This window comes from Rhodococcus sp. PAE-6 (genome assembly GCF_025290685.1).
Lineage (GTDB): Bacteria > Actinomycetota > Actinomycetes > Mycobacteriales > Mycobacteriaceae > Rhodococcus > Rhodococcus pyridinivorans.
In genome coordinates, this window is the sequence record NZ_JAOCLZ010000001.1 from 56,813 (window position 1) to 970,233 (window position 913,421).

The window sequence follows — 913,421 nt, forward strand, 5'->3', positions numbered from 1 at the left end:
CCAGGAACACCCGGTCCACAGGGGTGTCGGCGCGGCCCAGGCCGGGGGTGGGCCGGAAGATCAGCTGTTGATGCAGGGCGGGGGTGCCCTGGTTGATGGCCCCGCCGACGAGAGCGGGATTGTGCTGTTCGAGTTCGGCGGGGCTCTGGACGGCACGGCCGAGGATGCGACCGGTGAACCCCGGTGCGTGCCGTTCGACGACGGCCTGGATCCGATCGGCGAACCGTTCGCGCCGGTCGGCGGTCCATACGAGATCCCGGGGTACATGGGTGTACGCCCAGACCGCCTCGGTGCCCGGCGGTGACCGGGACGGGTCGGTGGTGGTCATCTGGCCCAGCAGCACGAACGGATGGTCCGGCAGTGTCCCGTTGCGCAACTGGGTGTGATAGATCGCCAGCCCGCCCATGTCGACGCCGAGATGGACGGTGCCCGCTCCGGAGGCGGCCGAGTTCGACCAGGGGATCGGGTCCGACAGCGCCCAGTCGACCTTCACGGTGCCGTCGTCCCACTGGAAGTGCCGCAGATCGCGGAGCAGGCGGGCCGGCAGATGCTCCTCCTCGAGCAACTGCCGGTACAGCGTCGGGGCGGGCACGTCGGCGAGCACTGCCCGGGTGGCGCGGATCCGGTCGCCGTGGGCGTCCCGGACCCCGACGCCGCGACCGTCCTGCACGAGGATGCCGGTGACCTCCCGACTGCATTCGATCATGCCGCCGCGGTCGGTCAGCCGACGGACCAGCGCGTCGGTGATCCGTGCCGCCCCGCCCGCGGGTGCGGGGAAGCCGACGGTCTGCCCCAGCATGGTCAGCAACCACCCGAACAGTGCGCCCGCGGCGTCGTCGGGACCGAGATCACTGTGGACGGCGTTGCCTGCCAACAACATTCGAGCGCCGTCGCCGGAGAAGGTCTCCTGCCCGAACCGCCGGGCCGGTAACAGGAACCGGCGCAGCAACCGGATCGCCTCACTGCCGGTGGTGCTCCGCGCCAAGGCAGCGGTACCGCGGATCGGGGGAAACGGGCTCAGCAACGCGTCGAGGAGCGGGCCGCCGATGCGCTGCCACAGCGCGAGCTCGTCGCGCCAGGCCCGGGCATCGTCGGGCGCGAACCGGGCCACCGACGCGGCGGTGCGTTCGACGTTGCGGGAGAGCACCGCGATCTCGCCGTCGGGAAAGAGGTGGGCCAGCACATCCCGCGCGTGACGCCAGCGCAGCCCGTAACGGTGCAGGTCCAGACCGGCGAGCACCGGGGAGGCCACCCCCATCGGATAGAAGGCGCTGCATAGGTCGGTGTCGAAGCCCTCGGCGGTGATCTCGGCGGTGCGCACCGCTCCACCGGGTTCGGCGGCGGCCTCGGCCACCAGCACATTCCATCCCGCATCGGCGAGCAGGTTGGCGGCGACGAGTCCGTTCGGACCGGCTCCGATCACCACGGCGTCGTAGTCGCTCACCGGGAGTCTCGCTCTGCGTCCGGCCATCCGTACGCCGAGGCAGGACTGCCCGAGGGGCCCGGATGCTCACCGCGGTGCGCGGTGTCTTCGGCGAGATGCGATTCGCGTCCGATGCCGAACGGAAAGACGTGTGATTCGGTGCGGATGCGCTCGATCATGTACGGGTAGTGCAGTTCGAAGGCCGGGCGCTCCGAGCGGATCCGCGGCAGCTCGGTGAAGTTGTGCCGCGGCGGCGGGCAGCTGGTGGCCCATTCGAGGGAGTTGCCGTTACCCCATGGGTCGTCGACCGTGACCGGTCGGCCGTAGCGGTAGCTGGTGAACACGTTCCACAGGAACGGCAGCGTCGAGGCACCGAGCACGAACGCACCGATGGTGGAGATGGTGTTCAGGGTGGTGAACCCGTCCGAGGGCAGGTAGTCGGCGTAGCGACGCGGCATGCCCTCGTTACCGAGCCAGTGCTGCACCAGGAAGGTGGTGTGGAAGCCGATGAAGGTCAGCCAGAAGTGCCAACGACCCAGGCGTTCGTCGAGCATCCTGCCGGTGATCTTCGGGAACCAGAAGTAGATGCCGGCGTAGGTCGCGAACACGATGGTGCCGAAGAGCACGTAGTGGAAATGCGCCACCACGAAGTAGGTGTCGTGCAGGTGGAAGTCCAGCGGCGGACTCGCCAGGATCACCCCGCTGAGCCCACCGAAGAGAAAGGTCACGATGAACCCGACCGAGAACAGCATCGGCGTCTCGAAACTGACCTGTCCCTTCCACATCGTGCCGATCCAGTTGAAGAACTTCACCCCGGTCGGAACGGCGATCAGAAACGACATGAACGAGAAGAACGGCAACAGCACCGCACCGGTGGCAAACATGTGGTGCGCCCACACCGCCATCGACAGCGCCGCGATGGCGATGGTGGCGAAAACCAACCCCTGATAGCCGAAGACCGGTTTGCGGGAGAACACCGGCAGGATCTCGGTGATGATGCCGAAGAACGGCAGCGCGACGATGTACACCTCGGGGTGACCGAAGAACCAGAACAGGTGCTGCCACAGGATCGCGCCGCCGGTACCCGGATCGTAGATGTGCGCACCCAGTTGTCGGTCGGCCAGCAGACCCATCAGCGCCGCGGTGAGGATCGGAAAAGCCAACAACACCAGCAAACTCGTGATCAGCACATTCCAGGTGAAGATCGGCATCCGGAACATGGTCATGCCCGGGGCTCGCATACACACCACGGTGGTGACCATGTTGACCGCCGCGAGGATCGTGCCGAGCCCGGACAACGCCAGGCCCATGATCCACATGTTCGCTCCCATGCCCGGCGAATGCGCCACATCACTGAGAGGTGCATAGGCCGTCCACCCGAAATCCGCGGCGCCACCGGGGGTGACGAATCCGGCGACAGTGAGGATTCCGCCGAACAGATATGCCCAATAGCTGAATGCGTTCAACCGCGGAAACGCCACATCGGGAGCACCGATCTGCAACGGCAGAATGTAGTTCGCAAAGCCGAAGACGATCGGGGTGGCGTACAGCAGCAGCATGATCGTGCCGTGCATGGTGAACAACTGGTTGTACTGCTCGTTGGACAGGAACTGCAGTCCCGGCACGGCCAGTTCGCCCCGCAGCAGCATCGCCAGGACCCCACCGAAGAGGAAGAAACCGAAGGCGGTGCACAGATAGAACACCCCGAGCTGCTTCGGATCGGTGGTGGTCACCGCCGCGACGATCACCGCGCCCTTCGGATAGCGGCGCCGCGGATAGGGACGTGCGGGCCGCGACGGCCGCATCTCGGTGGCGGTCATGATCGACGCCCCGACTCGTGCACCGCCGACTCGTGCACCGCCGCGGCGAGAATCTGGGCGGTGTGCAGCGGCGTACTGCCCGGTTGCAGATCACGCACCTGGGTGCGGCAACTGAATCCGTCCGCCACCAACAAGGTACCCGGCTCCGCGCGGCGGACCGCGGGCAGCAACTTGTCCTCGGCACACGCCACGGACACCTCGTAGTGTCCTCGCTCGAATCCGAAGTTCCCTGCGAGACCGCAACATCCGGCGTCGAGCACGTCGACGTCGACACCGACGTTCTCCAGGGCGGCCTGTTCGGCGGAGTATTTCAGCACGGCATGTTGGTGACAATGCGGTTGCATCAACGCCGACGCGTGCAGCTGCGGCGGATGCCAGTCCGGAGCCCGCGCGTGCAGCAGCTCACCGAGGGTCACGGTCTGGTCGGCCAGACGCTGCGCGTCCTGGTCGCCGTACAGCAGCTGCGGCAGATCCGCGCGGAACACCGCCGCGCAACTCGGTTCGAGCACCACGATCGGGGTGCCCGCGCGCAGGTGCGGGGCAAGGATCGCGAGGGTGCGCCGTAGAACGCGTTTCGCGGTAGACAGTTGGCCGGTGGAGATCCAGGTCAAACCGCAACACGCACCGCGATCGGGCAGCCGCACCGAAAAACCGGCGTGTTCGAGGACAGTGACGGCATCGCGGGCGATCTGCGGATCGAAGTTGTCGGTGAACGTGTCCGGCCACAGCAGCACCGTGCCGCGCTCGCCGCCCCCGGCCGGCGCCTCCCGCGTGGCGAACCAGCGGCGGAAACGCTGGTCGGCAAAGCGTGGCAGCGGCCGGCGCCGCTCGACGCCGCCGAGCGCCTTGACCAGATCCGCCAGCACCGGAGCGTGCGCGACGGTGTTGACCGCACCGGGCGCCAGGGCCGCCAGGCGCGCCCAGACGGGAATCCAGCCCATCGCGTAGTGCGCGCGCGGCCGGGGCCGGTGGGCGTAGAAGTGGGAGAGGAATTCGGCCTTGTAGGTCGCCATATCCACATCCACCGGACAGTCGCTGCGGCAGCCCTTGCACGCCAGACACAGATCGAGGGCGTCCTTGACCTCCGTCGAACGCCAGCCGTCGGTGATCACATCACCCTGCAGCATCTCGAACAGCAGACGGGCACGACCGCGAGTGGAATGCTCCTCCTCGCCGGTGGCGCGGTAGCTCGGACACATCACCCCCGATTCGTGGCCGCGGCACTTGCCGACACCGACGCAGCGGGCAGCCGCGTGCGCGAAGCGGTGATCGTCGTCCGGATAGGCGAAGTGGGTGCTCGGTTCGGCGGGCCGGTAGTCGGTGCCCTGTCTCAGGTTCTCGTCGAGCCGGAACGGGTGGACGATCTTGCCCGGGTTCATCCGATTGTCGGGATCGAACAGGGCTTTGAGTTCCTCGAAGGCGGTGATCAGCCGCTCGCCGAACATGATCGGTAGCAGTTCGGCCCGGGACTGCCCGTCTCCGTGCTCACCGGACAGTGACCCGCCGTAGTCGACGACGAGGTGTGCGCTGTCTTCGGCGAAGGCCCGGTAGTCGGCGATGCCCTTCGCGGTACGCAGATCGAACGGAATCCGGGTGTGCACGCATCCTTGACCGAAATGCCCGTACAGGGACGCTGTTCCGTAACCGTACCGCTCGAGCAGTGCCCGGAAGTCGCGCAGATAGTCCCCGAGCCGGTCCGGGGACACGGCCGCGTCTTCCCATCCCTCGTGGGTTTCCGGTTCGTTCGGTGGGTAGGCGGTGGCGCCGAGCCCGGCCTCGCGGGCCGCCCAGATCTGCTTCTTGTGGGTGGGGTCGTCGAAGACGGCGGCGTGCGCCCCGGTGCGCCGGCACACGTCGTCGATCAGCGTCTTCGCCGTGTCGTCGGCCTCGGCCTGGTCGTCGCCGTTCATCTGCACCATCAACCAGGCACGGCCGTCGGGCAGTTGCTGCAGCGCTTTCTCGGCGAGGCGCCGGCTGTGTTCGAGTTGGGCGAGCCGATGGTCGATGCCTTCGAGGGCGGCGGGGCCGTGGGAGACGACGAGCGGGACGGCATCGGCGGCGGCGGTGATGTCGTCGAAGCCGAGCAGTACCAGCGCCGACGCCGCGGGGCGGCGCACCAGCTGCAAGCGCGCCCCGAGCACGGTGACCAGGGTGCTCTCACTGCCGACGAGCAGCTGCGCGATATCGAAGTTCTTCTCCGGCAACAACGAGTCGAGGTTGTAACCGGAGACACGGCGGGGGATGTCGGGATACCGCTCGCGGATATCGTCGGCATAGCGCTCGGCCAGGGCGCGCAGGCCGCGGTAGATCTCGGCGCGCCGGTCACCGCCCCGGACGATGCGCTCGTAGTCGTCGTCGCTGGTGGCTTGGACCCACATACGGGTGCCGTCGTAGGTGAGCACGTCGAGGCCGAGGACCGAATCGACGGTCTTGCCGTACGCCTGCGCCGTGGACCCGCACGAATTGTTGCCGATCATGCCGCCGATGGTGCAGCTGACATGGGTGGAGGGTTTGGGACCGAACATCCACCCGGTGTGCTCGAGCGCATCGTTGAGGACGTCGAGGGCGATGCCGGGCTCGACGGTGACGATGCCGGCGTGCTCGTCGATCTCCCCGATCCGGGTGCAGTACTTGCTCCAGTCGAGCACCACCGCGGCGTTGCAGCACTGCCCGGCCAGACTGGTGCCGCCGCCACGCGAAAGCACCGGGATGTCGAACTCGCGGCACACGGCGACAGTGTCGACGGCGGCCTGCGGGGTGCGGGGCACGACCACTCCGATCGGGACCTGCCGATAGTTGGAGGCATCGGTGGAATACGCAGCGCGCGAGCCGGCATCGAACCGGACCTCACCGTCGACGCGGTCGCGCAGGGTCGCGGCGAGCTCGTCGAACAGCAACGTCGAGCGTCGACCCGTGCGGTCGGTGGGGTGGGTGGTCACTGGATCGTCCTCCTCATGGGGTGCCCGGGACCGTTACCGCACCCGGAAGCGGTCGAGGTCGGGGAGCTTGGGGGTCAGGCCGTGCCCGGGGGAGTCGTCGCGCGGCTGCACGCTTCCGCCGGCCGGGTCGAGGGCGCCGTCGAAGAATCTCGTCTCGATACACACGTGATCGTGGAACCATTCGAGGTGCCGCAGGTGCGCGATCGTGGCGGCGGCGTGCACGTGCAGGTGCGGGGCGCAGTGCGCGGACAGGTCCAGGCCGTGCGCCGCGGCGACGGCGGCCACTCGCAGCCATTCGGTGATGCCGCCGCAGCGGGTGATGTCCGCCTGCAGGCAGTCGACGGCCCCGGCGGCGCACATGCGGTGGAAGTACGGCAGGTCGTAGCCGTATTCGCCGGCGGTCACCTCGGCACGCACCGCCTCGCGGACCCGGCGCAGACCGTCGAGGTCGTCGGAGGACACCGGTTCCTCGAGCCAGTGCACATCGCAGTCGGCGGCGGCGTCCATGATCCGGACGGCCTGCTTGGCGGTGTAGCCGCCGTTGGCGTCGACGAACAGTTCGGCCGCGTCGCCGATCACCTCACGTGCCCGGCGGATGCGGTGCAGATCGCGGGTCGTTGCGGTGCCCCAACTCTCGGCGATCTTGATCTTCACGCGGGGGATGTCCTGCTCGTGCACCCAGTGGCACAGCTGCGCGTCGAGCCGGTCGTCGTCGTAGGTGGTGAAACCGCCGCTGCCGTAGACCGGGACGCGGTCGCGGAGCGCCCCGAGCAACCGGTGCAGCGGAAGAGAGAGCAGGCGTGCCTTCAGATCCCACAACGCCACATCGACCGCCGACAGAGCACAGCCGGCGATGCCGGGACGGCCGGCGTTGCGCAGCGCCCGCACCATCGCCTCGTGCACGCCCGGCACGTCCTGGACCGAGCGCCCGACGACGATCGGGGCGAGCAGGTCAGTGACGACCGGGACACAGGCCGCCGGGGCGTACGTCCATCCCACCCCCACGGCGTCGGGGGTGCGCGCGTGCACGAGGACCACGGTGGTGCTGTCCCACGCGAGGGTCCCGTCCGCCTCGGGGGTGTCGGTGGGGATCGTGTACGCCGCCGCGGTGACGTCGATGACGCTCACGTCGACGCCGTCAGCGATTCGGGTGGGGCAGGAATTCCTGGGCCTTGGTGCGCAGGCCTTCCTTGACGAAGTCCCACCGGTCCTCGTCGCCACCGAGTACCGCCGCCGTGGCCGCCTTGAACTGCTCCCAGGTGGCGTGCGGTGGGATCGGGGGCATGTTCGGGTCGGTGTGCACGTCGAGCAGGGTGGGACGATCGGCGGTCAGCGCCGCGTCCCAGGCGGAGTCGAGATCGTCCGGGTCGGTCACCGTGACGGCCTGCAACCCGAGGGAGGCGGCGAAGGCGGCATAGTCGATGTCCGGAAGTGTCTGGGACTCGGCGAATTTCGGGGACCCGGCCATGGCGCGCATCTCCCAGGTCACCTGGTTGAGGTCGTTGTTGTGCAGCACCGCCACGATCAACCTCGGGTCGCGCCAGCTCTGCCAGTAACGGTGGACGGTGATCAGCTCGGCCAGCCCGTTCATCTGCATCGCCCCGTCGCCGGCGAACGCGATCACCGGCCGCTCCGGGTGGGCGAACTTCGCGCCGATCGCGTACGGCACACCCGGTCCCATCGTGGCCAGGGTGCCCGACAGCGACCCGCGCATGCGACCGCGGAAGCGCAGCTGGCGGGCGTACCAGTTGGCCGACGATCCGGAATCGGCGGTGACGATGACATCGTCGGGCAACCGGGGGGACAGTGCGGCGAACAACCGCAGGGGATTGACCGGATCGGCGGGCACGGCGGCCTGCATGTCCATCGTCTCCCACCACCGGGCGACGTCGGATTCGATCTTCTCGCGCCAGCTGCGGTCCTGCTTGTATTCGAGATGCGGCAGCAGCGCGAGCAGCGCGGTCTTCGCGTCGGCGACGAGGTTCACCTCGTTGGGATACCGCATGCCGATCAGGCGCGCGTCGAGGTCGATCTGCACCCCGCGGGCCTGACCGTAGTCGGGCAGGAACTGGGTGTAGGGGAAGCTCGAGCCGATGGTGAGCAGGGTGTCGCAGTCGCGCATCATCTCGTAGCTCGGCCTTGTGCCGAGCAGGCCGATCGCTCCGGTGACCCAGGGCAATTCGTCCGACAGCACGTCCTTGCCCAGCAGGGCCTTGGCGGCGCCGGCGCCGAGCAACTCGGCGACCTGTTCGATCTCGGCCGACGCTGCCCGCGCCCCGTTGCCGACCAGCAACGCGACCTTCTGCCCGGCGTTGAGGATCTCCGCGGCCCGCGCGATCGCCCCGTCGTCCGGGGCCAGGTGCGGGCGCTCGAAACCCAGGCTCGACGGCACCATCTTGAAGTCGTGAGTCGGCGGCGAGTAGGGCAGTTCCTGCACGTCGGCGGGGATGATCAGCGCGGTGGGGGCCCGTCGGGTCAGCGCGGTGCGGATCGCCCGATCGAGCACGTTGGGCAGCTGTTCGGGGACGGTGACCATCTGCACGTAGTCGCTCGCGACGTCCTTGTACAGGCTCAGCAGGTCCACTTCCTGTTGGTAGGACCCGCCCATGGCGCTGCGGTTGGTCTGCCCGACGATGGCGACGACCGGAACGTGGTCGAGTTTGGCGTCGTAGAGGCCGTTGAGCAGATGGATCGCGCCGGGGCCGGAGGTGGCCATGCACACCCCGAGCCGGTCGGTGAACTTGGCGTAGCCGACCGCTTCGAAGGCACTCATCTCCTCGTGGCGGGACTGCACGAACTGCGGGTGGTTCTCCGCTCGGCCCCAGGCCGCGAGGATGCCGTTGATGCCGTCACCGGCATAGGCAAAGACGTGTTCGACGTTCCAGTCGCGCAGCCGCTCGAGCAGATGGTCTGCGACGTTCTTCTCGGCCATCGGTGTCTCCTTACCGTGGGCGCCCCGGTTGTTCGTATGCCGTTCGGAAGGGCGAGAAGGGAGGTGCAACAGGGTGCATCTCGGCTCCGTGGGTGCCGGATCGGACGGTTCGCTCGGTACGCACCATGGTCGTCCTTCCCGGCAGAACTGGCAACCGAACGCAACTATTGCATTTACGCAATGATTGTCGGGTGCAAGATGGTGGTGGGTGGGACCACACCCACCGATCCACTCGTTCGTGCCGATACGAAGCGGAAGCCGAGGCCACGATGCAAACACCTTGGTCCGGCGCAGACGTCGCGCCGCACGTCCTGCGCGAATACGCGCTCGTCGCCGACGGCGAACGCGGCGCCCTCGTCGGCCCCCGCGGCGACTTCGCCTGGATGTGCGCCCCCTCCTGGCATTCCGACCCCGTCTTCTCCACCCTGCTCGGTGGGGGCGGGACGTACGCCGTCGCTCCCGACACCACCCGTTTCGTCTGGGGTGGCTACTACGAGGACGGAACCCTGATCTGGCGCAGCCGCTGGGTCGCCACCGGCATCGTCGAATGCCGGGAAGCGCTCGCCATGCCCGCCGACCCGCACACCGCGGTGATCCTGCGTCGCATCCTCACCCCCGAGGACGACACCTGGCTGCGGGTCATGCTGCGCACCGGCGCCGGCTGCAACCACCACACCACGCACCCCACCCTCCGCGACGGCCGCTGGGAACTGACCGCCGGACGGACGTACCTGCGGTGGAGCGGCGCCGAGGAGGCATGTCCGACCGAGACCGGCCTCGAAATGCACCTGCACCTGCCGCCCGGACGCAGCCACGACCTGATCCTCGAGATCTCCGACCGGCCGTTCCACAGCGATCCGGTCCCGGCCGACGAGCTCTGGCACCGGACGGAACAGGCGTGGGCGAGCGCGGTACGACCGATCGACGGCACGCTCGCCGACCGGGATGCACGACACGCCACGGCCGTGCTGACCGGATTGACCAGCCGCAGCGGCGGCATGGTGGCCGCCGCGACCACCTCGTTGCCCGAACGTGCGGCGCAGGGACGCAACTACGACTACCGCTACTGCTGGATCCGCGACCAGTGCTATGCCGGACACGCCGCCGCCGCCTACGGCCCGCATCCCCTCCTCGACGCCGCGGTGCGCTTCGTCGGGGACCGTCTTCTCGCCGACGGACCCGACCTGAAACCGGCGTACACCGTCGGCGGAGGGGACGTGCCGTCCCAGAGCGCCCCACCGCTGCCGGGTTATCCCGGCGGCTCCGTGGTCGTCGGCAACTGGGTCAACCACCAGTTCCAGCTCGACACCTTCGGCGAAGCACTGCTGCTGTTTGCCGCCGCCGCCCGAGACGACCGACTCGACAGCCGGGACTGGCGGGCCGTCGAGACCGCCGCCGCTGCCGTGGAGTTGCGCTGGCGCGACCCCGACGCCGGTATCTGGGAGCTCGACAACCGCCACTGGACGCACTCGAAACTGACGTGTATCGCGGGTCTGCGGGCCGTCGCCACCATCGCCCCCCGCGCACAACGGGACCGATGGAACGACCTCGCCGACACCTTGACCCGAGCCGTCCTCGCCGACAGCACCCATCCGTCCGGGCGATGGCAACGTGCACCCGACGACGACCGGATCGACGCAGCCCTGCTGCTATCCGCCATCCGGGGTGCGCTACCCGCCACCGACCCACTGAGTCGCCGCACCCTCGATGCCGTCCGCACCGAACTCGGCAGCGACGGCTACATCTACCGATTCCGCCACGACGACCGTCCCCTCGCCGACGCCGAAGGCGCATTCCTGCTGTGCGGGTTCTTCATGGCCCTCGCCGACCATCAGCAGGGCAACACCGTCGAGGCCGTGCGGTGGTTCGAGCGCAACCGCGCCGCATGCGGCACCCCGGCGCTGTTCACCGAGGAATTCGACGTCGTCGAACGGCAACTGCGCGGCAATCTCCCGCAGGCCTTCGTGCACGCTCTGCTGCTCGAAGCGGCCCGGCGTCTCGCCCACCCCTGGAACTCCGAGGGATGAGCGTCTCTCACACCGAAAGGAATCCGGTCCCATGACATCCTTACGCACCGACCAGGTCGTGGTCGTCACCGGCGCCAGCGCCGGCATCGGACGGGCCGTGGCCCGCGCCTACGGACGGCGCCACGCCCGGATCGCGCTGCTCGCCCGCGGCGAGACCGGGCTCGCCGCCGCCGCCCGCGAGATCGAGGCGGCCGGGGGACAGGCGCTGATCCTGCCCACCGATGTCGCCGACCCCGATGCCGTCGACGCGGCCGCCGCCGCGACGGTGGAGCGTTTCGGCCGCATCGACGTGTGGATCAACGTGGCGTTCACGTCGGTCTTCGCCCCGTTCACCGAGATCACCCCGGACGAATATCGCCGGGTCACCGAAGTCGACTATCTCGGCTTCGTCTACGGCACGATGTCCGCACTGAAACGGATGACACCGCACGATCGCGGCACGATCGTGCACGTCGGTTCGGCTCTGGCCTACCGCGGCATTCCGTTGCAGAGCGCCTACTGCGGCGCCAAGCACGCCATCCAGGGTTTCCACGAAGCGCTCCGCTGCGAACTGCTGCACCGGCACAGCAACATCCACGTCACCATGGTGCAGATGCCCGCCGTGAACACTCCCCAGTTCTCCTGGGTGCTCTCCCGGCTGCCGCGCCACGCCCGACCCGTACCCCCGATCTACCAGCCCGAGGTGGCCGCCCGCGCGGTGCTGCACGCCGCCGACCATCCGCGCCGCCGCGAATACTGGGTCGGGGCGAGCACCGCCGCGACCCTCGCTGCCAACGCACTCGCCCCCGGCCTGCTCGATCGCTATCTCGCCCGCACCGGATACCGATCCCAGCAGACCGACCGACCTCGAGACCCCGACCAGCCCGCCAATCTCTGGCAGCCCGCGGACGGGCCGGACGGAACGGACTTCGGCGCCCACGGAGAATTCGACGACCGCGCCCGGACCTCGAGTGCGCAGGCCTGGCTGTCCCGCCGTCACGGACTGCTCGCGGCGTCGGTGACCGGCGTACTCACCGCCACCGGGATGGCCCTCGCGGCACGGACCCGCGCCGCATGATCTCCCCGGTCACGGCACCCGGTCACGGGTGGATCGGCCACAACAACGTGAGCGCATCCTCGGTGGCCGGTTCCCCGGCGGCCTCGGCGAAGACATCGAAGGCGGCGGCGAGTTCGTCGCGCTGCCCGGCGCTCAACCGGCTCAGGACCGCAGCGATCGCGTCGCGGCGGTGGTCCATGACGGTGTGGACCACCGCCGCACCGTCCGGTGTCAACGTCAACGCCAGTTTCCGGCGATCCTCCGGAGAGTCCCGCCGATCGAGCAGACCTGCTTTCATCAGCTTGTCGACCGCCCGGCTGGCACCGGACGGATCGACCCCCAGCTCGTCCGCCACCCCGGCGAGGGTGAGAGGACCCCGCGTGCCCACAAGCACGAGAATGCGCAGATGCGGGATACTGACCCGGTCCTCGACCTCGGCCACCGAGGCCGCCGCGATTCCCACCAGGGCACGCGACGCCGACATCACCGCATCGACCTGCCGATCGAACTTCTTGTTCGAGCGACCATCGGACGGGGACCGGGCAGGGGAGTTCATGGCGTTATCCTCCGACGATGCATGCGATCCCGCAACTGTTGCGCAACCGCACGGATTACGGCACCGCCCGCTACAGGACGGTGTCGAACAACTGACCCACCCCATAGGTCACGACCATCGCGAGCGCACCGCCGAACACCACCCGCATCACCGCCCGGCCCCGCCGGGCCCGGCCGAGCCACGCACTGATCGATCCCGTCGCCGCCAGCGCACACAACACCGCCACGAACGTCACCGGGATCCGCACCGTGTCGGGCACCGACACCACCATCAGCAGCGGCACCAGCGCCCCCAGGGTGAACGACACGGCCGACGACAACGCCGCCGACCACGGATTCGCCAGTTCGGTCGGATCGATCCCCAACTCCACCTCGGCATGTGCGGCAAGCGGATCCCGCGCCGTCAACTCCTCCGCCGCGGCACGCGCCGTGACCGCCGACAATCCCTTGCCCTCGAGCAGCGCGGCCAGTTCGTCGAGTTCGGCCTCCGGCATGGCGGCGAGCTCACGACCTTCCGTGTACAGCGCCGCGCGCTCGGTGTCGCGTTGCGTACTCACCGACACGTACTCGCCCAGCGCCATCGACACCGCCCCCGCGGCCAGCCCGGCCACACCGGCGGTGAGGATCGCCGCCTCGTTCGTCGTCGCGGCCGCCACACCGACGACCAGTCCCGCGGTCGAGACGATGCCGTCGTTCGCGCCGAGAACACCCGCCCGCAACCAGTTGAGTCTGCTCGCCAACCCGGCGGTGTGCGGTTCGCGGTCCTCGTGCCGCCTGCGGGAATCGTTCGGTGACGCCGGATCCGGACGGGGCATGTCGTGAAGCTACACCGACGGACGGCGGCGCGGGGGGATCCCCACGGCGGAGTATCGGCGCGCCTCCGCCGCGGCGACCGCCCACTCCGGATCCCCGGGCAGCGCACCCATCGGGTCCCGCTGCGCGCACGGCACACTCACATCGGCGGGCAGCACTGCGCGCTGCAGCGCCTGCACGATCCCCAACGGCCGATGAGCAGCCGGGGCCAGGCGGCCGATCCACCGACGATCGCGGGCCGTCATGTCGTGCCGCAGGCTCTCCATCAACGCCGCCACGGTTCCCGACGGCACCTCCGTCAACCACGAGCCGAACCGGCCGATCACCGCGCCCGGCAATCCGGCGACGGTGACCTGGGCGCGCGGCATGCCGGTGACCTGCCCGTAGAGGCGGAGCAACTCGGGATAATGCAGCGACTGTCCGCAGCCCACATCGAACGAGTCCGTGGGAGTGTCCGCGACGGCCGCCCCGAGCACTGCGGCGACCAGGTCGACGACCGCGATCGGCTCGACCCGCGAGTCCATCCAGTCGGGTACCACGGTGACGGGTAGGCGCCCCGCGAGTTGGCCGAGCACCTCGAAGCTCGTCGACCCGGAGCCGAGCACCATCCCGGCTCGCAGCGTGATCACCGTGCGGCGGGAGCGGGACAGTTCCTGCTCGACCTCCCAGCGCGAGAGCAGATGCTCGGACAGCGCGTCCGGCGCACACTCGGGGACGAACCCGGAGACGTAGACGACACGCGTCACCGGAGAGGCATCGACCGCGTGCCGGACGGTGCGGGCCGCTGCCAGGTCGAGGTCCCGGAAGTGCGCCGAGCGCATCCCGTGCACGAGATAGACCACGACGTCGACATCGTCGAGCGCCGGTGGGAGAGTGTGCGCGGCGGTGACGTCCACCTGCGCGGTCTCGACCTGGTCGTGCCACCAGAAGCGTCGCAAGGCCGTCGGGTTCCGAGCGGCGGCGCGCACGGTGCAGCCGATAGCGAGGAAGGCGGGGACGACCCGGCTGCCGACGTAGCCGGAGGCACCGATCACGAGAACTCTCATGCGCTGTCCCGTCCCTTGTCGCCTTCGGGAGGGATGCACGCGCGGGACCGTCGCGAAACATCAGGAGTGGTTCCCATCACCGGAAATAGTGTTACCGTTGGTCACAAATACAGTGGCCGGTATCGAAGGAGGCCTCCCATGTCGATGCTGCGCGGCAGCCCACTGCGACATCGGATCCTGTTCGTCCTCGCCGTCCCCCTCGGCGCCGGACTGCTGTCCGCCCTCGGACATCTCGTCCAGCGCCGCCACGGCCGGCCCACCTCCGTCTCCGAATCCCTCTTCGCCATCGCCAGCAGCCTGCGCCGCCGCACGCTGTTCACCCGACCCACCGGCGACCACCCCCCGGCCCCCGAGACGCCCGGACAACCATGACCACAGGACAACCATGACCACCCACACCGTCCCCAACGGGCCTATCCGACTCCACGTCGTCGAAGAAGGCAACCCGCACGGCCCGACGCTCGTCCTCGTCCACGGCTGGCCCGACACCCACGCCCTGTGGGACCGCGTCGCACCCCTGCTCGCCGACGACTTCCGCATCCTGCGCTACGACAACCGCGGCGCCGGCGCCTCCACCGTGCCCCGCGCGGTGGCGCACTACCGGCTCGAGCACCTCGCCGCCGACCTGCACGCCGTCATCGACGCCCTCGCCCCGAACGAACCGGTCCATCTGCTCGGCCACGACTGGGGCGCGGTGCTGTGCTGGGAAGCGGTGTGCGAATCCGACGCCGGCGAGCGCATCGCCTCCTACACCTCGATCTCCGGCCCCAACCTCGACCATCTCGGCCTGTGGATGCGCCGCCGTCTCCGGCGCAAACGCCCACTCGGCCCCGCCGAACAGGCTCTCGCCTCCGCCTACACCCTCGCCTTCCAGATCCCCGGTCTGCCGAATCCGGTGCTGCGCGGCCCGCTCGCCCGCCACTGGCCGGCCTTCGTCGGGTTCTTCGACCGCACCGACCCCGCCGCGATCGCCCCCGTCGCCCCGACCCTCGCCGACGACATGGTGCACGGACTGTCCCTGTACCGGGCGAACATCCGCACGCGGCTCGCCCGACCCCGCGAGCGGCACACCGACGTCCCGGTCCAGCTGATCCAGAACCTGCGCGACCGCGCGGTACGCCCCGTCGGCTACGAGGACACCTCCCGCTGGGTCACCGACCTGCGCATCCACCCACTCGACGCCGGGCACTGGTCGCCGCGTTCCCATCCCCGCGACGTCGCCGACGCCACCGCCAGGTTCGTGCAGCAGATCGAAGCGGCGCGCACCTGACCGCATGACCTCAGCCGGACGATTCCGCGCGCGGCGCCGCCTCCACCGGCGGATCGTCGTCGTGCACCGGTAGCCGACGCGGACCCGGACCCTGCTGCCCGAGCACGTCACCGGGATTCGCGAGCGGACACGACGCCAAACTCAGACAACCGCAGCCGATGCAATCGGTGAAACTGTCGCGCAACGCGGTGAGATCCTCGATGCGGCGGGTCAGCCGGTCGTGCCACGCCCGCGACAGTCGCGCCCAGTCCTCCGTCGTCGGCACACGACTGTCCGGCAACGAATCGAACGCCTCCTTGATCTCGTCCAGGGACACCCCCACACCCTGCGCGACCTTGATGAACGCGACCTTGCGCAGCGTGTCGCGACGATAACGCCGTTGATTGCCCGAGGTGCGGCGACTGGTGATCAGACCACGCGACTCGTAGTAGTGCAGCGCCGAGACCGCCACCCCGGAACGGTCCGCCAACTGCCCGGGTGTCAGCCATATCGCAGGGTTCATCGGTCCCCTCCTCGCCCCGCAGACATCGTGATCGAGTTGTGCTGCACAGTACCGGCCACCGAAGACACCGGGCACCCGGGTCGCGTGAGCGCCCGGGGTCAGAACGACGGCGGCCCGAACTCGGCAGCGACCTCCGGCGCATCCATCCGCAACATGTCATACGCGGTGTGCGCCCACGTCCGCACCGACTTCGGGTACGGCCGCTCGAACCGCTCGCAGACCCGCGCCGTCGCCAACGCCGCCTCGAACCGCCACTTACGCGAACCGCTCACGAACGTCCGGGCCTGGAACAGATAACTCGATGCGGGGATCGTCACGTCGACCACCGTAGAACCTCCGACCGGCACAACGGGGGATCGGCACCCCGCGCGCCCCTCCGCTGCCGCCCGTCCCGACCACATTCCTAAGGGAGTGTTAGGAACCGCCACAGCCCCTTCCACAACCACTGTGACCCGAACCACTGTGGGGAGCGCACAGATCCACGCAGCGAAAGGAGTCCCGGGTGAGCACCACCTCGACGGGCGAACGCCGAGTCATCGGCAACGTGTTGAAAGGCTCGGTCGGCAACCTGATCGAGTGGTACGACTGGTATGTCTACGCCGCGTTCAGCGTCTACTTCGCGAAGGAATTCTTCCCCGAAGGCGACCCCACCGCCCAACTGCTGTCCACCGCAGCGATCTTCGCCGTGGGATTCCTCATGCGACCGATCGGCGGCTGGATCATGGGCCGCTACGCCGACCGGCGCGGACGGCGCTCGGCGCTGACCCTGTCGGTCACCGTCATGGCCGTCGGTTCCCTCATCATCGCCGTCACCCCGGCCTACGCGACCATCGGACTCGCCGCACCCCTTCTTCTCGTCCTCGCCCGCATGATGCAGGGACTGTCCGTCGGTGGTGAATACGCCACCAGCGCCACCTATCTCGCCGAGGTCGCCTCACCCGGACGCCGCGGCTTCTACTCGAGCTTCCAGTACGTCACCCTCGTCGCCGGACAGCTCATCGCCCTCGGCGTCCAGATCGTCCTGCAGCTCACCCTCTCCGCCGAGGCCATGCAGGCGTGGGGCTGGCGCATCCCGTTCGTCATCGGCGCCGTCGCCGCCGTCGCCGTGATGTGGCTGCGCCGCACCATGGACGAATCCGAAGCGTTCACCGAGGAAGTCGCGGCCAAGAGCGCCACCGACCGGCCGGAGGGCACGCCCGAGCAGGGCGGCATCCGGATGCTGCTGCAGTACCCCCGCGAATGCCTACTGGTGTGCGCGCTGACCCTCGGCGGTTGCGTGGCGTTCTACACCTACACCACCTACATGCAGAAATACATGATCAACACCTCAGGCATCTCCAAGGACACCGTCGCCTGGATCAACTTCGCCGCCCTGCTGGTGTTCATCGTCCTGCAACCCATCGGCGGGGCCCTGTCGGACCGCATCGGCCGCCGCAAACTGCTCATCTTCTTCGGGGTCGGCGGCACCGTGCTCACCGTCCCGCTGATGACGATCCTCGGCAGCACCACGAACCCGCTGATCGCGTTCGGGTTGATGATGCTCGGCCTGACCGTCGTCACCGGCTACACCTCGGTCAACGCCATCGTGAAGACCGAACTGTTCCCCACCAAGGTCCGCGCGCTCGGCGTCGGCCTGCCCTACGCGCTGACCCTGGCGATCTTCGGCGGCACCGTCGAAACCGTCGCACTCGCGCTCAAGCGCGCCGGCCACGAATCGCTATTCTTCTACTACGTGACCGGCTGCATCGCCGTCTCGCTCGTCGTGTACTTCTTCATGCGGGAGACCTCCGACGGCTCACCCCTGGACCGCACGAGCTCCGACCGCACGAGCACCCGGACGGACACCCCCGACGAGCACGCCGACCTGGCCACCTCGCGGCACTGATCGAAAGGGAACCACGTGCAGATCGCGGTGGTCGAGGACGACGACGGAGTCGGCGACGCCCTCGTCGAAGCCCTCATCTCCCACGGCCACCGGCCGATCCGCATGCGGCGCGGCGCCGACCTGCTCCTCGGCCACCGCGACCTCGACGTCGTCATCCTCGACCTCGGCCTGCCCGACGCCGACGGCCTGCAGGTGCTCCGGCAACTGCGGGCCGTCAACGACGTCCCCGTCGTGATCCTCACCGCGCGCGGCGACGAACGCTCGGTGGTACGCGGCCTGCGCGGCGGCGCCGACGACTACCTCGTCAAACCGGCCCGCCTGGCCGAACTGCTCGCCCGTGTGGACGTCGTCACCCAACGGCGCCGCGCACTGTCCGAGACCTCCCGCATCGTCCGCGCCGGCGACGTCGTCGTCGACCTCGATGCCCGCGAAGTCGAGGTGGGCGGCGAACCGGTCACCCTCACCCCGAAGGAATTCGACCTGCTCGCCGTCCTCGTCGCCCGACCCGGCGCCGCGGTCAGCCGCCAACAACTCATGGACGCCGTGTGGGGCGACGCCTATGTGGCGATCTCCCGGTCGCTCGACGTGCACATGACCGGGCTGCGCGCCAAACTCGCCCGCCCCGGACTCATCTCCACCATCCGCGGCTACGGCTACCGGTGGGGCGGCTGACATGCAGCGACGCGTCCTGGCGGTGCTGCTCGTCTTCGCGACCGTCGCCGTCGTCGCCTTCGCCGTACCGCTCGCCCTCGCCACCAGCGCCGGCCGCACCGCCGTCCTGGGCGCGAACCGGGAAGCCGACGCCCACCACTTCGCCACCCTCGCCGTCCAGATGCGCGCCCCCGGCAGCACCGCCCTGCTCGACGAGGAGGTCACCCGCTACCACCGGCTCTACGACGAAGGCGTGCTGATCGTCGACGCCCGCGGCGCACCCCGCGCGAGCGCGGGCCTGACCCCGACCGACCCCGGTGTGCCGGAGGCGATCACCGCCGGTCTACGCAATCAGAAACAGGGCATCGGCGGTCCGCTGACCCCGTGGTCCCCACACCGGGCCCTGCTCGCCGTACCGGTGGGCACCGGCGCCCAGGTCGAAGGAGCCGTCGTCGTAGACGTGTCCACCGACGCCGCCCGCCGCGACATCCGCACCTCGTGGCTGCTCATCGTCACCGGCGCAGCGGCGGCGCTCGTACTCGTCACCATCGTCGCGACCGTGCTGTCACGGTGGACGGTCCGCCCGCTCACCGCGCTCACCGCGCGGGTCGCGGCGCTCACCGACAGCGTCCCGGCGCTGCATCCACGCTCCCGGACCGGGGACACCACCACCTCGGTCCGGCATCACGGCCCCCCGGAGGTCCGGGAACTCACGCAGGCCTTCGACACCATGTCCGAGGCGGTCCGCACGTCCACCCGCGCCCAGAGACAGCTCATCGCCGACACCGCGCACCAACTCCGGAACCCGCTCGCCGCCCTGCACATCCGGCTCGACTCCCTCGAACCGCACGTCGGCGCCACCGGCGTGGAGACCTATCGGCGCACGGCCGTCGAAGTCGACCGGCTCGGCGGTATCCTCGACGGCCTGCTCGCCCTCGCCACCGCCGAATCACCCACCGACACAGCGGGCACCGAAGGACACGACGGGTGCGATGTCGGCGCCGTCGTCGCCGACCGCGTCGACGCCTGGTCCGAGGCCCTCGCCGAGGCCGGCATGACCGTCACCGTGGACGAACCGACCGGGCCGCGCCTGCACGCCTGTTTCTCCGCCGACCATCTCGCCCAGGTGCTCGATGTGCTGCTCAGCAACGCGAGCAAGTACGCCCGCGCGGCCACCGGGGTCCGCATCACCACCCGACACCACGACGGGACCATCCGGATCCGCGTCGAGGACGACGGCGCCGGAGTCGCACCCGATGAGCTCGGTGCCCTCACCTCCCGGTTCTTCCGCGGGTCCGGAGCCGACGGGCCCGGCACGGGCCTCGGGCTGTCCATCGCGGTCGCGCTCGTCGAGACCGGCGGCGGCACCCTCGACCTCGCCGCCGCCGACCCGCACGGACTGGCCGTCACCCTGACCCTGCCCGCCGACTCCCGCGCGGAGGCATCATGATCACCCGCCGCGATCTCCTGCGGTCCGTCGCGCTGCTGGCGGTGGGCGGAGCCGTCGCCGGCTGCACGCACACCGGAGAGCGTGAGGAACTGATCCTGGCGGCAGGGGAGGAGGGTGGGTTCTTCTGGGAGTTCGCCGAACTCACCGCGGCCGCCGCCGACCGGGCGGGCCTGCCCATCGCGATAGTGCCGGAACGCACCCCGGGGTCGGTCACCAATCTCGCCGCGCTGACGGCGGGGAATGCGGAGCTGGCGTTGACCCTCACCGATGTCGCGGTGCGTGCCCACGACGAGGGCGCGCGGTTCACGGCGATCGGGCGGGTCTACGAGAACTACATGCAGTTGGCCGTGCGTGCGGACTCACCGATCCGGAAGATCGCCCAGTTGCGGGGCGCACGGATCAGCCTCGGCGCTCCCGGATCGGGTGCCGAATTCACCGGCGAACGCATCCTCTCCGTCGCCGGGCTCGCCGAGCCGGGAGCCGTCACCCGGGTGCACCTGTCGATGGCCGACGCCGGTCGCGCGCTGGTGGACGGCGAGATCGACGCGGTGCTGTGGGCGGGTGGTGTTCCTACCCCGTCGTTTGCGAACCTGGGTGTGTCGCTACGGCTGATCGATCTGTCCGTGCTCCTCGAACCGCTGCGGGCGCGATTCGGTTCGCGTTACGAACCGGTGCTCATCCAGCCCGGCACGTACGGGCAGCTGGACGCCGTCGCCACCATCGGCTTGGGCAACCTGCTGCTCGCCGGGGCATCGGTGTCGGACGAGGCGGCCGCCGCACTGGTGGATCTGCTCGTCGACCATGCCTCCGAACTCGTGCCGGCTCAGGCCACCGGCAGTCAGTTCCTCGACCGGCAGTCGCTGATCGTCACCGCCGGTGTCCCGCTGCATCCGGGAGCGGTGGCCGCGTACCGGCGCCAGCACGGCTGACGAGACCGATGGGCAGGGGAGACGCACCTCGAAATGGTGCCGACCCCGGGGACGCAGTGGGGCAGAGGGTATGTGGTGTCGTCGAGATGCGGGGCGGAGATCGGACCGGACCTCGAGGGGCGCGAGGAGATCGGGACCGGATCGGCTGTGCAGGGGACATGCGCGGGGCACAATGGAACCGTTCACCTCTGTGTGCGTGAAATTCGTTGGCAGTCAACGTGATTCATGGATAACGGTGATTATCCATCAAATGTGGAAGAGGCGAGAAGGGGCGATCGGTGGTCGCAGCACCCCGGGGGACGGGATGATCCCGCGCCACCAACATGCGCATCGTCCGCGCGATCTGCGGCGCGCAACGCGCACGCGACGACCACACGGTGCTGCCGCAACGCCGCATCGGTGAACCGTGGGTCGGTGCAGTGTGCGCGTCGCTGCAGCATGGCACCCGATGCATGAGCAGCCGAACGCGCGTCGAGCGGATCGGCGGCTCGATCCGGTACGGGCGCCGGCAGGCCGGTCGCAGTCCGGAGGTGAGCCGGACTCGAGCCAGAGGCCGAGTGGCAGGTGGGGCCCATCGCATCGATCCGGGGCGAACCAGGGATCTCCGAACGCCTCGGACGCCCTGCCGCACCTGTCCGGAGGAGGTCCGGTTCCACTCTAGTTAACATAATGTAGATTATCGGCAATTTTGATATGGGCGGTGAACTGGGGTTCGGCACTGATAATCCCGATGCCGCCCAATGACGTCCCTGATCCGCAGATTCGCGCCGTCGTCGCACACACTGCATCGCGTCGTGCGCCGTGCCGTCCGGCGCGCGTTGTTCCCTCCGCCTCGTGCGACGTGCGAACCGCGCCGCACGACGCGCTCCCGGCACTCGAGCTTGCCGCGCATTCGCCGTGCCCGGCCCGGTCCGCCGCCTGGTGTCGGTTCGCTGCCTCGGACGCCCGATACGACCTTCCGGGCCCGCCACCCTCGCCCCCTGCCTGTCCGCCCAGCCGTCGTGAAAACGTCACAGTGACGTTTTCACGTGGTCTAGCGGGTCCCGCTGTGGACACCTATCTGCGTCGATATCATCGGCGCGGCAGTGACAACGCGATCCGGGAAGGTCGACCGTGACGCAACCACGGCTCCTGCGTTCCTGGGTGGTCTTCGCGATCACCACCGTCCCGCTCTATCTCTGGGGTGCACTCACCGACGGTGAATTCGACATCACCGGTGCGCGTCTGCCGGTCAGTGCGTTGATGTTCGTCTGCCCGGCACTTGCGGCCCTCGCCGCCGGCGGCGGGCGCGAGTCGGCCCGGCGGCGCATGTGCACGCTGCCGCGCGCGCTGTGGCTGATCGTCGCACTGTTTGTATCAGCTGCGCTGGTGCTGGTCGCATCTATCGTGGTCGCCGGTACCGGTCCGTCCGGCATCTCGGTCTCCCTCGTGGCGGTCGCCGGTGCGTATTTCGTTGCGGCGGTGTGCGAGGAACTCGGGTGGACGGTGGACGCTCCTGGCGGCGAGCGGGATCTGCTCGCCTGTCGCGTCCGCGGTGGCCGTCGGGGTCGCCGTGCTCGTCCTGACCTGTCTGCGGGTCGCGTCCCGCCGGGTCGAGGGTGCGGACTCCCCTCCTCCGCCTCGGACGATAAACCCAGAAACGTCACAGTGACGTATTAATCTCGCCTCCCGTGCATTATGACGCTCGCCGCAACCGCCGCAACTGCGCGGACAGATAATCCCGGGCACGGCGATGACCACCGACCCGGACGAGTTCGTCGGCGAGCTCCTCGAGCAGCCGTGACAGCAGCTCTTCGTCGGGTGACCAGCCCTCGCGCTGCCGGCACCGGTCGAGCCATTCGACCGGCGCGATGTGTCCGCGGTCGGCGTTGCAGCGTCGGCACGCGGCGACCTCGTTGGCGGTGATGCTCGGCCCGCCCTTCAGGCGCGGCACCAGATGATCGGTGGTCGGGGTGATCAGCCGCCCGAACTCCCGTCCACACCACAGGCACCGCCCGTCCTGACGGTCCAGGGCGAGCGAGAGTCGGGTGACGCGGTCCATCCTCCGATCGTCGCCTATCGGCGCCGCCGTAGTCGCCGATGAGTCCGATCCGGTGTCCCGGAGACTGTTTCAGGGGCGTGCTTCGAGGACGAGGTTGAAGGGTGTTTCGGTGGCGCGGCGGAAGGTGCCGAATCCGGCTTCGGCCGCGACATCGGCGAGCCGTCGCTCCCCGGCCTGCGCGCCGAGCCCGAGCGCGACCGGCTGGTCGAGGGACGACGGGGTGCACAGCACCGTCGATGCGGCGTAGTACATCCGGCCGACCGGGTTGAGGTTCTCGGGCAGGCTGTCGCGGGCGAACGGTTCGACGAGCATCACCGCGCCGTCGTCGGCAAGCGCGCCGCGCGCGTACCGCAGTGCGCCGACGGGATCGCCCATGTCGTGCAGGCAGTCGAAGTAGCAGATCAGGTCGTAGTCGGATCCGGGGAAGTCGGTCGCCGAGGCGACGGTGAAGGTGGCGTTGTCGACGCCCTCCTCCGCGGCCAGTTCCGTCGCCCGCGCGATGGACGCGTCGTGGTAGTCGAAGCCGCGAATGGTGGACTGCGGGAACGCCTGCGCGAGCAGGGTCGTGGAGACACCGTGGCCGCAGCCGATGTCCGCGACGGTGGCGCCGGCGCGCAGTGTGTCGACGACCCCGTCGAGGGCGGGCAGCCACACGTCGACGAGGTTGGCGCGGTAGCCGGGGCGGAAGAACTGTTCGGTGCCGACGAACAGTTCGGGATCGTGTTCGTGCCAGCCGAAACCTTCGCCGTTGCGGATGCGTTCGGCGATGCGGCTGCGGTCCTTGTACACGGAGCCGATCAGGTGGAAGCCGCCGGCCAGGTAGACGGGGCTGTCCTCGCGGGCGAGGGCCATGGCGTGTTCCGGTGCCAGGCTGAACGTTCCGGCGTCGGGGTCGTAGGTGAGATAGCCGCTGGCGGTCTCGGCGGAGAGCCATTCGCGCAGATAGCGTTCGCGGATGCCGGTGCGGTCGGCGAGTTGTTCGCTGCTGACCGGGCCGGCTTCGTCGAGCGCGCGCCACAGTCCGAGTTCGACGCCGATGAGCACCAGTGCGCCGTTCATGGCCGCACCCATGTCGACGACGAGTTGTCCGAGGGTCTGCTCGAGTCGTGCTTGGTCGGGTTCGTGTATCTCCGTGGTCATCACGCACCTCCTGGCGATGGGAGTACTCGCTCACGGTAGGTCGCGTGGCCGGTTCCGCGGCGACGGCTCGGGTTCGATCGGGTGTCGATCCGGGTGGCGGTGCGTAGCGGGAGGTCACGAACCGGGTGGTGGCGGGAGGATTCGGGGGTGCGTGGCGTGTTGCAGACAGCTACGCTTGTAGCAGACTGCAACATCAGGAGGCCGTCATGACGTCATCCACCGACAAGGTCACCCGCTTCGACGCCGAACTCGTCGACAGCGCCATCGCCGAGGGCGGCCGCCAGAACCGCACTGGACGCCAGCAACTCGAATACTGGGCCCGCATCGGCCGCGCGATGACCGCCCACGAGACCGCCTCCCTGCACCGGGTGCACGAGGCGCTGGCCGGGACACGGGAGCTGAGCGAGCTCACCGCCGCCGAGGGACGGCTGTTCGACGCGGAGATCGATGCGCGCCTGGCGGGCGGGCTGGCCCGCACCGACTACGCCGAGGTTCTCGCCGCGCGTGGGGTCACCACGGTGGTGCTCGACGACGAAGGCCGGCTGGTCGAGCAGCGTCCCGACGGTAGTCGCCGGGTGCTCGACGACGCATGAGGCGTCTGGATCTGATCGTCGGTCCCAACGGTTCCGGCAAGTCGACGTTCGTCGAGTTGTCCCTCGCTCCCCTGCTGCCGCGCAGCGTGTTCGTCAATGCGGATGTGATCGCGCGGCAGCGCTGGCCCGACCGGGCGGAGGAGATGTCGTACGAGGCGGCGCAGCTCGCCGCGGCGGCGCGGGACCGGTTGCTGCGGCAGGGCCGGTCGTTCATTGCAGAGACGGTGTTCTCGCATCCGTCGAAGCTGGAGTTGATCGACCGCGCGCACGAGGTGGGGTTCACGGTGGTGCTGCACGCGATGCTGGTGCCCGAGGCGATGTCGGTGCTGCGTGTACAGCACCGGGTGGCCTCCGGTGGGCATGCGGTGCCCGAGGACAAGATCCGGGCGCGCTATCGGCGGTTGTGGCCGCTGGTGACCGAAGCGATCGGCCGCGCCGATCAGGCGTCGGTGTACGACACGGCGTCCGGGACCCCGGTGGTGGTGGCGCGGTTCGCCGGCGGGGTGCCGGTGGGTGCGGTGCGCTGGCCGGGATGGGCGCCGGCGGCGCTCACCGGGCTCGGCTGAGAGATCCAGGCCCGGTGGGCGGATGCGTCGAGGTCAGTTCCGGCGGTCCCCGTTGCGTCCGGCGACCTGCACCGCGACTCGTCCCCACCGGCGCAGCGCGGCGTCGCTCTCGGTCAGCCGCGCCGAGAGCACCGCGACGATCGTCTCCACCGCCCGGGCACTCACCATCTCGTGGTGATCGCAGTCGAGCCGGTACTGGTGGATCTCGCCGGCGATCACGTTGTGCCAGGCCGCCACCGCCGGGACCGGGGTCTCCGAGCGGGCCGCGGTGAAGAACAACGCGTCCCCGTCGAAGGTGTCCGGTTCGTGCCGCCGCGCGGCGCGGGCGGTGTCGGTCGACCCGGCGTGCAGCCGTTCGAGGTGGGCGGCGGTCAGGCCGGTGCCGCCCCCGAACGCCTCGTCGAGCACCGCGGCGGCGTGTTCGAAGCTCGGCTCACCGTCGTCGACGGGAAGCCCGAGATCGCGCAGCATGTCGCGGGTGCCGACGGCCGGGGACGCCCCGACCATCAGGTGGCTGTCGAGCAGGGCGAGGGTGTCGACGATCTCCCCGTCGCGGCGCAGTTCGACGGCGACGGCGTGCGCGACCACCCCGCCGAGCGACCAGCCCAGCAGGTGATATGGGCCGTGCGGCTGCACCCGGCGGATCTCCCGCACGTAGTGGCGGGCCAGCGCGGTGATGGTGTCGTGCCGCGGACCACCGGACAGGGCCGGCAACTGCAGACCGTAGACCGGCCGGTCGTCGTCGAGGCGGTGCGCGAGGGTGCTGTACGGCCAGGCCAGCCCCGCGGCGGGATGGACGCAGAACAGCGCGGTGCCGGTGCCGGGGCGCAGCGGCACGAGCACCCGGAACGCCTCGTCGATGCCGTTGCTCTCCTCGGACTCGCCGCTGCTCAGGTGTGCGGCGAGTTCTGCCGGGGTCGGATGGGTGAAGATCGACGCGATCGGCACCCGCCGCCCGAGTCGTTCCCCGAGCGCCGGTAGCAACCGGGTCGCCAGCAGCGAGGTGCCGCCGAGGTCGAAGAAGTCGTCGTCGACACCGACCCGGTCGAGGCCGAGATGCTCGGCGAACAGGTCGGTGACGAGCTTTTCGAGGTCGGTGCGCGGCGCCCGGTAGTCCCCGACCGGGGCGGTGAAATCCGGGGCGGGCAGCGCGGCGCGGTCGAGTTTGCCGGCCGGGGTGAGCGGGATGTCGTCGAGCACGGTGATCACCGCCGGCACCATGTGCGGCGGAAGATGCTGCGCGACGAACGTTTTCACCTCGGCGGCGGTGATGTCGGTATCGGGGGCGAGGCGGAGGTAGGACACCGGCACGGTCTGCCCGGACGGGGCGGTGTGGCCGAGGGTGTGGGCGAAGACCACCTGCGGGTGCGCGGTCAGCGTGGCGTCGATCTCGCCGAGTTCGACGCGGAAGCCGCGGATCTTGACCTGGAAGTCGGTGCGGCCGACGTAGTCGAGGCGATGATCGGTGGTCCACCGCACCAGATCCCCCGTGCGGTACATCCGCTCCCCCGTGCCGGTGGGATCGGGCACGAATCGGGCGGCGGTCAGCGCGGGCCGGTCGTGGTAGCCGCGGGCCAGACCCGGCCCGGCGACATATAGTTCCCCGGCCACCCCGGCTGGGACGGGTTGCAGCCGCCCGTCGAGGACCAGGGCGTGGAAACCGCGGCTGGGGGTGCCGATGGTGACGGGTTCGCCGACGGTGAGCGGCTCGCCGAGGGAGGTCATGATCGTCGCCTCGGTGGGACCGTAGGCGTCGATCACCCGCCGTGACGGCGCCCAGCGTGCCACCAGCTCCGGTGGGAGTGCTTCGCCGGCGACGAGCAGGGTGTGCAGTTCGGGGACGGTGTGCGGGTCGAGCGAGGACAGCGCGGTGGGGGTGATGAAGGCGTGGCTGACCCGCTGTGCGCGCAGCACCGCGGCGAGGTCGTCGCCGCCGTAGACGTGCGGCGGCACGATCACCAGCGTCGCCGCGGCGCACAGCGCCATCATCTGCTCGAAGATCGACGCGTCGAAGCTCGGCGACGCCAGATGCGACACCCGGGCTGCGGCGGTGACCTGCAGACGGTCGCGTTCCTCCCGGGCGAGGGAGGCCAGGCCGCGGTGGGTGACCGCCACGCCCTTGGGGCGGCCGGTGGAGCCGGAGGTGTAGATCAGGTAGGCCGGTTGATCCGGGCGCAGCACCGTCGGCCGGTCCGCGTCGTCGATCGGTGCGAGCGGCCCGGCGGTGAGGTCGAGGTCGTCGAGGACGAGCCAGTCCACCTCGTCGGGCAGCGCGTCGCGGTGCGCGGCGACGGTGATGCCGATGCGCGCGGCACTGTCGTCGAGCATGAAGGTGATGCGGTCGGCCGGATAGGTGGGGTCGACCGGCACGAATGCCGCGCCGCTGCGCACCGTCGCCCACACCGCGGTGACCGATTCGAGCGAGCGCGGGATCGCCAGGGCGATCACCTGTTCGGGTCCGGCGCCGCGGTCGAGCAGGCGCCGCGCGAGCCGGTGCGCGCGGGCGTCGAGTTCGCGGTAGGTGACCTGCCGGTCGTCGTCGACGACCGCGACCGCGTCCGGGGCGGTGGCAACGGCGGTGTCGAGCAGGTGCGGCCACAGCACCGCCGGTTCGGCCTGCGGTCCGATGGCGGGCACCAGCGCGGTGTGTTCTGCGGCGGTGAGCAGGTCGAGATCGCCGACGGGACGGTGCGGGTCGGCGGCGATCGCGTGCAGCAGCCGGGTGAACCGGTCGGCGAAGCCACGCACCGTCTCGGCGTCGAACAGGTCGGTGGCGTAGACGAAGGCGGCGTCGAGGCCACCTTCGGCGTTCTCCCCGATGAGCAGTTCGAGGTCGAAGTTGCACACCGTCGGGTCGAGGGCGACGCCCTGCACGCTCAGGTGCGGCAGTTCCACCGCGGGCAGTTCGGCGGTGTGGAATTCGATGGAGACCTGGAACAGCGGTGAGTGTGCGGTCGAGCGGGTCGGGGCGAGCGCGTCGACGACCCGGTCGAAGGGCAGGTCGGCGTGCGCGAAGGCATCGAGGTCGCTGTCGGTGACGGCGGTGAGCAGCTCGGTGAACGACGCTTGCGCGGGCACCGCGGTGCGCAGCACGACGGTGTTGACGAACATGCCCACCAGATCGTCGAGGGCGCGGTGTCCGCGACCGGCGACCGGCGAGCCGACGGCGATGTCGTCGCTGCCCGACAGGCGGGCGAGCAGCACCGCGAACGCCGCGTGCACGGTCATGAACACGGTGCTGTGCCGGACGGCGGCGAGCTGCTGCAGCCGGGCGAGCAGATCGGCGTCGACGGTGAAGCGGGTGATGTCGCCGCGGAAGGACTGCTGCGGCGGCCGGGGCCGGTCGGTGGGCAGCGGCAGCACCTCCGGCAGCCCCGCGAGGCGCTGCTGCCAGTAGGTGGTCTGGTCGGCGGCGAGGGTGCCGGGGTCGTCCGGGTCGCCGAGCCGGTCGAGTTGCCACAGGGTGTAGTCGGCGTACTGCACCGGCAGCGGTCCGAACGCCGGGGTCTCGCCGCGGCTGCGGGCGGCGTAGGCGATCATCAGGTCGCGGGCCAGCGGGCCGGTGGAGCCGCCGTCGGCGGCGATGTGGTGTACGACCAGCACGGCGAGATGGTCGTCGCGGCCGAAGGAGAACACCCGTGCCCGCACCGGGATGTCGACGGTGACGTCGAATCCGGCGCCGAGGAAGTCGGCGATGGCGGTGTGCACGGTGTCCTCCCCGGCGGGCACCACGTCCAGCGGCAGCGGGGCGTCGGCGGCGGCGAGGATCCGCTGGTGCGGTCCGGCCGCCGACGCCGGGTAGATGGTGCGCAGGCTCTCGTGCCGGGCCAGCACGTCGTGCAGGGCGGCGCCGAGCGCGGCCGGGGACAGATGCCCGGACAACCGGATCGCCAGGGGGATGTTGTAGGCGGCGGAGGTCGGATCGAACTGGTTGATGAACCACAGTCGTTGCTGCGCCGGGGAGAGCGGGATGTGCTCGGGGCGCGGTCCGGCGATCGGGCCGGAGGTGGTGTCGGCGGTGGGTTCCTCGACCTCGGTGGTGGGCCGGTGGTCGAGGTGTGCGGCGAGCGCGGCGACGGTGGGGGCTTCGAACAGGGCGCGCACCGGCACGGGTCGGCCGAGCCGGTCGCCGAGGCGGGCGACGGCGCGGGTGGCGAGCAGTGAGTTACCGCCGAGGTCGAAGAAGTTGTCGTCGACGCCGAGTCGGTCGAGGCCGAGCACGTCGGCGAGTTCGTCGGCGACGAGCGACTCGAGCGGGTCGGTGGGTGCCGGACGGTCGCCGGTGCCGGCGGTCAGGTTCGGTGCGGGCAGGGCGGCGCGGTCGAGTTTACCGACGGGGGTCAGCGGGATCTCGTCGAGCACGCTGATGACGGTAGGCACCATGTGCGCCGGGAGATGCTCGGAGACGTGGTATTTCACTGCGGAGTGGTCGATGTCGGCGCCGGGTGCGGGGTGCAGGTGGGCGACGAGGACCGTCTCTCCGCTCGGGGCGCGGTGCGCGACGGTGGCGGCGAATCCGACGGCCGGGTGGGCGGCGAGCACGGCGTCGATCTCGCCGAGTTCGACGCGGAAGCCGCGGATCTTGATCTGGAAGTCGCTGCGGCCGACGTATTCGATGCGCAGATCCCGCCGGTCGAGGTCACCGACCCAGCGCACCAGGTCCCCGGTGCGGTACATGCGTTCGCCGGGGGCGCCGTAGGGGTCGGCGACGAACCGGGCGGCGGTCAGCGCGGGCCGGGCGTGATAGCCGCGGGCCAGGCCCCAGCCGGCCAGGTACAGCTCACCGACGGCGCCGAACGGCACGGGTCGCAGCGCGGTGTCGAGGACGACGGCGTGCACCCCGCGCAGCGGACCGCCGAGGGTCAGTGGGTCGTCGACGCCCAGGGGGTCGCTGATCGCGGCCATGATGGTGGTCTCGGTGGGCCCGTAGGCGTCGACGAGACGCCGCCCGGGCGCCCAGGTGGCCTGCAGGTCCGCCGGCCACGCCTCCCCACCGACCGCGAGATCGGTGAGGTCGGTCGGATCCGCCGGGTCGAGGGAGGCGAGCGCGGCGGGGGTGATGAACCCGTGGGTGACCCGCTGCTCGCGCAGCAGCGCGCCGAGTTCGGCGCCGCCGACGATGTGCGGGGGCACGATCACCAGTTCGGCGCCGGACCCGAACGCCAGGAGGTATTCGAAGATCGACGCGTCGAAGCTCGGCGACGAGACGTGCATGACCCGCGCGCCGGGTCCGGCACCGAAGCGGCTGCGCTGGTCGCGGGCGAAGTTGTCCAGGCTGCGGTGGGTGGTGATCACACCCTTGGGGCGGCCGGTCGAGCCGGAGGTGTAGATCAGGTAGGCGGGATGATCGAGCCGCAGCGCGACGGGGCGGTCGGTGTCGTCGATCGTGGTGGTGTCCCCGCCCGCGGCGTCGCGGTCGAGGTCGTCGAGCAGCAGCCACGGCACCGTGTCCGGGAGCCGGTCGCGGTGTGCGGTGGTGGTCACACCGACGGTGGCGCCGCAGTCGTCGAGCATGAATGCGACGCGTTCGGCCGGATAGCGCGGGTCGACGGGCACGAACGCCGCCCCGGTCTTGGTGATCGCCCACATCGCGGTCACCGACTCGACGGAGCGGGCGATGCCGAGGGCGACGAAGGTCTCCGGTCCGGCGCCGCGGCGCAGCAGCACCCGCGCCAGCCGGGTGGAGCGTTCGTCGAGTTCGCGGTAGGTGAGCACCCGCTCCCCCTCGCGCAGGGCCGGCCGGTCCGGGTGTGCGGCGGCGGTCGCGGCGAGCAGTTGCGGCAGGGCGGCGTCGCTGCCCCCGGCCGGGCCGTGCACCGGCAGCAGCGCGTCCTGCTCGGTGGCGGTGAGTGCCGGCAGCGCGGTGATCGGGGCGGCCGGGTCGCCGGTGAGTGCGTCGAGCACAGCGGTGATGCGCGCGGCGATCGCGGCGACGGCGTCGCGGTCGAAGACCTCCGGCAGGTATTTCATGCGCAGGTGCACCGCGGTGTCGGTGTGCACGACCACCGACAGCGGGTAGTGCGCGGCGTCGCGGCCGGTGATGTCGGCGACCCGCATGCCGCCGAGGTCGGTGTCGCGGTCGAGACCGGCGCGTTCGACCGGGTACGACTCGAAGACGGTGAGGGTGTCGAATCGCACGGCGGCCCCGAGGTGCCGGTCGAGGGTGCCCAGGTCGAGATGGTGGTGATCGAGCAGGGCGACCTGTTCGGCCTGCACCCGGTCGACGAGCGCACCGACGGTGTCGTCGGGCCGCACGGTGATGCGCACCGGGACGGTGTTGATGAACAACCCGACCATCGCCTCGATGCCGGGGATCTGCGGTGGCCGCCCGGAGACGGTCGCCCCGAACACCACGTCGGTGCGGCCGGTGAGGGCGCCGAGCACCACACCCCAGGCGGTCTGCACGAGGGTGTTGACGGTGACGCCGCGGGCGGTGGCGGTGTCGTGCAGCCGCACCGACAGGGCGGTGTCCAGGTCGAGGTCGAGGTCCTCGGAGATCCCGGCGGTGGTGCCGGGGCGGTGCTGCGGGGCGAGCAGGGTCGGTTCGTCCACCCCCGCGAGGGCGCGGCGGTAGGCGTCGAGGGAGGCTTCCGGGTCGCGGTCGGCGAGCCAGGTGAGGTAGCTGCCGTAGTGCGGCGCCGGGGGCAGTGCCCGCTGGTCCGCGTCGGTGGCGTAGAGCATCAGCAGTTCCCGGATCAGCACCGGGGTGGACCAGCCGTCGAGCAGCAGGTGGTGGTTCGTCAACGCCAGCAGGTGCCGGCCCGGGCCGGTGTGCACGACGGTCGCGCGCAGCAGCGGCGTGGTCTCGGTGTCGAAGCGGGTGCGTCGATCGAGGGCGAGCAGTTGCGCGGCGGCGTCGTCCGGGTCGGGGTCGTCGCTGGTGTCGGCGACGGTGAACGGCACCTCCACGTGGGTGGGGATGACCTGGACGTGTCCGTCGCCGGCGGCGGGGAACGCCGCGCGCAGCGCCGGATGCCGGTCGAGCAGCAGTTGCAGGGAGCGGCGCATCCGGCTCGTGTCGACCTCGCCGCGCAGGTCGAGGACGAGCTGCACGATGTAGGCGTCGGGGCGGTCCCCGGCGAGCAGGGCGTGGAAGAGCAGCCCGGTCTGCAGCGGCGCGGTCGGCCACACCGTGTCCAGGGGCCCGTAGCGTTGCTCGAGGCGTTCGATGACGTCCTGGTGCAGTCGCACCAGCGGCAGATCCGAGGGGGTCAGGCCACCGGCGTGCGGGCTGCGGGTGTGCCGGGTCAGTGCGGTGGCGGCGGTGGCGAAGTGGTGCGCGAGGGCGGTGACGTCGGTGTCGTCGAGCAGCCCGGCCGGGTACGACCAGTGCACCTCGAGTACCGGCCCGGTAGGGGTGTCGGTGGTGACGGCGTTGATGTCGAGCACCGCGGCGGCGGGCATGTCCGGGCTCTGTGCCCCGCCGTGGGGGAAGCCGTCGATGGGCAGCCAGGGGGTGTCGGTGTCGGTGACCCCGGCGGTGGGGCGGCCGAGATAGTTGAAGCTGACCTGCGGCGTCGGTGCGTTCGCGAGTTCGGTGGCGGTGTCGGGGTCGAGATAGCGCAGCAGCCCGAAGCCGGTGCCGTGGTCGGGGACGGCGGCGAGGTGTTCCTTGACGGTCTTGACGGCGCGACCGGCGGCCGGGCCGGCGGCGAGCGCGTCGTCGAGGTCGATGCCGGTCAGGTCCAGGCGCAGCGGGTGGATGGTGGTGAACCAGCCGACGGTGCCGGACAGGTCGGCGCCGGCGGCGGCATTGCTGTCGCGGCCGTGCCCTTCGAGGTTGAGCAGCAGCTGGGCCGGGTGGTGGCCGCGGTCGCGGCGCCACGCCGCCACCGCGAGGGCGAGTGCGGTGAGCAGGCCGTGGTCGACGGCGCCGTGGAAGGCGTTGGGCACGGCGGTGAGCAGCGCCTCGGTGACGGAGGTGGGCAGTTCGGTGGCGACGGTGATGACGGTGGCGTTGGTGTCGCGGACCGGATCGAAGGGGCGGTGCCCGAGCGGCGGGTTCGGTCCGTCGAGCATGGCGCGCCAGAAGTCGAGTTCGGTGCGGCGGGTGGGGGCGGCGTCGCGCAGGGCGTGGGCCCAGCGGCGCACGCTGGTGCCGGTGTGGAGGGGCAGCAGCGCACCACTCGTGGCGCCGTCGGCCGCGGCGGCCGCCCACGCGGCGGCCAGGTCGGGGACGAGGATGCGCCAGGACACCCCGTCGACGGCGAGATGGTGGATGACGATGAGCAGTCGGCCGGCGCCGCTGGTGGCGTCGAACCACACCAGCTGCACCACCCGCCCGCTGTGCGGGTCGAGGCGGTCGGCGGCGGCGTCGAGTTCGGCGGCGGCCAGGGCGAAGAAGTCGTCGCTGTCCGCGGCGCTGGTCACCGGCACCCGGTGGATGACGGTGTCGACGTCGACGCTGCCCGGGGCGGGCACGTGCAGGACGTGTCCGCCGGGGACGTCCGGCACCGCGTGCAGGTGCACGCGCAGCATGTCGTGCCGGTCGAGGACCGCGGTGACGATCGCCCGCAGCGTCGCCGCGTCCAGGCCGGTGGGCAGGCGCAGCAGCAGCGCCTGCGAGTAGCGGCCGATGCTGCCGCCGCGGTCGAGCATCCAGTGCGCGATCGGCGGTAGCGGCATGTCCCCGACCCCACCGCCGGGTAGTTCCGCGAGGGTTTCGGTGGGGGTGGCGGTGCCGACGACGGCGGCGAGCGCGGCGGGGGTCTTGTGTTCGAACACTTCGCGCGGAGTCAGGTCCAGGCCGGCGGCCTTCGCGCGGGAGACCAGCTGGATGGACATGATCGAATCGCCGCCCAGGGCGAAGAACGAATCGTCCACCCCCACCGTCGGCAGACCGAGGACCTGCGCGAACAGTTCCACCAGCACCGTTTCGTGGCCGCGCGCGGGGGCGCGGGAGACGGTGGTGCGGGCGGCGAAGTCGGGGGCGGGCAGTGCGCGCCGGTCGAGTTTGCCGGTTGCGGTGACCGGCAGCGTGTCGAGCACCATCAGGGTGGACGGCAGCATGTACGCGGCGAGTTCCCCGGCGGCGTGGTCGAGCACCACGTCGACGTCGAGGTCGTGGCCGGGTTCGGGTACCGCGTAGCCGACGAGCCGGTCGGTACCGGAGGTCGGGTCGGTGTGGACGACGACCACGGCGCGGCCGACACCGGGGGCGCGCAGCAGCGCCGCTTCGATCTCGCCGAGCTCGATGCGGAAACCGCGCAGCTGCACCTGGAAGTCGGCGCGGCCGAGATATTCGATCTCGCCGTCGCGGGTGCGGCGCGCCAGGTCCCCGGTGCGGTAGATCCGGTCGCCGGGGGCGCCGTGCGGGTCGGCGACGAACCGGGTGGCGGTCGGATCGGGGCGGTGCAGGTAGCCGCGGGAGAGCTGGGCGCCGGAGACGTACAGTTCGCCGATCACCCCGGTGGGCACCGGATGCAGCCGGTTGTCGAGGATGTGCAGGCGCAGCGACGGCAACGGTGGGCCGATCAGGCTGGCCGCGGCGGTGGCGGCGAGTTCGCGGGTGATGGTGCGGGCGGTGACGTGCACGGTGGTCTCGGTGATGCCGTACATGTTCACCAGCGTCGGGGCGGTGTCGTCGTGGCGCCGGTACCAGCGGTCGAGCTGCCCGAAGTCGAGGGCTTCCCCACCGAAGATCACCCGGCGCAGCGCCGGCAGGTCGGTGCCGGCGGCGCGGTCGGCGTCGATGAGCTGGTAGAAGGCCGTCGGGGTCTGGTTGAGCACGGTGACCCGTTCGCGGCGCAGCAGTGCCAGGAATTCCTGCGGGTTACGGGCGGTGTGGTGGTCGACGACGACGAGCCGGCCACCGTGGGCGAGGGCGCCCCACAGTTCCCACACCGAGAAGTCGAAGGCGTAGGAGTGGAACAGTGTCCACACATCGGAGGCGTCGAAACCGAACATCTCGGTGGTGTCGGTGAGCAGGGTGACGACGGTGCGGTGCGGGACCATCACGCCCTTGGGGCGGCCGGTGGAGCCGGAGGTGTAGATGACGTACGCCGCCGCCTCCGGGTGCACGCGTGGCAATCCGTCACCGCCGCTGGGCATCTCGTCGAGGCGGGTGCGCACGGCCGGGTCGTGCAGGTCCACGATCGGCGGGGTGTGCGGGGGCAGAGCGGTGGCGTGGTCGGCGGTGGTGAGCAGGCACACCGGGGCCGCGTCGTCGAACATGTACGCGAGTCGGTCCGGGGGGAACGCCACGTCGATGGGCAGATAGGCGGCGCCGCTGTGCAATACGGCGAGCAGCGCGACGATCAGGTCGGTGCCGCGCGGCAGGGCGACGGCGACGAGCCGGTCGGGTCCGGCGCCGTGCTCGACGAGCAGCCGCGCCAGGCGCTGCACCCGGTCGGTGAGTTCGTCGTAGCGCAGCGTCCCGTCGGGGGCGGTGACCGCGATCGCCGCCGGGTCGAGTCCGGCGCCGCGGGCGTACAGATCGAGCAGCGACGCCGAGGCGGAGCCGAGCACGCTCGCCGTGGCCGGGCGCAGCGGCGCCGGGGCGGTGGGACGTTCGTCGTCGGTGAGCAGGTCGACGTCGCCGATGGGGCGGTGCGGGTCGGCGGTGACCGCGTCGAGCAGCCGCACCAGCCGCTGCGCGAAGGAGGCGACGGTGTCGGGATCGAACAGGTCGGTGGCGTAGGTGAACGCCGCGGGCATTCCGTCGCTCTCCCCTGTTCCGGTCGGGTCCGGATCCTGCAGGGTCAGTTGCAGGTCGAACTTGGCGACGGGCAGCTCCGGGTCGAGGGCGTCGACCTCGAGTTCGGGCAGCACCAGGTGGGCCCGTTCGGTGTTGCCGTATTCGAGCACCACCTGGAACAGCGGGGACCGGTCGGTCTCGCGGGCCGGGGCGAGCACGTCGACGAGGGTCTCGAAGGGCAGCTCGGTGTGCCCGAAGGCCGCGAGGTCGATCTCGCGGGTGCGGTGCAGGTGGTCGGTGAACGACAGCGCCCCGTCGACGGGGGTGCGCAACACCACGGTGTTGACGAACATGCCGACCAGGTCGTCGAGGGCGCGGTGGCCGCGACCGGCGACCGGGGAGCCGATGACGATGTCGGATGTGCCGGTCAGGCGGGCCAGCAGCGCCGCGAACGCTGCGTGCACGGCCATGAACACGGTGGTGTCGTGCTCGGCGGCCAGCGCCTCGAGGCGCCGCTGCACGTCGGCGGGCACGGTGAAGCGGTGCAGGGCGCCGTGGAAACTGCGCTGGGTGGGGCGCGGCCGGTCGGTGGGCAGCGGCAGCAGTTCGGGGGCGTCGGCTAGGGTGTCGCGCCAGAACCGCAGCTGCGCGGCGGCGAGGGAGGTCGGGTCGTCCGGGTCGCCGAGCAGCCGGCGCTGCCACAGGGCGTAGTCGGCGTACTGCACCGGCAGCGGCGACCGATCCGGGTCCGTCCCGCCGGTGCGGGCGGTGTAGGCGAGCATCAGGTCGCGGGCCAGCGGCGCCATCGACGAGCCGTCCGCGGCGATGTGGTGCACCACCACCGCCAGGACATGGGCGTGCTCGTCCAGGCGCCACAGCCGTAGCCGCACCGGCACCGCCGCGGCCACGTCGAAACCGGCACCGACGAAGTCGGCGAGGTCGGTGGGCAGGTCGTCGCCGGTGACCGGCCGCGCCGTGAGCGCCGGCAGCACCCGGTCGGTGTCGACGACGACCTGGCGCGGGCCCTGTTCGTCGCCGGGATACCAGGTGCGCAGGCTCTCGTGCCGGTCGAGCACGTCGCGCACCGCTCCGGTCAGTGCCGCGACGTCGAGGCGGCCGGACAGGCGGATGGCGAGCGGAATGTTGTAGGCGGCGGAGGTGGTGTCGAACTGGTTGACGAACCACATGCGTTGCTGGGCCGGGGACAGCGGCAACCGTTCGGGCCGGTCGGCGGCGACCAGCGGCACCCGTCCGTGCCCACCGTGATCGTCGAGGATCCGCGCGGCCAGCGCCCGCACCGTGGGCGCCTCGAACAGGGCGCGGACCCCGGCGTCGGTGCCGAGCGCGGCGTTGAGGCGGGCGACGACGCGGGTGGCGATCAGCGAGTTGCCGCCGAGATCGAAGAAGTTGTCGTCGACGGAGACCTGCGGGTGCCCGAGGACCTCGGCGACGATCTCGGCGACGGTTGCCTCGAGGTCGGTGCTCGGGGGACGGTAGTCGCCGCCGAGCCGTGTCAGGTCCGGCACCGGCAGGGCGCGGCGGTCGAGTTTGCCGACCGGGGTCAGCGGCAGCTCGTCGAGCACCACCACCGCGGCGGGCACCATGTGACCGGGCAGCCGCGCCGCGGCCCAGGCGCGCAGTGCCCGCGGATCGATCTGCGTGGCGGTGGTGTCGGTGGTGTCGGGCAGTATGTAGGACACGAGCACGGTGTCGCCGCTGGGTGCGGGGTGCCCGATGGTGTGGGCGAAGGCGATCGCGTCGTGGGCGGTGAGCGCGGCGTCGATCTCGCCGAGTTCGATGCGGAAGCCGCGCACCTTGACCTGGAAGTCGGAGCGGCCCAGATATTCGACGGTGCCGTCGTGCCGCCAGCGCACCACATCCCCGGTGCGGTACATGCGTTCGCCGGGGGTGCCGTAGGGGTCGGCGACGAACCGGGCGGCGGTGAGGTCGGGGCGGCGATGGTAGCCGCGGGCCACGCCCGGCCCGGCGATGTACAGCTCGCCGGCCACCCCGACGGGGACGGGCCGCAGCCGGTCGTCGAGGACGGTCTGGTGGAAGCCGACGGCGGGGCCGCCGATGGTGACGGTGTGCCCGGGCCGCAGCTGCGGGCTGACGCTGGTCTCGATGGTGGCCTCGGACGGGCCGTAGCCGTTGAACATGCGCCGTCCCGGCGCCCAGCGCGCCACCAGTTCCGGTGGGCAGGCCTCGCCGGCGACGACGAGGACCTCGAGGTCGTCGAGTCCGGTGGGGTCGAGGGACGCGAGCGCGGTGGGGGTGATGAAGGCGTGGGTGACCTTCTCCTCGCGCAGCAGCCGGGCGAGTTCGTCGCCGCCGTAGATGTCCGGCGGCACGATCACCAGGGTGGCGCCGGCGCAGAACGCCTTGGTGAACTCGAAGATCGACGCGTCGAAGCTCGGCGACGCCAGGTGCGAGACGCGAGCCTGGTGGGTGATGGTGAAGTGGCTGCGCACCTCGGCGTTGAGGTTGGTCATGCCGCGGTGGGTGACCACCACGCCCTTGGGGCGGCCGGTGGAGCCGGAGGTGTAGATCAGGTAGGCCGGGTGGTCGAAGTGCAGCGCGGCGGTGCGGTCGGCGTCGGTGATGGGTGCGTCGCTCGTCGCGGCGATCCGGGCGGCGACGGCGTCGTCGTCGAGCACCAGCCACGGCACCTCGGCGGGCAGCGCGTCGCGGTGCGCGGCGGTGGTGATGCCGAGGGCGGCAGCGCTGTCGGTGAGCATGTAGCTCACCCGCTCCGGCGGGTAGGCGGGGTCGACGGGCACGAACGCCGCGCCGGTCTTGGTGACCGCCCACACCACCGCGACCGATTCGAGCGAGCGGGTCAGCGCGAGCGCGACGACGGTTTCCGGGCCGATCCGGTGCTCGTCGACGAGCAGCCGCGCCACGCGGGTGGACCAGGCGTCGAGTTCGGCGTAGGTGATCTGCCGGTCGGCGAAGCGCAGGGCGACCGCGTCGGGCAGGATCGCGGCGATCGAGGTGAGCAGTTCCGGCCACAGTTGCGGTGAGACCGGTGGCAGGCCCCGCGCCGGGGCCAGGTCGGCCAGTTCCCGGTCGGTGACGATGTCAATGTTGCCGACCGCGATGTCGGGGGTGTCGGTGATCGCCTCGACGATGCGCACGAACCGGTCGGCGAACGAGGCGACGGTGGCGGGGTCGAACAGGTCGGTGGCGTAGGTGAACGACGCGCGGATGCCGGCGGGGCCGTCGGCGTCGGTGGTCTCGGCGATGGACAGCTGCAGGTCGAACAGCGCCAGCATCGGGTCGAGGTCGAGCACCCGCACCGACAGGTCGGGCAGTTCGATCTCGGGGCGTTCGGTGTCCTGGAATTCGAGCAGCACCTGGAACAGCGGGGTGTAGGCGGTCGAGCGGGGCGGGTCGAGGACCTCGACGAGCCGCTCGAACGGCACCTCGGTGTGCCCGAAGGCGGTCAGGTCGCCGGTGCGGATGCGGTCGAGCAGCGCGGTGAACGGCTCGTCGTCGTCGACCCGGGCGCGCAGCACCACGGTGTTGACGAACATGCCGACCAGGTCGTCGAGGGCGCGGTGGCCGCGCCCGGCGACGGGGGTGCCGACGACGATGTCGTCGCTGCCGGACAGGCGGGCGAGCAGCACCGTCAGTGCGGCGTGCACCAGCATGAACACCGACGCGTCGTGGGCGCGGGCGATGTCGAGCAGCCGGCGGTGCGCGGCCGCGTCGAGGGTGAATGGGATGCGGGCGCCGCGCCGCGACGGCTGCACCGGGCGCGGCCGATCCAAGGGCAGTTCGAGCAGTTCCGGGGCGCCGGTGAGGGTTGCGCGCCAGAAGCGGAGCTGTTCGGCGGCCAGGGAGGTCGGGTCGGTGTCGTCGCCGAGCACCCGGTGCTGCCAGAGGGTGTAGTCGACGTACTGCACCGGCAGTGGGGTCCACGGCGGGGTCTGCCCGGCGTGGCGGGCGCTGTAGGCGGCGATGACGTCGCGGGCCAGCGGCCCCATGGAGAAACCGTCGGCGGCGATGTGGTGGGCGACGAGCACGAGCACGTGCTCGTCCTCGGCCAGGGCGAGCACCCGGATGCGGGTGGGGATCTCGGTGGCCACATCGAATCCGGCCGCGAGGATCGGGGTGAGCTCGCTGTCGAGGTCGGTGCCGTCGTCGACGGTGAGCATCACCAGATCGGGGACGGCGGCGCCGGTGGGCACCACGACCTGCACGGGCCCGTCGTCGGTGAGCGGATAGCGGGTGCGCAGCGATTCGTGTCGGGCGACGACGTCGCCGATGGCGTGCTGCAGCGCCGCCTGATCGAGCCTGCCGCTCAGGCGCAGCGCGACGGCGATGTTGTAGGCCGGGGAGGTGGTGTCGAACTGGTTGATGAACCACATCCGCTGCTGCGCCGGGGACAGCGGGACCGGGTCGGGGCGCGGCCCGGCCACCGGGGCGCCGCGCCCGGCGCCGGTGCGGTCGGGCTGGTCGAGATGCGCGGCGAGATCGGCGACGACCGGATGGTCGAAGATCTCCCGGATGCCGAGCTCACCGCCGGTGTCCGCGGCGAGCCGGGCGGCGGCGCGCATCGCGAGCAGGGAGGTGCCGCCGAGGTCGAGGAAGTGGTCGTCGGCGCCGACCCGGTCGACGCCGAGCAGGTCGGCGAAGACGGTGGCGACGAGCTGTTCGGTGGGGGTGCGCGGCGCCCGGTAGCCACCGGCGGCGGTCGGTGCCGGCGGAGCGGGCAGCGCGTTGCGGTCGAGTTTGCCGTTGGGGCCGACCGGCAGCGCGTCGAGGACGACGAGGGCGGCGGGCACCATGTAATCCGGCAGGTGCGCGGCGAGATCGGCGGTGACCGCGGCGGTGTCGATGCTCCGGCCCGGGGTGGGCACGAGATAGCCGGTGAGCCGGTCGTCGGCGCCGTGGTGGACGAGCACCACCGCCTGCCCGATCTCCTCGCGGGCGCGCAACACCTGCTCGATCTCCCCGAGCTCGATGCGCAGACCGCGGATCTTGACCTGGAAGTCGGTGCGCCCCAAGTACATCAGGGCACCGTCGGCGCGGCGGGTGGCCAGATCCCCGGTGCGGTACATCCGCTCCCCCGGCGCCCCGAACGGGTCGGCGACGAACCGGTCGGCGCTCAGGCCCGGGCGGTCGAGATAGCCGCGGGCGAGTTGGATCCCGGCCAGATACAACTCGCCGGCGGCGCCGGCGGGCACCGGATGCAGCCGCGCGTCGAGCACGTAGGCGCGGGTGTTCCACACCGGGCGCCCGATCGGCACCGACCCGGCACCGGTGTCGGTGGTGGTCCAGGCGGTGACGTCCACCGCGGCCTCGGTGGGCCCGTACAGATTGTGCAGGGCGGTGTGCGGCAGCGCCTCCCGCAGCGCGGCGGCGGTCTCGGCGGGCAGCGCCTCCCCCGACGCGAACACGTGCCGCAGCGCGAGCGGCTCCCGGCCGCGGCCGTGCAGGGCGTCGACGAACACCGCGAGCATCGACGGCACGAAATGCGCCACGGTGACCCGCTCCTCGGCGAACAGCCGCAGCAGGTAACCGGGATCGCGGTGCCCGCCGGGGGCGGCGACGGCCAGCCGCGCCCCGACCTGCAGCGGCCAGAAGAACTCCCACACCGACACGTCGAAGGTGGCGGGGGTCTTCTGCACCACCGTGTCGTCGGCGGTCAGCGGATAGGTGTGCTGCATCCAGCGCAACCGGTTGGCGATCGCGGCGTGCGGCACCGCCACCCCCTTGGGGCGGCCGGTGGAGCCGGAGGTGAAGATCACGTAGGCGAGATGCGCGCCGGTCGGCTCCGGTCGATCCGCCGAGGTGAGGGCCGCCGGGGATTCGTCGGCGAGATCGAGGCGGTCGATGCGCAGCACCTCGGCGCCGGTGTCGGGCAGGGCGTCGGCGACATCGCTGGTGGTGAGCACCGCGCGCGGGGCGGCGGTGTCGAGGACGTAGCGCAGCCGCTCGGCGGGATGCTCCGGATCCAGCGGCAGGTAGGCGGCACCGCTCTTGACGATCGCGTACATGCCGACGAGCAGATCCAGCGACCGCGGCGCGGCGAGGGCGATCACCCGGTCCGGTCCGGCGCCGGCGCGCAGCAACCGCCGCGCGAGTCGGTTGGTGACCGCGTCGAATTCGGCGTAGCCGAGGGTGTGGCCGTCGACGGTGACGGCCGGGGCGTGCGGGGTCGCGGCGACCTGCGCGGCGACCAGTTCCCCGAGGGTGGTGGCGGGTCCGGTGTCGGCGGTGGTGGCGTTCCACGTGTCGAGGACGGTGCGGCGTTCGTCGGCGGTGAGCAGCTCCACGTCGCCGACCGGCACCGCCGGATCCGCGGTGACCGTCTCGAGCAGCCCCACGAGGCGCTGCCCGATCGCGGCGGCGGTGGCGGGATCGAACAGGTCGGTGGCGTAGGACAGCGCGCCGCGCAGTGCGTGGGTGCGGCCGTCGCCGTCGGCGACCGCGCCGAGCTGCAGATGCAGGTCGAATTTGGTGGTGTGCGTGTCGATTTCGGCGATGTCGACGTCCAGGCCGGGCAGGGTCAGGTGCGCGCCGGTGGTGTCGGAGAAGGCGAGCATCACCTGGAACAGCGGCGAGTAGGCCGCCGAGCGGGCGGGCACCACGGCGTCGACGAGCCGGTCGAACGGCAGGTCGGTGTGCGCGAAGGCCGCCAGGTCGGTGTCGCGCACCGCGGCGAGGAAGTCTGCGAAGGACAGGTCGGCGGGTACGGCGGTGCGCAGCGCGACGGTGTTGACGAACATGCCGACCAGGTCGTCGAGGTGGCGGTGGCTGCGCCCGGCGACGGGGGTGCCGACGACGATGTCGTCGCCGCCGGACAGGCGGGCCAGCAGCACCGCCAGGGCGGCGTGCACGACCATGAACTCGGTGGCGGTGTGGGCGTGGGCGAGCTGCCGGATCCGCCCGTACAGCTCCGGGGTGATCTCGACGTCGACGCTCGCGCCGCGGAAGGACTGCTGCGGTGGGCGCGGCCGGTCGGTGGGCAGCGCCAGCAGGTCGGGGGCGCCGGTGAGGATCTCGCGCCAGTACTCGAGTTGCCGGGCGGCGCGGGAGGTCGGGTCGTCGACGTCGCCGAGCAGATCCGCGAACCACAGGGTGTAGTCGGCGTACTGCAGCGGCAGCGGCGCCCAGTCCGGGGCGGTGCCCGCGGCGCGGGCGGCGTAGGCGGTGACCAGATCCCGGGACAGCGGTGCCAGCGACGCGCCGTCGGCGGCGATGTGGTGCACCACCACGGCGAGCACGTGCTCGTCGCCGGCGACGCGGAACAGCCGCATCCGCAGCGGCGGGTCGACGGTGACGTCGAAACCGGCCGCGACCACCGCCGCGACGTCCGCGTCGAGATCGTCCGTGACCGTGGGGGTCAGATCCAGGGCGAGCGCGTCGACGGGCAGCACCTGCTGGATCGGCCCGGCCGGGGTGGCCGGGTAGACGGTGCGCAGCGCCTCGTGCCGGTCGAGCACATCGCGGGTCGCCGCGACCAGCGCCGCGTGGTCGAGGGCGCCGCGCAGCCGCAGCGCGATCGGGATGTTGTAGGCGGCCGAGGACGGGTCGAGCTGGTCGACGAACCACAGGCGTTGCTGGGCGGCGGAGACCGGGATGCGGTCCGGGCGCGGCAGCACCGGCGCCGGGGCGGGCCGGTCGACGTCGTCACCGGCGGGCAGGTTCGCCGCCAGCGCCCGCACGGTGGGGGCCTCGAACAGCGACCGCACCCCCAGATCGGTGCCGAAGGCGTCGTTGATGCGGGAGATCACCCGGGTGGCGACCAGCGAGTTGCCGCCGAGCTCGAAGAAGCTGTCGTCGGCGCCGACCTCGGCGACGCCGAGCTGGTCGGCGAAGATCGCGGCCAGCGCGGTCTCGGTCGGCGACATCGCCGCCGCCCCACCGGCGCCGGCGAAGACCGGTTCGGGCAGTGCCGTGCGGTCGAGTTTGCCGACGGCGGTCAGCGGGATCTCGTCGAGCACCATGATCGCGGCGGGCACCATGTGGGCGGGCAGCCGCGCCGCGAGCGCCGCGGCCAGCTGCTCCGGGTCGAGGGTGCAGCCGGCATCGGGCAGCACATAGGACACGAGCATCTGTTCCCCGGAGGGCGCGGCGCGGCCCAGGGTGACGGCGAAGGCGACGTCGGGGCGGTCGCTGAGGGCGGCGTCGATCTCACCGAGTTCGATGCGGAACCCGCGGATCTTGACCTGGAAGTCGGAGCGGCCGAGATATTCGACGGTCACCGAGCGGGCGGGACGGTGCGGGTCGCGGATGCGCCAGCGGGTGACGTCACCGGTGCGGTACATGCGCGAGCCGGGAGGGCCGAAGGGGTCGGCGACGAAACGGGTGGCGGTCAGGCCCGGCCGGTCGTGATAGCCGCGGGTGACGCCCGGCCCGGCGATGTACAGCTCCCCGGCGATCCCGACCGGCACCGGGTGCAACCGGCCGTCGAGGATCAGCTCGTCGATACCGCACACCGGGTGGCCGATGGTGACGGTCTCCCCCGGCACCAGCATGTCGGTGATATTGCAGACGATGGTGGTCTCGGTGGGCCCGTACGCGTTGTACATCCGGCGGCCGGGTGCCCAGCGCGCCACCAGTTCCGGTGGGCACGCCTCGCCCGCGACGGTGACCGCCTCGCATTCGACGCCGGTCGGGTCCACCGACGCCAGCGCGGCCGGGGTGGAGAACAGGTGGGTGACCTGTTCGCGGCGCAGCAGCGCCGCCAGTTCGTCGCCGCCGTAGATGTGGGCGGGCACCACCACGAGGGTCGCGCCGATGGCGAAGGCGGTCATGTACTCGAAGATCGACGCGTCGAAGCTCGGCGAGGAGAAGTGCGAGACCCGGGCCGCCGGGGGTGGGGCCAGGCGGGTGTGCAGGGTCGCCGACAGGTTCGCCAGGCCGCGGTGCGGCACCACCACACCCTTGGGGCGGCCGGTGGAGCCGGAGGTGTAGATCAGGTAGGCGGGATGGTCGAACAGCAGGGTGGCCGGCCGGTCGTCGTCGGTGATCGGCTCATCGCTCGCCTGCGCGATCCGCGCGTCGAGATCCGGATCGAGGACGAGCCAGGGCACCGTGTCGGGCAGCTCGTCGCGGTGCGCGGCGGTGGTCAGGCCCAGGATCGCCCCGGAGTCGGTGAGCATGTACTCGATGCGTTCGGCCGGATACTTCGGGTCGACGGGCACGAAGGCGGCCCCGGACTTGGCGATCGCCCAGATCACCGCCACCGATTCGAGGGAGCGGGTGATGCCGACCGCGACGAAGGTCTCCGGTCCGGCGCCGGCGTCGATGAGGACGCGGGCGAGCCGGTTGGACCAGGCGTCGAGTTCGCCGTAGGTCATGCGCCGGTCCTCGCACACCACCGCCTCGGTGTCCGGCACCACCGCGGCGACCGCGCACAGGATCTCCGGCAGGGTCTGCGCGGAGCGGGCCGGGTCGCCGTGCGCCGGGACCAGACCGGCGACCTCGTCGCTGCCGACGAACGGCAGATCCCCGATGGGCAGGTGCGGGTCGGTGAGCACCGCGGTCAGGGCGCGGCCGAGTCGCCGGCCGGTGGTGGTGGCGGTGTGCGCGTCCACCCGGTCGGGCCGGTAGCCGGTGCGGACCTGCAGGGCGGTGCCGGTGGTGTCGATCGTCACGCGTAGCACCGCGTCCGCGGGGGCGGAGGTCGGGTCGTCGAGGGTGAGCACCACCGGGCAGGCGGGGGCGAGGCCGGCGAGCACGGCCGGGTCGACCTCGGCGTGGGCGGCGAGATCGGCGCCGAGGGTGCGCACGCGCCGCACCAGCTCGGCGAAGGGCTCGGCCGGGTCCAGCTCGACGCGCAGCGGCAGCACCCGCCCGTCGCGGGCCACGCCGACGAGGACGTCGTCGTGACCGGTGAGCCGGGCGATGAGCGCCGCCGTGGCGGCGTGCAGCACGGCGGCGACGGTGGTGTCCGGGGCGTCGCCCTCGGTGGTGGCGAAACGCGCGGCGAGCGCCGCGGCCGTGACCGCCAGGCGGTCCTCGACGTCGGCGGGGGTGTCGTCGGCGGGGGCGGTGACGGGGCGGGGCAGTTCGAGGCGTTCGGCGGCGTCGGCGAGCTGCTGCCGCCAGAAACCGGCGTCGGCGGCGGCGCGGCGGCGCTGCTCGCCCAGGGTCACGCTGGCCGGATGGATCACGGCGACCGCGCGGTCGGGGGCGCTGCGCAGGAAATCGTCGAGCAGTTCGACGAACCGGTCGTGGTGGGCACGGAGTTCGTCCTCGTCGTAGCGGTGCGGGTTGCCGCGGAAGTCGAGGAAGGTCCGGGCCGGGTCGCCGCTCTGATAGATGTTGACCAGCAGGTCCTCGACGGGGCCGGAGGTCATGATGTGGAACTCGCCGCGGATGTCGCCGAGCACGATCTCCTGCCGGAACAGCATGACGTTGACCATCGGCCCGGCATAGCGGTACGGGTCGCCGGCGGCGCCGGTCTCGCGGCGGATGTCCTCGAGGCTGAATCGCTGGTGGCGCAGCGCCCCGGTGAGTTCGAGCTGCACCCGCCGCACCAGGTCGGTGCGGGTGTCGTCCGGTTCGAGAAAGATGTGCAGCGGCGCGGTGTTGACGAGCATGCCGCCGGAGCGGCGGGCCATGGCGGTGGTGCGGGCGAAGACCGGCAGGTTGATCATCACGTCGTCGCGGCCGGTCATCCGCGCCAGATAGCACGCGAACGCCGCGATGACCGCCGCCGTCGAGGACAGTCCCGGTTCGTCGTCGACCGCGGTCAGCGCGTCGACGAGGTCGTCGGGGAGGGTGTGGCTCGACAGCAGCGACACCGCCGCGGTGGGGGCGTCGCGTTGCGCCAGAGTCGAGCCGTCCTCGAGTCCGGCGACCCGCTCGATCCAGTAGTCGCGGTCGGTGCGGTAGCGCTCGGAGGTGCGGTACTCGCGGTCCCAGTCGTACAGGGCGCGCAGGTCGGCGGCTTTCGACGGTTCCGGCTCGCGGCCGTCGATCTCCGCGGTGTAGAGGGCGGCGATGCGGTTGACCATGGTCATCGCCGCGAATCCGTCGAGGGCGACGTGGTGGATGCGGGCGTACCAGAGGAACCGGTCGTCGGCGACCTGCAGGATCGTCATGTTCACCAGCAGGTCGTTCGCCAGGTCCACCGGGGTGGCGTAGTCGGCGGTCATCCACTCGTGCGCCGCGGCCATCGGGTCGGGTTCGCCGCGGAAGTCGAGCAGCGGGATCCCGTTGCGGTCCTCGACGGTGGGGTCGACGTACTGGACGGGTTCACCGTCGACGTCGACGACCCGCAGATAGGCGGACCGGAACTCGGCACCGGCGCGATATCCGCAGCGACGCAGCAGATCCAGGTCCGGGGCGCCGCGCAGATCCACATACTGCGCGATGCACACGGGTACCTCGGGTGCGAGCTGCTGCGCGAACCAGATGGCCCGTTGCGCGGACGACAGCGGGAAAGCGCCGGCCGGTATCTGCGGACGACGGTGTCGCAGCGACATGTCCCCTCCGAAAGCGATGTTGTTGGCCGTGATCGGCGTGTGTCCCCCGACATCGCGTGCAGGGGCCGACCCCGGTGCCGCTGGGCGTGCGGCGCCGCGATCGGACCCCCGTTCGATCGTGTGATCCCGTGTGACCGGAACCACACAACAAGCTAGACCACCTGTGCGACCGGTACGACCGGATTGCGGCGACGACCGCACCACCACCCGCCGATGCGCCCCGGAGGCCGTGCCCGTGCCGCGACAGGACCGGTACGGAACCGCGAGTGACCTCGGAAATCGTTCCCGTGCAGGGGATCAGTCGCGTTTCGATAACGTTTTCCCGACGGCCGGGAGGAATGCCCTGTTCGTGACCGGAGTGACGAATGAGGTCGGCGTCGAAGCAGGATCGGGCTCGCCGGAAACGCCCCGAAACCGGACAGCTCTCCCTATTCTCGAAGCGGCCGTCACCTTCGTGCCCCCGTGCCGCGACCCGTGCGTGATCGGATCGCGACCGGATCGTCTCGTCCCGCCCGCTCGACCCGATTCGAAGGAGCCCGAGATGTTGCGTCGCCGATCCGCCCCGCTCGTCACCGCCCTGCTCGCCGCGGCCCTGCTCGCGGCCCCCGCCCAGGCCGCCGCCGACACCGCCCCGCCGGGGGTGCCGCTCGATCAGCTGCGCGCGGAGGTCGCCGACTCCCCCGAGACCCTCGCCGCGCTCGAGCGGCTCGTCGCCGACTCCGGCTCGGCGGATCCGTTCGCGCCGCCACCGAAGAACATCCCGCAGCCGTTCTCGTCACCCGCACCGACCGTCGGTCCGGGCTGCGGCGGCGGTTTCGTGCCGTTCGCGATGACCACCGCGTGGGTGCATCCCGGCCCGCACGGTCAGGTGCCGTTCGGGTCGATCGAGGTGATCGTCGAACCCACCGCCGGTGCGCCGGTGACCGCCTCGGACCTGAAATTCGTGTGGATCAACATGGAGAACATCCGGGCCGGGGTCGCCACCCTCGACAACAACGGCGGCGGATTGCAGTCCACAGTGATCGACAGCGGTCCCGGCGCGGTGCTCGGCGCCCTGTTCGGCTCGCTGCAGTACGCCAACGGTGCGTTCTGCCAGGTGATCTACACCATGGGTGGCTTCTTCGCCTGAGCCCGCGCTCCCCGATCGGGGCGGTCAACGCAGTCGTTCGGCGTCGCGGGCCAGATCGAGCAGCTCCGCGCACAGGGCGGTCAGCTCGTCGGCCGCGGCGCCCTCGGCGACCGCGGTGGCGACGTCCTCGGCGGCGCAGCGCGCCCGGAACGCGCGGTCGGCGAGTGCCTCGACCTCGCCGGCGGTGAGCACCACCGAATCCTCGGGCAGTCCGGCGCGGCGGGCGCTGCTGCGCTGCTCGTAGGCGCGTTGCCGACACGACTGGCGGCAGTAGCGGCGTCGCCGCCCGGTGCCGATCTCCGGTACCGGGCGCCCGCACCACAGGCACGTGCTCGCTCGGGTGTCACGTCCGGTCACGAGCGTCACTGTACTGCCCACCTGCACCCCCGGCGGGGCGGCGGGAACCCCGGACGCACGGGCCGGTGCGGGCACCGTGCGCGCGGCGGTGCGGCGGGTCGGTAGACTGGTCCCTCGGCTCCTCGGTGGGCCGCGGGAACGGAATCGGCTCCGCAGACGTTGAGCACAGTGGACGTCGAGCCCGGTGTCGATGCCGCACGGCATCGTCACCCGGGCGGAGCACACAAGGAAGGACACCACCATGGCAGATCGTGTACTGCGAGGCAGCCGACTCGGGGCGGTGAGCTACGAAACCGACCGCGACCACGATCTGGCGCCGCGGCGAATCGCGCGCTACCGCTGCGACAACGGCGAGGAATACGACGTGCCGTTCGCGGACGACGCGGAGATCCCCGGCACCTGGATCTGCAAGAACGGCCTCGAGGGCACCCTGGTCGAGGGCGCCGCACCGGAGCCGAAGAAGGTCAAGCCGCCGCGCACCCACTGGGACATGCTGCTCGAGCGTCGCTCCGTCGAGGAACTCGAGGACCTGCTCAAGGAGCGCCTGGACCTGCTCAAGGCCAAGCGCCGCGGCGCCTGACACCCGCGCCGCCGAACACGTACGTGTGCCGCCCCGGACGATCGTCCGGGGCGGCACACGTCGTTACGGACCCCGCAAGCGCAGCCCGACGGGACGGTGGTTCCGCGAATTCGATTGCGGCCCCGCCACGAATCGATCAATCGTCGATATCGGCCGGACGGTGCGTGCAATCATGATCGCACGCCGATCGATCATGATCGGCACGCCCGATCCACGACCTTCGCGCCGGTGCTCCGGCGGGTCGCTTGCAAGGGGGTGAATGTCCGTGACCGACCGTCACCACACTGCGGCGGACGCGCCGCCGACACAGGCCGCCGCCGATTTGGCCGACCTGCGTGCCGAACTCGACGACATCGACCGGACCCTGCTCGACGGGATCCGCGCCCGCCTCGAGGTGTGCGGACGCGTCGCCGAACTCAAGCAACGCCATGGCCTCGACGTGCTGCAACCCGGCCGCATGGAGGTCGTGCACCGCCGCGCCCAGGACTACGCGCACAGGCACGGCCTGTCCGGCGACTTCGTGCGCTCGCTGTACACCCTGCTCATCGACGAGGCATGCCGGGTCGAGGACCGCATCGTCTCCGGCGGCGCCCCCGCGGACCGGGTCGGCTCCGGTCGCCGCGGCGACGGCACGAACTGAGGCCCGTCGTGTCCGCGCCCCGACCGATCCGCACGGTGTTGATCGACAACTACGACTCGTTCACCTACAACCTCTACGACCTGATCACCCGCGTCAACGGCATCCCGCCGCGGGTGCTCACCAACGATCGCAGCTGGGACGAGCTCGTCGCCGAACCGTTCGACAACATCGTCATCTCCCCCGGCCCGGGCCGACCCGACCGGGCCAGGGACTTCGGGATCAGCGCCCGCGCCCTCACCGACGCCGAAGTGCCGCTGCTCGGGGTGTGCCTGGGCCATCAAGGGCTGTGCCAGCTGTTCGGCAGCGCCGTGATCACCGCCCCCGAACCGGTGCACGGCCGCACCAGCCCGATCCTGCACGACGGCACCGGCCTGTTCGCCGGGCTGCCGTCGCCCTTCGAGGCGGTGCGCTACCACTCGCTGATCGCCGACCCCGTCCCCGACGAGCTCGTCGCCACCGCCCACACCCCGGACGGGTTGCTCATGGCCGTCGCGCACCGGCACCGGCCGCTGTGGGGGGTGCAGTTCCATCCCGAATCGATCGGCACCGCCCACGGCGCGCAACTGCTCGCCAACTTCCGCGACGCCACCCCGCCGCGCAGCCCGATCACCGTCACCGCCCCCGCCGATCCGGAACCGGTACCCGAACCGGCCCCGCGCTATCTGCTGGCCAGCCGCCGGTTGCCGCTGCACCCCGACCCGTCCGCGGTGTACGAGGCGCTCTTCGCCGCCGGCCCGCACGGCTTCTGGCTCGACGGCAGCGCCGCGCTGGATCCGCAGTCGCGGTTCACCGTCCTCGGCAACGGCGCCGGACCGCGCGCCGACTACCTGACCTACCGGGTCGGGGAGGGCATCGTGCGCGAACACCGCGCCGACGGCACCGTCGAGGAACACCGCCGACCCGTCTTCGACCATCTCACCGCTCGGCTCGCCGAGCGCCGCGTCGCCGCCCGCGACGACCTGCCGTTCGGGTTCGCGCTCGGCTATGTCGGCTATCTCGGCTACGAACTCAAGGCCGACGCCGGCGCGCAACTCGTGCACACCTCCCCCTACGCCGACGCCGCGCTGGTCTTCGCCGACCGGGCCGTGATCGTCGACCACGACGACCGTTGCTGCTATCTGCTCGCCCTGACCGAGGACACCGACGATCCCGAGACCCTCGCCTGGTTCGACGCGACCGCCGCGATCCTGTCGGCGCTGCCCGAACCGGTGACCGACGAGCAGATCCCGGTGCCGCTGATCGGCGCGGACGGTGGCCCGCAACTGCGGCTGCGGCACTCCCCGCAGCGCTATCTCGATCTGATCGCCCAGTGCCAGAACGAGATCCGCAGCGGCGAGACCTACGAGGTGTGTCTGACGAACACCGTCACCGTCGACGGCGGCATCGACCCGCTGAGCACCTACCGGGTGTTGCGCCGCATCAGTCCCACCCCCTACAGTGCGCTGCTCGACTTCCCCGAGGTCGCGGTGCTCAGCGCGTCCCCGGAACGGTTCTTGCGGATCGACGCCGACGGCACCGTCGAATCGAAACCGATCAAGGGCACCCGCCCGCGCGGCCGCACCCCCGGTGAGGACGCGGCGCTGCGGGACGGACTGCAGGCCAGCGAGAAGGACCGCTCCGAGAACCTGATGATCGTCGATCTGGTGCGCAATGACCTGTCGCGGGTGTGCGTGCCCGGCTCGGTGCACGTGCCGGCGCTGTTCGCGGTGGAAACCTATGCGGCGGTGCATCAGCTGGTGTCCACGGTGCGCGGCAGGCTGCGCCCGGACGTCTCGGCGGTGGACTGTGTGCGTGCTGCCTTCCCCGGCGGATCGATGACCGGTGCCCCGAAGCTGCGCACCATGGAGATCATCGACAAGCTCGAGGACGGCCCGCGCGGGGTGTACTCCGGGGCGATCGGGTATCTGTCGCCGACCGGCGCCGCCGACCTGTCGGTGGTCATCCGCACCCTCGTCGCCACCGCCCACGAGGTCACCTTCGGGATCGGCGGGGCGATCGTGGCGCTGTCCGATCCGGACGACGAACTCGACGAGACCCTCGTCAAGTCCGTGGTGATGCGCCGCTGCCTCGCCGCGGCCCGCGACACCACCCCGACCGACGGGGCCGGTGCCGTCGGCTCCGCGGACCCGGACGATCTCGTCGACGGGCCGCCGGTGCTGCCGGGGCGGGCCGGGCCGTGACCACGCCCGGCCGGGTGATCGTCGCCGGCGGATGCGGCGCCGTCGGCGCCCTGCTCACCGCCGCGCTGCGCGAGGCCGGCCGTCAGGTGCTCGTCGTCGACCCGGCCGCCGACCCGGCTGCACCCGGGATGCTGCGCGCCGATCTGACCGCCCCCGACACCCGCCTCGCCGCGGCACTCGACGGCGCCGACATCGTGGTCCTCGCCGTCCCCTACGTCGTCGCCGGTGCCGCCCTGCCGGTGCTCGCGCGGCTGCTACCCCCGCACACCCTGCTGGTAGAGACCCTGTCGGTGAAGACCCCGATCGCCGCGGCACTGCACACCTACCGGCCCGGCGCCCCCACGCTCGGCATCAACCCGATGTTCGCCCCCGACCTCGGATTGCCCGGCCGACCCGTGCTGACGGTGCGCCACCACGACGCACCGGTCGTGACCGCGTTCGTCACGGCGCTGCGCGACTGGGGTGCCACCGTGGTCGAGACCACCGCCGACGAACACGACCGGATCACCGCCGCCGTGCAGGTGCTCACCCACGCCGCGATCCTCGCGTTCGGTATCGCCCTCGACCGGCTCGACGTGCCGGATGCCGCCGCGCGGGTCGCCGCGCCCCCGCACACCGTGCTGCGCGCGCTGCTCGCCCGCGTCTCCGGTGGCACCGCCGAGGTCTACCACGACATCCAGCTCACCAACCCGTACGCCGCCACCGCCCGCCGCGCCCTCGCCGGCGCGGTCGCCGATCTCGACGCCGCCACCGACGCCCTGCCCGACTTCGCGGCGCTGCTCGACCGAGCCCGCGCCGCGCTCGGCGACGGGCAACCCGCCGCCGCGCAGCTGTGCGGACAGCTGTTCGCGGCACTGCCCCGCGATCCGGGCGCGGTCGGCGGTCCGAGCGAGGAAAGGAGCCGGACATGAACGAATCCGACATCCCCGGCCCGCAGCTGCGCGCGCCGGAACTCCCGCAGTACGACCCGTCCGATCCGGCGGAGAGCGCGGTGATCGCCGGGCTGACCCGCTCGTGGCCGCGCCGCGCCGCCGTCAAGAAACCCGAGGTCGACCTCGATGCGCTGTTCGAGGCGGACCGCGCCGACTATCCCGAGCAGATGCTGCCCTTCGCCGAGCATCCGCGTTATCTCGCGCTCGACGAGCAGCAGCAAGCGCGGCTGCGGGCCTGGGCGTGGATCGCCTACAACAAGAGCGTCGTCGACATCGAACAGCACGTCGTCAACCCCGGCTTCGCGTTGATCACCGAGGACGCCTTCGGTATCGGCCCGTCCGACACGGTGGTCACCGGGGTGCTCCAGGCGATGGTCGACGAGCAGTACCACACCCTCATGCACCAGCAGGCCAACGTGCTCACCCGCCGCCGCCGCGGCTGGGCGCTGAAGGAGTCGGTGCTGCCGCCGTGCCCGACCGTGCGCGAGCATCGCGCCGCGGTCGCGCACGCCGAGACCCCGCGGGACGCGGCGCTGGTGCAGCTGGCGTTCACCACCGTCGCAGAGACTTCGATCAGCGCCTATCTGGCGTTGCTCACCACCGACCCGGAGCTGCAACCGGTCAACCGCGCGACGGTGGCGGTGCACCGCCGCGACGAGCTGTGCCACGCCTCGCTGGCCGGTGAGCTGCTCACCGCGGTCCTCACCGAACTCGACGACACAGATCGGGTGCGGCTGCTCGACGCGCTCGGCACCGCGGTCGCGGCGTTCACCGGCTCCGACACCTCCACCTGGGCGGCGATCATCGCGCGCGAGAACATCCCCGGCGGCGACGAGTTGGTCGCCGACACCATCGCCGTGACCGAGGGCCGGCCGGTGGTGCAGGACTGCAGCGCCATCCGCCGGCTGTGCGCGGGACTGGGGCTCGGGGAGGAACTCGACGCCCGATGGCCGTGGCCGCGCAGCGCCTAGCGCCTCGGCCGCACAGCGCCTGGTATCCCGGCCGCGCGGGCCGAGTCAGCGGCCCAGCAGTGCCCGCAACCGCGCGAGACGGCTGCGCAGCCCCCACACGGTGACCCGCACGAGGGCCTCCTGCACGATGTTGCCGTTCATCTTCGACTCGCCGATTTCCCGTTCGGTGAACGTGATGGGCACCTCGGCGACGGTGAATCCGGCCTGCAGGGTGCGCCACGCCAGATCGACCTGGAAGCAGTAGCCGTGCGAGGCGATCGCGTCGAGGTCGAGCTTCTCGAGCACCTCACGGCGGTAGGCGCGGTAGCCGCCGGTGATGTCCTGGATCGACACCCCCAGCGCGAGACGCGAGTAGATGTTGCCGCCGCGGGAGAGCACCTCGCGGTGCCACGGCCAGTTCACCACCGTGCCGCCGGGCACGTAACGGGAGCCGAGCACCAGATCAGCGCCAGCGTCGACCTTCTCCAGCAGCAGGTGCAACTGCTCGGGGGCGTGGCTGCCGTCGGCGTCCATCTCCACGAGCACCGTGTAGCCGTGCTCGAGCCCCCACCGGAAACCGGCGATGTAGGCGGCACCGAGACCGTTCTTCTCGGTGCGGTGCAGCACCGCGATGCGCTCGTCGGCGGCGGCGAGGTCGTCGGCGAGGTCACCGGTGCCGTCGGGACTGCCGTCGTCGACGACGAGGACATGGGTGTGCGGCAGCGCAGCGTGCAGCCGCGTGATGATCCGACCGAGGTTCTCCCGCTCGTTGTAGGTCGGAATGATCACCAGGGTGCGGGCGCTGGGTGCGCTGTCGTTCCCGGCCGGCGTCGCCGCTGCCATCAGAGGTCCTCCTTGTCGAACCGGCCACCGGCCGGTGCTCCTGCTGCGCCGGTGCTGGTGCGAGCTGCCGCACCGGCCTTCTCCCGCCGTCCTCGCACCAGGACGAAACCGGCGGCGGCCACGGCCGCGGCGCAGAGCACAAGCTCCGGCGCCACTCCGAGCCGACTAGCCAGCGTAACGTCTGCGCGCACGGGCACCTGCGCCACCAGGGCATCGGGCACGAACAACGGTGTGCTCTGCTGCACCCGACCGGCCGGATCGACGATCGCGCTGACCCCGCTGGTCGCCGCGACGATCACGGCCCGGCCGTGCTCGACGGCCCGCACCCGCGACATCGCCAGCTGCTGGTAGGTCATCTCGGTGTCGCCGAAGGTGGCGTTGTTCGTCGGCACCGCCAGCAACTGGGCGCCGGCGTCGATCGAGTCGCGGAACGCCCGGTCGAAGGCCACCTCGTAGCAGGTCGCCACCCCGATGTCGATGCCGCCGGCGGTGACCATGCCGTCGCCGTCGCCGGGCACGAAATGGCCGGCGCGGTCGGCGTACTCGGAGAACAACCGGAAGAACGACCGCCACGGCAGGTATTCGCCGAACGGCTGGATGATCTTCTTGTCGTGCCGCTCCCCCGGACCGGTCTGCGCGTCCCACACGATCACCGAATTGGTGGTGGTGCGGTCGTCGTTGACGAGCACCGCCCCGACGAGGATCGGCGCGTCGATCGCGGCGGACGCGGCGGAGATGTCGCGTGCGGCATCGGCGTTGCGCAGCGGGTCGATATCGGAGGCGTTCTCCGGCCAGATCACCACATCCGGGGCCGGGGCCCGTCCGGCGGCGACGTCCTCGGCGAGGACGAGGGTGCGGGCGACATGATTGTCGAGCACCGCCTTGCGTTGGGCGTTGAAGTCCAGGCCCAGGCGCGGCACACTGCCCTGGATCGCCGCGACCGTCACCGTCGACGACTCGTCGGTGGTGGTGCGCACCAGCGGCCACGCCGCCGCGGCGAGCAGCGGACCGAGCAGCGTCACCGCGACCGGCACCGTCCAGGCCCGCACGGGGCGGGGACGGCGGGAGGCGGTCAGGGCGAGGGCGGCGAGCCCGGCGCCGGTCGCGGCCACGGCGAACGACACCAGCGGGGCGCCGCCGACGACGGCGAGGGAGACGAACCCACCGTCGGGTTGGCCGAACGCCAGCCGACCCCACGGGAACCCGCCGAACGGGACGCTCGAGCGCAACCATTCGGTCAGGCTCCACGCCGCCGCGATCCACAACGGCGCGACCGGCAGCGACCGCAGGTGCACCACCAGCGCCCCGAACAGGCCGACGAAGACCGCCTCGGCGGCGGCGAGCGCCAACCACGGCAACGGCCCCACATAGACGCCGATCCAGGGCAGTAGCGGCACCAGGAATCCGAGGCCGGCGAGATAGCCGTAGCCGAACCCGGCGCGTCGCCGCAGCGGTACTGCAGTCGATACACCGACCAGGAGCGCGATCCCGACGGGGGCGAGGAACCACAGCGGACGCGGCGGGAACGACGCGAACAGCACCACTCCCGCGACGACGGCCAGCAACGCGCGCAGCGCGACGACACGCACCGCCCGCACGGTGACCGTCGCGAGGGGCCGGCCGGTCACCGCGCGTACACGACCCGGCCGCGGTGCACACTGCGCACCAGCACCGGATCGGCGGTGCCCGGGGTGAGATCCGGCAGCGGCGCCACCCGCGACCGCGGATCCGTCGACCATCGCTGCACCGAATCCTTCGGGGCGCTGACCACCAGCTCCCCGACCTCCCAGATCGCATACGACGCCGGCGCACCCGGATCGAGGGTGCCGGCCAGACCGTCACGCACCCCACCAGCACGCCACGCCCCGCGGGTCGCGGCGGCGAACGCCGCCCGAGGCGAGATCCCGCTGCCCTCGGTGCGGTGGTGCACCGCCGCCCGCAGCATCGGCCACGGCCGCGGCGCCGTCACCGGCGCATCCGAGCCGAACGCCAACGCCAGCCCGGTCGCTGCCAGCGGCGCGAACGCGTTCAACGCCGCGGCGCGGTCGGCGCCGAGCCGCTGCGCGTACATCCCGTCCGCCCCGCCCCACAGGGCGTCGAAGCTCGGCTGCATGCTCGCGATCACCCCGTACCGCGACAACACCTCCGCCTGCGCGACCGTCAACGACTCGACGTGCTCGAGCCGATGCCCGCGCGCGGCGAGCGCCGGTCCCCCGACCTCCGCGGCGACCGCCTCGAAGGCCGCGACCGCGGCGGTGGTCGCCGCGTCACCGATGACGTGGAAACCGGCCTGAATGCCCGCCGAGGTGCACGCGCGCACGTGCGCGGTCAGCTCGTCCTCGGTCAGATAGCGGGTGCCGCAGCAGTCCGGCAGATCGTCGTACGGGCGGGCCAGCGCGGCGGTGTGCGAACCGATCGACCCGTCGACGAACAGATCCCCGCCCAGGGCATCGGCGCCGGTCTCGGCGAGCAGCTCCGCGGCTTCCTCGCCGGTGCGCACCGCCTGACCCCAGTAGCCGCGCACCTGCACCGGATGGTCGGTGCCGAGCAGTTCGGTGAAGTCGTCGAGCCCGGAGATGTCGGGGCCGGCGCATTCGTGCACCGCGACGTAACCGTGCGCGGCGAAATCGTCGAGGGCCGCCAGGCGGGCGCGGGCACGCTGCGCGGCGGTCAGCCCGCGGCGGGCGGCGCCGCGCACCGCATGATGCGCCGCGGCGGTCAGCGGCTGCTGCGGATCGAAGCCGGCCAGCTCGTCGAGGGGTTGGGCGACGGCCCGCAACGCGCTCGACGCCGCCGCCGAATGCGCATCGATCCGGCCGAGATAGACGAGCCGGGCCGGGGCGGCGGCATCGAGGTCGGCGGTGGTCGGTGGCGTCGGGTCGGGCCAGCGGGTCTCGTCCCAGCCGTGCCCCCAGATCACCGCGTCGTCGTGCGCATCGGCGTGCGCGCGGACCCGGCGCAATGCGTCGTCGCGGTCGACGGCGTCGGTCAGATCCAGCCCGGTCAACGCCAGGCCGTGGCTGGTGGTGTGCACGTGGGTGTCGACGAAACCGGGGGCGACGAACGCGCCGTGCAGATCGACGATCTCGGCGTCCGGGTGCAGGGCGCGGCCGGGCCGGTCCTGCCCGACCCACACGACCGTGCCGTCGGTGACGGCCATCGCGGTGGCATCGGGGGCGCTGGCGCTGTAGATGCGGCCGCCGACGAGAAGCTGGGTGTGCGGTGCAGGGCTCACGAGTGCCCAGTCTGCCCGTTACCGCTCCTCGTGGCGGCGCGGGGTCTCCACGATCTCCCCTTCGAGCACGGTGCCACGGTCGTCGACCTGCTCGGTCACCGGCGGACCACCGGTCAGGTGCGGGGCACCGCCGACGACACTGTGATCGACGACCTGCCCGTCGACCACCACCAGCCGCTGCGCGGAGAACCCGGCGGCGCGGGCCCGCCGCGCGACCAGCGTGCGCACCGCCGGACGCAGCGCGGCGCGGGACGGCAGCAACAGCAGCACCCCGAGCACGGTGCTGACGATGCCGGGAATCAGCACCAGGGCCGCGCCGGCGCCGATGAGCGCGCCGTCGGTGAGCACCCGCTCCGCGGAATTCGCGTGCGGTGCCCGGCCGCCGCGCAGCTCACCGAGGTTGCGCAGCGCGCGGCGACCCAGGGCGGCGAGCACGAGATAACCGGCGGCGCTGACACCGAGGAAGATCAACACGGTGGCCAGGGCTCCGAGGGTGGAGCCGAGCCAGGCCAGCACCGCGATCTCCGCCACGACGTAGAGCACGAACAACAACGGGTACACGGCGGGACTTCCTTCCGTCGGCGGTTTCTGTCCGGTCAACGAACGGGCCACCGGTTTTGCTCCCGCACCCGACCCGCGGATGCGGCGCGTGATCGAATGGCCGCCATGACTGCAGGTGACTGGGCGTTGCTGATGACCGCCGCGACCGCCGCCGGCTGGGTGGACGCGGTGGTCGGCGGCGGCGGGCTGATCCTGCTGCCCGCCCTGTTCCTCGTCGCCCCGCAATTGACGCCGCAGGCGGCGCTGGCGACGAACAAGCTCACCGCGATCTGCGGGACCGGCGCGGCGGTGCTGACCTTCGCGCGGCGCATCCCGCTGCGCTGGTCGCTGCTCGGCCCCGCCGCCCTGGTCGCCGCGCTGGCCGCGGCGGCGGGGGCGGCGGCGGTCTCGCTCATCGACCGGGAAGTGTTCATCCCGATCGTGATGGTCGTGCTCGTCGCGGTAGCGGTGTTCGTCACCGCCCGCCCGAAACTCGGCACCGGCAGCACCCGCCGCCCGTCCACGCTGCGGCTGGCCACCGTCGTGGTCACGGCCGCGGCGGTGATCGGCTTCTACGACGGGATCCTCGGGCCCGGCACCGGCACCTTCTTCATCATCGTGTTCGCGGCGATGCTCGGCAGCGAGTTCGTCACCTCGGCGGCGATGGCGAAGGTGCTCAACTTCGGCTCGAATCTCGGGGCGCTGGTCCTGTTCGCCGTCGGCGGGCACGTGTGGTGGGCGCTCGGGGCGGCGCTGGCGGTGTGCAATGTCGCCGGCTCGGTGCTCGGCTCCCGGATGGCGCTCGCCCGCGGCGCCGGGTTCGTGCGGGTGGTGTTGCTGGTCGTGGTGGTGGCCATGGTGATCCGGCTCGGCATCGAGCAGTTCGGCTGAACCACCCCGCGGGGCTCGGTGCGGCAACCCCGGCCCCGCACATCCCGGCGTTACGGTGGGCGGGTGAATGCGGTGGACGACGATTTCCTGGCCCTGCCGTTGCACGCGGCCGCCGACGCGGGCCTGTCGGTCGCGCGGGCGGCGGGCGCGAGTCACGCCGATGTGCGGGTGCATCGGATCCGGACCGGGACGAGCATCCTGCGCGACGGCGCGCTGCAGGCGGCGGTGGACGACAGCGACTGCGGGGTGGCGGTGCGGGTGCTGCTCGACGGCACCTGGGGATTCGCGTCGCATCCGGTGCCCGGCCCGGACGGCGCCGCCGACGCCGCGGCCCGCGCCGTCGCGGTCGCCCGCACCCTGCGCGCGTTGAACCGGGATCCGGTGCAGTGGGCCGACGAAGCGGTCCACCGGGACGCGGTGTGGGTCTCGCCGTACGAGATCGACCCGTTCACCGTCCCCGCCGCCGAGCGCATCGCGGTGCTCGAGGACCGTTCGCGGCGATTGCAGGACGCCGTCGGTGTCGACCACGTCGCCGCGAATCTGACCCTGGTCAAGGAGCAGACCTTCTACGCCGATCTCGCCGGGTCGACGATCACCCAGCAGCGGGTGCGGATCCACTCCGACCTCGACGCGACCCGCGTCGACCGTGCGGCCGGCACCTTCGAGTCGATGCGCACCCTGGCCCCGCCGACCGGTCGCGGCTGGGAATTCGTGGCCTCGGACCGGTGGTGGGACTGGAGCCGTGAGCTCGCCGAGCTGCCCGCCCAGCTCGCGGAGAAGGCGCAGGCCCCGTCGGTGATCCCGGGCCGCACCGATCTGGTGATCGACCCGACGAATCTGTGGCTGACGATCCACGAATCGGTCGGGCACGCCACCGAATACGACCGGGCCATCGGCTACGAGGCCGCCTACGCCGGCACCTCGTTCGCCACCCCCGACCTGCTCGGCAGCCTGCGCTACGGCAGCGACGTCATGCACGTCACCGCCGACCGCACCGAACCGCACGGCATGGCCACCGTCGGCTACGACGACGACGGGGTCGCCGCCCAGTCCTGGGATCTCGTGAAGGACGGGGTGTTCGTCGGCTACCAACTCGACCGGGCGTTCGCCCCGAGGCTCGGGGTGGCCCGCTCGAACGGCTGCGCCTACGCCGATTCGGCGCATCACGTGCCGATCCAGCGGATGGCGAACGTGTCGCTGCAACCCGATCCGAGCGTCGATCGCAGCACCGCCGATCTGATCGCCGGGGTCGACGACGGGCTGTACATCGTCGGCGATCGCAGCTGGTCGATCGACATGCAGCGGCACAACTTCCAGTTCACCGGGCAGCGGTTCTACCGGATCCGCGGCGGCCGGCTCGCCGGTCAGGTCCGCGATGTGGCCTATCAGGCGTCGACCACCGAGTTCTGGGGTGCCCTCGAGGCGGTCGGCGGCGCGTCGACCTGGCACCTCGGCGGCGCGATGAACTGCGGCAAGGCGCAACCCGGGCAGGTCGCGTCCGTCTCGCACGGCTGCCCGTCGGTGCTGGTGCGCGGCGTGAACGTGCTCAACACGGTGCAGGAAGGTGGCCGATGATCCCCGGAGACCGACTCGTCGAAACCGCCCTGGCGACCTCCCCTGCCGACGAGACCATCGTGATGGTCACCGACAGTGCCGAGGCGTCGCTGCGGTGGGCCGGCAGTTCGATGACCACCAACGGCTCCGCCCGTGCCCGCGGCGCCACGATCCTCGCGATCCGCCGCACCCCCGACGGCGCACACTGCGGGGTGGTCAGCGCCCCGATCGTCGACGCCGACGACATCGGCGCGGTGGTTGCCGCGGCGTGGGCGGCCGCGCAGCAGGCCCCGGCGGCACCGGATGCGATGCCGTTGATCGACGGCGACGACACCGACCCGCAGTGGGGCGACGAGGCCGTCGGCACCGACGTCGAGGTCTTCGCCCCGCTCCTCGACGGGCTCGCCGCCGGCTTCGACGACACCGACGCCCTCTACGGATTCGCCCACCACCAATCCACGACGATGTGGCTGGGCACCTCCACCGGGGTGCGGCGCCGCTGGGTGCAACGCGACGGCTCGCTCGAGATCAACGGCAAACGCGGCGGCCTGACCGGGGCGAGCGCCTGGGTCGGCGCCGGCACCGTCGACTTCACCGACATCGCAATGGATCCGCTGCGTGCCGAACTGGCGCGGCGGCTGGACTGGGCCGGTACCCGCGTCGACCTGCCCGCCGGACGGTACGAGACGCTGCTGCCACCCTCGGTGGTCGCGGACCTGATGATCCCGCTGCTGTGGTCCCTCGACGGGCGCGGCGCCGAGGAAGGCCGGTCGGTGTGGGCCGGGCCCGGCGGAACCCGCCTCGGCGAGCAGATCGCCGCGCTGCCGGTGACATTGACGTCCGATCCGGCCGCCCCGGGGCTCGGTTATGCGCCGTTCGTGGTCGCCACCGCCTCCACCGACAGCGTCTCGGTGTTCGACACCGGGATGAGCGCCTCGCGGGTCGACTGGCTCCGCGACGGCGCCCTGCACGCGCTGGCGTATCCGCGGGCCGCAGCCGCCGAATTCGGGGCCACCCCCACGGCGCCGGGTGAGAATCTGCTGCTCACCGGTGGCAGCACCGCCGATGTGGACGACATGATCGCCCGCACCGAACGCGGTCTGCTGCTGACCACCGTCTGGTACCTGCGGGAGGTCGATCCGGCGGTGCTGTTGCTGACCGGCCTGACCCGCGACGGGGTGTATCTCGTCGAGGACGGGCAGGTGCGGGCGGCGGTGAACAACTTCCGGTTCAACGAATCCCCGGTCGATCTGCTCGGCCGCGCCACCGAGATCGGCGCCACCGAACGCACCCTGCCGCGGGAGTGGAAAGACTGGTTCACCCGCACCGCGATGCCGCCGGTGCGCATCCCCGACTTCCACATGTCCTCGGTCAGCGCCGCCCACTGACCTCCGGTCCGGTCGGTGACGTCCACCGACCGGACCGGTAGGCGCTCAGAGCAGGTCGGTGAGTTCCTTGCCGATCTCCTCGGGGGTGACCGTCGGCTCGAAGCGGCGCACCACCGCACCCTGCGGGTCGACGAGGAACTTGGTGAAGTTCCACTTCACCTCGTCGGTGCCGATCGCCTCCGGACGGGTCTTGCTCACGTGCTCGAACAGGAAACCGTGCTGCGGCCCGAAATCACCGGGAGCCTCGGCGCGCAGGTGCCGGTAGAGCGCGGCCCCGCAGGTGAGGCCGAGATCACCACGGACCCTACGGGATCGGACGACCCGGGCGGGGCTGCCGGTGCGGGGTCAGTCCAGGTCGCGGACGTGCCGGGCGGGGCTGCCCAGATGCAGCGTGTGCGGGGCACAGTCCTTCGTCACCAGCGAGTTCGCGCCGATCACCACACCGGCGCCGATGCTCACGCCCGGCATGACCACCGCACCGGAGCCGATCCACGCGCCGTCGCCGATGGTCACCGGCTCCCCCGTCAGCGTCGACGCGCGCTGTTCCGCGGTGCCCATGCGGTGGCTGCTGGTGAGCACCCGCACGTGGTCGCCGAGGAACACCCGCTGCCCGAGGGTGATGTCGGCGACCGTGTCGAAATAGCAACCGTGGTTGACGAACGAGCCCGCGCCGAGGGTGAGCCGGCCGAGGCCCTGCACCACCACGCCGGTGTGGATCAGGCTCGGCGGTGCGGCGTCGACACCGGCGCGGCGCAACCACTTCCAGCGACTCGAACCGGAGATCAGCGGGTTGCTCGCGAGCGCCACCGCGATCGCCTGGGACCGGTAGGTGTGAGAGCGCGCCACGACGTCTACCGGCCTGCCGTGTCGTCGGCGGGATCGAGCGCACACGCCAACCCGACGGTGCCGGTGCGGCCACGGCGCACCACGCTCGCGCCGACGATGATCCGGCCGAGCAGTCCGTACTTGCGGGCGATCACCGACCGGGCGTGCGCCGAGCCGTCGGCGTCGAGCACCTCCCCCGTGCCGGGCACCGCCGCCGACTTCGGGTTGCCGCGCGCGTCGCAGATCGCCAGGGACACCCGCGGATCGCGGCGCAACCGCCGCACCTTGTAGGCGTCGGCGACCGTCCACACCAGCAGCCGGTTCCCGTCGGGCGCCGCCCACACCGGGGTGTCCACCGCGCTGCCGTCCTTGCGGTAGGTGGTCAGCAGCACGAACTTGGCGGCGGCGAGGTCCGCGAAGGTGGGGGTCGTCGACTCGGGCATGGCCACCACCCTACAAACCGCACGGTCTCACGGCAGCGCTCGTCCCGCCGGCGCCGCGTTCTACGCTGGCGGTCATGGCCGATACCGCTGTCGACGTGCACCTGCCCGCCGGGCATCTGACCTCCGCGCAGGTGCAGGTGCTCGCCGAACTCGCCCACACCCACGGCGGCGGCGAACTGCATCTGACCGCCCACGCCCAGCTGCAGGTGCGGGGTGACCACGCCGCGATCAGCGCGGCGCTCACCGCCGCCGGTCTCACCGTCGACGTGCCCACCCGCGCACGGCTTCTCGTCTCCCCGCTCAGCGGCCGCATCGGCGGACACCACGACCTGCGCGAACTCACCGCCGCGGTGCTTGCGCGCCTCGACGAGCGGCCGGTGCCGGCCGGCACCGTCCTCGGGCTCGACGACGGCACCGGCGACATCGTCGCCCTCGCCCCCACCGTCGCGGTCCTCGCCCGCCCCGACGGCCGCTTCGCGGTGATCCGCGACGGCGCCGACACCGGGGTGCGCGTCGACCCGCAGGACGCCGCCGAGGCGCTGCTCACCCCACCGACCGACCCCACCGGGGATCCGGAACCAGTGCCCGAGCGGCCGCGGCCACCGATCGGCTGGCTCGACCAGCCCGACGGGGCCGTCACCCTCGCCGGCGGGCTGCCCGGCGGGATCCTCCCCGCGCGCCTGGCGGAATTCCTCGCCGCCGTCGAACGTCCGGTGATCGTCACCCCGTGGCGGTCGGTGCTGCTGTGCGATCTCGACGAGTGGACCGCCGAACAGGTGGTGCGGGTGCTCGCCCCCATGGGGTTGATCTTCGACGCCGACTCCCCGCACCTGCGCTGAGCCGCCGCTGACCTGCACGAACGGGCGGACTTCGCGAACCGGACCGTCGCCCCCGATCCGGCCCGCCGACGGTTCGGCCGCGCCTATCGTGGACGGATGAGCGGTCCGACAGCGGAATCCGACAGCTATGACGTGATCGTCCTCGGCGCGGGCCCGGCCGGGGAGAACGCCGCCCAGTACGCCATCGCCGGCAGCGACCGCACCGCGGTGCTCGTCGAACACGAACTCGTCGGCGGCGAATGTTCCTACTGGGCCTGCATGCCCAGCAAAGCCCTGCTGCGCCCCGCCCAGGTGCTCACCACCGCCCGCAACATGCCCGGCGTCGCCGACAAGATCAGCGCCCACGGCGTCGAGGTACCGGCCGTACTCGCCCGCCGCGACAGCTTCACCCACAACCGCGACGACAGTTCCCAGGTGGACTGGGCCGAGGGCGCGGGTATCGACGTCGTCCGCGGCCACGGCCGCCTCGCCGGCGAACGCACCGTCACCGTCACCGGCAGCGACGGGGAGCGTCGCCTGCAGGCCCGGCACGCCGTGGTCCTGGCCACCGGCACCGTCCCGTCGATCCCGGACCTGCCCGGGCTGCGCGACGCGCTGCCGTGGACCTCCCGCGATGCGACGAACCTGCTCGAGGTCCCCCGCCGGGTGCTGGTGGTCGGCGGCGGTGTCGTCGCCTGCGAAACCGCCACCTGGCTGAGGCAACTCGGCGTCGAGGAACTCACCCTCGCGGTGCGCGGCGACCGGTTGCTGCCGCGCGTGGAGCCGTTCGCCGCCGAACGCGTCGCCACCCGCATGGTCCACAAGGGCCTGAATGTGCGCTACGGCACCGAGATCCGCTCGGTGCAGCGCCCCGACGTCAAGGACACCGGCGTCGGCCGCATCCACGGCGGTCCCGCCACCGTGGAGTTGTCCGACGGCAGCACTGTCGAGGTCGACGAGATCGTCGTCGCCGCCGGCCGCTGCCCCGCCGTGGACGGGCTCGGTCTCGACACTGTCGGCCTGACCGACGGGAAGGTGACCGTCGCCGACGATCTCACCGTCGACGGGGTCGACGGCCAGTGGCTGTATGCGGTCGGGGACATCGCCGGTCGCGCCGCACTGACCCACATGGGCAAATACCAGGCGCGGGTGTGCGGGGACGTCATCGCCGCCCGCGCCGAGAACCGCCCCACCGACGGGTCACGGTTCCGGGCGAGCGCCGACCACGGGCAGGTCCCGCAGGTGATCTTCACCGTCCCGGAGATCGCCGCGGTCGGCCGCACCGCCGAGCAGGCCCGCGCCGACGGACTCGACGTCGAGGTCCTCGAGGCCGACATCGATGTCGCCGGCGCCTCGCTCGCCCGCGACGACTACGCCGGCCACGCCGCGCTCGTCGTCGACCGCGCCACCGACACCCTCGTCGGCGCGACCTTCGTCGGCCAGGAGGTCGCCGAACTCGTCCACGCCGCCACGATCGCCCTGGTCGGGAAGGTGCCGCTGGACGCCCTGTGGCATGCGGTGCCGTCCTACCCCACCATCAGCGAGATCTGGTTGCGGCTGCTCGAATCCCGCCGCAGCTGATCGTCTCTCGCGCGTGCAGTTGTCGTCGCGACACGCCGAACAGCGACGACGAGAACTGCACGCCGGCGGTCAGCGCGGCAGCCGCCGCCAGATCGCGCGCGGCAACAGCCGCATCCCGAAGAACACCGGCCGCAGCACCGCCGGCACCCACACCTCCCCGCGCCCGCGGTGCAGCGCCCGCACCGTCGCGTCGGCGACCTGCGGTGGGGTGCTCGACAACGGTGCCGGGCTCATACCCTCCGTCATCCGGCCGATCACGAAACCGGGGCGCACCAGCAGCAGCGAGATTCCGCTGCCGTGCAAGGCATCCGCCAGGCCGGACGCGAAACCGTCGAGGCCTGCCTTCGCGGAGCCGTAGACGTAGTTGGCGCGGCGCACCCGCCACCCGGCCACGGAGGAGAACACCACCAGCCGACCCGAGCCCTGGGCGCGCAGCCGCTGCGCCAGGTCGGTGAGCAACGCGACCTGCGCGAGATAGTCGGTGTGCACGATCGACACCGCATGGGCCGCATCGGTTTCCGCGCGGGCCTGGTCGCCGAGGATGCCGAAGGCCAGCACCGCCACATCGATCGGCCCGAAGGCGGCGATCCGGTCGAGCACCGCGGTGTGGGTGTCGAGAGCATCGGCGTCGAACTCGACCGGATGCACCGCCGTGGCACCCGCTGCCCGCACGGCGGCGCACTCGTCGGCCAGGTCGTCGGCGCGACGCGCGGCCAGGATCACGGTGCGGCCCGCCGCGAGGCGGGTGGCGACCTCGACGCCGATCTCGCTGCGTCCCCCGAAGATGACGACGGTTCCCTGCGCGGTGTGGTTCATGCGGCCCAGTGTCCCGGGTCGATCTCCGGGATGCAGTGTCGGGGTTCTACTGTCTGCGGGATGGACAGTGACCGCACCCCGAGCATCGACGTCTTCCTCGCCGATCTGAAGTCCCGCCGCGACCTCGCGACCGGGCACGCCGCCGAGGAGGGTTTCCCGGAGTTGGCCACCGTCCTGCTCACCGTCGCCGAACTCGACCGGCTGCTGGGCATCGTCGAGGACTACGACACCGAGATCCTCACCTACGAGGTTCTCACCGGCGCGCAGACGAAGTTCGCCCGCAAGATCCGCGCCCGCAACGAGGCGCTGCGGCAGGCCGCCGCCGACCATCCCGGTCCCCTCGCCGACAAGCTGCTCGCCCTGCTCGACGAGCGGTGAACCCGGCCGGGTGTCAGCCCGGCAGCACCGTCAATCCGTGCGGGCGCTGGTTCATCGACTCGCAGCCGTCCTCGGTGACGACGACGATGTCCTCGATCCGCGCACCCCACTCACCGCGGAAGTAGATGCCCGGTTCGATGCTGAACGCCATGCCGGGCTGCAGGATGTCGTCGTTGCCGGAGACGATGTACGGCTCCTCGTGCACCGACAGGCCGATGCCGTGCCCGGTGCGGTGCACGAACGCCTCCCCGTAGCCGGCGGCGGCAAGCAGGTTGCGGGCGGCGGCGTCGACGTCCTCGGCGCGCACGCCGGGCCGCACCGCATCCACTGCGGTCTGTTGTGCCTTCTCGAGCACCGCAATCTTCGTCGCGATCTCCGGGTCCGGTTCGCCGATGCTGTAGGTGCGGGTCGAATCCGAGTAGTAGCCAGGTTCGACGGGACCACCGATGTCGACGACGACGATGTCGCCGGATTCGATGACCCGCTCGGACACCTCGTGGTGCGGGTCGGCGCCGTGCGGGCCGGAACCGACGATGACGAACGCCGCCGCGGTGTGTCCCTCTTCGAGGATCGCGGCGGTGATGTCTGCGGCCACCTCGGCTTCGGTGCGTCCCGCGCGCAACCATTCACCCATGCGGGCGTGCACCCGGTCGATGGCGGCACCAGCGCGGCGCAACGCCTCGACCTCGTCGGTGTCCTTGACCATCCGCAGCTGCCGGATCACCGACGTCGCAAGCGCCGGGGCGTTGCCGAACCGGGCGGTCAGCGGCACCAGGTGCAGCGCCGGCATCGCCTCGGTCACCGCGAACGCCCCCGCCGTCGCGACGAGTTCGCGCACGAGCGCGTAGGGATCCTGACCGTCCACCCAGTCCCGCACCGGCAGACCGAGCTCACCGATCGCGGAGTCGTTCAGCGACGCCAACTCCAGCCGCGGCACCACCACGGTGGCGCCGGAGCCGTCGGTGGGGATCACCAGGCAGGTCAGGCGCTCGAACGACTCGGCGCGCGAACCGGTGAGATACCGCAGGTCCGGTCCGGGGGTGATGAGCAGCGCGTCGAAGCCGGCGGCGGCACCGAGTTCGGCGGCGCGGGCCAGGCGGGCCGCGTAACGGTCGGCGGGGAATCGGGGGGCGGCAGTGGTCATGTCTTCGAGCCTAGTGGCCGCGGCCGGATGGCAGGATGTGGTCCGTGACCGCACCGGAGAACCCCACGCCCGCACCGGACCCCACGCTGATGTTGCTCGACGGCGCGAGCCTGTGGTTCCGCGCCTTCCACGCCATCCCGGAGAAGGTCACCGCCCCCGACGGCAGCCCGGTCAACGCGGTGCGCGGCTTCGTGGACATGGTGGCCTCGCTGATCCGCACCCACCGCCCCACCCGGCTGGTGGTATGCCTGGATCTGGACTGGCGGCCGGCCTTCCGTGTCGCGGCGATCCCCAGTTACAAGGCGCACCGGGTCGCCACCGGGTCGGACGGCACCGTCGAGGAGGTCCCACCCGCGCTGCTGCCGCAGGTGCCGGTGATCCTCGACGTGCTCGCCGCCGCCGGCATCGCCACCGGCGGGGCGGCCGGTTTCGAGGCCGACGACGTGCTCGGCACCCTCGCCGCCCGCGAGACCATCGACCGGGTGATCGTGGTCAGCGGCGACCGCGACCTGCTGCAGGTCGTCGCCGACAGTCCGGTGCCGGTGCGGGTGCTCTACGCCGGGCGCGGATTGGCCAAGGCCGAGTTGTTCGATCCGGCGTTGGTCGCCGAACGCTACGGGGTGCCCGGCGAGCGGGCCGGCGCCGCCTACGCCGAACTCGCGGTGCTGCGCGGCGACCCGTCGGACGGACTGCCCGGCGTCAAGGGGGTCGGGGAGAAGACCGCCGCGTCGTTGCTGCAGCAGTACGGCTCTCTCGACGCGGTGCGCGCGGCCGCGGTCGACGAGTCGTCGTCGATGGCGAAGGGCATGCGGGTCAAACTCGCCGCTGCGGCGGACTATCTGGATGCGGCGCTGCCGGTGGTGCGGGTCGCCACCGACGCGGACGTGGACCTGTCCCGCTCGGACGTGTTGCCGGCGGCACCGGCCGCTCCGGAGCAGCTCACTGCGCTGGCGCAGCGGTGGGGTCTGGAACGGCCGGTGTCCGCGCTGGTCGCGGCCCTGGCCGACCGATGACCGCTTCCGGTCAGTTGGGGCGGCCGACCTCGTAGGTGCCGTTGTCGTCGGTGACGGTGACGGTCACCTCCCGGAACTGGCCGTCCACGGTGACCGCGCAGGTGAAGCTGTGGCCGGCCTCGACCTTCTGATCGCTCGGGCACTGCACGTCGCCGACCTGCCCGGCCCCGTAGGACTCGGTGAGCACCTTCGCGATGCCCGCCTGGGTGGACTCGGTGTCGAGGACCTTCCCACCGAACATCGTCGCGGCGAGGATCCCGACGATGGCGAGCACCACGACGAGCCCGGCGCCGCCGAGGATCCACGGCAGCTTCGACTTGCCGTTCTGCTGAGGCGCGCCGCCAGGCTGCTGCCAGGTGTTCGCGGGCGCTCCCCAGGGCTGCGCCCCGGCGGGCTGCTGCCCACCCCACCCGGGGACGGGCTGCGTCGGTTGCTGACCGGGCGCGCCCCACGGCTGCTGTGCGCCCGGTTGCTGACCCCAGCCCGGTGCCTGTCCTGGTGCCTGCTGACCGGGTGCCGGCTGCCCCCAGCCGGGGGCGGGCGGCTGTGGGGCCGGACCCCAGCCCTGTTGCGGCGCACCGGTCGGCGCACCCCACGGATTCTGATGCCCGGCACCGGGCTGCGCGGGAGTCTGCTGCCCGGCGGGCGGCGCCCACCCGGGCTGCGGAGCGTTCCCGCCCGCACCGGTGTCGGGTTGCCACGGCGACTGCCCGGCGGTCGACTGTCCCCAGCCGGTGCCGCTGCCCTGCCCCCACTGCTGCTGTCCGGCGGGCGGCGCCCACGGTGATCCGGGCTGCTCACCGCCCCCGGAGGTCGGGTTGGGTGCCCATGGATCCGTCGATTCCGGCGGCTTCTGCCCCGGCGAGTCCTGCGGTTCGTTCGGCCCGGTCATCGTCGTCTCCACTCACCCTTCCCGTTGTGTGCCCATACGGTAGCGTCCACCCGCCGCGCGGGCATCCACGCCTACCGGGCGTCCCGGACACCCCGCAGGGGCCGGGTCATTCGGCGGTGGGATCGACGGCGACGACCCCGCGACGCACCGCCCCGACCGCCTTGCCGGCGGTGCGGGCGAGTTCCGGATCGTCCGCGCAGGTGCGGATCTGGTCGAGCAGATCGATCAGCTGCCGGCACCACCGCACGAAATCTCCGGGTGAGAGTTCCTTGCCGGCGGCCTCCGCAGCGACGAGCGCCTCGGTCAGCGACGCGGTCGACGCCCAGGTGTAAGCGGCGGTGACGAAACCCAGATCCGGTTCGCGGGTCGGGGGCAGCCGGTGCCGGATCTCGTCGGCCCGCAAGCCGTCGCAGATCCGGGTGGTCTCGGCCAGCGCGTGCCGGATCGAGCCGGTCGGCCCGACGACGGTGACCGGTTCGTCGGTGCGCGACTCGTAGATCACCGCCGAGGCGACCGCCGCGAGTTCGGCGGCGGACAGTCCCGTCCAGGCACGGCGACGCACGCATTCGGCGACCAGCAGATCCGATTCGGTGTAGATGCGGGCGAGCCGCTCCCCCGCCTCGGTGGTCGCCGGATCGTCACCCTCGGTGAGATAGCCGCGTTCGGTGAGCAGCGCGACGATCCGCTCGAAGGTGCGCGCCAGCGAATCCGTCGCCGCGGCGGCCTTGCGGCGCTGCTGCTGGGTTTCGCGCAGCAACCGGTGGTAGCGCTCCCCGGCACGCGCCAGCGAGTCCAGATCGGGGTGCTTGCGGGCCGGATGGTGCTTGAGTTCGCGGCGCAACGCGTCGATCTCGCGGGTGTCGCCCTTGGACGTGCTGCGCTTGGGACGGCGCGGCGGCACGAGGCCCTTCGACCGCAACGCCGACGCGATGTCGCGGCGCCCACGGCCGGTGCGGTGATCGACGTGCCGCGGCAGCCGCAGCGTGCCCAGCACCGTCGCCGGGGTCGGGAAGTCCCCGGCGGAGAGGCGACCGGACCACGCGTCGGCGGTGACGACCTGCGGCCGCGGATCGCCGGCGTCGGTGTCCGGCAGCACCACCACGGCCAGGCCGGTGTGTTTACCGGCGGGCACGGCGATGATGTCACCGCGCCGCAGGGTCACCAGCGACGCCACCGCCGCGGCCCGGCGATCCTGCTTGCCGCGCCGCTCGTGGGCGCGTTCGGCGTCGGTCAGCTCGGCGCGCAACCGCAGATAGTCGAGGATCTCGCTGCCCTCACCGCCGAGCTGGTCGCGCAGCTGTGCGAGGGTGGCCTCGTTGCGGTCGATGCCGCGTTTGAGACCGACCACCGACTTGTCGGCCTGGAACTGGGCGAAAGACATCTCCAGCAGCGCCCGCGACCGTTCCACCCCGACGGCGTCGATGAGGTTGACCGCCATGTTGTAGGACGGGCGGAACGAGCTGCGCAGCGGGAAGGTGCGGGTGGAGGCGAGCCCGGCGACCGCCGCCGGTTCGATGCCCGGCTGCCACAGCACCACCGCGTGGCCCTCGACGTCGATGCCGCGCCGCCCGGCCCGGCCGGTCAGCTGCGTGTACTCGCCGGGGGTCAGCTCGGCGTGGGTGTCGCCGTTGAACTTGACGAGCTTTTCGAGCACCACGGTGCGGGCCGGCATGTTGATGCCCAGCGCGAGGGTCTCGGTGGCGAACACCGCCCGCACCAGCCCCCGCACGAACAGTTCTTCGACGGTGTGCCGGAAAGCCGGCAACATCCCGGCGTGGTGGGCGGCGATGCCGCGTTCGAGGGCGGTGCGCCACGACGCGTAGCCGAGGACCTCGAGGTCGCCGCGCGGCAGATCCCGGGTGTGCTCGTCGACGATCCGGCGGATCTCGGCGGCTTCGGTCTCGTCGGTCAGGTGCAGACCCGAGCGCAGGCACTGCTGCACCGCGGCGTCGCAACCGGCGCGGCTGAACACGAAGGTAATCGCCGGCAACAGACCGTCGCGGTCGAGACGGACGATGACCTCCGGGCGCGGCGGCGGCCGGAAGCGGGGGCCGCGTTCACCCCAGCGGTCCATCCCGGACAGACTCTGCCGTTGCCGCACCGCCGACGCCAGCTCCGGGTTAACGACGATGTCGCGGCGCCGCCGGGTCGGGGCGGTGTCGGTGTCGGCGCGGCGGTCGAACAGGTCGTAGATGCGGGAGCCGAGCATCATGTGCTGGTGCAGCGGGATGGGCCGCACCTCGTCGACGACGACGGTGGTGTCGCCGCGCACCGTGGTCATCCAGTCGCCGAACTCCTCGGCGTTCGACACGGTCGCCGACAGCGACGCCAGCCGCACGTCCTCGGGCAGGTGCAGGATCACCTCTTCCCACACCGCGCCGCGGAACCGGTCGGCGAGGAAGTGCACCTCGTCCATCACCACGTGGGTGAGCCCGATCAGGGCGGTGGACGACGCGTAGATCATGTTGCGCAGCACCTCGGTGGTCATCACCACCACCGGCGCATCGGAGTTGATGGACTGGTCGCCGGTGAGCAGACCCACCGAGTCCCGGCCGTGCCGGGCACACAGATCGGCGTACTTCTGGTTGCTCAGCGCCTTGATCGGGGTGGTGTAGAAGCACTTGGAACCGCCCTGCAGCGCCAGATACACCGCGAACTCGCCGACGACGGTCTTGCCGGCGCCGGTGGGGGCGCACACCAGCACCGAATGCCCACCCTCGAGGGCGCGGCACGCCTCGATCTGGAACGGATCGAGCGGGAACCCGAGGCCGGTGGCGAACTCCGCGAGCTGCGGGGTGGGGACGAGCGGCGCGGTGCCGGTCTCGTCGTTACCGGCAGGGCCGGGAGTGGGGTCGCCGGTCACAGGGTGTCGGAGTAGTCGGTGCGGGCCGGATCGGTCCGTACGGTGTCGGTGGGCGCCGTCGGCGCTGCCGGCTCCACCGGGCTCGGGGCCGGGATCGTCGAACCCTCGTCGTCGTCGAGATCGGCCCAGCCCTCGGCGCGGGCCTTGCGGGCGCGGCGCCGGTCGGTCAGCCGGGCGATCTGGATGGCGAACTCCACGAGCAGCGTGAGCGCCAACGCCAGGGCGAGCATGGAGAACGGATCCTGGCCGGGGGTGGCGATGGCGGCGAAGACGAACACCGCCATGATCAGCCCGCGCCGCCACGCCTTGAGCTTGGCGTAGGGCAGCACCCCGACGCCGTTGAGCGCGACGATCACCAGCGGGATCTCGAAGGACACCCCGAAGATCACCAGCAGGTTGATGAGGAACCCGAAGTACTCGGCGCCCGACAGAGCGGTGACCTGCACGTCGTTGCCGACGGACAGCAGGAACGACAACGCGTGGGAGATCACCAGATAGGCCAGCACCGCGCCGGTGACGAACAGCGCCGCCCCGCAGGTGACGAAGCCGATCGCGTAGCGGCGTTCCTTGCGGTACAGGCCGGGGGTGACGAACGCCCACAGTTGGTACAGCCAGATCGGGCACGCCATGACGATGCCGGCGGTCGCGGCGACCTTCAGGCGCAGCATGAACTGATCGAACGGTCCGGTGGCGAGCAGTCGGCACGAGCCGTCGTTGCTCAGGTCGGCGCGGGCCGAGGCGGGTAGGTCGCAGTAGGGGCCGCGCAGGATCTCCCCGAGGCTGTCGAGGCCGAACAGGCTGCGGCTGTACCAGACGAAGCCGAGGATGGTGGTGAGCACGATCGCAGCGAGAGCGATCAGCAGACGCGTGCGCAATTCGTAGAGGTGCTCGACCAGCGACATGGTGCCGTCGGGATTGGTCTTGCGCCGGCTTCGGCGCGGATCGAACGGGATGCGCACGGTGCGGTTCTCAGCTCCTGTCGAGACCACCGGCGTGCGGGCGTGCCGGGGTCAGCGGAACGCCGGGACACCCGTGGTGGGCGCCCCGGCAGGATGAACGTCGGTCAGGCAGACCGCGGTTCGGTGTGCGTGTTCGGCGCGACGGGATCGGCTGTCGGCTGCGCGGCCGGCAACGGATTCGGCGCCGGCTGCGGCGTGGATGCCCGGGCGTCGTCGTTCTGCATCTCCTTGACCTCGCTCTTGAAGATCCGGAGCGAACGACCGAGACCGCGCGCGGCGTCGGGCAGCTTCTTCGAACCGAAGAGAATCACGACCACCAGCGCCACGATGGCCCAGTGCCAGGGGCTCATTGCACCCATTTACAACAACCTCCACTGATCGGCTCCGATCGATGCTACCGGACCTCGAGCACACACCGAGGCTTCGCGCCGGTGTATCCACCCACAATTTGCGGAGGGTTCACACCGATGTTGCACAACGCGACCGTCACGGTGTCGGACCCGCACCGCGGGTCGCGTTCTCCCCGTCGAGCTCGGCATAGGCCGCCAGCGCCGCCTCGGCCCGCGCCCGCACCGCGGCCCGCAACTCCGGTGGGTCGAGCACCTGCACCCCGGCGCCGAGACCGACGAGCAGCCGCGCCATCCACCCCGGCGACGCGTACCGCATCGACGCCTCGCACCTGCCGTCGGGAAGCACCTGCACGTCGGTGAGCGGGTAGTAGTCGAGCAGCCAGGTATACGACGGGGCGATGCGCAACCGCGCGGCGGGCAGCGACGGGTCGCCCTCGAACAGTTCGAGGTGCTCGTCGTCGGTGATCGCCCGGTGCGGCGGTCGCGTCGGCTCGTCGAGCACGGTGGCGGCGTCGATGCGGTCGAAGCGGAACAGCCGCACTCCTTCGGCGCTGCGGCACCACGCCTGCAGGTAGGCGTGTTCGTCGATGATGACGATGCGGATCGGGTCGACGTCGCGTTCGGAGACGGTGTCGCGGGAAGCCGAATAGTAGGTCAGGTGCACGGCGCGCCCGTCGCGCACCGCGGCCCGCACCTGTCCGGCGGCGTCGGAGTCCCCGGCTGCCTCCGGATCAGGCTCGGCAGTCGCCGCGGTGGCGGTGTCGGCGGGCAGCGCGGCGGTCCCGGCGGCCGCCTCGATCTTCGCGATCGCCGACTGCGCCGCGGACGGGTCGACGACGCCGGGCATCTCCTGCAGCGACCGCAGCGCCACGAGCAGCGCGGTGGCCTCGGTGGAGGTCAGCCGCAGGGGTCGTTCGATGCCCGCGGTGAAGGTCACCACGATGCTGTCCTCGGAGAACGACAGGTCGATCAGATCACCGGGTCCGTAGCCGGGCAGGCCGCACACCCACAGCTGGTTCAGATCGTCCATCACCTGCTTGGGGGTGACCCCGAGATCGCGGGCGGCCTCGGCCGCGCTGATCCCCGGGTGCGCCAGGAAGTAGGGCACGAGATTGAGCAGTCGTCCCAGTCGCGCCGACAGTCGTGTGCTCATCGCTCCTCCTCCCCCGCATCCGTGACCGCCTGTTCGAGGATGCGGTGCACCTCGGCCCGTAACTCCGGTGGGTCGAGGACCAACGCGTCCGCGCCCTGCCCGGCGACGATCCGGGCGATCCATTCCCACGAGCGCACCGGCACCTCGAGTTCCACCCCGTCGCGGTCGCCGATCCGCCGGGCCGCGCCGGTCCGTCCGAGCCGGCGTAGCTCCCACGCGCGTCCATCGGCCACCCACAGGCGTGCCGATCCGCTGACCTCCGCCGGGGAGGTCGCGGCGAGCACCCGCCCCCGCAGATCCACGCCCTCCGGGATCTGCACCGCCCCCTCGGGGCCGATCGCGGTGATCTCGTCACCGATGCGCGAGAGCCGGAAGGTGCGCACGGCGTCGCGGTCGCGGTCGTGGCCGACGAGATACCAGCGGCCGTGCACGGTGACCACACCCCACGGTTCGACGGTGCGTGTCGACCACGGCTCGGTGGGGGAACTGCGGTGGGTGAACCGCACCGCGCGGCGCGCGTCGATCGCGGCGAGCAACGCGGTCAACGCGGGTTCGGAACCGCGGGCGCGCGGCGGCAGCGGTGCGACGACCTCTCCGCCGTCGGAGTCGACACGGATCCCGGCGGCGCGCAGCTTGAGCACCGCGCCCTGCGCGGCGGCGGTCAGCTCCGGCGATTCCCACAGCGCGGCGGCGACGGCCACGGCGGCGGTCTCCTCGCGGGTGAGGTCGATCTCGGGCAGTTCGTAGGCGTCGCGGTTGATGCGGTAGCCCTCCACCGTCGACGACCGCGACGGCCGGCCCGTCTCGAGGGGCACCCCGAGATCGCGCAGTTCGTTCTTGTCCCGCTCGAACATGCGGCTGAACGCCTCGTCGCTCGCGCATTCGGAGTAGCCGGCCACCGAGGCACGGATCTTCTCCGCGGTCACGAACTGTCGGGTGGACAGCAGCGCGATGACCAGGTTCACCAGCCGTTCGACTTTCGAGATCGCCACGCGCCAACCCTAGTGCCCGCGCGCCTCCGGCACCGCATCACCGTCCATCGGAGCGGACCGGATGGTCCGCTCCGATGGACGGCGGTCCTTACATGGAGGCGATGAGCCGTTCGACGCGTTCGTCGACGGACCGGAACGGGTCCTTGCACAACACGGTGCGCTGCGCCTGGTCGTTGAGCTTCAGATGCACCCAGTCGACGGTGAAATCGCGGCCCGCGGCCTGCGCGGCGGCGATGAAATCACCGCGCAGCTTCGCGCGGGTGGTCTGCGGTGGGGTGTTCACCGCGGCGTCGACGGACTCGTCGTCGGTCGCCCGCGCCGCCAGTCCCTTGCGTTGCAGCAGGTCGAACACGCCGCGTCCGCGTTTGATGTCGTGATAGGCCAGGTCGAGCTGGGCGATCTTCGGGTCGGACAGCTCCATGTTGTAGCGGTCCTGGTAGCGCTGGAACAGCTTGCGCTTGATCACCCAGTCGATCTCGGTGTCGACCTTCGCGAAGTCCTGCGATTCGACGGCGTCGAGGACGCGGCCCCACAGGTCCACCACCTGCGCGACGTGCGGGTCGGGTTCGCGCTGGTGCAGATATTCCACCGCCCGCGCGTGGTATTCGCGCTGGATGTCCAGGGCGCTGGCCTGCCGGCCGCCGGCCAGGCGCACCGGGCGCCGGCCCGTCAGGTCGTGGGAGACCTCGCGGATGGCGCGGATCGGGTTGTCGAGCGCGAAGTCCCGGAACGGCACCCCGGCCTCGATCATCTCGAGCACCAGCGCCGCCGACCCCACCTTGAGCATGGTGGTGGTCTCGGACATGTTCGAGTCCCCGACGATCACGTGCAGGCGCCGGTACTTCTCGGCGTCGGCGTGCGGCTCGTCGCGGGTGTTGATGATCGGCCGCGACCGGGTGGTCGCTGACGAGACGCCCTCCCAGATGTGCTCGGCGCGTTGCGACAGGCAGAAGGTGGCGGCCTTGGGGGTCTGCAGCACCTTCCCGGCGCCGCAGATCAGCTGGCGGGTCACCAGGAAGGGCAGCAGCACATCGGAGATGCGGGAGAACTCGCCGACGCGGGCGACGAGATAGTTCTCGTGGCAGCCGTAGGAGTTGCCCGCAGAGTCGGTGTTGTTCTTGAACAGGAAGATGTCGCCGCCGATGCCTTCCTCGGCCAGACGCTGCTCGGCGTCGATGAGCAGTTCCTCGAGGACCCGCTCACCGGCATGGTCGTGCTCGACGAGCTGGAGCAGGTCGTCGCACTCGGCGGTGGCGTACTCGGGGTGCGAACCGACATCGAGATACAGTCGCGCCCCGTTCCGCAGGAAGACGTTCGAACTGCGCCCCCAGGACACCACCCGGCGGAACAGATAGCGGGCCACCTCGTCGGGGCTCAACCGACGATGCCCGTGGAAGGTACACGTGACGCCGAACTCCGTCTCGATACCCATGATTCGTCGCTGCACACTTCGACAGTACCGCGCGAACCCGACCCCCATGGGTCGCAACGACATCTACGGTCGAGGTGTGATCGTTCCCGAGCGTTACCGCACCGCCGACCGGGCCCTGTTCGAGCGCTCCGGGGCGCTGCGCGCGTCCCCCGCCGACCCGCTGCTGCGCGATCTCGGACGCGCCGCCAACCACAGTGTGCTGTGGGTGGCGTGCGCCGCGGTGTGCGCCACCGCCGGCGGTCACGCCCGCCGCGGAGCGGTGCGGGGTCTGCTGTCGGTAGCCGGGGCCAGCGCCTTGACCAACGGGCTGCTCAAACCGCTGTTGCCGCGCCGCCGGCCCCCGGCGCGCACCGACCCGAAGTTTCGACGCCGCACGGTGCCGATCCCCCGCTCGTCGTCGTTCCCGTCCGGGCACGCCGCGTCGGCGGCGGCGTTCGCGACCGGGGTGGCGCTCGAATCCCCTGCGGCTGGGGCGGTTCTGGCGCCGCTGGCCGCGGCGGTGGCCTATTCACGGGTGCACACCGGCGTGCACTGGCCCGGCGACGTCGTCGTCGGCGCCGCGGTCGGGGCGACGGTGGCGTGGTCGACGCGCCGCTGGTGGGCGGTGCGCAGCCGCGAACCGGCGACCGTGCAGGTTGCGGCGGCCGCGCCCGCCCTGCCCGGCGGCGACGGAATGCTGCTGGTGGTCAACCGCGATGCCGGGACCGCCGAGGAGATCGCCGCGCGGGTCACCGCCGCGCTGCCGAGGGTGCGTCGCGTCGATCTGGATCCCGACGGTGATCCGGCGGAGCAGTCGGAACGTCTGCTGACCGAATATCGGCCGCAGGCGGTGGGGGTGTGCGGCGGGGACGGCACCGTCGCGGCGGTGCTCGACGTCGCCGTCACCGCGCGGCTGCCGGTGGCGGTCTTCCCCGGCGGCACCCTCAACCATTTCGCGCTCGATCTCGGCGTGGTGGACCTGGACGAGACGGTGCGGGCGGTCACCGCCGGGCAGGCGGTGGCCGTCGGGCTCGGGCAGGTCACGGTGACCGGGCCGGACGGGCGCACGGTGCGGCGGTTCGTCAACACCGCCAGCCTCGGTGGCTATCCGGATGCGGTGCGGTTGCGGCAGCACTGGGAACCGCGGATCGGCAAGTGGCCGGCGGCGGGGTTGGCGATGCTCGCGGTGCTGCGCACGGCGAGCCCGATGCCGGTCCGCATCGACGGGGCGGGGCGGGCGGTGTGGTTGCTGTTCGTCGGCAACGGCCGCTACACCCCGGCAGATCAGGTGCCGATGTCCCGGGCGCATCTGGATCCGGGCACCCTCGACGTGCGGTATCTACCCGCGGAGAGTCGGTTCTCGCGGCTGCGTCTGCTCCTCGCTGCGGCGACCGGCACCCTCGGCGCGTCACCGATGTATCGGCAGCGGCACATCCCGGGCCTGGCGGTGGAGGTCATCGGGGATCCGGTGGCGTTGGCCACCGACGGGGAGGTCCTCGCCGACGGCACCGGTTTCGACTTCGAGGTGGTGCCGTCGGCGTTGACGGTCTATCGGCTCGCGGTGGATCAGCCCGCGTCGGGACCGGACTCGGTCTCCGAGCCGGTCGCGGTGTCGGACCCCGATTCGGGGGCCGGATCGGCGGGCGTCTCCGACGGCGCCGCCTGAGCGGACCCGGTGCTGGGCAGCAGCGCGTCGAGCGCCGCCCCCGAGATACGCCGGAAGGCGCGGCGCGGCCGCTGCTTCTCGAGCACCGCGACCTCGAGTTCCCCGCGGCCGAGCACCCGCGGCGCCGCGTCGGCGGTGGCGGGCTGCTGCAGCGCGGTCACCGCCACGGCGACCGCCTCGTCGAGCGGCAGACCCGGCTTGTACGACGAGCGCAGCGCGGTGATGATCGGTTCGGTGTTGCCGCCCATCACCACGAACTGCGGTTCGTCGACGATCGAGCCGTCGTAGGTGATGCGGTACAGCTGCGGGCCGTCGTCGGTGTCGGCGCGCCCGACCTCGGCGACGCAGATCTCCACCTCGTACGGCTTGGGCTGCTCGGTGAAGATGGTGCCGAGGGTCTGCGCGTAGGCGTTCGCCAGTGCCCGCCCGGTCACGTCCCGCCGGTCGTAGGAGTAGCCGCGCATGTCGGCGTGCATGATCCCGGCGCGCCGCAGATTCTCGAACTCGTTGTACTTGCCGACGGCCGCGAAACCGACCCGGTCGTACAGTTCGCTGATCTTGTGCAGCGCCTTCGACGGATTCTCCGCCACCAGCAGCACACCGCCGGCGTAGGTCAACGCGATCACCGACCGGCCGCGGGCGATGCCCTTACGGGCCAGCTCCGAGCGATCGCGCATGATCTGCTCGGCGGACGCATAGTACGGAAGTGTCACCGGGCATCTCCTGCGGTGCGGTCGGCCACGATGGTGCGGGCCAGCTCGGACAGGGTTTCCTCCGCGACGGCCACGGCCCCGGCCGCGGTGATCACCACCGCCGTCGGGTAGATCCCGCGGGTGGTGTCGGGACCACCGGTGGCGGTGTCATCGTCGGCCGCGTCGTACAGCGCCTCGACGGCGCTGCGCAGCGCGCTCTGCTCGTCGGCATCGGCGCGGTAGAGCTTCTTGAGCGACGAGCGGGCGAACAACGATCCGGAGCCGACCGCGTGGTAGCCGGCGCGTTCCTCGTAGCGGCCCCCGACCACGTCGTAGGACACGATCCGCCCGGCGCGGTGCGCATCGGACGCGTCGAGGTCGAAACCGACCAGCAACGGCACCACGGCCAAGCCCTGCATGGCCGCACCGAGATTGCCGCGCACCATCGACGAGAGCCGATTGGCCTTGCCGTCGAAGGTCAGCGGCACACCTTCGATCTTCTCGTAGTGCTCGAGTTCGACCGCGAACAGTCGCACGAGCTCGATCGCCAGACCCGCGGTGCCGGCGATGCCGGCCGCCGAATAGTTGTCGGTGATGAACACCTTGTCGACATCGCGGGAGGCGATCAGGTTACCCATGGTCGCGCGCCGGTCGCCGGCGATGAGCACACCCCCGTCGAAGGTCAGCGCCACGATGGTGGTGCCGTGCGGGGCGAGGTCCACGTGGTCACCTCGTTCGAATCGGAACCGGTTCTCCGGCAGCATCTCCGGGGCGTGCATCCGCAGGTGGTCGGAGAACGACGACAAGGGCGACGCGAGGTGCAGCTTCGGCTGCACCTCGCGGTAGGGAAGAGAGGATCGTTCGGCTGTCACTGGCCACCTTTCTGCACATATGCCCGCACGAAGTCCTCTGCGTTCTCCTCGAGCACGTCGTCGATCTCGTCGAGAAGATCGTCGGTGTCCGAGGCGAGCTTCTCGCGACGCTCCTGACCGGCACCGCCGTCACCGACGACCTCGTCGTCGTCTCCGCCGCCACCGCGTGTGGTCTGCTCCTGTGCCATAGCCGCCGACCTCCTCCTGTACTCGGCGCGGAACCGTCACCGGTCGACGATCGGTGTGGTCACCGCTGCTTCGAACTCCTACCCTACCCAGCGAACCGGTCCACCGGTGGCGACACGCGTACTCGCGGCCTGTGATCCGGCCACCGCCCTCCGCCGGGAGGGGCGGTCAGTGAGTGAGCTGATCGACCAGTTCCGCCGCCGACTGCGCAGTCTCGAGCAGCTCCCCGACATGCGCGCGGCTGCCACGCAGCGGCTCGAGCGTCGGGATGCGCACCAGCGATTCGCGACCGAGATCGAAGATCACCGAATCCCAGCTCGCCGCCGCGATATCGGCACCGAAACGGCGCAGGCACTCACCGCGGAAGTAGGCGCGGGTGTCCGAAGGCGGGGTGTGCACCGCATCGAGGACCTGCTGCTCGGACACCAGCCGCTGCATCGACCCGCGGGCCACGAGGCGGTTGTACAGGCCCTTGTCCAGGCGCACATCCGAGTACTGCAGGTCGACCATGTGCAGGCGCGGCGCCGACCAGGACAGTCCCTCGCGGTTGCGGAAGCCCTCGAGCAGCCGCAGCTTCGCGGGCCAGTCCAGCAGGTCGGCGCATTCCATCGGGTCGCGTTCGAGCAGATCGAGCACCATCGCCCACTTGTCGAGGATGTCGAGGATCCGCTTGTCCTCGGTGCCGTCGTGGAACTTCGCGACCCGCTCGTGGTAGATCCGCTGCAGCGCCAGACCTGTCAGCTCCCGGCCGTCGGCGAGCGCGACGGTCTTGCGCAGCGACGGGTCGTGGCTGATGTGGTGCACCGCGGTGACCGGGCGGGCGAGCTGCAGATCCGACAGGTCGATGCCGGCCTCGATCAGGTCGAGCACCAGCGCGGTGGTGCCGACCTTGAGGTAGGTGGACATCTCCGCCAGATTCGCATCGCCGATGATCACGTGCAGGCGCCGGTACTTGTCGGCGTCGGCGTGCGGCTCGTCGCGGGTGTTGATGATGCCGCGCTTGAGGGTGGTCTCGAGACCGACCTCGACCTCGATGTAGTCGGCGCGCTGCGAGAGCTGGAAACCGGGCTCGTCACCGGACTGGCCGATCCCGACCCGGCCGGAGCCGGTGATGACCTGCCGGGAGACGAAGAACGGGGTCAGGCCCGCGACGACCGCGGAGAACGGGGTCTCGCGGTCCATCAGGTAGTTCTCGTGGGTGCCGTAGGAGGCGCCCTTGCCGTCGACATTGTTCTTGTACAGCTGCAGTCGCGGCGCGCCGGGCACACTCGACGCGTGCCGGGCGGCGGCCTCCATCACCCGTTCCCCGGCCTTGTCCCAGATCACCGCGTCGAGGGGGTCGGCGACCTCCGGGGCGGAGTATTCGGGGTGGGCGTGGTCGACGTACAGGCGCGCCCCGTTGGTGAGGATCATGTTCGCGGCACCGACCTCGTCGGCGTCGATGACCGGGGCCGGGCCGTTGAACCGCCCCAGATCGAAGCCCCGCGCGTCGCGCAGGGGCGATTCGACCTCGTAATCCCAGCGGGTGCGCCTCGCGCGCGGCACCCCCTCGGCGGCCGCGTAGGCCAGCACCGCCTGCGTGGAGGTCAGGATCGGGTTCGCCGATGGCTCGTTGGGTGAGGAAATCCCGTACTCGACCTCGATACCGATGATCCGCTGCATGCCCTCGAGCCTAGGCGATCCGGACGCTCACGGTCGTGACCAGCCCCGCCACCGGTCAGCGGTGCGGCTGCGGGGTGCAGTCCAGATAGCCGTGCGCCCCGATCGCCTGCAGCGCCACCCGCACCGGCAGCGGCGCCCAGCTCGCCTGCGGATCGGTCCCGAGCCGCGGGTCGCGCACCGGGATCGCCCTGCCCCGGGTGTGCACCACCGCCTCGCCGGCGGCGCACACGTTGCGCACCCAATCGGTGTCGGCGCCGTAGGTCAACGCGATCCGCAGATCGTCACCGACGGTGAACAGCAGCACCGGGGTGCGGAACACCCGGCCCGAGCGGCGCCCGCGATGCTCGACCACCGCGGTGCCCGGCAGCAGCTGCGCGAACGGGGTGGTGACCCGGTTGGTGACGATCTTGTTGAACCGGGCCAGGGTGCGCGGCAACGGCACGGTCGGTCCTCCCCCTGGATAGGCCGCGACGGCCGGACCTTCCGGAGGAGGGAAGGCCCGGCCGTCGCGGATCGATTGTCGCGGGTCGATTCCTACAGGTACTGGCCGGTGTTCGACTCGGTGTCGATCGCGCGGCTCGCGCTGGCGTTCTTGCCGGTGACCAGGGTGCGGATGTACACGATCCGCTCGCCCTTCTTCCCCGAGATCCGGGCCCAGTCGTCCGGATTCGTGGTGTTGGGCAGGTCCTCGTTCTCGGCGAACTCGTCGACGATCGAATCGAGCAGGTGCTGCACCCGCAGACCGGGCGCCCCGGTCTCGAGCACCGACTTGATCGCATACTTCTTCGCCCGGTCGACGATGTTCTGGATCATCGCGCCGGAGTTGAAGTCCTTGAAGTACAGGACCTCCTTGTCGCCGTTGGCGTAGGTGACCTCGAGGAAACGGTTGTCCTCGGACTCGGCGTACATCCGCTCGACGACCCGCTCGATCATCGCCCGCACGCACGCGACCCGATCGCCGCCGAACTCGGCGAGATCGTCGGCGTGCACCGGCAGGCTCTCGGTCAGGTACTTCGAGAAGATGTCCTGCGCGGCCTCCGCGTCCGGACGCTCGATCTTGATCTTCACGTCGAGGCGGCCGGGCCGCAGGATCGCCGGGTCGATCATGTCCTCACGGTTCGACGCGCCGATGACGATGACGTTCTCGAGCCCTTCGACACCGTCGATCTCGGCGAGCAGCTGCGGCACCACCGTGGTCTCCACATCGGAGGACACACCGGAACCGCGGGTGCGGAAGATCGAATCCATCTCGTCGAAGAACACGATCACCGGGGTGCCCTCGGACGCCTTCTCCCGGGCCCGCTGGAAGATCAACCGGATGTGCCGTTCGGTCTCACCGACGAACTTGTTCAGCAGCTCCGGGCCCTTGATGTTCAGGAAGAACGACTTCGCTTCCTTCGAATCGTCCCCGCGGGCCTCGGCGATCTTCTTCGCCAGCGAGTTCGCGACCGCCTTCGCGATCAGGGTCTTACCGCAACCGGGCGGGCCGTACAGCAGCACACCCTTCGGCGGGCGCAGCGAGTACTCGCGGAACAGGTCCTTGTGCAGGAAGGGCAGCTCCACCGCGTCGCGGATCTGCTCGATCTGCCGGCCCAGACCGCCGATGTCGCTGTAGCCGACGTCCGGGACCTCCTCGAGCACGAGATCCTCGACCTCGGCCTTGGGGATCCGTTCGAAGGCGTAGCCGGCCTTGCTGTCGACCAGCAACGAATCACCGGGGCGCAGCGTGAACGAGTTCTCGTCGTCGACGAGCAGATCGGTCTTGTCGTCGGCGGCGGCCGCGGCGAGCGGGGCGGCCAGCCACACGATGCGTTCCTCGTCGGCGTGCCCGACCACCAGCGCGCGGGTGCCGTCGTCGAGCACCTCCCGCAGGGTGGTGATCTCGCCGACGCGTTCGAAACCACCGACCTCCACGACGGTCAACGCCTCGTTCAGCCGCACCGTCTGACCGGGCCGGAAGGTGTCGAGTTCGAGATTCGGGGACACCGCGACCCGCATCTTGCGGCCCGAGGTGAACACGTCGACGGTCTGATCGTCGAACGTCTCGAGCAGCACCCCGTAGCCGCTCGGCGGCTGGGCCAGCCGGTCGACCTCCTCGCGCAGCGTGATCAGCTGCTGGCGCGCATCCTTGAGGGTCTCGAGCAGTTTGCCGTTGCGGACCGTGAGGGACTCGAGCCGGGCTTCGAGGTCGCGTACCTGATCGGACGGTTCGCCGAGCCGACGACGCAAGGTCGCCACCTCTGCGCGCAACTCTTCGATTTCGCGTGCCGCCGCAACCGCATCCGGCTTCTCTGACGAGCTCATAGCGACTCCCTCCACTGTCGGTCATTCCACGCTACCGGGACATCGCCCCACATGGGGGAGGACACGAAACAGTCGTGTTCCGAACATGTGTCGCGCGTGGGGCGCGCCATGGCGCCGCACCTCCGGCACGCTGTTAGGCTCCCCTAAATATCGTGCGTCGACCGTTTCTCTCGAAAGGTACTCCTCCGTGACCCCACGTCCAGTTCGCACACTCTGCGCCGCCACCGCGATCGCCGCCCTCACCGCCCTGACCGGCTGCAGCTCCGACGACGCCGGCGACGACACCGCTGCCACGACCAGCGCAACGACGACCACCAGCACCACCGTGACCGCCGCGGTCACCGTCGAGCAACTGCAGGAACAGATCGACGTGTTCTTCGACCCGGCCGCCACCACCGAGGACCGTGCCGCGGTCGTGGAGCACGGCGCCGCGCGCACCGCCGTGCTCGATCAGTTCACCGGTGTGCTCGCCGGCTACCCGCTCACCGGCACCGTCGGCGAGATCACCACGGTCGACGCCGACACCGTCACCGCGACCACCGAGGTCGCCGGCCCGCACGGCGGCGCCCCGATGCCGCTGACCTTCGAGCAGATCGACGGCACCTGGGTCATCGCCGACGAGAGCGCCTGCTCGATCCTGGCCGCGGGCACGCTCAGCTGCGAATAACCCCTGCGGGTCGGCGTCGGCTCAGCCCTTGCTGGGCCGGCGCTGCGGCTTCGGGGTCTCCACCCCGTCCTGCAGGCGCCGGGCACTGACCAGGAACGCCGTGTGCCCCTGCATCCGATGCTCCGGCCGCACCGCCAGCCCCACCACGTGCCAGCCGCGCACCATCGACTCCCACGAACGCGGCTCGGTCCAGCAGGTCTGCTCCCGCATCGCCTCGACCACCCGCGACAGCTGCGTCGTCGTCGCCACATAGACGATGAGTACCCCGCCGGGCACCAGCGCCTTCTTCACCGTCTCGAGCACATCCCAGGGGGCGAGCATGTCCAGCACCACCCGGTCGACGCGGCCGTACTTCTCGACGTCGTAGTCCGCCAGATCGCCGAGCACCGTCGTCCAGTTCGCCGGGCGCTGCCCGAAGAAGGTGTCGACATTGCGCTCGGCGTATTCGAGATGGTCCTCGCGCACCTCGTAGGAGATCACCCGGCCGCTCTCGCCGACGGCGCGCAGCAGCGAACACGTCAGCGCGCCGGAACCGGCGCCGGCCTCGAGCACCGTCGCGCCGGGAAAGATGTCGCCCTCCTGCACGATCTGCGCGGCGTCCTTCGGGTAGATCACCTGCGCACCGCGCGGCATCGACATCACATAGTCGACGAGCAGCGGACGCAACGCCAGATAGGGGGTGCCGTTGGTGGAGGTGACCACCACACCCTCGTCGGTGCCGATCAGATCGTCGTGCAGGATCCCGCCGCGATGGGTGTGGAACTCCTTGCCCGGTTCGAGCACCACGGTGTACTTGCGGCCCTTGGCGTCGGTCAACTGCACCCGGTCCCCCACCTGAAAGGGTCCGCTGCGCCCGAGTCCGCCTACTGCCATCGCCGTGTCCACCTTCGTTCCAGCCCCGCACCCGGTATCGGGCACGCGGGTCCGGCACCGTGTCGGACCCGCGTCCTAGCCTGCCAGGTGTGACCACAGCTGCGCCCACACCCCCCACCGACACGACGCGGCCGGTCGCCCTGTCTCCCTCCCGGGCCGCCGACTTCACCCGCTGCCCGCTGCTCTACCGCTTCAAGGCCGTCGACCGGCTCACCGCACCCCCGACCCGCGCCCAGGCACGCGGCACCGTCGTGCACGCCGCCCTCGAAGCGTTGTTCGGCCTCGACGGACCGGCCCGCACCGCCACCTCCGCGCAGACCCTGCTGCCCGACGCCCTGGCCCGGGTCCTCGCCGCCACCCCCGATCTGGGCGTGGACACCGACGACGCGGGGTTCCTCGCCGAGGCCGCCGCGCTGCTGGACACCTACTTCACCGTCGAGGACCCCACCGCGGTCACCGCCGACGGCTGCGAACTGCGGGTGGAGACCACCCTCGACGGCGACGTCCCGCTGCGCGGCATCATCGACCGCCTCGATGTCGACGCCACCGGTGCGGTGCATGTCGTCGACTACAAGACCGGCCGCGCCCCGTCCCCGCGCGGCGAGCGGGCGGCGCTGTTCCAGCTGAAGTTCTACGCGCTGATCGTGTGGCGGCAACGCGGCATCGTCCCGGCCTCGCTGCGGCTGCTGTATCTCGGCGACGGTCAGGTGCTGCACTACCGGCCCGACACCGAGGAACTGCGCCGCTTCGAACGGATCGTGCGGGCGATGTGGGCGACGATCCGGCAGTTGCGCGCCAGCGGCGACTTCCGCCCCAATCCCGGTCCCGGCTGCCGGTGGTGCGATCATCGGGCATTGTGCCCGGCGTTCGGCGGTACCCCACCGCCGTATCCCGCCGACGGCGTTGCGACGCAATCGACACCGGGCGCGCCCCACCGCATCGAGCAGCAGGAGAATCCCGAGTGAGCGACGCCGCCTACTACGTGCCGGTCCCCCGGCCGACCACCCCCACCGGCCCGGTCGACGACGTCGAGATCGCGGTGTTCCGCCCCACCGAATACACCGTCAGCACCTGGGGACCGCACCTGCAGCACGGCGCCCCACCCTCGGCGCTGCTCGCCCGCGCCATCGACCGGCACCGGCCCCGCCCCGACACCCGCCTGAGCCGGCTCACCGTCGAACTGCTCGGCCCCGTCCCCCTCACCGACCTCGAGGTGCGCACCCACATCGAACGACCCGGTCGCCGCATCGAACTGGTCGTCGCCGAATTGTGGGCCACCGCCCCCGACGGCACCGACCGCCCGGTGGCGCGCGGCACCGGCTGGCGCCTCGAAACCATCGACCTGCCGCAGGTCGCGCGGACCTCCGAAACCCCGCTGCCCGCCCCCGACCACTTCGAAGCCACCGCCCCGCACGTCTTCTGGAAGGGCGGCTACATCGACACCGTCGAATGGCGCATCATCGTCCCCTTCGGCGCTCCCGGCCTGTCGTCGGCGTGGGTGCGCAGCGAGATCGCCCTCGTGGAAGGCGAAACCCCCAGCGGGCTCGACCGGTTGATGAGCGTCGCCGACGTCGCCAACGGTGTCGGATCCAAACTCGACCCCCGCGAGTACACCTTCCTCAACACCGAACTGACCGTGCACCTGTTCCGCGCCCCCGAGTTCCGCGAACAGGACTGGGTGGGGATCGCCGCGGAGATGTCCGTCGGACCCGACGGGGTCGGCATGACCGCCGGTCTGCTCTACGACGAGACCGGCGCGCTCGGCCGCATCGCCCAGAACGTGCAGGTGCGGTCCCGCTGATCAGCGGGACCGCACCGGAAGATGTCGGGATCGGTGCGCGTCTATTCGGGGGCGCGCATCGCCCGGCACGAGCGGATGTTCGACGCGAGGATCGCGCGGGCACCGATCTCGGCGAGCCGGTCCATCACCGCGTTGTGGCCCTTGCGCGGCACCATCGCCCGCACCGCCACCGAATTCTCGTTCGCCAACGGCGAGATCGTCGGCGACTCGAGACCGGGCGTGACCTGCACGGCCTGCTCGAGCAGGTGTTTCGGGCAGTCGTAATCGATCATCACGTACTGCTGCGCGAAGACCACACCCTCGAGACGGGCGATCAGCTGGTTGCGGGCCCGATCCGAGCGATCCGAATCCTCCCGCTCGATCAGCACACCCTCCGAATCGCACAACGACTCGCCGAAGGCGACGAGATCGTGCTGCCGCAAGGTCCGGCCCGAGCCGACCACATCGGCGATCGCGTCGGCGACCCCGAGCTGGATGGAGATCTCCACCGCACCGTCGAGCCGGATCACCTCGGCCTCGATGCCGCGGGCGGCGAGATCACGACGCACCAGATTCGCGTACGAGGTGGCGATGCGCAGACCCTGCAGATCCTCGACCGACCAGTCGCGGCCCTTCGGCGCGGCGTACCGGAAACGCGAGGACCCGAAGCCCAGCGACAACCGCTCGGTGACCGGAGCCCCCGAATCCATCGCCAGGTCGCGGCCGGTGATCCCCAGATCCAGCTCGCCGGAACCGACGTAGATCGCGATGTCCTTCGGCCGCAGGAAGAAGAACTCGACGTCGTTGACCGGGTCGATGACCGTCAGATCCCGCGAGTCGGTGCGCCGACGGTAGCCGGCCTCCTGCAGGATCTCGGCGGCGGACTCGGACAGCGAACCTTTGTTGGGGACTGCGACGCGCAGCATGACGGATTGGGTCCTTTCGAACGACGAGCAGAAGCGAGGAAGGGATCTACAGGGGGCACGGACGGCGGCACCGGCACAGCGGGCCACCGGCCGTCACAGATGCTTGTAGACGTCCTCGAGCTTCAGACCCCGCCCCACCATCAGCACCTGCACCCAGTACAGCAGCTGCGAAATCTCCTCGGACAGTTCCTCGTCGGACTGGTACTCGGCGGCGATCCACACCTCACCGGCCTCTTCGAGTACCTTCTTGCCCTGGAAATGCACGCCGGCGTCCAGGGCGGCGACGGTGCCGGAGCCCTCGGGGCGGGTCGCGGCGCGTTCGGACAGCTCGGCGAACAGGGAATCGAAGGTCTTCACAGGGGTCGATTGTTTCATGCCCCGCCACCGGCCCCACAGCCAGGACACCAACCCTCGCTCAGAACTCGAGTTCCCGCCCGCTGACGAACCGCCGCTCCACCCCTCTGATCGGATCGGTGAACTCCAGCGACCGCGCCAGCAACCGCAGCGGATCGGTGAAATCGTCCGCGTCGCGCCGCCGGAACCACGGATAGAAGTTGTCCCCCACGATCGGCACCCCCAACGACGCCAGATGCAGCCGCAGCTGGTGGGTGCGACCGGTGCGCGGGAACAACCGGTAACGGGCCAGCTCCCCACGCCGCTCGACCAGCTCGATGCGCGTCTCCGAATTCGGTTCGTCGGCGAACTGCTCGGCCGTCGGCTCCCCGTGCCGCTTGACGATCCGCGTGCGCACCACCTGCGGGAACGACAGGTCGGACCGATAACCGGCGACCGCCTCGTACACCTTGCGCACCCGCTGACGCTCGAACAGCTCCTGATAGGGCCGCCGCCATGCCGGATCCGTCGTGCACAGCAACACCCCGGCGGTCATCCGGTCGAGCCGGTGCACCGGCACCAGATGCGGCAACTCCAGCTCGCGCCGCAACCGCACCACCACCGACTCGCGGATGTGCGCTCCGCGCGGGATCGTCGCCAGGAAATGCGGCTTGTCCACCACCACGAGACCGTCCTCCCGATGCAACACGCGCACCGGGAACGGCACCGGCACCTCCGGCGGCGGATCGCGGTAGAAGTACACGAACCGCGTCGGCTGATACGGCGTGCACGCATCGACGCGGCGGCCGTGCTCGTCGACCAACTCCCCCGCCCCCATGTGCGCCGCCCAGTCCTCCTCGGGGTGGCCGGCCTGCAGGAACTCGACGATCGTGGCCGCGTCGACATCGGCGGGCATCCGGATGCGGTCGGGGCCGAGCCCCTCGCGCACCGGCAGCGGTGCAGCACGCACCGGTCTACGCCTCCACGAGGTCCGGGACGCAGCCCTCGCACACCAGAGTCAACTCCCGGCCGTGGAGATCCGGATGATTCCGGTACCGCGAGGTCGGCGTCCCGCACAGGGTGCAGCGGCCGATCACCGGCGCCTCGGCGCTGAACTCGACGTTCATCCGCCCGTCGAAGACGTACAGCGAACCCTCCCACAGGCCCTCGTCTCCGAAGGTCTCGCCGTAGCGGACGATGCCACCGTCGAGCTGGTAGACCTCTTCGAACCCGCGATTGCGCATCAACGCCGACAGCACCTCACAGCGCACCCCACCGGTGCAGTAGGTGACCACCGGGCGGTTCTTGAGATGGTCGTAGCGTCCGCTGTCGAGCTCGGCGACGAAATCGCGGGTCGTGGCGACATCCGGCACGATCGCATCCCGGAACCGGCCGATCTGCGCCTCGAAGCGGTTGCGGCCGTCGAAGAACACCACCTCGTCGCCGCGCTCGGCGACCAGCTCGTGCACGCCGTGCGGCGACAGATGGGTGCCGCCGTCGACGATGCCGTTCTCGTCGACCTTCACCTCGTCGGGCACCCCGAACGTCACGATCTCCGGACGTACCTTCACCGACAGCCGCGGAAAGTCGTCGCCGGTGCCGTCGGACCACTTGATATCGGTGTCCTTGAAGGCCGCATAACCGCGCAAGCCACGCACGTACTTCTTCACGTCGGCGATGTCACCGCCGACGGTGCCGTTGATGCCGTGCTCCGAGATGAGAATCCGCCCGGTCAACCCCAACGACGACGCGAGGGTGTGCTGCCACAACCGGATCGCCTCCGGGTCGGGCAACGGGGTGAACTTGTAGAACAGCACGATCTTCGGGACCGCCACCTCAGGGCACCCCCGCACCGTGCAGCTCGTGCAGATCCTCGGCGCTCAACCCCTCGAGCGTGGACCGGAACACCCGCCGCTCCGAGCCGGGCACATCCACCAGTGACGGCACCACCAGCACCATGCACCCGGCCGCATCCGCCGCGGCCGCCCCGGTCGGGGAATCCTCCACCGCCAGACACTGCGCCGGATCCAGACCGAGCAACTCCGCAGCCCGACGGTAGGGCGCCGGATCGGGTTTGCCGGCCGGCACCTCGTCGCCACACACCGAATGATCGAAATGCTCACGGCCCAGGGTCGCGAGGGCCACCTCACACAACGCCCGCTCGGTGTTGGTCACCAGCACCGACCCCAGTCCCGCCTCGCGGACGGTGCGCAGCGCGGCCTGCGCGCCGGGCCGCCACGTGAGCCCGTCGGCGAACAACCGGCCCATGTAGTCGGTCAGCCACGCCGCCGCAGCCGCCGCCTCGTCCGGGGACGGTTCCAGACCCAACCCGGCGAAGGTGCGCAGCACCGCCAGATCCATCGGCCCCCCGATCGTGGAGATGCGGGTCTCGTCGCTCATCGGCCCACCGAGATGCAACGACAACTCGTGCATCCCGATGTCCCACAAGCGTTCCGATTCGAGCAGGGTGCCGTCCATGTCCCACAGCACCGCCCGCAGCGCACCGGTCTGCACCGCGAGCGGCGCCTCCACCCGATCAGACATTGAAATACTTCGCCTCCGGGTGGTGCAGCACGAACGCATCGGTGGACTGCTCGGGATGCAACTGCAGCTCCTCCGACAGCTCCACCCCGATCCGCTCGGGTTCGAGCAGCTCGACCAGTTTGATGCGGTCCTCGAGATTCGGGCACGCGCCGTAACCGAACGCGAACCGGGCACCGCGGTAGGCAAGCTTGAAGTACTCCGCGACCTCCTCCGGATCCTCGTCCGCGGCCGTGCCGCCCTCGGCAAACGCCAGCTCCTGCCGCACCCGTCGATGCCAGTACTCGGCCAGCGCCTCGGTCAGCTGCACACCGATGCCGTGCACCTCGAGATAGTCGCGGTACGAATTCGACGCGAACAACTCGTTCGCGAAGTCCGCGATCGGCTGCCCCATCGTCACCAACTGGAACGGCCACACATCCACCTGGCCCGACGCGAGCGCATCCTCCCGCGACCGCACGAAATCGGCGATGCACAGGAACCGCGAACGCTGCTGCCGCGGGAAGGTGAACCGGTAACGCTCGGGAGCATCCGGGCGCGGCTCGGTCAGCACCACCACGTCGTCACCCTCGGACACCGCCGGGAAGTAGCCGTACACCACCGCCGCGTGCTGCAGGATGCCCTCGGTCGCCAACCGGTCCAGCCAGTACCGCAACCGCGGCCGGCCCTCGGTCTCCACGAGCTCCTCGTAGCTCGGGCCGTCGCCACCGCGCTGCCCGCGCAGGCCCCACTGCCCCAGGAACAGCGCACGCTCGTCGACCAGCGCCGCATAGTCGGCCAGCGGGATGCCCTTGATCACCCGGGTGCCCCAGAACGGCGGCGTCGGCACCGGCAGATCCTTCGCGACGTCACTGCGCTCGGGGATCTCCGCCGGCGTTTCCGCGGCCTTGCGCTTCTCCGCGATCCGCTTGCTGCGCTCGTGCCGCTCCTTGCGCTCGGCGGCCTTGCGGGCGGCCTCGATCGCCTCCGGACTGTCCGGCGCCGGACCCTCACCGCGCTTCTCGGCCATGACCCGGTCCATCAGCGACAGACCCTCGAACGCATCGCGCGCGTAGGACACCTTGCCCTCGTAGACCTCCGCCAGATCGTTCTCGACGTAACTGCGGGTCAGCGCCGCACCACCGAGCAACACCGGGAACTGCTCCGCGACCCCGCGGGAGTTGAGCTCCTCGAGGTTCTCCTTCATCACCACCGTCGACTTCACCAGCAGACCCGACATGCCGATCACATCGGCGCGCTTGTCCACCGCCGCGTCGAGGATCGTCGCGATCGGCTGCTTGATGCCGAGGTTGACCACCTCGTAGCCGTTGTTCGACAGGATGATGTCCACGAGGTTCTTGCCGATGTCGTGCACATCGCCCTTGACCGTCGCCAGCACGATCCGGCCCTTGCCCTCGTCGCCCGTCGACTCCATGTGCGGCTCGAGGAACGCCACCGCGGTCTTCATCACTTCGGCGGACTGCAGCACGAACGGCAACTGCATCTGACCCGACCCGAACAGCTCACCGACAGTCTTCATGCCCGACAGCAGCGTGTCGTTGATGATCGCCAGCGGCGGGGTGGTCCTCATCGCCTCGGTCAGATCGTCCTCGAGACCGTTGCGCTCGCCGTCGACGATGCGCCGCTCGAGCCGCTCGAACAGCGGCAACGCCGCCAGCTCCTGCGCCCGCGACTCGCGTGCCGACGCCGCCGACACCCCCTCGAACAGCTCCATCAGCTTCTGCAGCGGGTCGTAACCCTCGCTGCGCCGGTCGTACACCAGATCCAGCGCGACCTGCCGCTGTTCCTCCGGGATCCGCGCCATCGGCAGAATCTTCGACGCGTGCACGATCGCCGTATCCAGACCCGCCGCGGTGCACTCGTTCAGGAACACCGAGTTCAACACCTGCCGCGCCGCCGGATTCAGACCGAACGACACATTCGAGATGCCCAGCGTGAAGTGCACCTCCGGATGCGCCTCGTGGAGGCGGCGGATCGCCTCGATCGTCTCGATCGCATCGCGCCGCACCTCCTCCTGACCCGTCGAGATCGGGAAGGTCAACGCATCGACGATGATGTCCTGCGGCGACAACCCCCACCGACCGGTCAGATCCGCGATCAACCGCTCGGCGATGCGCACCTTGTGCTCGGCGGTGCGGGCCTGGCCCTCCTCGTCGATCGTCAACGCGACCACCGCCGCGCCGTGCTCGACGACGTGCTCCATGATCCGCTCGAACCGCGAACCCGGACCGTCGCCGTCCTCGTAGTTCACCGAGTTCACCGCACACCGACCACCGAGATGCTCGAGGCCCGCCTTGATCACGTCCGGCTCCGTCGAGTCGATCATGATCGGCAACGTCGACGACGTCGCGAACCGCGACGCCAGCTCCGCCATGTCCGCCGCCCCGTCACGCCCGACATAGTCGACGTTCAGATCAAGCATGTGCGCACCGTCGCGGATCTGATCCTTCGCGATGTCCAGGCACTTCTGCCAATCCGCGGCGAGCATCGCCTCCCGGAACGCCTTCGACCCGTTCGTGTTGGTCCGCTCACCGATCATCAGGATCGACGCGTCCTGCTCGAACGGCACCGAGGTATACAGCGACGACACACCCGGCTCCGGCTGCGCGGCGCGCGGCGCCGGCTGCACCCCCCGCACCGCCGCCGCAACCTGCCGGATGTGCTCGGGGGTGGTGCCGCAGCAGCCACCGACGAAGGTCAACCCGTACTCGGAGACGAATCCGGCCAGGGCCTCGGCGAGCTCCTCCGGCTGCAGCGGGTACTCGGCGCCGTTCGCGCCCAGCACCGGCAGACCCGCATTCGGCATCACCGACACCGGGATCGTCGCGTGCTGCGACAGATACCGCAGGTGCTCGCTCATCTCCGCCGGACCGGTCGCGCAGTTCAACCCGATCAGGTCGATGCCGAGCGGCTCGAGGGCGGTCAGCGCGGCACCGATCTCGGAACCGAGCAGCATCGTGCCGGTGGTCTCCACTGTCACGTGGGTAACGATCGGGATCCGGCGACCGGCCTGCTCCATCGCCCGCTTGCTACCGATGATCGCGGCCTTCGCCTGCAACAGGTCCTGACAGGTCTCCACCAGGATCGCGTCGGCACCACCGTCGAGCATGCCCAGCGCCGCCTCACCGTAGGCGTCGCGCAGCGCAGCGAACGGCGCGTGGCCGAGGGTGGGCAGCTTCGTACCCGGACCCATCGACCCGATCACCATCCGGGCCATGCCGTCGGCGCCGGGACCCATCTCGTCGGCGACCTCGCGGGCGAGGCGGGTACCGAGCTCGGACAGCTCACGGATGCGGTCGGCGATGTCGTAGTCGGCGAGGTTGGGCAGGTTGCAGCCGAAGGTGTTCGTCGAGACGACATCGGCGCCGGCCTCGAAGTACGCCCGGTGGATCCCCCGGATCACATCGGGACGAGATTCGTTGAGGATCTCGTTGCACCCCTCCAAACCGCGGAAGTCGTCGAGCGACAGATCCGCGGCCTGCAACATGGTGCCCATCGCCCCGTCTCCGATGACAACGCGCTGGCTCAGCGCATCGAGCAGGACAGAATGAAGTGGGGTGGACATGCCCTTCAGACTAGTGGGCGCCCGGATCGGGCCGGGTCGTAGGCTGGACGAGTGAGTACACCCGAGTTTCCCGAGACCCCGGACCAGGACGTCCCCGTCCTGCGCGATCCGGTGCTCGTCGCCGCCTTCGAAGGGTGGAACGACGCCGGCGACGCCGCCAGCGGCGCCGTCGAACACCTCGAGTTGATCTGGGACGCCGAGCCGTTCGCGGAGCTGGACTCCGAGGAGTACTACGACTACCAGGTCAACCGGCCGCAGGTGCGGCTCGTCGACGGGGTCACCCGCGAGATCGACTGGCCCACCACCCGGCTGTCGCTGTGCTCCCCGCCCGGCAGCGACCGCGACATCGTCCTCCTGCACGGCATCGAGCCGAGCATGCGCTGGCGCAGCTTCTGCGACGCCATCATCGAACTCGTCGACGAGTTCGAGGTCCACACCGTCGTCCTGCTCGGCGCACTGCTCGCCGACACCCCGCACACCCGCCCGGTCCCGGTGACCGGCACCGCCTACAGCTCCGAGGCCGCCGAACGCTTCAAGCTGCAGACCTCCCGCTACGAAGGACCCACCGGGATCACCGGCGTGCTGCAGGACGCCTTCGTCCGCGCGGGCATCCCCGCGGTGTCGTTCTGGGCGGCGATCCCCCACTATGTGTCCAACCCGCCGAACCCCAAGGCCACCGTGGCGCTGCTGCGCCGCGTCGAGGACGTCCTCGACCTCGAGGTGCCCCTTGGCGAACTCCCCCTCCTCGCCGAGGAGTGGGAACAGACCGTCACCGACATGATCGAGGACGACGAGGAGATCGCCGAGTACGTGCGCACCCTCGAGGAGCGCGGCGACGCCGAGGCCGAGGAGGACATCTCCGAGGTCATCGCCAAGATCGACGGCGACGCCCTCGCCGCCGAGTTCGAACGCTATCTGCGGCGACGGGGCCCCGGCGGCTTCAACAAGTGAGGGATCTGCGCGAACCGCTGCAGCGCACGGCGCTGTACGCGGGCGGCTTCCTCGGTCCCTTCGGCGGCAGTGTCGTCGTGTCGATGCTGCCGGAGATCGGCGCCGACACCGGTGTGTCCACCGGCACAGCCGCGACGACGGTCACCGCCTATCTCGGTGTGTTCGCCGCCGCGATGCTGTTCTCCGGCACGCTCGGCGCACGGTGGGGACGCGTCCGCACCGTGCGCACCGCCTATCTCGTCTACGCGGCGGTCTCGATCGCCGCGGCGCTGGCGCCGACCTTCTCGGTGCTCATCGGCACCCGCATGCTGCAGGGCGCGGCCAACGCGTTCACCACTCCGCTGCTGCTCGCGGCGCTGGCCGTTATCACCCCGAAGGACAGGCTCGGCCGCGCTCTCGGATTGTTCGGGGCGATGCAGGCCGCCGGCCAAACCGTCGCCCCACTGATCGGCGGTCTCGCCGCCGAGGTGAGCTGGAGATGGGCGTTCGTCGTGCTTGCCGGCGCCGCGCTGCTCCTGGCGCTCGCCGGCCTGCCCGAATCGGTGCGCGACGACCCGTCCGGTACCACTCGGGTCCGACTGCGCGACGCGCTGACCCCGCGCGTCCTGCGTATCGGGCTGGTCGCATTGCTCGGTTGGGGTGCGCTCGGCGGACTCGGATTCCTCCTCGCCTTCCGGGTCGAGGACGACTTCGGGTTGTCCCCGTCCGAACGCGGCGTGGTACTCACCGTGTTCGGACTCGCCGGCATCCTCAGTTCCCGGCCGGTCGGGATGCTCATCGACCGCGTCGGTGCCCGCGCGATCGTGCTCATCGGCGCGGTGAGCGGCGCAGCGCTGGTCGTGGTCGTCGGTACCGTCCCGTGGCTCGTCGTGCTCGGCGTCGCGTGGTTCCTGGCAGGTATCGCTTCGCAGTTCATCCTCGTCGGGGTCAACGCCGCGGTGCTCGGTGGGCCGGGCGGCAACCGCGGTGGCGCGGTGTCCGTCGTGCAGGCCTTCCGCTTCGGCGGTGCGGCCTTCTCCCCTCTCCTGCTGACGCCGGTGTACGGCGCCGACCCGGTCCTCGCGTTCCTGCTGCCTGCCGCGCTGCTCGGTGTGCTCGTTCCCCTGGCCATGACTCGACGCCCTGAGGCATCGAGCCGCTGACACCGACGTTTTCCTGGCAGGTTTGGTGGTTGGTAGCTGGTGCCGCTCTATGTGGTGAGTAGGTCCCGAAGGAGGATGGGTTCTGGTTTTCTATGGTTTCCGTATCGTTCAGAATATCTCCAAAGCTCTCGAACCGGTCCCGCAGTCGCCTCAGACCGAGCGTCTCTCCCGTCCTCGCCCACCCGGCGTCCGGCCGGTCCACCGCTGGAACGCCACCGAGAAGCTCGACGCATCGGCGTAGCCCAGACAGTGCGCCACCCTCTCCACCGGCAGGCCCGCATCCAGCAGCTCCCCCGCCATCGTCCCCAGCGTCTCGGCCACGATCGCCCGGTACGAGGTCCCCTCCTCCCCCAGCTGCCGCCGGAGGGTGCGCACACTCGACCCCAGCTCCGCGGCCACCTGGTCCTGCGTGGGGCCCTCCGCGGCCCGGCGCAGCAGCACTTCCCGCACGCGGGCGCCGAGCTCGCCGTGGTTCTGTCTGCGCTGCAGCAGTTCCGCGCACTCCCGCAGCAGTACGGCGGCGGCCTCCGGGCTCGCGGTCGGCATGGGCCGGTCCAACGCCCGCGCGTCCACTACCACCGCATGCGTCGACGTCGCGCTCCAGCAGGAAGCCCCGCAATCGAAGAAACGGGTGCCCACCTCGATGCCGTCGCGCACCGTCGCGCAGCTCATCAGGGCGTAACCGAAGATCCCGTGCACCGCCGCCCGGATCGATGCGCGCTTCGGCACCACGGTGTTCCGGTGGCCTCTGGACGTCACCGACCGAGGATCCTTCGACGAATTCCTCAGCCTGGCCCACATGGAGTTCGGCGGGATCGACGCGCTCGTCAACAACGCCGGCATCATGCCCACCGGCGCGTTCCTCGAGGAGACCGACACGGTCACCGACCGGCAGATCGACATCAACGTCCGCGGTGTGATCCTCGGTTCGAAGCCGGCCGCGGCGCGGTTCACCGAACAGGGCTACGGACACATCGTCAATCTCGGCTCCGTCGTGGGCATCGAAGGCGCCCCCGGCCTCACGGTGTACTCCGCGACCGAGCACGCCATGGTCGGCCCGGACGAGGTCGCCGCCGCGATCGTGCAGGTGATCGCGACGGCTCGTCCCGGCCTGCGGTACGTGCCCCGCACGGCGGGCGCGATCCTCGGAGCGCGGAAGGCGGTGCCGGAGGCGACCCGTCACCGCATCACCGCGGCATTCGGTCTGCAGTCGCTGGCACTGAACACCGACGAGACCGCGCGGGCGGCCTACCGGAGGCTCCGAACCAGGCAGCGGCCGGCGAGGACTCGGTGGCGACGGATCCCTCCGGCAGCGCACGCTGATCCGACGCGCGCTGCCGACCGGGGCTCAGTCTCCGGTCGGCAGCGCGCGTAGCGAGCGCACCGTGGCGTCGACGGCGCGAGCCGCCTCGGCGCCCTTCTTGACGAAGTGCCGCGTGAAGTACTCGACGTGCTCGTCGTGCTCGTGGAAGTTGTGCGGGGTGAGCACGACGGAGAAGACCGGCACATCGGTGTCGAGCTGGACGCGCATCAGGCCGTCGATCACCGCGGTGGCGACGAAGTCGTGCCGGTAGATGCCGCCGTCGACGACCAGCCCGGCCGCGACGATCGCGTCGTAGCGCCCGGTCTTCGCCAGTCGCTTGGCGTGCAGCGGGATCTCGAAGGCGCCGGGGACCTCGAAGAAGTCCAGGGCGTCCTGCGAGACGCCGAGGCGGGTGATCTCCTCGGTGAAGCCTGTACGTGCCTGGTCGACGATGGTGCGGTGCCAGGTCGCCTGAACGAACGCGATGCGCCCGGTGATGTCGGTCATGGTCACGAAACTAGCGCATGCCGCGTCATAGTTTGCGGTGCGGGAGAGGCGCTGTTCCGCCCTGTGGGATTTCGATTATTTCTCTTTTCCGTCATGCACAGAGTGACTACGGTGGTGGATGTGACACAGTCGGCTCCCGCCCCCGAGAACACCATCGGTCCCCGCCCCGAGCGGTACATCGACATCTACCGTCGCGCCACCGCCCGACTCGAGGCGTGCCTGCCGCTCGGCTGGTCGCTGTCGAGCGACCGCCCCCGCTCCCCCGAGGCACCCACCCGGATGCTCGTCTCCGCCCCCGACGGCGACACCGTGTCCTTCTCCGTGGTCGCCTCCCGCGGTGTGCTCTCCGGCGACGTCGCGCGCATCGCCGCCGACCTGTCCGACTCCGACCGCGGCTTCGTGTGCGCCCACTATCTGTCCGATCCGGTGCGCCGCCAGCTCGACCGGCACGGCATCTCCTACGCCGACGCGACCGGCAACCTCTCGCTCGTCGCCGACCGCCCGGCGGTGTGGGTCCGCGACCGCGGCGCCGACGCCGACCCGTGGCGCGGCCCGGGCCGCCCGTCCGGGGTGCTCACCGGCGAACCGTCCGACCGCGTGGTGCGCGCACTCGCCGATCACGTCGGGGAGATCTCCGTCCCGGAACTGATCAAGCTGTCCGGCGCGTCCACCGGCGCGACCTACCGCGTCGTCGAGGTGCTCGTCGAACGTGAGCTCGTGCGCCGGGTCCCGCGCGGCCCGATCGTCGAGGTGCGCTGGGAACCGATGCTGCGGGCCTGGGCCGCCGAGCGGAAGGTGTGCGCGGTCCGCCGGTTCACCGCCCCCGAGGGCGTCACCGCGACCCGCGCGCGACTGGCCGAACGCATCGACATCCCCTACGCGCTCACCGGCGTCGGCGCCACCGACTACGCGGCCCCGACGCTGCTCGAGGTCTACGCCGACGACCCCGACGACTTCGCCGACAGTCTCGGCCTGCGCCCGGTCGAGCACGGCGGCGACGTCGTGGTGGCGATCCCCTGGTCGCCGGTGGTCTTCGAACGGATGGACCGTCGCAGCGGACTGCGCCATGCCGCCGTCTCACACGTCTACGCCGACCTGCTGACCGGCCCGTTCCGCAACGACGATGCCGCCGAACACGTCCGCTCCCGGCTCACCGCGGACGAGCACTGGCGACGCCCGGTCCGCTGACCGCTGCATCCGGCCGATCCCCCTCCCCGGATCCACGGCCGAGCCTTTCGATCTTTGTGTACGGTGCGAACCATGACGGGTCGCCGCGACGACAGGAGTACCGATCAGATGACCGCGCCGCGCACCGTGGAGGACCTACCGTCGGCACTCGACGGCGCCGCCCTGTCCGATCGTCTCGCGGGCCGCCGGCCCGCGGTCTTCCTCGACTACGACGGTGTGCTCACCCCGATCGTCGCCCGTCCCGAGGACGCGGTGTGGTCGGATGCCATGCGCCGCACCGTCCGTGAACTCGCCGACCGCGTGTCGGTATGCATCGTCACCGGCCGAGACCGCGACGTCGTCCAGCAGCTCATGGGGGTCGACGATCTCGTCGTCGCCGGCAGCCACGGTTTCGACATCTGGAGCCCCACCCACGGGCAGATCGCCCACGACGTCCTCACCGACTTCACCGATCTGATCACCGAGACCACCGAGACCCTGCGCACCCGCCTGGACGGTCTCGACGGTGTCGGCATCGAACCGAAGCGCGCGTCGGTTGCCGTGCACTACCGGCAGGCCTCCCCCGAGGTGCACGACCGGGTGGGTGCGATCGTCGAGACGCTGTTGCAGGAGAACCCCGACCGGCTCGCCGTGGTGCCGGGAAAGATGGTCTACGAACTCAAACCGGCCGTGAACTGGAACAAAGGCAAGGCGGTTCTGCACCTGATCGAGGTCCTCGATCTCGCCTCCGACGACGTCGTGCCGCTCTATCTCGGCGACGACATCACCGACGAGGACGCCTTCCGGGCGTTGCGGGGTCGCGGCATCGGGATCCTCGTCGGCAGCCCCGACGACCCGGAGATGGCCGGACGCCGCACCGACGCCGAGTTCGTCCTCGCGTCGGTCGACGACGTCGAACGTTTCCTGTCGGCCCTGGGTAGATGACAGCGCCGCCGGGTGACAGCACCGCCGGACAGTTCGTGTCGAGTACGACCCGCCAGGAGGTTCGCGTGTACGACCCGGAGTTCACCCTCGACTACGACGGTTTCGATCCAGACGACGAACCCCTGCGCGAAGCCCTGACCTCGACGGGCAACGGCTACTTCTGTTCACGCGGCACCGCCGAGTGGGAAGACATGGGCGAGGTCCATTATCCGGGGACCTACGCGCATCGTTGCTACAACCGCGAGACCACCATCATGGGTGGCAGCCCGGTCCTGAACGAGGATCTGGTCAACCTCCCGAACTGGCTCGTGCTGAAGCTGCGCATCGACGGCGGCGAGGCGATCCGCCTGGCACAGGTGGAGATCCTCGACTACCGGCACGTCTACGACATCCGCACCGCCACCGTGGTCCGCGAACTGCGGTTCCGGGATCGGCACGGCCGCGAGACGTCGCTGTGCAGCAGGCGGTTCGTGAGCATGGAGCATCCGAACCAGGGGGCGCTCGAGTGGTCGCTGACCCCGGAGAACTGGTCGGGGCGGGTCGAGATCGTCACCGCCCTCGACGGCCGGGTCTCCAACCGCGCCGTGGCCCGCTATCGCGATCTCGAGGCACGGCACCTCGATCCGGTCTCGCCGCGCACCTACGGCCCCGAGACGATCGCGCTGAAGGTGCAGATCCGCCAGTCCGACACCTACATCGCCCAGGCCGCCCGCACCCGGGTGTTCCGGGAGGGCTCGTGCGGGGCGATGCTCGTCGACCGCGATCTGTACCAGATGGAGGACTACATCCAGCAGGTCCTCTCCTTCGACATCGCCGAGGGCTCGACGGTGCGCATCGAGAAGATGGTGGCGATGTTCACCTCCCGCGACGACGCGATCACCGAGCCCCTCGCCTCCGCGGGCCGGCACGTGTTGCGCTATCCGGATTTCGCCGAGGCGTACGACGAGCACGTCGCGGCCTGGGACGAGTTGTGGGACATCTGCGACATCCGGCTGCCGCGGGAGCCGCGCGCGCAGTTGCTGCTGCGCCTGCACGTCTCGCACGTGTTGCAGGTCTGCTCACGGCACACCGCGCGTCTCGACGCGGGAGTGCCGGCGCGCGGACTCAACGGCGAGGCTTATCGCGGGCACGTGTTCTGGGACGAGATGTTCGTCTATCCCTTCCTGAACATGCGGGTCCCCGAGATCACCAAGGGACTGATCCTCTACCGCTACCGCCGGTTGGGGGAGGCGCAGGCCGCGGCGAGCGAGGCCGGTTACCGCGGCGCGATGTTCCCCTGGCAGAGCGGCAGCGACGGCACGGAGGAGACCCAGACGGTGCATCTCAATCCGATGTCGGGGCAATGGGATCCGGACTTGAGCCGGAACCAGCGTCACGTCAGCGCCGCGATCTTCTACAACGTGTGGCACTACTACCAGGCCACCGACGACGTCGACTTCCTGGCCGACTACGGCGCCGAGATGATGCTCGAGATCGCGCGGTTCTGGGCGTCGATCGCGCACTACAACCCGGAGCGGGACCGCTACGAGATCCATGGGGTGATGGGACCGGACGAGTTCCACGAACGGTATCCGGGGTCCACCGAGGCCGGGCTACGCAACAACGCGTACACGAACGTGATGGTCGCGTGGATCTCCGCGCGCGCCCTGGACGTCTTCGAGGTGCTGTCGAAGAGCCGACAGACGGCCCTGCGGGCCCGGTTGCGCGTCACCGACGAGGAACTGCGGACCTGGTCGGAGATGAGCCGGAGAATGTTCGTGCCCTACCACGACGGGGTGATCAGCCAGTTCGAGGGCTACGAGGATCTCGAGGAACTCGACTGGGAGCACTACCGCACGAAGTACGGCAACATCGGTCGGATGGACCGCATCCTGCGTGCGGAGGGCCGCGACCCGGATGCCTACAAGGTCGCCAAGCAGGCCGACACGGTGATGCTGTTCTTCCTGTTCGACGATGCCGAGTTGCGCCAGGTGTTCGAGCAGCTCGGTTATCCCTACGATCGCGACCTCGTGCGCCGCACCGTCGACTACTACGACCAGCGCACCTCGCACGGCTCGACGCTCAGTCACGTGACGTTCGCCGGTGTGCTCGCCACCTTCGACCCGCAGTCGTCGTGGCTGCGGTTCAAGCTCGCGCTCGAGAGCGATGTCAGCGACCTGCAGGGCGGCACCACCAAGGAAGGCATCCACATGGGGGTCATGGGCGGCACCCTCGATCTGGTGCAGCGCTACTACGTCGGTGCCCGCCCGTACGGCGACGTGCTCGTCTTCCGGCCCAAGCTCGTCTCGCACCTCGACGGGGTGTCGTTCTCCATGCGGTACCGCGGCACTCCCCTGCGGGTGCGGATCGACGGCGACAAGCTGTCGGTGCGCGCCGAGACCGAGGGCTTCCGGGTGCCGGTGCAGGTCGCGGTGGACGGCGAACTCGTCGAGCTCGGCGCCGGCGAGTCGCACGAGTTCCGGCTCGCCGCCGTCCCTGCCTGACCGCGAGGAGGACATCGTGCCCGAGACGCAGTCGCGGTTCCGTGCGGTGATCTTCGACGTCGACGGGGTGCTCGTCGATTCACCGCACGAGACGGCGTGGCGGGAAGCGCTGGCGGAGTTGATGACCGGCGACTGGCGCGACCTGCAACCCGAGACCTCCTGGACCGACGACGCGTTCACCGCGGCGGTGTACCGGCAGGTGCTGTCGGGTCGGCCGCGGATGGACGGCGCCCGCGCTGCGCTCGAATACTTCGCGGTGCCCGACGCCGAGCGCCGCGCGGTGGACTACGCCGAGCGCAAGCAGGCCCGGTTGCTGCGGTTGATCGACGAGCGCCGGTTCCGCGCCTACGACGACGGGGTGCGCTTCGTCGCGGCCGTGCAGGCGGCGGGGATCGCGGTGGCCGCGGCGTCCTCGTCGAAGAATGCCGGGCTGTTCCTGCGGGCGGTCCCCGCCCACGACCGTCCTGGCGAGACGCTGCTCGACCGGTTCGACGCGGATCTGTCCGGCCGCCCGGTCGCCCACGGCAAACCCGACCCGGAACTGTTCCTCACCGCCGCCGACGAACTCGGGGTGCCCGCCCAGGCGTGCGTGGTCGTCGAGGACGCGATCAGCGGGATCCGGGCGGCGAAGGCCGGCGGCATGTGGGCGCTCGGTGTCGCCCGTTTCGACGACGCCGCCGACCTCGAGGACGCGGGCGCCGATCTGGTGGTGACATCCCTCGACGAGGTCGACGTCGACGCCTTCACCGCCGGGCGACTGGCCCGCCGCGGATCGGTTTGATGCTCAGTCTATTCCGACGCCCTGCCAGTGCCAGTCGGTGATCACCGGCATGTCCTCGCCGTGGGTACGCACGTAGCGGGTGTGTTCGGCGAGGATGTTCTCGAGTTCCTCGCGGGCGTGCCCGGCGATCGGCCGGATCCGCTCGACGCGGTCGAGGACGTCGAGCGCGAGGTGGTAGCGGTCGATGCGGTTGAGCACGCACATGTCGAACGGTGTGGTGGTCGTGCCCTCCTCGATGTAGCCGTGGACGTGGAAGTTCTCGTGGTTGGTGCGGCGGTAGACGAGACGGTGGATCAGCCACGGATAGCCGTGGTAGGCGAAGACCACCGGCTTGTCGGTGGTGAACAGCGCGTCGAAGTGCGCGCCCGGCAGCCCGTGCGGGTGCGCCCGGTCGTCCTGCAGCCGCATGAGGTCGACGACGTTGACCACCCGGATCCGCAGGTCGGGGAAGCGGCGGTGCAGGATGTCGACGGCTGCGAGGGTTTCCATCGTGGGGATGTCGCCGGCGCAGGCGAGCACCACATCCGGTTCGACGTCGCGGTCGGTCGAGGCCCACTGCCAGATCCCGATGCCCTTGCGGCAGTGGGTCATCGCGTCGTCGATGTCGAGGAACTGTACGGCCGGTTGTTTCCCGGCGACGATCACGTTGATGTACTGGCGGGTGCGCAAGCAATGATCGGCCACCGAAAGCAGGGTGTTGGCGTCCGGCGGCAGGTAGACGCGCACGACCTCGGGTTTCTTGTTGACGACGTGGTCGATGAATCCGGGATCCTGGTGCGAGAAGCCGTTGTGGTCCTGCCGCCACACGTGGGAGGTGAGCAGGTAGTTCAGCGACGGGATGGGGCGGCGCCAGCGGATCCGGTTCGTGGTGAGCAGCCATTTGGCGTGCTGGTTCACCATCGAGTCGACCAGGTGCGCGAAAGCCTCGTAGCTGGAGAACAATCCGTGCCGGCCGGTGAGCAGATACCCCTCGAGCCAGCCCTGACAGGTGTGTTCGGACAGGATCTCCATGACGCGGCCGTCGGGGGCGACCCGGTCGTCACCCGGCTCGATGCGCGCGTTCCAGGTGCGGTCGGTGGCGTCGAGGACCGCGTCGAGGCGGTTGGAGTTGTTCTCGTCGGGCGCGAACATCCGGAAGTTCGTGGCGTTGCGCCGCATGACGTCGCGCAGGAAGGTGCCGAGGATGCGGGTGGCCTCGCCGGTGGCGGTGGCCGGTTCGGGAACGTCGACGGCGTAGTCGCGGAAGTCGGGCAGGATCAGATCCCGCAGCACCGCTCCCCCGTTGGCGTGCGGGTTGGCGCTCATCCGCCGGGTGCCACGGGGCGCGAGGTCGCGCAGGGCCGCGACGGGAACGCCGTCGTCGTCGAACAACTCCTTCGGCCGGTAGCTGCGCAGCCACTCCTCGAGGAGGCGGCGGTGCTCGTCGTTCCTGCGCGGATCACCGATCGGCACCTGGTGGGCGCGCCACGTGCCCTCGACCGGGGCGTCGTCGACCTCCACCGGGCCGGTCCAGCCCTTCGGGGACCGGAGCACGATCATCGGCCACGCCGGGCGGGTCGCGTTTCCTGAGCTGCGGGCGGTCTGCTGGATCTCGGAGATGCGGTCGAGCGCCGCGTCGAGGGCGGCGGCGAAGCGCCGATGCATGTCTGCGGGATGGTCGCCGGCGACGACGATCGGTTCGTGCCCGTAGCCGCGCAGCAGCGAGATCAGTTCGTCCTCGCCGATGCGCGCGAGCACCGTCGGGTTGGCGATCTTGAAGCCGTTGAGGTGCAGGATCGGCAGTACCGCGCCGTCGCGGCGCGGGTCGACGAATTTCGTCGAATGCCAGCTCGCGGCCAGCGGTCCGGTCTCGGCTTCGCCGTCGCCGACGACCGCGGCGACGATCAGATCGGGATTGTCGAAGGCGGCGCCGTAGGCGTGCGAGAGGGAGTAGCCGAGTTCACCGCCCTCGTGGATCGATCCGGGGGTCTCGGGGGCGACGTGGCTGGGAATGCCGCCGGGGAACGAGAACTGGCGGAACAGGCGCCGCATGCCGTCCTCGTCGCGGGAGATATCCGGGTAGACCTCGCTGTAGGTGCCTTCGAGCCACGCTGCGGCCACCGGTCCGGGTCCGCCGTGACCGGGACCCATGACGTACATCATGTCCAGGTCGCGGGTGGTGATGGCGCGGTTGAGGTGCGCGTAGACGAAGTTCAATCCCGGTGTGGTGCCCCAGTGTCCGAGCAGCCGCGGTTTGATGTGTTCGGGCCGCAGCGGTTCGCGCAGCAGCGGATTGTCCATGAGGTAGATCTGGCCGACGGACAGATAGTTCGCGGCCCGCCACCACGCGTCGAGGGTGTCGAAGTCGGTGTCGGTGGTGGGGAGCTGCATCGTTCTCCTCGTCGTCGCTGATATCCGGCGCCGGCCAGGGCTTTCCCGCGAATGCGCATGCGGGGCCCGGCCTGCCGCGTACCCTCGCTCGGAACGGTACCCAATCGGGGAGGTACCCACTCCCGGTACCGACCGGAACGATCCGACACCGGAAGTCGAATGCGAATGCCCTGGGCCAGGACCGCACAGGAACGCACAGTCGATTACGAAGCACCGCAGCGGCGGGTGATCCATCCCGTTCGCAGGCCGCGCGGTGGGGGTGATCGGGCGCTCGTGGCGTTCGCACACCTGGTCGCGGCGGTGGCCGGTGGCCGCGGCTACTGGTTCGACGAGATGTACATGCTGGCCGTGGGCCGCAATCACCTCGACTGGGGGTCGGCCGACCAGCCGCCGGTCGCGCCGCTGATCGCATGGGTCGCCGAGGTGGTCGTGCCCGGGTCGGTCCTCGTGCTGCGGATACCGGCGATCGTGGCGACGGTGGCTGCGGTCGTGGTCCTCGCGCTGATCGCCCGCGAGCTGGGTGGTGATCGGCGTGGCGCTCGCCGCGCTCGTGCCGTCCGTCTCGGTGCCGATGTCCAACAGCGACGTCGGGGAACGGATCGCCGCGAGCACCGCGGGCGCGTACGAGGATCTGTCGGCGCACAGCCCAACCGCGCGTACGGCTATTTCCCTCTTCCCGACGAGTCGAGCACCGATGTGCTGTTCACCGGTGCCGACCCGTTCGACCTCGAACCGTATTTCACCGAGATCCGTGAGGTGCGCGGACCTGTGAGCGACGACATCGACGCCCGGGTGTGGCTGCTGACGGGAAGGACCACCGGGTGGCACGAGATCCGGCAGCAGATCCGCACACTCGACGTGGCGTGAGCTACGGCTGGGTGGCCTTCGTCTCGTTCTTCCGTTGCACCATCTCGCCGATCCAGGCCGGCGCGTACGGTGACGTGCAACCCGGTGACGTCGGATAGTCCTTCAGCACCTCGAGGCGTTCGCCGATGTCGAGCGCGCGGGCCCGGTGGTCGGGGTGTTCGATGCCGACCTGCGCCAGGCACGTGTTCATCGCCCACTGCAATCGTTCGGGGGCGTCGCGCATCTGAGCGTCGATGATGTCGAGCAGGCCGGACAGGTCGAGGCCGTCGGCGTTCTTGACGACACGCTCGGCGGTGAGTGCCCAGCCTGCGCTCGCGACGATCGGATCTGGATCGGTCATCCATCGCCCGCAGCTCCTCCGCGTGCGGGTTCTTCTTCACGACGTAGTTCACGAACCAGTCGTGCACCTTCGGGGTGCCGGTCTCACGGACCATCGTGTCGAGTTCGTCGGCGGTGAACGCCTTCGGGCGGCAGATCAGCAGCGCGAGCAGCCGGGCGGCGGTGTCGCCGGTGGCCCAGAGTTGCTGCGCGAGCTCGTGCTGCGTCTTCACCCGCTTGGCGACGGCGCGCAGGGCGCTGAGGTTCACGCCGTGGTCGTCGCCGTGTTTCTCGTTCACCGCGCGGATCTTCGGGTCGTCGAGTGCAGCGAGTTCGGTGAGCAACTCGTCGATGGTCGGAGCGTCCGTTTTCGTCTGTGCCACCGCGATCTCCTGTCCGTATGTCGGTCGCGCCTCAGCCTACGAGCGTCGGGCGACGGCCTGGGCTGGTTCCATCGTCGATTCGGGTGGGTTCGGCGTCGCTGAGTGGGATCGGATCCACCCGGATCCGTTCACAGGCCGAGTTGGGTGACCGCGTTGCCGACGAGACCGGCGTGGTGGCGGCTGTACAGCGCGACCATCCGTTCGTCCGCGTGCCCGGTCTGCGTCATGATCGTCTGTGTGGTCGCGCCGCCGCGCACCGCCTGGGTGACGAACCCGGCCCGCAGGCTGTGCCCGCCCAGGGTGGCGACGAGGTCGTCGCTGAATCCGGCGCGGCGGGCGCGGCGCTGGATCATCGAGTGCACGGACTGCCCCGACAGCGCGGTCGTCCCCACCGCGCCGCTGTGGTGCACCGGCCGGAACAGGGGCCGGTCGCCGTCCTGCGGGCGCCCGGCCGCCAGACCACGGCAGCAGTGCTCGGCCGGGTCGGCGATGGTGGTACCGAGCAGGTCGACGACGGCCTCGCGTCCGGACTCGTCCCAGGCGTCGAGCACCTCCCGCCAGCGTCGATAGGCGCACACCGGACAGGTGTGCGGAGCGGACCCGTACGGCAGGGTGACCGTGCGGCCGCGCGCACTGCGGTCGGTCTTGGACCGGCGGACCGTCACGTAGAGTCCGTCGGCTCTGTGCGGGACGACGTCGGAGACGACGAGACCGGTGAGCTCGGAGCGGCGCAGCGCCCCGGCCAGTCCCATGAGCAGCAGCGCCGCGTCGCGACGTTCGGCGACGCGTTCGGCCCACCCGCCGTCGGCCGCCTCGGCACGCATCGCGGTGAGGATAGTGCGGATGTCGTCGGTGAGCAGCGGGGTCCGGCGCGCCGGCGGGGTGGCCCGATCGCGTCGGATGCCGCGCAGCAGGTCCCGGACCGATTCGTGCCCACCGGGTTTCGGTAGGCCCGCCAGGGCGTGCATCTTGTTGATGGTCGACACCCACCGCGACAGCGTCGACGGCGCGTACGCCCAGCGTCCATCGGGGCGCACTTCGGCGGCCTTCTCGGTGAGAAACCAGCTCAGTTGCTCGGCGGTGGCCGGCATCGGACTGTGCCCGGTGCGTTCGCACCAGCGGGTGAAGATCGTCCAGTCGCCGATCTGGGCGGCGCGGGTGTTCTCCGAAGTCGCCTTCTCCCGCAGCCGCCGCATCGCGGTGGCGACCGTGTCCGGGACCGCGGGCCCCTCGGGACGGGGCAGATCCGGGCTGGTCACGGCGTGTTGATCCTCTGGACACGCAGGTCGCGGGCGAGATGATCGCGCTGTTCGATGACCAGGCGCCGCAGCGCGGCCGGGGCATCGGTGTGGGCCTCGAGCCAGGTGTCGACGGGTTCGAGGCTGTCGGCCGCGGGAAACAATCCGACGACGATGCGGCGGGCGATCTCGATGCTGCGGCTCGTCCACGTCTCACAGAGCACCGCGAAGTAATCGGTGTCGTAGGCGGAGATCAGGTCGCGGCGCTCCCCGGCGCGGAACCCGGCGATGGTCGCGTCGAGGTGGTCGTTGGTGAGGGTGTGGTCGGCGAGGATCGTCGCCCACGCGTGCGCCTTGACCTCGGCGCGCGGGCGAGAGGCGAGCGCGCGCAGGTGCGCGGTGCGTCCCGAGGCGGTGTCGTCGTTGCGCAGTTCCTCGTCGAGGTCGGCCTCGTCGGCGTCGCCGGTCGTGGTCAGCGCTGCCCACCAGCTCCATCGCAGGTCGGGGTCGAGGCGCAGGCCCTCCGGCGGTGCGAGGTTGCCGCACAGGATCGCTCGCAGGTCGGCGGCGTGCCGGTCGTCCACGCTCGCCGCGACACCGAGCGCGCGGGCGAAGGCCAGCTGGGCGTCGCTGCCGGGTGCGACACCGTGCATTCCGTCCCAGACCGCGTCGAGCCAGCGACGCCGCGCATCGGTGCGCGCCGAGTCCGGCACATAGTGTTCGACGGCCTGGGCCGCGTTGGCAAGCACCGCGGTGAGCAGCGCGATGTCCGCCTCGTACGGGGCGAACCCGGCGGCCATCGACAGATAGCGGTCGACGGCGAGTTCCCCGTCGCGGGTCGCGTTCCACAGCGCCGACCACAGCAGGCCGCGCGCGAGCGGTTCGCGGACGCGGTCCAGGGAGGACTCGACCGTGTCGAGCGACCGCGTGTCGAGGCGAACCTTGGCGTAGGTGAGGTCGTCGTCGTTGAGCAGCACCAGCGCCGCCTCGGGCAGGTCGACGGGGGTGCGTTCGTCGGCGAGGTCGACCTCGACGCGGTGGGTGCGGACGAGGTCGCCGGAGTCGTCGGAGTCGTAGCAGCCGACGGCGAGGCGATGCGGGCGCGGATCGCCCTGCACGATCTCGTACCCGGTCCCGGACTCCTCGAGATGCAGGGTGGATACGCCGGTGGTCTGCAGCCACGCCTGCGCCCACGACGTCAGGTCGCGGCCGGAGGTGCTCGACAGTTCGACGAGCAGATCGTCGAGGGTGGTGTTGCCGAAGGCGTGCTTGCGGAAGTACCGGCGGGCACCTTCGAAGAAGGCGTCGCGGCCGACATAGGCCACGAGCTGCTTGAGCACGCTCGCGCCCTTGGCGTAGGTGATGCCGTCGAAGTTCAGCTTCGCGGCCTCGAGGTCGACGATGTCGGCGACGATCGGATGCGTCGTGGGCAGCTGGTCCTGCAGATACGCCCAGGCCTTGCGGCGGTTAGCGAAGGCCACCCACGCGTCGGTGAACTTGGTGGCCTCAGCGCTGGTGAAGGCGCCCATGAAATCGGCGAACGACTCCTTCAGCCACAGGTCGTCCCACCACTTCATGGTCACCAGATCGCCGAACCACATGTGGGCCATCTCGTGGAGGATCGTGTTCGCGCGACCCTGATGCTGGGCGGCGGTGGCGGCACCGCGGAAAACGTACGCCTCGGTGAAGGTGACGCAGCCGGGGTTCTCCATCGCACCGAGGTTGTATTCGGGCACGAACACCTGGTCGTACTTGCCGAACGGATACGGATAGTCGAAGTGCTCGGCGTAGAAGTCCATGCCCTGCCGGGTGACCTCGACGATCTCGTCGGCGTCGAGATGCTCGGCGAGCGACGCGCGGCACAGCACCCCCAGTGGCACCGTCAGCTCGTCGCGGCTCCACGACGCGTCGACCCGGTGGTACGGGCCGGCGACGATCGCGGTGATGTAGGTGGAGATCGGCTGGGTCGGCGCGAACGTCACGGTCTGGGTGTCGTCGCGCTGCACCGTGCGCTCGGCGGCCTCGTTCGAGAGCACCTGCCAGCGGCGCGGAGCGGTGACCACGAAGGTGAACGGCGCCTTGAGATCCGGCTGTTCGAAGCACGCGAACACGCGACGGGCGTCGGCCGGTTCGTACTGGGTGTAGAGATAGGTTTCGCCGTCGACGGGGTCGACGAAGCGGTGCAGCCCCTCCCCCGACCGGCTGTACCGGCCGGTCGCGACGACGGTGACGACGTTGATCTCCTTCAGACCACCGATGGTGATCCGCGCGCCGTCGTAGACGACGGGCACGAGCTCGCCGTTGATCGTCACCGACTCGACGGAGTCGCCGATGAAATCGAGCCAGGCCTCGTCGGTGGAGGCGGTGAATTCGAGCGTCGTGACCGTGGGGAATCCGGTGCGTCGGGCGTCGACGGCACCCCGCAGGTCGAGTTCGACGCGGTAGGAGTGCACGTCGAGTGCGCGGGCGCGCGCGGCGGTTTCGGCACGGGTCAGATTCGCGGAGCTCACGAGTCCCGATCCTGCCATCACACGCCCGGACCCGACGGGATTAGCGGGTGTCAGGCACCGATCGCTTCGGCTGCCGGCGTGGCGGGGCGCCCGATGAGGCGTTCGAGATCTCCGCTGTCGGTGTCGAGCGCGCCGACGGCGATGCCCGCGTCGGAGTCGGCGAGCACGGCGGCGAACTGTGCGGGCACACCGGCGTTCTCGAGGATCGTCGCGTACTCCTCCTTCGGCAGATCCTTGTAGGTCACGGGTACGCCGACGATGTCGGAGAGGACCTCCGCCAGTTCGGTGTAGGTCAGTCGCTGACCGCCGAGTTCGTAGACGGCACCGGCGTGTCCCTCGGTCGTGAGGACCGCGGCGGACGCTTCGGCGAAGTCCTTGCGGGCGGCCCCGGCGACGCGGCCTGTGCCGGCCGAACCGAACAGCGCCCCGGTGGCAGCGGCAGCGGCGACCGAGCTGTCGTAGTTCTCCCAGTACCAGCCGTTGCGCAGCAGGGCGTGGTCGATGCCGGAGGCGGCGAGCAGTTCCTCGGTGGCCTTGTGTTCGCCGGCGAGGATCAGCGGGCTCGTCGCCGCGTTCAGGATGGAGGTGTAGGCGATGAACGCGACGCCGGTGGCCTGGGCGGCGTCGATGATGTTGGTGTGCTGGGGCAGTCGCTGCCCCACTTCGCTGCCGGAGACGAGAAGCAGCTTGTCGACACCGGCCAGCGCGTCGCGCAGGGACGCCGCATCGGCGTAGTCCGCAACACGGACCTGCACCCCGTCGGCCGCCAGGTCTGCGGCCTTCGCGGCGTCGCGCACGACGGCGACGATGTCGCCGGCGGCGATACCGCGGGTGCGGAGAGCGGTGATGGTCAGGCGGCCGAGGTGGCCGGCAGCTCCGGTGACAGCGATGGTCATGGGACTCCTCGAAGTGGTCGAGCGGGATCGGGAACGCCACCATTCCATCACTTACTTTTCGTAAGTGCAACCACTGGAGTCAGTACCCATCGTTCGCATAGCCGCCGTATACTCGGCATTCATGAGCACCGATCGCCTCCCCGAAGCCGACGTCTTCGCGCGCGAGTGCCCGTCGCGTCCGGTGCTGCAGAACATCACCGGGCGTTGGGGTGTGCTGGTGCTGGCGGCCCTCGTCGACGACACGCGCCGGTTCTCGGAACTGCGTCGCCGGGTCGACGGGGTGAGCGAACGCATGCTGTCGCAGACCCTGCAGACCCTCGAACGCGACGGCCTGATCCACCGCGCCGTCCTGGGGACGATCCCTCCGCATGTCGAGTACTCGCTCACCGACCTCGGACGCCGCATCACCGCGCCCCTGCTGACGCTCATCGACGTCGTGGAGGAGTCGATGCCCGAGATCGTCGCCGCGCAGGACGAGTATGACCGCACCCACTGATCCGGCGGCGCGAACCACACCCACCGGCATGGATGCGGCTGACAGAATGAAGCGGCCGGTCGCTCCGGCCGATGTCGCTCGCCGGAAGGACATCCACAATGGCGCACATCAATCTCGGTAAGCAGCACCCGGCCGCCTACAAGAACGTTCTGGCGTTGAACAAGGAGGTCGAGGAGGCCGTCTCGCAGGCCGGTCTCGATGCGAAGCTCGCCGAACTGGTGAAGATCCGCACGTCGCAGCTCAACGGATGCGCGTTCTGCCTGCGTATGCATACGCGCGACGCCCTGGAGAAGGGCGAGACCACCGATCGTCTAGCGGTCGTCGCGGCCTGGTGGGAGTCGCAGTACTTCACCGACCAGGAGCGCGCCGCGCTCGCGCTGGCGGAAGAAGTCACACACCCCATGGAACCCGGTCGTCACGAGTGGGACAACGGTGCGCTCAGCGACGAGCAGGTTTCCGCGGTCACGTGGCTTGCGATCGTCATGAACGCGTGGAACCGCATCGCCGTTCGGAGCCACTACCCTGTCGCCCCGTGACCCGCACCGGCCGACCGGCCTCCCTCGTCAGAAGTTGGTGAGGTTCGGGAAGAACAGCACCTGCCCGACGGTGATCCTGTCCGGATCGGCGATGTGATTGGCAGCCGCAATCATCGCGAACATCTCCGCGTTCCCGTAGTGGGTCCTCCGCCAGAACCCGCAGGGTATCGCCAGGGACGACGGTGTGCCGGTAGTTGAGCCCCGGACGAATCAGCACGCGGCCGACCTCGACGTGGCCGGGGTCGGTGATGTGGTTCGGGAACGAGATCACCGGATACAGCTGCGCCTCGCCGTACCAGCGGCGTGCAAGCTCCCAGAGGGTCTCTCCCGCGACCACGGTGTGGCGCCCCACGTCCCCGAGTTCGGGAATCAGCAGTGAGCGGCCGACCTGGATGACATTCGGGTCGGCGATGTGGTTGGCCGCCGCGAGCACCGGGAACAGGGTCCCGTCGCCGTAGAAGTGTTGCGCCAATCCCGACAGTGTCTCGTCCGGTGCAACGGTGTGCCGTTCGGTGATGTACGGGATGAGCAGTTCCTGTCCGACGGTGATCTCGTCCGGATCGGTGATGCCGTTCGGAACGGCGATGACGGGGAACAGCGTCGCGTCACCGTAGAACCTCTGCGCCAACTTCGAGAGCGTGTCGCCTGCGACGACTTCGTATTTCGTAACCATCACCGTACCTCGGTGGTGTCGAGCGTCCGCGATCCGAATCGAATCGACGAAGATCATGGTGGTCACTAACGGCAGCAGGCACACGCGTAGCGCGCTACCCGAATCTCGTATGAAAGTTCCGTCGACTACGTCGGTGGCAGCAGTTCGAAGACCGGATGGTGACCGGCCTCTGCGACGAACCGTTCCACCGGATCGTTCCTGCGTGCCTCGAAATACCGCCGGGTGGCGGACGCCAGCTCGATGTACCGCTGCAGGACGGGCCCGGCCTCCTCCGCTGATAGCTCACGGATCGAGTAGCGGCGCGTGTCGCGGCGCCTGCTGAGCTCGACCTCGCGGGCAGCACGCGCGTTGTGCACCCACCCCACCGATCCGTACGGGGCCACGAGCCAGCGTTTTCCGTGCAGATCGACGATCAGCACGGGGTTGCGGCGGATCTTCCCGGTGCGCCTGCCGCGTGTGGTCAGTAGATAGGAGTGCGGCACCAATCCCGCACGAGTAAGCGTGCTCATCGCGACGTTCTCGATGTGTCGCCACCGGCTCGGTCGGTAGGTGCGCTCGGGACGGAAGGAGCTGTCGGTCATGGTCTGCCCTCATGCCCGTCGCGTACGGCACTCGGAACGTGTTCGACAAAGTTGGGGCACCGACGTCCGACGTACCCCGGGCTCCCTGAGCCGGGGCAGTGTGGCCGACATGTCCACATGTGTCCGGTCGGTCGGGCGACCCGTCAGTGCCGGCTGGTGGATTCGTCGGTGACGAGGCGGTACAGCACGTACACCGCGAACCACGCGATGAGCACCGACGCGATCACGAGCGCGATCTCGTAGAAGAGGACCATGTGCTCGATGCTACGACCCGCCGTGGCTACCTGCGTGTTATCACCGGAATTGTCCGCCGCGCCAGGTCGGCAGGTCGCGCGTTCCGAGAGCCACTTCGAGGGCCGCCTGTCCGGACAGTCGTGTCGAGTCCAGTACCGGCAACGGCGAGTCGTCCGGGGAGACCAGAAGTGGGATCTCGGTGCACACCAGCGCGACCGCGTCGCACCCGGAGTCCGCGAGTCTGCCGATGAGATCCACGAAGGACGTCCGGGTCTCGTCCCGGAAGATGCCGTGCACCAGTTCGTCGAAGATCGCCGCGTGTACCAGGTCCTGATCGTCGTCGGTCGGGATGATGGCCTCGATTCCGCGTGCCGCCAGTTCGCGGGGATACAGAGTGCCCTGCATGGTGAACCGCGTTCCCAGGATGCCGACGCGTCGGTGCCCGGCACGCTGCGCTGCGTCGGCCACGATGTCGATCAGGTGCAGCCCGGGAATCGTGAGTGGATCACCGGGTGCTTCGAGCGCGAGATGAGCGGTGTTGTCCGGGCACACGAAGAAGTCGCAGCCGGCCCGGCCAGACGATCGACGCTGGTTGCAAGCACGGCGCGCACCGCTTCGTAATCCCCGCGCTCCCACGCGGGCATGCAGTGCTCGAAGGAGATGCAGTCCATGGTGACATCCGGATGCGCCGGATGTCCGAGACGGTTGCTGTGCTGACAGACCTCGCGCCAACACAGCGAGGCACCTTCCCAGCTATGGCCCAGGATTCCGACGTGTTTCATCCTTGTACCCCCTCTGTCGTGCGCCTGTGGTCGCCCTCCGTGTGACGAGTGGGAGGGCGACCACGGCGGTGATAGATCAGGATCCGGATGACGATCCGGTCTCGATCAGCTGCGTGATGACGGCGACGAGAACATCCGCAAGGAACATTGCTGCAGAGCCCCTTCGATTACCTCTTCTCTTCGATGTGCGGATACACGCTCAAGCGAGCGCAGACTGCCCAGCGCTGCAATGTGTTTCATTACATCCGCCGGCTGGAGCAGACATTCGACCACTCCCGCCCCGCACAGTCGGTGACCGGCGCCACAGTCGAGGGGCCCCTTCCTCAGCGGGCTTCCCGGTCCCCGATCCGGGGGGTGCACAGTTTTCGACCGTCGCCCGCAGCTGATCGTCATAAGTGTGGATTATGACGATCAGTACGCACACTCGATCACGGATGAGATCAAGTTGCTTCTACTGCGATCTTCGTTACGAAAAGCCACATCGTGTGAGTTTTACCCAGTTCACAGCGTTTCATATCATTTCGTTTCATCACAGTACCGTTGCTTAATTACGTAACTAAATGCGGTACGATACCTGCGACCCGGGATTTCGACGCGCCACGACGAGGACCTCCATGACCGACGCACACTCCCCCACTCCCGAAGCGACCACCGACGAGGAGGACTCGAGCAAACCCCGGGTGGGACGCCCGCGGAAGTACGCCACGGCAGCCGACCGTGTGCGCGCCTATCGCGAACGCGAACGCGCCAAGAAAGAAGCCGCCGGCACGGCCCCGGCGGTCGTCGAGAGCCCGGACGATGCGGTCTCCGCGCTCACGGCCGCCACCACTGCCCTACGCGCCCTCGCAACCAACAGCGTCGAGCAGTACTCGGCGATCGCCGAACGGATCACCACCGCGGTCGACAAGCTCACCGACGCCGAGGCCCTCGAGGCGCAGATGACGCGGTCCGCCGCCGAACTCGCGAAGGTCAAAGCCGACGCCGACGCGAAGATCGTCCGTCTACGCGAACAACTCGCCCAGGCACTCGAGGACCGCGACGACGCCGACGCGGCAGTGGCCGCCGTCGACGCCGAACTCGCCGACGCTCGTACCGCACACACCGAACAGGTGCGCCGACTCGACGAGGCGCATCACGCCGAGTTGACGCGCCTCAAGGACGAGCACGCCGCAACACTGCAGCGGTGGAAGGACGAGTTCGAGGCCGCGACCGCCGAGCACACAGGGGTAGTCGGCGACCTGCGTGCGACGATCGTTCAGCAGGACGAATCCCTCACCGCGCAGCGACGCGAACTCGACGAGGCAGCGGCCCAGCGTCAGCGCGCGACCGTCGAGGTCACCGACCTGCGAGCCGAGATCGCGCGCCTGCAGGCCGCACTCGACCGGGAGGTCTCTACCCGCGAGCGCCTCGACACCGAGCTCACCACCGAGCGCGACCGCACCTCCGAGCTACGGAGCCGACTCGAGGAATCGCGCATCACCGCCGCGACGGCCCAGGCAGCCGAGACCGCGGCACGAGCACGTGGCGACGAACTGCGGGCCGAACTGTCGGCACTGCGCGACGAGATCACCGCCTTGCGCGACGAGACGAAGACACTTCAGACTGAAAATCTGACGCTGAGAACCGAATCGACCTCTCTCCGCGCCGAACTGGATGCAGTGAGGGCCGCCGGGACGAGCTGAGCCGGTCGCCCGATCATCGAGAGGTTCGATGCCGATCTCCGCCGGCGAGGGCGAGCGTCAACCGAGCTGTTCGAACAACGACACGATGATGCCGTCCGGTCCCCGCACGTACGCCATTCGCACGCTGTTCTCGTATTCACCGACACCCCCGACGAGCCCGTAACCCTGCTCGGCTACAGCGTCGACGGCAACTTGGAGGTCGCCGACCTCGAACGACACATTGCGGATCCCGAGCTCGTTCGGCATCGCGGTCGGCGAACCGGGGAGGTGGTCGGGCGCGATGAAGCGCGAAAGCTCGAGCCGGGTCCCTCCGTCCGGGGGTCGGAGCATCACGATCTCGCAGTGCGTGCCGGGGAGTCCGCAGACGGTCGCAGGAAAGTCGCCCTGCACAGAGCCGGTGCCTTCGACCTCGAAGCCGAGGCCGGCGAAGAACGCCGTCGCAACGTCGAGGTCGGAGACGGTGAGGCCGACATGGTCGAAACGTCGTACGTGTGCCATGGGATCCATCCTTCGATGTTGTCTCGTCCGTTTACTGCTGGGACGGAGCCGGTGCTCGGATCTCGGCATTCCGCGGACTCGGTGGGACATCGGATCGTTCCCCACCACCGCATCGATGAGCTACGACGCGCCCACCGCTCTGCGACGCGCCCCTCTGATCCGAGCAGCCCTGACAAGCATCAGCAGGCACAGCCCGATACCCCATCCGATCTCCGACAGCATCACACCCACTCCCGCCTGACCGGTGTCGTCGGTACTGGCAACCACGCTGAATGCGGTGGTGAACCCTGCCGCCGTGCCGATTGCGGCGGCCAGTCCACCGCTGACCACCCAGCGGGATCGACGAGCGCAAAGGAAGCATGCCAGCACGACGGTCACTCCACAGGCGATCACCTGCCAGGTGGGGAACTCGTTCGGTGCGGGCAGGCCGGGACCTCGGAACTCGCCGTCGTGTTCGGCCGACCAACTCAACCATCCCGCGCAGGACAAGAATCCGAGTGCGAATGCGGTTGCACCGGTCGCCCACAGGCCGCGCCGGCCGAGACCCGCGGGTCGATCACCGGTGTGCTCGTGGTCGCTCGACGGACTCCGGACACCCGCACGCTCCCGCTGCCAGGCAACCCACACCATGCTCACGCCGATCAGGGTCGGCACGCCCACGAAGATGAGCACGATCCACAAGAATTGAGCCCAGGAGAAATCGAAACCGGCAGCCATAGGCAGACAGTATGTCGAGTGGAACGAGAGTCCGACGCACGGTCGTGATCGGCCTACGGTGCCGGCCCTACGATCGGCCGCGTCCCCATCCGTACGAGGAGCGCGGTCACCTCGGGTACTTGCGCAGTTCGTTCTTGGCGATCGTGCGCAGGTGCACTTCGTCGGGCCCGTCGTAGATGCGCATAGCACGGTGCCAGCCGTACATCGCGGCGAGGGGCACGTCGTCGCTCATACCCGCTCCGCCGTGTACCTGGATCGCCCGGTCGATGACCTCGAGGGTCATGCGCGGTACCGCGACCTTCGCGGCGGACACGTAGGGAGCGGCGGCCTTGTTGCCGTGTTCGTCGATGGTCTTGGCCGCGAGACGACACAGCAGCCGGGCCTGTTCGATCGCGACGCGCGATTCGGCGATCTGATGCTGCACCACCCCCTGCTCGGCCAGTGTCTTGCCGAAGGCGACACGTCCCTGCGCGCGTGTGGTCATCAGCGCCAGGGCCCGTTCGGCGGCACCGAGTGCGCGCATGCAGTGGTGGATGCGGCCGGGTCCGAGACGTGCCTGCGCCATGGCGAAGCCGCCGCCCTCCTCCCCGAGGAGGTTCTCGGCGGGAACGCGGACGTTGTCGTAGACGACTTCACAGTGACCGTGCTGGTCGTGTCGTCCGAACACCGGCAGGTCGCGGACGATCGTGACACCGGGAGTGTCGGTCGGCACCAGGATCATGGACTGCTGACGATGGGTGTCGGCGCTCGGATCGGTCTTGCCCACGACGATCAGCACCTTGCAGCGGGGATCCGCGGCGCCGCTGGTCCACCACTTGCGACCGTTGATGATGTAGCTGTCGCCGTCGCGCTCGATTCTGGTCTCGATGTTGGTGGCATCGGAGCTGGCCACGGCGATCTCGGTCATGGAGAAAGCGGACCGGATCTCGCCGTTCAACAGTGGGTCGAGCCACTGCTTCTTCTGATCATCGGTGCCGAACAGGTGGAGCAGTTCCATGTTGCCGGTATCGGGAGCCTGCCCATTGGTGGCTTCCGGGGCGAGATGCAGGCTCCAACCGGTGATCTCGGCGAGTCCGGCATAGTCGAGCTGCCCGATGCCGGATTCGGACGGCAGGAACAGATTCCACAGGCCCCGTTTGCGGGCCTCCTGCTTGAGGGTCTCGATGACAGGCGGGACTGTGTGGTCGTCGGGGCCGACGTTGCGGCGATAGGCCTCGTATTCGTGTTCGGCCGGGAACACGTGGCTGTGCATGAACTCCACGAGGGCCTGTTCGAGTTCGAGCGCTCTGGGAGACGGTCGAAGATCCAGCAATTCGGTGTTCGTCTGCGCGGTGAGCATGCTGTTCGCTACGTCGGTCATACGGTTTCTCCCTCGAAGATTCGGTCGGGGACGTCGTGAAAATAGGGTCGAGGTTCGGTCAGGGACCGCGGTCGAGGTCTGCGCCTCGGTACTGCATGAGATCCAGGGCGTACTCCACGTAGAGGCTCGCTACCTCTTCCGGACTCATCCGCCCACCGGGTCGCCACCAGGTGGGGAGAGCAGTACACATCGAGACCACTGCGCGAGCAGCGTCCTCGGGGTTTCGGACCCGGAACGATCCGGCGCGCACGGCGGCCAGCACCTTCTCGTCGACGACCGCCTGCTGCCAGTTCCTCTTGTTGGCGATGATCCGCCGGTTCTCCGTTGTGAGAGAACGCATCTCACTGGCACCGATGAACCCGAGTTCGCGGCGGTGCGTGTGGTACAGCGCCAGGTTCTCGATCAACAACGTGAAGACCGTGACGGGATCCCGGCCGGCCCCTTCGGCGAGTGCCCCGCGTGTGCGCTGCTCCAGATCGTCCATCGTCGCCTGATAGATCGTCATCAGGATGTCCTGCTTGCTGGTGAAGTAGTTGTAGATCCCGGGAACCGACAGGCCGCATCGCTTGGAGATCTCGCGCATGCTCGTGCCGTGATACCCCACGGCGAGGATCTCCTCGAGCGCGGCCTGGAGCACGGGTGCCAGCGACAACGGTTCGTACTCCCGCCACTGCCGACACGCTTCGACCTGCCCGGGTGGGTCGGACCGGGTCGCAACGAGGGTTTCCGGTTCCTCTGCGGGTGCCGTGAGCGCCGCCCGACCGGCTTCGAGGATCTCCGCCGGCCTCACCCCGAGTGCATCGGCGATGCGGTTCAAGCGATCGACGGTCAGTCCGGTCTTGCCGTTCTCGATCTGGCTCAGGGTGGCCGGGCTGACGTCGATGCACCGGGCCAGGCCTCGCAGCGTCATGCCGCGCGCGATCCGTACCTGGCGCAAACCGGCCCCGACCGACGCCGACCTGTCGACCGAAACCGCACTCACCGACAACTCCTGCGTTTGAAATAGCTGAACACTGACCATCCGGCCCTCGACCGTTCCGGGCAGCGTATCCACTTGCACGGCTGTCTCGCAGCGATTTTCGCGAGAATATCGAACCGTTGACGTCGACAGGTGTGACGTGCACCATAGTCGACACCGAGCGTGTGCTCGCTCCCGCTGTTTACCCGATGGAGGACAACATGACCGAGGTCGACGCTCCCGCAATGCGCGAACTGCTCGGAGAGAACGCGCCGAGCAATTGGGGCAAGTGGGGACCCGACGACGAGCTGGGTGCACTGAACTACCTCGACGCAGCGGAGGTTCTGCGCGGCGTCCAGCACGTCAAGTCGGGCGAGACCTTCACGCTCCAGATCCACATGGGACGCGCCGAGAGCCCCGGCGACCCGCTGTGGCCGGGTCGTGAGGGGATCAAGCGGCAGAACGTGCTCGATGAGAGTTCCTGGGACGGCGACGGGGCTCCGGCCTTCCCGGGCGGCCTGCACTACGCCGACGACACCGCCTTGGTCTTTCTCCAGGGATCGACCCAGTACGACGCACTCGGACACGTCTGGTACGACGGCAAACTCTGGAACGGGTACGACGCCCGCAGCACCGTCGGAGGAATGGACAAGGCCTCCGTCCTCCCGATCGCAGAGAAGGGCATCGTCGGCCGCGGCGTCCTCATCGACATGGCCCGCCATCGCGGGAAGCCCTATCTCGACAAGGGTGAAACGTTCGACCACCGCGATCTCGAGGAAGCTGCGACCGCCCAGGGCGTGACCATCGAGCCGCACGACATCCTGATCATCCGCACCGGGTGGCTCAAGTACTGGTACGAGTTGAACAACCCCGAACAGTTCTACGACGGATTCTGCGAGCCCGGCCTCACCTATTCGCCCGAGCTCGTCGAGTGGTTCCAGGACAAGGAGATTCCGAACCTGGTGACCGACACGATCGCCAACGAGGTGACCTACGACCCGCAGAGCGGCGTCGCGCTGCCGTTGCACTGCGCCCTGATGCGCAATCTCGGTGTCACGCTGACGGAGATCGCCTGGCTCGACGACCTCGCCGACGCCTGCGCCGCGGACGGCCGCTGGAGTTTCCTCTACACCGCCGCCCCGCTGAAGATCGTCAACGGCACCGGCGCCCCGGTGAATCCCATCGTCATCCGCTGAGGCGAACCATGACCATCTATGACGACAAGGTGTGGTTGTCGCAGTACGACGCTGCGCAGCGGCAACCACGCACGATCGAATTCGACGACGCCCTGGCGATGTTCCGGGCGACCGTCGAACGCGATCCGGACGCCGACATCATCCGCTACTTCGACGACCGGATCACCGCAGGTGAACTCGACGAACTGAGCGACGCATTCGCCGCCGGAATCCTCGACGCAGGGTTCCGGCCGGGTGAACGGGTCGCGATCTATGCACAGAACGTGCCCCAGTTCGTCATCGCCCAACTCGGAACGTGGAAGGCCGGCGGCATCGCCGTGTCTGCCAATCCGATGTACCGCGAACGCGAACTCGAGGAGATCCTGCGCGACTCCGGTGCCACGGTCCTGGTCGCGCTGCAATCCCTCTACACCGACGTAGCAGCGAAGGTCGTCGAGTCGACCGACGTGCGCACCGTGATCACGACGTCGGAACTCGAGTACCAGAGTGCGAACAGCGGCACCCTCGCCGGTGTCGAACGCATCGAGTGCGCGGGCACCACGGACATGGCGGAGATGCTCACGGCCTTCCGTGGCCGAACCGTGCCGCCTGCCGAGATCGGCCCCGAAACGGTCGCTTTCCTGACGTACACCTCCGGGACCACCGGCCCACCGAAGGGCGCGATGACAACCCACCGCAACGTGGCGTTCAACGCGCAGACCTACCGGGACTGGATCGACATCGGTCCAGACGACGTCGTCCTCGGCGTCGCACCGCTGTTCCACATCACCGGGCTCGTCGGCCACATCGCCCTGTCGCTGCTGACCGGTGCACCGCTGGTGCTGATGTACCGCATGGATCCGCGCGACACCATCGACACCATCGAGAAGCAACGCGCCACGTTCACCGTCGGGTCGATCACGGTGTTCATCGCGTTGATGAACGCTCCGAACGCGAGCAATGAGGCCCTGGCGAGCCTGACCAAGATCTATTCGGGTGGCGCGCCGATCCCGCCGAGCACCATCGCGGCGTTCGAGGAGAGGTTCGGTCACTACATCCACAACATCTACGGCCTCACCGAGACGACCTCCCCGTCGCACGGGGTGCCGCTCGGCAGGCGGGCTCCGGTCGACGAGCTGACCGGAGCGACCTCCGTGGGCGTGCCGGTCTACGACACCGTCGTGCGGATCGTCGACGACAACGGCAACGATCTTCCCCCGGGCGAGGTCGGGGAGCTCGTGACGGCGGGACCGCAGGTGGTGGCGGGGTACTGGAACAAGCCCGAGGCCACGGCGAACTCGATCCCGAACAGCGTGCTGCACACCGGCGATGTCGGCTACATGGACAGCGACGGCTGGTTCTACATCATCGACCGCAAGAAGGACCAGATCAACGCCAGTGGCTACAAGGTCTGGCCTCGCGAGGTCGAGGACGTGCTCTACGAACACGACGCCGTTCGCGAAGCAGCGGTGGTGGGTGTACCCGACGAGTACCGTGGGGAGACTGTCAAAGCTTTCGTCAGCCTCCGCCCCGGAGCCACGGTCACGCCCGATGAGCTGATCGCGTTCACGAAGAAGCGACTGGCGGCCTACAAGTGCCCACGCTTCGTCGAGATCATCTCCGACATCCCCAAGACGGCGACGGGCAAACTGCTGCGCCGCGAGCTACGAACGGCGACACCGTCCTGACGATGGTCGCAGAGTTTCTCGCCCGCGTGCGCACTCCGTAGGCGCTGCGCCGAAGGCGGGTCTTCTTCGGTACAGAGCTACCGGAGAAGACCCGCCTTCTCGCGTGCGACCGGACGGCACACCATCACGATCCGCACATTGCGTGGATCAACCGCGCACGGTCGCCATCAGGGCATCGAGTGACTCGGCGGCGGGGAGCGCCAGCGCGGCTCCAGCGACCTCTACGGCGCTCTCCGGCGACAACCGTCCTTCGACGTTGAGATCGAACTTCATCGTGAGCTCGTCGTCGGAGAGCGGGTTCGCCGGACCACCCCGGTTATGGTCGACGCGAGCCTCGTGCCAGGAACCGTCCCGCGTACGTACCCGGAGCACCGCCGGGAACTGATGTGGGTAGATCTCGTCGCAGCGGTCGTCGCTGTAACTCGTGACCAGCCGCGCGAGTTCGAGTGTGCGCGGATCCTTCGCGGCAGCGTCGGTGAAATCGGCGTGTCCCACACCGAGTCCCGAGCCACCGAGCAGTGCCCGTGCGACGGTGAACGGGCCCGAGAAGGCCGCGTGGTAACCGGATTCGGGAGCAGCCTTCGATGCCGGGGGCTCGGCGATCGTGCGTAGTACCGGCTTCGGTACGCCGAGTTGGATCTCCACGATGTCGGCCGGGTCCAGACCGTCGCGGACGAGCGCCCGCGCGGCGTCGATGCCGGCGTGGATGAAGTGGTTGCACGGGTAGGGCTTGAAGAAGATGCCCGGCAGTTCCCAGTGCTCGCCCAGTCCGTCCAGCACCTTCGCGGTGTCGGCCCGATCGCCGCAGAAGGCGTGCAAGAATCCGAAGCGTCCTTCGATCACGGTCGGCGGTCCGGTGAGCCCGGCGCGAGCGAATTCTGCCGAGGTGACACCGGAGTGTGCGGCCCATCCGCAGTGCGTCCGCTTGACCGTGCCGCCGGTGCGGTTGGCTTCGAGCAATCCGGCACCGAAGCTCGCGGCGATGCCCATGGCGTCCGCGATGCCTTCGGTCTCGAGTCCGTAGAGCATCGCTGCGGCGGCAGCCGAACCTACGGCACCGCAGATGGAGGTTGCGTGCTGGCCACGTTCGAAGAATTCGGAGTTGCCGAGTTCCTCGTCGTAGCCGCCCATTCCCAGGCGGACCACGATCTCGATACCCACACCCGCAGCGTCGAGAACGGCTGCACCGGAGGCTCCCACTGCTTCACCGACGGCGAGCGCCGCCGGGATCACCGAAGCGGACGGGTGCAGCACCGACGGCAGATGGGTGTCGTCGGAATCCATCGAATGGGCGAGTGTTCCGTTGACGAGCGCGGCGGTGGCCGCCGGGAACCGCTCTCCGGTGCCGATGCCCGTGGCCGCGGCTGCGCCCGACCAGTTGCGTGCCACCTCGGTGACGACGCGAGCGGACGGCTGGTCGTGCGCCGCGAGGGAGTTTCCGAGCAGGTCGAGCACCCGGCGCGCGACGTCCTTGCGCAGTTCTGCGGGCAGTCCCGTGGTGCGGATGCCGGCGGCGAGGGCGGCGAGGGCGGCGAGCCGGCCGACGACCGTTCCGGTCAGGTCGTGTCGGGTCTCGGTGCTGGTCACGAGGCCACCACCGCGACGGGGCGCACGGGCGAACCGGTGCCGCCGGTGATGCGCAGCGGTGCCATGACGAACGTGAATTCGGTCGGGCCGCGGGCGCTTGCATCCTCGAGGTCGAGGTGCTCGATGATGTGGATTCCGTTCTCCACCAGCATAACTCGGTGAACCGGAAGAACACTGTGCCCCTTGCCCGCCGGGATGTGTTCGAAGGCGGTCGTGTCTGCACCGGCGGCCGCGATGCCGCTGGCCGCGAGCCACCGGCCCGCACCGACATCAGCGAATGGAACACCGTCCTGCTGGCCGAGATAGCGTTGCGGATCGTCGAAGTACCGGGCCCATCCCGTACGGATCAGCACGACATCACCGCGGCGCGGTGTCACACCGGCGGCGTCGGCCGCGTCGCGCAGGTCCTGTTCGGTGACCGCCTGCCCCCCGTCGAGGGAGTCGACGCCGCGGACCCGTGCGACATCGAGGAGCAGTCCACGGCGAAGCATGAAGGGAATGGACTCCGCGCCGAGCTGGGAGAATTTTCCACCGCGCTGGGCTTCCTGGGCTTCGATGCCGCCGTGCAGCTTGCCCTCGTGGCTGACGTGCAAGAGCGCGTCGACGTGGGTGCCGACGTGTCCGCCGGTCACGATGATCTCGTTCGATGCCGATCCGCCGTCGGGTCGCACCATGTCGCCGTGCCGGCGGATGAGCGTCATCCGGAATCCGGGGTCGTTCGGTGAGCAAGGCATACCGGTCGTGTGGGGATGTCCCAGCTCGACGATGTCGACGTCGGTGTCGACGACCGCATTCAGCAGTGCGTCGGGACCGGTGATGGTTTGTTCGGTCATGATGTGGCTCCTCGTACTGTGATGGCCGGGGCTCGGTCGAGTACGACGCGAGCATTCGCAACGACCGCCGGGTCGATGAATCTGCCGTTCTCGTCGAGAACCGCGGACTCCCCCGCCGCCGAGGACGCGGACGCGTCGTCAACGATGCGCTGCGCGCACTCTCGTTCCTCGGCCGAGGGCGTGTAGGCCTCGTTGACAATGTCGATCTGCTTCGGGTGGACGACGGAGCGTCCGAAGAATCCTTGGATGCGGCCGACTCGGGACGATTCCGCGAGCCCGGCCAGGTCGCTCACGGCGGTCCAGACACTCTGGATTGGCGACGACAGTCCCGCTGCGCGTGCGGCTGTGACGATCCAGCGCCGGCGAATCCCACGCCGACTATTTCGACCGGCTCTTCGGCACGTCCTATCGCGCCTGGGTCGAGCGCGACCGCGTGATGGTCGCCGGCCTGCAGGCGGTCGACTACGACGACAAGCTCAGCGCGCGGTGGACAGCGCTGGTCACCGATCTCAACGGCCGACTGGCCGCGCAGATGAGTAGGGACGCCGACGCCGGGGAGATCACTCCGCTGTCGGACGACCACGAAGGCCTCGTCACGACCCTGACCGACATGATCGTTATGGCGTTCTCGAGGACCGATCGAACCCGCCGTCGCATCGAGTCGACTGATACGGCGGCGTGCTATCGCCTTCGTGGCGTGATGCGACCGGTCCACGCCTCCTCTACTACTGCAAGGAAATTCGCTTTTCCGTTACCTCTTCACCTTCAATTCGTCGCGCACTCAGAACAGCCCGACTGCTCGGATGATCAGACCGACAGCCACCACCAGGACCACGATCACCACGATCGCGATGGCGATGAGGGCCCCGGCACTGCGGCGCTGCGGCGGTTCGTGTTGCGGACCGCCCACAGCAGTCTCGGCGGGCGGAGTATCTCCGGGCGCCACCCCGCCTCCGGGTTCGAGACCAGGAGTGTTCGCGGGATCAGGGTTCTGCGGGTCGAACTTGGACGCGTCGGGATTCTCGTCAGCCATACTCTCCTGTACCCGATTATCGACGAGCAACGCCTCGACTTTTCTTCTTCGCAGCGCCGCACCTGCGAGTGCGCGGGGTACAACGACTGGGACAACGGTTCGATGATCCCGGAATCGACGTGGCCGCCGATACGCCGGGATAAGCTGACAACGGCCGAACAATACACCGCTGCAGGCTCCGGGAGCCGGTAGCACCGCTGCTCCCAATCCTTTTGACCTCGGGAGGAATCATGACCGACCCACAGCAGGATCCGAACAAGGACGAAGGCCAGGAGGGCCCGGCGGACGGCGGTGCAGCCGGCGTCCCGGGCGTTCACGATGGCGGAGCTGACGGGGGTGCCGACGGGGGCGCCGACGGCGGCGCCGATGGTGGAGCCGACAGCGGCGGTGACGGCGGAGCCGACGGCGGGGCTGACGGAGGTGCCGATGGCGGAGCCGACGGAGGTGCCGATGGCGGAGCCGACGGAGGCAGCTAGGTATGAGGACTCCTCATATCGCATCCAGGACTCCGGCGTCGAAACGGACGCCGGAGTCCTGGAAACACGCTTGATCGACATCGGTCGGGAGAAGTTCGCGTCCGAAATCTGGGGACGTGCACCACTGCTGACGCGTCGCGCCGGCACATTCACCGACCTGTTCTCCGCCGAGGCGGTCGACGAACTCATCTCGCGCCGAGGACTCCGCACGCCCTTCCTTCGCGTCGCCAAGGACGGGACGACACTGCCGGACTCGTCGTTCACCTCCCCCGGCGGGGTCGGAGCGACCATCTCCGACCAACTCGACGACACGATGCTCTGGCGCAACCTCGCCGACGGCGCCACCCTCGTCCTGCAGGCACTGCACCGCACATGGGAACCGATCTCGCAGTTCGGCACCGCTCTGAGCGACGAACTCGGACATCCCGTCCAGGTCAACGCGTACATCACACCACCTCGGAACCAAGGGTTCCGCCACCACTACGACGTCCACGACGTCTTCGTCGTGCAGATCGAGGGAACCAAGAGGTGGGTGATCCACGAGCCCGTCCACCCGGCGCCGCTGCGCAATCAACCCTGGACCGATCACCGCGCCGCTGTCGCCCGAGCCGCGGCGGAGCCGGCGTGCATCGACACGGTGCTCGAACCCGGCGACTGCCTCTATCTGCCGCGCGGTTGGATCCATGCCGCCGAGGCGCGAGGCGAGATCTCCATCCACCTCACCGTCGGCGTCCACACGTGGACGCGTCATGCACTCGCCGAGCATCTGACCCGGGCAGCACTCGCTGCGCTCGGCGACGATCCTGAGATGCGCGGTGCACTACCCATGGGCATCGACGATCCGGATGACGAGATCGCTGCTGTCCGTGAGCATCTCATCGCCGCACTGGCCGAGGCGGACGTCACCTCCCTGTTCCACCGTGCCCGGCGGGAGCAGGCACGCCCGGCACCACTGGGGCCGCTCGCCCAATTCGCCGCCGTCCACGATCTCGGCCCCGACACCACGGTGAAACTCCGCAGCGCGCTGTATGCGTGTCTGGAAGGTTCACACCTGGTCACGCGCGTCGGTCGTGTCGCCGTGGCGGACGATGAACTGCCGTCTGTCACGCGCCTGCTCGACGGCGGATCCCACCCGACGAAAACCCTCGGGACCGACCTGGTCGAACGGCTGTTGCGCGCAGGGATCCTCGTCCCCGCGGAACAGTGACGGTGCACTGTGGCCTCGACCGAACGCTTCTTCTGCGCAGACAGTGCCCGACAGCGGGGTGATCCGATGGCCGGCACGGCCCCGCGCGGATTTGTCTGGGTCCTCGTCGAGTATCGGGGCAGATGGCCGGTGAACGGTTTCGAGGGCCTCCATCTCGACACCGCGATCAAGGCGGCCGTGTTCTCCGCCGCGCAGGCTGCGCGCGCACGAATACTGCTGGTCAAGCGCCCGGGCCGTCGTCGCCGCGGAGAACACGACCAGTGGGCGGTGCTCCGCCGCGAGACCTCGGGCACGGTGCGTCAGCAATGGGGAACGTGGGATCGCGAGGAGGATCTGACACAGATCGTCACCGCCCTCGAGACTCCCGGCGACACCGGTGGCCCCTCCGTCCTCTTGGTCTGCGCTCACGGTCACCACGATCCGTGCTGCGCCGTGCGTGGACGGCCGGTCGCGCGCGCTCTGGCCGAGCGCTGGCCCGATCGGGTCTGGGAATGCTCGCACGTAGGCGGAGACCGGTTCGCCGCCAACGTCGTCGTCGTACCCGACGGTGTCTACTACGGCGGTCTCGACGCCGAATCGTCCGTCCTCACGATCGAGGAACACTTCTTCGACCGGATCCACCACCACCATCTACGCGGCTACACCGATATGTCTCCGCCTCAGCAGGCCGCGCTCGCCGCCACGCTCCGACGCTTCGGTCCGGCCGGGCGCAGCGATTACGTGATCGCCGAGAGTGTGCGCGAGGGTGATCGCTGGCGGGTCCGGCTCGCCGGTCGTGCACCGCACCCGGAGCGTGTCGACGTCGAACTGCAGGCCCACCGCACTCCCCCGTGCCGATTGACCTGCCGTGGAGCGCCGACGGGTTCCGTCATGCTCTACGAACCCACCTCGGTCCGCGCGGTGTGAGCGGACGGCCGCGCAATCGGCCGCAGGTCGTCACCCCAGCTCTTCCTCCGCCTTCGCTAGAGCCGCGAACTCCTCGTCCGGGGAGTTCGCGACGAGGTGGTGGCGGCTGTAGAGACCGAAGTAGGCCATGAATGCAGCGAACGCGGCGAACGTCCACAGAGCCGCAACAGGATCGACGAGGAAGGTGGCCACCACAGCGGCCGCAGCGATCACCAGCGCGAACGATGTCGTGACGATTCCACCGGGTGTGCGGTACGGACGCCGCATCTCGGGTTCGCGCACGCGCAGCACGATGTGGCTGACCATCATGAGTACATAACTCACGGCGGCACCGAAGACCGCCATGTTGAGAAGCATCGCGCCCTCACCGGTCAGCGACAGGACGAAGCCGATCACACCGGGCACGATCAATGCGAGCATCGGCGCCTTGCGCGAATTCGTCACCGACAGGCTCGTCGGCAGGTAGCCGGCGCGGGACAGCGCGAAAGTCTGCCGCGAGTACGCGTACATGATGGAGAAGAAGCTGGCGATCAACCCGGCGAGCCCGATGTAGTTGACGACCTTCGCCGCTGTCCCGTCACCCAGCGCCTCGACGAGCGGGTTGCCCGAGGTCGACAACCCCTCGGCGCCCAACGCACCGGTCGCCAGGAACAGCACGGTCGCTCCGGTCAGCAAGAGCACCAGCATGCTGGAGATGATGCCGCGCGGCACGTTCTTCTCCGGCTCACGCGCTTCCTCCGCAGCGAGAGGAACGCCCTCGATCGCCAGGAAGAACCAGATCGCGAACGGGACCGCGGCCCAGATACCGAAGTAGCCGAACGGCAGGAAACCCGAGGCGCCGACAGCATCGGTCGGCGCGATGTCCGTGAGATTCGCGGACTCGAACAGTCCCCACGCAGAGATCGCGAAGATCACGAGTCCGACGAGAGCGATGGCGGTGATGACGAACATCGACTTGAGCGCTTCGCCCGCCCCGGTGAGGTGGATGCCTATGAAGATCGCGTAGACAGCAAGGTAGATCCACCATCCGTCGGTGATCCCGAAGATGTTCAAGGATTCGACGTAGCTGCCGATGAACGTCGCGATGGCTGCAGGTGCGATCGCGTACTCGATGAGAATTGCCGTGCCGGTGGCGAATCCGCCCCAGGGACCGAGCGCGCGGCGCGCGAAGGTGTATCCGCCCCCTGCGGACGGAAGGGCCGACGACAATTCCGCCATCCCGAGCACCATCGCGAAATACATGCCCGCGATGACCACGCCGGCGATGAGCAGACCGCCGAATCCGCCTTCGGCGAGTCCGTTGTTCCATCCGGCGTAGTCACCGGAGATGACGTAACTGACACCGAGTCCCGCAAGGAGCACCCACCCTGCGGTTCCTTTACGAAGTGAACGTTTTTCGAGGTATTCGCTCTTCTCGGCGTGGAAGTCGGCGCCGTCGTGGTGCTTACGGGTCCTCGAACTCTTCGATGGTTCTACGACCGACATTCCGTCTCCCTCAGGCGATCGGTTCGTACGGCGGCGTCACGCCGAGGTGGTGGAACGTCGCGTGAGCAACTGCCGGTGTTCATGAGCTACCCCCCCCCGGGGTCGTGGAGAATCGCGCAACGAGATGGAGTGCAGCCGTGTAACTCGGATGATCCAGCATCCTCCCGCGCGAACAGGGTGTCTGTTCGTTTCTCGAGTATCGGAGAAGACTGTTGCAACTCTGTTGCGAGCCTGTAATGGAACGCGCGGTTGCGTAGCCTGCGGACGGTCTTCTACCAACCGACGACACGTGGAGGATTCGAAGTGACTGCGCTGCTGCTGGCGGTGTCGATCGTGGTTGTGGTTGCGTTCGGATGGGGCGCCTCGGTGGTGTACCGGCCTCATCGAAGTGTCGTGCGCCGATCCGAGGGTCCGCTCTCGGCCACGGGGCGTACCCGGTTGAAGACAGGGCGAAATGTTGCGGTCGTCGGACTGGTTGTCGGAGCTCCGAGTCTGGCGATCATGCTCCTGCCGACCATGGACAAGGTGGTCGTGGTAGTAGTTGTTGCGCTCTTGCTGCCCGGCTTGTTCCATCTGACTCGCGAGATCCTCGCCTACCCGGTGAACGAGCGCTGAGACTGCAAAGACGTACGTCGGTTTCCGGTGTCCACACCCGTGATGGTGACAACCGAGGCTCACCATCACCCTTCGGATTCGACGACCGAGTGCGATTTCGCGTCCGAGAATGCGGTTGCTCGGTCCGATGCTGCTCCCTAGGGTGACCCGCATGGCGTCGGTCAGGCAGGTACAGGTCACCTTCGATTCCGTCGAACCCGAGCGACTCGCGTATTTCTGGTGCGAGGTTCTCGGCTACGAGGTGCCCATGCCACCCGACGGGTTCGCGCCATGGACCGACTACGACGCAAGCCTGCCCGCAGAGTCGCAGGGCCGCGCGTTCGTGTGCGCCGATCCGACCGGCGCCGGTCCGCGGTTGCACTTCCAGCGGGTATCCGAGGAGAAGGTTGTGAAGAATCGGGTGCATCTCGATGTGCGCGTCGGCACAGACTTGGAGGGTGACGAGCGACTGTCTGCTCTGCAAGCGGAGTCCGACCGACTGGTGGCGCTCGGCGCTGCGCAGGTGAAGGTTCTGCACGCCGATGGCGTCGACGAGTCCTGCATCGTCATGCAGGACATCGAAGGCAACGAGTTCTGTCTGGACTGAAGAACGCGTGGCAAACCGGTGCTTGTCGCGATCGAGGAACGGCGCTACACACCTACCAACCGCGTGCCACCGGCGATCGGAAGCCGCAGACGAACCTCGGTTCCCTGCGGCTCGTTCGGAGAGAACTCGATGTCGCCGCCGTGACGCTCGACGATGTGCTCCGACACGATCAAGCCGAGCCCGGAGCCGTCCTGCTTCGCAGAGAACGCCCCTGAGACGAGTTGATTTCGCGGGGCTCGTTCCATGCCTCGGCCCTCGTCGGCCACCCGGATGCATGCCCAGTCCCCATCGCGGCAGGTCGTGACCCTCAATTCCTTCGTCTCCGTTGTGGGCAGGACGATCTCGTCGATCGCGTTGAAGCACAGATTGATGATGACCTGACCGATCAACACGCTCTCCCCCTGCACAGGCAAGCTCTCGACGGTCCGATCGACCACCACCCGCACGCCCCGTTCAGCCGCGCGCAACCGAACGAAATACAGGCTCTCCTCCATCACGTCGTTGAGATCGATGGCCGACGACGTCGATTCGATGCGCCGCACATACCGTTTGACCGACGCCACGATTTCCGCAGCACGGCTCAACTGCTTCTCCGCCATGTCCAGACCGTAGGAGAGTTGATCGCGGTCGAGAGTGCCACCGGCAACGCGCCTTTGGAGACCACGCAGGTAGTTCGACGACGCCGCCAGCGGTTGCCCGAGTTCATGGGCCAGGATCATCGCCATGTCACCCATCGCGTTGTAGCGGCTCAGATACTGCAGGTTCGCTACCTGGTATTCGTGGCGCTGCTCCAACTCGACGCGGTCGGTCACGTCCCGGATCACGAGCACCCGCGAGACCATGCCGTCGTGCACCACGTCCTCGAGCTCACCGGCGAGCCAGGTGACGCGGCCGTCCGGCCTCTCGATCTTCTGCCGGATCTTCACCGATCCGGTGCCCGACGCCAGCTTCGACACCACCTGCTCGGAATCCAGCGACGGATCGCATCGACCCAGGTCCTCGAGGTGGGCCCCCATCAACCGTTCGGTGGTCGAGCCGAACAACCGCGCCGCGAGTGGTGAGATGTCGTCGATGCAGTTGCCGTCGTCGAGCACCAGGATGCCGGCCGAGGTGTGCGTCATGATCCGCTGCAACGACTGCGACACCCAGCTGAGTTCCTGCTGGATCTCCACCTCCTCGGAAATGTTGCGGAACTCGACCATCACCACCGGACCGTCCTGGAACTGCACCAGGGACGCGTTGGCGTCGGTGAGGAAGTCCACTCCGTCCTTGGTTCGATATTTCCACTGCCGCCGACTCGATCCATGTACGACCGCGGACTGCAGCCACGCCACTCCCAGCGCCCGGCGATACTGACGTTCCTGACTGCTCATGTGGTGCGCTTTGAGCGGCCGCAACTCCTCGAGCGTGAAACCGAACATCCGGCACGCAGCGGGATTGGCCCACAGGATGTTCTTCGACGCAGCCTCGTGGATCAGGATGCCGGTCTGCGTTCGCTCCGCCATCGCCTGGAAGTCACGTCGGGTAGGGAACATCGATCAACACCTCCGGGAGCAGGACGGTCCATCGTCCGACGCGCAACGTCGTCACCGCCATTGGGAATTACTTTATGGCCTCGGGAGAAAGTCCCGATACCGCCGTAACCGGCTCGTCCATAGCGTGTTCATCAGCGCGAACACGTACCGAAACGGAGACGGCATGACCATCCCCAGCACGACCGAACGGATCGAGGCAGCGCCGGCGGGTCCGGCGCGGGATCGCGCGTTCGAGCACGCGCTCGAAGTGCTCCGCGACCGGCGCGACGAGTTCGACCAGCAACGCTTCGTACCCCCCGACTACATCGCATTGCTCAAACGGGCCGGACTGTACCGGGCATCCACGCCGGCACAGTTCGGTGGCGAACCGATGGCGCCGTCGTCCTTCATGCACCTCGTCGAACGGATCTCTGCGATCGATCCGGCCACGGGCTGGGTCGCCAGCTTCGGATCGTCGCTGGTGTACTTCTCCGCTCTCCCGGTCGCGACCCAGGCGAAGATTTACGCCGACGGCCCCGACATCGCCTACGCCGGCGGCTTGTTCCCCATGCAGGAAGCCGAGAAGGTCGACGGTGGCTATCTGTGCAGCGGGCTGTGGCAGTTCGCGAGCGGCTGCCGAGGCGCCGACATCCTCGGGATCGGTCTCGCCGGCGGCCCGGACACCAACGGCATGCCTCTCACCGCGCTGGTGAATCCAGCGGACGTCGAGATCGTCGAGAACTGGGACGTGGCGGGCATGGCAGCCACCGGCTCCCACTCGATACGCGCTGACCAACTCTTCGTGCCCGAGGAGATGACCTTCGTCCGCGGCGGCGCACCGAAAGTCGACGAACCGATCACCCGCTATCCGATGCTTCCCTACGCCGCGCAGGTGCTCGCGGTGGTCACGCTCGGAGCAGCGCGCGGTGCCCTCGACTACGTGCAGGAGGTCGGTGCAGCGCGCTCCAGCATCACCGGCGGTGCCGCCAAGGGCAACCGTCCCGCCTACAAGATCGGTCTGGCCAGGGCCGAGGCCGATCTGCGGTCGGCACGTGCATTCTTCTACGAGGTCACCGACGAAGTGTGGAGTCTTGCGCTTGCGGGCGATCCGATCTCCGACGAACACAGGGCGATGCTCCGCTTGGCAGCGACACATGCCGCGCATGTCGGTCGCACCGTGGTGCTGTCGGCCTTCGATCTCGCCGGCACCGGCGCGATCTACGACAGTCATCCTCTCCAGCGATATCTGCAGGATGCGCTCGTTCCTGCCCAGCACGCCATGTTGCAGACCAACACGTTCGAGGCCGCCGGTTCGATTCTGCTCGGTCTCGACTCCGGGATCCCCAGCTTCCCCTGATCGCCTCCCCGACCGTGCGAGCCCGCACGGATCACCTGACCGAAAGGACACCTGTCGTGCCCGAACCATTGCGCACCTTGTTCTGCATCGGCAACAACCAGAACTTCTTCGATCTCCCCAAGGCGGAGATCGGCCCGGTCTGGGTCGGCATCTCCACTATGCTCTCCGATCTCAAGCGCATGGACGGCGTCGACATCATCGGCACCTTCGACGACGACGCCCACATGGTCGGACCGTCCGATGGGTGGCCGTGGACGTGCTACGTCCTCGCGGACGTCAAAGACCAGGAGACAGTGAAGAACGCGTGCAACCTGTTACGCACCACCATGATCGGTGAGTTTGCATTGTGGAGGTATTTCAAGATCGAAGCTCGTATGGGTCGTGAGCTGACCATTCGGGACGACGTGGACGTGTAGACGTGACCGACATGTCGGACCGACTTTCCGCGCTCGAAGTCAAGGACGCCGCCCGGTCATGCCTGATGCGCTACATGGACCTGTGCGACGTCCCCGGTTCCCTGGAGCATCCCGAACAGATCGGCTCGCTGTTCACCGGCGATGCGACTTGGGAAGGCATCGGATCGGAGTACACAGACAAGTTCGGGATCGCTCACGGGCGCGAGGACATCGTCGCTCTGGTCTCTCGATATCTTCCACCAGCCGAACATTTCGTTCGCAACACGCATCTGCTCGGCAGCGAACGGATCCGGGCCGAGCGCGACAGTGCTCACGGTCGATGGATCATGCAACAACTGTCGCTGTACACGGACGGCACGGCCGAACTGCTGTGTGCCCGACTCGAGATCGATTTCGAGATCACCCGCTCGGCGGACATCACGGCCCGCATACACCGATTCCGCACCCAGCGCATGTTCGCGGCACCCCTGCCCATCGACGCGATGAGTCATCTGCACTGATGCGGATACCCGCACGTGACGAGTTCGAAGGAAGCAAACACATGACGACGATCGAACATTCGATCCAGAACAATTACGGGGATCTCGTCGGCACCGATCGGGTCGCCGGACGGCTCTACACGGACCCGGAGATCTTCCGTGTCGAGATGGAGAAGATCTTCTACCGCACGTGGGTGTGGGTCGCGCACGAGAGCGAGATCCCCGAGCCCGGTTCGTTCAAGACCACTCAGGTCGGGGATCAGCCGGTGATCGTCACTCGTGACCGCAAGGGAAACTTCAACACTCTCCTGAACCGCTGCCGGCACCGCGGCGCGACCGTCTGCGACCAGCGCAGCGGCAAGGCCAACGGCTTCACGTGCCCGTACCACAACTGGTCCTACGCTCTCGACGGTCGATTGCGCGGTATCCCCTATCCGGACGGCTACGAGGGAGTCATCGACAAGAAGGACTTCCCCCTCCAGACGCTGCGCACCGAGAGCTACCTGGGCATGATCTGGGCGACCTTCAACCAGGACGCCGAACCCCTCGAGGATTTCCTCGGTGACGCCAAGCTCTGGATGGAGCGTTTCTTCAAGCAGAGCAACGGACTGCCGACCAAGGTGCTCGGCGTCCACAAGTTCCGCTTCAAAGGCAACTGGAAGATTCAACTGGAGAACACCACGGACGGCTACCACTTCCCGATGGTGCACAAGTCATGGATGGCCTCCGTCGACGCGGAAACCGCCGACATGATGTCATTCATGGACGATCCGGCCGCCGAGACACATTCGCTCGGCAACGGACACAGCGTCGCGATCATGGCCGCTGCCCACGTCGACCTCGATATCGACGACGGCACCGAGGAAATCCAGCCACGCTTCCAGCATCTCGTCGACGAACTCACCGAGGCCGGGGAGAGTCCGGAGCGGATCCGTCGCTACATGCGCTCGATGCACGGCTGCGGGTTCAACCTCAACACTTTTCCGAATGTGGCGATGTCCTCGTCGTTCTTCCGGGTCTTGATTCCCATCTCCGTCGACGAGACCGAGATCTGGCACATGGCCATCGGCATGGACGGCGGCCCTGAATCCGTCAACCGGGAGCGTCTGCGTATTCACGAGCACTTCCAGGGCCCGTTCGGCTTCGGCAGCCCCGACGATGCGGAGGGTTGGACCCGGGTCCAGATCGGCGCCGGTGGCAATCCCGACATGCCCATCCTCGTCAACCGCGGCGAGGGGCGCGAATACCTCACCGAAGAAGGTTGGCCCACTTCACATGTCACCGACGAGACAGGAATGCGCGAGGCCTACGCAATGTGGAAGAAGCTGATGAGCGATGACTGACCTGAGCCTGACCGATCCCCGCGTGTTGCGTGCCATAGAACTGGTGTGGAAGGAGGCCGAAGCCCTCGACGCGAAGGACTACAAGTCCTGGGAACAGATGTACACCGATGATGGCATCTACGTGATCCCCATCGACCCGGACACGGATGACTTCGCGTCCTCGCTCAACATGGTCTACGACGATGCACGGATGCGCCGACTGCGCGTCCAACGCATGCTCCAGGGTTACTCGCCGTCCGCGGTCGCCGCAGCACGCACCGTCCGCGTGATCTCCCGCTTCACCGTGCAGGAGCGCACCGATACCTCGGTCACCCTCCGCTCGGCGCAGATCGTCAATGCCTTCAAACGCAACGAGTTCTTGACCCTCGGCGCGGATCTGACGCACACGATCGTGTTCGACGACGAGGGCGACGACAGGATCGCGCTCAAGGTGATCCGTCTGATCGACAGTGAGGACGCGGTCAGTGCGTCCGGCTATCTGCTCTGAGAGGCCGCCATGAATCCTCATGCCCCGGGTATCGCGGTCGTCACCGGAGCCGCCGGCGGAATGGGCACCGCCATCGCCCGTAAACTGCATACCGACGGCCGGCGGGTGCTCCTCGCCGACCTCGACACCGCCGCGGTCGACGCCCTCGCGGCGGAACTGTCCCCCGACGGGTCCACAGCCCGCGGCATCGAGTTGGACGTCGGCCGCAAGGCGGCCTTCGAGGAAGGCCTCGCAGTCTGTGAAGACCTGTGGGGCACGCCCACCATCGTCGTCAACAACGCCGCGGTCACCCGCGCGGCCGACCTGATGACACTCGGTGAAGACGAGTTCACGGACGTGCTCACCACGAACGTCAACAGCGTCTTCTTCGGCTGTCAGGTGTTCGGAGCGGCGATGGCCGACAAGGGATTCGGTCGCATCGTCAACATGGCTTCGCTCGCGGGCCAGAACGGCGGCACCGCCACCGGCGGGCACTACGCGGCGTCGAAGGGTGCGATCCTGACCGCCACCAAGATCTTCGCGCGGGAACTCGCCGCGCGAGGCGTGACGGTCAACGCGATCTCCCCGGGCCCACACGATCTGCCGGTCGTCCGCAAGACGGTTCCGGCCGACAAACTCGACGGCATCGTTGCCGGTATTCCGGTCGGGCGACTCGGCAGTGCATCGTTCGTCGCTGACACCGTCGCGCTGTTGATCTCCGACGACGCTTTCTTCGTCACCGGTGCCTGCTGGGACATCAACGGCGGCCTGTATCTGCGCTGAGCGTTCCATCCCTATCGGCCCGCACCCGTCGCTACACGAGGAGAACCTGACATGACACTCATCGACGTCATCGTCTCCGACATCACCCAGGAAACACCGACCGTCAAGTCGATCACGCTCGTGAAGGCGGACGGGTCACCGCTGGGTCCGTACCTGCCTGGCGCACACATCGACGTCGAGGGCCCGACAGCGATCACACGTCAGTACTCGCTGTGCAGCACCCCGGACGCACCGGACTCGTTCGTCTTCGCCGTCAAGAAGGAGGCGAACTCACGCGGTGGATCCGCTGCCCTGCACGAACTCTCTGTCGGCGACACCCTCCGCATCAGCACACCTCGGAACCTGATCGCCATCGCCGAAGAGGCACAGCACCACGTGCTCGTCGCCGCCGGCATCGGCATCACTCCGATGCTGAGTATGGCCCGCTACATGGACGTTCACGGCATCAGCTTCGAACTGCACTACTTCGCCCGCACCGAATCCGAAGCGGCATTCCTGCCGCTGCTGAACGACCGCTGCCCGGACAAGCTACATCAGCATCTCGGAGTGACGCGCGAGGCCCAGGAGCATGTCCTGAAGGACGAATTGGCCGAATTGCCTCCACACACTCACATCTATACGTGCGGACCGGCCGGGTTCATGGACAAGGTCTTTGCCGTCGCGCGTGAGCACGTCTCCCCCGACGCCATCCACCTCGAGAACTTCCACGCCTCGGAGCAACCCGACGCGTCGGCGAACGCCGCATTCGAAGTTGAGCTGGACGGAGAGACCTATCGGATTCCGGCCGATAAGAGCATCGTCGAGGTCCTCCAGGACAACGGTTGCGACGTCGACACCTCCTGCCAGGAAGGCATCTGCGGAACGTGCATCATGCAGGTCCTGGAGGGTTCGCCCGAACACCGCGACAACGTGCTCACCCGTGCCGAGAAGGAATCCGGGGAAGTCATGGCAGTGTGCGTGTCGCGCACGAGAGGGCAGCGACTCGTCCTCGACTACTACTGATCGACCGTGGTCAGGCTTCGTTCGGGACCTCTACGCCGTAGCGGAGGAGGTCCCGAACGAAGGTGCCGATGCTGTCGGAGTCGGTCTTGCTCTTGATCCGAGCCCGATGGACATCGACGGTCTTCACGCTCATCCCCAGCTTGCGGGCGATATTCTGGCTCGGCAGGCCTTCGACGACCAAGGCCAGGATCTGCCGCTCACGCGGCGTCAGCCCCTGGAGTTTCTCCCGCAGCGCTACGCGTGCAGCATGCTCCGCGAAACGCGTCCGAGCGCGCTCGACGCCGGACTGGACCGCGTCGAGCAGCCGTTGCGGATCGTACGGCTTCTCCAGGAAATCCATGGCGCCCTTCTGCAGCGTCGAGACGGACATCCTGATGTCGCCGTGCGCCGAAACGAAGATGATCACCACATGCGGCGCGAACTCGTTGATCCGCTCCTGCAACCTCGTGCCGCTCATGCCCGGCATGCGCACATCGAGCACGATGCAAGCGGGATGCGTGCCGTCGTAGACATCGAGGAAGACATCGGCACTGTGGCAGATGACCGGTCGGATGCCGATGCTCTCCAGAATCCAGTCGACGGAATCGCACAACGCTGGATCGTCGTCGACGACGTACACGGTGGCCTCGGACGCCGGCGCATCGTTGCCGGTCACATGCTCGGCCATGTCAGCTGTCCGCATCCCACGCTGCTTCGGCAGTCCAGTACGGAGCCCCGACTGCGCTTGTCTTCGGCTCCCAGTCGGTGGTGCGTCGGAGCAGGGGTTCTTCACGACGGACCGATACGTCGGCCGCTTCCGGTCCATCCGCCTCCACGGTCCAATGCACCCAGTTGACCTCGCGTCCGTACTCGTCGTGGACGAACAGGTCGACGTGATGCCATCCGTAGTTGAAGGTGTCCTCGTAGCAGGTGAGGAACATCCGATGGTGATTGACCGGGCGCGGTTTCAGCATCGAGAATTCTCCAGTCGTCATCAGGGGCATGGTCTTCGAATCACTCGTCCAGCGGGGGACTTTCGCGGAGAATTGCTTCGAGTCTCTCCCCGACCTCGAACAGGTCATCCTCCCTACCCGGCAGGCCGACGAGCTGTATTCCGAGCGGCAGTCCCGCAGTGGTGCGCGCTCCGGGCACAATCACCACGGGTAGGCCCAGCAACTGCCACGGGCGGCTGAGGATCGGCGAACCGGTCGCCGACAATCCCTTCGGCGCAGGTCCGGTCGCGGCAGGACCGACGATGAGGGATGATCCGTCGAGTATCTCGCCCAACAACTCCCGCGAGCGATCCCGTCGGATCAACGCAGCCGTGTGGTCGGAGACCGAGATTGTCTGTCCCTGCTGCAGCAGATCTCGGATCTGCGGGCTCAGATCGTCCCGCTGCCGTTCGAACTCACGAGCTCGGGTGCGTGCGGCCTCGAAGGCCATGATCGTCGCGTGGTCCTCGGCGAGAGTCTGCACGTGGTCGTCCCAGTCGAGCATTTCCGAATGCAGGCCCAGTCCGGCCAGAACAGACGGAAGACGGCCCAGCAGAGCGATCATCGGAGGGTCGAGATATCCGAGATAGCTTCCGCCCCAGACGAACGCACATTCCGGAAGACCGGACTGAACAGCGGCGGCTGAGCCGAGGAACGCATCGTGGACGTAACGCAGATCGGCGACGGTGCGGGTGAGCAGCCCCAGGGAATCGAGGGAGTCGCTCAGGCCGACAATTCCTGCCATCTCGGTACTGCCGTGGGCGAGAACCAGTCCGGCCGTGCCGCAATAGGACGCCGGTCGGGTCAGGGAACCCGCGGTCTGGGTACCGAGCGCCAACGGCACGGTGCCAGCACCGACCGCGGCGGCGGACCCGCTCGACGATCCTCCGGGCGTGTGCTCGGGTGCATGAGGATTGCGTGTGGGACCCGGACGGAAGTAACCGAACTCGGTCGTGACGGTCTTACCTTGGACGACGGCGCCGAGCGAACGCAATCGTTCCACGCAGGGCGCGTCCGCGACAGCTGCCGCGGCGGATGTGACCGGCGATCCCGCACGGGTCGGCATGCCGGCGACGTCGATCAGGTCCTTCACACCGACGGAAATCCCTCGCAAAGGCAGGTCTCGGCGGTCGGCATCGATCGTCGCGACGTCCTCGGCAGTAGTGCTCGACAATTGCACCCACGCCTGCAGTACGGGTTCCTGAGCGTCGATTGCCGTTCTGGCTCGGGACACGAGTTCCGTCGCCGTCGTCGAACCGGTCCGGACCGACCTCACCTGATCTTCGATGGACACGTCAACCACGGGCGCGTTCACATCATCCTCCTGCAGTCGCTGACCTCCCCATTCTGCCCAGGAATAGGACGTACCGACAGTAAAGGTTTCCCTCCTACCCGAGTGACGCAAGGCGACATAGGTTTTCCACACCGTTGGGCTTCCGATCACCAACGGAGCACTCGCCGCTCACTCCAGCCCCATTCCCAGCCCACAAGAAAGGCGGCCTCTCATGGCTTCGACCGTGGCGCCGGACAAGATCATCGATCCTTCCGATCCGAAGGCATCGAAGAAGATCGACTTCGGCAGAATGAACCGCAAGGCCTGGTTGATCACTGCACTCCTCGTTCTTTTTCAGATCGTCGCGTTCGCCGACAAGGCCGTACTCGGACTCGTTGCGTCAGAGGCGATCCCGGACCTGGGAATCTCGGCCGTCGAGTTCGGTTTCATCGGCAGTGCGTTCTTCTTCCTCTACGCCGTGGTCTCGGTCGTTACCGGATTTCTCGCAGCGCGGTTCTCGGTGCGGTGGATCATCCTGACGATGGGCGTCGTGTGGGCCGTGATGCAGTTCCCCATGCTGCTCGGTGGCGGCGCCGCGATCCTTCTGGTCACCCGCATCGTTCTCGGCGGCGCCGAGGGCCCGGCCACCGCGATGTCACTGACCTCCGCCCACTCCTGGTTCGAACCCCGACGTCGCGCGCTTCCCTCCAATCTTGTCGCTGCGGGCTCGACCCTCGGTCCGGTCCTCGCCGCACCTGCCCTGGCCTGGGTCATCGGTGCTTGGGGATGGCGCTGGGCGTTCGGTGTCCTCGGTATCGTCGGTCTGGTCTGGGTGATCGCCTGGTTGATCCTGGCCGGCGACGGGCCCTACGCGGGCCACGGGAAGAAGGATTCCGCCGGCAAGGATGCCCCCGAGGCGGATGCCGAGTCCGCTCACGAAATCGCCACGGATGATGTCGACAAACAACCGGCCGTCTCGCTCTGGCGGGCATTCGCGAGCTTGACTTTCCTCGCGGCGGTCATCGGCGGAGGTTCGAACTTCTGGGTGCAGGGGTTCGTGACCACCTGGCTGCCCCAGTACCTGGGGACCGTGGTCGGACTTTCGTTGCCCCAGGTCGGGACGGTCACCACGATTCCCTGGATCCTGGGGGCGCTCGTGCTTCTCTTCCTCGGATTCCTCGGTCACCGACTGATGCAGCGGGGATACAACGCGCATCGGTCCATCGCGATCCCCTTCGGTATCGCAGCACTCGTTGCCGGTGTGTGCTTCATCCTGGTCCAGGCGGCCTCCGGTGTCGCCGCCGTCGCGTTGCTCTGCATCGCCGCAGGTTGCAGCCTCGCCTACCCGATGACCGCCTCAGCGCTGGCATTCGCGGTCGGCGCACGGCAGCGTCCGATCATGATGGCCACGCTGGGCGGTGTCGCGTCGATCGGCGCAATCATCTCCCCCACCCTCGTCGGATGGCTGATGACGCGCGCGGGGTACGTCTCGCCGCCCTCGGGCACGTCCCTCACCCCCGAGATGGCGAACAACATGGCGGTAGGCGTACATCAAGCCTTCACGATCACCGGTGTCGTCCTGCTCGTCGGCGGCATGCTGTGCATCCTCTTCCTCCGCCCCGAAGCCCTTGGACGCACCCTCCAGGCGCGTCACCGCAAAGGCTGAACCGAGCCGGATCGATCGTCGTTCCGACCAAGGAGTGCTTATGTCCCTCGACACCGTCAGTATCGACAAGGGCCTGTTCCGCGAGGTGATGGGCCACTATCCCACGGGCGTTGCAGTGATCACCGGACGCGCCGCCGACGGCGAACTGCTCGCCCTCGTCGTCGGAACCTTCAGTTCGGTGTCCCTCGATCCTCCCCTGATCTCGTTCATGCCGATGAAGACGTCCCGGACGTTCGACAAACTCCGGCGGTGCGAGTCGATATGCATCAATGTCATCGGGGGCGAGCAGGAGGATCTCGTCGCCACGATCGCCCGGCGCTGGGAGAACAAGTTCGACGGCATCGAGTGGTTCACCTCTCCGTCCGGCAACCCGGTTCTCGATCAATCGGTCGCCTGGATCGACGCACGCGTGACGAACACGGTCGATGCCGGCGACCATTGGATCGTCCTCTGCACCGTGAGCGATCTGGCGGTCACCAACCCCGTGGCGCCTCTGATCTACTTCCAGGGCGGTTACGGCAGCTTCGTGAGTACGTCGCTGATGGCTCGGCTGCAGCACGAAATCACCGATTCGATCAGCGCGGCGGAATCCCTCCGCCCAGAGGTCGAAGCGCTCGCTCACTCGATCGGTTGCGAGGTCACGCTCTACACGACGATCGGCCGGGACGAGATGGCCCGAGTGCTGTCGGCCTTCGGCCCCGGCGTGGAACAAACGAACGGACTCGCACGACGTATCCCGATCGTGCCGCCGATCGGCGACAGTATCGTCTTCGACCTGTCCGAGGAGGAACAGGAACGATGGCTGTCCAGGGCCATCGGAATCGACGAGGACACCAAGCGGGTCTACCGCCGGCGACTCGGTTTCGTACGCGCCCACGGATACGCGCTTTCCCTTCTTCCTCGAGAAGGCCTCACCGCCTACGAGACGATGCGCGAAGCGACACGACGCTACGAATCGAGCCTGCTCACACCCGTGGAGGAACGTGACATCCGGACCGTGATCCCCGGGTCGGACGTCGACTATCGCGTCCGAGAACTCGATCCCGACGGCCTCTACGATGTCGGGTCCCTCGTCTTCCCCGTACGTGATCCGGAAGGCCTCTGCACCTCGACCTTGCGTCTGGCTCAACTCCCGCTTCGGAGCACCGGCGCGACGGTCGCTGCATGGGTTTCGCATGCCAGAAGCGTCGTCGCAGCACTCGAGGGCGATAGACACCCCCACGGTTCGTAGGCAGTCGAATGCACCTCTTGTGCCTACATCGCTCTCGAGGGAACCGCTGTGGACCGCCCGACGGACGGACTGTGCGTGATCGGACAAACGATCACAGAGAAGCGGTGTGGTCCTCGACGATTCGCTCGGCAACTCGGGCGAGGGCGACGTTGAGATCCTGCGAAAGTGTCCGCAGCATCACGAACGCGCGGGCGGCGTCGACGTCGCAGCGCTGGACCAGAACACCTTGGGCCTGGCCGATGGCGTCTCGGGTGGCCAACGCCGAGCGCAGATGCAGCTCCGCGCGTGCAGCCGTGAGCTCGGACGCCGCCTGCGCCGCCAATGCGATGCCCAGCGCCACCGCTGCACCGTCGAAAGTCTGCGGCTTCGATGCGAACAGGTTCAGCGAACCGGCGATATCGGTTCGGGTGTGGAGTTGGAAGGACAACACACTGCCGACCCCGACCAGCAGGGCTTCCTCGGTGAACTGCGGCCACCGTCTCTCGGACCGAAGGTCGCTGCTGTAGACCACGCTCGTGACCCCGGCAGCGTCGATGCAGGGACCACCGGCGTCGCGTTGGATCCGACCGAGCTCCCCGGACAACGACGATGTCGCTCCGTGCGCCTCGAATGTGTCCTTGCCGATGAGCACGATGTCGGCGCACTCGACCCCGGCGATCGTCACCGCGGCGGCCGTGGTCACCGCACGCAGTGCTTCACCGAGATCGTGCCGTCCGCTCGGCGGTCTTCATAGATCTCCAAGGACCTTGATCAAGATTTCGATCGATTCGGCCATGAAATGCAGCCTCTTCCGCCTGTTTCACGATGCCGCGCGTCAAGGCGAGAAAGTGTCGGGCAAGATGCCCGTACCGCCCACGCTACTCGTGATTGCCGACGTGGGGTGAGGAACACCTGCTGGGCGTCCTGCGGAGACCTCAGGACTAGGGGGTGCCGACCAGGTCCGGAGATCAGAGGGTGTGGCCGAGGATGTGGGTGAGAGCGATGAGGGCGGCGAACCAGATGAGAGTTCCGCCGAGTGTGGCGAAGTCTGTGTACATGAGTGGTGTCGAGCGTACGCCGGTTGAAGCATCAACCGGCGTATCGTTCGTCACAGCCTGTCGCGCACGCAATCGGCTTCCGCACGCGCTTACCTCCCTCGGGGAATAGACGGGGATCTGGTCGCGTTGTGCTGGGCGGATCGGGTGCATATTCGTGTCCCCCGGGCTCAACCCTTTGCCTTCACGGAAGTTCCGTTCGACTGGAGCCGTGTTGCGCCTTTCGCCGAGAGGCGACCGAACGCACCCGATCCCTTCACATTTCGTAACGCGAGTCGGCGCACTCCGCCACGCGAGCCTTCGCCACCGGATGCGCTTCCCGCACGGATGTGGCCGACCCGCCCCGGCGACCGAATACCACCGGGTTCGGCCACCGCTCCACCGGGTACCTCCGGAAGACACCGACAGGTTCGAAAGAACAGCAAGTGCAGGAGGACATGTGCCCACCAACTTGACCGCCACCGACCTTCGAGAACTCCTCGATTCGACGCTCGATGACCCCGCACTCGTTCTGGAGGAGGGACGCTTCCGCGTGGTCGGAGGTCAGGAGCTCACGGATGAGAACCGAGCGTTCCTCGTGGTCACCAGGGAAGACCTCCGCAAGCAGCTACCGCAGGATCGGGACCACGACGAGAGCGACCTGGAGCTACAGGCGGGCGTGCTCGGCTCGACCGTCGCGAACCTCGGCGGGTGATCGCCTTGTATCGGCTGCCGACCGGAACAGTAGGTGACACACTCGGAGAATGAGCGAAGAACCCACATCCGCGCCGGTCTGGAACTACCTGATGGACATGGATGGTGTTCTCGTGCACGAGGATCACCTGATCCCCGGTGCCGACGCGTTCCTGACCGAGCTCCGCGACACCGGTACGCCGTTCATGGTGCTCACCAACAATTCCATCCGCACACCCCGAGACCTGCGGGCGCGCCTGCTGCGCTCCGGCCTCGACGTGCCCGAGAGATCGATCTGGACCTCCGCGCTGGCGACGGCGACGTTCCTCGCCAATCAACGTCCCGGTGGCAGCGCTTACGTGGTGGGTGAATCCGGATTGACCACCGCGCTGCACGACATCGGCTACGTCCTCACGGACAGCGACCCGGACTACGTCGTCCTCGGTGAGACACGCACGTATTCCTTCGAGGCGATCACCACCGCGATCCGACTGGTCGAACGCGGCGCCCGGTTCATCGCGACCAATCCGGACCCGACCGGCCCGTCACGAGAGGGTTCGCTTCCTGCCACCGGGGCAGTCGCAGCGCTCATCACCCGCGCGACCGGCCGTGAGCCGTATTTCGTGGGCAAGCCGAACGCCCTGATGATGCGGTCGGCCCTGCGTGCGATCGGTGCGCACTCCGCACACACGCTGATGATCGGTGATCGCATGGACACCGACATCGTCTGCGGCCTCGAGGCCGGTCTGCAGACACTGCTGGTCCTGACCGGCATTTCGACCCGCGAGTCCGTCGAGCGGTTCCCCTACCGCCCGACCCGCGTCATCAATTCCGTTGCGGATCTCGTTGGGTCAACGGCAAATCCGTTCTGAAGAGTATCGGGGGTCCGAACTTTCGGCCGGATCCGATGAGGGTGGGCTTCTCATGCACCGAGAGCGAAGGCGACCAGGAATCCCAGCGAAGTGCAGATACCGACCCACCATCCGCCTTCTCGATAGGCTTCCGGCATCAACGAGTCGGCGATCACCGCAATGGTGGCGCCTCCGGCGAATGCCTGGATCAGCGGAATGCCCGCTTCCGGCAGAGAATCGGCGAACGCAGTGACCACCACAACCACCGCCACCAGCAGAACGGCCGTCACGCCCCAGATGAGCAGAGCAGAGCGATGCGACAGAGCCGACCGCATCGACGCCGCACCCGCCACCGCCTCGGGGATGTTGCCAACCGCCACGGCCACCAGCAACACGATTCCACCGCTGCCGGCTGCGAGAGCGGTCCCCAACGCAGCATTCTCCGGAACGCCGTCGAGGAGGGCCCCGAGCATCAGCGCCCAACCCAGGGCTGCAGGGCCGAGCATGTTCTCGATCACGCGATCGGCAACGACATAGACGACGGTTCCCAGCATCAAGGCCCCGCCGGCCGCCCACAACCCCTGGTCGGCGAAGGCCGGGGCGAACAGTTCTGTGGAGACCGCCGCCACCATGGCACCAGCGCCGAAGGCCATCAACCCCGCGAGCACCGGGCGGGGCAGGTCGTAGAGCAGGCCGATCGCAGCTCCGAGGAACAAGGGCACGGCGGTCCCCAGTCCGTACCACAGGGCCGTCAACATCGAACCGAACCCCCGCGTCGGCACCGTCCTCTACTCGTTACGCTCATGTGTACCTCTTCCGTCCCGGCGACCGGGTACCCAGGGACGTCACCACCGACCGACTCGGCAGGGTTACCTATAACGCGATGATCGACGATTCCGTCGGCAAGGACACGGTGCCCAGGCATAATTTGCTCGAATCAGCGAGTATCGGCCCACCCCATCGATGAAGCACCGAGTCCGAGCGAAGCATCGTGAAGGGCCGAATCGACCGGTGGAGGATTCGTGCGCATGGGCCGTGCACCGATTATTCCGCGCGCCGCTCATCATGTCGGCGCACACTGGCGTGCTCTGTCCGAGATCAGGGGCACCGGTGAGCGGTTCGTCCCGGCCCTGACCGAACCCCTGCCGCCTGCTGCGCGGCGTTGGATCAACCATGCGGTGGCCGAGGGCACGCCGATGGCCGCAGCCGCACGACTCGAGATGTCCGGGCAGATCCGGCTCGGATCCTGGCGACCGTTCACCGCTGTCCAACTCCTCGCCCCGACGTCGGGATTCGTGTGGGCTGCGACCACTCGGATCGGCCCGGTATCAGTGTCGGGGTACGACCGCTTCACCGACGGTTGTGGCGAGATGCGTTGGCGGATAGGGGGAATCATTCCGGTGATGTCCGCGGACGGCCCTGATGTCAGCGACAGCGCGGCCGGCCGCCTGGCCGGGGAGAGCATCTTCGTGCCGACGTCGTTTCCCCTCGCACGGTGGCGCGGCGACGAATTCGTCGCCGCGGCGACCTGGACGGTGGCCGGCCGCAAGGAAACCGTGCGTCTGGATGTCGCCGAGGACGGGGCGTTGTGCGGGGTGCGGATGCTGCGGTGGGGCAACCCCGACAATCACGAGTTCGGCCGGTATCCGTTCATCGTCGCGGTCGAGGCCGAACACCGGTTCGGTGGCATGACCATCGCCTCACGGATCCGCGCGAGCTGGGACACGGGACCCGGCACGGACGGCGAGTTCTTCCGCGCCGAGATCACCTCTGCCGACTTCTTCTGACGGTCCACGAGGCCTGCCGCGGAAACCGACGTCGTCACTGTCTGCCGGGTGTCTGTGTGCGGTCCCGCCGGTCGGCCGTCCACACCGATTGCAGCATGTGCCAGTCGGCGGGATGCGCGGCGATACCGGCGGCGAACCGGTCGGCCAGTAACTGGGTCGTGGCTTCTACGCCGCCTGCGGTATCGATCGGGGCGTCGATGTGGAACCCCCACCCGCCCGGAGTGAACCAGCAGTGCACCGGCAGCAGCGGCGCACCCGTATCGATCGCGAGCTTGGCCGGGCCGGCAGGCATGCAGGCCGGTTCGCCGAAGAAGGTGACCGGCACGCCCGCTCCGGTCAGGTCACGCTCACCGAGGAGTCCGACGAACCGTCCCTCCCGGATCCGGGCGGTCAGCTGTTCGAACGGTGGAACTGTGCCACCGGTGAGCGGGATGATCTCGAAACCCAGGCCTTCCCGGAACCGGACGAAGCGGCGGAACAACGATTCCGGTTGCAGTCGCTCGGCGACGACGGTCGGTGTGCCGATCCGCTGTACGATCCACACTCCCGCCAGGTCCCAGTTCCCGCTGTGCGGAAGCGCCAGCACTGCGCCGCGCCCACGCGCGACGGCCTCGTGGATGTGTTCGAGACCGGTGGCCGCGGAGTCGATGGTCTCGGCCAGCCGTAGGGGATCCATCGACGGCAACCGGAACGCTTCGCACCAATACCGCGCGTACGAACGTAGACTCGCGCGCACGAGTTCGTCGGGCACCTCAGAGGGAGAGGTGGACAACACCCGAGCGAGGTTGCGTCGTAATTGGATCGGCCCGCCGTTTCGGGCCGCTCGATCCGCAGCCATCTCGAACAGGCGCCTCGCCGGCTTTTCCGGTAGCGCGCATACCGTCCACCAACCGGCGGCGTATGCGAGATCCCAGGCCCGATCCTTCATGCGCATCGAGTACCCCGAACGCGGAGGTCGACAACGATGACGACGCCGGCGACAGGGCTCAACAGCACCATGAAGCCCACCATGAGCACGACCGCGACAGCTTCGAGGCGGTCGCGCCCCGTCCGACTTGCCAACAAAAATCCGGCTGCCTGCAGATTCGCTCTGCCGACAGCCGGATTCGGTGTGCCGTATCCAGTTCGCCTATCCGATGGGCGGGGCGGCCGGTGCCTCGCGCGACAGGATCGGAAGCCGCGACGCGAACGGCAGAAGCACCACGACGACCAGCGCGACCATCAACACGCCGAGCGCCATGCCCGACAGCACGTCGTGGACGTAGTGCACCCCCACCGTCACCCGGGAGAAGGCGAGCACCGCGGCGAGCGGAGCGACCAGCCAGATCAGACGCGGAGCCGCGAGGACACACGCCGTGGCGAACGACGCCGCGATGACGGAGTGGTTCGACGGCCAGGACCAGTCACCCACCTCGGGGCATTCCAGCACCGTCTCGATCCCGAGTGCGCGACACGGTCGCGGCTCCGTCACCACGAGCTTGACGAGTTCACTCGACAGGTAGGCACCCACGACACCAATACCGCCGACGGCGAGGGTGCCGAAGCTGCGTCGATCGTTCCGCCACAGCCACGCCGCGAGCACACCGGTGAAGGCGACCAGGACGAGCAGCCCCTTGTCCGCGACGAGACCTGCGAGCGGTCCGAGGAAGGACCCCTCGACGGTCTGAGCGACGGACAGATACAGGCGGTCGCGCATCGGCACCGTCGCCGCCGCGAGAAGAGTCAGCACGAGCGCCACCCCTACTGCAGGGATGAACATCGAGCGGACCAACCGCGGGGATACAGGAGGTGAACTCTCGGTGACGACCATGACCGAATACGCTATCGCGCCACCTTGCCCGGCGGCAGACCGGCTGGTCGGGCGGGGTGACGGGGAGCTTCGAGCCTGCGACGCGTCCCGTTCCGAGACGACTGCAGGCCGGCGGACGAAGTGGCTTCTGCCTCCCGCCCGGGCGATAGGCTCGCACGCGTGTGGCGAACCTGGATCCTCTCCGCAGCGATGGTGGCCGTCGCGGCGGTCGTTCTGCTCACCGGCGCATTCGACGTGACCTCGGTGGTGACGGCAGTACTGCTCCTCGTCTTTGCGTGGGTCACCTCTCCCCTGTTCTTCCCCCATCACGTCGACGACGCGACCGCCCGTCGCGACGCCGCAACCCGCGGCGTTCCGGTGGTGTACTGGCGCCCGGGGTGCACGTTCTGCATCCGGTTGCGCGCCACCCTGCGCGCCCGCGCGCGTCACGCGATCTGGGTGAACATCTGGCGGGATCCCGCGGCGACCGCTCGGGTCCGGGAAGTCAACGGCGGGAACGAGACGGTGCCGACGGTGTTCATCGGCGACGTGTCGCATACCAATCCCGACCCACGTTGGTTTCGCGATCAACTGGTCTGACGAGCCGACCCCCGACATGAACGAGGTCCCGGATCCGTGTGGATCCGGGACCTCGTTGATGCAGAGCGGTCAGCGGCGCACGCCTCGGCCGGTGACGGCCTTGACGAGGAACAGCAGGATGACCGCGCCGAGGAGGCAGGTCAGGAAGCTGAAGATCAGTCCGCCGCCTTCGACATCCACGCCGAAGACCTTCAGCAGGAAACCACCGATCAAGCCGCCGATGACGCCGACGACGATGTTGAGGAGAATGCCCTGCTGGGCGTCGGTGCCCATGATCTTGCTGCCGATCCAACCGGCGAGACCACCGATGATGATCCAACCGAGGATTCCGAGTCCGAGCATGTGCAGTCCTTTCGTGAACACTGGCTAGTTCGACCCAACTCAGATACCCAGTCGTCCCACCAGTCACACCTCTCACTTCTGACAAGTTCAGAGTGGCACGAATGCGACGCCCGGGAGGTCGGATTCGACGGTTCCGACCGTGGCACGTGCCGTCTGCCCGACGGGGACGGCTCGCGCTGGCACACTCGTGCGCATGACCCAGCCTCCCGTCACGATCACCGTGACCGGGCACGCCGAGCGCACCGTCGCACCCAACCGGTGCACGGTGGTGTTGCGGGTGCACGCCGACGGCTCCTCGCGCAAGCAGGCCGCCGAACCGGTGACCGCGGCCGTCGCCACCGTCACCGATCTCATCACCGAACTTCGCAAGCGCACCCCGAGCCCGGTGAAGCGGTGGACCTTCGATCGGGTACGCCACAGCCGACGGCGCCCGTTCAACCGCGAGGGCAAGAACCGGCCGTGGGTGTACAACTCATCGGCGTCGATCACCGTCACCTTCCACGAGTTCGACGCTGTGGGTGCGTTCGTCGAACGGGTCGCCGAACTCGAGGTGGTCACCGTCGCCGATCTCCAATGGTGGATCACCCGCAAAGCCCGGAAGGAGCGACTCGCCCAGGTCCGCGACCTCGCCGTCCGCGACGCCCTCGACAAGGCGAAGGCATACACGACGTCGCTGGGCCTCGACACCGTTCGTGCGGTGGCCATCGCCGATCCGGGCATGCTCGGCTCCCAGCCCTCACCCGTTCACACGGGCGGCGCCCCCATGATGCGCACAGCGATGCTGCGCTCGGATGCGATGAGCGCCCCCGAGTCGGCCGAACCCGAGCTGGTCTTCGAACCGGATCGGGTCACCCTTACCGCCGACGTCGAGGCGCGGTTCGAAGCTTCCCCCCAGCGCCGGTGAGACTTCGGTGTTCCGGACCCCGCTCAGCGAGGTCGAGAACACCGAAACTCGAGCACCCTCCGCTCGATTCCTTGCGCGCCTTGTACAGACGGTGGCACGATGCCAGCACGCCGCCGATCCGCGCGGCCACAATCGAATAAGGCCCGCCAGGAGTTGCAGCTCCCGACGGGCCGGATGTCCGACTGTAAGGGAGTCGAACGTGGGTCAGAATACCCTGGCCGGCGGGGTGCGTCGTGGACCGCGCCTTGCCGCCAACTTCACCGTTCTCAGCAACGCCGTCATCACCGACGAGCGGCTGTCCTTCCGCGCGCGGGGTGTGCTCGTCTGGTTGCTGTCCAAGCCCGACGACTGGCGCACCCGCGCCGACTCGATCGCGGCGCAGTCGCCCAAAGAAGGTCGCGACGCCATCCGCTCGGCATTGCGCGAGCTCGCCGACCTCGGCTATCTGGTGCGCGAGAAGATCCAGAACGAGCTCGGCCAGTGGATCACCATCCAGACCATCTACGAACGTCCCGTCACCGACCCGGCGCCTGAGAATCCGACGCGCGGCAGCGCGGACATCGGAGACTCAGGCGCTCTTTCAAGTACCGATACACCAAGGACGGAAACCAACCGCACACCGCGCGTCGCGAAGACACCGCTCGGTCCCACGGTGGTTGAGCTTGCGGCAGCATGCAGGCAGGCCGGACTCACCGCGACCTTCGTCTACCTCAAACCCGATGCGGCAGCGGCGATCGAAGCACTCGTCGCCACACACGGCGTGCCGGCTCTGGTTGCGGCAGCGAAATCCGTGCACAGACCGGGCAATCCGATGCGACTGGCGCACGGATGGTTGCCGTTGTGGCGGTCGCTGTCGACGCCCCGTGTCCTCCACCCGAAGTGCGGCGACTGCGACGAGTACGGGTGGCTTCCCGATGACGAGCAGGGGCGTGCCGTGCGGTGCGGGTGTCGCGCGCCGGCTGCGGCCTGAGATCCGATGCAAAGGCGCTCGGCCGAATTCCGTTGGCCGATCGGATGGATCGGTTGTCTCATGAGGGGTAGGTGACGTTCTGCGGTAGACAGTCTCGCCGAGCTATCGACGGCGAGGGATGGTGATGGTGTCGGGAACCCGTATCGAAGTGCCCGTCGACGACGGCGTGCTGTCGGGACTCGATTTCGGTGGCCGTGGGCCGGAAGTGCTGTTGGTCCACGGCAGCGGACACAACGCCGTCACTCGTGATCGCCTGGTGTTCATTCGTGCTCAGCAGAATGGCGTAAATTCCATTGCCCCAGCACTTGTCGAGGAGTACTACTGGACGCTGGCGAATTTCGAGATCCTCGAGGAGAAACACGGCGATGGCCACCACGATCGAACGGCCGGACGGCACGAGCATTCATGGTCCGGGCAAGCTGTCTGCGGAGCGCTTGCAGCACGAGCTGGCGTTGCGTCGACGTGCTCAGCGGATACCGGGACGGCGACGTCACGACGGGAAAGGCGGGCGTCGGCAGCAGCGACGTGCCGCCGCCGGAGCGTGGTAACTCTGCCCAGCATCGTCGAGGCGGCGGCGTGATCGGTCAGCGGCGCGCCGGCGAGGCGAGAGGAGAATCCCGACGACCTCCGGCGACGGCACTCCCCCACTGGCCGATACAACCGGACGAGCAGGGGGCATCAGCACGATCGCCGACAGTGCGGCGATGGCCACCGAGAGGATGCCGCCGAGGGGAAATCCGACCAGAACGTTGAGCCGGGACTTCGCGAGATCCCGCACCGTCCACTTCTCTTCCACCGCTCCGGAGGAGAAGTAGAACACCTCGTACGGAGTCCTCGCCGCACCGAACAACGCGATCGCGTAATACCGATATGCCGCCAGGTTTTCGCTGTCCGCCAGGGATGGAGTGAACATCTGGTTCGCGAGCTGCCTCCCAATCCGGGCCGAGAAGGAACACCGCCACTGCGAACATGACCACGCACAGTCCGACCACCCCGGTGACGTTCTCCATCACCGAGAACTTCACCCGCCAGATCACCAGCCACACCGCCAGGGCGGCTACCGGAATCCACATCTTCGGGTTCACACTGCTCGCCAACTGCAACGCCAGCGCGATACCACCGACCTCGGCGGTCCACGTCGACAGGTTGATCAGAAGCGACGCGCTCAGATTCGCCACTGCCATGCGCGGCCCGAGACGTTCGCGAATGATCTCGAAAGTGGCTCGGCCGCTGACCGCAGCGACGCGGCCGGACATCTGCGGAAGACACAGATTCCCAGCACGCCTACCGGCACCACCCAGGCCAGGACAACCCGAAACGCGCGCCCACCACGGCATTGGTGACCAGATCACCGATGTCGAGAAATCCCCCGATCGCGGTGAGGATTCTGAGAGCGACGGCGAAGGGACTTTTCATCTAACCGTGTTCGCCGCCTGCAGGACCTCGGCGCGCAGGGTTCCCTGGCCGGGGGTGTCCACCTCTCGATCCGCGGTTGCCGAGACGGCCTGGTCGACCTCTTCGAGCATGTCCGACAGGGCGGTGTCCGTGGCGGCGGTGGTGTTGTGACCGTCGGCGAAACCTGCAGGCTCAGCTGAGCCGAGACCGCCGCCGAACCGATCTGCTGCGCTGCCCGACCGAAATCGCCTTCCACCCCGCCGCGCATCGAAGCGCACCCTGATGCGAAGACACCCAGGAGCCGCGCTGCAGCGACCACAGAAAGCAGCACACCCCTGCTCCGGCGTCCACCCGTCTCATGCGAGACGCGCCGTGAAGACCACGCTTTCCTCAGCAACCTCACGATAGAGGCCGGTTTCCGTCGCCGGTCGGTTTCGACAGCCGACACTCGCCGCGCTGCCGACCGGCGCCTATCGTTGTTCCCATGGATCCGCCCGTGACGCGGTACATCCAGCGCGACGGCGCCGCACTGGCGTATCAGATCGTGGGTGAGGGGCCACATCCGATCGCGTGGTTCTTCGAAGACATGATGCATCCGGACCTGATGTGGACCGATCCGCACTTCCACTACAACTTCGAACGTTGTGCCCGCTTCGCGCGTTCGCTGTTCTTCCAGCGACGCGGATTCGGACTGTCCGATCCCGTCGAGCACGTCCCCACGCTCGAGGAGCAGGCCGACGACGTCGTCGCGGTGCTCGACGACGCCGAGGTCGATCGCGCCACGCTCGTCGGCGCAGCCAGCACCTGCGGGCCCCTTGCCCTGGTAGCGGCTCGGCACCCCGACCGCGTTTCCGGGCTGGTCCTCGCCGAACCCTGGCCCGATACCCTGCTGTCCGACGGTGATCCGCCACCGGGATGGACTGCTGACGAGCGAGACCGGTTCGTCGAGTCGTATCGGGATGCGTACGCATGCTGGGGTCAAGGGAAGCTCACGTTCCTGGCGCACCCGACCCTCGATGTCCCACACAATCGACGGATCATGGCGCTGCTCGAACGCTGCTCCGCCACACCGAGAACTGCCCAGAAACATCTCGAGTGGGCTCTCCGCGCGAACTACTCCTTGATTCTGCCGGCAATCCAATGCCCGACGAAGGTGTTGCATCAGCCGGACACTCTGTTCGCTCGAGAGGCCGGCCGCAGGATGGCCGCGCAGATTCCGAACGGCCGCTTCTACGAGCTGCCACCGATCGCCCTCGGCGCAACCCTGGGTGAAGTGCTGATTCCTGTTCTCGACCACGTGGAGGAACTCGTCAGCGGCACGGACCATCCGGTCGAGGCCGATCGGTTCCTGGGCGCGGTTCTGTTCACCGATGTCGTCCGCTCCACCGACCTGCTCGCGGAGGTCGGTGACAACCGGTTCGCGAGGTTGCTGGGCGCGCACGACCGACTCGTGCGTGCGGAGGTCGAGGCCGGCGGAGGCACGCTGGTGGGCATCGCGGGCGATGGGACCCTCAGTGTCTTCGACGGTCCAGTGGCCGCACTGCAGTGCGCGCACCGGATTATCCGATCGACATCGACTCTCGGATTTTCTGTGCGCTCCGGCGTGCATGTCGGGTCGGTGACCCGCGCCGGTCCCGGGTTGACCGGAATGACGGTCCATATCGGAGCGCGGATCGCTGCCTCCTCCGGGCCTGGCGAGGTGCGATGCTCACAGGCGGTGCGCGAGCTTGCGGTCGGCGGAGATTTCGATTTCACCGACCTGGGCAGGCATCGGCTCAAAGGTGTGCCCGGTCAGGTCCAGGTGTTCAGGGCGACGGTCGGGGCCCGTCCTGCACAGCCTGCGCTGCCACCACGCCCGACCGTCTCGGACCGGGCAGTATTGACCATGGCGCGCCGGGCTCCCGGCATGCTTCGTGAGCTCGCCCGCCTCGCAGACCGTCGCAACAAGGCAGTGAGGCGTCCACGATGATCGTCGCCGACTAGGCTCGGCTCCGTGAGCGTGCGTGCAGGAATCATCGTGACCGGGACCGAAGTGCTGACGGGGAGGATCTCCGACCTGAACGGACCGTGGTTGTCCGACCAACTCCTGAAACTCGGCGTCGACGTCGCCCACATCACGATCTGCGGTGACCGGCCCGCCGACCTGACCGCACAGTTACGGTTCCTCACCGAGCAGGGCGTCGATCTCATCGTCACCAGCGGGGGTCTCGGTCCCACCGCCGACGACCTCACCGTCCCCACCGTCGCCGAGTACTGCGATCGCGAACTGCTGCTCGACCCCGAACTCGAAGAACACATCGCAGGTGTCATCCGCCGGTTCCGCCCGGACACCCCCGATCTCGACACCGGGCCGACGCGTATCGGGATCCGGAAGCAGGCGCACGTGCCCGCCGGTGCCACCGCCCTGCCGCCCACCGGTACAGCGCCGGGCGTGGTCATCCCCGCGGTCACCGGCGATCGGCCGGTACCGACCATCGTCATCCTGCCCGGCCCGCCCGGTGAGCTGCAGGCGATGTGGCCGAGCGCGGTCGCCTCCCCCGCGGTCGCCGACGTGTTGGCGCGAGCCGACGACCTGCAGCAGCACACCGTGCGCGCCTACGGATTGCACGAGGCACAACTCGCCGAGACGCTGCGCCGGGCCGAATCAGAGATCGCCGGCCTCGAACGCCTCGAGATCACCACCTGCCTCCGACACGGCGAACTCGACATGGTGACGCGAGTCGCCTCCGGTGACGCGGACATCTACCATCGCCTTCTCGACGTCCTCACCGAACACCATGGACGCGAGATCTTCTCGACCGACGGTTCCACCATCGACGACCAGCTGATCGCCGCCCTCGAGGGCCGCACGATCGCGACTGCGGAGTCGTGCACCGGCGGACTCGTCGCCGCGCGGCTCACCGACCGTCCCGGGTCGTCGGCCTATGTCATGGGTGGCGTCGTCTCGTACTCCAACGACGCGAAGTCCGATCTGACCGACGTACCGGCCGAGATGATCGCGGAACACGGGGCGGTGAGCGAGCAGGTCGCCGCAGCCATGGCCGAGGGTGCCCGACGGCGCCTGAAGGTCGACGTCGCGGTCTCCACCACCGGGGTCGCCGGCCCCGACGGGGGAACCGAGGCCAAGCCGGTGGGCACGGTGTGCTTCGGCGTCGCGATCGAGGGACGGCCGACGTACACGGTCACCCGCCGCTTCCCCGGAGACCGCGAACGGGTCCGGACTCTCACCACCACGGCGGCACTGCATCTGGTTGTCGCACAGCTCGGTCGGGATTGAGCCTGCACGCGCGCACCCTCGGCGGCCGTCAGTTCTCCCCCGCCGCCTTCAGCTGCGCCCGAAGAGAATCCACTTCGGCTCGGAGGTCGTCGATCTCGTCGATGTAGGGACGGATCCGGGCGCGGACCGCTTCGTCGGTGTACTGCGGGATCAAGCTCCGTGAGCAGTTCCAGTCGAAGGCCTCGACCTCGATGACGATGCTTCGCTCACATCGTGCCGAGATTCTCCGACCGTCACCGAGATCGCGCAGCCGGTCGAGAAGCTGCGGGTCGTCGTCCGCATCGACCACCCGCGCGGTACCGAAGACCTTCAGCCGCCTCTTCAGCGGAAAGTCGGCGAGGAACAGCGCGACCCTTCCGTTGTCCGCGATGTTCCCGACCGAGACGAATTGTTGATTGCCTCGGTGATCCGCAAACCCGATCGTCTGCCCACCGAGGTGGTGCAGGAACCCGACGGGTCCGCTGCGGTACTGGACATAGGGCCATCCGCTCGGGGTCACCGTCGCCATGTGGAACTGGAAGCTTTCGCGTACGAGAGCGAGTTCCCGGTCGCCCAACGGCTGAGGTCCTCGGTCGGGTTCGTCGAGGTCGGCACCATAGGCAACGATGCTGCCCGCAGCTTCCTGGCGAGCGACCGCCTCCGGGCCGAACGCCAGATGGTGATACCTCGATCCCATACCGATCTCCTCGCCGATGTCCGTTATGCCGACAACAAAACAGTGCATCACAATCGACCGTGACCAGAATGAGGGGGTGTCGACCCTGCAGTTCGCCGAACAGCGGCCGCCTGGTTTACGATACGGCACGTGTCGTATCTTAATGAGCCGCCTGCGCAACGCGGACGTCCACGCGACGCCGAACTCGAGCGTCGGATCACCACCACCGTTCTCGAACTACTGGCCGAACAAGGCTACGAGGGCCTGACGTTCGAAGCAGTCGCTCGACGTTGCCAGGCGTCGAAGGCAACGCTGTATCGACGTTGGCCGTCCAAGCGCGACATGGTCCTCGCAGCAGTGAAGGACGCCCCTGCGCATCCCTCGGTGGTTCCACTCCGGCGCGGCGACACACTCCGCGACGATCTGCTGATGCTTGCGCAACGCCTCAGCCTCACCATGTCCGCAACCGACAGCAACGCCGCCTTCATGCTGCTCCACGCGGGACTCGAAGACCCGGAGTTGTGCGACGCCATCGAGGAGACCGTCGGCCCGACAGGCGCACGTCTCCCCCAGGCGGTCCTCGACGATGCCGTTGCGCGAGGCGAACTCCCTTCGGGCGCTCAATCATTCGCATACGAGGAGGTCGTGGGAACCGTCCTGCTCCTGCGACGAGCGAACGGTCTCACCGTCGACGAAACCTACCTCGAAGCCCTCGTCGACACCGTCATCATTCCCGCGCTCACCGCGTCCGCCGGCCGAACGGACCTGCCCGCCGGGATCTTCTCCGGCCACCCCGAAACCTCCACCACGACTACGACTACGGAGACCCCATGACCCGCTGCACCATCGAGGACTTCACCTACCGCACGATCACCGTGGACGGCGGCGTGAAGCTCAACGTCGCCGTCGGTGGGCAAGGTCCGGCCGTCGTCCTGCTGCACGGTTTCCCGCAGACCCACTACATGTGGCGCCACGTCGCCCACGCACTCGCTGAGGACCACACCGTGATCGTCCCCGACCTGCGCGGCTACGGCGCCAGCGACCAACCCCCGGTCGACAATCCCGAGTCGTATTCCAAGCGCACCATGGCGAACGACATCGTCGCGGTCGCCCGCGAGATCGGTTTCGACCACTTCGGGCTCGTCGGTCACGACCGCGGTGCGCTCGTCGCCGTCCGTGCGGGACTCGACCACCCCGACGCCGTCGACTACCTCGGCATCCTCGACGTCCTTCCCACGATGGACACCTGGGCCGTACTTCAGGGCGTGAACGCCAAGGTTGCCTGGCACCTCTACCTCATGGCCCAGCCCGCAGGGATGCCCGAGAAGATGATCGCCGCTGTCGCCCCGGAATTCTTCGGCTCGTTCCTCGATGCGTGGGACCCCACCGGAACCACCTTCACGCCCGAGGAGCGCGATCACTACGTCACCAGCTCGATCAACTCTGTCGACTCGATCGTGGCCGACTACCGCGCCACCGCCGGCATCGATCTCGACATGGACCTCGCCGACCGCGAACGCGGGGCTCGGCTCACCATGCCCGTCGCGGTCATCTCCCAGGACTGGGGCTCGCAACTGGGCTTCGACGCCTCGGCCCTCTGGCAGGCGTGGGCACCCGATCTCACCTACCAGGGCACCACCAGCGGCCACTTCATGGCCGAAGAGAACCCCGACGAGATCGCCGGCTTCATCACCGAGCTGGCCGCCCGCATCCCGGCCGACCAGCCCTGACGGACATGCCACCGGAGTCACCGGTTGGGGGTGACCACGATCACCGAAAAGCACGCATCCTTAACATGACGAACAAACGGGACATCGATATCATCGACCTCAGTTATTGTCTGTCGGGGGCACACGAGGAGAATCGCGCATGTCCCGGATCGATCGCAGACGCACACGCACCGTCGGCCTGCTCGCCGCAGGTCTGCTCACCGCAGGTCTGAGCGTCGCGGGTCCGGTCAGTTCCGCGTCCGCTGACCCGGTCCGCAACTGCCCTGAACGGTACGTCCTCGCCGTCGACGGAACCCGCGGCTTCGAAACCCGCGACTCGATCGACCCGGCATCCCCCTTGGCGAAGATCTCCGCTCGGTTCGAGTCTCCCGGCACCGTGGTCGAACACATCCGCTACCCCGCAGTGGTTGTGCCGTTGCCCGGGACCGGCTCGCACGACGATTTCGACGGCATCGACGACGACGGCACCATCGCCTACGACAGGTCGAAGCAGATCGGGCATCAGCGACTCCGCCAGACCATCACCGTCCGACACAGCACCTGCCCCGACTCGGACCTGTTGGTGCTCGGCTACTCGCAGGGCGCCTCGATCGCGGGCGATGTTCTCGCCGAGATCGCAGCCGACGGGTCCGTTCCCCCCGAACGGATCTCGGGCGTCCTCTATTCCGACCCCCGCGACGACCGCGGCGTCGAGACCCTGTTCCCGGGTCCCGTCGCTCCCGGTGTGACGCTCGGCGGCGGCCGGAACGACTTCGGTGAGATCCACGTCGAACGAGTCTGCATCGAAGGCGACGCGATCTGCGACGGTCGCACACCCGAGGACGGCAAGGACTGGCTCCGCGAGAACGTGACGGGGTACTTCCAGCTGCACACGAAGTACCCCGACTACCAGCCCTGACCGAGTCGGGCCGGAGAGTTCGCCGACCGCGCGGTGTGCATCAGTTCCAGAGTGACGAACTCGGGGGAGGTTGTGTGCGTGTTCTTCGCCGGAACCGCACACAACCTCCCCCGAGTTTCGACGGCCGCTACTCCTCCTCGACGCCACCAATGGCCCAACGCAAAAGGGAACCCATCCTCAGGTAAGGATGGGTTCCCTCGTCGGCGGGTCCCTAGCGGACTGTCGTTACTGCAGTCTGCGCAGGACTGTTATGCCTGTGCAGCGGCAGGTTCCTCGACGTGCTCCACGGGGCCGGCTTCCGTAACGGGATAGACGGGGTATTCCACACCCGACAGGTACTGGACCGTTCGCACGACCTGGCACGAGTAACCGAACTCGTTGTCGTACCAGACGTAGAGGATGGCGGTGTCGCCATCCACGATCGCTGCATTGGCGTCGATGATGCACGCCGCGCGCGAGCCGATGAAGTCGCTCGACACCGCGTCGGTGGCCGAGGTGTAGTCGAGGTTGCGGCGCAGCGCACCGGTGAGCGACTCCTGGTGCAGGTGCTCGAGCACCTCTTCCTTGGTGGTCTCACGAGTCAGCTGAAGGTGAAGGATCGCGACGGACACATCCGGCGTAGGAACGCGGATCGAGTTGCCGGTGATCTTCGCCTTCAGATCGGGAAGCGCCTTCGCGACCGCCGAAGCGGCGCCGGTCTCGGTGAGCACCAGGTTGAACGGCGCGGAACGTCCGCGACGGTCGGCCTTGTGGTAGTTGTCCAGCAGGTTCTGGTCGTTTGTGAACGAGTGCACCGTCTCGACGTGACCACGCACCACACCGAATTTGTCGTCCATGGTCTTCAGCGGCGGAACGATGGCATTGGTGGTGCAGGACGCGCACGACACGATCGTCTCGTCCGGGTCGAGGTCGCGGTGGTTGACACCGTGCACGATGTTCGGGAGATCACCCTTACCCGGTGCGGTGAGCACCACCTTGGCGATACCGGGGCGGAGATGCTTCGACAGACCGTCGCGGTCGCGCCAGATTCCGGTGTTGTCGATCAGGATGGCCTTGTCGATGCCGTACTCGGTGTAGTCGACGCTTTCCGGATCGTTGCTGTAGATGAACTTGATGACATTGCCGTTGGCGACCAAGGCGTTGTTCTCGGTGTCGACCTTGATCGTGCCGTTGAACTGTCCGTGGACGGAGTCGCGACGCAGCAGAGAGGCACGCTTGGTCAGGTCGTCGTCACCTCCCTTACGGACCACCACAGCACGCAGGTTCAGCCCATTGCCCGAGCCTGCCTTCTCGATGAGCAGACGGGCGACGAGGCGACCGATCCGACCGAACCCGTACAGGACCACGTCCTGCGGTTTCGCGGGGCTCGTCTGCGCGCCGCCGACCAGATCCGCGAGGCTCTCAGCGACGAAATCCGGGATGGATCGTCCGGCTCCCTCGGCCTGATAATCCGTCACCAGCAGGCCGAGGTCGATCTTCGACGGCTGCAGGTCGAGGTCGGTCAATGCCTCGAGGAACGGGAACGTCGCCTCGACCGACAGCTCGTCACCGCGGATCTGACGCGCGAAACGGTGCGTCCGCAGAATACCGATCACCGACTTGTTCACGAGGGAGCGGCTGTGAAGCAAGATCGTGACCGAATGCCGGCGGTGCAGACCGCCGATGATCGGGATCATTGCTTCCGCAATAGCCTCTTGCGAGTTCCACTGTGCCAATTCCGGGGTGCTCACTGCGCTCCTCTGCCTTTCCGGCTCGTCTGACACGTCGCAGGCTGTTGGGTGCAGCCCAGACGAGACGCACGTCACTCGCCGGTCGGTGTCCGGATCGGTGGAACCGTACGCGACCGACGCCGATTACGGCGTGCGTACCGGCAAGCATATGAAAGAGCTCTCACGGGTCGACGCCCGGTACGGGAAACGCGCCCGCGCGTGCGTGAAGCTGATCGCTTCTACTCTGATAGGCAGGCATTCGCGCCGCCCCGTGCTGTAGATGAACCAGCGAGCTGCGTGTGTCTCCAGTCACATCCACAGTGACGGGGTCGCGTGATGGTATCGAGAGTCCCAGTGGGCACCACGTAGATCGACATTACTGGCACACAGGCGTATGCGAATCAGGTCCTGCACCTGACTGCACAGCGGTGACGACCATCATTCGTATCGCCCGTCGACGTGCCCTTTCGAGGTGCAAGCGTCACTTTCGACGGGACACCGCCGCGTCCACGAGCAGACCGATATATCGCTGCCGTGGCTGCCCGTTTGCTGCGTCCCGGCTGCGCCGCCCAGTTCGTACACCGTGCCGCTCCTGACTCAGGAATACCGAACGGCACCGCTCCGGCATCCCTACCGAGGCTCTCGGTGGGGTGGGTTGATCAGTCGATGCATGTACGCCACGCGAGTCGCGCCGCCTCTGCAACCGGTTGAAGCGGTCCTACGCGCCGCTGCTCGACGTGATCTATCGGCCGGATAATAAGAATCTTTTGGATATGGCGACCCAGGTCCTCGTAAAGCACCTAAAGTGAAAACTCTCCACGAACGGTCCATCTCAGCGCGCACCGCGAATCGCATCGTGGATCCTCACCACTTCGCGCACTCGAGGAAATGAACATGACACGCATACCCCGATGTGGCAAGAATATCGGCGCAAACCGAACCGTGGGCGTGCTCGCCGCCGGAATGGTAGTTGCGTTCGGTTCGGTCGGCGTAGCGGGCGCCGCACCTGCGCCTGCGGTCGAGCGCAGCACCGAAACATACACGTATACCTATACGTTCGACGGACCCGTGACGTGCAACGGCGGACCCATGTATACCTTGACCAGCACCGTTACATCTACGGATCATCTTCTCGAGAATCCGGGCGGAAGAAGAGTTATCCGGTCGGATCTCACCGAGAAAATCACTGGCATTCCGCTGGATCCGTCATTGCCCACGGTCACTGCGACGACCGAAGCAAAGCTCGCCGCGAGCACTTCGACACAGGGAGCCTTCGCCAACACATACCATGGGAAAACAGTCGCGACCTACTCAGACGGGAGCACTGAAACTGCCTCGTTCGTCGGACATACGACCGTCAGTCCGTACCATCAGAAAATCTTGAATTTCGACAGATGTCACTGAGTTCCCATTTCGATGACTTTTCGACCGATTCCGGCATTCTCGGAACCCTCGAACCAACCGAGCTACTTGCCATTCCAGACAACTAGGGACAGAGCCCAGCATTTACTCAAGGTGTTCTCCGGACTGCGAAAGTCCGTAGCTCGTGCCTTCCGCTGCCAGGCCCCGGCTGCACGTGGCAACCCGTAAGAAATGACGAGACTGAGGAAGAATTGGTTGCTGGGCGTTGAGGTTTCCTGATTGTTGCGACACAGTCGCAGCCTGCGAGATGGTGCTACTTCCTGGCTGAAGCCAGAAGATGAGCGGTAACCGCATCCCAGTCGGGGAACTCGGCGCTGCCGAATTTGATCAGTTCACCCGTGAAGTCCTTCGCGCCATTGTGGTCGCGGTCGTCGACCAGGAAGTCTCCATGATTGAGGTTCTTGTGGTGCGACAGAATCAATCGTTTGTAGGCGACGGAGGTGGGCTCGATGCCGAAATGCTTCTGTACCCACAGTAGTTTGTCCGACCACGCTGACGGGTTCTTCCACGGCGCAGTCGAGAGTATGTACGCATCGAAGTGTTCGGCCAGCAGTGTGAATGCTTCGATCGCACCGTCGATGGGATCCATCAACGCGAAGATCCCGGGTGCCTCGTCATAGCGGTCCTGGTACTCATGGAAGTCGGCAGCGCCGAGCCGATCGATTCCGGACTTGAAGTGAACCAGCGTGTTGTCGAGATCGACGTAGAGGATCTTTCTGCGATCAGTCACGTCGTGACGATACCTGCGGCAGCTCACCGCGGAAAGACCGACAAAACCCGGCCTGACAGAACGTCGAATCGAAGAGATCGGCAGGTGGCGACTGCCGGTCGACCGCGAGATGATCGGAGTACTCCGATGCTTCAACCGACGCTCGACCTTACGCACAGAGGAGAAAGCTGTGAGAGTGAGTCACCTTCCCCTGCGTCTGACCACTGGCGCGTTCATCCTCAACTCGGGACTCGGTAAGCGAGCACTTTCCTCCGAAGCTGCCGCCGGGTTACAAGGCATGGCCGCCAACGCTGTTCCCGCTGTCCGCACGATGCGTCCCGAGACTTTCGGAAAGACGCTCTCTGCAGCCGAAACGGCACTCGGTATAGCACTGCTCACGCCGTTCGTGCCCTCCGCGCTTGCTGGGGCCGCACTCGCGGGCTTCAGTGGTGGATTATTGACCATGTACTGGAAAACCCCAGGCATGCACGAGCACGGCTCGATCCGACCCACCCAGGACGGCACCGCCGTGGCCAAGGACGTATGGATGTTCGGGATCGGTGCAGCCCTCGTGATCGACGCACTGGGTTGCAGACGGTAGGTATACGAAGCCCCGTCGTGCTCGTCCTTTTGTTCGAACCGTCAGCGCGCCTGGCGTCGGCGAGCAAGGTGCCTGACACGAGTTGCGGCATTGAACGCCGCCTTCACTGCGCGATCGGCAATCGACCCGTCGGCTGGTAGCAACTGGATCTGGCGGGCGAATTCCATTTGGTCGTAGCGCACAGTGTTGGTGACGACGTGTCCGTTCTCGACGACGAAGTGGTCGAATCCCTCGAGGTCGATGCGACGCCCTGTGCCGGCGATGCCCATGAAGGTTCCGACGTGTTGCCCGGTCAGGTGCCAGTGGACGAGGACATCGTGTCCGGATTCGGCAACCGAGACGATCTCGAGGGTGAAGTCGGCGAGAGCGGCGAAGACCTGTGCGAAATAGGCCGCGATTTCGGCGTGACCGTGACACGTCCCGGTAGGGAAATGCACGGTGGTGTCGGCGGTCCAGAAGTTGCGCAGACTGTCGAGGTCCTGGGCGCTGATGCGTCCGATCGCCCACTGCACGAGTTGGGTCTTGGAGGCATCGTTCGGCGGTGCGATCGGGGTCGAGGAAATGGTGTGATCGGGCATCTCTGCTCCCATGCACGGTGGTGATACTGCACGGAATCTTCCTCTCCCGAGGCTAACCCTCACCCATCCGAACGCGGACGTGAACGACCGCCCACAACGATGCCGGGTAGCACCGGGAAGGCCACTGGTGTCCCGACGCTACGCCGCGGCGCCCGCCTCGACATCGTACGAGCGCCGCAGCGTGAATTTGCTACGCGTGCAGGGCGTCCCGGAGGAAGGAAACAGCCTGGGCGACTGCGGCCTTCGCAGCGAACGTGTCGTGCAGAGAGTTGACCATCACGAAGTCGTGAATGATGCCCTGATAGCGCACCGCGGTTGTGGGAACACCTGCCCGACGGAGCTTCGCGGCGTAGGCCTCGCCCTCATCACGCAGCACGTCGGCTTCGGCTGTGATCACGAGCGCCGGCGGCAATCCGCTGAGCTGGTCAGTGGTCGCGCGCAACGGCGAGGCGGTGATCTGGGCGCGCTCGGCCTCGTCGGTCGTGTACTGGTCCCAGAACCATTTCATGCCCTCACGCGTGAGGAAGTAACCCTCGGCGAACTCGTGGTAGCTGGCGGTGTCGAAAGCGGCGTCGGTGACCGGGTAGAACAGGACCTGGGCGGCGATGTCGATGCCACCACGTTCTTTGGCGAGCAAGGTCAGGGCCGCGGTCATGTTGCCGCCGACCGAGTCGCCGGCGACCCCCAGACGGGTGCCGTCGAGGTTCTTATCGCCGCCGGCGCTCGCGATCCACTGCGCGGTGGCCCAGACCTGCTCGATCGCGTGGGGGTAGCGCACCTCGGGTGAGCGGTCGTACTCGGGGAAGACGACGGCGGCGTTCGCACCGACGGCGAGGTCGCGCACGAGGCGATCGTGCGTGTGGGCGTCGCCGAAGACCCATCCGGCGCCGTGCGTGTAGACGATGACCGGGAGCGTGCCGGTGGCCCCGGCCGGGCGCACGATGCGGACCTGGACCGTCCCGGTCGGGCCACCGGGGACCTCGACCCATTCCTCATCGATCGCCGGCTTGAAGATCGGCTCGTCCTGCACACCGTCGACAGCTTTTCGGCCGTCTTCGGGGGCGAGTTGGTAGAGGTACGGCGGATTGGCGGTCGCCTCGACGAACGCTTGGGCGGCCGGCTCGAGGGAGATGTTCTTCGGGTTCGCGGACATGACGGAACTTCCTTTTGATCGGTGGAGCCGGAGACCGAGAACGACCGTTCTCGCTCTGATGTCGACTGTAGAGAACGACCGTTCTCAGCGTCAAGAGGGTGTCGAAAATTCTCGTCGGGACCCAGCCCGAGGAGGCGGAACGCCCACAGCCGACGCGGTGGACGAATGCATCGACAGATCCCTTGCCGGGCCGAATGAAGCCTGGAGAACCAGCGTTCTCAGGATGCGTAGACTGGCAGCGTGAACGAGGAGACCCGTACCCGCATCGTCGAAACCGCCGATGCACTCTTCTACAGCCGCGGCTTCGGCCAGGTGGGCATGGACGCCGTGCGCGATGCCGCCGGGGTGTCGCTACGCGCGCTCTACAAGGAGTTCCCCTCGAAGGACGAGTTGATCGCGGCTGTCCTCGCCGGCCGCCACGAGATGTGGACCAAGGGGGTCGAAGCGAAGGTCGACGCGATCGCCGACCCGGCAGCCCGCCTACTGGCCGTGTACGACTTCCTGAGCGAATGGTTCGCAGACCCTCACTTCCGCGGCTGCGGATTCATCAACGCCTTCGGCGAACTCGGGTCGGCGAACCCGCGCGTCGCCGAGATCGTGCGCGAGCACAAAGCCGATTTTCAGCGGTACGTCGCACGCCTCGTCGCCGAGGCCGGAGCACCCGACTCGCTCGCTCCCCAACTCGCCATCCTCGCCGAAGGTGCCCAGACCACCGCGGCGATCGCCGGCACGACGGATGCCGCGGCACAGGCACGTGCCGCAGCAGAAATCCTCATCAGTTCCGCACTGGCCGGTAAGTAGTACCAGGCTCGTCGGCACAGGAACGAACCGGAACAACAAGCCCGGTTGAATCGGGGCCTCCATCCACGAGTAGCGAACTCAAGGAGCGGTTCTCGCCTGCATCCGTGCCGGAACGGGTCCGGCGGCAACCAGGGTGAAAGGTGTAACCACCGCGAAGTCGTTTGTAAGGGACTCGCTCCGCACCCTTCGGACGATTCCAGTCAGAGCCAGAGTAGCTTCGAGCATGGCGAAGTGGTCACCGATGCAGGTACGGGGCCCTCCACCGAACGGCAGATACTGCCAGCGCGAGGGTGGCGATGATCGCTCCCGGTCGAACCGATCCGGATCGAAGCGTTCCGGATGATCCCAAAGCGCAGGGTCGTGATGCAACGCGTAAATTCCCACCGCCACATTCGTTCCGGCCGGGATCCGGTAACCATCCACCTCGACGTCCCGCATCGCCCTCCGCCCCACTATCGCCCCTGGAGGACACATCCGCAATGCTTCATGGAGCACGCGCACGGTGTACGGCAAGCGGCCGATATCGGCTGCCTGTAGAGGACGATCACCGACTGCACTACCTTCCTCCGCCACACGATCCTGCATCTCCGGGTTACGGCCCAATTGCCACAGGCTGTACGTCAACGTGGTGGCGGTGGTGTCGTGACCAGCGAACAGGAAGGCGAACAGCTCATTTCGAATGTCTTCATCACTGAACGGCGTACCGGTCGCCGGATCGGTGAGTTCGAAGAATCGTCGAATCAATTCGGCGCTGGTGTCGGACCCAGTGCGCGCGTCCGCCATCGCTTCCTCGAGTGCTTCGGTGATGACCACCATGGACTTGTGGTACCGGTGCCGGGCAAGAGTCGGCATCCAGGCCGGGGCCCGCACAGGCTGCAATCCGCGACGGGTGACGAACTGCAGGGCTCGGGTGAGATGCGGCCCGAGGGTGTCGGCACGCCCGCTGAGGTCGATCCCGAACAGCGATCGCCCGAGCACTCGCAAGGTCAGCCTTCGCGTTTCCCGATCGAGGTCGACTGTGCCGCGCTCGAGCCACTCCGTCGCCATAGCGTCTGCAGTTTCCGCCATACGATCGGCGTAGAGAGCGACGTGTTGTTTCGTGAACAACGGTTGCAGCGCTCGTCGACGAGGCACCCACGGGTCGTGAGGAAGATTGAACACGTTCTTACCGCCCCACAGCCGTGCCTGGACGAAAAGCTCTGTCTCCTTGTCGAAGGCACCGTCGGCGCCGCCGAGCACATCGTGAGCGCCCTGCGGTGACGTGACGATCGCGAACGTCGGCGTCCATCGTCCGGGACCGGTACGAACAAGGGTGACGGGCCCCCCGGCATCACGAAAGGTTTCGGGGCCGGTATCGAACTTGCGAAGTGCTTGGATGCGGTTGATCCACGGCATCGACACGGTGGGCGGGAGAGGAGAGTTTTGGGCCTGTGCGGCTGTCCTGGCCATGAGTCAAGTGTCCCTCCGAACGCGCGCGCATGCCAGACCCAATCTCGATTTTCTTTCCGCCACATCCGATTTGATAAGGCGCGAACACGAAGTCGACGCGTGCAACCCGTCAGTACGGGAGCACGCGTCAGAACGGCGCAGTAGCTGCAGAACCGCAACACGGTGGCACGGTCCAAGACGTCCGCGTCCGGATATCGCCACCGCCGGCACGATACGTAAACGATTTCTGTTGTGCTCGAACGCATTATCTCAATGAGAGAATACGGCACACGGATGATTCACTGCCGCGACCCGCCGAGACCGCTCCGCATACGTCACGGACAACAATCGCCGATCCGACACGGTGGCAACATGTTACGTGCCACCTCCTACGACACCACCCGCTGTCGTGCGAAAGTGCCCGACACAGAGTCTCGGTCACCCGATTTCGTCGATATACCGAGGCGCGCACTCCCCCACATCACGCGCGCGAACATCGTTGGGCGCATCAGCGACTCAGGACGGTCGAGAAGATGGGCGACTCGCGCGAACGCAGCTCCCACCTGGGGATCGTTGACACCGGCCCGATACAGCAAGCCCAGGTAGGCGTTCATCAGCCTCGTCTGTACAGACCGATCTCCTTCCACGAAAGGCATCCGCAGATCCGAGTCGGCAGACATCGACCATGCCTCGTCGAGGATAGGTTCGATGCCGCGCAGGAAGCGGTACGTCAGCGTGTAATTGTTCCCAGCGCAACACTCACGAAGAACGAGCGCTTCCATAGCCGCGACGCTCATCCCCTGGCCATACACGGGATTGAAACTGCAAATGGTGTCACCGAACGGTAGATATCCCCTGGGAAGTTGGGAACCCGTGAAGTGCCGACGCACAGTGGAGGGAATCCGATAGTGAACCGCGGGACCGAGCGACTCGGCGTTGCGCAGGAGCTCGGCCAATTCCGGCGCAGGTAGCGAAGCCGCGAAGTCGACGAATCGATCCTCGTCGAGTGGCGGCGCATAGTCACCGTAACCGGCCAGCGTCACGATCCAACTGTTGCCCTCCTGCGCCAGCAGATACCCACCTCGAGGGTTGCTCGGAGTCGCGCCGACGAGCAGACCGATATCACCCTGTAGATGTGACGGCTCTCGTCGATAGCGGCGAGTGGCGTAGGTGAGATGAATGGGCATTCGCTCCTCTTCAGGTGCCGGGAATCCCTCCAACTCAAGGAACTTGTGCACCTTCGAACTGCGACCCGAAGCATCGACGAGCAGATCCGCGGGGATAAGCCGGCTCCTCGCGCCGTCTTCTTCGTCGTACACCAACACTCCGGTCACGGTGCGGTCCACGGGATCGACGGAGATCCCGTGGACCGAACACCGGTCGATGATCTCCACATTGGAGACCGCCTCCAGCCGACTGCGTAGATGTCCCTCGAGGAACGGACGGCTGACGAGCACCGGACGGACCCCCGACCTACCTCGCGCCCAGCGGTGACCGTCCAAGATCAACCGGACGTCAGACAGCTGATCTCCTGTTGGTGCACCGTGGTCGATCAATTCCTCGACGAAGCCGGGGAACAATTCATCCATGATTTCCTTGCCTCGCACGGTCAAGGCGTGTGCATGCCAACCCTGCGGCACACATCGTCGTGCACTCGGCGCTTTCGGCAACGTATCGCGCTCGACGACGATCACTCGATCGAAGCGGTCGCTGAGCGCACGCGCGGCCAGCAGACCCCCTACTCCGGCACCGATCACTACCGCAGTCGAGTTCCTGATCTCGGTCATGGCTTCAGTGTGTTGTCACAACAGGGCGAGAACCATCCCTCACTCGGGGGGTAATGCGATCCGAGCTTGCGAGCTGCCTGTTGTCAGTTCGACACCAGACGCACGTACAACAACCGGTCGTCCGCGGCGATGACACCGCTCCCGAAGGAATCGATCCGGATCAACTGTTCGCCACGGACGACGCCGAGCACGATCTCGGGCAACTGGCGTGGCGGGAGGCCGACTTCGTGCGGTGCGACCTCACGTTCGGAGACCGCGAAACCGGCCTCCGGGGTCAGCAGGTCCTCGATCATCTCCACCACCGTGGGCGTAGCGGGAGCCAAACCCAGCAACCGGCCTGCGGTCTCGGCCGAGACCACCACCGTATCGGCGCCGGACTGGCGCAGCACATGGGTGTTCTCCGATTCGCGCACCGCAGCAGCGATGCGTGCCTGCGGGGCGAGCTGGCGCGCGGTGAGGGTGACCAGAACGGCGGTGTCGTCCCGGCTCACGGCCACGATGATCGACGCGGCATGCCGCGCCCCGGCCAGTTGCAGGACATCCGACTTGGTGGCCGAGCCGTGCACGGTGACCAGTCCCTGACGCGACGCGGCGTCCAGACTCATCGGATCGGTGTCGACCACCACGATCTCCGAAGGAGGAAGCCCATCGGCGAGTAGGGCATCGACAGCGCTACGGCCCTTGGTGCCGTAACCGACGACCACGGTGTGACTGCGGGTGCGCCGCCGCCACCGCTGGATCTTGAATGCCTGCCGAGAATCTGCGGTCAGTGCCGACAAGGTGGTACCGACCAACACGATCAGGAAGAACACCCGCAAAGGTGTGATGACCAGGACGTTGATCAGCCGGGCCTGCGGTGTCAGTGGCGCGATGTCACCGTAACCGGTGGTCGACAGTGAGACGCTGGCGTAGTAGATGCAGTCGAGCAGCGAGAGCGGATTGTCCTGCACGTCGCGGTAGCCGTCCCGACCCAGATACACCACGATCACCGCCACCATCAGCGCCGCCAGGGCGTAACCGATCCGGCGTACGATCGCGCGGCCCGGACTGGTGAGCTCCTGCGGTACGCGCAGTACACCCACAAGCGCGAAGTCGGGACGGTCGGTGAGGGTGTCCGGGCGCCCCAGCGGCACCCGCAACTTACCGGGCATGATCGAACGCACCCATCCCTCGGCCGCTCACCGGACTACCCCAGTCATGCCCGTCAGCTTAGGACGATCTGCTCCCCGATGAGCGTCGGTCCGCAAGCGCGGCACCCCGGCTGTCGTGTCGGTCATGACGGACGCAGATCCGGCCCGTAGCCCTCCACAGTGCGTCGCGCCGCGTCGGCAACCACATCGGTGAAGGAACCCCCGCTCTCGAGAATGCGACGCTGCCTGATCGCCCCATTACCTCGATCCAGGGTTCCCGACAGAGTGTCGTGCACGGAGCGGTAGACGTCGAGTTCCTCCAGGATCGGCCGGACCCGAGCGAGCAGTCGCCAGATCAGGTCGACTGCCGGAACCAACTGCCCAGAGCCGAGATCGACACCGCGCCCGGCCAGACCGTCCCGGGCCGCTCTCCAGCACGCCGCGCGCAGCAGCTCCTGATCGACCGAGGGCGTCGGCTCGCCGCGTTCGATCGATGCCGTCGCCTGGGCGACCAATGCATACACCAAGGTGGCCAGCGTGACGGTCTCCTCGACGGTCGCGGGCACGTCCGCGATGCGGATCTCGAGGGTCGGATGATGCGCGGAGATCCGCACATCCCAATAGACCATTCGAGGATCCAGGATCGTGCCGGTGGTGAGCAGCGATTCGACCGCCGCGTCGTATTCCGCGGCCGTGGCGCACTGCGGGGGCAGTCCCGCGCTCGGCCAGCGCCCCCACCGCAGGTATCGCCAGCTGGCATATCCGGTGTCCCGGCCGTCGGTGATCGGCGAGTTGGCGGTCAGCGCCAGCAGGGCGGGAAGCCATGGGCGCAGATGGTTGATGAGCTGGGCCGCGCGGTCACGATCGTCGACACCGATATGCACGTGGCATCCGCAGATCACGCCGTCGGTGACGCCACGATAGTGCTGTGCCATGCGTTGGTAGCGAGGCGTGGCGGTGACCGATCCGCTCGGAGGTTCGAAGATCGGTGTGCCGACCGCTACGAGCCGGCATCCTGCGCGCGCTGCGGCGTCGGCGGCCGTCGCGCGGGAGCGGCGCAGCTCTTCGCGTAGGTCCTGCAGGTGTGTACATACCGTGGTGGCGGTCTCGACCTGACACGGGGAGAGCTCGACCTCGAGCTCGATGCCGAGTGTGCGTCCGGCCGCGAGCACGTCGAGACTGCGCAGGAGGGGACGACCGGTACGGGGATCGACCAGGACGAATTCCTCTTCGACGCCGATCGTGGCCGCCGCCCCGCCGCGCACAGGAGAGGTGTCGGTCGGTCCTGTGGCGGCCATGGCGTTCTCCCCACTCGAGATCTTTCACTCTACGAAGGAAGAGCGGCCGGCGTGGGTGTACTGCAGTCGGAGATCTGTCTTACCGGACGGTGCGTGCGCGTTGCCGGTTGGCGGCGTGGCGGAGCTGCAGAATCCGCAGACCCCCGGCGAGGCCGACGATCACCGCTCCGGCGATCGCAGCGAACAGCAGTGCCACACCCAGCGGCAACGAGAAGTCCCACGCGAACAGTTCGAGGGTGACGCTGTCCAGGTTCTGCAGGATGAACACCAACAGCAACAGCAGGATCAACACACCGACGATCAGGGCAGTCCACAACGCCCCGGTGCGGGTGCCTCTGATGCCTTTGCCCCGGGCGACGTCGGGGTGCAGCCTGCTGGGAGCGTCCGGATCCGGTGTCGCCCCGGATGGCGGTACCGGAGTATCGCTACGTCGCGCGGGCGGCGAGAAATCGGGGTTCGAATCGCCAGGGCCCCTCGAGCTGGTCGTCATGTTCGATCGGGTACCCCGGCCCTGTTCCGGTTATCCCACCGGCAGAATCTTTGCGGTCAGTTCACGTCCCGGCTCCGCACCAGAATCCCGGTGGCGACCACTGCGACGGCAATGTAGGCGGCGACGGTGATGAGCGCCCTCGGTCCCGAGATCACATCCACCACCCCGGGTGTGCCCTCCCCTCCCCCGGTCACCGCGCCGACGAGCGATCCGGCTGCGGTTCCCGACAGGAAGGCCGTCACGTCCTCGACGAGCTGCAGCGCGGAGCCGACGCCTCGCAGCAGATTCTCGACGACAACCGTCCATACCAGCCCCAGGCCGACCGACAGCGCCGCACTGCGGGCGTAGGTGCCGAGGGCGAAGCCGATCGTTCCCCACATCATGAACACGAGGTACGCCGCACCCGCGGAGCGAAGAAGTGCGCCGGCCGACGGCATCGTGAGCGGTTGTGTTTCGATCGTGGCGAGCGAGACGGACACGACCGTGCACAGCCCAGCGGTGACGACCACCATCGCGGCAACGATCCCCGCAAGAGCGAGCAGGGCACCGATTGTCGGGCGCAGACGGCCGTGAGTGAACACGGTCTTCCACGTTCACCAGCTGTACCCGTTCCCGGCGATGAGAGCACCCAGGACGAGCACGAGCGCACCACCGAACAACGGTGTGCCCTGGACCAGGATGTCAGGGATCGATTCGGGCAGGGCGCTCTGCAGCAACGCTTCGGTCGGCTCCCCTTCCGTGGAGAAGCCGGCCGTTCCGGTCGTGTAGGAGACGTACGGGAATACGTAGCCGAAAACCATCGCGAGCAGGAACCACGTGCCGACCGTCGTCCACATCGCCGGCCACGAACGCAACCGGTACAACTCGGCACGCAAGCTCCGAGCAACGGTGTTGTGCCGTGCGGCAAGTGAGGTGGAATCGGAGTGCGAGCGGAGTGTCGAGGCGGACATGTCACGCCTCTTCGTGGGTGTGGAACGAGTGGTCATTTCGAGGAACACGTCCTCGAGGATGCGTTCGGCCGGTCCGACCGACAACACATCCACGCCGTCGGCGACGAGCGCGCGGACGACGTCGGGCCGCGATCGGGCGGCAGATCCAGCAGCACCGAGTCGCCGTCGATTTCGAACCCGTTCTCTCCGGCGAGATCCGATGCGATCGAGACCACCCGATGCCCGGGCGTGCCACGAACTTTCAGCACCGCGTCGCCGAGCAGGGTGGAGACGGTCGTTTCGCGCACCGGGCGCCCGGTGACGAGATCGGCAGGATCGGTATTCGCTCCGCACAAAATGACGCAGGGCCTCGGGTGACACCCTCTCACCGAATGTCCCACCACGGGCGCCGCTTCTGTAGGAACGCCGTCATCCCCTCCGCGGCTTCCTCGGAACCGAACATCCGCGCCGAACGTGCTGCCAGGTCGTCTCCGTAACGATCGAAGTCCTCGAGGATCCGCTGCGTGACGAGGCGTTTCGATTCGGCCAGACCCTGCGGTGAGCAGGCACGGATCTCCGCGAGCAACTCCACCAGGACAGCGTCGGTATCGGCCACCGACAGGGTGACGAGACCCTCGGAGGACGCCTCCTCGGGACCGAACCGTTCGCCGGTCAGGAAGTACCGTGCCGCTGCGCGCGGCGACAATCGCGGGAGCACGGTCAAAGAGATGATCGACGCGGCCAGACCGAGCCGTGCCTCGGTAAGTGCGAACGTCGACGCCGGCCCGGCGACCACGATGTCGCAGGCACCGATCAGACCCATGCCGCCGGCGCGGACGTGCCCGTCGATGCGGGCCAAGACCGGCTTGGGGAGCTCCAGGATCTGCCGGAGCAAGGCCGTCATGTCGCGGGTGCGTGCGGCAGCCGTTTCCTGCGCGGATCCGGAAGAGCCGCTCAGATCCGCTCCGGCACAGAATGTTCCACCGGTATGGGCGAGGATGACCGCGCGGACGGCGGGGTCGGCGGCCGCGTCGACGAGTCCGCGGCTCAGTTGGGTCAGCAGCGGTACGGACAGGGCGTTGCGGTTGTGCGGGGAGTCGAGGGTCAGTGTCGCAGCGCCGTGGTCGACGACGTAGCGCACCACCACCGGATCGGGTTCGGTCATGACAACTCCTCGATGTGGTGGCCCCCTTCGCTGTCGGGGCTCTCGACCGGTGCGGACACGTCGTGCGGGGTGACGACAGCGAGGACGGTGCCGACGGCGACCTGATCGCCGACTTCGACGGCGAGCGTCGTGAGCGTGCCGGCAGTGGGTGCGGTGACGGTGTGCTCCATCTTCATCGCTTCGAGCCACACGAGCGGCCTCCCCGCTTCCACCACATCGCCGACGACAGCGCCGAGCCGGATCACCGATCCCGGCATGGGTGCGAGCAGTGATCCTGCAGCAATTCGGGCGGTGGGGTCCACGAAACGCGGCACCGCGGTCAAGTGCACCGGTCCGAGCGACGAGTCGACGTGTACCGCGTCGCCGTATCGCGCCACCACAAAATGCCGGCGGACACCGTCGACGTCCAGAACCACGCGATCCGGGGCGAACCCGACGACACCGAGGTCGTCACGGCCGTCGACGTGGACACCGTCGCGGGTGACTCGGTAACGCACCACGTGGTCATTGTGGACGCCCGTGAATCGTGTGGCCTGCGGCTGCGAGGGCAGATTCCGCCATCCCGAGGGCAGTCCCGCATTCACCGTGGCAGCGGTGCGATTGGTGGCCGACTCCGCCAGAGCAGCGGCGATCGCGGACACCGCTTCCGCGTGCGCTGAGGCGAGCGGTGCCGACAGTTCCGTGAGTCCGTGGGTGTCGAAGAAGGCGGTGTCGGTCTCCCCCGCACGGAAGGCGGGATGTTTCAGCACCGCGACGAGGAGGTCGCGGTTGGTGACAATGCCGTGGATCTCGGTGCGCGTCAACGTCGATGCCAGCAGCCGCACCGCGCGGTCACGGGTCGGTGCGTACGAGATGATCTTGGCGAGCATCGCGTCATAGTGGACCCCGACCTCCGATCCCGCGAGGACACCGGAATCGACGCGCACACCGGTGTGCCGGAGCACGTCGAACTCGCGTGCCTCCTGCGGCAGCGCGAAACGGTGCACGGTGCCGGACTGCGGTTGCCAGTCCCGGGCCGGGTCCTCGGCGTAGAGCCTGGCCTCCACGGAATGGCCGTGTACCGGGGGTGGTTCGGGGTCGAGGAGGTCACCGTCGGCGATGCGGAACTGGAGATCGACGAGATCGAGTCCGGTCGTGCATTCGGTGACGGGATGCTCGACCTGCAGGCGCGTGTTCATCTCCAGGAAGTGGAACCGCCCCGAGCGGTCCGCGAGAAACTCGACGGTGCCGGCGCCCTCGTACCCGATGGCCTGAGCGGCGCGCCGGGCGGCGTCGAACAGGCGTGGGCGCATCCCCTCGATCGCGTCGACGAGCGGCGAGGGGGCTTCCTCGATCACCTTCTGGTGGCGACGTTGGATCGAGCATTCGCGTTCGCCCACCGCCCACACCGTGCCGTGGCGGTCCGCGAGGATCTGGACCTCGATGTGCCGCCCGTTCTCGAGATACCGCTCGCAGAACACCGTCGGGTCGCCGAACGCCGACGCGGCCTCCCGGCGGGCCGCGTCGAGTTGCCCAGGCAGGTCGGCCAATGTCCGCACCACCCGCATTCCGCGCCCACCGCCGCCTGCGGAGGCCTTGACGAGCACCGGGAGGTCGGCGTCGGTGATGTCGGCAGGGTCGAGTTCTGCAAGAACAGGGACACCGGTGTCGGCCATGATCTTCTTGGCCTCGACCTTCGAGCCCATCCGTTCGATCGACTCCGGGCGCGGTCCGATCCAGATCAACCCCGCCTCGAGCACTTCGCGCGCGAATCGTGCGTTCTCGGAAAGGAATCCGTAACCCGGATGGACCGCGTCGGCGCCCGTCGCCAACGCTGCCGCGACGATCTTCTTCCCGTCGAGGTAGGTCTCGGAAGGGGTGACTCCCGCAAGTCGCACGGCGGCATCGGCGTCGCCGACATGCGGACTGTTCGCGTCGGCATCGGAGAACACCGCGATCCCCCCGAGTCCGGCCCGACGGCACGACGCGAACACGCGGCGGGCGATCTCCCCGCGATTCGCCACGAGCACCGTGGTGATGGTCGATTCGGTCACGGGAACCTCACATCCGGAAGACGCCGAAGGATTCGGCACCTGTGATCGGGGCGGTGGCAACAGCCGACAAGCACAGTCCCAGCACAGTGCGGGTATCGCGGGGGTCGATGATGCCGTCGTCGTAGAGACGACCGGACAGGAACATCGGCAGCGATTCGGCTTCGATCTGGTTCTCGACGGCCGCGCGCATCGCCTCGTCGGCGGCCTCGTCGAAGTCCTGGCCGCGTGCCTGCGCGGCAGCGCGTCCGACGAGAGAGATGACCCCGGCCAGTTGGGCACCGCCCATGACCGCAGACTTGGCGCTGGGCCACGCGAACAGGAACCGCGGATCGAAGGCACGTCCGCACATGCCGTAGTGACCGGCGCCGTAGGACGCGCCGATGAGGATGGAGATGTGCGGCACCGTGGAGTTGGCGACCGCGTTGATCATCATCGCCCCGTGCTTGATCATGCCGCGTTCCTCGTATTCCCGACCGACCATGTACCCGGTGGTGTTGTGCAGGAACAACAGCGGCGTATCGGCACGGTTCGCGAGTTGGATGAACTGGGCTGCCTTCTGCGATTCCTCGTTGAACAGCACGCCGCGCGCGTTGGCGAGAATCCCGACCGGATAGCCGTGCACCTGTGCCCAGCCGGTCACGAGCGACGACCCGTAGAGCGGTTTGAACTCGTCGAAGTCGGAATCGTCGACGACGCGGGCGATGACCTCACGCGGATCGAAGGGTTGCCGAAGATCCTCAGGGACGATCCCGAGCAGCTCCTCGGCGTCGTACCGCGGTTCGCGTACGTCCGTCCGGGGTGCAGGGCCGGCCTTGCGGTAGTTGAGGCGCCGCACAATGCTGCGACCGATGCGCACCGCGTCCTGTTCGTCGACCGCGAAGTGGTCGGCCAGACCCGAGATACGCGCGTGCATCTCGGCGCCGCCGAGCGACTCGTCGTCGGATTCCTCACCGGTGGCCATCTTCACCAGCGGCGGGCCGGCGAGAAACACCTTCGACCGCTTCTCGATCATCACGACGTGGTCGGACATGCCGGGGATGTATGCGCCGCCGGCGGTCGAATTGCCGAAGACCACCGCGATCGTGGGGATACCTGCCGCCGACAACCGGGTCAGATCGCGGAAGAGCCGGCCACCGGGAATGAACACTTCTTTCTGCGTGGGCAGATCCGCGCCGCCGGATTCGACGAGGGAGATCAGCGGCATCCGGTTCTGCAGGGCGATGTCGTCGGCACGCAACGTCTTGCGGAGCGTCCACGGGTTACTGGTTCCCCCGCGCACGGTGGGGTCGGTGGCCACGATGACACATTCGACGCCTTCGACCACACCGATGCCCGTGACGACGCTGCCGCCGACGGGAAACTCGGTGCCCCAGGCCGCGAGCGGTGAGAGCTCGAGGAACGGCGAGTCGGGGTCGAGGAGCAGTTCGATCCTCTCCCGCGCAAGCAACTTGCCTCGGTCGTGGTGTCGCCGGACGTACTTTTCTCCCCCGCCGGCGAGGGCCTTGCCGTGTTCTGTGTCGAGTTCGGCCAGGCGAGCACGCATTGTATCGGCGGCTGCGCCGTATTCGGTGGAGCCGGCATCCAGGGTCGAGATCAAGGTGCTCACGTGTGCTTCTCCAGCAGGACGGTGGGGATGTCGAGGTATCGGGCGCGCAACCATTCACCGAGGCCCTTGGCCTGGGGGTCGAAGCGGGCACGGGAGGCGACGCCACGACCGAGGATTCCCTCGATTACGAAGTTCACGGCCCGCAGGTTCGGGAGCAGATGACGTGTGACAGGCAAGGGTTCGATCTCGGGGAGCAGGTCCTTCAGCGTGTCGACGGTGAGAGTGTTTGCAAGCCATTGCCATTCGCCGTCGGACCGGACCCACAACCCGATGTTGGCGTCACCGCCCTTGTCGCCGCTGCGGGCACCGGCGATCGTGCCGAGCGGAACGCGACGAGTCTGTCCGGGCGACAGCGGCGCGGGCACACTCGGGTCCGGCAACGGTTCGAGGGTCCGGGTGGTCGCCGCGGTCGGGATGTCGACGCGGGTGCCGTCGGGCAACACTGCAATGTGCGGCACGCGGGTCGCCTCGACGTACTCGGCCGTGTAGACACCGTAGGCGGTGCCCGGGCCGGGCGGAGCGGTGACGAAGAACCCGGGAGAGCTTGCAAGGGCGAACTCGACCGCCGTGGAGGTGAATGCGCGTCCGACGACGTCGGGATCGGGATCGCGCGCAGTGCAGCGCAGCAGAGCGCTCGCGGTTTCCTCCGTGTCGGCATCGGCATGGTCGGTGCGAGCGAGAGTCCATTCGAGTTCGGCAGGCCGCCTCGGCAGATTCGATTCCATCTGAGATCGCACCAACTGGGCCTTCGCGTCGATGTCCAGTCCGGTGAGGACGAAGACGACCTCGTTGTAGAACCCGGCGAGCGCGTTGAGGCACACCTTCAGAGTCGGTGGGGGCGGCTCGCCCTTCACGCCGGTGATGCGGACACGATCGGGTGCTTCCCGGCTCAGCGTGGCGGTGTCGATGCGCGCGGTGACATCGGGGTTCGCGTAGCGTCCGCCCGTCACCTCGTACAGCAGTTGTGCGGTGACCGTGCCGATGGTGACGGCTCCTCCCGTACCCGGGTGCTTGGTGATCGTCGCCGCGCCGTCCGCCTCGATCTCGGCGATGGGAAATCCGGGGCGGACGAGGTCGTCGAGTTCGACGAAGAATGCATAGTTTCCGCCGGTCGCCTGGGTACCACATTCGATGACGTGCCCGGCGACAACAGCACCCGCGAGTGCGTCGAAGTCATCGGGTGCCCAACCGAAGTGGGCGGCGGCGGGACCGACGATCACCGAAGCGTCGGTGACGCGTCCGGTCACGACGATGTCGGCTCCGGCATCGAGGCACCGCACGATGCCCCACGCACCGAGATATGCGTTCGCGGTGAGCGGGCGCGGGTCGGCGACGAAACCGAACTCGTCGATGCGAGTGAGGAGATCGTCGCCTTCGACGTGGGCGATGCGTGGTGACAGACCGAGCCGATCCGCAACCGTGTGCAGCGCCGCAGCCAGACCCGCGGGGTTGAGACCACCGGCGTTCGCGACGATCCGCACCCCCTTGTCGAGAGCGAGCCCCATGCAGTCCTCGGCCTGCCGCAGGAACGTCTTGGCGTAGCCGAGTTCCGGATTCTTCAGACGGTCGCGACCGAGGATGAGCATCGTCAGTTCGGCGAGGTAGTCACCGGTCACATAGTCCAGTTCGCCGCCTTCGAGCATCTCGCGCATCGCCGACAGACGGTCGCCGTAGAAACCGGAGCAGTTGCCGATTCGCACGACGCGGCTCACGCGATCCACTCCTGGACCGTGCGTCCTGTCCGCTGAGTAACGAGCGGACAGAGATCGTCGAGAAGCTCACGCGACTCCACCATGTGGTCAGCGTCACATGTCGCTGCTCTCGGAGCAAGCACTCATGACTGTTTCGCGCGGCTCCTGGTCGTACCCCTCACCGCCGATAACGGGCTCACCGCTGTGCGCGGCGACGACGCCTCCCATCCGGCACGTCGGATTGCCCGGACGGTTCTGCAGCTCCCCGAGTGCTCCCGAACTCGACGACATCTGCGTCCGCACCCCGACCGGTCAGTGCCTGCACCACCATCTCGAGGTCGTGCAGCGTCACCTCATCGGCCGACGAACGGCCTTCTTCATCTCGAACGGAACGGGCCATGACAACTCCTGACAGAAGAACCACCGACCGCACCGTCGACCGTCACAACACGAACAAAACCATCGCCACACGAACCGGCGCCGGCAAGGCACCGGGCCCGACATCATCGGCAGGCCTGCGACACCGGTGAGTCTAATCCTGCTCGGACGTACTTTCGCCGCGATCGGTTGCGTGCACGTAACTGGCCCGGACGACGAACGTCGAAATCGTCACGACTCCTCGTTCACGATCCCTGCGTACCCCGCGGCAGATACCGTGGATGCATACTTCACCGAGGTCAGGAGTTGCCGTGCCGAAGCTGGAGATCAAGCAGAAGGCCGAACTTTCCCGCAAGCAGGCATCCGAGCGGTTGATCGCACTCGGCCGCGCCTTGGCGACGGGATCCGAAGTGGAACTGGACTCGGGCGGTGACACCATTTCGCTCGTCGTCGCCGACCGACTCGAATGGGAACTCGAAATCGAGGTGGACGGCGACCAGGTCGAGATCGAGGTCGAATTTGGTTGGCGCGACGCACCATCCGACAGCCCAAAAGCCGATGCGGACGAGGAGGAGGACGAGGAAGCGGACACCGCCGAAGGTTCGGATGAGGACCCGGGTGAAGACGAGGACGAAGGCGAGCCGCAGCAAACCGAGCCGCGACGAAGAGCCCCGGTCAAGAAGACGGCGCGGCGTGGCCGGCCACGTAAACGCGTCGCCGACTGATCGATGCACAGCCCCTGCGCCGTTCCTCCTCTCTCGTCACCGTAGGGACGATGCAGCGCAGAGTCACCATTGACAGCTACTTCATCTCATTTGATCCTTCAGAATCATGCTGCGCATCAGGTAGGTGATGGATGTGGCGGTCGAGGGAGGGAAACTTCTCGCGCGTGCCCTGGAGTCCGCCGAAGTATCGGACGCCTTTGCGCCACGCAGAAGTCGCCTGGATGCATTCCGGACCGCCGTCCTTATGCCGCATCGCGGAACCATCGCAGAGTCCAGGTTGCACCGATGAAGGCCGTCAGTTGCCATCGCGCGACGCTGTCGGTCGTCGACATCCCTACCCCCGGACCCAACCGAGGACAATTGCTCCTCGACGTTGTGCGTTGCGGCATCTGTGGATCGGATCTGCACGCAAGAGACCACATCGACGAGCTGACAGAGGCGATGTCTGCACTCGGTGTCAAACATGCTGCCGGCAGCGACATGCCGTTCGTCTTCGGGCATGAGTTCTGCGGTGAGGTGGCCGAGCGTGGCCGCGGCGTAAGTGGACGGTTCAAACCGGGCTCCAGGGTCGTATCGTTCCCGCTGCTGCGGGACCGCAACGGTGTGCACATGACAGGTCTGTCCCCGGCAGCGCCGGGAGCCTACGCAGAACAGGTATTGGCAGAGGCTGCACTTAGTTTCGTGGTACCCAATGGTCTGAGTTCCGACATCGCGGCACTGACCGAACCCATGGCTGTCGCGCTCCACGCGGTACGGCGCAGCGACATCTCGCGTCGTGATACCGCCATCGTGGTCGGTTGCGGTCCGGTAGGTCTAGCGATCGTGTGCCACCTGAAGGCGCAAGGGGTGGAAACGATCGTCGCTAGCGACCCGTCTCCGGGCCGCCGAGAACTCGCCCGACGATGCGGCGCGACCCTCGTCGTCGACCCCACGCAAAATTCGCCGTATGCGGCAGCACCTGGAGTGACGTCAGGTACCGAACTCTACGAGCTGGGTATGACTTCCATGGAGAAGTTACGGCGTCTACCCGGATGGGTGCCGCTCTACCGCATCGCTGAGAAGCTCGGCACGACCACACCGAAGCGTCCGGTCATTTTCGAATGCGTCGGCACCCCGGGCATGCTCGACTCGGTCCTGACATCGGCACCGTTCCATTCCCGTGTCGTAGTGGCCGGGGTGTGCATGGGCACCGACCGGTTCCGGCCGATGTTGGCCACCGGCAAAGAGATCGATCTGCGATTCGTCTTCGCCTACACGCCTCTGGAGTTCCGCGATACCTTGCATCTGCTCGCCGAGGGCAAAGTCGACGCAACAGCGATGGTCACCGGGACTGTCGGCTTACACGATGTGCCCTCCACATTCGAGGCCCTGCGCACTCCCCAGGACCAAGCCAAAGTACTGATCGACCCGTCCCTGGGTCGGTCCCGGCACCGTCCGTCTACCAGATGTACAGCGGGTACTCGGGAGCGCCGTTCAGGCGGTTGACGACAAGGCCGACGAGTACGAGCACCGCGGCAGCGGATCCTGCAAGGAGAATGAACTCCCAGCTGGGGACTGTTGTCGCGGTGGTCCCGATGACCGCAGTCGCCGCCGCCGGGGAATGTGGCACACGAGCCAGCATCATCGCAGCCAGAGCCAGGGCGCCGGCGAGCGCGCCGAGCCACAACGATTGGCCCAGCAGTCCGACCGAAGCGCCGACTGCGGCAGAGATGATTTGGCCGCCGACCACGTTGCGAGGTTGGGACAACGGAAGTTTCGGCGCCCCCACGACCAGGGCCATGCTGGCCGCCATCGAGGGGATGAGGAACGGACTTCCTGTCACCTCGGTCAGTGCGGCGAGCCCCAGAAGCCCGAGGGCCGCAGCAATCAGTGCGAGTGCGACCGTGCGCAGGGCCGGTCGTGGCGACGCGGAGGACCTCCACCAGGGACGACGAGCCGCGTCGAGGACGGGAGGGGACGACATTGACGGCGACGAATCGGCGACTGGGGCCTGCTGGGAGAACATCCGAACTCCTAACTAATGGTTAATGCATTAGCCGGGACTCTAGGGGTAGATTGAAGTACATTGCAAGCACGAATGCACGCAGAACCCGATCGGGAGAGGACCGACCATGCGGACGCAGTACATCGAGAACGGCGTCCTGGTCCGGCCGCTCGAACCACCGTCCACCAATTTCCTGAGCAGCCGCTACTACGACGGTCGCGGCATCACCGACCTGTTCGACTCGCCCGACCGGGCCCACGCGTGGATGCAGACACTGAATGAAGAGATCAGCTTCCCTCGATCACCTTTCACACCGACCGAGGACCAGCTCGCGCAACTCCGACAACTCCGCGACACGCTCGGCTCCGTCTACCGCGACACGCTCGACGGTGATCCGGCCCAGGCAGCGGCCCACCTGCGCACGGTGCTCGATCGCACACGCATCACTCCCGGCATCGTTGTCGGTGACGATCGCCTCCACGTCCGCTGGACCACGGACTCCCACGACCCGTTCGAGGAATTGGTCGCCGAAATCGCTGTATCCGCAATCACAGCGGTAACCGGTCACGCGGCAACCTTGCTGTGCAAGTGCGAGGCACCACGGTGCGTGCTGTACTTCACCCGACTCAACGCACGTCAGCACTGGTGCAGTGACGTGTGCGGCAATCGCGCACGTGTCGCTCGCGCCGCGAGGACGCGCCGGAAATCGCATCCCGCAGAAGGCTCACAACCGAAAAGCGAGGCTCACAACCCTGGTGGTCGACCCGGGTTGTGAGCCTCACTTCTGCATTGTGAGCCTCCCGTCGAACGCCATCTGCGGTCAGCGGGCGTAGCGGTCGGCGAGATCGGCTCCGATCCGCGCCAGTTCCTCCTGCACCGTGACCAGCTCGAGGACCTCGACATCGTCGACTCCGTGAAGGTCCCCTGAGATACACCTCGCGACGGACGTGCGCACACCGACCCCGACGACCGGCGACCTGCACCCGCCTCGCTACGCTCCAGCCCATGAGTGAGCCGACTTCGACCTACGCCAACGTGACGCTCGACCCGCGTGCCAACGTCTACTTCGACGGCAAGTGCGTCAGCCACAACTTCCATCTGGCGGATGGAACCCGCAAGTCGGCCGGCGTGATCCTTCCCGCGACCCTGAACTTCGGCACCGTTGCACCGGAGGTCATGGAGCTGCACAGCGGCGCGTGCCGCGTCCGATTGGCCGGCGGCGAGGACTGGACCTCCTACGGTGCAGGCGACTCCTTCTCGGTGCCCGGCGACTCGTCGTTCGACATCGAGGTCACCGAGGCTGTCAGCTACGTCTGCCACTACGGCTGACCACACCCTCAGCATGCGAGAACGCTCCCACCGAGTCCTGCTCGGTGGGAGCGTTCTTCCGTTCGTGGCGACCGGCCACTACATACGAACCCGGCTCAGCCGGTGACCTCTGCGCGATCCGGCGAAGCTCCGGCCTGCGCCTTCCGCTGCGACGAGGCGTGGCCGACGAACATCGCCGACGCCACGATCCCGATGATCAGGACCGAGGCGGGCAGGAGCATCGACTGGCTCAGCACGATGCTGAACTTCTCGGCGATCTGCTCCGGGAGACCGGCTCCCATCGCGGCTCCGCCGCCCTCACCGGCTTGCACCTCACCCAATCCTTGGGCGGCCATCCGCGACGAGATCAGAGCACCGATCGCGGCGCTGCCCAGCACCGAACCGACCTGGCGGGTGGTGTTGTAGATGCCGGCACCGGCGCCCGCCTGGTGGATCGGCAGGTTGTGCGTTGCGGTGGAGGCCAGCGGCGCCCAGATGCACGAATTGGACAGGCCGGCGATACCGGCGATGAGCAGGAACAGCACGATGGGGCTGTCCGGCGTCATGAGCACCGCGAAGCCGAAGATCGTCGCGGAGAAGAGCGTGAAGCCGACGGTGGGCAGCACCCGGGGCGGCATCCGGTCGGAGAACTTACCGATGAGCGGTGCCGTCAGACCGGTGACGATCGCCATCGGGGCGAAGATCAGGGCGGCTTTCGTGGGCGAGAATCCGCGGACCGTCTCGAGATAGAAGTAGGCCGGAACCATCAGGGCGGTCATGGCTGCGCCCATCGACGAGATCGCGATGTTCGACATCGAGAAGTTCCGGTCGCAGAACAGGGCCAACGGCACGAGGGGTTCGCCCTTGTTGCGCGCCTGGTTGAAGACGAACAGCACCATCACCGCGATACCCGCGAGGATCATCGTCCAGGTCCATACGTCCCAGTCGCGGCTGGAACCTTCCTGGATTCCGAAGACCAGCAGGAACAATCCGACGCCGCTGAGGATCACGCCGACGACGTCGAACTTGTGCGGTTGGGTCTCGAGACTGGGCACCAGCCATGCCGCCAACACGAAGGCGATGATGCCGACCGGGACGTTGATGTAGAAGATCCAGTTCCAGCCCTGCCAGTCGACCAGTACACCGCCGACGAGGGGCCCGAGCAGCGAGGCCAGTCCGGCGACCGCGCCCCACAGACCCATGGCGGCGCCACGCTTGTCGGGCGCGAAGGTGCGGGTGATGATCGCCATCGTCTGCGGCGTCATCAGCGCCGCGCCGAGTCCCTGGACGGCGCGGGCGGCGATGAGCATCTCGATGGTGCCGGAGGTCGCGCACCACAGCGACGCCGCGGTGAACACCACCAGGCCCGCGAGATAGACGTGCTTGGGTCCGAGCCGGTCGCCGAGACGACCGGTGAACAGCAGGGGCACCGCATAGGTGAGCAGATAGGCGCTGGTCACCCAGACGACCTGATTGATGTCGGCCTGCAGGTCGGCCATGATCGCCGGGTTGGCCACCGCGACGATGGTCAGATCCAGCAGGATCATGAAGAACCCGACCACCAGGGCCGACAGGCCCCACCACGGATTACGTTCGGTTTGCATCGATTTCGTTCCCGTTCGTACCGGTCGAGCACGACCGGCGATCTATTGGGTCGAGGTGTTCCGGTTCGGTCGTTGCACTACGACCGACCGGGACCGCTACTTTCCGCACTGCTCCTCCGCAGTTCGGCGAGAGTCTCGTCCGTCAGCGCCGCACCCCAGTCGCGGCCGAGATCACGGGGCGGGTCCGGAAGTCGTCGATCGGCGGCATCGACGCTCTGCCACACCAGGGAGCCGTCGCGGATCTCTTCGATCAGTGCACGAAGCCACTCCGATTCGTGGGCGGTCCTGTCCCGGAGGAAGTCGACGGCCACCCAGTAGCGACGCGGCACGCCGTTGTCCGCGGCCCACGTGCGGATCGCGGCCTCGGTGATGCTGTAGGTGGTGCGCTCGGGCCGATTACCTGCGCGTTCGGTGCCCTCCTGCCGGATCAGTCCGCTTTCGGCGAGACGGGAAACGGTGTGGTACAGCGAGCTCGGCCGGAGCTTGATCAGGTTGTCCTCGCGGCGCCTGAGCAGAAACTGGGTCGCTCGACATCGGCACGCTCGAGCGACCCCGGAATCGGCGCGTCCGGGTGGCAGACTGCCTGGGGGTGGAGGCCGATTCGCCGACGCACACCTGATGGGCACGTCCGAAGGAAGGACTTTCGAGTAGTCCGCTACGCATGGTTCCGCAGCACCGAGGGTGATGCTTCATTCGATGCCGCTTCCGGAGCAGGAGAGGATCCGTCATGGCCGACCTGGACTCCCCATCGACCCGCGAGGTCTGCGGAACGCCGGACAGGGCAGCGCGCACCGGCCCCGACAGGTGTCGGGAGCATTCCGGTCGTCGTTCACGTCGCGCATGATCCCGCGTCGCCGTCCCAGATCCTCAACTACGCCCAGTTCCCCGGCGGACCGGCAGCGACCGACGGTGTCGTCATCGCCCACTCGTGCTTCGGGACCGCCGGCACAGCGCGACCTCCCTTCCATCTCGGTCGCACCGCGACATACGAGATCGGTCGCTGGTTGAGTCAGCGCCGCATCTGGGGCGACGACGGCGATGCGATGCTCATGTTCGCCGCCGGGCAGTCGCTCCGCATGCGGGCGTACCTGGAAGGACCGCATGCGCCTTTCCTGCTCGGGGCGATGGACCCGGCCCAAACGGACCCACTCGCGCTCGGTCCGTCCGGCAACGGCGGGACACGAGCCGATACCTCGGCACTTGTGTCACTCGACGGCGAGGTGGACGAGCTGCGACGTCAGATCGCCTCGCTCCGGTCGCTTCTCGATCAGATCGGCGCAATCCTGGACCGCGTCGGCTGATCACCCACCACGGACCCGTCAGGACGCACTGTGAGCGAACCGTCGTCGATCATCGGTCCTGGTTCCATTCCTACGAGGAGGACACCGACACCGCGAGGGTCTACCGCCCTCGCGGGTTTCCGTTTCCTCGCTCACGAGGTCCTCACGTTCGAATCGGGGCAACCATGAACCTGAGATGAGCGGTTCCGGCCGATGTGACGCACCGGCCGGAACCCGTCGTTCGAATACGGTCACGATCTGTGCAGCCACACATCGACGCTGCCGAACCCCATGTGTCCGCGCGACCGTCCCCGGTTGTATCCACCAGGAACCGCGGGGATGCCGATCGGTGCGCCACGATCCGGCGTTGTACCCGAAATTGTTGACGGCGAGCTGCGGCACCCATACGAGGTGCCCGCGAGTGAAGCCGCAGACAGTGAACGTGTTGCCCTTCATCAGGCACGGGACGCCACCTGCGGCCGCGCAGTTCTCGAGGTCGGAAACACCGAAGATCGTGTGCGGTCAGTGGTTGAGATGTTGCAGCCGTTCGTGTTCCGACAGTCCACCCCACACTCCGTGCGGTTCGCCGCTGAGTATCGCGTGGGTGCGGCACTCGGCCAGCACCGGGCAGTTCGCGCAGATGCGCTTCGCGACGACCTCGCGCCGCCTGCGGATGTTCGGTGGTTCGCCCTCCGGGGCGAAGAAGAAGTACTCGTCGGAGGTCCGGCAGTTGGCATGCTGTTGCCATCCGAGTCGCGGCCGGACACGCTCGGTCAGCATGGTCATCCGACCATCACCACCTCCAGTGTGCGGGGGCCGTGCACGCCCTCGACGCGTTCGAGTTCGATGTCCGACGTCGCGGACGGTCCGCTGATCATCGTGATCGGCCGCTCCGGGACGAGCCGGGCCAGCGCTTCGGGCACTCCCACCTCGACGTCGCCCATCGCCACCACACACACGTGCAGGTCGGGGACCAGTGTCAGCGCGCGTCGCCCCTGGTCGGGGTTGCCGTCGAGGAAGATCGTGCCCGTCTCGGCGCAGGTGACCGCAGAGCCGGTGACGACCCCGTCGAGATCACCGAGGTCGGCTGCGGGTCGGTCGGTGGAGTCGACCACCACCTCGCCACCGAACTCCGCCATCCACGAGCGTTCCAGGCCCTCCGGGATCCCGACGCGGCGCACCCCCCGATCCGTGAGAATCTTCGCCAGCACGACGGGTAGATCCTCCGGCGTGCTCTGGTGCACGTGGGCCTTGTAGTCGACCAGTCGGTCGACCAACAGCTCACGGCGTTCGGCGTCCGGCAGGGTGCGTCCGAGACGGTAGTCGCGCGGTACCTCGACCGGTGCCGGCGGTGCCAGGGTCTGCGCCGAACGGATCCGGCCGAGAATCGCGTCGCGACTGCTCATCGCTGCTGTCCTTCCTCGCGTGCCTTCGCGAGCGCGGCACGTCCTTCGTCGGATGCCCACCATTGCCGGAAGGTCTGTTTCGGTGGGGCCGGCATGTCGCGGGCGTCTGTCCAGCCGGCCAGTGGACCGGGAAGATGGGTGATCTTTCCCTTCTTGCCGGCGAGGACGCGGCCGAGCCCGGCGGCCTTCTGCGCGGCCGTCCAGCGTCGTGAGGTCGACATGGCCAACGAGGCGGCCTTCATCGCCGCGGCCTCGGGTCCGAAGCGGGCGTGTTCGACCTTCTGGTGGCGCAGTTCCACCAGCAACGAGGGGATGTCGATCTTGACGGGGCAGGCGTCGTAGCAGGCACCGCACAGGCTCGATGCGAACGGCAGGCTGGCGTTGGGGTCGTCGGGTTCGTCCATCCCGGCCAATTGCGGGCTGAGGACGGCGCCGATCGGGCCCGGATAGGTCGAGCCGTAGGCGTGGCCTCCGGTGCGCTCGTAGACCGGGCACACGTTCAGGCAGGCCGAGCAACGGATGCAGTGCAGTGCTTCACGTCCGATCTCGTCGGCGAGCGCGGCGGTGCGGCCGTTGTCCAGCAGTACGAGGTGGAATTCCTGCGGGCCGTCGCCGGGGGTGACACCGGTCCACATCGACGTGTAGGGATTCATGCGCTCTCCCGTCGACGAGCGCGGCAGCAGCTGCAGGAACACCTCGAGGTCGCGGAAGGTGGGCAGCAGCTTCTCGATACCCATGACGGTGATGAGCGTCTGCGGCAGCGTCAGGCACATGCGGCCGTTGCCCTCGGATTCGACGACGGCAAGGGTGCCGGTCTCGGCGATGCCGAAGTTCGCACCTGACACCGCAACCGGCACCGTCATGAACTTCTGTCGCAAGAATTTTCGTGCCGCGGCTGCGAGATGGCGGGGGTTGTCGTCGAGGTCGGGGTCGACGTCCGGCATCTCACGCAGGAAGATCTCGCGGATCTCGGCGCGGTTGCGGTGGATGGCAGGCACGAGGATGTGCGAGGGCTTGTCGTGGCCGAGCTGGACGATGAGCTCGGCGAGGTCGGTCTCGTAGGCCGCGATCCCTTGTTCCTCGAGGTGCTCGTTGAGTCCGATCTCCTGGGTGGCCATCGATTTGACCTTGATGACCTCGTCGGATCCCGTCTTCCGGATCAGGTCGGTGACGATGGCGTTGGCCTCGACGGCGTCGGCCGCCCAGTGCACCACGCCGCCGCGCGCGGTCACCGCCTCCTCGAGCTGGGTGAGCAACTCCGGGAGGCGGTTGAGCACGTCGGTCTTGGTGGCGGCGCCGGCGTCGCGCAGTTGCTCCCAGTCGGGCAGTTCCCCTGTGACGTCCAGTCGCTTGGCACGGATCGTGTGGGTGGCCTTGCCGATGTTGCGGCGCAACTGCGGGTTCGCGAGTTCCTGGTGCGCTGCGTCGGGAAACTTCCTGATGCCGCGCAGATTTCCGGATCCACGCGGCGGGACGACGGGCATACCGAGTGCGGTCACGCGGGCACTCCCTTGGGGGCGACGGCCGGTTCCACGGAGGCGAGGATCTCGGCGAGGTGGATGGTGCGGGTACCGGTGCGCAGTCGTGTGAGACCGCCACCGATGTGCATCAGGCACGACGAGTCGCCGGCGCTGCAGTATTCGGCACCGGTGGCGGCGACATTGTTCAGCTTGTCGGCGAGCATCGCGGTGGAGGTCTCGGCGTTCTTGATCGCGAAGGTGCCGCCGAATCCGCAGCACGAGTCGGCCTCGGGCAGTTCGACGAGGTCGATCTCGCGCACGGCCCGCAACAGCTGGAGCGGCTTCTCCCCCACTCGCAGCATCCGCAGCGAGTGGCAGGTGGGGTGATAGGTCACTCGGTGGGGGAAGTAGGCGCCGACGTCGGTGACGCCGAGGACGTCGACGAGGAATTCGGACAACTCGTACGTCTTGGCCTTGACGGTGTCGACCCGCCCGCACAACGACGCGGAACCGTAACGGGAGGCGACGATTTCGTGCTGGTGGCGAACGGATCCGACGCATGATCCGGAAGGGGCGACGACGGCGTCGATACTGGTGTCGTCGAAGGCGTCGACGTAGTTCTCGACGAGCGGCAGCGCGTCGGGTTGGTAACCGGTGTTGACGTGCATCTGGCCGCAGCAGGTCTGGCGTTCGGGGAAGACGACGTCGTGCCCGAGCCGGGTGAGGAGCAGGGCGGTGGCCGAAACGGCCTTCGGGAACATCGTGTCGCCGAGGCACGTCGCGAACAGGGCGATTCGCATGGAGATCTCCGCATCGGGGGTGTGGTCTGACCACATTGAACCACACGTTCCGGAGATACGCCGCACATTTTCGGATATCGACCGCACATTCCGTCAGGGGGTCGACTGTGACGCGGACCATGGTGTACCTTCACGTGGTCTGACCACATCGGTCGAAATCACATCCGCCGCCGACAGCGGCGCAACCACAGGAGTTTCGTGTGGCAACCCGTATATCGGCGGTGACATTCACTCCCGCCACTGACGCCATCGCAGGCAGCCTCACCGCATCGGCTCTCGTGGGCCTTGCGCCGCTGCTGACCTTCTTCGTCCTGCTCGCCGGCTTCAAACTCAAGGCCTGGTATTCCGGACTCGGTGCCCTCGTCGTCGCGCTCGTCGTCGCGATCATCGGTTTCGACATGCCCGCGCCGCTGGCCGGCCTGTCCGCCCTGCAGGGCATCACCTTCGGGCTCTTCCCGGTGATGTGGATCGTGATCACCGCGATCTGGTTCTACGAACTCACCGTCGTCAGTGGCCGGTTCGAGGATCTACGGCGCATCTTCAACTCGATCGGTCACGGCGACATGCGGATCCAGGCGATGCTCATCGCTTTCTGTTTCGGCGGCATGCTCGAAGCACTCGCCGGATTCGGCGCACCCGTCGCGATCACCGGCGCCATGCTCGTCACCCTCGGTATGCCCGCCCTGCGGGCCGCGGTCACGGTCCTGATCGCCAACACCGCACCGGTCGCCTTCGGCGCCATGGCCATCCCGATCACCACCGCCGGCGCCCTGACCGACATCCCCGCCACCGAGATCGCTGCCGTCGTCGGCCGTCAGACACCCGTCCTGGCGCTCTTCGTGCCGCTGTTGCTGCTCTTCCTCGTCGACGGTCGTCGCGGTGTCCGGCAGGCCTGGCCGATCGCACTGGTCACCGGCACGACCTTCGCACTCGCCCAGTTCTGGTGCTCGAGCCACTTCTCGTACGAACTCACCGATGTCGTCGCCTCGCTCGCCGGCCTCACCGCAGCCGTGCTCATGCTCCAGGTCTGGAAGCCGCGGACCCCCGAGGACCAACTATCACGCACCCGCACCCGCACCGATGCCGTCGCGGTCCAGGCCGGCAAGGAGGGACCCGGAGGCGCTCACGCTCCGCAGCGTCCCGTCGCCGACGAATCGCTGACCGCTTCGCGCGTCGTCATGGCCCTGTTCCCGTATTTACTGGTCATCACAGTGTTCGGTATCGCGAAGCTGTGGACCGTCGGTGTCGATCTGCCGGAGCGTCTCGCCGCCACCGACGTCAAGATCGAGTGGCCCGGCCTGTACGGCAATCTGATCACGGGCAACGGCGACGCATCGAGCAGCGCGGTCTACACGTTCTCGTGGCTGTCGTCGCCGGGAACACTGCTGCTGCTCAGCGGCGCGATCGTCACCCTCGTCTACGCACGGTGGGACAGCGGTGGCATGTTCCCGCTGACCGTCCGCCGGGCCGCGGCCACCTTCGGCACCACCGTCGTGAGGATGAAGCTCGCCATCGCCACGGTGGCCACCGTCCTGGGTCTGAGCTACGTGATGAATCAGTCCGGCCAAACCGTCGCGATCGGCACGTGGCTCGCCGGAACCGGCGCGATCTTCGCCCTGTTCTCCCCGATCCTCGGTTGGCTCGGCACCGCCGTCACAGGCTCGGACACCTCCGCCAACGCCCTGTTCGCCCGCCTGCAGCAGGCCGCCGGGCAGACCGCCGGCATCGACCCGACTCTGCTGGTCGCGGCGAACACCTCCGGTGGTGTGGTCGGCAAGCTGATCAGCCCGCAGAATCTCACCATCGCTGCCACCGCAGTCGATCGGCCGGGCAGCGAATCGGTGTTGCTGCGCAAGGTGATCGGCTACAGCGTCGCGATGCTCGTCATCCTCTGTGTGCTGGTCTACCTGCAGTCCACCCCGGTGTTGTCCTGGATGCTTCCCTGATCCGGAATCGACTAGGCTCTGAAGTCATGTCGTCGTCCGAGGGTCGTGCGTGGGAGCAGGTGCTCAACCACTTGGAGCAGATGCTGGTCACGGGAGAACTCGGCCCGGGCCAGCGTCTGCCCCCGGAGCGCACGCTCGCCGCACAACTCGGCGTCGGCCGGTCCTCTGTTCGTGAGGCGCTGCGGGTGATGGAAGCCCTCGGTCTGCTCAGCACCCACACCGGATCCGGGCCGAACGCCGGCGCGATGATCGTCTCGCGACCCACCGGCGGGATGTCGATGCTCATGCGCCTGCAGGTCGCCGCGCAGAACTTCCCGGTCTCCGACATCGTCCGCACGCGCCTGGTGCTCGAGACGGAAGTGATGCAGACTCTGGCCGACCGGACCCCGGCACCGGAACTCATCCAGGCCGAGGAACTCTTGGACGCGATGGACGATCCGGAGTTGGCCGCACCCGAGTTCCTGGTTCTCGATGCCCAGTTCCACGTCGCGATGGCCGACGCGGCGGGCAACCTCGTCGTCGCGGCGATGATGGCCGGTCTGCGCGACTCCATCGAGAGCTACGTCCTCGCGGGCGCACCAAGTACCGACTGGCCCATGACCTGCGTGCGGCTGCGTCACGAGCACCGTGGTCTCGTCGACGCGGTCCGCGCCGGCGATGCCACGCTCGCCCGCAAGCGCATCGTCGAGCACATCCGCGGTTACTACACTCAGAGTTTCGGCGCCGACGCGTTCTGACGTCCGACTCGGGCGATGTCCACCGAAGGGTCTGTGACCGGTTCGGGGACGCGTGTGGATCGTCGGCGATCGACCAGCACCGCGAATACCACGATGAGCAGCAGCGACCACCCCCAGGTAGGGCGCATGTACTCGGCATACCGTCCCGCCTCCACCCATCTGCCCGAGTACCATTCGTCGGCACTGAGGAAGCCGTACACCGCCAGCCAGGCCGGCCAGTTCCGCATCACGGACTGTGGGAGGACCACGCTCATGAGCAACGGGAACAGGAGCATCGAGTAGTACATCTGCCCGAGCGAACCGAGCAGGAACGACGCGGTCATCAGCACGCCGGCACCGGTGACGACGAAGAACACCTCGTCGTGCCGGTGGTAGCGGCGGAGCAGATACATCGTGGCCGCGGCGAGGAACGCGAAACCGATGCGCAGCGCGAGGATCAGTGGTTCGGGCAGACCGTAGTAGGTGCCATTGCCGGTGATCGAACTGTTGAAGTAGTCGCGGGACTGCAACAGATACGGAACGGTGCGTTCGACGAACTGCCACGGATCCGCAGCCCACGGCCACGCCAATGCGGTGAGCCCGACCGGCACCAATGCGGCGGTCAGGAGAACCTTGCTCTGGCGGCGCAGCACGGGAAGCAACAGCAACGGCGCGAGAATCGGTTTGATCGCGAAGGTCACCCCGATCGCCGCGCCCGCCCAGAGGTCCCGCCGCGCCAGCAACAGCGTCAGGAACGCCACCTGGCCGAGCAGGATCACCCCGTGATGTTGGTGAACACCAGGGTGTTGATCACCGATTCGGACGCGAAGGCGACCGTCACCGCGATCGGGAACACCGTCGATCGCGCCGTGTACCCGAACATCCGCACGACGAGATACACGGCGACGAGGACGGCCGCCGCGTTGACCCCGATGAACGCCCATCGCGACAGTTCGTGTTCGAGGACCGCGAACGGTGCGATAAGCAGCGAACCCGACGGCGGGTAGAGGTAGTGCGGGTCGACGTGTTCGTACGTCGCTGTGTAGACCGGTTCACGGTTCCAGAAGGCGACGGCTGCGCGGTAGACGCCAGTGAAGTCGTCCGTGCGCGCACCGTCCACGGCGCGGATCACCGTGCGATGGACGACGAGCATCACGGCGACCGGCCAGAAGACACACTTCAGCAGAGCCTGCGGTGACCGCACGGTCGGCTGGACCCACCACGGCCCACCGTCCCGACCGCGATCCGAGCTCTCGCTCATCGCTGATAAACGTCGGGAATCCCGTCGCCGTCCTCGTCGACCCGCTCGGCTGCCGTGATCCTGCGGTAGGCACGGTTACGGGCGACGAGAACAGTCGAGGCCAGAGCGGCGCTGAGCAACGATCCGCACAGCACGGCCACCTTCACGTGATCGGCTGCGACGGTGCCCGCACCGTAAGCGAGGTCGCCGATGAGCAGGGACACCGTGAAGCCGATACCGCCGAGCAGGGACACACCCAGCACGTCCACCCAACTCAGCTCGTCGTCGAGATGTGCTCGGGTGAAGCGCGCCACCAGGTAGCTGACCCCGAAGATTCCGACGACCTTGCCGACGACCAGACCGGCGATCACCCCGGCGGAGATGGGATCGGTGAGGGCGTTCGCCAGGCCGGTGAATCCGCCGACGGTGACGCCGGCGGCGAAGAAGGCGAAGACCGGCACGGCAATTCCGGCGGACAGCGGCCGGATCCGGTGTTCGACGTGCTCGGCGACCGGAATCGTGCGGTCCCCCACCTGCCGGGCGACGGGAACCGCGAAGCCGAGCAGTACACCGGCGATGGTCGCGTGCACACCGGATTCGTGGACCAGCCACCAGGTCACTGCCGCCAACGGCACCAGGAGCCACCAGGCACCGAAGCCGCGTCGGAGCGCGATGCCGAACAGCGCCAACGGGATCAGCGCCCCACCCAGGTAGAGCAGGTTCACCTCGTCGGTGTAGAAGACCGCGATCACGGTCACGGCGAGCAGGTCGTCGACCACGGCGAGGGTGAGCAGGAACGTTCGCAGCGCCGACGGGAGATGACTACCGATGACGGCGAGAATCGCTACGGCGAACGCGATGTCGGTGGCCGTCGGGACCGCCCATCCGTTCAACGCGTCGGCGCCACCACGAAGATTGATGACGGCGAAGATCACGGCCGGGACGATCATGCCGCCCAGGGCGGCGGTCACCGGCATGGCGGCACGCCGCAGGTCCCGCAGACTGCCTTCGACGAATTCCCGTTTGAGCTCGACGCCGACGACGAAGAAGAACACGGCGAGCAGTCCGTCGGCCGCCCAGGTGCCCAGGGACAGGTCCAGGTGCCATGACGCCGGACCGATACGGGTCTCCCGCAGGGCGTGGTAGGAATCCGACCATCCGGTGTTCGCCCAGATCAATGCGGTGACGGCGCCGATGAGCAGCAAGACACCGCCGACGGTCTCCTTGCGGAGGATCTCCGTCACACGGCGTGTGTCCTGCCATGTTCCGCGAGAGAGGAAAGGGACTCCCGAGAAGATGTTCGGCATCACAGGTCCTCGGAATTCTCGACGGTACGCGGTACGCGAACGTGGACCGGCTGGGTCGGATGCACCCGATCCGCATGGGCGGCAGTATGTTCCGATCCTCGGAGTGGAATCGGATACCGAAAACTAGGGCATCCCTGCGATTTCGGTGTCGGACGCCGACACGCAGCAGGGAGGCCGATGCGACCTCCGGCGCTGCGGTGGGAATGCCTCGCGAGAGTGCCGCTCACTGCGCCGGCTGCAGAGCTCGGGCGCGACGGGTGGCGACGGGACAGACGGGTACAGACACGGGTCCTCCGGTTCGACGACGTAATTCCTTCTGCCGACCAGACTTCCCGGCGCACCGAGATCGACCATACCGCATCGGATCAGTTCGACGCGGTGCCCGTCACATTCTCCTCGGGAGCGACCCGAACGGCGACCATAGGTTCGTTCGTACCCGCATCCGGCGAGACGACGGTGGGATCGACGACGAGCACAGGCACATGAGAGTGCCCGATGAGGTACTCGGCGACGCTACCGAGCATCCGGGAGGACATGCCTCGTCCGCGGCGCCCCACGACGAGAACGTCGGCGTGATGTTCCTCGGCGAACCAACCCAGGCATCGACCGGCCGGGCCGGCGAGGACGGCATATCCCACCGAAATATCACCCATCGATTCGACGGCCTCCTCGAGTCGTCGTCGCACCGTGGCGAGAAGTTCGGAGTCCGGATCGCCGGCGTCGTCGTAGGAGATCACGACGACGAGTTCGAGCACTCCCCCGGACGGGCCGAACAGTCGTCGCGCCGCATCCAGCGCATGCTTGGCCTCGGTGGATCCGTCGTAGCCGACCATCACGCGGAGTCCTTCCTCATCGACCTCTCCGGCGTGCTGCCGGGCCACCGTCGTCACTTCGACGGACCGGGGAACACGCTCGATGCGCTCGAAGGCGATAGGGACGAACAACGGCCCGAGGATGACGGCGATGATCGTCCAGCGAGGGTCGTGGCCTCGCCGTGCCATCCACAGACCGGTCACGAGCCCGGACAGCACCCACACGACGAGGAAGGCGACGAAGACGGCCCAGTTCATGGCATACCCACAGGTGCGTGCGCCGAGAAGAGGTGTACCGCTGCGTTCATGTCCCCTCCGGGGTCGTCGAAGAAACCTGTTCCGCCGACCAGACTTCCCGGCACACCAGGGGAGACGATACCCGACCCGGCCGCGTGATCTCACCTGTTGTTCCGACAGGTCTGCGCGGAGGACGTCGCCGCGAGGTCGCCCCGTCAGCGTCGAGTCGGACCCCCGGCAGTATCCGCCCGATCACTGTCCTGCAACTGCCGGATGGCGTCGACCAGCGGCGCCAGGACGGGTTCGGTTGCGGCCTCGTCGAGCGCCTCCCGCAGGGCGGCGTTGTGGGTGGGCCGGGCCTCTTCGAGCAGGCGCCGGCCGGCGTCGGTGACGTCGGTGTAGATGCCGCGGCGATCGGTGGGACACAGATAGCGCGCGAGCAACCCACGATCCTCGAGCCGGGTGACCAGCCGCGTCGTCGCGCTCTGACTGAGGACCACAGCGTCGGCGACCTGGCGCATCTGCAGGTGCCCGCCCTCCCCGTCGTGCTGACGGTTGAGCACGTCCAGCAGCGAATATTCGCGCACGCTCAATTCGTGGCCGGACTGCAGAGCGCTCTCGATCCGGTTCTCGATTCGCCCGTGCAGGAGCGACAGCGCCGACCAACTGTTGGCCAACGCGGTCATCGACGGGTCCGTGGCGGTCATGGTGGGCTCCTGGGTCGGCTCGTACGAACAGGTGACGCGGACGGCATACCGACGTTGTCACATCGCTCACTATACCCGCGCTTGCAATTAGCCGGCGTCTGCAATTATTGTCTACGCCAGTAAAGCGCGTCTGCGTCTCTTCTCGATCGAAGGATCGTTCTCATGCCACTTGCCCTGCTGGCCCTGGCCATCGGCGCCTTCGGAATCGGCACCACCGAATTCGTGATCATGGGGTTGCTCCCCCAGGTCGGATCGGATCTCGGAGTGTCGATCCCCACCGCCGGTTATCTCGTCACCGGCTACGCCCTCGGCGTCATGATCGGCGCCCCGATCATGACGGCGCTCGGCACCAGGATCTCCCGTAAGAACATGTTGATGCTGCTCATGGGTTTGTTCGTCCTGGGCAATGCCGTCTCTGCCCTCGCGCCCACCTTCGCCGTCATGCTGATCGGCCGCGTCGTCGCCTCCCTCGCTCATGGAGCGTTCTTCGGCATCGGCTCGGTGGTCGCCGCGGAGCTGGTGGCACCGCAGAAGAAGGCCGCTGCCATCTCCCTGATGTTCACCGGACTGACGGTTGCCAATGTCGTCGGCGTCCCACTGGGTACCTTCGTCGGCCACACCGCGGGCTGGCGGGCGACGTTCCTGGTCGTCGCCGCGCTCGGCGTCGTCGGTCTCGTGGGCGTCACGAAGCTCGTCCCCGACGTACCCCGACCCGAGGGCGTCCGGCTGCGCCACGAGATCGCGGCGTTCAAGAACGTCCAGGTCGTGCTGGCCATGACCATGACCGTCCTCGGCTTCGGGGGCGTGTTCGCCGCGATCACCTACATCGCACCGATCCTGACCGATGTCGGCGGTTTCGCCGAGTCCTCCGTCCCCTGGCTGATGGCCGTGTTCGGAACCGGCATGGTGGTCGGCAACCTCGTCGGGGGACATTTCGCCGACCGCAATCTCATGCCGATGCTCTACACCGCCCTGGCCGGCCTGGCCGTGGTGCTCGGTCTGTTCACCTTCCTGGCCTCCGACAAAACCGTGTCCGTCGCGGCGGTCTTCCTGATCGGCGCTCTCGGTTTCGCGACCGTCCCGCCCCTGCAGAAGCACGTGCTCGACCATGCGCACGGCGCCCCGACCCTGGCGTCCGCCGCCAACATCGGTGCCTTCAATCTCGGCAACGCTCTGGCCGCCTGGCTCGGCGGCATGGTGATATCCGCCGGATTCGGGTACACGGCACCCAACGCCGTCGGGGCCGTCCTGGCCGCGTCCGCTCTGATCCCGGCGGTCCTGTCCCACCGACTACAGCGAAAGGACGATCACGCCAACGCAACTCGCCCATCCGCAGAACCCGACCTCCACAGCACCTCCCGTACTGCCGTCGACCCCGTCCGACTCTGATCCCGAACTACGCGAACACCCCCGAAGGAGCACCATCTCGTGACATCGTCCACGATCCCCACCGTCACCCTGAACAACGGCGTCGAGATCCCCCAGCTCGGCTTCGGCGTCTTCCAGATCCCCGAGGACGAGACCACTGCGGCCGTCAGTTCCGCACTCGAGACCGGCTACCGCCACATCGACACCGCCGCGATCTACGGCAACGAGGCCGGCGTCGGCCGCGCGCTGGCGGACTCCGGACTGTCCCGCGACGAGCTGTTCATCACGACGAAGGTGTGGAACTCCGATCAGGGCTACGACGCCACCCTCCGTGCCTTCGACACGAGCCTCGCCGCGCTCGGCCTCGATCGTCTCGACCTCTACCTGATCCACTGGCCGACCCCGGCCCGCGACCTCTATGCCGACACCTGGCGTGCCCTCGAACGCCTCGTCGAAGAAGGACGCCTCCGCGCCGCGGGCGTGTCGAACTTTCAGCCCGCCCACCTGCAGCGCCTGCTGGACGGCAGCTCGCTCGTCCCGACGATCAACCAGATCGAATTGCACCCCGGTCTGCAGCAGAGCGAACTGCGCGCCTTCCACGCCGAGCACGGCATCGCCACCGAGGCGTGGAGCCCGCTCGCCCAGGGCGCCGTGCTGGACGACGAGGCGATCACGTCGATCGCCGGACGCACCGGCAGGTCGCCGGCCCAGGTGGTGCTGCGCTGGCATCTGCAGCTCGGCAACGTCGTCATCCCCAAGTCCGTCACGCCGTCCCGGATCCGGGAGAACTTCGAGGTCTTCGACTTCGAGCTGACCGACGAGGACATGTCGACCATCGCCGGTGCCGATCGCGATCTGCGCACCGGGCCTCATCCGGACGAGTTCAACTGACGGACCTCGCGGCTCCGGGCGGATCCACCGCCCGGAGCCGGTAAGGCGCTCGAAGAGCTGCGTTCAGGTGTATTCGACGGTCATCCTATCGATGCTCCCGTCGAACGGGAACGGTGCACGGTCGAAGTAGTCGAGCGAGACCGGTGAACCCAGGCAGGTGCCGATGTCCAGGCAGTCGTTGGCCGTGAACAGCAATGGCGCACTGACCGGCACGACGGTCTCCCCCACCGACTGTCCGTCGACGGACATCCGGACGTTCAACGGACCACCGGGGCGTGCTTCGGCGTATTTGGTGATCACCTCGACGAGGTGGTGTCCGGGCGCGACGCGGGTCGCCGAGCGCATCTTCGTCCGCATCAGGATGAACAGGTTGTACTCGTAGCAGAGATAACCGTCGTCGGCGAAGCACGTCAGGCCACCACCGTTGGCGCCCAGCGCATATAGGACGCCGTGTGCCCGCTCCGGGAAGGTCACCTCGATGCAGACCCGGTTGTTCTTGTTTCCCAATGCGGGAGCGCAGAATTCGGGCATACGCGTGACGTCACCGGTGAAATCCCAGCTCGTGTACGGCGTGGTGATGCGTTGCTCGGGATGGATCGCCGCGACCCAGAGACCCCCACCGATGGGAAGAGCGTTGTTCTTGGCCGCTTCGATCGCGAAGATCTCCCGCATCTGGGCCAACTTCTCGGGGTATTGCTCGGCGAGGTCGCGGTTCTGCGTCCAGTCCTCGTCCAGGTTGTAGAGCTCCCAGGTGTCGTCGTCCGGGCTCCAATCGCGGATCCCGCCGGGCAGACCCGGCAACCACGGTGCGCGGGGTCCGAAGGCCGACGCCATCCATCCGTCGTGGTAGATCGCTCGGCTGCCCATGACCTCGAAGTACTGGGTGAGTTTGCCCGCCGGCGCGTCACGGTCCACGAACGTCCGGGCGAAACCGGCTCCGTCGATCGCATCCTGCGGAATCCCGTTGACGGTCCGCGGCGGTGTGATGCCCAGCAGCTCGTAGAAGGTAGGCACCAGGTCGTTGCAGTGCAGGAACTGGGTGCGAGGGGCGCGATCCGGCGTGATGCGCGCAGGCCACCGCACCACCATGGGATTGCGGGTTCCCCCTAGATGGGACGCGAGGAGCTTCATGCCCTTGTAGGGCGTGCTGCCCGCCCAGGCCCACCCTGCGTGATACATGTTGTCGGTCTTCGGCGAGCCGAGAACATCGAGTCCGCCGAGTTCGTCGAGGGCCGCGATGTGCTGGGCCGTGGTCGTGGGTATCCCGTTCTGCGCGAGCAGTTCGCTGATGGTGCCGTTCTGGCCCTCACCGGACGACCCGTTGTCGCCCCAGATGTAGAAGACCAGGGTGTTGTCGCGGTAGCCCAGCCGGTCGAGTTCGTCGAACAATCGCCCCACCTGCACGTCGCAGTGTTCGGCGTATCCGGCCGCGACCTCAATGAGGCGTCGCTGGAAGGGCTTCTCGTCGTCGGGGATGTCGTCCCAGGCCGTCATGGTGGGGTGCCGCTCGGTGAGTTCGGCATCCGGTGGGATCCAGCCCTTCTCCTTGGCCCGCTCGAACACGCGCTCGCGATAGGCGTCCCATCCGTCGTCGAACTTGCCCGCATACCGGTCGGCCCACGGCTTCATGATGTGGTGCGGCCCGTGCAGGCACCCGCTGGCCCAGTACATGAAGAACGGCCGGGACGGATCGAGTGCCTTGTGGCGGCGCAACCAGCCGATCGCGTCGTCGGCGAGGTCCTCACTGAGGTGGTAGCCCTCCTCGGGACTCTTCGGGGGCAGGACGACGGTGGTGTTGCGGACGAGATTCGGCTCGTACTGCGACGCCTCGCCGGCGAGGAAACCGTAGAAGTAGTCGAAACCGACTCCGGTGGGCCAGTTGTCGAAGGGACCCGCTGCGGTGGTCTCCTCCGCAGGGGTGTTGTGCCACTTGCCGAAAGCCGCTGTGGTGTAACCGTAGTGGCGCAGTACCTCGGCTCCGGTGGCGCTCGATTTCGGGATGTGCCCGGAATATCCGTCCCAGTCGTTGGCGAGTTCGGCGATCTGCCCGTTTCCGACGCGGTGATGATTGCGTCCGGTCAACAACGATGCGCGGGTGGGCGAGCACATCGCCGTGGTGTGGAAGCGGTTGTAGCTGATGCCTTCGTCGAGCAGGCGGTCGAGCGTGGGGGTGTTCACCTCACCGCCGAATGCACTCGGCAGACCGGGACCCGCGTCGTCGATGAGGACGACGAGGATGTTCGGGGCGTCGTCGGGAAGGCGACGGTGCTGTGCGCGTGGGCTGTAGACCGATTCCTGCATGGTCCGTCCTGCGATGCTTCCTGACGGCACCGGTGGGAACGGCAGAGTTTCTCCGCCCGGGATCGGATCCGGACGCAGATCCTGGCTCATGGTGGATTCCTCTTTTCACCCCATCCGTTCCCAGTACACCACCGGTATCGGGCCGCACACACCCCTGATCAGGGTGAAACCTGCCCTGTTACGGGCGAATGATGCAGCGGAATCCGATATGGCACGTCGCGGTCTCCTCGGTGTCACCCTGGCGGGCCGCGGGTCGGTACCGCAGGCAGTAGTTCGGGGCGCACAGATGCGATCCGCCCTTGATGACACGGCGCGGATACGCTTCGCGCGGATCGTGTTCGGCCTTGTCGACGCGGGGATTCGTCGGGATGCAGCACGACGACGCCGGCGCGACGTTCTTGCCGCTCGAAGCATGGTTCGCGGTGAAGTAGTCGGCGGTCCACTCCCACACGTTGCCCGCCATGTCGTGGAGGCCGTATCCGTTCGGCCGGAAGTGTCCGACCGGTGAGGTTCCGGCGAATCCGTCCGTTTCGAGGTTCTGCCACGGGAATTCGCCCTGCCAGACGTTCCCGCCGGGGCGGCCCTTCGGTTCGTGCTCGTCGCCCCACGTGAAAGCCTTGCGGTCGAGTCCGCCGCGGGCGGCGAACTCCCATTCCGCCTCGGTCGGCAGTTCCTTGCCGGCCCACTCGGCGTAGGCGCGGGCATCGAACCACGACACGTGGGTGACGGGATGGCGTTCCCGCCCGCCGACGGTGCTCCCCGTCCCTTCGGGATGACGCCAGTTCGCGCCCGGGACGAACGACCACCACCTCGTGTAGTCATCGAGCGGTACCGGCCCCGGAGGCGGCGTGAACACGAGCGAGCCGGGCGCGAGCAGGGACGGATCGGCGCCGGGATAATCGGCGGGGTCGGGCGCGACCTCCGCGGTGGTGACGTATCCGGTGTCCTTCACGAAGCGCCGGAACTCGGCGACGGTCACCGGGTGCGTGTCCATCCAGAACCCGTCGACCGTCACCTGGTGGACCGGTCGCTCCTCCGGATAGAAATCCTCCGACCCCATCCAGAACATGCCTCCGGCGATGAGAGTCATGTTCTGTGTCGCAGCACGCGTCATGACGTCAGCCTCGCACGGCCCGGGTCGGGGCGCGAGGGACGCACCGACGCGACGAGACCGCGCATTCACCGGTCCCGTCCCTGCCCCGTACCGCAGACTCGGGATATGCCCTCCACGACGACGGAACTGTCCCCGATGCTGGCGACCCTCGGTCCGCCGCCGACAGGGAACTGGGCGTTCGAGATGAAATGGGACGGCCAGCGCACCCTCGCCACGGTGACCGACGGACAGTGCCGGCTGACCAGCCGCACCGGGAACGACATCACCCGGAGCTTCCCCGAACTCCCCCACCTGCTCACCACCGCGACGGGCGGCCGGGACTGCATCGTCGACGGCGAGATCGTCACCCTCGATTCCGAGGGTCGGCCGTCCTTCGCCCGGTTGCAGCGCCGCATGCACGTCCACCGTCCCACCGAGGAGCTACGCGCCGAGCTACCGGTGCTGATCTACCTGTTCGACGTCCTCGCTCTCGACGGACAGTCCACGACGGAGTTGTCCTATCGGCAGCGCCGGGCCGTCCTCGACGATCTGATCGTCCCCGGACCTCGGGTTCAGCTGTCGCCCTACTGGACCGATGTCGACGCACCGACCATGCTCACGGTCGCGCGCGAACACGGCCTCGAAGGGATCGTCGCCAAGGACCCGGACGCACCGTATCTACCCGGGACCCGCAGCGACGGCTGGATCAAGACGCCGCTGCGTCGGAACACCGAGGTGGTCGTCGTCGGGTGGCTCCCCGGATCCGGCAAGGCTGCCGGCGGCATCGGTTCACTGCTGCTCGGCGCGCACGACGACGAGGAACGGTTGGTGTTCATCGGCCGGGTCGGGACGGGATTCACCGCCGCGACCCGACGTGAGTTGCGATCGCAGCTGCGTCCCTTGGAACGACCGACGACCCCACTGGCGGTTGCGCCGCCGGCACGGGAGACCCACGGCGCCCACTGGGTGGAGCCCATCCTCGTCGGAGAGGTCGAGTACCGGGAGTACGCGGGTGGAAGCCTCCGGCATCCGAGCTGGCGAGGACTACGCACCGACAAGACGGTGCCGGAGGTCGATCTCCCGGGCCGACACTGACCGTCCGGTTACCGTGAGGCGCATGGACGTCCGTCGCAGTGTCGCCGATGCCCGAGTGGCCCGCCTCGCCACCGCCGACGGGTCCGGCGAGCCACACCTCGTCCCCATCGTGTTCGCCATCGACGGCGACGTGATCCACACCTGCGTCGACGACAAGCCGAAATCCACCCGGCGCCTCCGTCGACTCGCCGACATCGCCGAGAACCCGCGGGTGTGCGTGCTCGTCGACCACTACAGCGACGACTGGTCGCAGCTGTGGTGGGTCCGCATCGACGGCATCGCCACGGTCCACGACGCCGATACGCCCGAAGGAACTGCGGGCATCGACGCTCTCGTCCGCAAATACTCGCAGTACCAGGCGAAACGACCACCCGGACCGGTGATCACCATCGACAGGCTGCGCTGGCGGTCCTGGTCGGCGTGAGCAACTACCGGTCCAGCGTGAGCATCGCCTCGGCGATCTCGTCGACCGCCGCAACGGGGACCGCGGTGCCGGCATCGTCCAGGACGAGCAACCGCGCTCCCAGGATCTCGCGTGCGATGGCTTCTCCGTTGCCGACGGGGAAGAACGGATCCCGGCGACCGTGCACGACGAGGGTCGGGACGTCGACCTGGAGCAAGCGTTCCCGCCAGCGGGGCGTGCAATCGAGTCCGGCGAAGACCGTTCCGAGCTGATTCGCGGCCTGGACCGACGGTTCGTCGTTCGGGGTGCGGTCCCAGATGCGCCCGGCAACCACGCGCGCGGCGTCCGGATCGTTGCCGAGGACCGCGGCGCCGGTAGCCGCGAACTCCGCCACGGCCGTGCGATCGGCCCAGTCGGGCATCGGGAGCGCGAACACCCGCTTCATCGTCGCCGCGTCGTGATCGGGAAGGTCGGGATCGCACGGGCCCGGTGCTACCGGACGTGTCCCGACCAAAGTCAGTGCCCGGAATGCGTCGGGATAGTCGAGCACGGCGACTTGGGCGACCATGCCGCCGACGCCGATACCCGCGAGATGCGCCGGCCTGCCATCGAGCGCGTCGACGAGGGCTGCCGCATCGTCGGCGAGGTCGCGCAGGGTGTAGCCGGGCGCGTCCGGGTCCTTCGTCGTCGACTCCCCACAATCCCGCAGGTCGTATCGCACGACACGACGCCCACCCGCGGCGAGCCGTGTGCACAGTTCGTCGGGCCACGAGAGCATCGTCGTGCCGCCGACGAGCAGGACGAGTGGTGCGTCATCGTCGCCGAAGAACTCGACGCCGAGGTCGACCCCGTTGGCGCTGATGGTGGTCATGACTCGCTCGAGCTTCCGGTGTGCAAGGTCGAGTCCTCGTAGCGGGTGCCGTCGAGCCGCGGTCGATGTCCCATGGTCTCGTCTCCTTCTCGATCGGGTTCCGTCTTGTCCGAATTTGCGTGAACGAAGTCCACGACAGTGGCCACTAGTGGTGGCGTTGAAAGGACAGACCGGAGCAACTCCTCGATCTCATCGGTCCGGCCGTCGAGGTCTACAGAACCGACCGGCCATATGGCATCGCGTATCGACCTCGAGTCGACTCGAGGTGCTGTCCGCACACCGACACTCCTGGAGGAACCGTGATCGCTCTCGGACCACAACTCATCGGCCCCACCGAGAAGACTCTCAACGCTCTGCTCCACGACACCACCTACGCACCGGACACTGCGGAGGTCGTCGATTCCCTGATCGCTCGGGGCCTGATCCGCTACGACCGGCTCAGCGAATCCGGACGAGAAACCGTGGCAAGGATCGAACATCGCATCGAGGAGCTGACGTCCGGTATCTGGGAGGCCGTCTATCCGGCCGACCGTGTCGCCGCGGAACGTGCGCTGAACACTGTGCTCGACCGTGCCCGAGCGGTCCTTGTGAGTCGGTAGTTGTCAGCGCATCAGTCCTGTCGATTGCCGCGAGCGAGGCACCTTCTCGACGAGTTTGCAGGACGGCTCGTCGACGTCGAGAGCCACGATCGAGATCGTCCTGGGTGTGCTGTTGTCGGTCGTCGGTGTCCGGCAATGGTTCACCTCCTCCGCTCGAGCGTCGGGCCCTTCGAGGGTGCCTTCCACCTTGGCACGCCCGCACTACCCGCAGGGCAGATACCAGGGCGCGGCAGCGGTCAGTTCACATGGGCGCGCAGCACATCCACCACCCGCCGGACCGCCGGTGCCGGGTTGTCGCGGCGCCACGCGAGCGCGATCGGCAGCACCGGACTGTTCCGCAGCGGGACGTATCGCACGCCCGTCACGGTGATGTCGGTGGTCGACGCGACGACGACCGCTACCCCCACCCCGGCTCCGACGAGGGCCAGCAGGCTGTAGGGATCCGGCGCCTCCCGGGCGATCACCGGGGTGAATCCGGCGGAGTGACACACCGTGAAGGTCATCTCCCGCACGCTCGACCCGTGGGCGGCGGGATACACGACGAACCGCTCGCCGGTCAGATCGGCGGCATCGAGTTCCTCCCGCGCCGCCAGCCGATGGTCGGCCGGCAGCGCGACCATGAGCGATTCCTGCCGCACCGTCTCGGTGGCGACGTCCCGGGGCACCGGGAGGCCGACGATCCCCATGTCGAGCAGTCCTTGCGAGACGAGATTGAGCACTTCCCCCGTGTAGGTCTGCGGACGCAGATCCAGCTCGATGCCGGGACAACGCTCCTCGAGCAGCCGGGTCAGCTGCGAGATCACCGTGTATCCGCTCGCGCCGCCGAACCCGACGCTCACCACCCCGGTGACACCCGAGGCCGTCGACCGCACGACGGTCCGGGCGATCTCGATCTGCGCGGCGATCACGCGTGCGGGTCCGAGCAGCGATTCACCGGCCGCGGTGAGTTGCACCGAGCGGGTGGTGCGGGCGAACAGCTCGGCGCCGAGTTCGCGTTCGAGCGCGCGGATCGTCTGACTGAGCGGCGACTGGGCGATGTGCAGTCGCTCCGCTGCGCGTCCGAAGTGCAACTCCTCGGCCACCGCCAGGAAGGCCTGCAGTTGCCGAAGTTCCATGCCGGCCTCAATTTTGTCGGTTGATCTACACAATCGTGCTCGATTAGGTCTTGGACTTTACACGGTTGCGCCGGTGATAGTGATCCACGACTCATTCATCCGCGGACCGAGTCCGCTCGACGCCTTCGGAAGTGCAGCGTGAATACTTCGTCAGAGCACACCGCGCCCCCGCCGCCACGCCCGATGCACGACACCCGGGCAGCACGACGCGCCGGTGTCACCGCCTTCGTCGGCACCACCATCGAATGGTTCGACTTCTACATCTACGGCACCGCGTCCGCCCTCGTGCTCGGGGCGCTGTTCTTCCCCGACGCCTCCCCCGCCGTCGGCACGCTCGCCGCCTTCGCGACCTTCGCGGTCGGTTTCATCGCCCGCCCTCTCGGCGGGATCATCTTCGGCCACTTCGGTGACCGCTTCGGCCGCAAGAACGCGGTCATCATCACCCTCGCGCTCATGGGCGCCGGCACCGTCGGCGTGGGCCTGCTGCCCACCTACGACCAGATCGGAATCTGGGCGCCTATCCTCCTCGTCGCCCTGCGAGTGCTGCAAGGCATCGCGATGGGCGGCGAATGGGGCGGAGCAGTCCTCATCGCCACCGAGTTCGCCCCACCCGGCAAGAAGGTTCTCTACGGTGCCTTCGCCCAGCAGGGTTCGCCGGTGGGCAATCTCCTTGCCACTCTTTCCTTCCTCGGACTCACCGCGATGTCCGATGCCACCTTCGAAGACTGGGGCTGGCGCATTCCGTTCCTCGCATCCGCCGCGCTGGTGATCGTCGCCCTCTACATCCGCGTGCGGATCCAGGAAACGCCGGAGATGCGCGTGGCCGCCGCTGCACAGGAACGCACGAAACTACCGTTGGTCGAAGTCCTGCGTTCACACCCGGCGGCGCTGCTCCTCGGTGTCGGTGCCGTGGTGGCGGGCGTGGCGATCACCTACGTCAAGACGACCTTCGCCCTCGCCTGGGCCACCACCGACCTTGGGTTCACCCGATCGGACTTCCTGCTCGTGATCACCCTCGCACTGGTCGCGCAGGTGCTCGTCCAACCCTTCGGTGCGGTTCTCGCCACCAGGATCGACGCGCGACGCGCCGTGCTGTGGATGCTCGGACCCGAGCTCGTCGTCCTGCCGCTGATGTTCGTGCTGATCCGCACCGGCTCGCTCACCTGGGCGATCATCGGCATGGTGCTCGCCACCGCGCCGCACGCGATGTACTACTCGGCGCTGGCCGGCATCCTCGCGCAGGTCTTCCCCACGCACGTGCGCTACACCGGCATCTCGTTGTCGTATCAGATCTCGACGGCGATCTTCGCCGGCACCGCCCCGATGGCGAGCCAGTTCCTTCTCGAGCGCACCGACTCGATCCGGCCGGTCGTCGGCCTCGGGATCGGGTACGTGCTGCTCTCCCTGGTCTGCATGACCGCCTTGCTCAAACGCTCACCGACCACCACCGAGCCCGACGAACCACGCGTTGCACCCGCACGGACGACGGCCGACGCCTCCTGACACGAACGGACGACCATGAACTACGCCCATACCGACCCGGCCCTGCATGCGGTACTCGACCGCTGGATCTCCGACGCCGACCGGCCGCTGACCGAGCGTCTCCTCGAGCGTCTGGGTGCCGACGCCGCCGACCGTCTCGACGCGCTTGCGGCCACCGCGAACGCCCATCCGCCGGTGCTGCACCGGTACGACCCCGACGGCGAGCGCATCGACCGCATCGAGTACCACCCCGCCTATCTCGAACTGTGCCGCGCCGCCTACAGCGAATACGGTCTCTCGGCACTGTCGCACCGCCCGATCCACGGTTGGACGGACACGCCCCCGCATCTCGTCAAGTACCTCGCGTCATATCTGTTCGTGCAGGCCGAGTTCGGCCTCGCCTGCCCGGTGTCGATGACCGATGCCGCCGCGCGCACCCTGCGGATGTTCGGCGACCCCGAGGTGTTCGGCCCGTGGATCGACGGCCTGACCTCCACCGATCCGGCCACCGCTCTGACGGGGGCGATGTTCATGACCGAGACCCAGGCGGGCACCGATATCGCGAAAACCGAGACCCGCGCCGAATTCGACGGCAACGCATGGCGCTTGACCGGACGCAAGTGGTTCGCCTCCAACCCGGACGCCGATGTCGTGATCACCCTCGCCCGGTTCCCCGGCGGCGACGAGAACTCGACCCGCGGCGTCGGAATGTTCATGCTGCCCAAGCAACTTCCCGACGGGAGTCGGAACTCGTACACGATCGATCGTCTCAAGGACAAGCTCGGCACGCGATCGATGCCCAGCGGCGAGGTCACCCTGCACGGGGCGTACGCGCTGCAGGTCGGCGACCTCGACCGTGGATTCCGGCAGATGACGGAGATGCTGAACACCTCCCGCCTGTCGAACGCGATGCGCTCGAGCGCCCTGATCCGGCGCGCCGTGCGCGACGCCGTCGCTCACACAAGGGATCGGGTGGTCTTCGGGAAGTCCCTGTTCGACCAGCCGCTCATGCGCGCCACCCTGCTGCCGCTGCTGCTCGACGCCGAGGCCGCTCTCGCGCTCGTCGCTTACAGCGGTGCGACCCTCGATCGCGCCGACCACGGTGACGCGCAGGCCCGCAGTGTCGTCCGGATCCTCACGCCCGTCGCCAAGCACTACATCTGCAAGCGCGCCCGCACCGTCACCGGTGAGGCGATGGAGATCCGGGGTGGCAGCGGCTACATCGAGGACCGGGTGTTCGCCCGCCTCGTCCGCGACTCGCTTCTCGGATCGATCTGGGAGGGTTCGAGCAACGTCATCGCGCTCGACGTACTGCGGTCCATGCGCAAGAGCGGCGCGCACCGGGTCCTCGCCGACGCGCAGCGCACCCTGCTCGACGCGGCGCATCCGGAATGCGCCCCGGCGGTCGCGGCACTGCGGGAACGCTGGAATGCACTCGAGGCGCGCGGCGAGGACCTGCTCGCCGGCGACGACACGCACGCGCAGACCCGCTGCGCGATCTACACCGACGATCTAGCACGGACGGTGATGGCGACCCTGCTCGTGGACTTGGCGTCGCACCGCATCGAGCGCGGTCTCGGCCACCGGTCGCTGCTCGTCGCCCACGCCTACCTGGACGGCCTGGCCGGTGAGCCGAATGCCGTCGCTCTCGACCACCTCGCCGCGATCACCGACGGCACCGACGTCGACCCGTCCGTCGCGGCCGCCGCGGCCGCCGCGGCCGCCGCCGATGCGGCACCGACTGCACTGACAGGAGCCCGCTCATGAGCACGAATCCCACCGGCCCCGCCCCGCTCGCCGGCGTCAAGGTCCTCGACCTGTCGAAAATCCTCGCCGGACCGTACGCGACCATGTCGTTCGCCGACCTCGGCGCCGATGTCACCAAGGTCGAGCACCCCGACGGTGGCGACCCCACCCGGGTGTGGGGGCCGCCCTTCGTCGGCGACGACGCCACCTATTACCTCGCGGTCAACCGCGGCAAGAAGTCGGTGACCATCGACCTCAAGTCCGAGGAAGGGCAGCGGATCGTGCACCGGATGCTCGCCGACGCCGACGTCGTGGTCGAGAACTTCAAGCCGGGCAGCGGTCTGCAGAAGATCTTCGACTACCGCGCACTGTCCGAGCAGTATCCGCACCTGATCGTGCTGCACATCTCGGCCTTCGGTGACGAGGGCCCGCTGGCCGACCAGCCCGGTTACGACATGGTCGCCCAGGCCGCAGGCGGTCTGATGTCGCTGACCGGGGAACCGAATGGCGCGCCGATGAAGGCCGGCTACGCGATGGGCGATCTCGGTGCGGCCCTGTTCGGGGTCATCGGGGTGCTCGCCGCGCTGGTCGAACGCGCTCGCACCGGTCGCGGCCAGTACGTCACCACGTCGTTGCTCGAATGCCAGCTGGCGATGCACGTCAACTGGGCCACGAACTACTTCGCCACCCGGGAGCGCCCGCACGCCCTGGGCTCCGCGCACCCCAATCTCGCGCCCTACCAGGCGTATCCGGCGAACGACGGTTATTTCGTCATCGCGGTCGGGAACGACGGATTGTGGGAGAAGCTGTGCACGGCACTGGAAAGACCGGAACTTGCGACCGATGTGCGGTTCCTCCGCAATCGTGATCGCATCGAGCATCGCAGCGAACTCGACGAGATCCTCACCGCGGCGTTCGCGACCGGGACGGTGCAGCACTGGTGCCGCATCCTGGAAGACCACGGCGTGCCGGTCTCCCCCATCCGGCATCTCGACGAGATCTACAGCGACCCGCACACCGCCGCGATCGGCATGGTCGGCACCGTCGACCATGCGTCCGGGCCTCTCGAACAGATCGCGTTCCCGGTCAATTTCGGAGGGGTACGACCGCCGCTGCGGTCGGCGCCGCCGCTGCACGGGGAACACACCGACGAGATCCTCGCGGGATATCAGGAGGTCTCCGTTCCGTCCTAGCGACGAACGTCTCGAATATCGCTGACCTACGGCCGTTTCCGATCGATCGGGAACGGCCGTAGGCCTGTTGGCCAGGGACGGCGATGGCGGCATCCCACTGCGGTGTTGCCGGGGTCACGCAGTGCGGCAGCACTTCTGAGGTCGACGCGTCCGGATTTCTCCGCGATACGCGGGGGTAACGTCCGCGAAACAAGAGCCGCGCATGATCGGCATCGATTGCACGACCGCCGACTCGCACGAAAGAACGATACATGCAGCTGACTCCCGCCGACACCGAGAAACTCCTTCTGGCCGTCGCCGGCATGGTGGCGCGCGACCGGCGGGACCGCGGCGTCCGACTGAACTATCCCGAAGCCGTTGCCCTGTTGTCCACCTGGGTGATCGAACGGGCACGCGAAGGCGCCGATGTCGCCGACCTCATGGTGAAGGGCCGCGAGGTCCTCGCCCGCGACGAGGTCATGGGCGGTGTCGCCGAGATGTTGACCGACGTGCAGGTCGAGGCCACTTTCCCGGACGGACGCAAGCTCGTCACGATCCACCACCCGATCTCCTGAAAGGAGCCCGACATGGCATCCGGACCGACTTCGGGACCCGGAGCGATTCGCGTCGCCGAGGGCTCCCTCACCCTCAACGCGGATCGCTCCGACGACGAGCGCATCACCCTTGTCTTCCTCAACACCGGTGACCGTCCCATCCAGATCGGATCGCACATCCACCTGCCGGACGCGAACGCGGCCCTCGAGTTCGACCGCGAACGCGCGCAGGGCTTCCGCCTGGACATCCCGTCGGGGACCTCGCAGCGATTCGAACCCGGCAGCAGCCGCGAACTGGACGCCGTCGCCCTGCGCGGGCGACGCGTCGTACCCGGCATCCAGGTGCGGAAGCAGGAGGACTGAGAACGTGGAGATCACACGCGCCGAGTACGCGGCACTGTACGGACCGACGGTGGGCGACCAGGTACGTCTGGGTGACACCGACCTGTGGATCCACATCGAGGAGGACCGCACCTTCGGTGGTGAGGAAGCCGTCTTCGGTGGCGGCAAGTCCATCCGCGAATCGATGGCCCAAGGCGTGACGACCTGGGCCGAGGGTGCTCCCGACACCGTCATCACGAACGTGATCGTGCTGGACTGGTGGGGCATCGTGCGCGCCGACGTGGGCATCCGCGACGGTCGCATCGTCGCCCTCGGCCGCGCCGGGAACCCGGACATCGCCGACGGCGTGCACCCGAAGCTTCAGATCGGCCCGTCCACCGACGTCATCTCCGGTGAAGGTCGCATCCTTACCGCGGGCGCCTTCGACTCGCACGTGCACCTGCTGTCGCCGTCGCAGATCGTCGAGGCGCTCGCCACCGGCATCACCACCATCGCCGGCGGCGGAACCGGCCCGTCCGAGGGATCGAAGGCCACCACCGTCACGCCGGGTCCGTGGCATCTGATGCAGATGCACCGCGCGCTCGACGTGCTGCCGGTGAACGTGCTGTTGCTCGGCAAGGGCAACACCGTCTCCGCTGAGGGGCTGCGCGAGCAGGCCCTCTCCGGTGCCGCCGGGTACAAGGTGCACGAGGACTGGGGCTCCACTCCCGCCGCGATCGATGCGGCGCTGCGCGCGGCCGACGAGCACGGACTGCAGGTCGCGCTGCACTCGGACTCACTGAACGAGGCAGGCTTCGTGGAGAGCACGCTCGCCGCGATCGGTGGCCGCTCGATCCACGCCTTCCACGTCGAAGGCGCCGGAGGTGGGCACGCCCCGGACATCCTGAGCATCGCCGGATTGCCGCACATCATCCCGGGCTCGACCAACCCGACGTTGCCGCACACCATCAACACCGTCGACGAGCACCTCGACATGCTGATGGTCTGCCATCACCTCAACCCCGCCGTCCCGGAGGACCTCGCGTTCGCCGAGTCCCGGATCCGGGCCACCACCATCGCGGCCGAGGACATCCTGCACGACATGGGCGCGCTGTCGATCACCTCGTCCGACGCCCAGGCGATGGGTCGCATCGGTGAGGTCGTCACCCGCACCTGGCAGGTCGCGCACGTGATGAAGAATCGGCGCGGGGCGCTCGACGGCGGCATGCCCGCCGACAACGAACGGGCCCGCCGCTACATCGCGAAGTACACGATCAACCCTGCGATCGCGCATGGTGTCGACCACGAACTCGGTTCGATCGAGGTCGACAAGATGGCCGATCTGGTGCTGTGGGATCCGAAGTTCTTCGGTATCCGGCCGTCGCTGGTCATCAAGGGCGGATCGATCGCCTGGGCCGCACTCGGCGACCCCAACGCATCCATCCCGACACCGCAGCCGGTGCTGCAGCGACCAGCGTTCGGCGATGCGCTCGCCCCGCACACATCGGTGTCGTTCGTCTCCCCCGCCGCCCTCGACGACGGTCTGGAAGAACGACTCGGGTTGCGCCGCAGACTGTTACCACTGCGGCCGACCCGGCACATCGGCAAGGCCGACATGAAGCAGAACGACGTGTTGCCGCGCATCGAGATCCGTCCCGACACCTTCGACATCGACATCGACGGCGAGCGGGTCGTTCCGGCGCCGGCCACCGAACTGCCGCTCGCGCAGCTGTATTCGATGTTCTGATGTTGCCCGACACTCTGTCCCCCACCACAGTGCTGCTCCTCCTCGCAGACGGGCGCGCGCCGGTCGGCGGGAACGTCAACTCGGGCGGGCTCGAACCGGCGCTCCAGGGTGGGATGTCGCCGACCGAGGTGCGTCGCTTCCTCGTCGCGCGGTTGCGCACCTCGGCGGCAGTCGAGGCCGGCGTCGCCGTGGTCACCCGGCACGCCGTGGACTCCGATGCCGGAACCGCCCCGACGCTCCGGATCGACGAGATCGAGGACCACTGGGCGGCGCGCACTCCGGGCCCGGCCCAGCGCGACGCGTCCCGGTTGCTGGCCCGCGGTTACCTGCGACTGGCCCGGAACCTGTGGCCCTCCACCGTTCTCGACGACCTCGACGCCCGGACCCCGCGACCGTCGCGGGGACTGGTCGTCGGGGCCATCGCGGCGCTCGCGCGCATCCCGGCGATCGACACCGCCCGACTGGTGTTGTACGAGGAGGCGCAGGCGATCGTCGCGGCCTTCCTCAAACTGCACCCCACCGACCCGGCCACCGGTTCGCGATGGGCGCTCGAGGCCTGCGCTCATCTCGAACCGCTCATCGCCGAGCTGTCCGCTCTCACCGATCCGGCGGACATCCCGGCCACCGGTGGTCCCCAGACCGAATTGTGGGCCGAAGCCCACGCATCCGCTCCAGAAAGGCTGTTCCGTGCCTGAACACATCACCACCCGTTCGCTCCGTCTCGGCGTCGCCGGTCCCGTCGGCACGGGCAAGAGCTCGCTGATCGCGACCATCTGCCGCACCCTCGCGTCCGAGCTGCAGCTCGGCGTGATCACCAACGACATCTACACCGACGAGGACGCCCGTTTCCTCCGCTCGGCGGGCGTGCTCGACCCCGAGCGCATCCGCGCGGTGGAGACCGGTGCGTGCCCGCACACCGCGATCCGCGACGACGTGACCATGAACCTGCTGGCCGTCGAGGATCTCGAACGTGACTTCGCGCCGCTCGACGTCGTCCTGGTGGAGAGCGGCGGCGACAACCTCACCGCGACCTTCTCCCCCGCGCTCGTCGACGCGCAGATCTTCGTGCTCGATGTCGCCGGTGGTGGCGACGTCGCCCGCAAGGGCGGTCCGGGCATCAGCCGCGCCGACCTGCTCGTGGTGAACAAGACCGATCTGTCCCCCTATGTGGGTGTCGACGTGCCGCAGATGGTCGCCGACGCCGAGAAGGCCCGTGAGGGCGGACCGGTGCTGGCTCTGTCCCGGACCGACGCCGCATCCGTGCAGGCACTCGGTGACTGGGTGCGCGCGATGCTGGCAGCCCACCGCGCCGGGTCGCACACCCCTGTCGATCCCGGTCCGATGGCTCCGCACTTCCACGCCGACGAGGACGGCGACCACGATCACGGCCATGGGCACGGTCACGGTCACAGCCACGATCACGCCGTCGCACACACGCACGACTGATCATGTCCCGCACCATGATCCGAATCCACCGCGCGCCGGGCCGGGCACGCCTGGCCCTGCGGGCGGGCATTCTCGTCCCCCGCACGGTCGAGGTCGGTCCGGACCATGCGCGTGTCGCTCTCGTCGCCGCCGGCGCGTTGTTGCTCGGTGGTGACTCGGTGACCGTCGACGTCCACGTCGACGCCGGGTGCACGCTCGAACTGCAGGACATCGGTGGCACCGTCGCCTACGACGCCGACAACCGGCTGTCCCGGTGGGACGTGCGGATCACCGTCGCCGAGGGCGGCACCCTTGTCTGGGACACCTACCCGTTCGTGATCGCCACCGGTGCCCGCGTGTACCGCGACACCCGGATCGAACTCGCCTCCGACGCCGCCGCGAGCATGCGGGAGACCCTCGTCCTCGGACGCCACGGAGAAACCGGAGGTGCGATCCGCAGCCGTACCTCGGTCACTCTCGATCGTCGTCCCCTCTTCGTCGAGGAGTTGTACGCCCACGGAGCGTTCCCCGAACCCGGGATCCTCGGTTCCGCGCGGGTGCACGACGTCATCGCGACCTACGGACGACGCATCGAGGGCGACGGTGTCGTCCAGCTCGAAGGGCCCGGCAGCCTGCTGCGGTTCCTCGGCGCCGACGCCCACTCCTCGCCGCTCGAGTCGACCTGGCGCTCCTGGCGCTCCACACACGTTCACCCGTCCACCCTCGAAGGGAGTCTCACCCATGCACGTCCCTGACCATTTCCTCCCCATGAGCGCCACCGCGCCCGCCGCGGCGATCGCCACCGGTGCGGTCGTCCTCGCCGCCACCGCCGGGCGGCCGCGCATCACGATCCGGGACACCCTTCTCGCCGGAACGACCGCAGGGATGATCTTCGGCGCTCAGATGGTCAACTACCCCATTGCCGGCGGCATCAGCGGCCATCTCATCGGCGGCGCTCTCGCGACCGCGCTCCTCGGGCCCCGGCTCGCGCTTCTCGCGATGACCGCGGTCGTCGGTGTGCAGGCATTGCTGTTCGGGGACGGCGGGATCAACGCCCTCGGGGTGAACGTGCTGCTGATGGCGGTGCTGCCCGTCCTCGTCACCGCCGGTGTCCGCACGGGCGCCGAGCGACTCGGCCTCGGGAAGCTCACGCGGACCACCGCGATTGTCAGCGCCGGTCTGTCCGTGCCGGTGAGCGCCGCGGTTCTCGGAGTCGCGTACTCGGCGACCACCGGAACCGGCGCCGCAGCAGCATTGATCGGCGATCTGATCGCGGTCCACCTGGCCATCGGTCTCGGTGAAGCCCTCATCACGGCTGCCGTGCTGAGCGCCGTGATGGCGTTCGCGCCCGGCGTCGCCGCGTGGGACGCACGGTCCTCCGTCACTCCTGTTGTCGTTCGACGGGGTCTCGCCGCGATCGGCGGCCTGGGCGTGGTCAGCGCCTGTGCGCTGGCTCTGGTTGCGTCCGGCAGCCCGGACGGTCTCGAGCACATCGTCGGTGCCTATTCGCTGCCGGTCGGTGACGCCGCCTTCGCCGGCCTTCCCGGCCTCGCCGACTACGGCACGCTCAGCGGCACCGAATTCCTCGCGGCACTGGCCGGTCTCGCCACCACCGCGGTGATCGGCGCCGCCCTCGCCACGATGGGCCGCCGCACGCCGGTCCGTCAGAGCGCGTAACGGTCCTCTCGGAACCCTTCGAGCGGTGCGGTCGCTGATGCGGCCGCACCGTTCGGCGTTCCACGACCGCCACGTCCGTTGATCGTCTGCAGCGCCGTGACCTGGCGTTTCCACCGCCGATCAGGAATCTCGGAGATTTTTCGATTCGGTGGGAACCTTTCCGCCTCCCGGTCCCTCTTACCTGTGTCAGTCACCGAGACACCGAAAGAGGCACCGACCATGGCTACCAACTCCTTCCCCGGCAGCAGCTCCTCGAACGCCGACCGTGCCGCATCGCAGTCCACCGCAAGCGACCGCGCGGACTCGTCGTACGGCTCGCAGTCCTCCTACGACGGCAACTCCTCCTACGGTTCGTCCTCGGCCGACCAGTCGGGATCGACGAGCTACGAGTCCTACGAGCGTTACGAGCGGTACGACAGCTCCGGCTCCTCGAGCTCGGACTCGTCCTACGGCTCGGCGAGCAATTCGGGTGCGTCGAGCTCCGCCGGATCGGCCTCCTCGGCTTCCGATCGCGCCGCCGCGGAGAACGCCGAGTCCACCTCGACCGTGACCTCCGGATCCGCCTCCACCGAGCCGGTCGTGCTCGACGAGTACACCCTTGGTGACGGCACCCGCGTTGCCGACGTCGACATGGACGGCGACGGTCAGGTCGATCTGTCGCTGGTGGACTACGACGGCGACGGCCGGACCGACGCGCAGATCAGCGACTCCGACGGCGATGGCAACGCCGACCTGATCGAGTTCGACCGCGACGGCGACGGCTACATCGACGCCGCCGCCGGTGATCTCGACGGTGACGGCCGGCTCGATCTGGCCGTCTTCGACGAGGACGGTGACGGCGAGGTCGATGTGGTGGTGGACCTGCACTCCGGAGCGGTGGACTACGACGGCGACGGCATCGCCGACGACTACGTCGACGTCTCGGCCTTCGACAACGGTTCCGAGTCGACCGACGCCGGTTCCGATCTGGTCTGAGGCCCACTCCGACCGGTCCGAGACGAAGGGCAAGCAGGTGATGTCACCGCAGATGCGTGAGCGGATCGACGAACTGATCGCGGCGGCGGACGTCGCGGCGGACGGGCCCGAGCGCGCCGCCGCGACCGCACGACTCGCCGATCTGGGAGTCGAACGTCTGGCCGTCGCGCCCGGGACACGGTTCGATCCGAGCCGTCACCGTGCAGTGGCGGTGACGCCGGCAGCGGCACCGGCGGAGGAGAACCTGGTCGTCGCGATGATCCGGCCCGGCTGGTGTCACGAGGGGCAGATCCTGCGCTATGTCGAGGTGCGGGTGCAGGTTCCGCCGGCGCAGTGCCCCACTCCGGGGGCGTCGTGACACCCGCCACCGGGCGACGACCGTTCGCCGCTATAGAGTCCGCGACGGTCATCGCACCGTCCATGCAGGTTTTGTGGGTTCGCATTCGAGAGGCACGATCGAGATGAGCTGGGTTCTGGCGGTCGATTTCGGCACGTCCAACACGTCGGCGGCACACCGGATCGGCCCGGACCGGGTCGAATCACTGCCGCTGACCCACACCTCCAACCTCATGCCGTCCTCGGTGTACGTCGACCACACCGGGGCGATCACCACCGGCGACGTGGCCATCAACCAGGCCACCGTGGATCCGGCCGGCTTCGTCGCCTACCCCAAGACCCACGTGGCCGTCGGGTCGGTGATGGTCCGCGGCCAGGACGTCCCCGTCGCCCACACCATCGCCTCGGTCCTGCGCACCGTCTACAACCAGGCGCTCCCCCGGCACAACAACCACCCTCCGGCGGAGGTCGTGCTCACCCACCCCGAGGCCTGGTCCCAGCGCGAACTCGACGTGCTGCGGCACGCCGCGTCCCTGGCCGGTCTCGGCGGCAGCGTCTCGCTGATCTCCGAACCCCGCGCCGCCGCGTTCTACTATTCACGTCAGCACGATGCGAAGATCGTCAAGGGCTCGACGATCGCGGTGTTCGACTTCGGCGGCGGCACCCTCGACATCGCCGTACTCACCGCGACGAGCGAATGGACCTTCGAGGTCGTCCGGGCCGGCGGCGACAACACCCTCGGCGGCAAGAACCTCGACGCCACCGTCGCCCGCTGGGTCGACGAACGCCTGCGCGACGACGATCCGGATCTCGCGGCGTGGTTGCGCACCCCGGACGGGCTCGATGCCCGACGCACCCTCGACGATCAGATCCGCCGCGCCAAGGAACTGCTATCCGAACATCCCTCGGCGACGATCCGGGTCACCGGCAACGGCGCGGATCTGACCTTCACCATCACCCGCGACGAGTTCGAGCAGCTCATCGAACCGCAGATCACCCGTGGCGTGCAGCTCGCCGCCCAGGTGCTGCGCGATGCCGGGGTGGACCGGTCGAGTCTGCAGGCGCTGTATCTGACCGGCGGCTCCTCACGGATCCCGTACGTGCATCGGCGGCTGTCCGAACTCGGACCCATCGCCACCCTCGACGACCCGAAGACCGTCGTGGCCAAGGGCGCGGCCGGGTTCGTCGCCGGCGGACGCACCACCGAACCCGCCGCGGACCTCGACACCGAGGTGCTGCGACCGGATGCTCCCAGCCCCGCAGCACCGCGAGCCGGTGTTCCGCGCCCGGGTACCCCGGCGGCACAACCGAACCCGGCACCGGCGCGCGACGTGGAGCGGTCACGACCGTCTCGGCCCCTGCTCATCGCCGGAGGCGCCGTGCTGGCGGTGCTCGTCGCCGCCGGGGCGGTCTTCGGCCTGACCCGTGGGGACGCGGACGACGGAGCGTCGGCCGGCGCCGCGGCCGCCCCCGCTGTGGCCGAGGACAGGTCGGACACCGGCGCACCGCCTCCGGCGACGTCGGATTCGGTCTATCGCAGCGAAAGCACCGACGAGGTGGTGGAACTGCTGCCGACCAAGTTGCTCACCGGGTCGAGTTCGTGCGAGAAGTCCGGCTTCTCCTCGGAAGGTGCCATGCAGGTCCGGTGCCAGATCAGCCCCAATTCCAACCTCGGGAAGGCGCTGGGCATGGAGCCCACCGACTACGAATCCGTGTCGGCGTACCGGGACGATCAGTACGCACGCTCGAACTTCATCCGGCTCCGCGACGCCAAGAACGACAACACCAGGATCGTCTCGGCGGACGGCACGCGCATCGCCGACTACGACCACCCGCCGGGCGGCAACTCGTACTTCACCGTCATCGACAAGTCCACCGGCCTCGTCGCGCAGTTCTCGACGACGACGGAGCGCGGCGAAGCACTGCTCGCCGAACTCGGTTGGAACGCCTGACCTGCCTTTCTCCCATACCTTCCTCTTCAGGAGTCCTCTTCTCATGCACATCCCTCGAACAGGCCGTCTCGCCCTGGCCCTGGCGGCCGTCACCGTCGTCACCGTGGCCGGTTGCGCGTCCGACAGCGACGCCACCGTCGTCGACGAGACCACCACGACCGAACAGACCTCTGCCGGTGTCGATCTCGACTCGCTCGATACCGGCGACTACAACACCCAGCCGCGCGATTTCGTCGCGCTGGGCATGGCGGCCGAGGACTTCGGTCCTGCGGTGGAAGGCCAGCGACTCGCCGAGTTCGTCATCCACCCGCACACAATCGACCCGGCCCTCACCGTCGGCGGATCGACCAACGGGGTGTTCCTCGGCGGCACGGGCAACATCTTCTCCGGCAGCGAGAACGAGATCCTGAAAGAATTCTCGATCATCAATGCCTTCACCAGCTTCCGGAGCACCGACGACGACAGCCGCGAGTTCGGTGTCAGTGTCTGGCGATTCCCCACCCCCGAGGACGCCGCCGGCGCCGCGCAGGCCCTGTACGAGTACAAGCTCGCACCCGCGGACGGTCCGTTCGCCACCGGTCCGGAAACCCCGATATCGCTGCCGGCACTGCCCGACACACTGGCCACCACCTACTCCTGGCCGGAACTGGCCACCACCTCCCTGAGCACGCTCACCACACGCGGCATGTTCGTCGTCTACACCTACAGCGGCGACGACAGCGATGGGATCGAGTGGATCACCGATACCGCGACGCGCGGCGTGCAGCAGCAGATCGAACTGCTCGACCGGTTCCCGGCCACCCCCACCGACGAGATCGCCTCGCTGCCCATCGATCTGGACAAGGTGATGGCTCGGGCCGTGGGATTCGTCGACAGCGAGTACTCGCGTAACTCCGACATGGCGGTCTACGGACCCGACGGCTGGTTGCACTACGACTCCGCTCCGGCCGACACCGAGGTGGTGTTCGAACAGACCGGCACCGACCGTGTCGCGAAGGTCAACAGCGTCGTCTATCGCACCGCCGGCCCGGACGAGGCCGAGGTCCTGAAGGACGCGTTCGCTGAACACACGGCGGAGACCTATCCGGACCTCGTCGAGGATCCCTCGCTGACGCAAAGCCTCCCGAACACCACCTGTTGGTCGGGCGACGTCGCCGAAGGCCGAGCCGCCGCGTGCCTGATGACCTACGGCCGCTACATGGCCGAACTGTCCGGCTTCCGCTCGATCGGCAACGAGAACCCCGATTCCGACACCCTGCGCACCGTGCCGCAGCGCGTCGCGACGCAGTACGTCAAGTTCGTCCGCGCCGAGGAGATGGGCCTGGGCGAGAACTGACCTCCCTCGCGGTCCGGTGACCGTCGGTGCGCGCCACCGATGACGGTCACCGGACCGCTGCGCGACGCGGCCGGGTAGGTTACTCCGCGTACAGATGGGGGTGCCATGAACGAGACCGAGTTGATCGAGCGGTGCCGGTCCGGCGACCGGGCCGCGTTCGCCGCACTGGTGGAACCGTCGCGCACCCAGGTGTGGGCGGTATGTGTGCAGATCACCGGTAACCGCCACGACGCCGAGGACGCCCTGCAGGACGCCCTGATCGCCGCCTGGCAGAACCTCGACAAGTTCCGGGGCACCTCCCGGTTCGGCTCCTGGCTCTATCGCATCGCGAGCAACGCCGCGCTGGCGATCGTACGCAAGCGCCGCGAGATCCCCGACGACGAGATCGACCTCGGTCGGGCCTCCACGGTGCCGGGACCGGCCGATCGCGTCGTCGACACCGACGCGGTGCGTCACGCCCTCGCTCAACTCCCGGAACAGTTCCGGGTCGCGGTGGTGCTCCGCGAATACGCCCAGATGAGTTACGCCGAGATCGCCGAGCATCAGAACGTGCCGGTCGCGACGGTCAAGACCCGCATCAACCGGGGGCGAGCACAACTCGTCGAACTGCTCGATCCCACCCGCCTCGATCCCGCCGGTCTCGATCCCTGACCGGTAGATTGGGACGAGGCAGGAACATTCCGGGGCCCACACGACTCCAACCTGACGACGACGGACAACGGGGGAAGAAGGAAGAGCCCATGACAAGCGATGAGACCGATCCGCTGCCCTCACTGGGGGAGCTGCTCGGTATCGATGTGCTCGCCGACCTACCGGAACTGCCCGATCAGGTCTGGGAGCGCGCGCTCGACATCGCCACCGACCCCGGCACTGCCGCGGTCGATATCTCGTTGGTCCCGGACGACGACGAGATCGTTCCGGAGACGGTCACCGTCGACTCTGTCGACCTCGATCCTGCCCTCGACCCCGATGCCGACCTCGACAGCGCTGGTGGAATCGACCCCGGCCTTGTCGACGACGACAACGGCGAGGCTTCATCCGACGACGAGGCAGCCTCGTTCGGCTTCACCGACAACGTCGACGAGCCCGATCTCGGCGCGTAACCCGCCGACCGGGTCAGTGTCCGCGGACGATCACCGTATAGGCGTGCGTAAGCGCTGTCAGCGCCGTGTCCTCCGCCGCCGACCGCGTCGACACGCTCTGCGCCTGCACCGCGACAAGCTTCTGTTGCGCCATCGCTCGGATCTGCTCGGGTGACGCCGTCGGCTCCAGCCCCAACGCCTCGGCGATCGTGCCGCCGCGCAGCACCTGGACCAGTTCGTCGACCGCCGGGGCGCTCGGGTCGGCCTGCAGCAGAGATCGCAACGCCCGCAACAACTCCACCGGCACCAGCGCCGGGTCAGTGCGCAGCGCCGAGACGATCTGCCGGATGGCGTCGCGCGCCGGATGCGAATAGACGAGGGCGTCGAGTTCGGCGAGGATCCGGCCGGCGCGGTGCAGCACCGCGAAGCGACGCAACGACTGTTCGAGCACCGCTCGCAGCGGATGGACGCCGGACACCCCGGACAACCACTGGTTGACCTGGTGCGCCCCACCCGTTGCCTGCGCGCGGGCGTGCACGAGCCCGTACTCCCCGATCAGCTCCAGCAGTCGCCACACCTGGTCGCGTGGCACCGGCAGCGCGGCCGGATCGGCGTCGAGCAGATCGAACAGCTCCAACGGGGCCAGTGGGTCGAGCGCCGCGAGCGCGCGGGCGTCGGCGTCGGTGAACGCACCGGTGTGGGAGGTCTGCGCGAGCAACCCGGCGACCGGCACCACCGTGCCGACCTGTCCCGCCAACCGCCGCGCGAGCACGTTCGCATGTTCGGCGGCGTGTCCGAGCGGATCGCGGTTGCCGAGCACCCCGCGGCCGAAACCGTCTGCGCGCGAGAGCACTCCGAGTGTGTTCAGCGGAGTGAAGCCGAGGCGCTGCAGGAATTCGACCTCGTCGGTGCGCGGCATCGAGTCGAACAGGAACACCGCCGCGTCGGCGTCGACGGACGCCGAGCGGGTCTGCTCGAACCCGTCGATCAATGCGCGCTCGGTGGCGGCGGCATTGGTGACGGTCAGCGTCGCCAGGCCGGGGGTGTCGACGAGGGTGATCGTGCTCAGCGCATGGGAGGGCAGGTAGCGGTGCACGTACGCGACCTGCTCCGGCGGGACGTCGAGGTCGACGGTGGTGCCGAGTGCCAGCGGCACGGGTCGGCGGGTGCCATCGGTGGACACCACGTCGGCGCGGGAGGGCGCACCGTTCTCGTAGACGGTGACGACATTGGTGGCCTCGAGCGCCGCGGTCTCGGCGACCGGCGCGCCGATCAGCGCGTTCACCAGGGTGGATTTGCCGGCCTTGAGCCGCCCGACGACGACGATGCGCGGCGGTGACCACAGGATCGCGCCGATACGGTTGGCGTGTGCGACGAGATCACCGCCGAGCGCGGCAAGTTGGTGCAGGGCCGCGTCGATGCGCTGGTGCACCGGATCGGGTGCCCCGGTCTGCGGTGGGATGTGCGGGGCGCTCATGTGGCACCTCCCCTCAGAGCCGTATCGATCGGGGTGATGCGGGCGCGGGTGATGCGCAGGTTCTTCTCCAGTCGTTCGATGTTCGCGGTGCGGGTCGCGGCGTCCGCCTGCGCGGCGCGCTTGGCCTCGTCGATACGCTTCTGCAACTCGGTGATCCGGTCCTGGAGGTGTTTGCGGCGACGCAGCACGATCTCCGGGCGGGTGGTGGCCATCGCGGCCTCGAGCATGCGGGTGGTGACGGTCCGCACGGTCGCGAGGGTCTCGCGCAGCCAGGTCAGCAGGTTCGTCTTGCCGGTGCGCATCGCCTTGAACCCGAGATTGATCGCCACCCAGGCGACGCCGGCGATGGCACCGGCCCCGATCACCGCGCCGAGCATGGTGGTGCCGATCATGCCCATCGTCAGCACGCTCGGATCCAGCAGCCCTTGGCGTTTCGAGCCCACCTCCCCGGTCACCAATGGATCGGTCTGCAGCGCCTCGAGGGTGATCTCGCGGATGTGCTCCCACTGCTGCGGGTCGTCGAACAGGTCGGTGACGATCTTCTCGAGGTCGTCGAGGAACACCTGCGCGGTGGTGGCCATCGCGTCGAGCAGGTCGGCCTGGATCTGGGCGGTGAACACCTGCGGGGAGCGCCGCAGCACCTGCATCGACGACTTGTTGATGCGCGTCGTCCAGTCCTCGCGCACGCGGGCGAGCTCCTCGTCGAGACGGGTGATCGCCCGTTGCCGCGCGAGAGTGAGGTCGCGCTGCAGGTGCTGTTCCCATTGCTGCGCCTCGTCCTTGAGGCCCTCGAGCCGTTCCATCTCGGCGGTCAGGTCCGGGATCGCGGATTCGCCGTCGCGGACGACGGAGAGTTCGTCGCTGATTCCGGTTTCGATGCGGCGCAACCCGTCGAGGGCGACGCGCAGCGCGTCGGCTTCGGGACGGTGCCGTGCGGCGGCGACCCGCTCGTCGAGCATCCCCCACAGTCCGGGGAGCCCGGAGCAGGCGAGGCTGCGCTCGCGCACCGGGGAGCGTGGTAGGGCGGTCGCGGCCAGGGCACGCACGCTCGAGACGGCGACGACGGGGATGTCGCGGCCGACGTGTTCCGCGACGGCGCGGCGGTTCTCCGCGACGATCTGTTCCCAGCGGGTGAGGTTCTTGTCGGTCTTGGTGACCACCACCAGCACGTTCTCCACCCCGGTGGCGCTCTCGCGCAGGAACCGCATCTCCGGTTCGGTCAGAGGGGTCGACGCGTCGCACACCAGCACGAGCACGGCGGCCCGATCGGCGGAGTGAGCGGCCATCGCGGCGTGCCGGGGGTCGAGGCCGCCGATGCCGGGAGTGTCGACGACCGACGCGTTCGTGAGCTTGTCCGAGGCGATCGGCACGACCGCCGCGACCGGCAGCGCCTCGACGGTCGGGTCCTGGACGTAGCGGCCGCCGGTGGTGATCCACTCCCCCAGCTCGGCGTGGTCGATGCGCCGGCGCCCGTCGGGGAACACCAATTCGGCGGTGCCCTCCGGGAAATCGTCGGTGGCGGTGACGAAACGGGTTGCGACGGCGGTCGAGTGCTCGACGTCGTCGAGAGCGGCGCCGTCGCGGCCGATGAGAGCGCTGACCAGCAGACTCTTGCCGCGCTTGATCTCCCCCACCACCACGATCGACGCCGGCCGGCCGGTGTCGGCGAGTTTGCGTTCGGCGCGGTCGGCGACCTCGTCGTGCTTGTAGGCGCGCAGCACCTTGCACGCGCCGGCGATCAGGTCGGCCACAGACGGATCAGGAGACACGCGACGACACTACATACCGGCCGGTACGGGGGGCGTGCTCCACTCCGGCGTTCGGACTCGTGGCCGCGCCCACGATGATTTCCGGCTCCTGCCCCGGTCAACATTCGTGAACGGATCCGTCCGACTCCGGGAGACGTCATGACCCAGCAGACCACCCGCGCCCTTCCTCCGATCGTCGACGAGCAGACATGGCGGTCGGCGCTCGACGACCTACGGCGACGGGAGAAGGCCGCCACTCGCGAACTCGACGCCATCGCAGCGCAGCGCCGCCGGCTGCCGATGATCGAACTACCCGACTACACGCTGATCGGCGCCGACGGTCCGATCCGGCTCGTCGATGTGTTCCAGGGCCGCTCGCAGCTCATCACCTATCACCACATGTGGTCCGACGGTGCCGAATGGCAGTGCGGTGGATGCACGAGTCTCACGACGCAGTGGACCCGACTCGGCATCCTCGACAACTACGACGCCCGCATGGTCATCGTCACCAACGGGCCGATCGACGAAGCCCTCGCCTACAAGGCGAAGGTGGGCAACACGATGGAGTGGTACTCGTCGTCGGAGAGTTCGTTCGGCGCCGACGTCGACGCACCTCCCGGTGGAGGGTTCGCGGTCAACGTGTTCCTGCGCGACGGCGACAAGGTCTACCGCACCTGGCACACCACGGGCCGGGGCACCGAACAGCTCAGCTACACCTTCGCGCTGATCGACCTTCTTCCGTGGGGCCGTCAGGAGGAATGGCAGGACTCGCCCGAGGGCTGGCCGCAGTCGCCGACCTATTCGGGGTGGCTCGACTCCCCCGACGTGGCGCGGCTCTACGGTCCCGGCACCGGCGCGCAGTGAGGGCCGGGTGACATGGCGGACTCGACACCCTCGCGCAGCGGGCATCTGGCCATCAACGGCCTGAGTCTGTACTTCGAGGTGCACGGCGAACTCGGCGGGTCCGCTCCGCTGCCCTTGCTGCTGATTCCCGGCGCGTTCATGAGCACCGAATCGATGCCGTCCTGGGTGACCGCCTTCGCCGAACGGCGCCCGGTGATCGTCTTCGATCAGCAGGGGCACGGTCGCACCCGGGACACCGATCGTCCGATGTCGTACGAGCAGTTCGGCGACGATGCGGCGGAGTTGCTGCGGGCTCTGAACGTCGAGCGTGCGGACGTGATGGGTTATTCGCAGGGCGGCGGGGTGGCGTTGCAGGTGGCGCTCCGCCATCCGGACCTCGTCGGAAAGCTCGTCACGTTGTCGGCCACCTACCGGCAGGACGGTTGGTACGCGTCGGTGCTCGAGGGCGTCGGACATCTCGATGCCGAGGTGTTCGCCGGTTCCTCGGTCGAGAAGTCGTTCACGGAGCACACGCCCGATCCCGCGGCGTTCGCCGCCTACGTCGACAAGATGAAGGTCCTCAACATCGAGGACCAGCAGATCACGGACGAACAGATGCGGTCGATCACTGCGAACACGATGGTGATCGTCGGCGACGCGGACGGCGTGAAACCGGAACATGCGGTAACGATGTTCCGGTTGCTCGGCGGTGGCGACGAGGAAGCAGCGACGACGGGGATGCTGCAGAAGATCCCCCGGGCACGCCTGATGATCCTGCCCGCGATGTCACACCTGGGAATCTCCGGAGAGGCGGACGTGCTGGCGCCGATGGTGACGGCGTTCCTCGACGACGTCCCGCCGGTGACGCCGGAGCTCTTCTGATCTGGCCTGCAGCCCTCAGTCGGCGAGGTAGCGCAGCATCACGGCGGTGGTGAACTGTCGGGTCTCGACCAGGCGCAGATCCACGCGCTTCTCCAGGGGCGGGAACATCGGTGTGCCACCACCGAGCAGGACGGGTGAGACGAACACCTGGTACTCGTCGATGAGACCGTGTGGGATCAGCGACGCGGCGAGGTTCGCCCCACCGACCTCCATGACGCCGTCTCCCTCGGCCTTGAGCCTGCGCACCTCCTCCACCGCGTCGTCGCTGACGAGGCGACTGTTCCAGTGGACCTCGGTGAGGGTGCGGGAGAAGACGACCTTGGGCGTGGTCGTCCACAACTCGGCGAAGTCGCGTTCGATGGGCGAGGCGTCCTCGGGCAGGTGCGGCCAGTACTCGGCCATCAGCTCGTACATCCGCCGGCCGTGCAACGAGAGCTCGAGCCGGCGGAACCGGTCGTTGTGGAACTGGTGCAGTTCGTCGTCGGGGTCGGTCCAGTCGATATTGCCGTCGCGGTCGTTGATGTAACCGTCGAGGGACACGCCGAAGTCGTAGATCAGTGTTCTCATGCTCCGATAGACCGCCGGCGCACCCCGAACTCATCGGCCCGGTGCGACCGTGTCGGGCTTAAGGCTGGAGCAGCACGTCCAGACCACGCTCGAACTCGTCGATGCGGCGACCGAGGGCATGGTGACCGCCGTTGACCAGCTCGGACACACGGACGATCCCTGCGGTGTCCGCGATCTCGTTGAGGTTGCGCGACGTCCAGTACCAGGCGGCGGTGGTGAAGGCGTTCTCCGGCGCGGCGAGCAGCTCGGGGTGCGCGACGAAGTCGACGCCGATGTGCTCGCTGACCTTCTCATAGTTGTGGCGGCCCGTGATCTGGATCGCGCCGCGACCCTTGTAGCGCTCACCGTCGCCGGGATGGGTGTTTCCGAGATCGGCGCGACCCTCGTATGCGCGACCGGACGCGTACTCCTCGAAGGTGCGGAAGGAGTCCGATTCGACGGCCAGCTGGGCGATGAACGCCGCCTGACGGACCGGGTTGTCGATGCCGCTGCGCGCCATCGCATCGTTCAGCGGCGCGATGAACTGCTCGACCTTCTCCGCCGGGATGCCCGGCACGATGCGGGTCAGTTCCTCGGGTGTGACGGCGGGGAGCGGCGCAGGAGTCGTCTCGGCGACGAGTTCGACCACCTCGGTCGCCTCTGCGGAGTCGGCCTCCTCGTCGTCCGTCACGGTCCAGCCGTCGGCGGCCAGGGCGTCGAAGTCGAGCGCCCGGAGCAGGTCGCGGGGCTCCTGGAAACGGGTCTGGGTGGGGGCGGTGGGTGCGGTGTCGGCATGGGCGGCGGAGGTACCGACGCCGAGCGCGGCGGTGAGGACGGCCGCCGCGGCGACCGCGGCACGGAAACGGCGCAATGATGAAACGGACAAGGGTCGTGCTCCAAGATTCGCCGAAGCTGGTTCGGCCTTCGAACGGGGTCGCGGGCATCACCGGCGGGATCGTTACCACCGCACGGAGGGCCAACACGCGACCATCAGGTCACAACCAGGTAACGTCGCAGGTCGAGAGGTTTTCAAGCGATCGTGGCCGACGCCATCTGAACCCGAGAAAGTCATGCGCGCCATACTCGAAAGTCGATCATTGCGGCGCCCGCATTCGGCCGGCCCAGCGAGAACCCGTCGCCACAGCACCCGGCCGATCCCGTCCCTCGTCCACCGAGGATCGCTGCGATCTCATCGAATTAGTTGTGCAGCAATACCTTCGAGGACACGACGGCACGCGCCGAAGGTTTGTCCCACAGATGATCGAATCGAGGCCGCGATGGGTCGCCCCCTCGAGAACAGACCGGTTCGGTTCGACCCAGGAGAAGTACACCCCCGAGCTGGGTCGTAATCATTTCGTGTCCGACGACACACCTCGATAACGCGCAGCTGCACGCCCGCCGAGACCGTCCGCGTTCACAATGCGACGGACGCGAGCAGGAAGTACCGACCGGTATGTTCGCGCAGGTCGAAGGCCCCGACCATTCGGTCGGGTCTTCCATGATCAGCGCGTCGAAACGGGGTCGACGCGGCGTGTTGCAGTAGCGAGCCCCGGTTCACCGCGCGAACTACGCGGAGGAGTACCGACCGCCCTGTATGCCGCGCCGAAAACCCTCAGCGGTCGCGGTAGTACGCCCGGATCGCGCGGCTCATCACCTTGATCTCCCGGGTCCGCTCGTGCCGCAATCGGGCATCGGACCGCGCCGCGATCCATTCGTTCTCACGCCGCAGTTTGCGATGACTCTCCACTCGCCGGGCATCGAGGTCGCCGCGGTCGACGGCGGCACGAACCGCGCATCCCGGTTCGGTCTCATGCGCACAGTCCGCGAAGCGGCAGTACCGCACAAGCTCGTCGATCTCGGGAAAGGCGGAAGCGATGCCGGCACCGGCGTCCCACATCCCGACGCCCCGTAACCCCGGAGTGTCGATGAGGGTCACGCCCCCACCCAGAGGGAACATCTCCCGATCGGTCGTGGTGTGCCGGCCCTTGCCGTCCGCCTGCCGAACCGGTGCCGTCGCCTGGATGTCGCGACCGCACAGCGCGTTGACCAGTGTCGACTTCCCGGCGCCGGACGCTCCGACGAACACGACGGTGCCGTGGAGCAGCGTGCGCAGTTCGCTCAATCCGGATCGGTCCGGTGCGCAGACCTCGACCACGCTCGCTCCGGGTGTGAGCACGGCGACCTGCTCGAATACCGCTTCGGTCGCGAGGTCGACCTTCGTCAGGGCGACCACCGGTTGCGCGCCGCTGTCCCAGGCCAGCGCCAGCAGACGTTCCATGCGACCGACATCGAGGGTGTCGGCCGCGACCGTGACCACGACGGTGTCGACGTTGGTGGCGAGAACCTGCTCCTCCGAACGACCCGACGCGTCAGCACGACGGATCGCGCCGGTACGCCGCAGCACCGCACAGACGGTGCCGATCGTGTCGCCTTCGGTGGGCGGTTCGCGCACGATCACCCAGTCGCCGGTACAGACATGGTGGCCTGCCGTCCGCACCCGCAGCGGACCGGCGGAGGTCACGGCGTCACCGTGACCGCGACCGACCCGCACGATCCGGCCGGGAGTTCCCTGGATGTCGTTGTCCGCGAACCGTTCCGCGATCTGTTCGGACCAGCCGTACTCGACCAGCGGATCGGTTCCGGGTGAGACATCGGGGTGCACGGTGACTCCTGGATCATGACGAGGCGCGGGTGGTCCGCTCCGACAGATCCGATGGTGAACTTCGCACCCCGGCAATGCAATCGAATTTCCGCGTGCACCCTCAACCGCGGTGGGCCGACAGCAACCAGGCCGGGAGCATCGAGCGGCCCTTGTCGTCCCGCTGCCACGCGGCAGCATCCTCGTCGCCGAGAAACGCGTGGATGAATGCCGGCCGCACGTCGTCGACGGTCCAGAACTCGGCGACCGCGTCGCGCAACTCGTCGTCCGTCACCGGATTCGGTCCCTGACCCTCTTCCGGAAAGGCGTCCTTCGAGAAGGCGAGGACGAAGAAGGACGCGCTCGGAGCAGCGGCACGGGTGACGGCGCTCAGGTAGGCGCGGCGCCGGTCCACGGGCAGCGAATGGAACAGGGTGCTGTCGACGATCGTCGCGAACCGGCCGTCGAACCCCGTGAACGACGTGATATCGGCGACCTGGAAGGTCGCGGTAGTCAGGCCCCGCTCCGTCGCCGCGGCCCGAGCGGCTTCGATGGCGGTCGGCGACAGGTCGAGACCGACCACCGTGTACCCCTGTGCCGCGAGATGGAGGGAGGTCTCGGCATGTCCGCAGCCCGCGTCGAGCACGTCGCTGCGGAATCCGCCCTCGTCGATCAATCGGGCGATCTCGGGCTGGGGTTCGCCGATGTTCCACGGTACGGGGCCCGAAAACCCTTCGGCGACGCCCCGGTAGATGTCGTCCCACGGTGCAACCTGGCCGTCCTCGGTCATGGATCCGACGGTACGCCCGCCGCCGGATCCACCGCATCGATTCCGAACTCGACACCGGTAACCGGTTCACTCGACCGGGTTCGTGAGGAAGGATCGACAAGCGCCACCGCTCGAGAGGGGAACTCACTCGTGACCGAAACTGCCGCATCTGCACCCGCCGGCCCCGGCCGGGAACGCCAGGGGGTCGTGTACCGCAACGGAGCGCTGGGCCGGAGTCCGGCCGTTCCGACGTCCTTCGGCGACCTCGAACGCGCCGCGCGGCGTGCGAGTTCGAAGCGGGCCTGGGCATATGTCGCGGGCGGCGCCGGCGAGGGACGCACGATGCGCAACAATCGGCGCGCGTTCGACCGATGGGCGATCGTCCCGCGCATGGCCCACGGTGTCACCGAACGCGACCTGCGTACGACCGTGGCGGGCACGTCGCTCTCCTCGCCGCTGTTGCTGGCCCCGATCGGGGCGGGAGCGTTGATGGCTGCCGACAGCGACCTGGCGATCGCGCGGGCGGCCGCCGCGACCGGCGTGCCGTACATCTTCTCCAATCAGGGCTGCAATTCCATGGAGGACTGTGCTGGCGCGATGGGCTCCGCGTCCCGCTGGTTCCAGCTGTACTGGAGTTCCGACGAGGATCTCGTCGACAGCCTGCTGCGACGCGCCGAAGCAGTCGGCGCCGAGGCCGTCGTCGTCACCCTCGACACGACGATGCTGGGATGGCGTCCGCAGGACCTGAATCTCGGGTCGCTGCCGTTCGCACGCGGTGAGGGCATCGCCCAGTACACCTCGGATCCCCGCTTCCTCGACATCGTCCGGCAGCGGATCGACGCCGCCCGCGAGACGGTGAGGGAGCGACCCGACGTCACGCTCGGCGCGATCCGCACGCTGCTGTCGATGACCCGCAACCATCCGGGCCGATTCCTCGACAACCTCCGCTCCCCCGTGCCGCGCGCCGCCGCTGAGATCTTCCTCGACATCTACTCCAATCCGGGACTGAGCTGGAAGCCTCTGGCCACGTTGCGGGAGCGGACGCGACTTCCCATCGTGCTCAAGGGAATTCTGCACCCCGATGATGCGCGTCGCGCGGTGGACCTCGGCGTCGATGCCCTCGTCGTGTCGAACCACGGTGGACGCCAGGTCGACGGATCGATCGCCTCGCTCGATGCCCTGCTCGACATCCGTGCCGCGATCGGCCGGGAGCCGACCGTGCTGCTGGACAGCGGGATCCGAAGCGGTGCCGACGTCTTCGTCGCGCTCGCGCTCGGCGCGGACGCCGTGCTGCTCGGCCGGCCCTACATGTACGGATTGGCGATCGCAGGTCGACAGGGTGTCGAGGAGGTGATCCGCAACGTGATCGCCGAGTTCGACCTCACCATGGCATTGACCGGCGCCCGATCGATCGCCGACATCGACGAACGGTTCGTCCGGCCGAATCCCTCCTTCTGAGAGAGGGTCAGGCCTTGCGCGCACGCACCTTGCGGTAGGGAGTCTCGTCGATGCGCGTGGTGATCTCGGCGACCATCTTGTCGTACGACTCGTTCTTACGAGCGATGCCGATGAGCCGCTTGGTGGTGCGTGCCGCGGCGCGCAGGTTCATCGGGCGCCCCTCGATTCCGTACATCAGGCGCGCCCACTCCGGCAGCAGCGACAGCATGCCGTCCTGCACGACGACGAAGGTGAACACCTTCACCGGATTGCCCCACAGGTTCGGCTTGCGGAGCGCGTGCGTCACCTCGGCGGCCGCGAGCGACAGCGACAACCAGTGGCGCTGCTCGTCGACGTACGCCTCGAGGTCGGCCCGGGTAGCGGGCAGGCGGGCCGGGTCCGCGCCGACGAGTTCTGCGGCGATGTGCTGTTCGACGACGAACTTGTCCTGCTCGGCCGGGGTCAGGTCGAGGCCGAAGGCTTCCGCACCGCGCAGCAGCGCGAACGCGAGGGCGTTGTGGGTCCAGTCGATCCATGCGGGCTCGTCGGCACGCAGCGTGGTGCCGGTGTGCGGGTCGTCCCAGACGGCGTGCGCGTGCATGCGGCGCACCGAGGCTGCGGCGGCGTCGGCGTGGGCCTTGTCGCCGAACATGACAGTGTCGAGATAGCGGCCGGTGCGCTCGTCCCGCCCCTTCGGATCGACGTACGCGGCCGACGCGTGCTCGAACAGTCGCATCATGCCGGGGTTGAGTGCCTGCAGCAGCAGACCCGCCATGCCGGCGACGCGAGAGGACGGATCGGCGTACACCTTCCACGAGACGGAGCCGGGGCCGAAGTAACCGTCGTCTTCACGCGGCGCGTTCCGGGCAGGGTGGGGGGTGGTTGCGGTCACGGGGGCTCCTTCAGCACCGGGGGAAGTGCATATCGGGAGAATGTTATTTCCGTATGCGAAGTTTCGCGCGCCACGCAGGCCCTTCACCGCACATTCACCCCGGAAAATCACCTCAGGTCTGCAGGTACGCCAACGCCGACCGGGCGGCGTGATACCCGCACATGCCGTGCGCCCCGGCACCCGGCGGAGTCGCCGCCGAGCACAGGTACACGCCCGGAACGCCGGTCGCGTACGGGTCCAGTGCCGGGCGGGGCCGGAGCACGAGCTGCACCGCGCTGTTGGCTCCGGTGACGATGTCGCCGCCCACGTAGTTCGCGTTGTGGACGGACATCTCGGTCGTCGTCCGCACGTGCACGGCACGGATCGTGTCGCGGAAGCCCGGGGCGAACCGTTCGATCTGGGCGGTGATCAGCTCGGTCGCGTCGCCGGTGTACCCGTGCGGGACGTGCGCGTAGGTGTAGAGCGGGTTCAGATTCCCGGCGGAGCGCGACGGATCGGCGAGGAACTGCTGGCCGACCAGGACGTAGGGCCGATCGGGCATGACCCCCCGGTTCACCTGGCGTTCGGCTGCCGCCGTCTCGGCGTACGAACCGCAGACGTGGACGGTGCCGGCGCGGCGGGACGGTTCGTGCTGCCAGGGCACGGTGCCCTCGACGGCGTACTCGACCTTGAACGCGCCGGGCCCGTGCTTGTACCGATGGTAGGCGCGGGCGGTGCGGCGGGGCAGCCTGTCGCCGACGATCCGTACGGCGTCGGCGGGTGAGGTGTCAAGGAGCACCAGATCGGGGTTGCCGAGTTCGTCGAGGGACTCCACGCGCACCCCGGTTTCGACGGTGCCGCCGTTCTTCTCGATCAGTGACGCCATCGCTGCGGCGATGGCGCGCGATCCGCCCTGCGCGACCGGCCACCCGTAGGCGTGCGCGGCCGTCCCCAGCGCGACGCCGATGGCCGAGGACATCGGCGAGCCGAAGGGCCGCAGGGCGTGGGCCGCCACCCCACCGAACAGGGCGCGCGCCTCGGGTGTGGACCAGGCGCGCGCGAGCACGTCGGCGGGCATCGCGGCGAACATCCCGAATCCGGCGAGCAGCACCGGATGGACGGGTACGTGCAGCATCGGGCGCAGGAAATCCTCGGTGATGCCGCCGAATCGTTCGGTCAGCGCGCCGAAGATCCGGCGCCACCTGGCCCCGTCGGTCCCGAGTTCCGTGGCGGTGTCGTCCACGGATCGGTAGGCCGCGCCACCACGTCCGCCATCGAGCGGGTGGGCGTACTGCACCTCGGGCCACGACCAGATCAGACCGTGTTCCGCGAGGTCGTACTGCCGGCTGAAGGGTGTGTCCACGGCCAGCGGGTGGAAGCCGCTGCATTCGTCGTGGAGCAGGCCCGGCAGGGTCAGTTCGCTGCTGCGGGTGCCGCCACCGATCGTCTCGGCTGCCTCGAGCACTCGTACCCGTACGCCCTCGGAGGAGAGGACGACGGCGGCAGCGAGCCCGTTGGGCCCGCTGCCGACTATCACCGCGTCGGTCATGCTCCAACCTTGACACGATCGGGCCGGACCTGCGGGTGGAGGTAGGCCGTCCCGGCCGGTTCGTAGCCGGCCATCCGCCAGGTGACGGTGTGCGGGATCGGGCCGTCGGGCAGCCACGGCTGCGCCGACACCGCGTCCTCGATGTGATAGTGACCGCGCTCGACGACACCGAGTGCCGCGTCGATCACCTTGTATTCCAGCGTCTTCCGATGGATCGGCTGGGATTCGATCCACACGATGACGCATTCTCCCGGTTCGAACCGGCACCGCTCCTGCACCGCGCTGATGGTCTGCTCGTTGTGGAGGTGACCGTCGCCGAACTGCCAGCCCACCAGGGTGGTGCAGGTGAACTCGCCTTCGCGGATGCGGTAGTTCTCGAGCTTGTCGAGGTGCCGCATCATCAGCGACATCAGGCCGCGACCCTGGCTGTGCATGGTGCGCCATGCGACCGCCTTCTGCATGAAGATCTCGGCGACCTCCTTGCCGAACGCCCCACTCAGCTGGTCGATCTGATTGTCGTTGAACTTGGTGAGGTTCTCGTTGAGCTTGTTCTCCGCCTCGTCGCCGCGGAAGGCCCACAGGGCCGACGCCCAGTTGCCGGCGTACTGCCGCATCGACGGCAGGAAGGAGACGAGGTCGGGGCGCAGGTTGCCGAGGATCGGGAACAGCAGGAAGGCGACGAGGATCGGCGCGAGGATCCAGACGGAACTCACGTCGCCCACCCCGTAGCCGGCGCCGACGGGGAATCCGCCGAAGAGCCAGACGGCGGCGAACATGTAGAAGACGTTCCACTCGAGCGGGACCGCCAGCGGGAAGGTCGAGGTGATGAAGATGTGGAACATGACCATGCCGATGATGGCGAGCCAGGTGATCGTCGTGTTCGTGGAGAACAGCAGCACCAGCGGGACGACGAGTTCGACGACGGTGCCGCAGACATGGGCGAGGAACCAGCTGACCTTCGACGGACGCAGATCCTGCGGGAAGTTGCGGTAGAGCGAGCGCTTGAACCGCTTCGAGGTAATCCAGGGGGTGTTGCTGAGCATCGGCGGGATCACGTTGGTGAAGTGGTGACCGAACTTGGAGACACCTGCACCGAACCACACGGTGACCAGCGCGATCTTGGCGGCCAGGATCATGTCGACGTGGTTGCTGAAGATGCCGAAGAAGAACATGACGGCGACGTACTGTTCCGAGCGCGCGGCCAGGAAGACCACGCGGTCGCGCAGGCCCTTGACGACGATGAGGCCGACGTAGGTCAGCAGCGCCCACTGCGGAAGCAACCCGACTTCGCTTCCAGGGAGGGCAGCGGTTGTCACGCCGGGTCCGAGCAACAGGAACAGCAGGGTGGCCAGGAGTGCGAAGTAGATCGCGACGTCGACGACGGTGCGATGGTCACCGCGGGTGAACGGCACCACCTTCGGCCAGGGTGGGAGCCGCAGGGTGCCGCGGCGGGTCCAGTAGCGCCAGCCACCGGTGAACGGCTTGAACTTGAACGCCAGCGGTCCGGAGGACGACGCGTAGCCGGTGATCTCGAACAGGATGGTCCACACCATCAGCTTCTGGTAGACGATGGGCTCACCCCACCAGCCGGCGAGGTCGGCGAAACCCAGTCCGGGAGTGGTGAGTCCGACGACGGCCACCCCGCCGAGAACGTAGAAGATCAGCTTGTACACGTAGAGCATGTGCATCTGTTTGGGGCTGCCGAAACCGTATTCGGCCCAGTGGGTCGCCAGCACCCGCATGCGCTCCATGAAGGGCATGTCGTCGTAGGTGGCCGGGTCGACCGGTGGCATGTCTGCCGTCTTGAATCCCATTGTGACTCCTGAAGGTGGGCAGGGCTCATCACCGCGAGGGGCGCTCGCGTCGAGGTAGGACGAGGGAGGGGGTCAGGCGTGTTGCAATGTGCGCCTGAGCGAGGGTTTGTCGATCTTGCCGACGGGGTTCTTCGGTAGCGCGTCGAGGATGTCGATCCGCTCGGGCACCTTCGCGCGCATCAGGTGCCGTCGGCAGTGTTCGAGGAGGTCCTCGGTGGTCGTCGTCGCATCCGGGTACAGCACCACGTAGGCGACGGGAACCTCGCCGAGGACCGGGTCGGGACGCCCGACGACCGCGGCTTCGAGGACGTCGTCGACCGAGGTCAGGACGGTTTCGATCTCCTTGGGATAGATGTTCTCGCCTCCGCGGATGATCATGTCCTTGACGCGGTCGACGATGCGCAGATAACCGTCCTCGTCCAGGATGCCGATGTCCCCGGTGTGCAACCAGCCGTCGCGGACGGTCTCGGCGGTCGCGTCGGGGCGATCGAGGTAGCCGCGCATGACGGTCGGTCCCGCGATGACCACCTCCCCTGTCTCACCGGGTGCCAGCAGTTGACCGTCCGGGGACATGATCCCGATCCGCTGTCCGGGCAGTGCCGGTCCGACCGTTCCGAGTTTGCGCACGCCGTCGACGGGATTGCAGGCGGACGCGCAGGTCGCCTCGGTGAGTCCGTATCCCTCGACCATGACGAACCCGAAGCGGTCATGGCACCGCTGCAGCAGTTCCTTCGACACCGGCGCCGCGCCACACACCACGAACCGCAGCGACGAGGTGTCGGGACGCACGGTGTCGGGCAGCGCCGCGAGCATCGCGTAGATTGCGGGTACAGCGGAAAAGTATGTGGGACGGAGCTTTTCCACGTGGCCGAAGAACCGGGTCGCGGAGAACGATCCGATGACACTGAGCTGTCCGTGCGAGCGCCAGACCGCCAGTGCACTCACCATGATCGCGTTGACGTGGAACAGCGGCAGGACGAGCATGCAGTGGTCGTCGGCGGTGAGACGGAAATGCTGCGCCATCGTCGACGACATGGCCTCGGCGTTGTCGTGATCGAGCATCACACCCTTCGGCCGGCCGGTGGAACCGCTCGTGTAGATGACCAGGCTCAATTCGTCGCCGCGCAGGGCCACAGGATCGGGGCCGTCGCCCTCGTCGGCGAGATCGTCCACCGCGATGCTGGGTCGGCCGCCGTCCGGTGCGCCGACCGAGTGGTTGACCACCAGGACAGCGCCGGAGTCCGAGATCTGATAGGCCGCTTCCGATTCCGTGAACGCCGGATTGACGGGTGTCGCAGCAGCACCGAGACGCCACGCCGCGAGCATCGCGACGAGCAGTTCGACCCGGTTCGGCAGCATGATCGCGACGATGTCGCCCGCGCCGACGCCGTGCCGCGCGAACTGTGCTGCGACAGCGCGGGTTCGGTCGTCGAGCTGAGCGTAGGTGAGTTCGAGCCTGTCGTCCCGGACCGCCGTACGAGAGCGATCCTCGGCGGGGACGTTCCAGGGAAGAAAGGGAAAGCGGGAGAAGGGCATCTACAGCTCCTCGGTCGGACGAGCACGTATCGGTTGTGATGCACGACACTATGCGGTCGGCATGATCCAGGACACGTCCCCGCGAGACCAACTTCGACGCTTCTCTTGTCGATTCTGCACAAAAATCGGGTCAGCGGCCGGACGAACGCTTTTCCTTGGGCATCAGCACGGGTCGTCCGAGCACGTGACAGACGTGCAGAGCCAGCTCGAGATCCAGTCGATTGTCGGAGATCGGCCGTCCCCGTTCGTCCTCCGCCTTCTGCAGCCGGTACTTCACGGTGTTGCGGTGGAGGACGAGTTCCTCGGAGGTCTGCACATAGCTTCCGCCGGTTCGCAGGAACACCCGCGTCGTGTCCCGCAACCGCTCCGCGGCCGGGCTGTCGATCGCGAGCCGACCCAGCGTATCGGCGACGAAACGCCTGGTCGTCGCGAGATCGCGTGCCAGCACCGCTGTCGCGGACATGCCGTCCTCGCCGTAGTACACCGCTCGGCTGTGGGGAACGGTCGCGGTGCTCGCGACGATCCGCACCGCCTCGGCCTGCTCGTGACTCCGCCGGAACCCCGCGACCCCAGCGCCCGGCTTCCCGAATGCCACGCGCAACCCGGGGACGGCCTGCACAGCCGTCCGAAGGCGCGGCAGGTCGACGACCGTGCCACCGGCCCTTGTCGTCCACAACCAGGCCGTGCGCCGATCCACCGGCACGAACAGGGGCGCACCTCCCCCACCGGCCGCGACGGTGAGAGTCTCCGCTGCTGCCGCGAGCGCGGGTGTCTGGTCTGCGCCCTGGGCCGGGCCTCCGATCCACACGATCGCACCGAGGTGGGTTCCGTCGAGCCGGTAACCCGTCTTCGTCGCGAAGTCCTCGGTATCGAACGCGCCGCCGCTCAACACCTGCTCCACCAGCGCCGACGTCACGTTCTCGGACTGCTGGACCAGCACCCGCTGCTCTTCTTCGTGCGCGTCGAGCACGACGCGCGTCATCCAGTCCACGTACTTGTGCATCCACCCGGCGAAATGATGGAGCAACTCGAGTTTCAGGTCGGGTGCACAATCGAGCTGCTGGATCTCCGCGAACACCTGGTTGAACAGGTCGTCGGAGCCGATGTGGTACGCCCGCCGCAGCGCCGCCGCAGGAACGCCGTGTCGCGCGAGCCGCACCGCATACTCCGTGGCCGCGGTGATCGGCTGGATGCGATCGAGCGGGATGTCGTTGCTGATCATGTGCAGGATGGTGTCGACATTGCCCTCCACACTCGCCCGCAGCATGTCCGTCAGTTCGGACTCGCCGAGATCCTCGACGACCGACTCGATCGCCGCGTCCATGCTCGCGACGAGCTCGCCGGACCGCCGTTGCAGCCGCTCACCGACCACCACGACGAGTTCCTGCACCTCGGCGGCACGCGCGTCCTTCGACGGAGTCCCGCGTCGGGCGTCATCGCTCATTGCACTCGTCTACCAGAAAACTCTCGTGCACAGTGTGCGATCACCACACCACCGGCGAGGTCCTTCCCGAGCGTCAGCCCGCGGTTTCGTCCTGACATGCCGCATTGCCATACACGATGAACGCAGGTCACCGCATGCGGAACGGATCCGGTGGACGAAATCGTCGATTTCCCCCTCGTTGCGTCAGGCGAGGAGCGCGGCGTCGAGTACTCGGCGCGCCGCTGCGGGATCGTCGACGTGGATCGCGAACCGGCTCACGAGCGCCGGACGGCGGCGGTGCTCGAAGAAGGCCGGCAACAGGGTCTCGACGGGTTCCGCGAGGACGAGGTCGAGATTGGTGCCGTCGGGACCGGGCAGGAACAGCACCTCGCCGTCCACGCCCGTCTCCGTCGGCTGGAAGCGATGGCGCGGGATGCATTGCTGCAGGTTGTCGGCATCGATACGGGCCACGACCTGGTGTCCGGAGCGCAGGACCAGGCCGTCCCGCGTCAGAAGATGCGGATTGACGACACGATCGGCGAGCCACCCCACGAGAGGAAGAAGCGAGTACACCGAGACGATCAGCAACGTCCAGCGCAGCCATTCCCAGGGCACGAGTATGTGGACCACCGCGATCTCGATGACCGACGCCACGAGCCACGCGATCGGCACGCTCATCGTGCCGCGGGTGTAACCGATCGTCGTCACCTCAGGTCCGGCGCCGACCCGATGCCCTCGTATCAGGAACCACAGGGCGCGGTAGCTTCTCAGCTCCGCGCGCATCAGGGTCGCGGGCACGCGGCCGACGAGCTCGTCGAGCACCCCCGCCCACGGTGTTCCGGATCGGCGCAGAACTCGGACGCGCAGTGCGCCGACGATCAGCACCAGGATCCCGAGAGGTAACTCGAATCCGAGCCAGACCTTCAGTGCTGTCGCCGGTGTGAAGACGCCCAGCGCAGCGAGGACGGCGTTCGTACAGGCCACCACCACGGTGAGGACGAGGGCGGCCCGGTGGACGAGCCGGACGGTGCGCCCGGTCATGCCCGCGCTCCGTCCTGCTGCGGTCCCGACTGTGCGGCGACGCGCCGGACGAACCCGATCGCGACGGCCTGCTGGGCCGGGTCCGGAAGGAACTCGGCGAGCACCTCGGTGTTCGATTCGAGGGCAGTTGCCGCCTCGGCCGCCCACGAACCGAGCACCTCCGCCATGATCGGGATGTCGTCGAGCAGCGCGGTCATGCCGTCGATGACGGCGGTGATCTCGTCGGCTGCCGCGGTGGGATCCTGTCCGGCGAGCGCACCGAAGCGTCGGTAGACGGCGACCATCGCGTGCCGTTGTTCGGGGTCGTCGAGCAGGGTTCGCATGGCGTCGAGATACTCCGGCGATGCCTGCCCGGTGAGTGCGAGCATCTCCCAGCTGTCGCGTTCGCGGACGAACAGAGTCCGGGTGTGCGGGTCATCCTCGCCGTCGATGAGCTCGTCGAACGCGTCGACGATCGGCGCGGGCAAGGGCGAGAGCCGATCGCCGGCGCGGTGACGCTCGAGAATCGCGGCGAGTGCATCGCGCTTGACCTGCAGGGTCCGGATCTGGGCATCCGCCGCCTCGAGGAGCGATTCGAGGTCTGCGGTGAGATCGGATTCGGCATCGCGGTCGTCGCCATCGGTGAAGTGGCCACCGAGGACGGTCGCCACCGAACCGAGCGGGACACCCGACTGGGCGAGCCAGCGGATGCGCAGTAGGCGCACCAGGTCGGCGAGTTCGTAGTCCCGGTATCCGTTGGGTGTCCGTGAGGGTTCGGGCATGAGCCCGAGCCGGTGATAGTGCCGGACGGCGCGAACGGTGGTTCCTGCGGCCTGGGCCAAGTCACTGATCCTCATGGCTTCAGCATCGACCCTGACGCTACGTCAGGGTCAAGTCGTGGATGCGCCACACGTCGGGTGGGAACAACTCGAGGAGGACGGCGGTTGAGTGCAGTAAGGTAGTTGACAAATCAACTACATGACCGAGAGGGGTTACCGTGCCCGCCGTAACCGTCGACAACGTTCTCGCTCTTCCCCGCGTCGAAGAGCCCGTACCCGACGCGCTCTCGCGTCCCGTCCTGTCGGTGACCACCCCTCCGCGCGGCTTCGAAGGCGAAGGCTTCCCCGTCCGCCGTGCATTCGCGGGCATCGAAACGAAGTACCTCGACCCGTTCATCCACATGGATCAGATGGGCGAAGTGAACTACGCACCCGGCGAACCGAAAGGCACGCCCTGGCATCCGCACCGCGGCTTCGAGACCGTCACCTACATGATCGACGGCATCATGCAGCACCGCGACTCCCACGGAGGCGGCGGCACCATCGGTGGCGGCGACACCCAGTGGATGACCGCGGGCAGCGGCATCCTGCACATCGAAGCACCACCGGAACACCTGGTGGTCAGCGGCGGACTGTTCCACGGCGTGCAGCTGTGGGTGAATCTGCCCAAAGCCGAGAAGTTCGTCGCCCCGCGGTACCAGGACATCGGCGGCGGCGAGGTCGTCCTGCTGTCCTCGGCCGACGGCGGCGCGCTCATCCGGGTGATCGCCGGAGAGCTCGACGGGCACCGCGGCCCCGGTTCGACGCACACGCCGATCACCCTGCTGCACGCGACCGTGGCGCCGGGAGCGAGCGTCACCCTGCCGTGGAACCCCGAATTCAACGCCCTGGCATACGTGCTCGCCGGCGATGGCGCGGTCGGACCGGAACACCGTCCGATCCGCACCGGACAGACGGCCGTCTTCGGCAGGGGTGAGAGCCTGACGATCTCTGCTGCCGCGACGCAGGATTCGCGCACCGACGCCCTCGAGGTGTTCGTGCTCGGCGGCAAGCCGATTCGTGAACGCGTTGTCATGGCCGGTCCGTTCGTCATGAACACCCGCGCCGAGATCATCGAGGCGATGGAGGACTTCCAGGCCGGGCGATTCGGTTCCATTCCCGCCGTGCGCCCCTCAGACGGGAAGGCATAGACGGGTAGTTGCGATTCGGGTGGTTCAGGCCCCGGAAAGCGGGTCGAAGCCACCCGAATCGTCTATCCACTGTGGTCCACGAAGCGATCGCCGACGAGCACGGGCACGGTCGCACTCCGATCAGCCTCCGCCGCCACAGCGAGGGTTCACGCCCCTATCCTCACACATGCCACGAATCCGGTGTTCCCGACCGCGCTGAGCGAGGTCGAGAACACCAAATCGTCGGCCGCGCCGCTTCTACGCCAGCGCCAACGCTACGAGCGCGATCAGCGACGGCACGCTCTGGCAGAGCGACCCCACCACCCCGGCTCCCCGTGGACGGCTCATCGCCATCCGGTCCGAGACGAACAATGCAATGCCGGCCAGGAACATGAACGAGCACGTGTAGACGACGAGGGTGCGGCCCGGCGTCTCGTGGCCGGTCCACCACAGGATCACGCCGGCGAGCGCTCCGGATCCGAGGAAGAGGTTGTAGAAGCCGACGTTGAACGCCCACATCCGCACCGGCTGGACGTCCTCGGTCGGGATGCGGAACACGTCCCGGTGGATGCTCGGACGGCGAAACAGGATCGTCTCCCACACGAAGACCAGCAGGTGCACCGCAGCAGCGACCAGGGCCGCGAGTTGCGCAACGACGATCAAGGCGAGACCTCCTCGGCGAATCGGATGCCGTAGCGGGTGGCGATCTGCCCGAACCTGCTCATCAGCGCGTCCTCGGGCAGGTGCTGCTCCCCCAGCGCGTCGAGGTCGGTGAAGAAACCGCTCATCCCGGTTCCGGAGCAGACGAGGAGAAAGACCGCGTCGTCGGTGAGCACCGAGAAGGTGTTCACCGTGCCCGCCGCGATGGTGAGCGTGTCACCGGCGGCGAGTTCGCAACCCTCGCCGTCGAGGAGGACGAGGATCCGGCCGCGCAACAGATGATAGGTCTTGGGCCAAGGCTCGGAGTGCAGCGGCGGTGGGGTGCCGCAGGGCGCCTCGACCAGCATGACCTCGTAAGCGTCGCCGGTGTGTTCACCGGACGACAGCACGGTGACGACGGCATCCGGCACCGACAATCGCCTGCCCGTACCGGCCCGTTCGAGATGAATCGTGGACACAACTGCGACGCTATGGACCCGGAAACAGCTGAACCATCCCCTGAATCGGGGATGCTCCCGTCTTCCGGATCCGGCGCATACTGAGTTCATGCTCGAAGTGCGGGCGGAGCGGCTACGCCGCGAGATCCTGGAGTTCGCAGGCACCGGCGCCGGCGTCACCGAACTGCATCGGCGCGCCATCGAACTGGTCGATCACACCGTACGAAGCGACCTGACGTGCTGGGCACTGTTCGATCCCCTGACCCTGGCATTCGGTTCGATGACCAGTGGGCGCAACCGCATTCCCTCCGAATACGAGCCATTACTCGCCGAATCGGAATGCGGTGGACACGATCCCGCAACCTTCGCAGACATCGCCCGCAGTGGACGAACGGTGGTGCGGGCCTCGGATCTACCGTCGACCGACCTCGCCCACAGCCTCCGGCACGCTGCGGTATGGCGCCCACTCGGACTCGACCGTGAGGCGCGGGTCGTCTTCACGGTGGACGGGTTGTGTTGGGGAGCGGCGGGTTTCGTCCGGTCGGGTCCGGACTTCACGGAGCGGGAACTGGAGTTCCTGACGATGGTCGCGCCGGCGGTGGCGGTCGCGACCCGAGCGGCCGCCGTCCACACCCTGCACGCACGCCGCGGAGCCGATCCCGGTCCGGCGGTGATCGTGACGGATCCTGCGGGTGAGCCGGTCGCATCGACGGTCGCGGCGCGGGCCTGGGAGGAACGGCTCGCCGGTCCCGTGCGACTCGCACTGCTGTTGCGGGCGGCAACATTCGGGGCTCGGGCGAGTACGACCGGGGTGTTCCGGGCACGTATCCGCAACGACGGCGGAGGCTGGATCGTCGTCCGTGCGGCGCCGTTGAGCGCCGACGGCGACGAGGCCCGCACGGCGGTCACGATCGAACCCGCGGCCGACAGTGAACTCACAGACATGTTGTTCGCCGCGTACGCGCTGACCGCCCGCGAGTGCGAAGTGTGCACCGACGTGCTGAACGGACTGTCGACGGCCGAGATCGCTCGGCACCGGGGCATCACGCCGAACACGGTGCACGACCATCTCAAATCCGTCTATGCGAAGACAGGGGCGGGTAGTCGCGCGGAACTCGTCGCTCGGTTGGCCGGCCGGCAGATGCCCCGACCGTCCCTGTCGCCCCCATACACGCCGACGATCAGGTCCGCGCACTGAGCGATCACGCTCACTACACATTGAGCGGGGTCGCTCGTTGTATGCCACAGTGCCACTCGGTGCATGCAGCTGCCACGCCCGAAATCCCTCTGTTCCAGAGCAGGTGACGTCGGCCCGTTGTTTTTTGCACCTTGTTGCACATAGTCTGGCGTGAGAGGGACCGCCCTAGACGAAGAAGGAACACACCATGACGCTGCCACCGATCCTGTCCGGCCCGCTGAGCCTGCCCCTGGTCGCTTCCCCGATGTTCATCGTGTCGGGACCGGAACTGGTGTCCGCCCAGTGCCAGGCCGGAGTCGTCGGGTCGTTCCCGGCACTCAACGCCCGTCCCCAGTCGATGCTTGTCGACTGGCTGCAGCAGATCACCGAGAGCAACGCCGACTACGCGGTGCGCCACCCCGAGGAGTACGTCGCGCCGTTCGCCGTCAACCAGATCGTGCACCGCTCCAACGAGCGGCTCGAGCAGGACCTCGAGGTGATCGTCGAGCATCGGGTCCCCATTGTGATCACCTCGCTCGGTGCCCGAGAGGAGGTCAACGAGGCTGTTCACTCCTACGGCGGCATCGTCCTCCACGACGTGATCTCGAACGAGTTCGCGCACAAGGCGATCGACAAGGGCGCGGACGGCATCGTCGCCGTCGCCGCAGGCGCCGGCGGCCACGCCGGGACGCAGTCACCGTTCGCATTGCTCCAGGAGATCCGCCGGTGGTTCGACGGCCCCCTGCTGCTGTCCGGCTCCATCGCCCACGGCCGCTCGATCCTCGCTGCCCAGGCCGCCGGTGCCGACCTCGCCTACGCCGGCACAGCCTTCCTCGCCACCGAGGAGGCCCGCAGCGCCGACGACTACAAGAACATGATCGTCGACAGCACCGCCAAGGACATCGTCTACAGCAACCTGTTCACCGGCGTGCACGGCAACTACCTGCGGGGAAGCATCGTCGCCGCCGGACTCGACCCCGACGACCTCCCCGAGTCCGATCCGTCCGCCATGAACTTCGGGTCCGGTGGCAACACCGGCGCCAAGGCCTGGCGCGACATCTGGGGCGCCGGCCAGGGCCTCGGCGCGATCGAGTCCGTCGTCCCCGCCCGCGAGCTCGTCCAACGACTCCGCGACGAGTACGAGCTGGCGTGGACGTCCCTCGAACGACGCCGAGTCGCCATGATCGACGCCGGATAGCGTGACCTAGGCTGACGCGGTGTCTCTCAGGTTCGCCATCCTCACCGCACTGGTCGAGCGCGACAGCACCGGACTGGAACTGACGCGGCGCTTCGACCGGTCGATCGGGTACTTCTGGCCCGCGACCCACCAGCAGATCTACCGAGAACTGGACCGGATGCGGGCGGGCGACCTGATCCGTGAAGTCCCGACGGACGGAAAACCCGGTCGCGGTCAGCCCCGACGTTTCACCATCACAGCGGACGGTCGCCGACTGCTGCGCGGCTGGATCTCCGAGATCGAGGATCCGGACGTGGTGCGCTCCGGTGTCTCCGTGCGCCTGCGCGCGGCCGCGGCGCTCGACGATCCCGACGCCGCGCGTCCCGCGCTGGAACATCAACGCGCCTACCGGACGGCGATGCTCGAGCAGTATCGCGCCATCGAGCAACGCGACTTCGTCGAGGTCCGGGGCGACGCGCGGAGCACCCTGCAACATCTCGTGCTCCGCCTCGGCATCCTCCTCGAAGAAACGTGGCTGACCTGGCTGGACGAGGCGCTCGACACGATCGACCGGCTCGACCCGACACCGGATTCCTCCGCCGACCGCAGCGGAACGGTCCCGTAGACCGGAACACGAGAACCGGGCCGAGGCGTACCACGCGAGGGAGGTCGGCTTGTCTACACGGATGCAGGTCTACCTGTCACGGTGCGTTTCCGGCCTCAGGGTCGACTGCCGTCAGCGCGGTGATCAAGGTCCGACTCGGCCGCATCACGGCCACGGTCTTGTCCCTGTCCGGCCGGTAGTAGCCGCCGATGTCGACCGGCGCGCCCTGCACCTCGTTCAACTCTCGCACGATCGTGTCCTCGTCCCTGGCCAGTGCCTCGGCCAGCGGGGCGAACTGTTCTGCGAGTTCCGGATCCTCGGTCTGCGCGGCAAGCTCCTGTGCCCAGTACATCGCGAGGTAGAACTGGCTGCCCCGGTTGTCGAGCTCGCCGACCTTGCGCGACGGGCTCTTGTTCGTCTCCAGCAGCTTGCCGGTCGCTGCATCGAGCGCGTTCGCCACGATCTTGGCGCGCTCGTTGCCGGTCTTGATGCCGAGGTCCTCCAGGCTTACGGCCAACGCCAGGAACTCACCGAGCGAATCCCAGCGCAGGTGGTTCTCCTCCACCAACTGCTTGACGTGCTTGGGCGCCGACCCGCCGGCGCCCGTCTCGTAGAGGCCGCCACCCGCCATCAGCGGCACGATCGACAGCATCTTGGCGCTCGTACCGAGCTCGAGGATGGGGAACAGGTCGGTGAGGTAGTCACGCAGGATGTTGCCGGTCGCGGCGATGGTGTCCATTCCGCGGTTCAGCCGCTCCAGCGTGTACCGCATCGAGCGCACCTGCGACATGATGTGGATGTCGAGGCCATCGGTGTCATGATCCTGCAGGTACAGCTCGACCTTCTTGATCAACTCGTTCTCGTGGGGGCGGTACGGGTCGAGCCAGAACAGGACCGGCATACCGGAGTTGCGTGCCCGGGTGACCGCGAGCTTGACCCAGTCGCGGATCGGCGCGTCCTTGACGGTGCACATGCGCCAGATGTCACCCGCCTCGACGTGCTGGGTGAGCAGCACCTCACCGGTCTCGGCATCGACGAAGTTGGCCTCGCCCGCCTCCGGAACTTCGAAGGTCTTGTCGTGCGAGCCGTACTCCTCGGCCTTCTGCGCCATGAGACCGACGTTGGGAACGGTACCCATGGTCGTCGGGTCGAACGCGCCGTTGGTCTTACAGAAGTTGATGATCTCCTGGTAGATGCGCGCGAAAGTGGACTCCGGCATGACCGCCTTGACGTCCTTGGGTCGTCCGTCGGCGCCGTACATCTTGCCGCCCGAGCGAATCATTGCGGGCATCGAGGCATCCACGATGACATCGCTGGGGGAATGGAAGTTGGAGATGCCGCGTGCGGAATCGACCATGGCCAATTCGGGACGGTGCTCATGGCAGTTGTGCAGGTCCTGCTTGATTTCGTCGCGCTGCGTACTGGGCAGCGTCTCGATCTTGTCGTACAGGTCGCCGAGACCGTTGTTGACGTTGACGCCCAATTCGTCGAACAGCTTCTGATGCTTGGCGAAGGCGTCCTTGTAGAAGGTCTTCACCGCGTGGCCGAAGACAATGGGGTGCGAGACCTTCATCATCGTCGCCTTGACGTGAAGGGAGAACATCACGCCCGTCTTGCGCGCATCCTCCATCTGCTCCTCGTAGAACTCGAGCAACGCCTTCTTGCTCATGAACATGCTGTCCATGATGTCGCCCTCACCCAGCTCCACTTCGGGCTTGAGGACGATCGTCTCGCCATCCTTGGTGACCAGCTCCATCCGGACCTTGCGCGCCCGGTCCAGCGTCATCGACTTCTCGCCGTGGTAGAAGTCGCCGTGCCGCATGTGCGCGACGTGGCTGCGTGAGGCCATCGACCACTCGCCCATGCTGTGCGGGTGTTTACGGGCGTACTCCTTCACCGCCCGGGGTGCGCGCCGATCGGAGTTGCCTTCACGCAGGACAGGGTTGACCGCACTGCCGAGAATCTTGCCGTAGCGCTCCCGGATGGCACGCTCTTCGTCCGTCTTCGGGGCGTCCGGGAAATCCGGGACCTGGTAGCCCTTACTCTGCAGTTCCTTGATGGCAGCCAGGAGCTGCGGCACGGACGCACTGATGTTGGGCAGCTTGATGATGTTGGTCTCGGGCAGTTGCGTCAGACGACCCAGCTCGGCCAGGTTGTCCGGGACGCGCTGCTCTTCCGTGAGGTGCTCGGGGAACTCGGCCAGGATCCGCGCCGGCACCGAGATGTCGCTGGTCTCGACCTCGATGCCCGCGGCTCCAGCGAAGGTACGCACGATCGGCAGGAAGGCGTAGGTCGCAAGCAACGGCGCCTCGTCGGTCAACGTATAGATAATGGTCGACTGCTTGTCGGCGCTCATTCTTGTCTCGACTCCCTACGTCGGTCCGGTCCGCCTCACGAAATGCTCCGCGTGCGGGATTGCATCGGGTATCAGGCTACGTGCGAGAACTCGAGAACGACATTTACTCGCCGGTAACTCGAACTCCGCCGACAGGCTTCGACGGCCCCTCGGGGGCCCAACCGTCGACCTCATGTCCGCTCGCGACCGAGAACGCCGCAGTCCTGCGAGCCACCGCTTCGATGGCCCCTCGACCTGCCGTAACGCGGGTGCGACCGGCGCACAGCATCGCCGTCAGGAAAGTAGTCTTCACAAGCAGTGGGAAGACTACTGTCACAAGCGATTCCGTTGTCGAACCGGACTGCGATCCCTCGTCCGTCCGATCGCGGCTCGAATGCCGACGCCGGAAGATGCTGTCGGCGGGGACGATCGTTCCGTCGAGAATCGAGGTTCGTCGATCGTTGCTTGGGGGAGACGACCGCGGACCCGAGAGGGAACCGCACGCCTGCGTCCCGATGAAGTACTTCACATTTCTCGCCGACGACTCGACCCGAGCGTTTACCGACAGGAGCCCGCCACTACTCCGACATCAATCGCAGGCGGGCGCGGGAACATCCTCGAACAGCGGCGACCCGATCGGCACGAGGTACACCACGTCGAGGATCACCGGTTCCGTGCCGAGATTGCGACCGACGTGCAGATGGTCCGGACCCGAGGGCTCGTTGATGAAATCACCGGTCTCGAACATGACAGGCTCGCAGTCTCCTTCAGGATGCGTCAAGGTGCCGGCCCGCACGATGCCGAGCACGGGACCATCGTGATAGTGCCAACCGGTGCTACCGCCCGGTTCGATGGTGATCTCCCGGGCCACGGCGTGCACGCCGTCGGGTACGAACGGCAGCAGTCCCAGTGGCACCTCGATGTCCACCCATGTCACCCCTGAGATGCCCTCGCTCGGAGTGGCGTAGGCCCACCCGGGTATCGCCACCGCTACTGCACATGCCGTCGCCGCGAGTACACCCTGCACAGAGCGCTTCATGCGCACGGACGCTACCGTCTACACGACACTGCTGCAGGACAGCTCGCATTGCGACCCGCTCGCCTGCACCCGCGTCACTGTCGCCGGGTACGTCGAGCGGCCCGAAGGCGAGGAACTGGCCGCCGCGCGCGAAGCCCACCTGGCCGCTGTCCCCGGGACCCGCGTGTACATCGATTTCAGCGACTTCACGCTCTGGGTTCTTCGGGTTCGGCGCGTGCGCTGGGTCGGTGGGTACGGGCGGATGGATCCGGCCACCGCCGAGGACTATGCCGAAGCATTGCCGGATTCTGTGACCCCGTCGGCAGCTCGTGCGATCGCGCATTTCAACGACGATCACGCCGACGCGCTGCTGGCGATGGCCCGGAAGCTCGGCGGGTTCCCGGATGCGACGGCGGCAACCTGTGTCGGAGCCGACCGATACGGCCTCGACCTCGATGTCACCACGCCGCGTGGGCGAGCCATGACGCATGCCCGCTATCTGTCACCGCCCGACTCCGACTACGAATTGCGCTCAGCAACAGTTGCTTTGGCTCGCGCGGCGCACCGCCAGACCGTCGTGGACACGTCCGTCTGCATCGACGTCGGCGGCGAGGGCGACACGGTAGTCGAGTCCCGCCTCGTTCACCGTGACGCCGTGGGCCGACAGGTGCAGGTCGTGCCGGGCGGCGAGCGCGAGGGCGTCGGTGACATCGAAGGGTCTCATGCGGTTCACGCTCTCTTCGCCGCGTCGTTCCGGTCCACCGATATCCTCGGACGGTCGTGGCGGCCCACGTGCTGCTACAGGCGGGGAACAGGTCGGCCCCACGCGCGTGTCCTGCCCGCGAATCGCCGCCCACTCGTGGCAATGTCCACAGAATGCATCCGTACGACCAGGGGTTCGAGCCTCCGCAAGCGTGCTCCGAGTGGTGCCGGGCACGCTCGTTCGACCTGCAGGTGCTCGACGAGGGCGTCACTGTCGACCTCAAATGGTGGAACAGCCACCTCGAACGGACCGGGCACGATATCCGCCTCCGGGGACGGAATCTCGACGGACGGATCATCGACGACGGCGACGCGATCGTCCAACGCAACGACCTCCGCCTCGACAGTGAACTGATCGAAGCCGACCACGCCGGTCTGGGGCTGTTGTTCCTGTGCGCGGCCTGGCGCAGCGCACATCCGCGACGACGCGGTGCCCGACGTTTTCCGGACGTCCGCGACGCACACGCCCCGAAGGACCGGGACCGGTTCACCAAGATCAAGGGAGTCCTCGACTACTGCGCGAAGACCAAGTCGCTACCCGACACCGCGCGGCAGACCTGGTCCGGATGGCCGGACACCCCCGGCGTCGGCGTATCGCTCCTGGCGACCTATCTGTGGGCGGTCGAGGTGCGGACCGAGGCGGGCCCGGCGCAACTTCTCGATCAGCACGCGGTGTCGACGCTCATCCACGAAGGGTGGCTCGAGGATCCGTCGGTCGCCGACTTCACGCTGCGGCGCTATCACCGGTACCTCGAACTCCTCAACATGTGGGCGTCGTTGATCGCCACGCGTCCGGAGATGGTCGAGATGTGGCTCGTCGACCGGTGGCACGCCCGAATCTGCGAAGCCCGGGACGGGTCGCACGCGACTCCGCGATTGTTCTGATCCTCTTGGGCGTCGCGGTGAGGCCGCCCGAATCGTCCCGTGGAGGCTGATGCACACTCGCAGAATGGGGTCACCGACTACGACGAGCATCACCATGACGACCGGCGCGCAGCCGATTCCACAGCCGCGATGGAGACTTCCGCTGGTGGGTGATCTGCTCAGCATCGACGTGGCCAAGCCGGTTCAGCGTGAGATGCAGATGGCACAGGAACTCGGTGGGATCTTCGAACGCAAGATCCTCCAGCACCGGCTGATCGTGGTCTCCGGCGCCGATCTGGTGCGCGAGGTCAACGACGAGGAGAAGTGGGCGAAGTTCCTCGGCAAGCCGCTGCGCAAGCTTCGTGTCATCGCCGGCGACGGCCTGTTCACCGCGTTCAACTCCGAACCGAACTGGAGCAAAGCCCACAACATCCTCGGGCCTGGCTTCAGCCAGGCCGCGATGCGCGGCTATCACGACTCGATGCTCACCGTCGTCGACCGACTGGTCGACAGCTGGGACAGCGCAGCGGCCGACGGCGAGTATGTGGACGTGCCGAAGAGCATGACGTCGCTGACCTTCGACGTCATCGGCCGGTGCGGCTTCAGCTACGACTTCGACTCGTTCGGCCGCACCGAACCCGATCCGTTCATCGCGGCGATGAGCCGGGCGCTCGAGTACATCAACCGCTCGTCGAACGACATCCCCATCCTCCGGACACTGTTCGGCCGCAGTGCCAGGGAGCAGCATGAACACGACATCGCGCTGATGCAGGAGACGGTCGATCGCATCGTCGAGGAGCGGATGCGCTCCGGCGAGCAGCACGGCGATCTGCTGGACCTGATGATGCACACCGTCGATCCCGACACCGGCGAGCAGCTCGACCGTGAATCGATCCGCAATCAGGTGCTGACCTTCCTGGTCGCGGGTAACGAGACCACCGCGGCCACCCTGGGGTTCGCGGTCCATTTCCTGAGCCGACATCCCGAGGTGGTGGCGAAGGCGCGGGCCGAGATCGCCGAGGTCGTCGGTGCCGACGGTCGGATCGGGTACGAGCAGGTCGCCAAGCTGCGGTATGTGCGGCGGGTGGTGGACGAGACGCTGCGGTTGTGGCCGGCCGCCCCGGGTTATTTCCGCAAGGTACGCGGTGAGACCACCCTCGGCGGACGGACGCTGCCGAAGGGTTCGTGGGTGTTCGTGCTGTTGCCGCAACTGCACCGCGACCCGCTGTGGGGCGACGATCCCGAGCGGTTCGACCCGGACCGGTTCGAGCCCGCGGCCGTGCGCAAACGGCCGGCGCACATCTTCGAACCGTGGGGCACCGGCATCCGGGCCTGTATCGGTCGGCAGTTCGCGCTGCACGAGGCGGTGCTCACGCTCGCGTCGCTGATCCGGCGGTACGACTTCGCTCCGGAACCGGGCTACGAACTCGACGTTCACGAGGCGATCACATTGAAGCCCCGTGACCTACGGGTGCGGCTCTCCCCCGCCTGATCCGTCGCGTCGCCCCGGCAAGAGGGACGGCCGTCGGGTCGTCGACAGAGGCTGGCCGATCGGTGGCGACGAGCACGGCGATCCTTCCGATCATGCACTGAAGGACCACACGTCATCGCTCTATGCTCGGACGATGTTCCTTCTCTTCGGCTTCGGCACCAAGCGACAGAATCTCGGTCCAGGGCAGAACCGGACGTGTCCGCGCTGCCACAACACCACGCAGTGGCTCCGGATCCGGGAGTCCAAGCAGTTCACGCTGTTCTTCGTGCCGGTCGCGCGGTGGGGCCGCCGACAGTTGGAGCAGTGCGGGATCTGCGGTACCGCCGTGGAGATGTGAGCCCGGTCAGTCGGGATCGGCGAAGGCCACGAACGTCCTCGGCTGCCGTTCGGAGACGTGCCGTCGTCCAGGCACCGCCCGCCTCCGGCGTGCAGACCGTGACCGAACCGTTATAGTCGGCGTCGTGACTACAGTTCTCGGTGTCTCGGTCGGTGCCAGCGCGGTGCGCTTTGCGCGACGTGACACCGGGAGCCTCGACAGCCCCGTCTTCGGATCCCACTCGATGCCCGCCCTGCTCGACCGGCCGGCCGAGCTGGCCGCGGAGTCCATCGAGACGATGCTCGCCGAGACCGACGAGATCGAGCAGGTGCGCGCCATCGGCGTCGCCTACCAGAACGAGACGCAGGCCGATTTCGTCCAGGGCGCGATGAGCCGACTGGACATCGACAACTTCCGGCTCGTCCCGGAAGTGACCGCCGCGCTCGAAATGCTGGAAACCACAGGAGATCTCGACGACCACGAGACACTCGTGTTCTACGACCTCGGCAGCTCGGGCCTCACCGTCACCGTCGTCGATCGGGGCACCCGCATCGCATTGAGCACGGCACGCTCGGACCGGATCAGCGGCGACCTCGTCGACCACCTGATCTACGACCACCACGTCGAACTGCAGCGCTTCGCCGAGCCGGCCGACATGGCGGCGCAGCGGGCCCTCACCGCCCGGTGCCGCGACGCGAAGGAGCAGCTGTCCTCGAAGGACGCGGTGTGCATGCCCGGCGAGGGGGGTCTGCTACTGCTCTCGCAGGCCAGCTTCGATTCGCTCATCGACGGACCCGTGAAGGCCTCGGCCCGCCTCACCCTCGACGTCATCCGCCGCTCGGGACGCACTCCCGACGCTGCGGTGCTCATCGGAGGCGGAGCGAACATTCCACTGGTCACCGCCGTGATGGAGTCGTGGCTCGACATTCCGGTGATCGTGCCCTCGCAGCCCGAACTCGTGGCGGCGGAAGGCGCGGCGCTCCTCGCCCGCCCGGACACTGCGAAGGTCGTCGAGACGGCGGAGTTCGCTGCGCCGACGGAGTTCACCGAGACCGCACAGTTCGCCCCGCAGCTGGTCGCGCCGGACGCACCGACCGCAAGCTTCGCTGCCCCCGACATCCGGCAGGAGACCGAGACGCCCGCGCAGCCGCGGAACCGTCGACGCTTCCTGCTCGCCGGTGGTGCCGTCGTCGTCGCAGCGGCGATCGGCCTCGGTGTCGACCTGCTGCAGAGTTCCGGTCGCGATCCGCAGCCCACCTCCACGCACCAGGAGACGCAGGAGCCACCGGCGCAACCGGCAGCGGAACCGCGGCCCACGACCACCACGGACGCATCGCCCGCGCCGGAAACCGTCCCGGCAGTGTCGGACGAGCAGTCGACGGCCATCGATCGCAGCGAGACCCGCAGCACCTACCGGCCGCAGACGACGGCGGAGACCTCCGCGCAGGTCCCCATCACCACCGGCGCGCAGGACGATGCGGCAGCCGACACCTCGGTGCCGTCACTCGAACCGGAGCCGGCCCCGATGGTCCCCGGGCTCCCCCAGTTCGAGCTGCCGACGCTGCCGCCGCCTCCGCAGATCCAGCTCCCGCAGCTGCCCAGCATTCCCGGGTTCTGATCAATCAGCCGCAGACCGCCGGGGTGCGGCGCGCCGTCTCAGGTTCCGGATGAGGCAGCAGTCGCTGCCACCACCGGGCCACCCGCGGACTAGGAATCAGTCGCGCGATATGGAACCGGTTCGTCTCGGGTCCGGTGCGAACCGGCGACGCGGGCGGCAGGATCCGCTTCCGCGGAGGCGGACGGCCGGGGACCGACCGTGGCCGCGGAGACCTTCGAGGCGCTGGGGGCACTCGCCGACGCGGCCGATGCCCACGCCCTGGCCCCGATCGCGTACCGCGACCACGCCGACACCCAACGGTCCGTCGAAGCCGCCGCCGCGGCCGCGGCACTGGCTGCGCGATGCGATTGCGCCTCGTCGCCTGCGCTGGACGAAGCGGCCCGCCCACTCCCCCTGACCAGCCGGGAACGGGAGTTCGCCGCCATGGTCACCGCCGGGCTGTCCAACCGGCAGATCGCCGACCGGCTCGTGGTGCCGGTCGGCACCGTCGAGGGGCACATCTACCGGGCGTGCACCGAACTCGACGTCTCCGACCGCACGGAGCTCGCCGAGTTGATGCGCGACACCGGCCGGCGCTAGCGCGACCTCCGGTTCATCCCATCGACTTCGATCCGTCGAGGGACTCGCGGATGATGTCGGCGTGTCCGGCGTGCTGCGTCGTCTCGGCGACGATGTGCAGCAGCGCGCGACGCACCGACCAGGCGTCCTCGATGTTCCAGGGGGCCTTGGGGAGTTCGTGGACGACGTCCAGCGACGGCAGCGTGCGCACCAACTCGTCGGTTCGGGCCGCCACCTCGTCGTAAGCGCGCAGCGCACCTTCGAGGGTCTCACCGGGCTGCAGCTGGAAGTCCTTGTCGCGTTCGGCGAAATCCTCTTCGGTCCACTCGGTGAAATCCTTCTCCATGTAGTCGGCTCCGACCACGAGGAAATCCGCCCAACCCCGCTCGACCTCGGTGACGTGCTTGATGAGACCACCGATCGTCAAGTTGCTCACCGTCGTTCGCTGCGACGCGTGTTCGGTGGTGAGATCGCGGGCCGTGAACCGCAGGAAGTGCCGAGCGTGGGCGAGGCTCGACAGCAGATCCCGGCGTTCCTGGTCGAGAGTCGGGGTGGCGTTCCGGGTGGTGGTGCTCTCGGGCATCGGGTGCTCCTCGTCGTCGTGATCCGGCAAGATCTACGCTACGAGCCATTGGTGCCAGTTCCTGTCACTTATAGGTCGGCAGGTGCGGAAGAATGAGGTCATGTCCGACACGAGCTCCCGCATCCTGCGGCTTCTGTCGCTGTTGCAGACCCACCGCTACTGGCTCGGCGCCGAACTCGCCGACCGGATGGGCGTCTCGTTGCGCACCCTGCGCCGCGACATCGAACGGCTCCGCGATCTCGGATATCCGGTGCGGTCCGATCGCGGGGTCGGCGGTGGGTATCAGCTCGCGCCGGGCGCGTCGTTGCCACCACTGGCTCTCGACGACGACGAAGCGGTCGCGCTCGCGGTCGGCCTACTCACCGCGGCCCAGACCTCGATCACCGGGATCGCCGAGATCTCCGTGCGCGCGCTGGCCAAGGTCATCCAGGTGATGCCGCCGCGACTGCGACGCCAGGTGGAGGCGATCGATGCGGCGACGGTCTCCGCCGACATCCCCTGGGCGACCCGCGCGACCGATTCGCAGCAACTCGTCACCGTCGCGCGCGCCTGCCGCGACGACGAACGCATCGTCTTCGAGTACACCGCCGCCGACGGCACCGCGACGGGCCGGCGCGTCGAACCCCGGCAGCTCGTCTCCCTCGGGCGACGCTGGTATCTCGTCGGCTACGACCTCGACCGCGGTGACTGGCGCAGCTTCCGGCTCGACCGCATGGCCGAGACCACGGCCACCGGGATGCGTTTCCGACAACGCGAGCTGCCCGGCGGCGACGCCGCGGCCTTCGTCGAACGCGGCATCCGCAGCCGCTCCCAGGTGAAGGTCAGCGCCGAACTGGAGGCGTCGGAGCACGAGGTGCGCCGCCGGATCGGTCAGTGGGCCGAGGTGATCGCGATCGACTCCGAACGGTGCCGGATCGAGGTGGACGCCGACAGCATGGACTGGGCGGTATTCGCCGTGGGTATGTCCGGTGGGCGGCTGCTCGGCGCGTCGCCACCGGAGTTCGTCGAGTACCTGGAGAACTGGTCGAATCGGCTGGTCACCGCCGACGAACACTCGAAGTGACCATCCATCCGGCGCTATGACACATCCCACAATCGGCAGGGCATCGGAATGCCGTCGGGGGTGGGGGTGGTTGCGCCACCCATGGATCTGTTCACATCTGTAGCCCTCGGAGACCTCGAACTCGCGAACCGCATCGTCATGGCCCCGCTGACCCGCCTGCGTGGTGGTTCGGCCGGTGTACCCGGAGACCTGATCGTCGAGCACTACCGTCAGCGGGCGAGTGCCGGCCTGATCATCACCGAGGGAACCTATGTGAACTTCGAATCGCAGGCCTTCGTCGGTCAGCCCGGCATCGTCACCGACGAGCAGGTCGCCGGCTGGCGTCGCGTCGCGGATGCCGTGCACGAGCGCGACGGACGCGTCGTGCTGCAGTTGATGCACGGCGGCCGCGTCACGCATCCCGACGTCAACGGTGGCCGGCGTGTCGTCGGGCCGAGCGCGATCGCCATCGACGGCCAGGTGCACACCGAGCAGGGCAAGCAGCCCTACCCTGCGCCGCACGCGCTGACCATCGACGAGATCCCGTCCGTCGTCGATGATTTCGTCGCCTCGGCTCGCCGCGCGATCGATGCCGGATTCGACGGCGTCGAGGTCCACAGCGCCAACGGCTACCTGTTGCACGAATTCCTCTCCCCCGCATCGAATGTGCGGGACGACGAGTACGGCGGTTCGGTGGAGAACCGGATCCGCCTCGTCGTCGAAGTCGTGAAGGCCGTGTCGGCGGCAGTCGGCGCCGGACGTGTCGGGTTGCGGATCTCTCCCGAGCACAACATCCAGGACGCAGTCGAGACCGATCGCGACGATGTGCGTGCTGTCTACGGCGCTCTGGTCGACGCCCTGCAGCCCCTGGGCCTGGCGTATCTGTCGGTCCTGCACAAGGAGCCGACCGGAGATCTGGCGCAGGAGCTCCGGAAGCGTTTCGGCGGCAAGGTGATCGCCAACAGCGGTTTCGGCTCGCCGACCACGCGTGACGAGGCCGTGCAGCTGATCGACGATTCGCACGCCGACGCCGTGGCCGTCGGCCGCGCGCTGATCGCCAATCCCGACCTGGCCGAGCGCTGGCGGGACGGGCAGCCGGAGAACGCACCGCGTCCGGAGCTGTTCTATGCGTCCGGAGCCGAGGGGTACACCGACTACCCGTTCCTGCAGACCGTCTGAGCGTAAGCCCTACGAGGCGCTCGGATCCTTGCGCGCCGAACCGTTTCTCGCCGCTGCTGTAGCGCGGGCGAGCCTCGGTTCGGCGCGCGAGGTCGTTTCGGTCTTCCGAGACAGGTCGGGCATCATCCGTTCGAGCACCGGCCGCCAGCGCGCCACATCATCCGGGAAACACGTGCTCAGCAGCTCGACCATCGCCGACGGAGCGATCGAAGCGCCGGGCGACGCCCCGAGCAACCCGGCGATGCTGCCGTCCGCGCTCGCCACGACCTCGGTGCCGAAGGTCAGGACCCCGACCCTGCGACGATCGGGTTTGACGAGCTGAGCTCGTTGCCCCGCGTCGATCGTCTCCCAGTCGGACTCCCGCGCCTCGGGACAGAATCGCTGCAGCTGCCGGAACTTCCGCGCGCGGGACGCGAGCAGCTGGCCGACGAGATAGCGCACCAGCGACAGATTCTGCAGGCCCACCGCCACCAACGGGGCGATGTTGTGCAGGCGCAGGGTGGTGAACAGATCGGTGAGCCGGCCGCGTGTGAGCAATCTCGTGCTGAACGTGGCGTACGGCCCGAACATCAACCACTCGCGGCCGTCGACGACCCGCTTGTCGAGATGCGGCACCGACATCGGTGGTGCTCCCACGTCGGCCTGGCTGTAGACCTTCGCTGCATGCTGGGACACCACGTCGGGCTCGCCGGTGCGCAGGAACTGCGCGCCGATGGGAAAGACGGCGAAACCTCGCACCTCCGGGATCCGGGCCTTCTGCAAGAGTTTCAGGGCGTACCCGCCGGCGCCGACGAACACGAACCGGGATCGGACCGAGAACCGTCCCGTCTTCGTGTGCCCGGAGACGGTCCACCGCCCGTTGGCGGCGCGGCGCAGTCGTGTGACCTCGTGTCCGGTACGAAGCTCGACGCCACGACGACGCGCGTCCGACAGCAGTCGGTGTGTCAGGGCACCGAAGTCGACGTCGGTGCCCGCCTCGTAGCGCGTGGCGGCGACCGGTTCGGAGCCCGAGCGACCGGTCATCACCAGCGGTGCCCACCGCGCGATCGTGTCGGGGTCCTCGCTGTACTCCATGGCCGAGAACAGCGGCGAGCGTTGCAGGGTGGCGTGCCGCTGTCGCAGATAGTCCACATCGCGTTCGCCGAAGACGACGTTCATATGCGGTGTCACGTTCACGAACGTCGCCTCGCCCGGGTCGTCGAGGGACTCCCAGAACTGCCGTGAGATCCGGAACTGTCCGCCGATCTCCTCGGCCCGGGTCGAATCCGCGGGATCGGGCATGTAGTTCAGTTCGCACAGACCTGCGTGGCCGGTGCCCGCGTTGTTCCATGGGGCGCTGCTCTCGGCCGCGACCTCGTCGAGTCGTTCCAGGACGAGGATCGACCGATCGGGTTCGAGCCGTGTCAGCAGTGCACCCAGTGTTGCCGACATGATGCCGCCGCCGATCAGGACGGCGTCGTACACCTGGTCGCCGTACTGTGCTTCGTCGGCAGAATGCCTCCGATCCACCATCATTCACCTGCTTTCGCCGTTGTCGACCTTCAGCGTGCCCCTTTCCGATTCATCCGTCCAATGAGCTCTTGCAGGCAGTACCATGCAGATGTGGATTGGTATGTGACGCCCGAGACCGCAATGGTCGCCCCGCTGCTCGTCGCCTTCGACGCCGCGGCGCGCGAAAGTCACATCACGCGCGCGGCGGATCTGCTCGACGTTCCCCAGTCTTCCGTCAGTCGCCGCATCCGGGCACTCGAGAAGGCAGTGGGTGTGGCGTTGTTCCAGCAGTCCGGGCGAGGGGTCGTGCTGACGACTGCCGGGAGGGAGTTGCACGAACGCACCCGGCATCTGGTCCGCGAACTCGACGGTGCGATCACCACGGTGCGTGAGCACGCCGATCCCGACCACGGCGTCGTCCGCTTCGGGTTCCCGCTCACCCTCGGGCCGGTGAGCATCCCGTCGTTGCTGGCCGAGTTCCACCGACTGGCCCCCGGCGTCCGGTTGCATCTGGTCCAGGCACACGGTGAAGAGCTCGCGGAGATGGTTCGCGACGGCCGGCTCGATCTCGCCGTCATCATCCCTCCACCGGAGGATCTGCCGGTCACCGTGCTCGCGCAACAGCGACTGTTGCTCCACCTCCCGAGCAGCCATCGACTCGCCGGCCGTGCCCGCCTCGACCTGCGCGATCTCGCGGACGATCACTTCATCGCCAGCCCACCCGACTATCACATCCGCAGAGAACTCGAATCAGCTTGCGACGAAGCAGGATTCGAACCGTACATCGCGTTCGAGATCAGCGAGTTCGAAACGATCCGGGCATTGGTCGCCCAGGGCCTCGGTGTCGCACTGCTGCCTCGCTCGGAAACGCCTGTGCCCGGAATCGTCACCGTGCCGGTCGCCGGAATCGCGAATCGCACCATCGGATTGACGACCGGGACGAGGACGCCGTCCCCGGCGGTCGCGCGACTGCACGCTCACATCGCCGGGCACGCCGATAGATTCGACGGTCGCCGGCTCGATTCGTAGGTATCGTCCATCGAACGCAAGACATGGCGCACAGCTTCGCGAGCCGTGCGCCATCTCCTGCGTCGCCGGTCCCGACAAGACGCAAGTCCGGGTTCGAATGGTCGCCGGCGGGGTATGCCACACAGATGCGATCGCCCGCAAACAGTGGTACCCGACGCCGCTGCCTACCACCAGCAAGGCGGCGCACTGTAAAACATGTTCGATCTGCGCCATCCGGGCAGGAGCCGGTAACGATCTGCGACGTGCTCCGGCCGGCGCTGGGGCGGTTCCCGTTCGGTCGGCCGGTGAAGACCGATCCGCTCGGGCAGATCGACACCACATTCGACGATTCGGCAGACACATCGACCCCCGAGCTCGTCGTCGCCTTTCTCTGACCTACCTACCGTCGAAGAGTTCTCCATGACAGCAACAGATCTCGGTTCCAGTGCCACGTTCGCCGGGCAACCGGTCGCCTCCCAGTTCATCGATGGGCAGTGGCGCGAGGGACGCTCCGACCGCGTCCTGACCGACACCAACCCGTTCGACGACAGCGTGGTCGCCACGATCCGCCTCGCTTCCGCCCAGGACGTCGACGCCGCCTACACCGCTGCCCGGGCAGCACAGACCGAGTGGGCCGCGACCGCTCCCGCCGAGCGCGCCACGGTCCTGCGTCGCGCCGCACAGATCCTCGAGCAGCGCCGAGCCGAGATCATCGACTGGCTGGTCGCCGAGTCCGGCTCGACGCGGATCAAGGCCGATACCGAGGTCTCCCTGGCCATCGGCATCACGCAGGAGGCGGCGTCGTTCCCGTCCCGGGTCCACGGATCGATCTTCGATTCGAACACCCCGAACCGTGAGATGCGGGTGTACCGAAAGCCCATCGGAGTGGTCGGGGTGATCAGCCCGTGGAATTTCCCGCTGCACCTGTCGCAGCGATCGGTAGCACCGGCGTTGGCGTTGGGCAATGCCGCGGTGATCAAGCCGGCCTCGGACACTCCGGTGACCGGCGGCCTGTTGATCGCGCGGATCTTCGAGGAAGCAGGCCTTCCGGCGGGAGTGTTGTCGGTGGTGATCGGCTCCGGTTCTGAGATCGGCGATGCTTTCGTCGAGCATCCCGTCCCGCGGTTGATCTCCTTCACCGGCTCGACACCGGTCGGCAAGCAGGTCGGTGCGGTCGCCACCGGCGGTAAGCACCTCAAGAAGGTGGCACTCGAATTGGGCGGCAACGCACCCCTGGTGGTCCTCGACGACGCCGATCTCGACGCGGCCGTCGAGGCAGCGGTGACCGGGTCGTTCCTGCATTCCGGACAGATCTGCATGGCCGTGAATCGCATCATCGTGCAGGCGCCGGTGTACGACGATTTCCTCGATCGGTTCACCCGAGCCGCGCAGGCCGTGTCCTACGGCGATCCGTCCGCAGACGGCACTTTGGTCGGGCCCGTCGTCAACGATTCGCAGTTGAAGGGCCTCGAGGAGAAGATCGAGCAGGCCCGGGACGCCGGAGCACGCGTTGCGCTCGGTGGGGAGATCGACGGCCGGGTCGTGCCTCCGCATGTGTTCGTCGACGTCACGTCCGATATGGAGATCGCCCGCGAGGAGATCTTCGGCCCGATGGTCGCGGTCCTACGCGCCGATGACGAAGCACACGCCCTCGAACTGGCCAACGACCACGAATTCGGTCTGTCCAGTGCGGTCTTCACGCAGAACATCGACCGGGGACTGCAATTCGCGCATCGGGTCGAGGCGGGCATGACGTTCATCAACGAGATGACCGTTCAGGACGAGGCACACGTGGCATTCGGTGGCGAACGCAACTCCGGTCTCGGACGATTCAACGGCGAGTGGGCGATCGAGGAGTTCACCACAGATCACACCATCGGCGTGACTCGGCTGGTGTAGGCACGCCGCAGCGCCCTCCGACTCCGATACAGCATTCTGCCGTCTGCACCCTGCCCAGCCTCGGGGTGCAGACGGCAAGCTGTCACAGAAGCCTCCTCGGTTGACGGTGAGAACGCCCGGGCCGGCGTGCCGTTGCGTTCGCTGCCTCCTCTTTGTAGGCTCCGTTCATGGCAGGATTGTCGACAATCCTACAAACCCGGAGGCGGCCGATGGAGTTCCCGAACCGACGCGCCCATATTCTCTGCGGTCCCCGATCCTGACGCGGCGCACGCGATGAACGACGACCAGCTCAACATAGGACAGCGCCCCAGCGTCTCCTGCACGGACGAGGACGTCCGGATTCGCGTCCTCGCCGACAGACTCCGGACACTGGGCGTCCCGGTCGACACCTCCACGCGTCGACGGGCCGAGTACTCCTACGACGCCTCCAACTACCGGGTGCCACCTTCGGCCGTGGTCTTTCCTCGGTCGGTGGACGACGTCGTGGCGGTGGTGACCGTCTGCGGCGACACCGGGATTCCGTTGGTCAGCCGAGGGGGCGGGACCTCGATGGCGGGCAATGCCGTCGGCCCCGGTGTGATCGTCGACTTCTCCCGGCACATGAACCGCATCCTCGAGATCGACGAGACGGCCGGTGTCGCCGACGTCGAACCGGGCGTCGTGCTCGCGACCCTCACGCGGGTGGCCGAGGACGCGTCCTCGGGCCGGACGACCTTCGCCCCCGATCCCTCCTCGAAGAACCGGGCCACGGTCGGTGGCGCGCTGGGCAACGACGCCTGCGGCAACCACTCGGTGCGCTACGGCCGCATGTCCGATCACGTCCACGAGATCGACCTCGTCACCGCCGACGGGTTCCGGCTCACCGCGGCGCAGCAAGGTCTGCGTGCCACCGATCCCGACGACGCGGCCGCTGCGGCGCGCGCGCAGCAGCTCGACGCCGAGCTCACCGCGCTGGCAGGCGAGCACCTGTTCGAGTTCCGCACCGAACTCGGGAGGATCCAACGGCAGGTCTCGGGTTACCACCTCGATCATCTGTTGCCGGAGAAGCGGTTCGACGTCGCCCGTGCGCTCGTCGGATCCGAGGGAACCTGCGCGGTGATCGTCGGTGCCCGCGTCGAGCTGGTTCCCCGCCCGTCCAGCGCGTTGCTGGTCTGCCTCGGCTACGACGATGTCGTCGACGCGGCCCGCGACATCGGAACCATCCTGGAGTTCTCGCCTGCGGCAGTCGAGGGTGTCGACGCGGCGATCGTCGAGACCATGCGGCTGCGTCGGGGCGAGAACTCCGTCCTCGGACTCCCGGTGGGAAACGCCTGGCTCTACGTCGACCTGGACGGTGACGACCTGGACTCCGTGGCCGCGGCCGCCGACGCACTGCTCGACAAACTTCGCCGGAACGGCCGCCTCGTCGACGGCCGCCTCGCGGCCGACACCACCGAGCGTGCTTCCCTGTGGCGGGTGCGCGAGGACGGCGCCGGACTGTCCTCCCGCCTGGCATCCGGCGGCGAATCCTGGCCGGGCTGGGAGGATTCCGCTGTCGCGCCGGAGAACCTCGCCGATTACCTCCAGGACTTCCGCGCACTGCTCGACCGGCACGGTCTGCAGGGCGTGATGTACGGGCACTTCGGCGCCGGCTGCATGCACATCCGCATCACCTACGACCTGCGCACCGAGGAAGGCCGACAGGTCTTCCGCGAGTTCACGCACGAGGCCGCGCGGCTGGTGGTCCGTCACGGCGGATCGCTCTCCGGAGAACACGGCGACGGCCGTGCCCGCTCGGAACTGCTGCCGGTAATGTACTCCGCGCGGATGATGAGCGCATTCCGCGCCTTCCGCACGATCTGGGACCCGCAAGGCATCCTGAACCCGGGATCGCTGACCGACCCGGCGCGGATCGATGACGATCTGGCGTTGGCGGACGTTCCCGAACGCACCTGGCGTACCCACTACGACCTGCACCCGATCGAGGCGGTCCGTCCCGACGGCGCGCGGCCGCAACACACCCCCGCCCCGTGGGTGCACGCCGTCCAGGGCTGCATCGGCGTCGGACGATGCCGGGCCGACTCCGGTGGCGTGATGTGCCCGAGCTACCGCGCGACCCGCGACGAGAAGGACTCCACTCGGGGCCGGGCCCGGGTCCTGCAGGAGATGGTGCGCGGCGCCCGCACAATCGAGCAAGGGTGGAAATCCGAGGAAGTGCGTGAGGCACTCGATCTGTGCCTGTCGTGCAAGGCCTGCTCGACCGACTGCCCGGCCGGCGTCGACATGGCCACCTACAAATCCGAGTTCTTCTCGCACTACTACGACGGCACACGACGACCGGTGGCGCACTATTCGCTGGGGTGGCTGCCACGCTGGCTCCGCCTGACGGGGTTGGCAGCACCGCTGGTCAACGCGGTCCTGCGCACTTCTCTCGCCAAGCGCGCCACCGCACTCGGCGGCATTTCCCCCGACCGGGTATTTCCGCCCTTCGCCTCCCGGCGGGCCTGGAAGAAGGCCGTGCGCGACGCACTACGTGGCCGGTCCGGTTCGACGCCGGTGGTGCTGTTCGTCGACACCTTCACTCGCGGGTTGCGGCCGGAGGTCGCCGGTGCCGCCGCCCGCGTGCTCGCCTCGGCGGATCAGCAGGTGATGAGCTGCTCCGCAGACGCGTGCTGCGGACTGACGTGGATCTCCACCGGCCAGCTCGACACCGCGAAGAAGAAGCTCTCCCACGCCGCCCGCACACTGGACGACGGCACCGACCGGCCGATCGTCGTCGTCGAGCCGAGTTGCGCCGCCGCCCTGCGCAAGGACCTGCCCGAGCTGGTGCCCACCGAGGCTGCGCGTCGCGTCGCCGCACGGGTCCACAGCTTCGCGTCCTATCTGGACACCATGGTGCGCAACGGCTGGACACCCGCCCCTGCACAACCGCTACCGAACGAGATAGTGCTGCAGACCCATTGCCACGAGTACTCCGTGTTCGGCGCCGGAAGCCATCGCCGGATCCTGACCGCAGCGGGAGTCGACGACGTCCGCGACGCAGTCGGATGCTGCGGCGTGGCAGGAAACTTCGGATTCGAGAAACAACACCACGACATCAGCATGAAGGTCGCCGAGACCTCCCTCGCCCCGGCACTGCGCGCGGCCGACGACGACTCCGCGGTGGTCACCGACGGCTTCTCATGCGCGATGCAGGTTGCGCAGATCGACGTGTCCGCCCCGGGGCAACATCTCGCAGAACTTCTCGACCCCGGGCCACGAATGTCGATGAACAACACCATCTCCGAGGAGGAAAGCGCATGACCGATGCAACGATCGTCGGGACACGGGTGGGCGTCTCCGACGCAGTGTCCCGCGTCAGCACAGAATTGTTCATCGACGGTGAGTGGGTCGAATCGACCACCGGCGAACGATTCGAGGTCGTCGCCCCGGCGACCGAGGAGGTCATCGCGACCGTCGCGAACGGCAACGCCGACGACGCCCGGCGTGCCGTCGAGACCTGTGCTCGCGTGCAGAAGCACTGGGCGAAGACCGCTCCGCGCGAACGCAGCGCGATCCTTCGCCGGGCCTACGAGCTCATCCTGGAGCGGCAGGACGAGTTCGCGACCATCATGACCACCGAGATGGGCAAACCCTTCGCCGAGGCGAAGGGCGAGGTCGCCTACGCCGCGGAGTTCTTCCGGTGGTTCTCCGAGGAAGCCGTCCGCATCGGCGGCGATGTGACCAGCACCGGCGACGGCGCGACCCGCATCCTGGTGTCCAAGGAGCCGGTGGGACCGTGCGTCCTCGTCACGCCGTGGAACTTCCCGCTCGCCATGGGTACCCGCAAGATCGGACCCGCCATCGCAGCCGGATGCACCATCGTCTTCAAACCCTCGGAGCTGACGCCGTTGACCTCGCTGGCCCTGGTCGACGTGCTCGTCGAGGCCGGTGTGCCCAAGGGTGTGCTGAACGTCGTGCCCACCACCGCACCCGGGGAGGTCGTCTCGACCTGGATGTCCAGCGGTATCGCACGCAGGATCAGTTTCACCGGTTCGACCGCGGTGGGCATCCGGCTGCTCGAACAGGCATCCCAGCACGTGATGCGCAGCTCGATGGAGCTGGGCGGAAATGCCCCGCTCATCGTGTTCGAGGACGCCGATCTCGACCGGGCCGTCGACGGCGCGCTCGCCGCGAAGATGCGCAACATGGGTGAGGCCTGCACCGCCGCGAACCGCATCTTCGTGCACCGCGCGGTCGCCGATCGGTTCGCCGAGAAGCTCGCTGCCCGTATGGATGCCCTCGCCGTCGGGGACGGCCTGGTCGAGGGCACCCAAGTCGGTCCGCTGGTCGAGGAGAAGGCTCTGACGAAGGTGGAACGTCTCGTCGCCGATGCCGTCGAACGTGGAGCGCGCGTGGTGTGTGGCGGCAGCCGGCCCGAGGGACCCGGCTACTTCTACCCACCCACCGTCCTCGCCGACGTGTCGAAGGACGCCGCGTTGATGAGCGAGGAGATCTTCGGGCCGGTCGCGCCCATCGTCGTCTTCGATACCGAGGACGAGGTCGTCGAGATCGCCAACAACACGCCCTGGGGACTGGCCGGATACATCTTCACCCAGGATGTCGACCGCAGTTTCCGTGTCAGCGAAGCGCTCGAGGTCGGCATGGTCGGGCTGAACACCGGCATCGTGTCCAACCCCGCGGCACCGTTCGGCGGCATCAAGGCATCGGGTCTCGGACGTGAGGGAAGCACCGTCGGTATCGACGAGTTCCTCGAGGTCAAGTACGTCGCTGTTCCTCGTCGGTGACGCATGGTCTCACTGCGCCGCCGATCCTTGCGCGCCGAACCGTGTTTCGACGCAACTGCAACGCGCGCGAAGCCCTGTTCAGCGCAAGGTCGGTACGGCCTACCCGCGTAGCTCAGGAATCACCTGTTCACGCAACGGTTCCGGCTCGGCCGGCCGCAGTGCCGCACCACTTCGCGAGCGCGGCGTCGAGACCGTCCGTCGAGCCCTCCCCCACCCAGGCCACGTGCCCGTCCGGGCGCACGAGCACAGCCGACGGTGCGACGACCTCGCCGAGCAACGGCAGCTCCCAGGCGCCGTCGTAACGCGCTCGCACGTAGTCGACGCGTTCAGGAAGATGCCCGGAATCGGTTGGTGGACCGTCGGATTGCAGCAGAAGTGGGCGAGCCCGAACACTCGCACCGGCTTCTCCTCGGCAATGACGTCGAGATTCGGCATGCGTCGTCCCAGCAGCGGGTGTCCCTCACCGAGGTCGTAGGCGACGTCGAGGCCGGAGATCAACGCCGCGATCGGTGAGCCGGCATCGTCGACGCGGAGCACCTCGTCGATCAGATCGCGCAGGGCCTCCTAGCGCGAATCGGCCTTCTGGATGCACAGGCCGACACCCAGTCCGCCGGTGGGGAGTTCCTCGGTGACCCGCACTTCGGCGATCAGGCTGCTACGTGTCGCAGCCGACCCCTCGAATCCGATCCCGGCCTCGCAGCGCACGACACTGCGCCCACCACGTACCGAGCCTGGTGCACCCGAAGGTCGCGGTGTTCACCGTTCGCCCCTCGGCAAGGAAGCGCCCGGCGATCCCTCGATGATCGACGAGCGTCCCGGGTCAGCCCTCGATGATGCGTTTGATCGCGTCCAGGGTCGCCGGAATTCCGCTGCGGGCGGCCTGCTCCCGCGCGGCGATCCGGGCAGGTGCCTCCGCCCCCAACTTCTCGTGGAAGAATTTCTGCCCGGCTTCGGTGAACTCCCAGGTCTCCGTGAGTTCCGTGCCGGCGTCCGCGGGCTTGATGACGTAGCTCCAGCGCACGAGACCCGGGCCGACCGACCATGCGAATTCGCGGCCCGGGGAGGCGACGACGACCTTCGACCGGGCCTCCCAGGTGCGTTCGGGGGTGACGTTCCGGCCGGTGAAGAAGGAACCGACCTCGGGGCCCTGCCCTTCGTCCCACCAGCACTCCGCGCAGACGGGCGACCATTCACCCGTGCGGGTGACGTCGGAGACGAGGGCGTACACCTCGTCGGGGGTGGCGGAAACGACGACGGAGGACTCGAAGGTCAGGGGTGTGGTCTGCATGGCCACCATCCTGCCCTGTCCCGATCAGTGCGGCGCGACGCACCTGCCTGCCCGCCTGCCCTTGCCGACGACTACGCAGTGACGGCTCTGGTCCCCACACGCGCGGGCACGGGTCCGGCCGCGACCAAGGTGAACGGCGTCTTTACCGGAAAATCGTCGTGAAGGGATTCCACCTCGAGTTTTCGCACCACACTGGCGAGGCCCAGGATTGCTTCGAGCATGGCGAAATGATCTCCGATGCAGGTGCGTGGGCCACCACCGAACGGCAGATACTGCCACCGCGACCTCTCTACCGATTGCCCGGGGGCGAACCGATCCGGGTCGAATTTCTCGGGCTCGTCCCAGAGCGACGGATCATGGTGGAGCGCGTAGGTGCCGACGATCGTATTCGTCCCGGCGGGGATACGGTAACCGTCGACCTCCACGTCGCGCATTGCCATTCGCGCGGCCGTCGCTGCGGGCGGACACATCCTCAGTGACTCATGGACTATCTGGACGGTGTAGGGCAGCTCCCCGATATCGCTCGCGCGCAACAGGCGGTCTCCGATGGCTGCAGCCTCCCGCGCCACCCGCTCCTGCATCTCGCGATTGCGGCCGAGCTGCCACAAGCTGTAGGCGAGAGTGGTCGCGGTGGTGTCGTGACCCGCGAAGAGAAACGCGAGCAACTCGTCACGGATCTTCTCGTCGCTGAACGCTCTGCCAGTGACCGGATCGGTGAGCTCGAAGAACAGCTTGATCAATTCGGCGCCATTGCCAGCACCGCTCCGCGCGGCGTCCATCGCCTCGTCGAGCGTTTCGGTGACAACAGCCAACGAAACACGGAAACGATGACGGGCACGTGTCGGCAGCCATGTCGGGGTTCGTATCGGTTGCAGGGCACGTCGTCCCACGAATTGCACCACCTGTCCGAGTGGAACTCCGACAGCTTCGGATCTCTCGCTGAGATCCGTTCCGAAGAGTGACCGGCCAAGGACACGCAGGGTGAGTCGCCGGGTTTCGGTGTCGAGATCGATCGACCCGCCCTCGCTCCACTCTGCCGCCATCGTGTCGGCGACCTCGGCGATCCGGTCGGCGTAGACCGCTACGTGCTTCTTGGTGAACAAAGGCTGCAACGCACGACGGTGCGGCACCCACGAATCGTGAGGAAGATTGAAGAGATTGTCGCCGACCCACACCCGTCCCTCGACGTGGACGGTCATTTCCTTGTCGAAGGAACCGTCGGAACCGCCGAGAACATCGTGGGCGCCCTGCGGTGAGGTGACGATAGCGAAGGTCGGCGCCCACCGGGCAGGACCGATATGTACGAGGGTGACCGGCCCGCCTGCATCACGGAATTTCTCGGGACCGGTATCGAGATGTCGGAGTGCCCGGATGCGGTCGATCAAATGCATCGGCACGTCGGGCGCAATCGGAAAATCCTGGGCCTGTGCGCTTGTCCTGGCCATTCTCCGAGTGTGGTCCGCCTCGGACGGTCACACCAGACCCACTACCGAGTCATTGCGCAACCGCAACCTTGCTGAACTCGAAGGGCAGGCTCGCATGTAACAACAGTTTGACCCGCGGGAAGACCGGATCTCGAATTGCACTCTCGAGACGTAAAGCGGTGTCCGCATGAGGATGTCCACTTGTACTCGCGCAATGTTGATCATCGGAATCATTCTGTTCGGGCTGCTCGTCGGCGCGGTGGCACAGCTCGTCGTGGGCAGGTCCGGGACCGGGATCGACTGGACTCTCGCGTTGGTCGCGGGCGTCGGGGATTCGTTCATCGGCGGTCTGCTCATCAGCCTTCTCGCAGGTGACGGACTCGAATTACGCCCCAGCGGGATCATCGGCTCCCTCGCCGGCGCGATCATCGTGACCGCTGCCTGGTCGGTCTGGAAGTCCCGGTCGCGTCAGGCCTAGCGCTATCGGTATCCCGCGACGAGAGACGATGCCCGAGTGACCTCACGCCCCGCAACCGAGCAGCGACTGCTCGACACCGTTCCCGGAAATCCGGTGTGCCGGGTCGTCCTGGACCGGGCGGGTGAACGCGGCATCGGAGACTGGTATCTCACCGCGGGCGGAGTCTTCCAGTCGGTCTGGAACTTTCTCGACGGCCGCGACCGGCAGGCCGGCATCCGGGACTACGGGTCTACGCTCCGCACGGTTTCGACGACCTGTTCGGGATGGTGCTCCGCCCGAATCCGGTGCTGGCACCTCGCAACGTGTACGAAGCGAAAGCCCGACGATGGCAGGTGGAATGGCCTCGATTGGTCGTCGAACCGTGGCCCGAGCGCTGACATCCTCATTCGCCGAGATCCTCGTCGAATCTGCGTCGCGCTTCCTCGATGCGGGGAAGATTCGTCGACGCCCACATCAACAGAGCGTCGATCGGTTCGCGCACCGTCTTCCCCAGTGGCGTGATGCGGTATTCGACCGCGACGGGACGGGTGTTCACCACCCGGCGTTCGACGATTCCGTTGCGTTCGAGTCTGCGCAACGTGGTCGTCAGGGATTTCTGCGTGACCTCGGGAACGGCGCGCCGCAGCTCGTTGAAGCGGCGCGGAGCCTCGCACAATTCGGTGAGCACGCTCAAGGACCACTTGTCGAGGATCTGCCCCAACAGTTCCCGGTGGGCGGCGACGGCGAGCAGATCGTGGTCAGCGGTATCCGACATGAAACCTGGTTTCGTTGAAGTGACTTCCGGATACCAAGTATAAATCAGATACCATTTGGTTTCCGACCCCAGGAGAACTCCGTGTCCGTCACCCTGTTCAGCCCCGAAGGCACGCTGCCGAACGCTCCTTACCACCACGTCGCAGTCTCCACCGGCACGCGACAGGTCCATCTCGCCGGACAGGTCGCATACATGCCGGACGGCTCACCGATTCCTACCGAGCTGGCCGGTCAGGTGGCCCAAGCGCTGCGCAACGTCGCACGAGGCTTGGACGGAGCCGGCGCGACCTTCCGCGATGTCGTGCGCCTGACGTTCTACGTCACAGACTGGCATCCCGAGAAGATCGGACAGTTCATGGCCGGTGTGCAGGCCGTCGCGCAGGAGATCGATCTGCCCGATCCGATGCCGCCGGCATCGCTGATCGGTGTCGCGGCGCTCTACGAACCTGTCGTGCTCGTGGAGATCGAAGCCACCGCGGTTCTCGAGGGATGAGCGTCGTAGATCAGGCCGCGCAGATCCCGAAGACGGGGAATCCGTCGTCACCCGCAGTGGACCGGAACGCGACCCGCACCCGGGCCTCGGCGCAGTCGGGGAACGATCCTTCGATCTTCGAGTAGAGCCATGGCCCGTCGTCGAGTTCGACGATCGCGAGGGTGACCGCGCTGTCGTCCTGCGCGCCGTCGTCGAGCGGTTCGACGACCTTCCAGGACACGATCGAGCCGGTGCCGGAGCAGCGGGCGGACTCGAGGTTCGCGCCGCCGCAGGAGGAGCAGCACGCTGTCTCCGGAGCGTGAAGCGTCGTGCAGCTTCCGCAGCGCAGGATCGTCATGCAGTTCTGCGTCGCGTGGGGCGCCATCGCAGTCCTTCCGTCAACGGAAAATGTCCGAGCCACGAAGCGGTCCGTCGTAGAGGGGGGCGGGACCCCGACGGGCCGATGACGTGGCTCCGATCATCGGCCCCCTATTCGAAGGTAGGTCGGCTCGGGACCTTTTCCATCGGTACGCGAGCACACAGATCGTGGGGGTTCGCTGGTCGCAGCGCACAATGCCGGGTCGGTCGGCAGGGGCTTTCGGGTCGTTCGGGCCACCGGATGTCACTTGGACAAGCGCCGGAAGCAACCTCCCTACCTGCAGATCTTCCCTACTTCGACGTGTTCCAGCTCGCACCGGCACCCAGTGCCACGCGCGGACACTGTGCGCGCAGCCCGAACCACTACCGAAACAGTGTGCAGCCGCACCGGTGAACCGAGGGACGTTCGTCCTTCACGTGGAAGACAGCGTGGAAGACAGCGGCACCCGATTCGCCGGGTCGACTCGCCCGCAAGCTCGGTCACTCCAACGCCGCACACTGCGCGCTGTTGCCCGGCAACGCACTCGAAGCGCTGGCAGGCCTTGCAGGACGACGCCAGGAGTCGGGGCGGATCTGCCCCGCCGACGCGGATATGTCGGGCATGCCGCCCACGCTCATCCAGGTCGGCTCGCACTAATTGTTCTTGTGGACGCGGAGTCGATGGCCGACCGTCTCGCCGACGCCGGTATGGCGTGCGATCTGCAGGTCTGGGACCGGCAGGTGCACATATTCCAGGCCGCCGCGGATCTGCTACCCGAAGGAGCCCGCGCGATCGGCGAGATCGGACGGTTCGTTCGCAGCACCGTGCCCGGCTCCCGCTGACGCGCAGTCAGCCGGGCGCGGGCGGAATCTCCGAATCGGGGGCGAGCACGGCGGCGCCGAGCCAGTGGCACAGCGCCAGCGCGTTCTCGAGGTCGAGCCGACACTCGCGGACACTGTGCCCGATCTGCTCCTCCGCCTTGCTGATCCGGTAGGCGACCGAGTTCCGGTGCAGATGTAGTCTTTCCGCTGTGGCGACGAAACTCCCTCCGCTGGAAAGGAATTCCCGCAGCGTGTGCCGCAGTTGCGCGGCAGCGGGATCGTCGGCGGCGAGGCGACCGAGCACATCCCCCACCCAGCCGCGGGCCCACTCGAGATTCGTGCACATCAACGCGACCGCGCCGACCTCGTCGATCGAGACGAGACGCGGACCCGGCAGCGCCGATGTCAGAGCCACCTCCCGCGCCTGCGCCGCCTGCCGATGGGTGCGGACGAAACCGTCGATCCCCTCCTGCGGCGCGCCGACGGCGACACCGACAGGTCGCTGCCATGCCGCGACGATCCCGGACAGTCCCCTCGGGTCGATGCGATCGACCGTGCCGAGCGGGATCCATGCCCAGGCGGTGTACTCGTCGAACTGTTCGAACAGCACCCGACCTCCCCGCCCGAGATGTTCGGCCAGAGTCGTCACTGCCTGCTCGAGACCGTTCCATTCGGTGCCGGACCGGTCCCCACCGACCACCTCGATATCGTCCGTCCAGACGATCACCCCGAGGTGGCGCTGGCCGAGCCGGTAGCCGAGGGTGTGCTCGGCGTCCCCCACCTCGATCGGTCGTCCGGCCAGGATGTCCTGGATGCGGGCGGTCCGGGAGGCGTTGCGGTTGAGCAGCCAGGTATCGCGCTCGGTCTCGTAGACCCCGAGCAGCTTCTGCGACACCCCGTCGATCCCCGCGGAGAGTTTCATCAGGATCTCCACGCCCGCCTGCATCACTGCCGCGGCGTCGTCGCTGAGTCCGGCCAGCACCTCGAGGCACCAGCGCATGATGCTGTCCTGCGCGAGCCGGTTGCTGCGGTCGACCACCGAGACGGGGAATCCCTGTCGGGCCAGCATGCGCACCAGCGAGTAGGACGCCGCCGGGATCTCGATCTCCTCGAGGTCGTCCCGCAGGAACCGGGTCATGGCTGCGACGCCTTCCTCCGCGGCCTGGGCGAGGGAGCGGCGGGTGTGGCGGTCGGTGGACACCGCCTCGATCTCGGCCGAGATCCGCTCGGTCATGTACTGCGTGATCTCGGCGTGCCGCGTCGTCGACAGGTCGGCGACCGCCTCGATCAAGGCACGCGTGGCAGGTCCGGGATCGCCCACGCTGTGGGTGTCCTGTCCGATCTCGTGAGGATTCATCGTGTCCGATTCCGGAGGCTACGGCGTCTGTCCGAGTGCACTGCCTTGCCGAGCGCACCGCCTCGACCGTAACGGCTCGGGACGGGCCGCCACCGCGGATCGGGGCGTCCCTCGGGCAACGATCATGCCGACACTCACGCCGGGTGTTGTCCGGACCCGTCGGTTGCGCCGCCTAACCTGTCACGGTGAGTGAATCAGGCCGAGCGCGGTTCGGCGCGATGGAGGACGCGTTGGTGCGGGACGACCGCCTGCGCCTGTTCTCGTTCGCGACGGCCGAGAAAAGGGTGCACTACCTGTGGGTTCTGCGCGCATTCGATCACGCGCGCGGCAACTACTCGGTGCTGTTGCACGCCGGCGACGTCGAGAACGTCCTCACCCGACTGCCCGGCGCGAGCGGCGACGACGTGCCCGATTCCTCCGAGATCCCGGCGCTGCTCGAGCAGCTGCACGCGTGGGGTGTGCTCGAACGCAGCTACGACGGATCCCGGGCAGCGACGCTCGCCGAGTACCGCAACCGGCACTACGTCTACCAGTTCGGGCAGGCGGGCTACCGGGTGTTCCGCGCCGTGGAGGACGTGTTGTCCTCCCGCGGGGAGGACGTCTCGCTGTCACGTCTGGCCCTTCCCGATCTGCTTGCCGATCTCAACGATCTCGCCGACGCGAACGCCGCCGGCGACGGCGAGCTGGTCTACCGGAAGTTGAGCCGCCTCGACGCGACGTTGTCGGACATGGCCGAGCGCGCCGCCCGTTTCTATCTCGTCCTCGGCGAGCTGGTGCGCACCACCGAGGTCACCCCGAAGACCTTCCTCGCCCACAAGGACGCGCTGCTCACCCATATGCGCGAGTTCAGCACCGACCTGGCCCGCTACGCCCCGAAGCTTTCCACGGCGCTCGACCGGGTACAGGCCACCGGGGTTCAGAAGCTCAGCGCGGCCGCGGCCCGGCACGACGAGCGGGTGCTGCTCTCGTTCGAGGAACGCGAAGCGGACTGGGCGCAGCGCTGGTGGGGCGTCGAACACTGGTTCGTCGGTGTGGGCTCCGAACCGAGCGAATCCGAACGCCTGCGCGGCGCGACCATCAACGCGATCTCCGCGGTGCTCGGGCTGCTGCGCCGGCTCACCGAGCAGCGTCGCGGGGGTGTCAGCCGCGAGTCGCAGCTGCGGCATCTCGCGGGCTGGTTCGCTGCCGCGCCGTCCGAGGAGGCCGCGCACGCACTGTTCGATGCGGTGTTCGACCTGGGCCGGCCCCGACACTTCTCCGTCGCCCATCCCGATGCCGACATCGTGCCGGTCACCCGCTCGTGGTGGGAAGCGCCTCCCGTGGAGATCGCCCGCACCCTAGCCGAGACCGGCCGGCGCCCCGCAGCGGGAGCGCCGGGGCGGATCCAGCGCAACGACGCCGGAGTACGGCGGCTGCGCGAGGCGCAACTCGAGAAGCAGCGTCGCCGGGCCGAAGCGGCGCGTTCCCTCGCCGCCGGAGGGGTGCGCGAACGGAAGCTCAGCGAACCGGAAGCAGAGGTGCTGTTGAGCCTGCTCGACGCCGCACTGTCGGCCCGCGTGCCCGTGAGCGGGCGGGTGCGCAGCGACGATGCGTCCTCTGGTACGCAGAACGGCGTCAAGCTCACCCTCCGACCGAGCGGCGAGTCGACGGTGGTGCACACCGCGCGCGGGCGCCTGTATCTCGACGGTCTGTCGGTGGAGGTGCGATGAGGGCGCGTTCGATTCCGTCCGTCGAGCTGGATTCGTATCAGCGCGCCGCGCGGCTGGTACTCACCCACCACCTCGTCACCGCGACCTTTCCCGACCGGTCGGCGCTGGCGACGGTGCGCCGCTGGGCCACCGAGCTGCGGGAGGATCTGCTCGCCACCTTCGGATACCGGCTCGAGGTCACCGAGACCACCGCGCGGCTGTTCACCGTCGCCGATCGCCTCGACGCGGGGGCGGGCACGTCGACGCACACCGGCCGGCCGTTCGACCGGCGCCGCTATGCCTATCTCGCGTTGGCGATCGCGGCGCTCGGTCGCGGCGCCGGGCAGATCACGCTGTCCGAACTCGCCGAGCACGTCGCGTCCGAGGCGAGCCGGGTGGACGGTGTCGAGCTCGACACCGAACGTGCCGCCGATCGCGATGCCTTCGTCGATGCCGTGACCTGGCTCGGCGTGCGCGGGGCGATCACCCTCGCCGACGGTGATGCGGGCAGGTGGGCGAGCGATCCCGACAGTGGTGAGGCGCTCTACGACGTCGACCGCGTGGTCGTGCATGCCCTGTTCCGGCCACCGCGGGCGTTGCAGCACCTCGAATCGGTGCGCGGTCTGCTCGGCAATGCCGGTGCCCCGCAATCGGATACGGCGGAGGTCCGGAGGCGGGTGCGACGCGCACTGGTGCAGCGTCCCGTGGTGTACGCCGACGATCTCGACGACGACGAAGCGCTGCAGTTGGCGTTGCCGCGCACCACCGACGAAGTAAAGTTGCTCACCGGCCTGGTGTGTGAGCGTCGCGCCGAAGGTGTTGCGCTGGTGGATACCTCGGGACGACTGTCAGATGTACGGTTTCCGAACACGGGGACGGTCGCGCAGGTCGCGCTGTTGCTGGCCGGGGAGATGTGCGATCGCGTCCTCGATCCCGACGCCCCTGCCCCACCCCGGATACCGGTGCCCGCACAGACACAGGACGCCCTTGTCGCGGCGGTCGATTCCGCGATCCCGAGGTCGACGGTGTTCACCCCGCTCGCGGCGTCCGACACCCCGATCCCCGACGAGCAGGAGCAGGACGACGCCGCACGCGCCCCGCTCGAGCATCCACTGCTCGAGGATTCGTGGCTGGCGGGCACGGTCGGTCGTCTCGTCGACATCTACGGCCGGACCTTCGCCGCGCAGTGGCAGGCCGACCCCGCGGGACTGGCCGAGGCCGCGGTGGACATGCTCGATCGGCTGCGCCTGGTGACCCGGGTACCCGGCGGGGTGCTCGTCCTGCCCGCCATCGCCCGCTTCCGCGGCGTGACGGTCAGTGTGCGCGAACGGGATCCGGAGATCGACCTGTTCCCCGCGACCACCCCGCCGACAGTCCCCGCCCCCGATACCACCACGACGGAGATCTCATGAGCAGCGCCCGATTCCGCCCCACGCGTGCCGGGATCATCAATCTGTGGGACTACCGCGACCAGGAGTTCTCGTTCGCCGACGGACGACTCGTGCTGCGCGGACCGAACGGGTCGGGCAAGACCAAGGCGCTCGAGGTGCTGTTCCCGTTCGTGCTCGACGGCCGGATCGAACCGCGACGCCTGAACCCGTTCGCCGGCGAGGAACGCACCATGCGCTCGAACCTGCTGTACCGCGGGCAGGACAGCGCCCACTCGTACGTGTGGATGGAGTTCTGCCGCGGCCGCGCCGACGACCCGGAGGCCGTCACCGTCGGTATCGGGATGCGCGCCACCCGCGGCAACGACAAGGTCACCCGCTGGCATTTCGTCGTCGACGGCCGTGTGGGAGTGGACTTCTCGCTGCTCGACGACGAGGACCGACCGCTCACCCGCAAGCAACTGGTCGATCAGATCGGGGCCGACGCGATCACCGATCGTCCCGTCGACTACCGGGCGGCGATCGACGCGCGCATGTTCGGTCTGGGCGCGCAACGCTACGACCAGCTGATCAACCTGATCCTCACGCTGCGCCGCCCCCAGCTCGCCAAGAACCTCGACCCGAAGGGCCTGTCGCAGGCGCTGACCGACGGCCTTCGTCCCCTCGACGACGATCTCATCGTCGAGGCCGCCCGCTCGTTCTCCGCGATCGAGGAGGTCGAGCGCACCCTCGAATCCCTCGCGGCCGCCGACGATGCGGCGCAGCAGTTCGTCAAGGTGTATTCGAAGTACATCCGGCAGCAGGCCCGTACCGCCGTCGACAAGGCCGCCACCCGTCTCGGGGTGGTGGACACCGCGGTGCGGTCGCTGCGTGAGGCGGCCGAGGCCCGCACCGAGGCCGCCACCGCACGCACGGCCTCGGAGGAACAGCTCCTGGTGGCCGAACGTGACCACGAACAGGCACGCACCACCCTCGAGGCACTGCACCGCTCCAGCGCCTACGAGGGCAAACAGCAACTCGACGACCTCGCCTCGGCGGTGAAGAACCTCGAGCGCACCACCGCCGCGCAGGCCGAGCAGGCGAACCGCGCCCAGGCCGTCGTGGCCGACCGGCTCCGCGACCACGACAGTGCCCGCGACGCGCTCGAGACGGCGACGGCGGCACGTCGTCGCGCCGAGGACGGGCTGAGTGCGGCGGCCGAGGACGCCGGCATCACATGGACCGGTCTCGACGGCATCGAACGGACCGAGCAGCTCAGCGCGGCGATCGACGCGCTCGCCGAGGAACGCGACGCCGACGTGCGCGTGGTGCGCAGCGCACTGTCCCAGCTCGACGGTGCCGCCGCTGCGCGGTCGCGGGCCGAGGCTGCCGCGGTGCGTGCTCGCGCGCAACGCGACACCGCGTCGGCCGCGGTGGAGGCCGGCGAGACCATGGTCGAGCTGTCCCGCAGCGAGGTCGCCGCCGAGCTGGGCCGGTGGTGGTCCGATCGCGCCGAGACCTTCGCGGCTGTGGGCCTGTCCACCCCGGTATTCGAGGCGCTCGACACCGCCTTCGGCACCGTCGGTCAGGACGATGCCCCGTCCCCGGCGGCGGTGTTCGCCGAGCACACCGGGCCCGTGCTCGACGACCTGCGGTTCCGGCGTCGCGTGTGCGGCGCGGAGATCGAATCGCTCGGCACCCGGATCGCCGAACTCGAGGCCGAACGCACCGCCGTCGCAGCCGAAAGTGACGACGCTCCCCCGACCTTCCCGGCCCGCACCGGCAACCGCGACGATCTCGTCGGCGCGCCGCTGTGGCAGCTCGTCCGCTTCCGCGACGACGCCTCGGCGCAGGACGCCGCCGGTATCGAAGCGGCCCTGCAGGGCGCGAACCTGCTCGACGGGTGGATCACCGACGGCGTCGGCGACCTGCCGGACATCGAGTCGGAGCAATTGTTGGTGCCGCTGGCACCCGGGCACCGGCCGAGCGGTCCCACGCTCGCCGATGTACTCGTTCCCGAAACCGACACGGCCGTCCCCGAGGAACGGGTCGCCGCGGTGCTGTCGTCGATCGCATGGGCCACCGATCCCGGCCCGGACGCGCGGGTGTCGGTCGATGCGCACGGTAGGTTCCGGCAGGGAGTGCAGCTCGGTCGCCACGTCAAGGAGCAGGCCGAGTTCATCGGAGCCACCGCCCGCGCCCGGCGGCGGCAGCGTCGCATCGTCGAACTCGAGACCACCATCGCCGAGTGCCGAGCCGACGTGGCGTCGCTGCGCGAGCAGGATCGCGAGATCGGCGACCGGCTCACCGCACTCGACGAGGCCGTGAAGTCGTTGCCGCGCACCGGATCCGTGTTCGCCGCGCTACGCAAGGTCACCGAATGCGCCGGCGCGCTGCGGACCGCATCCGAATCCGCATCCGCCGCCGACCGCGATCTGGACCAAGCGATCGCCGCGGTCGCCACCAAAGAACAGCACCTGCGGTCGACGGCCGGCCGACACCGGGCACCGCTCACCGCGACGGAACTCGACAGTCTCGATGCGGCCGTGCGGCACTTCCGTTCGCAGGGCCAGGCCTTGCAGCGCGCGCTGCGCGAGCAGGTCACCTGCGGTGATCGCCTCCGCGACAACGACGTTCGCCTCGACGAGGCGCGGGTCTCCGCCGAGAATGCGGCCGAACTCGCGGCGGAGAACGCCGAGACGCTGGCCAACGAGCAGCAGAAGCTCGAGACGCTACGCGAGTCGATCGGGGCGAGCGCCGACCGAATCGATGCCCAGCTCGACGAGGCCCGGCGCCGAATCGAGGCGGCGAAGACCGCCGAGCGGACCGCACGTAAGGCCCACGAGTCGGCGCTCGAGCGGATCGGCAAGGCCGAGGCCGCCCACACGGGCGCCGAGCAGACACTGCGGTCGGCGCTCACCGAGGCCCGCGCCGACGCCGACGCCCTGGCTCCCTTCGCCCGCCGCGACCTGCTGACCCTGCTAGGCGTGGAGAGCGAGCACGTGTGGCCGTCCAGCGCCGCCGCATGGCTCGACGCCGATCAGCTGACCTATCGGATCCGGCAGTCCCCCGACGACACCGTCGACGTGCTGCCCACCGAGGTTGTCGCGTTGTTCCGGGCACTCGACGCCGCCACCGACTCGGTCACGGCCTCCGAGTCGACCCGCAAGTCCACCGCCTCTGCACTGACCTCCGCGCTGCAGGAGTTCGACGCCGAACTCGCCCGGGGTCGCGACTACCGCCTGCATTGGGACGCTGCCGACGGCATCACCGTCGTGCAGGTACAGGACGAACAGGGGTACACGTCCGTCGCGGCGTTCGCGCAGCGCATCGCGCGGGCGCGGCAGGAACAGGAAACCCTGCTCACCGACTCCGAACGGCGCATCCTCGAGGACGCGCTGCTCACCGGTCTCGCGCAGCAGATCCACGAGCGCACCGTCGACGCCCGCGACCTCATCGCCCGGATGGGCACCGAGATGCGGCAACGGCACATGTCCTCGGGCAACACCATCGGGGTGCACTGGGTGCTCGCCGACCATCTCGACGAACCGGCCCGGGCAGTGTGCAAGCTCCTCGACCGTGACGCGTCGATGCTGGCTCCGGAGGATCTGGCGGGGATCCGCGCGCATTTCGCCGCGCGGATCCGCGCGGAGCGGGCCGCGCATCCGGAACGGTCGTACCCGGAGATCCTCGCCGCGACGCTGGATTACCGCCGGTGGCGGGTGTTCTCGTTCAGCCTCGTCGGTGCGGACGGCAGCGAGGACCGCCTCACCCCGGCCCGGCACTCGGCGTTGTCCGGTGGCGAACAGTCCGTCTCCCTGCACCTGCCGTTGTTCGCCGCGGCGCACGTGATGCTCGATTCCGCCGACCCGCACGCGCCGCGTCTGCTCGCCCTGGACGAGGCGTTCGCCGGTGTCGACGACACCGGCCGCAGCGAATTGCTCGGCCTGTCCGTGCAATTCGACCTCGACCTGTTCATGACCGGTTTCGACCTGTGGATCACCTACGCCGGCGTGCCGGGGTGCGCCCATTACGACCTGTCGCATTCGGTGGCCGAGCACACCGTCGCCACCACGCTGCTGGTGTGGTCCGGTGGCGAACTGCTCGCCGAGCACGACGGGTCGGATCTGGAGAGCGCGCTCGGATCCCCGCGCACCCGACGGATCACACGCCCGGTGGAAGGAGCCCTCGAGTTCGCATGATCATGACGACGGTCACTACGGCGTGTTCCTCCTCGATCGAGGCTCTCACCTGCGCCGCGGACCTACGATCCGGAAGATGACGAGGCTTCGGGTATCCAGACTCATCGTCGGCGCCGCGACCGCGGTCGGGCTGCTGCTCGGCACGAGCCCCGCGGCAGCGGCACCGGCACCGGCACCGGCACCGGGCGCGCGGGTGACCGCGTCGCCGGACGGTTTCGCGCTCGACGATCGGGCCTGGTGGCCCACCGGGTTCAACGCCTACCAGCTCGCCACCGACTGGTCGGTGAACTGGGGATGCGGAGCGATGGTGGACCTCGACGCCTATTTCGGTACGTTGCCCCCGAATTCGCTCACCCGCTTCAATCTCTTCCAGGCGCTCGCCGTCAACCGGTTCACCGGGCAACTCGACTTCGGACCGATGGACGCGGTCTTCGCCGCGGCCGAAGCGCACGATCAGATGCTGCTGCCGGTCCTGGCACCACAGGACGGCGCGTGCGAGGACGAGGTCTTCAAGGGACGGCAATGGTACGTCGACGGGTGGACCGAATTCACCCCGGGACACGAACAGGTGGTGATGAGCTACCGGGACTGGATGCACACCGCCGTCGCCCGCTACCGGAACTCACCATCCCTCGCAGCATGGGAACTGGTCGGCGAACCGGAGACGAGTTCATGCACCGACCCCGCGTGCCACTGGTGGACCCGGTCGTGCGAGCCCGGCGCCGCGCAGGTGCTGCGCGACTTCTTCGACACGGCCGGAGCCGAACTGCGCGCCGTCGACCCACACACCCTGATCACGGCCGGCTACACCGGGGGCGGTCAGTGCGGCACCCAAGGTGACGAGTACCAGTTCGTCAGCGCCTCCCCCTATGTCGATGCCGTGCAGTACCACGACTACGGCGCCGACGGCCTGCCGTTGCCCGGCGATCAGTGGAACGGTCTCGCCCGGCGGGTCGCGCAAGCCGCAGCCGTCGGAAAGCCGTTGCTCGTGGCGGAGATCGGTGAGCTCGCCGGGTCCTGCGGGTCGCTCGGTGACCGCGCCGACCACATCACCACAAAGATCGAGGGCCAACGCGCCGCCGGGACCGCAGGTGCACTGCTGTGGGCGTTCGTGCCCGACCCGCGGGAAGCCGACTGTACCTACGACATCGGATTCGACGACCCGTTGTGGGATGTGGTCGAGGACCTCGGATCCCTCGAACCCTCCACCCTCCCGAACGCGCAGTTCTCTCCGTAAGAGCAGTCCTCACACATCGACGGTGAATCCGAGATCCACATCGCACGCGGCCTGCCCGGCGCGGATCCCCCAGCTCTCGGTCGGGATGTCGCGCACGATCACGGTCACGTGGTCGGCAGGAATCGCGAATGCGCCGAGCCGCTCGGTGATCTCGCGGTAGAGGCGCCGCTTGGCGTCCACGCTGCGCCCGGCGAAGCAGTCGACGATCACGAGGGTGTAGAGCTCGGGCGATGTCAGGGTCGGCGGCACCGCGAAGCGTTCGGGTTCGTGAACCACGAGCCGGATGTGCTTGTCGGCCTCCGGAATCCGGAAGGCGGCGACGAGCGCGTCGTGGACGGCGTCGATCATGCCGGTCTCGACCTCGCGGTCGTGGCGGGTGCGAACCTCGATGAGCGTGCTGGGCATCCGACACTTCTACCCGTCGGAGAACCCCTGTGCAACCTCGTGGGGCAGGTCGTCACCGATCCGCCGCGCCGGTCCCCAATCGGTCGCCGTCGCGGATCGGGAGCGCACGTAGTTCGGCAATGCGTTCATCAGCCGTGCCTGCCGTGCCTCGACCGCTCTGATCGAGTGTTCCGTGGCGGGCCAGTGCTGGGCGAGCAGTTCGTAGGCCACACGGCCGAAGAACATGCCGTCGATGCCGGCGAGGACGTGGGCCATGTGATCGTCGAGGTCGTCGTCCGCGACATCGGTGTGCGGGCACGAATGTCGTCCGACGATCGGCGGCCCCAGCAGGCATGCCGGCGATTCTCCGGTGTCGCCGCAGGTTGCCCACGCACACCCGGCCCACGAGCGCGGGATGCATCAGATGTCCGGGCGGATCCATCAGGCTGCTGACCCGAAGGAAACGGTCGACGACCACGGGATCGTTCTCGGCCGCGGCCAGGACCCGCGCCACTTACGCGTTGCCGAGTCGCGTCTGCACGCTGCGGGGTCCTTCGACTTCGGGCAGCGCGAGGTCGGAGCCGATCGCGAGCTGCCACGCAACACCGATCGGTTTCTTCGCGGCCCGGAAGAACCTGCGGGACAGGTCGTCCTCGTCGAGGGGTTCGGCGGTCCGGAGCGCGGCCACCACGTGGTCGGGTGCGTACGCCTCCACGGCGAAGATCATGCCGCCCAGGCTCGGTGGCGGTTCGCGACCGGCCATCGCAGCGACCGTGAACAGCCACATATCGTTCTTGTAGCCGAACAGCGCCATGCCCGCCGGACGTCCCGACACAACACCGATCAACACCATCTTCTCCATCGGTGTGCCCGGCGCGAGTCGTAGCAGCCGGCTGCGGTACACGACGTGGACGACGACGTGCTCTTCGACCGGTCGTCGGTAGCCGAGTTTCTCTAGACCCGCCGGGGTGCGGGCGCCCCGTCCCATCGCGTCGACCACCAGATCGGCCGTCATGATCCGAACACCGTCGCGGCTGCCCACCTGCACCCCGGTGCCCCGGCGGCGGTCGGGTGTCGTCGTCAGGGCGCCGACGTTGTGTCCGTCGAGGAGGGTGATGTTCGGGATGGCGCGGACGCGTCGCCGGACATGGTGTTCGAGCAGCGGCCGACTCGGCACGTAGGTGGCTCGACGGTCGCGGAAGCGACGGTTCTCTGCACCGGACGGGAGGACGTCGCGTTCGACGACCGTCACCGCGTCGTAGGACTCTGCCGGCGCACGGGCCGCGAGCAGACCACCGACGCTCGCGCCCAGAACGATTGCATGGTCCCCGGTCTTGTCCATCTCGTCATCTCCGTCGTCCGGTCGACTGTCGCACTCCGTGCCTGTACACGAAGTCTGTGGTGGCGATCGTCGAGGGTCGCGAGTAGCGCACTACTCGATTCGGAATCCGGTTGACCGACCGCGGCGGCACTGCTTCGATCGGTGCCATGAGCGACCGCACGCGCCTGACCCGCAAACCCGAACGCGGCACCGACGATCCGGCGGTGCTGCACCGGCTTCTCGACGAGGCCCGCATCGCGCACGTGGGTTTCGTCCGCGAAGGATCGCCTGTGGTGCTGCCGATGGCGATGGGCCGCGACGGGGACCGGTTACTGCTGCACGGCTCGACCGGCGCCGGCATGTTTCTCGCCGCGCGGTCCGGGATCGAGGTGTCGGTCGCGGTGACGCATCTCGACGGGCTCGTCTTCGCCCGGTCGGCCTTCGACCACAGCATGAACTACCGCAGTGCGGTGTTGTTCGGTGTGGCCACACCGGTCGCGCCGGGCGAGAAGGAACACGCATTGAAGGTGGTGACGGAGCATCTGATTCCCGGTCGGTGGGACGAGGTCCGGTCGCCGACACCGAAGGAACTGGCCGCCACCACGGTCCTGGAAGTGCCGCTCACCGAGGTGAGCGTAAAGGTCCGGGCGGCCGGACCGGGAGAGGACGCCGGGGACGGTGAAGACCACTCCGTGTGGGCGGGAGTGGTGCCGTTGCGGACCGTCGCCGACGATCCGATCCCGTCACCGATCACCGGGTCCTCGACCGCGTTGCCACGCTCCGTGCGCGCATTTCTGTGACATCGAACGGGCTTTCCGTTGTGACATCGAAGGGGCTTTCCGTCGTGTCCGCCCCCGAATCCGACATCGGTGATGAAAGGATGCCCGCGTCGAAGGAACAGATCGGAGTCGCCGCGAGTGCCATCAACGTCCGTGTCCGTGAAAGCCGCACGCAAGCGGCTCGGTGAGCTGGTCCGGGAGGTCAACGACGAGACCGTCGCCGTCGAGATCGTCGGCAAACGCGGCACGGGCGTCCTGATCTCCAAGGACCGCTATGCGGCGCTGCAGGAGGCAACCTTCCTGCTCCGCTCCCCCGAACTAATGGACAGCCTGCGCCGGGAGATGCAACGTTCGCTCGAGGCCGCCGCGTCGACGGGCCGGCGGCAGCCGCCGGCTGCTCGCCGGCGCGCGAAGAACAAGAAGAAGCGCAAGAAACGGCGTCGCGCCCGTTGACCGTCTCCATCCCGTACATCTGCACACCGCCGCCGAGCACTGCGGCCGGGCGGTGCAGATGCCGTAAGTCTCGCCGCGAGGCGGTGAAAGCGGTCGTCCAGCTCGCCGATCCCGACTGGTCCAGAATCGACCGAGACCGGTGTTGTTCGCGAAATCCGTTGGGAACTCGCGAACAACACCGGTCTCGATTCGTCAGTATCGGGCGGTCAGGTGCCGCAGAAGGTCCGGAAGGACTCGGCGAACGAACGCGGTGCGGGCGAGACATATTCGTTCCACTCGGCACGCGCCTCGAAGGGATGTGTGACGACCTCGAGCAGCTTCGCGAACGGCTCGAGGTCGCCGCCGGTCGCTGCCTTCAGCGCGGCGTCGACCTGATGATTGCGCGGGATGTACAGCGGGTTGACGCGGTCCATCGCCTCCGCCCTCTCCCCTGCTGCCCGGTCGTCCCGCTCGGCCGCGGCGTGCCAGCGTTCGAGCCACGGCGCCGAGCGCTCACGCGGCACGAGTCCGTCGAGGGGTGCCGGATTGCCGCGCAGTTCGTCGGCGAGGACACGGAAGGTCACCGTCCAGTCGGCGCGGTGCTCTTCCAGCAGCGTCAGCAGATCGTCGACCAGTTCCTGATCGAGAGAGTCCTCCGGGAGACCGAGTTTGGCGGCCAGACCGGACCGGTAGTGACGCTCGTAGCGGGTGTCGAAACTGTCCAGAACAGCGGTGACCGCGGCGATCGCCGCATCCGGAGTCGAATCGACGAGTCTGAGCAGGGTTTCGGCGAAACGCGCCAGATTCCACTTCAGGACGGCGGGCTGGTTGCCGAACGCATAGCGCCCGCTGTGGTCGATGGAACTGAACACCGCCGCCGGATCGAAGGCGTCGACGAAGGCGCACGGACCATAGTCGATGGTCTGCCCCGAGATGGTGGTGTTGTCGGTGTTCATCACCCCGTGGACGAAACCGACGAGCATCCACTGCGCCACCAGCGACGCCTGCGCCTCGACCACGGCGGTGAACAAGCCGAGGTAGCGGTTGTTCTCACCGGTCTCCGGCAGGTCGAGCAGATCCGGATAGTGCCGGGCGATCGCGTGGTCGGCCAGTGCGCGCACGACCTCTCCCTGCCGCGCCGCGAACTCGAAGGTCCCTACCCGCAGGTGGCTGGCTGCGACACGCGCCAGCACCGCGCCGGGTTCGGCGCCCTCGCGGTAGACCGGCCGACCGGTCGCCACCACCGACAACGAACGGGTGGTCGGAATGCCGAGCGCGTGCATGGCCTCGCTCACCAGATACTCGCGCAGCATCGGCCCGACGACCGCGAAGCCGTCCCCACCCCGGGAGAAGGGAGTGGGACCCGAACCCTTGAGATGCAGATCGACGCGGCCACCGTCCGCGTCGACGAGTTCACCGAGCAACAACGCCCGACCGTCGCCGAGCAGCGGAGCGTATCCGCCGAATTGATGTCCGGCATAGGCCATCGCGACCGGCTTGGCACCCGCCGGCACCTCCGCGCCGGCCAGGACGGCGACGCCGTCGGCGCTGCGCAACGCCGCCACGTCCAGTCCCAGCGACACCGCGAGGTCCTCGTTGAGCGCGAGCAGTTCCGGGTCGGGGGCCTCGGCGCCCTGCCACGGCACCGACAATCCGCTCAATTCGTCAGCGAAGGAACTGCCGAGACCGGATATCGTGGTGTTCGTGCCGACGGGGAAATCCGGAATCGCAGTCATCCTTCGAGGGTAACCGTGTGAGACCGACGCATGTCGCGGGCGAGGAGCACGCAGGTGGAGCCCGGTCACCGGCGGCGCATCATTCCGTCCCGGACCGGGTATCCGCCCCCGTGCACACCGACCCGGACGATCCTCGCCGTCCCATCCGGCGGATCCAGGTCCGCGACGTCGCCGAGCACCTCCGCGATGTCCTGCGATCCGGACCAGCGGACCGGCACGACCATGTGATCACCGGCATCAGCGACGATTCCCGGACGGTGCGCCCCGGCGATCTGTACGTAGCGCTACCCGGACACCACGCCCACGGCCTGGACTTCGAAGCCGAAGCCGCCGCCCATGGCGCGGTCGCGGTGCTCAGCGACCGGCCGTCGCGCCTGCTGCCCGCCTTCGTGGTCGATCGACCGCGCGACGTGGTCGGCCCGTTGGCGTCGTGGATCCTCGGGCATCCCTCCCACGACCTGCAGGTCCACGGCATCACCGGCACCAACGGCAAGACGAGCGCGACCTATCTCCTCGACACCGCACTCGCGGCCACCGGCGTGGTGACCGGCATGATCGGCGGGGTCGTCGTGCGCGGTCCGGCCGGCACACGACCCGCGACCCGCACCACTCCCGAGGCCTCGGTCGTGCACCGCACGCTTGCCGAGTTCCGTGACCAGGGCGTGCAGGCGGTGACGCTCGAGGTGTCCTCGCACGGCATCAGTCAGGGCCGCGTCGACGGTGTGCGGTTCCGTACCGTCGCCTTCACCAATCTCGGGCCCGACCACCTCGACTTCCACCACACGATGGAGCAGTACTTCGCCGCCAAGGCGGCACTGTTCACCGCCGACCGCACGCAGACGGCCGTGGTGAACATCGACGACGAGTACGGGCGACGTCTGGCGGCCTCCGTCGACGTGCCGCTGTGGACGCACTCGACCTGCGATGCCCGCGCCGACGTGTACGCGGACTCGATCCGGTGCGATCTCCACGGCACCTGCTTCACCGTGCACACGCCGGCCGGGAGTGCGCCGGTGCGACTGTCGCTGCTCGGACCACACCAGGTGGCCAATGCGCTGACGGCGCTCACCTCGGTGGCCGCCGTCGACGGCGACGTCCTGCAGGCCGCGGCGGGTCTGGAGACCCTCGCGGGTGTGCCCGGTCGGCTCGAACGCGTCGACGCCGGTGAGGGTGTTCTCGCGCTCGTGGACTACATGCACAACACGTCCGGGCAACGCGAACTGTTGCCCTTCCTCCGGTCGCTCGCCCCCGAGCGGCGACTGGTCCTCGTGATCAGCGCGACCGGAGAACGCGATCCCGGCAAGCGATTTCCGCTCGGGCACACCGCCGCGACCTACGCCGACGTGGTGGTCGTGACCGACGACAGTCCCCTCTCGGAGGACCCGCGTGTGCTCAGGGATGCGGTCGCCGAAGGTGCCTTCGCAGCGCGCAGCGCCCGCGTCGTCGTCGAGGCCGACCGACGTCGCGCGTTCGATATCGCCGTCGCCCACACCGGCCCCGGAGACGTCGTCGTCGTGGCCGGACGCGGATGCGAGCCACGCCTGGTCTCCGGGGACACGGTGCGGGTGTTCGACGACCGGGACGAACTGCGGCGCGCGCTGCACCGCACGCACCGGAGGTCCACCTCGCGCGTGCCCCGCTGCTGAGGACTGCCGGGTTCCTAGGCCTGCAGGCCGGGTTGCCCGGACAGGATCGTGAACGACGCCGCCGTCGACACCGGCGCGTCCGGTTCGGTGACCGTGTCGAGCACCCGGAAGTCGGCGTGCACGGCGTCCGGGGTGATCGTGGTACGCACGTAACCGCGCCGGTCGTTGTGGAACTTCAGGTGCGGGTTCGCCGGCATGTGGTCGACCTGCGTCGCACCGGTTCCGTTGCCGTTCGACGTGATCGACGTGCACACCAGTTCCGAACCCACTACCGGCGCGTCGGGATCGGTGAAGTCGACCTTGATGTCGTTGGCCCAGTGCCGGTGCACGTCGCCGGTGAGCACGACGGCGTTGCGTACCGGCGACTCCACCCAGCCCTGGGTGATCCGACGACGTGACGCCGCGTACCCGTCCCAGCCGTCCATACTCACCTCATCGGTGTCGGGGCTCGGGTCCTTGTCCTGTTCGGCGAAGAACACCTGCTGGCCGAGGAAGTCCCACTGTGCGGTGGAGGTGCGGAAACCGTCGAGCAGCCACTGTTCCTGTTCGGTCCCGGTGAGTGTTCGTGCCTCGTCGTGACGTTCGGCGACGTTCTTCTTCCACCCGTCGTCGGCGGCCTGGTCGTCGCGGTACTGACGGGTGTCGAGCATGTGGAAGTTCGCGAGAGTTCCCCACTGGATCCGCCGGAAGATCTTCATGTCGTGCCCCGCCGGTGCCGATGAGGGTCGCAGCGGCATGTTCTCGTAGTAGGCCTGGAATGCGGCGGCGCGGCGGGCGAGGAAGTTCTCGGTGGTGTCGTTGCCCTGAGCGGCGTCGGTGTTCTCCGGAATCGTTCCGGCCCAGTTGTTGTCGACCTCGTGGTCGTCCCACACCACCAGCCACGGTGCGATCGCGTGCGCGGCCTGCAGATCGGCGTCGGCCTTGTACTGGGCGTGACGTTGCCGGTAGTTCGCCAGGGTGGCCGTCTCGGGTCCGTCGAGCGAGCGGACGAGACCGGTGTCGCTGGTGTAACCGCCGCTGGTGTACTCGTATTGGTAATCACCCAGGTGCAGAACGAGATCCGGGTTGTCCTCCGCCATGCGCCGGTACGCGGTGAACCAGCCGTGTTCGTACTGCGCGCAGCTCGCGAACGCCATCGTCAGAGCCGCCGCGGTCTCGGTGGGCGACGGTGTCGTCAGTGCCCGCCCCACCGCACTCATGTGGTCGCCGGTACGGAACCGGTAGAAGTACTCCCGGCCCGGACGCAGTCCGAACAGTTCGACGTGCACGGAGTGGGCGCTGTCGGGGACGGCTCGTTCCTCACCGCGTGCGACGACGCGAGTCATCTTCTCGTCCTCCGCGACCTCCCACTGCACGGTGACGGGACGGTTCGGCATGCCGCCGAGTCCGTCCTCGGCGAGCGGGTCGAGCGCGAGGCGGGTCCAGATCACGAATCCGTCCGGCGCCGGGTCGCCCGATGCGACACCCAGCAGGAAGGGGTCACCCTTCACTCCCGACGCGCTGGCGCGCCCGTATCCGGTGACACCGACGGAGGTGGCTGCGGTGACGATGCTGATTCCGAGTCCGGCCGACAGGAACGATCTGCGTGACAAAGGCATGGTCACGGAAAGTAGTGGCCGAATCCCCTTCGCACGGAATGCGTTACCGAACGCAGGGAGAACACTCGGAAACATTTGGGGATACGCCGACAGGGGTCGGCAGCACCGCGTCGAGGTCTACGATGAGGAGGGGCCTCGAACGGAGGAGACTGTCATGGTTTTTCCCGCACTCACCCATGTCGCCGTCACCGTCTCGGATCTGGCTGCGAGCACCGCCTGGTACTCGAACCTCTTCGACGCCACACCCGTCCTCGACGAGGACGACGAATCCGGCACCTTCCACCACGCGGTCTTCGCACTCGACGGCGGCACCCTGTTCGGCCTGCACACCCACCCCGGTTCGCCGGCGCAGACGTCCTTCGACGAACGGAACACCGGGCTCGACCACATCGCGTTCGGTTGCACCGCCGACGAGCTCGGGAAGTGGCGCGACCGGCTCGACAGTCTGGGTATCCGACACGGGGACATCAAGAACGCCTCGTACGGTTCCGGGCTGTCGTTCCGCGATCCCGACAACATCGCGCTCGAATTCTTCGCGCCGCCGAGCTGATCGCCTTCGCACACCGGCGGAGATCCACCGCGGCTATATCCCCAAGTAGACGAGAGTCGTGCGTGCACATCTCGTCGTTACGCCTCGGCGTGTTGCGACGAGATGTGCACTCACGAACCGGGATTCAGCGCAGGTTCACACCGAGCAGCGCGTCGACGGCGTCGGCGAACAGGCCCGGCGCCGCAGCGTCGGCGCCGCCGCGCTCGACGGCGAACTTCGCCCACCCGTCGAGGGCGTCGAGGGCCTTGGGGGTGTCGAGGTCGTCGGCGAGGTGCTGGCGCAGGCGCGCGACCGTGTCCTCGGCGGAGGCGGCCGACGGCAGCGCCGCCGCCCGCTTCCACAACGCCAGTCGCGCCTCGGCGGCGGCGAAGACCTCGGACGTCCACGGACGGTCGACGCGGTAGTGCCCCGACAACAGCCCGAGCCGGATGGCGGCGGGGTCGACACCTTCCCCACGCAGCTTGGAGACGAACACCAGATTGCCGCGCGACTTCGACATCTTCTCGCCGTCGAGGCCGATCATGCCGGTGTGCACGTAGTGCCGAGCGAAACGCCGGTCGCCGGTGACGGCTTCGGCGTGCGCGGCGGAATACTCGTGGTGCGGGAAGATCAGGTCGCTGCCGCCACCCTGCACGTCGAAGCCGGAGCCGATGCGGTTGAGGGCGATGGCCGCGCACTCGATGTGCCAGCCGGGGCGTCCGGCACCGAAGGGCGACGGCCAGGCCGGTTCGCCGGGACGCTCCGCGCGCCACAGCAGGGCGTCGAGCGGGTCGCGCTTGCCGGGGCGCTCCGGGTCGCCGCCGCGCTCGGCGAAGAACCGCATCATCGTGTCGTGGTCGTAGCCGGACTCGTAACCGAACTGCTCGGTGGCGTCGGTCCGGAAGTAGACATCCGGGTACTCGGCGTCGTCGACGATGTAGGCGGCACCGGAGGCGACGAGCTTCTCGACGAGTTCGACGACCTCGTTCACCGATTCGACGGCACCGATGTAGTCGCGCGGCGGCAGCACGCGCAGCGCCTCCATGTCCTCGCGGAACAGGGCCGTCTCGCGCATACCGAGGACGACCCAGTCCTCACCGTCGCGCTCGGCGCGTTCGAACAGCGGGTCGTCGACGTCGGTGACGTTCTGCACGTAGTGGACGTCGTGGCCGGCGTCGCGCCAGATGCGGTTGACCAGATCGAAGGTCAGGTAGGTGGCGGCGTGGCCGAGGTGCGTGGCGTCGTAGGGGGTGATGCCGCACACGTACATCGTTGCCGTGTCGCCCGGGGTGACCGGACGCACCGCTCGGTCCGCGGTGTCGAACAACCGCAACGGAGGCCCCTGACCGGGGACGGACGGGATCGCGACGTCGGACCAAGATTGCATGACTACGAGCCTAATGGAGTCGCGGGAGTGCTCCGCGCGGGCACCCGGGCGTGCGGCAGGCGAACGGCTGGGACGTCAGAAGGCGGGCCAGGGAATGCGCCGGTCGCCGCGCGGATGCGGCATCACGGGGTGTTCGAGCAAGCGGGTGATCCTGCGCTGCAGGGCACGCACCTCGATGGCGGTGATGTGCTCGCACAGCTCCTCGGCGAAGCCGCCGTCGAACCGGCGCAGCAGCTTGTCGAGGTCGGCGAGGAGGACCGGGTCGACCGGGTCGCCGCTCCACCCCCACAGCACGGTGCGCAGCTTGTCGTCCTGGTGCAGGCAGATGCCGTGATCGACGCCGTAGACGTGTCCGTCGAGACCTTCGAGGACGTGGCCGCCCTTGCGGTCGGCGTTGTTGAGGACGACGTCGAGCACCGCCATGCGCTGCAGGCGCGGATCGTCGGCGTGGACGAGCACCACCTCGGCGCCGTCCAGATCGCGGGCACGCAGGATCGGCAGCCACCCCTGCGCAACCGCACCGGCCGGGCACAGGTCCACCAAATCCAGGCGTTCCGTTCCGCCCTGCGCGGAGTCGACCGTGTCGATCCAGCGCTGCACCATGCCGGGACCGTACGGGCCGTCGCGCAGCACGGTGAGCGGGATGACGTCCCAGCCGAGTGCCTCGGAGATCAGGTACGAGGCGACCTCGCGTCCGGCGAGGGTGCCGTCGGGGAAGTCCCACAACGGCCGCTCCCCGCGGACGGGTTTGTAGACGCACCGCACCTCGGTGTCGCCGAGCTGCGCGTCGCACACGAGGGTCGCGTTGCTTGCGTGTGCGATCTGCCCGACGACGTCGAGGTCGCCGTCGGTCAGCACACTCCGCACGTTCGGCACCATCACGCGGTCAGCTTTCTTCCTCGCCGAACCACGCGGCCGGATCGAATCCGGGGGTACGCAGGTAACCGTTGGTGCGGACGCAGATGTGTCCGTCGGCGCCGATCGGTTCGCCGCACAGCGGGCAGGGCGCGCGCCCGGCCGAGACGACGAGTTCGGAGCGGGCCGCGAATTCGCGGGCCTGCACCGGTGTGAGGAATACCCGCACCGCGTCGGGACCTTCCTCGGTGTCGTCGAGCACCACGGACTCGTCGAGTTCGGTGTCGGTGACCGCGAGCAGCTCCACCACCACCGATCCGGCGTCGGCGTCCCAGCCCAGACCCATGGTGCCGACCCGGAACTCGGCCTCGATCGGTGTCACCAACGGGCTGACGTCGACCTCGGGGTCGTCGGGGATCACGGTGCCGAAGCGGCGCTGTACCTCTTCGAGCAACAGCCCCATCCGGTCGGCCAGGATCTGCACCTGCTGCTTCTCCAGAAGCACGCTCACCACACGGGACTCGTGCACGGCCTGCAGGTAGAACACCCGGTCGCCCGGTTCACCGACAGTGCCGGCGATGAACCGATCAGGTGTTCGAAACACGTGTATCGCGCGGGCCATCACACCTCCTCGAGTCCCCACACTCTGCCATGACGGACACTGCCATTATCCGCGTGCCGTCTCCTGTCGGTGCCCCTGCGGTGGGTCGCCGGGTTCCTCGACCGCGCCGGGCACTTCGCCGCCGGGCACGGACTTGGGTTCGGACGGCCCGGCAAGCCCGGACAGGTCCGAACCGGTGTCGTTCACGCGCAGCACGAACGGCCGGGTGTCGGTGTAGCGGACGACGCTGAGCGACGCCGGCTCGGCGACGATCCGCTGGAAGCTGTCGAGATGCGTCGCGAGCGCGTCGGCGAGGATCGACTTGATGACGTCGCCGTGGCTGCACGCGATCCACACGACGTCCTTGCCGTGCGCCTCGCGCAGACGCCGGTCGTGTTCGCGGATCGCAGCGACCGCGCGGGACTGCACCTGCGCGAGTCCTTCACCGTCCGGGAAGACCGCTGCGGAGGCGTGCTGCTGCACGACCGCCCACTGCGGTTCCTTGACCAGTTCCTTCAGTTCGCGTCCGGTCCACTGCCCGTAGTCGACCTCGGCGAGTCGCTCATCGACGACCGGTTCGAGTCCACGATCGGTCGCCAGCGGCTGCACTGTCTGCCGGCACCGCAGCAGCGGCGACCGCACGATCTCGGTGATCTCGAGCCCGGCCAACCGGGTGACGAGATTCTTCGCCTGGACGTGGCCGACCTCGTCGAGTTCGACACCGGGGGAACGACCGGCCAACACGTGCGAGGTGTTCGCCGTCGACCGTCCGTGCCGCAGCAGGATGACCGTCATGCGCCCAGCCTAGAGGTACCGCCTGTCGGCAGCCTCTCAGGTGGCGGAGACCACGCCGGTGGCGAGCAGTCCGAGCACGATCACGCCGAGGATCACGCGGTAGCCGACGAACCAGTACATCGAGTGGTTGACGACGAAGCGCAGCAACCAGGCGATCGCAGCGTAGCCGACCGCGAAGGCGATCACGGTCGCGACGAGCAGCTGCGCCCCCGAGGCATTGAGCCCCTCCCCGGCCGGTTCGAAGGCGTCCGGCAGGCTGAACAGACCGGAGGCGACGACGGCGGGGATGGCGAGCAGGAACGAGTATCGGGCGGCGGCCTCGCGGGTGAGCCCGAGGAACAGACCGGCGGAGATGGTGCCGCCGGAGCGGGACACGCCGGGGATCAGGGCCAGCGCCTGCGCCGAACCCATGATCAGGCCGTCCTTGAGGGTGAGCTGACTCACGTCGCGCCGCTGTTTGCCGAAGTACTCGGCAGCTGCGATGACGATCGAAAACACGATGAGCATGGTGGCGACGAGCCACAGATTGCGGGCGACGGTGCGGATGTCGTCCTTGAACAGCACGCCGAGGATGCCGATCGGGATGGTGCCGAGGATGACGTACCAGCCCATCTTGTAATCGTGGTCGGAGCGGTGCTCCTTGTGGAACAGGCCGCGGAACCAGGCCCGCAGGATCCGCCAGATGTCCCCGGCGAAGAACACCAGAACGGCGGCCTCGGTGCCCAGCTGGGTGACTGCCGTGAAGGACGCGCCGGCGTCCTCTCCGAAGAAGATCTCCGAGACGATCCGCAGGTGGCCGGACGAGGAGATCGGCAGGAACTCCGTGAGGCCCTGCACGATGCCGAGGACGATCGTCTGCAGCCAGGTCATCGATTCGCCGATCATGCGGCGACCCCCGGCACGAAGGCTGCGGTGGGGACGGATCGGTGGTCGCGGATGCAGGGAGCAGTTCTCACTCGGCGAAGGGTACGTGGAACCCGACCGGTCGGCGCGCCGGACGCTGCCGCGCGCCTGTTGCGCATTAGGGTGCAGTACCGGGGTCGTGGCCGAGCGCGGCGACGTCCCGTCGTGTCGGGAGGAAACGCGGACGGTTATGGAATACAGGACAGTCGGTGCGAGCGGCCTGCGGGTTTCACGGCTCGGCCTGGGCACCTTGACGTGGGGTCGTGGAACGGACGGCGACGAGGCCGCAGCCCAGTTGTCGGCCTTCGTCGATGTGGGCGGCACGCTCGTCGACACCTCCCCCGCCTACGGGGACGGGGTCGCGCAACGGATCCTCGCCGAACTGCTCGACGACGTGGTGCCCCGCGACCAGCTGGTGTTGTCGGGCAGCTCCGGCATCGACACCACCACACTCGGTTCCGGCCGCGTGGACTGCTCCCGCTCGGGCCTGCTCAACCAGCTCGACGCGACCCTGCGTGAACTCGGCACCGACCACCTCGACGTGTGGCAGGTTGCGACGTGGGATCCGCACACCCCCGTCGACGAGGTGATGGACGCCCTCGAGTTCGCCGTCACCAGCGGGCGCGTGCGATACGTCGGGGTGCGCGGCTATCTCGGCTGGCAGCTCGCGACCGCCGCGGCCGCGGCCCGGCGTCCGGCTCCGCTGATCAGCACGCAGGTCGAGTACTCCCTGCTCGCCCGCGGCGTCGAGGACGAGTTGATCCCCGCCGCGGCCCACCACGGCGTGGGTGTGTTCGCGGCCGTGCCGCTCGCCGGCGGTGTGCTCACCGGTAAGTACCGGTCGGGGGTGCCGGCGGATTCGCGCGGCGCCGACGATGTGCACACGGAGGAAGTGCGCCGTTATCTCACCGAATCCGCGGTGCGCGTGGTCGACGCGGTCGCCACGGCCGCCGACGGGCTGGGCACCTCCCCGCTGGCCGTCGCGCTGGCGTGGGTGCGCGACCGGCCGCACGTGGCCTCGACGCTCGTGGGTGCCCGGGATCTCGCGCAACTGACCGGAGTGCTGGTCGCGGAGGAGTTGGCGTTGCCGCCGGCGATCGCCGCGGCGCTCGACGACGTGAGCGCGTGATCTCCGCGACACCGCCCGCACCCTGCCCTTATCCGGAAGGTTAGGCTAGCCTGCCGAGTACATTCGGTACAGGCAATGTGAGGGGAGGTCGGTCGATGGCCACGACCGAAGTCGTCGGATTCGCCGAACGGATCCGGCTCGAGACCCAGCAGGCGCACAGTGACACCGAGAACTCGGTGTTCGTCTCGGAACTGCTCGGCGGCAAGCTGTCGACCGAGGCCCACGCCGCGCTCATCGCGCAGACCTGGTTCGTCTACGACAGCCTCGAGCGGATCGGCCGCAGCTACGCCGACGACCCGATCGCCGGTCCCTTCCTCAGCGACGAACTGCTCCGCACCGCCGCGCTCGAAGACGACCTCGACTTCCTCGTCGGCTCCGACTGGCGCGACCGCATCACGCCGCTGCCCGCAACGGTCGCCTACGTCGACCGGCTCGTGCAGGTCGCGGCGGTGTCCCCGGAAGCCTTCCTCGCGCATCACTATCTGCGTTATCTCGGCGACCTGTCCGGCGGCCAGATCATCCGCCGCATGCTCGAACGCGCCTACGGCTACGAGCGCGACGGGTTGCGCTTCTACATCTTCGACGGGATCCCGAAGACCAAGCCGTTCAAGGACGCCTACCGCGCGAAGCTCGACGCCGCACCGCTCGACGGCGACCAGCAACAGACCGTCATCGACGAGGCGAACCTCGTGTACGGGCTCAACGGTGCCCTGTTCGCCGACCTCGCGCGCGATATCGACCGGTATCGGGTGCGTGCCTGACCGATGTTCCGTTCCCTCCTCCGCCTCCCGGTCGCGCTGATCGCAGTGCTGGGTGTCCTCCTCGTCGCCGCATGCAGCGCCCCCACCACCGACGGCACGACCGTCACCGACGTCGCGACCGGTCCGCGCACCGCCGTCGTCGATGCCGAACCCGAGCCGATCACCACCGACCCGGCACCCGCGCTGCCGGCCACGGTGCGCGGCGTGGACGGCGTCGAGACCACGATCACCGACATCTCCCGGATCGTGGTGGCCGACCGCTCCGGCACCCTGGCGCAGACCGTGTACGCCCTCGGACTCGGCGACAAGCTCGTCGGCCGCTCCACCGCGTCCTTCCCCGCGATCCAGGACGTCCCCAACGTCACCCCCGGCGGGCACGGTCTCAACGCCGAGGCGATCCTCGCGTTGAACCCGACCGTCGTGCTCACCGACACCTCCATCGGTCCGCTCGCGGTGCAGGAACAGATCCGCGCGACCGGCGTGCCGGTGGTGTTCGTCGACCCGGAACGCTCCCTCGACACCGTCGCCGACGACATCGACGCGGTCGCGGCCGCGCTCGGTGTGCCCGAGGCCGGCGCCGCGCTCGCGCAGCGGACGCTCGACGAGATCGCCGCGGCGAAGGACTCGATTCCCGCCGATCATCCCGAACCCACCGTCGCCTTCCTCTATCTGCGCGGTTCGGCGATCAAGATGCTCGGCGGCCCCGGATCGGGGGCCGATGCGCTCGTCACGGCCGCCGGTGGTCGCGACGCCGGCATCCTCGCCGGCCTGGACTCGCAGTTCGTGCCCATCACCAGTGAGGCGATGATCGCCTCGGCGCCCGACATCATCCTGGTGATGACGCACAGCCTCGACTCGGTGGGCGGGCCGGAGGGGCTCTCACAACTCCCGGGGGTCGCGCAGACCCCGGCCGGGAAGACGGGCACCATCGTGGACATGGACGATTCGACCCTCCTCAGCTTCGGTCCGCAGACCGGCAAGGTCCTGGCCGCTCTGGTGGAGGCGTTCTACCCGTCGGACCGGTCGTGATCACCGGATGTCCGTGAGCGGAGAAATCACCGAGGCCACCGGCCTTCCCGAGCGGGCACTGCGGAAGGCCGGACGGGGACGCACCACCGTCGTCCTCGTCGGTCTCGTCGTTGCCCTGCTCGCCCTGGCCGTCGCGTCGGCGTGCCTCGGACAGGTGCCCACGAGCCCGGCCGAGGTGGTCGGCAGTCTGCTGCACCGCATCGGGTTGGACCTCGGCCCGATGCCCGCGCATCCCGCCGGGGAAGTGACCTTGTGGGAGGTGCGCTTCCCGCGCGTGGTGCTCGCGATGCTCGTCGGTGCCGCCCTCGGCTGTTCCGGGGCGCTGTTGCAGGGCATCTTCGCCAATCCCCTCGCCGAACCCGGCGTGATCGGTGTGTCCTCCGGCGCCGCCGTCGGCGCGTCCGCGGTGATCGTGCTCGGCGGCGCATTCACCACCGGCTGGGCGCTGGCCGGCGCCGCACTCGTCTCCGGTCTGATCACCACTGTGCTGGTCTACGCGCTGTCCCGATCGAACGGACGCACGGAAGTCGTCACGGTGATCCTCACCGGCGTCGCCGTCAACGCCGTCGCCGGCGGGCTCATCGCGTTCTTCACCTTCGTCGCCAGTCCCGCCGCCCGCGACCAGATCGTGTTCTGGCAGCTCGGCAGTCTCGGCGGAGCCACCTGGGACATCGTCGCGGTGGTCGCGCCGCTGACCCTGGCCGGTGTGCTCGTCGCGGTCCTGCTCGCCCCGAAACTCGACCTGCTGGCGCTCGGCGAGAGCGTCGCCCAGCATCTGGGTGTGGACGTCGAACGCGTGCGGCAATTGTCGATCCTGGCGGTCGCCGTGCTGGTCAGCGGCGCCACCGCCTTCACCGGCATCATCATGTTCGTCGGCCTGGTCGTGCCGCACCTGATGCGCCTGGCTCTCGGCCCCGCCCACCGGGTGCTTGTCGTGGCGAGTGTGCTCGCCGGCGCGGTCGTCCTGCTCGCCGCCGACCTGGGGGCGCGCACGCTGGTCGAGAACGCCGACCTGCCGCTCGGCATGATCACCGCCCTCATCGGTGGCCCGGTCTTCTTCCTGATGCTGCGCCGCACCCGCGCGAAGCAGGGTGGATGGGCATGAGGCTGCTTCCCCGCTCCCTCGGAACCCCGGACGCGGCCGTCCCGGCCCGCTCGGCACCGGGCACCGCGACGATGCGCGCGGTGGCTGTGCGACTGCGGCGCGGAGAGCGGGAGATCCTGCACGGCGTCGACTTCGAGGTGCGCACCGGTGAGGTCGTCGCGCTCGTCGGCCCCAACGGGGCGGGCAAGTCCACCCTGCTCGCGGCGTTGTCCGGCGACCATCCGATCAGCGGCGGCACCGTCGAGGTCGAGGGCCGTGCCCTCGAGCGGTGGTCGTCGATCGCCCTGGCCCGCCGTCGCGCGGTGCTGCCGCAGCAGCACACCGTCGGATTCCCGTTCACTGCCCGGCAGGTCGTGCGGATGGGACGGGCCGCGTGGGCGCGCACCCCCAGACAGGACGACGACGACCGCATCGTCGCCGAGGCGTTCGGGACCTGCGACGTCGCCCATCTGGCCGACCGGCCGTTCCCTGCGCTGTCCGGCGGTGAACGCGCCCGGGTGGCGCTCGCACGGGTGCTGGCCCAGGACACCGAGACACTGCTGCTCGACGAACCCACCGCAGCACTGGACCTCGGCCACCAGGAGGCGGTCATGCAGGTCGTGCGGGCCCGCGCCGACGACGGGCACGCCGTGGTCGTCGTGCTGCACGATCTCGGGTTGGCCGCCGCCTACGCCGACCGCGTCTGCGTGCTCGAACAGGGACGCATCGTCGCCGACGGCGCACCCGGCGACGTCCTCACCGAAGAGCTCCTCGGCCGCGTCTACCAGTACCCCGTGGCGATCGGCCGCCACCCCGAGACCGGCACCCCGCTCGTGTTGCCGCGACGTCCGAACCGCGACCGGTCCGCCTCGGCGCAGACCTGAGCAGCAGATCACATCCGGCCCGTCGGACGACCCACTGATTTCTTCCCCGCGACCGGCATCAGGAACACTGAAGGTCGGCGCGCCGGGCGCCGGAGCACGTCCGGCAGGTGCGAATCGAATCCGAGGACGAGGAGCAACGATGGGCAGAGCGGGGATCCGAGCGGTCACGATGGTGGGCGCGATCGCGATGGTCGTGCTCGCCGGCTGCTCGTCGGAGAGCACCCCGGACGTGCTGCAGACCATCGAACCCGCCACTCCTGCGGCCGCCCCCGAGGTCGGCCCGTCCCCTGCCGGCGACGTCCGTCCGCTCGACCTGCAGGTCGATGCGCTGGTCGTCGAACCGTCCACGGGTACCTTCGCCGCGCTCGTCGACGACGGAGCACGGGTCGCGTTGTTCGACGACACGGCGTTCGACGGTCCCGGGACGGAACCGCGCCTGGTGGGCCTGCCGTCGTCCGCCGCCACCGTCGTGACCGGCCCCGAGGGCAGTGTTCTCGCCCCCGTGTCCGGGGCCGTGCTGCGCATCGACGTCGCCGACGGCACCATCACCGAGGTCCCGGTCGACGGCAATGCCACGTCGGCGGCCGTGCTGTCCGACGGCCGCTGGGCCGTGGGCACCGACAACGGCCGCGTGCTCGTCGTCGACCCCGAATCCGGCGAGGTGGCCACCACCGTCGGTGGCCTCGCCTCCGTCGACGCCCTCGCCGTCACCGGTGACGCCGTCGCGGCGCTCGACCGCCGGCAGACCTCCCTCACCGAGCTCGACCTCGCCGACGCCCATCTCGGGCCCGCGCTGCGTGCCGGCGAAGGTGCGACGCAGCTGACCACCGACCCCTTCGGACGCGTCGTGATCACCGACACCACCGGCGACGAACTGCTCGTCTACACCCTCGACGCGATCGTCCTGCGGCAGCGTTATCCCGTCGGGCCCGCCCCGTACGCTGTGACCTACGACGAGACGCGGGACCTGATCTGGGTGACTCTGACGGGTAGCAACGAGGTCGTGGGCTACGATCTTTCGACCGGGATCCCGCGAGAACGCCACCGCTTCGCAACGGTGCGGCAACCGAATTCGATCGCCGTCGATCCGGCCGATGCGGCACTGGTGATCGCGTCGGCAACCGGTGACGGACTGCAACGGATCCCGATCGAAGGACAGTGATGGCGAACGAGCGACTCGGCCGGTTGACCCGGATGCCTGTCGGTTGGGACACCAGCAACGACGAATACGAATACGTGCCGCTCAAACTGCCCCGGGACGTGTCCCGGGTGAGCGCGTCGATGCGTCTGGCGATCTCCGCCGAATTCCACGGCTGGGAACTCACCCGGGTGCGCCTGTATCCGGACGGGAGCCGGCGGGTGCTGCTGCGCCGCCGCAAGACCGCCCATCACGTCCCCGAACCCACCGTTGGTTGATAACAGATCCCGGACCGTCGTGGACCGGGCTTGCAGGGAGTAGTTCGTGTACCGCTATCTTCTTCGGCTCATGTTCCTGTTGCCGCCGGAACGAGCCCACCACCTCGCCTTCCTCGCGATGCGCTGGTCGACTCGCTTCGGGCCGCTGCGCGCCCTGGTGGCGAAGGTGCTCGTCACCGACGACCCCATCCTCCGCAACACCATCTTCGGCGTGCAGTTCCCCACGCCGGTGGGTCTGGCGGCCGGTTTCGACAAGGACGCGACCGGTGTCGACGTGTGGGGTCCGCTCGGATTCGGGTTCGCCGAGGTCGGCACCGTCACCGCCCAGGCCCAGCCGGGCAATCCGCAGCCGCGACTGTTCCGCCTCCCCGAGGACCGGGCGATCGTGAACCGGATGGGCTTCAACAACCACGGTGCCGGGGAGGCCGCCAATCGGCTCCGGCAGCGCCGCCGCACCGTTCCCATCGGCGCGAACATCGGTAAGACGAAGGTCGTACCGGTCGAGCAGGCCGCCGAGGACTACACCGAGAGCGCACGACTCCTCGGCCCACTCGCTGATTTCGTGGTCGTCAACGTCTCCTCCCCCAACACCCCCGGCCTGCGGGATCTGCAGGCCGTCGAGTCGCTGCGCCCGATCCTTGCCGCGGTGCTGGACACCGTGACGGTGCCGGTGCTCGTGAAGATCGCCCCGGATCTGTCCGACGAGGACGTCGACGCGGTGGCCGACCTGGCACTCGAACTCGGGCTCGCCGGCATCGTCGCCACCAACACCACCATCCGCCGCGACGGATTGAACACTCCGCAGAGCCGCATCGAGGAGATCGGCGCGGGCGGCCTGTCGGGTGCCCCGGTCGCCGAGCGGTCCCTCGAGGTGCTGCGCCGGCTGCGCACGCGGGTGGGCGATCGACTCACCCTGGTCTCGGTGGGCGGCATCGAGACGCCGGAGCAGGCGTTCGAGCGCATCCTCGCCGGCGCGTCGCTGGTCCAGGGTTACACCGGCTTCATCTACGGCGGTCCGTTCTGGGCGCGGCGCATCAACCGCGGCATCGCCCGCAAGCTGCGCGCGCACGGCTACCGCTCCATCGCCGACGCGGTGGGCGCCACCGCACGGGTCTGACCTGCAACGGACGGGGCCGGGTCGTACTCGACCCGGCCCCGTCCGTCACGACCTGTCAGCGCACCTCGTAGGTGCCGGTCAGCAGACCGCGGGCGATGGCGTGCCCGAAGACGTTGAAGCCGAGGAAGGCCGGGCTCGAGTCGGGCGTGACACCCTCGAGCACCTCGACGTCGAGTGCGTGCACCGCGACGATGTAGCGGTGGTGGCCGTGGCCGGCCGGCGGAGCCGCACCGATGAACCCGTGGGCGCCGCCGTCGTGGCGCAGCGTCACGGCCTGCTCCGGAAGAGCATCCGAGTCGGCGCTACCCGCACCCGCCGGCAGCTCCGTGACCGAGGTGGGGATGTTCGCGACGGCCCAGTGCCAGAAACCCGACGCCGTGGGGGCGTCCGGATCGAACACCGTGACGACGAAGCTCTTCGTCTCGGCGGGGAAACCCGACCAGGACAGCTGCGGGGAGACGTCGCCGCCCCCGGGGATTCCGAACGCACCGCTGGCCTGCGGGAGTTTCCATTCCTCGCCCTCGGCGAAGTCCGCGCTGGTCACCTCGAGGATGGGCAGCTCGGGCAGGAACTTGTACGGGTCGTAATCGAAAGCCATTCCGGTCCTTTCGTGGCGGTTTCGTGTGTTCTAGGCGTGCATGAGGAAGTGTTCCATGACCCGGGTGCCGAAGCGCAGTGCCTCGACGGGGACACGCTCGTCGACACCGTGGAACAGCGCGGCGAAGTCCAGATCGGGCGGCAACTGCAGCGGCGCGAAACCGAAGCAGCGGATGCCGAGCTTGGCGAACGCCTTGGCGTCGGTGCCGGCCGAGAGCATGTACGGCACGGTCCGGCCGATCGGGTCGTGCGCGAGGATCGCCGCGTTCATCGCGTCGACGAGGTCGCCGTCGAAGGTGGTCTCGTACGGCTCGAGACCGGTGATCCACTCCCTGGTGACATTGGGCCCGATCAGCTCGTCGACAGTGCGTTCGAACTCGGCGAGCCGGCCCGGCAGGATACGGCAGTCGACGACGGCGTGCGCGGTGCGCGGGATGACGTTGGCCTTGTACCCGGCGTCGAGCATCGTGGGGTTCGCGGTGTCGCGCAGGGTCGCGCCCACGATGCGGGCGATCGACCCGAGCTTGGCGAGCGCCCCCTCGAGATCGGGCGAGGCCGGGTCGAAGTCCAGCCCGGTCTCCTCGCTCACGGCGGAGAGGAACTCGGCCACGGAATCGTTGACGACCAGAGGGAAGGTGTGGGATCCGAGCCGGGCCACCGCGCGGGAGAGGACGGTGACGGCGTTGTCCTCGTGCAGGAAGGAGCCGTGCCCGGCGACACCCGTGGCGGTCAGGCGCATCCAGCGCATGCCCTTCTCGGCCGTCTCGACCATGTACAGGCGACGTTCGGTGCCGTCGGGACGCGGCACGGTCAGGGAGAACCCGCCGACCTCCCCCACGGCCTCGGTCACGCCCTCGAACAGCTCGGGCCGGTGCTCGACCAGCCACTGCGAACCGAACTTGCCTCCGGCCTCCTCGTCGGCGACGAACGCGAACACCAGATCGCGCGGGGGCACGATGTTCTCGACCTTGAAGTAGCGGGCGACGGCGATCATCATGCCGACCATGTCCTTCATGTCGACCGCGCCGCGTCCCCACACGTAACCGTTCTCGATGGCCCCGGAGAACGGGTGCACGCTCCAGTCCGCGGCCTCAGCCGGCACAACGTCGAGGTGGCCGTGGAGCATGAGGGCACCGCGGCTCGGGTCGGAGCCGGGCAGCCGCGCGAAGACGTTGCCGCGGCCCGGCGCTCCGGATTCGACGTAGGTCGTCTCGTAGCCGACCTCCTCGAGCACGGAGGCCACCCACTCGGCGCATTCGCGTTCGCCGCGGGTAGTGGTGGGTTCGCCGGTGTTCGAGGTGTCGAACCGGATGAGACGGGAGACGAGGTCGACGACCTCCTCCTCCGCCCGGGACGGCTGGTGGGCGCTCGTGTCAATGGCCATGGTCGTATGTCTACCACCGCCCGTCCACCATCTCGACAGTTCGGATCACCGCAGGTGGAGGTGGCGATTTGGGACCGTGAGCGTGGTGGGTTACTCTTTCACAGCGCCCACGACGAGTGGGCGCGAGCACCAGGTCCGAGTGGCGGAATGGCAGACGCGCTAGCTTGAGGTGCTAGTGTCCTATTAACGGACGTGGGGGTTCAAGTCCCCCCTCGGACACTCTGAGTCGAGACAGACGACGAAGGCCCCGAACATCATGTTCGGGGCCTTCGTCGTTGTCGGGAGAAGATCGAGCGGGCGACAACCGATACCGCATTCGTCATCCGCTGCGGCAACGTGCTGCAGCGGATGACGAACAAGCGAGCGGATCCGCGCGAGGCGCGTCGAGTGCCGCGAGCACGCCTGAAGTGCCGTTTTGGGGATCGGACGCCCCATGCGCTACTGTTTCTTCAGCGCCCGCGGGAGCGGGTTCTACCGACATGCCCCGTGTGGGCGTCGGTCCGAGTGGCGGAATGGCAGACGCGCTAGCTTGAGGTGCTAGTGTCCTATTAACGGACGTGGGGGTTCAAGTCCCCCCTCGGACACTCCGAAACCCGAAGGCCCCGAACCGATATCGGTTCGGGGCCTTCGGTCCGTCCGGGGTCGGCGCGAGCAGACCCTCAGTCCCGGCGGCCCTTGCGGAAGTAACGGATCGGGCCGAAGAAGTTCACCGCGATGGTCAGCGCCCAGCGCAGCTTGCTGCCGTTGATCTTGTCGGCCGGTCGCCTCGCCAGATCGGCCCAGGCCGCGACGGCGAGCGACAACTGCACCACCGCGAGCAGGACCACCAGCACCTGCTGGGGGCGGCTCAGTTCGGCGAACTTCTTCTTGGACAAGGGGGAGCTCGGGCTCATCGTTCCTCCGGTACCTGCACGGGAATTCGGACACGATCATCCTGCCCGATACGATCGGGCATACAGCAGCACACGGAAAAAGGCAGATGAACCCCCACAGCGACACCACCGCCGAACCCGCCACCGACGGCTTCACCCGCATCGACCCCGACGATCTGGCCACCTGTCTGCGGGTGCTCGACCAGGCAGCGGGTCTCGACGCCGAACATCCCGACGCGATCGCCGTGCAGCGGGCCGTGGGGCACATGTTCAAGAAGTTCAAGCGGCTGCGCCGCAACGAGGCCCGCAAGCAGCGCGTCGACGCCGACCGTCAGGTGCTGTCCGCGACCGCCACCGCCTCCCCCACCCGCATCGACGACGAGACCGCCGGACTCCCGCTGGCGTCGTCGACTCGCGGTGCAAGCGCGGGAACGCTGCTGCGTCCGCGGCACTGCTACATCTGCAAGGACAAGTACACCCGCGTCGACGCCTTCTATCACCAGTTGTGCCCGACGTGCGCCGAGGAGAACCACGCAAAACGCGACGCGCGCACCGATCTGCGGGGCCGTCGCGCCCTGCTCACCGGCGGTCGCGCCAAGATCGGCATGTACATCGCATTGCGGTTGCTGCGCGACGGCGCGCACACCACCGTCACCACGCGGTTCCCCAACGACGCGATCCGCCGCTTCACCGCGATGGAGGACAGCGGCGACTGGCTGCACCGGCTGCGCATCGTCGGCATCGACCTGCGTGATCCCGCCCAGGTGGTCGCCCTCGCCGACGATGTGGCCGCGCAGGGTCCGCTGGACATCCTCATCAACAACGCCGCGCAGACGGTGCGCCGCTCCCCCGGTGCCTACTCGGCGCTGGCCGAGGCGGAGGCCGATCCGCTGCCCGCCGGTCCGCGCCCCGAGGTCCTGACCTTCGGCAAGCCCTCGGACGCCCATCCGGCTGCTCTGGCCGGGTCGCTGCCGGCCGAGTTGTCGGCGCACTCGTTGACCTCGCTGGCACTGGTGGCCGGATCGGCGACACCCGAGCGGGTCGCGGCCGGCGTCGCCGTCGACGCCGGTGGCCTGCTGCCGGATCTCGTGCACACCAACAGCTGGGTCCAGACCGTCGGCGAGGTCGAGCCGCTGGAACTGCTCGAGGTGCAGCTGTGCAACTCGGTGGCGCCGTTCATCCTCGTCAACCGTCTGCGTCCGGCGCTCGCCGCGTCCCCGGCCCGCCGCAAGTACGTCGTGAACGTCTCCGCGATGGAAGGGCAGTTCGGGGGTCGCCGCTACAAGGGCGCCGGGCATCCGCACACCAACATGGCCAAGGCCGCGCTGAACATGCTCACCCGCACCAGCGCCGAGGAGACGCTCACCGACGGCATCCTCATGACCGCAGTCGACACCGGGTGGATCACCGACGAACGGCCGCACCACACCAAGATGCGGCTGGCCGAGGAGGGATTCCACGCCCCGCTCGATCTCGTGGACGGCGCCGCCCGCGTCTACGACCCGATCGTCCAGGGCGAGGCCGGCACGGACCTGTACGGATGCTTCCTCAAGGACTTCCGTCCGGCACCCTGGTGATCCGGACGCGGTGATCCGGACCCCGTGATTTGGGGAGACCGGTTCCACACCGTGGATCGTGGCCCACTCTCCGGGCCGCGGCGATAATGGATAACGTCCCCGCAGGCCCGCACGAGGAGAGTCATGACTGTCGCTGTCGTTCACGCCGATACCCCCGAAGGCCGGATCGCTCTGCAGGCCGCGGTGCGGGAGGCCGCCGACCGGCAGCAGTCGCTGGTGGTGCTCCACCCGCTCGACGAACCCGACGAGGTGGAAGGCGTGCGGGCACAGGTGAGCGAGGTGGCCGGTACCGACGGCTGGGAGTTGCTCGCGGCCGTCCACGACGGCGATCCGGTCGGCACGACCGTCGAACTGCTTGCGCGCAGCGGCGCCGAACGCGTGGTCATCGGCAGCCGCGGGCGCACCGCGACCGGCAAGTTCCTCGTCGAGCGGGCGGTGCAGCGGCTGATCACCGAGTCGTCGGTGCCGGTGCTCGTCATCAAGGCCGGCTGAGGCGCCGCCCGCCCTCCGGCAACCGCGTTCGTTCCGAGGCCGTTCGTTCTACCCTGGGCACATGGCGTTCCGGGTGGTCGCCGACCTCACGGCCTTCGTGCATCTGCTCTTCGTGCTCTACGTCGCGTTCGGTGGTTTCCTCGCGTGGCGGTGGCCCCGCACGATCGTCGCGCACGTCGTCGCGGTGGTGTGGGGAGCGACCTCGGTGGCCGTGGGGTTCGACTGCCCGCTGACCGCGGTGGAGAACTGGGCACGCCGCGAGGCCGGCCAGGAAGGTCTGCCGCCGAGCGGATTCATCGATCACTACCTCACCGGGGTGATCTACCCGGAGTCCGCGCTCGGCGCGGTCCGCGCCCTCGCCGCGCTCGCCGTACTCATCTCGTGGGTGGTGCTGTGGCGCCGGATCCGTGTGACGAAGGTCGCCCCCGAGACTTACTCCTGAGTAGGGTGAGGGGCATGACTGTCTCCCGGGATCTCGACATCGTTATCTACGGCGCCACCGGCTTCGTCGGGCGCCTCACCGCCGCCTATCTCGCCGAGAACCTCCCCGACGGCGTCGCCGTCGGACTCGCAGGACGTTCACGCACCAAACTCGAGAAGCTCGCCGCCGACCTCGGAACCGACTGGCGGCTGATCGAGGCGAACGCCGACGATCCCGCCTCGCTGACCGCGCTCGCCGAGTCCACCCGCGTGGTGATCACGACCGTCGGTCCCTACGCCACGTACGGGCTGCCGCTCGTGCAGGCGTGCGCCGAGGCCGGCACCGACTACGTCGACCTCACCGGCGAGGTGCTCTTCCACCGCGAGAGCATCGACCGCTTCGACGACGTGGCCCGGCGCACCGGCGCCCGCATAGTCCACTCGTGCGGTTTCGACTCCGTCCCGTCCGACCTCGGCGTCCATGCGCTCTACCGCGCCGCGGAGGCCGACGGCAACCTGCCGCTCACCGACACGACCTTCGTGCTCGGCTCCTTCCGCGGCGGGGTGAGCGGCGGAACCATCGATTCGCTCCGGCAACAGCTCGACGCGGTCCGCAAGGATGCCGCCGCACGGAAGATCGCCGCGCGCCCGTACTCGCTGTCCCCCGATCGGGCTCGGGAACCCGATCTCGGTCGCCAGAACGACTTCGCGTTCGTCGACGGCAAATCCGTGGCGCCGGAGATTTCGGGGCGGCTCGCACCGTTCGTGATGGCCTCCTACAACACCCGCATCGTGCGACGCAGCAACGCGTTGCGCGACTGGGCCTACGGACGCCGGTTCCGCTACCGGGAGGTGATGAGTGTCGGCTCCTCACCGCTCTCCCCCGTCCTCGCCGGGCTCGTCGGACTCGGCACGGGAGCCCTCGCCGCCGGCCTGTCGTTCCCGCCCACGCGGTTCGTCCTCGACAAGCTCCTGCCCGCGCCCGGTGAGGGACCGTCGGAGAAGACCCGCGAGAACGGTTACTTCACGGTGGATCTGTACGCTTCGACCGAATCGGGAGCTCGCTACACCGCGCGGTTCTCCGCGCAGGGCGACCCAGGTTACAAGGCCACGGCCGTGATGCTCGGCGAGTCCGCCCTCTCGCTCGCCCTCGGCGGCGCGGCCCTGCACGCCGGTGGCGGTGTCCTCACCCCCGCGGTGGCCTTCGGGGACGTGCTGACCGAACGGCTCCGCACAGCCGGTTTCGAGATCTCCGCGCGCCGCCTCGGCTGACCTCGCCTCCGGCGCGCCCGATCGGCGCGCCGGGCCCGCCGAGTGTGGCTCCGTCGCTTCGACGGGCTATGCTCGACCGGACCGAACGATCCGCGCGCGGAACGAGACCTGAGGACGTGACCATGGCTGCGACGAGTACCGAGATGGCTCCGGCCGCTCGTCTCGCGCTCATGCCGTTCTGGCCGACCCGTCGCGGCGCCTGCTTCGATTGTCTGTGTTGCACCCGGGAGTGTTGCTGAGCGCTTCGCCGCTCGTCCAACTTTTCGGGTTCTTCCAGCTTTCGGAGCCAACGCATGTTCAATCTGCTCATCTTCACGCTCGTCGGTGTCGGCGCACAGCTCGTCGACGGCGCACTCGGCATGGCCTTCGGTGTCACCGCGACCACCCTGCTGCTGTTCAGCGGTGTCGGTCCGGCGCACGCGAGCGCCGCCGTGCACCTCGCCGAGGTCGGAACCACCCTCGTCTCCGGTGCCTCGCACTGGCGGTTCCGCAACATCGACTGGAAGGTCGTGCTGCGACTCGGTGTTCCCGGTGCCATCGGCGCCTTCCTCGGCGCGACCGTGCTGTCGGGACTGTCCACCGAGGCCGCCGAACCGGTGACCGCCGGAATCCTGCTGGCCATCGGCGTATACGTCGCGTTGCGCTTCTCGGTACGACCCCCTGCGGTCGCCCACGCCCGCACCTCCCCGCACACCGCGAAATTCCTGTCGCCTCTGGGCTTCTTCGGCGGCTTCATCGACGCGAGCGGTGGTGGCGGCTGGGGACCGATCACCACCAGCACCCTGCTCTCCCGCGGTAAGACGGCACCGCGCACCGTGATCGGTTCGGTGAGCGCGTCGGAGTTCCTCGTCGCGGTCGCGGCGAGCGTCGGCTTCCTGTTCGGGCTCGGCCACGACTCCCTCGGCAATCTCGTGATCGTCGCCGGTCTCGCGCTCGGCGGTGCCCTCGCGGCGCCGGTCGCGGCCTGGCTGGTCAGCCGCGTCCCTGCGACGCTGCTCGGTACCGGCGTCGGCGGTGTCATCGTGCTGACCAACGCGCACAAGCTCGCCAAGACTGTCGACCTCTCCGGCGCGGCGCTGGCGGTGCTCTACCTCGCCATCGTCGCTGTGTGGCTCACGCTGCTGATCGTGTCCTGGAAGCGTTCGCGCCTCACCCCCGCGGAGAAGAGCGGTTCGCTCGAACCGCTGGCGCAGCCGACGCCGGCGGCACTGCTCGAAGGTACCGACGCGACGCCTCTCCCCGGGGCCCGTCCGGAGCCTCGGGAGGTGCCCGGACACAACGAAACTCGCCTGAATTCCACCACGTCACCACGGACTCCCGACGGGGCCTGATATCGCGGTTATGTCCGCGTGCGGTGGTGCTTCCCGATCCCGCCATCGAAGCGGCCGGCGGATTCGCGCACAGCATGCCGATCGACATGGCCCGGCACCGCCTTCACCGCGGCCGGCGTCGAACTCCCCCAGGCCTGCGTGTCGATCACCGTCGGCGGCCGCGATGCCGCGATGGTCCTCGATCCCGCAGTGCCGTGACGGTCGCCAAGCAGCTTCTCGGGCTGTAACGCACGGTGTCGCGGCCCTCGACCGCCCGGGCAGAACCAAGATCACATACAACTCGTACGGACGCTACGATGCGCCGTGGGAATCTGCCCCGATACGCCGTCGCATCCGCGACCCTCGCCGGCGCCCTGCTCCTCGGAGCGTGCTCCTCCGGCGACGACGCCACCTCCGACACCGCCTCGGACGCCGACTCCGCAGCCTCCGACACCACCACCTTCGACGCCGACACCGTCAGCGAACCGACCGGCCTCGGCAGCGACATCCTCGCCCGCTTCGACTCGTGCGACGATGTCGCGCCCGCCGTCGCCCCCTACATCGAGCGGCACTGAGCCTGCGCTCCTCGAACGGCGTGGACGAGTACAGCGTCTACTGCGCATGGGAGACCCCGGACAGCGTCACCAACCTCGACGAGATCCGGTCGGTGGAGATCGTCCTGCCACCGGGATCCGGCAACGTCCCGTCGGCGAGCGACCTCGAAACCGGCGGTCTCGAACTACTCCCCGACGCACGACGCGTAGATCGCCACCGGGACGACGAGAATCCCTGCCGCCGAAGCGCACACGGCGACCATGGCGAACACTGCGAAGGTGTAGAGACCGACCACCCATGGGCGGGTCCGCAGCACGCTCGACCGCCGGTGCGGCCGCAACGCGACGATGTAGGTGAGCTGGGCGCACAGGACGAGACCCACCAGCACCAGGAACGCGGCATCACCGTCGACGAGGTCGGGTGCGCTGTCCCCCAGCAATGAGACTCCCAGTGCCACAAGCGTGCCCACGACCAGCCGGTCGCGCGGTGCGGACGTGACGAGAACGAGTCCGAGCGCGAGCAGCGGCATGAGGAACCACTGCGAAACGTCGGTGAACGCCGAATCGGGCGCGAGAACCCGAAAACGAGATGAGCCGCCGCGACGATCGCGAACGCACCGAGAACGGTGACGGCGATCGTGCGGCGGCTCACGGGATCAGGAGTCCTCGTCGGACGTTCCGGGGTCGTGCACCCCGTCGAAGGCGTCGAGCAGGCGTTGCGCGGCGAGTGCGGCGGTCAGCGAACCGTCGCGCACCCCGGCCTCGACGTCCTTGCGGATCGCCCGCACGCGCGGGGAGGTCTCGAGACGACGCAACAGCTGGTCGTGCACCATCGTCCACGTCCAGTCCACCTGCTGACGGCGCCGGTTCTCGTCGAACATGCCCGCCTCGGTGAGCACTTTCTTGTGCTCGAGCACAGTGTCCCAGAAGGTGTCCAGACCGTTGCCGGTCATGCCGCTCATGGTGATCACCGGCGGCTTCCAGATCGCGTCGTGCGGATGCACCATGCGCATCGCGCCGGCGAGTTCGCGGGCGGCGACCCGCGCGTCGCGTTCGAACTCCCCGTCGGCCTTGTTGACGGCAACGAGGTCGGCGAGTTCGAGCACGCCCTTCTTGATGCCCTGCAGCTGGTCGCCGGTGCGGGCCAAGGTCAGGAAGCAGAAGGTGTCGACCATGTTCGCGACGGTCACCTCGGACTGTCCGACACCGACGGTCTCGACGAGGATCACGTCGAAACCGGCAGCCTCGAGCAGCACCATCGTCTCGCGGGTGGCCTTCGCGACCCCGCCGAGCGTGCCGGCCGAGGGCGACGGGCGGATGTAGGCGTCCCGCTGCACCGCGAGCCGCGCCATCCGTGTCTTGTCGCCGAGGATCGAACCACCCGTGCGGGTCGACGACGGGTCGACGGCCAGCACCGCGACCCGATGCCCCTGCTCGAGCAGATGCATGCCGAGCGCGTCGATGAAGGTCGACTTGCCGACACCGGGCACACCGGTGATACCGACACGAATCGCGTTGCCCGCGTTGGGAAGCAGGCGCAGCAGCAACTGCTGCGCCCGCTCCCGATGGTCGTCGCGGGTCGACTCGACCAACGTGATGGCCCGCGCGAGGCCGGCCCGCTCGTTGGCGAGCACGGCCTCGGCGAGGGCGTCGACGTCGATCTGCCGTCGGCGGGTCTGCGCGGCGCCGACCGAGGAGTCGCTCATGCCGACGTCAGCCTCCGAGGTGGTGGCCGAGCTGCGCGGCGAGCTTGGTCAGCAGACCGGTCGCCGCATCCGCGATCACGGTGCCGGGCGGGAAGATCGCCGCCGCACCCGCCGCGTAGAGCTCGTCGAAGTCGCCCGGCGGGATGACACCACCGACGACGATCATGATGTCCTCGCGACCCACCTCGGCCAGCGCCTGCTTGAGGGCAGGGACCAGCGTCAGGTGACCCGCGGCCAACGACGACACGCCGACGACGTGCACGTCGTTGTCGGCCGCCTGCTGGGCGACCTCTTCGGGGGTCTGGAACAGCGGTCCCACGTCGACGTCGAATCCGAGGTCGGCGAAGGCCGTGGCGATCACCTTCTGGCCTCGGTCGTGACCGTCCTGGCCCATCTTCGCGACGAGGATGCGGGGGCGACGACCCTCCTCCTCGGCGAACTTCTCGACCAGTTCGGTTGCGGCGGTGATGTTGGTGGCCTTGCCGGCCTCGTCGCGGTACACGCCGCTGATCGTACGGATCTCGGCCTGGTGGCGGCCGTAGACCTTCTCCAGGGCGTCCGAGATCTCACCGACGGTGGCCTTCGCGCGGGCCGCGTCGATGGCCAGCGCGAGCAGGTTGTTGTCGAGACCCTGGCTCTGCGCACCGGCGGCGCGGGTGAGCGCGTCGAGGGCGGCGCGGGTGGCCTCCTCGTCCCGGTCGGCGCGCAGTTGCTCGAGCTTGGCCAGCTGCTCGGCCCGCACACGCGAGTTCTCGACCTTGAGGACCTCGATCTCGTGGTCCTCGGTCACCTGGTACTTGTTGACGCCGATGACGGGCTGACGACCGGAGTCGATGCGCGCCTGGGTGCGGGCGGCCGCCTCCTCGATGCGCAGCTTCGGGATGCCCTCCGAAATCGCCTGCGCCATACCGCCGGCGGCCTCGACCTCGGCGATGTGGGCGCGGGCCTTGTCGGCCAGCTCGTGGGTGAGCCACTCGACGTAGTGCGAGCCGCCCCACGGGTCGATGGGCCGCGTGGTGCCCGACTCCTGCTGCAGCAGCAGCTGGGTGTTGCGGGCGATGCGCGCCGAGAAGTCGGTGGGCAGTGCCAGCGCCTCGTCGAGCGCGTTGGTGTGCAGCGACTGGGTGTGGCCCTGGGTCGCGGCCATCGCCTCGACGCACGTGCGGGCGACGTTGTTGAAGACGTCCTGTGCGGTGAGCGACCAGCCGGAGGTCTGCGAGTGGGTGCGCAGCGATTTCGACTTCGGGTTCTTCGCCCCGAACTTCTCGACGAGCTCGCTCCACAGCAGGCGACCTGCGCGCAGCTTCGCGACCTCCATGAAGAAGTTCATGCCGATCGCCCAGAAGAACGACAGGCGCGGCGCGAACTTGTCGACGTCCATGCCGGCGTCGAGTCCGGCGCGGATGTACTCCATGCCGTCCGCGAGGGTGTACGCGAGCTCGAGGTCGGCCGTCGCGCCGGCTTCCTGGATGTGGTAGCCGGAGATCGAGATCGAGTTGAAGCGCGGCATCTTCGCCGAGGTGTACGCGAAAATGTCGGAGATGATCCGCATCGACGGCTTCGGCGGGTAGATGTAGGTGTTGCGGACCATGAACTCCTTCAGAATGTCGTTCTGGATGGTTCCGGCCAGCTGCTCGGGCTTGACGCCCTGCTCCTCCGCCGCCACGACGTACAGCGCCAGGATCGGCAGCACCGCGCCGTTCATGGTCATCGACACCGACACCTGCGACAGATCGATGCCGTCGAACAACTGACGCATGTCGAGGATCGAGTCGATCGCGACACCGGCCATACCGACGTCACCCTGTACACGCGGGTGATCGGAGTCGTAGCCGCGGTGCGTGGCCAGGTCGAAGGCCACCGACAGGCCCTTCTGACCGGCGGCGAGGTTGCGCCGGTAGAAGGCGTTGGACTCGGCGGCGGTGGAGAAGCCGGCGTACTGCCGGATGGTCCACGGCTGGTTCACGTACATCGTCGGGTACGGCCCGCGCACGAACGGGGCCAGACCCGGGTAGCTGCCGAGCGGGTAGCCCTCGGCGACGACGGCGTCGCGGTCGGCCTTGGTGTAGACCGGCTTGACGTCGATGCCCTCGGGCGTCGACCACACGACGTCTTCGGTGCTGTAGTTGTTCGCCTCGGCGACGGACTCGACGAGCGCGGCGGCCTGCTCCGCGGTGGGAGCGGTGGGCGCCGGCGCGGCCGGGTCCGTCAACGGGACGTCGGCGAAGCTGCCGATTTCGTGTTCGATGCTCACTTACGCTCCCAGAGTGTTCAGCAGGTCGGTGAGGGCGGCGACGGCGTCGATGCGCGCGGTGAGGAAGCCGTCCGGACGATCGTCCCCCTGCGCGTCCTTCACGGCCTTCTCGGGTCCGGCCAGCAGCACCGTCGTGATCCCCGCCGCACGCAGCGCAGAGGTGGCCGTACCGGCCTGCTCGCCGTAGCGGGTGTCGGTGCCGCACAGCACGGCGACGGACGTTCCGGTGTCGCCCACCAGGGACGACAGGTCGGCGTCGAGATCGAGCGGTCCGGGATTGACCGCTTCGATGCCACCGGAGGCGAGCAGGTTCGTCGCGAAGGTCGCCCGTACGTTGTGTTCGGCGATCGGCCCGAGCGGGGCGAGCAGCACCCGCGGGCGGGCACCGTGCGAGGCCAGGTAGGTGTCCGAGCGGTCGCGCAGCGCCTCGAACGGTGCGGCGTACCGCGCGGGGGACGCGCCGGCCTCGGCGACACCGACCGGCAGCGGCTTCTCGGCCAGGTTCGGGAACTCGTTGACCCCGGTCACCGAGAACGTGCGGTGCGCGATGTCGGACTCGCGGCGGGCACGCGTCTGCGCGACACGCTCGGCGATCAGTCCTGCCTCGAGAGCGGCGCGGTAGCCACCGGCCGCCTCGATCTCCTGGAAGAAGCCCCATGCCTTCTCTGCGATCTGCGCGGTCAGTTCCTCGACGTACCAGGAACCGGCGGCGGGATCGAGAACGCGCCCGAGGTTGGACTCCTCGAGCAGCAGCAGCTGGGTGTTGCGGGCGATCCGGGCGGAGAACGCCTCGGACACCTCGAGCACACCGGCCGGCAGTGCGGAGTCGAACGGCAGGACCGTGACGGCGTCGGCGCCACCGACACCCGCGCCGAACGCAGCGAGGGTCGTGCGCAGCATGTTCACCCACGGATCGCGCTGGGCCATCATCGCCGCGGAGGTCACGGCGTGCTGCGGAGCGTTGCCGGCCTCGGGGGCACCGGCGACCTGGGCGACGCGCGCCCACACCTGACGACCCGCGCGGAACTTGGCGATGGTCTGGAACTGGTCGTCGGTCGCGGCGAGACGGAACTCGAGCTGACCGAGCGCGGCCGCAACGGGAACCCCGGCGTCGACGAGTGCTCGCACGTAATCGAGGGCGGCGGCGATCGCGGCACCGAGTTCTTCGGCGTCGGACGAACCGGCGTTGTGGAAGGCGGTGCCGTCCACGGTGAGGGCACGCACCGCTTCGGTGCGGTCGGCGGCGGCCCGTGCCAGTTCGACGGCCTCGTCGAGAGATACGTCGGGACGCTCGGAGAACGCGCTGGTGAGCGGCGCTGCACCGAGGAAGACGCGCACGGCGGCGCGGTCCTCGATATCGGTGCGGTTGTCGAGCACGGAGTACACGGCGGTGGTCGCTGCGACCGCGTCGGCACCGGCGTCGAGACGGACCGGCGCGAGGTCGAGGAGCACACCGTTGAGCGCGGTGTCGAGCGCGTCCACGGGGACCGCGCCGGCGCCGAGACCGAGCCACACCGAGCTGACGCCGTTGTTCAGGGCGTCGAGGATGCGCTCGTTGACCGAGGCCGCGTCGGTGCCGGTGAACCGGACGTCGACGAGCCAGCCGGTGTTGACGTCGCGCGTGGACGAGCCGCCGCGGACGAACGGGAACTCACCGGGCAGCGGCGCTTCGTCGCGCTCGTCGCGGACGCCGTACAGCGGCGCGACGGTGACGTCGTCGTAGGTCGTGGTCTCGAGCAGACGCTGCGGCTCGGGTCCGAGTTCGGCCGGGTCGACACGTCGGGACTTGGCCAGCACCCCCGCCACCGCGTCCTGCCACTGCGCATATGCGCGCGCGGCATCCTCGGCTTCTGCAGCTAATGACACGGGCGATTCCTCCTACTGCGGGTTTGCAGGCTTTGTACGGACGGCGTTGTCGGCCGGAGGTGGGCAACCTCGAAATGGGTAGGTTGCCTTCGGTGTGATGCTATCCCCGCACATCGCGCGATCGTTGTGGGGATCACCACAGTTTTTCTAGCGCTCGATAACGACGTCCTCGATCGGAACGTTATCGTGCCGCCTTCGTCACTCTGCTCGCGGGGATGCAAGAGACCGCCCGGCCGGTAGTGTGGACGCTCGTGACGAGGCTTGCCGCAGACCGCAGAGTGCTCGGCATCCTGGGCCTGGTGGCGGCTCTCGTCGTCGTAGCTCTCGTGGTGCCGCATCCGACGATCGCCCAGATCCGGGAGTGGTCGGAATCGGTGCACGGCCCGGCAATTGTCCTGGCGTTCTTCACCGTCCACGCCCTGGTCACGATCGCCCCGATTCCGCGCACGGTGTTCACCCTCAGCGCCGGCGTGCTGTTCGGCAGTGCCGTCGGTATCGGCGTAACGGTCGCCGCCTCCACGGTCAGCGCCGTCCTGGCGTTCCTGCTCGTGCGGGCCGTCGGACGCAAGGCCGTGGAATCGCGCCTCACGCACCCGGCGGCGAAAGCGATCGATCTGCGGCTGGCACGCCGCGGATGGCTCGCGGTCGGCTCCCTGCGGCTGATCGCCGCCGCCCCGTTCTTCGTCGTGAACTGTTGCTGCGCCGTCTCGGCGGTCCGTCTCGTCCCCTACACACTCGCGACGGTCGTGGGCATCCTGCCGGGCACCGTGGCGGTCGTACTCCTCGGCGACGCCCTGACCGGGCAGACCGATCCGCGGCTGATGGTGATCACCGGGGTGTGCATCGCGCTCGGTCTCGCCGGGCTGTTGCTCGAGGCTCGACTCCCCGAGCCCGCCGGTTCGGCGCTCGACGCCGTCGTCGAGCCGGATCAGGATCCGGCGACGAGATAGTCGGCCAGAATCGGGCCGAGGACGGCGAGCGCGGCCGGGGTCATCATCTCCAGATGGTCGCAGTCGATCGTGTGCTCGGTGATCGTGCCGGACACCCACGGCCGCCACAGCGCCGGTGACGCACCGTCGTCCGTGCCGAGCGATCGCGCCGCGGCGACGAACAGCAGGTCGCCGTCGAAACATCGCAGGTCGAGCGTCGGCGCGGCCCGATGGACGTGCGCATAGGCCGTGAGGATCCGCTCCAGGTCGGCGGTGGACAGTCCGGTCTCGTGCCCGAGACTGCGGTTCACCGCGTCGAGCAGCTGCTCGGAGGTCATCTCGTCCGGCGTCGCGTGGGGCAGTTCGATGCCCAGTCCCGCCAGCAGCTCCGCGTGGGTGTGGGCACGCCGCTTGCGTTCGAGCGGGTAGTAATCGAGGACGACCAGGTCGACGGTCTCCCCCGCGGCGCGCAGTTCGACACCCATGTGGTGGGCGATCAGTCCGCCCTGGGACCAGCCGAGCACGGTGTAGGGACCTTGCGGTTGCACGGCCCGCATCTCCTCGACGTAGTGGTGCGCCAGTTCGGCGGGCGTCGCGTCGAGGGGTCCGCCCGAGAGGTACGGCAGTTGCAGCCCGTACACCGGCCGATCCGGCAGGTGGCGCAGCAGTCCCGCGTACACCCAGGACAAGCCGATCGCGGGATGTACGCAGAACACCGGTGGGCGGTGACCGTGCCCTCGCAGGGGGATCAGCACATCGAACATGCCGGTCGTCGGAGCAGTGGTCGCCGTCGGCTCGTCGAGGCGATCCGCGAGGCCGGCCGGTGTGGGGTCGAGGAAGACCAGGGACAGGGGAACTTCCCGGCCCAGCTCGCTGCGCAGCTTCGATGCCACGGCGGTCGCGGCGAGCGAGTTGCCGCCGAGGTCGAAGAAGTTGTCGTCGATCCCGATCCGGTCGCGTTCGAGGACGGAGGCGAACGCGCGGGCCACGGCACCTTCGGTCGGTGTGCGCGGCGCCCGGTAGGAAGCCCCGACCGGCGCGGCCGCCGGTAACGCCGACCTGTCCACCTTCCCGCTCGGGGTGACGGGCAGGCCCGGTAGCACGACGATCACCGACGGGACCATGTACCGCGGCAGTCCGGCGGCCGCGAAATGCAGGATCTCGGGCGCCTCGATCGGAACGGTCCCGGTGGGCACCACATATCCGACCAGCCGGTCGCCGCTACCGTCGTCACGCACTACGACCACGGCCTGGGCAACGGCCGGATGCCGGAGCAGTGCCGCCTCGACCTCCTCGAGCTCGATGCGCAGACCGCGCAGCTGGATCTGGAAGTCACTGCGCCCGACGTAGACGGGCTCGGCGCCCGCCGCAGTGCGGGTCCAGCGCATCAGGTCCCCCGTGCGGTACATCCGGCGCCCCGGTGCGCCGAGGGGGTCGGCGACGAAACGCGTCGCGGTCAGGCCGGGTTGTCCCGCATACCCTCGCGCCAGACCCGGTCCGGCGAGGTACAGCTCCCCCACCGCGCCGCCGGCGACGGGTTGCAGGTACGAGTCCAGCAGGTACTCGTCGAAACCGGGCATCGGCGGTCCCACGGTGGGATTCTCGCCGGGGACGAGCGGATCGAGCAGGTTCGACATCACCGTGGCCTCGCTCGGACCGTAGCCGTTGACCATGTGACGGCTACGGGCCCACGTCTCCACCAGGGACGGCGGGCACGCCTCGCCACCGACGCTCACGAAGGTCAGAGCCGGCAGCGCGTCCCGATCCAGCGTCGCCAGCACCGCGGGTGTGGTGTACAGGTGCGTGATCTCCTCGTCGGCGAGCACACGCTCGAGGTCGTCGCCGGCGGCGATACCGGGTGGCACCACGACGAGCCGCGCCCCGGCCGAGAACGCGACGATCGTCTCCAGCAACGAGGCATCGAACACCGGCAGCATCGCCTGCGCGACACGCGACTCGCGGTCGGCGACCGTCGAGAGCCGATCGACCAGCTCGGCGATACCGCGATGCGTCACGGTCACCGCCTTCGGCGTGCCCGTCGATCCGGACGTGAAGATCACGTACGCCGTGTTGTCGGCGCGCACCGGCGCGCGGCGGTTGATATCCGGCACCGGCGTTGCCGGCGCACCGTCGAGGTCGAGGTCCCGGACGGGCACGACGGATACCCCGTCGGGCACCGCCGGTTCGGGTCCGTCGACGAGCACGCAGAGCGGTGTGACCGTCCGGATCATCGCGGTGACGCGGTCGCGGGGTTGGTCGGGGTCGGCGGGCACGTAGACGGCACCGGCGCGGACGACGGCGAGCATCGCGACGACCCGCAGGAACGATCGCCGGATCGCCACCACGATGGTGGTCTCCGGTACTGCTCCGCGGGAGACGAGCAGATGTGCGAGCCGCTCGACCCGCTCGTCCAGCTCCGCGTAGGTCCACTGCCTGCCCGCATCGACGACGGCGACGGACTCCGGGGACCGTGACATCCAGTCGTCGAGGATCTCCGTCCACATCCGTGAAGGGGCGGTGCCGGGAGCGGACACGACCGGCACCTCGTCCCCGAACAGGCGGAGGCGGCCGAGCGGCACCTCCGGCCGGTCGACGACGGCCTCGAGGACCTGGGCGACCTGCGACACGATCGCGTCGGCCGCGGCCCCGTCGAACAGGTCCGGACGGTAACTCAGTCGCAGCTGCAGCGCGTCGTCGACGTGTGCGATGAGGGTCAGCGGATAGTGGCCGGAATCGTGTCCGGTGACCTCGCGCACCTGCATGCCCGCGATGTCGACCGCGTCGGACAGAGCCGCACGGTCGACCGGATACGACTCGAACACCGTCAGGGTGTCGAACCCGGCGGCAGGTCCGGCGACCTGCTGGATCTCGGTGAGGCCGAGGTGATGCCGGTCGAGCAGCGCGGTCTGCTCGGCACGGATTCGCTCGACGAGCACGGCGAGCGTCTCGTACGGGTCGAGCCGGACCCGCACGGGAACCGTGTTGACGAACAGGCCGATCATCTCCTCGACCCCGTCGACCTCCGCGGGCCGCCCGGAGACGGTCGATCCGAACACGACGTCGCGCTGCGAGGTGAGCTTCGCCAGCACGATCCCCCACGCGACCTGCACCACCGTGCCGACGGTGAGTCCGCGGCCCCGGACGAAGGCCTCCAGGCGCCGGGTGTCCGCAGGATCGAGCGCCCGTGTGGTCTCCTCGGACAGGGCCTGCACGGAGGACTGCTCGGCGTCCGGGGCGACCAGCGTGGGCCGATCCGGACCGGCCAGGTACCGCGACCAGGCGTCGCGGGCGGGCGCCGGGTCCTGCTGCACGAGCCACCGCACGTAGTCCCGGTAGGGACGTACCGGCGGGAGAACCCCGGTGTCCGCCTCGGTGCCGTACAGCACGAGGAGTTCCTTCAGCAGCAACGGCGCCGACCAACCGTCGAGCAGGATGTGGTGGTTGGTGAACACCAGCCGGTGATCGTCCGGTCCCATCCTGATCAGGCTCAGGCGCACCAGCGGTCCGTGCGCCGTGTCGAAACGCTGCGTCCGGTCCTCGGTCTGCAGTCGGACCAGTGCCGCCACACGATCCTCGGGGTCCAGATCGCTCAGATCCCGCTCACACAACGGCAGTTCGACCGACGCCTGCACGACCTGCACGGGCGGGGACTCCCCGTCGAAGACGAAGTTCACCCGCAGGTTCGGATGCCGCGCCGCCAGGGCGGCCACCGCCCGCCGGAGGCGTCGCGGATCGACGACACCGCCCAGGTGCAGGGTCAGTTGCACCGTGTACGCGTCGATCGAATCGTTCCGGAGGGCATGGAACAGGAAGCCGGTCTGCAAGGGGGTGAGAGGCCACACGTCCTCGAGGCCGGGATAACGGCGCTCGAGCTCGTCGAGGCGCTCCTGGCTCAACGGGACCAGCGGCAGATCCGACGGGGTGTGCCCTCCCGCGCCCGGTTCGGCGACGTGACGGGCGAGGCCGCTCAGCATGCGTCGCCACCGTTCGGCCAGATCCGACACCTCCGGGCGGGCGATGACCCCGGTCGCATAGGCGAGATCCGCGCGCAGCACCGGACCGTCAGCGGTGTCGACGACCATGGCGTTGACGGAGATCACCGCCGGTACCGGCTGAGCGGGATCGAGGCCACCGCCCAGGTCGATGTCCGTGACGGCGTCCGGCAGCGTGCTCCGGCCGTGGAAGTTGAAGGCGAGCCGGGGTGCCGGCAGGGGTTCGAGCGCGGCGCGGCCCTCGTCGTCGAGATACCGCAGCATCCCGTATCCGATCCCGTGGTCGGGAACGGCACGCAGGTGTTCCTTGACGGTCTTGATCGCGGTTCCCGCTGCGGTGCCGCCGCGTTCCACGGCCTCCACGTCGATACCGGTCAGGTCCAGTCGCACCGGATAGGCCGCGGTGAACCATCCGACCGTCCGGGACAGATCGGCTCCCGGCACGACCTGCTCCTCCCGGCCGTGCCCTTCCAACGCCACGAGCACCCGAGCGAGGTCGATCCCGCGCTCGGCGCGCTGCGCGACGACGGCTCCGGCCAGGGCTGCGAGGAGACCGTCCACGATGCTCCCGTGGAAGGCCACCGGGAGGACGCTCAGCAGCGCGGTGGTCGCGGGAGCGGGAACCTCGACGGTGACGGTGTCGACGGTGGCCCCGACGTCGACCGCGGGGTCCAGCTCTCTGCTACCGAGCAGCGGATCCGGACCCGACAGGGTCGAGATCCAGAACGGCAGTTCGCCCGCGCGCGTGCCGCGGCGGGTGACCTCGACGAGACCGTGCGCCCAGCGGCGCATCGAGGTGCCCGTCGGTGCGGGATCCGGGTCGAGTCCGTGTTCGAGTCGAGCCGCCGCAGCAGCGAGGTCGCCCAGCAGGATCCGCCAGGAGACACCGTCGATCACGGCATGATGTGCCACGAGCAACAGCCGCGACGCGGGTCCCGCCTCGAATCGCACCGCCTGCAACATCACTCCCCTGCCGGGATCCAACCGTCCGGTCGCGGCAGCGTGCTCGGCGGCGGCGATCGCGGTGAATTCGGGCCCCGTGAGGTCGTCGACCCGGACGTGACGCAGGATCGACGACGCCGAGACGGATCCGATGGGCCGTGTCTCGAGATGCAGCGCGTCAGGCGTTCCGGGCTCCGCGTGGAGCCGCGCCCGCAGCATGTCATGCCGATCCACGACCGCCTGCAGGGCCGCGAGAAGGTCGGCCTCGCGGAGTCGATCCGGCAGCGGAACCGACACCGATTGGCAGAAGCCCGGATACGTTCGGCCGTGCCCGACCAGCCACCGCAGTATCGGGGTGAGCGGAACGTCGCCGACGCCACCACCCGGCAGTTCCTCGAGCGTCATCTCGGCCCGTCCGGCCAGGGTGACCGCCGCGGCGAGCGCTACAACGGTCTTGTGTTCGAACATATCTCGGGGCGAGAGCACCAGTCCCTCAGCTTTGGCCCGCGCGACCAGCTGGATCGACATGATCGAATCGCCGCCGAGAGCGAAGAACGAATCCTGTGTTCCCACCCGGTCGACGCCGAGCACGTCGGCGAACACCCGAGCGAGGGCCCGTTCGGTGTCGGTGGTCGGTGCGATGTAGCTGTCGCTCCGCGTCGCGACCTCCGGGGCCGGCAGCGCGCGGCGGTCGAGTTTGCCGTGCACCGTCACCGGCAGGTCGGCCATGTGGACGAACGCGGCCGGAACCATGTAGTCGGGCAACCGCTCTCGGACGAAGCGACGGACGTCGTCGAGTCGCTCCTCTGCGGCGGGGTCGTTGACATAGCGGGCGAGGCTGCCGATGTCATCGGCCGGACGGTACACATCGGTCAGCGCTGCATCGGCCTTGTCGTCCGGGTCGTCGCGGAAGACGATCACCTCCATCGATCCCGGTTCCTGCGACCACGTCACGGCGACCCGGTAGCCGAGTTCGGCGCCGAGCAGATCGAAGTCCGCAGGACCGATGCCGTCCGATCGTGGCCGGAGGTCCGGTTTTGGTACGAGCGTGTGGCCGGGCATCGCATCGAGGGAGGTCGTCGCGGCGATCACGGACTGCAGGGCGGTGTGCGGTACGCCGGTCACGCGCAGGGCGTCGGGACGGTCGGTCCGTAGCCGGTCGGCGAACGCGGCGAGTGTTCCGAATCCCGCCCAGGTCCGGCACGGAACATCGGCGAGCGACCTGGGTCCGGTACCGGTGTGCAGCACCACGCTGTAGCGGTACAGGCCGAGTTCGTTGGCCGTCCGCATCCGGCCGAGTTCGATGTCGACCCCGGTGACACCGGGCAGACGACGGAGCAGACCGGTGAAGAACTCGGGGGCGAGCAGCAGTTCCCGTTCGGAGAGCGCGGCACGGCGGACGCGTTCGCGGATCGTGTCCGCGGTCTCGGTGCCGTCGGCACGGGCGAGTTCCACAGCGGCGGCGAAATGCGGCAGCAGCGCCAGGTTCCGGACATCGCCGAGATGGATCGATCCGCCGGGTGCGAGCAGCGGCAGGATCTTCCGGAGCACCTCGAGCAGATACGCCGCATCCGGGAAGTACTGGATCACAGAATTGAGCACGACGGTGTCGAAGTACCGCTGGGGCAACCCCTCGGTCGCGTGCGCCGGTTGCGTCCTCAACGTCACCCGATCGGCCCACGGCTGCGATCGCACGGCGGAGTGCAGCGTCTCGAGCGTCGGGGCCGAGAAGTCCGTGCCCCAGTACTCGGCACAGTCGGGGGCCAGTTCTCGGAGCAGGAGACCGGAGCCCACGCCGATCTCGAGCAGACGCCGGGGCCGGAGCCGCCGGACGGCCCGCACTGCGGCGTCGCGCCAGTCCCGCATCTGCTCGACCGGGATGGGCTGCCCGGTGTCGGTGGCGTTCCAACCCGCGAAGGCGCCGGTGTCGCCGCTGTCCTCGGGCGGCGGCGCGGAGTACACGTCGTCGTACAGTGCCCTCCACCGCTCGACGGTGCCGGTCGCGTGGGTCGGGTCGGCGAGCAGTGTCTGTTCCCGGTCGAGCACCACATACGCGACCAGTCGTCCGGTCTCGTGGTGGCCCGGAGTCTCCCGCACGACCACGGCGGCGCGGGCCACCGCCGGATGCGCACCCAGGACCGCTTCGATCTCACCGGGTTCGACCCGGAAGCCGCGGACCTTGACCTGATCGTCGCAGCGGCCCACAAATTCCAGGTGCCCACCCGGGCCCTCGGCATCGCTCGTCGAGCGGATCCACCGCACGACGTCGCCGGTGCGGTACATCCGCTCCCCGGGCCCGCCGAACGGAGATGCCACGAATCGTGCCGCGGTCGTGGCCGGACGACCGGGATATCCGCGGGAGACCCCGTCCCCGGCGATGTACAACTCGCCGGGGACACCGGGAGGCACCGGCAGCAGTCCGGCGTCGAGGACGAGGACCGCCACTCCCGGGATCGGCGTGCCGATCGGGACCGACGCGCGGTCTCCTCGGGCGAACGCGTCCTCGACGAGGTACATCGTCGCGCACACCGTCGTTTCCGTCGGTCCGTACGCGTTGACGAGCAACGTCGAGGGATGCGATTCGTGAAAGCGGCGTGCGACCTCCGGGGACAGCACGTCACCGGCCGTGACCACCTGGTCCACACCGTCCCACACCCGCTCCGGAACGACGGCGGGGTCGGCGAGGGCGTGGAACAGCGGTGTCGGGACGAACATCGTCGTCACACCGTGTTCGGAGATCATCCGCGCGACCGTCGACGGATCGAGCAGACCGGGTGGCGCGAGCACCAGTTCGGTACCGCCGATCAGGGCGGGCCAGATCTCGTACACCGACGCGTCGAAACCCGGTGAGGACACCAGCGACATCCGGTGTCGCGGTCGCGAACCGGTCCATCCGTGCTCGACGAGGTGCACGAGATTCCGATGCGTGACGGCCACGCCCTTCGGGACACCCGTGGAACCGGACGTGTAGATCGTGTACGCGGTGTTCGACGGGTGCAGCAGCGCGATCCTGTCGAAGTCGGTGAGCGGTCGCGCATCGTCGGGCAGGGCGTGGGACGTCGGGCGGCCCGCCTCGTCGACGACCACGACGACGGCGGGGGTCGCATGTGAGGTGAACCGACTGTCGGTGACCAGCACGCGGGGCGCGGCGTCGGCGAGGACGAAGGCGGTGCGTTCGCTCGGATAGGCGGGGTCCAACGGCAGATAGGCGCCACCCGCCGCCGACACCGCGAGAAGAGCGACGACCAGTGCCGGGGACCGATCCAGGGCGACGACCACCACGGACTCGGGCCCCACACCCAACTCGACAAGCAGACGAGCCAGCCGGTTGGCCCGGGCATCGAGGTCGCGGTAGGTCCATCGGCCGGCGACGCTGGTCAGCGCCGGTGCGTCCGGTGTCGCCGCGACCCGTTCGGCGAGCACGGCCGGAACCGTCCGGTCATCGGTGGTGGCAGCCGGGCCGTTCCACGCGTCGAGGAGCAGGTCGCGCTCCGATCGATCGAGCAGGTCGACAGCGTCGACCCGTCGGTGCGGCGATCCCACGAGGGAGTCGAGGACACGGAGATACCGGTCCGCGAATCGTTCGACGGTGTCGCGCTCGAACAGATCGCTCGCGTATTCGATGCTGCCGAGCAGCCCGCCGTCCTCGGCGGACGCGCGTTCCGACACGCTGATGTACAGGTCGAACCGCGCGATGTCGGTCGCGACGGGCAGCATCTCGACGTGGATGTCCGGATGGTCCAGGCTCGGCAGCGGGTTGTTCTGCAATGCGAATGCGACCTGGAACAGCGGGTGATGGGCGGTCGAGCGCGCCGGGGCGAGCAGTTCCACCAACCGTTCGAAGGGCGCGTCCTGGTTCTCGTAGGCGGCCAGCGCCTTGGCCCGCACGCGGTCGAGGACATCGGCGAGCGTCCATCGTCCGGTGATGCCGTCCACGCGCAGCACCCAGGTGTTGACGAAGAATCCGACGAGATCGGCGAGAGCCTCATCGGTCCGCCCGGCCACCGGACCACCGATCGTGATGTCGTCTCCCGCACCGAGCTTGTGCAGGAGCACCACGAGTGCCGACTGGAAGACCATCGACGCGGTGGCCCCGTGCTCGGCAGCCAGGTCGTCCGCCGCGAGGCGCAGCTCCGCGGGGATCGTGAACTCCACCCGGCCACCGCGGAAGGACTGCACCGCGGGGCGGGGACGGTCGAGCGGAAGAGAAAGGCATTCCGGGACCTCGGCGAGTTCTTCTCGCCAGTAGGAGAACTGCCCGTGCAGGATGCTTCCCGTCTCGTCCTCGTCCCCCAGCACGTCCCGTTGCCACAGGGTGTAGTCGGCGTACTGCACCGGCAATGGATCCCACCGTGGTTCGGTCCCCGCCGACCGGGCCGCGTATGCCAGCATCATGTCGCGCACCAGCGGCACCATCGACGCGCCGTCGCCGGCGATGTGGTGCAGCACGAGCACCAGCACGTGGTCGTCGGAACCGGTCCGCAGCAGTGTGGCCCGCACCGGAATGTCGGTGGACAGGTCGAAGGGCCGCCGCGCCTCGGCGCGCACGGTCGCGTGCTCCTCGTCGGCGGTCACTGCCTGCACAGGCAGCGACAATGAGGTCCGCTCGACCGGCAGGATGCGCTGGAAGGCGACTCCGTCGGATTCCTCGAAGACCGTGCGCAGGGACTCGTGGCGTGCCACGACATCGGCGAACGCCGCCCTCATCGCGTCGATGTCCACCCGTCCGGTCAGGCGTGCCGCCATGGGGATGTTGTAGGTCGGTGACGGACCTTCGTAACGGTGGATGAACCACAACCGGGACTGCGCGTAGGACAACGGGATCCGGTCCGGCCGGCGTCGGGGTGTCAACGGCGTCCGGGCGACACCGCACTCCGCGAGGCGCGGTGCCAGCTCGGCGATCGTCGGTGCTTCGAAGAGCATCCTGATGGGTGCTTCGACGTGCAGTGCGGACCGGATCCCCGCCACGACGCCGGTCGCCGACAGGGAATCGCCTCCGAGTTCGAAGAAGTTGTCGTCGACGCCGAGCCGATCCGGGGACAGATGCAGAACGTCCGCGAAGACCCCCGTGAGAGTCCGTTCCAGCCCCGTGCGCGGAGGACGATGGAGTACGCCCCGGCGGTCCGGGGCCGGCAGCGCGGCACGGTCCAGCTTGCCGTTGGCCGTGATCGGCATAGTTGCCAGCGGCACCACCGCAGCCGGGACCATGAAATCCGGGAGTTCCGCCGCGAGCGCATCACGAATCGTCGAGGCATCCGGGACCGAACCGGTGCGCGGCACCACGTACGCCACGACCCGGTCGGATCCGGTCTCGCGCCGGACCACCGCCGCGGCCTGCTCGACGTCGGGGTGGCGGAGCAGTGCTGCTTCCACTTCGCCGAGTTCGATGCGCCGCCCCCGCACCTTGACCTGCAGGTCGGCGCGCCCCGCGTAGATCAGCCGCAGACCCGAGGTGGCCGCTGCGCTGTCGTTCTCTGCGCTGTCGTCGCTCGTCGACCACCGCACGAGATCGCCGGTGCGGTACATTCTCGACCCCGACGGCCCGAACGGGTCGGCGACGAACCGCGTCGCCGTCGTCCCCGGTCGCCGGTGGTATCCCCGCGCCAGGGCAGGTCCTGCCGGATACAGCTCGCCGATCACCCCGGGCGGCACCGGATTCAGGCGTGCGTCGAGCACGACCGCCCGGAATCCGGGCCCGAGCGTGCCTGCGGTGACCGGCCTGCCGGGCGCGAGGTCCTCCGACGCCATCTGCACGGTGATCTCGCTCGGTCCGTACCCGTTGACCATGCGACGGCCCGCAGCCCATCGCTCCACGAGCCAGCCCGGGCAGTCCTCACCGCCGACGCTCACGAACGACAGGTTGTCGGGGACCGCCGGATCGATCGTCGCGAGGACCGCGGGAGTGGTGCAGAAGTGGGTGATCCGCTCGGCGCGCAACGCCTGTGCGAGGTCGTCCCCGGCGGACGCCTCGGGCGGACCGATCACGAGGTGCGCAGCGGAACCGAACGCGACGAGTACCTCCAGTACCGCCAGATCGAAGCTCGGGGATGTTCCGTGCCAGACCCGCGCGTCGTGGTCGGCGAGCGTGCGGGTGTGCGCGACGAGGTTCGACAGGCCCCGATGGGTGACGACCACGCCTTTCGGCTGTCCCGTCGATCCGGAGGTGTAGATGAGGTAGGCGGGTTGATCCGAACGCGCGGGCGCGCACCGGTCCGCGTCGGTCACCCGAGACGCGGCGTATCGCGTCGTCTCCGCGACCACGTCCGGATCGTCGACCGCCGTCCACGGCACGGTGCCCGGAAGCAGCGGCCGTTCGCTGGTTGTGGTGAGTCCGAGCACGGCGTCGCAGTCGCGCAGCATGTACTCGATCCGGGCGGGCGGATAGGCGGGGTCCACCGGGACGAAGGCCGCGCCCGTCTTCGCCACGGCCCAGATCGAGACGATCGAGTCGACGGACCGGGCCATGCCGATCGCGACGAAACGTTCCGGTCCTGCGCCGCGCTCGGCGAGCATGCGGGCCAGCCGATTCGATCGTTCGTCGAGTTCCCGGTAGTCGATCCGGGTCTCGCCGCACGACACTGCGGTGGCCGCGGGGGTGCGGAGTGCAGCGTCGGTGAGGATTTCCGGCAGCAGACGTTCGGTCACCGGCGGCGGACCCGTCACGGGAGCGAGTGCGGTCCGTTCGGCTCCGTCGAGCAGATCGATGTCGCCGACCCGTATCTCCGGATCCTCTTCGACCGTCAGGAGGATACGTTCCAGTCGGCGGGCGATGCGCTCGACGGTCGGCGCGGTGTAGACGTCCGTGGCGTATCGGATGCGGAGCACGTCCGTGGACGTCGACTCGCGCCCGGCACCGTCGCCGGATCGCGGACGCTCCAGATCGATACGCAGGCCGACGTCGCCGAGGACGGCGTTCTCCACCTCCCTGTCCGCATCGCCCCGTCCTTCGACGGTGACGCGGAAGAGTGGGGCGCGCGATCCGTTCCGTGTCGGCGCCAGCGCGTCGAGCAGTGTCGCGGCAGGTATGTCGGCGTGTGCGAGAGCGTCCCGAGTCCCCCGGGAGATGTCCTCGAGGAGATCTCGGAACGGCTCGTCGAGGCGCACCCGGGTGCGTAGGGGCAGGACCGTGCGAGCAGGAGCGGTACCGGCCGGGGCAGGGACACCGAGGACGACGTCGTCGGTACCACTCGACCTGGCGACGAGGATCGCGGTGGCAGCCTGCAGGATCGGGACACGATCGTCGGCACATTCGGCGCTCGCTCGACCCGGTCCGATGCCGAGGGGATGGACGAACTGCGCCCACGCCGAAGCAGATCCCGCGTTGCCCGCCCGTCCACCGGCAGGTGCCTGCGTGGACGGTGACAGGGCGGGCGGGGTAGGTGCACCGGCCAGAAGGTGCCGCCAGTGATCGAGCACGGTGTTCCGCCGGTAACGAGGTGCGGCCGCTCCGGCGCTCGGCGGGTGGATCGAACCGACCGGCGTTCGAGGGTCGGCTGCGACGAACTGCTCGAGGATCTCGGTGAAACAGATGCACTGCGCCTGTATCTCGTTCTCCTCGTATCGGTTCGGATTCGCCCGGAATTCGATCACGGTGCCGACCGGCACACTGCGGCGGTGGACGGTGATCAGCCGGTCCCCGACGGGCCCGCGCGACAGGACATGTGGTGTTCCCACGATGTCGCCCAGTACGGGTTGCTGATCGAACAGCATGACGTTGACCAGGGGGACCGAGAAGCGGGACACCGGTTCGGATGTCGCCCGGCGGATGTCGTCGAGTCCGCACGCCTGGTGTCGGAGGGCTCCGACGAGCTCGACCTGCATCCGCCGGACGAGATCCTCGACGGGTTCGCTCGGATCCACCCGGATCCGCAGGGGAACCACGTTGACGAGCATTCCGGCGGAGCGTCGCAGCTCGGCCGTCGTCCGCGCCGACACCGGGATGTTCACGAGCACGTCGTACCGTCCCGACCGCCGCGAGAAGAAACAGGCGGCGGCCGCGAGTACCACTGCGGCCGAGGAGGCGTCCCGCGTCGGCGGGGACCCCGACAGGTAGACGTCCGCAGTGTCCGACAGATCCGTCTCCGCCGTGATGGTCCGGACCGCCGGGGGCACCTCGGTGGTGTCGACATGGGGCAGGTCGCGGATCCGCTCGCTCCAGTACTCACGGTCCGCGACGAATCGGTTCGACGCGCGATACTGCCGGTCCTTCTCGTACAACGTCCGCAGATCCGCCGGCGGCTTGTCCGGCGGGGCCCCGTCCTGGCCGGAACTCCGGGAGGCGAGTGCCCTGGAATAGAGTTCGGCTCCCCTGCGAACGATGATCATCGCTCCGAACCCGTCGAGCGCGATGTGATGGGCTTTGACGTACACGAGGTAACTGGCATCACCTGTGCGCAGAACCACTATGCGGCACAACCGGTCTGCCATCAGGTCGACGGGTGCTTCCACATCCCGCCGGAGCCACTCCTCGGCCACCCCCCGCGGATCGGATTCGTCACGGAGGTCGACGACCTCGGTGGGTACATCGAGGTCCCGGTCGACGACCTGGTACGGACGGCCGTCCACGTCGACGAGGCGCAGGAGGACGGTCTCGAACTCCCGACCGGCGGTCGTCGACGCCCACTTCAGCAACTCGAGATCGAGTTCTCCACGGAACTCCACGTATTGGGCAATGACGAAAGGGACTTCGGGTACGAGTTGCTGGGCGAGCCAGATACCGTACTGGGCCGGAGTCAGCGGAAACGCACCCGCGCGCGCGTCGTCGGAGTTCTGCGCGGTGCCTACGACGGGAGTGGCCACAGCGCCCCCTTCACGAGGATGTGTGCAGCGGCAGCGGCGAACGGGAGCGCCTCGTCGAGCCGGATGCCCTCGAGCATCGTGCACAGCTCGCGAGCGGGAACGACCGAGTCTGCACGCCGCTTCGAGAATGTATGCGTCAGCGTAGGACGGGGACGGGGTTGCTGCAATGCCGTGCAGTAGAACGAGATCGAGATGCGACCAGGACATCTCGCAGAGGACGACGCTCGCACATCCCGACATTCGGCATTTTGACACCATAAACCTTGGGTTTGTTTGATGGGATAGATAGAAACCTTCCGTCCGCGCTATGCTCGTTTTACAAACTTAGAATGCAAAACTCTCGGTAAACTCCGGACGAAGGGGAATTCACGCCCGGCCCGACGGTCGCACGAGTACTGAATCCACGAGAGCGGACGATGCACGAGGCCGGACCGGTGCAGTCGATTATGTTGCACTGCAACAATTTCCACTTCTTTCATGTCTGTTGCTCGAAACAGCCTTCCGACAATCCTTCCCGGGAACCCTCCCCAGTTCCCACGAACACGCGACATCCATCCCCTGGAGGGAGGAAGCGCAGATGCCGATCCAGAGACGAATCGGACCTCGTTCGGGCACGGTCTGGGTGGACCTGTTCGGTGAAACCTCCGAGTACGCAGACGAAGCGAGCGCCCACCTGTTGAGAAGGTGGGCGAGCGGGTATCTCACCGAACCCAACCCCGACCTCGGCCGCAGCGGGCCCGTGTGCCCGTTCGTTCGCCCGTCGATCGGCAAGCAGCTCTTCGGAGCTGCATTCGTCCACGGATCCGGAATCGACGCCGGGGCACTCGGCACGATCGTGGAGGACCAGTTCGACCTGTACACGACGCTCTCACGCGAGGACGATCGCGACCGGAGCCTGAAGACGCTCGTGACCGTACTGCCCGACCTCACCGGCTTCGAGGTGATCGACGTCGTCCACACGGAATTCAAGTCGCGGTTCGTCGAACACGGTTTCATGCTCGGCCAGTTCTACCCGGGCTGCACCCAGCCGGGTCTGTGGAATCACGACTTCCATCCACTCGACGCCCCGTTGCCGATGCTGGTCGCCCGCCACATGATGACGACCGATTTCCCGTTTCTCGTTGGTCGCCAGGAATGGCTGTGCGCCTACTTCAAGAAGTTCGCCCCGGCACTGCCGTCGACACTCCGCCTCACCATCGCGAAACGGATGAAGTACGACGGCGATGCGGTGGACGCGATCACCGCCCATCATGAGCTGACGGGGAACGAGCCGGGCCGATAGGCTGTACGCGTCCCTGTCCCACATTCCGGTCGTCAAGCTTCAGGTCTTGATTATCGACAATCAAGCCCTCACACTTGACGCATGTTCGTCTTGACGGTCGACCAGCGGAGCAGCCGCCGAGACATCGACCGCGTGGCGGAGCTCCTCACCGAACTGCAGGATGTTCCGCTGGTACGGCCCTTCGATCGCACCGCGGGCGACGAGTTCCAGGCCGTCGCGGACGATCCCGCCCTCGTCGTCGATCTCGTCCTCGACCTCCTCCGGAGGGAACGCTGGAGTATCGGGGTGGGAATCGGCCCGGTGGAGACCCCGCTCCCCGAACAGACACGCGCCGGCCGCGGACCCGCCTTCGAACACGCCCGCACCGCCGTCGAACGCGCCAAGAACGCCCCTGGGCAGGTCGCGGCCGAAGGCGACGACACCGAGGCCACCGCCGACGTCGACGCCGCGCTCACCCTGCTCGCCACCGTCGTCCTGCGCCGCACAGACCAGGGGCACGAGGCGGTCGACCTCGCTCGTCAGGGCCTGTCGCAGGCGCGGATCGCCGAGCGTCTCGGCATCAGCAAACAAGCGGTGTCCCAGCGCCTCGCCACCGCCGGGTGGCAGGCCGAACTGGCCGGACGCGAACTCGTGCGGCGACTCCTGGAAAGGGCCGACCGTTGACCGTCCTCTCACTGGCGTGCCTGGCCGTGGCTGCTCTCGCACCCGCACTCGCGCTGCGCCCGAGCATGCCGGTGTGGCCGGCCGCCTCGTTGAGCATTGCGGGTCTCGCCGGTTCAGCCCTCGCCGCCACCGCGACCACACCGGTTCAGGGAGTCGCGCTCGCGGCCACGCTGATTCTCACCGCCACGGCGGCGATCACCGGGGGCGGACCCGCGGTCCTCGTGGCGTTCCGGATCGCGCGGCGGCAACCCGATGCCGGTCCCGAGCCCACCCCTCCCCCGGGCCCGCTCCGCGGCGGACGCGTCATCGGCGTGCTCGAACGCGGAGCGGTCACCGCCTCGATCCTCGCCGGATGGCCTGAAGGGATCGCCGTCATCATGGCGGTGAAGGGTCTCGCCCGTTATCCCGAACTACGCGAGCCGAACGCCTCCGAACAGTTCATCATCGGCACGTCCACCTCGGTGCTATGGGCGGTCGCGGTGTGCGGAGTCGGGCAGGCGCTGATCACCTGACGCCGGGATCTCCACCGTCAGGTCTTCTTCAGCGCACTCCCCTTGTGCATCGCGACGTGATCGGTCTTGTCGCTCCGGATCTCGTACTGCGGCTCGTCCTCGCTGCACCGCCGCGTGCGCCCCTTGAACTCCACGTCCTCCGTGTGCTTCGCGATGATCACGCCCTCGACGTATCCGGCTTCGGAGTTCCATCGGACGTGGTCACCGACGGAGAAGTGGGTCGCCATGTCGTCGTCCTCCCGATCGGCTCGCTTCCTGTGGCAGTCGGATAGCCGTCTCCCATCGGTCCTACACCCCAGGACGATCAGTCCGTCCGATGCTCCGCGGGATCCGCGGACCCCTCGGCGACGGCACGGAAACGTTCGAGGTCCTCCGGACGGAACTCGGGCCGGGCGACCACCGCGTCGACGAGCAGACGCAACTGGTGCTGCAAGGCCGGCACCGACCCGGTGCGCCCCTGCTCGGAGAGATGATCGATGAGCATGCGCAGCACCCGGGCGAGCGCCGTGGCCACGTGCAGCTGCGCCGAGCCGGCCTGCCGGATCTGTTCGAAGGCGTGCTCGATGTACTCGTCGGGCGACAGGATCCACGGACGCAGCAGAATCCGGCCGTCCGCACCCCCGATCGCCGGCACCGGACTGTCGGTGACCAGCAGGGTGCGCAGCAGACTGCCGAGCCGGAGCACCACCTCGGTGGCGGTCGTCGGGTCGTTGATCGCCTGGCTCAGTGCGCGCAGCGCGATGTCGACGAGTTGCCGCAGCGCGAAGTCCACGTCCTGTTGCATGGTGCGCGTATTCGAGATCTCCACGGCCGCCTCGAGCCGCCGCAGGACCACCGCCCGTTCCGGCTTCGGATGGATCCGCAGCAGCGGTTCCCCGCAGTGAATGTACGCGCCGGGACGCGTCTCCATCCGCACGACCGAACCCGGCGGTACCACGGCGAGAACGAGCTCGGCCGGCGCCTGGGTCACCCAGCCGTCGCGCCGGGCGTACACCGTCGCCCCCTCGGTGAAATCCGGCTCCGGCACCCGGTCGACGTGGATCTCGCCGCGCGAACTCCGGCTCGTGTTCGAGATGACCTTCTCGGCCTCCGAGGCGATGCTGCGCACCACCTCCCCGACCTGCAGACCGTGGGCCAGCCGGTTGAGATAGGCGATGATGAGCACCACGGTCGACACCGCGAGGACCACAGCGAGGGTGGTCGACAGTGTCGGGGCAGGTGCGGCGTCGTCCGCGCCGATGTGGCGCAGTGTCAGCACGCAGTAGACGAAGGTCGCCACCAGCACCCCGATCACCGTCTGGCTGGCCCGATCCCGGATGAAGGACCGCATCACCCGCGGCGAGAACTGGCTGCTCGCCAACTGCAGGCTCACGACGGTCAACGAGAAGACGACACCGGCGGTGGTGATCGTGGCACCCGCCACGGTGCTCAGCAGCCAGATCGCGGCGTTGCTGTTCATCTTCATGCCCCACGCGAAGGGGCCGAAGGCCCGATCGATGTAGCCGCTCACCTCCGCGAGCACGGCTCCGACGACGACGACCAGCGCGGGCAGCGCGAACAGACTCTCCCGGAATCGGTATACGCCCGCGGCGATCCGCAACTGCATCCACGGTCTCGGCAGAGCACTCATGTCGACCATGTCGACCAAGCTAACCATCCGGTCTCCGCACCGCGGGCACTCGCAGCGAACTGTGGGCACGCGCACCGGATGTCCCCTGCGGCGCGGTCACGACGAGTCCATGAGATACTCGACGGACAATTGAACAGCCACCGAACCGCGGCGGGAGAGTCCCGCACACAGCGGGCGCCGAAGGAGCAACCTCCCCGGGAATCTCTCAGGCCCCCAGACCGCCGCGGCGAGGCTCCTCTGGAAAGCAACTCTTCCGGGTTCACCGAAGGTGTAAGCGGCTCCGTCCGCGAAAGCTCTCAGGTCCGATGACAGAGCGGGGAACGACAACACCCGCTGGTGCTCGTTTCGTGCACCCTGGACCCGAGGTAGACGTGTGACCGTTTCCCTGGGCGCGCCCCTGCGCGCCGATGATGCCCTGGGCGCGCCTTCGCGAGCCGATCATGCCCTGGGCGCGCCTTCGCGAGCCGATCATGCGCTGCTCGAGCAGCGCGCCGAAATTGCACCGACCGAGTCGCGTGGCACTGTTCTCCCTTCCTCCCCCGCCCCGAAGTCGCCGCCGCGTACGAACCGGCGACTCGGGATCGCCGCGATCGTGCTGTCCGCGACCGCGATGGGCGCCGCAGGATTGTTCGGCCGCAAGGCCACTCCCGAAGGCGCGGTGCTCGGTGAAGCACTGACGCTCGGGCGGATGGCGGTCGGAGCGATCGGCATGCTCGTCCTGATCGCGCTGTCCCGCCGCCTCGGACAGTTGCGCCGGACCCGCCTGTCCTGGTCGGTCGTCGGTGGCGGTGTGCTCCTCGGACTGTCCCTCGCGACCTATCTGTCCGCCACGGTGTTGACCGACCTGTCCCGTGCCGTGGTTCTCCATTACCTCGGCCCCGTCGTCGCGACGGCCCTCGCCCGGGTGTTCCTGAAGGAGAGGGTCGGTCGCCTCGACGCCCTGTCGATCGGCACGGCGTTCGCCGGCATGTTGCTCGCCGCCGGCCTGGTGGGCGGTGAATCGTCCGGGGGCGAGCACGAGACGCTGGGTACCGTGCTGGGCGCTGCCTCGGGAGTCTTCTACGGCGGGGCCCTGCTGTGCTACCGCTATCGCACCGACATGCCGTCCGACGTCCGGTCCCTGTGGAACTTCGTCTTCGGCGCCGTCGCGGCAGGTGGGATGGTCGCGGTGACTCGACCCGACCTGTCGGGGATGACCGCGACGCACTGGTTGTGGGCCGGTGGGTTCTTCGTCGTCTGTGGTCTGTTCGCGCTGGGGCTGCTCGTCGTCGCAGGCAAGCACCTCCGCGCCGCGGAACTGTCCGGCCTGTCCTACCTCGAAGTCGTGGTCGCGCTGATGATCGGCATGGTCGCCTTCGGAGAGTCCGTGACCGTGCTCGCCGCCGCGGGCGCCGGTCTCATCGTGGTGGCGATGGCACTGCCGATGCTCGGCCGCCGGTGACACTGCCGATGCTCGGCCGCCGATGACGAGTGGGAGGGCGCGCCGGTCGGCGCGCCCTCCCACTGAACCGGTTTCCGTTACTGCTGTTGCGGCGGCTCGGCCGGCTGCTCGGATGCGTCGTTCGTCATCCAGCGCTGCGCCGGCGGCGTTGCGGGCAACGCCGACTGTCCTTCACCGGCACCCCCCTGCGTCCCCTCCGTGGCGAGACCCGTCCGCACTGCGGGGTCGACCGGCTTGCGCGCGACCGCCTCGGCTTCGGCGACGGCCTGGGCCACCTCGGGGTCGCGCTTGGTCGCGAACCAATCCTCGACCTCGGCACTGTCGTCCTCGGGCCGTTGCAGTTCCTCGTCGACAGGACTCGGCTCGAAGCGGAAGACGCCGTCCTCGCCGGGCGCGCCGAGCGTCCGCGCGAATCCTTCGAGCGCCTTGCCGAAGTCGCTCGGCACCACCCACATCTTGTTCGCATCGCCCTGGGCCATCTGCGGCAGGGTCTGCAGGTACTGGTAGGCGAGCAGCTCCGGAGTGGGCTTGCCGGCCTTGATCGCGGCGAAGACCTTCTCGATGGACTTCGCCTCGCCCTGGGCCTCGAGGTAGCGCGCCGCGCGATCACCCTGCGCGCGCAGGATCCGCGACTGCCGGTCGGCCTCGGCTTCGAGGATCGCGGCCTGCTTCGCACCCTCGGCGGAGAGGATGCGCGACTGCTTGTCGCCCTCGGCGGTCTTGATCGCGGATTCACGGTGACCCTCGGCCGTGAGGATCATCGCGCGCTTCTCGCGGTCGGCCTTCATCTGCTTCTCCATCGATTCCTGGATCGACGGCGGCGGATCGATGCTCTTGAGTTCGACCCGGGCGACACGCAGGCCCCATCGGCCGGTCGCTTCGTCGAGCACACCGCGGAGCTGACCGTTGATGGAGTCGCGGGAGGTGAGCGTCTCCTCGAGGGTCATTCCGCCGACGACGTTGCGGAGCGTGGTGACGGTGAGCTGCTCGACCGCGGCGATGTAGTTGCTGATCTCGTAGACCGCCGCCTGCGGGTTCGTCACCTGGAAGTACACGACCGTGTCGATGCTCAGCGTCAGGTTGTCCTGGGTGATGACCGGCTGCGGCGGGAACGAGACGACACGTTCGCGTAGATCGACCTTCGCGCGGATGCGGTCGACGAAGGGCACCAGGAAGGTGAGCTGACCCGACGCCGTCCGGTAGTACCGGCCGAGACGTTCGATGACCGCGGCCTCCGCTTGCGGTACCAGCGATACCGATTTGGCCACGACCACCACGACCAGTGCCACCACTACGGCGAGCACGATCAGAGCTTCCATCCTCAGACACCCCTCCACACGACGGCAGTCGCGCCGTCTATCTGCATCACTGTCACTGTCGTTCCCGGCCCGTACACCTCGGTGGCGTCCAGCGGCCTGGCGGTCCACACCTCACCGTCGATCTTCACGCGCCCGGAATGCTCCCCCACCTGCTCGAGGACCAACGCGTGCTTGCCCGGGAGAGCGTCGATCCCGGTGGGCAGAGCGGGCGGCTGGGAGTACCGGCGCCTCAGCATCGGCCGGACACCGAGCAGCAGAACCAGCGAGGCCACGGCGAAAATCACCGCGTCGATCCAGACGGGCAGATCGGTCACCGCGGAGACACCGCCGGTGACGAGCGCTGCACCGCCGAGCATCAGCAGCGCGAAATCGCCCGTGAGCGCTTCGCCGGCCGCCAACGCCACTCCGGCGATCAACCAAATCAATGCGGCCACGATCACCATCGAACCACAAATCGGACATCCTGGCAGATGCCCTGGTGGAGGAAGCGGTCTTGGTCCCTCGTCCTCGAGGCTGCTTTCCGCAGGGAAAATCTCAGGTCGGTAATTCTATATTCTTCGGCTTTCCGTCCCGACCGGAATGTCACCCCGGCTTCATAAGTGGAGGCAATCGAAACGCATCCTTTTGCCGTTGTGAAATCGGTGATACCGTCCCCGAACTACCGGCATCACCCCCGCGCGTTCGCTCCTCGTGGGAGCTCGATCAGCTCGTCACGCGGTTCCACGCGGCCATCGACGACATCGAGGACCCGTACGAGCGCGCCGTCGAATGGATCGTCGAAGCGGTCCGCACCGTTCGCTACCACCCGGTCGCACGACGATTCGTCGACAACGAAGCCGCCCTCCCCCTCCACCGACAGCTGATGTCCGCATCCGTTCCCCAGGCTTCGCACCCGAGGAGTCCGGCAATGGAAGTCACTCCCGCACAGCGCGTTCGCGCAAACATCGAGGACGATGTACCCGTCGCCGACCGCACCTTCGTCCGGTCGCCGGCAGACCGCCGCATCCGGCCGATGTTCCTGTTCCGGGCGCTGTCGCTCCAGGGCACCCACCCCACCGTCATGGTTGCGCTCGGTCAGCCCTCGTCGGGTTCGGTGACGAAGTCGACGAGGCGCTCCACGGCGCCGATGAGGTGCGATTCGAGGTCGCGGAAGGAGTTCACGGCGTTGTAGACGCGCCGCCAGCCGTCCTGCGGCGTGCCCCAGCCGAGTTCACGGCAGACGCCGGTCTTCCAGTCCTGTCCGCGCGGAATGGAGGGCCAGGCGTCGATGCCCACGGCCTTCGGTTTCACGGCCTGCCACACGTCGATGTAGGGATGGCCGGTGACCATCACGTGCGGACCTAGATTCGCGGTGAGATGCTCCTCCTTGGACCCGGTGACGAGGTGGTCGGCGAGCACACCGACGCGTCGGCCCGAGCCGGGTTCGAACTCGGCCAGCCTGGCGCCGAGATTGTCGAGGCCCTCGAGTTGTTCGACGACCACGCCTTCGACCCGCAGGTCGTGCCCCCACACCCGTTCGACGAGGGCGGCGTCGTGCACGCCCTCCACCCAGATCCGGCTTCCCCGCGCCACGCGAGCGCGCAAACCCTCCACCCGGGTGGATCCCGAGGCGGATCTCGTCGGTGCGGAGGCGGGACGGATCTTCGGTTTGACGAGGGTGACGGGTGCTCCGTCGACCAGGAAGGCCGCGGGGCGCATCGCGAACAGACGGGTGCGTCCCTGCGCGTCCTCGAGCCGCACGAAGTCGCCGTCGTGGGTCTTCTCGATTCCCACGATCGCGCCGCACCAGCCGGATGCGGCGTCCTCGACGACGACGCCGCGCTCCGCTGCGAGTTCGGGAACGGCCTTCTTCTTGGTGCGGGCGTGACCGGCGTAGATGTCGCCGCCGTAGATATCGCGTGGGCTCACGCCAGTCCACCCTAGGACATTGCGCGGGACCGCTCGCGCTGCCACGCCGGACCGCCGTGCGCGGTCGCCGTATGCTTTCGGGGTGAGTTCTCCGAGCCTGACGCTGACCGTGTGGGCGGGGTCGTGGCTGTCCGGTCACGCCTCCCCCGACGATGTGATCGATGCGCTGCACGAGTGGGCGCCGATGCATCTCGTGGGTGCCCACGATGCGGCGACGGCCTCCGCGGCGGATCTGCCCGACAAGGGTGTCGCCGACGGTGCCGCCCTGCTGCTCACCCTGATCCGCCGCGTCGATTCCGCCGCCGGCGCCGGTCTGCATCTCGTCCTTCCCGCCCCGGGCGACGTCCGCGCGTTGCCTGCCGGTACGGCGTTCGCCTCCGCGGCGCTGGCTGCCGGTGAAGGCGTCGTCGTGGGAGCGCCCGGAACCCCGGGGCTGGGTCTGGTACCCGTGATCGAGGGTCCGGACGTCCTACGGTGGAACGTCTTCACGCTGCCGGCGGTACCCGAGATCGCGGTCGACGGTGGTCTCGGTGCGGCCGAGTTCGCGATCCGCGAGGCGGTTCGTGATGCCGCCTCCGCGTTGAGCGGAATCCCGACGGTGGGCACCGACGGGCGCCGCACCGATCCGCGGACGGAGATCGCCGAGAAGGTCGCCGAACTCGCGCGGCACCGCTATCCCCCGTCACTGCCCGCACGTGCCGTGCGCGTCCTCGACACCGCAGACCAGGTCGCGGCGATCCTCAGCGTGGCCGGTCGCGGAGGGGGTCTGCGGGCCGGTTCGGTGTCCGCCGCCACCGGCCGCGAGGGCGCGCTGCAGCCGCTGTGGGCCGCGGTCCGCGAGGCCCGCACCGGTGCGGTCGCGGCGGCTCTGCGGGCCGAGCACCATCACTGACCGCGGCCGACAGTGCGCGTCGACTCCAGTGCGCGTCAACTCCGTTGCGCGGTGACCAACAGGTACTCCCAATTCATCGCTCCCCCACCGAGATCGTGACGTTGGGCGAGTTCGAGCAGGTCGAGATCGAGAGCCGCGACCCGATCGTGGTCGTCCGCGATGTTGCGGTACACCGCGATGGTGGGGCCGTAGGCGGACTTGAAGAACTCGCGGAAGTCCTCCCCGGTCGCGAAGCGTTCGACGCGCAGGTTCTCGGTGCGTGCCTGCAGGTCGGTGACACGGTCGCCGATCAGCTCGCGCACGTGCACCTCGTCGCCCCACAGCGGCGGCGGCTGTGCACCCGGCGGGGGCGGTGGCGCATACGGTTTCATCGTCGCGAACATCTGCCCGATGAAGCCGGTGGGGGTCCAGCCCAGTAGCCCGATACGTCCGCCCGGGCGGGTCACCCGGAGCAGTTCGTCGGCCGCGGCCCGGTGGTGGGGCGCGAACATCACTCCCACGCAAGAGATCACGGCATCGAAGCTCGCATCGTCGAACGGGAGCGCTTCGGCATCGGCTTCCTGCCAGTCGAGCGTCGCACCTGCCGCTTCGGCGTCACGGCGGCCGACCTCGAACAGTTCCGGGGTCAGGTCGGTCGCGAGCACCGTCGCACCGGTGAGCGCGGCGGGGATCGACGCATTGCCCGATCCGGCGGCGATGTCCAGGACACGGTCGCCCGGACCGATTCCGGTCGCGGCCACGAGAGCGGGGCCGAGTTCGGCGATGACCTCGGTCGCCACCGCTGGATAGTTGCCGAGTGCCCACATCGCCCGGTGCTTGGCCTTCAGGGCGAGATCGGCGTCGTGTGTCGTGGAGATGTCGGTCATCAGAGGATTCCTCCTGTCGAGGGACCCGGCTTCGGCACCGTCTCGGAAGCGGCCCGGGTCACAAATCGACTGTAGGAACGCGGACGCGGTGTCCTCCAGTACACAATCTGTACTGCACCGCCGCTCATCCGTGCTGGTCGCGGCGGTCCGACCGGCCTACGATCCGATCATGGGCCCGCCCTACCACCAGTTCTGTCCCGTCGCCAAGGCGATGGAGTTGTTCGACGAGAGGTGGACGCTGCTCGTGGTGCGCGAACTCGTGCTCGGCAGCGAACGGTTCAACGACCTCCGACGCGGCCTGCCCCGCATGTCGCCGACGCTGTTGTCGAAGCGGATGCACCAGCTCACAGCGGCGGGCATCGTGCAGCGCCTCGAGGACGGAAACGACGTCCGATACGTGCTCACCCCGGCGGGACGCGATCTCGAGACCGTCGTCGACGCACTCGGTGCGTGGGGCACGCGGTGGACCGGGAAACTCGGCGAGGTCGACCTCGATCCGCGACTGCTGATGTGGGACATGCACCGGCACGTCGACCATGCGGCCCTGCCGGAATCCCGGGTGGTCGTGGAGTTCGTCTTCCCGACGGTCACTCACGCGTCGCGCCGGTGGTGGATGGTCATCACGCCGCACGACGTCGACGTGTGCGACGAGGACCCGGGATTCGAGGTCTCGATCCGGGTGACGACGGGACTGCGGGAGCTGACCGAGATCTGGCGTGGCGAAGCGACCTGGCCGGACGCGTTGCGCTCGGGCGCCGTAGTCGTCGACGGTCCGAGCGCCCTGCGCCGATCGCTGCCCCGCTGGTTCGACTCCCCTCTGGCCTCACCGGCCGGGCACTCCGCCCGGTGAGGCTCGGAGGCATCTATCCGTTCGCGGCGGGCCGGGACGGGCGTTTCGGCGGCTCACAGCACCCGACGGCGCACAGGCTCCCGTTGCACGCGGACCCGAGCAGCGGTTCGGTGCCGCAGCGACGGGCGGTGACCCCCTCCCGCTGTTCCTCGACGAGCTCGCGGACGAGTTGCGCGAAGCGCGGGTCGGTTCCGGCCGTCGCCGCACGAGAGAAGCCCATGCCCAGCTCAGCGGCCCGATCGCGAGCCTCGGTATCGAGATCCCACACGACCTCGAGATGATCGGAGACGAACCCGACCGGCACGACCACGACGGCTCGGACTCCCCGTTCGTGCAGCGCATCGATGTGGTCGACGATGTCGGGTTCGAGCCACGGCACCTGCGGCGGACCGGACCGCGACTGCCACACCAGGTCGTAGTCGCCCTCGCCGAGCGCCTCGGCCACCAACCGCGCCGCTTCGGCGACCTGCCGGCTGTAGAGACGGCCTCCCTCCTCCGGCGGACCACCGGTCGCGTCGAAGGAGGTCGGAACGGAGTGCGCGGTGAACACCACGCGCGCGGAATCGCGCACGTCGTCGGCGAGTTCGACGCGGGCCGCGCGCACGGCGTCGGTGACGGCATCGAGGAACAGCGGGTGGTCGTAGAAGTGCCGCAGCTTCGTCAGCTGCGGGGCGTCCTCGACGGCGTCCCGCGCCCGCGCGATGTCCTCGTGGTACTGCCGGCAACCCGAGTAGCCGCCCCAGGCGGAGGTCGCGAACACCAGGGCGTTACGGATCCCTTCGTCGCGCATCCGCGCGACGGTGTCCTCGACCATGGGATGCCAGTTGCGGTTGCCGAAATAGATCGGCAGATCGATACCGTGCACGTCGAACTCGGCGCGGACGGCATCGATGATCGCCCGGTTCAAGGCGTTGATCGGCGAGACACCCCCGAAGTGCAGATAGTGCTGCGCGACCTCGTCGAGTCGTTCCGGCGGGATCCCTCGTCCGCGGGTGACGTTCTCGAGGAACGGCCGCACGTCGTCGGGTCCTTCCGGTCCGCCGAACGACAGCAGCATCAGCGCGTCGTACGCCCCGGGGGTGTTCGTCATGGGAGTGCCTTCCGTCGTACGGTCAGCTGCCGAAGCCGACCTGGGAGTGGAAACCACCGTCGACGTAGACGATGGATCCCGTTGTCCCGGGTAGCCAGTCGGACAGCACCGCACACACGGTCTTCGCCACGGGCGTCGGATCGTCGACGTCCCAGCCGATCGGGGACGCCGCCGACCACCCCTCGTTCAGACGGTTCATCTCCGCGCCCGGGCCGGTCGCGTCGCCCGCGATGGCCTTGGCCGCGAGCGTCTTGATCGGGCCGGCGGCGACGAGGTTCGAACGGATACCGCGCGGGCCGACTTCCTTGGCCACGTAGCGGTTCACCGACTCGAGCGTCGCCTTGGAGACACCCATCCAGTTGTAGAACGGCACGGCCCGGGACGGGTCGAAGTCCATTCCGACGATCGAACCGCCCTCGTTCATGACGGGTAGGACGGCCTTGGCGAGCGCGCCGTAGGAGTAGGCCGACACCTCGAGCGCCACCGCGACGTCCGTCCAGGGCGCGTCGAGGAACGGGCTGCCCAGGCAGGACCGGGGTGCGAAACCGATGGAATGGACGACACCGTCGATCCCCTCCGGTGCGAGTTCGCGGATCTTGTCGGCGAGACCGTCGAGATCCTCCTGGTTCTGCACGTCGAGGCAGATCGCCGGCGGCACCGGCTGCGGGAGACGCTGCGCGATCCGGTCGATCAACCGGAGTCGCTCGAAGCCGGTGATGATCACCTTCGCGCCCTGTTCCTGCGCGGCCTTCGCGGTGTGAAAGGCGATCGAGGCATCGGTGATGATGCCGGTGACGAGAATGGTCTTGCCCTCGAGCAGTCCGCCCATGAGTGTGTCGGTCCTCCAGTGAGATTCGGATGTGGTCGCGAGACCGTCAGTGGCCCATGCCCATGCCGCCGTCGACCGGGATCACGGCGCCGGAGACGTAGGCGGAGTCGTCGGAGGCCAGGAAGCTGACGACGGCTGCGACGTCCTCGGGCTTGCCGAGTCGCTGCAGCGGGATGAACTTCTTCGCCGTGTCGCGCAGGTCGTCTGACAGATCCGCAGTCATGTCGGTCTCGATGAAACCGGGAGCGACGACGTTGGCCGTGATCGATCGCGAACCGAGTTCGCGGGTGACCGAACGGGCGAGCCCGATGACACCGGCCTTCGAGGACGCGTAGTTGATCTGACCGGCCTGACCGGCGAGGCCGACCACGGAGCCGAGGAAGATCATGCGGCCCCAACGGGCACGGAGCATCGCACGGTTGGCGCGCTTGGCGCACCGGAAGGCGCCGGTGAGGTTCGCGTCGATCACCGAGCTGAACTGGTCCTCGGTCATGCGCATCAGCAGGGTGTCGTCGGTGATGCCCGCATTCGCGACGAGCACCTCGACGGGACCCTGATGCTCCTCGACCTCCTTGAACGCGGCGTCGACCGAGTCGGCGTCGGTGACGTCGCACCGCACACCGAACAGGTCGTCGGGCGCGCCCGAACCGCGGTGGGTCACGGCGACCCTGTGGCCGTCCGCCTGCAGGCGACGGGCGACGGCGAGGCCGATCCCGCGGTTTCCACCGGTGACGAGGACGGATCGGGGGGTGGCACCCGCGCGCGTGGACGCTGCGGCACTATCTGCGTCAGTCATGCATTCCAACCTATCTGGTGGCCTGGCCGGGACGGAAAACGCTCCGTGAGCGTGCACAAGGTGGATCAGGGCAGCCGCTGGCGCAACACCATCGCCGCGCCGAGCCCTGCGATCACCGAGAGCGCTCCGAGCATGAGCCACGGACGGCTGGCGTCGCCGCGGGTCGTCTCGAAGCCGATCTGCTCCTCGAGCGTGTTGTAGGCGTCCTCGAGTTCTTCGAGGCTTGCCGCCGTGAAGAAGCTCCCCCCCGAGAGATTCGCGATCTCCTTGAGCGACGGATCGTCGACGGGCACGGGGATCCGATCATCCTCGATGGTGACGGTGCCCGTCTGGGTGCCGAACGAGATGGTCGAGACCGGGATTCCCTTCTCCGCCGCCTGCCGCGCCGCGGTGAAGCCCCCGCGGGGATCGTCGGGACTCTCGGGGACGGTCTGTTTGCCGTCGGACAGCAGCACGATCCGCGCGGGCGGCGCCTGGTCGCTGCCGCCGAGCACGGCGGCGAGCGTGTCGATCGACTGCATCGCCGTGAAGATCGCCTCGCCGGTCGCAGTGCGCTCGCTGAGCTGCAGGTTGTCGATCGCGGACTTGCTCGCCTCCCGGTTGGTGGTCGGCGAGACCAGGACCGAGGCGGTACCCGAGAACGCGACGAGACCGAGGTTGATGCCGGGCGTCAGGTCGTCGGCGAACTGCTTGGCCGCCTCCTGTGCGGCGGCGAGTCGTGTGGGCGCGACGTCCGTGGCCTCCATCGACAACGACACGTCGATGACAAGCACGACCGTGGCCCGGTTGCGCGGCACCCGCTGTTCGGCGGTCGGGCCGGCGAGCGCCACGGTGAGGAAGACGAGCCCGACGAGCAACAGTGCGACGGGAATGTGCCGAGCACGTCCCGGGCGGGCGGGCGCGACCTTCTCGAGCAGCTCGAGATTGGTGAAGCGCAGCGTGTTCGTCTGGCGCCGGCGCTGGACCAGCACGTATGCGCCGCCGAGGGCGGCGACGACGAACAACAGCAGCAGCCACCACGGTGAAGTGAAACCGGACAGGCTCATCGTCCCCCCTGCCGTGCGGGTGCGCCGAAGCTGTGCCGCCGGGCCGCGACGAATCGGACGACATCGCCGATCCAGTCGCGGTCGGTGCGCAACGTCAGCACCGGTGCACCTGAACTGCGCAGCGCCTGGTGCACGGCCGCGCGATGCTCGACGGCGGCCTGCGCATAGTCGGCCCGCAGTTCGGGAGTAGTCGTGAATTCACGGGTGCGGCCCGTTTCCGGGTCGTGCAGCACCACGTCGCCCAGATCGGGCAGTTCGAGGTCGCGGCGATCGACGATCTCGACAGCGAGCAGTTCGTGCCGGCCGGACAGTGCCCGCAGGGAGCGCTCCCAGTCGAGAGGGCCGAGGAAATCGCTCACCACGACCGCCAGACCGCGGCGGCGCTGGGGACGTCGCAGCGACTCGACGAGCCCCTGGAGATCACCGCGGGTCCCGTCGGGTGCGTGCGGGGTTGTCGCGACGGTACGCAACAACGATTGGGCGTGCAGCCGCCCACCACGCGCGGGGACGCGGGCCGTCTCGTTGCCGGTGGAGATCACCGCGCCGATCCGATTCCCGCTGCCGGTGGTCAGATGCGCGAGCGCGGCCACCGCTGCGATCGCCAGGTCGCGCTTCTCACACATGCCGGTACCGAAGTCCAGGCTGGCCGAGAGGTCGACCGCGAGCCACGTCTCGAGTTCCCGGTCGGCGACGGTCTGCCGCACGTGCGGGTGCGTCGTGCGCGCGGTGACCGACCAGTCCATCTGCCGCACGTCGTCACCCGGCTGGTACTCGCGGGCGTCCCCCGGCTCGGAACCGGGGCCCGGGATCAGACCGAGATGGTCGCCGTGCAGGACGCCGTCGAGACGGCGCCGCACGGTGAGCTCGAGGGTGCGGAGCGCGGCGGCGAGCGCGGGATCGCGCAATTCACCGGTCCGGAACCGCGGTGGCGACCCGTCGTGAGGACGTGTGCTCACCGCGCGCCCGCACCTCCCTGCGGATCAGGTGCACCGATGGGCGCCTGCTGACCGGCAGTGGCCCGCGGATCGGCAGGCGCCGGGCCGGGGGTCGCGGTCGGCACGGGTGCGTTCGCCTGGGGCGCGACCTGCGGAAGACCCACGGTCTGCAGGATTCGGGTGATGATCTGGTCCGGGGAGACGTCGTCCGCGAGCGCGTCGTAGGACAGCACCAGGCGGTGGCGGAGCACATCGGGGATGACGTCGACGATGTCCTGCGGCACCACGTAGTCGCGACCGCGCACGAGCGCCAGGGCACGCGCCGAGGAGATGATGCCGAGCGTCGCGCGGGGCGAGGCGCCGTAGGCGATCCAGCCCTGCACGTCGTGCAGGCCGAGCTCGGCGGGCCGACGCGTCGCGAAGATGACCCTCACCACGTAGTCGACGAGCGCGTGGTGCACGAACACACGGCCGGCGATCTTCTGCAGGCGCAGGAGCTGCTCGTTGTCGAGCACCTGCTTCGGCTCGGGAGCGGCGACACCCATCCGGTAGACGATCTCGCGTTCCTCCTCCACCGACGGATAGTCGACGAGGACCTTGAACAGGAAACGGTCGCGCTGCGCTTCCGGCAGCGGATAAACGCCCTCGTTCTCGATGGGGTTCTGCGTCGCCATCACGAGGAACGGCTCGGGCATCGGGAAGGTCTTGCCACCGATCGTGACGTGGCGTTCGGCCATCACCTCGAGCAGCGCCGACTGCACCTTCGCCGGGGCGCGGTTGATCTCGTCGGCGAGCACGAAGTTCGCAACGACCGGTCCGAGTTCTGTGTCGAACTCCTCGCGTCCCTGCCGGTAGATGCGGGTACCGACGAGGTCCGTCGGCACGAGGTCGGGAGTGAACTGCACGCGGGAGAACGACCCACCGACGACCTTCGCGAAGGTCTCGACGGCCAGCGTCTTCGCGACACCGGGAACGCCTTCGAGCAGCACGTGCCCGCGCGCGAGCACACCGACCAGCATCCGCTCGACCAGCAGGTCCTGGCCGACGATCACGCGCTTGACCTCGTAGATGGCCCGTTCGAGGAGACGGACGTCGTCGGCGGGGTCGTACGCCTTCGCAGGAGCGTCGCCGGGTTTCCGCATGTTCGCGCCGGACACCTGCGGAGCCGGACCGTTCGCACCGGCCGCCTTCGGCGCCGGCGCGGCACCCGCCGCAGCCTGGTTGTTCTTGCGTCCGTCGTTACCGCCCTGGTCGCCCGGCGTCGCCGAACCGGACGTCCCACCCTCGCGTGAGGTCACCAACAATCCACCGCTTTCGCCTACGTCGCTCCGCTGGAAACACCTGCTGCACCACTATTGCAGGTGCCGGCTCGGTGTGTCGTCGCCCCTGCACCGACCGGGAGACGGCACCCGGAAACGACCGGATGGCGCCCGCCCTCGGTGGTACGAGGGCCGCGGCAAACCTCGCCCTCACGACACCATGCGCACCACGTACGGTGTCATGCCGCCCCAGCGTACCGGCGAGATCTTCACGAACGATCCCGACTGCGGCGCCTCGAGCATCTGCCCGTCGCCGAGATACAGCGCGACGTGCTGGCTGGCGTTGGGCCCGTAGAAGATCATGTCGCCCCGTCTCATCTGCGACGACGGAACCTGGGTACCGGCCGTGTACTGGTAGCCGGTGTAGTGCGGGAGCGAGATGCCGATGCCCGCGAACGCGTAGATCATCAGTCCGGAGCAGTCGAAGCCGACCTTGGCGTAGTCGCCGTGGACATCGGCGACGCCGCCGTCGCGAATACCGCGGGTCGGGCCGTTCTCGTTGCCACCACCCCACGCGTACGGGACGCCGATCTGGGACATCGCACGGTCGATGACGATCTCCACCGCAACGGGACCGGTGACGGACGGACGCGACGGGGTCCCGGGCGTCGAATTCGGTGTGGAGGGGCGGGAACCCGATCCCCCGGTCCCCGATCCGGGAGTCTCCACGACGGGGTCGCCCGGATCCGGGTTCTCCCAGTCGATCCCACCGTCGTCGCCGCTGTCCTCGTCTTCGTCCTCGTCGGGGATCGTGCCGCTGTCGGTGCCATCCGGGACGGATCCATCGTCGGTACCGTCTGGGACGGTTCCACCGTCGGTACCGTCCGGGACCGTGGCGTCGTCGGTGTAGTCCGGTGCAGCCGTGTCGGTGCCACTCGTATCGGTGCCACTCGTATCGGTGCCACTCGTATCGGTATCACTGCCCTCCGGCGCTCCGGATTCGGTGGTGACCTCACCCGGTGAGGCGACGTCGCTCTCGCCGGTCGACGGAGACTCCTCGATCAGCGTGTGGGGGCGACGGCCGTTGGCGAGTTCCGCCGCACGTTCCCGGGCTGCGGCGTCGGCGGCGACACGCTCGGCTGCCTCGGCTGCCGCGACCCGTGCCGCCTCGGCGGCCGCCGCGGCAGCTGCTTCCTCGGCTGCGCGGCGACGCTCCCAGTAGTCCTGGTACTGCGCGCGTTGCCCTTCCAGGCCCGCAACGTTCACGCGGGCCCGGTCGAGTTCGCTCTGCGCGTTCGCACGTTCCTGCTCGATGCGCGACTTCTCGGCAGCCTGCCGACCGAGTTCCGCTCGCGCGACGGCGATCGCGGCCTCGGCCTCGGCCCTGCGCTGCTCGGCGGCTTCCGCCGCCGCGTCGGCCTCGAGCTTGGCCGCGCGTGCCCGCGAGTGGGAGTTGGCCTCCTGGGCCCGGGCGCGCTGGAGCGCATCGAGCACCGCGGTGCGCCCGGCGGACAGCAACCGCATGACCTGGGCGCGGTCGAGCAGATCGTCGGGACCGTCGACGTCGAGGAAGGCCGCGAGGGAGACCGAGTTGGCGCCACGGGTGTAGCTGTCGCGGACGAACGCGTCGAAGTTCTTCTGGGCAGCGGCGATCCGGTCGGCGGCGTCGTCGAGTGCGCGGCGGGAATCCACGACCACCCGTTCGGCGAGATCCGCCGCGTCGCGCGCGCTCTGGAGATCGACGAGGGCGCGGTTGACGTCCTCGCGGCGGATGGCGACCTGCGCGTCGAGCTCGGCGAGCTGCTGATCCGCGTCGGCGATCCGGACGATCAGCTGCCCGACCCGGTCGATGTTGGCCGCGACGGCCGCACCTGCCCGGTCGATCTCGGCGTCCGAGGGGTTCGGCGGCGGGGGCGGTGCGGCGGACGCCGTCGTGGTCACGGTGAGGAGCACGGCTGTGACCAACCCCAAACCGGCGAGGAGCGTGCCTGTGCGCGTCCGCGGGGTGCGACCGGCCGTCGGACTGTCGGGTCGACGGCCTGCAGTGAGCGTCGTAGCGGTGCCGTCCGGCCCCGACCGTCGCGGAATCCCTCCGTGGATACCGAACCGTCTCACTTGCATCTCCCTCGGTCGCACCTGGTGGCCGAGACATCCGGCCGGACGACCCGAGGAAGGCAGGCAGCATCCGCTCGCCGTGGGTGCCCCACGGCTCACACGCTGCAGTCGTACACCGGCTGCGGACAGCGTCCCCACGAGCCGGGTTGTGACACACCTTCCCCAAGAGCGTCATGAGAACCGTACGACACCTCAGGGGTATGTCGCATGACAGTCACGAAGATCGGCCGGAAGAACTCCGAAAGAACACGGAGCGGACACCGAGGAACACCGTGAGGACAACGAACGATCTTCCCTGCCGGATTCCGTCACGATCGGGGCGAGGACAACCCGGAGAAGATCTCCGCGGTGACGGGAAAGAGACCTCAGACGTCCTTGGCCGATGACGATCCGTTACCTCCGGCAACGGTCGCGTCACCGTCCGCGCGGCGGCGTTTGGCGAGCCAGGTCGCGCCGGCCGCAAGGGCGACCACCGCGACGATCAGCAGCGTCATCAGCGTCCAGGGCGGTGACGGCTCGAGCACCGAGTCGACGAAGTTGCGTGTGGAGACCACCGGATCGCCGGTGTAGGTGCGATCCTGGGCGGCCTCGAGAGTGACGCGGTCGAGATCCTCGCTGAACGTCCCGACCCATCCCGGGCTGAGGACCAGCACCGTTCCGCCGTCCTCGGCGCCGACCTCCGTCGCGAGATCGCGCAGCTGCGAATCCATACGGGGGTCCCGGTCGAGTACGACCACGCTGAGGTCGATCCCGTTCTCCTGCGCGCGCTGCACCTCGGCGACGAGGTCGTCGACGTACTGCGAGGGCGCCGCCACCTGGTCGTCGGCGAGATCGGCGAGCACTTTTTCGACCGAGACCCCGGCAGGAAGATCCGTGAGCGCAGGGCCCGGTATGCGAAGCAGTGGCGCAGACATCTCTCTCCGGTGGTGCAGGGTCGGAAGCCGGGCGATACGGCGATCCGGTCGCGCGGAGACGACACGAAGCGCCACACCCGTGCGGCAAGGGAGAACACTACGCGATCGCGCGACGGCGGCTCGAAGCACTCGTCGCGAGCAGGACCGATGCCGGTGGGACGCCTCGTCGACACGACGGACCCGACTTCGGTTCAATACAGGACAAGCGTACTGTTAGAATCGAGGGCGAGACGCCACGACTACTGCATCCGGGCCACGGGCCGCGGGCGGACGTCGTGTGCCTCGCTTCAGCCGTCGACACAGCCCCGTCGGCGGCCAGCCGAAACGACGAGTGGAGCTGACGTGAGCACCAGTAGTGATTCGTTCGGCGCCAAGGGTTCGCTGCAGGTCGGAGACAACTCCTACGAGATCTTCCGCCTGTCGGCCGTCCCCGGCACCGAGAAACTTCCTTACTCTTTGAAGGTCCTGGCCGAGAACCTGCTGCGCACCGAGGACGGTGCCAACATCACGGCCGATCACATCCGGGCCATCGCCAACTGGGATCCCTCCGCCGACCCGAGCATCGAGATCCAGTTCACGCCCGCGCGCGTGATCATGCAGGACTTCACGGGTGTCCCCTGTGTCGTCGACCTCGCCACCATGCGTGAGGCCGTGACCACCCTGGGCGGCGACCCGAACAAGGTCAACCCCCTCTCCCCCGCCGACATGGTCATCGACCACTCGGTGATCCTCGACTACTTCGGTCGCGCCGACGCCCTCGAGCGCAACGTCGACCTCGAGTACGAGCGCAACGGCGAGCGTTACCAGTTCCTGCGCTGGGGCCAGGGTGCCTTCGACGACTTCCGCGTCGTTCCCCCGGGCATGGGCATCGTCCACCAGGTCAACATCGAGTACCTGGCCCCGACCGTCATGGTCCGCAACGGGCAGGCCTACCCCGACACCTGCGTCGGCACCGACTCGCACACGACGATGGTCAACGGCCTCGGCGTGCTCGGCTGGGGCGTCGGCGGCATCGAGGCCGAGGCCGCGATGCTCGGCCAGCCGGTCTCCATGCTCATCCCGCGCGTGGTCGGCTTCAAGCTCACCGGTGAGATCCAGCCCGGCGTGACCGCGACCGACGTCGTGCTCACCGTCACCGACATGCTGCGCAAGCACGGCGTCGTCGGCAAGTTCGTCGAGTTCTACGGCGCCGGCGTGGCCGAGGTCCCCCTCGCCAACCGCGCGACCCTCGGCAACATGAGCCCCGAGTTCGGTTCGACCGCAGCGATCTTCCCGATCGACGGCGAGACCATCAACTACCTGCGCCTGACCGGCCGCAGCGACGAGCAGCTCGCTCTCGTCGAGGCGTACGCCAAGGAGCAGGGCCTGTGGCACGATCCGAGCCGCGAGCCCGAGTTCTCCGAGTACCTCGAGCTCGACCTGTCGACGGTCGTCCCGTCGATCGCCGGCCCGAAGCGCCCGCAGGACCGCATCCTGCTGTCCGAGTCGAAGGTCGCCTTCCGCAAGGACATCCACAACTACGTGGAGGAGAACCTCCCGGCCGAGCACACCAAGCTCGACGAGGCCGTCGAGGAGACCTTCCCGGCGTCCGACCCGGCCGTGCTGTCCTTCGCGGACGACGGTGCCGTCGACGTCCACTCGGCCGCCAACGGCGCCCACGGACGTCCGTCGAAGCCGGTCAAGGTCGTCTCCGAGGAGCGCGGCGAGTTCGTCCTCGACCACGGCGCCGTCGTGGTCGCGGGCATCACCTCCTGCACCAACACCTCCAACCCGTCGGTCATGCTCGGCGCCGCGCTGCTCGCCCGCAACGCCGTCGAGAAGGGCCTGTCCACCAAGCCGTGGGTCAAGACCAACATGGCTCCGGGTTCGCAGGTCGTCAACGACTACTACGAGAAGGCCGGCCTGTGGCCGTACCTCGAGAAGCTCGGCTTCTACCTCGGTGGCTTCGGTTGCACCACCTGCATCGGTAACACCGGCCCGCTGCCCGAGGAGATCTCGAAGGCCGTCAACGACAACGACCTCTCGGTCACCGCGGTGCTCTCCGGCAACCGCAACTTCGAGGGTCGTATCTCCCCCGACGTGAAGATGAACTACCTGGCCTCGCCGCCGCTGGTCATCGCGTACGCGCTCGCGGGCACGATGGACTTCGACTTCGAGACCGACGCGCTGGGCAAGGACAAGGACGGCAACGACGTCTTCCTGAAGGACATCTGGCCTTCCGCCCAGGAGATCGACGACACCATCAAGTCGGCGATCAACCAGGACATGTTCCGCAAGTCCTATGCCGACGTCTTCAAGGGCGACGAGCGCTGGCAGAACCTCGAGACCCCCGAGGGCGACACCTTCGCGTGGGACGAGGACTCGACGTACGTCCGCAAGGCTCCGTACTTCGAGGGCATGACGATGGAGCCGGACGCGGTCAGCGACATCAAGGGCGCTCGCGTCCTCGCGCTGCTCGGCGATTCGGTCACCACCGACCACATCAGCCCGGCCGGTCCGATCAAGCCGGGTACCCCGGCCGCGCAGTACCTCGACGCCCACGGTGTCGAGCGCAAGGACTACAACTCGCTCGGTTCGCGTCGTGGCAACCACGAGGTCATGGTCCGCGGCACCTTCGCGAACATCCGTCTGCAGAACCAGCTGCTCGACGGGGTCTCCGGTGGTTACACCCGCGACTTCACCCAGGACGGTGCTCCGCAGGCGTTCATCTACGACGCCTCGCAGAACTACCAGAAGGCCGGCATCCCGCTGGTCGTCCTCGGTGGCAAGGAGTACGGTTCCGGCTCCTCGCGTGACTGGGCCGCCAAGGGCACCCGCCTGCTCGGCGTCAAGGCCGTCATCACCGAGTCCTTCGAGCGCATCCACCGCTCGAACCTCATCGGCATGGGCGTCATCCCGCTGCAGTTCCCGGCGGGCGAGTCGGCCGCGTCGCTGGGCCTGACCGGCACCGAGGTCTTCGACATCGAGGGCATCGAGAAGCTCAACGAGGGCGTCACGCCGAAGACCGTCAAGGTCACGGCGACCAAGGACAACGGCGAGAAGGTCACCTTCGACGCTGTCGTCCGCATCGACACCCCCGGTGAGGCGGACTACTACCGCAACGGCGGCATCCTGCAGTACGTGCTGCGGAACATGATCCGCGGCTGAGAGCAGTGCTCGTGACCCGATCGGTCACATCCGTGTGAAGCGGCGGGCCCGGGACGAGACTCGTCTCGGGCCCGCCGTCTCCATCGAGCCGAAAGGAAGTGGCGCGTGCCCAAGGTCAGTGAGGACCATCTCGCCGCGCGGCGCAGGCAGATCCTCGACGGTGCCCGTCGCTGCTTCGCCGAATACGGTTACGACGGCGCGACCGTGCGACTGCTCGAAGATGCCACGGGTCTGTCCCGTGGCGCGATCTTCCACCATTTCAAGGACAAGGACGGACTGTTCCTCGCCCTCGCCCAGGAGGATGCGAGACGGATGGCCGACGTCGCGGCCAACGAGGGTCTCGTGCAGGTCATGCGCGACATGCTGTCCTCCCCCGACCAGTTCGACTGGCTCGGGACGCGGCTCGAGATCACGCGTCGCCTCCGCACCGACCCCGAGTTCGCGAAGGCGTGGATGCAGCATTCGGCCGAACTCACCGAGGCCACCGTCGGACGTCTCGAACGGCAGCGGGAAGCGGGCCGGCTGCGCGACGACGTACCGACCGAAGTCGTCCTGGGTTATCTCGACCTCGTGCTCGACGGGCTCGTCGCCCGCCTCGCTTCAGGCCACACCGAACAGGACCTCGTCGCGGTTCTCGACCTCGTCGAGGAATCCGTGCGCCGCCGCGACTGACGCGCCGGATCCGTTCCTCACGCCTTCTCGTCGCTCGCTGCCGCCCGACGACGGTTCGGGCCGCCGCGGCCCCTCAGCCGCACCTGCGACTCCACGAGAACGTTGTGCACGAAACCGTAGGATCGACCGGTTTCCTGGGCAAGCCTCCGAATGCTCGCGCCCTCCTCGTAGCGGCGCTTCAGATCCTCTTGCAAGCGGTCCCGCGATTCCCCTGTAACTCGGGCTCCCTTCGCGTAGGTCGTCTCTCCACCACCGGAATTTCGCGCCATCGGATCCTCCCTGCGCCCTCGCCAAAGGTCCCTTTCCCAGGCTAGAGGACTGTCAGGTTGCGCGGACGCAGATCGGACCAGCGGGAGCGGATCAGGGGGCGGATCCGACCGGGAGCCCGATCAGGCGAGCTGGATGAGCTCGAGGTATTCGTGCGACCAGTGGTCCTCGGTCCCGTCGGGAAGCAGGATCACACGTTCCGGGTCGAGGGCCTCGGCCGCACCCGGATCGTGGGTGACCAGCACGACGGCACCCTCGTAGCTCCGCAGCGCGTCGAGCACCTGCTCGCGCGAGACGGGATCGAGGTTGTTGGTCGGCTCGTCGAGGAGCAGCACGTTCGCCGCGGACGAGACGAGCCCCGCCAGGGCGAGTCGCGTCTTCTCACCGCCGGAGAGCGTTCCGGCCGGCTGCTCGAGCTGCGGACCGGTGAACATGAACGCGCCGAGCAGTCCTCGCAGGTCCTGTTCGCCGGCGTCGGGAGCGGCGTGCCGGATGTTCTCCCACACCGACGCCGAGTCGTCGATGGTGTCGTGTTCCTGCGCGAAGTAGCCGATCTTGAGGCCGTGGCCGGGTACGAGCTCGCCGAGATCGGGTGTCTCCACTCCGGCGAGAAGACGCAGCAGGGTGGTCTTTCCAGCGCCGTTGAGACCGAGGATGACCACACGGCTGCCGCGGTCGATAGCGAGGTCGACGCCGGTGAAGATCTCGAGCGAACCGTAGACCTTGGTCAGTTCCTTCGCCATCAGCGGAGTCTTCCCGCAGGCGGCCGGCGTGGGGAACCGGATCTTGGCGACCTTGTCGGCGACGCGCACGTCGTCGAGGTCGTCGAGAAGCTTCTCGGCGCGCTTGGCCATGTTCTGAGCCGCGGTGGCCTTCGTGGCCTTCGCTCCGAGCTTCGCGGCCTGCTTCTGCAGGGCGGACGCCTTCTTCTCGGCGTTCGCACGCTCACGGCGACGACGCTGCTCGTCGGTGGCACGCGCGTCGAGGTACTTCTTCCAGCCCATGTTGTAGATGTCGGCCTCACCGCGCACCGCGTCGAGGAACCACACCTTGTTCACGACATCGGCGAGCAGGTCGACATCGTGGCTGATGACGATCAGACCGCCGTCGTGGTTCTGCAGGAAGCCCCGCAGCCAGGTGATCGAGTCGGCGTCGAGGTGGTTGGTCGGCTCGTCGAGCAGCAGCGTGGTGTCGGACTTCCCGCCGGACCCGTCCGAGGCGGCGAACAGGATGCGGGCGAGTTCGACACGGCGGCGCTGACCACCCGACAGCGTGTGCAGCGGCTGGCCGAGGACGCGGTCGGGCAGGCCGAGGCTGTGACAGATGCTCGCGGCCTCGGATTCGGCGACGTATCCGCCGAGCGTCGCGAAACGCTCTTCGAGCGAACCGTACTTGCGCACGGCACGGTCGCGGATCTTCTCGTCGACGGCCTCCGCCATGAGTGCCTGCTGCTTCTCCATGCTGCGGAGGATCTCGTCGAGGCCTCGCGCCGAGAGCACCCGGTCCTTGGCGAGGACGTCGAGATTGCCCTCCTTGGGATCCTGCGGGAGGTAACCGATATCTCCGGAACGGATCACGGTGCCGGCGTAGGGTTCGCCTTCACCCGCGAGGATCCGCAGGGTCGTGGTCTTGCCGGCACCGTTGCGCCCCACGAGGCCGATCCGGTCCCCGGCCTGCACCCGCAGCCCCGAGCCGGGGGCGGTGAGCAGCGTCCGCACGCCGGCGCGGACTTCGAGGTCGGTAGCGGTGATCACGCACGGGCTCCTAGAACGAAAGACGATGGATGGGTGCCATGGTGGCAAACAGCCGGGCACACGAACCACTCATTTTACCGTGACAGCACCTCTCCCCCACGGTGAGATGCACTACCCCTCGCCACGCGCGGCCGGGTTCTCCCCGCGCGCGACCTAGGCTGGCGCCCGTGACCCACCTTCCCTCCACCGACCTCGTCGTGGCCGGACTCGGCCCCGCCGGCCGTGCATTGGCGTTCCGTGCCGCCGCGGCCGGACTGTCGGTGACGGCCGTCGACGTGCGTCCGCAGCGTCGGTGGTCCGCGACCTACGCAGCGTGGGCCGACGAACTGCCCGCCTGGCTGCCCGACGAGGTGGTGGCAGCACGCATCGACAGGCCCGCGGCGTGGACGACCGGGCCCCGCATCGTCGATCGCGCCTACCGGGTGCTGGACACGGCGTGCCTGCAGGACTTCCTCGCCCTCGACGCCGTCACGGTGGTCACGGATCGGGTACGCGACGTCGATGTGGACGGCGTGGTCCTCGGCGACGGACGCCGGGTGACTGCTCGCTACGTCGTCGATGCCCGCGGGGTGCCCGCCGATCCGGAACGTGCCCAGCAGACGGCATTCGGGCTGATCGTCGACGATGCGACCGCAGCTCCGGCACTCGACGGCCACGACGCCTGGTTCATGGACTGGCGCCGCGACAACGGCACGGGCCCCGACGACGTGCCGTCCTTCCTGTACGCGGTGCCGATCGGCGGCGGACGCACGATCCTCGAGGAGACCTGCCTCGTCGGCCGCCCGGCACTCGGTCTCGGCGAACTCGAACGGCGCCTGCACATCCGCCTCGCAGCGCGAGGCGTGCGCACGACCGGCGACGAGCAGGTCGAACGGGTGCGCTTCGCCGTCGAGGGCGCACCGACGGCACCCGGGGTGATCGGCTTCGGCGCTCGCGGTGGTCTCATGCATCCGGCCACGGGATACGCGGTGGCCACCGCCCTGTCCACCGCGGATGCGGTGATCGACGCGATGCGCCGCGGCGAGGACCCGCAGCGCGTCCTGTGGCCGGTGCGCGCCCGCTCGGTGGCGACCCTGCGGCAGATGGGACTGCGGGTCCTGCTGCGACTCGACGCACGTGGAGCGATCGAGTTCTTCGACGCGTTCTTCGCTCTGCCGGTCGAGCAGCAACGCGCCTACCTGTCCGGTCGCGACGACGCGACCGGCGTGGCGGCCACGATGTGGCGCCTGTTCCGGGTGCTGCCGACGGGTGCGCGCACGACGATTCTGCGTTCACTCCGCTGATCCGCCGGGTGCGGCGTGTGGCGAACGTCTCGGTAAACCGCCCGGTGAGTTTCGCAGCTTTCCAGCGTGGTCCCGCGGTGTCGATCATGATGGACACATGCGGTCGATCTGGAAAGGCTCACTCGCGTTCGGCCTCGTCAACGTGCCGGTGAAGGTGTACTCGGCAACCGAGTCACACGACATCTCCTTCCACCAGGTGCACGCGAAGGACGGCGGGCGGATCAAGTATCAGCGTGTGTGTACCGAGTGCGGTGAGGTCGTCCCCTACCAGGAGATCGACAAGGCGTACGACTCCGAGGACGGCGAGCGGGTCGTGCTCACCGACGAGGACTTCGAGAAACTCCCGGCCGCCGAGAAACACGAGATCCCGGTGCTGCAGTTCGTGCCCACCGAGCAGATCGACCCGATCCTGTTCGAGAAGTCCTACTATCTCGAACCCGATTCGTCGTCGCCGAAGGCCTACGGCCTGCTCGCCGCCACTCTCGAACAGAGCGACCGGACGGCGCTGGTGCACTTCACCCTTCGCCAGCGCACCCGGCTGGCCGCCCTGCGCACCCGCGACGGACTGCTCATCCTGCAGACCCTGCTGTGGCCAGACGAGGTCCGAGCGGCCGAGTTCGAGTCGCTCGACGACATCGAGAAGCCGAAACAACGCGAACTCGCGATGGCCGAGACCCTGGTCGAGTCGATGTCCGACGATTTCGATCCCACCGAATTCACCGACGAGTACCAGGTGGAACTGCGCACGCTGATCGACGAGGCCCTCGCCCGCGGCGGCGAGAAGGTCTTCCAGGTCGCCGAACACGACACCGGTGAAGAGGACGCCGAGGTGCTGGACCTCGTGGCGGCCCTGCAGCGCAGCGTCGATGCGGCGGGCAAGAAGGTCCCGTCCGGTTCGTCCTCCGGCGGGAAGAAGTCCTCGAAGGACGACGATGAGGACGAAGGCACGAAGAAGAAGGCCCCCGCGAAGAAGACCGCGTCGAAGAGTTCGGCGTCGAAGAGTTCGGCGTCGAAGAGTTCGGCGGCCAAGAAGACTCCTGCGAAGAAGAGCACGGCGAAGAAGACCGCGTCCAAGAGCTCGGCAGTCAAGAAGACTCCTGCGAAGAAGACGGCCGCCAAGAAAACCTCCGGCGAACGCAAAGGCGCCTGACCTCCGACGGGAAGTCGAAGATCAGGCGCCGAGGCTCGGAACCGGAGACTGCCGGATCAGACGGTGAATCCGAGTGCGCGCAGCTGCTCGCGTCCGTCGTCGGTGATCTTGTCGGGACCCCACGGCGGCATCCACACCCAGTTGATGCGCAGCTCGTCGCACAGGCCGCTGCGCACGAGTGCGCCCCTGGCCTGCTCCTCGATGACATCGGTGAGGGGGCACGCCGCCGAGGTGAGCGTCATGTCCACGGTCACGGTCTCGTCGACCTCGGAGATCCCGTAGACGAGACCGAGATCGACGACGTTGATGCCGAGCTCGGGGTCGACGACGTCGCGCAGCGCTTCCTCGAGTTCGTCGAGGCGGCCCGGATCCAGCGGCGGGGCCGTGGCCGCGACCAGCGTCGAGGTCTCGTCCGCGCCGGCGTCGGCCGTCGGATTCTCGTCGGTGTTCACGGTGCCCGGTGCGGGTTCGGTCATCAGTTCTGTCCTCCGCTCGAAAGGGTGTGCGCGCCGCCCGCCAGGTCGGCGGGGGCGGCGTCCACGGTCTGCGCGACCGCGTCCTTGAAGGCCATCCAGCCCAGCAACGCGCACTTCACGCGCGCCGGGTACTTCGCGACGCCGGCGAACGCGATGCCGTCGCCGATCAGGTCCTCGTCGCCTTCGACGGTCCCGCGGCTGCCGACCATCTCGACGAACCCTTCGACGATCTTCAGCGCGTCGCCGAGCGGAACGCCGATCACCTGGTCGGTGAGCACGGACGTCGATGCCTGGCTGATCGAGCAGCCCTGCCCGTCGTAGGAGACGTCGCTGACGGTGTCGCCGTCGATGTGCACGCGCAGGGTCACCTCGTCGCCGCAGGTCGGGTTGACGTGGTGCACTTCGGCGCCGAACGGTTCGCGCAGTCCGCGATTGTGTGGGTGCTTGTAGTGGTCCAGGATCACTTCCTGGTACATCTGCTCCATCCGCATCGGATCACGCCTCCCCGAAGAACTTCTGGGCGCGCCGGATCGCCGCGCCGAGTGCCTGCACCTCGTCCGGCGTGTTGTACACGGCGAACGATGCGCGGGCGGTCGCGGCCACCCCGAAGCGGCGGTGCAGCGGCCAGGCGCAGTGGTGTCCGACCCGGATCTCGACGCCCTCGTCGTCGAGGATCTGGCCGAGATCGTGGGCATGGATTCCGTCCACGACGAACGACACCGCCCCGCCGCGCTGTTCGGCGGTCGTGGGTCCGATGATGCGCACGCCGTCGATGCCGCCCAGCTCGGCGAGTGCCGCAGCGGTCAGGTCGTGTTCGTGTGCGGCGACGGCGTCCATGCCGATGTCCTGCAGGTAGCGCACGGCGGCACCGAGGCCGACTGCCTGCGAGACCATGGGCGATCCGGCCTCGAATCGCTGCGGCGGTGCGGCGAAGGTCGTGGCCTCCATCGTCACCGTCTCGATCATCGAGCCACCTGTGATGAACGGCGGCACGTCGGCGAGCAGGTCGCGGCGACCGTAGAGGACGCCGACGCCGGACGGACCGAACATCTTGTGTCCGGAGAACGCCGCGAAATCCACACCGAGAGCACGGAAGTCGACGGCCATGTGCGGCACCGACTGGCACGCGTCGAGCACGACGATCGCGCCGACCTCCTTCGCGCGCCGCACGATCTCCTCGACGGGAGCAACCGCACCGGTCACGTTCGACTGGTGCGTGAACGCCACGACCTTCACGGCGTCGGTCAGCGTCAGCGAATCGAGATCGATGCGACCGTCGTCGGTGACCCCGTACCAGCGCAGGGTGGCACCCGTGCGCCGTGCGAGTTCCTGCCACGGAACGAGATTCGCGTGGTGCTCGAGTTCGGTGACGACGATCTCGTCACCGGGGCCGAGCCGGTGCGGGAACCGGTCGTCGGCGAAGGCGTACGCGACGAGGTTGAGCGACTCGGTGGCGTTCTTGGTGAACACCACCTCGTCGATGTCGACCCCGACGAAGGACGCGATGACGGCGCGGGCGTCCTCGTACGAGTCGGTCGCCTCCTCCGACAACGCGTGCGCACCGCGGTGCACGGCCGCGTTCCGCGTCGCGAGGAACTCACGCTCGGCATCGAGCACCTGTACCGGGCGCTGGGAGGTGGCCCCCGAGTCGAGGTAGACCAGGGGTTTGCCGTCGCGCACCGTGCGCGCGAGGATCGGGAAATCGGCCCTGATCCGGGCGATGTCCAAGGTCCGCACCGGCACCGTCATCCGATCACGCTCCTTGCGTTGCTGCCTGGGTGAAACGAACGTAGCCGTTGGTCTCGAGCTCGTCGGCGAGCTCCGGGCCACCGGACTCGACGACGCGGCCACCCACGAAGACGTGCACGAACTGCGGCTTGATGTAGCGCAGGATGCGGGTGTAGTGGGTGATGAGCAGGACGCCGCCGTTCTCGTTCTCCTGGTAGCGGTTCACGCCCTCGGAAACGACACGCAGCGCGTCCACGTCGAGGCCGGAGTCGGTCTCGTCGAGGATGGCGATCTTCGGCTTGAGCAGACCCAGCTGCAGGATCTCGTGCCGCTTCTTCTCGCCACCGGAGAAGCCCTCGTTGACGCTGCGCTCGCCGAAGGCGGGATCGATGTCCAGCTCGGACATCGCCTCCTTGACCTCCTTGACCCAGTGGCGCAGCTTGGGGGCCTCGCCGCGCACGGCGGTCGCGGCGGTGCGGAGGAAGTTCGACATCGACACGCCGGGCACCTCGACCGGGTACTGCATGGCGAGGAACAGGCCGGCGCGGGCGCGCTCGTCGACGCTCATCTCGAGCACGTCCTCACCGTTGAGGGTGATGCTGCCCGAGGTGATCTCGTACTTGGGGTGGCCGGCGATCGCGTACGACAGGGTGGACTTGCCGGAGCCGTTGGGGCCCATGATGGCGTGCGTCTCACCCGAGCGGACCGTGAGGTTCACGCCCTTGAGGATGTCGATCGGCTCGGCGTTCTCGTCGGTCTGTGCGACGCGGACGTGCAGGTCCTTGATCTCGAGGACGTTCGAAGGTGTGGACATCGAAATGCGTTTCCTTAGTGAAGTATCGGGAGTACGGGGAGGCAGGGCCGGTCAGGCGCCGACGGCGGCGAGTTCCGCCTCGATGGCGGCCTCGAGCCGTTCGCGGACCTCGGTGACCGTGATGCGCTCGAGCAACTCGTGGAAGAAGCCGCGGACGACGAGGCGACGCGCTTCCTCCTCGGGGATACCGCGAGCACGCAGGTAGAACAGCTGCTCGTCGTCGAAGCGACCGGTCGCCGACGCGTGTCCGGCACCGACGATCTCACCGGTCTCGATCTCGAGGTTCGGCACCGAGTCGGCACGCGCACCGTCGGTGAGCACCAGGTTGCGGTTGAGCTCGAAGGTGTCGGTGCCCTCGGCCTCGGCGCGGATGAGCACGTCGCCGATCCACACGGTGTGCGCGTCGGGCTTGCCGGAGGCCGGATCGCCCTGCAGCGCACCCTTGTACACGACGTTCGACTTGCAGTTCGGCTGCGAGTGGTCGACGAGCAGGCGCTGCTCGAAGTGCTGACCGGCGTCGGCGAAGTACAGGCCGAGCAGTTCGGCGTCGCCGCCGGGGCCGTCGTACTTGGTGGTCGCCGACACGCGCACCAGATCGCCGCCGAGCGCCACGGTGAAGTGGCGAAGCACGGCATCGCGGCCGAGGCGAGCGTGGTGCGCGGCGACGTGCACGGCGTCGTCGGCCCAGTCCTGCACCGCGACGACCTTCAGCTGTGCGCTGTCGCCGAGCACGAACTCGATGTTCTCGGCGTAGGTGCCGCTGCCGCGCTGGTCGATGACGAGCGTGAGGTTGGCGAACGCCTCGAGCCGGATCTGCACGTGTCCGTAGGCGACGGCGCCCTCGCCCGGTCCCGTGATCGTCACGGTGACGGGCTCGGCGACCTCGACCTCGCGGCCGACGGTGAGGACGGTCGCGGTCTCGAACGACGAGTACGCCTGTGCTGCGATCCGGTCGAACGGCACACCGGCCTGCCCGAGTCGCGCGTCGTCGCGCGCCACGGTCTCGACCTGCACACCGTCGACCGGGGTGACCTCGACGGTCGCGGTGCCGGTCGCGGGAGCGGTGCCGTCGTGCAGACCGCGCAGGCGGCGCAGCGGAGTGAACCGCCACACCTCGTCGCGTCCCGACGGGACCTCGAAGGCGTTCACATCGAACGACGTGAAGACCTCACCCTTGTTGATTGCCGGCTTGCCGGCGGTGTTGATTGCCGGCTTGCCGGCAGTGTTGACGGCCGGCACCCGGTTCTCGGCGCGCACGGCATCCTGCACTCCGGTAGCAGGAGTGTTCTTCGCTTCCGCAGTCATTTAGCCGACTGCCCCTTCCATCTGCAGTTCGATCAGGCGATTGAGTTCGAGGGCGTACTCCATCGGCAGTTCCTTGGCGATGGGCTCGACGAACCCGCGCACCACCATCGCCATGGCCTCGTCCTCGTCGAGTCCGCGGCTCATGAGGTAGAACAGCTGGTCGTCGCTCACCTTCGAGACGGTCGCCTCGTGACCCATCGTGACGTCGTCCTCACGGATGTCGACGTACGGGTAGGTGTCGGAACGGCTGATCTGGTCGACGAGCAGCGCGTCGCACTTGACGGTCGACTTCGAGCCGTGGGCGCCCTTGTTGACCTGCACGAGGCCGCGGTAGGAGGCACGTCCACCGCCGCGCGCCACCGACTTCGACACGATGGTCGAGGAGGTGTGCGGCGCCAGGTGCAGCATCTTCGCGCCGGTGTCCTGGTGCTGGCCCTCGCCGGCGAAGGCGACGGAGAGCACTTCACCGCGAGCGTGCTCGCCCATCATCCACACGGCCGGGTACTTCATCGTCACCTTGGAACCGATGTTGCCGTCGATCCATTCCATCGAGCCGCCGGCCTCGACCTTGGTGCGCTTGGTCACCAGGTTGTAGACGTTGTTCGACCAGTTCTGGATGGTCGTGTAGCGGCAGTGTCCGCCCTTCTTGACGATGATCTCGACGACCGCGGAGTGCAGCGAGTCGGACTTGTAGATCGGGGCGGTGCAGCCCTCGACGTAGTGCACCGAGGCGCCCTCGTCGACGATGATCAGGGTCCGCTCGAACTGGCCCATGTTCTCCGTGTTGATGCGGAAGTAGGCTTGCAGCGGAATGTCGACGTGCACACCCGGCGGGACGTAGATGAACGAGCCACCCGACCACACCGCGGTGTTCAGGGCGGAGAACTTGTTGTCGCCGGCCGGGATGACCGTGCCGAAGTACTCCTTGAACAGCTCGGGGTGCTCGCGCAGGCCCGAGTCGGTGTCGAGGAAGATCACGCCCTGGCTCTCGAGGTCCTCGCGGATCTGGTGGTAGACCACCTCGGACTCGTACTGGGCGGCGACACCGGCGATGAGGCGCTGCTTCTCCGCCTCCGGGATGCCCAGCCTGTCGTAGGTGTTCTTGATGTCCTCGGGGAGCTCGTCCCAGCTCGCGGCCTGCTTCTCCGTCGAGCGCACGAAGTACTTGATGTTGTCGAAGTCGATTCCGTCGAGGTTCGAGCCCCACACCGGCATCGGCTTCTTGTCGAAGGTGCGCAGCGCCTTGAGGCGGATATCGAGCATCCACTCGGGCTCGTTCTTCTTGGCGGAGATGTCCCGCACGACCTCTTCGGACAGGCCGCGCTGCGCCGTGGCACCCGCGGTGTCGGGGTCCGCCCAGCCGTATTCGTAGTGGCCGAGAGAATCGATCGTCTCTTCCTGCGTCAGCGGCGCGGTTCCGGACGTCTGATCCGATGCGACGGTCATGCGAGCTCCTTCCGGAGTCTGGTGGGCGTCGGCGCGGGCTGTGCGTCGACGGTCGACGGGTGGGTGGATGTCTTCCTGATGTGCCCTGGTTCGCGGAGCACTCGCGGTGGGATCGTCACGTAGGCGGCTCCGGACGGGGCGCGTCCGCTCTGGAGAGAACGGGCACGTGTGTCGTGCAGAAGGCGTCGCCGTTCGCGATCGTCGCGAGGCGTTGCACGTGGGTTCCGAGGATCCGCACGAAGGCCTCTTGCTCCGCCTCGCACAGTTCGGGGAACTGCTCCGCGACGTGCGAGACCGGGCAGTGGTGCTGGCAGATCTGCACGCCGGTGCCGACGCGGCGGGTCGAGGCGGCGAAACCGGAGGCGGTGAACGCTCCGGCGATCTCCTCGGCGACGCTCTCGACGTCGTCGACGTTCTCGTCGGCGGGCGCGATGGTGCCGAGGATCGAGTCCACACGGCGGCGTGCGAAGTCCTCCACGGCAGCGTCGCCGCCGAGTTCGCGGAGGTGCCGCATGGCGGCGGTGGCGAGATCGTCGTAGGAGTGCCCGAGGCGGGCGCGTCCGACGGCGGTGAGCTGGAAGCGGCGGGCGGGGCGGCCACGACCGCGTCCTTGCCTGCGCGGCGGCGCGGCGGCCTGCGCCTCACCGGACTCGATGAGCGCGTCGAGATGGCGTCGCACGCCCGCGGCGCTGAGCCCCAGACGCTCGCCGATCTCCGGCGCGGTGATGGGACCTTCTTCGAGCAGCAGCTGCACGACGGCGGCGCGGGTCTGACCCTCCGGGATCTCGCGGCCCGTCGAAGCAGGATTCTTGCGGGTGTCCTCGACGCGCGACGCCGTCGCGGCAGGTGCGTGACCTGCGCGTTCTGCGGTGTCGGTGGTGTCGGACGGGTATTTCACAACACCAGTGTGACGGAATTCGGAAGCACGGTCCACCAAGGGTGCCCTTTGTTACACCTCGTGACGGAGCCGTCGGAGACCACCCTCGTCGTCCCGTTACGCTTCTGACGTGCCGTCGACTCCTCCCCTGTCCGCCCCGCACACGACGTCTCCGTCGCCGGGCCGATCCGGGGTCCGCGAACGGCTGCACGTGTGGATCCGACGCGCTCTGGGCCTCGACGCCCCGGGACCACACGCCGATGTCTCGGTCGTCCTGCACGGCGACGAGATCGAAGGTCGCGGACTCGACGCGATCGAGAACGTCTACCTCCACCGCATCCGGCTGCTCGGCGCCACCGGTGCCGTCCTCATGGCAGTCGGGGCACTCGGCGCCGGCGCCCAGCCGGTCCTGCAGAACCCCGTGCAGGGCGTCCGCGCCCTCGGACTGGCGGCACGCATGCCGAGCGCCGCCCTCACGACGACCATGATCGGCACGGCGCTGGTGATCCTCGCCTGGTTGCTGCTCGGCCGGTTCGCGATCGGCCGGGGCGCACCGGACGGTCCCGTGCGCCGACTGTCCCGGTCGCAGCTCGACCGCACCTTGCTGCTGTGGATCCTTCCGCTGGTCGTCGCTCCGCCGATGTTCAGCAAGGACGTCTACTCGTATCTCGCGCAGAGCGAGATTGCCGCGCGCGGGCTCGATCCCTACGCGATCGGTCCGGCCGGCGCGCTGGGGGTCGACCACGTCCTGACCCGGACGGTGCCGAACATCTGGCGCGACACCTCGGCCCCCTACGGCCCGGCCTTCCTGTGGATCGGCGAGAAGATCACGTACCTCACGGGCGAGAACATCGTGGCCGGCATCTTCGTCCACCGGCTGCTCGCGCTCGTGGGTGTGGCCCTGATCGTGTGGGCGCTGCCGCGGCTCGCCCGCCGGTGCGGCGTTGCGTCGGTGAGCGCGTTGTGGCTCGGTGCCGCAAACCCGCTGTTGCTCTTCCACCTGGTCGCGGGCATCCACAACGAGGCCCTGATGCTCGGGCTCATGCTCGCCGGTGTCGAGCTCGCGCTGCGGGCCGTCCACCCGGACGACGAGGCGGCCTCGCGCCTGCGTCTCGCGGGGTGGCTCGCGGCCGGCACCGCGCTGATCGCCCTGTCGTCGATGATCAAGGTGCCCTCGCTGCTCGCGCTCGGATTCGTCGGCATGGCCCTTGCCCGCAAGTGGGGTGGCGGCTTCCGCGCCGTGCTCGCCGCCGCCGCGATCCTCGGCATCGGGACCTGTGTCGTCATCGGCGCTGTGAGCTGGGGCAGCGGCCTGGGCTTCGGCTGGACGAAGACCCTGGGCACCGCCACGGAGGTCCGCAGCTGGATGTCGATCCCGACCCTGCTCGGCATGGGTACCGGCCTCGGCGGCGTGCTGCTCGGTCTCGGCGACCACACGACGGCCGTGCTGTCCATCACGCGCCCCATCGCAGCGCTGGTGGCCGCTTTCGTCACGATGCGCATGCTGCTCGCGGTGCTCATGGGACGGATCCATCCGGTCGGTGCGCTGGGGGTCTCGCTGGGCGCGATCGTGCTGCTCTTCCCGGTCGTGCAACCGTGGTACCTGCTGTGGGCGGTGATCCCGCTCGCGGCCTGGGCGACCCGTCCGGTCTTCCGGATCCCCACCATCGCGTTCTCGTCGGTTGTCGGCATGATCCTCATGCCCAACGGCAGCGAATACCAACCGTTCATCATCGTCCAGGCGTCGATCGCGACCATCGTCGTGGTCGGTCTGATCATCGTCGCCACACGCTCCCGGCTGCCGTGGCGGCTGCAGGAGCGCACACCACCGCGTCCGGCGGAAACCGCGGACGCCTAGGCTGGAACCCTGTGATCCCGAGTTCTCCCGCCGGTGCGGTACCGGCCGTGCGCCTGGACGGCGTCGTCAAGACCTACGGGGGCGTCACCGCCGTGAACGGTCTCGATCTGACCGTCGAACGCGCCCAGGTGCTCGCCCTCCTCGGCCCGAACGGCGCCGGTAAGACCACCACCGTGGAAATGTGCGAGGGGTTCGTCACTCCCGACATGGGCACAGTCCGCGTCCTGGGGCTCGATCCCGTCGCCGATTCCGACGCCCTCCGCCCCCGGATCGGCGTGATGCTGCAGGGTGGCGGCGCCTATCCTGGTTCGCGGGCCGGTGAGATGCTCGACCTGGTGGCGGCGTACTCGGCGGATCCCCTCGACCCCGACTGGCTGCTCCAGCGTCTCGGGCTCACCGACGCCCGCCGCACCCCCTACCGCCGATTGTCGGGCGGACAACAGCAACGCCTCGCGCTCGCATGCGCGCTGGTGGGGCGCCCCGAACTGGTGTTCCTCGACGAACCGACGGCGGGTCTCGACGCACAGGCCCGGCTGCTCGTCTGGGAACTGATCGACGCACTGCGCCGCGACGGTGTGAGCGTGCTGCTCACCACCCACCTCATGGACGAGGCGGAAGAGCTCGCCGACGAGATCGTCATCATCGATCACGGGCGGGTGGTCGCCGCAGGGACACCCGACGAAGTCACCCGCGACGGCGCCGAGGGCCAGCTGTGGCTGTCCGCGCCTCCGGGCCTCGACCTGAGTGCCCTGCAGTCCGCCCTGGCCGGCACCCACCGGATCCGGGAGGACAATCCCGGGCGGTATCTCGTCGAGGGCACGATCGAACCGTCCGTCGTCGCGGCGGTGGCGACCTGGTGCGCGAATCTGGGCGCACTGGCAACCGAGATCCGGGTGGATCAGCGCAGCCTCGAGGACGTCTTCCTCGAGTTGACCGGTCGGGAGTTGAGAGGGTGAGCGTGACCCACGATCGTCTGGCGAACAACCGGTTCGCGGAAGGGACCTTCACCCCGCGACCGCAGCCGAACTCGCCGTCGAAGATGCTCGCGGCGCAGACCGCCATGGAACTCAAGTTGCTGCTGCGCAACGGCGAGCAGCTCCTACTGACCATGTTCATTCCGATCACGCTGCTGATCGGCCTGTCGCTGCTACCGATCGGCGATCTCGGCGACTCGCGGGTCGACAGCGTGCTGCCAGCGGTGATGATGGTGGCCGTGATGTCGACGGCGTTCACCGGTCAGGCGATCGCCGTGGGCTTCGACCGCCGCTACGGCGCGCTCAAGCGGATCGGCGCGACCGCGCTGCCCAAGTGGGGAATCATCGCTGGCAAGAGCGCGGCGGTGGGCATCGTCGTCGTCCTGCAGGCCGTGTTGCTCGGTGCCATCGGGCTGGCCCTGGGCTGGCGCCCCTCCCCCGTCGACCTGCTCATCGGGGCGGTCGTCATCGCCTTGGGCACGGTGATGTTCGCGACACTGGGGCTGCTGCTCGGTGGAACCCTGCGCGCCGAGATCGTGCTCGCCCTCGCGAACATCGTGTGGTTCGTGCTGTTGGGCATCGGCAGCGTCGTGGTGCTCGGCGACGTGATCCCCGAAGCGGTGGTCCACCTGCTGCGGATCGTGCCGTCGGGGGCGTTGACGCTCGCGCTCGAGAACGCCACCTCGGGTGTGTTCGACTGGTTGTCGATCGTCTCGCTGCTCGTGTGGACGGTGATCGGCGGCACCGCCGCGGCGCGCTGGTTCCGCTTCACCTGAGTCGTGGGCGGCCCGATCGGGCACGACCCAACTACAGCGTGTAGTGGTTCACGCCGTACCATCGAACCGTGTTGTATCGCGGCTACCTGAGCCTTGTCGACCGTCTCCCCCTGCCGTCGCTGCGGACGCAGAAGATCATCGCGTTCCTCACGATTCTCACCCAGGGCGGCATCGCAGTGACCGGCTCGGTCGTCCGCGTCACCGCCTCCGGACTGGGTTGCCCGACCTGGCCGCAGTGCTTCCCCGGGTCGCTGGTCCCGGTGGGTGTGTCGAGCGGGGTGAACACCCTGCACCAGGTGGTCGAGTTCGGCAACCGGCTGCTGACCTTCGTGGTCGTGGCCGTCGCAGCCGCGATCGTCCTGGCCGTCACCCGTGCGCGGCGCCGCAAGGAGGTCATCGCCTGGGCGTGGTTGATGCCGGCAGGCACCGTGCTGCAGGCGATCATCGGCGGCATCACCGTCCTGGCCGGTCTCGCCTGGTGGACGGTCGCGATCCACCTGCTCGCATCGATGCTCATGGTGTGGCTGGCGACAGTGCTCTACGCGAAGGTGAGCGAGCCGGACGACGGCACGGTGGTGCAGGTATTGCCCCAGCCGCTGCGCCGGCTCACCGCCTTGTCGGGTGTCGCGCTCGCCGTGGTCCTCGTGCTCGGCACGATGGTCACCGGCGCCGGCCCGCACGCCGGAGACAAGAGCGTCGACAGACCCGTCCCGCGCCTCGCGCTCGACATCACCAATCTCGTCCACCTGCACGCCGAAGCGCTCATCGGCTATCTCGCGCTGCTGATCGGCCTCACCTTCGCCGTCTACGCGGTCCATGCACCCCGAGCCGTCACGCTGCGTCTGAAGGTCGTCCTGGCCCTGGTGGTCGCACAGGCCGGCATCGGCCTCGTCCAGTTCTGGACGGACGTGCCTGCCGTGCTGGTCGTCTTCCACGTCGCCGGCGCCGGACTGTGCACGGCGGCGACCGCCGCGGTCTGGGCGGCCGGACGGACGCGCACGACCGCACCGGATCGCGAGCCCGTTCCGGCCTGACCGTTCGACGACGCGGCCCCTCCCCGGACTTCCGGGAAGGGGCCGCGTGTCGTCGTACGGATGTCGGGCGGTCAGCGCTCGTTGCGGGCCTTGGGGAACTTCGTCTGACGTGCCACCCAACCGGCCATCTTCGCCCAGTGACCCTTCTGCGGGTTGGCGATGCTGGTGACCTCGCGGTCCCACTCGGAGACGGTGACGTCGGGGATCTCCTCGACGATGGCGCGCGCCGTCGGGAGGTCCTTCGCGACGCGGTCGCCGAGGGTGCCGTCGGCGGCGACCACGGTGATCCGGACGCCGGACAGACCGATCGGCTGCAGCACGGCCTTCCCGGAACCTCCGTGCTCGGCGACGAAGCTGCGGATGGACGAGACGATGTCGGCCGGTGCGGCCACGACCTGTGTTTCGACGCTCATGTCTGCAGAATACTGTGAGCGCTATGCACGCAATCGAAGTGGCACAGCACGGAGGCCCCGACGTCCTCGTCCCCGTCGAACGACCCGACCCCTCGCCCGGACCGGGTGAGCTGCTGGTTCGCACCGACGCGATCGGCGTCAACTTCATCGACACCTACTTCCGCACCGGCCTCTACGGCACGGAGCTGCCGTACATCCCGGGCTCGGAGGGCACGGGCACGGTCGTCGCCCTCGGCGAGGGTGTGCGGGACACGGCGGTAGGCGACCGAGTGTCGTGGTGCGAGGCACCCGGCTCGTACGCCGAACTGGTCCGCGTCCGCGAGCAGGTCGCCGTGCCGGTCCCGGACTCGGTGCCGGCCGAGCAGGCCGCCTCGGTCCTCCTGCAGGGCATGACCGCGCACTACCTGCTGAACTCCGTCCACCCGGCACAGCCCGGCGAGACGGTGCTCGTCCACGCAGGTGCCGGTGGTGTGGGGCTGATCCTGACGCAACTCGCCGTCGCGAAGGGCGTGCGGGTGATCACCACCGTGTCCTCCGACGAGAAGGAGGCCCTGTCGCGGGAGGCCGGCGCCGCGGAGGTGCTGCGCTACGGCGACGACCTCGCCGAGAAGGTGCGCGAGCTCACCGACGGCGAGGGGGTGGCCGCAGCCTACGACGGTGTCGGTGCCGCGACCTTCGAGGCGTCGCTCGCGTCCGTCCGTGTGCGCGGCACGGTCGCGCTGTTCGGTGCCGCGAGCGGACCCGTCCCGCCCTTCGACCTGCAGCGGCTGAACCCGGCGGGTTCGCTGTTCGTCACGCGGCCGACCCTCGTGCACTACACCCGAGACCGCGAGGAGCTGCTGTGGCGGGCGGGCGACGTGCTCGGGGCGCTCGCCGACGGGTCGCTGAAGCTCCGCGTGGGAGCGAGCTATCCCCTCGCCGAGGCCGCCCGCGCCCACGCCGATCTCGAAGGACGCCGGACCACCGGATCGATCGTCCTGATCCCGTGATCTCCGGACCCGGCACGACGAACGCCCCGGCCGCTCGGCCGGGGCGTTCGTCGTGAAGCGTGGATCAGAAGTACGAGCCGATCGTCGGCAGTGCGAGCACGGAGTCGATCGCCAGGCCCAGGCACACCACCGCGAGGTAGTTGTTGGACTGGAGGAACAGCTTGAGCGGCTTGACCGACGCCCCGCCGCGCACACTGTTGAACAGCTGGTGCGCGACGATCAGGAACCAGGCGCCCGCGAGCAGCGCGACGGCCGCGTAGATCACACCGGCGGCCGGGACGATCACCAGCGTCGCGATCACGGTCGCCCAGGTGTAGAGCACGATCTGCTTCGTGACGTGCTGCTCGGTGGCGATGACCGGCAACATCGGCACGCCGGCTGCCTTGTAGTCCTCCTTGTAACGCATCGCGAGCGCCCAGGTGTGCGGCGGCGTCCAGAAGAAGATGACCAGGAACAACACGATGGGTTCCCAGCTCAGCGAACCCGTCACGGCGGCCCAGCCGACCATCACGGGCATACATCCGGCAGCCCCGCCCCAGACCACGTTCTGCCAGGTCCGGCGTTTGAGCACCATCGTGTACACGAGCACGTAGAACGCGATCGTCGCCACGACCAGCAGTCCGGCCAACAGGTTGGCGCGCCACCACAACCACGCGAAGGACGCGATGCCGAGCAGCATGCCGAAGACGAGGGCGTTGCGTGTCGGCACCGTCTGCCGGGCGAGCGGACGCAACGCCGTGCGTTTCATCACCTTGTCGATGTCGGCGTCGACGACGCAGTTGAGCGAGTTGGCGCTCGCCGCACCCATCCAGCCGCCGAACAGGGTGCTCAGGATGAGCACGATGTCGACGTTGCCGCGGTCGGCGAACAGCATCGCGGGAATGGTCGCGACCAGCAGGAGTTCGATCACCCGCGGCTTGGTCAACGCTATGTAGGCGAGGACGGTGCCGGAGATCCGGCCCCACGCGGTGTCGGGGCGCGGGGCGCTCGGCGCTTCGGGGGCGCCGAAGCCGTGTCCTCCCGGCCGTCGCCCTGCCCGCACACTGTCTCCTTGTCCCACGCGGATCCGCACCTTCGTTTCGCCCGTTCACGGTCGCCCGGTTCCGGACGCTCCTCTACTACGAACGATGGTAGACCGGACCGTTGCCCGGACCGAATCGACCCGTTCGGAGCAGCGCATTAGTCTGAAGTAGCGCGCGGGCCGACTTCCACCCGCCGGGACCCCGTACACCCATGTCAGGAGACTTCAAGCTCGTGTCGATCACAGACGAGATCCGCACCCTCACCCAGCCTGCGCATCCTGCCGACTGGACCGACCTGGACACCAAGGCCGTCGACACCGCGCGCGTGCTCGCCGCCGACGCCGTGCAGAAGGTCGGAAACGGGCATCCCGGTACCGCGATGAGCCTCGCTCCCCTCGCGTACACCCTTTTCCAGCGTGTGATGCGCCACGATCCGACCGACCCCGAGTGGGTCGGCCGCGACCGCTTCGTGCTCTCGTGCGGACATTCGAGCCTGACGCTGTACACCCAGCTGTACCTGTCCGGCTACGGACTCGAGCTCGCCGACCTCGAAGCGCTGCGCACGTGGGGTTCGCTCACCCCGGGCCACCCCGAGTACGGCCACACCGCCGGCGTCGAGATGACCACCGGCCCACTGGGTCAGGGTCTGGCCTCCGCCGTGGGCATGGCGATGGCCGCCCGCCGCGAGCGCGGTCTGCTCGATCCCGAGGCGCCCGCCGGCTCGAGCCCGTTCGACCACTACGTCTATGTGATCGCGTCCGACGGCGACATCGAGGAGGGCGTGACCTCCGAGGCGTCCTCGCTCGCCGGTGTCCAGCAGCTCGGCAACCTGATCGTCTTCTACGACGACAACAAGATCTCCATCGAGCACGACACCGCGATCGCTCTCGGTGAGGACGTCTCCAAGCGCTACGAGGCATACGGCTGGCACGTGCAGACCGTCGAGGGCGGCGAGAACGTCACCGCCCTGCTCGAGGCCGTCGAGGCCGCGAAGGCGGTCACCGACCGTCCGTCCTTCATCTCCGTCCGCACGATCATCGGCTACCCGGCGCCGACGAAGATGAACAGCGGCGACGCGCACGGTGCCGCGCTCGGCGTCGACGAGGTCGCCGAGATCAAGAAGATCCTCGGCTTCGACCCCGAGAAGAACTTCGACGTCGACCCGGCCGTGATCGAGCACGCCCGGCGTGTCGTGACGCGCGGCACCGAGGCACGCGCCGCATGGCAGGCCGACTTCGACGCGTGGGCCGCCCGCGAGCCGCAGCGCAAGGAACTGTTCGACCGCCTGCACGCCGGTGAGTTCCCGGAGGGCTGGGTCGACGCACTGCCGACCTACGAGCCCACCGAGAGCGGTCCCGCGACCCGCTCGGCGTCCGGCAAGGCCCTCGCCGCGCTCGGACCGGTACTGCCCGAGCTGTGGGGCGGTTCCGCCGACCTCGCCGGCAGCAACAACACGACGATTCCCGGTTCCGACTCCTTCGGTCCCGAGTCGATCTCCACGAAGGACTGGAACGCGCAGCCCTACGGACGCACCCTGCACTTCGGCGTCCGCGAACACGCGATGGGATCGATCCTCAACGGCATCGCCCTGCACGGCCCGACCCGCCCCTACGGCGGCACCTTCCTCGTCTTCTCCGACTACATGCGGCCCGCGGTGCGTCTCGCGGCCCTCATGCAGACCCCGGCGATCTACGTGTGGACGCACGATTCGATCGGTCTCGGTGAGGACGGCCCGACGCACCAGCCGATCGAGCACCTCGCGGCGCTGCGCGCGATCCCGAATCTCGCCGTGATCCGCCCGGCCGACGCCAACGAGACGTCGTTCGCGTGGAAGGCCGCGTTGGAGAACCGCACCGGCCCGACCGCTCTGGCGCTGACCCGTCAGAACGTGCCGGTGCTCGAGGGCACGCGGGAGAAGGCCGCCGAGGGTGTCGCCCGCGGTGCCTACATCCTGGCCGAGGCCTCGTCGGGCACCCCGGAGGTCGTGATCCTCGCGACCGGTTCCGAGGTCCAGCTCGCCGTTGCCGCCCGCGAGACCCTCGAGGCCGACGGTGTGCCCACCCGCGTCGTCTCCGTGCCGGTGCTCGACCGGTTCCTCGAGCAGGACCAGGCCTACCGCGACGAGGTGCTGCCCCCGTCGGTGCGCGCCCGCGTGTCCGTCGAGGCCGGTCTCGCGATGCCGTGGTACCGCCTCATCGGCGACGCCGGTGAGCCGGTCTCGCTCGAGCACTACGGCGCCTCCGCCGATTACAAGACCCTGTACCGCGAGTTCGGCATCACTGCCGAGGCCGTCGTCGACGCCGCGCGTCGCTCGCTGACCCGAGTGAAGGGATGATCCGATGACCCAGCAGACCTCCACGCAGAACGCTGCGCTGGCCGAACTGTCCGCCCAGGGTGTCTCGGTGTGGCTGGACGACCTGTCCCGCGACCTCATCGACTCCGGCAAGCTCGCCGAGCTCGTCGCGACCCGCAGTGTCGTGGGTGTGACGACCAATCCGTCGATCTTCCAAGCCGCCCTGTCGAAGGGCCATGCCTACGACGCGCAGATCCGCGATCTCGCCGCCGCCGGTGCCGACGCCACCGAGGCGATCCGCACCGTCACCACCGACGACGTGCGCGCGGCCTGCGACGTCCTCGCGCCGGTGTTCGAGGCCACGGACGGCCTCGACGGACGGGTGTCGATCGAGGTCGACCCGCGTCTGGCGCACAAGACGGACGAGACCGTCCAGCAGGCCCTCGAGCTGTGGCGCATCGTCGACCGCCCGAACCTGTTCATCAAGATCCCGGCGACGATGGCGGGTCTGCCGGCCATCGCCCGGGTGATCGGTGAGGGTGTCAGCGTCAACGTCACGCTGATCTTCTCGGTCGAGCGCTACGAGCGGGTCATCGAGGCCTACCTCGACGGCCTGACCGCGGCGAAGGCATCCGGTCACGACCTGTCGAAGATCCGCTCGGTCGCGTCGTTCTTCGTCTCGCGTGTCGACACCGAGATCGACCCGCGCCTCGAGGAGATCGGCACCGACCGGGCGCTGGCTCTGCGTGGCAAGGCCGGTCTCGCCAACGCGCGGCTCGCGTACGGCGCGTACCAGCGCGCGTTCGAGGGCGGGACGCGGTTCGAGCAGCTCGCCGAGGCGGGTGCCGTTCCCCAGCGTGCGTTGTGGGCGTCGACGGGTGTGAAGAACCCCGATTACCCCGACACCCTCTACGTCACCGAGTTGGTCGCGCCGAACACCGTGAACACGATGCCGGAGAAGACCCTCGAGGCCGTCGCCGACCACGGGGAGGTCACGGGCGACACCGTCACCCGCAACATCGCCTCCTCCCAGCAGGTCTTCGACGCGCTGGCATCGGTCGGTGTGGATCTTCCCGACGTCTTCCGCAAGCTCGAGGACGAGGGTGTGGAGAAGTTCGTCGTGGCGTGGAAGGACCTGCTCGCGGCGACGGCGGAACAGCTCGCGGCTCACGCGCCGGGCGCGGAGGGCTGAACGTGCCCGAATCCGGTGCGGCGGAGTGGGTGAATCCGCTCCGGGACAACAGAGATCGCAGACTGCCCCGTATCGCCGGCCCGTGCGCGCTGGTGATCTTCGGCGTGACCGGCGATCTGGCCCGGCGCAAGTTGATGCCCGCCGTCTACGATCTCGCCAACCGCGGCCTCCTGCCGCCCGGATTCGCGCTCGTCGGTTTCGCCCGGAGGGATTGGGCCGACGAGGACTTCGGTCAGGTGGTCCACGACGCGGTGCGTGAGCATTCGCGTACCCCCTTTCGCGAGGAGGTCTGGCAGCGCCTCGCGGAGGGGATCCGCTTCGTGCAGGGCACCTTCGACGACGATGCGGCGTTCGCGGAGCTCGCGACGACCCTCGAGAAGCTCGACCGCGAACGCGGTACGGGTGGCAACCACGCGTTCTACCTGTCGGTTCCCCCGGACGCCTTCCCCGTGGTGTGCGGGCAGCTGTCGCGTTCGGGTCTGGCCGCGGAACGCGGCGGCTCGTGGAGCCGCGTCGTGATCGAGAAGCCGTTCGGGCACGACCTCGAGAGTGCGCGCGAGCTCAATTCGGTTGTCGGTGAGGTGTTCTCCGAGGAATCCGTCTTCCGCATCGATCACTATCTCGGCAAGGAGACGGTCCAGAACATCCTCGCGTTGCGTTTCGCGAACCAGATGTTCGAGCCGGTGTGGAACGCGCACTACGTCGACCACGTGCAGATCACGATGGCCGAGGACATCGGCCTCGGTGGTCGCGCCGGCTACTACGACGGCATCGGCGCGGCCCGCGACGTCATCCAGAACCATCTCCTGCAGCTGCTCGCCTTCACCGCGATGGAGGAACCGGTGAGCTTCGCGGCGTCGGAGCTGCACGCGGAGAAGATCAAGGTGCTGTCGGCGACCCGGCCGGCGGAGCCGTTCGACGAGACCACCGCGCGCGGCCAGTACGCATCCGGCTGGCAGGGCGGCGAGAAGGTCGTCGGACTGCTCGAGGAGAAGGGTTTCGCGGCGGATTCGACCACCGAGACGTACGCGGCCATCACCCTCGAGGTCGACACCCGCCGCTGGGCGGGTGTGCCCTTCTACCTGCGCACCGGCAAGCGCCTCGGCCGCCGCGTCACCGAGATCGCGGTGGTCTTCAAGCGGGCCCCGCACCTGCCGTTCGACAAGACCATGACCGAGGAGCTCGGTCAGAACGCGTTGGTGATCCGCGTGCAGCCCGACGAGGGCATCACGATGCGCTTCGGGTCGAAAGTGCCCGGCTCCGAGATGGAGGTCCGGGACGTGAACATGGACTTCAGTTACGGCCAGGCATTCACGGTCTCCTCCCCCGAGGCCTACGAGCGCCTGATCCTCGACGTGCTCCTCGGCGTCCCGTCACTGTTCCCGGTGGACGAGGAAGTCGAATTGTCCTGGAAGATCCTCGATCCGGTGCTCGAGCACTGGGCGGCGAACGGGCGACCGGAACCCTACGAGTCCGGCACCTGGGGTCCGCAATCGGCCGACGAGATGCTGCGGCGTACCGGCCGGGAATGGAGGCGTCCGTGAGGCTCCAGTTGCGCAACACCTCCGCGAATGCCATCAGTCGCAAGCTGGTGGAGCTGCGACGGTCGAGTGGAATGGTCACGCAGGGCCGTGTTCTCACGTTTATCGTGTGCGCCGGCGACGCGCGAGGCCTCGACGCCGCGATCACGGCCGCCACCGAGGCGTCGAAGGAACATCCCTGCCGCGTCATCGTCGTCGGTCGCGGACGACAGGACGGTCCGTCGCGGCTCGACGCGGAGATCCGGGTCGCCGGTGAAGCGGGTGCCTCCGAGGCATTGATCCTCGCCCTGCACGGCGAACTCGGTGAACATCAGGAATCGGTCGTGGTGCCTTTCCTCCTTCCGGACACCCCCGTCGTCGCGTGGTGGCCCAACCAGGCCCCCGCGGTCCCGGCCGAGGACCCGGTGGGTCGTCTCGCCGTCCGCCGCATCACCGACGTGACCAACTCCGACGACCCGCGTGCCGATCTCGCGACCCGCCTGTCCGGTTACCGGCCGGGCGACACGGATCTGGCCTGGGCCCGCATCACCTACTGGCGGGCGCTGCTGGTCTCGGCACTCGATCAGCCGCCCTACGAGCCAGTGCTCTCGGCACGCGTGTCGGGGCTGCGGACCGAACCGGCCGTCGATCTGATCGCGGGGTGGCTCGCGAGCCGTCTCGACTGCCCCGTCGAGCGATCCGTCGGCGAGCTGAGGGTGGAACTGCGCACGGCGTCGCAGACGATCGCCCTGGAACGCCCGCAGGAAGGTCGCGTGGCGACCCTCGAACGCACCCACAAGCCCGATTCGCTGATCAGCCTGGCGCGCCGGAACTCGGCCGAATGTCTCGCCGAGGAACTGCGTCGCCTCGATCCCGACGAAGTCTACGAAGCCGCGTTGTCGGCCCTGCCGAAGGTGGATTATGTCTGACACGGCCCGCACTCCGTCCGAGATCCGGCGTTTCGCCGACGCCGACGAGGTCGCCCGCGCCGCGGCGTCCGCCTTCGTCGATGCCGTCGTCGCCGCGCAGCGCGAGCGGGTGCAGGCCCACGTCGTGCTCACCGGCGGCGGTACCGGTATCGCGATGCTCGAGCACGTGCGTCGCGACCAGGGCGCCATCGACTGGTCGGCGGTGAACGTCTACTTCGGCGACGAGCGTTTCCTGCCGCCGGGCGATCCGGATCGCAACGAGGTGCAGGCCCGTGGGGCTCTGCTCGACCACGTGCCGATCGACCCGGCACGCATCCACACCATGCCGGCGCTCGGCGAGGACGGGTGCAGCACACCGGAGGACTCGGCCCAGCGGTACGCCGAACTCCTCGCGGCGCACTCCCCCGACGGCACCGTGCCGGTCTTCGACGTGCACCTGCTCGGCATGGGCGGTGAGGGACACATCAATTCGCTGTTCCCCCACACCGACGCGGTGCGCGAGTCGGAGCGTTTCGTGGTGGGTGTCGACGACTCCCCGAAGCCGCCGCCGGCCCGGGTGACGCTGACGCTGCCCGCCGTGCAGCGGGCGCGGCAGGTCTGGTTGCTGGTCACCGGTGCCGCCAAGGCGGAGGCCGTCGCGGCGGCCGTGGGCGGTGCCGCACCGGAGGACTTCCCGTCCGCGGGCGCCCACGGCACCGAACGCACCGTGTGGTTCCTCGATCCGGCTGCCGCAGAGCAACTCCCGGCGCAGTGACCGGGCGGAGCGTCGGGAGTCCGACGCCGTGATCGGCGATCCGGCCGTCATGCGCCCGCGCCGTCGAAGTCGGGATCGTCGGCGTCGTCCGTCTCCACACGGCGCCCCTCCGAAGTACCGGCGGTGTCGCCGTCGTCGACACCGGTTCGCACACACCGCATCCGATTCATCGATCGCGGACCTGCCGTCGAGCGCAGTGCGCGCAACGGTGATCGGCCCGGGACACATCGCACCGTTCGTGGGTCCATGCCGGTGAGCTCCTCCCGTCGTGGACCGTTGTCGTCACGGCCCTCTGTCTCGTTCGACGCGCCGGGACGCCCGACGGTTCCACTCGGGACGAAATCGGCCGGTCCGATCCGGGATCGAGCGGTCAGATACCCCGTTCGATCACCGCGGCGGTGACGCGGTCGTCGATCGACGACACCGGGTTCTCCCGTGCCACCCAGGAGTCACCGTCGAAGTACTTCGCGAAGATCTTCTCGGCCGTGCGGGTGGCGATCGCCTGCGTCGTCAACGTCGGGTTCGGACCTCCGAGACTGTTGGCGAGCGCCGAGTTGTCGGCGACGAACAGTCTCTTCACCCACCGGGCCTCCGCGTCGGCGTCGAGCACCGAATCCCGGTCGCTCACTCCCATCCGCATGCTCGACTGCGAGTGCAGGATCAGCGGTGGCCAGTCGCAGCGATGCACCCTCTTCGCGCCCGCCGCTCTCATCAACTCGACGGCCTTGCGGGTCGCGTGGTCACGATTGCGGCGGGTACGCGCCGAGCGCCGACGATGCTGCACGGTCACCCGCGGCGCCAGACCTGCTTCGTCCGGGTACAGGATCGGCGAAAGCGTCACGCGGTTGTCCGGTTCGACGTCGTCGTCCGAGATGACGAGCGCCGCGAGGACCCGGTCGGCGTCGGCCATCGTATCGAGCAGGTCGCGTCCGACGAGCCTCCCCACGCTGTCGGCCCCCGCGGAATCGACGACGCCTCCGGCACGTCCGTACCCGTGGATGCCGGAGTCGCTGAAGTTCAGCGCGTACGCGATCAATGCCGGGGGCAGGCCGACCTGCTCGATCCCGCCGTAGCCGGGCAGATCGACGCGCGCGTTGGAACCCGGGCCGCGCGTCTGCCCGGTGTACTCGTCGAAGACGCCGAAGACCGCGTCCATGTGGTGGTCGGTGAGGCCGCGGCCGACCCAGCCGTTCGGATTCGGCAGCGCCGAGTTCAGCCACAATCGTGGGCTCTCGATGCACCCGGCCGCCAGCACCACCACCGGGGCAGTAGCTTCGTGCTCGTCCTCTCCCGTCGTGAACCGCACTCCGCGCGCCACGGTCTCCCCGTTCACCTCCTCGACGAGGATCTCGAAGACCACTGCATCGGCGATCAGGGTGACGGCACGCCCCTGGGGGGACCACGCGTCCGCGGTGAGCATCATCGGGACGTACGAATTGTCGGTGGAGCGTCTGGCCTTGAGATTCCGCGGCGCCCCCAGCGGCAGATAACAGCCCTGATAGCAGTGCCCGCACATCGTGCAGCCCCGCGCTTCGGGATGGTGCAGACGCGCACGGTCGCGGGTGCGGCCGGCGGTACCACCGGGTTGGAGGATCGCGTTCTGCTGTGCGCGGTGGGCGGCCACGGTGGTATCGAGCGAGGTCTGGTGTGGCAGACCCATGGCCGCTGCTCCCCGCAGGAACAACTGCTCCTTGGCGCCCATCGGGGCAGTCTGCACCGGCAGCGTGGCCTCCACCCACTCGTAGTAGGGACGCAGTTCGTCGTATCCGAAGGGGAACAGGTGCGCCGTGTCGTACATGTCGCGGTCGGCGCCGTCGTATCCGGAGAATACGCCGGGTGCCGCCCGCGGCGAGTTGCCGAAGAAGTGGAGCGTGGTGCCACCGACGCCGGATACCTGCCACACGAACGAATTCTGAGGCAGATCTCGGAGCCACGGCGTGCCCGAGCGGTCTCCCGGTCCGTGGCGGAACAGCCCGGTGATCGGATTGTTGAGGTCGTCCTCGAAATGGGTCCACTCGTTCTCCGGGTCGGCAAAGCGGGGACCTGCTTCGAGAACGAGCACGTCGAGCCCGCGCGCCGCGAGTTCCTTGGCCACGACGGGTCCGCCACCCCCGGCGCCGATGACGATGACGTCGGTCATCTATCCCTCCACCTCGTCGATTTCGCCGTAGTAGCCCAGGAACTCGTCCCACCCGTCACTCGGCCCTGCATAGCGGCTCAACTCCCAGCCGACCGGCCGCCCCGTGAGCTCGCGCCGAGTACGGTTGTACGCGGAGACCTCCGAGAACGCCGCGAAGGCCGCCAGCGTGGGAATCGCGTTGACCACGAATTTCAGCACCAGACCTTCGAAACGCGGGTCGGTGTCGAGCCATTCGAAGACCTGCGCCTTCGCGGCATGACTCAGGTTCGCGAACGGCGCTGCGAACGGACCACTCACCGAACGCGGGTCGGCGGTGACACCGAAAGTGTTGAGCAGCACCGCGATCGCCGCGGCGCCGGGCAGGTTGCCCGCCTCGGGTCCGAGCAGCGGCATCGGCGAGGCCTGGTCCAGGGTTCGCTCGAGGGATTCCGCAGTGCCGGCGGTGACGCCGCCGGGCCGGTCGGTCCACACGCCCTGTTGGTGCGAGTACGGGTCGTTGCCGGGTGCGACGAACGCGAGCACCCCGTTGATCGTGTCGCGTACGGGCGGCGTCTCGTTCAGCGGACTCGCGTCGGCTTCGCTCGCGAGCACCCCTGCGGTGCCGATCAACGCCGCCATCGCCGCGGCCGTCCCGGCGAGAAAACGCCGCCTGTTCCAGTACCCGTGCTGCGGGTCGTCCACGTCGCCCCCTCGTCGTTGCCGTGGTGCAGCGTACGAGATGTCGTGGAACGATTGCGGAATGTCGTCCGGATCGTCCGGCGGGTCGCACGGACCGGTGGAGCGATCCACGGAAATCGGGTAGCGCGCTACCCGTGCCGTCCGCGCCCGGGGCGTGCAGGATTCGAACACGGCCGATCGGTGCGACGGTGTGGGAATCATGTTGCAGAAGAGGGAGAGCAACCGGTTCGCGTCCGTCCTGGAGGCACTCCGAGACCGGGACGATGCTCCTGCTGATCGTCCCGGCGACGAGCGTCGCGCCGACGTTCTTGCGCCGGCCTCGGACACGGCACCTGCCGGACTGCGCAATGCGACGCCTTCGCGATTGCACATCACCGACACGGAACGGCCGGACGCTCGTGTGCGCACCGCTCGAACGTCGCGTACCGACCGACCCGCAGCGGCAGTGGCCCTGGGAGGGGCTGATCCGCCACGGATATGTCGTCCCCCTCCGCGCCACAGCGGAGACACATCTCGGCGGCACCGAGGCTCGTTCCCGCCGCCGTCTGCACACTGTCACGTTGTGGTGCATGCTCGTGACCAGCGTGGCGGTGCCGGTGGCGGCATTCGCCACTGGGCTGGTGAGGATCGCAGAGGCTCCCGTCGTCGGTGAACCGGTATCCGTGAGGACCGAAGTGCCGGACAACGACCTCCACGACTGCCGCCATCCGAGTTCGAGGATCTCGTCCCTGTACCGACGGTTCACCCCGCCGTGCCGGATCGGGACGATCCTGTGAACGGATTCGAGCAGCGCACTACACAGCGGGAGGACCCATCGCGGTGAAACGGACCGCACCGGCAGCCGGATGCAGGACAATTTCGATAAGGCGAGCGCCCATCGAGAGGAGCCGTGATGAGCACGCCGAGGACGATCACAGGCGAAGTGAGCCCGGAGCGCGATTGCCCGAGCGACTCGTCGCTGGTGCGGTTGATATACCACCGCAACTTCCTGCTCCCGATCGGTGAGGTCTGGGCGGCACTCACCGATTCGGAGAAGCTGGGCCGTTGGTACGGCACGTACATCGGCGACCCCGCTACGGGCCGTGTACTCCTGACCATGACGGACGACCACGATTCGGCCACCACCTACGTCGACATCCTCCGGTGTTCTCCCCCCGAGGGATTCGCCGTCGACGTGGACGGGTGGCAGCTCGAGGTGGTGCTGCGTCAGGTCGGGAAGGTCACCACCCTCGAGTTCACACACCGGCACGTCCCGCGCTCGGAGGCCGGAGAGATCGGGCCGGGGTGGCAGTACTACCTCGACCGCCTCGACGCAGCACTGGCCGGCACCCGCCCGCCGTTGTGGGACGACTACCTCGACCTGGTCGACGAATACCGCTGACCGGCGCCTTTCGCTGCAGTGATCCGCCCGACGAGCACCACCGGAAATCTCCATCGACGAGTACCGCAGGCCGTACAAGGTGGACGAGGTCGCCAACGACCGGATCGAGGAGGTCTGGTTCACGGGCGTCCACTCCGACGTCGGCGGTGGATTCGAGGACTGCCGGAACAGACGAGCGCGACGGCGACGCCGACCCGGATGAGCCGCATCTGGTGGCTCATCGGGCGAGGAACTCGTGAGATCCTCGGCGGGGCACGATCGCCATCGGAGGTCTCGGCGCACCGGGGTCGGTCACAACTCCCGTGAACGCGACAGCTCCGCCGACCTCGCCCTGAGGTGGCGCCGCTCGGGTTCGGTACCGGCGAGCTCGAGCGCCCGCCGATACGCTTCGGCCGCTTCACCTTTCCGGCCGACCCGAGCCAGCAACTCGGCTCGTGCCACCACGTACGGTCCGTAGTCGCGGATACTCGGCTCGTCGGCGAGTCCGTCGAGGAGTTCGAGTCCGGCCGCGGGCCCGTCGCGCATCGCGACCGCCACGGCGCGGTTCAGTGCGACGATCGGTGACGGGCTCAGGGCGGTCAGTACGTCGTAGAGGGCGACGATTTGCGGCCAGTCGGTGCTGTCGACGTCGCTCGCCTCGTCGTGCAACGCGGCTATCGCGGCCTGCACCCCGTACGGGCCGGGTGGTCGTCCGGTGAGTGCGGCGACCACCAATGCGCTGCCCTCCTCGATCATCGCGCGGTCCCATCGGGTGCGGTCCTGCACGTCGAGCAGCATGACGGCGCCGGTCGGGGCGGTGCGTGCGTCCCGGCGGGCATGGACGAGCAGCATCAGCGCGAGCAACCCGCTCACCTCCCGTTCCGTCGGCATCAGACGGTGCAGGATGCGGGTGAGGCGGACCGCCTCCTCTGCGAGGGCGAGGCGTTGCAGATGTTCACCGCTGCTCGCGGCATAGCCCTCGGTGAAGATCGAGTACAGCGCCGCGAGCACCACCGGCAGGCGCTCCGGCAGCTCGTCCGGTCCGGGTACCCGGAACGGGATGCGGGCACCGCGGATCTTCTTCTTGGCCCGCACGATCCGCTGGGCCATCGTCGGCGACGGGACGAGGAAGGCCCGCGCGACCTCGTTCGTCGTGAGACCACCGAGGCAGCGCAGGATCAGCGCGACGCGGTCGTCCGCCGCGAGGGCGGGGTGGGCGCACGTGAAGAACAGTTCGAGGCGGTCGTCCGTCAGTTCTCCGGCATCGGGCGGTTCGTACGACGCGCGACGTTCGGTGTCGACGGCGAGTTCCGCCAGTCGCGTCGCATACACGCGGTCGCGGCGCACCCGATCCAGCGCTCGGCGCCTGGCCGTGGTGAGCAGCCAAGCGCCCGGACGCTCGGGCACACCGTCGACCGGCCAGTGCACGAGCGCCGCCTCGAGTGCCTCCGATGCGACCTCCTCGGCGAGGTCGAGGTCGCCGAAGCGATGGACGAGCGCGGCGAGGAGCCGGCCGTGTTCCTCGCGGAACACCGACTCGACGGCCGAGGCCGGCTCCCCCATCGCTCAGTCCCCGAAGTCGGCGATCGGCCGCACGACGACCGTGCCGCCGTCCCGCGATCCGGGACAGCGTGCCGCCCAGTCGAGTGCCTCGTCGAGGCTGCCGACGTCGATGACGTCGTATCCGCCGAGCACCTCGCGGCTCTCGCCGAACGGTCCGTCGGTCACCGTGCGTCGTCCGTCCGCGTCGACCTGCACGGTCGTCGCGGTGACGAGATCCTGCAGGGCGTGCCCGGACACGAGGACACCCGCGTCGCGCATCGCCTTCTCGTAGTCCTGCCAGTCCTCGACGGTACAGGTGGCCTCGTCGGTCGTGGATGCGTAGATCAACAGCATGTACTTCATGGCGGTCGCTCCCGTCTGTGTGGTGTTCGTCCTACACCATCACGACGAACGGACACCTGCCGGATCGACGCCCGACGAGAAATTTTTTCTAACCGCTGTTGCGCAACGCCGTGGCGAGACCGTTCATCGTGATCTGGATACCGCGCCGGACACGGTCGGTGTCCTCACCGGCACGGAACCGGCGCAGCAACTCGACCTGCAGGTGGTTGAGCGGTTCGAGATACGGGAACCGGTTGTGCAGCGACCGCTCGAGCGCCGGATTATCCGCGACGAGCGAGTCGTAGCCCGTGATCTGCCGGTAGGCGTCGACTGTACGGGCGTGCTCGTCGACGATGCTGCCGAACACCCGCTCGCGCAGTTCGGTGTCCTCGACGAGTTCGGAGTACCGGGCGGCCAGGCCGAGATCGGACTTGGCGAGCACCTGCGCCATGTTCGACAGCACCGAACGGAAGAACGGCCAGCGACGGTAGAGATCCTGCAGGGTCGCCAACCGGTCCGGATCACCGGCCACCCAGTCCTGCACAGCCGTTCCCGTGCCGTACCAGCCGGGGAGCATCACGCGGCTCTGGGTCCACGAGAGCACCCACGGGATGGCCCGCAGGTCGCTGATCGCCTTCGTCTGCTTACGGGAGGCGGGACGGCTGCCGATGTTGAGGGCACCGATCTCCGAGACCGGCGTCGCGGTGGTGAAGTACTCGACGAATCCCGGTGTCTCGTGCACGAGTCGGCTGTACGCGGCGCGAGCGAGGTCGGCAAGTTCGTCGAGGATGCGGTAGGCCTCCGGCGCGTCCTTCCCGAGGCCTTCGACATCGAGCAAGCTCGACTCGAGGGTCGCCGAGACGAGCGCCTCGAGGTTGCGGCGGGCGAGCACCGGTTCGCGGTACTTCGCGGCGATGACCTCGCCCTGCTCGGTCAGACGCAACGAGCCCTGGACCGCGCCGGGAGGCTGGGCCAGGATGGCGTCGTAACTCGGTCCGCCACCGCGACCGACGGTGCCGCCGCGACCGTGGAACAGGCGCAGCCGGATCCCGGCGGTGCGCGCCGCCTCGACGAGATCGAGTTCCGCGCGGTAGAGCGCCCAGTTGGCGGTGAGATAACCGCCATCCTTGTTGGAATCGGAGTAGCCGAGCATGATCTCCTGCAGTCCGTCGTGTCCGTCGACGAGGCTGCGGAACTCGGGCACGGCGAGGGCGGCGGTCAGCGTGGCGGCACCGCCGCGCAGGTCGTCGATCGTCTCGAACAGCGGGATGACCTGCACCGTGCTGCGCGGATAGCCGCGGTCGAGGTCGAGCAGCCCGACCTCCTTGAGCAGGACCTCGACCTCGAGCAGATCGGACACCGAGGTGCACATGCTGATGATGTAGTGCTCGATGGCGGCCGGTCCGATGCGACGGACCACGTCGGCGGCAGCACGCAGGATGCCCAGTTCCTTGGCTGTCTCGTCCGACAGGTGGGCGTCGGGGGTGGTGAGCGGGCGGCGGATCCGCAACTCCGCGGTGAGCAGCGCGACCTTGTCGTCCTCCGGCAGGTCGCGGTAGCGGTCGGTCACTCCCGCCCAGGAGAGCAGTTCGGCGACGACGTTCTCGTGGACCTCGGAATTCTGACGCAGGTCGAGTGGCGCGAGGTGGAAGCCGAAGACCTCGACGGCGCTGCGCAGGTGCGCGAGTCGATCGTCGGCAATCACGGTCGCTCCGCCGGCGCGCAGCGAGGCGTCGACGATGTTCAGGTCGGTGTGCAGGCGGGCCGGGGTGGCATAGGGCTCGCACGGGATACGCACCGTGTGGGGCAGATCCACGCCGGGCAGCAGCCTGTCCGCGGTGGCGGTGAGGCGAGCGCGGATACCGTGTACGGCGCGTCGGTACGGCTCGTCGCTGTGGGCGGGATTGTCGTCGCCCGAGTCGTCGGCGAGCTTCTTCAGGGCGCTGCTGATGGTCGCGGTGCGTTCGGACATCGACAGTTCGCGTTCGAGCGCGGCGAGTTCGGTGAGGTGATGTCGCAGCGCGGTCTCACAGGCGCGATTCGCGGCCGTGGTGACGACCTCGCCGTCGACGTTGGGGTTGCCGTCGCGGTCGCCGCCGATCCAGGTTCCCGGCCGGACCAGCGGTTCGGTGAGCACCGCCGCGTCGGGCCAGCGTCGCCGGAGTTCGCGTCGTACTTCGGCGTTGAGGGCGGGAACGACGTCGAACAGTGCGAGGTCGTAGTAGCGCAGACCGTTGTCGACCTCGTCGATGATCCTCAGGCGCGCGAGCCGGATGAGCGCGGTGTCCCAGAGGGTCAGGATGTGCCGGTACAGGGCGCGGTCGATTTCCTCGAGCGCGGCGGGTTCGTCGGTCCTCTCCCGGCGCCGCATGAGTTCGGTGACGGCGGTCTGGACGTCGAAGACGGTGCGTCGGCGGGTCTCGGTGGGATGAGCGGTGATGACGGGGGCGACGAGAGCCGACGCGAGCGCGTCGGTCACGGTGTCGGCATCGAGACCCGGACCGGCGGCGTCGAGCTTGGCGTAGGTGGCGGCGAGGCTGCTGTCCTGCGGTGGGTCGCCTGCGCGCACGTGCAGGGCTCGACGTCGTTCGCGGTGCAGATCCTCGGCGAGATTGGCGAGCAGACCGAAATGGCTGAACGCCCGGGCGACAGGAATCAGGTCGTCGGTGGCGACGCCGGCGAAGCGTTCGGCGAGTTCGGTGCGGTCGATCTCGGAGCGCCGGATCCGGAAACTCTCCACCCGGGCCGATTCGACCAGGTCGAAGGTCTCGGGTCCTGCCTGCTCACGGATGACGTTGCCGAGGATGCCGCCGAGCAGGCGGATGTCCTCGCGGAGGGGTTCGGTAGCAGAGGCAGGCACAGTGTCCGTCATACGGCCAGTATCTGTGCCCGGCGGCCGGGGCGCGACCGCGGCAGCGTCCGTGCACGTGCGGGGATCAGCTGAACTTGATCTGCAGTCCGATGCCGAGGATCGAGATCACCCAGATGATGCCGGTGAAGACGGTGAGACGGTCGAGGTTCTTCTCCGCCACCGTCGAGCCCGAGAGATTGGACTGGACTCCGCCACCGAACAGGCTGGACAGACCACCGCCCTTACCGCGGTGCAGCAGCACCAGCAGGATGAGCAACAGGCTCGTGACGATCAGGAGGATGTCCAGGAACAGTTCCATGTCGGTGTTCGATGTCCTTCGGATGGTGGGCGACGTCGGCGTCAGCTTACCCGCTCGTCCTGTGGGGACGCTGCGGGTGTGCCGGGGACGCCGGGTGGGCGAAATGCGGGCGGGATGCAGCATCTCGTCGAGATCCTGCACCCCGCCCGATGCCGGTCGCTCTAGAGGAGCGGACCGCCTGCGGCGATCGCCGACAGCTGAGCGAATTCGTCGGCCTCGAGGGAGGCGCCTCCCACGAGACCGCCGTCGACGTCGGTCTGAGCGATGAGCTCACCGACGTTCTTGGCGTTGACCGACCCGCCGTACAGGACTCGGACCGATGCCGCGACCTCGGGCGAGGCCAGTTCGGCGAGGGTGCTGCGCACCGCGGCGCACACCTCCTGCGCGTCGGCCGCCGAAGCGACCTTGCCCGTGCCGATGGCCCAGACCGGCTCGTACGCGACGACGATCTTTGCGATCTCGTCGGCGGACAGGCCGGCGAGCGAGTTCTTCAACTGCTCGACGTTGTACTCGACGTGGTTGCCGGCTTCGCGGACGTCGAGTCCTTCGCCGACGCACACGATCGGAGTGAGACCGTGCCGCAGCGCGGCTTTGGTCTTGTCGCGGACGATCTCGTCGGTCTCACCGTGCAGGGTGCGACGCTCGGAGTGCCCGACGATCACGTAGGTGCAGCCGAGCTTCGCGAGCATCGCGCCGGAGATCTCGCCGGTGTAGGCGCCGGAGTCGTGGACCGAGATGTCCTGGGCTCCGTAGGTGATGCCGAGCTTGTCGCCCTCGACGAGGGTCTGCACCGAGCGGATGCCGGTGAACGGCGGGATGACCGTCACGTCGACCTTCTCGAGGTACTTCTCGGGAAGGGTGAACGCGATCTTCTGCACCAGGGCGATGGCCTCGAGGTGGTTGAGGTTCATCTTCCAGTTGCCCGCGATGAGCGGTGTCCGTGCCATGACCGTCAGCCCTCCAGAACTGCGATGCCGGGCAGTTCCTTGCCCTCGAGGTACTCGAGGGAGGCGCCACCACCGGTGGAGATGTGGGAGAAGCGGTCCTCACCGAGTCCGAGCGACCGCACGGCCGCAGCGGAGTCGCCGCCACCGACGACGCTGAACGCGCCCTTGCCGGTGGCCTCGATGATCGCTTCCGCTACACCCTTCGTGCCCGCCGCGAAGTTCTCGAACTCGAACACGCCCATCGGGCCGTTCCAGAACACCGTCTTCGCCGAGCCGAGGAGCGAGGCGAAGCGCCGCACGGACTCCGGTCCGATGTCGAGGCCCATCCATCCGTCGGGGATGGAGTCGGCCGCGACGGTCTGCGACTGTGCGTCGGCCGCGAACTTGTCGGCCACCACCACGTCCTGAGGGATGTGGATGACGTCGCCGAAGCGTTCGAGCAGTTGCTTGCAGGTGTCGATCATCGACTCCTCGAGCAGCGACGTGCCGACCGAGTAGCCCTGTGCCGCAAGGAAGGTGAAGCACATGCCGCCACCGATTACGAGCGTGTCGACCTTGGGTGCGAGCGCCTCGATGACCCCGAGCTTGTCGGAGACCTTCGAGCCGCCGAGCACCACGGCGTACGGACGCTCGGTGTCGGTGGTGAGCTTGGCGAGCACGTCGACCTCGGCCGCGACGAGACCACCCGCGTAGTGCGGGAGCAGCGTCGCGACGTCGTAGACCGACGCCTGCTTGCGGTGCACGACACCGAAGCCGTCGGAGACGAATGCGCCGTCGTCGCCGACGAGCTCGACGAGCTCACGGGCGAAGGCGAGCCGCTCGGCATCGTCCTTGCTGGTCTCGCGAGCGTCGAAGCGGACGTTCTCGAGCAGGAGGATGTCGCCGTCGGTCAGCCCTTCGGAACGCGCCAGCGCATCCTGGCCGACGACGTCGGAGGCGAGCTGGACGTTGCGGTCGAGCACCTCACCGAGTTTCGCTGCGACGGGCGCGAGCGAGTACTTCGGATCCGGCTCGCCCTTGGGGCGGCCGAGGTGCGCGGTCACGACGACCTTGGCCCCGGCCTCCGCGAGCGTGCGGATGGTGGGCGCGGACGCGAGGATGCGGCCGGCGTCGGTGATCGTGTCGCCGTCGAGCGGGACGTTGAGGTCGGAGCGCACGAGTACGCCCCGACCCTCCACACCTGCGTCGAGCAGATCCTCGAGGGTCTGAACTGCCACTGTTCAAATGTCCTGTTCTACGAGTTTCAAAGAGACTTGCCGACGAGACCGACGAGGTCGGCAAGACGATTCGAGTAGCCCCACTCGTTGTCGTACCACGAGACGACCTTGACCTGCTCGTCGATGACCTTGGTCAGAGGCGCGTCGAAGATCGACGAGTGCGGGTCGGTGACGATGTCCGAGGACACGATCGGATCGGTGTTGTACTTCAGGATGCCCTTCAGCGGACCCTCCGCGGCAGCCTTCAGTGCGGCGTTGACCTCATCGGCGGTGGCCTTCTTGGTGAGGGTCGCGGTGAGGTCGGTGACCGAGCCGGTCGGGACCGGGACGCGCAGCGCGTAGCCGTCGAGCTTGCCGAGCAGCTCGGGGAGCACGAGGCCGATGGCCTTGGCGGCGCCTGTGCCGGTGGGGACGATGTTCAGGGCGGCAGCGCGGGCGCGACGCAGATCCTTGTGCGGTCCATCCTGCAGGTTCTGGTCCTGGGTGTACGCGTGGATCGTGGTCATCAGGCCCTTCTCGATGCCGAACTCGTCGTTCAGCACCTTGGCGAGGGGGCCGAGGCAGTTCGTGGTGCACGAGGCGTTGGAGATGATGTTCTGCGTGCCGTCGTACTTGTCGTGGTTGACGCCCATGACGATGGTGATGTCCTCGTCGGTGGCAGGCGCCGAGATGATGACCTTCTTGGCGCCGGCGTCGATGTGCCCCTTCGCCTTGGCGGCGTTGGTGAAGATGCCGGTGGACTCGACGACGACGTCGACACGGAGGTCGCCCCACGGAAGAGCGGAGGGGCCCTCCTTGATCGAGAGGGCCTTGATCTTCCGATCGCCGACGACGATGTCGTCGCCCTCGACATGCACGTCCTTGTCGAGGCGCCCCAGGATCGAGTCGTACTTCAGGAGCGTCGCGAGGGTGTCGTTGTCGGTGAGGTCGTTGACGGCAACGATCTCGATGTCGGTGGTGCCGAGTGCCTTCTGTGCCTCGACCGCCCGGAAGAAGTTGCGCCCGATGCGTCCGAATCCGTTCACGCCTACGCGGACAGTCACAATGAAGCTCCTTTGCCCAGTATTCCGATGGTCGTACTTGTGTGACCTTCACCCTAGTGGGGTTCGGTCGTACTGTGGGGAGCCGCCCGGTCGTGGCGCGAACTCCCTTGCAAGCCTGCCCCGCTATGCCTCGTCCAGCAACTCAGCGGTGACGGCCGACTCCGTATCGGGGATCCCGAGTTCCTTCGCGCGACGATCCGCCATCGACAGCAGGCGGCGGATCCGTCCCGCGACGGCGTCCTTGGTCATCGGCGGATCGGCGAGCTGGCCGAGCTCCTCGAGGGACGCCTGACGGTGCTGCACGCGCAGCGCGCCGGCGGCAGCGAGGTGGTCGGGCACGTCGGCGCCGAGGATCGCCAGCGCCCGCTCGACCCGCGCGGCGGCCGCCACGGCGGCGCGTGCGGACCGGCGCAGATTGGCGTCGTCGAAGTTGGCGAGGCGGTTCGCGGTCGCCCGCACCTCCCGGCGCATGCGGCGCTCCTCCCAGACCAGCCGGGTGTCCTGCGCGCCCATGTGGGTGAGCAGCGCGCCGATGGCCTCGCCGTCGCGGATCACCACCCGGTCGGCGCCGCGCACCTCACGCGCCTTGGCAGTGACGCCGAGCCGGCGGGCGGCGCCGACGAGCGCGAGGGCGGCCTCCGGGCCGGGGCAGCTCACCTCGAGCGCCGAGGAACGGCCCGGTTCGGTGAGCGAGCCGTGGGCGAGAAACGCCCCGCGCCACGCCGCGGCGGAGTCGGAGACGCTGCCGCCGACCACCTGTGCCGGCAGTCCGCGCACCGGTCGTCCGCGACCGTCGAGCAGACCGGTGCGGCGGGCCAGCGCCTCACCGTCCTTCCCGACACGGACGATGTACCGGGAGCTCTTGCGCAGACCACCCGCGCCGAGCACCTGAATCTCCGCGGGATAGCTGTAGAGCTCGAAGATCTCGCGGCGGAGGCGACGTGCGATCGATCCGAGGTCGACCTCGGCCTCGACGACCACTCGCCCGGCGACGATGTGCAATCCCCCGGCGAAGCGCAGGAGGGCGGACACCTCGGCCTTGCGGTTGCTGATCCTGGTGACCGACAACCTGCTCAGCTCGTCCTTGACCTCCGCTGTCATTGCCACGAGACGCTCTCCCTCCCACCCCCGCGCGTGGCACGGACTCCACCGCGCGAGGACAGACATGTTTCCAGTGCCCCCGCCAACTTGGCGGGGTCGTGTCGATGCGTACCGGTCTCGGCGACGTCGACGAACGAGACGTCCGCTCCGAATCGGGCCGCGGACCGGCTCAGGTGCTCGCGCTCGCGTCCTTCCGGTACCGAGGCAGCATCCACGACGACGTGGTCGACACGGAAATCGGGGGCGTGCTGGGCGAGAACGTGCAGGTGGCGTTCCGCGGAGAAGCCTGCGGTCTCCCCCGGTTCCGCCGCGAGGTTGAGCACGAGGACCTTGAGCGCCGTCGTGTGGACCAGCGCCTCGTGCAGGTCCGGGACGAGCACGTGCGGGATGACGCTCGAGAACCAGGATCCCGGGCCGAGCACCACGAGATCGGCCTCGCACACCGCGTCGAGCGCGGGCGGGCAGGCCGGCGGATCGGCGGGAATCAGCCGGACCCGGCGCACCTTGCCCGGGGTGGTCGCCACCGCGACCTGCCCCCGGATGCAGCGGCTCACCCGCGGGTCGGATTCGAGTCCCGACACGTCGGCCTCGATGTCGAGCGGGATCGGCGACATGGGCAGCACACGGCCGCGCACGTCGAGGACGCGGGCGAGCATGTCGAGGGCGGTGACGGTGTCGCCCGCGACCTCGGCGAGCCCGGCGAGGATCAAGTTGCCGACCGAGTGCCCGGCGAGGGCGCCCGTGCCCCCGAAGCGGTGTTGGACGGTCTCGGTCCACACCCGGACCTCGTCGTCGCGGCCGGCGAGCGCTGCGAGCGCCATGCGCAGGTCGCCGGGTGGGACGACGCCGAGTTCGGCGCGCAGCCGTCCCGAGGACCCTCCGTCATCGGCGACGGTCACCACGGCGGTGACCCGGTCGGTGAGGCGCCGGACGGCACTGAGCGTCGCGTACAGGCCGTGTCCGCCACCGAGAGCAGTGATCGCGGGGCCGGGCACCGCCCCGGAGCTCGGAGCGCTCTCGGAGTACGGCGTGCTGTCGGAGTCGGGAGTCTCGGCGGCGTTCACTCGCGCCCCAGATCCCGGTGCACCACGTTCACCGTCAGATCCGGTGCCTGCTCGAGGCGTGCAGCGAGGGCCTCGGCCATCGCCACGCTCCGGTGTTTCCCTCCGGTGCAGCCCACTGCAATCGTCATGTAGCGCTTCCCCTCCCGACGGTAACCGGCGGTCGTCAGATCGAGCAGCCGGTGATAGGTGGCGAGATAGTCCTCGGCACCGTCGCGGGAGAGTACATAGTCGCGCACCGCCGCGTCCTGCCCGGTGTGCGGCCGCAATTCGGCGATCCAGTGGGGGTTCGGCAGGAACCGCACGTCGCACACGACGTCGGAGTCCATGGGCAGGCCGTACTTGAAGCCGAACGACTCCACGGTCACCCGGATGGTGTCGGATGTGGCGTCGCCGAAGGCCGCCTCGATCTTGCGACGCAGATCGGGCCCGGACAGCGCGGACGTGTCGATGACGAGGTCGGCCGCGGCCTTCACGGGAGCGAGCTGCTCGCGTTCGACGGCGATGCCGTCGGTGAGCGTGCGATCGGCCGTGTCGGACTGCAGCGGATGACTGCGGCGTACCTGCTCGAACCGCCGGACGAGCACCGAGTCGGCCGCTTCGAGGAACAGCACCCGGGTGTTGACCGGGCGGGCCGCCAGATCGGTGACGACGCGTTCGAGGTCGCCGGTGAACAACCGGCTGCGCACGTCCATCACCACGGCGAGACGTTGCAGCGGAGGTTCGGCCTGCACCGCGAGATCGATCATCGACAGCACCAACTGGGGCGGGAGGTTCTCCGCGACGTACCACCCGAGATCCTCGAGGGCGGTCGCCGCAGTACTCAGTCCGGCTCCGGACAGTCCGGTGACGACGATGACCTCGGCCTGCGCCGGCCGTTCACCGTCGACACCCTGTTCCGAACCGTCCGCCATCCCCGGGATCCGACCCACTTCGGTCACTGTTCCGACTCCGCTCGTACTCCCGACACGCCGACGGAGCCATCATCGCCTACCGGCGTGTCGCCCGCATCCGCGGCCGTCGGGTCGCCCGCATCCGCGGCCGTCGGGTCACCCGCAGGTGCCGCAGCCGGATCGCTCGCATCCGCGACAGTCGGGGCATCGGTGTCCTGCGGCGACTCGGCCGGAGCCGGTACGTCGCCCCGCAGCGCCTCGAGGACGGCTTTCGCCGTGGCCTGCCCGATCCCGGGCACCGCGGTGATCTCCTCGACGCTCGCCTCGCGTAGCCGCGCGACCGACCCGAAGTGGGTGACGAGCGCCTTGCGTCGGGTGTCGCCGAGACCACGAACCCCGTCGAGAGCGGAGGCGGTCATGCGCTTGGACCGCTTGCTGCGGTGGTAGGTGATCGCGAAACGGTGTGCCTCGTCGCGGATACGCTGCAGCAGGTACAGCGACTCGCTGGTGCGCGGAAGGATCACCGGGTCCTCCTCCCCCGGCACCCACACCTCCTCGAGACGCTTCGCGAGCCCGACGACCGCGACATCCGTGATACCGAGTTCGTCGAGGACCTCGGCCGCGGCCGCGACCTGCGGCGCACCACCGTCGACGACGAACAGGTTCGGCGGGTAGGCGAACCTGCGCGGACGGCCCGTCGCCGGGTCCAGTGCTGCTTCGGGCGCGAGGTCCCCGCCGTCGCCACCCTCCGGAACGGATCCGTCCGAATCGGCCTGTCGGGCGAGGTCGCGGTTGTGGCGGAGGAAACGCCGGCGGGTGACCTCGGCGATCGAGGCGACGTCGTCGGAGTGCCCGTCGCCCGCGGCGTGCTTGATGGCGTAGTGCCGGTAGTCGGACTTGCGGGGCAGTCCGTCCTCGAAGACGACCAGCGATGCGACGACGTCGGTGCCCTGCACGTGGCTGATGTCGACACACTCGATACGCAGCGGCGCCGAGTCGAGGTCGAGGGCGTCCTGGATACCCTGCAACGCCGCCGATCGGGCATTGAAGTCGCCCGCGCGCCGCAGCTTGTGCTGGGCAAGTGCTTCCTTGGCGTTGCGTTCGACCGTGTCGGCCAGTGCCTTCTTGTCGCCGCGCTGCGGGATGCGCAGACGCACGGGACCGCCGCGCAGACGCCCGAGCCAGCGGCTCATCTCATCCGGGTCGGGCGGCAGGGCGGGGACGAGCACCTCGCGCGGCACGGCACTGGTGGCGTCCGCGTCGTCGGTGCCGAGCGCGGCCTCCTCGCCGTAGAACTGGGTGAGGAACTGTTCGACGAGCAGCGAGAGTTCTTCGGCGTCGTCGGTCCCCTCGGCGGCCTCGACGCCTTCGATGTCGCGGTCCTCGGGACGGTCGAGCACGTCGCCGGACTTCTCGACGACCCAGCCGCGTTGACCCCGCACGCGACCGCCGCGCACATGAAAGACCTGGACGGCCACCTCGAGGTCGTCGCCGGCGAACGCCACGAGGTCGGCGTCGGTACCGTCGCCGAGCACGACGGCCTGCTTCTCGAGTGCCTTGCGCAGTGCCCCGAGATCGTCGCGCAGGCGGGCTGCGGTCTCGAAGTCGAGTTCCTCCGCGGCGGCCTGCATCCGCTTCTCGACATCGCGGACGAGTTTGTCGGTGCGACCGGCGAGGAAGTCGCAGAAGTCCTCGACGATGCGGCGGTGTTCGTCGGCGGAGACGCGTCCGACACACGGCGCGGAGCATTTGTCGATGTAGCCGAGCAGGCACGGGCGGCCGATCTGCGCGTGCCGCTTGAAGACCCCGGCCGAGCACGTGCGCGACGGGAACACCCGCAGCAACAGGTCGAGGGTCTCGCGGATCGCCCAGGCATGCGAGTAGGGACCGAAATAGCGCACGCCCTTGCGGCGCGGCCCCCGGTAGACGAACAGACGGGGGTATTCCTCGTTCAACGTGACCGCGAGCATCGGGTACGTCTTGTCGTCGCGGTAGCGGACGTTGAACCGCGGATCGAACTCCTTGATCCAGTTGTACTCGAGTTGGAGTGCCTCGACCTCGGTGCGCACCACCGTCCACTCGACCCGGCCCGCCGTGGTCACCATCTGACGGGTGCGCGGATGCAGCGAGGCGATGTCGGCGAAGTACGAGTTCAGGCGGGACCGGAGATTCTTCGCCTTGCCGACGTAGACGACCCGGCCGTGCGGGTCGCGGAACTTGTAGACCCCCGGCTCCGTGGGAATGGAACCGGGGGCTGGGCGATATGTCGAGGGGTCGGGCACAGGTCCAGGCTAGTCGTCGCCCCTGACGGCTCCGCCGTCGTTGTTGTCGCTGACGGCTCCGCCGTCGTTGTTGTCGCTGACGGCTCCGCCGTCGTTGTTGTCGCTGACGGCTCCGCCGTCGTCGTTGTCGCTGACGGCTCCGCCGGTGTAGCGGGACTCCAGTTCGCGGAAACGCTCGAGCGCGTCCACGGCGCGTTCCCCGTCGCGCGCCTGGATGGCGACGACGGGCACGTACTCGTCGAACGGCAGTTCGAGGCGGGCCCAGGGGGCGCCCTGGTCGAAGAACAGCCCGCGCACGTCGGTCCACGGGATGTGTCGTTCGGCGACCACGTTGCGGACGGAGACGCCGTCGGCACCCGCCCGCAGCCGTGGGCGGGTGAACAGCAGGACGCCTCCGGTGAGCACGACACCGATGGCGAGGATCGCGATCTGGTCGACGACCCGCAGGTTCACGCCGGTGTCGCCGCCCCCGCGGAGCACGAGCGCCGCGAAGATGTGGATGGCCATGACGACGACTGCCGCCACGACGACCCAGCGCCGCATCTTCTCCGGGCGTACCTCGAGATCCCAGCCGGTCTCGTCGCGGGTCAACGCGCCGCCTTCCGCAGCCGCCGCAGGGTCACGGCGGTGTCGAGCGCGGCTGCGCAGGCCTGGCCGCCCTTGTCTTCCGCGGAGCCGGGCAGACCGGCGCGGTCGCGGGCCTGCTGTTCGGTGTCGGTGGTGAGAACACCGTTGCCCACGGGGGTGCCCTCGTCGAGCGCGATCCGGGTGAGGCCGTAGGTCACGGCGTCGCACACGTACTCGAAGTGCGGTGTGCCGCCGCGGATCACCACGCCGAGCGCGACGACCGCGTCGTGGGTGCGGGCGAGCTGCTGCGCGACGACGGGAAGCTCGATCGCTCCGGCGACCCGCTCGAGGGTGACGTCGGTGACACCCGCCTGCTCGGCGACACGCTGTGCGCCGGCGATGAGGGCGTCGGAGATCTCGGTGTGCCAGCTGCCGGCGACGATCGCAAGGCTCAGCCCTGCGGCGTCGGCGAGCTGCAGGTCGGGCAGGCCTTCGCCGCTCATCAGGCGTCTCCCTCGTCGAACTCGTCGAGACCGATCAGGTCGTGGCCCATGCGATCGCGCTTCGTGCGCAGGTACGAGATGTTCTCGCGGTTCGCGCGCAACGGCATCGGGACACGTTCGGTGATCTGCAGGCCGTAGCCGTCGAGACCGACGCGCTTGGCCGGGTTGTTGGTCAGCAGCCGCATCGACGAGATACCGAGGTCGACGAGGATCTGAGCGCCGATGCCGTAGTCGCGGGCGTCGGCGGGCAGGCCGAGTTGCAGGTTGGCGTCGACGGTATCGGAGCCGGAGTCCTGCAGCTGGTAAGCCTGCAGCTTGTGCATCAGGCCGATGCCGCGTCCCTCGTGGCCACGCATGTAGAGCACGACGCCGCGGCCTTCCTCGGCCACCATCTCGAGGGCGGCGTCGAGCTGCGGACCGCAGTCGCAGCGCAGCGACCCGAAGACGTCGCCGGTCAGGCATTCGGAGTGCACACGCACGAGCACGTCGGAGCCGTCGCCGTCCGGGCCGGCGATGTCGCCGCGGACGAGCGCGACGTGTTCGACGTCGTCGTAGATGCTCTGGTAGCCGACGGCCGTGAAGTCGCCGTGCCGGGTGGGGATGCGGGCCTCGGCGACGCGCACGACGTGCTTCTCGTGCTTGCGGCGCCACGCGATGAGATCCGCGATCGAGATCAGGGCGAGTTCGTGTTCGTCGGCGAAGACCCGCAGTTCGTCGGTGCGCGCCATCTCGCCTTCGTCCTTCTGCGAGACGATCTCGCAGATGACGCCGGCCGGTCGCAGGTCGGCCATGCGCGCGAGGTCGACGGCGGCCTCGGTGTGCCCGGGCCGGCGCAGGACGCCGCCCTCCTTGGCGCGCAGCGGCACCACGTGACCGGGACGCGTGAAGTCCTGGGCGGTGGAGTTCGGGTCGGCGAGCAGCCGCATGGTGGCGGCGCGGTCGGACGCGGAGATACCTGTGCCGATGCCTTCCCTCGCGTCGACGGTGACCGTGTAGGCGGTGCCGTGCTTGTCCTGGTTGACGCTGTACATAGGAGGCAGACCGAGACGGTCGCAGTCCTCGCCGTCCAGGGGCACGCACAGGTACCCGGACGTGTAGCGGACCATGAACGCCACGAGTTCCGGCGTTGCCTTCTCCGCGGCGAAGATGAGGTCGCCCTCGTTTTCACGGTCTTCGTCGTCGACCACGACGACCGCCTTACCGGCGGCGATGTCGGCGACCGCGCGCTCGATGGTGTCGAACCTCGTCACTTCCCTGGACTCCAACTCTCGTATCCGGACGACTCGTGCTCCGCGTCCACTGTCGATCTCCACAGTACGACGCGTCAGCGCGCGTTCTGCAGGCGCTCCACGTACTTGGCGATCACGTCGACCTCGAGGTTGACGAGGGTGCCCGGCTCGGCGGTGCCGAGCGTCGTCAGCGACAGGGTGGTCGGAATGAGCGAGATCTCGAACCACTCCTGTCCGCGTTCCCCTCCGAGACCCGAGACCGTCAACGAGACACCGTCGACGGTGATCGATCCCTTTTCGACGACGTAGCGGGAGATTTCGGCCGGGAGCGAGATGCGCACCACAGTCCAGTTCTCCGAGGGTGTGCGGGAGACGACGGCTCCGGTGGCGTCGACGTGGCCCTGCACGAGGTGGCCGCCGAGGCGACTGTTCAGCGCGGCGGCGCGTTCGAGGTTGACGGAGCTGCCGAGCGTGAGCTGTCCGAGCGACGACCGGTTCAGCGTCTCCTGCATTACATCGGCGGTGAAGGACCCGCCGTCGAGGACGTCGACGACCGTCAGGCACACCCCGTTGACCGCGATCGAATCGCCGTGCTCGGCGTCGGAGGTGACCAGCGGTCCGCGCACGGTGAAGCGTGCCGAGTCGGCGAGGTCCTCCTTCGCGACGATCTCACCGAGTTCCTCGACTATGCCGGTGAACATGTTCCGCTCCTTAGCTCCCGATCCGCGACCGGGTCCGATTCGGTTGTCCCGGTCCGGGACGAGTGTCGGTTGTCCCGGTCCGGGACGAGTGTCAGTTGTCCCGGTCCGGGACGAGTGTCAACAGAATGTCCGAGCCGACGGTCTCGACCCGTTCCCGGCGGAACCGTAGCGCGTCGGAGATCGTGCCCACCCCGGCGTCCTCGACGGCGGCCTCGCCGGCTCCGAGCACGACGGGCGCCAGGTATGCCTGGATGCGGTCGACGCAGCCCGCTGCGAGGAAGGCGCCCGCGAGCCGAGGGCCGCCTTCGAGCAGTACGTCGGGTCGGTCGCCGAGCGCGTCGAGCACCTCCCCGATGTCGTGGGTGCGCAACACCAGCGTCGGCGCCGCGTCATCGAGAACTCTTGCGGAGGTGGGGATCTCACGCATACCGATAACGACCCTCAGCGGCTGGTGCGGCGCGAGTTCGCCGTCGGGCAGACGGGCGGTCAACCACGGGTCGTCGGTGAGGACGGTGCCGGTTCCGACGATGATGGCGTCGAGCCGGCTGCGCTGGTCGTGCACGCGCGCACGCGACTCGGGACCGGAGATCCACTTGCTCGTGCCGTCGGCGGCCGCGCTGCGACCGTCCATCGACGCGGCGTACTTCCACGTCACGTGCGGCCGGCCGGTGTGTTGCCGGTGCAGCCATGCCCGCAGCGGGCCGCGGGCGACGGTCTCGGCACCGAGACCCGGATGCACCGTGATGCCCGCGGCGCGGAGGGTGTCGGCGCCGCCCCCGGCGACGGGATTCGGATCGGCGACGGAGTAGTACACCGTCGCGATCCCCGCCTCGATGAGGGCCTGCGCGCACGGGCCGGTGCGGCCGGTGTGGTTGCACGGTTCGAGGGTGACGACGGCGGTTCCGCCGCGCGCGCGTTCGCCCGCGGCCTCGAGTGCCCGGACCTCCGCGTGTGGACCGCCGGGTGGTGCGGTGGCCCCGACACCTGCCACCGCGCCGTCCGCGTCGAGGATCACCGCTCCGACAGGCGGGTTGGGGCTGGTCGTGCCCCGCACGGCCTCCGAGGCGTCGAGCGCGAACTGGAGGGCTTCGGCGATCTCGGGTGCGGTCACGGCGCGAGCGTCAGGTGCGGGGACGCAGCCCCGGCCTGCGCCCGCAGTTTGCGGACCGCCTCACCGGGATCGGCGGCGCCGTAGACGGCAGACCCGGCGACGAAGCAGTCCACACCGGCTTCCGCGGCGGCCTCGATGGTGTCGGTGTTGATGCCACCGTCGATCTCGACGAGCAGACGCAGTTCACCCGAGTCGACCAGGCGACGCACCTGACGGGCCTTGTCGAGGACGTCCGGGATGAAGGACTGACCACCGAAGCCCGGCTCGACACTCATCACGAGCAGCGTGTCGAACTCCTTCAGGATCCCGAGATAGGGCTCGATGGGGGTGCCGGGCTTGACGGACAGCCCGGCCTTGCCGCCGGCCGCGCGGATGTCGCGGGCCACGGCGACCGGGTCGTCGGTCGCCTCCGCGTGGAAGGTGACGTTGTGGGCACCGGCTTCGGCGTAGGGCGGAGCCCATCGACCGGGGTTCTCGATCATCAGGTGACAGTCGAGCGGGATGTCGGTCGCCTTCAGCAGCGACTCGACGACCGGGAGACCGAGCGTCAGGTTCGGAACGAAATGGGCGTCCATGACGTCGACGTGGAGCCAGTCGGCACCGGCGACGGCCTGCGCCTCGTCGGCGAGACGAGCGAAATCCGCGGACAGGATGGACGGAGCGATCATCGGGTGGGCCACAACCGACGAGTCTAGTCGGCGCCCTCCACCGGGTCGGACCTGCGTCGCACCCGCCGCACGCAGCCGAACCCGGCCGGGAATCTCCGATCTCGGGCGCATTGGTGCCACCAAGTGGCCGCAATACCCGAAAGGCTGGCAGTCACCTACGAACTACGAACTCGAGGATCATCGTGACCGATCTCCATCACCGCGAATCCCTCCCTCCCCGTCCGGACGGATCGAACACCGTCGACACCTTCCTGATCTCCGACGGAGCAACCGAACTCGTCGACTTCCTCGTCGCCGTCTTCGAGGCCGAGGAGGTGCCCGAAGCGCGCACCCTCGACCACGACGGGCTCCTCCTCCACTCGGAGGTGCGGGTCGGCGACTCCGTGCTCGTGGTCGCCGACCGGAAACCGGACTGGCCCTTCACCCCCGCCTTCGTACGGGTCCACGTGCACGACGTCGATGCCGTCCTCGAACGCGCCACGCAGTACGGCGCGGCGATCGTCACACGGCCTACGGACTTCTTCGGCGATGTCCTCGCCCGGTTCTCGGATCCGTCCGGCAATCTCTGGTGGATCCAGCGGCACGATCCCGGCGCCGACACATCCGCGTGGACGGACGATGCGGCAGCGGACGAGTCGGCGGACTGGTCGCACATCGCGAGTCCGGAACTCGGGTACATCCACTCGACACTCACCGAAGCCGTTCGTACCCTGCGGGATCCACGGTCTCGCGCAGTGTGACCGGCGGTCGCCGGACCGGCGCCGCGGGTCGTCAGACCAGGCGGGCGAGGGCGTCGAAACGATCGATGTCCTCGCGGTGGCAGACGTGGCTTCCGGCGGTGAGCAGTGCCGCGGTGCCGCAGGCGATCCCGAGAGCAAGCGCGTCCCGCAACGATCGTTCCTGCAGCAGTCCGACGACGAGTCCGGCGACCATGCTGTCGCCGGCTCCGACGGCGCTGCGCACCTTGGCCGCCAGGGCCGGCACCCGCACGGCCTCGTCGGCGGTCACCATGATCGCCCCGTCTGCGCCGAGCGAGACGACCACGATCTCCGTGACACCGGAGGTGACGAGTTCGCGCGCGGCCGCGATCTGCTCGTCGTCGGTGGCCAGCTCCCGCCCGGTCCACTCGCACAACTCGTCCAGGCTCGGTTTGACGAGGTAGACACCCGAATCGATGCTGGTCAGCGCATCGCCCGACGAGTCGAGGACGAACCGCGCGCCGGCCTCGTGCGCCGCCGCCGCGATGCGTCGGACGAAGGTGCCGGGTACACCGGGCGGGAAGCTGCCGCTCGCCACCACGTACTTCGCGCCTTCGGCGACCTTCTCGAGTGTCGCGAGGCAGCGTTCCTGCTCCTCGTCCGTCAGCTCGGGACCGGGTGTGACGAAACGGTATTCCTGACCGCTGCGACGGTCGATCGCCGTGAAGCACTCTCGGGTGGACCCGGTGATCGGGACGATGTGTTCCTCGACGTCGTCGTCGTCGAGCAGACCGCTCATCTGTTCACCTCGCGCACCACCGGCCGGATAGACGGCGGCGGCCGAGGCACCGAGCACGCGCGCGACCTTCGCGACGTTCACTCCTCCCCCGCCGGCGTCGTAGAACGGTTCGTCGCAGCGGAGCTTGCGGGTGGGCACCACCGCGTCGGTGAAGGTCGTGACGTCGAGTGCCGGGTTCATGGTCAGGGTGACGATCTCGGGCATGACCGGAACCCTATTCGGCCCCGGCCGGCCGCGCGCGGAACTGCATCACGCCGCCGCCCGGTGCTTGCGCTTCTTCGCCCGGCCCTTGCTGCGACTCGCCACGGCGGAGCCGAGCATCAGCAGACGCATGGACCGCGCGGCGGCGTCGACGAGCAGGTCGTGACCGTTGGCGACGGCGTCCTCGAGGCGCATCGGGACGGGGATGATCGACGCGATCGCGCCGATTCCGACGTCGTGGACGTCGCGCGCCCCCTCGCCGAGCGACCCGGCGATGGCGAGCACCGGCACCCCGGCGCGCTGGGCGCGGCGGGCGACCTCCGCGGGCACCTTGCCGCGCGGGGTCTGGACGTCGATGCTGCCCTCGGCGGTGATGATCAGATCGGCGCGCGCGATCAGGGAGTCGAGATCGATACCGGACAGGCCGCTGTCGAGCAGCACGTCGAACCGGGAGGCGATCCGGGCGCCGATGCCCGCGGCCAGACCGGCACCGAGGCCGCCTGAGGCGCCGGTGCCCGCCCCGAACCGCACATCCAGCCCGTGTGCCCGCCCGTCCCGTTCGAGCACCTTCGCCCAGCGCTCCAGAGCGGTGGACAGCTCCTCGACCTGCGCGGGTGTCGCGCCCTTCTGCGGGCCGAAGACCCGAGCGACACCGGTCGGCCCACACAGGACGTTGTGGACGTTGCAGGCCAGGACGATCTCGGTGTCGGCGAGCGCCGGGTGCAGATCGTCGAGATCGAGACGCGCGGCGCGCGCGAGGTGCCGTCCCCCGTAGGGCAGTTCGTGGCTGTCGGCGTCGAGGATCCGGGCGCCGAGTGCTCGCAGTGCCCCGGCTCCGCCGTCGCTGGTGCCCGAGTCGCCGCAGCCGATGACGATGCGGCGGATGCCGTCGTCGAGTGCCGCGGCAACGAGTTCACCGACCCCGCGGGTGGTGGTGGCACCGGGATCACGGCGATCGGTGGGCACGAGACGAAGGCCGGCGGCCGAGGCCATCTCGACGACCGCCGTCCCGCGGGTGACACCACCGAGACGCGCCCAGCTCGCCCGCACCGGCTCGCCGACGGGACCGGTCACGGTGACCGGGACGAGCGTGCCGCCGGTCGCCTCGGCAAGGATCTCGGCGGTGCCCTCCCCGCCGTCCGGAACAGGCACGAGGTCGACGGCGGCGCACGGCAGAGCCCGGCGGACTCCCGCACCGATCGCAGCGGCGACGCTGCGCGCATCGAGACTCTCCTTGAAACCGCTGGGTGCGACGAGCACGCGATGAGGAACCTTCAAAGCCATGACGACTCCGATCGTGAAACGGGACAGACCGTGGAACGGGACAACGGGGGAGGGAACAGGGCTCAGACGAACAGCGACAGGCCGAGCAGCGGCCAGACGAACCACGCGAACAACAGGACCAGCGCGGCGAGGAGCGGGCCGAGCCGCGCTGCCAGGCGCAACAGGTCGGAGGTCGAGTAGGTGGATGTGCCGGGCACGTCCGCGAACAGCGTCACGGGCTTGGCCGACGACGGCAGGGTGTGGCAGAAGCCTGCGGCGGCCGTCGAGACGAAGGCCGCGGCGAGCGGATCGACACCTGCGCTCGGGGCGAGTGCCACCACGACGGGAACGAGAACGGCGGAACGGGCCGAGCGCGACTGGATGACCAGGTGCGCCGCAGCGGAGATCACGACCACGACGACCACGAACAACGGACCGGCACCCTCTCCGCGCGAGGTGAGCGGGCCGAAAGCCGTCGATGCGAGCCAGTCCGCCGCGCCGCTCGTCGTCAGCGCGGTACCGATCGACAGCGTTGCCGCCATGAACAGCAGCAGAGGCCACGGCACGGTCTTCAGCGCAGGCGCGAGACGCACGGAGCCGTACCGCGGGGAGGTCGCGACGAGCGCACCGAGCAGCGCCACCACCGCCGGGTGGATGCCGTGTACGGGTTCGGTGCACCACAGCACCATCACCACGACCAGCAGAAGGGCGGCGCGGGATTCGGCGACGGAGAGCGGCCCGCAGACCGGGGTGTCGGCCTGCGCGCCGATGTCGGCGGCGGTGACGGTGAGGCGTCCGCGCCGATCGTCGGTGGAGGTGAACAGCAGCAGCACCAGTTCGGCGGCGGCGTGCGACGAGACGATCGCCAGCGGCAGGCCGAGGATCATCCAGGTCGCGAAGTCGAATCCGGTGCCGGTCGCCGTGACGAGGATCTGCGAGGTGATCAGGTGCGCACCGGCGCCGAGCAGCGACGCCACCGCCGACAGCAGGATCACCGTGGGGAAGAGCAACGCGAGTGCCCGCACCAGTCGTGGCCGGTCTGCGAGGACCGTCGCGAGCGCGACGAACACCGGGAGCACCAGTGCGGCGCGACCGGAGGTCGACGGGACCGCGAACGCGGTGACGATCAGCGCGGCCGTCACCAGGTGCACGAGCGCCCGCGGGCTGTGCGCCCCCGTCACCAGGAAGGCCGCGCCGCGCGTCGCCAAACCCGAGGACGCGACACCGGAGGCGATCACGAAAGCGGACAACAGGAGCCACACGACGTCGTCGCCGAGGGTCGCGAACAGTGCCTCCGCGTCGATGACCCCGACGACCGTGAGGGCCGCGGCAGCGCCGAGCGCCACATAGGTGTCGTCGATCCTCGTGAACACCCACAGCCAGACGGCCACGACGAACACGATCATGGTGACGGCGGCCGGAGGCGTCAGGTCGGGGTCGGTGCGCGTGAGATACACGAGGAGACCGACGGTGCCGGCGAGTATCCCGACCGCGACGATCCGGCCGGGCGTCGGGGCGGTGTGTCTGCGCGGCGGACGCTGCTGTGGCGCAACGGAGCTCGGCGGGACGGTGGCGTGGAAGGTCATCGCAACCGGTACCCCGCTCCGCGGATCGTCTCGACCCGGTCTCCCCCGATCTTGTTGCGCAGTGCGCGCACGTAGACGTCGACGACGTTGGACGCGGGATCGAAGTCGTATCCCCACACGTGCCCGAGGATCTGTTCGCGGGAGAGCACCTGCCCGCGGTGACGCAGGAAGACCTCGAACAGGGCGAACTCGCGGCTGGTGAGATCGGCGCTCTCCCCTGCGATCTCGGCGCGTCGGGCCCGCAGGTCCAGAGCCATGTCGCCGTCGCGGATCACCGCTGCCGGATCGGCAGCCGAGCTGCTGTCGCCGATGCGCAACCGGATGCGGGCGAGCAGTTCGGCGAACTGGAACGGTTTGCTCACATAGTCGTTGGCACCGCCCTCGAGCCCCGCGACGGTATCGGTGACGCTGTCTCGCGCGGTCAGCACGATCACGGGGGTCCGCACACCTTCACCGCGCAACCTCTCGAGGACGGTGAAGCCGTCCATGCGGGGCAACCCGATGTCGAGGATCACCAGATCGAAGGCGCCACTGCGAGCGAGCATCAGGGCGGTCTCGCCGTCGGTGGCGTCGGTGGTGGTGTATCCCGCTGCGCGCAGCCCCTTCTCGAGGAAGGCGGTGATGCGGGTGTCGTCTTCGGCGATGAGGATTCTGCTCACTGCGATGCGGTCCTTCGAGTCTCGGCTGTACCGGGGGAACCGGCCGTGCCGGTCGTGCCGGTCGTGCCGGTGGTTCCTGCGGGGTCTCGTAGGGGGAGGTCGATACCGAAGGTCGCGCCGTGCCCGACCGCGCTCTCGACCCAAGCCGAGCCGTGGTGCGCGTCGGCGATGGCGCGGACGATGGCGAGTCCGAGACCCGCCCCGCCTCGTTCGGCGGCGGGTCCGTGCCGGTCACCGGGGACGGTGCGTCCGCGGCGGAAGCGTTCGAAGATGCGTGCCGCGTCGTCCGGAGCGACCCCGGGTCCGGTGTCCCGGACCCAGATCCGGAGGTGCTCGGTGCCGTCGTGCTCGACGAAGACGGATCCGAGCTGGATGACGTCCCCAGGGTGGGTGTGCGTGACGGCATTGGTCGCGTACTGCAGCACGGCCTGGGTGACGCGTTGGGCGTCGATGTCGGCCATGCCCTCGGCGATCTCCATGAGCTGCCAGTCGCGGGTGCCGAGCATCTGCGCCTTGGCCTCGACGTCGAGCATGAGGTCGGTGACGTCGACCGGTCGTCGCTGCACGAAGTCGGGGCGCTCGGCCTTGGCGAGGACGAGCAGGTCGGTGACGATCCGCGCCATCCGGTCGAGTTCGTCCTCGACGAGCCGGATCGTCTCCTCGCGCGTCGCGTCGTCGGCGTGACCGAGATCCATGAGTTCGAGGTGCCCGCGGATCACGGTGATCGGTGTCCGCAGTTCGTGGCCGGCGTCGTCGACGAACTGCTGCTGCGTGGTGTAGGCCTGTTCGAGGCGGTCGAGCATCGAGTTGAAGGTCTGTGCCAGTGCGGCGATGTCGTCGCGTCCGTGCACGGGCACCCGACTCGTCAGATCCTTCTCGCCGATGGCGGCGGCCACCTCGCGCACCTGGCGGATCGGGGCGAGGATCTGTCCTGCGACCAGCCAGCCGATGATCGCCGTGAGACCGAGGCCGCCGATCGCGACCAATCCGATGGTGCGGGCGGTGTCGGCGACCTTCGCGCGCTGCTCGGCGGTGAACACGGCGACGATCAGCGCGCCCCGGTCGTCGCCGGAGGTGACGTCGGCGCGGGCCCAGCGCATCTGTCCACCGTCCACCTCGTGGACGCCCGAGCCGCTGGGGGCGTTGAGGATGCGCTCGAACATCACACCGTCCTCGGTGAGGTTCGCCGGCAGGTCGGGCCGGTCCACCGCGATACGGCGGTCGAAGAGCAGCGAACCGTCGACGACGCCGACGATCACCTCGCCCTCCGAGGTGTGCTGGCGGTTGAGATAGACCTCGAGCATCCGCTCCACGGAGGTGAACGGGAACGTCGTGGTGGGGTCGACGCCCTCGGCGGCGAATGCCCGGAATTCGTCGATCTCCTGAGTGATGTCGGCATTCGCATCTCGGTCGACGTGGTTGAGGAGCAGCACCCGCGCGGTGACGACGACGGCGACGAGCGCGACGGCCGTGGTCAGCAGGATCCAGCTGAGGATGCGCCACCGGGCAGGGAGAGCGGATCCGCGACCGGGGTGAGGGATGCGGAGGTGACCGGTGCGCTCCGTCCCGGCCGGCTTCCCGGACTCAGTCGTCATCGTCGTCCCAGTCGTCGTCCCCACTGTCGTCGCCGTCGTCGTCCCAGTCGTCGTCCCACTCGACCTGAGGGGTCGGCAGGGGCTGACGCGCGACGTCGGACCAGCCCGGGTCGGGAACCGGGGCCGGCACAACGGCAGGCGGGGATGTCTGCGTGCCGGGGACCGACGGTGCGGACGCCGACTCCTGCTCGGGTTCGGGTCGTACCTCGGGCGCCTCGGCCCCGGGGGACGGCGCCGCGGGCTCGGTCGTGGTCGGCACGACGGAGACGGTGACCGATGCATCACCGATCTCGGGGGAGCCCGCCGGTCGTGTCAGGGCCTGGCTCCCCCACGCGAGGGCCGCCGGGATCAGCAGCAGCGCTGCGATCACGAGCATGCGTTTCATCACCGGCATGGAGAACAGCATCCTGCACCGGAGTGAATCGATCGTGAAGACCGGATGAGAAGACTTTCATCTTCCCCGGCGCCGGACACGACGATCCGTGTCCGGCGGTCGCGATCAGCGCTCGGGTTTACGCAGCGCAGCCATGAACATGGCGTCGGTGCCGTGGCGGTGCGGCCAGAGCTGGACTCCCGGCCCCTCCCCGACCTGCGGCACGCCGGGGACGAGTTCGCGGGTGTCGAGCTGTTCGACACCGTGGCGGCGCACCGCGTCGGACACGACGGCGACGGTCTCCGAGACGTGCGGTGAACACGTCGAGTAGAGCACCACACCACCGGGACGCAGCAGTCCGATCGCCGATGCGAGCAGTTCCTTCTGCAGCCGCACGAGTTCGGCGACGTCGCCGGGTTGCCGTCGCCACCGCGCCTCGGGACGCCGACGCAACGCGCCGAGACCCGTGCAGGGTGCGTCCACGAGGATCCGGTCGTAGCCCGGCTCGAGTCCGGGCTCGCGCCCGTCGGCGATGTGCACGGTCACCGGCAGGTCGCGGGCGGTCTTGCGGACGAGTTCCGCGCGGTGGTCGACCGGTTCGACCGCGTCGACGGCGAACCCGTCGATCGCGGCGATGGCGCCGAGCAGCGCCGCCTTTCCGCCCGGTCCCGCGCACAGGTCGAGCCAGCGGCCCCGGTCCTCGCCGGCGAGGGGTGCGAGGGTGAGGGCACGTGCGACGAGCTGGCTGCCTTCGTCCTGGACTGCGGCCATGCCTTCCCGGACGGGTTCGAGGCGGCCGGGGTCGCCGTGCTCGAGGTGCACCGCATAGGGCGACCACGGTCCGAGCTCACCGCCGGTGACGAGCGCGAGTTCCTCCGCGGTGATAACCCCGGGCCGGGCGACGAGGTGGACGATCGGGCGCGCGTCGTCGGCGGCGAGGACGTCGGCGAGTTCGGAGGCATCCGATCCGAGCGCGTGGGCGAACGCTTGCGCGATCCACAGGGGGTGCGCGTACCGGAAGGCCAGGTGACCCACCGGGTCGCGGTCCGGGTCGGGGGCGATCAGCGTGATCCACTCTTCCTCCGAACGCTCACCCACACGACGAAGCACCGCGTTGACGAAACCTGCTCGGCCCGATCCGAATTCGGCCCGGACGAGGTCGACGCTCGTGGCGACGGCGGCGTGCGGGGCGACGCGCGTGCGCAGCAACTGGTAGGCACCCAGACGCAGTACGTCGAGCAGCGCGCCGTCGATCTCGTCGACGGGACGGTTCGCGGCGTCGGCGATCACGGCGTCCAGCAGGCCTCGCGCGCGGGCCGCGCCGTAGGTGAGCTCGGTGGCCAGGGCGGCGTCGCGCGCGTCGAGATGCCGCTCCCGGAGCAGCGACGGGAGAACGAGATTGGCGTAGGCGTCCCGTTCGCGCACGGCGCGCAGCACGTCCCGCGCGGCGACACGTGCGGGGTCGGCGGGAGGCTTCCACGGTCGGGGGGCGTGTTCGGACGCCGGATTGCGGTTCGGCTTCCCACCGCCGCTGCGTCCCCCGCGACCTGCGGGGTTCCGTCCTCCGGCATTGCGCTTGCCCCGCGGGGGCCTGCCGGATTCGCTCATCGCGCACGCACCTTCGGGTCGAGACGGGCGCCGCGCGCCCAGTCCGTGGCTGTCATCGCCTTCTTCCCGGGCGGTTGCACCGTCCCGAGCCGGACGGCAGTGGTAGCGGTACCGACGAGCACGCCGTCCTTGCGGATGTCGAGCTCACCGGGTTCGAGGGTCTCGTCGGTCACCGTCACGGGACCGATCTTCACGCGCAGGTCGCCGATCATCGTCCACGCACCCGGAGCGGGCGTGACGGCGCGAATTCGCCGGTCGACGACGTGTGCGGGGAGTGTCCACTGCACCTGGGCGGCCTCGACGGTGACCTTGGGCGCGTGCGAGACGCCGTCGGCCGGCTGCGGTGCGGGCGTGAGGATGCCGTCTTCGAGGCCGTCGAGGGTGGATTCGAGCAGCGTCGCACCGACCTCGGCGAGGCGGCCGAGCAGGTCGCCGGCGGTGTCGGTGGGACGGATCGTCTCGGTGACGACGCCGTAGACCGGACCGGTGTCGAGGCCGGCCTCGAGCCGGAAGGTGCTCGCTCCGGTGATCTCGTCACCGGCAGCGATCGCCGCCTGCACGGGCGCCGCGCCGCGCCAGGCGGGCAGCAGCGAGAAATGGAGGTTCACCCATCCGTGCACAGGGATGTCCAGGACGTCCTGCGGGATCAGGGCCCCGTAGGCCACCACGGGGCAGCAGTCGGGTGCGAGTTCGGTCAGTCGCGCGACGAACTCGGGGTCGCGCGGCGAGCGCGGCGTGAGGACCTCGATGCCGTGTTCGTCGGCGATCTGCCCCACGGCGGATCGCACGACCTTCCGGCCGCGACCGGCGGTGGTGTCGGGGCGGGTGACCACCGCGACGACCTCGTGGCGTGACTCGATGAGGCGGAGCAGCGACGGGACGGCGGGTTCCGGTGTTCCCGCGAAGACCACGCGCATGTCAGAGCACCGCCGAGCAGGAGGTGGGGTGCGCTGCGTGTGGACTGTGCGGGGATGTCACGGATGCTGCTCCAGTTTTCGACGGCGATGACCTCTCACAGTCTAGGGAGTCGACGTCGTGCGACCTGCATCACCGCGCCGGGCGGTCACCTCGCGGAGGCCGGCACCGGAGAGCATGGAGCTCAGGCGTCGGAGCCCGAGCGCCCGCGCTCAGGTGTTGGACTGGAGGATCAGTTCGGGGATACCGGTGCCGAGCGCGACGGTGGTGCACTCCCCGATCGCGTACCGGTCGGGGTCGAGCGCGTGCCGCGCGAGCTGCAGCGAGAAGGGGTCGTAGACCATGTTGAAGTGGCCGGTCAGATCTTGCGGGCACAGCTCCTGGATCACGTGATTGACGGCGCCCTCACCATGGAGTGCGACATTGCCGGCGGGCTGGATGACCTCGTCGACCTCGCTACCGATGGTCGTGTAGCGCACGCCGGGCACGGTGTCGGTGGGTGTGTTGAGTTCGGTGAGCAGTTCCGACCCCTGAAGCTGCTGCACGAGGGCGACGGAGAACTCGCCCTCGACGATGTCGGTCGCTCCGGGCAGCGCGGCGACGGCGGCCCCGATGCCGTAGAAGGTGCCTCCGTAGCTCGGCGACGCGATCCCCACCCACCGGTCGACGACCTCGCCACCCCCGAGTTCGTTGATGTAATAGCGGGCCACCGTGGCTCCCTGTGAGTAGCCGACGACGTCGACCTCCTCCGCACCGGTGGCGTCGAGGACCTCGGTGACGAACTCACCGAACTGTGCTGCGGAGACGCGGATGTCGCCCGTGCCGTAGTCCTCGGCACCGTCGGCGAACCCGTAGTTCAGGGCGAATACGCACCAGCCTGACGCGGCGAGCAGCGGCGAGAGCGCAGCGAAGTCGGAGTAGGCGTTGGAATCGGTGCCGTGCGCGAGCACCACCGGATGAGGGCGCTCCTCGGACGGCACGCACGCGAAGTCGTTGCTACCGGCGGGGGCGACATCGGGGTTGTTCTCGGCGTATTCGGCCGCTTCGGCGTGCCCGGTGGCCACCGGTCCCGCCGGGACGGGCACGCTGCTGTACGACCCTTCCCCGAGACCGAGGATCGGTCCGTCGTCGGACGGGAGCGGCTGCGCCGCCGCTGCGCCCACAGTCAGTGCCGCTGCACCCACAGTCAGCATCGCGACGACACACGCTCCGACGACACCACCGACACTCCGCCCGGCACCCATTCGTCCGCCCTCTCCTCCTGCGCCTCTCCGGCACCTACGGAAGTAGATCGGTCACAATCACCGGCTCCGTTACTGTGACAAATAACATCCCCGGCAACGCGTGTCGCTGTCGTCCGTATGTACGGCAGCAGCCGGCGGGTCTTGCTCTCGGTCCATGCCGGATCGACACTGGGAACAGCCTCCGTCGACGGACACTCCACCGATCCCGACGGATCCGCCGATACCCGAATCATGGGAATCGCGCACTCCGCCCTCCGCCGCGACCTCCTCCGCATGAGGTCGCCACCTCGACGAAGACATGGCAGCAGACCCACCGAGTGGCTCTCGCCCACCACGTGTTGTGGATGATGGATTTCCTTCACCATCACCACTGGTTCGAGGACCGTGGGCTCTATCCGCGTGTGATGCAGTGCAATCCCGACGCGGCACCGCTCGTGGAGAGGATGAACGCCGACCACCGCACCATCGAGCCTGCGATCGCCCCAGTCGAGGAGGCGGCACGCGATCTCCGCGCCGACCGCCCCGGCTCCGGCGAAGCACTCGGTGCAGCACTGTCCCGCTTGTCCGAGGTTCTGCTCCCCCATCTCGAACGTGAGGAGCGGGAGATGATGCCACTGGTCTCGACCAGCATCACCGACGCGCAGTGGCGCGCGTGGGACCAGGAGTTCAATATCGAGCCGAAGGGGATGCAGCAGCTCGGCAAGGAAGGGAACTGGCTCATCGACGGTCTCGACGACTCCTCGCGCGATCACGTCGTGCACCTCGTGCCGCCCGTACCGCGTTTCGTCCTGCTGCGCATCCTCGGCATACGACATCGCCACGACTTCGCGGCGCTGTGGAAGGGTACGGACGCCGCATCCATTCCGTCGCAACCGATTCCGAAAGCGGCCTAGGCCGGCAGTGGAGATCCGCGCCCCCTCCGCGGCCGGGTCAGCCGATACGCGGCGGATCCACCTGAACCCGCAGCGGACCGTCCGCGCGACGCGCCGTGCGGGTGGCCTGGGCGTCGCGCAGGGCGCGACCGAGTGCGCGACCGCGCTCGCGTGCGACCCGCACGATCATCCGGTGCACGTCCTCCGGTTCGGGTCCTTCGGATCCGAACGGCAGTCGTTGCCCCGGCGGGAGCGGCACGGGCCCGAGCACCTCGGCTCCCTCGGGCAGGTGTGTGGCCTCGAGCAGTTCGGCGACCGCCGCGGACGACCCGTCGATCGCGGCCATGTGGACCGCGGGCGGGAAACCGACCTCGGCTCGTTCGGAGACCTCGGACTGGGCGTGTCCCACAGGATCCCAACGCACGAGCGCCTGCACGGTGGGGATCCCGGAATCGGCGACGACCACGACCTGTCCCCCGTCGGCGAACGACCGTACGAGCGCCGATGCGGTGAGCCAGCGGCGCATCGTCTCCTCGGTGGCGCGCAGATCGGCACGGCCGAGCAGGGCCCACCCGTCCAGGAGCAGCGCCGCCCCGTAACCGCCCTCGGCGACGGGTTCGGCGCCCACGGTGGAGACGACGAGCGACGCCGAACCGGGCACGGTGTGCTTGACGTCGTTGCCGCCGGAGGTCACGACCGGCACGCCCGGGAAGGCGCGGCCCAGTTCTTCGGCGGTGCGAGCCGCCCCGACCACCACGGCCCGCAACGAGCGCGCGCCGCACGCGTGGCAGCGGTGACGCGCATCGGCGACACCGCACCAGCGGCATGCCGGGATCGCGGCACCGTCGGGACCGGCCGCCGTGGGCAGTGCGAGCGGGCCGTTGCAGTGCCGGCAGCGGGCGGGTGCCCGGCACTTTCCGCACGCGAGCGCGGGCACGTATCCGCGCCGCGGTACCTGCACGAGCACCGGGCGGTCGACCGCGAGAGCGGATCGGGCGGCGGCGAACGCGATGGCAGGCAGTCGCGCGGCACGCGCGGCCAGATCCCGTGCGAGTGCGTGGTCGCTGTCGGCGAGGGCCGTGACCTTCGGCGCGCACGCCCGTACGACGTCGCGGGGTGCCACGAGATCGTGTGCCCAGCCGGCCTCGACGAGCGCCTGGGTCTCCGCGGTGCGGGCGTGCCCGGCGATCACGATGGCGGCACCGACCGCGTGGGCGCGCAGAGCAGCCACTTCGCGGGCGTGCGGATACGGGGACCGTGGTTCGCAGTGCAGGTCGTCGCCGTCGTCCCACACCACGAGGAGCCCGAGATCGGGGGTCGGGGCGAAGACGGCGGCCCGGGTCCCGACGACGATGCGCGCGGATCCGCGCAGCGCCGCAAGCCAGCGTCGATACCGTTCGGCCGGTCCGAGGCCGGCGGCGAGGCCGACGACGTGATCGGCCCCGGCGACGTCTGCACACGCCTTCACGAGACGGTCGAGGTCACGCTGGTCGGGAACGACGAGCACGGCCGCCTTCCCCGAGGCGAGGGTCAGTGCGGCGAGTTCGGCGAGCCGTCGGGGCCAATCCTCACCGGGCAGCGCCTGCCAGGACGCGCGCGGGGCGCGGCCGCCGCCGAGCGCTTCGAGGAAGTTCTCGCCGTGCCGGTACCGGCCCCACGCGGCAGGATCGATCTCCGGAACAGGCGGAGGTTCCGGTGGGCGCGACGCCTCGGCTTCGACACGTGCGTGTCGCGGAGGTACCGCCAGACGCAGCACGTCGGCCCGGGTCCCGGCATAGCGGGTCGCGACTTCCTCTGCCAGAGCAGCGATCTCGGGCGTGAGGACCTGCTCGGACGAGACGACGCGGTCGAGTCGGCCGAGCTTGCCGGTGTGATCGCTCGTCGCGGCGCGTGCGAGCAGGAAACCGTCGACGAGACGTCCGGCGAAGCGGACGCGGACGCGGACGCCCGGGCGGGCGTCCGCGTCCAGGTCGCGCGGGATCAGGTAGTCGAACTCCCGGTCGAGGTGCGGAACCGGTAGCAGCGGGAGAACCCGCGCAACCGGATCGACCTCGGCGGCGTCGAAATCAGCAGCCACCCGGGCCCGATCGGAATCTACAGACCGGCGGCCGCGCGCAGCTTGTCGGCGCGGTCGGTGTTCTCCCACGGCAGGTCGATGTCGGTACGGCCGAAGTGGCCGTACGCAGCGGTCTGCGCGTAGATCGGGCGCAGCAGGTCGAGATCACGGATGATCGCGCCCGGGCGCAGGTCGAAGACCTCGCCGATGGCCTGCTGGATGCGGGCCGGGTCGGTCTTCTCGGTGCCGAAGGTCTCGACGAACAGACCCACCGGAGCAGCCTTGCCGATCGCGTAGGCGACCTGCACCTCGATGCGGTCGGCGAGACCGGCGGCGACGGCGGTCTTGGCGACCCAGCGCATCGCGTAGGCGGCCGAACGGTCGACCTTCGACGGATCCTTGCCGGAGAACGCGCCACCACCGTGGCGGGCCATGCCGCCGTAGGTGTCGACGATGATCTTGCGGCCGGTGAGGCCGGCGTCGCCCATCGGGCCGCCGAGGACGAACGATCCGGACGGGTTGACCAGCAGACGCACATCGGCCGTGTCGAGATCGGCCAGGTTCGGGTCGGCGAGCACCGCGTCGACGACGTGGGTGCGCAGATCCGGCGCGAGCAGGTTGTTCAGATCGATGTCGGCGGCGTGCTGCGTCGAGATGACGATCGTGTCGAGACGGACGGGCTTGTCGCCGTCGTACTCGATGGTGACCTGGGTCTTGCCGTCGGGACGCAGGTACGGCAGAACCCCCGACTTGCGGACCTCGGTGAGCCGGCGCGACAGGCGATGTGCGAGAGAGATCGGCAGCGGCATGAGTTCGGGCGTATCGGAGCAGGCGTAGCCGAACATCAGGCCCTGGTCGCCGGCGCCCTGGCGGGCGACCTCGTCGTCGGTGAGCACACCGCTGCGCGCCTCGTGCGAGACGTCGACGCCGCCGGCGATCTCGGGCGACTGCGCGCCGATCGCGATGTTGACACCGCAGGAGTTGCCGTCGAAGCCCTTCGACGACGAGTCGTAGCCGATCTCGAGCACCCGATCGCGGACGATCTTGGGGATGTCGGCGTATGCCGAGGTGGTGACCTCACCGACCACGTGCACCTGGCCCGTGGTGACGAGGGTTTCCACCGCTACCCGGGCACGAGGATCCTCGGTGAGGAGCGCGTCGAGAACCGAGTCGCTGATCGCGTCACAGATCTTGTCCGGATGCCCTTCGGTCACGGACTCACTGGTGAAAAGACGACCGCCGGTCTTGCTCACGAAACTCCCTCTCGACTGTGCGCCAGGCGCTGGACGGACAAACCGTATGGAGCATGCGCTCCCCGATCGGGTCGGCAGGACCCGATCGCAGTGCCGACGCTACTGCTCCGCAGGCGTCGGCGCGAGTATTGAAATCACCCGATTCTGCTGCGTTCCGCCAGCAGAGGTCCCAGCGCGTCGAGCACGCGGCTGGCCATGAGGGCCTTCGACCCGTGGGCGAGGGCGGTTTCCGAACCGTCCGCGGACAGCAACCAGCCGTTGTTGTCGTCGACCTCGAAGGCCTTACCTTCGCCGACGGCGTTGACGACGAGAAGATCGCATCCCTTGCGGGCGAGCTTCTCGCGGGCGTAGGTGAGCACGTCTCCGTGTTCGTCGCCGGTCTCCGCTGCGAACCCGACGATGACCGTCTCGGCGGACAGGCCGCCTTCGGCACGCGCTCGGACGAGACCGGCGAGGATGTCGTCGTTCTTCGTCAGCGCGATGGAATCGGGTTCGCCCTCACCTTTCTTGATCTTGCTGGTCGCGAAGGTGAAGGGCCGGAAATCGGCAACGGCCGCGGACATGATGACCGCGTCGGCACCCGAGGCGTGCTTGGCGACGGCGTCCTGCATCTGAGCGGCCGTCTGGACGCGCACGACGTCGACCGCGGCCGGGTCGTCGAGACCCGAGACGCTGCCGGCGACGAGCGTGACGTCGGCGCCGCGCTGAGCGGCGAGACGGGCGAGCGCGTAGCCCTGCTTGCCGGACGACCGGTTGCCGAGGAAGCGCACCGGGTCGAGGGGCTCACGGGTACCGCCGGCGGACACGACGATGCGGCGACCGGCGAGGTCGCGGGGCAGCGCGTCGGCCCGCTCGAGCAGCAGCGAGGCCAGATTGAAGATCTCGTCGGGTTCGGGCATGCGCCCGGCACCGGTGTCCTTGCCCGTCAGCCGACCCGAGGCCGGTTCGACGACCACGGCACCGCGGCGACGCAGCGTCGCGACGTTGTCGACGGTCGCGGGATGCTCCCACATCTCGGTGTGCATCGCGGGCACGAACATCACGGGGCACCGCGCGGTGAGCAGGGTGGCCGTGAGGAGGTCGTCGGCGCGACCCGCGACCGCCCGCGCCATGAGGTCGGCGGTGGCCGGAGCGACGACGACGAGGTCGGCCTCCTGGCCGAGCCGGACGTGCTGCACCTGCGGCACCTCGGCGAACACACCGGTCTGCACGGGATTGCCGGAGAGCGCCTCGAAGGTGGCGCGCCCGACGAATTCGAGGGCGGACTCCGTCGGGACGACCCGCACGTGGTGTCCGCTCTCGGTGAAGGCCCGGATCAGTGCGCAGGACTTGTAGGCGGCGATGCCACCGGCGACACCGACGACGATGCGGCGGCGCTGCACGGATCCGGCCTCGCCGCTCGAAGCGGGGTTGCTCACTCGCCTTCGGTGTGCTCGAGCAGATCCGAGTGGATCTCGCGCAGGGCGATCGACAGCGGCTTCTCCTGCAGACCCGGCTCCACGAGGGGGCCGACGTACTCGAGGATGCCGTCGCCGAGTTGGTTGTAGTAGTCGTTGATCTGGCGTGCCCGCTTGGCGGCGTAGATCACCAGCGCGTACTTCGAGGAGGCGCGCTCGAGCAGCTCGTCGATAGGCGGGTTGGTGATACCCGTGGGGGTGTCGTAGACCGGAAGGGTGTTGCCCTCGAGGTCGGTCGCGGCTGCCTGGATGCTGCTCACTCGGTGTTCTCCTGAGAGGTCGCGGGATGGGAGGGCGCCGGAACCGGCAGCCGGATGCGCTCGAGGCGCGGACGGATCAGTCGGCTCCGGGTCCAACCAACAAGGATACCAATTCATCGCAGGCCCGGTCGACATCGTCGTTGACGATCACGACGTCGAACTCGTCCTGCGCGGCCAGTTCGCTGCGGGCGGTATCGAGCCTGCGAGCGACGACCTCGTCGGTTTCGGTGCCTCGGCCGGTGAGGCGCTCGACGAGCACCTCCCAACTGGGCGGGGCGAGAAAGACGAGGACCGCGTCCTGCATCGCCGCACGGACGGCCCGCGCTCCCGCGAGGTCGACCTCCACGAGCACCGGATGCCCCTCGGCGAGTGCGTCGAGCACCGGTTTGGCCGGAGTACCCGATCGCTGCAGGCCGCCATGGATGTCGGCCCATTCGAGCAGTTCACCGGCTTCGATCATCCGGTCGAACTCGGCGCGGCCGACGAAGTGGTAGTCCACCCCGTCCACCTCACCCGGTCGCGGGTCCCGGGTGGTGGCCGAGACACTGAAGTGCAGATCCGGGATCCGGCTCCGCAGAAGGCGTACGACGGTCGACTTACCCACCGCGGAGGGTCCGGCCAGTACCACCAGCCGGCCCCTCCGCGTTGCGGGTGCGCTGTCCGTCACGGGTCGTGCGTCAGCTACCACGTGCTCAGGCGTCGAAATCGAACCTGGCGAGCAGGGCCTTGCGCTGACGGTCGCCGAGGCCGCGCAGACGGCGGGTCGGGGCGATCTCCAGCTCGGTCATGATTTCCTGCGCCTTGACCTTGCCGACCTTCGGCAGGGCCTCGAGCAGCGCCGACACCTTCATCTTGCCGAGGATCTCGTCGTTCTCGGCGTCCTTGAGCACCTGCTTGAGGTCGGTGCCGCCGCGCTTGAGGCGCTCCTTGAGCTCAGCCCGGGCACGACGGGCAGCAGCCGCCTTCTCCAGAGCAGCGGCGCGCTGCTCATCGGTCAGCTGGGGAAGGGCCACGGTTCCTCCGTCTCATCGTTGGCTTTCGAGTCTTCACCGCTGTAACCAGCGGCGATAGCGACCGTACTCACGACCACCGACGAATGCGAACCCACCCCCCGGCGATCCGCTCGAAAATCCGTGCGGTAGTGCACGCCGTTCCCGCAGTGGATCCCGCACCCCCCGATCGGCGTCCAGGCATCGCCACGAACTGCCCCAACAGAGAAAAACCCCAGGTCACCGGTAATCTGCTGCGACGGAGGGGGACGCATCGGGTCGGGCGGCTCCCCTACTCACCGGCCCACTGTTCCGGCGCCTCGGCGGGCCGAGAAATTTTTTTCCCATTCCGCGTGTCGCGCCACTCCGAGCGCAGGTCAGAGTGCATACGAGCGGTATGTACGACTCGTGCCCGGACCGCGCGTGGCGATCCGGGCACGAGAGTCGAACGTCTCAGTCCGTCAGGAAGGCGAAGCCGTCCAGCGTGCGGGTGACGGCGGCCCGCAGGTCGGCGACGGACGGGCCGGCCCGCAGCACGTCGCGTGAGACGTTGGGCACGACCGCGCGCAGGTGGTCGCCTGCGAGTCGTCGCACGTCGTCGGCGGTGCCGCCTTGGGCCCCCACTCCGGGCATCAGGATAGGCCCGTGAAGGTCGGACAGGTCCGGCGCCTCGGTAAGGGTCGCACCGACCACCACACCCACGGAGCCGAGCCCTGCGGCCCCGTCCGTGCGGGCAGCGCTGTTGCGGTCAACGCACTCGTCCACCACGGCCTGCGCGACGGTGCGCCCGTCGTCGAGCCGCGCGCGCTGGAACTGGGCACCCTCGGGATTGGAGGTCGCCGCGAGCACGAACACCCCGCGGCCCGTTCCGGCGGCCAGATCGAGCGCCGGAGCGAGCGAGCCGAATCCCAGGTACGGGGAGACGGTCACCGCGTCCGAGCACAGCGGAGAGCCGTCCGACAGCCAGGTGCGCGCATAGGCGTCCATCGTGGAGCCGATGTCGCCGCGCTTGGCGTCCGCGAGGACGAGCACCCCCGCATCCCCCAGGTCGGCGATGGTGCGTTCGAGCACCGCGAGACCGGCGGAGCCGTAGGCCTCGAAGAACGCCACCTGCGGCTTGACGACCGCGACGGTGTCGCCGAAGGCCTCGACGCACAGTTCGCTGAACCGGGCCAGGCCGTCGACGTCGTCGCCGAGCCCCCACGCGGTGAGGAGCCCCGGGTGCGGGTCGATGCCCACGCACAGCGGCCCGCGGCGCCCGAGAGCGTCCGCGAGTCGCTGCCCGAAGGGTGTCACGCCTGTTCGGCGGGTACGCCGCGCAGCCGCGCGTGCATCCGCTGGATCGAGCTGACTCCGATCTCACCGCGCAGTGCCGCCTCGATACCCTGCACGGCCGCGGAGGCACCCTGCACCGTGGTGACGCACGGGATGTTCGCGGCGACCGCCGCACTGCGGATCTCGTAGCCGTCCACACGCGGACCGGCGTTGCCCCAGGGGGTGTTGATGACCATGTCCACGTCTCCGGCGCGGATGCGGTCGACGACGTCGAGTGCGCCTTCCGGCTTGTCCTCGCCGGAGACCTTGTGGACCTGCTCGCAGGGAACACCGTTGCGGCGCAGCACTTCTGCCGTTCCCACGGTAGCCATGATGTGGAAGCCCAGGTCGGCGAGGTGCTTGACCGGGAAGATCATCGACCGCTTGTCCTTGTTCGCGAGCGAGACGAAGACCGTGCCCGAGGTCGGCAGGGAGCCGTAGGCGGCGGTCTGGCTCTTCGCGAACGCGGTTCCGAAGTCGTCGTCGAGGCCCATGACCTCACCGGTGGACTTCATCTCCGGGCTGAGCAGGGTGTCGATGCCCGTGCCGTCGGCACGCCGGAACCGGTTGAAGGGCAGCACCGCTTCCTTCACCGCGACCGGTGCGTCGAGCGGGATGTCGCTGCCGTCGCCCTCGGCCGGGAGGATGCCCGCGGCACGCAGCTCGGCGATGGACTCGCCGAGCATCACCCGGGCGCAGGCCTTGGCGAGCTGCACCGCGGTGGCCTTGGAGACGAACGGCACCGTGCGGGAGGCCCGGGGGTTCGCCTCGAGGACGTAGAGGATGTCGTCCTTGAGCGCGTACTGGACGTTGAGCAGGCCCTTGACGCCGATGCCCTTCGCGAGCGCGGCCGTCGAGCGGCGGACGTTCTCGATGTCGGCGCGGCCCAGAGTGATCGGCGGCAGCGCACAGGCCGAGTCGCCGGAGTGGATGCCGGCCTCCTCGATGTGCTCCATGATTCCGCCGATGTACACGTCGGTGCCGTCGCACAGCGCGTCGACATCGATCTCGACGGCGTCGTCGAGGAAGCGGTCGACGAGCACGGGGCGGTCGTCGGAGATCTCGGTGGCGTTGGAGATGTAGGTCTCGAGCGCCTTCTCGTCGTAGACGATCTCCATGCCGCGACCACCGAGCACGTAGGACGGGCGCACCAGCACCGGGTATCCGATGCCGGCGGCGATCTCGCGCGCACCCTCGAAGGTGGTGGCCGTGCCGTACTTCGCGGCCGGCAGGTCGGCCTCGTCGAGCACGCGACCGAACTCGCCGCGGTCCTCCGCGAGGTCGATGGCCTCGGGCGAGGTACCGACGATCGGCACCCCGGCGGCCTTCAGTCGACGCGCCAGGCCGAGCGGGGTCTGGCCGCCCAGCTGGACGATGACGCCGGCGACGGTGCCGGACTCGCACTCGGCGCGGTAGACCTCGAGGACGTCCTCGAAGGTCAGCGGCTCGAAGTACAGGCGATCGGCGGTGTCGTAGTCGGTCGAGACCGTCTCGGGGTTGCAGTTGACCATCACGGTCTCGTAACCGGCCTCCGACAGCGTCAGCGCGGCGTGGACGCACGAGTAGTCGAACTCGATGCCCTGGCCGATGCGGTTCGGGCCGGAACCGAGGATGAGCACCTTGGGCTTGTCGCGCTGCTCGACGACCTCGGTCTCGGCCGCGGGGTCGAGCTCGTAGGTCGAGTAGTGGTACGGCGTCTTCGCCTCGAACTCGGCCGCGCAGGTGTCCACGGTCTTGTAGACCGGGTGGACGCCCAGCTCCTGACGGAGGGCACGGACATCGTCCTCGGAGGCGAACTGTGCCGGGCGCAGCGCCGCGATCTGCCGGTCGGAGAAACCGTGGTGCTTCGCATAGCGCAGCTCGGTGGCACCGAACTGCTCGGCCGTGCGGACGTCCTCGCCCAGCTCGACGATGTACGCGAACTGCTCGAGGAACCACGGGTCGATCTTCGTGGCGTCGAAGAGCTGCTCGACGGTCGCGCCGAGCTCGAGCGCCCGGGCGATCCGGTAGAACCGGCCGTCCGTGGGAGTGCGGATCTCTTCGAGGATCTCCTCGAGGGTGCCCTCGACCTCGGGGCCGGTCCAGAAACCGGCGGACTTGGTCTCGAGCGAGCGCAGCACCTTGCCGAAGGCCTCGGTGAAGTTGCGGCCGATCGACATGGCCTCACCGACCGACTTCATGGTGGTGGTGAGAGTGCCGTCGGCACCGGGGAACTTCTCGAACGCGAACCGCGGGGCCTTGACCACGACGTAGTCGAGGCTCGGTTCGAAGCAGGCCGGCGTTTCCTTGGTGATGTCGTTGACGATCTCGTCGAGGGTGTAGCCGATGGCGAGCTTGGCGGCCATCTTCGCGATCGGGTAGCCGGTGGCCTTCGACGCGAGCGCCGACGACCGCGACACGCGCGGGTTCATCTCGATGACGACGAGCCGGCCGTCGCGCGGATCCATCGCGAACTGGATGTTGCAGCCGCCGGTGTCGACACCGACCTCGCGCAGGATGGCGATCGAGAGGTCGCGCATCTTCTGGTACTCGCGGTCGGTGAGGGTCATCGCGGGAGCGACGGTCACCGAGTCGCCGGTGTGCACACCGACCGGGTCGACGTTCTCGATCGAGCAGACGATGACGACGTTGTCGGCGCCGTCGCGCATGAGCTCGAGCTCGTATTCCTTCCAGCCGAGGATGGACTCCTCGATGAGCACGTTCGCGGTGGGCGAGGCCGCGAGGCCGCCACCGGCGATGCGCTCGAGGTCGGCGTCGTCGTAGGCCATGCCGGAGCCGAGGCCACCCATCGTGAAGGAAGGGCGCACGACGACCGGGAAGCCGAGTTCGGCGACGGTCGCGCGGACCTCGTCCATCGTGTAGCAGACGGCCGAGCGGGCGGACTCGCCACCGCACTTGGCGACGATGTCCTTGAACTTCTGCCGATCCTCGCCGCGCTGGATCGCGTCGAAGTCGGCACCGATGAGTTCGACGCCGTACTTGTCGAGGATGCCGCGCTCGGACAGCGCGACGGCGGTGTTGAGGGCGGTCTGGCCGCCGAGGGTCGCGAGGACCGCGTCGATCGGGGTGCCGTTGGCCTGCTCGGTCGCGATGACCTTCTCGACGTAGTCGGCGGTGATCGGCTCGATGTAGGTCGAGTCGGCGAACTCGGGGTCGGTCATGATCGTGGCCGGGTTCGAGTTCACCAGGGAGACGCGCAGGCCCTCCTCGCGGAGCACCCGGCACGCCTGGGTGCCCGAGTAGTCGAACTCGCAGGCCTGTCCGATGACGATCGGGCCGGACCCGATGACCAGGACGTGGGAGAGGTCGGTACGGCGTGGCATCAGTTCTTCTCTCCCTCGAGCATGCGGGTGAAACGATCGAACAGGTAGGCGGCGTCGTGCGGTCCGGCCGCCGCTTCGGGGTGGTACTGCACGGAGAAGGCACGGCCGTCGAGGAGCTTGACGCCCTCGACCGCACCGTCGTTGGCGCAGGTGTGGCTGACGACCGCGCGACCGAACGGTGTGTCGAACTCCTGGCCGGCCTCACCTTCGAGCGCGAACCCGTGGTTCTGCGCGGTGATCGCGATGCGGCCGGTCTCGTGCTCGACCACCGGGATGTTGATACCGCGGTGACCGAACTTCATCTTGTAGGTGCCCAGGCCGAGTGCGCGGCCGAGGATCTGGTTGCCGAAGCAGATGCCGAACAGGGGCAGACCCTGGCCGAGCACCTCCTTGGTCAGGTGCACCGCGCCGTCGGCGGTCGCCGGGTCGCCCGGCCCGTTGGACAGGAAGACGCCGTCGGCCTTCAGGTCGAGGATGTCGTGCAGCGTCGCGGTGGACGGCAGCACGTGCACACGGATGCCGCGCTGGGCGAACATGCGCGGGGTGTTGGTCTTGATGCCGAGGTCGATGGCCGCGACGGTGAAGCGGGCCTCGCCGTCGGTCGGTTCGACGACGTAGCCGGAGGTGGTGCTCACCTCGCCGGCGAGGTCGGCGCCGAGCATCGAGGGCTGGCTCTTCACCCGGTCGAGCAGGACGTCGATGTCGAGGTCGTCACCCTTCCAGGCGAGGGCGTCGCCGGAGAAGATGCCGGCGCGCATCGAACCGCGGGTGCGCAGGTGCCGCACGAGTGCGCGGGTGTCGATGCCCGCGAGACCCACGATGTTCTGCCGCTCGAGTTCGTCTTGCAGCGAGCCGGTGGCACGCCAGCTCGACACGCGACGCGAGGGGTCGCGGACGATGAAGCCGGCCACCCAGATCTTGGACTCGGCGTGATCGCCGGTGGGGCCGACGGACTCGTTGTCCTCGTGGTTCCAGCCGGTGTTGCCGATCTGCGGTGCCGTGGCCACCACGATCTGCCGGTGGTAGCTGGGGTCGGTGAGGGTCTCCTGGTAGCCGGTCATGCCCGTGCTGAAGACGGCCTCGCCGAGGGTCTGTCCGACCGCACCGAAGGGGATGCCGCGGAAGACCCGTCCGTCCTCGAGGACCAGCACAGCCGTGCCGCCGCCGAATGTTCTGCCGCTCATGCGTTGTCTCCGTTCTTATCGACCGCACCAGAGCCGGCCGCACGGGCTGAGATCTCGCGTGTCGTGATCGTCGTGTTGTTCGTCGTGATCGTCATCGTCGTTGTGATCGTCACCGTCTCAAGATTTTTCGTCCGACCCGCTCGTCCAGAGCGGGTAGATCGACTTGTCGTCCCCGCGGAAGCCGGTGTCGACCTCCGTTCCCGAGGGCAGCTGCCAGCGGATGACCAGCACCCCGTCCTGGGACATGACCTTGCCCGCCAGACCGCGTTCGGTGCGGATCGCGCGGATCGAGTCCTGCGGGATCCAGATCGGGGATGCGCCGTCGCGTTCGAGCAGGGCACCGGATCGGTATCGGGTCAGTTCCGCGTTGGCGCGGTGGCCGAGATCACCGACCGCGATGCGGTCCTGCCAGCTCGGCGCGAGCGTGCTGCCGACGTACAGACCGGTGGTCGGCTCGACGAGCCGCTCCCCCAGCTCCGCCGGCACGGTCGGCAGTTCGCCGACCGCGTCCTGCTGGCGTCGGGCGCGTCCCTTCCAGCCCTTCCACATCAGCAGGACGAGCACGACCCAGAGCGCGAGGAAACCGACGGTGATGAGAAAGCGATCCATGTCGGTTCCTACCTTTCGGTCGAGCGCGGGAACACCGCACCGTCGCGGGCGGTGATCCGTCCGCGCAACACGGTGGTGGTGACCCGGCCCGGCAGGGTCATGTCCTCGTAGGGCGTGTTGTGGGAGATGCTCGCGAGGTCGGGACCGTGCACCGTCCACTCGGTATCCGGGTCGACGAGCACGATGTTCGCGGGTTCGCCCACCTCGAGGGGCCGGCCCTGATCGTCGAGGCCCACGATCTCCGCGGGACGCTCGCTCATGACCTTCGCGACGCCGCGCCAGTCCAGCAGGCCCGGCCGGACCATCGTCTCGATCACGACGGACAACGCCGTCTCGAGCCCGAGCATTCCCGGACGTGCCTGTGAGAACTCGCAGCACTTGTCCTGTTCGGCGTGCGGGGCGTGGTCGGTGGCCACGCAGTCGATGGTCCCGTCCGCGAGGCCGCGGCGCAGTGCTTCGACGTCGGATCTCTCGCGCAGCGGCGGATTGACCCGGTTGATGCCGTCGTAGCTCTCGAGACGCGAGTCGTCGAGGAGCAGGTGGTGCGGCGTGACTTCGGCGCTGATCGAGATGCCCTGCGAGCGCGCCCACCGGACGAGCTCGACGGTGCCGGCCGTCGACGCGTGGCAGATGTGCACGCGGGCTCCGGCGTCGCGGGCGAGCAGCGCGTCGCGGGCGACGATGGACTCCTCGGCGGCGCGGGGCCAGCCGGTGAGGCCGAGACGCGCCGCGGTCGGTCCTTCGTGCGCGACGGCACCGACGGTCAGCCGCGGCTCCTCGGCGTGCTGGGCGATGAGCACCCCGAGCGAGGCCGAGTACTCGAGCGCTCGACGCATGAGCAGCGGATCGTAGACGCACTTGCCGTCGTCGGAGAACATCCGCACGCCACCGACACCGGCGGCCATCGTGCCCATCTCGGCGAGCTGCTTGCCCTCGAGTCCGACGGTGACCGCACCCACGGGGTGGACGTCGACAAGCCCGACCTCGCGGCCGCGGCGCCACACGTGGTCGGTGACGACCACCGAGTCGGCGACCGGATCGGTATTGGCCATCGCGAACACCGCGGTGTACCCGCCGCGCGCCGCGGCGGCCGAGCCGGAGTCGACGGTCTCGGTGTCCTCCCGGCCGGGCTCGCGCAGATGCGTATGCAGGTCGACGAAGCCCGGGAGCATGATCTGCCCCGTGCCGTCGACGATCTCCGCGTCGTCGCCGACCTCGAGGTCGGTTCCGACGGCGAGGATCTGCTCGTCGCCGAGCAGCACGTCGACCGGATCGCCCTCGCCGTAGAGGCGGACGTTGCGGATGAGCACCTGCGGCGTCACCTGTGTGTCTCCTGTTCCTGTATCTCCCGGGTGGGAAGTGTGGGTCACGACAGGTTCCCTTCCGTCCCCACGAGCAGGCGGAAGAGCACCGCCATCCGCACGTGGACACCGTTGCTCACCTGTTGCAGCACCGCGCTCTGCGGGGCGTCTGCGACCGGGAAACCGATCTCCATGCCCCGGAGCATCGGACCCGGATGCAGGATCACGGCGTGCTCCGGCAGCAATGCCGCGCGCTTGGCGTTGAGTCCGTATCGAATCGAGTACTCGCGGGCGGACGGGAAGAACCCGCCGTTCATGCGCTCGGCCTGCACCCGCAGCATCATGACCGCGTCGAGGGTGGGAAGTTCGGCTTCGAGCGAATCGGCGACCGTCACCGGCCAGGTCTCCACCCCCACCGGCAGCAGGGTGCGGGGAGCGACGAGCACGACCTCGGCGCCGAGCATGCTCAGCAGCAGCGCGTTCGACCGGGCGACACGGCTGTGCAGCACGTCGCCGACGATGCCGATCCGGCGGCCTTCGATCGAGCCGAGACGCTGGCGCAGGGTGAGCGCGTCGAGCAACGCCTGAGTGGGATGTTCGTGGGTACCGTCGCCGGCGTTGACCACAGCCGGTCCGGAGCCGGATTCGTTGGTCCACTGCGCGATCCGGTGCGCGGCACCGGAGGCGGAGTGACGGACCACCAGCGCGTCGGCGCCGGCGGCGTGCAGGGTCAGCGCGGTGTCGCGCAGCGATTCGCCCTTCTTCACCGACGAACTGGACGCCGAGACGTTGATGACGTCAGCGCTCATCCACTTGCCGGCGACCTCGAAGGACACGCGGGTGCGGGTGGAGTTCTCGTAGAAGACGGTCATGATGGTGCGGCCGCGCAGCGTGGGGAGCTTGCGCACCTCACGCCCGAGCAGTGCCTGCTCGAACCGCTCGGCCTCGTCGAGAAGCCCCGTCGCGGAGTCCTTCGTCAGATCCGCGATGGTGAGCAGGTGTTTCACTGGGACTTGCCTCCGGAGATCTCGACGGCGTCGCGCCCGTCGTGTTCGGTCAGCAGCACGCGGACGTCCTCGCTGCGCGCGGTGGGGACGTTCTTGCCGACGTAGTCGGCCCGCAGCGGCAGTTCGCGGTGGCCGCGGTCGACGAGGACCGCGAGTTGCACCGCGCGGGGTCGTCCGAGATCGCGCAGGGCGTCGAGCGCGGCGCGGACGGAGCGTCCCGAGAACAGGACGTCGTCGACGAGGACGACGAGAGTGTTGTCGACTCCGCCCTCGGGCACCGAGGTGCGCTCCAGCGGGCGGTGCGGCTTCGTGCGGAGGTCGTCGCGGTAGAGCGTGATGTCGAGCGAGCCGACCGGGACACGGACGCCGGCGAATTCCTCGATGCGGTCGGCGAGGCGCTGGGCGAGGGTGATCCCGCGGGTGGGGATGCCCAGGAGTACGACACGCGGTGCGTCCTCGGGGGTGTCGAGAGCGGTCTTCTCGATGATCTGGTGTGCGATACGGGAGATCGTCCGGTGGACGTCGGCAGCGGAGAGCAGCTCACGCGCCGGCACGCCGGTACCGGAGGACGTAGTGGGGGTAGAAGCTGTGGACCCGTCCTCGGACACGGCCATACAGCGACCTCCTTCTCCGCCTCACTGGACGGATCGTTAAAGGATGCCTGACAGTTGTCGAGCCTATCAGCGTCGACGTCCGCCCCGGCACGGATGACGGGTGAAGCGCAACACAGGCCCGGATGCGTGAGCGGGCCCGGCGGGAGTCTTCCCACCGGGCCCGCTCACGGTGCCTCGTGTCGTCGCTCACCCGAGAAGGGTGACGAAGTCAGGACTCGTTCGAGCCCTGATCCTGCGACTCCTGCGCCGGCCGGGCGAGGGTGGCAGCGGCTGCTGCACGCACCTGGTCGGCGACAGTGACGATCTGACCCAGCACCCCGTTGACGAAGGCCGGCGAATCGTCGGTGGACAGCTGCTTCGCCAGCTCGACCGCCTCGTCGACGGCCACCACGGGCGGCACGTCGGTCGCGTGGAAGAGCTCCCACACCGCGATGCGCAGGATCGCGCGGTCGACGGCGGGAAGGCGGTCCAGCGTCCATTCGTGCAGGTGATCGGCGATCACTCGGTCGGTCTCGTCGAGGTTGTCGGCGACACCGCGGATGATGGTCTGCGCGTATGCCGGCACCGGCGCGACCTGGTCGTCGTCGATCGCGAGTTCGACGCGATCGGCCGCGAGGTCGACGGGGTGCACGTCGCGGGCCTCTGCCTCGAAGAGCAGGTCCACGGCGCGCTTGCGGGCCTTGTGGCGGGCCCCGAGCTTCTTCTGGTTACCGGACACTCAGGAATTCACTCGCCCGAGGTAGCTGCCGTCGCGGGAATCGACCTTGAGCTTGTCGCCGGTGTTGATGAACAGCGGGACCTGGATCTCGGCGCCGGTCTCGAGGGTCGCGGGCTTGGTGCCGCCGGTGGAGCGGTCGCCCTGCAGGCCCGGATCGGTGTGCTGGACGACGAGCTCGACCGTGACCGGGAGCTCGACGAACAGCGGGACGTCCTCGTGCGTGGCGACCTGCACGGGCATGTTCTCGAGCAGGAAGTTGGCGCTGTCGCCGAGCAGTTCGGGCGAGATGGTGATCTGGTCGTAGGTCTCGCCGTCCATGAAGACGTAGTCGGTGCCGTCGTTGTAGAGGTAGGTCATGTCGCGGCGATCGACGGTGGCGGTCTCGACCTTGACACCGGCATTCCAGGTCTTGTCGACGGTCTTGCCCGACGTCACATTCTTGAGCTTCGTGCGCACGAAAGCAGGACCCTTGCCCGGCTTGACGTGCTGGAACTCGATGATCTGCCAGAGCTGTCCGTCGATTTTCAGAACGAGGCCGTTCTTGAAGTCACTGGTATCAGCCACTTGGTTCGTGTCTCCTAGGGTCGAGGAACCGCCCTCAAATGACGGTCAATGTCTTGTCGGTGAGCGTGAGCAACTCCGGAGTATGCTCCCGCACCACGAGCGTGTCTTCGATCCGCACGCCTCCGCGCCCCGAGAAGTACACGCCCGGCTCGACGGTCACCGCCGCACCGGCGACAAGTGTACCGGTCGCCGCGGCGCCGATTCCGGGCGCTTCGTGGATCTCGAGGCCGACTCCGTGGCCCAGCCCGTGCAGGAACAGGTCGGCGTAGCCGGCCTCGGCGATCACGGTGCGCGCGGCGGCGTCCACCGCGGCGCAGTCGACACCGGGCGCGAGCGCCTCGCGTCCGGCCTGCTGCGCGCGCAGGACCAGCTCGTACAGGTCGCGCTGCCAGTCCGCGACGCGGCTCAGCACGTAGGTGCGCGTCATGTCGGAGTGGTAACCGCCGATCTGCGCCCCGAAGTCGAGTTTCACGAAGTCGCCCTCCGCGAGGACCGCGCCGGTCGGGCGATGGTGCGGGATCGCCGAATTGGCACCGGCGGCGACGATCGTCTCGAAGGAGATGCCGTCGGCACCGTGCTCGAACATGCGCCATTCGAGATCGCGGGCGACCTCCTTCTCGGTTCGACCCGGACGCAGACCGCCCGCCGCGATGAGGTCCGCCAGTGCGCGATCGGCCGCACCGCATGCCTCGCGCAACAGACCGATCTCGTGTTCGTCCTTCACCGCCCGCAGGTGTTCGACGAGCCCGGGAGCGGGAACGAAGCGGACGGACACGCCGAGCTCGCCCCACCGCGACCGTTCGTCGACCGTGACGACGTGACTCTCGAATCCCCAACGCGCAGAACCTGTTCCGAACTCGGTGACGAGGTGAGCGGCCGACGACCGGGCGATCACGGCCCGCAGGTCGGGGACCTGCTCCCCCACCTGCGTGACGTAGCGGCCGTCGGTGCAGATGACGGTGCGCGTCTCGTTCTCGTCGTCCTCGGTGGAGACGATCAGCGCCGCGTTGGATCCCGTGAAGCCCGTGAGGTAGCGGATACCGGTCAGATCGGTCACCAGCAGCGCATCGAGTTCGCGTTCGGCGAGCAGCGCACGCAGCGCTCGACGGCGGGAGGCGTGGTCGGCAGACATATCGCTCAACCTACCGCGATCACGGCTGTGGGACGGGACACACTGTCGGCTTCGCCACCCGTTACGCTGAGGTACATGAAACCCTGGTTGCTCCGCGGACTCGGGCTCGCCCTGGTCCACGTGGTCGTGCGCGTCCTGCTCGGTGCCGCTCTCATCCAGTGGCCGTTGCAGGGATCGGTACTGCGCTGGCTGGGCTTCGCCGTGGTGGTCGTCGCAGCGTTCGTCTGGGCCGGTCTCGACGGCATCCGCGACCACCGCGCCCATCCCGACGCCGACGAGGGCGACGACCTGACGATGCGCTGGCTCGCCGCCGGTGCGGTCACCGGCCTGGTGGGCGGGGTCCTCACCTGGCTCGTCGACACCGTCACCCCGATGCCGGTGGGTGTGACGTCCCTGTTCTTCGAGATCACCTCCGGTGCCGCGTTCACCGTGCTTCTGGTATTCCTGCCGGCGATGGCGGCGGTGACGCTGGGCCGGTTCTTCGCGCGCCGGAACGAGCGCAAGGCCGCCCGCGACGACGACTGGTCGGTCCACCGCGATCACCACGCGCCCGCAGGCGTCGGAGCGGCCGCGGGTTCCGCTCCCGCGAACTCCGCGCAGCAGACCGATCCCGCCTGGCGCAGCGACGACTCGCCCACCGAGGTGTTCCCGAGGGTCGATCCGAAACAGTGAGACCCGAGTAGTGAGACCCACAGCAGTGAGACCACCCGCCCCCGCACATCCGGGGGCGGGTGCTCAGTTTTCCGAGTTGTGACGGTCAGTAGAGGTAGCCGACCCCGAGGAGCCGACCATGACCGACATCACCGAGACGCTCGACCTGACTCCCGCGACCCGCCGGATGGAGCGCATCCTGGCGGGGATCGACGACGCCCAGTTGCCGGGGCCCACACCGTGTTCCGAGACCTCCGTCGGTGCGCTCGTCGACCACGTGCTGGGCCTGTCCCTTGCGTTCACGGCCGCGGCGCGCAAGGACATCGGCCCGCACACCGACACTCCCCCGCAGCTCACGAGCGAACTGCCGCCGGACTGGCGACGTCTCGTTCCCGACCGACTCGGCGACCTCCGCGGAGCGTGGAGCGATCCCGCAGCCTGGGAGGGCATGACGCGCGCGGGCGGCCTCGACCTGCCCGCGCCGGTCGCCGGACTCGTCACGCTCGACGAACTCGTCGTCCACGGCTGGGACCTCGCCGTGGCCACGGGACAGCAGTACTCCTGCGAGCCCGACGAAATCGCCGCGTGTACCGCATTCGCGGAGAGCATCACCGACGAGGAACGCGTCGCCGACGGGGGCGGCCTGTTCGGTCCGGCCGTCCGGGTGGGCGACGACGCTCCGCCGCTGGAACGCCTGATCGGACTCACCGGGCGCGACACGTCGTGGAGACCGCCCGCATAGAACCAGGCGGTCGACCAGGTGGTCAGAGCAGTACGGTTCGCGCGTCGGCCTTGCCTTGGCGCGCGACCTCGGAATAGGCCGCCGCGAGCAGGGTCGGGTCGGGTCCCTCGAGCCTGCCGGGCTTCGCAAGTCCGTCGAGGACGACGAACCGAAGCATGCCGGCACGGTTCTTCTTGTCGGTCTGCATGCCCGCGAGCAGATCGGCGAAGGCGTCGGGATCGTAGGTGGTGGGCAGGCCGACGGATTCGAGGATCGCGCGGTGCCGGTCGGCGGTGGCGTCGTCGAGACGCCCTGCGAGCCGGCCGAGTTCGGCCGCGAAGACCAGGCCCACCGACACGGCGGCGCCGTGGCGCCAGCGGTACCGCTCGCGACGCTCGATGGCGTGGCCGAGGGTGTGACCGTAGTTGAGGATCTCGCGCAGGCTCGACTCCTTGAGGTCGGCCGCGACCACCTTCGCCTTGACCTCGACCGATCGCCGGATCAGCTCGGGCAGCACCGTCCCGGCAGGATCGAGCGTGGCCTGGGGGTTCTCCTCGATCAGGTCGAGGATCACCGGATCGGCGATGAAGCCGGTCTTGATCACCTCGGCGAGTCCGGCCACGATCTCGTTGCGCGGCACCGTCTCGAGGGTCGCGAGGTCGACGAAGACCGCCGAGGGCTCATGGAACGAACCGACGAGGTTCTTGCCCGCCTCGGTGTTGATGCCGGTCTTGCCGCCCACCGCGGCGTCGACCATCGCCAGCAGCGTGGTGGGGATGTGGTAGACCCGTACGCCGCGCATCCACGTCGCGGCCACGAAACCCGCGAGGTCGGTGGCGGCACCGCCGCCGAGGCTGATGACGGCGTCCGAACGGGTCAAGCCGATGCGGCCGAGCACCTCCCAGCAGAATCCGGCGACGGCCAGCTCCTTGCCGTCCTCGGCGTCGGGGATCTCGATGCGGTGGGCGTCGATGCCGGTCTCGGCGAGCGCCTCCCGCACGGCCTCGGCCGTCGCGGTGAGCGTCGGCTGGTGGAAGATCGCGACGGTCCGCGTGCCGGACAGTTCTTCGACGACGTCACCGAGCAGTCCCCGGCCGATGATCACCGGATAGGGCTGGGCGGTCTCGACGTCGATGCGTATCGGTTCGGTCACGGTGTGGGGCTCCGATCCTCGCTGATGGTCTGGCTGGTCGCGGCGTCCGCCGCTTCGAGTTTGGCGAGCACCTGCTGGACGACCCGCCCGGGGCTGCGGCCGTCGGTGCGCACCCGGATGGTCGCCGCCTGCCGGTACAGCGGGCGGCGGCGACGCATGAGGTCGCGGTATTTCTGGGCCGGATCACCACCGGCCAGCAACGGCCTGGTTCCGGCGGCGCCGACCGCGCCGGTGCGACGCAGTCCTTCCGCCACGCTGATCTCGAGATAGACGACGGTGTGTCCGGCCAGTCGCGCGCGGGTGCGCTCCGAAAGGATCGCTCCCCCGCCCAGGGACACCACACCGTCGTGGGTGTCGAGGGCGCGCGCGACCACCTCTTCCTCGGTCTCCCGGAAGGCCGGTTCGCCGTCCTGGGAGAAGATGTCGGGGATGGTCCGGCCGGTCACACGCTCGATCTCGGCGTCGGTGTCGAGCAACGGCAGCTCGAGCGCGTTCGCGACCCGACGACCGATCGTCGACTTGCCCGCTCCCGGCGGGCCGATGAGTACCAGGCGAGGCGACATGCGATCACCGCGGCGGCCGCGCCGCGATGCCCTTCAGGTAGTGGTCGATGTTGCTCACGGTCTCGGCGAGCGAGTCGCCGCCGAACTTCTCGAGGGCGGCCTGCGCGACGACGAGGGCGACCATCGCCTCGGCGACGACACCCGCCGCGGGCACCGCGCACACGTCGGAACGCTGGTGGATCGCGACGGCCTCGTCGCCGGTGGTCATGTCGACCGTCGACAGGGCGCGCGGCACGGTCGAGATCGGCTTCATCGCCGCCCGCACGCGCAGGGCCTCACCGTTGGTCATGCCACCTTCGATGCCGCCGGCGCGGTTGCTCGAGCGGAGCACACCGTCGAGGCCGGGCTTCATCTCGTCGTGGGCAGCGCTGCCGCGGCGACGCGCGGTCTCGAAGCCGTCGCCGACCTCGACACCCTTGATGGCCTGGATCCCCATGAGGGCCGCGGCCAGTCGCGCGTCGAGGCGATCGGCACCGCTGACGAACGAACCGAGGCCCACGGGCAGCCCGTGCACCACGACCTCGACGATTCCGCCGAGGGTGTCGCCGTCGCGCTTGGCGGCCTCGATCTCGGCGATCATGGATTCCTCGGCGGCCTTGTCGTAGGCACGCACTGGGCTCGCGTCGATCGCGGCGAGATCGTCGGCACCGGGTTCGGAGCCGACATAGGGATCGGATGCGCCGATGGAGATGACATGCGAGACGACCTCGGCGCCGAACGCCTGGCGCAGGAAGTTCCGGGCAACCGTGCCGGCCGCCACGCGTGCTGCGGTCTCCCGGGCGCTGGCGCGCTCGAGGACGGGACGCGCGTCGTCGAAGCCGTACTTGAGCATGCCCGCGAAGTCGGCGTGGCCGGGGCGGGGACGGGTCAGCGGCGCGTTGCGCGCCTGACCTTCGAGCAGTTCGGCATCGACCGGGTCGGCGGCCATGATGGTTTCCCACTTGGGCCATTCGGTATTGCCGATCTCGATCGCGATCGGGCCGCCCAGGGTGCGTCCGTGCCGGACGCCACCGATCACGGTGACCTTGTCGGCCTCGAACTTCATGCGTGCGCCGCGGCCGTAGCCCAGTCGCCGTCGCGCGAGTTGCTCCGAGATGTCGTTCGACGTCACCTCGACTCCGGCGACCATCCCCTCGAGCATCGCGACGAGGGCGGGACCATGGGATTCTCCAGCAGTTATCCAACGCAGCACACGTCCATCCTTCCATGTTCGTCCGCCGACTCGACATGCCGCCCCTGGTCAACCCGTCGAGATCGCCGCCAGTGCTGCGGCGGCGCACATCGACGGTCCGTGGGGAAGCACGCGCGGAGCGGCATGCGCTTCCCCGCGGCGGGTCTCCCGGAGCCGCAGAAACAGGGCCGCACCTGCGGTGAGGACGGGTGGGAGCAGTGCACCGAGGAGCACCGCCGAGGGGCCGGCGAGTCCGGTGACGGCACCGAGCCCGAGGGCGAGTTTGACGTCGCCTGCACCCACCGACCGCGGCACCGCGAGGTGGGTGATCAACAACGGTGCCGCGAGCAGAAGTGCACCGGCGAACGCCGCCCGGCCGTGCCCCGTCGCCGCGGCCACGCCGAGGATCGTGCCCGCTCCCCCGAGCGTCAGCACGTTCGGCAGACGCCGCACGAGCAGGTCCACGGTGCTCAGGCACACGCACCACCATCCGAACATCGCTGCTCCGACGACCGCCGCGCCCGTGGTGATCGAGACCGCGACGAGTGCGGCTGCCGCGCATGCCGCCTCGCACGAACCCGGCAGCGGCCGACGACCGGCCGTTCTTCCCGCCACCACGCGCACGATCGCTCCCACGCCCACGCCGAGAACCACCATCGCGAGCTCACCCACCGTCTCCCCTGCCACGACCCGGAGCATCCCCCATCCACACTCGCCGGCAGGGCGTTCGCGCGGTGTCCGGCCCGGTCCTGTGGACAGGCACGTCTCCTGTGGACAAAGCCGCACAGTGCGGCGATCGTCCTGCGAGGATTGCCGGAGTCTGTCGGTTCCGGTCGGAAGGTTCTGGTCGAATGGAGATTTCGTCGCTGCTCGAACACGTGGGCACGGCCATCGACGTCGTCGGAGTCGGCGTCATGGTGATCGGCGCATTGGCGGCGACGTGGATCGCGGCGTCCGCGCGGCGGCGCGGACCGGGTTCGGAGATCTACGAGCCGTACCGGCGCAATCTCGGCCGGTCGATCCTGCTCGGCCTCGAATTCCTGGTCGCCGCCGACATCATCAAGACCGTCGCCGTCACGCCGACCTTCACGTCGGTGGGTGTGCTGGCGGTCATCGTGCTCATCCGCACCTTCCTGAGCTGGTCGCTGCAGCTGGAGATCGACGGCCGGTGGCCGTGGCAGCGTTCGGTTCCCGACGCCGAGACGACGACCGGCACGACGCCGGCTACCTGAGCGCGTCCCGGACCTCGTCCCGCCGGCGCAGCAGATGCGCGCGCTCGATGGCGTTCTCCGTCCGCGCCGCGGCGGTGGCGTATGTCTCACTCGCCTCGGTGAGCCGGCCGAGGCGGGCGAGCAGGTCGGCCCGGACTGCGTGGAAGACGTGATACCGCTCGAGGTCGAGGTGGTCGACGATCCCGAGAGCCGCTGCGGGGCCCTCCACTTCGGCGAGTGCGACGGCCCGGTGCAACGCGACGACCGGTGTGGGGTCCGCGGCGAACAGCAGGTCGTAGAGCGCGACGATCTGCGCCCAATCGGTGTCCTCGAAGGTGGGCGCGTCCGCGTGCACTGCGGCGATCGCGGCCTGGATCTGATAGGGCCCCGGCCTGTTCCAGCGCAGGGTGCGCCGCACGAGTGCCTGCCCTTCGGCGATCTGCGCGCGGTCCCACCGCGAGCGGTCCTGGTCTGCGAGCAGGACGAGTTCGCCGCCGGGTCCCGTACGCGCCGAGCGCCGGGATTCACCGAGGAGCATCAGGGCGAGAAGTCCCGTGGTCTCGGGATCGTCGGGAACGAGCCCGGCCAGCACACGCGCCAGCCGCACCGCCTCCGAACACAGGTCCGTGTCGGCGAGTTCGGGTCCGGCGCTCGTCGTGTGGCCCTCCGTGTACACGAGATAAAGCACGGAACGCACCGCGTCGAGACGTTCGGGAAACTCGTCCGGGGACGGGATGCGGAACGGGATGCGCGCGTCGCGGACCTTCCCCTTGGCTCGGGAGATCCGTTGCCCCATAGTCGTTTCCGGCACGAGGAAGGCTCGGGCGATCTGCGCGGTGGTCAGCCCGCCGAGCAGCCGCAGTGTCAGCGCGACCCGCGACGCAGGCGCGAGCGCCGGGTGACAACAGGTGAAGATCAGACGGAGGCGATCGTCGGGGATCTCGGGCGGGACGACCGCTCCGGAGTCGAACGCGTCGCCGGATGTCGGGTAGAGCAGGTCCGCCTCGGCGTGCTTGACCGGACGTGCGGCCTCCCGCCGTGCCCTGTCGATCGCCCGGCGACGGGCGGTGGTGATGATCCACCCGGCCGGGCTCGGCGGGATCCCTTCCCCGGGCCACCGTTCGACGGCGATCGAGAAGGCGTCCTGCACCGCGTCCTCGGCGGCGTCGAGGTCGCCGAGGACGCGGGTGAGCACGGCGATCGCCCTGCCGTATTCCTCACGGAAGGCACGTGCGATGTCGGCGGTGGACGGCCCGGTCATCGAGCTTCGCACGTCATCCGGCGCAGGAGCCGAACGCCAGGGGCCGCACCTCGATGGGCAGTGTGGTGGCGTCGGCAAGACCGCGCGCCCACCTCAGCGCCTCGTCGAGGTCGGGCACGTCGATGACGTCGAAGCCACCGAGATGCTCCTTGCCCTCGATGTACGGACCGTCGGTCGTCGCCGTGCGCCCCTCGTCCGTGCGCACGACTGTCGCCGTGTCCGGAGGGTGCAGGCCGCCGGAGAACACCCAGACCCCTGCCTCCCGGATCTCGTTCTGCCACGCCGCGACCTTCTTCATGATCGGTTCGAGGAACTCCGGTGACGGCGGTTCACCGTCGGGCTGGTAGATGCTCAGTAGGTACTGCGCCATGGCGGGGTCCTTCCCCTCGGCGGCCGGCGGTTCCGGCCTCTCACCCTCTATACGAACGGTAGGGCGCCGATTCGACACCTGCGCGGAGAAATCCGCTGCCCACCCGCTCAGGCATCGCGGGTGGACAGCGGACGGTGTCGGGTGCGGCCTACTGCGCGACGAGTTCGACGATGGTGGCGTTGGCCTGGCCGCCGCCCTCGCACATGGTCTGCAGGCCGTACCGGAGGTTAGTGCGGCGCAGGTGGAAGATCATGTCGGTGAGGATGCGGGCACCGGAACCCCCGATCGGGTGACCGAGGGCGATCGCACCACCGTTGGGGTTGAGCTTGTCCTCGGGTGCGCCGATCTCCTTCTGCCACGCCATGGGCACCGGAGCGAACGCCTCGTCGACCTCGAAGACGCCGATGTCCTGGTGGGGCCGCGCCCCGTCGTACCGGGTTCTCAGGCCGGGTGCGGAGAGTTCAGGTCGAGCCCGACGGCGCGCGCCATCTCCGCGCGCGGCGCGGGCAGTCCCGTGAACTGCTCGACCTGCCCGAAGGCCTGGTTCAGGAGCATGTGCAGACCGCTGACGACGCGGACACCGCGTGCCTCGGCCGCTGTCGCCAGCGGCGTGGGCCAGGGGTCGTAGATCGCATCGAGGATGCACGGGGCCTGTGCGAGAGCCTCCGCGTACGGCGCTGCCGCGGGTGCGGGCACGGTGCTCACGAGCGCACCGGCCTCGGCGCAGACCCGGCCGAGATCGGGTGCGTCGAACGACAGCCATCGGGCCTCGATGTCGCCGCCGAGACAATCGAACGTCGCGCGGGCCTTCTCCTCGGACCGCGCGACCACGGTCACCGAGCGCACACCGAGGTCGGTGAGACCGACGAGCGCCGGTCGCGCGGTGCCACCCGAGCCGACGACGACCGCCGACGCGTCGGACAGATCGCCGACGCCGGCCGAGCGCAGTGCTCCGGACACGCCGTCGACGTCGGTGCAGTCGGCACGCCAGCCGTTCCCGATGCGGACGAGGGTGTTCGCCGAGCCGATCCTCACGGCCCGCTCGGTGCGTTCGGTGGCGAATTCCAGTGCCGCGAACTTGCCGGGCATCGTGACGGACAGACCGACCCATTCCTCCCCGAGTGAGGACACGAGCCCCGGCAGTTGTTCACCGGTACATTCGATGCGTTCGTAGGTCCACTCGGTCAGCCCGAGTGCCCGGTACGCCGCGAGATGCAACAGGGGCGACTTCGAGTGCGCGATGGGTTTCCCGAGGACCGCGGCCCTTCGGACACCTCCGTTCGGATCAGCGGCCACTGTCGAGGATCCCGCTCGCGAGTGCCAGTTCGGTGTTCTGCAGGTGCTCCTCGTAGGAATTCGCGAAGAGCGTGGTGCCCTTGTCGTCGATCGTCACGAAGTAGATCCATTCCCCCGGTTCCGGGTTCTCCATCGCCTGCAGCGCACCGATGCTCGGTGACGAGATGGGTGTCGCCGGAAGACCAACCATGGCGTAGGTGTTCCAGGGGGTCACCCGCGCGCGGTCGGCGTCGGTGGTCGCGAGTTCGGTCTCGTCGAGTTCGTAGTTGACGGTCGAATCGAACTGGAGCATCTGGTCGATGTCGAGGCGGTTGAGGATCACGCGCGCGACCTTCGCGAAATCCTGTGGCAGAGCCTCGCGTTCGACGAGCGATGCGGAGATGAGCATCTCGTACGGGGTCAGCCCCACCCGTGCGGCCGCGTCGGTGATCCCCGTCGCGTCGTAGCTGGCAGCACTTTCCGACACGAGGCGAGCCAGGATCTCGACGGGTTCGGCCGTCGGATCGAAATCCCAGCTGCCCGCGGCGATGAGGCCTTCGAGCTGCCGCCTGCGGTCGGGCACGTTCGCGACCGCGTCGCGTGCCCATTCCGGAACTCCGAGTGCCTGCAGGTCCGGGGTGGCCCCGGCCGCGTCGAGTTCCTCGTAGGTGACGCAGTTCTCGGCGGCCGGATCGCCGTGGCAGCTCGCCTCGGCGATGAGCGTGTAGATGCCCTTGCGGACGGCACCGGTGTTGACGTCGCGGATGTCGTGGAGCTGACGTCCCTCGGAGATCACGAGCGCACCGACCCGGCTGGCCGGGTCGACGAGGGCCGCGACGGCGTCGACAGCCGGGATGTTGGTGGCCACCTGGTAGAAGCCGGGTTGCAGCGAATTCATCCCCGAGTTCTGCACGGCCGCTTCGTAGAAGGCGGCGGAACTCGCGACGACACCCTTGTCGACGAACTCGCTGCCGATCTCCCCGGCGGTCTCGCCCGGGTTGACCTGGACGACGACGGCCGGTCCGGGAGGTCCGGTGAAGTCCGGCGGAAGATCGGTGCCGAGGAACCGGTCGTAGGCGAGATAGCCGCCACCCACGACGACGAGCAGGAGCACCGCGGCGGCGAGCGCGCCTACGACACGTCCGCGCTTCTTACGCCCGCTCGCCTTCGGATCACGGCGTGCGGCGCGTTCCGAACCACCGACCGCGAGGGGGACCGCACGCTGCTCGGCGGTAATCTCCTCCGCTGCGACCGCGTCGTCGGCGGGGTCGTCGTCACGGCTCGCGTCGCGTGCGGCGTAGGAGTATCCGCCCGGGTACTCTTCGTCGAGATGTCCCTCGTCGGGGTGATCGGCCGGAGCGTGTCCGCGATCGGCGCCGATGGACCCCTCGTACTCGGATCCTGCGTAGCCCCCGTCGCCGTAGCCCTGCTCGGCATAGCCCTGTTCGGCGTGACCGGGCGGCGGGCCATCGAATACACCCGGCTCGAAGTTCAGGACCGTGGTCTCGTGATCGTCGGGATCGGGTCGACGGGCCTCCGGGTGCCCACTCGGGACGCCCTCGTATCCACCACCGCCGTACGGATCACAGCCGTGGGAGTCGTTGCCGTACGGGTCGTGCCCGTATGCATCGTGACCTCGAGGGTCGGATGCGTACGGATCGTCGTACCGGTAACGCGGGTCTGATCGATACGGATCCTCGGATCCGTATCGATACGGATCCCCGGATCCGGTGCGATCCACTGGAGGTTCCGTGTACCCATCGGCGTAGGGATCCGCGAACAGATCCTGCCGTGCGTTCTCCGAATGGTCGTCGTGTCGTCCGTGCCGGCTCACCGGCTGTCCCCCACGTCACGCCCCGACTCGTTCACTACCGAACTCCGCTCGTCCAACCAACCCTGCAAGATGGCCACGGCGGCGGCCTGGTCGATGACCGGCCGCGCACCTCGCGCACTCACCCCGCTCTCGCGGAGGGCGCGCGCCGCAGTGACCGTCGTGAAACGTTCGTCGGCCAGGCGCACGGGAACGTCGGGTAAGGCACGGCGAAGTCGACGCGCGAAGTCGCTCGCCAGTTTCGCAGCCTTGCCGGGCTCACCGCGCAGTGTCTGCGGCAGCCCGACGATAACCTCAACAGCCTCGTATTCCCTAACGATCTCGACGATGCGCCGGATATCGGGTGCGTCGGGTCCGCGTTCCTTGGACCGCGGCACCGTCTCGACCGGGGTGGCGAGGATCCCGTCGGGGTCGCTGGAGGCGACCCCGATCCGGACGCTCCCGACGTCGACTGCGATGCGGCGACCACGGCCGGGATCGTCCACTCCGGGACGATCGGGGCGCGGCGGTTCGGCCACGCTCAGCCGGCCAGCTCGCTCAGACGGGCACGGAAAGCATCGAGTGCGGCCGGGATACCGGCCGGATCCGACCCTGCGCCCTGAGCCATGTCGGGCTTGCCGCCCCCGCGACCACCGATCGCGGGACCGAAGCTCGCGACGAGGTCGCCTGCCTTGATGCCCTTCTCCTGCGCAGCCTTGGTGGTGGCCACGACGAAGGGCACCTTGCCACCGGCGTTGCCGAGCAGCAGCACCACGGCGGGCTCGGTGCCGAGCCGGCCACGGACGTCGGATGCGAGTGTGCGCAAGTCGTTGCCGGCGACATCCTCCGGGGCGGCCTCGGCCACGACGAGCACGTCACCGACGCGCTGCGCCTTGCCCGCGTACGTTCCGGCTGCGGCGGCGACGTTCGCGGCGCGGGTCTTCTCGAGTTCCTTCTCGGCGGCCTTGAGCCGATCGAGCAGGGCCTCGACACGTCCGGGCACCTCCTCGGAGGGAACCCTCAGGGTCGAGGACAGGCCCGCGAGCAGCGCGCGTTCCTTCGCCAGGTGGCGGTACGAGTCGAGACCGACGTACGCCTCGACCCGGCGGATGCCGGAACCGACGGACTGCTCACCGAGGAGCGTGACGGTGCCGACGTGCGAGGAGTGCTGCACATGCGTGCCGCCGCACAGCTCCATCGAGAACGGGCCGCCGATCTCGACGACGCGGACCTCGTCGCCGTAGTTCTCGCCGAACAGGGCCATCGCGCCCATCTTCTTTGCCTTGTCGAGGTCGGTGACGAAGGTGTTGACGGGATAGTTCGCCGCGACGGCCTCGTTGGTGACGGCCTCGATGTCCTGCTTCTGCTGCTCGGACAGGGCGCCGGGCCACGAGAAGTCGAAGCGCAGGTAGCCGGGCTTGTTGAGCGAACCGGCCTGCACGGCGTTGGGGCCGAGCACCTCGCGCAGCGCGGCGTGGACCAGGTGGGTGCCGGAGTGGCCCTGGGTGGCGCCCTTGCGCCACTCGGGATCGACCTGCACGAGGACGGCGTCGCCTTCGACGACCTGGCCCTCGAGCACCGTGACCTTGTGGGTCCACAGTTGCTTGGCGATCTTCTGGACGTCGTCGACCTTGATCTTCAGGCCCGGGCCGGTGATGCTGCCGATGTCGGCGATCTGGCCGCCGGACTCCGCGTAGAGGGGGCTGCGATCGAGGATCAGCTCGACCTGCTGGCCCGCGCTCGCCGCGTGCAGGCGCTCGCCACCGGTGATGACGGCGAGCACGTGCGCCTCGGTCACCAGCTCGCTGAAACCGGTGAACTCGGTGGGACCGCGGTCGAGGAGTTCCTTGTAGACGGTCAGGTCGGCGTGGGCGTGCTTGCGGGCGCGGGCGTCGTCCTTGGCGCGCTGGCGCTGCTCGGCCATGAGCGATCGGAAACCCTCCTCGTCGACGGTCAGGCCCGCCTCGGCCGCCATCTCGAGGGTGAGGTCGATCGGGAACCCGTAGGTGTCGTGGAGGGTGAACGCCTCCGTGCCACCGAGCACATTCCTACCCTGCGACTTCACGGTCTCTACAGCGCCTTCGAACAGCTTGCTGCCGGTACCGAGGGTCTTGAGGAAGGCCGTCTCCTCGCCCACCGCGACGGTCTCGATGCGCGAGAAGTCGGTGTCGAGTTCGGGATAGGACGGGGCCATGGTGTCGCGCACGACCGCCATGAACTCGCGCATGGTGGGCTTGTCGGCGCCGAGCAGACGCGCCGAGCGCACGATGCGGCGGAGCAGGCGGCGCAGCACGTAGCCGCGGCCGTCGTTGCCGGGGTTGACGCCGTCGACGATGAGCATCGCCGCGGTGCGGGCGTGGTCGGCGATCACGCGGAAGCGCACGTCGTCGTCGTGCTTCGCGCCGTAGACGGCGCCGGTGAGTTCGGCGGCCTTGTCGATCACGGGGCGCAGCAGGTCGGTCTCGTAGACGTTCTCGACGCCCTGGAGCAGGAAGGCGACGCGTTCGACACCCATGCCGGTGTCGATGTTCTTCTTCGGCAGCGGGCCGAGGATCGGGTAGTCGTCCTTGGCACCACCCTCACCGCGCTCGTTCTGCATGAACACGAGATTCCAGATCTCGATGTAGCGGTCCTCGTCGGCCTCGGGGCCGCCTTCGACGCCGTAGGCGGGGCCGCGGTCGTAGAAGATCTCGGAGCACGGACCGCACGGCCCGGGGATGCCCATCGACCAGTAGTTGTCCTTCATGCCGCGACGCTGGATGCGTTCCTCGGGAACGCCGACCTTGTCGTGCCAGATCGAGAACGCTTCGTCGTCGTCGAGATAGACCGTCGCCCACAGCTTCTCGGGGTCGATTCCGTAGCCGCCGTCCTCGACGGATCCGGTGAGCAGCGACCACGCGAAGGTGATGGCCTCTTCCTTGAAGTAGTCGCCGAACGAGAAGTTGCCGGCCATCTGGAAGAAGGTGTTGTGGCGGGTGGTCTTGCCGACCTCCTCGATGTCGAGAGTGCGCACACACTTCTGCACCGACGTGGCGCGGGTGTAGGGCGGGGTCTGCTGCCCGAGGAAGTAGGGCACGAACGGGACCATGCCGGCGTTGACGAACAGCAGGTTGGGATCGGCGAGGATCAGCGACGCGCTGGGCACCTCGGTGTGTCCCGCCTTCACGAAGTGATCGAGAAAGCGCCTGCGGATCTCGTGGGTCTGCACGTCGATGGTCCTTTGTGGTCTGGCGATGGTGTGAACTTCCCGGGACGGGCGGTCGACCCTGTCGATCGGCCGTTCTTCAGCTTATCGCGCCGCCGAAAGCGGCCGCGGTACGGCGCCGTGAGTACTCGGCGGACGGCGTCACCGCTCACCGCGCACGATGCGGCGCAGCTTGGGCAGGCGGGCCGACAGCTCCCGTTCCACACCGCGACCGGTCGGCTCGTAATAGTCGACGCCGACCAGCTCGTCCGGGGCGTACTGCTGCGCGAGCACGCCGTCCGGGTGCGCGTGCGGGAACTTGTAGCCGATCGCGTTGCCGAGCTTCTGCGCGCCCTGATAATGACCGTCGCGCAGATGGGCGGGCACCGGACCGGCCCTGCCCGCCTTCACGTCGGCGATCGCGGCGCCGAGCGCGGCGGTCACCGAGCCCGACTTGGGTGCGGTGGCGATATGGATGGTGGCCTGGGCGAGCGCGAGCTGGGCTTCGGGCATCCCGACCTGCTGCACGACCTGCGCTGCGGCGACCGCCGTCTGCAGGGCGGTGGGATCGGCCATGCCCACCTCCTCGCTGGCCTGGATCATCAGGCGGCGGGCGATGAAGCGCGGGTCCTCCCCCGCGACGATCATCCGGGCCAGATAGTGCAGGGCCGCGTCGACGTCGGAGCCGCGCAGCGACTTGATGAAGGCGCTTGCGACGTCGAAGTGCTGATCGCCGTCGCGGTCGTAGCGCACGGCGGCCTCGTCGATGCTCGACTCCACGGTCGCGAGGTCGATGACGGCCGCGTCGCCACCGGAGACGGCGAGCGCCGTGTCGGCGGAGGCCTCGAGCGCCGTCAGGGCACGGCGGGCGTCGCCCCCGGCGAGCCGGACGAGGTGGTCGAGGGCGTCGTCGTCGATCTCGACCGCACCGGCGAGTCCACGGGCGTCGGTGCGCGCACGTTCGAGCAGTGCCCGGATGTCGTCGGGCCCGAGCGGCTGCAGTTGCAGCACCAGCGAGCGCGACAGCAGCGGGGCGACCACGGAGAACGACGGGTTCTCGGTCGTCGCGGCGACGAGCAGCACGATGCGGTTCTCGACGGCAGCGAGCAGCGCGTCCTGCTGGGTCTTGGAGAAGCGGTGGACCTCGTCGATGAACAGCACGGTCTGTTCGCCGTGGGTGAGGCGCCGACGTGCCAGGTCGATGACGGCACGCACGTCCTTGACGCCCGCGGACAGGGCGGACAGCGCTTCGAACCGGCGTCCGGTGGCTCCGGAGATCAGTGAGGCCAGGGTCGTCTTCCCGGTGCCGGGCGGACCGTAGAGCACGACGGAGGCGGCTCCCGATCCCTCGACGAGCCGCCGCAGCGGTGCTCCCGGTTCGAGCAGGTGCTGTTGCCCGACCACCTCGTCGAGACTCGCCGGTCGCATGCGCGCAGCGAGCGGCGCGTTCGCGCCGCCGGCCGCGACGGGTTGCCGGCGGACCTGCGGTTCGTCCTCGGGTTCCGGTTCGCGTGGCGCCTCGAACAGGGCGTCCGGTTCGGCAGACGGGTCGTTCGCCCCGAAAAGATCACTCACGCATCCGACGCTACAAGCTCGCACCGACGCCCGGTCGGCGGCGGCGTTCGTCGTTCGCATGGACGGATGACCGACCGTGTGGTCGGATCTTGATCGTGCCCACGACACCGACCGCCGAACATGTGTCCCGCCGCGCCGTGCTCCGGTCGTCGATTCTCGCCGCCGGTGCTGCGGCCTTCGCCTCGACCTCGCAGCACGCGCAGGCATCTCCCGCCGTCTTCGCCCACGGCGTGGCATCGGGAGATCCGTTGCCCGACGCGGTGATCCTATGGACGCGGGTCACACCCTCGCCGCAGGCGGCACCCGGCTCGGGTGCGGGACCGGACGTCCCGGTCACCTGGCAACTCGCCCGCAGCAACAGCTTCGACACGCTGGTCGCGAGTGGGACGGTGACAGCGAGTTCCGTCTCCGACCACACGGTCAAGGTCGACGCCCGCGGGCTCGCACCGGGCACGACCTACTTCTATCGATTCCGCGCCGGCGGTGCCGTCTCCCCGACCGGCAGGACGTTCACCGCGCCCTCGCCCGACGCTGCGGTCGCACGCCTGCGCTTCGGGGTCGTGTCGTGCGCCGACTGGGAGGGCGGTTTCTTCTCCTCCTACCGCCACCTCGCCGCACGCGACGATCTCGACGCCGTGGTGCACCTCGGCGACTATCTGTACGAGTACGCGGCCGGGAAGTTCCCCGTCGCCGGTGGCCGCGGAGTTCGGACGCACGAGCCCGCCCACGAGATCGTGAGTCTCGCCGACTACCGCATCCGGCACGCGCAGTACAAGACCGATCCGAACCTGCAGTCGCTGCACGCGAAGGTGCCGTGGATCGTGATCTGGGACGACCACGAGTCGGCGAACGACGCCTGGGCGGGCGGGGCGGAGAATCACGATCCCCTCGTCGAGGGCGACTGGGCCCCCCGCAAGGCCGCGTCGGTGCAGGCCTACGACGAGTGGATGCCGGTTCGCCCGAACGGCGGACGGCTCTACAGGCGCCTGCGGTACGGACGGCTCGCCGAACTGTCGATGCTGGATCTGCGGAGTTATCGCTCCGAGCAGGTCCTCGGAGCCGGACGGCAGGTCGACGATCCGAGTCGCACGATGACCGGACGGGACCAGATGGAGTGGCTCACCGCAGGCCTGGCGAGCTCCCCCACCCGGTGGCAGTTGATCGGCAATTCGGTGATGTTCTCGCCGATCGTGTTGCCGCCCCTCGATCCGCGGACTACCGGAGCACTGACCGAACTCGTCGGAGTGCCAGCTGGAGGTCTGCCCTTCAACACCGACCAGTGGGACGGTTACACCGCGGACCGTCGACGGTTGATCGACACCATCACGGCGGCGGGACTGCGCAACGTCGTCTTCCTCACGGGCGACATCCACACCTCGTGGGCGATGGACGTCCCGGTGGACGCCGCCGACTATCCGGGTGCCGGCACCGTCGCCACGGAGTTCGTGGTTCCGTCGGTGACGTCGGCGAACATCGACGAGTTGCTGGGTGTGCCCCCGCGGAGCCTGTCTCCCGCGCTGGAGGCGACGGCGACCGCGACGAATCGGCACGTGCAGTTCGTCGAACTCGATTCGCACGGTTACGGGGTACTCGACGTGACTCCCGATGCGACGCAGATGGAGTGGTTCTTCATCGGCGAGCGCACGGATCCGAACGCGGCCGCGCGCCGCGTCGCGGGATACCGGGTGGCCGACGGCGCGACGAGGATCGAGCCCGCCGCTCCGCTGGTGTAGACGCCGGTCGGCGCCCGCCCGATCGACCGCTCTACCCGGCGGTGCGGTCCTGGAGGTGGGCGAGCACGTCGCGGGCGTGTGCGGCGACGTCGTCGTGGCCTGTCGCGGTGGCGAACTCGGCGAGCAGCGACCAGCGGGCGCGGAGCGCCGGGATGCGCGGCACAGACAGTCCGTGTTCGCGTACCGAGGCGATCCGCGCATGGTCCTCGGGCAGGAACAGGTGCGTGCTCAGCCAGATGCACGCGAGCAGGGCGTCGAGCAGCCGCTCCTCGAGCACCTCGTCGTAGGCCAGCTGCGGCCACATGGCGACGACCTCGGCGCGCCACGCGTCGGCCATCGCACGGATGCGATCGACGGACAGCGGCACCGAGCACAGGCACAGCGGGAAGGAACTGAGGGCGTACGCGATGTCCAGGGTCGCGTCGCGGAAGCCGCCCCATTCGTAGTCGAGGAACTGCACACCCTCGTCGCCGACCACGATGTTGTCGGGGCACAGGTCGGACGGGCTGAAGGCCCGGAAACGCCCACCGGTGAACAGCTTGGACGCCCGCTCGGCACGCTCGCGTACCGACTCGGGCACCGACAGGCCGAAGTCGGCCTCGAGGAGCTCGGGCACACCCCGCACGGCATCGAGGGCCTGCTGGGACACGGCGTCGGCGACCCGCGCGACGTCGGCGCGACGCAGCAGCGCCGCGAAGTCCTCCTCGCGGCCGACGGTCGCCGCATGCATGCGTCCGAGTGCCTGAGCCAGGGCCATCAGGGTGTTCCCGGCGGCCTCGGAACTGTTGCGGAGCACCTCCGACAGGGTGGTCGCGTCGCCGAGGTCGCTGAGGACCAGCAGGCGAGCGTCGAAGTCGTAGGCGAGCAGTTCGGCGCCCGGACGGTGATCCTTCGCGAGGGCCGTCGTGAACTGGTAGGAGACCGCCTCGCGGAGGAAGGCGATCTGCTCGTCCGTCTCGGAACCGCGGAAGTCGACGTGGCCGGTGCCACGCGAGGGCGGTACCTGCTTGAGGACGAGAGTGCGCGGGAGCGAGAACGGATTGGCGGCCACTCGTACCCGTACGACCACCGAGCGGCCACTGCCCCCGAGATCCACGGGATCGGTCAGGGTCACCGTGGCGCCGGTACGGCGGGTGAGCAGCGCTTCGGCGGCGTGAACCACCTCGGACACGGGGTCTGCCAATGTTGCGGTCATCACTGCCCAATCTACAGGTTCTCGGTCACGACGAGGTCCTCCACAATGCTCGGATCGAGCAGGACCTTCTTCACCCGTGCCCGGCCCACCAGGTCGCTTTTGTCTGCTTTGCGAGGGGAAATCGCTGTTCATCCGGGTGTGTCCCCGTCCGCGCCCCGGCCGCTCCGCTCCTCGGGCGCCGGTCACGATCGGGACACGTCACGATCATTCCGGTGAAACGTGTGTCACCTTCTGAAAACCACGGGCGGTGCCACGATCCACCGCAGCCTTCACGACACCGAAGATCAGACCCTGGAGGGCGGCCGCGATCAGCACGTCCCGGGTGCGCTGCGACAGATCCTGAGGTTCGGGCCGTTCGTCACTGCCGCCGACCTTCTTCCACACTTGGTTGAAGACGGCTCCGGCGAGGATGCCGCCTCCCACACTGGCTGCGAGAGCGAGCGGCTTGTAGAAGATCACGCGTGCGTCGGCCATGGATACCTCCTCGATCCGTCGCCCCCGTTGGCGCCGGACCGACGGAGTACCCGGGCAGGATCCTCACAAACCTCATCGGGCCCACGAACCTCACTCGGGAGCACCACCGGACGGCACACACGACGGCGCGGTGCCCCGTCCGGAGACGGGCGACACCGCGCCATCGACAGCTACGGGTGATCAGGCCTTGTCGGCGCCCTCGGTCTCGGGTTCGGGCACGAAGTCGATGCCTGTCTCCTTGCGCTGCTCCGGCGTGATCGGGCCGGGTGCATCGGTCAGCGGATCGACCCCGCCACCGGACTTGGGGAACGCGATGACCTCGCGGATCGAGTCCATCCCGGCGAGCAGCGCGGTGATGCGGTCCCAGCCGAAGGCGATGCCGCCGTGCGGGGGCGCGCCGTACTTGAACGCCTCGAGCAGGAAGCCGAACTTCTCGTTCGCCTCCTCCTCCGAGATGCCCATCACCTTGAACACCCGCTCCTGGATGTCGGGGCGGTGGATACGGATCGAGCCGCCACCGATCTCGTTGCCGTTGCAGACGATGTCGTAGGCGTACGCAAGCGCCGAACCCGGATCGGTATCGAAGGTGTCGATGTACTCGGGCTTGGGCGAGGTGAACGCGTGGTGCACCGCGGTCCACGCCGAATGACCGAGGGCCACATCACCGCTCGCGGTCGCGTCGGCCGCCGGCTCGAACAGCGGGGCGTCGACCACCCACACGAACGCCCATGCGTTCGGATCGATCAGGTCGAGCTTGCGGGCGATCTCGTCGCGGGCGGCGCCGAGCAGTGCACGCATCTGCTTGGTGGGACCGGCGGCGAAGAAGATGCAGTCGCCGGGGTTCGCGCCCACGTGCGCGGCGAGACCCTCGCGTTCGGCGTCGGTGAGGTTCTTGGCGACCGGACCGCTCAACGTGCCGTCCTCACCGACGAGCACGTAGGCGAGACCCTTGGCACCGCGCTGCTTGGCCCACTCCTGCCATGCGTCGAGCTGACGACGCGGCTGGCTCGCGCCACCGGGCATGACGACGGCACCGACGTACTCGGCCTGGAAGACGCGGAAGGTGGTGTCCTTGAAGAACTCCTTGCACTCCACGAGTTCGATGCCGAAACGCAGATCCGGCTTGTCGGTGCCGAAACGGCGCATGGCCTCGGCGTAGGTCATCCGCGGGATCGGGGTCTCGAGTTCGTAGCCCACCAGGCGCCACAACGCGTGCAGCACCTCCTCGGCGAGGAGGATCACGTCGTCCTGATTGACGAACGCCATCTCGATGTCGAGCTGGGTGAACTCGGGCTGACGGTCGGCGCGGAAGTCCTCGTCGCGGTAGCAGCGGGCGATCTGGTAGTAGCGCTCGATGCCACCGACCATGAGCAGCTGCTTGAACAGCTGCGGGGACTGCGGCAGAGCGTAGAAGTTACCGGGCTGCAGGCGGGCCGGGACCAGGAAGTCGCGCGCACCCTCCGGCGTGGAGCGGGTGAGGGTCGGGGTCTCGACCTCCACGAACTCGTGGTGGGCGAGCACCGCGCGGGCAGCAGCGTTGACCTTGCTGCGCAGACGGATGGTCTTGCCCGGCTTCTCGCGACGCAGATCCAGGTAGCGGTACTTCAGGCGCGCTTCCTCGCCGACCTGATCGTCGAGCTGGAACGGCAGCGGGGCGGCCTCGTTGAGAACCACGAGCTCGGAGGCGTCGACCTCGATCGCACCGGTCGGGATCTCGAAGTTCTGGTTGCCCTCGGGGCGGACCTCCACCTTGCCGGTGATCCGGACGCAGTACTCCGCGCGGAGCCGGTGCGCCTGCTCGAGGACGCCGGCGCTGCGGAAGACCACCTGCGAGACACCCGAGGCGTCGCGCAGGTCGATGAAGATGACCCCGCCGTGATCGCGTCGCCGGGCAACCCAACCGGTGAGGGTGACTGTCTGCTCGGCGTGCTCGGCTCGCAACGAGCCGGCGAGATGGGTGCGCAGCACGGAATTCCTTTCGAAACGATCAGCGACGGGTTCGTCGGCTGTAATCCTACGAAAGACACGATCGGCCCGAGCGCACCCGTACCGAATAGTTCGTGCCAAGCTTGTCCGAATCCGACGAACACGGGAGAAAGCGGCGGCGATGACGTTCAGAGAAGGTGCACGCATGGATGCGGGCCGTGTCCGTACCGGCGGCGGTGGGCGTGGCGGAAAGCTCGCTCTCGGTGGCGGGGCCGGCGGCCTGATCGTCATCATCCTGGCGCTGCTGTTCGGCGGCGATCCGTCCTCGCTGCTCGGCTCGGGAATGCCCGACACCTCCGGCGATCCGCAAGCCGAGAGCGCACTCGAACAGTGCGAGGTCGGTGGCAGCGCCGCGAACGAGAACGTCGACTGCCGGGTGCTCTACACCGTCGGGTCGCTCGACTCGGTGTGGGAGCAGCAGTTCGCGACACAGACCGGCGTGGCCTATGTGCAGCCGGAGGTCGAGATCTTCACCTCGGCCACGTCCACCGGTTGCGGCAACGCCACCAGCGACATCGGGCCCTTCTACTGCCCGGCGGACCGGACCGCCTACTTCGACACCAGCTTCTTCGACGAACTCGAGACACGGTTCGGCGCCAGTGGAGGTCCGCTCGCGCAGGAATACGTCGTCGCCCACGAGTTCGGGCACCACCTGCAGAACCAGCTCGGCGATCTCGGTCGCGCACAGGCCGACCCGCGCGGCCCCGAATCCGGCGCTGTCCGTACGGAACTGCAGGCCGACTGCTACGCCGGGGTGTGGGCCTACCACGCCGACAAGCTGCCCGAGCCGACCACCGGAGAGCCCTTCCTCGTGCCGCTCACCGACACCGACATCCGCGACGCACTGTCGGCCGCGTCGGCCGTCGGCGACGACCGGATCCAGCGGGCCGCCACCGGCCGGGTGAACCCGGAGGGATGGACTCACGGGTCGTCCGAGCAGCGTCAGGCCTGGTTCCTGGCCGGATACCGCACCGGCCGGGTCGACGCGTGTGACACCTACTCGGCACGCGATCTCGACAACCCGCCGGCACTGCGCTGAGTTCCGCGGTGTCGTGAACCGCAGAGCGAGCGCCGGGACGCCGTCACGCGACGGTGACGGTCATGTTCGCGCGGTCGGCAACCAGGTCGGCATGCTTCCGCATGCGCAGCGAGATGGGCCAGGTACCGGCGCGGCGCGCCTTGAAACAGAAGACCCGCTCGCCGGTCCCTCCCGGCAACGGGTTCTTCGACGGCAGGAATCGGATGTCGCGAAGGACGAGTCCCTCTCCGACCCTCGACGTCGACCAGCAGTAGTCCCGGGAGGTGTTCTCACGGAGATGCAGTTCGATCGTGTCCCCGACACCGACCGTGACATCCTTCGGACCAGTGGCGATGTGCTTCATGACCTCAGGATAGCCCGCGAATGTGATTTTCCTCACTCTCCTGACCATGGCGCTAGCACACCCGTCGCGACCGCCATGTGTGATGGGACACAAAACGGGGCATTCGTTCTGCATGCACGAAGAACGAGCCGGAATCACACGCAGCGACGCGGTGATGGGAGGACGCCTTCTCGCCCTCGCACACGAGAACGGCTACAGCGAACTGACCGAAGAGATCGCGGCGCTGGTGTCGAGCCCCGGTTCGGACCCGCCGTCACAGATCACTCCCCCGCTCTACGGGAACGTGCTGAGATGGACGGTCTCGACGATCGCCGACGTCGTCGTCGACAAGATCGGCCCGCAGGTGCGTGGCGACGAGAGCTTCGAACTGACCATCCGGACCGAGAGCGGCCGTCACGTCCGGCCGGAGGAACTCCCGCAGCCGGAGAGCACCGTGATGAAAGCGGTCGTCGACGCGCTCGCCGGCGACTCGGTCGCGGCCCGCAGCGAACTCGACGAAGTGGTCTTCGCCATGGACTGGGCGTCGCAGATGGAAGCGCTGGTCGAGGCGGTGCTCTGGCTCGACCGGCTTCTCGACACCCCGGTACCGGACGGGAACGACACGCCGCCCTGGTGACCCCCATACGCGGATGGGCGTGAACGGCGAGCGATGCCCGCCTTCACTCCCCTGACCCCCGAGATACTCACGGCCTCCGTCGCCGATCGCGCCGAGGCGCTCACCGGAAGCGTGTGCATCGCCGTGAGCGCACCGGACGCGGCAGACCCGGTGGAATTCGCACAGCGTGTCGCGACGGAACTGAGAACGCGGGGCCGCGCAGCGGACGTCGTCGATCTCCACGATTTCGTCCGGCCCGCATCGCTCCGGCTCGAGCACGGACGGACCGATCCGTACAGCTACCGCCACGACTGGTTCGACTACGCCGCGGTCGACCGAGAGGTGCTGCGCGCGGTACACGAACATCGACGATGGCTTCCGCGGCTGTGGGACGAACGCACCGACCGTTCGGCGCGCGAGCGCCCGCGTCGAGCGGCGGAGGACCAGATCCTCGTCGTCGCCGGCCCTATGCTTCTCGGCCGTGGTCTCGACTTCGATGTCACCGTCGTCCTGACGATGTCCCGGGGCGCGCTCGAAAGGCGCACGCGCCCCGAGGATCACTGGACGATCGACGCGGTGCTCGAACATGACGCGGTGCTCGAACATGCAGTGCTCGAACATGCAGTGCTCGAACATGCAGGAGCGGACGCGGACGTCCTGGTGCGCTACGACCACCCCACCCGCCCGGCAGTGCGGACGCGATCCGACTGAGCGGTCCTGCCGTCGCGGATCATCGCCCCGATCGAGGCTTGGCCAGGACCCGGTGAACCGCCGAGGTCACCGCGTCGGGCGCCACCGTGCCGAAGACCGCCATGGATTTCGCGAGCACGGAGCCGGGCACCACAGTCGCCTCGCCGCGCATCAGAGCGGCATAACCGTCGCGCGCGACGTGCGCAGGATCGTCCTTGGGCGCCTTCCCGAGGATCGTGTCGAGCATCCCGGCACGTGCGAAAAAGTGGGTGTCGGTGGCACCGGGGAGCATCGCGGTGAGCGTGACCCCGCTACCGTCGAGTTCCTTGCGGACGCCGTCGGTGAAGGACTGCACGAAGGCCTTGGACGCGTTGTACACGGCCTGGTAGGGGCCGGGCATCTTCGACACCACCGACGAGGTGACGAGCATCCGGCCCGAGCCCGCCCGCAGCATGTCGTTCAGCAGCAGGTGCGCCAGATGCACCGTCGAGCGCACGTTGACGTCGACGATCGAGAGGACGTCCCCGAGCTCTGCGTCGACGAACGCCCCGCCGATCCCGACACCGGCGTTGAGCGCAGCCGCCGCCGGGACGCGACCTCCGGCCGTCGCAGCCTCGTGGACCGCCCGGACCCCTTCCGGAGTCCTCAGATCCGCGTGGACCGACACCACCTCCGCGCCGGACGTCCGCAGGTCTGCGGCGACCTCGTCCAGAGCATCCGATCTCGCCGCGAGCACGAGGTCGTATCCGTCGGCCGCGAACAGGGCCGCCAACTCCCGGCCTATGCCTCGCGATGCTCCGGTCACCAGAGCGAGAGGTCGAGCGTCGTTCATATCTCCTCCTCGGCACGTCTGGCTCGCGGGTACCCACACCCCGCCGGGTCGACACGGCGCCGGGATCTCGCAACCGTTTGGGGCGGGCACGTCCTCGGGTATGCGGAGGGCACCCTGCGCGCGCAGTCCCTTCCGAGTTCTGGAGTCCACTTGCAGCACAAGATGTATCGGTCGTCGTCCGACATTGCATCGGAGGATGCACGCGAGGAACTCTGCGCCGCCGCGCAGAAGGTGTTCGGCTGGGACACGCTGCGTCCCGAACAACTGGACGCGATGGTTCCGCTGCTGGGCGGACGCGACGTCCTCGCCGTGATGGCCACTGGCTCCGGGAAGTCCGCGATCTATCAGGTGCCCTCGCTGCTGCTACCGGGGGTGACGGTCGTCGTCTCGCCCTTGATCGCGCTCCAGAACGATCAGATCGCCGGTCTGGACCACTCGGAGGCACCCGAGGCGGTCGCGATCAATTCGCGCCAGCGCGAGTCGGAGAACGAGGCGAACTGGCGGGCCGTGCTCGAACACGATGCCGACTACGTCTTCCTCGCCCCCGAGCAGCTCGCCAAGGACGAGGTCCTGGAGCGTCTGAGAAGCGTGGAGGTCTCGCTCCTCGTCGTCGACGAAGCGCACTGTGTCGCCATGTGGGGCCATGACTTCAGGCCGGAATATCTACGCCTGGGAGACGTGGCCGAGGCCCTGGGCCGGCCACCCGTCGTCGCGCTCACCGCCACCGCCTCACCCCCGGTCCGCGAGGACATCGTCGAGGCGTTGCGCATGCGGGATCCGCTCGTCGTCGCCGGTGGTTTCGACCGCCCGAATCTCGACATCGAGGTGCGCAGGCACACTGACGACGGCGAGAAGCGACGCGCCGTCGTCGAGGCCGTGGCGTCCCTGCCCGGTCCCGGCATTCTGTACGCCGCGACCCGCAAGGACACCGAGCGATACGCCGAGGCCCTGCGTGAACGCGGGATCGACGCGTGCCCGTATCACGCCGGGATGCGCGCGGCCGAGCGCGGGGACGTTCACCTCGGATTCCTCGACGGTCGCTGCGATGTCGTGGTGGCGACCTCCGCCTTCGGTATGGGCATCGACAAGCCGGACGTGCGTTTCGTCGTGCACGCCTCGATACCGGACTCGGTCGATTCCTACTACCAGCAGATCGGGCGCGCCGGACGCGACGGGGAGCCGGCCACCGTCCTGATGTTCTACCGTCCCGAGGATTTGTCGCTCGCGACCTTCTTCACCACCCACAACCCCGACGAGGAGCTGATCGGCCGGGTGTTCTCGGCGGTCCGCTCCGCGTCGCCGATGAGGCTCGGACGGCTGCGTACCGAGCTCGACGTGCGGGGGCGGAGACTGGCCAACGCGGTGAACCTGCTCGAACGGTGCGGAGCGCTCGTCTCCGGCCGGCGTGGACTCTCCGCCGCCGACATCCCCCGACGGAAGGCGGTCGAGCACGCACGCGAGACGGCCGCGTCGGGCGAACGACTGGACCGATCGCGGGTCGAGATGATGCGGGGCTACGCCGAGACTCGCGGTTGCCGCCGCCGGTTCCTGCTCGGGTACTTCGGCGAGACGCTGTCCGACCCCTGCGGCCGGTGCGACACCTGCCGGGACGGCGCGTCCGACGAGGTTGCGACGGTATCCGTGCTTCGGGGCGCCGATACTGCCCCGGCGTACTGCGAGACGTCCGTGTTCGCCCCGAACACGCATGTCGTGCATGCCGAGTGGGGACCGGGAGTGGTGATGACCTGCGAGCACGATCGCGTCACCGTCCTGTTCGACAGCGAGGGTTATCGGACACTGTCGCTCGATGCAGTCGCCGAGTCGGGGGTGCTGAAGGTCGACGACCCCGCACCGGCAGAGCCCGTACCTGCCCATGCCGAAGAACCCGTGGCGTGAGGGGCCACGGGTTCTCCGGATCCCGTCATCACGACGGGTGGGTACGGATCAGGGGCGAACCGTGCCGGGGGTGGTCCGCGTGCGTGTCAGGAGCACACCGAGCGCGATCATGCCCAAGCCCAGGACGAAGTGCAGCCAGTCGTCCGCGGAGTTCACCGGCACGAAGTTGGCGCCGCTGTCCTTGTCGATGATCAGGCCGTAGATCCAGAGCACCAGGTAGATCCCACCGCCGATGATCAGGAAACTGCGGGCGGTTGCCACGGCCCGGGCCGCAGCGAGCCCCAGGACACCGAACAACAGGTGCACGATGTTGTGCAGGATGGAGACCTGGAAGATCCCCAGGAGCATGGCTTCGGAATGATGGCCTGCGCCCGAGAGTTGATCGTAGTCCGACGTGACCCCCGGGATGAAGCCGAGGATGCCCACCAGGAGGAAGACAGCGCCCACCACGAGCGCCGCAGTCTGCACCGGTGTTGCCGTCATCGAGCCACGGCCGGGGCTTGGGGTTCGAGATGTCATGTTCCGCGTCCTCTCACCGAACGTCCGTTAGGGTCGAGTGGTCCGAATTACATTCCCCGGTTAGCCGTGACCGAACGAACCCAAACGTCGGTTTCCGTGTTCGAGGACGGAGGTCGAGAACGGCGGCCGAGGGCGGGTGCGGCACTCCACCCTCTGGCCGGACGGACACGACCGTGTCCGGACACGACGAAGGCCCGCGGGATCAACCCGCGGGCCTTCGAGTCTGCGAGGCTCAGGCCTGGCTGCTGCCGAACGCATCGCCGGCCGCATCAGCAGAACCGGTGAAGAAGTTCAGCACGTCGAACAGGTCGGACAGGTTACCGAAGAGGTCGACAAGGAACTCGAGTGCAGGCACGGGCTTCTCCCATCAATGGAACGACATCGAAGTTGTGACGACTCGCGTCGACACGCGATCCAATTGTTACCTGCATTCGACAGCTGCGCAGCGCGAAGAATTGTAATCCGGAACACAAATCGGCCCTAGCAGGGGAAATATGGAGAGTTCGGTGAAAATCGGCCCGATATGTCGTATTATTCGGGGAGTTTCCAGGCCGGACAATACAGCCTATTCGGGGAAGATTCCCATATTACAAGATCGCCTTGTGACCATATCTCCACCCCGCGGGGGGAACTTCCGCCGGTGCCCGTTCGTCCTATCCTGTAAGTACACCTGCCCGCCCGACCCCGAGGGAGTCATGAAACGCCCCAAGCGAAAACCTCGAAGACCCGTCCCGCCCAGATATGACGCTCTGCTCGCCACCCGAGCCCGGTCCCCGAAGTGCTGACCGCCCTCGGAATCGCGGCCGGCATTCTTGTCGTTCTCGCCATCACTGCACTGACCGGCTACTTCGTCGCGCAGGAATTCGCGTACATGGCCGTCGACCGCTCCCGCCTGAAGGCCCGCGCCGAAGGCGGTGACTCGGCTGCAGCCCGCGCACTGGCGGTCACCCGCCGCACCTCCTTCATGCTCTCGGGCGCTCAGCTCGGCATCACCGTCACCGGCCTGCTCGTCGGCTACGTCGCGGAACCGCTGATCGGTAGCGGTCTCGGCGAACTGCTCGGCGGGGTGGGTATCCCCACCGCGGTGGGTGTCGCCGTCGGCACCGTGCTGGCCGTGCTCTTCTCGACGGTGGTCCAGATGGTCTTCGGTGAACTGGTACCGAAGAACCTCGCCATTGCCCGTCCCGAACCGGTCGCACGCCGCCTCGCCCTGTCGACGAGCGCCTATCTCGCCGTCTTCGGATGGCTGATCAAACTCTTCGACGCGTCGTCGAATCTCTTGCTGCGCGCATTGCGCATCGAGCCGGTGCACGACGTCGAGCACTCCGCGACACCGCGCGACCTCGAACACATCGTGGCCGCGTCGCGCGAGACCGGCGAACTTCCGCCGGAATTGTCCACCCTCCTCGACCGGATCCTCGAGTTCCCGACCCGGACCGCCGAACACGCGATGATCCCGCGGTCGCGGGTCGACGTCGTCGAACTGGACGAGCCGGTCGCCACCATCCTCGACAAGATGAGCGAGGGGCACACCCGATACCCCGTGGTGGGCACCTCGTCCGACGATCTGCGCGGTGTCGTGCACCTGCACGACCTCCTCGGCCTCGACACCCCGACGGGCACGGCCGCGGGGGTCTGCCGCCCCCCCGTGATCGTGCCGGCCACGCTGGCACTGCCGGAGGTTCTCACCGAACTGGCCCGGGCCGAGGACGAGATGGCACTGGTGATCGACGAGTACGGCGGGTTCGCCGGCGTCGTCACCCTCGAGGACATCGCGGAGGAACTGGTCGGCGAGATCGCCGACGAGCACGATTCTGCGATGGCCGCCGAGGTCATCCGCCCCGAGGGCGACGGCTGGATCGTCCGCGGCGACGCACACATCGACGAGGTGGCCCGCACCCTCGACCACGAACTGCCCGAGGGCGACTACGAGACGCTCGCCGGCTTGGTCATCACCGAGTTCGGTGGCCTCCCCGAGGTGGGTGACACCGTCCGGATCACACTGGATCCGGATCCCGCCGAACTGCTGAACGGGGACGGCCCGATCCACAGGACCCTGGTGGCCGAGGTACGCGACATCGACAAGCACGTGCCGTCGTCCGTGCGCGTGACCGTTCTGACGGACGAGGTGACCGGCAATGAGTAATCCTGTGGTCGTCGCGGTGGTGACGATCGGCCTGATCGCCGCCAGCGCGTTCTTCGTCGCGGTCGAGTTCGCGCTCATCGCGGCGCGACGACACCGACTCGAGGACGCAGCGAAGTCGAGCCGCTCGGCGCGGGCCGCTCTGCGCAGCGCGTCCGAACTGTCGGTGCTCCTCGCGGGATCCCAGCTCGGTATCACGGTGTGCACGCTCGCACTCGGTGCGACGACGAAACCCGCAGTGCACCACTGGCTCACGCCGTTGTTCGAGAACTGGGGCGCGCCGCTGTGGCTCGCGGACGTGGCCGGCTTCGTCCTTGCGCTGATCATCGTGACGTTCCTGCACCTCGTCGTCGGCGAGATGGCACCGAAGTCGTGGGCGATCGCCCACCCGGAGAAGTCCGCCACGATGCTGGCGCTGCCGATGCGCGCGTTCATGTGGGTGACCCGGCCGTTGATCGTCCGGTTGAATCATATGGCGAACTGGTGTCTGCGAAAGGTCGGTGTGGACCCGGTGGATCAGGTCGCCGAAGGTCAGGATCCCGATGCGCTGCGGCACCTGGTCGAGCACTCGGCCACCGTCGGCACGCTCGACGAGCGCTATCACGGGCACCTGAGCAGCGCGCTGGAGCTCGAGACGCTCACGCTCGGCGAGATCGTCACGCCGCAGGCCGAGCCGAGCAGCGTGAAGCCGACCTCGACGGCTGTCGAGATCCGTGAGACGGCCCATCGCACCGGGCACCTCCGGTTGCTCGTGCGCGACAACGGCCACGTGGACGGTGTCGTGCACGTGCGCGACAGTCTCCAGGCCGCACCCGGAACCACGGCGACCGAACTGATGCGCCCCGCGCTGACGATCGACGCCGCGACGCCGGTCTACGAGGCGCTGACGACGATGCGGGAGACCCGGAACCATCTGGTCACCGTCACCGAGAACGGACGGATCGTCGGATTGATCACCCTCTCGGACGTCCTGGCCCGGCTGCTGCCGATGAGCGGCGCCACGAGCTGACGTACCGACGTCAGGCCCGTCCCGGATCTCCGGGACGGGCCTGACGTCGTTTCCTGCCCCGGCCGGGACCGTTCAGGAGTGTCCGAGTGCGGCGTGCATCTCCCAGACGATGATCTCGGCGCCGGTGGCTGTGGTGAGCTGTCGGCCGCCACCTCCGGCGATCCGCGCCGCGTCTCCTTGGGCGAGAGGTCCGGCTCCCTCGAGTGCGGCTTCGCCCCGGGCGACGAAGAGGTGCACGAAGGGTGCGTCCGGCAGCGTCACGGGGCGATCCGGACGCATCCGCGCGACGTGCATGGCGGCATATCTGTTGCGGATGCGGATGGCGGAATGGTCGGCGTAGGCGTCCATTCCGGATGCGACCGGCACGAGTCCGCCGGAGAGCAGTTCGTCGTCGATCTCGAGTTGTTCGTAGCCCGGCTCGATCCCGGCTTCGTCCGGCAGCACCCACATCTGCACGAACCGCACCGGTTCGTCGTGCTCGGCGGCATACGACGCAGTGGCACCGGGATGACGCCACGAGTCGTTCTTCTCGGAGTGGAGGATCCCGGAGCCCGCGCTCATGCGCTGCGCGAGACCCGGGTAGATCACCCCGGAATGCCCCGTCGAGTCCTGATGCACGAGCGATCCGCGGAGCACCCAGGTGACGATCTCCATGTCGCGGTGCGGGTGAGTGTCGAAACCGCTTCCCGGGCGGACGATGTCGTCGTTGTTGACCATCAGCATCCCGAAATGCGTGTTGTCGGGATCGTAGTGGTGGCCGAACGAGAAGGAGTGCCTCGAATCGAGCCAGTCGATCTTCGTGTGGAGGCGGTCGTCCGCGCGGCGGACGTCGAGAATCGGTGCGGTGCTCATGCGGGGTCCTGTGTCGGGCAGTTCGGATCTGCGGTGGGCGGATTGCGGCGGGGGCGGATACGCGCCTGGGGCAGGGGCGGCGCCGGGAGACGCTCGACCCTCCCGGTGTAGCCGGAGACGCGGCCGAACCGATCGCACCCGCGTTCCCAGGCGTCCCGGTAGGCGACGATCTCGTCGTGGTCGCGGCCGACGAAGTTCCACCACATCACGATCTCCTCGCCGAGGGGTGTTCCGCCGAGGAGGACGATACGTGCGGGTTCGTCGGTGGTGTTGGTCAGTTCGAGGGCCGGCACGCCGGTTCCGGTGTAGCCGAGGGCGGCTCGCGTGAGCACGGTGCCGAACAGCGCGACCGTACCGGTGTCGACGAGCACCCCGTACTCGAACGACGGGTCGACGTCGAGGGTGATGCTCGCCGCGGGGTCCAGGACGATCTCTGCGCCGAGCAGCGGGGTGTACGTCGTCACGGGCGACTCCTCGCCGGCGAGCGAACCGAGGAAGACCTTGACGTCTGCACCGGGCACCCGAACGACCGGCGGCACGTGGTGCTGGAAGTCGCGGGGCGCATCGCGATGTGCGTCGGGCAGGGCCACCCACAACTGCACGCCGTGCAGTGTCGTGGTCGCGGAGGTGGAGACCTCGGAGTGACAGATTCCGTGGCCTCCGGTCATGAGGTTCAACTCCCCCGGCCGGACCATCGCGTGCACGCCGTGACTGTCGCGGTGTTCGATCTCGCCGGTGAACAGCCACGACACCGTCTGCAGACCGGTGTGGGGGTGCGGTGCGACGTCCATGCCGCCGGTGCGGGAGACGTCGTCGGGGCCGTAATGGTCGACGAAGCACCACGCGCCGATCAGCGAACGCTGCCGTTGCGGAAGCGTACGGCGCACGGGCATGGCCCGGAGGCCACCGAGCGGGACCTCACGCGAGGTGATGATCTCCACGCGGGGGCGGAGCGGGTCGCGGATGGGGAGGTCCTCCGTCCGGCAGCGGATCTCCTCGGGACGGGTGTCGGTGTTGCTCATGCCGCTCGACTCCTCTCGGTGGTCCGTCGGTCGACCCCATCCATTGTGTCACATTTGATTGCGCAGTCAACTAACGCGGGTACACTGGAGATCATGGGAGAAGCGAAGTGGCTCAGCGACGACGAACAGCGCCTGTGGCGCGCCTATCTGGATGCGACGCGCCTGCTGTTCCAGAATCTCGACAAGCAGCTGCTGCGGGACTCCGACATCTCCTTCACCGACTTCGAGATCCTGGTCCTGCTGTCCGAGGCACCCGACCGCCGGATGCGCATGCGCGACCTCGCGGACGCGAGCACCACGACCCGCAGCGGCATCACCCGCGCCGTCTCCCGCATGGAGAACGCGGGGTGGGTGCGGCGCGTGGAGTGCGAATCCGACCGACGCGGCGCGTGGGCCGAACTCACGGACGTCGGCTACGCGAGACTCGCCGAGGCGGGTCCCGGCCACGTCGGGGCGGTCCGCGAGAACATGTTCGACCTGCTCTCCCCCGCCGACATCGCCCCCATGACCGAGGTCTTCGCCCGCATGCGCGATCGCATGATCGACGGCAGACGGTAGGCCTCCGCCCCGAAGCGAACTCCGCCCGCACCTCCGGAGCGGGACGTCGATCGGATCACGGATATGTTGACCGGGTCACAGTCCCGACCTCCGAAGGCGGTACCTCCCATGCGGCACGACCCGCGACGCACCTCGCTCGACCTGTATCCGTTGCAGCGCACGATCACGCCCCTGTTCGGCGACACCGACGCGCTCGGACACATCAACAACGTCTCGATCGCCCGCTACTTCGAGCAGGCCCGCGTCCTCGTCATGGAGGCCGTGTCGTCGGCCTTGGGCGATACCTACCCCTTCGAGCGTGCGGTACTCGCGAAGATCGAGATCAACTTCCTGGCCGAGGTGTTCTATCCGCACGACATCGTCATCGCCACCGGTGTCCACCGCATCGGGACATCGTCGGTGGTGATCGGCTCGGCCCTGTTCCAGCACGGCCGGTGCGTCGCGCTCGCCGACTCGGTGGACGTCGGCACCGCCGCCGAAGGCGGCTCGCAACCGATCTCCGAAGCATCGCGCGTGGCGTTCGAGAAGGTCCGGCTCGCATACGACGACTGACGCGCCGCCCACGAACCGCCTCAGAACAGGGTGAGCGCCGCCTCGGGTTCGGGGACGCGTTCGTCGGCGCGCAGCGCACCCCTCTCCTCACGCCGAGCGGACGCCCGGACCCCGAGGCGGTGACGTTCGAGCAGGGGCGCGACCCGCTCGTCCAACCACTGCGAGTACTCCGGAGCAACGTACGCGCCCCGTCCGTAGAGGCGGCGATAGCGTCTCATGAGGGCAGGATGCTCCTGCGCGAGCCACGACAGGAACCACCCGCGGGTCGAGCCGCGCAGGTGCAGCGGTATTACGGTGACCCCCGACGCGCCGGCGGCGGCGAGGGAGCCGAACAGCGTGTCGAGGTGCTGTCGCGAGTCGGTGAGGAAGGGCAGCACCGGAGCGACCATGACGTGGCACGACAATCCGGCGTCGACGACCGCCTTCACGAGATCGAGACGGGCCTTCGGTGACGGCGTGCCCGGTTCGATGTGCGCGGCCAGTTCGGGATCGCCGATCGGGAGCGACACCGCGACCGACACATCGACCTGACCGGCCGCCAGCGACAGCAGCGGAAGATCGCGGCGCAGCAGCGTGCCCTTCGTGAGAATGGAGAAGGGGGTGCCGGATTCGGCGAACGCCCGGATGACTCCGGGCATCAGCCGGTAGCGCCCCTCTGCCCGTTGGTAGGGATCGGTGTTGGTACCGAGCGCCACGTGTTCCCGGGTCCAGGATCGTCGCGCGAGTTCGCGGCGCAGGACGGCGGCGACGTTGGTCTTGACGACCAGTTGCGAGTCGAAGTCGTGCCCGCCGTCGAGATCGAGGTACTCGTGCGTGGGCCGGGCGAAGCAGTACCGGCAGGCATGGGTGCAGCCCCGGAACGTGTTGACGGTGTACCGGAACGGCAACCGGGAGGCCTCCGGCGTCCTGTTCAGCGCGCTCTTGCACAGCACCTCATGGAAGGTGACTCCCTCGAACTCCGGCGTGCGGACACTACGGACGAGACCGGCCCGTTCGAGGCCCGGCAGAGCTCCGTCGTCCGCATCCACAGTCTGACCCGCCCACCTCATACCTCCAGTCGAACATGTGTGCTATTCGCTGTCAACAGATCGTTCGGCATCGTGGTCGATCGGACGGAGCGCACTCGCGGTGCAACGAATACATCGGCATTCCCATCCGTTCATCCACAGGCGGCCGAGGGTCCGGTGGCTCGCCCGGCGCGCTCGAGTTACAGTGCTCGCCACACTGATCTTCGATGGGGGGTTCGATGAGCGGTCTGTTTCCCGGTGCCGGAATCCGGGTGGTGCCCGATGGTATTCGAGCGTTCGGGGCCACGAATCTTCGTGCGGCCGAGCAGGTGGCGCAGGCGGGGACGTTCGATCTGCAGGCCAACATCTCCGCGTTGAGTCCGGCTCTGGGACTCATCGGCGGAGAGTTCCTCGCGGTGTTCGCCGCGGCCCAATCCGAGCACACCAGTGCCGTCGCGCAACTGTCGTGGGCCTACGCGTCCAACGGCATCGCAGCACACGAGGCGGCCACCGGTTACGAAACGACCGACACCGGAACGGCTTCGGCGCTGGCCGACGCCGCGGGAGGACTGTGATGCAGGGATCGGTCATCGACACCGCAACACCCGCAGCGTCACCGACCGTTCTCGACGCTCTCCGCGCGTCGCCGATCGGACCGGTCCTCGACGCACCGCTGCCGGTACTTCCGGAACCCGTTCTTCCCGAGCCGGGTCTGCCCGTCCTCGAGGCGAATTCGATCGTCGAGCTGCTCGAATCGATTCCGGTACCGGTGCTGCCCGATCTCGAGACGATCGTGCGGCCGCTCACCGAACTCTGCTCGATGTTCGGCACCGGTATCCTCGACTCGCTCGATCCGTCGGCGATCCTGCAGCAGGGGTCGCGTCTGCTCGAGACCGCCACGATGCTCGGACGCAGTGCGCTGCACGCACTTCCGGAGTCGTGGGAGGGAGCAACGGCCGACGAGGCCGCAGGTCACGGTGTGCGCGCGCAGCAGTCGGCCCTCGAACTGGCCGACCGCGGCGACCGGATCGGCGACGTCACCCGCGCCGCCACGGCGACCGTCGAACGCGGCAACATCGAATTGACCGGCATCGCACAGTCGTTCGTGGCCACGGCGATGGCGGCCGCACCGGCTCTCGCGACGCCGCCGGGCCAGGCCGCCCTGTTGGCGTCCGCCGCGCAGCATCTCCAGGCTGCCCTGGCCGTCGTTGCGCGTACCCGGGGCGAGCTGACGGTCCACACCGCCGCGATGACGGCGCTGACCACGCCGATTCCCGTGCCCGCGCCGGTGGTCGTGGCCGGGGTGCAGGAGATGCGCACGGTCGCCACGGCCGCAACCGATGTCGCGTCGAGTGTCGCAGCGCCGTTCACGGCCGCCGCGCACGCCGCGACCACTCCCACCGCCTACGCGGCGACCGCGCCCACCGCACACGCGGCGGTTCCGACCGTCGGTGCGGCGGTCGCGGGATCGGCCGGAACGGTGTCGGCCGGAGTGGTCACCGGTCACGGCACCGCGGGGGCCGCGTTCGGAACTGCGGGTGTGCCTGCCGCCGCTCCGATTCCGACCGCCCCGGGCTCGGGCTCGGGCTCGGGCGGGAGTGCGCAGGCCACGACCGGCGCGAGCGCGATAGGAAGGGCACCCTCGACCGGTGGGATGGTCCCCGCGACGTCCGCTCGCGGGTCCGACGACGAGGAGCACCGCTCCCCCACCCGTCTGCTGAGTGCCGCCGCGGAGGGCACCGAGGTCGTCGGCGAACTGCCGTTGGTCGTTCCCGCCGTGATCGGTTCGCACGACGACCGCTGAGCATTACTCGTCGATCGGACGAGCCTGTCAGTCGACGAGGGAGGCGACCTCGTGGTCGGTCAGCGTCGTCTGCGGCACCCGGCCGGCGCCGCGCGCGAGTTCGATCGCCCGGTAGAGCGGGCGTTCGCCGAGCGCGGCGTCGCGGGCCTCGGCCCGCAACTGTTCGACGAGCACCGACGAGATCGCCGCCGCCGGAGCGATCTCGCTGGTGGCGAGCGCATCCGCGAGCTTTCGCAGGGCCAGCACGTCGAGTTCGCGACCGCCGCCGTTGGCGTACAGGGCGAGCGGGACCGACACGAGATTGTGCTCACCGTCGTTGACGCGCACGACGGCCTGCGATACCCCGCCCACCCGGACGATCAGTTCGACACCGGCGAGTCGCGCGAGATCGACACTGCGCGACCGGAACGCCCCCGACAGCGTGACGACGGTGCCGCGCAGCAGCAGGTGCCGACGCGTGGCCAGGAACGCACCGACGGCCGGCGGCACCGCGAAGACGGCCCCGACGAGCAGCGCGACCCATCCGGGCGCGACGATCCAGACCAGAACGCCGAGGACGACGCCGACGGCGAGCGCGAGCAGCGCGATCCTGCGGGCGCGTGGCCGGAGCAGCCGGGACGGGATCAGATCGAGCGGGACGGCGGCACCGTCCCGGTCGTCATGCGCCGGCAACGACCTCACCCACACGGGCGACGACGTCCGTGAGTGCAACGCTGTGCTGCTCGCCGTTGCGCAGATCCTTGACGACGATCTCACCTGCCTCGAGTTCGCGGTCACCGAGCACGAGCGCGACGACGGCACCGGACTTGTCGGCCGCCTTCATGGCGCCCTTGAGGCCGCGCCCACCGTATGCGAGGTCGACGCGGACACCCGCGGCGCGCAGTTTGTGCGCGATGGGCACGAGGGCGACCTTGGCGGCGTCGCCCATCGGCACCCCGTACACCTCGCACCGCGCGGGGCTGCCGGCGGTCTTGCCCTCGGCGGCGAGCGCGAGAACCGTGCGGTCGACACCGATCCCGAAACCGATGCCCGAGAGCGGCTGGCCGCCGAGCTGTTCCATGAGCCCGTCGTAGCGGCCACCACCACCGATGCCGGACTGGGCGCCGAGCCCGTCGTGGACGAACTCGAAGGTGGTCTTCGTGTAGTAGTCGAGGCCGCGCACCATGCGCGGATTGACGACGTACGGGACGCCGATCGCGTCGAGGTGGGCGAGTACCTCGTCGAAGTGTGCGCGAGCGGTGTCCGAGAGATGGTCGAGCATCAGCGGCGCGTCGGCGGTCATCTCGCGGACCTCGGGGCGCTTGTCGTCGAGCACGCGCAGCGGGTTGATCTCGGCGCGGCGGCGCGTCTCCTCGTCGAGCGGGAGCGCGAACAGGAACTGCTGCAGCTTCTCCCGGTACTGCGGACGGCAGGTCTCGTCCCCGAGGGACGTGATCTCGAGGCGGAATCCGTCGAGTCCGAGCGACCGGAATCCTGCGTCGGCAACCGCGATGACCTCGGCGTCGAGCGCGGGATCGTCGATGCCGATCGCCTCGACGCCGACCTGCTGGAGCTGACGGTAGCGGCCCGCCTGGGGACGCTCGTAGCGGAAGAACGGCCCGGAATAGGACAACTTCACGGGGAGCTGACCGCGGTCGAGACCGTGCTCGATCACCGCGCGCATCACGCCCGCGGTGCCCTCGGGACGCAGCGTGACCGAGCGCTCACCGCGATCGGCGAAGGTGTACATCTCCTTCGTGACGACGTCGGTGGACTCGCCGACGCCGCGAGCGAACAGGCCGGTGTCCTCGAAGATGGGCAGCTCGACGTGCCCGTACCCCGCCAGGCGTGCTGCACGGGTCAGACCGTCCCGCACCGCCACGAACTCCGCCGACTGCGGGGGAACGTAATCGGGCACACCCTTCGGCGCCGAAAACGTGGAGGCCTTGCTCACTGGTACTGCCTTCTCTCGGGATTCTCTCGGTTGGTCACCGGACGGATCGCGGTGTTCGTGCCGTCAGCGGGATTCTGCCAGGCCGGTGAGGAAGGGATTCGACACCCGCTCCTGCCCGATCGTGCTCGCTCCGCCGTGTCCGGGGAGGATGTTGGTGCCGTCGTCGAGCACGAGCAGCTTGCGCGCGATCGAGTCGAGCAGTTGCGCGTGGTCGCCGCCGGGCAGGTCGGTGCGGCCGATCGACCCCTGGAACAGGGTGTCGCCGGTGAGCGCGACGTTCAGGGCGGCCCCGTCCGGGGTGGTGGTGCGCGTGCGCAGGACGACCGAGCCGCGGGTGTGTCCGGGCGTGTGGTCGACGACGAACTCGATTCCGGCGTGTTCGATCTCGTCTCCGTCGCCGAACTCCACGACCTGCTGCGGTTCGACGAACTCGACGCCGTCGAGGAAGGGGGCGAGGCTCGACCCCATGCCCTGCAGCGGATCGGTGAGCATCATCCGGTCGTCGGGGTGGATGTAGACGGGGATCCCGTACCGGTCGGCCACCGGCTGCGCCGACCACATGTGGTCGAGGTGACCGTGCGTGAGCAGCACCGCCCGGGGCGTGAGATCGGATCCGGTGAGGAACTCCACGAGCGGCTCGGCGGCGTCCTGGCCGGGATCGACGATGACGCACTCCATCGCGTTGTCCTGCGCGAGGATGTAGCAGTTGGTCTGGAACATCCCGGCAGGGAATCCGGTCACGAGCACGAGCATCGCTCCTACGGGTGGAAGCCTTCGAGGTCTCCTACAGACTATGCGTTGCGCCCTGCCCGCGGGTTGCCGGTCCCGGGTGGCAGACTCGGGTCTGCTTCGAAGTCGGTTGGACCACATCGATCGTTCACGGGAGGACTACTGCAGTGCCGAGCAACGCACAACGGCGCCAGGCCGCGAAACGCAAACTCGAACGGCAGCTCGAGCGTCGAGCCGAACGCGAGCGCAAGCGGCGCCGCATGACGATCGCGCTGTCCGCGCTCGGAGTGATCGTGGTCGTCGGCGCCGGTGTTGCTCTGTGGGCGGTCGACCGGGGCGACGACACGGCCACCGAGGCGGCGTCGAACGACACCTCGGGTTCGGAAATGGAGTACGCCGCGCTCCCCGACGGCCGGTCCGAGCCGTTGCCCGAGACGGTGAGCTGCTCCTACACCGCGGACGGCCGCGAACCGTCGAAGCCGGCAGAGCCGCCGCGCACCGAGGGCATCCGCACCACCGGTGAGGGCAACACGGACATCAGCGTCAGCATGGAGACGAGCCAGGGGAACATCGGCCTGATCCTGCACAACGACGATTCGCCGTGCACCGTCAACAGCTTCCTGTCGCTGGCCTCGCAGAACTTTTTCGACGAGACGGCCTGCCATCGTCTGACTACCTCGCCGTCCCTGCAGGTCCTGCAGTGCGGCGACCCGTCGGGTAGCGGGTCGGGCGGTCCGGGATACCAGTTCGCCAACGAGTTCCCCACCGATCAGTTCGCCGCCGACGATCCCGCCGCGCAGGAACCGATGACCTATCCGCGTGGCACCCTCGCGATGGCCAACGCCGGCCCGAACACCAATGGCAGCCAGTTCTTCCTGGTGTACGGCGATTCGGTACTGCCGCCGCAGTACACCGTCTTCGGCACGATCGACGAGACCGGTCTCGCGACCCTCGACAAGATCGCCGCGGCCGGCGTCGCAGGCGGAGCCGCCGACGGTGCCCCCGCGCTGGAGACCACTCTCACGTCGGTCAGGATGGACTGATGATCCGATTGCGCACCGCCCTCGCCGCCGGCGCCGGGCTGGCACTCCTGCTCACGGGGTGCTCCGACGATTCGTCCACCGATACCGCCGCGAGCTCGCCGGCACCGGCGTCCGCCGCCGACCGGCAGTCCCCCGCCTACACGGGCGAACTACCGGAGCGACCCAGCGGCACCGACTCCGTCTCGTGCACCTACGACGCCTCGGGTGACGCCGCACGCGACGTGACCGCCCCCGCCTCGGACGACGTCTCCGCCACCGGCGCTGCTGCCGCGCAGATCACCACCAGCGTCGGCGTGATCGGCGTCGAACTCGACCGTGCCGCGGCACCGTGCACGGTCAACAGCTTCGTGTCCCTCGCGGAGCAGGGCTACTTCGACGACACGCCCTGCCACCGGCTGGTGACCTCACCGGGTCTGCAGGTGCTGCAGTGCGGCGACCCGACGGGCACGGGCACGGGCGGGCCGGGTTACGGCTTCGACACCGAGTACCCGGAGAACGTGTACGCACCCGGCGACGCCCAGCTGCGCCAGCCGGTGATCTACCCGCGCGGCACGGTCGCGATGGCCAACACGGGCCGGCCCGGCAGCAACGGCAGCCAGTTCTTCCTGGTCTACGAGGATTCGCAGCTTCCCCCCACCTACACGGTCTTCGGGACGGTCGACGAGGCCGGACTCGCCGTGATCGAGGAGGTCGCGGCGGAGGGCGACGACGGATCGATGGCGGCCGGCGGCGGTGCCCCCAACCGCGCGGTGCAGATCGAGTCGGTGACCGTCGGGTCCTGACACCCCCGTTCGCACGGAACGTACGGACGTCCCGTCCCGGAGATTCCGGGGCGGGACGTCGTCGTCCGGCGCGAGACCGAGACGGATTCGGTCAGGCTGCCGAGGTCACCCGGTACACGTCGTAGACGCCCTCGACGTTGCGGACGACGTTGAGCACGTGCCCGAGATGTTTCGGGTCGCCCATCTCGAAGGTGAACCGGCTCACCGCGACCCGATCGCCCGTGGTCGTCACGGAGGCCGACAGGATGTTGACCTTCTCGTCGGCGAGTGCCTTCGTCACGTCGGACAGCAGACGGTGCCGGTCGAGAGCTTCGATCTGGATCGCGACGAGGAACACCGACGACGGCGAGGGCGCCCACTGCACCTCGATGATGCGCTCCGACTGCTCCCGCAGCGACCCGGCGTTGGTGCAGTCGGTGCGGTGCACGCTCACCGCTCCGGTGCGGGTCACGAAGCCCATGATCTCGTCGCCGGGGACGGGCGTGCAGCACTTGGCGAGCTTCGAGACCGTGCCTGGTGCGCCCGGCACGAGGACACCGGAGTCGCCGCTGTTCCGCGAGCGGGTGGGGATGGTCGACGGTGTGGACCGCTCGGCCAGTTCCTCTTCGACGCCACCGACGCCACCGAGCAGCGCGACCAGCCGTTGCACGACGTGGTGCGCCGAGACGTGGTGCTCACCGACCGCGGTGTACAGCGCCGAGACGTCGGCGTACCGCAGTTCCTTGGCGACCGCGACCATCAGGTCGGCGTTCATCAGGCGCTGCAGCGGCAGACCGACGCGACGGACCTCCTTCGCGATGGCGTCCTTGCCGGATTCGAGGGCCTCCTCGCGACGTTCCTTGGCGAACCACTGCCGGATCTTCGCCTTGGCGCGGGGTGAGACGACGAACGACTGCCAGTCGCGGCTCGGGCCGGCGTTGGGGTCCTTGGAGGTGAAGACCTCCACGACCTCGCCGTTCTCGAGCTTGCGTTCGAGGGCGACGAGGCGGCCGTTGACGCGGGCTCCGATGCAGCGGTGCCCGACCTCGGTGTGCACGGCGTACGCGAAGTCTACGGGCGTCGAGCCGGAGGGCAGCGTGATCACGTCGCCCTTGGGCGTGAAGACGAAGATCTCCTTGACCGCCAGGTCGTAGCGGAGCGATTCGAGGAACTCCCCCGGGTCGGCCGCTTCCCGCTGCCAGTCGAGGAGCTGCCGCATCCAGGCCATGTCGTCGAGCTCGGCGACATCACCCGAGTGGCGTCCCTTGGTCTCCTTGTACCGCCAGTGCGCGGCGATGCCGAATTCTGCGGTGCGGTGCATCTCGTGCGTGCGGATCTGCACCTCGAGCGGCTTGCCCTCGGGACCGATGACGGTGGTGTGCAGCGACTGGTAGACGCCGTAGCGGGGCTGGGCGATGTAGTCCTTGAACCGTCCCGCCATGGGCTGCCACAGCGAGTGCACGACACCGACGGCCGCGTAGCAGTCGCGGATCTCGTTGCACAGGATGCGCACGCCGACCAGGTCGTGGATGTCGTCGAAGTCGCGGCCCTTGACGATCATCTTCTGGTAGATCGACCAGTAGTGCTTGGGCCGGCCCTCGACGACCGCGTCGATCCGCGACGCGGAGAGTGTCCGTCCGATCTCGTCACGGACGGTGGCCAGGTAGGTGTCGCGCGACGGTGCGCGGGTCGCGACGAGCCGGACGATCTCCTCGTACTTCTTCGGATGAAGGATCGCGAAGGCGAGGTCCTCGAGCTCCCACTTGACCGTCGCCATCCCGAGGCGGTGGGCCAGCGGGGCGATGACCTCGAGGGTCTCGCGTGCCTTGCGGGCCTGCTTCTCGGGAGGCAGGAAGCGCATGGTCCGCATGTTGTGCAGACGGTCGGCGACCTTGATGACGAGCACCCGGGGGTCGCGCGCCATCGCGATGATCATCTTGCGGATGGTCTCGCCCTCGGCGGCCGAACCGAGCACGACCTTGTCGAGTTTGGTGACGCCGTCGACGAGATGCGCGACCTCTTCACCGAACTCGGCGGTGAGCTGCTCGAGCGTATACCCGGTGTCCTCGACGGTGTCGTGGAGCAGTGCCGCGACGAGGGTCGTGGTGTCCATGCCGAGTTCGGCGAGGATCGTGGCGACCGCCAGCGGGTGGGTGATGTACGGATCGCCGGACTTGCGCTTCTGGCTGGCGTGCCGTTCCTCGGCGACGTCGTAGGCCCGCTGCAGCTGCGAGAGGTCGGCCTTCGGATACAGCTCGCGGTGGATGGTGACCAGCGGCTCGAGGACCGGCTTGAGGCTCGTGCCCCGCTGACCGGTGATGCGTCGCGCCAGGCGGGCGCGTACCCGCCTCGACGCGGAGGTCGATGCCGGTGTGGGGGTCGGGTTCTGACCGGAATTGTGGGACCGATCGAGATTCTGGGTCATGCCTCCACCTCCCGTCGCGGCTGCGAACCCGGTTCGTCACCGATGCGCATGTCCGGACCGTACGGGCCCGGCGGGTTCACCGGCACCTGTGGCAACTCTATCTCTCAGATCCGCACGAGAGACGTGAGCGGGTACTTCTGCAGCCGCGCCCGACCACCGAGGGCTTCGATCTCGGTGACGACGGTGATCCCGACGACCTCGGCGCCGACGCGTTCGAGCAGTTCGACGGTCGCGGCGAGGGTTCCGCCGGTCGCGAGGACGTCGTCGACGACGAGCACCTTGCGGCCCTGGAGGGCCATCCAGTCGCCCGGGATCTCGATCGCGGCGGTGCCGTATTCGAGGCTGTATTCACAGGTCTGGACGGGCGGCGGGAGTTTGCCCGCCTTGCGGACGGCGAGCACACCCACCCCGAGGGTGCGGGCGATGCCGCCGCCGAGGAGGAAGCCGCGCGCATCGATACCGGCGACGAGTTCGGCGTCGGGCGCCGCGGAGGCCAGCGCCGCGATCACGGCCGAGAAGGACGGTCCGTCGGCGAAGACGGGCGTCAGGTCGGCGAAACGGACACCCGCGGTCGGGAAATCGTCGACCCATCGGGTGTGTTCGGCGACGGCCACGGCAGCTTCCTCGACGAGCCGCGGGTCGCCGATCCGTTGAGCGTTCATCCTCCGAGTATCCACCGGTCCATGTTCCAGCCCGCACCCGCGGTCGTCGGGTTGGGCACCCCGGCATGCATTCCCGCCGCGAACCCGATCGTGCGGGGCTGCGCGAACAGGGGCAGGGTGGGGACGTCGCCCCACAGGATGCGTTCGGCCTCGGTCGCGAGTCCCGCGATGGCCGCGTTGTCCTTCGCCACGAGCAGGCCGTCGAGCAGTTCGTCGACGCGGCCGATCGAATAACCGCCGACGTTGCTGCCGGCCCCGGAGTGCAGTGCGTCGCGGGCGTGCTCCATGTCGGCTGCGCCACCGGCACCGGCGGCCGTGGCCGTCCCGACGAGGATCGCGTCGACCTCCCCCGCCGTCAGCTGCGACGGCGTGAAGGTGTCGGAGCCGGCGTCGACGATCTCGATGCCCGCCTCGCGGCAGGACTCGCCGATCAGCTCGACGGTGCGCGCGCGGCGCTCGTCCGGTCCGAGATAGCCGATACGGACCTGCATCCGGTCCTGACCGGAGGCCTCGCGTTCCGAACGCGCGGCGTCGATGTCCACCTCGGCGTAACGTTCGGCCGACGGCGCGGTCTGCGGGTACAACGGCGAATCGGGCGCCAGGAGCCTCGACGTGATCGGGCCCGTGACGCCGTCCGACTCGTCGGAGGCGCCCAGCTCGTCGAACAACTGCGTCCGCGGCACGCACAGGGCGACGGCGCGACGCGCCGCCGGGTTCTGGAACACCCCGCTCGTGGCGAACACCAGCTGTTCGAGATTGCGCGAGACGACCGTGGAGACCTCGGCGTCGTCGCCGAGATTGCTGTGGCCGATAGATCCCTCGGCGGCATCGACGACGTGGATGCGGCCGTCCTCCGCCGCCGCGGACGCGTCGGTCCCGCGCGGCCATACGACGATGCGATCGGTGCCCGGGGCGTTCCCCCACCACCGTTCGTTCGCGACGAGCGTCAGACCGTCCTCGGCGGTGTACGACTCGATACGGTACGGACCCGCCGACGGGAAGAGGGCCGGGTCGATCTCACCCGGGGTGAGAGACCAGCCGGTGTTCCAGAACTCCGCGATGCGCCGGACGGCCTCGGTGTCGTTCGTCGTGATCGCCCCGACCAGGTCGGACACACCCGACCTTCCTGCCGCCACGTGGGCCGGCATCAGCTCGGTGGCCCCGAACAGCGCCTTCCAGTTCGTGTCCTCGCGGCCGGGTCGGAAGACGACGGTGGCCTCCTTCGACCCGGGCTGACAGTCGACCCGGTCGATGTCGGCGTAACCACCACGATGGGCAGCGTCGAACAGCGGGACCTGCTCGCCGGACTCGTCGGGAGCGGTGAAGCGTCCGCTCGACGCAGCCCAGGCCAGGACGAGGTCGTCGCAGGACATGGGCACACCGTCGGAGTAGACCGCGTCCGGCGACAGGCGGTACTGCACGGTGAGCCCCTCACCGGGCACGACCGAGGCAGTGCCGATGTCGGTGTCCGCGATCACCCGGCCCTGCGGACCGACGTAGCCGAAGCCCGGCAGCACCCGGGCGAACGCCTGGCGCGCGCCCGAGGCCGCACCGTCGACGGTGTTCGCGTTGTAGGTCGTCACCGTGTTGTCGATCGCGTACCCGATCGAGTGCACCGGTTCCTCGTCCGTGCCGCACGCGACGGTGGAGAACGCGAGTGTCGAGGCCACCGCCGCGCACGCGAGGAGCGTGCCGCGGCGCCTCGGCGACCGCCTCGTCGTCGGGTCGTTCCGCTCGCTCACCGCCATGTCAGGACCTTCTCTTGCCGCGCTTTCCGGTGGGTCGTGCCCCGGGGGCAGGGCCGCGACGGACCGTCGCCCGGTCGGGCAGGGATCCGGCGCCCTGCACCGTCGGCACCACCTTTGCGTCGACCGCGTCGGCCGACTGCGATCCGGCCGTCGTCCCGGCCTTCGCCGCGCGGGCGGCGGCCTCCTCCCGCTTGGCGAGCACCTTGCGGGTGTGCTTCGCGACCGGACCACGCCATTCCTCGAGCGTAACCAGCAACGGGGTCGCGAAGAAGATCGACGAGAAGGTACCGACGACGATGCCGACCAACTGGACGAGGGCGAGGTCCTTGAGGGTGCCCACACCGAGGAGCCACACCGCGATGACCATCAGCGCCAGCACCGGCAACACCGAGATGATCGTGGTGTTGATCGAGCGCATGAGCGTCTGGTTGACGGCGAGGTTGGCCTGCTCGGCGTAGGTGCGGCGGTGCAGGTGCAGGATGCCGCGGGTGTTCTCCTCGACCTTGTCGAAGACGACGACCGTGTCGTAGAGCGAGAAACCGAGGATCGTGAGCAGACCGATGACGGTCGCAGGACTGACCTCGAAGCCGACGAGGGCGTAGACACCCGCTGTCACGATGATGTCGAAGAACAGGGCGGTGATCGCTGCGATCGCCATGTTCCGCTGGTATCGGATCGTGATGTAGATGCTGACGATGACGAGGAAGACCACCAGCGCGATGAGCGCCTTGTTGGTGATCTGGCTTCCCCACGTCTCGCTGACGTCGGCGACGCTGATCGAGTTGCGGGACGGCTCACCGTCCGGCCCGGCGGGCTGGAACTCCTCGAACAGCGCGGTCTGCAACTCGGCGACCTGCTCGCCGTCGAGGGTCTCCGACCGGATCTGGACGGTCGCTCCGTCGCCGGCGCCGACAGTCTGCACCGCCTCGGGTTCGAAGCCGATGGTGTCGCTGAAGACGGTCTCGACTTCCTCGACGGAGACGCCCGGCACGGCCGGCATCTGGATGCGGGTGCCGCCCTCGAAGTCGATACCCCAGCTGAATCCGCGCAGCAGCATGCTGAGCAGGGCGATCAACACGATCACCGCGGTGACGATGTACCACCGCTTGCGGCGTCCGACGATCTCGAAGGCGCCCGTGCCGGTGTACAGACGGGACAGTCGGCTGTGCTGCGGCGCGGCCGTCGTCGTGGTCGTGTCGGTCATCGTCACGCCTCCTTCGCAGCGGTCGCGGCGACGAGACGACGCTCGTCGGCCACCTGCTGGATCGCGCCCAGACCGTTCACGCTCGGCTTGGACCAGAACTTCGACTTCGAGGCCAGGAACACCAGCGGCCAGGTCACCAGGAACACGACGACGACGTCGAGGATCGTGGTGAGGCCGAGGGTGAACGCGAAGCCGCGGACCTGACCGACGGCCAGGACGTAGAGCACGGCGGCGGCGATGAAGCTGACCGCGTTACCGGAGAGAATCGTGCGGCGGGCCCGTGCCCAGCCGCGCGGCACCGCGGAACGGAAACTCCGCCCCTCGCGGATCTCGTCCTTGATCCGTTCGAAGAACACGACGAACGAGTCGGCGGTCATGCCGATACCGATGATCAGACCGGCGACGCCGGCGAGGTCGAGCGTGAACCCGATGTATCTGCCGAGCAGCACCATGACCGCGTAGACCGCCATTCCCGAGAGAACGAGCGACAGCGCGGTGAGCAGTCCGAGCATCCGGTAGTACGCGAGGCAGAACAGGAGCACCAGCGCCAGACCCACCGCACCGGCGATCAGCCCGGCCTCGAGCGAAGCCAGACCCAGAGTGGCGGAGACGGTCTCGGCTTCGGATGCCACGAACGACAGCGGCAACGACCCGTACTTGAGGGTGTTCGCCAGCTCTGCGGCCTGCGTATTCGTGAACTGGCCGGTGATCGAGGTGGCGCTGCCGGCGGGGGTGGCGCCCTGGATCACGGGCGCGCTGACGACCTTCGAGTCGAGCACGAAGGCGGCCTGCTGACCGATGTTCGCGGCGGTGAACTGCGCCCACGTATTGCTGCCCTCGCTGTCGAAGGTCAGGCTGACCTCGTAGCGCGACTGCTGCTGATTGAAACCGGAGGTCGCGTCCTCGATCTGCTGGCCGTCGATGATGCTCGGGCCCAGCAGGTAGATCGCGGTGCCGTCGGTCGAGCACGCGACGAGCGGAAGCGCCGGGTCGTCGTTGCCGGCGAGCGGGTCGGCCGCGGAGCAGTCGAGGGCGAGAGCCGCCGCCTGCTGCACGGCGGGGTCCTCGCTCTGACGGGTGGCCTTGGCCGTGGCGATGTCTGCAGCCGCCTGTTCCTGCGGCGTGAGCGAGCCGTCGTTCTCGGGAGCCTCGGGTGCTCCGGAGGGCTCGGCCGGAGCCTGGGGCGCCTCGACGGGGGCCTCGGGCGTCTCGGCCGGTGCCGGGGCATCGGTGGGCGCGGTGGGATCCTGCGCCGGGAACGGACGTCCCTGCGGTTCGGGTGCGTCGGCGGGCGGAGCCTGGTCGGCCGGCGCGGGTTCACCGGGTGCCGGTTCGGCAGGGGCCGGTTCTGCGGGCAGCCCGCCCTCGGGGGTACCGGCACCGGGCTGCTCGGCGAGATCCTCGGCGGTCATGTTCGCGTCGATCGGTCCCCCGATCACCGGCCTGATGTACAGCCGGGCGGTCTGGCCCAGCGTCCTGGCCTGGGCGCTGTCCTCACCCGGGACGGTGATCACGAGGTTGTCGCCCTCGACGATCACCTCCGAACCCGACACACCGAGCCCGTTGACGCGGGTCTCGATGATCTGCTGGGCCTGGCGGAGGCTGTCCGGACTCGGGCTGCTCCCGTCGGGGGTTCGCGCGGTGAGGGTGACGCGGGTGCCACCCTGCAGGTCGATGCCCAGCTTCGGGGTGGGCGACTTGTCCCCGGTGAAGAAGACCAGTGCATACAACGCGGCGAGAATCACCCCGAACAGGGCGAGAGCGCGCACGGGATGCACCGATCCGTTGGAAGGTGCCACGGTCTGTCAGTCTCCTCGATGCGAGTGAGTGGTGGTCGGGTGCAGTCGCGCGGCGCTCGGCACCGGCACCGGAGAATCCGGTGCCGAAACCGTGCGTCGCGAATCGGCTGTCAGTACTCGGTCGGACGTCCCTCCGGAGGGTTCGCATCGTCGTCCTTGCGGAGCAGATCCGGATCCTGCGGGGTCTCGGTCTCGACGCGCTCCCGGATGACCAGACGCGACCAGGTCGTGACGACACCCGGCGCGATCTCGAGATCGACGGTGTCGTCGGCGAGGGCGGCCACCGTGGCGTGCAGACCCGCGGTGGTCATCACGCGGTCGCCGATGCGCAGGGAGTCCTGCAGCGCCGTCACCTTCTGCATCTCCTTCTTCTGACGCCGCACGCCCAGGAAGGTCGGGACGAGCAGTGCCAGGATCAGGAGAGGGAAGAGCAGTTCCATCGTTGAAGTCAGTCCTCGGTCGTTGTCGGTGGGTGGTGACGCGAGCGACACCAGCGGGTCGTGGTGGCGCATGCGGCACCACGACGTCGGGATCGGCCTCCACGGACCGACGCAGTAGACCAGTGTGCCATTCCCCGGGCGAGGGCCCTACCTCCGTACGTCCGGATCGTCCGGGTCGGACGGATCGACACCGCCCTCGAGGGTCGTGTCCGGGTCGTCCTCGAACAGCTCGAGCTGTGGTTCGCGCGCACGCACCTCGATGCCCCCGGTGGCGGCCTCCGGCGGCGGGGTGAGGCCGAGCTGCAACCAAGCGGCCTGCGTGGCCACACGTCCGCGCGGAGTGCGCGCGACCATGCCGGCACGGACCAGGAACGGCTCGCACACCTCCTCGACGGTGGCGGGCTCCTCCCCCACGGCCACCGCGAGTGTCGACACGCCGACCGGGCCACCACCGAAACTGCGGACGAGTGCGCCGAGAACGGCGCGGTCGAGACGATCGAGACCGATCGGGTCGACGTCGTACACCTCGAGCGCGGCCTGGGCCACGGCCCGGGTCACGACACCGTCGGCGCGCACGTCGGCGTAGTCGCGGACGCGGCGCAGCAACCGGTTGGCGATACGCGGCGTGCCGCGGGAGCGACCGGCGATCTCCGCGGCGGCGTCGTCGCGGAGATCGATCCCGAGGATCGATGCGGAGCGGTCCAGGATGCGCTGCAGCTCGGGGGGCTCGTAGAAGTCCATGTGCGCAGTGAAACCGAACCGGTCGCGCAGCGGGCCGGTGAGGGCACCGGAACGGGTGGTCGCGCCGACGAGGGTGAAGGGTGCGACCTCGAGCGGGATGGACGTCGCGCCGGGCCCCTTGCCCACCACGACGTCGACGCGGAAGTCCTCCATCGCCAGATACAGCATCTCCTCCGCCGGTCGGGCGATGCGGTGGATCTCGTCGATGAACAGCACGTCGCCCTCCGCGAGGTTCGACAGCATCGCAGCGAGATCACCGGCGCGTTCGAGCGCGGGACCGGAGGTCAGTCTCAGTGACGTGCCGAGTTCGGCGGCGATGATCATCGCCATCGACGTCTTGCCGAGACCGGGCGGACCGGACAGGAGGATGTGATCGGGAGTGCCGCCGCGCAGCTTCGCTCCTCGCAGAACGAGCTGCAGCTGTTCGCGGACCCGCGGTTGCCCGATGAAGTCGTCGAGACTGGTCGGGCGCAGACTGGTCTCGATGTCGCTGTCGGAGGGCAGATGCTCCGCCGTGACCGGCGACCGCTCGCGGTCGGCCGATGCAGCATCGAATTCGCGGGCCGCTCCTGCGGCCTCGAACTCACGGTACTCGTCGGTCACCGCGACCTACCCAGCAGCTTGAGCGCCGAGCGCAGTGCCGTCGAGACGTCGGCGCCCGGCTCCTCGGCAAGGACCTTGTCGGCGGCCGGTTCAGCCTGACGCGGCGTGAATCCGAGGCCGACCAGCGCCTCGACGATCTGGTCGCGCAGCGGCGAGGCACCGGCCGCGACAGGCGACGATCCCGTGGCACCGAAGGCCGCGACCTTGTCGCGCAGTTCGACGATCATGCGTTCGGCACCGCGCTTGCCGATCCCGGGTACCCGCGTCAGCGCTGCGGTGTTGCCGTCGGCGAGAGCCGCACGCAGCGCATCGGGTTCGAGGACGGCGAGCGTGGCCATGGCGAGCCGGGGGCCGACGCCGCTGACCGTCTGCAGCAGGCCGAACAGTTCGCGCGCCTCGGCGTCCACGAAGCCGTACAGCGTCATGGAGTCCTCGCGCACGATCATCGCGGTGGCAAGTCTGGCCTGCTCGCCGCGCCGGAGACCGGCGAGGGTCGCAGGTGTGGTGTTGATCCGATAGCCGATCCCACCCGCCTCGATCACCACGTGGTCGAGGGCTATGTCGAGTACCTCGCCGTGTACCGAGGCGATCACCGGCTACCTGCCTTCCGTGCGGCCGACTGTTCGCGCAGCCGCTCCTCGTAGCGTTTCTTCTGCTGGGCGGCCGCAGCTTCGGCGGCCGCGAGTCTGGCGATCAGCGGGGCCCGCCAACAGTGTGCGACGGCCAGCGCGAGCGCGTCGGCGGCGTCGGCGGGCTTCGGCGCGGCATCGAGCTTGAGGATGCGGGTGATCATCGTGGTCACCTGCTTCTTGTCGGCCGTGCCACTGCCGGTGACCGCGGCCTTCACCTCGCTCGGCGTGTGGAACATGACCGGGATCGAGCGACGCGCCGCAGCCAGGGCGACGACGCCGCCGGCCTGCGCGGTGCCCATCGCGGTGCGCACGTTGTGCTGGGAGAACACGCGCTCGATCGCGACGACGTCGGGCTTGTAGCGGTCCATCCACTCCTCGACCGAGTCGGAGACCTTGAGGAGCCGGTTCTCGAGGTCGAGTTCGGGCGAGGTGCGGATGACACCGACGGCGACGGGGATCACGTCGCGTCCGCGTCCCGTGTCGACCATCCCCAGACCACATCGGGTCAGACCGGGGTCGACACCCATCACGCGCACCCGACTCACCTCTCGACACCCGAATACGGCCGGGTTTCCGACGCCTTCGACGGACCCGACCTTGCTTCGCACGATTGCGAACGCCTGTTCGAGAGCATAGCGGCCGGGATCGGGTGCCGGGAGACCGACACGCGACCCCGGCCGCTGTGACAAGTACGACGAGCGTCGCTCGTGGACGACTACGACGAGAGCGTCGCTCAGGCGTCGAGTTCGGCGAGGACGTCGTCGGAGATGTCGACGTTCGTGTAGACGTTCTGCACGTCGTCGCAGTCTTCGAGCGCGTCCACCAGCTTCATGACCTTGCGTGCACCCTCGGCGTCGACCGGCACCTCGACGGACGCCCGGAAATCGGGGTCGGCCGAGTCGTAGTCGATGCCGGCGTCGACGAGAGCCGTACGCACGGCGATCAGGTCGGACGCCTCGGAGACGATCTCGAAGGAGTCGCCGAGATCGTTGATCTCCTCGGCACCCGCTTCGAGGACGACCTCGAGGATCTCGTCCTCGGAGCGGCCGTTCTTCTCGAGCACGACGACGCCCTTGCGGGTGAACAGGTAGGCGACCGAACCCGGATCGGCCATGTTGCCGCCGTTGCGGGTCATCGCCGTGCGGACCTCGCCCGCGGCGCGGTTGCGGTTGTCGGTCAGACACTCGATGAGCAGCGCGACACCGTTGGGGCCGTAGCCCTCGTAGGTGATGGTCTGCCAGTCGGCACCGCCGGCTTCCTCACCGCCGCCACGCTTGCGGGCACGCTCGATGTTGTCGTTCGGGACCGAGCTCTTCTTCGCCTTCTGGATGGCGTCGAACAGGGTCGGGTTACCCGCCGGGTCGCCACCACCGGTCCGAGCCGCCACCTCGATGTTCTTGATGAGCTTCGCGAACATCTTGCCGCGCTTGGCATCGATGACCGCCTTCTTGTGCTTGGTGGTGGCCCATTTGGAGTGGCCGCTCATTCGCTTCGAGCCCCTTCCGGAGAAGTGTGGTCGGCGTCAACCGACAGGTCGGAGAGTCGATTCTACTCGCTCCCGGTGTGGGCCACCGGCACGGTGGCCGTGTCGTCATGTCGCCGAGGCCGTCGGGCGCACCCGAGGTCGGGTCGCCGAGCGCACGGTCTCCACGAACAGCCGATGCACGCGATGGTCACCGGTGATCTCGGGGTGGAAGGACGTCGCGATCACAGCGCCCTGCCGCACTGCGACCACCCGACCCGCCGCCGGCCCGTCCGGAACCGTGGCCAGGACCTCCACGTCGGGCCCGATCTCCTCCACCCACGGGGCTCGGATGAACACCGCGCGCACCGGCCCGTCGCCGAGACCCGTCATCGGCAGGTCGGTCTCGAACGAGTCGACCTGCCGGCCGAAGGCGTTGCGGCGCACCACGATGTCGAGGGCGTCGAGGTGTTCGGCGTCCTCGGTGGTGTCGAGCACCCGGGAGGCGAGCAGGATCATGCCGGCACACGAACCGTAGGCGGGCAGCCCGGCCTCCAACCGGGCCCGCAGCGGTTCGAGCAGATCGAACACACGCAGCAGACGGCTGACCGTAGTGGATTCGCCTCCCGGAAGGACGATGCCGTCGACCTCGTCGAGTTCGCGTTCGCGACGCACCGCGATCGTCCGCGCGCCTGCCTCCTCGAGAGCGCTGCGATGTTCGCGGACGTCGCCCTGCAATGCCAGGACGCCGATCGTGGGAGAGGAAATGGTCACCGTTGCCTGCCTGTCCGTTCGGGGTCGCCGATGCGCAGGCACTTTGTCGGGACGTCTTCGTCGGGGACGCCCTCGTTCAGGACTCGCGCAGGTACCGCGTGAGTCCTTCCTGCACCACCGCCGCGACCATGTTGCCGTTGCGATCGAAGATCCGCCCCTGGGTCAGTGCGCGCCCCAGCCCGGCGGAGGGTGACGTCTGGTCGTAAAGCAGCCAGTCGTCGGCGCGGAACGGCCGCAGGAACCACATCGCGTGGTCCAGCGATGCACCCTGCGTCCGTTCGTCGTCGTGGCCGACACTCGCCGAGCCGAGCAACGTCATGTCGCTCATGTACGCGAGCGTGCACACGTGGAAGACCGGGTCGTCGGGGAGGATCTCGCGGGACTTGAACCACAGCTGCTGCTGTGCAGCCATCCTGCTCGACGAGTCCATCCGGTCGCGGGGAACGAACCGGAAATCCCATTCGGCCCATTCCTTCTTCGCCCACAGCAGGGTCGCGTCGTCGACCACAGTCTCCGGATCGGGCAGTTCCTCCGGAGCCGGCACCCGCGGAATCGTGTCCTGGTGCTCGATCCCCTCGTCGCGTACGTGGAACGACGCCGACATCGTGAAGATCGCCTTGCCGTCCTGGACGGCCGTCACGCGCCGGGTGCAGAAGGAGCGGCCGTCGCGGATCCGGTCGACGAGGTAGACGATCTGCATCGTCGGGTTCCCCGGCCGGAGGAAGTAGCCGTGCAGCGAGTGGACCCCGAATGCGGGATCGACAGTGCGGACCGCCGACACGAGCGCCTGACCGGCCACCTGACCACCGAACGTCCGCGGCAGCAACGTCTCCGTCGCTATGCCCCGGAAGATGTCGTTCTCGATCTGTTCGAGCGCCAGGATCTGCTCGATCTTCGCCATGGGAACTCCTTCTGTGCACCGTACGCAAGAAGGCTAGCTGCACGGAGGTGTGCCGAACGCCGTGTCCCCGGAAGGTGGCGAGAGAACCGGGATCGCTATCGAGTAGCGAATATGACACCCTCGGTAGAACGGAGGGGGTGCAATGCGACAAGTCACCGATATGGTGCGCAGGAACAGCGTGACGATCACGGGCAACCGACAGGGCCCGGTAGTCGTCCTCGCGCACGGTTTCGGCTGCGACCAGCACCTGTGGCGCCTGATGATCCCGCTGCTCGAACCCGACTTCACCGTGGTGCGGTTCGACCACGTCGGCTCCGGGCGTTCCGATGCGACCGCCTGGGACTCCCAGCGCTACTCGCGGATGGAGACCTACGCCGAGGACGTCGTGGACCTGTGCCGGAGCATGGATCTCGGGCAGGTGCTCTTCGTCGGCCACTCGGTGAGCGCATCGATCGGTGTCCTTGCGGCGGCCGCTGCCCCGGAGGTCTTCTCCGGTCTCGTGCTGCTCGCGCCGTCCCCGCGCTTCATCGACGATCCGGCCAGCGGATACCGAGGTGGGTTCAGCACCGACGACATCGACGAGCTGCTCGAATCCCTCGAGGCGAACTATCTGGGCTGGACCGAGTCGATGGCGCCGGTCATCATGGGCAATCCCGAGCGACCGGAGCTCGGCGACGAACTCGCCGAGATCTTCTGCCGCACGGATCCCGAGGTGGCGCGCGTCTTCGCCCGGGTGACCTTCCTGTCCGACAACCGCTCCGACCTGGCCGCGGTGTCGGTGCCCACGCTCGTCGCCCAGTGCGCCCACGATGCGATCGCTCCGCGCGAGGTCGGTGCCTTCGTTCACGAGCAGATCCCCGGGAGCGAACTCGTGACCCTGAACGCGACCGGCCACTGCCCGCAGCTCAGCGCACCCGAAGAGACAGCAGCCGCGATCGCGGCGTTCGCGCGCCGATCGGGGTGACGGCGACGACCGATCGAACCCTCGATCCCCGTATCCGACACGGCGATGCGCTGTACGACAACGCGCCGTGCGGATTCCTGACGACGCTCCCGGACGGCCGGATCACGGAGATCAACCGGACCTTGACGGACTGGCTCGGGTTCACGAGCGACGAACTGGTCGGCAAGCGGTACTTCTCGAACCTTCTCAGCGTGGGCGGCCGCATCTACCACGAGACCCACTACGCGCCGCTCCTCCTCATGCACGGACAGATCAACGGGATCGCCCTCGAACTCGTCCGTGCCGACCGGACCCGGCTGCCGGTCCTGGCCGCCTCGGTGGTCGAGCCGGACGCCGAGGGCAGGCCCACGCTGATCCGCACGATGCTGTTCGATGCCCGCGAGCGCCGCGCCTACGAGACGGAACTGCTCCGTGCCCGTCGCGAGGCCGAACTCGAGCGTGAGCGGCTCCGCACGATCAACGCCACACTCCAGGCGACCCTTCTTCCGCCGAGCCTGCCCGCGGTACCGGGACTCGAGGTCGACGCGTACTACCACATCGCGTCCCCCGACGAGGTCGGCGGCGACTTCTACGACCTGTTCCCCGCGCGCGCCGGCACGTGGGGGCTGTTCCTCGGCGATGTGTGCGGAAAGGGCGCTCGCGCAGCGGCGGTGACGTCGATCGTCCGCTACACGCTGCGCGCCGCGGCGGTCTACGAGACGGTCCCGTCCGCGGCGCTCAGGACGCTCAACACCACCCTGCTCGACGAACGCGACAGCGAAACGCGAGCCCCCTTCTGCACGCTCACCTTCGGCACGGTCGCGCCTGATCCGGACACCGGACGGGTCGACATCCGTCTCGCCTCGGGTGGGCATCCGCCGCCGCTCCTCGTGCGCGCGAACGGCAACGTCGACTATCTCCCCACGATCGGCGGACAGCTGATCGGAATGCTGCCCACGCCGCGGCTCGTCGAGCACACCTTCGCGCTGCGCCCCGGCGACACGCTGCTGCTGTACACCGACGGGGTGACCGAGGCCCTCGTCTCCGGTGAGACCCGTGAACGCTTCGGGGAGGACCGGCTCCTCGAGCACGTCCGCGCATCGAAACCGACGAGCGCGGCGGAAGCGGTCGGGGCCGTCCGCGAGGCGCTCGCGACGCTCGGGGCGGGCGTGCAGGACGACGTCGCCCTGCTCGCCCTGCACGCGCCCCGGTAGAACGATCACCAGCCGCGTTCGGCGAGCCGGTGGGGCTGCGGGATCTCGTCGACGTTGATACCGACCATCGCCTCGCCGAGGCCCCGCGAGACCTTCGCGAGCACGTCGGGATCGTCGTGGAAGGTGGTGGCCTTGACGATCGCGGCCGCACGCTGGGCGGGGTTGCCCGACTTGAAGATTCCGGATCCGACGAACACGCCCTCGGCCCCGAGCTGCATCATCATCGCGGCGTCGGCGGGGGTGGCGATGCCACCGGCGGTGAAGAGGGTGACGGGCAGCTTGCCGGCGCGGGCGACCTCGACGACGAGGTCGTAGGGGGCCTGCAATTCCTTGGCGGCGACGTAGAGCTCGTCCTCGGGAAGCGAGCTCAGACGCCGGATCTCCTGGCGGATCCGGCGCATGTGGGTCGTGGCGTTCGAGACGTCGCCGGTGCCGGCCTCGCCCTTGGAGCGGATCATCGCCGCGCCCTCGTTGATACGGCGCAGTGCCTCTCCGAGATTCGTTGCGCCGCACACGAACGGCACGGTGAACGCGAACTTGTCGATGTGGTTCTCGTAGTCGGCGGGGGTGAGCACCTCCGACTCGTCGATGTAGTCGACCCCGAGGGCCTGCAGGACCTGCGCTTCGACGAAGTGGCCGATGCGCGCCTTGGCCATGACGGGGATCGAGACGGCCTCGATGATGCCGTCGATCATGTCGGGATCGCTCATGCGCGACACGCCGCCCTGCGCGCGGATGTCGGCGGGCACGCGTTCGAGGGCCATGACCGCCACCGCGCCGGCGTCCTCGGCGATCTTCGCCTGTTCGGGGGTCACCACGTCCATGATCACCCCGCCCTTGAGCATCTCGGCCATGCCACGCTTGACGCGGGCGGTACCGGTGACGGGGGCGGTGTCGGGGCTGGTCACGATGGGAGTCCTCCTCGGTGGACGGATCGGCGAAAGCTGCCGGCGCACGGGCGACGGGCAGCGGAACCGAGCCTAGGGGCGCAGCCGAACCGGTCCTATAGCCAGTTCGGAACAACTGGACTGCCTCTTACCGGTCCACTCCTCGGACGGGCACTGAAGATCCTGCGCATTCCCGAAAGGTACCGTCCAGTTTCGCGAACTGGATCTCTACATAAGGGGCCCTGCGGCCGGACCGAAAGGATTCAAAATTTCACTGGATCGCGCGGATCTCCGGCTCCAGCCGCCTCGTCGCGACCTGCCTCGCCTCATCGAGGAGCTCGGGCAGATCGTGCGGGTAGACCGGGTTCCCGGACCGCACCAGCGCCTGCAGTTCGTCGTCGTCGAACCAGCGATGGTCGAGGCGCATGCTCCGTTCGAGATCGGTGAAGCCGTCTGCAGCGGGTTCGAAGGACGGCACCCGCACCGAGAAGAACAGCTCCTCCGAGTGCAGGACCTCACCGTTGAACGGGAAGACGGCCACGCGCCGCCACATCGGCCCGCACAGGAGGTCGCGCTCGACCCGCAGACCGGTCTCCTCGGCGAGCTCCCGGAGCGCGGCCGTCGCCAGGTCCTCGCCGGGCTCGACGGCGCCACCGATCGTGAACCAGAAGTGCCGCTCGGGCACCGCGGGGTCGTGTCCGCGCAGCAGCAGGACCCGGCCGTCCTCGTCGAGCACGACGACGCGAGCCGACGTGCGTGCCCGATCCGGCACCGGGGTGGTCCGCGAAGCGGGAGCAGGGGCCGCTCTTGAGGAAGGGGACGTGCCGGGAACGGCCGGAGGCGCGGTGGCGACCGCACCCGCCCGCTCGGCAATCTCGAAATAGGTGGGCAGCGGCGCGGTTCCCCCGAGGTGCAACCAGCGGACCGGCCGTCGGGTGCGCAACGCCAGGGTGTCGCGCACCGCGTCGTTGTGGAAACGACGGGCGATGAGCACCCGCGCCTCCGCGTCGGCGAGCTCGGCCACGAGTTGGGGGCGCAGCCGGCCGGTCTCGAGCCGTGCCAAGGAGGCCGACAACGCGTTCTCGGCCTCCTCGCGCCGGGCGCGGTCCGCACGTTCGGCAGTATCGGCGAGCAGGGCGAGTGTGCGTCCCTCCGGGACCGGGATCGATGCCACGATGCTCCGCACGACCGCCGCGCGACGCGCCAGGGCCGCATCGAGTGCCTGCCAGGACAGATCCGAGCGCACATGGAGGCGGTCGAGTCGGTTGGCGGTGGAGTAGGCCCACACACCGATCGCCACGACCACGGCGGCGATCAGCGACAGGACGAGGATCGTCACCGCGCTGACGGTCACGACCGGACCTCCCGCACCGGGCCGGCACCGACGGTGACGGTCTCGTAGACCCGCAGGATCTGATCTGCGACCACCGGCCAGTCGTACGCTTCGACCACCGTGGATCCGAAGTCGACCAATGCCTGCCGGCGGTCGTCGTCGTCGAGGACCTCGAGGAGTCCACGCGCGAGCGCATCGGCATCGGCGACCGGGACGAGGACCCCGGCCTGCCCGTCGCGCAGTACCCGGCGGAAGGCGTCGAGCTGGGAGGCGACGACCGCCGTCCCCGCGGCCATGGCCTCGACGAGCACGATGCCGAAGCTCTCACCACCGAGGTTCGGCGCGCAGTACACGTCGGCGCTGCGCATCGCGGACGCCTTCTCGTCGTCGTCGACCTGCCCGAGCAGCCGCAAGTGCCGGAAGTAGCGTCCCGCTTCCTTCCGCAAGCGGTCCTCGTCACCGCGCCCGACCACGAGGATCTCGATGTCGGGATGTCGGGCGACGAGCGCCGGCAACGCGCCGAGCAGGATCTCCATGCCCTTGCGGGGTTCGTCGTACCGGCCGAGGAAGAGCACCGTGCGGCCCGCTCGCGGGTAGCCCGGCAGCAGCGGGGCGTGCCGGAAGAACGGCACGTCCACACCGTTGGGGATCTCGACCGCATCGGCACCGAGAGAGGTGACCTGCCACCGCCGGGCCAGCTCGGACACCGCGATCCGGCCGCTGATCTTCTCGAGATAGGGCTGCAGGACACCCTGGAAGGTGCTGAGCACCAGCGATTTCGTCGTCGACGTGTGGAAGGTCGCGACGATCGGTCCTTCCGCCACCTTGAGCGCGAGCATCGACAGGCTCGGCGCGTTCGGTTCGTGGATGTGGAGGACGTCGAAATCGTTGTCGTTGATCCAGCGGCGGACCCGGGCATAGGAGACCGGACCGAAACTCAGGCGCGCGACGGACCCGTTGTACGGGATCGCGACGGCGCGACCGGCGGAGACGACGAAGTCGGGCAGGGGCGTCGTCTCCGACGCGGGTGCCAGCACACTCACCTCGTGCCCGCGGCCGATGAGGACCTCCGCGAGATCCACGACGTGTGCCTGTACTCCACCGGGAACGTCGAAGGAGTACGGGCAGACCATCCCGATCCTCACCTACGCCTCCATCCGGGCGCGGCGAGCCTCCGACAGGTCGTCGAGCCACAACGGCTGCAGCATGTGCCAGTCCTCGGGGTGGGCGGCGATGTTGGCGGCGAACCGGTCGGCGAGGGCCTGTGTGGCAGCGTCGATCCCGACACTCACGTCGAGCTCCGGATCCACGCGGAACCCCCAGCCGTCCTCGGTGAACCAGCAGTGCACCGGCAACAGTGCCGCACCGGTGTCGATGGCCAGTTTCGCCGGTCCGGCGGGCATGCGGGTGGGTTCGCCGAAGAAGGTGACCGGCACTCCCTTGCGGGCGAGGTCGCGTTCGCCGAGCAGGCACACGATCCGGTTGTCGCGCAACCGCGCGGCAAGCTCCCCGAACGGCGGCGTCTCCCCGCCGCTCGAGGGGAAGATCTCGAAACCGAGACCCTCGCGGTAGTCCACGAAACGGCGGTAGAGGGACTCCGGACGCAGGCGCTCGGCGACCGTGGTCAATCCGCCGAAGTAGCGGACGCACCACACGCCGGCGAGATCCCAGTTCCCACTGTGGGGCAGCGCCAGGATCGCGCCGCGACCGGCGGCGAGCGCCGCCTCGATGTGCTCACGGCCCTCGATGGACGAATCGATCGACTTCGCGGTCGCGTCGAGATCCATCGACGGCAGGCGGAACGCCTCGCGCCAGTAGCGCGCGTAGGACCGGACCGACCGGCGGATCAGATCGTCGGGCACCTCGTGCGGCTGCACCCCGAGCACCCGCGCGAGGTTGCGGCGCAGTTGCTGCGGTCCGCCGCCACGGCGCGCCGCATGGTCGGCGCCGGCGTCGAACAACCGTCGCGCGACGCCGTCGGGCAGTGCCCGGACCAGGCGCCAGCCACCCGCGTACGCGAGATCGGACGCCTTCTCGCCGACACTCACTGTGCTCCCCCGTCGTCCCGGGTCTCCGTCGTCCGCCCGGCCGGGGGCGTGATGGGAAGCAGTTCGCGCGCACCCGCGGAGTTGCGGACGGCGAGCACCCGCTGGAAGACGGTGATCACCGATCCGACGACGAGCAGCCACATGGCGATGTGGATCGCCCAGTCGAGTCCGAGGCCGGTGAGACCGGCGCCGACGAGCACGATCACGAGCCGGTCGGGTCGTTCGATCAGACCGCCGTCGGCGGACAGTCCACTCGCTTCGGCCCGCGCCTTCGCGTACGAGATGACCTGCGAGGTCACCAGACAGAGCAGGGTGGCGACGAACAGCGGACGGCTCTGCTCGTGGTAGACGGCCCACCACGCGAGACCGGCGAAGATCGCGCCGTCGGCGACCCGGTCGCAGGTCGCGTCGAGAACCGCGCCGAAGCGCGTTCCGCCACCGCGGGCCCGGGCCATGGCTCCGTCGAGCATGTCGAACATGACGAACAGCCAGATGACCATCGCACCCCAGAACAGGTGTCCCATGGGGAACAGGGTCACGGCGGCGGCGATCGTGGCGACGGTGCCGACGAGTGTGACGGCGTCCGGAGTCAGGCCGGTACGGATCAACGCCTTGCCGAGCGGCGCGGTGACCTTCGACACCGACGCACGCCCGAAGAAGCTCAGCATCCCGCGACCCCTGTCTTCCTGTCCGACCGTTGTGTCCGGAATCCGATCCTGCCACGAGTAGGGCCGGAAATGCGCAGTCGGCCCGCAGCGGATCGACACGCGAACGGCACCACGGCCGTACGATGCGATCGCGACGACTCGGGGAGGGCTGTCACTCGTCCCATGCCGAGGCGAGCAGTGCACGGGTGTCGCGCAGCAACTGCACCATGACCTTCGACCCACCGAGGACGGTGATGAAGTTGGCGTCGCCGCCCCAGCGCGGCACGACGTGCAGGTGGAGATGCTCGGCCAGCGAGCCTCCCGCCGCGGCACCGAGGTTGAGGCCGACGTTGAAGCCGTGCGGACGCGAGACGCGCTTGATGACGCGGAGCGCCCGCTGCGCGAACTGCATGAGTTCGGCGCTCTCCTCGGGCGTCAGGTCCTCGAGGTTGGCCACCCGGCGATACGGTACGACCATCAGGTGCCCCGGGTTGTACGGGTACAGGTTGAGCACCGCGTACACCGTTTCGCCGCGAGCGACGACGAGACCTTCCTCGTCGGACATCTTCGGGATATCGGTAAAGGGTTCGTACGGCTCGTCGCGACCTCGCGGGGACTCGGTGATGTACGACATCCGGTGCGGCGACCACAGGCGCTGCAGGTGGTCGGACTCCCCCACACCGCGATCGACCATCGACGCGGGACTGTCGTCGGTCGCGGGGATGTCGGCCGGCCCCGGAGTGCGATCGCCCGTCACGACGGGCTGCCTTCCCCACCGGAACCGACGAGCTCGGCGGTGGGCGAGGCGTTCTCGCGGCGACGGACCCATTCGGTCACGATCCGCACGGCCTCGTCGACCGGCACGCCGTTGACCTGCGTGCCGTCGCGGAAACGGAAACTGACCGCGCCCGCCGCGACGTCGCGCTCACCGGCGAGCAGCATGAACGGCACCTTCTGCGTGGTGTGGGTGCGGATCTTCTTCTGCATACGGTCGTCGGAGACGTCGACCTCGGCCCGGATCCCCTGAGCCTTCAGCTTGCCCACGACGTCGAACAAGTGGTCCTCGAAGTCCGCGGCCACAGGAATGCCCACGACCTGGACGGGCGAGAGCCACGCCGGGAAGGCACCGGCGTAGTGCTCGGTGAGCACGCCGAAGAACCTCTCGATCGACCCGAAGAGCGCCCGGTGGATCATGACGGGCCGGTGTTTCGCCCCGTCGGTGCCGGTGTACTCCAGCTCGAATCGCTCCGGCAGATTGAAGTCGAGCTGGATCGTCGACATCTGCCAGCTGCGGCCCAGGGCGTCCTTGACCTGCACCGAGATTTTCGGACCGTAGAAGGCCGCACCGCCCGGATCCGGGACGAGGTCCAGACCCGAGGCCTCGGCGACCTCACGCAGGGTGTCGGTCGCGACGTCCCACAGCTCGTCGCTGCCGACGAACTTCTTGGGATTCTTCGTCGACAGTTCGAGGTAGTAGTCGTCGAGCCCGTAATCCTTCAGCAGGTCGAGGATGAACTTCAGGACGCTGGTGAGCTCGTCGCGCATCTGCTCCGGGGTGCAGAAGATGTGCGCGTCGTCCTGCGTCATGCCGCGCACACGGGTGAGCCCGTGGATCACACCGGACTTCTCGTAGCGGTAGACGGATCCGAACTCGAACATGCGAAGCGGCAGCTCGCGGTACGAGCGGCCTCGCGACCGGAAGATCAGGTCGTGCATCGGGCAGTTCATCGGCTTGAGGTAGTAGTCCTGACCCGGCTTGCGAACCGTGCCGTCCTCGTTGAGCTCCTCGTCGATGTGCATCGCCGGGAACATGCCGTCGCGGTACCAGTCGAGGTGACCGGAGACCTCGTAGAGGTGGCCCTTGGTGATGTGCGGCGAGTACACGAACTCGTAGCCGGCCTCGACGTGCCGCTGACGCGAGTAGTTCTCCATCTCCTGGCGGATGATGCCGCCCTTCGGATGGAAGACCGGCAGTCCCGAGCCGAGCTCGTCGGGAAACGAGAACAGGTCGAGTTCGGTGCCGAGCTTGCGGTGGTCGCGGCGCTCGGCCTCGGCGAGGAGTTCGAGGTGCGCGTCGAGCGCCTCGGTGGACTCCCAGGCCGTGCCGTAGATGCGCTGCAGGCCGGCGTTGTCCTGGTCGCCGCGCCAGTAGGCCGCGGAACTGCGCGTGAGCTTGAACGCCGGGATGAACTTGGTGGTGGGCACGTGCGGGCCGCGGCACAGGTCCTTCCAGACGAGCTCACCCGTGCGGGGGTTGAGGTTGTCGTAGATGGTCAGTTCCTTGCCGCCGACCTCCATCACCTCGGGGTCCGGCTCGAAGTCACTGCTTCCTGCCTTGTCGTCGATGAGTTCGAGTTTGAACGGTTCGTCCTTCAATTCCTCGCGGGCGTCCTCGAGGCTGTCGACGACGCGACGCGAGAAGCGCTGGGCATCCTTGACGATCTTCTTCATCCGCTTCTCGAGCTTCGCGAGATCTTCGGGCGTGAAGGGACGCTCGACCTGGAAGTCGTAGTAGAAGCCGTCGCGGATGGGCGGGCCGATGCCGAGCTTCGCCTCCGGGAACTCCTGCTGCACGGCCTGTGCGAGCACGTGGGCGGCCGAGTGGCGGATGACGCTGCGACCGTCCTCGGTGTCGGCGCCGACGGCCTCGACCTCGACGTCCGATTCCGGCGTCCACGAAAGATCGTGCAGCGTGCCTTCCGAGTCGCGGACGACCACGATCGTCTCGGGCCCCTTGGTGGGCAGACCCGCGTCACGGACCGCCGCGCCCGCAGTGGTCCCCGCGGGCACCCGGACGATCGTGGCTGGTTTCGCGGATGCGGGCGTGGTCACTGTGACGGACTCCTCGGCTCGATGCCTGATACGTGGTCGTCGCCGGACGCGTGCTGCGGTCGACGATCGCGAGCACACGGCAACTTCATCATGCTATCGACATCCGCCCGGGCAGCGAACACAGGGAGCCGAGCGGAGAAACTCAGAGGTGGTTGAGACCCGTCAGCACCCGTTCGAGCAGTTCGACGTTCGGTCCCACCTTGTCGGCCGTGCGGTGCACGGTGATCTCGCCGGTCGCCGCGAGATCCCCGACGAGCACGCGCGCGACACCGAGCGGGATCTGCGCGAGGGCCGCGATCTCCATGATCGATCTCGGCTGGGCGCACAACGCCAGCACGAGGCGATGCTCGTCCATCGCCGGACCGGACTCACTGCCCATCGCGGAGGGGACGGCCGACACGAGCACTTCGAGAGGCAGCTCCACCTCGGCTCGGGTGCGTCCCCCGCTCCGCACGAACGGGCGCACGAACGACGACGTCTCTGGCTGGTTCATGTCCTCGATTCCCACACTGGTCCCGGTGCCCGCATTCCGGCCGGCCGGCTGCTCTGCACCGCCCGACAACGCTCTGTCGACCGGCTGCGCTGTGTCGACCGGCTGCGCTGTGTCGACCGGCTGCGCTGTGTCGACCGGCTGCGCTGCGGGACGGTACATCTCGGCTGCCGTGACCTCGTCCACGACGGGGCCCGGCTCGCGGTGATTCCGTACCGGCACGGCGTGATCCGCCGGCCGCCGACGTCGACGGGACCGACCGGATCCGAATCTCGCTCCGGTCGCCCCCACGACCGGCCATTCGCTGTCCGCAACGCTCATCCGGACGTGCCCTCCTCGACGACCACGATCCTGCCATCACTACGCGCACTTCGGCCACAAGCACCACAGCTGTGCCCACACGACACGCGTGGTCGGGCCCGAGGGGGCCGTTGCGGTTCGAAGGAAACAAGCGCTCGCGGGCGACCACCCGACCGGGCGCCACGCACGCTCAACGATTTCATCAAGGTACGAAAAAAGGCACCCCTGCGGGGGTGCCTTTCGTCACTGCCGATCTCGGTGGTCCCGGCTGGGATCGAACCAGCGACCTCCCCGGTGTGAACGGGACGCTCTTCCACTGAGCCACGGGACCGGGCCGCTCCGCAGCGGCTCGAACGAGATGGAACACTAACACGCTCCCGCCATGAAGACGAATCGCCTGGTCCCAGCGTTTCGACGCGGATGTTCCGTGCAGCGCGTTCGGGTGGCGCCTCTCGCGCGCGTACGCGAGCGGGCAGGAAACCGTGCTCGTAGAGACGAGAAGGCGCACCCGGAGCCCCGGGACGTGGACGGCCCTCAACTCGGGAGGCCCGGGGAACGCAAGTGTCGGCCGGAGCGACACGAGCGGGGGACGCGGGCTCGGCCTCCGAAGCCCTATTCGTCGCCTCCCGCAGGGGTCATCAGCCCGTCACCTTCGCGAAATCTGCCGGTTTTCTGCCGTTGACCTGCAGATTTGTGCGTTTCGTAGATGCTCGGCTACTGTTTTGAACCGCACCACGGAGAGCACGACGCCGAACGGTGCGAATGCGGATGTAGCGCAGCTGGTAGCGCATCACCTTGCCAAGGTGAGGGTCGCGGGTTCGAATCCCGTCATCCGCTCGAGAGGTTGGACTCGACCTTTTACGGTGGAGTGGCCGAGTGGTGAGGCAACGGCCTGCAAAGCCGTGCACACGGGTTCGATTCCCGTCTCCACCTCGCGCGATTAGCTCAGCGGGAGAGCGCTTCCCTGACACGGAAGAGGTCACTGGTTCAATCCCAGTATCGCGCACCAGGTTCGACCAGCACGTGGGCCGAGCCGGTTCACCGAAAGAACGTGCACATGCGGATGTAGCGCAGCTGGTAGCGCATCACCTTGCCAAGGTGAGGGTCGCGGGTTCGAATCCCGTCATCCGCTCCATTCCGGCGATCACCATGCCGGCGCGATTAGCTCAGCGGGAGAGCGCTTCCCTGACACGGAAGAGGTCACTGGTTCAATCCCAGTATCGCGCACAGAAGATGAAGGCTCCCTTCGAATTTCGAAGGGAGCCTTCATTCGTTCGTGGAGACGCATTCGTTCGTGGAGACCGCCGATCGTCCGGGCCACCCGGTGAGAATCCGGCAACGGGTGATCCGGTGCGGAGATATTCCCCCGCACCGGACCGGCGCGTCACGCGCCGAGCGTGTTGATCCCCGCGATCATCGCCCGCAGCGACGACTCGTTGCCGGTCTCGCCCGTGCCCATCACCCAGGTCGTGCGCTCGCCGGAGCGGCACAGCAGGAAGGTCGCGGACATCTCACCGAGGTCGTGGCGGTGGAACGACAGGATCTCGATGTTCAGCCCGAGGTCGTACAGCATCGCGGTCATCGCGGCGATCGGTCCGCAGGTCGTGGCGGATGCCGTATGGATCGTGTCGCCGATCGCGATCGTCGCCTCGAAGGCGCTGCGTCCCGCACCCAGGGCCGTCGCGGTCCAGCCACCGAGGCGGACCGGGCCGTGCTGCGCACCGTAGGTGGATTCGAACTCCGTCCAGCTCATGCCGGAGGCTTCCTCGCGCAATCCCCGAGGAAGGCCGCGTCCGTAGCGGGCGAAGAACGGATCGGCATCAGGGGTGCCAGAGGGGAACATCGGAGCGAAACCCGAGAAGGAGGTGAAGGCGTTCATCGTTCGTAGTGGTCTTCCACGAGAAGGAAGGACCGACGCGTAGCTCAACGACCCGCAGCGAGGGGTCGGTCCGAATCAGACCCCGCTACGGCGGTGAACTACGAGTACGCGCTTCATAGCCGCGACGGTACAACGCACCGACATTTCGTGCAAGTCGCATGCACGGGACCGTGTGACGCAACCGTGACCACGGTCGCTGGAACCTGAGGGATCCCTCATGTAGCGTGGATGTTGCCATCCCCCCGATGGTGTCGAACCCCAGCCATGACCCCCCATCCAAGGCTGGGGTTCAGCCATATCCGGACCCTTCTCCGTCTCGCGTCCGGGCTCGTGTCTCCGTCTCGCATCGACACGCGGGGCACCTGCCGTATCGTCCCGTCCGAGTGCTTCACTGGTGTGCATGTCCATGCCACCACTCGAAGAAGCAGTCTCCGTCGACGAGGCGGGCATCTGGGACGCCGAGGCGATCGCTCAGGTCGCCGCCGCGACCTTCCCGCTCGCCTGCCCTCAGGACGCCGCCGAGGACGACATCGCCGACTTCATCGAGCGCACCCTCAGCGCGGAGAAGTTCGCCGAGTACCTGTCCTCCCCCGAACGCATCGTTCTCGAGGCGCGCGCGGGTGAGGAGATCGTCGGTTATCTGATGGCAGTGGACGCCGCTCCCGAGGATCCGGCGATCGACGCGATGATCACGGCGCGGCCGGCGATCGAGATCAGCAAGCTGTACGTGATGCCGGGCCATCACGGTTCCGGAATCTCTGCGGCGCTCATGGATGCGATCGTCGCGCGGGCCCACACACTCGGGCGTGTGGGCCTGTGGCTCGGCGTCAACCAGGAGAACACCCGCGCCCGGCGCTTCTACGAGAAGCAGGGCTTCGAGGTGGTGGGCACGCGCACGTTCGTCGTGGGGGCGCAGACGCACGACGATTTCGTCATGCAGCGCACCCTCCGAAGGGATGCCGGCCGGTGAGCCGGTGATGGGGTGAAGGTCGACCCGGCGCGCATGAGCGCCGGGTATCCGATCAGCCCGCGGCAACCTCGAATCGGGACAGCGCCAGCAGACGGGACGTCGCGCGCAGGTACTTCTTGCGGTAGCCGCCCGCGAGCATCTCGGGCGTGAAGATCTCGTCGAGCTTGGCGCCGGAGACCGTCACGGGGATGCTCGCGTCGTACATGCGGTCGGCGAGGACCACCAGACGCAGGGCCACCGACTGGTCCTTCGCCGGGTGCACACCCTCGAGGAAGACGGCGGGGACACCCTCGACGAGCTTGCCGTAACGGGACGGGTGCAGCGTGCTCAGGTGCGCGCACAGCTCGTCGAAGTCGTCGAGCGTCGCACCCGGGATCGCGTCGGCGCGCTCGGTGAGCTCTGCCGAGTCGACCGGATCGGGTGCAGGCGGCAGGTCGCGGTGACGGTAGTCGGGGCCGTCGACGCGGATGGTCTCGAAGATCGACGCGAGCTTCTTGATCTCGCGCAGGAAGTCCTGTGCCGCGAACCGTCCCTCACCCAGCTGGCCGGGGAGCGTGTTGGAGGTCGCGACGATCGAGACGCCGCGGGCCGACAGTTCGGTCAGCAGGCGCGAGACGAGCATGGTGTCGCCCGGATCGTCGAGTTCGAACTCGTCGATGCACAGCACGCTGTGGTTCGACAGCTCCTCGACGGCCTTGTTGAACCCGAGGGCGCCGACGACGTGGGTGAGCTCGACGAACGTGCCGAAGGCCTTGGGCGCGGGTGCGCTGTGGAAGATCGAGGCGAGCAGGTGGGTCTTGCCCACGCCGAAGCCGCCGTCGAGGTAGAGGCCGGCCCCCTGCGGCTGGGAGCGGCGGCCGAACAGGCCGCGCTTGCCGCCGCGGATCTTCCCGATCTTGCCGACGAACTCCGCAGCGGTCGTCACCGCGGCCGCCTGGCTCGGCTCGTTCGGATCCGGAATGTACGACTCGAAGCTCACCTCGTCGAACATCGCGGGGGGCACCATCTGCGCCACCAACTGGTCTGCAGGCACCACCGGATTGCGGTCGACGAGACGTTCGTGCATCAGCCCAGGGTACGACCGCATCATGCTCGGATCCTCACTCGAATCCGGAATGCGACCTACTTCACACGGCGTTCACCTCGGCGTCATGCACCGGGAGGACACTTCGGATCGGCCGCTCGACCACCGGTTGCGCGCGGCCGCCGGTGAACCTGGCAGGCTGTGCGCATGCGCAGATCGGGAGTGATCGCCGCGATGTTGATCACGGTTGCCGCGGCGTCGACCGCGTGCGGAGCAGGACCGTCGATACGTCCCGACGTCGCCGTGGTGCGCGACGATCCCGGTGTCGCCGTCGACGGGACCCCGCAGGACGAGACCGAGGTACCCGAACTTCCGGTGCCGTCGGCCGAACCGGCGTGGCGGAACTGCACGGACGAGACGCTCTCCTCGTTCGACGCACCGCCGGGTGCCCAGGGCCTCGTTCTCGAATGCGCGGAGGTCGTCGCCCCGATCGATGCGGCCGGCACCGTGACGGGCACCTTCCCGCTGGCAGTCATGCGCGCACGACTGCCCGACACCCCCACCGACGTGGCGCCGCTGGTTCTCACGACCGGCGCCGACGTCGCGTCGACGCGCGCACTGACCGCCATGGCGACCGGCGCGATGTCGGGTGCACTGGCGATGCGTCCGATCGTCGCGGTGGATCGGCGCGGGATCGGCAACTCGCTCGCGATCGACTGCATCTTTCCTGCTGATCGTCGCGGTCTCGGCGATCTCGGACAATTCGGCCGCACCGGCGATGCACCCGAACGCGTCGCCGATCTGGGTCGTCAGGCGACCGTCTCGTGCACCGACTACCTGCAGCCGCAGCAGCTGATGTTCGGCGCATCACACGCCGCCGACGACATCGAACGCCTCCGGCAGGCATGGGGCGTGGACCGGATCGGTCTTCTCGGGGTGGGGAACGGTGCGACGGTCGCGCTCGCCTACGCCGCCGCCTATCCGGGCGCGGTCGGCCGTCTCGTCCTCGACTCCCCCGCCGCGGCCACCGCCGACGCCGAACTCATGGCCGAGTCGCAGGCCCGCGGCGCGGAGGCCGCCGTCGATGCCTTCGCCCGGCAGTGCACCGCCCTCGACTGCGCCCTGGGCGACGATCCGCGCGCGGCGATCGAGGATCTGCACGAGCAGGCCACCGAGGGTGAACTCGCGCCGGTCTCGGCCAATTCCTTCCTCACGGCGCTGACGGGTGTCCTCGGCACGCCGCGCGCCGATCTGCAGGCCCGCGTCCGTGAGGTGGCGGACGTCCTCGCAGCCGCGCAGGACGGCGATGTCATGCCGCTCATCGAACTGGTCGGTGTGGCCGAGGAGAGGCTCTCGACGGACGGTCAGTTCGTCGCCCGGTGCAGCGACGGACAGCGCTGGCCGACCCCGACCCACGCGGGCGATCTCGCCCGGAGTTGGTCCACCCTCTATCCGCTGTACGGCGCGGATCTGGCGACGGGCCTGACGGCATGTGCGGCGTGGCCGAGCCTGCCTCCCCCGCCGCTGCCGGCGGCGCTCGACGTGCCCGTGCTCGTCTCCTCGGGGGCCGCGGACCCGGTCGTGGGCAATGCCGGCGTGGAGTCGGTGACCGGTGTGCTCACCGCAGGCGGTATCGCCTGGGCGTCACTGTCGTGGCAGGGTGCCGGTTACTCGGCGGTCCTGCACTCGGGATGCGTGCAGGCGCGGGTGGAGACCTATCTGTCCGACGGAGAACTTCCACCCAACGGGAGCCTGTGCCCCGCGTGACGTTCCCCGGTCGGGGGCAGGGCGTGTGCACGGGTCCGCAGGCCCGCGGTGTACCGTGCCGTAGTGTTCCTCAGAAGTCTCGAACCCCGGACCGCACGCACGACCGCCGAGGTGGTCAAGGCTGTGGTGTGGCCCCTTGCCGTACTGACGGTTCTGCACCGGGTCGTGATCAAAGCGGTCAACGGGTTCCGGACGGACGACTTCACCCCGGTCTACAACGCCGCGCTGGCCTTCCTCAACCGTCGGCCGGTGTACACCGCCGAGTTCCAGTGGGTCGATCCCCACTACCTCTATCCGCCTTCCGGCACGTTGTTGATCGCCCCGATCGCGGTGATCGACCCCGAGCGGTCGCGGTGGTTGTTCATCCTCGCCAATGCGATCGCGATCCTCGTCGCGCTCTACCTGTTGCTGCGCATGTTCGGTCTGCGACTCGATTCGCCGATCGCGCCGGTGCTGGTCTTCGCCGCGTTCGCGTCCGAGACGGTGACGAACACGCTCGTCTTCACGAACATCAACGGTCTCGTCCTGCTCGGCGAGATCGCGTTCCTGACGCTGCTGCTCAAACGACGTGATCTGTGGGCGGGGGCTGCGCTCGGCCTGACCTTCGCCGTCAAACCGATCCTCGCTCCCCTGCTGTTGCTCCCGCTCGTGCGCGGACAGTGGAAGGTCTTCATCACCGCCGCGGGTGTCCCGATCGCGCTGACGATCATCGCGTGGCCCCTGTCGGTCGACGCGTGGCAGTTCGTCGAGCACACCGTGCCGTACCTGCTCGAGTCCCGCGACTACTTCAACAGCGCGATCGTCGGCAACGGCATGTACTACGGGCTCCCGGCCTGGCTGATCTTCGGTCTGCGGGCGGTGCTCGCGGTGATGGTCGCGGTGTCGGTGTGGTTGCTCTACCGCTACTGCCGCCACGACGAGGTGTTCTTCGTGTGCACCGCCGGCGGTGTGTTGCTCGCGGCTTCGTTCCTGCTCGGATCGCTCGGCCAGATGTACTACTCGATGATGCTGTTCCCTCTGCTGATGACGGTGCTGCTGCCGAACTCCGTGATGCGGAACTGGCCCGCCTGGCTCGCCGTCTACGGCTTCCTGAGCTACGACTCGTGGCTGTCGAACCGGTGGGTGGAGGCCGGGCGCGCGGCGGAGTACATGAAGACAACCTTCGGCTGGTCGCTGCTGCTCATCGTCGTCTTCGCCGTCCTGCTCGACCGTTACCTCGTCGCGAAGCGCGAAGGGCGCCTGGCGGACGGCATCGAGCCGTCGCACCTGCTCGAGGAGAAGCAGCCCGCACGGACGTGATCGTCCGTGCCGGTGCAGACGTGACGCGCGCGCCGAGCGCGGTTAGCGTGGAGATCATGACGTCTGCTCCTCGATCCGAACCCGCACCCAAGGTCGTCCACACCGACGAGGAATGGCGCGCGAAGCTCACTCCCGCCGAATTCGCCGTGTTGCGTCAGGCCGGCACCGAGCGTCCCTTCGTCGGCGAGTACACCGACACCGAGACCGAGGGCATCTACGAATGCCGCGCGTGCGGTGCCGAACTGTTCCGCAGCACCGAGAAGTTCCACTCCCACTGCGGGTGGCCGTCGTTCTTCGACCCCGCCGACTCCGACGCCGTGATCCTGCGCGAGGACAACTCGCTGGGCATGCGGCGCATCGAGGTGGTGTGCGCGACGTGCCACAGCCATCTCGGGCACGTCTTCGAGGGCGAGGGTTACCCGACGCCCACCGACAAGCGGTACTGCATCAACTCGATCTCCCTGCGCCTGGTTCGGTCGGAGTGATCCCGGCCGCGGCCAGCGCGGTCCACAGTGCGTCGTGCCGCTCGGTGGTCGGTGTCGGTTCGACGAGTTCGAACGCGCATCCGATCGACCGGGCGGCACCGTCCGCCTTCTCGCTGTCGCCGATCATCAGTGTCCGTCGCGGGTCGACACCGAGTCTGTCGACGGCGTGGCGGAAGATCTCCGGTTCGGGCTTGACGGCGCCCACCTCGAAGGACAGCGCGAACACCGACACGAGGTCGTCGATACCGAGCCGCGCGAAGGCCGGCCGCAGGTCGAAGGCGATGTTGCTCACCACGCCGACGGCGATCCCGTCTCCAGCGAGCGCCTCGATGACGGGGACGGTGTCGGGATAGACGGTCCAGCAGTCGGGGTCGGTCACCTTCTCGTAGAGCGCCTGTGCCTGTTCGGGATCGGCCACGCCCGATCTGCGCAGCACCGTCAGGTAGGCCTCGCGGTGCCAGCGCGGTTCGCGGTCGCGGTTGGTCCACGCGTGGTGCTCGTCGGCGTCCATCTCGACGGGCTGCCCGACGGGTTGCGTCAGCCGCCGCATGAGTTCGGCCTGCCGGTGCACGTCGAAGGGTCTGCCCTCGTGGTCGGTGACGTCCGCGAGCCAGCTCTCGTCCTCCTCGAGCCGGAACAGGGTGCCGGAGAAGTCGAACAGGACGGCATCGAAGGGGGTCTCGGCCATGTCCCGAGGCTAACGGCTGAGCGACAGTGGCAGGTCGGCTCGGCTAGATCTCCTCGAGCAGTCGCATCGCCGCCATCGCGGCGGGCCGGCCGCTCGCAGGGAATGTCCCGATGCGGACCGAGTCATGTGGCGCGAGGCTACCGACCGACGGGCCGGTTTGCCACAATGTCTCGCATGGCTGAGACGGGTACGAGAATCCGGCGACACACGAAGCTGTCCGTCGTCGGCGCCGGGAGCGTCGGTACCGCGGTGGCGTATGCATGTCTACTCAGGGGTTCGGCAGACGCGATCGCGCTGTTCGACACGAACTCCGCGAAGGTGCGCGCGGAGGTCCTGGACCTGAACCACGGCACGCAGTTCGCGCCGTCGTGCCGGATCGAGGGCAGTGACGACATCGCGGTCACCGCCGGTTCCGATCTGATCGTCGTGACCGCGGGGGCCAAGCAGCATCCCGGCCAGTCGCGTCTGGATCTCGCGGCGGCGAACGTCGCCCTGACACGGGACCTGACTCCCGGCCTGCTGTCCGTCTCCCCCGATGCAGTGATCGTCTTCGTCAGTAATCCGGTCGACATCGTCACCCGCGCCGCGATCGCGGCGACCGGCGTCTCGGACGGCCGGATCTTCGGGTCGGGCACGGTGCTCGATTCCGGCCGGCTGCGGTATCTGCTCGCCCACCGCGCCGACGTCGCGGTCGAGAACGTTCACGCGTTCGTCGTGGGGGAACACGGCGACTCGGAGGTCGCCCTGTGGTCGAGTGCGACGATCGGCGGCGTGCCGGTGGAGTCCTTCGCCGTCGACGGACGACCCGTCTTCGGACCGGACACCCGCGCCGAACTCTTCGAGGAGGTCGTGCGCAGCGCCTACGAGATCATCCGCGGCAAGGGCGCCACGAATCTCGCGATCGGACTGTCGAGTGCCCGCATCGTGGAGGCCGTGCTGCGGAACCAGCGCCGGGTGCTCGCGGTGTCGACGCTGCAAACCGGGCGGCACGGCCTGCAGGACGTCTGCCTCTCGCTTCCCACCGTCGTCGACGCGCGCGGCGCGCACACCGTGCTCGAGGTGCCGTTGTCGCCGGAGGAGGAAGCGGGTCTGGCCACCTCGGCGGCCACCCTGCGCGACGTCCAGTCGTCCCTCGGACTGTGACCGCTCAGCGCTGCCGGACGACCGGCGGATCGTAGGCCCGGATGGGCGGCAACTCGCCGTCGAACCGCTCGACGTCGACGAGCACGTGCTGACCCGTGCATCCGTGGGACAGCGACGACGTGCCGACGTCGGGGGTGAGCACGTTCGCGTTCCCGTGCACGCACATCGATCCGGGATCGGACGGATCCAGCGGGTCGTACCAGGCTCCCGTCGCGAGCTGGACGACGTTCGGCAGCAGACCGTCGTCGAGGACCACCCCGGCGAGGCACGAACCACGATCGTTGAAGACGCGGACGATGTCGCCGGCTTCCAGACCTCGCGCGGCAGCGTCGTCGGGACGCATCCGGATCGGTTCACGGCCACGGATCTTCGACGCCTGGCTCACCGAGCCGTGATCGAGCTGCCCGTGCAGGCGCGTGGCCGGCTGATTGGCGATCAGGTGCAGTGGGAACCGTTCGACCCGCGGGGAGCCGAGCCATTCGTCGGGTTCGTACCAGGTGGGGTGCCCGGCGCAGTCGTCGTAGCCGAACGAGTCGATATCGGCGGAGAAGATCTCGAGCAGTCCGCTGGGAGTCCGCAACGGGTTCGCCGCGGGATCGGACCGGAAGTCCTCGAAGAGGGTCAGATCGTCCTCGGTCCGCATCCGGACCGGTCCGCCGTACCAGAAGTCGTCGAAGGGCGGCGGGTCCTCGATGCGCCGGTCGTCGGCGAGGACGAAACCGCGCCACTGCTCGTAGAGGTGTTCGAGCCACTCCCGGGAGGTCCGGCCCTCGGTGAACTGCTCGCCGAAGCCGAGGCGGTGGGCGAGAGCGGTGCAGGTGTCGTAGTCGTCGCGGGCGTCGGCGAAGCGTGGGACGGCAGCCTGCATCGCGACGAGCAGCGGATCGTTGCGCGTGCACGTCAGGTCGTCGCGCTCGAGCGCCGTGGTCGACGGCACGACGATGTCGGCGTGCTTGGCCATCGGCGTCCAGTACGGGTCGTGGACGACGATCGTGTCGGGCCGTTGCAGGGCGCGGCGGAGCCGGCCGATGTCCTGGTGGTGGTGGAAGGGATTGCCACCCGCCCAGTACACGAGCCGGATGTCCGGGAAGGTCAGGCGACGGCCGTCGTAGTCGAATTGCTCCCCCGGTCGCAACAGCAGGTCGGAGATCGCGGCGACGGGGATGAAGTCCTCGACGTCGTTGTTGCCCTGGAACAGGGTGGGCAGCGGATACGGGACGGGCGCGAGACCGGGTTCGTTCATCGAACCGTAGCCGTGGCCGAAACCGCCCCCGGGAACGCCGAGTTGGCCGAGCATCGCGGCGAGGGTCACGCCCGCCCAGGGCGCCTGCTCGCCGTGCCGCACGCGTTGCAGCGACCATGTGACCGACACCAGGGTGCGGCCACGGGCCATGCGTCGCGCGAGGTCGACGAGGGTTCCGGCCGGGATGCCCGACAGTCCGGCGGCCCACTCGGGGGTCTTCGGGACGCCGTCGGTGCGGCCGAGCAGGTACTCCTCGAAGCGGTCGTAACCGGTGCAGTAGCGGTCGAGGAACTCACGGTCGGCCAGACCCTCGGTGGCCAGGACATAACCGAGGGCGAGCATGATCGCGACGTCGGTGCCCGGCCGGGGCGCGAGCCACTCGTGCTCACCGTGCACGTCGCTGCGGATCGGGCTGAACGAGACGATCCGTCCGCCGCGGGCCCGCATCCGGTCGAGGGCGTCGCGGGTGGGGTGATCGCTCGTGCCGCCGTCGTTGACGGCGGTGTTCTTCAGCGGGATCCCGCCGAAGCACACCATCAGATCGGTCTCGCGGGCGATGACCTCCCAGGAGGTCGAGCGCGCGAACAGTTTCCAGTGGGTGCCTACGACGTGCGGCATGATCACGCCGGTCGCGCCGAGCGAGTAGGAGTGCACCGAGCGGGTGTAGCCGCCGAACATCTTCAGGAAGCGGTGCACCTGGCTCTGTGCGTGGTGGAACCGGCCCGGGGCGGACCAGCCGTAGGAGCCGCCGAAGATCGCCCGGTTGCCGTGCCGGTCCTTTACGCGCTGCAGTTCGCCCGCGAGGATCTCGGTGAGTTCGTCCCACGAGACCGCGACGTACTCGTCGTCGCCGCGTCGTGTGCTCGGTCCCGGTCCGTTCTCGAGCCAGCCGCGACGGACGGCCGGACCGGCGATGCGAGCACGGTGCCGCACCGATCCGGGGATGTTCCCCAGGATCGGTGAGGGGTCGCGGTCCCCGGCGTAGGGCCGCACGGCGACGACCTCGCCGTCGCGTGCCTGCGCCGAGAACATCCCCCAGTGCGCCATCTGGGAGAACAGACGACCTTCTCCCTCGGGTGGCACCGCGCTCGTCGAGGTCACGTCAGGGCAGCGACGCGACGAGGGCTTCGACGTCGACCCGCGGTCCGGTGAAGAAGGGGGTCTCCTCCCGGACGTGCAGGCGCGCGTCGGTGGCACGCAGGTCGCGCATGAGATCGACGATGCGGTGCAGTTCCGGCGCCTCGAAGGCGAGGATCCACTCGTAGTCGCCGAGCGCGAAGGCCGGAACGGTGTTGGCGCGGACATCGGGGTAGCCGCGGGCCGCCATGCCGTGGTCGGCGAGCATCTTGCGACGCTGCTCGTCGGGCAGGAGGTACCACTCGTAGGACCGCACGAAGGGGTACACGCACACGTAGTTGCCCGGCTCCTCCCCCGCGATGAAGGCGGGCAGGTGGCTCTTGTTGAACTCCGCGGGTCGGTGCAGTGCGGTGTTCGACCAGACCGGGGTGCTCGCGCGGCCGAGGATCGTGGTGCGCCGGAAGTCGGCGTACAGCTTCTGCAGATCCTCGATGTGCTCGGCGTGCGTCCAGATCATGAAATCGGCGTCCGCGCGGGTGCCGGCCACATCGTAGATACCGCGCACGATCACGTCGGTGTCGTCGAAGCGGGCGAAGAACGCTTTCGCGTCCTCGATCGCCGCGGCGCGGTCGTCGCCGAGGACGCCGGGCCGGACCTGGAAGACCGACCACATCGTGTAACGGAGGGTGGAATTGAGCTTGTCGTAGTCGAGACGTGCCATGACGTTCATCCTTCCATTCGTGCAGTCAGGCGTGCGGCTGCAGCCGTGCCTGTTGCGACACATGCGGGTACACCCACACCGTGCAGCATCGCGCCGGCGACCTCGAGTCCGTCGATCCCTGCGATCTCGGCCTCGAAGGCGGCGACGATCTCGCCGTGGTGTTCGCGGTACTGCGGCAGCCCGCCGTGCCACCGCTGCACGAAGGCGGCCACCGGTTCGGCGTCGACTCCGGTGACGGTCGCGAGATCCGCGCGGGCCAGCGCAATCAGGTCGGCCTCGGACGCGTCGACGAGCGCGTCGTCGCCGAACCGTCCGAACGACGCGCGCGCGAGTGCGACGGGACGTTCGGCGAGGTGCGGCCACTTGCGGCTCGACAGCGTGAAGGCCTTCGCCGACAGTTCCTCCCCCGTCGCGACGAGGATCCCGGAGTTCTGCGGCAGGCCGGCGTCGTGCGGCAACGCGAGCGCGACCACCACCGACGAGGCGAGCGGGATCTGCGCGGCGCACTGCGCGGCGGATCGGACACTGTCGGAGAGCAGCCGGGCGGCGTCCGGGGCGGGCACGGCGAGCACCACACCGTCGACCTCGCCGAGCGGATCGACCGACCACCGGCCACCGCTGCGCTTCAGTCCGGATGCGGCTGTGCCGTAGAGGAACTCGGCGTCGGCCTCGCGGACGAGAGCTTGGATCAGCACGCCGTAGCCCTCGCGCAGCGTCCCGAAGACCGGGGCGTCCGACTTCGGGGGCAGAGCGCGGGCGACGGCGTCGCTCAGGCTCGTCGCGCCGGCGTCGAGGGCCGCGGCGAGCATCGGGACGGTGGCACGGACACCCGCGGTGTCGGACAGCCCCGAGTACACCCCACCGAGCAGGGGGTCGACGCTGCGCTGCACCACCTGCTCACCGAAGCGTGATCGGACGAGATCCGCGACGGAGACGTCGGAGTCCCGGTCCCAGTGGAACGGCACTGTGGGTTCGGCGGCAATGCGCGCCAGGGTCTCGTCGTCGACGAGACCCTCCACGGCCTGCGCCGAGGCGGGGATGCCCATGAGCGTGCCCGCCGGCAGCGGATGCAGTCGCGCGTCGGCGTACAGGAGCGGACGGGCAGCCGAAGGGTGGACGATGTGGGCGCTCAGGCCGAGTTCCTCGACGAGCGCGACCACCTCGGGTCGGCGTGCGATGAACGCCTCGGCGCCGACGTCGACAGGATCACCCGCGAGCGGGACCGTGCGGAGCTTGCCGCCGAGCCGCGACGATCGCTCGAGCACGACGATGCGGGCGGCGGCGCCGAGCGAACGACGCAGCCGATACGCGGCGACGAGCCCGCTGATCCCACCGCCGACGACCGCGACCGTCGGCGGGGTCACAGCGAATGCACCAGCTCGACCACTCGGGTGATGGCATCGGGATCGGTGTCGGGCAGCACGCCGTGACCGAGATTGAAGATGTGTCCGATGGCGCCGGCCTCGAGAGCACGGTCGGCCTCGGCGACGATGCGGCGCACCTCGCGTTCGACGACCTCCCGGCCCGCGAACAGAATCGCGGGGTCGAGGTTGCCCTGCAGGGCCTTGCCGGGGCCGACGCGGGTCGCGGCGACGTCGAGCGGGATGCGCCAGTCGACGCCGACCACGTCGGCGCCCGCCTCACCCATGGCGCCGAGGAGCTCACCGGTGCCGACACCGAAGTGGATGCGCGGCACCCCCGCACCGGCGATCTCGGCGAAGACACGCTCGGAGTGCGGCAGGACGTACTCGCGGTAGTCGGCGAGCGAGAGGGCGCCCGCCCACGAGTCGAAGAGCTGGACGGCGTCGACACCGGCGCCGATCTGCGCGCGCAGGAAGCCGATAGCGACATCGGTGAGCTTGCCGAGGAGCGCGTGCCAGGTCTTCGGGTCGGCGTGCATGAGCGCCTTGGTGTGCTCGTGGTTGCGGCTGGGTCCGCCCTCGACGAGATAGGACGCCAAGGTGAAGGGCGCCCCCGCGAAGCCGATGAGCGGGGTGTCGCCGAGTTCGCGGGTCAGCAGACCGACCGCGCGGGCGACCGCCCCGACCTCCTCGGCCTCGAGGGACGGCAGCGCGGCGACATCGGCGGCGGTACGGACGGGGTTCGCGACGACCGGGCCCGTCCCGGCGACGATGTCGAGGTCGATACCTGCCGCCTTGAGCGGGACGACGATGTCGGAGAACAGGATGGCAGCGTCGACCTTGTGCCGCCGCACCGGCTGCATCGTGATCTCGCAGACGAGCTCGGGGTCGAAGCACGATTCGAGCATGCCGACGCCGGCCCGGATCTCCCGGTACTCGGGCAGGGAGCGGCCGGCCTGGCGCATGAACCACACGGGCCGGTGGACGGGCCGCTCACCGCGCGCGGCCGCCAGCAGGGGCGCATGCGGCAGGATCCTTCGCGCGGGGTACTCCGCGGGCACCGCAGAGCCGACGTTCGTGTTCTCCAAGCCGGTCATCGATCCTCGTTCTTCGGGCACTGCGCGCCGTCGCGCAGGGCAGCGTCTGTCGGGTCCCGGACCGAGACGTGTGGCGCGGACCCGCTGCCCATGCTGCCACGACCGCGCCGCCCACCGGAATCGGCGCGCCTCCCGCGTGCGGTGCGTCACCGGCACTAACCTCCGCTCGGTGACCACCTCGCCCGCCGAGCCGGCCCGCTTCCGTTCCGCAGTCGATGCGATGAACGCGGCTACCGTGCGCCCGGAGATCGAGGTCGGGCCGATCCGACCCCCGCAACGGCTCGCTCCCTACAGCTATGCACTGGGCGCCGAGGTCCTGCACGACGAGACGGAGGGGGTGCCCGAGCAGTCGGAGGGCGACGCGTTCGGCCGTCTCATCCTGCTCTACGACCCCGACGGCGACGAGGCGTGGCACGGGACCACCCGGCTCGTCTCGTACATCCAGGCCGACGTCGACGAGAGCCTGGCAGCGGACTCGCTGCTGCCGGAGGTCGCGTGGAGTTGGCTCGTCGACGCCCTCGCCGCGCACGGTGAACCGCTCACGGCGCTGGGCGGCACGGTGACGGCGACGACCTCCGTGCGGTTCGGGGACATCGCGGGCCCGGGACGCGCCCACCAACTGGAACTGCGCGCGTCGTGGACTCCGCAGTCCGACATGCTGACCCTGCACGTGGAAGCGTTCTGTGACGTCCTCGCATATGCCGCGGGTCTGCCTCCGGCGGGGGTTGCGCGACTCCAGCGGTGAAAACCGCTGCAATCCGACCGGATTTCTAGAACCTGTTCTACTCTTGATTCCATGCAGCGTCTCAGCGGGCTCGATGCCGGTTTCCTCTACCTCGAGACCCCCAGTCAGCTCCTCCACATCTGCGGGCTGATCGTGCTGGATCCGTCCACCGTCCCGGGCGGCTACGACTACGTGAGACTGCGCAACGAACTCGAAGCGCGCCTCACCGCCGTACCCCAGTTCCGGATGAAGCTCGCCGACAGCAGGTTCAACCTCGACCATCCGGTCTGGGTCGACGACCACGACTTCGACCTCGACCGGCACGTCCACCACGTCGGCGTGCCCGCCCCGGGCGGCCGGACCGAGCTCGCGGAGCTGTGCGGACACATCGCCGCGCAACCCCTGGATCGCTCCCGGCCACTATGGGAGATGTGGTTCGTCGACGGTCTCGACGACGGCAGGATCGCCGTCATCGCGAAAATGCATCACGCCGGAGTGGACGGGGTCTCCGGTGCCGCACTCATCGCGCAGCTGTGCAGCCTCGACCCGGCCGATCCCCGGCCCGAACCGGTGCAGTGGGGTGCCGGCGACGCGAACGATCTCGCCATCGCGATCGCCGGGGCCCTCAACGTCGCCCGCCGGCCTCTCCACCTGCTGCGGATCCTTCCCGGCGCGGTCACATCGCTGACCTCCTGGATCGCCCGCGCCCGACGCGGCGACGCCATGCCCGCGCCGTTCACGGCGCCGCGCACCCCGTTCAACTCCACCATCACCGGACACCGCACCGTCGGCTTCGCCGAGCTGAACCTCGACGACGTGAAGCTGGTGAAGAACGTCTTCGGCGTCACCGTCAACGACGTGGTGATGGCGGTGTGCGCCGGCGCGCTACGCCGATATCTGGAGCGGCGCAGCGAGCTGCCCGACTCCCCGCTCATCGGGATGATCCCGGTCTCGGTCCACGGCAGGTCGGATCGGCCGGGACGCAACCAGGTCTCGGCGATGTTCGCCGACCTCCACACACACATCGCCGACCCCGCAGAGCGGCTGCGGGCACTCTCGGAAGCGAACGCGGTGGCCAAGGAACACAACGCCGACCTCGGCGCGAACCTGCTGCAGGACTGGTCCCAGTTCCTCGGCGCGGCCGTGTTCGCCCCCGCGATGCGCGCCTACGCCGGACTGCGGCTCGCCGACCGGCACCCGGTGATCCACAACCTCGTGATCTCCAACGTGCCCGGACCTCCCGTGCCGCTGTACTTCCTGGGCGCCCGCATGACGGCGATGTACCCCTTCGGCCCGATCTTCCACGGCGCAGCGCTCAACATCACGGTGCTCTCCCTCGACGGCAGGCTCGACATCGGTCTGATCTCGTGTCCCGATCTCGTCCCCGACCTGTGGAAACTCGTCGACGACTTCTCCCCCGCCCTCGAGGACCTCATCCTCGCGGCCGGCGCGGAGAACGACGACATCCTCACATCGGATGTGGAGCGCGACGATGTCGTCTCGCAGGAGAGGTGACGGTGTTCTGAGGGGAGTTCGCGAGGCGTCGAGCGGGTCCGTGCGTGTCCACCGATCGGACGTTCCGGACAGGAACGGAATTGCACACGGGGACGACACCGCTAGAGTCACGCCCATGCCGGCACAGAACGACGAGGACGAGCAGAAGAGCACGAGCGTGACCACGGTGCCGCTCCTCGAACCCCGCGACGGCGTCCCGAAGGTCGTCACCACGGCGCGCGGGGTCGCCGACGCGGCAGCGATGCTCGCGCAGGGACACGGCCCGCTCGCCGTCGACGCCGAACGCGCATCGGGCTACCGCTACTCCGGGCGCGCCTATCTCGTACAGCTCCGTCGTGACGGCGCCGGCACGGTGCTGCTCGATCCCATTCCCACGCGGGACGACCTCGCTCCCCTGACCGAGGTGATCAACGACCTCGAATGGGTCCTGCATTCCGCCGACCAGGATCTCCCCGGCCTGGCCGAACTCGGACTCCGTCCGGCGAAGTTGTACGACACCGAACTCGCCGGTCGTCTCGCCGGATTCCCCCGCGTCGGTCTCGCCGCGATCGTGGCCGAGACCCTCGGCCTCGAACTGCGCAAGGGCCACGGTGCGGCGGACTGGTCGACGCGACCGCTTCCCGACTCGTGGCTCAACTACGCCGCGCTCGACGTCGAACCGCTCGTGGAACTCCGCGACGCGATGGCGAGCGAACTCGAGCGGCAGAACAAGACCGAGTGGGCCGCTCAGGAATTCGAGCACATCCGGCTCGCGGGGCCGCCCGCTCCGAAGCCCGATCGGTGGCGGCGCACGTCCAAGATCCACGCGATCAAGGACCGACGCCGCCTGGCGATCGTCCGGGAACTGTGGACCACCCGCGACGAGATCGCCGCCCGGCGTGACATCGCCCCGGGGCGCATCCTTCCCGACTCCGCGATCATCGCCGCCGCGGAGGCGAATCCCACGAGCGTCGAACAGTTGCAGGAGCTTCCGGTTTTCGGCGGTCCGCGGCAGCGGCGTTCCTCCCGTGCGTGGTTCAACGCGATCGAGCGGGCCCGTGCACTGCCGGAGGACCGGCTCCCACCTCTCACGCCGCCCCTGACCGGGCCTCCCCCGGCCGGCCGGTGGTCGCGTCACCACCCTGAGGAGGCCGCACGTCTCGCCCTCGCGCGCGGCGAACTCACCGCTCTGAGCGAGGAAGTCGCCGTTCCCGTCGAGAACCTGATCAGCCCCGAACTCGTTCGGCGCCTGTGCTGGGACTGGGACGTCTCCGACGAGGCCGACGTCGAGGAGTACATCGACGGCCGCTTCGCCGAGGGCGGGGCACGGCCGTGGCAGCGCGCGCTGACCGTGCCGCGACTCGCGAAGGCCCTGACGGCGGAGAACTGATCTCCGCCGTCTGCTCTGCGTGCCATCTACTTCCGGCGGCTGCCGCGTCCTGGACATCACATCAAGGCCGAAGAACCGCTCGTACACGTCGCGGCCGCCGTGGAACATCACCGCGGCGATCCACAACTGGAGCCTCGGATCGAAGGCGTTGTATCCGTCGGAGCGGACCGGTGCGTGGGCGCGGTCGACGAAACGCACCACCCTGCGCCGTTCCTCGTCGTCGCCGAACGCCACGAGGAAGATGTACGCGCTCGTGTTCCGGAAACGTGTGACGGGGTCGATGAGCGCCCTGCTGTGTTCCACCACACCGTGCTCTACCGGAGGCAGAGCGATCTCCATGAGGAACCTCCGGGTGAGGTCGGCGGGAACGCCGCTTCACCCACTACACCCCGTACGGTCGCGTCCGGTCGTCGCCGAGTCATGGAACAGGACTGTATTTCCAGATCGCACGATGTCAAGCGGAGGTCCTCACCGCTTGGGAAGGTCGCAGACAGAGCGACGGCGCGGAGAGAATATTTCTTAACTTCTTACCCACTCGGAGGCGTCGCCACACTCCATGCCGCGTTCGAAGTCCGCCTTGTGGGCGAGTTCTCGCCGGAAACGTCGAGTCGGCCGTTCACCCCGGCGTAATGTTCCCCTGAAGAAAACACACTGTGTCCAACCCTTTTCCCGCTCTCGCGGCCAGTCCGATCCAGGAGTTCCTCGGTGACCCAACCATCGACCGCACACGCCGCGAAAGTCATCGCCGTGACCGTCGCGGCGGCCGTGGGCGGTTTCCTGTTCGGCTTCGACAGCTCGGTCATCAACGGCGCCGTCGACTCCATCCAGGACAACTTCGCGCTCAGTTCGTTCGTGACCGGTTTCGCCGTCGCCATCGCCCTGCTCGGTTGTGCCGTCGGCGCGTGGTTCGCCGGACGCCTCGCCGACAGTTGGGGCCGCAAGCGGGTGATGCTCCTCGGCTCCGCCCTGTTCGTCATCTCGTCGATCGGGTCCGGTCTGGCCTTCAGCGTTCCCGATCTCATGCTGTGGCGTGTGCTCGGCGGCCTCGGCATCGGTATCGCGTCGGTCATCGCACCGACCTACATCTCCGAGATCGCACCCGCTCGCTACCGTGGCGCCCTCGCATCACTGCAGCAGCTCGCCATCACTCTCGGCATCTTCGCGGCCCTGCTGTCCGACGCGGTGCTGCAGAACGCCGCCGGTGGAGCGTCGAACGAGCTGTGGTGGAATCTCGAGGCCTGGCGGTGGATGTTCCTCGTCGGCGTCGCGCCTGCCGTCCTCTACGGTGTACTGGCGCTGACGATCCCGGAGTCCCCCCGCTATCTCGTCGGCAAGGACATGGACGAAGAGGCTGCGGCCGTCCTGGCCAACGTCACGGGCGAGCTCCGGCCCGACGAGCGTGTCCGCGAGATCCGGCTGACGCTGCGACGCGAGTCGAAGGCGTCCTTCGGCGACATCCGCGGCCCGGTCTTCGGTCTGCAGCCGCTGGTGTGGGTCGGCATCACGATGGCCGTCTTCCAGCAGTTCGTCGGTATCAACGCGATCTTCTACTACTCGACGACACTGTGGAAGTCGGTGGGCTTCACCGAGAACCAGTCGTTCACGACCTCGGTGATCACCGCCGTGATCAACGTGGTCATGACGTTCGTCGCGATCCTGTTCGTCGACAAGATCGGTCGCCGTCCGCTGTTGATGACCGGTTCGATCGGCATGTTCGTCAGCCTGCTGCTCGCCGCGATCGCCTTCTCGCAGGCGGTCGGCAGCGGTGAGGACGTCGAACTTCCGGCACCGTGGGGTGCGCTCGCCCTCGTCGGCGCGAACGCCTTCGTGATCTTCTTCGCCGCCACCTGGGGTCCGATCATGTGGGTGATGCTCGGCGAGATGTTCCCGAACCGCATGCGCGCGGTGGCCCTCGGTATCAGCACCGCCGCCAACTGGATCGCGAATTTCACGGTGACACTGGCGTTCCCACCACTCACCTCCGCGGTCGGTCTGTGGTTCCTGTACGGACTGTTCGCGTTCTTCGCCCTGCTGTCGTTCTTCTTCGTCAAGGCCAAGATCCCCGAGACCAAGGGCATGGAACTCGAGGAGATGCAGAGCTAGCCGATACAGACGCCAGGGGCGGTATCCGGATCACCGGATACCGCCCCTGGCGTTTGCTCACCTGCGCCGGTCGGACTCAGCCCGCTTCGCGGTCGGACTGCTCGACCGCCGACGGTCGCGATCGCTCCTCGGGTTCTCTGTCGAGGCCGGCGACCCAGCCGGTGACCTGACGCGCCACGTCCTGGGCAGTCAGACCGAGTTCGGCGTGGATCTCGTTGCGGGAGGCGTGATCGAGGAACTTCTGCGGCACCCCGAGATCGCGGGCGGGCACGTCGACGCCGTTGCGGCGCAACGCGGCGGAGACCGCCGAGCCGACACCACCGTGGAGGCCGCTGTCCTCGATTGTGACGACGATCCGGAAGCCGCGTGCGAGGTCGACCACCGCGTCGGGCACGGGGAACACCCATCGCGGGTCGACGACCGCGGCGTCGATGCCCTGCCTGGAAAGACGATCGGCGACGTCGAGCGCGAGACCGGCGAAGGCGCCGACCGCGACGATCAGTGCGTCGCCGCACCGCGACGGCGGCATCCGCAGCACGTCGACCGTGCCGTCGAGACGCTCGATCGCCGGGATGTCTTCTCCCACCGAGCCTTTGGGGAACCGGAGGACGGTCGGGCCGTCGGAGACGTCGAGCGCCTCACCGAGTTCCTCTCGCAGCGTCGCCCCGTCGCGCGGAGCGGCGACCCGGATGCCGGGAACGATTCCCAGGAGGGACAGATCCCACATGCCGTTGTGACTGGCCCCGTCCGAACCCGTGACGCCCGCCCGGTCGAGCACCACGGTGACCGGCTGCCGAAGCAGTGCGACGTCCATGAGCAGCTGGTCGAAGGCGCGGTTGAGGAAGGTCGAGTAGACGGCGACGACGGGATGCATTCCGCCGAGCGCGAGACCCGCCGCCGACGTCACCGCGTGCTGTTCGGCAATGCCGACGTCGAAGGTGCGCTCGGGGAACCGTTCGCCGAACTTGGCGAGGCCGGTCGGTCCGGGCATCGCGGCGGTGATCGCCACGACGTCCTCCCGCTTCTCCCCCAGCGCGATGAGTTCGTCGGAGAAGACCGACGTCCAGTCGGGAGCGGAGGCGGACTTCGCCCGACCCGTGCGCGGATCCATCACGCCGGTGGCGTGCATCTGATCGGCGAGGTGGTTCTCGGCGGGCGCGTAGCCCGCTCCCTTGCGGGTGACGGCGTGGACGAGGACCGGACCGCCGTACGCCTTCGCGCGACGCAGCGCCGATTCCATCGCCTGCTCGTCGTGCCCGTCGACCGGGCCGAGATACTTGATGCCCAGATCGGTGAAGAGCACCTGCGGGCTGACCGCGTCCTTCACACCGGCCTTCATGCCGTGCAGCACCGAGTAGGCCGCCGAGCCGATCCAGGGGATCCGCTTGACGATGCGCCGACTGTTGTCGAGCACCTTCTCGTAGCCGGGCTTGAGGCGCAGCGCCGCGAGGTGCTCGGCGAGACCGCCGATCGTGGGCGCGTAGGAGCGGCCGTTGTCGTTGACGACGATCACCATCGAACGGTTCTGCCCGGCGGCGATGTTGTTGAGCGCCTCCCAGCACATACCGCCGGTCAGCGCGCCGTCGCCCACCACGGCCACCACGGTCCGATCGGACTGTCCGGACAGCGAATAGGCCTTGGCGAGTCCGTCGGCGTACGACAGGGCCGCCGAGGCGTGCGACGACTCGATCCAGTCGTGTTCGCTCTCCGCGCGGCACGGGTAGCCGGACAACCCGCCTTTCTGCCGGAGACCGTCGAACTCGTCGCGACGACCGGTGAGGATCTTGTGGACGTAGGCCTGGTGACCGGTGTCGAAGAGGATCGGATCGCGTGGCGAATCGAACACCCGGTGCAGAGCGATGGTCAGCTCGACGACGCCGAGATTGGGACCGAGGTGACCGCCGGTCGCCGCGACCTTCTCGACCAGGAATTCCCGGATCTCCCCCGCGAGCTCGGTGAGCTCCACAGGAGAGAGTCGACGTAGATCGTCGGGCGACTGGATGCGGGACAGAACACCCAACTGGAACAGCTCCCTCCGGCTCGTGCCTCACGCTCGTCGCGCGAGTGATTTCCTCAGTCTACGGAGCGCGGGAACGGAGCGTCTCCCGCCACCGCCTCGCTTCCGCGTGATCTCCTGGTCACCGGCGGACGGATCGTCCGCCGGTGAGCGAGGTCACCCTCACGAGGAGATGTCGGCGCGATCGGCCGGCGACTTCTCCTCGACGAGGTCGATGGTGGTGCGCAACGCCTGGTTCGGGATCAGCACCACTGCCACCAGGGTAACGACCGCGAACGCCGCCGCCACGAGGAAGAGGGTCGCCGTCGCGTCGCCGTAGGCGGCACGGATGACTTCGGCCACCGGCTCGGGGAGCTGGGAGAAGTCGAGGCTTCCACCCGATCCGCCGCCGGAGGTGTCCACACCGAGCTTCGCGAGACCGTCGGCGGAGATCGTCGCGACACGGGACGCGAGGATCGAACCGAGCACCGACACACCGATCGCGCCACCGAAGGTGCGGAAGAAGGCGACCGAGCTGCTTGCGGCGCCGATGTTGCGCACGCTCACGGTGTTCTGCACGGCGAGGACGAGGTTCTGCATCAGCATGCCGGTGCCCAGACCCACGATCGCGATGTACACGCTGATCAGCGTGAGCGAGGTGAGGTGGTCGACCGTGCCGAGCAGGCCGAAACCGACCATCTGCAGGATCGCGCCGCCGATCAGGAAGCCCTTCCACTTGCCGAAGCGCGTGATGAGCCCACCGGAGAGCATCGACGAGACGAGCGTGCCGGCGACCATCGGGATGGTGAGCAGACCGGCGACCGTCGGGCTGTAGGCCCGCGAGGTCTGGAAGTACTGGCCGAGGAAGGTGGTGGCGCCGAACAGACCGATACCGACGGCCACGGACGCGATGATCGCGAGACCGGTGGTGCGTTCGGTGACGATCTTCAGCGGGATGATCGGATCGGCGACCTTCGTCTCGACGATCAACGTCGCGACGAGCAGGACGATGCCGGCACCGACGTACAGGGCGGACTCGACCGAGATCCACTCGTAGTAGCCGGCCTTGCCGGCGAAGGACACCCAGACGAGCAGGACGCTCACCGCGGCGGTGATGAGCGTGGCGCCGAACCAGTCGATGCTCACGTTCTCCTTGCGGACGGTCGTGACATGCAGCGTGCGCTGCAGCAGGATCAGCGCGACAACGGCGATCGGAACGCAGACGTAGAAGCACCAGCGCCAGCCGAGGAGGTCGACGATGACACCACCGAGCACGGGTCCACCCGACATGGCGACGGCCATGACGGCGCCCATGTAGCCGGAGTACCGGCCACGCTGGCGGGGCGGGATGATGCTGCCGATGATCGCGACGACGAGAGCGGTCAGACCACCCATGCCGATGCCCTGGATCACGCGGGCGGCGAGCAGGACCGGCACGTTGTGCGCGATACCGGCCAGGACCGAGCCGATCACGAAGACCAGGATCCCGAGCTGGACGAGCAGCTTCTTGTTGAACAGGTCGGCGAACTTGCCCCAGATGGGCGTCGACGCGGCGTTCGCCAGCAGCGCCGTCGTGATGACCCAGGCGTACTGGGTCTGCGTGCCGTTCAGATCCGCGATGATCGTCGGCAGGGCGGTCGAGACGATGGTGCTGCTCAGCAGCGCCGTGAAGAGGGCGGCGAGGAGGCCCGACAGCACGACGAGGATCTCGCGGTGCGTCATCTGCTCCTCGGCTGCCGGAGCATCCGGCTGCGCTCCCTGTCCGGAGACTGTGGTCATGAATTGGTCCTTCGAGTATCGATGACGAGCGGAGCCAGGGAGGAGGTGAGACGTTCGAGCGTCGTGATGGCGCCTGCGATCTCGTCCTCGTGCCAGTCCGAGAGTTCTGCGGAGAGCCGTTCGGTCCGGCGCTTCTTCACGATGTCGAGGATCTCGATACCCGCGACCGAACAACTCACCCGATGAGCACGACGATCGTCGGGATCGGGATGTCGATCCACGAGGCCTCGCTCGACGAGTTCGGCGATCTGTCTGCTCAACGACGACTGGCTGACGCACATTTCGACGGCGAGCTCGCTGGGCCGGCACTCCCCCATCCGTGCGAGCACGAACAGCACCGCGACGAGCGCGGAAGGAAGCACATCGGTGTCGTGGTGCACGAGTGCACCGCGCAGCGTGCGACCGAACATGAAGATGGCGTCGGCGAGTTCGTGGGCCTGAGCCTTTTCCGGCACAGCGAACCTCCGTCGGAGCGAACTAATTGATTACGTCATGCAACTATACAGATTAGTTGCGTACTACAAGCAATCTCTTTATCACGTCACACCAACTGTTGGATGCGGCCCTCGTCACACCTCGCCCCGAGCGGGTGCGACGGGAACCCGGTTCAACGGGTGAACAGTCCGATGCACTCCACGTGATGGGTGGAGGGGAACGCCGCGAAGGCCCGGACGTCCGCCAACTCGAATCCGTGGTCCCGGTACAGCCCCACGTCACGACCGAAGGACGCGGGATCGCAGCCCACGTGGACGATCCGGCGCGGCCCCGCTGCTGCCACGGCAGCCACCACGTCCTTGCCCGCCCCCGCCCGCGGCGGGTCGAGGACGACCACCTCGGGAGCCGGCAGATCGGGAATCACCCGCTCCACGCGCCCGTGACGGAAGGACACCCGGCCGAGGTCGGCGAGCGCCTCGATCCCGTCGTCCACGGCGGTCTTCGACGACTCGACCGACACCACCCGACCGGACGGACCGACCTGCTCTGCGAGCACGGCCGCGAAGACCCCCACTCCGCCGTACAGATCCCATGCCGTCGCACCCTCCGAGGTCTGCGCCCAGTCGGCCACCGCAGCCGAATAGGTCGACGCGGCACCGCGGTGGGCCTGCCAGAAACCGGTCGGCGCCAACCGCCACTCGCGTTCGCCGACCCGCTCGACCACACGTCCCGAGCCTTCGATCACCTTCTCCGGACGGCGCGCGTTCACCGCCGCCCGCCGCGACGCCGCGCCGCGCCGGCCCTGCCGTCGCGCACCACCCGAGAGGACCGGAGGTGCGATCTCCACCACGTGCCGCCGGCCGTCCGCGTCGAGTACGACCTGCAGCTCCGCTCCCGGCTGCCACACACGATCGGTGAGGCCGACGTAGGCGTGCGGATCGATCTGCGGGCACGCCAGTTCCGGGACGACCTCGTTGCTGCGGTACCGGCGGTATCCCGGGTTCCCCACCACGTCCACCGCGAGCCGGACCCGGGTGCGCCACAGGGTGCCGTTGGACGCACCGCCCGGCACCTCCTCGACGGTCACCTCGCGGTCCACCCCACCGAGCCGGCGCAGCTGCTCGGCCACCACCGCGCCCGTGAAACGGCGTTGCGCCTCGACGGTCATGTGCGCGAGGTCGCAGCAACCCGCCCCTCCCGGACCGGAGATCGGGCAGACCCGATCGACGCGGTCCTCGGACGCCTCGAGCACGTCCTCCACGTCGGCGAAGCAGAACGACCCGCCCCGATCCTCGGTGACCCGAGCGAAGACACGCTCCCCCGGCAGTCCGTGCCGCACGAACACGACGCGCCCCTCGAACCGCGCGACACACGCACCACCGTGGGCGGGATTGCCGAGGATCACCTCGATCCTCCGGCCGGACCAATCCGTACGCGGGTGTGCCTGACGATTCACCGCGGTTCCTCCTCGTTGTCCAACTGTCGATCCTGCCTGTTGGGGGCGGCCCGCCCCACCGCACCGGCGTCCGCGGACGAGCGCAGCTGCCAGGGCACACTCGTCACCATCACCCCCGGCTGGAAGAGGAGCCGGCTCTTGAGCCGCAGGGCGCTCTGGTTGTGGAGCAGTTGCTCCCACCAGTGCCCCACCACGTACTCGGGGATGAAGACGGTCACGACGTCGCGGGGAGAATCGCGCCGCACCCGGCGGACGTAGTCGAGGACGGGCCGCGTGATCTCCCGGTAGGGCGACTCGACGACCTTCAACGGCACGGTGAGATCGCTCTTCTCCCATTCGAGTACGAGACGCCGGGTGCTCTCGTCGTCGACGTTCACGGTGATCGCCTCGAGGGTGTCGGGGCGGGTCGCCCGCGCGTAGGCGAGGGCGCGCATCGTGGGCAGGTGCAAGGTCGAGACGAGCACGATCGAATGGGTGCGGCTGGGCAGCACCCCGTCCCAGTCCGCCCTCTCGAGTTCGGCGGCGACCGTGTCGTAGTGGTGCCGGATCGCCTTCATGAGCCCGAACGCGACGACCATGGTCACCACTGCGATCCACGCCCCGGCGGCGAACTTGCCCGTCAGCACGACCAGCAGCACCACCGACGTGGAGACGCACCCGACGCCGTTGATCAGCCGCGACCGCGCCATGCGGCCCAGCGCCGACGGATCCGTCTCGGTGCTCAGTTCCCGCGTCCAGTGCCGCACCATGCCGGCCTGCCCCAGGCTGAACGCGACGAACACACCCACGATGTACAGCTGGATGAGCCGGGTGACCTCGGCCTCGAAGACCCACACGAAGACGACGGCGATCCCGGCGAGGAAGAGGATGCCGTTGCTGAAGGCGAGCCGGTCGCCGCGGGTGTGGAACTGGCGCGGCAGGTAACGGTTCTGCGCGAGAACCGAACCGAGCACCGGGAATCCGTTGAAGGCCGTGTTGGCGGCGAGCACGAGGATCACGGCGGTGACGATCGTGATCAGGACGAACGCGGCCGGCACCCCCTCGAAGACGGTGTGCGCCAGCTGGGAGAGCAGCGTCTTCTGCTCGTAACCCTCGGGTGCACCGCGCAGCTGGGTGTCGGGATGCTCGGCCACCACCACACCGAGCCGCTCGGCGAGGAAGACCACCCCGAGGAACAGCGTGACGGCGATGCCACCGAGCACCAGCAGGGTCGTCGCGGCGTTGCGTGCCTTCGGCTTCTTGAAGGCCGGCACCCCCGTGCTGATCGCCTCGACACCCGTCAGCGCCGCGCAACCGGACGAGAAGGCGCGCGCGAGTAGGAGGACGAAGGCGAGCGCGGTCAGATCCGTCTGCTCGGCGACGAGTTCGAAGTCCGCCGACTCCGCACGCAGGTCGTCGCCGAGGACGAAGATCCGGAACATCCCGGCCCCGAGCATCACCAGCATGCAGCCCACGAAGGTGTAGGTGAGCACGGCGAACGCCCGGCCGGCGCGCCGGAGTCCGCGCAGATTCACCGCGGTGAGCAGCACGATCGCGACGACGACGAAAAGCACCTTGTGCCGGGCGACGAACGGGACGGCCGATCCGACCGTCGCCGCCGCGGACGACAGCGACACCGCGACCGTCAGGACGTAGTCGACGAGCAGTGCACTGCCGACGGTCAGCCCTGCCGTGGGCCCGAGATTCTTCGTGGCGACCTCGTAGTCGCCGCCGCCGGACGGGTAGGCGCGCACGGTCTGGCGGTAGCCGGCGACCACGATCACGAGCACGAAAGCGACAGCGAGTCCGATCCACGGCGAGAAGGCGTAGGCGGACAACCCCGCGACGGAGAGGACGAGGAAGATCTCCTCGGGTGCGTAGGCGACCGACGACAGCGCGTCGGAGGCGAAGACCGGCAGTGCGGTGCGCTTGGGCAGCAACTCGTGCCCGAGAGTGTCGCTGCGGAAGGGGCGACCCAGCACGAGCCGCTTCGCCGCGGTGGAAAGCTTGGACACGCGCAAAGCCTATGCGGTTCCGGCCCCGAAGTACCCCTCGGCCGGGTCACGACCTCTCGAAGATCGTCACGCGGTACCGTTCGGATCGGCGGTCCACAGCGGTCCGTCTCGGAAAGATCGACCGGAACGGAGTCCACTGGGGTGTACGTGGTGGTGATGGGGTGCGGTCGGGTCGGTTCGGCGGTGGCCACCGCACTCGTCCGGCTCGGCCACGAGGTCGCGGTCATCGACCGCGATGAGAGCGCGTTCGGACGACTCGGCCCGGACTTCCCCGGGCGCACCGTGCTCGGCATGGGCTTCGACCGCGACGTCCTGATCTCTGCCGGCATCGAACACGCCGACGCCTTCGCGGCGGTCTCGTCCGGCGACAACTCGAACATCATCTCGACGCGCGTGGCCCGCGAGACCTTCGGCGTCGAACGCGTCGTCGCGAGAATCTACGACGCCAAGCGGGCCGCCGCGTACGAGCGGCTCGGCATCCCCACCGTGGCGACTGTGCCGTGGACCACCGACCGTTTCCTGCATGCGCTCACACACGACAGCGAGACCGCCCGCTGGCGCGATCCCACCGGATCCGTCGCCATCGCCGAGGTGAACGTGCACGAGGGGTGGGTCGGACGACGCGTCACCGACCTCGAGGATGCCACGGGTTCGCGCGTCGCGTTCCTGATCCGGTTCGGCACCGGGTTGCTGCCCGACCGCAGGACGGTGCTGCAGGCCGACGACTCCGTCTATATCGCGGCCGTGTCCGGTTCGGTCTCGGAGGCGATCACACACGCCGAGAACCCGCCGGTCGACGAGAACTGACCCGTCCACCCGAGAGGAAGCCCACATGAAGGTGGCGATCGCCGGCGCCGGAGCGGTGGGGCGCTCGATAGCGCGGGAACTGCTGCGCAACGCCCACGAGGTGATGCTCATCGAGCGCAAACTCGACCACGTAGAACCCGAGTCCGTGCCGGACGCGACGTGGGTACACGCCGATGCCTGCGAACTCAGCTCGCTCGAATCCACCGGACTCGAGCAGTACGACGTCGTGATCGCGGCGACGGGCGACGACAAGGCCAACCTGGTCCTCAGCCTGCTCGCGACCACCGAGTTCGGTGTTCCACGGGTCGTAGCCCGCGTCAACGATCCGCGCAACGAGTGGCTGTTCGACGAATCGTGGGGTGTGGACGTCGCGGTGTCCACACCGCGCATGCTCGCGGCGCTGGTCGAGGAAGCCGTCACCGTGGGCGATCTGGTGCGGCTGATGACGCTGCGCAAGGGCGCGAACCTGGTGGAGGTCACCCTGCGCGACACCACCGCCCTCGCCGGGAAACCGGTCCGGAAACTGGAACTGCCGCGCGATACGGCACTCGTGGCGATCCTGCGCGGCGGGCGGGTGATCGTCCCTCAGCCGGACGATCCGCTCGAGGGCGGGGACGAACTGCTGTTCGTCACGGCGGAGGACGTCGAGGACGATCTCCGGCAGGCGGTGAACCGCTAGTCGCGGAGCCGGTGCCGACCGGGGAGCCGAGGCTGCCCGTCGTGCGTGCCGTGCTCGTCGCGGGGCTTGTTCGACAGCCCGTCGTCCGTCGCCGGATCGTCGGCCGGCGCGTCACCGACCGTCTCCGAGGGCGCGGGTTCGACGATGCGGTCGGCACGCCGGACCGCCCAGAGGGTCACGAGCAGGGCAAGAGCAGTGAGCGGCCAGCCCATGCCGATCCGGGCCACCGCGAGCCAGCCGGTGCGGTCCTCGTCGTAGAGGTGGTTCTGCACGAGATAGCGACCGAGGAAGACCAGGGTCCACGCGAGGGTCGCGACGTCGTAGGCGCGCACCGCGGTGGTATGCGAACGCCACCGCGATCCCTGGCCGTTGAGCATCCCCCAGATCACGCCCACGAGCGGTCTGCGGACGAGCACGGACAACAGGAATGCGCCCCCGTAGACCAGGCTCGCGTAGATCCCGAAGAGGAAGTATCCCTTCGCGTCGCCGGTGCGATGAGCGATGAAGGCACACAGGGCGACTCCGAAGAAGCCCGAGATCGCGGGCTGGATCGGGGTGCGCTGGATCAGGCGCCACACGAGCACCGCGAGGGCGACGCCCAGCGCGGACCAGATGGCGACGGTGAGGCCCCACAGGCTGTTGACGGGGACGAACACCAGCACCGGCAGCGTCGAATAGACCAACCCGCTGATCCCACCGAGTTGTTCGAGCATCGTCTGCTGGTTGGTGTCGCTCACTCCTACGAGCCTGCCACATCCGGCACAGGGGTACGACCCTGCGTGCACCAGGGGCACCACTCCGCGCGCACAGAGGTCAGGCGGGCTCGCGCAGCTCGTAGTAGGGGTTGTAGATCACCTTGCGTCCGTCGCGTTCGCCGACACGACCGCGGACCATCAACGTACGCCCGGGCTCGATCCCCGGAATGCGCCGACGACCGATCCACACGAGCTGGATCGAGTCGGTCCCGTCGAAGAACTCCGCCTCGACGACGGCGGCAGCGGCACGCGAACACGACTCGACACTGCGAAGACGTCCGTACATGGTCACTTCCTGACCGCGGGCGCATTCGACGACGGGTAGGGCGCCCGTGGAGTGCGAGGATTCGGCCATCTGCTCGGCATCGAGTTCTTCGATGTCCTCGGTGAGCCGCCGTGTGAGCCGACGCAGGTAGCCGGCCGGGGAAGCCATAACACGCTCCTGTACGGAAGGGGCACGGATCTCGCGCCACCGGACTCTTCTTCGCCCGCCACTGTAGACCCATTCTCGCCGGATACAAGTTGCACGGTGCACACGCGCGTGCAGCCGTCGGTCGTCCTGCTGTGCGGGCAGGTGAGCGCGGTCTCCGGGGTTCGATGGTGCAGGATCGTCCGCATGTCCCACAGCGAATCCCCGGTCCCCCCGACCGCCGGCACCGCGGTCGTGCTTCCCGGCACGGGTTCGGACGCATGCTTCGCCGAGAAGGCGTTCGGCGCCGAACTCCGACGGCGGAGCATCATCCCGATCGCCGTCGATCCGGATCCGCGCGGTGTGGTGGCGAGCTATCTCACCGCGCTCGACGAGGCGGCCGAGAACGGGCCGATCCTCGTCGGAGGGGTGTCGATCGGTGCAGCCGTCGCGTTGAGGTGGGCATACGACAATCCGGACCGGGTCGTCGGCGTCCTCGCTGCCCTACCTGCATGGACCGGCGATCCGCGGGAGGCGCCGGCCGCCGCGAGCGCGCGGTGGACGGCCTCCGAACTGCGCGCCCACGGGCTCGATACGGTCACCGCTGCGATGACGGCGTCGAGTCCGCCCTGGCTCGCCCGGGAATTGACGCGTTCGTGGAGCGCCCAGTGGCCCGATCTCCCGTCCGCGCTGGACGAGGCCGCACACTACCGGGCACTCGACGTCGACGAACTGCGTGCCGTGACCGTGCCGGTCGGTATCGCCGCCGCGGTGGACGACGCGGTTCATCCGCTCGCAGTGGGGCGGCAATGGTCGCGGGAGATCCCTCACGCGGAACTCGCGACGGTGACACTCGAACAGGTCGGGGACGACCCCTCCGTGCTCGGGAGGTTGTGCCTCGCCGCACTCGACAGGATCGTCCCCGTCCCGAACCGATGATCGGTACCGGCCTCAGAAGCCGAGTTGCTGCATCGCCGAACCGGATTCGCCGCGGCGCGGCGGCGTCTGCCGGGCGGGCGGGACCTGCTGCGTCTGCTGGGCGGGCTGTTCCGGCGGGGCCGTCCGCGGAGCGGGCTGCGCCGGAGCTGCGCCCTGTTGCTGCTGCGCGGCGGCCTGCTGTTGCTGCTGCGCGGCGGCCTGCTGTTGCTGCTGCGCGGCGGCCTGCTGTTGCTGCTCCTGCGCCGCGACGAGCTGGCGGGTGAGTGCCTCGGGCAACACGATCGGCAGCGGTGTACGGACCGGATGGGGTTCGGATCCGCGACGGACGACGGTGCCGGAGATCACCGACCGTGCGATCCCGACGAGTTCGGAGTCGGCTCCGGCGTTCCCCGAGGGCGCCGCGACGACGCAGCGGATCATCCAGCGGAAGCCGTCGACACCGATGAACCGGAGATCCGCGTTCGCGGTCCTGCCGTGCAGTTCGCGACCCCACGGCCCCGATTCGATGCTGACCTCGGCCTTGTCGTTGCGCAGCGTCTCCGCGAGCTCGGCGGCGACCTCACGCCACTGTCCCGGCGACTTCGGTGCGGCGTACGCGGAGACCGTGATGCGCCCGAACTGGGTCACGAGATGGACGTTCTGCGGCGTCCCGTTCGGAGCCATCTCGACCTGGATCTGACCACCGGCCGGCAGCGGTACGAGCACGGATCCGAGGTCGAGACGGGAGGCGGTCACCGTCTCCTCGTCGACCTCGTCGATGTCGTACGGGCCGGAATCGGCCGCACTTCCGGTGGCGTACTCGTCGTACTCCTCGTCGGCGGGCTCGTCGTACGCGCCGAGGTCGCCGACGGAAGCGGCGTCGGTCGCCTCGATGTTCGACCCGCGGTCCTTGCGGCGTCGTCCGAACATGTCAGGAACCCTCCTTCACGAGGCCGGCGTGCCCGCCGCTCGATCCGTATCCGCCGCTGCCCCGCGCCGTGTCGTCGAGCTCGTCCACTTCGACGAATCCGACGAGTTCGACACGCTGGACGAGCAGCTGCGCGATGCGGTCGCCTCGGCGGAGTTCGACGGCGCGCTCGGTGTCGTGGTTGATCAGACACACCTTGATCTCTCCACGGTAGCCCGCGTCGACCGTCCCGGGAGCGTTCACGACGGACAGACCGAACTTGGCGGCGAGGCCCGAACGCGGGTGGATCAGGCCGACCGTGCCCACGGGCAGCGCGACGGCGATGCCGGTGCCGACGAGCGCCCGCTCCCCCGGGCCGAGGGTCACGTCGACCGACGTGCACAGGTCCACACCGGCGTCACCGGGGTGGGCACGAGTGGGCACGGGGAGCTCCGGATCGAGCCGGCGCAGCGGTATCGGGGGAAGATCGGTCACGTCGTCCGAGACTACTCGCGTGCCGGGTCGCTCCGCCGAGGCGACTATCCTTACGGTGTGTCCCGTTCCTCGCGCACCTCACCGACTACACCTCCGACGGCCGACGCTCCGACCTTCTCGGAGCGGATGTGGGTGCCGTGGTGGTGGTGGCCGATCGGGCTCGGTGTGGCCGCCCTGCTCGCGGCCGAGCTGCACATGGGTGCCCCGGGGATGTACGCGTGGCTTCCCTACGTCCTTCTGCTCCCGGTCCCGATCTGGGTCCTGACCTGGCTCTCACGCAGCCGGGTCGAGGTGGTCGACGGCGAACTCGTCGTCGGTCGCGCACATCTGCCCGTCGACGTGATCTCGCGGGGTGTGGTGGTTCCGGCGTCGGCCAAGAGCGCCGCGATGGGCCGCCAGCTCGATCCGGCGGCGTTCGTCCAGCACCGTCCCTGGGTGCGGACCATGGCGCTCGTCGTGCTCGACGACCCGGAGGATCCGACACCCTACTGGCTGGTGAGCACGCGGCGGCCTGCCGAACTGCTCGCGGCGCTGGGTTGCGACGAGTCGGGCCGCAAGGACGATCCGACCCGCAAGTAGGCTGTTCGAACGGGCACCGGGTCCCCGGATACGACAGGGCCCGGATACGACACGGCCCCGGATGCCGGGAACAGCAGAGGCTGCCGCGGCGCCGGGGCACGCAGGAGGGAGACGCGGGTGACCACGGCGCATCGTCGTCACCCGGCCTCGTTTCGCACCTATGTCCTCACGCTGCCCTATGTCCTCACGCTGCGCAGTCCCGGCAGATCATGACACCGTTCTCCTCGCTCGCGAGTCTGCTCCGGTGATGCACCAGGAAACAGCTCGAGCAGGTGAATTCGTCGGCCTGCTTCGGGACGACACGCACCGACAGCTCTTCGCCGGACAGATCCGCCCCGGGCAGCTCGAAGGACTCGGCGGTGTCCGATTCGTCGACGTCCACCACAGCGGACTGGGCCTCGTTGCGCCGGGCCTTCAGTTCCTCGAGTGAATCCTCCGACACATCGTCGCTGTCGGTCCGCCGGGGTGCGTCGTAGTCAGTCGCCATTTCCTCTTACCTTCTAGTACTCGTACCGGTAGCCGGCCGGGACACGGACGGTGCTCCCGGCCAGGGCAACGCACGGCCGTCCGTTGGAGTTCCCGACGGGTGTGCCATTGCTGTGGCATACCCGAATTGACTCTGTTTTCGCGCCGCACCGCCCATTCTTGGACGGTTCGGCCGCCGAACAATAGCCGACCTCACGCACGAATATGCAATCGATGCGTGGAAACGCCGGGAATTGTCTGGCAATCGTCATCAACAACACAACGACTCGTGACATTTCCTCGGCTCGGCGGTTCCACCGACCACGTCCGCGACCTCTACAGTGAGTGCGACGAACACGGCATGACACGAGAGGCAGGGCCGCGTGGTTTCCCTGATCACCGAAGGAAGCGCAACCGATGACCGCGGCCGCCCGTTCCGTCGGCGCCGGGTGGTCCCGGCCGCCGTGGCGGGTGCCGTCCTCGCCGCAGGCACGATCGTCGTGTGGTCCTCCGTGTTCACCTCGTCCGAGCCCGTCACGACCACCGTGGCGTGCAACGCTCCCCCGACCGAGGCCACCGACCCCGAAGGCCCGCAACCGGCTCCGCTCGGCGAGGTCGTGGACCGGTCGACGCTGCTCGAGGTCGAACCCGCTCCCCTGACGGCCACCCGGGTGCGCGTCTACAACGCCAACGGCGAACGCGGCCAGGCCACGCACGTGGCCGCTCAGTTGAGCGATTACGGTTTCTCGAGCCCGCCCGACGTGCAGGCCGGCAACGATCCGGTCTACGTCGACCAGAACATGCAGTGCCAGGGGCAGATCCGCTTCGGCGAGGCCGGGCGCGCTGCTGCGTCCTCGGTGTGGTTGCTCGCCCCGTGCGCCGAGTTGGTGCAGGACACACGCGAGGACGACACCGTCGACCTCGCGCTGGGAACCTACTTCCGGGACATCTCCCCCGGGCCGGATGCCGAAGAGGTCCTGCGGGCACTACGCGAGGTCCCGGCGGGCGAGGAGACGGCTCCGCTCGACCTCGATCTACTCACGGCCGCACGCAATGCCCGGTGCTGAATCTCTTTTCACAGACCGTGCATCCTGTTTTTCGTCACTGTTGCGGTAAAAGGTGACGAACCACAATTCATGATGTGACGAAACGGTCAATTCGGAATTGCGTCGAGCGCTCCGATTTCGGCGAGCAGAGTTTCGAAATCGGCCGCGATCCCCGGCGCGGCCGCGACCGTGAGTTCCCCGTCGTCCCCGGTGCCGCTCGGGACACGCACCACCGCACCGGCTTCCGCAGCGACGAGCGCCCCCGCCGCCCAGTCCCAGGGACCGAGTCCGTGTTCGTAGTGGGCGTCGACCCTGCCGGCCGCGACCATGCACAGGTCCAGGGCGGCCGCTCCGACACGCCGGATGTCGCGCACCCTCGGTAGCAGCGCCGCCACCAGCTCACCCTGACGTGCGCGTCGTGCCGGCGAGTACGAGAAGCCGGTCGCCACGAGCGCCAGTCGCGGATCCGTCACGGGATTGCATCGCAACGGCACCCGCGTGCCGTCGACGTCCAGATGGGCACCGAGACCCTCTGCCGCCGAGAACGTCTCCCCCGAGGCGATGTCGACGACGGCACCGGCCACCGAGCGTCCGTCGACCCGCGCGGCCACCGAGACCGCCGAGGCGGGGAGTCCGTAGACGAAGTTGACGGTGCCGTCGATGGGATCGACCACCCAGACGACTCCGCTCGCGGCAGTCGCCGTCCCGCCGTCGGCCCCGGTCTCCTCGCCGAGGAAGGCGTCGCCCGGCCGCAGTTCCGTGAGCCGACGCCGGATGAGTTCCTCACTCTCGGTGTCGGCGGCGGTGACGGGATCGGTCACCGTCGATTTCGTCCCCACACTGGCGGCCTCCCCCGAGCCCGGAGGACCGAACAGCTCGACCCGGCGTACACGGACGTAGGACGCGGCCTCACGGGCGACGGTCACCGCCACATCCCTCAGCGCGGACAACTCGGATTCGGGGATTGTTCTCTGTGCGTGCACGAACCGATCCGAACACAGTGCCGACGGTTTCGCCACCGACCCCGCACCCGGTGACACCGGGCACTATCGTTTCCACGAGCGGAGCAGCCGGCCCCACCCAGCGAGAGGAAGTACGCAATGGCACAGGACGTCCCCACGGACCGAGCGACTCCCGTCAACCACGGATTCGGAGTCGACATCGGGGGAAGTGGCGTCAAGGGTGCCGTGGTGGATCTCGACACGGGCCGCTTGGTCGGCGACCGCATCAAGATCCTCACTCCGCAACCGTCCACTCCCGAGGCCGTGGCGAAGACGGTGGCGCAGATCGTCGAACAAGCCGGCTGGACGGGTCCCGTCGGCGTGACCCTGCCGAGCGTGGTCACCGGAGGTGTCGCCCGCACCGCCGCCAACATCGACAAGTCGTGGATCGGGACCGACGCCGGATCCCTCTTCTCGCGGGTGCTCGGCGGCCGGGACGTCTCGGTGCTCAACGACGCCGACGCCGCGGGAATCGCCGAGGACCGCTTCGGTGCCGCCAAGGACACCGACGGCGTGGTGATCCTCCTGACCTTCGGCACCGGGATCGGTTCGGCCGTGTTGCACAACGGTGTACTGCTGCCCAACACCGAGTTCGGGCACATGGAGGTCGACGGCAAGGAGGCCGAGCACCGCGCCGCCTCGTCGGTCAAGGAGCGCAACGACCTGTCGTACAAGCAGTGGGCCAAGGAGGTCTCGCGCGTCCTCGCCCGCTTCGAGGATCTGCTCTGGCCCGACCTGTTCATCGCGGGCGGCGGCATCAGCCGCAAGCACGAGAAGTGGATCCCGCTCCTGACCAACCGCACCCCGGTGGTCCCCGCCGAACTGCGCAACGCGGCGGGAATCGTAGGGGCTGCTTATGCTGCGAAAACAGGTGTCACTCCCTGAGTCCGGCGCATCGGCCGCCCGAGGGATCGTTACAATGGTCCCCAGCAGGCCGGAACCGGCCCTCATCCCGACAGACCTCTCCGCCGGAATCACTCTGGCGCGACGCCGCACTACCTCGTCACGAAAGGGCGTACGTGGCAGCCACCGACATCCACACCGCTGATTCCGCCAACGAATCGGCACCCGTTGCGGACGCTTCGAGCGTCGCAGGCGCTGCGGACTCCGCGGAGGGCACCGCTCCCGGTGCCAAGCCGCCGGCGAAGAAGACCGCTGCGAAGAAGGCCCCCGCGAAGAAGGCGGCCGCCAGGAAGGCTCCTGCGAAGAAGGCAGCCGCCAAGAAGACCACCGCGAAGAAGGCAGCAAAGAAGGCCACGAAGGCTGCGGGTTCGGGCGACGAGGACTTCGACGCCACCGAGGAAGCGGACCTCGCAGACCTCGAGGTCTCGGAGGGTGATCTCGCCGGCGCCGAGGATGTGGTGGTCGAGGACGACGAGCCCAGCGAGAAGGACAAGGCCTCGGGCGACTTCGTCTGGGACGAGGAGGAGTCCGAGGCGCTGCGTCAGGCACGCAAGGACGCCGAGCTCACCGCCTCGGCCGACTCCGTGCGCGCCTACCTCAAGCAGATCGGCAAGGTTGCCCTCCTCAACGCGGAGGAGGAAGTCGAGCTCGCCAAGCGCATCGAGGCCGGTCTGTACGCGACCCACATGCTGCAGCAGCTGGCGGCGAAGGGCGAGAAGCTCCCCGTCGCGCAGCGCCGCGATCTGAACTGGATCTGCCGCGACGGCAACCGGGCCAAGAACCACCTGCTCGAGGCGAACCTCCGTCTCGTCGTCTCGCTCGCCAAGCGCTACACCGGCCGCGGCATGGCGTTCCTGGACCTGATCCAGGAAGGCAACCTCGGTCTGATCCGCGCGGTCGAGAAGTTCGACTACACCAAGGGTTACAAGTTCTCCACCTACGCGACCTGGTGGATCCGTCAGGCCATCACCCGTGCCATGGCCGACCAGGCCCGCACCATCCGTATCCCGGTGCACATGGTCGAGGTCATCAACAAGCTCGGTCGTATCCAGCGCGAGTTGCTCCAGGATCTGGGCCGCGAGCCCACGCCCGAGGAGCTCGCCAAGGAAATGGACATCACGCCGGAGAAGGTGCTGGAGATCCAGCAGTACGCGCGTGAGCCCATCTCCCTCGACCAGACGATCGGCGACGAGGGCGACAGCCAGCTCGGCGACTTCATCGAGGACTCCGAGGCCGTCGTGGCCGTCGACGCCGTCTCCTTCACCCTGCTGCAGGATCAGCTGCAGTCGGTGCTCGAGACCCTGTCCGAGCGTGAAGCGGGCGTCGTGCGTCTGCGCTTCGGCCTCACCGACGGCCAGCCGCGTACCCTCGACGAGATCGGTCAGGTCTACGGCGTGACGCGCGAGCGCATCCGTCAGATCGAGTCGAAGACCATGTCGAAGCTGCGCCACCCGTCGCGGTCGCAGGTGCTGCGCGACTACCTCGACTGACATCCGTCACGAAGAACGAGGGCCATCCGATCGGGCGGCCCTCGTTCTTCGTTCCGGACCCCGAGGTCAGCAGAAGAAGGCCGCTGGAGAAGGGGCCGCTAGAGAAGCTCCGGTTCGTCTCCGGGAAGGCGCTGTCGCTCGTCACCTCCGGGGAGTCGTGTGGATGCGAACCGCATCACCGGTTCGACGACCCGCGCGGCCACCGGACCGAGCACGGCGGTGATCATCACGTATGCCGAAGCGATCGCCGCGAGGCGACTGTCGACGTGTCCGGAGGCGACGGCCAGCCCGGCGATCACGATGGAGAACTCTCCCCGGGCGATGAGTGCCGCGCCGGCGCGCGCCCGGCCCATCACGGCGATACCGTGACGGGCCGCCGCGATCCATCCGGTGACGAGCTTCGTCAGCGCGGTCAGCACGGCCAGCAGGATCGCCCAGCCGAGCACCGGCGGTATCGCCGTCGGATCGGTGTTCAGCCCGAAGAAGACGAAGAAGATGGCGGCGAACAGGTCGCGGAGCGGTTCGAGGACCCGGACCGCGTTGTGTGCCGTCGAACCGGAGATGGCGATGCCCAGCAGGAAGGCGCCCACGGCCGCGGACACCTGCAGGGCCGACGCGATCCCCGCCACCAGTAGCGCTGCGCCGAGCAGCTTGAGCAACAGCGTTTCCCGATCGGGGCTGTCGAGCACGACCGAGACGTAGCGCCCGTATCGCACCACCAGCACCAACACCACGGTGACGAGACCGAGTGAGATCGCGACGGCTTCGAGGCCGCCGAGCAGACTCACGCCCGCCAGGATCGCAGTGAGGATCGGGAGGTAGACGGCCATCGCGAGATCCTCGAAGACGAGGATCGACAGGACGACCGGTGTCTCGCGGTTGCCGAGGCGCCCCAGATCGGCGAGGACCTTCGCCACGATCCCGGACGACGAGATGTAGGTGACACCCGCAAGCACGAAGGCGCCGATGGGTCCGAGACCCAGGATCAGCGCGATGGCGGCTCCCGGCACCGCGTTCAGGGCGAGGTCGAGCAGGCCTGCCATCCGGGAGCGTCGCAGGCCGCTGATCAACTCGTTCGCGGTGTACTCGAGACCGAGCAGCAACAGCAGCAGGACCACGCCGATCTCGCTGGCGATGTGACTGAACGCCCCGATATCGCCGAGCTGGATGAAGCCACCATTGCCGAAGCACAGGCCGCCGATCAGATAGAACGGGATCGGCGACATGCCGATCCGCGCCGCGAGCCGTCCGAGGACGCCGAGTCCGAAGAACACCGCACCCAGTTCGATGAGTGCGAGTGTCGTCGTGTCCATTCTGCGGGATCAGCCGTTGCGCAGGATCCTGGCTGCCGCGTCGAGACCGTCGGCCGTTCCGACCGTCACCAAAATGTCCCCACCCGTGAGAACGAAGTCGGGTGTCGGGGACGGCATGACCTGACCGGCACGCATCACGGCCACGACGGACACACCGGTGCGGGTGCGCAACGCGGTGTTGCCCAGTACCGCTCCGTCGAACCGCGAATCCTCGTGGATGTGGAGCTGGCGGGTGAGGATTCCGGGCAGGTCGCGGTGGTCCTCACGCAACTGGGCGACGAGCTGTGGGGCACCGAGCAGATTGCTGAGCGTCGCCGCCTCCTCGACGGTGAGAGGCAGGGAGGCCGCACACGCGTCGGGGTCGCCCGCCTTCGAGATGATGAGGTCGCTGTGACCGTCCCGATGGGTGATCACCCCGATGCGGCGCCCGGAGGCCAGTTCGAAGTCCTTGCGTACACCGATCCCGGGAAGCGGCGTCACGTCGACGATCATGGTCGAAAGACTAGTCCTCCGGACCGACGGCATCCGCTCGCTCCCGGTCCAGGGGCGGGAACCGACCGTCCGGTCCCGGCAGGTAGGGCGTCACCTCCACAACGACGTCGACGGGCAGGGGCCCGTAGAGGTGCGGAAAGCGCATCGACTCCGGGTCCTCCGGTACGCCGGGTTCGAAACGGAGCGGGTCGACGAGGCGCGTCGGGTCGACGCGCAGCAGGAGGAGGTCCGTGCGGCCTGCGTACAACCGGTCGGCGGGCAGGTGCACCTGGTGCGGGGTCGACAGGTGGACGAAACCCTGGGTCCCGAGGGAGTCCGGCACGACCGCCCCGAGGGGTCGGAAGTGGTCCCAGTCGTCGCGGGAGATGATGTGCAGCAGGGTCTCGGTCATGGCGTCATTGTGCGTCGGACAGCCCGTCCGGGGCGTTTCCGGCCCCCTCGGGCTCTGCGCTGTGAGCGAACACACCGTGCGGAAAACGGCCATGTCGAAGCATTTTCGCTGTTCGATGCGTGAAACACGCCACCATTGGGCATCCAGGGGAACAACACGTGAATACGAATCGTCTGTCAGAGTAGATCCACCGCGCCGGCCGGTGCGGCGGACCAGACCCCGGCACCCGATATGAGCGGTGGCCAGTTTGGAGGAGTCATGCCCGGTACGTTGACCAGCCCGAAATTGACCGCTGCAGATCGCTGCGATCGGTGCAATGCCGCCGCTCGTGTCCGCGCCGTCCTTCCGACCGGCGGAGAACTGTTGTTCTGCGGGCACCACGCGAACGAGCACACCGACCGCCTCCGTGAACTCGGAGCGACGATCGTGAGCGAGTCCGACGCCACCGTGTGATCCGCCGTCCGGAACCACGGTTCCGAGACCCGACCGAACGGGCGACCACCTCGAGGTGGTCGCCCGTTCTCGTCGTCACCAACTGCGCAGGATCGCGATCCGGTCGCGCAGTTGCTCGGCGGTCGCCATCGCCGTCGGCGGACCACCGCACTGGCGACGCAGTTCGCCGTGGATCACCCCGTGCGGCTTCCTGGTCCGGTGGTGCACGACCGCGACGAGCGAGTTGAGTTCGCGACGGAGCTGGGCGAGGGTGTCGGCGGTCTCGACACGCTCGGTCACCTGGGGCGGCGGCGTGGGTGCCGGTTCGGCCTTCGGCTTGTTCAGCTGCTGTTCCTGACGCTGACGCAGCAGCGCCCGCATCTGTTCCGCGTCGAGCAGACCCGGGAGCCCCAGATAATCGGCCTCCTCGTCGGAACCCGCGAATGTCGCGGTGCCGAACGAGGATCCGTCGTAGATGACCTGATCGAGCTCGGCGTCCGCCCCGAGCGAGTGGTAGGCCTTCTCGTCCTCGCCGGGCTCGTCCTTGCGCCGGTTCGCGTCGGCGAGCAGCTCGTCGTCGAAGCCCTCCTTGACCCGGTGCGGCTTGCCGAGGACGTGGTCGCGCTGGGCCTCGAGCTGGCTGGCGAGCTCGAGCAGCACCGGCACGGACGGCAGGAAGACACTGGCCGTCTCCCCCTTGCGGCGCGACCGCACGAAGCGGCCGATGGCCTGCGCGAAGAACAACGGGGTCGAGGCGCTGGTCGCGTACACACCCACCGCCAGTCGCGGGACGTCGACGCCCTCGGACACCATGCGCACGGCGACCATCCACCTCTGGTTGCCCTCGCTGAACTGCGAGATGCGGTCGGAGGCGGTGGGATCGTCCGAGAGCACGACGGTCGGCATCTCGCCGGTGATCGACTCGAGGATCTTCGCGTACGCACGCGCGGTGGTCTGGTCGGTGGCGATGACGAGCCCACCGGCGTCCGGCATGCCGCCGGCACGCAGCTGCTGCAGACGGGTGTTCGCCGCCCCCAGCACCGCAGGAATCCAGTCGCCTTGGGGATCGAGGGCCGTCCGCCACGCCCGGGCCGTCTGCTCGGCGCTGAGAGGCTCTCCCAGTCGCGCGGTGAACTCCTCCCCCGCACTCGTGCGCCAGCGCGCCTCGCCCGAGTACGCGAGGAATACGACGGGGCGCACGACGCCGTCGGCGAGTGCGTCGGCGTAGCCGTAGGCGTGGTCGGCCTTGGACTGCAGCAGACCGTCCTCGTTCGGTTCGTAGCTCACGAACGGGATCGCACTGTCGTCGCTGCGGAAGGGCGTACCGGTCAGTGCCAGACGGCGGGTCGCGTCCCCGAACGCCTCGAGAATGCCCTCACCCCAGCTCTTCGCGTCGCCACCGTGGTGGATCTCGTCGAGGATCACCAGGGTGCGACGCGCCTCCGTGCGCACACGGTGCTTGAACGGGTGCGAGGCGATCTGCGCGTAGGTGACCACGACGCCCTGGTAGTCGCTCGATGTCTGCCCGGTGGAGTTCGTGAAGTTCGAGTCGAGCGCGATGCCGATGCGGGCCGCAGCACCCGCCCACTGGTGCTTGAGGTGCTCCGTGGGGGCGACCACCGTGATCTGGTCGACCGTCCGGTCGCGCAGCAGCTCCGACGCCACCCGGAGGGCGAAGGTCGTCTTACCGGCGCCGGGGGTCGCGACGGCGAGGAAGTCGCGCGGCTTCGTCGCGAGGTACTTGGTGAGGGCGCGGCGCTGCCAGGCACGTAGCTGGGCCACAGGGGCGGAGGTCGTAGCTTGTCCGACGGTTTCGGTGCTCACCGGTTTCTCGTGCTCCTTGTCCGCTTCGCTCGGGTCGGTGCCACCGCACTCGTCCGGGCGCCGACCGTCATGCAGCCTATCGTCTCGGAGCCCGCGAACCCGCCGAAGCCGCGGCGTCGGCGGGTTCTCCGAGGACTGCGTGGCAGAATTCGAGAGGCCCTCACCTGCCTGTGCGCGCACGCGAGCGTGTCTTCAGGAATTCTGGAAGTAGATGAACGACACACCACGATCCCCCGCACAGGCACCCTCCCGCCGCGTTCGCCGCGCGGTCGGAAAGGGCTGGAAGGTCGTGACGCACACCCTGTCGTCGGCCTGGGACCACTCGATCTTCAGCAAGGCGGCGACCGCGGCCTTTTGGCAGACCCTCTCACTGCCGCCCCTGTTGCTCGGTCTGCTCGGCAGTCTCGGTTACGTCGGTGGCTGGTTCGGTCCCGACACGGTGGAGATCATCACGTCGAAGACCGTCACCTTCCTCCGCTCGGTCTTCAGCGACAGCGTGGTCGACCAGATCATCGAGCCCACGGTCGAGGACGTCCTCCGTCGGGGTCGCGCCGACGTGATGTCGTTGGGCTTCGTGTTGTCGCTGTGGGCAGGATCGTCGGCGATCTCGACGTTCGTGGATTCGATCGTCGAAGCGCACCACCAGCAGGACCATCGCCACCCGGTGTGGCAGCGGATCTTCGGGCTGCTCCTCTACGTGATCTTCCTGATCCTGGCGGTGTTCACGATGCCGCTCGTAGCGCTCGGACCCACTCTGATCGGCCGGTTGCTGCCCGACGCCTGGTTTGATGTCGGCTCACGGATCATCGACACCTTCTACTTCCCCGCGGTGGGTCTGCTCCTACTGATCGGTCTGACGACCCTGTACAAGGTGGCGCTGCCGAAGTCACTGCCGTGGCACCGACTGCTCGGTGGCGCGGTGCTGGCCGGGGTGTTCTTCCTCGCGTCGAGCGTGATCCTGCGGTGGTACCTGACGTGGGTCGCGGCCACGGGCTACACCTACGGTGCGCTCGCCGCCCCGATCGCGTTCCTGTTGTTCACGTTCTTCCTGGGGTTCGCCGTGGTCCTCGGAGCGGAGTTCAACGCCACGGTGCAACAGTTCTGGCCGGCGCGCGCCACGCGTCTGGAGCAGTGGCGGATCTGGCTCGCGGAGCAGTCGGCCCGTGATCCGTCGCCCGACAGCGGACCGGTGACGAACCTCACCCGCCGGTTGACGAGCTCCACGACCATCCGGCTGTCGGACCTGATCCGGCCCGGGGATCGCCAACCCGAGTCGTGGCCGATCGACGGGAAACCCGTCGAGTCGGATGCGGCGCCGGACGATCGGCCTGCCCTCCACGACCACACTGCTCCCCACGACGACACTGCTCCCCACGACGACACTGCCTCGCACGACGACACTGCCTCGCACGACGACGAGGCCGGGGGATCCGAAGTTCCCCCGGCCCAGACCGAACTGTTGACGGTGGAGGCAGTATCACCGTCTTCGCCGGCAGCAAGACCGTCGCCGGAATCACCCGACGCCGCGGCGGACGACGAGGTATTCCACCAGGTGTCTCAGTCGCCCTTGCGCAAACCGTCGTAGACTTTCTTGCATTCGGGGCACACCGGCGAGCCGGGCTTCGGCGACCGGGTCACCGGAAAGACCTCACCGCACAGCGCGACCACATGGGTACCCATGACCGCACTCTCGGCGATCTTGTTCTTCTTCACGTAGTGGAAGAACTTCGGGGTGTCGTCGTCGGTCGTTTCGTCGGTGGTGGTATCCGGCCGTTCCTTGATATCCGTGCTCACGTGTCCATGATGCCGCACGGAAGGGCCGGATGTGTATGTGCGTGCGACGGCCCGGCGTGGGAAGGTGGAAGACATGGCGAGAACTCACGGTTTCGGCGGATCCCCCGAGAACGGATCGCCCGACAACCCGGTTCTGATCACCGCGGCGGAGGCGTCGCTCGAGGATCAGCACCGAGCACGGGTTCGCAAGTACCTCACCATCATGTCGGTCCGCATCCCCGCCCTGCTGCTGGCGGCGATCGCGTACGGCGTATGGGCCAATCCCTGGATCTCGATGGCGATCATCGGGGTGTCGATCCCGCTGCCGTGGATCGCCGTCCTCATCGCCAACGACCGGCCGCCGCGCCGCAAGGACGAACCGAGCCGCTGGGACGGCCGCTTCGACGATGCCCCGGCGATCGAGTCGTCCCGCCACCATGTGATCGACGGCTGACAGGGACCCCGGACGGGACGCTTGCGAGAATGTCGTGGTGGACCGCGACCTTCTCCTGTCTCTCTGCCCGGCTCTGCGCACCGCACTGATCCGGTGCCGCTACGACCTCGACACCGTCCGGGAAATGCTCGGCCCCGAGGCGCACGCCGCCCTCGGGCGTAGCGAACCCGTCCCTGCTCGGCGCATCGCGCGCGGTGCGGGCGATCTCGGCGTGCTCGTGCGGCTGTTCCTCCTCCAGGACACCTGCCCCGAGGACGAGGTCGCGCAGGCTCTCGCTCCGGTGACGACGGAGCAGGCCGTGCAGGCGGGACTCGTCGAACGCGACGGCGACGGCGTGCGGGCCGCTCTCGACCTGCGGCCCCTCGACGCCGGGACCGGCAGCCGCTGGGTGCTGTCCGATCTCGACGGCTCGATCCGGCCCGTCCCGACCCGCCCCGATCACGTCCTCGGCGTCGGTCAGGCCTCCCTGTCGCTGCTGCAGGCCACCCCGACCGATCGGGTCGGTTCGGTGCTCGATCTCGGCACCGGTTGCGGGGTGCAGGCGATCCGCGCCGCGGACCACGCGGACGAGGTCACCGCGACCGACATCAACCCCCGCTGCCTGACCCTGGCCGCCGCGAGCGCCGCGTTGAACGAGATCGACATCGATCTTCTCGAGGGGTCGTGGTTCGAGCCGGTCGCCGGCCGGACCTTCGACCGCATCGTCGCGAATCCACCGTTCGTGGTGAGCGCCGGACGTGTCGAGCACAGCTACCGCGATTCCGGTCTCGATCTCGACGGCGCCAGCCGGCTCATGATCTCGCAGGCCGCCGAACACCTGAATCCCGGCGGCACCGCCGCGATGCTCGCGTCCTGGGTGCACGTCGAGGGCGAGGACTGGCGGACCCGCGTCGCATCGTGGCTGCCGTCACACGGCGTCGACGCCTGGATCGTGCAGCGCGATGTCGCCGATCCGGCCCTCTACGTCGGGACGTGGCTGCGAGACGGTGACGCCGATCAACGCGAGCCGGAGGTCGCGGTGCGCGCCGAGCAGTGGCTCGACCACTTCGAGGAGCAGGGCGTCGAGGGCGTCGGGTTCGGGTTCGTCTACCTGCGCCGCACCGACCTGCCGTCCGATGTGATGGCCGAGGACCTGCGGCACGCGTTCACCGACGCGCTGGGCGACGAGGCGGTCGACTACTTCCGGCGCCTCGACTGGCTGCGTACGCACGAGGTGCTCGAGGCCCGTTTCGCGGTGCGGCCCGACACGGCCCTCGAGCGGGTGCACCTGCCCGGTGAGGACGGGTGGGACCAGGTGGTCGTGCGGGTGCATCGCGGTGGCGGTCCGGCCTGGCAGCACGAGGTGGACGACCTCGCGGCCGCCCTGCTCGGCGGCATGCGCGCCGACGGTCTTCCGCTCGGGGATCTCGTGTCGCTGCTCGCGGCCGCGCACGGCGAGGACGAGGACGACCTCCTCACGCAATCGGTGGGCCTCGTGCACGGCTTGGTGCGGCACGGGCTGATCGAGCCCGTCTGACCCCCTCCGGGGCGTTCCTGAGGTTCCACGATTCGGTTCTCTCAGCAACTTCTCAGGAGCTCATCGGGTTAGTGCAGGTCAGCGCGGTGGTACTCCGAGACCGACGGGAACTCCACCGCTTCGCCGGTCGTTGAACCCTGTGAGACACCACCGATGAGGAGGCACGTCATGGCACGCCCCGAAACCACCGCTCGCTTCGATTCCGACCTGGACGGTCAGAGCCCCGCAGCCGATCTCGTTCGCGTCTACCTGAACGGCATCGGACGGACCGCTCTGCTCACCGCAGCCGACGAGGTGGAATTGGCCAAGCGGATCGAGGCCGGCCTGTATGCCAAGCACCTGCTCGAGACGAAGAAGCGTCTGTCGGCGGCGAAGAAGCGCGACCTCGCGATCATCGTCCGCGAAGGACAGGCCGCTCGCAGCCACCTGCTCGAGGCGAACCTGCGCCTCGTCGTCTCGCTGGCGAAGCGTTACACCGGACGCGGTATGCCCCTGCTGGACCTCATCCAGGAGGGCAACCTCGGCCTGATCCGCGCGATGGAGAAGTTCGACTACGCGAAGGGCTTCAAGTTCTCGACCTACGCGACGTGGTGGATCCGTCAGGCCATCACCCGCGGAATGGCCGACCAGAGCCGCACGATCCGGCTCCCCGTCCACCTCGTCGAACAGGTCAACAAGCTCGCCCGCATCAAGCGTGAGCTGCACCAGCAGCTCGGCCGCGAGGCGACCGACGAGGAACTCGCCAACGAGTCGGGTATCCCCGTCGAGAAGATCGCCGACCTGCTCGACCACAGCCGCGACCCGGTGAGCCTCGACATGCCCGTCGGCAACGACGAGGAGGCCCCGCTGGGCGACTTCATCGAGGACGCCGAGGCGACGTCCGCCGAGACCGCCGTCATCGCCGGACTCCTGCACAGCGACGTCCGCAGCGTCCTCGCGACGCTCGACGAGCGCGAACAGCAGGTCATCCGGCTGCGCTACGGCCTCGACGACGGCCAGCCCCGCACCCTAGATCAGATCGGCAAGCTCTTCGGGCTGTCCCGTGAGCGTGTCCGGCAGATCGAACGCGAAGTGATGGTCAAGCTCCGCGAAGGAGACCGCGCCGAGCGCCTTCGCGCCTACGCCAGCTGACCGGGCGCGTCAGCGGTATCCGATCCCCGAGAACCGGGCTGGGTTCTCGGGGATCGTTGCCGTTCGGGTGCCTTCTCCGGCAGGTGTTCGGCCGCCGGACTGCCGTCAGCGCAGACGGCGCGGTCCGAGGTCGAGCGGGTGCGGTTCGGGCCCGATCCGCACGTGCGCGTCGGTGAGTTCGGCTCCCACCACCGAGGCCAGGACCGGTTCGCACACCAGTTCGCGCACCTCGGGCAGGTCGTCGGCGAGCGCCGAGATCCTCTGGACGAAGTCGACGAGTGCCGGCTTGTTCACCGGTGCGGCATTGCGATAGCCCGAGAGCAACGGCGCCGCCTTCGGCGCGTCGATCAACTCGACCGCCTCGTCCTCCGTGAGCGGAAGAACCCGGTAGGCGCGGTCGCCGAGCAGGTCGGAGATCACACCGGCGAGACCGAACGAGATGAGCGAACCGAACGACGGGTCGTCCTGCACACGGATCGCGCAACCGATGCCCTTGTGGGCCATCCGCTGCACGTGCATCAACGGCTCCCCCGACACCGCGGCCAGGTCGCAATAGGCGATCCGTACCGAATCGGCGTCTACGAGATCGAGCCGGACCCCGGTCAGATCGGGCCGGTGCCGCCACTGCGCACCGGTGGCCTTGACCGCCACGGGGAAGCCGATCTCGTCCGCCGCCGCGACCGCCTCCTCCTCGGTGGTGACGGCGCGGAAGTCCGCGACCTCGACTCCGTAGCAGGACAGCAGCAGGGCCGCCTCGGTATCCGACAGGTAGCGACCCTCGGGAGTCGTCTCGAGCCAGCCGTCCACGAGCGCACGGGCGCGCTCGGGATCGATGCCCGCCGGTCGCACGACCTGCGAGGGCGGACGACTGCGCCATTTCGCGTACCGCCACGCCCGCCCCAGGGCGAGCGCCGCTCGTTCCGGACCGGGATAGGACGGCACGGATCCGCGGGTCGGGTTGCCGTCCGGTCCGCGCACGGCCAGGACGTCGGGGATACCCTCGGTCGCCAGGAAGGTCGTGACCACCGGCTTCTCCGACCCGGCGACGGCGTCGCGCAGGGCCTGCGCGTAGGGCTGGACGTCGACGGCGACCGGCGGGACGAAGACCGCGATCACCGAGTCGACATCGGGTGAGTCGAGCGCCCGGGCGACGGCTTCGGCGAATTCCTCGGGCGACGCCTGCGCGCCGAGATCTACCGCGTCCGGTGCCTGCAGACCCTGGCCGCGGGCGGCGTCGACGGCGAGCAGACCCAGGGCGGTGGAGTTGCCGACCACGGCGACGCGGGGACCCGCGGGCAGCGGCTGGTAACCGAACAGCAGGGCCGAGTCGAAGAGCTGGCCGATGGACTCGACCTGGACGACACCGGCCTGCTCGAACAGGTACCGCACGATGGTGTCGTCCATCTCCCCCGTCCGGGCGGCGAGCGCCGGCGGCACCGCGTGGCGGCCGCTCTTGACGGCGACGATCGGTTTGCTGCGCGCCACCCGCCGCGCGATGCGCGAGAACTTGCGCGGGTTGCCGAAACTCTCCAGATACAGCAGCACCACTTCGGTGGCAGGATCGGTGTCCCAGTACTGCAGCAGGTCGTTGCCGGACAGGTCGGCGCGGTTGCCGGCCGAGACGAAGGACGACAGTCCGACACCCGTCTTGGCGGCCTCGTCGAGGATCGCGATGCCGAGGGCGCCGGACTGGCAGAAGAAACCGACGTTGCCGGACGCCGGGAGCACGGGCGCGAGGGTCGCGTTGAGTCGGATGGCGGGATCGTTGTTGGCGACACCGAGAGCATTCGGCCCGATGAGTCGCATACCGTGCGACCGCGCGGCCAGCGTGAGCCGCCGCTCGGCGTCGCGACCCTCCGGTCCGGTCTCGCCGAAACCGGACGAGACGACGAGCAGGGCCTTGACACCCTTCGCGAGACAGTCGTCGAGCACCGAGTCGATCGATTCGGCGGGGACGGCGGCGACCGCGAGATCGATCTCATCGGGGATGTCGCGGACGGTCGGGTAGGCGCGGACACCTCGGACGGACCGGTGTTCGGCGTTGACCGGGTAGACCGGCCCGGTGAACCCGCTGCGCAGCATGTTCACCAGCACGGCGTTGCCCACCTTGCGGCTGTCGGTGGAGGCACCGATGACGGCGACACTGCCGGGACCGAGGATGTTGCGCACGCTGCGCGCCTCGGCGGCGCGTTCGCGGGCGTTGCGGACCGAGACGAGGGCTTCGGTGGGGTCGATCGCGAACTCGAGCCGGACGACTCCCCCTTCGAAGCTGCGGCTGACCTGGTAGCCGGCTTCCCGGAAGACCGTGATCATGTGCCGGTTCTCGGCGAGGACCTCGGCGACGAAGGTGTGCAGTCCGTTCTCGGCGGCCGCGCCGGCGAGATGTTCGAGCAGGATCGGACCGAGACCGCGTCCCTGGTGAGCGTCGGCGACGGTGAAGGCCACCTCGGCGGAGAGACCGTCGCCCTCGTGCGAGAGTCCCTCGTACCGCCCGACGGCGATGATCTCGTCGCCGAGCACCGCGACGAACGCCACCCGGGACTTGTGGTCGACGACCGTGAAGTTGAACAGGTCCTTCTTCGAGATCGTCGGGTACGGACCGAAGTACCGCAGATAGCGGGTGCGTTCGGACAGTTTGCTGTGAAAGGCGACGATCGCGTCAGCGTCCTCGGGGACGATCGGCCGCAGGTGTACGACACCGCCGTCCGAGGCCAGCACGTCGGCGACCCAGTGCCGCGGATAGTCGCGGGCGCGCGCCAGCGCCGCCTCGCGCGCGGGGTCGGTCTCCCCTGTCGTCCCGGCACCCTGCGCGGGGGCCGCGCCCGTCGCAGACGCGGAGTCCGGTGCCGCCGAGGGATTCTGCCGGTCAGTCACGGGGGTCCTCCGGGTCCAGGCCGAGCAGCGGGAAGGCCGCCCGCCTCGTGGCGATGATCGCCGAATCGATGCGGGTCAGTGCGCGGTCCAGGGACGCGATCCCCGTTTCCGGTGTGCCACCGGGACCGTCCCACGGCAGGTACGAGACGTCGGAGCCCTCCCCCATGACCGTGGGCAGTTCGACGCTCGGAGCGAGAGCGCCGACGCGCTCGCTCCAGTCCGCCGGAACCGGGGTGCTCAGATCGATCTCGCGGTCCAGCGCCGCGGCGATCAAGTGGGTCCACGCGCGCGGCACCACCCGCACGAGGCCGTAACCGCCGCCGCCCACGGCGAGCCAGCGACCCTCGCAGTAGCGGTCGGCGAGATCGCGCATCGCGAGATACGACGCGCGCTGGCCGTCGACGGTCAGGGAGAGATCGGCCAGAGGGTCCTCGCGGTGGCTGTCGGCACCGCACTGACTGATGAGGATCTGGGGGCGGAACGCCGCGACCGCGCCCGGCACGACGGCATGGAAGGCGCGCAACCACAACGCGTCCACGGTGCCCGGCAGTACCGGCAGATTGATCGCGGTGCCCTCGGCCGGACCCGAACCGACCTCGCTGGACCACCCGGTGTTGGGCCACAGCGTCGCGGGATGCTGGTGCAGGGAGATGGTCAGGACGCGGGGATCGCCGAGGAATGCGTGCTGCACACCGTCGCCGTGGTGGGCGTCGACGTCGATGTAGGCGATGCGGTCGTAGCCGTGGTCGAGCAGCCACGAGATCGCGATGGCGGCGTCGTTGTAGACGCAGAACCCGGCGGCCCAGTCGGCCATCGCGTGGTGCATGCCGCCCCCGATGCTCACCGCACGGCGGGCCCGGCCGCTCGCGATCTCGCGTGCGGCCGCGAGGGTTCCCCCGGCGAGCGTCGCGCTGGCCTCGTGCATACGGGGGAAGATCGGGTTGTCCTCGGTGCCGAGACCGTGGGGTGCGTCGGCCGGGGGTGCCGCTCCCTCCGGAGCGGAGCCCGCGCGCTTGACCGCGTCGACGTAGGACGAGGTGTGGATGCGCAGCAGATCGGTGTCGTCCGCAGGGGACGGGCGGACCGTCTCGACGCCTTCGAGGAGACCGAGACTGCGGGACAGCGCCATCGTGAGATCGAGACGCGTGGGGTTCATCGGATGTGTCGGACCCCACCGGTAGTCGAGGTAGTCGGGGCTCCACACCACTATCCGATCGCCGCTCAGCTGTGTCGTACCGCCCGCCGCGGTGGAGCTCGTGGTCATGGACACAGACGCTACTGGTCCACCCACGGACATGCGAGCCTCGGAGGGCGCCCCCACCGTCCTGTTCGCACGGTTAGAATCGGCCCAGACGAAGGGGTGTGAGAGTGAAGGACCTGGTCGATACAACGGAGATGTATCTCCGGACCATCTACGACTTGGAAGAGGAAGGCGTGGTGCCGCTGCGCGCGCGTATTGCCGAGCGCCTCGAACAGAGCGGACCGACGGTCAGCCAGACCGTGGCCCGCATGGAACGCGACGGCCTGCTCCGGGTCGCCGGCGACCGCCACCTGCAGCTCACCGAGAAGGGCCGCGATCTCGCGGTCTCGGTCATGCGCAAGCACCGGCTCGCGGAACGGCTTCTCGTGGACGTGATCGGTCTCGACTGGGAGAACGTGCACGCCGAGGCCTGCCGCTGGGAACACGTGATGAGCGAGGAGGTCGAGCGCCGTCTCGTGGAGGTGCTCAACAACCCGACCACCTCCCCCTACGGCAACCCCATTCCAGGACTGGCCCAGCTCGGCCTCGACCGCACGGCGGTCCTCGACGAGAAGCTGGTGCGGTTGACGGACATCCCGCACGGCAAGCCGACCGCGGTCGTGGTACGCCGGCTCGCGGAGTACGTCCAGTCCGACCCCGAGGTCATCGCGCGACTGCGTGAGGCCGGTGTGGTCCCGGACGCGCGGGTTACAGTCGAGACGCGACCGGGCTCGGTGTCCATCACCGTGGCCGGTCACGACAGCTTCGAGCTTTCCGACGAGATGGCCCACGCCGTGCAGGTGAAGCAGGTCTGACCCAGGCCCCTTTTCGCATGTCCGGTACGGGCGTGCGAAAAGGGGATGTCCAGCGTGAGACTTCTGGTGACCGGCGGCGCCGGCTATGTGGGCAGCGTGTGCACGACCGTGTTGCTCGAGCAGGGCCACGACGTCGTGGTCGTCGACGACCTGTCCACCGGGAACGCCGAAGCGGTGCCCACCGGTGCCGAGTTCGTCGAGGGCGACATCGCGGCCGTCGCCGACGAACTGCTCTCCGGATCCCGTTTCGACGGCGTCCTCCACTTCGGTGCACAGTCCCTCGTCGGCGAGTCGGTGGAGTTCCCCGAGAAGTACTGGCAAGGAAACGTGGTGACCACCCTGGCCCTGCTCGAGGCCGTCCGCCGCTCGGGTACCCCACGGTTGGTGTTCTCCTCCACCGCCGCGACCTACGGCGAACCCGACAGCGTGCCGATCACCGAGGACGCGCCCACCCGGCCGACCAACCCATACGGTGCGTCGAAGCTCGCCATCGATCATGCGATCTCCTCGTACGCGCACGCTCACGGTCTCGCGGCGACGAGTCTGCGGTACTTCAACGTCGCCGGCGCCTACGGCGGTGCCGGGGAGAACCGGGTCGTCGAGACGCATCTGATCCCACTCGTGCTGCAGGTCGCTCTCGGTGTGCGCGATCACATCTCGGTCTTCGGCACCGACTGGCCGACCAAGGACGGCACCGCGGTGCGCGACTACATCCACGTCAAGGATCTCGCCGACGCCCACGTACTGGCACTGACGAAGTCCGAACCCGGCCGCCACGGCATCTACAACCTCGGCAGCGGAGAGGGCTTCACCGTCCGCGAGGTCATCTCGGCGTGCGAGCGAGTCACGGGCCTGCCGATCGCAGCGGTCGACGCGCCGCGCCGTGCCGGTGATCCGGCCGTGCTCATCGCCTCGAGCAGCCGCGCGATCTCCGAGCTCGGGTGGAACCCCCAGCACACCGATCTCGACGAGATCGTCTCCGATGCGTGGGAGTTCACCCGGTCTCTCGGCGACCGGCTGCACGCTGCTCGACGCTGATCGAGGACACGGCTCCGGTTCAGGACGGTTCGTCGCCGCGCGGCAGTTCGAGTCCCAGCCGCGCCGCGATCTCGTGTCCGGTCTCCGCGAGGCCACGGATCGACTCGGGACGCAGTCCCGCCTGCAGGGCCTGGTCGAGCAGATCCGAAAGCCGGTGGCGGGGATCGGATTCGAGGGCCGCTGCGAGCGCGACGCCGGCGAGCGGACCGTCGCCGCGCACGTAAGCGCCGAAGCCGACAAGCGCGGCGGCATCGGCCCGCTCGGGATCGGGCAGGGCCCGGGCGAGCTCGGTCCACAGACGCTCCGCCGGCCGTGCGAGCGGTCCGGTCGCAAGTCCCATGGCGGCGTCGCGCACCGTGCGGTTGGCGAGCAGGACGGCCAGCTCGGCGATGTCGGACGCGCTGGGATCCGTTCCGCCGGCGTACGTCTCGATGTGTGCGAGCACGGTTTCGAGTTCGAGACGGTCGGCGCGTTCGCCGCCGCCCTCGCGGGCACAGCGTTCGTACTCGCGGTCGCGGGTCTCGACGACCTCGTCGATACACCGCGCGACCTCCTGCCTCACCGCCGGCGGATACGGCGCGAGCAGTGCGGCGAGCTCGGTGCGGGAGCCGCGGATCGGGCTGCCCTCGAACACCCGGGCCACCGCGACCACCGAGGACCCGGGATCGGCCACGCTGCCGGTGATGTTCTGGCCGGGCACGAACCAGGTCGCTCCACCGGTGATCTCCGGTAGCGCGTACACCCCCGCCAGGTCGATGCCGACGGCGTCGAGATGGTCGGCGAAGTCGTCGACGAGCCTGCACACGTCGGCGATCACCGGATCGTGCCGGTCGATGAGATCGTCGTCCACGAGAACGGCCACCACAGATTCCGCGCCCTCGCGGGCACAGACGGCGCAGAAGCGCCGGAACGCCGCGCGCATGGGTTCCGGGACCGACTCTCCGGGCCGGGGCAGGACGAGGTCGTGCCGCATCACGGCGCCGATACTCGCCACCTTCCCGTTCGGGCGGGTCGGAGCGTCACCCGTCGGGGTCAGGCACATCACGACGATCGAACGCATCGGCGGGAAGCCCATGAGGGCGGGCAGGGCGGCGATCACGTCACCGACATCGGTGAGACGGAGGGGATGCGACGACGAAGGCGTGGAAGTTGTCATGCTCGAACCGTGGCCCATCGGCCCGAGCGGAAAGCGACTCCCGGGGTCGTTCCGCGGCCTTCTGGGGATGAACCGGCCGGCTGTGGACAACTCCGCGACCGGCATCGTCGACCCGTGCCGAACGGACGATCCCGTCGGTGAACGCTGTTAGGGTGCGCGCCCGGCCCCGTCAGGGGCGGGCGGCGAAGTCGACGGCCTCCCGGAACACGAGGTCGAGATTGTCGGCGTCGGGCGGCGCCGCGTCGAAGGACAGGTACGTGACCGTCACACGCACGTCCCCGATCTGCGCGATCCGCGCGGCCATCGACTGCGTCATGCCACCCGATCCCCTGCCGGAGTCGACCGTGCGGGTCAGGGCCAGCGTCTCGGCCCCGTCGACGGCTATCGCGGGATCGTCGCCGAGGACGGTCGAGACGGTCGAGGTGATCCCCCGCACGGTGGCGTCCACCTGCGAGCACTCGGTGAGATAGGTGCGGTACTCGCCGACGTCCGGAGCGGAACGGGTGACCTCGACACTGATCGTCGCGCGACTGGCGTTGTCGGTACCGACCACCATGGCGGTGCTCTCGGGGCCGTAATTCTGCGCGGGCGGCAGACATCCGCCCGGATCGACCTTCGAGCCGGGCTGGATCCCGGTCAGGTCGGGCGCTGCCTGTGCCACGGCCTCCGGTGGGAGGACCACCGCGACGTACGGTTCGGGAAAACGTTCGGGAGGAAGCACCAGCTCGCCCAGTGCCCGGACAATCGCGGGTGCAGGTGCAGGCGCGGTTCCCGTCAGGGCTGCCGGTTCGGGCCGGGGGTCGCCGGAGACGGTCTGGGAGCAGGCGGATGCGAGCATCAGGCACGCTGTCGCCACCGCGCTTCGGGCGGCCGATGCGCGGCGCCTCGGACGAGTGTCGCGTCGGGTCACCCGAACCTCCCTCGGTCGTCGACGTCGGGCAGGATGTGCGCCCCGGAACGGTCGTCGTAGCGTCGATTAGACTCGAACACCACCATGCCACGTCGGGTGACCCCGGCGGAGATGCCGAGACGAAGTGTGATCGGAGTGGTTCGCAGATGGACGAACAGTCCCGCATGTACGAGCTGGAATTCCCGGCTCCGCAGCTCACCTCCCCGGAAGGTGAGGGGCCGGTCCTCGTACACGGTCTCGAAGGTTTCGCCGACGCGGGACACGCGGTGCGCCTGGCGACCACGCACCTGCGCGAGAGTCTGGAGACCGAGCTCGTCGCGTCGTTCGCCGTCGACGAACTGATCGACTACCGGTCGCGTCGGCCGCTCATGACGTTCAAGGCCGACCACTTCTCGGACTACGCCGAGCCCGAACTGAACCTGTACGCGCTCATCGATGAGGCCGGCACCCCGTTCCTACTGCTCGCGGGTGCCGAGCCGGATCTGAAGTGGGAGCGTTTCATCACCGCGGTGCGGTTGCTCGCCGAGCAGTTCGGGGTGCGGCGGACCATCGGACTCAACGCGATCCCCATGGCGATCCCGCACACCCGGCCGTTGGCGGTCACCGCGCACTCGACGAACAAGGACCTCATCGCGGGGCACCACCGTTGGTCGGGCGAGCTTCAGGTGCCCGCGGGAGTGTCGTCGCTGCTCGAATACCGCATGGGCCAGCACGGGCACGAGTCCGTAGGCTTCTCCGTGCACGTGCCGCACTATCTCGCCCAGACCGACTATCCGGCGGCCGCCGAGACGCTGCTGACGAACGTCGCAGAGGTCGGCGGCCTCGAGCTGTCTCTGCAGGCGCTCGGTGAGGCCGCGGCGCGGGTGCGGGAGCAGATCGACGAGCACATCGAGGACAATGCCGAGGTCCTCGGCGTGGTGCACGCGCTCGAGCGGCAATACGACAGCTACGTCGCCGCCCAGGAACAGCAGACCTCTCCCCTGCCGACCGACGAGAGTCTGCCGACGGGTGAGGAGATCGGGGCGGAGTTCGAGCGGTTCCTCGCCGAATACGACCGGCGCGGCGCCGGTCCCGGCGGCGATCTCCCCGGTCCGGACGACGGAAGAACCGGCGACGGCGGATTCGGCGAGTTCGACCCGGACGACGGGGACGATTCCGCTCCGCGTTGACACCACGGCGGGTTCGCCGGATGTTTCATGATCATCACAATCGTCGTTGTCGACGTCACATACAGACATGTACGCTTCGGCGACATGCCACAGTGGTAGTTGTGTCCGGTTCTCGGCCACGGGTCGGGCAGCCTGACTACCACCACGCGATCACCGACGTCGCAGGAGACGCTCATGGTTCCACCGCGCGCCCGGACGCTCCGCCCGGTTCCGGACAACGAACCCCGCATCGTGTTCCGCACGATCCACGGTTACCGACGCGCGTTCCGCCTGGCCGGAAGCGGTCCCGCACTGCTGCTCGTACACGGAATCGGTGACGACTCGTCGACCTGGCAGGACGTGATCCCGCACCTGGCGGAGAAGTACACCGTGATCGCCCCCGACCTGCTCGGGCACGGTCGATCCGACAAGCCGCGGGCCGACTACTCGGTGGCCGCCTACGCGAACGGTATGCGCGACCTGCTGTCGGTCCTCGGGATCGAATCGGTCACGGTGATCGGCCATTCGCTCGGCGGCGGGGTGGCGATGCAGTTCGCCTACCAGTTCCCGCACATGGTCGAGCGTCTGGTGCTCGTCGCGTCCGGCGGGGTCACCAAGGACGTCCATCTTGCCCTGCGGCTGATCTCGGTGCCGATCGTCAGCGAAGCGCTGCGGGTCCTGAGACTGCCCGGGGCGATGCCCGTCCTGCGCGCTGCCGGCGCGATGCTGAACCGGGTCAACGGATCGCCACTGAGGCCCGGTGCCCTGCTGCACGACACCTCGGATCTGGTGCGCGTACTGGGGAACCTCCCCGACCCCACGGCCTACGAAGCGTATTTGCGCACGCTGCGCGCGGTGGTCGACTGGCGCGGTCAGGTGGTGACCATGCTCGACCGCTGTTATCTGACGGAGAACCTTCCCGTCCAGCTCATCTGGGGCGATCACGACAGCGTCATCCCCATCGCCCACGCCTATCTCGCGCATTCGGCCATGCCCGGTTCACGTCTCGAGATCTTCCGGGGCTCCGGCCACTTCCCGTTCCGCGACGACCCGCTGCGCTTCCTGCGGGTGGTCGAGAACTTCCTGGAGACCACCGCTCCCCTGGAGTTCGACCTCGACCGCTGGCGCCGGCTCCTCGTGTCGGGTGTGAGCGAGTCGCAGATCAGCGGTGGCCCGGAGACCCGCATGGCGGTGCTCGGCGCGATGGGTTCGGACGAGCGCAGCGCCACCTGACCTGCACTACACGCCGGGCCACGCGACCCGCGGCGGTGGGTCGGGTCCTTCCGACTAGCCTGGAGAAGTGCTGCTTCCCGATCTGATACCCGACCCCGTCGACGACGACGCGCTGTTCGACGCGTTCACCACCTGGACGACGGATCGTGGCATCTCGCTGTATCCGGCGCAGGAGGAAGCGCTCATGGAGCTCGTCGCCGGCTCCAACGTCATCCTCGCCACGCCCACCGGCTCGGGAAAGTCGATGGTAGCGCTCGGCGCGCACTTCTTCGCGCTCGCTGCCGGGAAGCGCACCTTCTACACCGCCCCGATCAAGGCGCTCGTGAGCGAGAAGTTCTTCGCCCTGTGTGACGTCTTCGGTGCCGACAAGGTCGGCATGATGACCGGCGACGCATCGGTCAACGCCGGAGCGCCGATCATCTGCGCGACCGCCGAGATCGTCGCGAATCTCGCGTTGCGCGAGGGACCGGACTCCGACATCGGCCAGGTCGTGATGGACGAGTTCCACTTCTACTCCGAACCCGACCGCGGGTGGGCGTGGCAGGTTCCGCTCATCGAGTTGCCGCACGCGCAGTTCCTGCTCATGTCCGCGACGCTCGGCGACGTGACCTTCCTACAGAAGGATCTGACCCGCCGCACCGGACGGCCGACGGTGGAGGTCTCGGGCTCCGAACGACCCGTCCCGTTGACCTTCTCGTACTCGCAGGCACCCATCGGTGAAGCGATCGAAGAACTCGTCACTACCCATCAGGCACCCGTCTACGTCGTGCACTTCACCCAGGCCGCGGCCCTCGAGCGCGCCCAGGCCCTGACCAGCGTGAACATGTGCACGAAGGCCGAGAAGGAGGCGATCGCCACCGCGCTGGGCGACTTCCGGTTCTCCACCGGCTTCGGCAAGACCCTCTCGCGTCTCGTCCGGCACGGTATCGGTGTGCACCATGCGGGCATGCTGCCGAAGTACCGGCGCCTGATCGAGAAGCTCGCGCAGGACGGGCTCCTGAAGGTCATCTGCGGAACCGACACTCTCGGCGTCGGCATCAACGTGCCGATCCGCACCGTGTTGCTCACGGGCCTGACGAAGTTCGACGGCACCCGCACCCGGCAGCTCAAGGCGCGCGAGTTCCACCAGATCGCCGGTCGCGCAGGCCGCGCGGGATACGACACGATGGGCACCGTCGTCGTACAGGCCCCCGAGCACGAGATCGAGAACGTCCGGGCCCTCGCCAAGGCCGGGGACGACCCGAAGAAGCGCCGGAAGGTGCAGCGTAAGAAGGCACCCGAAGGGTTCGTCTCGTGGGGTGAGGGCACCTTCGACAAGCTGATCGCGGCGTCGCCCGAACCGCTGCAGTCACGGTTCTCGGTGAGCAACTCGATGCTGCTCAACGTCATTGCGCGACCGGGCAACTGCTTCGACGCGATGCGGCATCTGCTCGAGGACAACCACGAACCCCGTCCGGCGCAGCGCAAGCACATCCTCAAGGCGATCTCGCTGTACCGGGGCCTGCTCCAAGCGGATGTGGTGCAGCAACTCGACGAGCCCGACGAGTTCGGGCGCCGGGCCCGCCTCACCGTCGACCTGCAACGCGACTTCGCGCTCAACCAGCCGCTGTCGCCGTTCGCCCTCGCAGCGATCGAACTGCTCGACGTCGACTCCCCCACCTACGCGCTCGATGTGGTGTCGGTCATCGAATCGACCCTCGACGATCCCCGTCAGGTGCTCATGGCGCAGCAGCATGCCGCACGCGGTGAGGCCGTCGCACAGATGAAGGCCGACGGCATCGAGTACGACGAGCGGATGGAACTGCTCGAGGAGATCACCTGGCCCAAGCCGCTCATGGAGCTGCTCGAGCCGGCCTTCGAGACGTACCGGGGTGGGCATCCCTGGGTGTCGGAGTTCCCCCTCTCCCCGAAGTCGGTGGTGCGCGACATGATCGAGCGCAGCATGACCTTCTCCGAGATGGTCTCGCACTACGGCCTGGCCCGCTCCGAGGGGCTGGTCCTGCGCTATCTCGCCGACGCCTACCGCGCGCTGCGGCAGACGGTGCCGGACGCCGCGCGCACGGAGGAACTCGAGGACATCATCGAGTGGCTCGGCGAGCTGATCCGGCAGGTCGACTCATCGTTGCTCGACGAGTGGGAGTCCCTCACCCATCCCGGGGTGGAATCCGACGACCAGCAGATCGCGTTCGGCGTCGACTCCCCTCGCCCGTTGTCCGCGAACGTCCGCGCGTTCAAGGTCATGGTCCGCAACGCGATGTTCAAGCGGGTCGAACTGGCCTCGCGTCGACGCTGGGACGAACTCGCGGCCCTCGGCGACGGTCTCGACGCCGAGGACTGGGAAGACCTGCTCGAGCTGTACTTCGACGAGTACGACGAGATCGGTACCGGCCCCGACGCGCGTGGACCGCTGCTGTTCACCGTCGAGATGGGTCCCGAGTTGTGGCGGGTGCGTCAGACCCTGCACGATCCGCAGGGCGATCACGGCTGGGCGTTGATCGGCGAGGTGAACCTCCGCGAGTCCGATGCGGCCGGTGAAGTGGTGTTCGACGAGTTCGAGATCGTCGAGGGCTGATCGTCGCAGGCGGCGGACCTCGGGAGCGGTAGCCTGACTCGGTGAGCGAACCGACCGTGCAACCCTTCCGCTTGGCCTACGTCCCGGGTGTCACCCCCGCGAAGTGGGTGCGGGTGTGGAACGAGCGGATGCCGGACGTCCCGATCGAACTGGTCCCCGTCGAACCCACGGCCGGTGCGGATCCGCTACGCGAGGACGTCGCCGACATCGCGCTGCTGCGCCTGCCGCTGCAGCGGGACGGCCTGTCGGTCATCCCGCTCTACACCGAGGTCTCCGTCGTAGTGGTGCCCAAGGAGCACGTGTTCGCGGCGGTCGACGAGGTGTCGGTGTCCGACCTCGCCGACGAGACGGTGCTGCATCCGCTCGACGACGTGCTCGACTGGGTCGCCCTACCCGGTGAGGAGGCGTTCGAGCGGCCCGCGACCACCGAGGACGCGATCTCGCACGTCGCCTCGGAGGTGGGTGTGCTCGTCACGCCGCAGTCGCTCGCCCGCCTGCACCACCGCCGCGACCTGACCTACCGTCCCGTCGTCGACGCGCCCGCGTCCCAGGTGGGTCTCGTGTGGGTCACCGACCGGACGACCGATCACGTCGACGAGTTCGTGGGCATCGTCCGGGGACGGACGGCCAACAGTTCCCGTGGCCGCAGCGATTCCGACCCGGACGCCGAGTCGGGCGGCACCTCGCGTCGTGGCGAACGCAAGGGCTCGACCCCGAAGCGCCGCGCGCCCGAGCCCAAGACGTCCCGCCGGGCGGGGACGTCCGCGCGGAAGCGCCCCGGGAAGCCTCGGCGTGGTCGGCGCTGAGGGGGTCTTCGTCAGGAGACGGGGCGGCAGGTCGGCGGGACGCAGCCGCGGATGGTCTCGGCGAGGATGCGGTAGTCGACTCCGCGCGGGGACGACGAGCGGAACACCAGTCCGATGCGGCGGCCGGGTGCCGGGTCCGCGAAGTGCGCGACCTCGAGGTCTCCCCGGGCGGTTTCGACAGCGACCGCGGAGGCCGGGACGAGGGTGATACCCAATCGTCCTGCGACGCAGCGCACCACGGTGGACAGGGAGGTCGCGCGGGTGTCACCGAGTGCCGGTCGCGCGTCGACGGACCGGCACAGGTCGAGTGTCTGGTCGCGCAGGCAGTGGCCTTCGTCGAGTAGCAGCAGTTGCGCGTCGTCGAGTGCGGAGACCGAGAGATCGGTGCGCCCGGCGAGTTCGTGTCCGGTCGGCAGGACGAGGACGAAATCCTCGTCGTACAGCGGAACTTCGATGACACCCGAGACGTCTGCGGGCAGGGCGAGGACGGCGACGTCGAGGGTTCCGGCGCGCAGGGCGTCGAGGAGACGCGCGGTCTGGTCCTCGACGACCTGCAGCGACAGCGCCGGCATCGCCCGGTCGAGTGCGGGCAGGATCTCGGGCAGGACGTAGGGCGCGACGGTGGGGATCAGGCCCACCCGCAGCGGGCCCGAGAGTCCGTCGGACACTCCTGCAGCCGCGTCGACGAAGCCGTCGGCGGCGTCGAGTACCACCTCCGCGTAGGGAAGCAGGCGCGCTCCCACCGGTGTCACGAGCACGCGGCGGGTGCTCCGCTCGATGAGCTGGACGCCGAGGCCGTTCTCGAGAGCCGCCAGCCCCTGGGACAGGGTGGGCTGGCTGACCTCGAGTCGCGCTGCTGCCGTGCCGAAGTGGCGGTAGGTGGCCACCGCGACGAAGGCACGCAGCTGCGAGAGGGTGGGCTGGTAGCTCTGATCGGTCACGCCTATCAGTGTAGTGCGACCTATCGCCTCTACCTTTCGCAGCTATCGGACGGTCGTGCGTCGACCACGAGACGGGCGCTCGCTGCGCCGACTGCCAGGTCCTACGACGCCGAGCCCGCCGCTCTTCCGGCAGCGAGGTCGTCCTCGTCCAGCACGACCTCGATCTCGCCACCGAACTCCACACCGGGAGCGAGCGGCAGCCGGTCGCCGCTCCAGAACCGGCCGGGGTCGTACCAGTTGCTCCCCCGGTGCCGTTGCCGCAGCAACCCCATCTCCTCCAGCGTCAGCCCCACCACTTCGGCGCAGTACGCGCTCTCGAGCCCACCCGACGGGACGGCCGCCCGGCGACGGCGCGGGAGTCGGCCCGCGAACCATCGCCCCGTGAGTTTCGTCGTCGACGGGAACGGTGTGCCGTCGAGCCGCGCGATCGTGCGCAGCAGCTGGTCCTCCTGGTCCGGGGTGACCGCCACCGAGATCTGCCGCAGCCAGCCGCGCTGGCCGTAACGCGCGGCCCACACCTGCACCGCACTGCGCAGGTCGTGCAACTGCACGCCGCGCTGGTGCCGCCCGGTCCACATGTCCGGGAGACTGCGTCCGAGCTCGGCGTGCCACATCAGCGGCGGCAGGTCCTCGAGCGCGACCGTCATCCCCACGTGGTTCACCGGTGCGTTGGTCAGCGTCTGGATTGCTCGGTCGGCCGGGGTGGCGCCGCGGAAGATCCACAGGTCCCCCGTGCGGGTCGTCGCCACGGCCTCGTCGAGGGTGAGACGCGAACGCGCACCGGCGGACCGATCTGCCGACGAAGTGTCCATGCCGTCAGCCTGCCATGCCCGACGGCCGCTGGGGTCGTCCCCATGACCCCGACGGACCGCTAGGGTCGCCCCATGGCACTGCGCGGTGGCAAGTGGTGGAAGCTCGTCGGACTCGCCGGGATCGTGGGAGTCGCGGCGACCGGTGCCGTCGCCGCCCGCAACGAGCGGCAACGACGGAACTACAGCCCAGACGAGGTGCGGTCGGTGCTGCACGAACGCTATGCCCGTTCGCTCGCCGCACGCGACGGCAGCGCCGAACTCCCCCTCGCCGAGGTACCGGTCGGGCCGAAGGAAAAGATCAGCCGAGTGCTGCGGCGATTCCGTCGGCGAGATCGGTGATCTGCTCGTCGGTCATCACGAACGACGGGGAGATCTGCATCGCGCCCTGACCGGCCGCGCGTCCCGAGATCCCGTGCTGCCGCAGGGTCTTGACGAAACCGAGCGCCTCGGACGGATCGGTGAGCTGCACGGCCGCCACCGCACCGAGGCCGCTGCGCACCTCCGCCACCCGCGGGTGGTCCGCCAGCGGAGCGAGCTTCTCGTGCAGCGTCCGCTCGATCCGCGCCGCCTCGGCGAGCAGATTCTCACGCTCGATGATGTCGAGGTTGGCGAGGGCGGCCGCTGCGGCTGCAGCATGCCCGCCGTAGGTGTATCCGTGGCGCCACCACACGCCTCCGGCGAAGAACGGTTCGGCGACCCGCGGAGCGACGAACAGGGCGCCCATCGGCAGGTAGCCGGAGGTGAGTCCCTTGGCGGTGGTGACCATGTCGGGCTCCAGGTCGAATCGCGACGACGCGAACCACGAACCACCGATACGACCGAAGCCGGTGACCACCTCGTCGACGACGAACAGGATGTCGTGGTCGCGGCAGATGTCGCGGATCTCGGCGAGATAGCCGTCCGGCGGCAGGTACACCCCGCCCGCACCGATGACGGGTTCGCAGAAGAAGGCCGCGATGGAGTCGGCACCGACCGAATCGATGAGTTCGAGCAGCGCCTTGGCGTCGTCCCACGCAACCCGCGCGGTGTCCTCCCACAGGCGGCCGTAGCCCTCACCGTTGACGGGGATACCGGCGAGCGAGGTGCCGCCGACGTGCATGCCGTGGTACGCCTTCTCGCGCGAGACCAGCAGCCGCTTGCCGGGCTTCCCGACCTCCTGCCAGTACCGCCGCGCGAGCTTGGCCGCCGAGTCGACGGAGTCGGATCCACCGGAGGTGAAGAAGATCTTGCTGCCCGGAACCGGGGCGATCCCCGCGAGACGCTCGGCGAGTTCGACGGCGGGCTCGGAGGTCAGGTCGCCGAAGTTCGAGTAGTGGGCGAGTTTGGCGACCTGCGCTGCGATCGCGTCGCCGATCTCGGTGCGGCCGTGACCGACATTGGTGAACCACAGTCCGGCGGTGGCATCGAGGTAACGGTTGCCGGCGTCGTCCCAGATGTACGCGCCTTCCCCGCGCGACACGACGAATGCGCCGTCCCGTTCGATCGCGCCCATATCGGCGAATCCGTGCCACAACGCACCCACGACCAACTCCCGTCCACGACGATCACGACACCCGTCATCGTATGCGGAGGAAACGACTCTGGCGCCGGAGGCCCGTACCCGCCACCCTGGTGCCATGACCGAGTTCCGCTTCTCCGTCAACATCTTCGAGGTCGGGTCTCCCGATGCGTTCGTTCGCTGGTGCCGCGCCGTCGAGGACGCGGGTTTCGACGCGGTGTACGCGGCCGACCATCTCGGTGTCCCCGCGCCGTTCCCCGTCCTGGTCGCCGCCGCCGGTGCCACCGAGCGTCTGCGGGTCGGCACGATGGTGCTCAATGCCGGTTTCTGGAATCCGGCACTGCTCGCCCGCGAGATCGCGACCACCGATCTGCTCACCGGCGGCCGGCTCGAGGTCGGCCTCGGCGCAGGCCACATGAGATGGGAGTTCGAGGCGGCCGGGATCGAGTGGGAGCGCTTCGACGAGCGCGCCGAGAGACTCGAATCCACCGTGCAGGAACTGCAGCGATCGTTCACCGGGTCCGGCTTCGACGAGCAGGCAGCGCTGCGCGAAGCGTTCGACCTGCCCGTACTCCGGCCGATGCAACGGCGCGGATTCGGCGGCTACGGTCCGCCCCTGATCGTCGGAGGCACCGGCGACCGGATCCTCGCCGTCGCCGCCGCCCATGCCGACATCGTGAGCGTCGCCGGCGCCGTCCAACTCCCGGGGAGGCCACCGGGGACGTTCCGCATCGCCACGGCGGCCGAGGCCGACGACCGGGTCGCGTTCGTGCGGGCACGGGCCGGCGACCGGGTGGAGGACATCGAGTGGCACACCCTGCTCCAGGCGGTCGTCGAGACCGACGACCGGGTGGGCACCGCCGCCGCGCTCGCCGAGCGATTCGAGCACACCGTGAGCGCCGACGACCTGCTCGACTCGCCGTTCGTGCTGATCGGCACGGTCGACGAGATGGCCGGGCAGATCCTGCACAGCCGGGAGCGCTACGGGTTCACCCACTTCACGGTCCACGCCCCGTACCGGGAGATCTTCGGTGAAGTGATCGGCCGGGTGCGTGCTCTGGCGGGCTGACCACCTGGCCTGCCTGCCCTCCCCGACCGGCCCCGACCGGGTCGTTTCGCTAGGCTGTGTGATCAGCATGTCCATCTCCCCCGCCCCGAATCGTCGCGAACTGCGCGCTGCCCTGTCCGAGGTCTCCCTCCGCGACGTGAACCGCCTCCGTCGCAGGCTCGACCGGGCGCGGGGCGGCGAGGCGCTGACCGAGGTCGCCGCCGAGATCGAGACCGCCCGCGCCCGGCTCGCGTCCCGTGCGTCGTCGGTCCCGGAGATCCGTTATCCCGAGGACCTACCGGTCTCGCAGCGCAAGGACGACATCGCCGCCGCGATCCGCGACCACCGGGTCGTAGTGGTCGCCGGTGAGACCGGTTCGGGCAAGACGACGCAGATCCCGAAGATCTGTCTCGAACTCGGGCGCGGGGTTCGCGGCCTGATCGGCCACACCCAGCCGCGCCGTATCGCCGCGCGCGCCGTCGCCGAGCGACTCGCGGAGGAACTGGACACCGAGCTCGGCGACGCCGTCGGATACACGGTGCGCTTCAACGATCAGGTCACCGAGTCGACACTCGTCAAGCTGATGACCGACGGCATCCTCCTCGCCGAGATCCAGCGCGACCGCCTGCTGCGCCAGTACGACACGCTCATCATCGACGAGGCGCACGAGCGCAGCCTCAACATCGACTTCCTGCTCGGCTACCTCGCGCAGCTGCTTCCGCGTCGCCCCGACCTGAAGGTGATCATCACCTCGGCGACGATCGACCCCGAACGTTTCGCGCGCCACTTCGCCGACGCGAACGGCACGCCTGCCCCCATCGTGGAGGTCTCCGGCCGCACCTATCCCGTCGAGGTGCGTTACCGGCCGCTGACCGTCGAGGTGGGCGACACGCTGGTCGACCGCGACCCCGTCGACGCGGTGTGCGAGGCCGTCGAGGAACTCCAGTGTGAGGGCGACGGCGACATCCTGGTCTTCCTCTCCGGCGAGCGCGAGATCCGCGACACCGCCGACGCACTGCGCGACCGCAAGCTCCGCAACACCGAGATCCTCCCGCTCTACGGACGCCTGTCGGCGGCCGAACAGCACCGGGTCTTCGCACCGCACACGGGCCGGCGGGTCGTGTTGTCCACCAACGTCGCCGAGACGTCCCTGACGGTTCCCGGCATCCGCTACGTCGTCGACCCCGGCACCGCACGTATCTCGCGGTACTCGGTGCGGACGAAGGTGCAGCGACTGCCGATCGAGCCGATCTCGCAGGCCTCGGCGCGGCAGCGCGCCGGACGGTGCGGTCGTGTCGCCGACGGCATCTGCATCCGTCTGTACTCGGAGGACGACTTCGACGGCCGGCCGGAGTTCACCGAGCCCGAGATCCTGCGCACCAACCTCGCGTCGGTAGTGTTGCAGATGACGGCGCTCGGTCTCGGCGACATCGAGGCGTTCCCGTTCGTGGAGGCCCCGGATCCCCGCGCGATCCGCGACGGCATCGCTCTGCTCGAGGAGCTCGGCGCGCTCGAACCCGCCAAGAAGGGCGAGACGCCGCGCCTGACCGCGACGGGCCGCGAGATCGCCCGCCTGCCCGTCGATCCGCGCATGGCCCGCATGATCGTCGAGGGCCACCGGAACGGATGTCTGCGCGAGGTGCTCATCATCGTCGCGGCCCTGTCGATCCAGGACGTGCGCGAACGCCCGACCGAGTTCCAGCAGGCCGCCGACGAGAAGCACGCCCGGTTCGCGGTCGAGGGCTCGGACTTCCTGGCCTTCCTGCGATTGTGGGACTACCTGAAGGAGCAACGGCGGGAACTGTCGTCGAGCAGGTTCCGCAGGTTGTGCCGCGACGAGTTCCTACACTGGTTGCGGATCCGTGAGTGGCAGGACCTGCAGGGGCAGCTCCGTCAGATCACCGTCGACATGGGCTGGCAGACGCACCACCGCGACGTGAATCCCGACGACGTCCACAAGTCCCTGCTTGCAGGTCTGCTGTCGCACATCGGTCTTCGCGAGGGCGACAAGCGCGACTTCCTCGGTGCCCGCGGCGCACGGTTCGCCGTCTTCCCGGGATCGTCGTTGTTCAAGAAGCCTCCGCGCTGGGTCATGGCCGCCGAACTCGTGGAGACCTCACGGCTGTGGGCGCGGACGGCCGCGCGCATCGAACCCGAATGGGTCGAGAAGCTCGCTCCGCACCTGGTCAAGCGCACCTACTCGGAGCCGCACTGGTCGACGCGCCGCGAGTCGGCGATGGCCTACGAACGCGTCACGCTCTACGGCATCCCCCTGGTCGCCCAGCGTCCCGTGCCGTACGGACGGATCGATCCGGAGGTCTCGCGCGAACTGTTCATCCGCCACGCCCTCGTGCAAGGCGAATGGCGCACGCAGCACAAGTTCTTCCACGACAACCGGGCGCTGCTCGAGGACGTCGAGGAACTCGAACACCGTGCGCGCCGGCGCGACATCGTCGTCGACGACGAGACCCTGTTCGACTTCTACGACCAGCGGGTCGGCCCGGAGGCGATCTCGGCCCGGCACTTCGACGCGTGGTGGAAGAAGACCCGCAGGCAGCAACCCGACCTGCTGACGTTCACGCCGGACACCCTGGTGAACCAGGACGCCGCCTCGGTGCTCGAGGGCGACTATCCGGACGCGTGGCGCCAGGGCGAGATCCAGTTCCCCCTCACCTACCAGTTCGAGCCGGGCACGGAGGAGGACGGTGTCACCGCCCGCGTCCCCGTCGCGCTGCTCGCGAACCTCAAGTCCGTCGGTTTCGACTGGCTGGTACCCGGGATGCGGACCGAGCTGGTCACGGCCCTCATCAAGACCCTTCCGAAACACCTTCGGAGGCAGGTCGTACCGGCTCCCGATTTCGCAGCGGCCGCCCTCGCCTCGGTGACGCCGCGCTCCGAACCGCTCGTCAATGCGATGGCCCGCGAGCTGTCCCGGCTCGGCCGGTGCACGATCGAGTCCTCGGACTTCGATACCGGTGCGTTGCCCGACCATCTGCGGATGACCTTCGCCGCGGTCGACGAGCGCGGCACCGTGCTCGGCCGCAGCAAGAGCCTGGCGGCCCTTCGGAAGAAGTTGGCTCCGCGGGTCGAAGCGGAGGTCTCGCGCGCCGCTGCGGGCACCGAACGTCCCGCGGCGGTGGTGTGGACGGCCGAGACCCTCGGGAACCTGCCGGAGACCGTCACCCGCGAGGTCGGTGGCCGGAAGGTCACCGGTTACCCTGCCCTGGTCGCGGAGAAGGACGGCGTCGCGGTGCGCGTGCTCAGCACACCGCAGGCCCAGCAGAACGCGACGCGTCAGGGGTTGCGTGCCCTGCTTCTGTCGTCGGCACCGACGAAGGCGAAGGCCGTGACCTCGGGGCTGACCAACATGGAGCGGCTCGCGCTCGGGCGGAACCCCGACGGATCGTTCGAAGCGCTGATCGAGGACTGCCGTGCCTGCGCGGTGGACGAACTTATCGCCGCACACGGCGCACCCGTGCGCACGCCCGACGAGTTCGAGGCGCTCGCGTCCACGGTGCGGTCACACCTGCCGGGGCGCGTGGCCCGTCTGTTGAAAGCGGTTGTGCCCGTGCTGTCCCGCGCCCACGAGGTGGGTGTGCTCCTCGATCGGTCGGACGGCGAGGCTGCCGACGACGTACGCGAACAGCTGCAGTCGTTGCTGTTCCCCGGCTTCGTCACCGATCTGGGGTCGCGGCGGATCGCTGACCTGCCGCGCTATCTCACCGCGGCCGCGCAACGCCTGGAGGCGTTGCCGGCGAGTGCGCATCGCGATGCCGCGGGAATGGATGTGCTCGATCGCGTCTACGGCGCCTACGACAAGCTACTCGCACGACTGCCGGAGGAACGGCGCGCCGCGCCCGAGGTGGTCGAGATCTACTGGATGATCGAGGAACTGCGCGTGAGCCTGTTCGCGCAGGGTCTCGGAACGCGGATCCCAGTGTCGGAGAAGCGCGTCCTGAAGGCGATCGACGGGATCCGGTAGCGACCGGACCGGCCGGCGTGCGGTCGGCTTCGACCGGGTCGCTCAGTCGGTCTCGACCGAGCAGGACTTCTTGTGCTCGCGCAGTTCCTGAATCTCGCGTTCGAAATCCTCTGCAGAACTGAAGGAACGGTAGACCGAGGCGAATCGAAGATAGGCAACCTCGTCGAGATCGCGTAGGGGTCCGAGGATCGCCAGTCCGACCTCGTGGCTCGGGACCTCGGGTGAGCCCTTCGCCCGCACCGCGTCCTCGACCTGCTGCGCGAGCTTGTTGAGTGCGTCGTTGTCGACATCGCGCCCCTGGCAGGCGCGGGCCACGCCGCGCACGACCTTCTCGCGGCTGAACGGCTCGGTCACGCCGCTGCGCTTGACGACGGACAGCACGGCGGTCTCGACTGTGGTGAAGCGGCGTCCGCATTCGGGACACGCCCGCCGACGACGGATCGCGGCACCCTCGTCTGCCTCGCGCGAATCGACCACCCGGGAATCGGGATGGCGGCAATACGGGCAGTACATGTCGGTTCCTTCGTCGTGCCCGTGCGGGTCGCGACGTCGGCGCCGAAGCGATGTCTCCCGACCGGAACCGTCTCCACCCGCGAGTGGGCCGACACCGCCGCAACCACACGGAGTGGTGTGACTGACAGTGTTAGACAATACCCGCCTGTCCGGCTCGGGAGCGGATCGCGGGTCGGGCGGGGCCACGACGCCCTCATTCCCGGCTGGAATCCGGCAAGAGGAGGCGGCTTCCGGCCTGCACGGCCGTACCGTCGAGCGAGTTGAGGTCGGCGATCCTCGCGACCGTGACGTCGACCGGGACGTCGGGCCACACGCGAGCGGCCAAGGCCTCCAGGCTCTCCCCCTCTCGCACGACCGTGGTGCCGGCGCTCTGCGAGATCACCTCATCGGTGCGCACGTGGGCGAGCACGAGGAGCATCGTGGTCGCGAGCGCGGTGAGGAGCACCGTCGTGGCCATTTGCCGCCAACTCGTCCCCTTCGCAGGCCGGCGGCTGCGCGGTGCGATCTCCGAACGGCGGTGCAGGGGTTCCCGCGAGGGCGCGGCGACGCGCGGTCTCGTCCGCGCCGGGACACGGGTGCGATGGTGCAGCGTCGACGTCGCGATCGGCCGGATGCGATATGCCGCCGCCCCGGGCGCACCTGCTCCCGGCGGGCCCGCGACGGTCCGCCCTGCCGTGCTCGTCCGGACTGAGGCACCGGTTCGGACCACCGCGCCCTGTCGCGCCGTACCCGCCGGAACCGCCGTGTCGATCCGAACCGCTCTGCTCATCGGAAATCCTCCGTGTCGCTGTGCGTGGTCTTCCGACCCCGTCCGTGTCGCTGTGCGTAGTCTTCCGACCCCGTCCGACCACTCGATCATGTGTTCGAACGAAAGTCTGTTCGAATGTTCTATCACGAGTCACAGCCTGACGGCAGCTCCTCGGAGGGTGAATCTCGAACATCTGTTTGATATACGCGCGGGATCTCGATAGATTCGAAAGGCAACTTGCAACCCATCCGACACTCGCCGCACGGAGGTCACGATGAAGGCGGACGGAACATCCACAGCCCGCCGGGGCGGACCCGCGACCGACGATCCCACCGCGAGCCTCACCGAGCGTCAGCGTCGTGTGCTCGAGGTCATCCGCGATTCCGTCAGCGAACGGGGATACCCGCCGAGCATCCGTGAGATCGGCGACGCCGTCGGCCTCAACTCCACATCCTCCGTCGCACACCAGCTGCGCACGCTCGAACGGAAGGGCTTCCTGCGCCGGGATCCGAACCGTCCGCGTGCCGTGGACGTCCGCGGTCTCGAGCCCACCCCCGCACCCGAGTCCTCGCCCGAGGTGGTCGCCGGCACGTCGACCGACGACATCCCTTCGGCGGCAATGGTTCCCGTCGTCGGCCGGATCGCTGCCGGTGGTCCGATCCTGGCCGAGGAATCGGTCGAGGATGTCTTCCCGCTGCCGCGCGAACTCGTCGGTCAGGGCTCGCTGTTCCTGCTCAAGGTCGTCGGCCAGTCGATGATCGACGCGGCCATCTGCGACGGCGACTGGGTGGTCGTCCGGCAGCAGAACGTCGCCGACAACGGCGATATCGTCGCCGCGATGCTCGACGGCGAGGCCACCGTCAAGACGTTCAAGCGGGTCGACGGCGACGTCTGGCTCATGCCGCACAACCCGATGTTCGAACCCATCCCGGGCAACGACGCAGTCGTCCTCGGCAAGGTCGTCACGGTCGTCCGCAAGATCTGATCCCCGGGCCACCGGAGACGAACGAGGCCTGGGTGGCTCCGCACAGCGAAGCCACCCAGGCCTTCTCGTACGTGCCTCAGACGTTGAGGCCGCGCCCGATGACTTCCTTCATGATCTCGTTCGTGCCGCCGTAGATCTTCTGCACGCGGGCATCGAGGTACGCCTTGGCGACCGGATACTCGCGCATGTAGCCGTAGCCACCGTGCAGCTGCAGGCAGCGGTCGATCAGCTCGACCTGCTTGTCGGTGGTCCAGTACTTGGCCATCGCGGCCTCCTGGACGGTGAGCTTCTTCTCGTTCAGCAGCTCGATGCACCGGTCCACGAACACCCGGGCCAGCTGGGTCTCGGTGGCGAGCTCGGCGAGCTCGAAGCGGGTGTTCTGGAACTTGCCGATCGGCTTGCCGAACGCCTTGCGGTCGCGGCAGTACTGGATCGTGTCGTCGAGCACGCGCTCCATCGCAGCAGCGGCGACGACGGCGATCGCGAGACGTTCCTGCGGCAGGTTCTGCATCAGGTAGATGAAACCCATGCCCTCCTGGCCGAGGAGGTTGGCCGCCGGGACGCGAACGTCGTTGAAGCTGAGCTCCGCCGTGTCCTGCGCGTCGAGGCCGATCTTGTCGAGGTTGCGTCCCCGCTCGAAGCCCGGCATGCCGCGCTCGACGACGAGCAGCGAGAAGCCCTGGGCGCCCTTCTCCGGGTCGGTGCATGCGACGACGATCACCAGATCGGAGTGGATGCCGTTGGTGATGAACGTCTTGGCGCCGTTGAGGACCCAGTCGTCACCGTCGCGCACCGCGCGGGTCTTGATGCCCTGCAGGTCGCTGCCGGTGCCCGGCTCGGTCATCGCGATGGCCGTGATCAGCTCACCCGAACAGAAGCCCGGGAGCCAACGCTTCTTCTGCTCCTCGTTGGCGAGCTCGAGCAGGTAGGGAGCGACGACATCGTTGTGCAGCATGAAGCCCAGACCGCTGAAGCCCAGCTTGGTGGTCTCCTCGGCCATGATGGCGTTGTAGCGGAAGTCGTCCATGCCACCGCCGCCGTACTCCTCCGGCACCGCCATGCCGAGGAAGCCCTGCGCGCCGGCCTTCTTCCACACCTCACGGTCGACGATCTTGTCCTTCTCCCACTGCTCGTGGAAGGGGGCCACCTCCTGTTCGAGGAACTTCCGGTACGACTCCCGGAAGAGGTCGTGCTCGGGCTCGAAAAGGGTGCGTTGCATCTGCGCTCCTGTGTGAGACGTCGTTCGACATACTCACGGTATGCAGACGAGGGCGCGGTGACGCTGACACAACCGAGCGCATTTTGTGACCCGGACGACCCCGGCGGGTACGCGTCGGTATCGAACGACCCGCGGGCACGGGTCGGTGTCGGCCGATGCGCCGGGTTCCGGTCAGCGGCGCAGATCCGCGAGTCTGCGCAGCAGCGGGTACGCGACGAGGATGCCGATCGAACCCCAGGCGATACCGCCGAGTTCGACCGAGCCGATCGACAGGGTCAGGTCGCCGATGCCGGCGACGAGCGCCGCGGCCGCGACCGTGAGGTTGACCGGATCCGTGAAGTCGACCTTCGCCTCCGTCCAGATGCGGACACCGAGGATGCCGATCAGGCCGTAGAGCACGAGGGTCGCGCCGCCGAGGACGCCCTCGGGCACGGTGAACACCAGCGCACCGAACTTCGGCGAGAAGGCCAGCACGACGGCGGTGACCGCCGCAACGGCGTATGCAGCGGTCGAGTACACGCGCGTGGCCGCCATGACGCCGATGTTCTCGGCATAGGTGGTCGTGCCCGAGCCGCCGCCCGCACCCGCGAGGGTGGTCGCAAGGCCGTCGGCGATGAGCGCATTGCCGGCCATGTCGTCGAGGTTTCGACCGGTCATCGCGGCGACCGCCTTGACGTGGCCTACGTTCTCCGCGACCAGCACGACGACGACGGGCAGCGCCAACAGCACGACCGACAGCTCGAAAGTGGAGCCGTGCAGATCGGGCAGACCGAACCACGCCGCGTCGCGCATGGCGTCGATGCGCTCGGACGCGATCGCCCCGGTGAACGCCGCGAAGATCCATCCGACGATCACACCGACGAGGATGCCGAGGCGGCCGAGCATGCCCGGGCCGACCACCGTCACGAGCAGTGTGACCACGAGCGTGATCGTGGCGACGAGCGGTTGGGCTTCGAACGATCCGGTGGCCGTCGGCGCGAGGTTGAGGCCGATGAGGGCGACGATCGCCCCGGTGACCACCGGCGGCATGACCGCGTCGATGATGCGCGAACCCGCCGCCTTGACCACGAGGCCGACAAGCACCAGCACGATGCCGACGGCGACGATCCCGCCGAGCTGCGCTGCCGGACCGGAACCGGCCGAGGCGCTGAGCGGCGCGATGAACGCGAAAGACGAACCGAGATAGCTGGGCACCCGGCCGCGCGTGATGATCAGGAACAGCGCGGTGCCGATACCGGAGAACAGCAGCGTGGTCGTGACGGGGAAGCCCGTGATCGTCGGCACGAGCAGGGTGGCGCCGAACATCGCGATGACGTGCTGCATCCCGATGCCGATGGTGCGCGGCCACGACAGTCGCTCGTGCGGTGCGACCACCGCACCGGGGTTGATGCGACGTCCGTCGCCGTGCAGGGTCCAGCCGCGGCGTGTGGTCGTGCGTCCGGTCGTGTTCGCTCGTTCGGTCACGACAGGTCATCGTAGAACCGGGAGCCTCATCGGCGTAGAACAGACCGCCCCGGCCGCGTAGAACAGGCCGTCCCGGCCGCGTGGAACAGGCCGTCCCGGCCGCGTGGAACAGGCCGTCCCGGCCGCGTGGAACAGGCCGTCCCGGCCGCGTAGAACAGGCCGTCCCGGCCGCGCCGCTCAGTCCAGCAGTTTCGCTGCCGCGGCACGTGCCGCGACGGGGTCGTCGCTCGCGAGGACCGCCTCGGCCGCCTCACGGCAACGGTCCATCGGGACCGAGGAGAGCCTGGCCCCGACACCCGTCACCGCCGACGCGGCGCACGACAGGGACGTCACGCCCATTCCGGTCAGGACGCAGGCGAGGAGCGGGTCGGCCGCCGCCTCGCCGCACACCCCCACCGGCTTGCTCGCGGCCGCCCCGGCCTGCGCCGCGCGGGCCACGAGTGCGAGCACCGCGGGCTGCCACGGGTCGGTGAGTGCGGCCAGCTGCGGCGACATCCGATCGGCCGCCATCGTGTACTGGGCGAGGTCGTTGGTGCCGATCGACAGGAAGTCCAGGTGTTCGAGCAACCGATCGGCGAGCAGCGCCGCGGACGGAACCTCGATCATGACGCCGGGTGACAGCCCGCGCTCGCGCACCCGCGCGGCGAAATCGGCCGCCTCCGAGACGGTCGCCACCATCGGTGCCATGACCCACGGCGTGGCGCCGGTGCGCGAGGCCGCGGCGGCCACCGCGTCGAGCTGACGGTCGAGGACTCCCGGCGCCGTGGTCGTGATGCGGATACCGCGGACGCCGAGGGCGGGATTGTGTTCGTCGGGGTGGTTGGCGAACCGGAGGGGCTTGTCGGAGCCGGCGTCGAGGGTCCGCAGGACGACCTTCCGTCCCTCGAACGCCTCGAAGACCTCCGCATAGATGTCGGCCTGCTCGTCCACCGTCGGTTCGGTGTCGCGGTCGAGGAAACACAACTCGGTGCGGAACAGTCCGACGCCCTGCGCCGGCGTCCGGCGCGCCGCGCGGGCACCCGATCCGTCCTGCACGTTGGCGAGGATCTCGACCGGGTGACCGTCGGCGGTGGCGCCGGGACCGGACCAGCCCGCCACCCGCTCGCGCTCGACGCGGTCGCGTTCGACCTCGGCTGCGGCCTCGGCGCTGTCCGGGGAGATCACGATCCGGCCCGTCGCGCCGTCGACCAGCACCTCGGTGCCGGCAGGGACGTCGTCGAGACCTGCCACTGCGACGACACACGGGATGCCGAGCTGGCGCGCGATGATCGCGGTGTGGCTCGTGGGTCCTCCGAGGGAGGTGGCCAGCGCGACGACGACGGACGGGTCGAGTCCGGCGGTGTCGGCGGGTGCGAGATCGGCCGCGAGGAGCACGGACGGCGAATCGGGCATCTCGAGACCGGGTTCGGGGGCGCCCTGCAGTTCGGCGATCACGCGGTCGCGGATGTCGAGCAGGTCGGTGACCCGCTCGGACTGCAGCCCGCCCATCTTCTCGAACAGGGCCGCGAACTGGTCGGTGGCGGCGACGGTGGCGCCGACCGCGTCGGATCCGGACCGGATCTTCGTCGCGGTCGCCCCGCGCCAGGCGCGGTCCTCGACCAGCACAGCGGTGGCTTGGAGCACTTCTGCCGCGGCACCCGATGCACGCGAGGCGCGGGCGCGCAGCCGCTCGGCCACGACCTTCGCGGCGTCCTCGAACCGGCCCACCTCGGCCTCGCGCGCCGTGTCGGGGATCGAGGCGCCCTGCGCCGGGACCACAGGACGCGCGACGGGACGGATGACCGGCCCGTATCCGATACCGGGGACGACGGGGGTGCCGTACAGGACGGACGCCGACTGCTCCATGGAGATCTCCTCACCGCAGTAGTTCGTTGTGACTCAGATTACTCGGAAGCCTTGACATGTCAACACAGACGGGCGTAAAACAACATAAACCAACATTGTTTTCCCCACAGATCGGGTACCCCCAGGAGTGTCGGTGTACGCAGAGGAACGGCAGCAGGCGATCGCAGCACTGGTGGCGGCACGTGGCCGCGTGTCGGTCGCAGTGCTCGCCGACCGGTACGGCGTCACCACCGAGACCGTGCGCCGCGACCTCGCACACCTCGAACGCCTGGGCCTCGTGCGGCGGGTTCACGGCGGCGCGATCCCGGCCGCCTCGCTCTCGGTGGCCGAGCCTGCCCTCTCCGAGCGCGAACACACCCGCGCCGAACACAAGGACCGCATCGCCGCCGCCGCGACGTCCTTCCTCCCGCCGTCCGGCGGAAGCGTGCTCTTCGACGCCGGCACCACGACCGGCAGGATCGTCGGAGCGCTGCCGCCCGAGGTCGACCTCACCGTCGTCACCAACTCGGTGCCGATCGCCGCGCGCCTCGCCGCAATGAGCACCGTGCAGCTGCACCTGCTCGGCGGTCGCGTCCGCGGTGTCACGCAGGCCGCGGTGGGTGCCGAGGCCCTCGCCACCTTGTCGACGGTGCACGTCGACGTGGCCTTCATCGGTACCAACGCGCTGAGCATCGACCACGGCCTGTCCACCCCCGACGCCGATGAGGCCGCGGTCAAGCGCGCGATGGTGCGCACCGCCGACCGGGTCGTCGTGGTCGCCGATTCGTCGAAGGTCGGTCGGCGCAATCTGCTGAGCTTCGCGTCGCTCGAACCGATCGACGTTCTGGTCACCGACACCGATCTCGACGACACCGACCGTCGGCAACTCATCGAACACGGAATCGAGGTGGTGACGACATGATCGTCACGCTCACGGCCAACCCCAGTCTCGATCGCACGGTCGGGCTGACGGGCCCGCTCGAGCGCGGGAAGGTGCATCGCACCGAGCGATCCACCGTCGATCCGGGCGGCAAGGGGATCAACGTCGCGCGTGTGCTGCACGCCGCGACGACCGAGGTCGTCGCCGTTCTCCCGGCCAACGCCGGCGATCCTCTGCTCGCCGCGCTGGACGAGCAGGGCATCGCCCATCGGGCCGTGCCCACCTCCGGGCCGACGCGCAACAACATCACCGTCGCCGAACCCGACGGCACCACGACCAAACTCAACGAACCCGGAACCCCCTGCACCGGACGCACACTCGGCGAGTTGCACGCAGTCCTGCTGGAATGCGCGCAGGGAGCCGCGTGGACCGTCCTGTCCGGTTCTCTTCCTCCCGGTGTGCCCGAGTCGTGGTATGCCGATCTCGTGGGTGCCCTGCGCGGTCTCGGATGCCGCATCGCGGTCGACACCTCCGAGCGGCCACTGCTCGCCCTCGCCGAGCGGTTCCCCGCGGCGGCCCCGGACGTGATCAAGCCGAACGCCGACGAACTGGCCCAGCTCACCGGCGCGGACGCCCACGAACTCGAATCCGGCGCCGCCGCAGGAGACGTCGGCGCCGTGGTCGACGCGGGACGGGTGCTGGTGGAACGCGGGGTCGGCGCGGTACTCGCGACCCTCGGCGGTGCGGGCGCGGTGCTGGTCACCGCCACCGGCGCGTGGCGGGCCACCGCCGACGACGTCACGGTCCGCAGCACGGTCGGCGCGGGCGACTCGTCGCTCGCCGGATATCTGCTCGCCGAGCAGGCCGGTCACACCCCCGACGAGTGCCTGCGCCTCGCCGTGGCGTACGGAACCGCAGCCGTCACGCTCCCCGGAACAGCCCTGCCCACACCCGATTCCGTCGATCCATCCCGAGTGCACGTCACCGACGTCCACCGCCGACCCCGACCGCTCCCCTCCCACTCCTAAGGAACGTCATGTCCGACACCACCTCCGGCTCCGCAGGCGGTTCCTCGATCATCGGCACGGAACTCGTCTCGCTCGATGTAGACCTGGGATCCGACAAGAACTCCGTCATCGCCGCGCTCGCCGAGCGTCTCGCAGCGAACGGTCGCGCATCCGACGCCGACGCACTCACCGCGGCCGTTCTCGAACGGGAGGCCAAGTCCGCCACCGGCCTTCCCGGCGGGATCGCGATCCCGCACGCACGCAGCGAAGCGGTGACCACGCCGTCGCTCGGTTTCGCCCGGCTGTCCCCGAAGGCCGACTTCGGTGCGCCCGACGGACCCGCCGACCTCGTCTTCCTCATTGCCGCGCCCGAAGGTGCGGGCGGCGACCACATGAAGCTGCTCACCGCTCTCGCTCGTGCACTCGTGCGCCCGGACTTCGTCGCGTCGCTGCGCGCGGCCGCGTCCGCGGACGAGGTCATCGCGCTGGTCGAGGACGTCCTCCCGCCCCGACCGGAGTCGTCGGGCAGCGCTCCTGCCGGCTCGACCGCAGCGCCGGAACAGCCGTCACCGACAGCCGCTGCGAAGCCGGCGGTCGCGCCTCCGCAGAGCGCGGAACAGCCCGGAGGCCGCACGATCGTCGCGGTCACCGCGTGCCCGACCGGTATCGCGCACACCTACATGGCCGCCGATGCGCTGGCCGCCGCCGGTGAACGCGCGGGCGTGACGGTCCGGGTGGAGACGCAGGGATCGAGCGGCAGCACTCCCCTGCCCCCCGACGTGATCGCCGGCGCCGACGCCGTCATCTTCGCCACCGACGTGGGGGTCAAGGGCCGCGAACGGTTCGCCGGGAAGCCCGTGATCGCATCGGGCGTCAAGCGCGCGATCAACGAACCGGACACCATGGTCGACGAGGCCCTGCGGGCCGCCACCGATCCGTCCGCACGCACCGTCGAGGGCACCGCGGGCGCCCCGGCGGGTGAGTCGGAGAGCGGCAGCGACCTCGGTTGGGGTACCCGGCTGCGGCAGATCCTGCTCACCGGTGTGAGTTACATGATCCCGTTCGTCGCGGCCGGTGGTCTGCTCATCGCTCTGGGCTTCCTGCTCGCCGGTCCCGACATCACCGACTCGGCCGCCGACATCGTCCTCGACAACACGCTCACCAACCTTCCCGAGGGTGGGCTCGGCACTTATCTCGGTGCGGTGCTGTACCAGATCGGCTCGTTGGCGTTCTCGTTCCTCGTCCCGGCACTGGCCGGGTACATCGCCTTCGCGATCGCGGACCGTCCGGGTCTGGCTCCGGGCTTCACCGCCGGTGCGGTGGCCGTCTTCGTCGGCGCCGGTTTCATCGGCGGTCTGGTCGGCGGCATCATCGCCGGCTTCGCGGCCCTGTGGGTCGGCCGTATCCCGCTGCCCACTTGGGCTCGTGGCCTGATGCCTGTGGTGATCATCCCGCTGCTCGCGAGCCTGATCGTCGGTGGGCTCATGTTCCTGCTGCTCGGTCGCCCGCTCGCCGCGATCACGACCGGTCTCACCGACTGGCTCAACGGTCTGTCCGGTGGTTCCGCGGTGCTGCTCGGTGCGATCCTCGGCCTGATGATGTGCTTCGACCTCGGCGGACCGGTCAACAAGGCCGCCTACGCCTTCGCGGTCGCGGGTCTCGACGTCGCCAACACCGGTTCGCTCGAGATCATGGCGGCGGTCATGGCCGCCGGTATGGTTCCGCCGCTCGCCATGGCACTGTCGTCGCTAGTGCGTCCGCGTCTCTACAGCACGGCCGAACGCGAGAACGGCAAGGCCGCCTGGCTGCTCGGTGCATCGTTCATCTCGGAGGGCGCCATCCCGTTCGCGGCGGCCGACCCGTTCCGGGTCATCCCGTCGATGATGCTCGGCGGCGCCGTGACCGGCGGCATCGTCATGGCGACGGGTGTCACGCTCACCGCTCCCCACGGCGGATTGTTCGTGCTGTTCGCGATGGACCGCGTCGTGTGGTTCCTGATCGCACTGGCAGCCGGTACGGTGGTCGCCGCACTCGCGGTCAGTATCGCCAAGTCGATCACGCGTCCCGCCCGGGTTGCCGCCGACGAGGCGAACCCCCAGCCCGTAGCGGCACGCTCCTGATCACAGCGGCACGCTTCTGATCACAGCGGCACGCGCCTGATCTACCCGACTTCCTGCACTTCCCCACCACGAAGGAGATTCCCATGCCCAGCACCACCGTTGCCGTCGGTTCGTCCATCGGCCTGCACGCCCGTCCTGCAGGGATCATCGCCGAGGCCGTGGTCGCGGCCGGTGTCCCCGTGACCCTCGCGGTCGACGGCGGCGAGCCCGTCGACGCCGGTTCGGCCCTGATGATCATGACGCTCGGCGCAGAAAAGGGCACGCAGGTCACGATCTCGTGCGATGACGACGCGGTCCTCGCGCAGGTCGCGGAGCTGGTCGCCGCGGACCTCGACGCCTGATCTCGGCCGCGGTCGCGGCGTCTGATCTCGGCCGCGGTCGCGGCGTCTGATCTCAGCGGCGGGCGCGGCGCCGGACGACGAGTCCGAGCACCCCGAGGGCGATGACCCCGGCGGCCACGCTCGCACCGACGACCGGCAGTGCCGCGGGCGACATCTCGTCCGCGGCATCGTCGTCCGCGGGTGCGAAGAGATCGGTCGCACCGCGACGGATATGGATCGGTGGATTCTCCGTGCCTGCCGCGCCGCGCTCGGACGCGGTGACCAGGTCACCGTCGGCGGTGAATGCGACGGCTTCGCCCTGCGGTTCGCCCGGGACCGGGACGCGGAAGCGCGGACCGGCGACCAGAGCGGACGCGAGATCGCCGTCGGGGACGTGGAACAGGTAGACGTCGGTGTAGGTGCGGACCGCCGCGACCGTCCCGTCGGCGTTGACCGCACCGCCGGTGATCATCGAGGAGGACGCACCGGGAATGGGACCGCCGGGGGTGTCCGACGGTCCGAGTGCCAGCGACCCGACCCTCTCGAGGGGGGCAGGTCCCGGGACGGGGAGGCCGTCGATCGTGAGTCCGCGTGCGGGCCGGTAGACATTGCTCGAGCCGAACAGCGCCTTCGTCACGATCACAGGTTCGCCTGTCGCGGAGACGAGCACGGTCTCGGCGTCGCGGGGACCGTCGGGATAGGTCAGCCGGTGCAGATCTCCCTGCCCGGTGTCGGGGTCGAGGGAGATGAGCGCGATCGTCTCGCGGACGCGGGTGTTGTCGCCGAGATCCCCGAGCCACAACCGGCCGTCGGGCCCCGCGGCGAGATCCTCGACGTCGTAGGGATCGACGGGCGACGGAACGCGTTGCAGCACCGAGCAATCGTCGTCGAGTTCGACGATGCGTTCGTCCTCCCCGGCATCGGGCGTCGCGAACAGCCGGTCGCCGATCGTCGCGAGGCCGGACAGTTCGGTGAGCACGGGATCGTCGGGGGTACACAGCATCTCGGTCGGCAGATCCGCGACCGGAGTCCCAGCGTGCTGCGCGCTTGCGTGCGGGACCGGCACGAACGCCGCGACGGCAGCGAGCAGCGCCGCCCGGCGTACGACCTGCATCAGGCCGCGAAGTCGACCAATGCCGACGCCAGCGCTGCCGGCACCTTCGCGTGCACCCGCGTGCCGTCCACCTCGTGCTCGGACGACAGGATCTGACCGTCCGAATGGATGCGCGCGAGCAGATCACCGCGGGTGTACGGCAGGAGCAGCTTCACCTCGACATCGGGATCCTCGAGCAGACCCGCGAGCTGGGTCTGCAACTCCTCGACGCCCACGCCGGTGTGCGCGGAGACGAACACCGCGCCGGGGATCGCGCTGCGCAACTGCGTCAGGGTGACCGGGTCGGCGGCATCGATCTTGTTGACGACGATCAGTTCCGGCGGCGGCGGTGCGTCCGATTCGCGGAGCACCTCGGTGACGACTTCGCGCACCGCCTTGATCTGCTCGGTGGGCATGGGGTCGGAGCCGTCGACGACGTGGAGCAGCACATCGGCGTCGGCGACCTCCTCGAGAGTCGACCGGAACGCCTCGACCAGCTGGGTCGGGAGGTGCCGGACGAAACCGACGGTGTCGGTGAGCACGTACTCGCGGCCGTCGGGCAGCGCCGACCGGCGGGTCGTCGGGTCGAGGGTCGCGAACAGTGCGTTCTGCACCAGGACACCGGAGCCGGTGAGCTTGTTGAGCAGGCTCGACTTACCGGCGTTGGTGTATCCCACGATCGCGACGGACGGGATCTTGTTGCGCAGACGCCGGGTGCGCTTGGTGTCGCGCGCAGCCTTCATCGCCTTGATCTCGCGACGGAGCTTGGCCATCCGCTCACGGATCCGGCGACGGTCGGTCTCGATCTTCGTCTCACCGGGACCGCGCAGGCCCACACCGCCGTTGCTGCCGGCACGGCCACCGGCCTGCCGCGACATCGATTCGCCCCAGCCACGCAGACGCGGGAGCATGTACTCCATCTGTGCGAGGGAGACCTGTGCTTTGCCCTCTCGCGAGGTGGCGTGCTGGGCGAAGATGTCGAGGATCAGCGCGGTCCGGTCGATGACCTTGACCTTGACGACCTTCTCCAGCGCGGTGAGCTGGGCGGGGGTGAGTTCGCCGTCGCAGATCACGGTGTCTGCGCCGGTGGACAGGACGATCTCCCGGAGTTCGTCGGCTTTGCCGGAGCCGATGTAGGTGGAGGCATCGGGCCGGTCACGACGTTGGACCAGGCCTTCGAGGACCTCGGAGCCCGCAGTCTCGGCGAGCGCGGCCAGCTCGGCCAGGCTCGCTTCCGCCTGGGCGGCCGTTCCGCCCGTCCAGACACCGACGAGCACGACACGCTCGAGTCGGAGCTGGCGGTATTCGACCTCGGTGATGTCCTCGAGTTCGGTGGACAGACCGGCCACACGCCGCAACGCGCTACGGTCTTCGAGTTGCATCTCGCCGACGGACGGATCCTCGGCGGTCCAGCCTCCGGATGCGTCGTACGCGGTCGGAGTGCTGTCATCTGTGGTTGCGCGATGCATGCGCTGTGTGTTCGTCATACACCTCCATGGTGTCACGAAGCCCGAATCGGTGCATTCGAGTTTTTCTGCCGCATCCGCGCGGGGGGTACCCAAGTGCGCGCCGGCCGGGCCGAGCGGCGCCGATCAGATCGGCGCCGACCACCAGGTGTCGTCGAGGTCACCCGTCGCGACCAGCACAGACGGCCCGCGCAACCAGGCGCGACCGTTCTCGATGCGCACCTCGACCGAGCCACCGGGGATCCGCACCTGCACCGCGCCGTCGGATGCGCCGTCGAAGCGCAGGGCTGCAGCAGCCGCGGCCACCGTGCCGGTTCCGCACGAGCGGGTCTCCCCCACGCCGCGTTCGTGGACGCGCATGTGGACCGTCCCGGCCGCGATCGGGGTCAGGAACTCGATGTTGACCCCGTGCGGGAAGAAGCCCGGGTCGAAGCCGGGCGAGGTGAGGTCGAGACCGGCAAGGCTCGTGTCGTTCAGGTGCGGGTCCACGCACGCGAGGTGCGGGTTGCCGACGTCGATGCCGATGCCCGGATAGACCCGCCCGTCGATGGTCGCCGCCGACTCGCCGAGGGTGCGCACCGTCCCCATGTCCACGGTCACCTCGCCGAGGACCGGTCCTGTCTCGTGCACGGTGACGGGCTTGCCTCCCGCCCGGCTGCCGACGACGAACTCGCGGCGGTCCTCGAACCCGTGCGCGGTCAGATAGTGCGCGAACACCCGCACACCGTTGCCGCACATCTCGGCGATGGATCCGTCGCCGTTGCGGTAGTCCATGAACCAGTCGTCGGCGTCGGTGCCCTCGGGCAGTTCTCCGAGCGCGCCGGCCGACACCAGTGCCCCGGCCCGGGCCACGCGGAGCACACCGTCGGCGCCGAGCCCGCGACGCCGGTCGCACAGGGCCGCGATCCGGCCTGCGTCGAGGTCCAGGCGGGCGTCGGGATCCGGAAGGATCACGAAGTCGTTCTCGGTTCCGTGCCCTTTGCTGAACTCCATGCGCGCTACCTTATCGGGCTGGTGAGGCCGGTGATGTGCGTGCGTCCCGGACGGCCCGCAACGCGACGTCGAGCAGGTGGGGGTCGGCGCCGTCGAGCCAGTGGATGCGCGGGTCGCGGCGGAACCACGAGCGTTGCCGTCGCACGTAGCGCCGGGTCCCGATGAACGTCCGCTCGCGTGCGTGGTCGAGGTCGTACTCCCCGTCGATGTACGCGAGCACCTGTGCGTAGCCGATCGCGCGACGTGCGGTGACGCCCTCGCGCAGCCCGACTTCGAGGAGTCCGTGCACCTCGTCGACGAGGCCGCGTTCGAACATCAGGTCGGTGCGCCGCGCGATGCGGTCGTCGAGTTCGGCGGTGTCGCGGTCGACGCCCAGGATCACGGTGCCCCAGCGGGGCTCACCGATCGTCGGCTGCGACGCCGCGAACGGTTGCCCGGTCAGCTCGACGACCTCGAGCGCGCGGACCATGCGGCGGCCGTCGGTGGGCAGGATCGTCGCCGCGGCGGCGGGATCGGCGCTCTGCAGCGCCCGGTGGACCGCGGCGGGCCCCTCGGTCTCGAGCACCGCCTCCCACTTGGCACGGACCTGCGGATCCGTCGCCGGGAACTGCCATTCGTCGAGCAGTGCCTGCACGTACATCATCGATCCGCCGACGACGATCGGGAGGCGGCCGCGGCCGAGGATCGCCTCGACGTCGGCGATCGCGGCCTGCTGGTAGCGGGCGACCGTCGCGGTCTCGGTGACGTCGAGGACGTCGAGTTGATGGTGCGGGATCCCGCGACGCTCGTCCGGTGCCAGCTTGGCCGTCCCGATGTCCATCCCGCGGTACTGCTGCATCGCATCGATGTTGACGATCTCGCCGCCGAGCGCTTCGGCGAGGTCCAGTCCGAGATCGGACTTGCCCGTGGCGGTGGGGCCCACCACCGCGATCGGTACGAGCGTGTCGGCGGGACCGGTGCTTTCTGCGCTCACGGTGTCCAGATCCCCACGTGGTAGCCCACGCCGTAGGGCGCGGCGGAGTAGGTGACGGACGCCGAGCGCGGGCGCGCTCCGAGGGTGGCCGCCAGGACGTGCCAGGCAGCGCGGCCGGTCAGCTTGATGTCCGAACACAGGTCGGGGTCGAGCGCCGTGAGCACCTCCGTGTCGCCGGCGCCGAGCGCTGCGGCCAGGGCCGCCTCGACCTCCTCCGAGCGCGGATCGTAGGCGCCGGGCGCCTTGGCGGTGAGGGTCGTCGCTCCGTCCGCGACGACGAGCAGTGCTCGCGGCAGATCGTCGCGGTCGAGCTCCGCACGCAGGTCGCGGCCGAGATCGGCGCAGTGGGCGGCGTCGGCGTCGGCGGCCACCACGTGGGTCGTCACGTGGGTGCCGGGTGCCGTGCGGTCGCGGATCCAGCCGGCCACCAGCGCGGTCAACGCGAGCGCGGGATCGGGTTCACCGGCGGCCTCAGGACCGAGCTGCACCGTGACGTCGACACCGAACCCGAGGAAGGTTCCGCGCGCGGTGGAAGGAACGGTCTGTTCGGCCGTCTCGGCTCCCACGACCACCCATTCCGCGGCACCGGACAGGCTGCGACCGACCTCGAGAACCGCCCCGCGCAGATCGTCGGTCTCGGAGACGGCGAGACCGGTGAGCTCGGGGACGAGCAGCGGTGGGGACGGCACGAACGCCGCGGCGGTCAACACATCGGCAACCGTAGTCCACCGGACCCGGCGCCCTGCATGGACACGACCTGTTTCAATAGTGAGCGGACACGATCGCGGAGCCCCGGGATCGACCGGCGGTAGACCCATGCGACCAGGCAGCCGTGCCGCGCGGCAGAGATGAGGTATCGATGAGCGACCCGAACGCACAGGACCGAACCGGCGAGTCGACGCAGGAGCGGACCCCGCGTCCCGGTCCCGCCACACCCCGAGCCCATGCTGCGACGCCCGGCCCCGCGGGCCGAGAGAACGGCAGTTCCACCGCAGCACCCCCGAAGCCGCATCCCGTCGCGGCCCAGACGCACCCCCACGTCCCGGCGGTGCCCGCGAGCGATCCGAGTCGGTTCGGACGCGTCGACGAGGACGGCACCGCATGGGTCCGCACGAGCGAGGGCGAGCGGTGCATCGGATCGTGGCAGGCAGGCGACGCCGCCGAGGGCCTCGCGCACTTCGGACGCCGTTACGACGATCTCGTCACCGAGGTGGCGATCCTCGAGACCCGGTTGACCTCCGGCACCGCCGACGTGAAGAAGACGCGCGCGGCCGCCGAGGCACTGGCCGAGTCGCTGCCGACCGCCGCCGTCATCGGTGATCTCGATGCGCTCGCCGCCCGGCTCACCGCGATCATCGAGCACTCCGAGGAGGCTGCGGCTCTCGCCAAGCAGGAAAAGGAGCGTCGGCGCGCCGAGAGCACGGCCCGCAAGGAGGCCCTCGCGGCCGAGTCCGAGACGATCGCCGCCGAATCCACCCAATGGAAGGCCGCGGGCGACCGGCTGCGCGAGATCCTCGAGGAGTGGAAGACCATCCGCGGGGTCGACCGGAAGGTCGACGACGTGTTGTGGCGTCGCTATTCGAAGGCACGCGAGGCGTTCAACCGGCGTCGCGGAGCCCACTTCGCCGAACTCGACCGCGAGCGCGCCGCGGCGAAGAGCCGCAAGGAAGAACTCGTCGCCCGGGCGGAGGAGCTGCAGAACTCCACCGACTGGGGTGCCACCGCCGCGGCCTTCCGCGACCTGCTCGCCGAGTGGAAGGCGGCCGGACGGGCACCGAAGGACGCCGACGACCAGCTGTGGAAGCGGTTCAAGGGCGCCCAGGACGTCTTCTTCGCCGCACGCAACGCCGCGAACGCCGAGCGCGACGCCGAGTTCGAGGAGAATGCCCGCGCGAAGGAGGCCCTGCTCGAGGTGGCCTCCTCGATCGACCCGTCGGCCGATCTCGAAGGTGCCCGGACGCGCCTGCGCGAGCTGCAGGACCAGTGGGAGGCGATCGGCAAGGTGCCGCGCGAGCGCATGCACGATCTCGAAGGCCGTCTGCGGGCCATCGAGAAGAAGGTGCGCGAGGCCGCGGATTCCGAGTGGCGCCGCACCGATCCCGAGGCCCTCGCGCGTGCGGCCCAGTTCCGTGAGCGGGTGCGTCAGTTCGAGGAGCAGGCCGCCAAGGCGACCGCCGCCGGCCGGGCGAAGGAGGCCGAGAAGGCTCTCGCCCAGGCCGCGCAGTGGCGCGAGTGGGCCGACGCCGCCGAAGGTGCCGTCGGCGAGCGCTGACCCCGCGACATCCGAGACGGACGATCCCCCTCTCCCGGTCCGGGAGAGGGGGATCGTCGTGTTCGTGCCGGAGGCGTCAGGCCTCGGGGTCGTCGCGCATCAGGCGGGGCCGCTCGTGCTGTGCTGCGACCTTCCGCAACTCGGCCTCGGCCTCGAGCTGGGCCGAGGTCCGCGCCCACACCACGCGGGCCCAGTGGAACACGATCACCATGACGGCGAACCAGCCGATCACGAGACCGAATCCCGGGCCCGCGGCGGACGACTCGACGGGCAGGGTCTGGCGCGACCAGATCGCGAGCATGCCGAAGACGATGGTCACCGCCGAGCCGGCCAGGGACACCCACGCCAACGCCCACTTGCGGGTGACGAGCGCGAGAATCGAGCCCAGCCCGGCGAAGACCACTGCGAAGCCGACGAACAGCCGCGACGGCAGACCGATCTCCTCGGTGGTCGCGTCCGGGGCGAAGGACAGCACCTCCCACCCGTTGGCGGATCCGGCGTGGGGCAGGCTGAAGGTCGCCAGCAGGATCAGGACGGCGATCGCGACGAACATCGCCCGGGCGCCCGGGTCGATGTCGCTCGCCACCTTCCGTTCGGCGGCTTCGAGTTCGGCGCGTACGTCACCCGTCGCGTGGTGATCGTGCGGCTTGTCGGTGGTCATGCGTTGCATCCCATCTGAGGCGGCAGCGGGTCGGGGACGCCGATGCTCGGCAGTCCGAGTCCGACACCGATCGGCGGTGTCTTGGGCAACCGGCCCTGTTCGAAGTGGTCGCCCGCACGTGTACGGCGGTGCGTGAGGATCGGGGTGTCCGCGACGAGGTGGTGCGGCGCGGCGTCGCTGACGACGATCGTGATGACGTCGCCGGGACGCACCGCGGTGTCGATCGCGCCCTCGGGACGGAAGTGGACGAGGCGGCCGTCGCGGGCACGCCCGCTCATCCGGGCGGTCTCGGCGTTCTTGCGACCCTCCCCCGCCGCGACGAGCAGTTCGACCTCCGTGCCGACGAGCTTGCGGTTCTCCTCGAGGGTGATGCGTTCCTGCAGCGCGATCAGACGGTTGTAGCGCTCCTGCACTACGGCCTTGGGGACCTGACCCTCCATGTCTGCTGCGGGCGTGCCGGGACGCTTCGAGTACTGGAAGGTGAACGCGCTGGTGAAACGCGCCTTCTCGACGACCTCGAGGGTCTGCTGGAAGTCCTCCTCGGTCTCACCGGGGAAACCGACGATGATGTCGGTGGTGATCGCGGCGTGCGGCATCGCGGCCCGAACCCGCTCGATGATGCCAAGGAAGCGTTCCTTGCGGTACGAGCGGCGCATGGCGCGCAGGATCCGGTCGCTGCCGGACTGCAGCGGCATGTGCAGTTGCGGGCACACGTTGGGGGTCTGCGCCATCGCGTCGATGACGTCGTCGGTGAATTCCGCCGGATGCGGGGACGTGAAGCGCACCCGCTCGAGGCCCTCGATGTCGCCGCACGCGCGCAGCAGCGACGCGAAGGCGCCCCGGTCGCGGGGCTGCTCCGGATCGGCGAAGGACCGGCCGTAGGAGTTGACGTTCTGGCCGAGCAGTGTCACCTCGAGCACGCCCTCGTCGACGAGCGCCTGCACCTCGGCGAGGATGTCACCCGGGCGCCGGTCGACCTCCTTGCCGCGCAGCGACGGCACGATGCAGAAGGTGCACGTGTTGTTGCAGCCGACGGAGATCGACACCCATCCGGCGTACGACGACTCGCGCTTGGCGGGCAGCGTCGAGGGGAACGCCTCGAGGGCGTCGAGGATCTCGACCTCGGCACGGCGATTGTGCCGCGCGCGTTCGAGCAGTGCGGGGAGATTGCCGATGTTGTGCGTGCCGAAGACCACGTCGACCCAGGGCGCTTTCTTCACGACCGTGTCGCGGTCCTTCTGGGCGAGGCAGCCTCCGACGGCGATCTGCATGTCGGGGTTGTCGTCCTTGACCGGACGCAGATGACTCAGATTGCCGTACAGCTTGTTGTCGGCGTTCTCCCGCACCGCGCAGGTGTTGAAGACCACCAGATCTGGTGACGCACCGGGCGCGGCCTTGGTGAAGCCGGCGTCCTCCAACAACCCCGACAGACGCTCGGAGTCGTGTACGTTCATCTGACAGCCGTAGGTGCGGACCTCGTAGGTCCGGGCACCGGTACGGGGGGCTTCTTCGTCGATCAGTGACACGTCTCAGGGTATCTCACCTCGGCGGGTCCCCTTTCCTCGCGCCGGCGGCGCGGGCCCCGTCGAGGTATCCGATACTGCTCGTGCAGTAAAAATCCCGTGACGCGCGTGTCGAAGGTGTCCCGAAATGCGAAGTCTCGGGCGTCGGACGGCATAGGGTCTGCAGATATGACATCAGCGGCCGCCGGAACGGATCGTCCGTCCGAGAAGTCGGACACCAGCTCGTCCATGATCTCCATGAACGGGGTGAACAAGCATTTCGGATCCCTGCACGTACTGCAGGACATCAACCTCGAGATTCCGCGAGGACAGGTCGTCATCGTCGTCGGCCCGTCGGGTTCGGGCAAATCGACCCTCTGCCGCACCATCAACCGGCTCGAACCGATCGATTCGGGAGAGATCCACGTCGACGGCACCCTGCTGCCGGAGGAGGGCAAGGCACTCGCCCGCCTTCGTTCGGACGTCGGCATGGTGTTCCAATCGTTCAACCTCTTCGCCCACAAGACGATCCTCGAGAACGTCATGCTCGGCCCCCTCAAGGTGCGCAGGATCAAGAAGGACAAGGTCCGCGAGTCGGCGATGCAGCTGCTCGACCGGGTCGGGATCGCCAATCAGGCCGACAAATACCCGGCGCAGCTGTCGGGCGGCCAGCAGCAGCGCGTGGCGATCGCACGCGCGCTCGCGATGAATCCCAAGGTCATGCTGTTCGACGAGCCCACCTCCGCCCTCGACCCCGAGATGGTCCAGGAGGTCCTCGACGTGATGACCTCCCTCGCGAAAGAGGGCATGACGATGGTCGTGGTCACCCACGAGATGGGATTCGCCCGCAAGGCCGGCGACCGCGTTCTGTTCATGGCCGACGGTCGCATCGTCGAGGACACCGATCCCGAGACCTTCTTCACCGCACCGAAATCCGATCGCGCCAAGGACTTCCTCGGCAAGATCCTCAGTCACTGACCTGATTCCCGCACCGACGGGCCACCCGGTCCGTCGGACGTAGTTCCGAACCGCACCGGAGGTATTCGATGAAATTGTCCCGCTCCATCCGCCTGGGCATCGGCGCCGTCGCCGTGGCAGTGGTCGCCACGGCGTGCGGTGGCGACGAGACGCGCAGTGTCTCGCAGTCCGCGGAGAACGGCACCCTGACGGTCGGTATCAAGTTCGACCAGCCGGGCCTGGGCCTGCGCAACCCGGACGGTTCGTTCAGCGGGTTCGACGTCGAGGTCGCCAAGTATGTCGCCGGTCAGCTCGGTGTGTCCGAGGAGAACATCGAATTCAAGGAAGCTCCGTCCGCCCAGCGCGAGACCCTCATCCAGAACGGTGAGGTCGACTACATCGTCGCGACCTACTCGATCACCGATTCCCGCAAGGAGAAGGTGGACTTCGCCGGCCCGTACTTCATTGCGGGCCAGTCGCTCCTCGTGCGCGCGGACGACACCGAGATCACCGGACCCGACTCGCTCAACGGCGGCAAGCGCCTGTGCTCGGTGGCGGGTTCGACCCCGGCCCAGAACGTGAAGGACAACTACGCGCAGGACGTCCAGCTCCAGGAGTTCGACACCTACTCGCTGTGTGTCGAGGCGCTGCGCAACGGCGCGGTCGACGCGGTGACCACCGACGACATCATCCTCGCCGGCTACGCCGCGCAGAGCCCGGGCGACTTCAAGGTCGTCGGTGAGCCGTTCACCACCGAGCGCTACGGCATCGGTCTCGCCAAGGGCGACGACGAGTCGCGCAATGCGATCAACGACGCGATCGAGGAGATGATCGCCAGCGGTGCGTGGGAGGCCGCATTCCAGGAGACGGTCGGCGCCTCGGGCTACGAGCTCCCGGAGCAGCCGAGCGTCGATCGCTACTGAGTGTCGATCGTCACCGAGTACGGGTACCACCCGTCACGTCCGGCGGTGCGGCCGGTCCGTAATCCCACGGACCGGCCGGACCGTTCCGGACTCCCACCCGTCCCCTCGATCCCGGAGTGACCTGTGGATCTGTTGAGCAAGTACAGCAGCCAGCTACTCGACGCGTTCTGGACCACGATCCAGTTGACCGTCATCTCGGCGATCGGTGCACTGATCCTCGGAACGATCCTCGCCGCGATGCGCGTGTCCCCCATCCCGGTGGCGCGTGCCGTCGGCGCCGCCTACGTGACGATCTTCCGGAACACCCCGCTGACCCTCATCATCATCTTTTGCCTGTTCGGTCTGTCCCAGACGCTCGGCATCAAGCTGGCCTCCGAGTCGTCGCCGACCTTCCTGGTGGACAACAACTTCCGACTCGCTGTGCTCGGCCTGAGCGTCTACACGGCGGCCTTCGTGTGCGAGTCGCTCCGCTCGGGCATCAACACGGTCTCGCTCGGACAGTCGGAGGCCGGCCGCTCGCTGGGTCTGACCTTCAGCCAGAATCTGCGCCTGATCGTCCTCCCCCAGGCTTTCCGCGCGGTCATCGCCCCGCTCGGTTCGGTGCTCATCGCGTTGACCAAGAACTCGACGATCGCCTCCGTCATCGGCGTGTCCGAGGCCTCGCTGCTGATGAAGACGATGATCGAGAACGAAGCGGCCATCTTCGTCGTCGGTGGCATCTTCGCGCTCGGATTCGTCATCCTCACCCTTCCCACCGGCCTGCTCTTCGGCCGGCTCAGCAAGCGATACGAGGTCGCCCGATGAGTGCACACGGAACCGTTCTCTACGACGCACCCGGGCCCCGCGCCAAGGCGCTCTACCGGATCCTGTCGGTGGTCGTGGTCGCGCTCCTCGTCCTGGTCGGCTGGATCGTCTACCGCGCGCTCGACGCCAACGGACAGCTGACGGCCGCCAAGTGGGAGCCGTTCGTCGAATCGTCCAGCTGGACCACCTATCTGCTGCCCGGCATCCGCGGCACGATCATCGCGGCCGTCGCGTCGATCGTGCTGGCACTCGTGCTCGGCACGGTCCTGGGTATCGCGCGTCTGTCCGACCACCGGTGGGTCCGCTGGATCGCCGGCACGATCGTCGAGTTGTTCCGCGCCGTCCCGGTGCTGATCCTGATGATCTTCGCCTACCAGGTGTTCGCCGAGTACCGCGTCTTCAAGTCCGGATATCTCGCGCTCGCGGCGGTCATCACCGGCCTGACCCTGTACAACGGCTCGGTCATCGCCGAGATCGTGCGCGCGGGCATCCGATCGCTTCCGCGTGGTCAGAGCGAGGCCGCCTACGCGATCGGTATGCGGAAGAACCAGCTCATGCGACTGATCCTGCTGCCGCAGGCCGTGACGGTCATGCTCCCGGCGATCGTGTCGCAGATGGTGATCGCGCTCAAGGACTCCGCGCTCGGCTACCTCATCGGCTATGTCGAAGTGGTGCGTTCCGGCCAGCAGCTCGGCGCGTTCTTCCAGAACTACCTGCCGTCGCTGCTGGTGGTCGCGGCGATCATGATCATCCTCAACAGTGCGCTGACACAGTTCGCGATCTGGCTCGAGAAGCGTCTGCGATCCGGGAAGCGGAAGAAGGGTGCTGTGGCGGCCGAAGAGCCGCAGACGATGCCCACGATGTCGGTGCCAGGCCTGGACCTGAGCGGCGAGGGCCGCAAGTAACAGCAGCACTGCGGTTGCGAAGTTCGCAGTCGAGCCCAGGCGTTTCGCAGTCGGGCTCAGTCGTGTGGGAGGTCGCTCGCGTCGGCACCGAACGTCGCGAGTTCTTCCCGCACGACATCGAACGCCATCCCCTGCGCGTAGCCGCGCCGGGCCAGCATCCCGACCAGCCGCCGCACCAACTTGTCGCGTTCGGCCGCGATCTCGCGCCGATCCCCTTCGGTGGGCAGCGGCGGCTGGGTGCGGAGCTTCTTGCGGACCAGTTCGACCGCCCGTTCCCGTTCGTCGGCGGTGTCGATCTGTTCGAGGGCAGCCGCCGCGTCGTCGGCGTCGATTCCCTTGCGGCGCAGTTCGAGTGCGATCGCGCGCTTACCCTTCCCCGCGTGCAGATGCCGTGAACGTGCCCACTGGTTGGCGAAATCCGCGTCGTCGATCAACCCGACCTCGGTGAGACGGTCGAGGGCACGTTCGGCGACGTCGGACGCGAACCCCTTCTGCTCGAGCTTCGTCGCGAGCTCGGATCGGCTGCGTGCCCGATCGGTCAGCAGACGGAGACAGACGTCCTTGGCCTGCGCTTCGGTGCCGCCGCCGGGCAGTTCCTGCTCGGTGCGAGCCGAGCGCCGCCGTCCGCGTCGTTCGCGCCGAGCGTCGGGGCGTCGTTCCTCGGAGTCGTCCATGACGCGCACAGTAGCCGGACGCACCGACAGCGCGGCCGGGTGCGGATACGCCACGGGGGCACGGACGACGTGCGTCCGTGCCCCCGTGGGGCCGTGGGCGGTGACTAGAAGTCGACCGGCTCCTCGACATCACTCGGATCGGTGAGAACGGCACCGATGCCGAGCTTCTCCTTGATCTTCTTCTCGATCTCGTCGCGCACATCGGTGTTCTCGAGCAGGAACTTGCGGGCGTTCTCCTTGCCCTGCCCCAGCTGGTCGCCCTCGTAGGTGTACCAGGAGCCGGACTTGCGGATGAAGCCCTGCTCGACACCCATGTCGATGAGCGAGCCCTCCTTCGAGATGCCCTGGCCGTACAGGATGTCGAACTCGGCCTGCTTGAACGGAGGCGAGACCTTGTTCTTGACGACCTTCACGCGGGTGCGGTTGCCCACCGCGTCGCCGCCGTCCTTGAGCGTCTCGATCCGGCGCACGTCCAGACGCACGGAGGCGTAGAACTTCAGCGCCTTACCGCCCGTGGTGGTCTCGGGCGAGCCGAACATCACGCCGATCTTCTCGCGCAGCTGGTTGATGAAGATCGCGGTGGTGCCGGAGTTGTTGAGCGCACCGGTCATCTTGCGCAGTGCCTGGCTCATCAGGCGGGCCTGGAGACCGACGTGGCTGTCGCCCATCTCGCCCTCGATCTCGGCGCGGGGCACGAGCGCCGCGACCGAGTCGATGACGATGATGTCGAGCGCACCCGAGCGGATGAGCATGTCGGCGATCTCGAGGGCCTGCTCACCGGTGTCGGGTTGGGACACGAGCAGGGCGTCGGTGTCGACACCGAGCTTGCGCGCGTAGTCCGGATCGAGGGCGTGCTCGGCGTCGATGAACGCCGCGATGCCGCCAGCGGCCTGCGCGTTGGCGACCGCGTGGAGGGCCACCGTCGTCTTACCCGAGGATTCCGGGCCGTAGATCTCGATGACGCGCCCGCGCGGCAGGCCGCCGATACCGAGAGCCACGTCGAGTGCAATCGACCCGGTGGGAATGACTGCGATGGGCGGACGGACGTCCTCGCCCAGGCGCATCACCGAGCCCTTACCGAAGCTCTTGTCGATCTGCGCGAGGGCGAGCTCGAGCGCCTTCTCGCGGTCGTGAGCCTGTGCTGCCATCTTGGTCCCCTTAATAGAATCTCGTCCTTGTTGTCGACGACGTTAGAACCCGGCACCGACAAGTTCGCTGTCGCGACCGCGGAAACGCCGTATCTGTGGATGGAATCACCACCTGTGGACAACCCACCCGGCGTTCCCAGCATAGCCGAACACGTGTTCGAAATCCGGTCGCTTCGTGTACGCCAGGAATGGTCTCATCCCGGTCGGACAGAAAATCGATTCCGGCATCTACTCCTGCACCGATTCCGGTCGGGAGCAGCCCCGACCGGCTCCGCGGCTACCGCCGCACGGGTGGGACGTCGAACTCGTCGCAGAGAGCGCGCCATACCTCCCGGGGCTCCTGTCCCGCCTCGATCGCCTCGGCCGCCGTCCGTCCACCGAGCGAAAGCAGCACGTGATCGCGCAGCAGGGCATCGCCGTGCATCTGTCCGAACTCGTCCCGGACCACCTCGTAGAACTCCGTCAACCGCACCCCGACCACGGTAGTCGCGCGCGGTGTGGCGCGACAGTCAGTCCGCTGCGGCCTTGCACACCGCGACCGGATCCTCCACGTCGCCGGCACCGTCCGCGGCCGCACGAGCCGCGGCGGCGAAGTCCGGCGACGACAGCACGGTGTCGATCGCGGAGCGGACCGCATCCGCGTCGAGCGGACGCACCACCACCGCACTCCCCTGCCGTGCGGCGCGGTTCGCCAGCTCCCACTGGTCGCCGCCCCCGGGAACGATCACCGCCGGAACCCCCGCACTCAGCGTCTTGGCGAGCATCCCGTGCCCACCCCCGCACACGACGACATCGGCCTGCCGGAGCAGGACGTCCTGCCTGCCGCGACCCGAGACGGCCCAGCTGGGGAGCGACTGCGGCGGAGGGTCGAGCATCGTCGCGGCGACCCGCATCCCGGCCCCGTCGAGTGCGTCGCAGACCGTCTCGACCATCCCGGTCACGCCGGTGACCGCGGTCGACGGCGCGACCATCACGAGAGGTCCGTCCCCTGGCGGCGGATCGAGGATCTCCACGGTGGGTTCCCACAGCAGCGGACCGACGACGTGCGCGTGCCCGGGCCAGTCGGGACGTGGCACCTCGAGTGCCGGCAGGGTGGCGATCAGCCGGGCCCGGGGCCCGGGATCGCGCGCCGGCAGACCGATCCCGACGCGTGCGGCAGAACGCTCGCGCTCCCCCTGCCGCAGCGATCTCGCGGTCATCGCTCGCAACGCGGCGTCCCTCAACCGGCCCCGCACGCCCCTGCCCACATCGAGACCGCTGCCGATCGGCGGGAGCCCGCGCGACGGCAGGTACAACGGGTGCGGCGAGAGCTCGACCCACGGGATCCCCAGGCGCTCGGCGGCCATCCCTCCGCCGGCGGTGAGCACGTCCGCCACGACGAGGTCGGGTAGCAGGGCTCCGAGATCCGGGAGCATCTCGCTCGCGATATGGGCGGCGCGGGCGTGGATCTTCGCCCCCGCGTCGCCGTCGTCGTCCCCGAGCCGGGGCGCCAGCCCCTTCAACTCAGCGAACGTCACACCGGGCAGCTCGAGGCCGAGCCATCGTTCGCCCGTGAGGACGACCGCGTCGTGCCCGGCATCCGCGAGCCGCAGCGACAACGCGATCGCCGGAATCGCATGACCCGCATCGGGCCCGGCCACCACCGCCACTCGCACGCGCACAGCCTGCCACAGGCCACCGACGGCGGGACGCTTCCTATCCCGCGAAGGTGTACAACTCGAACCCGGAGGCGCGCTCGGCAGCGAATCCCGGCAGCGGCGCCGATGCGCGCTCCACCTGTTCGCGCGCTTGTGCCTCCACCGGCCTGTCGTCGAGAGCCTGCAGGTACAGACGGTGCGCCGCGAGGGACTCGACTGCCAGTTCGACCGTATCGGTCACGTCCACCGCGTGGGTCGGAGGCGAACCCGGACACACGGCAGCCCATCGCACGCCGTGCCACGGTTCCAGACCGCGTTCGGTGAGTTCCGGGAAGATCCATTCGTTCGCGGCATCGGAGACGGCGTCGAGGACGCTGATCCCGAGCGCCCGATGGTCGGCACTGTTGACCCAGCCGGGCCGGGGCGACAGCCCGAACGCGAGCGTGACCACCATCTCAGGACGATGACGTCGGATGGCGGAAGCGATGTCGCGACGGAGATCGAGACTCGGGACGAGTCGACCATCCGGGTGCCCGAGGAACTCGACGGTATCCACTCCGACGATCCGCGCGGACTCGCGCTGCTCCGATTCCCGCACCGGCCCGCTCTTCTCGGGCGGCAGACCGGCGATGCCCGCCTCGCCACTGGTGGCCAGAACGTAGGAAATCTCCTTGCCCTGTCGGGTCCACCGCGCGATCGCCGCCGCCGCGCCGTATTCGATGTCGTCCGGGTGGGCGACGACGACGAGTCCGCGTTGCCAGTTCTCCGGTACCGCCTCCACAGCTGCCCCCTTCGTCTACAGACGTGTCAGGTCGTGCTTGTCACCTCCCGATACTGCCTTGTACAGCAGGTATCCGCCGAAGATCACGGCGCCGAGTACGAGAAAGCCGAACAGGTTGTCGAGCAGGGCGCCGAGGACGGCGAGACCGACCCACACCACCGCGACGATTCCTACGATCTTCCAGAACATTGGGTACTCCCACCCTCGATGCCGACCTCTTCCGAGTCGGACTCCATTTGCTCGGTACGCCTCGATCCTGACAGCTCGAGCAATGAAAAACAGCAGGTCAGCGCAGATATCAGGGAAAGATCAGGGGACACCCGGAGGCGCACCCCGGTGTGGCCCACGGGCACCCGGAGACGGGTCGGTGACCCGCGGCACGCCGGTACGGCTTAGGCTCTACGGGTTCGCCGTCCATACCAGAAGGCTGAGTAACCGTGTCCTCGTCCCCCCGTATCCCCGCGCGCGACCTCGCGCAGATCGCCGTCTTCGCCGCCCTGATCATCGCCCTGGGACTGCCCGGTCAGATCAGTATCGGATCGTCCGGCGTGCCCATCACGCTGCAGACCTTGGGCGTGATGCTCGCGGGTGCACTGCTCGGCGCACGCAAAGGTGTCCTGTCGGTGCTCACCGTGATCGTGCTGGGGCTGGCGCTGCCCGTACTCGCCGGCGGGCGCACGACCCTCACCTCGCTGGCAGGTCCCACGGTGGGCTTCCTCATCGGCTGGATCCCTGCCGTCGCCGTGATCGGCTGGCTGAGCATGAAGATGCTGCCGCGATACCGCACGTTGCCCGGTGTGGCCGTCAACGTCCTCGGTGGCATCGTCGTCCTCTACGCCTTCGGTATCGCAGGCATGGTCCTGCGCACGGATCTCACGGTGTGGGCCGCCGCCGCGGCCAACGTCACCTTCCTGCCGGGCGATCTGGCCAAGGCGGTCGTCGCCGCAGCGGTCGCCGCCCAGGTGCATCGCGCCTATCCCGCACTGGCGGCACCGCGCATCGCGCACCGCCCCGCTGCGGATCCCGCGCACTGACGCCGTCCGACCGTCGATGAGCGAGATCCGATTCCGGGAGGTGCGGCACGCCTACGGCGACCGCACCGTCCTCGACGGGGTCGACGTGGTCCTCACCGAACGACGCGTCGGCATCGTCGGAGCGAACGGCAGCGGCAAGTCGACGATGGCGCGCATGATCAACGGCCTGCTCGTCCCGTCGTCCGGCTCGGTGACCGTCGACGGCCTCGACACGGCGCGCAAGGGCCGGGAGGTCCGCAAGAAGGTCGGATTCGTCTTCACCGACCCGGACCATCAGATCGTCATGCCGACGGTCGCCGAGGACGTCGCCTTCTCGCTGCGACGCAGCGGACTCGGCAAAGAGGAACGCGAAGCCCGGGTACGGCAGGTCCTCGCCGACTTCGGGCTCGCGGGGCATCACGACCACCCCAGCCACCTGCTCTCGGGCGGCCAGAAGCAGTTGCTCGCGCTCGCCGCGATCATGGTGACCGACCCGGCGGTGCTCGTCGCGGACGAACCGACGACCCTGCTCGACCTGCGCAATACGAAGCTCATCGCGCGCACCTTCGCGAGCCTTCCGCAGCAGGTGATCGCGGTGACCCACAATCTCGAACTCCTCGCGGACTTCGATCGTGTGCTGGTGGTCGACTCGGGGCGGGTCGTCGCCGACGACGAACCGGCGTCCGCGCTCGCGTTCTACCGGAATCTGATCGGGTGAACACCTTCGGCCTCTACCATCCCGGACGCTCCGTCCTGCACCGGCTTCCGGCGGGAGCGAAGCTGCTCGCGGTCGCAGCACTGATCCTTGCGCTGACCCTGTGGATCCGGCAACCCTGGCAGGTGCTTCCCGCCCTGGCCTTGGCCGTGCTCGCGTATGCGGCCGCGCGCATACCTCCGCGTCTGGCGGTTGTGCAGCTGCGGCCGCTGGTGTGGATGCTGGCGATCATTGCAGCGTTACAGGTGCTCGTGGCGGGGTGGGAACGGGCGGTGGTGATCTGCGGGTCGCTGCTCGTGGCGGTCGCCCTGGCCGCCCTGGTGACCCTCACGACGCGGACCACCGACATGCTCGACGCGATCGTGCGGGCGGCCCGTCCCCTCGCGCGCGTCGGGGTCGATCCCGACCGGGTGGGACTCGTGCTGGTGATGACCGTCCGCGCGATCCCGCTGATCGGCACCGTGGTCACCCGCGTGACCGAGGCACGCAAGGCGCGCGGTCTCGGATTCTCGTTGCGGGCGCTGGTGGTTCCGGTGGTGGTAGGAGCCCTGCGCACCGCGGAGGCGATGGGCGAGGCCCTCGCCGCTCGCGGTGTCGACGACTGAGAGGTGTCGACGACCGACGTGTTCGGCTCGCGGTGTCGATGATGGGGGTGTTCCACCCCTCAGGGGCGGTAACGCTGCTCGATCTGCCCCAACTCGCGCCAGGACTGCGCCCAGCTCTCGAGTTTGTCGGACGTGGCGATCAGTTCGGCGCGTCGCTGGTCGAGCATCGCCAGCGACCGGTTACCCTCGGCGGTCGCGGCGAGGCGTGCTGCGGCGGCGACGAGTTCCTCGAACTGGTCGACACCCGTCCCGAGACGCTCGCCCGCGTCGACGATGGCCGCGGACAGATGGGTCTTGGCGGCCGCACTGCCCTGCGCGGCGGATTCGAGGGCAACGACGTCCTCGACGACGGCATCGAGTGCGGATGCGGCTGCGCGGGCCGCGTCGTCGATCTCGGTGAGGTCGTCGGGGGCCACGGAGTTCGACCGCACGAGCACACCGAGCAGGCGCCGCAGGCTCTCCTCGTTCGCCGCGAGGCGTTCCATCGGGGCGCGGGCGACCGAACCGGCCGGTGGCAGCGACCGGCGGCGCGGCGGCGGTGGGGGCAGCGGCACCGCATCGAGGCGACGGAAGGTACGGACGGCGAGGACGGCAGGCACTGCGAGAGCCGCCGTCGCTCCCCCGGCCGCGACGAGCGTCCATTCGGGAGCCGACGCGACGGCCAGGGTCGCGGTGCCGATCGCCGTGGTGCCCGAGCCGGCACCGAAGAAACTGGCACGCCGACGCGCGCGACGCTTCTTACGCCGCAAGCGGGCGGCGGGATCGCGCCAGCGGCGCGCGGCCTCCATCGCGTTGCCGGTGGCATCGCGGAACGCAGAGACGACCGAACCGGGGATGTTCCCGGTCCGGTCGTCTCCGGAGACGTTCACGGCGGATCAGTTCCGAGGCGTGCGGATCAGCGGCCGGTGGTACCGGCAGCGTTCGGGGGCTCTTTGCGCGTGTCGACGGCAGGGTTGGCGGGGGTGCCCGGAAGCGCCTCGCCCTTCATCGACGCCCGGATCTGCTCGAGTCGGCTGTGACCGGCCATCTGCACGGTGGCCTGCTGAACCTCGAGCATGCGGCCCTGCACCGAGTTCTGGGCGAGCTCGGCCGAACCGAGAGCGTTGGCGTAGCGACGCTCGATCTTCTCGCGGACGGCATCGAGGCTCGGAGTGGTGCCCGGAGCTGCGAGGGTCGAATCCATCGAACGCAGCGACTCGCTCACGCGCTCCTGCATCTTGGCCTGCTCGAGCTGGCTGAGCAGCTTCGTGCGCTCTGCGACCTTCTGCTGCAGCGCCATGGCGTTCTGCTCGACGGCCTTCTTGGCCTGCGCGGCGGCCTGGAGCGACTGGTCGTGCAGCACCTTGAGGTCCTCGACGGACTGCTCGGCGGTGACGAGCTGTGCCGCGAAGGCCTCGGCCGCGTTCGTGTACTGGATCGCCTTCTCGGTGTCGCCCGCCGCCGTGGCCTGGTCGGCCATCATGACGGCCTGGCGGGCACTCGCGTTGAGCTTCTCCACCTCGTCCAGCTGACGGTTGAGCTTCATCTCGAGCTGACGCTGGTTACCGATAACGGAGGCCGCCTGCTGCGAGAGTGCCTGATGCTGACGCTGCGCGTCCTCGATCGCCTGCTGAATCTGGACCTTCGGATCGGCCTTCTCATCGATCTTCGAGTTGAAAAGCGCCATCAGGTACTTCCAGCCCTTGACGAAAGGATTAGCCATGGGTGTGATCCTGCCTCCATCTGGTACGCCGCGCCGAACGCGACCCGGTACGCGGCCCTCGCGCCCCGGTTCGAAGATCGCCGGTCCGCTGCTACCCCCGACGACCCACCTGCCCCGGCCGGGTCCGTGCACGCACCACGCCCCGGCTCGATGTCGCTTACGACCGTATCCGGCGAGACCGGCACGGTTCGTGATCCATGTTAGGCGGCTGCCAGCGCCTGTGCGGCGGGTGCAGGGATCACCATGCGCGGCTCCTGCGCGAGCAACCCGGGCTCGGCGGTGGCGCCGTCGTCGGACCGCTCGGCCGGTGCCGTGTCGGCTGCGGTGGTCTCCATGTCCGTGCGACGGTCGAGGCCGTCCGCCAGCAGACCGCTCACATCGAACAGCACGTCGGACAGCGGGACCTCCAGTGCATCGCAGATGGCCGCGAGCAGTTCGCTCGAGGCCTCCTTCCTGCCGCGCTCGATCTCCGAGAGATAGCCGAGGCTGACCCGGGCGCTGCTGGAGACTTCGCGCAGGGTGCGGCTCTGCGAAACACGGGTGCGCCGAAGGCTGTCACCGAGTGCCTCACGCAACAACAGCGCCATCCCATCCTCCTTCGTCCGTCGTGCCGACACCTCGTCAACGCACGACGACGCTGCGAGGTTCCCGCAGCTCGATCGGACCTCGATACCGCGGTGTCCAGACATTACAACGCCGACGGCGGTTGCAGACGCCCGAGTAGTCCCGACACAGCGTAGTCCCGACACAGCGGTGTCGACCGCACCGAGCCGGATCCCGCATGTCCCGCCCCGTGGTTACCGGGCGTCCTCGCCCACCGTGCGGCCGTCGCCCGGCGTGTCCTGGGCAGCGGCGCCCTCCCCCGCGGCGCCCTCCCCCGCGACGTCCACCCCCGCGACGTCCACCCCCAGGACGTCCACCCTCGGGACGTCCTCCGCACGGGCGGTCTCGCTCTCGCTCCGGCGCACCCCGGTACGCAGCCGGATCGCCTGGACCACGTAGTCGAGTCCCGTCACCACCGTCAGGGCGACCGCCAGGATCATCAGGCCGATCGCCACCGGCGCCACCGATTCGGGCAGCGGCAGCAGGTAGACACCGATGGCGAGCGTCTGCACCAGCGTCTTGAGCTTGCCACCGCGACTCGCCGGGATCACGGCGTGCCGGAGCACGGCGAACCGCAGGGCGGTGATCCCCAGCTCCCGAGCAGCGATGATCCCGGTGACCCACCACGACAGGTCACCGAGCATCGACAGCCCGACCAGCGCGGCACCGATGAGGGCCTTGTCGGCGATAGGATCGGCGAGTTTGCCGAAATCGGTGACGAGACCGTGCTTTCGCGCGAGTTGACCGTCGATCCGGTCGGTGATGGCGGCGATCGCGAAGACTCCGGTCGCCGCGAGCCTCCACCCGATGTCGTGCCCGTCGCCGACGAAGAGCAGCACCAGGAAGACCGGTACCAACGCGATCCGACCCACCGTCAAGATGTTGGCGATGTTCCACAACGGCACCGGATCGTGCGGGCTCCCGGCGTGCGGTCCCGGTGCGGCGCCGCTCCCGCCCGACGCGGTGACATGCTGGCGGGGCGTGCTCATGTGCCCCACAATATCGGTAGCCGCACGCGCTACTGTTCACCGCATGACGACACCGCCGACGAACCACGACTCGAACGATCGAATGGTCGTACGGCGCGCCCGAACCTCCGACGTGCCCGAGATCAAGCGGCTCATCGACATCTATGCGGGCAGGATTTTGCTCGAGAAGAATCTGGTGACCCTGTACGAGGCCGTCCAGGAGTTCTGGGTGGCCGAACTCGGGGGTCGGGTCGTCGGGTGCGGGGCCCTGCACGTGCTGTGGTCGGATCTCGGCGAGGTGCGCACCGTGGCCGTCGACCCGTCCGTCAAGGGCCACGGCGCAGGTCACCTGATCGTCGAGCGCCTCATCGAGGTCGCCCGCGAACTCGAGCTGGAACGACTGTTCGTGCTCACCTTCGAGGTGGAGTTCTTTGCGCGGCACGGTTTCACGGAGATCCAGGGGACTCCGGTGACGGCCGAGGTCTATGCGGAGATGTGCCGGTCGTACGATACGGGCGTCGCGGAGTTTCTGGACCTGAGCTACGTGAAACCGAACACGCTCGGGAACACCCGGATGCTCCTCACCCTCTGATCGAGACCCACGAAAGGGAGGCCCGCATGGCCCTGTTCGCCGTCGAGTACACCTATTCGGATGCGACCGCCTCGGCGCGCGACGAGCACCGCCCGAAGCACCGAGCATGGCTCGGCGATCTCGTCGAACAGGGCACCGTGCGGGCGACCGGCCCGTGGACCGACGGTTCGGGTGCGCTCATCCTCGTCGACGTGGCCGACGAGGCCGCGGCGCGCGAACTGATGGCCCAGGACCCGTTCGCGCAGCGCGACCTCGTCGATGCCGTGCGCATCACCGGGTGGAACCCGGTGATGGGCGTGTTCAACTCCTGACGGATTCCTTCTCACCGCGCGTCTTGAGCAGGCTGGCCACCGTCGTCACGGCCAGCACTCCGACGATCACGATCAGGGACACGCCGGTGGAGATCTCCGGGACGGCGACGTGCTCGCCGCCGTTGATCCAGCCGAGCGTGTTCTCATGCAGGGCGTGGAGCACCAGCTTCACGCCGATGAACGCGAGGATGATCGACAGTCCGTAGGACAGGTAGACCAACCGCTCGAGCAGACCGCCGATGAGGAAGAACAGCTGACGCAGGCCCATCAGCGCGAAGGCGTTCGCAGTGAACACCAGGTACGGCTCGTTGGTCAGACCGTAGATCGCGGGGATCGAGTCGAGCGCGAAGAGGATGTCGGTGAAGCCGATCGCGACGAGCGCGAGCAGCATCGGCGTGACGAACTTCTTGCCGTCGATGCGGGTGACGAGGCGGTCGCCGTCGTACTCGTCGTGCACCGGCAGGAACTTCCGGGCCAGCTTGACCATCCGGTTCTCCGAGATGGCCTGCGGGTCCTCACCGTGGTCGCGGATGAGCTTGACCGCCGTGTAGATGAGGAAGAAGCCGAACAGGTAGAACACCCAACTGTAGGCGTTGATCGCCGCGGCACCGACCGCGATGAAGGCTCCGCGCATGACCAGCGCCAGCACGATGCCGATGGTGAGGACCTTCTGCTGGTACTCACGGGGCACCGCGAAGGTGGCCATGATGATGACGAACACGAAGAGGTTGTCGACCGACAGCGCCTTCTCGGTGATGTAGCCGGCGAAGTACTCACCGCCGTAGGTCGGTCCCCAGACCGCGAAGACGATCACGCCGAAGAGGATCGCGATGGCGACGAAGACGGCCGACCAGAAACCGGATTCGCGCAGTGTGGGCGCGTGCGGCTTGCGGACGTGGGCGAAGAAGTCGAAGATGAACAACCCGATGATGACGGCGATCGTGATCAACCAGGTAGTCAGGTTTACGTGCATGGGCACATAGGCCTTCCGGTAGGTATGCGTACCTGCCGGAGGTCTCTCCCGCCCGGACTATCGCCGGACCGACGGCCCCGGGACGGCATCGGTGCCGAACGTGTTGACGAGACCGCCGCGGATCTGGGGATACTCCCCTCCACAGCTCCCACGATTGTGCCACACATCGTCACTTCCCGCCGGAAGGCAACAGGGACGGCCGGTCGAACGGGCATGTCTCACTGCTCTGCGGCAGGCACTTCCACCGGATCCCCGCCGCCACGGATCGAGTACAGCAGGCCGTCGAGTTCCTCGGGTTTGACCAGCACCTCGCGGGCCTTGCTGCCCTCGCTCGGCCCGACCACGCCTCGGGTCTCCATCAGGTCCATCAGGCGACCGGCCTTGGCGAAGCCGACGCGGAGCTTGCGCTGCAGCATCGACGTCGAACCGAACTGGCTCGTGACGACGAGTTCGACGGCCTGCAGGAAGACGTCGAGGTCGTCGCCGATGTCGGGGTCGACGTCCTTCTTGTCGCCGGCCTTCGGGGCGGTGACGCCCTCGTTGTACTCGGGTTCGGCCTGGTTCTTGGCGAAGTCGACGACCCCTGCAATCTCCTCGTCGGTGATGAACGCACCCTGCAGGCGGATCGGCTTGCCCGCACCCATCGGCAGGAACAGTCCGTCGCCCATACCGATGAGCTTCTCGGCACCGGGCTGGTCGAGGATGACACGCGAGTCGGTGAGCGAACTCGTCGCGAACGCGAGTCGCGAGGGCACGTTCGTCTTGATGAGACCCGTGACGACGTCCACCGAGGGTCGCTGGGTGGCGAGCACGAGGTGGATGCCGGCGGCGCGGGCCTTCTGGGTGATGCGGACGATCGCGTCCTCGACGTCGCGTGGGGCCGTCATCATCAGGTCGGCGAGCTCGTCGACGATGGCGAGGATGTACGGATACGGCCGGTACACGCGCTCGCTGCCGAGCGGTGCGGTGATCTCCCCCGACTTCACCTTCGTGTTGAAGTCGTCGATGTGGCGCACGCGGTTGGCCTGCATGTCCTGGTAGCGCTGCTCCATCTCCTCGACGAGCCAGGCCAGTGCCGCCGCGGCCTTCTTCGGCTGCGTGATGATCGGCGTGATCAGGTGCGGGATGCCCTCGTAGGGCGTCAGCTCGACCATCTTGGGGTCGATGAGGATCATCCGCACCTCGTCGGGCGTCGCGCGGATGAGCAGCGACACGAGCATCGAGTTGACGAAGCTCGACTTACCGGAACCGGTCGAACCGGCGACCAGCAGGTGCGGCATCTTCGCGAGGTTGGCGGAGACGAAGTCGCCCTCGATGTCCTTGCCGAGACCGATGACGAGGGGGTGATGGTCGCGGCGGGTCGACGGTGCTGCGAGCACGTCCGACAGCCGCACGAGTTCGCGGTCGGTGTTGGGGACTTCGATGCCGACGGCGGACTTGCCCGGGATCGGTGCGAGCAACCGGACGTTGTCGGTCGCAACCGCATACGCGATGTTGCGGGCGAGCGCGGTGATCTTCTCGACTTTGACGCCGGGGCCGAGTTCGACCTCGTAGCGGGTGACGGTCGGGCCACGGGTGAAGCCGGTGACCGCGGCGTCGATCTTGAACTGTTCGAGGACCTCGGTGATCGCCTCGATCATCTGGTCGTTCGCGGCCGACCGCGTCTTGGGCGGGTCGCCCTTGGTGAGCAGCTCCAGTGAGGGCAGCGTGTAGTCGCCGTCGACCTCGCGGTCGCGCACGAACGTCTCGGCCGGTTCCGGCTCGGAGGTCTGGTCGACGACCTCGGGTACCGGGGCGGCCTTCGGCTTCTTGCGGGCGGGAGCCGGGGCCGGCGCTGCGGCCGGGGTCTCGGCGACCGAGGGCACCTCCAGTGTGGCCGGCGGTGAGGCGGGCGCCTCGGGTTCGGATGCGCGGTCGTCCCACAGCGGGAGCACCTCCGTCTTCGCGTCGCCGTCGAACTCGTCAGGCGGGTAGTTCTCCACCGGGGTACGCCGGCGGCGGGACCGCTTGGGGGCGGGCGGCTCGTCGATCGGGTAGCCGTCGGCGTCGAACATCGGCGGCTCGTCGTAGCCGTAATCGTCGTCGTAGTCGCCGTACTCGTCGTCGGCGCGGTAGCCGAGGCCGAAGTAGTCGCGGAACAGTTCGGGCAGCTCCCGCACCGTGGTGCCGGTGAGCAACAGGATCCCGAAGCCCGCCGCGAGGAGCATCAGCGGCACGGACAGCCAGACGGTGAGCCCGGAAGTGAGCGGGCCGCCCACGGCGGCACCGACGAAACCGGCCCCTTCCGAGCGGCCCTCCGCGTCGGTGGGTGAACCGGAGGCGACGTGCCACAGGCCCAGTGCGGGGAGACCGACGAGCAGTCCGCCGACGACGAGCCGGGGACGGATCTCGGGATGCGGTTCGGTGCGCATGAGCGTCACCGCGATGCCGACCGCGACGAGCGGAAGGACCGCGCTCGCACCACCCGTTATGGCGCGGACGGCCGTCTCGACCCACTCCCCCACCGGGCCGCCGACGCCGAACCACACCGTGCCGGCGATGATCACACCGATGGAGATCAATCCGAGCGCGATGCCGTCGCGACGGTGTCCGGACTCGATCTCGGTGGCGCGACCCATCGTGCGGGTCGTGGCTCCGACAGCGCGGGCCGTCATCATCCAGCCGGCGCCGACGGTGCGGCCCACGGCGGTGAGGATCCCCCCGGAACTGCGCCGGGGACGGGCGGGCGCGGGGCGTCGACTCGCGGCCGGAGCGCGACGTGCGGTGCCGCCGCTGCGACGGTTCGCGGTCGAGGCCGCGGCGCGCGGCTTGCGCGCAGGGGTGGACCGGGTCGATCCGGACGCCTTCGTCTTCGCGGTCGATCTGGTCTTCGAGGTGGAGGCAGCCGCGCTGCGAGCACGGGAGGTGCTGCCGCCCGAGCCCCGCGCCCCCGTCCGCGACCGAGAGGTCGTAGACGACGTTCCGCGGCTGCCCGACGACTTTCCTGCCATATCCGCCAGGGTAGCCGCACGGACCTCTCATGAACCATCAGCAACACGGGTACCGGTCGGCGGCACTGGTCACACGCCGTCCGGGCGAGCGCTCACAGGCCGCGTTTCGATCCCGCCAGTTCGGAGACCGCCGACTCGTCGCCCTCGATCTCGAGCCGCACCTGGTCGCGGCCGAAGGCGTGCAGCACGAGTTCGGACGGTTCGCCGCGCAGCACGACGGTGCGCGGACCGCGCTTGCGCAGGGCGACCCGCTCGCCGGAACCGAACCTCTCGAAGATCACCGTGACGTCGCATCCGCCGTAGCTGTTGCGTCCGATCATCCGCGCGATGCGCCAAAGCTGGTCCTGATCGTCCGCCGACAGCGTCCGCGGCTCCCATCCGGGCTGCGCGCGGCGCACGTCCTCATGGTGCACGAACATCTCCGCCGCGTTGGCGACGGCGTCGAACAGGAACATCGGCGACCACTTCGGCGGGCCGGAATCGACGTCGGCGAGCACGTGTGCCCACTGTCGGTCGGTGGCGGAGCGTCGCACCTTCTCCGTGTGATCGGCCAGGGCCGGGACGACGATGCCGGGCATCGCGTCCACGCGGCGCTCGCGGACGAGCAGGTGCGCGGCGAGATCCCGGACCGTCCAGTCGCCGCAGAGCGTCGGCGCGTCGGGTCCGACCTCGGACATGGTGCGGACGAGGGCATGTCGTTCGCTTCGGGCGAGGCTCATTCCGCCACTCTAGCGATCACTCCTGCCCTCGCCCATCGCGCGAGCCCGCGTGTTCGGCGGGCCCGCGCGGACCGCAATCAGGAGACCGGGATCACCGTGGGCACGATCATCGGGCGACGACGATAGGTCTCGGCGACCCAGCGGCCGACGACCCGGCGGATGCCCTGGGCGATGCGATGGGTCTCCGTGACCCCTTCGGCAGCGAGTTCGTTGAGCGCCTTGTCGACGAGCTGCGCCGCCTCGTCGAGTGCGTCCGGGTCGTCGGAGAAACCGCGACCGGAGACCTCCGGGGTGCTCACCGCACGGCCGGTCGCGGCGTCGACCGCGACTGAGATGGAGATGAAACCACCCTCGCCGAGGACGAGACGATCGGACAGCGTGGACTCGCCCACGTCGCCTACCGACAGGCCGTCGACGTAGACGTGACCGACCGGGACGCGCCCGACGATTTCCGCGAGTCCGTCGACCATGTCGACGACCACACCGTCCTCCGCGAGCACGATCCGCTCGCGGGGAACACCCGTGGCCTCGGCCAGTGCGGCGTTCGCCCGCAGGTGGCGCCACTCGCCATGGACGGGCATCGCGTTGGTGGGTCGCACCGCGTTGTAGAGATACAGCAGCTCGCCGGCCGACGCGTGACCGGAGACGTGCACCTTCGCGTTCTGCTGGGTGACGACCTTCGCGCCGCGCTTGGCCAGGCCGTTGACGACCGCGAACACGGAGTTCTCGTTGCCAGGGATCAGCGACGACGCGAGGACGACGAGGTCGTCGGCCCGGATGTTGATCTGCCGGTGCTCGCCGCGCGCCATCCGGGACAGCGCCGAGAGCGGTTCGCCCTGCGAACCGGTGGAGACCAGCACGACCCGGTCGTCGGGCAGGCTCGCGGCGGTGTCGATGTCGACCTCGAGGCCGTCGGGCACGTTCAGGTAGCCCAGATCCTGCGCGATCTGCATGTTGCGGACCATCGACCGGCCGACGAACGCCACACGCCGGTTGTAGCGCTCGGCGACGTCGACGATCTGCTGGATGCGGTGCACGTGGCTCGCGAAGGACGCGACGATCACCCGGTTGGCGGCCTTGCCGATGACGGTGTCGAGCACTCCGCCGATCTCGCGCTCCGGTGTGACGAAGCCGGGGACCTCGGCGTTCGTCGAGTCGACGAGGAACAGATCGACACCCTCGTCGCCGAGGCGGGAGAAGCCCGCGAGGTCGGTGAGACGGTTGTCGAGCGGCAGCTGGTCGAGCTTGATGTCGCCGGTGTGCAGCACGATGCCCGCAGCGGTGCGGATCGCGACGGCGATCGCGTCCGGGATGGAGTGGTTGACCGCGAAGTACTCGCACTCGAACGGACCGTGCGAGGTGGTCTGCCCCTCGACGACCTCGACGAGGTTGGGACGCTGGCGGTGTTCGCGGCACTTCGCCGCGACGAGCGCCAGGGTGAACTTGGACCCGACGACCGGGATGTCGGGGCGCAGGCGCAGCAGGAACGGCACGGCACCGATGTGGTCCTCGTGGCCGTGGGTGAGGACGATCGCCTCGACGTCGTCCATCCGGTCCTCGATGTACCGGAAGTCGGGCAGGATCAGGTCGACGCCCGGCTGCTGGTCCTCGGGAAAGAGCACCCCGCAGTCGACGACGAGCAGCCGGCCCTGGTGCTCGAAGACCGTCATGTTGCGGCCGATCTCGCCGATACCGCCGAGCGCGACGACCCGCAGACCGTCGCGAGGAGCCTTCGGCGGCAGACCCAATCGCTCGGTGGGATCGACGATGCGGGCGTCCGGACGCTGGGGGTTCGCCGAGTTCTGCGCGACACGCCGCGGAACGCGGGCGGGCGGACCGGCGTTGCGGGTGGCGCGGCCCCGGCCGCGTGCGGGGCGGCTCATCACAGCACCCCCGCAGCCTGGAGATCCGCCGCGAGAGCGTCGATCTGCGCGGTCACCGGAGCGACCTGCGGCAGACGAGGCTCTCCGACGTCGATGCCGAGCAGCCGCAGGCCGGCCTTCGAGGCGCTCACGCCGCCCAGCCGAGCGACGGCGCGATAGATGGGCACCATCGACAGATTGATGCGGCGGGCGAGTTCGAGATCGCCGGCTTCGAAAGCGGTGTGCAGTTCGCGCAGGCGACCGGGCACGAGATGGCCGATGACGCTGACGAATCCGACGGCGCCCACGGACAGCCACGGCAGGTTCAGGGGGTCGTCGCCCGAGTAGAACTTCAGGTCGGTGGTACCGATCAGCTCGGCGCCCGCGTTCAGATCGCCCTTGGCGTCCTTCACCGCGACGATCCGGGGGTGCTCGGCGAGCAGACGCAGTGTGTCGGTCTCGATCGGCACGACGGATCGAGGTGGGATGTCGTAGAGCATGACCGGCAGATCGGTCGCGTCGGCCACCGCGACGAAGTGGGCGTAGAGGCCGGCCTGCGGGGGCCGCGAGTAGTACGGGGTCACCACGAGCAGGCCGTGTGCACCGGCTCGCGCGGCGTCGCGGGCGAGCTCGACGCTGTGGGCGGTGTCGTTGCTGCCGGCCCCGGCGATGATCTTGGCGCGGTCGCCGACGGATGCGAGCACGGCCCGCATCAGCTCCATCTTCTCGTTCTCGGTCGTCGTGGGCGATTCGCCGGTCGTACCGGCGAGAACCAGTGCGTCACAGCCACCGTCGACGAGGTAGTTCGCCAGACTCACGCCCGCATCCACGTCGAGCTTGCCATCGGCAGTGAACGGGGTCACCATCGCTGTGGCGACGGTGCCGAACGGAAGCTCGACAGCAGTTGCGGAATCACCGTTGGTCATGGTCAGAAGGCTACCGCGTGGCAGGGCCGCCTCGACACACGCCCGCCCCCCGAAGACGGATCACAGATCGGTGTAGCGGTCGATCAGAGGTCGGTCGCAAGCGTGGGAGCTGCGATCTCACTGCCGTCGGCCAGCTTCGTGATCGCGAAGTCCGAGAACGCGTTCGGTGCGGCATCCGCGAGCTGACGCACACATTCGACGGCGAGACGCCGGATCTCGACGTCGGCATGTTCGGTCGCGCGCATGGCGACGAAGTGACGCCACGATCGGTAGTTTCCGGTGACGACGATGCGGGTCTCCGTGGCGTTGGGGAGCACCGCCCGGGCGGCCTCCCGGACCTGCTTGGCGCGCAACGGACCGGCGGGAAGATGCGAGAGCTTCTCGTCGAGCGCCGCCAACAGCGCCACATACGCCTCGCGGCTGCGCTCCGCGGCCGCGAAGAACAACTCCTCGAGTTCGGCATCGCCCGCAATCGCGGGCGGAACCACCACGGGCACCTCACCGTCGGCGACGAAACGCTGCGACAGCTGCGAGAACGAGAAGTGCCGGTGCCGGATCAGCTCGTGCGTGCACGAACGGGAGATGCCGGTGATGTAGAAGGTCGCCGTCGCGTGTTCGAGAACGGACAGGTGCCCCACGGTGAGCAGGTGACGGAGATATCCGCCGTTCGTCGCGGTGCGGGGGTTGGGCTTGGACCAGCTCTGGTAGCAGGCGCGACCGGCGAACTCGACGAGCGCTTCGCCGCCCTCGGCGTCGGTGTCCCAGTCGACGTCGTCGGGGACGTGGAACTCCGTCGTGGCGATGAGCCGGACCTTCGGAACGGCGGGTTCGGGCGCCATCGTCTCCTCCTCGCCTCGGTCGTCGCGCATCCTCCGGACGCGCCGTCTCTTCCGTCCGCACACTAACGCGCCTCGACCTCGCGACCGCCATCGCCGCACCCGTCCGCCTCGCGGTCCTGGCAGCACTGTCCGACATGGCCAGCAAGATCAGCGACGAACTCGGCGACCGCACCGTCACGGTGCGCCTCGACGGCACCGATGCCGTCCTCGCCGTCCACAGCGAACCCGCTCCCCCGCACGAGGATCCGACGCCGTCCTTCGAGGAGATGACGGGCGACATCAGCCGGGTCACCCTGCGCCTCGTCGAACAGATCAAGACCAAGGCCGAGGAAGCGGCGCAGCAGAGCGGAGTGTCACTCAACTCCTGGATGGCGCAGGCGGTACAGGGCGCCCTACGGGAGCAGATGCGCTATCAGCGCCGCGCCGACGAATGGCGCCGTCAGGGTGGCTGGGCGAAGCCCACCCCGCCCGCACCCACCGAGCCGCAGCCGTCCGACCCGAGCGACACCGCGGGCCCGGACGACGCCGCCGGCCGCAACGACACTGCGGGCCCCGACGACACGAACCCGCGCAGCGACGCGTAAGGCACCTCACCGCACGATAGAGTGCCGACGCACACAATCGGGCGACGCGGAGGGCGCATGGCAGTCAGCAGCACCAGGAGTTTCGACATCGACGCAACCCCGGAGCAGGTGATGGCCGCGCTCGCCGCGGTCGAACGCCTGCCCGAGTGGTCGTCGACCCACAAGTCCGTCACCGTCGAGTCCACCCACCCCGACGGACGACCCCACCGCGTACGGATGACCGTCTCGATCGTCGGCATCACCGACGAGCAGGTCGTCGAGTACTCCTGGAACGGCGACGGGTCGATGTCGTGGACCCTGGTGGAGAGCAGCCAGCAGCGCCAGCAGGACGGCGCCTACACCCTCACCGCCAAGGGATCCGGCACGACGGCCGAGTTCTCACTGACCATCGATCCGAAGGTCCCCATCCCCGGATTCCTCGTGCGGCGCGCCGAGAAGATGGCCCTCGAAACCGCCGGAAAGGGCCTCAAGTCGTTCACGGAGAAGAACTTCCGCTGACGTCAGATGTCACCGGCCGCGGTCGCCGCGACGATGGCGCCGAGCTCGTAGCACTGCTCGCGTACCTTCGCGTCGACCGGTCCGGTGATCTCGAGATCGGCAGCAGCCTGCACGAGACCCAACCCGGTGGTCAAGCGCCGAACCGACGCCACAGCGCCGGCGGTGTCGTTGTTCCCGTGCACCCACAGACCGTAGGGACGGCCGGCCACGGCATCGAGACACGGGTAGTAGACCGTGTCGAAGAAGTGCTTGAGCGCACCCGACATGTAACCGAAATTGGCTGTCGTGCCGAACAGGAAGCCGTCGGCGGCCAGCACATCGGGCACCGTGGCGCCCAGCGCGGGGACCACCCGGACGGTGACACCCGTGATCTCCGGGTCCCGCGCTCCCTCCAGGACGGCTTCGAGGATCTCGCGAGTCGGCGGCGAGGGGGTGTGATGCACCACCAGCACTGTGCGGGATCCGTCCTCGCGCCCTGCCTCGCCCGCCCCTGCCCGGTCTTCCACAGCCTCGTCCGTCACATCAGCAGGCTGCTGCACCATCTCGAGGTTGTCAAAGCCGCTCGCCGGTTCAGGAACCGGCTTGGCCGTCCCGTTCGAGCTTCTCGAGCGCAACGGCTCGGCGCATCGTCTCCCGCGCACGACTGCGGTCGCCCGCATAGTCGTAGGCGCGTGCGAGCCGGTAGGAGTTGCGCCAGTTGTCGGGGTCGGCTTCCCATTCCTGCTTCACGGTCGCGAACAGTTCGTCGGCGGCGTCCCGCTCGACCCGCCCCGACGGCATGCGGGGCAGGTCGTCGATGTCGAGTTCGAGGCCTTCGTCGTGGATCCGCCGCGCGAGGTGCTGATGCTGCAGCCCTGCGCGGAGGGTCGCGTAGACGATCCAGGCTCCCACGATCGGGAGAATGAGGATGCCGATCCCGAGACCGATCGCCGCGACCTCACCGGACCGGACCAGTTCCAGGCCGGTGGAGCCGAGCAGAACGAAGTAGAACCCCAGCGCCACCACGATGAACGCAATGGGGACGAGGACCTTGAGCGAGCCGGTTCTCACAGGTCGAGGAGGGGATCGATTCCGACGGTCAGCCCCGGTCGCTTACCGATCTCCCGCACACCGAGCAGCACGCCGGGAGCGAAGGAGGAACGGTCGATCGAGTCGTGCCGAATGGTGAGGGTCTCGCCCTGGGTGCCGAGCAGCACCTCCTGGTGAGCGACGAGGCCGGCGAGACGCACGGAGTGCACGCGGACACCGTCGACGTCACCGCCGCGCGCACCGTCGAGTTCGGTGGTGGTGGCGTCCGGGCTCGGAGCCACACCGGCCTCGGCGCGGGCCTGCGCGATCAGACGGGCGGTGCGGTAGGCGGTGCCGGACGGGGCGTCGGCCTTGTTCGGGTGGTGCAGCTCGATCACCTCGACGGAATCGAAGAACCGGGCGGCGGTCTGAGCGAAGCGCATCGACAGCACGGCACCGATCGCGAAGTTCGGCGCGATGAGCACGCCCACCTCGGGGCGGTCGGCGAGCCAGCTCCGCACGCGATCCAGCCGCTCGTCGTCGAAGCCGGTGGTTCCGACCACGGCGTGGATGCCGTTCTCGACGAGGAAGTGCAGGTTGTCCATGACGACGTCGGGGTGGGTGAAGTCGACGACCACCTGGGTCTGCGAGTTCACGAAGGCGTCGAGGCTGTCGCCCTTGTCGACGGTGGCGACGAGCTCGAGATCGGACGCGGCGTCGACGGCGGCGCAGATCGCCTGGCCGACCTTGCCGGCAGCACCGAGTACACCCACCCGAACCTTTGTTGCATCCACTTGCGTCGTCACGCCCTTTCGTTGCCGTCTCCCCCGGAAATCCTACGCAACCACCCGTAGACGTCCCGAGCGGGTCGAACGCCACCTACTGCTGCGTGCAGAGCGCGTCGAGCCACAGAGCGACCGCCGAACGGATCTCGTCGACGCACGCCGTGTCCGAATCCGAGGATGTATGGGCACGAGCGCCGTGGGTGCGGTCGAACAGAACTCCTTCGAGCAGGGTCACCAGATCGCGCCCCGCGGTCTCGGGGTCCGGCGCACCGAGCTCCCGCACGAGATCGGTGGCCGCGGAGATCGAGAACATGCAGGCCGCGAGCGCCTCGGCAGCCTCCGGTTCGAGGCGCGCGTCGGGCGCGAGCGCGTAGCGAGCCAGCACATCGGTGCGACGCACAGTGAGCAGGCGTTCGAGATAGCGCGCGATCAGGTCGGCAGGAGGGCTCGGGTCGCCGGTCGTGTCGTCGAACAGCGCGGCGAAATCCGCGCGCGACCGTTCGGCGAGGCGGGTGATCGCAGCCGAGACGAGCGCGTGGCGGGTGCGGAAGTAGTAGGAGGTCGATCCCTTCGGCAGGCCGAGGTGCACGTCGACGCCCGTGTGCGTCACCGCGTGGTTGCCACCGCGGGCGGCGAGTTCGAGGGCGGCATCGCTGATGGCCGTGCGCCGGGAGGGACGTTCGGGTGAAGTCGTCACTCTACGATGATAGAGTAACGGCCGTGAGGTTGCGCCGACGCAGAAACCGCATGTCGCCGAACACCGCCTCGTCGAACCCCGTCCCCCGCACGGTCTTCGAGGACGCCTCGCGCAGCCGGGGGTTCGTGCTCGATCCCGCGCAACACGACGCTGTCGAACAGCTGTGTCATCCCGAGCGCCCGAACGTCTACCTGTGGGGCCCACCCGGACGCGGCAAGAGCTGGCTCGCCGACGTGTACTTCTCGGCCTATCCCGGACGGAACAAGCTGCGCGTCCACTTCCACGAGTTCTTCCGCGACCTGCACGTCGAGCTGCGACGGCACCGCTTCGATCTCGACGCCGCACTCGATCACCTGATCGGCCGCGCCGAACTCGTGTGCTTCGACGAATTCCACGTCCACGATCCGGCGGACGGCACGTTCGTCGCCCGGCTGTTCCCCGCACTGCTCGCTCGCCGCACGCGTCTCGTCCTGACCTCGAACTATCCTCCACGCGACCTGCTCCCCAACCCGCTCTTCCACGACGGCTTCGTCCCGACGATCGAGCTCGTCGAGCGGAGCGCGACCATCGTCGCTCTGGACGGTCCGCGCGACCACCGGCTCGGCTCCGACCATGCGAAGGGATTCGCATCAGGGATCTGGGCCGTCTCCCCGTCCGATCCGCAGCTACGACGGCTCGGTCTCGAGCGGCCGGCACCGGTCGAACATCGGGTTCTGCGCCCGGCGGGGCGTCCGCTCCGCGCCCTACGGGCCGAGAAGGACTGTCTCTGGTTCGATTTCCGCGATCTCTGCGGGCATCCCACGGCTCCGGCCGACTATCTGGCGCTCGCGGCGGACCACTTGTTCTGGGTCGTCGACAAGATCCCGGATCTGACGACCGTGGGTCGCGAACCCGCGCAGCGGTTCGCCAATCTCGTGGATGTGCTCCACGACCGCGACGTGCGGGTCGTGTTCGTCTCGGAGGTCGCGGCGTCGGAACTCGCTGCCGCGGTGGGACCCGTCGCGCACGACATCGGACGCCTCCGGAGCCGACTGGCTCAGCTGAGGACGATTCAGGACACGAGCGCGCGCACCGACGCCGGAAGATCACGCGTGCGCCGGTAGGGGCCGGCGACGGCGACCGCGAACGGCCGGTGCAGCAGGTCGGCTGCCACGCTGCGCACCTCCTCGGTGGACACCGACGAGATGCGTTCGAGGGTCTCAGTGATGCCCCAGTGCTGCCCGTAGCTCAGTTCGCTGCGACCGATCCGGTGCATGCGCGCCCCGGTGTCCTCGAGTCCGAGCACGAGACCGCCGCGCAGCGACCCCTTTGCGCGAGCGCATTCCGCGTCGGTGATGCCGTGTTCGGCCACGTCGGTGAGCACCTCACGGACCACCGCGGCGACCTCACCGAGATTGTCGGGCTGGCAGCCCGCGTACACGGAGAAGGCGCCGGTGTCGGCGAAGGTGTCGGTGCCGGAGTACACCGAGTAGGCCAGGCCCCGCTTCTCGCGCACCTCCTGGAACAGGCGCGAACTCAGCCCACCGCCGACGGCTGCGTTGAGCACCGACAGCGCCCAGCGACGCCCGTCGTGCCGACCGAAGGACCGCACGCCGAGCGTCAGGTGCGCCTGCTCGTTGTCGCGCTCGACGATGCTCATCGTCGGTGCAGTGCGCAGTTCGAGCCGTCCGTCTCGGCAGGGCGCGGGGGTGGCCGCGTCGTCCAGGTGACCGGCGAAGGCGCGGCGGACCAGTTCGACTGTGTGCGCGTGGTCGACGTTGCCGGCGACCGCGACGACCATCCGCGGCGGGGTGTAGCGGCGCACATGGAACGAGTGCAGCTGGGTCCGGGTCATGGACTCGATCGACTCGACGGATCCGATGATCGGCCGGCCGATGGGGTGATCGCCGTACAGCGCGGTGAGCAGCGAGTCGCCGAGCAGATCCTCCGGATCGTCGTCGCGCATCGCGATCTCCTCGAGCACCACCTGACGCTCGACGTCGACGTCCGCGCTCAGGCACCGGCCGCGCAGGACGACGTCGGCGACGACGTCGACGGCGATCGGCAGGTCGTCGTCGAGGACGTGCGCGTAGAAGCAGGTGTGTTCCTTGCTGGTGAACGCGTTGAGCTCTCCCCCGATCCCGTCCATCGTCTCGGCGATGTCGAGAGCGGTACGCGTCGGGGTCGCTTTGAACAGCAGGTGCTCGAGGAAGTGGGCGGCGCCTGCGACCGACGGTTGTTCGTCGCGGGATCCGACACCGACCCACACGCCGACGGCCGCCGAGCGCACTCCCGGGACGTGCTCGGTGACGACCCGCACTCCCCCGGGGAGGACCGAGCGGCGGACGCCGGTGGCCGCGACGGGTGCGGGGGTCGAAGCGTCGTTCTTCACGTGGGAACTGGAAGCCATGGGGATCTTCGGTGGTCCTGACAAGGTCGGAGGGCGCGGAACGTTTCACAGTACACCGGGACTGTCCCCCACCATCGGTCGCGCTCACCACCCCCGTCGTTGCGGTTGCGAACCCACGAGCCGGCCGGGACGTGCCTCCTCGCGGCTGCGGTAGACGATGTACGGCCGGAACAGGTATCCGACGGGGGCACTGAAGGCGTGGACTAGGCGGGTGAACGGCCATATCGCGAAGAGCACGAGGCCGATCAGCGCGTGCAGCTGGAAGCTGAACGGCGCCTCCACCATCAGGTCGCCGCGGGGTTGCAGGACCCAGATCGACCGGAACCACGGCGAGACGGTCTCCCGGTAGTTGTGTTCCTCGCCCACGACACCCGACCCCATCAGCGTGGTGGCGAGACCCGCCACGATCGCGGCGACGAGCACGACATACATGACCTTGTCGTTGAGAGTGGTGGCGCTGAAGACGGGACCGCGGGTGCGACGGCGATACACGAGCAGGGAGATGCCGACGAGCGTCGAGACACCCGCGATCGTGCCGAGCGTGATGGCCTGCACGTGATAGGCGTGCTGACTCAATCCCACGGCGTCGGTCCACGACTGCGGGATCACCAGGCCGATGACGTGGCCGACGATCACGACCAGGATCCCGAAGTGGAACATGGGGCTCGCGATGCGCAGCAACCGCGCCTCGTACAGCTGGGACGAACGGGTGGTCCATCCGAACTTGTCGTATCGGTACCGCCACCAGGTCCCCACCGCGACGATCGCGAGCGTCACGTACGGCACCACGTCCCAGAAGATCTCTCCTGCACTCATGATTCCGGAACTCCTCGCCGGGGCGGCACCGTCAGAGTGAAGGGCTGCAGACCGATCGACTCTCGGGGCGGTCCCGCCTGCGCGAGGCGCCGGGCCCGTTCCTCGTCCCGGTCGGTGACCGGCGGGAGCGTCGCGCACACGGCTGCGACGACCTGCGCGTACGGCGAGCCGGCCTCGTGCAGGGAGGTGTGCAGCACGTCGAGGGCCACCCGATACCGGGTGAGGAGTTCCTCGCCCGCGGCGGGATCCACGGTGGCCGCGAATTCGAGGACGACCGGCAGATGGTCGGGTGATTCGTGGGCGGGCGGCTCGACGCCCGCGGCGCGGTAGGCACTCGCGAAGGCGTGCATCTCGGCGCCGCGATTCCGGGTGTCGCCCGCGGTCCAGTAGGTCAGGTACATCGTCGAGCGTCGCCGCAGGTCGAAGGTCTCGACGTACCGCTGGGCCAGGACGAGCAGATCCGGTTCGTCCAGTGCGCGGACCGCCGTCCCCAGCATGTCCTGCTCGGGACCGGTGATGTGGTCGACGAGCTGCCCGGCGACGTCCAGCCGTCCGGCGTGTCCGGCGTCGGGATAGGCGAGCAGCAGCGACGCGGCCTGACGGACGAGGCGACGGTGCAGGGCGCGATCGACGCCGGCGCGCCGTGGACGCAGCAGTCTCATTGCTTCTCCCCCCTCGTGTCGTGACCGCCCGGGAACATGCCCGTCGGTACGCCCTTGCCGTCCCAGTTCAGGAGGTTCACCCGCGACGGGTTCGACGCGTTCGCCGCCATCCCCTCACTGGTCTGCCGCTGTGCGAGAGCGTGGAAGGTCTCGACCGCCACCGGGACCGGGACGCCGCTGGCCTCCCCGAACGGACCCGACTCGTACATGCCGGGGCCACCTTCGTAGGACAGCGCGCAGTCCGTCGCCGACTCCTCGAGCCGATGTCCTTCGGCCGCGTAGGCGGTCGGGATGACGTACCGCTCGTCGTACTTGGCGAGCGCGAGGAGCCGGTACATCTCGTAGATCCGTTCCTCGGTCATGCCGACGGCCTCGGGGATCTCTGGGCGGGTCTCGCGGCCGAGATTGATGTCGCGCATGTAGGAGCGCATCGCGGCGAGTCGTCGCAACACCGCCTCGACCGTCGCGGTGTCCCCGGCGGTGAACAGTTCCGCGAGGTACGCGATGGGGATGCGCAGGGCGTCGAGGGCGCCGAACAGGTTGCCGATGTCCTCGCCGTCGTGTCCCTCCCGGCTGACGGCGTCGACGACCGGTGACAGCGGTGGCACGTACCAGACCATCGGCATCGTCCGGTATTCCGGATGCAGCGGCAACGCGACCCGGTAAGTGCTGATCAGGTCGTAGACCGGGGACCGTTGCGCGGCCTCGATCCACTCGTCGGAGATGCCCTCGGCGCGGGCGCCGGCGATCACCTCGGGGTCACGGGGGTCGAGCAGCAGGCCGCGTTGCGCCTCGTACAGGTCGGTGTCGTTCTCCACCGATGCCGCCTCCAGGACCCGATCGACGTCGTAGAGGACCAGACCGATGTACCGGAGCCTGCCCACGCATGTCTCCGAACACACGGTCGGCAGCCCCACCTCGACCCGCGGGTAGCAGAAGGTGCACTTCTCGGCCTTCCCGGTCTTGTGGTTGAAGTACACCTTCTTGTACGGGCATCCGGACACGCACATCCGCCAGCCGCGGCACCGGTCCTGGTCGACGAGGACGATGCCGTCCTCCGACCGCTTGTACATCGCGCCGGACGGACACGACGCCACACACGACGGGTTGAGGCAGTGCTCGCAGATCCGCGGCAGGTAGAACATGAAGGTCTGCTCGAACTCGAGCTTGACCCGGTCGCCGACCTTCTTCAGGATCGGGTCGTCGGGCACGATCGCCGGTGAGCCACCGAGGTTGTCGTCCCAGTTCGCCGACCATTCCACCTTCATCGGTTCACCGGAGATGAGGCTGCGCGGCGAGGCCACCGGGACGTGGTCGCCGAGCGGGGCGTTCGTCAGGTTGTCGTAGTCGTAGGTCCACGGTTCGTAGTAGTCGTGGATCGACGGCATCTTCGGGTTCGAGAAGATGCGGGCGAGTTTCGCGAGGCGTCCACCGTCGCGGAGACGCAGCCGTCCCTTGGTATCCCGGACCCAGCCACCGCGCCAGCGTTCCTGGTCCTCGTAGGTGCGCGGATAGCCCTGGCCCGGGCGGGTTTCGACGTTGTTGAACCACACGTACTCGGTGCCCGACCGGTTGGTCCACGCCTGTTTGCAGGTCACCGAGCAGGTGTGGCATCCAATGCACTTGTCGAGGTTCATCACCATCGCGAGTTGTGCCATGACCTTCACGATCGCCTCGCTTCCTGCTCACGCATCAGTAGACGACCTCCTGGGATCGGCGACGCACGATCGTCACCTCGTCGCGCTGGTTGCCCGTCGGGCCGAGATAGTTGAACGCGTAGGCCGTCTGCGCGTATCCACCGGCCAGGTGGCTCGGCTTGATGAGGATGCGGGTCAGCGAATTGTGGATGCCGCCGCGGCGTCCGGTGGTCTCGCTGCGCGGGACGTCGATGACGCGGTCCTGGGCGTGGTAGACGAACACCACCCCTTCGGGCATCCGGTGCGAGACGATCGCCCGGCACACCACGACACCGTTGCGGTTGACGGCCTCGACCCAGTCGTTGTCGCTCACCGAGATCTTTGCGGCGTCGGCCGGCGACATCCACATCGTCGGCCCGCCCCGGGACAGCGACAGCATGAACAGGTTGTCCTGATATTCCGAGTGGATCGACCACTTCGAGTGCGGGGTCAGGTATCTCACCGTCAGACCGACACCGTCGCCGGAGCCGACCGCCTGTTCGCCGAACAACCGCGACATGTCGAGTGGGGGCCGGTAGACCGGGAGCTGCTCCCCGAGCTCTTCGAGCCAGTCGTGGTCGACGTAGAAGTGCATCCGGCCCGTCAACGTGTGGAACGGTTTCAGCTCCTCGATGTTCATCGTGAACGGCGCGTACCGGCGACCTCCCGTTTCGCTCCCCGACCATTCCGGGCTCGTGATGACCGGTACGGGACGGGCCTGGGTGTCGGCGTAGGTGATCCGCCGTTCCTCGCTGCCCTCCGCGAGGTGCACGAGTCGCCGTCCGGTGCGTTTCTCCAGTTCACGGAAACCCTCGACGGCGAGCCTGCCGTTGGACGTGCCCGACAGCGCGAGGATCGTGTCGGCCATGCGTTCGGCGGTGGTGATCGCCGGACGTCCCTGTCCGGCACCGGAATCCATCACGCCGAATCTCTGTGCCAGTTCGGCGACCTCACGGTCCGGCCGGGTCACGACGCCCTTGGTGTTCAACCCGAGGGACTCGACGAGCGGACCGAGCGTCGCCCACTTCTCCGCGATCGCACCGTAGTCCCGTTCGACGACGGTGAGCGGACCCATCGTCCTCCCCGGAACCGGCACCTCGCCGGTCGAGCGCCAGTCCCGCTCGGTGCCGGACGGATACGCCATCGCTGCGGGCGTGTCGTGCTGCAGTGTCCCCATCACGATGTCGGTGCGGGTTCCCAGGTGGGTCCGGGCGAGGGTGCTGAAGGTCTGCGCGATGGCGCCGAAAGCGTCGTAGTCCGAACGGGTTTCCCAGGGCGGATCGACCGCTGCGGTGAAGGCGTGGATGTAGGGGTGCATGTCGGTGCTCGACAGGTCGCCCTTCTCGTACCAGGTCGCGGCGGGCAGGACGATGTCGGAGAACAATGTTGTCGAGGTCATGCGGAAGTCGATCGACATGAGCAGGTCGAGTTTTCCTTCGGGCAGGTCGTCGGGCCACGCCACCTCACCGGGCCGCAGGCCGGGGGCCGTCGGCTCGGCCTGCACGTTGGAATCAGTGCCGAGCAGGTGCCGCAGGAAATACTCGTTGCCCTTGCTGGACGAGCCGAGCAGGTTCGACCGCCACACGCTGAGCACGCGCGGCCAGTTCCGCGGGTCGTCGGGGTCGGTCACCGACAGTTTCAGTTCACCCGAGGCGAGTTGCTGCGCGACGTGCTGCGGGATCTCCCGTCCCGCCGCCCGTGCCTGTTCGGCAATCTCGTGGGTGTTGCGGTCGAACTGGGGATAGAAGGGTGTCCAGCCCATGGCGACCGCGGACGCCATGACGTCCATCGTGTGCTTGTCGCGGAAACGACCTCGTCCCAGCGGACTGGCCAGCGCGTCGGCACGGTAACCGTCGTAGCGCCACTGGTCGGTGTGCACGTACCAGTAGGAGGTGCCGGCCATCTGGCGAGGTGGGCGAGACCAGTCCGTCCCCATCGCCATGGCCGCCCATCCCGTGACGGGACGGCACTTCTCCTGGCCGACGTAGTGCGCCCACCCGCCTCCGTTGCGTCCCATGCAGCCGGTGAGCATGAGCAGCGCAAGTACGGCGCGATAGGTCGCGTCGCCGTGGAACCACTGGCAGATGCCGGCCCCCATGATGATCATCGAACGCCCGCCCGACTCCTCGGCGTTGCGGGCGAACTCCGTCGCGATCCGGATCGCCTGGGCCGCGGGCACCCCGGTGAGGGCCTCCTGCCAGGCCGGGGTGTACGGCGAGCCCGGGTCGTCGTACCCGCTCGGCCACTGCCCGGGCAGGTCGAGCTCCGGACGGTTCACCCCGTACTGCGCGAGCATCAGGTCGAAGACGGTGCACACGAGGTGGTCCCCGATCCGACGGACCGGCACGCCCCGTTCGATGCTTTCACCGTGCCCGTCGACGGTGTCGAAGCTCGGCAGGTACACCGCCGCGGTCTCGCCCGCTCCCCCGCCGCCGGGCGCGACCGTCAATGTCGGGACGAGGTCGCCGAGTTCGAGATTCCACTTTCCGATGCCGTCGTCGCCGTAGCGGAAGCCGAGGGAGCCCGGGGGTACGACGACGGTGTCGGTCGCACCGTCGACGAAGACCGGTTTGAAGGCCGCGTTCTCGACGCTGTGCCCGAGATCGGCGGCGGTGAGGTTCTTGCCCGGCACGAGCCTTCCGTCGCGTTCCTCGACCCGCACGAGGAAGGGCAGGTCGGTGTACCGGCGCACGTAGTCGACGAAGAACGGCACGCGCTGCCGCACATAGAACTCGGTGAGGAGCACGTGGCCCATCGCCATCGCCAGGGCACCGTCGGTACCGGCCGCGCACGCCATCCACTCGTCGGCGAACTTGGTGTTGTCGGCGTAGTCCGGACTCACCGAGACGACCTTGGTGCCGCGGTAGCGGACCTCCGTCATCCAGTGCGCGTCCGGGGTGCGGGTGACGGGCACGTTCGAACCCCACATCATCAGGTAGGAGGCGTCCCACCAGTCCCCGGACTCGGGTACGTCGGTCTGATCGCCGAAGACCTGCGGCGACGCCACCGGTAGGTCGGCGTACCAGTCGTAGAACGACGTCATCACGCCGCCGAGCAGTTCGACGAACCGCGATCCGGCGGCGAAGGAGACCATCGACATGGCGGGGATCGGCGAGAAGCCGGCCACCCGGTCGGGTCCGTACTCCTTGATGGTGTGGACGTGCGCGGCGGCGATCATCTCGGTGGCCTCGGCCCACGTGACGCGCACCAGTCCGCCCTTGCCGCGGGCACGCTGGTAGCGGCGGCGCCGTTCGGGATCGTTCTGGACGTCGGCCCAGGCGAGCACCGGATCGCCGAGTCGCTGCCGCGCCTCCCGGTACATCTCGACGAGCAGCCCGCGCGCGTACGGATAGCGCACGCGCGTCGGCGAGTAGGTGTACCAGGAGAAGGCCGCGCCGCGCGGGCATCCGCGCGGTTCGTACTCAGGACGGTCGGGACCGACTGTCGGATAGTCGGTTTCCTGGGTCTCCCAGGTGATGATGCCGTCCTTGACGTAGATCTTCCACGAGCACGAGCCGGTGCAGTTCACCCCGTGGGTCGAGCGGACGACCTTGTCGTGGCTCCAGCGGTCCCGGTAGAAGATGTCGCCCTCGCGGCCACCGCGCCGCGTGACCGTGCGTGTGTCGTCGGACTGCTCGCCGGAGGTGAAGAACCGTCCGCTGCGCACGAGCAGTTCCTCGATCCGGTTCCCGACTCCGGCGGTGTCCGTCACGGCTTCTCCTCACGTACGTCGCGGGTTCCGGATCGTGCGACAGGGGGCGGTTCATGGGCGTGCAGCCGAAATGCGGTGTAGAACAGGCACACCAGTGCCGTCGCCGCGAGCAGGAGCAGACCGACGGTGTAGTCGTTGCCTTCGGCGTCGTAGGTCGCGCCCATCACCAGTGGCGGGAAGTAGCCGCCGAGCCCACCGGCAGCGGCGACGATGCCGGTGACACTGCCCACTGTGTGCGCCGGGGCGCGGCGCGCCACCCACGCGAACACACCGCCGGTGCCGATGCCGAGGAAGATCGCCATTGTGATGAACGTCAGCGCCGACCACAGGTCGGGCGGGGGCTGGAAGGTCGCGATCACCGCCATCACGGCGGTGCCGGTGAACGAGACCAGGACCACGTATTTCGGCGGCACCCGGTCCGACAGCGCTCCGCCCACGGGCCGGGCGAGGACCGCGGCGAGCGCGAAACCCGCCGTGCGCGTACCGGCGTCGACGGCGGAGAAGCCGTAGATCGTCTTGATGTAGGTGGGCAGATAGTTGCTGAACGCCACGAATCCGCCGAACACGACCGCGTACAGGAACGACATCTCCCAGGTCACACCGAGTTTCGCCGCGGCTGTCAGTTTGGGCAGCACCGGGTCGGTGTTGGGACGGAAATCGGGAGCATTGCGCATCACCAGGATGCACACCACGGCGGTCACGGCGAGGGCGGCCGCCACGACGATGTGGGTGGGCACGAGCCCGAACCAGTTCACGAAACGCGGGGTGAAGAAGGCCGACAGGGCCGTGCCCACCATGCCCGCCCCGAACACGCCGGTCGCGAAGCCGCGGCGGGCGGGTTCGTACCAGTTGTTGGCGAACGGGATCCCGACCGCGAAGATCGTGCCGGCGATGCCGAGGAAGAACCCGCAGACCAGGAGCAGCGGATAGGAGCCGGCCTCGGCGGCGAATCCGACCGCGACGACGGGAACGATCGACGACAGCGAGACGGCGATGAACATCGCCCGTCCGCCGTACCGGTCCGTCATCGCCCCGACCGCGATGCGGCCGAGGGAGCCCACGAGGATCGGCGTGGCCACCAGCATCGACGCTTCCGTGCTGCTGAGCGACATGTCGGTGGCGTAGGTCGTCGACAGCGGCCCGATCATGTTCCAGGCCCAGAAGTTGATGGCGGACACCCAGGTTGCCAGAGCCAGATTCGCTCCGCGCAACCTCCCGAGATCCGCTGGCATGGCCGTTCTCACATACTCAGGGAACCATTCCCGGGCGCGGTCCGGACCCGGTTCGGCGGAACCTCTCCCGGATGACATCCGGCCGTTGCACCCCGGTAACCATGGTCTGCCGGAAACGCCGCACCCGTGGTGCCCGACCGGATGTCGGGCGCCACGGGTGCGGGGTTCACGCGCCCACCGGGAACCGGCAGGCGGGTGGGGTGATCAGGACTCGGCGTTCTCGCCGGTCGCAGCAGCCTCGGCCGACTCGTCCTCGACGGGGACGAGGCTGATCTTGCCGCGGTTGTCGATGTCGGCGATCTCGACGCGGATCTTCGAACCGACGTTCACGACGTCCTCGACCTTGGCGATGCGCTTGCCGTTGCCGAGCTTGCTGATGTGCACCAGGCCGTCGCGGCCGGGGAGCAGGGAGACGAACGCTCCGAACGCCGTGGTCTTGACCACGGTGCCGAGGAAGCGCTCGCCGACCTTCGGCAGCTGCGGGTTGGCGATGGCGTTGATCTTGTCGATCGCGGCCTGCGCGGACGGGCCGTCCGCTGCACCGACGTAGACGGTGCCGTCATCTTCGATGGAGATGTTGGCGCCGGTCTCCTCGGTGATCGAGTTGATCATCTTGCCCTTGGGGCCGATGACCTCACCGATCTTGTCCACCGGGACCTTGATGGTGGTGATTCGCGGAGCGAATTCGCTCATCTCGTCGGGCGTGTCGATGGCCTCGGCCATGACCTCGAGGATCGTGGCGCGGGCATCGTGGGCCTGCGAGAGCGCACCGGCGAGGACCTGCGACGGGATACCGTCGAGTTTGGTGTCGAGCTGCAGGGCGGTCACGAAGTCCTTCGTGCCGGCGACCTTGAAGTCCATGTCGCCGAACGCGTCCTCCGCACCGAGGATGTCGGTGAGGGCGACGTAGCGGGTCTCGCGGGTGCCGTCCTCGAGCTCGACCTCGTCGGAGACCAGGCCCATGGCGATACCGGCGACCGGGGCCTTGAGCGGCACGCCGGCGTTGAGCATCGACAGCGTCGAGGCGCAGACCGAACCCATGGACGTCGAGCCGTTCGAGCCGAGGGCCTCGGAGACCTGACGGATGGCGTAGGGGAACTCCTCCTGGCTCGGCAGAACCGGGATGAGCGCGCGCTCTGCGAGGGCACCGTGGCCGATCTCGCGACGCTTCGGCGAGCCGACGCGACCGGTCTCACCGGTGGAGTACGGCGGGAAGTTGTAGTGGTGCATGTAGCGCTTGCTGGTCTCGGGACCGAGCGAGTCGACCTGCTGCGCCATCTTCACCATGTCGAGCGTGGTGACACCCATGATCTGGGTCTCGCCGCGCTCGAACAGCGCCGAACCGTGGGCGCGGGGAACGACCGCGACCTCGGCGGAGAGGGCACGGATGTCGGTGACACCGCGGCCGTCGATGCGGAACTGGTCGCGCAGGATGCGCTGGCGCACGAGCTTCTTGGTCAATGAGCGGAAGGCAGCGCCGATCTCCTTCTCGCGACCCTCGAAGTTCGCAGCGACCTGCTCGAGCACCTCGACCTTGATCTCGTCGGTGCGGTCGTCGCGCTCCTGCTTGCCGGCGATGGTGAGCGCCTCGGCGAGCTTCTCCGACGCGGCGGACTCGACCGCGGTGTAGACGTCGTCCTGGTAGGGCGGGAACAGCGGGAACTCACCGGTGGGCTTCGCGGAGGCGGCGGCGAGCTGCTGCTGCGCGATGCACAGGCGGGCGATGAACGGCTTCGCCGCCTCGAGGCCCTCGGCCACGACGGACTCGGTGGGCGCCTGGGCGCCACCGTCGACGAGCGCGATGACGTTCTCGGTCGCCTCGGCCTCGACCATCATGATCGCGACGTCCGCGGTGTCGGGGTTGTCTCCCCCACCGACGATGCGACCGGCGACGACCATGTCGAAGACGGCGTTCTCGAGCTGCTCGACGGTCGGGAACGCGACCCACTGGCCCGACTTGTTGTCGTCGGAGACGATGAGCGCGACACGCACGCCACCGACCGGGCCGGAGAACGGCAGGCCGGCGAGCTGGGTGGAGGCCGACGCGGCGTTGATCGCGACGACGTCGTAGAGGTCGTTCGGGTTCAGGCTCAGAACCGTGACGACGACCTGGATCTCGTTGCGCAGACCGTCGACGAAGGACGGGCGCAGCGGCCGGTCGATCAGACGGCAGGTCAGGATCGCGTCGGTGGAGGGGCGTCCCTCACGACGGAAGAACGAGCCGGGGATGCGACCCGCGGCGTACATGCGCTCCTCGACGTCCACCGTCAACGGGAAGAAGTCGAACTGGTCCTTGGGCTGCTTCGAGGCGCTGGTGGCCGAGAGCAGCATGGTCTCGTCGTCGAGATAGGCGACGACCGAACCGGCGGCCTGGCGTGCGAGGCGGCCGGTCTCGAAACGGATGGTGCGGGTGCCGTAGGCACCGTTGTCGAGCGTTGCGGTGGTCTCGTAGACCCCTTCGTCGATCTCGACTGCGGTAGTGCTTGTCATCTGTATGTCTTCTCTTCCCTCTTCGTCTTCGCCGTACCCGCGCGGGCGCCGCGACCCCCGTGGCCACGGCTGCGCACCGACTCACGGAGGCGGTCGTCGATCGAAACCCTCCGGCGGATTCGGGATACGACACCCGACGGGACCGGAAGGTCACTACCGAGGACCGACACCGTCGGTGCATACGGATCATCACCATTGGAGGCGATGGAAGTCGCCGGCCGAACCGGCACAAACACCGACAGCCAACGAGGCCCAGTGTAATGGGTACCCCGTCGGCTGCCGGAAAAGATCAGCGAATGCAGATCAGGTCGTGTCCTGTCCGCGTCAGCGACGCAGACCCAGACGCTGGATGAGCGAGCGGTAACGCTCGACGTCGACCTTCTCGACGTACTTCAGCAGGCGGCGACGACGACCGACCAGCAGCAGCAGGCCGCGGCGGGAGTGGTGGTCGTGCTTGTGCTGCTTGAGGTGCTCGGTGAGGTCCACGATGCGCTTGGTGAGCAGTGCCACCTGCGCCTCGGGGGAGCCGGTGTCGGTCTCGTGGAGGCCGTACTCGCCGAGGATCTGCTTCTTCTGTTCGGTGGTCAGAGCCACTGGGTCACTCCTGTACAACTGACGTCCGCGTGACGGTAGACGGACCGGAGTCCGCCCGGTACGGCCACCGCGAACCGCAGCGCGCACCGACGGTCCAGCCTATCAGAGCCGACTTCTGCCGCCGAACCACGATCGGGTTCAGCGCCGGCCGGCACCCGCGCGGCCCACCGCGGCCGACACCTCGGCGAAAACCTGGTCGAGCAACTCGACGTACCGGTCGATGTCGCGGTCGGGACGGAGGTCGTCCCGTGCCGGGGCCAGGACGGTGACCGCCGAGCGCCACGGGTACCGCCGCGTACTCCGAGGGCAGATCCTCCCCGCGCTCGCGGTAGTAGCGCTCGATCGCGAGCGACACCGTCGTCGACGGCGAGGTCGGCCTTCACCCAGTAGGGATAGTCCAGTGAGCCCGGCGCGTCGGCGATCCGACGTGCCAGAGCACTGACGCAGGTGCATGCGGGAGGCGAAGAACGACAGAATCGACTCGCGGTCCGGGGTGCGCCCCCGGTCCTCGGAGAAGACGGCGGACAAGACCTTTTTCGTACCGAACTCGCAGTTGCGTTCGTTCGGACGACACCGGACGGTCGACGGACACCCACGTCACTCGAGAGTCGGTGTCACTCGAAGTCGGTGTCACTCGAAGTCGGTGTCACTCGAAGTCGGTGTCACTGGGGAGTCTTCGTGAGAACCTCTCGCGCCCGTTCGGCGTCGCGGTGCATCGCGGAGATCAACGCTTCCACGGAATCGAACTTCTCCATGCCCCGCAGCCGCTCGACGAAGTCGACCGCCACGTGCTGGCCGTAGAGATCGGCCTTCTCGTCGAGGACGAACGCCTCCACCGTGCGCTTGCGTCCGGAGAAGGTCGGATTGGTGCCCACCGACACGGCTGCGAGGTAGCGCTGACCAGCCGTGAGTCCCTCGACGGGAGAACCGGAGTCGAGCACCGTGAACCAGGCCGCGTACACGCCGTCGGCGGGGATCGCCGCGTAGATCGGCGGTGCGACGTTGGCGGTCGGGAATCCGAGTCCGCGACCGCGACCGTCGCCGTGCACGACCACGCCTTCGACCCGGTGCGGGCGACCGAGTGCGTCCGCGGCCGCAACGACGTCCCCGGCGTCGACGCACGAACGAATGTAGGTCGACGAGAACGTCACGGCGTGCTCGGCGACCAGCGTGAGCCCTTGCACCGCGAACCCGAAACGCTCACCGATCGAGCGCAGCATGTCGACGGTGCCGGCCGCCTTCTTTCCGAAGGTGAAGTTCTCCCCCACGACCACCTCGGCCACGTGCAGTCGCTCGACGAGGATCTCGTGGGCGTACCGCTCCGGCGAGAGCTTCATGAATTCCGGGGTGAACGGCATGACGCAGAAAACGTCGATACCGAGTTCCTCGGCGAGCTCGGCGCGTCGCGCGAGGGTGGTCAGCTGCGCCGGGTGGCTGCCCGGGCGGACCACTTCCATGGGGTGGGGATCGAAGGTCATGAGCACGGCGGCCACACCGCGTGCCCGCGCGGCCTCGACGGCACGCGCTATGAGCTGCTGATGGCCGCGGTGTACGCCGTCGAACACGCCGATCGTGAGTACACACCGACCCCAGTCCGCAGGAATTTCGTCCAGACCTCGCCATCTCTGCACATCGGCAGCCTACGGCCCGTGAGCGGGTCGGGCACGCCCGGATGGCTCCCGGAGCGCCCCACATGACGGTGACGGCTCGGCGAATGCATAATTTCGGTGTGCCGAACTTTTCGTCGAGAGCCCACAGAACACGGTCCGTATCCTCCCGTGCCGGTCGCATGATCGCCGCCTTCGCGGCCACGGCCTGCGCTGCCGCCCTCGCGGCATGTTCGACCACCGGTTCCGCCGACGATCGGCCCCTGGTCCTGACCACCTTCACCGTCCTCGCCGACATGGCGCGCAACGTCGGCGGCGACCACGTGCGGGTCGAGTCCATCACCAAGCCCGGCGCCGAGGTCCACGGCTACGAGCCCACGCCGGGCGACCTGCGGTTCGCGACCGAGGCCGACCTCGTCCTCGACAACGGACTCGGTCTCGAGCGGTGGTTCGAACAGTTCGTCGCCGATGTCGACGCCGAGCACGTGGTCGTGAGCGAGGGTGTGGACCCACTGCCGATCGGTGAGGGCGCGACGACGGGTCCCTACAACCCCCACGCCTGGATGTCCCCGCTCGCCGCCCGCGTCTACGTCGACAACATCGCCGCGGCACTGGCCGACCTCGCCCCCGAGCACGCGGACGACTTCGCGGCCCGCGCCGAGGCGTACAAGGCCGAACTCGACGGTCTCCACACCGAACTCGTCACCGCCCTCGACGGCGTACCCGCCGCCCGGCGCACACTCGTCACCTGTGAGGGCGCGTTCAGCTATCTCGCGCGCGACGCCGGGCTGCAGGAGGCCTATCTGTGGCCGGTGAACTCCGACCAGCAGGGCACCCCGCAGCAGATCGCCCGGACCGTCGATTTCGTGCGCACCAACGAGGTTCCGGCGGTGTTCTGCGAATCGACCGTCTCGGACAAGGCGCAACGGCAGGTCGCGGCCGATACCGGAACGGAATTCGGCGGAATCCTCTACGTCGATTCGCTCTCCGAGGCGGACGGTCCCGTCCCCACCTACCTCGATCTGCTCCGACACGACATCGACGTCATCACGACGGGACTGAGGCCATGACTTCGACACTCGACACACCGGCACTGTTCGTCGACGACGTGACGGTGCGCTACGACACCGTCCTGGCCCTGCAGAACGTCACCCTGAAACTCGCACCCGGCCGCGTCTGCGGACTCGTAGGAACCAACGGCTCGGGTAAGTCGACGCTGTTCAAGACGATCATGGGTCTCGTGCGACCCACCTCGGGTCGCGTCACCATCGGCGGGACGACCACCGCCGTGGCGCGTCGCCGCACGCAGGTCGCCTACGTGCCGCAGTCCGAGGCCGTCGACTGGAACTTCCCGATCGGCGTGCGCGACGTCGTCATGACGGGCCGCTACGGCCACCAGGGCTTCCTGCGCCGCCCGCGCCCCGCCGACCACGAGGCCGTCGACGCCGCGCTCGAACGCGTGGGCATGACCGCGTTGTCCGGCCGGCAGATCGGACAGCTTTCGGGCGGCCAGCGCAAGCGTGTCTTCGTGGCACGGGCGATCGCGCAGGGCTCGCCGCTGCTGCTGCTCGACGAGCCGTTCGCGGGGGTCGACACCACCACCGAGCACGCGCTGACCGGCGTCATCCGCGAACTGGCGGCGAGCGGCCACGCGATCCTCGTCGCCACCCACGATCTTGCAGGTCTGGCGCAACTGTGCGACGAGGCGGTACTGCTGCAGCGGCGCGTGCTCGTGCACGGCTCCCCCGAGGAGGTCCTCCTCCCGGAGAACCTCGCCCGAGCCTTCGGCGCTCCCCCACCTGCGAACGGTGGACGAGCCGAGGACGTCGCACGGGAGACATACGCACAGGAGGCCGGACGATGATCGACGTGCTGATCGAACCCCTGCAGTACGGCTTCATGCAGCGCGCGCTGCTCGTCGCGGTCGCCGCGACGATCGTGTGCGCGCTGCTCAGCTGCTGGCTCGTGCTCATCGGCTGGTCGCTGATGGGCGACGCGGTCTCGCACGCCGTGCTGCCCGGTGTCGTCCTCGCCTATCTGGTGGGGGTGCCGTTCGCGCTCGGAGCCCTCGTCTTCGCCGGCATCGCCGTCGCGTTGATCTGGCTCGTCCGCGGCACGAGCCGCGTCAAGGAGGACGCCACCATCGGCATCGTCTTCACGACACTGTTCGCCCTGGGCGTGGTGCTGATCTCGAAGAACCCGAGCCAGATCGACCTGCACCACGTGCTGTTCGGAAACCTGCTCGGGCTCGCGACGGGCGACGTCTGGCAGGTGTCGATCCTGGCGGCCGTCGTGCTGGCCGTCCTCGTCGCGAAGCGCCGCGATCTGACGCTGTTCGCCTTCGACCGCGTCCAGGCGCACACCCTCGGCCTGTCCCCCGCCGCGCTGTCGGCGTTGCTGTTGTCGCTGCTCGCGGTGACGATCGTCAGCGCGCTGCAGGCGGTCGGCGTGATCCTCGTCGTCGCGATGCTCATCATCCCCGGCGCGACCGCCTATCTGCTCACCGACCGGATGGCCCGGATGCTGGTGATCGCACCGGTACTCGCAGTGATCGCCTCGGTGGTCGGTGTGTACACGAGCTACTACACCGACGCCGCGACCGGCGGCGTGGTGGTGCTCGCCCAGGCCGTGGTCTTCACCCTCGCGTACCTGTTCGCTCCGCGTCAGGGTGTCGTCACCCGGCTCGTGATGCGTCGCCGCGCGCCGGAGGGCGAAAGGACCAGCAAGCCGACGGAGAGCGTGATTCCCGGGTGACGGTTACCTAAGCTGGACGCGTGCCTGAGAGTAACGAGACCACCGCGACCGAGCTGCTGTCCTCGGTCGCACAGGACTATCTCAAGATCATGTGGACGGTCCAGGAGTGGTCCGGGGAGAAGATCTCCACCAAGCTGCTCGCCGAGAAGCTGGGCGTGTCGGCGTCCACGGTGTCCGAAGCGGTACGCCGCCTCGCGGACCAGGGACTCGTCCACCACGAGCGCTACGGCGCGATCTCCCTCACCGACGAGGGCCGGCAGGCCGCCGTGGCGATGGTCCGGCGCCACCGCCTCATCGAGACCTTCCTGGTCCGCGAGCTCGGCTACGGGTGGGACGAAGTGCACGACGAGGCCGAGATCCTCGAGCACGCCGTCTCCGAACGGATGGTCGCAGCGATCGACACCAAACTCGGTCATCCCGAACGCGACCCGCACGGCGACCCGATCCCGGCACCCGACGGCACGATCCCGTCACCACCCGCCCGCGCCCTGAGCGAGTTCAACGACGGCGACCACGGCCGCGTGGCCCGCATCTCCGACTCCGACCCCGCGATGCTGCGCTACTTCGACGAGGTCGGGATCGCCCTCGACACCGACATCACCGTGCTCGAACGTCGCGACTTCGCCGGAACCATCTCGGTCCGGTTGGGCCGGACCGAGGGCCGCACGATCGATCTCGGTCACCCGGCGGCGGAAGCGATCTGGCTCGTCTGAGCCGGCTGCGATCCGGCCCGTCCGAGCCCGCTCACATGTTGGAGGGGCGCACCACGAACACCGCCGCAGCCCGCTTGCCCTTCTCCTGCAGCAGCGCTGCAGCCCGACCCTGCGCATCCACGGCGCCGTAGACGCCGTGGATCCCGACGGGCTCGAGCCAGCGGCCGTTCGCGAGCAGCCCCACCTCCTCGTCGCTGATGGTGCGGCACTCGAAGGCCGTGCGCACGGCCGCGTCGATGTCGAGGCTCGGCGTCGGGTCGTCGGCGAGCTGTTCGAGCGTGCGGGCATGTTCGAGGCCGAACGGGCCGACCTTCGTGCGACGCAGCGCCGTGAGATGACCGCCCACTCCGAGGGCCGCGCCGAGATCGCGTGCGAGCGCCCGAATGTAGGTGCCGGACGAGCAGTCCACGTCGACGTCGACGTCCACGAAGCCGCTCCCGGGCACATCGCGGCGGGCGAGGACGTCGAACCGCGAGACCGTGACCGGCCGGGCCTTCAACTCGACCGCCTCCCCCTCGCGCATGCGGGCGTAGGCGCGCTTGCCGTCGATCTTGATGGCGCTGACGCTGGCGGGCACCTGCTGGATGTCGCCTGTCAGCGCGGCCACGCCCTCGCCGATCTGCTCGTCGGTCACGTGCGTCGCATCGGTGGTCGCGACGGTCTCGCCTTCCGCGTCGTCCGTGACGGTGCTCTGCCCGAGACGGATCGTCGCGGTGTACGACTTGGTCGTCAGTGCGAGCAGCCCGAGCAGCTTGGTGGCGCGCTCGACGCCGAGAACGAGCACGCCCGTCGCCATGGGGTCGAGAGTGCCCGCGTGCCCGACCTTGCGGGTGCCGAGCAGTCGGCGGCAGCGCGCCACCACGTCGTGGCTCGTCATGCCGGCGGGCTTGTCGACGACGAGCAGGCCTGCGCGGGCGAGTGCCGGATGTTCCTGCGGGGGTGCGGCGTCGTTCATCAGCGCACCGTGATCGCGGTGAGGACGAGACCGTCGGCGATGAGCCACCGTCCGTCGAAGCCCGTCAGCGGCTGCCCGTCGAGGGTGTCGCCGGGGACGAGCAGTCGCGAGTGGAAGGTGCCGGTGACCACGTCCGAGGTGGTGTCGCGCTCGAAGGTGATGTGGGCGTCCTCGAAGCCCAGCCACCTCTTCGTCAGCGGGAACCACGCCTTGTAGGTGGCCTCCTTGGCGCAGAACAGCAGACGGTCCCAGTGCAGGTCGTCGCCGGCCGAGGCGAGCCACTCGCGTTCGGGTTCGAGGCTCACCGCGGGCAGCACCCCGTCGGGGAGCACGTCGTGCGGTTCGGCGTCGATGCCGAGCGATCGGATCTGCAGCGAATAGCCCAGCACGGCACCGCGATAGCCGTCGCAGTGGGTGAGGCTGCCGACGACGCCGCGAGGCCAGACGGGATCGCCCATCTCTCCGCGCAGTACCGGCGCGGGGTCGACGCCGAGGGTGCGCATGGCCTGGCGGGCGCAATGACGGGCACCGGCGAACTCGCGGCGCCGCTTCTCCACGGCCCGCGCCACGAGCGGCTCCTCCTGGGGATGCGGCCGCAGTCCCGGTGGGTCCTCGAACAACTCGGCTGCAGCGATGCCGTCCGGCACGATGCGCCCGATCAGCGCGCCGCGCGTGTCCGTCTTCTGCCCGGTGTCCGGTTCGGTCACCGCAACTCCTTCTCTCGTTGAGCCCGCATCTTCTCGGCCTCGGCTTCCATCTCGGGGGTCACGGTGAAATGACCGCCCCACTTGTTCAGGCTGCCCGGCGGATACTCCGGGACGGGGAGGATCTGCCGCAGGGGCTGCTCCGGCATGCCGCGTCGCTGCCATTCGCGCGGGTAGCCGACCGAGACCTCCTCGAAGCGCACCCCGTCGTAGTAGGTGGTCCGCGGGATATGCAGGTGGCCGTACACGCTGCACAGCGCCCGGTAGCGCAGGTGCCAGTCGGCCGTCTCGGTGGTACCGCACCACAGGGCGAACTCGGGGTAGAACAGCATCCGCGTGGGTTCGCGCACCAGCGGGAAGTGGTTGATCAGCACGGTGGGCAGGGCGGGGTCGAGCGAGTCGAGACGGGCGCGGGTCTGATCCACGCGTACCCGGCACCAGGTGTCGCGCGTGATGTACGGATCCGGCTTCAGCAGGAACTCGTCGGTCGCGACGACGTTGCGTTCGCGCGCCAGCGCGAGCCCGTCCGCCTTCGTCGTGGTGCCCTCCGGCAGGAACGAGTAGTCGTAGAGCAGGAACATCGGCACGAGCACCACCGGCCCGTCCTCGCCCTCCCAGATCGGATACGGATCCTCAGGGGTGAGCACGTCGAGTTCGCGGCACATCGTGACGAGATAGTCGTAGCGCGCGACCCCGAACATCTGCACCGGGTCCTTGGCGGTCGTCCACAGTTCGTGGTTGCCGGGCACCCAGATCACCTTCGCGAACCGGCTGCGGAGCAGCGACAGCGCCCACCGGATGTCGTCGGTCTTCTCCGACACGTCGCCCGCGACGATCAACCAGTCGTCGGGCGACTCCGGATACAGGTCCTCGGTGACCGGCCGGTTGCCCCGATGACCCACATGGATGTCGCTGATCGCCCACACCTTCGCTGCCACGCACTAACCTCCCGACTCGTCCTGGATGCGCACCTGCCGGTCCGCGCCCGTCACCGCCCATCGCCCCGAGAGCGTGCGCCACACGACGGCGATCATCCGGAACACGATGAACACCGTAAGCCCCGTCCAGATACCCGCCAGACCCCAGTCGTACGCGAGCGACAACCAGATCAACGGCAGGAAGCCGAACAGCGCCGAGGCCAGCGTCGCGGTACGCAGGAAGGCGGCGTCCCCCGCACCGAGGAGAACACCGTCGAGTGCGAAGACGATTCCCGCGAGCGGCATGATCGCGACGAAGAACCACCACGCGACGCCGATCTGGTCGAGCACCTCGGTATCGGTGGTGAACAGATCAGGAATCACATCCTTCCCCGCCACGAAGACCACCGCGAGGACGACGGCGAAGACCACCGACCACGCCGACAACCGCCACGCCAGGCGAGTCGCGCCCCGGCGGTCGGCCGCACCGAGCGCGGCGCCGACGAGGGCCTGCGCGGCGATCGCCAGCGAGTCCAGGGTGAGGGTCACGAAGGTCCACAGTTGCAGCACGACCTGATGACCGGCCACCGCGGCCGCACCGAAACGCGACGCCACCGCCGCCGCGGACAGGAAGCAGGCCTGGAATGCGAGGCTGCGCGCGATCAGGTCACGTCCGAGCCGCAACTGTGCCCCGATCACGGCGGGTCGCGGTCGCAGCGGAACCCCGGACCGCAGCAGCGCCACGACGAACAGGACGGCCGTCACGGACTGCCCGATCACGTTGGCGATGGCGGAACCGACGAGTTCCCACCGGGGAGCGCCCAGCAGTCCGTGGACCAGTACCGGGCACAGCACCGCCGACAGGGCGAGGCCGGCGATGACGAATCGCAGCGGCCGCATCGTGTCCTGGACGCCGCGCATCCAACCGTTCCCGGCCAGGCCGACGAGGATCGGGGGAGCCCCGAACAGCGCGACGCGCAGCCACGAGACGGCGGCGTCGGCGATCTCGGCATCGCCGGCGAGCAGCCGCGCGACGGGACCGGCCAGCGCCTGGCCGACGAGCAGGATCGCAAGTCCGACGATCATCGCGAGCCAGGTCGCCTGCACGCCCTCGCCGACAGCGTCGTCGTGCCGGTCCGCACCGTGGAAACGCGCCGCGCGCGCGGTGGTGCCGTACGACAGGAAGGTGAGCTGGGTGCTCACCTGCGCGAGGATCAACCCGCCGATCGCGAGACCGGCCAGGGGCAGCGCCCCCAGCCGGCCGACGACGGCGATGTCGAACAGCAGGTAGAGCGGTTCGGCCGCGAGCACCCCGAGGGCGGGAAGGACGAGCCCGAGGATCCGCCGTCCGGTGACGTCGGAAGCGCGTGAGCCGCCGGGCGTCTCAGAGGCGCGTGAGCCGCCGGGCGTCTCAGAGGCGCGTGAGCCGCCGGGCGTCTCAGAGGCGGGCGACCCGCCGGACGCAGTCAACCGAGCACGCCGCGCAGGGCGGCGACGATCCGATCGGTGTCGCCGTGGGCGGTGTACCCCGCCGCCAGGCGGTGTCCTCCGCCGCCGAGTGCGGTGGCGACGGCGGACACGTCCACCGAGGTCTTCGCGCGCAGCGAGACGGTCCACTCCTCGGGAGCGACCTCCTTGAACACCGCGGCGACCTCGGCCTCGGCGGTGGTGCGCACGATGTCGATGACGCTCTCGACCTCCTCCGGACCGAGATGCGCGGAGTCGGCGCGCCGGACGAAGGCGTAGACCAGTCCCCTGCCCTGAGCAGCGTCGCGTTCGAGTGTGGCGGTGGCCAGCACCGACGACAGCATCGGCAACCACCCGAAGGGATGGGTGTCGAGCAGGGCCCGCGTGATCGACGTGCCGTCGATACCGGTGGCGAGCAGGCGCTCGGCAAGTCCGTGGGCCTGCGGGCGACCCCAGCGGAACGATCCGGTGTCGGTCACCAGTCCCGCGTACAGGCAGTGCGCGAGTGCGGCGTCGATCTCGACACCCCACACGTCGAAGAGGTCGGCGAGCACCATCGCGGTGGCCTCGGACTCCGGGTCGACGAGGTTGTGGGTGCCGAACCGCGTGTTGGACAGGTGGTGGTCGATCACCAGGACGTTCGGGGCGGTCTTCAGACGGTCGCGCAGGACACCGAGACGGCCCGCGGTACCGCAGTCGACGGTCACCACGAGATCGGCCTCACGGCGTACCTCCGCGACCGGCGTGACCAGGTGTGCGCCCGGCAGCGACCGCATCGAGTCCGGCATGTTCGCGGGCGAACCGAACGCGACCTGCACGGCGACACCGCGTCGCTCGAGCGCCAGCCCGAGGGCCAGCCCGCTGCCGAGGGTGTCGGCGTCGGGGTTGATGTGGCACAGCACCGTCACGGTGGCCGCCGCGTCGAGCAGTGCGGCGGCACCGTGCAGGTCGACGGATCCTGCCGGGCCGGACGGGACGCCGGCATCGTCCCGGCGCGACGGGACCACCGGAGGAGTCGGGTCGGGCACCGGTGCGTTATTCGTCGTCGTCACCGGCGTCGCGCTCACGGGATTCTTTGTAGGGATCGGCATCGCCGGCCGGAACGGCGCCCTCACGGGCGCGTGCGACCTCGTCGTCGGCCGCGCGAGCGCGCGCGAGGAGTTCCTCCATGTGCCGTGCCGTGTCGGGCACGGTGTCGGTGACGAACGTCAGCGTCGGGGTGAACCGCACACCGGTGCCGGCGCCGACCTTCGAACGGAGCACGCCCTTGGCCTTCTCGAGGCCGGCAGCAGCGGCCTCGTGATCGGGTTCGGTGTTCAGATCCGCGCCCCGGACCGTATAGTAGACGGTGGCGTCGTGCAGATCCGCGGTGACCTTCGCGTCGGTGATCGTCACGAACTCGAGGCGCGGATCCTTGATCTCGAGGTCGATGGCGGTGGCCACGATGGTGGCAATGCGCTTCGCGAGTCGGCGAGCCCGTGCTGGATCGGCCATGTCGTTCGTTCCCTTCTGTAGCCGCCGGCAGGCGGCCTGTCGTGCGGCCGGGATCAGTCCTCGGGCCCGTACAGCCTGCGTCTGACCGACAGCAGGTCGAGTTCGGGCCGCTGGGCGACCAGCCGCTCACACTTGTCCAGTATCTCTCCGACGTGCGCGAGGTCGGGGGCGACGACCGCCACACCCACCTGCGCCCGGCGGTACAGATCGTGTTCCCCGGTTTCGGCGGCGGACACCCCGAGCCGGCGCAGTTCTGCGACCACCGGACGGATCGCCGATCTCTTCTGCTTGAGCGAATGCACGTCGCCGAGCAGCAGGTCGAGTTCGAGCGCTCCCAGATACATTCGCTTCTCTCCTCGAGGACACTCCGGTCGGCCGTCCGGTCGGCTCCGTGCCGGCCGGGTCGGGCGTCCCGACACACCCGTGGCGGCGAACGACGAATCGTTCACCGCCACGGGTGCGGGTGGATCAGTCGCGCGGCTTCTCGCGCAACTCGTACGCCTCGATCACGTCGCCGACCTTGATGTCGGAGTAGGTGATCGTCAAACCGCACTCGAAGCCCTCGCGGACCTCGGTGACGTCGTCCTTCTCGCGGCGCAGCGACGAGATGGTGACCGTCTCGGCCACGACGTTGCTGTCGCGGATGAGGCGGGCCTTCGCGTTGCGCTTGACGATGCCGGACTGCACGAGGCAACCCGCGATGTTGCCGACCTTCGACGACTTGAAGATCGCGCGGATCTCGGCGCGGCCGAGCTCGACCTCCTCGTAGATCGGCTTGAGCATGCCCTTGAGGGCCTTCTCCACCTCGTCGATCGCCTGGTAGATGACCGAGTAGTAGCGGATGTCGACACCCTCGCGGTTCGCGAGCTCGGTGGCCTTGCCCTCGGCGCGGACGTTGAAGCCGATGATCACGGCGTTCGACGCGGCAGCGAGGTTGACGTTGGTCTCGGTGACGCCACCGACACCGCGGTCGATGACCCGCAGGCGCACCTCGTCGTCGATCTCGATACCCATGAGCGCCTCTTCGAGGGCCTCGACGGTACCCGAGTTGTCGCCCTTGAGGATGAGGTTGAGCTCGTTGTGCTCCTTGAGAGCGGCATCGAGATCCTCGAGGCTGATGCGCTTACGGCTACGTGCTGCGAGCGCGTTGCGCTTGCGGGCATTACGCCGGTCGGCGATCTGACGCGCGATGCGGTCCTCTTCGACGACGACGAGGTTGTCCCCGGCGCCGGGCACCGACGTGAAGCCGACGACCTGGACCGGACGCGAAGGCAGTGCCTCGAGCACGTCCTCGCCGTGCTCGTCGACCATGCGGCGCACGCGGCCGTAGGCGTCGCCGGCGACGATCGAGTCGCCGACCCGCAGAGTGCCGCGCTGGATGAGCACCGTGGCCACCGGACCGCGACCGCGGTCGAGGTGCGCCTCGATGGCGACGCCCTGCGCCTCCATGTCCGGGTTGGCCCGCAGATCGAGCGCTGCGTCGGCGGTGAGCAGCACCGCTTCGAGCAGCTGGTCGATGTTGAGGTTCTGCTTCGCGGAGATGTCGACGAACATGGTGTCGCCGCCGTACTCCTCCGCCACCAGCCCGTACTCGGTGAGCTGCTGACGGATCTTCTGAGGGTTCGCACCCTCCTTGTCGATCTTGTTCACCGCGACCACGATCGGGACATCGGCGGCCTGTGCGTGGTTGATCGCCTCCACCGTCTGCGGCATGACGCCGTCGTCGGCTGCGACCACGAGGATCGCGATGTCCGTCGCCTTCGCGCCGCGGGCACGCATCGCGGTGAACGCCTCGTGACCCGGGGTGTCGATGAAGGTGATCAGGCGATCTTCACCGTTGAGGTGCGTCATCACCTGGTAGGCACCGATGTGCTGGGTGATGCCACCGGCCTCACCCTCGCCGACGTTCTCCTTCCGGATCGTGTCGAGCAGGCGGGTCTTGCCGTGGTCGACGTGACCCATGACGGTGACCACCGGCGGACGCTGCTGGAGGTCTTCCTCGCCGCCCTCGTCCTCGCCGTACTGGATGTCGAACGACTCGAGCAGCTCGCGGTCCTCATCCTCGGGCGAGACGACCTGCACGACGTAGTTCATCTCCGAGCCGAGCAGCTCGAGGATGTCGTCGTTCACCGACTGAGTGGCCGTGACCATCTCACCGAGGTTGAACAGCGCCTGCACCAGGGCCGACGGGTTCGCGTCGATCTTCTCGGCGAAGTCGGACAGCGATGCGCCGCGAGCGAGACGGATGGTCTCGCCGTTGCCACGCGGCAACCGCACGCCGCCGACCGACGGCGCCTGCATCGAATCGTATTCCTGCCGCTTCTGCCGCTTCGACTTACGACCACGACGCGGAGCGCCACCGGGACGACCGAACGCGCCGGCTGCACCGCCGCGACCGCGTCCACCGCCACCGCCACCGGGGCGACCGCGGAAACCACCGGGAGCACCTGCACCTGCAGGTGCGCCGCCACCGGCGCCGCCACCGCGGTAGCCGCCGCCACCGCCACCGGGACGTCCACCGGGAGCTCCGCCCGGACGACCCGGACGACCGGATGCGGCCGGACGCGCAGCACGCTGCGGCATCGCACCCGGGTTGGGACGCGGGGGCATCGAACCCGGGGACGGACGGGGACCGCCCTGTCCGGGCGCGGGGCGGGGACCGCCCTGTCCGGGAGCCGGACGCGGACCGGCCTGGCCGGGTCCGGGACGCGGGCCACCGGGGCCTGCTGCGGGACGTCCCTGTCCGGGCGTGGGGCGGGGGCCGCCCTGTCCGGGGGTAGGACGCGGTCCGCCCGGGCCGGGGCGCGGGGCACCCGGACGCGGAGCGGGACGCTCGGCCGGAGCCGAGGAGTACGGGTTGTTACCGACGCGCGGGGTCTTCGGACCCGGACGCGGACCGGCCGGCTTGGGGCCGGGCTTGGCCGCGGGAGCCTGCGGCGTCGCGCTGGGAGCCTGAGCAGCCGGGGACTGCGGTGCCGCCTGGGCAGCGGGGGCCTGCGGCGCGGGAGCCGCGGGCTCCTCCGGTGCCGGAGCGGGCTTGGGAGCAGCCGGCTTCGGTGCGCCCGGCTTGGGACGCGCGGTTTCGGCCGCGGGGGCCGGGCTCGCAGGGGTGGGCCGGGGACCCGGCCGGGGGGCACCGGGCTTCGGTGCGGGGTTGGGTGCAGCCTTCGCGGCTGCATCGCCTTCGGTCTTACCGAACGATTCGCGCAGTCGACGCGCGACCGGCGGTTCGACGGTCGACGACGCGGACTTGACGAACTCGCCCTGTTCCTTCAGGCGTGCGAGTAGTTCCTTGCTGGTGACACCGAGTTCTTTCGCCAACTCGTGCACGCGGGCCTTGCCTGCCACTGCTCTCCTCACTGATGAGGTCGAGCGGCCGACTGCCCGCACGACCTCGGGTTATCTCCGATGGACGTTCATCGCTGGTGCTTCACGGTGTGCTCATGAGTGTTCGTGCCTGTTCTTCTCAGAGTGCGATGTCACTGTTGGTGTTCCTCGTCGTCGTTCCCACGATCGTCGTACCCGGCCGAGGCCGACTCGATACGTCCGTGATCACTGTGCCGTGGACCCGACCAGCTGATCCAGCGCTGTGGTGTCCGGATACCCGGTCACGCGCAGTGCCCTGCCGAATGCTCGACGCCGAACCGCCAGGCCCAGACATTCCGGGTTGGGATGCAACCAAGCACCTCGCCCGGGAAGCCTGCGTCGGGGATCGGGAATCACGGCGAAACCTGACGGTTCCTTCTCGCGCGCCACCACCCGGAGCAGTTCGGCAGCCAGCGTTCGCTGCCGACATCCGACACAGGTCCGCACCGTAGTGGCGCGTTCCCCGCCGGTCGAGGACAGGTCATGCTGAACCATCGACCACTGTACCGCTGATTTGCCCGGAATCCCGCATCCCACTCCTACGCGCCTGTCGAGCCGCCGCGCGAATCGTCGTTCCCGGCCGGTGCCGCGTCGCTGCGGATGTCGATCCGCCAGCCGGTCAGCCGGGCCGCGAGCCGGGCGTTCTGCCCTTCCTTGCCGATCGCGAGGGACAACTGGAAGTCGGGAACGACCACCCGGGCGGCGCGCGCGTCGGGGTCGACGACCGTGACCGACACCACCTTCGACGGCGACAGTGCGTTGCCCACGAACTTCGCGGGGTCCTCGTCGTAGTCGATGATGTCGATCTTCTCCTCGCCGAGTTCGCGCATCACGTTGCGCACCCGCTGCCCCATCGGGCCGATGCACGCACCCTTGGCGTTGAGGCCGGGGACGGTCGAGTGCACGGCGATCTTCGAGCGGTGCCCGGCCTCGCGGGCGACGGCGACGATCTCCACCGACTCGTCGGCGATCTCCGGGACCTCGAGGGCGAACAACTTGCGCACCAGATTGGGATGCGTCCGCGACAGGGTGATCTGCGGGCCGCGCTGTCCGCGGGAGACGCCCACGACGTAGCACTTGATGCGGTCGCCGTGCTCGTAGGACTCCCCCGGCACCTGCTCGGCCGGCGGGATCAGTCCCTCGGCGTTGTTCGTCTCGCCGCCGATCTTCACGACGACCATGCCGCGGGCGTTGGCACGCGAGTCGCGCTGCACGACGCCGCTGACGATCTCACCCTCGTGGGTCGCGAACTCACCGAAGCGCTGTTCGTGCTCGGCGTCGCGGATGCGCTGCATGATGACCTGACGCGCGGTGGTCGCCGCGATCCGGCCGAAGTCCTCGGGAGTGTCGTCCCACTCGGCGATCAGGTTGCCGTCGGCGTCGCGCTCCTCGGCGAGGACCTGGATGGCGCCGGTCTTCGTGTCGACCACGACCCGCGCGTGCGGCTGGTGTCCGTCGACGTGCCTGTACGCCGTGAGCAGGGCCGTCTCGAGCGTCGCGATCAGCTCGTCGAACGGGATGTTCTTCTCCGCCTCGAGCATGCGCAGGGCGGCGATCTCGATATTCACTTGTCCACCTTCGTTTCGTTCGTCTCGTCGTGGTCGTCGCTGCCCGTGTCGTCCTCGGGCCCTTCGGCCAGCTCCCCGGCCGCGACCCGGCCGTCCGGAACCCCGCCCGCGAGCTCGAGTTCCCTCGGTGGCGGCGGGGAGAACTCCACCTCCACCACCGCTCTGCGCACCGCCGAGAGCGGGACCGAACGCACGACCGGCCCGGACCGATCGGGCAGGACGAGCCTGATCTCGTCGCCGACGAGCTCGCCGATGCGTGCGACGAGGGTCTCGTCGGCCAGTTCCACCTTCGTCTTGCGACCCTGAGCGCGCCGCCAGTGGCGGGGCTCGGTCAGGGGCCGGCCGATCCCGGGGCTGGTGACCTCCAGGACGTAGGGCGACTCGCCGAAGTCCGAGACTCCGTCGAAGGCCTCGGAGACGATCCTGCTCAGGCGGGCCGCCTCGTCGAGACCGAGACCTGCGTCGCTGTCGACGAGGAGGCGCACCGTACTGTGCTTTCCGGCGGCCGTGACCACCACGTCCTCGAGGTCGTATCCCTCTCTGGCGAGCAGATCGGAGACGAGCTCGACGATCCTCTCCGGGGGCGGCACAGGCATGGCGGGCGGGCTCCTCGTTCAGTTGTGGTCGCAGCGGACAGCGGGCCGGAACGGATGCGTACCGGCAGACATCAAGCCTAACCCGCGTCTCCTGCTGCTGTGACCAGGGCGGCGTCCTTCGTCGGACGACGCGACTGGCAGGATGGTCCGGTGCCGATGCCACTCGACCGTCCCACCGTCTCCCGACGAACCCTCCTGCGATGGTCGTCGGTCGCCGTCGGTGGATTCGGAATCACGACGATCACCGCGTGCGGCGCCTCCGACGAGGATGCCGCCGAACCGGATCCGCTGGCGGGTCAGGCGACCCGCGCCCGCACCGACGCAGCGATCGCGACCGCGCTGGTCGCGCGGGCGCCGGAGCTGTCCGCGCCGCTCACCACGATCGCGGCCGAGCGGACCTCCCACGCCGACGCGCTCGAGGCCGAGATCGCCCGGATGGAGGGCGCCACCACGAGTTTCACTCCCCCGTCGACCACCGTGACCACTCCCACCGGTGAGCTGCCGACCGTCGAGGCGCTCCGTGAGCGGTTGAACCGGTCGCAGCGCGAAGCCGCCGACCTCGCACGCACGCTCTCGGGTTACCGCGCGGGTCTGCTCGCCTCGATCAGCGCGTCCTGCGCCGTGCAGACCGCGGTGATGTTGCCGTGAGCTCACCCGAACTCGGTTCCGAACAGCAGGCCCTCGTCGACGCCCTCGAGGCCGAACACGCGGCGGTCTTCGGATACGGCGTGGTCGCGGCCTTCGCGGATCCCGCCCGCGCGAACGCCGTGGCGGAGGACACCGCAGCGCACCGCGCACGCCGTGATGCAACGATCGAGGCGTTGCGCGCCGCGAGCGTCGAGCCGCCGGTCGCGGCACCCGGTTACACCGTGCCGTTCCCGGTGATCGACGCCGCGTCCGCCGCGCAGCTCGCCGAACAGATAGAGAGCGACACCGCGGTCGCGTGGCGGTCCGTCGTCGAACGGGCACGCAGCGAGGCCACCCGGGCCACGGCCGTGGACGCACTCACCGAGGCGGCCCTGCGGGCGGCGCGGTGGCGGCAGAGCCGCGGAGTCGTGCCGTCGGTGGCCTTCCCCGGTCAACCCTGATCCGGTCGGCCTCGATCCGGTCGACTCCGAAGCACGGGTCACCCGGTCACGACCGCCAGCGCGAAGCCGTCCCAGCCCTTCGATCCGACGGTCTGCAACGCCGTCGCGTCGAGGCGCGGTTCGCGGGCGAGCAGTTCGAGCACGTCCCGCGACGCGCGGACCCGTTCGTCGTCGCTGCCCTGATCGACGATGGCCCCTGCCCGCACCACGTTGTCGACGACGATGACGGTGCCGGGTCGCGACAGCCCGAGCGCCGCGCGCACGTAGTTGCTGTTGTTCTCCTTGTCGGCGTCGATGAACACCAGGTCGAAGGGATCCTCGTCGACCAGGCCCGGCAGCGAGTCCAGGGCGGGGCCGACTCGGATGTCCACACGGTCACCGACGCCGGCGCGGTCGAGATTGGCGCGGGCCACCTCGGCGTGCTTGCGCTCGTATTCGAGGGTGACCACCCGGCCGGACTCCCCGACGGCCCGGGCAAGCCAGATGGTCGAGTATCCGCCGAGGGTGCCGATCTCCAGGACCCGGCGGGCACCCCGGATCCGTGCGAGCAGGTGCAGGAACTTGCCCTGCGGCGCGGACACGTCGATGGGCGGCAGTTCCGCTGCGGCGTTCGCCTCGAGCGCTGAGCTCAGCGCAGGATCGTCGCCGATCAGCACGTCGGTCGGTGAGGTAGTTGTCGGTCGCACTCCAGTTGTCGGCCATGCACCTCATTGTGGTTCGGCGCGCAGCGCACCACGGCGACTTCTGCCACATACACCGGTGCCCCCGCGACGGCAGGTCGCAGGGACACCGGGTTCCGCCTGTATCGGCGAATAAGAGCGTCAGCGGTTGACGATGCGCTGGACGACCTCACCGATCGGCAGTTCGTCGGCCTCGCCGGAGAAACGGTCGCGGACCTCGACCTTGCCGTCGGCGAAGCCGCGGCCGACCACGACGACGAGCGGCATGCCGAGCAGCTCCGAGTCCTTGAACTTCACGCCGGGCGACGCCTTGCGGTCGTCGAGGAGCACCTCGAGGCCGGCGTTCGAGAGTTCCTCGGCGAGGTTCTCGGCGCCTTCGCGGGCCTGCTCGTCCTTGTTGGCGATGACCAGGTGCACATCGAACGGTGCGATCTCCGACGGCCAGCGCAGGCCCTTCTCGTCGTGCTGCTGTTCGGCGACCACCGCGACGAGGCGTGACACGCCGACGCCGTAGGAGCCCATCGTGGGGCGGACGGGCTTGCCGTTCTCGCCGAGGACGTCCACCGCGAAGGCATCGGTGTACTTGCGGCCGAGCTGGAAGACGTGGCCGATCTCGATGCCGCGGGCGGAGAGGAGCGGGCCGGCTCCGTCGGGCGACGGATCGCCGTCGCGCACCTCGGCGGCCTCGATCGTGCCGTCCGGGGTGAAGTCGCGACCTGCGACCAGCCCGAAGACGTGCTTGCCCTGCTCGTCGGCGCCGGTGATCCAGCTGGTGCCGTCGACCACGCGGGGGTCGACGAGGTAGCGGACACCGTTGGCGAGCAGCGCCTTCGGGCCGATGTAGCCCTTGACGAGGAAGGGATTGGCCTCGAAGTCGGCGTCGGTGAGCAACTCGACCTCGGCGGGTTCGAGCGAGGCCTCGAGGCGCTTGTCGTCGACCTCGCGGTCGCCGGGGATGCCGATGCCGAGCAGCTCCCACTCGCCACCGGGCTGCCGGACCTTGACCATGACGTTCTTGAGCGTCTCGGCCGCGGTGACCTCCCGGCCGAGGACCTCCGACGCCGCGGCGACGAGCGAGGCGATCGTCGGGGTGCCGGGGGTATCGTGCACGACCGCCTCGGGCTGTCCGTCGATCGGCAGCGGTTCCGGCGCGAGCGTCTTCACCGCTTCGACGTTCGCCGCGTAGCCGGATTGGAGGCACCGCACGTAGGTGTCCTCACCCGCAGGCGAGTCGGCCAGGAACTCCTCGGAGGCGCTGCCACCCATCGCACCGGAGGTGGCCGAGACGATCACGTACTTCACGCCGAGACGCGCGAAGATGCGCTCGTAGGCGTCGCGGTGCGCCTTGTACGAGTCGGCCAGGCCCTCGTCGGTGAGGTCGAAGCTGTAGGAGTCCTTCATGACGAACTCGCGACCGCGGAGGATGCCGGCGCGGGGGCGCTCCTCGTCGCGGTACTTCGTCTGGATCTGGTAGAGCGTGACCGGGAAGTCCTTGTAGGAGTTGTACTCGCCCTTGACGGTGAGCGCGAAGAGCTCCTCGTGGGTGGGTCCGAGGAGGTAGTCGCCGCCCTTGCGGTCCTTCAGCCGGAACAGGCTGTCGCCGTATTCCGTCCACCGGTTGCTGGCCTCGTAGGGTTCGCGCGGCAGCAGCGCGGGCAGAGCGATCTCCTGCGCTCCGATGGAGTTCATCTCCTCGCGCACCACCCGCTCGATCTGCCGCAGCACCCGCAGCCCCAGAGGCAGCCACGAGTACACACCTGGCGCGATTCGTCGCACGTATCCGGCTCGGACCAGCAGCTTGTGGCTCGCGACCTCGGCGTCGGCCGGGTCGTCTCGGAGGGTGCGGAGGAACAGGTGCGACATGCGGGTGATCACGACCGTGCAGCCTACCGTGGCCACCTTCCGCGACGTCGGTACGGTTACCGGTTGTGCTGGTGCTTCTCCCCCCTTCCGAAACCAAGTCCGACGGCGGCGACGGCGGACCGCTCGATCTCGCCGACCTGTCGATGCCGCAGTTGACGGAGACGCGGGAGATGCTCGTGCAGGCCCTCGTCGACCTCTCCGCCGACCCCGAGGAGTCGAGCCGCGCACTCGGGCTGGGTACGAAGGGCGCCGACGAGATCGAACGCAACGCGAAGTTGTGGGTCTCCCCCACCCGCCCGGCGCTGGAGCGGTACACCGGCGTGCTGTACGACGCGCTCGACGCGGGAGCCTTCACGAAGGCGCAGCGCGACAAGGCCTATCGACGCCTGGGCATCGGGTCGGCGCTGTTCGGCGCGGTCCGGGCTGCGGATCCGATCCCCGCCTACCGCCTCTCCGGAGGGTCGAAACTGCCCGGCTTCGGCACCGTGAAGTCCGTGTGGCGGAACGAGCTCACCGACGCGCTGGTGGCCGAGGCCGGCGGCGACCTCGTGGTCGATCTCCGCTCCGGGGTCTACCAGCAGCTCGGTCCCGTGCCAGGTGCGGTGACCGCAACCGTGCTCACCGAGCAGCCCGACGGCACCCGCAAGGTCGTCAGCCACTTCAACAAGCACCACAAGGGCCTGCTGGCCCGCGCGCTGGTCCTCACCCGCGCGGAGCCGAGCGATATCGGAGCGCTCGCCCGCGTCGCGACGAAGGCGGGACTGAGGGTCGAGGTGGAGTCGCCGACCGAGCTGGTCGTGCTCACCTGACCTCGAGTCCCATCGCCGCGACGATCCGGCGAGCCGTGTGCAGGACGGCGCCGAGTCGCGCGGTCAGGACCAGGTCGTCCGATTCGGTGGCGAACCGTTCGAGTTCGGTGAGATTGCTGCGGCACGTCCCGTCGGGGTCGACCTCCCGGCCCGCCCCCACGGCATCGACCATCTCGGCGAGGGCGTCGAGCATCGCTGCGATCGCCGTCCGCAGGCGGCGACGGTCGGCTTCGGCGACGTCGTCGCCGAGTACGGGGTCCAGAGCGTGCGCGAGTTCCTCGACAGCGCTGGACACCGACGAGAGGTCGTCGAGGGTCCGGTCCCAGCGACGTGCCCATTCCCCGGCCCGTGCAGCGGCGGGGCGTGGGTTCATCCGGGCACTCTCGTGCGCCCACCGTGATTCCTCGAAGGCGCGTTGCACGAGGCTGTCGATGCCCCGCGCGCGCTGCACCCAGTCCCGCACCCCCGACGATCCCTCACGGCATCCGGACGCCATGTCCCGCAGCAGGTCGCGCAGCTCACCGGTGAGTTCGCGGGCCTCCTTGCCCGCCGAGTACACCGGCGGGAAGACCAGCGCCGTCACGGCCACGCCGATCGCCGCGCCGATCGCCGTCTCCGCGAGTCGTTCACCGAGCAGGATCGGGCTGTCCGAGGCGCCCGTCGCGATCACCAGCAGCGCGGTGATCGCCACCCAGATGCCACTGGCCCCGAACCGTCGCCAGCGACCCGCGAAGTAGCCGATCGCCACGGCGATGCCGATCGCAGCGGTCGTCGACTCCACGAGCCGCGTCACCACGACCGCGACCAGCAGACCCGCAACCACCGCCCCGACCTGCACCACCGCCTGCTGGAGCGAGCGCACGAGTGTCGCCTCGACGAGGAAGACCGCGACATAGGGCGCGAGGAAGGCCTGCTGGAAGTGGAAGACCTCGGTCACGACGAGCCACGCGACGACCGCGGCGAGCGTGGACCGGAACGCCTGGAGGGCGACGTACCGCTCGTGTCCGGCCTCGCGCACCGCGCGGACGATCCACGATCCGACGAATCTGCCCCGTTCGCGAACACCGACCTGCATGAGTGTCGGGTACCCGGGGGTCGTGCGTGGCAGGCGTGAGCAAACTCATCCGCCGCAGCGATCGCTCGTCCGCCACGGTGACGGTCCGACGGTCAGGAGGTCTGCGCGGCCTTCTCGGCCTCCTGCGCCTGCGCGACCTCTTCGGGAGTGAAGCGGATGAACAGAGCCGCGACACCGGCGATCACCGCGCAGACCGCGCAGCCGACGAGCGCGAACATGTATCCCTCGCCCTGGGCGACGAGCTGGGCGTCGGTCATGTCGGCGACGGCTCCGGAGACACCACCGAGCGACATCGTCCGCGAGGTGGCCATCGCACCGATCACCCCGAGGCCGACCGGACCTCCGAGAGTCTGGGCGACCTGCGCGATCGCCGAGAGCGGTCCGATCTCGTGCGGTCCCACCCCGGAGATCGCGCACAGCGGCAGCGGGACCACGGCCAGGCCGACCCCGAAGCCGACAACGAGCACCAGCACGAACAGGGTCGGGAAGTAGCGGACGCTGCCGTCCATGGTCGAGCCGTAGAGCAGGCTGACAGTCATGATCGCCGAGCCGGTGACCACGAGCCAGCGCGGTTCGATCCGCGCGACCAGCTTCGACGACACCGCGGCGGCACCGCCGAGACCGAAGGCGAACGGCACGAAGGCCAGACCCGCGGCGAGCGGGCTGTAGCCGAGGATGTCCTGCACGAACAGGGCGACGAAGGCCGCGAGGCTGAACATCACGGCGCCCGCGAAGAAGATCGCCACGAAGGTCGCGACGCGGTCCTTGTTGCGGAACAGCACGAACGGCAGCAGCGGGTTCTCCGCCCGCCGCTCGACGAGCAGGAACACTCCGAGCAGCACGAAGCCGGCGACGATCGCGCCGATGACCGAGGGGCTCGACCAACCGACTTCGGGACCCTCCGTGAGACCGAAGACCAGGCCGGTGCATCCGAGTGTCGCGAGGATCGCGCCCGGCACGTCGAGCGCGAGGCGTTCGGAGGCGGTCTCACGCAGCGCGATCGCGGCGAGCACGACGATGAGGACGCCGATAGGGACGTTGATGAGGAAGATCCAGCGCCACGAAAGCTGGGTGAGCGCACCCCCGAGGATCAGTCCGGCGATGGACCCGACACCGGTCATGGCCGCGAAGACCGCGATGGCGCGGTTGCGTGCCGGACCTGCGGCGAAGGTCGTCGCGACGAGCGCGAGGGCGGTCGGGGACGCGACCGCGGCGCCGACGCCCTGCAGGGCGCGGGCGCCGATGAGCATCGCCTCGCCGGTCGCCAGACCGCACAGCAGGGAGGCCAGGGTGAACAGGCCGACTCCGCCCATGAACGTGCGTTTGCGTCCGTAGCTGTCGCCGAGACGGCCGCCGAGGAGCATCAACCCGCCGAAGGCGAGGGCGTAGGAGGTGAGGACCCAGTTGCGACCCGCATCCGACAGTCCCAGATCACTCTGCAGCGGCGCGAGCGCGAGGTTCGCGACCGTTCCGTCGAGCACGACCATCAACTGGAGGCCGCTGAGGACCAGCATGGCCAGAGCGACCGCGCGGGTGGCCGACGGATGCGAAGTGGCTGACACGTGATCCAACGTTACCCACCGTCCGAGTCGGAGCCGGTCCGCGGATCGAGTCCGAATCCGGCCACCGGCCCGATCACGACGATCGCGGGCGGGCGCACGGCCTCGTCCCGGACACGCTGAGCGACGGTCGACAGATCGGCACGCACCACACGTTGGCTGCTCAGCGTGCCCTCCTGCACGACGACCACGGGGGTGTCGGTGGGACGTCCGCCGGCGATCAGGGCGTCGGCGAACTGCTCGATGCGTTCGACGGCCATGAGCAGGACCAGGGTGCCGCGCAGCTTGGCGAGCGCGTCCCAGTCGGTGAGCGAGTCGGGATGTCCGGGCGCGACGTGGCCGCTGGCCACGACGAATTCGTGGGTGACCCCACGGTGGGTGACGGGGATCCCGGCCGCAGACGGCACGGAGATCGCGCTGGTGATGCCGGGGACGACGGTCACCGGGATGCCGGCCGCGGTGCAGGCCTCGAGCTCCTCGTAACCGCGACCGAAGACGTACGGGTCGCCGCCCTTGAGTCGGACGACGAACTTGCCGGCCTTTGCGCGGTCGATGAGGGTCTCGTTGATGACCTGCTGGGCCATGGCCCGTCCGTACGGGAGCTTCGCCGCGTCGATCACCTCGACGTGCGAGTCGAGTTCAGCGAGCAGTTCCTGCGGGGCGAGATGGTCGGCGACGACCACGTCGGCGCGGGTGAGGAGGCGTCGACCGCGCACGGTGATCAGGTCGGGATCGCCCGGTCCTCCGCCCACGAGGGCGACGCCGACCGGCTTCGGCGCGGTCTCGGCGAACTCGGTGACGGCCGCTCCGGCGAGGGCGTCACGGATCGAGGTGCGCACGGCGGCGGACCGGCGGTGGTCGCCACCGGCGAGGACGCCGACGGTCAGACCCTCGTAGCGGGCCGTGGCGGGGGTGACGGCGCTGCCGTGACGGGCGTTGTCCGCGCGGACGCAGAAGATCCTGTTGCGTTCGGCTTCGGCGACGACCGCTGCGTTGGTCTCGGGTTCGTCGGTGCAGGCCATGGCGTACCACGCGCCGTCGAGGTCGCCGTCGCGGTAGTCGCGCAGGTCGAGGGAGATGCGGCCCTTCGTCGCCATGCTCTCGACCACGGGGGTCGCGGCCCGGGCGACCACGTGGACGTCGGCACCGGACGCGACGAGCAGACCGAGACGCCGCTGCGCGACGCTGCCTCCTCCGACGATCACGACGCGGCGTCCACGGAGATCGAGTCCGACCAGGTAACTGGTCTCGTCCTCAGCGGCAGCGGACACGGGCATCTCCCCATCTCTCGTGTCGGGGCGAATCCGATCGGACCCACCTTCGGGACACCTGTGGCCCGGGCATCGCCCCGGGCCACAGGTGCAGTGATCGGATCAGACCGCGGCGGCCTCTGCGGGTGCCTCGGCCACGGTGTCGGAGACGACGTCGAGCTGCAGCGACTTCGTGCTGTGGTCCCATACCTGGCGGAACAGGTCGGGGTTGTCGGACAGCTTCAGACCGAGCGACGGGACCATTTCGCGGAGCTTGGACTGCCAGCCCGCCCACTGCTGCGGGAAGCAGCGCTCGAGGACGTCGAGCATGGCCGGAACGGCCGTCGAGGCACCCGGCGACGCACCGAGCAGACCGGCGATCGAACCGTCACCCGCGTTGACCACGGCGGTACCGAACTCGAGGACACCGCCCGCACCCTTGCGTCGGATGACCTGCACACGCTGGCCGGCGACGATGAGCTCCCAGTCCTCGAGGCGCGCCTCGGGCACGAACTCGGCGAGGGTGCCGATGCGGTCGGCGGGCGACTGCATGAGCTCACCGACGAGGTACTTGACCAGGCCGAGCTCGGTGACGCCGACGCCGAGCATCGACATCAGGTTGCCGGGCTTGACGGACTTGGGCAGGTCCATGATGCCGCCCTGTTTGAGGAACTTGGGCGACCAGCCGGCGTAGGGACCGAAGAGCAGACCCTGCTTGCCGCCGATGACGCGGGTGTCGAGGTGCGGCACCGACATCGGAGGGGCACCGACCGCGGCCTTGCCGTAGACCTTGGCGCTGTGCTGCGCGATGACCTCGGGATTGGTGCAGCGCAGGAAGGCACCGGAGACGGGGAAGCCACCGAAGCCCTTGATCTCCTTGATGCCCGACTTCTGCAGCAGGTGCAGCGCGCCGCCGCCGGCGCCGACGAAGACGAACTTCGCCTGGACCTTGCGCGACTCGCCGGTGCGACGGTTGCGGACCTTCACGATCCAGCTGCCATCGGACTGCTTGGACACGTCGGTGACGTCGTGGCCGAAGAAGACGGTGCCGCCGGAGGCCGCGACGTGGTTGATGAGCTGCTTGGTGAGGGCACCGAAGTCGATGTCGGTGCCGGTCTGCGTCCAATTCAGGGCAACCGGGTCGGAGAAGTCGCGGCCCTTGCCCATGAGCGGCAGACGCTCGGTGAAGACCTCGGGGCTCTCGGTGTACTCCATGCCCTCGAAGAGGGGATGGCCGGCAAGGGCGTCGTAGCGGGCACGCAGGTACTTCACGTTCTCGGCGCCGTGTACGAAGCTGACGTGCGGAACCGGATTGATGAAGTTCTTGGGGTCGGACAGAATGCCGTTGTCGACGGCGTACGCCCAGAACTGGCGCGAGACCTGGAACTGCTCGTTGACGTTGACGGCCTTCGCGATGTCGACCGAACCGTCCGGCTTCTCAGGAGTGTAGTTGAGCTCACACAGCGCGGAGTGGCCCGTACCGGCGTTGTTCCAGGGGTCGCTGCTCTCGGCGGCCGCGGCGTCGAGGCGCTCGAACGCGGTGATCGACCAGTCGGGCTGCACCTGACGCAACAACGCACCGAGGGTTGCGCTCATGATGCCCGCGCCCACGAGCACTACATCGGTTTTCGCTACTACGTTCTCTGACACTGGGAAATCGACTTCCTTGTCTGGTTCGCACGCGCCGCCGAAGTACGGAGGTACCGTCTCGCGTGGGTGTCCCGTCAACGCGGCGCGCGAATGCGACCGACAGGTTACCCGCGCGTGGTCCGGCGTTTCATTTCACCTCATTGTGTACCCATGAGCGGTGGTCGGCGAACACACCTAGGGTGTGATAGTGACTACTTGGCGTCCTGACGTCCTCGGAGACGGCTACGAACAGCTCGAACTGCCGCTGGGCACCGACCCCGACGGCGAAGGCGAGATCTCGGCGACCCTGGTGCGCTACCAGCCTCCGTCTACCGATCTCCCCGACCGGGCGGTGCTCTACGTCCACGGCTTCACCGATTACTTCTTCCAGCAGCACCTCGCCGAGCACTTCGCGGCGCGCGGTTACCGCTTCTTCGCGCTGGACCTGCGCAAGTGCGGTCGTTCGCGGGCACCCGGGCACACCCCTCACTTCGTCACCGATCTCTCCCACTACGACGCCGAACTCGACGAGGCGCTGCGCGTGGTGCGCGAGGAGGTCGGTGGCGGTGTGCTGCTGGCGGCCCACTCGACGGGCGGGCTCGTCCTGCCGTTGTGGCTCGACCGTCTCCGTCGCCGGCCCGGCGGGGTTGCCGCGGCGGGCATCGTGGGTCTCGTCCTGAACAGTCCGTGGTTCGACCTGCAGGGACCGTCCTACCTGCGCAATGTCGGCACGGCGGCCGTCGACATCGTCGGCCGCCTCCGCCCGCGCGCGCTCATACCGCTGCCGAAGACCGAGGCCTACGGCCGCAGCCTGCAGTGCGACGGCTGGCGCTACGACCTCGACTGGAAGCCGTTGACCGGGTTCCCCGTCCGCTTCGGCTGGTTACGTGCCGTGCGGCGGGGCCAGGCCGTCCTGCACCGCGGGCTCGACATCGGGGTGCCGTCGCTGATCCTGCGGTCCGGTGCCTCGCGCTTCGCTCCGCGGTACGACGCGAGCGTCGACACCGTCGACGCGGTCCTCGACGTCCGCCAGATAGCCCGATGGGCGGGATGCCTCGGCAACCGCACGACGATCGTGCCGATCGACGGTGCCCGTCACGACGTGTTCCTGTCCACACCCGGTCCCCTGACGGAGGCCTTCCGGGAATTGGACTTGTGGCTGGAATGGTTGGACGGAGCGGACGAGGCGGACACCTCCGGTTCCCGAACCGAGGCCGACGACTCCGACGACTCCGCCACCGTTTCCGTACTGCACCGACTCACGGGAGAGCACGCGTGACCCACTACGACCTCGCGATCATCGGCACAGGATCGGGGAATTCGATCCTCGACGAGCGGTACGACGGGAAGCGCGTCGCTCTCCTCGAAGAAGGCACCTTCGGGGGCACCTGCCTCAACGTGGGCTGCATCCCCACGAAGATGTACGTCTACGCCGCGGAGGTCGCCCACACGGTCCGCACCGCGGCGAAGTACGGCGTCGACGCGTCGATCGACGGAGTGCGGTGGAACGACATCGTCGACCGGATCTTCGGTCGCATCGATCCCATCGCTGCGGGCGGCGAGCGCTACCGCCGCGAGGACTGCGCGAACGTCACCGTCTACGACGGTCACGCGCGGTTCGTCGGCGAGCGCCGCATCGACACCGGAACCGGTGAGGTGATCACCGCGGACCAGGTGGTCGTCGCGGCCGGTTCGCGGCCCGCGATCCCGCAGGAGGTACTCGATTCCGGTGTGAGATATCACACGAGCGACGGCATCATGCGGTTGCCTAAACTGCCCGAGTCCCTCGTAATCCTCGGGACGGGTTTCATCGCGATGGAGTTCGCCCACGTCTTCTCGGCGCTCGGCACGCGGGTGTCGGTGATCGCGCGGACCGACCGTCTACTGCGGCACCTCGACGCCGACGTCTCCGAGCGGTTCACGGCGCTCGCCGCGGCCAAGTGGGACGTCCACCTCGCCAATCCGGCCCGGGCGTTCCGTCCGGTCGGCGACGGCGTGGAGGTCGAACTCGCCGACGGCACCGTCGTGAGCGGCGACGCCCTGCTCGTCGCGACAGGTCGGCAGCCCAACGGTGACCTGCTCGACGCCGCGGCGGCCGGCATCGAACTCGATGCGAAGGGCCGGATCGTGGTCGACGAGTTCCAGCGCACGTCCGCGGCAGGTGTGTTCGCCCTCGGCGACGTGTCGTCGCCCTACCAGCTCAAGCACGTGGCCAACCACGAGGCGCGGGTCGTCCAGCACAACCTGTTGCACGACGCGTGGAGCGGCGACACCACGGGTCTGCAGCGGACGGACCACCGCTACGTCCCCTCCGCGGTGTTCACCGATCCGCAGATCGCGTCGGTCGGTCTCACCGAGGCCGAGGCCCGGGAGGTGGGATTCGACATCTCCGTCAAGATCCAGGACTACGGCAACGTCGCCTACGGCTGGGCCATGGAGGACACCGAAGGTTTCTGCAAGCTGATCGCCGATCGGTCGACGGGTCTGCTGCTCGGCGCCCACATCATCGGGGCCCAGGCGTCGACGGTCATCCAGCCCCTCATCCAGGCCATGTCGTTCGGTCTGCCCGCGCGGGAGATGGCGACCGGGCAGTACTGGATTCACCCCGCGCTGCCCGAACTCGTCGAGAACGCCCTGCTGGGTCTCTGAACTTCGGGGTCTCCGAGCACCTTCACCAGCGCCGTGTGGCCTGCTGCCCTCTCCGGGCCGCAGGCCACACGCGTCTCACCAGCTTCCGGTGCGCAGCGCGATCGCGGACGCGAAGTCGGTGGGCGCCTCGGCGGGCACGTTGGCGACCCCGGCGAGTTCGACCACCCGGAACTCTCCCGTCACGTAGCGCATCGATGCGTCCGCTTCGGGTCGACGCGAGGCATCGCCCACGACGATCGTGGTGGGCACCTCCGCGGGCGGCGCCGACGCGTCGCGCACCGTGCCGTCACGATCCGCGACCGCGGGATGGCCGCGGTCGGCGACCACCAGGCTCGCGAAGCGTCCGAAGCGTCCTGCGGCGACGGCCCAGGCCAGTTCGGCTCCCGCGCCGCTGCCCGCCAGATGAACCCAGGGCAGGGCGAGGGCGTCCAGTAGGGCGAACACGTCGGCGGGCGCGAGTCCGTCGATCTTCTCGACCACGATCGTCCGCAGGTCGGACGTGTGCAGCCGCTCGCACACGACGTCGTACACACCTGCGTCCTCCCCCGCGTCGGGGAAGAGCAGCACCGTGTAACGACTTTCGGGGCCGCCGATCCGAACCTGCACGTCCCCACCGGGCGTGGTCACCGTCCTCGATTCCATGGGCAAACGCTACATGGCCGCGGTCCGTGCTCCGCCTCTTGCCGTATCGACGACGGGCTGGGGAGTGGACATGCGGATGTTCGGGATCCTGCGTTTCGTCACCGACAGTTCCGTGGTGCAGTTCCTGGGCTTCTTCGCCACCATGCTCCTGATCGTTGCGCTGTCGATGCTCGTCGGGGCAATCCAGCACCGTTGGCGCGCAACGGGTCTGCTGACGGCCGCCGCGTCCGTCGTCGTGATCGGCGGTCTCGCCGCGACCCTCGTCACGTGGACCCGGTCGTGGTCGTCGCTGTGGTCGTGGATCGTCGACGCGTCGCCGACGACGACCCTGGTGGTGCTCCCCCTGCTGGTGGCCGCGGTGTGCGTGGGCGCGACCTGACAGGTCGCCCGCAACGCGGCACCCCAGGCCGGCCGCCTTCCGGAACAGGTTCGGCCCCGATCCTTTCCGGGTCGGGGCCGAACTCCGTGCTCGCTCAGCGAGCGGAGGTCACGGCAGGGTGAGGATCTCGGCGCCGGTGTCGGTGACGACGATGGTGTGCTCGAACTGCGCGGTCCACTTGCGGTCCTTGGTGACGACCGTCCAGCCGTCGTCCCAGATCTCGTAGTCGGGCGTACCGAGGTTGATCATCGGTTCGATGGTGAACACCATGCCGGGCTCGATGATCGTGTCGATGTCGGGCCGGTCGTAGTGCAGGATCACCAGGCCGTTGTGGAAGGTCTCGCCGATACCATGGCCGGTGAAGTCGCGGACGACGCCGTAGCCGAAGCGGTTGGCGTAGGACTCGATGACCCGGCCGATGACGTTGAGGGCCCGGCCCGGCTTGACCGCCTTGATGCCGCGCATCGTGGCCTCGCGGGTGCGATCGACGAGCAGGCGGACGTCCTCGGAGACGTCGCCGGCCAGGAAGGTGGCGTTGGTGTCGCCGTGGACGCCGTCGATGTAGGCGGTGACGTCGATGTTGACGATGTCGCCGTCCTCGACGACGGTCGAGTCGGGGATGCCATGGCAGATGACCTCGTTGAGCGAGGTGCAGCACGACTTGGTGAAGCCGCGGTAGCCGAGGGTCGACGGGTAGGCGCCGTGGTCGCACATGTACTCGTGCGCGACGCGGTCGATCTCGTCGGTGGTCACGCCCGGCGCGACAGCCTTACCGGCCTCGACGAGGGCCTGTGCGGCGATCTTCGACGCGAGTCGCATCTTCTCGATCGTCTCGGGTGTCTGCACCCACGGCTCGTTGCCTTCCTTCGCCGTGGGCTTCCACACGTACTCCGGCCGTTCGATCGATGCGGGCACCTCCCGGACGGGAGTCGGAGTGCCGGGGACGAGCGGAGCGCGGGTAGCCATGACTTCCAGATTAGCCGCCGCGCCCCGCTCCCCCGTCATCCACCGATCGGGCCGTCGTGCGCCGATCAGCCCACAGCGCCCGCCTGGCGCAGCTTGAAGCGCTGGACCTTGCCGCTCGGCGTCTTGGGCAGGTGCGGCACGAAGTGCACCGCGCGCGGGTAGGCGTGGGCGGCGTACTTCTGCTTCACGAGCTTCTGCAGCTCCGCCTCGACCGCGTCGTCGCCCTCGACACCCTCCCGCAGCACCACGAACGCCTCGAGGACCTCCCCCCGCAGTTCGTCCGGCAGACCCACGACGGCGGCCTCGATCACGTCGGGGTGCATCACGAGCACCGACTCGACGTCGAACGGACCGATGCGGTAACCGGCCATGATGATCACGTCGTCGTCGCGGGACGAGAAGAAGAAGAAGCCGTTCTCGTCGACCTTGCCGGCGTCGCCGGTCAGGTACCAGCGGCCGTCCTCGCTGAACCGGTCGGCGGTCTTCTCGGGTGCGTCGACGTAGCCGGTGAACCACACGAGCGGGCTCGCGTGCACGTCGATCGCGACGCGTCCGACCTCACCGGGCTCGGCGATCTCGTCGCTGTCCTCGCGCAGCACCGCGCAGCTCCAGCCCGGCAGCGGCTTGCCCATCGAACGCGCCGGGGTGTCCTCGCGCAGCTCGTCCGCCCACGCGTCGACGACGAACATGCCGTGTTCGGTCTGTCCGTACTGGTCGCGCACCACGACACCGAGGGTCTCCTTCGACCACTCGAGGACGTCCGGGGTCAGCGGCTCACCGGCCGAGGAGGCACGACGCAGCCGCACCGGCGGGTGCTCGGCGGTGTCGGCCTTGAGGCTGCGGTAGACCGTCGGGGCCGCCGCGAAGTTGGTCACCCCGAAGGTGTCGAGGATCTGCCAGGTGAGCGCGGGCGAGAAACCGGCGTGCAGCAGGAGGCTGCGCCGACCGGCCGCGAGCGGCCCTAGTAGCGCGTAGTAGAGCCCGTACGCCCATCCCGGATCGGCCGCGTTCCAGAAGACGTCGTCCTTGCGCACGTCGAGGCCGAACTCCAGGTAGGCGTGGAAGGACGCCAGCGCCTTCACCGGGACGGGAACACCCTTGGGAGTGCCGGTCGTGCCGGAGGTGAACAGCTGGACCAGGCGCCCCTCGGCGCCGACGGCGACGGCCTCGCCACGCGGGTCGTCGGCCGACTGCGCGGCGACCAGCTCGCCGAAGTCGCGGGCCCCACGCCCGGACGCGTCGGCGTCTCCCTCACCGGCCACGACGACCTGCCACGGCACCTCGGCGGGAAGATCCGATCCGGCGGCGAGCTTGCCGGCCTGATCACGATCGGCCACGACCACCTTGGTGCCGCTCGCGTCGAGCCGGAAGGCGATCGCCGGCGGGGCGAAGGCGGTGAAGAGCGGCACGTGCACGGCGCCGCGACGCCAGATACCGAGAACCGCGACCACCAGGTCTGCCGACTTGCCCATGAGCGTCGCGACGTGGTCGCCGGGTTCGACACCGAGATCCGCCAGCGCCGCGGCGAAGCGGATCGACCGTTCGCGGAGCTCGCCGTAGGTGAGATCGGTGGAGCTCAGGTCCGCGTCGACGACGGTGAACGCCACCGCGTCGGCGGGATGGTCGTCGCACAGCAGTCGGGCTGCGCAGGCGTCTGCCGTGTCGTACCGCTCGAGCAGTGTCCGCACGCGGCTCGCTGTGTCGCCCATTGTGGTCCTTTCGTCCGTACCGGCCAGGGTGTTCCTGATCTGTGGAGCACACCCGTTCGACGTCTATGATTCGAGTCACACCATGTTCCCCGATACCCCCGGAAAGGGGTGGCGTTCGTGTCGTCCTCCTCGTCGGCGCTGCTGCGTCCCCGTGACGGTGATGCCCTGCGCGGTGAACTCCGCCGCACCGCGGCGCAGGCACAGTTGCCGGTGGTCTTCGCCGGCGAGGTCCAGCAGGGATCGCTGCAGCTCAGCGAATTCTTCGGCACCCGCACCAACAGCCTGGCGGGGGTCGTGGTGCCTCCGCGGGCCGGTCTCGGCGGTCGCGTCCTCGCGGAGTCGCGGGTGGTGACGGTGTCGGACTACGGTCGCTCTGCGTCGATCACGCACCACTTCGACCGTCCCGTTCTGTACGAGGGATTGCGGTCCATCCTCGCCGTGCCGGTACTCGTCGAGGGCAAGGCCCGCGCGGTGTTGTACGGCGCCGCGCGCGAGTGCGCGCCGGTCGGTGATCGGGCGGTGACGGCGTTCGCGCAGGCGGCCGCACGTCTCGCGCACGAGATCGAGGTGCGCGACGAGGTCGATCGGCGACTCGCGATGCTCGAGCGGTCGTCCGGCGACCGCGATCCCGTCGCGACCGCGCAGGTCCGCGAGGTCCACGCCGAGCTGCGGGTGCTCGCGCAGGGCACGACCGATCCGGCGCTGCAGGAGAAGCTCCGCTCGTTGTCCGACCGTCTCGCCGGGGTGCTCGACGGAACGGAACCGGAACCGACGGACGTCGTGCTGTCCCCGCGCGAGACCGACGTGCTGTCCCATGTGGCGCTGGGGTGCAGCAACGCCGAGATCGCCCAGCGCCTGTCGGTCGGTGCCGAGACGGTCAAGAGCTACCTGCGCAGCGCCATGAGCAAGCTCGACGTCCATTCCCGCCACGAGGCCGTCGTCGCCGCGCGAAAATCGGGTCTGCTGCCCTGATATCCGGCCGGTCCCCCATCGGCGGACAGGGTGCGGAAGGGGGCCTGCGGTGGCCGAGACGACCGACTCACCCCAGCTCGTCCGCGTCCTCGGACCGGGTCTGCTCCTGCTGTTCGTCATCGGCGACATCCTGGGCACCGGCATCTACGCTCTCACCGGGGAGGTCGCGAACGAGGTCGGCGGCGTGGTGTGGCTGCCGTTCCTCGTCGCGTTCGCCGTCGCGACGGTGACCGCGTTCAGCTATCTGGAGCTGGTCACGAAGTATCCGCGGGCGGCCGGAGCGGCGCTCTACACGCACAAGGCGTTCGGCGTGCATTTCCTGACCTTCCTGGTGGCCTTCGCCGTGATGTCCTCGGGCATCACCTCTGCCGCCACTGCTGCGCGGGCGTTCGCCGCGAACTTCGCCGAGGCCTTCGGACTCGACCTGGCCGGCACGGCCGGGATCACCGTGATCGCGCTGGTCTTCGTCCTCGTCCTGGCGGTGATCAACTTCCGCGGGGTCGGCGAGAGCGTGAAGACCAACGTGGTGCTCACGATGGTCGAGTTGGGCGGCCTGCTCATCATCGTCGCGATCGGCATGTGGGCGTTGGGTTTCGGCGGCGGGGACTTCTCGCGTGCGGTCGAGATCGATCCCGGCGACCGGTCCGTCTTCTCCGCGGTGGTCGCAGGGACGGCCCTGGCCTTCTTCGCGATGGTGGGGTTCGAGGATTCGGTGAACATGGCCGAGGAGTGCAAGGAGCCCACCCGGATCTTCCCCCGGATGCTGCTGCTCGGCCTGGGTCTCGCCGCGTTGGTGTACGTGCTCGTTTCGATCACCGCGATCGCGCTCGTCGCGCCCGAGGAGCTCGGGGCGGGCGAGACGCCCTTGCTGCGGGTGGTCGAGGTCGGCGCGCCGGCGTTCCCGGTCGGGATCTTCGCCTTCGTCACGATGTTCGCGGTGGCCAACACCGCGCTGATCAACATGCTGATGGCGAGCCGGCTGGTCTACGGCATCGCCCGCGAGGACGTCCTGCCCGCCGTCCTGGGGCGGGTGCACCCCACGCGCCGCACGCCCTATGTCGCGATCGCGTTCACGACGCTGCTCGCGGTCGGTCTCGTCGTCTTCGTCGGCGGGGTGCCCGAACTCGGAGGGACGACGGCGCTGCTCCTGCTGGGGGTGTTCGCGATCGTCAACGTCGCCGCGCTGGTCCTGCGCCGGGACCACGTGGAGCACCGACACTTCCGCGCGCCGACGATCCTTCCGGTGCTCGGGGCGGCCAGTTGCCTGTTCCTCGTCCTGCCGTGGGTCGACCGGCCCGTGACCCAGTACCGGACGGCCGGGGTGCTGCTCGGGATCGGTGTGGTGCTGTGGCTGGTGACGCGACTCGCGGGCCGGCGCGACGGTCGGCCCGCGAGTACGACCTGAGCTCAGGCTCCCTCGTCGTATTCCGGCGGCAGGGCGGCGAACATGTCGCGGGTGACCGCGACCGCGTTGTCGGAGCTGCCGCCGCGCACGACGAGCGTCGCGAACGCCAGATCACCGCGGTAACCGACGAACCACGAGTGCGACCCGCCCTCGACCTCGGCCTCGCCGGTCTTGCCGTAGACGTCGCCCTGGTCCCGGATGCGGTCGGCGGTACCGCTCGTGATCACCAGGCGCATCATCTCGCGCAGACCCTCCACCATCTCCGGCGTCACCGGCGGCGGCGAACCGCTCACAACGGTCTCGCGACCCGCGATGAGATAGGGCACCGGGGTACGGCCGGCGGCGACCGTCGCCGCGGTGAGCGCCATCCCGAACGGGCTCACGACCACCTTGCCCTGACCGAAGCCGTCCTCGGTCCGTTCGACGAGATCCTCCGCGGGCGGAACCGATCCGGTGAAGGTCGGCATCCCGACCACCTCGTAGTCCACACCGATACCGAACTGCGAAGCGGCGACGGTCAGCGCGTCCGGGGCCATCTCGGAGGCGAGCTTGGCGAAGGAGGTGTTGCAGGATCGGGCGAAAGCGGTAGCGAGAGAGACCGTCCCGAGCTCGAACTCGTTGTAGTTCGGCACGCTGCGCTCACCGATCGTGATGCGGCCCGGGCACGGCACCATCGTGTTCGGGGTCGCGCTCCCCTCGGCGATCGCCGCACCCGAGGTGACGATCTTGAACGTCGAGCCCGGCGGGTACTGGCCGGCCAGCGCGACCGGGCCGTCCCGGTCGGCGGCCTTGTTCTGGGCCACCGCCAGCACCGCACCCGTGGACGCCTCGATCACGACCGTCATCGCCTGCTCGGTGCGGGCATCGACGGCCGCCTGGGCCGCGAGCTGGAGGGGACGGTCGAGACTGACCGAGAACGACGGCACCGGTTGCGGCGGCGTCTCGGTGAGCACCCCGGTGTCCACGCCGTACTGGTTCACCACGACGACGCTCCACCCGGCCGTGCCGTCGACCTCGTCGATGACGGTCTTCTTGATCTGACCCACGAGATCCGGCGCGAAGTTGCGATCGGTCGCGACGAGGTCGGCCTGCTCGGTCACCACGACACCGTCGATCCCGGCGAGACGTGGGGCGACGCGCTCGTAGTCGTCCTCGCGCAGTCGCATCACCGAGCGCGGCCCGGAGGAGGCCGTCACCGATTCCGCGATCGCCTGCGCCGTGAGCGAGGAATCGAACTCCGACAACGTCGACGCGAGCTGTCGTGCGGCGCCGGCGACATCGGTGGTCTGCGCGGCGTCGAAGGCGATGCCGTAGACCGTGCCGGGGACGAGGATGTCGCTGCCTGCGTGCTCGTTGACCCGGGCACGCGGCGCCGGGCTGCTGCGGAGCTGCATGGTCTGCCGTTCGCCGAGCTGCGGGTGCAGCGCGGACTTCGCCCACCGCACGATCCAGTCGTTCCCGCTGCGCCCCATGTTGAGCTCACCGGTGTACTGCCATACCCGTTCCTTCGGCAGGTGCCACTCGTAGTTGTAGCCCACGGTCGCGGAGTCGCCGCTGATCCGGGTGGATATCGTTGTGGCGATGAGGGATTCGGCTTGAAGCCCGTCCAGGACCTCCTGCATCGCGACGGCCGCGTCGTCGGGGCGGTCGGTGCGATCCGCCGCCGACGCGACGTCCTGCGCGGCGAACGAGTCGAGAAACGCCTGGGCGGCGGCCTCCGGCCCGGCCGGCCGCGGCGTGCACGCGACGGCCAGGCCGAGGAGCACGACGGCCGCCGACCACACAGCGCCGATCCGGAGTGCGCGTGCGTACGGGGATGCCGGGGTGGAACTTCGAGGTCTCATCGCCCGTCATCGTAGGCAGAGCCGACGGGAAATCAGTCGAGCAGCACCGTGGAGAACGTCGCGACCTGACGGAAACCCGCGCGGGCGTAGGCTCCACGAGCCGGGGCGTTGAAGCTGTTGACGTAGAGGCTGGGCAGGCGACCACTGCGAGCGACCGCGCAGGCCACGGCGGCCGTGCCGATCGTGCCGAGGCCCGAGCCACGATGCGCGGGATCGACCCAGACGCCCTGGATCTGGCCCACCGTGGACGACTGCGAACCCACCTCCGCCTTGAACACGACCTGTCCGTCCTCGAACCGCGCCCAGGCGCGTCCCGCCGCGATCAGGCTCGCGACGCGGCGCCGGTAACCCGCACCGCCGTCGCCGGTTCGCGGATCGATGCCGACCTCCTCGATGAACATCGAGATCGCGGCGGGCAGATACACATCCAGTTCGTCGGTCCGCACGGGCCGGACCAGCGGGTCGGGGTCCACGAGCGGTTCGCGGTCGAGGACGAGGAGGGGTTGTTCGGCGCGCACCTCGCGGGGAGCGCCCCACGTGGATTCGAGCCGCTCCCACATGGGCAGCGCGTACTCGGCGCGACCGACGATGGACGAACACAGTCGCGGCCCGCGACTCGCGCGCTCGGCGAACGCCTGGATGTCGTCCGGACTGCCCAGCAGCGGAATGAGGTTCGCGCCGGAGAAGCACAGCGAGGTCTCGGGGCCTCCGCGGCTCCACATTTCGCCGCCGACGGCACGCCCGTCGAGTCCGTACTCCTCGACGCGGCCGGCCACCATGCACGCGGCCACGGGGTCGCGGGAGAGCACCCGGAGCACCGCGGCGGTGTCACGTCCGCCCAACGACCGGACGCCCAGAAGCTTGAGCACTCGCTCACCACCCGTCGAGAAGCCGATACGAGATCAGAGTGCCATGCCGGACGGCGGCGTGGAAACCTGAGTCCTCGAAAGTGAGAGAACGCCGTCCCGTGCGCCCCACCCGTATCAGCCGACCGACACCACGGGGCCGCCGCCCGAGTCGTTGCCGTCCATCTCGTCGGCGATGCGCATCGCTTCCTCGATGAGGGTCTCGACGATCTGCGCCTCGGGCACGGTCTTGATGACCTTGCCCTTGACGAAGATCTGGCCCTTGCCGTTTCCGGAGGCCACACCGAGGTCCGCCTCACGAGCCTCACCGGGTCCGTTGACGACGCAACCCATCACCGCGACCCGCAGCGGCACCTCCATGCCCTCGAGTCCGGCGGTGACCTCGTTGGCGAGGGAGTAGACGTCCACCTGGGCACGCCCGCAGGACGGGCACGAGACGATCTCGAGTTTGCGGGGACGCAGGTTCAGCGACTGCAGGATCTGCGTGCCGACCTTGATCTCCTCGGCGGGCGGCGCCGACAGGGACACGCGGATGGTGTCGCCGATGCCCTCGCTCAGCAGCGCACCGAAGGCGACGGCCGACTTGATGGTGCCCTGGAAGGCGGGGCCGGCCTCGGTCACACCGAGGTGCAGCGGGTAGTCGCACTGCGCGGCGAGCTGCCGGTAGGCCTCGACCATCACGACGGGGTCGTTGTGCTTGACGGAGATCTTGATGTCGCCGAAGCCGTGTTCCTCGAACAGGCTCGCCTCCCACAGGGCGGACTCGACGAGCGCCTCCGGGGTGGCCTTGCCGTACTTGGCGAGGAGCCGGGGGTCGAGGGAGCCGGCGTTGACGCCGATCCGGATGGGGATCCCGGCGTCTCCGGCCGCCTTGGCGACCTCCTTGACGCGACCGTCGAACTCCTTGATGTTGCCGGGATTGACGCGCACGGCCGCGCAACCGGCGTCGATCGCGGCGAAGATGTACCGCGGCTGGAAGTGGATGTCGGCGATTACCGGGATCTTGCTCTTCTTCGCGATGATCGGGAGTGCGTCGGCGTCCTCCTGACGCGGGCACGCGACACGCACGATGTCGCAGCCGGACGCCGTGAGCTCCGCGATCTGCTGGAGGGTGGCGTTCACGTCGTGCGTCTTCGTGGTGGTCATCGACTGCACGGACACCGGATGATCGCTGCCGACGCCGACATTTCCGACCATGAGCTGGCGGGTCTTGCGTCGGGGTGCGAGGACCGCAGGAATTTCGGGCATGCCCAATCCGACGGGGCTGGTCACAGTTCGCCTTCTTTCGTCGCTACTCGGCAAGTCTACCGGCGCAGATCAGAACAGCTTGATGGGGTTGACGATGTCTGCTGTAAGGGTGAGCACCATGTAGGCGCCACCGATGACCACCGCCACATAGGTCAGCGGCAGCAGTTTCATGTAGTCCACGGGAGGACCGACCGGCAGTCCGCGCAGGCCGCGCAGCCAGTTGCGGGCCTTCTCGTAGATCGCGACGGCCATGTGCCCACCGTCGAGCGGCAGCAGCGGGAGGAGGTTGAACGCACCGAGGAAGAAGTTCAGCTGAGCGAGCAACAACACGAACGACTCCCAGATGCCGCGCTCGGCGAACTGGCCGCCGATGACACTGGCGCCCACGACACTGACCGGGGTGTCGACCGCGCGCTCTCCCCCGGTGACGGCCGTCCACAGGTCGGCGACCTTACTCGGCAGGCTCACGAGGGCCTCGGCCGTGCGGACCGCCAGGTAACCGGTGAAGTCGAAGGTCGCGGGGATCGCCGAGAGCGGCGTGTACTCGATGATGCCCGGCTCTCCCCCGACCCCGATCGCACCGACGGTGCGGGAGACGGGTTCGGCGTCGAGCGACTCGCTCTCGTAGACCCAGCGCTGGACCTGCTGGACCGTGACGGGCACGGTGAGGGTCTCGTCACCACGCTCGACGGTGAACGGTACGGTGCCCGACAGGGGCTGCGTGGCCCGGACGAGGTCGCCGAAGGTCTCGACGGACTGCCCGTCCACGGCGACGATCACGTCGCCCGGTTCGATGCCGGCCTGCTCGGCCGGGCCGGGACCCGAGCAGTCGGCCGGGGTGTAGTCGGGCGGCCCGTCCTGGGTCGGCGCGGCACAGCCGACGGTGCCGACCACCGCACGGTTGTCGGTGTTGGGCAGTCCCGCGCTGGCAGCGAGGCCGTAGATGAGCACGATGCCGAGCAGGAAGTTCATCGCGATGCCACCCGACATCACGACGAGACGCTTCCACGTCTTCTGCTTGTACATCGCGCGCTCGACCTCGTCGGGCGCGAGTTCGTCCAGGGCCGTCATGCCGGCGATGTCGCAGAACCCGCCGGCCGGAACCGCTTTGAGACCGTATTCGGTCTCCCCGCGGCGGAAGGCGAACACACGGGGACCGAACCCGATGTAATAGCGCCGGACCTTCATGCCCAGCTTCTGCGCCGTCCACATGTGGCCGGCCTCGTGCAGGGCGATGGAGACGGCGATGCCGAGGGCGAACACCACCACGCCCAGTACGAACATCATGAGTGGCCGATCCTCCTATACGAGTGTGCGCGCCCGGTCGCGGGCCCAGCCGTCGGCGGCGAGCACGTCGTCCACGGTACTGGGTTCGGCGGACCACTCGTGCGCGTCGTTCAGCACGGCCTCGACGGTCTGCACGATCCGCGGGAACGACAGCGTCCCCGCGAGGAAGGCCTCGGCGGCGACCTCGTTGGCCGCGTTGTAGACGGCGGTGAGGCATCCGCCGCCCACGCCCGCTTGGCGCGCGAGCCGCACGGCGGGGAAGACGTCGTCGTCGAGGGGTTCGAACTCCCAGGTGGACGCGGTCGAGAAGTCGAGTGCCGGGGCGGCGTGCGGGACTCGGTGCGGCCAGCCGAGGGCCAGCGCGATCGGCAGCTTCATCGACGGCGGCGATGCCTGGGCAAGGGTCGATCCGTCGACGAAGGTGACCATCGAGTGCACGATCGACTGCGGGTGCACTGTCACGTCGATCCGGTCGTAGTCCACACCGAAGAGCAGATGGGTCTCGATGAGTTCGAGTCCCTTGTTGACGAGGGTCGCCGAGTTGAGGGTGTTCATCGGCCCCATCGACCAGGTGGGGTGGGCGCCGGCCTGTTCGGGCGTCACCGATTCGAGGCGATCGGCGGTCCAGCCGCGGAACGGACCGCCCGAGGCGGTGAGCACGAGACGCGCCACCTCGCCGCCGGTGCCGCCGCGCAGGCACTGCGCGAGCGCGGAGTGCTCCGAGTCGACGGGCACGATCTGGCTCGGCGCCGCCGCCTTCGTCACGAGCGAGCCGCCCGCGACCAGCGATTCCTTGTTCGCCAACGCGAGTCGTGCACCGGTGTCGAGCGCCGCGAGGGTTGGTTCGAGACCGAGGGAACCGACCAGGGCGTTGAGCACGACGTCGGCCTCGACTTCGCGTACGAGTTCGGTGACGGCGGTCGGGCCGCTCCGGACCGGCAGGTCGAGATGTGCGGCAGCGTCAGGGTCGGCCACGGCGACCTCGCGGACGCCGGTCGCGCGGATCTGTTCGGCGAGCAGGTCCGTCTTGCCTCCGCCCGCGGCGAGACCGACGACTTCGAAGTCGTCGGGATTGGCGGCGATCACGTCGAGTGCCTGGGTACCGATGGAACCGGTACTGCCCAGCAGGAGCACCCGGGTGCGGGAAGAAGATCGAGTCTCGGCCACGCGAGCATTGTTCCCCACGCACCTGAACGGTTCCTGAACCGCCCGGCTTCCACCCGTCGGAACGCACCGCACGCATGCCCCGCTTCGTACGACGCGGGGTCGTATGTCACGATAAGCAGCAACAGCAGCATCTGGTGAGCAGGAGGAAACCGTGGCCGGTACCGAGTTGCAGTCCACTCGTGGTGATGTGGCGGCGGAAGTGCCGTCCGCCGAGTGGGGTTGGAGCGGGGAAGCCCCCAGGTTCTTCCGCGTCATGGCCCTGATCGTGGCGGTGTTCCTGCTGCTGATGCTGATCGGCAACCACGAAGGCCACGTGGAGAGCCTGTACCTGATCGGCTCGGCGGCTCTGCTCGTGTTCATCGTCGCGCGCGACGCGGTGCGCCGGCGCCGTCTGCGCTAGTTCCACGAACGTTCGGGGCCCGTCCGGAATTCTCCGGACGGGCCCTGTCGTGTCTTCGGTGCCGCCTCAGCCTTCGGCGGCGAGCTGCCCGCAGGCTGCCGCGATCTCCTGGCCACGCGTGTCGCGCACGGTGCACGACACGCCCTGGGCCTGCACGCGCCGCACGAACTCACGTTCGACGTCCTTCGGGCTGGCGTCCCACTCACTACCCGGGGTGGGGTTGAGCGGGATGAGGTTCACGTGCACGAGCGACCCGAGAGCCTTGTGGAGCTTCTTGCCGAGCATGTCGGCGCGCCACGGCTGGTCGTTGACGTCGCGGATGAGGGCGTACTCGATCGAGACGCGCCGGCCGGTCTTGTCGGCGTAGTACCGCGCCGCCTCGAGGACCTCGGCGACCGACCACCGGTTGTTGACCGGGACGAGGGTGTCGCGCAGTTCGTCGTCCGGGGTGTGCAGCGACACCGCGAGGGTGACGCTGAGTCCTTCGTCGGCGAGGCGCCGGATGGCCGGTGCCAGTCCCACGGTGGAGACGGTGACCGAGCGCTGCGACAGGCCGAGCCCTTCGGGGGCAGGTGAGGTGATGCGGCGCACCGCCGCGACCACCCGCTTGTAGTTCGCGAGCGGCTCGCCCATGCCCATGAACACGACGTTCGACAGCCGTCCGGGTCCGCCGGCGACGTCACCGTCGCGCAGCGCCGCAGCAGCCGCACGCACCTGATCGACGATCTCCGCCGTGGACAGGTTCCGGTCGAGGCCGCCCTGGCCGGTCGCACAGAACGGGCATGCCATGCCGCATCCGGCCTGGCTGGAGATGCACAGCGTGGCGCGGTCGGGATAGCGCATGAGGACGCTCTCGAGCAGGGTGCCGTCGTGGGCGCGCCACAGGGTCTTGCGAGTCTCCCCTCCGTCGCACGCGATGTGCCGGACCGCGCTGAGCAGAGGCGGGAACAACGCCTCCCCCACCTTGTCGCGGACGGCGGCGGGCAGATCGGTCATCTTCACCGGATCCGCCTCGAGCCGCCCGTAGTACTGGCGGGCGAGCTGGTCGGCGCGAAAGGCCGGAAGCCCCAGTTCGCGCACCGCATCACGACGCTGATCTGCGTCGAGGTCGGCAAGATGGCGCGGCGGAAGACCACGCTTGGGTGCATCGAAGACCAGGGGCAGGGAAGAAGCCATAATCACCTATTATCCCATGATCCGGGACGGATGGGTCCGGGCGTCGCTGTGATACTCGCCCCCATTCCTGTGCCGGTGTCACCGCTCGGTCTCCCTCACGCCGAGTCACCCGGGCGCGGAGGGGGAATACGGGAGCATGGACATCATGACCGGTCTCGTCGCTCCCGAAGTCGCACGCTCGTGGTTGCTCGTTCCGGGCCGCTCCCCCGATCTCTTCGACGCCGCCGCCGACTCGCCCGCCGATGCGGTGGTGCTCGACCTCGAGGATGCCGTACCCGCCGCGGCCAAACCCGCCGCTCGCGACGGCATCGTGGCGTGGCTGCACGAGGGTGGGAAGGCCTGGGTGCGGGTCAACGACGCCACCACGTCGTTCTGGGCCGACGATCTCGCCGCGCTCGCCGGCCTATCGGGCCTGCAGGGCGTCATGCTCGCGAAGGCGGAGAGCGGTCACCAGGTCGAGGCCACCGCCGACCTGCTGCCGGAGGGCACGCGCATCCTCGTGTTGATCGAGTCAGCGATGGGTCTCGAGGCGGCTCCCGAGATCGCCCGCGCGGAGGGCACCTTCCGCCTGGTCTTCGGCAGCGGCGACTTCCGGCGCGACACCGGCATGAGCGACAGCCCGATGGCGATGGCGTACGCGCGATCGCGGTTGGTCATCACAAGCCGCGCCGCGCGCCTGCCGGGACCCATCGACGGACCCACACTCAGCGACGACCCCGAGGTCCTCGAACGTGAGGCCGAGCTGACGCGCTCGATGGGGATGACCGGCAAGTTGTGCATGACCGGCGAACGCGCGTCGTACGCGAACGTGGCTCTGAGCCCGAACAGCACGGACGTGGACTGGGCGGAAGGCATCATCGACAAGCTCGGTGAGGACGGGCGCAACGTCCGCGACGGCAGCGACCTGCCGAACCTCGCGAAGGCGAAGAAGATCACCGAGCTGGCGCGGATGTTCGGTATCGGCCGGTAGCGCTGACCGGTCTCAGCTCAGTTCCAGGCCGATGGGTCTGCGGCGCACGTGCAGCCGGTAGCGGACGGTAAGCGTCGTGCCGGGTGTCTCCCGGATCGCCCGGGTCGCGACGCGGGGTGCGAACTCGATGCCGAGCACCCGCTCGAGGGTCGCGCGGTCCGGGAACTCCCACAGCGTGTCGATGCGGCGCAGATCGAATCCCTGCGCCTCGAAGAACGCCTCGACCGCGGCCGGGTCGTAGTGCGGGAGGTCGTCGCGCATCCAGTCGCCGTAGGGATGGGCGGTGGCGTCCAGGTCGACGACGGCGAGCGCCCCGCCGGGACGCAGCACCCGCATGGCCTCGAGGATTCCGGCGCCGCACCCGGGGCCGAAGAAGTAGGCGGTGCGGGCGTGGACGAGATCGACCGAGGCGTCAGGCAGCGGCATGTCCGCGGCGGAGCCTTCCATCACGGTGACCGACGGAAGACCTTTCACGCGGGTGCGGGCCGCGGCGACCAGCGGCGGGTGCGGCTCGATTCCGGTCACCGTGCGTGCGCCGGCCGCGAACATCGGAAGGTGGAAACCCGAACCGCACCCGACGTCGACGACGTGGCGGCCGATCCAGTCCGCGGCCTCCCGCAGCGCCGCGTACACGGCGCCGCGGGGGTCCTGCGCGCGGTTCTCCTCCTCGTACACCTCGGGCCAGTGCCAGATGTTGGGGCTGGCGATCACACCACTTCCCGACTTCGGCGCACGAAGCTTCGACGGACGCACCATCGGCCGACTACACGAAGGCCGTGAGGATCAGCCAGGTGACGAAGGCCGACGGCAGGATCGAGTCGAGCCGGTCCATGATGCCGCCGTGACCGGGCAGCAAGGTGCCCATGTCCTTGATGCCGAGGTCGCGTTTGACCTGCGACTCGATCAGATCTCCGGCCGTCGCCGTGAACACGAGCACCGCACCGAGGATCACACCGACCCACCACGGGCCGTCGAGCAGAAGCATGACCGTGAGGACGCCGACGGCGACGCACGCCACGAGCGACCCGCCGAACCCCTCCCAGGACTTCTTCGGGCTGATCGCCGGCACCATCGGGTGCTTACCGAAGAGCACGCCCGCTGCGTAGCCACCGATGTCCGACGCCACGCACACGAGCATCAGGCAGAACACGCGCTGCGCGCCCTGATCCTCGAGGACCATGAGGGTCGCGAACGACGCCAGCAGCGGCAACCAGGCGGCGACGAAGACCGCGACAGCGGTATCGCGCAGGTAGTTGCGTGGCTGCGCGACGAGACCGTGGTCGAACAGGCGCCACAGCATCGTCACGACGACCGTGCCCGCGAACGCGCCGAGCACACCCGTTGTGCCGTACGGCCACCCGAGCCAGATCATCGCCTGACCACCGGCCAGCAGCGGCAGTCTGGGGACGAGCACGTCGGCTTCACGCAGACGCTTGGTGACCTCCCAGGTCGCGATGCCGATGGCGATCGCGACGACGGCGAGCCACGCCTTCGGGGCGAACAGCAGGATCCCGATGACGAGCGCACCCAGACCCCCGCCGACCGCGAAGGCGGCCGGCAGGTCGCGTCCCGCCCGTGAGGGTTTCTTCACCGGCTCCGACGCAGGGTCGGGGGCCGGTGCCGGGTCTGCAGGGGTGGCACCCGAGTCCGCTCCGGCACCGAGTGGAAGCTGCGGGTCGGAGGACCCGTCGGCTCGACCCACTGTCAGACCTCCATCAGTTCGGCTTCCTTGTGCTTGATCAACTCGTCGATCTGACCGACGTACTTGGCGGTCGTCTTGTCGAGTTCCTTCTCGGCGCGGTTCACATCGTCCTCGCCGGCCTCGCCGTCCTTCTGGATGCGGCCGAGTTCCTCCATCGCCTTGCGGCGGACGTTGCGCACGGCGACCTTGGCGTCCTCGCCCTTGGCCTTTGCCTGCTTGACGAGTTCGCGGCGACGCTCCTCGGTGAGCTGCGGGACCGAGATGCGGATGATGTTGCCGTCGTTGGTGGGATTGACACCGAGATCGGAGTTGCGGATCGCGGTCTCGATCGCGTTCAGCTGCGAGGCCTCGTACGGCTTGACGATGACCATGCGCGCCTCGGGAACATTGATGCTGGCGATCTGCGTGATCGGCGTGGGAGCCCCGTAGTAGTCGACGACGATGCGGTTGAACATGCCCGGGTTCGCGCGACCGGTCCGGATGCCACCCAGATCGTCCCGGGCCACCGTGACGGCCTTCTCCATCTTCTCTTCTGCTTCGAAGAGGGCTTCATCGATCACGGCAGTTCCTCCATGTTCCGTTGTCCGTTCATGACCGTACGAGTGTTCCGATCTTCTCACCGGCGATGGCTCGGGCGATATTGCCCTTGGTCAGCAGATTGAAGACCATGATCGGCATGGCGTTGTCCATGCACAGGCTGAAGGCGGTCGCGTCGGCGACCTTGAGGCCCTGTTCGATGACCTCGCGATGGGTGATCTCCTCGAACAGCACCGCATCCGGGTTCGTGCGGGGATCGTCGGAATAGACACCGTCCACGGCCTTCGCCATGAGGACGACCTCGGCGCCGATCTCGAGTGCGCGCTGCGCGGCGGTGGTGTCGGTGGAGAAGTACGGCATGCCCATGCCGGCACCGAAGATGACCACACGCCCCTTCTCGAGGTGGCGGCGCGCACGCAGCGGCAGGTAGGGCTCGGCGACCTGCCCCATCGTGATGGCGGTCTGGACGCGGGTGTCGATGCCTTCCTTCTCCAGGAAGTCCTGCAGCGCAAGGGAGTTCATGACCGTGCCGAGCATGCCCATGTAGTCGGATCGCGCGCGTTCGAGACCGCGCTGCTGGAGTTCGGCGCCGCGGAAGAAGTTGCCGCCACCGATCACGACCGCGACCTCGGCGCCACCGCGCACGACCTCCGCGATCTGCTGGGCCACCGTCGTCACCACGTCCGGGTCGAGTCCGACCTTGCCGCCGCCGAACATCTCGCCGCCGAGCTTGAGCAGTACCCGGCGGAATCCGGGCCGATCGTGGGCGTGGTCGGACATGACTCTCCTCTGGTTGCGCATGAATCGGCCCTTATCATCCTGCCTCATCCGCTCGCGGGAACCGAGATCGGGCGGATAGACACGCCACACCTGTCACCGCGCAGCACGCGCGGGCGCCTCCGGGCCCCGAGGCGGCGTGGCCCGACACACCTCGACCCCGCCGGTAGCAGCACCGACGGGGTCGTGGAGTGGAAGAACTAGCTGGCGCCGACCTCGAAACGCACGAAGCGGACGACGTTCGCGCCGGCCTCGTCGAGGATCGCCTTGACGGTCTTCTTCGAGTCCGTCACGGACGCCTGCTCGAGCAGGACGACATCCTTGAAGTAGCCGTTGACGCGGCCTTCGACGATCTTCGGCAGAGCCTGCTCCGGCTTGCCCTCGGCCTTGGCGGTCTCCTCGGCGATACGACGCTCGTTGGCGACGATGTCCTCGGGAACCTCGTCACGGGTGACGTACTTGGCCTTCAGAGCGGCGATCTGCATCGCGGCAGCGCGAGCGGCCTCTGCAGCAGCGTCGCCCTCACCGGTGTACTCGACGAGCACGCCGACGGACGGCGGCAGGTCGGAAGCACGCTTGTGCAGGTAGACGGCGGTCTGACCGTCGAAAGCGGCAACGCGACGCAGCTCGAGCTTCTCGCCGATCTTCGCGGACAGCTCCTGGACGAGGGCGTCGACGGTCTTGCCGTCGGCCTCGACGGCCTTGAGTGCCTCGACGTCGTTCGCGCGGGCCTGTGCGGCAGCGGTGACGACCTTGTCGGCGAGAGCCTGGAACTCGTCGTTCTTGGCGACGAAGTCGGTCTCGGAGTTCAGCTCGACGAGAACGCCGTCCTTGGCGACGACGAGGCCTTCGGCGGTGGAGCGCTCGGCGCGCTTGCCCACGTCCTTGGCACCCTTGATGCGCAGCTGCTCGACGGCCTTGTCGAAGTCGCCGTCGTTGTCGGCGAGAGCATTCTTGCAGTCCAGCATTCCGGAGCCGGTGAGCTCACGGAGACGCTTGACGTCGGCGGCGGTGTAGTTCGCCATGGAAGCGAGCCTCCTGTGTCTGTGGTGGAAAAGTCTCTGGGGGCGGCCCTGTCGCGCGGATGAGCTCGGGCCGCGATGCGACGGCCCCGACCAGGATCTCTCGATCGGAAGGTCGGGGCCGGGCAACGAATCAGGCCTCGGGGGCCGCGTCTGCTGCGGGGGCTACGTCCGCTGCGGGCGCCTCGGCGTCGGCGGCGGGGGTGGCCTGCGCGAGCAGCTCCTGCTCCCACTCGGCGAGAGGCTCGGCACCGGCCTCGGGCTTGGCCTCCGCGTCGCTGCTCTTGCCGGCGCGGGCCTGCAGGCCCTCGGCGACGGCGGAAGCGACGACCTTGGTCAGCAACGCCGCGGAACGGATCGCGTCGTCGTTGCCCGGGATCGGGTAGTCGACGAGGTCCGGATCACAGTTGGTGTCGAGGATGGCGATGACCGGGATGTTCAGCTTGCGGGCCTCACCGACGGCGATGTGCTCCTTGTTGGTGTCGACGACCCAGATCGCCGACGGAACCTTCGCCATGTCGCGGATGCCGCCGAGGGTGCGCTCCAGCTTGTTCTTCTCACGCGTGAGCATGAGGATTTCCTTCTTGGTGCGTCCCTCGAAGCCGCCGGTCTGCTCCATCGACTCGAGCTCCTTCAGGCGCTGCAGGCGCTTGTGAACGGTCGAGAAGTTGGTGAGCATGCCGCCGAGCCAGCGCTGGTTCACGTAGGGCATGCCCACGCGGGTGGCCTCTTCGGCGATGGATTCCTGAGCCTGCTTCTTGGTGCCGACGAACAGCACGGTTCCACCGTGAGCGACGGTCTCCTTGACGAACTCGTACGCCTTGTCGATGTACGTCAGGGTCTGCTGCAGGTCGATGATGTAGATGCCGTTGCGGTCGGTGAAGATGAACCGCTTCATCTTCGGGTTCCAGCGACGGGTCTGGTGTCCGAAGTGGGCGCCGCTGTCGAGCAGCTGCCGCATAGTCACAACAGGCATGCCTGTTTCTCTCTTTCGTGTCGGTTTCCGCGGTGGATCTTCCGATCCCCGCCCTGGCGCCCACATGCCCGTCGAACCCTTGCGGGACCGGCCGACGGCCATTTCCGATGCGGCCCGGAGAAACGGGTCGGCATCGATGCGCGGACGCGCGAAGTCGATCTGCGTATACAGACCGCCCGACAAGTGTACGCGGAGCAGGCGCGGATCCCTAACCGGGAGTCACCGGACCTGTGGACGGATCCGGAGTTGTCCACAGATCGCGTCGCCCCCTGGTGCGCAGCGACTCCGATTCACGAGGCTGGCGGGCATGCTCCTCACCGCTCCCCTCCGGTCGCTCGCCGTCGTGATCGCCGTGGTCGTCGTGCTCACCGCTGCGCCGGGACCCGGATCGGCCGACGCCGGACGGTTCGTGTGGCCGCTCGATCCCCGGCCGGTCGTGAGCCGGCAGTTCGACCCGCCCGAGCAGAACTGGCTCCCCGGTCACCGCGGTGTCGACCTCGACGCACACGTGGGGCAGACCGTCGTGGCCGCCGGTGACGGCGTCGTCGCGTTCGCCGGTGTCGTGGCAGGGAAGCCTGTGGTCTCCGTCGATCACGAGGGCGGGCTGCGCACCACCTACGAGCCGGTGGAGGCGGCGGTCGCCGCGGGTCGCCGGGTGACGAGGGGCGATCCCATCGGCACCGTCGTCGCCGGTCACGATGGCTGCGCCTCCCCCGCATGCCTGCACTGGGGACTCCGACGCGGCCGCGACGACTATCTCGACCCGCTGCCCCTCGTCGAGCGCCCGGTGATCCGCCTGCTGCCGGTATGAGACGTCCCGGGGCCCGTGCGCCCCGCCTGGCGCACTGCGTGTCGACCCGACTAGCGCCCCGCGTGTCGACCCGACAGTGCAGGGAAGTCGTCGGCGACCATCGCGGCGAGTTCGACGAACGCCGTGCGTGTCGCGGGGCGGAGGCGTTCGAGATCGATCTCGGCTCCCTCGGCGAGATGCTCGTCGAAGGGCAGCACCTTCACCGCCCGGCACCGCGCGAGGAAATGCGCGGTCAGCGCGTCCATGTCGATGCTCGCCGCACCCGGGCGCGGCGAGCTGATCACCACGACCGTGCGTTCGACCAGGTCGGAGTAGCCGTGCGCCTGCAGCCAGTCGAGGGTCGCCGCCGCACTGCGGGCCGCGTCGACCGCAGGTGAGGCGACGAGGACGAGGGTGTTCGCCAGGTCCAGCACGCCCCGCATAACCGAATGCATGATCCCGGTCCCGCAGTCGGTGAGGATCACGTTGTAGTAGACCTGCAGAATGCCGACGACGCGGCGGTAGTCCTCCTCGCTGAACGCTTGGGAGGCAGCGGGATCGCGTTCGCTCGCGAGCACTTCGAGCCGGCTCGGCGCCTGGGAGGTGTGGGCACGCACGTCCGAGTACCGGCGGATGTTCGACGCGTTCGCGAGCAGGTCCCGCACCGTCGAGGTGGTCTGCTGCGGAATTCTCTGCCCGAGGGTGCCGAAGTCCGGATTCGCGTCGACGGCGATGACGCAGTCGCCACGCAGCGACGCGAACGTCGACCCGAGCCCGACGGTCGTGGTGGTCTTTCCCACCCCGCCCTTCAGCGACAGCACCGCGATCCGGTAGTCGCCCGGGATCGGCTGGCGGATCCGGGCGACGAGCTCCTCGCGGCGCTCACTGCCTCCTCCGTCGAGCCTGCCGCCGGTCAGCCGGTCGACCCGCTCCCGCCACCGCCGCGTGGAACGTCGTGACCTGCGGACGAGCACTCCCGACGCGAGGTCGACATTCGACGGCTGATGGTCGAACCGATGGGCCTCGTGTTGCAGGTCGTCGACCGGAGCGTCCGTTCGCGCCGGTAGCGGGCCCGAGACCTCGGGTTCGACCGGTCCAAGAGCGACCTCCGTAGTCTCCGGGCCCGACACCTCAGGTGCAGGTGCAGGTGCAGGTGCAGGTGCCACAGTGTCGGGCTGCGTCTCCATGGCTTCGGGTGCCGCTTCCGAGAAGACGGGCTCAGGCTCGGGTTCGGTCACGGCTTCCGGAACCACCGCATCGGTCGCTGCCGAGACCGCCGCCTCGGGCTCCGACGATGGGAGCACCGGATTCTCGGGTCGCGCCGGTTTGTGCGCGACGAGCGGTTCGGACGCCTCCGGCTCCGGGTCGTCTGCGCTGATCCGGGGCCGCAACGCCATGCCGAGAGGCACGGAGGCCGTCATCTCGATCGGAGCGGAGGCAGTGGGCGGAATCGCACCGTCGCCAGGCGAAGTGGAGGAGCCGAGCGTCTCGGCGACTCTGGCCGCGCGGCGGAGGCCGCGTCGCGCGTGGTCGGTTCCGGATTCCGGTGGGTCCTGCAGCCAGGCGGGCACGGCAGGACCCGGTTCGTTGCGTCTCATCTGTTCCCCCGATTCGATGGTGCCGGCGCACGCTATCAAACCGGGACGGCTTCTCGGGCAGGCCGATCAGGCGCGGGGATGAGCCTGATCGTGCGCGGCGCGCAGACGCGCCACCGACACGTGGGTGTAGAGCTGCGTGGTGGCCAGACTCGAATGGCCCAGCACCTCCTGGACCACGCGCAGGTCCGCTCCCCCTTCGAGCAGGTGCGTCGCAGCACTGTGCCGCAGGCCGTGCGGTGCGAGGTCGGGTGCGCCCGGCACCGACGAGACGGCGTCGTGCACCACAGACCGGACCTGCCGCTGATCGATCCGGCCACCACGCTTGCCCAGCAGCAGCGCCGCACCCGACGACGGTCGTGCGAGATGCGGGCGTCCGTGACGCAGCCACGCGTCGAGCGCCTCTGCCGCGGGACCTCCGTAGGGAACGATCCGTTCCTTGTCGCCCTTGCCGAGAACCCGGACGACCCGCCGCTCGGCGTCGACGTCGTCGATGTCGACCGCGCACAGCTCACCGACCCGGATTCCGGTGGCATAGAGCAGCTCGACGATCACCCGGTCACGCAGTGCGACGGGATCGAGTTCACGCGCACCGGATTTCGCGGCCTCCATGATCTCCAGTGCCTGGTCGTCGCGGAGCACGGCGGGCAGGGAGCGGTGCGGACGTGGCGAGACCAGACGCGTCGCCGGATCGGCGTCGAGTCGGCGGGTGCGTACGAGCCATGCCGTGAAGACGCGTGCCGACGAGGTGCGCCGCGCGAGCGTGGTGCGGGCCGCTCCCGCCGCCACCATCCCGGCGAGCCAGGATCGCAGCAGATCGAGGTCGAGGTCGGTGATGCGCGCATCGGGATTCCGGTCGGCGAGGTGCTGCAACAGCGAACGGATGTCGGCGCGATAGGCGCGGATCGTGTGTTCCGAGCGGTTGCCTTCGAGGCGGAGGTGGTCGACGAAGTCCCCGAGGTGCACGTCCAGCGTCGCGGGGAGCATGTCGGATTCCTTGCCTCGCATGGGTCTACCGTGCGGCACGACCGCCTCGGGTGCAACGGCCCGCGCCGACTAAGGTGCTTTCGTGAACAAAACGATCCCGGTACCGATGTTGTGCGCCCTGGCGTTGCTGTCGGCGATCGCGCCGCTCGCCACGGACATGTACCTCCCGGGACTTCCCGTCATGGCGGAGAGCCTGGGCAGTTCGACCGTCGGCGTCCAGCTCACACTCACGACGTTCATGGCGGGTCTCGGACTCGGCCAGCTGCTCGTGGGTCCCCTGTCGGACGGCTGGGGCCGTCGACGGCTGATCCTCGCCGGCACGATCGTCCTGGCGGTGAGCAGCGCGATCTGCGCGATGGCACCCACCGTCGAGATCCTGATCGCTGCGCGTCTGGTCCAGGGCTTCAGCGGCGGCACCGGCATCGTCCTCGCCCGGGCGGTCATCGCCGACCGGGCGCGAGGCAATCAGGCCGCCAAGCTGTTCAGCCTGATGATGATCATCGGTGGCATCGCGCCCGTCGCCGCTCCTCTGCTCGGTGGTGTGCTGCTGGGACCGATCGGATGGCGCGGCATCTTCTGGGTGCTCACGGGCCTGGCCGTCCTGATGGCCGTCGGCGCCTTCGCGTTCGTCCCGGAGACCCTGCCGCCGGAGAAGCGGCACGGCGGCGGTCTGAAGACGATGGCCGGCAACTTCGGGTACGTCCTCCGGCAGCGACGCTTCGTCGGTTACGCCGCCGCGATGGCCCTGGGCTTCGGCGCCATGTTCTCGTACATCTCGGCCTCGCCGTTCGTCACCCAGAACATCCTCGGTCTGAGCCCCGGCCAGTTCTCGATGGTGTTCGCCGTGAACTCGGCCGGTCTCGTGCTGGCCAATGCCGTCAACACCCGCCTCATCGGCCGGTTCGAGGTGCGGACACTGCTGCTCTTCGGTGTGACCACCATGTTCACGGCGGGCGCCCTGCTGTTGCTGACGATGGTCGTCGTCGGCTACGTCGCGGCGCTGATCCTGCCGCTGCTGTTCGTCGCGATCAGCATGATGGGCCTGACGCTGGGCAACGCCACCGCGCTGGCCCAGTCGCAGGTCCCGAAGGCGGCCGGTACGGGCTCCGCCGTGATCGGCGCCTCCCAGTTCGGTCTCGCCGCCGTGGTCTCCCCCCTCGTCGGGCTCGGCGGCGAAGGCACAGGTATCCCGATGGCCGTCGCCATCGTCGTGTGCTCGGGACTCGCGCTCACCTCCGCTGCGGTGCTGGCGCGTGACTCGGCCGCGGTGCCGGCGCGCGAGTCCTCGAGCTGACGCGAACCGCCGCCGTCAGTTGCTCTCGACGGCCGCCAGTTCGCTCTTCCATACGCGGAAGCCCTCCTCGGTGCGTCCGCGACGCCAGTAACCCGAGATCGACGCGCGTGCCGGCGGTACGGCCCGTTCCTTCCGCAGGTACGGCCGGATGTGCTTCATGACGGCCTCGGCCTCACCATGCACGAAGACCTGCACGTCGCCGCCCGGCCAGGGCAGGGCCTTCACCGCTGCGACGAGCGGCGAGTTGCCGTCGATCAGGTCGGCACCGGCGTCACCGGCCGCGACACCGCGATGGAGCCACGTGATGTCCACACCCGCCGGCGCGTCGAGTTTCAGTTCGTCGCCTGGACCGATGACCTCCAGGAAGACCGCGCCCCGCGCGTCGGCGGGCAGGTCCTCGAGCGCAGTCGCGATCGCAGGGATCGCGGTCTCGTCGCCGGCGAGCAGATGGAAGTCGGCGGAGCGATCGGGCCGGTATCCCGCGCCGGGTCCCCGCACCACGACCTGCGTGCCCGGTTGCACCGAGCGAGCCCACGGCCCCGCGACACCCTCGTCGCCGTGCACGACGAAGTCGATCCAGATCTCCCCGGCGTCCGGGTCCACGCGCCGGACGGTGTAGGTGCGGACGACCGTCTCGTCCCCCGCGGGCAGCTCGATCTTCACGTAGCTGTCGGTCTCCGCACGGGCCTGGAACTCGCCGAAGCCGTCTCCGCCGAGCACCACGCGGACGAAGTGCTCGCCGATCGCCTCGGTCCGCAGAACCGTCAGTGTCGTCCCCATGGGCGCTTTCCGTGCCACCGAACCTCCTATTAGGGTTACCTATCTCGCGTCACCGTACTCTGTCGCGGGGTGCGGCGGGGAGGTCACGATCGGCGAGGCTCTAGGCTCGAGAACATGAGCACCACCGCGGCCGACATCGCCACATGGATGACCGACATCATCACCACCGAACGCAGGGTCACCCAGACCGACATGGTCGACGCGATCGAGGCCAAGTTCGGCTCCGAGTGGATCTACGTGAACGACAACGGCCACCCCTCGATCGACCGCGCCGTCCTCAAGGAGTTCCGCAAGGCCCACCGCGGTGCCGTGAAATGGGACCGCGAGGACCGCGCTTGGTACGTCGAGGACGAGCCGACCGCCGACACCTCGGCCGAGTAGGCGGTCCTCCTCCGAATTCACCCTCGCGCGTCCCCGCGAAACGTCTCGGAGTCTGTGAGCATACGGTCACGACTCCTTCGCGCGACCGTCTCCGGCACCGCCGGGCGGATCGGCGCGTCGGCGGCAGGTCGGAGGGCGCCGGGTGGACATCGAGAACGTGCGGGAACCTACCGTTCCCGCTCGCGAACTGGCGACGATCTGTGTGCTGGCGATCGTGGCCGGCGCCGTCATCGGCGTCGTCGGCGGGGCCTTCCGCTGGTGCCTGGAACGGCTCGAGCGATGGCGGATCCACACCGCGGAGTGGGCGCACGAACTTCCCGGTCCGGGATGGCTCGTGCCGGTGGGAATCACGATCCTTGGCGCTCTGCTCGCAGCGCTGATCGTCCGGATGGTCCCCCTCGCCTCGGGTAGCGGAATCCAGCACGTCGAAGCCGTCGACCGCGGGCAGGCCGAGCCCCCACCTCTGTCGGTGCTGCCCTCCAGATTCGTCGGGGCGCTCCTGTCGATCGGGTCGGGTCTCGTCCTGGGACGGGAGGGCCCGATCGTGCACATGGGTGCCGCGGTGGGCGCCGAGACCGCACGCTGCGCCCGGCGTCCCGAGCACGAACGTCTGCTGCAGACCTCGGTGTCCGGTGCCGGACTCGCGGTCGCGTTCAATGCCCCGATCGGCGGTGCGCTGTTCGTCTTCGAGGAGGTCACCGGCAGCTTCCGTTTCCGCACGGTCGTACCCGTCGTCCTGTCGGTGGCCGCCGCGGTGGTGTGCTCGCGGACGATCGTCGGCGACACCCCCGACTTCGCCGTGGACCCCATCGCTCCCCCGTCGATCGTCCTGCTGCCCGTGTTCGTGGTGTTCGGTCTGCTCACCGGACTGCTCGGCGCGGCCTACAACCGGATGGTCCTGGGCTCGCTGAGCGTGGTGGAGTCGGTCCGGTTGCTCTCCCCGGTGATGAAGGCTGCAATCATCGGCGGACTCGTCGGGTTGTTGTCCGTGGTCGCACCGTGGGCCGGCGGTGGCGGCGACTCCCTCGTCCAGCACGTGGTGAGCGGTGGTGCGCTCGCACTGCCGGTGGTCGCCTGGTACGTCCTGCTGCGGTTCGTCGCCGGCCCGCTGTCGTACGCGGCCGGGACACCGGGCGGACTGTTCGCGCCGCTCCTCGCACTGGGCGCTCTCTGGGGTCTGTTGTGCGCCGGGATCTGTACCGCGATCGTCCCCGGGATCGGGTCGTCCCTGGCCGTGCCGATGGCCATCGCGGGGATGGCCGCTCTCTTCGGCGCGTCGGTGCGGGCCCCGATCACCGGAGTCGTCCTCGTCGTGGAGATGACCGCGGCGACGGGAGTGACGGTCCCGATGCTCGCCGCGACGATCTGCGCCGTCGTCGTGGCGTATTCCACGCGGGTCCCGCCCATCTACGACAGCCTGCGCGACCGCATGTTCGGCACCCCTCCCGACCGGGGGTAGACCGCCCCGGGCGTCGATCCGCCGTCACGCCCGCCGCCACCCTCCGTCCGTCACCACCACCAGACCGTCGAGTTCGAGCAGGGGCAGCGCCGCCCGCACCCGCTCGATCGGCAGCCCCGCGGACTCGGCCACCATCGCCGGATCACAGACATCCGACGCCGGAAGCGCCTCGTAGACCAGGGCCATGTCGCCCGACAATCCGTCCAGGTCGCGGCGGAACAGGCCGTCGAGGTCGTCGTCCCCGCCCGCCAGCAGCGGACCGCACTCCTCGACGACGTCGCGCGCCGCGCCCACCAGACGCGCCTCGCCCTCCCTGATCATGCGGTGACAGCCCTGCGAGGCCGCCGAGGTCACCGGTCCGGGCACCGCCATGACAGGCCGCCCGAGTCGTCGCGCCCACGCCGCGGTGTTGCGCGCCCCGCTGCGCCAGCCCGCCTCGACGACGACCGTGCCGGCGGACAACGCCGCGATCAGCCGGTTGCGGGCGAGGAACCGGTACCGCGCCGGAGTCGTGCCCGGGGGATACTCGCTCACCACCAGACCCGATTCGGAGATCCGCCGCAACATCGTCGCGTGTGCCGCCGGATACGCCCGGTCGACACCGCAGGCCAGGATCGCGACGGTGGTGCCACCCACCCCGAGCGCCGCGCGGTGTGCGGCCGCGTCGACGCCGAAGGCCGCGCCGGACACGACCGTCCATCCGTCGGCGGCGAGATCCCCGGCGATCTCGGCGGTGACGTGCTCCCCGTAACCGCTCGCGGCGCGGGTCCCGACGATGCCGATCGCGCGTTCGGCGAGGTCGTCGATCCGCCGGCTCCCCCACACCCACAGCGCGAGGGGTGGCCCTTCGGCGTCGGTCGCGGTGTCGAGAGTGCCGAAGCCGAGCATCTGCCAGGCAGGCCATTCGTCGTCGTCGGGCGTGACCAGTCGCCCGCCGGCGCGTCCCAAACGATCGAGATCCCGTGCCGCGGTATCGAGGTGTGCCCGCACCGAGTACCGCGACGAGAGTTCGTCGAGGCCCGCACCCGACCGGATGGCGGCTGCCACCTCGAGTACACCCTCGGCTTCCACTGCCGCCGACAACGAACGTGACGCACCCTGTGCGACGGTCGACAGATAGGCCCAGGCCAGGCGCCGTTCGTCGCCGTGCCCGCTCATGCGACACCCCGATCCCGGAAGTCGAGTGCGGCAGCGACGTGCGTCGCCGTCGGCGAATCAGAACCGTCGAGGTCGCTCAGCGTCCACGCGACCCGCAGTGCCCGATCCGCTCCTCGCGCGGTGATGGCGCCCTTGCGCAGCGCCCATTCGACGGGTTCGAGCGCAGCACGTGGAAGACGGAACTTCTGCCGGAGAGCCGGCCCGGGCACCTCGGCGTTGGTGGCCCAGCCGTGCTCGGCCCACCGCTCGCGTGCCGCGGCTCTCGCCCGGGCGACGCGCGCCCGTACGTCGTCGGTGCTCTCGCCGGTCTCCCCCATCAACGCGCTGGTCGCGACGGCTTGCATCCGGACCCGCAGGTCGACGCGGTCGAGGAGCGGGCCCGACAGACGCCCCAGATAGCGGCGACGTGCGGTCGGCGCACACACGCAGTCGGCGTCGCGTGGTGGTGCGCACGGGCACGGGTTGGCGGCGAGGATCAGCTGGAAGCGGGCCGGATATCGCGCGACACCGTCCCGGCGGGCGATGCGCACCTCCCCGTCCTCGAGCGGCGTCCGCAGCGCTTCGAGTGTCTTCGTCCCCATCTCGGCGACCTCGTCGAGGAACAGCACGCCACGGTGTGCCCGGCTCACCGCGCCGGGTTTCGCCATGCCGGTACCGCCTCCGATCAGCGAACTCACCGACGCCGTGTGATGGGGCGCGATGAAGGGCGGTTCCGTCACGAGCGGCCGGTCGCTGGTGAGGGTGCCCGCCACCGAATGGATGGCCGTCACCTCGAGGGCGTGACTTTCGTCCAGGTCCGGCAGGATCCCCGGAAGTCGCTGCGCGAGCATTGTTTTCCCGATTCCCGGCGGGCCGGTCAACATCAGGTGGTGCGCGCCGGCCGCAGCGACCTCGATCGCGCGACGCGCTTCGTGCTGGCCGACCACTTCGCTGAGATCGCCGCGCACCGCCCGCGGTGGCAGCGCGCGCGGATCGGGCCGTTCGAGCGGACCGTCGCCCTGGAGCCAGAGCACCAACTCGCGCAGTGTCTCGGCGCCGTAGACGTCGATGCCGTCGACGAGCGCCGCTTCGGTCATCGTCGCGGTCGGCACCACCACGCGCGACCAGCCGTGTTTCTTCGCCGTGAGCACGGCGGGCAGCACACCGCGCACCGGCCTGACGCGCCCGTCGAGCGCGAGTTCGCCGAGCAGCACCGTCCGGGAGACGGCCTCGGTCGGCACGACATCCGCTGCGTCGAGCACCGCGCACGCCAGTCCGAGATCGTAGACACTGCCGACCTTCGGCAGCGTGGCCGGCGACAGTGCGAGCACGACCTTCGAATCCGGCCACTTGGCACCGGAATTCGACACGGCGGCGCGCACCCGGTCGCGCGACTCCTGGAGCGCGGTGTCGGGCAGCCCGACCATCGTCACGCCCGGCAGACCTCGCCCGATGTCGGCTTCGATCTCGACGACCTGCCCGTCGATCCCGGAGACGGCGACCGACCAGGCACGGCCGAGCGCCATCAGAGGACCTGCTTGCGATGGGTGATCTCCGGGGCGTGTCCCCGCGCGAGCAGGACGGTGACCACATCGACGCGGATGTGCGACCAGCGGCGCGTCTGCTCGGACAACCACTGTCCGGCGAGGCGACGGATCCGTTCGGCCTTCGCGGGCGTCACCGCCTCGGCGGGGGTGCCGTAGCCGGTGCCGGTGCGGGTCTTGACCTCGACGAAGACGACGGACGCGCCGTCCTGTGCGATGAGATCGAGTTCGCCGTATCGGCTGCGCCAGTTCCGTTCGAGCACGACCATGCCGGTCGACTCGAGGTATTCGGCGGCAAGATCCTCGCCTCGCGCGCCCAGATCCCGGTTGTGTGATGTCCGATTGGTCCCCTGCATGCCCCCACTGTGGAGGACCGGGGCACGCGGAATCGGGATCCGAGCACGAAGATCGGGGAAACTGTGGATGAGTGCGGTGCCTGTGCACAACGGCGGGCGACGAGCCACGGAAAACGGCTCGGTGTCGGCGCCCCGGCTAGGATGCGGCCGCTGTGCGCAGGGTCATCCCCGAGGGCGTCAGCCCAGCTTGTCGGGCAGTCTCAGTTCGGGCTTGTCGAGCTCTTCGATGTTGACGTCCTTGAAGGTGATGACACGGACGTGCTTGACGAAGCGGGCGGGACGGTACATGTCCCACACCCAGGCGTCGGACATGCGCACCTCGAAGTACACTTCGCCGTTGGCGTTGTGCGGCAGCAATTCCACCGCGTTCGCCAGGTAGAACCGGCGTTCGGTCTCCACGACGTACGCGAACTGACCGACGATGTCCCGGTACTCCCTGTACAGCGAGAGTTCCATCTCGGTTTCGTACTTCTCGAGATCCTCGGCACTCATCGGTCTCGGTGTCCTCCCAGTCTGGTGTGTCCTGCAATCATCCCGCATCCGCCTCGTCGGTGAACAATCGACGCCCCAGGTCGTCTGCATACGATCGACGAACCAGGTCGTCGGCGAACAGCCGACGTCGCACTGCGGGCACTCCGCACACCGAGCGCACATTGGCCCACGACCGCCGGTGCTGCGGCGACGGGCCGTGCTCGGCCAACGCCGCCATGTGCGTCGGAGTGCTGTAGCCCTTGTGTACTGCGAAACCGTACTCCGGTAGCTCGCCGTCGAGGTCGACCATCATGCGATCGCGTGTAACCTTCGCGAGCACGCTGGCCGCCGCGATGCACGCGGCCGCCGCGTCGCCGCCGATCACGGGCAGCGACGGCGCGGGCAGTCCGGGCACCCGGAAACCGTCGGTCAGCACGTAACCGGGCGGAGTCGACAGACCTGCCACCGCGCGTCGCATGCCTTCGATGTTGGCGACGTGGATGCCGATCGCGTCGACCTCCTCCGCGGGGATCACCACCACGCTCCACGCCCGGGCGCGTCGCACGATCACCGAGTACAACTCCTCGCGGATGCGTTCGGTGAGCTTCTTCGAATCGTCGAGCCGGTCGAGCGACGCGTGCGGCCGGTCGCCGAGCACGCACGCGGCGACGACGAGCGGCCCGGCGCAGGCACCGCGGCCGGCTTCGTCGACCCCCGCTACCGGACCGAGACCGCACCGCGCGAGCGCGGACTCCATGGTGCGCAGTCCGGAGGAGCGACGGATCACGGGTCGAGGTGGCCAAGCAGTCACGAGGGAAGGATCTCCGGTGAGTCGATGAGGCCCCATCGGCCGGGAGGCAGCACGATGAAGCGGGCTTTTCCGATGACATTGTCCAGCGGGATCGAGCCCTGGTGCTCGTCCCCGACGTGGTAGCGCGAGTCGGCCGAGTTACTGCGGTTGTCGCCCATCACCCAGACGTGGCCCTCGGGCACGGTGACGGGCCCGAAGCAACGCCCGGAGGGGACCTCGGTCTCGCAGGTGACGACACCCGGGGTGAACGGGAAGTCCATGGTCACGTACGGCTCGTCGAGCGGGACACCGTCGACGAGGACACGGCCCTGGTCGTCGCAGCATTCCACCGTCTGCCCGCCGGTCGCGATCACGCGCTTGACGAGGTCGTTCTCGTCCGGCGGCACGACGCCGACGAGCGAACCGATCTCCTGCAGTCCCCGCACGACGACGTTGTCGGAACGGGTCGAGGTGTAGCCGGCCGACCACGAGTCGGGGCCTTCGAAGACGATGACGTCGCCGGGACGGGGGTCGGTGAAGCGGTATCCCACCTTCTCGACGACGATGCGGTCGCCGGTGCAGCCCGGGCAGCCGTGCAGTGTCGGCTCCATCGACTCCGAGGGGATGAGATAGACCCGCGCCACGAAGGTCTGCAGCAGGAAGCTCAGGGCCAGTGCGACGACGACCAGGATCGGCAGTTCACGCCAGAACGACTTCTGCTTCTTCGCCTTCGGGGCGGTGTCCTTCGCTGCGGGGTCCTCGCGCCGGTGGTGTGCACCGTCGGCTCGATCGCTCCGAGCCGAACCTCGAACATCGTTGCGGTTCACATCCGGTCGAGCCGGATCGTGCGGGGAATCTGCCACCTCGACAGACTAGCGTCTGCGGCACGGCGGCCCGCCGAGGACGACCGTCGACCGGACGGGAGAGCGACAGACCGCTGCCCACAACGACGACGACCCGGCCGGGACGGAAGTCCGGGCCGGGTCGTCGGATGCTGTATCGGGTGGCTCGGGAGCCGTGCCGAGCAGCCCGAGGGGCTGGTCAGCGGCCGAAGATCAGCGCTTCTCCTTGATCTTGGCAGCCTTGCCGCGCAGCTCACGCAGGTAGTAGAGCTTCGCGCGACGGACGTCGCCACGGGTCAGCACGTCGATCTTGGCGAGGTTGGGGCTGTGGACCGGGAAGGTGCGCTCCACGCCGACGCCGAAGGAAACCTTGCGGACGGTGAAGGTCTCGCGGATGCCGCCGCCCTGACGCCGAATCACGACGCCCTTGAAGACCTGCACACGCTCCTTGCTGCCCTCGATGACCTTGACGTGCACGTCGAGAGTGTCGCCGGGACGGAAGTCCGGGATGTCGTCGCGCAGCGACTTGGCGTCCAGAAAGTCCAGGGTGTTCATCGGTTTTTCATCCTCTTGTTCGCTCGAGCAGAGGAACCTGGCGGCGACCGCCGTGTGGCGGGCTCGACCGGTTCGTGCCCAGGTCAGGTAGGCGTGCCCGAACGGGGCAACCCGTCCATTGTGCCAGACGGAACATCGATCGATGAAATCGGCGGTGGCGCCGGCTTGACGCGACGGTCCAGTTCGGCCTCGGTCGCGGTGCGCGAGTGCTCGACACTGCCCCGCACGGTTTCGAGCGTCGGTGCGCCCGCGACGAGATCCTGCACGAAGATCTTGGCGCGGATCACCGGGCGCCGCAGTCGACGTTCGCGTTCGAGCGCGCGCGCCATGCGACGGGGCCGCTTGCCGTACCGCCAGCGAGCCCAGGGCGCGCCGGGCCGGGAGAGCCGGATCGCGCCGACCCACAGCAGCGGAACGACGAACAGCCCCACCAGGCCCGTCCAGATCTTTCCTTTCGCCAGGACGATCGCGGCGAGCAGGAGGTTCACGAGCACGGCCACCACCAGCGCGGCCCGTCCGGCCCAGTCACCGCTGTCCTCGAAGTTCGTGGTGTCCCCGAGTTCGAACGGTCGCAGACCGAGCAACCACATCCCGGTCACGGCGATCGCCACGAAGACGGCGTCGACGGACACCCGTCCCTGTTCTTCCCAGTACACGTCGTTCAGATAGAAGATCAACGCGAACTCGTCGAGTGTCAGTGCGGCGCCGACTCCGAAGAGCGCCGCGAGGATGCACGCGGCGACGCGGTTCGCGTCCTCCGAGATCGCGATCAGTCCCCCACCGGCGATCACCATCGTGACGACACCGAACACCACGTGGTGCACGTGCTGACCGCCCGGGGTGATGTTGCCGGGCCACCAGCGCACCTGCGCGCGGATCAACCGCACGCTGATCCGGATGAAGACGAACGCGGCCACGAAACCGAGCAAGAAGAACAGCAGCGGCAGGCGGCCCTGATCGACGATCTCGCGCCGCATCCAGTCGAGCATCACCGGATCACCCCGGCCACCGTGGATCTCATGTCCACAGCATTGCAGGAGTGACCCGGTGATTCGCGTCAGTTGTTGCCGAAACCGGCGCGTCGCAGGGCGTCGGCCAAGGATCCGGAGGCGGCCGGCGTCGAACGGCGGTCGCCGCCACGGCCCTGCTGCCCACGATTGCCCTGACCGCTGCGTCCACGACCGCCGCCCTGGTTGCCGCTGCCCTGACCTCCGGGGCGACGGCCACCTCCGCGCGGCTGGCCGCCCGACTTCTCGGCGCCCGGGGTGGGGACCTCGTCGTCGAGGCGCAGCGTCAGACCGATGCGCTGGCGCGCGACGTCGACCTCGAGAACCTTCACCTTGACGACCTCACCGGACCGGACGACGTCGTGCGGATCCTTCACGAAGCTGCGCGACATCGCGGAGACGTGCACGAGGCCGTCCTGGTGCACACCGACGTCGACGAACGCACCGAAGGCCGCGACGTTGGTGACCACTCCTTCGAGGACCATGCCGGGCTTCAGGTCGGCGACCTTCTCGACACCGGCGGCGAACGTCGCGGTCTTGAACTCCGGACGCGGGTCGCGGCCGGGCTTCTCGAGCTCGGAGATGATGTCGGTGACGGTCGGGACACCGAAGCGGTCGTCGGCGAACTCGTCGGCGCGCAGCTTCCGCAGGGTCGCGATATTGCCGAGCAGTTCGCGGACGCTGCTGCCGGTCCGGTCGACGATCCGCCGCACCACCGGATACGCCTCGGGGTGCACCGCGGACGCGTCGAGCGGGTCGTCGCCGTTGGGGATGCGCAGGAAGCCCGCGCACTGTTCGAAGGCCTTCGGGCCGAGTCGCGGAACGTCCTCGAGCGCTCGCCGTGCACGGAACGGACCGTTCTGGTCGCGGTGGGCGACGATGCTCTCCGCGAGCGAGCCGGTGATCCCCGAGACCCGCGACAGCAGCGGGACAGATGCCGTGTTGACGTCGACGCCAACGGCGTTCACCGCGTCCTCGACGACCGCGCCCAGCGACCGCGCGAGCATCGTCTCGGACACGTCGTGCTGGTACTGGCCGACCCCGATCGACTTCGGGTCGATCTTGACCAGTTCGGCGAGTGGATCCTGCAAGCGGCGCGCGATGGAGACCGCACCACGGATGGACACGTCGAGATCCGGGAGTTCCTTGGTGGCGTACTCGGAGGCCGAGTAGACGGACGCGCCCGCCTCGGACACCACGATCTTCGTCAGCCCGGGCACCTTCGCCAGCGACACGAGTTCGGCTGCGAGAGCGTCTGTCTCGCGCGACGCCGTGCCGTTGCCGATGGCGATCAGTTCGACACCGTGCCGCGCGACCAGCGCGGCGAGCACCGCGAGGGCCTCGTCACGCTTGTTGTGCGGCTGATGCGGATAGATGGTGGCGTGGTCGACGACCTTGCCGGTCGCGTCGACGACGGCGACCTTCGTGCCGGTGCGGTAGCCGGGGTCGAGGCCCATCGTCGGTCGCGTTCCGGCCGGTGCGGCGAGCAGCAGGTCCTTGAGGTTGGCGGCGAAGACGTCGACCGCGTCCTTCTCGGCGGACTGCCGCAGCCGCATCCTGATGTCCAGCGACAGCGACATCTGCAGCTTGGTGCGCCACGCCCACCGCACAGTGTCGAGCAGCCACTTGTCGGCGGCGCGTCCCTCGTCGGCGATGCCGAAGCGCGTCGCGATCCGGCCCTCGTAGTAGGTGCGCTCACCAGGCACCGGCTCGTCGATCTCGGGATCGAACGACAGCGACAGCACCTCCTCCTTCTCGCCGCGCAGGAGGGCGAGAATGCGGTGCGAGGGCAGCTGGGTGAACGGTTCCGAGAACTCGAAGTAGTCGGAGAACTTCGCGCCGTCGTTCTCCTTGCCGGACCGCACGGTGGAGCTCACCTTGCCGCGCGTCCACATCGCCTCGCGGAGCTCGCCGACGAGGTCCGCGTCCTCGGCGAAGCGTTCGACGAGGATGGCGCGCGCTCCGTCGAGCTGCTCGGAGGTGTATCCGGCGGGGTCGGTGGTGGGGTCGCCGATGAGCGCGTCGGCGACGGGTTCGTGACCGGCCTCGCGCGCGATCTGCGCCTTGGTGCGCCGCTTCGGCTTGAACGGCAGGTAGATGTCCTCGAGCCGCGCCTTGGTGTCGGCGAGCATGATCTGTCCGCGCAGCGTGTCGTCGAGCTTGCCCTGCGCCTCGATCGATTCGAGGATCGCGACACGGCGCTCGTCGAGTTCACGCAGATAGCGGAGGCGTTCCTCGAGGGTGCGCAGCTGGGCGTCGTCGAGCCCGCCGGTCGCCTCCTTACGGTAGCGCGCGACGAACGGCACGGTCGCGCCGCCGTCGAGCAGTCCCACGGCCGCAGCGACCTGGTCTTCGCGGACGTCGAGTTCCTGGGCGATCCGCTGGTTCACGGTGTCGAGTTCGGTCGTCACGTCGAACGACCCTACAGTTGCCGTCCCCCGCCCGCGCCTGTGACCGTAGGGCGCCCGCGCGCGTAACGGCACTCGCGCTCGCGAGCGGGGTCCGTGCAGGCTGCCGGGTGGACCGGCGCTATCGTCCACAGCACAATGGAATGCAGGAACCGGACATGAAGCACGGGCGCGGACGCGCACGATCGGGCGCGATGATGCTGTGCGTGGCCACCGCACTGGCCGTATCCGGCTGCGAATCGATGGACTCCCATCCGCTCCCGCACGAGGCGCTCGGTCTCGCCTCGGTGACGGACACCGATTCCGACGAATCGACCGTGACGCTGTCGACGGCCGAACTGCCCCGACAGATCGACGCGGCCGTCGCGCTCGCCGACAGCCGCGGAGCGCGCCTGACTGTCGCCGTGCTCGACCGTGAATCCGGGACCCGCGTGCTCGGCGGTTCGGACGAACCCTTCGAGACCGCCTCGACGGTGAAGCTGTTCATCGCCGAGGAGGTCCTGTACCGCGAGGTGACGGGCGAGGCGACGCTCGCCGATGAGGACCACGAGTTGATCCGGTCGATGCTGCGGTCGTCGGACGACAACGCGGCGACGCTGTTGTGGGAAACCTACGGTGGTCCCGAGATCGTCGAGCACGTCGTGGAGCGGCACAACCTGACCGGCACAACTCCCCCGGATCCGGGGTCCTGGTGGTGGAACACGACCACGACGGCGTCGGACCTGCTGACCTGGTACGACGATCTGCTCGGCGACAGTGCCTCCGGTGATGAGAGCGCGGCCCGGATCGTCGGCCATCTGGTGGAGTTCACCGACGAGGGCATCGACGGATACGACCAGCGTTTCGGGCTTCCCGAGGGTCTCGGCGACTCCACGGACCTGGGTGTGAAGCAGGGGTGGATGTGCTGCCTGGCCGGTGAATGGCTGCACCTGTCCACCGGGTTCTTCGGCGACGACCACCGGTACGCGGTCGTGGTCGCGGCGCGGGAGACCGTCACCTACGAAGAGTCGGATCCCTTCTACGACACCGGTTTCCTGCCCGACACGGCGATGTACGACGCGACGGACGACGGGAGCGCGCAACACGCGCGCGAGACCGTCACGCTGGCGGTCGAGACGACGCTCGGAAGCGCGCACCGGCCCTGAGGACCGTCGGGCCCGGCGTCAGTCGTCGGACGGGAGCAGATCGGGTCGTCGTTCGCGGGTGCGTTCGAGCGACTGCTCGTGGCGCCAGCGAGCGACCTTGCCGTGGTCGCCGGACAGCAGCACCGGTGGCACCTCGAGGTCGCGCCACACCGCCGGCCGAGTGTAACTCGGCCCTTCGAGCAGTCCGTCGGAAAACGAATCCTCTTGATGCGACGCCTGATTGCCGAGTACACCGGGCAGCAGACGGACGACGGCCTCGACCATGACGAGGACGGCGACTTCCCCACCGATGAGGACGTAGTCGCCGATGCTCACTTCTTCGACGCGCACGCGCCGCGCGGCATCGTCGAAGACGCGCTGGTCGATTCCTTCGTAGCGGCCGCAGGCGAAGACGATCCGCTTCTCCTTCGACCACCGTTGTGCGGTGGTCTGATCGAAGCGGCGACCGGCGGGCGTCGGGACGACGAGCAGTACGTCGGGATCGGTTTCACCGTCGGGCCCGGCGAGCACGTCGTCGAGCGCCGGTCCCCACACGGTGGGTTTCATGACCATGCCCGGTCCGCCGCCGTAGGGCGCGTCGTCGACGGCCTTGTGCACGTCGTGCGTCCAGTCGCGCAGGTTGTGCACACCGACGGAGATGAGCCCCTTGTCGATCGCCTTGCCGAGCAGGGCGACGCGCAGGGGTTCGAGATATTCGGGGAAGATGGTGACGACGTCGAGCCGCACGGACTACTGCTTCCCCTCGGTCGACTTCTTCTTCTTGGACGGCGGTTCCCCGAAGTCGGGGTCGAGGAGTCCTTCGGGCGGATCGATCTCGATCACGCCGTCCCGGACCGACACCGTCGGGACGATCTCGGTGACGAACGGGACGAGTAACTCTCCGCGCTCCTGGCCGGCTGGCCGGATCGACAGCAGTTCGCCGGCGGCCGTGTGCAGGACCTCGCGGACGGTGCCGACCTCGGTTCCGCCGTCGGGGCGACCGGCGACGATCCGCACCGTCAGCCCTTCGAGTTCGTGGTCGTAGAACTCGTCCGGGTCGTCGGACGGCGGAAGGTCGGCGCTGTCGACGACGAACAGCACCCCACGCAGTGCGTCGGCGGCGTCGCGACCGTCGATGCCCTGCAGGCGCAGCAGAAGCCGCCCGGAGTGCTCCCGGGCGGCTTCCACTGTGTACTCGTGCAGGTGCCTGTCGCGAGGCTTACGGCCACGCAGGACCGCGCCGACGGCGAAGCGCTCTTCGGGTTCGTCGGTGCGAACCTCGACGACGACTTCGCCTCTGATGCCGTGCGACTTGGCCACACGGCCCACGACGAGCTCCATCGACGCTCGCCTAGCGGTCGGTGTCGACGACGTCCACACGGATACCCCGGCCACCGATTCCGGTGACGAGGGTCCGCAACGCGGTCGCGGTGCGACCGCCGCGGCCGATGACCTTGCCGAGGTCGTCGGGATTGACGTGCACCTCGACGGTGCGGCCCCGACGGCCCGCGATCAGGTCGACGCGGACGTCGTCGGGATGGGCGACGATTCCACGAACGAGATGCTCGACGGCATCGGCGACCACGGCGCTCATTACTCGGCGGCCTCGGTGGACTCGGCCTCGGTGGACGCCTCGGCGGCCTCTTCCTTGGCAGCCTTCTTCTTCTTGGGCGTGACGGCCTCGGCAGCCGGCTCGTTCTCGGCCTGCGCGAGAGCGGCCTGGAACAGCTCGAGCTTGGACGGCTTCGGCTCCGCCTTCCTCAAGGTGCCCTCGGCGCCCGGCAGGCCCTTGAACTTCTGCCAGTCACCCGTGACCTTGAGGAGGTTGAGGACCGGCTCGGTCGGCTGCGCGCCGACGGCCAGCCAGTACTGCGCACGCTCCGAGTCGATCTCGATCAGCGAGGGCTCTTCCTTGGGGTGGTACTTGCCGATGGTCTCGATGGCCCGGCCGTTGCGACGGGTGCGCGAGTCCGCAATGACGACGCGGTACTGCGGGTTGCGGATCTTGCCGAGACGGGTGAGCTTGATCTTGACAGCCACTGCTGTGTTCTCCTTCGGGGTGCGCCGAGGCGCGTGTCACGTGCAATTCGGACGACGCGCCCTTCTGGCACGCCCGGTTTTGCCTCTAGCCTGTGACCGCCGCGCGGTACGTAACCGGATGCGACGACAGCGAACCATTCTGCCAGACGCGCGAGCCAGGACGAAACCGGCACCCGGTGACTCCGCGCACCCTCTCTACAGCCGCGCGGGGCGCCCCGAGACCACCCGGCCGCACAGCGTACGCCTCGGTCGGGTCGAGACCCACACGCACGAGCGATGCAATCTCGTCGGCGATGCGCCCGTGCTGCACCTGGCCACCTGCATCGGTGCCCGCGTAGATCGGGATGCCGGCCTCGTGGGCGGCGCCGATGGTCTCGTCGGTCAGGCCAGTGCCGTGTTCGATGCAGTCGATCCCCGCCGCGAGCAGTCCGGACAGGGCGTCCTCACCGAGGACGTGCGCCGTCACCCGCGCGCCCTCGCGGTGGGCCGCGGCGATCGCCTCGACGAGGATCTCGTCGCTCCACAGCGGCGCGAGGTCGCCGGCCTCCCGGTCGATCCAGTCGCCGATGAGTTTGACCCAGCCCTCACCGGCCTGGGCCTGACGGGCCACTTCGTCGGGCAGCTGCGACTCGTCCTCGAGGTCGACGGGCAGCCCGCGGATGTAACGCTTGGGCAGCGCGATGTGCCGGCCGGCCCGGATGATCCGGGACAGGTCCGCCCGCTGATCGAGGGCCCGGGTGTCGACAGGCGACCCGGCGTCGCGGAGCAGCAGGACACCCGCGTCGCGTTCGGTGACGGCCTGCGCGAGCAGACCCTCCTCGTCCTCGGCTCCCCCACCGAACCGGAGGCCGACATGGCAGTGCGCGTCGACGAGGCCCGGCAGGATCCAGCCGTCGGCGCAGAGCACCTCGCCGTCGCGGCCGGGCTCGGCCGTGAACGCTCCGTCGGCCCCGACGAACAGTTCGACGGGTTCGCCGTCGGCCAACGACCGGCCTCACACGACGAAGGAACGCGCATCACCCTCGGTCACGGTCATCCCCCGGCCCGGCTCAGTTCTTGGGGAACTTCAGCTTCGACAGGTCGAAGTTCTCGAGTCCCGGAGGAAGCTCGTCGAGGCCCTTCGGCATCTTCGACAGGTCGGGCATCCCGGCTGGCATGCCACCCGGGAGACCGGGGAAGCCGCCGGGCATACCGCCCCGCACCTTCGGCGGCGTCGGTCCGCGACCGCCCTTCTTCCCCTTCTTGCCCTTCTTGCGCTGATTCTTGCGTGCGCCCGGCATGCCCATCTGGCCGGCCATGGCCGTCATCATCTTCCGGGCCTCGAAGAACCGGTCGACGAGCTGGTTGACGTCGGAGACCTTCACACCGGAACCGTTGGCGATGCGCAATCGCCGCGAGCCGTTGATGATCTTCGGGTTGGCGCGCTCCTCCGGCGTCATGCCGCGGATGATCGCCTGGATGCGGTCGAGCTGCTTCTCGTCGACGTTGGCGAGGGCGTCCTTCATCTGCCCGGCTCCGGGCAGCATGCCCAGGAGATTGGCGATGGGGCCCATCTTCCGCACGGCCATCATCTGCTCGAGGAAGTCCTCGAGGGTGAGCTCGCCGGAACCGATCTTGTTGGCGGTGGCCTCGGCCTGCTCGGCGTCGAAGACCTGCTCGGCCTGCTCGATCAGGGTGAGCACGTCGCCCATGCCGAGGATGCGGCTGGCCATGCGCTCGGGGTGGAAGACGTCGAAGTCCTCGAGCTTCTCACCGGTGGAGGCGAACATGATCGGCTGGCCGGTGAGCTCGCGGACGCTGAGCGCGGCACCTCCGCGAGCGTCGCCGTCGAGCTTGGTGAGCACCACGCCGGTGAAGCCGACGCCCTCGCGGAACGCCTCGGCTGTGCTCACGGCGTCCTGACCGATCATCGCGTCGAGGACGAACAACACCTCGTCGGGCTGCACGGCGTCGCGGATGCCCGCGGCCTGCGCCATGAGTTCCTGGTCGATACCGAGGCGACCGGCGGTGTCGACGATGACCACGTCGTACTGCTTGTTGCGCGCCTCGGCGATGCCCTGCTCGGCCACGGCGATCGGGTCGGCGGCGGTGACTCCGAGTTCGTTCTCGCCTCCGCCGATGGAGGTGCCGGGATGGGGCGCGAAGACCGACACGCCGGCACGCTCACCGACCACCTGCAGCTGGGTCACAGCGCCGGGGCGCTGGAGGTCGCAGGCGACCAGCATCGGGGTGTGCCCCTGCGCCTTGAGCCACTTCGCGAGCTTACCCGCGAGCGTGGTCTTACCGGCACCCTGCAGACCGGCGAGCATGATGACCGTCGGCGGGTTCTTCGCGAACTGCAGACGACGGGTCTCGCCGCCGAGGATCCCGACGAGTTCCTCGTTGACGATCTTGACGACCTGCTGGGCCGGGTTGAGCGCGCCATGCACCTCGGCGCCCTTGGCGCGCACCTTGATCTTCTTGATGAACTCGCGCACGACGGGCAGCGCGACGTCGGCCTCGAGCAGGGCGAGGCGGATCTCACGGCAGGTCGCGTCGATGTCCGCGTCGGACAGCCGCCCCTTGCCGCGCAGGTCCTTCAGGACCCCTGTCAACCTGTCGGAAAGGGATTCGAACACCGAATGCGCTCCTGAGCTCTGACGAAGATGCGGACATTGCTGCGAACCAGGGTAACCGCTCCCGATCCGTCGCGATCGCGGGTGGCCACACCACAGCGCGGGCCACCCGCGCTGTCACGATCCGTCGGTCACGCTCTGTCGACGGGTGCGGGCGGCTCGGGAGCAGGCAGGACCGACAACAGTTCCTTCTCGAGATGTTCCCGGGAGACACGGGTGTGGGCACCGGCGAGATCGACGCAGAACGAGTCGATCACCGTCGAACCCAGCGTGCTCACCCGCGCCCACCGCACGTCGGCTCCGACACGCTCGAAGACGTCCGCGAGACGGCACAGCAGACCGATCCGGTCCTCCGACCGGATCTCGAGCACGACCTGGTCCGATTCGGATCCTTCGAACCAGATGATCCGCGGCGGCGCGAGAGCGGCGCTGACGGGAACCGCCCGGGCCGTTCGCTCGGGAAGCCGGCTCTCGCGTTCGGCGCGGTCCTTGGCCTCGAGGGCACCGAGGAGGTCGAGATCGCCGGAGCGCGCCCGCACGAGTTCCTGCCGGAGCAGGGCCGCTTCGGGCGGTGAACCGAATCTCGGAGCCACGACGAAGCTGTTGACCGTGCTGCCGGCGTGACTGCCGATCGAGGCCGACAGCACCCGCAGACCGTGCAGGGAGAGCACACCGGCCTCGTCGGAGAGCACGCCCCGCTCGTCGGGCGCGACGAAGGTCGCGGAGAAGCTGCGGCCGTCCTCGCGTGGTTCGAGCGCGACGTGCAGGGCGCCGTCCTCGGCGAGGTTCGCGAGGGCGGGATCGATCGGATCCGGTGCCGGCAGCTCGTCCCCCGCCATCATCATGCGGCAGCGGCGCACGAGTTCCCGGATCAGCGACGCCTTCCAGTCCCCCCACACCCCCGGGCCGGTGGCCTGCGAATCCGCCTCGGCCAAGGCGTGGAGCAGGTCGAGCAGCACCGGATCCCCGTCGAGGGCGCCGACGACCGCGGCCACGGTCTCCGGATCGTCGAGGTCGCGGCGGGTCGCGGTGTGCGGCAGGAGCAGATGGTGCCGCACCATCGAGGTGAGCAGCGCCAGATCCGAAGGCCACAGGCCCATCCGCCGCCCGATCTGCAGGGCCAGTTCGGCACCGACCACGCTGTGGTCGCCGCCGCGTCCCTTCCCGATGTCGTGCAGCAACGCGCCGAGAACGAGCAGGTCCGGACGGGAGACCCGCGTCGTCAGTTCGCTCGCGTACACGGCGGTCTCGACGAGGTGCCTGTCGACGGTCCACGTGTGGACGGCGTCGCGGGGCGGCAGGTCGCGCACCGCACCCCATTCGGGGAGCAACCTCCCCCACAGTCCGGTGCGGTCCAGCGACTCGATGACGTCGACCGCGCGACGTCCCGAGCCGAGCAGCACCAGGAAGTCGTCGAGGGCTTCGCGGGGCCAGGGTTCGCGCAGCTCCGGTGCGTGATCGGCGAGTCGGGTGAGCGTGGCCGCCGAGACGGGCAGTCCGGCCTGCGCAGCGGCCGCCGCGACCCGCGTGATCAGGCCCGGATCGCGACGCGGATGCGCGTCGCGTGCGAGGGCGACCTCTCCCCCGTGCTCGACGACCCCTTCGTCGAGCGGACGCCGCACCGGTCCGCGGCGCAGACGCGACAGACCCTTGCGCGGCAGCGAATTGGCCGCGGTGCGCAGACCGACGTCGACGGAATAGCTGATCGTGCGGGCCGATTCGGTGAGCACCCGCGCAAGATCGAAACGGTCGCCGATCCGCAGCGCCGCGGCGATCTCGTCGGCGTCCTGCGCGCGCAGCTGGTCGCGGGAGCGGCCGGCGACGCGGTGCAGCTCGGTGCGTACATCGAGCAGTCGCCGGTGGGCGGCCGCGAGCCCGCCGCCCGGGACGTCGGGTCCGAGTCCTGGCATGCCGTCGGTGAGCTGCGCAACGGACAGGGCATTGAGCAACTGCACGTCCCGCAACCCGCCGCGACCGCTCTTGAGGTCGGGTTCGGCCCGGTGGGCGATCTGCCCGCTGCGCTGCCATCGCACCTCGGTCGTCTCGATGAGTTCGTCGAAGCGGGACCGGATGCCGGTGCGCCACTGCCGTCGCACACCACCGATGAGCAGATTGCTCAGCTGGGCGTCGCCCGCGATGTGCCGCGCCTCGAGCATTCCCAACGCGGCCGTCAGATCGGACGAGAACACCTGGAGGGCCTGGGGCACCGTCCGGACACTGTGGTCGAGCTTGATGTGCGCGTCCCACAGCGGGTACCAGAGCTCGTCGGCGACCTTCGACACGACGGACGGCGCCATGTCGTCGTGGAGGAGGATGAGATCGAGATCGGAGTACGGGAGCATCTCGCGGCGTCCGAGACCCCCGACGGCGACGATGGCGAAGCCTCCCTCGCGCTTGATGCCGAGTTCGGAGCCCTTCGTCGTCAACCAGAATTCGTGCAGGTCCACGAGGGCGTGGCGCAGGGCCACGGTGTCGAGGCGGCGGCTGCGGGGGCCGCCGGAGAGCAGGGTGTCGCGGGCGGCCGCCAGATCGGCGGCGCCCGCCGGTGCGGTTGTGCGGGCCGAGGACACCGAAGGCCCCGATCCCGCTGCCGAAGCAGCGCGATCAGGGCCTCGAGTGCCGGACCCCTGGGGGTCAGAGCGCATCCGAACCTCGTTCTCCGGTGCGGACCCGGACAACGGCTTCCACGGGCGTGACCCACACCTTGCCGTCGCCGATCTTGCCGGTACGGGAGGCCTCGACGATGGTCTCGACGACCTTGTCGACAGCGGAGTCGTCGATGACGACCTCGACACGGACCTTCGGCACGAAGTCGACGGAGTACTCGGCTCCGCGGTAGACCTCGGTGTGGCCCTTCTGGCGGCCGTACCCCTGCACCTCGCTGACTGTCATTCCCAGCACACCGGCCTGCTCCAGGCCTGCCTTGACGTCCTCGAGCGTGAACGGCTTGATGATCGCCGTGATCAGCTTCATATCCTCATCCTTCCCAGAGCCCGCTGGCCGCTGTCATCCCTGCTCACTGTCGTGGTCTTCTTATCACTTGAGAGCCGGCGCGAAGTCGTATGCGGATTCCGCATGTTCGGCTTCGTCGATACCGCGGGCCTCTTCCTCGTCGCTCACACGCCAGCCCATGGGCTTGAGTGCGAAGGCGATCACTGCGGTGACGACGGCGGTGAACACCAGGGCGACGACTGCGATGACGATCTGGATGACGAGCTGCTTGTAATCGCCACCGTAGAACAATCCGGTCTCGGTGCCGAGGAAGCCGATGGCGACCGTGCCCCACAGGCCGGACACGAGGTGGACACCCACGACGTCGAGCGAGTCGTCGTAACCGAACTTGTACTTCAGACCCACCGCGAGGGCGGACAGGACACCGGCGATGACGCCGAGGGCGATCGATCCGACCGGGCTCAGCGAGCCGGCAGCGGGGGTGATGGCGACCAGGCCGGCGACGGTACCGGACGCGGCACCGAGACTGGTGGCCTTGCCGTCACGGATGCGCTCGGTGAGGAGCCAGCCGAGGATGGCGGCGGCAGTGGCGGTGGTGGTGTTGACCCAGGCCAGGCCGGCAGTACCGTCGGCGGCGAAGGCCGAACCGGCGTTGAAGCCGAACCATCCGAACCACAGCAGCGCGGCACCGAGCATGACGAACGGCAGGTTGTGCGGACGGAAGGCGGTGCGACCGAAGCCGGCACGCTTGCCGATGACGACGGCCAGGACGAGAGCGGCGATACCGGCGTTGATGTGCACGACCGTGCCACCGGCGAAGTCGATCGGCTCCACCGCGGCGCTGACCTCTCCGCCGTCCTCGACGGTGCCGAACATGGCCGCTGCGATGCTGTCCTCGGAGCCCGAGAGCAGGCCGCCACCCCACACCATGTGGGCGAGCGGGAAGTAGGCGCAGGTGACCCAGATGGCCGCGAACGCCATCCACGTACCGAACTTCACGCGCTCGGCCAGCGCACCGCTGATCAGGGCGGTGGTGATGATCGCGAAGGTCACCTGGAAACCGATGTCGATGATCTGCGGGTAGTTGCCCGAACCACTTGCAAGGAACTCACCATCCTCGCCGTACATGGCTCCCTGCAGACCGAACTGCTCGAAGGGGTTCGCGAAGATCCCGAGGACGCTCTCGTTTCCGTAGGACATCGACCAGCCCCACAGGACGTAGATGACCCCGATCACGGCCATCGCGCCGAAGGACATCATCATCATGTTGAGCACGGACTTGGAACGGGACATCCCGCCGTAGAAGAACGCCAGGCCCGGGGTCATCAGAAGCACGAGCGACGCTGCTATCAGCATCCACGCTGCGTCGCCGGTGTTCACCACTTCCTCCACTTGCAACCTCCCTGTAGGCCGCGCCGAGCGGCGCGTTGTCGAGGGAAAGCTTGCTGCCCGGATGTTTCCGTGGAGGCGCCGCGCTGTTTCGTGGGCGTGAACGCAGGAACCGACCTTGTTTCATCCTTGTTTCACACTTTTCGGACACCGCATCCCCACCGACGGAACCGGCCGCTGCCCGCATGAGCGGACAGCGGCCGGAACAACGGACGCGGTGCGGATCAGCCCAACAGGGCGTCCACGAAGGCTTCCGGTTCGAAGGGGGCGAGATCGTCGGCGCCCTCACCGAGACCCACCAGCTTCACCGGGACGCCGAGTTCGTGCTGCACCTGGAAGACGATGCCGCCCTTGGCGGTTCCGTCGAGCTTGGTGAGCACCACACCGGTGATGTCGACGACCTCGGCGAACACGCGGGCCTGCATCAGACCGTTCTGGCCGATCGTCGCGTCGAGGACGAGCAGAACCTCGTCGACGGCGGCCTTCTTCTCCACGACGCGCTTGACCTTGCCGAGCTCGTCCATCAGGCCGGTCTTGGTGTGCAGGCGGCCGGCGGTGTCGACGAGGACCGCGTCGACACCGTTGTCGATGCCCCTCGCGACGGCATCGAACGCCACCGCGGCCGGATCGGCGGCCTCCTTGCCGCGGACGACCTCGGCGCCGACGCGTTCGGCCCAGGTCTGCAGCTGGTCGGCGGCCGCGGCACGGAAGGTGTCGGCGGCACCGAGCAGCACCCGGCGTCCGTCCGCGACGAGCACGCGGGCGAGCTTGCCGGTCGTCGTGGTCTTTCCGGTGCCGTTGACACCGACGACGAGCAGCACCGCGGGATGGTCCTCGTGCGGGAGGGCACGGATGGAGCGGTCGAGCTCGGGGCGGAGCTCATCGACAAGCACGCTGCGCAGCACGGCGCGGGCGTCGGCCTCGCTGCGCACGTTGTTCACGACCATCTCCTCACGCAGACGGTCGACGATCTTGGTGGTCGTCGCGGCACCGAGGTCGGCCACGAGCAGCGTGTCCTCGATCTCCTCCCAGGAGTCCTCGTCGAGATCGCCACCACCGAGCAGGCCGAGCAGGCTCTTGCCGACCGCCGACTGCGAGCGGGCCAGACGGCCGCGCAGGCGGACAAGGCGACCTGCGGTGGGTTCGATCTCCTCGATCGGGGCTGCCGGAGGAACAGCGGCCGGTCCGGCCGGTTCGACGATTTCCGGTTCGACGACCTCGGGTTCGGTGACCTCGGGTTCGGCAACGGTCTCTGTCGCCGGGGCGGGCTCGACCTCGGGCTCGACGGGCTCCGGAGCGGGACGCTCCGGCTCCGGGGCGACCTCGGGCTCGACCGGCTCCGGTTCGGCAGGCTTCGGCTCCGCAGGCTCCGGCTCGGGCTTGGGCTCGACCTTCGGCTCGGGCTTCGGTTCCGCCTTCGGCTCGGGCTTCGGTTCCGCCTTCGGCGCGGGCGCAGGTTCCGCCTTCGGCTCGGCGGGTGCGGGTGCGCTCGGCGGAGCTTCGGTGATCTCCTCCGGCAACGGCACCGTGCGGGGCGCCGGCTCCGGCTTCACCGCAGGCTTCGGTGCCGGTTTCGGCGCAGGTCGGGGGGCCGGCGCCGGTGGCGCGGCCGTGCCCTGCGAGAAACTGAATCCGCTCTGCGCCTTGTAACCGCCCGAGCGGTCCTTTGTCTCGGCGGAATCGAGCTGCGGGGTCTCGGGCGCCTTCAGCGACACCTGCCGCCGCCGGTAGAGGGTCAGACCGACGACGAGCGCGACGAGAACGACCGCCAGCGCGGCGGCGATGACTATCCAGGCTCCGGTACTCACGCACCCATACTGTCAGGCCTGGAGCTCTTCCTCCGGTTCGGGGACCGGTGTCGCGATCTCGCGTCCGCGCAGTCGCTGCGAGATGACCCGGGTGATGCCGTCGCCCCGCATGCTCACGCCGTACAGCGCGTCGGCGACCTCCATCGTCGGCTTCTGGTGGGTGATGACGATGAGTTGGGACTTCTCGCGCAGCTGCTCGAACAGCCCGATCAACCGTCGCAGGTTGGTGTCGTCGAGCGCGGCCTCGACCTCGTCCATCACGTAAAAGGGCGACGGACGGGCCCGGAAGATCGCGACCAGCATCGCCACCGCGGTCAGGGACTTCTCGCCGCCCGACAGCAGCGACAGGCGCTTGACCTTCTTGCCCGGCGGGCGGGCCTCGACCTCGATGCCGGTGGTGAGCATGTCGCTCGGGTCGGTGAGCACGAGCCGCCCCTCACCGCCGGGGAACAACTTCGCGAAGACCTGTTCGAACTCGCGCTCGACGTCGGCGTACGCCTCGGTGAACACCTGCAGGATTCGCGCGTCGACCTCCTCGACGACAGCGAGCAGGTCCTTGCGGGCGCTCTTGACGTCCTCGAGCTGGGTAGACAGGAAGTTGTACCGCTCCTCGAGCGCCGCGAACTCCTCCAGTGCGAGCGGGTTGACGCGTCCGAGCGTCGCGAGATCCTTCTCGGCGCGCTTGGCCCGCCGCTCCTGGGTGACCCGGTCGTAGGGCATCGGTTGGGGAGCGACGACCTGTTCGCCGCGTTCGCGGGCCTGCTCGTACTCGGCCATCTCCAGCGGCGTCGGCGGCAGCGGCACGTCGGGGCCGTACTCGGCCACGAGGTCGTCGAGGGCGATGCCGTGCTGCTCGAGGATGGTCTGTTCGAGTTGCTCGATCCGGAGCGAGGCCTGCGCCCGGGCCACTTCGTCGCGATGCACCGCGTCGGTGAGCTGGTCGCGCTGCACGGACAGTTCGCGGACGAGTTCGCGGGCCCGTTCGAGTTGCTCGGCGCATTCGGCGCGGCGCCGGTTCAGGTCGTCGCGCTGTGCGAGTGCCGTCGCTACGGCCACCTCGAGTTGTTCGGCGAGTCGCTGCCCTGATTCGGCCACCGCCGCGGCGACGGCCGCCGCCTGACGACGCGCGACGCGGGCACGTTCGGCACGAGCGCGGGCCTCGCGCTCGGCCTGCGCGGCGCGGCGGAGCGAATCCGCTTTGCCCCGAAGCGCTTCGGCACGTTCCTCGGCCGTGCGTGCCGCGAGTCGCGCCTCGACCTCGACGGCCCGGACCTCGGCGAGCGCGGTCGCGGCCATCTCCCGCTCGGCGGCGGTGTGATCGGTGCCCGCACCGTCGCTACTTCCGGCCGAGTCGTCCTCGGCCAGGCGCAGTCGCTCCTCGAGCTCGACCAGCTTCTCCCGTGCCGCGTCGCGTTCCTTCTCTGCCTCCGTGCGTTGGGCTGCGAGGCGTCCGGATTCGGCGTGAGCGGTGCGTGCCGCCTGGCCGAGCCGACCGAGTTGTTCGTAGACGGCCGACATCGCCGCGTCGGACTCGTTGAGCGCGGCAAGGGTCTGTTCGACGTGTTCGGCGCGTTCGGCCTGTTCCGCGAGTGCGCCCGCGAGGGCTGCGGCCAGTTCCTCGGAGCGACGTTCGGCCTGTTCGAGGCCGGCACGGGAGGTGTCGATCGCCGCCTGGATCTCGAGGGTGCTCGGGGCGCGGTGCGAGCCGCCGACCACCCAGCCCGCGCCGGCGAGGTCTCCTCCGCGCGTCACGGCGCGCAGATCGGGCCGGGCAGCGCAGACCCCGAGGGCAGTGGGCAGGTCGTCGACCACGACGGTGCGGGCCAGCAGGCCGTCGACGCCTCCGCGCAGGTCGGCAGGGCACTCGACGACCTCGCGGAGCCATCGGGCACCGGACGGCAGGTCGCCGGTGTCGGTGGGACCGGCAGTGCCGGGCAGGACGAATGCCACCCGGCCCTGGTCAGCTTCGGCGAGCGCTGCGACCGCCGAGATCGCGGCGTCGGCCGACTCCACCTCGAGGGCGTCGGCCGCGGCGCCGAAGGCAGCTGCGACGGCGGCCTCGTATCCCGAGGACACCCGGAGCCGGTCGGCGAGGCGCCCCACGAGTCCGTCGCCGGAACGCGTGTCGATCAGCCAGGCCGCGCCGTCGGTGCGTTCGAGTCCCATCGACAGGGCTTCGATACGGGCGCCGAGCGAGGCGACCACCTTGCCCGCGGCGCGTTCTGCCTCCTGGAGTTCGGTGACCCGCTCGTCGGCGAGCCGCTGTGCTTCCAGCGCTCGTTCGTGCTGCGCGTCGGCGTCGATCTCACCGGCGTCGAGATCGTCGATGCGTGCCTGAGCGGTCTCGAACTCGGCCTGTGCGGCGACGCCGCGGAGCCGGGCCTCCTCGATGGCGACGGTCAGGCGTGCGATCTCCGCGTCGATCGATTCGGCGCGGGTGCGCATCGTCTCGACCTGGCCTGCGAGACGCGCGAGGCCCTCGCGCCGGTCGGCGACGGCACGCACCGCGGCCAGATGTGCGCGTTCGGCGGCCGCTGCGGCCTCCTCCTGCGCGGCGAGCTGCTCGCGGGCCGCCTCGAGGGCTCCGTGCGCGATCTCGACGGCCTCGACCAGTTCCGCTTCCTCGGCGGCGATCCGGTCGGCACGGGCTTCCATCTCGTCGGGATCCTGACCGGAACGGTCCTCGGGTTCGGCGTGCAGGTGCCGGGCGCGTTCCTGCGCGACCCGCACGGTCGCCGAGACGCGCTCGGCGAGGGCGGACAGGCGGAACCAGGTCTGCGACGCCGCTTCGGCACCGGGAGTGAGCTGCGCGAGGGCCTGTTCGTGGCGGGCGAGTTCGGCGTTAGCGTCGTCGAAGGCCGCGAGCACGGTGTCGAGCCGCTCCCGGACCATCTTTTCCTGCTCGTCGTGCCCGGCGAGTTCGGCGCGGCGCGTGACGAGGTCGTCGGCGGCCAGACGTAACCGCGCGTCGCGCAGGTCGGCCTGGATGGTCTGGGCGCGACGCGCGACCTCGGCCTGCCGGCCGAGCGGTTTGAGCTGGCGGCGCAGCTCAGCGGTGAGGTCGGTGAGGCGCGCGAGGTTGGCCTGCATCGAGTCGAGCTTGCGCAGCGCCTTTTCCTTGCGCTTGCGGTGCTTGAGGACGCCGGCGGCCTCCTCGATGAAGGCGCGTCGGTCCTCCGGGCGGGATTCGAGGATCGCGGCGAGGCGGCCCTGACCGACGATGACGTGCATCTCGCGGCCGATACCGGAGTCGGACAACAGTTCCTGTACGTCCATGAGACGGCAGGAACTGCCGTTGATCTCGTATTCGCCCGCGCCGTCGCGGAACATGCGGCGAGTGACGGAGACCTCGGAGTACTCGATGGGCAGCGCACCGTCGGAGTTGTCGATGGTGAGCGTGACCTCGGCGCGTCCGAGCGGCGGGCGGCCGGCGGTTCCGGCGAAGATGACGTCCTGCATCTTGCCGCCGCGCAGGGCCTTGGCGCCCTGCTCCCCCATCACCCAGGTGAGTGCGTCGACGACGTTCGACTTGCCGGACCCGTTGGGGCCCACCACACAGGTGATACCCGGTTCGAAACGGAGAGTCGTCAACGAGGCGAAGGACTTGAAGCCCTTCAACGTCAGACTCTTGAGGTACATGGGTGAGAACTCTACCGGCGGGTTGTGACTGCTTTCCTAGGCCGGGTGCACCGCGCGGACCGTCCCGTCGAAACCGGTCGTGTACAGGACGTTCGGGTCCCAGCCCGGTCCCGAACCGAAGGCGAGCGAGGACATCAGCGGGATGCCCTCGGCGATGCGGCAGCTGTGCCCGGTCGCCGGATCGACCCGCAGGACCGCGCCGGCGAGGTTGAGCGCGATGTACAGCGCGCCGTCGGGACCGATCGTGAGGTCGTCGGGCATAGAGAGCAGCCCCGGCCCGGGCAGGTCGATGCTGCGCACGGGTCCTTCGAGGTCGCGTGCGTCGAGGATGTGGAGCCGGTTGACGTTCTCGAAGGTCGTCACGGTGTAGACGGTGTCGCCGTCGACGGCGATGCCGTTGACGGATCCGAGATCGGTACGGACGACGCGGGCCTCGCCACCGCCGGCGGGCACGAGGGTGAGTCCGACCTCGCCGAGATCGCGTGAGGTGAGCATCGATCCGTCCGACAGCCGGCCGAGGCCGTTGGGCATGACCAGCCCGGTGCCGTGGGTGCCGCGTTCACCCGTATCGAGGTCGAGCGTGTCGATCGTGCCGTCGGCGATCCCGGCCAGCCCCGAGACGGTCGTGTTGCCCACGTTCAGGTACACGGTGGGAACGTCGACGACGATGCCGCCCGGACCGGTCACCTCGGACAGCACGGTGGTCACGCTGCCGTCGGGAGTGATCCGGCGCAGCGCTCCGGGGCCGACGAAGGAGGTGTCCGAGACGAGCAGACTGCCCCGCTCGTCGAACGCAAGGTTCTCGAGGACACCGAGCCCCGACGCGACCGTCGTGACGGACCGCGGTGCGCAGGCAGCCGGACCGGCCGCCGCCGGTGCTGTGGCAGCGGGACCGGCCGCCGCCGGTGCTGTGGCAGCGGGACCGGCCGCCGCCGGTGCTGCGGCCAGGGGTGCCACTGCCACAGCGGCGGCTGCTGCCGCCACCATCGTCGAACGTGCACGCCTGCCCATATGTCTCCCCCTCGCCGACCGCGACCCCCGGCCGCGTGCACCCGATCGCGACAGGATACCAAGCCGAACGGACAAACAGGACGGACGTCAACGTTCGACGAAACCGTCGAGGTCGCCGCGCGCGGGATCCCACGAGTCGACGACGAGCCGCACCTCACCGGGGGTGTCGTCGGACCGCAGCCACGCGAGGAGCTGTTCGAGTGCCGGCCGGGGGCCCTCGGCCACGACCATGACGCGACCGTCGGGATGATTCGTCGCGTGCCCGACGAGACCGAGTTCGAGTGCGCGGGCACGCGTGAACCAGCGGAAACCGACCCCCTGGACGCGGCCGTGCACCCACGCCGTGAGCCGTTCGACGTCTGCGGGGGCGCTCATCGATCAGTCCTCAGGGGTGATCGTCAGCGAGACCTCGGTGCCCGCCTCGAGCGTGCGACCCACCGTGCACACCTTGTCGACGGAGCGTTCGACGAGGGCGATGAGGCGGTCCCGTGCGTCTGCGTCGAGCTCCGACAGGTCGAGGACCATCTCCTCCTCGAGGTGCGGGTAGACCTCGTTCTCGCGGTCGGCGGCACCGGAGACGCGGATCGTCGCGTCGTAGTCGTCGCCGAGCCGGCGGGACAGCGGGAAGTCCGAAGCCATGCCGGAGCACGCGGCGAGCGCGATCTTGAGCAGCTCGCCCGGGGTGAAGACGCCCTCGACGCTCTCCGAGCCGATGAGCACCTCGGCGCCGCGGGAGCTGCGTCCGGTGTAACGGCGCGTGCCGGTGCGCTCGACCCACAGCTCGGTGGTGGGAAGGTCGGAAGTCTGGTCAGCCATGGAGGAAATCCTGCCATGTCCCGTCGACCGGGATGTCGCGCAGGATGGTCACGAAGTCCTCGACCTCGGCGGACGACGCGTCGGCACTGCGTCGCAGCACTCCGACCGGTTCGACGGTGCCCGCGGTGGGTACGTCCAGGCGCCGGACCACGCCGTCGGCGAGGTCGTCCCGGGCCGCGCGTTCGGTGGTGATCCACACGGCGTCGCTGCGCCGCACCACCCCGCGTGCCACGGCGAGGTCGAGTGTCTCGATCAGCCCGACCGGCAGTCGCAGGCCGTGACGTTCGAACAATGCCTCGGTCGCGTGGCGCGGTACGGTTCCGCTGGTCGCGACCACCAGGGGGTGTTCGAGCGTGTCGGCGACGGAGACGGAACGCCCGGCGAGGGGGTGGCCGGGCCGGACGACGAGGATCAGCGTCTCGGCGTACAGGAGCTCGAACGACAGCCCCACCATCCGGGACGGTTCGGCCATGCGCCCGAGGACGACGTCGAGGGCGCCGGCGGCGAGCGCCGACAGCAGGACGGCATTGGGGTCGGTGCGGATCCGGATGTCCAGATCGGCGCGCACGCGGCGCAGCTCCGCCAGAGCTTCGGGGAGTACGTACCCGGCCACGGTGGGTAGGGACCCGATCCGCAGCGGCTCGCGGGCAGGTTCGGCCGCTCCCGCCAGTGCGGCCACAGCTGCGTCCAGTGAGGTGGTGACGTCCTGCGCGTATCGCAGGAAGCGGTGACCCGCCGCGGTGAGGCGCGCACCGTGTCGGCCGCGGTCGAGGAGTTTCGCTCCGGCGAGCACCTCGAGCTCGTTGAGTGTCTTCGTGACGGCCGGCTGACTCAGCTGCAACAGCTCGGCGGCCCGACCGACCTGCCCCTCGCGCGCGACGGTGACGAAACATCTCAGGTGCCGGAGGCGGATGCGTCGCACCTGCTCCGGGACGGACGAGGACGGACCGAACGCGGATTGCATTACAGAAAGTTATGAATCAACTGCCTTTTTGTCAATTTACATGAGTTTTTATTCACCTTATGGTTGTGTCCACAGCTCAGAGATCGGAGATCGCATGTCCACCGGCGAATACGTCGAGCGCGACCACACACTGCACCCACCCGCGCTCACCCCCGGCTACCGCACGTCGGTGCTGCGCGCACCGCGCAACGCGCTCATCACGCCGAAGCCGACCCTGTCGGAGATCACCGGACCCGTCTTCCGCAGCGACGAGCTCGGCGCCCTCGACAACGACCTGATCCTGAACTTCTCGAAGGACGGCCTGCCGATCGGTGAGCGCATCATCGTCCACGGCTTCGTCAAGGACGAGTTCGGCAATCCGGTCGAGGGCGCACTCGTCGAGGTGTGGCAGGCCAACGCCGGTGGCCGGTACCGCCACAAGAAGGACACCTATCTCGCTCCCATCGATCCGAACTTCGGCGGTTGCGGGCGGATGCTCACGGACGCGAACGGCTACTACCAGTTCCGGACGATCAAACCCGGCGCATATCCGTGGGGCAACAGCCGCAACGCCTGGCGCCCGGCGCACATCCACGTGTCGATCCTCGGCCGTGGGTGGGCGCAGCGCCTGATCACCCAGCTGTACTTCGAGGGCGACCCGCTCATCGAGAAGTGCCCGATCGCGCGGACGATCCCGACCGTGGATCAGCTCCGCAGCCTGATCGCCCAGGAGGACCCCGCCTCCAACGCGCCGTTCGACGCCCGCGCCTACCGCTGGGACATCACCCTGCGCGGTCGCCGCGCCACCTTCTTCGAGAACACCGACCTCCCGGGAGCCCCGCGATGAGCCTGCCCACCGATCCCTACCGGCCCGTGCCCCCGCTGCTCCCCCGCGCGATGGTCACGCGTTTCCCGGAAACGCCCTCGCAGACCGGCGGCCCGTACGTCCACATCGGGCTCGCGCCGCAGCAGGCCGGCTTCGACATCTTCGACAACAACTTCGGCAACGTCCTCGTCACCGACGAGACCGAGGGCGAGCGAATCGTGTTGGAGGGCCGCGTCATCGACGGCACCGGCACCCCGGTGCGCGACGCCCTGCTCGAGAGCTGGCAGGCGAACGCGCACGGCCGGTACGCACATCCGGACGACGCACAGGACAAGGATCTCGATCCGAACTTCCGCGGCTGGGGACGCACCGGCGGCGACTTCGAGACGGGCGTGTTCACGATCGAGACGATCAAGCCCGGGGCCGTCACCAACCCCGACGGCTCCGTCTCGGCACCCCACATCCTGCTGGTGATCTTCGCGCGCGGCATCAACCTCGGGCTGCACACGCGGGTCTACTTCGAGGACGAGGCCGGGCTCAACGCCGAGGATCCCGTCCTGAAGGGCATCGAATGGGAGGTGCGGCGCAACACCCTGATCGCGTCGCGTTCCGAGCGCGACGGACGCACCGTCTACACGATCGACATCCGGCTGCAGGACACTCCGGACGGTGGCGCCGAGACGGTCTTCTTCGACATCTGAACCACCACCTTTCCGAACGGCCCGGTATGCGCGTGCGCTACCGGGTCGTTCGCGGTCGTGGCTGACACTTCGGGCAGCTGTACGACGAGCGGTTCATGAACTTCTCGCGGCGGATCGGCGCGCCGCAGCGTCGGCACGGCTCGTTCTCGCGTCCGTAGACGTTCAGGGAACGCTCGAAGTAGCCGGACTCCCCGTTGACGTTGACGTACAGGGCGTCGAACGACGTACCACCCTGCCCGAGGGCCTCCGCCATCACCTCGGTGGCCGCATCGAGAGCCGACCGGAGCTTCGGACGCGACAGCGCGTCGGTGGGCCGGTTGCCGTGAATCCTTGCGCGCCACAGCGCTTCGTCGGCGTAGATGTTGCCGATGCCGGAGACGACGGTCTGGTCGAGCAGCGCACGCTTGATCTCGGTGTGCTTGGTGCGCAGCACGGCCACGACCGCATCCGGGTGGAACCGGGGATCCATCGGGTCGCGGGCGATGTGCGCGACCGGCAGCGGCAGACGATCACCGTCCACCTCCACGAGCGGGGCCAGGGCCCAGCCTCCGAAGGTGCGCTGGTCGACGAAACGCAGATCGGCACCGTTGTCGAGGACGGCGCGGATACGCAGATGCTTCTCGTCCGGCACGGTCGGAGGCTGCACGAGCATCTGCCCGCTCATCCCCAGATGCACCACGAGAGCCAGATCGGCCGGTTCGAGCACGAGCCACATGTACTTGCCGCGGCGCTCGACCGAAGCGACCTTCTGACCGGTCACCTGCAGTGCGAGATCGCGCGGACCGGGCTCGTGCCGTCGGACGGCACGCGGATGCAGCACCTGCACCGAGTCCACAGTCGCGCCGACGACGTGCGCGTCGAGTCCGCGACGGACCACCTCGACCTCGGGAAGTTCGGGCACCTGCGGTCAGTTGTCCTCGGTGGGCGTGTCGGCGGATCCGGACTGCTGGTCGGAAGCCCCGGCATCACCGGTCTCGGCAGCAGTGCCCTCGGTCAGCGCGTTCCATGCGGCCGACGCGGCCTTCTGCTCGGCTTCCTTCTTGGTGCGTCCGACACCGGTGCCGTAGGGATTGCCACCGATGAGGGCGGTGGCGGTGAATTCCTTGTCGTGATCCGGACCGGTGGCGGTGATCTCGTAGGCGGGAACACCGAGACCGCGCTCGGCGGTGAGTTCCTGCAGACTCGTCTTCCAGTCCAGACCGGCACCTAGGCGCGGGCCGCGTTCGAGCAGTGCGGCGAACAGGCGCAGAACCACTTCGCGCGCGACGTCGATGCCGTGCGCGAGATGGACGGCGCCGAGGAGCGATTCCATTCCGTCGGCCAGGATGCTGGCCTTGTCGCGTCCGCCCGTCAGTTCCTCGCCCTTGCCGAGCAGGAGATGCACTCCGAGCCCGCCTTCTCCGAGGCCGCGCGCCACCTCGGCGAGCGCGTGCATGTTGACAACGCTCGCGCGGATCTTGGCGAGTTCGCCCTCGGACTTGTCCGGGTGGGTGAGGTAGAGCTTTTCGGTCACCGCGAGCCCGAGGACGGCATCGCCGAGGAACTCGAGACGTTCGTTGGTGGGCAATCCGCCGTTCTCGTAGGCGTACGAGCGGTGGGTGAGCGCCAAGGACAGGAGTTCTGCGTCCAGAGGCACGCCGAGGGCGGCGAGGAGAGACTCGTGGCTCTCTTCGCCGCCCTCGGTAGCTGTTTCGGAGGACTTGCTCGTCACGTGAATACCGATTAGACGGGCGCGGTCACCTGACGGCCGTTGTAGGTGCCGCACGACGGGCACGCCACGTGGGGCAGCTTCTTCTCTCCGCAACCCCGGTTCGGGCAGGTGACGAGCGTCGGCGCAGTGGTGTTCCACTGGCTGCGCCGCGACCGGGTGTTGGAACGCGACATTCTGCGCTTGGGGACGGCCACGTCTACTTCTCCTCGTTGTTCGAGCTGTCGATTTGACTGCTGGGTTCTTCGGAGCCCGCGCCGAACTTGGCTGCCAACCCAGCCCAGCGAGGATCCATTGTCTCATGACGGTGCCCGGATTCTGCAATCGCCAGGCGAATGCCGCATTCGGGGCACAATCCCGCACAGTCGTCACTACACAACGGCTGCAGCGGAAGTTCCAGACCAACCGCGTTCACGAGGACCGGTTCGAGATCGATCAGATCGTTCTCGACGCGGTACACCTCGTCGTCCTCGGTGGTCTGCTCAGTGACGCTGTTCGGGTAGGCGAACAGCTCGGTGAGGTACACGTCCACCGGCTCGGTGAACGACTCGAGGCATCGAGAGCACTCGCCGAGGGCGTCGACACGAACACTACCGGTGACCAGGACGCCCTCGGACACCGACTCCAGGCGGAGATCGAGATCGATCTCGGAGCCTTCCTCGATCGCGATCAGATCGAGCCCGATGCGCGAGGGTGACGGCACCTTCCGCTCGACCGTACGCATCGAACCGGGCCGGCGGCCCAGGGAGAGCGTGTCGAACACCAGCCCCGAGTCCCGGCCGGAACGGGACGTGCTGGAATCACGGGTGGACACGGGGAACTCACCTTCTTAGGACGACGCAGGACACGACTCGGTCGTGATAGGGCAACCGCTCCATGATACGCGATGGGCGGCAGGAGCGAAAATCCCGCGGGTCAGCGGCGACGGCTCGCCCGGTGGTCGGCCTCCGCGAAGTCGGGAGCACCCGACAGCCGCAGCTGCTGCCGGCCGCGACCGACGGACCGCAGCGTGGTGCCGAGCAGTTCCTCGAACTCTCCCAGCTTGCCGTCGATGTACTCGTCGCACTCGGTCCGGAGACGGTCGGACTCGGCGTGGGCCGAATCGATGACACGCGCCGACTCGGCGTGTGCGGCCTGCACGACCTCGGTCTGCGACACCAGACGTGCCTTCTCGGCCTCGCCCTCGGCCACGGAACGCTCGTAGGACGCCTGCCCGGACTCGACCAGACGGTCGGCCTCGATGCGGGCACGCCCGGTCACGCTCTCGTACTGTTTGTTGCCCTCGGCGACGAGATCGTCGGCCTCGGCCTGCGCATCGCGCACCAGTTCCTCGGCGTGGGCGCGGGCCTCCTTGACCATCCGGTCCGCTTGGGCCTTCGCGTCCGCGAGCATGCGGTCGGCGTCGGCGCGCGCGTCCTCGAGGAGGGTGCGTGCCTCCTCGTCGGCGTCCCCGACCGTCTTGTCGGCCTGAGCCCGCGCGTCGTTGATCAGCTTGTCACGGTGATCGAGGACGTCCTGCGCGTCGTCGAGTTCGGGCGGCAGCGCATCGCGCACGTCGTCGAGCAATTCGAGGACATCGCCGCGCGGTACCACGCAGCTCGCCGTCATCGGAACGCTACGTGCCTCTTCGACGATTGCGACCAGCTCGTCGAGTGCCTCGAATACCCGGTACACGCCCAACCCCAATCACTCGCTCGACACGACCGGTGCGGCCGCGCCGCCGTCCAGTCTGCCGCAGCGCAGGGCACGCTCGTGTGCCCTGCGCTCGGTGTGTCGGGATACGGCCGTCACAGGCCGTGCGGAGGGTCCGGTCTATTTCGCGGCGGCCCGTTCGGCCAGGCGCGTGAGCAGACGATCGTGCACGGAGCCCGGCAGCATCTCGGAGACGTCGCCACCGTAGGTCGCGACCTCCTTGACGAGCGAGCTCGAAAGGTAGCTGTAGACCGGGTTGGTGGCGACGAACAGCGTGTCGACGCCGGTGAGCTTGTGGTTCATCTGCGCCATCTGCAGCTCGTAGTCGAAATCGTTGGCGCCGCGCAGGCCCTTGACGATCGCGGTGATCCCCCGCTCGCGGGCGTAGTCGACGAGCAGGCCCTGCCAGGCGTCGACCGTGACGTTCGGCAGGTGCGACGTGGCCTCGGTGAGCATCTCGAGGCGTTCGTCGATCGTGAACATCCCCTGCTTGTTGGGATTGATCGTGACGGTCACGACGACCTCGTCGAACTGGGCCGAGACCCTGCCGATGACGTCGAGGTGTCCGTTGGTGACCGGGTCGAAGGATCCTGGGCAGACCGCGCGGCTCATGACCCAGCACCGTAGCAGGTGGCGATTTCCACTCTCGTCTCGCCGTAGCGCTTCGACCTGCCGACCTCGAATCCCTGCGGCCACACCGTTTCCGGTGATCGCGACGACCGTTCGACCACGACGATCGAGCCGTCCTCGACCCAACCTCCGGACACCAGCGTCCCGAGCACGCCGGTGACGGCCTCCTCGGTCACGGCGTAGGGCGGGTCGGCCAGGACGAGGTCGTAGACGCGGTCGGGGGTGCCCGCAAGCACGGCGGATACCGGTGCGGTGCGCAGCACCGCACCGGACAGTCCGACCGTCGCGATGTTCTCGCGGATCACGCCCGCCGCCTTCGCGTCGGACTCGACGAGCATCGCGTGCTCGGCGCCGCGGGACAGCGCCTCGAGGCCGAGCGCCCCCGACCCCGCGTAGAGGTCGAGGACGGCGGCCCCGTCGATGTCCATGCGTGCGTCGAGCGAACTGAACAGGGCTTCGCGCACCCGTTCGGAGGTGGGCCGGGTTCCGCGGGGCGGCACCTTCAGGCGCCGCCCCCCTGCCCGGCCGGCGACGATCCGTGTCACTCGGCGCTGTCTCCCGTGGACACCTCGACGAGCAGGTCGCCACCTTCGACCTGTTGCACCGGCCCGATCGCGACGCGCGTGATGCGGCCGCCGCGCGGCGCGGTGATCGCGGCCTCCATCTTCATGGCCTCGATCGTGGCGACGGTGTCGCCCGCCGAGACGCTGTCGCCCTCGGACACGACGAGGGTGACCATGCCGGCGAACGGCGCCGCGACGTGACCGGGATGGTTGCGGTCGGCCTTCTCCGCGGCCGGGGTCTCCGCGGCCACCGAGCGGTCGCGCACCGACACCGGGCGCAGCTGCCCGTTGAGGATGCACATGACCGTGCGGTAACCCTTCTCGTCGGCATCGGAGATCGCCTCGAGGCCGATGAGCAGTTCGACACCCTTGTCCAGGCGCACCCGGTGCTCGTCGCCGTGCCGCAGACCGTAGAAGAACTGGTTGGCCGACAGCTCGGTGGTGTCGCCGTAGGTCTCGCGATGCTGCTCGAACTCCTTCGCGGGGCCCGGGAAGAGCAGGCGGTTGAGCATGCGGCGACGCTCGTCGGACGAACCGCCGAGGGCCTTCTCCTCCTCCGGCGCGAGCGGAGTGATCGGCTTGGGTTCGGCGCGGCCCGACAGCGCCTTGCTGCGGAAGGGCTCGGGCCAGCCGCCGGCCGGGGTCCCGAGATCGCCGCGCAGGAAGCCGATCACCGAATCGGGGATGTCGTACTTGCCGGGCTCGGCGGCGAAGTCGTCGACCGAGACCCCCGCGCCCACGAGGTGCAGCGCGAGGTCGCCGACGACCTTGCTCGACGGCGTGACCTTGATCAGGCGGCCCAGGAGGCGGTCGGCGCCGGCGTAGGCGGCCTCGACCTCCTCGAAGCGGTCGCCGAGGCCCAGCGCGATGGCCTGCTGGCGCAGGTTCGACAGCTGACCGCCGGGGATCTCGTGGGTGTAGACGCGGCCGGTCGGAGCGGGCAGCCCCGACTCGAACGGTGCGTACACCTTGCGCAGCGCCTCCCAGTACGGCTCGAGATCGCACACGGCCTGCAGATCGAGGCCGGTGTCGAACTCGCTGTTCGCCGCGGCGGCGACGATCGCCGACAGGGCGGGCTGGCTCGTCGTACCGGCCAGCGCCGCGGACGCACCGTCGACCGCGTCGGCACCGGCGTGCCAGGCCGCGAGGTAGGTGGCGAGCTGACCGCCCGGGGTGTCGTGCGTGTGCACGTGCACCGGCAGATCGAAGTTGCTCCGCAGCGCCGACACGAGCGTCGCGGCGGCCGGGGCGCGCAGCAGACCCGCCATGTCCTTGATGGCCAGGACGTGCGCACCGGCCTCGACGATCTCCTCGGCCAGACGCAGGTAGTAGTCGAGCGTGTAGATCGACTCGTTCGGGTTCGACAGGTCGCCGGTGTAGGACATCGCGACCTCGGCGAGGGTGGTGCCGGTCTCGCGCACCGCGTCGATCGCCGGACGCATCTGGTCGACGTTGTTCAGCGCGTCGAAGATGCGGAAGATGTCGATGCCGGTGTCGGCGGCCTCCTGCACGAAGGCACGGGTGACGGCCTCCGGGTAGGGGGTGTAGCCGACGGTGTTGCGTCCGCGCAGCAGCATCTGCAGGTTGATGTTCGGGATCGCCTCGCGCAGCGCCGCGAGCCGCTCCCACGGATCCTCGTGCAGGAAGCGCAGTGCGACGTCGTAGGTCGCGCCGCCCCACGCCTCGATCGACAGCAGCTGCGGCGTCATCCGGGCCACGTGCCCGGCCACCGTCAGCAGGTCCTTGCTGCGCACGCGGGTCGCGAGCAGCGACTGGTGGGCGTCGCGGAAGGTGGTGTCGGTGACGCCGATCGCCTTCTGGTCACGCAGCGCACGGGCGAAGCCCTCGGGTCCGAGCTCGAGCAGACGCTGACGCGAACCGGCCGGCGGCTCGGCGTTCAGGTCGATCGCGGGCAGCTTGTCGTGCGGGTAGACCGTGGTGGTGCGCTCGCCGTGCGGCTTGTTCACCGTCACGTCGGCGAGGTACCGCAGGATCTTGGTGCCGCGGTCGGCGGACGAGCGCAGAGTCAGCAGGTGCGGGCGCTCCTCGATGAACGAGGTGTTGACGTTGCCGCCGCGGAAGTCCTCGTCGTCGAGCACCGCCTGCAGGAACGGGATGTTCGTGGCGACACCGCGGATACGGAACTCCGCGACCGCGCGGCGCGCGCGGGCGACGGCGGTCTCGAAGTTGCGGCCGCGGCAGGTGAGCTTGACGAGCATCGAGTCGAAGTGGGCGGAGATCTCCGCGCCGACCGAGGTGCCGCCGTCGAGACGGATACCGGCACCGCCCGGAGTGCGGTAGCCGGTGATGCGGCCGGTGTCCGGACGGAACCCGTTGGCCGGGTCCTCGGTGGTGATGCGGCACTGCAGCGCCGCGCCGCGGATGGTGATGCCCTCCTGCGACAGGCCCAGTTCCTCGAGCGACTCGCCTGCGGCGATGCGCAACTGGGACTGCACGAGGTCGACGTCGGTGATCTCCTCGGTGACCGTGTGCTCGACCTGGATACGCGGGTTCATCTCGATGAACACGTGGTTGCCGCGTTCGTCGACGAGGAACTCGACGGTGCCCGCGCACTGGTAGCCGATCTCCTTGGCGAAGGCGACGGCGTCGGCGCAGATGCGGTCGCGAAGCTCGGGATCGAGATTCGGGGCGGGGGCGAGCTCGATGACCTTCTGGTGGCGGCGCTGCACCGAGCAGTCGCGCTCGTACAGGTGGATGACGTTGCCGTGCTTGTCGGCGAGGATCTGCACCTCGATGTGCCGCGGGTTGACCACGGCCTGCTCCAGGAAGACGGTGGGATCACCGAAGGCCGCGTCGGCCTCGCGGGAGGCGGCTTCGATGGCCTCGCGCAGTTGGGAGGGCTCGGCGACCCGGCGCATGCCGCGTCCGCCACCGCCGGCGACAGCCTTGACGAAGACCGGGAAGTTCATCGTTTCCGAGGCGGCGACCAGCTCGTCGACGTCCGACGACGGCTCCGACGACGCCAGCACCGGGAGGCCGGCGGCCTTCGCCGAGGCGATCGCGCGGGCCTTGTTGCCCGTCAGCTCGAGGATCTCCGCCGACGGACCGACGAAGGTGATGCCCGCTTCGGCGCACGCCGCGGCGAGGTCCGGATTCTCGGAGAGGAACCCGTAGCCGGGGTAGATCGCGTCGGCACCGGCCGACACGGCCGCTTCGACGATCTTCTCGACCGACAGATATGCGCGGACCGGGTGCCCCTCCTCACCGATCTGATAGGCCTCGTCGGCCTTCAACCGGTGCAGGGAGTTCCGGTCTTCGTACGGGAACACCGCGACCGTCCCGGCACCCAGTTCGTAGGCGGCACGGAATGCGCGGATCGCGATCTCGCCACGGTTGGCGACAAGCACTTTCGAGAACATTGGTCGACGGTACCGCGACGTAACATGCCGCCTTCGACGCGCGTTCCACATCGTGGGACAAGGCGCCCGGATGGCACGACTGGAACGATGCAGTCGGCCCCGTCGTAACACGGCGTCAACATGCCGGGCACGGCCACCGAAACCTCACCGCGGGTTCTGCGGCACGGTGTACGGAACGTAACTCAGGACTTGTCGAGATAGGCCACGCGCTCGGCGTCGAGCGCGGCCCGCACCATGCTTGCGAGCCCCGGGTGGTGTTCGAGGCCGGGATCCTTCTCCGTCACCGTCCGGGAGAAGTCGCGAGCCGCCTCGATGACGTCGGCGTCGTCGACGAGCGAGAGTAACCGCAGCGTCGACACGGTGCCGGACTGGGCGACGCCGAGGACGTCGCCCTCCCGGCGCAACTGCAGGTCGAGCTGGGCGAGTTCGAAACCGTCGGTGGTGCCGGCGACGGCCTCGAGCCGCATCATCGTCGGGGTCGCGGGCTTCGCGTCGGTCACGAGCAGGCACAGGCCCTGATGGCCGCCACGACCGACGCGACCCCGCAGCTGGTGCAACTGGCTGACACCGAACCGGTCGGCATCGACGATCACCATCACGGTCGCGTTCGGAACGTCGACACCGACCTCGACGACGGTCGTGCACACGAGCACGTCGAGCTCCGCGGCGTTGAAGGCCTGCATCACCGCGTCCTTCTCGTCGCCGGGGAGGCGACCGTGCAGCAGCCCCACCCTCAGATCCCGCAGCGGACCGGAAGTGAGGAACTCGAACTGCTCGAGCACAGAGACGGTTTCGGGCGGGGCCTGCTTGCCCTTCCCCGATCCCGACGGCTCGGGCCCGTCCGGATCGAAGAGCGCGTCGTCGTCGGAATCGCCGTCGCCGATGCGGGAACACACCACGTAGGCCTGCCGCCCCTCGGCGACCTCCTCGCGGATGCGTTCCCACGCGCGGTCGACCCACTTCGGATGCACCTTCGCCGGCACCACGCGGCTGACGATCGGCGACCGTCCTCTGGGGAGTTCGCGCAGGGTCGAGACCTCGAGGTCGCCGAGCACCGTCATCGCGATGGTGCGCGGGATGGGTGTTGCGGTCATCACCAGCACGTGCGGGGACGCGCCGTCGCGACCCCGCGAGCGCAGTGCGTCGCGCTGTTCGACACCGAAGCGGTGCTGCTCGTCGATCACCACCAGGCCGAGGTCGAAGAACTGCACCGTGTCCTCGATCAGCGCGTGCGTGCCGATGACGATGCCGGCATCGCCCGTCACCGCCTCGTTGAGCGCGGCCCGCTTGCGTGCGACCCCCATCGAGCCGGTCAGCAGGGTCACGCGGGTCGCGAGTTCGTGAGCGCCGAGTTCGCCCGCCGCGGCGAGATCGCCCAGCATCTTCGTGAGCGAGCGCGCGTGCTGCGCCGCGAGCACCTCGGTGGGTGCGAGCAACGCGCACTGCCGACCGGAGTCGATCACCTGCAGCATCGCCCGCAGCGCCACGATGGTCTTGCCGGAACCGACCTCGCCCTGGAGCAGCCGGTTCATGGGGTGTTCGCGTGCGAGATCGGCCGCGATCTCGTCGGCCACCGAGAGCTGCCCGGCCGTCAGTTCGAAGGGCAGCCGCCGGTCGAACTCGTCGGCGATCCCGCCCTCGCGGCGCGGGCAGGACGGCGCCGACCGCACCTCGACGTCGTGCCGGCGTCCGGCGAGCACGAGCTGCACGGCGGCGGCCTCGTCGAACCGCAGACGGTCGCGTGCCCGGTCGATCTCCTGCTTCGTGTCGGGCAGGTGGATCGAGCGGAGCGCCTCGTCGAGACCCACGAAGCCGTGCTCGTCGCGCACCCACTCGGGCAGCGGATCGTCGACGTGGTCGAGCTGGTCGAGCACCTGCCGCACGCAGCGCATGACGGTCCACGACTCGACCTCGCGGGTCGCGCGGTACATCGGGATCAGCGCGCGGTCGAAGACCGACATGTCGACTCCCGATCCGTCCTGCGCGGTGCGGGCGAGACCCGCCAGGGCGCCGGCGCCCCGCACCCGCGCGGGGGTCGCCGAGACCAGGTCCTCGGCGTCGCGCGGTTCGGGCAGCACGAGATAGCTCGGATGGGTCAGGCTCCACTTGTCGCGGAAGTACTTCACGGTGCCGGAGAACATCGCGCGCACGCCGGGCTTGATATTGTGCTTGACCCGGTGCGGGTTGAAGAAGGTGACGTCGATGCTGTGGCGATCGGAGCGCAACCGCACCGCGAGGCGTTTGCCGGCGCGGGATTTCATCGGCACCTCCTGCGCCGACTCGACCCGCGCGATGATCGTGATGTGCTGGCCCTCCGCGGGCCGGCTCTCGCCGAGTTCGGCGCCCTGGGTGGCGTAGCGGTGCGGATAGTGCCTCAGTAGATCCTCGACGGTGGTCATCCCGAACGCGTCGTGCAAGGCGTCCGCCGTCTTGCGGCCGAGGACATGATCGAGCCGGTCCGCGAGTGTCGCCACTGCCGTCCCTTCCGCTACTCCTGCGGTGGCCTCGCGGCGCACCGGCTACTCGACGCCGAGCTGCAGCAGGTCGCCGCGCTGACCGCCCTGGTAGACCACCACGTCGATCTCCGGGTGACGGCGATCGAGGTGGGCGGCCAGTTGCTCGACGAGTCCGTCGGGGGCGTCGGCGCCGACCAGCATCGTCACGAGCTCGCCGCCCGCGGCGAGAATCCTGTCGAGCAGCGACGCTCCCGCTGTCACCAGATCATGCTCGATCACTACGACATCATGGCCGGCCAGTCCGAGACTGTCGCCGGGCTCGCACGTTCCGACCCAGGTCAGCGCGCGTTCGTTCGCGTACCGCAGCGATCCCCAGCGCACGCACGACGCCGCCTCCGACATCGCGAAGGCGTCGTCGACCGTCGCGCGCATCGGATCGTGCACGGCCAACGAGGCCAGCCCCTGGACGACGGAGGAGGACGGCAGGAACATCACGTCACGGTCGTCCCGCCGCGCCCGGGCGCCCACGGCGACGACGTCCTGCGCGGAGAGCGCACCGTTGGGCAGCACCAGGACGTCCCGGCTCGGCAGTGCCCGGATCGCCTCGAGCAGTTCGTCCGGGGCTGAGATCTCCTCGGCCCGCAGCACCCGGGCACCCTCCGCCTCGAACAGTTCGGCCGCGCCCTCGCCGCCCACCACTGCAAGGACCGCCCGGGACTGTTCCTCCGCCGACTCGGCACGGACCCGGGCGGGAGCCGTGCCCAGCGCGACGGGACCGTCGCCGCACCCGCGACGCGCGGACTCGAGCGCGAAGCACGTGATGTCGATGCGGCTCAGCGAACCCGCCGCGAGACCGGCCTCCACGGCAGCTCCGGGCTCGCAGCAGTGCACGTGAACGGACCAGCACCCCGATCCCCCGGAAACGATCGCGACCGAGTCGCCGAGCGCGTCGAGGGAGGACCTCAAGGCATCCATGCGCGCGTCGTCGGAATTCCCGACGAGATACATCACTTCGTACTCCTGCTGGTCGCTGTCGTGACGTTCGTCGACGATCTCGGGTTCGACGACAGGCCGCGAGGTGCCGGCGAGCACCATCCGGCGATCGGGCCGTATTCCGGTGGTGACCTCCACCAGGCAGTCGAGCAGCACGAGCAGGCCGAGGCCGCCGGCGTCGACGACCCCTGCCTCGGCGAGGACGTCGAGCTGGGTGGTGGTGCGCTGCAGCGCGTCGGCGGCGGCGTCGGCACTCGCGACGGCGACATCGCACACGGTCGCATCCGTCTCCGAGGCGACGCGGGTCGCGCCCTCGGCCGCAGCTTCGAGGACGCTGACGATGGTGCCCTTCGCGGGTGCGCTGAGCGCTCCGGTCACGAGCGTCGCGGCGTTGGAGAAGGCGGCGGCGAGGTCCCGGGCGCCGACCGTCGTCAGTCCCGCGATCGCGTCGGCGAGACCGCGCAGTGCCTGTGCCAGGATGATCCCGGAATTGCCCCGCGCTCCGGCGAAAGCACCACGCGCGAGCCCTTCGGCGACGTCGGATGCGGTGAGCGCGCCGTCCACGGGCCCGCCGATCCGGGCCGCCGCGGCCTGCAGGGTGATCAGCAGATTGTTTCCGGTGTCCCCGTCGGGCACCGGGAAGACGTTGAGCGAGTTGATCTCCGCTCGGCGCTGTTCGAGCGCTTCCACACCGAACTCGACCCACCGGCGCAGCGCCCGCCCGTCCACCGTGTCCTCGGCTCCGAGCAACGATTCCACCCCCTTCGCCTCGTCCTGCGGGCATCGTCCACCTCTGCGATCGGTACCGTTGCGCACGGTGCCGAGCCCTGGCGAACAGGTTAGCCGCGAGTCGTCGCACCGTCCGGTTTGGCCAACCGCCCTCGAGTTCGCTAAGCTTGCCGGGTTGCCTCGCACGGGCGGCTCGTTCCCCGTGTTCGCAAGGCGAAACAACAGACAGAAGATCTATCCACTAGACACAAGGAGTTCGCGACATGGCTGCCGTCTGCGACGTATGCGCCAAGGGCCCCGGCTTCGGGAAGTCGGTCTCGCACTCGCACCGGCGTACCAACCGTCGCTGGAACCCGAACATCCAGAGCGTGCGCGCTCAGGTTGCACCGGGCAACACCCGCAAGATGAACGTGTGCACCTCCTGCCTCAAGGCCGGCAAGGTCGTCCGCGGCTGATTCCCGGTCGAGTCGTCGCGAAGGCCCCCTGCGCTGATTGCGCAGGGGGCCTTCGCCGTTCGATCCTGCGGCCGGATATCGTGCGGGAATGACCGAGAACCAAGTTTCCTTCCCCGACAGCGACTCTCTCCGTTCACTGGTGAGCGTGGAGGACCGCGTCCTGCGGATCGCCGTGGCGACCTCCGAGCACGGCACCTCCCTGTCCCCCGCAGGGATGGAGCAGGGTATCGCAGCCCTGCGTGCGGCAGGCCCGGAGATCGGCGCCGTGCTGCTCGTCGGTGAGGGTGCGAACTTCTGCGCGGGTGGCAACGTCCACGGATTCGCCGCGGCCGAGGACCGTGGCGCCCACCTGCTCGAGATCGCGAACCTCTTCCATGACTTCGTGCGCGCACTGGAGAAGGCGGCCGTGCCGGTCGTCGCCGCCGTGCACGGCTGGGCCGCCGGCGCCGGCATGAGCCTGGCGCTGCTCGCCGACATCGCGCTCGCCGGCCCCGGCACGAAGATGCGCGCCGCGTACCCGTCGATCGGTTTCTCCCCCGACGGCGGCATGTCGTGGACCCTGCCGCGGATCGTCGGCCCGTCGCGGGCACGGGAGATCATCATGACCGACGCCGTGATCGGCGCCGACGAAGCCGTGCGCCTGGGTCTGCTCAGCCGGCTCGTCGCCGACGGCGAGATCCAGAGCGAAGGGTTGCGACTCGCACGAACCCTCGCGCACGGCCCCACGCAGTCCTACGCCGCCATCCGCTCGCTCGTGGCGGGCTCGGCCGGACGATCGCTGTCCGACCACCTCGATGCCGAAGCCGCCTCGATCTCCGCGGCCGCGACGACGCCCACGGGTATCGAGGGTGTCGACGCCTTCGTCGCCAAGCGGCGTCCGGACTGGGATTCGGCCCGCGCCTGACATCCGGGCGGCGGATCGGTGGTCAGGGCAGTCGCCAGTCCACCGGTTCGCCGCCCTGCTCGACGAGCAGGGCGTTCGCGCGGCTGAACGGACGCGACCCGAAGAATCCGCGTGAGGCCGACAGCGGGGACGGGTGCGCCGACTTCACGGTGGGCACACCACCGAGCATGGGTTCGAGGGTCGCCGCGTCGCGGCCCCACAGGATCGCGACGAGCGGGGTACCGCGCGCGACCAGCGCGCGGATCGCCTGCTCGGTGACGGCCTCCCAGCCCTTGCCGCGATGCGAGGCCGGCTGGCCCGGCGCGACGGTGAGGACCCGGTTGAGCAACAGGACACCGTGCTCGGTCCACGGCGACAGGTCGCCCGTGGAGGGCTGCGGCAGACCGAGATCGTCGGTGTACTCGCGGTAGATGTTGGCGAGACTGCGCGGGATCGGCCGGACGGCCGGAGCCACCGAGAAGCTCAGTCCCACAGCGTGACCCGGAGTGGGATAGGGATCCTGCCCGACGATCAGGACGCGGACGGACTCGAACGGCTGTGTGAAGGCACGCAGCACGTTCGGACCGGACGGCAGGTAACTGCGGCCCGCGGCGAGTTCGGCGCGGAGGAACTGCCCCATCGCGGTGATGTCACCTGTGACGGGTTCGAGTGCTCGCGCCCAGCCCGGGTCGACGAGTTCGGACAGGGGCCGACCGGCACGGGGCTCGTCCGCTCCCCCGTCCGCGGACTGTGTGTCGACGGTGTCGGCCACCTGTCACTCCTGGTCGATGCGGCGGAGAGCGGTCCGGTAGTAGGCGGCGTTCGCCGCATACATCTCGGCGTTGGGGTCGAATTCGTTCTCGGGGATCTCGTAGCCCTCGCGGACCTTCGCGGGGATGCCCATCGCCATGCGGCGGGGCGGAAGTTCGAAGCGCGGTGGGATCAGGGCGCCGGCGGCGACCTGCGCCCCGGCGCCGATGACCGATCCGTTGAGGACGAGCGAACCCGAGCCGATCAGCGCGCCGTCACCGATCGTGGAGCCCTCGATGTGCGCGTTGTGCCCGACGACGCACCGCGCGCCGATGACGGTGGCATCGATCGCGGTGCAGTGGATGATCGTGCCGTCCTGGATGTTGGTCTTCTCCCCCACGGTGATCGTGCCGTAGTCCCCGCGCAGCACCGCCGAGGGCCACACGGAGGCACCGGCACCGAGGGTGACGTTGCCGATCACGACCGCGTCGGGGTGAACCCACGCGTCGGGATGGATATCGGGGACACGCTCGCCGAGTGCGTAGACAGCCATGACTGCAGAACCTATCTCGAGCGAACCCCACCCGAAGTGGTCGCCCTAGTGACCAGCGCCCGCCGCAAAGCTCTCCCAGCCTCCGGATCCGTCGCGGCGCTGCCCGTCGACGGTGACGCCGAAGCCTTCCAGGACCACGCCGATCGGCCGCCATCCGTCCGGCAGTGCGACCTCGCGAGGGAAGCACGCTGCGAGGGCATGGTCCTCGCCGCCGGTGAGGATCCATTCCCACGGGTCGGCCGCCAGCACCCGACCGGTCTCGCGGAGTTGCGTGTCGGGAGCGAGCGCACCGGAGTCGAGGTCGATCGCGACCTCCGAAGCCGTGCAGATGTGCTCGAGATCGGCGACGAGACCGTCGGAGATGTCGGTGCATGCGTGGGCGCCTGCTGCGGCCGCTGCAGGACCTGCGGCGTAGGGCGGAGTGGGCACACGATGCGCCGCGACGAGTTCGGGGAAGTCCCGGTTGCCGGACAGCAGCAGGGCCAGACCCGCCGCGGAACGACCGGTGCGACCGGCGAGGGCGACGACGTCGCCGGGGCGGGCGGTGGAGCGGAGCAGCGGTGGCCGTCCGTCGAGTTCGCCGAGCACGGTGACCGAGACGATCACCTGACCCGCTTGCACGAGATCGCCTCCCACGACTCCGGCGCCGATCTCCTCCGCAGCCTCCCCGATGCCCGCCGAGATGCCGTCGAGCACGGCGACGGGAGTCTCGGGCGGACAACCGAGGCCGACGACGAAGGCCGTGGGGCGGGCGCCGACCGCGGCGACATCGGCTCCGTTCTGGGCGACCGCCTTGCGTCCGACCTCTTCCGGGCTCGACCAGTCGAACCGGAAGTGACGTCCTTCGACCAGCATGTCGGTCGAGATCGCGATGCGCCCGTCGGATGCTGTCACGACCGCTGCGTCGTGGCCCGGCCCGACGAGTGTGCTGTCGGGTTGCCGCCGTGCTCTCACCGCGCGCTCGATCACGGGGAATTCGCCGATGTCGGCGACGGTGGGTCCGCTCGGGTTCGTCACGGTGACGGTCGCCTCTTTCTCGGTCGGCGGTGGGAGAGAGCCGGCACGTGCCCTGCTACGTTCGATCACGCTACCGCCCCCTGTCCCCGAGCCCGGATGCTGGACACGATGAACGACACCTCTGCTTCCGATCGCGAACCTTCCGACGACGCCCCCGTCGAGGCACCCGGATCGGACGGGATGCGACGCAGTCCCGCTCTGATCGCCACGGCGATCGCACTGCCCGTCGCCCTGCTGGTCGGAGTGGTGGTGGCGGCCGTGATCGTGTCGCAGTCACCGGTGAATACACCCGTGGGTCTCGGTCCCGTGCCCGCTCCGGAGGCGGAATCCGAATCCTGCTCGCAGTTGCTCGACGCGCTGCCGGAGGAGCTCGGCGACTACACGCGCGCCGAACTGGCCGATCCGGCACCGGTGGGTGCTGCGGCCTGGCAGTCGGACGACGGCGAGGAGGTCGTCCTGCGTTGCGGTCTCGACCGGCCCGACCAGTTCGACCGAGCGGCGGCGCTGCAGGTGATCGACGACGTGCAGTGGTTCGAGGTGTCGGGGGCCGAGCAGGGCATCCCGGCGAGTACGTGGTTCGCCGTCGACCGTCCGGTCTACGTGGCCTTGACCGTGCCCGACGGATCCGGGCCGACCCCGCTGCAGGACATCACGGCGACGATCTCCGCGGCGCTCCCGCAGCAGGAGATCGATCCGGCGCCGATCCGCTGAGCCGACCGTGTTCGTCGCCGCGTCGATCAGGACGCGTGCATGGTCCCCGTGCGCTGGTAGCGCTCGTGGAAGGAGAACGCCTCACCGAGCAGGTGCGGGGTGTGACCTGCTCCGGGGGTGGCTTCTGCGCGCTCGATGTAGTCGAGCAGTTCGGCGCGGTAGTCGGGATGCGCGCAGCGCTCCACGACGACCCGCGACCGACGGCGGGGGGACAGTGCGCGCAGATCGGCGAGACCCTGTTCGGTCACGATGACCTGCACGTCGTGCTCGGTGTGGTCGACGTGCGGCACCATCGGGACGATCGACGAGATCGCGCCGTCGCGGGCCGTCGACGGGCTCAGGAACATCGACAGGTAGCCGTTGCGCGCGAAGTCGCCGGAGCCACCGATGCCGTTCATGATGCGGGTGCCCATCACGTGGGTGGAGTTGACGTTGCCGTACACGTCGGCTTCGAGCATGCCGTTCATGGCGATGATGCCGAGTCGGCGGACGATCTCGGGGTGGTTGCTGATCTCCTGCGGCCGCAACATGATGTGGTCGCGGTAGAAGTCGATGTTCTCGACGAAGTCGTTCAGCCCCGCTTCGGACAGTGCGAGGGAAGTCGCCGAGGCGAACCGGACGGTGCCGTGTTTGACGAGGTCGAGCATGCCGTCCTGGATGACCTCCGAGTAGCAGGTCAGCCCCCGGTACGGTCCGCTGTCGAGACCGGCGAGAACGGCGTTGGCGACGTTGCCGACACCCGACTGCAGCGGAAGCAGCGTGTCGGCGGGCAGCCGTCCCGCGGCGACCTCGTGCGCGAAGAAGTCGAGGACGTGGTCGGCGATGGCCCGGCTGGTGGCGTCGGGCGCCGTGAGCGCGGTGGCGCTGTCGGGACGGTCGGTCTCGACGACCGCGACGACGCGTTCCGGATCGATCCGGAAGTAGGGCTGGCCGATGCGGTCCTCGACGTCGGTGAGGTCGATCGGACGACGGTTCGGGGGAAGCGCGGTGCCGTAGTAGACGTCGTGCACGCCGTCCATGGCGGCGGGGATCCACGAGTTGACCTCGAGGATCACCTTCTCGGCGACGTCGAGCCAGGTCTTGTTGTTACCGATGGACGTGGCGGGGATCAGCTCGCCCGTCTCCGTGATGCCGGAGATCTCGACGACGGCGACGTCGATGTGTCCGTAGTAGCCCTCCCAGACCTGCTGGGCGACGTGCGACAGGTGTATGTCGACGTAGTCCATCCGGCCTTCGTTGATCCGCCCTCGGGCGGTGGGCTCTGCCTGGTACGGCATACGCAGCGCGATTCCGTCGACGTCGGCGAGCATGCGCTCGGTGTCGGAGGCCACCGACGCTCCGGTGAGCAGGTTGATCCGGAAGTCGCCGCCGGTCGCCCGCGTGCGCCGGATGTGTTCGGCGAGGGCCGGGGTCACTGCCTTCGGGGTGCCTGCGCTGGCGAAGCCGCTGATGGCGACCGTGTCGCCGTGGCGAATCCACTGGACGGCGTCCTGAGCCGACACGATCTTCTTGCGGTAGGTCTCATGACGTACCCGAGCCTCGGCCGGGGTCACGACGACCGACTCCACAGACGGCGCTGCGGGGGATGAAAGGGCTGCGTACATGACGACGACCATAGCGACGCGGATGATCCGCTCATCACACTCGGTCCGGATCAGCGATCGCCGTCACCAATTCGGACACAGAGTGCCACGAGTCGCACTCCAAGATCGATGCAATCGGAAGTTGTTGTTTCGCAAGCTTTTACATCATGATCTCTGCCACGCCAACTGACACTGGGTGCCACCCTCTTTCGTGAGAGCCCCTCCGTCGCCATCTCTACGGTATCCCCGTTCGCCGCCGCGTCAGTACCGTTCGCCGCCCCCGGAGAACCGTTCACCGTCGCCGTGACGGAACGTCGTCGGGCACGATTGCAGCATGACGAACTCCACCGACCTGTTGCGCGACGATGCCGAGCACCTCCTCCGCGAGCTGGCAGGCCCCGACGCCCGGCTCCGCGACGACCAATGGGTCGCGATCGAGGCGCTCGTGGTACACCGTCGCCGCGCCCTCGTCGTCCAGCGCACAGGCTGGGGAAAGTCGGCCGTCTACTTCATCTCCGCCAAACTGCTGCGCCGGCAGGGCCGCGGTCCCACGGTGATCGTCTCGCCGCTGCTCGCCCTGATGCGCAACCAGGTCGCGGCCGCCGAGCGGGCGGGCGTCCACGCCGCGGCCATCAACTCCGGCAACGTGACGGAATGGGCGGCGATCCACGAGCGGATCGCGGCGGGTGAGGTCGACGTCCTCCTCGTCAGCCCCGAACGCCTCAACAACCCCGACTTCCGCGACCAGGTCTTGCCCTCCCTCGCCCGCGACGCCGGATTGGTGGTCGTCGACGAGGCGCACTGCGTGTCGGACTGGGGTCACGACTTCCGGCCCGACTACCGCCGCATCCGCACCCTCGTCGCCGAACTCGGCGACGACATCCCGGTCCTGGCGACGACCGCGACCGCCAACGACCGGGTGGTCGCCGACATCGCCGCCCAGCTCGGTGTCGGCGGAGGCAGCGACCTCGGTGGAAGCAGCAATGCCGGCTCCGACGGCACGCTCGTGCTGCGCGGCGGCCTCGACCGTCCGTCGCTGCACCTGTCGGTGGTGCGGATCGACGAACCGGCACGACGCGCGGCATGGCTCGCGCAACATCTGAAGGATCTGCCGGGCTCGGGCATCGTGTACGCGCTGACGGTCTCCGCCGCCCGCGACCTCGCGGCGCTGCTCACCGACCACGGCTATGCAGTGGCGGCATACACCGGTCAGACCGAACCGACCGAACGTGAACAGCTCGAGGCCGATCTCCTCGACAACAAGGTCAAGGCGCTCGTCGCGACCTCGGCACTCGGCATGGGCTTCGACAAACCCGACCTCGGCTTCGTGGTGCACCTCGGCGCTCCCTCGTCCCCGATCTCCTACTACCAGCAGGTCGGGCGTGCGGGTCGCTCCACCGAACGCGCCGAGGTGGTTCTGCTCCCCGGCCCGGAGGACCGCCGGATCTGGCAGTGGTTCGCCTCGGTCGCCTTCCCGGACGAGGCACTCGTACGCCGTGTGATCGCAGCGCTCGATACCGAACGGCCGGTATCGACACCCGCGCTCGAACCGCGGGTCGACCTCACGCGCTCCCGCCTGGAGATGGTCCTCAAGGTCCTCGACGTCGACGGAGCGGTGAAGAGGGTCAAGGGTGGCTGGATCGCCACCGGGCAGCCCTGGATGTACGACGGGGAGCGCTACGGGCGGCTCGAGGAGGCGCGCGCCGCGGAACAGGAGGCGATGCTCGAATACGAACGCACCACCGAATGCCGCATGGTCTTCCTCCGCCGTCAGCTCGACGACCCCGATCTCGACACCCGGAGCCCCGGTTGCGGCCGGTGCGACAACTGCATCGGTTCCCGGTGGGAGACGTCCGTCGGCGACGACGAGGTCGCCCGGACCCGCGCCCGGCTCGAACGCCCCGGTGTGGATCTGCCGCCGCGCCGGCAGTGGCCCACGGGGATGTCGACCCTCGGGATCCCGCTGTCGGGCCGGATCACGGACGGTCCGCGCCCCGGGCGCGTGCTGGGCCGGCTGTCGGATCTGGGATGGGGACCGCGACTGCGCGAACTGCTCGACGGACCGGACCGCGAAGTGCCGAAGGCGGTGGTCGACGCGTCGATCGCGGTGCTCGCCGCGTGGGACTGGGAGGACCGGCCCACCGCCGTCATGGCCATGGACTCCCCCACGCACTCCCTGCTCGTCGAGTCACTTGCGTTCCGATTGGCACAAATCGGACGATTACGAGATCTAGGTGTATTGCGACGCCGAAGCGGGAATACGGAGCCGACGGCAGCGAACTCGGCATATCGGGTCGCCGCACTGATCGATGCGTGGGAGCGACCCGACAACCTCGGGTCGAGTGGTCCGATCCTTCTCGTCGATGCGGTGACCGACACCGGCTGGACGTTCACGATGGCGGCGAGAACTCTCGTCGCTGCGGGAGCCGACGCGGTGTTGCCGTACGCACTCGCGAGCCCGAAGTAATCGCCACGAGGAGGACCGACGTAACATGTTTGTGACCGGCATCACAACATGCGCTCGACCTGCACGGACCACAGGGTTCCGATCCCGATTCCGGACACGGGCGTGATCTCGACACCGGAAGTTGTTAGGTTGAAAGGACATATGAGGCCCGTCAAGGAAAGAAGTACCCCGACCCCCGACTCGGCTGAATCGAATACCGCGACCACCTCTTCGGAGTTGGCCGCAACCGAGTCCGGTAGTGAGCCGGCTGCAATCGAATTCCGGCGTCCGCGTATCGCCGACGGTAGACGACTCTGGCAGATCGCGCGTGATTCGCAGGTTCTCGACGTCAATTCCGGTTACGCATATGTGTTGTGGTGTCGCGATTTCGCCGACACATCGGTCGTCGCAACGGACGACACCGATCGCCCCGTGGGATTCGTGACCGGCTACCGCCGTCCCGACTCCCCGAACACCCTGTTCGTCTGGCAGGTGGCAGTCGACGCAGACCAGCGTGGACGTGGAGTGGCCGGCCGTATGCTCGACGCTCTGCTCGACCGACTCGAGCCGCTCGGCGTGACCCGTCTGGAAACGACGGTGAGTCCCGACAACGAAGCGTCGATCGCAATGTTCACCGCTCTCGCGCGTCGCCGCGGAACGCATATCACTCGCACCGAGTTGTTCGCGCCCGACGATTTCCCCGATTCACATCTGGCCGAGGATCTCTACACCATCGGCGAATGATCGCAGCGCGTGTGCGCACGACATCTTCATAATTCTCGAATAATCACAGGAGGACCACGACATGACCATCCTGGAAAACAAGCCCGAGACCACCAGTAAGCCCGATACTGCGATTTTCTCGCACCTCGAATCCGAGGTCCGGAGTTACAGCCGCGGCTGGCCCGCCGTTTTCGACAAGGCATCGGGATCCTGGCTGCGCAGCGAGGACGGCAAGGACTACCTCGACTTCTTCGCCGGCGCCGGAGCCCTGAACTACGGCCACAACAATCCGGTTCTCAAGTCGGCCCTGGTCGACTACATCATGAGCGACGGCGTCACCCACGGCCTCGACATGTACACCGTCGCCAAGCGCAAGCTGCTCGAGACCTTCGAGTCGCACGTGCTCGCGCCGCGCGGCCTGGACTACAAGGTCCAGTTCCCCGGCCCGACCGGCACGAACGCCGTCGAGGCGGCGCTCAAGCTCGCCCGCAAGGTGACCGGTCGCGAGTCGATCATCAACTTCACCAACGCTTTCCACGGCATGACCCTGGGTGCGCTGTCGGTGACCGGTAACTCGATGAAGCGCGCCGGCGCGGGTATCCCCCTCGTCCACGCCACGCCGATGCCGTTCGACAACTACTTCAACGGCGTCACCGAGGACTTCCAGTGGTTCTCGCGCGTCCTCGACGACGCGGGCAGCGGCCTGAACCGTCCGGCCGCGGTCATCGTCGAGACCGTGCAGGGTGAAGGCGGCGTGAATGTTGCTCGCCCCGAGTGGCTTCGCGCTCTGGCCGACCTGTGCAAGGAACGCGACATCCTGCTGATCGTCGACGACGTGCAGATGGGCTGCGGCCGCACCGGCCCGTTCTTCTCGTTCGAGATCGCCGGCATCACGCCCGACATCGTGACCCTGTCGAAGTCGATCGGCGGATACGGAATGCCGCTGGCGCTCACCCTGTTCAAGCGTGAGCTCGACGTGTGGGGCCCGGGCGAGCACAACGGCACCTTCCGCGGCAACAACCCGGCTTTCGTGACGGCGGCTGCCGCCCTCGAGCACTACTGGGCCGACGACAAGCTCGAGCGCGACACCCTGCGCAAGGGCGAGCGCATCCGCCAGACCTTCATGAACCTGTCGGACATGTTCGACGGCGTCTCGACCCGCGGCCGCGGCCTGGTCCAGGGCCTGGTCTTCGACAAGCCGGAGGACGCCGACAAGGTTTGCGCCCTGGCCTTCGAAGAGGGTCTGCTCGCCGAGACCTCCGGTCCGTCGGACGAGGTCGTCAAGCTGCTGCCGCCGCTGACCATCACCGACGACGAACTCGAGTTCGGGCTGAACATCCTGGCGGAAGCGACCGCCAAGGTCCGTTCCTGAGCGGTCCCCCGCTCCGCCCGTTCCGAACCCACTTGCAGAAGAAGGACTTTCGACACCCATGATCGTTCGTACGACAGAAGAGATCACCGGCACCGAGCGCGACGTCGTCTCGGAGGACGGCCAGTGGCGCAGCAAGCGCATCGTCCTCGCCGGCGACAAGGTGGGCTTCTCGTTCCACGAGACCACCATCGAACCCGGCACCGTCAACGAGTTCCACTACGCCAACCACGTCGAGGCCGTGTGGCTCGTCGAGGGCACCGGCAAGCTCCAGGACCTCGACAACGACGTGGAGTACGACCTCGCTCCGGGCACGATGTACCTGCTCAACGGACACGAGCGTCACCGCGTGCTCCCCGAAACGCGCATGCGCATGCTGTGCGTCTTCAATCCCCCGGTCACCGGCCGTGAGGTGCACGACGAGAACGGTGTGTACCCGTTGATCGTCGAACCCGCCTGAGCGCGGTAACCACGTGACCGATGCGGGGCGGACGCTTAGAGTCGAGACCATGACTCCCGAGCGTGCGCCCCGCATCGCTGTCGGCCCCGAGCGCGACCCCCGTTTCGAACGGGCGGTCACGGGCGGGGGCGGCGTGCCCTGCGGACTCGAGGAGACCCCCGACGCGCTCGTCTGGACGGCCGGGCCGCAGGACTTCCCCGAGGTCCTCCCCGCCTCCGTCCGCTGGGTGCAGCTACCGTCCGCCGGTGTCGAGTACTGGCTGTCGCAGGGCGTCGTCAAGGCCCATCCTCGCGTCACCTGGACGTCGGCGGCCGCGGCCTACTCCACGACCGTCGCCGAGCACGCGCTCCTGCTCCTGCTCGCCGGGGTCCGGGCCCTGCCTGCCCATCTGGCGGCCACCTCGTGGACACCCGAGAGTCTCGCGCCGGTCGTCGGCACCCTCCGCGGCGCGACGGTCGGGATCATCGGCGCCGGGGGTGTCGGCCGGGCGCTGATCCCGATGCTGGCCGCGCTGGGGGCGCGCGCGCTCGCCGTCACCCGCAGCGGTCGTCCCGTGCCGGGAGCCATCGAGACGTTCCCCGTCGAACGTATCGACGAGATATGGCCTCTGGCAGATCATTTCGTCATCTCCGCGACAGCCACTCTCGACGTCGAGCAGCTCGTCGGCGCAACCGAGCTCGCAGCGATGAAGTCCACGGCGTGGGTCGTCAACGTCGCCCGGGGCGATCTCGTCGACACCGACGCCCTCGTCGCCGCTCTCCGATCCGGCGCGATCGGTGGTGCAGGGCTCGACGTCACCGATCCCGAACCGCTCCCCGAGGATCATCCGTTGTGGACGCTCCCCAACGCCGTGATCACTCCCCACGACGCCAATCCACCCCCGCTGCGCATCCCGGCCTATCTCGAGCACGTGATCGAGAACGTCACACGCTTCGCATCCGGCCTCGTGCCGATCGGGGTCGTCGATCCCAGCGCCGGCTACTAGGCCACGTCTACCGGGCCACCGTTACCGGGCCATAGGGCTCACTCCGACGGCTTCTCGTCGCGTTCCGCCCATTCCAGGAGCGGATCGAGGGAGAAGACCGCGTCGTCGATACCCGAGTGCAGGTCGCCGAGTTCCTCGAACCGCTTCGGCACGGTCCGGATCGTGAAGTCCCGCGGTTCGAGGTCGTCGATCTCCTCCCACCGCACCGGAGTGGAGACCGTCGCCTCCGACACACCGCGGACCGAATAGGCACTGGCGATCGTGTGGTCGCGCGAGTTCTGGTTGTAGTCGACGAAGACCGCCGACGGGTCGCGTTCCTTGCGCCACCATGCCGTCGTCACGTCGCCGGGCGCGCGTCGTTCCACCTCCCGCGCGAACGCCCATGCGGCCCTTCGGACGTCGTCGAACTCCCATTCCGGCGCGATCCGGACGTAGACGTGCAGGCCGTCGCCGCCCGAGGTCTTCGGCCAGCCCACGGCACCGAGTTCGTCGAGCACCTCGTGCGCCACCTTCGCGACACGCCGGACCCGGTCGAAATCGCAGTCGGGCATCGGATCGAGGTCGATCCTCCACTCGTCGGGTCGCTCCACGTCGCTGCGCCGCGAGTTCCACGGATGGAACTCCACGGTGGACATCTGCACGGCCCACACGACGTCGGCGAGATGGGTCACGCACAGTTCGTCGGCATCGCGGTCGTAGCGCGGGAAGTGCACCCGCACGGTCTCGACCCAGTCCGGAGCCCCGCGCGGCAAACGCTTCTGGTGTACCTTCCGCCCTTCGAGCCCGTCGAGGAACCGGTGCAGCATGCAGGGCCGTTCGCGGAGTGCCCGGACGATCCCCTCCCCCACGCTCAGGTAGTAGTTCGCGAGGTCGAGCTTGGTCGCCCCGATCTCGGGGAAGTACACGCGCTCGGGGTGCGAGATGCGCACCGTGCGACCGTCCACGTCGAGTTCGACTGCATCGGCGTCCTTGCTCATCCGCGTCTCCCGTCCCTCCCTGCGTGGAGGCGTCCTGTGCACCATCCTGGCCTCTCGATTCCCACCCCCGTGCGGAAATACACCCCGGCGCACGATTTCCTCCGCGTGGCACGTCCGGGCGCTAACGTCGAAGCGATGCTGCTGCACTCGGTTGTCGACACCTCCGTCGCCGTCGCCGCCACACGGTCACGACGCACCAAGATCGATCTGCTGCGGGAATTACTCGGGCGCGCCGAACCTCACGAGGTCGAAGCGGTGGTCTCATGGTTGTCCGGAGAGATGACCCAGGGTCGCCTGGGTGTCGGTTTCCGCACCCTCGCCGGCCTCTCCGCACCGGTCGCCGACGATCCCGTGCTCGACGTCGACGAGGTGTCCGGCTTCCTCGACCGCCTCGCCGGCATCTCCGGTTCCGGATCCACCGCCGCGCGGCAGCAACTGCTCCTGGATCTGTTCGGACGGGCCACCGAGGCCGAGCAGCGTTTCCTCGTCGCGCTCCTCGGCGGTGAGCTGCGGCAGGGCGCGCTCGAAGGGGTGATGACCGATGCGGTCGCAGCGGCAGCCGGTCTCCCCGTCGAACCGGTCCGTCGGGCGGTGATGTTGTCGGGCCGACTCGCGCAGGCCGCAGCGGCGGTCTTCGAGGGTGGTGTCGACGCGCTGGCGGAGTTCGGCCTGGAGCTCGGCCGACCGGTCCGGCCGATGCTCGCCTCACCCGCCGAGTCGCTCGAGGCGGCACTCATCGAGTTCGACGGGGCGGTGAGCGTGGAGTACAAACTCGACGGTGCACGCATCCAGGTGCACCGCCACGAGGACGCGGTGTGGATCTTCACCCGCACGCTGCGCGACATCACCGCATCGGTCCCCGAACTGGTCGAACTCGTCCGGGCGCTGCCGTGCCGCAGTGTCGTGCTCGACGGCGAGACACTCGCGCTCACCGATGCCGGCCGTCCCCGACCGTTCCAGGAGACCATGAGCCGGTTCGGTGCCCGCTCCGAACGCGAACTGCTTCTCCACCCGTACTTCTTCGACTGCCTGCACCTCGACGGCGCCGACCTGCTCGACGAGCCGCTGTCGGTGCGTCGCGACCATCTCGCCCGCGTCGCGGGTGAGCACCGCATCCCCACGCTCGTCGCTCCGGACGCCGACAGCGCCGAGGCGCACCTCGGTGACTCGCTCGGCAACGGTCACGAGGGCGTCATGGTGAAGTCGCTCACATCGACCTACACCGCCGGCCGCCGGGGCCGAGCCTGGCAGAAGGTCAAACCCGAGCACACCCTGGATCTCGTGGTGCTCGCCGCCGAATGGGGTTACGGGCGCCGCACCGGCTTCCTGTCCAACCTGCACCTCGGTGCCCGCGACCCCGACGGTGGTCCGCCGATCATGGTCGGGAAGACGTTCAAGGGACTCACCGACGCGCTGCTGCAGTGGCAGACAGAGGAATTCCCACACCACGAGACACACCGCGACGAGCACACCGTCCACCTGCGACCCGCGATCGTCGTCGAGATCGAACTCGACGGAGTGCAGACGAGCAGCCGCTATCCGGGCGGGGTGGCGCTGCGCTTCGCACGGGTGCTGCGGTACCGGCCCGACAAGTCGGCCGCCGACGCCGACACCATCGATGCGGTCCGCGCGCTGCTGCCCGCGGCACCGGTTCCCGGAAGCGGCCTACCGTAGAAGGAGTGATCGACGTTCCACTCCGTTCCGACGACCTGCCCACTCTCCTGCACGGCCGTCGGATCGCTGTTCTCACCGGCGCCGGGCTGTCGACGGACTCCGGTATCCCCGACTATCGCGGACCGGACTCGCCGCCCCGCAACCCGATGACCTACCAGCAGTTCGTCGGCGACGCGGAGTTCCGGCAACGCTACTGGGCCCGCAACCACGTCGGCTGGAAGCACATGGACGCCGCCCGCCCGAATCCCGGGCACCGGGCGCTCGCGGCCCTCGAACGCGCCGGTTCGGTCGTCGGCGTGATCACCCAGAACGTCGACCTGCTGCACACGAAGGCCGGCAGCCGGCAGGTCGTCGACCTGCACGGCACCTACGCGCAGGTCCGATGCCTGTCGTGCGAACACCGCATCTCGCGGTTCACGCTGCACGAACGGCTGTGCGCGGCCAATCCGGGATTCGACGACCGGATGCGCGCGACGACCGGTCTCGAGGTCGCCCCCGATGCGGACGCGGTGGTCACCGACACCGAGGACTTCGTCGTCGTCGACTGCGAGCGCTGCGACGGGATGCTCAAACCCGACATCGTGTACTTCGGGGAGACGGTGCCGCGCCCGCGCGTCGATCTCGCCTTCTCGGTGGTGGACGGTGCCGACGCCCTGCTGGTCGCCGGGAGTTCACTGACGGTGCAGTCGGGGTTGCGGTTCGTACGTCGCGCCGTGCAGCGGAACATCCCGGTGGTGGTGATCAATCGTGGCCCCACCCGCGGGGATGCGCTGGCGACCCTCAAGCTCGAGGCGGGTACCTCGGAGACCCTCGCCTTCCTGGCCGACGCGGTGACCGCACCGACTTCGTGAGGTTCTCAGACCACCCGGACGAGGTCGTCGGCGTGCACGACGGGTCGCTGGAGATCCGGCGGCAGCTGACCGGTCGAGAAGCCGATCATGAAATCGAGTTCGGACGCGTCGTAGGCCACCACCCCGCGCGCGACCGTGCGGCCGTCGGGCGCGACGATGCCGACGACGTCGCCGGCGTGGAAACCGCCACTGGTGCCGGTGATTCCGGCGGCGAGCAACGAGCGTCGCCGCTCCATCACGGCCCGCACGGCACCCTCGTCGAGATACAGCGAACCGTGGACGTCGGCGGCGTGCCGCACCCAGAAACGCCGCGCCGACAGACGCTGTGGGCGGGCCGCGAAGGCCGTGCCGACGTCGGCGGCGCCCAGCGCACGATCGGCCTGGGAGGCCGCGGCGAGCAGCACCGGCACGCCGGAGTCCGCCGCGAGACGGGCCGCGGACAGTTTCGACGCCATGCCACCGGTGCCCAGCGCGCCGCCCGACCCGGCGACCACACCGTCGAGATCCTCGGGGGTGCGGACCTCGGGGATGAGGTTCGCGGAGCCCTTGCGGGGATCCCCGTCGTACAAGCCGTCGACGTCGGACAGCAGGATCAGCGCGTCGGCGCCGATGAGATGCGCGACGAGTGCAGCGAGCCGGTCGTTGTCGCCGAAGCGCAGTTCGACGGTCGCGACGGTGTCGTTCTCGTTGACCACCGGCACCGCCCCGAGCGAACGCAGCCGGTCGAGGGTGCGTTGCGCGTTGCGGTGCTGAGTGCGCCGGCCGATGTCGTCGGCGGTGAGGAGCACCTGGCCCACCGTGCGGTCGTAGCGGGCGAAGGAGGTGCCCCAGGCGTGGGCGAGGGTGAGCTGCCCGACGCTGGCCGCGGCCTGCTTCGTCGCGAGATCACGCGGCCGACTCGTGAGACCGAGCGGTGCGAGCCCGGCACCGACCGCACCCGAGGAGACCACGATGACACTCGAACCCGTGCGGATGCGGGCCTCGATGGCATCGACGAGACGATCGAGCCGGCCACGGTCGAGTCCACCCACCAGGCTCGTGATCGCCGACGAGCCGATCTTGACCACTACGCTGCGGGCGTGGGAGACGACCTCCCGGGTGTCGCTCATGTTCTCCTCGGTACGCTTCGGGCTTCCTGAACGGTGGGGACGCGCGGACGGTTACTCGAACTCGTCGTCGGTGGCCAGGCCGCGGCGCACCTTCTTCGCGTGGCGACGCTCGGCAGCGCCGACGCGGTCGACCTGGTCGAGACGGGCATCGGTGCCGCGACCGGTGGGCACGACGTCCACGCCGGCCTGCGTCTGCGGTTCCCACTCGAAGCCGACCTCGCCGATGGTGACCCAGCATCCGGGTTCCGCGCCGAGCTTGACGAGCTTGTCCTCGACGCCGAGACGGGCGAGTCGGTCGGCGAGGTAACCCACGGCCTCGTCGTTGTCGAAGGCCGTCTGGCGCACCCACCGCTCGGGACGGGTGCCCCGCACGATGAATCCGCCGGGCACTTCGGGATCGCGGACCACGGTGAAGGCCTCCTCGTCGCGGGCGACGGGACGGATCACCGGGCGGGTGGGCGCGGCCGGCGGATGCGCCGCCCGGTACTCGTCGACCATCCTCGCGAGGGCGAACGTCAGCGGACGCAGGCCGTCGCGGCTCACGGCCGAGATCGTGAAGACCGGCCAGCCACGGGCCTCGAGTTCGGGGGTGACGAACTCGGCGAGTTCTTTCGCGTCGGGCACGTCGGCCTTGTTGAGGATGACGATGCGGGGGCGCTCGGCGAGGTCGCCGAGTCCGCTGTCGCCCGACAGCGCAGGCTGGTAGGCGGCGAGTTCGGCCTCGAGCGCGTCGATGTCGGAGATCGGGTCGCGGCCGGGTTCGAGGGTCGCGCAGTCGACAACGTGCGCGAGCACGGCGCAGCGCTCGAGATGACGGAGGAAGTCGAGGCCGAGGCCGCGACCCTCACTGGCGCCGGGGATCAGGCCGGGCACGTCGGCGACGGTGAAGGTCGTGTCGCCCGACTGCACCACACCGAGATTCGGCACGAGGGTGGTGAACGGGTAGTCGGCGATCTTCGGCTTGGCGGCCGACAGCACCGACACGAGCGACGACTTGCCGGCCGAGGGGAAGCCCACGAGGCCGACGTCGGCGACGGACTTCAGTTCGAGGACGAGGTCGAGTTCCTCGCCTTCCTCACCGAGGAGCGCGAAGCCGGGGGCCTTGCGTGCCTTCGACGCGAGTGCGGCATTGCCGAGACCACCGCGACCGCCGTGCGCGGCGACGAAACGCGTGCCGGTGCCCACGAGGTCGGCGAGGATGCGGCCGTCGCGGTCGAGTACGACGGTGCCGTCGGGAACCTTCAGGACGAGGTCGCCGCCGTTGGCACCGTTGCGGTGGCCGCCGGCGCCCTGGGCACCGTTGGTCGCCTTGGCGTGCTGGTGGAAGTGGAAGTCGAGCAGGGTGTGGACGTTCCGGTCGACTTCGAGGACGACATCGCCGCCGTTTCCTCCGTTACCGCCGTCGGGGCCGCCGAGCGGCTTGAACTTCTCGCGGTGGACGGAGGCGCAGCCGTTGCCGCCCTTGCCGGCGCTGACGTGCAGCACCACCCGGTCGATGAAGCGGGACATGGGTGGACCTTCTCTCGTCCTAAAAAAACAAACCTGGTGATCAACGCAACAAGGGCGGGTCAGGGTGTGCGACCCTGGCCCGCCCCTATTGGGAGTATGTCGCGGGAGCTGGTCCCGCGGTGTCCGTTACCGGACGGCAGATCAGGCGTCTGCCGCAGCCGGAACGATGTTGACGGTCTTGCGACCGCGCTTGGTACCGAACTCGACGGCACCGGCCGCGAGGGCGAACAGCGTGTCGTCGCCGCCGCGTCCCACGTTCACGCCGGGGTGGAAGTGGGTGCCGCGCTGGCGCACGATGATCTCGCCGGCGTTGACGGCCTGGCCACCGAAGCGCTTGACGCCGAGTCGCTGTGCGTTCGAATCGCGACCGTTACGGGAGCTGGATGCGCCCTTCTTGTGTGCCATGACGAACCCTCCTGGGGTTGAAGCTCGAAGCTCGGTTTACTTGATGCCGGTGACCTTGACGACCGTCAGCTTCTGACGGTGGCCCTGGCGCTTGTGGTACCCGGTCTTGTTCTTGAACTTGTGGATGCGGATCTTCGGGCCCTTGGTGTGCTCGACGATCTCGCCGGTGACCGAGACCTTGGCCAGCTTGTCGGCGTCGGTGGTCAGTTCGGATCCGTCGACGACGAGGACCGGGGCAAGCGAGACAGCAGCGCCGGGCTCACCCTCGATCTTCTCGACCTTGACGAGGTCGCCTTCAGCGACCTTGTACTGCTTACCGCCGGTCTTGACGATCGCGTACGTTGCCATCGGACGGCTACCCCTTGCTTCTTCGAACGTGCTCGCGCCACAGTGCTGCGGACGCGACTGGTCTGGTGTGGTTGCTGACTCGGGTCCCGCCGGCATCCTGAATCCGGACGCGGCTGGGCACTATCGCCGAGTAGCGACTGAACAAGATTACGGGAAGGTGACTCCCAGGGTCAAACCGGGTGGCACGGTAGTGCCCGCTTCCGGGCCGGTCGTGACCGGCCCGGAAGCGGAGGGTCACGCTTCGGCGTCCACCGGAGGTCCGGCGGGGCGCCCTGCGGCACGCCGCGAACGCGGCCGCCGCACGATCTCCACCGGTGTCTCGACCGGTGTGCTCGGCCGGGAGTCCGACTCGGCCCCCGTGGACGACCCGGTCGTCGCGGGGACGACGAACACCTTGGCTGTAGGCCCACCGTCCCCGGCGGGCGCTGCGGCCGCCCGGGCGACCCTGCGTGCCCGACGGCGACGCGGAGCCGGTCCTGCGGCCTCGACGGAAGCCGCTCCGTCGGTGCCCTCCCCTGCGCCGGAGACGGCCGTCTCGGACACGGCAGCCTCGGGAACAGCGGTCTCCGCGACCGCGGCTTCGGCTGCTGCGACCTCTGCCTCGATCTCGGCGGGCTCGTCGGAGGCGGTCGTCACCGTGGTGGCGTCCTCCCCTGCGACGGGCTCCTTCGTCGGTGCGGCGACCTTCTCGGGCTCGACGGCCCGCAGCGGCTCGGTGACCTTGACCGGGTCGACGTCGCCCGCAGGTGCGGACGCCGCCTCGGATGCGGTCTCGGTCGCTGCCGGCTCTGCGGCCGGAGCGTCCGCGGCCGGTGTCGAGTTGTGCGCGGCCATCGCGAGCGCGACGGGGTGCGCGGCACGCTTGACGACCTCTTCGGGCGACGGCGTCGTGTGCGTCTCGGCGGCGGGCTCCTGCGAGCTCTTGTCGCGTCCACGCTTACGCCGCGAACCACCGCCGGACGAACGACCGGAGTCGTCCGAGGACTTCGACTCGATCGGCTCCGAGTGCACGATGAGGCCGCGGCCGCTGCAGTGCTCACAGGTGGTGGAGAACGCCTCGACGAGACCGGTCCCGAGCCGCTTGCGCGTCATCTGGACCAGGCCGAGCGAGGTGACCTCCGAGACCTGGTGGCGGGTGCGGTCCCGGCCGAGGGCCTCGGTCAAGCGACGCAGTACGAGGTCGCGGTTCGACTCGAGGACCATGTCGATGAAGTCGACGACGATCATGCCGCCGATGTCGCGCAGGCGCATCTGGCGGACGATCTCCTCGGCCGCCTCGAGGTTGTTACGGGTGACCGTCTCCTCGAGGTTGCCGCCGGAACCGGTGAACTTGCCGGTGTTGACATCGATGACGGTCATCGCCTCGGTGCGGTCGATGACGAGCGTGCCGCCGGACGGCAGCCACACCTTGCGGTCGAGAGCCTTCGCGAGCTGCTCGTCGATGCGGTGCGCACCGAAGACGTCCACCGAGTTCTCCGAACGGTAGCGCTCGACGCGCGGCAGCAGGTCGGGTGCGACCGTCCGGATGTAGCTCTCGACGGTGTTCCACGCCGAATCGCCCTCGATGACGAGCTTGGAGAAGTCCTCGTTGAACAGGTCTCGCACGACCTTCACGAGCAGATCCGGCTCCTCGTAGAGCGTCTTCGGCTGGCCCGAGGCGTCGGCCTGCAGCTTCTCGGACTGCTCGCGGATCGACTCCCACTGCGTCTGCAGGCGGGTGACGTCGCGCGAGAGTTCCTCCTCGCTCACGCCCTCGGCGGCGGTACGGATGATCACGCCCGCCTCGGAGGGGACGATCTCGCGGAGGATGTCCTTCAGACGCTTGCGCTCGGTGTCGGGGAGCTTGCGGCTGATGCCCGTGGACGAACCTCCCGGCACGTAGACCAGGAAGCGTCCGGCGAGGCTGATCTGGGTGGTCAGACGCGCGCCCTTGTGACCGACCGGGTCCTTGCTGACCTGCACGACCACCTGGTCGCCGGGCTTGAGGGCCTGCTCGATCTTGCGGGAGTTGCCTCCGAGGCCGGCGGCCTCCCAGTTCACCTCACCCGCGTAGAGCACGCCGTTGCGGCCACGGCCGATGTCGATGAACGCCGCCTCCATGGACGGGAGGACGTTCTGCACGCGACCGAGGTAGATGTTGCCGACCATCGACGCCGAACCGGAGGTCGTGACGAAGTGCTCGACGAGGATGCCGTCCTCGAGCACCGCGACCTGCGTCATGCCCGCGTGGGAACCGCCCGTGCGTTCGCGCACGACCATGACCCGGTCGACAGCCTCGCGGCGGGCGAGGAACTCGGATTCGGTGAGGATCGGGGGCCGGCGGCGACCGGCCTCGCGACCGTCGCGACGACGCTGACGCTTCGCCTCGAGGCGCGTCGAACCGCTGATGCCCTGGACCTCGTCCTTGGCGCGGCTCTTCGGACGCGGCTCCCGCTCGTGGACGACCGTGGGAACCGAGTCGTCGTCGGTGCTCGCGGTGTCGGTGTCGGAACCGCGACGGCGACGGCGACGGCGGCGACGACGGGACGTCCCCCCGCCCTGCTCGTCGTCGGTGTCGTGCTCGTCGCTGCTCTGCTCGTCGCCCGAGGCGGACTCGTCGGAGGTGCTCTCCTCGGTGCCGGCGGTCTCCTCGGCGGGAGTCTCCGCTGCGGTGGACTCCGCTTCGGCGGACTTCTCCGTCTCCGCGGCCGCGGACTTCTCCGTCTCCGCGGCCGCGGACTTCTCCGTCTCCGCGGCGGCGGACTCGGAGTCCTCGCCGGTCGCGGTCGTCTCGTCCTGCTGGTCGGTGTCGGTGCCGTCCCCGCGTCCACGTCCACGACCGCGACGTCCGCGTCGGCGGCGACGCGGCTGGTCGTCCTGGTCTTCGTCCGCCTGGTGCGACGGCGCTTCCTCGGTGGACTCGGCGGCCGGCTCGGCGGTCTGCTGCTCGTCCTCGGCCGGTGCCTGCTCGGTGTCCTTTCCGCGGCGTGCGCGCCGGCGACGCGGGCGGGTCTCCTCCTCTCCCTCGGCAGGCGAGGGTACCTCGGGCTGGAGGAACAGCGGTGCAGCGACGATCGGCTCGGCCGTGGTGGACGGCTCGGGCATCTCGAACAGCGGCGTGCTCTGCTCCACCGACGTGAACAACCCGGTGGGTCCTCCGACGGAGGGGATCTCGACGGCCTGCGGTGCGGTCTCGTCCGCGGTCTTCTCGGCGGGTCGCAGCTCGTCGCTCTCGACCGGCGCGGCCTCGGCGGTCTCCGCAGCCTCGGCCGCAGGCTCGGGAGTCGTCTCCGCGGCAGACTCGGGGGCGGTCTCGGCCTCGGGAGCCGTCTCCGCCACAGCTTCGGGAGCTGTCTCGGCTGCAGCTTCGGGAGCCGTCTCGGCTTCCTGCACGGCGGGCTCGGCCGTGCCCGTGTCGTCGCTCAACGCAGCGTGCAGGTCCTCCGCGACGTCGCGTGGGAGGGTCGAGTGCGCACTGCGCAGCTCGGTGCCGCGCTCGGCGGCTTTCGCGATCACCTGCTTACTGGTCAGCCCCAGCAGCTTGGCGAGGGCATGGACGCGGATCTTGGCAGGCAGACCGAGGAGGTTCCGTCCCCCTGCGTCCGACGCTTCGATCGAGTTGTTCTCCGGCGGCTCTTGATCGGCCACGTAGGTCTCCTAAGGCCCCCGGGCGCGTCCACCACCGACAACAGCGATGTGAGCGGCCACGCGGGGGCGCAGCTTGTGTACTCGCGCCGGGTGGGCGCGAGTCCTTCCGGTCTCGCATCGCGCGGTCGTCCGGTGCCCGTTTTCACTGCACGGCCGAGCAATGCCTGGCTTGATCGCGGGTCGAGCGCCGGAACATCCAGCGTGCCGCCGAGCGAGGTGTCTCCTTCGTCCTCGGCCACAGCGATGTCGGGCATCGATCCGTGATGTCGTTCGGTCGCTCCGCACGCGGTGTGTGCGGAGCAACCTCTGCCAGTATCCCACACGGAGATGCACGGATACGCCAACGGCGCCCCGGAGGGCGCCGTCGGCGGTGTCGGGAGGCGCGAAGCGCGACGCCCCGAGAGGTTTCGTGAGCGACACGCCAGGCGCCGCTCGTGCGGGGCTGTTACTTCGCAGCCAGGGCGGGGAACCAGAGAGCGATCTCGCGCTCGGCGGACTCCACCGAGTCGGAGCCGTGGACCAGGTTCTCGCCCGGGTCCAGGCCGAGGTCGCCGCGGATCGAGCCGGGCACGGCCTTCTCGACCGGATCGGTGCCACCGGCGAGTTGACGGAACGCCGCGATCGCGCGCGGGCCTTCGAGGACCGCGGCCACGAGGGGGCCGCCGGTAATGAACTCGATCAGCGAGGGATAGAAGGGTTTGCCCTCGTGCTCGGCGTAGTGCGCTCCGGCGACCTCCTCCGTCGCTGTGCGCAGCTCGAGAGCCACGATGTCCAGCCCCTTGCGCTCGATGCGCGAGAGGATCTCTCCGACGTGACGGCGTGCGACGCCGTCGGGCTTGATCAGTACCAGGGTCCGCTCAGTCACGCGACAAGCCTAGAGGTCGTCCCGCTGGCCCGGCAGCAGACCCCTGGATTCGCGATCCCTGATGTCCTTGCGCAGGTAGAAGATGTACGCCCACACCGCGGCGAAGAGCACACCCACCGCACCGAACGCGAGGTCGACGAAGAAGCCGAGCACGGCGAGCACCTGCAGCGTGATGTTGAACGGGATCGCCCACGACTTCTTCTGCACCCCGGCTCCGAGGAACATGAGAACGGCGAGGCCCACGACGTAGGTCGTCGACCACGCGCTCAGTCCCCCGCCGACGGTCGCGATCACCGGCAGCACCAGCAGCACCACGATCGCCTCGAGCACGAGCGTTCCCGCCATCACGCCGCGGAAGCCCTTCCAGGGGTCCGTCGTCGGCGGCCGGAACTTCTGTTCCTCCGGCTTGTCGTTGCTCACGCGGGATCCTTTCCGAACAGACTGCGGGCCGCACCTGCGGTCACCACCGAACCGGTGACCACGACCCCGGCGCCCGACACCGCTTCGCCGGGCTCGCCGACCTCCTCCGCGATCGCGATCGCGGTTTCGATCGCATCCGGGAGCGTCGCCGCGGTGACGACCCGTTCGTCGCCGAATCGGGCGACGGCGATGTTCGCGAGATCGTCGACGTCCATCGCTCGCGGCGACCCGTTGTGGGTGACGACGATCTCGTCGAAGACCGGTTCGAGCGCCTCGATCAGACCTGCGACGTCCTTGTCGGCCATCACGCTCACGACGCCCACGAGCTTGCGGAAGTCGAATTCCTGGGCGAGCGCGGCCGCGAGGGCCTTCGCGCCGTGCGGATTGTGCGCGGCGTCGAGGAAGACGGTGGGCGCATTGCGCACCCGCTCGAGCCGGCCCGGCGTGGTCACCGACGCGAACGCGTCGCGCACCGCCTCGACATCGAGCTGCTTGCCGGGGCCCGCCCCGAAGAACGCCTCGACCGCGGCCAGCGCGACCGACGCGTTGTGCGCCTGGTGCTCGCCGTGGAGCGGCAGGAAGATGTCGGTGTAGAGACCCCCGAGACCCTGCAGGTCGATCTGCTGTCCGCCGACGGCGACCGCACGCCGCACCACCGCGAACTCGGATCCCTGACGGGCCACGGCCGCGTCGGCCTCGACGGCCTGCCGCAGCAGCACGTCCATCGCCTCCGGTTCCTGCTGCGCGATGATCGCCACGGTGTCGCGGGGCACGAGACCGTCGTCGGGTGCCTTCTTGATGATCCCGGCCTTCTCCCCCGCGATCTCCGTGAGGGTGTCGCCGAGATAGCCGGTGTGGTCGATGCCGACGGGCGTGATCACCGCGACCTGCCCGGTGACGACGTTCGTGGCGTCCCACCGTCCGCCGAGACCGACCTCGACGACCGCCACGTCGACGGGTGCATCGGCGAACGCCGCGAACGCCATGGCCGTGGTGACCTCGAATTTGCTCATCTTCGGGCCACCGGCCGCCTCGGACTGCTCGTCGATCATCCGGACGTACGGTTCGATGTCGCGGTAGGTGTCGACGTAGGTCCGCGGCGAGACCGGCGCGCCGTCGATGCTGATCCGCTCGGTGGCGAGCTGCAGGTGCGGGCTCGTCGTCCGGCCGACCCGGTGGTGCATGCGGGTGAGCAGCGCGTCGATCATCCGGGTTGTCGACGTCTTGCCGTTCGTGCCGGCCACGTGGATCGACGGGTAGCTGTTCTGCGGCGAGCCGAGGATGTCCATGAGCGCGGCGATCCGCGCCAGGGACGGCTCGATCTTCGTTTCCGGCCAGCGCTTGTCGAGCTCGGCTTCGACGAGCGTCAGTTCGGCCAGGTCCACCGGGGACGGCGCCCCCGGGGTGTCGGTGCTCACGCCGCGCCCAGCTCCTTCAGTCGTGCGGTGATCCGTGCGATCTCCTCTTCCGCGATCTGCTTGCGACCGCGGATCTTCTCGACCACCTGATCGGGTGCCTTCGCGAGGAAGGCCTCGTTCGACAGCTTCGCGGAGGTGCCCGTCAGTTCCTTCTCCGCGGCGGCGAGATCCTTGCGCAGGCGCGCGATCTCGGCGCCGACGTCGATGCTGCCGGAGGTGTCGAGCTCGACGGTGACCGTCGCGCGGCTCAGCCGGACCTCGATCGACGCGGTGGCCGAGAACGAGTCCTCCGGCGCGGTCAGGCGCGCGAGCGACTGCACGGCCGGCACCTGCGCGACGAGATCGGCGTCCTCGACACCGACGAGCCGGGCCGCGACCTTCTGCGACGGCTTGAGACCCTGGTCGCTGCGAAACCGGCGGATCTCGGTGACGAGCCTCTGCAGGTCGGCGACCCGCTGCGCCGCGGTCTCGTCGGTGGCGATGCCGGACGTCTCGGGCCAGGACGCGACGACGACGGACTCGCCACCGGTGAGCACCTTCCACAGGGTCTCGGTGACGAACGGGATGACCGGGTGCAGCAGGCGCAGCAGCTGGTCGAGGACGGTGCCGAGCACAACCTTGGTGCCGTCGGCGTGGGCGCTGCCCTCGGCGAGCTGGACCTTGGCGAGCTCGAGATACCAGTCGCAGACCTCGTCCCACGCGAAGTGGTAGAGCGCCTCGCACGCCTTCGAGAACTCGTAATGATCGAAGGCCGCGTCGACCTCGGTCCGCACCTGCTCGAGGCGGTCGAGGATCCACCGGTCGGCGTCGGTGAGCTGCTGGCGGGCCGGGAGCTCGCCGATCACCGCGCCGTTCATCAATGCGAACTTGGTCGCGTTGAACAGCTTGTTCGCGAAGTTGCGCGACGACTGGGCGTGGTCCTCACCGACGGCGAGATCGCCACCCGGGTTCGCGCCGCGCGCCAGCGTGAAGCGCAGGGCGTCGGCGCCGAAACGCTCGACCCAGTCGAGCGGGTCGATGCCGTTGCCGCGCGACTTCGACATCTTCTTGCCGAACTGGTCGCGGACGAGGCCGTGCAGGAACAGATCCCGGAACGGCACCTGCGCCTGGTGCACCGCGTCGTCACCCGACACGTAGGTGCCGAACATCATCATGCGGGCGACCCAGAAGAACAGGATGTCGTAGCCGGTGACGAGAACGCTGGTGGGATAGAACTTGTCGAGCTCGGGGGTCTTCTCCGGCCAGCCCATCGTGGAGAACGGCCACAGGCCGGACGAGAACCACGTGTCGAGCACGTCCGGGTCCTGCTCCCAGCCCTCGGGGGCGATCTCGTCGGGGCCGAAGCACTCGACCTCGCCGTTCGGGCCGTACCAGATCGGGATGCGGTGACCCCACCACAGCTGACGCGAGATGCACCAGTCGTGCATGTTGTCGACCCAGTCGAACCAGCGCGGTTCCTGGCTCGCCGGGTGGATGACGGTGTGACCGTTGCGCACCGCGTCGCCGGCAGCCTTGGCGAGCTTGTCTACCTTGACCCACCACTGCATCGACAGCCGCGGCTCGATGGTCTCGCCGGACCGCTCGGAGTGGCCGACGCTGTGCAGGTAGGGGCGCTTCTCGGCGACGACGCGGCCCTGCGCGGCGAGTTCCTCGCGGATCGCGATGCGCGCCTCGAAACGGTCCATGCCGTCGAAGCGGGTGCCGGAGTCGGCGATACGACCGGCCTTGTCCATGATCGTGGGCATCGGCAGGTCGTGCCGCAGGCCCATCTCGAAGTCGTTGGGGTCGTGCGCAGGCGTGATCTTCACTGCGCCCGTACCGAATTCGGGGTCGACGTATTCGTCGGCGATGATCGGGATCTGCCGGCCGGTGATCGGGTGCTCGAGCGTCGTGCCGATGATGTCCTTGTAGCGCTCGTCTTCGGGGTGCACCGCGACGGCGGTGTCGCCGAGCATCGTCTCCACACGAGTGGTAGCGACGACGACGTGCGGCTCGTCGTCGTTCAGGGAGCCGTAGCGCAGGGAGACGAGTTCGCCCTCGACCTCCTCGAACTTCACCTCGATGTCGGAGATCGCGGTCTGCAGCACGGGCGACCAGTTGACCAGGCGCTCGGCGCGGTAGATCAGCCCCTCGTCGTAGAGGCGCTTGAACATCGTCTGCACCGCGCGGGACAGCCCCTCGTCCATGGTGAAGCGGTCGCGCGACCAGTCCACACCGTCGCCGATGCGACGCATCTGGCCCTGGATCATGCCGCCGGACTCGGCTTTCCACTGCCAGACCTTCTCGATGAAGGCCTCGCGACCGAGGTCCTCCTTCTTCTTGCCGTCGGCGGCGAGCTGCTTCTCGACGACGGTCTGGGTGGCGATGCCGGCGTGGTCCATGCCGGGCAGCCACAGCACCTCGTAGCCCTGCATGCGCTTACGGCGGGAGAGCACGTCCATGAGGGTGTGGTCGAGGGCGTGACCCATGTGCAGGCTGCCGGTGACGTTCGGCGGCGGCAGGACGATCGAGTACCCGGGCTTGTCGCTCGTGGGGTCGGCCTCGAAGTAGCCGGCGTCGACCCACTGCTGGTAGAGCTCCGCTTCGACGGCGCTGGGGTCCCAGCTCTTGGGAAGGGCGTCGGCGGGGTTCTGCGAGTTCTCTGGCGCACTGGTCACCCGTCAATCGTAAGCGTCGCGGCGAACCTCCTGGACACGGGCCACGACAGAGATGGACACGTGCCACGACAGAGATGGACAAGGGTCGCGACAGAGCCGGACAGGGGTCGCGACAGAAGAGTGTGGCCCGCTCCCCGACCGGGTATCGCAGTGCCGGGCGGCCGAATGCGCGGACGCCGAACGGACAGGACGGAGGACACCGTCATGATGCGGGCATTGATTTTCGCTGCAGGTGCGGCCGCGGGATTCGTCGCGGGGACCCGGGCGGGACGCGAGACCTACGACAAGATGCGGGGGCGTTCGAACGAGCTGTGGCACAACCCGGCAGTGCAGGAAAAGGTCATTCCTGCGGTACAGGACAAGGTGACAGAAGCGGCCGGCGTCGTGAAGGAGAAGGCACCGCACCTCCAGGAGACGGTCGGTGGTCTCGCCGAGAAGGTCACCCATCGCGGCGGATCGGGTCAGCACTCGGCCGGTTCCGGTTCCGCGACGAGCGAGTCGACACCGGCCACCGACGAGCCCACGCGTCCGCCGGTCTCGCCGGGCGACCAGCCGCGCCCGCCCGAATAGCGAGACAGTAGACCCCGAGCGGACGTCCTCGGTCAGCTCAGCTCGTCCGGCAGGTCGAGCGGGCGACCGAGCACGTGCTCGGACAGGAACGCCTCGACGGTCCGGTACCAGATCTTCGAGTGCTGAGGCTTCAGCACCCAGTGGTTCTCGGACGGGAAGTACAGGAAGCGGTGGACGGTGGTGCCGTCGTCCTCGGCGGGTCGACCCGATTCGTTGAGCAGCTCGTACCACAGGCGCAGGGCTTCGCCGATCGGGACGCGATAGTCCTTGTCGCCGTGGATCACGAGCATGGGCGTGACGATGTCGGCGACGAACAGGTGCGGTGAGTTCTCGACCGCCATCTCCGGGGTCATCTCCCGCTGCCAGTACCAGGCAACGTCGGTGGTCGGGGTGAACTGGTCCAGCGCCCACAGACCCGCGTGGGTGACGACCGCGCGGAACCGGTCGGTGTGCCCGGCGATCCAATTGGCGAGATATCCACCGAACGATCCGCCCATCACCGCGGTCCGCTCCTCGTCGATATCCTCACGCGCGACCGCGGCATCCGTGACGGCCATCAGATCGGTGTACGGTTCGCTCCCCCACCGACCCCAGCCACGCCGCACGAAGTCGTCGCCGTAGCCGGTGGACAGTGCGGGATCGGGAAGCAGCACCGCATAGCCGCGGGCGACGAGGAGCCACGGGTTCCAGCGCCACGACCAGGTGTTCCAGCTGCTCAGCGGACCGCCGTGCACCCACAGAAGCATCGGCGCGGGGTCGTCGGCGGACGCCGTGTGCGGAAGCGCGAACCATGCCCGCAGCGGCGTGCCGTCGGCGGCCTCGGTGGTCAGTTCCTCGAGACGTCCCGGCAGTTCCGGGAGCGCAGCGGGAGCACGTAGCGGCGTGACGGTGCCGGCGTCCGGTCCGGTGAGGTCGATGCGCACGGGGTGCGGCGGCGCTTCGTAGGAGGCGCGCAGCGCGTACGCCCTGCTGCCGTCGGGTGCGAGGCACACGTCCGTGTAGGCGGCGTCGTCCGCGGTCAGGCGGTCGGGCTGCGCGGACCCGAGTCTCTGCACGAAGACCGGCGCACGGCCGTGATCGTCGGCGGTGAGCACGAGACCGGAACCGTCGGGCAGCCAGGTGACGGAAGTGGGACGTCTGTCCCATTCAGGGGCCTCGATGGTCGTGGTTCCGCTCGCGATGTCCAGGACGCGGACGGTGATCTGCGGCGGGTTCTCCGCGTCGCCCATCGATTCGTGCAGGTAGGCGAGCTTCGTCCCGTCGCGCGAGATCGACGGGTGCGTCGCGTCGCCGGTCTCGTCGTCGACGAGCGGGGTGCGCAGGCCGGTGCCGAGATCGACCCGCACGAGCGTGACCCGGCGCGAGGCGAGCGGACCGGGGACCACCCAGGTCGCGGCGGCGAACGAACCGTCGGCAGCGATGTCGACGGAGCCATCACGCAGCGACCCTCGGATCCCGGGCGTGAGGTCGGTGAACCCGTGGCCGCACGTGTCCGGGACGAGCAGGTGCGGCTGGTCGGGTCCGAGATCGTGGTCCCAGTAGCGCACCGGATAGCCCGTGTGCAGCACCGCGGTGACGACCTTGTCCTTACGGGCGTCCCGGATCCGTTCGTCGTCGGACTCGCTGTGGCCGAGGACGGACGCGACGAGGACGATCCGGTCGGCCCCGGATGCCGCGTGCACCGATGCGAATCCACCCTTGCGGGATCCGACCTGCTCGGCCTCGCCGCCCGCTGCGGGCAGTCGCCACAGCGACACCGGCGGATCGTCCTTGCCCCGGGCGGCGGTGAACAGCAGATCGCCGGACGCGGTGAAGGTCGGGTTCGATTCACCCGTGGTGCCGTGGGTGAGGCGTCGCGCCGGGGCGTTGCCTTCGGGATCCACCTCCCACAGAGCCTCGGTGTACGAGGTGGCCTTGTCGTCGAGCGTCGACTGCGTGATCACCAGGCGATTCCCGTCCGGGGACATCGTGAGGGAGGTGACGCGAGGAAGCGCCAGGTAGTCGTCGAGCTCGTGGAAGGCCGTCATGCCTGGACGATATCGGGAGCGGCGGTGGGCGGTCCGCAAGGTGGCACCGAGTTCGTCTGTAACCTGGTCGTTCGGCGGGTACATCCCGTGGCAACGCCGTCACCCAGTCCGAACGGAGCACTCACATGGTCGACCTCGCATACGTCATCGCCGGCTCGGAAGCGACCGGTGGCGCCGGTCTGCAGGTCGACCTCAAGACGTTCCAGCAGCTCGGTGTGTACGGGGTGGGCACCACGACGTGCATCGTCTCGTTCGACCCGAAGAACAACTGGGGCCACCGCTTCTTCCCCGTCCCGGCCGACGTGATCGCCGAGCAGATCGAGGCCGCCACCGCCGCCCACAATCTCGACGTGGTGAAGATCGGCATGCTGGGCACGCCCGCGACGATCGACGTCGTCGCCGAGGGACTCGAGAAGCAGGACTGGCGGCACGTCGTGCTCGACCCGGTCCTGATCTGCAAGGGCCAGGAGGCCGGCGCGGCCCTCGACACCGACAACGCCCTGCGCGCGCAGGTGCTCCCCCACGCCACGGTCGTCACCCCGAACCTGTTCGAGGCACGGACGCTGTCCGGGATGGACGAGATCACCTCGGTCGACCAGCTCATCGAGGCGGCGCGTCGCATCCACGACCTCGGCCCGAAGTACGTCGTCGCGAAGGGCGGCGTCGAACTCGACGGCGAGGACGCCGTGGACGTGCTGTTCGACGGCTCCGAGGTCACCCTCCTGACGGCACCGAAGGTCGGCAACGAGCGTGTCTCCGGCGCCGGCTGCACCCTCGCCGCCGCGATCACCGCCGAACTCGCGAAGGGCGCGTCGGTCGCCGACGCCGCGGCCCGCGCGAAGGATTTCGTCACGACCGGGATCAAGGGCCGCGTGTCCGCCAACACCCCGTTCGACACCGTCTGGCAGGGCGCCTGATCCGAAGGCGGGAAGCATCCCGTCAGCGCGGCTGCCGCCACATCCCCCACAGGGTCGGCCCACCACCGGGGATGACGATGGCGCGGGTGACCTCGAACCCGAACCGCTCGTAGTAGGGAACGTTCGATTCCTTGCTCGACTCGAGGTAGGCGGGGGCGTGTTCGGCGTCGGCGCGGTCGAGGCCGGCCTTCATCAGGGCTTTGCCGAGGCCGGTCCCCCGCGCATCAGGTGAGGTGCCGATCGTCGACAGGTACCAGTGCGGTTCGTCCGGATGCGCCGCGTCGAGGGTGACGTTGACCTGCCCTCCCCGCTTCATGTAGCGGCCGAGCGCGGCGTAGAAGCCGGGCAGGAGGCGGAGCGAGGTCCACGCATCGGTGCGCCATCGTCCGGGCGGCGCCCACATCGCCGCGCCTCCGACGGTCCCACCGGACTCGGCGATGTCGGTGGCTCCCAACGGCACCATGTGGTGGCGGGCGTCGGCGGCGAAGAAACGGGTCATGCGGCGGATACGGTGCTCCTCGTCCGGGAACATCCACGCGAAGACCGGATCGTCGAAGAACGCCTCGGCGATCACCCGAGCGAAGACCGGAATGTCGCGGCGCGTGGCGGTTCTCGGTTCGACGGCCATGTCGGCAGCCTACGACGAAGACGTGCCCGACGACCTGCCTTCCGTCGCCAGTTCCTTCGCGAGGGGCGTGGGGAACCGCGGCATCACCCGCACCCCACCCAGCCAGTCGTCGAGGCGGGCGGCTTCCTCGCGTAGCACCGCGGTGCCTTCGGCGCCGATGTCCTCGAGCAGATGCAGGCTCACCGCTCCCGTGTCGGTCTGCCACCACGTGCCGACGATCCGTCCGTCCCACCAGGCGGTGGGACCGGCGTTGCCGTTGGAGTCGAACAGCGCCTCCTTGTACGGCCCGAGATACCACTCGCGTTCGGTCCACCCCATGACCGTGGGGTCCAGACCGGGCAGCAGTGCACCCCACGGTTCGACGGGAGCGGGCTCGTCCACGTCGTCGGCCAGGAGGTAGCCGGGACGGCCGTCGAGATCGACCTCCACCACGTCGAGTTCGGCGAGGGCCGCGCGGACGGCAGTGAGGGTGGAGCCGAGCCACCATTTCAGATCCCCCTCGGTGCCGGGACCGAATGCGCGCAGCCACATCCGCACGAGTTCGCGCACACCCGTCGCCTCGTCGACGGGGTCGATGGTCGAGCCCAGCCACGACTCGGTGGTCGTCCAGGTGGGGCGCGAAACCCGCCACGACCCCTTGTTCGACGCCCGGACCACTTTCCCCTCGGCGGAGAGCACCGTGAGCACGCGAGGCGCGAAGGTGACCGGCCCACCCCAGGATTTGCCGGCACCGAACTCCAGCGCGCCGTCGAGGAGCGGGATCTCGGCCTTGAGCTCGCTCGATGTCGCCTCCCGCCCGTCGGCCAGGGCGGCGAGGATGTGGCGGCTCACCTCGTCGAGCCAGCTCTCGCCGTCGTCGTGCAATCCGGCCTTCACGACGTCCTTGACGACCGTGCGCCGTTGTGCGGCGGCAACCCGGGCGCTCGCCCCGGCCTGCACCACCGGGAGGGTGTCGAGCGGGACGACGAAGACGGTGCGCCGCATGGCCATGTGTTTGACCATGGTGCGGTCGTCGTAGAGCGCCCTGTCGAGGTCGGCCACGGTGAACCCGTCCACACGTGCCCACGCCGACAGGTAGACGGTCGCCGGGTCGGTGCCGTGCAGGCACACCAGGGACGTCGCCGCGTCGACGGCGTCGGGGGCGCGGTGGGCGGGATGCAACCGGTGCCGGACGGCCAGTCGTGCCCGGCGTTCGTCCACGTCGATCCTGGGTGCGGCCATGGCCGTCATCGTAGGACCGGCCACCGACCTCGGGCGCGCGGTGAAGGGGCCCCGCGGCCTCAGGCTGCTCGTTCGCGCAGCCAGGCCATCGCCTCCATCCGGTACTCGTCGATGCCCTTGTACTGCGCGATCTCGCGCGGCAGCTCCTCGACGATGTCGGCGAGCTGGTACGCCCACTGCGGGTAGGCGGCGATCTCGGCGAGGGGTGCCATGTAGGTGCGGATGTTGAACACGATCGCACCGGTCGTCGGCAGCCGGATGAGGTGCTCGAGTTCGATGCGCAGCTGGATCCTCCCCCAGTCCTTCTCGGCCATCAGGCGGGGGATGTCGTCCATCCACTCGGGCATCGTCTCGAGGCTCGTGTCGCGGCGCCGCGAGCCGACGGCCGAGAAGGTCCAGTTCACCCGTCGGTAGGGCTGGTCGGCGGTGAGCCGGCGCAGGAACTGCTCGGCCCGGTCGGTGACCCCGTCGCGCGTGAGACCGGGTACGGGACGGTGGATCTCGTGCATGCTCATGCCGATGTCGAATTTCACCGACCAGTCGGCGGAGGAGGTCACCACGGCGGCGTCGAAGTAGAGGTGGCCGTCGCGTTCGGTGACGAGCAGGACGTCGTCGGGGATCTGGCAGGCGACGAACACCAGCGGGTGTTCGGGCAGCGTCTCCGGATCACCCGGGACGAAGGTGCAGTCGATTCCGAGAGGTTGGTTGCGCCAACGGTATCCGGATCCGAGGCGGTCGAGGGTCATGAGGTCGGGATACGACGCGACCATCTCGCGGAAGTAGAACATCAGCAGGTCCCACGAGGCCGGGGTCATGTGCGGGAGGTAGCGGACCCGGTGCGGGTCCCGCTCGAGGATCCCCTGTCGCAGGGCCATCATCTCGACGTAGTCAGGTCCGAGGTCGACGATGTGTTCGCCCCAGCCGCCGGCGAACGTGTCGACGCGGCGGCGGGCGGGTTCGACGTTGACCCCGTAGCGGAATCTGTTCTCACCTTCGAGAAAAGGCCACGGGAGATAGGACAGGTCGCTGGTAACGGTCACATTCGGTCCTTCCGGTCGGTTCTGTCAGGCGACGGCTCCGAGATAGGTGCCGTGGTGACTCGACAGGTGCGGGCGGATCTCGAGGGAGATCCCGCACCCGGCGCACGAGATCCTGTCGCCGGGTCGCGCGTCGGCCCGCTGTGTCGTCTCGCAGTGGGGGCAGAAAACCGTCAGCGTCACCGTCGACGTGACGTAGGTGATGAGTTCGCAGGGCAGGGCGCCGGCCTGCCGGGCGGCGGCGGTGTAGGCCATGGCCTCGGCGGCCGGACCGGCGACGAGGATGCGTGATCCCGCCCGCAGCGCGGCGACCGCTTCGGCGGCGCGACCGGGTGTCGGGTCGTAGAGGGCGGCGGCGTCGCGTCCAAGTTCGGAGGCGTCGGCCATCCAGTGCCGCACCGCCTTTCGCGCGAGTTCGCAGTCGCTCGCGGCGAGGACGAGGAAGGCGCGACCGGCACGGTCGAGTGCGGGTGGGTCGCCGTGGACGAATCCGGAGGCCTTCACGACCGCACACCCCCGTAGGTGCGGAGCCAGCGCACCCCCGGTTCGCGGGTGCGGGTGATGCCCTTGTAGTCGGCCATATCCTCGGGCAGCTCCTCGAGGACACGGCACAACCGCTCGGCCCATTCCGGTACGCGGGCGATGTCCTCGAAGGGCAGCAGGTAGGTGCGGATGAGGAACATGATCGCGCCGGAGACACCGAGGCGCACGAGGTGCTGGACCTCGACGCGCAGGTTCAGCCGGCGTCCCACGTCCTCGAGCGGCCCCTCGGCGAGCAGCCGCCGGTCGCGTCCCCACACGGGATAGGTCTCGGTGGACTGGTCGAGGAGGCGGTCGACGCTGAGCGACCAGTTGGTGCGGCGGTACTGCCGGCCGGGCTGCAGGCCCATGAGGAACTGCTGGGCGCGCGGGATGACCCCTTCGGTGTGCACGCGCGGGACGGGCCCGTGGATCTGCAGGAAGCTCATGCCGACGTCGAAGCGCAGCGACCAGTCGGCGGCGAAGGTCACCAGTCCGGCGTCGCCCCAGAGGGCACCCTCACGCTGGTCGAGCAGCACGACGTCCTCCTGGAGGTGCCTGCCGACGAACAGCAGGGGTGGTTCGGGCAGGGTGGACGGATCACCGAACACGAAGGACTGTTCGACGCCGAGTGCCCGGTTGGTGAATCGCCGGGCCGCACCGTCCCCGTCGAGCGAGAACGTCTCGGGGTGGGCGTCGGTGAGCATCCGCATGAGGGTGAGCATCGCGTCCCACTGGGCGATCTCCATGTGCGGCAGAGCCTGGAACCGGGTGGGGTCCTCGGCGAGGATGCGGGTGCGTTCGGCGAGATCCTCCCGGTACCGGCCGTCGACGTCGACGGGGTGGGTCCCCCATCCCCCGACGGGTGTCTCCACGACACTGCCGGCGGGTTCGACGTTAGTGCTGTAGCGGTAGGTGTCGCGGGGGAAGGGGAACGGGAAGCGGGCGATGCGGTCGGGGATCGCCGCGCTGTCGCCGAGGGCCTCGAGGTCGATCGTGGTACTCACAGATCCAGCTCCAATCGGGGTCCGTTCGCGCGGGAGACGCACGGCATGAGGCAGTCTCCGGCCTCCTTCTCGGCGGCGCCGAGATACAGGTCGCGGTGTTCGATGTCGCCGCTCACCACGGGCAGCCGGCACTCCCCGCACACGCCCTGACGGCAGAGGCTGGGGACCGCGATGCCGCGGGATCCGAGCGCTTCGAGGAGGCTGACACCCGAGGCGACGTCCACGTCGACGCCGCTGCGGGTGAGGTGTGCGGTGAACGGTTCGCCGGGGTCGAGGTCGCCGACCCCGAAGTGCTCGTAGTGCACGCGGGCGCCGGGCCAGCCGGCGCGACCGGCACGGTCGGTGAGTTCGTCGATGAGCGCAGCCGGCCCGCACGCGTAGAGGTGGGTGCCGATCGGCTGGTCCAGCAGCGCGGGTCCCATGTGCTCCCAGAAGCCGTCGCGGCCGGTGTGGAGGTGGAGGCGGTCGCCGCACAGCTGCTCCAGGTCGTCGAGGTGGGCGGCGTCGCGCTCCCGGTGGACGTAGTGCACCTCGAACGAGCGGCCCCACTGCACGGCGGCGCGGACGTGGGACAGGATCGGGGTGACGCCGATTCCGGCGGCGACGAGCAGGTGGTGCCGCGCGGTGAGGACCGGGGCGAAGGCGCTGCGCGGGGTGCTCACCTGCACCCTGTCCCCCGCTCGCAGGGAGTGGATCCAGCGGGAGCCACCGCGGCCGTCCTCCTCGAGCCGTACGGAGATGCCGTAGTGGTCGGGCTCGAAACCGGGTCCGGTGAGGGAGTAGGAGTTCCGGCGGGATTGCCCCTCCGGCCCGGTTCCGCAGGTCACGACGATGTGACTGCCCGGGGTGAAGGAGGGCAGGAGTGCGCCGTCGGACGCGACCAGCCGCATGTGCCGCACGGTCGGAGTCAGTGCGGTGACCTCGTCGACCGCCAGCACCAGGCCGGCGTCGGACGGCACGTTCGTTGCGGGGCTGTCGGACATCAGGGTCATCAGCGTTCCTCCGCGTCGATCATGTAACCGAGGTAGGCCGCGTGGTGACGCGAGACATGGTGGTAGACCACGAGTTCCGCGCGGCAGTTCGGGCAGGTGGTGCACCGGCCGACCTCGACGTCGGCGAGATGGGTGGTGTGACAGTGTGCGCAGTAGACCGCGCGGTCGGCGGTGTCGATCGGGACGGGCATGATCTCCTCGTCGACGAGCCCGCCGGCCACCGCCATGGCCCTTGCGGCGAGGACGGCGGCCTCGGATCCGACGAGGACGAGTCGGCAGCCGACCCGGGAGGCGTCGAGCTGCCGTCGGAGGACGCGGGCAGCTGTGTCGCCCCACTCGGCGGGCAGACGCATCCAGTCCACCCGCCGACCGTCGAAGGACAGCAAGAGATTCCGCGCCTGCTCGGCGGCCTCGTCGCCGAAGGACAGGATCGTGAAGGTCCGTCCCCCGCCGGCGATGCTCCGTTCCTCGTCCCACCTCGGCACACTGGTGGTGTCCATACAGACGTTCACGGCATCTCCTAGGGCGCGAAGGAGCGGAGGCCGACGTAGAAGGCGAGCGCGCCTTCGGGGGTGGTGAAGCGGATGCGAGATCCCTTGGGGAAGAAGATCGCGTCGTACGCACGGGCGATCTCGACCTGGCCGGTGTCGAGGTTCTCGAGGCGGAACTCGCCGTCGAGGACGACCTTCATCTCGTCGTATTCGTAGGTGTAGTCGAGGGGCGCCTCGGTGGGTTCGAGACGGAAGTAGCCGGAGGCCATGGGGCAGCCTTCGGGATTCGGGTGGACGTCGTCGATGTAGCCCTTCGTTCCCGGGAACTCGTCGACCGACATCTGCGGGAGGTTCTTCCAGAAACCGGAGGTCACTCGGAATGCGGGCACGGTGATGGTCTCGGACATGGCAACTCCTCAAAGGGAAGGAATGCGCGAACGCGCGGTGTGCAACGAGAACGTCGATCGCTGACGTGAAACAGACGATAATGGGAAGAAACGCAGCGATGGTTGCAGTTCTGTTAACGCGCGTAACCGATTCCTCTCGAGGGCAAGGGAATCCGGACCCTCGAGGAGGTTCCCCGGAGCCTGGACGGAACATCCGTCAGCGGCCGGGATCGAAGAGGGCGCGATGCCGGATACGCGTGACGATCTCGGCGGCCCGTTCGAGCGGTATGGGCGTCTCCTGCAGGGCGTCCTGCGCGTACCAGACGTAGGCCGACCCAGCGCGGGCGGATCGCCCGGTCCGACTCCGGTGCCGTCGCCCGGCTGCGCGCCGCGGGCTCGGTGATGCCCGGCAAGACCCACATACCCGAGTTCTGCCAGTCCGCGACCAGCGACAACCTGCTCGACCGGGAGACCGGGAACCCGTGGGATCCGTCCCGTACGCCGGGCGGTTCGAGCGGTGGCGCCGCGGCTTCCGTCGGCGCCGGTCTCGCGACGATCGCGCTCGGCTCGGACGGCGGCGGGTCCATCCGCATCCCGTCGGCCTTCAGCGGACTCGTCGGGTTCAAGCCGACCACCGGATCGTGCGCGGACGAACGGGGTTTCCGCGCGATGACTGATTTCGTCACTGCCGGCCCGCCGGCCTGGACGGTGGACGACGCCCGCATCATGACGGAGATCCTCGCCGAGACGACCTTCGAACGCACCACGGTGCGGCACCGGCGGATCGCCTTCTTCCGGCGCCCGGACGGACGTCCGGTCGATCCCGCGGTCGCCCGCACCGTCGAGACCGTCGCCGGAATCCTGTCGGATCTCGGGCACGAGGTCGTCGAGACCGACATCCCGATCCAGGGGTGGAACGAGATCTTCGGGCCGCTCGTGCTCGACGACGGGCTGCGCGAACGCGCCCATCTGCTCGACGATCCGGAGCTGCTGACCCCGCTACGAGCGGGCGAGTCCGCGAGCCGCGATGCAGCTGACCAGCGCCGAGGTCGCCGGTGCCCGCGGGCACTGGACGGATTCCTCCTCCGCATGGACGATTTCCTGCACCGTTGCCGTCAAGGGCATCGACACCCTGAACGGTACCGAGGTCGACGACCTCTACTTCTCCGACTGCGAGTTGCCCGCCGACTCGGTGGTCGGTGAGGTCGGCCAGGGCTGGTCCCAGCTCATGCCCGGGCCGGCGACCGAGCGGCTGATCCTCGCCGCCCAGATGCTCGGCGTCGCCGAACGTGCCTTCGACGACCCCTAGGGTCTGGCGCGGGCGTCGTCGATGGCCAAACTCGAGGCGACGGAGGTCGCCAAGAACACGGCCCTCGAGTGCATGCAGATGATGGGCGGCTACGGCTACTCCACCGAGTTCGACATGGTGCAGCACGTGCGCGCGGCCCTCGGCGCGACGATCTACGGCGGAACCAACGAGATCCAGCGCGACATCATCGGGAACTCGTTCGGTCTCCGATAGAACCCTCGCTCACACGAACATCGCAGCGGCGGGACGGTCCTTCGACCGTCCCGCCGCTGTTTGTCGTTCGCATACAGGGCGGTTTCCACGCCAAGCGTCACCGCGATCTCACGGTTGCGTAACACGCTCGTCATGGATACCGTGTTTCCTTCTATTCGACAGCGATTCCTACAGTGAAACTTCGTCGAACCGAGGAGCCCCCATGACGCTGGAAGCCACCGACACATCCGTGCTGCGCCTCCCGTCCACGAACGGCCGGTCCCCCGAGACCTCCGGCACCGCCGGTCTGGCCGAGCTCGCACACGCGACCGGCACCCGCTTCATCCTCGCCGTCTTCACCACCCTGTCCGGAAAGCCCTGCGCCAAGCTGGTTCCCGTCGAATCCGTCGACGAGCTCGCCACCGACGGTGTCGGTTTCGCCGGCTACGCCGCGGGCTCTATGGGCCAGGTCCCCAAGGACCCCGACCTGGTCGCCATCCCCGACGTCTCGTCCTTCACCCCCATCCCCTTCGTCCGCGAGGGCCTGGCGCTGGTCCACTGCGACCCCTACGTCGAGGGCAAGCCCTGGCCGTACGCCCCGCGGGTGATCCTCAAGACCGTGCTCGCGCAGGCCGCCGCCAAGGGCCTGAGCGTCAAGGTGGGCACCGAGATCGAGTACTTCCTCGTCCAGCGCGACGAGAACGGAACCCTGCGCACCGCCGACGCCCTCGACACCTCCCGCCAGCCCTGCTACGACGCCCGCGACGTCACCCGCATGTACGAGCACCTGACGTCGATCTCGTCGGCGATGAACATCCTCGGATGGGGCAACTACGCCAACGACCACGAGGACGGGAACGGCCAGTTCGAGCAGAACTTCCAGTACGCCGATGCCCTGACCACCGCCGACCGGGTCGTCACCCTGCGCTACCTGATCTCCGTGCTCGCCGAGCAGCGCGGCATGACCGCAACCTTCATGCCCAAGCCGTTCGCCGACCGCACGGGATCGGGCATGCACATGCACCTGTCGCTGTGGAGCGACGGCGTCTCTGCCTTCCCCGACGCATCCGACCCGCACGGCCTGGGCCTGTCGAAGACCGCCTACTCGTTCATCGCCGGCATCCTCGAGCACGCCTGCGCTCTGCAGGGCGTCATCGCGCCGACGGTCAATTCCTACAAGCGAACCGGTGCAACCAGCACGTCCTCCGGTGCCACCTGGTCGCCGCGCTACGCGACCTACGGTGGCAACGACCGCACCCACTACCTGCGGGTCCCCGACTCCAACCGCGTCGAACTGCGCGGCGGTGACGGTTCCGCCAACCCCTATCTCGCCACCGCCGCGACTCTCGCTGCCGGCCTCGACGGCATCGAACGCAACCTCGACCCCGGGACTCCCGGTACCGGCGGTTCCACGGAGACCCTGCCGATGACGCTACTGCACGCGATGGACGCCCTCCAGGCCGATCCGGTCGTCTCCGGCGCTCTCGATTCGGCGGGCGCGAGTGTCACCGATTACTTCGCCTCACTCAAGCGCGAGGAGTTCTTCCACTGGCACAACACCGTGACCCCGTGGGAGATCGACAGCTACCTGACCGCCTTCTGAGAAGTCTTCGCTACTTCCCTACCCATCGAACAGGAGAGACGACCATGTGCGGAATCGTCGGACTTCATCTGCGGGACACCTCGCTCGAACCCCGACTGGGCAGCCTGCTCACCGGAATGCTCGGGCAGATGGTGGACCGCGGACCGGATTCGGCGGGCGTCGCCGTCTACGGCAACCCGGTCTTCTCCCCCGCCGGGGAGTCGTCGGTCTCGGTACTCGATGCCCCCTCGGATCTCGCCACGATCGTCGGCGACGCACTGGGCGTGACCGTCGGTGCGCTCGATCTCGCACCCACCACCGTGCTGCACGCCCCCGTCCCCGCCACTCTGCTCGCCGACACCGTCCGCGCCCTGGCACCCACTGCGACCGTCATCGGCTTCGGTGACGACGTGACCGTCCTCAAAGGAACCGGCGATCCGCGCATTCTCGCCGAGAACTTCGGCCTGCCGACCGCATCCGGATGGCAGGGTGTGGGCCACACCCGAATGGCCACCGAATCCGCCGTCACCGCTGCCGGATCACATCCCTTCGCCGTGGGACCGGACCAGTGCCTCGTGCACAACGGCTCGTTCTCCAACCACCTGTCGATCAAGCGCGAACTCGAGGACGAGGGGGTGGTCTTCGACAGCGAGAACGACACCGAGGTCGGCGCGCGCTTCGTTGCCAAGCACCTGGCGGAGGGCGCGGATCTCGAGAAGGCGTTGCGCCTTCTCGGCGAACGTTTCGACGGGTTCTACACCCTACTGGTGTCAACATCCGATTCCTTCGCCGTGGTGCGCGATCCGATCGCCTGCAAGCCCGCGATCGTCGCCGAGTGCGACGCCTACGTCGCCATGGCCTCGGAATTCCGCGCTCTGGCAGGACTTCCCGGCATCGCCGACGCCCGCATCTTCGAACCCGAACCGGACCGGGTCTACGTGTGGCAACGCTGAAGGTCGCCACAACCCCCGATTCCGCTGTCCGACCCCGTTCCACGGAGGTAATCATGACCACCGACACCCTGCTCCCGACCGCCACCTACGATCTGGCGACGACCACCACCCGCGAACTCAATGCGGCACTGCACGCGACAGAGGCCCCGGCTTCGGTCGAGGTCGCGAACCCGCAGGGCGCCCACGCACTCGCCTGCGGCCTGAACCGGCCGATCGACGTCCGCATCGACGGCCACGTCGGCTACTACGCCGCCGGTATGAACCAGCACGCCCACGTGACCATCGACGGCAACGCCGGCGTCGGTGTCGCCGAGAACATGATGTCGGGCAGCGTGCGCGTCACCGGCGACGCCTCGCAGTCCGCCGGTGCCACCGCCCACGGCGGGCTGCTGGTGATCGAAGGCAACGCCGCCGCACGCTGCGGCATCTCGATGAAGGGCGTCGACATCGTCGTCGGCGGCGACATCGGGCACATGAGCGCCTTCATGGGACAGGCCGGCCGACTCGTCGTCCTGGGCGATGCCGGTGAGGCCCTGGGTGATTCGCTGTACGAGGCACGGATCTACGTGCGGGGCAGCGTCGCCTCGCTCGGCGCGGACTGCGTCAAGAAGGAGATGCGCCCCGAGCACATCGTCGAACTGCAGGAACTGCTCGACGCGGCCGGTTTCGACGCCGACCCGGCCGAGTTCACCCGCTACGGCTCGGCCCGTCAGCTCTACCACTTCCACGTCGACAACGCTTCGGCGTACTGACGCCCCGACGTTCTTCCGCCGCTCGACCCCGAGGAGAATTCCATGACCTTCCAGCCTGGACTGCGTGAGTCGGCCACATTCGACCGCAACGTCATCCACGAGATCCAGCGTGCCGCCGCGACCGGCATCTACGACATCCGTGGCTGGGGCGCCAAGCGCAAGGTTCCCCACTTCGACGACCTGCTCTTCCTCGGCGCGTCCATGTCGCGTTACCCACTCGAGGGCTACCGCGAGAAGTGTGAGACCGACGTCGTCCTCGGCGACCGCAACGCGAAGTACCCGTTGCACCTCGACATCCCGGTCACGATCGCCGGAATGAGCTTCGGTGCGCTGTCCGGTCGCGCGAAGGAGGCCCTCGGGCGTGGCGCCAGCGAGGTCGGCACGTCCACCACCACCGGCGACGGCGGCATGACCCCGGAAGAACGTGGGCAGTCCAAGCACCTCGTCTACCAGTACCTTCCGTCGCGATACGGCATGAACCCCGACGACCTCCGCAAGGCCGACGCCATCGAGGTCGTGCTCGGCCAGGGCGCCAAGCCCGGTGGCGGCGGCATGCTCCTCGGGCAGAAGATCACCGAGCGGGTCGCGGGGATGCGTACCCTGCCGGTGGGCATCGACCAGCGCAGCGCGTGCCGGCACCCCGACTGGACCGGCCCCGACGACCTCGCCATCAAAATCCTCGAACTGCGCGAGATCACCGGCTGGGAGAAGCCGATCTACGTCAAGGTCGGCGCGACCCGCACCTACTACGACGTCAAGCTCGCCGTGAAGTCCGGCGCCGACGTCGTGGTGGTCGACGGGATGCAGGGTGGCACCGCTGCCACCCAGGACGTCTTCATCGAGCACGTCGGCATCCCGACCCTGGCCGCGCTCCCCCAGGCGGTGCAGGCCTTGCAGGAGATGGGTGTGCACCGCACCCCGGGCGGCGTGCAGCTGATCGTCTCCGGCGGTATCCGCTCCGGCGCCGACGTTGCCAAGGCGATGGCCCTCGGCGCGGACGCCGTCGCCATCGGCACGGCCGCGCTGATCGCCCTCGGCGACAACGATCCGAAGTACCAGGCCGAATACGAGAAGCTGGGCTCCGCAGCCGGTTTCTACGACGACTTCCAGGACGGCAAGGACCCCGCCGGCATCACCACGCAGGATCCCGACCTGCAGGCCCGCTTCGATCCGGTAGAGGGTGGCCGCCGCCTCGCGAACTACCTGCGGGTGCTCACCATGGAGGCCCAGACCATCGCCCGGGCGTGCGGCAAGTCGCACCTGCGCAATCTCGAACCGCAGGACCTCGTCGCGGTCACGATGGAGGCCGCCGCGATGGCTCGGGTGCCCCTGGCCGGCACCGACTGGATCCCCGGCCGCAGCGCCTTCTGACCGTGGCGACAGGCCTGCCACCGCACTTCCCGAGAGGACACAAGATATGACCGCCTTCGACACGCTCTGGGCATCGATCCTGGATGTCGGTAAGCATCCGATGACCGGGGGCTATCGCCGATTCGCTTGGAGCGACGCCGATTTCACTCTCCGCGAGTGGTTCCGCGGCTGCGCCGCCGAGCGCGGCATGGACGTCGAAGAGGACCGGAACGGGAACCTGTGGGCGTGGTGGCTCCCCGTCGGCTGGGAAGGCGATCCCACCGACGCCTTCGTCACCGGTTCGCACCTGGACTCGGTGCCCGACGGCGGCGCGTTCGACGGACCACTCGGCGTGGTCTCGGCGTTCGCCGCGGTCGATCTGGTCCGTGAGCGCGGCATCGTCCCGACCGTGCCGATCGCGATCACCGCGTTCTCCGACGAGGAGGGTGCCCGCTTCGGTGTGGCTTGCGTGGGCAGTCAGCTCACCACCGGGGCGCTCGCTCCGCAGCGTGCGCTCGGCCTGCGTGATCGTGACGGAATAACGTTGGCCGAGGCCATGACCCGCGCCGGTCGCGTGCCCGAACACATCGGCACCGACCCCACCCTCGTCGACCGGGTCGGGGTGTACGTCGAACTTCACGTCGAACAGGGCCGGGCCCTCGACCTCGTCGATGCACCGGTCGCGGTCGCGTCGTCGATCTGGCCGCACGGCCGATGGCAGTTCACCTTCACCGGTGAGGCCAACCACGCCGGAGCCACGCGCCTGGTGGACCGCCGCGACCCGATGCTCGCCTACGCCTCGTCGGTGCACAGCGCCCGCTCGTGTGCCGCGGCGGCCGGTGCGGTCGCCACCTTCGGCAAACTCGAGGTGCTGCCCAACGGGGCCAACGCGATCCCCTCCGAGATCAAGGCCTGGCTCGACGCTCGCGCCGCGGACGAGGAGACCCTGACGACGCTGGTCGCCGAGATCGAGGCCGAGGCCCGCAAACACTGCCTGCCGGACGAGATCGGACTCGATGTCTTCGCCGAATCGATCACCCCGATCGTCGAGTTCCCGGCCGGACCGCGCGAACGGTTGCGCCGCGCGCTGTCGCATCTCGGGGACATCCCGGTACTGCCCACCCAGGCGGGACACGACGCGGGCATCCTCTCGGAGAAGGTTCCCACCGCAATGTTGTTCGTGCGCAACCCCACCGGTGTCTCGCATTCACCGCACGAGTTCGCCGAGGCCGACGATTGCAACATCGGAGCGCAGGCGCTGGCCGACATCATGGCGGACTGGACGACGGGCAGTTAGGTGGCCGCGCAGGTGATCCGGCCCGGCGAGCGGCGGCGGGTGCCCTGGCGCAACGGCGCCGGGATCACGGAGGAGGTCGCGACCGGACCCGACGGCCCCTCCGGCCGTCCGCTGTGGCGGATCAGCGTGGCCGAGCTGGGCTCCGAGCCCAGCGAGTTCTCGGCCTTTCCCGGCACGGAACGGATCTTCACCGTCATCGGTGAGCACGGCGCCGACCTCGACTCGGGCCACGGACCCCGTTCGCTGGATCCGTGGCGTCCACACTCGTTCGCCGGTGAGGACGCGCCCCACTGCGTCCCCCGAGGCGCCACCCGTGCATTCAATGTCATGACCGAGCGCGGGGGCGCCACTGCGGCCGTCGGGTACTTCGCGCTCGACACGGTGTGCGACACCGCCGCAGATGGTGTCACGGCCCTCTACGTGCGATCGGGCTCGGTGCAGGCCGGTACCGAACGAGCTGCGCCCGGGGACTGCGTCCTGATCCGCGGCGAGGCCGTCACCCTACGAGGCTCGTCGGCCACCGGACTACTGGTCCGCATCGAACCCACTTCCTCCCTCTGACATCGACTCCCCCACCGACCTCCTGATTCGGAGGCCGACCGAACAAAGGATCCTCAGGTGACGGACACGACCAAGTTTCTGATCGTCGGCGGCGGCCTCGAAGGCCTGGCCATCGCCTACTCCCTCGCCGACCGCGGCGAAACCGACGTCCTCGTCCTCGAGCGCGACACCCTCTGCTCGGGCATGACCGGTAAATCGAGCGGCGTCGTGCGGTGCCACTACGGCACCCCTTCGCTGGCCGCGATGTCCTGGTACGGCGTCGAAATTTTCACCAGGGCGACCGAAATCTTCGGCGACGACATGGCATTCCGCCGGTGCGGTTACGTCGTCGGTGTCGCGGAGAACAACGTCAAGCCGCTCGAGGCGAACATCGAGATGATGCAGGGCCTGGGCATCGCCACCGAACTCATCTCCCACGACAAGATGGCCGAACTGTGGCCGGGCCTGAACCTCGACGATTTCGCCCTGTTCGCCTACGAACCGCTCGGCGGTCGCGGCGAGGCCTACATGGCGGGAATGGCGTTCGGTGCAACGGCACGTCGGATGGGCGTGAAGATCCGACAGAGCAGCCCGGTGGTGTCGTTGCTGCAGAACGCCGCGGGCCGGGTCTACGGCGTCACTCTCGCCGACGGGTCCGAGGTGCACGCCGAGCAGGTCGTCGTCGCGGCGGGACCGTGGACGCCGGCACTCGTCGCCGGTGTCGGCGTCGACATCGACGTCCGGGCGCAGCGCGCGCAGTTGGTTCTCGTCGACCAGGGTGTCCCGACCCCGGAGGTGCCCGTGCTGTCCGATCTGGCGGGTCTGCAGTACATCTGCCGTGAGCCGAACGGTGAACTCCTGGTGGGCAATTCCGATCATCAAACGCCGCAGTACATCGATCCCGACAAGTACGTGAACCGCGCCGACGACTCGACGATCGAGAAGAACATCATGAAGCTCGGCAACCGACTTCCCGACATGCCGGACCCGCGGATCACCAGTTCGTACGTCGGTGCCTACGACGTCACCGAGGACTACAACCCCGTCATCGGTCCGGCACCGGTCGAGGGTCTGTTCCTGGCGACGGGATTCTCCGGGCACGGATTCAAGATCTCCCCCGCGGTGGGCAAGCTGGTCGCCGACCTGCTGATCGACGGGAAGACCGACCTTCCGAACGTGAACCCGGACGACTTCCGTTTCTCCCGCTTCGAGGAGGGTGATCTGCTCCTGAGTCTCAACCCCTACGAAGGCGCCGGCGAGATGCGCTGATCCCCACCTACTCAGCACTCGTGCCCTCCACGGACCCGGCCGGATCTCTGTCGTCCGGATCTGTGGAGGGCACCGCCATGTCTGCATTGCGGCGTTCACCACCGGTGGACACACGCTACGCTGACGAGATGGCCAGCCCAGATCGTCCCGTCTTGTACGACGATTCCGGACGCGAAGTTCCGCGCGGCACCCCGACGGGTGTGGATCTCGAGCGCGCGATCGCCCACCAGGTGCGGTCGTTGCGGCTGGCCAGCGGCCTGTCCGTCGGCGACATGGCCGCGAAGGTGGGGATCTCCAAGGCGATGCTCTCGAAGATCGAGAACGCCCAGACCTCGTGCAGTCTGTCGACGCTCGCCCGGCTCGCCGTCGGCCTCGACGTCCCCGTCACCTCGCTCTTCCGGGGCGCGGACGCGCACCGCGACGCGGTGTTCACCAAGAACGGGCACGGCGCCGAGATCGTCGGTCGCGGTACGCGGGTGGGCCATCACTACGAACTGCTCGGCGCGCTGCGGGGACAGCACAAGAGACTCGAACCGGTGCTGGTGACCCTCACCGATGCGAGCGACGTCTTCCCGCTCTTCCAGCATCCCGGCACGGAATTGCTGTACATGCTCGAGGGCGAGATGCTCTACGGCCACGGCGATTCCGAGTACCACCTGCAACCGGGCGACGCCCTGCTCCTCGACGGCGAAGGGTTGCACGGACCGAACGAGCTGCTGAAGCTGCCCATCCGGTTCCTCGCCGTCACGGCGTATCCCGACAATCACCAGCCGTGAACGACCGGCAACCGTGAACACGACGGAGCCCTCACCGCCCGGGCGGTGAGGGCTCCTGCCGTTCGATCGGTGAAGCTCGCCGGTCAGGACTTGGGCACGATCACGTCGCGATCCTCGGCGAACGCCTCGGGACGCAGCGTCGACGGACCGGTGGGTGAGAACGAGTCCATCACGTAGGCCGTCTCCCCATGGACCGGGACGTCGATGCCCCGCATCTCCGTCTCGGTGTCGACCCGGATGCCCATGATCTTGTCGAGCGCCTTCGCGATCAGGAAGGTCACCGCGAACGAGTAGGCGAACACCGCGGCCATCGCGACGATCTGGCGTCCGAGGAAGTCGATCCCGCCGCCGAAGAACAGACCGTCGACACCGGCCGGCGCGGCGGCCGTCGCGACGAAGGCGATGAGGGTGGTGCCTACGACGCCGCCCATGAGGTGGATGGCAACGACGTCGAGTGAGTCGTCGTAGCCCATGCGGAACTTCCAGCGCACGGCGAAGCAGCCGACGGCACCGGAGACCACGCCGATCAGCAGGGCACCGAGCGGGGACACGAGGCTCGCTGCGGGCGTGATGCCCACGAGTGCGGCGATCACGCCCGAGATGGCACCGAGCGTCGTCGCGTGCTTCTCCTTGATGCGTTCGACGATCAGCCAGCCGAGCAGGCCGGCCATCGCGGCGACGAGCGTGTTGAGGACGACGACACCGGCCGTGTGGTTGGCGCCGCCCGCCGAACCGCCGTTGAAGCCGAACCAGCCGAACAGCAGGATTCCGCCACCGAGCACGACGAGGGGCAGGTTGTGGGGACGTGCCACGTGCGGGAATCCGCGGCGGCGACCGAGTGCGATGGCGAGTGCCAGCGCCGCGACACCCGAGTTCATGTGCACGGCGGTGCCGCCGGCGAAGTCGTGGGCGGCGAGCGTGTTGGCGATCCATCCGCCCTTCGTGCCCGCTTCCTCGTCGTCGAAGGCGAAGACCCAGTGCGCGACCGGGAAGTAGACGAGGACGACCCAGATGCCCGAGAACACCAGCCACGCCGAGAACTTCATCCGGTCCGCGACACCACCGGCGATGATCGCCACCGTGATGCCTGCGAAGAGGAGGTGGAAGGCCGCGGTCAGTGCGGCGGGCATCCCTCCGTCCGGGTCCTCCTCGAGCAGCGAGCCCAGACCGATGTCGGTGAAGGGATCGCCGATGAGGCCGAGGCCCCCGACGCTGTCACCGAGCACGGCGGCCGGACCGAACAGCACCCACAGGACGGCCGTGACGGCGAATCCACCGAACACCATCATGATCATGTTGAGCGCGCTCTTGACTCCGAGCATGCCGCTGTAGAACAGCGCCAGGCCCGGAACCATCAGTACGACTGCTGTGAACGCCGCCAAAACCCAGGCGGTATCGGCGGCCGCGAGTGCCTGTTCCATATAAGTCCACCCTGTTCGATCCCGGGGTTCACGACCCCTACGTCAGTCGGTGACCCACATTCATCACCGTCCCCTGAGAGTGGACCCACTCTGTAATGTCCCTGCGAGGCGCGGGTGAACTTCGTGTAACGCCACCGCAGTTCACCGGACGGGGATGCCGTTGCGTCCGGGCAGGCAGTATGGAGGACGAGACGCCGCATCCCGCGGTGTGCACAACCTGTGCCACCCGGGTATCCCTGCCCTGCCCGGGTTCCGCGGGAACGACGGCTCGAACCGCTGCACGCATCTGGGAGGTAGACGATGGGACGGGTCACGACACGTCGACCGGTACTGCGCATCACTGCGGACAGGGCGACGCGACGTCCCGACACCCTCGCCGTCGAGGAACCGCTCGAGATCAGGGTCGGCGGTGAGTCGCTCACCATCACGATGCGCACCCCCGGTCACGACGTCGATCTCGTCCACGGATTCCTGCTGGCCGAAGGGATGATCGGCAGTCGCGAGGACATCGCCGCCGTTCGCTACTGCGACGGGGTGGCCGAGAGCGGCGCCAACACCTACAACGTTCTCGACGTCGCCCTCGCGCCCGGCGTCACCGTCCCCGAAGGGACGGGGCGACGCGCATTCACGACGACCTCCGCGTGCGGGGTGTGCGGGAAGAACTCGCTCGACGAGGTGCGCACGCGCACGCGATATCCACTGAAGGATGCCGGCACCACCTCTATCGGAACGCACACCCTCACCGAACTGCCCGACACGCTGCGTCGGCACCAGCAGGTCTTCGAGTCGACCGGCGGTCTGCACGCGGCCGCACTGTTCACCCCCGACGGGGCGCTGCTGGCCCTGCGCGAGGACGTCGGCCGGCACAACGCCGTCGACAAGGTGATCGGCTGGGCCCTGACCGACAACCGGGTGCCGCTCTCGCACAGCGTGCTCATGGTGAGCGGACGCGCCTCGTTCGAACTCGTGCAGAAGGCGGTCATGGCCGGGATCCCCGTGCTCGCGGCGGTCTCGGCGCCGTCGTCGCTGGCCGTCGATCTCGCCGCGGAGTCCGACCTCACCCTCGTGGGCTTCCTCCGCGGCGACACGATGAACGTCTACACCGTCCCCGAACGCATCAAGACCGACTGATCGGCGGCATCAACCGCACGTGCCGTCCTGCGCCTCGCCCGCGCGTACTCCGTCGACGAACGCCCGCACGTCGTCGACGGACTCCTCGAGTACCGCTCGGTGATCGGCTCCGTCGTATACCCGATAGCTCAGGTCGGCTCCGTTGCCGCACAGCGCCGCGGTCACCTGATCGGTGACCGGACGCAGTACCAGCGCGTCGTCGCTTCCCTGCACGACGAGCGTCGGCACCCTCAGGGTGAGCGGTTCGACCTCCTGACCGGCGTAGTACTCACGGAGCGGTTCGAGGTCCGCATCCGGAGCGAACACCTGATCCACCGGTACCGTGCTCGCCACCTCGCGGATGTCGTCCATGCACCCGGTGCGCGCGGCGTCGAGCAAGGGGCGCGAGGCGTCGGTGAGCATCGCGTCGGCGTCGATGCTCGGGTCCGCCGCCTGCGCTCCGAGCAGCAGCACCGGCAGGAACCCGAGCGCCGGACCGATCGCGGGTCCGGCGGTCGCGTAGTACTCGGCCGTCTCACTCGTGCGACTGCCCGGGGCGAAGGCGACCGCGCCCTGCAGTTCGAGTTCAGGGGCGCGTTCCGTGCCACGAGCCGCCGCATACAGCGCGGCGTGCCCGCCCTGACTGTGTCCCATCGCGATCCATCGGGTGCCGATAGCCGGATCGAGTTGACGAGCGGCACGCACGATATCGACGACACTGTCGGCTGCGCTGTCTCCGTTCATGTAGGGATGTCCGCCCGGTGTGCCGAGGCCTTCGTAGTCGGTCTGGACCACGGCGTAACCGTCTGCGACCCACCGGTCGAGCATGGCAGTCGTCCTGCTGATGTAGGAGTGGGCGGGACCACCGGGGGTGTCGGCGGACGGCGCACAGGCGTCACCGACCCCGGTGGTGCCGTGCGCCCAGCTGATCACGGGCCAGCCTCCGGCGGGCGCTTCTCCCTCGGGGATCGCGACCGTGCCCGAAACGAGGGTGGGGCGCCGATCGGCACCATCGGACAGGTAGGTGATCAGATGCGTTCGCGACGCGCTGGGAAGCGCCGCCGTACCGGTGAGGGTGCGTTCGGTGACGAGGGAGCCGGGTCCCCCTGCAGTCTCCTCGGCGTCGTCGCCGGAGCCGGAGCAGGACGTGATGCCGAGCATCGACGCTGCGGCGAGTACTGCCATCACACGCCGGGAAGTACGGGAGAGCATGAATCCTCCGTTGGGATGTCAGTCCACGTTCGGCGCTCACTGCACGCCGTTGACGTGGCTACCGCCGTCGACGAACAGCGTGTTGCCTGTGGGATAGCGGGAGTCGTCGCTCGCGAGAAAGGCTGCGACCGCGCCGATGTCGTCGAGAGGGTCGCCGATGCGGCCCATCGGGTTCGCCGCGGCCTGCGTGGCGGCCATCTGTGGGTCGGCCGCCGCCACCCGTCGGTATGCCGCGCTCTGCACGCCGGGGCAGATCACGTTGCAGCACACCTGTTTCGGCGCCCATTCCCGAGCCGCAGTACGGTCGTGCTGCGCAGTGCCGAATTCGCGCACCGCGGCATCCACCATGGCGTGCACCTGTTCGCGGTCGGTGACGTCGGTCGGGACGAAATCCGCGGCCGATCCCCATCCCGGCGCCGGTGACGATCGCCACCCGCCCGTCCAACTTCCCCATGCCGTTCCTTTCCGATACGACGGCGTGTGCGGCGCAGGCCGTCAGCGAGGACGGGGAACCGTCCTGTCGATGAACAGCGCCTCCACGGACACGCACACCGTGCCGTCCGCGGTCCTGATCTCGCCGACCGTGTTGATCTTGCGGCCGTCCTGCTCGACCAGACGACCGGTGATCGTCAGCGGCTCGAACAGTGGGGTCGGCCGGTGGTACCGCACGTTGAGCTGTGCGGTGGCGCCGCTGCGCCCGGCCCAGGCGTTCGCCACACCCAGCGTGTGATCGAGCAGGAGGGCGGAGACTCCGCCGTGCACGTGCCCGGGCGGGCCCTGGTACGGGAAGGTCAGTTCGACGACGCCTTCCACCGATCCGTCTTCGCGACCGGCCAACACCAGCGGCGGAGCGAGCGCGTTCTCCGGACCGGTGACCGGATCGTGCCGGGTGACGCCCTCCCCGTGCCACATGTCGATCAGTCGCTCCCGCACTTCGGGAGCGTGTTCCTCGAGGTGCTCGGCGATATTGTCGAGCTCTTCGGCGACCCGCTCGAGATTCGCGTTGCCACGGTCGGTGCGCAGCAACGCGTCCACCACGCGCCGCGCGGCGGCGGTGGCGCGGTCGACGGCGGTGTCCTGCGGTGCCGAGGTCAGAACCGTACCGTCGGGCGCGTGTCCGACGACGGGGTGGGTGTCCGGGTCGACTCTCATCGAATCTCCATCGTGGCGTGGGTGAGCACCGGTTGCCCGTCGCGCTCGGGACATGTGGCGAGCAGGGTGAGGGTGTCGCCGTCTCGCCAGACCTCCGTCTCGATCGTCTCCCCGGGGTACAGCGTGCCGGCGAAGCGGACCGAGAACGACCGGACCCGGGTCGGGTCTCCACCGAGCACACCGTCGACGACGGCCTTGCACACGACACCGTACGAGGCGAGTCCGTGCAGGATCGGCCGATCGAAACCGGCTGTCTTCGCGAATTCGGGATCCGCGTGCAGCGGGTTCATGTCGGCACTGAGCCGGTACACCAGTGCCTGTTGCGTGCTCGTAGGTGACACCAGGGTCTTGTCGGCGTCCCGTTCCGGCACTGCGTTCGACACATGGGGCCCGGCGTCTCCGCCGAAGCCGCCCTCACCGCGCGCCCAGATCTGCATCGCACTGGTCCACAACGGGTTTCCGTCGGCATCCACTGCGGACTGTTCGAGCACGATCACGGCGGCCTTGCCCTTGTCCCACACATCGGAGATGCGAGACGAGACGGTCGCCGAACCCGAGATCGGGATCGGGGCGTGCACGGTGACGGACTGGCCACCGTGCAGGATCCTGCGCAGGTCGATGTCGATTCCCGGCAGGCTCAGTCCGGCCGGTGTCACCGCACCGGCAGAGACACCCTGACCAGCGACCATCGCGAAGGTCGGCAGGACCCGCAGGTCCTTCTCGTACACCCACCGCAGTTCGGCGGGATCGAGCGAGTCGACACCCGCACCCAGACCGAGGTGGTAGAGGATCACATCGCGTTCGGTCCACGAGGCATCGCGGACGGTGGGCGCAGCGGAGAGCGCGACATCGGTATCGATGGGCATGGGCGTCACTTTCCGGGTTCGGGATCGCGGGGCAGGCCGAGAAGCCTCTCACCGATGATGTTCAGCTGGACGTTGGTCGTCCCACCGGCAATGGACATGCACTGCACGTTGAGGAACATGTGGGTCGCCGAGGTTCGGTCCTGGTCGTCGAGCAACGACGCAGTACCGGCCCAGTCCATCGCGGTCTCCCAGACCTGTTGGAGGTGCTCGACGCCGAGGAGCTTGGCGACGGAGGACTCGGCACCCGGCTGTGCACCGGCCAGGGACCGCAGAGCGGTACGCAGACCCATGAGGCCACCGGACGCGGCATCGCCGAGAACCTTGCCGAGGACGGTGAGTTGTTCGTCGTCCGGCCCACCGGGCATACCGTTCGCGAGCGCCATGAGGGTCTCGCAGCCGGCACCGAAAGTCGAATCGTGCGAGAGGGAGACGCGTTCGTTCGCGAGGGTGGTACGGGCGAGCTTCCATCCGTCCCCGGGCTCGCCGACGAGGCACTCGTCGGGCACGAACACGCCGTCGAGGAACACCTCGTTGAACAGGGCTTCGCCGGTGATCTCCCGCAGCGGCCGGATGTCGAGCCCCTCGGTGTTCCTGATGTCGATCAGGAAGTAGGACAGGCCTTTGTGCTTGGGCGCTTCCGCGTCGGTGCGGGCGAGGCAGATGCCCCAGTCCGCGACCCGCGCCATCGACGTCCACACCTTCTGGCCATCGAGCCTCCATCCGCCGTCCACCTTGACGGCCTTGGTGGACAGGCCCGCAAGGTCGGACCCGGCGCCGGGCTCGGAGAAGAGCTGACACCACACGAGATCCCCGCGCAACGACTGCGGGACGAATCGCTCGATCTGCTCGGTACTGCCGTGCGCGATCAGGGTCGGCACCACCCAGTTGCCGATGATCATGTCGTGCGGTTCGAGTTCGGCGGCGCGCAGTTCCTCGGCGACGACGAGTTGCGTGACGGCGTCGGCGGCCTTCCCCCACGGTTCGGGCAGGTGGGGAGCGGTGTAGCCCTTCTCCGCCAGATACGCCTTCCGCGCTGCGTTCTCCAGCGACTTCGCCGGCTCGAGTTCGGCACGGACGTCGGCGCGGATCCGTTCCGCCTCGGGCGGAAGATCGACGCTCAGCACGCGGCGGGCACCGTCGAGCGTGAGGTGGGCGACCCGGCGCCGCCACGACGCCGTGGAGCCGAGCAGGATCCGGAGGGACTGCGCGCGGCGCATGTACAGGTGCGCGTCGTGCTCCCAGGTGTAGCCGATACCGCCGAGCACCTGGATGCAGTTCTTGGTGACCTGGAAGGCGGCCTCCGGGGCGATGGACGCGGCGACCGCCACGGCCAGCGACGCCTCGTCGTCCGGCACGTCCTCGCGCCGCGCTCGCGCTGCGTCCCAGGCCACGACCCGAGCCTGTTCGGTGAGGCAGAGCATCCGGGCGACGGTGTGCTTGACACCCTGGAACTGTCCGATGACACGGCCGAACTGCTTGCGGACCCGCGCATAGTCCGCGGCGGTGGTGGTCGCCCAGTCCGCGAGACCGGCGGCCTCGGCGGCGAACAAGGTCGCGGCGATATCGACGATCCGATGCGGGTCCGATCTCAGCACGTCCCCGTCGGACAACGTCAGGGCGCTCACGGTGATCTCGGCGTTGCGGCGGATCACGTCGTAGCTGGGCAGGTTCGTGACCTCGACCCGGTCGCGGGTCACGACGACGAATACCCGCTCACCACCGTCGTCGGCCGCGAGCAGGAACACATCCGCGACCTGGCCGCCGAGGGCGACACCGGAGGTTCCCGAGAGCGTGACGGAATCGCCGTCGCGCTCCACGCGCAGGTCCCCCGGCTGCAGGGCGACCGCACCGAACAGCGAACCGTCCGCGAGCCCGTCGAGTTCGCTGCGACGGCCGGCCTCGTCGAGGACTGCGGACACGATCACGGTCGGAAGGAACGGGCCCGGCACCATGGCCCGTCCGAGTTCTTCTGCGACGATCGCCGTTTCGAGTAGTCCGAAACCGGCGCCTCCGACCTCTTCGGGCAGGTGCAATCCCAGCATGCCGAGTTCGGCGAACGAGCTCCAGTACGTCGGGCGGGCTTCCGTCTTCGCTTCGACGGCCGTGCGGATCACGTCGGGTGTGGCGTGTCGCGCCGCCCAGCCGCGCACGGAATCGCGGAGTTCGCGGTCCTCGTCGCTCAATCCCAGAGTCATTACGGGTCCTTTGGGTAGAAGATGTCCGGCGTCAGATGCGCTCGATGATGGTGGCGGAGGCCATCGCGCCACCCGCACACATCGTGACCAGCGCCGTCGAACGGCCCGAACGCTCGAGTTCGTGCAGTGCACTGGTGATCAGTCGCGAGCCGGTGGAACCGACGGGATGACCGAGCGCGATGGCACCGCCGTTGACGTTGACCTTGCTCATGTCGGCCCCGTGGACCTGAGCCCAGGACAACACGACCGAAGCGAAGGCTTCGTTGATCTCGACGATGTCGATGTCGGACAAGGACATTCCGGTGCGTTCGAGTACCGCGCGAGTCGCGTCGATGGGGCCGTCGAGGTGGTAGTACGGGTCCGAACCGACGAGCGTCGACGCGACGATACGGGCACGTGGCCGCAGACCCGCCTCGCGCGCCTTGTCCTCGCTCATCAGCAGTACAGCGGCCGCGCCGTCGCTGACCTGGGAGGAGTTTCCGGCGGTGTGGATTCCGTTCTCGATGACCGGCCGGAGACCGGCGAGTCCTTCCGCGGTGGTGTCGCGAAGACCTCCGTCACGCGTCACGGTCGCGATCTCACCGGTGGGCTCGCCCTCCTTGGTCACGACCGGCGCCTGTACCGGGACGATCTCGCGATCGAACCGGCCTTCGGCCCACGCGGCCGCGGCGCGCTGCTGCGACTGGAGCCCCAGGGCGTCGACGTCGTCACGCTTGATGCCGCGCTTGTGGGCGATCCGTTCGGCGGAGGTGAACTGGTCACCCATGTCGATCGACCAGTCGTCCGGATAGGGGTTGCCGGTGCCCGGTGCGTTGGCCTGACCGAGGAACACGCGGCTCATCACCTCGACGCCGCATCCGATTCCCGCGTCGATCTGCCCGGACGCGATCAGTCCGGCCACCATGTGGACCGCCTGCTGCGACGAACTGCATGCGCAGTCGATGGTGGTCGCGGCGGTCGTGTACGGGAGACCTGCGTGGAGCCAGGCCTGGCGGGTCACGTTGTTGGACTGCTCCCCCGCTTGGGTCACGGCGCCCCCGACGAGCTGACCGACCTGGTCGGCAGGCAGTCCGGTGCGGTCGAGAACGGCCTTCTGGGCGGCACCGAGCAACACCGCGGGGTGGACCCCGACCAGCTGTCCGCGACGACGACCGATCGGTGTCCGCGCGGCCTCCACGATGACGACCTTGCTCATGCCCACTCCCAGCTCTCGAAGATATTGAAATTTATTCTAGTTACGGTGACCGCAGTTTCCCGCACGGTCCCACCGAGCGGGACGGGCCTTGCGGAATGCGGTCTTCGAGAATTGCCCGTCAGCGCGTACCGGCGGGCAGATCGACCAGCAGAAGGTCGCACGCGTCGCGCAGATCGGACTCGACCTCGGGGATCGATATCCGCCCGTTGAGCGCGGACTGGACGAGACCGAACCACAGCGCCACGACCAACCGCACGACGGTTGCGTCCCGCACCGTGGGTTCCGCGATACCCGCGGCGGCCAGGAACAGTCCGTCGAAGTGCTGGTCGATCTTCGCCACGTCGGGAATGGTGGCGGCGTTCGACGACGCGGCGGATCGGATCATCGCGTTCGCCAGCAACGGAGTGCGCACAAGCGCCCGGGTGGCCTGCAGCAACGCGTCGTAAACGACGTCGACAGGCGACGAGGACGACTGCGAGCGCCTGGAGAGGTGGATTCCCATCCGATCGATCCGATCCACCATGACCGCGACGAACAGATGGGTCTTGGACGGAAAGTAGCGGTAGAGGGTCCCGATGGCGACACCGGCGAGTTCGGCGACCTCCTGCATCCGGACGCGCTCGAGATCCTTCATCGCACCCAGATGCGCAGCAGCATCGATGATCCTGCCGTATCGCGCATGCTGTTCCGCCGAACTCGGTTCTGCGGCGTCCCGGGCCTCCGCAAGTCTGGGCATGCTCGGCTCCTCCCCTTCACGACCGGTGGCGCATCGACCACTGCCGGCGACGAACGTTCCAGGTGGGCACGTCTCGTATCCCGCCTGATCCCGGCCAGTGGGACCTGTCCCGTGGGTGGACCGACCACCACCCGAGACTAGAATGAATACTAATTCCGGCGCGGTGCACTGACGAACCGCCGCAATCGAACAGGAGACGTTCCATGGGTGAATCCGTAAGTCTGGCCGGGCGCGCGGCGGTCGTGACCGGCGCCGGGACCGGCCTGGGCCGCGCCGAAGCCCTCGCCCTCGCCGAGGCCGGTGCCGCCGTCGTCGTCAACGACATAGGCGACGCGGCGCACGAGGTGGCAGAGGAAATCGTCGCGTCGGGAGGCCAGGCCATCGCCGTCACCGGCGACGTGTCCGACTGGGCTCTCGGCGGTCGCCTCGTCGAGGACTCGGTCAAGGCATTCGGGTCCTTCGACATCCTCGTCAACAACGCGGGCATCATCCGCGACAAGATGATCTTCAACCTCACCGAGTCCGACTGGGACGACGTGATCCGAGTGCACCTCAAGGGCCATGCCGCCACCTCACATGCGGCGGCGGTGCACTGGCGTCAGGCGAGCAAGGCTGCGGGTGGACCGGTCTACGGCCGCGTCGTCAACACCTCGTCGGAGGCCTTCCTCTTCGGTTCCGCCGGACAGCCGAACTATTCCGCTGCGAAGGCAGGCATCACGGCTCTGACACTGTCCACGGCGCAGGGGCTGGCGCGATACGGCGTCACCGCGAATGCGATCTGCCCCCGCGCACGCACCGCGATGACCGCTGAGGCCTTCGGCGAGGCCGGCGCCACGACCGGACTCGATCCCCTGGCGCCGGAGCGCGTGGCCACCCTCGTGCGTTACCTCGCCTCACCGGCGTCCTCGGAGATCACCGGACAGGTGTTCGTGGTGTACGGCAAGATGGTCGCGCTCATGGCCGCACCCACCGTCGAGAACCGCTTCGACGCCGCCGGTTCGGCATTCACGGTCGAGGAACTCGACGAGCAGCTCTCGTCGTACTTCACCGGCCGCGGCCCGTACGAGACCTACGCCGCCTACAGCATCGCGGAACTCGAGAAGGCCGCGCTGGCCGTCGACTGATCGCTTGACACCGGACCCACGAAGGGAGCACGCCATGAGGCTTGCAGACAAGGTTGCGATCGTCACCGGTGGCGCCGGAGGGATCGGGCGCGGCATCGTCAGAGCATTCGTGGACGAGGGTGCCCGCGTCCTGTTCGTCGACATCGACCGGCCCGCGGGTGAAGCCCTCGAAGCCGAGGTCGGCGAAGCCGGGAAATTCCTGTACGCGGACATCTCCGACGAGTCGAGCGCCGAGACGATCGTCGCGGACGCCGTCGAGCATTTCGGAAAGCTCGACGTGCTCGTCAACAACGCGCACGCGTCCCGGCAGGCGCCACTGCTCGAGACCACACAGGAGATGCTCGACCTGTCGTTCGGCACGGGCTTCTATCCGACCTTCCGATTGATGAAGGCAGCGCACGCCCAGCTCGCCGCGAACAAGGGGTCGGTGATCAACTTCGCGTCGGGAGCCGGGATCGACGGGAGCGCCACGCAGAGTTCGTACGCCGCTGCGAAGGAAGCGATCCGGGCGATCAGCCGGGTCGCGGCGAACGAATGGGCCGCGGAGGACATCAATGTCAACGTCATCTCGCCTCTGGCACTGACCGAGGGCGTCGAGGCGTACATCGCGGCCAACCCCGGCGTCGAGGAGGCGCTACTGGCGAAGACCCCGATGCACCGCTTCGGTGACCCGCAGGCCGATATCGGCCGTGTCGCGGTCTTTCTGGCCAGTGAGGATGCGTCCTACATGACGGGCCAGACACTCATGGTCGACGGCGGGACCATCACACTGCGCTGATCCACCGACGGACCGGATTCGACCGCCAACGACGACGAGCGCCTCGGCACTTTCGTGCCGAGGCGCTCGTGCAGTTCCGAAGGGTCTTCGGAATCAGGCGGTCTTGTCGCGCCGTTCCCGATCGGTCTTGCGCGGCACGATCGTCGGAAGGACGTTGTCGTTGACGGTCTCGGCGGTGACCACGACCTTGGCGACGTCGTCGCGGCTGGGGATGTCGTACATCACGGGCAGGAGCACCTCCTCCATGATGGCGCGGAGCCCGCGGGCGCCGGTGCCACGGAGGATCGCCTGGTCGGCGATCGCTTCGAGTCCGTCCTGGGAGAACTCGAGTTCGACGCCGTCCATCTCGAACAGGCGAACGTACTGCTTGACCAGAGCGTTCTTCGGCTCCGACAGGATCTGGACGAGTGATTCCTTGTCGAGATTGGTCACCGACGCGAGGATCGGCAGGCGACCGATGAACTCCGGGATCAGGCCGAACTTGATGAGGTCCTCGGGCATGACGTCGGCGAAGTGGTCGGTGGTGTCGATTTCGGCCTTCGACCGAACCTCGGCGCCGAAGCCGATGCCGCGCTTGCCGACGCGGTCGGAGACGATCTTCTCGAGACCCGCGAATGCACCCGCCACGATGAACAGCACGTTCGTGGTGTCGATCTGGATGAACTCCTGGTGCGGATGCTTGCGACCACCCTGCGGCGGGACGGATGCCTGGGTGCCTTCGAGGATCTTCAGCAGCGCCTGCTGCACGCCCTCGCCCGACACGTCGCGAGTGATCGACGGGTTCTCGCTCTTGCGGGCGATCTTGTCGACCTCGTCGATGTAGATGATGCCGGTCTCGGCGCGCTTGACGTCGTAGTCGGCGGCCTGGATGAGCTTGAGGAGGATGTTCTCGACGTCCTCACCGACGTAGCCGGCCTCCGTCAGTGCGGTGGCGTCGGCGATGGCGAAGGGCACGTTGAGCATCTTCGCGAGCGTCTGCGCGAGGTAGGTCTTGCCACAACCGGTGGGGCCGAGAAGCAGGATGTTGGACTTCGCGAGTTCGACCGTCTCACCGCGGGAGTCGCGACCCTTGTCGCCGGCCTGGATGCGCTTGTAGTGGTTGTAGACCGCCACGGCCAGCGTGCGCTTGGCGTCGTCCTGGCCGATCACGTAGTTGTCGAGGAAGTCGCGGATCTCGGCCGGCTTGGGCAGCTCGTCGAGCTTGACCTCGCTGGTCTCGGCCAGCTCCTCCTCGATGATCTCGTTGCAGAGATCGATGCACTCGTCGCAGATGTAGACACCGGGGCCCGCAATGAGCTTCTTGACCTGCTTCTGGCTCTTTCCGCAGAAGGAGCACTTGAGCAGATCTCCGCCGTCACCGATACGTGCCATCAGTCAGGTCCCTACTTCCTCGTGTGCGTGCAACCGGTCCCGCAACCACCACACGGGGCGGTCCCGGGGAGCGGGCCCTTTGATCGACCGTACCCGGATGTCGGCGCGCAGGTCGACCGGTTCTGCGCGTTTCCGGTCATATTTGTACACCACAACATGTGTCGGCGATCACAGTCCCGGCGTCGGTGGTTCCGGAAGGCACCGTGCCTTCCGGAACCGCCTGCGACGTTCTACTTCTGGGCCGAGAGCTTGCGGTACTCGAGGACCCGGTCGATCAGACCGTATTCGACGGCCTGCTCCGCCGTGAGGATCTTGTCCCGATCGGTGTCCTTGCGGATCTGCTCGGGATCCTTACCGGTGTGCTTCGAGAGCGTGTTCTCCATGAGGGTACGCATGCGCTCGATCTCGGCGGCCTGGATCTCGAGGTCGGAGACCTGTCCCTGGATGCCACCCGTCGCGGGCTGGTGGATGAGCACGCGAGCGTTGGGCAGCGCCAGACGCTTGCCGGGGGTGCCGGCGGCGAGCAGGACGGCCGCGGCGGATGCCGCCTGCCCGAGGCACACCGTGGTGATGTCGGCGCGGACGTACTGCATGGTGTCGTAGATCGCCATGAGCGAGGTGAACGAACCACCCGGCGAGTTGATGTACATGGTGATGTCGCGGTCGGGATCGAGCGACTCGAGCACCAGCAGCTGGGCCATCACGTCGTTGGCGGACGCGTCGTCGACCTGGACGCCGAGGAAGATGATGCGCTCTTCGAACAGCTTGTTGTACGGGTTGGATTCCTTGACGCCGTAGCTCGAGTGCTCGATGAACGACGGGAGGATGTAGCGGCTCGCGGGCGAGGCAGGAGCGGCGCCGCCGAGCTGGCGCGGATCGAACATGTTGGTCATCGCTTCTCCAAGAATTCGGTGGTGTGAGGGCAGATCGGGCCGGGACCTAGTTGGCGGTGCCGCCGGCCTGCTGCGCCCGGGAGACGACGTGGTCGACGAAGCCGTATTCGAGCGCCTGCTGCGCCGTGAACCAGCGGTCGCGGTCGGAGTCCTTGGTGATCTGCTCCACCGACTGGCCCGTGTGCTCCGCGATGAGCTCGGCCATCTCTCGCTTGGTGTGTGCGAACTGCTCCGCCATGATCGCGATGTCGCTCGCCGTACCACCGATGCCTGCGGACGGCTGGTGCATCATGATCCGCGCGTGCGGGAGTGCGTAACGCTTGCCCTTGGTACCGGCGGAGAGCAGGAACTGACCCATCGAGGCGGCGAGACCCATCGCGAAGGTCGCGACATCGCACTCGACGAACTTCATCGTGTCGTAGATCGCCATACCGGCGGTGACCGAACCGCCCGGTGAGTTGATGTACAGGGAGATGTCGCGGGTGGGGTCCTCGGCCGACAGCAGAAGGATCTGCGCGCACAGCTTGTTCGCGATGTCGTCGTCGACCTGGGTGCCCAGGAAGATGATGCGCTCGCGGAGCAGGCGTTCGTACACCGAGTCGCTGAGGTTCAGCCCAGCCGTGGCCGAGGTCATCGCGGGACCGATGGATGTCGCCGGATTCTGAGGAGTCACGGGTACCTGCCTTCTCGTCGATCGTGGGTTGCTGACACTGACACTAACGAAACGGGGCGGCACCGGATGCCCGGTGCCGCCCCTCTTCGCTGAAAGCGGAAATTCGTGCCCCTGGGGTTTCGAATCTCCGCGGGTCGCCCGACTACTCGGAGGCCGAGTCCTCGGTGGTCTCCGCCTCGGCGTTCTCGCCCTCGGCGTCATCGTCCTTCTTGGTGCCGAACAGCTCGGCGGTGTCGACGGTCGCACCCGTGGTGTCGGTCACGTTGGCGCGATCGACGACGGTGCCGAGCGCCTTGCCGCGGCGGACGTCGGCGAAGACGGCACCGAGCTGGTTGGCCTGGCTGATCTGCTGGATGAACTGCTCCGGCGGGATGCCGTAGCGCTGCGCCTGGAAGAAGATGCGCTCGGTCAGCTCCTGCTGCTCGACCGTGGTGTTCTCCGCCTCGGCGATCGCGTCGAGGAGCAGCTGGGTCTTCACCGAACGCTCGGCGGACTCGCGTGCTTCCTTGTCGAACTCCTCGCGGCTCGAACCCTGGGCCTCGAGCAGCTCGTTCAGCTTGGTCTCGTCGTGATCGAGCTCGTGGATGGCGTCGTGCAGCGCGCTGTCGACCTCGGCCTGGACGGCAGCCTCGGGAACCGGGATGTCGACGGTCTCGAGGAGAACCTCGAGGACCTTGTCGCGGATCTGGCCGGCCTGCTCGACCTGCTTGACGCGCTGGACGCGCTCGCGGAGGTCGGCCTCGAGCTCGCCGATGGTGTCGAACTCGCTCGCGAGCTGCGCGAACTCGTCGTCGGCCTCGGGCAGCTCGCGCTGCTTGACGGTGTTGACCTTGACGGTGACGACGGCTTCCTTACCGGCGTACTCGCCGGCGACCAGCGTGGAGGTGAACTCCTTCGACTCGCCGGCGGACAGGCCGATGATCGCCTCGTCGAGTCCGTCGATGAGCTGGCCGGAGCCGACCTCGTGCGACAGGCCCTCGGTGGCGGCCTCGGGAACCTCGTTGCCGTCGACCGTCGCGGACAGGTCGATGGAGACGAAGTCGCCGTCCTGCACCGGACGCTCGACACCCGTCAGGGTGCCGAAGCGCTGACGCAGCGACAGAAGCTGCTCGGCGATGTCCTCGTCGGTGATCTCGACGGGATCGACGGTGACGGCGATCTCGGAGAAATCGGGGAGGGTGATCTCGGGACGCACGTCGACCTCGGCGGTGAACGCCAGCTCGACGTTGTCCTCGAGCTTGGTGACGTCGATCTCGGGCTGGCTGATGACCTTGACGTCGTTCGCGGTAACAGCTTCGCTGTAGCGGCTCTGGATGGCCTCGTTGATGACCTGGTCCAGGACGGCTCCGCGGCCGACGCGGGCCTCGAGGATCTTGCGAGGTGCCTTACCGGGGCGGAAGCCCGGGATGCGGACCTGGCCGGCGAGGGCCTTGAAAGCGCGGTCGAAATCAGGCTGGAGCTCCTCGAAGGGCACCTCAACATTGATACGGACTCGCGTCGGGCTCAGCTGCTCGACGGTGCTCTTCACGGACATGCTCCTTCTGTCGTGCTCTCTTGTCGGTCGTTCGTGTCACTACTGAGCGCGCTGACGCTGTTCGATCTGGTCGGGATGACAGGATTCGAACCTGCGACCCTCCGCTCCCAAAGCGGATGCGCTACCAAGCTGCGCCACATCCCGGTCGTGAAGGCACCGCATCCGACCGCGGGACCCATCGCAGAATCCTACGGCCCCCCGATTATGAAATCCAAAGCGAGGTCCGGTACAGTCTCATCTCGCAAGCCGCAGCACCGGTCGACACCGGCGCTGCAGGCGCAACGGGGATGTAGCTCAATGGTAGAGCCCCAGTCTTCCAAACTGGCTACGCGGGTTCGATTCCCGTCATCCCCTCCACGGAGGAAGCCCGCCGGGTGCACACAGCACCGGCGGGCTTCGTCGTTCCGGACCGTCCCGTCCGGCCCAGCCCATCCGCATTCCGACGACCGCACGAACCACCGCGTCGTGATTCCTCGTCGCGTCCCTCCAGCGGACGCGACCGCGAACGGGTGGGGCGTCGTCGGATGACACCGCAGGGGGTGTGGAGGGACCGGCCCCGCCCCACCTCCGGTCGGTCCCTCTCCACCATCGAATGCCGTTCTCCGGTGTGAAATCCGAGTATCGTCGTCTCACCCCCGTAGGTCAGCGGTCGGTCGAGAAGGCGCCGGCGTCAACGACGGCGCCGGCTGTACCGACGGCGCCTCGCTATGCAGGGAAGCAACGATGCCTCGGCGCCACAGACCGACTCCGGACATGCCCCCGACCCCCGCTCCGACCGTCGGCGTCGAGGAGGAGTTCTTCCTCGTCGACCCGACCTCCGAACGGCTGACCGCGAGCAACGACCTCGTCGTGGCCGCAGCCGCCCGGCTCGGACTCGACATGGACTACGAGCTCAAACGCATCCAGGTCGAGGTGAACACACCGGTCTGCCGCAGCTCGGCCGAGTTGCGCGCGCGTGTCGTCGAGGGCCGGACCGTCGCAGCCGCGGCCGCGCGGGAGGCGCACGCGGGTCTGCTCGCGTCGGGTGTGTCGCCCACGCTCCAGAAGCTCGCGTCCGTGACGGATGTGCCGCGTTACCGGACGATGGCCGAGCGGTACGGACGTCTCGCCGAGGAGCAGGAGGTCTGCGGCTGCCACGTCCACGTCGGTGTCGCGGACCGCGAAACCGCCGTCCTGGTGTGCAATCACGTCCGGGTGTGGTTGCCCACCCTGCTGGCCGCGACGGCCAACTCGCCCATCCATCGGGGCCGCGACACCGGGTACGCCAGTTGGCGGGCGATCATGGCCTCCCGGTGGCCGTGCGCGGGTCCTCCCCCGCGGTTCACGTCGGCGGAGCACTACGACGCGATCGTCGCCATGATGATCGAGAGCGGCAACATCCTCGATCCGGGCATGGTCTATTGGGACGTGCGTCCCTCGGCGCATCTGCCCACCGTCGAGATCCGGGTGAGCGACGTGCCGGCGACGGTCGACGAGACTGTTCTCCTGGCGATGCTCGTCCGCGCGCTCGTCGCCACCGCCGAACGAGAGGTCCGGGCGGGCATCACTGCTCCCCCGGTCGCCGACGAGGTCGTCCACGCCGCGTACCTGTGCGCTGCTCGCGAGGGGCCGACCGGACGTGCCGTCGACGTGTTCACCGGGCGGCCCACCACCGCGCAGCAGTCCTTCCGCGCCTTCCTCCGGTACATCGGCCCCCGACTCGAGGAGGCCGGCGACCGCCGGTGCGCGGTGGCGATGTGGGAGGCGATCCTCGCCCGCGGCACCGGGGCGATGCTGCAGCGACGCGCGTTCGCCCGCCGTCACGCCGTCGCCGACGTCGTCGACGCGCTCCACCGGGCGTTCGTCGCCGGACCGCAGACCCCTCCACTGTCCGGCGGAGCCCATCCCGCCCCGGACGTCCCCGCGCTCTGATCCCGCGACCTGCCGTTTGGAGCGCCTTCCCTCGGGTATTCGCGACCACACGAGCCAGGACGAGGGAGCACGTATGCGCGCGATGGTCTATCGCGGCCCCTATCGGGTCCGCGTCGAAGAGAAGGACATTCCCCGGATCGAGCACCCCAACGACGCCATCGTGCGCGTCGAGTTGGCGGCGATCTGCGGTTCCGACCTGCACCTCTACCACGGGATGATGCCCGACACCCGCGTCGGTACGACCTTCGGTCACGAGTTCGTCGGGGTGGTCCACGAGGTCGGGCCGTCGGTGCAGAGCCTGAAACCCGGCAACCGGGTCATGGTCCCGTTCAACGTCTTCTGCGGGTCGTGCTTCTTCTGCGCGCGCGGCCTGTACTCCAACTGCCACAACGTCAACCCCAACGCCACCGCGGTCGGCGGCATCTACGGCTACTCGCACACCTGCGGCGGCTACGACGGCGGCCAGGCCGAGTTCGTGCGGGTGCCGTTCGCCGACGTCGGCCCAACGATCGTGCCCGACTGGATGGACGGCGAGGACGCCCTGATGCTCACCGACGCCCTCGCGACCGGCTACTTCGGTGCACAGCTGGGTGACATCGTCGAGGGCGACACGGTCGTGGTCTTCGGCGCCGGACCGGTGGGCCTGTACGCGGCGAAGTCCGCCTGGTTCATGGGTGCCGGCCGGGTCATCGTGATCGACCACCTCGAGTACCGGCTGGAGAAGGCCCGGACCTTCGCTCACGCCGAGACCTACAACTTCGCGGAGTACGACGACATCATCGTCCACCTGAAGAAGATCACCGGTCATCTCGGAGCGGACGTCGCCATCGATGCGGTCGGGGCGGAGGCCGACGGCAACTTCCTGCAGCACGTCACGGCCGCGAAACTGAAGATGCAAGGTGGCTCGCCGGTCGCGCTGAACTGGGCCATCGACGGTGTCCGCAAGGGCGGCACCGTCTCGGTGGTGGGCGCCTACGGCCCGATCTTCAGTGCCGTGAAGTTCGGCGACGCACTCAACAAGGGGCTGACCTTGCGGATGAACCAGTGCCCCGTCAAACGTCAGTGGCCCCGTCTGTTCGAGCACGTCCGCAACGGCTATCTGAAGCCGAACGACATCGTCACGCACCGTGTCCCGCTCGAACACATCCCCGAGGCCTACCACATGTTCTCGTCGAAGCTCGACAGGTGCATCAAGCCGATCATCGTCGCCGACGGGAGTTGAGGAGGATCCGCCATGGCCTACACCGCAGACAAGCCCGAACCCCCGGAGACCCCCGACCAACTGCGCGCCCGCATCCCCGGATGGGGAGTCGACCTGAATCCTCGCGATCGGCCCTCGGTGCCGAAGGAACGCTTCGCACCTGAGACGACCGGCGCGCACTGGGACTTCCCCGAACGCCAGCCCGGGTACGAGACCCGCGAACGTTCGATCGAGCATGCCTTCGTCACCCCGGTCTTCGGCACCACGGCGCCGCTGAAGGGACTGTCCGGCGTCGTGCGCAGGCACGCCTACCGCCGCTACAGCGAAGGCCGCGCCGCGCACTGGTTGCTCCTGATCGGCGCCGACCGCATCGACGTCGCCGAGAGCCGGGTCCGGGCCCTGATGCAGGGCCGTCCCGACAATCCCGTGACCGAGAGCGGGATCCGGTCGGAGATCACCGCGCACGGCGGGGCGTCGAGGCGGCGGAGTTCGCGTGCCGACGTCAACCACCAGTGGCTCGATCCGTTCGTCTCCGGCGCACCGTGGATCGCCGCAGCGGGTCTGGGCGCAGCGGTGGTGATACGCCGGAAAGGGCGCTCACGGAGGTGAGAACCGGCACGTGGGGAGATCCCGAATCCAGCAACGACGTGTCACCTTTTCGACTCGATAGTGCAAAGCGAGAGTCAAGCAGGGGTGTGCGTCGTTCACGATATGAGACCGTCCCTCTTGTGAAGGACACCTCCGACGACCTCCCCCGGGCCCTCTCTCCCGGCTCCTCCGTCGTCGCCGCGGTCCTTCTCGATGCCACCCCCGACTGGGATCGGGTCGCCGCCGTGCTCGCGCCCGGCAACCACGAGTCGCCCAGTTTCCGGCACCGGGTGGTGGAACTGCCGTTCGGGCTCGATCCGCCGCGCCGCGCCGGGCATCCCGACTCGGATCCGCCGTGGCATCTCGAGCGGGTCGCCCTGCCCGCCCCGGCGACTTTCGAGGAGGTACTCGCCTACGCCCGCACGGCCCCCGACCCCTCGGGTCTCCGGCACCCGCGGTGGGAACTGACCTTGCTCGACGGCCTCGGCGGTGGCCAGTCGGCGCTGGTGATCCGGCTCCGGCATCTCGGCTCGGCACCCTCACCCGGTCAGTCCGAGTCCATGTTGTCGTGGGCGAGATCGGTGTCCGAACAGGGCGTCGAGTCGTTCCGCACCGCGGCGCACATGTTCACCTCGCTGGGCACCGGATTGATCAACGCCCTGCTCGGACGCACCGGCGACCACGAGGAGCCCGCACCCCGCGCGCCGCGACTGCACGTACTCGACGCGGATCTCGCCGCCCTGCGTCACGCCTGCGAACGCGCGGGCTGCCGCGTGTCGAGCGGGTTCTCCACTGCGATGCTCCTCGCGTGCAGCGAGTACCGGCGGAGGCACGGCCGCTCGATCGACGATCTGCGTGTCGTCGTCCCCGGGCCGGACGGCGGGGCGGTGCCTATGCCTATGGCACCCGAGGACGAGGCGGACATCCACGCGATGGACACGGTCGATCTCATGCGACGCATCGACATCTCGTTCCCGTCCTCCGCCGGAGCACACTCCGACATCGCCGTCGGTCCGCGGGACGTGGTGGTGTCCACGCTCCCCGGTTCCCACGCGCCGCTCTACGTCGGCGGCGCGAAGATCGAGCGGTACTACGGCTTCGGTGCGGCCGACGGCGCGATGATGACCGCGTCGGCGATGTCCTATCGCGACACCTGCTGCATGGGCCTGGCGGTGGACCCCACGGTCGTCCCCAACCGCGATTCGTTCGATTCGTGCCTGCAGGAAGGGATGCGCGCGGTCCTCGGGGAGTGACTCCCCGCGTCGGTACGCTGGAGGACAGGACCCTCCCCCACCGGAAGGATCGGCCCGTGGAACTTCTGCTCATCCTCGCCGCCGTCGGTGCCGTGGTGTACTTCGTCTCCCGCTCCCAGAAGAGCACCACCCGTCACCGCACCGTCACCCTCGACGACGCCAAGGCCGACGCACGGCAGGCGATCGAGCGTCTCGGCGGCCAGATCTACAACCTGACCGGCACCGACGACGCCTCGCGTCAGGCGCTGGCGGACGCCTCCGAGCGCTTCACCGCCGCCGGCTCCCAGATCGAGCAGGCGAACTCGCCGATGCAGGCGCGTCTCGCGAAACAGACCGCGCTCGAAGGTCTGTACTACATCCGAGCTGCGCGCCTGGCGATGGGCATGGACCCGGGGCCGGAGATCCCAACGCTCGACGGACAGAAGTCCGCCGGCGAGGTCACCGAGAAGCGCACCGTCGACTTCGAGGGCCGCACCATCGCCGCGTCGCCGTCACCGTCCTCCGCGACGCCGAACTACTACCCCGGCGGCCGCGTCGCGGGCCGGCCTGTCCCTGCGGGCTGGTATTCGGAGCCGTGGTGGAAGCCCGCCCTGGTCGCGGGCGCGTGGGGCGTCGGCTCGATGCTGCTCTTCTCGACGATGTTCGCCGGGATGGCCGGTGTCCCCTACGACGCGCAGGCATTCGAATCCGGTGTCGGTGATCCGTCGGCGGAGACAGGTGCCGGCGACGACTTCGGCGGTGGTGACGAGTACGGCGGGGGCGACGAGTACGGAGGCGGTGACGACTTCGGTGGCGGCGACTTCGGTGGCGGAGACAGCGGCGGATTCGATTTCGGGGGCTTCGATTTCTGAGTCGGATCTGCTGAGTCGGGTCAGCTGAGTCGGGTCAGCTCGGCTGACAGACCGGGCACCAGAACAGGTTCCGCGCCTGCATGACCGAGTGCAGAACGGGAGTCCCGCAGATCCGGCAGGGTTCGCCGGCACGGCGGTAGACGTACGTCCGGGGCCTGTTCTTGGCGTAGGCCGGTGCGCCGTGGTCGTGTTCGGGTCGCACGACGTGCATGCGCCCGTGCTCCACACCGACGTTCATCAGTTCGACGAGGTCGGCCCAGATCGCGTCGAACTCTCTGCGGGACAGCTTGTTTCCCGGACGTTCCGGATGGATGCCGTGACGGAAGAGCACTTCTGCGCGGTAGACGTTGCCGACGCCGGCGATGACGGCCTGGTTCATGAGCAACGCGCCGATCGCGGTGCGTGATCTGCCGATACGGCGCCATGCCCGCTCGGGATCGGCGTCGGGTCGCAGCGGGTCTGGACCGAGCCGGGCCTCGATCGCCTCGACCTCGCCGGGGGTGAGCACCTCGCACGCCGCCGGACCACGCAGGTCGCTGCCGTGGCGCGCGCCGATCATCCGCATCCGCACCTGTCCGACCGGTTCGCCGAGCGGCAACTCGCGGTCGGTGAACTCACCGTAGATACCGAGGTGCACGTGGACGGCGAGACCGCCCTCGTAGTGGTGGAAGAGATGCTTGCCCCACGCGTCCGCGTGGGTCAGGACGCGCCCGTCCACGGCGGCGGCACCGTCGGCGAACCGCCCCTGCGGACTGGACACCCGCACCGGCGCACCCGAGTACCACTCGTGGTGCAGCCGGGCAAGCCGGTGCAGGATGTGTCCTTCGGGCACGGATCAGGCAGGTGCGCCGGGAACTGCCGGAGCCTCGCCGGTTCTCTCGTACTCGGCGAGGATGTCGATACGGCGCTGGTGACGCTCCTCGTTCGACCACTCGGTCGACAGGAAGGCGTCGACGATCGCGAGGGTCTCCTCGAGGCTGTGCATGCGGCCACCGATGCCGATGAGCTGCGCGTTGTTGTGCTCGCGCGCAAGCTTGGCGGTGTCGACGCTCCAGGCGAGGGCGCAGCGCGCACCTCGCACCTTGTTGGCGGCGATCTGCTCGCCGTTACCGCTGCCACCGAGCACGATACCGAGGCTGCCCTCGTCGGCGACGGTGCGCCGAGCAGCCTCGATGCAGAACGCCGGGTAGTCGTCGAGGGCGTCGTACTCGAACGCACCGCAGTCGATCGGCTCATGGCCGTTCTTCTTCAGGTGCTCGATGATCTCATTCTTCCGTTCGAAGCCCGCGTGGTCGGCTCCCAGGTAAACGCGCATGGGCCGAGTCTAACGAGACTCGTCCGCTCGCCCGCACGCGCCGTTCGCCGTGCGAGGGGCGGGTCGGAGCACACCCCGCCGGGGGCGGGTCAGAGGGCACCACGCCGGGGGCGGGTCGGAGGGCACCGTAGCGCGGCGGGTGGGTGCCGCTGGCAGTCCGGAGGCCGCGAGCCGTGATGCATCACGGTAGTCCGCGCCCGACCCGAAGCCGAGAATCGAATTCGGAGTGAGCACAAGTCTGTACGGCGGAGCGTTGCGACCTTCGGTCCCGAGCGTGGCGAACCCCGCCCCGGCAGGTCAGCGGCGCATCGCCCAGACCTTCGGGCCGCCGTCCGGCAGCTCCACGACACCGGTAACGACGAATCCGAGACGTTCGTAGAGCGCGACGTTCGCCTCCGAGGAGGTCTCCAGACAGGCCGCGACCCCCTGCCGCTCGGCCGCGCGAAGTCCTGGTTCGAGGACGGCCCGTCCCAGGCCGCGCCCCTGCGAGGCGGGATCGACGCCCACCGTGGCCAGGAACCACCCTGGCTCGCTCGGTTGCAGTTCCGCGGTGGCCTGCTCGGCCAGTTCGGCGGCGCGGGCACGATCACCCCGCAGCTCCGTCACCCGATCGGAGACGGACGTGAACGCCTCCTCGAGTCCGGTGGAGCCGGGCGTCGTCCAGACGGCCACGGCGTCGACGTCGTCGGAGACCCATACCTCGCCGCAGCGCATGCCGATCTCGGCGAGGAAGAGCCCTTGGAGGTCGCGGACCCGGGTCTCGTGGTCCCGGCCGTCGACGGTGTAGCGGGTGAACGGATAGTCGCGGAACGCTCGTCCGAGCGTTGCCGTCGCCTTCTCGACATCGTGTACCGTCGCCGGCCGGACCACATGATCGTTCGACACGCCGTTGCACTCTACCGAGCGCCACGGCGGTGCCCGGTCAGGAGAAGTCGGGCTCCTCGTCGCGGCTGCGCTTGAGCTCGAAGAAGTGCGGGTAGGACGCGAGGGCAACCACACCGTCCCATACCTTGCCGGCCTCTTCCCCGCGCGGGATCTTCGACAGGACGGGCCCGAAGAAGGCGATGCCGTTGACATGGATCGTCGGGGTACCGACGTCCTGGCCCACCTTGTCCATGCCGGCGTGATGGCTCGTGCGCAGAGCCTCGTCGTAGGCGGCGCTGTCGGCGGCCTCGGCCAGCGAGGCGTCGAGGTCGAGTTCGGCGAGCGACGCGGCGATCACGTCCGCGAAGTCCTTGTTGCCCTCGTTGTGGATGCGGGTGCCCATCGCCGTGTACAGCGGGGAGAGGATGTCGTCGCCGTACTTCTGCGCCGCAGCGATCGCGACGCGCACCGGGCCCCAGGCTTTCGTCATCAGCTCGGCGTACTCCTCCGGCAGGTCGCGCCCCTCGTTCAGCACGGCCAGGCTCATGACGTGGAAACGCGCCTCGATGTCGCGCACCTTCGTGACCTCGAGGATCCAGCGCGAGGTGATCCAGCACCACGGGCACAACGGATCGAACCAGAAGTCGGCGATGTCCTTGCCGGTCGAGGACGCGGCGGTCAGGTCGCTCAAGAGATCTCCTCACAAGAGTTCGTACGGGCCGGACAACTACAAGCATGTTCAACACGGCCCCGTCGACGATTCTTCCTGAACCGGGCCGTAGTGCGGGCGGTAGCCGTAACGTCGGAGCCGGGAAGCAGGTCCGGCACGCATCACAGCGGAGGCACCACGATGTCGGGTGAGGAAACGTTTCTGATCGTCGGCGCGGGTCTGGCCGGCGCCAAGCTGGCAGAGGAACTGCGCGCCCGCGACTTTCCCGGGCGCATCCTGCTCATCGGCGCGGAGGAGCACCTGCCCTACGAGCGACCGCCGTTGTCGAAGGACTACTTCGCCGGACGCAAGCAACTCGCCGACTTCACGGTGCACGACGGCGACTGGTACCGCGACCACCGCGTCGAACTGCTGCTCGGCACGAAGGTCACCGCGATCGATCCGGCCGCCCACACGGTGACGCTGCCCGACGGGTCGACGCTCCACTACGACAAGCTCGCGCTCGCCACGGGCTCGACGCCCCGCACGGTCCCGATTCCCGGAGCCGACGCCGAACGCGTGTACGTCATGCGCACCATCGAGGACTCCGATGCGCTGCTCACCGCGATCCAGGGCGAGACCGACCACGCGGGATGGCTGGCCGTCATCGGCGCGGGATGGATCGGCATGGAGATCGCCGCGAACGCCCGCGACCGGGGCGCGGGCGTGGTGGTCGCGGAGACCGCGAAGCAACCCCTGTCCGGTGCCCTCGGCGAGGAGATGGGTGCGGTGTTCGCCGACCTGCACCGCGCGCACGGTGTCGATCTGCGGACGAACACCTCGGTGCGCGAGATCGTCGCCTACGACGGTCGCGCGAGCGGCATCCGGTTCGGCGACGACAGTGTGGTGCCCGCCGACGCCGTGCTCGTCGCGGTCGGGGCGCGCCCGAACATCGAGCTGGCCCGCGACGCCGGACTCGCGGTGGACGACGGCGTGCTCGTCGACGCATCGCTGCGGACGAGCGACCCGGACATCGTCGCCGTCGGCGACATCGCGTCGGCGGAGCATCCGCTGCTCGGCACCCGTGTGCGCGTCGAACACTGGGCGAACGCCCTGAACCAGCCGGCCGTCGCGGCCGCGACGATGCTCGGACGTGAGGCGACCTACGACCGGCTCCCCTATTTCTTCACCGACCAGTACGACCTTGGCATGGAGTATGTCGGGCTCGCGCCCCGCGACGCGCGGGTGGTCACCCGCGGCGACGTGCCGGGACGGCAGTTCCTCGCGTTCTGGCTCGACGACGAGCAGCGGGTCCGGGCGGGGATGAACGTCAACATCTGGGATGCCGGGGACGACCTCCGCGCACTCATCGCCTCCGGGCGGCCCGTCGACGTCGGTCGGCTGACGGACACCACGGTGCCGTTGTCCGACGTCGCTCCGTGAGGGTTCGCCGATCATGATGGGATGGACGCCGACCGACATTCCGTCGTGAGAAGGAGTTCTCCCGTGGCACCACCGAATCTGACCCGCGAGCAGGCCGCCGAACGGGCCGCGATCCTGTCCGTCGACAACTACAGCATCGAACTGGATCTCACCGACGGTGCCGGCGCGCCGGGCACCACGACCTTCCGATCGGTGACCACCGTGCGATTCGACGCGACCGAGGGAGCCTCGACGTTCATCGACCTCATCGCGAAGACCGTGCATTCGGCGACCCTCAACGGCGACCCCGTCGACGTGTCCGGATACTCCGAGGAGACCGGCATCACCCTTACCGGGCTCGCCGCTCACAACGAACTCGTCGTCGACGCCGACTGCCTGTACACGAACACCGGCGAGGGCCTGCACCGGTTCGTCGACCCCACCGACGACGCGGTGTACCTGTACTCGCAGTTCGAAACGGCCGACGCCAAGCGGATGTTCGCGTGCTTCGACCAGCCCGATCTCAAGGCCACCTTCGACCTGCAGGTCACCGCACCGCAGGACTGGGCCGTGATCTCCAACGCCGACACCGTACAGACGGCGGCCGCGCAGCCGGGTCTGCACATCTTCCGCACCACCCCGCGGATGAGCACCTATCTCGTCGCGCTCATCGCCGGTCCGTATGCCGTGTGGTCCGACGAGTACACCGACGAGCACGGCACCATCCCGCTGCGCATCTTCTGCCGAGCGTCGCTCGCGGAGTACATGGACGCCGACCGGCTGTTCACCGAGACCAAACAGGGCTTCGGCTTCTACCACGCCAACTTCGGGATCCCCTACGCCTTCGGCAAGTACGACCAGCTGTTCGTGCCCGAGTTCAACGCCGGGGCGATGGAGAACGCCGGAGCGGTGACCTTCCTGGAGGACTACGTCTTCCGGTCCAAGGTCACCCGCTACTCCTACGAGCGCCGCGCCGAGACCGTCCTGCACGAGATGGCGCACATGTGGTTCGGCGACCTCGTCACCATGCGCTGGTGGGACGACCTGTGGCTCAACGAGTCGTTCGCGACGTTCGCGTCGGTGCTGTGCCAGGCCTCGGCCACCGAGTACACCAACGCGTGGACGACCTTCGCGAACGTCGAGAAGTCGTGGGCCTACCGGCAGGACCAGCTGCCGTCGACGCACCCGATCGCCGCCGACATCCCCGACCTCGCCGCGGTCGAGGTCAACTTCGACGGCATCACCTACGCCAAGGGCGCGTCGGTGCTCAAGCAGCTCGTCGCCTATGTGGGGCAGGAGCCCTTCCTCGCCGGTCTGCGCGAGTACTTCCGCGACCACGCCTACGGCAACGCCACCTTCGACGACCTGCTCGCCGCGCTGGAGAAGGCCTCCGGCCGCGACCTGTCGGACTGGGGTGCCCAGTGGCTCAAGACCACCGGCCTGAACATCCTGCGACCGGACTTCGAGGTCGACGACCAGGGACGCTTCACGCGTTTCGCGGTGGTGCAGGAAGGTGCCCAGCCCGGCGCCGGTGAGTTCCGCGTGCACCGCCTCGCGATCGGTGTGTACGACGACGACGGCTCCGGCAAGCTCGTCCGCACGCACCGCGTGGAGATCGACGTCGACGCCGCCGAGCGCACCGAGGTCCCCGACTTGGTGGGCGTGCCGCGCGGCGCGTTCGTCCTCGTCAACGACGACGACCTGACGTACTGCTCGGTGCGGCTCGACGAGGAGTCGCTCGCGACCGTCATCGACCGGGTCGGCGACATCGCCGAGTCGCTGCCGCGCACCCTGGTGTGGTCGGCGGCGTGGGAGATGACCCGTCAGGCCGAGATGAAGGCGCGCGATTTCGTCGCCCTCGTGCAGCGCGGTATCGCCGCCGAGACCGAGGTCGGTGTCGTCCAGCGTCTGCTCATGCAGGCGCACACCGCGCTGGAGAGCTACGCCGACCCGTTCTGGGCCGCGGAGCAGGGCCGGGCGAACTTCGCCAACCGTCTGCTCGAGCTCGCCCGCGAGTCCGTCGCCGGCTCCGACCATCAGCTCGCGTTCGTCAACGCGCTGACCACCGCGTACCTGTCTCCCTGGCACACCGAGGTGCTCGAGGAGCTGCTGGGCGCCGATCCGGCGACGGTCGGCCTGCCCGGGCTGACGGTCGACACCGATCTGCGCTGGCGGATCGTCCAGGCGCTCGCCGCGGCGGGTGAGGTCGACGCCGAGGGCGTGGAGTCGCCGTTCATCGACGCGGAGGCCGAACGCGACCCGACGGCCGCGGGTGCCCGCCAGGCGGCGGCCGCCCGCGCGGCCCGTCCGCAGGAGGCCGTCAAGGAGCAGGTGTGGCAGACCGTCGTGCACGACGACAGCGTCCCGAACATCACGGCGCGCGCCGTGATCGGCGGTTTCGCCCCGGCCGGTCAGGGCGAATTGCTCGAGCCGTACGTCGCGCGGTACTTCGCGGAGGTGCCGGGAGTGTGGGAGCGTCGTTCGAGCGAGGTCGCGCAGACCGTCGTGATCGGGCTCTACCCGTCGTGGTCGATCAGTGAGCAGTCGGTGGCTGCGGCAGACGAGTTCCTCGCCGGCGACCATCCGCCGGCGCTGCGCCGGCTCGTCGTCGAGGGTCGTGCCGGGGTCGTGCGCTCGTTGAAGGCACGCGCGTTCGACGCGTCCTGACGCGCCGACCTCACCGAACGACCGTGGGCGGTGCCCACATGAGACGCCCACATGAGACGACTGTGGCCCGCCGCCTCTCCTTCGCGGAGTGGCAGCGGGCCACAGATGGTCGTGGGCTCCGGACTAGGGAGCGACCATGGCGTTCGCGATGACGCGGACCGCACTGGTGATGCCGTCGAGCAGATTCCCCTGGCCGAATGACGACACGGCCGCGGTCACGCCGAGCTGCAGCACCCGGTCGGTGGCGCGGTCGGCGGCGGTGCGACCCGAGCGGATCTCGATGCTCCGCTGGTTCGGGAAGACGGCGACGAGGACCGAGTTGTCGGCGTCCGGCGTCGTCGGCAGCAGGGCGTCGGTCGCCGCGGCCGGATTCTCGTCGTCACCGATGTAGACGGTGAACCGCACATTGGTGATCCGCGTCGCGTGCGTGAGCGTGTCGTCGAGGGTGATGAGGTCGCGGTCCTTGAAGGGCGCACCCGTGAAGGCCTGACCGAGACCGCGCACGGCGGAGATGCGTCCGCTCGCGGTGAGTGCCGCACCGTGCGGCAGGTTCTCCGGCGCGACGACCGGACGCTGGATCACGTCACCACTTGCCACTTGCGGTACCTCCGATCAGCTCCGCCGAGGTCAGAGCGGCATGACCGTGACCATGATGCGGGTATTTCCAGGGATGGGTCGATTCGTCGGTCGCGGTCCACAGGAGCGGTCCGTGCTCCCATTTCCGGTCGAGCGTGTACGGGTCGTCCGACGGCGTGGAGCCCGGGTACTTGCTCAGGACGAAGGACAGCCCACCGAAGACCAAGACGATCAGCAGCGGGATGCCGACGAAGATCAGGGTTGTCTCGAGAATGCTCACAGCCAAACGTTAGCCCAGCCGGGCCCGAAAGGCCTCATATGCCCCGGAGAACGGCCCGATCAGGCCGCGCCCTCCCCCAGATAGGGCAGCCAGGTGGGGTGCAACTCGGGCAGGGTGGCGAGCAGGCGCCAGTGCCGGCCCTTGGGCGGATTCGGCACCACACGCAGGGTCCATCCGAGTTCGGTGAGCAGCTTGTCGGCCTTGCGGTGGTTGCACGGCGCGCAGCATGCGACGCAGTTCTCCCAGGTGTGCTCGCCGCCTCGGCTGCGCGGCACGACGTGGTCGATCGTCTCGGCCTTGCCCCCGCAGTAGGCGCACCGGTTCAGGTCGCGGTGCATGAGCGCGGCCCGGGTGAGCGGCACCCGCGCGTGATACGGAACGCGCACATAGTTGCGCAGACGGATCACCGATGGCAGCTGCACGGACCATTCTGCCGACCGCACCAGCGGGGCGAGCGGATCGTCGTGCACGGTATCGGCCTTGCCCCCGGCCATCAGGACCACGGCCCTGCGAGCGGGCAGGGCCGTGAGTGGCTCGTAGGTGGCGTTGAGCAGCAACACTCGACGTTTCAACCAGTCGGGTACCGTCGCGGTGCTGTCGTGCACCACGCGCAGTGTGGTAGCCCCCGGCACCCCTGCAGGGGCGTCCGCGGGCGGGAGTTGTCGATGCGAGCTGCTGCTGTGCTTCATACGACCTCCGAAAAGACTGGGAACAGTGGACCACGGATGCTCCCGAATCGCACCCCAAATCAGCGGACCGGTCCAGGTCGGGCCGGTGAACATCCGGTGACGGTCCCGCCCGGCACGGCTCGTCGGGCGGTGTGCGGTCGGGAGCGGGCACAATGGACGGTCGAGAGGGACGGTGAACGAATACAGATGAGTGACGAGCAGACCTTCTACGAGGCGGTCGGTGGCGCCGATACGTTCCGCCGGCTCACTGCACGGTTCTACGAGGAGATCGCACGGGACGAGATCGTCCGGCCCCTGTATCCCGAGGAGGATCTCGGTCCGGCCGAACGACGCATGCGGATGTTCCTCGAGCAGTACTGGGGCGGCCCGCGCACCTACTCCGAGGAGCGGGGCCACCCGCGGCTGCGCATGCGTCATCATCCCTTCCGGATCGGGCCGCTCGAGCGCGACGCCTGGTTGCGCTGCATGCACACCGCGATCGCGTCGATCGACGAGAAGACGCTCGACGACGAGCACCGCCGGCAGCTCGTCGACTACATGAACATGGCGGCCGACTCGATGATGAATTCCCCCATCTGACCGAGGTCGGCGCAGCTCAGCGGCCCAGAATCCGGCGCAGGCGGTCCTCCACCTTCTGGGTGAACCGCGCCGCCGGCGACAGGTGACGACGCAGGACGGCGTGCTTGCGCACGTATTCGGGGACCTCCCACAGAGCGGTGGTCCCGGCTCGGAAGAGCGCCGCGTCCCCGGCACGCAAGGTGCGCGGCTCGGAGTCTGCGGACGAGACGATGACCGAGCCCTCCACGATGTGAACAATCTCGTCGACGCCGAAATGCCAGTCGAAGCGACCGGCCGTGCAGTCCCACACGTGTGTGGTGGTGGTGCGGTCGGCGCTGGTCGCCCACTGACCGCTGCGCGCCACGGGCGCGCCCTCGCGGATCCACGCAGGGTCGATCGGGTCGTCGCGCAGCTCCACGTCGTCCAACCGGACCGCGACGATCGATGTCGTATTCATGCCGTTCGTCCTATCATGCGGGCAGGCCCGGACGGAACGGCCGCGGCCACGTTCGCCCTGCCTTTCGCCCTGTCGTCTGACACGATGAGTCCCGTGGCCCACCCCGCAGCACCGACCTCCGGACGAGGCGACCCGACGGCGCCGTGGTGGCGCAACGCGGTCTTCTACCAGGTCTATCCCCGCTCGTTCGTCGATGCGAACGGTGACGGCATCGGCGACCTCGCGGGGGTGCGCAGCCGCCTCGGCTATCTCGAACTGCTCGGTGTCGACGCGATCTGGCTCAACCCGGTGATGCGTTCACCGATGGCCGATCACGGCTACGACGTCTCCGATCCTCGCGACATCGACCCGCTGTTCGGGGACATCGCCGATCTCGAAGCGCTGGTCGCCGACGCCCACGCGCGCGGCATCCGGGTGGTGATGGACCTCGTGCCGAACCACGTCAGCGTCGAGCACCGCTGGTTCCGGGCCGCGCTCGAAGCCGGGCCGGGCAGCCGTGAACGCCGGCGCTTCCACTTCCGCGACGGGCGCGAACCGGACGGCAGCGCACCACCGAACAACTGGCCGAGCGTCTTCGGCGGGCCGGCCTGGACCCGCATCACCGAACCCGACGGCACGCCCGGTCAGTGGTATCTGCACGTCTTCGCTCCCGGGCAGCCCGATCTGAACTGGGACGACGAGGAGGTCGTCGAGGACCTCGACAAGACCCTGCGGTTCTGGCTGGACCGGGGCGTGGACGGTTTCCGGATCGACGTGGCCCACGGGATGGCCAAGCCCGCAGATCTTCCCGACCACGAGGGGTGGGAGACCAACGAACTGCTCGGGCACTCCCCCGCCGACCCTCGGTTCAACAATCCCGAGGTGCACGACATCCACCGCCGCATCCGGCGGGTCTTCGACGAGTATCCGGACTCGGTGGCGATCGGTGAGATCTGGGTCGACGACCACGAACGGTTCGCCGAGTACCTGCGCCCGGACGAACTGCATCTCGCCTTCGACTTCCACCTGACGCTGTCGGACTGGGACGCCGACGCCGTCCGCGACGCGATCGAGAAGGGCCTGGCGGCGGTGACGTCGGTGCATGCCTCACCGACGTGGACGCTGTCGAACCACGACGTCGACCGCGAGGTCACTCGGTACGGAGGCGGTGAGGTCGGGCTCGCGCGGGCACGCGCGATGATCCTCGTCGCCCTCGCGCTCCCGGGAGCAGTGTTCGTCTACAACGGCGCCGAACTGGGGTTGCCGAACGTCGACCTGCCCGACGAGGTGCTGCAGGATCCGGTCTGGGAGCGATCCGGCCACACCGAACGCGGACGCGACGGATGCCGCGTGCCGCTGCCGTGGGAGGGCGAAACACCGCCCTTCGGGTTCACCTCCGCCGGGTCCGCGTGGCTGCCCCAGCCGCCGGAGTGGTCGGCGCTCACCGTCGAGAAGCAACTCGAGGATGCGGGCTCGACGCTCTCGCTGTACCGCCAGGCGATCGAGATCCGTACGGAGCGAAGGCGATCCATCAGCACGGAGCGAAGGCGATCCATCAGCACGGAGCGAAGGCGATCCGAGGGCGGTGGGATCGGCTGGTACGGAAGCCCGGCGGGGTGCCTGGCCTTCCGCCGTTCCGACGGCCTGACCTGTGTTCTCAACGCCGGCGACGTCGCGGTCGATCTGCCTCCCGGCGAGGTGCTGCTCGCGAGTGCGCCGCTCACCGGACACGCACTGCCACCGGACACCGCCGCCTGGTTGGCGTGAGGCTCCCTCAGAGGACGCTCAGACCGAGCCCCCCGCCGCGGCGCAGATAGACCGACCCGAAGCGGGCGTCGAGGCGCATCCAGGTGGCGGACGCCCGGACCCGGACCATCTCGGCGGGATCGATACCCGTCGAGTCGACGCTGTCACGACCGGCACCCGGCACGAAGCCCATCGCACCGAGCGCGAACACCATGCGCATCGGCACACCCACGGTCGTCCCGGCACCGCTCACCTCGAGAACCTCTTGGGCGAGCAACGACGCCGGCGGTCCCTGCGCGCCGTGCTCGCGGGTGAGCGCGACGCCGCGTTGCGCGAGTGCGACGAGGATCCGTGCCGGCACGTCGTCGACGTGGACGTAGCCGTCGTCGGGTGGAAGTGCGCCGCGCCAGGCGGAATCCATCGCCCAGCCCGGGTCGACCTCGGTGCGCGGTTCGGACCCGGCGAGAAGCGCGGCCCGCAGCGACTCGGCGGCCACGCAGGTGTCGGCCGGAGCCACGGTTCCGCGGACGACGCGTCCGGCGAGCACCTCGAAACCGGTGCGTGTCCACACACCGAGCAATCCGTCGCCGCGGCGGCGCAACCGCACCACGGCAGCCTCGTCGAGACGCGCGGCCCGGGCCAGGAATGCGGCGAGGTCGACGCTGTCGTCGGGGTCGGCGAGCGTCAGGAGGCGCTCTGCGCGTCGGATCCGGTCGTCGGTCACGTCGGCCTCGTCAATTGCGGTGCCACCGTCAGTTTCGTTGCCACTGACGCAGGAACTCGCGTTCGTCGTCGCTGAGCCGGCGCAGGCGCTGGGTCTCGATGTCGAACGCCGCGATCTGGGTGGACGCGACCACCGCCGGCGCCGAGTCGACCGGGGCACCGCCCGGCCGCACCTCGTAACCGATCGTGAAGTCGACCGCGCGTACCTTCTCCGTCCACATCAACACGTCGAGCGGACCGTCGTCGTGACGCAACTGCCCTCGGTAGCGGACGTGGAGATCGGCGATGACGGCCCCCTCGCGCAGGTCCCGGGTGGGGCGGCCGTCGGCGAACAACCACGGGATCCGCGCTTCTTCGAGGAGGGTGACCATCCGCGCGTGGTTGATGTGCTGGAAGACGTCCATGTCGGACCACCGCACCATCACCTCGGTGTGGAAACCGAACTGTTCGCCCGCACCGCTCACTCGTTACCTCCGATCGGATGCGCGCGTGCGCACCATGCCCCTGATCTGTCGTGCCGCCACCGAGAGGGTGGCGAGGTCCAGACTTCCAGACGCGAATATCTCGTCGAGCGCCGCCCTCGCACGGACGAGTTTGGAGCCGTTGGACGACTCCCAGTCCTCGATCATCTCCTCGGTCGACTCCCCGGGTTCGGCGCCGGCGAGCACGTCGAGGACGAGCGACCGCAACGAGCCGTACAGGTCTTCGCGCAGCGCGAGGCGTGCCAGCGAATGCCAGCGGTCGCCCCGCTCGAGACCGGAGACCGCCGTGAGCAGGCGGTCGACGCCGAGGCGCGCGTCGAGGGCGTAGTAGAGATCGGCGACCTCCGCCTCGTCGCGCTGCTCTATGTCGGCGATGTCGATGACGTCGAGCAGCGGGAACTGGTCGAGGAGCCGGAAGACGACGCCCGTGAGCTCCTGCGGTGCTCCTCGTTCGAGGAGCGGGCGGGTACGACGAAGGAAGTCCTCGGCGTGGTGCCCGCGCATCCAGTCCGCTACCCGCGGTGCGAGACGCGCGAAGGCATCGCGGTAACGGCTGATCTCGGCACCGACCGCGAGGGGCTGCGGCCGCGTGGCGAGGAGCCGGCGCGACGCCCGGTCGAGCACGCGGCGGGATTCGAGCAGCAGGTCGTCCTCGATGTCGACAGGCAGCCCGGCGGCCCGGATCTCGTCCCACAGGGCCGGTAGCCCGAAGATGGTGGTGACGGCGGTGTAGGCGCGGATGGCGTCGGTCGCCGACGCCCCGGCCTCCTCGGCGAGCCGGTAGACGTAGGTGGGGCCGCCGTTGTCGACCGTGGTGTTGGCCAGCATGGTCGCAACGATCTGCCGACGCAGCGGATGCGCCCGGATCCCGGCCCGGAACCGCTCGCGCAGAGCGGGCGGGAAGTAAGCGGGCAGGATCGACGCGAAGGTCTCGTTGTCGGGCAGGTCCGTGGCCAGCAGGTCGTCGACGAGGGCGAGCTTGACGTGGGCGAGGAGCTGCGCCAGCTCCGGCGACGTCAACCCCTCCCCCGCCGCTTCACGACGATCGAACTCGGCCTCGTCGGGCAGGGCCTCGAGGCCGCGGTCGAGTCCACGATCGAGTTCCAGGGCTGCGAGCATCCGACGGTGCACCCCCAGCAGGGACGGCGCGACGGCCCGCTCGAGTCCGAGCACGGCGTTCTGCGAGATGTTGTCGGCGAGAACGAGTTCGGCGACGTCGTCGGTCATCGACGCGAGCAGCGGATTGCGGTCCTCCGCCGCGAGTTCGCCGGCGGTCACCATAGCGTCGAGGAGAATCTTGATATTGACCTCGTGGTCGGAGCTGTCGACGCCGGCCGAGTTGTCGATCGCGTCGGTGTTGATCTTTCCGCCGGCGCGCGCGAACTCGATGCGGCCGCGTTGCGTGACACCGAGATTGCCGCCCTCGCCCACGACCCGGGCACGCAGTTCCCGCCCGTCGACGCGCACGCCGTCGTTGCTCTTGTCCCCCACGTCCGCATGGGTTTCCGTCGACGCCTTCACGTAGGTGCCGACACCGCCGTTCCACAACAGGTCGACGGGTGCGCGCAGGATCGCGCGGATCAGTTCGGGCGGTGGGAGTGCGGTGACGTCGTCGGGCAGGTCGAGCACCGCACGCACCTCGGGACCGACGGGCACCGACTTGGCCGTCCGGTCCCACACCCCGCCCCCGGCCGAGACGAGTTCGGTCGAGTAGTCCTTCCACGACGACCGCGGCAGTTCGAACAACCGGTGCCGCTCCTCGAACGACCGCTCCGGATCGGGATCGGGATCGAGGAAGATGTGCCGATGGTCGAAGGCCGCGACGAGCCGGATGTGCCGGCTGAGCAGCATGCCGTTGCCGAAGACGTCACCGCTCATGTCACCGATGCCGACGACGGTGAAATCGTCCGTCTGCGGGTCGGATCCGAGTTCGCGGAAGTGACGCCGGACGCTCTCCCATGCACCGCGCGCGGTGATGCCCATCTCCTTGTGGTCGTAACCGGCGGAGCCACCTGACGCGAACGCGTCGCCGAGCCAGTAGCCGTATTCCGCCGCAACGGAATTCGCGAGGTCGGAGAACGACGCGGTGCCCTTGTCCGCGGCCACCACGAGATACGGGTCGTCGTTGTCGTGACGCACGACCCGCTGCGGCGGGACCGTGTCGTTGCGGGCGGCGTCGAGGTTGTCGGTGATGTCGAGCAGACCGGCGATGAAGCACCGGTAGCACCGCTCGCCACGCTCGCGGACGGCGCGCCGGTCCGCCTCGGCGTCACCGGTCGGACGCGGGGCGTGCTTGACGACGAAGCCACCCTTCGCACCCACGGGCACGATCACCGCGTTCTTCACGGCCTGCGCCTTGGCCAGGCCGAGCACCTCCGTGCGGAAGTCCTCCCGGCGGTCGGACCAGCGCAGACCACCGCGGGCGACGGGACCGAACCGCATGTGGACGCCCTCGACGCCCGGGGCGTAGACGAACACCTCGAAAGCCGGTCGCGGCTGGGGTAGTTCGGCGATCCGTCGCGGATCGAACTTGAGCGACAACGCCCGGCCGTCCGGGCGCTCGTGCCCGATACCGCCGGCCACGTAGAAGTTGGTGCGCAGGGTCGCACGGATCAACGAGAACAGTCCCCGGAGGATGCGGTCGGTGGCCAGGGCGGTCACCTCTGCGATCGTCGTCGTGAGTTCCTCGGCGATCTGCTGTTCGCGTTCGGCGGAGGCGTTCTCCGGATCGAATCGGGACTCGAACAGCCCGACGAGCAGCGCCGCGGTGTGGGGGGCGCCGAGCAGCACACCTTCGATGTTGTACTGGCTGTACGGAAATTCGGTCTGGCGCAAGTACTTCGCGTAGGCGCGGAGAAGCACGACCTGCTTCCAGGTGAGCCCGGCGCGCAGCACGAGCTGGTTGAACCGGTCGGTCTCGACCGCCCCCCGCCAGGCCACGGTGAAGGTGTCGGTGAGACGATCCGCCAGGGTCGGATCGGCCTCCACGATGCCGTGCTCGATGTCCTCGGGCAGACAGAGTCCGAAATCGTATATCCCGCACTCGATTCCGTCCGATCGCGGCAGCCGGTAGGGCCGCTCGTCGACGACCTCGACGCCGAGGCTCTGCAACACCGGGAGGATCCGGCCGAGGGTGACCGTCTCGTCGGCGATGTACAGGGTGAAACGCAACGACAACGGATCGTCGGAACCCGGACGGTACAGGTGCGTGTCGAGATCGCCGGAGTCGAGCGCTTCCAGACGCCGCAGGTCGTCCAGGGCACGTTCGGAGCCGAAGTCCTCCTTGTACGCCTCGGGCACGACCTCGGCGTACCGCTGCACCAGCAACGGATCGAGATCGCCGGTCGCGGCCGCCGCCTCACCGAGCCGATCGGCCCAGTTGCGGGTCACTTCCGCGAGCATCGCCTGGATCCGCAGGCGGTTCTCCTCGGAGGTGTCCACCTCGCGACGTGCGCGCCCGGAGAAACGGATCGTCACGTGCAGCAACGCGAGGTCACGTTCGGAGACCCGCGCGGTGTAGTCGAGTACGCCGCCACCGAACTCGCGCAACAGGATGTCCTGGATCGCCACGCGCACCTTCGTCGTGTAGCGGTCGCGCGGCAGGTAGACGAGGCACGAGATGTACCGCCCGTAGGTGTCGACGCGGACGAACAACCGCACCTGCCTGCGGATGTCGACCACCGCCGTGACGGTCTCGTAGAGGGTGTCGGTGTCCATGGAGAACAGTTCCGCGCGGGGCACCGTCTGCATGATCTCGAGCATCGCCTGGCCGCTGTAGGACGACAGCTCGACCCGCGCCCGCGCGACGACCTCCCGCACCCGGCGCGAGACCACGGGGATGTCGAGGATGTTCTCGTGCAGAGCGGTCACGGTGAGGACACCGAGGAAACGATCCTCCCCGACGAGCGCGCCGTCGGCGTCGAGCCGGGCGACGCCGACGAAGTACGGATAGACGGAACGGTGCACGGTGGCGGGAAGCGCGCCCTGAGTGAGCACGAGCAGCGGGCGGCGGCACGTGCCGACCTCACCGGGCAGGTCGAGCGGGTCCGCGACCGAGGCATCGGTGCGCAGCACTCCCCTGCCGCTGCCGGGCACGGGCGTCGCGCGCACGTTGTCGTCGCCGCCGTCGGGAACGAAGTCGTAGCGCCGGTAGCCGAGAAGGGTGAAGTTCCCGCCGCTCAACCAGCGCAGCAGTTCGGCGGTCTCGGTGAGCTCGTCGGCCGTGTAGTGCGCCGGCGGATCGGCGGCCAGGCCGTCGAGCGCGTCCGCGAGGTCGCGCTGCAGGGCGTGCATCTTCCCGGAGTCCGACGCCACCTGCCGCACATCGGACAGTACGCGCCGCAAGCCGTGATCGATCTCCTCGAGCGATTCGTCGTCGACGGGCCCGCGCAACTCGATGTGCATCCACGATTCGGCGACTCCACCCGAGGCCCGTCCGCCTTCGTCGGCCAGGCGCTCGAGGTCGCCCTCGGCGGTGCGGCGCGCAGACAGGACGGGGTGGATGACCGTCGCCACCGAGACACCCAGCCGGGACAGCAGTGCCAGCACCGATTCGACGAGCAGCGGCATGTCGTCGGTGACGATCTGTACGGCGACACCCATGCCCTCGGTGCGGCGCACACCGACGACAGCGGTGCCCGGTGCGCGGCGACGACCGAGACGGACGTGCTCGAGCGCGGCCGCGCCGTGGTCCGTGGTGAACTCTCCGGAGCCCTGATAGATCCGCTCGAGGACCGCCTCGGGAGAGGTATCGCTCTCCGTTGCATTTGTCTGCACCACAGCCGGATCGGCCATCGACACCCTTCCTGCTCTGTCGGGCGGATACACCGCGCGCCGCGGACGGACTCGTGATCGAGCCTATCCGCGGCGCGCAGTCGGGGGGTCGGAACCGGCGGGTCGGGTAACAGCCGGGCCGGTCGACAGGATGTACCCGCTCAGCCGGTGGGCGTGACGGCGCGGTGCCGGTCGAGCACCGCCCGTACCTCGTCTGTCAACGGCTGCGACGTGTCGGTCTCGGGATCGAAGCCGACGAGCACGGTGTCGGCGACCGCGCACACCACGCCGTCCCGGTCGAGGATCGTCTGACGCACCGTGAACGAGCTCGTGCCGAGACGAAGCACCGTCGTCTCGACCTCGATCGGCGCCGAGGAATCCTTGATCGGACGCAGGAACTCGACGTCCATCTTCCGGAGCACGACGGCATCGCGGGCCGGCAGCTCGCTCCGGAAGAACTTGATGCGCCCTTCCTGCAGGTATTCCACGACCTTGGCGTTGTTGACGTGCCCGAGCCGATCGGAGTCGCCCCAGCGCACCTCGACCGGGCACCGGTAGGGCCGGTGGCCGTTGCGCTCAGTCACGCGTGAGCTTCCGGTGCGTGACGCGGTGCGGACGTGCCGCATCGGCTCCGAGACGCTCGATCTTGTTCGCCTCGTAGGCCTCGAAGTTGCCCTCGAACCAGAACCACTTGCCCTCTTCGACGTTGCCCTCCCACGCCAGGATGTGGGTACAGGTGCGGTCGAGGAACCAGCGGTCGTGGGAGATCACGACGGCGCAACCCGGGAACTGCTGCAGCGCGTTCTCGAGCGACGACAGGGTCTCGACGTCGAGGTCGTTGGTCGGCTCGTCGAGGAGGATCAGGTTGCCGCCCTCCTTGAGCGTGAGCGCCAGGTTCAGGCGGTTGCGCTCACCACCGGAGAGCACACCGGCCGGCTTCTGCTGGTCGGGACCCTTGAACCCGAACGCGCTCACGTACGCGCGCGACGGCATCTCGTTCTGCCCGACCTCGATGAAGTCGAGACCGTCGGAGACCACCTCGAAGACCGTCTTCTTCGGGTCGATGTTCGCGCGGTTCTGGTCGACGTAACTCAGCTTGACCGTGTCGCCCACCTTGACGGTGCCGCTGTCGGGCTCCTCGAGACCGACGATGGTCTTGAACAGCGTGGTCTTGCCGACGCCGTTGGGACCGATGACACCGACGATGCCGTTGCGCGGCAGCGTGAACGACAGGTCCTTGATCAGGACACGGCCGTCGAAGCCCTTGTCGAGGTGCTCGACCTCGACAACGACGTTGCCCAGACGCGGCGGCGTCGGGATCTGGATCTCCTCGAAGTCGAGCTTGCGGTACTTCTCGGCCTCGGCTGCCATCTCCTCGTAGCGGGCCAGACGCGCCTTGTTCTTCGTCTGCCGTGCCTTGGCACCGGAGCGGACCCACTCGAGTTCCTCGCGGAGCCGCTTCTGCAGCTTCTGGTCCTTCTTGCCCTGGACCTCGAGACGCTCGGCCTTCTTCTCCAGGTAGGTGGAGTAGTTGCCCTCGTAGGGATGCAGCTTGCCGCGGTCGACCTCGCAGATCCACTGCGCGACGTGATCGAGGAAGTACCGGTCGTGGGTGACGGCCAGCACGGCGCCCGGGTAGGACGCGAGGAACTGCTCGAGCCACAGCACCGACTCGGCGTCGAGGTGGTTGGTGGGCTCGTCGAGGAGCAGCAGGTCGGGCTTGCTCAGCAGCAGCTTGCACAGCGCGACACGGCGGCGCTCACCACCGGAGAGGTGGGTGACGGGTTCGTCCGGCGGAGGGCAGCGCAGTGCGTCCATGGCCTGCTCGAGCTGCGAGTCGAGATCCCACGCGTTGGCGTGGTCGAGCTCCTCCTGGAGCTTGCCCATCTCCTCCATCAGCTCGTCGGAGTAGTCGGTGGCCATGAGCTCGGCGATCTCGTTGAACCGGTCGAGCTTGACCTTGATCTCGCCGAGGCCCTCCTCGACGTTCTCCCGGACCGTCTTCTCCTCGTTGAGGGGCGGCTCCTGCTGGAGGATGCCGACGGTGGCCTCCGGATCGAGGAAGGCCTCGCCGTTGCTGGGCTGATCGAGCCCGGCCATGATCTTGAGAATCGACGACTTGCCCGCGCCGTTGGGTCCGACGACGCCGATCTTCGCGCCGTGGTAGAAGCTCATGGTGACGTCATCGAGGATGACCTTGTCACCGTGCGCCTTGCGCACCTTCTTCATCGTGTAAATGAACTCCGCCATGACCACCAGCGTATCGGTCGATGGTCGATAACCCACATCGTGCGACCACGGGATGCCCGGGCCGCGCCCGCGTCAGCGCCGCAGCAGCTCCGCGACGAAGCCTGTCGTGTCGGGCAGCGACGCGAACATCGTCTCCGAATGCCCCGTCGGGTACGTCCGGAACTGCGCGTTCGCGCCCCCGGCCCACAGGTCCCCGATCAGTTCGAACGCGAGCGGCGCGGGCACCGTCGTATCGCGCAGACCCTGCGCGAGGAACAGTGGCCGGTCGTAACCACGGGTCGGCACCGCGACATAGTCGGTGAAGGCGGCGCGGAACCGGTCGTCGCTCAGCGGACGGGCGAGGACCTCACCGATGCCGATCTCGCCGTAGCGGTCCATCAGCTCGTCGTAACAGAGTCGCTCGGCGGCGTCGACCACCTCGCGACCGAGGGGAGTGAGGTATCCGTCGACGTCCAGGGAAGGATCGGCGTCGCGCAGACCCGCGAAGATGTAGGCGGCGAACGCCGTGAGCCCGTCGAGACCGAGGTCGGGGAAGCCCGGGAATCCGAGCGGGAACAGGTACTCGAGGTTGGACGGGGCGCCGGTCGTGAGTGTCCCGCGAAAGTCCAGTTCGGGCGCGCGGGAGGTCGCAGCGTGCGCGGTGTGCAGACCGGTGTGCCCACCCTGCGACTGGCCGATCACGACCCAGCGGTCGGACAGCGACGGTTCGACAGCGCGTCCCGCCCGCACGATGTCGATGACGCTGTTCGCGGCGCTCTGCCCGTCCAGATAGCGGTGCAGCCCGCCCGACCCGAGGCCCGGATAGTCGGCTGCCACGACGGCATAGCCCTGCCCGAGCCAGTGGTCGAGATAGGCAGTGTCGCGCGGTGTGCGCGGCAACCGCGAGGGCGCGCACGAATCGTCGAGACCGACGGTCCCGTGGGCCCATGCGACGACGGGCCACCCGCCCTCGGGCGGCGTGCCGGGAGGGATGAACAGTGCCCCGGTCGCCGTGGTCGGGGTGCCGTCGCGCCACTGCGTGGTGTAGGCGAGGACGCGAGCCGAGGACGCCCCGGGCAGGGACGATTCCGGGTCGAGCGTGGCGACCTCGACAACCTTTCCCGGCGCCGGGTTCGCGCCCACCGCGGGAGGTGACACGACGGTCGTCAGCAGTGCCAGAGCACCGGCGAGCAGCAGGGCGGGGACGTGCGTGGTACGGGTCACGCCGAGGACGATACGGACCGTCCGGCCGCGGCGTCCGTATTCGTCCGATTCGCCGCGGCGCGACAGGATGTGCACGTCGGATCGGCGCGGCTAGCGGCCTTCGCGGTCGCGGCGCGCCAGCTCGGCGAACATCGCGTTGTGTGCCGCGAGATCGGCGTCGTCGTCGCGTTCGGCGGCCCGGTCGACACGTCGCGCCGTGCGCCGGTCGCTGCGCGACCACTGGACGAGCAGGGCGAGCATCACGAGCACGAGCGGGATCTCGCCGGCCGACCATGCGATGCTGCCGCCGACCTTCTGATCGGAGAACAGGTCGTAGTTCCACGGTAGTGCCAGGCCGCGGTAGTAGCTCTCGGCCATCACCGTGCCCATGCTCATGAGGGTCACGCCGAAGAAGGCGTGGAACGGGAGCGAGCCGAAGACCATCGCCAGCTTCGTCACGGGCTGCAGGTCGCGTGGCGACGGGTCGACGCCGATCACCACCCAGTAGAACAGGTAGCCGCTGAGCAGGAAGTGCAGGTTCATCAGGACGTGGGCGGTGTGACTGTCGATGAACGCGGTGAAGATCCCTCCGAGATACAACGCGTAGAAACCGCCGACGAACATCACCGATGCGACGATCGGATGCGTGAAGAAGCGCGACAGCGGGCTGTGCAGGAACTCGAGGATCCATTCGCGCGGTCCGGGAGGGGCGTTGCGGCCGGCCGGCTTGAGCGCACGCAGGGCGAGGGTCATCGCCCCGCCGAGCGCAAGGAGCACCGGGGCGAGCATCGACAGAGCCATGTGCGCGCCCATGTGCACGCTGAACATCGCCGGCGAGTACATGCCGACGCCCGAACTGGTGGCGACGAACAGCACGAAGCAACCCGAGAACCAGGCGATCGACCGGCCGACCGGCCACGAGTCGCCGCGCTTGCGCAGCGTCCACAGACCGATGGCGTAGGCGGCGGCGAGCACGAGAGCAGCCGTGCCGAAGATCAGGTCGAAGCGCCACTGGCCGAAGAACAGGCTCACGAACGACGGCGGTACGTCGAGCTGGTAGCCGAGCTCGACCTCCTGGATCGTCGGTACCGAGGCCGGCGGCGGCGGGGGCGTGCGGCCGAGTCCCACGGCCAGGCCGATGGTCGCGGCGAGGACGAACGCTTCGACGAGGGTGAACCGCACGAGCGCGGACCGGCTCGTGGGGTCGGCTTCGAGGGCCGGAAGCGCCCGGCGTCGCTGAGCCCAGCCGAAGATGCCGAGCAGGACCAGCGCGAGGGTCTTCGCGAGCAGCAACCTGCCGTAGGTGGTGGTCGTCAGGTCGTCGAACGACATGCGGACCGCGGCGTTGATCACGCCGCTGACAGCCATCACGACGAACGCGAGTCCGGCGACGAAGGAGAACCGCCGGGCGGCGACATCGGTGTGCTCCCCTCCCCGCATCGAATGGGCGAGCAGCGCGAACAACCCGCCGGCCCAGACGGACGCCGCGCCGAGGTGCAGCACGAGGCTGTTGGTCGCCATATCGTGCGAACCACCCGACGAGGAGTGCCCGGTCAGGGCGATCGGCATGAGGGCGACGAACGACAGCAGCAACAGATACGGCGTCCACGACCAGCGCACTGCGAGTCGGGTCAGCAGCGCGGTGATCAGCGCGAGCACGGTCGTCCAGGCCCAGGCCAGCGCGACCTCCACCTGACCGAGCGCCGAGAACAGGTTCTCCAGACGGATGGCCTCACTCAGCGGACTGCCGGAAGTGTCGGACAAGGTCAGCGGCACCATCAGCGCCGCTGTCACGGCCCACACCGTCGCCGCGACGCCCGCCGTCCGCACGGCGCGATAACCGCCGACGTCGAGTACCCCGCTCCGCTGCGGGGGCACGAGGAAGGCGGCGAAGAACAGCGAGCCGATCGTGATGACCGTCGCGATCTCGGAGATCGCGCGGACCGCCGGGAGACCGTAGGTGGTGAGCGGACCGGGATCGGGGATGCCGAGCAACACCAGAGCCTGCGCAGCGGACAGTCCGACCGCGAACGCCGCGACGAGGGCGGCGAGGAGGCCGAAGAGAATCAGCAGTGCCGGCGGGTTTCCCCTCATGGGGGCGGGCGCCGGAGGCTGCGCGGGAGACGCGAGCTCGGATGTTGCCATGCCTACCAGGGTAGGACGTTCACGCCATGACCTACGACACGCCGTCGGAGTCCCCCGTCCCCCGTATCCGTGGACGTAACAACGTCGACGGCGTGCTGCAGGGCCACGAGTGTGTCGGCCGCCACCATCGCGTCGCAGTGTGGAAGCGCGGCGGACATCGACCCGGTCGAGGGCGTGAAACCGGACTGCCCGGCCCGGGGGTTGAGCCACACCAGCCGGTGCGCGCGACGCCGGATCCTGGCCAGGACGTGGGCGAGTTCGGTGGGATCGTCGCTGTCCCAACCGTCGGACGCGACGACGACGATCGCTCCGCGCATCAGGTGTCCGTGATGGGAGGCGACCACCTCGGCGAGCGAACCGGCGATGCGGGTGCCTCCGAACCGCGTCCGTACCCGCTCGTTGGCGACGCCGATCGCCTGATCGACCGACCGGTGCCGGAGGACCGGCGTCAGACGCGCAGCTGTGGTGGAGAACACGAAGACCTCAGCCGTTCCGGTGTGGGCGAGCGCACGCACGAGATGCAGATACACCCCGATGTAGGGACGCATGGAACGGCTGACATCGCAGAACACGACGACCTGCCGCCGGCGTCGACCCGGTCGCGTGCGGATCAGCCGGAGCGGCTCGAACCCCGTGCCGCGGGAGGCTGCGATGCTCGCGCGGATGTCGACGCGTCCGGTGTGGCGTTGCACCCGGCGGCGGGTGCGGCGGATCGCCCAGCGCGCTCCGGCCGCCTCGATCCATGTCTCGAGGAGTGCGAGTTGCGCCGGGTCGAGGTCGTCGAACCGCTGATCGGCGATCTCGGCCAGTGCGCTCGCCACCTCGCGCCCCGGGCGGCCGGGTGCCCGCTCCCCCTCTGCGGATTCGACGATCGTCCTGGTGACCCATGGAACGTCGTGCCCGGAAGTGGGAACCCCGATGGGCCGGCTGGGTCCGTCCGGTGTCGACGCCCCCGGCGCGCCTTCGTCCTCGGGTCCCGTGCGACGGGCGTGCGGGTCGAGCGGAACTGGTGCCTCGCCGAACACCCGGTCGAAGACCGTATCGAAGGTGGACAGGCTCTCGTACCGGTCGACGAGGGTGAGCCGCGCGGTCCAGTACAACCGAGTCCGCGTGGTTGGCGGACACGCACGCAAGCCGCGCGTGAAGGTCGCCGCTCCGTCCGCCGGGACCACGATCCCGGCGGACCTGAGCCGGTCGACCAACGCGACTGTGAAGGCGGCGTGATCGACCCCGGGGAGCAGCCCGGCGCTCATTACACTTCGGTGGAGACGAAGCGGGTCAGCGCCTCCCCCAGCGCGTCGCCGTCGTCGGGAGTCTTCGCCAGTGCCGCGAGCGACATCGCCGCTTCGGGCCGGACGAGGTCGGTGACACCGAGCGCGGCGAGGGCCGATACCCAGTCGATGGTCTCCGCGATTCCGGGTGCCTTGTCGAGATCGAGTCCGCGGGCCACCGCGACGAAATCTGTGGCACGTTCGACGAGCGCGAGGTTCGCCGATGGCACCGTGCGACGCAGGATCGCCACCGCCCGAGCGCGGTCGGGGTAGTCGATCCAGTGGTACAGGCAACGTCGCCGCAGTGCGTCGTGTAGGTCGCGGCTCCGATTCGAGGTCAGCACGACAACGGGCGGGCGGGTCGCGGTGAGGGTGCCGAGTTCGGGAATGGTGACGGCGAACTCCCCCAGGAACTCGAGCAGCAACGCCTCGAATTCGTCGTCGGCACGGTCGATCTCGTCGACGAGCAGAACGGCGGGTGTGTCGCCGCGGTGGCGGACGCAGCGCAGGATGGGGCGTTCGAGGAGGTATTCCTCGGAGTACAGGTCGGCTTCGGCGGGAACGTCGCCGCGCGCCTCGGCGAGCCGGATCGCGAGCAACTGGCGTTGGTAGTTCCAGTCGTAGAGGGCCTCGGCGACCGACAGTCCCTCGTAGCACTGCAACCGGATCAGCGGGCTGCCGAGAATCTGCGCGAGCACCTTGGCGGCAGTGGTCTTGCCGACCCCAGGTTCGCCCTCGAGCAACAGCGGTCGCCCCAATGCGACGGCGAGGTGAATGGCGGCGGCGGTGCCCTGATCGAGTAGGTGATCGTGGCTGTCGAATCTGGCCATCACGTCGTCGACGCCGGTGAAGATGCCCGGAGAGGACGGGTCGGTCACGCGACGTCGTCCTTCTCGAAGCGGCTGCGGCAACCCGGGCAGCAGAACCACATTGTCCGGCCCGCAACGACGAGGTGCGGGGTGGACTCGGTGATCGTGACGGTCATCCCGCACACCGGGTCGACGGCCGTCTGCGGCTTCGACTCCGTCTCCCTCGGCACCTCGACGCGTCGACAACTCTCCTCGGAGGGGCGGGTGAGGCTGCCGCTGCGCGCGACTCGCACGATGTCGGCCACGATCGACAGTCCGATCTCCGCGGGGGTGCGGGCACCGATATCGAGCCCGACCGGGGTGTGCACGTGGGCACGCTCGTCGTCGGTCGGATCCACCTCGTCGAGCACCGCGGCGCCACGGGTGTGACTGGCGACCAGACCGATATAGCGGCTTCCGGCGTCGAGCGCCGCGCGGATCACACTCCCCTCGTCGCCTCCGTGACTCGCGACGATCACCACCGACGCCTCGGCAGGCACTCGCGTCCCGCGGATCCGTTCCACCGAGTAGTCGACGCGCCGCGCGAAGTCGCTCACGGCGTCGGCCACGGGCGAGTCCCCGAAGACGGCCACCACGAGCGCAGGCATCCGCGGCTCGAGAAAGATCTCGGTGGCCCCACCGGACATGCACGGGTTGACCGCGATCGTCGCCCCCGGGGTGTCGGGGAACTCGGCGGCTCCGGCCGGCAGCACCCGTAGGAGCATGCTCTCCCCTCGCTCGAGCACCGTGCGGGACATTTCGCGCACCGAGTTCTCGGTGCACTGTCCGCCGACGAACCCCTCGATCGTGCCGTCGGCGTGGACGAGCGCCCGGTCGCCCGAGTGCGCGGACGTCGGCGGCTGTGCCCGTACGACGGTCGCTTCCACGAACGGGCGGCGTTCGCTGCGCAACTGTGCTGCCCGCATCGCAAGGTCCATGTCCTCGTACTCCGCTCGTTCCACTCGAATCCTTCTGTCGCGTCGCTCAGATCGGCGGGGTCGCGCGACCCTGCATGGCTTCCCACACCCGCGACGGTGTCAACGGCATGTCGGCGTGCCGGACGCCGAGGGGTTTCAACGCATCGACCACGGCGTTGACGATCGCGGGTGGGGAACCGACCGTGGCGGATTCGCCGATGCCCTTCGCGCCGATCGGGTGATGCGGTGACGGAGTGACGGTGAACGCCGTCTCGAGCGTGGGTACCTCGAGGGCGGTGGGGATCAGGTAGTCCATGAACGACCCGCCCAGGCAGGTGCCGTTCTCGTCGAACGAGATCATCTCCATCAGGGCCATGCCGATCCCGTCGACGATGCCACCGTGCACCTGCCCTTCGATGATCATCGGGTTGATGCGGGTGCCGCAGTCGTCCACGGCCAGGAACCTGCGGATCTTCACCTCCGCGGTGCCGGGATCGACGTCGACGACACAGAAGTAGGCGCCATAGGGATAGGTGAGGTTCTCGGGGTTGTAGCAGATCTGCGCCTCGAGACCGCCTTCGAGACCTTCGGGCAGATCGCCGGCGCCGTGGGCCCGCATCGCGATGTCCTGGATCGTGACCGCCGCCGACGGGTCGCCCTTGACTCGGAAGGTGCCCTTCTCCCATTCGAGATCGGCGACGGAGACCTCGAGCATGCCCGATGCGATTATCTTCGCCTTGTCGCGCACCTTGCGGGCTACCAGCGCGGCGGCCGCGCCGGACACCGGTGTCGAGCGGCTTCCGTAGGTGCCGAGCCCGAAGGGGGTGTTGTCGGTGTCTCCGTGGACGACGTCGATGTCGTCGGGCGGGATGCCGATCTCCTCCGCGACGATCTGCGCGAAAGTCGTCTCGTGTCCTTGCCCCTGGGACTGCACCGACAATCTCACCACGGCCTTGCCGGTGGGATGGACACGCAGTTCGCAGCCGTCGGCCATGCCGAGACCGAGGATGTCCATGTCCTTGCGCGGACCGGCGCCGACGGCCTCGGTGAAGAACGACATGCCGATACCCATCAGCTCACCCCGTGCGCGGCGTTCGGCCTGCTCGCGGCGCAGCTCGTCGTAGCCGACGATGTCCATGGCCTTGCGCATGGTGGTCTCGTAGTCGCCCGAGTCGTACTTCCAGCCGGTCTTGCTCGTGTAGGGGAACTGATCAGGGCGCAGGAGGTTTTTCAGGCGCAGTTCCGCAGGGTCCATGTCGAGGTCGTAGGCGAGGCAGTCGACGAGCCGTTCGACGAAGTACACGGCCTCGGTGATGCGGAACGAGCAGGCGTAGGCGACGCCGCCGGGTGCCTTGTTGGTGTAGACCGCGGTCATGTGGGAGTAGGCGGCCTCGATGTCGTAACTGCCGGTGAACACACCGAAGAAGCCGGCCGGATATTTCACCGGGGCCGCGGTGGCGTTGAAGGCGCCGTGGTCGGCGAGGACACGGGACCTGATCGCGAGGATACGACCTTCCTTCGTCGCCGCGATCTCCCCGACCATGATGTAGTCGCGTGCGAAGCCGGTGCTCATGAGGTTCTCGCTGCGGTCCTCCATCCACTTCACCGGATGACCGGTGACCAGCGACGCGACGATCGCTCCGACGTAGCCGGGGTAGATGGGGACCTTATTGCCGAATCCCCCGCCGATGTCGGGTGAGATGACGCGGATCTTGTGCTCGGGCAGACCCGCCACCAGCGCGTACAGCGTGCGATGGGCGTGCGGGGCCTGTGTGGTGGACCAGAGCGTCAGCTTCCCGGAGATCCGGTCGTAATCGGCGACCGCACCGCAGGTCTCCATCGGCGCGGGATGCACGCGTGGATAGACGATCTCCTGCCGGGTGACGACGTCGGCCTTCGCGAAGACCGCGTCGGTGGCCGCGGCATCGCCGGTTTCCCAGTCGAAGCAGTGGTTGTCGGTCTTGCCGTCGAGATCGGTCCGGATCACCGGTGCCTCGGGCGACAGGGCCGTGCGCACGTCGACGACCGGGTCGAGCATCTCGTAGTCGACGTCGATCAGTTCGAGGGCGTCGCGCGCCGAGTAGTGGTCGTCGGCGACGACGAAGGCGACCTCCTGACCGTGGAAGCGCACCTTGTCGGTGGCCAGCACGGCCTGTACGTCGTTCGACAGCGTCGGCATCCAGGCGAGCCCCTTCTCTGCCAGATCGGCGCCCGTGATCACCGCCCGCACCTTCGGGTGCGCGAGGGCGGCGGACGTATCGATGCCGTTGATGCGCGCATGCGCAACCGGCGATCGGAGCACCGCGAGATGCAGCATGCCGGGCAGCCGGACGTCGTCGACGTAGTTGCCGCGGCCCCGCACGAACCGCGGGTCCTCCTTGCGCAGCATCCGGCCGTGTCCGCACGGCTTGCCATCGTTGTCCTGTTCCTCCGGGCGTGTGTCCGGTTCGACCGCGGTCATCACGACACCTCCGTGGGTTGCGCCTTCGAGGAGTGTTCGGCGGCCCACCGGACCGACCGGACGATGGTGGTGTAGCCGGTGCAGCGGCAGATCTGCCCGGAGATCGCCTCGCGGATCGTCGCCTCGTCGGGGTCGGGATCGCGGTCGAGCAGGGACCGCGCGGTGATCATCATTCCCGGGGTGCAGAAGCCGCACTGCAGTCCGTGGCAGCGCACGAAGCCTTCCTGCACGGGGTCGAGGACACCGTCGCGTTCGAGTCCCTCGACGGTGAGCACCTCGTGGCCGGCGGCCATGACCGCCAGCGTGGTGCACGACTTCACCGGCTCGCCGTCCACGGCGACGACACACGTACCGCAGTTGCTCGTGTCGCAACCCCAGTGGGTTCCGGTCAGACCGAGGTGGTCGCGCAGGAAGTGCACGAGCAGCGTCCGGGGTTCGACGTCGGCGGTGACACTCTCGCCGTTGACCGTCATCGAGATCTGCATCGGTTCACACCCTTTCGGTGACGCCGAGACGTTCGGCGGATTGGCGCAGGGCCCGCACCGTCAACTCCGATGCGAGGTGACGCTTGTAGGCGGCGGTGCCGCGCTGATCGGTCTCGGGATCGCATGCCGACGCGGCCGCCGCTCCCGCCTCGCGGAAGAGTTCCTCCGAGGCCGGCGAGCCGCGCAACAGCTCGGACACCCTCGACAGCGCCGCCTCGTCGGCGCGCACCGCCGTCAGCCCGACACGCGCGTCGGTGATGCGTCCGTCGTCCGACATCCACAGCGCGGCGCCCGCGGCGGCCACCGCCCAGTCGCCGGTGCGACGCTCGACCTTCTCGTACGCACTGGCCCCGGTGCCCTTCCTCGGCAGCCGCACCTCGACGAGCAGTTCGTTCGGGGCGACCGCCGTCTCGTAGGGGCCGAGATGGAAGTCGTGGAAATCGAGCTCGCGCACCCCGCCCGGTCCGCGTACGACACAGGTCGCGCCGAGCACTGCACACACGGTGGACAGATCCTCGGCAGGATCTGCCTGACACAACGACCCGCCGAGCGTTCCACGATTGCGGACGACAGGATCGGCGATCACGCGCTCGGCATCGCGGAAGATCGGGAAGATCTCGGCGAGTTCGTCGGATTCGAGAAGCCGGCGGTGCCGGACCAGGGCACCGAGGCGCACGGACCCGGGTTCGAACACGATGTGATCGAGTTCGTCCGCGAGATCGTTGATGTCGATCAAGTACTCCGGATTCGCGAGCCGAAGTTTCATCATCGGCAGCAGACTGTGCCCGCCGGCGACGACCCGGGCCCCCTCTCCGTGCCGGTCGAGCAACTCGACGGCGTGATCCACTCCGGTGGCACGCTCGTACTCGAATGGGCCAGGAACCTGCATGAAGAACTCCCGCCATCAGGTGGCGCGGACCGGTTTCCCCCACCAGCCGCCCACGATTCCCCCTTGGTGCGCTCATAGTAGACCCGACTCGAGATCGATGCGACGAAACGGGCGAATCGGAATCGAATCGTTCCCTTGCGGTCGACGGTGTGTGCCGTAACGCCGCCGTCGTCCGGAGTCCTCGGCGGTGCGAGCGGATAGCGTGGAAGGAGCCGACCGGCGGACCCGACGGGAGCACCACACAGATCCATGGACGTGATCAACGAATTCATCATCGGCCAGGCCGCAGCCCTGTGGGTCTACCCGTTGCTCTTCGCCGTGTGCATCCTCGACGGCTTCTTCCCACCGGTGCCCAGCGAGACCGTCCTGGTGACCCTGTCGTCCCTCTCCGGCTCGACCGGGCGTCCTTACCTGTGGATCGTCATCGTGCTCGCGGCGCTCGGCGCGATCATCGGTGACAACATCGCGTACGCGATCGGACGGAAGGTCGGTACCGAACGGTTCCGGTGGATGCGCCGCCCGAAGGCACGAGCCGCTTTCGCGTGGGCGCGGCGCGGACTCGACAAGCGCGGCGCCGCAGTGATCCTCACGGCGCGATACATCCCGATCGGCCGGATCGCTGTGAACATGACGGCCGGAGCGACCCGCTACCCGCGGCAGAAGTTCGTGCCGCTCACGATCCTCGGTGGCACGACCTGGGCGCTGTACTCGGCGTTCGTGGGGCGCCTCGTCGGCGGTTGGTTCGAATCGCAGCCGCTGTTCGGCGCCGCGGTCGCCATCTGCGTCGCGGTGGTCCTGGGTGTCGGAATCGACCATCTCATCCAACGGTTCAAGACCGGTCGAGTGGACGTTCCGCGGGGCGAATCGAGCCCCGACGACGAACGAGGCAGCACGCTCGAGCGCTGACCCCGGCGGGTACGAGGGTGTGTGCGGCGACCTCGGGGAGCACCCGCTAAGATTCTGGCCGCGCCTCCGTAGCTCAGCTGGATAGAGCAAGAGCCTTCTAATCTCTAGGTCGCAGGTTCGAGTCCTGCCGGGGGCACCTCGACCGCCGGCGGACCACCCGTCGCGGGGCCGCACATCATACCGGTGAACTGGGCATTTCGCCCGGTAGACAGGCCGTTCGGATCGTGTGTTTCTCATCCCACCTTGCCGCAGGGTTAACACATGCTAAGGGCCACGTCCTATAGTTCTCGTCGTAAATCCCGTGTTACAGAATCCTCACAGAGTCAGGTAGGTGGGCGTGTCGACATCGGACCGCATCGAAGAGATCTACGAGCAGGTCAAGGCCCGCAACGCAGGTGAACCCGAATTCCACCAGGCTGCGGCCGAAGTGTTCGAGTCTCTGCATGTCGTGCTCGAGCGGCACCCCGGATACTTCGAATCCGGTCTGATCGAGCGCCTGTGCGAGCCGGAGCGGCAGATCATCTTCCGCGTGCCGTGGATCGATGATCAGGGTAACGTCCACGTCAACCGTGGCTTCCGCGTGCAGTACAACAGCGTTCTCGGCCCCTATAAGGGCGGGCTGCGCTTCCACCCGAGCGTCAACCTCGGCATCGTCAAGTTCCTCGGCTTCGAGCAGATCTTCAAGAACGCCCTCACCGGCCTGCCCATCGGCGGCGGCAAGGGCGGCTCGGACTTCGACCCCAAGGGTCGCTCCGAGCAGGAGATCATGCGCTTCTGCCAGTCGTTCATGACCGAGCTGCACCGCCACATCGGTGAGTACACCGACGTCCCGGCCGGTGACATCGGCGTCGGCGGCCGCGAGATCGGGTACCTGTTCGGCCAGTACAAGCGCCTCACCAACTCCTACGAGTCCGGCGTCCTTACCGGCAAGGGCCTGACCTGGGGTGGTTCGCAGGTGCGCAAGGAGGCCACCGGTTACGGCGCGGCCTACTTCGTCAACGAGATGGCCAAGACCGCCGGCACCTCGCTCGAAGGTCGCACCGCCGTCGTCTCGGGTTCCGGCAACGTCGCGATCTATGCCATCGAGAAGATCCACCAGCTCGGTGGCACCGCGATCGCCTGCTCCGACTCCTCCGGTTACATCGTCGACCGCAAGGGCCTCGACGTCGCTCTCCTCAAGGAGATCAAGGAAGTCCGGCGCGGACGCATCTCCGAGTACGTCGACGAGCGCGGCGACGCCGAGTTCTTCCCCGGCGGCAACATCTGGAACGTGCCGTGCGACGTCGCACTGCCGTGCGCCACGCAGAACGAACTCGACGAGGACTCGGCGAAGACCCTCGTCAACAACGGCGTGAAGATCGTCGCCGAGGGCGCCAACATGCCCACCACCCCGGGCGGCATCAGTGTCTTCCGCGACGCCGGAGTCGCCTTCGCGCCCGGCAAGGCCGCCAACGCCGGTGGTGTGGCGACCTCGGCGCTGGAGATGCAGCAGAACGCCTCGCGCGACTCGTGGCACTTCGACTACACCGACGAGCGTCTCGCCGGGATCATGGCCGACATCCACGGCCGCTGCGTCGAGACCGCCGCCGAGTACGGCAAGCCGGGCGACTACATCCACGGCGCCAACATCGCCGGCTTCGTGAAGGTCGCCGACGCCATGTTCGCACTGGGCGTCATCTGACGCTGTGTTCGCACCGGGCGTCATCTGACGACCGATTCTTCATGCGAAGTGCGGGTACCGACGAGTGCGGTACCCGCACTTCGCGTTTCGGGTGAAGGGTCGTCCCGCCGGAGAGTGCGGGGACGGCGACTCTAGCGGACGATCTCGCGGCGGTCGTCGGGGAGCCGGCGTGTGCGACCCGCCTTGTCGAGCCGGTCGAGCAACGGCAGGACCACCCGCCGTGTCGTTCCCAGGCGTTCGCGCGCGGCACTGGTCGTGAAGGGCTGGTCCAATTCGCCCAGCAGCTCCACGGCCGTGTCGGCGGCGTCGGGGAGCAGGACGATGCCCGGGCCCGCCCGCCACAACCGTCCGCTGCGTTCGGCCGCGCCGAGGGCCCGGTCGTCGAGGCCGAGCTCGCGTAGGCGATCGGCGGTCGGGGCCGCGAACGGGGCGGCCGACAGGTCGCGGCGCACCTGCTCGACGGCTTTGCGGATCTTCGGCGGTAGACCGTCGGCGCCGGGAGCGATCACCCGCCCCCCGACCACCTCGAGCGGAGGTCGCACCAGCGCCCGGACGAGGTCCGGTGTGGGAAGACGCAGCTGCGACGCCAGCACCGTCAACGGCGCCGCCGGATCCAGTGGATGGGTGCGGGCATGGGCCTGCACGAGTGTGGGCAGCCGGTCGGCGACGGTCTTCGCGAGACCGGGTGCGACGAGCCACGGCCCGACCGTCAGGTGCTCTCCCCGTGCGAGTGGGATGCCCAACTGTCGCAACCGTTGCCGGTGCAGGAGTCCGCGGCGGGCGAGTTCGTCGGCCAGGTGCGGCGTCCCGTCGGCCCCTGCCAGTTGCAGCGCGCGGCGTGCCGCCGCGCCGCGACGCCGGAATCGGGGTGGATCGGGGTCGAGAACGTCGGCTCGCCAGATCATCCGGCGGCCCGGGTCGCGCAGCAGCGCGCGGTCGCCGATCCGCAGGGGCAGCGGGCGGTCGAGGGTGAGCCGGACGAGATCGTCTGCCAGCGGACGGCACCGGACACCGACGTCCGCGGCTCCGATGTGCAGCACCGGAGCGACGGGCGGCCGGTCGTCGCCGCTGATCCGAACGTCGACGACGGTGGTGTGGTGCCACGCGCCGGGCGTGACGAGCACACTGCCCCGTCCCAGATCGTCGACCCGGCCGGTGAGATTGAGGGCGACCCTGGCCACGCCGCTCACCGCGCTCCGGTCGCGACCGAGTGCCTGCACGCTGCGGACCCGCAGCGGCGTGTCCCCCAGCACGAGGGTGTCCCCCACGCGCACCGTGCCCGCGGGAAGGGTTCCGGTGACGACGGTTCCGGATCCACGCACGGTGAACCGGCGGTCCACCCAGAGCCGGACGTCGGCCTGCGGATCGGGGTCCGGAAGCGAGGCGACCATCGTCGTCAGTGCGCTCCGGAGGTCGTCGAGGCCCATCCCGGTGCGCCCGCTCACGGCGACGACGGGCGCCCCCGCCAGACTCGTGCGGGCGACCTCCGCCGCGGCCCGCGCGGCCGCGGGTCCCGGATCGGCGAGATCGGCCCGGGTAACGGCGACGACCGCGTGGCGCACGCGGAGCGCGTCGAGTGCTGCGAGGTGTTCGGCCGCCTGCGGCATCCACGGATCGTCGGCGGCCACCACGAACAGCGCGGCCGGGACCGATCCCACTCCGGAGAGCATCGTCGTCAGGAATCGCTCGTGCCCGGGGACGTCGACGAAGGCGACCTCCCCCACCTCTGGCCAGGACGTCCAGCAGTAGCCGAGCTCGATGGTCAGTCCTCGTCGCCGTTCCTCGGCGAGCCGATCCGGGTTCGCACCGGTGAGCGCCTCGACCAGCGTCGACTTGCCGTGATCGACGTGACCGGCGGTCGCGACGACCTGCATCAGGATCCTTCGCGAGCGGCCACGCGCGTCACGGCGTCGATCAGCTCGCCGTCCTCGGCGGGATCGACCGCGAGCAGGTCGAGCAGCAACCGGCCGCGTTCGACGCGGCCGACGACGGGGTGCTCACCGAGCCGCAACGGGAGTGCGAGATGTTCGGGCAGGGCGATCGCGACGCTCGGCAGGACGACGTCCGGGGCGCCACCGCCCCCGACGACGCCGTCGGAGTCGACCACCTCGGGTTGGCACTCCGAGGGCAGCGCCACGCAGATCGCCTGTGCGCGGGCGCGGAGATCTTCCGGGCGGGAGGCCAGCGCCGACGCCACGGGTGGCATCGGTCCCGTCAGGGTCGCTTCGAGAGCGGCCAGGGTGAGCTTGTCGACGCGCAGCGCCCGCGCGAACGGGTCGCGCCGCAGGCGTTCCACGAGTTCGGCCCGTCCGAGCAGCAGGCCGGCCTGCGGACCGCCGAGGAGCTTGTCGCCCGAGGCGGTCACCAGGTCGGCGCCGGCACGCAGCGCGGTGGTGGCGTCGGGTTCGTTCAACAGCCGCGGATGCGGCGCGAGCAGACCCGATCCGATGTCGACCACGACGGGCGGTCCGAGTCCGGAGAGTTCCCGGACCGACACCGACGACGTGAAGCCGCTGACGGTGAAGTTCGAGGGATGCACCTTGAGGACGAAGGCGGTGTCGTCGTCGACGGCCGCGGCGTAGTCGCTCAGGCGCACGCGGTTGGTGGTGCCGACCTCACGCAGCGTCGCGCCCACGGATTCCAGCAGTTCCGGGATCCGGAAGCCGTCACCGATCTCGACCAGTTCGCCCCGTGCGATCACGATCGAGCGACCACCGCGTGTGAGCACCCGGGTGACCAGGGCGAGAGCCGCGGCACCGTTGTTGACGACGTGGATGCCGCCGGCGTCGGGTACCTGTTCGGCGAGTGCTTCGAGGGCGCCGCGTCCTCGCCGTCCGCGCCGACCGGTGGCCAGGTCGAGTTCGACGTCGGTGGCGCCCGCCGCGGTGGACACCGCCTCGACCGCCGCTCGGGACAGCGGGGCGCGACCGAGATTGGTGTGCACCACCACGCCGGTCGCGTTGACGACGCGACGCAGGGTGGTCGCCTGCTGCGGCAGCGACGCGACCGCGACGTCGGCGACGGCATCGGGCCCGATCTCGCCGTCGCGGCACCGTTGCTGGGCCGCGACGACGGTCTGCTTGACCAGTCGGGCGCCGAGCCGGTCGACGGCCTCGCGCAGGCGCGGATCGGCCAGGACCTGGTCGGTGCGGGGAACGTCCCGCCTCGGATCCGGCACGCGCTCCTCATCCCACGGTCGACGAAAACTTTTGGCGGAGGCGGACGGGAATCGAACCCGCCCAGCCCAGATACTGGGCCACAACGGTTTTGAAGACCGCGACCGTCACCAGACGAGAACCACCTCCGCGCTCACCCTAACCGAAGTCGGGCCCTCGGTTACGACTCGCCCGTATGTTTGGGTTCATGACCGCACACGTCGACTTTCCCGAGGGCGCCATCCGACTCACCCAGTACGCCGCCGGCGGCGGGTGCGCATGCAAGGTTCCGCCGGGTGAACTCGAGCGGGTGCTCGGCGGTCTGCAGGGTGGACGGGCCTCCGGCGAACTGTTGGTGGGTGTGGAGAACGGCGACGACGGAGCCGCGGTCCGGATCGATCCGGCGCCCGACGGGAGCGGCCGGGCCGTCATCGTGACGGCCGACTTCTTCACCCCGGTAGTCGACGACGCCTACGACTGGGGACGGATCGCCGCCACCAACGCCATGTCCGACGTCTACGCGATGGGTGGCACGCCGATCATCGCGGTCAACCTCCTGGGCTGGCCGCGCGAGCTCATCCCGTTCGAACTCGCCGCCGAAGTCATGCGCGGCGGCGCCGACGCGTGCGCCGAGGCGGGTGCCCATCTCGCCGGCGGGCACAGCATCGACGACCGGGAGCCGAAGTACGGACTGGCGGTCACCGGTCTGGGCGATCCGGATCGCCTGCTGCGCAACGACGCTGCCACGCCCGGCCTGCCGCTGACTCTCACCAAGCCGCTCGGTCTCGGCATCCTGAACAACCGTCACAAGGCCACCGGCGAGCGTTTCGAGGAAGCGGTCGCGGTGATGACGACACTCAACCGCGAGGCGGCACAACTTGCGCACGAGGCCGGTGTCCGCGCCGCCACCGACGTCACCGGTTTCGGTCTGCTCGGCCATCTGATGAAGATGATGCGGGCCAGCGGCACGACCGCCGTGATCGACTCCGCGGCCGTGCCGTACGTCGCGGGAGCGCGCGAGTCGCTCGCGGAGGGATTCGTGCCCGGCGGGAGCCGTCGCAATCTCGATTGGGTCCGCGAGCAGGTCGACTCCGAGGTGGACGACGACGAACTACTCCTGCTCGCCGACGCTCAGACGTCCGGCGGTCTCCTGGTCGTCGGGGAGCTCCCCGGCCATCCGGTCATCGGGGAGGTGGTCCCCGCGGGCGAACACGCGATCCGGGTGCGCTGACCCCGACGACCGCCGGACATGCCGACACACCTGCACGGGATCCGGATTAACCGGCACGAAGCGCGGGCAGACGGTAACTTCGGAACGAGAGCGCAGGAAAGGAGCACCGATGGCGGAGAAAGACACGTCCCTCCCCTGGCCCGTCCTGCGCCAGTTCCTCGGTAAGGACCTGCTCGGACGCGGCAAGGCCGCACGGTCCCGTCGTACCGAGGAGATCGAACCGCGCACCTCCACCGCCGATCGTGTCGCCCGCAGCGTGTGCCCCTACTGCGCTGTCGGATGCGGACAGAAGATCTTCGTCAAGGACGAAAAGGTCGTCCAGATCGAAGGCGATTCCGACAGCCCCGTGAACCGCGGGCGCCTGTGCCCCAAGGGCTCGGCGAGCAAGAACCTCGTCACCAGCGAGCTACGCGAGACCCGGGTCCGCTACCGCCGGCCCTACGGCACCGAATGGGAAGACCTCGATCTCGACACGGCCATGGAGATGGTCGTCGACCGCGTGCTGAAGACCCGCCGCGAGACCTGGCAGGAATTCGACGACAAGGGCCACCGTGTCCGGCGCACGATGGGTATCGCCAGCCTCGGCGGTGCCACGCTGGACAACGAAGAGAACTACCTCATCAAGAAGCTGTTCACAGCGATGGGGGCGGTCCAGATCGAGAACCAGGCCCGCATATGACACTCCGCCACCGTCCCCGGTCTGGGGACCAGCTTCGGGCGCGGCGGCGCCACCGGCTACACAGCCGACCTGGCCAACGCTGACTGCATCATCATCCAGGGTTCCAACATGGCCGAAGCCCACCCGGTGGGCTTCCAGTGGGTCGTGGAGGCCCAGAAACGCGGTGCCCGCGTCATCCACATCGACCCGCGCTTCACCCGTACCAGCGCGGTGGCGGACAAGCACGTCCCGATCCGGGTCGGCAGCGACATCGCCTTCCTCGGCGGCATCGTCAACTACATCCTGAGCAACGGGCTGGACTTCCGCGAGTACGTCGTCAACTACACGAACGCCGCGGTGCTCGTCAGCGACAAGTTCGAGGACACCGACGATCTCGACGGGCTCTTCTCGGGCTTCGACCCCGAGAAGCGGACCTACGATCCGACGAGCTGGCAGTACGACGTGGAGGACGAATCCGGCGACCTGCACAAGTCGCAGGCCAACGGCTCCGACGAGCACGCCGAGCATCGGGACACGGCCGCGGGCCTGCAGAACGAGTCGCACGGCATGCAGACGGCGAGCCACCCGAGGCGCGACGAGACCCTACAGCACCCGCGGTGCGTCTACCAGGTGCTCAAGCGGCACTTCGCCCGCTACACCCCCGAGGTGGTCGAGCAGGTGTGCGGCGTCTCGCAGGAGGACTTCCTCGACGTCTGCCGCGCGTGGACCGAGAACTCCGGTCGGGAGCGGACGACGGCGCTCGTCTACAGCGTGGGCTGGACCCAGCACAGTGTCGGTGTGCAGTACATTCGCACCGGCGCGATCCTGCAGCTGCTGCTCGGCAACATGGGCCGCCCCGGCGGAGGCATCATGGCGCTGCGCGGTCATGCCAGCATCCAGGGCTCGACCGACATCCCGACGCTGTTCAACCTGCTGCCCGGCTACCTGCCGATGCCCGACGCGAACAAGCACCACTCGTTCACGGACTGGGTCGACAGCGTGCGCAACCCGGGCAGCAAGGGTTTCTGGTCGAAGGCCGACGCCTACGCGGTGAACCTGCTCAAGGCATACTGGGGCGACGCGGCGACCGCCGACAACGACTACTGCTTCGACTACATGCCGAAGATCACCGGCGACCACGGCACCTACCGTTCGGTGCTCGACATGATCGATGGAAAGGTCAAGGGCTACTTCCTCCTCGGGCAGAACCCGGCCGTCGGCTCCGCCCACGGGCGCGCGCAGCGGCTCGGGATGGCGAACCTCGACTGGCTCGTGGTGCGCGACCTGTTCGAGATCGAGAGCGCCAACTTCTGGAAGGACTCCCCGGAGATCGAGACCGGTGAGATCGTGACCGAGGAGTGCGCCACCGAGGTGTTCCTCTTCCCGGCGGCCTCCTACGCCGAGAAGGAAGGCACCTTCACGCAGACCCAGCGGATGCTGCAGTGGCGGGAGAAGGCCGTCGAGCCGCCCGAGGACTGCCGCTCGGAACTGTGGTTCTTCTACCACCTCGGCCGCATGATGCGGGAGCGTCTGGCCGAGTCGACCGACGAGCGCGACCGTCCGCTGCTCGACCTGGCATGGGACTACCCCGTGCACGGCGAGTACGACGAGCCGAGTGCCGACGCAGTGCTCATGGAGATCAACGGCTACGACGTCGCGACCCGTCGGCCACTGTCGTCGTTCACCGAGATGAAGAACGACGGCTCCACCCTCGGTGGCTGCTGGATCTACACCGGGGTCTACGCCGACGGCGTCAACCAGGCCAACCGGCGTAAGTCCCGGCACGAGCAGTCGTTCGTGGCTCCCGAGTGGGGCTGGGCGTGGCCGATGAACCGCCGCATCCTGTACAACCGGGCATCCGCCGACCCCGAGGGCAGGCCGTGGAGCGAACGCAAGGCCTACGTGTGGTGGGACGAGGACGCACAGCAGTGGACGGGTGCGGACGTGCCGGACTTCGAGAAGACGAAGCCGCCGAGCTACCGCTCCCCCGACGGCGCCGACGGTGTCGAGGCGCTCGAAGGGATCGATCCGTTCATCATGCAGGGCGACGGCAAGGGTGCCCTCTACGCCCCCCAGGGGCTCGTCGACGGTCCGATGCCGACGCACTACGAACCGGTGGAGTCGCCGTTCCGCAATCCGCTCTACGCGCAGCAGGCCAACCCGACGCGCATGGAGTACCGGCGTGACGACAATCCGATGAACCCCTCACCGCCGGAAGAACACAGCGACGTGTTCCCCTTCGTGTTCACGACGAGTCGTCTCACCGAGCACCACACCGCCGGCGGCATGAGCCGCTATCTCGAACATCTCGCCGAACTGCAACCGGAGATGTTCGTGGAGGTCTCCCCCGCCCTGGCGGCCGAACGCGGACTCGAGCACATGGGCTGGTGCCACGTCGTCACCGCCCGCTCTGCGATCGAGGGCCGGGTCCTGGTGACCGAACGGTTGCGTCCGCTGAAGGTGGAGGGACGGACCGTCCACCAGGTGTGGATGCCCTATCACTGGGGCAGCGGCGGCATGGTGACCGGCGACTCGACCAACGATCTGTTCGGAATCACGTTGGACCCCAACGTGCTCATCCAGGAGACCAAGGTCGGTACGTGCGACGTCCGGGCAGGACGCCGACCGTCCGGAGCGGCACTGCGGGAGTACGTCGAGGGATATGCGCGGCGGGCCGGGGTAACCGATCACGTGTACCCACCCATCGTGACGGTCCCGGACGGCGATACGGCCTCGGACGACCCACGTGCCCCGGAGGCCTCGGACGACCCACGTGCCCCGGAGACCTCGGACGACCCACGTGCCCCGGAGGCCTCGGACGACCCACGTGCCCCGGAGGCCTCGGACGACCCACGTGCCCTGGAGGAGGACGAGTGACGGGTCCCAACAGCTTCTTCGGACCGATCGACCCGGCACCCGATGCCGGGTACGAGGATCCGCCGGCTCGCAAGGGCTTCTTCACCGACACCAGTGTGTGCATCGGGTGCAAGGCCTGCGAGGTGGCCTGCAAGGAGTGGAACGATGTCCCCGAGAACGCCTTCGCGATGCTCGGCACCTCGTACGACAACAGTCATTCGCTCAACGCCAATCAGTGGCGGCACGTCGCCTTCATCGAGCGCCCTGCGGAGTCGAAACCGCCGGTCTCGCTGGGGATGCCGACCGTCGGCGCGACCCCGACGGAGCTTCCGGAGGAGGAGAAGCCGGACTTCCGCTGGTTGATGTCCTCGGACGTGTGCAAGCACTGCACCCACGCGGCGTGCCTCGACGTGTGCCCGACCGGGTCGCTGTTCCGCAGCGAGTTCGGCACGGTGGTCGTGCAGGACGACATCTGCAACGGCTGCGGATACTGCGTCGCTGCGTGCCCGTACGGCGTCATCGACCGTCGCAAGGGTCCAGAGGGCGACCCGAAGGTCGGTATCGCCCAGAAGTGCACGCTCTGTTACGACCGGCTCACCGACGGCCAGACCCCGTCCTGCGCGCAGGCGTGCCCCACGGAGTCGATCCAGTACGGCGACGTCGAGGAACTGCGCGCTCGCGCCGAGGAACGACTGGCCGCCCTGCACGAGCGCGGCGTGAGCGAGGCACGACTCTACGGCAACGATCCCGAGGACGGGGTCGGCGGGACCGGCGCCTTCTTCCTGCTCCTCGACGAACCGGAGGTCTACGGCCTGCCGCCGGATCCGGTGGTGACGACAAAGGACCTGCCGGAGATGTGGACCCGCGCCGCAGTGGCAGCGGTCGCGATGCTGGCGGGCGCCGCCGCGTCGTTCCTGAGGAGGCGCTGATGACCCAGGTGCAGCACGGCGGCAGCCCGGGCAACCCCCGCCGGTCCGGAGGTGGTCGCGGCGGCGACCGGGTGATGGTGCCGGAGGCCGACTTCGAGTCCTATTACGGACGCCAGATCGTGAAGCCGGCCCCGTGGGAACACGACATCGCGATCTATCTGTTCACCGGCGGCGTGGCCGCGGGCAGCTCGCTGCTCGCCGCGGGTGCCGATCTCACGGGGCGGCCCGCCCTGCGTCGCGTCGCCCGATTCGGTTCGCTCACATCGCTGCTCGTCAGTGTCGGTGCGCTGGTTCACGATCTCGGCAAACCGAGCCGCTTCCTCAACATGCTGCGAGTCGCCAAACCGACCTCCCCGATGTCGGTCGGTACGTGGATCCTGTCGCTGCACGGTCCGTTCGCGGGCGTCGCGGCGGTCGCGGAGATCGCCGCGATGCTCCCCGCCCGGTGGAAGCGCGGGCCGGTGCGCCTGCTGCTCGCCCTCGGCCGGCCCGCCGGGATCGTGGGTGCACTGACGGCACCGCCGGTCGCCGCCTATACCGGAGTCCTGTTGTCCGACACCGCAACCCCAGCCTGGCACTCCGCCTTCAAGGAAATCCCCTTCGTGTTCTGTGGGTCGGCAGCGGCCGCATCGGGTGGTCTCGGACTGCTGGGTGCGCCGGTCGCCGAGGCCGGGCCGGCACGCGCCTTCGCCGTCGGCGGTGCGCTCGTCGAACTCGCGACCGAGCAGCAGATGGAGAAGTCGATGGGCCTGTCGGCCGAGACGCTCCACCAGGGCCGCCCCGGGCGAATGATGAGGGCCAGCAAGGCATTGACGGTGGCCGGCGCGCTCGGCGCACTCGCCGGCCGCCGCAATCGCGTGGTATCGGCAGTGTCCGGTGCCGCTCTCATGGCCGGTTCGCTGTGCACGCGACTCGGCGTCTACGAGGCCGGCATCGCGTCGGCGAAGGATCCCAAGTACACCGTCGTTCCCCAGCGTGAACGAGTCGATCGCGGGGAACCCGTTCGTTACCGCAGCTGAGATCCGGCTCGCGGGCAGGACGAAGGAGAACGCATGGACTCCGGCAAGCCTACGCGCGAACCACACGGCGACGCCGCGACGGCTCAGCCTCCGGGCAGCTTCCGCTGGCTCCTCGTGGCCGGGGGTCTGTTGCTGCAGTTCTCGATCGGCGCGGTCTACGCGTGGTCGGTCTTCGGCGGAGCCCTCGAGAGCGCCGACTCCTGGCAACTGAGCACGGTCCGGGCCTCACTGCCGTTCACCGTGACCATCGGCATGATCTTCATCGGCACCTATCTCGGTGGCCGACTGCAGGATCTGAAAGGTCCCCGAGTCGTCGCGTTGATCGGCGGCATCATCTATGCGCTCGGCATCCTCCTCGCCTCCTTCACCGACGGAGCCGAGGACTACTGGCTGCTCATCCTCGGGTACGGCATCATCAGCGGTTTCGGGCTGGGCTTCGCGTACATCGTCCCGATCGCCATGCTGCAGAAGTGGTTCCCCGACAAGACCGGTCTCATCACCGGACTCGCTGTGGGCGGTTTCGGGTTCGGCGCCGTGCTCACCTCGCCGGTCGCGCAGTGGCTCATCGACCGGAATCCGGACGACCCCACGAGCGCCTTCCTGCCTTTGGGTATCGCCTACCTCGTGATGTCGCTGGCCGGTGCGGCACTCTTCCGCAACCCGCCCGAGGGGTACACCGTGCCGGGCTTCGACCCCGTCGGCCGCGACGGCAGCGGAGCGGACCGCGGCAAGGAGTACACCCAGAACGAGGCCCTCCGCACGCCCCAGTGGTACCTCCTGACCGCCATCCTCACCCTGTGCGTGACCGCCGGCATCTCCCTGATCTCGCAGGCGAAGCCGAGTGCGTCCGACATCGCCGGTTTCAGCACCTCCGGCGCGGCGGCACTCGTGGGCATGCTCGCGATCTTCAACGGCGCCGGCCGGATCGTGTGGGCGGCGATCTCCGACCATATCGGCCGGATGAAGACCTTCACCGCACTGCTCGTGCTGCAGGGCGTGTGCCTGATCGTGCTGCCGCATGCCACCGGCGTGGTGCTGTTCTCGGTCCTGGCCGCGATCATCTATCTCTGCTACGGCGGCGCATTCGGCACCATGCCCGCCACCGCCGGCGACTTCTTCGGGGTCCGCAACGCCGGCGCCATCTACGGCCTGATGCTCATCGGGTGGAGCATCGGCGGCATCATCGGCCCGATCATCGCGTCTACGCTCCTCGGCGACGACAAGGCCTATACCCTCGCCTACACCACCATCGGCATCATCGCGCTCGTATCGGTCGTGCTCACGATGATCACGAAGGTACCCGCGGCACGCCGGGAGTCGGCCTCGGCCCGGTCCTGATCCGGAGCGCCGCCCTGCTCGCTCACACTCGGGGCGCTTCGTGGGTGTGCAACCACGAGACGACCTGCGTGCGGGAGTGCACGCCGAGTGTGTCGAGGATCCGTTCCAGGGCACCGTTCGCCGCGTCGACTGCAGAGCCGAGGCGCCCGAGATGGAAATGGGCGAGCCCCGAGACCCACAGCGCAGAGGCCTTGTTCCGACCGCTCGCCGTGCTGGCCCGCCATCTCGACGACACGAGCACACGCCTTCAGGGCGTCGTCGCGTCGTCCGTTGTAGGTCTGCGCCATCGCCAGCTGGAACAGGCAGGTCAGGTGGGCGGCGTGGTGGCCGGGTTCGTCACCCCGCACCACCTCGAGCGTCCCCGCGCGGTAGGAACTCGATCCGCCCTTCCGATCCGCTACTCCGCGGGAGGGGCCGAGCGACGATCCGACGTCGCCGGCCCTTCTCCGCGTTCCTCGTCGTCGCGCGCGGCGCGGGCGGCCTCGCGCATCTCGATCGCGTCGGTGATCAACTCACCGATCTCGCGGGTGACGTCGCGGACCGCTCCGGTGATGATCCCCGCGATCGCGCCGACGTGGGTGGCCGCCGACTCGGTGACCTCCTGGATCGTGTCCTTGTTACGCTCGAATCTTCCCACCATGTTCGACCCCCTCGATCGTGTCGTCCGCGAGGGTACCCGCATCGTCGAGCGGGCGATCGGTGGAGCGGTGACGTTCGACGATCACCCGCGACTCGAATTCGGGCGCGAACCAGCCGGGAGGGAGAGCAAGCGTGAAGATCTTCTTCCACACCGACGTCACCTGGGCGGTGAAGCCACCGGTGTTGTACGGAAGTCCGTGCTTCTCGCACAGTTCCCTGACCTTCGGCGCGAGCTCCGGATAGCGGTGCGCCGGCAGGTCGGGGAACAGGTGGTGCTCGATCTGGTGCGACAGGTTGCCCGACATGATGTGGAACAACGGCGACCCGGTGATGTTCGCGCTGCCCAGCATCTGCCGGACGTACCACTCACCACGGGTCTCCTCGGCGGTCTCCTCCTCCGTGAAGGACTGCACGCCGGACGGGAAGTGGCCGCAGAAGATGATCGAGTACGCCCACACGTTGCGCACCAGATTGGCGGTCGCGTTGCCGAGCAGCGTCGGGAAGAACATCGGTCCGCTCAGCAGCGGGAAGGCGATGTAGTCCTTGATCACCTGACGGCGCGCCTTGCGCCACCAGCCTTTCGCGATCGGGATCACGTCGCGCCACGAGCGTTTCCCGGCGACGATCCGGTCGACCTCCGCGTCGTGCATCATCACGCCCCACTCGAACAGCAGCATGAGGGCGGTCGCGTAGACCGGGTTGCCGAGATAGTAGGGATGCCACTTCTGGGCCGGGTCCATGCGCAGAATCCCGTATCCTATGTCGCGGTCCTGGCCGAGGATGTTGGTGTAGGTGTGGTGCACGTAGTTGTGCGAGTGCCGCCACTGGTCCGACGGGCACACCGTGTCCCATTCGAAGACACGGGAATTCAGCGACGGCTCGCGCATCCAGTCGTATTGACCGTGCATGACGTTGTGCCCGATCTCCATGTTGTCGAGGATCTTCGACACGCTCAGCGCCGCGACACCGGCGACCCATGCGGGCGGGAGGAATCCGACGAAGAGCAGACCGCGACCGGCGATCTCGAATCCGCGCTGCGCCCTGATGATCCGGTAGAGATACTCACGGTCCTCGTCACCGAGGGATGCGAGCGTCTGCTCCCGCAGTGCGTCGAGTTCGCGGCCGATCTCCTCGACACTGTCGTGGTCGAGGACGAGCGGTTCGTTCTCGACCGAAGAGCTGCGGCCGGACAGGGAGGGCAGGAAGGGAACGGTGGGTAGGGACAATCCGAACATGATGTCCTCCAATGATTTCGGCGGTGTCGCCGGACGGCCGGTTCAGAGTTCGACGGCGACGTCGCCGACCGGGGCGTTGACACAGATCTGGATTCGGCGGCCCGGTTCCGAATCGACGTCGCCGGTACGCACGTCGCGCGTGCACCCCGACAGCCGGACGGCGGTGCAGCTGTGGCAGATGCCCATGCGGCATCCGTGTTCGGGCGTGAGACCGGCCGCTTCGGCCTGTTCGAGCAGCGTCGACCCGATGTTCTGGGCAACCACGCCGGATTCGGCGAAGGAGATCTCGCCGCCGGCATCGTCCGTCGACACGACCGGTGGTGCGAGGACGAATTCCTCGGTGTTCACCATCGTCTCGGCGCCCTGTTCGGCGTAGACCTCGCGGATGCCCGCGACCATCTCCGCCGGACCACACACGAAGGTGGGCGTGTCGGCGTACCAGGGTGCGACCGCCGCGAGGTGGCTGCGGTCGAACCGACCCTGCAGCAGCCCGTCGTCGGAGCGGGTGTGCGCGTGGACGATCTCGATGTTGGGTCGGTCGGCAAGAGCGTCGAGTTCGGCGCGGCGCGGAACATGCCCGGGGGTGCGGGTGTAGTAGAGCAGCACCGCGCACCCGTCGTACCCCTCGGCGACGAGACCGGACAGCATCGACAGCACGGGAGTCAGCCCGGAGCCCGCGGCGACGAACAGCAGACGTCGGGGGCGTGGGCTCGGCAGCACGAACTCGCCTGCGGGAGAACCGAGTTCGATGACGTCTCCGACCTGCGCTCGGTCGTGGAGGTGGCGTGAGACGGTACCCTCGGGATGCCTGCCGATGGTGAACCGCAGGTCGGGCCGGCGCTTCGACTCCGCTTCGACGAGCGTCGGCGAGTAGCAGCGCGTATGCCGCACACCGTCGACACGCACCGACACGGTCACGTACTGCCCGGGTAGGGGTCGGCACGGCCGCGCTGGGCGCACCGTGATCGTGAGCGAGTCGGTGGCGCTTCGGTCCACATCTGTAATCCGGGCATAGTTCGCCGACGTGACGAGAAGCGGGTCGGCGAGTTCCAGGTAGCGGTCCGGGTGATGCGGGTAGGACAGCACTCCGAGTGCCTCTACCAGCAATTTTCGCAACGAACCCGAGCGCCGGACGGGCGTCGGACGGGCGCGCACGATCATATCTGTCCGCCTTTCGGTAGACCTCTGCGTACTCAGTGAACGAATGTGCACTGAAATCAGTGTGACAGCCGGACACACCCGCCTGTCAACCCCGATGTGACTGCTGACACAGATGTACGGACACCGCTGGGAACGTCATGCCTAGACTCAGGGGGTGTCCACCGCTTCCGCACCTCCGCCGACCACACGCGCCGAACGCAAGGAACGCACACGTCAGGCGCTTCTCGACGCCGCCCTCGACCTGTCCGCCGAGCGGGGACTCGGCGGGCTGAGTCTGAGGGAGGTGGCCCGTCACGCGGGTATCGTGCCCACCGCGTTCTACCGGCACTTCTCGTCCATGGACGAACTCGGCGTCACCCTTGCGGCGGACACGATGCGGGTACTTCGGCGCCTGCTGCGCGACGCGCGTCGCACGCCCGGTCCGGCAGGTGCGCGGCAATCGCTCGACGTGCTGGTCCAACAGGTACGGGCACACAAGGCGGCTTTCCGGTTCCTGGCACGCGAACGCCACGGTGGCGTTCCCGAGGTCGCCGCCGCGATCTCCGTCGAACTGCGCCTGCTGACCAGCGAGCTCGCCGCCGACCTGGGCCGCTCCCCGGGCCTCGAGGACTGGGAGTTCGACGATCTCGAGATGGCCGCCGATCTGCTGGTCACCGCGATGCTCGATTTCGTCCTCGACCTGCTCGCCGTCGAACGTCCCGGCAGTGCGCAGGAATCGGAGGTGGTCACGCGCGCGGAGAAACAGATGCGTCTGATCCTGCTGGGCGCGGCGGCGTTGCGGCCGCGACGGACGTCGAACGACCGGTGACGGGTCGGCGCGACGCCGGTTCGTCGAGGTGGCCAGGAAATCCTGTCGCAGACACTCCTCTTCCGTAACGTGGTTCCCATGGCATCGACCGAACCCGCCACCTACGACGACCTGACCTTCGACGTGCGCGTGGCGGGTCCGAGGGACGGCCCACCCGTCGTGCTCCTGCACGGCTTCCCCGAGACATCACGCAGCTGGACGCCGGTGGCGCGCCTGCTCGTCGAGCGCGGTTTCCGCGTGATCGCCCCCGACCAGCGCGGGTACTCCCCCGGTGCCCGGCCGAACGGCGTCGAGCACTACGCGGTGCCGGCGCTCGCCGGTGATGTCCTCGGCCTGCTCGACGAGTTCGGGCTCGATCGCGTCCACCTCGTCGGACACGACTGGGGCGCTGCTGTGGCGTGGTACTTCGCCGCCCACAATCCCGACCGCGTCTCGGCGTTGACCGCGGTCTCGGTCCCCCACCTCGCCGCCTACGGCTGGGCGTTGCGGGAGGACGCCGACCAGCGCGAACGCTCCTCCTACATCGGTCTCTTCCGCGAGGAAGGCAAGGCGGAGACCTTGCTCCTCGCCGACGACGCGCGGCGCCTGCGGGCGATGTTCACCTCCGCAGTCGACCACGACTCGGTCGACCACTACGTCTCCGCCCTGTCCGCGCCGGGCGCTCTCACCGCCGCCCTGAACTGGTATCGCGCCATGACGCGGGATCTCGATTCGACTCCCCCGGTGCGCGTCCCGACGACCTACATCTGGAGCACCGCCGACATCGCGATCGGCCGCGCCGGCGCCGAACGCTGCGGCGAATTCGTCGACGCCGAGTACGACTTCGTGGTCCTGCCCGACGTCTCGCACTGGATTCCGGAGGAAGCGCCGGCCGAGATCGCGAACGCAATCTCGCGGCGACGGAACGGCTGAGAGTCCACCGACCGTGGCTTCCGGCCGCTGCAGCTTCGGTCAGCCCACCACCGGGGCGAGCAGCACCTCGAGTTCGGCGACGACCGCATCGAGCGGAGCCGGACTGCGTTGCGCCGGGGCCGCGACCAGCGCGCCCTCCAGGGCGGCGATGACCAGGCTCGCCAACGACCGGCACGCTCTGCACCGACGCCGTCGGCCGTCAGCGACCGCTCGATCCGGGTGGCCGCCCGGTCCGTCGTCTCTTCGACGAGTTGCGCCTTACCGCCGGGAAAGTGGTGGTAGATCGAGCCGCGCGGCGCCCCGCTGTTCTCGAGCACGTCCCGGAACGACGTGGCCGCGACACCTCGTTCGCTCATCAGCGCGATCGCGCCGGCGATCATCGCCGCGCGCGGTCCGTCCCGCCGTTCTGCAGCGATCACCCGTTCCTCCGGCAGTGGTGGTTGTCCCCCATACTCTGTGTATGTTGTCGTACGGATCCGATCCTGCGCGACACCATCTTCCGAGGAGACCCTGCCATGACCGACGTCTCGGTGACCACTCACGTCTTCGACGCTGCCGTCGACCTGTTCGAGGTCCGGGACGATCGCACCGAAGGGCACACGCACCCCGCCTACGCGAACATGGTCGGCCCGTTCGGCGGTATCACCGCCGCGACTCTCCTCCGCGCGGTCGAACGACACCCGGACGTCCTCGGCATGCCGCTGTCCCTGACGGTCAACTACGCCGGCCCCATCGCCGACGGACCGTTCGACATCGCGGTGCGCCCGGTGCGCACGAACCGGACCACCCAGCACTGGTCGATCGAACTGTCGCAGGGCGGCGAGGTCGCCACCACCGCAACGGCCGTCTTCGGTCTCCGTCGCCCCACCTGGTCGTCGACCGAACTGCAGGCGCCGGCCGCCCCGGCACCCGACTCGCTCGAGCCGACACCGCTGCCCGACTTCATCGCGTGGGCACGCAACTACGAGATGCGGTACACCGCAGGAGTCGTTCCCGAGGAGGGCAGCGCGGAGGTCGCCGACTCCACGTCGACGCTGTGGGTCCGCGACGTCCCGTCGCGCCCGCTCGACTTCGCCTCGCTCACCGCGATGTGCGACATCTTCTACCCCCGGGCATTCCTGCGTCTGGGTCGGGTGCTGCCGGCCGGCACGGTCTCGATGACCGTCTACTTCTACGCGGACCCGGAGACCGTTGCCGCGCAATCCGACAGCCCCGTGCTCGCGACCGCACGTGCGAATCGGTTCGAACAGGGCTTCTTCGACCAGAGCGCACAACTGTGGGGTCGCGACGGCGTTCTGCTCGCGACCTCGCACCAGATCGTCTACTTCAAGGCATGAGCGGGACGGTCGGTATTCGATCGACCCGACCGGTCGGCATTCGGCGCCCGCTCCGGTCACCGGCACACCTGTAGCCTCGGAAACATCCACCCACCGGATTGCGAGGTCCACTGTGACGATGCCGAGACTTCTCCGACGATCGGGGGTCATCGCCTGCGCCGCAATCGCGTTCACGACCGTGGGCACGGTCGCCTGCGCCGACACGCAGGACATGCCCCCGGCTGCGGACTACGCGTCGTACGTCGCCCTGGGAGACTCGTTCACCTCCGGGCCCGGCATCCCGCCGCAGACCGACGGCGATCCGTGCGGGCGGTCGGCGAGCAACTACCCCACCCTCGTCGCGACCGATCTCGGTATCGAGGACTTCGTCGACGCGTCGTGCGGCGCCGCCACCTCACTCGACTTCGCGATGCCGCAGACCACCTTCCGCGGCGCGACGGTGCCACCGCAGTACGACGCGCTGCGCCCCGACACCGAACTCGTCACTGTGGGTATCGGCGGCAACGACATCGGTCTCGTCCAGCTGGCGCTGGGATGCGTCAATCTCTCGGCGCCACCCGATGGCGCGTCGTGCGCGATCACGAACACCCCGGACGGCACCGACCGTGTCGACGCCGCCATCGACGCCTTCGCGCCCGTCTACACCACGGTGATCGACGAGATCCGCCGGCGTTCCCCGGAGGCACGCATCGTGCTCGTCGGCTATCCCACCGGAATCCGCGACGGCGGGTGCTTCCCCGAGCAGCGGATCTGGCCCGACGACGCGACCTACCTGCAGGAGAAGATCGACCGGTTGAACACCGTCATGCGCGAGCAGGCCGAGGCCGCGGACGTGGACTACGTCGATCTGCGCGATTCGAGCCGCGACCACGACGTGTGCGCCGATCCGGAGACCCGGTGGATGGCCGGCCTGCAGCCGGCCGCCGGATCGATCCCGCTGCATCCGAACGCGGCCGGGCACCGCAACGCCGCCGACCAGGTGCTCGCCACGATCACCGACTGAGCCGGTTCACGCCTGCTCCGGCGTCTCGGGAGCCCGCACGGCGAGCAACGACACCAGGCCCGCGCCGAGCACGATCAGCAACCCCACGATCCCCGCTCGGTCGGTGCCGAACCACCACACGAAGAACCCGAACAGCGTCGGTGCCAGAAACGACACCGCACGTCCCGTCGTCGCGTAGAGACCGAACATCTGCCCCTCCCGTCCCGGCGGGGTCAGGCGCGCCAGGAAGGTCCGCGCCGACGACTGGGCCGGACCGACGAACAGACACAGCACCAGACCGAAGATCCAGAACATCGTCGGACCCGACACCACCAGCAGGACGATGCTGGTCGCGATCATCGCGACCAGCGAGCCCACGATGACCGCCTTGGGCCCGACCCGGTCGTCGACGCGTCCGGCCACCAGTGCGCCCACCGCGGAGACGACGTTCGCGGCGACACCGAAGATCAGCACGTCGCCCGCTCCGATCCCGTAGACCGTGACGGCGAGGACCGCCCCGAAGGTGAAGACGCCGGCGAGACCGTCCCGGAACAACGCCGACGCCCCGAGGTACCAGATGGTGCGACGATCCGCCCGCCACAACTCCGTCAGGTCGCGCCACAGCACGCGGTAGGACTCGACGAAACCGGCGCGGCGGGCGACGTCGCCACGCGCGACCGGCTTCTCCGGGACGGCGAGCAGCACGGGCACAGCGAACACCGCGAACCACACGGCCGCGAACAGCGCGACGAGCCGGATGTTGGTGCCGCCCTCGGTGGGCACACCGAGGAAACCGCGGGTGTCGCCGTCGCCGGCGATGAACCCGGTGTAGCACAACAGCAGGAGCACGATGCCACCGAAATAGCCCATCGCCCAACCGAAGCCCGACACCCGTCCGATGTCGTCCGGCGTCGACACCTGGCGCAGCATCGAGTTGTACGGGACCTGCGCGAGCTCGGCCATCACGGATGCCACGCCGAGCAGGACCAGCCCGAGCCACAGATAGTGGTAGTCGTCGCGCACGAAGTACATCGCCGCCATCGCCGCGACGGTGACCCCGGTGAGGATTCCCAGCGACCATTTCCGTCGCCCGACTGCGTCGTACCGCTGGCCCGACACCGGCGCGGTCACGGCGATGACGAACCCGGCGATGCCGAGCGACCATCCGAGCCAGGTGCTCGCCGAGATCCCACCCGGCAGGTCGTCGCCGACCGCGTCGGTGAGATAGACGGAGAATACGAACGTCAGGATCACGGCGTTGAACGCCGCGGAACCCCAGTCCCACAGACCCCACGAGACGACCTGACGACGTGTCGTAGCCTCCCCGGCCCCGCTCGCCGTGTCCGTGAACGCATTCATGCCCCGGAGCCTAGGCTTCCGGAGCTGCGGTGGCATGGAACGACTCCGTCGCGCGGCACCGAACGACTCGGCCCCATGGCCGGGGCGGGCCCGGTCGTCGCTCCCGAGCCTGCCGCTACGCTGACCCACTGTGACTCTGCCGAATCCCCATCCCGATGCCCGTGCCGTCGTCACCGGAGCGTCCTCCGGCATCGGCGAGGCCCTCGCAACCGAACTCGCCACCCGCGGCCATTCGCTGATCCTGGTCGCCCGTCGCGGAGAGGTGATGGAGGTCCTCGCCGAGACCCTGCGCGCGAAGCACGGCGTGACCGTCGAGGTGCGCGCCTGCGATCTGTCGGACCGCGACGCACGGACACCACTCGCCGACGAACTCGGACGTAGGCGCATCAGCATCCTGTGCAACAACGCCGGTATCGCCACCTTCGGCGCGGTCGCCGAGCTCGACGCGGCCTACGAGCGGGCACAGGTCGAGCTCAACGCCGTCGCCGTCCACGACCTCACCCTCGCGGTGCTGCCGCAGATGGTCGAGCGGAACTCCGGCGCGATCCTCATGGTGGGTTCGGCCGCAGGCAACATGCCGATCCCGAATAACGCCACCTACGCCGCGACGAAGGCGTTCGTCAACACCTTCTCCGAGTCCCTGCGCGGTGAGCTCAAGGGCACCGGCGTGCATGTCACGCTGCTCGCCCCCGGCCCGGTGCGCACCGAGGAACCCGACCCGGCCGAGGCGTCGATCGTCGACAAGCTGGTCCCGGACTTCCTGTGGATCTCGAGCGAACACACCGCGAAGGTGTCGCTCGACGCGCTCGCCGCGAACCGGATGCGCATCGTGCCCGGTGTGATCAGCAAGGCCATGTCGGCTGCCGGTCAGTTCTCGCCGCGGTCCATCTCGGCCCCGATCGCCGGCGCGTTCTACAAGAAGCTCGGCGGCAGCTGACGGGCCACCGCCCAACGAATCGTTCCTTCACCGCCTTCGGCGGCGTCCTGTGCCGAATAGGCTCCGGCCGATCTCCCGGCCGGCTGCGGACGCCGCCGAGCGGATGAAGCTGCGCACGGCTGCGCTGCCGAGCACCTGCTCCACGACCGACGCCCCGGCATCGTCCGGCGCCTGCGACGGCATGTCCGGGATCGGTTCGATGTCGGTGGCCCCGACCACCGATGCGGTGAGCTTCTCGTAGGCCGATTCCCGGTCGATGGTGCGGCCGTACTTCCCGTAGAGGGGGTTCGCTTGCGCCGACGCACGCATCGCGCTCTCCCCCACTGTGCCCATCAGCGAGCGCGGCGGTCGCAGACGCGTCCAGGCGACGGGCGTGGGCGTGCCCAGTTCGGACAGGACCGTCACGATCGCCTCCCCGGTCGCCAGACCGGTCAGAGCGTCGGCGAGATCGTAGGCGTCGGTCTTCGGGAAGGTACGCACCACCTTCGCGAGCGCGGCCTCGTCCTCGGGGGTGAAGGCGCGCAACGCGTGCTGGATCCGCGCTCCCAGTTGTGAGAGCACGCTCCGGGAGATATCGGTGGGCGACTGCGTACAGAAGACCACACCGACGCCCTTGGACCGGATGAGCTTCACGGTCTGTTCGATCTGCTGCAGGAACGCCTTCGACGCATCGGTGAAGAGCAGATGCGCCTCGTGGAAGAAGAACACGAGCCGCGGCGTGTCGACGTCGCCGACCTCCGGTAGCGACTGGAACAGGTCGGCGAGCAACCACATCAGGAATGTCGAGAACAGCGCGGGTCGAGTGGCCTCGTCGCCGAACTCGAACAGGTTGATCGTGCCCTGACCGTCGATCACCCGCAGCAGGTCCTCGACCTCCAGTTCGGGTTCGCCGAAGAATCCGTCCCCACCCGCGTTCTCGAGGTTGACGACCGCGCGGAGGATGACCCCGGCGGTCGCGGGCGACACGGCACCGAGATCGTCGAGTGCACCGCGCCCTTCGTCGCTCGTCAGGTGGCGGATCACCTGCCGCAGGTCGGCGAGATCGAGCAGCGGCAGGCCGTTGCGGTCGGCCCAGTGGAAGATCAACCCGAGAGTCGACTCCTGAATGGCGTTGAGCCCCAGCACCTTCGAGAGCAGGATCGGCCCGAACGAGGTGACGGTGGCGCGGACGGGGATACCGACCCCGTCGGTACCGAGCGAGTAGAAGGCCACAGGGTGCCCCGTGGGCGTCCAGTCCTCGTCGCCGGTGTCGCCCGCGCGGTTGAGCACCGCATCGTCGGGCTCGCCGGCGGCCGACAGGCCCGACAGATCGGACTTCACGTCGGCCATCACCACCGGCACCCCCGCCGCCGACAGCTGTTCGGCCATGACCTGCAGCGTCTTGGTCTTGCCCGTGCCGGTCGCACCGGCGACCAGCGCGTGACGATTCAGAGTGGCGAGCGGGATGCGCACCGGCGCGTCGGGATCGGCGACGCCGTCGAGCACGACGGTGCCCAGTTCCAGCGCCTCGCCGATCACCTCGTACCCGGCCGCGATGGTCGCGGCGGTGATCTCCGGCTTGTCGGTCATGCTCGCCCCCTCCGGCCTCGACCTCGCCCATTGCGACGGTACCGGGCCGTCGAACCCACGGAAGAACCATTCTTATCGGATGCCGGAATTGTCGCATTACAGTGATTCCGATCACAACCGCAGCGGCACGGTTTCCCAGCTAGTACACCGCGTTGACCTGCACTTTCTCTACGAGAATCCGTTCCGTCGACGACGTGAGGATCGTTCGCAAAAACAACGACGTGTGCTAGCAACGAACTACGCGACATATTCCACGAACACAGGAGAAACACATTGACGCCCAAGATCGCCATTCTCGGAGCAGGTCCCAGTGGACTCGCACAGCTGCGCGCTTTCGAAGCAGCCCGAAAGGCCGGTCTGGAGCAGATCCCCGACATCGTCTGCTACGAGAAGCAGCCCGACTGGGGAGGAATGTGGAACTACACCTGGCGCACGGGACTCGACGAGCACGGTGAGCCCGTCCACGGGAGCATGTACCGCTACCTGTGGTCCAACGGCCCGAAGGAATGCCTCGAGTTCGCCGACTACTCCTTCGAGGAGCACTTCGGACGCCCCATCCCGTCGTACCCGCCGCGCGCCGTCCTGCTCGACTACATCATGGGTCGCGTCGAGAAGAGCGACGTGCGCAAGTACATCCGGTTCAACACTGCGGTGCGGTGGGTCGAGTGGTCCGACGAGACGCAGAAGTTCACCGTGACGGTGATGAACCACGACCGGGGCGCGCTGGAGTCCGACGAGTTCGACCACCTCGTCGTCGCCACCGGACACTTCTCCACCCCGCAGGTCCCCCACTTCGACGGTCTCGACCGGTTCCCGGGACGTGTGCTGCACGCCCACGACTTCCGCGACGCCCGCGAGTTCACCGGCAAGCGACTGCTGCTCGTCGGCAGCAGCTACTCGGCCGAGGACATCGGAACGCAATGCATCAAGTACGGCGCCGAACAGGTCACCTTCAGCTACCGCAGCGCACCGATGGGGCACCACTGGCCCGAGCAGTTCTCCGAGGTGCCGTTGCTCACCCATGTCGACGGCAAGGTCGCCCACTTCCGTGACGGCAGCACCCGCGTGGTCGACGCCATCGTGCTGTGCACGGGGTACAAACACCACTACCCGTTCCTGCCCGACGAACTCGCACTGCGCACCGACAACCGGCTCTACCCGCGCGACATCTACAAGGGCATCTTCTTCCAGCGCAACCCGAAGCTGATGTACCTCGGCGCACAGGACCAGTACTTCACGTTCAACATGTTCGACGCCCAAGCCTGGTACGCACGCGACTTCATGCTCGGCCGCGTCGACGTGCCCGACTTCGACACCCGCGAGCAGGACATCGACCACTGGCGGGCACGCGAGGAGAAGCTGTCGTCGCCGGTGGAGGAAATCGACTTCCAGGCCGCGTACATCCGCGATCTCGTCGACCGCACCGACTACCCCGAGTTCCACGTCGAACGCCAGGGGGAGGTGTTCAAGCAGTGGAAACAGGACAAGAAGCGCGACATCATGGGCTACCGCAACAACAGCTACCCCTCGACGCTCACCGGCACCGTCGCTCCGCCGCTGCCGGCACCGTGGATGGAGATCCTCGACGACTCCCCCGAGTCCTTCCTTCGGCACGACTTCACCGCCCCGGAAGTGAGCACAGTGGGCCGGACCCTCGACCGGCAGTACACCCCGGCGGCACGTCGTTCCACCCGTCCGGCGGCGCCGCGCACGGCCTCCGTGAAGGCGTGAGGGTGCCCGTTTCCTACCGGACCGTCGACGCCGCGCCTCATGGGTGCGGCGTCGGTGGATAGTCTGTCTGTCGTGCAGGACAAACTGGTATGGATCGACTGTGAGATGACGGGGCTGCGTCTCGGCAGCGACAAACTGATCGAGATCGCGGCTCTGGTCACCGACAGTGATCTCAACGTGCTCGGCGAGGGCGTGGACATCGTGATCCACGCCGATGACGACGCCCTCGCCGACATGCCGGAAGTCGTGCAGCAGATGCACGAGCGGTCCGGCCTCACCGAAGAGGTGCGCCGCTCGACGGTCAGCCTCGCCGAAGCGGAGAAGCAGGTCCTCGCGTACATCCGGGAGCACGTCACCGAGGCGGGCACGGCGCCGCTGGCCGGCAACTCCATCGCGACCGACCGCGCGTTCATCACCCGCGACATGCCCGAGCTCGACAACTACCTGCACTACCGCATGGTGGACGTCAGCTCGATCAAGGAGCTGTGCCGGCGCTGGTATCCGCGCATCTACTTCGGTCAGCCGGAGAAGGGCCTGTCGCACCGGGCACTAGCGGACATCAAGGAGTCGATCCGCGAACTGCGCTACTACCGGCGCACGGCCTTCGTGGCGCCTCCCGGCCCCACTCCGGCCGATCTTGCAGCCGTCGTGAAGGACCTGGGACCGGCCTGACCAGCCGATTCGTCTTTTTCGTCTTCGTCAGGCTAGTATCTGTACCGCAGGCGCAAGCCACCGAAAGGTTGCCGGCGAATGCAATGGTGAGTGTAGTTCAGTTGGTAGAGCACCAGGTTGTGATCCTGGCTGTCGCGGGTTCGAGTCCCGTCACTCACCCCGAAGAGAACCCCCGATCGGATTTCCGATCGGGGGTTTTCTCGTTCCCGGAAGAATCCTCACGCACAGCGGTTCCTCACGCGCAGGCCGGTCTATTCGAACGAGCGCGTCACGAAAGCGTCGACGTCGGCCCGGGAGCGCTCCACCGTCGTGTAGTGCCCGGCCATATAGACGCGGTAGTCGACGTCCGCCCCTGCGACCTTCATATCGGCGGCGAGCGCCGCGGACAGCGGCAACGGGACCATCACGTCGTGGATGCCGTGCGCGAGGAAGACCGGCCGGTCGTAGCCGTCCACCGGGGCGGCGAGATAATCGGCCAGCAGCGACGGCATCGGACCCTCGGCCAGCGGGCGCGCGAGCAGATCCCCGACCGGGATGTCGCGCACCGACTCCTCGAGATCGTCGTAGCAGAGCTCTTCGGCGCGATCGACGACCTCACGGCCGATCGGGGTCAGGTAGCTCTCGACGTCGGCCTCGGGGTAGGCGTCGCGCAGCCCGGCGAAGATGTACCCGCTGAAGCTGACGAGGCCCCACAGTCCAGGATCGGGGAAGCCCGGGACGCCGATCGTGAAGGCCCGTTCGAGGTTCGCCGGAGCACCCGTCGCGACCGTTCCGCGGAAGTCGAGTTCGGGAGCGCGGGAGGTCGCGATCGCAGCGGTGTGCAGCGCCGCGTGTCCTCCCTGCGACTGCCCCATCACGATCCAGCGCTCCGACAGCGGCGCCCCACCGTCGCGGGCGGCCCGGACGATGTCGACGATGCTGTTCGCGGCGCTGGGGCCGTCGAGATAACGGTGGAGACCCTCGGAGCCCAGACCCGGGAAGTCGGCCGAGACGACCGCGTACCCGGAATCGAGCCAGTGGTGCAGATAGGTCCGCTCGAGATCGGAACGCGGCGTGCGGGTCGTGAGCGCGCAGTCGTCGCCCACACCGGTCGTGCCGTGTGCCCACGCGATGACGGGCCAGCCACCCTCGGGGGCATCCCCCCCGGGCAGGAACAACGCGCCCGTGGCGACGGTCGGCTCCCCCGACCGCCACTCGGTGGCGTACTCGAGCTTGATGGCCGTCGCGGCACCGGGCACCGACAGTTCGTCGGGCAGCGGCAGCTGCGAGACCACCGAACCCGGTGCCGGAGCGGTCGACGACGCGACCGGCGAGGCCGCCGCCCCTGCCGGTGTCAGCGCCGCGAGCAGCACGGCACCGCAGAAGGCAGCGCTCCACCATCTCCCCCGAACGGCCATCGATCCCCCTTCACCCGTCACGCCGCAGCGTTGCCGGCTTTCCATGTCGACCACGGGATGTTCCAGTCACCGAGTCCGTCCGTTCCGGGGAGAGTGCCGCCCACGGTGTTGCGGACCACGACGATGTCGCCGCGCTTGGTGTTGTCGAAGATCCACTTGGCGTTGGCGGGGCTGAGGTTCAGGCAGCCGTGACTGACGTTGCGCACACCCTGGTCGCCGAGCGACCACGGGGCGGAGTGGAAGAAGATGCCGCTGTAGGACATCCGCGTCGCCCACTCGACCGGCGTGCGGTAACCCTGCGCCGAGTCGGAGGGGACGCCGTAGGTGGACGAGTCCATGATCATGGACTCGAACCGGTCGCCGATGATGTAGACGCCGTTGGGCGTGGGCGTGGAGTCCTTGCCGAAGGAGGTCGGCATCGTGATGACGTCGACGCCGTTGCGCGTGACAGTGACCTGCTTGGTCGCGTCGTCCGCCGTGATGACCACCGCATCGCCGATGGTGAAGGACGAGTGGACATCGGACTGACCGAAGAGGCCGTCGCCGAGATCCTTGCCGTAGACGTTCACATCGACGGTGATGGCGGTGCCGGGCACCCAGTAGTTCTCCGGTCGCCACCGCACCTCGCGGTTGTTGACCCAGTAGAAGGCGCCCTCGACGGGCGGGTTCGTGGTGACGGTGATGGCCGCCTCGGCCGCGAGCCGATCCGGGATGTTCTCGTCGAACTGCACGGCGATCGGCTGGCCGATACCCACGATCGAACCCTCACCGGGCAACACGTAGGGCTGGGTGAGATTGGCCGGCGACGAGGTGGTGAAGGCCGCCGTCGACGTGGTCGCGCCGCCGAGTCCGTACGCGACGGTCTCGAGCGTGTAGGAGCGGTTGTAGCCGAGCGGTGCGGTGTTCACCCAGGTGAGTCCGTCGTCGGCGAGTTCGCCCTGCACCGGCTCCCCTGCAGGGTTGAGCAGGGTCACCGAGTCGAGCTTGCCGTTGACCACCGAGACCGTCACCGGGTCGATCGGCGAGAAGCCGACCGATCCGTCGGCGACACTCGACGACACCGTCGGCTTGATCAGCGCCGCCACGGGATTGGAATCGATGGGCACTTCTTCGGCGCCCGTTCCCGAACCGCCGGCGCATCCCGTGACGAACGCAACAACGCCGACGACGACCACTCCGAGGATTCCCCGTACCCGACGACCCCGGGGGTTCCCCGCACTCGACTCCGTCACTTCCATACTCCGATCCCGCCTCCCCCAAGGCACCGAAAACGCACGTCACAACACCGAACACGATGATGCCAGCTTCTCTTGCGGCCGACCCGACGCGACTCCCCCGTACGTCGGTAACGTTCGAATGACAATCGCTCCGACCGTCCGATCCGTTACCTCCACAACCTTACAGAAACATTCTGACCAGCCGATTTGGCGCGTCGCGCGACGGTGTGTAATGTTCTTCTCGTTGCTGGGACGGCATCCCGGGAACACATCGTCAAGCGCCATTAGCTCAATTGGCAGAGCAGCTGACTCTTAATCAGCGGGTTCGGGGTTCGAGTCCCTGATGGCGCACAACACGAAGGCCGGACACCCAGTGTCCGGCCTTCGTTCTGGCGGTGACACCGTCCTCCGCGTCGCCCGGCGACGACCGGGAGACACATCGCCACGCGCCATTAGCTCAATTGGCAGAGCAGCTGACTCTTAATCAGCGGGTTCGGGGTTCGAGTCCCTGATGGCGCACAACACGAAGGCCGGACACCGGAAACGGTGTCCGGCCTTCGTCGTTCGCGGCGGTTCGGCCCCGGAACGAGGAACACCCACGCCGGGTCGGCGTGGGTGTTCCTGTGTGCAGCCGGGGATCAGCGCAGGATTCTGCGCAGTACCAGCAATCCGACGACCGTGCCGGCCGCGATCGCCGCGTACTTCTTCACCTGCGGCTGGTTCACCTTCGCGAGGATGGTCTGCTTCGTGCTTGCCACCAGATTCTTCGGGTTGGCGCGGACGCTCAGTTCGTCGAGTGTGCTCGCGAGCTGATTGCGGGCCTTCTCGATCTCCCGCTCGATGTCCTCGGTGTCCCTAGCCACGTGTCCTCCAGAAGGTCGCTGCAGTGTGCTGCGACCACGGTAATGGACGCGCGCCGGGAATGGCTGCACGGTCCACTACTGTCGCCTCCATGACCGAGAACAGCAGACTCGCCCCCGGTGATCCCGCACCCGATTTCACCCTTCCCGATGCCGACGGCAACGAGGTGTCGCTGTCGGATTATCGCGGACGCAAGGTCATCGTGTACTTCTACCCCGCCGCGAGCACCCCGGGATGCACGAAGCAGGCGTGCGACTTCCGCGACAGTCTCGCCGAGCTGAACGAGGCGGGCCTCGAGGTGATCGGCATCTCGCCCGACAAGCCTGCCAAGCTCGCGAAGTTCCGCGACGCCGAACAGCTGACCTTCCCGCTGCTGTCGGATCCCCAGAAGATCACCCTCCAGGCATGGGGTGCCTTCGGCGAGAAGAAGATGTACGGCAAGACCGTCACCGGCGTCATCCGCTCGACCTTCCTCGTCGACGAGGACGGGAAGATCGAGGTCGCGCAGTACAACGTCCGCGCGACCGGGCACGTGGCGAAGCTGCGCCGCGACCTGTCCGTCTGACGCCCGGGTGCCCGGCCGGCAGCGTTACCGCGGCGCCAGCGAGGTCAGCAGCAGCGCCTCGGCTACGGCGAGATTCTCGATCTCGGTGGGGTCGACGCTCTCGTTCGGCGCGTGGATGACGCAGCGCGGTTCCTCGACGCCGATCAGGGCGATCTCGGCCCGCGGCACGGCGCGGTGCAGCGCGGTGCACAGCGGGATCGATCCGCCCTGCCCGGCGGTCCCGACCTCCCGGCCGTAGGCGGCCTCGAGCGCCGCGCGCAGTGCGGCGTAACCCGGACCGTCCGTCGCCGCCCGGAAGGGTTCGCCGAGGACGTCGCGGTCGATGCGCAGATGCGCTCCCCACGGCACGTGGGCCTCGAGATGGGCAACGAGCGCGTCCTGGGCGGTGCGGGCGTCGATGCCGGGCGGCACGCGCAGGTTCAGGCGTGCGGACGCGCGTGGCACGACCGCGGCGGCCGATCCGACCATCGGCGGAGCGTCGATCCCGAGGACGGTCAGTGCCGGTCGCGCCCACACCGCGTCGGCGACGGTTCCGGAGGTGGGGAGCGAGACACCGTCGAGCACGCCCGCGTCGGCGCGGAAACGGTCTTCGGGATAGGGCACACCGTCCCAGGTCGCGGTGCAGTCCAGTCCGTCGACGACGGTGTTGCCGTGCTCGTCGCGCAGGGTGCCGAGCAGATGGATCAGCGCGGCCAGCGCGTCGGGGGCCGCTCCCCCGTACATCCCGGAGTGGATCTCGCCCTTCAGCGTCTCGATGTGGACGTCGACGTTCGCGATGCCCCGCAGCGTCGTGGTGAGGGTGGGCCGGCCCACCTCGGCGTTGCCGCTGTCGCCGATGACGATGAGATCGGCGTCGAACATCTCGGGTCGTTCGGCGACGAGGTGGTCGAGGCCGGCGCCGCCCATCTCCTCCGAGCCCTCGACGACGATGCGGACACCGACGGGCAGTGGGCCGTCCGCACACAGCGCCCGCAGTGCGAGCAGGTGCATGACGACGTTGCCCTTGCAGTCGGCGGCGCCGCGGCCGTACCAGCGGCCGTCCCGTTCGGTGAGCGTGAAGGGCTCGCTGCGCCAGAGTGATTCGTCGCCGGGCGGCTGAACGTCGTAGTGGCTGTAGAGCAGAACCGTCGGGGCGCCGTCGGGGGCGGGCGTGTGTCCGAGTACGGCGAGCGAGCCGTCGGCGGTTTCGATCGTCTCGACGCTCTCGATTCCCGCCTCGGTGAAGGCATCCCGCACCCAGTTCGCTGCACCGACGCATTCCTCCACCGGGAACTGGCGCGGATCCGCGACGGAACGGAACGCGACGAGCCGCGCGAGATCGTCGCGCGCAGCCGGCATCGCCTCCCGGATCCGCTCGCGGATGCGCTGCGTCGCGTCGGTGTCTGTCGCTGTCATGATCCGTCCTCCGCACGTCGGATGAGTACGTCGATTCCGTCCAGCAATCGTTCGAGACCGAAACGGAAGTCCTGCTCGTGCCATACTGCCTCGTCGTCGGCGTCGCTCCCGTCGGGGTCGAACGCGCCGCCCTCGACCGCCGCCAGCACCGAGGAGTACTTCTCGGGATCGAGGATGCGCCGCAACATCGCCGGGGTGTCGGACGGGTCGTCCGCGACATCGGTTCCGAGTTCCCACGAGAAGCGTGCGCGACCGATGGCGTAGAGCGAGATCATCATCACCACCTGCACCTTCGCAGGTTCGTCGAGTGGGGTGGCGGACAGCGCGCCGAGTCCCGCGTCGAGCCAGAGCAGGTTGTTGGGATAGTACGGCGCCGTGCGGATCGGGTACTGCGTCAGCCACTTGTGCGCGCGCAGACTCCGGTACTCGGCCATCGCCCATGCCTCGAGCCGTTCCCGCCAGTCGCCTCCGACCGGTAGCTCGGGGGGCGACCCGATGGCGCGGTCCCACGCGAGTTCGACGAGCTGGTCCTTGTTGCTCACGTAGCGGTACAGCGACATGGTGGTGAAACCCAGTTGCTTGGCCACCCGGCTCATCGAGAGCGCTTCGAGCCCTTCGGCGCCCGCCACCTCGATCGCCGCATCGAGGACTTGTTCGAGCGTGAGTCCCCGTCGCGGGCCCCGGGTGCCGGTATCGCTCAATCCCCATGCCAGCCGCACACTCTGCGGCAGCGGATCGTCGGGCTCGGGACTGCTCATGCTCCTCCAGATTTCGGGTCTTGCCGCCATCCTAAAACTGCGTACGCTATACACATCGGTATATTGCATACACAGTTAGTGAGATGTCATGACTCGTTCCGTTCCCGCCATCGACGTCCGGGGCCTACGCAAGTCGTTCGGCCCGACCACCGTTCTCGACGGCGTCGACCTCCGGGTCGACACCGGATCCGTCTTCGCACTGCTCGGCGCGAACGGCGCCGGCAAGTCCACCACCGTCCGCATCCTGACCACCCTGTTGCGCCCCGACGCGGGCACCGTCACCGTGGCCGGCCTGCCCCTCCCCGGCCGCGCCCACGCCGTGCGCGAGAACATCGCACTCACCGGCCAGTACGCCGCGATCGACGACGTCCTCACCGGCACGGAGAACCTCCGTCTCGCAGCGCGCCTCGCGCACCTGCCGTCGGCCGCGATTCCCGGTCGCGTCCGTGACCTGATCGAACGTTTCGACTTCGCGCACGTCGCCGACCGGCGCGCCGGCACGTACTCCGGCGGCACGATGCGACGCCTCGACATCGCCATGAGTCTCGTCGCGTCCCCGCAGGTGTTGTTCCTCGACGAACCCACGACCGGGCTCGACCCGCGCAGCCGCCTCGTGATGTGGGAGGCGATCCGCGAACTCGCCGACGACGGCGTCACCATCTTCCTGACCACCCAATACCTCGAGGAGGCCGACCGACTCGCCGACCGCATCGCCGTCCTCGACGGCGGGCGGATCGTCGCCGAGGGCACACCCGACGAACTCAAGTCGCTTGTGCGCGGCGGCTATCTCGAACTGCGCTTCTCCACCGACGCCGACCTCACCCATGCCGCGTCGGTGCTCGACGGCGAGATCGACCGGGCAGCACTGACACTGCAGGTCCACACCAAGGGCGATCTGCCCCACGTCGCCGCCCTGCTCGACCGCCTCGCCGCCGAGGCGGTCCCCGTCGAGAAGTTCGGGCTGCACTCCCCCACCCTCGACGACGTCTTCCTCACCCTCACCGGCTCCACCGACGAAACAAAGGTCGTCCGATGACACTCCTCGCGCACTCCACCCCGCTCCGCTTCGCCGCGCGCGACCACGCCGCCGTGACCGGCAGGAACCTACGGCGGATGCTCCGCAGCCCCGACGCGCTGCTGATGGGTCTCGCACTGCCGGTCCTGCTGCTCGTGTTGTTCGTCTACGTCTTCGGTGGCGCGATCGACACCGGCACCGACTATCTCAACTACGTCGTGCCCGGCATCGTGCTGTTGTCGGCGTCCTTCGGGGCGGCACAGACGGCCGTCGCGGTCGCCTCAGACATGCACCGCGGCATCGTCGACCGGTTCAGGTCCATGCCCATCGCCCGCTCCGCCGTGCTCACCGCGCACGTCGTCGCGAGTCTGGTCCGCAATCTCGCCAGCACCGTCGTGGTGTTCGTGGTGGCCGCACTCATGGGATTCCGGCCCGACGCCCACCTCGTCGAATGGGTGGCCGCCACCGGTGTCATCGCGTTGTTCGTCCTGGCGATCTCCGCCGTCTCGGCCGCGCTCGGGATGCTCGCGGGCAATGACGAGGCCGCGAGCGGGTTCACCTTCCTCCTGCTCTTCCTCCCCTACGTGAGCAGCGCGTTCGTCCCGCCCGAGACGATGCCCGGATGGCTGCGCGGTTTCGCCGAACACCAGCCGGTCACCCCGGTGATCGAGACCGTCCGGGGACTGCTCACCGGCACCGGGATCGGGTCGTCCGCGATCGTCGCGATCGGGTGGTGCGCGGCGTTCACCGCAATCGGCCTGGTCGCCGCCACAGCACTGTTCCGACAGCGGACCGCACGCTGACCTGTGGCTGCCCGGTTTGTGACACTCTGACTCACAACAAGTATTCGGGAAAGCACGGACGTCCGGCTAGCCTGGGCGCGTGGAGTCAGCAACGAACGGCCGCCGCGCCCCGCGCCGGATCGATCCGGCGCTCGAGGTTCAGGCCGAGCCCCAGGAGCTCGTGCCGCGTCGGCGGCCCACCCAGGAACGGAGCCGCCGCAAGTTCGACGCCCTGTTGGCCGCCTCGCGTGAACTGCTCACCGAGGTCGGCTTCGAGTCGTTCACCTGTGAGGAGGTCGCGTCCCGCGCCGACGTCCCCATCGGCACGCTCTACCAGTTCTTCGCCAACAAGTACGTGATCGTGTGCGAGCTCAACCGGCAGGACCTCGTCGGCGTCCAGAGCGAACTCGCCCAGTTCAACGGCAAGATCCCGTCCGTCGACTGGTTGCGCTTCCTCAACAGCTTCGTCGACCACCTCGCCGGACTGTGGACCACCGATCCGTCCCGCCGCGAGGTGTGGCTCGCGATGCAGTCCACCCCGTCCACCCGGGCCACCGGCGCCATCCACGAACGCGAGTTCGCCGAGCAGGTCGCGCGGATGCTGGCACCGCTCACCCCGGACACCCCGCGACCGCGCCGGAAGCTCATGGCCGAGGTGCTCGTCCACATCGTGTACTCGATGCTCAACTTCTCGGTGCAGGACGACCAGACCCACGCCGACGCCGTCGTCGAACTCAAGCGCATCATGGTCGCCTACCTGCAGATCGCCGAACAGGACTCACGCGCTCAGGCCAAGCGACGCCAACGCCGCGAGGAACGCGAGGAATCCGCACGCGGACAGGCCGGCCGGCAGGACACCGAAACGGATCAGGCCGAGGAAGCCAGCGCTCCCTCGGCCTGAGTCCCCACATCTACATACGCCGGCCGTCGACCTCGTCGAGGACGACGAACGCGCCGGCCATGTCACCGTCGTGGGTCAACGACACATGGATCCGGACGCCGGTCAGCTTCTCGGCGACCTGCCGGTGCAGCCGGATGCTCGGGCGACCCCACGCGTCCGAGACCACTTCGATCTGCTGATGGATCGTCTCCGGTAGCACCGGTGGGCTGCCGAACAGCGACGCCGACCACGCCTTGATCACCGCCTCCTTCGCCGCCCACCGGGCGGCGAAGTGCCGGGCGGGATCGGAGCTGCGGGTGTTCGCGTCGCGACGCTCACCCGGTGTGAAGTTCGCCAGCATCGTCGTTCCCGTCCGACTCAGCTGCTCCGCGAACTCCGGCACCGACACGAGGTCGAACCCGACACCCGCAACTCCCATCCCGAGACCCGTGCCTACTTGCAGCCGGGCAGACCGGAGCGGTACACGTCGTCCTCACCGAGGCGAGCCTCCGGCGAGAGCAGCATGTCCGCCTCGAGCTGACGCGTGGCCGAAGCCGGCACGTGATCGTCACCGAGACGACGATCCGCGGGCCGCTGGTAGAGCGACGCTCCACCGGTCATCGCGTCCACCAGGCGACGCTTGCCGGCGACGGTGCGCTCGGCCGCCTTCGCCAGGTAGACCTCCCGGCGCTCCGCCGGGATCGCCTCGACGAACGCCTGCGGATGGACCACCGCGATCAGACCCGACACGTGCCCGAAGCCGAGGCTCGTGAGCAGACCCGCCTTGAGCGGGAGCTGCTCGCCGAACCGGATCGGCGTGCGCGGCCACACCAGGTGCTCGAACTCCGCCATCTTCTCGTCGACACAGTCGAGGCTGCGGTTCGGCGGAACCACACCCTGCGCGAGGACCTGGCACAGGCCGATCAGCTGGAAGGCGGCGGCGCCACCCTTGGCGTGACCGGTCAGCGACTTCTGCGAGACCACGAACATCGGGTTGCCCTCGCTGCGGCCCAGCGCACCGGCCAGACGCTCGTGCAGCTCGGCCTCGTTCGGGTCGTTCGCGGCGGTCGAGGTGTCGTGCTTGGAAATCACCGCGATGTCGTCGGCCGTGAGACCGAGCTTGCGCAGTTCCTTCGCCAGACCCGACTCGCGTCCACCGCGACCCGCACCGAGCGCACCGATGCCGGGCGCCGGGATCGAGGTGTGCACACCGTCGGCGAACGATCCGGCCCAGGCGACCACACCGAGCACCGGCAGGCCCATCCCGAGCGCGACATCGCCGCGGGCGAGCAGGATCGTGCCGCCACCGGCCGACTCGACGAATCCACCGCGACGACGGTCGTTGGCTCGGGAGAAGCGACGATCGCTGATGCCCTTGGCCTGCATGTCCTCCGACTTGGCGGTCGCGGACATGTCACCGAAGCCGACGATGCCCTCGATACCGAGATCGTCGAAACCACCGGCGACGACCAGATCGGCCTTGCCGAGCTTGATCTTGTCCACGCCCTCCTCGACGGAGACCGCAGCCGTGGCGCACGCCGCGACCGGGTGCACCATCGCGCCGTAGCCACCGACGTACGACTGGACGACGTGCGCGGCGATGACGTTCGGCAGGGCCTCCTGCAGGATGTCGTTCGCCCGCGACTCGCCGAGCAACGTGTCGATGTACAGCGACCGCATCGAGGACATGCCACCCATGCCGGTGCCCTGCGTGTTGGCGACCATCGACGGGTGCACCCAGCGCAGCAGCTCGGACGGGGTGAAGCCACCGGTGAGGAAGGCATCGACCGTGGTGACGATGTTCCACAGACCCACCCGGTCCACCGAGTCCGCCATGTCGGCGGGGATGCCCCACTTGGTGACGTCGAAGCCGGTCGGGATCTGGCCACCGACCGTGCGGGTCAGCTTCGCCTTGCGCGGCACGCGGATCTCGGTGCCTGCCTTGCGGGTGACCGTCCAGTCGCCCGACTCGGCGTCGACCGACGCGACCGTGTTCTCCGGATCGGAGTCGACGAACGCGCGGGCCTCGGCCTCGGAACCGACGACGAAGGACAGGTCCTTGTCGAGGAAGACCGAGGTCAGCAGCGGAGCCGTGTTGTCGATCATCGCACCGTCGTCGCCGTAGCGGCGGATGCCGCAACGCTCGACCACCGCGTCGTGGTAGCGGTCGGCAATCTCCGCCTCGGGCACCAGCTCACCGGTCTCGGTGTCGTAGAAGCCCGGCTTGGGATCGTTCTCCCAGCCGATCAGGCCCGTGACCCACGCCAGCTCGAGCACACCGGCGGCCGACAGTTCCTCGTCGACCTCCATCTCGAAGCGGGTGCGAGCGGAGCCGTAGGGGCCGAGCTCGCCGGCACCGACGATGACGACCGTGTCGGCGAGGTCGGCGGTGACCGTGCCCCACTCGGGGGTCGGCAGCTCCTCGGCGCGCGGAGGCTCGGGCAGCGCCGCGATGGTCGCGGTGCCGTCCTCGTCGGCCTCGACGGCGTCGGCCGCCTCCTGCGCCTGCTTCGCGAGCGCCGGCAGGTCGACGTCCACCTCGGACAGTCCACCGGTCAGGTCCGCGACGAGCGGAGCCTCGGCAGCGAGACGCGTGGCCTCCGGTCCGACCAGCTTCAGCAGCTCGTCGGCCATCTCGTCCGTCGACCAGGTGCGGACACCGGCAGCCTCGACAGCCTCGACCAGCGGGTCGTTGCCGCCCATCAGGCCCGTGCCGCGCACCCAGCCGATGAGGGCGTGGGCGAGGGTGACGCGCTCGGCCCAGGTGCGCTCGGCGCTCCAGCGGTTGATGACCGCGTCGAGTGCGGCCTTGGCCTCACCGTAGGCACCGTCGCCACCGAACTTGCCGCGGTTCGGCGAACCGGGCAGCACGACGTGCAGGTGGGTGTCGACGTCGCGGTCGTACCCGATCTTCGACAGTCCGGCGATCAGTCGCTCGACCGACCACAGCAGCACCCGCATCTCCATCTCGGCCCGCGCACCGGCGTCGGCGAGCGAGCCCGCCACGCGCGGCGCGGCGAACGGGAAGAGCAGCGTCGGGGTGAGCGCGTCCTTGATGAGCTTCTTCGCACCACCCGCGACCTCGACGGTCTCGGTGCCGATCCACTCGATCAGGGCGTCGACGTCGCTGTAGGACGCCATGTTCGCGGGAACCACCCACAGCGCGGCGCCGGCACGAGCGTTGCGTGCGTACAGCTCCTTGTAGAAGCCCAGGCGGCTGTCGTTCAGCGAGGACGTGGTGACGACGACCGTCGCACCGCCGGCGAGCAGCTTCGCGGCGACGGCTGCGCCGATACCGCCCTTGCTGGCGCCGGTGACCACGGCGACCTCGTCCGCGTACTCGGCACCCTCGGTGACGACGGCGGTCTCGGCGATCGCCGCGTAGGTCTGCGCGAGCTCCGTACGGCCGGCCTCGGTGGCCTTGCGGCCCCAGAACTCGGCGTGCGCAGCCACGGTCCGACCCGCACCGATGAAGCGTTCGACGTCGAAGCTGTTCGAATCCCCCGTCGCTCCGCTCGCCCCTTCCCCGAGCCAGACGCGGGCCAGGTCCTCACGGGCGGTGGCCCAGCGGTCGTCGATCAGGACGGCCTTGCGCTCGTCGAAGGCAGGAGCGACCAGACGCGGCCAGTCGGAGCCGAGCTCCGCGGAGACCAGGTCGACGAGTTCGTCGTCGGCCTTGTCGGCCAGGCCCGAGACCTGCTCGGTGTGGCCGAGCTGCTCGAGCACGAGACGTGCGGCACTGGCGAGAACCCCGTCGCGGCCGGTGATCTGCTCGGCGAACTCGCCGAGGGCAGCGGCGTCGACCGTCGCTCCCCCGCCGCCACCGGCGGACGGCATCGACACGGCGATTCCGCGACGCGAGGCCACCGACTGCACGGCGGCGTCGATCAGCTTGTCGACCGAAGCGGCATCCGCGAGGGCACCATCGGTCAGGCCCCCCAGGTCGCCGCCGCGGACGGACGAACCGTCGCGGCTGCCGAGAGCAGCTTCGGCGGTGACGTGCGACGCCCAGCCCTCGCCCAGACCCCACACCTTGGCGACGCGGTCGGCGACGTAGGCGGGACGCTTGCCCGACGGACCGAACACCTTGCGTAGGTGATCGTTGATCGAGTCCGACAGCACCGGGCCGAAGGGGCGGTAGGTGCGGGCGAGACGGTCGACCGTGCCGGCGAGGGCACCCATGTCGGCGTCGGCGGCACCGTCGATCGCGCCGAGCGAGAGCTCGGAACCGAGGTCGACGAGCAGCTGGTTGCGGCGCGAGGACACGCCGTCGCACAGCGCCTCGATAGTGTCGGCGGGGCCGATCTGATCCGGGCGCAGCTTCGTCCACAGGGCGATGAGCACCTTGGTGGCGTCGGCGGCCTTGAACGCGATGTCGTCCGGGGTCGGGCCACCGGCCGGCGCAGCGGGAGCCGCGGCGGGTGTCGGGGCCGCAGCAGCGGCGGGAGCGGACTCGGCAGCCGGTGCGACCGGCTCGTCGTCCTCGACCGGAGCCGGGTCGGTGTCGGTCGAGTACACGATCGACGCCTCGCGCTCGATGTTGAGCACCTCGACGGGCTGACCGAAACGACCGGGCAGCTTCAGCGTCTGCGACGCGAGGTTCGCGACGGTGGGCGCGCCACCGAGGCCGACCTCGACGAACCGCTCGACACCGAGACCACCGTCGGTCTCGTCGGCGAACAGCAGATCCTGGGTCTCGATCCAGCGCACCGGCGACGCGAACTGCCAGGCCAGCAACTCGGCGAGCACCACGCGAGTGAGCTCGACCGGCTTGGCCGACCAGCTGTCGAAGTCCGCGAGGACGTCGGCGAGCGGCTGCGACGGCACCAGGTCGGCGATCTCCTGGATGAACTCGCGACCCAGGTTGAACGGCTTGGGCACGAGGTTCGGGATGTACCGGCCGATGAGGATGTTCGGGTCGATCTCCTGCGGCAGCAGGGCGAGCAGACGCTCGCGGAAGTCGTCGACACCGCCGCGCAGCACGGTCGAGTGGAAAGGCACGTCGATGCCCGGGACGAGGATGAACGCGCGCTTGCCACCGAACTCGGCGACCTTGCGCTCGATCACGGATTCGAGGGCTTCGAGGCCGGCGACCGTGCCGGCGATCGCGTACTGCGATCCGCGCAGGTTGAGGTTGACGATCTCGAGGAATTCCCCGGTCTCCTCGGCGACACCGGCGACGAAGGCCTGCAGGTCGGCATCGTCCACACCGAACTGCGACGGCCGGATCGCGGCCATGCGGTAGTTCGAGCGGCCCTGCTCGTCGCGCGGCACGAGAGCGTGCATCGCGGAGCCACGCTGGAAGACGACCTCGAGGACGGCCTCGAGCGGCAGCACACCGGCGACGGCGGCGAGCGCGTTGTACTCGCCCACCGAGTGACCGGCCAGGAAGGCGTCGTCGACGAACGCGCCGGCCTCCTTCAGCTCGGCGATCTGCGCGACACCGAGGGTCGCCATCGCGACCTGCGTGAACTGGGTCAGGTGCAGCACGCCGTCGGGATGCTTGTGGGTGACACCGCGGGCCTTGAGGACCGTCGGGTTGTCGCGGACCACGGCCAGGATCGAGAAGCCGAGGGCCTCGCGGGTGTGCTTGTCGGCGCGCTCCCAGATCTCGCGGGCGGCCTTCGAGCGGGCACGGGCGTCGAGGCCCATGCCGGGACGCTGGATGCCCTGGCCCGGGAACGCGTAGACGGTCTTCGGCGCGGCGATACGGCCGGTCGCGACCATCACCAGATCACCGTCGACGCGGCAGCCGACCTCGACGACCTCGGCACCACCGTCGGTGGCGATGCGGTCGACGCGCACGTCGATCTTCGCACCCGGACGGACCATGCCCAGGAAGCGGGTGGTCCATGCCGTCAGGCGACGGACCGGCAGCTTCGCGTCCTGCTCGATCGCGGTGACGACCTGCTGGGCCGCGGCCGACAGCCACATGCCGTGGACGATCGGGCTTCCGAGACCGGCGAGCAGCGCGGCGTTGTCGGAGGTGTGGATCGGGTTGTGGTCGCCGGAGACCTTCGCGAAGGCGCTCATGTCGGTCGGCGCGACGATCACGGCATCGCGGCGGCGACGACGCGGCGTGTCGGTGACGGCCTCGGTGAGAGCGCCACCGGCGCGAACCGGATCGGAGAGATCGGCGGTGCCGGTGCGGCCGCGGATCGCGAACCGCTCGGCCAGGGTGGCGACCACCCGGTCGCCCGAGCCGTCACCGCTGTCGGCGGTGATGACCACGTCGACCTCGACGACGCGACCCAGGTCGGTGTCGGAGACACCGGTGACCTCGGCCTTGACGCCCAGGAAGGCGGGATCGGTCGGCAGACCGTTCTTGACGTCGATCGCGTGGTCCAGGTGGACCAGGTCGAGCATGCCCTCGATGACCGACAGGTCGGTCTCGGTGCGGGCGGCGCCCAGCGCGGCGAAGACGGCCGGCCAGCAGGCACCCACGAGCACGTCGGGCACACCGTTGCCGCTCGGCGTCAGGTTCGCGGGCAGACCCGAACCGGTGACGCCGGCGTGGTCGGCGATCTTCTCCGGCAGCCAGCCGAGAGTGATACGGGCAGCGCCCTTCCTGACCTCGGGCAGTTCCTGACCGGCGGCGACACCGAGCAGAGCGGACATCGACGCATCGGCGTCGGCCTCGGTGACGACAGGCGCGCCACCGGAGACGACCGAGGCGGGCACGGTCAGGCGGATCTCGACGGCCTTGTCGCGCACCAGCGGAACCCGCAGGCCGACGTGCTCGTCGTCGAGGATCGTCAGGGTCGCACCCGTCGGGGCGTGCGAAGCAGCGGTCTCCGACTCGACGGTCCACTCGTCCAGATCACCGAGACGGTGGATCGGGTTGCGGGTCTGGCGACCCGCCCACGAGACGTCCGGCGAGGACAGCACGGCGTCGAGCAGACCCGGCGCGATGTCGCGGTGACGACGCGCGGCGAGCTCCACCGGCTCCGCGCCCTCGGCGACGAGCTCGTCGGCCGTGGCCTTCTCGAAACGGTCGAGGAGTTCACCGACCGGCTCGTCGACACGGGTGATGCCGGCAACGGCGACGGTGCCGGGGATCACGCACACCTGGTCGGCGGAGTAACGCGGATCGTGGGCCTGCCACAGCGAATCCGAACGCCACCAGCGACGCACGTCCTGGTCGACGACCGGAACGAAGTTGACGGGCTTGCCGGGGGTGCGGCACAGCGACACGAAGAACGGCACGTCGGCGGGATGCAGCACGACGTCACCCGCGTCGGGATACTGCGCGAGCAGCGACTTGATCGCGGCGTACGGGCGCTCGAGCACCGCGTCGTCGTCGAACAGCGTCGGGATCGGGCCCCGGCAGACGGGATGCAGGCGGGCCTCGGCGCGCTGCAGCATGTCGCGGAAACGCTCACGCCACGACACGTCCAGCCACGGGCTGGTGTGCGCCTCGGCGAGGACATCGCCGAGATCGCTGCCGCAGTCGAACTCGGCGCCGTTGTCCGCACCGACCGCCAGCTCGAGGTAGCGCTCGAGCCACTGCAGGTAGGTCATGGTGTCGAGGTCGCCGAAGTACGGCTTCGCCGTTCCGTTCAGCGCATCGACGATCTCGGCTCGGCGCGCGGCCACGGCGTCGGCATCACCGGCGACCTCGTCGAGGAGGCGACCCGTGCGCGATGCGGCGTTGTCGATCTCGTGGATGTCGGCGCCGAGCTGGCTGCGACCGGAGGCCATACCGCCGGTCGCGGTGCCGGCGGCGACCCAGTCGGGGGTGCCGGGGGTGTCGACGAGCAGCTGCTTGACCTCGGGAGCCGTGGTGGCCTCGAGAGTCGCCATCGCGGCGGTACCGACGAGGATGCCGTCGAGCGGCATGGCCGGGAAGCCGTAGACGGTCGACCAGCGACCGGTCAGGTACTCGGCAGCCTTCTCCGGCGTGCCGATCCCACCGCCGACGCACAGCACCAAGTTCGGGCGCGTGCGCAGCTCGGCGTAGGTGTCGAGGAGCAGATCGTCGAGGTCCTCCCACGAATGGTGACCACCGGCGCGGCCGCCCTCGATGTGGGCGATGACCGGATAGTCCGGGACCTCGTTGGCGATACGGATCACCGAACGGATCTGCGCCACCGTGCCCGGCTTGAAGGCGACGTGCTCGATGCCGGCCTCACGCAGGTCGGAGATGATCTGCACGGCCTCGTCGAGCTCCGGGATACCGGCGGTGACGACGACACCGTCGAAGGGCGCACCGGCCGCGCGGGCCTTGGGTACGAGGCGCTTGCCGCCGACGTGCAGCTTCCACAGGTAGGGGTCCAGGAACATCGAGTTGAACTGGACGGCGCGGCCCGGCTCGAGCAGCTCGGTGAGCTCGGCGACGTGGTCGGCGAAGATCTGCTCGGTGACCTGACCGCCACCGGCGAGCTCGGCCCAGTGACCGGCGTTCGCGGCCGCGGCGACGATCTTCGGATCGACGGTGGTGGGCGTCATGCCCGCGAGCAGGATCGGCGAGCGGCCCGTCAGGCGGGTGAAGGCCGTCTCGACGGCGATGCGGCCGTCGGGCAGCGCGACCGGCTTCGGAGCGAACTCCGACCAGGCACGCGGAACCTCCGGCTCGGCGCCCGGGGTGAGGAGATTGCGCTGGCCACCGCGGGTCGCGGCGGCGATGATGCCGACGCCCTGACCGCGCAGGCCCGAGCTGGTCATGCGAGTGAGGAGCTCACCCGGGCCGAGGTCGAGGATCCACGAGGCACCGCACGCGACGGCGGAGTCGACCTGCTCGACCCAGTCGATCGGGGCGACGAGGATGGCCTGCGCGAGGCTGCGCGCGAGCTCGGAGTCGAGCTCGCAGCGGGCGGCCCAGTCGGCGACCTGCTCCACGGCATCCGCGAAGGCGGGGTGATGGAAGCCGACCTCGGCCGCGACGGGCTCGAAGGTCGGGGAGAACACGGCGCCACCGCGCTTCTTGGCCTCGCGCTCACGGGTCTCCGCGGCGGAGATCTGCTCGCAGCGTTGCTGCACGCGCTCGAGAGCGGCGGGCGGGCCCGACAGCACGACGCGACGACGGGCGTTGCGGATCGCGACGACGGCGCTGCGCTCGGGGTCCTGGCCCTCGAAGACCTCGGCGACGATCGCGCGCAGGCGCTCGGGGTCGACGTTGGCGACGGCGAGCATCGGGTACTTGCCGGCGCCGGAGATCAGGCCGCGGCGGCGACCGACGAGGGTCGCGGCGGCACCGATGAGCTGGGCGATCGCGAGGATTTCGGCGTCCTTGCGGCCGGCGGCGCCGACGGACTCGACGGCGAGGACGCCCTGCGAGTGGCCGATGACCGCGCTCGGTGCGACGGAGTCGACGTCGAGGCCCTGGTTCGCGAGCGCGCGCAGCGCGGCGACCTGGGTGAGGAAGACGCCGGGCAGCGACACGGCGGCAGAGGTGAGAGCTGCTTCGGAGGGGCCGGCGGGCGCGTCGTCCTCGTCGGCGAGTTCGGCCTCGAGGATCCACGCGACGGGGTCGAAGCCCGTCGGGCGGACCACGACGAGGTCGCTCGCGACCGGGGCGAGGTGCGCGGTGGCGCGGTTGACCAGGTCGGTGAGGACCGGTTCGAGTCCGTTGTCGCGGCTGAGCTCCTCGAGCGAGGTGAGCCAGGGAGCGCCCTGGCCGCCGAAGGCGAGCGCGTAGGGCTCACCCGCGAGGAGCTTGTCGACCAGGGCACGGGCCGGAGCGGCTGCCGTGGACCGATCGGTGGTGCGTCGTGATGCCTTCGAGTTCCGTCCGTTGTCGCCTGGTGTGGTCTCGTCGATCGTCACGCGTGTGGTTCCTCTCCTGAACACCCCGGCGTCGAGGCTTCGTGTGTCAGCGCTGCGCGCCGGTGTGCTGCTGGACTAGTGGTCCGCTGTTCGGGCACGCCCAGGTTCGCACAAAATCATGAGGGGTTCCTCATGTTTTGTTTCCCGCAGTTTGCCCGGCACCTCTCCCACCAGTGATTTCGCTCACATGCTTCCTCGAAGGTAACTGGTCGGTAACCCGAATCGCTCCTGGCTGCGTCGATGCGTGGACGTCCACGAACCCGAGGAATCCCTCACGTTTTTCGTTATCAAATCGTTACCTATTGACGGGCGTCGCGGATCGTGCATCGCAAGATCGAAAACGTGTCGGCGCCCGCGGTTAGCCTTCGGCCGGATCGAACAGACATTCGAGATGGGGGCGAGATGGGGAAGCGGATCGAGTACACGAGGGAACTGCTGGAGGAAGCAGTGACCGCGTCGATCAGTACTGCAGGTGTTCTCCGCTACTTGGGGCTTCGAGCAGGCGGAGGTAGTTACGTCGTCGTGAAACGACGGATCGAGGACTACGGAATCGACACATCACATTTCCGGGGCATGGCCCACCAGAAGGGACGACCAGCCCGGAACCGGCTGCACTGGTCGGACGTGCTCACGGTCGCACCGGCCGGCTCGAACCGGAAGGAGACCAGAGCGCTCAGGCGCGCACTCCTCGAACACGGTCGTGCACACGAGTGCGAGATGTGCGGCATCGGACCGGAGTGGCTCGAATCTCCGCTCGCGCTCCACATCGATCACGTCGACGGCAATCCGAACGACTCCCGCTCGCACAACCTTCGCTTCCTGTGCCCGAATTGCCACAGTCAGACGCCGACCTGGGCGGGCAGGAACGCACGTCGCGTTCTCGGCGAGCCCCCCGAGCGGACTCCCGGCCGGATCGGAGCGGAACCCGAAGAGGCGGCATGATGACGCGACCGGTCAAGTACACCGAAGAGATGCTGCAGGAAGCGGTTCGGAACTGCATCAACTTCGCCGAGGTCATGCGGTACTTCGGCCTCGAACCCAATGGCGGGCACCACACGCATCTGAGCCGCCGGATCCGCGCCCTCGGCATCGACACGTCCCACTTCACCGGACGGCCCAGGACGACCGAGCGCAGACCGTACGTCCGTCACGAGTGGCAGGACCTCCTCATCGAGAAACAGCGCGGGTCCAGACGCACGAAACCGGATCAGCTCCGACGGGCGCTCGTCGAGTACGGACGCCCCTACCGGTGCAGCCGATGCGGCACCGAGCCCGAGTGGAACGGGAGACCGCTCACCTTGCACGTCGACCACATCGACGGAAACCCTAACGACTCCCGCCCGGAGAACCTCCGCTTCCTGTGCCCCAACTGCCACAGTCAGACGCCCACCTGGGCCGGACGAAACGTACAACTCCGTATGGCGCCGGAGTGACGGCCATGCCGTATCCTGCTGAGGTCTGGCGCGAGTGGCGGAATTGGCAGACGCCCGGGTTTTAGGTACCCGTGTCTTAGGACGTGGGGGTTCGAGTCCCCCCTCGCGCACCACGTGACCTCACCCACGGTGCACCGACCGGTCTTGGCAGGTCGGTGCACCGTTCGGGTACCGTCGAGGGCGTGTCCGAGCATCGCCCTCCCCGCCGGTTGGCCCTGATCATCCTGGTCCTGGTGGCCGCGGCCGGATGCCTCGGTCTCGGCTACTGGCAGTGGGTCCGGTTCGAAGCGGTCGGCGGCACCTACCAGAATCTCGGCTACGCCCTCCAGTGGCCGGCCTTCGCCTTCTTCTGCGTCTACGCCTACCGGCGCTTCGTCCGCCTCGAGGCCGAGGAGCAGGAAGCCGAGAGCACCGGCGGACGACGCCCGTCCGAGCCGGACGAGCCCACCGAGATTCCCGAGGATCTTCTTCCCACCCGTCCGCGCACGCTCGCCGAGGCACGCGAGCAGGAGGCCGCGGATCCCGACGCACAACAGATCAACGAGTACAACGAGTACCTCGCGCAGCTCGCGCGCAGGTCCGATAGGAGCGCTCAGTGAGCACGACCCCCGAGCAGGCGTCCGGCCAGGCCACCACGCCGCGCGTCGTCAGTGAGGCCGACCGCAAGAAGATCCGGTCGGCTCTGCTGCGTTACCGCGTGCTCGCCTACGCGACCGGTATCTGGCTGCTGATCCTCACCGGTGAGATGGTCGCCAAGTACATCATCGGTGTCGAGAACGTGCCGGCCTGGATCGCGATCGTGCACGGCTGGGTGTACGCGGTGTACCTGGTCCTCACCTTCGACCTGTCGATCAAGGTGCGCTGGCCGATCGCCCGGACGGTGTGGACGCTCCTGGCGGGCACCATCCCGTTCCTGTCCTTCTTCGTCGAGCACAAGCGCACCCAGCAGGTGAAGGCCGACTTCGGCGTCTGAGCCGGTAACCTCCACGAACACGAATCGGGCGGATCCTTTCGAAGGATCCGCCCGATTTCGTTGCGAACGAGCGCGCTCAGCGTCGCGGCAGGCGCACCACCTGCACGAAGAACTCGTCGATCTGGCGCACCGCGTGGATGAACTGATCGAGGTCGACCGGCTTCGTCACGTACGCGTTGGCGTGCAGCTTGTAGCTGCGGAGGATGTCCTCCTCCGCTGCCGAGGTCGTGAGGACGACGACGGGGATGTCGGTGAGGTCGGTGTCGGACTTGACCTGCTCGAGGACCTGCCGTCCGTCGTACTTGGGCAGGTTCAGGTCGAGGAGGATCAGGTCGGGCCGAGGGGCGTTCTCGTACTCTCCGCGCCGGTAGAGGAAGTCGAGTGCCTCCTCGCCGTCGCGGACCACGTGAAGGGTGTTTCCGATCTTGTTGTCCTCGAACGCTTCGCGCGTCATCAATTCGTCGCCGGGGTCGTCCTCGACGAGGAGGACGTCGATCGGCCGCCCGGAAACGCTCATGCAGATGCCCCTTTCAGAGCGACTTCGGTTGCAGACATGTCGTCGCCTGCCTTGGGAATCGTAAAGCAGAATCGACTGCCTTCCCGATACTGCGGGTCGAGCCAGATCTCTCCACCGTGGTATTCGACGATCTTGCGGCAGATGGCCAGGCCGATGCCGGTGCCGGTGTAGACGTCCCGGCCGTGCAGCCTCTGGAAGATCACGAAGACCTTGTCGGCGAACTCTTCGGCGATACCGATTCCGTTGTCCTGCACGGAAAATCGCCAGAACTCGTCGTCCCCGTCGACGATCTCCTCGCAGTCGACCCGGATCTCCACGGGCCTGTCCTCGTGGCGGAATTTGATCGCGTTGCCGATCAGGTTCTGCCACAACATGATCATCAGTGTGGGATCGCCCACGATCGTCGGCAGGGACTCGGGCCGGGTGATCTCCGCCCCGGATTCCTCGACCGCCTGGGAGATGTTCGTCAGAGCCGCGTCGAGGGTCACGTCCAGTTCGGTGCGGACGTGCGCGTCGCTGACGCGTCCGACGCGGGAGAAGGTCAGCAGGTCGTTGATCAGCACCTGCATACGCTTCGCGCCGTCGACCGCGAAGGCGATGTACTGGGTGCCGCGTTCGTCGAGCTTGTCGCCGTAACGCTTCTCGAGCAGCTGGCAGAAGGACGCGACCTTGCGCAGCGGCTCCTGCAGGTCGTGGGAGGCGACGTAGGCGAACTGTTCGAGTTCGGAGTTCGAGCGCCGCAGTTCCGTCGTCTGGTTCTCGAGTTGCTCCTCACGCTCGTGCGCGACCTGCAGTTCGCGCACGATCCGCTCGCGCATGTCCTCGACGTCGCGACCCAGCGCATAGATGTCGGCGGGGCCCTGCGGCTCGATCTCGCGCTCGAAGTTCTGGCCCGCGACGACGCTGCGCGATGCCTGTCGCAGACGCTGGATCGGACGGACCACGATCATCTGGAGCAGGACTGCCAGGCCCACGCCGGCGAGCAGGAAAACCACGACCATGCCGGCAAGGATGCGGTCGCGCGTGGTGCGGGTGTCCTCGAGAGTCGCGATGCCGTCCTCTCGGGCCTGCGTGAGATCGGCGTTCTGGACCTCGAACGCCGCCCGGAGCCGGTCGAACGCGACGCGGCCCGCATCGACGACGGCGGGATCCACGAACTGCGGTTCCCCCGGTACGACGGTGGAGATGAGCGGTTCGGCGTACACACGTCGCCACTGCGCCGCGTGCGTTTCGATCGCGTCGAGGTCCGCCATCAGCTTCTCGTCGTCGCCGACGAGAGCGCGCAACTCGGCGGCGGCAGCCTCCTCCTCCCGCCGTCCCTCCTCGTAGGGCATGAGGAAATCGGGATCGGCGGCGAGAATGTAGCCCCGTGCGCCCGTCTCCTGGTTGATCAGCGCCGATTGCAACCGGTACGCCTCGACGCGGGCGGGCTGGATCCGGTCGCGCACGTAGTTGGAGTATTCGGTCGTCTCACGGAGGAAGTGGCTGCCGACCACGGTGCCGACGACCACCAACACACCCATCACGCCGAGTACGAGCAGGAACCATGCCTGGACCGTCATCCTGCGAGAGGGAGGGCGACGCACGTCCCCCGTCTCCGCCGTTGCGTCGCTGTTCGTCATGCGGTGATGATCACTTCCTGTTCCATTGCACGTGGACGACTGCCACGTCGTCGGACAGCCCTCCCCTACTGTCCGCGAGTTTCTCGGCACCGTCGATCAGCGAGTCGGTGAACTCGGCAGCCGGCAGATGGGCGCGTTCGCGCGCGAGCTCGAGGAGTCCTTCCTCACCGAGTCGTTCCGGGCCGTCGCCTCGATGACCCTCGAACAATCCGTCGGTGAACAACACGATCGCGCCGTCCTCGGGCAGATCCAACTCGTGGACGGGCCAGGTGGCCACTCCCGGCAGCAGGCCGAGAGCGGGACCACCGGGCGCTTCGATCCAGTCGATGGTTCCGCCGTGGCGGAGCAGCAGCCCGGGATGACCGGCCCGCATGACCTCGACGGTGCCGTGGTCGGCACACATCGTGAGGTTCGTCATCGACGCGAAGAAGCGACTCTCCGTGCGCTCGGCGACGAGCAGTTCCTCGAGTTGGTGCAAGCGGCGGGGACCGTCTACCCCGCTGAGCACGAGCGTGCGCCACGCGATGCGCAGGCCCACGCCGAGGGCGGCCTCGTCGGGGCCGTGACCGGAGACGTCGCCGATGAGGACGTGGACGGTGCCGTCGCCGGTCTGCACGACGTCGTAGAAGTCGCCGCCGAGGAGAGCAGACGACCGGCCGGGTCGGTAACGGGCGACGACGTCGAAGTCCTGCCCGTCGCGCAGGAGTGGGGACGGGAGCAGGCCGCGTTCGAGTCGGGCGTTCTCCTGCGCGTGAAGCTGGCTCGCCTGGAGTTCCGCCGCAGCGATCTCGGTCTGCTTTCGCTGGATGGCGTAGCGGACGGCGCGGCCGAACAGATCGGGTTCGACGCGTCCCTTGACGAGATAGTCCTGGGCGCCGACGGACAGCGCGGCGAGGCCGGTCTGTTCCTCCGCGAGGCCGGTGAGGACGACGATGGGGACGGAATCGGTGATTTCCTGGATGCGGGCGACGGCTTCGAGGCCGCTCGCATCGGGCAGGTGGAGGTCGAGAAGTACGCAGTCGGGAGCCGACGTGGCGAGTTCGTCGCGGGCCTGCGCAAGTGTCTGCACCCACACGACGGTCATCTCGGGGGCACTGTCGACGACGAGTTCCTCCACGATGAGCGCGTCGCCCGGATCGTCCTCGATGAGGAGCAACGACGGTGGTTCGGCCGACTCGCTCTGCGCTCGGTGCATGTCCACTCGGCGCCCCTCCCTCCCTGCTCGAAAGGGAACATTACAGACTCGACGACAGCATGGTCACAGGGTGGTCACGGCGGGTCGCGGCCACGGCCGACGGACCGATATGTGCATCTATCGGCACGATCTTGCATGATGGCAAGGTGAACGATCCCATGACCGCGCATCCGCATATGACTGTTTCCACGACCCGTATCGGCTCCGTGGCCGTACTGTCCGTCAACGGCGAAGTCGACATGACGAGTGCCCCGCTCCTCGAGCAGGAAGCCCTCGCACTCCTCGACACCGACATCTCCGGACTTATCGTCGACCTCAGCGGGGTTGATTTCCTCGCTTCGATGGGTATCGCTCTGTTGGTCGAGTTGTCCAAGCGAGCCGGCGACAACACCGGTTTCGCCGTCGTGGCACATGGCAGCGCCACGGCACGCCCGCTCGAACTCCTCGGCCTCGGAGAGGTCCTGGCGATCCATCCGAAGCTCGACGACGCGCTCGTCGGCCTCGGTAACTCGCCGGAAGGCGTCTCCGAGTAGACCGCCGTACCCGACGAACCGAGGAGCCATGTCGTCTGCGCCCGAGGAGTCAGCTTTGCTTTTTCCCGACGAGATCCGTTCGTCGGGTGTGCGAGCCGACCCGACCGAGATTGCAGGCCTGCGGGTCGTCACGAGGCGGTGGCTGGCGAAGCTCCCCCTCAGCGAGGACCAACGACAGGACATACTGCTCGCGAGCTACGAAGCGCTCGCGAATGCCGTCGAGCACGCCTATGCGCCGGACGACGCGCACGGCACGCTCGACTACGAGGCGACGTATCTGCCCAACGAGGGTGAGGTGGTCGTGCGGGTCGTCGACCACGGCTCCTGGCACGACGCCGTCGACAGTGACGCCCGACGTTCACGCGGTCACGGGCTGACGCTGATCCGCAATCTGGCCAGCGACGTCCAGGTCTCGGCCGGCCCGAAGGGCACGGTCGTCGAGATGCGCTGGGTCCTCGAGGAGACGGACAGGGCAGAGAACGACAGGGTAGGGGACGACAGGGCAGGGGACGAACTCTCGTCCCACGACGCGAGCTGATCTGCGCGGTAGGCGCGCGTCGCGAGTTCCCGATCGAAGCGGCCGCGGGAGGAGCACGATGCTCCTCCCGCGGCCGCTTTCGTCATACCTGCAGGGCACCCACGTCCGGCTTCGCGGGACCGAACTTCGGTGCCAGTTCGCGGCGTGCCGCACGGTCGCCGAGGTGTTCGAGCAACCGGCGCCCCGGGAGCCGATCTCGTCAGGACCATGTGGCTGCGTTTCCATCTCCGCGGACGCGGTAGCCGCCCTGTGGAGGCGATCGCGTGGATCTTCGTGCGCACGGTCGAGAACGTGGCCGTCTCCTGTGTTCTCGACCGTCCCCCGGTGGATCGGGACGTCGTGGCCGACGAGCTCACCGCCATGGTCACGGCGTATCTGCGGGACATGTCGCTCCCCTGACGGGGCGAACCAGGTGTTCCTCGCTATCGTGGCGGGAACCCTGTGACCCTGACAGGGGTTTCCGCCGGACCCTTCGGTTCGAAGGGTCCGATTCGGGACGGTGAGTGAGGAGGCGGCGATGGCGCGTTGGAATCCACGGGTGGTACTGGACTGGTTGCGTGCGGGATATCCCGAGGGGATCCCGGCCAAGGATCACTTCGCGTTGCTTGCCGTGCTCGAGCGTCGGCTCACCGACGAGGAACTTCTCGAGGCGATCGAGACGGCGGCGGCGACCGCGTCCGAGCACCCGGAGCGGCAGGTCGACCACGACACCCTGCGGAAGATCGTGGCAGGGGTGATCCACGAGGAACCGGACCCGCAGGACGTCGAGCGCGTCCGTGAGCAGCTGGTCGCTGCGGGCTGGCCCGTTGTAGGCGGTGAACTCTCCCGCGGCGACGAGGCGGCCGAACCCGTCGAACCGGATACGCAACCGACGACCGGGACGACTGCGGCGCCGGCATCCGACGCTGTTGCTGCATCGGATACCGGCGCCGCGGAACCCGTGCGCGAGGAGCGTGGGACGCAGGCCGGCGCGCGTTAGCGATTCGCGGCGAGCCGCGAATCAGGCGCTTGCGGCGAGCGCAGCGAGGGCGGGCACGAGCTGGGCGAGTGCCCGTCCTCGATGCGACTGTGCGTCCTTCTCCTCCGCGGACAGTTCCGCGGCGGTGCGTTCCTCGCCTTCGGGGCGGAAGACCGGGTCGTAGCCGAAACCGTTCTCGCCGCGCGGCTCGCGCACGATGCTGCCGCGCCATTCGCCGCGCACGACGGTCGTGACGAATCCGTCGTCCGACGGCACCACGAGCGCGCACGCCGACACGAAGGCCGCGCCGCGACGCTCGTCCGGCACATCCTGCATCTGGCCGAGCAGCAGTGCGGTGTTCGCCTCGTCGTCGCCGTGGCGTCCGCTCCAGCGCGCCGAGAGCACGCCGGGCATGCCGCGCAGGGCGTCGACCTCGAGACCGGAGTCGTCGGCGACGCAGGGCATCCCTGTGGCGGCTGCGCCGTCGCGGGCCTTGGCTCCGGCGTTCGCTTCGAAGGTCTCCCCCGTCTCGGGTGCCTCCGGGTAGGGCGGGACGGTGTCGAGACCTACGAGTTCGATGCCGTCGATCCCGGCGCGGTCGAGCACGCGCTGCAGTTCGCGCAGCTTCTTCGCGTTGCGACTTGCGACCAGCACCCGCACGTCAGACTCCGAACTTCTTCTTGACGACCTCCGCCTCGACCGGCTCGGGCAGGGTGCCCAGGTACGGCTCGGCGAGCACCTCGCGCTGGATCCGGCACAGTTCCTCGATGCCGGCGAGCGAGGAGTCGAGCATCGCGTCGAGCGTGGAACGCGGGAAGGTCGCGCCTTCGCCGGTGCCCTGGACCTCGACGAGGGTGCCTGTCTCGGTGGCGACGACGTTCATGTCGACCTCGGCGCGCACGTCCTCCTCGTAGGGCAGGTCGAGACGGACACGTCCGTCGACCACGCCGACGCTGACGGCGGCGATCTGGCACGAGATGGGCTGCGGGTCGGCGAGGCTGCCCGCGGCACGCAGGTAGGTCACCGCGTCGCACAGTGCGACATAAGCGCCGGTGATCGCCGCGGTGCGGGTGCCTCCGTCGGCCTGCAGCACGTCGCAGTCGATCGCGATGGTGTTCTCGCCAAGGGCGGCGAGGTCGATGCATGCGCGCAGCGACCGGCCGACGAGCCGGCTGATCTCCTGGGTGCGGCCGCCGAGCTTGCCCTTGACCGATTCGCGTCCGCTGCGGGTGTGGGTGGCGGCGGGAAGCATCGCGTACTCGGCGGTGAGCCAGCCGAGACCGGAGCCCCTACGCCACCGCGGCACGCCTTCCTCGACGCTGGCGGTGCACATCACGCGGGTCTGTCCGAATTCGACGAGCACGGAGCCCGCCGGATGGTTGGTGAAACCCCGGGTGATGCGAATGCTCCGGAGTTCGTCGTCCGCTCTGCCGTCTTCTCGTGTCGTCACTCGTCCGAGCCTAGGCGATCCGGGGGCGGGCCTTTCAGATGCGGTACACGTCTCCGGCGGTGACCGCGTGGACCGGTCCGGAGTACTCGGCCTTGGCCTCGGCGATGACGTCCTCGCGGGAGGTCCACGGCGGGATGTGGGTCAGGAGGAGTTCGTCGACACCGGCGAGGGCCGCGACGCGACCGGCCTCGGTGCCCGAGAGGTGCACGCCCTCGGGGCGTTCCCCCGGCGCGTGGGTCCACGACGCCTCGGCGAGCAGCACGTGGGCGCCGCGGGCGAGTTCGACGACCGAATCGCACATGCCGGTGTCGCCGGTGTAGACGAGGGTGCGGCCGGAGTCGCTGGTGATGCGGAAGCCGTAGGCCTCCGGCGGGTGGTGGACGCGGCCGGGGCAGATGGTCAGGCTCCCGAACCGGATCTGCTCGCCGTCGCCGAGCATCCGGACGTCGAGGGTGTCGCTGACGTCGTCGACGTCGCCGGGGATCTCCGCGGACGCCACACCGATGCGGTGGGCGGTGCCGGCGGGACCGTAGGTGAGGACGCGGCCCTGCGGCGGGGACGGCGAGTAGCGGCGCCAGACCAGCAGACCGGGCAGGTCGAGGCAGTGATCGGCGTGCAGATGGGACAGGAGGATCGACACCTCGCCGGGGTCGGCGTGGCGCTGGAGCGCGCCGAGGACGCCGGGACCGAAGTCGATGACCAGGGGCGGGGTGTCCGGTGCCGTCAGCAGGTAGCCGGAGGCTGCGGAATCCGGCCCGGCCACACTGCCCGAGCACCCCAGAACGGTCATGCGCATATCAGCCATGCTGCCATGCCGAAGGTCCCTCGATGAAGCCAACGCGCGTATTGCGGCGCAGACTCACAGTGGCCGGGAAGGTGTGACGCGCGGATCGTTCGGCCACTTCGCGCGGCCGATCGGCGGGTTGTCGGCGCGGGTGGTCAGCGCGGCACGACCGAGGGGGTGGTGCGACGGGCGCGACGCGCGTCCGCGGACAGCGCCCACGCCGCGAGAACGCCGCCGACCGCACCGAAGAAGTGCCCTTCCCAGGAGATCCACGGTTCGCTCGGCAGCACCCCCCACAGCATGCCGCCGTAGAGGAACAGCACCACGACTCCCAGCAGGATCTGCCCGGCCTTGCGGGTGAACACTCCGCGCACGATCAAATAGGTGAGCCACCCGAAGATCAGGCTCGACGCTCCGATGTGGGTCTCGCCCGAGCCCGCGATCAGCCACGTCCCCACTCCTGCGACGACCCAGATGATCGCGGTCGCGGCCAGGCCGCGCCCGATGCCGGAGAGCAGCACCAGGAAGCCGAGGACGAGCGCGGGCACGGTGTTGGTGGTGAGGTGGTCCCAGTCGGCGTGCAGGATCGGCGCGAACAGCACGCCCCACAGCCCGTCGGCGGTGCGGGGTTCGACACCGGCCGCGTCGAGATCGGCGGGGAGCACCGCATCGACGGTCTCGATGCCGTAGAGCATCGCGACGAACCCGCCGATCCACAGTCCGGCACGTTGCCAGATCGGCCGGATGCGAGTGTCGGCGCCGGTGCCGCTGGGAATGGTCATGGCACCATTCTGCCGTCACGTACCGGTCAGTGGCCGAAGACCGAGGGCAGCACGTCGCGATAGGCGGGGATGTCGGCCACGGAGGTCGCGGACAGGATCGCGTCGACGATCGCGCGTTCGACCACCACGGCGGCGGCCTCGCACACCGCGGCGAGGATCGGCAGTTCGGCGGCGAAGGCCAGGATCGACGGGGCGTCGCCCAGTGCGTCGGAGAGGTCGGCGGTGCCGGTCGAGAGGGCGAAGATCGTGTCGCCGTCGAGCGGTGAGTGCGCGGGACGGATCGCGCGGCCGAGACCGTCGTGCCCGGTGACCGCGACGCGACGGCACGCCGCCTTCGACAGCGGTGCGTCGGTGGCGACCACACCGATCGTGGTGTTCAGGACGGTGCCCTTGTCGCCGAGCGCACGGGCCGCGGCCAGATCCGCCGCGGAGGGCGACGACAGTCCGAGTTCTTCGGCTCGCGCGGCGTCGACGCCCCAGGGCAGTCCGGTCACGGGGTCGAACACCGAGCCGACGGGGTTGGCGACCATCAGTGCCGCCACGGTTACCCCGGTCGCGGGACCGTCCGTGATCCGCACGCTCGCCGAGCCGATGCCGCCCTTGAGCGCCCCGGCGCGGGCACCGGTGCCGGCGCCGACGCTGCCGCGCTCGAGGTGCGTGGAGCTGGCGGTGGCCGAGGCGGTGCATCCGGAATCGGCGGTCGGGCGCGCGGACCACTGACCCACCGGCAGGTCGAAGATGACGGCGCCGGGGACGATCGGGACGACCGCGCCGGGCGCGCCCATCGGGATGCCCTTGCCGTTCTTCTCGAGATAGCGCATCACGCCGTCGGCGGCGGCCAGCCCGTATGCGCTGCCACCGGTGAGGAGGACCGCGTCGACACGCTGCACGGAATGACTCGGATCGAGCAGGTCGGTCTCCCGGGTGCCCGGTCCCCCGCCGCGCACGTCCACCGATGCGACGGCGGACGGGTCGGCGAGCACGACGGTGCATCCCGTGGCGGCGCCCGTACCGGGAATCTCGGGGGTGCCGACGGTGACCTCGGGATCGAGGCGCTGCCAGTGGCCGACACTCAGACCCGCCACGTCGAGCAGCGAATCGGTCGGCCCCGGCACGGTCACGGCTGAAGCGCCTGGACGAGGGAGTCCTGCATCCATGTCAGCCAGTGGTAGACGTCGAGATGCGGGGCACGCGGATCGTCGTCGTCGAGGACGTCGGGGGTGTCGGCGTCGATGCCGAGGGTGGTGCCGAGCGCGAGCCGCACGTCGTTGAGCCCGTACAGCCAGGCTTCGGCCTGTTCGGGATTGAGCACCACCTTGCCGCCGCCTTCGGGCACGGTGCGCAGGATGACCGCGCCGGCGGCGAGCTTCGCATCGATGATGCTCGGTTCGTGCAGGCTCCGCATCGCACCGTTGAGGTCGGCGGCGTCGTCGCCGACATCGGCGACGGCATCGGCATCGGGGCGGTGGAAGTCGGGAAGGAGTCGTCGCAGCGCCGGGATCTCGGGCGGGGTGGCGTTACCGGTGCGCAGGCCGGTCAGCGCCGCGAGGTCGTCCTGCGGGGCCTGTCCGGCGCGTTCCTCGAGCATGCCCAGCACGGAGGACACGAGCGACCGCAGCACCGACGCTTCGTGGGCGTCCATCTCCGACCGGAGCTTGGGGCCGCTGAGCGAGTTCTTCCTGGTCCACTGCCGCACGTCGGTCGGGCCCTCCTGTGGGGATCATTCGTCGCGTTGCATCGTCGCCCACAGTCCGGCGGCGTGCAGACGCTGCACGTCGTGTTCCATCTTGTCACGCGAACCACTCGACACGACGGCCTTGCCCTCGTTGTGGACCTTGAGCATGAGCTCGGTGGCCTTGGCCTTGCTGTACCCGAACAGCTTCTGGAAGATGAACGTCACGTAGTGCATGAGGTTGACGGGGTCGTCCCAGACCACGGTCACCCATGGCCTGTCGACCGCTTCGATCTCCTCGACGATTTCGGCCTCGGCCGGAACGGCCTGTCCCGCCATGGCCGGAACGGCCTGGCCGGCCATGAATCGGACGTCGAGCGGAGTGGTCGTACTACACGGCGCCATGTTCCCAGGGTACGACTTCGGAGCACGGCGAAAAACCCGCCTCGGAGGCCGTGGCTCTACAGTGATCGGGTGCCCGAAGCCATTCACCGTGCCGGTCGTCCCGGCACCGCACTGTTCACGGACAAGTACGAGTTGACCATGCTCGAGGCTGCCCTGGCGGACGGCACGGGCGACCGCCCGTGCGTCTTCGAGGTCTTCGCCCGGCGTCTTCCCCCGGGCCGGCGGTACGGCGTCGTCGCAGGCACCGCGCGGTTGATCGAGGCACTCGGATCGTTCCGGTTCGACGAGGCCGAACTCGAACTCGCCGCCGGTTTTCTCGCTCCGCGCACCGTCGAGTGGCTGCGCGACTTCCGGTTCTCCGGCGACATCGACGGCTACCGCGAGGGCGACTTCTACTTCCCGGGTTCACCGATCCTGTCGGTGAGCGGCACCTTCGCCGAGTGTGTGCTACTCGAGACGCTGACGCTGTCGATCTTCAACCACGACAGTGCGATCGCCTCCGCGGCGGCGCGCATGGTGAGTGTGGCCGACGGCCGCGCGCTCATCGAGATGGGGTCGCGGCGTACCCACGAGGAAGCGGCGGTCGCCGCGGCGCGCGCGGCCTATCTCGCGGGCTTCGACTCGACGTCCAATCTGCAGGCCGCACAGCGGTACGGCATCCCCGCAGCGGGTACCGCCGCGCACGCGTTCACCCTGCTGCACACCACGACGGCTGGTCGCGACGAGGCGTCCGCCTTCCGCAGCCAGGTCGAGAGTCTCGGTGTGGGCACGACCCTGCTGGTGGACACCTACGACATCACCGAGGGCGTGAACACGGCGATCGCGGTGGCCGGCCCCGAACTCGGTGGCGTGCGGATCGATTCGGGCGATCTCGGTGTGCTCGCCCGCCAGGTGCGCGAACAACTCGACGGACTCGGCGCGACCCGCACGAAGATCGTGATGTCCGGTGATCTCGACGAATACGGGATCGCGGGTCTGCGCGCCGAACCGGTCGACGGCTACGGCGTCGGCACCTCGCTGGTGACCGGCTCGGGGGCTCCGACGGCGGGCATGGTCTTCAAGCTCGTGGAGGTCGATGGCCTCGCGGTCGAGAAGCGCAGTGCGTCGAAGGAGTCCCGAGGGGGCGCGAAGCGGGCCGTCCGGTACGCGCGGAGGACGGGCACGCTCGTCGAGGAGGTCGTGTACCCGGCCCGCGCCGAGCAGGTCCCGCCGGGCGAGGGTTCACAGGTCCACGAACTGATGATCCCGCTGGTCCGCGGCGGCGAGGCGGTCGGCGATCTGCCTACCCTGGAGGAGAGCCGTGAGTACCTCCGGCAGGGCATGGTGCGTCTGCCGTGGGAGGGCCTGACGCTCTCGGCCGGGGATCCCGCCATCCCCACCCGCTTCGTCCGTGAGGGGTGAGTGCCATGCGCGCATTGCTGGTGGTCGACGTCCAGAACGACTTCTGCGAGGGCGGTTCGCTCGCCGTGGAGGGCGGCTCGCGGGTGGCGTCCGACATCACCCGGTTCCTGCAGGCGCACGGTGACGACTACGCGTACATCGCTGCAACCCGCGACCACCACGTCGATCCCGGAGACCATTTCTCTCCCGAACCCGATTTCGTCGACTCGTGGCCGCCGCACTGCCGGGCAGGGACGCCGGGCGCGGACTTCCACCCGGAACTGACTACGGACCGGTTCGAGGCCGTCTTCTCGAAGGGTGCCGACGACGCCGCCTATTCGGGCTTCGAAGGAATCGACGACGAGGGCACGACGTTGGCGTCGTGGTTGCGCGACCGCGGCGTGACGGACGTCGACATCGTCGGGATCGCCACCGACCACTGTGTGCGGGCCACCGCGCTCGACGCGATCGCGGAGGGTTTCGGCGCCCGGGTGCTGCTGCCGTACACCGCCGGGGTGTCGGAGACGACGATCCGCCCAGCCCTCGAGCGGATGCGCGAGGCCGGTGTCGAGCTGGTCACCGACCTTCCCGGCGTCACCGATATCACCGAAGTCACAGGTAGCTGGGCCGCAGACCGAAGGTGACGGTGGGGACCGATAGCCTGTGCCGGTGCCGGATCTCCCCGAAGTCCCAGAATTGCTGCGAACCGCGGTGCACGCGCTGGGCGGTAAGGAGCGGCGCAACCAGCTGACGATGGCCTCGGCCGTCGCGCACAGCATCGATACCGGCGAACACCTCGCCGTGCAGGCCGGCACGGGTACCGGCAAGTCGCTGGCCTATCTCGTGCCGAGCATCCGCTACGCGGTGAAGACGGGTCGCACCGTGGTGGTCTCCACCGCGACCATCGCGCTGCAGCGGCAGCTCGTCGAGCGCGACCTGCCGCGACTCGCCGACGCCCTCGCCGGTTCGCTCGGCCGTCGCCCGCGTTTCGCGATCCTCAAGGGTCGCGGAAACTACCTGTGCCTGAACAAGATCCATACCGGTCTCGCCGAGGAGACGCCCGACGCCGAACTGTTCGACGCGTTCGCCCTCTCGCGCATCGGCCGCGAAGTGCGGCGGGTGACGGAGTGGTCGTCCACCACCGAGACCGGCGACCGCGACGACCTGTCCCCCGGTGTCTCCGATCAGGCGTGGCGTCAGTTGTCCGTCACCGCCCGCGAGTGCCTCGGCAAGTCGCGGTGCCCGGTGGGAGAAGACTGCTTCGCCGAGATCGCGCGCGCCGAGGCCGCGCAGGTCGACGTGGTCGTCACCAACCACGCGCTGCTCGCGATCGATGCGATCACCGGCATCTCGATCCTGCCCGAGCACGATGTCGTGGTCGTCGACGAGGCCCATGAACTCGTCGATCGGATCACGAACGTCGCCACGGCCGAGTTGTCGCCGGGCACGGTGTCGGCGGCTGCGCGGCGCTGCGTCAAGCTCGTCGAGGACCAGGAGATCGACCGGCTCGACGGTGCCGCCGAGAACTGGGAGTCGTTCCTCGAAGAACTGCCGGCTGGGCGCTGGGACGAACTGCCCGAGGGCGCGGCGGCCGCGCTGGCCTCGATCCGCGATGCCGCCTGGGCCGTACACACGGCGATCGGACCGGCCAAGCCCGGCACCGATCCCGAGGTCGCCGCGGCCCGCAGTCAGGCGCTCGCGGAGATCGACGAGGTGCACGACTGCGCGGTCCGGGTGCTGACGACCTTCGAGCAGCGAGACCCTTCGCAGCGACCCGACGTCGTGTGGCTTGCCGCCGACGAGTTCCGCGGCAACGTGCGCCGCACCGTGCGGGTCGCGCCGCTGTCGGTCGGTGGGTTGTTGCGCAGCCGGTTGTTCGGTGAGTCCACCGTCGTCCTCACGTCCGCGACCCTCACGGTCGGCGGGTCGTTCGACGGCCTCGCGGTCAACTGGGGTCTGCCGCCGCAGTCGCCGGCCCGCAGCGACACCACCTCCGCGTCGGGTGCCGAACCTCCTTCCGACAAGGGCGATCTCGCGTGGAATGGGATCGACGTGGGGTCGCCCTTCGATCACGCGAAGGCGGGCATCCTCTACATCGCCAAGCATTTGACGCCACCCGGCCGCGACGGTCTGCCGCCCTCGCATCTCGACGAGATCGCCGAACTGGTCACCGCCGCCGAGGGGCGCACGCTCGGGTTGTTCTCCTCGATGCGCGCCGCGAAGGCCGCCACCGAGGCGCTGCGCGAGCGTCTCGACACGCCGATCCTGTGCCAGGGCGACGACGCGACCGGCGCGCTGGTCGAGAAGTTCGCAGCCGACGACGCGACGAGCCTGTTCGGCACCCTGTCGCTGTGGCAGGGCGTCGACGTTCCGGGCCCGTCGCTGTCGCTGGTGATCATCGACCGCATTCCGTTCCCCCGCCCCGACGATCCGCTGCTGGTCGCCCGGCAGCGCGCCGTGGAGGCTCGCGGCGGGAACGGGTTCATGGCGGTCGCCGCCAATCACGCCGCTCTGCTGTTGGCGCAGGGTGTCGGGCGACTGTTGCGCAGCACCGACGACCGGGGCGTGGTGGCGGTGCTCGACTCGCGCCTGGCGACCGCACGGTACGGCGGTTATCTGCGCGCGTCGCTGCCGCCGTTCTGGGAGACGGCCGATCCGGCGGTGGTCCGCCGGGCACTCACGCGTCTGCGCGGCTGAGCACCCGGCGGGTCCTGATCTCCTACGGGAGCGCGACCATGCCGAGTTCGGCGGGTGAGGCGAGCAGCCCGTGCCTGGGCAGCACCCGCACCGTGTAGCCGACGGCGCCGGCGAGCGGCAGCGGCACGGTCGCGGTGAACTCCTCTCCCAGCGGGTCGGTACCGATGTGCTGCATCGGCACGGTGACGGGGTCGCCGATCGTGTCGTCGGAGCCTACGCGCCCGACCACGGCCTGCACCTCGACATCTTCCGGGGTCAGGTCGCCGAGTTGGACGTGCGCGGTCAGCCCCAGCGGCAGGCCGATCTGCGGCACGTCCGGGATCGGCGTCGAATCGACCTGCGCGACACGCACTCCCGGCCACGCCGCCTCGATGCGGTGCCGGTAGTCGGCCAGCGCCCGCGCACCCGCGTAGTCGTCGGCGGTCACCTTCGAGGCTGCCGCGGCCGCGGGGATGTAGTAGTCGACGGCGTAATCGCGCACCATGCGCGAGGCGAGCACCTTCGGGCCGAGATCCTCGAGCGTGTGGCGCACCATCTCGATCCAGCGGGCCGGCACACCGTCGGAGTCGCGGTCGTAGAAGCGCGGCAGCACCGAGCGTTCGAGCAACTCGTACAGCGCCGCGGCCTCGAGATCGTCGCGGCGGGTGTCGTCGACCCCGTCGGCGGTGGGGATGGCCCAGCCGTTCTCGCCGTCGAACATCTCGTCCCACCATCCGTCGCGGATGGACAGGTTGAGACCGCCGTTGAGAGCCGACTTCATGCCCGACGTACCGCACGCCTCGAGCGGGCGCAGCGGGTTGTTCAGCCACACATCGCAACCCCAGTACAGATAGCGGGCCATCGACATGTCGTAGTTGGGCAGGAAGACGATTCGGTGCCGCACGTCGTACTCGTCGGCGAACCGCACGACCTGCTGGATGAGCGCCTTGCCGGCGTCGTCGGCGGGGTGGCTCTTGCCGGCGACGACGAGCTGCACGGGCCGTTCGTCGTCGAGCAGCAGGGCGCGCAGCCGTTCGGGGTCGCGCAGCATCAGGGTGAGGCGCTTGTAGGTGGGCACGCGGCGCGCGAACCCGACGGTGAGGACGTTCGGATCGAAGACCGACTCGATCCAGCCCAGTTCGGCCTCGGTGGCGCCGCGTTCGAGCCACGACTCGCGCAGCCGGCGACGCACCTCGGCGACGAGCTGGGCGCGCAGCGCGTTCCGGGTGGACCACAGTTCCTTGCGGTCGATGGTCTGGAGCAGTTCCCAGCCGCGGGCCTCCTCGACGCGGTCGGGTCCGGCGAGGCGGTTGGCGAGCGCGATCCATTCGCGCGCGGCCCAGGTGGGGGCGTGCACACCGTTGGTGACCGAGCCGATGGGCACTTCGGCGGCGTCGAATCCGGGCCACAGTCCTTCGAACATGCCGCGGCTGACCTCGCCGTGCAGCTTCGACACACCGTTGCAGCGCTGGCCGAGGCGCAGACCGAGATGTGCCATGTTGAACACGTTCGGGTTGCTCTCGCGTCCGAGCGCGAGGATGCGGTCGACGGTGAGGCCGGGCAACAGTGCCGACTCGTTCTCGCCGTTGGTGCCCGAGAAGTAGTGGCGCACGAGATCGATCGGGAAGCGGTCGATACCCGCGGGCACGGGGGTGTGGGTGGTGAAGACCGTGCCGGCCCGCACGGCGGCGAGCGCTTCGTCGAAGTCGAGTCCGGCGCCGGTGACGAGTTCGCGGATGCGTTCGGCGCCGAGGAAGCCCGCGTGTCCCTCGTTCATGTGGAAGACATCGGGGTCGGGCAGGCCGTGGATGCGCGTGTAGGCGCGCACCGCGCGGACACCGCCGACGCCGGCGAGGATCTCCTGCTTGATGCGGTGGTCCTGGTCGCCGCCGTAGAGGCGGTCGGTGACCCCGCACAGCTCCTCGTCGTTGGACGGGATGTCGGAGTCGAGCAGCAGCAGCGGGACGCGCCCGACCTGGGCGATCCAGATTCGCGCGTCGAGTGTGCGCCCGCCCGGCACGGCGACCTGCACGAGCGCGGCGGTGCCGTCGGCCTCGGTGAGCAGTCGCAGCGGCAGGCCCTGCGGGTCGTAGGAGGGGTAGTGCTCCATCTGCCATCCGTCGGCGCTGAGCGACTGCCGGAAGTAGCCGGACCGGTAGAGCAGGCCGACGCCGATGAGCGGCAGGCCGAGATCGGAGGCGGCCTTGAGGTGGTCGCCGGCAAGGATTCCGAGGCCGCCGGAGTAGTTCGGCAGCACCTCGGTGACACCGAACTCCATGGAGAAGTAGGCGATGCCGGCGGGCAGTGTCGTGCCGCGCTCCTGCTGTTCCTGGAACCAGCGGGGGCGGGTGAGGTAGTGCTCGAGGTCGGCGGCAGCGGCGTCGAGCCGGGCGAGGAAGTCGCCGTCCTCGGCGAGCGCATCGAGTCGGGCCGGCGGCACCTCGCCGAGCAGTCGGACAGGGTCATTGCTGCACCGGCGCCACAGGTCCGGGTCGACCGATTCGAACAGGTCCTGGGTCTGCGGGTGCCACGACCATCTGAGGTTGGCCGTCAGGGCTCCCAGCGCAGCCAGCCGCTCGGGAAGATGGGCTCGTACGGTGAACCGGCGCAGTGCTTTCACGGGGTGCACACTACCGACCGACCGAGCTTCGTGACGGCCGGGCGACGGATCTCATGTGCCCGGATCCATGCCGGTCGCGGACAGGATCGCCCGGCACTCGGAGAGGGCCACACCGCGGGGCCTTCTCTCCTGCGGCCGACCTCCCGTCGGCCGGTGGACTCAGAGTCCGCCGAGGAGCAGGTGCAGCAGGTCTCCGACGACTCCGATCAGCCCGGCAACCAGACCCATGTGTTCTTCCCTTCGTCGTGCCTCCGAGGAGGCTGTTGTCGTCTTGCAGAACAAACAGTAGGGAGCGGGGTGTTGCCGTCCGGTCAATTGAAGTGAACGGTGAGTTACAGATAATTTCGCCGCTGCAGAGGGGATCCTTCGCGGGTCCCGCCGCATGCACAGCCGCGCGGCGCGACCTCCATTACGGTGGTTCGAGACACGGTCGTTGCCCCCATCGGCCCTGCTCGTCCACCCGGACCCGCACGGAACGGAGCTAGCGTGACAGGTCGGCTCGCCATCGACGACGTACAACCCTCCATCGACGGAGGGCGTTATCCGACGAAGGCGGTCGTCGGGGAGGTGGTGCCGGTCTCCGCCGTGGTGTGGCGCGAGGGCCACGACGCGATCGCCGCGACACTCGCCGTTCGAGGACCGGCCGACGATCCCGAATCCGCCGGCAGGCTGGTGCGGATCCCGATGGTTCCGGGCACCGAACCCGACACCTTCCACGCCACCTTCTCCCCCACGAGCGTCGGTGCGTGGACCTACCGGGTCGAGGCGTGGAGCGACCCGGTGGCGACCTGGCGGCACGCGGTCACCGCGAAGACCGACGCCGGGCAGGACGCCGCCGAACTCGCGAACGACCTCGAGGTCGGCGCACGGATCTTCGAGAAGGCCGCGAAGGGCGCACCGCGCGGCAACCGTCCCGCTCTCCTCGCGGTCGCTGCGTCCCTGCGCTCCGACCGTCCGCTGGCCGAGCGCATCGCCCCGGCCTTCGCCCCCGACGTCACCGAGATCCTCCGCGCCCATCCGCTCCGCGAGCTGATCACGCGTGGAAAGGCGTTCACGGCGTTCGCCGATCGTCGCCGCGCGCTGTTCGGCTCCTGGTACGAGTTCTTTCCCCGGTCCACCGGAGGCTGGTACGAGGACGGAACCCCGCGGCACGGCACCTTCGCCACGGCCGCCGCAGATCTGCCGCGCATCGCGGCGATGGGCTTCGACGTCGTCTACCTCCCCCCGATCCATCCGATCGGCAAGGTCAACCGCAAGGGACCGAACAACACCCTCGTCGCCGGCCCGGACGACGTCGGGTCGCCCTGGGCGATCGGTTCCGACGAGGGCGGCCACGACGCCATCCACCCCGAACTCGGCACCGAGCAGGACTTCCGCGATTTCGTCGCCCGCGCGAAGGAACTCGAGCTCGAGGTCGCCCTCGATCTCGCCCTGCAGTGCGCCCCCGACCACCCGTGGGCGCGTGAGCATCCGGAATGGTTCACCGTGCTGCCCGACGGCACGATCGCGTATGCGGAGAACCCGCCCAAGAAGTACCAGGACATCTATCCGATCAACTTCGACGACGACCCCGAGGGCATCTACGCCGAGGTCCTGCGCGTGGTCCGGCACTGGATCCGGTTGGGCGTCGACATCTTCCGCGTCGACAATCCGCACACCAAGCCCCCGAACTTCTGGGAGCAGCTCATCGCCGAAATCAAGCGCACCGATCCCGACGTGCTGTTCCTGTCGGAGGCGTTCACCCGGCCCGCCCGCATGTATGGGCTCGCGCGACGCGGATTCACGCAGTCCTACACGTATTTCACGTGGCGGGTCGCGAAATGGGAGCTCACCGAGTTCGGTACCGAGATCGCCGCGAAGGCCGACGAGGCCAGACCGAACCTGTTCGTCAACACCCCCGACATCCTGCACGAGACCCTGCAGCACGGCGGACCGGGCATGTTCGCGCTGCGCGCGGCGCTCGCCGCCACCCTGGCTCCCTCGTGGGGCGTGTACTCGGGGTACGAACTGTTCGAGCACCTCGCGGTGCGGCCGGGCAGCGAGGAGTACCTCGACTCGGAGAAGTACCAGTTGCGGCCGCGCCGATACGACGAGGCACGCCGGCGCGGCGAGTCGCTCGAACCGTGGCTGACCACCCTCAACCGCATCCGGCGCGCGCATCCGGCGTTGCAGCAACTGCGCAACATCGCCTTCCACCACGTCGACAACGACGCGCTCATCGCCTACTCGAAGTTCGATCCGTCCACCGGGGACTGCGTCCTCACGGTGATCAACCTCAACCCCTATGGGGCCGAACAGGGCACGGTCTGGCTCGACATGCCGGCGATCGGGCACGACTGGCACGACCACTTCCCTGTTTACGACGAGGTGAGTGGGGAACAGTACTCGTGGGGACAGGCCAACTACGTGCGCCTCGAGCCGTGGCGGGCGGTGGCGCACATCCTGGTCCTGCCTCCGATCGGCATCCCCACCCGCACAACGCTCGCCTACAGGAGGCAGTCGTGACCGTGCCGCCCCAGACGCCGGGCGCCGATGTTCCGCGCCGGCGCCACAGCCCGCGACCGGAGGACCTCGACCTGCTCGCCGCCGGTGAGCACCACGATCCGCACGCGGTGCTCGGGGCCCATTCGCATCCGGAGGGGACGGTCATCCGGGCACTGCGCCCCGGGGCCGAGAAGGTCGCCGCCCGGATCGGTGGTCGCGACCATCCGCTCGAACCCGTGGGCGAGGACGTCTTCAGCGCCCTGATCCCGGTCTTCGATCTCGCCGACTACCGGCTCGTGGTGACCTACCCGTTCGATCACGTCGAGGTCGTCGCGGACGGTTACCGCTTCATGCCGACGCTGGGCGAGCTCGACCGTCACCTGCTGAGCGAGGGCCGGCACGAACGGCTGTGGGAGGTGCTCGGCGCCCATCCGCGGACCTATGAGACCCCGGACGGCCCGGTGACGGGCACGTCCTTCGCCGTGTGGGCACCGGGCGCACGCGGGGTCACCGTCGTCGGCGACTTCGACGGCTGGGGTGGACGCACCGCCCCGATGCGGGTGCTCGGCTCGAGCGGTGTCTGGGAGGTCTTCGTTCCCGGTGTCGAACCGGGCGCGCTGTACAAGTACCGGGTGCACGGCCGCGACGGATCCGTCCGCGACAAGGCCGACCCGATGGCGTTCGCCACCGAGGTGCCCCCCGCGACCGCGTCGAGGGTCACGGAGAGTCGCTACACCTGGAACGACGACGACTGGGTCGCGACCCGCGAGAAAGCGCAGCCCTGGCAGGAACCGATGGCGGTCTACGAGGTGCACCTCGGTTCGTGGCGCCCGGGCCTGAACTACGTCGAACTCGCCGATCAGCTCGCCGAGTACATCCTCGAGACCGGTTTCACGCACGTCGAGCTGCTGCCGGTCGCCGAGCATCCCTTCGGCGGGTCGTGGGGTTACCAGGTCACCTCCTACTACGCTCCCACCTCCCGGTTCGGCACTCCCGACGAGTTCCGCGCGTTCGTCGACCGTCTCCACGCCGCCGGGATCGGCGTGATCATGGACTGGGTGCCCGCCCACTTCCCGAAGGACGAGTGGGCGCTCGCGCGCTTCGACGGCAGCCCCCAGTACGAACATCCCGATCCGCGCCGCGGCGAACAGCTGGACTGGGGCACCTACGTCTTCGACTACGGCCGGCCCGAGGTGCGGAACTTCCTCGTTGCCAACGCCCTGTACTGGATCGAGGAGTTCCACATCGACGGTCTGCGCGTCGACGCCGTGGCCTCGATGTTGTACCTCGACTACTCGCGCCCCGAGGGCGGCTGGACGCCGAATATCTACGGCGGGCGCGAGAACCTCGAGGCCGTTGAGTTCCTGCAGGAACTCAACGCCACCGTCCACAAGCACTATCCGGGGATCGTGACGGTCGCGGAGGAGTCGACCTCCTGGCCGGGCGTGACCCGCTCGACGAACGTCGGTGGGCTCGGCTTCAGCATGAAGTGGAACATGGGCTGGATGCACGACACCCTCGGCTATCTCGGCCGCGATCCCGTGCACCGCACCTACCACCACCACGAGATCACGTTCTCGCTCGTGTACGCGTGGAGCGAGAACTTCGTACTCCCCATCAGCCACGACGAGGTCGTCCACGGCAAGGGCACGCTGTGGACGCGACTGCCGGGCGACGACGCCACGCGTGCAGCCGGCCTGCGGTCGATGCTCGCCTACATGTGGGCGCATCCCGGCAAGCAGTTGCTGTTCATGGGCCAGGAGTTCGGGCAGGTCGCCGAGTGGTCCGAGGAACGCGGCCTCGACTGGTGGCAGCTCGACGAACCGCTCCACGCCGGTATCCACCGCCTGGTGTGCGATCTCAACGGCATCTACCGCTCGCACCCGGCGCTCTACACGCTCGACACCACGCCCGGCGGATACTCGTGGATCGACGCCAACGATGCGCACAACAACGTCCTGTCGTTCCTGCGCTACGGCAGCGACGGCTCGGTGGTCGCGTGCCTGCACAACTTTTCGGGCACGACCTACGGCGACTATCGTGTCGGATTGCCCGAACCGGGCACGTGGGAGGAAGTGCTCAACACGGACGCGACCGCCTACCAGGGCAACGGAGCGGGCAACTTCGGGGCCGTGGAGGCCGACGAACATTCGTGGCACGGGCGTCCCGCCTCGGCTCGGGTGACCTTGCCTGCGCACGGTGCCATCTGGTTGTCGTTGCGGAGGTGACGCTGCCCGACGACAGGAGCACAACGACATGCGACGGACGCACCGGTTCGCGCGACTGGTGGTGCCCGCACTGACCGTCGTCCTGCTGGCGGGTTGCGCCCAGCGGATCGAAGGAACGGCGGTGTCGATCTACGACAACCCCTTCACCGTGGCGGGGCTGCCCGTCACCTCCGGGGCGTCGGGTCCGCGCAGCGGGGTGCCCGATGCGGACATCGAGATCGAGAACACCGACGGCGGTCCCGTCGACGTCCTGGCCGGCAACGCGATCGCCGACATCGAGGAGTACTGGCGTCAGGAGTTCGCGTCGGTCGCCCGGGGCACCTTCCGCCCGGTCGAGACGATCGTGTCGTGGGATCCGTCCGAGCGACGGGGCCCGCGTTTCTGCGGCAAACCCACCTACGACTTCATCAACGCGGCCTACTGCAGCGGTGGTGACGAGATCGGATGGGACCGCACCTACCTGATGCCGCAGCTCATCGACAGCTTCGGACCGATGGCCGCGGTGACGGTCCTCGCTCATGAATACGGGCACGCCGTCCAGCACACGGCGGGGCTGGTCGCCGAGGACGACCCCGGCATCGTGTTCGAGCAGCAGGCCGACTGTTTCGCCGGTGCGTTCATGCGGCACGTCGCGGAGGGCCGGTCGACGCACTTCCAGCTCGACACCTCCGACGGGCTGAACAACGTGCTCGCGTCGATGGTGCTCTTCCGCGACGCCGATCCGAACGACCCCGACTCGATCCACGGCTCGGCCTTCGAACGCGTGACGGCCGTGCAGATCGGATTCACCGACGGGGCCGGCTCATGTGCACGCATCGACGCCGCCGAGATCGAGTCGCGCCGCGCCGACCTGCCGCAGTACTACAACTCCGCAGACGACGGCGAACTGCCGGTCACCGACGAGTCGGTCGAGGCGATCTTCGAGTCGTTCCACCAGGTCTTCGACCTGGACTCCCTGCCGCAACTCGATCTGTCGGGCGCCGACCTCGGGTGCTCGGACGCCCGGGCCACCTCACCGGTGTCGTACTGCCCCGCGACGAACACCGTGGGCGTCGACATGGAGGCACTGAGCGAGCGCGGTACGGCCGCCCCGCCGGGAAGCGGCTTCGATCCCGGTGTCCGCGGCGACTACAACGCCTACGTGCTCGTCGCCTCCCGCTACGCTCTCGCGGTGCAGAAGGAGGCCGGCCAGTCGCTCACCGAGCCGCGCACGGCGCTGCGGGCGGCGTGCCTGTCGGGGGTCATCAGTGCCGCGCTGAGCCCGGACAGCACCCTCGCTTCGAACGTCGACCCGAGCCAGGTGCTGGTGTGGCTGTCCCCCGGCGACCTCGACGAGGCGGTCTCGGGCCTGCTCACCGACGGTCTGGCCGCGAGCGACGTCAACGGCAACACGGTGCCGAGCGGGTTCGCGCGGGTGGATGCCTTCCGCACCGGCGTCCTCGGCGGCGAGGCGGGCTGCACCGGCCGTTACCGCTGAGACGACACCGGCCGCCCACCACGAGTGGTGAGCGGCCGGTCCGGCGGATCGGTACGGATCAGTAGAGGGCCATCGCGAGCTTGCGGCGCGACGACACCACGACCGGATCCGCGGCATCGAACAGTTCGAACAGTTCGAGGAGCCGGGTGCGTGCCGCGGTGCGTTCGTCCCCGGCGCTGCGACGCACGAACTCGATGAGACGACCGAAGGCCGCCTCCGGCTGCTGCGCGAACAGTTCGGCGTCGGCCGCGGTGAACTGGGCTTCGAGGTCGTTCGGAGCGGCATCGGCGCGCTCGATCGCATCCTCGGGAATCTTGCTCGCGCGGGCCAGGAAACGCACCTGGCGCAGCGCGGCCTGCGCCTCGGTGTTGTTCGGCTCGGAGTTCAGGACGAGCTGGTAGGCCGCCTCGGCGCCCTCGAAGTCGCCGTTCTCGAGTGCCTGCTCGGCAGCCTCGAAACGCGGGTCGGCGGGCTGTTCCTCCGGCTCGGCGCCGGGCGGGCCCGACAGCTTGCCTGCGACGGCGTTCCGGATGGCGTCGAGCCACTGACGCAGCGCGGGCTCGGGCTGCACGCCCTGGAAGTCGGCGAGCGGCTGGCCGGCCGCGATCGCGACGACCGTGGGCACCGACTGGACGCCGAAGGCCTGGGCGATCCGCGGGTTCGCGTCGACGTCGACCTTCGCAAGGACCCACGCACCGTTTGCCTCGTTCGCGAGCTTCTCGAGAACGGGTGAGAGCTGCTTGCACGGTTCGCACCAGGTCGCCCACAGGTCGACGATCACGGGCACCTGCATCGACCGCTGCAGCACCTCGGTCTCGAACGTCGCTTCGGTGACGTCCACGATCGGGGCGATGGCACCGGGTGCGGCGCCGTCGCCACCGGACGGAGGCGGAGGCGGCGGCGCGGAGGCCCTCTCCTTGAGCGGTGAGAGATCCACCGCGCCGGACATCGCCGCGGCGACGGCGGCAGAACGTGCTGGACGGGAACCGGGTCGAGTCACGTCCACCAGTTTGTCACGAGTGGTCCGAATCGTGCTGCGCGGACCGGGGGACGTCACCGTGAGGTCAGACGGTCGCGGTGGCGTCCTCGCGGGTGGCGGGAGCGGACAGCTCTCCGAGGCGACCGGTGCGCACGGCCCAGCGCTCGAAGACGATCGTGCCGAACGGGGGCACGCTCGAGACGAGGGCGAGGAAGGTCGTCTTGAGATCCCACTTCAACGACCACGCCGTGAGGAGCGCGATGAGCACGAACGGGATGAAGCCGGCCACGCCGTGCACCATGCCCGGGATCGCGATGGCCTCTTCGTAGCCGAGCACCCACTTGAAGAACATGGCGATCAGGAGGGCGAGCCAGGTCACCGCTTCCCAGATCGCGATCAGCCGGAATCGTTTCGCGGGCGTGGACACGTCGAGGATGTTGGTCATGCGGCCATTGTGCCGAAAGGCCTACGACAAGCCGTAGTTCAGTGAGAGACATCACGGCCCCGGCATGCTTGCGCCGGGGCCGTGATCATGCTTTAGAGAAAGGGGTCAGTTCTCGGGCACCCGCACGATGAGCGCGTCGCCCTGGCCGCCACCACCGCACAGGGCGGCAGCGCCGACACCGCCGCCGCGGCGCTTCAGCTCGAGCGCCAGGTGCAGCACGATGCGCGCGCCCGACATGCCGAGCGGGTGGCCGAGCGCGATCGCACCGCCGTTGACGTTCACCTTCGCGGGATCGATGCCCAGCTCACGGGCTGAGACGATGCCGACGGCGGCGAACGCCTCGTTGATCTCGATCAGGTCGAGGTCCTTCGGGTCGACGCCCTCACGCTCGCAGGCCTTGGCGATCGCCCGTGCCGGCTGCGACTGCAGGGTCGAGTCCGGTCCGGCGACGACGCCGTGGCGGCCGATCTCGGCGATCCAGCTCAGCCCGAGCTCGGTGGCCTTGGCCTTGCTCATCACGACGACCGCGGCGGCACCGTCGGAGATCTGCGAGGCCGAACCTGCGGTGACGGTGCCGTCCTTCGAGAAGGCCGGACGCAGCGAGCCGAGCGACTCGGTGGTGGTCTCCGGGCGGATGCCCTCGTCGGCGGCGAAGACGATCGGGTCGCCCTTGCGCTGCTTGATCGACACCGGCACGACCTCGTCCTCGAACAGGCCGTCCTTCCAGGCGCGGGCGGCCCTCTGATGCGAGGCGGCGGCGAAGGCGTCCTGCTCCTCGCGGGAGACGAAGCGGTCGCCGGAGTTGGCCGACTCGGTGAGGTTGCCCATCGCCTGGTCGGTGAAGATGTCGTGCAGGCCGTCGTAGGCCATGTGGTCGCGCAGGGTCACGTCGCCGTACTTGAAGCCGGCGCGGGACTTCTCGAGCATGTGCGGGGCCTGGCTCATCGACTCCTGGCCGCCGGCGACGACGACGTCGAACTCGCCCGCGCGGATCAGCTGGTCGGCCATCGCGATCGCGTTGATGCCCGACAGACACACCTTGTTGATGGTCAGCGCCGGGACGTCCATCGGGATGCCGGCGGCGACGGCCGCCTGACGGGCCGGGATCTGGCCGGCGCCGGCGGTGAGCACCTGGCCCATGATGACGTATTCGACCTGCTCAGGAGCCACACCGGCGCGCTCGAGCGCACCGGAGATCGCCACGCCACCGAGATCCGATCCGGAGAAATCCTTGAGCGAGCCTTGAAGACGCCCCATGGGCGTACGGGCTCCGGCGACGATGACAGAACTGCTCACGGGACATTCCTCCGAAAGATCGGCATGTGATCGGAAAACTCCACTCGGATATTCACCTGAATCCCGATAGGAGTGCACTCAACGGTACCGCTACCGTCTAGAGCATGACCGAGACCTCTCCCACATCCGCTCCGGCGGCGTCCGTTCTCGCTTCCGGACTCGTCACCGCCATCGATCACGTCGGCATCGCAGTGCCCGACCTCGATGCCGCTCTCACCTGGTACGCCGAGAACCTCGGTCTCGTGTCCACCCACGAGGAAGTCAACGAGGAGCAGGGCGTGCGCGAGGCGATGCTGGCCGTTCCGGGGACCCTCGAAGGGTCCACCATGATCCAGCTGCTCGCCCCGCTGAACGAGAAATCCACGATCGCGAAGTTCATCGACCGCAATGGCCCGGGTCTGCAGCAGCTTGCCTACCGCGTCTCCGACATCGATGCCGTCTCCACTGCGCTTCGTGAGCGCGGCGTCCGCTTGCTGTACGACGCACCCCGTCGCGGCACCGCCGATTCGCGCATCAACTTTTTGCATCCGAAGGACGCGGGCGGCGTCCTCGTCGAGCTCGTCGAGCCGGCTGCACATCCCGCTCACTGACGGCCGTTCCGGTGCGCTCCCGAAGACGGATGGGGCGGGAGCGCATCCGGGTCGTACCCGCAGGGACCGGGTAGATTGTCTCCATGGTCTTCGATCGTGATCGCGCACCCAGCCACCTGCCGTTCTCCATCGTGCGGAAGGGATTCGACCGCGACGAGGTGACCAACTACTTCGCCCGGTTCGAGGCCGAGCTGCGCGTGACTGCCACCGACCGCGACGCCGCCGCCGCGCAGGCCCGCGATCTGGCCCGTCAGCTCGAGAACGCCCGCAACGAGATCGACGAACTCCGCAAGGACGTCGACCGTCTGTCGGTGCCGCCCACCACCGCCGAGGGCATGAGCGACCGCATCTCCCGGATGCTGCGTCTCGCCTCCGACGAGGCCTCCGAGCTGCGGGCCCGCGCCGAGGCCGACGCCGCCGAGATGATCTCGCTGGCGGAGCAGGAGGGTATCCGCCTCCGGGGCGACTACGAGAAGAAGCTCGCCGAACTCGAGGACACCCGCGTCGCCTTCGCGGCCGAGCACGAGCGGACGATGACTGCGGCCCGCGCCGAGGCCGAGCGGATCGTGGCTGCTGCCCGCGCGGAGGCCGAGCGACTCGACGCCGAGGCCGAGGCCAAGCGCGAGCAGGTGCAGCAGGACTTCGAGATCACGATGTCCGAGCGTCGCACGAAGCTGCTCGGAGCCCTCGACGAACTCGAACGGACGAGTAAGGCCGAAGCCGAGCGCCGCATCGAGGAAGCCACGCAGGAAGCCGAACGACGGCTCGCCCGCGCCACCGAACAGTCCGAGCGGAAGGTCGCCAACGCGCGCGACCTCACCGAGGAGCTCCGCGTGCTGCGCGGACGCATCCTCGGCCAGCTCGACGCCGTTCGCGAGCAGCTCGACGACGTCCCCACGCTGCTCGCGGGCATCAACCGCGAGGGCGAACTGCTCGACCGGGAGATCTCCCTCGACGAGCCCCGCACGACCGTCCTCGGTACGGCGCGCGACAACAAGCAGGGGAGCGACAAGCAGAGTTCGGACGACGAGAGTCCGAAGGAGCCGGCATCCCCCGAGGCCGACGCGAAGGCGGACAAGACCGCGCCGCTGCCGCAGACCGACAAGACCACGCCCATGCCGCAGGCCGACCGGACGGCGCGGATCCCGAAGAGCGATGCCCCCGGCTCGGCCTCCGACCCGAACTCGGCCGCGCAGCCGAACAGCGGCGCACAGGGATCCCAGTCCACTCCACGCACGCCGAACCCCTCGGCACCGAATCGCTCCCCCTCGGTCGGTTCCGGTGCGCAGGGTCGCTCTCCCGCCGTGGCCAGCAAGGTCCGCAACTGACGGTCGCCGGCCGTCGGGCTTGACCTTCGAGTCGGTCGAAGCTCCATGATGGGCCGGTGACCGACCCGGAGATGATGTCGATCGGCGTGTTCGCCGAGCTCGTCGGACTGACCGCGAGCGCATTGCGGTTCTACGACGATGCCGGCCTGCTGCGTCCCGAGCAGGTCGATCCGTCGACGGGATACCGGTTCTACAGCCGCTCCCAGGTCCCGCGTGCGTGCCGGCTGCGGCAGTTACGGGAGATCGGGATGCCGCTGCCCGCCATCGGTGAGTTCTTCGCCGCCGACACGGACGAGGCCGCGCGACTGCTCGACGACCACGTCACCGGGATGACTACGGAGGCCGAGCGGCTCCGACGGGCCGCCGAGACCCTCGCGGCGTCCCTGCGTGCCGAATCGCGCCGCGTGATCTGCACGCTGCCGGGACCCGTCCTTGCCGGCGCCGTCGATCAGGTCTCCGCCTCCACCGGTCACGACCCCGACATCCCGGTACTGAACGGCGTGCACATGGAAACCGGATCCGGCTGCGTGAGGCTGACCGCCACCGACCGGTACCGGCTCGCCACCCGGACGCTCGTGCCCACCGATCCGACCTGCCCGTCCTGGGCCGGCACCCTCGCCGGCGACGACCTGCGGGTCGCGACGTCCCGGCTCCGACGCAGTCCGTCGGTGACCGTGGAAGCGGACGAGCGGGCGGTCACCTTCCGTACCTCCGGCGACGACGCACTCCACTGCCGTCTGCTTCCCGAGCCGTACCCCGACCACCGACTCCTGCTGGACTCGCTCCCCGCGGCGACACAGCGGGTCACCCTCGGCAAACGCCGGGTGGTGACGGTGCTCGAACAGCGAGCGCCGGAGACGGTCGGCCTACGAACCTCCCCCGACCGGCCCGTCCTGGTATTCCCCGACTGGGACGAGATACCGCTCGACGGCACGGCCACCGGACCGGAGCTGACGATCTGGTTCGACCTGGTCACCGTGTATCCCGCGTGGAGTCACGCGCTGGGCGACGACCTGATGCTCGACATTCGCGGCCCCGAGCTGCCGGTCACCGTCCGGTCGGCCGACGAGGGGGATCTCACCACACTCGTCATGCCGCGCAGCGCGCCCTGAAGCACTCCCCTCGAACAGTGCCCACATCAACAGTGCCCCCATCAACAGTGCCCTCCGGATCCGCCCAAGACCTCGACAGGAGCCCCGCCATGTCCACATCCCCCTCGACACCCGATCCCACGATGGACGCGATCAGCGCAGCAGTGCTTCGCGGTCGCGACGGGGACACCGGGTCGGCCCGACGCGACCTGCTGTCCCTCTGGGAGCGAATCGGTTCGGGGGGCGACGCATTCCACCGCTGCACGCTCGCGCACTACCTCGCCGACCTGTACGACGATCCCGCCGAGTCCCTGGTCTGGGATGTCCGCGCCCTCGACGCTGCCGATGCCCTCACCGACGAGCGCGCCCGGGAACACCACGAATCTCTCCGCGTCGCGGGCTTCTATCCGAGCCTGCACCTGAACCTGGCCGACGACTTCCGTCGTCTCGGGTCGTTCCGGGCAGCCACGGAACACCTCGACCGCGCGCAGGACCACCTGTCCGCGCTCCCCGACGATCCCTACGGCGACACCATCCGCACAGCCGTGCACGAGGTGCGGCAGGCGACCGCCGACCGCGACACGGCGCCGCGAGTGTCCGCACCGGGTACTGCCCGCTGACAGGTCTGCTACGACCGGTCCCACAGCGATCCGTCGTGGCTAGGACCAGCGTCGGGTCGGTCGGCGGGTCCCGCGTCCCGCCCAGCATCCGCTGTGCCAGTGCCGCCGGTCCTCCGCACCGCCGAGCGCATCGGTGGGCCACGCGACGACATGGGGTGTTCCCGGCGCGATCTCGTGATCGCATCCCGGGCACCGGTACGGCTTGGTGGCACGCGAACCCGGCACGGTGCGCACGGTGAAACGCTCACCTTCGGCCCCTGCGGGACCGTTCTCGGTGCGCACCGTCGCCCCGAAATAGGTCGGGGATTCGTCGGTCGCCCCACCGCGCTTGCGGCCGGTGCGGGATCTGTTGCGGCGCGGCACGATCAGAACAATCTGAACTCGGTGCTCTCGGTGCCCCGCAGCGCCTCGTAGTCGAGCACGAGGCAGCGGATGCCGCGGTCCGTGGCCAGCGTCCGTGCCTGCGGCTTGATCTGCTGAGCCGCGAACACGCCGCTGACGGGCGCGAGCAGCGGATCCCGGTTGAGCAGTTCGAGATACCGGGTGAGCTGTTCCACGCCGTCGATCTCGCCGCGGCGCTTCACCTCCACGGCGACGGTCGCTCCGTCGGCGTCGCGGCACAACAAGTCCACGGGTCCGATCGCCGTGGGGTACTCGCGCCGGATCAGGGTGAAGCCCGTCCCGAGGGTCTCGACGTGCTCGGCGAGAAGTTCCTGCAGGTGCGCCTCGACACCGTCCTTGATCAGACCGGGGTCGACACCGAGTTCGTGGCTCGAATCGTGGTCGATCTCTTCGAGAGTGATGCGCAGCTGCTCGCCTGCCTTGTTGGTGACCACCCACAGGGCCTCGGCGTCCTCGACGGACTCCTCCTCGAGCCAGCAGGGTGGGCTCATCCAGTTCAGGGGCTTGTAGGCACGGTCGTCGGCGTGGACACTCACCGAACCGTCGGATTTGACGAGGAGGAGACGTCGGGCCGTCGGCAGATGAGCCGTCAGGCGTCCGATGTAGTCCACACGGCAACGGGCAATCACAAGACGCACACAGCCACCCTAGAGGATCCACTCGACTAGTCTCGAACGACCATGCCCGCACGCAGTCACCGCACGGCCCCGCTCGGATCGGCCATCCTGGGAGAGCCTGCCGAACCGATCCGACGGCAACGCATCAGGATCCAGACCCTGTTGACGTTCTCCCTGATCGGTACGCATCTCGTCGGTGCCCTGATCGTGGCCGCTCTCATCAACGTCGTGATCCCGGGCCCGTCCGTACTGACCTCCGACTTCCTCGTCATCACCGCGATCCTCGCTCCTGTCTACGTGGTCTCGGCCGTCGTGGTCGGATCGGTGCTCGGTACCCGGGCGACCCTCCGCAGGCTGCGGTGGGCGCTGGAGAACCGGCCGCCCACCCCGCAGGAACAGCGGATCGCGTTGCGGATGCCCTGGCGTACCACCCTCCAGCAGGGAGCACTGTGGTTCATCGGGTTGATCCTGTTCACCGTCGGGTTCGGGGTCATCGACCCGCAGACGATCCCGAAGGTCGCGCTGACCATCACCCTGGCCGCTGTCACGGTGTGCGGATTCGCGTACATGTTCACCGATTTCGCGCTGCGCCCCATCGCGGCGCGCGCGCTCGAGGTCGGGACGCCTCGTCGCCCGCGCCTGGCCGGCACCACCGGACGGGTGATGCTCGCGTGGGCCCTGGGCAGCGCGGTGCCCGTTGTCGGTCTGCTGTTCATCGCGGTGTTCAGCTTCATCCGTCCCGTCACATCGACGCGCCTGGCGATCACGATCCTCGCCATCGGCGGACTCGGTCTGCTCACCGGCTCGCTGCTGATGTTCCTCACGATCCGGTCGACGATCGCGCCGATCGAATCGGTGCGGGCCGGGATGCAGCGCATCGCGTCGGGCGATTTCGATACCGCGGTCGTCGTCTACGACGGAACCGAATTGGGGCAGCTGCAGACGGGGTTCAACCGGATGGCCGAAGGCCTGCGCGAACGCGAGAAGCTGCGCGACGTGTTCGGCCGCCATGTCGGACGGGAGGTCGCGGCTGCGGCGTTGGCCAATCCCGGTGTCCTCGGCGGTGAGGAGCGGGATGTCGCGGTGTTGTTCGTCGACATCGTCGGGTCCACCGCGTTGGCCGCGAGTCGCCCGCCGACCGAGGTGGTGGCGCTGCTCAACCGCTTCTTCGCGGTCGTCGTCGAAGAGGTCCACGCGGCCGAAGGATTCGTCAACAAGTTCGAGGGCGACGCGGCGCTCGCGATCTTCGGCGCGCCGGTCGCCCTCGACAACGCCGCCGGCTCCGCGCTCGGCGCCGCGAGAAGGATGGCGCGACGCCTCGCCGACGAAGTGCCGGAGTGTCGCGCGGGCATCGGGGTCACGGCAGGTCGCGCGGTCGCCGGGAACATCGGCGCGCAGGAACGCTTCGAGTACACCGTGATCGGCGATCCGGTCAACGAAGCAGCGAGGCTGTCGGATCTCGCGAAGACCGTTCCGGGTTACGTCGCGGCGTCGGCCCGCACCGTGCAGCTCGCCCCCGAGGACGAACGCGCACGGTGGGAACTGGGTGAGGAGATCACCCTGCGCGGTCGTTCCGAGCCGACGCGCCTGGCGATTCCGCGCGCGGACTGACCGCAGGCCTCACTCCCCCGCCAGCACCGCGTCGAGGAACTTGCGGGTGCGTTCCTCCCGGGGGCTGGTGAAGATGCGCTCGGGCGGCCCCTCCTCCACGATGCGACCCCGATCGAACATCAGCACACGATCGGAGACGTCGCGGGCGAAGTGCATCTCGTGCGTCACGATCAGCATCGTGATGTCGGTCGTCTCGGCGATCGTCCGCAGCACGTCCAGCACATCGGCGACGAGTTCGGGGTCGAGGGCCGAGGTCACCTCGTCGAGCAGCAGGATCTCCGGATCCATCGCGAGGGCACGGGCGATCGCGACCCGCTGCTGCTGACCACCCGACAGTTGCGTGGGGTGAGCGGTCTCCTTGTCGGACAGACCGACCATCGCGAGCAGCTCCCGCGCACGGTCGCGTGCCTCGGCCTTACTGCGACCGAGGACGTGGACCGGAGCCTCGGTGAGGTTCTCCATCACGTTCATGTTGGGGAAGAGGTTGAACTGCTGGAAGACCATGCCGATGCTGCGGCGCATCGTCCTCAGGTAGCGCTCGGAGGCCGGGACGAGACGCGTCCCCTTGCGTTCGTGGCTGAGTGGTTCGCCCTTGACCCACACCACACCGTCGTCGATCTTCTCGAGGGTCATGAGCAGGCGCAGGATGGTCGTCTTGCCCGAACCGCTCGGACCGATCAACGTGACCCGTTCCCCCGGGGCGACGGTGAAGTCCAAGTGGTCGAGTACTACGTGGTCGCCGAATCTCTTGACCACGGAGTCGAAACGGATCATGGATCCATCGGAGCTGGCGGCGGGAAGCGAGTCGCCGTCGGCACCGGCTTCCTTGTGCATCTCAATAGGCAAGGCGACGCTCCAATCGGCGGACGAGCAACGACGTCGGGTAGCTGGCGATGAGGAAGATCAGGCCGGCCAGCGTGAGCGGCTCGAGGTACTGAAAGTTGCGCGCACCGAACTGCTGGGCTGCGGTCACCATCTCCACGACGGAGATCGTGAACAGGAACGGGGTGTCCTTGAACAGCGACACCGCGTAGTTGCCCAGCGCGGGCACGACCCGGCGCACGGCCTGCGGCAGGATCACCGCACGCCACGTACGCATCGGCGACAACGACAGGGCGCGGCACGCCTCCCATTGTCCCTTCGGCACGGCGTCGATGCCCGCCCGGTACACCTCGGCCATGTAGGTCGAGTAGTGGATCCCCAGTACCGCGATGCCGATCTGCAGCGCACTGAACTGCGGGAGCAGGTAGTACACGAACAGGAGCTGCACCACGAGTGGTGTGAGCCGGATGAACTGGACGACGGCGGACAGCGCCGTCGCGAGCACCTTCGGCAACGAGCGCCGGGCGACGGCCACGACCAGCCCCAGCACCGCGGCGACCACGAATCCGAGGACCGTGGCCAGCAGGGTGATCCGGAATCCTTCGAGCAGTACCGGAAGCGCGTCGGCCGCGCGTTGCCAACTCCAGTCGACGGTCATGAGCGTGCCCCCACCGGCTGATCGAAGACCGGGGCGAGCCCGAAGATCTCACGGAGCGTCGGACCGGTCCCGAGTCGGCTCTTCGCACGCACCTCGAGCGCATTCATCAGCAGCGTCAGCAGATAGCCGAGCACGAAGTACAGCACCAACCCCACACCGAACGCGAAGATGGTGTCGCCACTGCCTCTACGGAGCTGCTCGATCTGGAACGTGAGGTCCTGCAGGAGGATGTAACTCGCCAGTGCTGTTCCCTTGAGCAGCTGGATGAGCAGATTGGTCAACGGCGGGATCATCTCGGCCCAGGCCTGCGGGAAGACCACCCGTCGCATGCGTTGCCAGTAGCCGAAATTCAGCGCTGTCGCCGCCTCGATTTGCGGCTTCGGCACCGAGGCGATCGCACCGCGCACCACCTCCGCTCCGTAGGCGCCGTAGTTGAGCGACAGCGCGAGGATCCCGCACACGATCGATTCGAGCCGGAACCCGAATAACGGCAGAACATAGAAGAACCAGAACAGCTGCACGAGAAGCGAAGTGCCGCGGAAGAACTCGATGAACACTCTCGCGCTGCCACGCAGGACGAGGTTCTTCGCGCCTGCCGCCAGCCCGAGGGCCACTGCGAGCAGGAACGCGAAGACCGCACTCCCCAGGGTCAATTCGACGGTGACGAGCAGACCGTCGAACAGTTGGGGGAAGGAGTTCCACAGCAGTTCGATCTTCGAACCGAAATCCATTACGACGCAGCCGAGATCAGGAAACGCCCTCGCAGAGCATCTCGGTCGTCAGCCCCGGATCGGGCATCTCGGCCTCCGTGAACCCGAAGTCGCCGACGATCGAAAGGTACTTCTGCGGGTCGGACGTGATCTTCGCCAGTTCCTCGTTGTAGGCGTCGCGCAGTTCGGTGTCCTCCTTGCGGAAGACCGTCCCGCCGGCGCCCACCTGAGGTACCCCGTCGATCTCCGCGACGAACGACTCGGTGACGTCGACGGGCGCACCCTCGTTGTTCTGCTTCATCCAGTTCAAGGAGATACCCGTCAGGGCGAAGACGTCGGCGCGTCCGTTGACGACGGCATCCATCCCGTCCTGGGGAGACGCCACCTGCATCGCGTCGATGCCGAGGGCGGACGCGTAGTCGGCTTCGATCGCGCCGGTCATGACGGCCATCCGGACGCCGCTCTCGGCGATCGACTGCATGTCGGCGAGTTGTTCCGGGTTGCCCTGCGGGACCATGAGTGCGGTGGTGTAGTTGAACTCCGGCTCGCTGAACAGTGCCTGTTCGCAACGTTGCGGGAGGATCGACATGCCGGCGCTGACGACGTCGAATCGTCCGGCCTGCAGGCCGGGAATGAGCGCACCGAAGTCGGTGGCCACACCTTCGACGTTGTCGATGCCGAGGTTCTTGAAGATCTCGCGGTGCAGAGCGACGGTGGCGCCGGTGAGTTCGCCGTCCTGCATGAAGCTGTAGGGTGCCTCGCCGGCGAACCCGACGGTGACGGTGCCTTCCTGCTGGAGCCGTTCGAGGGTCGAGCCCTCGGTGTCGGTGTCGACGCTCGTACATCCTGTGACGGCCGCGCCGATGAGTCCCAGTCCCGCGATCACCGCCGTGAACTTGCCGGCGGTACCCGTAGTCGATCGATTCGTCATCGTCTCGCCCCTCCTCGTCGTCGACGAGAACGCCCCCGACAGGCGCTCACACGCCGAACCCACACGAACCGTGCGATCGTGCATGAGCGGACGTTACCGACATAAGTGGGCATAGCCTGGAACAGAGCGTGTTTGTTACGAGGTCGTGATCCGTTGGGTGCCGGCGATCGGAGCGGGCGCACCGTACCCGAAATCCTTTTGGAGCGTAAGGACTTCCCGTGGGGTGGATCCTCCGACAGGTCTGAAGAGAACCCGGAAAACACGAAAGGGGACCCACAGTGTGGGTCCCCTTTCGGAACGGGTGTTCGGCGGTGTCCTACTCTCCCACACCCTGTCGAGTGCAGTACCATCGGCGCA

809 protein-coding genes, 16 tRNA genes, 17 pseudogenes and 1 riboswitch (1 of these 843 cut by a window edge) are annotated in these 913,421 nt (G+C 68.8%); of the genes and pseudogenes, 342 read left to right on the forward strand and 500 right to left on the reverse strand.

Annotation, left to right across the window (positions count from 1 at the left end):
* The 5 genes in view from NVV99_RS00290 to NVV99_RS00310 are tightly spaced (at most 33 nt apart) and all read right to left on the reverse strand, a layout consistent with a single transcriptional unit that may run on beyond the window.
* Window positions 1-1,444, reverse strand: the 5' portion of a protein-coding gene (locus NVV99_RS00290; RefSeq protein ID WP_024101085.1) for an NAD(P)/FAD-dependent oxidoreductase. The gene continues 143 nt to the left of window position 1, outside the view; 1,444 of the gene's 1,587 nt are visible here — the first part of the coding sequence; its start codon is at window positions 1,442-1,444; its stop codon lies off the left edge, out of view.
* Complete coding sequence (gene ctaD, locus NVV99_RS00295) at window positions 1,441-3,243, reverse strand: cytochrome c oxidase subunit I (protein WP_024101084.1); 1,803 nt, start codon at window positions 3,241-3,243, stop codon at window positions 1,441-1,443. The genes NVV99_RS00290 and ctaD overlap by 4 nt, the downstream gene beginning before the upstream one ends.
* Window positions 3,240-6,182, reverse strand: coding sequence for an FAD-binding and (Fe-S)-binding domain-containing protein (locus NVV99_RS00300; protein ID WP_051424827.1), 2,943 nt, complete (start codon window positions 6,180-6,182; stop codon window positions 3,240-3,242). Before NVV99_RS00300 ends, ctaD begins: the two co-directional genes overlap by 4 nt.
* 33 nt (window positions 6,183-6,215) lie before the next feature.
* Window positions 6,216-7,310 carry an enolase C-terminal domain-like protein gene (locus NVV99_RS00305; RefSeq protein WP_024101082.1) on the reverse strand — a complete coding sequence of 365 codons (1,095 nt, stop codon included), beginning with the start codon at window positions 7,308-7,310 and terminating at the stop codon, window positions 6,216-6,218.
* Between the two features lie 10 nt (window positions 7,311-7,320).
* A complete protein-coding gene (locus NVV99_RS00310; RefSeq protein ID WP_024101081.1) occupies window positions 7,321-9,114 on the reverse strand; it encodes a thiamine pyrophosphate-requiring protein in 1,794 nt (597 codons plus the stop codon).
* A gap of 269 nt (window positions 9,115-9,383) precedes the next feature.
* Between NVV99_RS00310 and NVV99_RS00315 the strand changes: the two genes are divergently transcribed.
* Entirely contained in the window at window positions 9,384-11,141 is a 1,758-nt protein-coding gene (locus NVV99_RS00315; protein ID WP_024101080.1) for a glycoside hydrolase family 15 protein, read from the forward strand.
* 31 nt (window positions 11,142-11,172) lie between these two features.
* Complete coding sequence (locus tag NVV99_RS00320) at window positions 11,173-12,198, forward strand: SDR family oxidoreductase (RefSeq protein WP_024101079.1); 1,026 nt, start codon at window positions 11,173-11,175, stop codon at window positions 12,196-12,198.
* 22 nt (window positions 12,199-12,220) lie between these two features.
* Here the strand turns inward: NVV99_RS00320 and NVV99_RS00325 are convergent, their stop codons facing one another.
* The 3 genes from NVV99_RS00325 to NVV99_RS00335 form a co-directional block, all read right to left on the reverse strand.
* Entirely contained in the window at window positions 12,221-12,733 is a 513-nt protein-coding gene (locus tag NVV99_RS00325) for a MarR family winged helix-turn-helix transcriptional regulator (protein WP_024101078.1), read from the reverse strand.
* A 70-nt stretch (window positions 12,734-12,803) separates the two neighbouring features.
* Window positions 12,804-13,547, reverse strand: a complete 744-nt coding sequence (locus NVV99_RS00330) for a VIT family protein (RefSeq protein ID WP_024101077.1) — start codon at window positions 13,545-13,547, stop codon at window positions 12,804-12,806.
* 9 nt (window positions 13,548-13,556) lie between these two features.
* Window positions 13,557-14,591: an NAD(P)H-binding protein gene (locus NVV99_RS00335; RefSeq protein ID WP_024101076.1), complete on the reverse strand. Its 1,035-nt coding sequence runs from the start codon at window positions 14,589-14,591 to the stop codon at window positions 13,557-13,559.
* 138 nt (window positions 14,592-14,729) lie between these two features.
* On the opposite strand from NVV99_RS00335, the gene NVV99_RS00340 reads away from it, so the two are divergent.
* Together NVV99_RS00340 and NVV99_RS00345 are read left to right on the forward strand one after the other, a co-directional pair.
* Window positions 14,730-14,963: a hypothetical protein gene (locus tag NVV99_RS00340; RefSeq protein ID WP_019289588.1), complete on the forward strand. Its 234-nt coding sequence runs from the start codon at window positions 14,730-14,732 to the stop codon at window positions 14,961-14,963.
* 13 nt (window positions 14,964-14,976) lie between these two features.
* Window positions 14,977-15,861 carry an alpha/beta fold hydrolase gene (locus tag NVV99_RS00345; protein WP_024101075.1) on the forward strand — a complete coding sequence of 295 codons (885 nt, stop codon included), beginning with the start codon at window positions 14,977-14,979 and terminating at the stop codon, window positions 15,859-15,861.
* A gap of 10 nt (window positions 15,862-15,871) precedes the next feature.
* Here NVV99_RS00345 and soxR read toward each other — a convergent pair whose 3' ends face one another.
* Together soxR and NVV99_RS00355 are read right to left on the reverse strand one after the other, a co-directional pair.
* Window positions 15,872-16,363, reverse strand: coding sequence for a redox-sensitive transcriptional activator SoxR (gene soxR / locus NVV99_RS00350; protein WP_016696413.1), 492 nt, complete (start codon window positions 16,361-16,363; stop codon window positions 15,872-15,874).
* Between the two features lie 98 nt (window positions 16,364-16,461).
* A complete protein-coding gene (locus tag NVV99_RS00355; RefSeq protein WP_226949839.1) occupies window positions 16,462-16,680 on the reverse strand; it encodes a hypothetical protein in 219 nt (72 codons plus the stop codon).
* Window positions 16,681-16,865: 185 nt separating this feature from the next.
* Here NVV99_RS00355 and NVV99_RS00360 point away from each other — a divergent pair, with 185 nt between their 5' ends.
* The 5 genes from NVV99_RS00360 (at window position 16,866) to NVV99_RS00380 (ending at window position 22,937) form a co-directional block, all read left to right on the forward strand.
* Window positions 16,866-18,248, forward strand: coding sequence for an MFS transporter (locus NVV99_RS00360; protein WP_024101073.1), 1,383 nt, complete (start codon window positions 16,866-16,868; stop codon window positions 18,246-18,248).
* 15 nt (window positions 18,249-18,263) lie between these two features.
* Window positions 18,264-18,920: a response regulator transcription factor gene (locus tag NVV99_RS00365; protein ID WP_024101072.1), complete on the forward strand. Its 657-nt coding sequence runs from the start codon at window positions 18,264-18,266 to the stop codon at window positions 18,918-18,920.
* A gap of 1 nt (window position 18,921) precedes the next feature.
* Window positions 18,922-20,349 carry a HAMP domain-containing sensor histidine kinase gene (locus tag NVV99_RS00370; RefSeq protein WP_024101071.1) on the forward strand — a complete coding sequence of 476 codons (1,428 nt, stop codon included), beginning with the start codon at window positions 18,922-18,924 and terminating at the stop codon, window positions 20,347-20,349.
* A complete protein-coding gene (locus tag NVV99_RS00375; protein WP_260782737.1) occupies window positions 20,346-21,278 on the forward strand; it encodes a TAXI family TRAP transporter solute-binding subunit in 933 nt (310 codons plus the stop codon). Before NVV99_RS00370 ends, NVV99_RS00375 begins: the two co-directional genes overlap by 4 nt.
* A gap of 1,113 nt (window positions 21,279-22,391) precedes the next feature.
* Complete coding sequence (locus NVV99_RS00380) at window positions 22,392-22,937, forward strand: hypothetical protein (protein ID WP_041803375.1); 546 nt, start codon at window positions 22,392-22,394, stop codon at window positions 22,935-22,937.
* Between the two features lie 16 nt (window positions 22,938-22,953).
* Here NVV99_RS00380 and NVV99_RS00385 read toward each other — a convergent pair whose 3' ends face one another.
* On the reverse strand, window positions 22,954-23,319 hold the full coding sequence (locus NVV99_RS00385; RefSeq protein WP_024101068.1) for an HNH endonuclease: 366 nt from the start codon (window positions 23,317-23,319) through the stop codon (window positions 22,954-22,956).
* Window positions 23,320-23,388: 69 nt separating this feature from the next.
* Window positions 23,389-24,459: a methyltransferase domain-containing protein gene (locus tag NVV99_RS00390; RefSeq protein WP_041803373.1), complete on the reverse strand. Its 1,071-nt coding sequence runs from the start codon at window positions 24,457-24,459 to the stop codon at window positions 23,389-23,391.
* Window positions 24,460-24,665: 206 nt separating this feature from the next.
* Here NVV99_RS00390 and NVV99_RS00395 point away from each other — a divergent pair, with 206 nt between their 5' ends.
* Window positions 24,666-25,052: a hypothetical protein gene (locus NVV99_RS00395; protein ID WP_024101066.1), complete on the forward strand. Its 387-nt coding sequence runs from the start codon at window positions 24,666-24,668 to the stop codon at window positions 25,050-25,052.
* Window positions 25,049-25,618 (forward strand): zeta toxin family protein, encoded by a 570-nt coding sequence (locus NVV99_RS00400; protein ID WP_024101065.1) that lies wholly within the window; start codon window positions 25,049-25,051, stop codon window positions 25,616-25,618. Before NVV99_RS00395 ends, NVV99_RS00400 begins: the two co-directional genes overlap by 4 nt.
* A 33-nt stretch (window positions 25,619-25,651) precedes the next feature.
* Here NVV99_RS00400 and NVV99_RS00405 read toward each other — a convergent pair whose 3' ends face one another.
* Complete coding sequence (locus NVV99_RS00405; protein WP_041803372.1) at window positions 25,652-47,701, reverse strand: non-ribosomal peptide synthetase; 22,050 nt, start codon at window positions 47,699-47,701, stop codon at window positions 25,652-25,654.
* A 541-nt stretch (window positions 47,702-48,242) separates the two neighbouring features.
* Here NVV99_RS00405 and NVV99_RS00410 point away from each other — a divergent pair.
* Window positions 48,243-48,830, forward strand: coding sequence for a hypothetical protein (locus NVV99_RS00410; RefSeq protein ID WP_033098325.1), 588 nt, complete (start codon window positions 48,243-48,245; stop codon window positions 48,828-48,830).
* Between the two features lie 24 nt (window positions 48,831-48,854).
* Here NVV99_RS00410 and NVV99_RS00415 read toward each other — a convergent pair whose 3' ends face one another.
* Complete coding sequence (locus NVV99_RS00415) at window positions 48,855-49,196, reverse strand: hypothetical protein (RefSeq protein ID WP_006554803.1); 342 nt, start codon at window positions 49,194-49,196, stop codon at window positions 48,855-48,857.
* 232 nt (window positions 49,197-49,428) lie between these two features.
* Between NVV99_RS00415 and NVV99_RS00420 the strand changes: the two genes are divergently transcribed.
* The 5 genes from NVV99_RS00420 to NVV99_RS00440 all read left to right on the forward strand — a co-directional run bounded on the left by NVV99_RS00420 (window position 49,429) and on the right by NVV99_RS00440 (window position 54,490).
* The gene (locus tag NVV99_RS00420; protein ID WP_006554802.1) at window positions 49,429-49,767 is read left to right on the forward strand and encodes an RNA polymerase-binding protein RbpA; all 339 of its coding nucleotides are present in this window, start codon (window positions 49,429-49,431) and stop codon (window positions 49,765-49,767) included.
* A gap of 259 nt (window positions 49,768-50,026) precedes the next feature.
* Window positions 50,027-50,407, forward strand: coding sequence for a chorismate mutase (locus tag NVV99_RS00425; protein ID WP_006554801.1), 381 nt, complete (start codon window positions 50,027-50,029; stop codon window positions 50,405-50,407).
* 8 nt (window positions 50,408-50,415) lie between these two features.
* Window positions 50,416-52,587: an aminodeoxychorismate synthase component I gene (gene pabB / locus NVV99_RS00430; protein ID WP_041803371.1), complete on the forward strand. Its 2,172-nt coding sequence runs from the start codon at window positions 50,416-50,418 to the stop codon at window positions 52,585-52,587.
* Window positions 52,584-53,498, forward strand: a complete 915-nt coding sequence (locus NVV99_RS00435; protein ID WP_041803370.1) for a prephenate dehydrogenase — start codon at window positions 52,584-52,586, stop codon at window positions 53,496-53,498. The genes pabB and NVV99_RS00435 overlap by 4 nt, the downstream gene beginning before the upstream one ends.
* Window positions 53,495-54,490, forward strand: a complete 996-nt coding sequence (locus NVV99_RS00440) for a diiron oxygenase (RefSeq protein ID WP_024101058.1) — start codon at window positions 53,495-53,497, stop codon at window positions 54,488-54,490. The genes NVV99_RS00435 and NVV99_RS00440 overlap by 4 nt, the downstream gene beginning before the upstream one ends.
* Window positions 54,491-54,535: 45 nt before the next feature.
* On the opposite strand, the gene NVV99_RS00445 is transcribed toward NVV99_RS00440, so the two are convergent.
* From NVV99_RS00445 to NVV99_RS00460, 4 genes are read right to left on the reverse strand one after another with little or no spacing between them, the layout of a single operon-like run.
* The gene (locus NVV99_RS00445) at window positions 54,536-55,312 is read right to left on the reverse strand and encodes a polyprenol monophosphomannose synthase (protein ID WP_006554797.1); all 777 of its coding nucleotides are present in this window, start codon (window positions 55,310-55,312) and stop codon (window positions 54,536-54,538) included.
* Window positions 55,312-56,940 (reverse strand): apolipoprotein N-acyltransferase, encoded by a 1,629-nt coding sequence (gene lnt / locus NVV99_RS00450; protein WP_197539120.1) that lies wholly within the window; start codon window positions 56,938-56,940, stop codon window positions 55,312-55,314. The genes NVV99_RS00445 and lnt overlap by 1 nt, the downstream gene beginning before the upstream one ends.
* Window positions 56,937-58,547: an amidohydrolase gene (locus NVV99_RS00455; protein WP_024101056.1), complete on the reverse strand. Its 1,611-nt coding sequence runs from the start codon at window positions 58,545-58,547 to the stop codon at window positions 56,937-56,939. The genes lnt and NVV99_RS00455 overlap by 4 nt, the downstream gene beginning before the upstream one ends.
* 18 nt (window positions 58,548-58,565) lie before the next feature.
* Entirely contained in the window at window positions 58,566-59,108 is a 543-nt protein-coding gene (locus tag NVV99_RS00460) for an FxsA family protein (protein WP_024101055.1), read from the reverse strand.
* A gap of 105 nt (window positions 59,109-59,213) precedes the next feature.
* Here NVV99_RS00460 and NVV99_RS00465 point away from each other — a divergent pair, with 105 nt between their 5' ends.
* The 3 genes from NVV99_RS00465 to NVV99_RS00475 all read left to right on the forward strand — a co-directional run bounded on the left by NVV99_RS00465 (window position 59,214) and on the right by NVV99_RS00475 (window position 62,920).
* A complete protein-coding gene (locus tag NVV99_RS00465) occupies window positions 59,214-59,978 on the forward strand; it encodes a TSUP family transporter (protein WP_024101054.1) in 765 nt (254 codons plus the stop codon).
* 63 nt (window positions 59,979-60,041) lie between these two features.
* Window positions 60,042-61,553 (forward strand): TldD/PmbA family protein, encoded by a 1,512-nt coding sequence (locus tag NVV99_RS00470; RefSeq protein ID WP_041803369.1) that lies wholly within the window; start codon window positions 60,042-60,044, stop codon window positions 61,551-61,553.
* Window positions 61,550-62,920, forward strand: coding sequence for a metallopeptidase TldD-related protein (locus NVV99_RS00475; protein ID WP_006550016.1), 1,371 nt, complete (start codon window positions 61,550-61,552; stop codon window positions 62,918-62,920). Before NVV99_RS00470 ends, NVV99_RS00475 begins: the two co-directional genes overlap by 4 nt.
* 45 nt (window positions 62,921-62,965) lie before the next feature.
* On the opposite strand, the pseudogene NVV99_RS00480 reads toward NVV99_RS00475, so the two are convergent.
* The 3 genes and pseudogenes from NVV99_RS00480 to NVV99_RS00490 form a co-directional block, all read right to left on the reverse strand.
* Window positions 62,966-63,187, reverse strand: a pseudogene (locus tag NVV99_RS00480) (glutathione peroxidase); the annotation flags it as partial.
* Between the two features lie 78 nt (window positions 63,188-63,265).
* A complete protein-coding gene (locus tag NVV99_RS00485) occupies window positions 63,266-63,766 on the reverse strand; it encodes a DapH/DapD/GlmU-related protein (protein ID WP_019289564.1) in 501 nt (166 codons plus the stop codon).
* 5 nt (window positions 63,767-63,771) lie between these two features.
* Window positions 63,772-64,188, reverse strand: coding sequence for a PPOX class F420-dependent oxidoreductase (locus NVV99_RS00490; protein WP_006550019.1), 417 nt, complete (start codon window positions 64,186-64,188; stop codon window positions 63,772-63,774).
* A gap of 74 nt (window positions 64,189-64,262) precedes the next feature.
* On the opposite strand from NVV99_RS00490, the gene NVV99_RS00495 reads away from it, so the two are divergent.
* Both NVV99_RS00495 and NVV99_RS00500 read left to right on the forward strand, forming a co-directional pair.
* On the forward strand, window positions 64,263-65,027 hold the full coding sequence (locus tag NVV99_RS00495) for a precorrin-3B synthase (RefSeq protein ID WP_041803367.1): 765 nt from the start codon (window positions 64,263-64,265) through the stop codon (window positions 65,025-65,027).
* 96 nt (window positions 65,028-65,123) lie between these two features.
* Window positions 65,124-66,587, forward strand: a complete 1,464-nt coding sequence (locus NVV99_RS00500; protein ID WP_260782738.1) for an NAD(P)/FAD-dependent oxidoreductase — start codon at window positions 65,124-65,126, stop codon at window positions 66,585-66,587.
* 69 nt (window positions 66,588-66,656) lie between these two features.
* On the opposite strand, the gene NVV99_RS00505 is transcribed toward NVV99_RS00500, so the two are convergent.
* Window positions 66,657-67,403, reverse strand: a complete 747-nt coding sequence (locus NVV99_RS00505) for an SDR family NAD(P)-dependent oxidoreductase (RefSeq protein WP_024101049.1) — start codon at window positions 67,401-67,403, stop codon at window positions 66,657-66,659.
* Between the two features lie 60 nt (window positions 67,404-67,463).
* On the opposite strand from NVV99_RS00505, the gene NVV99_RS00510 reads away from it, so the two are divergent.
* A complete protein-coding gene (locus NVV99_RS00510) occupies window positions 67,464-67,781 on the forward strand; it encodes a hypothetical protein (RefSeq protein WP_024101048.1) in 318 nt (105 codons plus the stop codon).
* Between the two features lie 13 nt (window positions 67,782-67,794).
* Here the strand turns inward: NVV99_RS00510 and NVV99_RS00515 are convergent, their stop codons facing one another.
* Window positions 67,795-68,925 (reverse strand): Xaa-Pro peptidase family protein, encoded by a 1,131-nt coding sequence (locus NVV99_RS00515; protein ID WP_024101047.1) that lies wholly within the window; start codon window positions 68,923-68,925, stop codon window positions 67,795-67,797.
* 35 nt (window positions 68,926-68,960) lie between these two features.
* Here NVV99_RS00515 and NVV99_RS00520 point away from each other — a divergent pair, with 35 nt between their 5' ends.
* Window positions 68,961-69,938, forward strand: a complete 978-nt coding sequence (locus NVV99_RS00520; protein WP_006552184.1) for a 5'-3' exonuclease — start codon at window positions 68,961-68,963, stop codon at window positions 69,936-69,938.
* Between the two features lie 10 nt (window positions 69,939-69,948).
* Here the strand turns inward: NVV99_RS00520 and NVV99_RS00525 are convergent, their stop codons facing one another.
* From NVV99_RS00525 to pafA, 7 genes are all read right to left on the reverse strand, one after another.
* Window positions 69,949-70,830, reverse strand: coding sequence for a DUF4333 domain-containing protein (locus NVV99_RS00525; protein WP_041803710.1), 882 nt, complete (start codon window positions 70,828-70,830; stop codon window positions 69,949-69,951).
* Window positions 70,831-70,936: 106 nt separating this feature from the next.
* Window positions 70,937-73,693 carry an RNA helicase gene (locus NVV99_RS00530; protein ID WP_024101044.1) on the reverse strand — a complete coding sequence of 919 codons (2,757 nt, stop codon included), beginning with the start codon at window positions 73,691-73,693 and terminating at the stop codon, window positions 70,937-70,939.
* On the reverse strand, window positions 73,690-74,652 hold the full coding sequence (gene tatC, locus NVV99_RS00535; protein ID WP_024101043.1) for a twin-arginine translocase subunit TatC: 963 nt from the start codon (window positions 74,650-74,652) through the stop codon (window positions 73,690-73,692). Before tatC ends, NVV99_RS00530 begins: the two co-directional genes overlap by 4 nt.
* Window positions 74,653-74,756: 104 nt before the next feature.
* Complete coding sequence (gene tatA, locus NVV99_RS00540; protein WP_024101042.1) at window positions 74,757-75,011, reverse strand: Sec-independent protein translocase subunit TatA; 255 nt, start codon at window positions 75,009-75,011, stop codon at window positions 74,757-74,759.
* A gap of 127 nt (window positions 75,012-75,138) precedes the next feature.
* On the reverse strand, window positions 75,139-76,155 hold the full coding sequence (locus NVV99_RS00545) for a YafY family protein (RefSeq protein ID WP_193902032.1): 1,017 nt from the start codon (window positions 76,153-76,155) through the stop codon (window positions 75,139-75,141).
* Window positions 76,152-77,147: a YafY family protein gene (locus NVV99_RS00550; protein ID WP_006552178.1), complete on the reverse strand. Its 996-nt coding sequence runs from the start codon at window positions 77,145-77,147 to the stop codon at window positions 76,152-76,154. Before NVV99_RS00550 ends, NVV99_RS00545 begins: the two co-directional genes overlap by 4 nt.
* Before the next feature lie 88 nt (window positions 77,148-77,235).
* Entirely contained in the window at window positions 77,236-78,594 is a 1,359-nt protein-coding gene (gene pafA, locus NVV99_RS00555; RefSeq protein ID WP_026061779.1) for a Pup--protein ligase, read from the reverse strand.
* A 31-nt stretch (window positions 78,595-78,625) separates the two neighbouring features.
* Here pafA and NVV99_RS00560 point away from each other — a divergent pair, with 31 nt between their 5' ends.
* A complete protein-coding gene (locus tag NVV99_RS00560) occupies window positions 78,626-80,224 on the forward strand; it encodes a bifunctional phosphatase PAP2/diacylglycerol kinase family protein (RefSeq protein ID WP_051424826.1) in 1,599 nt (532 codons plus the stop codon).
* Here NVV99_RS00560 and prcA read toward each other — a convergent pair.
* The 6 genes from prcA to arc all read right to left on the reverse strand — a co-directional run bounded on the left by prcA (window position 80,125) and on the right by arc (window position 85,940).
* Window positions 80,125-80,937: a proteasome subunit alpha gene (prcA, locus tag NVV99_RS00565; RefSeq protein WP_006552175.1), complete on the reverse strand. Its 813-nt coding sequence runs from the start codon at window positions 80,935-80,937 to the stop codon at window positions 80,125-80,127. The genes NVV99_RS00560 and prcA overlap by 100 nt on opposite strands.
* Window positions 80,934-81,695, reverse strand: coding sequence for a proteasome subunit beta (prcB, locus tag NVV99_RS00570; protein WP_228045135.1), 762 nt, complete (start codon window positions 81,693-81,695; stop codon window positions 80,934-80,936). The genes prcA and prcB overlap by 4 nt, the downstream gene beginning before the upstream one ends.
* A gap of 89 nt (window positions 81,696-81,784) precedes the next feature.
* Window positions 81,785-81,976, reverse strand: a complete 192-nt coding sequence (locus NVV99_RS00575; protein ID WP_006552173.1) for a ubiquitin-like protein Pup — start codon at window positions 81,974-81,976, stop codon at window positions 81,785-81,787.
* A gap of 166 nt (window positions 81,977-82,142) precedes the next feature.
* Window positions 82,143-83,636 (reverse strand): depupylase/deamidase Dop, encoded by a 1,494-nt coding sequence (gene dop / locus NVV99_RS00580; protein ID WP_006552172.1) that lies wholly within the window; start codon window positions 83,634-83,636, stop codon window positions 82,143-82,145.
* A gap of 55 nt (window positions 83,637-83,691) precedes the next feature.
* Window positions 83,692-84,078 (reverse strand): nitroreductase family deazaflavin-dependent oxidoreductase, encoded by a 387-nt coding sequence (locus tag NVV99_RS00585; protein ID WP_019289524.1) that lies wholly within the window; start codon window positions 84,076-84,078, stop codon window positions 83,692-83,694.
* Between the two features lie 92 nt (window positions 84,079-84,170).
* Window positions 84,171-85,940: a proteasome ATPase gene (gene arc / locus NVV99_RS00590; protein WP_024101038.1), complete on the reverse strand. Its 1,770-nt coding sequence runs from the start codon at window positions 85,938-85,940 to the stop codon at window positions 84,171-84,173.
* Window positions 85,941-86,127: 187 nt separating this feature from the next.
* Here arc and NVV99_RS00595 point away from each other — a divergent pair, with 187 nt between their 5' ends.
* Window positions 86,128-86,607 carry a hypothetical protein gene (locus tag NVV99_RS00595; protein WP_024101037.1) on the forward strand — a complete coding sequence of 160 codons (480 nt, stop codon included), beginning with the start codon at window positions 86,128-86,130 and terminating at the stop codon, window positions 86,605-86,607.
* A gap of 21 nt (window positions 86,608-86,628) precedes the next feature.
* Here the strand turns inward: NVV99_RS00595 and NVV99_RS00600 are convergent, their stop codons facing one another.
* Window positions 86,629-87,480 (reverse strand): tRNA (adenine-N1)-methyltransferase, encoded by an 852-nt coding sequence (locus NVV99_RS00600; protein WP_019289521.1) that lies wholly within the window; start codon window positions 87,478-87,480, stop codon window positions 86,629-86,631.
* 89 nt (window positions 87,481-87,569) lie between these two features.
* Here NVV99_RS00600 and NVV99_RS00605 point away from each other — a divergent pair, with 89 nt between their 5' ends.
* Window positions 87,570-88,445, forward strand: coding sequence for a RecB family exonuclease (locus tag NVV99_RS00605; protein WP_024101036.1), 876 nt, complete (start codon window positions 87,570-87,572; stop codon window positions 88,443-88,445).
* Complete coding sequence (locus tag NVV99_RS00610; protein ID WP_024101035.1) at window positions 88,442-89,281, forward strand: thioesterase family protein; 840 nt, start codon at window positions 88,442-88,444, stop codon at window positions 89,279-89,281. Before NVV99_RS00605 ends, NVV99_RS00610 begins: the two co-directional genes overlap by 4 nt.
* A gap of 41 nt (window positions 89,282-89,322) precedes the next feature.
* On the opposite strand, the gene hisG is transcribed toward NVV99_RS00610, so the two are convergent.
* The 6 genes from hisG to metH form a co-directional block, all read right to left on the reverse strand.
* Window positions 89,323-90,186: an ATP phosphoribosyltransferase gene (hisG, locus tag NVV99_RS00615; RefSeq protein WP_006552165.1), complete on the reverse strand. Its 864-nt coding sequence runs from the start codon at window positions 90,184-90,186 to the stop codon at window positions 89,323-89,325.
* Between the two features lie 93 nt (window positions 90,187-90,279).
* Window positions 90,280-90,561 carry a phosphoribosyl-ATP diphosphatase gene (locus NVV99_RS00620; RefSeq protein ID WP_170318512.1) on the reverse strand — a complete coding sequence of 94 codons (282 nt, stop codon included), beginning with the start codon at window positions 90,559-90,561 and terminating at the stop codon, window positions 90,280-90,282.
* A 40-nt stretch (window positions 90,562-90,601) separates the two neighbouring features.
* The gene (locus NVV99_RS00625; RefSeq protein WP_024101034.1) at window positions 90,602-91,489 is read right to left on the reverse strand and encodes a pseudouridine synthase; all 888 of its coding nucleotides are present in this window, start codon (window positions 91,487-91,489) and stop codon (window positions 90,602-90,604) included.
* 4 nt (window positions 91,490-91,493) lie between these two features.
* On the reverse strand, window positions 91,494-92,354 hold the full coding sequence (locus NVV99_RS00630; RefSeq protein ID WP_019289517.1) for a rhodanese-related sulfurtransferase: 861 nt from the start codon (window positions 92,352-92,354) through the stop codon (window positions 91,494-91,496).
* A 1-nt stretch (window position 92,355) separates the two neighbouring features.
* Entirely contained in the window at window positions 92,356-93,063 is a 708-nt protein-coding gene (locus NVV99_RS00635; protein ID WP_041803364.1) for an HAD family phosphatase, read from the reverse strand.
* Window positions 93,056-96,625 carry a methionine synthase gene (gene metH / locus NVV99_RS00640; protein ID WP_024101032.1) on the reverse strand — a complete coding sequence of 1,190 codons (3,570 nt, stop codon included), beginning with the start codon at window positions 96,623-96,625 and terminating at the stop codon, window positions 93,056-93,058. Before metH ends, NVV99_RS00635 begins: the two co-directional genes overlap by 8 nt.
* A 51-nt stretch (window positions 96,626-96,676) precedes the next feature.
* Between metH and NVV99_RS00645 the strand changes: the two genes are divergently transcribed.
* Window positions 96,677-97,576: a PAC2 family protein gene (locus tag NVV99_RS00645; RefSeq protein WP_006552160.1), complete on the forward strand. Its 900-nt coding sequence runs from the start codon at window positions 96,677-96,679 to the stop codon at window positions 97,574-97,576.
* On the forward strand, window positions 97,573-98,718 hold the full coding sequence (locus NVV99_RS00650; RefSeq protein ID WP_006552159.1) for an MFS transporter: 1,146 nt from the start codon (window positions 97,573-97,575) through the stop codon (window positions 98,716-98,718). Before NVV99_RS00645 ends, NVV99_RS00650 begins: the two co-directional genes overlap by 4 nt.
* A 150-nt stretch (window positions 98,719-98,868) precedes the next feature.
* On the opposite strand, the gene NVV99_RS00655 is transcribed toward NVV99_RS00650, so the two are convergent.
* Window positions 98,869-99,477 (reverse strand): AraC family transcriptional regulator, encoded by a 609-nt coding sequence (locus NVV99_RS00655; RefSeq protein WP_144376935.1) that lies wholly within the window; start codon window positions 99,475-99,477, stop codon window positions 98,869-98,871.
* On the opposite strand from NVV99_RS00655, the gene NVV99_RS00660 reads away from it, so the two are divergent.
* Window positions 99,452-100,093: an SDR family NAD(P)-dependent oxidoreductase gene (locus NVV99_RS00660; RefSeq protein ID WP_024101030.1), complete on the forward strand. Its 642-nt coding sequence runs from the start codon at window positions 99,452-99,454 to the stop codon at window positions 100,091-100,093. The genes NVV99_RS00655 and NVV99_RS00660 overlap by 26 nt on opposite strands.
* Here the strand turns inward: NVV99_RS00660 and NVV99_RS00665 are convergent.
* Entirely contained in the window at window positions 100,067-100,528 is a 462-nt protein-coding gene (locus NVV99_RS00665; protein WP_006552156.1) for a 6,7-dimethyl-8-ribityllumazine synthase, read from the reverse strand. The genes NVV99_RS00660 and NVV99_RS00665 overlap by 27 nt on opposite strands.
* Window positions 100,529-100,648: 120 nt before the next feature.
* Here NVV99_RS00665 and NVV99_RS00670 point away from each other — a divergent pair, with 120 nt between their 5' ends.
* From NVV99_RS00670 to NVV99_RS00685, 4 genes are all read left to right on the forward strand, one after another.
* A complete protein-coding gene (locus NVV99_RS00670) occupies window positions 100,649-101,716 on the forward strand; it encodes a helix-turn-helix domain-containing protein (protein ID WP_024101029.1) in 1,068 nt (355 codons plus the stop codon).
* Window positions 101,717-101,788: 72 nt separating this feature from the next.
* On the forward strand, window positions 101,789-102,640 hold the full coding sequence (gene otsB / locus NVV99_RS00675; RefSeq protein WP_232238093.1) for a trehalose-phosphatase: 852 nt from the start codon (window positions 101,789-101,791) through the stop codon (window positions 102,638-102,640).
* Window positions 102,641-102,705: 65 nt separating this feature from the next.
* Window positions 102,706-105,123, forward strand: coding sequence for a glycoside hydrolase family 65 protein (locus NVV99_RS00680; RefSeq protein ID WP_024101027.1), 2,418 nt, complete (start codon window positions 102,706-102,708; stop codon window positions 105,121-105,123).
* A 16-nt stretch (window positions 105,124-105,139) separates the two neighbouring features.
* Window positions 105,140-105,904, forward strand: coding sequence for an HAD family phosphatase (locus tag NVV99_RS00685; RefSeq protein WP_041803361.1), 765 nt, complete (start codon window positions 105,140-105,142; stop codon window positions 105,902-105,904).
* A gap of 3 nt (window positions 105,905-105,907) precedes the next feature.
* On the opposite strand, the gene NVV99_RS00690 is transcribed toward NVV99_RS00685, so the two are convergent.
* Window positions 105,908-108,274 (reverse strand): phosphoketolase, encoded by a 2,367-nt coding sequence (locus NVV99_RS00690; protein WP_024101025.1) that lies wholly within the window; start codon window positions 108,272-108,274, stop codon window positions 105,908-105,910.
* Window positions 108,275-108,547: 273 nt separating this feature from the next.
* Here NVV99_RS00690 and NVV99_RS00695 point away from each other — a divergent pair, with 273 nt between their 5' ends.
* Window positions 108,548-109,141, forward strand: a complete 594-nt coding sequence (locus tag NVV99_RS00695; RefSeq protein WP_197539119.1) for a hypothetical protein — start codon at window positions 108,548-108,550, stop codon at window positions 109,139-109,141.
* 1 nt (window position 109,142) lies between these two features.
* Here the strand turns inward: NVV99_RS00695 and NVV99_RS00700 are convergent.
* The 4 genes and pseudogenes from NVV99_RS00700 to NVV99_RS00715 form a co-directional block, all read right to left on the reverse strand.
* Window positions 109,143-109,842: pseudogene (locus tag NVV99_RS00700) on the reverse strand (DNA alkylation repair protein).
* A gap of 128 nt (window positions 109,843-109,970) precedes the next feature.
* The gene (locus NVV99_RS00705; protein ID WP_260782739.1) at window positions 109,971-111,101 is read right to left on the reverse strand and encodes a tyrosine-type recombinase/integrase; all 1,131 of its coding nucleotides are present in this window, start codon (window positions 111,099-111,101) and stop codon (window positions 109,971-109,973) included.
* Complete coding sequence (gene pepN, locus NVV99_RS00710; RefSeq protein ID WP_231413891.1) at window positions 111,098-113,590, reverse strand: aminopeptidase N; 2,493 nt, start codon at window positions 113,588-113,590, stop codon at window positions 111,098-111,100. The genes NVV99_RS00705 and pepN (NVV99_RS00710) overlap by 4 nt, the downstream gene beginning before the upstream one ends.
* A 50-nt stretch (window positions 113,591-113,640) precedes the next feature.
* Window positions 113,641-114,486: an SDR family oxidoreductase gene (locus tag NVV99_RS00715; protein WP_024101020.1), complete on the reverse strand. Its 846-nt coding sequence runs from the start codon at window positions 114,484-114,486 to the stop codon at window positions 113,641-113,643.
* 121 nt (window positions 114,487-114,607) lie between these two features.
* Between NVV99_RS00715 and NVV99_RS00720 the strand changes: the two genes are divergently transcribed.
* Complete coding sequence (locus tag NVV99_RS00720) at window positions 114,608-114,982, forward strand: helix-turn-helix domain-containing protein (protein ID WP_006552145.1); 375 nt, start codon at window positions 114,608-114,610, stop codon at window positions 114,980-114,982.
* 98 nt (window positions 114,983-115,080) lie between these two features.
* Window positions 115,081-115,518, forward strand: a complete 438-nt coding sequence (locus NVV99_RS00725; protein ID WP_024101019.1) for a carboxymuconolactone decarboxylase family protein — start codon at window positions 115,081-115,083, stop codon at window positions 115,516-115,518.
* On the opposite strand, the gene NVV99_RS00730 is transcribed toward NVV99_RS00725, so the two are convergent.
* The 3 genes from NVV99_RS00730 to NVV99_RS00740 all read right to left on the reverse strand — a co-directional run bounded on the left by NVV99_RS00730 (window position 115,463) and on the right by NVV99_RS00740 (window position 117,558).
* Window positions 115,463-116,191, reverse strand: a complete 729-nt coding sequence (locus NVV99_RS00730) for a LysM peptidoglycan-binding domain-containing protein (protein WP_260782740.1) — start codon at window positions 116,189-116,191, stop codon at window positions 115,463-115,465. The two genes, NVV99_RS00725 and NVV99_RS00730, sit on opposite strands and share 56 nt — an antisense overlap.
* Window positions 116,192-116,316: 125 nt before the next feature.
* The gene (locus NVV99_RS00735; RefSeq protein WP_006552141.1) at window positions 116,317-116,772 is read right to left on the reverse strand and encodes a nitroreductase family deazaflavin-dependent oxidoreductase; all 456 of its coding nucleotides are present in this window, start codon (window positions 116,770-116,772) and stop codon (window positions 116,317-116,319) included.
* A 294-nt stretch (window positions 116,773-117,066) separates the two neighbouring features.
* On the reverse strand, window positions 117,067-117,558 hold the full coding sequence (locus NVV99_RS00740; RefSeq protein WP_242411726.1) for an aspartate/glutamate racemase family protein: 492 nt from the start codon (window positions 117,556-117,558) through the stop codon (window positions 117,067-117,069).
* Window positions 117,559-118,402: 844 nt separating this feature from the next.
* Between NVV99_RS00740 and NVV99_RS00745 the strand changes: the two genes are divergently transcribed.
* Window positions 118,403-119,470 carry a hypothetical protein gene (locus tag NVV99_RS00745; RefSeq protein ID WP_024101017.1) on the forward strand — a complete coding sequence of 356 codons (1,068 nt, stop codon included), beginning with the start codon at window positions 118,403-118,405 and terminating at the stop codon, window positions 119,468-119,470.
* A gap of 57 nt (window positions 119,471-119,527) precedes the next feature.
* Here the strand turns inward: NVV99_RS00745 and NVV99_RS00750 are convergent, their stop codons facing one another.
* From NVV99_RS00750 to NVV99_RS00765, 4 genes are all read right to left on the reverse strand, one after another.
* Window positions 119,528-119,968, reverse strand: coding sequence for a VOC family protein (locus NVV99_RS00750; RefSeq protein ID WP_024101016.1), 441 nt, complete (start codon window positions 119,966-119,968; stop codon window positions 119,528-119,530).
* 120 nt (window positions 119,969-120,088) lie between these two features.
* Window positions 120,089-120,685, reverse strand: a complete 597-nt coding sequence (locus NVV99_RS00755; RefSeq protein ID WP_024101015.1) for a hypothetical protein — start codon at window positions 120,683-120,685, stop codon at window positions 120,089-120,091.
* A gap of 106 nt (window positions 120,686-120,791) precedes the next feature.
* Window positions 120,792-122,045 carry an acyl-CoA dehydrogenase family protein gene (locus NVV99_RS00760; protein WP_041803358.1) on the reverse strand — a complete coding sequence of 418 codons (1,254 nt, stop codon included), beginning with the start codon at window positions 122,043-122,045 and terminating at the stop codon, window positions 120,792-120,794.
* A 58-nt stretch (window positions 122,046-122,103) separates the two neighbouring features.
* Window positions 122,104-123,027 carry a helix-turn-helix domain-containing protein gene (locus tag NVV99_RS00765; RefSeq protein ID WP_041803703.1) on the reverse strand — a complete coding sequence of 308 codons (924 nt, stop codon included), beginning with the start codon at window positions 123,025-123,027 and terminating at the stop codon, window positions 122,104-122,106.
* Between the two features lie 197 nt (window positions 123,028-123,224).
* On the opposite strand from NVV99_RS00765, the gene NVV99_RS00770 reads away from it, so the two are divergent.
* The gene (locus tag NVV99_RS00770; protein ID WP_024101012.1) at window positions 123,225-124,199 is read left to right on the forward strand and encodes a cyclase family protein; all 975 of its coding nucleotides are present in this window, start codon (window positions 123,225-123,227) and stop codon (window positions 124,197-124,199) included.
* Window positions 124,200-124,207: 8 nt separating this feature from the next.
* Window positions 124,208-125,866, forward strand: coding sequence for a class I adenylate-forming enzyme family protein (locus tag NVV99_RS00775; protein WP_024101011.1), 1,659 nt, complete (start codon window positions 124,208-124,210; stop codon window positions 125,864-125,866).
* Between the two features lie 147 nt (window positions 125,867-126,013).
* Here the strand turns inward: NVV99_RS00775 and NVV99_RS00780 are convergent, their stop codons facing one another.
* From NVV99_RS00780 to NVV99_RS00795, 4 genes are all read right to left on the reverse strand, one after another.
* The gene (locus tag NVV99_RS00780; protein WP_041803356.1) at window positions 126,014-127,453 is read right to left on the reverse strand and encodes an MmgE/PrpD family protein; all 1,440 of its coding nucleotides are present in this window, start codon (window positions 127,451-127,453) and stop codon (window positions 126,014-126,016) included.
* Window positions 127,450-128,286: a cyclase family protein gene (locus NVV99_RS00785; RefSeq protein WP_260782741.1), complete on the reverse strand. Its 837-nt coding sequence runs from the start codon at window positions 128,284-128,286 to the stop codon at window positions 127,450-127,452. Before NVV99_RS00785 ends, NVV99_RS00780 begins: the two co-directional genes overlap by 4 nt.
* A complete protein-coding gene (locus NVV99_RS00790; protein WP_024101008.1) occupies window positions 128,283-128,579 on the reverse strand; it encodes an HpcH/HpaI aldolase/citrate lyase family protein in 297 nt (98 codons plus the stop codon). Before NVV99_RS00790 ends, NVV99_RS00785 begins: the two co-directional genes overlap by 4 nt.
* A gap of 488 nt (window positions 128,580-129,067) precedes the next feature.
* Window positions 129,068-129,319, reverse strand: coding sequence for a DUF6480 family protein (locus tag NVV99_RS00795; protein ID WP_059384447.1), 252 nt, complete (start codon window positions 129,317-129,319; stop codon window positions 129,068-129,070).
* 230 nt (window positions 129,320-129,549) lie between these two features.
* Here NVV99_RS00795 and NVV99_RS00800 point away from each other — a divergent pair, with 230 nt between their 5' ends.
* From NVV99_RS00800 to NVV99_RS00810, 3 genes are all read left to right on the forward strand, one after another.
* Window positions 129,550-129,795 carry a hypothetical protein gene (locus tag NVV99_RS00800; protein WP_024101006.1) on the forward strand — a complete coding sequence of 82 codons (246 nt, stop codon included), beginning with the start codon at window positions 129,550-129,552 and terminating at the stop codon, window positions 129,793-129,795.
* Between the two features lie 70 nt (window positions 129,796-129,865).
* Window positions 129,866-131,002 (forward strand): cupin domain-containing protein, encoded by a 1,137-nt coding sequence (locus NVV99_RS00805; RefSeq protein WP_242411725.1) that lies wholly within the window; start codon window positions 129,866-129,868, stop codon window positions 131,000-131,002.
* Window positions 131,003-131,068: 66 nt separating this feature from the next.
* Window positions 131,069-131,908, forward strand: a complete 840-nt coding sequence (locus NVV99_RS00810; protein WP_051424914.1) for a sucrase ferredoxin — start codon at window positions 131,069-131,071, stop codon at window positions 131,906-131,908.
* Window positions 131,909-131,938: 30 nt separating this feature from the next.
* Here NVV99_RS00810 and eat read toward each other — a convergent pair whose 3' ends face one another.
* A complete protein-coding gene (gene eat, locus NVV99_RS00815) occupies window positions 131,939-133,393 on the reverse strand; it encodes an ethanolamine permease (protein ID WP_024101003.1) in 1,455 nt (484 codons plus the stop codon).
* Window positions 133,394-133,696: 303 nt separating this feature from the next.
* Here eat and NVV99_RS00820 point away from each other — a divergent pair, with 303 nt between their 5' ends.
* Together NVV99_RS00820 and NVV99_RS00825 are read left to right on the forward strand one after the other, a co-directional pair.
* Window positions 133,697-134,008: a hypothetical protein gene (locus NVV99_RS00820; RefSeq protein WP_024101002.1), complete on the forward strand. Its 312-nt coding sequence runs from the start codon at window positions 133,697-133,699 to the stop codon at window positions 134,006-134,008.
* A gap of 151 nt (window positions 134,009-134,159) precedes the next feature.
* A complete protein-coding gene (locus NVV99_RS00825; RefSeq protein ID WP_024101001.1) occupies window positions 134,160-134,594 on the forward strand; it encodes a VOC family protein in 435 nt (144 codons plus the stop codon).
* A gap of 44 nt (window positions 134,595-134,638) precedes the next feature.
* Here NVV99_RS00825 and NVV99_RS00830 read toward each other — a convergent pair whose 3' ends face one another.
* Entirely contained in the window at window positions 134,639-136,129 is a 1,491-nt protein-coding gene (locus tag NVV99_RS00830; RefSeq protein WP_024101000.1) for a PAS domain S-box protein, read from the reverse strand.
* A 163-nt stretch (window positions 136,130-136,292) separates the two neighbouring features.
* On the opposite strand from NVV99_RS00830, the gene NVV99_RS00835 reads away from it, so the two are divergent.
* From NVV99_RS00835 to NVV99_RS00865, 7 genes are read left to right on the forward strand one after another with little or no spacing between them, the layout of a single operon-like run.
* Complete coding sequence (locus NVV99_RS00835) at window positions 136,293-137,465, forward strand: acyl-CoA dehydrogenase family protein (protein WP_024100999.1); 1,173 nt, start codon at window positions 136,293-136,295, stop codon at window positions 137,463-137,465.
* A 56-nt stretch (window positions 137,466-137,521) separates the two neighbouring features.
* Complete coding sequence (locus NVV99_RS00840) at window positions 137,522-137,881, forward strand: hypothetical protein (RefSeq protein WP_006552110.1); 360 nt, start codon at window positions 137,522-137,524, stop codon at window positions 137,879-137,881.
* A 2-nt stretch (window positions 137,882-137,883) separates the two neighbouring features.
* Complete coding sequence (locus tag NVV99_RS00845; RefSeq protein ID WP_024100998.1) at window positions 137,884-138,381, forward strand: nuclear transport factor 2 family protein; 498 nt, start codon at window positions 137,884-137,886, stop codon at window positions 138,379-138,381.
* A 41-nt stretch (window positions 138,382-138,422) separates the two neighbouring features.
* Window positions 138,423-139,703 carry a Rieske 2Fe-2S domain-containing protein gene (locus tag NVV99_RS00850; RefSeq protein ID WP_024100997.1) on the forward strand — a complete coding sequence of 427 codons (1,281 nt, stop codon included), beginning with the start codon at window positions 138,423-138,425 and terminating at the stop codon, window positions 139,701-139,703.
* Complete coding sequence (locus tag NVV99_RS00855) at window positions 139,696-140,190, forward strand: aromatic-ring-hydroxylating dioxygenase subunit beta (protein WP_006552107.1); 495 nt, start codon at window positions 139,696-139,698, stop codon at window positions 140,188-140,190. Before NVV99_RS00850 ends, NVV99_RS00855 begins: the two co-directional genes overlap by 8 nt.
* Before the next feature lie 9 nt (window positions 140,191-140,199).
* The gene (locus NVV99_RS00860; RefSeq protein WP_024100996.1) at window positions 140,200-140,952 is read left to right on the forward strand and encodes an SDR family NAD(P)-dependent oxidoreductase; all 753 of its coding nucleotides are present in this window, start codon (window positions 140,200-140,202) and stop codon (window positions 140,950-140,952) included.
* A 51-nt stretch (window positions 140,953-141,003) separates the two neighbouring features.
* Window positions 141,004-141,954: a PDR/VanB family oxidoreductase gene (locus NVV99_RS00865; RefSeq protein WP_024100995.1), complete on the forward strand. Its 951-nt coding sequence runs from the start codon at window positions 141,004-141,006 to the stop codon at window positions 141,952-141,954.
* Between the two features lie 10 nt (window positions 141,955-141,964).
* Here NVV99_RS00865 and NVV99_RS00870 read toward each other — a convergent pair whose 3' ends face one another.
* The 3 genes from NVV99_RS00870 to NVV99_RS00880 are packed head-to-tail and all read right to left on the reverse strand — an operon-like array spanning window position 141,965 to window position 144,240.
* Window positions 141,965-142,621: a response regulator transcription factor gene (locus NVV99_RS00870; protein ID WP_016690744.1), complete on the reverse strand. Its 657-nt coding sequence runs from the start codon at window positions 142,619-142,621 to the stop codon at window positions 141,965-141,967.
* A 1-nt stretch (window position 142,622) separates the two neighbouring features.
* Window positions 142,623-142,907 (reverse strand): hypothetical protein, encoded by a 285-nt coding sequence (locus NVV99_RS00875; RefSeq protein ID WP_033098222.1) that lies wholly within the window; start codon window positions 142,905-142,907, stop codon window positions 142,623-142,625.
* A 40-nt stretch (window positions 142,908-142,947) separates the two neighbouring features.
* Window positions 142,948-144,240, reverse strand: coding sequence for an amidase (locus NVV99_RS00880; protein ID WP_019289463.1), 1,293 nt, complete (start codon window positions 144,238-144,240; stop codon window positions 142,948-142,950).
* A 190-nt stretch (window positions 144,241-144,430) separates the two neighbouring features.
* On the opposite strand from NVV99_RS00880, the gene NVV99_RS00885 reads away from it, so the two are divergent.
* A complete protein-coding gene (locus NVV99_RS00885; RefSeq protein ID WP_024100993.1) occupies window positions 144,431-145,864 on the forward strand; it encodes an MFS transporter in 1,434 nt (477 codons plus the stop codon).
* 40 nt (window positions 145,865-145,904) lie between these two features.
* Window positions 145,905-147,095, forward strand: coding sequence for a flavin reductase family protein (locus tag NVV99_RS00890; protein ID WP_024100992.1), 1,191 nt, complete (start codon window positions 145,905-145,907; stop codon window positions 147,093-147,095).
* A gap of 91 nt (window positions 147,096-147,186) precedes the next feature.
* Here NVV99_RS00890 and NVV99_RS00895 read toward each other — a convergent pair whose 3' ends face one another.
* Window positions 147,187-147,435 (reverse strand): ANTAR domain-containing protein, encoded by a 249-nt coding sequence (locus NVV99_RS00895; protein WP_260782759.1) that lies wholly within the window; start codon window positions 147,433-147,435, stop codon window positions 147,187-147,189.
* Window positions 147,409-147,792: pseudogene (locus NVV99_RS00900) on the reverse strand (hypothetical protein); the annotation flags it as partial. The pseudogene NVV99_RS00900 and the gene NVV99_RS00895, both read right to left, overlap by 27 nt.
* 776 nt (window positions 147,793-148,568) lie before the next feature.
* Between NVV99_RS00900 and NVV99_RS00905 the strand changes: the two are divergent.
* Both NVV99_RS00905 and NVV99_RS00910 read left to right on the forward strand, forming a co-directional pair.
* Window positions 148,569-148,823 carry a hypothetical protein gene (locus NVV99_RS00905; RefSeq protein WP_019289459.1) on the forward strand — a complete coding sequence of 85 codons (255 nt, stop codon included), beginning with the start codon at window positions 148,569-148,571 and terminating at the stop codon, window positions 148,821-148,823.
* A gap of 49 nt (window positions 148,824-148,872) precedes the next feature.
* Window positions 148,873-149,673, forward strand: a complete 801-nt coding sequence (locus tag NVV99_RS00910) for an HAD-IIA family hydrolase (protein ID WP_024100990.1) — start codon at window positions 148,873-148,875, stop codon at window positions 149,671-149,673.
* Window positions 149,674-149,723: 50 nt separating this feature from the next.
* Here the strand turns inward: NVV99_RS00910 and NVV99_RS00915 are convergent, their stop codons facing one another.
* The gene (locus NVV99_RS00915; RefSeq protein ID WP_024100989.1) at window positions 149,724-150,410 is read right to left on the reverse strand and encodes a ZIP family metal transporter; all 687 of its coding nucleotides are present in this window, start codon (window positions 150,408-150,410) and stop codon (window positions 149,724-149,726) included.
* Between the two features lie 270 nt (window positions 150,411-150,680).
* Between NVV99_RS00915 and NVV99_RS00920 the strand changes: the two genes are divergently transcribed.
* Entirely contained in the window at window positions 150,681-151,439 is a 759-nt protein-coding gene (locus tag NVV99_RS00920) for a DUF6544 family protein (protein WP_024100988.1), read from the forward strand.
* A 34-nt stretch (window positions 151,440-151,473) separates the two neighbouring features.
* Here NVV99_RS00920 and NVV99_RS00925 read toward each other — a convergent pair whose 3' ends face one another.
* Together NVV99_RS00925 and NVV99_RS00930 are read right to left on the reverse strand one after the other, a co-directional pair.
* Window positions 151,474-152,373, reverse strand: coding sequence for a phosphatidylinositol mannoside acyltransferase (locus tag NVV99_RS00925; RefSeq protein ID WP_024100987.1), 900 nt, complete (start codon window positions 152,371-152,373; stop codon window positions 151,474-151,476).
* 195 nt (window positions 152,374-152,568) lie between these two features.
* The gene (locus tag NVV99_RS00930) at window positions 152,569-153,249 is read right to left on the reverse strand and encodes a phosphatase PAP2 family protein (RefSeq protein WP_228045061.1); all 681 of its coding nucleotides are present in this window, start codon (window positions 153,247-153,249) and stop codon (window positions 152,569-152,571) included.
* Window positions 153,250-153,408: 159 nt separating this feature from the next.
* On the opposite strand from NVV99_RS00930, the gene NVV99_RS00935 reads away from it, so the two are divergent.
* Window positions 153,409-153,828, forward strand: a complete 420-nt coding sequence (locus NVV99_RS00935; protein WP_024100984.1) for a glutaredoxin domain-containing protein — start codon at window positions 153,409-153,411, stop codon at window positions 153,826-153,828.
* Window positions 153,829-153,897: 69 nt separating this feature from the next.
* On the opposite strand, the gene NVV99_RS00940 is transcribed toward NVV99_RS00935, so the two are convergent.
* Window positions 153,898-154,170: a GlsB/YeaQ/YmgE family stress response membrane protein gene (locus NVV99_RS00940; RefSeq protein ID WP_019289453.1), complete on the reverse strand. Its 273-nt coding sequence runs from the start codon at window positions 154,168-154,170 to the stop codon at window positions 153,898-153,900.
* Between the two features lie 193 nt (window positions 154,171-154,363).
* Between NVV99_RS00940 and NVV99_RS00945 the strand changes: the two genes are divergently transcribed.
* From NVV99_RS00945 to NVV99_RS00955, 3 genes are all read left to right on the forward strand, one after another.
* Window positions 154,364-155,074, forward strand: a complete 711-nt coding sequence (locus NVV99_RS00945; protein WP_024100982.1) for an SIMPL domain-containing protein — start codon at window positions 154,364-154,366, stop codon at window positions 155,072-155,074.
* Between the two features lie 199 nt (window positions 155,075-155,273).
* A complete protein-coding gene (locus NVV99_RS00950) occupies window positions 155,274-156,044 on the forward strand; it encodes a helix-turn-helix domain-containing protein (protein WP_024100981.1) in 771 nt (256 codons plus the stop codon).
* A gap of 118 nt (window positions 156,045-156,162) precedes the next feature.
* Entirely contained in the window at window positions 156,163-156,624 is a 462-nt protein-coding gene (locus NVV99_RS00955; protein WP_197539150.1) for a hypothetical protein, read from the forward strand.
* A gap of 93 nt (window positions 156,625-156,717) precedes the next feature.
* On the opposite strand, the pseudogene NVV99_RS00960 reads toward NVV99_RS00955, so the two are convergent.
* Window positions 156,718-157,460, reverse strand: a pseudogene (locus NVV99_RS00960) (Nramp family divalent metal transporter); the annotation flags it as partial.
* A gap of 463 nt (window positions 157,461-157,923) precedes the next feature.
* Between NVV99_RS00960 and NVV99_RS00965 the strand changes: the two are divergent.
* Together NVV99_RS00965 and NVV99_RS00970 are read left to right on the forward strand one after the other, a co-directional pair.
* Window positions 157,924-159,408 carry an adenylate/guanylate cyclase domain-containing protein gene (locus NVV99_RS00965; protein ID WP_024100978.1) on the forward strand — a complete coding sequence of 495 codons (1,485 nt, stop codon included), beginning with the start codon at window positions 157,924-157,926 and terminating at the stop codon, window positions 159,406-159,408.
* 24 nt (window positions 159,409-159,432) lie between these two features.
* Window positions 159,433-160,716: a competence/damage-inducible protein A gene (locus tag NVV99_RS00970; RefSeq protein WP_024100977.1), complete on the forward strand. Its 1,284-nt coding sequence runs from the start codon at window positions 159,433-159,435 to the stop codon at window positions 160,714-160,716.
* 28 nt (window positions 160,717-160,744) lie between these two features.
* Here the strand turns inward: NVV99_RS00970 and NVV99_RS00975 are convergent, their stop codons facing one another.
* Complete coding sequence (locus NVV99_RS00975; RefSeq protein ID WP_024100976.1) at window positions 160,745-161,392, reverse strand: pyridoxamine 5'-phosphate oxidase family protein; 648 nt, start codon at window positions 161,390-161,392, stop codon at window positions 160,745-160,747.
* 129 nt (window positions 161,393-161,521) lie between these two features.
* Between NVV99_RS00975 and NVV99_RS00980 the strand changes: the two genes are divergently transcribed.
* From NVV99_RS00980 to NVV99_RS00990, 3 genes are all read left to right on the forward strand, one after another.
* Entirely contained in the window at window positions 161,522-162,205 is a 684-nt protein-coding gene (locus tag NVV99_RS00980) for a TetR/AcrR family transcriptional regulator (protein ID WP_024100975.1), read from the forward strand.
* On the forward strand, window positions 162,202-163,101 hold the full coding sequence (locus tag NVV99_RS00985; RefSeq protein ID WP_006552080.1) for an alpha/beta fold hydrolase: 900 nt from the start codon (window positions 162,202-162,204) through the stop codon (window positions 163,099-163,101). Before NVV99_RS00980 ends, NVV99_RS00985 begins: the two co-directional genes overlap by 4 nt.
* Before the next feature lie 139 nt (window positions 163,102-163,240).
* A complete protein-coding gene (locus NVV99_RS00990) occupies window positions 163,241-163,999 on the forward strand; it encodes a cutinase family protein (RefSeq protein WP_024100974.1) in 759 nt (252 codons plus the stop codon).
* Between the two features lie 248 nt (window positions 164,000-164,247).
* Here the strand turns inward: NVV99_RS00990 and NVV99_RS00995 are convergent, their stop codons facing one another.
* Complete coding sequence (locus tag NVV99_RS00995) at window positions 164,248-165,729, reverse strand: glyceraldehyde-3-phosphate dehydrogenase (RefSeq protein ID WP_024100973.1); 1,482 nt, start codon at window positions 165,727-165,729, stop codon at window positions 164,248-164,250.
* 873 nt (window positions 165,730-166,602) lie between these two features.
* On the opposite strand from NVV99_RS00995, the gene NVV99_RS01000 reads away from it, so the two are divergent.
* On the forward strand, window positions 166,603-167,112 hold the full coding sequence (locus tag NVV99_RS01000; protein ID WP_143543577.1) for a hypothetical protein: 510 nt from the start codon (window positions 166,603-166,605) through the stop codon (window positions 167,110-167,112).
* A gap of 271 nt (window positions 167,113-167,383) precedes the next feature.
* Here NVV99_RS01000 and NVV99_RS01005 read toward each other — a convergent pair whose 3' ends face one another.
* Window positions 167,384-167,860, reverse strand: a complete 477-nt coding sequence (locus NVV99_RS01005) for a 5'-3'-deoxyribonucleotidase (RefSeq protein ID WP_024100972.1) — start codon at window positions 167,858-167,860, stop codon at window positions 167,384-167,386.
* A gap of 169 nt (window positions 167,861-168,029) precedes the next feature.
* Between NVV99_RS01005 and NVV99_RS01010 the strand changes: the two genes are divergently transcribed.
* Window positions 168,030-168,440: a membrane protein gene (locus tag NVV99_RS01010; protein WP_041803349.1), complete on the forward strand. Its 411-nt coding sequence runs from the start codon at window positions 168,030-168,032 to the stop codon at window positions 168,438-168,440.
* A 41-nt stretch (window positions 168,441-168,481) separates the two neighbouring features.
* On the opposite strand, the gene NVV99_RS01015 is transcribed toward NVV99_RS01010, so the two are convergent.
* Together NVV99_RS01015 and NVV99_RS01020 are read right to left on the reverse strand one after the other, a co-directional pair.
* Window positions 168,482-169,018: an ester cyclase gene (locus NVV99_RS01015; protein WP_024100970.1), complete on the reverse strand. Its 537-nt coding sequence runs from the start codon at window positions 169,016-169,018 to the stop codon at window positions 168,482-168,484.
* Between the two features lie 190 nt (window positions 169,019-169,208).
* Window positions 169,209-170,171 carry an alpha/beta hydrolase gene (locus NVV99_RS01020; RefSeq protein ID WP_024100969.1) on the reverse strand — a complete coding sequence of 321 codons (963 nt, stop codon included), beginning with the start codon at window positions 170,169-170,171 and terminating at the stop codon, window positions 169,209-169,211.
* A 240-nt stretch (window positions 170,172-170,411) separates the two neighbouring features.
* Here NVV99_RS01020 and NVV99_RS01025 point away from each other — a divergent pair, with 240 nt between their 5' ends.
* A complete protein-coding gene (locus NVV99_RS01025) occupies window positions 170,412-170,972 on the forward strand; it encodes a TetR/AcrR family transcriptional regulator (protein ID WP_024100968.1) in 561 nt (186 codons plus the stop codon).
* 78 nt (window positions 170,973-171,050) lie between these two features.
* Here the strand turns inward: NVV99_RS01025 and NVV99_RS01030 are convergent, their stop codons facing one another.
* From NVV99_RS01030 to NVV99_RS01080, 11 genes are all read right to left on the reverse strand, one after another.
* Entirely contained in the window at window positions 171,051-172,421 is a 1,371-nt protein-coding gene (locus NVV99_RS01030; RefSeq protein ID WP_024100967.1) for a cytochrome P450, read from the reverse strand.
* Window positions 172,422-172,789: 368 nt separating this feature from the next.
* Complete coding sequence (locus tag NVV99_RS01035) at window positions 172,790-174,187, reverse strand: NAD(P)/FAD-dependent oxidoreductase (protein ID WP_024100966.1); 1,398 nt, start codon at window positions 174,185-174,187, stop codon at window positions 172,790-172,792.
* 83 nt (window positions 174,188-174,270) lie between these two features.
* Window positions 174,271-175,338, reverse strand: coding sequence for a TrkA family potassium uptake protein (locus NVV99_RS01040; protein ID WP_024100965.1), 1,068 nt, complete (start codon window positions 175,336-175,338; stop codon window positions 174,271-174,273).
* A gap of 122 nt (window positions 175,339-175,460) precedes the next feature.
* Entirely contained in the window at window positions 175,461-176,615 is a 1,155-nt protein-coding gene (locus NVV99_RS01045) for a glutamate--cysteine ligase (RefSeq protein WP_024100964.1), read from the reverse strand.
* Between the two features lie 79 nt (window positions 176,616-176,694).
* Window positions 176,695-177,105, reverse strand: coding sequence for a lipopolysaccharide assembly LapA domain-containing protein (locus tag NVV99_RS01050; protein ID WP_024100963.1), 411 nt, complete (start codon window positions 177,103-177,105; stop codon window positions 176,695-176,697).
* A 56-nt stretch (window positions 177,106-177,161) separates the two neighbouring features.
* Complete coding sequence (locus NVV99_RS01055; protein WP_228045058.1) at window positions 177,162-177,686, reverse strand: hypothetical protein; 525 nt, start codon at window positions 177,684-177,686, stop codon at window positions 177,162-177,164.
* Window positions 177,687-177,698: 12 nt separating this feature from the next.
* On the reverse strand, window positions 177,699-178,055 hold the full coding sequence (locus tag NVV99_RS01060) for a hypothetical protein (protein WP_242411721.1): 357 nt from the start codon (window positions 178,053-178,055) through the stop codon (window positions 177,699-177,701).
* Between the two features lie 364 nt (window positions 178,056-178,419).
* The gene (locus NVV99_RS01065) at window positions 178,420-179,199 is read right to left on the reverse strand and encodes an enoyl-CoA hydratase family protein (protein WP_024100961.1); all 780 of its coding nucleotides are present in this window, start codon (window positions 179,197-179,199) and stop codon (window positions 178,420-178,422) included.
* Window positions 179,196-181,232 carry a biotin carboxylase N-terminal domain-containing protein gene (locus NVV99_RS01070; protein WP_024100960.1) on the reverse strand — a complete coding sequence of 679 codons (2,037 nt, stop codon included), beginning with the start codon at window positions 181,230-181,232 and terminating at the stop codon, window positions 179,196-179,198. The genes NVV99_RS01065 and NVV99_RS01070 overlap by 4 nt, the downstream gene beginning before the upstream one ends.
* Before the next feature lie 7 nt (window positions 181,233-181,239).
* Window positions 181,240-182,838 carry an acyl-CoA carboxylase subunit beta gene (locus NVV99_RS01075; RefSeq protein ID WP_019289437.1) on the reverse strand — a complete coding sequence of 533 codons (1,599 nt, stop codon included), beginning with the start codon at window positions 182,836-182,838 and terminating at the stop codon, window positions 181,240-181,242.
* Window positions 182,835-184,550, reverse strand: coding sequence for an acyclic terpene utilization AtuA family protein (locus NVV99_RS01080; protein ID WP_024100959.1), 1,716 nt, complete (start codon window positions 184,548-184,550; stop codon window positions 182,835-182,837). The genes NVV99_RS01075 and NVV99_RS01080 overlap by 4 nt, the downstream gene beginning before the upstream one ends.
* Before the next feature lie 124 nt (window positions 184,551-184,674).
* On the opposite strand from NVV99_RS01080, the gene NVV99_RS01085 reads away from it, so the two are divergent.
* The 3 genes from NVV99_RS01085 (at window position 184,675) to NVV99_RS01095 (ending at window position 187,117) form a co-directional block, all read left to right on the forward strand.
* A complete protein-coding gene (locus NVV99_RS01085) occupies window positions 184,675-184,941 on the forward strand; it encodes a hypothetical protein (protein WP_144376934.1) in 267 nt (88 codons plus the stop codon).
* Window positions 184,942-185,218: 277 nt separating this feature from the next.
* Complete coding sequence (locus NVV99_RS01090) at window positions 185,219-185,632, forward strand: amphi-Trp domain-containing protein (protein ID WP_024100957.1); 414 nt, start codon at window positions 185,219-185,221, stop codon at window positions 185,630-185,632.
* A gap of 285 nt (window positions 185,633-185,917) precedes the next feature.
* Window positions 185,918-187,117 (forward strand): zinc-binding dehydrogenase, encoded by a 1,200-nt coding sequence (locus tag NVV99_RS01095; protein ID WP_080678454.1) that lies wholly within the window; start codon window positions 185,918-185,920, stop codon window positions 187,115-187,117.
* Here the strand turns inward: NVV99_RS01095 and NVV99_RS01100 are convergent.
* Window positions 187,071-187,637 carry an HPP family protein gene (locus NVV99_RS01100; protein WP_232238082.1) on the reverse strand — a complete coding sequence of 189 codons (567 nt, stop codon included), beginning with the start codon at window positions 187,635-187,637 and terminating at the stop codon, window positions 187,071-187,073. The genes NVV99_RS01095 and NVV99_RS01100 overlap by 47 nt on opposite strands.
* 106 nt (window positions 187,638-187,743) lie before the next feature.
* Here NVV99_RS01100 and NVV99_RS01105 point away from each other — a divergent pair, with 106 nt between their 5' ends.
* Window positions 187,744-188,391, forward strand: coding sequence for an ABATE domain-containing protein (locus NVV99_RS01105; protein ID WP_024100953.1), 648 nt, complete (start codon window positions 187,744-187,746; stop codon window positions 188,389-188,391).
* 45 nt (window positions 188,392-188,436) lie between these two features.
* Here the strand turns inward: NVV99_RS01105 and NVV99_RS01110 are convergent, their stop codons facing one another.
* Window positions 188,437-188,571: a hypothetical protein gene (locus tag NVV99_RS01110; RefSeq protein WP_024100952.1), complete on the reverse strand. Its 135-nt coding sequence runs from the start codon at window positions 188,569-188,571 to the stop codon at window positions 188,437-188,439.
* Between the two features lie 50 nt (window positions 188,572-188,621).
* Here NVV99_RS01110 and NVV99_RS01115 point away from each other — a divergent pair, with 50 nt between their 5' ends.
* Window positions 188,622-188,945, forward strand: a complete 324-nt coding sequence (locus NVV99_RS01115; protein WP_006552067.1) for a pyrimidine/purine nucleoside phosphorylase — start codon at window positions 188,622-188,624, stop codon at window positions 188,943-188,945.
* A gap of 95 nt (window positions 188,946-189,040) precedes the next feature.
* Here NVV99_RS01115 and NVV99_RS01120 read toward each other — a convergent pair whose 3' ends face one another.
* Entirely contained in the window at window positions 189,041-190,528 is a 1,488-nt protein-coding gene (locus NVV99_RS01120) for a DHA2 family efflux MFS transporter permease subunit (RefSeq protein ID WP_024100951.1), read from the reverse strand.
* Between the two features lie 77 nt (window positions 190,529-190,605).
* Entirely contained in the window at window positions 190,606-191,154 is a 549-nt protein-coding gene (locus NVV99_RS01125; RefSeq protein ID WP_024100950.1) for a PadR family transcriptional regulator, read from the reverse strand.
* Between the two features lie 378 nt (window positions 191,155-191,532).
* On the opposite strand from NVV99_RS01125, the gene NVV99_RS01130 reads away from it, so the two are divergent.
* Window positions 191,533-191,829, forward strand: a complete 297-nt coding sequence (locus NVV99_RS01130) for a hypothetical protein (protein WP_024100949.1) — start codon at window positions 191,533-191,535, stop codon at window positions 191,827-191,829.
* A 501-nt stretch (window positions 191,830-192,330) separates the two neighbouring features.
* Here NVV99_RS01130 and NVV99_RS01135 read toward each other — a convergent pair.
* From NVV99_RS01135 to NVV99_RS01150, 4 genes are read right to left on the reverse strand one after another with little or no spacing between them, the layout of a single operon-like run.
* On the reverse strand, window positions 192,331-192,594 hold the full coding sequence (locus NVV99_RS01135; RefSeq protein WP_006552065.1) for a WhiB family transcriptional regulator: 264 nt from the start codon (window positions 192,592-192,594) through the stop codon (window positions 192,331-192,333).
* Window positions 192,591-193,214, reverse strand: a complete 624-nt coding sequence (locus NVV99_RS01140) for an LUD domain-containing protein (protein ID WP_006552064.1) — start codon at window positions 193,212-193,214, stop codon at window positions 192,591-192,593. The genes NVV99_RS01135 and NVV99_RS01140 overlap by 4 nt, the downstream gene beginning before the upstream one ends.
* Window positions 193,211-194,713, reverse strand: a complete 1,503-nt coding sequence (locus NVV99_RS01145) for a LutB/LldF family L-lactate oxidation iron-sulfur protein (RefSeq protein WP_024100948.1) — start codon at window positions 194,711-194,713, stop codon at window positions 193,211-193,213. The genes NVV99_RS01140 and NVV99_RS01145 overlap by 4 nt, the downstream gene beginning before the upstream one ends.
* A complete protein-coding gene (locus NVV99_RS01150) occupies window positions 194,710-195,474 on the reverse strand; it encodes a (Fe-S)-binding protein (RefSeq protein WP_024100947.1) in 765 nt (254 codons plus the stop codon). The genes NVV99_RS01145 and NVV99_RS01150 overlap by 4 nt, the downstream gene beginning before the upstream one ends.
* A gap of 200 nt (window positions 195,475-195,674) precedes the next feature.
* Here NVV99_RS01150 and NVV99_RS01155 point away from each other — a divergent pair, with 200 nt between their 5' ends.
* Entirely contained in the window at window positions 195,675-197,420 is a 1,746-nt protein-coding gene (locus NVV99_RS01155; RefSeq protein ID WP_024100946.1) for an L-lactate permease, read from the forward strand.
* A 26-nt stretch (window positions 197,421-197,446) separates the two neighbouring features.
* The gene (locus NVV99_RS01160) at window positions 197,447-198,157 is read left to right on the forward strand and encodes a FadR/GntR family transcriptional regulator (RefSeq protein WP_006552060.1); all 711 of its coding nucleotides are present in this window, start codon (window positions 197,447-197,449) and stop codon (window positions 198,155-198,157) included.
* On the opposite strand, the pseudogene NVV99_RS01165 reads toward NVV99_RS01160, so the two are convergent.
* The 4 genes and pseudogenes from NVV99_RS01165 to NVV99_RS01180 all read right to left on the reverse strand — a co-directional run bounded on the left by NVV99_RS01165 (window position 198,130) and on the right by NVV99_RS01180 (window position 202,439).
* Window positions 198,130-199,397: pseudogene (locus tag NVV99_RS01165) on the reverse strand (glycosyltransferase family 87 protein). The gene NVV99_RS01160 and the pseudogene NVV99_RS01165 sit on opposite strands and share 28 nt — an antisense overlap.
* Window positions 199,394-200,620, reverse strand: coding sequence for a Na+/H+ antiporter NhaA (gene nhaA / locus NVV99_RS01170; RefSeq protein ID WP_041803345.1), 1,227 nt, complete (start codon window positions 200,618-200,620; stop codon window positions 199,394-199,396). Before nhaA ends, NVV99_RS01165 begins: the two are co-directional and overlap by 4 nt.
* Before the next feature lie 428 nt (window positions 200,621-201,048).
* Window positions 201,049-201,753, reverse strand: coding sequence for a universal stress protein (locus NVV99_RS01175; protein ID WP_024100944.1), 705 nt, complete (start codon window positions 201,751-201,753; stop codon window positions 201,049-201,051).
* A 194-nt stretch (window positions 201,754-201,947) separates the two neighbouring features.
* Window positions 201,948-202,439 (reverse strand): MarR family winged helix-turn-helix transcriptional regulator, encoded by a 492-nt coding sequence (locus tag NVV99_RS01180; protein ID WP_006552056.1) that lies wholly within the window; start codon window positions 202,437-202,439, stop codon window positions 201,948-201,950.
* Window positions 202,440-202,601: 162 nt separating this feature from the next.
* On the opposite strand from NVV99_RS01180, the gene NVV99_RS01185 reads away from it, so the two are divergent.
* Window positions 202,602-203,828: an MFS transporter gene (locus NVV99_RS01185; protein WP_024100943.1), complete on the forward strand. Its 1,227-nt coding sequence runs from the start codon at window positions 202,602-202,604 to the stop codon at window positions 203,826-203,828.
* A 39-nt stretch (window positions 203,829-203,867) separates the two neighbouring features.
* Window positions 203,868-204,698, forward strand: coding sequence for an aldo/keto reductase (locus NVV99_RS01190; RefSeq protein WP_024100942.1), 831 nt, complete (start codon window positions 203,868-203,870; stop codon window positions 204,696-204,698).
* A 63-nt stretch (window positions 204,699-204,761) separates the two neighbouring features.
* On the opposite strand, the gene NVV99_RS01195 is transcribed toward NVV99_RS01190, so the two are convergent.
* Both NVV99_RS01195 and NVV99_RS01200 read right to left on the reverse strand, forming a co-directional pair.
* Window positions 204,762-207,089 carry an arylsulfatase gene (locus NVV99_RS01195; protein WP_260782742.1) on the reverse strand — a complete coding sequence of 776 codons (2,328 nt, stop codon included), beginning with the start codon at window positions 207,087-207,089 and terminating at the stop codon, window positions 204,762-204,764.
* Window positions 207,090-207,177: 88 nt separating this feature from the next.
* Entirely contained in the window at window positions 207,178-208,113 is a 936-nt protein-coding gene (locus NVV99_RS01200; RefSeq protein WP_024100940.1) for a formylglycine-generating enzyme family protein, read from the reverse strand.
* Window positions 208,114-208,218: 105 nt separating this feature from the next.
* Between NVV99_RS01200 and ligD (NVV99_RS01205) the strand changes: the two genes are divergently transcribed.
* Both ligD (NVV99_RS01205) and NVV99_RS01210 read left to right on the forward strand, forming a co-directional pair.
* Window positions 208,219-209,187, forward strand: coding sequence for a non-homologous end-joining DNA ligase (gene ligD, locus NVV99_RS01205; RefSeq protein WP_024100939.1), 969 nt, complete (start codon window positions 208,219-208,221; stop codon window positions 209,185-209,187).
* Window positions 209,188-209,209: 22 nt separating this feature from the next.
* Window positions 209,210-209,611, forward strand: a complete 402-nt coding sequence (locus NVV99_RS01210; RefSeq protein ID WP_024100938.1) for a TIGR03668 family PPOX class F420-dependent oxidoreductase — start codon at window positions 209,210-209,212, stop codon at window positions 209,609-209,611.
* Between the two features lie 4 nt (window positions 209,612-209,615).
* Here the strand turns inward: NVV99_RS01210 and NVV99_RS01215 are convergent, their stop codons facing one another.
* Window positions 209,616-210,461 carry an alpha/beta fold hydrolase gene (locus tag NVV99_RS01215; protein WP_260782743.1) on the reverse strand — a complete coding sequence of 282 codons (846 nt, stop codon included), beginning with the start codon at window positions 210,459-210,461 and terminating at the stop codon, window positions 209,616-209,618.
* A gap of 299 nt (window positions 210,462-210,760) precedes the next feature.
* On the opposite strand from NVV99_RS01215, the gene NVV99_RS01220 reads away from it, so the two are divergent.
* Window positions 210,761-211,060: a hypothetical protein gene (locus NVV99_RS01220; protein ID WP_006552048.1), complete on the forward strand. Its 300-nt coding sequence runs from the start codon at window positions 210,761-210,763 to the stop codon at window positions 211,058-211,060.
* 236 nt (window positions 211,061-211,296) lie between these two features.
* Here the strand turns inward: NVV99_RS01220 and NVV99_RS01225 are convergent, their stop codons facing one another.
* Window positions 211,297-212,175: a LysR family transcriptional regulator gene (locus NVV99_RS01225; protein ID WP_024100936.1), complete on the reverse strand. Its 879-nt coding sequence runs from the start codon at window positions 212,173-212,175 to the stop codon at window positions 211,297-211,299.
* A gap of 183 nt (window positions 212,176-212,358) precedes the next feature.
* Here NVV99_RS01225 and NVV99_RS01230 point away from each other — a divergent pair, with 183 nt between their 5' ends.
* The 16 genes from NVV99_RS01230 to NVV99_RS01305 all read left to right on the forward strand — a co-directional run bounded on the left by NVV99_RS01230 (window position 212,359) and on the right by NVV99_RS01305 (window position 228,001).
* Window positions 212,359-213,678 carry an MFS transporter gene (locus tag NVV99_RS01230; RefSeq protein WP_024100935.1) on the forward strand — a complete coding sequence of 440 codons (1,320 nt, stop codon included), beginning with the start codon at window positions 212,359-212,361 and terminating at the stop codon, window positions 213,676-213,678.
* Window positions 213,679-213,693: 15 nt separating this feature from the next.
* Window positions 213,694-215,424: an acyl-CoA dehydrogenase family protein gene (locus tag NVV99_RS01235; RefSeq protein WP_024100934.1), complete on the forward strand. Its 1,731-nt coding sequence runs from the start codon at window positions 213,694-213,696 to the stop codon at window positions 215,422-215,424.
* A complete protein-coding gene (locus NVV99_RS01240) occupies window positions 215,421-216,596 on the forward strand; it encodes a CaiB/BaiF CoA-transferase family protein (protein WP_024100933.1) in 1,176 nt (391 codons plus the stop codon). Before NVV99_RS01235 ends, NVV99_RS01240 begins: the two co-directional genes overlap by 4 nt.
* A 251-nt stretch (window positions 216,597-216,847) precedes the next feature.
* Window positions 216,848-217,150 (forward strand): urease subunit gamma, encoded by a 303-nt coding sequence (locus NVV99_RS01245; protein WP_006552043.1) that lies wholly within the window; start codon window positions 216,848-216,850, stop codon window positions 217,148-217,150.
* A 12-nt stretch (window positions 217,151-217,162) separates the two neighbouring features.
* Entirely contained in the window at window positions 217,163-217,492 is a 330-nt protein-coding gene (ureB, locus tag NVV99_RS01250; protein ID WP_024100932.1) for an urease subunit beta, read from the forward strand.
* Between the two features lie 4 nt (window positions 217,493-217,496).
* Window positions 217,497-219,197: an urease subunit alpha gene (locus NVV99_RS01255; RefSeq protein ID WP_024100931.1), complete on the forward strand. Its 1,701-nt coding sequence runs from the start codon at window positions 217,497-217,499 to the stop codon at window positions 219,195-219,197.
* Entirely contained in the window at window positions 219,197-219,892 is a 696-nt protein-coding gene (locus tag NVV99_RS01260; RefSeq protein ID WP_041803344.1) for an urease accessory protein UreF, read from the forward strand. Before NVV99_RS01255 ends, NVV99_RS01260 begins: the two co-directional genes overlap by 1 nt.
* A complete protein-coding gene (gene ureG / locus NVV99_RS01265; protein ID WP_024100929.1) occupies window positions 219,885-220,643 on the forward strand; it encodes an urease accessory protein UreG in 759 nt (252 codons plus the stop codon). Before NVV99_RS01260 ends, ureG begins: the two co-directional genes overlap by 8 nt.
* Window positions 220,644-220,645: 2 nt before the next feature.
* Window positions 220,646-221,377, forward strand: a complete 732-nt coding sequence (locus tag NVV99_RS01270; RefSeq protein ID WP_024100928.1) for an urease accessory protein UreD — start codon at window positions 220,646-220,648, stop codon at window positions 221,375-221,377.
* Window positions 221,364-222,299, forward strand: a complete 936-nt coding sequence (locus NVV99_RS01275; RefSeq protein ID WP_024100927.1) for an energy-coupling factor ABC transporter permease — start codon at window positions 221,364-221,366, stop codon at window positions 222,297-222,299. Before NVV99_RS01270 ends, NVV99_RS01275 begins: the two co-directional genes overlap by 14 nt.
* A 219-nt stretch (window positions 222,300-222,518) precedes the next feature.
* Window positions 222,519-223,274, forward strand: a complete 756-nt coding sequence (locus NVV99_RS01280) for a VCBS repeat-containing protein (protein ID WP_024100926.1) — start codon at window positions 222,519-222,521, stop codon at window positions 223,272-223,274.
* A gap of 52 nt (window positions 223,275-223,326) precedes the next feature.
* Window positions 223,327-223,632, forward strand: coding sequence for a nucleotide exchange factor GrpE (grpE, locus tag NVV99_RS01285; protein ID WP_242411720.1), 306 nt, complete (start codon window positions 223,327-223,329; stop codon window positions 223,630-223,632).
* 103 nt (window positions 223,633-223,735) lie between these two features.
* Window positions 223,736-225,562: an Hsp70 family protein gene (locus NVV99_RS01290; RefSeq protein WP_041803690.1), complete on the forward strand. Its 1,827-nt coding sequence runs from the start codon at window positions 223,736-223,738 to the stop codon at window positions 225,560-225,562.
* 43 nt (window positions 225,563-225,605) lie between these two features.
* Entirely contained in the window at window positions 225,606-226,898 is a 1,293-nt protein-coding gene (locus NVV99_RS01295) for a hypothetical protein (protein ID WP_024100923.1), read from the forward strand.
* Window positions 226,899-227,003: 105 nt separating this feature from the next.
* Complete coding sequence (locus tag NVV99_RS01300) at window positions 227,004-227,549, forward strand: RNA polymerase sigma factor (protein ID WP_024100922.1); 546 nt, start codon at window positions 227,004-227,006, stop codon at window positions 227,547-227,549.
* 89 nt (window positions 227,550-227,638) lie between these two features.
* On the forward strand, window positions 227,639-228,001 hold the full coding sequence (locus tag NVV99_RS01305; RefSeq protein ID WP_024100921.1) for a hypothetical protein: 363 nt from the start codon (window positions 227,639-227,641) through the stop codon (window positions 227,999-228,001).
* A 13-nt stretch (window positions 228,002-228,014) separates the two neighbouring features.
* Here the strand turns inward: NVV99_RS01305 and NVV99_RS01310 are convergent, their stop codons facing one another.
* Window positions 228,015-229,457 carry a GTPase gene (locus NVV99_RS01310; RefSeq protein WP_041803343.1) on the reverse strand — a complete coding sequence of 481 codons (1,443 nt, stop codon included), beginning with the start codon at window positions 229,455-229,457 and terminating at the stop codon, window positions 228,015-228,017.
* On the reverse strand, window positions 229,454-231,226 hold the full coding sequence (locus NVV99_RS01315; RefSeq protein ID WP_231911941.1) for a dynamin family protein: 1,773 nt from the start codon (window positions 231,224-231,226) through the stop codon (window positions 229,454-229,456). Before NVV99_RS01315 ends, NVV99_RS01310 begins: the two co-directional genes overlap by 4 nt.
* Window positions 231,227-231,364: 138 nt before the next feature.
* Between NVV99_RS01315 and NVV99_RS01320 the strand changes: the two genes are divergently transcribed.
* Window positions 231,365-232,069, forward strand: a complete 705-nt coding sequence (locus NVV99_RS01320) for a DUF899 family protein (protein WP_024100918.1) — start codon at window positions 231,365-231,367, stop codon at window positions 232,067-232,069.
* Window positions 232,070-232,081: 12 nt separating this feature from the next.
* Entirely contained in the window at window positions 232,082-232,930 is an 849-nt protein-coding gene (locus tag NVV99_RS01325; protein WP_024100917.1) for an alpha/beta fold hydrolase, read from the forward strand.
* A gap of 15 nt (window positions 232,931-232,945) precedes the next feature.
* On the opposite strand, the gene NVV99_RS01330 is transcribed toward NVV99_RS01325, so the two are convergent.
* The 4 genes from NVV99_RS01330 to NVV99_RS01345 all read right to left on the reverse strand — a co-directional run bounded on the left by NVV99_RS01330 (window position 232,946) and on the right by NVV99_RS01345 (window position 236,904).
* The gene (locus tag NVV99_RS01330; protein ID WP_006552034.1) at window positions 232,946-233,497 is read right to left on the reverse strand and encodes a dihydrofolate reductase family protein; all 552 of its coding nucleotides are present in this window, start codon (window positions 233,495-233,497) and stop codon (window positions 232,946-232,948) included.
* Between the two features lie 58 nt (window positions 233,498-233,555).
* A complete protein-coding gene (locus NVV99_RS01335) occupies window positions 233,556-234,362 on the reverse strand; it encodes a glycoside hydrolase family 19 protein (protein ID WP_231911940.1) in 807 nt (268 codons plus the stop codon).
* A 726-nt stretch (window positions 234,363-235,088) separates the two neighbouring features.
* Window positions 235,089-236,138 carry a ribosome small subunit-dependent GTPase A gene (gene rsgA / locus NVV99_RS01340; RefSeq protein ID WP_024100915.1) on the reverse strand — a complete coding sequence of 350 codons (1,050 nt, stop codon included), beginning with the start codon at window positions 236,136-236,138 and terminating at the stop codon, window positions 235,089-235,091.
* A gap of 100 nt (window positions 236,139-236,238) precedes the next feature.
* A complete protein-coding gene (locus tag NVV99_RS01345; RefSeq protein ID WP_024100914.1) occupies window positions 236,239-236,904 on the reverse strand; it encodes a class I SAM-dependent methyltransferase in 666 nt (221 codons plus the stop codon).
* A gap of 129 nt (window positions 236,905-237,033) precedes the next feature.
* On the opposite strand from NVV99_RS01345, the gene NVV99_RS01350 reads away from it, so the two are divergent.
* Window positions 237,034-238,341, forward strand: a complete 1,308-nt coding sequence (locus NVV99_RS01350) for an alpha-hydroxy-acid oxidizing protein (RefSeq protein ID WP_024100913.1) — start codon at window positions 237,034-237,036, stop codon at window positions 238,339-238,341.
* A gap of 7 nt (window positions 238,342-238,348) precedes the next feature.
* On the opposite strand, the gene NVV99_RS01355 is transcribed toward NVV99_RS01350, so the two are convergent.
* From NVV99_RS01355 to NVV99_RS01385, 7 genes are all read right to left on the reverse strand, one after another.
* The gene (locus tag NVV99_RS01355) at window positions 238,349-239,212 is read right to left on the reverse strand and encodes an oxygenase MpaB family protein (protein ID WP_024100912.1); all 864 of its coding nucleotides are present in this window, start codon (window positions 239,210-239,212) and stop codon (window positions 238,349-238,351) included.
* A 112-nt stretch (window positions 239,213-239,324) separates the two neighbouring features.
* On the reverse strand, window positions 239,325-240,740 hold the full coding sequence (locus NVV99_RS01360; protein WP_024100911.1) for an NAD(P)/FAD-dependent oxidoreductase: 1,416 nt from the start codon (window positions 240,738-240,740) through the stop codon (window positions 239,325-239,327).
* Window positions 240,737-242,554, reverse strand: coding sequence for a DUF3556 domain-containing protein (locus NVV99_RS01365; protein ID WP_024100910.1), 1,818 nt, complete (start codon window positions 242,552-242,554; stop codon window positions 240,737-240,739). Before NVV99_RS01365 ends, NVV99_RS01360 begins: the two co-directional genes overlap by 4 nt.
* A gap of 72 nt (window positions 242,555-242,626) precedes the next feature.
* Window positions 242,627-244,090, reverse strand: a complete 1,464-nt coding sequence (locus NVV99_RS01370) for a class I adenylate-forming enzyme family protein (protein ID WP_024100909.1) — start codon at window positions 244,088-244,090, stop codon at window positions 242,627-242,629.
* 130 nt (window positions 244,091-244,220) lie between these two features.
* Complete coding sequence (locus tag NVV99_RS01375; protein ID WP_024100908.1) at window positions 244,221-245,534, reverse strand: CdaR family transcriptional regulator; 1,314 nt, start codon at window positions 245,532-245,534, stop codon at window positions 244,221-244,223.
* 183 nt (window positions 245,535-245,717) lie between these two features.
* A complete protein-coding gene (locus NVV99_RS01380; protein ID WP_041803342.1) occupies window positions 245,718-246,554 on the reverse strand; it encodes a hypothetical protein in 837 nt (278 codons plus the stop codon).
* Complete coding sequence (locus NVV99_RS01385; RefSeq protein ID WP_024100906.1) at window positions 246,551-247,390, reverse strand: MerR family DNA-binding transcriptional regulator; 840 nt, start codon at window positions 247,388-247,390, stop codon at window positions 246,551-246,553. Before NVV99_RS01385 ends, NVV99_RS01380 begins: the two co-directional genes overlap by 4 nt.
* 140 nt (window positions 247,391-247,530) lie before the next feature.
* Here NVV99_RS01385 and NVV99_RS01390 point away from each other — a divergent pair, with 140 nt between their 5' ends.
* Entirely contained in the window at window positions 247,531-248,502 is a 972-nt protein-coding gene (locus NVV99_RS01390) for a pirin family protein (protein ID WP_024100905.1), read from the forward strand.
* A gap of 237 nt (window positions 248,503-248,739) precedes the next feature.
* Here NVV99_RS01390 and NVV99_RS01395 read toward each other — a convergent pair whose 3' ends face one another.
* Window positions 248,740-249,144 carry a DUF1304 domain-containing protein gene (locus NVV99_RS01395; RefSeq protein ID WP_024100904.1) on the reverse strand — a complete coding sequence of 135 codons (405 nt, stop codon included), beginning with the start codon at window positions 249,142-249,144 and terminating at the stop codon, window positions 248,740-248,742.
* Window positions 249,141-249,599 (reverse strand): hypothetical protein, encoded by a 459-nt coding sequence (locus tag NVV99_RS01400; RefSeq protein WP_024100903.1) that lies wholly within the window; start codon window positions 249,597-249,599, stop codon window positions 249,141-249,143. Before NVV99_RS01400 ends, NVV99_RS01395 begins: the two co-directional genes overlap by 4 nt.
* A gap of 88 nt (window positions 249,600-249,687) precedes the next feature.
* Between NVV99_RS01400 and NVV99_RS01405 the strand changes: the two genes are divergently transcribed.
* The 3 genes from NVV99_RS01405 to NVV99_RS01415 all read left to right on the forward strand — a co-directional run bounded on the left by NVV99_RS01405 (window position 249,688) and on the right by NVV99_RS01415 (window position 252,557).
* Window positions 249,688-250,776, forward strand: coding sequence for a helix-turn-helix transcriptional regulator (locus NVV99_RS01405; protein WP_024100902.1), 1,089 nt, complete (start codon window positions 249,688-249,690; stop codon window positions 250,774-250,776).
* A 187-nt stretch (window positions 250,777-250,963) separates the two neighbouring features.
* Window positions 250,964-251,953 (forward strand): nitronate monooxygenase family protein, encoded by a 990-nt coding sequence (locus NVV99_RS01410; RefSeq protein ID WP_024100901.1) that lies wholly within the window; start codon window positions 250,964-250,966, stop codon window positions 251,951-251,953.
* Between the two features lie 19 nt (window positions 251,954-251,972).
* Window positions 251,973-252,557, forward strand: a complete 585-nt coding sequence (locus NVV99_RS01415; RefSeq protein ID WP_006552020.1) for a PadR family transcriptional regulator — start codon at window positions 251,973-251,975, stop codon at window positions 252,555-252,557.
* 76 nt (window positions 252,558-252,633) lie between these two features.
* Here NVV99_RS01415 and NVV99_RS01420 read toward each other — a convergent pair whose 3' ends face one another.
* The gene (locus NVV99_RS01420; protein ID WP_024100900.1) at window positions 252,634-254,892 is read right to left on the reverse strand and encodes an NADP-dependent isocitrate dehydrogenase; all 2,259 of its coding nucleotides are present in this window, start codon (window positions 254,890-254,892) and stop codon (window positions 252,634-252,636) included.
* Window positions 254,893-255,460: 568 nt separating this feature from the next.
* Window positions 255,461-255,910: a cupin domain-containing protein gene (locus NVV99_RS01425; protein WP_024100899.1), complete on the reverse strand. Its 450-nt coding sequence runs from the start codon at window positions 255,908-255,910 to the stop codon at window positions 255,461-255,463.
* A gap of 28 nt (window positions 255,911-255,938) precedes the next feature.
* On the opposite strand from NVV99_RS01425, the pseudogene NVV99_RS01430 reads away from it, so the two are divergent.
* Window positions 255,939-256,439, forward strand: a pseudogene (locus tag NVV99_RS01430) (DUF2470 domain-containing protein); the annotation flags it as partial.
* Here the strand turns inward: NVV99_RS01430 and NVV99_RS01435 are convergent.
* Window positions 256,422-256,613, reverse strand: coding sequence for a hypothetical protein (locus NVV99_RS01435; RefSeq protein WP_024100898.1), 192 nt, complete (start codon window positions 256,611-256,613; stop codon window positions 256,422-256,424). The pseudogene NVV99_RS01430 and the gene NVV99_RS01435 sit on opposite strands and share 18 nt — an antisense overlap.
* A gap of 152 nt (window positions 256,614-256,765) precedes the next feature.
* On the opposite strand from NVV99_RS01435, the gene NVV99_RS01440 reads away from it, so the two are divergent.
* The 5 genes from NVV99_RS01440 (at window position 256,766) to NVV99_RS01460 (ending at window position 261,520) form a co-directional block, all read left to right on the forward strand.
* A complete protein-coding gene (locus tag NVV99_RS01440) occupies window positions 256,766-257,536 on the forward strand; it encodes a hypothetical protein (RefSeq protein ID WP_019289378.1) in 771 nt (256 codons plus the stop codon).
* A gap of 64 nt (window positions 257,537-257,600) precedes the next feature.
* Entirely contained in the window at window positions 257,601-259,007 is a 1,407-nt protein-coding gene (locus NVV99_RS01445; protein WP_242411719.1) for a cytochrome P450, read from the forward strand.
* Between the two features lie 133 nt (window positions 259,008-259,140).
* Window positions 259,141-259,344, forward strand: a complete 204-nt coding sequence (locus NVV99_RS01450) for a zinc-ribbon domain-containing protein (protein WP_024100896.1) — start codon at window positions 259,141-259,143, stop codon at window positions 259,342-259,344.
* Between the two features lie 124 nt (window positions 259,345-259,468).
* A complete protein-coding gene (locus tag NVV99_RS01455; RefSeq protein ID WP_024100895.1) occupies window positions 259,469-260,941 on the forward strand; it encodes an Hsp70 family protein in 1,473 nt (490 codons plus the stop codon).
* Between the two features lie 198 nt (window positions 260,942-261,139).
* Window positions 261,140-261,520: a helix-turn-helix transcriptional regulator gene (locus NVV99_RS01460; protein WP_024100894.1), complete on the forward strand. Its 381-nt coding sequence runs from the start codon at window positions 261,140-261,142 to the stop codon at window positions 261,518-261,520.
* A gap of 13 nt (window positions 261,521-261,533) precedes the next feature.
* On the opposite strand, the gene NVV99_RS01465 is transcribed toward NVV99_RS01460, so the two are convergent.
* Window positions 261,534-262,082 (reverse strand): DinB family protein, encoded by a 549-nt coding sequence (locus NVV99_RS01465; RefSeq protein ID WP_197539118.1) that lies wholly within the window; start codon window positions 262,080-262,082, stop codon window positions 261,534-261,536.
* A 100-nt stretch (window positions 262,083-262,182) separates the two neighbouring features.
* On the opposite strand from NVV99_RS01465, the gene NVV99_RS01470 reads away from it, so the two are divergent.
* Together NVV99_RS01470 and NVV99_RS01475 are read left to right on the forward strand one after the other, a co-directional pair.
* On the forward strand, window positions 262,183-263,145 hold the full coding sequence (locus tag NVV99_RS01470; protein ID WP_024100892.1) for a YafY family protein: 963 nt from the start codon (window positions 262,183-262,185) through the stop codon (window positions 263,143-263,145).
* Window positions 263,146-263,226: 81 nt separating this feature from the next.
* Entirely contained in the window at window positions 263,227-264,303 is a 1,077-nt protein-coding gene (locus NVV99_RS01475) for an alkene reductase (RefSeq protein ID WP_024100891.1), read from the forward strand.
* A 9-nt stretch (window positions 264,304-264,312) separates the two neighbouring features.
* Here the strand turns inward: NVV99_RS01475 and mqo (NVV99_RS01480) are convergent, their stop codons facing one another.
* The gene (mqo, locus tag NVV99_RS01480; protein WP_242411718.1) at window positions 264,313-265,767 is read right to left on the reverse strand and encodes a malate dehydrogenase (quinone); all 1,455 of its coding nucleotides are present in this window, start codon (window positions 265,765-265,767) and stop codon (window positions 264,313-264,315) included.
* A 138-nt stretch (window positions 265,768-265,905) separates the two neighbouring features.
* Between mqo (NVV99_RS01480) and NVV99_RS01485 the strand changes: the two genes are divergently transcribed.
* The 4 genes from NVV99_RS01485 to NVV99_RS01500 all read left to right on the forward strand — a co-directional run bounded on the left by NVV99_RS01485 (window position 265,906) and on the right by NVV99_RS01500 (window position 273,467).
* The gene (locus NVV99_RS01485; RefSeq protein WP_242411717.1) at window positions 265,906-266,823 is read left to right on the forward strand and encodes a LysR substrate-binding domain-containing protein; all 918 of its coding nucleotides are present in this window, start codon (window positions 265,906-265,908) and stop codon (window positions 266,821-266,823) included.
* A gap of 399 nt (window positions 266,824-267,222) precedes the next feature.
* Window positions 267,223-268,701 carry an aldehyde dehydrogenase family protein gene (locus tag NVV99_RS01490; RefSeq protein ID WP_006552005.1) on the forward strand — a complete coding sequence of 493 codons (1,479 nt, stop codon included), beginning with the start codon at window positions 267,223-267,225 and terminating at the stop codon, window positions 268,699-268,701.
* Window positions 268,702-268,974: 273 nt separating this feature from the next.
* A complete protein-coding gene (locus NVV99_RS01495; protein WP_024100887.1) occupies window positions 268,975-271,983 on the forward strand; it encodes an FAD-binding and (Fe-S)-binding domain-containing protein in 3,009 nt (1,002 codons plus the stop codon).
* On the forward strand, window positions 271,980-273,467 hold the full coding sequence (locus tag NVV99_RS01500; protein WP_024100886.1) for an NAD-dependent succinate-semialdehyde dehydrogenase: 1,488 nt from the start codon (window positions 271,980-271,982) through the stop codon (window positions 273,465-273,467). The genes NVV99_RS01495 and NVV99_RS01500 overlap by 4 nt, the downstream gene beginning before the upstream one ends.
* A 127-nt stretch (window positions 273,468-273,594) precedes the next feature.
* On the opposite strand, the gene NVV99_RS01505 is transcribed toward NVV99_RS01500, so the two are convergent.
* From NVV99_RS01505 to NVV99_RS01520, 4 genes are all read right to left on the reverse strand, one after another.
* Window positions 273,595-273,840, reverse strand: a complete 246-nt coding sequence (locus tag NVV99_RS01505) for a hypothetical protein (protein WP_369011257.1) — start codon at window positions 273,838-273,840, stop codon at window positions 273,595-273,597.
* Between the two features lie 191 nt (window positions 273,841-274,031).
* On the reverse strand, window positions 274,032-274,172 hold the full coding sequence (locus tag NVV99_RS01510; RefSeq protein WP_024100883.1) for a hypothetical protein: 141 nt from the start codon (window positions 274,170-274,172) through the stop codon (window positions 274,032-274,034).
* A gap of 115 nt (window positions 274,173-274,287) precedes the next feature.
* On the reverse strand, window positions 274,288-274,764 hold the full coding sequence (locus tag NVV99_RS01515; protein ID WP_024100882.1) for an SRPBCC family protein: 477 nt from the start codon (window positions 274,762-274,764) through the stop codon (window positions 274,288-274,290).
* Window positions 274,765-274,826: 62 nt separating this feature from the next.
* Entirely contained in the window at window positions 274,827-276,200 is a 1,374-nt protein-coding gene (locus NVV99_RS01520; protein ID WP_024100881.1) for a cytochrome P450, read from the reverse strand.
* A 193-nt stretch (window positions 276,201-276,393) separates the two neighbouring features.
* Between NVV99_RS01520 and NVV99_RS01525 the strand changes: the two genes are divergently transcribed.
* From NVV99_RS01525 to NVV99_RS01530, 3 genes and pseudogenes are all read left to right on the forward strand, one after another.
* Window positions 276,394-276,657: a membrane protein gene (locus NVV99_RS01525; RefSeq protein WP_024100880.1), complete on the forward strand. Its 264-nt coding sequence runs from the start codon at window positions 276,394-276,396 to the stop codon at window positions 276,655-276,657.
* A gap of 93 nt (window positions 276,658-276,750) precedes the next feature.
* Window positions 276,751-276,866, forward strand: a pseudogene (locus NVV99_RS27235) (hypothetical protein); the annotation flags it as partial.
* A 54-nt stretch (window positions 276,867-276,920) separates the two neighbouring features.
* Window positions 276,921-277,034, forward strand: a complete 114-nt coding sequence (locus tag NVV99_RS01530) for a hypothetical protein (protein WP_006551997.1) — start codon at window positions 276,921-276,923, stop codon at window positions 277,032-277,034.
* A gap of 5 nt (window positions 277,035-277,039) precedes the next feature.
* On the opposite strand, the gene NVV99_RS01535 is transcribed toward NVV99_RS01530, so the two are convergent.
* Window positions 277,040-277,411 (reverse strand): helix-turn-helix domain-containing protein, encoded by a 372-nt coding sequence (locus NVV99_RS01535; RefSeq protein WP_006551996.1) that lies wholly within the window; start codon window positions 277,409-277,411, stop codon window positions 277,040-277,042.
* An 81-nt stretch (window positions 277,412-277,492) separates the two neighbouring features.
* Here NVV99_RS01535 and NVV99_RS01540 point away from each other — a divergent pair, with 81 nt between their 5' ends.
* Window positions 277,493-277,903 (forward strand): RidA family protein, encoded by a 411-nt coding sequence (locus NVV99_RS01540; protein ID WP_024100879.1) that lies wholly within the window; start codon window positions 277,493-277,495, stop codon window positions 277,901-277,903.
* Window positions 277,904-277,913: 10 nt separating this feature from the next.
* On the opposite strand, the gene NVV99_RS01545 is transcribed toward NVV99_RS01540, so the two are convergent.
* Entirely contained in the window at window positions 277,914-278,267 is a 354-nt protein-coding gene (locus NVV99_RS01545) for a Zn-ribbon domain-containing OB-fold protein (protein WP_006551994.1), read from the reverse strand.
* A 501-nt stretch (window positions 278,268-278,768) separates the two neighbouring features.
* Between NVV99_RS01545 and NVV99_RS01550 the strand changes: the two genes are divergently transcribed.
* A complete protein-coding gene (locus NVV99_RS01550) occupies window positions 278,769-278,897 on the forward strand; it encodes a hypothetical protein (RefSeq protein WP_260782744.1) in 129 nt (42 codons plus the stop codon).
* 23 nt (window positions 278,898-278,920) lie between these two features.
* Window positions 278,921-279,082, forward strand: coding sequence for a hypothetical protein (locus tag NVV99_RS01555; protein WP_024100878.1), 162 nt, complete (start codon window positions 278,921-278,923; stop codon window positions 279,080-279,082).
* Between the two features lie 7 nt (window positions 279,083-279,089).
* On the opposite strand, the gene NVV99_RS01560 is transcribed toward NVV99_RS01555, so the two are convergent.
* Complete coding sequence (locus NVV99_RS01560) at window positions 279,090-280,418, reverse strand: CdaR family transcriptional regulator (RefSeq protein WP_051424823.1); 1,329 nt, start codon at window positions 280,416-280,418, stop codon at window positions 279,090-279,092.
* Window positions 280,419-280,636: 218 nt separating this feature from the next.
* Here NVV99_RS01560 and NVV99_RS01565 point away from each other — a divergent pair, with 218 nt between their 5' ends.
* From NVV99_RS01565 to NVV99_RS01580, 4 genes are all read left to right on the forward strand, one after another.
* Window positions 280,637-282,127 (forward strand): TIGR02677 family protein, encoded by a 1,491-nt coding sequence (locus tag NVV99_RS01565; RefSeq protein WP_041803338.1) that lies wholly within the window; start codon window positions 280,637-280,639, stop codon window positions 282,125-282,127.
* Window positions 282,124-283,518, forward strand: coding sequence for a TIGR02678 family protein (locus tag NVV99_RS01570; protein ID WP_024100875.1), 1,395 nt, complete (start codon window positions 282,124-282,126; stop codon window positions 283,516-283,518). Before NVV99_RS01565 ends, NVV99_RS01570 begins: the two co-directional genes overlap by 4 nt.
* Entirely contained in the window at window positions 283,515-287,675 is a 4,161-nt protein-coding gene (locus tag NVV99_RS01575; protein ID WP_024100874.1) for a TIGR02680 family protein, read from the forward strand. Before NVV99_RS01570 ends, NVV99_RS01575 begins: the two co-directional genes overlap by 4 nt.
* Window positions 287,676-287,751: 76 nt before the next feature.
* A complete protein-coding gene (locus NVV99_RS01580; RefSeq protein WP_024100873.1) occupies window positions 287,752-288,912 on the forward strand; it encodes a mannan endo-1,4-beta-mannosidase in 1,161 nt (386 codons plus the stop codon).
* Between the two features lie 9 nt (window positions 288,913-288,921).
* Here NVV99_RS01580 and NVV99_RS01585 read toward each other — a convergent pair whose 3' ends face one another.
* The 3 genes from NVV99_RS01585 to NVV99_RS01595 all read right to left on the reverse strand — a co-directional run bounded on the left by NVV99_RS01585 (window position 288,922) and on the right by NVV99_RS01595 (window position 290,638).
* Window positions 288,922-289,317, reverse strand: coding sequence for a tautomerase family protein (locus tag NVV99_RS01585; protein WP_024100872.1), 396 nt, complete (start codon window positions 289,315-289,317; stop codon window positions 288,922-288,924).
* Between the two features lie 9 nt (window positions 289,318-289,326).
* Window positions 289,327-289,572, reverse strand: a complete 246-nt coding sequence (locus tag NVV99_RS01590; RefSeq protein ID WP_024100871.1) for a hypothetical protein — start codon at window positions 289,570-289,572, stop codon at window positions 289,327-289,329.
* Window positions 289,573-289,810: 238 nt separating this feature from the next.
* Entirely contained in the window at window positions 289,811-290,638 is an 828-nt protein-coding gene (locus NVV99_RS01595) for a hypothetical protein (protein WP_024100870.1), read from the reverse strand.
* 146 nt (window positions 290,639-290,784) lie between these two features.
* Between NVV99_RS01595 and NVV99_RS01600 the strand changes: the two genes are divergently transcribed.
* Together NVV99_RS01600 and NVV99_RS01605 are read left to right on the forward strand one after the other, a co-directional pair.
* Window positions 290,785-291,417: a pyridoxamine 5'-phosphate oxidase family protein gene (locus NVV99_RS01600; protein ID WP_051424912.1), complete on the forward strand. Its 633-nt coding sequence runs from the start codon at window positions 290,785-290,787 to the stop codon at window positions 291,415-291,417.
* A 138-nt stretch (window positions 291,418-291,555) separates the two neighbouring features.
* Window positions 291,556-291,849, forward strand: coding sequence for a type II toxin-antitoxin system Phd/YefM family antitoxin (locus tag NVV99_RS01605; protein WP_006551987.1), 294 nt, complete (start codon window positions 291,556-291,558; stop codon window positions 291,847-291,849).
* Window positions 291,850-292,055: 206 nt separating this feature from the next.
* Here the strand turns inward: NVV99_RS01605 and NVV99_RS01610 are convergent, their stop codons facing one another.
* Window positions 292,056-293,564 carry a YdiU family protein gene (locus NVV99_RS01610; protein WP_024100867.1) on the reverse strand — a complete coding sequence of 503 codons (1,509 nt, stop codon included), beginning with the start codon at window positions 293,562-293,564 and terminating at the stop codon, window positions 292,056-292,058.
* A gap of 17 nt (window positions 293,565-293,581) precedes the next feature.
* Between NVV99_RS01610 and NVV99_RS01615 the strand changes: the two genes are divergently transcribed.
* On the forward strand, window positions 293,582-295,210 hold the full coding sequence (locus NVV99_RS01615; protein WP_231911934.1) for a Mur ligase family protein: 1,629 nt from the start codon (window positions 293,582-293,584) through the stop codon (window positions 295,208-295,210).
* Window positions 295,211-295,224: 14 nt separating this feature from the next.
* On the opposite strand, the gene NVV99_RS01620 is transcribed toward NVV99_RS01615, so the two are convergent.
* Complete coding sequence (locus NVV99_RS01620) at window positions 295,225-296,808, reverse strand: alkaline phosphatase (protein ID WP_024100864.1); 1,584 nt, start codon at window positions 296,806-296,808, stop codon at window positions 295,225-295,227.
* 154 nt (window positions 296,809-296,962) lie between these two features.
* Between NVV99_RS01620 and NVV99_RS01625 the strand changes: the two genes are divergently transcribed.
* Entirely contained in the window at window positions 296,963-297,358 is a 396-nt protein-coding gene (locus NVV99_RS01625) for a VOC family protein (protein ID WP_024100863.1), read from the forward strand.
* A 124-nt stretch (window positions 297,359-297,482) separates the two neighbouring features.
* Here the strand turns inward: NVV99_RS01625 and mshC are convergent, their stop codons facing one another.
* The 5 genes from mshC to NVV99_RS01650 all read right to left on the reverse strand — a co-directional run bounded on the left by mshC (window position 297,483) and on the right by NVV99_RS01650 (window position 301,857).
* Window positions 297,483-298,724, reverse strand: a complete 1,242-nt coding sequence (gene mshC, locus NVV99_RS01630; protein ID WP_024100862.1) for a cysteine--1-D-myo-inosityl 2-amino-2-deoxy-alpha-D-glucopyranoside ligase — start codon at window positions 298,722-298,724, stop codon at window positions 297,483-297,485.
* Between the two features lie 75 nt (window positions 298,725-298,799).
* Window positions 298,800-299,603 (reverse strand): SCO1664 family protein, encoded by an 804-nt coding sequence (locus NVV99_RS01635; RefSeq protein ID WP_041803336.1) that lies wholly within the window; start codon window positions 299,601-299,603, stop codon window positions 298,800-298,802.
* Between the two features lie 7 nt (window positions 299,604-299,610).
* Window positions 299,611-300,201, reverse strand: coding sequence for a DUF3090 domain-containing protein (locus NVV99_RS01640; protein ID WP_006551966.1), 591 nt, complete (start codon window positions 300,199-300,201; stop codon window positions 299,611-299,613).
* A gap of 45 nt (window positions 300,202-300,246) precedes the next feature.
* On the reverse strand, window positions 300,247-300,975 hold the full coding sequence (locus tag NVV99_RS01645; protein ID WP_024100860.1) for a histidine phosphatase family protein: 729 nt from the start codon (window positions 300,973-300,975) through the stop codon (window positions 300,247-300,249).
* A 36-nt stretch (window positions 300,976-301,011) separates the two neighbouring features.
* Complete coding sequence (locus NVV99_RS01650; RefSeq protein ID WP_174556291.1) at window positions 301,012-301,857, reverse strand: undecaprenyl-diphosphate phosphatase; 846 nt, start codon at window positions 301,855-301,857, stop codon at window positions 301,012-301,014.
* A 211-nt stretch (window positions 301,858-302,068) separates the two neighbouring features.
* On the opposite strand from NVV99_RS01650, the gene NVV99_RS01655 reads away from it, so the two are divergent.
* The 8 genes from NVV99_RS01655 to NVV99_RS01690 all read left to right on the forward strand — a co-directional run bounded on the left by NVV99_RS01655 (window position 302,069) and on the right by NVV99_RS01690 (window position 309,298).
* Window positions 302,069-303,007 (forward strand): aldo/keto reductase, encoded by a 939-nt coding sequence (locus NVV99_RS01655; RefSeq protein ID WP_006551962.1) that lies wholly within the window; start codon window positions 302,069-302,071, stop codon window positions 303,005-303,007.
* Between the two features lie 95 nt (window positions 303,008-303,102).
* A complete protein-coding gene (locus NVV99_RS01660) occupies window positions 303,103-303,768 on the forward strand; it encodes a heme oxygenase (biliverdin-producing) (protein ID WP_024100858.1) in 666 nt (221 codons plus the stop codon).
* 3 nt (window positions 303,769-303,771) lie between these two features.
* Window positions 303,772-304,797 (forward strand): hemin ABC transporter substrate-binding protein, encoded by a 1,026-nt coding sequence (locus tag NVV99_RS01665; protein WP_024100857.1) that lies wholly within the window; start codon window positions 303,772-303,774, stop codon window positions 304,795-304,797.
* 7 nt (window positions 304,798-304,804) lie between these two features.
* Window positions 304,805-305,902 carry an iron ABC transporter permease gene (locus NVV99_RS01670; RefSeq protein ID WP_024100856.1) on the forward strand — a complete coding sequence of 366 codons (1,098 nt, stop codon included), beginning with the start codon at window positions 304,805-304,807 and terminating at the stop codon, window positions 305,900-305,902.
* Window positions 305,893-306,765, forward strand: coding sequence for a heme ABC transporter ATP-binding protein (locus NVV99_RS01675; RefSeq protein ID WP_033096648.1), 873 nt, complete (start codon window positions 305,893-305,895; stop codon window positions 306,763-306,765). Before NVV99_RS01670 ends, NVV99_RS01675 begins: the two co-directional genes overlap by 10 nt.
* A gap of 139 nt (window positions 306,766-306,904) precedes the next feature.
* Window positions 306,905-307,927: a hypothetical protein gene (locus NVV99_RS01680; protein WP_024100855.1), complete on the forward strand. Its 1,023-nt coding sequence runs from the start codon at window positions 306,905-306,907 to the stop codon at window positions 307,925-307,927.
* A complete protein-coding gene (locus NVV99_RS01685; RefSeq protein ID WP_006551956.1) occupies window positions 307,927-308,181 on the forward strand; it encodes a DUF5703 family protein in 255 nt (84 codons plus the stop codon). The genes NVV99_RS01680 and NVV99_RS01685 overlap by 1 nt, the downstream gene beginning before the upstream one ends.
* Window positions 308,182-308,227: 46 nt before the next feature.
* Entirely contained in the window at window positions 308,228-309,298 is a 1,071-nt protein-coding gene (locus NVV99_RS01690; RefSeq protein ID WP_024100854.1) for a quinone-dependent dihydroorotate dehydrogenase, read from the forward strand.
* A 55-nt stretch (window positions 309,299-309,353) separates the two neighbouring features.
* Here the strand turns inward: NVV99_RS01690 and NVV99_RS01695 are convergent, their stop codons facing one another.
* Both NVV99_RS01695 and NVV99_RS01700 read right to left on the reverse strand, forming a co-directional pair.
* Window positions 309,354-309,896 carry a YbhB/YbcL family Raf kinase inhibitor-like protein gene (locus NVV99_RS01695; protein ID WP_024100853.1) on the reverse strand — a complete coding sequence of 181 codons (543 nt, stop codon included), beginning with the start codon at window positions 309,894-309,896 and terminating at the stop codon, window positions 309,354-309,356.
* 30 nt (window positions 309,897-309,926) lie between these two features.
* Complete coding sequence (locus tag NVV99_RS01700; RefSeq protein WP_024100852.1) at window positions 309,927-311,279, reverse strand: M20/M25/M40 family metallo-hydrolase; 1,353 nt, start codon at window positions 311,277-311,279, stop codon at window positions 309,927-309,929.
* Between the two features lie 133 nt (window positions 311,280-311,412).
* Here NVV99_RS01700 and NVV99_RS01705 point away from each other — a divergent pair.
* Together NVV99_RS01705 and NVV99_RS01710 are read left to right on the forward strand one after the other, a co-directional pair.
* Window positions 311,413-311,498 (forward strand) — tRNA-Leu (locus tag NVV99_RS01705).
* Between the two features lie 279 nt (window positions 311,499-311,777).
* A tRNA-Leu gene (locus tag NVV99_RS01710) sits at window positions 311,778-311,863 on the forward strand.
* Window positions 311,864-311,938: 75 nt separating this feature from the next.
* Here NVV99_RS01710 and NVV99_RS01715 read toward each other — a convergent pair.
* Window positions 311,939-312,172 (reverse strand): PLDc N-terminal domain-containing protein, encoded by a 234-nt coding sequence (locus tag NVV99_RS01715; RefSeq protein WP_033096644.1) that lies wholly within the window; start codon window positions 312,170-312,172, stop codon window positions 311,939-311,941.
* Between the two features lie 86 nt (window positions 312,173-312,258).
* On the opposite strand from NVV99_RS01715, the gene NVV99_RS01720 reads away from it, so the two are divergent.
* The 6 genes from NVV99_RS01720 to NVV99_RS01745 all read left to right on the forward strand — a co-directional run bounded on the left by NVV99_RS01720 (window position 312,259) and on the right by NVV99_RS01745 (window position 317,797).
* Entirely contained in the window at window positions 312,259-313,728 is a 1,470-nt protein-coding gene (locus tag NVV99_RS01720; protein ID WP_051424822.1) for an SDR family oxidoreductase, read from the forward strand.
* A gap of 123 nt (window positions 313,729-313,851) precedes the next feature.
* Window positions 313,852-314,220: a universal stress protein gene (locus NVV99_RS01725; protein ID WP_019289321.1), complete on the forward strand. Its 369-nt coding sequence runs from the start codon at window positions 313,852-313,854 to the stop codon at window positions 314,218-314,220.
* 61 nt (window positions 314,221-314,281) lie between these two features.
* Entirely contained in the window at window positions 314,282-314,662 is a 381-nt protein-coding gene (locus NVV99_RS01730; protein WP_024100850.1) for a DUF2784 domain-containing protein, read from the forward strand.
* 14 nt (window positions 314,663-314,676) lie between these two features.
* The gene (locus tag NVV99_RS01735; RefSeq protein WP_024100849.1) at window positions 314,677-315,912 is read left to right on the forward strand and encodes a trans-acting enoyl reductase family protein; all 1,236 of its coding nucleotides are present in this window, start codon (window positions 314,677-314,679) and stop codon (window positions 315,910-315,912) included.
* A gap of 293 nt (window positions 315,913-316,205) precedes the next feature.
* Window positions 316,206-317,243 (forward strand): sulfite exporter TauE/SafE family protein, encoded by a 1,038-nt coding sequence (locus NVV99_RS01740; protein ID WP_024100848.1) that lies wholly within the window; start codon window positions 316,206-316,208, stop codon window positions 317,241-317,243.
* Window positions 317,244-317,539: 296 nt separating this feature from the next.
* Window positions 317,540-317,797, forward strand: a complete 258-nt coding sequence (locus NVV99_RS01745; RefSeq protein WP_024100846.1) for a hypothetical protein — start codon at window positions 317,540-317,542, stop codon at window positions 317,795-317,797.
* A 164-nt stretch (window positions 317,798-317,961) separates the two neighbouring features.
* On the opposite strand, the gene NVV99_RS01750 is transcribed toward NVV99_RS01745, so the two are convergent.
* The 4 genes from NVV99_RS01750 to NVV99_RS01765 all read right to left on the reverse strand — a co-directional run bounded on the left by NVV99_RS01750 (window position 317,962) and on the right by NVV99_RS01765 (window position 323,602).
* Entirely contained in the window at window positions 317,962-318,306 is a 345-nt protein-coding gene (locus NVV99_RS01750; protein ID WP_024100845.1) for a lysoplasmalogenase family protein, read from the reverse strand.
* Window positions 318,307-318,432: 126 nt separating this feature from the next.
* Window positions 318,433-319,482, reverse strand: a complete 1,050-nt coding sequence (meaB, locus tag NVV99_RS01755) for a methylmalonyl Co-A mutase-associated GTPase MeaB (RefSeq protein ID WP_019289316.1) — start codon at window positions 319,480-319,482, stop codon at window positions 318,433-318,435.
* Between the two features lie 7 nt (window positions 319,483-319,489).
* Complete coding sequence (gene scpA / locus NVV99_RS01760; protein WP_006551538.1) at window positions 319,490-321,736, reverse strand: methylmalonyl-CoA mutase; 2,247 nt, start codon at window positions 321,734-321,736, stop codon at window positions 319,490-319,492.
* Complete coding sequence (locus tag NVV99_RS01765; RefSeq protein WP_024100843.1) at window positions 321,737-323,602, reverse strand: methylmalonyl-CoA mutase family protein; 1,866 nt, start codon at window positions 323,600-323,602, stop codon at window positions 321,737-321,739.
* A gap of 278 nt (window positions 323,603-323,880) precedes the next feature.
* Between NVV99_RS01765 and NVV99_RS01770 the strand changes: the two genes are divergently transcribed.
* On the forward strand, window positions 323,881-324,552 hold the full coding sequence (locus NVV99_RS01770; protein WP_024100842.1) for a TVP38/TMEM64 family protein: 672 nt from the start codon (window positions 323,881-323,883) through the stop codon (window positions 324,550-324,552).
* Here the strand turns inward: NVV99_RS01770 and NVV99_RS01775 are convergent.
* The gene (locus tag NVV99_RS01775) at window positions 324,531-338,264 is read right to left on the reverse strand and encodes a non-ribosomal peptide synthetase (RefSeq protein ID WP_024100841.1); all 13,734 of its coding nucleotides are present in this window, start codon (window positions 338,262-338,264) and stop codon (window positions 324,531-324,533) included. The genes NVV99_RS01770 and NVV99_RS01775 overlap by 22 nt on opposite strands.
* Before the next feature lie 577 nt (window positions 338,265-338,841).
* Here NVV99_RS01775 and NVV99_RS01780 point away from each other — a divergent pair.
* From NVV99_RS01780 to NVV99_RS01790, 3 genes are all read left to right on the forward strand, one after another.
* A complete protein-coding gene (locus NVV99_RS01780) occupies window positions 338,842-339,546 on the forward strand; it encodes a DUF6875 domain-containing protein (protein ID WP_006551533.1) in 705 nt (234 codons plus the stop codon).
* Window positions 339,547-339,627: 81 nt separating this feature from the next.
* Window positions 339,628-340,209, forward strand: a complete 582-nt coding sequence (locus tag NVV99_RS01785; protein WP_024100838.1) for a SatD family protein — start codon at window positions 339,628-339,630, stop codon at window positions 340,207-340,209.
* Window positions 340,206-340,721, forward strand: a complete 516-nt coding sequence (locus NVV99_RS01790) for a hypothetical protein (RefSeq protein WP_024100837.1) — start codon at window positions 340,206-340,208, stop codon at window positions 340,719-340,721. Before NVV99_RS01785 ends, NVV99_RS01790 begins: the two co-directional genes overlap by 4 nt.
* A 17-nt stretch (window positions 340,722-340,738) precedes the next feature.
* On the opposite strand, the gene NVV99_RS01795 is transcribed toward NVV99_RS01790, so the two are convergent.
* On the reverse strand, window positions 340,739-340,948 hold the full coding sequence (locus NVV99_RS01795) for a DUF2945 domain-containing protein (protein WP_006551530.1): 210 nt from the start codon (window positions 340,946-340,948) through the stop codon (window positions 340,739-340,741).
* Window positions 340,949-341,025: 77 nt separating this feature from the next.
* Window positions 341,026-342,351: a DUF2254 domain-containing protein gene (locus tag NVV99_RS01800; protein ID WP_024100836.1), complete on the reverse strand. Its 1,326-nt coding sequence runs from the start codon at window positions 342,349-342,351 to the stop codon at window positions 341,026-341,028.
* Between the two features lie 141 nt (window positions 342,352-342,492).
* Window positions 342,493-342,582, forward strand: a riboswitch (glycine riboswitch).
* Window positions 342,583-342,724: 142 nt separating this feature from the next.
* Between NVV99_RS01800 and NVV99_RS01805 the strand changes: the two genes are divergently transcribed.
* Entirely contained in the window at window positions 342,725-343,792 is a 1,068-nt protein-coding gene (locus NVV99_RS01805; protein WP_024100835.1) for a DMT family transporter, read from the forward strand.
* Between the two features lie 77 nt (window positions 343,793-343,869).
* On the opposite strand, the gene NVV99_RS01810 is transcribed toward NVV99_RS01805, so the two are convergent.
* From NVV99_RS01810 to NVV99_RS01820, 3 genes are all read right to left on the reverse strand, one after another.
* Window positions 343,870-345,111, reverse strand: coding sequence for an SPFH domain-containing protein (locus NVV99_RS01810; protein ID WP_024100834.1), 1,242 nt, complete (start codon window positions 345,109-345,111; stop codon window positions 343,870-343,872).
* Between the two features lie 2 nt (window positions 345,112-345,113).
* Window positions 345,114-345,554 carry an NfeD family protein gene (locus NVV99_RS01815; protein ID WP_006551526.1) on the reverse strand — a complete coding sequence of 147 codons (441 nt, stop codon included), beginning with the start codon at window positions 345,552-345,554 and terminating at the stop codon, window positions 345,114-345,116.
* 631 nt (window positions 345,555-346,185) lie between these two features.
* Window positions 346,186-347,019, reverse strand: coding sequence for a DUF3097 domain-containing protein (locus NVV99_RS01820; protein WP_006551524.1), 834 nt, complete (start codon window positions 347,017-347,019; stop codon window positions 346,186-346,188).
* An 82-nt stretch (window positions 347,020-347,101) separates the two neighbouring features.
* Between NVV99_RS01820 and NVV99_RS01825 the strand changes: the two genes are divergently transcribed.
* Window positions 347,102-347,911 (forward strand): hypothetical protein, encoded by an 810-nt coding sequence (locus NVV99_RS01825; RefSeq protein WP_024100831.1) that lies wholly within the window; start codon window positions 347,102-347,104, stop codon window positions 347,909-347,911.
* A gap of 35 nt (window positions 347,912-347,946) precedes the next feature.
* On the opposite strand, the gene NVV99_RS01830 is transcribed toward NVV99_RS01825, so the two are convergent.
* The gene (locus tag NVV99_RS01830; RefSeq protein WP_024100830.1) at window positions 347,947-348,777 is read right to left on the reverse strand and encodes a class I SAM-dependent methyltransferase; all 831 of its coding nucleotides are present in this window, start codon (window positions 348,775-348,777) and stop codon (window positions 347,947-347,949) included.
* Window positions 348,778-348,946: 169 nt separating this feature from the next.
* Here NVV99_RS01830 and NVV99_RS01835 point away from each other — a divergent pair, with 169 nt between their 5' ends.
* A complete protein-coding gene (locus tag NVV99_RS01835) occupies window positions 348,947-349,627 on the forward strand; it encodes a helix-turn-helix domain-containing protein (protein WP_024100829.1) in 681 nt (226 codons plus the stop codon).
* Window positions 349,628-349,640: 13 nt separating this feature from the next.
* Here the strand turns inward: NVV99_RS01835 and NVV99_RS01840 are convergent, their stop codons facing one another.
* The 8 genes from NVV99_RS01840 to NVV99_RS01875 all read right to left on the reverse strand — a co-directional run bounded on the left by NVV99_RS01840 (window position 349,641) and on the right by NVV99_RS01875 (window position 358,611).
* The gene (locus tag NVV99_RS01840) at window positions 349,641-350,717 is read right to left on the reverse strand and encodes a ferrochelatase (RefSeq protein ID WP_006551520.1); all 1,077 of its coding nucleotides are present in this window, start codon (window positions 350,715-350,717) and stop codon (window positions 349,641-349,643) included.
* 22 nt (window positions 350,718-350,739) lie between these two features.
* Window positions 350,740-351,546: an NADH-dependent enoyl-ACP reductase InhA gene (gene inhA, locus NVV99_RS01845; protein WP_006551519.1), complete on the reverse strand. Its 807-nt coding sequence runs from the start codon at window positions 351,544-351,546 to the stop codon at window positions 350,740-350,742.
* A gap of 46 nt (window positions 351,547-351,592) precedes the next feature.
* Window positions 351,593-352,342 (reverse strand): 3-oxoacyl-ACP reductase FabG1, encoded by a 750-nt coding sequence (fabG1, locus tag NVV99_RS01850; protein WP_024100828.1) that lies wholly within the window; start codon window positions 352,340-352,342, stop codon window positions 351,593-351,595.
* A 65-nt stretch (window positions 352,343-352,407) separates the two neighbouring features.
* Window positions 352,408-353,388, reverse strand: a complete 981-nt coding sequence (locus tag NVV99_RS01855; protein WP_006551517.1) for a VWA domain-containing protein — start codon at window positions 353,386-353,388, stop codon at window positions 352,408-352,410.
* A complete protein-coding gene (locus NVV99_RS01860; protein WP_024100827.1) occupies window positions 353,385-354,344 on the reverse strand; it encodes a DUF58 domain-containing protein in 960 nt (319 codons plus the stop codon). Before NVV99_RS01860 ends, NVV99_RS01855 begins: the two co-directional genes overlap by 4 nt.
* On the reverse strand, window positions 354,341-355,465 hold the full coding sequence (locus NVV99_RS01865) for a MoxR family ATPase (protein ID WP_051424911.1): 1,125 nt from the start codon (window positions 355,463-355,465) through the stop codon (window positions 354,341-354,343). Before NVV99_RS01865 ends, NVV99_RS01860 begins: the two co-directional genes overlap by 4 nt.
* Before the next feature lie 327 nt (window positions 355,466-355,792).
* On the reverse strand, window positions 355,793-357,697 hold the full coding sequence (locus NVV99_RS01870; protein WP_024100825.1) for an NlpC/P60 family protein: 1,905 nt from the start codon (window positions 357,695-357,697) through the stop codon (window positions 355,793-355,795).
* A 365-nt stretch (window positions 357,698-358,062) separates the two neighbouring features.
* Complete coding sequence (locus tag NVV99_RS01875; RefSeq protein WP_024100824.1) at window positions 358,063-358,611, reverse strand: DUF6676 family protein; 549 nt, start codon at window positions 358,609-358,611, stop codon at window positions 358,063-358,065.
* 342 nt (window positions 358,612-358,953) lie between these two features.
* Between NVV99_RS01875 and acnA the strand changes: the two genes are divergently transcribed.
* Window positions 358,954-361,758 carry an aconitate hydratase AcnA gene (acnA, locus tag NVV99_RS01880; protein ID WP_016695699.1) on the forward strand — a complete coding sequence of 935 codons (2,805 nt, stop codon included), beginning with the start codon at window positions 358,954-358,956 and terminating at the stop codon, window positions 361,756-361,758.
* 105 nt (window positions 361,759-361,863) lie between these two features.
* Window positions 361,864-362,430, forward strand: coding sequence for a TetR/AcrR family transcriptional regulator (locus NVV99_RS01885; protein WP_016691734.1), 567 nt, complete (start codon window positions 361,864-361,866; stop codon window positions 362,428-362,430).
* A 17-nt stretch (window positions 362,431-362,447) separates the two neighbouring features.
* On the opposite strand, the gene NVV99_RS01890 is transcribed toward NVV99_RS01885, so the two are convergent.
* Both NVV99_RS01890 and NVV99_RS01895 read right to left on the reverse strand, forming a co-directional pair.
* Window positions 362,448-362,699, reverse strand: a complete 252-nt coding sequence (locus NVV99_RS01890; RefSeq protein ID WP_026061044.1) for a helix-turn-helix domain-containing protein — start codon at window positions 362,697-362,699, stop codon at window positions 362,448-362,450.
* Window positions 362,700-362,819: 120 nt separating this feature from the next.
* Window positions 362,820-364,451: an ABC-F family ATP-binding cassette domain-containing protein gene (locus NVV99_RS01895; protein ID WP_024100823.1), complete on the reverse strand. Its 1,632-nt coding sequence runs from the start codon at window positions 364,449-364,451 to the stop codon at window positions 362,820-362,822.
* A 167-nt stretch (window positions 364,452-364,618) separates the two neighbouring features.
* On the opposite strand from NVV99_RS01895, the gene NVV99_RS01900 reads away from it, so the two are divergent.
* Complete coding sequence (locus NVV99_RS01900; RefSeq protein ID WP_024100822.1) at window positions 364,619-365,734, forward strand: lycopene cyclase family protein; 1,116 nt, start codon at window positions 364,619-364,621, stop codon at window positions 365,732-365,734.
* A gap of 97 nt (window positions 365,735-365,831) precedes the next feature.
* On the forward strand, window positions 365,832-366,884 hold the full coding sequence (locus NVV99_RS01905) for a Ku protein (protein WP_024100821.1): 1,053 nt from the start codon (window positions 365,832-365,834) through the stop codon (window positions 366,882-366,884).
* 56 nt (window positions 366,885-366,940) lie between these two features.
* On the opposite strand, the gene NVV99_RS01910 is transcribed toward NVV99_RS01905, so the two are convergent.
* The 7 genes from NVV99_RS01910 to NVV99_RS01940 form a co-directional block, all read right to left on the reverse strand.
* On the reverse strand, window positions 366,941-367,360 hold the full coding sequence (locus tag NVV99_RS01910) for a metal-sulfur cluster assembly factor (RefSeq protein ID WP_024100820.1): 420 nt from the start codon (window positions 367,358-367,360) through the stop codon (window positions 366,941-366,943).
* Window positions 367,360-367,851, reverse strand: coding sequence for a Fe-S cluster assembly sulfur transfer protein SufU (sufU, locus tag NVV99_RS01915; protein WP_024100819.1), 492 nt, complete (start codon window positions 367,849-367,851; stop codon window positions 367,360-367,362). Before sufU ends, NVV99_RS01910 begins: the two co-directional genes overlap by 1 nt.
* A 4-nt stretch (window positions 367,852-367,855) precedes the next feature.
* Entirely contained in the window at window positions 367,856-369,109 is a 1,254-nt protein-coding gene (locus NVV99_RS01920; RefSeq protein WP_024100818.1) for a cysteine desulfurase, read from the reverse strand.
* Window positions 369,110-369,113: 4 nt separating this feature from the next.
* Window positions 369,114-369,902, reverse strand: coding sequence for a Fe-S cluster assembly ATPase SufC (gene sufC, locus NVV99_RS01925; protein ID WP_024100817.1), 789 nt, complete (start codon window positions 369,900-369,902; stop codon window positions 369,114-369,116).
* A gap of 51 nt (window positions 369,903-369,953) precedes the next feature.
* Window positions 369,954-371,207 carry a Fe-S cluster assembly protein SufD gene (gene sufD / locus NVV99_RS01930; RefSeq protein WP_024100816.1) on the reverse strand — a complete coding sequence of 418 codons (1,254 nt, stop codon included), beginning with the start codon at window positions 371,205-371,207 and terminating at the stop codon, window positions 369,954-369,956.
* On the reverse strand, window positions 371,208-372,653 hold the full coding sequence (sufB, locus tag NVV99_RS01935) for a Fe-S cluster assembly protein SufB (protein ID WP_024100815.1): 1,446 nt from the start codon (window positions 372,651-372,653) through the stop codon (window positions 371,208-371,210).
* Between the two features lie 115 nt (window positions 372,654-372,768).
* Window positions 372,769-373,587: a metalloregulator ArsR/SmtB family transcription factor gene (locus NVV99_RS01940; RefSeq protein WP_024100814.1), complete on the reverse strand. Its 819-nt coding sequence runs from the start codon at window positions 373,585-373,587 to the stop codon at window positions 372,769-372,771.
* A gap of 154 nt (window positions 373,588-373,741) precedes the next feature.
* Between NVV99_RS01940 and mptB the strand changes: the two genes are divergently transcribed.
* The 4 genes from mptB to NVV99_RS01960 all read left to right on the forward strand — a co-directional run bounded on the left by mptB (window position 373,742) and on the right by NVV99_RS01960 (window position 378,172).
* The gene (mptB, locus tag NVV99_RS01945; protein WP_094980516.1) at window positions 373,742-375,388 is read left to right on the forward strand and encodes a polyprenol phosphomannose-dependent alpha 1,6 mannosyltransferase MptB; all 1,647 of its coding nucleotides are present in this window, start codon (window positions 373,742-373,744) and stop codon (window positions 375,386-375,388) included.
* Window positions 375,389-375,399: 11 nt separating this feature from the next.
* Window positions 375,400-376,344 (forward strand): ABC transporter ATP-binding protein, encoded by a 945-nt coding sequence (locus NVV99_RS01950; protein ID WP_024100812.1) that lies wholly within the window; start codon window positions 375,400-375,402, stop codon window positions 376,342-376,344.
* A complete protein-coding gene (locus NVV99_RS01955; RefSeq protein ID WP_006551497.1) occupies window positions 376,341-377,138 on the forward strand; it encodes an ABC transporter permease in 798 nt (265 codons plus the stop codon). The genes NVV99_RS01950 and NVV99_RS01955 overlap by 4 nt, the downstream gene beginning before the upstream one ends.
* 68 nt (window positions 377,139-377,206) lie before the next feature.
* Window positions 377,207-378,172, forward strand: coding sequence for a heme A synthase (locus tag NVV99_RS01960; protein ID WP_024100811.1), 966 nt, complete (start codon window positions 377,207-377,209; stop codon window positions 378,170-378,172).
* Between the two features lie 71 nt (window positions 378,173-378,243).
* Here NVV99_RS01960 and NVV99_RS01965 read toward each other — a convergent pair whose 3' ends face one another.
* Complete coding sequence (locus NVV99_RS01965; protein WP_006551494.1) at window positions 378,244-378,585, reverse strand: hypothetical protein; 342 nt, start codon at window positions 378,583-378,585, stop codon at window positions 378,244-378,246.
* A 23-nt stretch (window positions 378,586-378,608) separates the two neighbouring features.
* Here NVV99_RS01965 and NVV99_RS01970 point away from each other — a divergent pair, with 23 nt between their 5' ends.
* Complete coding sequence (locus NVV99_RS01970; protein WP_024100810.1) at window positions 378,609-379,574, forward strand: quinone oxidoreductase; 966 nt, start codon at window positions 378,609-378,611, stop codon at window positions 379,572-379,574.
* Window positions 379,575-379,638: 64 nt separating this feature from the next.
* Here the strand turns inward: NVV99_RS01970 and NVV99_RS01975 are convergent, their stop codons facing one another.
* Window positions 379,639-380,616 carry a heme o synthase gene (locus NVV99_RS01975; RefSeq protein ID WP_006551492.1) on the reverse strand — a complete coding sequence of 326 codons (978 nt, stop codon included), beginning with the start codon at window positions 380,614-380,616 and terminating at the stop codon, window positions 379,639-379,641.
* A 212-nt stretch (window positions 380,617-380,828) separates the two neighbouring features.
* Between NVV99_RS01975 and tkt the strand changes: the two genes are divergently transcribed.
* The 5 genes from tkt to pgl are packed head-to-tail and all read left to right on the forward strand — an operon-like array spanning window position 380,829 to window position 387,284.
* Window positions 380,829-382,931: a transketolase gene (gene tkt / locus NVV99_RS01980; RefSeq protein WP_024100809.1), complete on the forward strand. Its 2,103-nt coding sequence runs from the start codon at window positions 380,829-380,831 to the stop codon at window positions 382,929-382,931.
* A gap of 4 nt (window positions 382,932-382,935) precedes the next feature.
* Complete coding sequence (tal, locus tag NVV99_RS01985; RefSeq protein WP_006551490.1) at window positions 382,936-384,081, forward strand: transaldolase; 1,146 nt, start codon at window positions 382,936-382,938, stop codon at window positions 384,079-384,081.
* 2 nt (window positions 384,082-384,083) lie between these two features.
* Entirely contained in the window at window positions 384,084-385,625 is a 1,542-nt protein-coding gene (zwf, locus tag NVV99_RS01990; protein WP_006551489.1) for a glucose-6-phosphate dehydrogenase, read from the forward strand.
* Window positions 385,622-386,530 (forward strand): glucose-6-phosphate dehydrogenase assembly protein OpcA, encoded by a 909-nt coding sequence (opcA, locus tag NVV99_RS01995; protein ID WP_024100808.1) that lies wholly within the window; start codon window positions 385,622-385,624, stop codon window positions 386,528-386,530. Before zwf ends, opcA begins: the two co-directional genes overlap by 4 nt.
* Window positions 386,523-387,284 carry a 6-phosphogluconolactonase gene (pgl, locus tag NVV99_RS02000; protein WP_019289290.1) on the forward strand — a complete coding sequence of 254 codons (762 nt, stop codon included), beginning with the start codon at window positions 386,523-386,525 and terminating at the stop codon, window positions 387,282-387,284. The genes opcA and pgl overlap by 8 nt, the downstream gene beginning before the upstream one ends.
* Window positions 387,285-387,654: 370 nt before the next feature.
* Here pgl and NVV99_RS02005 read toward each other — a convergent pair whose 3' ends face one another.
* Both NVV99_RS02005 and NVV99_RS02010 read right to left on the reverse strand, forming a co-directional pair.
* Window positions 387,655-389,424: a GMC family oxidoreductase N-terminal domain-containing protein gene (locus NVV99_RS02005; RefSeq protein WP_024100806.1), complete on the reverse strand. Its 1,770-nt coding sequence runs from the start codon at window positions 389,422-389,424 to the stop codon at window positions 387,655-387,657.
* On the reverse strand, window positions 389,425-390,105 hold the full coding sequence (locus tag NVV99_RS02010) for a twin-arginine translocation signal domain-containing protein (RefSeq protein ID WP_242411715.1): 681 nt from the start codon (window positions 390,103-390,105) through the stop codon (window positions 389,425-389,427).
* A gap of 889 nt (window positions 390,106-390,994) precedes the next feature.
* On the opposite strand from NVV99_RS02010, the gene NVV99_RS02015 reads away from it, so the two are divergent.
* Together NVV99_RS02015 and NVV99_RS27240 are read left to right on the forward strand one after the other, a co-directional pair.
* Complete coding sequence (locus NVV99_RS02015; protein ID WP_019289288.1) at window positions 390,995-391,483, forward strand: SRPBCC domain-containing protein; 489 nt, start codon at window positions 390,995-390,997, stop codon at window positions 391,481-391,483.
* A 52-nt stretch (window positions 391,484-391,535) separates the two neighbouring features.
* The gene (locus NVV99_RS27240) at window positions 391,536-391,685 is read left to right on the forward strand and encodes a DUF2235 domain-containing protein (protein WP_080678450.1); all 150 of its coding nucleotides are present in this window, start codon (window positions 391,536-391,538) and stop codon (window positions 391,683-391,685) included.
* 89 nt (window positions 391,686-391,774) lie between these two features.
* Here the strand turns inward: NVV99_RS27240 and NVV99_RS02020 are convergent, their stop codons facing one another.
* From NVV99_RS02020 to rpe, 17 genes and pseudogenes are all read right to left on the reverse strand, one after another.
* Window positions 391,775-393,025: an RNA polymerase sigma factor gene (locus NVV99_RS02020; protein WP_024100803.1), complete on the reverse strand. Its 1,251-nt coding sequence runs from the start codon at window positions 393,023-393,025 to the stop codon at window positions 391,775-391,777.
* Between the two features lie 3 nt (window positions 393,026-393,028).
* The gene (locus NVV99_RS02025; RefSeq protein ID WP_019289286.1) at window positions 393,029-393,367 is read right to left on the reverse strand and encodes a YciI family protein; all 339 of its coding nucleotides are present in this window, start codon (window positions 393,365-393,367) and stop codon (window positions 393,029-393,031) included.
* Window positions 393,368-393,455: 88 nt separating this feature from the next.
* Window positions 393,456-396,218, reverse strand: coding sequence for a phosphoenolpyruvate carboxylase (gene ppc, locus NVV99_RS02030; protein ID WP_019289285.1), 2,763 nt, complete (start codon window positions 396,216-396,218; stop codon window positions 393,456-393,458).
* Window positions 396,219-396,282: 64 nt separating this feature from the next.
* Window positions 396,283-396,516, reverse strand: coding sequence for a preprotein translocase subunit SecG (gene secG, locus NVV99_RS02035; RefSeq protein WP_006551479.1), 234 nt, complete (start codon window positions 396,514-396,516; stop codon window positions 396,283-396,285).
* Window positions 396,517-396,677: 161 nt separating this feature from the next.
* Window positions 396,678-397,463 carry a triose-phosphate isomerase gene (gene tpiA, locus NVV99_RS02040; protein WP_024100802.1) on the reverse strand — a complete coding sequence of 262 codons (786 nt, stop codon included), beginning with the start codon at window positions 397,461-397,463 and terminating at the stop codon, window positions 396,678-396,680.
* Between the two features lie 5 nt (window positions 397,464-397,468).
* Window positions 397,469-398,680, reverse strand: coding sequence for a phosphoglycerate kinase (gene pgk / locus NVV99_RS02045; RefSeq protein WP_006551477.1), 1,212 nt, complete (start codon window positions 398,678-398,680; stop codon window positions 397,469-397,471).
* Between the two features lie 26 nt (window positions 398,681-398,706).
* On the reverse strand, window positions 398,707-399,723 hold the full coding sequence (gene gap, locus NVV99_RS02050) for a type I glyceraldehyde-3-phosphate dehydrogenase (RefSeq protein WP_024100801.1): 1,017 nt from the start codon (window positions 399,721-399,723) through the stop codon (window positions 398,707-398,709).
* A gap of 123 nt (window positions 399,724-399,846) precedes the next feature.
* Window positions 399,847-400,830: a DNA-binding protein WhiA gene (gene whiA / locus NVV99_RS02055; RefSeq protein ID WP_006551475.1), complete on the reverse strand. Its 984-nt coding sequence runs from the start codon at window positions 400,828-400,830 to the stop codon at window positions 399,847-399,849.
* A complete protein-coding gene (gene yvcK / locus NVV99_RS02060) occupies window positions 400,821-401,819 on the reverse strand; it encodes a uridine diphosphate-N-acetylglucosamine-binding protein YvcK (protein ID WP_197481841.1) in 999 nt (332 codons plus the stop codon). Before yvcK ends, whiA begins: the two co-directional genes overlap by 10 nt.
* Window positions 401,820-401,884: 65 nt before the next feature.
* Entirely contained in the window at window positions 401,885-402,799 is a 915-nt protein-coding gene (gene rapZ / locus NVV99_RS02065; RefSeq protein WP_006551473.1) for an RNase adapter RapZ, read from the reverse strand.
* 230 nt (window positions 402,800-403,029) lie between these two features.
* Window positions 403,030-405,060 (reverse strand): annotated as a pseudogene (gene uvrC, locus NVV99_RS02070) (excinuclease ABC subunit UvrC); the annotation flags it as partial.
* A 9-nt stretch (window positions 405,061-405,069) separates the two neighbouring features.
* Window positions 405,070-405,651, reverse strand: coding sequence for a PH domain-containing protein (locus tag NVV99_RS02075; protein WP_313906240.1), 582 nt, complete (start codon window positions 405,649-405,651; stop codon window positions 405,070-405,072).
* Entirely contained in the window at window positions 405,648-406,130 is a 483-nt protein-coding gene (ribH, locus tag NVV99_RS02080) for a 6,7-dimethyl-8-ribityllumazine synthase (RefSeq protein WP_006551470.1), read from the reverse strand. The genes NVV99_RS02075 and ribH overlap by 4 nt, the downstream gene beginning before the upstream one ends.
* Window positions 406,130-407,380: a bifunctional 3,4-dihydroxy-2-butanone-4-phosphate synthase/GTP cyclohydrolase II gene (locus NVV99_RS02085; protein WP_006551469.1), complete on the reverse strand. Its 1,251-nt coding sequence runs from the start codon at window positions 407,378-407,380 to the stop codon at window positions 406,130-406,132. The genes ribH and NVV99_RS02085 overlap by 1 nt, the downstream gene beginning before the upstream one ends.
* A gap of 74 nt (window positions 407,381-407,454) precedes the next feature.
* A complete protein-coding gene (locus tag NVV99_RS02090) occupies window positions 407,455-408,060 on the reverse strand; it encodes a riboflavin synthase (protein WP_024100797.1) in 606 nt (201 codons plus the stop codon).
* 91 nt (window positions 408,061-408,151) lie between these two features.
* Window positions 408,152-409,171 carry a bifunctional diaminohydroxyphosphoribosylaminopyrimidine deaminase/5-amino-6-(5-phosphoribosylamino)uracil reductase RibD gene (ribD, locus tag NVV99_RS02095; protein WP_024100796.1) on the reverse strand — a complete coding sequence of 340 codons (1,020 nt, stop codon included), beginning with the start codon at window positions 409,169-409,171 and terminating at the stop codon, window positions 408,152-408,154.
* Entirely contained in the window at window positions 409,168-409,851 is a 684-nt protein-coding gene (gene rpe, locus NVV99_RS02100) for a ribulose-phosphate 3-epimerase (RefSeq protein ID WP_006551466.1), read from the reverse strand. Before rpe ends, ribD begins: the two co-directional genes overlap by 4 nt.
* A gap of 170 nt (window positions 409,852-410,021) precedes the next feature.
* On the opposite strand from rpe, the gene NVV99_RS02105 reads away from it, so the two are divergent.
* Window positions 410,022-410,579 carry a glyoxalase/bleomycin resistance/extradiol dioxygenase family protein gene (locus NVV99_RS02105; protein WP_024100795.1) on the forward strand — a complete coding sequence of 186 codons (558 nt, stop codon included), beginning with the start codon at window positions 410,022-410,024 and terminating at the stop codon, window positions 410,577-410,579.
* Window positions 410,580-410,610: 31 nt separating this feature from the next.
* Here the strand turns inward: NVV99_RS02105 and NVV99_RS02110 are convergent, their stop codons facing one another.
* The 9 genes from NVV99_RS02110 to NVV99_RS02150 form a co-directional block, all read right to left on the reverse strand.
* On the reverse strand, window positions 410,611-411,540 hold the full coding sequence (locus tag NVV99_RS02110) for a 1-phosphofructokinase family hexose kinase (protein ID WP_006551464.1): 930 nt from the start codon (window positions 411,538-411,540) through the stop codon (window positions 410,611-410,613).
* A 45-nt stretch (window positions 411,541-411,585) separates the two neighbouring features.
* On the reverse strand, window positions 411,586-412,821 hold the full coding sequence (locus NVV99_RS02115; RefSeq protein WP_024100794.1) for a glycerate kinase: 1,236 nt from the start codon (window positions 412,819-412,821) through the stop codon (window positions 411,586-411,588).
* Between the two features lie 62 nt (window positions 412,822-412,883).
* A complete protein-coding gene (locus tag NVV99_RS02120; RefSeq protein ID WP_006551462.1) occupies window positions 412,884-414,386 on the reverse strand; it encodes an SLC13 family permease in 1,503 nt (500 codons plus the stop codon).
* Window positions 414,383-415,045, reverse strand: a complete 663-nt coding sequence (locus NVV99_RS02125) for a response regulator transcription factor (RefSeq protein WP_006551461.1) — start codon at window positions 415,043-415,045, stop codon at window positions 414,383-414,385. Before NVV99_RS02125 ends, NVV99_RS02120 begins: the two co-directional genes overlap by 4 nt.
* Window positions 415,042-416,640, reverse strand: coding sequence for a cell wall metabolism sensor histidine kinase WalK (locus tag NVV99_RS02130; RefSeq protein ID WP_024100793.1), 1,599 nt, complete (start codon window positions 416,638-416,640; stop codon window positions 415,042-415,044). The genes NVV99_RS02125 and NVV99_RS02130 overlap by 4 nt, the downstream gene beginning before the upstream one ends.
* The gene (locus tag NVV99_RS02135; RefSeq protein WP_228045031.1) at window positions 416,630-417,034 is read right to left on the reverse strand and encodes a hypothetical protein; all 405 of its coding nucleotides are present in this window, start codon (window positions 417,032-417,034) and stop codon (window positions 416,630-416,632) included. The genes NVV99_RS02130 and NVV99_RS02135 overlap by 11 nt, the downstream gene beginning before the upstream one ends.
* A gap of 105 nt (window positions 417,035-417,139) precedes the next feature.
* Window positions 417,140-418,621: an RsmB/NOP family class I SAM-dependent RNA methyltransferase gene (locus tag NVV99_RS02140; protein WP_024100792.1), complete on the reverse strand. Its 1,482-nt coding sequence runs from the start codon at window positions 418,619-418,621 to the stop codon at window positions 417,140-417,142.
* Window positions 418,618-419,538, reverse strand: coding sequence for a methionyl-tRNA formyltransferase (gene fmt, locus NVV99_RS02145; protein ID WP_024100791.1), 921 nt, complete (start codon window positions 419,536-419,538; stop codon window positions 418,618-418,620). Before fmt ends, NVV99_RS02140 begins: the two co-directional genes overlap by 4 nt.
* Window positions 419,539-419,748: 210 nt before the next feature.
* Window positions 419,749-420,780 carry a triacylglycerol lipase gene (locus tag NVV99_RS02150; protein ID WP_006551456.1) on the reverse strand — a complete coding sequence of 344 codons (1,032 nt, stop codon included), beginning with the start codon at window positions 420,778-420,780 and terminating at the stop codon, window positions 419,749-419,751.
* A 317-nt stretch (window positions 420,781-421,097) separates the two neighbouring features.
* Between NVV99_RS02150 and NVV99_RS02155 the strand changes: the two genes are divergently transcribed.
* Window positions 421,098-421,673 (forward strand): hemerythrin domain-containing protein, encoded by a 576-nt coding sequence (locus NVV99_RS02155; RefSeq protein ID WP_260782745.1) that lies wholly within the window; start codon window positions 421,098-421,100, stop codon window positions 421,671-421,673.
* Window positions 421,674-421,710: 37 nt separating this feature from the next.
* Here NVV99_RS02155 and NVV99_RS02160 read toward each other — a convergent pair whose 3' ends face one another.
* The 16 genes from NVV99_RS02160 to NVV99_RS02235 all read right to left on the reverse strand — a co-directional run bounded on the left by NVV99_RS02160 (window position 421,711) and on the right by NVV99_RS02235 (window position 439,433).
* Complete coding sequence (locus NVV99_RS02160) at window positions 421,711-423,729, reverse strand: primosomal protein N' (protein ID WP_024100790.1); 2,019 nt, start codon at window positions 423,727-423,729, stop codon at window positions 421,711-421,713.
* A 17-nt stretch (window positions 423,730-423,746) separates the two neighbouring features.
* Window positions 423,747-424,961: a methionine adenosyltransferase gene (gene metK, locus NVV99_RS02165; protein WP_024100789.1), complete on the reverse strand. Its 1,215-nt coding sequence runs from the start codon at window positions 424,959-424,961 to the stop codon at window positions 423,747-423,749.
* A gap of 134 nt (window positions 424,962-425,095) precedes the next feature.
* A complete protein-coding gene (gene coaBC / locus NVV99_RS02170; RefSeq protein ID WP_041803329.1) occupies window positions 425,096-426,379 on the reverse strand; it encodes a bifunctional phosphopantothenoylcysteine decarboxylase/phosphopantothenate--cysteine ligase CoaBC in 1,284 nt (427 codons plus the stop codon).
* The gene (gene rpoZ, locus NVV99_RS02175) at window positions 426,376-426,678 is read right to left on the reverse strand and encodes a DNA-directed RNA polymerase subunit omega (protein WP_006551452.1); all 303 of its coding nucleotides are present in this window, start codon (window positions 426,676-426,678) and stop codon (window positions 426,376-426,378) included. The genes coaBC and rpoZ overlap by 4 nt, the downstream gene beginning before the upstream one ends.
* Before the next feature lie 76 nt (window positions 426,679-426,754).
* A complete protein-coding gene (gmk, locus tag NVV99_RS02180; RefSeq protein ID WP_041803328.1) occupies window positions 426,755-427,306 on the reverse strand; it encodes a guanylate kinase in 552 nt (183 codons plus the stop codon).
* Between the two features lie 64 nt (window positions 427,307-427,370).
* On the reverse strand, window positions 427,371-427,691 hold the full coding sequence (gene mihF, locus NVV99_RS02185; RefSeq protein WP_006551450.1) for an integration host factor, actinobacterial type: 321 nt from the start codon (window positions 427,689-427,691) through the stop codon (window positions 427,371-427,373).
* 429 nt (window positions 427,692-428,120) lie between these two features.
* Window positions 428,121-428,963, reverse strand: coding sequence for an orotidine-5'-phosphate decarboxylase (pyrF, locus tag NVV99_RS02190; protein ID WP_024100786.1), 843 nt, complete (start codon window positions 428,961-428,963; stop codon window positions 428,121-428,123).
* Window positions 428,960-432,304, reverse strand: coding sequence for a carbamoyl-phosphate synthase large subunit (gene carB, locus NVV99_RS02195; protein WP_024100785.1), 3,345 nt, complete (start codon window positions 432,302-432,304; stop codon window positions 428,960-428,962). The genes pyrF and carB overlap by 4 nt, the downstream gene beginning before the upstream one ends.
* Entirely contained in the window at window positions 432,304-433,488 is a 1,185-nt protein-coding gene (gene carA / locus NVV99_RS02200; RefSeq protein ID WP_006551447.1) for a glutamine-hydrolyzing carbamoyl-phosphate synthase small subunit, read from the reverse strand. Before carA ends, carB begins: the two co-directional genes overlap by 1 nt.
* Before the next feature lie 117 nt (window positions 433,489-433,605).
* Window positions 433,606-434,097 (reverse strand): hypothetical protein, encoded by a 492-nt coding sequence (locus tag NVV99_RS02205; protein ID WP_006551446.1) that lies wholly within the window; start codon window positions 434,095-434,097, stop codon window positions 433,606-433,608.
* 8 nt (window positions 434,098-434,105) lie between these two features.
* Window positions 434,106-435,419, reverse strand: a complete 1,314-nt coding sequence (locus tag NVV99_RS02210; RefSeq protein ID WP_024100784.1) for a dihydroorotase — start codon at window positions 435,417-435,419, stop codon at window positions 434,106-434,108.
* Between the two features lie 44 nt (window positions 435,420-435,463).
* A complete protein-coding gene (locus tag NVV99_RS02215) occupies window positions 435,464-436,405 on the reverse strand; it encodes an aspartate carbamoyltransferase catalytic subunit (RefSeq protein ID WP_016691672.1) in 942 nt (313 codons plus the stop codon).
* On the reverse strand, window positions 436,402-437,019 hold the full coding sequence (gene pyrR, locus NVV99_RS02220) for a bifunctional pyr operon transcriptional regulator/uracil phosphoribosyltransferase PyrR (protein ID WP_024100783.1): 618 nt from the start codon (window positions 437,017-437,019) through the stop codon (window positions 436,402-436,404). The genes NVV99_RS02215 and pyrR overlap by 4 nt, the downstream gene beginning before the upstream one ends.
* 208 nt (window positions 437,020-437,227) lie before the next feature.
* Window positions 437,228-437,737 carry a transcription antitermination factor NusB gene (gene nusB / locus NVV99_RS02225; RefSeq protein WP_006551442.1) on the reverse strand — a complete coding sequence of 170 codons (510 nt, stop codon included), beginning with the start codon at window positions 437,735-437,737 and terminating at the stop codon, window positions 437,228-437,230.
* Window positions 437,738-438,301, reverse strand: a complete 564-nt coding sequence (efp, locus tag NVV99_RS02230; RefSeq protein WP_006551441.1) for an elongation factor P — start codon at window positions 438,299-438,301, stop codon at window positions 437,738-437,740.
* Between the two features lie 34 nt (window positions 438,302-438,335).
* Entirely contained in the window at window positions 438,336-439,433 is a 1,098-nt protein-coding gene (locus tag NVV99_RS02235) for a Xaa-Pro peptidase family protein (protein ID WP_006551440.1), read from the reverse strand.
* A gap of 75 nt (window positions 439,434-439,508) precedes the next feature.
* Between NVV99_RS02235 and NVV99_RS02240 the strand changes: the two genes are divergently transcribed.
* The gene (locus tag NVV99_RS02240) at window positions 439,509-440,105 is read left to right on the forward strand and encodes a B-4DMT family transporter (protein ID WP_024100782.1); all 597 of its coding nucleotides are present in this window, start codon (window positions 439,509-439,511) and stop codon (window positions 440,103-440,105) included.
* A gap of 118 nt (window positions 440,106-440,223) precedes the next feature.
* A complete protein-coding gene (locus NVV99_RS02245) occupies window positions 440,224-440,826 on the forward strand; it encodes a TIGR03086 family metal-binding protein (RefSeq protein WP_024100781.1) in 603 nt (200 codons plus the stop codon).
* 22 nt (window positions 440,827-440,848) lie between these two features.
* Here NVV99_RS02245 and aroB read toward each other — a convergent pair whose 3' ends face one another.
* From aroB to NVV99_RS02265, 4 genes are read right to left on the reverse strand one after another with little or no spacing between them, the layout of a single operon-like run.
* Window positions 440,849-441,958, reverse strand: coding sequence for a 3-dehydroquinate synthase (gene aroB / locus NVV99_RS02250; RefSeq protein WP_024100780.1), 1,110 nt, complete (start codon window positions 441,956-441,958; stop codon window positions 440,849-440,851).
* Complete coding sequence (locus tag NVV99_RS02255) at window positions 441,955-442,521, reverse strand: shikimate kinase (protein ID WP_006551436.1); 567 nt, start codon at window positions 442,519-442,521, stop codon at window positions 441,955-441,957. The genes aroB and NVV99_RS02255 overlap by 4 nt, the downstream gene beginning before the upstream one ends.
* Window positions 442,522-442,525: 4 nt before the next feature.
* Entirely contained in the window at window positions 442,526-443,713 is a 1,188-nt protein-coding gene (aroC, locus tag NVV99_RS02260) for a chorismate synthase (RefSeq protein WP_024100779.1), read from the reverse strand.
* Between the two features lie 48 nt (window positions 443,714-443,761).
* On the reverse strand, window positions 443,762-444,391 hold the full coding sequence (locus tag NVV99_RS02265; protein WP_041803327.1) for an A24 family peptidase: 630 nt from the start codon (window positions 444,389-444,391) through the stop codon (window positions 443,762-443,764).
* 152 nt (window positions 444,392-444,543) lie between these two features.
* On the opposite strand from NVV99_RS02265, the gene NVV99_RS02270 reads away from it, so the two are divergent.
* Window positions 444,544-444,924 carry a DUF1622 domain-containing protein gene (locus tag NVV99_RS02270; protein ID WP_024100777.1) on the forward strand — a complete coding sequence of 127 codons (381 nt, stop codon included), beginning with the start codon at window positions 444,544-444,546 and terminating at the stop codon, window positions 444,922-444,924.
* On the opposite strand, the gene NVV99_RS02275 is transcribed toward NVV99_RS02270, so the two are convergent.
* The 8 genes and pseudogenes from NVV99_RS02275 to NVV99_RS02310 all read right to left on the reverse strand — a co-directional run bounded on the left by NVV99_RS02275 (window position 444,917) and on the right by NVV99_RS02310 (window position 454,378).
* Window positions 444,917-446,164 carry an RNA polymerase sigma factor gene (locus NVV99_RS02275; protein ID WP_024100776.1) on the reverse strand — a complete coding sequence of 416 codons (1,248 nt, stop codon included), beginning with the start codon at window positions 446,162-446,164 and terminating at the stop codon, window positions 444,917-444,919. The two genes, NVV99_RS02270 and NVV99_RS02275, sit on opposite strands and share 8 nt — an antisense overlap.
* A gap of 13 nt (window positions 446,165-446,177) precedes the next feature.
* The gene (locus NVV99_RS02280) at window positions 446,178-446,534 is read right to left on the reverse strand and encodes a YciI family protein (protein WP_006551431.1); all 357 of its coding nucleotides are present in this window, start codon (window positions 446,532-446,534) and stop codon (window positions 446,178-446,180) included.
* 148 nt (window positions 446,535-446,682) lie between these two features.
* Window positions 446,683-446,940, reverse strand: a pseudogene (locus NVV99_RS02285) (acetyl-CoA C-acetyltransferase); the annotation flags it as partial.
* Window positions 446,941-446,975: 35 nt separating this feature from the next.
* Window positions 446,976-447,830 carry a shikimate dehydrogenase gene (locus NVV99_RS02290; RefSeq protein WP_024100774.1) on the reverse strand — a complete coding sequence of 285 codons (855 nt, stop codon included), beginning with the start codon at window positions 447,828-447,830 and terminating at the stop codon, window positions 446,976-446,978.
* Window positions 447,820-449,643 (reverse strand): endolytic transglycosylase MltG, encoded by a 1,824-nt coding sequence (mltG, locus tag NVV99_RS02295; protein ID WP_024100773.1) that lies wholly within the window; start codon window positions 449,641-449,643, stop codon window positions 447,820-447,822. The genes NVV99_RS02290 and mltG overlap by 11 nt, the downstream gene beginning before the upstream one ends.
* Complete coding sequence (gene ruvX, locus NVV99_RS02300) at window positions 449,640-450,158, reverse strand: Holliday junction resolvase RuvX (RefSeq protein WP_260782746.1); 519 nt, start codon at window positions 450,156-450,158, stop codon at window positions 449,640-449,642. The genes mltG and ruvX overlap by 4 nt, the downstream gene beginning before the upstream one ends.
* 2 nt (window positions 450,159-450,160) lie before the next feature.
* Entirely contained in the window at window positions 450,161-452,827 is a 2,667-nt protein-coding gene (alaS, locus tag NVV99_RS02305; RefSeq protein ID WP_024100771.1) for an alanine--tRNA ligase, read from the reverse strand.
* Between the two features lie 138 nt (window positions 452,828-452,965).
* A complete protein-coding gene (locus tag NVV99_RS02310; RefSeq protein ID WP_024100770.1) occupies window positions 452,966-454,378 on the reverse strand; it encodes a replication-associated recombination protein A in 1,413 nt (470 codons plus the stop codon).
* A gap of 95 nt (window positions 454,379-454,473) precedes the next feature.
* On the opposite strand from NVV99_RS02310, the gene NVV99_RS02315 reads away from it, so the two are divergent.
* Window positions 454,474-456,111, forward strand: a complete 1,638-nt coding sequence (locus NVV99_RS02315) for an alkaline phosphatase (protein ID WP_041803674.1) — start codon at window positions 454,474-454,476, stop codon at window positions 456,109-456,111.
* A 31-nt stretch (window positions 456,112-456,142) separates the two neighbouring features.
* On the opposite strand, the gene NVV99_RS02320 is transcribed toward NVV99_RS02315, so the two are convergent.
* The 3 genes from NVV99_RS02320 to aspS form a co-directional block, all read right to left on the reverse strand.
* Window positions 456,143-457,306, reverse strand: a complete 1,164-nt coding sequence (locus NVV99_RS02320) for a kinase (protein WP_041803326.1) — start codon at window positions 457,304-457,306, stop codon at window positions 456,143-456,145.
* Between the two features lie 204 nt (window positions 457,307-457,510).
* On the reverse strand, window positions 457,511-457,780 hold the full coding sequence (locus tag NVV99_RS02325; RefSeq protein ID WP_006551422.1) for a DUF4235 domain-containing protein: 270 nt from the start codon (window positions 457,778-457,780) through the stop codon (window positions 457,511-457,513).
* 180 nt (window positions 457,781-457,960) lie between these two features.
* Complete coding sequence (gene aspS / locus NVV99_RS02330; protein ID WP_024100767.1) at window positions 457,961-459,748, reverse strand: aspartate--tRNA ligase; 1,788 nt, start codon at window positions 459,746-459,748, stop codon at window positions 457,961-457,963.
* Between the two features lie 139 nt (window positions 459,749-459,887).
* Here aspS and NVV99_RS02335 point away from each other — a divergent pair, with 139 nt between their 5' ends.
* Window positions 459,888-460,805: a neutral zinc metallopeptidase gene (locus NVV99_RS02335; RefSeq protein ID WP_024100766.1), complete on the forward strand. Its 918-nt coding sequence runs from the start codon at window positions 459,888-459,890 to the stop codon at window positions 460,803-460,805.
* 43 nt (window positions 460,806-460,848) lie between these two features.
* Here the strand turns inward: NVV99_RS02335 and NVV99_RS02340 are convergent, their stop codons facing one another.
* Window positions 460,849-461,148, reverse strand: a complete 300-nt coding sequence (locus NVV99_RS02340; protein ID WP_024100765.1) for a protease inhibitor I42 family protein — start codon at window positions 461,146-461,148, stop codon at window positions 460,849-460,851.
* 112 nt (window positions 461,149-461,260) lie between these two features.
* Here NVV99_RS02340 and NVV99_RS02345 point away from each other — a divergent pair, with 112 nt between their 5' ends.
* Both NVV99_RS02345 and NVV99_RS02350 read left to right on the forward strand, forming a co-directional pair.
* A complete protein-coding gene (locus NVV99_RS02345) occupies window positions 461,261-461,764 on the forward strand; it encodes a hypothetical protein (protein ID WP_024100764.1) in 504 nt (167 codons plus the stop codon).
* Window positions 461,765-461,797: 33 nt separating this feature from the next.
* Window positions 461,798-462,454 (forward strand): hypothetical protein, encoded by a 657-nt coding sequence (locus NVV99_RS02350; RefSeq protein WP_024100763.1) that lies wholly within the window; start codon window positions 461,798-461,800, stop codon window positions 462,452-462,454.
* Between the two features lie 19 nt (window positions 462,455-462,473).
* On the opposite strand, the gene NVV99_RS02355 is transcribed toward NVV99_RS02350, so the two are convergent.
* Window positions 462,474-463,265, reverse strand: a complete 792-nt coding sequence (locus NVV99_RS02355; RefSeq protein WP_024100762.1) for an SDR family oxidoreductase — start codon at window positions 463,263-463,265, stop codon at window positions 462,474-462,476.
* Between the two features lie 162 nt (window positions 463,266-463,427).
* Between NVV99_RS02355 and NVV99_RS02360 the strand changes: the two genes are divergently transcribed.
* Window positions 463,428-465,161: an ATP-dependent DNA helicase RecQ gene (locus NVV99_RS02360; protein ID WP_024100761.1), complete on the forward strand. Its 1,734-nt coding sequence runs from the start codon at window positions 463,428-463,430 to the stop codon at window positions 465,159-465,161.
* 48 nt (window positions 465,162-465,209) lie between these two features.
* On the opposite strand, the gene NVV99_RS02365 is transcribed toward NVV99_RS02360, so the two are convergent.
* Window positions 465,210-465,644 (reverse strand): DUF4383 domain-containing protein, encoded by a 435-nt coding sequence (locus NVV99_RS02365; RefSeq protein WP_024100760.1) that lies wholly within the window; start codon window positions 465,642-465,644, stop codon window positions 465,210-465,212.
* A 268-nt stretch (window positions 465,645-465,912) separates the two neighbouring features.
* Window positions 465,913-466,035, reverse strand: a complete 123-nt coding sequence (locus tag NVV99_RS02370) for a hypothetical protein (RefSeq protein ID WP_016933989.1) — start codon at window positions 466,033-466,035, stop codon at window positions 465,913-465,915.
* Between the two features lie 423 nt (window positions 466,036-466,458).
* Here NVV99_RS02370 and NVV99_RS02375 point away from each other — a divergent pair, with 423 nt between their 5' ends.
* Window positions 466,459-467,826 (forward strand): hemolysin family protein, encoded by a 1,368-nt coding sequence (locus NVV99_RS02375; protein ID WP_006551412.1) that lies wholly within the window; start codon window positions 466,459-466,461, stop codon window positions 467,824-467,826.
* Window positions 467,819-468,832 (forward strand): hemolysin family protein, encoded by a 1,014-nt coding sequence (locus tag NVV99_RS02380; protein WP_024100759.1) that lies wholly within the window; start codon window positions 467,819-467,821, stop codon window positions 468,830-468,832. Before NVV99_RS02375 ends, NVV99_RS02380 begins: the two co-directional genes overlap by 8 nt.
* Before the next feature lie 72 nt (window positions 468,833-468,904).
* On the opposite strand, the gene NVV99_RS02385 is transcribed toward NVV99_RS02380, so the two are convergent.
* Both NVV99_RS02385 and NVV99_RS02390 read right to left on the reverse strand, forming a co-directional pair.
* Window positions 468,905-469,684, reverse strand: coding sequence for a pirin-like bicupin family protein (locus tag NVV99_RS02385; protein ID WP_006551410.1), 780 nt, complete (start codon window positions 469,682-469,684; stop codon window positions 468,905-468,907).
* A complete protein-coding gene (locus NVV99_RS02390; protein WP_024100758.1) occupies window positions 469,681-470,706 on the reverse strand; it encodes a pirin family protein in 1,026 nt (341 codons plus the stop codon). The genes NVV99_RS02385 and NVV99_RS02390 overlap by 4 nt, the downstream gene beginning before the upstream one ends.
* Before the next feature lie 93 nt (window positions 470,707-470,799).
* Here NVV99_RS02390 and NVV99_RS02395 point away from each other — a divergent pair, with 93 nt between their 5' ends.
* Both NVV99_RS02395 and NVV99_RS02400 read left to right on the forward strand, forming a co-directional pair.
* Window positions 470,800-471,264, forward strand: a complete 465-nt coding sequence (locus NVV99_RS02395) for a MarR family winged helix-turn-helix transcriptional regulator (RefSeq protein ID WP_024100757.1) — start codon at window positions 470,800-470,802, stop codon at window positions 471,262-471,264.
* Between the two features lie 108 nt (window positions 471,265-471,372).
* Window positions 471,373-471,816 (forward strand): thioesterase family protein, encoded by a 444-nt coding sequence (locus tag NVV99_RS02400; protein WP_024100756.1) that lies wholly within the window; start codon window positions 471,373-471,375, stop codon window positions 471,814-471,816.
* A 20-nt stretch (window positions 471,817-471,836) separates the two neighbouring features.
* Here the strand turns inward: NVV99_RS02400 and NVV99_RS02405 are convergent, their stop codons facing one another.
* Complete coding sequence (locus tag NVV99_RS02405) at window positions 471,837-472,865, reverse strand: Rv2578c family radical SAM protein (RefSeq protein WP_024100755.1); 1,029 nt, start codon at window positions 472,863-472,865, stop codon at window positions 471,837-471,839.
* 197 nt (window positions 472,866-473,062) lie between these two features.
* Here NVV99_RS02405 and NVV99_RS02410 point away from each other — a divergent pair, with 197 nt between their 5' ends.
* Together NVV99_RS02410 and NVV99_RS02415 are read left to right on the forward strand one after the other, a co-directional pair.
* Window positions 473,063-473,398 (forward strand): type VII secretion target, encoded by a 336-nt coding sequence (locus NVV99_RS02410; protein WP_006551405.1) that lies wholly within the window; start codon window positions 473,063-473,065, stop codon window positions 473,396-473,398.
* Complete coding sequence (locus tag NVV99_RS02415; protein WP_041803321.1) at window positions 473,398-474,627, forward strand: hypothetical protein; 1,230 nt, start codon at window positions 473,398-473,400, stop codon at window positions 474,625-474,627. Before NVV99_RS02410 ends, NVV99_RS02415 begins: the two co-directional genes overlap by 1 nt.
* 27 nt (window positions 474,628-474,654) lie before the next feature.
* Here NVV99_RS02415 and NVV99_RS02420 read toward each other — a convergent pair whose 3' ends face one another.
* The 3 genes from NVV99_RS02420 to NVV99_RS02430 form a co-directional block, all read right to left on the reverse strand.
* Window positions 474,655-475,299 (reverse strand): hypothetical protein, encoded by a 645-nt coding sequence (locus tag NVV99_RS02420; RefSeq protein ID WP_170318498.1) that lies wholly within the window; start codon window positions 475,297-475,299, stop codon window positions 474,655-474,657.
* On the reverse strand, window positions 475,286-476,560 hold the full coding sequence (hisS, locus tag NVV99_RS02425; protein WP_024100753.1) for a histidine--tRNA ligase: 1,275 nt from the start codon (window positions 476,558-476,560) through the stop codon (window positions 475,286-475,288). Before hisS ends, NVV99_RS02420 begins: the two co-directional genes overlap by 14 nt.
* 63 nt (window positions 476,561-476,623) lie before the next feature.
* Complete coding sequence (locus NVV99_RS02430; protein ID WP_024100752.1) at window positions 476,624-477,307, reverse strand: MBL fold metallo-hydrolase; 684 nt, start codon at window positions 477,305-477,307, stop codon at window positions 476,624-476,626.
* A 149-nt stretch (window positions 477,308-477,456) separates the two neighbouring features.
* Here NVV99_RS02430 and NVV99_RS02435 point away from each other — a divergent pair, with 149 nt between their 5' ends.
* Both NVV99_RS02435 and NVV99_RS02440 read left to right on the forward strand, forming a co-directional pair.
* Window positions 477,457-478,332, forward strand: a complete 876-nt coding sequence (locus tag NVV99_RS02435) for a peptidylprolyl isomerase (protein WP_024100751.1) — start codon at window positions 477,457-477,459, stop codon at window positions 478,330-478,332.
* The gene (locus NVV99_RS02440; RefSeq protein WP_024100750.1) at window positions 478,332-479,114 is read left to right on the forward strand and encodes a peptidylprolyl isomerase; all 783 of its coding nucleotides are present in this window, start codon (window positions 478,332-478,334) and stop codon (window positions 479,112-479,114) included. The genes NVV99_RS02435 and NVV99_RS02440 overlap by 1 nt, the downstream gene beginning before the upstream one ends.
* 91 nt (window positions 479,115-479,205) lie before the next feature.
* Here the strand turns inward: NVV99_RS02440 and NVV99_RS02445 are convergent, their stop codons facing one another.
* The 12 genes from NVV99_RS02445 to NVV99_RS02500 form a co-directional block, all read right to left on the reverse strand.
* A complete protein-coding gene (locus NVV99_RS02445; RefSeq protein ID WP_024100749.1) occupies window positions 479,206-481,518 on the reverse strand; it encodes a bifunctional (p)ppGpp synthetase/guanosine-3',5'-bis(diphosphate) 3'-pyrophosphohydrolase in 2,313 nt (770 codons plus the stop codon).
* Between the two features lie 104 nt (window positions 481,519-481,622).
* Window positions 481,623-482,180, reverse strand: coding sequence for an adenine phosphoribosyltransferase (locus NVV99_RS02450; protein ID WP_016694929.1), 558 nt, complete (start codon window positions 482,178-482,180; stop codon window positions 481,623-481,625).
* The gene (locus NVV99_RS02455; RefSeq protein ID WP_024100748.1) at window positions 482,177-483,928 is read right to left on the reverse strand and encodes an ABC transporter substrate-binding protein; all 1,752 of its coding nucleotides are present in this window, start codon (window positions 483,926-483,928) and stop codon (window positions 482,177-482,179) included. Before NVV99_RS02455 ends, NVV99_RS02450 begins: the two co-directional genes overlap by 4 nt.
* Window position 483,929: 1 nt before the next feature.
* Window positions 483,930-485,132 (reverse strand): protein translocase subunit SecF, encoded by a 1,203-nt coding sequence (gene secF / locus NVV99_RS02460; protein ID WP_242411714.1) that lies wholly within the window; start codon window positions 485,130-485,132, stop codon window positions 483,930-483,932.
* A gap of 2 nt (window positions 485,133-485,134) precedes the next feature.
* Window positions 485,135-486,931 (reverse strand): protein translocase subunit SecD, encoded by a 1,797-nt coding sequence (gene secD / locus NVV99_RS02465; protein ID WP_024100747.1) that lies wholly within the window; start codon window positions 486,929-486,931, stop codon window positions 485,135-485,137.
* Between the two features lie 110 nt (window positions 486,932-487,041).
* Window positions 487,042-487,371 carry a preprotein translocase subunit YajC gene (yajC, locus tag NVV99_RS02470; protein ID WP_006551392.1) on the reverse strand — a complete coding sequence of 110 codons (330 nt, stop codon included), beginning with the start codon at window positions 487,369-487,371 and terminating at the stop codon, window positions 487,042-487,044.
* Window positions 487,372-487,518: 147 nt separating this feature from the next.
* Window positions 487,519-488,616, reverse strand: coding sequence for a Holliday junction branch migration DNA helicase RuvB (ruvB, locus tag NVV99_RS02475; RefSeq protein ID WP_228045124.1), 1,098 nt, complete (start codon window positions 488,614-488,616; stop codon window positions 487,519-487,521).
* A 95-nt stretch (window positions 488,617-488,711) separates the two neighbouring features.
* The gene (ruvA, locus tag NVV99_RS02480; protein WP_006551390.1) at window positions 488,712-489,308 is read right to left on the reverse strand and encodes a Holliday junction branch migration protein RuvA; all 597 of its coding nucleotides are present in this window, start codon (window positions 489,306-489,308) and stop codon (window positions 488,712-488,714) included.
* Entirely contained in the window at window positions 489,305-489,883 is a 579-nt protein-coding gene (gene ruvC / locus NVV99_RS02485) for a crossover junction endodeoxyribonuclease RuvC (RefSeq protein WP_024100746.1), read from the reverse strand. The genes ruvA and ruvC overlap by 4 nt, the downstream gene beginning before the upstream one ends.
* A gap of 197 nt (window positions 489,884-490,080) precedes the next feature.
* Window positions 490,081-490,833, reverse strand: coding sequence for a YebC/PmpR family DNA-binding transcriptional regulator (locus NVV99_RS02490; RefSeq protein WP_006551388.1), 753 nt, complete (start codon window positions 490,831-490,833; stop codon window positions 490,081-490,083).
* Between the two features lie 105 nt (window positions 490,834-490,938).
* Entirely contained in the window at window positions 490,939-491,577 is a 639-nt protein-coding gene (pdxT, locus tag NVV99_RS02495; RefSeq protein WP_051121558.1) for a pyridoxal 5'-phosphate synthase glutaminase subunit PdxT, read from the reverse strand.
* Between the two features lie 82 nt (window positions 491,578-491,659).
* Entirely contained in the window at window positions 491,660-492,484 is an 825-nt protein-coding gene (locus tag NVV99_RS02500; RefSeq protein WP_006551386.1) for an acyl-CoA thioesterase II, read from the reverse strand.
* Between the two features lie 142 nt (window positions 492,485-492,626).
* Here NVV99_RS02500 and NVV99_RS02505 point away from each other — a divergent pair, with 142 nt between their 5' ends.
* The gene (locus NVV99_RS02505; RefSeq protein ID WP_041803315.1) at window positions 492,627-493,448 is read left to right on the forward strand and encodes an alpha/beta fold hydrolase; all 822 of its coding nucleotides are present in this window, start codon (window positions 492,627-492,629) and stop codon (window positions 493,446-493,448) included.
* On the forward strand, window positions 493,445-494,641 hold the full coding sequence (locus tag NVV99_RS02510) for a SpoIIE family protein phosphatase (protein ID WP_024100744.1): 1,197 nt from the start codon (window positions 493,445-493,447) through the stop codon (window positions 494,639-494,641). The genes NVV99_RS02505 and NVV99_RS02510 overlap by 4 nt, the downstream gene beginning before the upstream one ends.
* A 5-nt stretch (window positions 494,642-494,646) precedes the next feature.
* Here NVV99_RS02510 and pdxS read toward each other — a convergent pair whose 3' ends face one another.
* The 9 genes from pdxS to NVV99_RS02555 all read right to left on the reverse strand — a co-directional run bounded on the left by pdxS (window position 494,647) and on the right by NVV99_RS02555 (window position 503,509).
* On the reverse strand, window positions 494,647-495,549 hold the full coding sequence (pdxS, locus tag NVV99_RS02515; RefSeq protein ID WP_006551383.1) for a pyridoxal 5'-phosphate synthase lyase subunit PdxS: 903 nt from the start codon (window positions 495,547-495,549) through the stop codon (window positions 494,647-494,649).
* A 250-nt stretch (window positions 495,550-495,799) separates the two neighbouring features.
* On the reverse strand, window positions 495,800-496,882 hold the full coding sequence (locus tag NVV99_RS02520; RefSeq protein WP_024100743.1) for an NUDIX domain-containing protein: 1,083 nt from the start codon (window positions 496,880-496,882) through the stop codon (window positions 495,800-495,802).
* Window positions 496,879-498,006, reverse strand: a complete 1,128-nt coding sequence (locus tag NVV99_RS02525; protein ID WP_024100742.1) for a glycosyltransferase family 4 protein — start codon at window positions 498,004-498,006, stop codon at window positions 496,879-496,881. The genes NVV99_RS02520 and NVV99_RS02525 overlap by 4 nt, the downstream gene beginning before the upstream one ends.
* Entirely contained in the window at window positions 498,007-498,909 is a 903-nt protein-coding gene (locus NVV99_RS02530) for a phosphatidylinositol mannoside acyltransferase (RefSeq protein WP_006551380.1), read from the reverse strand.
* Complete coding sequence (gene pgsA / locus NVV99_RS02535) at window positions 498,906-499,577, reverse strand: phosphatidylinositol phosphate synthase (protein WP_024100741.1); 672 nt, start codon at window positions 499,575-499,577, stop codon at window positions 498,906-498,908. The genes NVV99_RS02530 and pgsA (NVV99_RS02535) overlap by 4 nt, the downstream gene beginning before the upstream one ends.
* A gap of 151 nt (window positions 499,578-499,728) precedes the next feature.
* A complete protein-coding gene (locus tag NVV99_RS02540) occupies window positions 499,729-500,250 on the reverse strand; it encodes an HIT domain-containing protein (RefSeq protein WP_051121556.1) in 522 nt (173 codons plus the stop codon).
* 59 nt (window positions 500,251-500,309) lie between these two features.
* On the reverse strand, window positions 500,310-502,388 hold the full coding sequence (gene thrS, locus NVV99_RS02545; RefSeq protein WP_024100740.1) for a threonine--tRNA ligase: 2,079 nt from the start codon (window positions 502,386-502,388) through the stop codon (window positions 500,310-500,312).
* Window positions 502,389-502,530: 142 nt separating this feature from the next.
* Entirely contained in the window at window positions 502,531-503,199 is a 669-nt protein-coding gene (locus tag NVV99_RS02550; RefSeq protein ID WP_024100739.1) for a DUF742 domain-containing protein, read from the reverse strand.
* A gap of 238 nt (window positions 503,200-503,437) precedes the next feature.
* Window positions 503,438-503,509: transfer RNA gene (locus NVV99_RS02555), tRNA-Val, on the reverse strand.
* A gap of 433 nt (window positions 503,510-503,942) precedes the next feature.
* Here NVV99_RS02555 and NVV99_RS02560 point away from each other — a divergent pair.
* From NVV99_RS02560 to NVV99_RS02580, 5 genes are all read left to right on the forward strand, one after another.
* Window positions 503,943-504,015 (forward strand) — tRNA-Gly (locus tag NVV99_RS02560).
* A gap of 25 nt (window positions 504,016-504,040) precedes the next feature.
* Window positions 504,041-504,111: transfer RNA gene (locus tag NVV99_RS02565), tRNA-Cys, on the forward strand.
* 1 nt (window position 504,112) lies between these two features.
* Window positions 504,113-504,187, forward strand: a tRNA-Val gene (locus NVV99_RS02570).
* 50 nt (window positions 504,188-504,237) lie between these two features.
* A tRNA-Gly gene (locus NVV99_RS02575) sits at window positions 504,238-504,313 on the forward strand.
* 20 nt (window positions 504,314-504,333) lie between these two features.
* Window positions 504,334-504,405, forward strand: a tRNA-Val gene (locus tag NVV99_RS02580).
* Between the two features lie 157 nt (window positions 504,406-504,562).
* On the opposite strand, the gene NVV99_RS02585 is transcribed toward NVV99_RS02580, so the two are convergent.
* The gene (locus NVV99_RS02585; protein WP_006551375.1) at window positions 504,563-505,057 is read right to left on the reverse strand and encodes a 2-isopropylmalate synthase; all 495 of its coding nucleotides are present in this window, start codon (window positions 505,055-505,057) and stop codon (window positions 504,563-504,565) included.
* Between the two features lie 400 nt (window positions 505,058-505,457).
* On the opposite strand from NVV99_RS02585, the gene NVV99_RS02590 reads away from it, so the two are divergent.
* Entirely contained in the window at window positions 505,458-506,027 is a 570-nt protein-coding gene (locus NVV99_RS02590) for an N-acetyltransferase (protein WP_006551374.1), read from the forward strand.
* Between the two features lie 52 nt (window positions 506,028-506,079).
* On the opposite strand, the gene zapE (NVV99_RS02595) is transcribed toward NVV99_RS02590, so the two are convergent.
* The gene (zapE, locus tag NVV99_RS02595; RefSeq protein WP_006551373.1) at window positions 506,080-507,093 is read right to left on the reverse strand and encodes a cell division protein ZapE; all 1,014 of its coding nucleotides are present in this window, start codon (window positions 507,091-507,093) and stop codon (window positions 506,080-506,082) included.
* A gap of 165 nt (window positions 507,094-507,258) precedes the next feature.
* Here zapE (NVV99_RS02595) and NVV99_RS02600 point away from each other — a divergent pair, with 165 nt between their 5' ends.
* From NVV99_RS02600 to msrB, 3 genes are all read left to right on the forward strand, one after another.
* A complete protein-coding gene (locus tag NVV99_RS02600) occupies window positions 507,259-508,818 on the forward strand; it encodes an alpha/beta fold hydrolase (protein WP_024100738.1) in 1,560 nt (519 codons plus the stop codon).
* 63 nt (window positions 508,819-508,881) lie between these two features.
* Complete coding sequence (locus NVV99_RS02605) at window positions 508,882-510,117, forward strand: glycosyltransferase family 87 protein (RefSeq protein WP_019289230.1); 1,236 nt, start codon at window positions 508,882-508,884, stop codon at window positions 510,115-510,117.
* A gap of 56 nt (window positions 510,118-510,173) precedes the next feature.
* Window positions 510,174-510,602, forward strand: a complete 429-nt coding sequence (msrB, locus tag NVV99_RS02610; RefSeq protein ID WP_033096717.1) for a peptide-methionine (R)-S-oxide reductase MsrB — start codon at window positions 510,174-510,176, stop codon at window positions 510,600-510,602.
* On the opposite strand, the gene NVV99_RS02615 is transcribed toward msrB, so the two are convergent.
* On the reverse strand, window positions 510,565-511,290 hold the full coding sequence (locus tag NVV99_RS02615; RefSeq protein WP_019289229.1) for an HAD family hydrolase: 726 nt from the start codon (window positions 511,288-511,290) through the stop codon (window positions 510,565-510,567). The two genes, msrB and NVV99_RS02615, sit on opposite strands and share 38 nt — an antisense overlap.
* Window positions 511,291-511,464: 174 nt before the next feature.
* On the opposite strand from NVV99_RS02615, the gene NVV99_RS02620 reads away from it, so the two are divergent.
* Window positions 511,465-512,433, forward strand: coding sequence for an L-lactate dehydrogenase (locus tag NVV99_RS02620; protein WP_041803314.1), 969 nt, complete (start codon window positions 511,465-511,467; stop codon window positions 512,431-512,433).
* A 4-nt stretch (window positions 512,434-512,437) separates the two neighbouring features.
* Here the strand turns inward: NVV99_RS02620 and NVV99_RS02625 are convergent, their stop codons facing one another.
* The 4 genes from NVV99_RS02625 to hemE are packed head-to-tail and all read right to left on the reverse strand — an operon-like array spanning window position 512,438 to window position 517,932.
* Complete coding sequence (locus NVV99_RS02625) at window positions 512,438-514,723, reverse strand: molybdopterin-dependent oxidoreductase (RefSeq protein WP_024100735.1); 2,286 nt, start codon at window positions 514,721-514,723, stop codon at window positions 512,438-512,440.
* Window positions 514,724-514,778: 55 nt separating this feature from the next.
* The gene (gene hemQ / locus NVV99_RS02630; RefSeq protein ID WP_024100734.1) at window positions 514,779-515,474 is read right to left on the reverse strand and encodes a hydrogen peroxide-dependent heme synthase; all 696 of its coding nucleotides are present in this window, start codon (window positions 515,472-515,474) and stop codon (window positions 514,779-514,781) included.
* A 5-nt stretch (window positions 515,475-515,479) separates the two neighbouring features.
* The gene (locus tag NVV99_RS02635; protein ID WP_024100733.1) at window positions 515,480-516,838 is read right to left on the reverse strand and encodes a protoporphyrinogen oxidase; all 1,359 of its coding nucleotides are present in this window, start codon (window positions 516,836-516,838) and stop codon (window positions 515,480-515,482) included.
* Window positions 516,835-517,932, reverse strand: coding sequence for a uroporphyrinogen decarboxylase (gene hemE / locus NVV99_RS02640; RefSeq protein ID WP_019289225.1), 1,098 nt, complete (start codon window positions 517,930-517,932; stop codon window positions 516,835-516,837). The genes NVV99_RS02635 and hemE overlap by 4 nt, the downstream gene beginning before the upstream one ends.
* Before the next feature lie 169 nt (window positions 517,933-518,101).
* Here hemE and NVV99_RS02645 point away from each other — a divergent pair, with 169 nt between their 5' ends.
* The 3 genes from NVV99_RS02645 to NVV99_RS02655 all read left to right on the forward strand — a co-directional run bounded on the left by NVV99_RS02645 (window position 518,102) and on the right by NVV99_RS02655 (window position 521,540).
* Window positions 518,102-518,677 carry a DUF3000 domain-containing protein gene (locus tag NVV99_RS02645; RefSeq protein ID WP_024100732.1) on the forward strand — a complete coding sequence of 192 codons (576 nt, stop codon included), beginning with the start codon at window positions 518,102-518,104 and terminating at the stop codon, window positions 518,675-518,677.
* 51 nt (window positions 518,678-518,728) lie between these two features.
* Window positions 518,729-520,171: a wax ester/triacylglycerol synthase family O-acyltransferase gene (locus NVV99_RS02650; RefSeq protein ID WP_019289223.1), complete on the forward strand. Its 1,443-nt coding sequence runs from the start codon at window positions 518,729-518,731 to the stop codon at window positions 520,169-520,171.
* 115 nt (window positions 520,172-520,286) lie between these two features.
* Complete coding sequence (locus tag NVV99_RS02655; RefSeq protein ID WP_024100731.1) at window positions 520,287-521,540, forward strand: ribonuclease D; 1,254 nt, start codon at window positions 520,287-520,289, stop codon at window positions 521,538-521,540.
* Window positions 521,541-521,663: 123 nt separating this feature from the next.
* Here NVV99_RS02655 and NVV99_RS02660 read toward each other — a convergent pair.
* Window positions 521,664-521,879, reverse strand: a pseudogene (locus tag NVV99_RS02660) (oxygenase MpaB family protein); the annotation flags it as partial.
* A 366-nt stretch (window positions 521,880-522,245) separates the two neighbouring features.
* Between NVV99_RS02660 and NVV99_RS02665 the strand changes: the two are divergent.
* Window positions 522,246-523,643, forward strand: a complete 1,398-nt coding sequence (locus NVV99_RS02665; protein WP_024100730.1) for a sugar porter family MFS transporter — start codon at window positions 522,246-522,248, stop codon at window positions 523,641-523,643.
* A gap of 76 nt (window positions 523,644-523,719) precedes the next feature.
* Here NVV99_RS02665 and dxs read toward each other — a convergent pair whose 3' ends face one another.
* From dxs to NVV99_RS02690, 5 genes are all read right to left on the reverse strand, one after another.
* Window positions 523,720-525,663: a 1-deoxy-D-xylulose-5-phosphate synthase gene (gene dxs / locus NVV99_RS02670; RefSeq protein ID WP_024100729.1), complete on the reverse strand. Its 1,944-nt coding sequence runs from the start codon at window positions 525,661-525,663 to the stop codon at window positions 523,720-523,722.
* Window positions 525,664-525,822: 159 nt separating this feature from the next.
* Window positions 525,823-527,418, reverse strand: coding sequence for an MDR family MFS transporter (locus tag NVV99_RS02675; protein WP_006551358.1), 1,596 nt, complete (start codon window positions 527,416-527,418; stop codon window positions 525,823-525,825).
* The gene (locus tag NVV99_RS02680; RefSeq protein WP_006551357.1) at window positions 527,415-527,873 is read right to left on the reverse strand and encodes a MarR family winged helix-turn-helix transcriptional regulator; all 459 of its coding nucleotides are present in this window, start codon (window positions 527,871-527,873) and stop codon (window positions 527,415-527,417) included. Before NVV99_RS02680 ends, NVV99_RS02675 begins: the two co-directional genes overlap by 4 nt.
* A 152-nt stretch (window positions 527,874-528,025) precedes the next feature.
* Window positions 528,026-529,309, reverse strand: coding sequence for a class I SAM-dependent RNA methyltransferase (locus NVV99_RS02685; protein WP_024100728.1), 1,284 nt, complete (start codon window positions 529,307-529,309; stop codon window positions 528,026-528,028).
* Window positions 529,306-531,303 (reverse strand): APC family permease, encoded by a 1,998-nt coding sequence (locus NVV99_RS02690; protein WP_024100727.1) that lies wholly within the window; start codon window positions 531,301-531,303, stop codon window positions 529,306-529,308. Before NVV99_RS02690 ends, NVV99_RS02685 begins: the two co-directional genes overlap by 4 nt.
* A 141-nt stretch (window positions 531,304-531,444) precedes the next feature.
* Between NVV99_RS02690 and NVV99_RS02695 the strand changes: the two genes are divergently transcribed.
* Window positions 531,445-532,110, forward strand: coding sequence for a TrkA family potassium uptake protein (locus tag NVV99_RS02695; protein ID WP_006551354.1), 666 nt, complete (start codon window positions 531,445-531,447; stop codon window positions 532,108-532,110).
* A gap of 25 nt (window positions 532,111-532,135) precedes the next feature.
* Complete coding sequence (locus tag NVV99_RS02700; RefSeq protein WP_016694461.1) at window positions 532,136-532,789, forward strand: TrkA family potassium uptake protein; 654 nt, start codon at window positions 532,136-532,138, stop codon at window positions 532,787-532,789.
* On the opposite strand, the gene NVV99_RS02705 is transcribed toward NVV99_RS02700, so the two are convergent.
* Both NVV99_RS02705 and NVV99_RS02710 read right to left on the reverse strand, forming a co-directional pair.
* The gene (locus NVV99_RS02705) at window positions 532,786-533,526 is read right to left on the reverse strand and encodes a DUF3159 domain-containing protein (RefSeq protein ID WP_006551352.1); all 741 of its coding nucleotides are present in this window, start codon (window positions 533,524-533,526) and stop codon (window positions 532,786-532,788) included. The two genes, NVV99_RS02700 and NVV99_RS02705, sit on opposite strands and share 4 nt — an antisense overlap.
* A 76-nt stretch (window positions 533,527-533,602) precedes the next feature.
* Window positions 533,603-533,977: an OB-fold nucleic acid binding domain-containing protein gene (locus NVV99_RS02710; protein WP_006551351.1), complete on the reverse strand. Its 375-nt coding sequence runs from the start codon at window positions 533,975-533,977 to the stop codon at window positions 533,603-533,605.
* Window positions 533,978-534,160: 183 nt separating this feature from the next.
* Here NVV99_RS02710 and NVV99_RS02715 point away from each other — a divergent pair, with 183 nt between their 5' ends.
* Entirely contained in the window at window positions 534,161-534,892 is a 732-nt protein-coding gene (locus NVV99_RS02715) for an alpha/beta fold hydrolase (RefSeq protein WP_063714178.1), read from the forward strand.
* Window positions 534,893-534,904: 12 nt separating this feature from the next.
* Here the strand turns inward: NVV99_RS02715 and NVV99_RS02720 are convergent, their stop codons facing one another.
* Both NVV99_RS02720 and dut read right to left on the reverse strand, forming a co-directional pair.
* On the reverse strand, window positions 534,905-535,801 hold the full coding sequence (locus tag NVV99_RS02720; protein ID WP_024100726.1) for a DUF3710 domain-containing protein: 897 nt from the start codon (window positions 535,799-535,801) through the stop codon (window positions 534,905-534,907).
* Between the two features lies 1 nt (window position 535,802).
* A complete protein-coding gene (gene dut, locus NVV99_RS02725; RefSeq protein ID WP_024100725.1) occupies window positions 535,803-536,273 on the reverse strand; it encodes a dUTP diphosphatase in 471 nt (156 codons plus the stop codon).
* 126 nt (window positions 536,274-536,399) lie between these two features.
* Between dut and NVV99_RS02730 the strand changes: the two genes are divergently transcribed.
* Window positions 536,400-536,852 (forward strand): DUF3093 domain-containing protein, encoded by a 453-nt coding sequence (locus NVV99_RS02730; protein ID WP_006551347.1) that lies wholly within the window; start codon window positions 536,400-536,402, stop codon window positions 536,850-536,852.
* Window positions 536,853-537,036: 184 nt separating this feature from the next.
* Here the strand turns inward: NVV99_RS02730 and NVV99_RS02735 are convergent, their stop codons facing one another.
* Window positions 537,037-537,339: a DUF4193 domain-containing protein gene (locus NVV99_RS02735; protein WP_006551346.1), complete on the reverse strand. Its 303-nt coding sequence runs from the start codon at window positions 537,337-537,339 to the stop codon at window positions 537,037-537,039.
* 361 nt (window positions 537,340-537,700) lie between these two features.
* On the opposite strand from NVV99_RS02735, the gene cei reads away from it, so the two are divergent.
* Complete coding sequence (gene cei, locus NVV99_RS02740; protein ID WP_024100723.1) at window positions 537,701-538,384, forward strand: envelope integrity protein Cei; 684 nt, start codon at window positions 537,701-537,703, stop codon at window positions 538,382-538,384.
* Window positions 538,385-538,470: 86 nt separating this feature from the next.
* Here cei and NVV99_RS02745 read toward each other — a convergent pair whose 3' ends face one another.
* Complete coding sequence (locus tag NVV99_RS02745; protein WP_051121554.1) at window positions 538,471-539,364, reverse strand: inositol monophosphatase family protein; 894 nt, start codon at window positions 539,362-539,364, stop codon at window positions 538,471-538,473.
* Window positions 539,365-539,463: 99 nt separating this feature from the next.
* Between NVV99_RS02745 and ppgK the strand changes: the two genes are divergently transcribed.
* Window positions 539,464-540,249 (forward strand): polyphosphate--glucose phosphotransferase, encoded by a 786-nt coding sequence (ppgK, locus tag NVV99_RS02750; RefSeq protein ID WP_024100721.1) that lies wholly within the window; start codon window positions 539,464-539,466, stop codon window positions 540,247-540,249.
* A gap of 134 nt (window positions 540,250-540,383) precedes the next feature.
* The gene (locus NVV99_RS02755; RefSeq protein ID WP_019289209.1) at window positions 540,384-541,757 is read left to right on the forward strand and encodes an RNA polymerase sigma factor; all 1,374 of its coding nucleotides are present in this window, start codon (window positions 540,384-540,386) and stop codon (window positions 541,755-541,757) included.
* 98 nt (window positions 541,758-541,855) lie between these two features.
* On the opposite strand, the gene NVV99_RS02760 is transcribed toward NVV99_RS02755, so the two are convergent.
* Genes NVV99_RS02760 through NVV99_RS02770 form a run of 3 tightly spaced genes read right to left on the reverse strand, consistent with a single transcriptional unit; the run spans window position 541,856 to window position 543,953 of the window.
* Window positions 541,856-543,070: a cation:proton antiporter gene (locus tag NVV99_RS02760; protein ID WP_019289208.1), complete on the reverse strand. Its 1,215-nt coding sequence runs from the start codon at window positions 543,068-543,070 to the stop codon at window positions 541,856-541,858.
* A 9-nt stretch (window positions 543,071-543,079) separates the two neighbouring features.
* Entirely contained in the window at window positions 543,080-543,562 is a 483-nt protein-coding gene (locus tag NVV99_RS02765; RefSeq protein WP_024100708.1) for a cation:proton antiporter regulatory subunit, read from the reverse strand.
* 10 nt (window positions 543,563-543,572) lie between these two features.
* Complete coding sequence (locus NVV99_RS02770; protein WP_006551339.1) at window positions 543,573-543,953, reverse strand: DUF952 domain-containing protein; 381 nt, start codon at window positions 543,951-543,953, stop codon at window positions 543,573-543,575.
* Between the two features lie 258 nt (window positions 543,954-544,211).
* Here NVV99_RS02770 and NVV99_RS02775 point away from each other — a divergent pair, with 258 nt between their 5' ends.
* Window positions 544,212-544,406, forward strand: a complete 195-nt coding sequence (locus NVV99_RS02775; RefSeq protein ID WP_006551338.1) for a hypothetical protein — start codon at window positions 544,212-544,214, stop codon at window positions 544,404-544,406.
* Between the two features lie 75 nt (window positions 544,407-544,481).
* Here the strand turns inward: NVV99_RS02775 and NVV99_RS02780 are convergent, their stop codons facing one another.
* Window positions 544,482-546,209: a DEAD/DEAH box helicase gene (locus tag NVV99_RS02780; protein ID WP_024100707.1), complete on the reverse strand. Its 1,728-nt coding sequence runs from the start codon at window positions 546,207-546,209 to the stop codon at window positions 544,482-544,484.
* Between the two features lie 211 nt (window positions 546,210-546,420).
* On the opposite strand from NVV99_RS02780, the gene NVV99_RS02785 reads away from it, so the two are divergent.
* Window positions 546,421-547,794 carry a YihY/virulence factor BrkB family protein gene (locus NVV99_RS02785; RefSeq protein WP_024100706.1) on the forward strand — a complete coding sequence of 458 codons (1,374 nt, stop codon included), beginning with the start codon at window positions 546,421-546,423 and terminating at the stop codon, window positions 547,792-547,794.
* On the opposite strand, the gene NVV99_RS02790 is transcribed toward NVV99_RS02785, so the two are convergent.
* Window positions 547,767-548,003 (reverse strand): DUF3039 domain-containing protein, encoded by a 237-nt coding sequence (locus NVV99_RS02790; protein ID WP_006551335.1) that lies wholly within the window; start codon window positions 548,001-548,003, stop codon window positions 547,767-547,769. The genes NVV99_RS02785 and NVV99_RS02790 overlap by 28 nt on opposite strands.
* A gap of 73 nt (window positions 548,004-548,076) precedes the next feature.
* Between NVV99_RS02790 and NVV99_RS02795 the strand changes: the two genes are divergently transcribed.
* The 3 genes from NVV99_RS02795 to NVV99_RS02805 all read left to right on the forward strand — a co-directional run bounded on the left by NVV99_RS02795 (window position 548,077) and on the right by NVV99_RS02805 (window position 551,083).
* A complete protein-coding gene (locus NVV99_RS02795) occupies window positions 548,077-548,436 on the forward strand; it encodes a DUF3099 domain-containing protein (RefSeq protein ID WP_006551334.1) in 360 nt (119 codons plus the stop codon).
* A gap of 37 nt (window positions 548,437-548,473) precedes the next feature.
* On the forward strand, window positions 548,474-549,952 hold the full coding sequence (locus NVV99_RS02800) for a methyltransferase (RefSeq protein WP_024100705.1): 1,479 nt from the start codon (window positions 548,474-548,476) through the stop codon (window positions 549,950-549,952).
* A gap of 168 nt (window positions 549,953-550,120) precedes the next feature.
* Complete coding sequence (locus NVV99_RS02805) at window positions 550,121-551,083, forward strand: sigma-70 family RNA polymerase sigma factor (RefSeq protein WP_006551332.1); 963 nt, start codon at window positions 550,121-550,123, stop codon at window positions 551,081-551,083.
* A gap of 105 nt (window positions 551,084-551,188) precedes the next feature.
* Here the strand turns inward: NVV99_RS02805 and NVV99_RS02810 are convergent, their stop codons facing one another.
* Both NVV99_RS02810 and NVV99_RS02815 read right to left on the reverse strand, forming a co-directional pair.
* Window positions 551,189-553,843 carry a bifunctional GNAT family N-acetyltransferase/acetate--CoA ligase family protein gene (locus NVV99_RS02810; RefSeq protein WP_051424908.1) on the reverse strand — a complete coding sequence of 885 codons (2,655 nt, stop codon included), beginning with the start codon at window positions 553,841-553,843 and terminating at the stop codon, window positions 551,189-551,191.
* A 106-nt stretch (window positions 553,844-553,949) separates the two neighbouring features.
* Complete coding sequence (locus NVV99_RS02815) at window positions 553,950-555,221, reverse strand: acetoin utilization protein AcuC (RefSeq protein WP_006551331.1); 1,272 nt, start codon at window positions 555,219-555,221, stop codon at window positions 553,950-553,952.
* Between the two features lie 104 nt (window positions 555,222-555,325).
* Between NVV99_RS02815 and NVV99_RS02820 the strand changes: the two genes are divergently transcribed.
* Both NVV99_RS02820 and galE read left to right on the forward strand, forming a co-directional pair.
* Complete coding sequence (locus NVV99_RS02820) at window positions 555,326-556,012, forward strand: metal-dependent transcriptional regulator (protein ID WP_006551330.1); 687 nt, start codon at window positions 555,326-555,328, stop codon at window positions 556,010-556,012.
* Between the two features lie 45 nt (window positions 556,013-556,057).
* Window positions 556,058-557,050: a UDP-glucose 4-epimerase GalE gene (gene galE / locus NVV99_RS02825; protein ID WP_175427942.1), complete on the forward strand. Its 993-nt coding sequence runs from the start codon at window positions 556,058-556,060 to the stop codon at window positions 557,048-557,050.
* Between the two features lie 19 nt (window positions 557,051-557,069).
* On the opposite strand, the gene NVV99_RS02830 is transcribed toward galE, so the two are convergent.
* Both NVV99_RS02830 and NVV99_RS02835 read right to left on the reverse strand, forming a co-directional pair.
* Window positions 557,070-558,206 carry a DUF4192 domain-containing protein gene (locus NVV99_RS02830; RefSeq protein WP_024100702.1) on the reverse strand — a complete coding sequence of 379 codons (1,137 nt, stop codon included), beginning with the start codon at window positions 558,204-558,206 and terminating at the stop codon, window positions 557,070-557,072.
* A 169-nt stretch (window positions 558,207-558,375) separates the two neighbouring features.
* Complete coding sequence (locus tag NVV99_RS02835; protein WP_041803311.1) at window positions 558,376-559,044, reverse strand: DUF5642 family protein; 669 nt, start codon at window positions 559,042-559,044, stop codon at window positions 558,376-558,378.
* Between the two features lie 218 nt (window positions 559,045-559,262).
* On the opposite strand from NVV99_RS02835, the gene NVV99_RS02840 reads away from it, so the two are divergent.
* The 4 genes from NVV99_RS02840 to NVV99_RS02855 all read left to right on the forward strand — a co-directional run bounded on the left by NVV99_RS02840 (window position 559,263) and on the right by NVV99_RS02855 (window position 564,875).
* Complete coding sequence (locus NVV99_RS02840) at window positions 559,263-560,285, forward strand: proteasome assembly chaperone family protein (RefSeq protein ID WP_024100699.1); 1,023 nt, start codon at window positions 559,263-559,265, stop codon at window positions 560,283-560,285.
* 174 nt (window positions 560,286-560,459) lie between these two features.
* Window positions 560,460-561,497: an alpha/beta fold hydrolase gene (locus NVV99_RS02845; protein ID WP_006551325.1), complete on the forward strand. Its 1,038-nt coding sequence runs from the start codon at window positions 560,460-560,462 to the stop codon at window positions 561,495-561,497.
* Between the two features lie 67 nt (window positions 561,498-561,564).
* Window positions 561,565-564,069 carry an RNA helicase gene (locus NVV99_RS02850; protein WP_024100698.1) on the forward strand — a complete coding sequence of 835 codons (2,505 nt, stop codon included), beginning with the start codon at window positions 561,565-561,567 and terminating at the stop codon, window positions 564,067-564,069.
* A gap of 41 nt (window positions 564,070-564,110) precedes the next feature.
* Window positions 564,111-564,875 carry a LysR family substrate-binding domain-containing protein gene (locus NVV99_RS02855; protein ID WP_024100697.1) on the forward strand — a complete coding sequence of 255 codons (765 nt, stop codon included), beginning with the start codon at window positions 564,111-564,113 and terminating at the stop codon, window positions 564,873-564,875.
* An 11-nt stretch (window positions 564,876-564,886) separates the two neighbouring features.
* Here NVV99_RS02855 and NVV99_RS02860 read toward each other — a convergent pair whose 3' ends face one another.
* Window positions 564,887-565,816, reverse strand: coding sequence for a hydrogen peroxide-inducible genes activator (locus tag NVV99_RS02860; protein ID WP_024100696.1), 930 nt, complete (start codon window positions 565,814-565,816; stop codon window positions 564,887-564,889).
* Between the two features lie 101 nt (window positions 565,817-565,917).
* The gene (locus NVV99_RS02865) at window positions 565,918-566,628 is read right to left on the reverse strand and encodes a hypothetical protein (protein ID WP_024100695.1); all 711 of its coding nucleotides are present in this window, start codon (window positions 566,626-566,628) and stop codon (window positions 565,918-565,920) included.
* A 72-nt stretch (window positions 566,629-566,700) separates the two neighbouring features.
* Between NVV99_RS02865 and NVV99_RS02870 the strand changes: the two genes are divergently transcribed.
* Window positions 566,701-566,967, forward strand: coding sequence for a hypothetical protein (locus NVV99_RS02870; RefSeq protein ID WP_019289192.1), 267 nt, complete (start codon window positions 566,701-566,703; stop codon window positions 566,965-566,967).
* Here the strand turns inward: NVV99_RS02870 and NVV99_RS02875 are convergent.
* Window positions 566,927-568,120: an aspartate aminotransferase family protein gene (locus tag NVV99_RS02875; RefSeq protein ID WP_051424907.1), complete on the reverse strand. Its 1,194-nt coding sequence runs from the start codon at window positions 568,118-568,120 to the stop codon at window positions 566,927-566,929. The genes NVV99_RS02870 and NVV99_RS02875 overlap by 41 nt on opposite strands.
* A 124-nt stretch (window positions 568,121-568,244) precedes the next feature.
* Between NVV99_RS02875 and NVV99_RS02880 the strand changes: the two genes are divergently transcribed.
* Both NVV99_RS02880 and hrpA read left to right on the forward strand, forming a co-directional pair.
* Window positions 568,245-569,195, forward strand: a complete 951-nt coding sequence (locus tag NVV99_RS02880) for a TIGR03621 family F420-dependent LLM class oxidoreductase (protein ID WP_024100693.1) — start codon at window positions 568,245-568,247, stop codon at window positions 569,193-569,195.
* A 67-nt stretch (window positions 569,196-569,262) separates the two neighbouring features.
* A complete protein-coding gene (hrpA, locus tag NVV99_RS02885) occupies window positions 569,263-573,156 on the forward strand; it encodes an ATP-dependent RNA helicase HrpA (protein ID WP_024100692.1) in 3,894 nt (1,297 codons plus the stop codon).
* 42 nt (window positions 573,157-573,198) lie between these two features.
* On the opposite strand, the gene nrdR is transcribed toward hrpA, so the two are convergent.
* A complete protein-coding gene (gene nrdR / locus NVV99_RS02890; RefSeq protein ID WP_006551317.1) occupies window positions 573,199-573,669 on the reverse strand; it encodes a transcriptional regulator NrdR in 471 nt (156 codons plus the stop codon).
* 193 nt (window positions 573,670-573,862) lie between these two features.
* Complete coding sequence (locus NVV99_RS02895; protein WP_006551316.1) at window positions 573,863-574,126, reverse strand: LysM peptidoglycan-binding domain-containing protein; 264 nt, start codon at window positions 574,124-574,126, stop codon at window positions 573,863-573,865.
* Between the two features lie 565 nt (window positions 574,127-574,691).
* Between NVV99_RS02895 and lexA the strand changes: the two genes are divergently transcribed.
* Window positions 574,692-575,402 carry a transcriptional repressor LexA gene (gene lexA, locus NVV99_RS02900; RefSeq protein WP_024100690.1) on the forward strand — a complete coding sequence of 237 codons (711 nt, stop codon included), beginning with the start codon at window positions 574,692-574,694 and terminating at the stop codon, window positions 575,400-575,402.
* 76 nt (window positions 575,403-575,478) lie between these two features.
* On the opposite strand, the gene NVV99_RS02905 is transcribed toward lexA, so the two are convergent.
* The 3 genes from NVV99_RS02905 to ptsP form a co-directional block, all read right to left on the reverse strand.
* Window positions 575,479-576,621: an acyl-CoA dehydrogenase family protein gene (locus NVV99_RS02905; protein ID WP_006551314.1), complete on the reverse strand. Its 1,143-nt coding sequence runs from the start codon at window positions 576,619-576,621 to the stop codon at window positions 575,479-575,481.
* Between the two features lie 171 nt (window positions 576,622-576,792).
* Complete coding sequence (locus NVV99_RS02910) at window positions 576,793-578,085, reverse strand: uracil-xanthine permease family protein (protein WP_024100689.1); 1,293 nt, start codon at window positions 578,083-578,085, stop codon at window positions 576,793-576,795.
* 177 nt (window positions 578,086-578,262) lie between these two features.
* Complete coding sequence (gene ptsP / locus NVV99_RS02915) at window positions 578,263-579,930, reverse strand: phosphoenolpyruvate--protein phosphotransferase (protein ID WP_019289186.1); 1,668 nt, start codon at window positions 579,928-579,930, stop codon at window positions 578,263-578,265.
* A gap of 133 nt (window positions 579,931-580,063) precedes the next feature.
* On the opposite strand from ptsP, the gene NVV99_RS02920 reads away from it, so the two are divergent.
* The 4 genes from NVV99_RS02920 (at window position 580,064) to NVV99_RS02935 (ending at window position 584,257) form a co-directional block, all read left to right on the forward strand.
* Complete coding sequence (locus tag NVV99_RS02920; RefSeq protein ID WP_019289185.1) at window positions 580,064-580,831, forward strand: DeoR/GlpR family DNA-binding transcription regulator; 768 nt, start codon at window positions 580,064-580,066, stop codon at window positions 580,829-580,831.
* Window positions 580,828-581,817 carry a 1-phosphofructokinase gene (pfkB, locus tag NVV99_RS02925; protein ID WP_024100688.1) on the forward strand — a complete coding sequence of 330 codons (990 nt, stop codon included), beginning with the start codon at window positions 580,828-580,830 and terminating at the stop codon, window positions 581,815-581,817. The genes NVV99_RS02920 and pfkB overlap by 4 nt, the downstream gene beginning before the upstream one ends.
* A gap of 8 nt (window positions 581,818-581,825) precedes the next feature.
* The gene (locus NVV99_RS02930; RefSeq protein WP_006551309.1) at window positions 581,826-583,916 is read left to right on the forward strand and encodes a fructose-specific PTS transporter subunit EIIC; all 2,091 of its coding nucleotides are present in this window, start codon (window positions 581,826-581,828) and stop codon (window positions 583,914-583,916) included.
* Between the two features lie 83 nt (window positions 583,917-583,999).
* Window positions 584,000-584,257: an HPr family phosphocarrier protein gene (locus NVV99_RS02935; RefSeq protein WP_006551308.1), complete on the forward strand. Its 258-nt coding sequence runs from the start codon at window positions 584,000-584,002 to the stop codon at window positions 584,255-584,257.
* Between the two features lie 52 nt (window positions 584,258-584,309).
* Here the strand turns inward: NVV99_RS02935 and NVV99_RS02940 are convergent, their stop codons facing one another.
* The 5 genes from NVV99_RS02940 to NVV99_RS02960 form a co-directional block, all read right to left on the reverse strand.
* Complete coding sequence (locus tag NVV99_RS02940; protein ID WP_024100687.1) at window positions 584,310-585,350, reverse strand: hypothetical protein; 1,041 nt, start codon at window positions 585,348-585,350, stop codon at window positions 584,310-584,312.
* Window positions 585,350-586,816 carry a GTPase HflX gene (gene hflX, locus NVV99_RS02945; RefSeq protein ID WP_006551306.1) on the reverse strand — a complete coding sequence of 489 codons (1,467 nt, stop codon included), beginning with the start codon at window positions 586,814-586,816 and terminating at the stop codon, window positions 585,350-585,352. Before hflX ends, NVV99_RS02940 begins: the two co-directional genes overlap by 1 nt.
* Before the next feature lie 105 nt (window positions 586,817-586,921).
* The gene (gene dapF / locus NVV99_RS02950) at window positions 586,922-587,788 is read right to left on the reverse strand and encodes a diaminopimelate epimerase (RefSeq protein WP_024100686.1); all 867 of its coding nucleotides are present in this window, start codon (window positions 587,786-587,788) and stop codon (window positions 586,922-586,924) included.
* Window positions 587,789-587,798: 10 nt separating this feature from the next.
* On the reverse strand, window positions 587,799-588,761 hold the full coding sequence (gene miaA / locus NVV99_RS02955; RefSeq protein ID WP_019289178.1) for a tRNA (adenosine(37)-N6)-dimethylallyltransferase MiaA: 963 nt from the start codon (window positions 588,759-588,761) through the stop codon (window positions 587,799-587,801).
* Window positions 588,758-589,471: a hypothetical protein gene (locus NVV99_RS02960; protein WP_024100685.1), complete on the reverse strand. Its 714-nt coding sequence runs from the start codon at window positions 589,469-589,471 to the stop codon at window positions 588,758-588,760. Before NVV99_RS02960 ends, miaA begins: the two co-directional genes overlap by 4 nt.
* 149 nt (window positions 589,472-589,620) lie before the next feature.
* Here NVV99_RS02960 and NVV99_RS02965 point away from each other — a divergent pair, with 149 nt between their 5' ends.
* Window positions 589,621-591,033: a DUF349 domain-containing protein gene (locus NVV99_RS02965; RefSeq protein ID WP_024100684.1), complete on the forward strand. Its 1,413-nt coding sequence runs from the start codon at window positions 589,621-589,623 to the stop codon at window positions 591,031-591,033.
* Between the two features lie 76 nt (window positions 591,034-591,109).
* On the opposite strand, the gene NVV99_RS02970 is transcribed toward NVV99_RS02965, so the two are convergent.
* Both NVV99_RS02970 and miaB read right to left on the reverse strand, forming a co-directional pair.
* On the reverse strand, window positions 591,110-591,703 hold the full coding sequence (locus tag NVV99_RS02970) for a hypothetical protein (RefSeq protein WP_016692697.1): 594 nt from the start codon (window positions 591,701-591,703) through the stop codon (window positions 591,110-591,112).
* Complete coding sequence (miaB, locus tag NVV99_RS02975) at window positions 591,691-593,220, reverse strand: tRNA (N6-isopentenyl adenosine(37)-C2)-methylthiotransferase MiaB (RefSeq protein WP_024100683.1); 1,530 nt, start codon at window positions 593,218-593,220, stop codon at window positions 591,691-591,693. Before miaB ends, NVV99_RS02970 begins: the two co-directional genes overlap by 13 nt.
* Before the next feature lie 225 nt (window positions 593,221-593,445).
* Here miaB and NVV99_RS02980 point away from each other — a divergent pair, with 225 nt between their 5' ends.
* The 4 genes from NVV99_RS02980 to NVV99_RS02995 all read left to right on the forward strand — a co-directional run bounded on the left by NVV99_RS02980 (window position 593,446) and on the right by NVV99_RS02995 (window position 596,785).
* Window positions 593,446-594,174 carry an amino acid ABC transporter ATP-binding protein gene (locus NVV99_RS02980; protein WP_006551298.1) on the forward strand — a complete coding sequence of 243 codons (729 nt, stop codon included), beginning with the start codon at window positions 593,446-593,448 and terminating at the stop codon, window positions 594,172-594,174.
* A gap of 68 nt (window positions 594,175-594,242) precedes the next feature.
* Window positions 594,243-595,076: a glutamate ABC transporter substrate-binding protein gene (locus NVV99_RS02985; protein ID WP_006551297.1), complete on the forward strand. Its 834-nt coding sequence runs from the start codon at window positions 594,243-594,245 to the stop codon at window positions 595,074-595,076.
* Between the two features lie 123 nt (window positions 595,077-595,199).
* Window positions 595,200-595,880, forward strand: a complete 681-nt coding sequence (locus NVV99_RS02990) for an amino acid ABC transporter permease (RefSeq protein WP_006551296.1) — start codon at window positions 595,200-595,202, stop codon at window positions 595,878-595,880.
* On the forward strand, window positions 595,877-596,785 hold the full coding sequence (locus NVV99_RS02995) for an amino acid ABC transporter permease (RefSeq protein WP_006551295.1): 909 nt from the start codon (window positions 595,877-595,879) through the stop codon (window positions 596,783-596,785). Before NVV99_RS02990 ends, NVV99_RS02995 begins: the two co-directional genes overlap by 4 nt.
* 56 nt (window positions 596,786-596,841) lie before the next feature.
* Here the strand turns inward: NVV99_RS02995 and recX are convergent, their stop codons facing one another.
* The 6 genes from recX to NVV99_RS03025 all read right to left on the reverse strand — a co-directional run bounded on the left by recX (window position 596,842) and on the right by NVV99_RS03025 (window position 601,214).
* Window positions 596,842-597,459 (reverse strand): recombination regulator RecX, encoded by a 618-nt coding sequence (gene recX / locus NVV99_RS03000; protein WP_033096537.1) that lies wholly within the window; start codon window positions 597,457-597,459, stop codon window positions 596,842-596,844.
* A 104-nt stretch (window positions 597,460-597,563) separates the two neighbouring features.
* The gene (recA, locus tag NVV99_RS03005) at window positions 597,564-598,607 is read right to left on the reverse strand and encodes a recombinase RecA (RefSeq protein WP_006551292.1); all 1,044 of its coding nucleotides are present in this window, start codon (window positions 598,605-598,607) and stop codon (window positions 597,564-597,566) included.
* 277 nt (window positions 598,608-598,884) lie between these two features.
* Window positions 598,885-599,079 carry a DUF3046 domain-containing protein gene (locus NVV99_RS03010; protein WP_006551291.1) on the reverse strand — a complete coding sequence of 65 codons (195 nt, stop codon included), beginning with the start codon at window positions 599,077-599,079 and terminating at the stop codon, window positions 598,885-598,887.
* 37 nt (window positions 599,080-599,116) lie between these two features.
* The gene (locus NVV99_RS03015) at window positions 599,117-600,262 is read right to left on the reverse strand and encodes a glycosyltransferase (protein ID WP_024100682.1); all 1,146 of its coding nucleotides are present in this window, start codon (window positions 600,260-600,262) and stop codon (window positions 599,117-599,119) included.
* A gap of 40 nt (window positions 600,263-600,302) precedes the next feature.
* Window positions 600,303-601,025: a PIG-L deacetylase family protein gene (locus NVV99_RS03020; RefSeq protein ID WP_006551288.1), complete on the reverse strand. Its 723-nt coding sequence runs from the start codon at window positions 601,023-601,025 to the stop codon at window positions 600,303-600,305.
* A gap of 15 nt (window positions 601,026-601,040) precedes the next feature.
* Entirely contained in the window at window positions 601,041-601,214 is a 174-nt protein-coding gene (locus tag NVV99_RS03025) for a hypothetical protein (protein ID WP_006551287.1), read from the reverse strand.
* A 248-nt stretch (window positions 601,215-601,462) separates the two neighbouring features.
* On the opposite strand from NVV99_RS03025, the gene NVV99_RS03030 reads away from it, so the two are divergent.
* From NVV99_RS03030 to NVV99_RS03040, 3 genes are read left to right on the forward strand one after another with little or no spacing between them, the layout of a single operon-like run.
* Window positions 601,463-602,059 (forward strand): biotin transporter BioY, encoded by a 597-nt coding sequence (locus tag NVV99_RS03030; protein ID WP_006551286.1) that lies wholly within the window; start codon window positions 601,463-601,465, stop codon window positions 602,057-602,059.
* A gap of 16 nt (window positions 602,060-602,075) precedes the next feature.
* Complete coding sequence (locus NVV99_RS03035; protein WP_024100681.1) at window positions 602,076-602,756, forward strand: energy-coupling factor ABC transporter ATP-binding protein; 681 nt, start codon at window positions 602,076-602,078, stop codon at window positions 602,754-602,756.
* Window positions 602,753-603,358: a CbiQ family ECF transporter T component gene (locus NVV99_RS03040; RefSeq protein WP_024100680.1), complete on the forward strand. Its 606-nt coding sequence runs from the start codon at window positions 602,753-602,755 to the stop codon at window positions 603,356-603,358. The genes NVV99_RS03035 and NVV99_RS03040 overlap by 4 nt, the downstream gene beginning before the upstream one ends.
* 59 nt (window positions 603,359-603,417) lie before the next feature.
* Here NVV99_RS03040 and NVV99_RS03045 read toward each other — a convergent pair whose 3' ends face one another.
* From NVV99_RS03045 to pgsA (NVV99_RS03060), 4 genes are all read right to left on the reverse strand, one after another.
* Window positions 603,418-604,227, reverse strand: coding sequence for a hypothetical protein (locus NVV99_RS03045; RefSeq protein WP_024100679.1), 810 nt, complete (start codon window positions 604,225-604,227; stop codon window positions 603,418-603,420).
* Between the two features lie 26 nt (window positions 604,228-604,253).
* Entirely contained in the window at window positions 604,254-605,060 is an 807-nt protein-coding gene (gene pspA, locus NVV99_RS03050) for a phage shock protein PspA (RefSeq protein ID WP_006551283.1), read from the reverse strand.
* Window positions 605,061-605,260: 200 nt separating this feature from the next.
* Window positions 605,261-605,647: a helix-turn-helix domain-containing protein gene (locus tag NVV99_RS03055; protein ID WP_006551282.1), complete on the reverse strand. Its 387-nt coding sequence runs from the start codon at window positions 605,645-605,647 to the stop codon at window positions 605,261-605,263.
* A gap of 210 nt (window positions 605,648-605,857) precedes the next feature.
* The gene (pgsA, locus tag NVV99_RS03060) at window positions 605,858-606,652 is read right to left on the reverse strand and encodes a CDP-diacylglycerol--glycerol-3-phosphate 3-phosphatidyltransferase (RefSeq protein ID WP_024100678.1); all 795 of its coding nucleotides are present in this window, start codon (window positions 606,650-606,652) and stop codon (window positions 605,858-605,860) included.
* 43 nt (window positions 606,653-606,695) lie between these two features.
* Between pgsA (NVV99_RS03060) and NVV99_RS03065 the strand changes: the two genes are divergently transcribed.
* On the forward strand, window positions 606,696-607,223 hold the full coding sequence (locus tag NVV99_RS03065; RefSeq protein ID WP_228045020.1) for an amino-acid N-acetyltransferase: 528 nt from the start codon (window positions 606,696-606,698) through the stop codon (window positions 607,221-607,223).
* Window positions 607,224-607,249: 26 nt separating this feature from the next.
* Window positions 607,250-607,534 (forward strand): YciI family protein, encoded by a 285-nt coding sequence (locus NVV99_RS03070; RefSeq protein ID WP_019289164.1) that lies wholly within the window; start codon window positions 607,250-607,252, stop codon window positions 607,532-607,534.
* Here the strand turns inward: NVV99_RS03070 and NVV99_RS03075 are convergent.
* The 6 genes from NVV99_RS03075 to thyX all read right to left on the reverse strand — a co-directional run bounded on the left by NVV99_RS03075 (window position 607,524) and on the right by thyX (window position 615,843).
* Entirely contained in the window at window positions 607,524-608,507 is a 984-nt protein-coding gene (locus tag NVV99_RS03075; RefSeq protein ID WP_006551278.1) for a TerC family protein, read from the reverse strand. The two genes, NVV99_RS03070 and NVV99_RS03075, sit on opposite strands and share 11 nt — an antisense overlap.
* Before the next feature lie 218 nt (window positions 608,508-608,725).
* On the reverse strand, window positions 608,726-611,497 hold the full coding sequence (locus NVV99_RS03080; protein WP_197539117.1) for a DNA translocase FtsK: 2,772 nt from the start codon (window positions 611,495-611,497) through the stop codon (window positions 608,726-608,728).
* A gap of 92 nt (window positions 611,498-611,589) precedes the next feature.
* Entirely contained in the window at window positions 611,590-612,216 is a 627-nt protein-coding gene (locus tag NVV99_RS03085; protein ID WP_024100676.1) for a TIGR03085 family metal-binding protein, read from the reverse strand.
* Between the two features lie 77 nt (window positions 612,217-612,293).
* Window positions 612,294-614,099 (reverse strand): ribonuclease J, encoded by a 1,806-nt coding sequence (locus tag NVV99_RS03090; RefSeq protein WP_019289160.1) that lies wholly within the window; start codon window positions 614,097-614,099, stop codon window positions 612,294-612,296.
* Entirely contained in the window at window positions 614,099-615,004 is a 906-nt protein-coding gene (gene dapA / locus NVV99_RS03095) for a 4-hydroxy-tetrahydrodipicolinate synthase (protein WP_006551247.1), read from the reverse strand. Before dapA ends, NVV99_RS03090 begins: the two co-directional genes overlap by 1 nt.
* 83 nt (window positions 615,005-615,087) lie before the next feature.
* Window positions 615,088-615,843 carry an FAD-dependent thymidylate synthase gene (thyX, locus tag NVV99_RS03100; RefSeq protein ID WP_024100675.1) on the reverse strand — a complete coding sequence of 252 codons (756 nt, stop codon included), beginning with the start codon at window positions 615,841-615,843 and terminating at the stop codon, window positions 615,088-615,090.
* A 104-nt stretch (window positions 615,844-615,947) separates the two neighbouring features.
* Between thyX and NVV99_RS03105 the strand changes: the two are divergent.
* Window positions 615,948-616,427: pseudogene (locus NVV99_RS03105) on the forward strand (hypothetical protein); the annotation flags it as partial.
* Between the two features lie 57 nt (window positions 616,428-616,484).
* The gene (locus tag NVV99_RS03110) at window positions 616,485-616,925 is read left to right on the forward strand and encodes an SRPBCC family protein (RefSeq protein ID WP_006551250.1); all 441 of its coding nucleotides are present in this window, start codon (window positions 616,485-616,487) and stop codon (window positions 616,923-616,925) included.
* A gap of 2 nt (window positions 616,926-616,927) precedes the next feature.
* Here NVV99_RS03110 and NVV99_RS03115 read toward each other — a convergent pair whose 3' ends face one another.
* The 4 genes from NVV99_RS03115 to NVV99_RS03130 form a co-directional block, all read right to left on the reverse strand.
* Window positions 616,928-617,431 carry a flavodoxin family protein gene (locus NVV99_RS03115; RefSeq protein WP_051424906.1) on the reverse strand — a complete coding sequence of 168 codons (504 nt, stop codon included), beginning with the start codon at window positions 617,429-617,431 and terminating at the stop codon, window positions 616,928-616,930.
* A gap of 64 nt (window positions 617,432-617,495) precedes the next feature.
* A complete protein-coding gene (locus NVV99_RS03120; RefSeq protein WP_024100672.1) occupies window positions 617,496-617,975 on the reverse strand; it encodes a hypothetical protein in 480 nt (159 codons plus the stop codon).
* Window positions 617,972-618,727, reverse strand: a complete 756-nt coding sequence (dapB, locus tag NVV99_RS03125; protein WP_024100671.1) for a 4-hydroxy-tetrahydrodipicolinate reductase — start codon at window positions 618,725-618,727, stop codon at window positions 617,972-617,974. Before dapB ends, NVV99_RS03120 begins: the two co-directional genes overlap by 4 nt.
* 85 nt (window positions 618,728-618,812) lie before the next feature.
* Window positions 618,813-619,415: a TetR/AcrR family transcriptional regulator gene (locus tag NVV99_RS03130; RefSeq protein ID WP_024100670.1), complete on the reverse strand. Its 603-nt coding sequence runs from the start codon at window positions 619,413-619,415 to the stop codon at window positions 618,813-618,815.
* Between the two features lie 23 nt (window positions 619,416-619,438).
* Between NVV99_RS03130 and zapE (NVV99_RS03135) the strand changes: the two genes are divergently transcribed.
* A complete protein-coding gene (gene zapE / locus NVV99_RS03135; protein ID WP_024100669.1) occupies window positions 619,439-620,518 on the forward strand; it encodes a cell division protein ZapE in 1,080 nt (359 codons plus the stop codon).
* Here zapE (NVV99_RS03135) and NVV99_RS03140 read toward each other — a convergent pair.
* From NVV99_RS03140 to NVV99_RS03180, 9 genes are all read right to left on the reverse strand, one after another.
* On the reverse strand, window positions 620,467-621,804 hold the full coding sequence (locus NVV99_RS03140; RefSeq protein WP_006551256.1) for a pitrilysin family protein: 1,338 nt from the start codon (window positions 621,802-621,804) through the stop codon (window positions 620,467-620,469). The two genes, zapE (NVV99_RS03135) and NVV99_RS03140, sit on opposite strands and share 52 nt — an antisense overlap.
* An 84-nt stretch (window positions 621,805-621,888) precedes the next feature.
* Complete coding sequence (gene narI, locus NVV99_RS03145) at window positions 621,889-622,620, reverse strand: respiratory nitrate reductase subunit gamma (protein ID WP_006551257.1); 732 nt, start codon at window positions 622,618-622,620, stop codon at window positions 621,889-621,891.
* Entirely contained in the window at window positions 622,617-623,282 is a 666-nt protein-coding gene (gene narJ / locus NVV99_RS03150; RefSeq protein ID WP_024100668.1) for a nitrate reductase molybdenum cofactor assembly chaperone, read from the reverse strand. The genes narI and narJ overlap by 4 nt, the downstream gene beginning before the upstream one ends.
* The gene (gene narH, locus NVV99_RS03155; RefSeq protein WP_024100667.1) at window positions 623,279-624,949 is read right to left on the reverse strand and encodes a nitrate reductase subunit beta; all 1,671 of its coding nucleotides are present in this window, start codon (window positions 624,947-624,949) and stop codon (window positions 623,279-623,281) included. Before narH ends, narJ begins: the two co-directional genes overlap by 4 nt.
* A gap of 25 nt (window positions 624,950-624,974) precedes the next feature.
* On the reverse strand, window positions 624,975-628,670 hold the full coding sequence (locus NVV99_RS03160) for a nitrate reductase subunit alpha (RefSeq protein ID WP_006551260.1): 3,696 nt from the start codon (window positions 628,668-628,670) through the stop codon (window positions 624,975-624,977).
* Complete coding sequence (locus NVV99_RS03165) at window positions 628,667-629,902, reverse strand: NarK/NasA family nitrate transporter (protein WP_041803308.1); 1,236 nt, start codon at window positions 629,900-629,902, stop codon at window positions 628,667-628,669. Before NVV99_RS03165 ends, NVV99_RS03160 begins: the two co-directional genes overlap by 4 nt.
* Window positions 629,903-630,106: 204 nt before the next feature.
* Entirely contained in the window at window positions 630,107-632,392 is a 2,286-nt protein-coding gene (locus NVV99_RS03170; RefSeq protein ID WP_024100665.1) for a polyribonucleotide nucleotidyltransferase, read from the reverse strand.
* Window positions 632,393-632,716: 324 nt separating this feature from the next.
* Window positions 632,717-632,986: a 30S ribosomal protein S15 gene (gene rpsO / locus NVV99_RS03175; RefSeq protein ID WP_006551263.1), complete on the reverse strand. Its 270-nt coding sequence runs from the start codon at window positions 632,984-632,986 to the stop codon at window positions 632,717-632,719.
* Between the two features lie 662 nt (window positions 632,987-633,648).
* Entirely contained in the window at window positions 633,649-634,617 is a 969-nt protein-coding gene (locus NVV99_RS03180) for a bifunctional riboflavin kinase/FAD synthetase (RefSeq protein ID WP_006551264.1), read from the reverse strand.
* A 158-nt stretch (window positions 634,618-634,775) separates the two neighbouring features.
* On the opposite strand from NVV99_RS03180, the gene NVV99_RS03185 reads away from it, so the two are divergent.
* From NVV99_RS03185 to NVV99_RS03200, 4 genes are read left to right on the forward strand one after another with little or no spacing between them, the layout of a single operon-like run.
* Window positions 634,776-635,663 (forward strand): metal ABC transporter substrate-binding protein, encoded by an 888-nt coding sequence (locus tag NVV99_RS03185; RefSeq protein ID WP_024100664.1) that lies wholly within the window; start codon window positions 634,776-634,778, stop codon window positions 635,661-635,663.
* Window positions 635,660-636,457: a metal ABC transporter ATP-binding protein gene (locus NVV99_RS03190; RefSeq protein WP_006551266.1), complete on the forward strand. Its 798-nt coding sequence runs from the start codon at window positions 635,660-635,662 to the stop codon at window positions 636,455-636,457. Before NVV99_RS03185 ends, NVV99_RS03190 begins: the two co-directional genes overlap by 4 nt.
* Window positions 636,454-637,347 (forward strand): metal ABC transporter permease, encoded by an 894-nt coding sequence (locus tag NVV99_RS03195; protein WP_024100663.1) that lies wholly within the window; start codon window positions 636,454-636,456, stop codon window positions 637,345-637,347. Before NVV99_RS03190 ends, NVV99_RS03195 begins: the two co-directional genes overlap by 4 nt.
* Before the next feature lie 20 nt (window positions 637,348-637,367).
* Window positions 637,368-638,060 carry a metal-dependent transcriptional regulator gene (locus tag NVV99_RS03200; RefSeq protein WP_024100662.1) on the forward strand — a complete coding sequence of 231 codons (693 nt, stop codon included), beginning with the start codon at window positions 637,368-637,370 and terminating at the stop codon, window positions 638,058-638,060.
* A 31-nt stretch (window positions 638,061-638,091) separates the two neighbouring features.
* Here the strand turns inward: NVV99_RS03200 and truB are convergent, their stop codons facing one another.
* From truB to rimP, 11 genes are all read right to left on the reverse strand, one after another.
* Entirely contained in the window at window positions 638,092-639,015 is a 924-nt protein-coding gene (gene truB, locus NVV99_RS03205) for a tRNA pseudouridine(55) synthase TruB (RefSeq protein WP_019289147.1), read from the reverse strand.
* Entirely contained in the window at window positions 639,015-639,677 is a 663-nt protein-coding gene (gene npt, locus NVV99_RS03210; protein WP_024100661.1) for a 4'-phosphopantetheinyl transferase Npt, read from the reverse strand. The genes truB and npt overlap by 1 nt, the downstream gene beginning before the upstream one ends.
* Window positions 639,678-639,718: 41 nt before the next feature.
* The gene (locus NVV99_RS03215) at window positions 639,719-640,657 is read right to left on the reverse strand and encodes a metallophosphoesterase (protein ID WP_024100660.1); all 939 of its coding nucleotides are present in this window, start codon (window positions 640,655-640,657) and stop codon (window positions 639,719-639,721) included.
* A 3-nt stretch (window positions 640,658-640,660) separates the two neighbouring features.
* Window positions 640,661-641,977 carry an MATE family efflux transporter gene (locus tag NVV99_RS03220; protein ID WP_051424905.1) on the reverse strand — a complete coding sequence of 439 codons (1,317 nt, stop codon included), beginning with the start codon at window positions 641,975-641,977 and terminating at the stop codon, window positions 640,661-640,663.
* Between the two features lie 125 nt (window positions 641,978-642,102).
* Window positions 642,103-643,050 (reverse strand): bifunctional oligoribonuclease/PAP phosphatase NrnA, encoded by a 948-nt coding sequence (locus NVV99_RS03225; protein WP_232333468.1) that lies wholly within the window; start codon window positions 643,048-643,050, stop codon window positions 642,103-642,105.
* 88 nt (window positions 643,051-643,138) lie between these two features.
* Window positions 643,139-643,597, reverse strand: coding sequence for a 30S ribosome-binding factor RbfA (gene rbfA, locus NVV99_RS03230; RefSeq protein WP_006551274.1), 459 nt, complete (start codon window positions 643,595-643,597; stop codon window positions 643,139-643,141).
* A 53-nt stretch (window positions 643,598-643,650) separates the two neighbouring features.
* On the reverse strand, window positions 643,651-643,941 hold the full coding sequence (locus tag NVV99_RS03235; RefSeq protein WP_006551275.1) for a DUF503 domain-containing protein: 291 nt from the start codon (window positions 643,939-643,941) through the stop codon (window positions 643,651-643,653).
* Between the two features lie 124 nt (window positions 643,942-644,065).
* The gene (gene infB, locus NVV99_RS03240; RefSeq protein WP_024100657.1) at window positions 644,066-646,945 is read right to left on the reverse strand and encodes a translation initiation factor IF-2; all 2,880 of its coding nucleotides are present in this window, start codon (window positions 646,943-646,945) and stop codon (window positions 644,066-644,068) included.
* A 204-nt stretch (window positions 646,946-647,149) separates the two neighbouring features.
* Window positions 647,150-647,458 carry a YlxR family protein gene (locus NVV99_RS03245; RefSeq protein ID WP_006554227.1) on the reverse strand — a complete coding sequence of 103 codons (309 nt, stop codon included), beginning with the start codon at window positions 647,456-647,458 and terminating at the stop codon, window positions 647,150-647,152.
* Between the two features lie 44 nt (window positions 647,459-647,502).
* A complete protein-coding gene (nusA, locus tag NVV99_RS03250; RefSeq protein WP_006554228.1) occupies window positions 647,503-648,531 on the reverse strand; it encodes a transcription termination factor NusA in 1,029 nt (342 codons plus the stop codon).
* Window positions 648,528-649,127 (reverse strand): ribosome maturation factor RimP, encoded by a 600-nt coding sequence (gene rimP, locus NVV99_RS03255; RefSeq protein WP_019289143.1) that lies wholly within the window; start codon window positions 649,125-649,127, stop codon window positions 648,528-648,530. Before rimP ends, nusA begins: the two co-directional genes overlap by 4 nt.
* A 156-nt stretch (window positions 649,128-649,283) precedes the next feature.
* On the opposite strand from rimP, the gene NVV99_RS03260 reads away from it, so the two are divergent.
* Both NVV99_RS03260 and NVV99_RS03265 read left to right on the forward strand, forming a co-directional pair.
* On the forward strand, window positions 649,284-649,775 hold the full coding sequence (locus NVV99_RS03260; protein WP_170318571.1) for a hypothetical protein: 492 nt from the start codon (window positions 649,284-649,286) through the stop codon (window positions 649,773-649,775).
* A complete protein-coding gene (locus NVV99_RS03265; protein ID WP_006554231.1) occupies window positions 649,772-650,215 on the forward strand; it encodes a ferritin-like domain-containing protein in 444 nt (147 codons plus the stop codon). The genes NVV99_RS03260 and NVV99_RS03265 overlap by 4 nt, the downstream gene beginning before the upstream one ends.
* Window positions 650,216-650,253: 38 nt before the next feature.
* Here the strand turns inward: NVV99_RS03265 and NVV99_RS03270 are convergent.
* Window positions 650,254-650,917: pseudogene (locus NVV99_RS03270) on the reverse strand (O-methyltransferase).
* A 119-nt stretch (window positions 650,918-651,036) separates the two neighbouring features.
* Window positions 651,037-652,770, reverse strand: a complete 1,734-nt coding sequence (locus NVV99_RS03275) for a proline--tRNA ligase (protein WP_260782747.1) — start codon at window positions 652,768-652,770, stop codon at window positions 651,037-651,039.
* A 53-nt stretch (window positions 652,771-652,823) separates the two neighbouring features.
* Between NVV99_RS03275 and yaaA the strand changes: the two genes are divergently transcribed.
* A complete protein-coding gene (yaaA, locus tag NVV99_RS03280) occupies window positions 652,824-653,567 on the forward strand; it encodes a peroxide stress protein YaaA (RefSeq protein ID WP_024100655.1) in 744 nt (247 codons plus the stop codon).
* Here yaaA and NVV99_RS03285 read toward each other — a convergent pair.
* The 4 genes from NVV99_RS03285 to mqo (NVV99_RS03300) all read right to left on the reverse strand — a co-directional run bounded on the left by NVV99_RS03285 (window position 653,560) and on the right by mqo (NVV99_RS03300) (window position 659,101).
* Entirely contained in the window at window positions 653,560-654,642 is a 1,083-nt protein-coding gene (locus NVV99_RS03285; RefSeq protein WP_024100654.1) for an aromatic acid exporter family protein, read from the reverse strand. The two genes, yaaA and NVV99_RS03285, sit on opposite strands and share 8 nt — an antisense overlap.
* A gap of 92 nt (window positions 654,643-654,734) precedes the next feature.
* The gene (locus NVV99_RS03290; RefSeq protein ID WP_228045118.1) at window positions 654,735-656,156 is read right to left on the reverse strand and encodes an MFS transporter; all 1,422 of its coding nucleotides are present in this window, start codon (window positions 656,154-656,156) and stop codon (window positions 654,735-654,737) included.
* 59 nt (window positions 656,157-656,215) lie between these two features.
* A complete protein-coding gene (gene cobA / locus NVV99_RS03295) occupies window positions 656,216-657,478 on the reverse strand; it encodes a uroporphyrinogen-III C-methyltransferase (protein ID WP_041803306.1) in 1,263 nt (420 codons plus the stop codon).
* Between the two features lie 96 nt (window positions 657,479-657,574).
* Window positions 657,575-659,101: a malate dehydrogenase (quinone) gene (gene mqo / locus NVV99_RS03300; protein WP_024100652.1), complete on the reverse strand. Its 1,527-nt coding sequence runs from the start codon at window positions 659,099-659,101 to the stop codon at window positions 657,575-657,577.
* Between the two features lie 187 nt (window positions 659,102-659,288).
* On the opposite strand from mqo (NVV99_RS03300), the gene NVV99_RS03305 reads away from it, so the two are divergent.
* The gene (locus tag NVV99_RS03305) at window positions 659,289-660,359 is read left to right on the forward strand and encodes an alpha/beta hydrolase (RefSeq protein WP_024100651.1); all 1,071 of its coding nucleotides are present in this window, start codon (window positions 659,289-659,291) and stop codon (window positions 660,357-660,359) included.
* Window positions 660,356-661,729, forward strand: a complete 1,374-nt coding sequence (gene mtr / locus NVV99_RS03310) for a mycothione reductase (RefSeq protein ID WP_019289135.1) — start codon at window positions 660,356-660,358, stop codon at window positions 661,727-661,729. The genes NVV99_RS03305 and mtr overlap by 4 nt, the downstream gene beginning before the upstream one ends.
* A 75-nt stretch (window positions 661,730-661,804) precedes the next feature.
* On the opposite strand, the gene NVV99_RS03315 is transcribed toward mtr, so the two are convergent.
* A complete protein-coding gene (locus NVV99_RS03315; protein ID WP_024100650.1) occupies window positions 661,805-662,371 on the reverse strand; it encodes an alpha/beta fold hydrolase in 567 nt (188 codons plus the stop codon).
* Between NVV99_RS03315 and NVV99_RS03320 the strand changes: the two genes are divergently transcribed.
* Window positions 662,370-662,750, forward strand: coding sequence for a hypothetical protein (locus NVV99_RS03320; RefSeq protein WP_228045018.1), 381 nt, complete (start codon window positions 662,370-662,372; stop codon window positions 662,748-662,750). The genes NVV99_RS03315 and NVV99_RS03320 overlap by 2 nt on opposite strands.
* A 108-nt stretch (window positions 662,751-662,858) precedes the next feature.
* On the opposite strand, the gene map is transcribed toward NVV99_RS03320, so the two are convergent.
* Both map and NVV99_RS03330 read right to left on the reverse strand, forming a co-directional pair.
* A complete protein-coding gene (map, locus tag NVV99_RS03325) occupies window positions 662,859-663,716 on the reverse strand; it encodes a type I methionyl aminopeptidase (RefSeq protein WP_019289132.1) in 858 nt (285 codons plus the stop codon).
* A 65-nt stretch (window positions 663,717-663,781) separates the two neighbouring features.
* Window positions 663,782-665,425, reverse strand: coding sequence for an AMP-binding protein (locus NVV99_RS03330; protein ID WP_019289131.1), 1,644 nt, complete (start codon window positions 665,423-665,425; stop codon window positions 663,782-663,784).
* A gap of 108 nt (window positions 665,426-665,533) precedes the next feature.
* Between NVV99_RS03330 and NVV99_RS03335 the strand changes: the two genes are divergently transcribed.
* Together NVV99_RS03335 and NVV99_RS03340 are read left to right on the forward strand one after the other, a co-directional pair.
* Window positions 665,534-666,397, forward strand: coding sequence for a LuxR C-terminal-related transcriptional regulator (locus NVV99_RS03335; protein WP_006554249.1), 864 nt, complete (start codon window positions 665,534-665,536; stop codon window positions 666,395-666,397).
* 49 nt (window positions 666,398-666,446) lie between these two features.
* Window positions 666,447-667,802 carry an APC family permease gene (locus NVV99_RS03340; protein ID WP_024100647.1) on the forward strand — a complete coding sequence of 452 codons (1,356 nt, stop codon included), beginning with the start codon at window positions 666,447-666,449 and terminating at the stop codon, window positions 667,800-667,802.
* A gap of 2 nt (window positions 667,803-667,804) precedes the next feature.
* Here the strand turns inward: NVV99_RS03340 and NVV99_RS03345 are convergent, their stop codons facing one another.
* The 5 genes from NVV99_RS03345 to dxr form a co-directional block, all read right to left on the reverse strand.
* Complete coding sequence (locus tag NVV99_RS03345) at window positions 667,805-669,646, reverse strand: penicillin-binding transpeptidase domain-containing protein (protein WP_197539116.1); 1,842 nt, start codon at window positions 669,644-669,646, stop codon at window positions 667,805-667,807.
* Between the two features lie 32 nt (window positions 669,647-669,678).
* A complete protein-coding gene (locus NVV99_RS03350; protein WP_006554252.1) occupies window positions 669,679-670,515 on the reverse strand; it encodes a GNAT family N-acetyltransferase in 837 nt (278 codons plus the stop codon).
* Between the two features lie 114 nt (window positions 670,516-670,629).
* Window positions 670,630-671,784 (reverse strand): flavodoxin-dependent (E)-4-hydroxy-3-methylbut-2-enyl-diphosphate synthase, encoded by a 1,155-nt coding sequence (ispG, locus tag NVV99_RS03355; protein ID WP_024100645.1) that lies wholly within the window; start codon window positions 671,782-671,784, stop codon window positions 670,630-670,632.
* Between the two features lie 45 nt (window positions 671,785-671,829).
* Window positions 671,830-673,047 (reverse strand): RIP metalloprotease, encoded by a 1,218-nt coding sequence (locus NVV99_RS03360; protein WP_024100644.1) that lies wholly within the window; start codon window positions 673,045-673,047, stop codon window positions 671,830-671,832.
* Between the two features lie 15 nt (window positions 673,048-673,062).
* Entirely contained in the window at window positions 673,063-674,214 is a 1,152-nt protein-coding gene (gene dxr, locus NVV99_RS03365) for a 1-deoxy-D-xylulose-5-phosphate reductoisomerase (protein WP_041803305.1), read from the reverse strand.
* Window positions 674,215-674,365: 151 nt separating this feature from the next.
* Here dxr and NVV99_RS03370 point away from each other — a divergent pair, with 151 nt between their 5' ends.
* A complete protein-coding gene (locus NVV99_RS03370) occupies window positions 674,366-674,614 on the forward strand; it encodes a DUF2631 domain-containing protein (protein WP_024100642.1) in 249 nt (82 codons plus the stop codon).
* Between the two features lie 66 nt (window positions 674,615-674,680).
* On the opposite strand, the gene rlmN is transcribed toward NVV99_RS03370, so the two are convergent.
* Window positions 674,681-675,790 (reverse strand): 23S rRNA (adenine(2503)-C(2))-methyltransferase RlmN, encoded by a 1,110-nt coding sequence (gene rlmN / locus NVV99_RS03375; RefSeq protein WP_024100641.1) that lies wholly within the window; start codon window positions 675,788-675,790, stop codon window positions 674,681-674,683.
* A 136-nt stretch (window positions 675,791-675,926) separates the two neighbouring features.
* Here rlmN and NVV99_RS03380 point away from each other — a divergent pair, with 136 nt between their 5' ends.
* Window positions 675,927-676,760 (forward strand): CoA ester lyase, encoded by an 834-nt coding sequence (locus tag NVV99_RS03380; protein WP_024100640.1) that lies wholly within the window; start codon window positions 675,927-675,929, stop codon window positions 676,758-676,760.
* A 12-nt stretch (window positions 676,761-676,772) separates the two neighbouring features.
* Here NVV99_RS03380 and NVV99_RS03385 read toward each other — a convergent pair whose 3' ends face one another.
* The 6 genes from NVV99_RS03385 to rpsB form a co-directional block, all read right to left on the reverse strand.
* Window positions 676,773-677,516, reverse strand: coding sequence for a class I SAM-dependent methyltransferase (locus tag NVV99_RS03385; protein WP_051424817.1), 744 nt, complete (start codon window positions 677,514-677,516; stop codon window positions 676,773-676,775).
* Window positions 677,517-677,523: 7 nt separating this feature from the next.
* Window positions 677,524-678,462 carry a phosphatidate cytidylyltransferase gene (locus tag NVV99_RS03390; RefSeq protein ID WP_006550978.1) on the reverse strand — a complete coding sequence of 313 codons (939 nt, stop codon included), beginning with the start codon at window positions 678,460-678,462 and terminating at the stop codon, window positions 677,524-677,526.
* Window positions 678,463-678,464: 2 nt separating this feature from the next.
* Window positions 678,465-679,022, reverse strand: coding sequence for a ribosome recycling factor (gene frr, locus NVV99_RS03395; protein WP_024100638.1), 558 nt, complete (start codon window positions 679,020-679,022; stop codon window positions 678,465-678,467).
* 28 nt (window positions 679,023-679,050) lie between these two features.
* Window positions 679,051-679,779, reverse strand: coding sequence for a UMP kinase (pyrH, locus tag NVV99_RS03400; protein WP_006550976.1), 729 nt, complete (start codon window positions 679,777-679,779; stop codon window positions 679,051-679,053).
* A gap of 197 nt (window positions 679,780-679,976) precedes the next feature.
* A complete protein-coding gene (tsf, locus tag NVV99_RS03405; RefSeq protein WP_006550975.1) occupies window positions 679,977-680,801 on the reverse strand; it encodes a translation elongation factor Ts in 825 nt (274 codons plus the stop codon).
* Between the two features lie 130 nt (window positions 680,802-680,931).
* Entirely contained in the window at window positions 680,932-681,774 is an 843-nt protein-coding gene (rpsB, locus tag NVV99_RS03410; protein ID WP_024100637.1) for a 30S ribosomal protein S2, read from the reverse strand.
* Window positions 681,775-682,081: 307 nt separating this feature from the next.
* Here rpsB and NVV99_RS03415 point away from each other — a divergent pair, with 307 nt between their 5' ends.
* The gene (locus tag NVV99_RS03415; protein ID WP_024100636.1) at window positions 682,082-682,585 is read left to right on the forward strand and encodes a M23 family metallopeptidase; all 504 of its coding nucleotides are present in this window, start codon (window positions 682,082-682,084) and stop codon (window positions 682,583-682,585) included.
* A 50-nt stretch (window positions 682,586-682,635) separates the two neighbouring features.
* On the opposite strand, the gene NVV99_RS03420 is transcribed toward NVV99_RS03415, so the two are convergent.
* Window positions 682,636-684,162 (reverse strand): MinD/ParA family protein, encoded by a 1,527-nt coding sequence (locus NVV99_RS03420; RefSeq protein ID WP_024100635.1) that lies wholly within the window; start codon window positions 684,160-684,162, stop codon window positions 682,636-682,638.
* A gap of 66 nt (window positions 684,163-684,228) precedes the next feature.
* On the reverse strand, window positions 684,229-685,167 hold the full coding sequence (locus tag NVV99_RS03425; RefSeq protein ID WP_006550971.1) for a tyrosine recombinase XerC: 939 nt from the start codon (window positions 685,165-685,167) through the stop codon (window positions 684,229-684,231).
* A gap of 85 nt (window positions 685,168-685,252) precedes the next feature.
* Here NVV99_RS03425 and NVV99_RS03430 point away from each other — a divergent pair, with 85 nt between their 5' ends.
* A complete protein-coding gene (locus tag NVV99_RS03430) occupies window positions 685,253-686,440 on the forward strand; it encodes a multidrug effflux MFS transporter (RefSeq protein WP_024100634.1) in 1,188 nt (395 codons plus the stop codon).
* 15 nt (window positions 686,441-686,455) lie between these two features.
* On the opposite strand, the gene NVV99_RS03435 is transcribed toward NVV99_RS03430, so the two are convergent.
* Window positions 686,456-687,220, reverse strand: coding sequence for a siderophore-interacting protein (locus NVV99_RS03435; RefSeq protein WP_006550969.1), 765 nt, complete (start codon window positions 687,218-687,220; stop codon window positions 686,456-686,458).
* A gap of 114 nt (window positions 687,221-687,334) precedes the next feature.
* On the opposite strand from NVV99_RS03435, the gene NVV99_RS03440 reads away from it, so the two are divergent.
* Window positions 687,335-687,601 carry a hypothetical protein gene (locus tag NVV99_RS03440; protein WP_006550968.1) on the forward strand — a complete coding sequence of 89 codons (267 nt, stop codon included), beginning with the start codon at window positions 687,335-687,337 and terminating at the stop codon, window positions 687,599-687,601.
* Between the two features lie 142 nt (window positions 687,602-687,743).
* A complete protein-coding gene (locus NVV99_RS03445; protein WP_024100632.1) occupies window positions 687,744-689,060 on the forward strand; it encodes a ClC family H(+)/Cl(-) exchange transporter in 1,317 nt (438 codons plus the stop codon).
* 24 nt (window positions 689,061-689,084) lie between these two features.
* Here the strand turns inward: NVV99_RS03445 and dprA are convergent, their stop codons facing one another.
* The 9 genes from dprA to NVV99_RS03490 all read right to left on the reverse strand — a co-directional run bounded on the left by dprA (window position 689,085) and on the right by NVV99_RS03490 (window position 698,173).
* A complete protein-coding gene (dprA, locus tag NVV99_RS03450; protein ID WP_024100631.1) occupies window positions 689,085-690,218 on the reverse strand; it encodes a DNA-processing protein DprA in 1,134 nt (377 codons plus the stop codon).
* On the reverse strand, window positions 690,215-691,723 hold the full coding sequence (locus tag NVV99_RS03455; RefSeq protein WP_006550965.1) for a YifB family Mg chelatase-like AAA ATPase: 1,509 nt from the start codon (window positions 691,721-691,723) through the stop codon (window positions 690,215-690,217). The genes dprA and NVV99_RS03455 overlap by 4 nt, the downstream gene beginning before the upstream one ends.
* Window positions 691,723-692,097: a YraN family protein gene (locus NVV99_RS03460; protein WP_019289117.1), complete on the reverse strand. Its 375-nt coding sequence runs from the start codon at window positions 692,095-692,097 to the stop codon at window positions 691,723-691,725. Before NVV99_RS03460 ends, NVV99_RS03455 begins: the two co-directional genes overlap by 1 nt.
* 177 nt (window positions 692,098-692,274) lie before the next feature.
* Window positions 692,275-692,589: a DUF2469 domain-containing protein gene (locus tag NVV99_RS03465; protein WP_006550963.1), complete on the reverse strand. Its 315-nt coding sequence runs from the start codon at window positions 692,587-692,589 to the stop codon at window positions 692,275-692,277.
* A gap of 37 nt (window positions 692,590-692,626) precedes the next feature.
* Window positions 692,627-693,379 (reverse strand): ribonuclease HII, encoded by a 753-nt coding sequence (locus tag NVV99_RS03470; protein ID WP_024100630.1) that lies wholly within the window; start codon window positions 693,377-693,379, stop codon window positions 692,627-692,629.
* Window positions 693,376-694,185 carry a signal peptidase I gene (gene lepB / locus NVV99_RS03475; RefSeq protein WP_006550961.1) on the reverse strand — a complete coding sequence of 270 codons (810 nt, stop codon included), beginning with the start codon at window positions 694,183-694,185 and terminating at the stop codon, window positions 693,376-693,378. The genes NVV99_RS03470 and lepB overlap by 4 nt, the downstream gene beginning before the upstream one ends.
* A 228-nt stretch (window positions 694,186-694,413) precedes the next feature.
* Complete coding sequence (gene rplS / locus NVV99_RS03480; protein ID WP_006550960.1) at window positions 694,414-694,755, reverse strand: 50S ribosomal protein L19; 342 nt, start codon at window positions 694,753-694,755, stop codon at window positions 694,414-694,416.
* Window positions 694,756-694,838: 83 nt separating this feature from the next.
* Window positions 694,839-695,744 (reverse strand): hypothetical protein, encoded by a 906-nt coding sequence (locus tag NVV99_RS03485; RefSeq protein WP_024100629.1) that lies wholly within the window; start codon window positions 695,742-695,744, stop codon window positions 694,839-694,841.
* Between the two features lie 68 nt (window positions 695,745-695,812).
* Complete coding sequence (locus NVV99_RS03490) at window positions 695,813-698,173, reverse strand: Tex family protein (RefSeq protein ID WP_024100628.1); 2,361 nt, start codon at window positions 698,171-698,173, stop codon at window positions 695,813-695,815.
* Window positions 698,174-698,328: 155 nt separating this feature from the next.
* Here NVV99_RS03490 and NVV99_RS03495 point away from each other — a divergent pair, with 155 nt between their 5' ends.
* The gene (locus tag NVV99_RS03495; RefSeq protein ID WP_260782748.1) at window positions 698,329-699,315 is read left to right on the forward strand and encodes a hypothetical protein; all 987 of its coding nucleotides are present in this window, start codon (window positions 698,329-698,331) and stop codon (window positions 699,313-699,315) included.
* Window positions 699,316-699,333: 18 nt separating this feature from the next.
* Here the strand turns inward: NVV99_RS03495 and trmD are convergent, their stop codons facing one another.
* The 15 genes from trmD to NVV99_RS03570 all read right to left on the reverse strand — a co-directional run bounded on the left by trmD (window position 699,334) and on the right by NVV99_RS03570 (window position 716,528).
* Window positions 699,334-700,041 carry a tRNA (guanosine(37)-N1)-methyltransferase TrmD gene (trmD, locus tag NVV99_RS03500; protein WP_024100626.1) on the reverse strand — a complete coding sequence of 236 codons (708 nt, stop codon included), beginning with the start codon at window positions 700,039-700,041 and terminating at the stop codon, window positions 699,334-699,336.
* Between the two features lie 3 nt (window positions 700,042-700,044).
* Complete coding sequence (rimM, locus tag NVV99_RS03505) at window positions 700,045-700,635, reverse strand: ribosome maturation factor RimM (RefSeq protein ID WP_019289112.1); 591 nt, start codon at window positions 700,633-700,635, stop codon at window positions 700,045-700,047.
* 10 nt (window positions 700,636-700,645) lie between these two features.
* Window positions 700,646-700,888 carry an RNA-binding protein gene (locus NVV99_RS03510; RefSeq protein WP_006550954.1) on the reverse strand — a complete coding sequence of 81 codons (243 nt, stop codon included), beginning with the start codon at window positions 700,886-700,888 and terminating at the stop codon, window positions 700,646-700,648.
* On the reverse strand, window positions 700,888-701,334 hold the full coding sequence (rpsP, locus tag NVV99_RS03515) for a 30S ribosomal protein S16 (RefSeq protein ID WP_024100625.1): 447 nt from the start codon (window positions 701,332-701,334) through the stop codon (window positions 700,888-700,890). The genes NVV99_RS03510 and rpsP overlap by 1 nt, the downstream gene beginning before the upstream one ends.
* An 85-nt stretch (window positions 701,335-701,419) precedes the next feature.
* Complete coding sequence (locus tag NVV99_RS03520) at window positions 701,420-702,295, reverse strand: amidohydrolase family protein (protein WP_313906242.1); 876 nt, start codon at window positions 702,293-702,295, stop codon at window positions 701,420-701,422.
* 88 nt (window positions 702,296-702,383) lie between these two features.
* Window positions 702,384-703,952, reverse strand: a complete 1,569-nt coding sequence (ffh, locus tag NVV99_RS03525; protein WP_024100624.1) for a signal recognition particle protein — start codon at window positions 703,950-703,952, stop codon at window positions 702,384-702,386.
* 128 nt (window positions 703,953-704,080) lie between these two features.
* On the reverse strand, window positions 704,081-706,594 hold the full coding sequence (locus tag NVV99_RS03530; RefSeq protein WP_024100623.1) for a [protein-PII] uridylyltransferase: 2,514 nt from the start codon (window positions 706,592-706,594) through the stop codon (window positions 704,081-704,083).
* Complete coding sequence (locus NVV99_RS03535; RefSeq protein WP_006551220.1) at window positions 706,584-706,922, reverse strand: P-II family nitrogen regulator; 339 nt, start codon at window positions 706,920-706,922, stop codon at window positions 706,584-706,586. The genes NVV99_RS03530 and NVV99_RS03535 overlap by 11 nt, the downstream gene beginning before the upstream one ends.
* Before the next feature lie 63 nt (window positions 706,923-706,985).
* The gene (locus NVV99_RS03540) at window positions 706,986-708,293 is read right to left on the reverse strand and encodes an ammonium transporter (protein WP_006551219.1); all 1,308 of its coding nucleotides are present in this window, start codon (window positions 708,291-708,293) and stop codon (window positions 706,986-706,988) included.
* A gap of 221 nt (window positions 708,294-708,514) precedes the next feature.
* Window positions 708,515-710,098 (reverse strand): signal recognition particle-docking protein FtsY, encoded by a 1,584-nt coding sequence (ftsY, locus tag NVV99_RS03545; protein WP_024100622.1) that lies wholly within the window; start codon window positions 710,096-710,098, stop codon window positions 708,515-708,517.
* Between the two features lie 12 nt (window positions 710,099-710,110).
* A complete protein-coding gene (gene smc / locus NVV99_RS03550) occupies window positions 710,111-713,737 on the reverse strand; it encodes a chromosome segregation protein SMC (protein WP_024100621.1) in 3,627 nt (1,208 codons plus the stop codon).
* Between the two features lie 36 nt (window positions 713,738-713,773).
* A complete protein-coding gene (locus NVV99_RS03555; RefSeq protein ID WP_193903589.1) occupies window positions 713,774-714,748 on the reverse strand; it encodes an SMP-30/gluconolactonase/LRE family protein in 975 nt (324 codons plus the stop codon).
* An 87-nt stretch (window positions 714,749-714,835) separates the two neighbouring features.
* Window positions 714,836-715,123, reverse strand: coding sequence for an acylphosphatase (locus NVV99_RS03560; protein ID WP_024100619.1), 288 nt, complete (start codon window positions 715,121-715,123; stop codon window positions 714,836-714,838).
* Window positions 715,124-715,126: 3 nt separating this feature from the next.
* The gene (locus NVV99_RS03565) at window positions 715,127-715,564 is read right to left on the reverse strand and encodes an OsmC family protein (protein ID WP_006551214.1); all 438 of its coding nucleotides are present in this window, start codon (window positions 715,562-715,564) and stop codon (window positions 715,127-715,129) included.
* On the reverse strand, window positions 715,557-716,528 hold the full coding sequence (locus NVV99_RS03570) for a LysR substrate-binding domain-containing protein (RefSeq protein ID WP_024100618.1): 972 nt from the start codon (window positions 716,526-716,528) through the stop codon (window positions 715,557-715,559). Before NVV99_RS03570 ends, NVV99_RS03565 begins: the two co-directional genes overlap by 8 nt.
* Before the next feature lie 94 nt (window positions 716,529-716,622).
* On the opposite strand from NVV99_RS03570, the gene pcaH reads away from it, so the two are divergent.
* Window positions 716,623-717,354 (forward strand): protocatechuate 3,4-dioxygenase subunit beta, encoded by a 732-nt coding sequence (gene pcaH / locus NVV99_RS03575; protein WP_006551212.1) that lies wholly within the window; start codon window positions 716,623-716,625, stop codon window positions 717,352-717,354.
* A complete protein-coding gene (pcaG, locus tag NVV99_RS03580) occupies window positions 717,351-718,034 on the forward strand; it encodes a protocatechuate 3,4-dioxygenase subunit alpha (RefSeq protein ID WP_006551211.1) in 684 nt (227 codons plus the stop codon). The genes pcaH and pcaG overlap by 4 nt, the downstream gene beginning before the upstream one ends.
* Before the next feature lie 37 nt (window positions 718,035-718,071).
* Here the strand turns inward: pcaG and mutM are convergent, their stop codons facing one another.
* The 10 genes from mutM to NVV99_RS03630 form a co-directional block, all read right to left on the reverse strand.
* Window positions 718,072-718,935 (reverse strand): bifunctional DNA-formamidopyrimidine glycosylase/DNA-(apurinic or apyrimidinic site) lyase, encoded by an 864-nt coding sequence (gene mutM / locus NVV99_RS03585; RefSeq protein WP_024100616.1) that lies wholly within the window; start codon window positions 718,933-718,935, stop codon window positions 718,072-718,074.
* Window positions 718,936-718,941: 6 nt separating this feature from the next.
* A complete protein-coding gene (gene rnc / locus NVV99_RS03590) occupies window positions 718,942-719,745 on the reverse strand; it encodes a ribonuclease III (protein ID WP_006551209.1) in 804 nt (267 codons plus the stop codon).
* Window positions 719,746-719,756: 11 nt separating this feature from the next.
* Window positions 719,757-719,939 carry a 50S ribosomal protein L32 gene (rpmF, locus tag NVV99_RS03595; protein ID WP_006551208.1) on the reverse strand — a complete coding sequence of 61 codons (183 nt, stop codon included), beginning with the start codon at window positions 719,937-719,939 and terminating at the stop codon, window positions 719,757-719,759.
* 2 nt (window positions 719,940-719,941) lie between these two features.
* Complete coding sequence (locus NVV99_RS03600; protein ID WP_006551207.1) at window positions 719,942-720,556, reverse strand: DUF177 domain-containing protein; 615 nt, start codon at window positions 720,554-720,556, stop codon at window positions 719,942-719,944.
* Window positions 720,557-720,657: 101 nt separating this feature from the next.
* Window positions 720,658-721,416, reverse strand: a complete 759-nt coding sequence (locus tag NVV99_RS03605; protein ID WP_024100615.1) for a DivIVA domain-containing protein — start codon at window positions 721,414-721,416, stop codon at window positions 720,658-720,660.
* 138 nt (window positions 721,417-721,554) lie between these two features.
* Complete coding sequence (coaD, locus tag NVV99_RS03610; RefSeq protein WP_006551205.1) at window positions 721,555-722,046, reverse strand: pantetheine-phosphate adenylyltransferase; 492 nt, start codon at window positions 722,044-722,046, stop codon at window positions 721,555-721,557.
* Window positions 722,043-722,609, reverse strand: coding sequence for a 16S rRNA (guanine(966)-N(2))-methyltransferase RsmD (gene rsmD / locus NVV99_RS03615; protein ID WP_006551204.1), 567 nt, complete (start codon window positions 722,607-722,609; stop codon window positions 722,043-722,045). The genes coaD and rsmD overlap by 4 nt, the downstream gene beginning before the upstream one ends.
* Complete coding sequence (locus tag NVV99_RS03620; RefSeq protein WP_024100614.1) at window positions 722,606-726,007, reverse strand: pyruvate carboxylase; 3,402 nt, start codon at window positions 726,005-726,007, stop codon at window positions 722,606-722,608. The genes rsmD and NVV99_RS03620 overlap by 4 nt, the downstream gene beginning before the upstream one ends.
* Before the next feature lie 182 nt (window positions 726,008-726,189).
* On the reverse strand, window positions 726,190-728,481 hold the full coding sequence (gene recG, locus NVV99_RS03625; RefSeq protein WP_019289081.1) for an ATP-dependent DNA helicase RecG: 2,292 nt from the start codon (window positions 728,479-728,481) through the stop codon (window positions 726,190-726,192).
* A 45-nt stretch (window positions 728,482-728,526) separates the two neighbouring features.
* Window positions 728,527-730,215: a DAK2 domain-containing protein gene (locus tag NVV99_RS03630; RefSeq protein WP_033096480.1), complete on the reverse strand. Its 1,689-nt coding sequence runs from the start codon at window positions 730,213-730,215 to the stop codon at window positions 728,527-728,529.
* A 233-nt stretch (window positions 730,216-730,448) separates the two neighbouring features.
* On the opposite strand from NVV99_RS03630, the gene rpmB reads away from it, so the two are divergent.
* The gene (rpmB, locus tag NVV99_RS03635) at window positions 730,449-730,640 is read left to right on the forward strand and encodes a 50S ribosomal protein L28 (protein ID WP_006551201.1); all 192 of its coding nucleotides are present in this window, start codon (window positions 730,449-730,451) and stop codon (window positions 730,638-730,640) included.
* 88 nt (window positions 730,641-730,728) lie between these two features.
* On the forward strand, window positions 730,729-731,544 hold the full coding sequence (locus NVV99_RS03640) for an enoyl-CoA hydratase/isomerase family protein (RefSeq protein ID WP_006551200.1): 816 nt from the start codon (window positions 730,729-730,731) through the stop codon (window positions 731,542-731,544).
* A 22-nt stretch (window positions 731,545-731,566) separates the two neighbouring features.
* Here the strand turns inward: NVV99_RS03640 and NVV99_RS03645 are convergent, their stop codons facing one another.
* Genes NVV99_RS03645 through NVV99_RS03655 form a run of 3 tightly spaced genes read right to left on the reverse strand, consistent with a single transcriptional unit; the run spans window position 731,567 to window position 733,843 of the window.
* A complete protein-coding gene (locus NVV99_RS03645) occupies window positions 731,567-732,295 on the reverse strand; it encodes a uracil-DNA glycosylase (RefSeq protein WP_024100611.1) in 729 nt (242 codons plus the stop codon).
* A 3-nt stretch (window positions 732,296-732,298) separates the two neighbouring features.
* Window positions 732,299-732,826 carry a gamma carbonic anhydrase family protein gene (locus NVV99_RS03650; protein WP_024100610.1) on the reverse strand — a complete coding sequence of 176 codons (528 nt, stop codon included), beginning with the start codon at window positions 732,824-732,826 and terminating at the stop codon, window positions 732,299-732,301.
* Between the two features lie 45 nt (window positions 732,827-732,871).
* On the reverse strand, window positions 732,872-733,843 hold the full coding sequence (locus tag NVV99_RS03655) for a thiamine-phosphate kinase (protein WP_024100609.1): 972 nt from the start codon (window positions 733,841-733,843) through the stop codon (window positions 732,872-732,874).
* 180 nt (window positions 733,844-734,023) lie between these two features.
* On the opposite strand from NVV99_RS03655, the gene NVV99_RS03660 reads away from it, so the two are divergent.
* Window positions 734,024-734,554, forward strand: coding sequence for a DUF3515 domain-containing protein (locus NVV99_RS03660; protein ID WP_228045113.1), 531 nt, complete (start codon window positions 734,024-734,026; stop codon window positions 734,552-734,554).
* A 26-nt stretch (window positions 734,555-734,580) separates the two neighbouring features.
* On the opposite strand, the gene NVV99_RS03665 is transcribed toward NVV99_RS03660, so the two are convergent.
* On the reverse strand, window positions 734,581-736,122 hold the full coding sequence (locus tag NVV99_RS03665) for an acetyl-CoA hydrolase/transferase family protein (protein ID WP_024100607.1): 1,542 nt from the start codon (window positions 736,120-736,122) through the stop codon (window positions 734,581-734,583).
* A gap of 349 nt (window positions 736,123-736,471) precedes the next feature.
* Between NVV99_RS03665 and NVV99_RS03670 the strand changes: the two genes are divergently transcribed.
* The 5 genes from NVV99_RS03670 to NVV99_RS03690 all read left to right on the forward strand — a co-directional run bounded on the left by NVV99_RS03670 (window position 736,472) and on the right by NVV99_RS03690 (window position 742,120).
* Complete coding sequence (locus tag NVV99_RS03670) at window positions 736,472-738,604, forward strand: ATP-dependent DNA helicase RecQ (RefSeq protein ID WP_024100606.1); 2,133 nt, start codon at window positions 736,472-736,474, stop codon at window positions 738,602-738,604.
* A gap of 216 nt (window positions 738,605-738,820) precedes the next feature.
* A complete protein-coding gene (gene ectA / locus NVV99_RS03675; RefSeq protein WP_006551193.1) occupies window positions 738,821-739,327 on the forward strand; it encodes a diaminobutyrate acetyltransferase in 507 nt (168 codons plus the stop codon).
* Between the two features lie 61 nt (window positions 739,328-739,388).
* Entirely contained in the window at window positions 739,389-740,678 is a 1,290-nt protein-coding gene (ectB, locus tag NVV99_RS03680) for a diaminobutyrate--2-oxoglutarate transaminase (RefSeq protein ID WP_006551192.1), read from the forward strand.
* Between the two features lie 58 nt (window positions 740,679-740,736).
* Complete coding sequence (locus NVV99_RS03685) at window positions 740,737-741,135, forward strand: ectoine synthase (protein WP_006551191.1); 399 nt, start codon at window positions 740,737-740,739, stop codon at window positions 741,133-741,135.
* Between the two features lie 49 nt (window positions 741,136-741,184).
* Complete coding sequence (locus NVV99_RS03690) at window positions 741,185-742,120, forward strand: D-isomer specific 2-hydroxyacid dehydrogenase family protein (RefSeq protein ID WP_024100603.1); 936 nt, start codon at window positions 741,185-741,187, stop codon at window positions 742,118-742,120.
* A gap of 38 nt (window positions 742,121-742,158) precedes the next feature.
* On the opposite strand, the gene ligD (NVV99_RS03695) is transcribed toward NVV99_RS03690, so the two are convergent.
* Window positions 742,159-743,097 carry a non-homologous end-joining DNA ligase gene (ligD, locus tag NVV99_RS03695; RefSeq protein WP_024100602.1) on the reverse strand — a complete coding sequence of 313 codons (939 nt, stop codon included), beginning with the start codon at window positions 743,095-743,097 and terminating at the stop codon, window positions 742,159-742,161.
* Between the two features lie 135 nt (window positions 743,098-743,232).
* Here ligD (NVV99_RS03695) and NVV99_RS03700 point away from each other — a divergent pair, with 135 nt between their 5' ends.
* Both NVV99_RS03700 and NVV99_RS03705 read left to right on the forward strand, forming a co-directional pair.
* Complete coding sequence (locus tag NVV99_RS03700; RefSeq protein ID WP_024100601.1) at window positions 743,233-744,771, forward strand: ATP-dependent DNA ligase; 1,539 nt, start codon at window positions 743,233-743,235, stop codon at window positions 744,769-744,771.
* Window positions 744,772-744,776: 5 nt separating this feature from the next.
* Window positions 744,777-745,622, forward strand: a complete 846-nt coding sequence (locus NVV99_RS03705; RefSeq protein WP_024100600.1) for an NAD-dependent protein deacetylase — start codon at window positions 744,777-744,779, stop codon at window positions 745,620-745,622.
* A 5-nt stretch (window positions 745,623-745,627) separates the two neighbouring features.
* Here NVV99_RS03705 and proB read toward each other — a convergent pair whose 3' ends face one another.
* The 9 genes from proB to NVV99_RS03750 all read right to left on the reverse strand — a co-directional run bounded on the left by proB (window position 745,628) and on the right by NVV99_RS03750 (window position 757,980).
* Window positions 745,628-746,731, reverse strand: coding sequence for a glutamate 5-kinase (gene proB / locus NVV99_RS03710; protein ID WP_006551186.1), 1,104 nt, complete (start codon window positions 746,729-746,731; stop codon window positions 745,628-745,630).
* Window positions 746,732-746,782: 51 nt separating this feature from the next.
* A complete protein-coding gene (gene obgE, locus NVV99_RS03715) occupies window positions 746,783-748,240 on the reverse strand; it encodes a GTPase ObgE (protein ID WP_019289071.1) in 1,458 nt (485 codons plus the stop codon).
* A gap of 141 nt (window positions 748,241-748,381) precedes the next feature.
* A complete protein-coding gene (rpmA, locus tag NVV99_RS03720) occupies window positions 748,382-748,645 on the reverse strand; it encodes a 50S ribosomal protein L27 (RefSeq protein ID WP_006551184.1) in 264 nt (87 codons plus the stop codon).
* 36 nt (window positions 748,646-748,681) lie between these two features.
* Window positions 748,682-748,993, reverse strand: a complete 312-nt coding sequence (gene rplU / locus NVV99_RS03725; RefSeq protein ID WP_006551183.1) for a 50S ribosomal protein L21 — start codon at window positions 748,991-748,993, stop codon at window positions 748,682-748,684.
* A gap of 234 nt (window positions 748,994-749,227) precedes the next feature.
* The gene (locus NVV99_RS03730; protein WP_260782760.1) at window positions 749,228-752,587 is read right to left on the reverse strand and encodes a translation initiation factor IF-2 N-terminal domain-containing protein; all 3,360 of its coding nucleotides are present in this window, start codon (window positions 752,585-752,587) and stop codon (window positions 749,228-749,230) included.
* A 478-nt stretch (window positions 752,588-753,065) separates the two neighbouring features.
* Entirely contained in the window at window positions 753,066-753,485 is a 420-nt protein-coding gene (ndk, locus tag NVV99_RS03735; protein ID WP_006551181.1) for a nucleoside-diphosphate kinase, read from the reverse strand.
* A 9-nt stretch (window positions 753,486-753,494) separates the two neighbouring features.
* Window positions 753,495-753,905 carry a DUF4233 domain-containing protein gene (locus tag NVV99_RS03740; RefSeq protein ID WP_006551180.1) on the reverse strand — a complete coding sequence of 137 codons (411 nt, stop codon included), beginning with the start codon at window positions 753,903-753,905 and terminating at the stop codon, window positions 753,495-753,497.
* Complete coding sequence (locus NVV99_RS03745; RefSeq protein ID WP_006551179.1) at window positions 753,902-755,323, reverse strand: folylpolyglutamate synthase/dihydrofolate synthase family protein; 1,422 nt, start codon at window positions 755,321-755,323, stop codon at window positions 753,902-753,904. Before NVV99_RS03745 ends, NVV99_RS03740 begins: the two co-directional genes overlap by 4 nt.
* Window positions 755,320-757,980, reverse strand: coding sequence for a valine--tRNA ligase (locus NVV99_RS03750; protein WP_024100598.1), 2,661 nt, complete (start codon window positions 757,978-757,980; stop codon window positions 755,320-755,322). The genes NVV99_RS03745 and NVV99_RS03750 overlap by 4 nt, the downstream gene beginning before the upstream one ends.
* Before the next feature lie 204 nt (window positions 757,981-758,184).
* On the opposite strand from NVV99_RS03750, the gene NVV99_RS03755 reads away from it, so the two are divergent.
* Complete coding sequence (locus tag NVV99_RS03755; RefSeq protein WP_024100597.1) at window positions 758,185-758,550, forward strand: hypothetical protein; 366 nt, start codon at window positions 758,185-758,187, stop codon at window positions 758,548-758,550.
* Window positions 758,551-758,582: 32 nt separating this feature from the next.
* On the opposite strand, the gene NVV99_RS03760 is transcribed toward NVV99_RS03755, so the two are convergent.
* The gene (locus tag NVV99_RS03760) at window positions 758,583-760,577 is read right to left on the reverse strand and encodes an alpha/beta fold hydrolase (protein ID WP_024100596.1); all 1,995 of its coding nucleotides are present in this window, start codon (window positions 760,575-760,577) and stop codon (window positions 758,583-758,585) included.
* Between the two features lie 125 nt (window positions 760,578-760,702).
* Here NVV99_RS03760 and thiD point away from each other — a divergent pair, with 125 nt between their 5' ends.
* The gene (gene thiD / locus NVV99_RS03765; RefSeq protein WP_006551175.1) at window positions 760,703-761,494 is read left to right on the forward strand and encodes a bifunctional hydroxymethylpyrimidine kinase/phosphomethylpyrimidine kinase; all 792 of its coding nucleotides are present in this window, start codon (window positions 760,703-760,705) and stop codon (window positions 761,492-761,494) included.
* Between the two features lie 22 nt (window positions 761,495-761,516).
* On the opposite strand, the gene NVV99_RS03770 is transcribed toward thiD, so the two are convergent.
* Genes NVV99_RS03770 through NVV99_RS03805 form a run of 8 tightly spaced genes read right to left on the reverse strand, consistent with a single transcriptional unit; the run spans window position 761,517 to window position 767,796 of the window.
* Window positions 761,517-762,122 (reverse strand): GNAT family N-acetyltransferase, encoded by a 606-nt coding sequence (locus tag NVV99_RS03770; RefSeq protein ID WP_024100595.1) that lies wholly within the window; start codon window positions 762,120-762,122, stop codon window positions 761,517-761,519.
* 9 nt (window positions 762,123-762,131) lie between these two features.
* Entirely contained in the window at window positions 762,132-763,343 is a 1,212-nt protein-coding gene (locus NVV99_RS03775; RefSeq protein ID WP_041803303.1) for a winged helix DNA-binding domain-containing protein, read from the reverse strand.
* A 59-nt stretch (window positions 763,344-763,402) separates the two neighbouring features.
* Window positions 763,403-764,383 carry a DUF3445 domain-containing protein gene (locus NVV99_RS03780; protein ID WP_041803302.1) on the reverse strand — a complete coding sequence of 327 codons (981 nt, stop codon included), beginning with the start codon at window positions 764,381-764,383 and terminating at the stop codon, window positions 763,403-763,405.
* Window positions 764,384-764,407: 24 nt separating this feature from the next.
* On the reverse strand, window positions 764,408-764,884 hold the full coding sequence (locus tag NVV99_RS03785; protein WP_006551171.1) for a dimethylamine monooxygenase subunit DmmA family protein: 477 nt from the start codon (window positions 764,882-764,884) through the stop codon (window positions 764,408-764,410).
* Entirely contained in the window at window positions 764,881-765,906 is a 1,026-nt protein-coding gene (locus NVV99_RS03790) for a DUF3445 domain-containing protein (RefSeq protein ID WP_024100592.1), read from the reverse strand. Before NVV99_RS03790 ends, NVV99_RS03785 begins: the two co-directional genes overlap by 4 nt.
* On the reverse strand, window positions 765,903-766,898 hold the full coding sequence (locus tag NVV99_RS03795) for a PDR/VanB family oxidoreductase (protein WP_024100591.1): 996 nt from the start codon (window positions 766,896-766,898) through the stop codon (window positions 765,903-765,905). The genes NVV99_RS03790 and NVV99_RS03795 overlap by 4 nt, the downstream gene beginning before the upstream one ends.
* The gene (locus NVV99_RS03800; protein ID WP_242411712.1) at window positions 766,898-767,410 is read right to left on the reverse strand and encodes a dimethylamine monooxygenase subunit DmmA family protein; all 513 of its coding nucleotides are present in this window, start codon (window positions 767,408-767,410) and stop codon (window positions 766,898-766,900) included. The genes NVV99_RS03795 and NVV99_RS03800 overlap by 1 nt, the downstream gene beginning before the upstream one ends.
* A gap of 8 nt (window positions 767,411-767,418) precedes the next feature.
* Window positions 767,419-767,796 carry an ethanolamine utilization protein gene (locus tag NVV99_RS03805; protein WP_024100589.1) on the reverse strand — a complete coding sequence of 126 codons (378 nt, stop codon included), beginning with the start codon at window positions 767,794-767,796 and terminating at the stop codon, window positions 767,419-767,421.
* A 327-nt stretch (window positions 767,797-768,123) separates the two neighbouring features.
* On the opposite strand from NVV99_RS03805, the gene NVV99_RS03810 reads away from it, so the two are divergent.
* From NVV99_RS03810 to NVV99_RS03855, 10 genes and pseudogenes are all read left to right on the forward strand, one after another.
* On the forward strand, window positions 768,124-768,978 hold the full coding sequence (locus tag NVV99_RS03810; RefSeq protein WP_080678443.1) for an amidase family protein: 855 nt from the start codon (window positions 768,124-768,126) through the stop codon (window positions 768,976-768,978).
* Window positions 768,890-769,297, forward strand: a pseudogene (locus tag NVV99_RS03815) (acyl-CoA dehydrogenase family protein); the annotation flags it as partial. The gene NVV99_RS03810 and the pseudogene NVV99_RS03815, both read left to right, overlap by 89 nt.
* A 202-nt stretch (window positions 769,298-769,499) precedes the next feature.
* Window positions 769,500-770,879 (forward strand): type III glutamate--ammonia ligase, encoded by a 1,380-nt coding sequence (glnT, locus tag NVV99_RS03820; protein WP_260782749.1) that lies wholly within the window; start codon window positions 769,500-769,502, stop codon window positions 770,877-770,879.
* A gap of 44 nt (window positions 770,880-770,923) precedes the next feature.
* Window positions 770,924-771,811, forward strand: a complete 888-nt coding sequence (locus tag NVV99_RS03825; RefSeq protein WP_039586900.1) for a glutamine amidotransferase — start codon at window positions 770,924-770,926, stop codon at window positions 771,809-771,811.
* Window positions 771,812-771,864: 53 nt separating this feature from the next.
* On the forward strand, window positions 771,865-772,563 hold the full coding sequence (locus NVV99_RS03830) for a protein glxC (protein ID WP_230787650.1): 699 nt from the start codon (window positions 771,865-771,867) through the stop codon (window positions 772,561-772,563).
* 42 nt (window positions 772,564-772,605) lie between these two features.
* Window positions 772,606-773,934 (forward strand): FMN-binding glutamate synthase family protein, encoded by a 1,329-nt coding sequence (locus NVV99_RS03835; protein ID WP_006551158.1) that lies wholly within the window; start codon window positions 772,606-772,608, stop codon window positions 773,932-773,934.
* 46 nt (window positions 773,935-773,980) lie between these two features.
* Window positions 773,981-775,210 (forward strand): allantoate amidohydrolase, encoded by a 1,230-nt coding sequence (locus NVV99_RS03840; RefSeq protein ID WP_260782750.1) that lies wholly within the window; start codon window positions 773,981-773,983, stop codon window positions 775,208-775,210.
* Window positions 775,211-775,771 (forward strand): HutD family protein, encoded by a 561-nt coding sequence (locus tag NVV99_RS03845; protein WP_252174077.1) that lies wholly within the window; start codon window positions 775,211-775,213, stop codon window positions 775,769-775,771. It abuts the gene before it with no gap.
* Between the two features lie 57 nt (window positions 775,772-775,828).
* A complete protein-coding gene (locus tag NVV99_RS03850) occupies window positions 775,829-777,019 on the forward strand; it encodes an FAD-binding oxidoreductase (protein WP_260782751.1) in 1,191 nt (396 codons plus the stop codon).
* Window positions 777,020-777,147: 128 nt separating this feature from the next.
* On the forward strand, window positions 777,148-777,795 hold the full coding sequence (locus NVV99_RS03855; RefSeq protein WP_024100581.1) for an XRE family transcriptional regulator: 648 nt from the start codon (window positions 777,148-777,150) through the stop codon (window positions 777,793-777,795).
* An 83-nt stretch (window positions 777,796-777,878) separates the two neighbouring features.
* On the opposite strand, the gene NVV99_RS03860 is transcribed toward NVV99_RS03855, so the two are convergent.
* Window positions 777,879-779,216: an ammonium transporter gene (locus tag NVV99_RS03860; RefSeq protein ID WP_024100580.1), complete on the reverse strand. Its 1,338-nt coding sequence runs from the start codon at window positions 779,214-779,216 to the stop codon at window positions 777,879-777,881.
* Between the two features lie 300 nt (window positions 779,217-779,516).
* On the opposite strand from NVV99_RS03860, the gene fdhD reads away from it, so the two are divergent.
* Entirely contained in the window at window positions 779,517-780,347 is an 831-nt protein-coding gene (gene fdhD, locus NVV99_RS03865) for a formate dehydrogenase accessory sulfurtransferase FdhD (protein WP_024100579.1), read from the forward strand.
* Window positions 780,348-780,356: 9 nt separating this feature from the next.
* Here the strand turns inward: fdhD and NVV99_RS03870 are convergent, their stop codons facing one another.
* From NVV99_RS03870 to NVV99_RS03900, 7 genes and pseudogenes are all read right to left on the reverse strand, one after another.
* Complete coding sequence (locus tag NVV99_RS03870) at window positions 780,357-781,538, reverse strand: S9 family peptidase (protein WP_071934762.1); 1,182 nt, start codon at window positions 781,536-781,538, stop codon at window positions 780,357-780,359.
* Window positions 781,539-781,574: 36 nt separating this feature from the next.
* A pseudogene (locus NVV99_RS03875) lies at window positions 781,575-781,992 on the reverse strand (SDR family NAD(P)-dependent oxidoreductase).
* 41 nt (window positions 781,993-782,033) lie between these two features.
* Entirely contained in the window at window positions 782,034-782,690 is a 657-nt protein-coding gene (locus NVV99_RS03880; protein WP_016691875.1) for a PaaI family thioesterase, read from the reverse strand.
* Window positions 782,687-783,556, reverse strand: a complete 870-nt coding sequence (locus NVV99_RS03885) for a MaoC/PaaZ C-terminal domain-containing protein (protein WP_024100576.1) — start codon at window positions 783,554-783,556, stop codon at window positions 782,687-782,689. The genes NVV99_RS03880 and NVV99_RS03885 overlap by 4 nt, the downstream gene beginning before the upstream one ends.
* Window positions 783,557-783,561: 5 nt before the next feature.
* Window positions 783,562-785,751 carry an acyl-CoA dehydrogenase gene (locus NVV99_RS03890; protein ID WP_016691873.1) on the reverse strand — a complete coding sequence of 730 codons (2,190 nt, stop codon included), beginning with the start codon at window positions 785,749-785,751 and terminating at the stop codon, window positions 783,562-783,564.
* Window positions 785,752-785,782: 31 nt separating this feature from the next.
* Window positions 785,783-786,946, reverse strand: coding sequence for a steroid 3-ketoacyl-CoA thiolase (locus NVV99_RS03895; RefSeq protein WP_260782752.1), 1,164 nt, complete (start codon window positions 786,944-786,946; stop codon window positions 785,783-785,785).
* Window positions 786,947-787,064: 118 nt separating this feature from the next.
* Window positions 787,065-787,682 carry a TetR family transcriptional regulator gene (locus NVV99_RS03900; RefSeq protein WP_260782753.1) on the reverse strand — a complete coding sequence of 206 codons (618 nt, stop codon included), beginning with the start codon at window positions 787,680-787,682 and terminating at the stop codon, window positions 787,065-787,067.
* 203 nt (window positions 787,683-787,885) lie between these two features.
* Here NVV99_RS03900 and NVV99_RS03905 point away from each other — a divergent pair, with 203 nt between their 5' ends.
* Both NVV99_RS03905 and NVV99_RS03910 read left to right on the forward strand, forming a co-directional pair.
* Entirely contained in the window at window positions 787,886-788,806 is a 921-nt protein-coding gene (locus NVV99_RS03905) for a 3-oxoacyl-ACP reductase (protein WP_260782754.1), read from the forward strand.
* Between the two features lie 34 nt (window positions 788,807-788,840).
* Window positions 788,841-789,584, forward strand: coding sequence for an SDR family NAD(P)-dependent oxidoreductase (locus tag NVV99_RS03910; RefSeq protein ID WP_019289045.1), 744 nt, complete (start codon window positions 788,841-788,843; stop codon window positions 789,582-789,584).
* A gap of 93 nt (window positions 789,585-789,677) precedes the next feature.
* Here the strand turns inward: NVV99_RS03910 and clpX are convergent, their stop codons facing one another.
* The 5 genes from clpX to NVV99_RS03935 form a co-directional block, all read right to left on the reverse strand.
* Window positions 789,678-790,955 (reverse strand): ATP-dependent Clp protease ATP-binding subunit ClpX, encoded by a 1,278-nt coding sequence (clpX, locus tag NVV99_RS03915; protein ID WP_006551142.1) that lies wholly within the window; start codon window positions 790,953-790,955, stop codon window positions 789,678-789,680.
* A 230-nt stretch (window positions 790,956-791,185) separates the two neighbouring features.
* Window positions 791,186-791,848: an ATP-dependent Clp protease proteolytic subunit gene (locus NVV99_RS03920; RefSeq protein ID WP_016691867.1), complete on the reverse strand. Its 663-nt coding sequence runs from the start codon at window positions 791,846-791,848 to the stop codon at window positions 791,186-791,188.
* Between the two features lie 46 nt (window positions 791,849-791,894).
* Window positions 791,895-792,521 carry an ATP-dependent Clp protease proteolytic subunit gene (locus tag NVV99_RS03925; protein WP_016691866.1) on the reverse strand — a complete coding sequence of 209 codons (627 nt, stop codon included), beginning with the start codon at window positions 792,519-792,521 and terminating at the stop codon, window positions 791,895-791,897.
* Between the two features lie 142 nt (window positions 792,522-792,663).
* Complete coding sequence (gene tig, locus NVV99_RS03930) at window positions 792,664-794,049, reverse strand: trigger factor (RefSeq protein ID WP_346772272.1); 1,386 nt, start codon at window positions 794,047-794,049, stop codon at window positions 792,664-792,666.
* Between the two features lie 73 nt (window positions 794,050-794,122).
* Window positions 794,123-794,199, reverse strand: a tRNA-Pro gene (locus tag NVV99_RS03935).
* 139 nt (window positions 794,200-794,338) lie between these two features.
* Here NVV99_RS03935 and NVV99_RS03940 point away from each other — a divergent pair.
* From NVV99_RS03940 to NVV99_RS03965, 6 genes are all read left to right on the forward strand, one after another.
* Window positions 794,339-794,412, forward strand: a tRNA-Gly gene (locus NVV99_RS03940).
* Between the two features lie 396 nt (window positions 794,413-794,808).
* Window positions 794,809-795,966, forward strand: coding sequence for a glutamate--cysteine ligase (locus NVV99_RS03945; protein ID WP_064852996.1), 1,158 nt, complete (start codon window positions 794,809-794,811; stop codon window positions 795,964-795,966).
* Between the two features lie 73 nt (window positions 795,967-796,039).
* Window positions 796,040-797,188: a zinc-dependent alcohol dehydrogenase gene (locus NVV99_RS03950; protein WP_260782755.1), complete on the forward strand. Its 1,149-nt coding sequence runs from the start codon at window positions 796,040-796,042 to the stop codon at window positions 797,186-797,188.
* Between the two features lie 12 nt (window positions 797,189-797,200).
* Window positions 797,201-797,776: a hypothetical protein gene (locus NVV99_RS03955; RefSeq protein WP_260782756.1), complete on the forward strand. Its 576-nt coding sequence runs from the start codon at window positions 797,201-797,203 to the stop codon at window positions 797,774-797,776.
* A gap of 119 nt (window positions 797,777-797,895) precedes the next feature.
* Window positions 797,896-799,008, forward strand: coding sequence for a wax ester/triacylglycerol synthase domain-containing protein (locus NVV99_RS03960; protein ID WP_260782757.1), 1,113 nt, complete (start codon window positions 797,896-797,898; stop codon window positions 799,006-799,008).
* A 56-nt stretch (window positions 799,009-799,064) separates the two neighbouring features.
* Window positions 799,065-799,859 carry a DUF1542 domain-containing protein gene (locus NVV99_RS03965; protein WP_254584125.1) on the forward strand — a complete coding sequence of 265 codons (795 nt, stop codon included), beginning with the start codon at window positions 799,065-799,067 and terminating at the stop codon, window positions 799,857-799,859.
* 34 nt (window positions 799,860-799,893) lie between these two features.
* On the opposite strand, the gene NVV99_RS03970 is transcribed toward NVV99_RS03965, so the two are convergent.
* The 4 genes from NVV99_RS03970 to NVV99_RS03985 all read right to left on the reverse strand — a co-directional run bounded on the left by NVV99_RS03970 (window position 799,894) and on the right by NVV99_RS03985 (window position 802,720).
* Window positions 799,894-800,691, reverse strand: a complete 798-nt coding sequence (locus NVV99_RS03970) for an Fpg/Nei family DNA glycosylase (RefSeq protein WP_024100566.1) — start codon at window positions 800,689-800,691, stop codon at window positions 799,894-799,896.
* A 3-nt stretch (window positions 800,692-800,694) separates the two neighbouring features.
* A complete protein-coding gene (locus tag NVV99_RS03975) occupies window positions 800,695-801,174 on the reverse strand; it encodes a ribose-5-phosphate isomerase (RefSeq protein WP_260782758.1) in 480 nt (159 codons plus the stop codon).
* A gap of 297 nt (window positions 801,175-801,471) precedes the next feature.
* The gene (locus NVV99_RS03980; RefSeq protein ID WP_024100565.1) at window positions 801,472-802,059 is read right to left on the reverse strand and encodes a GNAT family N-acetyltransferase; all 588 of its coding nucleotides are present in this window, start codon (window positions 802,057-802,059) and stop codon (window positions 801,472-801,474) included.
* Window positions 802,060-802,096: 37 nt separating this feature from the next.
* Window positions 802,097-802,720, reverse strand: a complete 624-nt coding sequence (locus NVV99_RS03985) for a DsbA family protein (protein ID WP_258913888.1) — start codon at window positions 802,718-802,720, stop codon at window positions 802,097-802,099.
* Between the two features lie 168 nt (window positions 802,721-802,888).
* On the opposite strand from NVV99_RS03985, the gene NVV99_RS03990 reads away from it, so the two are divergent.
* Both NVV99_RS03990 and pepN (NVV99_RS03995) read left to right on the forward strand, forming a co-directional pair.
* The gene (locus NVV99_RS03990) at window positions 802,889-804,130 is read left to right on the forward strand and encodes an NAD(P)/FAD-dependent oxidoreductase (protein ID WP_024100563.1); all 1,242 of its coding nucleotides are present in this window, start codon (window positions 802,889-802,891) and stop codon (window positions 804,128-804,130) included.
* Window positions 804,131-804,193: 63 nt separating this feature from the next.
* Window positions 804,194-806,776 (forward strand): aminopeptidase N, encoded by a 2,583-nt coding sequence (gene pepN, locus NVV99_RS03995; protein ID WP_024100562.1) that lies wholly within the window; start codon window positions 804,194-804,196, stop codon window positions 806,774-806,776.
* Between the two features lie 123 nt (window positions 806,777-806,899).
* Here the strand turns inward: pepN (NVV99_RS03995) and NVV99_RS04000 are convergent, their stop codons facing one another.
* Genes NVV99_RS04000 through NVV99_RS04010 form a run of 3 tightly spaced genes read right to left on the reverse strand, consistent with a single transcriptional unit; the run spans window position 806,900 to window position 808,321 of the window.
* Entirely contained in the window at window positions 806,900-807,373 is a 474-nt protein-coding gene (locus NVV99_RS04000; protein WP_006551128.1) for a DUF5130 domain-containing protein, read from the reverse strand.
* Entirely contained in the window at window positions 807,360-807,632 is a 273-nt protein-coding gene (locus NVV99_RS04005; protein WP_006551127.1) for a membrane protein, read from the reverse strand. The genes NVV99_RS04000 and NVV99_RS04005 overlap by 14 nt, the downstream gene beginning before the upstream one ends.
* Before the next feature lie 59 nt (window positions 807,633-807,691).
* Window positions 807,692-808,321 carry an HNH endonuclease gene (locus NVV99_RS04010; RefSeq protein WP_024100561.1) on the reverse strand — a complete coding sequence of 210 codons (630 nt, stop codon included), beginning with the start codon at window positions 808,319-808,321 and terminating at the stop codon, window positions 807,692-807,694.
* 186 nt (window positions 808,322-808,507) lie between these two features.
* Here NVV99_RS04010 and NVV99_RS04015 point away from each other — a divergent pair, with 186 nt between their 5' ends.
* A complete protein-coding gene (locus NVV99_RS04015; RefSeq protein WP_024100560.1) occupies window positions 808,508-808,900 on the forward strand; it encodes a globin in 393 nt (130 codons plus the stop codon).
* Window positions 808,901-808,916: 16 nt separating this feature from the next.
* On the opposite strand, the gene NVV99_RS04020 is transcribed toward NVV99_RS04015, so the two are convergent.
* On the reverse strand, window positions 808,917-809,336 hold the full coding sequence (locus NVV99_RS04020; RefSeq protein WP_006551124.1) for a cupin domain-containing protein: 420 nt from the start codon (window positions 809,334-809,336) through the stop codon (window positions 808,917-808,919).
* A 93-nt stretch (window positions 809,337-809,429) separates the two neighbouring features.
* Here NVV99_RS04020 and NVV99_RS04025 point away from each other — a divergent pair, with 93 nt between their 5' ends.
* The gene (locus NVV99_RS04025; protein WP_242411711.1) at window positions 809,430-811,082 is read left to right on the forward strand and encodes an alpha-amylase family glycosyl hydrolase; all 1,653 of its coding nucleotides are present in this window, start codon (window positions 809,430-809,432) and stop codon (window positions 811,080-811,082) included.
* Window positions 811,083-811,089: 7 nt separating this feature from the next.
* Here the strand turns inward: NVV99_RS04025 and NVV99_RS04030 are convergent, their stop codons facing one another.
* From NVV99_RS04030 to NVV99_RS04090, 13 genes are all read right to left on the reverse strand, one after another.
* Window positions 811,090-811,785: a hypothetical protein gene (locus tag NVV99_RS04030; RefSeq protein ID WP_024100558.1), complete on the reverse strand. Its 696-nt coding sequence runs from the start codon at window positions 811,783-811,785 to the stop codon at window positions 811,090-811,092.
* 28 nt (window positions 811,786-811,813) lie between these two features.
* On the reverse strand, window positions 811,814-812,248 hold the full coding sequence (locus tag NVV99_RS04035; protein WP_016691845.1) for a thioesterase family protein: 435 nt from the start codon (window positions 812,246-812,248) through the stop codon (window positions 811,814-811,816).
* A 3-nt stretch (window positions 812,249-812,251) separates the two neighbouring features.
* The gene (locus NVV99_RS04040; protein ID WP_024100557.1) at window positions 812,252-817,060 is read right to left on the reverse strand and encodes an NAD-glutamate dehydrogenase; all 4,809 of its coding nucleotides are present in this window, start codon (window positions 817,058-817,060) and stop codon (window positions 812,252-812,254) included.
* 140 nt (window positions 817,061-817,200) lie between these two features.
* Window positions 817,201-817,623: a thioesterase family protein gene (locus tag NVV99_RS04045; RefSeq protein WP_019289031.1), complete on the reverse strand. Its 423-nt coding sequence runs from the start codon at window positions 817,621-817,623 to the stop codon at window positions 817,201-817,203.
* Window positions 817,616-819,289 carry an energy-dependent translational throttle protein EttA gene (gene ettA, locus NVV99_RS04050; protein WP_006551119.1) on the reverse strand — a complete coding sequence of 558 codons (1,674 nt, stop codon included), beginning with the start codon at window positions 819,287-819,289 and terminating at the stop codon, window positions 817,616-817,618. The genes NVV99_RS04045 and ettA overlap by 8 nt, the downstream gene beginning before the upstream one ends.
* Window positions 819,290-819,361: 72 nt before the next feature.
* Window positions 819,362-820,567: a lipase family protein gene (locus NVV99_RS04055; RefSeq protein WP_024100556.1), complete on the reverse strand. Its 1,206-nt coding sequence runs from the start codon at window positions 820,565-820,567 to the stop codon at window positions 819,362-819,364.
* A gap of 15 nt (window positions 820,568-820,582) precedes the next feature.
* On the reverse strand, window positions 820,583-822,616 hold the full coding sequence (locus NVV99_RS04060; RefSeq protein ID WP_024100555.1) for a cytochrome c oxidase assembly protein: 2,034 nt from the start codon (window positions 822,614-822,616) through the stop codon (window positions 820,583-820,585).
* 2 nt (window positions 822,617-822,618) lie between these two features.
* A complete protein-coding gene (locus tag NVV99_RS04065) occupies window positions 822,619-823,869 on the reverse strand; it encodes a VWA domain-containing protein (RefSeq protein ID WP_019289028.1) in 1,251 nt (416 codons plus the stop codon).
* Entirely contained in the window at window positions 823,869-824,717 is an 849-nt protein-coding gene (locus NVV99_RS04070) for a MoxR family ATPase (protein ID WP_138845521.1), read from the reverse strand. Before NVV99_RS04070 ends, NVV99_RS04065 begins: the two co-directional genes overlap by 1 nt.
* A 44-nt stretch (window positions 824,718-824,761) precedes the next feature.
* Window positions 824,762-825,673: an XdhC family protein gene (locus NVV99_RS04075; protein WP_024100553.1), complete on the reverse strand. Its 912-nt coding sequence runs from the start codon at window positions 825,671-825,673 to the stop codon at window positions 824,762-824,764.
* A 46-nt stretch (window positions 825,674-825,719) separates the two neighbouring features.
* The gene (locus tag NVV99_RS04080) at window positions 825,720-828,113 is read right to left on the reverse strand and encodes an aerobic carbon-monoxide dehydrogenase large subunit (protein WP_006551114.1); all 2,394 of its coding nucleotides are present in this window, start codon (window positions 828,111-828,113) and stop codon (window positions 825,720-825,722) included.
* The gene (locus NVV99_RS04085) at window positions 828,113-828,598 is read right to left on the reverse strand and encodes a (2Fe-2S)-binding protein (RefSeq protein ID WP_019289024.1); all 486 of its coding nucleotides are present in this window, start codon (window positions 828,596-828,598) and stop codon (window positions 828,113-828,115) included. The genes NVV99_RS04080 and NVV99_RS04085 overlap by 1 nt, the downstream gene beginning before the upstream one ends.
* A gap of 4 nt (window positions 828,599-828,602) precedes the next feature.
* Window positions 828,603-829,487 (reverse strand): xanthine dehydrogenase family protein subunit M, encoded by an 885-nt coding sequence (locus NVV99_RS04090; RefSeq protein WP_024100552.1) that lies wholly within the window; start codon window positions 829,485-829,487, stop codon window positions 828,603-828,605.
* A 249-nt stretch (window positions 829,488-829,736) separates the two neighbouring features.
* On the opposite strand from NVV99_RS04090, the gene NVV99_RS04095 reads away from it, so the two are divergent.
* The 3 genes from NVV99_RS04095 (at window position 829,737) to gdhA (ending at window position 832,074) form a co-directional block, all read left to right on the forward strand.
* On the forward strand, window positions 829,737-830,393 hold the full coding sequence (locus tag NVV99_RS04095) for a DedA family protein (protein WP_024100551.1): 657 nt from the start codon (window positions 829,737-829,739) through the stop codon (window positions 830,391-830,393).
* A 62-nt stretch (window positions 830,394-830,455) separates the two neighbouring features.
* Window positions 830,456-830,529: transfer RNA gene (locus NVV99_RS04100), tRNA-Arg, on the forward strand.
* Window positions 830,530-830,730: 201 nt separating this feature from the next.
* Window positions 830,731-832,074, forward strand: coding sequence for an NADP-specific glutamate dehydrogenase (gene gdhA, locus NVV99_RS04105; RefSeq protein WP_024100550.1), 1,344 nt, complete (start codon window positions 830,731-830,733; stop codon window positions 832,072-832,074).
* Window positions 832,075-832,205: 131 nt separating this feature from the next.
* Here gdhA and selB read toward each other — a convergent pair whose 3' ends face one another.
* The 3 genes from selB to NVV99_RS04120 form a co-directional block, all read right to left on the reverse strand.
* Window positions 832,206-833,948: a selenocysteine-specific translation elongation factor gene (gene selB, locus NVV99_RS04110; protein ID WP_024100549.1), complete on the reverse strand. Its 1,743-nt coding sequence runs from the start codon at window positions 833,946-833,948 to the stop codon at window positions 832,206-832,208.
* On the reverse strand, window positions 833,948-835,252 hold the full coding sequence (selA, locus tag NVV99_RS04115; RefSeq protein ID WP_024100548.1) for an L-seryl-tRNA(Sec) selenium transferase: 1,305 nt from the start codon (window positions 835,250-835,252) through the stop codon (window positions 833,948-833,950). Before selA ends, selB begins: the two co-directional genes overlap by 1 nt.
* Window positions 835,253-835,284: 32 nt before the next feature.
* Window positions 835,285-835,379: transfer RNA gene (locus tag NVV99_RS04120), tRNA-Sec, on the reverse strand.
* Between the two features lie 58 nt (window positions 835,380-835,437).
* Between NVV99_RS04120 and selD the strand changes: the two genes are divergently transcribed.
* From selD to NVV99_RS04145, 5 genes and pseudogenes are all read left to right on the forward strand, one after another.
* Entirely contained in the window at window positions 835,438-836,460 is a 1,023-nt protein-coding gene (selD, locus tag NVV99_RS04125) for a selenide, water dikinase SelD (RefSeq protein ID WP_024100547.1), read from the forward strand.
* A 109-nt stretch (window positions 836,461-836,569) separates the two neighbouring features.
* Window positions 836,570-839,803: pseudogene (fdh, locus tag NVV99_RS04130) on the forward strand (formate dehydrogenase); the annotation flags it as partial.
* Window positions 839,804-839,991: 188 nt separating this feature from the next.
* On the forward strand, window positions 839,992-840,903 hold the full coding sequence (locus tag NVV99_RS04135) for a 4Fe-4S dicluster domain-containing protein (RefSeq protein WP_024100544.1): 912 nt from the start codon (window positions 839,992-839,994) through the stop codon (window positions 840,901-840,903).
* Complete coding sequence (nrfD, locus tag NVV99_RS04140) at window positions 840,903-841,922, forward strand: NrfD/PsrC family molybdoenzyme membrane anchor subunit (RefSeq protein WP_041803300.1); 1,020 nt, start codon at window positions 840,903-840,905, stop codon at window positions 841,920-841,922. Before NVV99_RS04135 ends, nrfD begins: the two co-directional genes overlap by 1 nt.
* 33 nt (window positions 841,923-841,955) lie before the next feature.
* Window positions 841,956-843,260 (forward strand): OFA family MFS transporter, encoded by a 1,305-nt coding sequence (locus NVV99_RS04145; protein WP_024100542.1) that lies wholly within the window; start codon window positions 841,956-841,958, stop codon window positions 843,258-843,260.
* 22 nt (window positions 843,261-843,282) lie between these two features.
* On the opposite strand, the gene NVV99_RS04150 is transcribed toward NVV99_RS04145, so the two are convergent.
* The 4 genes from NVV99_RS04150 to NVV99_RS04165 form a co-directional block, all read right to left on the reverse strand.
* The gene (locus NVV99_RS04150) at window positions 843,283-843,495 is read right to left on the reverse strand and encodes a hypothetical protein (RefSeq protein ID WP_175427934.1); all 213 of its coding nucleotides are present in this window, start codon (window positions 843,493-843,495) and stop codon (window positions 843,283-843,285) included.
* 162 nt (window positions 843,496-843,657) lie between these two features.
* A complete protein-coding gene (locus NVV99_RS04155; protein WP_006554382.1) occupies window positions 843,658-843,900 on the reverse strand; it encodes a hypothetical protein in 243 nt (80 codons plus the stop codon).
* Window positions 843,878-845,134: an acyl-CoA desaturase gene (locus NVV99_RS04160; RefSeq protein ID WP_024100540.1), complete on the reverse strand. Its 1,257-nt coding sequence runs from the start codon at window positions 845,132-845,134 to the stop codon at window positions 843,878-843,880. The genes NVV99_RS04155 and NVV99_RS04160 overlap by 23 nt, the downstream gene beginning before the upstream one ends.
* 42 nt (window positions 845,135-845,176) lie before the next feature.
* Complete coding sequence (locus tag NVV99_RS04165; RefSeq protein WP_024100539.1) at window positions 845,177-846,295, reverse strand: ferredoxin reductase; 1,119 nt, start codon at window positions 846,293-846,295, stop codon at window positions 845,177-845,179.
* 154 nt (window positions 846,296-846,449) lie between these two features.
* Between NVV99_RS04165 and NVV99_RS04170 the strand changes: the two genes are divergently transcribed.
* Both NVV99_RS04170 and NVV99_RS04175 read left to right on the forward strand, forming a co-directional pair.
* Window positions 846,450-847,103, forward strand: coding sequence for a TetR family transcriptional regulator (locus NVV99_RS04170; RefSeq protein WP_024100538.1), 654 nt, complete (start codon window positions 846,450-846,452; stop codon window positions 847,101-847,103).
* Window positions 847,104-847,181: 78 nt separating this feature from the next.
* Window positions 847,182-848,015, forward strand: a complete 834-nt coding sequence (locus NVV99_RS04175) for an alpha/beta fold hydrolase (RefSeq protein ID WP_024100537.1) — start codon at window positions 847,182-847,184, stop codon at window positions 848,013-848,015.
* 39 nt (window positions 848,016-848,054) lie between these two features.
* Here the strand turns inward: NVV99_RS04175 and NVV99_RS04180 are convergent.
* Window positions 848,055-848,395: pseudogene (locus NVV99_RS04180) on the reverse strand (helix-turn-helix domain-containing protein).
* A gap of 135 nt (window positions 848,396-848,530) precedes the next feature.
* On the opposite strand from NVV99_RS04180, the gene NVV99_RS04185 reads away from it, so the two are divergent.
* Together NVV99_RS04185 and NVV99_RS04190 are read left to right on the forward strand one after the other, a co-directional pair.
* The gene (locus tag NVV99_RS04185) at window positions 848,531-849,352 is read left to right on the forward strand and encodes an acyl-CoA thioesterase II (RefSeq protein WP_024100536.1); all 822 of its coding nucleotides are present in this window, start codon (window positions 848,531-848,533) and stop codon (window positions 849,350-849,352) included.
* Window positions 849,353-849,470: 118 nt separating this feature from the next.
* On the forward strand, window positions 849,471-850,355 hold the full coding sequence (locus NVV99_RS04190) for an SGNH/GDSL hydrolase family protein (protein WP_230826433.1): 885 nt from the start codon (window positions 849,471-849,473) through the stop codon (window positions 850,353-850,355).
* 6 nt (window positions 850,356-850,361) lie between these two features.
* Here the strand turns inward: NVV99_RS04190 and NVV99_RS04195 are convergent, their stop codons facing one another.
* A complete protein-coding gene (locus NVV99_RS04195) occupies window positions 850,362-851,693 on the reverse strand; it encodes an MFS transporter (protein ID WP_019289006.1) in 1,332 nt (443 codons plus the stop codon).
* A 130-nt stretch (window positions 851,694-851,823) separates the two neighbouring features.
* Here NVV99_RS04195 and cmrA point away from each other — a divergent pair, with 130 nt between their 5' ends.
* Window positions 851,824-852,630 carry a mycolate reductase gene (gene cmrA / locus NVV99_RS04200; RefSeq protein ID WP_006554373.1) on the forward strand — a complete coding sequence of 269 codons (807 nt, stop codon included), beginning with the start codon at window positions 851,824-851,826 and terminating at the stop codon, window positions 852,628-852,630.
* Window positions 852,631-852,657: 27 nt separating this feature from the next.
* Here the strand turns inward: cmrA and NVV99_RS04205 are convergent, their stop codons facing one another.
* Entirely contained in the window at window positions 852,658-854,199 is a 1,542-nt protein-coding gene (locus NVV99_RS04205) for a helicase HerA-like domain-containing protein (protein WP_024100535.1), read from the reverse strand.
* Window positions 854,200-854,472: 273 nt separating this feature from the next.
* Here NVV99_RS04205 and NVV99_RS04210 point away from each other — a divergent pair, with 273 nt between their 5' ends.
* The 3 genes from NVV99_RS04210 to NVV99_RS04220 all read left to right on the forward strand — a co-directional run bounded on the left by NVV99_RS04210 (window position 854,473) and on the right by NVV99_RS04220 (window position 856,761).
* Window positions 854,473-855,930 (forward strand): NAD(P)/FAD-dependent oxidoreductase, encoded by a 1,458-nt coding sequence (locus NVV99_RS04210; protein WP_024100534.1) that lies wholly within the window; start codon window positions 854,473-854,475, stop codon window positions 855,928-855,930.
* Window positions 855,931-856,002: 72 nt separating this feature from the next.
* A complete protein-coding gene (gene orn, locus NVV99_RS04215) occupies window positions 856,003-856,602 on the forward strand; it encodes an oligoribonuclease (protein ID WP_024100533.1) in 600 nt (199 codons plus the stop codon).
* Window positions 856,603-856,688: 86 nt separating this feature from the next.
* Window positions 856,689-856,761, forward strand: a tRNA-His gene (locus tag NVV99_RS04220).
* A gap of 92 nt (window positions 856,762-856,853) precedes the next feature.
* Here the strand turns inward: NVV99_RS04220 and NVV99_RS04225 are convergent.
* The gene (locus NVV99_RS04225; RefSeq protein WP_024100532.1) at window positions 856,854-857,999 is read right to left on the reverse strand and encodes a lipase family protein; all 1,146 of its coding nucleotides are present in this window, start codon (window positions 857,997-857,999) and stop codon (window positions 856,854-856,856) included.
* Between the two features lie 17 nt (window positions 858,000-858,016).
* Window positions 858,017-859,174 carry an Ig-like domain-containing protein gene (locus NVV99_RS04230; RefSeq protein ID WP_024100531.1) on the reverse strand — a complete coding sequence of 386 codons (1,158 nt, stop codon included), beginning with the start codon at window positions 859,172-859,174 and terminating at the stop codon, window positions 858,017-858,019.
* Between the two features lie 320 nt (window positions 859,175-859,494).
* On the opposite strand from NVV99_RS04230, the gene NVV99_RS04235 reads away from it, so the two are divergent.
* Window positions 859,495-859,567, forward strand: a tRNA-Lys gene (locus NVV99_RS04235).
* 95 nt (window positions 859,568-859,662) lie between these two features.
* A tRNA-Lys gene (locus NVV99_RS04240) sits at window positions 859,663-859,735 on the forward strand.
* Window positions 859,736-859,854: 119 nt separating this feature from the next.
* Here NVV99_RS04240 and NVV99_RS04245 read toward each other — a convergent pair.
* Window positions 859,855-860,079: a DUF3618 domain-containing protein gene (locus tag NVV99_RS04245; RefSeq protein ID WP_006554762.1), complete on the reverse strand. Its 225-nt coding sequence runs from the start codon at window positions 860,077-860,079 to the stop codon at window positions 859,855-859,857.
* A gap of 89 nt (window positions 860,080-860,168) precedes the next feature.
* On the opposite strand from NVV99_RS04245, the gene bcp reads away from it, so the two are divergent.
* Window positions 860,169-860,642 carry a thioredoxin-dependent thiol peroxidase gene (bcp, locus tag NVV99_RS04250; protein WP_024100530.1) on the forward strand — a complete coding sequence of 158 codons (474 nt, stop codon included), beginning with the start codon at window positions 860,169-860,171 and terminating at the stop codon, window positions 860,640-860,642.
* Window positions 860,643-860,666: 24 nt separating this feature from the next.
* On the opposite strand, the gene NVV99_RS04255 is transcribed toward bcp, so the two are convergent.
* Together NVV99_RS04255 and NVV99_RS04260 are read right to left on the reverse strand one after the other, a co-directional pair.
* Window positions 860,667-862,037: a dipeptidase gene (locus NVV99_RS04255; protein ID WP_024100529.1), complete on the reverse strand. Its 1,371-nt coding sequence runs from the start codon at window positions 862,035-862,037 to the stop codon at window positions 860,667-860,669.
* Window positions 862,034-862,795: a TetR/AcrR family transcriptional regulator gene (locus NVV99_RS04260; RefSeq protein ID WP_024100528.1), complete on the reverse strand. Its 762-nt coding sequence runs from the start codon at window positions 862,793-862,795 to the stop codon at window positions 862,034-862,036. Before NVV99_RS04260 ends, NVV99_RS04255 begins: the two co-directional genes overlap by 4 nt.
* Before the next feature lie 88 nt (window positions 862,796-862,883).
* On the opposite strand from NVV99_RS04260, the gene NVV99_RS04265 reads away from it, so the two are divergent.
* From NVV99_RS04265 to NVV99_RS04275, 3 genes are all read left to right on the forward strand, one after another.
* Window positions 862,884-863,831, forward strand: coding sequence for an ATP-binding cassette domain-containing protein (locus NVV99_RS04265; protein ID WP_019288999.1), 948 nt, complete (start codon window positions 862,884-862,886; stop codon window positions 863,829-863,831).
* Window positions 863,828-864,613, forward strand: a complete 786-nt coding sequence (locus tag NVV99_RS04270; protein ID WP_024100527.1) for an ABC transporter permease — start codon at window positions 863,828-863,830, stop codon at window positions 864,611-864,613. The genes NVV99_RS04265 and NVV99_RS04270 overlap by 4 nt, the downstream gene beginning before the upstream one ends.
* A gap of 118 nt (window positions 864,614-864,731) precedes the next feature.
* Window positions 864,732-865,493, forward strand: a complete 762-nt coding sequence (locus NVV99_RS04275; RefSeq protein ID WP_306669319.1) for a TetR/AcrR family transcriptional regulator — start codon at window positions 864,732-864,734, stop codon at window positions 865,491-865,493.
* Between the two features lie 10 nt (window positions 865,494-865,503).
* Here NVV99_RS04275 and NVV99_RS04280 read toward each other — a convergent pair whose 3' ends face one another.
* Both NVV99_RS04280 and NVV99_RS04285 read right to left on the reverse strand, forming a co-directional pair.
* Window positions 865,504-865,911, reverse strand: coding sequence for a holo-ACP synthase (locus NVV99_RS04280; protein WP_024100526.1), 408 nt, complete (start codon window positions 865,909-865,911; stop codon window positions 865,504-865,506).
* Between the two features lie 14 nt (window positions 865,912-865,925).
* Window positions 865,926-875,237 carry a type I polyketide synthase gene (locus tag NVV99_RS04285; RefSeq protein ID WP_024100525.1) on the reverse strand — a complete coding sequence of 3,104 codons (9,312 nt, stop codon included), beginning with the start codon at window positions 875,235-875,237 and terminating at the stop codon, window positions 865,926-865,928.
* Between the two features lie 522 nt (window positions 875,238-875,759).
* Here NVV99_RS04285 and NVV99_RS04290 point away from each other — a divergent pair.
* The 5 genes from NVV99_RS04290 to NVV99_RS04310 all read left to right on the forward strand — a co-directional run bounded on the left by NVV99_RS04290 (window position 875,760) and on the right by NVV99_RS04310 (window position 877,643).
* Window positions 875,760-876,179: an HNH endonuclease signature motif containing protein gene (locus NVV99_RS04290; protein ID WP_313906241.1), complete on the forward strand. Its 420-nt coding sequence runs from the start codon at window positions 875,760-875,762 to the stop codon at window positions 876,177-876,179.
* Entirely contained in the window at window positions 876,179-876,670 is a 492-nt protein-coding gene (locus NVV99_RS04295) for an HNH endonuclease (RefSeq protein WP_024100523.1), read from the forward strand. Before NVV99_RS04290 ends, NVV99_RS04295 begins: the two co-directional genes overlap by 1 nt.
* Before the next feature lie 28 nt (window positions 876,671-876,698).
* A tRNA-Leu gene (locus NVV99_RS04300) sits at window positions 876,699-876,783 on the forward strand.
* 69 nt (window positions 876,784-876,852) lie between these two features.
* Window positions 876,853-877,269: a hypothetical protein gene (locus NVV99_RS04305; protein WP_024100522.1), complete on the forward strand. Its 417-nt coding sequence runs from the start codon at window positions 876,853-876,855 to the stop codon at window positions 877,267-877,269.
* Window positions 877,266-877,643 carry a DUF3817 domain-containing protein gene (locus NVV99_RS04310; RefSeq protein ID WP_006554752.1) on the forward strand — a complete coding sequence of 126 codons (378 nt, stop codon included), beginning with the start codon at window positions 877,266-877,268 and terminating at the stop codon, window positions 877,641-877,643. The genes NVV99_RS04305 and NVV99_RS04310 overlap by 4 nt, the downstream gene beginning before the upstream one ends.
* Window positions 877,644-877,719: 76 nt before the next feature.
* Here NVV99_RS04310 and NVV99_RS04315 read toward each other — a convergent pair whose 3' ends face one another.
* From NVV99_RS04315 to NVV99_RS04325, 3 genes are all read right to left on the reverse strand, one after another.
* On the reverse strand, window positions 877,720-878,160 hold the full coding sequence (locus tag NVV99_RS04315; RefSeq protein WP_019288995.1) for a response regulator: 441 nt from the start codon (window positions 878,158-878,160) through the stop codon (window positions 877,720-877,722).
* Window positions 878,157-879,722 (reverse strand): CHASE3 domain-containing protein, encoded by a 1,566-nt coding sequence (locus NVV99_RS04320; RefSeq protein WP_024100521.1) that lies wholly within the window; start codon window positions 879,720-879,722, stop codon window positions 878,157-878,159. Before NVV99_RS04320 ends, NVV99_RS04315 begins: the two co-directional genes overlap by 4 nt.
* A gap of 70 nt (window positions 879,723-879,792) precedes the next feature.
* Complete coding sequence (locus NVV99_RS04325; RefSeq protein WP_242411746.1) at window positions 879,793-880,977, reverse strand: PP2C family protein-serine/threonine phosphatase; 1,185 nt, start codon at window positions 880,975-880,977, stop codon at window positions 879,793-879,795.
* Between the two features lie 176 nt (window positions 880,978-881,153).
* Here NVV99_RS04325 and NVV99_RS04330 point away from each other — a divergent pair, with 176 nt between their 5' ends.
* The 4 genes and pseudogenes from NVV99_RS04330 to NVV99_RS27095 form a co-directional block, all read left to right on the forward strand.
* Entirely contained in the window at window positions 881,154-881,510 is a 357-nt protein-coding gene (locus NVV99_RS04330) for an STAS domain-containing protein (protein WP_019288992.1), read from the forward strand.
* Window positions 881,511-881,565: 55 nt separating this feature from the next.
* Window positions 881,566-882,048: an ATP-binding protein gene (locus NVV99_RS04335; RefSeq protein WP_024100519.1), complete on the forward strand. Its 483-nt coding sequence runs from the start codon at window positions 881,566-881,568 to the stop codon at window positions 882,046-882,048.
* A 207-nt stretch (window positions 882,049-882,255) separates the two neighbouring features.
* A complete protein-coding gene (locus tag NVV99_RS04340; RefSeq protein WP_024100517.1) occupies window positions 882,256-882,447 on the forward strand; it encodes a hypothetical protein in 192 nt (63 codons plus the stop codon).
* Between the two features lie 118 nt (window positions 882,448-882,565).
* Window positions 882,566-882,859 (forward strand): annotated as a pseudogene (locus NVV99_RS27095) (DUF3349 domain-containing protein); the annotation flags it as partial.
* Window positions 882,860-883,048: 189 nt separating this feature from the next.
* Here the strand turns inward: NVV99_RS27095 and rdgB are convergent.
* The 7 genes from rdgB to clpS all read right to left on the reverse strand — a co-directional run bounded on the left by rdgB (window position 883,049) and on the right by clpS (window position 888,057).
* Window positions 883,049-883,660: an RdgB/HAM1 family non-canonical purine NTP pyrophosphatase gene (gene rdgB, locus NVV99_RS04350; RefSeq protein ID WP_006554745.1), complete on the reverse strand. Its 612-nt coding sequence runs from the start codon at window positions 883,658-883,660 to the stop codon at window positions 883,049-883,051.
* A gap of 7 nt (window positions 883,661-883,667) precedes the next feature.
* Entirely contained in the window at window positions 883,668-884,456 is a 789-nt protein-coding gene (rph, locus tag NVV99_RS04355) for a ribonuclease PH (protein WP_006554744.1), read from the reverse strand.
* Between the two features lie 34 nt (window positions 884,457-884,490).
* Window positions 884,491-885,252 carry a cyclic nucleotide-degrading phosphodiesterase gene (locus NVV99_RS04360; RefSeq protein ID WP_041803299.1) on the reverse strand — a complete coding sequence of 254 codons (762 nt, stop codon included), beginning with the start codon at window positions 885,250-885,252 and terminating at the stop codon, window positions 884,491-884,493.
* A gap of 143 nt (window positions 885,253-885,395) precedes the next feature.
* The gene (locus NVV99_RS04365) at window positions 885,396-886,022 is read right to left on the reverse strand and encodes a rhomboid family intramembrane serine protease (protein ID WP_024100513.1); all 627 of its coding nucleotides are present in this window, start codon (window positions 886,020-886,022) and stop codon (window positions 885,396-885,398) included.
* A gap of 26 nt (window positions 886,023-886,048) precedes the next feature.
* Window positions 886,049-887,143, reverse strand: a complete 1,095-nt coding sequence (locus tag NVV99_RS04370) for a P1 family peptidase (RefSeq protein ID WP_024100512.1) — start codon at window positions 887,141-887,143, stop codon at window positions 886,049-886,051.
* Window positions 887,140-887,718, reverse strand: a complete 579-nt coding sequence (locus NVV99_RS04375; RefSeq protein ID WP_024100511.1) for a DUF2017 domain-containing protein — start codon at window positions 887,716-887,718, stop codon at window positions 887,140-887,142. Before NVV99_RS04375 ends, NVV99_RS04370 begins: the two co-directional genes overlap by 4 nt.
* Window positions 887,719-887,742: 24 nt before the next feature.
* Entirely contained in the window at window positions 887,743-888,057 is a 315-nt protein-coding gene (gene clpS / locus NVV99_RS04380) for an ATP-dependent Clp protease adapter ClpS (protein ID WP_006554739.1), read from the reverse strand.
* Between the two features lie 111 nt (window positions 888,058-888,168).
* Between clpS and NVV99_RS04385 the strand changes: the two genes are divergently transcribed.
* Genes NVV99_RS04385 through NVV99_RS04395 form a run of 3 tightly spaced genes read left to right on the forward strand, consistent with a single transcriptional unit; the run spans window position 888,169 to window position 892,176 of the window.
* Window positions 888,169-889,500: a nicotinate phosphoribosyltransferase gene (locus tag NVV99_RS04385; protein WP_024100509.1), complete on the forward strand. Its 1,332-nt coding sequence runs from the start codon at window positions 888,169-888,171 to the stop codon at window positions 889,498-889,500.
* A gap of 5 nt (window positions 889,501-889,505) precedes the next feature.
* Complete coding sequence (locus NVV99_RS04390) at window positions 889,506-890,123, forward strand: nicotinamidase (protein WP_006554737.1); 618 nt, start codon at window positions 889,506-889,508, stop codon at window positions 890,121-890,123.
* Between the two features lie 25 nt (window positions 890,124-890,148).
* Entirely contained in the window at window positions 890,149-892,176 is a 2,028-nt protein-coding gene (locus tag NVV99_RS04395) for an ATP-dependent DNA helicase (RefSeq protein WP_024100508.1), read from the forward strand.
* Window positions 892,177-892,198: 22 nt separating this feature from the next.
* Here the strand turns inward: NVV99_RS04395 and glgP are convergent, their stop codons facing one another.
* Window positions 892,199-894,775: an alpha-glucan family phosphorylase gene (gene glgP, locus NVV99_RS04400; RefSeq protein WP_024100507.1), complete on the reverse strand. Its 2,577-nt coding sequence runs from the start codon at window positions 894,773-894,775 to the stop codon at window positions 892,199-892,201.
* Between the two features lie 486 nt (window positions 894,776-895,261).
* Between glgP and NVV99_RS04405 the strand changes: the two genes are divergently transcribed.
* The 3 genes from NVV99_RS04405 to NVV99_RS04415 are packed head-to-tail and all read left to right on the forward strand — an operon-like array spanning window position 895,262 to window position 900,964.
* Entirely contained in the window at window positions 895,262-897,280 is a 2,019-nt protein-coding gene (locus tag NVV99_RS04405; protein WP_024100506.1) for a maltotransferase domain-containing protein, read from the forward strand.
* Between the two features lie 2 nt (window positions 897,281-897,282).
* Window positions 897,283-899,487, forward strand: coding sequence for a 1,4-alpha-glucan branching protein GlgB (gene glgB, locus NVV99_RS04410; protein ID WP_051121699.1), 2,205 nt, complete (start codon window positions 897,283-897,285; stop codon window positions 899,485-899,487).
* A 28-nt stretch (window positions 899,488-899,515) separates the two neighbouring features.
* Window positions 899,516-900,964 carry a neutral zinc metallopeptidase gene (locus NVV99_RS04415; RefSeq protein WP_024100505.1) on the forward strand — a complete coding sequence of 483 codons (1,449 nt, stop codon included), beginning with the start codon at window positions 899,516-899,518 and terminating at the stop codon, window positions 900,962-900,964.
* A gap of 58 nt (window positions 900,965-901,022) precedes the next feature.
* Here NVV99_RS04415 and NVV99_RS04420 read toward each other — a convergent pair whose 3' ends face one another.
* The 3 genes from NVV99_RS04420 to NVV99_RS04430 all read right to left on the reverse strand — a co-directional run bounded on the left by NVV99_RS04420 (window position 901,023) and on the right by NVV99_RS04430 (window position 903,684).
* Window positions 901,023-901,913, reverse strand: a complete 891-nt coding sequence (locus NVV99_RS04420; protein ID WP_019288978.1) for a tetratricopeptide repeat protein — start codon at window positions 901,911-901,913, stop codon at window positions 901,023-901,025.
* Window positions 901,914-902,028: 115 nt separating this feature from the next.
* On the reverse strand, window positions 902,029-902,388 hold the full coding sequence (locus tag NVV99_RS04425; protein WP_006554730.1) for a DUF3817 domain-containing protein: 360 nt from the start codon (window positions 902,386-902,388) through the stop codon (window positions 902,029-902,031).
* 105 nt (window positions 902,389-902,493) lie between these two features.
* Entirely contained in the window at window positions 902,494-903,684 is a 1,191-nt protein-coding gene (locus NVV99_RS04430; RefSeq protein ID WP_024100503.1) for an acetyl-CoA C-acetyltransferase, read from the reverse strand.
* 104 nt (window positions 903,685-903,788) lie between these two features.
* Between NVV99_RS04430 and mce the strand changes: the two genes are divergently transcribed.
* From mce to NVV99_RS04450, 4 genes are all read left to right on the forward strand, one after another.
* Complete coding sequence (gene mce, locus NVV99_RS04435; RefSeq protein WP_006554728.1) at window positions 903,789-904,274, forward strand: methylmalonyl-CoA epimerase; 486 nt, start codon at window positions 903,789-903,791, stop codon at window positions 904,272-904,274.
* Window positions 904,275-904,357: 83 nt separating this feature from the next.
* Window positions 904,358-905,602: a hypothetical protein gene (locus NVV99_RS04440; protein WP_024100502.1), complete on the forward strand. Its 1,245-nt coding sequence runs from the start codon at window positions 904,358-904,360 to the stop codon at window positions 905,600-905,602.
* Between the two features lie 56 nt (window positions 905,603-905,658).
* Window positions 905,659-906,714 (forward strand): MerR family transcriptional regulator, encoded by a 1,056-nt coding sequence (locus tag NVV99_RS04445; protein ID WP_024100501.1) that lies wholly within the window; start codon window positions 905,659-905,661, stop codon window positions 906,712-906,714.
* An 89-nt stretch (window positions 906,715-906,803) separates the two neighbouring features.
* Entirely contained in the window at window positions 906,804-907,313 is a 510-nt protein-coding gene (locus NVV99_RS04450; RefSeq protein ID WP_024100500.1) for a hypothetical protein, read from the forward strand.
* 39 nt (window positions 907,314-907,352) lie between these two features.
* Here NVV99_RS04450 and NVV99_RS04455 read toward each other — a convergent pair whose 3' ends face one another.
* Together NVV99_RS04455 and nucS are read right to left on the reverse strand one after the other, a co-directional pair.
* Window positions 907,353-907,676, reverse strand: a complete 324-nt coding sequence (locus tag NVV99_RS04455; protein WP_006554724.1) for a hypothetical protein — start codon at window positions 907,674-907,676, stop codon at window positions 907,353-907,355.
* A gap of 2 nt (window positions 907,677-907,678) precedes the next feature.
* A complete protein-coding gene (gene nucS, locus NVV99_RS04460) occupies window positions 907,679-908,353 on the reverse strand; it encodes an endonuclease NucS (protein WP_006554723.1) in 675 nt (224 codons plus the stop codon).
* Window positions 908,354-908,395: 42 nt separating this feature from the next.
* On the opposite strand from nucS, the gene NVV99_RS04465 reads away from it, so the two are divergent.
* Window positions 908,396-909,943 (forward strand): adenylate/guanylate cyclase domain-containing protein, encoded by a 1,548-nt coding sequence (locus NVV99_RS04465; RefSeq protein WP_024100499.1) that lies wholly within the window; start codon window positions 908,396-908,398, stop codon window positions 909,941-909,943.
* Between the two features lie 9 nt (window positions 909,944-909,952).
* Here the strand turns inward: NVV99_RS04465 and ehuA are convergent, their stop codons facing one another.
* From ehuA to ehuB, 4 genes are all read right to left on the reverse strand, one after another.
* Entirely contained in the window at window positions 909,953-910,717 is a 765-nt protein-coding gene (gene ehuA, locus NVV99_RS04470) for an ectoine/hydroxyectoine ABC transporter ATP-binding protein EhuA (RefSeq protein ID WP_024100498.1), read from the reverse strand.
* 61 nt (window positions 910,718-910,778) lie between these two features.
* Window positions 910,779-911,423, reverse strand: a complete 645-nt coding sequence (ehuD, locus tag NVV99_RS04475) for an ectoine/hydroxyectoine ABC transporter permease subunit EhuD (protein ID WP_006554720.1) — start codon at window positions 911,421-911,423, stop codon at window positions 910,779-910,781.
* The gene (gene ehuC, locus NVV99_RS04480; RefSeq protein WP_006554719.1) at window positions 911,420-912,154 is read right to left on the reverse strand and encodes an ectoine/hydroxyectoine ABC transporter permease subunit EhuC; all 735 of its coding nucleotides are present in this window, start codon (window positions 912,152-912,154) and stop codon (window positions 911,420-911,422) included. The genes ehuD and ehuC overlap by 4 nt, the downstream gene beginning before the upstream one ends.
* A gap of 16 nt (window positions 912,155-912,170) precedes the next feature.
* Window positions 912,171-913,064 (reverse strand): ectoine/hydroxyectoine ABC transporter substrate-binding protein EhuB, encoded by an 894-nt coding sequence (gene ehuB, locus NVV99_RS04485; protein WP_024100497.1) that lies wholly within the window; start codon window positions 913,062-913,064, stop codon window positions 912,171-912,173.
* Between the last annotated feature and the right edge of the window lie 357 nt (window positions 913,065-913,421).

What these genes read in the sequence shown, in the direction of transcription:
- pcaG (WP_006551211.1), top strand. Translation starts at nt 717,351, where the DNA reads ATGAGCCTGCCCACCGATCCCTACCGGCCCGTGCCCCCGCTGCTCCCC.
- NVV99_RS02115 (WP_024100794.1), bottom strand. Translation starts at nt 412,821, where the DNA reads ATGGCTTTGAAGGTTCCTCATCGCGTGCTCGTCGCACCCAGCGGTTTC.
- NVV99_RS01420 (WP_024100900.1), bottom strand. Translation starts at nt 254,892, where the DNA reads ATGAGCGCCGACAAGCAGTCGACCATTATCTATACGTTGACCGACGAG.
- mshC (WP_024100862.1), bottom strand. Translation starts at nt 298,724, where the DNA reads ATGCAATCTTGGTCCGACGTCGCGATCCCGTCCGTCCCCGGTCAGGGG.
- NVV99_RS00370 (WP_024101071.1), top strand. Translation starts at nt 18,922, where the DNA reads ATGCAGCGACGCGTCCTGGCGGTGCTGCTCGTCTTCGCGACCGTCGCC.
- NVV99_RS01835 (WP_024100829.1), top strand. Translation starts at nt 348,947, where the DNA reads ATGGGCCCGCCCTACCACCAGTTCTGTCCCGTCGCCAAGGCGATGGAG.
- tsf (WP_006550975.1), bottom strand. Translation starts at nt 680,801, where the DNA reads ATGGCGAACTACACCGCCGCCGACGTCAAGCGTCTCCGTGAGCTCACC.
- NVV99_RS03430 (WP_024100634.1), top strand. Translation starts at nt 685,253, where the DNA reads ATGTTGTGCGCCCTGGCGTTGCTGTCGGCGATCGCGCCGCTCGCCACG.
- mce (WP_006554728.1), top strand. Translation starts at nt 903,789, where the DNA reads ATGACCGAGACCTCTCCCACATCCGCTCCGGCGGCGTCCGTTCTCGCT.
- otsB (WP_232238093.1), top strand. Translation starts at nt 101,789, where the DNA reads ATGACGGGTCGCCGCGACGACAGGAGTACCGATCAGATGACCGCGCCG.
- NVV99_RS02930 (WP_006551309.1), top strand. Translation starts at nt 581,826, where the DNA reads ATGTCCGACACCACCTCCGGCTCCGCAGGCGGTTCCTCGATCATCGGC.
- smc (WP_024100621.1), bottom strand. Translation starts at nt 713,737, where the DNA reads ATGTACCTCAAGAGTCTGACGTTGAAGGGCTTCAAGTCCTTCGCCTCG.
- truB (WP_019289147.1), bottom strand. Translation starts at nt 639,015, where the DNA reads ATGAACGACGCCGCACCCCCGCAGGAACATCCGGCACTCGCCCGCGCA.
- NVV99_RS02540 (WP_051121556.1), bottom strand. Translation starts at nt 500,250, where the DNA reads ATGGTCGATCGCGGTGTGGGGGAGTCCGACCACCTGCAGCGCCTGTGG.
- NVV99_RS01875 (WP_024100824.1), bottom strand. Translation starts at nt 358,611, where the DNA reads ATGTCTGCGCCACTGCTTCGCATACCGGGCCCTGCGCTCACGGATCTT.
- NVV99_RS00545 (WP_193902032.1), bottom strand. Translation starts at nt 76,155, where the DNA reads ATGAGCACACGACTGTCGGCGCGACTGGGACGACTGCTCAATCTCGTG.
- NVV99_RS01015 (WP_024100970.1), bottom strand. Translation starts at nt 169,018, where the DNA reads ATGCCCGATCACACCATTTCCTCGACCCCGATCGCACCGCCGAACGAT.
- NVV99_RS02025 (WP_019289286.1), bottom strand. Translation starts at nt 393,367, where the DNA reads ATGAAGTACATGCTGTTGATCTACGCATCCACGACCGACGAGGCCACC.
- NVV99_RS03760 (WP_024100596.1), bottom strand. Translation starts at nt 760,577, where the DNA reads ATGACGGCCTTCCACGAGCTCGACGACTACCTGGCGCTTCCTCGCGTC.
- NVV99_RS04420 (WP_019288978.1), bottom strand. Translation starts at nt 901,913, where the DNA reads ATGTCCGGCGCGGTGGATCTCTCACCGCTCAAGGAGAGGGCCTCCGCG.
- NVV99_RS01225 (WP_024100936.1), bottom strand. Translation starts at nt 212,175, where the DNA reads ATGGAACTTCGGCAACTGCAGGCCTTCCTGGCGGTGGCCGAGGAGTTG.
- NVV99_RS02400 (WP_024100756.1), top strand. Translation starts at nt 471,373, where the DNA reads ATGCGGCACGACCCGCGACGCACCTCGCTCGACCTGTATCCGTTGCAG.
- NVV99_RS01275 (WP_024100927.1), top strand. Translation starts at nt 221,364, where the DNA reads ATGCACGTCCCTGACCATTTCCTCCCCATGAGCGCCACCGCGCCCGCC.
- NVV99_RS02585 (WP_006551375.1), bottom strand. Translation starts at nt 505,057, where the DNA reads ATGAACGCCTTCACCTCCTTCTCGGGTTTCGCTCCGATGTTCCCCTCT.
- NVV99_RS00490 (WP_006550019.1), bottom strand. Translation starts at nt 64,188, where the DNA reads ATGCCCGAGTCGACGACCCCCACCTTCGCGGACCTCGCCGCCGCCAAG.
- carB (WP_024100785.1), bottom strand. Translation starts at nt 432,304, where the DNA reads ATGCCACGCCGTACCGACCTCTCCCACGTCCTGGTCATCGGGTCCGGC.
- NVV99_RS01865 (WP_051424911.1), bottom strand. Translation starts at nt 355,465, where the DNA reads ATGCGGAAACCCGGCGACGCTCCTGCGAAGGCGTACGACCCCGCCGAC.
- NVV99_RS03910 (WP_019289045.1), top strand. Translation starts at nt 788,841, where the DNA reads ATGAGGCTTGCAGACAAGGTTGCGATCGTCACCGGTGGCGCCGGAGGG.
- lexA (WP_024100690.1), top strand. Translation starts at nt 574,692, where the DNA reads ATGAAGGCGGACGGAACATCCACAGCCCGCCGGGGCGGACCCGCGACC.
- NVV99_RS02940 (WP_024100687.1), bottom strand. Translation starts at nt 585,350, where the DNA reads ATGCAGGTCGTACGCCGGGCGGCGCTGCTCGCTGCCGTCGCGGCGTTC.
- NVV99_RS01715 (WP_033096644.1), bottom strand. Translation starts at nt 312,172, where the DNA reads ATGAGCCCGAGCTCCCCCTTGTCCAAGAAGAAGTTCGCCGAACTGAGC.
- NVV99_RS01525 (WP_024100880.1), top strand. Translation starts at nt 276,394, where the DNA reads ATGTTGATCATCGGAATCATTCTGTTCGGGCTGCTCGTCGGCGCGGTG.
- NVV99_RS01215 (WP_260782743.1), bottom strand. Translation starts at nt 210,461, where the DNA reads ATGACCACCATCAGCGCCAACGGGGTCGACCTCGGCGTCGAGTTCTTC.
- NVV99_RS04070 (WP_138845521.1), bottom strand. Translation starts at nt 824,717, where the DNA reads ATGGCCAGATTCGACAGCCACGATCACCTACTCGATCAGGGCACCGCC.
- NVV99_RS01385 (WP_024100906.1), bottom strand. Translation starts at nt 247,390, where the DNA reads ATGAGGATCAGTGACTTGGCCCAGGCCGCAGGAACCACCGTTCGCGCC.
- NVV99_RS02590 (WP_006551374.1), top strand. Translation starts at nt 505,458, where the DNA reads ATGTCCATGCCACCACTCGAAGAAGCAGTCTCCGTCGACGAGGCGGGC.
- NVV99_RS02445 (WP_024100749.1), bottom strand. Translation starts at nt 481,518, where the DNA reads ATGACCCAGAATCTCGATCGGTCCCACAATTCCGGTCAGAACCCGACC.
- NVV99_RS01665 (WP_024100857.1), top strand. Translation starts at nt 303,772, where the DNA reads ATGTTCCGTTCCCTCCTCCGCCTCCCGGTCGCGCTGATCGCAGTGCTG.
- NVV99_RS02710 (WP_006551351.1), bottom strand. Translation starts at nt 533,977, where the DNA reads ATGGCTTCCCCGGCCGGCTACCTGCGTCGGCTCACACGGCGGCTCACC.
- metH (WP_024101032.1), bottom strand. Translation starts at nt 96,625, where the DNA reads ATGTCCACCCCACTTCATTCTGTCCTGCTCGATGCGCTGAGCCAGCGC.
- NVV99_RS02235 (WP_006551440.1), bottom strand. Translation starts at nt 439,433, where the DNA reads ATGTCTGCCGACCACGCCTCCCGCCGTCGAGCGCTGCGTGCGCTGCTC.
- NVV99_RS02135 (WP_228045031.1), bottom strand. Translation starts at nt 417,034, where the DNA reads ATGCCGGTGATGAAACGCATGCTCGTGATCGCAGCGCTGCTGCTGATC.
- NVV99_RS04165 (WP_024100539.1), bottom strand. Translation starts at nt 846,295, where the DNA reads ATGATCGTGCGCGCCCGTCCGACGCCCGTCCGGCGCTCGGGTTCGTTG.
- NVV99_RS01310 (WP_041803343.1), bottom strand. Translation starts at nt 229,457, where the DNA reads ATGAGCGCCCCGCACATCCCACCGCAGACCGGGGCACCCGATCCGGTG.
- pspA (WP_006551283.1), bottom strand. Translation starts at nt 605,060, where the DNA reads ATGGCTAATCCTTTCGTCAAGGGCTGGAAGTACCTGATGGCGCTTTTC.
- coaD (WP_006551205.1), bottom strand. Translation starts at nt 722,046, where the DNA reads ATGAGCCGCGCGGTCTGCCCAGGATCCTTCGACCCGGTCACCAACGGA.
- NVV99_RS01645 (WP_024100860.1), bottom strand. Translation starts at nt 300,975, where the DNA reads ATGACGGTCATCCTGCTGCGGCACGGACGGTCGACGGCGAACACCTCG.
- ectB (WP_006551192.1), top strand. Translation starts at nt 739,389, where the DNA reads ATGACCATCCTGGAAAACAAGCCCGAGACCACCAGTAAGCCCGATACT.
- recA (WP_006551292.1), bottom strand. Translation starts at nt 598,607, where the DNA reads ATGGCAGCACAGGCTCACGACCGCGAGAAGGCGCTCGAGCTCGCCCTC.
- sufD (WP_024100816.1), bottom strand. Translation starts at nt 371,207, where the DNA reads ATGACTGCGGAAGCGAAGAACACTCCTGCTACCGGAGTGCAGGATGCC.
- NVV99_RS01920 (WP_024100818.1), bottom strand. Translation starts at nt 369,109, where the DNA reads ATGACGGTGCCGGTGCGGACCTTGGACATCGCCCGGATCAGGGCCGAT.
- NVV99_RS01515 (WP_024100882.1), bottom strand. Translation starts at nt 274,764, where the DNA reads ATGGTGGCCATGCAGACCACACCCCTGACCTTCGAGTCCTCCGTCGTC.
- NVV99_RS01555 (WP_024100878.1), top strand. Translation starts at nt 278,921, where the DNA reads ATGGCCGACCGTCTCGCCGACGCCGGTATGGCGTGCGATCTGCAGGTC.
- NVV99_RS04060 (WP_024100555.1), bottom strand. Translation starts at nt 822,616, where the DNA reads ATGGCAACATCCGAGCTCGCGTCTCCCGCGCAGCCTCCGGCGCCCGCC.
- sufU (WP_024100819.1), bottom strand. Translation starts at nt 367,851, where the DNA reads ATGCGGATGGAGCAGATGTACCAGGAAGTGATCCTGGACCACTACAAG.
- NVV99_RS02015 (WP_019289288.1), top strand. Translation starts at nt 390,995, where the DNA reads ATGAGCACGCCGAGGACGATCACAGGCGAAGTGAGCCCGGAGCGCGAT.
- NVV99_RS02715 (WP_063714178.1), top strand. Translation starts at nt 534,161, where the DNA reads ATGTCCCACAGCGAATCCCCGGTCCCCCCGACCGCCGGCACCGCGGTC.
- NVV99_RS02395 (WP_024100757.1), top strand. Translation starts at nt 470,800, where the DNA reads ATGGGAGAAGCGAAGTGGCTCAGCGACGACGAACAGCGCCTGTGGCGC.
- rbfA (WP_006551274.1), bottom strand. Translation starts at nt 643,597, where the DNA reads ATGGCCGATCCAGCACGGGCTCGCCGACTCGCGAAGCGCATTGCCACC.
- NVV99_RS02505 (WP_041803315.1), top strand. Translation starts at nt 492,627, where the DNA reads ATGCGACAAGTCACCGATATGGTGCGCAGGAACAGCGTGACGATCACG.
- NVV99_RS00475 (WP_006550016.1), top strand. Translation starts at nt 61,550, where the DNA reads ATGATCCCCGGAGACCGACTCGTCGAAACCGCCCTGGCGACCTCCCCT.
- ppc (WP_019289285.1), bottom strand. Translation starts at nt 396,218, where the DNA reads ATGACGGACACTGTGCCTGCCTCTGCTACCGAACCCCTCCGCGAGGAC.
- NVV99_RS01595 (WP_024100870.1), bottom strand. Translation starts at nt 290,638, where the DNA reads ATGGACAAGACCGGGGACCATGCAATCGTTCTGGGCGCGAGCGTCGGT.
- secG (WP_006551479.1), bottom strand. Translation starts at nt 396,516, where the DNA reads ATGGAACTGTTCCTGGACATCCTCCTGATCGTCACGAGCCTGTTGCTC.
- NVV99_RS02995 (WP_006551295.1), top strand. Translation starts at nt 595,877, where the DNA reads ATGAGTGCACACGGAACCGTTCTCTACGACGCACCCGGGCCCCGCGCC.
- NVV99_RS00465 (WP_024101054.1), top strand. Translation starts at nt 59,214, where the DNA reads ATGACTGCAGGTGACTGGGCGTTGCTGATGACCGCCGCGACCGCCGCC.
- soxR (WP_016696413.1), bottom strand. Translation starts at nt 16,363, where the DNA reads ATGAACCCTGCGATATGGCTGACACCCGGGCAGTTGGCGGACCGTTCC.
- NVV99_RS00425 (WP_006554801.1), top strand. Translation starts at nt 50,027, where the DNA reads ATGTCCGTGACCGACCGTCACCACACTGCGGCGGACGCGCCGCCGACA.
- NVV99_RS01370 (WP_024100909.1), bottom strand. Translation starts at nt 244,090, where the DNA reads ATGCCCTTCTCCCGCTTTCCCTTTCTTCCCTGGAACGTCCCCGCCGAG.
- NVV99_RS01410 (WP_024100901.1), top strand. Translation starts at nt 250,964, where the DNA reads ATGACGCTGCCACCGATCCTGTCCGGCCCGCTGAGCCTGCCCCTGGTC.
- NVV99_RS02005 (WP_024100806.1), bottom strand. Translation starts at nt 389,424, where the DNA reads ATGACCGACGTCATCGTCATCGGCGCCGGGGGTGGCGGACCCGTCGTG.
- NVV99_RS01565 (WP_041803338.1), top strand. Translation starts at nt 280,637, where the DNA reads ATGGAGGACGCGTTGGTGCGGGACGACCGCCTGCGCCTGTTCTCGTTC.
- NVV99_RS03025 (WP_006551287.1), bottom strand. Translation starts at nt 601,214, where the DNA reads ATGTTCTGGAAGATCGTAGGAATCGTCGCGGTGGTGTGGGTCGGTCTC.
- NVV99_RS01280 (WP_024100926.1), top strand. Translation starts at nt 222,519, where the DNA reads ATGGCTACCAACTCCTTCCCCGGCAGCAGCTCCTCGAACGCCGACCGT.
- NVV99_RS03880 (WP_016691875.1), bottom strand. Translation starts at nt 782,690, where the DNA reads ATGAGAGTCGACCCGGACACCCACCCCGTCGTCGGACACGCGCCCGAC.
- NVV99_RS01725 (WP_019289321.1), top strand. Translation starts at nt 313,852, where the DNA reads ATGACTGTCGCTGTCGTTCACGCCGATACCCCCGAAGGCCGGATCGCT.
- ureB (WP_024100932.1), top strand. Translation starts at nt 217,163, where the DNA reads ATGGCATCCGGACCGACTTCGGGACCCGGAGCGATTCGCGTCGCCGAG.
- NVV99_RS03195 (WP_024100663.1), top strand. Translation starts at nt 636,454, where the DNA reads ATGATCGACGTGCTGATCGAACCCCTGCAGTACGGCTTCATGCAGCGC.
- NVV99_RS04340 (WP_024100517.1), top strand. Translation starts at nt 882,256, where the DNA reads ATGTGGCTGCGTTTCCATCTCCGCGGACGCGGTAGCCGCCCTGTGGAG.
- NVV99_RS01470 (WP_024100892.1), top strand. Translation starts at nt 262,183, where the DNA reads ATGTCCGACACGAGCTCCCGCATCCTGCGGCTTCTGTCGCTGTTGCAG.
- NVV99_RS02280 (WP_006551431.1), bottom strand. Translation starts at nt 446,534, where the DNA reads ATGGCGCAGTACCTACTGAGCATCTACCAGCCCGACGGTGAACCGCCG.
- NVV99_RS04465 (WP_024100499.1), top strand. Translation starts at nt 908,396, where the DNA reads ATGCCCGCACGCAGTCACCGCACGGCCCCGCTCGGATCGGCCATCCTG.
- NVV99_RS02325 (WP_006551422.1), bottom strand. Translation starts at nt 457,780, where the DNA reads ATGGCCGACGCACGCGTGATCTTCTACAAGCCGCTCGCTCTCGCAGCC.
- NVV99_RS00760 (WP_041803358.1), bottom strand. Translation starts at nt 122,045, where the DNA reads ATGACCGACGTAGCGAACAGCATGCTCACCGCGCAGACGAACACCGAA.
- NVV99_RS03455 (WP_006550965.1), bottom strand. Translation starts at nt 691,723, where the DNA reads ATGGCGCTCGGCCGTGCCTGGTCGGTCGCCGTCTCCGGGATCGACGGG.
- NVV99_RS00750 (WP_024101016.1), bottom strand. Translation starts at nt 119,968, where the DNA reads ATGGCACACGTACGACGTTTCGACCATGTCGGCCTCACCGTCTCCGAC.
- NVV99_RS01530 (WP_006551997.1), top strand. Translation starts at nt 276,921, where the DNA reads ATGGTGCTCCGCCCGAATCCGGTGCTGGCACCTCGCAACGTGTACGAA.
- hflX (WP_006551306.1), bottom strand. Translation starts at nt 586,816, where the DNA reads ATGACGAACACACAGCGCATGCATCGCGCAACCACAGATGACAGCACT.
- NVV99_RS01105 (WP_024100953.1), top strand. Translation starts at nt 187,744, where the DNA reads ATGCGGACGCAGTACATCGAGAACGGCGTCCTGGTCCGGCCGCTCGAA.
- NVV99_RS02625 (WP_024100735.1), bottom strand. Translation starts at nt 514,723, where the DNA reads ATGGCGCACTGGGGGATGTTCTCGGCGCAGGCACGCGACGGCGAGGTC.
- NVV99_RS02150 (WP_006551456.1), bottom strand. Translation starts at nt 420,780, where the DNA reads ATGGGTGCCGGGCGGAGTGTCGGTGGTGTCGTCGGAGCGTGTGTCGTC.
- NVV99_RS01855 (WP_006551517.1), bottom strand. Translation starts at nt 353,388, where the DNA reads ATGAGCCTGTCCGGTTTCACTTCACCGTGGTGGCTGCTGCTGTTGTTC.
- NVV99_RS00865 (WP_024100995.1), top strand. Translation starts at nt 141,004, where the DNA reads ATGACACTCATCGACGTCATCGTCTCCGACATCACCCAGGAAACACCG.
- NVV99_RS02770 (WP_006551339.1), bottom strand. Translation starts at nt 543,953, where the DNA reads ATGACCGAGACCCTGCTGCACATCATCTCCCGCGACGACTGGGACCAC.
- NVV99_RS01210 (WP_024100938.1), top strand. Translation starts at nt 209,210, where the DNA reads ATGGACGTCCGTCGCAGTGTCGCCGATGCCCGAGTGGCCCGCCTCGCC.
- NVV99_RS01100 (WP_232238082.1), bottom strand. Translation starts at nt 187,637, where the DNA reads ATGTTCTCCCAGCAGGCCCCAGTCGCCGATTCGTCGCCGTCAATGTCG.
- NVV99_RS04265 (WP_019288999.1), top strand. Translation starts at nt 862,884, where the DNA reads ATGACTCGTTCCGTTCCCGCCATCGACGTCCGGGGCCTACGCAAGTCG.
- NVV99_RS02110 (WP_006551464.1), bottom strand. Translation starts at nt 411,540, where the DNA reads ATGCCCGAGATCGTCACCCTGACCATGAACCCGGCACTCGACGTCACG.
- NVV99_RS00405 (WP_041803372.1), bottom strand. Translation starts at nt 47,701, where the DNA reads ATGTCGCTGCGACACCGTCGTCCGCAGATACCGGCCGGCGCTTTCCCG.
- NVV99_RS03950 (WP_260782755.1), top strand. Translation starts at nt 796,040, where the DNA reads ATGCGCGCGATGGTCTATCGCGGCCCCTATCGGGTCCGCGTCGAAGAG.
- NVV99_RS01000 (WP_143543577.1), top strand. Translation starts at nt 166,603, where the DNA reads ATGACACGCATACCCCGATGTGGCAAGAATATCGGCGCAAACCGAACC.
- NVV99_RS02270 (WP_024100777.1), top strand. Translation starts at nt 444,544, where the DNA reads ATGGAGATTTCGTCGCTGCTCGAACACGTGGGCACGGCCATCGACGTC.
- hemE (WP_019289225.1), bottom strand. Translation starts at nt 517,932, where the DNA reads ATGACCGGCTTGGAGAACACGAACGTCGGCTCTGCGGTGCCCGCGGAG.
- hrpA (WP_024100692.1), top strand. Translation starts at nt 569,263, where the DNA reads ATGTCCATCTCCCCCGCCCCGAATCGTCGCGAACTGCGCGCTGCCCTG.
- tal (WP_006551490.1), top strand. Translation starts at nt 382,936, where the DNA reads ATGACCCAGCAGACCTCCACGCAGAACGCTGCGCTGGCCGAACTGTCC.
- NVV99_RS01810 (WP_024100834.1), bottom strand. Translation starts at nt 345,111, where the DNA reads ATGGAAGCTCTGATCGTGCTCGCCGTAGTGGTGGCACTGGTCGTGGTG.
- NVV99_RS01815 (WP_006551526.1), bottom strand. Translation starts at nt 345,554, where the DNA reads ATGGTGATCGTGGCCGCATTGATTTGGTTGATCGCCGGAGTGGCGTTG.
- NVV99_RS02760 (WP_019289208.1), bottom strand. Translation starts at nt 543,070, where the DNA reads ATGGACACGACGACACTCGCACTCATCGAACTGGGTGCGGTGTTCTTC.
- fmt (WP_024100791.1), bottom strand. Translation starts at nt 419,538, where the DNA reads ATGCGCGTGGTCTTCGCGGGAACACCGGAACCCGCCGTCCCGTCGCTG.
- NVV99_RS00875 (WP_033098222.1), bottom strand. Translation starts at nt 142,907, where the DNA reads ATGCTGAAACCGCGCCCGGTCAATCACCATCGGATGTTCCTCACCTGC.
- NVV99_RS01065 (WP_024100961.1), bottom strand. Translation starts at nt 179,199, where the DNA reads ATGACCGAACCCGATCCGGTGGTGGTGCGCTACGTCGTCGACCACGGC.
- NVV99_RS00910 (WP_024100990.1), top strand. Translation starts at nt 148,873, where the DNA reads ATGAGCGAAGAACCCACATCCGCGCCGGTCTGGAACTACCTGATGGAC.
- pgsA (WP_024100741.1), bottom strand. Translation starts at nt 499,577, where the DNA reads ATGCTGAGCTTCTTCGGGCGTGCGTCGGTGTCGAAGGTCACCGCGCCG.
- NVV99_RS00870 (WP_016690744.1), bottom strand. Translation starts at nt 142,621, where the DNA reads ATGGCCGAGCATGTGACCGGCAACGATGCGCCGGCGTCCGAGGCCACC.
- NVV99_RS02500 (WP_006551386.1), bottom strand. Translation starts at nt 492,484, where the DNA reads ATGGCGAAGATCGAGCAGATCCTGGCGCTCGAACAGATCGAGAACGAC.
- NVV99_RS00725 (WP_024101019.1), top strand. Translation starts at nt 115,081, where the DNA reads ATGGCGCACATCAATCTCGGTAAGCAGCACCCGGCCGCCTACAAGAAC.
- NVV99_RS01795 (WP_006551530.1), bottom strand. Translation starts at nt 340,948, where the DNA reads ATGGCGACCCACTTCTCCGTCGGTGACCACGTCCGATGGAACTCCGAA.
- NVV99_RS03260 (WP_170318571.1), top strand. Translation starts at nt 649,284, where the DNA reads ATGCCACTCGACCGTCCCACCGTCTCCCGACGAACCCTCCTGCGATGG.
- NVV99_RS02795 (WP_006551334.1), top strand. Translation starts at nt 548,077, where the DNA reads ATGGCGAGAACTCACGGTTTCGGCGGATCCCCCGAGAACGGATCGCCC.
- NVV99_RS02355 (WP_024100762.1), bottom strand. Translation starts at nt 463,265, where the DNA reads ATGAACGACGCTCGACCTCTCGCTCTGGTGACCGGAGCATCGCGAGGC.
- rlmN (WP_024100641.1), bottom strand. Translation starts at nt 675,790, where the DNA reads ATGGCTTCTTCCCTGCCCCTGGTCTTCGATGCACCCAAGCGTGGTCTT.
- glnT (WP_260782749.1), top strand. Translation starts at nt 769,500, where the DNA reads ATGACGCTGGAAGCCACCGACACATCCGTGCTGCGCCTCCCGTCCACG.
- NVV99_RS01585 (WP_024100872.1), bottom strand. Translation starts at nt 289,317, where the DNA reads ATGCCCAGCACGCTCATCGAGGTTCGCACCCGCCACGACCGCGAGGTC.
- NVV99_RS01965 (WP_006551494.1), bottom strand. Translation starts at nt 378,585, where the DNA reads ATGAGCGTCGAAACACAGGTCGTGGCCGCACCGGCCGACATCGTCTCG.
- NVV99_RS03245 (WP_006554227.1), bottom strand. Translation starts at nt 647,458, where the DNA reads ATGGTTCAGCATGACCTGTCCTCGACCGGCGGGGAACGCGCCACTACG.
- NVV99_RS03085 (WP_024100676.1), bottom strand. Translation starts at nt 612,216, where the DNA reads ATGAGCCTCGCCCGAAGCGAACGACATGCCCTCGTCCGCACCATGTCC.
- NVV99_RS02360 (WP_024100761.1), top strand. Translation starts at nt 463,428, where the DNA reads ATGTATCGGTCGTCGTCCGACATTGCATCGGAGGATGCACGCGAGGAA.
- NVV99_RS03425 (WP_006550971.1), bottom strand. Translation starts at nt 685,167, where the DNA reads ATGCGAGGCAAGGAATCCGACATGCTCCCCGCGACGCTGGACGTGCAC.
- NVV99_RS01735 (WP_024100849.1), top strand. Translation starts at nt 314,677, where the DNA reads ATGACTGTCTCCCGGGATCTCGACATCGTTATCTACGGCGCCACCGGC.
- NVV99_RS01905 (WP_024100821.1), top strand. Translation starts at nt 365,832, where the DNA reads ATGCGGTCGATCTGGAAAGGCTCACTCGCGTTCGGCCTCGTCAACGTG.
- NVV99_RS00500 (WP_260782738.1), top strand. Translation starts at nt 65,124, where the DNA reads ATGAGCGGTCCGACAGCGGAATCCGACAGCTATGACGTGATCGTCCTC.
- yajC (WP_006551392.1), bottom strand. Translation starts at nt 487,371, where the DNA reads ATGGAACTGCTCTTCCCTCTCCTGATCCTGGCACTGCTCGTCCCGACC.
- NVV99_RS02650 (WP_019289223.1), top strand. Translation starts at nt 518,729, where the DNA reads ATGCAGCGTCTCAGCGGGCTCGATGCCGGTTTCCTCTACCTCGAGACC.
- NVV99_RS03840 (WP_260782750.1), top strand. Translation starts at nt 773,981, where the DNA reads ATGACCGCCTTCGACACGCTCTGGGCATCGATCCTGGATGTCGGTAAG.
- carA (WP_006551447.1), bottom strand. Translation starts at nt 433,488, where the DNA reads ATGAGCGGCAGAACATTCGGCGGCGGCACGGCTGTGCTGGTCCTCGAG.
- NVV99_RS02265 (WP_041803327.1), bottom strand. Translation starts at nt 444,391, where the DNA reads ATGCTCCGGGTCGTGGCAGGGGAGACGGTGGGTGAGCTCGCGATGGTG.
- NVV99_RS03920 (WP_016691867.1), bottom strand. Translation starts at nt 791,848, where the DNA reads ATGACCAACATGTTCGATCCGCGCCAGCTCGGCGGCGCCGCTCCTGCC.
- NVV99_RS01140 (WP_006552064.1), bottom strand. Translation starts at nt 193,214, where the DNA reads ATGAGCAGTCGCGACGCGATTCTCGGCCGGATCCGTTCGGCGCAGACC.
- NVV99_RS03755 (WP_024100597.1), top strand. Translation starts at nt 758,185, where the DNA reads ATGATGCGGGCATTGATTTTCGCTGCAGGTGCGGCCGCGGGATTCGTC.
- NVV99_RS00325 (WP_024101078.1), bottom strand. Translation starts at nt 12,733, where the DNA reads ATGAACTCCCCTGCCCGGTCCCCGTCCGATGGTCGCTCGAACAAGAAG.
- NVV99_RS04440 (WP_024100502.1), top strand. Translation starts at nt 904,358, where the DNA reads ATGGTCTTCGATCGTGATCGCGCACCCAGCCACCTGCCGTTCTCCATC.
- NVV99_RS00505 (WP_024101049.1), bottom strand. Translation starts at nt 67,403, where the DNA reads ATGAACCACACCGCGCAGGGAACCGTCGTCATCTTCGGGGGACGCAGC.
- NVV99_RS00990 (WP_024100974.1), top strand. Translation starts at nt 163,241, where the DNA reads ATGTCCCGGATCGATCGCAGACGCACACGCACCGTCGGCCTGCTCGCC.
- NVV99_RS03320 (WP_228045018.1), top strand. Translation starts at nt 662,370, where the DNA reads ATGGGCAAACGCTACATGGCCGCGGTCCGTGCTCCGCCTCTTGCCGTA.
- NVV99_RS03465 (WP_006550963.1), bottom strand. Translation starts at nt 692,589, where the DNA reads ATGAGTGCCGAGGATCTCGAGAAGTACGAAACCGAGATGGAACTCTCG.
- NVV99_RS00825 (WP_024101001.1), top strand. Translation starts at nt 134,160, where the DNA reads ATGGCGTCGGTCAGGCAGGTACAGGTCACCTTCGATTCCGTCGAACCC.
- NVV99_RS01465 (WP_197539118.1), bottom strand. Translation starts at nt 262,082, where the DNA reads ATGCCCGAGAGCACCACCACCCGGAACGCCACCCCGACTCTCGACCAG.
- NVV99_RS00860 (WP_024100996.1), top strand. Translation starts at nt 140,200, where the DNA reads ATGAATCCTCATGCCCCGGGTATCGCGGTCGTCACCGGAGCCGCCGGC.
- NVV99_RS01030 (WP_024100967.1), bottom strand. Translation starts at nt 172,421, where the DNA reads ATGGCCAGGACAGCCGCACAGGCCCAAAACTCTCCTCTCCCGCCCACC.
- NVV99_RS04155 (WP_006554382.1), bottom strand. Translation starts at nt 843,900, where the DNA reads ATGGTGGGAAGATTCGAGCGTAACAAGGACACGATCCAGGAGGTCACC.
- NVV99_RS00410 (WP_033098325.1), top strand. Translation starts at nt 48,243, where the DNA reads ATGTTGCGTCGCCGATCCGCCCCGCTCGTCACCGCCCTGCTCGCCGCG.
- NVV99_RS04085 (WP_019289024.1), bottom strand. Translation starts at nt 828,598, where the DNA reads ATGCAGATCTCGATGACGGTCAACGGCGAGAGTGTCACCGCCGACGTC.
- NVV99_RS01495 (WP_024100887.1), top strand. Translation starts at nt 268,975, where the DNA reads ATGAACGACGACCAGCTCAACATAGGACAGCGCCCCAGCGTCTCCTGC.
- NVV99_RS00310 (WP_024101081.1), bottom strand. Translation starts at nt 9,114, where the DNA reads ATGGCCGAGAAGAACGTCGCAGACCATCTGCTCGAGCGGCTGCGCGAC.
- obgE (WP_019289071.1), bottom strand. Translation starts at nt 748,240, where the DNA reads ATGTCCCGCTTCATCGACCGGGTGGTGCTGCACGTCAGCGCCGGCAAG.
- NVV99_RS03770 (WP_024100595.1), bottom strand. Translation starts at nt 762,122, where the DNA reads ATGGCCGTCGAACCGAGAACCGCCACGCGCCGCGACATTCCGGTCTTC.
- selD (WP_024100547.1), top strand. Translation starts at nt 835,438, where the DNA reads ATGACCGCACACGTCGACTTTCCCGAGGGCGCCATCCGACTCACCCAG.
- NVV99_RS02840 (WP_024100699.1), top strand. Translation starts at nt 559,263, where the DNA reads ATGGACGAACAGTCCCGCATGTACGAGCTGGAATTCCCGGCTCCGCAG.
- NVV99_RS04280 (WP_024100526.1), bottom strand. Translation starts at nt 865,911, where the DNA reads ATGGGAGTTGCGGGTGTCGGGTTCGACCTCGTGTCGGTGCCGGAGTTC.
- NVV99_RS00560 (WP_051424826.1), top strand. Translation starts at nt 78,626, where the DNA reads ATGGGTCGCAACGACATCTACGGTCGAGGTGTGATCGTTCCCGAGCGT.
- NVV99_RS01305 (WP_024100921.1), top strand. Translation starts at nt 227,639, where the DNA reads ATGACAAGCGATGAGACCGATCCGCTGCCCTCACTGGGGGAGCTGCTC.
- NVV99_RS03900 (WP_260782753.1), bottom strand. Translation starts at nt 787,682, where the DNA reads ATGCCCAGACTTGCGGAGGCCCGGGACGCCGCAGAACCGAGTTCGGCG.
- NVV99_RS03975 (WP_260782758.1), bottom strand. Translation starts at nt 801,174, where the DNA reads ATGCGCGTTTACCTGGGAGCCGACCACGCGGGCTTCGAACGGAAGAAT.
- NVV99_RS02020 (WP_024100803.1), bottom strand. Translation starts at nt 393,025, where the DNA reads ATGGGGGAGCCGGCCTCGGCCGTCGAGTCGGTGTTCCGCGAGGAACAC.
- pyrR (WP_024100783.1), bottom strand. Translation starts at nt 437,019, where the DNA reads ATGGCCGTGTCCGAGGACGGGTCCACAGCTTCTACCCCCACTACGTCC.
- NVV99_RS03075 (WP_006551278.1), bottom strand. Translation starts at nt 608,507, where the DNA reads ATGCACGTAAACCTGACTACCTGGTTGATCACGATCGCCGTCATCATC.
- NVV99_RS01635 (WP_041803336.1), bottom strand. Translation starts at nt 299,603, where the DNA reads ATGGTGCCGAACGTGCGGAGTGTGCTGACCGACGGCGACCTCGACGTC.
- NVV99_RS03065 (WP_228045020.1), top strand. Translation starts at nt 606,696, where the DNA reads ATGACGACACCGCCGACGAACCACGACTCGAACGATCGAATGGTCGTA.
- NVV99_RS02335 (WP_024100766.1), top strand. Translation starts at nt 459,888, where the DNA reads ATGACGTTCAGAGAAGGTGCACGCATGGATGCGGGCCGTGTCCGTACC.
- NVV99_RS01575 (WP_024100874.1), top strand. Translation starts at nt 283,515, where the DNA reads ATGAGCAGCGCCCGATTCCGCCCCACGCGTGCCGGGATCATCAATCTG.
- NVV99_RS02350 (WP_024100763.1), top strand. Translation starts at nt 461,798, where the DNA reads ATGCCCGCCTTCACTCCCCTGACCCCCGAGATACTCACGGCCTCCGTC.
- NVV99_RS01260 (WP_041803344.1), top strand. Translation starts at nt 219,197, where the DNA reads ATGTTGCCCGACACTCTGTCCCCCACCACAGTGCTGCTCCTCCTCGCA.
- NVV99_RS00930 (WP_228045061.1), bottom strand. Translation starts at nt 153,249, where the DNA reads ATGGTCGTCACCGAGAGTTCACCTCCTGTATCCCCGCGGTTGGTCCGC.
- NVV99_RS00600 (WP_019289521.1), bottom strand. Translation starts at nt 87,480, where the DNA reads ATGGCAGTAGGCGGACTCGGGCGCAGCGGACCCTTTCAGGTGGGGGAC.
- dop (WP_006552172.1), bottom strand. Translation starts at nt 83,636, where the DNA reads ATGCAGCGGATCATCGGTATCGAGGTCGAGTACGGGATTTCCTCACCC.
- NVV99_RS03485 (WP_024100629.1), bottom strand. Translation starts at nt 695,744, where the DNA reads ATGCTCGACTGGATGCGGCGCGAGATCGTCGATCAGGGCCGCCTGCCG.
- NVV99_RS02775 (WP_006551338.1), top strand. Translation starts at nt 544,212, where the DNA reads ATGCCCGGTACGTTGACCAGCCCGAAATTGACCGCTGCAGATCGCTGC.
- NVV99_RS01490 (WP_006552005.1), top strand. Translation starts at nt 267,223, where the DNA reads ATGACAGCAACAGATCTCGGTTCCAGTGCCACGTTCGCCGGGCAACCG.
- grpE (WP_242411720.1), top strand. Translation starts at nt 223,327, where the DNA reads ATGCGTGAGCGGATCGACGAACTGATCGCGGCGGCGGACGTCGCGGCG.
- NVV99_RS03510 (WP_006550954.1), bottom strand. Translation starts at nt 700,888, where the DNA reads ATGAGCGCCGTGGTCGCCGATGCCGTCGAGCATCTCGTTCGTGGAATC.
- NVV99_RS04160 (WP_024100540.1), bottom strand. Translation starts at nt 845,134, where the DNA reads ATGTTCGGATTGTCCCTACCCACCGTTCCCTTCCTGCCCTCCCTGTCC.
- NVV99_RS00395 (WP_024101066.1), top strand. Translation starts at nt 24,666, where the DNA reads ATGACGTCATCCACCGACAAGGTCACCCGCTTCGACGCCGAACTCGTC.
- rimP (WP_019289143.1), bottom strand. Translation starts at nt 649,127, where the DNA reads ATGCCTGTGCCGCCCCCGGAGAGGATCGTCGAGCTCGTCTCCGATCTG.
- NVV99_RS01095 (WP_080678454.1), top strand. Translation starts at nt 185,918, where the DNA reads ATGAAGGCCGTCAGTTGCCATCGCGCGACGCTGTCGGTCGTCGACATC.
- NVV99_RS03670 (WP_024100606.1), top strand. Translation starts at nt 736,472, where the DNA reads ATGACGAACTCCACCGACCTGTTGCGCGACGATGCCGAGCACCTCCTC.
- NVV99_RS03905 (WP_260782754.1), top strand. Translation starts at nt 787,886, where the DNA reads ATGGGTGAATCCGTAAGTCTGGCCGGGCGCGCGGCGGTCGTGACCGGC.
- NVV99_RS03345 (WP_197539116.1), bottom strand. Translation starts at nt 669,646, where the DNA reads ATGAGACCTCGAAGTTCCACCCCGGCATCCCCGTACGCACGCGCACTC.
- NVV99_RS04075 (WP_024100553.1), bottom strand. Translation starts at nt 825,673, where the DNA reads ATGGACCTTGCGATGCGGGCAGCACAGTTGCGCAGCGAACGCCGCCCG.
- clpX (WP_006551142.1), bottom strand. Translation starts at nt 790,955, where the DNA reads ATGGCACGTATCGGTGACGGCGGAGATCTGCTCAAGTGCTCCTTCTGC.
- NVV99_RS01830 (WP_024100830.1), bottom strand. Translation starts at nt 348,777, where the DNA reads ATGACCGACATCTCCACGACACACGACGCCGATCTCGCCCTGAAGGCC.
- pfkB (WP_024100688.1), top strand. Translation starts at nt 580,828, where the DNA reads ATGATCGTCACGCTCACGGCCAACCCCAGTCTCGATCGCACGGTCGGG.
- NVV99_RS01440 (WP_019289378.1), top strand. Translation starts at nt 256,766, where the DNA reads ATGCATCCGTACGACCAGGGGTTCGAGCCTCCGCAAGCGTGCTCCGAG.
- NVV99_RS00575 (WP_006552173.1), bottom strand. Translation starts at nt 81,976, where the DNA reads ATGGCACAGGAGCAGACCACACGCGGTGGCGGCGGAGACGACGACGAG.
- NVV99_RS04325 (WP_242411746.1), bottom strand. Translation starts at nt 880,977, where the DNA reads ATGCACCGAGCGCAGAGCGAGTCGGCCGAACCACCGTCGTTGCTCCTC.
- NVV99_RS03360 (WP_024100644.1), bottom strand. Translation starts at nt 673,047, where the DNA reads ATGATGTTCGTACTGGGCGTGGTGGTGTTCGCCCTCGGCATCGCCGTC.
- NVV99_RS01970 (WP_024100810.1), top strand. Translation starts at nt 378,609, where the DNA reads ATGCACGCAATCGAAGTGGCACAGCACGGAGGCCCCGACGTCCTCGTC.
- NVV99_RS04205 (WP_024100535.1), bottom strand. Translation starts at nt 854,199, where the DNA reads ATGACCGACAAGCCGGAGATCACCGCCGCGACCATCGCGGCCGGGTAC.
- NVV99_RS04320 (WP_024100521.1), bottom strand. Translation starts at nt 879,722, where the DNA reads ATGACGGTCCAGGCATGGTTCCTGCTCGTACTCGGCGTGATGGGTGTG.
- NVV99_RS02765 (WP_024100708.1), bottom strand. Translation starts at nt 543,562, where the DNA reads ATGATCGTCGACGTGACGCCGCTTCCCGGGATCGGTGTACGCAAGGAC.
- NVV99_RS01620 (WP_024100864.1), bottom strand. Translation starts at nt 296,808, where the DNA reads ATGCCTTTGTCACGCAGATCGTTCCTGTCGGCCGGACTCGGAATCAGC.
- NVV99_RS02815 (WP_006551331.1), bottom strand. Translation starts at nt 555,221, where the DNA reads ATGACCACGAGCTCCACCGCGGCGGGCGGTACGACACAGCTGAGCGGC.
- NVV99_RS02390 (WP_024100758.1), bottom strand. Translation starts at nt 470,706, where the DNA reads ATGAGCAACACCGACACCCGTCCCGAGGAGATCCGCTGCCGGACGGAG.
- NVV99_RS02730 (WP_006551347.1), top strand. Translation starts at nt 536,400, where the DNA reads ATGTGGGTGCCGTGGTGGTGGTGGCCGATCGGGCTCGGTGTGGCCGCC.
- NVV99_RS01545 (WP_006551994.1), bottom strand. Translation starts at nt 278,267, where the DNA reads ATGGCGCCCCACGCGACGCAGAACTGCATGACGATCCTGCGCTGCGGA.
- NVV99_RS01240 (WP_024100933.1), top strand. Translation starts at nt 215,421, where the DNA reads ATGAGCACGAATCCCACCGGCCCCGCCCCGCTCGCCGGCGTCAAGGTC.
- NVV99_RS01610 (WP_024100867.1), bottom strand. Translation starts at nt 293,564, where the DNA reads ATGACTGCGATTCCGGATTTCCCCGTCGGCACGAACACCACGATATCC.
- msrB (WP_033096717.1), top strand. Translation starts at nt 510,174, where the DNA reads ATGACGTCTGCTCCTCGATCCGAACCCGCACCCAAGGTCGTCCACACC.
- NVV99_RS00345 (WP_024101075.1), top strand. Translation starts at nt 14,977, where the DNA reads ATGACCACCCACACCGTCCCCAACGGGCCTATCCGACTCCACGTCGTC.
- NVV99_RS03140 (WP_006551256.1), bottom strand. Translation starts at nt 621,804, where the DNA reads ATGGCTTCCAGTTCCCACGTGAAGAACGACGCTTCGACCCCCGCACCC.
- NVV99_RS01580 (WP_024100873.1), top strand. Translation starts at nt 287,752, where the DNA reads ATGACGAGGCTTCGGGTATCCAGACTCATCGTCGGCGCCGCGACCGCG.
- NVV99_RS02090 (WP_024100797.1), bottom strand. Translation starts at nt 408,060, where the DNA reads ATGTTCACCGGCATAGTCGAGGAACTCGGTGAGATCGTCGCGAAGGAG.
- NVV99_RS01150 (WP_024100947.1), bottom strand. Translation starts at nt 195,474, where the DNA reads ATGCGAATCGCCCTGTTCGCGACGTGCCTCGGCGACACGATGTTCCCG.
- NVV99_RS03440 (WP_006550968.1), top strand. Translation starts at nt 687,335, where the DNA reads ATGAGCACCACCGCGGCCGACATCGCCACATGGATGACCGACATCATC.
- dapA (WP_006551247.1), bottom strand. Translation starts at nt 615,004, where the DNA reads ATGACCAACGGTGATTCCGCAACTGCTGTCGAGCTTCCGTTCGGCACC.
- NVV99_RS01200 (WP_024100940.1), bottom strand. Translation starts at nt 208,113, where the DNA reads ATGACGCGTGCTGCGACACAGAACATGACTCTCATCGCCGGAGGCATG.
- NVV99_RS02935 (WP_006551308.1), top strand. Translation starts at nt 584,000, where the DNA reads ATGCCCAGCACCACCGTTGCCGTCGGTTCGTCCATCGGCCTGCACGCC.
- nrfD (WP_041803300.1), top strand. Translation starts at nt 840,903, where the DNA reads ATGACCCAGGTGCAGCACGGCGGCAGCCCGGGCAACCCCCGCCGGTCC.
- NVV99_RS04145 (WP_024100542.1), top strand. Translation starts at nt 841,956, where the DNA reads ATGGACTCCGGCAAGCCTACGCGCGAACCACACGGCGACGCCGCGACG.
- NVV99_RS02240 (WP_024100782.1), top strand. Translation starts at nt 439,509, where the DNA reads ATGAAACCCTGGTTGCTCCGCGGACTCGGGCTCGCCCTGGTCCACGTG.
- NVV99_RS03110 (WP_006551250.1), top strand. Translation starts at nt 616,485, where the DNA reads ATGGCAGTCAGCAGCACCAGGAGTTTCGACATCGACGCAACCCCGGAG.
- NVV99_RS04065 (WP_019289028.1), bottom strand. Translation starts at nt 823,869, where the DNA reads ATGAGCGCCGGGCTGCTCCCCGGGGTCGATCACGCCGCCTTCACAGTC.
- NVV99_RS03650 (WP_024100610.1), bottom strand. Translation starts at nt 732,826, where the DNA reads ATGGCTGTCTACGCACTCGGCGAGCGTGTCCCCGATATCCATCCCGAC.
- NVV99_RS01560 (WP_051424823.1), bottom strand. Translation starts at nt 280,418, where the DNA reads ATGAATCCTCACGAGATCGGACAGGACACCCACAGCGTGGGCGATCCC.
- NVV99_RS02320 (WP_041803326.1), bottom strand. Translation starts at nt 457,306, where the DNA reads ATGACCGCAACATTGGCAGACCCCGTGTCCGAGGTGGTTCACGCCGCC.
- NVV99_RS03285 (WP_024100654.1), bottom strand. Translation starts at nt 654,642, where the DNA reads ATGCAGGTCGGTGTTCGCGAACGGGGCAGATTCGTCGGATCGTGGATC.
- NVV99_RS04365 (WP_024100513.1), bottom strand. Translation starts at nt 886,022, where the DNA reads ATGACCATTCCCAGCGGCACCGGCGCCGACACTCGCATCCGGCCGATC.
- NVV99_RS02385 (WP_006551410.1), bottom strand. Translation starts at nt 469,684, where the DNA reads ATGAGCACCGCACCGATTCTCGACGTCCGCCGCGCGGACGACCGCCTC.
- NVV99_RS00735 (WP_006552141.1), bottom strand. Translation starts at nt 116,772, where the DNA reads ATGACCGACAGCTCCTTCCGTCCCGAGCGCACCTACCGACCGAGCCGG.
- NVV99_RS02275 (WP_024100776.1), bottom strand. Translation starts at nt 446,164, where the DNA reads ATGACCGGGCCGTCCACCGCCGACATCGCACGTGCCTTCCGTGAGGAA.
- thiD (WP_006551175.1), top strand. Translation starts at nt 760,703, where the DNA reads ATGGTCGACCTCGCATACGTCATCGCCGGCTCGGAAGCGACCGGTGGC.
- NVV99_RS01120 (WP_024100951.1), bottom strand. Translation starts at nt 190,528, where the DNA reads ATGCAAACCGAACGTAATCCGTGGTGGGGCCTGTCGGCCCTGGTGGTC.
- NVV99_RS00690 (WP_024101025.1), bottom strand. Translation starts at nt 108,274, where the DNA reads ATGCAGCTCCCCACCACCGACACCGACTTCGACACCCTCGACGCGTGG.
- ctaD (WP_024101084.1), bottom strand. Translation starts at nt 3,243, where the DNA reads ATGACCGCCACCGAGATGCGGCCGTCGCGGCCCGCACGTCCCTATCCG.
- eat (WP_024101003.1), bottom strand. Translation starts at nt 133,393, where the DNA reads ATGTCGGTCGTAGAACCATCGAAGAGTTCGAGGACCCGTAAGCACCAC.
- NVV99_RS03420 (WP_024100635.1), bottom strand. Translation starts at nt 684,162, where the DNA reads ATGAGACGCAACGAACCGGGTCCTGCCGTGCCCGCCTGGCTGCAGGAC.
- NVV99_RS03890 (WP_016691873.1), bottom strand. Translation starts at nt 785,751, where the DNA reads ATGACTCTGGGATTGAGCGACGAGGACCGCGAACTCCGCGATTCCGTG.
- NVV99_RS03460 (WP_019289117.1), bottom strand. Translation starts at nt 692,097, where the DNA reads ATGCAGGGGACCAATCGGACATCACACAACCGGGATCTGGGCGCGCGA.
- NVV99_RS00385 (WP_024101068.1), bottom strand. Translation starts at nt 23,319, where the DNA reads ATGGACCGCGTCACCCGACTCTCGCTCGCCCTGGACCGTCAGGACGGG.
- NVV99_RS03860 (WP_024100580.1), bottom strand. Translation starts at nt 779,216, where the DNA reads ATGGAACAGGCACTCGCGGCCGCCGATACCGCCTGGGTTTTGGCGGCG.
- secF (WP_242411714.1), bottom strand. Translation starts at nt 485,132, where the DNA reads ATGACCGACACGACCACGACGACGGCCGCGCCGCAGCACAGCCGACTG.
- NVV99_RS03070 (WP_019289164.1), top strand. Translation starts at nt 607,250, where the DNA reads ATGGCCCTGTTCGCCGTCGAGTACACCTATTCGGATGCGACCGCCTCG.
- NVV99_RS03855 (WP_024100581.1), top strand. Translation starts at nt 777,148, where the DNA reads ATGGCCAGCCCAGATCGTCCCGTCTTGTACGACGATTCCGGACGCGAA.
- rpmB (WP_006551201.1), top strand. Translation starts at nt 730,449, where the DNA reads ATGGCTGCCGTCTGCGACGTATGCGCCAAGGGCCCCGGCTTCGGGAAG.
- NVV99_RS02490 (WP_006551388.1), bottom strand. Translation starts at nt 490,833, where the DNA reads ATGAGCGGCCACTCCAAATGGGCCACCACCAAGCACAAGAAGGCGGTC.
- NVV99_RS03660 (WP_228045113.1), top strand. Translation starts at nt 734,024, where the DNA reads ATGCGACGCAGTCCCGCTCTGATCGCCACGGCGATCGCACTGCCCGTC.
- NVV99_RS00835 (WP_024100999.1), top strand. Translation starts at nt 136,293, where the DNA reads ATGACCATCCCCAGCACGACCGAACGGATCGAGGCAGCGCCGGCGGGT.
- NVV99_RS01685 (WP_006551956.1), top strand. Translation starts at nt 307,927, where the DNA reads ATGGCGAACGAGCGACTCGGCCGGTTGACCCGGATGCCTGTCGGTTGG.
- NVV99_RS01115 (WP_006552067.1), top strand. Translation starts at nt 188,622, where the DNA reads ATGAGTGAGCCGACTTCGACCTACGCCAACGTGACGCTCGACCCGCGT.
- NVV99_RS02410 (WP_006551405.1), top strand. Translation starts at nt 473,063, where the DNA reads ATGAGCGGTCTGTTTCCCGGTGCCGGAATCCGGGTGGTGCCCGATGGT.
- NVV99_RS01670 (WP_024100856.1), top strand. Translation starts at nt 304,805, where the DNA reads ATGTCCGTGAGCGGAGAAATCACCGAGGCCACCGGCCTTCCCGAGCGG.
- NVV99_RS00770 (WP_024101012.1), top strand. Translation starts at nt 123,225, where the DNA reads ATGACCGAGGTCGACGCTCCCGCAATGCGCGAACTGCTCGGAGAGAAC.
- NVV99_RS01785 (WP_024100838.1), top strand. Translation starts at nt 339,628, where the DNA reads ATGTTCGTCTTGACGGTCGACCAGCGGAGCAGCCGCCGAGACATCGAC.
- NVV99_RS03775 (WP_041803303.1), bottom strand. Translation starts at nt 763,343, where the DNA reads ATGGCCGCACCCAGGATCGACGTGGACGAACGCCGGGCACGACTGGCC.
- NVV99_RS03825 (WP_039586900.1), top strand. Translation starts at nt 770,924, where the DNA reads ATGTGCGGAATCGTCGGACTTCATCTGCGGGACACCTCGCTCGAACCC.
- NVV99_RS01740 (WP_024100848.1), top strand. Translation starts at nt 316,206, where the DNA reads ATGTTCAATCTGCTCATCTTCACGCTCGTCGGTGTCGGCGCACAGCTC.
- NVV99_RS01675 (WP_033096648.1), top strand. Translation starts at nt 305,893, where the DNA reads ATGGGCATGAGGCTGCTTCCCCGCTCCCTCGGAACCCCGGACGCGGCC.
- NVV99_RS04040 (WP_024100557.1), bottom strand. Translation starts at nt 817,060, where the DNA reads ATGGCCGATCCGGCTGTGGTGCAGACAAATGCAACGGAGAGCGATACC.
- rplU (WP_006551183.1), bottom strand. Translation starts at nt 748,993, where the DNA reads ATGGCAACGTACGCGATCGTCAAGACCGGCGGTAAGCAGTACAAGGTC.
- NVV99_RS00495 (WP_041803367.1), top strand. Translation starts at nt 64,263, where the DNA reads ATGGCCGATACCGCTGTCGACGTGCACCTGCCCGCCGGGCATCTGACC.
- NVV99_RS01640 (WP_006551966.1), bottom strand. Translation starts at nt 300,201, where the DNA reads ATGGCCCGCGCGATACACGTGTTTCGAACACCTGATCGGTTCATCGCC.
- NVV99_RS03415 (WP_024100636.1), top strand. Translation starts at nt 682,082, where the DNA reads ATGCTCCTCACCGCTCCCCTCCGGTCGCTCGCCGTCGTGATCGCCGTG.
- NVV99_RS00665 (WP_006552156.1), bottom strand. Translation starts at nt 100,528, where the DNA reads ATGACCGACATCACCGGGCGCATCGCGTTCGTTCAGGCGACCTGGCAC.
- hemQ (WP_024100734.1), bottom strand. Translation starts at nt 515,474, where the DNA reads ATGGCACGTCTCGACTACGACAAGCTCAATTCCACCCTCCGTTACACG.
- NVV99_RS03570 (WP_024100618.1), bottom strand. Translation starts at nt 716,528, where the DNA reads ATGCAATCCGCGTTCGGTCCGTCCTCGTCCGTCCCGGAGCAGGTGCGA.
- NVV99_RS03690 (WP_024100603.1), top strand. Translation starts at nt 741,185, where the DNA reads ATGACTCCCGAGCGTGCGCCCCGCATCGCTGTCGGCCCCGAGCGCGAC.
- NVV99_RS02805 (WP_006551332.1), top strand. Translation starts at nt 550,121, where the DNA reads ATGGCACGCCCCGAAACCACCGCTCGCTTCGATTCCGACCTGGACGGT.
- NVV99_RS03955 (WP_260782756.1), top strand. Translation starts at nt 797,201, where the DNA reads ATGGCCTACACCGCAGACAAGCCCGAACCCCCGGAGACCCCCGACCAA.
- NVV99_RS03170 (WP_024100665.1), bottom strand. Translation starts at nt 632,392, where the DNA reads ATGACAAGCACTACCGCAGTCGAGATCGACGAAGGGGTCTACGAGACC.
- NVV99_RS01745 (WP_024100846.1), top strand. Translation starts at nt 317,540, where the DNA reads ATGCGCCGTGGGAATCTGCCCCGATACGCCGTCGCATCCGCGACCCTC.
- NVV99_RS01450 (WP_024100896.1), top strand. Translation starts at nt 259,141, where the DNA reads ATGTTCCTTCTCTTCGGCTTCGGCACCAAGCGACAGAATCTCGGTCCA.
- NVV99_RS00965 (WP_024100978.1), top strand. Translation starts at nt 157,924, where the DNA reads ATGGATCCGCCCGTGACGCGGTACATCCAGCGCGACGGCGCCGCACTG.
- NVV99_RS02700 (WP_016694461.1), top strand. Translation starts at nt 532,136, where the DNA reads ATGAAGGTGGCGATCGCCGGCGCCGGAGCGGTGGGGCGCTCGATAGCG.
- NVV99_RS03885 (WP_024100576.1), bottom strand. Translation starts at nt 783,556, where the DNA reads ATGCCCATCGATACCGATGTCGCGCTCTCCGCTGCGCCCACCGTCCGC.
- NVV99_RS01570 (WP_024100875.1), top strand. Translation starts at nt 282,124, where the DNA reads ATGAGGGCGCGTTCGATTCCGTCCGTCGAGCTGGATTCGTATCAGCGC.
- NVV99_RS02875 (WP_051424907.1), bottom strand. Translation starts at nt 568,120, where the DNA reads ATGGGCGCGATCGAACGGGACGGCGCATTCGTCGTGTCGCGCGGGGAA.
- NVV99_RS01185 (WP_024100943.1), top strand. Translation starts at nt 202,602, where the DNA reads ATGCCACTTGCCCTGCTGGCCCTGGCCATCGGCGCCTTCGGAATCGGC.
- NVV99_RS00775 (WP_024101011.1), top strand. Translation starts at nt 124,208, where the DNA reads ATGACCATCTATGACGACAAGGTGTGGTTGTCGCAGTACGACGCTGCG.
- NVV99_RS01135 (WP_006552065.1), bottom strand. Translation starts at nt 192,594, where the DNA reads ATGACCATGCTGACCGAGCGTGTCCGGCCGCGACTCGGATGGCAACAG.
- narJ (WP_024100668.1), bottom strand. Translation starts at nt 623,282, where the DNA reads ATGAGACTGCTGCGTCCACGGCGCGCCGGCGTCGATCGCGCCCTGCAC.
- NVV99_RS02245 (WP_024100781.1), top strand. Translation starts at nt 440,224, where the DNA reads ATGACCGACATCACCGAGACGCTCGACCTGACTCCCGCGACCCGCCGG.
- arc (WP_024101038.1), bottom strand. Translation starts at nt 85,940, where the DNA reads ATGAGCTCGTCAGAGAAGCCGGATGCGGTTGCGGCGGCACGCGAAATC.
- NVV99_RS02415 (WP_041803321.1), top strand. Translation starts at nt 473,398, where the DNA reads ATGCAGGGATCGGTCATCGACACCGCAACACCCGCAGCGTCACCGACC.
- NVV99_RS04020 (WP_006551124.1), bottom strand. Translation starts at nt 809,336, where the DNA reads ATGAATACGACATCGATCGTCGCGGTCCGGTTGGACGACGTGGAGCTG.
- NVV99_RS01050 (WP_024100963.1), bottom strand. Translation starts at nt 177,105, where the DNA reads ATGACGACCAGCTCGAGGGGCCCTGGCGATTCGAACCCCGATTTCTCG.
- NVV99_RS03385 (WP_051424817.1), bottom strand. Translation starts at nt 677,516, where the DNA reads ATGGTGCGTCCGTCGAAGCTTCGTGCGCCGAAGTCGGGAAGTGGTGTG.
- NVV99_RS02455 (WP_024100748.1), bottom strand. Translation starts at nt 483,928, where the DNA reads ATGGCGGTGAGCGAGCGGAACGACCCGACGACGAGGCGGTCGCCGAGG.
- NVV99_RS00810 (WP_051424914.1), top strand. Translation starts at nt 131,069, where the DNA reads ATGGCCGGCACGGCCCCGCGCGGATTTGTCTGGGTCCTCGTCGAGTAT.
- rpsB (WP_024100637.1), bottom strand. Translation starts at nt 681,774, where the DNA reads ATGCCTGTTGTGACTATGCGGCAGCTGCTCGACAGCGGCGCCCACTTC.
- NVV99_RS02965 (WP_024100684.1), top strand. Translation starts at nt 589,621, where the DNA reads ATGAGCGACCCGAACGCACAGGACCGAACCGGCGAGTCGACGCAGGAG.
- NVV99_RS02130 (WP_024100793.1), bottom strand. Translation starts at nt 416,640, where the DNA reads ATGACGACTGAGTCCGGGAAGCCGGCCGGGACGGAGCGCACCGGTCAC.
- NVV99_RS03315 (WP_024100650.1), bottom strand. Translation starts at nt 662,371, where the DNA reads ATGGAATCGAGGACGGTGACCACGCCCGGTGGGGACGTGCAGGTTCGG.
- NVV99_RS02405 (WP_024100755.1), bottom strand. Translation starts at nt 472,865, where the DNA reads ATGAGGTGGGCGGGTCAGACTGTGGATGCGGACGACGGAGCTCTGCCG.
- NVV99_RS02340 (WP_024100765.1), bottom strand. Translation starts at nt 461,148, where the DNA reads ATGAAGCACATCGCCACTGGTCCGAAGGATGTCACGGTCGGTGTCGGG.
- NVV99_RS01320 (WP_024100918.1), top strand. Translation starts at nt 231,365, where the DNA reads ATGACCCAGCAGACCACCCGCGCCCTTCCTCCGATCGTCGACGAGCAG.
- pyrH (WP_006550976.1), bottom strand. Translation starts at nt 679,779, where the DNA reads ATGTCCGACCACGCCCACGATCGGCCCGGATTCCGCCGGGTACTGCTC.
- NVV99_RS02970 (WP_016692697.1), bottom strand. Translation starts at nt 591,703, where the DNA reads ATGCAACGCATGACCACCGACAAGCCGCACGATCACCACGCGACGGGT.
- NVV99_RS00920 (WP_024100988.1), top strand. Translation starts at nt 150,681, where the DNA reads ATGGGCCGTGCACCGATTATTCCGCGCGCCGCTCATCATGTCGGCGCA.
- pgsA (WP_024100678.1), bottom strand. Translation starts at nt 606,652, where the DNA reads ATGAGCACGCCCCGCCAGCATGTCACCGCGTCGGGCGGGAGCGGCGCC.
- clpS (WP_006554739.1), bottom strand. Translation starts at nt 888,057, where the DNA reads ATGGCCGGCCAGGCCGTTCCGGCCATGGCGGGACAGGCCGTTCCGGCC.
- NVV99_RS02845 (WP_006551325.1), top strand. Translation starts at nt 560,460, where the DNA reads ATGGTTCCACCGCGCGCCCGGACGCTCCGCCCGGTTCCGGACAACGAA.
- NVV99_RS02870 (WP_019289192.1), top strand. Translation starts at nt 566,701, where the DNA reads ATGGCACTGCGCGGTGGCAAGTGGTGGAAGCTCGTCGGACTCGCCGGG.
- NVV99_RS03830 (WP_230787650.1), top strand. Translation starts at nt 771,865, where the DNA reads ATGACCACCGACACCCTGCTCCCGACCGCCACCTACGATCTGGCGACG.
- NVV99_RS04015 (WP_024100560.1), top strand. Translation starts at nt 808,508, where the DNA reads ATGAGTGACGAGCAGACCTTCTACGAGGCGGTCGGTGGCGCCGATACG.
- NVV99_RS02905 (WP_006551314.1), bottom strand. Translation starts at nt 576,621, where the DNA reads ATGCAACGCACCCTTTTCGAGCCCGAGCACGACCTCTTCCGGGAGTCG.
- NVV99_RS02985 (WP_006551297.1), top strand. Translation starts at nt 594,243, where the DNA reads ATGAAATTGTCCCGCTCCATCCGCCTGGGCATCGGCGCCGTCGCCGTG.
- NVV99_RS00315 (WP_024101080.1), top strand. Translation starts at nt 9,384, where the DNA reads ATGCAAACACCTTGGTCCGGCGCAGACGTCGCGCCGCACGTCCTGCGC.
- NVV99_RS03185 (WP_024100664.1), top strand. Translation starts at nt 634,776, where the DNA reads ATGATCGCCGCCTTCGCGGCCACGGCCTGCGCTGCCGCCCTCGCGGCA.
- NVV99_RS01325 (WP_024100917.1), top strand. Translation starts at nt 232,082, where the DNA reads ATGGCGGACTCGACACCCTCGCGCAGCGGGCATCTGGCCATCAACGGC.
- NVV99_RS01160 (WP_006552060.1), top strand. Translation starts at nt 197,447, where the DNA reads ATGTCGTCGTCCGAGGGTCGTGCGTGGGAGCAGGTGCTCAACCACTTG.
- NVV99_RS01380 (WP_041803342.1), bottom strand. Translation starts at nt 246,554, where the DNA reads ATGACCGGGCGCACCGTCCGGCTCGTCCACCGGGCCGCCCTCGTCCTC.
- NVV99_RS03035 (WP_024100681.1), top strand. Translation starts at nt 602,076, where the DNA reads ATGAGCGAGATCCGATTCCGGGAGGTGCGGCACGCCTACGGCGACCGC.
- NVV99_RS01175 (WP_024100944.1), bottom strand. Translation starts at nt 201,753, where the DNA reads ATGAACTGGGCCGTCTTCGTCGCCTTCCTCGTCGTGTGGGTGCTGTCC.
- NVV99_RS04415 (WP_024100505.1), top strand. Translation starts at nt 899,516, where the DNA reads ATGCGACGGACGCACCGGTTCGCGCGACTGGTGGTGCCCGCACTGACC.
- NVV99_RS01750 (WP_024100845.1), bottom strand. Translation starts at nt 318,306, where the DNA reads ATGCCGCTGCTCGCGCTCGGACTCGTTCTCGTCACGTCCGCACCGCGC.
- NVV99_RS00620 (WP_170318512.1), bottom strand. Translation starts at nt 90,561, where the DNA reads ATGAAACAATCGACCCCTGTGAAGACCTTCGATTCCCTGTTCGCCGAG.
- NVV99_RS01330 (WP_006552034.1), bottom strand. Translation starts at nt 233,497, where the DNA reads ATGAGAACACTGATCTACGACTTCGGCGTGTCCCTCGACGGTTACATC.
- NVV99_RS02450 (WP_016694929.1), bottom strand. Translation starts at nt 482,180, where the DNA reads ATGAACGCTCAACGGATCGGCGACCCGCGGCTCGTCGAGGAAGCTGCC.
- NVV99_RS01695 (WP_024100853.1), bottom strand. Translation starts at nt 309,896, where the DNA reads ATGGCTTTCGATTACGACCCGTACAAGTTCCTGCCCGAGCTGCCCATC.
- NVV99_RS04195 (WP_019289006.1), bottom strand. Translation starts at nt 851,693, where the DNA reads ATGAATGCGTTCACGGACACGGCGAGCGGGGCCGGGGAGGCTACGACA.
- ptsP (WP_019289186.1), bottom strand. Translation starts at nt 579,930, where the DNA reads ATGGAGCAGTCGGCGTCCGTCCTGTACGGCACCCCCGTCGTCCCCGGT.
- NVV99_RS01625 (WP_024100863.1), top strand. Translation starts at nt 296,963, where the DNA reads ATGGTTTTTCCCGCACTCACCCATGTCGCCGTCACCGTCTCGGATCTG.
- NVV99_RS00445 (WP_006554797.1), bottom strand. Translation starts at nt 55,312, where the DNA reads ATGGCAGCGGCGACGCCGGCCGGGAACGACAGCGCACCCAGCGCCCGC.
- NVV99_RS02735 (WP_006551346.1), bottom strand. Translation starts at nt 537,339, where the DNA reads ATGGCGACTGACTACGACGCACCCCGGCGGACCGACAGCGACGATGTG.
- NVV99_RS02675 (WP_006551358.1), bottom strand. Translation starts at nt 527,418, where the DNA reads ATGACCACAGTCTCCGGACAGGGAGCGCAGCCGGATGCTCCGGCAGCC.
- sufB (WP_024100815.1), bottom strand. Translation starts at nt 372,653, where the DNA reads ATGACCGTCGCATCGGATCAGACGTCCGGAACCGCGCCGCTGACGCAG.
- NVV99_RS00795 (WP_059384447.1), bottom strand. Translation starts at nt 129,319, where the DNA reads ATGGCTGACGAGAATCCCGACGCGTCCAAGTTCGACCCGCAGAACCCT.
- NVV99_RS01020 (WP_024100969.1), bottom strand. Translation starts at nt 170,171, where the DNA reads ATGTCCGCGAACCCGAAGAACATCTCCCTCGAGCCGGCCGCCCAAGCG.
- NVV99_RS01345 (WP_024100914.1), bottom strand. Translation starts at nt 236,904, where the DNA reads ATGACCGAGGACGGCCAGGTTGCACCGTGGGACGACATCTACCGGGGC.
- NVV99_RS01180 (WP_006552056.1), bottom strand. Translation starts at nt 202,439, where the DNA reads ATGACCGCCACGGACCCGTCGATGACCGCGTTGGCCAACAGTTGGTCG.
- NVV99_RS00510 (WP_024101048.1), top strand. Translation starts at nt 67,464, where the DNA reads ATGGACAGTGACCGCACCCCGAGCATCGACGTCTTCCTCGCCGATCTG.
- dapF (WP_024100686.1), bottom strand. Translation starts at nt 587,788, where the DNA reads ATGGAGTTCAGCAAAGGGCACGGAACCGAGAACGACTTCGTGATCCTT.
- NVV99_RS01890 (WP_026061044.1), bottom strand. Translation starts at nt 362,699, where the DNA reads ATGGCGCGAAATTCCGGTGGTGGAGAGACGACCTACGCGAAGGGAGCC.
- NVV99_RS00635 (WP_041803364.1), bottom strand. Translation starts at nt 93,063, where the DNA reads ATGTCTGATCGGGTGGAGGCGCCGCTCGCGGTGCAGACCGGTGCGCTG.
- cobA (WP_041803306.1), bottom strand. Translation starts at nt 657,478, where the DNA reads ATGCCCGTGTCCGCTGCCGCTGAGGACGAGACCAGTTACCTGGTCGGA.
- NVV99_RS01910 (WP_024100820.1), bottom strand. Translation starts at nt 367,360, where the DNA reads ATGACCGAACCCGCACCGGGCACCGTGAACACCGACGAGAATCCGACG.
- NVV99_RS01360 (WP_024100911.1), bottom strand. Translation starts at nt 240,740, where the DNA reads ATGACCGACGCGGTGATAGTCGGCAGCGGGCCCAACGGGCTCGCTGCC.
- NVV99_RS04185 (WP_024100536.1), top strand. Translation starts at nt 848,531, where the DNA reads ATGACCGACGTCTCGGTGACCACTCACGTCTTCGACGCTGCCGTCGAC.
- NVV99_RS01375 (WP_024100908.1), bottom strand. Translation starts at nt 245,534, where the DNA reads ATGAGCGATGACGCCCGACGCGGGACTCCGTCGAAGGACGCGCGTGCC.
- NVV99_RS01720 (WP_051424822.1), top strand. Translation starts at nt 312,259, where the DNA reads ATGAACCCCCACAGCGACACCACCGCCGAACCCGCCACCGACGGCTTC.
- NVV99_RS04095 (WP_024100551.1), top strand. Translation starts at nt 829,737, where the DNA reads ATGGACGTGATCAACGAATTCATCATCGGCCAGGCCGCAGCCCTGTGG.
- NVV99_RS01730 (WP_024100850.1), top strand. Translation starts at nt 314,282, where the DNA reads ATGGCGTTCCGGGTGGTCGCCGACCTCACGGCCTTCGTGCATCTGCTC.
- fabG1 (WP_024100828.1), bottom strand. Translation starts at nt 352,342, where the DNA reads ATGACTGACGCAGATAGTGCCGCAGCGTCCACGCGCGCGGGTGCCACC.
- thyX (WP_024100675.1), bottom strand. Translation starts at nt 615,843, where the DNA reads ATGGCGCCCGAACCCGCCGTTCCGAAGGTCCGGCTCATCGCCACGACG.
- galE (WP_175427942.1), top strand. Translation starts at nt 556,058, where the DNA reads ATGTCCAGCGTGAGACTTCTGGTGACCGGCGGCGCCGGCTATGTGGGC.
- ligD (WP_024100602.1), bottom strand. Translation starts at nt 743,097, where the DNA reads ATGAGCAAGGACGCCGATGCAGTCGAACTCGACGTGGACGGTCGCACG.
- NVV99_RS01680 (WP_024100855.1), top strand. Translation starts at nt 306,905, where the DNA reads ATGGGCAGAGCGGGGATCCGAGCGGTCACGATGGTGGGCGCGATCGCG.
- NVV99_RS01590 (WP_024100871.1), bottom strand. Translation starts at nt 289,572, where the DNA reads ATGGCCCACGTCCTCGCCGGCATCGACGGCATGTTCTTCGGCCGTGTG.
- recX (WP_033096537.1), bottom strand. Translation starts at nt 597,459, where the DNA reads ATGGACGACTCCGAGGAACGACGCCCCGACGCTCGGCGCGAACGACGC.
- map (WP_019289132.1), bottom strand. Translation starts at nt 663,716, where the DNA reads ATGGCTACCCGCGCTCCGCTCGTCCCCGGCACTCCGACTCCCGTCCGG.
- NVV99_RS03805 (WP_024100589.1), bottom strand. Translation starts at nt 767,796, where the DNA reads ATGTCCGAGACCATCACCGTGCCCGCATTCCGAGTGACCTCCGGTTTC.
- rpmA (WP_006551184.1), bottom strand. Translation starts at nt 748,645, where the DNA reads ATGGCACACAAGAAGGGCGCATCCAGCTCCCGTAACGGTCGCGATTCG.
- NVV99_RS00955 (WP_197539150.1), top strand. Translation starts at nt 156,163, where the DNA reads ATGGTGATGGTGTCGGGAACCCGTATCGAAGTGCCCGTCGACGACGGC.
- NVV99_RS02830 (WP_024100702.1), bottom strand. Translation starts at nt 558,206, where the DNA reads ATGACAACTTCCACGCCTTCGTCGTCGCATCCCCTCCGTCTCACCGAT.
- NVV99_RS03530 (WP_024100623.1), bottom strand. Translation starts at nt 706,594, where the DNA reads ATGCGCTCTGACCCCCAGGGGTCCGGCACTCGAGGCCCTGATCGCGCT.
- NVV99_RS00890 (WP_024100992.1), top strand. Translation starts at nt 145,905, where the DNA reads ATGTCCCTCGACACCGTCAGTATCGACAAGGGCCTGTTCCGCGAGGTG.
- NVV99_RS03290 (WP_228045118.1), bottom strand. Translation starts at nt 656,156, where the DNA reads ATGCTGGTCCTCAGCGGCCTCCAGTTGATGGTCGTGCTCGACGGAACG.
- NVV99_RS00335 (WP_024101076.1), bottom strand. Translation starts at nt 14,591, where the DNA reads ATGAGAGTTCTCGTGATCGGTGCCTCCGGCTACGTCGGCAGCCGGGTC.
- NVV99_RS00440 (WP_024101058.1), top strand. Translation starts at nt 53,495, where the DNA reads ATGAACGAATCCGACATCCCCGGCCCGCAGCTGCGCGCGCCGGAACTC.
- NVV99_RS01435 (WP_024100898.1), bottom strand. Translation starts at nt 256,613, where the DNA reads ATGAGACCCTTCGATGTCACCGACGCCCTCGCGCTCGCCGCCCGGCAC.
- NVV99_RS00520 (WP_006552184.1), top strand. Translation starts at nt 68,961, where the DNA reads ATGTGGTCCGTGACCGCACCGGAGAACCCCACGCCCGCACCGGACCCC.
- NVV99_RS00985 (WP_006552080.1), top strand. Translation starts at nt 162,202, where the DNA reads ATGACCCGCTGCACCATCGAGGACTTCACCTACCGCACGATCACCGTG.
- ppgK (WP_024100721.1), top strand. Translation starts at nt 539,464, where the DNA reads ATGGCACAGGACGTCCCCACGGACCGAGCGACTCCCGTCAACCACGGA.
- NVV99_RS00800 (WP_024101006.1), top strand. Translation starts at nt 129,550, where the DNA reads ATGACCGACCCACAGCAGGATCCGAACAAGGACGAAGGCCAGGAGGGC.
- NVV99_RS01445 (WP_242411719.1), top strand. Translation starts at nt 257,601, where the DNA reads ATGGGGTCACCGACTACGACGAGCATCACCATGACGACCGGCGCGCAG.
- NVV99_RS04090 (WP_024100552.1), bottom strand. Translation starts at nt 829,487, where the DNA reads ATGCAGGTTCCTGGCCCATTCGAGTACGAGCGTGCCACCGGAGTGGAT.
- NVV99_RS00975 (WP_024100976.1), bottom strand. Translation starts at nt 161,392, where the DNA reads ATGGGATCGAGGTATCACCATCTGGCGTTCGGCCCGGAGGCGGTCGCT.
- narI (WP_006551257.1), bottom strand. Translation starts at nt 622,620, where the DNA reads ATGAGTGCAGGAGAGATCTTCTGGGACGTGGTGCCGTACGTGACGCTC.
- NVV99_RS02550 (WP_024100739.1), bottom strand. Translation starts at nt 503,199, where the DNA reads ATGAGCGTTGCGGACAGCGAATGGCCGGTCGTGGGGGCGACCGGAGCG.
- NVV99_RS00745 (WP_024101017.1), top strand. Translation starts at nt 118,403, where the DNA reads ATGACCGACGCACACTCCCCCACTCCCGAAGCGACCACCGACGAGGAG.
- NVV99_RS03380 (WP_024100640.1), top strand. Translation starts at nt 675,927, where the DNA reads ATGGACATCATGACCGGTCTCGTCGCTCCCGAAGTCGCACGCTCGTGG.
- NVV99_RS03090 (WP_019289160.1), bottom strand. Translation starts at nt 614,099, where the DNA reads ATGAGCCGCCCCGCACGCGGCCGGGGCCGCGCCACCCGCAACGCCGGT.
- NVV99_RS03895 (WP_260782752.1), bottom strand. Translation starts at nt 786,946, where the DNA reads ATGAGCAAGGTCGTCATCGTGGAGGCCGCGCGGACACCGATCGGTCGT.
- NVV99_RS01085 (WP_144376934.1), top strand. Translation starts at nt 184,675, where the DNA reads ATGACTGTTTCGCGCGGCTCCTGGTCGTACCCCTCACCGCCGATAACG.
- NVV99_RS01300 (WP_024100922.1), top strand. Translation starts at nt 227,004, where the DNA reads ATGAACGAGACCGAGTTGATCGAGCGGTGCCGGTCCGGCGACCGGGCC.
- tpiA (WP_024100802.1), bottom strand. Translation starts at nt 397,463, where the DNA reads ATGGCACGGACACCGCTCATCGCGGGCAACTGGAAGATGAACCTCAAC.
- NVV99_RS01655 (WP_006551962.1), top strand. Translation starts at nt 302,069, where the DNA reads ATGGAATACAGGACAGTCGGTGCGAGCGGCCTGCGGGTTTCACGGCTC.
- meaB (WP_019289316.1), bottom strand. Translation starts at nt 319,482, where the DNA reads ATGAGCGACTCCTCGGTCGGCGCCGCGCAGACCCGCCGACGGCAGATC.
- ehuD (WP_006554720.1), bottom strand. Translation starts at nt 911,423, where the DNA reads ATGACCGTCGACTGGAGTTGGCAACGCGCGGCCGACGCGCTTCCGGTA.
- prcB (WP_228045135.1), bottom strand. Translation starts at nt 81,695, where the DNA reads ATGCACGCCCCGGAGATGCTGCCGGAGAACCGGTTCCGATTCGAACGA.
- NVV99_RS01425 (WP_024100899.1), bottom strand. Translation starts at nt 255,910, where the DNA reads ATGAAGCGCTCTGTGCAGGGTGTACTCGCGGCGACGGCATGTGCAGTA.
- sufC (WP_024100817.1), bottom strand. Translation starts at nt 369,902, where the DNA reads ATGTCCACACCTTCGAACGTCCTCGAGATCAAGGACCTGCACGTCCGC.
- NVV99_RS04190 (WP_230826433.1), top strand. Translation starts at nt 849,471, where the DNA reads ATGCCGAGACTTCTCCGACGATCGGGGGTCATCGCCTGCGCCGCAATC.
- NVV99_RS03565 (WP_006551214.1), bottom strand. Translation starts at nt 715,564, where the DNA reads ATGGCTGACCAGACTTCCGACCTTCCCACCACCGAGCTGTGGGTCGAG.
- NVV99_RS00940 (WP_019289453.1), bottom strand. Translation starts at nt 154,170, where the DNA reads ATGCTCGGACTCGGAATCCTCGGTTGGATCATCATCGGTGGTCTCGCC.
- NVV99_RS03535 (WP_006551220.1), bottom strand. Translation starts at nt 706,922, where the DNA reads ATGAAGCTGATCACGGCGATCATCAAGCCGTTCACGCTCGAGGACGTC.
- NVV99_RS02655 (WP_024100731.1), top strand. Translation starts at nt 520,287, where the DNA reads ATGCCGGCACAGAACGACGAGGACGAGCAGAAGAGCACGAGCGTGACC.
- NVV99_RS02205 (WP_006551446.1), bottom strand. Translation starts at nt 434,097, where the DNA reads ATGGATCGCTTTCTCATCACCGTCGGTTTCCTCGCGCTCTGGGTCGTG.
- NVV99_RS04080 (WP_006551114.1), bottom strand. Translation starts at nt 828,113, where the DNA reads ATGACCGCGGTCGAACCGGACACACGCCCGGAGGAACAGGACAACGAT.
- NVV99_RS00885 (WP_024100993.1), top strand. Translation starts at nt 144,431, where the DNA reads ATGGCTTCGACCGTGGCGCCGGACAAGATCATCGATCCTTCCGATCCG.
- NVV99_RS00515 (WP_024101047.1), bottom strand. Translation starts at nt 68,925, where the DNA reads ATGACCACTGCCGCCCCCCGATTCCCCGCCGACCGTTACGCGGCCCGC.
- NVV99_RS03560 (WP_024100619.1), bottom strand. Translation starts at nt 715,123, where the DNA reads ATGAGCGCCCCCGCAGACGTCGAACGGCTCACGGCGTGGGTGCACGGC.
- NVV99_RS03330 (WP_019289131.1), bottom strand. Translation starts at nt 665,425, where the DNA reads ATGGGCGACACAGCGAGCCGCGTGCGGACACTGCTCGAGCGGTACGAC.
- NVV99_RS03795 (WP_024100591.1), bottom strand. Translation starts at nt 766,898, where the DNA reads ATGACCCTGATGTCCGACAGCCCCGCAACGAACGTGCCGTCCGACGCC.
- NVV99_RS02440 (WP_024100750.1), top strand. Translation starts at nt 478,332, where the DNA reads ATGATCCGATTGCGCACCGCCCTCGCCGCCGGCGCCGGGCTGGCACTC.
- NVV99_RS01500 (WP_024100886.1), top strand. Translation starts at nt 271,980, where the DNA reads ATGACCGATGCAACGATCGTCGGGACACGGGTGGGCGTCTCCGACGCA.
- NVV99_RS01600 (WP_051424912.1), top strand. Translation starts at nt 290,785, where the DNA reads ATGAGCGACCGCACGCGCCTGACCCGCAAACCCGAACGCGGCACCGAC.
- NVV99_RS04330 (WP_019288992.1), top strand. Translation starts at nt 881,154, where the DNA reads ATGACTGTTTCCACGACCCGTATCGGCTCCGTGGCCGTACTGTCCGTC.
- NVV99_RS04315 (WP_019288995.1), bottom strand. Translation starts at nt 878,160, where the DNA reads ATGAGCGTTTCCGGGCGGCCGATCGACGTCCTCCTCGTCGAGGACGAC.
- NVV99_RS01700 (WP_024100852.1), bottom strand. Translation starts at nt 311,279, where the DNA reads ATGGCCATTGACACGAGCGCCCACCAGCCGTCCCGGGCGGAGGAGGAG.
- NVV99_RS01365 (WP_024100910.1), bottom strand. Translation starts at nt 242,554, where the DNA reads ATGGGATTCAAGACGGCAGACATGCCACCGGTCGACCCGGCCACCTAC.
- NVV99_RS04295 (WP_024100523.1), top strand. Translation starts at nt 876,179, where the DNA reads ATGACGCGACCGGTCAAGTACACCGAAGAGATGCTGCAGGAAGCGGTT.
- NVV99_RS00420 (WP_006554802.1), top strand. Translation starts at nt 49,429, where the DNA reads ATGGCAGATCGTGTACTGCGAGGCAGCCGACTCGGGGCGGTGAGCTAC.
- rapZ (WP_006551473.1), bottom strand. Translation starts at nt 402,799, where the DNA reads ATGGCGGACGGTTCGGAACAGGGTGTCGACGGTGAACGGCCGGCGCAG.
- NVV99_RS00850 (WP_024100997.1), top strand. Translation starts at nt 138,423, where the DNA reads ATGACGACGATCGAACATTCGATCCAGAACAATTACGGGGATCTCGTC.
- bcp (WP_024100530.1), top strand. Translation starts at nt 860,169, where the DNA reads ATGACCGAGAACAGCAGACTCGCCCCCGGTGATCCCGCACCCGATTTC.
- NVV99_RS01195 (WP_260782742.1), bottom strand. Translation starts at nt 207,089, where the DNA reads ATGAGCCAGGATCTGCGTCCGGATCCGATCCCGGGCGGAGAAACTCTG.
- NVV99_RS00915 (WP_024100989.1), bottom strand. Translation starts at nt 150,410, where the DNA reads ATGTTGACGGCCCTGTGGTACGGACTGGGGACCGCCGTGCCCTTGTTC.
- NVV99_RS00925 (WP_024100987.1), bottom strand. Translation starts at nt 152,373, where the DNA reads ATGCGCATGAAGGATCGGGCCTGGGATCTCGCATACGCCGCCGGTTGG.
- NVV99_RS01060 (WP_242411721.1), bottom strand. Translation starts at nt 178,055, where the DNA reads ATGTCCGCCTCGACACTCCGCTCGCACTCCGATTCCACCTCACTTGCC.
- NVV99_RS01780 (WP_006551533.1), top strand. Translation starts at nt 338,842, where the DNA reads ATGCCGATCCAGAGACGAATCGGACCTCGTTCGGGCACGGTCTGGGTG.
- dprA (WP_024100631.1), bottom strand. Translation starts at nt 690,218, where the DNA reads ATGAGCGGGCACGGCGACGAACGGCGCCTGGCCTGGGCCTATCTGTCG.
- NVV99_RS02720 (WP_024100726.1), bottom strand. Translation starts at nt 535,801, where the DNA reads ATGTTCGGACGACGCCGCAAGGACCGCGGGTCGAACATCGAGGCGACC.
- NVV99_RS03685 (WP_006551191.1), top strand. Translation starts at nt 740,737, where the DNA reads ATGATCGTTCGTACGACAGAAGAGATCACCGGCACCGAGCGCGACGTC.
- NVV99_RS01475 (WP_024100891.1), top strand. Translation starts at nt 263,227, where the DNA reads ATGGATCTGTTCACATCTGTAGCCCTCGGAGACCTCGAACTCGCGAAC.
- NVV99_RS03945 (WP_064852996.1), top strand. Translation starts at nt 794,809, where the DNA reads ATGCCCCCGACCCCCGCTCCGACCGTCGGCGTCGAGGAGGAGTTCTTC.
- NVV99_RS01270 (WP_024100928.1), top strand. Translation starts at nt 220,646, where the DNA reads ATGTCCCGCACCATGATCCGAATCCACCGCGCGCCGGGCCGGGCACGC.
- NVV99_RS03620 (WP_024100614.1), bottom strand. Translation starts at nt 726,007, where the DNA reads ATGTTCTCGAAAGTGCTTGTCGCCAACCGTGGCGAGATCGCGATCCGC.
- inhA (WP_006551519.1), bottom strand. Translation starts at nt 351,546, where the DNA reads ATGGGCGGACTGCTCGAGGGCAAGACCATTCTCGTCACCGGCATCATC.
- NVV99_RS02620 (WP_041803314.1), top strand. Translation starts at nt 511,465, where the DNA reads ATGGCTGAGACGGGTACGAGAATCCGGCGACACACGAAGCTGTCCGTC.
- NVV99_RS01290 (WP_041803690.1), top strand. Translation starts at nt 223,736, where the DNA reads ATGAGCTGGGTTCTGGCGGTCGATTTCGGCACGTCCAACACGTCGGCG.
- NVV99_RS01520 (WP_024100881.1), bottom strand. Translation starts at nt 276,200, where the DNA reads ATGGCCAGGACAAGCGCACAGGCCCAGGATTTTCCGATTGCGCCCGAC.
- NVV99_RS02980 (WP_006551298.1), top strand. Translation starts at nt 593,446, where the DNA reads ATGATCTCCATGAACGGGGTGAACAAGCATTTCGGATCCCTGCACGTA.
- NVV99_RS03990 (WP_024100563.1), top strand. Translation starts at nt 802,889, where the DNA reads ATGTCGGGTGAGGAAACGTTTCTGATCGTCGGCGCGGGTCTGGCCGGC.
- NVV99_RS02365 (WP_024100760.1), bottom strand. Translation starts at nt 465,644, where the DNA reads ATGACGGCAACACCGGTGCAGACTGCGGCGCTCGTGGTGGGCGCTGTC.
- NVV99_RS01800 (WP_024100836.1), bottom strand. Translation starts at nt 342,351, where the DNA reads ATGAGTGCTCTGCCGAGACCGTGGATGCAGTTGCGGATCGCCGCGGGC.
- NVV99_RS01040 (WP_024100965.1), bottom strand. Translation starts at nt 175,338, where the DNA reads ATGCCCGGTAAGTTGCGGGTGCCGCTGGGGCGCCCGGACACCCTCACC.
- NVV99_RS02615 (WP_019289229.1), bottom strand. Translation starts at nt 511,290, where the DNA reads ATGGCCGAGACCCCCTTCGATGCCGTCCTGTTCGACTTCTCCGGCACC.
- NVV99_RS00785 (WP_260782741.1), bottom strand. Translation starts at nt 128,286, where the DNA reads ATGACCGAACAAACCATCACCGGTCCCGACGCACTGCTGAATGCGGTC.
- NVV99_RS03555 (WP_193903589.1), bottom strand. Translation starts at nt 714,748, where the DNA reads ATGGGCAGGCGTGCACGTTCGACGATGGTGGCGGCAGCAGCCGCCGCT.
- NVV99_RS00830 (WP_024101000.1), bottom strand. Translation starts at nt 136,129, where the DNA reads ATGTTCCCTACCCGACGTGACTTCCAGGCGATGGCGGAGCGAACGCAG.
- NVV99_RS02785 (WP_024100706.1), top strand. Translation starts at nt 546,421, where the DNA reads ATGAACGACACACCACGATCCCCCGCACAGGCACCCTCCCGCCGCGTT.
- NVV99_RS00720 (WP_006552145.1), top strand. Translation starts at nt 114,608, where the DNA reads ATGAGCACCGATCGCCTCCCCGAAGCCGACGTCTTCGCGCGCGAGTGC.
- NVV99_RS00400 (WP_024101065.1), top strand. Translation starts at nt 25,049, where the DNA reads ATGAGGCGTCTGGATCTGATCGTCGGTCCCAACGGTTCCGGCAAGTCG.
- NVV99_RS00730 (WP_260782740.1), bottom strand. Translation starts at nt 116,191, where the DNA reads ATGGTTACGAAATACGAAGTCGTCGCAGGCGACACGCTCTCGAAGTTG.
- NVV99_RS02895 (WP_006551316.1), bottom strand. Translation starts at nt 574,126, where the DNA reads ATGGCCACGACGGTGCTCCTCACCGCGCTCGCGACCACGATGCTCCTC.
- ettA (WP_006551119.1), bottom strand. Translation starts at nt 819,289, where the DNA reads ATGGCGGAGTTCATTTACACGATGAAGAAGGTGCGCAAGGCGCACGGT.
- nrdR (WP_006551317.1), bottom strand. Translation starts at nt 573,669, where the DNA reads ATGTACTGCCCGTATTGCCGCCATCCCGATTCCCGGGTGGTCGATTCG.
- NVV99_RS00390 (WP_041803373.1), bottom strand. Translation starts at nt 24,459, where the DNA reads ATGACCACGGAGATACACGAACCCGACCAAGCACGACTCGAGCAGACC.
- selB (WP_024100549.1), bottom strand. Translation starts at nt 833,948, where the DNA reads ATGCAGGTCGTCGCGACCGCCGGTCACGTCGATCACGGCAAGTCGACG.
- NVV99_RS04270 (WP_024100527.1), top strand. Translation starts at nt 863,828, where the DNA reads ATGACACTCCTCGCGCACTCCACCCCGCTCCGCTTCGCCGCGCGCGAC.
- NVV99_RS04450 (WP_024100500.1), top strand. Translation starts at nt 906,804, where the DNA reads ATGTCCACATCCCCCTCGACACCCGATCCCACGATGGACGCGATCAGC.
- NVV99_RS03835 (WP_006551158.1), top strand. Translation starts at nt 772,606, where the DNA reads ATGACCTTCCAGCCTGGACTGCGTGAGTCGGCCACATTCGACCGCAAC.
- NVV99_RS00525 (WP_041803710.1), bottom strand. Translation starts at nt 70,830, where the DNA reads ATGACCGGGCCGAACGAACCGCAGGACTCGCCGGGGCAGAAGCCGCCG.
- NVV99_RS01035 (WP_024100966.1), bottom strand. Translation starts at nt 174,187, where the DNA reads ATGACCGAGATCAGGAACTCGACTGCGGTAGTGATCGGTGCCGGAGTA.
- NVV99_RS01230 (WP_024100935.1), top strand. Translation starts at nt 212,359, where the DNA reads ATGCACGACACCCGGGCAGCACGACGCGCCGGTGTCACCGCCTTCGTC.
- rimM (WP_019289112.1), bottom strand. Translation starts at nt 700,635, where the DNA reads ATGGAGCTCGTCGTGGGCCGTGTGGCCAAGTCGCACGGCATCAGAGGC.
- NVV99_RS02835 (WP_041803311.1), bottom strand. Translation starts at nt 559,044, where the DNA reads ATGCTCGCATCCGCCTGCTCCCAGACCGTCTCCGGCGACCCCCGGCCC.
- NVV99_RS03235 (WP_006551275.1), bottom strand. Translation starts at nt 643,941, where the DNA reads ATGTATCTGGGAGCGCTCGAACTCGACCTGCTGCTCGGCGACGTGCAT.
- NVV99_RS04225 (WP_024100532.1), bottom strand. Translation starts at nt 857,999, where the DNA reads ATGGCCGTTCGGGGGAGATGGTGGAGCGCTGCCTTCTGCGGTGCCGTG.
- ligD (WP_024100939.1), top strand. Translation starts at nt 208,219, where the DNA reads ATGCCCTCCACGACGACGGAACTGTCCCCGATGCTGGCGACCCTCGGT.
- NVV99_RS02880 (WP_024100693.1), top strand. Translation starts at nt 568,245, where the DNA reads ATGACCGAGTTCCGCTTCTCCGTCAACATCTTCGAGGTCGGGTCTCCC.
- fdhD (WP_024100579.1), top strand. Translation starts at nt 779,517, where the DNA reads ATGGGACGGGTCACGACACGTCGACCGGTACTGCGCATCACTGCGGAC.
- rplS (WP_006550960.1), bottom strand. Translation starts at nt 694,755, where the DNA reads ATGAACACCCTGGACTTTCTGGACGCCAAGTCGCTGCGCGACGACATC.
- NVV99_RS03190 (WP_006551266.1), top strand. Translation starts at nt 635,660, where the DNA reads ATGACTTCGACACTCGACACACCGGCACTGTTCGTCGACGACGTGACG.
- NVV99_RS01295 (WP_024100923.1), top strand. Translation starts at nt 225,606, where the DNA reads ATGCACATCCCTCGAACAGGCCGTCTCGCCCTGGCCCTGGCGGCCGTC.
- NVV99_RS02865 (WP_024100695.1), bottom strand. Translation starts at nt 566,628, where the DNA reads ATGGACACTTCGTCGGCAGATCGGTCCGCCGGTGCGCGTTCGCGTCTC.
- NVV99_RS02345 (WP_024100764.1), top strand. Translation starts at nt 461,261, where the DNA reads ATGCACGAAGAACGAGCCGGAATCACACGCAGCGACGCGGTGATGGGA.
- NVV99_RS03640 (WP_006551200.1), top strand. Translation starts at nt 730,729, where the DNA reads ATGACCGAGAACCAAGTTTCCTTCCCCGACAGCGACTCTCTCCGTTCA.
- NVV99_RS00330 (WP_024101077.1), bottom strand. Translation starts at nt 13,547, where the DNA reads ATGCCCCGTCCGGATCCGGCGTCACCGAACGATTCCCGCAGGCGGCAC.
- NVV99_RS04390 (WP_006554737.1), top strand. Translation starts at nt 889,506, where the DNA reads ATGCGCGCATTGCTGGTGGTCGACGTCCAGAACGACTTCTGCGAGGGC.
- NVV99_RS04425 (WP_006554730.1), bottom strand. Translation starts at nt 902,388, where the DNA reads ATGACCAACATCCTCGACGTGTCCACGCCCGCGAAACGATTCCGGCTG.
- NVV99_RS00855 (WP_006552107.1), top strand. Translation starts at nt 139,696, where the DNA reads ATGACTGACCTGAGCCTGACCGATCCCCGCGTGTTGCGTGCCATAGAA.
- ehuB (WP_024100497.1), bottom strand. Translation starts at nt 913,064, where the DNA reads ATGACGAATCGATCGACTACGGGTACCGCCGGCAAGTTCACGGCGGTG.
- NVV99_RS03700 (WP_024100601.1), top strand. Translation starts at nt 743,233, where the DNA reads ATGCTGCTGCACTCGGTTGTCGACACCTCCGTCGCCGTCGCCGCCACA.
- NVV99_RS02380 (WP_024100759.1), top strand. Translation starts at nt 467,819, where the DNA reads ATGAGTAATCCTGTGGTCGTCGCGGTGGTGACGATCGGCCTGATCGCC.
- NVV99_RS03435 (WP_006550969.1), bottom strand. Translation starts at nt 687,220, where the DNA reads ATGGGGACGACACTGACGGTTCTGCGGACCGAGGCGATCGGCGAGCAC.
- NVV99_RS01245 (WP_006552043.1), top strand. Translation starts at nt 216,848, where the DNA reads ATGCAGCTGACTCCCGCCGACACCGAGAAACTCCTTCTGGCCGTCGCC.
- NVV99_RS04010 (WP_024100561.1), bottom strand. Translation starts at nt 808,321, where the DNA reads ATGAAGCACAGCAGCAGCTCGCATCGACAACTCCCGCCCGCGGACGCC.
- NVV99_RS00340 (WP_019289588.1), top strand. Translation starts at nt 14,730, where the DNA reads ATGTCGATGCTGCGCGGCAGCCCACTGCGACATCGGATCCTGTTCGTC.
- NVV99_RS04360 (WP_041803299.1), bottom strand. Translation starts at nt 885,252, where the DNA reads ATGCGCATGACCGTTCTGGGGTGCTCGGGCAGTGTGGCCGGGCCGGAT.
- NVV99_RS01535 (WP_006551996.1), bottom strand. Translation starts at nt 277,411, where the DNA reads ATGTCGGATACCGCTGACCACGATCTGCTCGCCGTCGCCGCCCACCGG.
- NVV99_RS01405 (WP_024100902.1), top strand. Translation starts at nt 249,688, where the DNA reads ATGCTCGAAGTGCGGGCGGAGCGGCTACGCCGCGAGATCCTGGAGTTC.
- NVV99_RS01045 (WP_024100964.1), bottom strand. Translation starts at nt 176,615, where the DNA reads ATGGCCGCCACAGGACCGACCGACACCTCTCCTGTGCGCGGCGGGGCG.
- NVV99_RS04175 (WP_024100537.1), top strand. Translation starts at nt 847,182, where the DNA reads ATGGCATCGACCGAACCCGCCACCTACGACGACCTGACCTTCGACGTG.
- NVV99_RS03495 (WP_260782748.1), top strand. Translation starts at nt 698,329, where the DNA reads ATGAAGCACGGGCGCGGACGCGCACGATCGGGCGCGATGATGCTGTGC.
- NVV99_RS00320 (WP_024101079.1), top strand. Translation starts at nt 11,173, where the DNA reads ATGACATCCTTACGCACCGACCAGGTCGTGGTCGTCACCGGCGCCAGC.
- zapE (WP_006551373.1), bottom strand. Translation starts at nt 507,093, where the DNA reads ATGCACGAACGTCTCGTCGACCGCAATCCGGTGGTGCCTGCAGACCAG.
- NVV99_RS03055 (WP_006551282.1), bottom strand. Translation starts at nt 605,647, where the DNA reads ATGGCGCTGTTGTTGCGTGAGGCACTCGGTGACAGCCTTCGGCGCACC.
- NVV99_RS04255 (WP_024100529.1), bottom strand. Translation starts at nt 862,037, where the DNA reads ATGACAGCGACAGACACCGACGCGACGCAGCGCATCCGCGAGCGGATC.
- ehuA (WP_024100498.1), bottom strand. Translation starts at nt 910,717, where the DNA reads ATGATCCGTTTCGACTCCGTGGTCAAGAGATTCGGCGACCACGTAGTA.
- NVV99_RS01235 (WP_024100934.1), top strand. Translation starts at nt 213,694, where the DNA reads ATGAACTACGCCCATACCGACCCGGCCCTGCATGCGGTACTCGACCGC.
- NVV99_RS02255 (WP_006551436.1), bottom strand. Translation starts at nt 442,521, where the DNA reads ATGTCGCCTCGCCTGGTACTCATCGGCCCGCCGGGAGCGGGCAAGTCG.
- NVV99_RS03870 (WP_071934762.1), bottom strand. Translation starts at nt 781,538, where the DNA reads ATGCTCTCCCGTACTTCCCGGCGTGTGATGGCAGTACTCGCCGCAGCG.
- ehuC (WP_006554719.1), bottom strand. Translation starts at nt 912,154, where the DNA reads ATGGATTTCGGTTCGAAGATCGAACTGCTGTGGAACTCCTTCCCCCAA.
- NVV99_RS02140 (WP_024100792.1), bottom strand. Translation starts at nt 418,621, where the DNA reads ATGAGCGAATCCGGCAGGCCCCCGCGGGGCAAGCGCAATGCCGGAGGA.
- pgl (WP_019289290.1), top strand. Translation starts at nt 386,523, where the DNA reads ATGTCTGACACGGCCCGCACTCCGTCCGAGATCCGGCGTTTCGCCGAC.
- NVV99_RS02600 (WP_024100738.1), top strand. Translation starts at nt 507,259, where the DNA reads ATGCGCAGATCGGGAGTGATCGCCGCGATGTTGATCACGGTTGCCGCG.
- NVV99_RS00375 (WP_260782737.1), top strand. Translation starts at nt 20,346, where the DNA reads ATGATCACCCGCCGCGATCTCCTGCGGTCCGTCGCGCTGCTGGCGGTG.
- NVV99_RS00715 (WP_024101020.1), bottom strand. Translation starts at nt 114,486, where the DNA reads ATGACCATCGCTGTCACCGGAGCTGCCGGCCACCTCGGCCGCCTGACC.
- NVV99_RS01660 (WP_024100858.1), top strand. Translation starts at nt 303,103, where the DNA reads ATGGCCACGACCGAAGTCGTCGGATTCGCCGAACGGATCCGGCTCGAG.
- NVV99_RS00755 (WP_024101015.1), bottom strand. Translation starts at nt 120,685, where the DNA reads ATGGCTGCCGGTTTCGATTTCTCCTGGGCTCAATTCTTGTGGATCGTG.
- tatA (WP_024101042.1), bottom strand. Translation starts at nt 75,011, where the DNA reads ATGGGTGCAATGAGCCCCTGGCACTGGGCCATCGTGGCGCTGGTGGTC.
- NVV99_RS03080 (WP_197539117.1), bottom strand. Translation starts at nt 611,497, where the DNA reads ATGGCAGGAAAGTCGTCGGGCAGCCGCGGAACGTCGTCTACGACCTCT.
- ribH (WP_006551470.1), bottom strand. Translation starts at nt 406,130, where the DNA reads ATGAGCGGCGAAGGCCTGCCCGACCTGCAGCTCGCCGACGCCGCAGGG.
- proB (WP_006551186.1), bottom strand. Translation starts at nt 746,731, where the DNA reads ATGAGCGACACCCGGGAGGTCGTCTCCCACGCCCGCAGCGTAGTGGTC.
- pcaH (WP_006551212.1), top strand. Translation starts at nt 716,623, where the DNA reads ATGTCCACCGGCGAATACGTCGAGCGCGACCACACACTGCACCCACCC.
- NVV99_RS00945 (WP_024100982.1), top strand. Translation starts at nt 154,364, where the DNA reads ATGACCCAGCCTCCCGTCACGATCACCGTGACCGGGCACGCCGAGCGC.
- hisG (WP_006552165.1), bottom strand. Translation starts at nt 90,186, where the DNA reads ATGCTGCGCGTCGCAGTCCCCAACAAAGGTTCGCTGTCCGAGTCCGCC.
- NVV99_RS02120 (WP_006551462.1), bottom strand. Translation starts at nt 414,386, where the DNA reads ATGACCTTCCACGCCACCGTCCCGCCGAGCTCCGTTGCGCCACAGCAG.
- NVV99_RS03165 (WP_041803308.1), bottom strand. Translation starts at nt 629,902, where the DNA reads ATGCCAGCGGATCTCGGGAGGTTGCGCGGAGCGAATCTGGCTCTGGCA.
- NVV99_RS01840 (WP_006551520.1), bottom strand. Translation starts at nt 350,717, where the DNA reads ATGACGAACACCCCCGGGGCGTACGACGCGCTGATGCTGCTGTCGTTC.
- NVV99_RS04260 (WP_024100528.1), bottom strand. Translation starts at nt 862,795, where the DNA reads ATGAGCAGTCCCGAGCCCGACGATCCGCTGCCGCAGAGTGTGCGGCTG.